This is a genomic window from Kutzneria kofuensis, from assembly GCF_014203355.1.
GTDB lineage: Bacteria > Actinomycetota > Actinomycetes > Mycobacteriales > Pseudonocardiaceae > Kutzneria > Kutzneria kofuensis.
On record NZ_JACHIR010000001.1, the window covers coordinates 1,259,539 to 2,178,617 of the forward strand.

General features: G+C 70.2%; 860 protein-coding genes, 5 tRNA genes, 11 pseudogenes and 2 riboswitches (1 of these 878 running past the window's edge). Of the genes and pseudogenes, 399 read left to right on the plus strand and 477 right to left on the minus strand.

Features of this window, described 5'->3' with window-relative positions; genetic code table 11:
- Positions 1-33: 33 nt before the first annotated feature.
- Positions 34-1,557 carry a trypsin-like serine protease gene (locus BJ998_RS05650; protein ID WP_184859108.1) on the plus strand — a complete coding sequence of 508 codons (1,524 nt, stop codon included), beginning with the start codon at positions 34-36 and terminating at the stop codon, positions 1,555-1,557.
- Positions 1,558-1,560: 3 nt separating this feature from the next.
- On the opposite strand, the gene BJ998_RS05655 is transcribed toward BJ998_RS05650, so the two are convergent.
- Entirely contained in the window at positions 1,561-1,962 is a 402-nt protein-coding gene (locus BJ998_RS05655) for a hypothetical protein (protein ID WP_184859110.1), read from the minus strand.
- A gap of 56 nt (positions 1,963-2,018) precedes the next feature.
- Positions 2,019-2,747, minus strand: a complete 729-nt coding sequence (locus BJ998_RS05660) for a VC0807 family protein (RefSeq protein ID WP_184859112.1) — start codon at positions 2,745-2,747, stop codon at positions 2,019-2,021.
- Positions 2,748-2,805: 58 nt separating this feature from the next.
- Here BJ998_RS05660 and BJ998_RS48490 point away from each other — a divergent pair, with 58 nt between their 5' ends.
- Positions 2,806-3,390, plus strand: coding sequence for a TetR/AcrR family transcriptional regulator (locus BJ998_RS48490; protein ID WP_184859114.1), 585 nt, complete (start codon positions 2,806-2,808; stop codon positions 3,388-3,390).
- A 206-nt stretch (positions 3,391-3,596) separates the two neighbouring features.
- On the opposite strand, the gene BJ998_RS05670 is transcribed toward BJ998_RS48490, so the two are convergent.
- Complete coding sequence (locus tag BJ998_RS05670; protein ID WP_376775833.1) at positions 3,597-4,796, minus strand: IS110 family RNA-guided transposase; 1,200 nt, start codon at positions 4,794-4,796, stop codon at positions 3,597-3,599.
- Between the two features lie 239 nt (positions 4,797-5,035).
- On the opposite strand from BJ998_RS05670, the gene BJ998_RS05675 reads away from it, so the two are divergent.
- Both BJ998_RS05675 and BJ998_RS05680 read left to right on the plus strand, forming a co-directional pair.
- Positions 5,036-5,761, plus strand: coding sequence for a DUF8737 domain-containing protein (locus tag BJ998_RS05675; protein ID WP_184859116.1), 726 nt, complete (start codon positions 5,036-5,038; stop codon positions 5,759-5,761).
- Between the two features lie 328 nt (positions 5,762-6,089).
- Positions 6,090-6,914 carry a MarR family winged helix-turn-helix transcriptional regulator gene (locus tag BJ998_RS05680; RefSeq protein WP_184859118.1) on the plus strand — a complete coding sequence of 275 codons (825 nt, stop codon included), beginning with the start codon at positions 6,090-6,092 and terminating at the stop codon, positions 6,912-6,914.
- Between the two features lie 193 nt (positions 6,915-7,107).
- On the opposite strand, the gene BJ998_RS48495 is transcribed toward BJ998_RS05680, so the two are convergent.
- Positions 7,108-7,611: a HEAT repeat domain-containing protein gene (locus BJ998_RS48495; protein ID WP_184859120.1), complete on the minus strand. Its 504-nt coding sequence runs from the start codon at positions 7,609-7,611 to the stop codon at positions 7,108-7,110.
- Between the two features lie 1,005 nt (positions 7,612-8,616).
- Between BJ998_RS48495 and BJ998_RS05690 the strand changes: the two genes are divergently transcribed.
- A complete protein-coding gene (locus BJ998_RS05690) occupies positions 8,617-10,041 on the plus strand; it encodes a non-reducing end alpha-L-arabinofuranosidase family hydrolase (RefSeq protein WP_221338467.1) in 1,425 nt (474 codons plus the stop codon).
- A 136-nt stretch (positions 10,042-10,177) separates the two neighbouring features.
- Here the strand turns inward: BJ998_RS05690 and BJ998_RS05695 are convergent, their stop codons facing one another.
- Positions 10,178-10,768, minus strand: coding sequence for a dihydrofolate reductase family protein (locus BJ998_RS05695; RefSeq protein ID WP_184859123.1), 591 nt, complete (start codon positions 10,766-10,768; stop codon positions 10,178-10,180).
- A 95-nt stretch (positions 10,769-10,863) separates the two neighbouring features.
- Positions 10,864-11,439 (minus strand): dihydrofolate reductase family protein, encoded by a 576-nt coding sequence (locus BJ998_RS05700; protein WP_184859125.1) that lies wholly within the window; start codon positions 11,437-11,439, stop codon positions 10,864-10,866.
- A gap of 618 nt (positions 11,440-12,057) precedes the next feature.
- On the opposite strand from BJ998_RS05700, the gene BJ998_RS05705 reads away from it, so the two are divergent.
- The gene (locus BJ998_RS05705; protein WP_184859127.1) at positions 12,058-14,430 is read left to right on the plus strand and encodes a WD40/YVTN/BNR-like repeat-containing protein; all 2,373 of its coding nucleotides are present in this window, start codon (positions 12,058-12,060) and stop codon (positions 14,428-14,430) included.
- Positions 14,431-14,710: 280 nt separating this feature from the next.
- On the opposite strand, the gene BJ998_RS05710 is transcribed toward BJ998_RS05705, so the two are convergent.
- Positions 14,711-14,932 carry a DUF7489 domain-containing protein gene (locus BJ998_RS05710; RefSeq protein ID WP_184859129.1) on the minus strand — a complete coding sequence of 74 codons (222 nt, stop codon included), beginning with the start codon at positions 14,930-14,932 and terminating at the stop codon, positions 14,711-14,713.
- Between the two features lie 89 nt (positions 14,933-15,021).
- The gene (locus tag BJ998_RS05715) at positions 15,022-16,104 is read right to left on the minus strand and encodes a DUF5937 family protein (protein ID WP_184859147.1); all 1,083 of its coding nucleotides are present in this window, start codon (positions 16,102-16,104) and stop codon (positions 15,022-15,024) included.
- Positions 16,105-16,208: 104 nt separating this feature from the next.
- Here BJ998_RS05715 and BJ998_RS05720 point away from each other — a divergent pair, with 104 nt between their 5' ends.
- The 5 genes from BJ998_RS05720 to BJ998_RS05740 all read left to right on the plus strand — a co-directional run bounded on the left by BJ998_RS05720 (position 16,209) and on the right by BJ998_RS05740 (position 21,231).
- A complete protein-coding gene (locus tag BJ998_RS05720; protein WP_184859149.1) occupies positions 16,209-16,946 on the plus strand; it encodes an amino acid ABC transporter permease in 738 nt (245 codons plus the stop codon).
- Positions 16,946-17,707: an amino acid ABC transporter ATP-binding protein gene (locus tag BJ998_RS05725; protein WP_184859151.1), complete on the plus strand. Its 762-nt coding sequence runs from the start codon at positions 16,946-16,948 to the stop codon at positions 17,705-17,707. Before BJ998_RS05720 ends, BJ998_RS05725 begins: the two co-directional genes overlap by 1 nt.
- 25 nt (positions 17,708-17,732) lie before the next feature.
- A complete protein-coding gene (locus BJ998_RS05730; RefSeq protein WP_184859153.1) occupies positions 17,733-18,557 on the plus strand; it encodes an ABC transporter substrate-binding protein in 825 nt (274 codons plus the stop codon).
- Complete coding sequence (locus BJ998_RS05735; protein WP_184859155.1) at positions 18,554-20,440, plus strand: CocE/NonD family hydrolase; 1,887 nt, start codon at positions 18,554-18,556, stop codon at positions 20,438-20,440. Before BJ998_RS05730 ends, BJ998_RS05735 begins: the two co-directional genes overlap by 4 nt.
- An 83-nt stretch (positions 20,441-20,523) precedes the next feature.
- Positions 20,524-21,231, plus strand: a complete 708-nt coding sequence (locus tag BJ998_RS05740) for a VC0807 family protein (protein WP_184859157.1) — start codon at positions 20,524-20,526, stop codon at positions 21,229-21,231.
- 89 nt (positions 21,232-21,320) lie between these two features.
- Here BJ998_RS05740 and BJ998_RS05745 read toward each other — a convergent pair.
- A pseudogene (locus BJ998_RS05745) lies at positions 21,321-27,035 on the minus strand (type I polyketide synthase); the annotation flags it as partial.
- A 53-nt stretch (positions 27,036-27,088) separates the two neighbouring features.
- Positions 27,089-28,267 carry a glycosyltransferase gene (locus tag BJ998_RS05750; protein WP_184859161.1) on the minus strand — a complete coding sequence of 393 codons (1,179 nt, stop codon included), beginning with the start codon at positions 28,265-28,267 and terminating at the stop codon, positions 27,089-27,091.
- A 336-nt stretch (positions 28,268-28,603) separates the two neighbouring features.
- Between BJ998_RS05750 and BJ998_RS05755 the strand changes: the two genes are divergently transcribed.
- Positions 28,604-29,113 (plus strand): deaminase domain-containing protein, encoded by a 510-nt coding sequence (locus tag BJ998_RS05755; RefSeq protein WP_184859162.1) that lies wholly within the window; start codon positions 28,604-28,606, stop codon positions 29,111-29,113.
- Between the two features lie 43 nt (positions 29,114-29,156).
- On the opposite strand, the gene BJ998_RS05760 is transcribed toward BJ998_RS05755, so the two are convergent.
- The 3 genes from BJ998_RS05760 to BJ998_RS05770 form a co-directional block, all read right to left on the minus strand.
- Positions 29,157-29,654, minus strand: coding sequence for a hypothetical protein (locus BJ998_RS05760; protein ID WP_184859164.1), 498 nt, complete (start codon positions 29,652-29,654; stop codon positions 29,157-29,159).
- Positions 29,655-29,671: 17 nt separating this feature from the next.
- Positions 29,672-30,976 (minus strand): S8/S53 family peptidase, encoded by a 1,305-nt coding sequence (locus BJ998_RS05765; RefSeq protein ID WP_184859166.1) that lies wholly within the window; start codon positions 30,974-30,976, stop codon positions 29,672-29,674.
- Between the two features lie 144 nt (positions 30,977-31,120).
- On the minus strand, positions 31,121-31,705 hold the full coding sequence (locus BJ998_RS05770) for a TetR/AcrR family transcriptional regulator (RefSeq protein WP_184868456.1): 585 nt from the start codon (positions 31,703-31,705) through the stop codon (positions 31,121-31,123).
- Positions 31,706-31,807: 102 nt separating this feature from the next.
- On the opposite strand from BJ998_RS05770, the gene BJ998_RS05775 reads away from it, so the two are divergent.
- Genes BJ998_RS05775 through BJ998_RS05785 form a run of 3 tightly spaced genes read left to right on the plus strand, consistent with a single transcriptional unit; the run spans position 31,808 to position 35,444 of the window.
- Positions 31,808-33,148 (plus strand): cytochrome P450, encoded by a 1,341-nt coding sequence (locus BJ998_RS05775; protein ID WP_184859168.1) that lies wholly within the window; start codon positions 31,808-31,810, stop codon positions 33,146-33,148.
- A complete protein-coding gene (locus BJ998_RS05780; RefSeq protein ID WP_184859170.1) occupies positions 33,129-33,959 on the plus strand; it encodes an SDR family NAD(P)-dependent oxidoreductase in 831 nt (276 codons plus the stop codon). Before BJ998_RS05775 ends, BJ998_RS05780 begins: the two co-directional genes overlap by 20 nt.
- A gap of 9 nt (positions 33,960-33,968) precedes the next feature.
- Positions 33,969-35,444, plus strand: coding sequence for a flavin-containing monooxygenase (locus tag BJ998_RS05785; RefSeq protein WP_184859172.1), 1,476 nt, complete (start codon positions 33,969-33,971; stop codon positions 35,442-35,444).
- Here the strand turns inward: BJ998_RS05785 and pdxR are convergent.
- Entirely contained in the window at positions 35,431-36,846 is a 1,416-nt protein-coding gene (gene pdxR / locus BJ998_RS05790; protein ID WP_184859175.1) for a MocR-like pyridoxine biosynthesis transcription factor PdxR, read from the minus strand. The two genes, BJ998_RS05785 and pdxR, sit on opposite strands and share 14 nt — an antisense overlap.
- A gap of 47 nt (positions 36,847-36,893) precedes the next feature.
- Here pdxR and BJ998_RS05795 point away from each other — a divergent pair, with 47 nt between their 5' ends.
- Positions 36,894-38,048 carry an MFS transporter gene (locus BJ998_RS05795; protein ID WP_184859176.1) on the plus strand — a complete coding sequence of 385 codons (1,155 nt, stop codon included), beginning with the start codon at positions 36,894-36,896 and terminating at the stop codon, positions 38,046-38,048.
- A 78-nt stretch (positions 38,049-38,126) separates the two neighbouring features.
- Here the strand turns inward: BJ998_RS05795 and BJ998_RS05800 are convergent, their stop codons facing one another.
- Complete coding sequence (locus BJ998_RS05800; RefSeq protein WP_184859178.1) at positions 38,127-42,164, minus strand: beta-galactosidase; 4,038 nt, start codon at positions 42,162-42,164, stop codon at positions 38,127-38,129.
- A 407-nt stretch (positions 42,165-42,571) separates the two neighbouring features.
- On the opposite strand from BJ998_RS05800, the gene BJ998_RS05805 reads away from it, so the two are divergent.
- Positions 42,572-43,090 carry a pyridoxamine 5'-phosphate oxidase family protein gene (locus BJ998_RS05805; RefSeq protein ID WP_184859180.1) on the plus strand — a complete coding sequence of 173 codons (519 nt, stop codon included), beginning with the start codon at positions 42,572-42,574 and terminating at the stop codon, positions 43,088-43,090.
- Positions 43,091-43,093: 3 nt separating this feature from the next.
- Here BJ998_RS05805 and BJ998_RS05810 read toward each other — a convergent pair whose 3' ends face one another.
- The 7 genes from BJ998_RS05810 to BJ998_RS05840 all read right to left on the minus strand — a co-directional run bounded on the left by BJ998_RS05810 (position 43,094) and on the right by BJ998_RS05840 (position 50,205).
- Positions 43,094-43,450, minus strand: a complete 357-nt coding sequence (locus tag BJ998_RS05810; RefSeq protein WP_184859182.1) for a nuclear transport factor 2 family protein — start codon at positions 43,448-43,450, stop codon at positions 43,094-43,096.
- A 73-nt stretch (positions 43,451-43,523) separates the two neighbouring features.
- Positions 43,524-44,705 (minus strand): M20/M25/M40 family metallo-hydrolase, encoded by a 1,182-nt coding sequence (locus tag BJ998_RS05815; RefSeq protein WP_184859184.1) that lies wholly within the window; start codon positions 44,703-44,705, stop codon positions 43,524-43,526.
- Positions 44,702-45,907, minus strand: coding sequence for a hypothetical protein (locus BJ998_RS05820; protein WP_246488529.1), 1,206 nt, complete (start codon positions 45,905-45,907; stop codon positions 44,702-44,704). The genes BJ998_RS05815 and BJ998_RS05820 overlap by 4 nt, the downstream gene beginning before the upstream one ends.
- 10 nt (positions 45,908-45,917) lie before the next feature.
- Positions 45,918-47,219 carry a hypothetical protein gene (locus tag BJ998_RS05825; RefSeq protein WP_184859186.1) on the minus strand — a complete coding sequence of 434 codons (1,302 nt, stop codon included), beginning with the start codon at positions 47,217-47,219 and terminating at the stop codon, positions 45,918-45,920.
- A 22-nt stretch (positions 47,220-47,241) separates the two neighbouring features.
- Positions 47,242-48,528 (minus strand): hypothetical protein, encoded by a 1,287-nt coding sequence (locus BJ998_RS05830; RefSeq protein WP_184859188.1) that lies wholly within the window; start codon positions 48,526-48,528, stop codon positions 47,242-47,244.
- A complete protein-coding gene (locus BJ998_RS05835) occupies positions 48,515-49,288 on the minus strand; it encodes a hypothetical protein (RefSeq protein ID WP_184859190.1) in 774 nt (257 codons plus the stop codon). Before BJ998_RS05835 ends, BJ998_RS05830 begins: the two co-directional genes overlap by 14 nt.
- On the minus strand, positions 49,285-50,205 hold the full coding sequence (locus tag BJ998_RS05840) for a hypothetical protein (protein ID WP_184859192.1): 921 nt from the start codon (positions 50,203-50,205) through the stop codon (positions 49,285-49,287). Before BJ998_RS05840 ends, BJ998_RS05835 begins: the two co-directional genes overlap by 4 nt.
- A 238-nt stretch (positions 50,206-50,443) precedes the next feature.
- Here BJ998_RS05840 and BJ998_RS05845 point away from each other — a divergent pair, with 238 nt between their 5' ends.
- The 3 genes from BJ998_RS05845 (at position 50,444) to BJ998_RS05855 (ending at position 51,957) form a co-directional block, all read left to right on the plus strand.
- The gene (locus BJ998_RS05845; RefSeq protein ID WP_184859194.1) at positions 50,444-50,911 is read left to right on the plus strand and encodes a helix-turn-helix domain-containing protein; all 468 of its coding nucleotides are present in this window, start codon (positions 50,444-50,446) and stop codon (positions 50,909-50,911) included.
- Positions 50,912-51,009: 98 nt separating this feature from the next.
- A complete protein-coding gene (locus BJ998_RS05850; protein WP_184859196.1) occupies positions 51,010-51,561 on the plus strand; it encodes a DinB family protein in 552 nt (183 codons plus the stop codon).
- Between the two features lie 57 nt (positions 51,562-51,618).
- Positions 51,619-51,957, plus strand: a complete 339-nt coding sequence (locus BJ998_RS05855) for a helix-turn-helix domain-containing protein (protein ID WP_184859198.1) — start codon at positions 51,619-51,621, stop codon at positions 51,955-51,957.
- Positions 51,958-51,960: 3 nt separating this feature from the next.
- On the opposite strand, the gene BJ998_RS05860 is transcribed toward BJ998_RS05855, so the two are convergent.
- The 3 genes from BJ998_RS05860 to BJ998_RS05870 all read right to left on the minus strand — a co-directional run bounded on the left by BJ998_RS05860 (position 51,961) and on the right by BJ998_RS05870 (position 54,103).
- Positions 51,961-52,551, minus strand: a complete 591-nt coding sequence (locus BJ998_RS05860; protein ID WP_184859200.1) for a ClpP family protease — start codon at positions 52,549-52,551, stop codon at positions 51,961-51,963.
- Positions 52,548-53,162, minus strand: a complete 615-nt coding sequence (locus BJ998_RS05865; RefSeq protein ID WP_184859202.1) for a ClpP family protease — start codon at positions 53,160-53,162, stop codon at positions 52,548-52,550. Before BJ998_RS05865 ends, BJ998_RS05860 begins: the two co-directional genes overlap by 4 nt.
- Before the next feature lie 74 nt (positions 53,163-53,236).
- Complete coding sequence (locus tag BJ998_RS05870) at positions 53,237-54,103, minus strand: RNA polymerase sigma-70 factor (protein ID WP_221337889.1); 867 nt, start codon at positions 54,101-54,103, stop codon at positions 53,237-53,239.
- Positions 54,104-54,236: 133 nt separating this feature from the next.
- On the opposite strand from BJ998_RS05870, the gene BJ998_RS05875 reads away from it, so the two are divergent.
- From BJ998_RS05875 to BJ998_RS05890, 4 genes are read left to right on the plus strand one after another with little or no spacing between them, the layout of a single operon-like run.
- Positions 54,237-54,701, plus strand: a complete 465-nt coding sequence (locus BJ998_RS05875) for a carboxymuconolactone decarboxylase family protein (protein ID WP_184859203.1) — start codon at positions 54,237-54,239, stop codon at positions 54,699-54,701.
- Positions 54,702-54,755: 54 nt separating this feature from the next.
- On the plus strand, positions 54,756-55,316 hold the full coding sequence (locus tag BJ998_RS05880) for a TetR/AcrR family transcriptional regulator (RefSeq protein ID WP_312889946.1): 561 nt from the start codon (positions 54,756-54,758) through the stop codon (positions 55,314-55,316).
- A gap of 14 nt (positions 55,317-55,330) precedes the next feature.
- The gene (locus BJ998_RS05885) at positions 55,331-56,539 is read left to right on the plus strand and encodes an FAD-dependent monooxygenase (protein ID WP_184859204.1); all 1,209 of its coding nucleotides are present in this window, start codon (positions 55,331-55,333) and stop codon (positions 56,537-56,539) included.
- A gap of 29 nt (positions 56,540-56,568) precedes the next feature.
- Positions 56,569-57,021 (plus strand): hypothetical protein, encoded by a 453-nt coding sequence (locus BJ998_RS05890; protein ID WP_184859205.1) that lies wholly within the window; start codon positions 56,569-56,571, stop codon positions 57,019-57,021.
- Between the two features lie 250 nt (positions 57,022-57,271).
- On the opposite strand, the gene BJ998_RS05895 is transcribed toward BJ998_RS05890, so the two are convergent.
- Both BJ998_RS05895 and BJ998_RS05900 read right to left on the minus strand, forming a co-directional pair.
- Positions 57,272-57,481, minus strand: a complete 210-nt coding sequence (locus BJ998_RS05895; RefSeq protein WP_246488530.1) for an antitoxin — start codon at positions 57,479-57,481, stop codon at positions 57,272-57,274.
- A 104-nt stretch (positions 57,482-57,585) separates the two neighbouring features.
- Complete coding sequence (locus BJ998_RS05900) at positions 57,586-58,059, minus strand: hypothetical protein (protein WP_184859206.1); 474 nt, start codon at positions 58,057-58,059, stop codon at positions 57,586-57,588.
- Between the two features lie 165 nt (positions 58,060-58,224).
- Between BJ998_RS05900 and BJ998_RS05905 the strand changes: the two genes are divergently transcribed.
- Together BJ998_RS05905 and BJ998_RS05910 are read left to right on the plus strand one after the other, a co-directional pair.
- On the plus strand, positions 58,225-58,614 hold the full coding sequence (locus BJ998_RS05905; protein WP_184859207.1) for a PPOX class F420-dependent oxidoreductase: 390 nt from the start codon (positions 58,225-58,227) through the stop codon (positions 58,612-58,614).
- A gap of 96 nt (positions 58,615-58,710) precedes the next feature.
- Positions 58,711-59,700: a methyltransferase gene (locus tag BJ998_RS05910; RefSeq protein ID WP_246488531.1), complete on the plus strand. Its 990-nt coding sequence runs from the start codon at positions 58,711-58,713 to the stop codon at positions 59,698-59,700.
- A 78-nt stretch (positions 59,701-59,778) separates the two neighbouring features.
- Here BJ998_RS05910 and BJ998_RS05915 read toward each other — a convergent pair whose 3' ends face one another.
- Positions 59,779-60,207 carry a nuclear transport factor 2 family protein gene (locus tag BJ998_RS05915; RefSeq protein ID WP_184859208.1) on the minus strand — a complete coding sequence of 143 codons (429 nt, stop codon included), beginning with the start codon at positions 60,205-60,207 and terminating at the stop codon, positions 59,779-59,781.
- A gap of 72 nt (positions 60,208-60,279) precedes the next feature.
- Here BJ998_RS05915 and BJ998_RS05920 point away from each other — a divergent pair, with 72 nt between their 5' ends.
- Positions 60,280-61,143: a sigma-70 family RNA polymerase sigma factor gene (locus tag BJ998_RS05920; RefSeq protein ID WP_184859209.1), complete on the plus strand. Its 864-nt coding sequence runs from the start codon at positions 60,280-60,282 to the stop codon at positions 61,141-61,143.
- 32 nt (positions 61,144-61,175) lie between these two features.
- On the opposite strand, the gene BJ998_RS05925 is transcribed toward BJ998_RS05920, so the two are convergent.
- Together BJ998_RS05925 and BJ998_RS05930 are read right to left on the minus strand one after the other, a co-directional pair.
- The gene (locus BJ998_RS05925; protein ID WP_184859210.1) at positions 61,176-61,589 is read right to left on the minus strand and encodes a VOC family protein; all 414 of its coding nucleotides are present in this window, start codon (positions 61,587-61,589) and stop codon (positions 61,176-61,178) included.
- 161 nt (positions 61,590-61,750) lie between these two features.
- Positions 61,751-62,605: a DUF427 domain-containing protein gene (locus tag BJ998_RS05930; protein ID WP_184859211.1), complete on the minus strand. Its 855-nt coding sequence runs from the start codon at positions 62,603-62,605 to the stop codon at positions 61,751-61,753.
- A gap of 91 nt (positions 62,606-62,696) precedes the next feature.
- Between BJ998_RS05930 and BJ998_RS05935 the strand changes: the two genes are divergently transcribed.
- Both BJ998_RS05935 and BJ998_RS05940 read left to right on the plus strand, forming a co-directional pair.
- Positions 62,697-63,197 (plus strand): CGNR zinc finger domain-containing protein, encoded by a 501-nt coding sequence (locus tag BJ998_RS05935; RefSeq protein WP_184859212.1) that lies wholly within the window; start codon positions 62,697-62,699, stop codon positions 63,195-63,197.
- A gap of 14 nt (positions 63,198-63,211) precedes the next feature.
- Complete coding sequence (locus tag BJ998_RS05940) at positions 63,212-64,855, plus strand: MOSC domain-containing protein (protein WP_184859213.1); 1,644 nt, start codon at positions 63,212-63,214, stop codon at positions 64,853-64,855.
- Here BJ998_RS05940 and BJ998_RS49040 read toward each other — a convergent pair.
- Together BJ998_RS49040 and BJ998_RS05950 are read right to left on the minus strand one after the other, a co-directional pair.
- Positions 64,820-65,698: a serine hydrolase gene (locus tag BJ998_RS49040; protein WP_184859214.1), complete on the minus strand. Its 879-nt coding sequence runs from the start codon at positions 65,696-65,698 to the stop codon at positions 64,820-64,822. The two genes, BJ998_RS05940 and BJ998_RS49040, sit on opposite strands and share 36 nt — an antisense overlap.
- A gap of 33 nt (positions 65,699-65,731) precedes the next feature.
- Positions 65,732-67,990: a glycoside hydrolase family 3 C-terminal domain-containing protein gene (locus BJ998_RS05950; RefSeq protein WP_184859215.1), complete on the minus strand. Its 2,259-nt coding sequence runs from the start codon at positions 67,988-67,990 to the stop codon at positions 65,732-65,734.
- A gap of 202 nt (positions 67,991-68,192) precedes the next feature.
- Between BJ998_RS05950 and BJ998_RS05955 the strand changes: the two genes are divergently transcribed.
- The 3 genes from BJ998_RS05955 (at position 68,193) to BJ998_RS05965 (ending at position 71,223) form a co-directional block, all read left to right on the plus strand.
- Entirely contained in the window at positions 68,193-69,173 is a 981-nt protein-coding gene (locus BJ998_RS05955) for a LacI family DNA-binding transcriptional regulator (RefSeq protein WP_184859216.1), read from the plus strand.
- Between the two features lie 97 nt (positions 69,174-69,270).
- Complete coding sequence (locus tag BJ998_RS05960; RefSeq protein ID WP_184859217.1) at positions 69,271-70,068, plus strand: hypothetical protein; 798 nt, start codon at positions 69,271-69,273, stop codon at positions 70,066-70,068.
- A gap of 138 nt (positions 70,069-70,206) precedes the next feature.
- Positions 70,207-71,223: an NAD-dependent epimerase/dehydratase family protein gene (locus BJ998_RS05965; RefSeq protein ID WP_184859219.1), complete on the plus strand. Its 1,017-nt coding sequence runs from the start codon at positions 70,207-70,209 to the stop codon at positions 71,221-71,223.
- Here the strand turns inward: BJ998_RS05965 and BJ998_RS05970 are convergent.
- Positions 71,220-71,768, minus strand: coding sequence for a TetR/AcrR family transcriptional regulator (locus BJ998_RS05970; RefSeq protein WP_184859221.1), 549 nt, complete (start codon positions 71,766-71,768; stop codon positions 71,220-71,222). The genes BJ998_RS05965 and BJ998_RS05970 overlap by 4 nt on opposite strands.
- Before the next feature lie 200 nt (positions 71,769-71,968).
- Here BJ998_RS05970 and argG point away from each other — a divergent pair, with 200 nt between their 5' ends.
- Positions 71,969-73,432 carry an argininosuccinate synthase gene (argG, locus tag BJ998_RS05975; protein WP_184859223.1) on the plus strand — a complete coding sequence of 488 codons (1,464 nt, stop codon included), beginning with the start codon at positions 71,969-71,971 and terminating at the stop codon, positions 73,430-73,432.
- A 54-nt stretch (positions 73,433-73,486) separates the two neighbouring features.
- Here argG and BJ998_RS05980 read toward each other — a convergent pair whose 3' ends face one another.
- On the minus strand, positions 73,487-74,257 hold the full coding sequence (locus BJ998_RS05980; protein ID WP_184859225.1) for an alpha/beta fold hydrolase: 771 nt from the start codon (positions 74,255-74,257) through the stop codon (positions 73,487-73,489).
- A gap of 43 nt (positions 74,258-74,300) precedes the next feature.
- Positions 74,301-74,765 carry an Lrp/AsnC family transcriptional regulator gene (locus tag BJ998_RS05985; RefSeq protein WP_184859226.1) on the minus strand — a complete coding sequence of 155 codons (465 nt, stop codon included), beginning with the start codon at positions 74,763-74,765 and terminating at the stop codon, positions 74,301-74,303.
- 83 nt (positions 74,766-74,848) lie between these two features.
- Between BJ998_RS05985 and BJ998_RS05990 the strand changes: the two genes are divergently transcribed.
- The 7 genes from BJ998_RS05990 to BJ998_RS06020 all read left to right on the plus strand — a co-directional run bounded on the left by BJ998_RS05990 (position 74,849) and on the right by BJ998_RS06020 (position 81,237).
- Positions 74,849-75,994, plus strand: a complete 1,146-nt coding sequence (locus BJ998_RS05990; protein WP_184859228.1) for a trans-sulfuration enzyme family protein — start codon at positions 74,849-74,851, stop codon at positions 75,992-75,994.
- A 65-nt stretch (positions 75,995-76,059) separates the two neighbouring features.
- Positions 76,060-76,242, plus strand: a complete 183-nt coding sequence (locus BJ998_RS05995; protein ID WP_184859231.1) for a hypothetical protein — start codon at positions 76,060-76,062, stop codon at positions 76,240-76,242.
- 9 nt (positions 76,243-76,251) lie between these two features.
- The gene (locus BJ998_RS06000) at positions 76,252-76,821 is read left to right on the plus strand and encodes a GNAT family N-acetyltransferase (RefSeq protein ID WP_184859233.1); all 570 of its coding nucleotides are present in this window, start codon (positions 76,252-76,254) and stop codon (positions 76,819-76,821) included.
- Positions 76,822-76,873: 52 nt separating this feature from the next.
- Positions 76,874-77,869, plus strand: coding sequence for an LLM class flavin-dependent oxidoreductase (locus BJ998_RS06005; RefSeq protein WP_312889947.1), 996 nt, complete (start codon positions 76,874-76,876; stop codon positions 77,867-77,869).
- Positions 77,870-78,052: 183 nt separating this feature from the next.
- On the plus strand, positions 78,053-79,648 hold the full coding sequence (locus BJ998_RS06010; RefSeq protein WP_184859235.1) for an ABC-F family ATP-binding cassette domain-containing protein: 1,596 nt from the start codon (positions 78,053-78,055) through the stop codon (positions 79,646-79,648).
- Between the two features lie 327 nt (positions 79,649-79,975).
- The gene (locus BJ998_RS06015; RefSeq protein ID WP_184859237.1) at positions 79,976-80,401 is read left to right on the plus strand and encodes a GlcG/HbpS family heme-binding protein; all 426 of its coding nucleotides are present in this window, start codon (positions 79,976-79,978) and stop codon (positions 80,399-80,401) included.
- 50 nt (positions 80,402-80,451) lie between these two features.
- Positions 80,452-81,237 (plus strand): SDR family NAD(P)-dependent oxidoreductase, encoded by a 786-nt coding sequence (locus BJ998_RS06020; RefSeq protein WP_184859239.1) that lies wholly within the window; start codon positions 80,452-80,454, stop codon positions 81,235-81,237.
- Positions 81,238-81,459: 222 nt separating this feature from the next.
- On the opposite strand, the gene BJ998_RS06025 is transcribed toward BJ998_RS06020, so the two are convergent.
- Entirely contained in the window at positions 81,460-82,155 is a 696-nt protein-coding gene (locus tag BJ998_RS06025; RefSeq protein ID WP_312889948.1) for an SDR family NAD(P)-dependent oxidoreductase, read from the minus strand.
- Complete coding sequence (locus BJ998_RS06030; protein ID WP_184859241.1) at positions 82,152-82,826, minus strand: VC0807 family protein; 675 nt, start codon at positions 82,824-82,826, stop codon at positions 82,152-82,154. The genes BJ998_RS06025 and BJ998_RS06030 overlap by 4 nt, the downstream gene beginning before the upstream one ends.
- Positions 82,827-82,946: 120 nt before the next feature.
- Here BJ998_RS06030 and BJ998_RS06035 point away from each other — a divergent pair, with 120 nt between their 5' ends.
- The 8 genes from BJ998_RS06035 (at position 82,947) to BJ998_RS06070 (ending at position 88,522) form a co-directional block, all read left to right on the plus strand.
- Entirely contained in the window at positions 82,947-84,257 is a 1,311-nt protein-coding gene (locus BJ998_RS06035; protein ID WP_184859243.1) for an amidohydrolase family protein, read from the plus strand.
- Positions 84,258-84,288: 31 nt separating this feature from the next.
- The gene (locus tag BJ998_RS06040; RefSeq protein ID WP_184859245.1) at positions 84,289-84,738 is read left to right on the plus strand and encodes a hypothetical protein; all 450 of its coding nucleotides are present in this window, start codon (positions 84,289-84,291) and stop codon (positions 84,736-84,738) included.
- Between the two features lie 204 nt (positions 84,739-84,942).
- Positions 84,943-85,362, plus strand: coding sequence for an Hsp20/alpha crystallin family protein (locus BJ998_RS06045; protein ID WP_184859247.1), 420 nt, complete (start codon positions 84,943-84,945; stop codon positions 85,360-85,362).
- A gap of 61 nt (positions 85,363-85,423) precedes the next feature.
- A complete protein-coding gene (locus BJ998_RS06050; RefSeq protein ID WP_184868463.1) occupies positions 85,424-86,047 on the plus strand; it encodes a helix-turn-helix transcriptional regulator in 624 nt (207 codons plus the stop codon).
- A complete protein-coding gene (locus BJ998_RS06055) occupies positions 86,031-87,158 on the plus strand; it encodes an aminotransferase class I/II-fold pyridoxal phosphate-dependent enzyme (protein WP_184859249.1) in 1,128 nt (375 codons plus the stop codon). Before BJ998_RS06050 ends, BJ998_RS06055 begins: the two co-directional genes overlap by 17 nt.
- A 104-nt stretch (positions 87,159-87,262) precedes the next feature.
- Positions 87,263-87,574, plus strand: a complete 312-nt coding sequence (locus BJ998_RS06060) for a Rossmann-fold NAD(P)-binding domain-containing protein (protein WP_184859251.1) — start codon at positions 87,263-87,265, stop codon at positions 87,572-87,574.
- A gap of 10 nt (positions 87,575-87,584) precedes the next feature.
- Entirely contained in the window at positions 87,585-88,157 is a 573-nt protein-coding gene (locus BJ998_RS06065; protein ID WP_184859253.1) for a DinB family protein, read from the plus strand.
- 8 nt (positions 88,158-88,165) lie between these two features.
- On the plus strand, positions 88,166-88,522 hold the full coding sequence (locus BJ998_RS06070) for a hypothetical protein (protein ID WP_184859255.1): 357 nt from the start codon (positions 88,166-88,168) through the stop codon (positions 88,520-88,522).
- 25 nt (positions 88,523-88,547) lie between these two features.
- Here the strand turns inward: BJ998_RS06070 and BJ998_RS06075 are convergent, their stop codons facing one another.
- Positions 88,548-89,267, minus strand: a complete 720-nt coding sequence (locus BJ998_RS06075; RefSeq protein ID WP_184859257.1) for an alpha/beta hydrolase family protein — start codon at positions 89,265-89,267, stop codon at positions 88,548-88,550.
- Positions 89,268-89,518: 251 nt separating this feature from the next.
- On the opposite strand from BJ998_RS06075, the gene BJ998_RS06080 reads away from it, so the two are divergent.
- Entirely contained in the window at positions 89,519-90,511 is a 993-nt protein-coding gene (locus tag BJ998_RS06080) for a helix-turn-helix domain-containing protein (protein ID WP_184859259.1), read from the plus strand.
- A gap of 42 nt (positions 90,512-90,553) precedes the next feature.
- Here BJ998_RS06080 and BJ998_RS06085 read toward each other — a convergent pair whose 3' ends face one another.
- On the minus strand, positions 90,554-91,300 hold the full coding sequence (locus BJ998_RS06085) for a D-Ala-D-Ala carboxypeptidase family metallohydrolase (protein ID WP_184859261.1): 747 nt from the start codon (positions 91,298-91,300) through the stop codon (positions 90,554-90,556).
- Positions 91,301-91,451: 151 nt separating this feature from the next.
- On the opposite strand from BJ998_RS06085, the gene BJ998_RS06090 reads away from it, so the two are divergent.
- From BJ998_RS06090 to BJ998_RS06115, 6 genes are all read left to right on the plus strand, one after another.
- A complete protein-coding gene (locus tag BJ998_RS06090; protein ID WP_184859263.1) occupies positions 91,452-94,106 on the plus strand; it encodes an AfsR/SARP family transcriptional regulator in 2,655 nt (884 codons plus the stop codon).
- A 70-nt stretch (positions 94,107-94,176) separates the two neighbouring features.
- Positions 94,177-95,034, plus strand: a complete 858-nt coding sequence (locus tag BJ998_RS06095; RefSeq protein ID WP_184859265.1) for a bifunctional helix-turn-helix transcriptional regulator/GNAT family N-acetyltransferase — start codon at positions 94,177-94,179, stop codon at positions 95,032-95,034.
- 31 nt (positions 95,035-95,065) lie between these two features.
- The gene (locus BJ998_RS06100) at positions 95,066-96,979 is read left to right on the plus strand and encodes a S9 family peptidase (RefSeq protein WP_184859267.1); all 1,914 of its coding nucleotides are present in this window, start codon (positions 95,066-95,068) and stop codon (positions 96,977-96,979) included.
- A 17-nt stretch (positions 96,980-96,996) separates the two neighbouring features.
- Complete coding sequence (locus tag BJ998_RS06105) at positions 96,997-97,980, plus strand: aldo/keto reductase (RefSeq protein WP_184859269.1); 984 nt, start codon at positions 96,997-96,999, stop codon at positions 97,978-97,980.
- 9 nt (positions 97,981-97,989) lie between these two features.
- Complete coding sequence (locus tag BJ998_RS06110; RefSeq protein ID WP_184859271.1) at positions 97,990-98,244, plus strand: hypothetical protein; 255 nt, start codon at positions 97,990-97,992, stop codon at positions 98,242-98,244.
- A 20-nt stretch (positions 98,245-98,264) separates the two neighbouring features.
- On the plus strand, positions 98,265-99,161 hold the full coding sequence (locus BJ998_RS06115; RefSeq protein WP_312889949.1) for a transglutaminase-like domain-containing protein: 897 nt from the start codon (positions 98,265-98,267) through the stop codon (positions 99,159-99,161).
- A gap of 99 nt (positions 99,162-99,260) precedes the next feature.
- Here the strand turns inward: BJ998_RS06115 and BJ998_RS06120 are convergent, their stop codons facing one another.
- A complete protein-coding gene (locus tag BJ998_RS06120) occupies positions 99,261-100,052 on the minus strand; it encodes an SAM-dependent methyltransferase (RefSeq protein ID WP_312889950.1) in 792 nt (263 codons plus the stop codon).
- 85 nt (positions 100,053-100,137) lie between these two features.
- Here BJ998_RS06120 and BJ998_RS49045 point away from each other — a divergent pair, with 85 nt between their 5' ends.
- Genes BJ998_RS49045 through BJ998_RS06145 form a run of 5 tightly spaced genes read left to right on the plus strand, consistent with a single transcriptional unit; the run spans position 100,138 to position 104,756 of the window.
- Entirely contained in the window at positions 100,138-101,076 is a 939-nt protein-coding gene (locus BJ998_RS49045) for an Lrp/AsnC family transcriptional regulator (protein ID WP_312889951.1), read from the plus strand.
- A 60-nt stretch (positions 101,077-101,136) separates the two neighbouring features.
- Complete coding sequence (locus tag BJ998_RS06130; protein ID WP_184859277.1) at positions 101,137-101,751, plus strand: DUF899 domain-containing protein; 615 nt, start codon at positions 101,137-101,139, stop codon at positions 101,749-101,751.
- Positions 101,752-101,798: 47 nt separating this feature from the next.
- Complete coding sequence (locus BJ998_RS06135) at positions 101,799-102,566, plus strand: alpha/beta fold hydrolase (RefSeq protein WP_184859279.1); 768 nt, start codon at positions 101,799-101,801, stop codon at positions 102,564-102,566.
- A gap of 8 nt (positions 102,567-102,574) precedes the next feature.
- On the plus strand, positions 102,575-103,474 hold the full coding sequence (locus tag BJ998_RS06140; protein WP_184859280.1) for a catalase family peroxidase: 900 nt from the start codon (positions 102,575-102,577) through the stop codon (positions 103,472-103,474).
- Between the two features lie 46 nt (positions 103,475-103,520).
- On the plus strand, positions 103,521-104,756 hold the full coding sequence (locus BJ998_RS06145) for a TetR/AcrR family transcriptional regulator (RefSeq protein ID WP_184859281.1): 1,236 nt from the start codon (positions 103,521-103,523) through the stop codon (positions 104,754-104,756).
- A 202-nt stretch (positions 104,757-104,958) separates the two neighbouring features.
- On the opposite strand, the gene BJ998_RS06150 is transcribed toward BJ998_RS06145, so the two are convergent.
- Positions 104,959-106,317, minus strand: coding sequence for a phenylacetate--CoA ligase family protein (locus BJ998_RS06150; protein ID WP_312889953.1), 1,359 nt, complete (start codon positions 106,315-106,317; stop codon positions 104,959-104,961).
- Positions 106,318-106,361: 44 nt separating this feature from the next.
- Between BJ998_RS06150 and BJ998_RS06155 the strand changes: the two genes are divergently transcribed.
- Positions 106,362-106,739, plus strand: coding sequence for a hypothetical protein (locus BJ998_RS06155; RefSeq protein WP_312889954.1), 378 nt, complete (start codon positions 106,362-106,364; stop codon positions 106,737-106,739).
- A 7-nt stretch (positions 106,740-106,746) separates the two neighbouring features.
- Here the strand turns inward: BJ998_RS06155 and kstD are convergent, their stop codons facing one another.
- The 5 genes from kstD to BJ998_RS06180 form a co-directional block, all read right to left on the minus strand.
- Positions 106,747-108,498 carry a 3-oxosteroid 1-dehydrogenase gene (gene kstD / locus BJ998_RS06160; protein ID WP_221337890.1) on the minus strand — a complete coding sequence of 584 codons (1,752 nt, stop codon included), beginning with the start codon at positions 108,496-108,498 and terminating at the stop codon, positions 106,747-106,749.
- Between the two features lie 147 nt (positions 108,499-108,645).
- Positions 108,646-109,218, minus strand: a complete 573-nt coding sequence (locus BJ998_RS06165) for a DUF5655 domain-containing protein (RefSeq protein ID WP_184859287.1) — start codon at positions 109,216-109,218, stop codon at positions 108,646-108,648.
- 42 nt (positions 109,219-109,260) lie between these two features.
- Positions 109,261-110,301: an LLM class flavin-dependent oxidoreductase gene (locus BJ998_RS06170; protein WP_184859289.1), complete on the minus strand. Its 1,041-nt coding sequence runs from the start codon at positions 110,299-110,301 to the stop codon at positions 109,261-109,263.
- Positions 110,301-110,810 carry an SRPBCC family protein gene (locus tag BJ998_RS06175; protein WP_184859291.1) on the minus strand — a complete coding sequence of 170 codons (510 nt, stop codon included), beginning with the start codon at positions 110,808-110,810 and terminating at the stop codon, positions 110,301-110,303. Before BJ998_RS06175 ends, BJ998_RS06170 begins: the two co-directional genes overlap by 1 nt.
- A 68-nt stretch (positions 110,811-110,878) precedes the next feature.
- Positions 110,879-111,409 (minus strand): winged helix-turn-helix transcriptional regulator, encoded by a 531-nt coding sequence (locus BJ998_RS06180; protein ID WP_184859293.1) that lies wholly within the window; start codon positions 111,407-111,409, stop codon positions 110,879-110,881.
- 227 nt (positions 111,410-111,636) lie between these two features.
- Here BJ998_RS06180 and BJ998_RS06185 point away from each other — a divergent pair, with 227 nt between their 5' ends.
- The 5 genes from BJ998_RS06185 to BJ998_RS06205 are packed head-to-tail and all read left to right on the plus strand — an operon-like array spanning position 111,637 to position 115,719.
- Complete coding sequence (locus BJ998_RS06185; RefSeq protein ID WP_184859295.1) at positions 111,637-112,761, plus strand: glycosyltransferase; 1,125 nt, start codon at positions 111,637-111,639, stop codon at positions 112,759-112,761.
- Positions 112,758-113,363, plus strand: coding sequence for a TetR/AcrR family transcriptional regulator (locus BJ998_RS06190; protein ID WP_184859297.1), 606 nt, complete (start codon positions 112,758-112,760; stop codon positions 113,361-113,363). Before BJ998_RS06185 ends, BJ998_RS06190 begins: the two co-directional genes overlap by 4 nt.
- A gap of 5 nt (positions 113,364-113,368) precedes the next feature.
- Complete coding sequence (locus BJ998_RS49050) at positions 113,369-114,019, plus strand: helix-turn-helix transcriptional regulator (RefSeq protein WP_184859299.1); 651 nt, start codon at positions 113,369-113,371, stop codon at positions 114,017-114,019.
- Positions 114,020-114,038: 19 nt separating this feature from the next.
- On the plus strand, positions 114,039-115,088 hold the full coding sequence (locus tag BJ998_RS06200; RefSeq protein WP_184859301.1) for a cytochrome P450: 1,050 nt from the start codon (positions 114,039-114,041) through the stop codon (positions 115,086-115,088).
- Between the two features lie 10 nt (positions 115,089-115,098).
- Positions 115,099-115,719 (plus strand): L-threonylcarbamoyladenylate synthase, encoded by a 621-nt coding sequence (locus BJ998_RS06205; RefSeq protein WP_184859303.1) that lies wholly within the window; start codon positions 115,099-115,101, stop codon positions 115,717-115,719.
- Between the two features lie 61 nt (positions 115,720-115,780).
- Here BJ998_RS06205 and BJ998_RS06210 read toward each other — a convergent pair whose 3' ends face one another.
- Entirely contained in the window at positions 115,781-116,656 is an 876-nt protein-coding gene (locus tag BJ998_RS06210; RefSeq protein WP_184859305.1) for a LysR family transcriptional regulator, read from the minus strand.
- Positions 116,657-116,738: 82 nt separating this feature from the next.
- On the opposite strand from BJ998_RS06210, the gene BJ998_RS46480 reads away from it, so the two are divergent.
- A complete protein-coding gene (locus tag BJ998_RS46480) occupies positions 116,739-117,764 on the plus strand; it encodes a pyridoxal-phosphate dependent enzyme (RefSeq protein WP_221337891.1) in 1,026 nt (341 codons plus the stop codon).
- A complete protein-coding gene (locus BJ998_RS46485; protein ID WP_221337892.1) occupies positions 117,761-118,861 on the plus strand; it encodes a M20/M25/M40 family metallo-hydrolase in 1,101 nt (366 codons plus the stop codon). The genes BJ998_RS46480 and BJ998_RS46485 overlap by 4 nt, the downstream gene beginning before the upstream one ends.
- Here the strand turns inward: BJ998_RS46485 and BJ998_RS06220 are convergent.
- Positions 118,830-119,408, minus strand: coding sequence for an ester cyclase (locus BJ998_RS06220; RefSeq protein ID WP_184859307.1), 579 nt, complete (start codon positions 119,406-119,408; stop codon positions 118,830-118,832). The two genes, BJ998_RS46485 and BJ998_RS06220, sit on opposite strands and share 32 nt — an antisense overlap.
- 64 nt (positions 119,409-119,472) lie before the next feature.
- Here BJ998_RS06220 and BJ998_RS06225 point away from each other — a divergent pair, with 64 nt between their 5' ends.
- Complete coding sequence (locus tag BJ998_RS06225) at positions 119,473-120,126, plus strand: TetR/AcrR family transcriptional regulator (RefSeq protein WP_221337893.1); 654 nt, start codon at positions 119,473-119,475, stop codon at positions 120,124-120,126.
- Here BJ998_RS06225 and BJ998_RS06230 read toward each other — a convergent pair.
- From BJ998_RS06230 to BJ998_RS06260, 7 genes are all read right to left on the minus strand, one after another.
- A complete protein-coding gene (locus BJ998_RS06230; RefSeq protein ID WP_184859309.1) occupies positions 120,123-121,250 on the minus strand; it encodes a sensor histidine kinase in 1,128 nt (375 codons plus the stop codon). The two genes, BJ998_RS06225 and BJ998_RS06230, sit on opposite strands and share 4 nt — an antisense overlap.
- Positions 121,243-121,914, minus strand: a complete 672-nt coding sequence (locus BJ998_RS06235) for a response regulator transcription factor (protein ID WP_184859311.1) — start codon at positions 121,912-121,914, stop codon at positions 121,243-121,245. Before BJ998_RS06235 ends, BJ998_RS06230 begins: the two co-directional genes overlap by 8 nt.
- A 41-nt stretch (positions 121,915-121,955) precedes the next feature.
- Positions 121,956-122,507, minus strand: a complete 552-nt coding sequence (locus BJ998_RS06240) for a VanZ family protein (protein ID WP_312889955.1) — start codon at positions 122,505-122,507, stop codon at positions 121,956-121,958.
- Between the two features lie 4 nt (positions 122,508-122,511).
- Positions 122,512-123,762 carry a serine hydrolase domain-containing protein gene (locus BJ998_RS06245; RefSeq protein ID WP_184859313.1) on the minus strand — a complete coding sequence of 417 codons (1,251 nt, stop codon included), beginning with the start codon at positions 123,760-123,762 and terminating at the stop codon, positions 122,512-122,514.
- 68 nt (positions 123,763-123,830) lie between these two features.
- Positions 123,831-124,430: a TetR/AcrR family transcriptional regulator gene (locus tag BJ998_RS49055; RefSeq protein WP_221337894.1), complete on the minus strand. Its 600-nt coding sequence runs from the start codon at positions 124,428-124,430 to the stop codon at positions 123,831-123,833.
- Positions 124,427-125,254, minus strand: a complete 828-nt coding sequence (locus BJ998_RS06255) for an aldo/keto reductase (RefSeq protein WP_184859315.1) — start codon at positions 125,252-125,254, stop codon at positions 124,427-124,429. Before BJ998_RS06255 ends, BJ998_RS49055 begins: the two co-directional genes overlap by 4 nt.
- Positions 125,254-126,084 (minus strand): oxidoreductase, encoded by an 831-nt coding sequence (locus tag BJ998_RS06260; protein WP_184859317.1) that lies wholly within the window; start codon positions 126,082-126,084, stop codon positions 125,254-125,256. The genes BJ998_RS06255 and BJ998_RS06260 overlap by 1 nt, the downstream gene beginning before the upstream one ends.
- Positions 126,085-126,160: 76 nt before the next feature.
- On the opposite strand from BJ998_RS06260, the gene trpC reads away from it, so the two are divergent.
- Entirely contained in the window at positions 126,161-126,940 is a 780-nt protein-coding gene (gene trpC / locus BJ998_RS06265; RefSeq protein WP_184859319.1) for an indole-3-glycerol phosphate synthase TrpC, read from the plus strand.
- Between the two features lie 287 nt (positions 126,941-127,227).
- Here the strand turns inward: trpC and BJ998_RS06270 are convergent, their stop codons facing one another.
- The 9 genes from BJ998_RS06270 to BJ998_RS06310 are packed head-to-tail and all read right to left on the minus strand — an operon-like array spanning position 127,228 to position 139,862.
- The gene (locus BJ998_RS06270; protein WP_221337895.1) at positions 127,228-127,908 is read right to left on the minus strand and encodes a GntR family transcriptional regulator; all 681 of its coding nucleotides are present in this window, start codon (positions 127,906-127,908) and stop codon (positions 127,228-127,230) included.
- 44 nt (positions 127,909-127,952) lie between these two features.
- A complete protein-coding gene (locus BJ998_RS06275) occupies positions 127,953-130,073 on the minus strand; it encodes an alpha-galactosidase (protein ID WP_184859323.1) in 2,121 nt (706 codons plus the stop codon).
- A gap of 9 nt (positions 130,074-130,082) precedes the next feature.
- Complete coding sequence (locus BJ998_RS06280) at positions 130,083-131,444, minus strand: ABC transporter substrate-binding protein (RefSeq protein WP_221337896.1); 1,362 nt, start codon at positions 131,442-131,444, stop codon at positions 130,083-130,085.
- Positions 131,444-132,436: an acetylxylan esterase gene (locus BJ998_RS06285; RefSeq protein ID WP_184859325.1), complete on the minus strand. Its 993-nt coding sequence runs from the start codon at positions 132,434-132,436 to the stop codon at positions 131,444-131,446. The genes BJ998_RS06280 and BJ998_RS06285 overlap by 1 nt, the downstream gene beginning before the upstream one ends.
- A complete protein-coding gene (locus BJ998_RS06290) occupies positions 132,430-134,790 on the minus strand; it encodes a glycoside hydrolase family 95 protein (protein ID WP_184859327.1) in 2,361 nt (786 codons plus the stop codon). Before BJ998_RS06290 ends, BJ998_RS06285 begins: the two co-directional genes overlap by 7 nt.
- Entirely contained in the window at positions 134,790-135,686 is an 897-nt protein-coding gene (locus BJ998_RS06295) for a carbohydrate ABC transporter permease (RefSeq protein ID WP_221337897.1), read from the minus strand. The genes BJ998_RS06290 and BJ998_RS06295 overlap by 1 nt, the downstream gene beginning before the upstream one ends.
- A gap of 16 nt (positions 135,687-135,702) precedes the next feature.
- Complete coding sequence (locus BJ998_RS47120) at positions 135,703-136,638, minus strand: carbohydrate ABC transporter permease (protein ID WP_221337898.1); 936 nt, start codon at positions 136,636-136,638, stop codon at positions 135,703-135,705.
- A 21-nt stretch (positions 136,639-136,659) separates the two neighbouring features.
- Positions 136,660-138,720, minus strand: a complete 2,061-nt coding sequence (locus BJ998_RS06305; RefSeq protein ID WP_184859331.1) for a fibronectin type III domain-containing protein — start codon at positions 138,718-138,720, stop codon at positions 136,660-136,662.
- Between the two features lie 53 nt (positions 138,721-138,773).
- On the minus strand, positions 138,774-139,862 hold the full coding sequence (locus BJ998_RS06310) for a mandelate racemase/muconate lactonizing enzyme family protein (protein ID WP_184859333.1): 1,089 nt from the start codon (positions 139,860-139,862) through the stop codon (positions 138,774-138,776).
- A 148-nt stretch (positions 139,863-140,010) separates the two neighbouring features.
- Here BJ998_RS06310 and BJ998_RS06315 point away from each other — a divergent pair, with 148 nt between their 5' ends.
- Positions 140,011-140,976, plus strand: a complete 966-nt coding sequence (locus BJ998_RS06315) for a helix-turn-helix domain-containing protein (RefSeq protein WP_184859335.1) — start codon at positions 140,011-140,013, stop codon at positions 140,974-140,976.
- A 197-nt stretch (positions 140,977-141,173) separates the two neighbouring features.
- Here BJ998_RS06315 and BJ998_RS06320 read toward each other — a convergent pair whose 3' ends face one another.
- The 4 genes from BJ998_RS06320 to BJ998_RS47130 form a co-directional block, all read right to left on the minus strand.
- The gene (locus tag BJ998_RS06320) at positions 141,174-141,587 is read right to left on the minus strand and encodes an Imm1 family immunity protein (RefSeq protein WP_184859337.1); all 414 of its coding nucleotides are present in this window, start codon (positions 141,585-141,587) and stop codon (positions 141,174-141,176) included.
- Positions 141,575-142,129 carry a DddA-like double-stranded DNA deaminase toxin gene (locus BJ998_RS06325; RefSeq protein ID WP_246488532.1) on the minus strand — a complete coding sequence of 185 codons (555 nt, stop codon included), beginning with the start codon at positions 142,127-142,129 and terminating at the stop codon, positions 141,575-141,577. Before BJ998_RS06325 ends, BJ998_RS06320 begins: the two co-directional genes overlap by 13 nt.
- Entirely contained in the window at positions 142,011-142,340 is a 330-nt protein-coding gene (locus BJ998_RS47125; RefSeq protein ID WP_246489982.1) for a hypothetical protein, read from the minus strand. The genes BJ998_RS06325 and BJ998_RS47125 overlap by 119 nt, the downstream gene beginning before the upstream one ends.
- 308 nt (positions 142,341-142,648) lie before the next feature.
- Complete coding sequence (locus BJ998_RS47130; RefSeq protein ID WP_246488533.1) at positions 142,649-142,954, minus strand: hypothetical protein; 306 nt, start codon at positions 142,952-142,954, stop codon at positions 142,649-142,651.
- A 208-nt stretch (positions 142,955-143,162) separates the two neighbouring features.
- On the opposite strand from BJ998_RS47130, the gene BJ998_RS47135 reads away from it, so the two are divergent.
- The 3 genes from BJ998_RS47135 (at position 143,163) to BJ998_RS47145 (ending at position 143,871) form a co-directional block, all read left to right on the plus strand.
- Positions 143,163-143,372 (plus strand): hypothetical protein, encoded by a 210-nt coding sequence (locus BJ998_RS47135; protein WP_246488534.1) that lies wholly within the window; start codon positions 143,163-143,165, stop codon positions 143,370-143,372.
- Between the two features lie 35 nt (positions 143,373-143,407).
- The gene (locus tag BJ998_RS47140) at positions 143,408-143,593 is read left to right on the plus strand and encodes a DUF1905 domain-containing protein (protein WP_246488535.1); all 186 of its coding nucleotides are present in this window, start codon (positions 143,408-143,410) and stop codon (positions 143,591-143,593) included.
- A gap of 122 nt (positions 143,594-143,715) precedes the next feature.
- A complete protein-coding gene (locus BJ998_RS47145) occupies positions 143,716-143,871 on the plus strand; it encodes a YdeI/OmpD-associated family protein (RefSeq protein WP_246488961.1) in 156 nt (51 codons plus the stop codon).
- Here BJ998_RS47145 and BJ998_RS06340 read toward each other — a convergent pair.
- Positions 143,861-144,127: a DUF3040 domain-containing protein gene (locus BJ998_RS06340; protein WP_184859341.1), complete on the minus strand. Its 267-nt coding sequence runs from the start codon at positions 144,125-144,127 to the stop codon at positions 143,861-143,863. The two genes, BJ998_RS47145 and BJ998_RS06340, sit on opposite strands and share 11 nt — an antisense overlap.
- A 109-nt stretch (positions 144,128-144,236) precedes the next feature.
- Between BJ998_RS06340 and BJ998_RS06345 the strand changes: the two genes are divergently transcribed.
- From BJ998_RS06345 to BJ998_RS06360, 4 genes are all read left to right on the plus strand, one after another.
- Entirely contained in the window at positions 144,237-144,665 is a 429-nt protein-coding gene (locus BJ998_RS06345; protein ID WP_184859343.1) for an ATP-binding protein, read from the plus strand.
- A 74-nt stretch (positions 144,666-144,739) separates the two neighbouring features.
- Positions 144,740-145,141: a DUF6292 family protein gene (locus BJ998_RS06350; RefSeq protein WP_184859345.1), complete on the plus strand. Its 402-nt coding sequence runs from the start codon at positions 144,740-144,742 to the stop codon at positions 145,139-145,141.
- Between the two features lie 43 nt (positions 145,142-145,184).
- Positions 145,185-146,099 (plus strand): anti-sigma factor RsbA family regulatory protein, encoded by a 915-nt coding sequence (locus BJ998_RS48515; RefSeq protein ID WP_184859347.1) that lies wholly within the window; start codon positions 145,185-145,187, stop codon positions 146,097-146,099.
- Entirely contained in the window at positions 146,096-146,989 is an 894-nt protein-coding gene (locus tag BJ998_RS06360; protein WP_184859349.1) for a DUF2157 domain-containing protein, read from the plus strand. The genes BJ998_RS48515 and BJ998_RS06360 overlap by 4 nt, the downstream gene beginning before the upstream one ends.
- Here the strand turns inward: BJ998_RS06360 and BJ998_RS06365 are convergent.
- From BJ998_RS06365 to BJ998_RS06375, 3 genes are all read right to left on the minus strand, one after another.
- Entirely contained in the window at positions 146,986-147,294 is a 309-nt protein-coding gene (locus tag BJ998_RS06365; protein ID WP_184859351.1) for a hypothetical protein, read from the minus strand. The genes BJ998_RS06360 and BJ998_RS06365 overlap by 4 nt on opposite strands.
- 105 nt (positions 147,295-147,399) lie before the next feature.
- A complete protein-coding gene (locus BJ998_RS06370) occupies positions 147,400-147,795 on the minus strand; it encodes a hypothetical protein (protein ID WP_184869223.1) in 396 nt (131 codons plus the stop codon).
- The gene (locus BJ998_RS06375; protein WP_184859353.1) at positions 147,792-148,541 is read right to left on the minus strand and encodes a class I SAM-dependent methyltransferase; all 750 of its coding nucleotides are present in this window, start codon (positions 148,539-148,541) and stop codon (positions 147,792-147,794) included. The genes BJ998_RS06370 and BJ998_RS06375 overlap by 4 nt, the downstream gene beginning before the upstream one ends.
- A gap of 118 nt (positions 148,542-148,659) precedes the next feature.
- On the opposite strand from BJ998_RS06375, the gene BJ998_RS06380 reads away from it, so the two are divergent.
- Entirely contained in the window at positions 148,660-149,163 is a 504-nt protein-coding gene (locus BJ998_RS06380) for a hypothetical protein (RefSeq protein ID WP_184859355.1), read from the plus strand.
- Between the two features lie 105 nt (positions 149,164-149,268).
- Here the strand turns inward: BJ998_RS06380 and BJ998_RS06385 are convergent, their stop codons facing one another.
- The 4 genes from BJ998_RS06385 to BJ998_RS06400 all read right to left on the minus strand — a co-directional run bounded on the left by BJ998_RS06385 (position 149,269) and on the right by BJ998_RS06400 (position 152,955).
- Positions 149,269-150,453, minus strand: coding sequence for an alginate lyase family protein (locus BJ998_RS06385; RefSeq protein WP_184859357.1), 1,185 nt, complete (start codon positions 150,451-150,453; stop codon positions 149,269-149,271).
- A 78-nt stretch (positions 150,454-150,531) separates the two neighbouring features.
- Positions 150,532-151,011: a GtrA family protein gene (locus BJ998_RS06390; protein WP_312889957.1), complete on the minus strand. Its 480-nt coding sequence runs from the start codon at positions 151,009-151,011 to the stop codon at positions 150,532-150,534.
- 53 nt (positions 151,012-151,064) lie between these two features.
- Positions 151,065-152,276, minus strand: coding sequence for an FGGY family carbohydrate kinase (locus BJ998_RS06395; protein ID WP_184859361.1), 1,212 nt, complete (start codon positions 152,274-152,276; stop codon positions 151,065-151,067).
- A 94-nt stretch (positions 152,277-152,370) separates the two neighbouring features.
- Positions 152,371-152,955 (minus strand): maleylpyruvate isomerase mycothiol-dependent enzyme family protein, encoded by a 585-nt coding sequence (locus BJ998_RS06400; protein ID WP_184859363.1) that lies wholly within the window; start codon positions 152,953-152,955, stop codon positions 152,371-152,373.
- Between the two features lie 258 nt (positions 152,956-153,213).
- On the opposite strand from BJ998_RS06400, the gene BJ998_RS06405 reads away from it, so the two are divergent.
- A complete protein-coding gene (locus BJ998_RS06405) occupies positions 153,214-154,704 on the plus strand; it encodes a DUF7405 family protein (protein WP_184859364.1) in 1,491 nt (496 codons plus the stop codon).
- A gap of 60 nt (positions 154,705-154,764) precedes the next feature.
- On the opposite strand, the gene BJ998_RS06410 is transcribed toward BJ998_RS06405, so the two are convergent.
- The gene (locus BJ998_RS06410) at positions 154,765-155,364 is read right to left on the minus strand and encodes a hypothetical protein (RefSeq protein WP_184859366.1); all 600 of its coding nucleotides are present in this window, start codon (positions 155,362-155,364) and stop codon (positions 154,765-154,767) included.
- 148 nt (positions 155,365-155,512) lie between these two features.
- Here BJ998_RS06410 and BJ998_RS06415 point away from each other — a divergent pair, with 148 nt between their 5' ends.
- From BJ998_RS06415 to BJ998_RS06430, 4 genes are all read left to right on the plus strand, one after another.
- A complete protein-coding gene (locus BJ998_RS06415; protein WP_184859368.1) occupies positions 155,513-156,238 on the plus strand; it encodes a response regulator transcription factor in 726 nt (241 codons plus the stop codon).
- Entirely contained in the window at positions 156,216-157,667 is a 1,452-nt protein-coding gene (locus tag BJ998_RS06420; protein ID WP_184859370.1) for a sensor histidine kinase, read from the plus strand. The genes BJ998_RS06415 and BJ998_RS06420 overlap by 23 nt, the downstream gene beginning before the upstream one ends.
- 41 nt (positions 157,668-157,708) lie before the next feature.
- Positions 157,709-159,544 carry a glycosyltransferase family 39 protein gene (locus BJ998_RS06425; protein WP_184859372.1) on the plus strand — a complete coding sequence of 612 codons (1,836 nt, stop codon included), beginning with the start codon at positions 157,709-157,711 and terminating at the stop codon, positions 159,542-159,544.
- 122 nt (positions 159,545-159,666) lie between these two features.
- On the plus strand, positions 159,667-160,506 hold the full coding sequence (locus tag BJ998_RS06430) for an alkaline phosphatase family protein (protein ID WP_184859375.1): 840 nt from the start codon (positions 159,667-159,669) through the stop codon (positions 160,504-160,506).
- A gap of 48 nt (positions 160,507-160,554) precedes the next feature.
- Here the strand turns inward: BJ998_RS06430 and BJ998_RS06435 are convergent, their stop codons facing one another.
- Both BJ998_RS06435 and BJ998_RS06440 read right to left on the minus strand, forming a co-directional pair.
- A complete protein-coding gene (locus BJ998_RS06435; RefSeq protein WP_184859378.1) occupies positions 160,555-160,716 on the minus strand; it encodes a hypothetical protein in 162 nt (53 codons plus the stop codon).
- An 11-nt stretch (positions 160,717-160,727) separates the two neighbouring features.
- Positions 160,728-161,567, minus strand: coding sequence for an alpha/beta fold hydrolase (locus BJ998_RS06440; protein ID WP_184859380.1), 840 nt, complete (start codon positions 161,565-161,567; stop codon positions 160,728-160,730).
- Between the two features lie 121 nt (positions 161,568-161,688).
- On the opposite strand from BJ998_RS06440, the gene BJ998_RS06445 reads away from it, so the two are divergent.
- The gene (locus tag BJ998_RS06445; RefSeq protein WP_184859382.1) at positions 161,689-162,264 is read left to right on the plus strand and encodes a TetR/AcrR family transcriptional regulator; all 576 of its coding nucleotides are present in this window, start codon (positions 161,689-161,691) and stop codon (positions 162,262-162,264) included.
- Here BJ998_RS06445 and BJ998_RS06450 read toward each other — a convergent pair.
- Complete coding sequence (locus BJ998_RS06450; RefSeq protein ID WP_312890537.1) at positions 162,186-163,103, minus strand: patatin-like phospholipase family protein; 918 nt, start codon at positions 163,101-163,103, stop codon at positions 162,186-162,188. The genes BJ998_RS06445 and BJ998_RS06450 overlap by 79 nt on opposite strands.
- Positions 163,104-163,309: 206 nt before the next feature.
- Here BJ998_RS06450 and BJ998_RS06455 point away from each other — a divergent pair, with 206 nt between their 5' ends.
- Positions 163,310-167,305, plus strand: a complete 3,996-nt coding sequence (locus tag BJ998_RS06455) for a discoidin domain-containing protein (RefSeq protein WP_184859385.1) — start codon at positions 163,310-163,312, stop codon at positions 167,303-167,305.
- Positions 167,306-167,398: 93 nt separating this feature from the next.
- Here BJ998_RS06455 and BJ998_RS06460 read toward each other — a convergent pair whose 3' ends face one another.
- A complete protein-coding gene (locus tag BJ998_RS06460; protein ID WP_184859387.1) occupies positions 167,399-168,190 on the minus strand; it encodes a helix-turn-helix transcriptional regulator in 792 nt (263 codons plus the stop codon).
- 65 nt (positions 168,191-168,255) lie between these two features.
- Here BJ998_RS06460 and BJ998_RS06465 point away from each other — a divergent pair, with 65 nt between their 5' ends.
- On the plus strand, positions 168,256-168,984 hold the full coding sequence (locus BJ998_RS06465) for an SDR family oxidoreductase (RefSeq protein ID WP_184859390.1): 729 nt from the start codon (positions 168,256-168,258) through the stop codon (positions 168,982-168,984).
- Here BJ998_RS06465 and BJ998_RS06470 read toward each other — a convergent pair.
- Positions 168,981-169,193: a type II toxin-antitoxin system antitoxin gene (locus BJ998_RS06470; protein WP_184859392.1), complete on the minus strand. Its 213-nt coding sequence runs from the start codon at positions 169,191-169,193 to the stop codon at positions 168,981-168,983. The genes BJ998_RS06465 and BJ998_RS06470 overlap by 4 nt on opposite strands.
- Before the next feature lie 169 nt (positions 169,194-169,362).
- Here BJ998_RS06470 and BJ998_RS06475 point away from each other — a divergent pair, with 169 nt between their 5' ends.
- On the plus strand, positions 169,363-170,166 hold the full coding sequence (locus BJ998_RS06475) for a lysozyme (protein WP_184859394.1): 804 nt from the start codon (positions 169,363-169,365) through the stop codon (positions 170,164-170,166).
- A 46-nt stretch (positions 170,167-170,212) separates the two neighbouring features.
- Here the strand turns inward: BJ998_RS06475 and BJ998_RS06480 are convergent, their stop codons facing one another.
- From BJ998_RS06480 to BJ998_RS06540, 13 genes are all read right to left on the minus strand, one after another.
- Positions 170,213-174,253 (minus strand): carboxypeptidase regulatory-like domain-containing protein, encoded by a 4,041-nt coding sequence (locus BJ998_RS06480; protein WP_184859396.1) that lies wholly within the window; start codon positions 174,251-174,253, stop codon positions 170,213-170,215.
- 131 nt (positions 174,254-174,384) lie between these two features.
- Complete coding sequence (gene pcaB, locus BJ998_RS06485) at positions 174,385-175,725, minus strand: 3-carboxy-cis,cis-muconate cycloisomerase (RefSeq protein WP_184859398.1); 1,341 nt, start codon at positions 175,723-175,725, stop codon at positions 174,385-174,387.
- Complete coding sequence (locus BJ998_RS06490; RefSeq protein ID WP_184859399.1) at positions 175,722-177,590, minus strand: FAD/NAD(P)-binding protein; 1,869 nt, start codon at positions 177,588-177,590, stop codon at positions 175,722-175,724. Before BJ998_RS06490 ends, pcaB begins: the two co-directional genes overlap by 4 nt.
- A complete protein-coding gene (gene avaA7 / locus BJ998_RS06495; RefSeq protein ID WP_184859401.1) occupies positions 177,587-178,525 on the minus strand; it encodes a 3-diazoavenalumate denitrifying reductase in 939 nt (312 codons plus the stop codon). The genes BJ998_RS06490 and avaA7 overlap by 4 nt, the downstream gene beginning before the upstream one ends.
- A 3-nt stretch (positions 178,526-178,528) precedes the next feature.
- Positions 178,529-179,017: a hypothetical protein gene (locus tag BJ998_RS06500; RefSeq protein ID WP_312889958.1), complete on the minus strand. Its 489-nt coding sequence runs from the start codon at positions 179,015-179,017 to the stop codon at positions 178,529-178,531.
- 1 nt (position 179,018) lies between these two features.
- A complete protein-coding gene (gene avaA6, locus BJ998_RS06505; protein ID WP_184859403.1) occupies positions 179,019-180,686 on the minus strand; it encodes a 3-aminoavenalumate diazotase in 1,668 nt (555 codons plus the stop codon).
- Complete coding sequence (locus BJ998_RS06510) at positions 180,683-181,183, minus strand: hypothetical protein (RefSeq protein WP_184859405.1); 501 nt, start codon at positions 181,181-181,183, stop codon at positions 180,683-180,685. The genes avaA6 and BJ998_RS06510 overlap by 4 nt, the downstream gene beginning before the upstream one ends.
- On the minus strand, positions 181,180-182,298 hold the full coding sequence (locus BJ998_RS06515; RefSeq protein ID WP_184859407.1) for a beta-ketoacyl-[acyl-carrier-protein] synthase family protein: 1,119 nt from the start codon (positions 182,296-182,298) through the stop codon (positions 181,180-181,182). The genes BJ998_RS06510 and BJ998_RS06515 overlap by 4 nt, the downstream gene beginning before the upstream one ends.
- Positions 182,295-182,525: a phosphopantetheine-binding protein gene (locus BJ998_RS06520; protein ID WP_184859409.1), complete on the minus strand. Its 231-nt coding sequence runs from the start codon at positions 182,523-182,525 to the stop codon at positions 182,295-182,297. Before BJ998_RS06520 ends, BJ998_RS06515 begins: the two co-directional genes overlap by 4 nt.
- The gene (locus tag BJ998_RS06525; protein WP_184859411.1) at positions 182,522-182,800 is read right to left on the minus strand and encodes an acyl carrier protein; all 279 of its coding nucleotides are present in this window, start codon (positions 182,798-182,800) and stop codon (positions 182,522-182,524) included. Before BJ998_RS06525 ends, BJ998_RS06520 begins: the two co-directional genes overlap by 4 nt.
- A gap of 59 nt (positions 182,801-182,859) precedes the next feature.
- Positions 182,860-184,233: a class I adenylate-forming enzyme family protein gene (locus tag BJ998_RS06530; RefSeq protein ID WP_184859413.1), complete on the minus strand. Its 1,374-nt coding sequence runs from the start codon at positions 184,231-184,233 to the stop codon at positions 182,860-182,862.
- 3 nt (positions 184,234-184,236) lie between these two features.
- The gene (locus BJ998_RS06535; protein WP_184859414.1) at positions 184,237-185,319 is read right to left on the minus strand and encodes a 3-dehydroquinate synthase II family protein; all 1,083 of its coding nucleotides are present in this window, start codon (positions 185,317-185,319) and stop codon (positions 184,237-184,239) included.
- Positions 185,316-186,119 carry a 2-amino-3,7-dideoxy-D-threo-hept-6-ulosonate synthase gene (locus BJ998_RS06540; protein ID WP_184859416.1) on the minus strand — a complete coding sequence of 268 codons (804 nt, stop codon included), beginning with the start codon at positions 186,117-186,119 and terminating at the stop codon, positions 185,316-185,318. Before BJ998_RS06540 ends, BJ998_RS06535 begins: the two co-directional genes overlap by 4 nt.
- Before the next feature lie 444 nt (positions 186,120-186,563).
- On the opposite strand from BJ998_RS06540, the gene BJ998_RS06545 reads away from it, so the two are divergent.
- The 3 genes from BJ998_RS06545 to BJ998_RS06555 are packed head-to-tail and all read left to right on the plus strand — an operon-like array spanning position 186,564 to position 189,528.
- Positions 186,564-187,043, plus strand: coding sequence for a flavodoxin family protein (locus tag BJ998_RS06545; RefSeq protein ID WP_312889959.1), 480 nt, complete (start codon positions 186,564-186,566; stop codon positions 187,041-187,043).
- The gene (locus BJ998_RS06550) at positions 187,040-188,557 is read left to right on the plus strand and encodes an MFS transporter (protein ID WP_184859418.1); all 1,518 of its coding nucleotides are present in this window, start codon (positions 187,040-187,042) and stop codon (positions 188,555-188,557) included. Before BJ998_RS06545 ends, BJ998_RS06550 begins: the two co-directional genes overlap by 4 nt.
- 11 nt (positions 188,558-188,568) lie before the next feature.
- Positions 188,569-189,528, plus strand: coding sequence for a LysR family transcriptional regulator (locus tag BJ998_RS06555; RefSeq protein ID WP_184859420.1), 960 nt, complete (start codon positions 188,569-188,571; stop codon positions 189,526-189,528).
- Here BJ998_RS06555 and BJ998_RS06560 read toward each other — a convergent pair.
- Complete coding sequence (locus BJ998_RS06560; RefSeq protein WP_221338489.1) at positions 189,518-190,447, minus strand: serine hydrolase; 930 nt, start codon at positions 190,445-190,447, stop codon at positions 189,518-189,520. The two genes, BJ998_RS06555 and BJ998_RS06560, sit on opposite strands and share 11 nt — an antisense overlap.
- Before the next feature lie 130 nt (positions 190,448-190,577).
- Here BJ998_RS06560 and BJ998_RS06565 point away from each other — a divergent pair, with 130 nt between their 5' ends.
- Together BJ998_RS06565 and BJ998_RS06570 are read left to right on the plus strand one after the other, a co-directional pair.
- Positions 190,578-192,053, plus strand: coding sequence for a glycoside hydrolase family 3 protein (locus BJ998_RS06565; RefSeq protein WP_312889960.1), 1,476 nt, complete (start codon positions 190,578-190,580; stop codon positions 192,051-192,053).
- 22 nt (positions 192,054-192,075) lie between these two features.
- Positions 192,076-192,720, plus strand: a complete 645-nt coding sequence (locus BJ998_RS06570; protein ID WP_376775847.1) for a rhomboid family intramembrane serine protease — start codon at positions 192,076-192,078, stop codon at positions 192,718-192,720.
- Here BJ998_RS06570 and BJ998_RS06575 read toward each other — a convergent pair.
- The gene (locus tag BJ998_RS06575) at positions 192,707-193,477 is read right to left on the minus strand and encodes a crotonase/enoyl-CoA hydratase family protein (RefSeq protein WP_184859422.1); all 771 of its coding nucleotides are present in this window, start codon (positions 193,475-193,477) and stop codon (positions 192,707-192,709) included. The genes BJ998_RS06570 and BJ998_RS06575 overlap by 14 nt on opposite strands.
- Positions 193,478-193,621: 144 nt before the next feature.
- Between BJ998_RS06575 and BJ998_RS06580 the strand changes: the two genes are divergently transcribed.
- The 11 genes from BJ998_RS06580 (at position 193,622) to BJ998_RS06630 (ending at position 203,721) form a co-directional block, all read left to right on the plus strand.
- A complete protein-coding gene (locus BJ998_RS06580) occupies positions 193,622-194,569 on the plus strand; it encodes an alpha/beta fold hydrolase (RefSeq protein WP_312889962.1) in 948 nt (315 codons plus the stop codon).
- A gap of 30 nt (positions 194,570-194,599) precedes the next feature.
- Positions 194,600-195,382, plus strand: coding sequence for a slipin family protein (locus BJ998_RS06585; protein ID WP_221337899.1), 783 nt, complete (start codon positions 194,600-194,602; stop codon positions 195,380-195,382).
- Between the two features lie 24 nt (positions 195,383-195,406).
- Entirely contained in the window at positions 195,407-195,754 is a 348-nt protein-coding gene (locus BJ998_RS06590) for a hypothetical protein (protein ID WP_184859424.1), read from the plus strand.
- A gap of 319 nt (positions 195,755-196,073) precedes the next feature.
- Entirely contained in the window at positions 196,074-197,900 is a 1,827-nt protein-coding gene (locus BJ998_RS06595) for an FAD/NAD(P)-binding protein (RefSeq protein ID WP_312889963.1), read from the plus strand.
- A 163-nt stretch (positions 197,901-198,063) separates the two neighbouring features.
- Positions 198,064-198,825 carry a 3-oxoacyl-ACP reductase FabG gene (gene fabG, locus BJ998_RS06600; RefSeq protein WP_184859426.1) on the plus strand — a complete coding sequence of 254 codons (762 nt, stop codon included), beginning with the start codon at positions 198,064-198,066 and terminating at the stop codon, positions 198,823-198,825.
- A complete protein-coding gene (locus BJ998_RS06605; protein WP_184859428.1) occupies positions 198,818-199,990 on the plus strand; it encodes an acyl-CoA dehydrogenase family protein in 1,173 nt (390 codons plus the stop codon). Before fabG (BJ998_RS06600) ends, BJ998_RS06605 begins: the two co-directional genes overlap by 8 nt.
- Entirely contained in the window at positions 199,987-201,078 is a 1,092-nt protein-coding gene (locus BJ998_RS06610; RefSeq protein ID WP_184859430.1) for an acyl-CoA dehydrogenase family protein, read from the plus strand. The genes BJ998_RS06605 and BJ998_RS06610 overlap by 4 nt, the downstream gene beginning before the upstream one ends.
- 21 nt (positions 201,079-201,099) lie before the next feature.
- On the plus strand, positions 201,100-201,552 hold the full coding sequence (locus BJ998_RS06615) for a MaoC family dehydratase (protein WP_184859432.1): 453 nt from the start codon (positions 201,100-201,102) through the stop codon (positions 201,550-201,552).
- A 100-nt stretch (positions 201,553-201,652) separates the two neighbouring features.
- Positions 201,653-202,039, plus strand: coding sequence for a DUF5684 domain-containing protein (locus BJ998_RS49060; RefSeq protein WP_184859434.1), 387 nt, complete (start codon positions 201,653-201,655; stop codon positions 202,037-202,039).
- 41 nt (positions 202,040-202,080) lie between these two features.
- Complete coding sequence (locus BJ998_RS06625) at positions 202,081-202,878, plus strand: enoyl-CoA hydratase (RefSeq protein ID WP_184859436.1); 798 nt, start codon at positions 202,081-202,083, stop codon at positions 202,876-202,878.
- Positions 202,879-202,899: 21 nt separating this feature from the next.
- On the plus strand, positions 202,900-203,721 hold the full coding sequence (locus BJ998_RS06630; RefSeq protein ID WP_184859438.1) for a MerR family transcriptional regulator: 822 nt from the start codon (positions 202,900-202,902) through the stop codon (positions 203,719-203,721).
- A gap of 291 nt (positions 203,722-204,012) precedes the next feature.
- Here BJ998_RS06630 and BJ998_RS06635 read toward each other — a convergent pair whose 3' ends face one another.
- Both BJ998_RS06635 and BJ998_RS06640 read right to left on the minus strand, forming a co-directional pair.
- The gene (locus tag BJ998_RS06635) at positions 204,013-206,262 is read right to left on the minus strand and encodes an alpha-galactosidase (RefSeq protein ID WP_184859440.1); all 2,250 of its coding nucleotides are present in this window, start codon (positions 206,260-206,262) and stop codon (positions 204,013-204,015) included.
- A gap of 157 nt (positions 206,263-206,419) precedes the next feature.
- Positions 206,420-207,202, minus strand: a complete 783-nt coding sequence (locus BJ998_RS06640; protein ID WP_184859442.1) for an ESX secretion-associated protein EspG — start codon at positions 207,200-207,202, stop codon at positions 206,420-206,422.
- A gap of 146 nt (positions 207,203-207,348) precedes the next feature.
- Here BJ998_RS06640 and BJ998_RS06645 point away from each other — a divergent pair, with 146 nt between their 5' ends.
- The 7 genes from BJ998_RS06645 to BJ998_RS06675 all read left to right on the plus strand — a co-directional run bounded on the left by BJ998_RS06645 (position 207,349) and on the right by BJ998_RS06675 (position 213,366).
- Positions 207,349-208,146 (plus strand): CoA transferase subunit A, encoded by a 798-nt coding sequence (locus tag BJ998_RS06645; RefSeq protein WP_184859444.1) that lies wholly within the window; start codon positions 207,349-207,351, stop codon positions 208,144-208,146.
- Positions 208,147-208,231: 85 nt separating this feature from the next.
- Positions 208,232-208,960 (plus strand): CoA-transferase subunit beta, encoded by a 729-nt coding sequence (locus BJ998_RS06650; RefSeq protein ID WP_184868480.1) that lies wholly within the window; start codon positions 208,232-208,234, stop codon positions 208,958-208,960.
- Positions 208,957-210,138, plus strand: a complete 1,182-nt coding sequence (locus tag BJ998_RS06655; protein ID WP_184859446.1) for a thiolase family protein — start codon at positions 208,957-208,959, stop codon at positions 210,136-210,138. The genes BJ998_RS06650 and BJ998_RS06655 overlap by 4 nt, the downstream gene beginning before the upstream one ends.
- A gap of 11 nt (positions 210,139-210,149) precedes the next feature.
- Positions 210,150-210,863, plus strand: a complete 714-nt coding sequence (gene pcaH, locus BJ998_RS06660) for a protocatechuate 3,4-dioxygenase subunit beta (RefSeq protein ID WP_312889965.1) — start codon at positions 210,150-210,152, stop codon at positions 210,861-210,863.
- 73 nt (positions 210,864-210,936) lie between these two features.
- Positions 210,937-211,491 (plus strand): protocatechuate 3,4-dioxygenase subunit alpha, encoded by a 555-nt coding sequence (gene pcaG, locus BJ998_RS06665; RefSeq protein WP_184859450.1) that lies wholly within the window; start codon positions 210,937-210,939, stop codon positions 211,489-211,491.
- Between the two features lie 7 nt (positions 211,492-211,498).
- Positions 211,499-212,581, plus strand: a complete 1,083-nt coding sequence (pcaDC, locus tag BJ998_RS47165; RefSeq protein WP_446684994.1) for a bifunctional 3-oxoadipate enol-lactonase/4-carboxymuconolactone decarboxylase PcaDC — start codon at positions 211,499-211,501, stop codon at positions 212,579-212,581.
- Positions 212,578-213,366 (plus strand): IclR family transcriptional regulator domain-containing protein, encoded by a 789-nt coding sequence (locus tag BJ998_RS06675; RefSeq protein WP_184859452.1) that lies wholly within the window; start codon positions 212,578-212,580, stop codon positions 213,364-213,366. The genes pcaDC and BJ998_RS06675 overlap by 4 nt, the downstream gene beginning before the upstream one ends.
- Positions 213,367-213,499: 133 nt before the next feature.
- Here the strand turns inward: BJ998_RS06675 and cspE are convergent, their stop codons facing one another.
- Positions 213,500-213,703: a transcription antiterminator/RNA stability regulator CspE gene (gene cspE, locus BJ998_RS06680; RefSeq protein WP_116175123.1), complete on the minus strand. Its 204-nt coding sequence runs from the start codon at positions 213,701-213,703 to the stop codon at positions 213,500-213,502.
- A 352-nt stretch (positions 213,704-214,055) separates the two neighbouring features.
- Between cspE and BJ998_RS06685 the strand changes: the two genes are divergently transcribed.
- Positions 214,056-215,903 (plus strand): ricin-type beta-trefoil lectin domain protein, encoded by a 1,848-nt coding sequence (locus BJ998_RS06685; protein ID WP_312889966.1) that lies wholly within the window; start codon positions 214,056-214,058, stop codon positions 215,901-215,903.
- A 117-nt stretch (positions 215,904-216,020) separates the two neighbouring features.
- Here BJ998_RS06685 and BJ998_RS06690 read toward each other — a convergent pair whose 3' ends face one another.
- Positions 216,021-216,182 (minus strand): hypothetical protein, encoded by a 162-nt coding sequence (locus BJ998_RS06690; RefSeq protein ID WP_184859454.1) that lies wholly within the window; start codon positions 216,180-216,182, stop codon positions 216,021-216,023.
- Here BJ998_RS06690 and BJ998_RS06695 point away from each other — a divergent pair.
- Positions 216,175-217,533 (plus strand): ricin-type beta-trefoil lectin domain protein, encoded by a 1,359-nt coding sequence (locus tag BJ998_RS06695; RefSeq protein WP_184859456.1) that lies wholly within the window; start codon positions 216,175-216,177, stop codon positions 217,531-217,533. The genes BJ998_RS06690 and BJ998_RS06695 overlap by 8 nt on opposite strands.
- Positions 217,534-217,585: 52 nt before the next feature.
- On the opposite strand, the gene BJ998_RS06700 is transcribed toward BJ998_RS06695, so the two are convergent.
- Genes BJ998_RS06700 through BJ998_RS06710 form a run of 3 tightly spaced genes read right to left on the minus strand, consistent with a single transcriptional unit; the run spans position 217,586 to position 220,991 of the window.
- Positions 217,586-218,548, minus strand: a complete 963-nt coding sequence (locus BJ998_RS06700) for a thioredoxin domain-containing protein (protein ID WP_184859458.1) — start codon at positions 218,546-218,548, stop codon at positions 217,586-217,588.
- 17 nt (positions 218,549-218,565) lie between these two features.
- On the minus strand, positions 218,566-220,083 hold the full coding sequence (locus BJ998_RS06705; protein ID WP_184859460.1) for an amino acid permease: 1,518 nt from the start codon (positions 220,081-220,083) through the stop codon (positions 218,566-218,568).
- A 2-nt stretch (positions 220,084-220,085) separates the two neighbouring features.
- Entirely contained in the window at positions 220,086-220,991 is a 906-nt protein-coding gene (locus tag BJ998_RS06710) for a phosphotransferase (RefSeq protein WP_184859462.1), read from the minus strand.
- A gap of 90 nt (positions 220,992-221,081) precedes the next feature.
- On the opposite strand from BJ998_RS06710, the gene BJ998_RS06715 reads away from it, so the two are divergent.
- Positions 221,082-223,532, plus strand: a complete 2,451-nt coding sequence (locus BJ998_RS06715; RefSeq protein WP_184859464.1) for a GcvT family protein — start codon at positions 221,082-221,084, stop codon at positions 223,530-223,532.
- Positions 223,533-223,639: 107 nt separating this feature from the next.
- On the plus strand, positions 223,640-225,127 hold the full coding sequence (locus BJ998_RS06720) for an alpha/beta hydrolase (RefSeq protein WP_184859466.1): 1,488 nt from the start codon (positions 223,640-223,642) through the stop codon (positions 225,125-225,127).
- Positions 225,128-225,464: 337 nt separating this feature from the next.
- Here BJ998_RS06720 and BJ998_RS06725 read toward each other — a convergent pair whose 3' ends face one another.
- From BJ998_RS06725 to BJ998_RS06740, 4 genes are all read right to left on the minus strand, one after another.
- Positions 225,465-226,103 (minus strand): response regulator transcription factor, encoded by a 639-nt coding sequence (locus tag BJ998_RS06725; protein ID WP_184859468.1) that lies wholly within the window; start codon positions 226,101-226,103, stop codon positions 225,465-225,467.
- A gap of 63 nt (positions 226,104-226,166) precedes the next feature.
- Entirely contained in the window at positions 226,167-226,766 is a 600-nt protein-coding gene (locus BJ998_RS06730; protein ID WP_312889967.1) for a TetR/AcrR family transcriptional regulator, read from the minus strand.
- A gap of 26 nt (positions 226,767-226,792) precedes the next feature.
- A complete protein-coding gene (locus BJ998_RS06735; RefSeq protein WP_184859470.1) occupies positions 226,793-227,743 on the minus strand; it encodes an LLM class F420-dependent oxidoreductase in 951 nt (316 codons plus the stop codon).
- A gap of 3 nt (positions 227,744-227,746) precedes the next feature.
- The gene (locus BJ998_RS06740; RefSeq protein WP_184859472.1) at positions 227,747-228,511 is read right to left on the minus strand and encodes an SDR family oxidoreductase; all 765 of its coding nucleotides are present in this window, start codon (positions 228,509-228,511) and stop codon (positions 227,747-227,749) included.
- Between the two features lie 104 nt (positions 228,512-228,615).
- Here BJ998_RS06740 and BJ998_RS06745 point away from each other — a divergent pair, with 104 nt between their 5' ends.
- Complete coding sequence (locus BJ998_RS06745; RefSeq protein ID WP_184859474.1) at positions 228,616-229,407, plus strand: SDR family oxidoreductase; 792 nt, start codon at positions 228,616-228,618, stop codon at positions 229,405-229,407.
- 101 nt (positions 229,408-229,508) lie between these two features.
- On the opposite strand, the gene BJ998_RS06750 is transcribed toward BJ998_RS06745, so the two are convergent.
- The 3 genes from BJ998_RS06750 to BJ998_RS06760 all read right to left on the minus strand — a co-directional run bounded on the left by BJ998_RS06750 (position 229,509) and on the right by BJ998_RS06760 (position 232,417).
- A complete protein-coding gene (locus BJ998_RS06750) occupies positions 229,509-231,578 on the minus strand; it encodes a S9 family peptidase (protein WP_184859476.1) in 2,070 nt (689 codons plus the stop codon).
- Positions 231,579-231,641: 63 nt separating this feature from the next.
- The gene (locus BJ998_RS06755; RefSeq protein ID WP_184859478.1) at positions 231,642-232,100 is read right to left on the minus strand and encodes an SRPBCC family protein; all 459 of its coding nucleotides are present in this window, start codon (positions 232,098-232,100) and stop codon (positions 231,642-231,644) included.
- Positions 232,097-232,417: an ArsR/SmtB family transcription factor gene (locus tag BJ998_RS06760; RefSeq protein WP_184859480.1), complete on the minus strand. Its 321-nt coding sequence runs from the start codon at positions 232,415-232,417 to the stop codon at positions 232,097-232,099. Before BJ998_RS06760 ends, BJ998_RS06755 begins: the two co-directional genes overlap by 4 nt.
- Before the next feature lie 51 nt (positions 232,418-232,468).
- Here BJ998_RS06760 and BJ998_RS49065 point away from each other — a divergent pair, with 51 nt between their 5' ends.
- Positions 232,469-233,377, plus strand: a complete 909-nt coding sequence (locus tag BJ998_RS49065; protein ID WP_184859482.1) for a P-loop nucleotide/nucleoside kinase family protein — start codon at positions 232,469-232,471, stop codon at positions 233,375-233,377.
- 257 nt (positions 233,378-233,634) lie between these two features.
- Here BJ998_RS49065 and BJ998_RS06770 read toward each other — a convergent pair whose 3' ends face one another.
- Both BJ998_RS06770 and BJ998_RS06775 read right to left on the minus strand, forming a co-directional pair.
- Positions 233,635-235,122, minus strand: coding sequence for a CoA-acylating methylmalonate-semialdehyde dehydrogenase (locus tag BJ998_RS06770; protein WP_184859484.1), 1,488 nt, complete (start codon positions 235,120-235,122; stop codon positions 233,635-233,637).
- A complete protein-coding gene (locus BJ998_RS06775; protein ID WP_184859485.1) occupies positions 235,119-236,426 on the minus strand; it encodes an aspartate aminotransferase family protein in 1,308 nt (435 codons plus the stop codon). The genes BJ998_RS06770 and BJ998_RS06775 overlap by 4 nt, the downstream gene beginning before the upstream one ends.
- Before the next feature lie 262 nt (positions 236,427-236,688).
- Here BJ998_RS06775 and BJ998_RS06780 point away from each other — a divergent pair, with 262 nt between their 5' ends.
- Both BJ998_RS06780 and BJ998_RS06785 read left to right on the plus strand, forming a co-directional pair.
- Positions 236,689-238,278 carry a PucR family transcriptional regulator gene (locus BJ998_RS06780; RefSeq protein WP_184868483.1) on the plus strand — a complete coding sequence of 530 codons (1,590 nt, stop codon included), beginning with the start codon at positions 236,689-236,691 and terminating at the stop codon, positions 238,276-238,278.
- Positions 238,279-238,289: 11 nt separating this feature from the next.
- Positions 238,290-239,060, plus strand: a complete 771-nt coding sequence (locus BJ998_RS06785; RefSeq protein ID WP_184859487.1) for a class I SAM-dependent methyltransferase — start codon at positions 238,290-238,292, stop codon at positions 239,058-239,060.
- Between the two features lie 75 nt (positions 239,061-239,135).
- Here BJ998_RS06785 and BJ998_RS06790 read toward each other — a convergent pair whose 3' ends face one another.
- The 5 genes from BJ998_RS06790 to BJ998_RS06810 form a co-directional block, all read right to left on the minus strand.
- A complete protein-coding gene (locus BJ998_RS06790; protein ID WP_184859489.1) occupies positions 239,136-239,570 on the minus strand; it encodes a VOC family protein in 435 nt (144 codons plus the stop codon).
- A gap of 67 nt (positions 239,571-239,637) precedes the next feature.
- Positions 239,638-240,804 (minus strand): MAB_1171c family putative transporter, encoded by a 1,167-nt coding sequence (locus BJ998_RS06795; RefSeq protein WP_184859490.1) that lies wholly within the window; start codon positions 240,802-240,804, stop codon positions 239,638-239,640.
- On the minus strand, positions 240,797-241,384 hold the full coding sequence (locus BJ998_RS06800) for a hypothetical protein (protein ID WP_184859492.1): 588 nt from the start codon (positions 241,382-241,384) through the stop codon (positions 240,797-240,799). The genes BJ998_RS06795 and BJ998_RS06800 overlap by 8 nt, the downstream gene beginning before the upstream one ends.
- The gene (locus tag BJ998_RS06805) at positions 241,377-241,778 is read right to left on the minus strand and encodes a helix-turn-helix domain-containing protein (RefSeq protein WP_184859494.1); all 402 of its coding nucleotides are present in this window, start codon (positions 241,776-241,778) and stop codon (positions 241,377-241,379) included. The genes BJ998_RS06800 and BJ998_RS06805 overlap by 8 nt, the downstream gene beginning before the upstream one ends.
- A gap of 228 nt (positions 241,779-242,006) precedes the next feature.
- Positions 242,007-242,798 (minus strand): alpha/beta hydrolase, encoded by a 792-nt coding sequence (locus BJ998_RS06810; RefSeq protein ID WP_184859496.1) that lies wholly within the window; start codon positions 242,796-242,798, stop codon positions 242,007-242,009.
- Between the two features lie 148 nt (positions 242,799-242,946).
- On the opposite strand from BJ998_RS06810, the gene BJ998_RS06815 reads away from it, so the two are divergent.
- The 12 genes from BJ998_RS06815 (at position 242,947) to BJ998_RS06865 (ending at position 255,696) form a co-directional block, all read left to right on the plus strand.
- On the plus strand, positions 242,947-244,512 hold the full coding sequence (locus tag BJ998_RS06815; protein ID WP_184859497.1) for an NCS1 family nucleobase:cation symporter-1: 1,566 nt from the start codon (positions 242,947-242,949) through the stop codon (positions 244,510-244,512).
- An 11-nt stretch (positions 244,513-244,523) separates the two neighbouring features.
- Entirely contained in the window at positions 244,524-245,366 is an 843-nt protein-coding gene (locus BJ998_RS06820) for a nitrilase-related carbon-nitrogen hydrolase (RefSeq protein WP_184859499.1), read from the plus strand.
- A complete protein-coding gene (hydA, locus tag BJ998_RS06825; RefSeq protein ID WP_184859501.1) occupies positions 245,363-246,751 on the plus strand; it encodes a dihydropyrimidinase in 1,389 nt (462 codons plus the stop codon). Before BJ998_RS06820 ends, hydA begins: the two co-directional genes overlap by 4 nt.
- Before the next feature lie 12 nt (positions 246,752-246,763).
- Positions 246,764-247,756 carry a TIGR03842 family LLM class F420-dependent oxidoreductase gene (locus BJ998_RS06830; RefSeq protein ID WP_184859503.1) on the plus strand — a complete coding sequence of 331 codons (993 nt, stop codon included), beginning with the start codon at positions 246,764-246,766 and terminating at the stop codon, positions 247,754-247,756.
- A gap of 141 nt (positions 247,757-247,897) precedes the next feature.
- Positions 247,898-249,643, plus strand: a complete 1,746-nt coding sequence (locus BJ998_RS06835) for a hypothetical protein (protein WP_184859505.1) — start codon at positions 247,898-247,900, stop codon at positions 249,641-249,643.
- Entirely contained in the window at positions 249,643-250,338 is a 696-nt protein-coding gene (locus tag BJ998_RS47180) for a S8/S53 family peptidase (protein WP_246488536.1), read from the plus strand. The genes BJ998_RS06835 and BJ998_RS47180 overlap by 1 nt, the downstream gene beginning before the upstream one ends.
- A 39-nt stretch (positions 250,339-250,377) precedes the next feature.
- Complete coding sequence (locus tag BJ998_RS47185; protein WP_246488537.1) at positions 250,378-250,737, plus strand: S8/S53 family peptidase; 360 nt, start codon at positions 250,378-250,380, stop codon at positions 250,735-250,737.
- Between the two features lie 64 nt (positions 250,738-250,801).
- Positions 250,802-251,668: a metal-dependent hydrolase gene (locus BJ998_RS06845; protein ID WP_184859507.1), complete on the plus strand. Its 867-nt coding sequence runs from the start codon at positions 250,802-250,804 to the stop codon at positions 251,666-251,668.
- Positions 251,668-252,591: a PDR/VanB family oxidoreductase gene (locus tag BJ998_RS06850; protein WP_184859509.1), complete on the plus strand. Its 924-nt coding sequence runs from the start codon at positions 251,668-251,670 to the stop codon at positions 252,589-252,591. The genes BJ998_RS06845 and BJ998_RS06850 overlap by 1 nt, the downstream gene beginning before the upstream one ends.
- On the plus strand, positions 252,588-254,291 hold the full coding sequence (locus BJ998_RS06855; RefSeq protein WP_184859511.1) for an SDR family oxidoreductase: 1,704 nt from the start codon (positions 252,588-252,590) through the stop codon (positions 254,289-254,291). The genes BJ998_RS06850 and BJ998_RS06855 overlap by 4 nt, the downstream gene beginning before the upstream one ends.
- Positions 254,292-254,293: 2 nt before the next feature.
- Complete coding sequence (locus tag BJ998_RS06860; protein WP_184859513.1) at positions 254,294-255,076, plus strand: methylenetetrahydrofolate reductase; 783 nt, start codon at positions 254,294-254,296, stop codon at positions 255,074-255,076.
- The gene (locus BJ998_RS06865) at positions 255,073-255,696 is read left to right on the plus strand and encodes a maleylpyruvate isomerase N-terminal domain-containing protein (RefSeq protein ID WP_184859515.1); all 624 of its coding nucleotides are present in this window, start codon (positions 255,073-255,075) and stop codon (positions 255,694-255,696) included. The genes BJ998_RS06860 and BJ998_RS06865 overlap by 4 nt, the downstream gene beginning before the upstream one ends.
- Before the next feature lie 79 nt (positions 255,697-255,775).
- On the opposite strand, the gene BJ998_RS06870 is transcribed toward BJ998_RS06865, so the two are convergent.
- Positions 255,776-256,864, minus strand: a complete 1,089-nt coding sequence (locus tag BJ998_RS06870) for a lactonase family protein (protein WP_246488538.1) — start codon at positions 256,862-256,864, stop codon at positions 255,776-255,778.
- A gap of 276 nt (positions 256,865-257,140) precedes the next feature.
- Between BJ998_RS06870 and rocD the strand changes: the two genes are divergently transcribed.
- The 4 genes from rocD (at position 257,141) to BJ998_RS06890 (ending at position 264,055) form a co-directional block, all read left to right on the plus strand.
- Positions 257,141-258,364, plus strand: coding sequence for an ornithine--oxo-acid transaminase (rocD, locus tag BJ998_RS06875; RefSeq protein WP_184859517.1), 1,224 nt, complete (start codon positions 257,141-257,143; stop codon positions 258,362-258,364).
- A gap of 43 nt (positions 258,365-258,407) precedes the next feature.
- A complete protein-coding gene (locus BJ998_RS06880; protein ID WP_184859519.1) occupies positions 258,408-259,232 on the plus strand; it encodes a GNAT family N-acetyltransferase in 825 nt (274 codons plus the stop codon).
- 24 nt (positions 259,233-259,256) lie between these two features.
- A complete protein-coding gene (locus tag BJ998_RS06885; protein ID WP_246488539.1) occupies positions 259,257-262,430 on the plus strand; it encodes an NACHT domain-containing protein in 3,174 nt (1,057 codons plus the stop codon).
- A 134-nt stretch (positions 262,431-262,564) separates the two neighbouring features.
- A complete protein-coding gene (locus BJ998_RS06890) occupies positions 262,565-264,055 on the plus strand; it encodes a glycoside hydrolase family 30 protein (RefSeq protein ID WP_184859521.1) in 1,491 nt (496 codons plus the stop codon).
- A 141-nt stretch (positions 264,056-264,196) separates the two neighbouring features.
- Here BJ998_RS06890 and BJ998_RS06895 read toward each other — a convergent pair whose 3' ends face one another.
- The 3 genes from BJ998_RS06895 to BJ998_RS06905 form a co-directional block, all read right to left on the minus strand.
- On the minus strand, positions 264,197-265,039 hold the full coding sequence (locus BJ998_RS06895) for a glutamate ABC transporter substrate-binding protein (RefSeq protein ID WP_184859523.1): 843 nt from the start codon (positions 265,037-265,039) through the stop codon (positions 264,197-264,199).
- Between the two features lie 118 nt (positions 265,040-265,157).
- Positions 265,158-266,777, minus strand: a complete 1,620-nt coding sequence (locus BJ998_RS06900) for an ATP-binding cassette domain-containing protein (RefSeq protein ID WP_184859525.1) — start codon at positions 266,775-266,777, stop codon at positions 265,158-265,160.
- A 43-nt stretch (positions 266,778-266,820) separates the two neighbouring features.
- Positions 266,821-267,777: a quinone oxidoreductase family protein gene (locus BJ998_RS06905; RefSeq protein WP_184859527.1), complete on the minus strand. Its 957-nt coding sequence runs from the start codon at positions 267,775-267,777 to the stop codon at positions 266,821-266,823.
- A 51-nt stretch (positions 267,778-267,828) separates the two neighbouring features.
- Between BJ998_RS06905 and BJ998_RS06910 the strand changes: the two genes are divergently transcribed.
- A complete protein-coding gene (locus BJ998_RS06910) occupies positions 267,829-268,500 on the plus strand; it encodes a TetR/AcrR family transcriptional regulator C-terminal domain-containing protein (protein WP_184859529.1) in 672 nt (223 codons plus the stop codon).
- 13 nt (positions 268,501-268,513) lie between these two features.
- On the plus strand, positions 268,514-269,044 hold the full coding sequence (locus tag BJ998_RS06915) for a PaaI family thioesterase (RefSeq protein ID WP_312889969.1): 531 nt from the start codon (positions 268,514-268,516) through the stop codon (positions 269,042-269,044).
- A gap of 55 nt (positions 269,045-269,099) precedes the next feature.
- Here the strand turns inward: BJ998_RS06915 and zapE are convergent, their stop codons facing one another.
- On the minus strand, positions 269,100-270,113 hold the full coding sequence (zapE, locus tag BJ998_RS06920; RefSeq protein ID WP_184859531.1) for a cell division protein ZapE: 1,014 nt from the start codon (positions 270,111-270,113) through the stop codon (positions 269,100-269,102).
- A gap of 39 nt (positions 270,114-270,152) precedes the next feature.
- On the opposite strand from zapE, the gene BJ998_RS06925 reads away from it, so the two are divergent.
- Entirely contained in the window at positions 270,153-270,896 is a 744-nt protein-coding gene (locus tag BJ998_RS06925; protein ID WP_184868487.1) for a pyrimidine reductase family protein, read from the plus strand.
- A gap of 280 nt (positions 270,897-271,176) precedes the next feature.
- Complete coding sequence (locus BJ998_RS06930; protein ID WP_184859533.1) at positions 271,177-271,707, plus strand: RDD family protein; 531 nt, start codon at positions 271,177-271,179, stop codon at positions 271,705-271,707.
- A 117-nt stretch (positions 271,708-271,824) separates the two neighbouring features.
- Here BJ998_RS06930 and BJ998_RS47190 read toward each other — a convergent pair.
- Both BJ998_RS47190 and uvrB read right to left on the minus strand, forming a co-directional pair.
- Positions 271,825-271,962 (minus strand): annotated as a pseudogene (locus tag BJ998_RS47190) (MmcQ/YjbR family DNA-binding protein); the annotation flags it as partial.
- A gap of 51 nt (positions 271,963-272,013) precedes the next feature.
- Positions 272,014-274,167 (minus strand): excinuclease ABC subunit UvrB, encoded by a 2,154-nt coding sequence (uvrB, locus tag BJ998_RS06940; RefSeq protein WP_184859535.1) that lies wholly within the window; start codon positions 274,165-274,167, stop codon positions 272,014-272,016.
- 351 nt (positions 274,168-274,518) lie between these two features.
- Here uvrB and BJ998_RS06945 point away from each other — a divergent pair, with 351 nt between their 5' ends.
- The 3 genes from BJ998_RS06945 (at position 274,519) to BJ998_RS06955 (ending at position 276,461) form a co-directional block, all read left to right on the plus strand.
- Positions 274,519-275,169, plus strand: a complete 651-nt coding sequence (locus tag BJ998_RS06945; protein ID WP_184859536.1) for a DUF4232 domain-containing protein — start codon at positions 274,519-274,521, stop codon at positions 275,167-275,169.
- A gap of 84 nt (positions 275,170-275,253) precedes the next feature.
- Entirely contained in the window at positions 275,254-275,805 is a 552-nt protein-coding gene (locus BJ998_RS06950) for a ribonuclease FAU-1 family protein (RefSeq protein WP_184859538.1), read from the plus strand.
- A 137-nt stretch (positions 275,806-275,942) separates the two neighbouring features.
- Positions 275,943-276,461, plus strand: coding sequence for a ribonuclease FAU-1 family protein (locus tag BJ998_RS06955; RefSeq protein WP_184859540.1), 519 nt, complete (start codon positions 275,943-275,945; stop codon positions 276,459-276,461).
- Positions 276,462-276,602: 141 nt separating this feature from the next.
- On the opposite strand, the gene coaE is transcribed toward BJ998_RS06955, so the two are convergent.
- Complete coding sequence (gene coaE / locus BJ998_RS06960; RefSeq protein WP_184859542.1) at positions 276,603-277,799, minus strand: dephospho-CoA kinase; 1,197 nt, start codon at positions 277,797-277,799, stop codon at positions 276,603-276,605.
- Between the two features lie 153 nt (positions 277,800-277,952).
- Positions 277,953-279,422, minus strand: a complete 1,470-nt coding sequence (gene rpsA / locus BJ998_RS06965; RefSeq protein WP_184859544.1) for a 30S ribosomal protein S1 — start codon at positions 279,420-279,422, stop codon at positions 277,953-277,955.
- Between the two features lie 190 nt (positions 279,423-279,612).
- Here rpsA and BJ998_RS06970 point away from each other — a divergent pair, with 190 nt between their 5' ends.
- From BJ998_RS06970 to BJ998_RS06990, 5 genes are all read left to right on the plus strand, one after another.
- Positions 279,613-280,452 (plus strand): class I SAM-dependent methyltransferase, encoded by an 840-nt coding sequence (locus BJ998_RS06970; RefSeq protein ID WP_184859546.1) that lies wholly within the window; start codon positions 279,613-279,615, stop codon positions 280,450-280,452.
- Positions 280,449-281,375, plus strand: coding sequence for a GNAT family N-acetyltransferase (locus BJ998_RS06975; protein ID WP_184859548.1), 927 nt, complete (start codon positions 280,449-280,451; stop codon positions 281,373-281,375). The genes BJ998_RS06970 and BJ998_RS06975 overlap by 4 nt, the downstream gene beginning before the upstream one ends.
- A 99-nt stretch (positions 281,376-281,474) precedes the next feature.
- The gene (locus BJ998_RS06980) at positions 281,475-282,137 is read left to right on the plus strand and encodes an ATP-binding cassette domain-containing protein (protein WP_184859550.1); all 663 of its coding nucleotides are present in this window, start codon (positions 281,475-281,477) and stop codon (positions 282,135-282,137) included.
- Positions 282,134-284,062, plus strand: a complete 1,929-nt coding sequence (locus tag BJ998_RS06985) for a YhgE/Pip domain-containing protein (protein WP_184859552.1) — start codon at positions 282,134-282,136, stop codon at positions 284,060-284,062. Before BJ998_RS06980 ends, BJ998_RS06985 begins: the two co-directional genes overlap by 4 nt.
- The gene (locus tag BJ998_RS06990; RefSeq protein ID WP_184859554.1) at positions 284,059-284,652 is read left to right on the plus strand and encodes a TetR/AcrR family transcriptional regulator; all 594 of its coding nucleotides are present in this window, start codon (positions 284,059-284,061) and stop codon (positions 284,650-284,652) included. Before BJ998_RS06985 ends, BJ998_RS06990 begins: the two co-directional genes overlap by 4 nt.
- Here BJ998_RS06990 and BJ998_RS06995 read toward each other — a convergent pair.
- On the minus strand, positions 284,618-285,241 hold the full coding sequence (locus tag BJ998_RS06995; RefSeq protein WP_184859556.1) for a DJ-1/PfpI family protein: 624 nt from the start codon (positions 285,239-285,241) through the stop codon (positions 284,618-284,620). The two genes, BJ998_RS06990 and BJ998_RS06995, sit on opposite strands and share 35 nt — an antisense overlap.
- A 61-nt stretch (positions 285,242-285,302) precedes the next feature.
- On the opposite strand from BJ998_RS06995, the gene BJ998_RS07000 reads away from it, so the two are divergent.
- A complete protein-coding gene (locus BJ998_RS07000; RefSeq protein WP_184859557.1) occupies positions 285,303-286,607 on the plus strand; it encodes an aminotransferase-like domain-containing protein in 1,305 nt (434 codons plus the stop codon).
- 54 nt (positions 286,608-286,661) lie between these two features.
- Here BJ998_RS07000 and polA read toward each other — a convergent pair whose 3' ends face one another.
- The gene (polA, locus tag BJ998_RS07005) at positions 286,662-289,364 is read right to left on the minus strand and encodes a DNA polymerase I (protein WP_312889970.1); all 2,703 of its coding nucleotides are present in this window, start codon (positions 289,362-289,364) and stop codon (positions 286,662-286,664) included.
- Between the two features lie 45 nt (positions 289,365-289,409).
- Here polA and BJ998_RS07010 point away from each other — a divergent pair, with 45 nt between their 5' ends.
- The gene (locus BJ998_RS07010) at positions 289,410-289,841 is read left to right on the plus strand and encodes a hotdog fold thioesterase (RefSeq protein WP_312889971.1); all 432 of its coding nucleotides are present in this window, start codon (positions 289,410-289,412) and stop codon (positions 289,839-289,841) included.
- 106 nt (positions 289,842-289,947) lie between these two features.
- Here BJ998_RS07010 and BJ998_RS07015 read toward each other — a convergent pair whose 3' ends face one another.
- The 5 genes from BJ998_RS07015 to BJ998_RS07035 all read right to left on the minus strand — a co-directional run bounded on the left by BJ998_RS07015 (position 289,948) and on the right by BJ998_RS07035 (position 295,449).
- Positions 289,948-290,706 carry an ABC transporter ATP-binding protein gene (locus BJ998_RS07015; RefSeq protein WP_425559026.1) on the minus strand — a complete coding sequence of 253 codons (759 nt, stop codon included), beginning with the start codon at positions 290,704-290,706 and terminating at the stop codon, positions 289,948-289,950.
- Positions 290,703-291,515 (minus strand): ABC transporter ATP-binding protein, encoded by an 813-nt coding sequence (locus BJ998_RS07020; RefSeq protein WP_184859561.1) that lies wholly within the window; start codon positions 291,513-291,515, stop codon positions 290,703-290,705. Before BJ998_RS07020 ends, BJ998_RS07015 begins: the two co-directional genes overlap by 4 nt.
- Entirely contained in the window at positions 291,512-293,227 is a 1,716-nt protein-coding gene (locus BJ998_RS07025) for a branched-chain amino acid ABC transporter permease (RefSeq protein WP_184859564.1), read from the minus strand. The genes BJ998_RS07020 and BJ998_RS07025 overlap by 4 nt, the downstream gene beginning before the upstream one ends.
- On the minus strand, positions 293,224-294,141 hold the full coding sequence (locus BJ998_RS07030) for a branched-chain amino acid ABC transporter permease (protein ID WP_184859565.1): 918 nt from the start codon (positions 294,139-294,141) through the stop codon (positions 293,224-293,226). Before BJ998_RS07030 ends, BJ998_RS07025 begins: the two co-directional genes overlap by 4 nt.
- A gap of 81 nt (positions 294,142-294,222) precedes the next feature.
- Entirely contained in the window at positions 294,223-295,449 is a 1,227-nt protein-coding gene (locus BJ998_RS07035) for a branched-chain amino acid ABC transporter substrate-binding protein (protein ID WP_312889972.1), read from the minus strand.
- A 275-nt stretch (positions 295,450-295,724) separates the two neighbouring features.
- On the opposite strand from BJ998_RS07035, the gene BJ998_RS07040 reads away from it, so the two are divergent.
- Positions 295,725-297,512 carry a fibronectin type III domain-containing protein gene (locus BJ998_RS07040; RefSeq protein ID WP_376775848.1) on the plus strand — a complete coding sequence of 596 codons (1,788 nt, stop codon included), beginning with the start codon at positions 295,725-295,727 and terminating at the stop codon, positions 297,510-297,512.
- Here BJ998_RS07040 and BJ998_RS07045 read toward each other — a convergent pair.
- Entirely contained in the window at positions 297,505-298,116 is a 612-nt protein-coding gene (locus BJ998_RS07045) for an ANTAR domain-containing response regulator (RefSeq protein WP_184859569.1), read from the minus strand. The genes BJ998_RS07040 and BJ998_RS07045 overlap by 8 nt on opposite strands.
- 167 nt (positions 298,117-298,283) lie before the next feature.
- Between BJ998_RS07045 and BJ998_RS07050 the strand changes: the two genes are divergently transcribed.
- The 11 genes from BJ998_RS07050 to BJ998_RS49690 all read left to right on the plus strand — a co-directional run bounded on the left by BJ998_RS07050 (position 298,284) and on the right by BJ998_RS49690 (position 305,296).
- A tRNA-Leu gene (locus tag BJ998_RS07050) sits at positions 298,284-298,356 on the plus strand.
- Between the two features lie 993 nt (positions 298,357-299,349).
- Positions 299,350-299,889, plus strand: coding sequence for a DUF4189 domain-containing protein (locus tag BJ998_RS49505; RefSeq protein ID WP_376775849.1), 540 nt, complete (start codon positions 299,350-299,352; stop codon positions 299,887-299,889).
- Positions 299,890-300,314: 425 nt separating this feature from the next.
- A complete protein-coding gene (locus BJ998_RS07060) occupies positions 300,315-300,548 on the plus strand; it encodes a hypothetical protein (protein ID WP_281392803.1) in 234 nt (77 codons plus the stop codon).
- A gap of 11 nt (positions 300,549-300,559) precedes the next feature.
- Positions 300,560-300,820, plus strand: coding sequence for an acyl carrier protein (locus BJ998_RS07065; RefSeq protein ID WP_184859573.1), 261 nt, complete (start codon positions 300,560-300,562; stop codon positions 300,818-300,820).
- On the plus strand, positions 300,817-301,554 hold the full coding sequence (locus tag BJ998_RS07070) for an SDR family oxidoreductase (protein WP_184859575.1): 738 nt from the start codon (positions 300,817-300,819) through the stop codon (positions 301,552-301,554). The genes BJ998_RS07065 and BJ998_RS07070 overlap by 4 nt, the downstream gene beginning before the upstream one ends.
- A 1-nt stretch (position 301,555) precedes the next feature.
- Complete coding sequence (locus tag BJ998_RS47195) at positions 301,556-302,146, plus strand: FAD-dependent monooxygenase (RefSeq protein ID WP_246488541.1); 591 nt, start codon at positions 301,556-301,558, stop codon at positions 302,144-302,146.
- Positions 302,147-302,155: 9 nt separating this feature from the next.
- Positions 302,156-302,485, plus strand: a complete 330-nt coding sequence (locus BJ998_RS49070; protein ID WP_312889973.1) for an FAD-dependent monooxygenase — start codon at positions 302,156-302,158, stop codon at positions 302,483-302,485.
- Between the two features lie 9 nt (positions 302,486-302,494).
- Positions 302,495-302,773 carry a hypothetical protein gene (locus tag BJ998_RS47205; protein WP_246488542.1) on the plus strand — a complete coding sequence of 93 codons (279 nt, stop codon included), beginning with the start codon at positions 302,495-302,497 and terminating at the stop codon, positions 302,771-302,773.
- Between the two features lie 12 nt (positions 302,774-302,785).
- Positions 302,786-303,547, plus strand: coding sequence for a cyclase family protein (locus BJ998_RS07080; protein WP_184859577.1), 762 nt, complete (start codon positions 302,786-302,788; stop codon positions 303,545-303,547).
- A 316-nt stretch (positions 303,548-303,863) separates the two neighbouring features.
- Positions 303,864-304,502 carry a TetR/AcrR family transcriptional regulator C-terminal domain-containing protein gene (locus BJ998_RS07085; protein WP_184859579.1) on the plus strand — a complete coding sequence of 213 codons (639 nt, stop codon included), beginning with the start codon at positions 303,864-303,866 and terminating at the stop codon, positions 304,500-304,502.
- Positions 304,503-304,609: 107 nt separating this feature from the next.
- Entirely contained in the window at positions 304,610-305,296 is a 687-nt protein-coding gene (locus tag BJ998_RS49690; RefSeq protein WP_425559030.1) for a methyltransferase family protein, read from the plus strand.
- Here BJ998_RS49690 and BJ998_RS49695 read toward each other — a convergent pair.
- Positions 305,256-305,441 (minus strand): annotated as a pseudogene (locus tag BJ998_RS49695) (alcohol dehydrogenase catalytic domain-containing protein); the annotation flags it as partial. The gene BJ998_RS49690 and the pseudogene BJ998_RS49695 sit on opposite strands and share 41 nt — an antisense overlap.
- Between BJ998_RS49695 and BJ998_RS48525 the strand changes: the two are divergent.
- Positions 305,377-305,511: a hypothetical protein gene (locus tag BJ998_RS48525; protein ID WP_281392804.1), complete on the plus strand. Its 135-nt coding sequence runs from the start codon at positions 305,377-305,379 to the stop codon at positions 305,509-305,511. The pseudogene BJ998_RS49695 and the gene BJ998_RS48525 overlap by 65 nt on opposite strands.
- Before the next feature lie 24 nt (positions 305,512-305,535).
- Here the strand turns inward: BJ998_RS48525 and BJ998_RS07095 are convergent, their stop codons facing one another.
- The 4 genes from BJ998_RS07095 to BJ998_RS07110 form a co-directional block, all read right to left on the minus strand.
- The gene (locus tag BJ998_RS07095; RefSeq protein ID WP_281393148.1) at positions 305,536-306,360 is read right to left on the minus strand and encodes an aromatase/cyclase; all 825 of its coding nucleotides are present in this window, start codon (positions 306,358-306,360) and stop codon (positions 305,536-305,538) included.
- Between the two features lie 72 nt (positions 306,361-306,432).
- Positions 306,433-307,218: a 3-oxoacyl-ACP reductase FabG gene (fabG, locus tag BJ998_RS07100; protein ID WP_184859585.1), complete on the minus strand. Its 786-nt coding sequence runs from the start codon at positions 307,216-307,218 to the stop codon at positions 306,433-306,435.
- 73 nt (positions 307,219-307,291) lie between these two features.
- The gene (mca, locus tag BJ998_RS07105; protein ID WP_184868491.1) at positions 307,292-308,128 is read right to left on the minus strand and encodes a mycothiol conjugate amidase Mca; all 837 of its coding nucleotides are present in this window, start codon (positions 308,126-308,128) and stop codon (positions 307,292-307,294) included.
- 40 nt (positions 308,129-308,168) lie between these two features.
- On the minus strand, positions 308,169-309,533 hold the full coding sequence (locus tag BJ998_RS07110; protein ID WP_246488544.1) for an MDR family MFS transporter: 1,365 nt from the start codon (positions 309,531-309,533) through the stop codon (positions 308,169-308,171).
- Between the two features lie 139 nt (positions 309,534-309,672).
- On the opposite strand from BJ998_RS07110, the gene BJ998_RS07115 reads away from it, so the two are divergent.
- On the plus strand, positions 309,673-310,266 hold the full coding sequence (locus tag BJ998_RS07115; protein WP_221337901.1) for a TetR/AcrR family transcriptional regulator: 594 nt from the start codon (positions 309,673-309,675) through the stop codon (positions 310,264-310,266).
- Between the two features lie 6 nt (positions 310,267-310,272).
- On the opposite strand, the gene BJ998_RS07120 is transcribed toward BJ998_RS07115, so the two are convergent.
- From BJ998_RS07120 to BJ998_RS07135, 5 genes and pseudogenes are all read right to left on the minus strand, one after another.
- Positions 310,273-311,145: an SRPBCC family protein gene (locus BJ998_RS07120; RefSeq protein ID WP_312890540.1), complete on the minus strand. Its 873-nt coding sequence runs from the start codon at positions 311,143-311,145 to the stop codon at positions 310,273-310,275.
- Positions 311,122-311,340 (minus strand): annotated as a pseudogene (locus tag BJ998_RS48530) (class I SAM-dependent methyltransferase); the annotation flags it as partial. The gene BJ998_RS07120 and the pseudogene BJ998_RS48530, both read right to left, overlap by 24 nt.
- A 126-nt stretch (positions 311,341-311,466) precedes the next feature.
- Entirely contained in the window at positions 311,467-312,381 is a 915-nt protein-coding gene (locus BJ998_RS07125; protein ID WP_184859591.1) for a TIGR03621 family F420-dependent LLM class oxidoreductase, read from the minus strand.
- Positions 312,378-313,778, minus strand: coding sequence for a DHA2 family efflux MFS transporter permease subunit (locus BJ998_RS07130; RefSeq protein ID WP_184859593.1), 1,401 nt, complete (start codon positions 313,776-313,778; stop codon positions 312,378-312,380). Before BJ998_RS07130 ends, BJ998_RS07125 begins: the two co-directional genes overlap by 4 nt.
- A gap of 92 nt (positions 313,779-313,870) precedes the next feature.
- Entirely contained in the window at positions 313,871-314,524 is a 654-nt protein-coding gene (locus tag BJ998_RS07135; RefSeq protein ID WP_184859595.1) for a hemerythrin domain-containing protein, read from the minus strand.
- A gap of 172 nt (positions 314,525-314,696) precedes the next feature.
- Here BJ998_RS07135 and BJ998_RS07140 point away from each other — a divergent pair, with 172 nt between their 5' ends.
- Entirely contained in the window at positions 314,697-316,112 is a 1,416-nt protein-coding gene (locus BJ998_RS07140) for a S28 family serine protease (protein ID WP_184859597.1), read from the plus strand.
- Here BJ998_RS07140 and BJ998_RS07145 read toward each other — a convergent pair.
- The gene (locus BJ998_RS07145) at positions 316,084-317,439 is read right to left on the minus strand and encodes an MFS transporter (RefSeq protein WP_312889974.1); all 1,356 of its coding nucleotides are present in this window, start codon (positions 317,437-317,439) and stop codon (positions 316,084-316,086) included. The two genes, BJ998_RS07140 and BJ998_RS07145, sit on opposite strands and share 29 nt — an antisense overlap.
- A gap of 48 nt (positions 317,440-317,487) precedes the next feature.
- The gene (locus BJ998_RS07150; RefSeq protein WP_184859599.1) at positions 317,488-317,901 is read right to left on the minus strand and encodes a VOC family protein; all 414 of its coding nucleotides are present in this window, start codon (positions 317,899-317,901) and stop codon (positions 317,488-317,490) included.
- 48 nt (positions 317,902-317,949) lie between these two features.
- Here BJ998_RS07150 and BJ998_RS07155 point away from each other — a divergent pair, with 48 nt between their 5' ends.
- Positions 317,950-318,519 carry a TetR/AcrR family transcriptional regulator gene (locus BJ998_RS07155; protein ID WP_184859601.1) on the plus strand — a complete coding sequence of 190 codons (570 nt, stop codon included), beginning with the start codon at positions 317,950-317,952 and terminating at the stop codon, positions 318,517-318,519.
- On the opposite strand, the gene BJ998_RS07160 is transcribed toward BJ998_RS07155, so the two are convergent.
- The 3 genes from BJ998_RS07160 to BJ998_RS07170 are packed head-to-tail and all read right to left on the minus strand — an operon-like array spanning position 318,516 to position 320,186.
- On the minus strand, positions 318,516-319,169 hold the full coding sequence (locus BJ998_RS07160; protein ID WP_184859603.1) for a maleylpyruvate isomerase N-terminal domain-containing protein: 654 nt from the start codon (positions 319,167-319,169) through the stop codon (positions 318,516-318,518). The two genes, BJ998_RS07155 and BJ998_RS07160, sit on opposite strands and share 4 nt — an antisense overlap.
- Positions 319,170-319,215: 46 nt before the next feature.
- Positions 319,216-319,641, minus strand: a complete 426-nt coding sequence (locus BJ998_RS07165; protein ID WP_221337902.1) for a nitroreductase/quinone reductase family protein — start codon at positions 319,639-319,641, stop codon at positions 319,216-319,218.
- 47 nt (positions 319,642-319,688) lie between these two features.
- Positions 319,689-320,186 carry a MarR family winged helix-turn-helix transcriptional regulator gene (locus BJ998_RS07170; protein ID WP_184859605.1) on the minus strand — a complete coding sequence of 166 codons (498 nt, stop codon included), beginning with the start codon at positions 320,184-320,186 and terminating at the stop codon, positions 319,689-319,691.
- Between the two features lie 150 nt (positions 320,187-320,336).
- Here BJ998_RS07170 and BJ998_RS07175 point away from each other — a divergent pair, with 150 nt between their 5' ends.
- Positions 320,337-321,545: an NAD(P)/FAD-dependent oxidoreductase gene (locus tag BJ998_RS07175; protein WP_184859607.1), complete on the plus strand. Its 1,209-nt coding sequence runs from the start codon at positions 320,337-320,339 to the stop codon at positions 321,543-321,545.
- 27 nt (positions 321,546-321,572) lie between these two features.
- Here the strand turns inward: BJ998_RS07175 and BJ998_RS07180 are convergent, their stop codons facing one another.
- A complete protein-coding gene (locus BJ998_RS07180) occupies positions 321,573-322,118 on the minus strand; it encodes a DUF2087 domain-containing protein (RefSeq protein WP_184859609.1) in 546 nt (181 codons plus the stop codon).
- A 53-nt stretch (positions 322,119-322,171) separates the two neighbouring features.
- On the opposite strand from BJ998_RS07180, the gene BJ998_RS07185 reads away from it, so the two are divergent.
- Positions 322,172-322,987, plus strand: a complete 816-nt coding sequence (locus tag BJ998_RS07185; RefSeq protein ID WP_221337904.1) for a DUF1698 domain-containing protein — start codon at positions 322,172-322,174, stop codon at positions 322,985-322,987.
- Here the strand turns inward: BJ998_RS07185 and BJ998_RS07190 are convergent.
- The gene (locus tag BJ998_RS07190; protein WP_221337905.1) at positions 322,974-323,999 is read right to left on the minus strand and encodes an aldo/keto reductase; all 1,026 of its coding nucleotides are present in this window, start codon (positions 323,997-323,999) and stop codon (positions 322,974-322,976) included. The genes BJ998_RS07185 and BJ998_RS07190 overlap by 14 nt on opposite strands.
- A 63-nt stretch (positions 324,000-324,062) precedes the next feature.
- Here BJ998_RS07190 and BJ998_RS07195 point away from each other — a divergent pair, with 63 nt between their 5' ends.
- The 4 genes from BJ998_RS07195 to BJ998_RS07210 all read left to right on the plus strand — a co-directional run bounded on the left by BJ998_RS07195 (position 324,063) and on the right by BJ998_RS07210 (position 327,602).
- Positions 324,063-324,725, plus strand: coding sequence for a TetR/AcrR family transcriptional regulator (locus tag BJ998_RS07195; RefSeq protein ID WP_221337906.1), 663 nt, complete (start codon positions 324,063-324,065; stop codon positions 324,723-324,725).
- An 89-nt stretch (positions 324,726-324,814) separates the two neighbouring features.
- Positions 324,815-325,096 (plus strand): metal-sensitive transcriptional regulator, encoded by a 282-nt coding sequence (locus tag BJ998_RS07200; RefSeq protein WP_184859612.1) that lies wholly within the window; start codon positions 324,815-324,817, stop codon positions 325,094-325,096.
- 49 nt (positions 325,097-325,145) lie between these two features.
- Positions 325,146-325,352: a heavy-metal-associated domain-containing protein gene (locus BJ998_RS07205; RefSeq protein ID WP_184859614.1), complete on the plus strand. Its 207-nt coding sequence runs from the start codon at positions 325,146-325,148 to the stop codon at positions 325,350-325,352.
- A gap of 60 nt (positions 325,353-325,412) precedes the next feature.
- A complete protein-coding gene (locus BJ998_RS07210) occupies positions 325,413-327,602 on the plus strand; it encodes a heavy metal translocating P-type ATPase (protein WP_184859615.1) in 2,190 nt (729 codons plus the stop codon).
- Between the two features lie 41 nt (positions 327,603-327,643).
- On the opposite strand, the gene BJ998_RS07215 is transcribed toward BJ998_RS07210, so the two are convergent.
- Both BJ998_RS07215 and BJ998_RS07220 read right to left on the minus strand, forming a co-directional pair.
- Positions 327,644-328,456, minus strand: a complete 813-nt coding sequence (locus BJ998_RS07215; protein ID WP_184859617.1) for a DUF8832 domain-containing protein — start codon at positions 328,454-328,456, stop codon at positions 327,644-327,646.
- A 52-nt stretch (positions 328,457-328,508) separates the two neighbouring features.
- Entirely contained in the window at positions 328,509-328,844 is a 336-nt protein-coding gene (locus tag BJ998_RS07220) for a hypothetical protein (RefSeq protein WP_221337907.1), read from the minus strand.
- 267 nt (positions 328,845-329,111) lie between these two features.
- On the opposite strand from BJ998_RS07220, the gene BJ998_RS07225 reads away from it, so the two are divergent.
- The 9 genes from BJ998_RS07225 to BJ998_RS07265 all read left to right on the plus strand — a co-directional run bounded on the left by BJ998_RS07225 (position 329,112) and on the right by BJ998_RS07265 (position 336,359).
- Positions 329,112-329,618: a helix-turn-helix domain-containing protein gene (locus tag BJ998_RS07225; RefSeq protein WP_184859619.1), complete on the plus strand. Its 507-nt coding sequence runs from the start codon at positions 329,112-329,114 to the stop codon at positions 329,616-329,618.
- A gap of 65 nt (positions 329,619-329,683) precedes the next feature.
- Positions 329,684-329,917, plus strand: a complete 234-nt coding sequence (locus BJ998_RS07230; protein ID WP_184859621.1) for a DUF6545 domain-containing protein — start codon at positions 329,684-329,686, stop codon at positions 329,915-329,917.
- Positions 329,918-329,932: 15 nt separating this feature from the next.
- Complete coding sequence (locus tag BJ998_RS07235; protein WP_184859623.1) at positions 329,933-330,889, plus strand: LLM class flavin-dependent oxidoreductase; 957 nt, start codon at positions 329,933-329,935, stop codon at positions 330,887-330,889.
- 12 nt (positions 330,890-330,901) lie between these two features.
- Positions 330,902-331,792, plus strand: a complete 891-nt coding sequence (locus tag BJ998_RS07240) for an oxygenase MpaB family protein (protein WP_184859625.1) — start codon at positions 330,902-330,904, stop codon at positions 331,790-331,792.
- Between the two features lie 71 nt (positions 331,793-331,863).
- On the plus strand, positions 331,864-332,952 hold the full coding sequence (locus BJ998_RS07245) for a cupin domain-containing protein (RefSeq protein ID WP_184859627.1): 1,089 nt from the start codon (positions 331,864-331,866) through the stop codon (positions 332,950-332,952).
- Positions 332,945-333,733 carry a methyltransferase domain-containing protein gene (locus BJ998_RS07250; protein WP_184859629.1) on the plus strand — a complete coding sequence of 263 codons (789 nt, stop codon included), beginning with the start codon at positions 332,945-332,947 and terminating at the stop codon, positions 333,731-333,733. Before BJ998_RS07245 ends, BJ998_RS07250 begins: the two co-directional genes overlap by 8 nt.
- A complete protein-coding gene (locus BJ998_RS07255; RefSeq protein WP_184859631.1) occupies positions 333,730-334,764 on the plus strand; it encodes an amidohydrolase family protein in 1,035 nt (344 codons plus the stop codon). Before BJ998_RS07250 ends, BJ998_RS07255 begins: the two co-directional genes overlap by 4 nt.
- A gap of 343 nt (positions 334,765-335,107) precedes the next feature.
- A complete protein-coding gene (locus tag BJ998_RS07260; protein WP_221337908.1) occupies positions 335,108-335,773 on the plus strand; it encodes a molybdopterin-dependent oxidoreductase in 666 nt (221 codons plus the stop codon).
- Positions 335,751-336,359 carry a cytochrome b/b6 domain-containing protein gene (locus BJ998_RS07265; protein ID WP_184859633.1) on the plus strand — a complete coding sequence of 203 codons (609 nt, stop codon included), beginning with the start codon at positions 335,751-335,753 and terminating at the stop codon, positions 336,357-336,359. Before BJ998_RS07260 ends, BJ998_RS07265 begins: the two co-directional genes overlap by 23 nt.
- An 86-nt stretch (positions 336,360-336,445) precedes the next feature.
- Here BJ998_RS07265 and BJ998_RS46490 read toward each other — a convergent pair whose 3' ends face one another.
- From BJ998_RS46490 to BJ998_RS07275, 3 genes are all read right to left on the minus strand, one after another.
- Entirely contained in the window at positions 336,446-336,994 is a 549-nt protein-coding gene (locus tag BJ998_RS46490) for a hypothetical protein (protein ID WP_221337909.1), read from the minus strand.
- The gene (locus BJ998_RS07270) at positions 336,951-338,249 is read right to left on the minus strand and encodes an oxidoreductase (RefSeq protein ID WP_221337910.1); all 1,299 of its coding nucleotides are present in this window, start codon (positions 338,247-338,249) and stop codon (positions 336,951-336,953) included. Before BJ998_RS07270 ends, BJ998_RS46490 begins: the two co-directional genes overlap by 44 nt.
- A 104-nt stretch (positions 338,250-338,353) precedes the next feature.
- Positions 338,354-339,058: an SDR family oxidoreductase gene (locus tag BJ998_RS07275; RefSeq protein ID WP_184859635.1), complete on the minus strand. Its 705-nt coding sequence runs from the start codon at positions 339,056-339,058 to the stop codon at positions 338,354-338,356.
- A 51-nt stretch (positions 339,059-339,109) separates the two neighbouring features.
- Here BJ998_RS07275 and BJ998_RS07280 point away from each other — a divergent pair, with 51 nt between their 5' ends.
- The 3 genes from BJ998_RS07280 (at position 339,110) to BJ998_RS07290 (ending at position 344,088) form a co-directional block, all read left to right on the plus strand.
- The gene (locus tag BJ998_RS07280) at positions 339,110-339,898 is read left to right on the plus strand and encodes a helix-turn-helix transcriptional regulator (RefSeq protein ID WP_184859637.1); all 789 of its coding nucleotides are present in this window, start codon (positions 339,110-339,112) and stop codon (positions 339,896-339,898) included.
- A gap of 160 nt (positions 339,899-340,058) precedes the next feature.
- Entirely contained in the window at positions 340,059-343,667 is a 3,609-nt protein-coding gene (locus BJ998_RS07285) for a discoidin domain-containing protein (RefSeq protein WP_184859639.1), read from the plus strand.
- A 61-nt stretch (positions 343,668-343,728) separates the two neighbouring features.
- On the plus strand, positions 343,729-344,088 hold the full coding sequence (locus tag BJ998_RS07290; protein WP_184859641.1) for a hypothetical protein: 360 nt from the start codon (positions 343,729-343,731) through the stop codon (positions 344,086-344,088).
- Between the two features lie 200 nt (positions 344,089-344,288).
- On the opposite strand, the gene BJ998_RS07295 is transcribed toward BJ998_RS07290, so the two are convergent.
- Both BJ998_RS07295 and BJ998_RS07300 read right to left on the minus strand, forming a co-directional pair.
- A complete protein-coding gene (locus BJ998_RS07295; protein ID WP_184859643.1) occupies positions 344,289-345,017 on the minus strand; it encodes a DUF4097 family beta strand repeat-containing protein in 729 nt (242 codons plus the stop codon).
- A gap of 86 nt (positions 345,018-345,103) precedes the next feature.
- Positions 345,104-346,564, minus strand: coding sequence for an aldehyde dehydrogenase (locus BJ998_RS07300; RefSeq protein ID WP_184859645.1), 1,461 nt, complete (start codon positions 346,562-346,564; stop codon positions 345,104-345,106).
- A gap of 126 nt (positions 346,565-346,690) precedes the next feature.
- On the opposite strand from BJ998_RS07300, the gene BJ998_RS07305 reads away from it, so the two are divergent.
- Both BJ998_RS07305 and aspS read left to right on the plus strand, forming a co-directional pair.
- Positions 346,691-347,173 (plus strand): MarR family winged helix-turn-helix transcriptional regulator, encoded by a 483-nt coding sequence (locus tag BJ998_RS07305; RefSeq protein ID WP_184859648.1) that lies wholly within the window; start codon positions 346,691-346,693, stop codon positions 347,171-347,173.
- 296 nt (positions 347,174-347,469) lie between these two features.
- Positions 347,470-348,708: an aspartate--tRNA(Asn) ligase gene (aspS, locus tag BJ998_RS07310; protein ID WP_184859650.1), complete on the plus strand. Its 1,239-nt coding sequence runs from the start codon at positions 347,470-347,472 to the stop codon at positions 348,706-348,708.
- Between the two features lie 52 nt (positions 348,709-348,760).
- Here the strand turns inward: aspS and BJ998_RS07315 are convergent, their stop codons facing one another.
- Positions 348,761-350,392: a flavin monoamine oxidase family protein gene (locus BJ998_RS07315; RefSeq protein ID WP_184859652.1), complete on the minus strand. Its 1,632-nt coding sequence runs from the start codon at positions 350,390-350,392 to the stop codon at positions 348,761-348,763.
- A 54-nt stretch (positions 350,393-350,446) separates the two neighbouring features.
- A complete protein-coding gene (locus tag BJ998_RS07320; RefSeq protein WP_221337911.1) occupies positions 350,447-351,331 on the minus strand; it encodes a LysR family transcriptional regulator in 885 nt (294 codons plus the stop codon).
- Positions 351,332-351,338: 7 nt separating this feature from the next.
- On the opposite strand from BJ998_RS07320, the gene BJ998_RS07325 reads away from it, so the two are divergent.
- Positions 351,339-352,181 (plus strand): NAD(P)-dependent oxidoreductase, encoded by an 843-nt coding sequence (locus BJ998_RS07325; protein ID WP_184859656.1) that lies wholly within the window; start codon positions 351,339-351,341, stop codon positions 352,179-352,181.
- Between the two features lie 102 nt (positions 352,182-352,283).
- Positions 352,284-353,069: a helix-turn-helix transcriptional regulator gene (locus BJ998_RS07330; RefSeq protein ID WP_184859658.1), complete on the plus strand. Its 786-nt coding sequence runs from the start codon at positions 352,284-352,286 to the stop codon at positions 353,067-353,069.
- Here the strand turns inward: BJ998_RS07330 and BJ998_RS07335 are convergent.
- From BJ998_RS07335 to BJ998_RS07345, 3 genes are all read right to left on the minus strand, one after another.
- Positions 353,064-353,855, minus strand: coding sequence for a sugar phosphate isomerase/epimerase family protein (locus BJ998_RS07335; RefSeq protein ID WP_184859659.1), 792 nt, complete (start codon positions 353,853-353,855; stop codon positions 353,064-353,066). The two genes, BJ998_RS07330 and BJ998_RS07335, sit on opposite strands and share 6 nt — an antisense overlap.
- A 201-nt stretch (positions 353,856-354,056) precedes the next feature.
- Positions 354,057-355,037 (minus strand): GNAT family N-acetyltransferase, encoded by a 981-nt coding sequence (locus tag BJ998_RS07340; RefSeq protein WP_184859661.1) that lies wholly within the window; start codon positions 355,035-355,037, stop codon positions 354,057-354,059.
- Positions 355,034-355,558 carry a GNAT family N-acetyltransferase gene (locus BJ998_RS07345; protein ID WP_184859663.1) on the minus strand — a complete coding sequence of 175 codons (525 nt, stop codon included), beginning with the start codon at positions 355,556-355,558 and terminating at the stop codon, positions 355,034-355,036. Before BJ998_RS07345 ends, BJ998_RS07340 begins: the two co-directional genes overlap by 4 nt.
- 63 nt (positions 355,559-355,621) lie before the next feature.
- On the opposite strand from BJ998_RS07345, the gene BJ998_RS07350 reads away from it, so the two are divergent.
- Positions 355,622-357,178 carry a CocE/NonD family hydrolase gene (locus BJ998_RS07350; RefSeq protein WP_184859665.1) on the plus strand — a complete coding sequence of 519 codons (1,557 nt, stop codon included), beginning with the start codon at positions 355,622-355,624 and terminating at the stop codon, positions 357,176-357,178.
- Here BJ998_RS07350 and BJ998_RS07355 read toward each other — a convergent pair.
- Genes BJ998_RS07355 through BJ998_RS07365 form a run of 3 tightly spaced genes read right to left on the minus strand, consistent with a single transcriptional unit; the run spans position 357,165 to position 359,788 of the window.
- The gene (locus BJ998_RS07355) at positions 357,165-357,749 is read right to left on the minus strand and encodes a nitroreductase family protein (protein ID WP_184859667.1); all 585 of its coding nucleotides are present in this window, start codon (positions 357,747-357,749) and stop codon (positions 357,165-357,167) included. The two genes, BJ998_RS07350 and BJ998_RS07355, sit on opposite strands and share 14 nt — an antisense overlap.
- Before the next feature lie 10 nt (positions 357,750-357,759).
- Positions 357,760-358,578, minus strand: coding sequence for a class I SAM-dependent methyltransferase (locus tag BJ998_RS07360; protein WP_184859669.1), 819 nt, complete (start codon positions 358,576-358,578; stop codon positions 357,760-357,762).
- Positions 358,579-358,582: 4 nt separating this feature from the next.
- Positions 358,583-359,788 carry an MFS transporter gene (locus tag BJ998_RS07365; RefSeq protein ID WP_184859671.1) on the minus strand — a complete coding sequence of 402 codons (1,206 nt, stop codon included), beginning with the start codon at positions 359,786-359,788 and terminating at the stop codon, positions 358,583-358,585.
- A gap of 82 nt (positions 359,789-359,870) precedes the next feature.
- On the opposite strand from BJ998_RS07365, the gene BJ998_RS07370 reads away from it, so the two are divergent.
- The 3 genes from BJ998_RS07370 to BJ998_RS07380 are packed head-to-tail and all read left to right on the plus strand — an operon-like array spanning position 359,871 to position 363,330.
- Positions 359,871-360,773: a LysR family transcriptional regulator gene (locus BJ998_RS07370; protein ID WP_184859673.1), complete on the plus strand. Its 903-nt coding sequence runs from the start codon at positions 359,871-359,873 to the stop codon at positions 360,771-360,773.
- Positions 360,774-360,784: 11 nt separating this feature from the next.
- Positions 360,785-361,279, plus strand: coding sequence for a (2Fe-2S)-binding protein (locus BJ998_RS07375; RefSeq protein ID WP_312889975.1), 495 nt, complete (start codon positions 360,785-360,787; stop codon positions 361,277-361,279).
- Positions 361,276-363,330 carry a xanthine dehydrogenase family protein molybdopterin-binding subunit gene (locus BJ998_RS07380; protein ID WP_221337913.1) on the plus strand — a complete coding sequence of 685 codons (2,055 nt, stop codon included), beginning with the start codon at positions 361,276-361,278 and terminating at the stop codon, positions 363,328-363,330. Before BJ998_RS07375 ends, BJ998_RS07380 begins: the two co-directional genes overlap by 4 nt.
- Before the next feature lie 64 nt (positions 363,331-363,394).
- Here the strand turns inward: BJ998_RS07380 and BJ998_RS07385 are convergent, their stop codons facing one another.
- Positions 363,395-364,432: a LacI family DNA-binding transcriptional regulator gene (locus BJ998_RS07385; RefSeq protein ID WP_184859675.1), complete on the minus strand. Its 1,038-nt coding sequence runs from the start codon at positions 364,430-364,432 to the stop codon at positions 363,395-363,397.
- Between the two features lie 39 nt (positions 364,433-364,471).
- Positions 364,472-365,395, minus strand: coding sequence for an NAD(P)-dependent oxidoreductase (locus BJ998_RS07390; RefSeq protein ID WP_184859677.1), 924 nt, complete (start codon positions 365,393-365,395; stop codon positions 364,472-364,474).
- Positions 365,396-365,530: 135 nt separating this feature from the next.
- On the opposite strand from BJ998_RS07390, the gene BJ998_RS07395 reads away from it, so the two are divergent.
- Positions 365,531-366,625: an FAD-dependent oxidoreductase gene (locus tag BJ998_RS07395; protein WP_184859679.1), complete on the plus strand. Its 1,095-nt coding sequence runs from the start codon at positions 365,531-365,533 to the stop codon at positions 366,623-366,625.
- Positions 366,626-366,639: 14 nt separating this feature from the next.
- Positions 366,640-367,134, plus strand: a complete 495-nt coding sequence (locus BJ998_RS07400) for a MarR family winged helix-turn-helix transcriptional regulator (protein WP_184859681.1) — start codon at positions 366,640-366,642, stop codon at positions 367,132-367,134.
- A gap of 123 nt (positions 367,135-367,257) precedes the next feature.
- On the opposite strand, the gene BJ998_RS07405 is transcribed toward BJ998_RS07400, so the two are convergent.
- The 4 genes from BJ998_RS07405 to BJ998_RS07420 form a co-directional block, all read right to left on the minus strand.
- On the minus strand, positions 367,258-367,959 hold the full coding sequence (locus tag BJ998_RS07405; protein WP_184859683.1) for a flavodoxin family protein: 702 nt from the start codon (positions 367,957-367,959) through the stop codon (positions 367,258-367,260).
- 79 nt (positions 367,960-368,038) lie between these two features.
- Positions 368,039-369,244, minus strand: coding sequence for an ABC transporter permease (locus BJ998_RS07410; protein WP_184859685.1), 1,206 nt, complete (start codon positions 369,242-369,244; stop codon positions 368,039-368,041).
- On the minus strand, positions 369,244-369,927 hold the full coding sequence (locus tag BJ998_RS07415) for an ABC transporter ATP-binding protein (RefSeq protein WP_184859687.1): 684 nt from the start codon (positions 369,925-369,927) through the stop codon (positions 369,244-369,246). Before BJ998_RS07415 ends, BJ998_RS07410 begins: the two co-directional genes overlap by 1 nt.
- Positions 369,924-370,997 carry a peptidoglycan-binding protein gene (locus BJ998_RS07420; RefSeq protein ID WP_184859689.1) on the minus strand — a complete coding sequence of 358 codons (1,074 nt, stop codon included), beginning with the start codon at positions 370,995-370,997 and terminating at the stop codon, positions 369,924-369,926. The genes BJ998_RS07415 and BJ998_RS07420 overlap by 4 nt, the downstream gene beginning before the upstream one ends.
- 78 nt (positions 370,998-371,075) lie before the next feature.
- Between BJ998_RS07420 and BJ998_RS07425 the strand changes: the two genes are divergently transcribed.
- The 8 genes from BJ998_RS07425 (at position 371,076) to BJ998_RS07460 (ending at position 381,831) form a co-directional block, all read left to right on the plus strand.
- Entirely contained in the window at positions 371,076-371,768 is a 693-nt protein-coding gene (locus BJ998_RS07425) for a response regulator transcription factor (RefSeq protein WP_184859691.1), read from the plus strand.
- Complete coding sequence (locus BJ998_RS07430) at positions 371,768-373,525, plus strand: sensor histidine kinase (protein ID WP_184859693.1); 1,758 nt, start codon at positions 371,768-371,770, stop codon at positions 373,523-373,525. The genes BJ998_RS07425 and BJ998_RS07430 overlap by 1 nt, the downstream gene beginning before the upstream one ends.
- A 192-nt stretch (positions 373,526-373,717) precedes the next feature.
- The gene (locus BJ998_RS07435; protein WP_184859695.1) at positions 373,718-374,893 is read left to right on the plus strand and encodes an FAD-dependent monooxygenase; all 1,176 of its coding nucleotides are present in this window, start codon (positions 373,718-373,720) and stop codon (positions 374,891-374,893) included.
- Positions 374,890-376,707, plus strand: coding sequence for a DNA helicase RecQ (gene recQ, locus BJ998_RS07440; protein WP_184859697.1), 1,818 nt, complete (start codon positions 374,890-374,892; stop codon positions 376,705-376,707). The genes BJ998_RS07435 and recQ overlap by 4 nt, the downstream gene beginning before the upstream one ends.
- Positions 376,708-377,952: 1,245 nt before the next feature.
- Positions 377,953-380,421, plus strand: a complete 2,469-nt coding sequence (locus BJ998_RS07445; protein ID WP_184859699.1) for a sensor histidine kinase — start codon at positions 377,953-377,955, stop codon at positions 380,419-380,421.
- 21 nt (positions 380,422-380,442) lie between these two features.
- On the plus strand, positions 380,443-380,874 hold the full coding sequence (locus BJ998_RS07450; protein WP_184859701.1) for a roadblock/LC7 domain-containing protein: 432 nt from the start codon (positions 380,443-380,445) through the stop codon (positions 380,872-380,874).
- Between the two features lie 2 nt (positions 380,875-380,876).
- Positions 380,877-381,248, plus strand: a complete 372-nt coding sequence (locus BJ998_RS07455; protein ID WP_184859703.1) for a DUF742 domain-containing protein — start codon at positions 380,877-380,879, stop codon at positions 381,246-381,248.
- A 13-nt stretch (positions 381,249-381,261) separates the two neighbouring features.
- Entirely contained in the window at positions 381,262-381,831 is a 570-nt protein-coding gene (locus BJ998_RS07460; RefSeq protein ID WP_184868501.1) for a GTP-binding protein, read from the plus strand.
- Positions 381,832-381,889: 58 nt separating this feature from the next.
- Here BJ998_RS07460 and BJ998_RS07465 read toward each other — a convergent pair whose 3' ends face one another.
- The 4 genes from BJ998_RS07465 to BJ998_RS07480 all read right to left on the minus strand — a co-directional run bounded on the left by BJ998_RS07465 (position 381,890) and on the right by BJ998_RS07480 (position 388,350).
- Complete coding sequence (locus BJ998_RS07465) at positions 381,890-383,266, minus strand: tryptophanase (protein WP_184859705.1); 1,377 nt, start codon at positions 383,264-383,266, stop codon at positions 381,890-381,892.
- Between the two features lie 17 nt (positions 383,267-383,283).
- Positions 383,284-384,405, minus strand: a complete 1,122-nt coding sequence (locus BJ998_RS07470; protein WP_246488545.1) for a tryptophan dimethylallyltransferase family protein — start codon at positions 384,403-384,405, stop codon at positions 383,284-383,286.
- 746 nt (positions 384,406-385,151) lie between these two features.
- Positions 385,152-386,060 carry an RluA family pseudouridine synthase gene (locus BJ998_RS07475; RefSeq protein ID WP_184859707.1) on the minus strand — a complete coding sequence of 303 codons (909 nt, stop codon included), beginning with the start codon at positions 386,058-386,060 and terminating at the stop codon, positions 385,152-385,154.
- Positions 386,061-386,151: 91 nt separating this feature from the next.
- The gene (locus BJ998_RS07480; RefSeq protein WP_184859709.1) at positions 386,152-388,350 is read right to left on the minus strand and encodes a pectate lyase-like domain-containing protein; all 2,199 of its coding nucleotides are present in this window, start codon (positions 388,348-388,350) and stop codon (positions 386,152-386,154) included.
- A 139-nt stretch (positions 388,351-388,489) separates the two neighbouring features.
- Here BJ998_RS07480 and BJ998_RS07485 point away from each other — a divergent pair, with 139 nt between their 5' ends.
- Together BJ998_RS07485 and BJ998_RS07490 are read left to right on the plus strand one after the other, a co-directional pair.
- On the plus strand, positions 388,490-389,881 hold the full coding sequence (locus BJ998_RS07485) for a hypothetical protein (protein ID WP_184859711.1): 1,392 nt from the start codon (positions 388,490-388,492) through the stop codon (positions 389,879-389,881).
- A 28-nt stretch (positions 389,882-389,909) separates the two neighbouring features.
- Positions 389,910-393,254, plus strand: coding sequence for a TM0106 family RecB-like putative nuclease (locus BJ998_RS07490; protein WP_184859713.1), 3,345 nt, complete (start codon positions 389,910-389,912; stop codon positions 393,252-393,254).
- Between the two features lie 179 nt (positions 393,255-393,433).
- On the opposite strand, the gene BJ998_RS07495 is transcribed toward BJ998_RS07490, so the two are convergent.
- The 3 genes from BJ998_RS07495 to BJ998_RS07505 form a co-directional block, all read right to left on the minus strand.
- Complete coding sequence (locus tag BJ998_RS07495) at positions 393,434-394,087, minus strand: response regulator (protein WP_312889976.1); 654 nt, start codon at positions 394,085-394,087, stop codon at positions 393,434-393,436.
- Positions 394,088-394,317: 230 nt separating this feature from the next.
- On the minus strand, positions 394,318-395,430 hold the full coding sequence (locus BJ998_RS07500; protein WP_184859714.1) for a sensor histidine kinase: 1,113 nt from the start codon (positions 395,428-395,430) through the stop codon (positions 394,318-394,320).
- Positions 395,431-395,440: 10 nt separating this feature from the next.
- Entirely contained in the window at positions 395,441-396,199 is a 759-nt protein-coding gene (locus tag BJ998_RS07505; RefSeq protein WP_312890543.1) for a PP2C family protein-serine/threonine phosphatase, read from the minus strand.
- A gap of 120 nt (positions 396,200-396,319) precedes the next feature.
- On the opposite strand from BJ998_RS07505, the gene BJ998_RS07510 reads away from it, so the two are divergent.
- Complete coding sequence (locus tag BJ998_RS07510; RefSeq protein WP_184859718.1) at positions 396,320-398,065, plus strand: N-6 DNA methylase; 1,746 nt, start codon at positions 396,320-396,322, stop codon at positions 398,063-398,065.
- 11 nt (positions 398,066-398,076) lie between these two features.
- A complete protein-coding gene (locus tag BJ998_RS07515; RefSeq protein ID WP_184859721.1) occupies positions 398,077-398,955 on the plus strand; it encodes a serine/threonine-protein kinase in 879 nt (292 codons plus the stop codon).
- Between the two features lie 121 nt (positions 398,956-399,076).
- Here BJ998_RS07515 and BJ998_RS07520 read toward each other — a convergent pair whose 3' ends face one another.
- The gene (locus BJ998_RS07520) at positions 399,077-400,795 is read right to left on the minus strand and encodes a DUF5107 domain-containing protein (protein WP_184859723.1); all 1,719 of its coding nucleotides are present in this window, start codon (positions 400,793-400,795) and stop codon (positions 399,077-399,079) included.
- Positions 400,796-400,875: 80 nt separating this feature from the next.
- Between BJ998_RS07520 and BJ998_RS07525 the strand changes: the two genes are divergently transcribed.
- On the plus strand, positions 400,876-401,604 hold the full coding sequence (locus tag BJ998_RS07525; RefSeq protein WP_184859725.1) for a hypothetical protein: 729 nt from the start codon (positions 400,876-400,878) through the stop codon (positions 401,602-401,604).
- Here BJ998_RS07525 and BJ998_RS07530 read toward each other — a convergent pair.
- Together BJ998_RS07530 and BJ998_RS07535 are read right to left on the minus strand one after the other, a co-directional pair.
- On the minus strand, positions 401,601-404,045 hold the full coding sequence (locus BJ998_RS07530; protein WP_184859726.1) for a helix-turn-helix transcriptional regulator: 2,445 nt from the start codon (positions 404,043-404,045) through the stop codon (positions 401,601-401,603). The two genes, BJ998_RS07525 and BJ998_RS07530, sit on opposite strands and share 4 nt — an antisense overlap.
- The gene (locus BJ998_RS07535) at positions 404,045-405,313 is read right to left on the minus strand and encodes an Hsp70 family protein (protein ID WP_184859728.1); all 1,269 of its coding nucleotides are present in this window, start codon (positions 405,311-405,313) and stop codon (positions 404,045-404,047) included. Before BJ998_RS07535 ends, BJ998_RS07530 begins: the two co-directional genes overlap by 1 nt.
- A gap of 261 nt (positions 405,314-405,574) precedes the next feature.
- On the opposite strand from BJ998_RS07535, the gene BJ998_RS07540 reads away from it, so the two are divergent.
- The 3 genes from BJ998_RS07540 (at position 405,575) to BJ998_RS07550 (ending at position 409,801) form a co-directional block, all read left to right on the plus strand.
- Complete coding sequence (locus tag BJ998_RS07540) at positions 405,575-406,786, plus strand: IniB N-terminal domain-containing protein (RefSeq protein WP_184859730.1); 1,212 nt, start codon at positions 405,575-405,577, stop codon at positions 406,784-406,786.
- 118 nt (positions 406,787-406,904) lie between these two features.
- On the plus strand, positions 406,905-408,650 hold the full coding sequence (locus BJ998_RS07545) for a dynamin family protein (protein WP_184859732.1): 1,746 nt from the start codon (positions 406,905-406,907) through the stop codon (positions 408,648-408,650).
- Positions 408,647-409,801: a hypothetical protein gene (locus BJ998_RS07550; RefSeq protein ID WP_312889977.1), complete on the plus strand. Its 1,155-nt coding sequence runs from the start codon at positions 408,647-408,649 to the stop codon at positions 409,799-409,801. The genes BJ998_RS07545 and BJ998_RS07550 overlap by 4 nt, the downstream gene beginning before the upstream one ends.
- Here BJ998_RS07550 and BJ998_RS07555 read toward each other — a convergent pair.
- A complete protein-coding gene (locus tag BJ998_RS07555; RefSeq protein WP_184859734.1) occupies positions 409,798-410,382 on the minus strand; it encodes a TetR/AcrR family transcriptional regulator in 585 nt (194 codons plus the stop codon). The two genes, BJ998_RS07550 and BJ998_RS07555, sit on opposite strands and share 4 nt — an antisense overlap.
- Positions 410,383-410,478: 96 nt before the next feature.
- On the opposite strand from BJ998_RS07555, the gene BJ998_RS07560 reads away from it, so the two are divergent.
- Both BJ998_RS07560 and BJ998_RS07565 read left to right on the plus strand, forming a co-directional pair.
- Entirely contained in the window at positions 410,479-411,645 is a 1,167-nt protein-coding gene (locus tag BJ998_RS07560; RefSeq protein ID WP_184859736.1) for a cytochrome P450, read from the plus strand.
- A 180-nt stretch (positions 411,646-411,825) separates the two neighbouring features.
- Positions 411,826-412,578, plus strand: a complete 753-nt coding sequence (locus BJ998_RS07565) for a dioxygenase family protein (RefSeq protein WP_184859738.1) — start codon at positions 411,826-411,828, stop codon at positions 412,576-412,578.
- A gap of 4 nt (positions 412,579-412,582) precedes the next feature.
- Here the strand turns inward: BJ998_RS07565 and BJ998_RS07570 are convergent, their stop codons facing one another.
- Positions 412,583-415,051, minus strand: a complete 2,469-nt coding sequence (locus BJ998_RS07570) for a glycoside hydrolase family 3 protein (protein WP_184859740.1) — start codon at positions 415,049-415,051, stop codon at positions 412,583-412,585.
- 101 nt (positions 415,052-415,152) lie between these two features.
- The gene (locus BJ998_RS49075) at positions 415,153-415,824 is read right to left on the minus strand and encodes a DUF742 domain-containing protein (protein WP_184859742.1); all 672 of its coding nucleotides are present in this window, start codon (positions 415,822-415,824) and stop codon (positions 415,153-415,155) included.
- A gap of 122 nt (positions 415,825-415,946) precedes the next feature.
- Here BJ998_RS49075 and BJ998_RS07580 point away from each other — a divergent pair, with 122 nt between their 5' ends.
- On the plus strand, positions 415,947-417,587 hold the full coding sequence (locus BJ998_RS07580) for a PHP domain-containing protein (protein ID WP_312889978.1): 1,641 nt from the start codon (positions 415,947-415,949) through the stop codon (positions 417,585-417,587).
- Positions 417,584-418,015 (plus strand): hypothetical protein, encoded by a 432-nt coding sequence (locus BJ998_RS07585; protein WP_184859744.1) that lies wholly within the window; start codon positions 417,584-417,586, stop codon positions 418,013-418,015. The genes BJ998_RS07580 and BJ998_RS07585 overlap by 4 nt, the downstream gene beginning before the upstream one ends.
- Here the strand turns inward: BJ998_RS07585 and BJ998_RS07590 are convergent.
- A complete protein-coding gene (locus BJ998_RS07590) occupies positions 417,925-419,154 on the minus strand; it encodes an MFS transporter (protein WP_184859746.1) in 1,230 nt (409 codons plus the stop codon). The two genes, BJ998_RS07585 and BJ998_RS07590, sit on opposite strands and share 91 nt — an antisense overlap.
- 237 nt (positions 419,155-419,391) lie before the next feature.
- Here BJ998_RS07590 and BJ998_RS07595 point away from each other — a divergent pair, with 237 nt between their 5' ends.
- Positions 419,392-420,591 (plus strand): IS110 family RNA-guided transposase, encoded by a 1,200-nt coding sequence (locus BJ998_RS07595; protein ID WP_376775833.1) that lies wholly within the window; start codon positions 419,392-419,394, stop codon positions 420,589-420,591.
- 151 nt (positions 420,592-420,742) lie between these two features.
- A complete protein-coding gene (locus BJ998_RS07600) occupies positions 420,743-421,174 on the plus strand; it encodes a MarR family winged helix-turn-helix transcriptional regulator (RefSeq protein WP_184859748.1) in 432 nt (143 codons plus the stop codon).
- Here the strand turns inward: BJ998_RS07600 and BJ998_RS07605 are convergent.
- The gene (locus tag BJ998_RS07605) at positions 421,089-421,664 is read right to left on the minus strand and encodes a phosphatase PAP2 family protein (RefSeq protein WP_184859750.1); all 576 of its coding nucleotides are present in this window, start codon (positions 421,662-421,664) and stop codon (positions 421,089-421,091) included. The genes BJ998_RS07600 and BJ998_RS07605 overlap by 86 nt on opposite strands.
- Before the next feature lie 52 nt (positions 421,665-421,716).
- On the opposite strand from BJ998_RS07605, the gene BJ998_RS07610 reads away from it, so the two are divergent.
- Both BJ998_RS07610 and BJ998_RS07615 read left to right on the plus strand, forming a co-directional pair.
- Entirely contained in the window at positions 421,717-422,070 is a 354-nt protein-coding gene (locus BJ998_RS07610; protein ID WP_184859752.1) for a BlaI/MecI/CopY family transcriptional regulator, read from the plus strand.
- The gene (locus BJ998_RS07615) at positions 422,063-422,848 is read left to right on the plus strand and encodes a M56 family metallopeptidase (protein ID WP_184859754.1); all 786 of its coding nucleotides are present in this window, start codon (positions 422,063-422,065) and stop codon (positions 422,846-422,848) included. The genes BJ998_RS07610 and BJ998_RS07615 overlap by 8 nt, the downstream gene beginning before the upstream one ends.
- On the opposite strand, the gene uppS is transcribed toward BJ998_RS07615, so the two are convergent.
- From uppS to paaZ, 14 genes are all read right to left on the minus strand, one after another.
- Entirely contained in the window at positions 422,845-423,591 is a 747-nt protein-coding gene (gene uppS / locus BJ998_RS07620) for a polyprenyl diphosphate synthase (protein WP_184859756.1), read from the minus strand. The genes BJ998_RS07615 and uppS overlap by 4 nt on opposite strands.
- An 81-nt stretch (positions 423,592-423,672) precedes the next feature.
- A complete protein-coding gene (locus tag BJ998_RS07625; RefSeq protein ID WP_184859758.1) occupies positions 423,673-423,912 on the minus strand; it encodes a helix-turn-helix transcriptional regulator in 240 nt (79 codons plus the stop codon).
- Positions 423,913-423,919: 7 nt separating this feature from the next.
- The gene (locus tag BJ998_RS07630; RefSeq protein WP_184859760.1) at positions 423,920-424,771 is read right to left on the minus strand and encodes an ABC transporter permease; all 852 of its coding nucleotides are present in this window, start codon (positions 424,769-424,771) and stop codon (positions 423,920-423,922) included.
- The gene (locus BJ998_RS07635) at positions 424,768-425,667 is read right to left on the minus strand and encodes an ABC transporter ATP-binding protein (RefSeq protein WP_184859762.1); all 900 of its coding nucleotides are present in this window, start codon (positions 425,665-425,667) and stop codon (positions 424,768-424,770) included. The genes BJ998_RS07630 and BJ998_RS07635 overlap by 4 nt, the downstream gene beginning before the upstream one ends.
- A 75-nt stretch (positions 425,668-425,742) precedes the next feature.
- On the minus strand, positions 425,743-426,513 hold the full coding sequence (locus BJ998_RS07640; RefSeq protein ID WP_184859764.1) for a siderophore-interacting protein: 771 nt from the start codon (positions 426,511-426,513) through the stop codon (positions 425,743-425,745).
- A 9-nt stretch (positions 426,514-426,522) separates the two neighbouring features.
- Complete coding sequence (locus BJ998_RS07645) at positions 426,523-427,137, minus strand: ESX secretion-associated protein EspG (protein ID WP_184859766.1); 615 nt, start codon at positions 427,135-427,137, stop codon at positions 426,523-426,525.
- 38 nt (positions 427,138-427,175) lie between these two features.
- Complete coding sequence (locus BJ998_RS07650; RefSeq protein ID WP_184859768.1) at positions 427,176-428,183, minus strand: hypothetical protein; 1,008 nt, start codon at positions 428,181-428,183, stop codon at positions 427,176-427,178.
- Positions 428,184-428,201: 18 nt separating this feature from the next.
- Positions 428,202-428,774 (minus strand): phosphatase PAP2 family protein, encoded by a 573-nt coding sequence (locus BJ998_RS07655; protein WP_184859770.1) that lies wholly within the window; start codon positions 428,772-428,774, stop codon positions 428,202-428,204.
- 131 nt (positions 428,775-428,905) lie between these two features.
- Positions 428,906-429,958, minus strand: coding sequence for a 1,2-phenylacetyl-CoA epoxidase subunit PaaE (gene paaE / locus BJ998_RS07660; protein WP_184859772.1), 1,053 nt, complete (start codon positions 429,956-429,958; stop codon positions 428,906-428,908).
- Positions 429,959-430,450, minus strand: coding sequence for a 1,2-phenylacetyl-CoA epoxidase subunit PaaD (paaD, locus tag BJ998_RS07665; RefSeq protein WP_184859774.1), 492 nt, complete (start codon positions 430,448-430,450; stop codon positions 429,959-429,961).
- Complete coding sequence (paaC, locus tag BJ998_RS07670) at positions 430,444-431,289, minus strand: 1,2-phenylacetyl-CoA epoxidase subunit PaaC (RefSeq protein WP_184859776.1); 846 nt, start codon at positions 431,287-431,289, stop codon at positions 430,444-430,446. The genes paaD and paaC overlap by 7 nt, the downstream gene beginning before the upstream one ends.
- Positions 431,290-431,299: 10 nt before the next feature.
- Positions 431,300-431,587, minus strand: coding sequence for a 1,2-phenylacetyl-CoA epoxidase subunit PaaB (gene paaB / locus BJ998_RS07675; protein WP_043717460.1), 288 nt, complete (start codon positions 431,585-431,587; stop codon positions 431,300-431,302).
- Positions 431,584-432,534 (minus strand): 1,2-phenylacetyl-CoA epoxidase subunit PaaA, encoded by a 951-nt coding sequence (gene paaA / locus BJ998_RS07680; RefSeq protein ID WP_184859778.1) that lies wholly within the window; start codon positions 432,532-432,534, stop codon positions 431,584-431,586. Before paaA ends, paaB begins: the two co-directional genes overlap by 4 nt.
- Entirely contained in the window at positions 432,531-434,555 is a 2,025-nt protein-coding gene (gene paaZ / locus BJ998_RS07685) for a phenylacetic acid degradation bifunctional protein PaaZ (RefSeq protein ID WP_184859780.1), read from the minus strand. The genes paaA and paaZ overlap by 4 nt, the downstream gene beginning before the upstream one ends.
- Positions 434,556-434,617: 62 nt before the next feature.
- On the opposite strand from paaZ, the gene BJ998_RS07690 reads away from it, so the two are divergent.
- The gene (locus BJ998_RS07690; RefSeq protein WP_184859782.1) at positions 434,618-435,409 is read left to right on the plus strand and encodes an enoyl-CoA hydratase/isomerase family protein; all 792 of its coding nucleotides are present in this window, start codon (positions 434,618-434,620) and stop codon (positions 435,407-435,409) included.
- Here the strand turns inward: BJ998_RS07690 and BJ998_RS07695 are convergent, their stop codons facing one another.
- Positions 435,410-436,249, minus strand: coding sequence for a 3-hydroxyacyl-CoA dehydrogenase family protein (locus BJ998_RS07695; RefSeq protein ID WP_312889979.1), 840 nt, complete (start codon positions 436,247-436,249; stop codon positions 435,410-435,412).
- A gap of 1 nt (position 436,250) precedes the next feature.
- Positions 436,251-437,417: a thiolase family protein gene (locus tag BJ998_RS07700; RefSeq protein ID WP_184859784.1), complete on the minus strand. Its 1,167-nt coding sequence runs from the start codon at positions 437,415-437,417 to the stop codon at positions 436,251-436,253.
- Between the two features lie 74 nt (positions 437,418-437,491).
- On the opposite strand from BJ998_RS07700, the gene BJ998_RS07705 reads away from it, so the two are divergent.
- A complete protein-coding gene (locus tag BJ998_RS07705; RefSeq protein WP_184859786.1) occupies positions 437,492-438,076 on the plus strand; it encodes a TetR-type transcription factor C-terminal domain-containing protein in 585 nt (194 codons plus the stop codon).
- Between the two features lie 113 nt (positions 438,077-438,189).
- On the plus strand, positions 438,190-438,780 hold the full coding sequence (locus tag BJ998_RS07710) for a lytic polysaccharide monooxygenase auxiliary activity family 9 protein (RefSeq protein ID WP_184859788.1): 591 nt from the start codon (positions 438,190-438,192) through the stop codon (positions 438,778-438,780).
- 73 nt (positions 438,781-438,853) lie between these two features.
- On the opposite strand, the gene BJ998_RS07715 is transcribed toward BJ998_RS07710, so the two are convergent.
- The 3 genes from BJ998_RS07715 to BJ998_RS07725 are packed head-to-tail and all read right to left on the minus strand — an operon-like array spanning position 438,854 to position 443,019.
- Positions 438,854-440,347 (minus strand): phytoene desaturase family protein, encoded by a 1,494-nt coding sequence (locus BJ998_RS07715; RefSeq protein WP_312889980.1) that lies wholly within the window; start codon positions 440,345-440,347, stop codon positions 438,854-438,856.
- Positions 440,348-440,357: 10 nt separating this feature from the next.
- Positions 440,358-441,719 (minus strand): pyridoxal phosphate-dependent decarboxylase family protein, encoded by a 1,362-nt coding sequence (locus BJ998_RS07720; RefSeq protein ID WP_184859790.1) that lies wholly within the window; start codon positions 441,717-441,719, stop codon positions 440,358-440,360.
- Positions 441,703-443,019, minus strand: a complete 1,317-nt coding sequence (locus BJ998_RS07725) for a glutamine synthetase family protein (RefSeq protein WP_184859792.1) — start codon at positions 443,017-443,019, stop codon at positions 441,703-441,705. Before BJ998_RS07725 ends, BJ998_RS07720 begins: the two co-directional genes overlap by 17 nt.
- A 99-nt stretch (positions 443,020-443,118) precedes the next feature.
- Here BJ998_RS07725 and BJ998_RS07730 point away from each other — a divergent pair, with 99 nt between their 5' ends.
- The 4 genes from BJ998_RS07730 (at position 443,119) to BJ998_RS07745 (ending at position 447,157) form a co-directional block, all read left to right on the plus strand.
- Complete coding sequence (locus BJ998_RS07730) at positions 443,119-443,895, plus strand: acetoacetate decarboxylase family protein (RefSeq protein ID WP_184859794.1); 777 nt, start codon at positions 443,119-443,121, stop codon at positions 443,893-443,895.
- 115 nt (positions 443,896-444,010) lie between these two features.
- A complete protein-coding gene (locus BJ998_RS07735; RefSeq protein ID WP_184859796.1) occupies positions 444,011-445,447 on the plus strand; it encodes an aldehyde dehydrogenase in 1,437 nt (478 codons plus the stop codon).
- Positions 445,440-446,315, plus strand: a complete 876-nt coding sequence (locus BJ998_RS07740; protein ID WP_184859798.1) for a 3,4-dihydroxyphenylacetate 2,3-dioxygenase — start codon at positions 445,440-445,442, stop codon at positions 446,313-446,315. The genes BJ998_RS07735 and BJ998_RS07740 overlap by 8 nt, the downstream gene beginning before the upstream one ends.
- Positions 446,312-447,157: a fumarylacetoacetate hydrolase family protein gene (locus tag BJ998_RS07745; protein WP_184859800.1), complete on the plus strand. Its 846-nt coding sequence runs from the start codon at positions 446,312-446,314 to the stop codon at positions 447,155-447,157. Before BJ998_RS07740 ends, BJ998_RS07745 begins: the two co-directional genes overlap by 4 nt.
- An 81-nt stretch (positions 447,158-447,238) precedes the next feature.
- Here BJ998_RS07745 and BJ998_RS07750 read toward each other — a convergent pair whose 3' ends face one another.
- Both BJ998_RS07750 and BJ998_RS07755 read right to left on the minus strand, forming a co-directional pair.
- The gene (locus BJ998_RS07750) at positions 447,239-447,814 is read right to left on the minus strand and encodes a MarR family winged helix-turn-helix transcriptional regulator (protein ID WP_184859802.1); all 576 of its coding nucleotides are present in this window, start codon (positions 447,812-447,814) and stop codon (positions 447,239-447,241) included.
- A 47-nt stretch (positions 447,815-447,861) separates the two neighbouring features.
- The gene (locus BJ998_RS07755) at positions 447,862-448,995 is read right to left on the minus strand and encodes a nucleotide disphospho-sugar-binding domain-containing protein (protein WP_184859804.1); all 1,134 of its coding nucleotides are present in this window, start codon (positions 448,993-448,995) and stop codon (positions 447,862-447,864) included.
- A gap of 94 nt (positions 448,996-449,089) precedes the next feature.
- Between BJ998_RS07755 and BJ998_RS07760 the strand changes: the two genes are divergently transcribed.
- Positions 449,090-449,692, plus strand: a complete 603-nt coding sequence (locus tag BJ998_RS07760) for a TetR/AcrR family transcriptional regulator C-terminal domain-containing protein (RefSeq protein WP_184859806.1) — start codon at positions 449,090-449,092, stop codon at positions 449,690-449,692.
- A 7-nt stretch (positions 449,693-449,699) separates the two neighbouring features.
- Positions 449,700-452,381, plus strand: a complete 2,682-nt coding sequence (locus tag BJ998_RS07765; protein ID WP_184859808.1) for an ATP-binding protein — start codon at positions 449,700-449,702, stop codon at positions 452,379-452,381.
- Between the two features lies 1 nt (position 452,382).
- Here the strand turns inward: BJ998_RS07765 and BJ998_RS07770 are convergent, their stop codons facing one another.
- The 3 genes from BJ998_RS07770 to BJ998_RS07780 form a co-directional block, all read right to left on the minus strand.
- A complete protein-coding gene (locus BJ998_RS07770) occupies positions 452,383-453,735 on the minus strand; it encodes an FAD-dependent monooxygenase (RefSeq protein ID WP_184859810.1) in 1,353 nt (450 codons plus the stop codon).
- A gap of 48 nt (positions 453,736-453,783) precedes the next feature.
- Complete coding sequence (locus BJ998_RS07775; protein ID WP_184859812.1) at positions 453,784-454,596, minus strand: hypothetical protein; 813 nt, start codon at positions 454,594-454,596, stop codon at positions 453,784-453,786.
- Between the two features lie 366 nt (positions 454,597-454,962).
- Positions 454,963-455,331: a PadR family transcriptional regulator gene (locus BJ998_RS07780; RefSeq protein ID WP_184859814.1), complete on the minus strand. Its 369-nt coding sequence runs from the start codon at positions 455,329-455,331 to the stop codon at positions 454,963-454,965.
- Between the two features lie 258 nt (positions 455,332-455,589).
- On the opposite strand from BJ998_RS07780, the gene BJ998_RS07785 reads away from it, so the two are divergent.
- From BJ998_RS07785 to nagA, 3 genes are all read left to right on the plus strand, one after another.
- Complete coding sequence (locus BJ998_RS07785) at positions 455,590-456,324, plus strand: GAF and ANTAR domain-containing protein (protein ID WP_184859816.1); 735 nt, start codon at positions 455,590-455,592, stop codon at positions 456,322-456,324.
- A 159-nt stretch (positions 456,325-456,483) separates the two neighbouring features.
- Positions 456,484-457,335 carry a hypothetical protein gene (locus BJ998_RS07790; RefSeq protein ID WP_184859818.1) on the plus strand — a complete coding sequence of 284 codons (852 nt, stop codon included), beginning with the start codon at positions 456,484-456,486 and terminating at the stop codon, positions 457,333-457,335.
- A 116-nt stretch (positions 457,336-457,451) separates the two neighbouring features.
- Positions 457,452-458,627, plus strand: coding sequence for an N-acetylglucosamine-6-phosphate deacetylase (gene nagA / locus BJ998_RS07795; protein WP_184859820.1), 1,176 nt, complete (start codon positions 457,452-457,454; stop codon positions 458,625-458,627).
- An 82-nt stretch (positions 458,628-458,709) separates the two neighbouring features.
- On the opposite strand, the gene BJ998_RS07800 is transcribed toward nagA, so the two are convergent.
- Positions 458,710-460,122 (minus strand): amino acid permease, encoded by a 1,413-nt coding sequence (locus BJ998_RS07800; RefSeq protein ID WP_184859822.1) that lies wholly within the window; start codon positions 460,120-460,122, stop codon positions 458,710-458,712.
- Between the two features lie 138 nt (positions 460,123-460,260).
- On the opposite strand from BJ998_RS07800, the gene BJ998_RS07805 reads away from it, so the two are divergent.
- From BJ998_RS07805 to BJ998_RS07815, 3 genes are read left to right on the plus strand one after another with little or no spacing between them, the layout of a single operon-like run.
- Positions 460,261-460,764 (plus strand): PH domain-containing protein, encoded by a 504-nt coding sequence (locus tag BJ998_RS07805; protein ID WP_312889981.1) that lies wholly within the window; start codon positions 460,261-460,263, stop codon positions 460,762-460,764.
- The gene (locus tag BJ998_RS07810) at positions 460,761-462,296 is read left to right on the plus strand and encodes a PH domain-containing protein (RefSeq protein ID WP_184859824.1); all 1,536 of its coding nucleotides are present in this window, start codon (positions 460,761-460,763) and stop codon (positions 462,294-462,296) included. The genes BJ998_RS07805 and BJ998_RS07810 overlap by 4 nt, the downstream gene beginning before the upstream one ends.
- 27 nt (positions 462,297-462,323) lie before the next feature.
- On the plus strand, positions 462,324-463,907 hold the full coding sequence (locus BJ998_RS07815; protein WP_184859826.1) for a DUF3558 family protein: 1,584 nt from the start codon (positions 462,324-462,326) through the stop codon (positions 463,905-463,907).
- Between the two features lie 47 nt (positions 463,908-463,954).
- On the opposite strand, the gene BJ998_RS07820 is transcribed toward BJ998_RS07815, so the two are convergent.
- Both BJ998_RS07820 and BJ998_RS07825 read right to left on the minus strand, forming a co-directional pair.
- The gene (locus BJ998_RS07820; protein ID WP_312889982.1) at positions 463,955-464,248 is read right to left on the minus strand and encodes a zinc-ribbon domain-containing protein; all 294 of its coding nucleotides are present in this window, start codon (positions 464,246-464,248) and stop codon (positions 463,955-463,957) included.
- A gap of 38 nt (positions 464,249-464,286) precedes the next feature.
- Positions 464,287-465,654, minus strand: coding sequence for a serine hydrolase domain-containing protein (locus BJ998_RS07825; RefSeq protein ID WP_184868510.1), 1,368 nt, complete (start codon positions 465,652-465,654; stop codon positions 464,287-464,289).
- A 65-nt stretch (positions 465,655-465,719) separates the two neighbouring features.
- Here BJ998_RS07825 and BJ998_RS07830 point away from each other — a divergent pair, with 65 nt between their 5' ends.
- From BJ998_RS07830 to BJ998_RS48535, 3 genes are all read left to right on the plus strand, one after another.
- The gene (locus BJ998_RS07830; protein ID WP_184859827.1) at positions 465,720-466,691 is read left to right on the plus strand and encodes a magnesium transporter CorA family protein; all 972 of its coding nucleotides are present in this window, start codon (positions 465,720-465,722) and stop codon (positions 466,689-466,691) included.
- A 219-nt stretch (positions 466,692-466,910) separates the two neighbouring features.
- Complete coding sequence (locus tag BJ998_RS07835) at positions 466,911-468,320, plus strand: chorismate-binding protein (RefSeq protein WP_312889983.1); 1,410 nt, start codon at positions 466,911-466,913, stop codon at positions 468,318-468,320.
- Positions 468,271-468,699 (plus strand): aminodeoxychorismate/anthranilate synthase component II, encoded by a 429-nt coding sequence (locus BJ998_RS48535; RefSeq protein WP_312889984.1) that lies wholly within the window; start codon positions 468,271-468,273, stop codon positions 468,697-468,699. The genes BJ998_RS07835 and BJ998_RS48535 overlap by 50 nt, the downstream gene beginning before the upstream one ends.
- A gap of 77 nt (positions 468,700-468,776) precedes the next feature.
- Here the strand turns inward: BJ998_RS48535 and BJ998_RS07840 are convergent, their stop codons facing one another.
- Positions 468,777-470,678: a serine/threonine-protein kinase gene (locus BJ998_RS07840; protein ID WP_312889985.1), complete on the minus strand. Its 1,902-nt coding sequence runs from the start codon at positions 470,676-470,678 to the stop codon at positions 468,777-468,779.
- 198 nt (positions 470,679-470,876) lie between these two features.
- Complete coding sequence (locus tag BJ998_RS07845; protein WP_184859829.1) at positions 470,877-473,552, minus strand: lectin; 2,676 nt, start codon at positions 473,550-473,552, stop codon at positions 470,877-470,879.
- A 260-nt stretch (positions 473,553-473,812) separates the two neighbouring features.
- On the opposite strand from BJ998_RS07845, the gene BJ998_RS07850 reads away from it, so the two are divergent.
- Complete coding sequence (locus BJ998_RS07850; protein ID WP_312889986.1) at positions 473,813-475,078, plus strand: alginate lyase family protein; 1,266 nt, start codon at positions 473,813-473,815, stop codon at positions 475,076-475,078.
- Between the two features lie 39 nt (positions 475,079-475,117).
- On the opposite strand, the gene BJ998_RS07855 is transcribed toward BJ998_RS07850, so the two are convergent.
- Together BJ998_RS07855 and BJ998_RS07860 are read right to left on the minus strand one after the other, a co-directional pair.
- A complete protein-coding gene (locus BJ998_RS07855; protein WP_184859831.1) occupies positions 475,118-475,528 on the minus strand; it encodes a VOC family protein in 411 nt (136 codons plus the stop codon).
- 35 nt (positions 475,529-475,563) lie between these two features.
- Complete coding sequence (locus BJ998_RS07860; RefSeq protein WP_246488548.1) at positions 475,564-475,980, minus strand: helix-turn-helix domain-containing protein; 417 nt, start codon at positions 475,978-475,980, stop codon at positions 475,564-475,566.
- Positions 475,981-476,027: 47 nt separating this feature from the next.
- On the opposite strand from BJ998_RS07860, the gene BJ998_RS07865 reads away from it, so the two are divergent.
- From BJ998_RS07865 to BJ998_RS07880, 4 genes are all read left to right on the plus strand, one after another.
- Positions 476,028-476,567: an NADPH-dependent FMN reductase gene (locus BJ998_RS07865; protein ID WP_184859833.1), complete on the plus strand. Its 540-nt coding sequence runs from the start codon at positions 476,028-476,030 to the stop codon at positions 476,565-476,567.
- A gap of 44 nt (positions 476,568-476,611) precedes the next feature.
- A complete protein-coding gene (locus tag BJ998_RS07870; RefSeq protein ID WP_184859835.1) occupies positions 476,612-477,928 on the plus strand; it encodes an MFS transporter in 1,317 nt (438 codons plus the stop codon).
- 37 nt (positions 477,929-477,965) lie between these two features.
- On the plus strand, positions 477,966-478,907 hold the full coding sequence (locus tag BJ998_RS07875) for a DUF3152 domain-containing protein (RefSeq protein ID WP_184859837.1): 942 nt from the start codon (positions 477,966-477,968) through the stop codon (positions 478,905-478,907).
- Positions 478,908-479,065: 158 nt separating this feature from the next.
- On the plus strand, positions 479,066-479,623 hold the full coding sequence (locus BJ998_RS07880; RefSeq protein ID WP_184859839.1) for a DUF6292 family protein: 558 nt from the start codon (positions 479,066-479,068) through the stop codon (positions 479,621-479,623).
- A 61-nt stretch (positions 479,624-479,684) separates the two neighbouring features.
- On the opposite strand, the gene BJ998_RS07885 is transcribed toward BJ998_RS07880, so the two are convergent.
- From BJ998_RS07885 to BJ998_RS07930, 10 genes are all read right to left on the minus strand, one after another.
- A complete protein-coding gene (locus BJ998_RS07885; protein WP_184859841.1) occupies positions 479,685-479,888 on the minus strand; it encodes a cold-shock protein in 204 nt (67 codons plus the stop codon).
- A 223-nt stretch (positions 479,889-480,111) separates the two neighbouring features.
- Positions 480,112-480,849, minus strand: coding sequence for a hypothetical protein (locus BJ998_RS07890; RefSeq protein ID WP_184859843.1), 738 nt, complete (start codon positions 480,847-480,849; stop codon positions 480,112-480,114).
- Positions 480,850-480,924: 75 nt separating this feature from the next.
- On the minus strand, positions 480,925-481,533 hold the full coding sequence (locus tag BJ998_RS07895) for a malonic semialdehyde reductase (protein ID WP_184859845.1): 609 nt from the start codon (positions 481,531-481,533) through the stop codon (positions 480,925-480,927).
- A gap of 28 nt (positions 481,534-481,561) precedes the next feature.
- Entirely contained in the window at positions 481,562-482,881 is a 1,320-nt protein-coding gene (locus BJ998_RS07900) for a nucleobase:cation symporter-2 family protein (RefSeq protein WP_184859847.1), read from the minus strand.
- 46 nt (positions 482,882-482,927) lie between these two features.
- Positions 482,928-483,245, minus strand: a complete 318-nt coding sequence (locus BJ998_RS07905) for a DUF3817 domain-containing protein (protein ID WP_184859849.1) — start codon at positions 483,243-483,245, stop codon at positions 482,928-482,930.
- A 4-nt stretch (positions 483,246-483,249) separates the two neighbouring features.
- Positions 483,250-483,642: a hypothetical protein gene (locus BJ998_RS07910; RefSeq protein ID WP_184859851.1), complete on the minus strand. Its 393-nt coding sequence runs from the start codon at positions 483,640-483,642 to the stop codon at positions 483,250-483,252.
- A gap of 24 nt (positions 483,643-483,666) precedes the next feature.
- A complete protein-coding gene (locus BJ998_RS07915) occupies positions 483,667-484,497 on the minus strand; it encodes a lytic transglycosylase domain-containing protein (RefSeq protein WP_184859853.1) in 831 nt (276 codons plus the stop codon).
- A 72-nt stretch (positions 484,498-484,569) separates the two neighbouring features.
- Positions 484,570-485,061 (minus strand): helix-turn-helix transcriptional regulator, encoded by a 492-nt coding sequence (locus BJ998_RS07920; RefSeq protein WP_184859855.1) that lies wholly within the window; start codon positions 485,059-485,061, stop codon positions 484,570-484,572.
- Between the two features lie 168 nt (positions 485,062-485,229).
- A complete protein-coding gene (locus tag BJ998_RS07925) occupies positions 485,230-485,388 on the minus strand; it encodes a hypothetical protein (protein WP_184859857.1) in 159 nt (52 codons plus the stop codon).
- Positions 485,389-485,570: 182 nt separating this feature from the next.
- A complete protein-coding gene (locus tag BJ998_RS07930) occupies positions 485,571-486,203 on the minus strand; it encodes an HNH endonuclease family protein (protein WP_184859859.1) in 633 nt (210 codons plus the stop codon).
- A gap of 49 nt (positions 486,204-486,252) precedes the next feature.
- Here BJ998_RS07930 and BJ998_RS07935 point away from each other — a divergent pair, with 49 nt between their 5' ends.
- Complete coding sequence (locus tag BJ998_RS07935) at positions 486,253-487,017, plus strand: crotonase/enoyl-CoA hydratase family protein (protein ID WP_184859861.1); 765 nt, start codon at positions 486,253-486,255, stop codon at positions 487,015-487,017.
- A gap of 68 nt (positions 487,018-487,085) precedes the next feature.
- On the opposite strand, the gene BJ998_RS07940 is transcribed toward BJ998_RS07935, so the two are convergent.
- Positions 487,086-487,847 carry an SDR family oxidoreductase gene (locus BJ998_RS07940; protein ID WP_184859863.1) on the minus strand — a complete coding sequence of 254 codons (762 nt, stop codon included), beginning with the start codon at positions 487,845-487,847 and terminating at the stop codon, positions 487,086-487,088.
- Positions 487,848-487,991: 144 nt separating this feature from the next.
- Here BJ998_RS07940 and BJ998_RS07945 point away from each other — a divergent pair, with 144 nt between their 5' ends.
- Complete coding sequence (locus tag BJ998_RS07945) at positions 487,992-488,852, plus strand: helix-turn-helix transcriptional regulator (protein ID WP_184859865.1); 861 nt, start codon at positions 487,992-487,994, stop codon at positions 488,850-488,852.
- 74 nt (positions 488,853-488,926) lie between these two features.
- Here the strand turns inward: BJ998_RS07945 and BJ998_RS07950 are convergent, their stop codons facing one another.
- Positions 488,927-489,757, minus strand: coding sequence for a p-hydroxycinnamoyl CoA hydratase/lyase (locus BJ998_RS07950; protein WP_184859867.1), 831 nt, complete (start codon positions 489,755-489,757; stop codon positions 488,927-488,929).
- Positions 489,758-489,791: 34 nt separating this feature from the next.
- Here BJ998_RS07950 and BJ998_RS07955 point away from each other — a divergent pair, with 34 nt between their 5' ends.
- Positions 489,792-490,238 (plus strand): MarR family winged helix-turn-helix transcriptional regulator, encoded by a 447-nt coding sequence (locus tag BJ998_RS07955; RefSeq protein ID WP_184859869.1) that lies wholly within the window; start codon positions 489,792-489,794, stop codon positions 490,236-490,238.
- Here the strand turns inward: BJ998_RS07955 and BJ998_RS07960 are convergent.
- Positions 490,216-491,820: a long-chain-fatty-acid--CoA ligase gene (locus BJ998_RS07960; protein WP_184859871.1), complete on the minus strand. Its 1,605-nt coding sequence runs from the start codon at positions 491,818-491,820 to the stop codon at positions 490,216-490,218. The genes BJ998_RS07955 and BJ998_RS07960 overlap by 23 nt on opposite strands.
- A 197-nt stretch (positions 491,821-492,017) precedes the next feature.
- Between BJ998_RS07960 and mptB the strand changes: the two genes are divergently transcribed.
- Together mptB and BJ998_RS07970 are read left to right on the plus strand one after the other, a co-directional pair.
- On the plus strand, positions 492,018-493,568 hold the full coding sequence (gene mptB / locus BJ998_RS07965; protein WP_312889987.1) for a polyprenol phosphomannose-dependent alpha 1,6 mannosyltransferase MptB: 1,551 nt from the start codon (positions 492,018-492,020) through the stop codon (positions 493,566-493,568).
- On the plus strand, positions 493,565-494,428 hold the full coding sequence (locus BJ998_RS07970) for a phytoene/squalene synthase family protein (RefSeq protein WP_184859875.1): 864 nt from the start codon (positions 493,565-493,567) through the stop codon (positions 494,426-494,428). Before mptB ends, BJ998_RS07970 begins: the two co-directional genes overlap by 4 nt.
- Positions 494,429-494,455: 27 nt before the next feature.
- On the opposite strand, the gene BJ998_RS07975 is transcribed toward BJ998_RS07970, so the two are convergent.
- The gene (locus BJ998_RS07975; RefSeq protein WP_184859877.1) at positions 494,456-494,734 is read right to left on the minus strand and encodes a hypothetical protein; all 279 of its coding nucleotides are present in this window, start codon (positions 494,732-494,734) and stop codon (positions 494,456-494,458) included.
- A gap of 203 nt (positions 494,735-494,937) precedes the next feature.
- Complete coding sequence (locus tag BJ998_RS07980) at positions 494,938-495,303, minus strand: Rv2175c family DNA-binding protein (RefSeq protein ID WP_312889988.1); 366 nt, start codon at positions 495,301-495,303, stop codon at positions 494,938-494,940.
- A 92-nt stretch (positions 495,304-495,395) separates the two neighbouring features.
- On the opposite strand from BJ998_RS07980, the gene pknB reads away from it, so the two are divergent.
- The 4 genes from pknB (at position 495,396) to BJ998_RS08000 (ending at position 500,805) form a co-directional block, all read left to right on the plus strand.
- Positions 495,396-497,435, plus strand: coding sequence for a Stk1 family PASTA domain-containing Ser/Thr kinase (pknB, locus tag BJ998_RS07985; RefSeq protein ID WP_312889989.1), 2,040 nt, complete (start codon positions 495,396-495,398; stop codon positions 497,433-497,435).
- A gap of 14 nt (positions 497,436-497,449) precedes the next feature.
- Entirely contained in the window at positions 497,450-497,659 is a 210-nt protein-coding gene (locus BJ998_RS07990) for an NfeD C-terminal domain-containing protein (protein WP_184859882.1), read from the plus strand.
- A gap of 272 nt (positions 497,660-497,931) precedes the next feature.
- Complete coding sequence (locus tag BJ998_RS07995; protein WP_184859883.1) at positions 497,932-499,413, plus strand: SPFH domain-containing protein; 1,482 nt, start codon at positions 497,932-497,934, stop codon at positions 499,411-499,413.
- A gap of 18 nt (positions 499,414-499,431) precedes the next feature.
- On the plus strand, positions 499,432-500,805 hold the full coding sequence (locus BJ998_RS08000; RefSeq protein ID WP_184859885.1) for an NAD(P)/FAD-dependent oxidoreductase: 1,374 nt from the start codon (positions 499,432-499,434) through the stop codon (positions 500,803-500,805).
- Here BJ998_RS08000 and BJ998_RS08005 read toward each other — a convergent pair.
- Entirely contained in the window at positions 500,802-501,242 is a 441-nt protein-coding gene (locus BJ998_RS08005; RefSeq protein ID WP_184859887.1) for an FMN-binding protein, read from the minus strand. The genes BJ998_RS08000 and BJ998_RS08005 overlap by 4 nt on opposite strands.
- A gap of 16 nt (positions 501,243-501,258) precedes the next feature.
- On the minus strand, positions 501,259-502,584 hold the full coding sequence (locus BJ998_RS08010) for a ferredoxin reductase family protein (RefSeq protein ID WP_312889990.1): 1,326 nt from the start codon (positions 502,582-502,584) through the stop codon (positions 501,259-501,261).
- A gap of 111 nt (positions 502,585-502,695) precedes the next feature.
- Here BJ998_RS08010 and BJ998_RS08015 point away from each other — a divergent pair, with 111 nt between their 5' ends.
- Positions 502,696-503,457: a hypothetical protein gene (locus BJ998_RS08015; RefSeq protein WP_184859889.1), complete on the plus strand. Its 762-nt coding sequence runs from the start codon at positions 502,696-502,698 to the stop codon at positions 503,455-503,457.
- Between the two features lie 41 nt (positions 503,458-503,498).
- Here the strand turns inward: BJ998_RS08015 and BJ998_RS08020 are convergent, their stop codons facing one another.
- The 3 genes from BJ998_RS08020 to BJ998_RS08030 form a co-directional block, all read right to left on the minus strand.
- A complete protein-coding gene (locus BJ998_RS08020; protein ID WP_221337915.1) occupies positions 503,499-504,962 on the minus strand; it encodes an FGGY-family carbohydrate kinase in 1,464 nt (487 codons plus the stop codon).
- Positions 504,963-504,973: 11 nt separating this feature from the next.
- The gene (locus BJ998_RS08025) at positions 504,974-505,864 is read right to left on the minus strand and encodes a 1-phosphofructokinase family hexose kinase (RefSeq protein ID WP_184859893.1); all 891 of its coding nucleotides are present in this window, start codon (positions 505,862-505,864) and stop codon (positions 504,974-504,976) included.
- A 74-nt stretch (positions 505,865-505,938) separates the two neighbouring features.
- Positions 505,939-506,967 carry a DUF2891 domain-containing protein gene (locus BJ998_RS08030; RefSeq protein WP_184859896.1) on the minus strand — a complete coding sequence of 343 codons (1,029 nt, stop codon included), beginning with the start codon at positions 506,965-506,967 and terminating at the stop codon, positions 505,939-505,941.
- 92 nt (positions 506,968-507,059) lie between these two features.
- Here BJ998_RS08030 and BJ998_RS08035 point away from each other — a divergent pair, with 92 nt between their 5' ends.
- Positions 507,060-508,454, plus strand: a complete 1,395-nt coding sequence (locus tag BJ998_RS08035; RefSeq protein ID WP_184859898.1) for a class II 3-deoxy-7-phosphoheptulonate synthase — start codon at positions 507,060-507,062, stop codon at positions 508,452-508,454.
- 9 nt (positions 508,455-508,463) lie between these two features.
- Here the strand turns inward: BJ998_RS08035 and BJ998_RS08040 are convergent, their stop codons facing one another.
- From BJ998_RS08040 to BJ998_RS08070, 7 genes are all read right to left on the minus strand, one after another.
- Entirely contained in the window at positions 508,464-508,898 is a 435-nt protein-coding gene (locus tag BJ998_RS08040) for a hypothetical protein (RefSeq protein WP_184859900.1), read from the minus strand.
- A gap of 84 nt (positions 508,899-508,982) precedes the next feature.
- Positions 508,983-510,425 (minus strand): sensor histidine kinase, encoded by a 1,443-nt coding sequence (locus BJ998_RS08045; RefSeq protein ID WP_246489024.1) that lies wholly within the window; start codon positions 510,423-510,425, stop codon positions 508,983-508,985.
- A gap of 5 nt (positions 510,426-510,430) precedes the next feature.
- Positions 510,431-511,147: a response regulator transcription factor gene (locus tag BJ998_RS08050; RefSeq protein ID WP_184859902.1), complete on the minus strand. Its 717-nt coding sequence runs from the start codon at positions 511,145-511,147 to the stop codon at positions 510,431-510,433.
- A 175-nt stretch (positions 511,148-511,322) separates the two neighbouring features.
- Positions 511,323-511,394 (minus strand) — tRNA-Arg (locus BJ998_RS08055).
- 318 nt (positions 511,395-511,712) lie between these two features.
- A complete protein-coding gene (locus BJ998_RS08060; protein ID WP_184868516.1) occupies positions 511,713-512,738 on the minus strand; it encodes a 6-phosphofructokinase in 1,026 nt (341 codons plus the stop codon).
- 111 nt (positions 512,739-512,849) lie between these two features.
- Entirely contained in the window at positions 512,850-513,353 is a 504-nt protein-coding gene (locus tag BJ998_RS08065; RefSeq protein WP_184859903.1) for a polyadenylate-specific 3'-exoribonuclease AS, read from the minus strand.
- 34 nt (positions 513,354-513,387) lie between these two features.
- The gene (locus tag BJ998_RS08070) at positions 513,388-514,125 is read right to left on the minus strand and encodes a lysophospholipid acyltransferase family protein (RefSeq protein ID WP_184859904.1); all 738 of its coding nucleotides are present in this window, start codon (positions 514,123-514,125) and stop codon (positions 513,388-513,390) included.
- A gap of 171 nt (positions 514,126-514,296) precedes the next feature.
- Here BJ998_RS08070 and BJ998_RS08075 point away from each other — a divergent pair, with 171 nt between their 5' ends.
- Positions 514,297-514,797 (plus strand): hypothetical protein, encoded by a 501-nt coding sequence (locus BJ998_RS08075; protein ID WP_184859905.1) that lies wholly within the window; start codon positions 514,297-514,299, stop codon positions 514,795-514,797.
- Positions 514,798-514,837: 40 nt separating this feature from the next.
- Positions 514,838-515,665, plus strand: coding sequence for a MerR family transcriptional regulator (locus BJ998_RS08080; protein WP_184859906.1), 828 nt, complete (start codon positions 514,838-514,840; stop codon positions 515,663-515,665).
- A gap of 45 nt (positions 515,666-515,710) precedes the next feature.
- On the opposite strand, the gene BJ998_RS08085 is transcribed toward BJ998_RS08080, so the two are convergent.
- From BJ998_RS08085 to BJ998_RS08110, 6 genes are all read right to left on the minus strand, one after another.
- Positions 515,711-516,646 carry an ROK family glucokinase gene (locus BJ998_RS08085; protein WP_184868517.1) on the minus strand — a complete coding sequence of 312 codons (936 nt, stop codon included), beginning with the start codon at positions 516,644-516,646 and terminating at the stop codon, positions 515,711-515,713.
- A gap of 8 nt (positions 516,647-516,654) precedes the next feature.
- Positions 516,655-516,987, minus strand: coding sequence for a hypothetical protein (locus BJ998_RS08090; protein ID WP_312889991.1), 333 nt, complete (start codon positions 516,985-516,987; stop codon positions 516,655-516,657).
- Positions 516,984-518,180, minus strand: a complete 1,197-nt coding sequence (locus BJ998_RS08095; RefSeq protein WP_184859910.1) for an ArsA family ATPase — start codon at positions 518,178-518,180, stop codon at positions 516,984-516,986. The genes BJ998_RS08090 and BJ998_RS08095 overlap by 4 nt, the downstream gene beginning before the upstream one ends.
- 2 nt (positions 518,181-518,182) lie before the next feature.
- Positions 518,183-518,617 carry an SRPBCC family protein gene (locus tag BJ998_RS08100; RefSeq protein WP_184859912.1) on the minus strand — a complete coding sequence of 145 codons (435 nt, stop codon included), beginning with the start codon at positions 518,615-518,617 and terminating at the stop codon, positions 518,183-518,185.
- 19 nt (positions 518,618-518,636) lie between these two features.
- Positions 518,637-519,431 (minus strand): metallophosphoesterase family protein, encoded by a 795-nt coding sequence (locus tag BJ998_RS08105; protein WP_184859914.1) that lies wholly within the window; start codon positions 519,429-519,431, stop codon positions 518,637-518,639.
- 280 nt (positions 519,432-519,711) lie between these two features.
- The gene (locus tag BJ998_RS08110; RefSeq protein ID WP_184859916.1) at positions 519,712-520,086 is read right to left on the minus strand and encodes a polyketide cyclase / dehydrase and lipid transport; all 375 of its coding nucleotides are present in this window, start codon (positions 520,084-520,086) and stop codon (positions 519,712-519,714) included.
- A gap of 89 nt (positions 520,087-520,175) precedes the next feature.
- Between BJ998_RS08110 and BJ998_RS08115 the strand changes: the two genes are divergently transcribed.
- Both BJ998_RS08115 and BJ998_RS08120 read left to right on the plus strand, forming a co-directional pair.
- Positions 520,176-521,978, plus strand: coding sequence for an AMP-dependent synthetase/ligase (locus tag BJ998_RS08115; protein ID WP_184859918.1), 1,803 nt, complete (start codon positions 520,176-520,178; stop codon positions 521,976-521,978).
- A 219-nt stretch (positions 521,979-522,197) separates the two neighbouring features.
- A complete protein-coding gene (locus BJ998_RS08120; RefSeq protein WP_184859920.1) occupies positions 522,198-524,915 on the plus strand; it encodes an AfsR/SARP family transcriptional regulator in 2,718 nt (905 codons plus the stop codon).
- Here the strand turns inward: BJ998_RS08120 and BJ998_RS08125 are convergent.
- The 5 genes from BJ998_RS08125 to BJ998_RS08145 all read right to left on the minus strand — a co-directional run bounded on the left by BJ998_RS08125 (position 524,884) and on the right by BJ998_RS08145 (position 531,193).
- Positions 524,884-525,999 carry a glycosyltransferase family 4 protein gene (locus tag BJ998_RS08125; protein WP_184859922.1) on the minus strand — a complete coding sequence of 372 codons (1,116 nt, stop codon included), beginning with the start codon at positions 525,997-525,999 and terminating at the stop codon, positions 524,884-524,886. The two genes, BJ998_RS08120 and BJ998_RS08125, sit on opposite strands and share 32 nt — an antisense overlap.
- Positions 526,000-526,031: 32 nt before the next feature.
- Entirely contained in the window at positions 526,032-527,339 is a 1,308-nt protein-coding gene (locus BJ998_RS08130) for a peptidase MA family metallohydrolase (protein ID WP_184859924.1), read from the minus strand.
- Positions 527,340-527,357: 18 nt separating this feature from the next.
- Positions 527,358-528,395: a C40 family peptidase gene (locus BJ998_RS49080; RefSeq protein WP_184859926.1), complete on the minus strand. Its 1,038-nt coding sequence runs from the start codon at positions 528,393-528,395 to the stop codon at positions 527,358-527,360.
- 88 nt (positions 528,396-528,483) lie between these two features.
- Entirely contained in the window at positions 528,484-529,533 is a 1,050-nt protein-coding gene (locus tag BJ998_RS49085; protein ID WP_184859928.1) for a C40 family peptidase, read from the minus strand.
- Positions 529,534-529,828: 295 nt separating this feature from the next.
- Entirely contained in the window at positions 529,829-531,193 is a 1,365-nt protein-coding gene (locus BJ998_RS08145) for an NYN domain-containing protein (RefSeq protein WP_376775850.1), read from the minus strand.
- 225 nt (positions 531,194-531,418) lie between these two features.
- Here BJ998_RS08145 and BJ998_RS08150 point away from each other — a divergent pair, with 225 nt between their 5' ends.
- Positions 531,419-533,137, plus strand: coding sequence for a DEDD exonuclease domain-containing protein (locus BJ998_RS08150; protein WP_184859930.1), 1,719 nt, complete (start codon positions 531,419-531,421; stop codon positions 533,135-533,137).
- On the opposite strand, the gene BJ998_RS08155 is transcribed toward BJ998_RS08150, so the two are convergent.
- Complete coding sequence (locus BJ998_RS08155; protein ID WP_184859932.1) at positions 533,130-533,591, minus strand: GNAT family N-acetyltransferase; 462 nt, start codon at positions 533,589-533,591, stop codon at positions 533,130-533,132. The genes BJ998_RS08150 and BJ998_RS08155 overlap by 8 nt on opposite strands.
- Before the next feature lie 103 nt (positions 533,592-533,694).
- Here BJ998_RS08155 and BJ998_RS47230 point away from each other — a divergent pair, with 103 nt between their 5' ends.
- Positions 533,695-533,973: an Lrp/AsnC family transcriptional regulator gene (locus BJ998_RS47230; RefSeq protein ID WP_184859934.1), complete on the plus strand. Its 279-nt coding sequence runs from the start codon at positions 533,695-533,697 to the stop codon at positions 533,971-533,973.
- A 133-nt stretch (positions 533,974-534,106) separates the two neighbouring features.
- Here BJ998_RS47230 and qcrB read toward each other — a convergent pair whose 3' ends face one another.
- Genes qcrB through ctaE form a run of 4 tightly spaced genes read right to left on the minus strand, consistent with a single transcriptional unit; the run spans position 534,107 to position 538,410 of the window.
- Positions 534,107-535,798 (minus strand): cytochrome bc1 complex cytochrome b subunit, encoded by a 1,692-nt coding sequence (gene qcrB / locus BJ998_RS08165; protein ID WP_184859936.1) that lies wholly within the window; start codon positions 535,796-535,798, stop codon positions 534,107-534,109.
- Positions 535,795-536,925 (minus strand): cytochrome bc1 complex Rieske iron-sulfur subunit, encoded by a 1,131-nt coding sequence (gene qcrA, locus BJ998_RS08170; RefSeq protein WP_184859938.1) that lies wholly within the window; start codon positions 536,923-536,925, stop codon positions 535,795-535,797. Before qcrA ends, qcrB begins: the two co-directional genes overlap by 4 nt.
- Positions 536,922-537,767, minus strand: coding sequence for a cytochrome bc1 complex diheme cytochrome c subunit (gene qcrC, locus BJ998_RS08175; RefSeq protein ID WP_184859940.1), 846 nt, complete (start codon positions 537,765-537,767; stop codon positions 536,922-536,924). Before qcrC ends, qcrA begins: the two co-directional genes overlap by 4 nt.
- Before the next feature lie 34 nt (positions 537,768-537,801).
- Positions 537,802-538,410, minus strand: coding sequence for an aa3-type cytochrome oxidase subunit III (gene ctaE / locus BJ998_RS08180; RefSeq protein ID WP_184859942.1), 609 nt, complete (start codon positions 538,408-538,410; stop codon positions 537,802-537,804).
- A 90-nt stretch (positions 538,411-538,500) separates the two neighbouring features.
- Between ctaE and BJ998_RS08185 the strand changes: the two genes are divergently transcribed.
- Genes BJ998_RS08185 through trpD form a run of 3 tightly spaced genes read left to right on the plus strand, consistent with a single transcriptional unit; the run spans position 538,501 to position 540,347 of the window.
- A complete protein-coding gene (locus BJ998_RS08185; protein WP_312889993.1) occupies positions 538,501-538,878 on the plus strand; it encodes a hypothetical protein in 378 nt (125 codons plus the stop codon).
- Positions 538,879-538,896: 18 nt separating this feature from the next.
- The gene (locus tag BJ998_RS08190; protein WP_184859944.1) at positions 538,897-539,301 is read left to right on the plus strand and encodes a hypothetical protein; all 405 of its coding nucleotides are present in this window, start codon (positions 538,897-538,899) and stop codon (positions 539,299-539,301) included.
- Entirely contained in the window at positions 539,298-540,347 is a 1,050-nt protein-coding gene (trpD, locus tag BJ998_RS08195) for an anthranilate phosphoribosyltransferase (RefSeq protein WP_184859946.1), read from the plus strand. The genes BJ998_RS08190 and trpD overlap by 4 nt, the downstream gene beginning before the upstream one ends.
- Here trpD and BJ998_RS08200 read toward each other — a convergent pair.
- The 4 genes from BJ998_RS08200 to ctaC all read right to left on the minus strand — a co-directional run bounded on the left by BJ998_RS08200 (position 540,336) and on the right by ctaC (position 544,174).
- Positions 540,336-541,520 (minus strand): DUF1501 domain-containing protein, encoded by a 1,185-nt coding sequence (locus BJ998_RS08200; protein WP_184859948.1) that lies wholly within the window; start codon positions 541,518-541,520, stop codon positions 540,336-540,338. The two genes, trpD and BJ998_RS08200, sit on opposite strands and share 12 nt — an antisense overlap.
- Positions 541,517-542,788 (minus strand): DUF1800 domain-containing protein, encoded by a 1,272-nt coding sequence (locus BJ998_RS08205; RefSeq protein ID WP_184859950.1) that lies wholly within the window; start codon positions 542,786-542,788, stop codon positions 541,517-541,519. The genes BJ998_RS08200 and BJ998_RS08205 overlap by 4 nt, the downstream gene beginning before the upstream one ends.
- Before the next feature lie 71 nt (positions 542,789-542,859).
- Positions 542,860-543,258 carry a cytochrome c oxidase subunit 4 gene (locus tag BJ998_RS08210; RefSeq protein WP_184859952.1) on the minus strand — a complete coding sequence of 133 codons (399 nt, stop codon included), beginning with the start codon at positions 543,256-543,258 and terminating at the stop codon, positions 542,860-542,862.
- 10 nt (positions 543,259-543,268) lie between these two features.
- Positions 543,269-544,174 (minus strand): aa3-type cytochrome oxidase subunit II, encoded by a 906-nt coding sequence (gene ctaC, locus BJ998_RS08215; RefSeq protein WP_184868519.1) that lies wholly within the window; start codon positions 544,172-544,174, stop codon positions 543,269-543,271.
- Between the two features lie 324 nt (positions 544,175-544,498).
- Here ctaC and asnB point away from each other — a divergent pair, with 324 nt between their 5' ends.
- Positions 544,499-546,427 (plus strand): asparagine synthase (glutamine-hydrolyzing), encoded by a 1,929-nt coding sequence (gene asnB / locus BJ998_RS08220; protein WP_184859954.1) that lies wholly within the window; start codon positions 544,499-544,501, stop codon positions 546,425-546,427.
- An 83-nt stretch (positions 546,428-546,510) separates the two neighbouring features.
- Here the strand turns inward: asnB and BJ998_RS08225 are convergent, their stop codons facing one another.
- The gene (locus tag BJ998_RS08225; protein WP_184868520.1) at positions 546,511-547,446 is read right to left on the minus strand and encodes a carbohydrate kinase family protein; all 936 of its coding nucleotides are present in this window, start codon (positions 547,444-547,446) and stop codon (positions 546,511-546,513) included.
- A gap of 162 nt (positions 547,447-547,608) precedes the next feature.
- Here BJ998_RS08225 and BJ998_RS08230 point away from each other — a divergent pair, with 162 nt between their 5' ends.
- The gene (locus tag BJ998_RS08230) at positions 547,609-547,776 is read left to right on the plus strand and encodes a hypothetical protein (RefSeq protein WP_184859956.1); all 168 of its coding nucleotides are present in this window, start codon (positions 547,609-547,611) and stop codon (positions 547,774-547,776) included.
- Positions 547,777-547,830: 54 nt separating this feature from the next.
- On the opposite strand, the gene BJ998_RS08235 is transcribed toward BJ998_RS08230, so the two are convergent.
- Entirely contained in the window at positions 547,831-548,205 is a 375-nt protein-coding gene (locus tag BJ998_RS08235; protein ID WP_184859958.1) for a HesB/IscA family protein, read from the minus strand.
- 91 nt (positions 548,206-548,296) lie between these two features.
- Positions 548,297-549,403, minus strand: a complete 1,107-nt coding sequence (locus BJ998_RS08240; RefSeq protein ID WP_184859960.1) for a glycerate kinase family protein — start codon at positions 549,401-549,403, stop codon at positions 548,297-548,299.
- A 42-nt stretch (positions 549,404-549,445) separates the two neighbouring features.
- On the opposite strand from BJ998_RS08240, the gene BJ998_RS08245 reads away from it, so the two are divergent.
- Both BJ998_RS08245 and BJ998_RS08250 read left to right on the plus strand, forming a co-directional pair.
- Positions 549,446-550,105, plus strand: coding sequence for a DUF3043 domain-containing protein (locus BJ998_RS08245; RefSeq protein ID WP_184859962.1), 660 nt, complete (start codon positions 549,446-549,448; stop codon positions 550,103-550,105).
- A 56-nt stretch (positions 550,106-550,161) separates the two neighbouring features.
- Positions 550,162-551,148: an aldo/keto reductase family protein gene (locus BJ998_RS08250; protein ID WP_184859963.1), complete on the plus strand. Its 987-nt coding sequence runs from the start codon at positions 550,162-550,164 to the stop codon at positions 551,146-551,148.
- Positions 551,149-551,152: 4 nt separating this feature from the next.
- Here the strand turns inward: BJ998_RS08250 and BJ998_RS08255 are convergent, their stop codons facing one another.
- Entirely contained in the window at positions 551,153-551,347 is a 195-nt protein-coding gene (locus BJ998_RS08255) for a hypothetical protein (RefSeq protein WP_184859965.1), read from the minus strand.
- Positions 551,348-551,370: 23 nt separating this feature from the next.
- Here BJ998_RS08255 and cobU point away from each other — a divergent pair, with 23 nt between their 5' ends.
- The 3 genes from cobU to cobS are packed head-to-tail and all read left to right on the plus strand — an operon-like array spanning position 551,371 to position 553,700.
- Positions 551,371-551,886, plus strand: a complete 516-nt coding sequence (gene cobU / locus BJ998_RS08260) for a bifunctional adenosylcobinamide kinase/adenosylcobinamide-phosphate guanylyltransferase (RefSeq protein WP_184859967.1) — start codon at positions 551,371-551,373, stop codon at positions 551,884-551,886.
- A gap of 12 nt (positions 551,887-551,898) precedes the next feature.
- Positions 551,899-552,969, plus strand: coding sequence for a nicotinate-nucleotide--dimethylbenzimidazole phosphoribosyltransferase (gene cobT / locus BJ998_RS08265; protein WP_312889994.1), 1,071 nt, complete (start codon positions 551,899-551,901; stop codon positions 552,967-552,969).
- 2 nt (positions 552,970-552,971) lie between these two features.
- Positions 552,972-553,700, plus strand: coding sequence for an adenosylcobinamide-GDP ribazoletransferase (gene cobS / locus BJ998_RS08270; protein WP_184859971.1), 729 nt, complete (start codon positions 552,972-552,974; stop codon positions 553,698-553,700).
- Here cobS and BJ998_RS08275 read toward each other — a convergent pair.
- From BJ998_RS08275 to BJ998_RS47235, 7 genes are all read right to left on the minus strand, one after another.
- Positions 553,697-554,860, minus strand: coding sequence for a cytochrome P450 family protein (locus BJ998_RS08275; protein ID WP_312889995.1), 1,164 nt, complete (start codon positions 554,858-554,860; stop codon positions 553,697-553,699). The genes cobS and BJ998_RS08275 overlap by 4 nt on opposite strands.
- Entirely contained in the window at positions 554,857-556,038 is a 1,182-nt protein-coding gene (locus BJ998_RS08280; protein ID WP_184859973.1) for an MAB_1171c family putative transporter, read from the minus strand. The genes BJ998_RS08275 and BJ998_RS08280 overlap by 4 nt, the downstream gene beginning before the upstream one ends.
- Positions 556,035-556,592, minus strand: a complete 558-nt coding sequence (locus tag BJ998_RS08285; RefSeq protein ID WP_184859975.1) for a hypothetical protein — start codon at positions 556,590-556,592, stop codon at positions 556,035-556,037. The genes BJ998_RS08280 and BJ998_RS08285 overlap by 4 nt, the downstream gene beginning before the upstream one ends.
- A 9-nt stretch (positions 556,593-556,601) precedes the next feature.
- Positions 556,602-557,090: a helix-turn-helix domain-containing protein gene (locus BJ998_RS48540; RefSeq protein WP_184859977.1), complete on the minus strand. Its 489-nt coding sequence runs from the start codon at positions 557,088-557,090 to the stop codon at positions 556,602-556,604.
- A 243-nt stretch (positions 557,091-557,333) separates the two neighbouring features.
- Positions 557,334-558,431, minus strand: coding sequence for a branched-chain amino acid aminotransferase (locus BJ998_RS08295; protein WP_184859979.1), 1,098 nt, complete (start codon positions 558,429-558,431; stop codon positions 557,334-557,336).
- 65 nt (positions 558,432-558,496) lie between these two features.
- Positions 558,497-559,129, minus strand: a complete 633-nt coding sequence (locus BJ998_RS08300; RefSeq protein ID WP_312889996.1) for a DUF402 domain-containing protein — start codon at positions 559,127-559,129, stop codon at positions 558,497-558,499.
- Positions 559,126-560,337 carry an APC family permease gene (locus BJ998_RS47235; protein WP_246488550.1) on the minus strand — a complete coding sequence of 404 codons (1,212 nt, stop codon included), beginning with the start codon at positions 560,335-560,337 and terminating at the stop codon, positions 559,126-559,128. Before BJ998_RS47235 ends, BJ998_RS08300 begins: the two co-directional genes overlap by 4 nt.
- A 119-nt stretch (positions 560,338-560,456) precedes the next feature.
- On the opposite strand from BJ998_RS47235, the gene BJ998_RS08305 reads away from it, so the two are divergent.
- The gene (locus tag BJ998_RS08305) at positions 560,457-561,950 is read left to right on the plus strand and encodes a leucyl aminopeptidase (protein WP_184859983.1); all 1,494 of its coding nucleotides are present in this window, start codon (positions 560,457-560,459) and stop codon (positions 561,948-561,950) included.
- A gap of 77 nt (positions 561,951-562,027) precedes the next feature.
- On the opposite strand, the gene BJ998_RS08310 is transcribed toward BJ998_RS08305, so the two are convergent.
- Complete coding sequence (locus BJ998_RS08310; RefSeq protein ID WP_184859985.1) at positions 562,028-562,588, minus strand: GNAT family N-acetyltransferase; 561 nt, start codon at positions 562,586-562,588, stop codon at positions 562,028-562,030.
- A 76-nt stretch (positions 562,589-562,664) separates the two neighbouring features.
- Here BJ998_RS08310 and BJ998_RS08315 point away from each other — a divergent pair, with 76 nt between their 5' ends.
- Positions 562,665-563,105, plus strand: coding sequence for an OsmC family protein (locus BJ998_RS08315; RefSeq protein WP_184859987.1), 441 nt, complete (start codon positions 562,665-562,667; stop codon positions 563,103-563,105).
- Here the strand turns inward: BJ998_RS08315 and BJ998_RS08320 are convergent.
- Positions 563,090-563,428, minus strand: coding sequence for an oxidoreductase (locus tag BJ998_RS08320; RefSeq protein WP_184859989.1), 339 nt, complete (start codon positions 563,426-563,428; stop codon positions 563,090-563,092). The two genes, BJ998_RS08315 and BJ998_RS08320, sit on opposite strands and share 16 nt — an antisense overlap.
- A gap of 200 nt (positions 563,429-563,628) precedes the next feature.
- On the opposite strand from BJ998_RS08320, the gene lpdA (BJ998_RS08325) reads away from it, so the two are divergent.
- Positions 563,629-564,999, plus strand: coding sequence for a dihydrolipoyl dehydrogenase (gene lpdA, locus BJ998_RS08325; protein ID WP_184859990.1), 1,371 nt, complete (start codon positions 563,629-563,631; stop codon positions 564,997-564,999).
- Positions 565,000-565,052: 53 nt separating this feature from the next.
- The gene (gene sucB, locus BJ998_RS08330; protein WP_184859992.1) at positions 565,053-566,810 is read left to right on the plus strand and encodes a 2-oxoglutarate dehydrogenase, E2 component, dihydrolipoamide succinyltransferase; all 1,758 of its coding nucleotides are present in this window, start codon (positions 565,053-565,055) and stop codon (positions 566,808-566,810) included.
- Positions 566,811-566,914: 104 nt separating this feature from the next.
- Here the strand turns inward: sucB and BJ998_RS08335 are convergent, their stop codons facing one another.
- Positions 566,915-567,433, minus strand: a complete 519-nt coding sequence (locus BJ998_RS08335) for an RICIN domain-containing protein (protein WP_184859993.1) — start codon at positions 567,431-567,433, stop codon at positions 566,915-566,917.
- Between the two features lie 300 nt (positions 567,434-567,733).
- Between BJ998_RS08335 and BJ998_RS08340 the strand changes: the two genes are divergently transcribed.
- Together BJ998_RS08340 and lipB are read left to right on the plus strand one after the other, a co-directional pair.
- Entirely contained in the window at positions 567,734-568,630 is an 897-nt protein-coding gene (locus BJ998_RS08340; protein ID WP_184859995.1) for a TIGR01777 family oxidoreductase, read from the plus strand.
- A gap of 9 nt (positions 568,631-568,639) precedes the next feature.
- Positions 568,640-569,371 (plus strand): lipoyl(octanoyl) transferase LipB, encoded by a 732-nt coding sequence (gene lipB / locus BJ998_RS08345; protein WP_184859997.1) that lies wholly within the window; start codon positions 568,640-568,642, stop codon positions 569,369-569,371.
- A 31-nt stretch (positions 569,372-569,402) separates the two neighbouring features.
- On the opposite strand, the gene BJ998_RS08350 is transcribed toward lipB, so the two are convergent.
- Both BJ998_RS08350 and BJ998_RS08355 read right to left on the minus strand, forming a co-directional pair.
- The gene (locus tag BJ998_RS08350) at positions 569,403-570,191 is read right to left on the minus strand and encodes an alpha/beta fold hydrolase (RefSeq protein ID WP_184859999.1); all 789 of its coding nucleotides are present in this window, start codon (positions 570,189-570,191) and stop codon (positions 569,403-569,405) included.
- Entirely contained in the window at positions 570,185-571,117 is a 933-nt protein-coding gene (locus BJ998_RS08355; protein ID WP_184860001.1) for an LLM class F420-dependent oxidoreductase, read from the minus strand. Before BJ998_RS08355 ends, BJ998_RS08350 begins: the two co-directional genes overlap by 7 nt.
- A gap of 150 nt (positions 571,118-571,267) precedes the next feature.
- On the opposite strand from BJ998_RS08355, the gene BJ998_RS08360 reads away from it, so the two are divergent.
- Entirely contained in the window at positions 571,268-572,200 is a 933-nt protein-coding gene (locus tag BJ998_RS08360) for a LysR family transcriptional regulator (protein ID WP_184860003.1), read from the plus strand.
- Here the strand turns inward: BJ998_RS08360 and BJ998_RS08365 are convergent.
- Positions 572,112-572,768, minus strand: coding sequence for a TetR/AcrR family transcriptional regulator (locus tag BJ998_RS08365; RefSeq protein WP_184868522.1), 657 nt, complete (start codon positions 572,766-572,768; stop codon positions 572,112-572,114). The two genes, BJ998_RS08360 and BJ998_RS08365, sit on opposite strands and share 89 nt — an antisense overlap.
- Positions 572,769-572,872: 104 nt before the next feature.
- Here BJ998_RS08365 and BJ998_RS08370 point away from each other — a divergent pair, with 104 nt between their 5' ends.
- Positions 572,873-573,313 (plus strand): hypothetical protein, encoded by a 441-nt coding sequence (locus tag BJ998_RS08370; protein ID WP_184860005.1) that lies wholly within the window; start codon positions 572,873-572,875, stop codon positions 573,311-573,313.
- Between the two features lie 36 nt (positions 573,314-573,349).
- Positions 573,350-574,357, plus strand: a complete 1,008-nt coding sequence (lipA, locus tag BJ998_RS08375; protein WP_184860007.1) for a lipoyl synthase — start codon at positions 573,350-573,352, stop codon at positions 574,355-574,357.
- A 44-nt stretch (positions 574,358-574,401) separates the two neighbouring features.
- Here lipA and BJ998_RS08380 read toward each other — a convergent pair whose 3' ends face one another.
- The 3 genes from BJ998_RS08380 to BJ998_RS08390 form a co-directional block, all read right to left on the minus strand.
- Positions 574,402-575,436 (minus strand): saccharopine dehydrogenase family protein, encoded by a 1,035-nt coding sequence (locus BJ998_RS08380; RefSeq protein WP_184860009.1) that lies wholly within the window; start codon positions 575,434-575,436, stop codon positions 574,402-574,404.
- 160 nt (positions 575,437-575,596) lie between these two features.
- On the minus strand, positions 575,597-576,406 hold the full coding sequence (locus tag BJ998_RS08385; RefSeq protein WP_184860011.1) for a M48 family metalloprotease: 810 nt from the start codon (positions 576,404-576,406) through the stop codon (positions 575,597-575,599).
- 80 nt (positions 576,407-576,486) lie between these two features.
- Positions 576,487-577,848, minus strand: coding sequence for a penicillin acylase family protein (locus tag BJ998_RS08390; RefSeq protein WP_184860012.1), 1,362 nt, complete (start codon positions 577,846-577,848; stop codon positions 576,487-576,489).
- Positions 577,849-578,718: 870 nt separating this feature from the next.
- On the opposite strand from BJ998_RS08390, the gene BJ998_RS08395 reads away from it, so the two are divergent.
- The 3 genes from BJ998_RS08395 to BJ998_RS08405 all read left to right on the plus strand — a co-directional run bounded on the left by BJ998_RS08395 (position 578,719) and on the right by BJ998_RS08405 (position 585,001).
- A complete protein-coding gene (locus BJ998_RS08395) occupies positions 578,719-580,011 on the plus strand; it encodes a cytochrome P450 (protein WP_184868523.1) in 1,293 nt (430 codons plus the stop codon).
- A gap of 302 nt (positions 580,012-580,313) precedes the next feature.
- Entirely contained in the window at positions 580,314-582,143 is a 1,830-nt protein-coding gene (locus tag BJ998_RS08400) for a glycoside hydrolase family 9 protein (RefSeq protein WP_184860013.1), read from the plus strand.
- 257 nt (positions 582,144-582,400) lie between these two features.
- Entirely contained in the window at positions 582,401-585,001 is a 2,601-nt protein-coding gene (locus tag BJ998_RS08405) for a LuxR C-terminal-related transcriptional regulator (RefSeq protein ID WP_184860014.1), read from the plus strand.
- Between the two features lie 78 nt (positions 585,002-585,079).
- On the opposite strand, the gene BJ998_RS08410 is transcribed toward BJ998_RS08405, so the two are convergent.
- From BJ998_RS08410 to BJ998_RS08425, 4 genes are all read right to left on the minus strand, one after another.
- The gene (locus BJ998_RS08410) at positions 585,080-585,793 is read right to left on the minus strand and encodes a DsbA family protein (protein WP_184860015.1); all 714 of its coding nucleotides are present in this window, start codon (positions 585,791-585,793) and stop codon (positions 585,080-585,082) included.
- A gap of 131 nt (positions 585,794-585,924) precedes the next feature.
- Positions 585,925-586,461: a Clp protease N-terminal domain-containing protein gene (locus BJ998_RS08415; protein ID WP_184860016.1), complete on the minus strand. Its 537-nt coding sequence runs from the start codon at positions 586,459-586,461 to the stop codon at positions 585,925-585,927.
- Between the two features lies 1 nt (position 586,462).
- Positions 586,463-586,705, minus strand: a complete 243-nt coding sequence (locus tag BJ998_RS08420; RefSeq protein WP_184860018.1) for a hypothetical protein — start codon at positions 586,703-586,705, stop codon at positions 586,463-586,465.
- 30 nt (positions 586,706-586,735) lie between these two features.
- Positions 586,736-587,614: a LysR family transcriptional regulator gene (locus BJ998_RS08425; protein WP_184860020.1), complete on the minus strand. Its 879-nt coding sequence runs from the start codon at positions 587,612-587,614 to the stop codon at positions 586,736-586,738.
- Between the two features lie 79 nt (positions 587,615-587,693).
- On the opposite strand from BJ998_RS08425, the gene BJ998_RS08430 reads away from it, so the two are divergent.
- On the plus strand, positions 587,694-588,356 hold the full coding sequence (locus BJ998_RS08430) for an SDR family oxidoreductase (RefSeq protein ID WP_184860022.1): 663 nt from the start codon (positions 587,694-587,696) through the stop codon (positions 588,354-588,356).
- Between the two features lie 106 nt (positions 588,357-588,462).
- On the opposite strand, the gene BJ998_RS08435 is transcribed toward BJ998_RS08430, so the two are convergent.
- Positions 588,463-590,811: a glycoside hydrolase family 95 protein gene (locus BJ998_RS08435; RefSeq protein ID WP_184860024.1), complete on the minus strand. Its 2,349-nt coding sequence runs from the start codon at positions 590,809-590,811 to the stop codon at positions 588,463-588,465.
- 663 nt (positions 590,812-591,474) lie between these two features.
- On the opposite strand from BJ998_RS08435, the gene BJ998_RS08440 reads away from it, so the two are divergent.
- A complete protein-coding gene (locus tag BJ998_RS08440; RefSeq protein WP_184860027.1) occupies positions 591,475-592,251 on the plus strand; it encodes a hypothetical protein in 777 nt (258 codons plus the stop codon).
- Here the strand turns inward: BJ998_RS08440 and BJ998_RS08445 are convergent.
- Positions 592,248-593,189: a pyridoxal-phosphate dependent enzyme gene (locus BJ998_RS08445; protein WP_184860028.1), complete on the minus strand. Its 942-nt coding sequence runs from the start codon at positions 593,187-593,189 to the stop codon at positions 592,248-592,250. The genes BJ998_RS08440 and BJ998_RS08445 overlap by 4 nt on opposite strands.
- A complete protein-coding gene (locus BJ998_RS08450; protein ID WP_184860030.1) occupies positions 593,176-593,850 on the minus strand; it encodes a DJ-1/PfpI family protein in 675 nt (224 codons plus the stop codon). The genes BJ998_RS08445 and BJ998_RS08450 overlap by 14 nt, the downstream gene beginning before the upstream one ends.
- 70 nt (positions 593,851-593,920) lie before the next feature.
- On the opposite strand from BJ998_RS08450, the gene BJ998_RS08455 reads away from it, so the two are divergent.
- Positions 593,921-594,850 carry a helix-turn-helix domain-containing protein gene (locus BJ998_RS08455; protein WP_184860032.1) on the plus strand — a complete coding sequence of 310 codons (930 nt, stop codon included), beginning with the start codon at positions 593,921-593,923 and terminating at the stop codon, positions 594,848-594,850.
- Between the two features lie 35 nt (positions 594,851-594,885).
- A complete protein-coding gene (locus BJ998_RS08460) occupies positions 594,886-595,464 on the plus strand; it encodes a hypothetical protein (protein WP_184860034.1) in 579 nt (192 codons plus the stop codon).
- Here the strand turns inward: BJ998_RS08460 and BJ998_RS08465 are convergent.
- Positions 595,447-596,712 carry a helix-turn-helix domain-containing protein gene (locus BJ998_RS08465; RefSeq protein WP_184860036.1) on the minus strand — a complete coding sequence of 422 codons (1,266 nt, stop codon included), beginning with the start codon at positions 596,710-596,712 and terminating at the stop codon, positions 595,447-595,449. The two genes, BJ998_RS08460 and BJ998_RS08465, sit on opposite strands and share 18 nt — an antisense overlap.
- Before the next feature lie 496 nt (positions 596,713-597,208).
- Here BJ998_RS08465 and BJ998_RS08470 point away from each other — a divergent pair, with 496 nt between their 5' ends.
- Together BJ998_RS08470 and BJ998_RS08475 are read left to right on the plus strand one after the other, a co-directional pair.
- Positions 597,209-598,141, plus strand: a complete 933-nt coding sequence (locus tag BJ998_RS08470; RefSeq protein ID WP_184860038.1) for an LLM class flavin-dependent oxidoreductase — start codon at positions 597,209-597,211, stop codon at positions 598,139-598,141.
- A 72-nt stretch (positions 598,142-598,213) separates the two neighbouring features.
- On the plus strand, positions 598,214-599,110 hold the full coding sequence (locus tag BJ998_RS08475) for an SGNH/GDSL hydrolase family protein (protein ID WP_184860040.1): 897 nt from the start codon (positions 598,214-598,216) through the stop codon (positions 599,108-599,110).
- Between the two features lie 29 nt (positions 599,111-599,139).
- Here the strand turns inward: BJ998_RS08475 and BJ998_RS08480 are convergent, their stop codons facing one another.
- Both BJ998_RS08480 and BJ998_RS08485 read right to left on the minus strand, forming a co-directional pair.
- Entirely contained in the window at positions 599,140-600,156 is a 1,017-nt protein-coding gene (locus BJ998_RS08480; RefSeq protein ID WP_184860042.1) for an alcohol dehydrogenase catalytic domain-containing protein, read from the minus strand.
- A gap of 161 nt (positions 600,157-600,317) precedes the next feature.
- Positions 600,318-601,346, minus strand: coding sequence for a ferritin-like domain-containing protein (locus tag BJ998_RS08485; protein ID WP_184860044.1), 1,029 nt, complete (start codon positions 601,344-601,346; stop codon positions 600,318-600,320).
- A gap of 121 nt (positions 601,347-601,467) precedes the next feature.
- On the opposite strand from BJ998_RS08485, the gene BJ998_RS08490 reads away from it, so the two are divergent.
- Positions 601,468-601,539: transfer RNA gene (locus tag BJ998_RS08490), tRNA-Val, on the plus strand.
- Positions 601,540-601,826: 287 nt separating this feature from the next.
- On the opposite strand, the gene BJ998_RS08495 is transcribed toward BJ998_RS08490, so the two are convergent.
- Complete coding sequence (locus tag BJ998_RS08495) at positions 601,827-602,285, minus strand: peroxiredoxin (RefSeq protein ID WP_184860046.1); 459 nt, start codon at positions 602,283-602,285, stop codon at positions 601,827-601,829.
- 63 nt (positions 602,286-602,348) lie between these two features.
- Positions 602,349-602,780, minus strand: a complete 432-nt coding sequence (locus tag BJ998_RS08500; RefSeq protein WP_184868524.1) for a DUF3052 domain-containing protein — start codon at positions 602,778-602,780, stop codon at positions 602,349-602,351.
- 312 nt (positions 602,781-603,092) lie between these two features.
- Between BJ998_RS08500 and aceE the strand changes: the two genes are divergently transcribed.
- A complete protein-coding gene (gene aceE, locus BJ998_RS08505) occupies positions 603,093-605,870 on the plus strand; it encodes a pyruvate dehydrogenase (acetyl-transferring), homodimeric type (protein WP_184860048.1) in 2,778 nt (925 codons plus the stop codon).
- Positions 605,871-605,947: 77 nt separating this feature from the next.
- Here aceE and BJ998_RS08510 read toward each other — a convergent pair whose 3' ends face one another.
- From BJ998_RS08510 to BJ998_RS08530, 5 genes are all read right to left on the minus strand, one after another.
- Positions 605,948-606,787 carry an SDR family NAD(P)-dependent oxidoreductase gene (locus tag BJ998_RS08510; protein ID WP_184860050.1) on the minus strand — a complete coding sequence of 280 codons (840 nt, stop codon included), beginning with the start codon at positions 606,785-606,787 and terminating at the stop codon, positions 605,948-605,950.
- 37 nt (positions 606,788-606,824) lie between these two features.
- Positions 606,825-607,607: a lanthionine synthetase LanC family protein gene (locus tag BJ998_RS49090; protein WP_184860053.1), complete on the minus strand. Its 783-nt coding sequence runs from the start codon at positions 607,605-607,607 to the stop codon at positions 606,825-606,827.
- A 118-nt stretch (positions 607,608-607,725) separates the two neighbouring features.
- Positions 607,726-608,925, minus strand: coding sequence for a hypothetical protein (locus BJ998_RS08520; protein WP_184860055.1), 1,200 nt, complete (start codon positions 608,923-608,925; stop codon positions 607,726-607,728).
- Positions 608,811-609,854, minus strand: a complete 1,044-nt coding sequence (locus tag BJ998_RS08525; protein ID WP_184860057.1) for a hypothetical protein — start codon at positions 609,852-609,854, stop codon at positions 608,811-608,813. Before BJ998_RS08525 ends, BJ998_RS08520 begins: the two co-directional genes overlap by 115 nt.
- The gene (locus BJ998_RS08530) at positions 609,851-610,609 is read right to left on the minus strand and encodes a thiopeptide-type bacteriocin biosynthesis protein (protein WP_184860059.1); all 759 of its coding nucleotides are present in this window, start codon (positions 610,607-610,609) and stop codon (positions 609,851-609,853) included. The genes BJ998_RS08525 and BJ998_RS08530 overlap by 4 nt, the downstream gene beginning before the upstream one ends.
- Positions 610,610-610,711: 102 nt before the next feature.
- Here BJ998_RS08530 and BJ998_RS08535 point away from each other — a divergent pair, with 102 nt between their 5' ends.
- Complete coding sequence (locus BJ998_RS08535; RefSeq protein WP_184860061.1) at positions 610,712-611,584, plus strand: polysaccharide deacetylase family protein; 873 nt, start codon at positions 610,712-610,714, stop codon at positions 611,582-611,584.
- Here BJ998_RS08535 and pnuC read toward each other — a convergent pair.
- The 3 genes from pnuC to BJ998_RS08550 all read right to left on the minus strand — a co-directional run bounded on the left by pnuC (position 611,546) and on the right by BJ998_RS08550 (position 615,008).
- Positions 611,546-612,193: a nicotinamide riboside transporter PnuC gene (gene pnuC / locus BJ998_RS08540; RefSeq protein WP_184860063.1), complete on the minus strand. Its 648-nt coding sequence runs from the start codon at positions 612,191-612,193 to the stop codon at positions 611,546-611,548. The two genes, BJ998_RS08535 and pnuC, sit on opposite strands and share 39 nt — an antisense overlap.
- A gap of 60 nt (positions 612,194-612,253) precedes the next feature.
- Positions 612,254-612,384, minus strand: a riboswitch (FMN riboswitch).
- 54 nt (positions 612,385-612,438) lie between these two features.
- A complete protein-coding gene (locus BJ998_RS08545; protein ID WP_184860065.1) occupies positions 612,439-613,221 on the minus strand; it encodes a mechanosensitive ion channel family protein in 783 nt (260 codons plus the stop codon).
- Positions 613,222-613,499: 278 nt separating this feature from the next.
- On the minus strand, positions 613,500-615,008 hold the full coding sequence (locus BJ998_RS08550) for an alpha/beta fold hydrolase (RefSeq protein ID WP_184860067.1): 1,509 nt from the start codon (positions 615,006-615,008) through the stop codon (positions 613,500-613,502).
- 103 nt (positions 615,009-615,111) lie between these two features.
- On the opposite strand from BJ998_RS08550, the gene BJ998_RS08555 reads away from it, so the two are divergent.
- From BJ998_RS08555 to BJ998_RS08575, 5 genes are all read left to right on the plus strand, one after another.
- Complete coding sequence (locus BJ998_RS08555; RefSeq protein WP_184860069.1) at positions 615,112-616,302, plus strand: PucR family transcriptional regulator; 1,191 nt, start codon at positions 615,112-615,114, stop codon at positions 616,300-616,302.
- Between the two features lie 291 nt (positions 616,303-616,593).
- Positions 616,594-617,529, plus strand: coding sequence for an ACP S-malonyltransferase (locus BJ998_RS08560; protein WP_312890545.1), 936 nt, complete (start codon positions 616,594-616,596; stop codon positions 617,527-617,529).
- 73 nt (positions 617,530-617,602) lie between these two features.
- Complete coding sequence (locus tag BJ998_RS08565) at positions 617,603-618,589, plus strand: beta-ketoacyl-ACP synthase III (protein ID WP_184860071.1); 987 nt, start codon at positions 617,603-617,605, stop codon at positions 618,587-618,589.
- A 62-nt stretch (positions 618,590-618,651) separates the two neighbouring features.
- Positions 618,652-618,891 (plus strand): acyl carrier protein, encoded by a 240-nt coding sequence (locus BJ998_RS08570; RefSeq protein ID WP_184860073.1) that lies wholly within the window; start codon positions 618,652-618,654, stop codon positions 618,889-618,891.
- 37 nt (positions 618,892-618,928) lie between these two features.
- Positions 618,929-620,161 (plus strand): beta-ketoacyl-[acyl-carrier-protein] synthase family protein, encoded by a 1,233-nt coding sequence (locus BJ998_RS08575; RefSeq protein ID WP_184860075.1) that lies wholly within the window; start codon positions 618,929-618,931, stop codon positions 620,159-620,161.
- Positions 620,162-620,216: 55 nt separating this feature from the next.
- On the opposite strand, the gene BJ998_RS08580 is transcribed toward BJ998_RS08575, so the two are convergent.
- From BJ998_RS08580 to BJ998_RS08590, 3 genes are all read right to left on the minus strand, one after another.
- On the minus strand, positions 620,217-621,446 hold the full coding sequence (locus BJ998_RS08580; RefSeq protein ID WP_184860077.1) for a cytochrome P450: 1,230 nt from the start codon (positions 621,444-621,446) through the stop codon (positions 620,217-620,219).
- 97 nt (positions 621,447-621,543) lie between these two features.
- A complete protein-coding gene (locus BJ998_RS08585) occupies positions 621,544-622,137 on the minus strand; it encodes a hypothetical protein (RefSeq protein ID WP_184860078.1) in 594 nt (197 codons plus the stop codon).
- Positions 622,138-622,157: 20 nt separating this feature from the next.
- Positions 622,158-622,661, minus strand: a complete 504-nt coding sequence (locus BJ998_RS08590; RefSeq protein WP_184860080.1) for a DUF3145 domain-containing protein — start codon at positions 622,659-622,661, stop codon at positions 622,158-622,160.
- A 336-nt stretch (positions 622,662-622,997) separates the two neighbouring features.
- On the opposite strand from BJ998_RS08590, the gene BJ998_RS08595 reads away from it, so the two are divergent.
- Positions 622,998-624,167 (plus strand): hypothetical protein, encoded by a 1,170-nt coding sequence (locus BJ998_RS08595; protein WP_184860082.1) that lies wholly within the window; start codon positions 622,998-623,000, stop codon positions 624,165-624,167.
- Here BJ998_RS08595 and BJ998_RS08600 read toward each other — a convergent pair.
- The 6 genes from BJ998_RS08600 to BJ998_RS08625 all read right to left on the minus strand — a co-directional run bounded on the left by BJ998_RS08600 (position 624,164) and on the right by BJ998_RS08625 (position 633,115).
- Positions 624,164-625,573, minus strand: coding sequence for a dihydrolipoyl dehydrogenase family protein (locus BJ998_RS08600; RefSeq protein ID WP_312889997.1), 1,410 nt, complete (start codon positions 625,571-625,573; stop codon positions 624,164-624,166). The genes BJ998_RS08595 and BJ998_RS08600 overlap by 4 nt on opposite strands.
- Before the next feature lie 110 nt (positions 625,574-625,683).
- Positions 625,684-626,682, minus strand: a complete 999-nt coding sequence (locus BJ998_RS08605) for a D-cysteine desulfhydrase family protein (protein WP_184860084.1) — start codon at positions 626,680-626,682, stop codon at positions 625,684-625,686.
- Between the two features lie 36 nt (positions 626,683-626,718).
- Positions 626,719-627,357: a TetR/AcrR family transcriptional regulator gene (locus tag BJ998_RS08610; RefSeq protein ID WP_312889998.1), complete on the minus strand. Its 639-nt coding sequence runs from the start codon at positions 627,355-627,357 to the stop codon at positions 626,719-626,721.
- A 277-nt stretch (positions 627,358-627,634) separates the two neighbouring features.
- The gene (locus tag BJ998_RS08615) at positions 627,635-629,236 is read right to left on the minus strand and encodes a S53 family peptidase (protein ID WP_184860086.1); all 1,602 of its coding nucleotides are present in this window, start codon (positions 629,234-629,236) and stop codon (positions 627,635-627,637) included.
- Positions 629,237-629,433: 197 nt separating this feature from the next.
- Entirely contained in the window at positions 629,434-632,220 is a 2,787-nt protein-coding gene (locus BJ998_RS08620) for a helix-turn-helix transcriptional regulator (RefSeq protein ID WP_184860087.1), read from the minus strand.
- Positions 632,221-632,443: 223 nt separating this feature from the next.
- Complete coding sequence (locus tag BJ998_RS08625) at positions 632,444-633,115, minus strand: hypothetical protein (protein WP_184860089.1); 672 nt, start codon at positions 633,113-633,115, stop codon at positions 632,444-632,446.
- 349 nt (positions 633,116-633,464) lie between these two features.
- Between BJ998_RS08625 and BJ998_RS08630 the strand changes: the two genes are divergently transcribed.
- From BJ998_RS08630 to BJ998_RS08640, 3 genes are all read left to right on the plus strand, one after another.
- Complete coding sequence (locus BJ998_RS08630; protein ID WP_312890000.1) at positions 633,465-634,136, plus strand: hypothetical protein; 672 nt, start codon at positions 633,465-633,467, stop codon at positions 634,134-634,136.
- Positions 634,137-634,555: 419 nt separating this feature from the next.
- Positions 634,556-635,011 carry a MarR family winged helix-turn-helix transcriptional regulator gene (locus BJ998_RS08635; RefSeq protein ID WP_184860091.1) on the plus strand — a complete coding sequence of 152 codons (456 nt, stop codon included), beginning with the start codon at positions 634,556-634,558 and terminating at the stop codon, positions 635,009-635,011.
- Positions 635,012-635,398: 387 nt separating this feature from the next.
- On the plus strand, positions 635,399-635,908 hold the full coding sequence (locus BJ998_RS08640) for an RNA polymerase sigma factor (protein ID WP_184860093.1): 510 nt from the start codon (positions 635,399-635,401) through the stop codon (positions 635,906-635,908).
- Between the two features lie 213 nt (positions 635,909-636,121).
- On the opposite strand, the gene BJ998_RS47250 is transcribed toward BJ998_RS08640, so the two are convergent.
- Positions 636,122-636,874 (minus strand): hypothetical protein, encoded by a 753-nt coding sequence (locus BJ998_RS47250; RefSeq protein ID WP_221337924.1) that lies wholly within the window; start codon positions 636,872-636,874, stop codon positions 636,122-636,124.
- A gap of 258 nt (positions 636,875-637,132) precedes the next feature.
- Between BJ998_RS47250 and BJ998_RS08650 the strand changes: the two genes are divergently transcribed.
- The 4 genes from BJ998_RS08650 (at position 637,133) to BJ998_RS08665 (ending at position 642,867) form a co-directional block, all read left to right on the plus strand.
- The gene (locus BJ998_RS08650) at positions 637,133-638,392 is read left to right on the plus strand and encodes a bifunctional glycosyltransferase family 2/GtrA family protein (RefSeq protein ID WP_184860095.1); all 1,260 of its coding nucleotides are present in this window, start codon (positions 637,133-637,135) and stop codon (positions 638,390-638,392) included.
- Positions 638,389-640,572 (plus strand): ArnT family glycosyltransferase, encoded by a 2,184-nt coding sequence (locus tag BJ998_RS47255; RefSeq protein ID WP_184860097.1) that lies wholly within the window; start codon positions 638,389-638,391, stop codon positions 640,570-640,572. The genes BJ998_RS08650 and BJ998_RS47255 overlap by 4 nt, the downstream gene beginning before the upstream one ends.
- Positions 640,573-640,661: 89 nt before the next feature.
- Positions 640,662-641,390, plus strand: coding sequence for a response regulator transcription factor (locus BJ998_RS08660; RefSeq protein WP_184860099.1), 729 nt, complete (start codon positions 640,662-640,664; stop codon positions 641,388-641,390).
- 1 nt (position 641,391) lies between these two features.
- Positions 641,392-642,867 carry a sensor histidine kinase gene (locus BJ998_RS08665; protein ID WP_184860101.1) on the plus strand — a complete coding sequence of 492 codons (1,476 nt, stop codon included), beginning with the start codon at positions 641,392-641,394 and terminating at the stop codon, positions 642,865-642,867.
- A 91-nt stretch (positions 642,868-642,958) separates the two neighbouring features.
- Here BJ998_RS08665 and BJ998_RS08670 read toward each other — a convergent pair whose 3' ends face one another.
- The 17 genes and pseudogenes from BJ998_RS08670 to BJ998_RS48550 all read right to left on the minus strand — a co-directional run bounded on the left by BJ998_RS08670 (position 642,959) and on the right by BJ998_RS48550 (position 661,423).
- Positions 642,959-643,774 (minus strand): MHYT domain-containing protein, encoded by an 816-nt coding sequence (locus BJ998_RS08670; RefSeq protein ID WP_246488551.1) that lies wholly within the window; start codon positions 643,772-643,774, stop codon positions 642,959-642,961.
- Positions 643,741-644,304 (minus strand): GTP-binding protein, encoded by a 564-nt coding sequence (locus BJ998_RS08675; RefSeq protein WP_184860103.1) that lies wholly within the window; start codon positions 644,302-644,304, stop codon positions 643,741-643,743. Before BJ998_RS08675 ends, BJ998_RS08670 begins: the two co-directional genes overlap by 34 nt.
- 20 nt (positions 644,305-644,324) lie before the next feature.
- A complete protein-coding gene (locus BJ998_RS08680) occupies positions 644,325-644,744 on the minus strand; it encodes a roadblock/LC7 domain-containing protein (protein WP_312890001.1) in 420 nt (139 codons plus the stop codon).
- Complete coding sequence (locus tag BJ998_RS08685) at positions 644,741-647,104, minus strand: sensor histidine kinase (protein ID WP_184860105.1); 2,364 nt, start codon at positions 647,102-647,104, stop codon at positions 644,741-644,743. The genes BJ998_RS08680 and BJ998_RS08685 overlap by 4 nt, the downstream gene beginning before the upstream one ends.
- A gap of 284 nt (positions 647,105-647,388) precedes the next feature.
- Positions 647,389-648,216 (minus strand): YceI family protein, encoded by an 828-nt coding sequence (locus BJ998_RS08690; RefSeq protein WP_184860107.1) that lies wholly within the window; start codon positions 648,214-648,216, stop codon positions 647,389-647,391.
- Positions 648,217-648,228: 12 nt separating this feature from the next.
- Positions 648,229-648,984 carry an MSCRAMM family protein gene (locus BJ998_RS08695; RefSeq protein WP_184860109.1) on the minus strand — a complete coding sequence of 252 codons (756 nt, stop codon included), beginning with the start codon at positions 648,982-648,984 and terminating at the stop codon, positions 648,229-648,231.
- Positions 648,984-649,436, minus strand: a complete 453-nt coding sequence (locus tag BJ998_RS08700) for a MarR family winged helix-turn-helix transcriptional regulator (protein ID WP_312890002.1) — start codon at positions 649,434-649,436, stop codon at positions 648,984-648,986. The genes BJ998_RS08695 and BJ998_RS08700 overlap by 1 nt, the downstream gene beginning before the upstream one ends.
- A gap of 4 nt (positions 649,437-649,440) precedes the next feature.
- The gene (locus BJ998_RS47260) at positions 649,441-649,962 is read right to left on the minus strand and encodes a carboxypeptidase-like regulatory domain-containing protein (protein ID WP_376775988.1); all 522 of its coding nucleotides are present in this window, start codon (positions 649,960-649,962) and stop codon (positions 649,441-649,443) included.
- A pseudogene (locus tag BJ998_RS08705) lies at positions 649,960-651,870 on the minus strand (MFS transporter); the annotation flags it as partial. The pseudogene BJ998_RS08705 and the gene BJ998_RS47260, both read right to left, overlap by 3 nt.
- 193 nt (positions 651,871-652,063) lie before the next feature.
- Positions 652,064-653,218, minus strand: coding sequence for a carboxylesterase family protein (locus tag BJ998_RS08710; RefSeq protein WP_184860111.1), 1,155 nt, complete (start codon positions 653,216-653,218; stop codon positions 652,064-652,066).
- 250 nt (positions 653,219-653,468) lie between these two features.
- A complete protein-coding gene (locus tag BJ998_RS08715; protein WP_184860113.1) occupies positions 653,469-654,131 on the minus strand; it encodes a hypothetical protein in 663 nt (220 codons plus the stop codon).
- Between the two features lie 228 nt (positions 654,132-654,359).
- Positions 654,360-655,010, minus strand: coding sequence for a response regulator transcription factor (locus tag BJ998_RS08720; RefSeq protein WP_184860115.1), 651 nt, complete (start codon positions 655,008-655,010; stop codon positions 654,360-654,362).
- Positions 655,007-656,182 carry a sensor histidine kinase gene (locus BJ998_RS08725; RefSeq protein ID WP_184860117.1) on the minus strand — a complete coding sequence of 392 codons (1,176 nt, stop codon included), beginning with the start codon at positions 656,180-656,182 and terminating at the stop codon, positions 655,007-655,009. The genes BJ998_RS08720 and BJ998_RS08725 overlap by 4 nt, the downstream gene beginning before the upstream one ends.
- A 15-nt stretch (positions 656,183-656,197) precedes the next feature.
- Positions 656,198-656,890 (minus strand): ABC transporter permease, encoded by a 693-nt coding sequence (locus BJ998_RS08730; protein WP_184860119.1) that lies wholly within the window; start codon positions 656,888-656,890, stop codon positions 656,198-656,200.
- Positions 656,891-656,894: 4 nt separating this feature from the next.
- Entirely contained in the window at positions 656,895-657,797 is a 903-nt protein-coding gene (locus tag BJ998_RS08735; RefSeq protein WP_184860121.1) for an ATP-binding cassette domain-containing protein, read from the minus strand.
- A gap of 241 nt (positions 657,798-658,038) precedes the next feature.
- Entirely contained in the window at positions 658,039-658,512 is a 474-nt protein-coding gene (locus BJ998_RS08740; RefSeq protein ID WP_221337926.1) for a hypothetical protein, read from the minus strand.
- 49 nt (positions 658,513-658,561) lie between these two features.
- Positions 658,562-661,423, minus strand: coding sequence for an AfsR/SARP family transcriptional regulator (locus BJ998_RS48550; RefSeq protein ID WP_184860125.1), 2,862 nt, complete (start codon positions 661,421-661,423; stop codon positions 658,562-658,564).
- A gap of 517 nt (positions 661,424-661,940) precedes the next feature.
- Between BJ998_RS48550 and BJ998_RS08750 the strand changes: the two genes are divergently transcribed.
- The 4 genes from BJ998_RS08750 to BJ998_RS08765 all read left to right on the plus strand — a co-directional run bounded on the left by BJ998_RS08750 (position 661,941) and on the right by BJ998_RS08765 (position 668,331).
- Positions 661,941-664,022: a molybdopterin oxidoreductase family protein gene (locus tag BJ998_RS08750; RefSeq protein ID WP_184860127.1), complete on the plus strand. Its 2,082-nt coding sequence runs from the start codon at positions 661,941-661,943 to the stop codon at positions 664,020-664,022.
- Positions 664,019-665,467, plus strand: a complete 1,449-nt coding sequence (locus tag BJ998_RS08755) for an FAD-dependent oxidoreductase (protein WP_184860129.1) — start codon at positions 664,019-664,021, stop codon at positions 665,465-665,467. Before BJ998_RS08750 ends, BJ998_RS08755 begins: the two co-directional genes overlap by 4 nt.
- Positions 665,464-666,837 carry an MFS transporter gene (locus BJ998_RS08760; RefSeq protein ID WP_184860131.1) on the plus strand — a complete coding sequence of 458 codons (1,374 nt, stop codon included), beginning with the start codon at positions 665,464-665,466 and terminating at the stop codon, positions 666,835-666,837. Before BJ998_RS08755 ends, BJ998_RS08760 begins: the two co-directional genes overlap by 4 nt.
- Before the next feature lie 165 nt (positions 666,838-667,002).
- On the plus strand, positions 667,003-668,331 hold the full coding sequence (locus tag BJ998_RS08765; RefSeq protein ID WP_184860133.1) for a glycosyltransferase 87 family protein: 1,329 nt from the start codon (positions 667,003-667,005) through the stop codon (positions 668,329-668,331).
- Here the strand turns inward: BJ998_RS08765 and BJ998_RS08770 are convergent.
- The 4 genes from BJ998_RS08770 to BJ998_RS08780 form a co-directional block, all read right to left on the minus strand.
- The gene (locus BJ998_RS08770; RefSeq protein ID WP_184860135.1) at positions 668,306-669,139 is read right to left on the minus strand and encodes a cobalamin-binding protein; all 834 of its coding nucleotides are present in this window, start codon (positions 669,137-669,139) and stop codon (positions 668,306-668,308) included. The two genes, BJ998_RS08765 and BJ998_RS08770, sit on opposite strands and share 26 nt — an antisense overlap.
- Before the next feature lie 51 nt (positions 669,140-669,190).
- Positions 669,191-669,976: a TROVE domain-containing protein gene (locus BJ998_RS47275; RefSeq protein ID WP_246488552.1), complete on the minus strand. Its 786-nt coding sequence runs from the start codon at positions 669,974-669,976 to the stop codon at positions 669,191-669,193.
- On the minus strand, positions 669,940-670,446 hold the full coding sequence (locus tag BJ998_RS47280) for a hypothetical protein (RefSeq protein WP_246488553.1): 507 nt from the start codon (positions 670,444-670,446) through the stop codon (positions 669,940-669,942). The genes BJ998_RS47275 and BJ998_RS47280 overlap by 37 nt, the downstream gene beginning before the upstream one ends.
- 328 nt (positions 670,447-670,774) lie before the next feature.
- Positions 670,775-671,386, minus strand: coding sequence for a LysE/ArgO family amino acid transporter (locus tag BJ998_RS08780; RefSeq protein WP_184860137.1), 612 nt, complete (start codon positions 671,384-671,386; stop codon positions 670,775-670,777).
- A gap of 70 nt (positions 671,387-671,456) precedes the next feature.
- Here BJ998_RS08780 and BJ998_RS08785 point away from each other — a divergent pair, with 70 nt between their 5' ends.
- Positions 671,457-672,302 (plus strand): LysR family transcriptional regulator ArgP, encoded by an 846-nt coding sequence (locus BJ998_RS08785; protein ID WP_221338564.1) that lies wholly within the window; start codon positions 671,457-671,459, stop codon positions 672,300-672,302.
- A 2-nt stretch (positions 672,303-672,304) separates the two neighbouring features.
- Here the strand turns inward: BJ998_RS08785 and BJ998_RS08790 are convergent, their stop codons facing one another.
- Together BJ998_RS08790 and BJ998_RS48555 are read right to left on the minus strand one after the other, a co-directional pair.
- Complete coding sequence (locus BJ998_RS08790) at positions 672,305-672,865, minus strand: TIGR03086 family metal-binding protein (RefSeq protein WP_312890003.1); 561 nt, start codon at positions 672,863-672,865, stop codon at positions 672,305-672,307.
- 85 nt (positions 672,866-672,950) lie between these two features.
- On the minus strand, positions 672,951-674,399 hold the full coding sequence (locus BJ998_RS48555) for a WD40 repeat domain-containing protein (RefSeq protein ID WP_184860140.1): 1,449 nt from the start codon (positions 674,397-674,399) through the stop codon (positions 672,951-672,953).
- A gap of 294 nt (positions 674,400-674,693) precedes the next feature.
- Between BJ998_RS48555 and BJ998_RS08800 the strand changes: the two genes are divergently transcribed.
- The 8 genes from BJ998_RS08800 (at position 674,694) to pglZ (ending at position 692,533) form a co-directional block, all read left to right on the plus strand.
- Complete coding sequence (locus BJ998_RS08800) at positions 674,694-675,596, plus strand: sialidase family protein (RefSeq protein ID WP_184860142.1); 903 nt, start codon at positions 674,694-674,696, stop codon at positions 675,594-675,596.
- Positions 675,597-675,813: 217 nt separating this feature from the next.
- Positions 675,814-676,605: a hypothetical protein gene (locus BJ998_RS08805; protein WP_246488554.1), complete on the plus strand. Its 792-nt coding sequence runs from the start codon at positions 675,814-675,816 to the stop codon at positions 676,603-676,605.
- A 303-nt stretch (positions 676,606-676,908) separates the two neighbouring features.
- The gene (locus BJ998_RS08810) at positions 676,909-677,145 is read left to right on the plus strand and encodes a hypothetical protein (protein ID WP_184860145.1); all 237 of its coding nucleotides are present in this window, start codon (positions 676,909-676,911) and stop codon (positions 677,143-677,145) included.
- On the plus strand, positions 677,103-677,381 hold the full coding sequence (locus BJ998_RS08815; RefSeq protein WP_184860147.1) for a hypothetical protein: 279 nt from the start codon (positions 677,103-677,105) through the stop codon (positions 677,379-677,381). Before BJ998_RS08810 ends, BJ998_RS08815 begins: the two co-directional genes overlap by 43 nt.
- Positions 677,382-677,546: 165 nt before the next feature.
- Complete coding sequence (gene pglW, locus BJ998_RS08820; RefSeq protein WP_184868536.1) at positions 677,547-682,145, plus strand: BREX system serine/threonine kinase PglW; 4,599 nt, start codon at positions 677,547-677,549, stop codon at positions 682,143-682,145.
- Positions 682,142-685,759 carry a BREX-2 system adenine-specific DNA-methyltransferase PglX gene (gene pglX, locus BJ998_RS08825; RefSeq protein WP_184860149.1) on the plus strand — a complete coding sequence of 1,206 codons (3,618 nt, stop codon included), beginning with the start codon at positions 682,142-682,144 and terminating at the stop codon, positions 685,757-685,759. Before pglW ends, pglX begins: the two co-directional genes overlap by 4 nt.
- A gap of 16 nt (positions 685,760-685,775) precedes the next feature.
- Complete coding sequence (gene pglY, locus BJ998_RS08830; RefSeq protein WP_184860151.1) at positions 685,776-689,702, plus strand: BREX-2 system ATPase PglY; 3,927 nt, start codon at positions 685,776-685,778, stop codon at positions 689,700-689,702.
- Positions 689,702-692,533 (plus strand): BREX-2 system phosphatase PglZ, encoded by a 2,832-nt coding sequence (gene pglZ, locus BJ998_RS08835; protein WP_184860153.1) that lies wholly within the window; start codon positions 689,702-689,704, stop codon positions 692,531-692,533. The genes pglY and pglZ overlap by 1 nt, the downstream gene beginning before the upstream one ends.
- On the opposite strand, the gene BJ998_RS08840 is transcribed toward pglZ, so the two are convergent.
- The gene (locus BJ998_RS08840) at positions 692,526-693,557 is read right to left on the minus strand and encodes a CBS domain-containing protein (RefSeq protein WP_184860155.1); all 1,032 of its coding nucleotides are present in this window, start codon (positions 693,555-693,557) and stop codon (positions 692,526-692,528) included. The two genes, pglZ and BJ998_RS08840, sit on opposite strands and share 8 nt — an antisense overlap.
- A gap of 2 nt (positions 693,558-693,559) precedes the next feature.
- On the minus strand, positions 693,560-695,368 hold the full coding sequence (locus BJ998_RS08845; RefSeq protein ID WP_184860157.1) for a DUF262 domain-containing protein: 1,809 nt from the start codon (positions 695,366-695,368) through the stop codon (positions 693,560-693,562).
- A gap of 129 nt (positions 695,369-695,497) precedes the next feature.
- Between BJ998_RS08845 and brxD the strand changes: the two genes are divergently transcribed.
- Both brxD and BJ998_RS08855 read left to right on the plus strand, forming a co-directional pair.
- Positions 695,498-696,823, plus strand: coding sequence for a BREX system ATP-binding protein BrxD (gene brxD / locus BJ998_RS08850; protein ID WP_184860159.1), 1,326 nt, complete (start codon positions 695,498-695,500; stop codon positions 696,821-696,823).
- Positions 696,820-698,949, plus strand: coding sequence for a DEAD/DEAH box helicase (locus BJ998_RS08855; protein ID WP_184860161.1), 2,130 nt, complete (start codon positions 696,820-696,822; stop codon positions 698,947-698,949). Before brxD ends, BJ998_RS08855 begins: the two co-directional genes overlap by 4 nt.
- Before the next feature lie 218 nt (positions 698,950-699,167).
- Here the strand turns inward: BJ998_RS08855 and BJ998_RS08860 are convergent, their stop codons facing one another.
- The 19 genes and pseudogenes from BJ998_RS08860 to BJ998_RS08940 form a co-directional block, all read right to left on the minus strand.
- A complete protein-coding gene (locus BJ998_RS08860) occupies positions 699,168-699,545 on the minus strand; it encodes a hypothetical protein (RefSeq protein ID WP_184860163.1) in 378 nt (125 codons plus the stop codon).
- Complete coding sequence (locus tag BJ998_RS08865) at positions 699,542-703,366, minus strand: DUF6531 domain-containing protein (protein ID WP_184860165.1); 3,825 nt, start codon at positions 703,364-703,366, stop codon at positions 699,542-699,544. Before BJ998_RS08865 ends, BJ998_RS08860 begins: the two co-directional genes overlap by 4 nt.
- Before the next feature lie 37 nt (positions 703,367-703,403).
- Positions 703,404-703,796, minus strand: a complete 393-nt coding sequence (locus BJ998_RS08870; RefSeq protein WP_184860167.1) for a hypothetical protein — start codon at positions 703,794-703,796, stop codon at positions 703,404-703,406.
- Between the two features lie 35 nt (positions 703,797-703,831).
- Positions 703,832-705,061, minus strand: coding sequence for a PPE domain-containing protein (locus tag BJ998_RS08875; protein ID WP_184860169.1), 1,230 nt, complete (start codon positions 705,059-705,061; stop codon positions 703,832-703,834).
- A 24-nt stretch (positions 705,062-705,085) separates the two neighbouring features.
- On the minus strand, positions 705,086-705,676 hold the full coding sequence (locus BJ998_RS08880; protein ID WP_184860171.1) for a DUF3558 domain-containing protein: 591 nt from the start codon (positions 705,674-705,676) through the stop codon (positions 705,086-705,088).
- Between the two features lie 20 nt (positions 705,677-705,696).
- On the minus strand, positions 705,697-706,107 hold the full coding sequence (locus BJ998_RS08885; RefSeq protein ID WP_184860173.1) for a hypothetical protein: 411 nt from the start codon (positions 706,105-706,107) through the stop codon (positions 705,697-705,699).
- A 105-nt stretch (positions 706,108-706,212) separates the two neighbouring features.
- Positions 706,213-706,995, minus strand: a complete 783-nt coding sequence (locus BJ998_RS08890) for an ESX secretion-associated protein EspG (RefSeq protein WP_184860175.1) — start codon at positions 706,993-706,995, stop codon at positions 706,213-706,215.
- Positions 706,996-707,082: 87 nt separating this feature from the next.
- The gene (locus BJ998_RS08895; protein ID WP_184860177.1) at positions 707,083-707,514 is read right to left on the minus strand and encodes a hypothetical protein; all 432 of its coding nucleotides are present in this window, start codon (positions 707,512-707,514) and stop codon (positions 707,083-707,085) included.
- Positions 707,507-708,619, minus strand: a complete 1,113-nt coding sequence (locus BJ998_RS08900; RefSeq protein ID WP_184860179.1) for a hypothetical protein — start codon at positions 708,617-708,619, stop codon at positions 707,507-707,509. The genes BJ998_RS08895 and BJ998_RS08900 overlap by 8 nt, the downstream gene beginning before the upstream one ends.
- A 262-nt stretch (positions 708,620-708,881) precedes the next feature.
- Positions 708,882-711,152 (minus strand): thiopeptide-type bacteriocin biosynthesis protein, encoded by a 2,271-nt coding sequence (locus BJ998_RS08905; protein ID WP_221337929.1) that lies wholly within the window; start codon positions 711,150-711,152, stop codon positions 708,882-708,884.
- Positions 711,134-712,375 carry a lanthionine synthetase C family protein gene (locus BJ998_RS08910; RefSeq protein WP_312890004.1) on the minus strand — a complete coding sequence of 414 codons (1,242 nt, stop codon included), beginning with the start codon at positions 712,373-712,375 and terminating at the stop codon, positions 711,134-711,136. Before BJ998_RS08910 ends, BJ998_RS08905 begins: the two co-directional genes overlap by 19 nt.
- Complete coding sequence (locus tag BJ998_RS08915; RefSeq protein ID WP_221337930.1) at positions 712,372-715,464, minus strand: lantibiotic dehydratase; 3,093 nt, start codon at positions 715,462-715,464, stop codon at positions 712,372-712,374. Before BJ998_RS08915 ends, BJ998_RS08910 begins: the two co-directional genes overlap by 4 nt.
- An 85-nt stretch (positions 715,465-715,549) precedes the next feature.
- Complete coding sequence (locus BJ998_RS49515) at positions 715,550-715,753, minus strand: FxLD family lanthipeptide (protein ID WP_184860185.1); 204 nt, start codon at positions 715,751-715,753, stop codon at positions 715,550-715,552.
- Between the two features lie 15 nt (positions 715,754-715,768).
- Positions 715,769-717,064, minus strand: coding sequence for a methyltransferase, FxLD system (fxlM, locus tag BJ998_RS08925; protein ID WP_184860187.1), 1,296 nt, complete (start codon positions 717,062-717,064; stop codon positions 715,769-715,771).
- 510 nt (positions 717,065-717,574) lie between these two features.
- Complete coding sequence (locus BJ998_RS46510; RefSeq protein WP_221337931.1) at positions 717,575-717,961, minus strand: hypothetical protein; 387 nt, start codon at positions 717,959-717,961, stop codon at positions 717,575-717,577.
- A 105-nt stretch (positions 717,962-718,066) separates the two neighbouring features.
- Positions 718,067-718,258: pseudogene (locus BJ998_RS49520) on the minus strand (inositol monophosphatase family protein); the annotation flags it as partial.
- 122 nt (positions 718,259-718,380) lie between these two features.
- A pseudogene (locus BJ998_RS49525) lies at positions 718,381-718,794 on the minus strand (inositol monophosphatase family protein); the annotation flags it as partial.
- A complete protein-coding gene (locus tag BJ998_RS08935) occupies positions 718,791-719,861 on the minus strand; it encodes a hypothetical protein (protein ID WP_184860188.1) in 1,071 nt (356 codons plus the stop codon). The gene BJ998_RS08935 and the pseudogene BJ998_RS49525, both read right to left, overlap by 4 nt.
- Positions 719,862-719,883: 22 nt before the next feature.
- Positions 719,884-720,726 carry an SAM-dependent methyltransferase gene (locus tag BJ998_RS08940; protein ID WP_312890005.1) on the minus strand — a complete coding sequence of 281 codons (843 nt, stop codon included), beginning with the start codon at positions 720,724-720,726 and terminating at the stop codon, positions 719,884-719,886.
- A 383-nt stretch (positions 720,727-721,109) separates the two neighbouring features.
- Here BJ998_RS08940 and BJ998_RS08945 point away from each other — a divergent pair, with 383 nt between their 5' ends.
- Together BJ998_RS08945 and BJ998_RS08950 are read left to right on the plus strand one after the other, a co-directional pair.
- Positions 721,110-721,280, plus strand: a complete 171-nt coding sequence (locus BJ998_RS08945) for a hypothetical protein (RefSeq protein WP_184860190.1) — start codon at positions 721,110-721,112, stop codon at positions 721,278-721,280.
- A 581-nt stretch (positions 721,281-721,861) separates the two neighbouring features.
- Complete coding sequence (locus BJ998_RS08950; RefSeq protein ID WP_184860192.1) at positions 721,862-723,220, plus strand: NsdA family TPR-like regulatory protein; 1,359 nt, start codon at positions 721,862-721,864, stop codon at positions 723,218-723,220.
- Here the strand turns inward: BJ998_RS08950 and BJ998_RS08955 are convergent.
- Together BJ998_RS08955 and BJ998_RS08960 are read right to left on the minus strand one after the other, a co-directional pair.
- Positions 723,217-723,843: an NUDIX hydrolase gene (locus tag BJ998_RS08955; protein ID WP_184860194.1), complete on the minus strand. Its 627-nt coding sequence runs from the start codon at positions 723,841-723,843 to the stop codon at positions 723,217-723,219. The genes BJ998_RS08950 and BJ998_RS08955 overlap by 4 nt on opposite strands.
- A gap of 213 nt (positions 723,844-724,056) precedes the next feature.
- A complete protein-coding gene (locus BJ998_RS08960) occupies positions 724,057-724,701 on the minus strand; it encodes an A24 family peptidase (RefSeq protein WP_184860196.1) in 645 nt (214 codons plus the stop codon).
- 511 nt (positions 724,702-725,212) lie between these two features.
- Between BJ998_RS08960 and BJ998_RS08965 the strand changes: the two genes are divergently transcribed.
- From BJ998_RS08965 to BJ998_RS08990, 6 genes are all read left to right on the plus strand, one after another.
- Positions 725,213-725,569 (plus strand): hypothetical protein, encoded by a 357-nt coding sequence (locus tag BJ998_RS08965; protein WP_246488556.1) that lies wholly within the window; start codon positions 725,213-725,215, stop codon positions 725,567-725,569.
- A 14-nt stretch (positions 725,570-725,583) separates the two neighbouring features.
- Positions 725,584-726,606 carry a hypothetical protein gene (locus tag BJ998_RS08970; protein WP_312890006.1) on the plus strand — a complete coding sequence of 341 codons (1,023 nt, stop codon included), beginning with the start codon at positions 725,584-725,586 and terminating at the stop codon, positions 726,604-726,606.
- Between the two features lie 122 nt (positions 726,607-726,728).
- On the plus strand, positions 726,729-727,439 hold the full coding sequence (locus tag BJ998_RS08975) for an SAF domain-containing protein (RefSeq protein ID WP_184860199.1): 711 nt from the start codon (positions 726,729-726,731) through the stop codon (positions 727,437-727,439).
- A complete protein-coding gene (locus tag BJ998_RS08980; RefSeq protein WP_184860201.1) occupies positions 727,439-728,281 on the plus strand; it encodes a CpaE/TadZ family protein in 843 nt (280 codons plus the stop codon). The genes BJ998_RS08975 and BJ998_RS08980 overlap by 1 nt, the downstream gene beginning before the upstream one ends.
- A gap of 122 nt (positions 728,282-728,403) precedes the next feature.
- The gene (locus BJ998_RS08985; RefSeq protein WP_312890007.1) at positions 728,404-729,723 is read left to right on the plus strand and encodes a TadA family conjugal transfer-associated ATPase; all 1,320 of its coding nucleotides are present in this window, start codon (positions 728,404-728,406) and stop codon (positions 729,721-729,723) included.
- A gap of 14 nt (positions 729,724-729,737) precedes the next feature.
- A complete protein-coding gene (locus tag BJ998_RS08990) occupies positions 729,738-730,640 on the plus strand; it encodes a type II secretion system F family protein (RefSeq protein WP_221337933.1) in 903 nt (300 codons plus the stop codon).
- Between the two features lie 37 nt (positions 730,641-730,677).
- Here the strand turns inward: BJ998_RS08990 and BJ998_RS08995 are convergent, their stop codons facing one another.
- Positions 730,678-731,877: an IS110 family RNA-guided transposase gene (locus tag BJ998_RS08995; protein ID WP_376775833.1), complete on the minus strand. Its 1,200-nt coding sequence runs from the start codon at positions 731,875-731,877 to the stop codon at positions 730,678-730,680.
- A gap of 231 nt (positions 731,878-732,108) precedes the next feature.
- Here BJ998_RS08995 and BJ998_RS09000 point away from each other — a divergent pair, with 231 nt between their 5' ends.
- Together BJ998_RS09000 and BJ998_RS09005 are read left to right on the plus strand one after the other, a co-directional pair.
- Positions 732,109-733,062 (plus strand): DNA methyltransferase, encoded by a 954-nt coding sequence (locus BJ998_RS09000; RefSeq protein WP_184860208.1) that lies wholly within the window; start codon positions 732,109-732,111, stop codon positions 733,060-733,062.
- Positions 733,059-733,700 (plus strand): serine integrase family protein, encoded by a 642-nt coding sequence (locus tag BJ998_RS09005; RefSeq protein WP_184860210.1) that lies wholly within the window; start codon positions 733,059-733,061, stop codon positions 733,698-733,700. Before BJ998_RS09000 ends, BJ998_RS09005 begins: the two co-directional genes overlap by 4 nt.
- 16 nt (positions 733,701-733,716) lie before the next feature.
- On the opposite strand, the gene BJ998_RS09010 is transcribed toward BJ998_RS09005, so the two are convergent.
- The 4 genes from BJ998_RS09010 to BJ998_RS09025 form a co-directional block, all read right to left on the minus strand.
- On the minus strand, positions 733,717-733,944 hold the full coding sequence (locus BJ998_RS09010) for a hypothetical protein (protein WP_246488557.1): 228 nt from the start codon (positions 733,942-733,944) through the stop codon (positions 733,717-733,719).
- 149 nt (positions 733,945-734,093) lie between these two features.
- Positions 734,094-734,390, minus strand: coding sequence for a CPCC family cysteine-rich protein (locus BJ998_RS49530; RefSeq protein WP_376775853.1), 297 nt, complete (start codon positions 734,388-734,390; stop codon positions 734,094-734,096).
- Between the two features lie 633 nt (positions 734,391-735,023).
- Positions 735,024-735,275 carry a helix-turn-helix domain-containing protein gene (locus BJ998_RS09020; protein WP_184868542.1) on the minus strand — a complete coding sequence of 84 codons (252 nt, stop codon included), beginning with the start codon at positions 735,273-735,275 and terminating at the stop codon, positions 735,024-735,026.
- Positions 735,276-736,213: 938 nt separating this feature from the next.
- Positions 736,214-737,031, minus strand: a protein-coding gene (locus BJ998_RS09025) for an IS5 family transposase (RefSeq protein WP_184857770.1) whose coding sequence is annotated in 2 segments (ribosomal slippage) — positions 736,214-736,689 and positions 736,689-737,031 — 819 coding nt in all. Because the reading frame shifts where the segments join, the coding sequence is not laid out codon by codon here.
- 117 nt (positions 737,032-737,148) lie between these two features.
- Here BJ998_RS09025 and BJ998_RS09030 point away from each other — a divergent pair.
- Positions 737,149-738,285: an IS701 family transposase gene (locus tag BJ998_RS09030; protein ID WP_425558910.1), complete on the plus strand. Its 1,137-nt coding sequence runs from the start codon at positions 737,149-737,151 to the stop codon at positions 738,283-738,285.
- A 388-nt stretch (positions 738,286-738,673) separates the two neighbouring features.
- On the plus strand, positions 738,674-739,246 hold the full coding sequence (locus BJ998_RS09035) for an NUDIX domain-containing protein (RefSeq protein WP_312890008.1): 573 nt from the start codon (positions 738,674-738,676) through the stop codon (positions 739,244-739,246).
- Here BJ998_RS09035 and BJ998_RS09040 read toward each other — a convergent pair.
- Together BJ998_RS09040 and BJ998_RS09045 are read right to left on the minus strand one after the other, a co-directional pair.
- A complete protein-coding gene (locus BJ998_RS09040; RefSeq protein ID WP_312890009.1) occupies positions 739,214-740,323 on the minus strand; it encodes an NsdA family TPR-like regulatory protein in 1,110 nt (369 codons plus the stop codon). The genes BJ998_RS09035 and BJ998_RS09040 overlap by 33 nt on opposite strands.
- A gap of 228 nt (positions 740,324-740,551) precedes the next feature.
- Positions 740,552-740,947, minus strand: coding sequence for a helix-turn-helix domain-containing protein (locus BJ998_RS09045; RefSeq protein ID WP_184860212.1), 396 nt, complete (start codon positions 740,945-740,947; stop codon positions 740,552-740,554).
- 201 nt (positions 740,948-741,148) lie between these two features.
- Between BJ998_RS09045 and BJ998_RS09050 the strand changes: the two genes are divergently transcribed.
- Genes BJ998_RS09050 through BJ998_RS09070 form a run of 5 tightly spaced genes read left to right on the plus strand, consistent with a single transcriptional unit; the run spans position 741,149 to position 745,041 of the window.
- Positions 741,149-741,385 carry a helix-turn-helix domain-containing protein gene (locus BJ998_RS09050; protein WP_312890010.1) on the plus strand — a complete coding sequence of 79 codons (237 nt, stop codon included), beginning with the start codon at positions 741,149-741,151 and terminating at the stop codon, positions 741,383-741,385.
- Positions 741,382-741,732: a WhiB family transcriptional regulator gene (locus BJ998_RS09055; protein WP_312890011.1), complete on the plus strand. Its 351-nt coding sequence runs from the start codon at positions 741,382-741,384 to the stop codon at positions 741,730-741,732. Before BJ998_RS09050 ends, BJ998_RS09055 begins: the two co-directional genes overlap by 4 nt.
- Positions 741,729-742,061: a hypothetical protein gene (locus tag BJ998_RS09060; protein ID WP_184860216.1), complete on the plus strand. Its 333-nt coding sequence runs from the start codon at positions 741,729-741,731 to the stop codon at positions 742,059-742,061. The genes BJ998_RS09055 and BJ998_RS09060 overlap by 4 nt, the downstream gene beginning before the upstream one ends.
- The gene (locus BJ998_RS09065; RefSeq protein WP_221337934.1) at positions 742,058-742,918 is read left to right on the plus strand and encodes a hypothetical protein; all 861 of its coding nucleotides are present in this window, start codon (positions 742,058-742,060) and stop codon (positions 742,916-742,918) included. Before BJ998_RS09060 ends, BJ998_RS09065 begins: the two co-directional genes overlap by 4 nt.
- Positions 742,915-745,041, plus strand: a complete 2,127-nt coding sequence (locus tag BJ998_RS09070) for a cell division protein FtsK (protein WP_184860220.1) — start codon at positions 742,915-742,917, stop codon at positions 745,039-745,041. Before BJ998_RS09065 ends, BJ998_RS09070 begins: the two co-directional genes overlap by 4 nt.
- Positions 745,042-745,232: 191 nt before the next feature.
- Here BJ998_RS09070 and BJ998_RS09075 read toward each other — a convergent pair whose 3' ends face one another.
- Together BJ998_RS09075 and BJ998_RS09080 are read right to left on the minus strand one after the other, a co-directional pair.
- Complete coding sequence (locus BJ998_RS09075) at positions 745,233-746,144, minus strand: hypothetical protein (protein ID WP_184860222.1); 912 nt, start codon at positions 746,142-746,144, stop codon at positions 745,233-745,235.
- Entirely contained in the window at positions 746,122-746,562 is a 441-nt protein-coding gene (locus BJ998_RS09080; RefSeq protein ID WP_184860224.1) for a hypothetical protein, read from the minus strand. Before BJ998_RS09080 ends, BJ998_RS09075 begins: the two co-directional genes overlap by 23 nt.
- A 139-nt stretch (positions 746,563-746,701) precedes the next feature.
- Here BJ998_RS09080 and BJ998_RS09085 point away from each other — a divergent pair, with 139 nt between their 5' ends.
- On the plus strand, positions 746,702-747,850 hold the full coding sequence (locus BJ998_RS09085; RefSeq protein WP_184860226.1) for an NsdA family TPR-like regulatory protein: 1,149 nt from the start codon (positions 746,702-746,704) through the stop codon (positions 747,848-747,850).
- On the opposite strand, the gene BJ998_RS09090 is transcribed toward BJ998_RS09085, so the two are convergent.
- From BJ998_RS09090 to BJ998_RS09100, 3 genes are all read right to left on the minus strand, one after another.
- The gene (locus tag BJ998_RS09090) at positions 747,845-748,342 is read right to left on the minus strand and encodes a hypothetical protein (RefSeq protein WP_184860228.1); all 498 of its coding nucleotides are present in this window, start codon (positions 748,340-748,342) and stop codon (positions 747,845-747,847) included. The two genes, BJ998_RS09085 and BJ998_RS09090, sit on opposite strands and share 6 nt — an antisense overlap.
- 186 nt (positions 748,343-748,528) lie before the next feature.
- Entirely contained in the window at positions 748,529-749,815 is a 1,287-nt protein-coding gene (locus tag BJ998_RS09095; protein ID WP_184860230.1) for a tyrosine-type recombinase/integrase, read from the minus strand.
- Between the two features lie 86 nt (positions 749,816-749,901).
- Positions 749,902-749,976: transfer RNA gene (locus tag BJ998_RS09100), tRNA-Ile, on the minus strand.
- A 217-nt stretch (positions 749,977-750,193) separates the two neighbouring features.
- Here BJ998_RS09100 and BJ998_RS09105 point away from each other — a divergent pair.
- Positions 750,194-750,970 (plus strand): IclR family transcriptional regulator, encoded by a 777-nt coding sequence (locus BJ998_RS09105; protein ID WP_184860232.1) that lies wholly within the window; start codon positions 750,194-750,196, stop codon positions 750,968-750,970.
- 262 nt (positions 750,971-751,232) lie between these two features.
- Here the strand turns inward: BJ998_RS09105 and BJ998_RS09110 are convergent, their stop codons facing one another.
- From BJ998_RS09110 to BJ998_RS09120, 3 genes are read right to left on the minus strand one after another with little or no spacing between them, the layout of a single operon-like run.
- Positions 751,233-752,315, minus strand: a complete 1,083-nt coding sequence (locus tag BJ998_RS09110) for an IS701 family transposase (RefSeq protein ID WP_425558993.1) — start codon at positions 752,313-752,315, stop codon at positions 751,233-751,235.
- Positions 752,197-754,416, minus strand: coding sequence for a YhgE/Pip family protein (locus BJ998_RS09115; RefSeq protein WP_246488558.1), 2,220 nt, complete (start codon positions 754,414-754,416; stop codon positions 752,197-752,199). Before BJ998_RS09115 ends, BJ998_RS09110 begins: the two co-directional genes overlap by 119 nt.
- Positions 754,416-757,070, minus strand: a complete 2,655-nt coding sequence (locus tag BJ998_RS09120) for an MMPL family transporter (RefSeq protein WP_184860236.1) — start codon at positions 757,068-757,070, stop codon at positions 754,416-754,418. Before BJ998_RS09120 ends, BJ998_RS09115 begins: the two co-directional genes overlap by 1 nt.
- 88 nt (positions 757,071-757,158) lie before the next feature.
- On the opposite strand from BJ998_RS09120, the gene BJ998_RS09125 reads away from it, so the two are divergent.
- The 3 genes from BJ998_RS09125 (at position 757,159) to trpS (ending at position 759,915) form a co-directional block, all read left to right on the plus strand.
- A complete protein-coding gene (locus tag BJ998_RS09125; RefSeq protein WP_184860238.1) occupies positions 757,159-757,791 on the plus strand; it encodes a TetR/AcrR family transcriptional regulator in 633 nt (210 codons plus the stop codon).
- Positions 757,791-758,750: an amidohydrolase family protein gene (locus BJ998_RS09130; protein WP_184860240.1), complete on the plus strand. Its 960-nt coding sequence runs from the start codon at positions 757,791-757,793 to the stop codon at positions 758,748-758,750. The genes BJ998_RS09125 and BJ998_RS09130 overlap by 1 nt, the downstream gene beginning before the upstream one ends.
- 157 nt (positions 758,751-758,907) lie before the next feature.
- Positions 758,908-759,915, plus strand: a complete 1,008-nt coding sequence (gene trpS / locus BJ998_RS09135; protein WP_184860242.1) for a tryptophan--tRNA ligase — start codon at positions 758,908-758,910, stop codon at positions 759,913-759,915.
- A gap of 514 nt (positions 759,916-760,429) precedes the next feature.
- Here the strand turns inward: trpS and BJ998_RS09140 are convergent.
- The 4 genes from BJ998_RS09140 to BJ998_RS09155 all read right to left on the minus strand — a co-directional run bounded on the left by BJ998_RS09140 (position 760,430) and on the right by BJ998_RS09155 (position 763,693).
- Positions 760,430-760,699 carry a hypothetical protein gene (locus tag BJ998_RS09140; protein WP_184860244.1) on the minus strand — a complete coding sequence of 90 codons (270 nt, stop codon included), beginning with the start codon at positions 760,697-760,699 and terminating at the stop codon, positions 760,430-760,432.
- A gap of 135 nt (positions 760,700-760,834) precedes the next feature.
- Positions 760,835-761,734: a pentapeptide repeat-containing protein gene (locus BJ998_RS09145; protein ID WP_184860246.1), complete on the minus strand. Its 900-nt coding sequence runs from the start codon at positions 761,732-761,734 to the stop codon at positions 760,835-760,837.
- Positions 761,735-762,007: 273 nt separating this feature from the next.
- Complete coding sequence (locus BJ998_RS09150) at positions 762,008-762,670, minus strand: hypothetical protein (protein ID WP_184860248.1); 663 nt, start codon at positions 762,668-762,670, stop codon at positions 762,008-762,010.
- Between the two features lie 597 nt (positions 762,671-763,267).
- Positions 763,268-763,693 (minus strand): NUDIX hydrolase, encoded by a 426-nt coding sequence (locus BJ998_RS09155; RefSeq protein WP_184860250.1) that lies wholly within the window; start codon positions 763,691-763,693, stop codon positions 763,268-763,270.
- 69 nt (positions 763,694-763,762) lie between these two features.
- On the opposite strand from BJ998_RS09155, the gene BJ998_RS09160 reads away from it, so the two are divergent.
- From BJ998_RS09160 to BJ998_RS09240, 17 genes are all read left to right on the plus strand, one after another.
- Complete coding sequence (locus BJ998_RS09160; RefSeq protein WP_184860252.1) at positions 763,763-764,542, plus strand: GntR family transcriptional regulator; 780 nt, start codon at positions 763,763-763,765, stop codon at positions 764,540-764,542.
- 102 nt (positions 764,543-764,644) lie between these two features.
- Positions 764,645-765,067: a hypothetical protein gene (locus BJ998_RS09165; protein ID WP_184860254.1), complete on the plus strand. Its 423-nt coding sequence runs from the start codon at positions 764,645-764,647 to the stop codon at positions 765,065-765,067.
- A 293-nt stretch (positions 765,068-765,360) separates the two neighbouring features.
- Positions 765,361-765,543, plus strand: coding sequence for a hypothetical protein (locus BJ998_RS09170; protein WP_184860256.1), 183 nt, complete (start codon positions 765,361-765,363; stop codon positions 765,541-765,543).
- A complete protein-coding gene (locus BJ998_RS09175) occupies positions 765,540-765,935 on the plus strand; it encodes a hypothetical protein (protein ID WP_184860258.1) in 396 nt (131 codons plus the stop codon). Before BJ998_RS09170 ends, BJ998_RS09175 begins: the two co-directional genes overlap by 4 nt.
- Before the next feature lie 3 nt (positions 765,936-765,938).
- Positions 765,939-766,214: a hypothetical protein gene (locus BJ998_RS09180; protein WP_184860260.1), complete on the plus strand. Its 276-nt coding sequence runs from the start codon at positions 765,939-765,941 to the stop codon at positions 766,212-766,214.
- A 3-nt stretch (positions 766,215-766,217) separates the two neighbouring features.
- Positions 766,218-766,397 carry a hypothetical protein gene (locus BJ998_RS09185; protein ID WP_184860262.1) on the plus strand — a complete coding sequence of 60 codons (180 nt, stop codon included), beginning with the start codon at positions 766,218-766,220 and terminating at the stop codon, positions 766,395-766,397.
- 158 nt (positions 766,398-766,555) lie between these two features.
- On the plus strand, positions 766,556-767,965 hold the full coding sequence (locus tag BJ998_RS09190; protein ID WP_184860264.1) for an FtsK/SpoIIIE domain-containing protein: 1,410 nt from the start codon (positions 766,556-766,558) through the stop codon (positions 767,963-767,965).
- 125 nt (positions 767,966-768,090) lie between these two features.
- A complete protein-coding gene (locus BJ998_RS09195) occupies positions 768,091-768,558 on the plus strand; it encodes a hypothetical protein (RefSeq protein WP_184860266.1) in 468 nt (155 codons plus the stop codon).
- A complete protein-coding gene (locus BJ998_RS09200) occupies positions 768,555-768,881 on the plus strand; it encodes a WhiB family transcriptional regulator (RefSeq protein ID WP_184860268.1) in 327 nt (108 codons plus the stop codon). The genes BJ998_RS09195 and BJ998_RS09200 overlap by 4 nt, the downstream gene beginning before the upstream one ends.
- A gap of 46 nt (positions 768,882-768,927) precedes the next feature.
- Positions 768,928-769,116 (plus strand): hypothetical protein, encoded by a 189-nt coding sequence (locus tag BJ998_RS09205; protein ID WP_184860270.1) that lies wholly within the window; start codon positions 768,928-768,930, stop codon positions 769,114-769,116.
- Entirely contained in the window at positions 769,109-769,468 is a 360-nt protein-coding gene (locus tag BJ998_RS09210) for a hypothetical protein (protein WP_184860271.1), read from the plus strand. Before BJ998_RS09205 ends, BJ998_RS09210 begins: the two co-directional genes overlap by 8 nt.
- The gene (locus BJ998_RS09215; protein WP_184860272.1) at positions 769,461-769,799 is read left to right on the plus strand and encodes a hypothetical protein; all 339 of its coding nucleotides are present in this window, start codon (positions 769,461-769,463) and stop codon (positions 769,797-769,799) included. The genes BJ998_RS09210 and BJ998_RS09215 overlap by 8 nt, the downstream gene beginning before the upstream one ends.
- A gap of 33 nt (positions 769,800-769,832) precedes the next feature.
- A complete protein-coding gene (locus BJ998_RS09220) occupies positions 769,833-770,726 on the plus strand; it encodes a hypothetical protein (RefSeq protein ID WP_184860273.1) in 894 nt (297 codons plus the stop codon).
- Positions 770,727-770,830: 104 nt separating this feature from the next.
- On the plus strand, positions 770,831-771,355 hold the full coding sequence (locus BJ998_RS09225; protein WP_184860274.1) for a hypothetical protein: 525 nt from the start codon (positions 770,831-770,833) through the stop codon (positions 771,353-771,355).
- A 44-nt stretch (positions 771,356-771,399) separates the two neighbouring features.
- Positions 771,400-772,848 (plus strand): replication initiator, encoded by a 1,449-nt coding sequence (locus tag BJ998_RS09230; protein ID WP_184860275.1) that lies wholly within the window; start codon positions 771,400-771,402, stop codon positions 772,846-772,848.
- Positions 772,849-772,852: 4 nt separating this feature from the next.
- The gene (locus tag BJ998_RS09235) at positions 772,853-773,035 is read left to right on the plus strand and encodes a helix-turn-helix transcriptional regulator (RefSeq protein ID WP_184860276.1); all 183 of its coding nucleotides are present in this window, start codon (positions 772,853-772,855) and stop codon (positions 773,033-773,035) included.
- Complete coding sequence (locus tag BJ998_RS09240) at positions 773,035-774,225, plus strand: site-specific integrase (protein WP_184860278.1); 1,191 nt, start codon at positions 773,035-773,037, stop codon at positions 774,223-774,225. The genes BJ998_RS09235 and BJ998_RS09240 overlap by 1 nt, the downstream gene beginning before the upstream one ends.
- Positions 774,226-774,291: 66 nt before the next feature.
- Here BJ998_RS09240 and BJ998_RS09245 read toward each other — a convergent pair.
- Positions 774,292-774,364 (minus strand) — tRNA-Asn (locus BJ998_RS09245).
- A gap of 145 nt (positions 774,365-774,509) precedes the next feature.
- Between BJ998_RS09245 and BJ998_RS09250 the strand changes: the two genes are divergently transcribed.
- Positions 774,510-774,677 (plus strand): hypothetical protein, encoded by a 168-nt coding sequence (locus BJ998_RS09250; protein ID WP_184869224.1) that lies wholly within the window; start codon positions 774,510-774,512, stop codon positions 774,675-774,677.
- On the opposite strand, the gene BJ998_RS09255 is transcribed toward BJ998_RS09250, so the two are convergent.
- The 3 genes from BJ998_RS09255 to dnaG all read right to left on the minus strand — a co-directional run bounded on the left by BJ998_RS09255 (position 774,678) and on the right by dnaG (position 777,955).
- Positions 774,678-775,445 carry a trans-aconitate 2-methyltransferase gene (locus BJ998_RS09255; RefSeq protein WP_184860280.1) on the minus strand — a complete coding sequence of 256 codons (768 nt, stop codon included), beginning with the start codon at positions 775,443-775,445 and terminating at the stop codon, positions 774,678-774,680.
- Positions 775,446-775,562: 117 nt separating this feature from the next.
- Complete coding sequence (locus BJ998_RS09260) at positions 775,563-776,057, minus strand: hypothetical protein (RefSeq protein ID WP_184860282.1); 495 nt, start codon at positions 776,055-776,057, stop codon at positions 775,563-775,565.
- Positions 776,054-777,955 (minus strand): DNA primase, encoded by a 1,902-nt coding sequence (dnaG, locus tag BJ998_RS09265; protein WP_184860284.1) that lies wholly within the window; start codon positions 777,953-777,955, stop codon positions 776,054-776,056. Before dnaG ends, BJ998_RS09260 begins: the two co-directional genes overlap by 4 nt.
- 44 nt (positions 777,956-777,999) lie before the next feature.
- Between dnaG and BJ998_RS09270 the strand changes: the two genes are divergently transcribed.
- Positions 778,000-778,905, plus strand: a complete 906-nt coding sequence (locus tag BJ998_RS09270) for a sigma-70 family RNA polymerase sigma factor (protein WP_184860286.1) — start codon at positions 778,000-778,002, stop codon at positions 778,903-778,905.
- A gap of 102 nt (positions 778,906-779,007) precedes the next feature.
- On the opposite strand, the gene BJ998_RS09275 is transcribed toward BJ998_RS09270, so the two are convergent.
- The 8 genes from BJ998_RS09275 to BJ998_RS09310 form a co-directional block, all read right to left on the minus strand.
- The gene (locus BJ998_RS09275) at positions 779,008-779,574 is read right to left on the minus strand and encodes a carboxymuconolactone decarboxylase family protein (RefSeq protein WP_184860288.1); all 567 of its coding nucleotides are present in this window, start codon (positions 779,572-779,574) and stop codon (positions 779,008-779,010) included.
- A gap of 36 nt (positions 779,575-779,610) precedes the next feature.
- Complete coding sequence (locus BJ998_RS09280; RefSeq protein WP_184860290.1) at positions 779,611-780,717, minus strand: serpin family protein; 1,107 nt, start codon at positions 780,715-780,717, stop codon at positions 779,611-779,613.
- A 305-nt stretch (positions 780,718-781,022) separates the two neighbouring features.
- A complete protein-coding gene (locus BJ998_RS09285; protein ID WP_184860292.1) occupies positions 781,023-782,279 on the minus strand; it encodes a deoxyguanosinetriphosphate triphosphohydrolase in 1,257 nt (418 codons plus the stop codon).
- Complete coding sequence (locus BJ998_RS09290) at positions 782,276-782,920, minus strand: YdcF family protein (protein WP_184860294.1); 645 nt, start codon at positions 782,918-782,920, stop codon at positions 782,276-782,278. The genes BJ998_RS09285 and BJ998_RS09290 overlap by 4 nt, the downstream gene beginning before the upstream one ends.
- A gap of 4 nt (positions 782,921-782,924) precedes the next feature.
- Positions 782,925-783,530 (minus strand): response regulator transcription factor, encoded by a 606-nt coding sequence (locus BJ998_RS09295; protein ID WP_184860296.1) that lies wholly within the window; start codon positions 783,528-783,530, stop codon positions 782,925-782,927.
- Positions 783,527-784,600: a histidine kinase gene (locus BJ998_RS49095; RefSeq protein WP_184860298.1), complete on the minus strand. Its 1,074-nt coding sequence runs from the start codon at positions 784,598-784,600 to the stop codon at positions 783,527-783,529. Before BJ998_RS49095 ends, BJ998_RS09295 begins: the two co-directional genes overlap by 4 nt.
- Positions 784,597-785,682, minus strand: a complete 1,086-nt coding sequence (locus BJ998_RS09305) for a sensor histidine kinase (RefSeq protein ID WP_184860300.1) — start codon at positions 785,680-785,682, stop codon at positions 784,597-784,599. The genes BJ998_RS49095 and BJ998_RS09305 overlap by 4 nt, the downstream gene beginning before the upstream one ends.
- The gene (locus BJ998_RS09310) at positions 785,679-786,818 is read right to left on the minus strand and encodes a histidine kinase (RefSeq protein WP_184860302.1); all 1,140 of its coding nucleotides are present in this window, start codon (positions 786,816-786,818) and stop codon (positions 785,679-785,681) included. The genes BJ998_RS09305 and BJ998_RS09310 overlap by 4 nt, the downstream gene beginning before the upstream one ends.
- An 80-nt stretch (positions 786,819-786,898) precedes the next feature.
- Here BJ998_RS09310 and BJ998_RS09315 point away from each other — a divergent pair, with 80 nt between their 5' ends.
- A complete protein-coding gene (locus BJ998_RS09315) occupies positions 786,899-787,627 on the plus strand; it encodes a Type 1 glutamine amidotransferase-like domain-containing protein (protein WP_184860304.1) in 729 nt (242 codons plus the stop codon).
- A gap of 1 nt (position 787,628) precedes the next feature.
- Here the strand turns inward: BJ998_RS09315 and BJ998_RS09320 are convergent, their stop codons facing one another.
- Positions 787,629-788,858, minus strand: a complete 1,230-nt coding sequence (locus BJ998_RS09320) for an MFS transporter (RefSeq protein ID WP_184860306.1) — start codon at positions 788,856-788,858, stop codon at positions 787,629-787,631.
- Between the two features lie 234 nt (positions 788,859-789,092).
- Here BJ998_RS09320 and BJ998_RS09325 point away from each other — a divergent pair, with 234 nt between their 5' ends.
- Positions 789,093-790,073 (plus strand): hypothetical protein, encoded by a 981-nt coding sequence (locus BJ998_RS09325; RefSeq protein WP_184860308.1) that lies wholly within the window; start codon positions 789,093-789,095, stop codon positions 790,071-790,073.
- Here BJ998_RS09325 and BJ998_RS09330 read toward each other — a convergent pair.
- From BJ998_RS09330 to BJ998_RS09340, 3 genes are all read right to left on the minus strand, one after another.
- Positions 790,043-791,428 carry a glycine--tRNA ligase gene (locus BJ998_RS09330; protein WP_312890012.1) on the minus strand — a complete coding sequence of 462 codons (1,386 nt, stop codon included), beginning with the start codon at positions 791,426-791,428 and terminating at the stop codon, positions 790,043-790,045. The genes BJ998_RS09325 and BJ998_RS09330 overlap by 31 nt on opposite strands.
- Before the next feature lie 97 nt (positions 791,429-791,525).
- Positions 791,526-792,152, minus strand: a complete 627-nt coding sequence (locus tag BJ998_RS09335; RefSeq protein WP_184860312.1) for a class F sortase — start codon at positions 792,150-792,152, stop codon at positions 791,526-791,528.
- 38 nt (positions 792,153-792,190) lie between these two features.
- Positions 792,191-792,571 (minus strand): antibiotic biosynthesis monooxygenase, encoded by a 381-nt coding sequence (locus BJ998_RS09340; protein ID WP_184860314.1) that lies wholly within the window; start codon positions 792,569-792,571, stop codon positions 792,191-792,193.
- Between the two features lie 119 nt (positions 792,572-792,690).
- Between BJ998_RS09340 and BJ998_RS09345 the strand changes: the two genes are divergently transcribed.
- From BJ998_RS09345 to BJ998_RS09355, 3 genes are all read left to right on the plus strand, one after another.
- Positions 792,691-792,987, plus strand: coding sequence for a hypothetical protein (locus BJ998_RS09345; protein WP_246488559.1), 297 nt, complete (start codon positions 792,691-792,693; stop codon positions 792,985-792,987).
- A gap of 128 nt (positions 792,988-793,115) precedes the next feature.
- Positions 793,116-793,568, plus strand: a complete 453-nt coding sequence (locus BJ998_RS09350) for an ArsR/SmtB family transcription factor (protein ID WP_184860316.1) — start codon at positions 793,116-793,118, stop codon at positions 793,566-793,568.
- The gene (locus BJ998_RS09355) at positions 793,565-793,981 is read left to right on the plus strand and encodes a Fur family transcriptional regulator (RefSeq protein ID WP_184860319.1); all 417 of its coding nucleotides are present in this window, start codon (positions 793,565-793,567) and stop codon (positions 793,979-793,981) included. Before BJ998_RS09350 ends, BJ998_RS09355 begins: the two co-directional genes overlap by 4 nt.
- A 238-nt stretch (positions 793,982-794,219) precedes the next feature.
- Here the strand turns inward: BJ998_RS09355 and BJ998_RS09360 are convergent, their stop codons facing one another.
- From BJ998_RS09360 to era, 12 genes and pseudogenes are all read right to left on the minus strand, one after another.
- A complete protein-coding gene (locus BJ998_RS09360; RefSeq protein WP_184860321.1) occupies positions 794,220-794,597 on the minus strand; it encodes a YciI family protein in 378 nt (125 codons plus the stop codon).
- 24 nt (positions 794,598-794,621) lie between these two features.
- The gene (locus BJ998_RS09365) at positions 794,622-795,746 is read right to left on the minus strand and encodes an epoxide hydrolase family protein (protein WP_184860323.1); all 1,125 of its coding nucleotides are present in this window, start codon (positions 795,744-795,746) and stop codon (positions 794,622-794,624) included.
- 65 nt (positions 795,747-795,811) lie between these two features.
- Positions 795,812-796,636 (minus strand): TIGR03943 family putative permease subunit, encoded by an 825-nt coding sequence (locus tag BJ998_RS09370; protein ID WP_312890547.1) that lies wholly within the window; start codon positions 796,634-796,636, stop codon positions 795,812-795,814.
- A pseudogene (locus BJ998_RS47295) lies at positions 796,616-796,804 on the minus strand (TIGR03943 family putative permease subunit); the annotation flags it as partial. The pseudogene BJ998_RS47295 and the gene BJ998_RS09370, both read right to left, overlap by 21 nt.
- Complete coding sequence (locus tag BJ998_RS09375) at positions 796,801-797,787, minus strand: permease (RefSeq protein WP_184860326.1); 987 nt, start codon at positions 797,785-797,787, stop codon at positions 796,801-796,803. The gene BJ998_RS09375 and the pseudogene BJ998_RS47295, both read right to left, overlap by 4 nt.
- Positions 797,784-798,203 (minus strand): hypothetical protein, encoded by a 420-nt coding sequence (locus BJ998_RS09380; RefSeq protein ID WP_184860328.1) that lies wholly within the window; start codon positions 798,201-798,203, stop codon positions 797,784-797,786. Before BJ998_RS09380 ends, BJ998_RS09375 begins: the two co-directional genes overlap by 4 nt.
- A complete protein-coding gene (locus BJ998_RS09385; RefSeq protein ID WP_184860330.1) occupies positions 798,200-799,033 on the minus strand; it encodes an isoprenyl transferase in 834 nt (277 codons plus the stop codon). Before BJ998_RS09385 ends, BJ998_RS09380 begins: the two co-directional genes overlap by 4 nt.
- Before the next feature lie 12 nt (positions 799,034-799,045).
- The gene (locus BJ998_RS09390; protein WP_184860332.1) at positions 799,046-799,660 is read right to left on the minus strand and encodes a GNAT family N-acetyltransferase; all 615 of its coding nucleotides are present in this window, start codon (positions 799,658-799,660) and stop codon (positions 799,046-799,048) included.
- On the minus strand, positions 799,641-800,483 hold the full coding sequence (gene recO, locus BJ998_RS09395) for a DNA repair protein RecO (RefSeq protein ID WP_184860334.1): 843 nt from the start codon (positions 800,481-800,483) through the stop codon (positions 799,641-799,643). The genes BJ998_RS09390 and recO overlap by 20 nt, the downstream gene beginning before the upstream one ends.
- A gap of 21 nt (positions 800,484-800,504) precedes the next feature.
- Complete coding sequence (locus BJ998_RS09400) at positions 800,505-800,888, minus strand: DUF2752 domain-containing protein (protein ID WP_184860336.1); 384 nt, start codon at positions 800,886-800,888, stop codon at positions 800,505-800,507.
- Positions 800,885-801,706 carry an RDD family protein gene (locus BJ998_RS49100; RefSeq protein ID WP_184860337.1) on the minus strand — a complete coding sequence of 274 codons (822 nt, stop codon included), beginning with the start codon at positions 801,704-801,706 and terminating at the stop codon, positions 800,885-800,887. The genes BJ998_RS09400 and BJ998_RS49100 overlap by 4 nt, the downstream gene beginning before the upstream one ends.
- Positions 801,707-801,840: 134 nt before the next feature.
- Entirely contained in the window at positions 801,841-802,755 is a 915-nt protein-coding gene (gene era, locus BJ998_RS09410) for a GTPase Era (protein WP_184860339.1), read from the minus strand.
- A gap of 57 nt (positions 802,756-802,812) precedes the next feature.
- Between era and BJ998_RS09415 the strand changes: the two genes are divergently transcribed.
- A complete protein-coding gene (locus BJ998_RS09415) occupies positions 802,813-803,421 on the plus strand; it encodes a LysE family transporter (RefSeq protein ID WP_184860341.1) in 609 nt (202 codons plus the stop codon).
- On the opposite strand, the gene BJ998_RS09420 is transcribed toward BJ998_RS09415, so the two are convergent.
- The 7 genes and pseudogenes from BJ998_RS09420 to BJ998_RS09440 all read right to left on the minus strand — a co-directional run bounded on the left by BJ998_RS09420 (position 803,418) and on the right by BJ998_RS09440 (position 808,225).
- The gene (locus BJ998_RS09420; RefSeq protein WP_184860343.1) at positions 803,418-803,744 is read right to left on the minus strand and encodes a cytidine deaminase-like protein; all 327 of its coding nucleotides are present in this window, start codon (positions 803,742-803,744) and stop codon (positions 803,418-803,420) included. The genes BJ998_RS09415 and BJ998_RS09420 overlap by 4 nt on opposite strands.
- Positions 803,737-805,023 (minus strand): hemolysin family protein, encoded by a 1,287-nt coding sequence (locus BJ998_RS09425; RefSeq protein WP_184860345.1) that lies wholly within the window; start codon positions 805,021-805,023, stop codon positions 803,737-803,739. The genes BJ998_RS09420 and BJ998_RS09425 overlap by 8 nt, the downstream gene beginning before the upstream one ends.
- Positions 805,023-805,592 carry an rRNA maturation RNase YbeY gene (ybeY, locus tag BJ998_RS09430; RefSeq protein ID WP_184860347.1) on the minus strand — a complete coding sequence of 190 codons (570 nt, stop codon included), beginning with the start codon at positions 805,590-805,592 and terminating at the stop codon, positions 805,023-805,025. Before ybeY ends, BJ998_RS09425 begins: the two co-directional genes overlap by 1 nt.
- 5 nt (positions 805,593-805,597) lie before the next feature.
- Positions 805,598-805,930, minus strand: a pseudogene (locus tag BJ998_RS47300) (PhoH family protein); the annotation flags it as partial.
- 267 nt (positions 805,931-806,197) lie between these two features.
- Positions 806,198-807,022: pseudogene (locus BJ998_RS49105) on the minus strand (LAGLIDADG family homing endonuclease); the annotation flags it as partial.
- Positions 807,011-807,769 (minus strand): annotated as a pseudogene (locus BJ998_RS47310) (PhoH family protein); the annotation flags it as partial. The pseudogenes BJ998_RS47310 and BJ998_RS49105, both read right to left, overlap by 12 nt.
- A 105-nt stretch (positions 807,770-807,874) precedes the next feature.
- The gene (locus BJ998_RS09440; protein WP_184860349.1) at positions 807,875-808,225 is read right to left on the minus strand and encodes an HIT domain-containing protein; all 351 of its coding nucleotides are present in this window, start codon (positions 808,223-808,225) and stop codon (positions 807,875-807,877) included.
- Positions 808,226-808,263: 38 nt separating this feature from the next.
- On the opposite strand from BJ998_RS09440, the gene BJ998_RS09445 reads away from it, so the two are divergent.
- Complete coding sequence (locus BJ998_RS09445; RefSeq protein WP_184860350.1) at positions 808,264-808,428, plus strand: hypothetical protein; 165 nt, start codon at positions 808,264-808,266, stop codon at positions 808,426-808,428.
- Between the two features lie 206 nt (positions 808,429-808,634).
- Here BJ998_RS09445 and BJ998_RS09450 read toward each other — a convergent pair whose 3' ends face one another.
- Genes BJ998_RS09450 through hrcA form a run of 3 tightly spaced genes read right to left on the minus strand, consistent with a single transcriptional unit; the run spans position 808,635 to position 811,607 of the window.
- Entirely contained in the window at positions 808,635-809,366 is a 732-nt protein-coding gene (locus BJ998_RS09450) for a 16S rRNA (uracil(1498)-N(3))-methyltransferase (protein WP_184860351.1), read from the minus strand.
- Positions 809,363-810,529 carry a molecular chaperone DnaJ gene (gene dnaJ, locus BJ998_RS09455; RefSeq protein ID WP_184860352.1) on the minus strand — a complete coding sequence of 389 codons (1,167 nt, stop codon included), beginning with the start codon at positions 810,527-810,529 and terminating at the stop codon, positions 809,363-809,365. Before dnaJ ends, BJ998_RS09450 begins: the two co-directional genes overlap by 4 nt.
- Positions 810,530-810,584: 55 nt before the next feature.
- Positions 810,585-811,607, minus strand: a complete 1,023-nt coding sequence (gene hrcA, locus BJ998_RS09460; protein ID WP_184860353.1) for a heat-inducible transcriptional repressor HrcA — start codon at positions 811,605-811,607, stop codon at positions 810,585-810,587.
- A 139-nt stretch (positions 811,608-811,746) separates the two neighbouring features.
- Here hrcA and BJ998_RS09465 point away from each other — a divergent pair, with 139 nt between their 5' ends.
- A complete protein-coding gene (locus BJ998_RS09465; RefSeq protein WP_184860354.1) occupies positions 811,747-812,043 on the plus strand; it encodes a hypothetical protein in 297 nt (98 codons plus the stop codon).
- A complete protein-coding gene (locus BJ998_RS47315; RefSeq protein ID WP_184860355.1) occupies positions 812,040-812,378 on the plus strand; it encodes a type II toxin-antitoxin system PemK/MazF family toxin in 339 nt (112 codons plus the stop codon). Before BJ998_RS09465 ends, BJ998_RS47315 begins: the two co-directional genes overlap by 4 nt.
- A gap of 11 nt (positions 812,379-812,389) precedes the next feature.
- On the opposite strand, the gene hemW is transcribed toward BJ998_RS47315, so the two are convergent.
- On the minus strand, positions 812,390-813,607 hold the full coding sequence (gene hemW / locus BJ998_RS09475; protein WP_184860357.1) for a radical SAM family heme chaperone HemW: 1,218 nt from the start codon (positions 813,605-813,607) through the stop codon (positions 812,390-812,392).
- A gap of 157 nt (positions 813,608-813,764) precedes the next feature.
- Here hemW and BJ998_RS49110 point away from each other — a divergent pair, with 157 nt between their 5' ends.
- The 11 genes from BJ998_RS49110 (at position 813,765) to BJ998_RS09525 (ending at position 822,992) form a co-directional block, all read left to right on the plus strand.
- Positions 813,765-813,854, plus strand: coding sequence for a putative leader peptide (locus tag BJ998_RS49110; RefSeq protein ID WP_312890013.1), 90 nt, complete (start codon positions 813,765-813,767; stop codon positions 813,852-813,854).
- A gap of 114 nt (positions 813,855-813,968) precedes the next feature.
- Complete coding sequence (locus tag BJ998_RS09480) at positions 813,969-815,651, plus strand: nitrite/sulfite reductase (RefSeq protein WP_184860359.1); 1,683 nt, start codon at positions 813,969-813,971, stop codon at positions 815,649-815,651.
- Positions 815,648-815,794 carry an Insertion element protein gene (locus BJ998_RS09485; protein WP_184860361.1) on the plus strand — a complete coding sequence of 49 codons (147 nt, stop codon included), beginning with the start codon at positions 815,648-815,650 and terminating at the stop codon, positions 815,792-815,794. Before BJ998_RS09480 ends, BJ998_RS09485 begins: the two co-directional genes overlap by 4 nt.
- Entirely contained in the window at positions 815,791-816,477 is a 687-nt protein-coding gene (locus BJ998_RS09490; RefSeq protein ID WP_184860363.1) for a phosphoadenylyl-sulfate reductase, read from the plus strand. Before BJ998_RS09485 ends, BJ998_RS09490 begins: the two co-directional genes overlap by 4 nt.
- The gene (gene cysD, locus BJ998_RS09495) at positions 816,470-817,378 is read left to right on the plus strand and encodes a sulfate adenylyltransferase subunit CysD (protein ID WP_184860365.1); all 909 of its coding nucleotides are present in this window, start codon (positions 816,470-816,472) and stop codon (positions 817,376-817,378) included. The genes BJ998_RS09490 and cysD overlap by 8 nt, the downstream gene beginning before the upstream one ends.
- Positions 817,378-818,706: a sulfate adenylyltransferase subunit 1 gene (locus BJ998_RS09500; RefSeq protein ID WP_184860367.1), complete on the plus strand. Its 1,329-nt coding sequence runs from the start codon at positions 817,378-817,380 to the stop codon at positions 818,704-818,706. The genes cysD and BJ998_RS09500 overlap by 1 nt, the downstream gene beginning before the upstream one ends.
- A 13-nt stretch (positions 818,707-818,719) precedes the next feature.
- Positions 818,720-819,793, plus strand: a complete 1,074-nt coding sequence (locus BJ998_RS09505; protein WP_184860369.1) for an ABC transporter substrate-binding protein — start codon at positions 818,720-818,722, stop codon at positions 819,791-819,793.
- Between the two features lie 27 nt (positions 819,794-819,820).
- Positions 819,821-820,606, plus strand: a complete 786-nt coding sequence (locus BJ998_RS09510) for an ABC transporter ATP-binding protein (protein ID WP_184860371.1) — start codon at positions 819,821-819,823, stop codon at positions 820,604-820,606.
- Positions 820,593-821,471 carry an ABC transporter permease gene (locus tag BJ998_RS09515; protein WP_184860373.1) on the plus strand — a complete coding sequence of 293 codons (879 nt, stop codon included), beginning with the start codon at positions 820,593-820,595 and terminating at the stop codon, positions 821,469-821,471. Before BJ998_RS09510 ends, BJ998_RS09515 begins: the two co-directional genes overlap by 14 nt.
- 2 nt (positions 821,472-821,473) lie before the next feature.
- Positions 821,474-822,208: a sirohydrochlorin chelatase gene (locus BJ998_RS09520; protein WP_184860375.1), complete on the plus strand. Its 735-nt coding sequence runs from the start codon at positions 821,474-821,476 to the stop codon at positions 822,206-822,208.
- Positions 822,209-822,368: 160 nt separating this feature from the next.
- A complete protein-coding gene (locus BJ998_RS09525; protein WP_312890014.1) occupies positions 822,369-822,992 on the plus strand; it encodes a cyclase in 624 nt (207 codons plus the stop codon).
- 76 nt (positions 822,993-823,068) lie between these two features.
- Here the strand turns inward: BJ998_RS09525 and BJ998_RS09530 are convergent, their stop codons facing one another.
- The 3 genes from BJ998_RS09530 to BJ998_RS09540 form a co-directional block, all read right to left on the minus strand.
- Positions 823,069-826,128 (minus strand): S53 family peptidase, encoded by a 3,060-nt coding sequence (locus BJ998_RS09530; RefSeq protein ID WP_184860377.1) that lies wholly within the window; start codon positions 826,126-826,128, stop codon positions 823,069-823,071.
- Between the two features lie 238 nt (positions 826,129-826,366).
- Positions 826,367-826,741, minus strand: a complete 375-nt coding sequence (locus BJ998_RS09535; RefSeq protein ID WP_184860379.1) for a DUF6086 family protein — start codon at positions 826,739-826,741, stop codon at positions 826,367-826,369.
- A complete protein-coding gene (locus BJ998_RS09540) occupies positions 826,741-830,370 on the minus strand; it encodes an ALF repeat-containing protein (protein WP_184860381.1) in 3,630 nt (1,209 codons plus the stop codon). The genes BJ998_RS09535 and BJ998_RS09540 overlap by 1 nt, the downstream gene beginning before the upstream one ends.
- 406 nt (positions 830,371-830,776) lie before the next feature.
- On the opposite strand from BJ998_RS09540, the gene BJ998_RS09545 reads away from it, so the two are divergent.
- The 3 genes from BJ998_RS09545 (at position 830,777) to BJ998_RS09555 (ending at position 833,702) form a co-directional block, all read left to right on the plus strand.
- Entirely contained in the window at positions 830,777-831,220 is a 444-nt protein-coding gene (locus BJ998_RS09545) for a hypothetical protein (RefSeq protein WP_184860383.1), read from the plus strand.
- A 146-nt stretch (positions 831,221-831,366) separates the two neighbouring features.
- The gene (locus tag BJ998_RS09550) at positions 831,367-832,869 is read left to right on the plus strand and encodes a discoidin domain-containing protein (RefSeq protein ID WP_184860385.1); all 1,503 of its coding nucleotides are present in this window, start codon (positions 831,367-831,369) and stop codon (positions 832,867-832,869) included.
- 56 nt (positions 832,870-832,925) lie between these two features.
- On the plus strand, positions 832,926-833,702 hold the full coding sequence (locus BJ998_RS09555) for an enoyl-CoA hydratase family protein (protein WP_184860387.1): 777 nt from the start codon (positions 832,926-832,928) through the stop codon (positions 833,700-833,702).
- Here the strand turns inward: BJ998_RS09555 and BJ998_RS09560 are convergent.
- Genes BJ998_RS09560 through BJ998_RS09570 form a run of 3 tightly spaced genes read right to left on the minus strand, consistent with a single transcriptional unit; the run spans position 833,690 to position 834,676 of the window.
- The gene (locus BJ998_RS09560; RefSeq protein WP_184860389.1) at positions 833,690-833,968 is read right to left on the minus strand and encodes a barstar family protein; all 279 of its coding nucleotides are present in this window, start codon (positions 833,966-833,968) and stop codon (positions 833,690-833,692) included. The two genes, BJ998_RS09555 and BJ998_RS09560, sit on opposite strands and share 13 nt — an antisense overlap.
- A 5-nt stretch (positions 833,969-833,973) precedes the next feature.
- Complete coding sequence (locus tag BJ998_RS09565; RefSeq protein WP_184860391.1) at positions 833,974-834,417, minus strand: guanyl-specific ribonuclease; 444 nt, start codon at positions 834,415-834,417, stop codon at positions 833,974-833,976.
- Between the two features lie 10 nt (positions 834,418-834,427).
- Positions 834,428-834,676 (minus strand): hypothetical protein, encoded by a 249-nt coding sequence (locus BJ998_RS09570; protein WP_184869225.1) that lies wholly within the window; start codon positions 834,674-834,676, stop codon positions 834,428-834,430.
- Between the two features lie 24 nt (positions 834,677-834,700).
- Between BJ998_RS09570 and BJ998_RS09575 the strand changes: the two genes are divergently transcribed.
- Positions 834,701-835,675, plus strand: a complete 975-nt coding sequence (locus tag BJ998_RS09575; protein WP_184860393.1) for a zinc-binding dehydrogenase — start codon at positions 834,701-834,703, stop codon at positions 835,673-835,675.
- Here the strand turns inward: BJ998_RS09575 and BJ998_RS09580 are convergent.
- A complete protein-coding gene (locus BJ998_RS09580) occupies positions 835,656-836,708 on the minus strand; it encodes an NAD(P)H-dependent flavin oxidoreductase (protein WP_184860395.1) in 1,053 nt (350 codons plus the stop codon). The two genes, BJ998_RS09575 and BJ998_RS09580, sit on opposite strands and share 20 nt — an antisense overlap.
- Positions 836,709-836,718: 10 nt before the next feature.
- A complete protein-coding gene (locus tag BJ998_RS09585; RefSeq protein ID WP_221337939.1) occupies positions 836,719-837,423 on the minus strand; it encodes a M50 family metallopeptidase in 705 nt (234 codons plus the stop codon).
- Positions 837,424-837,466: 43 nt separating this feature from the next.
- Between BJ998_RS09585 and BJ998_RS09590 the strand changes: the two genes are divergently transcribed.
- The 3 genes from BJ998_RS09590 to BJ998_RS09600 all read left to right on the plus strand — a co-directional run bounded on the left by BJ998_RS09590 (position 837,467) and on the right by BJ998_RS09600 (position 838,920).
- Entirely contained in the window at positions 837,467-837,925 is a 459-nt protein-coding gene (locus BJ998_RS09590) for a phosphohydrolase (protein WP_184860399.1), read from the plus strand.
- A 25-nt stretch (positions 837,926-837,950) separates the two neighbouring features.
- Entirely contained in the window at positions 837,951-838,343 is a 393-nt protein-coding gene (locus tag BJ998_RS09595; protein ID WP_184860401.1) for a DUF3224 domain-containing protein, read from the plus strand.
- A gap of 94 nt (positions 838,344-838,437) precedes the next feature.
- A complete protein-coding gene (locus tag BJ998_RS09600; protein ID WP_184860403.1) occupies positions 838,438-838,920 on the plus strand; it encodes a hypothetical protein in 483 nt (160 codons plus the stop codon).
- Positions 838,921-838,966: 46 nt separating this feature from the next.
- On the opposite strand, the gene BJ998_RS09605 is transcribed toward BJ998_RS09600, so the two are convergent.
- The 7 genes from BJ998_RS09605 to lepA all read right to left on the minus strand — a co-directional run bounded on the left by BJ998_RS09605 (position 838,967) and on the right by lepA (position 851,422).
- Positions 838,967-839,296 (minus strand): hypothetical protein, encoded by a 330-nt coding sequence (locus BJ998_RS09605; protein WP_184860405.1) that lies wholly within the window; start codon positions 839,294-839,296, stop codon positions 838,967-838,969.
- A 2-nt stretch (positions 839,297-839,298) separates the two neighbouring features.
- Positions 839,299-843,018, minus strand: coding sequence for a hypothetical protein (locus BJ998_RS09610; RefSeq protein ID WP_184860407.1), 3,720 nt, complete (start codon positions 843,016-843,018; stop codon positions 839,299-839,301).
- A 79-nt stretch (positions 843,019-843,097) separates the two neighbouring features.
- Entirely contained in the window at positions 843,098-843,454 is a 357-nt protein-coding gene (locus BJ998_RS09615; protein WP_184860409.1) for a hypothetical protein, read from the minus strand.
- Positions 843,455-843,464: 10 nt separating this feature from the next.
- Entirely contained in the window at positions 843,465-847,385 is a 3,921-nt protein-coding gene (locus BJ998_RS09620) for an ALF repeat-containing protein (protein ID WP_184860410.1), read from the minus strand.
- A 747-nt stretch (positions 847,386-848,132) separates the two neighbouring features.
- A complete protein-coding gene (locus BJ998_RS09625; protein ID WP_184860411.1) occupies positions 848,133-848,702 on the minus strand; it encodes a Uma2 family endonuclease in 570 nt (189 codons plus the stop codon).
- A 184-nt stretch (positions 848,703-848,886) separates the two neighbouring features.
- The gene (locus BJ998_RS09630; RefSeq protein ID WP_184860412.1) at positions 848,887-849,525 is read right to left on the minus strand and encodes a hypothetical protein; all 639 of its coding nucleotides are present in this window, start codon (positions 849,523-849,525) and stop codon (positions 848,887-848,889) included.
- Between the two features lie 55 nt (positions 849,526-849,580).
- Complete coding sequence (gene lepA, locus BJ998_RS09635; RefSeq protein ID WP_184860413.1) at positions 849,581-851,422, minus strand: translation elongation factor 4; 1,842 nt, start codon at positions 851,420-851,422, stop codon at positions 849,581-849,583.
- An 88-nt stretch (positions 851,423-851,510) separates the two neighbouring features.
- Here lepA and BJ998_RS09640 point away from each other — a divergent pair, with 88 nt between their 5' ends.
- Positions 851,511-851,939, plus strand: coding sequence for a type II toxin-antitoxin system PemK/MazF family toxin (locus BJ998_RS09640; RefSeq protein ID WP_312890015.1), 429 nt, complete (start codon positions 851,511-851,513; stop codon positions 851,937-851,939).
- 21 nt (positions 851,940-851,960) lie between these two features.
- Here BJ998_RS09640 and BJ998_RS09645 read toward each other — a convergent pair whose 3' ends face one another.
- From BJ998_RS09645 to BJ998_RS09665, 5 genes are all read right to left on the minus strand, one after another.
- Positions 851,961-852,803 carry a transglutaminase family protein gene (locus tag BJ998_RS09645; protein ID WP_184860415.1) on the minus strand — a complete coding sequence of 281 codons (843 nt, stop codon included), beginning with the start codon at positions 852,801-852,803 and terminating at the stop codon, positions 851,961-851,963.
- Complete coding sequence (locus BJ998_RS09650; RefSeq protein ID WP_184860417.1) at positions 852,800-853,747, minus strand: alpha-E domain-containing protein; 948 nt, start codon at positions 853,745-853,747, stop codon at positions 852,800-852,802. The genes BJ998_RS09645 and BJ998_RS09650 overlap by 4 nt, the downstream gene beginning before the upstream one ends.
- A gap of 10 nt (positions 853,748-853,757) precedes the next feature.
- Complete coding sequence (locus tag BJ998_RS09655) at positions 853,758-855,356, minus strand: circularly permuted type 2 ATP-grasp protein (protein ID WP_246488561.1); 1,599 nt, start codon at positions 855,354-855,356, stop codon at positions 853,758-853,760.
- An 84-nt stretch (positions 855,357-855,440) separates the two neighbouring features.
- Positions 855,441-857,021, minus strand: coding sequence for a hypothetical protein (locus BJ998_RS09660; protein ID WP_184860421.1), 1,581 nt, complete (start codon positions 857,019-857,021; stop codon positions 855,441-855,443).
- Positions 857,006-857,818: an ABC transporter ATP-binding protein gene (locus tag BJ998_RS09665; protein ID WP_312890016.1), complete on the minus strand. Its 813-nt coding sequence runs from the start codon at positions 857,816-857,818 to the stop codon at positions 857,006-857,008. Before BJ998_RS09665 ends, BJ998_RS09660 begins: the two co-directional genes overlap by 16 nt.
- Positions 857,819-857,933: 115 nt before the next feature.
- Between BJ998_RS09665 and BJ998_RS09670 the strand changes: the two genes are divergently transcribed.
- On the plus strand, positions 857,934-858,809 hold the full coding sequence (locus BJ998_RS09670; RefSeq protein ID WP_184860423.1) for an SPFH domain-containing protein: 876 nt from the start codon (positions 857,934-857,936) through the stop codon (positions 858,807-858,809).
- 70 nt (positions 858,810-858,879) lie between these two features.
- On the opposite strand, the gene BJ998_RS09675 is transcribed toward BJ998_RS09670, so the two are convergent.
- Positions 858,880-860,508, minus strand: coding sequence for a peptide-N4-asparagine amidase (locus BJ998_RS09675; RefSeq protein WP_184860425.1), 1,629 nt, complete (start codon positions 860,506-860,508; stop codon positions 858,880-858,882).
- A 390-nt stretch (positions 860,509-860,898) separates the two neighbouring features.
- Between BJ998_RS09675 and BJ998_RS09680 the strand changes: the two genes are divergently transcribed.
- Both BJ998_RS09680 and rpsT read left to right on the plus strand, forming a co-directional pair.
- Positions 860,899-863,214, plus strand: a complete 2,316-nt coding sequence (locus BJ998_RS09680) for a glycoside hydrolase family 3 N-terminal domain-containing protein (RefSeq protein ID WP_184860427.1) — start codon at positions 860,899-860,901, stop codon at positions 863,212-863,214.
- 116 nt (positions 863,215-863,330) lie between these two features.
- Entirely contained in the window at positions 863,331-863,594 is a 264-nt protein-coding gene (gene rpsT, locus BJ998_RS09685) for a 30S ribosomal protein S20 (RefSeq protein WP_184860429.1), read from the plus strand.
- Between the two features lie 78 nt (positions 863,595-863,672).
- Here rpsT and BJ998_RS09690 read toward each other — a convergent pair whose 3' ends face one another.
- Together BJ998_RS09690 and holA are read right to left on the minus strand one after the other, a co-directional pair.
- A complete protein-coding gene (locus tag BJ998_RS09690; protein ID WP_184860431.1) occupies positions 863,673-866,348 on the minus strand; it encodes an alpha/beta hydrolase family protein in 2,676 nt (891 codons plus the stop codon).
- Between the two features lie 392 nt (positions 866,349-866,740).
- Positions 866,741-867,712: a DNA polymerase III subunit delta gene (gene holA / locus BJ998_RS09695; RefSeq protein ID WP_184860433.1), complete on the minus strand. Its 972-nt coding sequence runs from the start codon at positions 867,710-867,712 to the stop codon at positions 866,741-866,743.
- A 109-nt stretch (positions 867,713-867,821) separates the two neighbouring features.
- Positions 867,822-867,934: riboswitch (SAM riboswitch) on the plus strand.
- A gap of 10 nt (positions 867,935-867,944) precedes the next feature.
- Between holA and thrC the strand changes: the two genes are divergently transcribed.
- A complete protein-coding gene (gene thrC / locus BJ998_RS09700) occupies positions 867,945-869,207 on the plus strand; it encodes a threonine synthase (protein WP_184860435.1) in 1,263 nt (420 codons plus the stop codon).
- 255 nt (positions 869,208-869,462) lie between these two features.
- Positions 869,463-870,665: an ABC transporter substrate-binding protein gene (locus BJ998_RS09705; RefSeq protein ID WP_184860437.1), complete on the plus strand. Its 1,203-nt coding sequence runs from the start codon at positions 869,463-869,465 to the stop codon at positions 870,663-870,665.
- Between the two features lie 55 nt (positions 870,666-870,720).
- Here BJ998_RS09705 and BJ998_RS09710 read toward each other — a convergent pair whose 3' ends face one another.
- The 11 genes from BJ998_RS09710 to BJ998_RS09760 form a co-directional block, all read right to left on the minus strand.
- Positions 870,721-873,015 carry a DNA internalization-related competence protein ComEC/Rec2 gene (locus BJ998_RS09710; protein WP_184860438.1) on the minus strand — a complete coding sequence of 765 codons (2,295 nt, stop codon included), beginning with the start codon at positions 873,013-873,015 and terminating at the stop codon, positions 870,721-870,723.
- A 201-nt stretch (positions 873,016-873,216) separates the two neighbouring features.
- Positions 873,217-873,942 (minus strand): ComEA family DNA-binding protein, encoded by a 726-nt coding sequence (locus BJ998_RS09715; RefSeq protein ID WP_312890017.1) that lies wholly within the window; start codon positions 873,940-873,942, stop codon positions 873,217-873,219.
- Positions 873,943-874,108: 166 nt separating this feature from the next.
- Positions 874,109-874,969, minus strand: coding sequence for a DegV family protein (locus BJ998_RS09720; RefSeq protein WP_184860441.1), 861 nt, complete (start codon positions 874,967-874,969; stop codon positions 874,109-874,111).
- Between the two features lie 11 nt (positions 874,970-874,980).
- On the minus strand, positions 874,981-875,697 hold the full coding sequence (gene octT, locus BJ998_RS09725) for a diglucosylglycerate octanoyltransferase (protein WP_184860443.1): 717 nt from the start codon (positions 875,695-875,697) through the stop codon (positions 874,981-874,983).
- Complete coding sequence (locus tag BJ998_RS09730) at positions 875,694-876,302, minus strand: histidine phosphatase family protein (RefSeq protein WP_184860445.1); 609 nt, start codon at positions 876,300-876,302, stop codon at positions 875,694-875,696. The genes octT and BJ998_RS09730 overlap by 4 nt, the downstream gene beginning before the upstream one ends.
- Positions 876,299-876,676: a ribosome silencing factor gene (rsfS, locus tag BJ998_RS09735; RefSeq protein ID WP_184860447.1), complete on the minus strand. Its 378-nt coding sequence runs from the start codon at positions 876,674-876,676 to the stop codon at positions 876,299-876,301. The genes BJ998_RS09730 and rsfS overlap by 4 nt, the downstream gene beginning before the upstream one ends.
- 266 nt (positions 876,677-876,942) lie before the next feature.
- Complete coding sequence (gene nadD, locus BJ998_RS09740) at positions 876,943-877,533, minus strand: nicotinate-nucleotide adenylyltransferase (protein ID WP_184860448.1); 591 nt, start codon at positions 877,531-877,533, stop codon at positions 876,943-876,945.
- A gap of 111 nt (positions 877,534-877,644) precedes the next feature.
- Positions 877,645-877,875, minus strand: coding sequence for a ferredoxin (locus BJ998_RS09745; protein ID WP_184860450.1), 231 nt, complete (start codon positions 877,873-877,875; stop codon positions 877,645-877,647).
- Between the two features lie 41 nt (positions 877,876-877,916).
- The gene (locus tag BJ998_RS09750) at positions 877,917-879,119 is read right to left on the minus strand and encodes a cytochrome P450 (RefSeq protein ID WP_184860452.1); all 1,203 of its coding nucleotides are present in this window, start codon (positions 879,117-879,119) and stop codon (positions 877,917-877,919) included.
- 76 nt (positions 879,120-879,195) lie between these two features.
- Positions 879,196-879,786 carry a TetR/AcrR family transcriptional regulator gene (locus BJ998_RS09755; RefSeq protein WP_184860454.1) on the minus strand — a complete coding sequence of 197 codons (591 nt, stop codon included), beginning with the start codon at positions 879,784-879,786 and terminating at the stop codon, positions 879,196-879,198.
- A 22-nt stretch (positions 879,787-879,808) separates the two neighbouring features.
- Positions 879,809-881,134 (minus strand): glutamate-5-semialdehyde dehydrogenase, encoded by a 1,326-nt coding sequence (locus tag BJ998_RS09760; protein ID WP_184860456.1) that lies wholly within the window; start codon positions 881,132-881,134, stop codon positions 879,809-879,811.
- 5 nt (positions 881,135-881,139) lie between these two features.
- Here BJ998_RS09760 and BJ998_RS09765 point away from each other — a divergent pair, with 5 nt between their 5' ends.
- From BJ998_RS09765 to BJ998_RS09775, 3 genes are all read left to right on the plus strand, one after another.
- On the plus strand, positions 881,140-883,227 hold the full coding sequence (locus tag BJ998_RS09765; protein ID WP_184860458.1) for a RecQ family ATP-dependent DNA helicase: 2,088 nt from the start codon (positions 881,140-881,142) through the stop codon (positions 883,225-883,227).
- Positions 883,228-883,289: 62 nt separating this feature from the next.
- Positions 883,290-884,321: a DUF2891 domain-containing protein gene (locus BJ998_RS09770; RefSeq protein WP_246488562.1), complete on the plus strand. Its 1,032-nt coding sequence runs from the start codon at positions 883,290-883,292 to the stop codon at positions 884,319-884,321.
- Between the two features lie 219 nt (positions 884,322-884,540).
- Positions 884,541-885,266 carry a G1 family glutamic endopeptidase gene (locus BJ998_RS09775; RefSeq protein WP_184860460.1) on the plus strand — a complete coding sequence of 242 codons (726 nt, stop codon included), beginning with the start codon at positions 884,541-884,543 and terminating at the stop codon, positions 885,264-885,266.
- Between the two features lie 186 nt (positions 885,267-885,452).
- Here BJ998_RS09775 and proB read toward each other — a convergent pair whose 3' ends face one another.
- The 6 genes from proB to BJ998_RS09805 form a co-directional block, all read right to left on the minus strand.
- A complete protein-coding gene (proB, locus tag BJ998_RS09780; RefSeq protein ID WP_184860462.1) occupies positions 885,453-886,571 on the minus strand; it encodes a glutamate 5-kinase in 1,119 nt (372 codons plus the stop codon).
- 3 nt (positions 886,572-886,574) lie between these two features.
- The gene (gene obgE, locus BJ998_RS09785; RefSeq protein WP_184860464.1) at positions 886,575-888,065 is read right to left on the minus strand and encodes a GTPase ObgE; all 1,491 of its coding nucleotides are present in this window, start codon (positions 888,063-888,065) and stop codon (positions 886,575-886,577) included.
- Positions 888,066-888,124: 59 nt separating this feature from the next.
- Positions 888,125-888,394, minus strand: a complete 270-nt coding sequence (gene rpmA / locus BJ998_RS09790; RefSeq protein WP_184860466.1) for a 50S ribosomal protein L27 — start codon at positions 888,392-888,394, stop codon at positions 888,125-888,127.
- Positions 888,395-888,408: 14 nt separating this feature from the next.
- On the minus strand, positions 888,409-888,717 hold the full coding sequence (rplU, locus tag BJ998_RS09795) for a 50S ribosomal protein L21 (RefSeq protein ID WP_043717997.1): 309 nt from the start codon (positions 888,715-888,717) through the stop codon (positions 888,409-888,411).
- Positions 888,718-888,990: 273 nt separating this feature from the next.
- On the minus strand, positions 888,991-891,846 hold the full coding sequence (locus BJ998_RS09800; protein WP_184860468.1) for a translation initiation factor IF-2 N-terminal domain-containing protein: 2,856 nt from the start codon (positions 891,844-891,846) through the stop codon (positions 888,991-888,993).
- Positions 891,847-891,992: 146 nt separating this feature from the next.
- Complete coding sequence (locus BJ998_RS09805) at positions 891,993-892,829, minus strand: TIGR03936 family radical SAM-associated protein (protein ID WP_184860470.1); 837 nt, start codon at positions 892,827-892,829, stop codon at positions 891,993-891,995.
- Positions 892,830-893,038: 209 nt separating this feature from the next.
- On the opposite strand from BJ998_RS09805, the gene BJ998_RS09810 reads away from it, so the two are divergent.
- Positions 893,039-894,637 (plus strand): S8 family peptidase, encoded by a 1,599-nt coding sequence (locus BJ998_RS09810; protein WP_184860472.1) that lies wholly within the window; start codon positions 893,039-893,041, stop codon positions 894,635-894,637.
- Here the strand turns inward: BJ998_RS09810 and BJ998_RS09815 are convergent.
- From BJ998_RS09815 to BJ998_RS09830, 4 genes are read right to left on the minus strand one after another with little or no spacing between them, the layout of a single operon-like run.
- A complete protein-coding gene (locus tag BJ998_RS09815; RefSeq protein WP_184860474.1) occupies positions 894,620-896,584 on the minus strand; it encodes a TIGR03960 family B12-binding radical SAM protein in 1,965 nt (654 codons plus the stop codon). The two genes, BJ998_RS09810 and BJ998_RS09815, sit on opposite strands and share 18 nt — an antisense overlap.
- 41 nt (positions 896,585-896,625) lie before the next feature.
- Positions 896,626-897,429: an ABC transporter permease gene (locus tag BJ998_RS09820; RefSeq protein ID WP_184860476.1), complete on the minus strand. Its 804-nt coding sequence runs from the start codon at positions 897,427-897,429 to the stop codon at positions 896,626-896,628.
- A 9-nt stretch (positions 897,430-897,438) separates the two neighbouring features.
- Positions 897,439-898,206: an ABC transporter permease gene (locus BJ998_RS09825; protein ID WP_184860478.1), complete on the minus strand. Its 768-nt coding sequence runs from the start codon at positions 898,204-898,206 to the stop codon at positions 897,439-897,441.
- On the minus strand, positions 898,206-899,138 hold the full coding sequence (locus BJ998_RS09830) for an ABC transporter ATP-binding protein (protein WP_312890019.1): 933 nt from the start codon (positions 899,136-899,138) through the stop codon (positions 898,206-898,208). The genes BJ998_RS09825 and BJ998_RS09830 overlap by 1 nt, the downstream gene beginning before the upstream one ends.
- 54 nt (positions 899,139-899,192) lie before the next feature.
- On the opposite strand from BJ998_RS09830, the gene BJ998_RS09835 reads away from it, so the two are divergent.
- A complete protein-coding gene (locus BJ998_RS09835) occupies positions 899,193-899,732 on the plus strand; it encodes a TOPRIM nucleotidyl transferase/hydrolase domain-containing protein (protein WP_221337942.1) in 540 nt (179 codons plus the stop codon).
- Between the two features lie 47 nt (positions 899,733-899,779).
- Here BJ998_RS09835 and ndk read toward each other — a convergent pair whose 3' ends face one another.
- From ndk to BJ998_RS09875, 8 genes are all read right to left on the minus strand, one after another.
- Positions 899,780-900,190: a nucleoside-diphosphate kinase gene (gene ndk / locus BJ998_RS09840; RefSeq protein WP_184860481.1), complete on the minus strand. Its 411-nt coding sequence runs from the start codon at positions 900,188-900,190 to the stop codon at positions 899,780-899,782.
- A 52-nt stretch (positions 900,191-900,242) separates the two neighbouring features.
- A complete protein-coding gene (locus BJ998_RS09845) occupies positions 900,243-900,938 on the minus strand; it encodes a hypothetical protein (RefSeq protein ID WP_184860483.1) in 696 nt (231 codons plus the stop codon).
- Between the two features lie 57 nt (positions 900,939-900,995).
- Positions 900,996-901,421 carry a type II toxin-antitoxin system VapC family toxin gene (locus BJ998_RS09850; RefSeq protein ID WP_184860485.1) on the minus strand — a complete coding sequence of 142 codons (426 nt, stop codon included), beginning with the start codon at positions 901,419-901,421 and terminating at the stop codon, positions 900,996-900,998.
- Positions 901,411-901,638 carry an AbrB/MazE/SpoVT family DNA-binding domain-containing protein gene (locus BJ998_RS09855; RefSeq protein WP_184860487.1) on the minus strand — a complete coding sequence of 76 codons (228 nt, stop codon included), beginning with the start codon at positions 901,636-901,638 and terminating at the stop codon, positions 901,411-901,413. The genes BJ998_RS09850 and BJ998_RS09855 overlap by 11 nt, the downstream gene beginning before the upstream one ends.
- Positions 901,639-901,663: 25 nt before the next feature.
- On the minus strand, positions 901,664-902,029 hold the full coding sequence (locus BJ998_RS09860; protein WP_184860489.1) for a DUF4233 domain-containing protein: 366 nt from the start codon (positions 902,027-902,029) through the stop codon (positions 901,664-901,666).
- Complete coding sequence (folC, locus tag BJ998_RS09865; RefSeq protein WP_184860491.1) at positions 902,026-903,390, minus strand: bifunctional tetrahydrofolate synthase/dihydrofolate synthase; 1,365 nt, start codon at positions 903,388-903,390, stop codon at positions 902,026-902,028. Before folC ends, BJ998_RS09860 begins: the two co-directional genes overlap by 4 nt.
- A 90-nt stretch (positions 903,391-903,480) precedes the next feature.
- Positions 903,481-905,958: a valine--tRNA ligase gene (gene valS, locus BJ998_RS09870; RefSeq protein WP_184860493.1), complete on the minus strand. Its 2,478-nt coding sequence runs from the start codon at positions 905,956-905,958 to the stop codon at positions 903,481-903,483.
- Between the two features lie 7 nt (positions 905,959-905,965).
- Positions 905,966-908,587 (minus strand): valine--tRNA ligase, encoded by a 2,622-nt coding sequence (locus BJ998_RS09875; protein ID WP_184860495.1) that lies wholly within the window; start codon positions 908,585-908,587, stop codon positions 905,966-905,968.
- A gap of 86 nt (positions 908,588-908,673) precedes the next feature.
- Between BJ998_RS09875 and BJ998_RS09880 the strand changes: the two genes are divergently transcribed.
- Together BJ998_RS09880 and BJ998_RS09885 are read left to right on the plus strand one after the other, a co-directional pair.
- Positions 908,674-909,588 carry a hypothetical protein gene (locus BJ998_RS09880; RefSeq protein WP_184860497.1) on the plus strand — a complete coding sequence of 305 codons (915 nt, stop codon included), beginning with the start codon at positions 908,674-908,676 and terminating at the stop codon, positions 909,586-909,588.
- 42 nt (positions 909,589-909,630) lie between these two features.
- Positions 909,631-911,931, plus strand: coding sequence for an FdhF/YdeP family oxidoreductase (locus BJ998_RS09885; RefSeq protein WP_184860499.1), 2,301 nt, complete (start codon positions 909,631-909,633; stop codon positions 911,929-911,931).
- Between the two features lie 97 nt (positions 911,932-912,028).
- On the opposite strand, the gene BJ998_RS49700 is transcribed toward BJ998_RS09885, so the two are convergent.
- Positions 912,029-912,136 carry an MFS transporter small subunit gene (locus tag BJ998_RS49700; RefSeq protein ID WP_425559034.1) on the minus strand — a complete coding sequence of 36 codons (108 nt, stop codon included), beginning with the start codon at positions 912,134-912,136 and terminating at the stop codon, positions 912,029-912,031.
- Positions 912,133-913,488, minus strand: a complete 1,356-nt coding sequence (locus BJ998_RS09890) for an L-lactate MFS transporter (RefSeq protein WP_184860501.1) — start codon at positions 913,486-913,488, stop codon at positions 912,133-912,135. The genes BJ998_RS49700 and BJ998_RS09890 overlap by 4 nt, the downstream gene beginning before the upstream one ends.
- A gap of 148 nt (positions 913,489-913,636) precedes the next feature.
- Here BJ998_RS09890 and fdhD point away from each other — a divergent pair, with 148 nt between their 5' ends.
- Positions 913,637-914,461 carry a formate dehydrogenase accessory sulfurtransferase FdhD gene (gene fdhD, locus BJ998_RS09895; protein ID WP_184868553.1) on the plus strand — a complete coding sequence of 275 codons (825 nt, stop codon included), beginning with the start codon at positions 913,637-913,639 and terminating at the stop codon, positions 914,459-914,461.
- 503 nt (positions 914,462-914,964) lie between these two features.
- Positions 914,965-916,365, plus strand: a complete 1,401-nt coding sequence (gene lpdA, locus BJ998_RS09900; protein WP_184860503.1) for a dihydrolipoyl dehydrogenase — start codon at positions 914,965-914,967, stop codon at positions 916,363-916,365.
- A gap of 144 nt (positions 916,366-916,509) precedes the next feature.
- Here lpdA (BJ998_RS09900) and clpX read toward each other — a convergent pair whose 3' ends face one another.
- From clpX to tig, 3 genes are all read right to left on the minus strand, one after another.
- Positions 916,510-917,790: an ATP-dependent Clp protease ATP-binding subunit ClpX gene (gene clpX, locus BJ998_RS09905; RefSeq protein ID WP_043718043.1), complete on the minus strand. Its 1,281-nt coding sequence runs from the start codon at positions 917,788-917,790 to the stop codon at positions 916,510-916,512.
- 210 nt (positions 917,791-918,000) lie between these two features.
- Complete coding sequence (locus BJ998_RS09910) at positions 918,001-918,630, minus strand: ATP-dependent Clp protease proteolytic subunit (protein ID WP_184860506.1); 630 nt, start codon at positions 918,628-918,630, stop codon at positions 918,001-918,003.
- A gap of 148 nt (positions 918,631-918,778) precedes the next feature.
- On the minus strand, positions 918,779-919,079 hold the 3' end of the coding sequence (tig, locus tag BJ998_RS09915; protein ID WP_184860508.1) for a trigger factor. Its footprint extends 1,061 nt past the window's final position; 301 of the gene's 1,362 nt are visible here — the last part of the coding sequence; its start codon lies beyond the right edge, outside the window — the gene reads right to left on this strand; it ends in the stop codon at positions 918,779-918,781.

The window sequence follows — 919,079 nt, forward strand, 5'->3', positions numbered from 1 at the left end:
GCCGGCCGCCGGTCACGACTTAGTCTCACGTTCATGTCGAGAATCCGCTGGGTGGCGGCAATCGCGCTGACCGCCGCCCTGCTGCCACCAGTCACCGCCGCCGCGGCGGGCACCCCGCACACCGTCGTCGCCGATCCGAGACCCGAGATCGGTTCGCTCTCGGACGGCCCCGATCCCACCAACCACCACTGCTCGGCGAGCATCGTCGCCAGCCCGAAGGGCAACATCATCGTCACCGCCGCGCACTGCGTGGCCGGCAAGTCCCGGGTGTACTTCACGCCCGGCTACCACGACGGCCAGGCCCCCTATGGCACGTGGGAGTCGGCGGCGACCTACATCGACCCCGGCTGGGCCACCAGTCACGACATCGACGGCGCCGGCTCGCCCTACGACTACGCGTTCGTCGTGCTTCACCCCCGCAACGGCCGCAACGTCGCCGACGTGACCGGCGCGGCGCTGACCCTCAAGACCGATGCCACCCTGCCGGCGAGCATGCAGGTTTTCGGCTACCCGTCCACCGGCAACCCGAACTACAAGGACAAGCCGTACCGCTGCGACAGCACGGTCAGCAGGGACGGCGAGTACTGGGAAACCCTGCAGTGCACCGGGATCCCCGGCGGCTTCAGCGGCGGTCCGTGGATCGTCGGCGGCAGGGACCTGATCGGCGTCATCGGCGGCAAGGGCCAGAACCTGCCCGACACCGACCCGCGCAACTACAGCGTCCGCTTCGACAACCGGGTCAAGGCGTTGTACAACAAGGCCGTCGCCGCGCCGGTGCCACCCGGCAACGGCAACCTCGGCTACCCGCTCGGCGACGGCCCGCTGTGGAAGCACGCCGACCTGATCACCAGCGGCGACTTCACCGGCAGCAGGCAGCTCGACATGCTTGTCAAGTGGAGCGACGGAGAAGTCACGCTCTACCAGGGCGGTTCGACCACCGATCCGCAGCAGCCCTTCGTCGGCGAGACCCAACTCGCCGCGCCGGGCGGCTTGTGGACGCACGCCAAGGGCATCGCCACCGTCAACAACGGCGTTGTCGTCACGTGGAGCGACGGCGAGGTCACGTACTACGGGACCGTCGGCAAGAACGGCTTCGGCAACGAGGTCCAACTCGCCGCGCCCAACGCCCTCTGGCGCGACCACGCGTCCTACATCGCCGGGCTCGGCGGTGACCTGGTGGTCGTCTGGAGCGACGGCGAAACCACGCTCTACCAGGGCATCGCCGCCAACGGCATTCACTCGGAGCGCCAGCTTGCCGCCCCCAACGGCACGTGGACGCACGCGCAGACGATCTCCGGCGGCAACTGGGTCGGCGCCGGCACGCCGGATCTGCTGGTCCGCTGGAGCGACGGCGAGTTCACCGTCTACGGCGACGTCGCCGCGGCCGGACTGGGCCAGGAACACCAGGTCGAGGCGCCAAACGAGCTGTGGACCCACGCCACCGTGACCGCCGGCCGCGGCAACGCCGTCCTGGTTCGCTGGAGCGACGGCGAAGTCAGCCTCTACCCTGACGTCGACGGACACCTGCACCGCGAGATCCAACTCGTCGCGCCGTGAACCTCACTGCTTCGCCGCGGCCAGTGCCGTGTCGAACAGCTTGCTGTAGACCGCATCCGCGGCCAGCGAGCACGGAAGGGCCGCGGTGGCGGCGGCGACCTCGTCGGCGCGCAGCTGGACGAACTGCGGGTCGTGTGCGAGTAGATCCTGCAGCGCCTTCGGGTCCTGGGTCGAGTGGGACAGCCTCTGCTTGATCGCGTCCAGACGCTTCTGGAACGCGTCGATCAGGTCCACGCGCCTGGCATGGTCGTAGCCCGCCTTGGTGGCACAGGCATGCCAGGCACGTTGGGCCGTCTGATAGTCGCCGGTGTCCCGGTCGACCGTGCTGGTCGCCGGGGACCTGCGGGTGGATCCGGCCAGCCGACGGTGCTGGAGCGGGGACATCGAGATCGTGCTGACCGTCAAGGAGCACGCGCTCCGCACGGTCGAGTACAAGCGGCACCGGCAAGCCCACCGGATCGTCACCGCAATCGAAGGTGAGTTGGTCCGTGTGAGGCTCCATCGGTAGCGCTGGCGGGAAAGACGGGCGAGTCGGTTGGGCTGGGTTTGGGCCGCCGCAACAGGGTCCACAGCGCCAGGGGGCCGAACGTGATCGCGGCCAGCAACGGTGAGATGACCAGCAGCGTCCCCGGCGATACGACGAAGGACAATGCGACACGCACCGCTGCCTCGGCGATCAGCGCCACGCCCCAGAGTGCGGTCGTCCGCCGCGAGCGCGCCCGCACTCGCGGGTCGGCCCAGGCCTCGTCGAACCGTTGGGTCCCGCTGTCACGGGAGAGCAGTCTGCGTTGCAGGAGGAAGACCATCGGCCGGCGGGCCGGTAGGGACAGCAGGAACACCACTCCGAGCACCCCGGTGACGATGGAGTCCTTGACCAGCAGAATCCGTCCTTCGTGCAGGACGAGGCCGGCGGCCAGACCGACCGCGATCGCCACGAACGCCAGCAGCGCGACCGGATCCGGGCGGCGCCGGAGCAATGCCGTGACGGCGATCCCCAGCAGCGGGAACCCGGCGACGTAGATCAGGGCCGGCGTACTGCTGATGCCGTGCCGAACCAGGAGTTGGTAGGCGATCGCCGGCGCTACGACATCCAGCAGCAGCGTCGGACTGAACACGAAGCGCGCGACGGCGCCGGCGACGAGCCGGACGCGGCTCGGACTCCAGCGAGCCGAGCCAGATTGTTTATTCACGAGTACACACTAGCCAGTGTATACTTGAGGTTCAACACTGGCTGTCGGGAGCAGACGCATGAGCGACGACATGACCTCGCCACATCGGCGCACGTTGCTGCGCCGGGACGAACGGAGAAGTCAGCTGATACGCGCCGCGACGACGGCGTTCGCCCGCGCCGGGTTCGCGGCCACGAGCCTGGATGACGTCGCCCAGCAGGCGGGTGTGACGAAGGTGCTCATTTACCGGCACTTCGCGTCCAAGGCTGAGCTCTATCTGGGCGTGCTGACCGATGTTCGCGACCGCGTCCGATCCGCCGTCGGCAGTGCTGACGGTTACAACAGCGATACCGTGCGCGCGTTCGCGCAAGCGGCGTGCGACGACCCCGACGGTTTCCGCCTGCTGTTCCGGCACGCCGCCCGCGAGGACCAGTTCTCGGCCTACGCCGACGAGCTTTTCCGCGACGCCACTCGCATCGCGATGGGACATCTACGTGGCCGCGTCGAACCGGCCGCACGACGCCGATGGCTGGCCGATCTACTGCCCAGGATCACGATCGAGGTCACCCTCTCCTGGCTCGACGCCGATCGCCCGATCGAGGTCGACGAACTCAGCCGGACCATCCGCGCGGCCCTGGCCGCGCTGACACATTCGCACGATTGACGGCACACCACCGACGGCCTGCCCGGCGCCATCGCTTGCCCACGAGTTCATCGGGTGGCCGGCCGTGCAGAAGTTGTTATGGCGCAGACGTTTCGGGTCAACACCACCAATGCTCGTCGACAGATAGCAACCAATAGACAGTCCTGGTCGAGGGAAGGATTCCCAATGACGTTGTCAAGCGGTAGCGGTGATAGGCGGTGAGCCTGTCAGGCTGCTGCGCTGCCTGGTCGTGGCACGTGGGGCTGGAACGTTCGTTCGTCGCGGACGAGCGCCCACACGACGTTGAGGCGTCGACGCGCCAGGGCCAGTACGGCCTGCTTGTGGACCTTGCCCTCGTGCCGTTTGCGTTCGTAGAAGGCCTTCGACTCCGGACACCGGACGATGGCGTACTGCGCGGACAGGTAGAACGCCCGCAGCAGCCGCCGGTTGTAGCGGCGCGGACGGCGCAGGTTGCCCTGAACCCGGCCGGAGTCACGCGGGACCGGCGCCAGGCCGGCGACACCGGCCAGCCGGTCAACGCTGCCGAACGCGGCCGGATCCCCGCCGGTCAGAGCGATGATCTCGGCCCCGAGCAACGGCCCGATGCCGGGCATGCTCAGGATCACGGCGGCGTGCCGGTGCTGGCGAAACCGGCCCTCGATCAGGGCGTCGGTCTCCGCGATCTCCTCATCCAGGGCCATCACCCCCTTGGCCAGCCGCGCCGTCATGGCCGCGGCAGTGGACTGTCCGGGAACGGCGGTGAGCTGGGCCCGGGCTGCGGCGATCGCGGTCGCGGCGATTGCGGCGCCGTTGCGGACCTTGCGGGCCCGCAGCCAGGTGGCCAGCTCGGCCTGGCCGCACTCCCGCAGCGCGGCGGGAGTCTGAAAGCCGGTCAACAGCACCAGCGCGGCTTTGGAGGAGCTGTAGTCAAAGGCTCGTTCCAGGGCGGGGAAGTACTCCAGGATCTGGGCGCGCAGCCGGTTGATCGCCCTCGTGCGGTCGGCGGTCAGGTCGTAGCGGCGGGCGGTCAGGATCCGCAGGTCCACGGCGATCTCGTCGCCGGCGGTCATCGGGTGCAGGTCGCGGCGCATGCGGGCCTGGTCGGCGATGATGAACGCGTCCTTGGCGTCACTTTTGCCCGATCCTCGGTAGCCGGCCGAGGCGTGGTGGACGGTGCGGCCGGGGATGTAGAGCAGGGCCTGGTCGTGGTTGACCAACAGGGCGATCAGCAGCGCGCCGCCGCCGGCGTTGAGATCGATCGCCCACAGCACGTCGGGCGACAGCGCTCGGACATCGGCGATCAGCTCCAGCAGTTCGGCCTCGTTGTTGGGCACTCGCCGGGACAGGATCTTGTCGCCCTCGGCGTTGATCACCACGCAGTGGTGGTGGGCTTTGCCCGCGTCCACACCGGCCCACAGTTGCGGCACGGCCACCTCCCGTCGTCGTTCGTGCCAGACACCCAGCAGACGACCTCGCCGTCACGTCCTTATGCAGCGATTGTTTCGCTCATCCCAATCAGCGGCCGAGTCGTCGCAGGACCCCGGGCGGCCAATCCTTCCCAGCCACACCAACGGCTCCGTCATGACAGCCACACCCGAGGTCCCCGGGCCTTCCTGATCTTACGACTGACCAGAACCGACCCGACTCAGAAGATAAGGAGATTGTCGTGACGGTTGTACTCCTCGGTGTGGTGTGGGTCCTGGTTCTCACCGGGATCGTCGGCACACGGCTACTGCTGGGCGTGGGTTTGTACCGTTCTGCGGTCGCCGCCGGGCTGGGTAGACCCAGGGCCATGACTGTGGCCGTGGTCGCCGTTGGCCTGCTGCTCGCCTGGGTGGCCGCGAGCTGGTTGCTGGCCTACGACGGCGTGTACCAGGCCGGCCCCTGGGGGCCCGTGGCGTTTGCCGTTGTGTTGGTGGCGCTGCTGGCCAGCACGCGGATTCCGGTGATGGCACGGGTGCTCGCCGCGCCGGGGACGAGCGCCGACCTCGTGCGCGCCCAGTCCTTCCGGGTGGTCGGCGTGCTGTTTCTGATCATGATGTTCCTGGGCAAGGCGCCGGCGCTGTTCGCGGTGCCGACGGGTCTTGGCGATTTCGCGATCGGTCTGGCAGCGCCGTGGATCGCGCGCGCGTTGGCGCGCGGCACCGGCCGCCGGGAGGCGGTCCGGTTCAACGTATTGGGCATCGTCGACTACGCCGTGGCGCTGGTGACCGGCATGGTGAGCAGTCTTGTCTTCGCCGGTCCGTCCGACACGGCGCTGGGGATGGCGCCACTTGTACTGATCATTACCACTGCCGGGCCACTCGGCGCCGCTATGCACATCGTGTCGCTGCGCCGGCTGTCTGGCTCACCAACCACCATCCCACCGCAGACGGGGCTGGCCACCGCGTAACAGTGACCCAGGGGGACTGGCCGGTCCGGCGCGCTTGCCGAGCTCCGCGTGGACTCCGGCTGGCCTGCGGTCAGCACCACCTCACCATACTGTGCGTGCCGGAAACGGGCTCAACCCGAGTTCGGCGGCCAGGCGGAACTGTCAACTCCGGTTCGCCAGGCGTCAGGATCCGGGTTCGTCGCGAGGTCCGACGGCGGCCGAGTCCCGGTGGCGCCGGACGTTGCCGGGCGGAATCGGCCGGGGTTGTCGAATCCGGGCCGCGTCGTTCGACGCTGGAGTGAGACAGCGCCCACCGGGGCGCCGTCACGACCACGAGAGAGGCCGACCGATGTCGCACCCACAGGCCAAGGTCCACCGCATGTTCGAGCTCCTCGAGCCGATCGCCACCGTCACCTACTCCGCGGTGCCGAACGAGGCGTTCCTGGCCCTCGGCATGCGCAACTACTGGGACGGATACTTCGCCGGCCGGGCCGCACCGCTGGGGCTGGCACCGGCCGAGGTGGTGCACGCGGTCTTCTACAACTTCGCCGACGGCGAGGTCGCGCGCCACATCCCGTGGGTCTGGGGCAAGATCACCCCGCAAGAGGCGATCGCCGTGCGCGAGCGGGGCAGCGCAACCGCACTGCGGCACAGGATCGGGGAACTCGCCGACTCCCCCGATCTGGTGCGGATCGCCGACCTCGCCATCCGAGCAGCGGTCAGCGCACCGACCGAGGGCCGAGCGCTGTACGCCGGGCTGCGGGCGCTCGACGTGCCGGAGGAGCCGGTGGCCAGGCTCTGGCACGCAGCGACGCTGCTGCGGGAGCACCGCGGGGACGGCCACAACGCCGTCCTGCTCGCCCACGGCATCGGCGGCACCGACGCCCACGTCCTGCTCGCGCTCTCCCTCGGCATGAGGGCGGAGGAGTTCGGGCGGATCCACCACCTGCCGAAGGCGCAGCTGGCCGCTGTCGTCGACGGGCTGCGCGGCCGCGGCCTCGTGGACGAGGCCGGCGGGTTCACCGACGCCGGCCGGGAAACCAAGCAGCGGATCGAGGCCCTCACCGACGAGCTGGCGGCACCGGCCTACGACGTGCTCAGCGCGGACGAACTCGAGGAGCTGATCGCGGGGCTCGAGCCGATCGCCGCCGCGGCACAGGCCGCCGACGACTGAGCAGGCACAGCAGGCGCGATCGAGACGTCAACGATCAGCCACGGTCCGTCCACGCCGATCGGATCGGGACTGGACACGGGCGGTGCGGGCTGGCGATCAATCGGCCGCTTCAGGCGCACCAACTCATCGTTCCACGCATGCCATGGTCGGGTGCTGCCGACGTGCTCTGCGAAGGGGCGACATGCAACAGCGGTCAGAGCCACGTTCGCAGGGTTCGTGTTGCGGCGGCGGCGAGTTCCGGGTCGTTGGTCAGCTGGTGGAGTAGCGCGATGGTGCGATTGTCAGGACCGGCTTCGATCACTGACGCCAATGCGTTGTGGCGGACGTCGATGTCGTCGTCGCCGGTCACCGCGCTGGACATCACGTCGAACACGCCAGGCTCTTGCGCGTAGGGGCCGAGGGCCCCGGCGGCGTACTGGCGCACCAAATAGTCCTCGGTGGGCTGGAGGGTATCGGCGATGATCCGGCCGATCCGCCGGCGGTCGTCGGCGGCTGCCGGTGGTTGCAGGCGAAGGATCTTGAGGCACTCGATGCGGACAAGGTCGTGCTCGGCCGGATCGGCGATCACCGAGGCGAACAGAGTCAGCGCCCGGGGGTCGCTCAGGTGGTCCTCGAGCTCGAGAATGATTCCGACCTTGGCATCTCCGTCGTCGTCGCCGTCCGGCGTCGACTCGAACGAGGCGACGAGATGCGCCACGCAGTCCACAGGTCCTCCGCTCACGCGCGACAACGTCAGGAGACTACAGTCTCGGCTGCGCTGCACCACGATTCACTCCACCGAGGACTCGCGTCCGCAGGCGAGGTCGATGCCCGTCCTTTGTTGCGTCCCGGCGCAGCAGTACCGCTGGCACGGTTCCGACGGCCGGCATGCCGCTACGAACGCAATGCCAGCCATGAGCTGGAAAGGCAGTTCCGGTCGACAGCATGGTGTTTCGCCCAATGTAGCCGCCCTCGGATGCGGCAGTCAACGACCAGACACCAGCCGTGACGCGACAGGGTCGATGGTTCCGTTGTCGAATGCCATTCGACAACGTCGCAAGCTCCACCGCGTGACGGACAGTTGCCTCTTGAAGGTTCGGAAACAATCTGGCAACCTCACGAAGCGGCGATGTTCACCGTTCCCGTCGATGTCCTGTTGGTATGAGCGCGTCCCGCGAGGAATGATTGTTAGCGCTAACACCGCACTGGTGTCCCGGTCACGGCCTTCACCTCGACAAGGAGCTGCCATGAGATCAACGGCGCGTCCGAGCAGGACGGCCGGCGGGCTGGTCGGCGCGTCGGACAGGTCACCGTTCTGGCGATCACCCTGGCGGCCAGCACCGGCACAGCGTCGGCGGAGAACGTTGACGCGAGTGCGTGATATGTGCTGATCAATTGCACCAGCGGCAAATCCGTAGAGCGCAACGACGACAATACCGCGGAGGCTAGTGGCGTGTGGACCGCTAACGTAACAGCCGCCGCCAGTACGGCCACTGGAATCCAACCAGCAATGGCAACTCGTCCGCATCGGGTAGGCGTACGACAAGGGTGCACCCGCCCCGCTAAAGCAATGCCGCATATCGGGCCTCGCGTGCGGCCCTGTCACTGAAGGAGAATCACTGTGGATTCGATGGGCCAAGTCCCGCCGAGCGGGCCGCGCCGGGTGGCGCGTCGCCGTGCGGCTGGCATCCGGCGTGGCCGATGGGCGTCCGTGCTGAGCACCATGCTCGCGACCGTGCTGCTGGCCGGCGCTGTGGTCGCGGTCAATCCGAGCGTGGCGTCGGCGGCGACCGTCGACACGAGTGCGTGGTATGTGCTGGTCAACCGCAACAGTGGCAAGGCGATGGACGTTGCGGGTGCTTCCACGGCTGACGGGGCGGCGGTCCAGCAGTGGTCCCGTCACGACGGGACGAACCAGCAGTGGCAGTTCGTGGACTCCGGTGGCGGCTACTACCGGTTGAAGTCGAAGAACTCCGGCAAGGTTCTCGACGTCGACAACTGGTCGACCGCGGACGGCGGGAAGGTCCAGCAGTGGACGGATCTCAACGGCACCAACCAGCAGTTCCAGCTCGCCGACTCCGACGGCGGCTACGTCAGGCTGATCAACCGCAACAGCGGCAAGGCCGTGGAGGTGACCGGCCTGTCGACCGCGGACGGGGCGGCCGTCGCGCAGTACAGCGACTGGAACGGCTCGAACCAGCAGTGGCAACTGGTCCGCGTGGGTGACACAACGCCGCCGGGGACGTGTTCTCTTCCGTCGACGTACCACTGGTCGTCGACGGGTCCGCTGGCCAACCCGAAGTCGGGCTGGGTCTCGCTCAAGGACTTCAGCAACGTCGTCTACAACGGCAAGCACCTGGTCTACGGGTCGACGGTCAACACGTCGGGGGCGTACGGCTCGATGAACTTCGGGACGTTCACGAACTGGTCGGACATGGCCTCGGCCCCGCAGAACGGGATGAACCTCGGCACCGTCGCGCCCACGTTGTTCTACTTCGCCCCGAAGAACATCTGGGTGCTCGCCTACCAGTGGGGGCCGACCACCTTCAGCTACCGGACGTCGAGCGACCCCACCAACGCGAACGGGTGGTCGTCGCCGCAGGAGCTCTTCTCGGGAAGCATCCCCGGCTCCAGCCCCCTCGACCAGACGCTCATCGGCGACGGCACGAACATGTACCTGTTCTTCGCCGGTGACAACGGCAAGATCTACCGTGCCAGCATGCCGATCGGGAACTTCCCGGGCAGCTTCGGCTCGTCGTACACGCAGATCATGAGCGACACGACGGCCAACCTGTTCGAGGCGGTCGAGGTCTACAAGGTCCAGGGCCAGAACCAGTACCTCATGATCGTCGAGGCGATGGGCGCCAACGGGCGCTACTTCCGGTCGTTCACGGCCAGCAGCCTGAGCGGTTCGTGGACGCCGCAGGCCGCGACCGAGAGCAACCCGTTCGCTGGCAAGGCCAACAGCGGTGCGACCTGGACCAACGACATCAGCCACGGCGATCTGGTTCGCACCAACCCCGATCAGACCAAGACCGTTGACCCTTGCAATCTGCAGTTGCTCTACCAGGGACGCGACCCGCGCTCCGACGGCGGCGAATACAACCTCCTGCCCTGGCGACCGGGCGTGCTGACGCTCCAGCGCTGATCGCCTGACACGGGAGCATCCCGGCCGGGCCGGCGCCTTCACCCCTCACCGGGTGAGGGCGCCGACCTGTGCGTGCCGAAAACCACGTCCACACACGCGGCGGCGGAGCAGCCGGTTGGCTGGAGCAATGCGGCAGTCACGGCTGTTGCCCGTCTCGATGGACTATGCGGTAACGCAGATGTGTGGCGTTGCGGCCTTCGAGCCGGCGGACGAGCTCCAGTTCGACGTGGCCGAGTCCGGTCGGCTCGAACAGCCGCCGTCCGTCACCCAGCAGCACGGGGACGAGGTGCAGTTCGAGTTCGTCGAGCTGGCCGGCTGCCAGCAGAGCCTGCGCCGCACCCGCGCCGTGGACCAGCACGGCTCGATCTCCCGCTGCTTCTCGGGCCTCGGCGGCACACGCGTCGACGTCGGTGTAGAACTTCGCGCTGCCCGGTGGCTCGTCGGCCGGGTCGACGTGGTGGGTGAGCACGTGGATCGGCACGCCGTCGTGGTGGTCGCCGTGCCATCGGTTGGCCAGCTCGAACGTGCGGCGTCCGGATATCACGGCGCCGGTCGACGCGGCCTCGGCGTACACCTGCCCGTTGATCCCGTCGGACATCCGGTCGTCGAGCCAGTTGAACAGCCGCCCGCCGCCGCGGCCGAGTTCCTGGCCCGGCCGGTCGTCCGGCCCGGTGACGTACCCGTCGACCGACATGGACATGTACAGCCGCAGTGGTGTCCTACCCATCCTCAAACCCCTTCCTCTGGCCAGTCGGCGGCAATGCCGTAACCCGCAATCCGATGTGCGACGCAACTCGTGCACAGGCCCCGGTGGGGGCCTGGTCAACGGACGACGTCGTAGACCAGCTTCTGGATCCCGTTGCCGTACGACTCGCTCTCGATGAGCTTGAGGTTCTGCTTGTCCTTGTCGGTGCCGCTGAACAGCCGCTTGCCCGCGCCGAGCAGAACCGGGAAGACCAGCAGGTGGTAGCGGTCGATCAGGCCGGCATCGGACAGGGCGCGGTTGAGGGCGGCGCTGCCGTGGACGATGATCGCCCCGCCCTCGGTCTGCTTGAGTGCGGCGACCTCGTCCAGTGACCGGAGGATGTTGATCTCGCCCCAGTTGGAGACCAGGTCCTGCTGCTGCAGCGTGGTGGAGACGACGTACTTCGGCATCGCGTTGTAACCGGCGAACTCCGCCGTCATGCCCGGCCACACCGGCGCGAACGCCTGGTAGCTGACCCGGCCCAGCAGCATGGCCGTGGCCTCCTCCTGCTCCCGGCCCTTGAGCTCGTAGGCCGCCGGGTCGAACTCGATGCCCTGGAAGGTCCAGCCCGAGTTGCGGTAGCCCGGTTCCCCGCCGGGGGCCTCCATGACGCCGTCGAGCGAGACGAACGCGGTGGTGATCAAGGTACGCATGGGCTGCTCCTTGGTTGTTCTGCAGTGCTGTCGTCAGTGCGTCGAACGGGAGCGGCCGCGATCGACACTTCGCGCCAAGAAGATTTTCGAGGTGGTGATCATGCCATGCACAGACCCGTCGGCGAGGGCACAGGGGCCGGGGGCATGGCCCGCATCTGAGCGCCGGGTTCGGACTACGTGGCGGGTGGGATGGGCAGGCGGATCGAAACCGATGAGGTCGTGGTGCACCGATCCCCACCGCCTTCGATGCCGCCATCGTGCGCCCTTCGGGCTTGTCGTAGTCGAGTGGCACGGTCACCGTCGTGCATTCGGAGCGACTGTCGTCCGCCGACCAGGGTTGCGCGCGGCCGATCGGGTAGCCGGAGTCGTGCCTTCGGTCGGCGCCGGTCGGCGGGCACGCCGCGAAGGGCCTGCTGAACGGGGTGGGCACGCTGCCACGCCGGCGTAAGACCCGCGCTTCTCAGTCAACTGTGATTGGTTCTGATCGACGGACCGGCCGGTTAGCCTCTGCCGGTGAAATCGGCCCTGACCATCGTAGTGGCAACGTTATCCGCACTTGGACTCGTCACCAACGCAGCCGTCGCATCGCCCAGCGGGGCGAGGCCCGGACCGCACGCGGTGGTCAGCCATCTGGCCGATCCGATGGACGGCCACGATGCCGAGGACGAGACCCCGGACCTCACCGACGCGGCGCAGCAGTTCAGCGACATCCGCAACGCGCCGGGGCTGGCGCCGGCCAACCCGCAGGCGTACTACGCGGGCGAGCAGCAGGGTCGGCAACTGCCGGTGCTGCCCGGCGCCTGGCAGGAACTGACGGACAAGCCCTACCAGAGCGACGCCCTGGACTACCGGGACCCGAACTGGTCCAACTCCACGGGCGGCTCGGGTCACGTCTCCGGCCGGGTCACCAGCCTGGCCACCGACGGCCGGCGCACCGTCTACGTCGGCGCCGCCGACGGCGGGGTGTGGCGCTCGGACGACCAGGGCGCGCACTGGCAGCCGCTCTGGGACGGCATGCCCAGCCTGGCCATCGGCGCCGTCGCAGTGGATCCGTCCGACCACAGCGTGTACGTCGGCACCGGCGAGGCGGACTTCAGCGGCGACAGCCTCGCCGGTGACGCGATCTACCGCTCCGCCGACCGGGGACGCACCTGGCAGCGGATCGGGCAGTCCTTCTTCGGCCTGCGCACGGCGCGCATCGTCCTGGACGGGGCCGGTCACGTCTACGCGGCGACCAGTTTCGGCCTGCTGCGCCACGACCTGCGGAACTGGTCCGCGCCATGGACCACGGTGCTCGCGCCGGCCACCGGAACCCAGACCTCGTTCGCGACCGATGTCCGAATTCGACCGGGTAGCAAGGGATCCGTCGTCGCCGCGACCATCGTCAACGGCGGCGTCAACCCCGGCGCCGAAAACGCCTTCTACCTGTCGACCACCGGCGGCGAGCCGGGCAGCTTCAGCCAGCAGACGAGCACCGGCGACCTGGCCAACGCCGATATCGGGCGCACCACCTTCACGTGGAACGCCAACGGGTCCGCGCTCTACGCGGTGGTGCAGAACGACACGAACACGGGTGTGCTGACCGGTGTCTTCCGCGCCGACTCCGGCCTGCCCGCCGGTCCGTGGACCAAGATCGCCGACACCCCGTCGCTGGTCAAGGCCGGCGCCCAGGGCTGCGGCGGCTGCCAGGGCTGGTACGACCAGTACGTGGCGGCCGACCCGACCGACCCCGACCACGTCTACCTCGGCCTCGAAGACGTCTACGAGACCTCGGACCGCGGCGCGAGCTGGCAGGTCATCGGCCCGTACTGGAACTTCGGCCTGCCGTGCTGGAGTTCCGACCTGAGCAAGCTCACCTGCCCGCAGACCACGCACCCGGACCAGCACGCGATGGCGTTCGGCAGCGACGGCACGGCGTACTTCGGCAACGACGGCGGCGTCTACTCGCGGCCGGCCGCGCTACGCAGGACCGTCAAGTGGAACAACCTCAACGAGGGCCTGCACACCCTGCAGTACTACTCGGTCGGCGCCGGTCGGGTGCCGGGCGGCGACGCGATCTGGGGCGGCTTGCAGGACAACGGGGTGTCGTTGCTGCTGCCGGGCGCGAAGGAGCAGGTCTCACCGTTCGGCGGCGACGGCGGGCAGGTGATCGTCGATCCGCGCAACGGGCTGAAGGCGGTCAACGAGTACGTTCACCTGAGCACCGCCCGCACCCAGAACGGCGGTAGGTCGGACTTCACGACTCCCAGCTACACGACGATGTCGCCGTCCTGTGACAACCCGGTCGCCGGCACCGTCGCCAACCCGTGCGACCCCGGCAGCCTGTTCATCGCTCCGTACAGCGCGGACGTCACCAACACGAACCACTGGGTCGCCGGCGGCCGGTACGTGTGGGACAACCAGGGCAAGGGCTGGGACACCACCTGCGGGCCGGACGCCTGCGACTGGAAGATCGTGCACGACACCGGCGCGCAGGTCACGGCCGTCGTCGCCAAGGGCAGCACCATCTACGCGGCCTGGCAGTTCCGTGACAAGGCGGCGGGTGTCTACCGCTCGGGCATCGACACGAACTACGGCGGCAGCTGGCATCGGCTTTCGACACCGAACCTGCCGGCCCGGTACATCACGTCCATCTCGCTGGACCCCGCGCGGGACGGCCACCTGTACATCTCCTTCGGTGGCTACACCGACAAATGGGTGCCGGGCGCGGGCAAGGGCCACGTCTTCGAGAGCGGTGACGGCGGCGCCAGCTGGACCGACGACACCGGTTCGCTGCCCGACCTGCCGACGACCTCGCTGGTGCAGTGGAACGGCTTGCTGGCCGCGGCGACCGACGCCGGTGTCTACGTTCGGCTGGCCGGCACCTGGTTCAAGCTCGGCACCGGACTGCCGAACGCGTCCGGACAGCAGTTGGTCGTCGCTCCGGAGGGCACCGCGATCCTGCTGGCCACGCACGGCCGGGGCCTGTGGAGCTACGGGGTGCGTAGGTAGGGCCCGTCCCGTGAGAGTCGTCATCACCGCAGGCTCGGCCGGCGCACTCCGGCCCCCGGCCGAAGCCTGCGGTGATGACGTTCATCAGCTGCACGGCGAGCAGAAGGTAGAGCCGCAGGGTGACGGCGGCGGAGCGCGAGGCGGGGCCCCGGCTGGGTGAGGTCCTCCCAGGATGCGGATCCGCCGACGGCAACCCGGTGGAAACGCTCGTCCTGTTCGGACCGCAGGGCGAGCGAGCGCACGTGCGAGCTCGCACCGCCCGGTAGCGGCCGGCGGAACGTCACTTCTTCACGGGGTTGGCGCCGGCCTGCTTGACGATCCCGTCCCCCTCGGCGACGGAGTTCCACAGGCCGCGGTCGACCCTGACCTTCTTGGTCTCGCCGGTGGACAGTCGCACCGTGAGGTAGCGGTACATGTTGGAGCCGTCGGTCATACCGCGCGACTTGTCGAGGACTACGCCTTCCCACGCCTCGTCCGAGGCGGGCTGCCGTGATGTGAACATGGCACAAGTCTGCGGGTCCACCGCGGCCGCACAACTCGACCGGGCGGCGAGACCTCCATCCACCGTCTGGTTGATGCCGGCATCAGCCCTCACCGGATGATCGACGTCAGCACGTCGACCCCGAGCCGCATCAGGCGCTGCAGGTCGAGGCGGTGGTGGATCATCCGGCCGTCCCGGCGGGAGTCGAGCAGCCCGGTCTCCCGCAGCCGGGCCAGGTGCCGCGACACCTGTGGCAGCGTCATTCCCGTGCGGGCGGCGAGGTCGGAGGTGGTGATCGGCTCGTTGACCAGGTGCCGGCACAGGGCCAGCCGGGCCGGGTCGGACAACACGGCCAGCCGCAGCCTGACTTGGGCGAAGGTGTCGGGCGCCGTGCCGGCCGGGGCCGCCACGGGAAAGTGCACGACAACGGGCCAGCCGGGGTCGACCTTCACGATCAGGTGGGGTCGCATGTGGACGGACGGCACGAGCAGGCACCGGCGTCCCCGCAGGTCGGCGCGCAGCGGCTGGAGCTTGTCGAACACCACCGCCGGCGGGTCGTGCCGAACGGCCGCGTTGGTGCTCAGCGACGCCAGCGCCTCCGCCACGGGCAGGGCGCTCACCCGCGCCCGGACGGCCGCGCACTCGGCGTCGAGCCGGTGGTGGATTCGGGTCCACTCGTCGGCGAAGAACTCATCGCGGCAGGCCCGTAGCAGGTCGAGCAGGTCGTCACGGAACACCGAGGGATCCAGCACCAGCAGCCGCGCCAGTTCGCCGCGCCCGAACGACCGGCGCTCGCACGACGCGATGTACGCGTCCCGTGCCGCGGAGTCGCGCAGCAGATCGCCGATGTCGTAGAGCCCGCCGTGGATCGCCTCGGCGGTGGCCGCGGTGAACCGCTCGATCGGCAGCTCGGCCAGGCGCGCCAGCTCGTCGTCGAAGGCCAGGCCGAGCGGGGCTTCCGGCGGCAGCAGCGCACGACACCGGCGTCGTGCCCACAGCGGCGCGTACGTCGTGAGCCGGTTCCGCAGCTCGGCCGACAGCTCCGCGCGCACCCGCGTGAGCCACGGCCGCACCTCCAGGTGGTGCTCCGGCTCCGCGATCGAGTGCAGGCACGCCAGCAGCTCGGCCAGCGGCGAGACGCCGACGACCAGATCGGCCGCACGGGCACCCTGCACGGTCAGCACCACCGACATATGCGCAGCTTACCGCCCATGCTTACCGCGAGCGCGGTAAACATCGCGGAACCCGGGACCGGGCCGCCTTAGCCTTTCCGGACTCCACACGAGAGGTCGGATCGATGCACGACTTCCTGCGTACCTTCTTCGATCTCGACGAGATCCTCGCCGTCCTGCCCACGCTGCTCACCGAGGGCCTGCGCAACACGCTGCTGATCGCCGGGCTGGCGATCGCGCTCGGCGTCGTCGCCGGCGTGCTACTGGCCATGCTTCTGTTGTCCCGCAGGCGATTGGTTCGCCTGCCCGCCCGACTGTACGTCGACGTCTTCCGCGGGCTGCCCGCGATCGTGACCGTCAGCCTGGTCGGGCTGGGGCTGCCCGCGGCCGGCATCCGGCCGTTCGGCCGGGAGCCGCTCGGCTACGCGGTGCTCGCCATCGCGCTCGTGTCGGCGGCGTACTCGGCCGAGATCTTCCGCGCCGGCATCCAATCCGTGCCGCGCGGCCAGTTGCACGCCGCCCGCAGCCTCGGCATGCCGTACCTGACGGCGATGCGGGTCGTCGTGGTGCCGCAGGGCGTGCGCAACGTCCTGCCCGCGCTGGCCGGCCAGTTCATCATCGACATCAAGGAGAGTGCCCTGGTGTACCTGCTCGGTCTCGGGCTCGGGCAGCGCGAGCTGTACTTCATCGCCGAGGAGCGGCAGGCGGCGACGTACAACTCGTCGGCCCTGGTGGCCGCGGGCGCCTGCTACCTGCTGCTGACGATTCCCTTGACCTACGCGGTGAACCGGCTCGACCGGCGGATGCGCGAGGGCCGCCGCGCCCCCGTCTCCGTCGCGTCGCCCGCGAAGGTGGCGGCGTGATGGCGGCGGAAACCGTGTCCCCGGTCGAGGTCGCGTCCGCGATCTCCGTGCGCGGGCTGTGCAAGAGCTACGGAACGCTGGAAGTGCTGCGCGGCGTCGACCTCGAGGTCGCACCCGGCGAGACGGTGTGCGTCATCGGCCGCTCCGGCTCGGGCAAGTCGACGCTGCTGAAGTGCCTCAACCTGTTGGAGGAGCCCACCGCGGGCGAGATCCGGCTGGGCGGCACCAGGATCACCGGGGCCCGCGTCGACGTCGACCGCGTGCGGGCCCGGGTGGGAATGGTGTTCCAGCACTTCAACCTGTTCGCCCACATGACCGTGCTCGGGAACGTGACCGCGGCCCTGCGGCACGTCCGGTCCATGGACCGCGCGTCGGCCGACGCCGCCGCGATGGCTCAGCTGGAGCGGCTCGGGCTTGCCGGCCTGGCCCAGCAAAGGCCCCACAACCTCTCCGGCGGCCAGCAGCAGCGGGTGGCGATCGCGCGGGCCCTCGCGATGGAGCCCGAGGTGATGCTGTTCGACGAGGCCACGTCGGCGCTCGATCCGGAGCTGGTGAAGGACGTGCTCGACGTGATGCGCGCGCTCGCCGCCTCGGGCATCACCATGGTGGCCGTCACCCACGAGATCGGCTTCGCCCGCGAGGTCGCCGATCGTGTCGTGTTCATGGACGGCGGCCGCGTCGCCGAGTCCGGCCCTGCCCGCGCGACGCTCGAGAACCCGGAAACCGAGCGGCTGCGCGACTTCCTCGCCCGCGTCCTGTAGCGAAAGGCCTCCTGCGATGTCCCTCTTGTCGATCAGAACCGCCGTGGCCGTGACCGCGGGCGCGCTCGTGCTCAGCGGCTGCGGTTCGTCCACCTCGGACGATGCGTACGGCCTGCCGGACCCCGGAGTCATCCACGCCGCCACGGATTCCAGCCAACCTCCGTTCGCGTACGGGGATTCGTCGGGCAAGCCGATCGGATTCGTCATCGACGTCACCGACGAGGTCGCGAAGCGACTGCACCTGACCGTGGACTACAAGGCGACGTCGGTGGCGTCGTCGCTGGCCGGCCTGACCACCCACCAGTACGATCTGGCCGCGTCCGGACTCGGGGTGACCGCCGAACGGCAGAAGACGGTCAGCTTCACCAAGCCCCTGTTCTGGAGCACCACCGCCGTGCTCACGACGACCAGGAGCACCTTGTCCGACTTGACGGCCTTCGGCGGCCGCAAGGTCGGCGTCGTGACCGGCACCGCGCAGGTCGCCTTCGTTCCGGCCAAGATGCCCGGCGCCAGCCCCGTCAACTTCCCGAACTCCAACGTCGCGATCAGCCAGCTGCTCAACGGCAGCATCGACGCCTTCGTCGTCGGTGGCCCGGACGCCGAGCACTTCCTCAAGCAGTATCCGGCGCTGCGTCTGGCCGCTTCGGCCCCGGTCGACCACCCCACGTCGATGGCCGTGGCCAAGGACCACGCGGCGCTGCTCGACGCCGTCGACAAGCAGATCGCGGCGATGGTCGCCGACGGCACCTACGCCCGGCTGTACCGGAAGTACTTCACGACGGCGCCGCTGCCGCAGCTGGTGTCCGCGTGGCCGGATCTCGGTCGGCAGTTCTCGGAGGCGGCGAAGTGACCGACTGGCAACGGATTTCGGCCGGCTGCTGGCGGACGGTGGTGGAGATCCCGGCGCGCGACGGCGTAGTCCTCGTCGCGGATCTCTACGCCGACCGCCCGAATCCGCCGGCCGGCACCGTGATCCTGGAGCGCACCCCGTACGGTCGCCGTGACGCCCGGATGTCCGACGGCCGGCTCGGCCCGGACCTGCCCCCGGCGCCCGAGGCGGTCGCGGAACGCTTCGTCCGCGGCGGTTATCTCCTGGTACGCCAGGACTGCCGCGGCCGGGGCGACTCCGGCGGCACGTTCACCAAGTACCTCAACGAGGCCGAGGACGGCTACGACACCGTCGAATGGATCGCCGCCCAGGACTGGTGCGACGGCCGCGTGGCCACGATGGGCGTGTCCTACTCGGCGCACGCGCAGGCCGCGCTCGCGTCGCTGGGCGCGCCGAGCCTGGCGGCGATGTTCCTCGACTCCGGCGGTTTCGCCAGCGCGTACGAGGCGGGAACCCGCATGGGCGGCGCGTTCGAGCTGAAGCAGGTCACCTGGGCCTTTCACCGGGCGCGCAACAGCACCGCGGTGCGCGCGGATCCGGTGCTGCAGGCGACCCTGGAGTCCGAGGACCTGACCGCGTGGTTCACCCGCATGCCGTGGCGGCGTGGTGCCAGCCCGTTGCGGTTCGTGCCCGACTACGAGAACTACCTTCTGCAGCAGTGGGAACACGGTGTCTTCGACGACTACTGGCGCCAGCCCGGCATCTTCGCCCGTGGCTACTACGACGTGTTCCCGGACGTCCCGAGCCTGCACATCTCCAGCTGGTACGACCCGTACGTGCGCACCGCCACCGAGAACTTCCGCGAGCTCGGCCGTAAGAAACACAGCCCGGCGTACCTGGTGCTCGGCCCGTGGACCCATGGCGCACGGAGCGTGAGCTACGCCGGCGACGTCGACTTCGGTCCACATGCGACTCTCGACGGCAACCTCGACGACGACTACGCCACCATGCGGCTGCGATGGTTCGACGCTCACCTCAAGCCGGAAACTCTTGTCACCGCACCACCTCCCGTACGGTACTTCCTGATGGGCGGCGGCTCGGGCCGGCGGACCGCCGAGGGACGCCTGGATCACGGCGGCCGCTGGTGTACCGCGGCTTCTTGGCCGCCCGAGGAAGCGATGAACCTCGACCTCGAACTACGCGCCGACGGCACCCTCGCCGAACGCGACGCGCCGAGGCCGGCGGAGCCCACGTTCCTGGAGTACGACTTCGACCCTCGCGACCCCGTGCCCACCATCGGCGGCCAGGTCACGTCGGGCGAACCGGTGATGTCCGGCGGCGCCTACCACCAGCGTCCCGACGAGCGTTTCTTCGGCGCCCACCCCCCTTTCCTCCCCTTGGAAAGCCGCCCCGACGTGCTCGTGTTCCAGACCCCGCCGCTGCCCCACGACATCGCTGTCGCCGGTCCCGTCACCGTCCGCCTGGCCGTCTCGTCCAGCGCCGTCGACACCGACTTCACGGTCAAGCTCATCGACGTCCACCCGCCCACCGCCGACTATCCGCAGGGGTTCGCCATGAACCTCACCGACGGCATCCTCCGCTGCCGCTACCGCGACTCGTTCGCCCACCCCGCGCCGCTGACCCCGGGCCAGACCTACGAGATCACCGTCGAGGCCCCGGACACCGCCAACCTCTTCCTGGCCGGCCACCGGATCCGCCTCGACGTCAGCTCCAGCAACTTCCCCCGGTTCGACGTCAACAGCAACACCGGCGCCCCCGAGGCCCACGACCGGCGCAAGGTCGTCGCCACCAACCGCGTGCATGTCGACGGCCGGTCCCGGCTCACCCTGTCCGTCCTCCCCCGCCCCGACGGGCCGCCAACCCCTATTCACCCCGAACAATGACGTATTCGCACCTCTTTTTTTCACACATTCGGGGTTGCCTGAAAACGACACCACGAGACATGCTCAGGTGCTACCGTCGCCGCATGCCGGAAATGAAATTGGACACCGGAACATCATTGGACGCGCCGGGCGGGACCGACGCCGGATACCGCTCGGCCCGGAGAAAGTCGTTGTTTTCCCTCGTTTTCGGCATCGGCCTCCCGATCGTCGTCTACTACGGGCTGACGGCGTTGGGGCTCGGGGACGGGCCGGCGCTGGGGGTGGCGGCGGGCGCGGTGGCGGTCAGCCTGCTGCCGAAGGCGGTGCGGGAGCGGCGGCTGGACGGCCTGGGCATGGTGGTCCTGGCGACCTGCCTGATCAGCCTCGCGCTGGCCCTGCTCAGCGGCAACGAGCGCATCATCCTGGCCAAGGACCCGGCGACGAGCGGGCTGGCGGGGCTGGCCTTCCTGGCCACGTGCGTGGTCGGCAGGCCGGCGACCTTCCACTTCTCCCGCCGGCTGCGGGCGTTCACGCCGGAGCAGCGAGCCCACTGGGACCGGCTGTGGGCGACCGAGGCGCACTTCCGGAGCCTGCACCGGACCTCGTCGGCGGTGTGGGGCGCGGTGCTGTTCGGCGAGTCGGTGCTGCGGATGGTCCTGGTCTTCACGCTGCCGCCGTCGGTGATGGTCGGCCTGTCCACGGTGATCGAACTGGTCGCGGTGGCGCTGGCGATCGCCTGGACGCTGTGGCACCGGCGCCGGCACGGCGGGGCGCAGCTGGAAACCAGAATGGCGCGCCCGGCGCAGGCATAAGGGGAGACAGGGGTATCCAACGAGACGTGAATCGGTCATCCATCGATTAACGCCGTCGAAGCCGAATGGCTTCGACGGCGTTTCAGCTGTCAGGAAAGCCAGGCGCTGACGGCGGCCGCGGTGGTCGGGGCGTGGGCGTCCATCATCGAGAAATGGTCGCCGGGAACGTCGACGGTGTCGTGCGGCCGGGCCCAGCAGGACTGCCAGTCCGACCGCTCGGTCCACGCCGGCAGCGGCTCGGACGCCCGCACGAGCAGGGTCGGCGCCGCGACGGGCTCGGGGCGGTGGTCGGCGAACAGCCGGAAGTACGCGGCCATGGCGGTCAGCCGAGCGTCTTCCGGGACGCCGGCTTCGGCCAACCGGGGCCGGATGCCGTCGAGCGCATGCCGGTCCTGCGGGTAGACGTCGATGAGCACGAGCGCCCGCAGCGCGGCGCCGTCGCGTTCCAGCCGGGCCGCCAGCGCGTTGGCCAGCGGGCCGCCGGAGGAATGCGCGACCAGCACGATCGGGCCGTCGATCCGGGACAGCGCGGCGACCTGGGCGGACAGGAGGGCGTCGAGGTCCTCGGGCAGCCGCTCCCCCGGCCCGAACCCGGGCACTGGCACGGCGTGCACGTCCCGGACGTCGCGGAACGCCGAGGCGAACCGGGCGTACTCGTACGGGCCGGACATGGCCAGCAGGGACGGGACGCACACCAGCGCGGTTCCGGCCGGGCCGGAAGCCAGCCGGACCAGGTCGACTCCATCGGGATCGGACGGCCCGAACGTGGGCCGGAACCGGGCGGCTTCGGCGGTCACCGCGAGGAAGCCGTCGAGCTCGTCGAGTTCGACGGCACGCCGGAACATGGTGCCGAACATGCCCGGCGGTTCGGGCGACGCCGGCCGGGGGTCGGCCAGGTCGCCCGCGATCCGGGCGGCCAGCGCGGCCGGCGTGGGGTGCTCGAAGACCAGCGTCGGCGGCAGGCGCAGCCCGGTCGCGGCGGCGAGGTGGTTGCGCAGCTCGACGGCGGTCAGGGAGTCGAATCCGAGGTCCAGCAGGACGTCCTCCGGGTCGACGGCGTCGGCGCTGTCATGGCCGAGCACCGCAGCCACCTGGCTGCGGACCAGATCCAGCACCGCGGCCTCACGCTCGGGGCCGGTCAGCCGCGCGAGCCGCCGAGTGGCATCTCCGGGCGCGGCCCGGCGGGTCCGCACGCGCACGAGCCGGCTGAGCAGCGGCGGCACGGCGCCCGCGCGCACGGCGGCGAGGTCGAGCCGCATCGGCAGCGTGAGCGGAAGACCGCTGCCGAGTGCGACGTCCAGGAGGGCCAATCCCTCCTCTGTGGACAGTCCGAGAACGCCGGCGCGGGCAAGGCGTTCGACGTCGGCTTCGCCGGTCATCGCGCTGGTCGTGGCCCACAGGCCCCAGGCGATCGACGCGCCGGGCTTCCCGGCCGCGCGGCGTTGTGCCACCAGCGCATCCACATAGGCGTTCGCCGCCGCATAGGCGCCTTGTCCGGGGTTGCCGAACACGCCGGCGGCCGACGAGAACACCACGAACTTCTCGACGTCGGCCAGTTCGTGCAGCCGGACCGCGATGTCGGCCTTGGACTTGAGGACGGCGTCGATCCGTTCCGGTGTCAGGCTTTCGATCACGCCGTCATCGAGGATGCCGGCGGCATGGACGACGGCCGTCACCGGATGGGCGGCCAGCACGTCGGCCAGCTGTTCCGAATCGGCCGCATCGCAGGCCACAACGGCGGCCTCGGCGCCGAGCGCGGTCAGTTCGTCGGCGAGGTCACGCGCCCCGGGCGCGTCGGGGCCGGAGCGGCTGAGCAACACCAGCCCGCGGACGCCGTGCACCGTGGCCAGGTGCCGGGCGACGGCGCCGCCGAGAAGGCCGGTGCCGCCGACGATGAGGACGACGTCTTCGGGCTTCCAGTCGGGCTTGCCCGCAGCGGCGGTCCGCACCAGCCGTGGCACCAACGCTTGTCCGCTGTGGACGACGCCTTCGGGTTCGCCGATAGCCAGCCCGATTCGAGCCGCCTCGACAGGGTCCGCGTCCGTGTCGACGAGGACGAACCGGCCGGGGTGCTCGGATTGCGCGGAGCGCACGAGTCCCCAGACGGCGGCCAGTGCGGGGTTCGGAGATTCGACGGCGACCGCACCGCTGGTCACGATCACCAGCGGCAGCTCGGACGGTTCCGCAAGCCACGATTGAATCCGGCTCAGTGCGCGGTCGAGGACGTCACGGACATCCCCGGGCTCGCATATCCACAGCGGAGCGTCGGTCGCACCGTCACCGCTGGGCGCGGGCGTCCACTCGATGTGGAACAACGACTCGTGGTGGCCGGCCGATCCGGGCCGCAGCACGACGCCGGCGACCGAGGCCACTGGCTGTCCAGTGGGGTCGGCGAGGTCGATCGCGATGCCGTCGTTCGCGGGGGAAAGCCGGGCCCGCAGGGCGGTCGCGCCCCGCGAGAACAGCGAAACGCCCGACCAGGCGAACGGCAGGTGCACGCCGTCGCCGTCGATGAACTCGCCGAGGGCGACACCGTGGAGAACGGCGTCGAGCAACGCGGGGTGCAGGCCGCACGCGGTCGCGTCAGCATGGCGGTCCTCGGGCAGGTCGACCTCGACGAACACCTCGGGCCCGCGACGCCAGGCGGTGTGCAGGCCCTGGAACACCGGCCCGTACTCCAGCCCGGCGTCCGTTAGCACGTCGTAGAGGCCGTCGACCGCGACCGGCTCGGCGCCGGCCGGCGGCCAGGCCGTGAGATCGGCCGGAGTCCCGATGTCGGGGACGAGCAGCCCGTGGGCGTGCCGGGTCCACGGCCCGTCATCGGCCCGGGAATACACGGTGACATCACGGCTACCGCCGTCGGCGACACCGCCGAGTTCCACGTACACCTGTCTGGCACCATCGAGGACGAGGGGTGCCTCCAACGTGAGGTCGCCCAGGGTGTGGCAGCCGACCTGCGCCCCCGCTTCGAGGGTCAGTTCGGCAAAAGCGGCGCCGGGTAACAGAACTGCTCCGCCGACCGCGTGATCGGCCAGCCAGGGATGGGTGTCGAGCGAGATCCGCCCGGTGCAGAGCAGGCCGTCGGTGCTGGGCACGGGCGCTGCGGTGCCGAGGAGCGGGTGCGCCAGGACGGACTGCCCCAGCGCGGCGGCGTCGACCTGGGTGGGTCCGCTTTCGAGCCAGAACCGCTTGCGTTGAAAGGCGTACGGGGGCAGGTCGACGCGCCGGGCGCCGGGGAACAGCGTGGTCCAGTCGGGGCTGAGGCCGTGGACGTGCGCCTCGGCGACCGAGGTGAGGAACCGCTGCGCACCGCCCTCGTCGCGGCGGAGACTGCCCAGGGCGACGGCCTGGATCTCGACCGCCTCGATCCGTTCGGCGATGCCGGCGGTCAGCACGGGGTGGGCGCTGCACTCGATGAAGTACCGGAACCCGTCGGCCAACAGCCTTTGCACCGCCGGGTCGAAGCGGACGGTGCCACGGAGATTCCGGAACCAATACTCAGCGTCGAGCTTCGCGGAGTCGCCCGGCACCGTGGAGTAGAACGGGATCTCCGGCTCGCGGGGTTCGATCCCGGCCAGCGCGGTGAGGATGTCCCGCTCGATCACGTCCACATGGGACGAATGCGACGCATAGTCCACCGGCAGCCGCCGCGCCCGCACGCCCGCCGCCGCACACCGCGCCGCCACCTGGTCCAGCCCGGCCGGATCGCCGGAAACCACCACGGACGACGGCCCGTTCACCGCCGCCACCGACACGCCGTCGACCAGGAACTCCTGAACCTCCGGCGCGGCGACCGACATCATCCCGCCCCGTCCGGACAACGCCAGAATCGCCCGACTCCGCAGGCACACCACCCGGGCCGCGTCCGCCAGGCTCAACGCGCCCGACACGCACGCGGCCGCGATCTCACCCTGACTGTGCCCCACGACCGCCGCCGGTTCGATCCCGATCGCCCGCCACAACCGGGCCAGGGACACCATCACCGCGAACAGCACCGGCTGCACGACGTCCACGCGCTCCAAGGCGGCAGCATCCCCCAGCACCTCGGACAGCTTCCAGTCCACATGCGACAGGAAGGCCCGTTCGCAGTCAGCCATGGCCTCGGCGAACACCGACGACGAACTCCACAGCTCCGCCGCCATCCCGACCCACTGCGAACCCTGGCCGGGGAACACGAAGACGGCCTTGCCACCCGACAGGGCGCGGCCGGTCACCGTCAGCGGCGACGGCTCGCCCGCCGCGAGGGCGGCCAGCGCAGCTCGAAAGTCGTCCGGTACGGCGCCTACGACGGCGGCTCGATGCCCGAACGCAACCCTGGTCGTCGCCAGTGAGAATCCGATATCGGCAGGGTCACCCGTGACCGTGGCCAAACGCGCGGCCTGCCCCGGCAGCGCCTCCGGCGTCTTCGCCGACAGCACCCACGGCACCGGGCCGATCACCACGTCGGCGGGCGGCTCGACATTCTCCGTGGCAGGCGCCTGCTCCAGGATGATGTGCGCGTTCGTCCCGCTGATCCCGAACGACGACACCCCGGCCCGCCGCGGGCGATCCACCGCCGGCCACGCTCGCGTCTCCGTCAACAACGACACCGCGCCGGCCGACCAGTCCACATGGGACGATGGCGCGTCCACGCCCAACGTCCGGGGCAACACACCACGACGCATCGCCTCGACCATCTTGATGATCGACGCCACCCCGGCCGCCGCCTGCGTGTGGCCCAGGTTCGACTTCACCGAACCCAACCACAGCGGCTCCGCCCGATCCTGCCCGTACGTCGCCAGCAACGCCTGCGCCTCGATCGGATCACCCAGCGTCGTCCCGGTCCCGTGCGCCTCGACAACGTCCACATCGGACGTGGAGAGCCGGGCGTCGGCCAGCGCGGCGCGAATCACCCGCTGCTGCGACGGGCCGTTCGGCGCGGTCAGCCCGTTCGAAGCGCCGTCCTGGTTCACTGCCGTGCCCCGCACCACTGCCAGAACCCGATGCCCCAGCCGCTCCGCGTCGGAAAGCCGCTCCACCAGCACCATCCCGACGCCCTCGGCCCACGCCGTGCCGTCGGCCGCCTCCGCGAACGCCTTGATCCGCCCGTCCGGGGCCAACCCGCGCTGCCGGCTGAACTCGACGAACGAGCCGGGGCTGGCCATCACCGTCACTCCCCCGGCCAGCGCCATCGTGCACTCGCCGCGCCGCAGCGACTGCACGGCGAGGTGCAGGGCCACCAGGGACGACGAGCAGGCGGTGTCGATGGTGACCGCCGGACCCTCCAGCCCGAACGTGTAGGACACGCGGCCGGAGGCGACGCTGCCGGAGTTCCCGGTGCTCAGGTGCCCACCGACCTCGTCCGGAATGGACTCGAGCCCGGACACGTAGTCGTGGTACATCAGTCCGGCGAACACACCGGTCCGGCTGCCGCGCAGGGATTCCGGGTCGAGCCCGGCGGACTCGAACGCCTCCCACGACGCCTCCAGCAGCAGCCGGTGCTGCGGGTCCATGGCCAGCGCTTCCCGCGGCGAGATCCCGAAGAACGCCGGATCGAAGTCGGCGACGTCGTGCAGGAATCCGCCGTGGCGCACGTAGCTGGCGCCAGCACGGTCCGGATCCGGGTCGTGCAGCGCTTCGAGGTCCCAGCCGCGGTCGGCCGGGAAGCCCGAGATCCCGTCCCGCTCCTCGACGAGCATCCGCCACAGGTCGTCCGGCGTGCGGACGCCGCCCGGATACCGGCAGGCCATGCCGACGATCGCGATCGGCTCGGTCGCGGCGGCGCGCACGTCCCGCAGCCGGCCCCTGGTCTCGTGCAGTTCGGCGGTGACCTGCTTGAGGAAGTGCCGCAGCTTGTCCTCGGTGCCGGACCGGTCGTTCATGCGGCCACCACGGCCTCCAGATGGGCGACGGCGGCCTCGATCCCCGGCAGCGCGAGCACGGCGCGCTTGGCCCGGCGGACCTGGGCGGCGATCCTGGTGTCGGACAGCACATCGCGGCAGGTCTCGAACACCGCGTCGGCCGTGGTCTCGGGGATCCGCGCGCCCAGGCCGAACTCCGCGAGCCGGTCGGCGTTGTGCGGCTGGTCGCCGAACTGCGGCAACGCCGCCATCGGCACGCCGGCCCGCACCGACTCGCGGATGCTGTTGTAGCCGGCGTGGGTCAGGAACAGCTGCGCGCATTCCAGCAGCGCCGGCTGCGGCATCCGATCGACCACGTGCACGTTCGCCCCGACCTGGATGTCCCCGACCGGGAACCCGGCCGTGGCCACCACGGCTTGACAGTCCACACGCGACAGTCCGTGGACGATGGCCCGCAGCGTGACGTCGGGGTTCTCCATGTCCTCGGGCGGGTCGATGCCGAGCTCCTTGAACGCGCCCATCATCGGCAGCGCCGTCCCGACGGACGCGATCACCAGCGGCCGATCGGCCGGCAGCGCGGCGATGTCCGCGGGCAGCACCTCGTTGCTCGCCACCGAACCGGGCTGGCGGTAGGTGAACGGTGTGGGCAGGTCGAACGCGGCGAACGAGTACTCGGCGGGCAGGCAGTCCAGCCGCCCGTGGCGGTGGATCGACGCCGCCGTCGTCTCCCCGGCGAGGCCGAGCTCCCGCCGCCGCTCGTTCAGCGGCTCGACCAGGCCCACCGGGTCGATCAGGTTGCCGGCCCCGGACGGGGCCGACAGGCACGGGACGCCGAGCTGCTCGGCCACCAGCACCGCGGCCAGCTCCGCGCCGTCGCGCAGCACCAGATCCGGGGCGAACTCCTTGGCCAGCGGCATGATCGCCTGGTATGCGGCCGTCACGTGCGGGCCCGCCGCCGTGGCCAGCAGCTGTTCGCGGACGTCCCGCCGCTGCTCCGCGCGGACCATCCGGCTGATCGACTCGACCACGCCGGGCAGCACCGGGGCCACGCGCGGCAGGTCCGGCTCGAACACTCCGGCCAGCTCCGGCGGAACCGTCACCAGCACCTCGTGTCCGGCCGCGGCGACGGCCCGGGCCAGTGGCAGCATCGCGCGCGCGTGTCCCTGGGAGCCGGTCACGCTGCACAGAACTCGCACAATGGTTTCCTCTCGCTCGGCGACCGCAGGCAGGACTGAAGGCCACCCACGAAATCGTGCGCAGCGTCGGTGGAGCGCCGGTCCGGCCGGCCCTGTCGACGCTAGGACCCCTTTCCCGGCACCGATAACCCCTAGCCGCCCCTACGGGCCGAGTTGTCCACTATGGACTGCCAGTTGCCGCTGGCCGTCCGGTGGTCACGCCTGCCCTGTCAGCCTGTCGGCGTAGAGCGCCGGCCACGTCCGAGCGAGTGATTCACCGCCGGGACACGTATCGATCGCGTGCCGGCGGCCGAAGTCCCTGACGTCGAACACTGCCGTTCACACTGGAGCCAGTTGATGACGAGTTCGGTCCGCGCCACCGCGCAGAACACCGTGACCATCACCTACGACCTCACCCTGCCCGACAAGACCGAGATCTCCGGCACGGAGACATGCACCACCGGCCAGAACACCGGCGCGCCCAGGTACTACCGCCGCCGGGCCGACGGTCGGGACCGCCGGGGGAGGTTGCAGTACTTCCACATGTGGGACCCCGACGCCCAGCTGTTCGACTGGCTGGCGAACGAGGTGTTCGAGTACTACGAGGCCGACCCCGACGCCTACTTCGACGGCGCCGCCGGGGCGACGGGCACGATCACCGTCGTCGACGACCAGGGCCCGTGCCACTCCTGCCGGTCGGTGATCGCCCAGTTCAAGCGGGAGTTCCCGAAGGTCGCGATCACCGTCAAGTACGCGACCGGCGACACCAACCGGGCCACCCGGGCCGCCGGCGTCGGCAAGGGGATCTACGGCTACGACAAGGGCGCCGTGCACGACGGCCTCGGTTGGTGGACCAAGACGTTGTGAGTCACAGGGGGTGCGGGCCACCCGCACCCCCGTGCCCGACCGGTCAGCTGGTGCCTTCGCCCTGGCCCAGGCCGAGACCGGTCCGCCAGGCGCTGACCAGGACGCCGTCCTTCTGGATGTCGAACGCGCCCGGCGTGCCGAAGTACGTGCCCCGGAACGACTTGTCCGGCATGGCCAGCCGCAGGGTGCTGACCGGAACGGCGTTCTCGGGCAGGTCGGGGCGGTGGTAGGCGATCTGGGCGTGCAGCGGGCTGTCCGGGCGCAGGACGAGGGTGCCGCCACGGCCGTCGACGTGCACGGGAATGTCGGCGCCGGGGCCGGAGACGGTGACCAGCGGCGTGTCGGGGAGGGTGCAGGCGACGCCGTCGTGGGCCAGCAGCGTCAGGTCGAAGGTGCCGAGGCTGAGGTTCTGGCTGAAACCGCCGAAGTAGAACGACACGATGTCGGCGCCGCACGGCACGGGCGGGGCCGTGACGGCCGCCGCCGGCGCGGCCGAGAGGGCGGCCCCGGCCACCAGGGCGAGGAGGGCGAGCTTCTTCATCGTAGGAATCTCCCGGGTCAGAAGGCGGCGAGCCCGTGCGGGGAGCCGAGGCCGGTGGGGCCGTCCCAGCCGGGGCCGGCGTTGCAGACCGCCGAGCCGGAGCCGGGGAAGTCGGCGCAGTGGTGGAAGATCTCGTTGTTGCCGCTGGTCACGTCGTTGAAGGCGGAGGCCTTGGCGGCATACAGGGTGTTGGGACCGTCCACAGCGGACAGGTGGCCGGCGCGGGCGTAGAGGCCGGCGATGTACGGGGACGAGGCGCTGGTGCCGCCGATGACCAGCCAGTTGTTGGGCTCGTCGCCGGTCGGCGCGTAGGTGTCGTAGACGGCGACGCCGGTCGAGGGGTCGGCGTCGGCGGACACATCGGCGGCGGCGCGGTGCCCGTTGCACGCGGCGGTGACGGCCTTGGGTTGCCCGTTGGCCTTGGCGAAGGCGGTCTCGCAGCCGCTGCCGGCGAGGGACCAGGCGGTTTCCTTGCCGGCAGCGGGCAACGTCGTGCCACCGACGGCGACCACGCCGGGCAGGTTGGACGGCCAGCTCTGGTGGACGCCGCCGTTGAAGCCTTCGTCCCCGGTGGATGCCGTGATGGCGACTCCCTTGTGGGACAAGGCCGCCAACGTGTCGCCATGGGTGTTGGTGACGTCGGCGGTGTAGCCGTAGCTGATGCTCACCGCGGACGCGCCGGCCTTGATCGCCGTCCGGACGGCCGCCGCGAAGTCACCGGTTGACACGTCGTTGTCGTCGATGGCGTCCTGCCACGGCACCGACACGTACATCAGCCGGCAGGACGGGCAGGCGGCCGACGCCATGTCGACGTCGAGCGAGGTCTCGGCGGCCACTTCCTCCTCGATCGCCGCCCCCTGACCGCTCTGCTGCGGCGCCACCTGCGGACCGCCGGTGTAGTCCAGCAGGCGCAGGCAGCCGCTCTGCTCGGTGCACGCCGGCAGCCCGAACGTCGCACGGTAGGTCGCCAGATCGGCCGCCAGGTTGCCGTCGACACCGGCGCCGATGACGGCAATCGTTGCCGTGCTACGGGAATTCGCCGGCAACGAGTACGCCGTGGCCAGCTCGCTGGGCGAGTAGCCGGCCGGTTCCGTGGTGCGCAACGGGGTCGCGCCGCCCGGCTTCGCGGTGACCACCAGGGCATCACATTGCCGGCAAACCGGTCGCACGCCGTGGTTCTGCAGCAGTGTCGCCGCATGCACCTGCTGGTGCAGCTGCGTCGCCGACGGAGTTGGTCGGCCCGCGACGGCAATCGGGCTGCCGACGATTCCCACCAGAACCGTGACGGCGACGGCCGTCACGGTTGATCGCGCCCAAGACATGGCGGACACTATGGCACCGCTGAACAACGATCATCGGAATACGTGAACTATCCTTCACCGGCGCAACCCAGCTGCCGGATCATGCGTCTTGGTTCTCTTGGCGCACACCGGTTCCCGGTGAAACGGGCAGACTTCGGACGGCCTTCAGCCCCGGGGCCCGAGCAGGGCGATGGAGGCCTGGACGGCCGTCTCGGTGATGTCGGTGGCCTCGCCGCCGTCCTCCACGTTGCTGGCGATCAGCTCCCGCAGGCCGCCGAGCAGCACGATGGCCATCTGACGGGACACCCGGCCGATGCCCATGGCCCGCAGGCTCTCGGTGTCGGTGAGGGACTGGACCATGTCGATGAACTTCTCCATCAGGTCCCGCTGCAGGTCGCGGCCGAGGACGCCGAGCGCGGGGATGTCCCGGATCCAGCTGTGGGTGACGGCGCGCTGGGCGTCGCTGCAGGCCAGCCACTCCTCGACGGCCTGCCGGACCTGGGTCGGCCATGAGGCCGTGGGGTCGACGGCGGCGGAAATGCGCCGGATCATCTCGTCGTTGGTCTCGGTGATCAGGGCGACGAAGCAGGTTTCCTTGCTGGTGAAGTGCTCGTAGAAGGTCCGCCGGGAGGTCCTGGCCAGGCGCACGATGTCGGCGACGGTGGTGTCGCGGTAGCCGATGTCGGCGATGGCCGCCGCCAGCCCGTCGAGCAGCCGCCGCCGGAAGTCGGTCTGGACGCTCGTCACCATGGTCACGGTATACCTCCCCGTTCGGCGTCGACGCCTTGAGCTCGCTGGTACGTGAGCGTACCATCGGCCTGGTACGTTGGCGTACCACATGGGAGGCGCATCATGGCGACGCTGCCACCGGGACCGTCCACACCACGGCTGGCGCAGGCGGTGTCCGCGCTGATGAGACCGGGACGCGGCTTCCGCCAGGCGCGCGCGAGGTACGGCGACGCCTTCACCATCAACTCGCCGCTGTTCGGCCGGGCCCTGGTGATCAGCGACGCCGCCGAGATCAAGCAGCTGTTCCAGGCGGGCGCCGAGATCGCCGACAACATCGAGCCCAACCTCGGGCGGGTGCTCGGCTCCGGCTCGCTGTTCGCCCTGTCCGGCGACGAGCACCGCCGGCAGCGCAAGCTGCTGGTGCCGCCGTTCCACGGCCGCCGGCTCGCGGCGTACGAGCAGATCATGGAGGAGGAGACCCTGCGGGAGTTCGCCTCCTGGCCGCGAAACCAGCAGTTCGCCACGCTGCCGTCGATGATGCGGATCACGCTCAACATCATTCTGCGGGCGGTGTTCGGGGCCGAGGGCGCGGAGTTCGACCGGCTGCGGGACCTGCTGCCGGCCTTCGTCAAGCTCGGGTCGCTGCTGGCGGTGCTGCCCGTCCCCAAGGTCGACTGGGGCCGGTGGAGCCCGTGGGGCCGGTTCCGCCTGATGCGCCGGGAGTACGACGAGATCGTCGAGCGGCTGATCGCCAAGGCGGAGCGGGACGGCAGCCTCGACGAGCGCGAGGACATCCTGGCGCTGATGCTGCAGGCCCGCTACGACGACGGCACGGCGATGAGCCACGGCGACATCGCCGACCAACTGCTGACCCTGCTCACCGCCGGCCACGAGACCACCGCCACCACCCTGGCCTGGGCGGTGGAGCGGCTGCGCCGCCACCCGGACGTGCTGCGCGACCTGACCGAGGAGACCCGCACCGGCGGGAAGACCCTGCGGGAGGCCACCATCCTGGAGGTCCAGCGGACCCGGCCGGTGATCGACATGGTCGGCCGCAAGATCAAGGCCGACGGGGCCCGGCTCGGCCGGTGGACGCTGCCCAGGGGACAGACGGTGCTGGTCGGCATCGCGTTGATCCACGAGGACCCCGACCTGTTCCCGAATCCGCGGGCCTTCGACCCGTACCGGTTCGTCGGCACGAAACCCGATCTGTACCAGTGGATCCCGTTCGGCGGCGGCAGCCGGCGGTGTCTCGGCGCGGCGTTCGCGACCATGGAGATGAACGTGGTGCTGCGGGCCCTGCTCCGTGACTTCGACCTCATCCCCACGGCCCTGCCGGACGAGCCCTGGCACTCTCGGGGCATCGCGAACGCCCCGGCCAAGGGCGGCCTCGCGGTCGTCCGCCCCCGGACCCTGATCGACGACCACGTGACGAGGAGTGCCGATGCCCCGACAGCTTCCTAGGCTCACCGGCCGGCCGGTGATGATCACCGGCGCCGCCTCCGGCATCGGCCGCAGCCTCGCGCTGCGGCTGAACCGGCTCGGCTCGCCGGTGGCCGTCGCCGACGTGGACGCCACGGGGCTCAAGCAGACCGCCGCCTCGCTGCGGGGCACGGTGCTGACCCGCGTCCTGGACGTCAGCGACGCCGCCGACCAGCGGAAATTCGCCGACGAGGTGCGGGACTGGCTGCCCGCGCCGCTGGCCGCGGTGTTCAACAACGCCGGCGTCGCGCTGTCGTCCACGGTGCTCGACGCCGATCCCGAGGACGACAACTGGCTGTACGACATCAACTTCCACGGCGTGGTCAACGGCACCCGGGCGTTCCTGCCGATCCTGGTCGGGCAGGGCGAGGGCGTCATCGTGAACACGTCCAGCGTGTTCGGGCTGGCCGGCATGCCGTACCAGAGCGCCTACTGCGCGGCCAAGTTCGCCGTCCGCGGCTTCACCGACTCGCTGCGCCAGGAGCTGCGCGGCACCGGCGTCAGCGCGGTCACCGTGCACCCCGGCGGCATCAAGACGAACATCGTCCGAAATGGACGGATGCGGCAGGATCCCGAGGGCCGCGAACGGTCGAAGGAGGAGATGGCGGCCTCGTTCGAGGCGATCGCCATGACCACGCCGGACAAGGCGGCGCAGATCATCCACCGCGGCGTGGAGAGCGGCAAGGCCCGCATCCTCGTCGGCCCGGACGCGTACGTGTTCGACGCGCTGATGCGTATCGCCCCCACCCACTACTTCGACCTGCTCGGCCGGTTCGTCTCCCGCCGCGGTTAAGGAGCCCTTGTGCCCAGCGAACATCTGGACGTCCTGATCGTCGGCGCCGGCCTGTCCGGCGTCGGCGCGGCGCACCACATCCACACCGCCTTCCCGCGCCGGACGTACGCGATCCTGGAGGCCCGCGAGGCCAGCGGCGGCACCTGGGACCTGTTCCGGTACCCGGGCGTGCGCTCCGACTCGGACATGCAGACCCTCGGCTACCGGTTCCGGCCGTGGACGCAGGCCAAGGCCATCGCCGACGGGCCGGCCATCCTCGACTACATCCGGGAGACCGCCGCCGAGGCCGGCATCGACCGGCACATCCGTTACGGCCACAAGGTTGTCGCCGCCTCATGGTCCACAGAGGACTCGCGATGGACGGTCGAGGTCCAGCGTGACGGCGAAACCGTGCAGTTGACGGCGAACTTCCTCTACCTGTGCACCGGCTACTACCACTACGACGGCGGCTACGCGCCGGCCTTCCCGGACGTCGAGCGGTTCGCCGGGCCGGTGATCCACCCGCAGCAGTGGCCGGAAGACCTGGACTACGCGGGCAAGAAGGTCGTCGTCATCGGCAGCGGCGCCACCGCGGTCACCCTCGTGCCGGCCATGACCGACAAGGCCGAGCACGTGACCATGCTGCAGCGCTCCCCCACGTACATCCTGGCCCGGCCGGGCGAGGACAAGCTGGCCAACCGGCTGCGGAGGCTGCTCGGCGACCCCCTGGGCTACATGGTGACGCGGTGGAAGAACGTCGCCATGGCCACGCTGATCTACCGGCTCAGCCGGCGCCGGCCCGGGATGATCCGGTCGTTCATCCGCAACGAGACCGTGAAGCTGCTGCCGCCCGGCTACGACGTGGACACGCACTTCAAGCCCCGGTACGACCCGTGGGACCAGCGGCTGTGCCTGGTGCCGGACGGCGACCTGTTCCGGGCCATCCGCCACGGCCGCGCGTCGGTGGTCACCGACGAGATCGCCGGCTTCACCGAGACCGGGATCCGGCTGCGGTCCGGCGCCGACCTGCCCGCGGACGTCGTCGTCACGGCGACCGGGCTGCGGTTGCTGGCGTTCGGCGGCATCCGGCTGGCGGTGGACGGCAAGGAGATCAAGCTGCCGGAAACCCTGGCGTACAAGGGAATGATGCTCAGCGGCCTGCCGAACTTCGTGTTCACCATCGGCTACACCAACGCGTCGTGGACGCTGAAGGCCGACCTGGTCGCCGAGTACACGGTCCGCCTGCTGCGGCACATGGACGAGCACGGCTACACCCAGTGCGTGCCGGTCAACGACGGTCCCGAGATCACCGAACGGCCGCTGCTGGACTTCGCCGCCGGCTACGTCCAGCGGTCCGTGCACGAGTTCCCCCGGGCCGGGTCGCGCCGGCCGTGGCAGCTGGGCATGAGCTACGCCAACGACGTGCTGCTGCTGCGCCACGGCCGGATCGACGACGGAACCCTGCGCTTCCGGGCAGCCGAGCGGCGGCCGGTCAGGAGCCGCTGACCAGCAGGTCCGCGATAGCGGCGATACCGGCCTCGATGGCGCGTCGAGGCGTGTCGCCGAAGCCGAGGACCAGCCGCGGTTCGGTCGGCGGCGTGTGGCACATCCGGGCCAGGCCGTGCAGCCCGACGCCGCGCCGCCGGGCCTGCTCGATCACGTGGTCCTCGTCGGCGCCGGCGGGCAGGTGCAGGACGGCGTGGAAGCCGGCGGCGAGGCCGGTGACGCGGAGGCCGGGGGCGTGCGTCGCGAGGGCGGCGACGAGCGTCTCCCGGCGCGCGGCGTACTCGGCGCGGGCCCGGCGCAGGTGCCGGTCGTAGCGGCCGGACTCGACCAGCAGGGCCAGCGCGAGCTGGTCGAGGCTGGGGCTGCCGCGGTCGGCGACGTGCTTGCCGTGGGCCAGCGCGCCGAGCAACCGGTCGGGGGCGACGACCCAGCCCAGGCGCAGGGCCGGCGCGAGGGACTTGCTGACCGTGCCGAGCGAGACGACGCAGTCGGGGCCGAGGCCCTGGACCGAGCCGACGGGATCCCGGTCGTAGCGGAACTCGGCGTCGTAGTCGTCCTCGATGATCACGCCGTTGTGCCGGCGGGCCCACGCGATCAGCTCCTGCCGGCGGTGCCCGGCGAGCACCACGCCGGTGGGCCACTGGTGGGCCGGCGTCACGAGCACGGCCCGCGCTCCACTGCGTTCGAGCGCGGCGACGTCCAGGCCGTCCTCGTCGACCGGGACGGGCAAGACCGTCAGGCCGGCGGCGTGCGCCTGCTCGGTCGTCGACCCGATGGCGCCGGGATCCTCGACGGCGAGCGCGTCGACGCCGTCGGCGGCCAACGCCCGCAGCACCAGGCCGAGCGCCTGGGCCATGCCGTTGCAGACGACGACCTGGTCGGCAGCGGCGGCGACTGCCCGAACCCGTCGCAGGTACGCGGCGAGCACCTCCCGCAGCCGACGTTCGCCGGTTGGATCGCCGTAGTCGAAGGCCGTGTTCGGGGCCGTACGGCAGACCTCGCGGACCGCCCATGCCCAGTCCTCACGCGGGGCGAGGCGCAGATCCGGGACGCCGTGCCGGAAGTCCGCGATGGCGTGCCGCGGCGGTACAGGCGGGGTCTCTGGCGTTGACGCGACCGGCCGGGCGGCCGCGCCGGCAGCGACCCGTGTCGCGGAGCCGGGGCGGCTGGTCAGGTAGCCCTCGGCCTGCAGCTGGACGTAGCAGTCCTGCACGAGACCCCGGGACAGGCCCAACGCCCGGGCGAGTTCACGGGAGGAGGGCAGCCGTTCCTCGGCGGCCAGCCGGCCTTCGCGAACGGCCTCGCGCAGCTGGTCCTCCAGCTGGGAACGGAGCCCGGCGCCGCCCTCCCGGTCGATCGCGATCAGCAGCTCCGGCCCCGAACCGGCCCACTCCACAGCCATGAAACCGGACCTTACCGGTGGACCGGTTCGCTCGTAGCGTTTCCGCCATGACCACTGACCTGCGCCTCCGCCCCAGCCTCGTCTCCCGCGCGCTGCTGCTGCGCTTCGTGTCGATCGTGGGCTCCTCGATCGGCTTCTACCTGCCGCTCTCGGTCGTGCCCCTGTACGCGAAGCAGGCCGGCTCGGACGGCGGCGCCGGGCTGGCGACGGTCGCCCTGCTGCTCGCCACCGTCGCCTGCGAGCTGGTGACGCCGCGATTGGTCCAACTGGTCGGCTACCGCTGGGCGCTGGCCCTCGGGCTGACTCTGCTCGGCGCGCCGACCCTCCTGCTGACCGTCAGCGACCGGACCTGGGTGATCGTCGCCGTCAGCGTGGTGCGGGGCGCGGGGTTCGCGATCGCCGTCGTCGCCGGCGGCGCCATCACGGCCACGCTCATCCCCACCGAACGCCGCGGCGAGGGTCTCGCCCTCGTCGGGATCGTCGGCGGAATCCCGGGCACGCTGGCGTTACCCGCCGGTGTCTGGGCCGCCGCACAGTGGGGCTACGAGTCGGTTTTCGTCACGACGGCGGTCGTCACCCTGCTCGCCCTGCTGTCGCTGCCCGGCCTGCCCCGCACCGCACCGGCGATCACCGGCGAGGGCCATCAGAGCGTGCTGGCCGGCCTGCGCAACGCCGTTCTCGTGCGGCCGGCGACGATCTTCGCCGCATCGGCCGGGGCCGCCGGGGTGCTCGTCACCTTCCTCCCGCTCGCCACCACCGACCGCCCGGCCTGGGTTGCCGCCGCCGCTCTGCTGGCCCAGCCCGCCGCGTCCACTGTGGCCCGCTGGGCCGCCGGCCGTCTCGGCGATCGCTACGGCTCAGGCCGCCTGCTCGTGCCCGGTCTCGTCCTGGCCGCCGCCGGCATGGCCGCCATCGCCTTCACCGGCACGCCCTCGCTGGTCATCGGCGGCGCGCTCGTCTTCGGCGCCGGGTTCGGCGTGCTGCAGAACGCCACCCTCGCGCTGATGTACGCCCGCGTGCCCGCCGGCGGCGAAGGTCCCGTGAGCGCCATCTGGAACGCCGCCTACGACCTCGGTATGGCCGCCGGCGCGCTGTGCGCCGGGCTGGTCGTCACCTCGATCGGCTACCCCGGGACCTTCCTGCTCGCCGCCGTCGTCATCCTCCCCGCGCTCGCCCTCGTGCGCCGCGACCGCCGTCCCTGACGGTCGGCAACGTCATCTGTCCGGCTGACGTACGCGAAGGCCTGACCGCTGGACGAGCGGTCAGGCCTTCGGGTCTCGTCAGGCGCAGGTGAGGGTCGGCAGCGCCCAGTCGGAATGGTCGGAGCCGTTGCCGTCACCGCCGTCGCCCACGATCAGGTCGAGGATCTGGCCGCCGGTCACCGGAACGTCGATGGACGCGGCGGGTTGGCCGCCCCGCATCACCGGTGTGGTGACGAGGTTCGTGCCGTCGAGGGCGACGGTGAAGGTGACGGAGCCGCTGGTGCCGACCTCGCCGTCGACGCCGACGGAAGCGGTGAACCGGCTGCACTTGCCGGCGAGATACACCTGGACGTCGCCGACGGCGTGCACGCCGAGCCCCTTGGCGTAGGCCGTGCCGGCAATGGTCATCGGCTTGCCGTCACCGGCGGCGTCCTCGCCGTTGCTGGTGTCCCGCTCGACCGGCCCCCACCCGTTGGTGGCGGAGAGGAACGGCAGGCCGCTCACCGCCACCTGACCGGCCGGTGGCGAGGCCGGCACGGTGCCGATGATCCGTTCGTCGTGCACGGTCTCGCGGCCGACACGGGCGGTTGCCTTGAGCGCGGCGGGGGTCAGGGCGCCGGTCGGGGCGGTCACCGGCCACGAGAAGGTGTTGCCGTCACGCGTGACGGCGCCGACGGTCCAGCCCTCGGGCGCGGTCAACGTGACGTCCCGAGCGTACGGACGAACCGTTGCGGTGGCGGTGAACTGCTGGCCGCTGGACACCGTGTTCGGCACGGACAGGGTCACCGAGCCACGCGGGGCCGCCGGCTGCGCGTACTTGTGCGCATCGTAGCCGGGCGAGTAGTTCGGCCGGACGGCCAGCGGCGAGGCGTAGCTGCCGTAGTTGGTCAACGAGACCGACCCGAGGCCGCCTGTGCTGCCGTCGAGGTTCCACACGGCGATGGCGATCGTGTTGTCCCCGTTGGGGTTCAGCACGCCGTTGGGAATCGGGAAGCTGTGCTGCGGCCCGAGGTAGTTGACGTACTGCCCCATCTGCCAGCCGTTCACGAAGATCAACGCCCGGTACTGGCGGGACGGGTCGTCGCTGATCGTGACGCCGACGGAGGTGTCCTGGCCGCGCGGCAGGTCGAGGCGGACGTTGGTGCGGTACCAGGAGACGCCGGGCGTGGAGTCCTTGGCCGGCAACGACGTCTGCGACCAGGACCGGTCCGGGTAGCCGGGCAGCGACATGCCGGTGCGCTCCCCGTACAGGCCGCCGGTGTTCAGCGGGCCGCGCACCTTGTCCAGACCGTTGGCCCCCTGCAGCCGCCAGGTGACGGAGGTCAGCGGCGAGCCGGTGAGCCGGGCGGCGACCAGGCCGCGGGCGGCCTTGTTGCCGTTGGAGGCGTTGTAGTCCTCCTCGTGCCCCATGTTGACGGTCAGCACCGACAGCTCGTTGTCGCCCGTGCGCAGCGTGCCGGCCGGGAAGGCGAAGGTGTGCTGCGCAGTGGTGGAGCTGCCGAGGAAGGTCCCGTTGAGCCACACCGACATCGCGCCGGCCGGACCGCCGCTCTGGGACGACAGGCTGATGCCGGTCTGCTTGCCGTCGCCGACGAACTTGCCTCGGTACCAGGTGTTTCCGGTGTGGAAGCCGTAGTCGTCGGCGAACAGCACCGGCAGCGTGCCGGGGGCGGTGCTGCTGTTGGTGGTCATCTTGTCGGCCACCGGCCAGGTCGAGTCGTCGAAGCCGGGCTGGCTCTCCGGCGACTCCTGCTGGTGCTTCCAGTTCGTCAGCGCGGGCAGCGTGACGGGCTTGGCCACCGGCAGGGTCCCGGTCCGGCTGCCGCTGCCGGTGGATTGCGTCCGCACATCGCGGCCGTTCCAGGTGATCCGGTCGGCGGCGCTGAACACCTCGACGGAGCCGTCGGTGTCGGTGTCGCCGGTCAGCGCCAGCGTGTGGCCGGAGTAGTTGGCGGTGCGCAGCAGGTGGGTGCCACGGACCAGCACCGGCCCGGTGGCGGTGTCCTGACGCCAGAACGTCTCCGCGGTCGCCTTGTCGCCGAGCAGGAGCAGCAGCGGCCGGGAACCCGGTTCGCTCACCAGAACACGAGTGAGTCCGTAGTGTACGTAGTTCAGCCGGAGGTCGCCGCGGCTGGCGTCCCAGGTGCTGGTGGCCGAGCCGTCGAGCACGGTCACCGTGGGCTGCTTGGCGTACCGCAGCACGGTCTCGCCCGGCTGCCCCTTGTCCCCGTACAGGACGGCGACGTCACGGTTGCCGATGGTCGCGTTGGTCGCGATCTCCGACGTCGAGTACTGCATCCGCGACTGCCCGAGGTCGTAGCCGGCGACGAGGATCTTCGACTCGCGGCCGTTCAGCGTGATGCCGGTGTCCGGCTGCTGCGGCACCGACGGGTAGTAGTCGCCCGTCGCGGCGGTCAACAGGTCCACGGCGTCCACGACGACGAAGGCGCCGGTCGCGGACGGGTTCTTCTGGCCGGTGACGACGATCTTCAGCGTGTGCGGGCCGTTGGCCAGGCCCCGCACCTCGTACGCGCTGAACTGGTTCTGCTTGGACGCCGAGTACAGGTCGACGGTGCTGACCTTGGCGCCGTCCAGGTAGACGTCGGCGATGCCGTGGTTGCCGTCCTTGGACGTGACCCAGCGGATCCCGGGGCCGGTGAAGGGAATGCTCACGCTGTCGTCGGTGGTGTTCGAGAACGACTCGGTGTGCTGGTAGTCGCCGCCGGTGTAGTTCTGCTCCGGCCCGACATGGCTCCACGTCCCGGAATACGTCAGCGCCGACGCCGGATCGTCATACGTGTAGCCGGAATGCGCCGCCAGGTCGAGCGCCATGTGCGTCGTGTTGGTGGCGGTCGAGGTGGAGTCCCCGTGCCGCAGCGTGTGGAACTGCGTGTGCGTGTCGGGGTTGATGCGGGCCGTGTCGGCCAGCGCGGCGTCGGTGAGCGGCGCGGCGCCGAGGCCGTCGGTCTTGGTCAGCGGCGCCACCGCCTGGGTGAACTCGCCGATCAGCTTGTCCTCGTAGTACTTCGGGTCGAACTGCCGGCTCTCGGTGATGGCCGCGCCGTAGTCGTAGGACGTGTAGTTCTGCGGGATCGCGTTCCAGCCCCAGGACGTGCCGCCGTAGAGCATGTAGAAGCTCTGCGCGGTCGCGCCGACGGCGATGTTCTGCTTGTAGAACACGTTCGCGAACTGGTCGTTGATCAGCTGGGCGCACTTGTCGTAGCCGGGGCCGCCCCACGGGTCGAAGGCGCCGCCCTGGAACTCCGGCGTGTACAGCGGCTTTCCGGCGGGGTGGTCGTAGCTGATGTCGGGCACGCCGTTCCACTTGGTCGGGTGCGAGCAGTCGAAGCCCTGCGAGTAGGAGTCCGGGCCGTCCACGTCCAGCGCCGCCGCGCCGGAGTTGAAGGTGCCGTTGTTGTTGCCGGTCAAGGGCACCGTGATGCCGTCGGCGCGGGCCTTGTCCTCCAGGTGCTGCATGTACGTGCGGCCGGCGGCGCTGCCGTTGTAGTACTCGTTCTCCACCTGGTAGGCGATGATGCTGCCGCCGCCGTCGGTCAGCTGGTGCCGCTTGAGGATGCCGTCGATCTGCGACTGCCACTCGTCGGAGTAGGCCAGGTACGTCGGGTCGGCCGAGCGGGTGTGGCCCGGGGTGGTGGACAGCCAGGTCGGGAAGCCGCCGCCGTCGACCTCGGCGTTGATGTACGGCCCGGGCCGGGCGATCACGTACAGGCCGGCCCGCTCGGCCATGTCCAGGACCTTGTCGATGTCGCGGACGCCGCTGTAGTCGTAGACGCCCTGGGCCGGCGACTGGTAGCCCCAGTCGAAGTACAGGGAGGTGGCGTTGAAGCCGGCCGCCTTCATCTTCTGGAAGATGTCCAGCCACAGGTCGGGGCTCGGCAACCGGTAGTAGTGGAACTCGCCGGACCACAGGTAGGTGCGGTTGCCGTCGATCAGGAACGAGTAGCCGTCGTAGGTGATCTTGTGGCTGGCCCGCGGCGGCGCGGCCGTGGCCGGCGCGGAGGTCGCGGTCAGTCCGGTCAGCGCCAGGGCGAGGCCGGCGACCAGCGCCAGCAGGGGGCGGGACCAGGGGGCTGATTTGCGGCGGCGTGGACGCATGCGGGTCTCCCAAGCTCGTGCACCGGTGCACCGAAAGCTGCACGAAAGCTAAGCAATCCAGCAGAGTCGGTCAAGACTCAACAATGCGAAACAGTCGACACCCGCTGCACGGTGTAGGCCGACTGGCGCAACACCTCCGGCGAATGGTCTCTGACCTGTCCGTTCCGGATGATTGTCCACGTACTGGACGAAAGTCGGGCCGACACATAACCAAACGCATTCGAACATTTCACCACTGGAGCCATGCGAAGAGACGCGGTGCAACGGTGCGCCACACCGTCGACCTCACGGCCGTCGTCGGCGCCTGCCGCCACGGGGACGCCGTCGGCAGGATCGTCGTCGCCGCGGCCCACTGACGGGTGTCGATTCGGGGGCGGCTCGTTCGACGCAGGGGTATGACTGACGCCATGAACGAACCGACCTCGACTCGGAACCTCGACCAATACGGGAACGCGGAGCTGCCGTGGAGCCGGCCCCGCGACATCCTGGCCACGGACACGCCGACGGAAGACCTGACGTTCTTCGTGGCGACGATGCGTCCGGACGGGCGGCCGCACACGGCCGGCGTCGGGGCCGTGTGGGTGGACGACACGTTGTACTTCGTCGGCGGTCCGGGGACGCGCAGGTCGCGCAACCTGGCGGCGAACCCGGCGTGCAGCGTGGCGGTGCGCCTGCGCGGCATCGACCTGACGCTGGAGGGCGACGCCCACCGGGTCACCGACGCGGCGACCCTGGAGCGGCTGGCCGGCGTCTTCCGCAGCGGCGGTTGGCCGGCGACCGTGGCAGGTGATGCGCTCACTGCGCCGTACAACGCGCCCAGCGCGGGGCCGCCGCCCTGGCATCTCTACCGCCTGACGCTGCACTCCGCGGTCGGTGTGGCCTGCGCGGAGCCGTACGGCGCTACCCGCTGGACCTTCGCCCACTAGCGGTCACAGCGCCCCCTGCTCGTGGAAGCTGCGCCGCCATGTCCCGTCGTCGAGCACGTAGACGCTGGTGCACGAGAGCAACTCCGGGACGGCCGAGTCGGTCGGGAGAAGCCGGGCGGTGTAGGTCAGGACGACGGCGGCGTCGGTGAGGTCGACCGTCCGCGTCGACTCCAGCCGGCAGGCCCGCCACCGGGACGGAGCCTCGTAGTGGTCGAGGACTTCCTTGCGCCGCAGGGCCCGGTCGGCGAACAGGAGCACGGCGCCGTCGGTCATCAGGCGGTCCAGGAACTCCGCGGCCGCGCCGGCGACGATGGCGTCCCAGCAGGCCTGTTCCAGTTCCCACGGTCCTGGAATGCGCATCCGCCCGACGCCCCGTGCTCGACTCGACAACAGTTTCCCGCACAAAGTGTTGCATAGTGCACGGCAAATCACCCTACCCGGTCAATTCACGCAGCTCAGGACGGTGTTGCGGCCAGCACGAGGCCAGCGCCGGGAGCAGGGCGATGGAAGTGTCAACGGCACGGGCGAAGACAGGCAGGGACAGGCGCTCGTCGGGGGCGTGCATGCGGTTGTCGGGGACGGCGAAGCCGAGCAGCAACACCGGGATGTCACGGGCGGTGAGGAGGCCGGCGGCGGCGATGCCGCCGCCGGAGGTCCGGAACACGGGCTCGTGGCCGAAGCCGTGCCGGCAGGCGGCGCGGGCGGCGTCGATGGCCCAGTCGACACGGGGCACCGTGACCGGGGGTCGGGCCATGATCACCTGGACGGATGCGCCTTCGACCGACGCGACCGAGCGCCGAACCGAGCGGATCACGGCATCGGGACTCACCCCCGGGGACACGCGGAACTCCAAGCGAGCAAACGCTTGCGAGGCGAGCACGCCGTCGCCACGACCGGCCCGCAGCCGGGAGATGGTCATCGAGGTGCCGGGAACGTCCAGCGCGGCAATGAGCCGGCTCAACTCCACGCCGGGATCCGGCACGAGACCGCCGTAGGTGCCGGAATGCAGATCGGCGCCGGGGCGGCGAACGGTGATCCCCAGCCGCACCACGCCCCGCAGCGAAACCGTCAGCGCCGGCACCGAGGGGCTGTGCATGGCGGTGTCGCTGATCACGGCCACGTCCGCCCGGCCGAGGAAATCCGCCAGGTGCGGGCTGCCGATCTCCTCCTCGCCGTCCAAGAGAAACCGCACGTTCACGGGCAGCGTGCCGGCGCCACGAAGCCAGCTCTCCACGGCCGCCACATGCGCGAGCAGCTGGCCCTTGTCGTCGGAAACCCCGCGCCCGTAGAGCAATCCATTGTGGACAACGGGACGGAACGGCGGCGTCCGCCACTGCCGGCGGTCACCGGCGGGGCGGACGTCGTAGTGCCCGTACAGCAGCACGGTCGGCCGGTCGGGACGCGTTCCCCAACCGCCGACCACCAACGGATTTCCACAAGTGTCAACGATTCTCACGCACCGAAGCCCGGCCCGACGCAGCCGGGCCGCGAGCCATGCCGCGGCCCGGCGCACCTGGGGGCGATCCGAGCTGACGCTCGGGATCGCGGCCAGTGCGGCGATGTCCTCGACGAACCGGCCCCGATTGCGGGCCGCGTAGGCCAGCGCGCCCCTCACCGGCGGGCGCCGTTGACCGCGGGCACCCCACTTCCCTTGTAGACCCCGAGTCCGCCGCGCTTGGCGAACGCCTGCCGCCGCGGACCGCTCTTGACCGGCGCCGCGACCCCCACGGGGCGGTGCGCGTCCCAGGGCAGCACCCGCTCGACCTCGGTCCGCTCGGCCAGCCGCAGCGACTGCGCGGAGGTGATCCACTCCTCGGCCGGCTCGGCGATCTCCAGCAGCAGCGCCTCGAACTCGGACCGCGTCGACTCCAGGATGTGCGGGGCGGCCAGCCACCGCAACACCTGCCGGCCGGTCACGCCCATCCGCTGCCGCGGCGAGGTGACCAGGCGCTCGTCGAAGTAGCGGATCAGGACCTCGTCCACCACGTCCCACGCGTTCGCCGCGCCGAAGAGCTCCTTGACGTCCGGCGCGTTGAGGATGCGGAACGCCTCCTCCAGCAGCTGCATGACCTCCACGCGCAGCACGTTGAGGTGGCCGTACGAGGTGAACTTCAGGTTGTTGCGCAGGTCGAGGCCGGCCCGGCGGACGATCGCGATGCTGCCGAAGCTCGGGTCGTAGGCCCGGGCCCGGATCACGTCGGAGATCCGCTTGTCCCGCCAGAACAGCGCCACCTGGTTGTTCAGGTGCACGAACAGCCGGTGGAAGTCCACGTTCGGCCGCGAGTTCGCCGCGCCCGCCCCCTTGCCGTAGCCCAGGATCCTCCGGTACGCGGCGATCCGGTCCCGCTTGGTGTAGCGCAGCACGTCGCGCCGGTCGAACCGGTACAGCCCGAACGCGCCCGGCCCGTCGGACAGCCGGATCGCGCCGCCCTGGAACAGCTCCTGCAGCTTCTGCACGACGCGGAACACCCCGATCCGCTCGTGCTGGTACAGGTAGTACAGGTCGCCGACGGCGATGATGCGTTCGGAGGCAACGGTTTCGTCGTAGGCCTCGACGCCGCGCGGCATCCGCGTCTGGCCCAGGTCCGGCGCCGCGTCCGAGCCGACGCCGACCAGCCCGGCCAGTCCCCCGTCCGGCGACGGCGGCTGTGCCCGCTCCGCGGCGTCGACCTGCTCGAGCATGCCGTCGATCTGCTTGAGGATGGCGTCGCCCAGCTGCGGGTTGCTGGTGAGCTGGTCGCCCAGCCGGTCGGCGACCTGCTCGCGCAGCGCGGCGACCCGGTCGAACAGGTCGCGATAGTCCTTCTCGGTGCCCATGTCGTCCTCCTCACGCGTCCGGCTCGGACTGCCGCCGCGTCCGGACCGGCGCGGAGGTGTCTACTGTGGACGGAAGCGCGCGGGTCGCCCGCAGCGACCCGGCCCCGTTGCCGTCGGGGTGACGCACCGGCGCCGCCACCGACAGCACCTCGTTGAGGTCGTCGATGAGCGAGTCGATGCCGATCTGCACCCGCCTGCTGAAGAAGCCGGGCGGCAGCGCGGGCTGGCCGCCGGGCGCGGTCGGCAGCAGCACCACGATCGCCACCAGCTGCCGCACCACCTGGGTGAACGCGCTGTCCACGCCGTCCTTGCCGGCGCTGGTGATGAACTGCTGGCCCTCGGTGGTGGCGAAGTCGCCGATCCAGCGCAGCAGCCCGCCCAGTGGCATCGTGCCGCCGCCGGGGACCGGCACCCGCAGCACCTCGCGCTCGCCGGCGTTGATCAGCACCGAGTCGAACGCGTCGGTCAGCTCGTCGACCTGGCTCGCGGTGGCCGCGAGCAGCTGGGACAGCGCCACCAGCGCCGGCCCGAAGTAGCCCTGGCTGCCCGGCGGCAGCGTGAACGGGTCGATCTTGCCGCGCTGCGCCTGCCAGCTGTAGTACAACGACGCCACCCAGTCGACGATGGTGATGAACGAGGTCTGCACGCGCTCGTCGCCGACCGAGTCGACGAAGTCCGGGAGCAGCCCGAACGCGTCGCGCACCATGCCGAGGTGGCCGCCGACGGTGTCCGGGTCGATCGTCACCGGATGGCCGCCGCCGGACTCCACCGACTGCGGCGGCCGGTCGTCGACGAACAGCAGCAGCCGGAAGATCTGGTCCACCCGGGGCACCCGGATCAGCGGGCTCTCGAACTCCTTGCGCAGCTCGATCAGGTCGTGGTGGACCAGTGACCGGAAGCCCTCGGCGGCCTCGGCGTTGAAGTCGACCCGCAGCGGCGTCAGGGAGTCCAGCAGCTCGCCGGAGTCCTTCACGGCCGTGCGCGCCCGGGCCGCCAGTGACGCCTGCGCCCCGGTGACCGCGCCCAGGTCGGCCTGCACCGCGTAGCCGCGCGGCGTCCACTTCGCGTCGGTGTGGCCCTCCACCCGGCTCAGGTCGAAGCTGCCGGTCAGCGCCGCGACGAAGCCCTTGGTGTCGCCGTCGCGCCACTTCCAGCCGAGCACGTCGCTGATCGCCTGCGCCGCCTGGTCGGCGACCGGCCCGTCGCCCCGCCGCGACGGCGTCGCCGTGGACACCTCGCGGGTCAGGATCGGGTACGCCGTGTCGATGTCGGTCGGCGGCGGCTGTGTCGGCCGGTCCTCAGTGCTGGTCATCCTCACTCCATCTCGTGGTTGCTCAACGCGAACGCCGGCCGAGCTCGCCGAAGAAGTTCCTGGTCAACACGTCCGGACCGGCGAGCCGGCGGTCCAGCGCGACGCGCACCGCGCCGATGAGGAACCGCTCCGGCACCACCCCGGGGTCTACGCCGCGGGCCAGCCGGCCGGCCGCCTCCTCGATCATCGCCTGTTCCTTGTGCTCGAACCGGAGCACCGCGGCCAGCGTCCGGTTGCCCAGCGACGGGTAGCGGGTGTGGCAGATGGTGTCCACCACCAGCGGCACCGCCCGGTCCGCGGTGCGCAGCAGCGACTCCGGGATGCTGCTGCCCCAGGTGTCCGGGTACAGCGTCCGCCACAGCCGCGCGTAGTGCCGCGACTGCTCAGTGAAACCCATGCGCCGCAACAGTTCTATCGACAGCTTGGCCCGCAGGTACGGGGTCGGGTGCACGCCGGTCGGCGAGTGCCGCAGCGCCTGCGCCCGCGACCGGCCGATGACGTCGAACAGCGATCCCACGAACGCCGGCCCGCCGAGCAGCAGGCCCGACATGTCGGCGAAGGTCTCCCGGTTCCACCGCGTCCAGGTGGCCGCGACCGAGCGGGGCAGGCCGTCGGCGAGCAGCCGCCGCGCGATGCCGACCGGCACCACCCGGTGCAGCCCGAGGTCGTTCTGCAGGTTGTGGCTCACCTCGTGCAGCACCGCGCCCAGCGTCCACGGGTTGACCATCCGGTGGTACGGCAGCTGGATCAGCGGAAAAGGGTTGAGCTGCCGGCCGATCCGGCTCAACCGGATGCCGCGCCGGAAGGTGGCCGGTGAGAAACCCGTGCGCAGGTAGCAGAACGGCGCCGGGGCCGGGATCGGCTTGGGCACGCCGACACCCAGGTACGCGTACTGGTAGCAGTCCAGCGCGATCCGGTCGCACGCCACCAGCCACGGCGCGAACGCCGACTGCCGCTGGCCGAACAGCTCCAGGTAGAAGTCCCACACCTGCTCGACGGCGCGCACGAAGTCGTGCGCACGGGACTTCTGGTGCAGCAACTCGGTCATCGCGGCCCGGTCAGGCCGGGCGACCGCGGTCTCGGCGGCGTCGCGGACCCGGGCCGACGCCGTGCGCAGCGGCCGGCGCAGGGTGCCGATCAGCGCGTTGGCCGCCTCCACGTGCCCGCGACTGGGACCGGTCGCCGGATCGCCGAACTCGTCGACGGAGAACGGCCGCAGCGCGGCCAGGTGGCGCTCCACGTTCAGCGCCTGGCTGAGCACCCAGTCACGGTGGTCGGGCCGCGTGACTGCTCGCTCAGCGACGAGCACGGCGCCTCCTGGCGGGTCGCGAGTGGTAGCGGTGGTTGAGCACGTTGGTGGCGTGCACGGCGCGGCGGGCCGCGTGCGGCCGGTGGTGCCGGCGGTGGTGGTGGCGCGAGCGCGGGTGGCCGTGCGATGGCGAGACCTTGGCGGCGTTGCGCAGCAGCGTGCCGACCGCGCCGCGGGCGGTGATCTGCCGGCCGTCGGCGTACTGCGTGGCCAGATCCTTGACGGTGTTGAGCGCGACCGACGGCAGCGCCTTGATCAGCGGCCGGCGGCGGACGTCCCGCCACAGGTCGGTGCCGACCTTGGCCAGGCCCTTGGCCAGCGGCTTGCCCACCGCGCGCAGCAGCTTCGGCGCGGCCTTCGCCGCCAGCTTGCCGGCGATCGACACCAGCGGGCCGAGGAACGCCTCCGCCTCGGCCTCCGACTCCGCCTCGGCGGCGCGGGTGGCCAGGTGCGCCATCAGCTCGGCCTCGCCGGCCAGCCCCAGCCGGGAGGCGCGGAAGTTCGGGTCGGCGAAGTCCTCGAACTCGAAGTCCGCCTCGTCCTCGTCCTCGTACTCGTAGAGGAACTCGTCCTCGAGCTCCTCCTCGGTGTCGTACTCGTACTCCCCCTCGAGCTCGTCCTCCAGCTCGGCCTCGTACTCGCTCTCGTCCTCGCCCTCGAACGCGTGCTGCTCGAACTCGGACTCGAACTCCAGCTCGTGGTGGCCGTTCAGTTCGTACTCGTGCAGTTCGCCCTCGATCGCGGGGTAGCCGCGGCTCATGCTCGTCCTCCCAGCTCGTCTGCTGTCCTGACCACCGCCGTGCGACCGGCGGGAACCGCGCCCGTCGGCACGGGAACCTTGCTGACCACGCGCACCACCCGGGCCGGCCGGCCGTGGCGCGCCGGCACCCGCACCGGGGTGACGACCTCGACGGTGGAACCACCGCCGGCCCGCACCACCGGCGAGCGCAGCGGGCCCGGGTACGTGCCGACCGCGCTGCGCACGCCCCTGACGTGGCGGACGAGTGCGTCCTGGCTGTCACCGAGCACGTTCGCCGTGTGCGCGGCCATCACCTTGGCCGCCAACGGCCGGCTCAGCTTCCGTCCACTGTGGACGTGCCGGGCCAGCGTGTGCGCGGTGCGGTCGACGATCGTCGGCACCACGCCCGTGTACGGCCGGGTCTCGCGGCGGCGGTGCAGCAACTCCGCCAGCACCGCCGCGCCGCGCACCAGGTCCCCGTGCACCGCGCGCAGTGCCCGGTGATCGGGGCGGGACAACAAAGTTGCCGCCGCCGCGCCGACCAGCGCCTCCGCCTCGGCCTCCGAGTCCGTGCGCGCCGCCTGCGCCGCCAGCGCCTCCGCCTGCGCGTGCTCCGCCGTCAGCGGCCGGCGCTCGTGCTCCTGCTCGTACTCGCCCTCCAGGGCGCTCGCCAGCACGTCTCCCGCGAGACCGCCGAGCGGCCCGCCCAGGGCGCTGCCCACGATCGGGGCCGCGATCTTCGCCAGCGGGCGCAACACCTTCACGCCGCGCTTGACGAACCGGCCGACGCCGCGCAGGCCCCTGCGCAGGCCCTTGAAGAACTCCTCGCCCTCGTCGAGTCCCTCGTCCTCGCCCTCGCCGACCAGGGCTTCCAGCTCGTCGGCGAACTCCTCCTCGTACTCGCCGTCGAGCAGGTCCTCGTATTCCAGCTGCGCCATGCCCAGGCTCCTCCCAGCGGGCGGTCGTCCGCGCCAGGAAGTCCACCCTGGTCAAGGACCTTTCGGTAGTCGCACGAACCCGTGCGGCACGAAGCCCCTAGTTCATCTGTGTGTCACACGTTTCGGCGATGCGGAGCGTGACCGCTGTGCGGTTTCCTGGAAGTTCTCTGGACGACAGCTGCCTGTCGAGGCGGGAGGGGACCCGTCACGGGGGAGCAGGGCTAGCGGAGGTCCGTGCATGGGGAAGCAAGGGGTGGCGGTTTCCGGGCTGCCACCAGGGGATGACAGTGCCCGCAATGGCCGGGTGGTCACGGTCCGGTTTCCACGGGTGGTCGCCGATCCCGGACAGGACGAACTGGTGCAGAACCTGATCAGGGCGCTGGTGCGTCGGGTCGCCGAACTGGGCGGCACGTCGACGTCGGACCGGCCGGTGCTCGACTGCGAGGAACTGGGCATGCGTTGCCTGCTGCTGCCGCTCGGTCTCCGGCCGCACGGCGTCGCCGGCCTGCTCAGCCCCCGCGAACGCGAGATCGCCCGCCTCGTCGGGCTGGGCTACACCAACCGTGCGATCGCCGATTCGCTGGAGATCAGCCTCTACACGGTGTCGACGCACCTGCGCCGCGTGTTCGCCAAGCTCGATGTGACGAGCCGCGCCGCGATGGTGGCGTCACTGGCGGGAAATCCACACCTGCTGGCCGAGCAGTAGTCGGCTCGCGCCGGCCGAAGTCCGTCCTCTGTGGACTCGACCGCCGGCCGGCGCGACCGAGGACGACGGCTGTCCGCAATCATCCGTAGCATCGCCGTATGGACACCAACCTGGACTGGACGGCGCAGGTCATCGAGCAGGCGGACTGGCACTGGACGAACCAGCTGCGGCCGCGGCTGGAAGGGCTGACCGACGAGGAGTACCTCTGGGAGCCGGTGGCCGGGGCGTGGAGCGTGCGGCCGCGGGGCACGAGCGTGACGAGGATGGCGGCCGGCGGCGGGGACTTCGTCATCGACTACGAGTTCCCCGCGCCCGATCCGGCCCCGGTGACCACGATCGCGTGGCGCATCGGGCACCTGGTGGTGGGCGTGTTCGGCATGCGGGTCGCGGGGCACTTCGGCGGCCCGCCGGTGGACTACAAGACCCACAACTTCCCGGGCGACGCGGCCACCGCGCTGGCCCAGCTCGATGCCAACTACCAGGCCTGGATCGACGGCCTGCGCACGGCCGACATGGCCAAGGCCGTCGGAGCGGTCGAGGGACCGTACTTCGACCAGCCGATGGCGACGCTCGCCCTGCACCTCAACCGCGAGCTGATCCACCACGGCGCGGAGATCGCGCTGCTGCGCGACCTCTACCGGTGGCGTTAGGTTCGCTGGCAGCGTAAGCGCGGTACGAAAACACCGAACCGGTGCCACGATGACGGCATGGCGGACATCCTCCAGTTCCCCCCGAACCGCACGCCTGCCCCGGAACCCGAGCCGGAGCCGCTGTGGCGTGAGGCGCTCGGCCGCAGCCTGCGCGCGGCCCGGGAGGAGCAGGGCGACCGCCTCGTCGACATCGCGGAGCGGGCCGGCATCTCGCCGCAGTACCTGTCGGAGATCGAGCGCGGCCGCAAGGAGCCGTCGAGCGAGATGATCGCCGCCGTCACCGGCGCCCTCGGCGTCGAGTTCTCGACGCTGCTCATCGAGATCGCCGGCGACGTGCGGCGACTGCGCCGCGCGGCCACCCGCCGTCCCACCGGGCCCGTGCTGCTGGCCGCCTGAGCCTCACGCCCGCTGGTCGATGACGTGGTCGGCCAGCCCGTACTCGACCGCGCCGACCGCGTCGAACACGCGGTCCCGGTCGGTGTCGTGCCGCAGCTGCTCGACGTCGTGACCGGTGTGCCGGCTGAGGATGTTCTCCAGCTGGGTGCGCACCCGCACCACCTCGTCGGCCTGGAGGATGAGGTCCGGGATGGTGCCGCGGCCCTGCGCCGCCGGCTGGTGCAGCACCACCCGGGCGTGTCGCAGGATCGTGCGGCGCCCGGCCTCGCCGCCGGCCAGCAGCACCGCGCCGGCCGCCACCGCCTGGCCGATGCAGGTCGTCGCCACCGGCGCCTTGACGAAGCGCATGGTGTCGTACAGGGCGAGCATCGCCGACGGGTCGCCGCCCTCGGAGTTGATGTACAGGTTGATCTCCTGGTCCGGGTTCTCGGCGTCCAGGAACAGCAACTGCGCGATCAGCGCGTTGGCCACCCCCGAGTCGATGGCCGTGCCCAGGTAGACGATCCGCTCCGACAGCAGGTGCGAGTAGACGTCCATGATCCGCTCGCCGCCGGCGACGCGTGTGATCACGTTGGGAATGGTGTACGTGCTCATGCCCCGGCCCCCAGTCCCAGCGCGTGGGTGCGGACCGGCACCACCTGGCCGAGTTCCGTGACGATGTGGTCGATGAAGCCGTACTCGCGGGCCTGTTCGGTGGTGAACCACCGGTCGTGCAGCGAGTCGGCGAAGATCCGCTCGATCGGCTGGCCGGTGTCCTCGGCGATGAGGCCGAGCACCGTGTCCCGGGTGTACCGCAGGTCGTCGGCCTGCACCTCCACCTCGACCGCCGAGCCGCCGATGCCGGAGGAGCCCTGGTGCATCAGGATCCGGGCGTGCGGCAGGGCGTAGCGCTTGCCCGGTGTTCCCGCGGACAGCAGGAACTGCCCGGCGCTGCACGCCAAACCGATCGCCAGCGTCGAGACGTCGCACGGCACCAGCCGCATCACGTCGCGGATCGCCAGCATCGAGGGCACGGAGCCGCCCGGTGAGTGGATCCACAGCGCGATGTCCTTGCGCGGGTCCTCGCTGGCCAGCGACAGCATCTGGGTCGCCAGCACCGTTCCGTTGTCGTCGTCGAGCACACCGTCGAGGATCAGCACCCGCTGGCTGAAGAACCGTTCGCGGAGCCGGTGGTCGAACAGCGGCGGCCTGTCGTCGTTTGCCATGCCCCGACCATGCCGGCGACGCGGTGGTTCCCGGGGCCCACGCTGCTGTCAGCAGATCCGCCGACGGCGGAACGTCAGCGGTGCAGGGCGGTCTCGCGCCGCATTCCCGACAGCTTCTCGGGATTGCGCACGGCGTAGAACCCGGTGATCAGGCCGTCCTCGATCCGCGCCGCCACCACCGTGTCGATCTCGCCGTCGAGCACGACGACCAGCGCCGGGCAGCCGTTGACCACCGCCGGCCGCAGCGACGCCGCGGCGACCCGGCCCAGCACGGCGGCGACCTTGTCGGCGCCCACGACGGGGTGCAGGGCGGCCTGCTTGACCCCGCCGCCGTCGGTCAGAAGCACGACGTCCGGGGCGAGAATGTCCAGCAGGCCTTGAAGATCACCCGTTTCGACGGCGCACAGGAACGCGTCGAGCGCGTGCTTGGTCTCCGCCTGGGAAACGACCTCGCGCGGCCGCCGCGCGGCGACGTGGGCCCGGGCGCGATGGGCGATCTGACGAACCGCGGCCGGGCTCTTGTCGACGGCGGCGGCGATCTCGTCGTAACCGAGGTCGAACACCTCGCGCAGCACGAACACCGCCCGCTCGGTCGGCGCGAGCGTCTCCAGCACCAGCAGCATCGCCATCGAGACGCTGTCGGCCAACTCCACGTCCTCGGCCACGTCCGGCGCGGTCAGCAGCGGCTCCGGCAGCCACGGGCCGACGTAGGACTCCCTGCGACGACCCAGCGCGCGCAGCCGGCTCAGCGCCTGGCGGGTCGCGATCCGCACGAGGTAGGCGCGAGAGTCCCGGACCGTGTCGAGGTCGACGGCCGTCCACTTCAACCACGTCTCCTGCAGCACGTCCTCCGCGTCGGCGGCGGAGCCGAGCATCTCGTAGGCGACGGTGAACAGCAGGTTGCGGTGGGCGACGAACGCCTCGGTCGCGCGGTCGGCCATGGGCGGCTCCTGTCTCGACGGTGTCGCCCACCAGACGCCGGGCACCGCCATTCTGTGACAGGTCACGGCGCCAGGGACATGCCAGAGCGACGGGCACGTGTCACAGCGGCGGCCCGGCCGGCGTCTGGTGGCCATGGAACCTCGTTTCAACCTCATGGAGAACGACCTCGGCGCCAAGATCGTCAAGCGGTTCGGCGCCACCAGCCAGCTGATCACCCAGTCCTCGCTGGGGAAGTCCACAGTGGAGCTGGTGTCGCTGCGGATCAGCCAGCTCAACGGCTGCGGCTGGTGCGTCGACATCCACACCAAGGAGGCCGCGGCGGCCGGTGTCACCCCGCTGCGGCTCAACCTCGTCGCCGCCTGGCGCGAGACCACCGTGTTCACCGAGGCCGAGCGGGCCGCACTCGCCCTGGCCGAGGAGGGCACACGACTCACCGACGGCGTGTCCGACGAGACGTGGGCGCGGGTGCGCGAGCACTTCGACGACGACCAGGTGGCGGCGCTGGTCACGCTGGTGGCCCAGATGAACTCCGCCAACCGCATGAGCCTGATCGTGCGCATGCAGGGCGGGTCCTACGAGCCGGGCATGTTCGCCTAGTGCTACCGTGTAGGGCAGTCGTACAGGACGACTGCCCTACACGGAGGGAGCACGGTGACGTCTCCGGCGGCGGAACGCGGGCGTGAGGTGCGGCAACGGCTGCTGGCGGCCGCGGTGGAGCTCATCCCCGAGCGCGGCTGGACGGCGGTGAGCACCCGGGTGCTGGCCGAACGCGCCGGGGTGACGCCCAGCGTCGTGCACTACCACTTCTCGTCCCTGCCGGCGCTGCTGAACGAGGCCGTCGTCGGCGTCATGCGGCAGATGCTCGCCGAGCTGGACGGGTTCTTGGACACCGCCCGCACCCCGGCTGACGCGGTGGAGGTGATGCTCGCGTCGGTGAACCAGTACACCGGCGCGGATCCGCTGTCGCTGCTGTTCGTCGAGGCGTACCTGGCCGCCACGCGTGACGACAAGCTCCGCGAGGAGATCGCCGCCGTGATCGACGGCTTCCGAGGGCGACTCGGCCACTGGCTCGACGAACGCGGCGTGCCCGCCGCGGACGAGACGGCGGCCGTGCTGATGGCGATCATCGACGGCCTGCTCCTGCATCGCGGGCTGGGCACACGCCCGGACGCCGACGCCGTGACCGCCGTCCTGCGCAGGCTCGTTCCCTAAACGGAGGAGGACGCATGAAGGTGGTGATCTGCGGCGCCGGGATCGCCGGGCTGACGCTCGCGAACCGGTTGTCCGCGCTGGGCAACGATGTCGTGCTGCTGGAACGGTCGCGCGGTCCCCGCACCCAGGGATACATGATCGATTTCTTCGGTACGGGCTATGACGCCGTCGAGGCGATGGGGCTGCTGCCGGCGGTCGAGCAAGTCGCGTACCGCGTGGACGAGGCCAGCCTGGTCGACGAGCACGGGCGGCATCGGGGCGGTGTGCAGTACACCCAGTTCGCCAGGGCGATCGGTGGCCGACTGCTCAGCGTCATGCGGCCCGACCTGGAGCGGGTGCTGCGCGAGAACCTGCCGCCGGCGGTCGACCTGCGCTTCGGCGCCACGGTCGTCGACGTCGTCGACCACGGCGACGGGGTCCGGGTCGGCCTCGACGGCGGCGCGGAGATCGAGGCGGATCTTCTCGTCGGCGCCGACGGAATCCACTCCGCCGTGCGGCGGCTGGTGTTCGGCGAGGGGTACTTGCGTCACCTCGGTTTCCACACGTCGGCATTCCAGTTCGACGCGCCGGAGATCCACGCCGCGGTCCGGGGCCGGTTCTGCCTCACCGACACCGTCGGGCGACAGATGGGGTTCTACGCCCTGCGGGACGGCCGGGTCGCCGCGTTCGGCGTTCACCGCACGCCGGATCCGACGCTTCCCGACGACGTGCGGGCGGCCGTGCGGGATTCCTACGGCGACCTGGGGTGGGTCGTGCCGGAGGCGCTCGACCGGTGCCCGCCGTCGGCGGAGATCTACTACGACCAGGTGGCCCAGATCGAGATGCCGCGCTGGGGCCAGGGCCGGGTCGTGCTCGTCGGCGACTCCTGCTACGCGGTGTCGCTGCTCGCCGGCCAGGGCGCGTCACTGGGCATCGCCGGCGCGTACGTGCTCGCGCACCAGCTGGCCCATGCCCCGTCCATCGACCACGCGGTGGCCGAGTACGAGCGCCTGTGGCGTCCGATCGCCGAGGAGAAGCAGCGGACCGCCCGCTCCGGCGTCCGCTGGTTCCTGCCCGAATCGACCACGCAGCTGCGGATCCGTCACTTTGCCCTGCGCGCGGCGCGGCTTCCGCTGGTCAACCGCTACGTCGCCGGGACACTGGCCGGCAAGTCCACCGGCCTCATCGCGAACCTGCACCCAGCGAAAACCCCGTTGTCCGATATCCGTAGAGTGGCCAACTGACACGGTTTGTCCACTCAGGGGGGATCCTGATGCGCTCCGCGCTGCTCGCTGCCGTCCTCAGCGGTGTTGTCGTCCTGACCGCCGCGTGCGGCTCCTCGTCGCCCGTCGCCAAGGACTGCACGCCCGACCAGAACGCCGTCACCACCGCCCAGGCCGCCAAGACCAAGGCCGACGCCGACCTCAAGACCGCCGACGACAAGGTGGCCAAGGCCAAGGCCGACTCCACCGCCGCCGACGCCGCCATGAACAAGGCCAACGCCGACGCCGACGCGCTGTCCGCCTCCGGCGCCACCGATGCCGAATCCTCGGCCAAGGCCGCCGAAGCCGCCGCCACCGCGGCCGAGGCCATCTCCAAGTCCACCGACGCCATCGTGGCGCTCAAGGCCGCCCAGGACGAGCAGGACAAGGTCAAGGCCAAGGCCGACGAGGCCGCCAAGACCGTCAAGGCCGCCCAGGACAAGCTCACCGCCTGCAAGGGCTGACCCCGCCCCTCCGCTGCCACGTGAGTGGCTCATGTGCCATCCGAAGCCACTTGAGCCACTCACGTGCCCTCCAATGCCACGTGAGTGGCTCACGTGGCATCCGAAGCGATGTGAGCCACTCACGTGGCATCCGCGGCCCACGTGAGTGGCTCAGGTGGTCCCCAAAGCCACATGAGTGGCTCATGTGCCCTTCCGGCGAGCGTCGAGCCGGCCCGCACGCTCCCGTGCGGGCCGGCTCACTCCGGTCGCGTCACTGCTGCTGCTCGCCGCCACCCCAGTTCCGCAGGCCCTCCTTGGCCTTGTCCGCGCCCTGGCGGATCTGGTCGGAGTGCTTGTTGCCGGTCTTGTCGTCGGCGAACTGGCCCGCGCGGTCCACCGCGTCGTCGGCCTTGTCGCCGTGCTGGCCGACCATCTCCTTGGCCTTGTCCTTCAGCTCGTTCATCTTGTCCGAGAGAGCCATCTCGCCTCCAGATTGGACGGTCGTACGCAAGGAGGCTGCCCGGGCCCGGCGGGACCAAACGCGGGCTCCCCGATTCGGGTGAGATGCCGGCTTCGGACACGAGGTCAGGCGGTCTTACGGAGGGTCACGGTCATCGACGGGCTCCAGGTGACGCCGTCCGCACTGGACTCGTGCCGGCCGAGCTGGGTCGTGCCGTTGTCGGCCAGCGTCACGGTGCACCGCGTCCGCTCCCCGATCCACCGCAGCTCGGTGCCGTCGATCTCGAACCGGGACTGGTGGACGTTGCCGAAGCTGTCGTAGAAGGTGGACAGGTAGCCGTCGCCGTCGACGCCGATCATCTCGACGCCGCCCACGCCGGCTTCGCCGATCTTGCCGAACGCGGTGTGCACGACGAAGAAGCCGCCGGGCGCCCACTCGTAGACGTCGCTGGTCAGGATGGGGTCGCCGCCGGCCGTCTCCCCCTGGTTGATCCAGTTGCCGATGAGCACGGCCAGGGCCTGGTGGCGGTCGTCACGCACGGGCACGGGACGGTCGGTCTCCTCGACACCGGCGGCGACCTTGACAACGCGAGCGGGCATCGGAACTCCTTCGTGGTCGGGGTTTCGTCCTGTGGTCGGAGCCGTCACGACCGTCTCGACACGACTCGGCGGCAAATCTCGGGAACGGGTCCGCGCGGAGAATTGATGGCTCGGCCGCGGGCACTCCCCGTAGGGTTCGGGGGCAGCAACCGAGGGAGGAAATTCATGTCAGTCGTGCCGGAATCGCACCTGGACCTGCTGGAGCGGCCGCTCTACGGCCACGTCGGGACGCGCCGCCCCGACGGCTCCATCCAGGTGAACCCGATGTGGTTCCTGTGGGACGGCGAGCACATCCGGCTCACGCACACCACGAAGCGGCAGAAGTACCGGAACATCGAGTTCGACCCGCACGTGTCGATGTCGGTGAACGACCCGGACGCGCCCTACCGCTACCTCGAGGTGCGCGGCACGGTCGTCAAGATCGAGGAGGACCCGAGCGCGGAGTTCTTCCTGACGCTGGCCCGCCGCTACAGCCTCGACCGCACGGAACCGCCCGCCGACAAGGCGGACCGGGTGGTGCTGGTGGTGGCGCCGACGGCGGTCAGCTTCCAGTAGGAACGCCTGCGAGCAGGCGGCGGCGGTGTGCGGCCGGTTCTGCCGGCCGCACACGCACGCCCCAATTGAATTGTGGCCGCCGGTAGCCTCGGTTCCATGGGTCTGCCGTCGATCTCCATGGGTCTGCCGTCGATCATGTCCATGGTCGATCTGGCCACCCCCATGGCCATCCGGGTGGCCGCGACGCTCAACCTGGTGGAGCATGCCGGCAGCGCCGGCGCCACCGTCGACCGACTGGCCGCCGACACCGGCACTTCCGCGCCGATCCTGCGACGCCTGCTCGACCATCTCGTTGCCGTCGGCGTTTTCGACCGGGATTCCGACCGTTACCGACCGACCGCCCTCGGCATGCAGCTGACCGAGGACGGGTTCAAGCCGCTGCTCGACATCAACCGCGCCGGCGGGCGCGCCGACCTGGCGTTCGTCGACCTGCTCCAGACGATCACCACCGGCGCGTCCGCCTACACGCACCGGTACGGCCGTGAGTTCTGGGCCGACCTCGACGCCCACCCGCACTTGCGCCGTTCCTTCGACGCCCAGATGGCGTGGCGGTTCGCCAACCACGCCGCGCGGATCGCGTCGAACTTCGACTGGGGGCGGTTCGGCACGATCATCGACGCCGGCGGTGGTGACGGCAATCTCCTCGCCGCCATCCTCCAGGCCCATCCCGGCGTTCGCGGCACCGTCGTCGATCTGGCCCCGACCACCGAGCCCGCCCTGGCCCGCTTCGCCGCCGCCGGGCTTTCCGACCGTGCCACGGCGGTCGCCGGCAGCTTCTTCGAGCCTCTTCCCGCCGGCGCCGACGCCTACGTGCTGTCCGACATCCTGCACGACTGGGATGACGACCACTGCCGCACGATTCTCGCCCGCTGCCGCGACGCCGCCGGTCCTCACGGCGCCGTCATCGCCGTCGAACCCTTGATCCAGGGCGCCGGCACGGGCATGGATCTGTTCATGCTCATGTGCTTCGGCGGCCGGGAACGCACCGTCGACGAGCTGGCCGCCCTGGCCGCCGAGTGCGGGCTCACGCTCCGCCGCTCGACCGCCGTTTCCGATGGCAGAACAGCCCTGGAGTTCGGTGTCTAGGATCGCCCGAGGCTCTCGCGATGCCAGCAGCAGAACCGCCCGGGCCGGACCGTTCGGATCTTCCTCCGGGGATGCGTCTCAGGCCGCTGAGCCGGGCAGCGCGGTCGTGTCCACGTAACGCATCTCGTACACCCGCTCGCTGAACCGCCAGCCGTTCGGGGTGCGCCGGTATTCGTCGTGGTAGAGGGAGTAGTTCGAGTGTGAACTACCGTCGCGGAAGCGACCGAACTCGTGGATGTAGGAACGCCCGCTCGCGGTGTCGCCGTCGATGGTGACGGCGCCGGGGTGCGCGTTCTGCACGAAGAACTCCCAGTTGGCGCGCAGCTGCTCGATGCTGGCGCGGATCTCGTCCCGGCCGGCGAGCACGATGTGCTGGATCCGCAGCACGCCGTCCGCGGTGAACAGCGCGGCGAGGCGGTCGAAGTCCCGCATCATGCCGGCGTCGGTGAACTCGCCGCTCAGCGCCGCGATCTCCACCCGGTCGGCGAGGGCCTGAAGGTCAGGCATGGCTCCCCCTGTCATGAAGCTCCGTCCCGATTCGTCATCTCCAGTGACGGATGACGACGGAGGAACCTGACAGTGGACGAGCACGAGTTTCTGGCCGAGCGGTTCGAGGCCCACCGCGACCACCTGCGCGCGGTGGCGTATCGGATGCTGGGGTCGCTGACCGACGCCGAGGACGCGGTGCAGGAGGCGTGGCTGCGGCTGGCCCGGGTGGACTCCGGCGAGGTGGCGAACCTGGGCGGCTGGCTGACGACGGTGGTCAGCCGGGTGTGCCTGGACATGCTGCGCTCCCGCAAGGTCCGCCGCGAGGAGCCGCTGGACACGCACGTGCCGGATCCGATCGTGGCGGTGGACCCGGCGGAGGAGGCGGTGCTGGCCGACTCGGTGGGGTTGGCGCTGCTCGTGGTGTTGGAGACGCTGACGCCGGCCGAGCGGCTGTCGTTCGTGCTGCACGACATGTTCGGCGTGCCGTTCGACGAGATCGCGCCGATCGTCCAGCGCAGCACCGCCAACGCCACCCAGCTGGCCAGCCGGGCGCGCCGCCGGGTGCGGGGCGCCGCGCTGCCGGACGCCGAACTGCCCGCGCAGCGTGAGGTGATCGACGCGTTCCTGGCGGCGTCGCGGGCCGGTGACTTCGACGCGCTGGTCGCCGTGCTCGACCCGGATGTCACGCTGCGGGTGGACTTCGGCGCGGGCGGCCCGTCGAAGCTGCTGCGTGGCGCGGAAACCGTGGCCGGGCAGGCGCTGTTGTTCTCCCGAGGCGCGTCTTCCGTGCGGCACGTCGTCATCAACGGCGCCGCCGGCGTGGTGCCGATGCCGGGCGGCAGGCCCAGCGCCATCTTCTGCCCCACGGTCCGCGGCGGCCGGATCGTGGAGATCAACATCCTGGCCGACCCGGAACGCCTGGCCCGCCTCGAACTCCCCCCGCTGGAGGACTGAAAGGCGCCACTTCCGCTCCCTGCGGTGACGCCTCAGCGGCGTTCCTGGACGATCCAGGTGTTGCCGTCCGGGTCGGCGAAGTCCAGGAAGCTGGCGTACGGACGGCGTTCCGGGTCGACGCCGGACACGAAGTCGCCCTGCCAGTCGGCGGAAGCCTTGTGCCGGACGGCGCTGACCGCCACCCCTCGGGCGGACAGCTCGGCATGGGCGGCTTCGATGTCCGGCACCACCAGGTAGTTGACCCGGGACGAGCCGGGCGCGGCGTCGGTGAGGCCGAGGCCGAACTGGACGGAGGCGGCGGAGCCGGGCGGGGTGAGCTGAACGACCCGGAAGCCGTCATGGGGACGGTAGTCGACGTCCAGGGCGAAGCCGATCTGCTCGTAGAACCGCAGGGACCGGTCGACGTCGCGGACGGGGAGGGTGAGCACCTCGATGCGGTAGTCCATCACTTGCCTCGCTTGACGACGATGGGCGGAACGGGACCGAGCACGGGCACGGTGGTGATCATCGGAAAGCTCCTGACACGAGTGGTTCGACGGGACCGAGTCGCGCGGCGATGCCGCTGCCACGGCCGATGACGAGGACGGTGCGGTTCCGCGGAGACATGTCAGTCGTTTCCCGTCGAGGACAGTTCCGACGGGTCGAGTCCGCGATCGACGCCGTGCGGCACAACGGTTTGCCCCGGTTCGAGCGCCAGCTTCCTGTCGTCCAGCCAGACATCCACGATGTCGGGCTCGAAGGAGATCCAGCCCGACACGGCCGCCACCTCCGGCCACGCGTCCGGGTAGCCCCAGGCAGCGCGCTTGCGGGAGCCGATGTCGTAGTAACTGGCCAAACCCTTGTACGGACAGAAGGTCTGGCCGTCGACGGGCCGCAGAGCCGTGAGGTCGATGTCCTCCCGCGGGACGTACCACCGGGTCGCGAAGCCGGATTCGTACAGCGCCAACGGGCGCTTCGTGTCGGCGACGACCCGGTCGCCGTCCCGCACGACCAGGTGCCGCGAGGTCTTGCGGATGTCGATCCGGTGGTACATGTCGGCGGCGTGGCCGACGATCCGCTCGTCCTCCTCGTAGAAGGCATCCATTGCCCGCCACGCGAAGGCGACGCGGTCCCGCAGGATCGAGGCGTACGCCGGCAGGTCGCCGAACTGCCACGCGGCATGCGGCACGTCCTTGACGGAGAACCACGCGGTGGCTCCGAGGTCCTTGTGCCGGGTCGTCCGCGTCTCCGGAGCCAACGCGCCCTCCACCACATCCGCCAGCGGGAAGTACGCCACCGGGTAGCGCCCCGGCTCGTGCAGCAGCACGACGTCCTCGCTGTCGGCGATCCACTCCCAGCCCAGCCGCACCCGCATCCGGCGGCGCAGCGGCTCCGCGAACAGCAGCCGCTCCGGCAACGGCTCCGGCGTCAGGAACTGCCCGACCGCCTTGCCCAGCGGTCCTTGCTGCCATGCCAAGCCCATGACCCGCCTCCTAACTACTTAAATGAAGTTTACTGGTTAGAATGAAGCATGGTTTGATGTAACCTGTCAAGGGCAGGGTTGGAGGTTAGAGATGGTCGAGACGGACGAGACGCTGCTGCTGGACCTGCTGAACACGACGCCGGTCGTGGAGGGAACGCAGCGTGACGACCTCGCCGACGCCGAGGCGGCCCGGCACTGGCTGGCCGAACATGGCCAGGAGGTCTCCGCGGACGAGTGGCAGGCGCTGGTGAAGGCCCGGAACGCGCTGCAGGACGTGGTCCGCGGCGACGCCACGCCGATCGAGCTCAAGCCCTTCGTGGACGGCATCGCCTACCGTGCGTCACTGGCCGGGGAGGGCATAGCCTGGACCTCGGACCTGCCGGCGGGCCGGACCGCCGCGGCACGGGCCGTGCTCACCTGGGACGCGCTGCGGACCGGCAGCCCCGGGCGGCTCCGCCCGTGCGCCAACCCGGAGTGCCGGCTGTTCCTGATCGACCACAGCAAACCGAACAGTGCCCGCTGGTGCTCGATGGCCGTGTGCGGCAACCGCATGAAGGCCCGCCGGCACTACCAGCGCAGCCGCCAGGGCTGAGGGAGGCGACACGCGTGCCACGCCTGCTGTCACTGAACGTCGGAATGCCCAAGGACGTGCCCTGGCAGGGCCGGACCGTGCGCACCGGCATCTTCAAGCATCCGGTCGAGGGCCCGCGCATGGTCCGCACGCTCAACATCGACGGCGACGGGCAGGGCGACCTGGGCGGTCACGGCGGCGAGCAGCGGGCCGTGCTGGTGTACCAGCGCCAGTCCTACGACTACTGGCGCGACGAGCTCGGCCGGGACGACCTGGAGTACGGCAACTTCGGTGAGAACTTCACCGTGGACGGGCTGCTCGACGACGAGGTGCACATCGGCGACCGGTACCGGATCGGCGGCGCCGAGTTCGAGGTCACGCAGCCGCGCGTCACCTGCTTCCGGGTCGGAATGCGGTTGAACGAGCCGGAAATCCCATCGCTGCTGGTCGCCCGGCACCGGCCCGGCTTCTACCTCCGGGTGCTGACGGAGGGCGAGGTGCGCGCCGGCGACGAGATCGTGCGCACGGCGGTCGGGCGGCACGAGATGACCGTCGCCGACATCGATGCCCTGCTGTACCTGCCCGATCGGGACGTGGTGCGGCTGCGGAAGGCCGTGGACATCCCGGCGCTGAGTCCGGGTTGGCAGGGGTCGTTCCGGGATCTGTTGGAGCCGAAGTCCCCTGCCGTCGGGGGCTGGCCGGGCTTCCGGCCGCTGCGCGTGACGAAGATCGTGCCGGAGAGCACGACCATCGCCTCCATTCATCTGTCCGCACCGGACGGTTCCGGGCTTCCCCGGCCGAAGCCCGGCCAGTTCCTGACTCTACGGGCCGATTCGCAGGTGCGGAGCTACTCGCTGTCGGCCGTGACCGCCGCCGGGTACCGGATCAGCGTGAAGCGTGACGGCTCGGTCAGCACCTTCCTGCACACCAAGCTGCGCGAAGGCGACACCTTGGACGTTGCCGCCCCGCGCGGCGACTTCACCTTGGCGGACAACGACTCCCCGGTGGTGTTGTTGTCGGCCGGCGTCGGCGTCACGCCGGTGTTGGCGATGCTGCGGGCCTTGGCCGGGACGAAGCGGCAGGTGTGGTGGCTGCACACCACACGTTCCGCAGCCGAGCACGCGTTTGCTCGTGAGGTCCACGACTTGCTGGCCGGTCGGCCCGATGCCCACGAGCACGTCTACTACACGTCCGAAGGCGACCGCCTCAACCGCACGGCGCTCGCCTCCCTTTCCTTGCCCAGCAACGCCTCCGCCTACCTGTGTGGCCCGGCCGGCTTCATGGCCGACATGACCGCCGCACTGAAGGACCTTGGCATCACGGACGTCCACTCCGAACTGTTCGGCGCGCTGCCGGCGATCAACCCCGGCGTGGTCGACGCCGTGCGGGTCCCGCCGCACCAGCCACCAGGTCCTGTCGGCGCCGGCCCGCGGGTCACCTTTGCCCGCAGCGGAATCACCGTGCCGTGGCGCCAGGACTTCGGCACCCTGCTCGAATTCGCCGAGGCGTGCGACGTGCCGACCCGGTGGTCCTGCCGGACCGGCGTGTGCCACACGTGCGTGACACCGGTGCTGTCCGGGGACGTGCAGTACCAACCGGATCCCTTGGAGCCACCCGCTCCGGGCTCGGCGCTGGTGTGCTGCTCACGCCCCGCCGACGACCTCGTGCTGGATCTCTAGGCCCGCCACCAGGTTCTTCGCCACGCTCGTCATGACCTTGCTCGCACCGCCGAAGCCGCCGGCCAGCGGTTGCTGGCTGAGCGCAACCACGACGTAACGCCGGTCGGCCCCGACCAGGCCGGTGGTGTGCACGTCCCATGCCGGCCGGCAGCACGCCCACGCCTGCTTGGCCCACCACTGCCCCGCCGGCACCGCCGCCGTGATGCCGAAGTCCTGGTTGGTTCCGTCGGCGGCGCGGGCCGTGGTGGCCAGGTCGGCGAGCAGGACGTCACGTTGCGCGGCCGGCATCTTCGTCACGATGTGCTGGTAGATCCGCACCACGTCGGCGGCGGTCGTGGTGGTGTCGCCCCATCGGCCGGGGTCGCGCGGCGGGACCGTCTGCCTCAGGCCCATGGACCGGACCGCGCGGGTCACGATCTGCGGGCCGCCGTCGCTGGTCCACAGCTGGTTGGCGGCCTTGTCGTCGCTGGTGGACAGCATGCGCTGGATCTTCGGCAGGTTGTCCCCGGCCAGCTTGCCGGCCGCGGCCAGGTCGGTCGCGATCAGCAGCTTGGTCAGCGACTCGGCGGCGAACGGCGTGTCCTCGCCGGACCGGCTCACGAACGTGCCGGCGCGCAGGTCGTAGACGGCGGTCGCGAGCTTCACACCAGCCGGCGGCGAAGCCGTGGTCGTGGTGGTGGTCGGGGCCGGCGTGGTGGCCGTCGTGGTCGGAACCGGTTTCTGCGCGGTCGCGACGCCGGCCGTGCCCAGGCCCTGGACCACGGCGACAACCGCGACGAGCGCGGCGACACCGACACCGATGACCGTCACCGGCTCGGTCAGGTCCCGCCGTCGCTCTCTCACGCCAGATGTGTACGCGCGCCGGGCCCGAAAGGGTCAGCCGAACGTCAGCCGGCGGGCCCGCACCCCCGGCTGCGTGAACACGACGAAAACGTCACGAACGCCTGGTGCCTCACCGGTGATCGGCGCGGTGTGCGTGCCGACCGGGCCCGGCGGCACCGCGAGCACGCCGATCAGCGGGCCCTTGGGGTCGTCCAGGTGCAGCCCGACGTAGAGCGGCACGCGCGTCGGGTTCTCCGCCTCCAGGCTCCACGTGCGGCAGCCGGTCGGGTCGCAGCCGCGGAACGCCAGCCACGACCGCTGGCCCGTCGCCTCCACCGCCGGGCCGTCGACCAGCAGCATTCCGGCGGCCTCGTCGGACCTGGTGCACATCAGCGACGCCCCGGCCAGCGGCCGGACCGGGATTTCCCGGCCGACGGCCTCGAACCACTCCGAGTGGCCGCCGACGAGCACCTCGTGCTCGGCCGTCTCCAGTACCCACGCCTGCGTTGTGACGTCGAAGAAGGACACGTCGTCGGCGGTCAGCGCGAACGTGACGGTTCGCGAAGTCCTTGCCGGCACGGTGATCCGGGTGAAGTGGCGCAGCTGCCGCACCGGTTGGCGCACCCGCGAGGTCAGCTGCCGGGTGTAGAGCTGCACCACCTCGTCGCCGTCGCGGAAGCCGGTGTTGTGCACGCGGACCGACACCGTGATGCGGTCGTCGCCCTCGAGTTTCCGGCCGCTGAGCACCGGCCGGTCGTAGCGGAAGGTCGTGTAGCTCAGGCCGTGCCCGAACGGGAACAGCGGTTCCGCGCGGTGGTGCAGGTAGGTGTCGAAGGCCGTGTCCGTCGCGCGGTACCAGGTTTGCGGCAGGCGTCCCGCCGGAGAGTGTTCCCCGAACAGCACTTCCGCCAGTGCGACGTCGGTTCTTCCGCCGGGGGTGCTCCAGAGGATGCCGCCGATGTTGGCCTCCGCCCAGTCCAGCGCGTACGGATGGCTGCTCAGCACGGCCAGCACGGTGTTCGGGTTCGCCGCGCGGACTGCCCGCAGCGTCCGCTCCTGTTGGGACGGCAGCAGCAGGTTCTCCCGGTCGCGGCGATCCTCCGGGTCGTTGCCGACCACCACCAGCACGACGTCCGCAGCGGCCGCCGCCTCGGCCGCCGTCACGGCGCCGTCCTCGACGGTTTCCCAGATCACGTTTCCCACGGTGACTACTTGTCCATTGTGGACAAATCGGAGCAACACTGTGCCGTCTTGTCCCGGCACGACATCGACCATCTGACGGCAGCGGCCACTGCGCAGCTCGAACACGTGCCGCGACCACTCGATCGCATCGAACACGCCGTCGCCCCCGGAAGGCTCGACCAGCCGCAGTTCGTCGCCGACCGCCACCACGCAACGGCCGCTGTCGGCCTCGCGCAGCCGCACCCGGTCGTTGCCGCCGGTCGACGTGACGGTCCCACCGGCGGCGGTGACAACTCGTTCAACCGCCGCCGACAGGCCGCACGGACCGCCCGGATGCACCACGGCGACGCGCACCCCGGCGCCGACCAGCAGCGGCAGCAGTCCGTCGTTGCGCAACAGCACAACGGCTTCGCGAGCCACCGTGAGGTCGAGTCCCTCGTGGTCGTCACCCGAGGGCACGCCGACGTTCTCGAACACCGTCTCCAGCCGTGCCGTCGCGGCGGCGATCTCCGCCTCGGTGACGCTGCCGTCGGCAACCGCGGCCACGAGTTCGTCCAAGACATGGCCGTCGTCGATGAATCCGTCCACACCGGCCTTCACCGCCACCGTCACGGATCCGCCCGCGGTCGTGAGCACCGGCGCGCGGCCGTCGCTCCACGGCCGGATGCCCTCCTCGATCAGCAGCCGGATCACCATCGGCGAGTCGTCGAAGAAGTGCCTCGGCAGCACCATGCCCCGCGCCCCACCGACCTCGAAAACCGCCCGGTAGACCGGCAGTTCCTGCTCGTTGAGGGACCGCGCGCTGAAGCCGTGGCGACGGCCGCAGCACGCCTCCACGTCGAAGTCGGTGATCACCGGCGTGCACGCGCCGCTCATGCCGAACAGGTGCGCCGCCGCCAGCCGGGCCGCGAGCAGCGGGTCCTCGGCGTAGCCGAGCTCGTTGCGGCCCAGCCGAGGATCCCTGATCGCCTGGTCCAGTTGGACGCCGACCACCTCACCCGCGTACCGGTCGCCGAACGCCGTGCCGACCCGCCGGGCCAGGTCGGGATTCCAGGTCGCGCCCAGTCGCAGCGGCCGGACCGCGGGCGCCGGCATCGGTATCGACGGCCGGACCAGGTCGTGCACAGCCATCAGGCACCCTCGCGTAACCGAGCGACCGTCGGTTCCCCCCGGTCGCGGGGTGACCACCCAATCATCCGAACCTCGGACGGTCAAGCGCGTCCGCTCCGCTGGTCTGAACCACTTTCCCTTGTCTCACAGGGAGAACAGCGCCTTCGACAGTTTCGACGCGCTCGACCTTGCGCATGCGTGAAACGTCAACTAACTTCTGGCCGTGGCGACCATCCACGACGTCGCGCGGGCCGCCGGTGTGGCGCCGAGCACGGTGTCCTATGTGATCAGCGGCAAGCGGACGGTTTCCGCCGCGACCCGAAGACGTGTGCAGCAGCAGATCCGGCTGCTCGGCTACCGGCCGCGCGCCAGCGAGCCGACCGACCGCAGCAATCTGCTCGCGCTGCTCGCCCCGCAGCGGCCCGGGATCGAGGCTCCGACCCTCATGCGGTTCACCTCCGCCGCCACCGCCGCGGCCCGCTCGCACGGCCTGGATCTGTTGCTGCTGACCAAGGACGCCGATCCCGGCGAACTGCGCGAGGCGGTCATCGGCTCGCTCGCCGACGGCCTGATCGCCCTCGACGTGACCGCCGCCGACAACCGCGTGCCGATGCTCACCGCGCTGGACCGGCCGACCGTGCTCGTCGGCGTGCCGGATCATCCGAACGCGATCACCTGCCTGGATCTGGACTTCTACACCGCCGCCACCTTGTGCATGGACCATCTGGCCGGCCTCGGCCATCGGACCATCGGCCTCGCCGGGCCGGCGCCGGCCGTGCACGATCGGGGCGTCAGCCATGCCGCCCGCTTCCGGCAAGGGTTCCTCGACTCCGCCGCACGGCATCGGACCCGGATCGTCGCCCGGGCGTGCGGGGACGACATCCGGTCCTGTCTGGACGGACTGCTCGACGCCGGCATCACCGCCCTGGTGGTGCAGAACGAGGACGCCCTGACGTCGCTGGTGCTCGATCTCGGCCGGCGTGGACTCGACGTCCCGCGGGACATCTCCGTGATCGCCGTCGGCCCGCACGGCGGCGACCCGTGCACGCTCACCACCGTCGAGGTGCCGGCCGCCCGGCTCGGCGAACTCGCCGTCGAGATGGTCGTCGACCAGTTGGACGGTGCGGCCGCCCCCGAGATCCGCCTGTTGCCGCCGCGGCTCGTCGCCCGCGCCAGCACCTCACATCCGTCTACTTCGGACTGATCCGTCGAAACTGTCGAATACCGGCGATCCGTGAACCGGTCGCCTCCCGCTCCACGTATGCGAGACCGGGGCGTGGCAGACGGGACAGGAGTAGGTCATGAGGATCAGTTACGCGGCGGTTCCGCGAAAGTTTCGAGTCGCCGCCGTGGTGCTCGGGGCGACCGCCGTGCTCGGCGGGGCCGCGGTCGTGGCCACCCACAGCGGAACCGCCAACGCCGCGGCGGTGCCCACCGTGGTGTGCCCCTCCGTGCAGGACAAGCTGCCGGCGGTGCCCGCCGCCGCGCAGGCCGAGGTGACGCGGAACCTGAACCTGCTCAACACCCAGATCGCCGAGGCCAACAAGCGGCTCGTCACCACCCAGGGGCAGGGCGGCCCCAACTTCGTCAACAACGCCATTCTCGGGCCGTTGAAGGACAAGCGGGTCTCCACCATCGACCGCATCGCCATCTCCATCGGCCGGCACGCGGCCAAACCCACCGGCCTCGACGCCTTGGCGCCGTGCACCCTGAGCAATTCCTCGGCGCCGGGGACCGTTTCGACCCCGGTGTCGACATCAGCCCCGGTGTCGACCTCCGCCTCGGCCGGCCAGGCGGCCGGCGTGCCGACGGTCAACTGCCCCTCCGTCGTGGACAAGCTCCCGGCCGTGCCCGCCGCGGCCCAGTCCGGCGTCAACGCCGAGCTCGCCAACCTGGCCAGGGAGATCACCGAGGCCAACAACCGGCTGGTCACCTCGCAGGGGCAGGGTGGGCCCAACTTCATCAACAACGCCATCCTCGGGCCACTGAAGGACAAGCGGATCGCCGTGCTGGACCGGATCGCCATCGACATCGGCCGCGTGTCCGGCGCCAAGCCGGCCGGCCTGGCCGCGCTCGCGCCCTGCACCCTCAACAAGTGAAGCTCCGGCGCTCGGGTGGCCTTGCGGCGGCCGCCCGAGCGCCGGCCCGTATGTGGCGCGCGCAACTCGCCGCAGCCCGGCGCCGGTGCTACCGTAGATTTCATTAGCCGAGTGGCTAACGAAAGCGGAGGGTCGGAGATGGCCGAGACGGTCCTGGTCACCGGGGGCACGGGCTACGTGGCGGGCTGGTGCGTGGCCGAGCTGCTCAAGCGGGGTTACACCGTGCGGACGACCGTGCGCAGCGCGGCCAAGGGCGAGCAGGTGCGGCGGGCCGTGTCGACGGAGGTCGACCCGGAGGACCGGCTCGGGTTCGCCGTGGCGGACCTCACCGGCGACGACGGCTGGGCGCAGGCGATGGCCGGCGTCGACCACGTGCTGCACGTGGCGTCGCCGCTGGGGATCGACCACAGCGGGGATGCGGAGTCCTTGATCGTGCCGGCGCGCGACGGGACGCTCCGGGTGCTGCGGGCGGCGACGGCGGCCGGGGTGCAGCGCGTGGTCATGACGTCGGCGGCGAACACCGCCAGCCCATCGTCCTATCGGGACGAAGGCGTGAGCGACGAGACCGTGTGGACCGACTTGAACGACCCGACCTTGCAGCCGTACCGCCGGTCGAAGACGGCGGCCGAGCGGGCGGCGTGGGACTTCATGGCCTCCTACGACGGCCCCACCACCCTCACGACGATCCTGCCCGGCGCGGTGTTCGGGCCCGTGCTCAGTGCCGGCACGGTCGGCTCCGTGCAGATCATCGGCCGGCTGATCAGGGGCATGCCCGGCACGCCACGGATCGGCTTGGAGATCGTCGACGTGCGGGACCTGGCCGACGCCCACATCCGGGCCATGACCTCGCCCGAGGCCGCCGGCCAGCGCTTCCTGGCGACCGGCGAGTTCATGTGGATGCTGGACATGGCCCTGGCGCTGCGCAGCGGCCTCGGCGAGGCCGGCGCCAAGGCTCCGACCCGCAACCTGCCCAACGTCGCCGTCCGCGGGCTGGCGCTGTTCGACCGCAACCTGCGGGAGATCATGCCCGCTCTCGGCCGCCGTGCCGTCCACACCACCGCCAAGGCCGAGCGAGTGCTGGGCTGGAAGTCCCGCCCCGCCGCCGAGACCGTGGTGGCGTGCGGTCAGAGCCTGTTGGCCCACAACGCCGTCTAGACGTCCAGAATCCGCAGGCACAGCCCGCTCAACAGGTCCCGCAGCTCGTCGTCGGACAGGTGTGTCATGCGGGGCACCACCGGCCCCACGTCGGTGGCCATGTAGTACGCCGCCTGCTGCTCGACCGTCGGTTCGTCGCCGAACATCAGCCGCAGGCCGCGGGCGGACCGGGCCTCCAACGCCTCCGCGATGCGGCCCTCGCGGCGCAGCCCCGGATCGATGCGGCTGAGTGGCGACAGCGCCCGGCTGGCCACCACCTGCTCGACGAAGCCCGCCACCAGCAACTCCCGCCGGGCCCGGCCGTCCAGCCGCTCCGCCTCGTCGAGCATGGCGTCGAAGGCCGCGATGCTGCCCTCCAGCAACGCCTCCAGGATTGCCGCCTTGGTGCGGAAGTAGTAGTAGACGTTGGCCTTCTGCACGCCCATCGTGTCGGCGATCAGCTGCAGGGACGTGCCGTCGAAGCCCCGCTCCGCGAACAGCCGCCGGGCGGTGTCCAGCACCGCGTTCCTGGTCCGCTCCGCCTGCTGGGCCCGGGTCGACGCCATGGCCCGATGCTAGCCCGCAGCGCCGGTCGGCCCGGCCGCCGCCGGCTCAGCCCCTCGAACCACCGGCCCACACCAACCCCCTCCGCTCCGCCCCGTCGAACTGCCCGTCCACACCCCGCCGACCAGCCAGTCCATCCCCTCGAACCCAACCACCCACCACCACGTTGCATGATCATGCATCGCGATGTATATTTCTGAACGTGTCCAAGGTGCTCACTTCCCTCCCTGTCGGCGAACGTGTCGGGATCGCCTTCTCCGGCGGCCTCGACACCTCGGTAGCGGTCGCGTGGATGCGCGAGAAGGGTGCCGTCCCGTGCACCTACACCGCCGACATCGGCCAGTACGACGAGCCCGACATCACGTCGGTGCCCGGCCGCGCCCACCAGTACGGCGCCGAGATCGCCCGCCTGGTCGACTGCAAGGCCGCCCTGGTCGAGGAGGGGCTGGCGGCGCTGTCCTGCGGCGCGTTCCACATCCGCTCCGGCGGCCGCGCCTACTTCAACACCACGCCGCTCGGCCGCGCCGTCACGGGCACCCTGCTAGTGCGGGCCATGCTCGAGGACGACGTGCAGATCTGGGGCGACGGCTCCACCTTCAAGGGCAACGACATCGAGCGGTTCTACCGCTACGGCCTGCTGGCCAACCCGTCGCTGCGGATCTACAAGCCGTGGCTGGACGCCGACTTCGTCACCGAGCTCGGCGGCCGCAAGGAGATGTCCGAGTGGCTGGTCGCGCACGGCCTGCCCTACCGGGACAGCACTGAGAAGGCCTACTCCACCGACGCCAACATCTGGGGCGCCACCCACGAGGCCAAGTCGCTGGAGCACCTGGACACCGGCATCGAGATCGTCGACCCGATCATGGGCGTGCGGTTCTGGGACCCCGAGGTCGAGATCGCGCCGGAGGACGTCACCATCGGCTTCGAGCGCGGCCGGCCGGTGACGATCAACGGCAAGGAGTTCGGCAGCGCCGTCGACCTGGTGCTGGAGGCCAACGCCATCGGCGGCCGGCACGGCCTGGGCATGTCCGACCAGATCGAGAACCGGATCATCGAGGCCAAGAGCCGCGGCATCTACGAGGCGCCGGGCATGGCGCTGCTGCACGCGGCCTACGAGCGGCTGGTCAACGCCATCCACAACGAGGACACGCTGGCCAGCTACCACAACGAGGGCCGCAGGCTGGGCCGGCTGATGTACGAGGGCCGCTGGCTGGACCCGCAGTCGCTGATGCTGCGCGAGTCGCTGCAGCGCTGGGTCGGCATGGCCATCACCGGCGAGGTGACGCTGCGGCTGCGGCGCGGCGAGGACTACTCGATCCTCGACACCACCGGCCCGTCGTTCAGCTACCACCCGGACAAGCTGTCCATGGAACGCACCGAGGACGCGGCGTTCGGCCCGGTGGACCGGATCGGCCAGCTCACCATGCGCAACCTGGACATCGCCGACTCCCGCGCCAAGCTGGAGCAGTACGCGGGCCTGGGCATGGTCGGCAGCGCGCACCCGGTACTGCTGGGTGCGGCGCAGGCGGCGGCGACCGGCCTGATCGGCGCGATGCCGGAGGGCGGGGCCGAGGCCATCGCGGCCCGCGGCGACGGGCTGGCCACCAGTGTGGCCGACGAGGCCGAGCTGCTGGACCTGGCCGCCATGGAATCCGGCACCGACTGATCTCTTCCCCAGTAGGAAGGCCACGTCCGCTGGACGTGGCCTTCCTGGCGTTCGTCAGGCGCGCACGGCCGACAGGATGAGCCGGGCCACGGCCTCGGGCCTGACGACGAACGACAGGTGCCCGGTGGGCAGCTCGCTCGTGACGGCATTCATCCGTTTCGCGACGAAGCGCTGCAATTCCGGCGATGTGGTGCGGTCGGCGGTCGTGACGAGATAGCGGCTCGGTTTCGTCCGCCACGCGGCGGCGGTGACGCGGCCGGCGAACAGCGTCTGCGCGATTCGGCCCTGCACCGCATACAACGCGCGGGCCTGGTCACGGGGAACCCCGTTGGCGAAGTCGTTGAGGAATGCCTGTTCGGTCAGGCCGCCGAAGCCGTTGTGGAAAACGAGGCCGGCATTCGCGGGCGGCGTCGGGAATTGCCCGGCGAGCGCCGTGTAGTCCTCGCCCTCCGCCGGAGCGCGGGCGGACAGGTAGACGAGCGAGCTGACCAGCGGGTGATCGCCGGCCTGGGTGATGACGGCGCCGCCGTAGGAGTGGCCGACCAGCACCGTCGGGCCGGTCTGCAGGTCGAGCGCCCTTCGCGTGCAGGCGACGTCGTCGTCCAGCGAGGTCAGCGGATTCTGCACGGACGTCACGGTGACGCCGGCCGCCTGCAGGATCGGAATCACCTTCGACCAGCAGGAACCGTCCGCGTATGCGCCGTGCACCAGGACGACGTTGCCGCTGGTTCTCGACGTTGCCGACGCGGTGCCGGTGGTCACCGTGCCGAGTGCCGCGGCGGCGGTTCCCGTCGCCAGGAGCTTGGTGAAATGGCGTCGATCCATGATCCGAACGTAGTACGGGATTCGACGCCGAAGTCTTACCGAATCATTTCGGCTCCACCAGCGCGCAGAGAGCTTCGACACCCGAGCCGTGCAGTTCCCTCAACTGCAGGCGCGTGTTGGTTTCGATGACACCGTAACTGCGGGGCAGGGCCATGACCAGTTCATCCAATTCCGCCACGTCACGGCAGGCGACAGTGAGGGTGTAATCCCAGCGGCCGGTGACGTGGACACCGGACAGCACCGCCGGCAGGCTGAGCAAGCCGGCCTCCAACTCGGCGTGGTCGGAGCCGGGGCGCAGGCGGACGTCGATGAAGGCTTTGAGCGGCCGGCCGAGGGCGGCGAGGTCGACCTCCGCGTGGAAGCCGCTGATCACGCCGGCGTCGGCGAGCCGGCGCACCCGCTCGGCCGTCGCCGTCGGGCTCAGCCTCACTCGGGCGGCCAGGTCCCGGAAGCTCAGCCGGCCGTCCCGGAGCAGCTCGCCGAGGATAATCCGGTCGATCGCGTCCATCGCCGGATTATCCACTACGAGTGCCGCCGTTTGGTGCTGTAGACGCCACCAAGTGCGCCTTCGTGGCCCGTAATGTCAAGCGCATGAGCGACTCCAGGCCCGCGAAGTCCGCCGGTTACCTCGCCCGTACCCGCCCGGTGGTGCCGCCGATCTACCAGTCCGCCACGTTCTACCTGGATGACCTGGCGTACAAGGACATTCAGGACGGCGGGCTGCGGGAGCACTGGTACAGCCGGTTCGCCAACCCGACCGTGGACGCCGCGGCCGCCGAGATCGCCGCGCTCGAAGGCGCCGAGGCCGCGCTGATGACGTCCTCCGGCATGTCGGCCATCGCCACCACGCTGCTCACGTTGCTGCCCGGGCGGACCGTCGCCGCCCGGCAGGTCTACGGCGACACCCGGGACCTGCTCGTTCGGGACCTGCCCGCGCTCGGCGTCGACGTCGTCATGGTCGACGCCACCGACATCGGGGCCTGGGCCGAGGCCATCGCCTTCGCCCCGACCGCCGTGGTCTACGCCGAGACCCTCTCCAACCCCCAACTCGATCTCACCGATCTCGCCGCCCTGGCCGAACTCGCCCACGCCGGCGGCGCGAAGTTGGTGGTGGACAACACCTTCGCCACCCCCTACACCGTCAACCCGTTGCGCCATGGGGCGGACGTCGTCGTGCACTCCGCCACCAAGTTCCTCAGCGGCCATTCCGACGTCATCGCCGGCGTCGTGCTCGGCGACGCCGAGACCGTCACCGAGGTGCAGAAGCGGGTCATCACCTTCGGCGGCTGTCTCGATCCCCACGCCGCTTTCCTGGTGTGGCGGGGCCTCCAGACCTTCGACCTCCGCCTCGCGCGCTCGTGTGCCACCGCCGCGCAGCTGGCCGAGCGGCTCGCCGCCCACCCCGAGGTCGTCTCCGTGCGCTATCCCGACGGCGAGATCGCCGACCGCCTCATGCTCCCCGGCCGGCGCGGCGCCATGGTCGCCTTCACCGTGCGCGGCGGCGACTCCCGCGCCCTCGCCGTCATGCGTCGCCTCACCGTTGCCTCCGAAGCCACCAGTCTCGGCGGCGTCGAGTCGTTGGTCAGTACTCCCTTCAACTCCTCCCACTTCTCCCTCACGCCCGCCGAACGCGCCGCCGCCCGCATCGACGACGGCATGATCCGCCTGTCCTGCGGCATCGAAGACCCCGACGCGCTGATCGCCGACGTGGAACGGGCCCTGGCCGCTACCGTCTGACTTGTGTTGCCCAAGAAATAGACACTGCCACCGACCTGGCCGAGTTCACCGGCACCACCCTGTACGTGGGCCGCCGGACCCATCCCGAGCACGGGCCCATCCACGTGCTCGTCCGCCAGTTCCTGCCCGACGCCGTCATCGGCACGTACTTCCTCGGCAGCTTCCCCAACGGCGACTTCGCCATCAGCCACGACGACTTGCTCACCGCCGACACCGCTCGCCTCCGGCGGCTCAGTCCTGCCCAGTAAGGTCGCGACGTGCCTTCTCTTGTCACGCCTGCGTTGCCGGCGGGCACGCTGGCTTCCCGGTCCCAGCCGGAGATCCATGCCGAGGGGCTCGTGCTCCGGCCGTGGCGGCCGGCAGATCAGGCGACTGTGCTGGCGGCGTATGCGGATCCGGCGATCCGGCGGTGGCATGCCCGGACGATGACGGCGGACGAGGCGCGGGCGTACATCGAGAACTGGGAGCGGCGCTGGTGCCAGGAGTCGGGGGCGGGGTGGGCGGTGACGGAGGACGGCAAGGTGGCGGGCCAGATCAGTCTCCGGACGATCGACCTGCGGGAGGGCCTGGCGGAGGTGTCGTACTGGGTGCTGCCGGAGGCGAGAGGGCGTAGGACGGCGACGAGGGCGTTGCAAGCGCTGACGGGGTGGGGGTTCGGGACGCTGGGCCTGCACCGGATCGAGGTGATGCACTCGACGCGGAACGAGGCGTCGTGTCGAGTGGCGATGGCGGCGGGTTACGAGCTGGAGGGGACGAAGCGGAGCGAGGCGAAGCACGAGGACGGGTGGCACGACATGCACCTGCACGCCCGCGTCACGCAAGGTTGATGAACTTTCAACTATCAGGGAGAATGGGCGGCACGAACGAGGGAGGACCATCGTGTCGCTGCGCAAGCTCGGTTTCCTGACCATCGGCCTGTTCGACGAGGCCGACCCGCGCCGGGGCCACGAGTCCACGCTGGAGATCATCCAGCTGGGCGAGCAGCTCGGCTTCGACAGCGCCTGGGTGCGCCACCGCCACCTGCAGTTCGGCATCTCCTCCCCGGTCGCCTTCCTCGCGGCGGCGACCCAGCGGACCAGCCGCATCCAGCTGGGCACGGCGGTCATCCCGCTGGGCTGGGAGAACCCGCTCCGCCTGGCCGAGGACCTGGCCACGGTGGACGTGCTGTCCGGCGGCCGGCTCAACCCGGGCGTCAGCGTCGGCCCGCCGATGCACTACGACGACGTCAAGGACGCGCTCTACCCGGACACCAAGGACGTCGAGGACTTCAGCTACCGGCGGGTCCGCCGCCTGCTGGACGCCATCGGCGGCGAGCAGGTGTCGACGTTCAGCGGCGCGGAGGGCATCGAGGAGTTCTCACCCCGGGTCCAGCCGCACTCGCCGGGACTGCTCGGCCGCATGTGGTACGGCGGCGGCAGCGCCCGCTCGGCCCAGTGGGCCGGCGAGAACGGCATGAACTTCCTCACCAGCAACGTGGTCGCGGCCACCGACGCGAGCACGGACTTCGACGAGATCCAGCTCGACCTGATCCGCACGTACCGCAAGCACAGCCCGGAGGGCCGTGTCTCGCACGGCTTCGTGGTCATCCCGACCGACAGCGCCACCGCCGACCAGCGCGCCCGCTACGAGGAGTACGCGGCGAAGCGGGCCACCCGCTTCGGCACGCCGTTCGGTCCGCGCCGGCTGCTGTTCGCGCGGGACATCGTCGGCACGTCGGACGAGATCGCCGAGCAGTTGCACGCCAACGCGGCGTTCCGCGAGGTCGAGGAGGTGGCGTTCGCCCTGCCGTTCACGTTCGAGCACGAGGACTACGTGCAGATCCTGACCGACATGGCGACCAAGCTCGGTCCCGCCCTCGGCTGGCCGGCCGGCTGATACGCTGGCGGGAGCAGCACACCACGCAACAGGGAGTAACCGCCACATGGTGGTCGAGGACGACGTCGACGGCTGATACCGGCCACGCGACAACGGTGTCCGGGTGACACCGCGCTCGGTCGTGCCCTCACACCTGTTCGTCTTCCGGGCATCCGCATGCCCGTTTCGTGGTGGAGACTTCCCATGCCGAAGATCGTCTGTTCGAACCTGTCCTTCTCCTGGCCGGACGGCACCCCGGTGTTCGACGACCTGTCGTTCGCCGTGGGCGCCGGCCGGACGGCCCTGGTCGCGCCGAACGGCGCCGGCAAGAGCACGCTGCTCAAGCTGATCGCCGGCGAGCTGCCGCCGAGCTCCGGCACGATCACCGTCGACGGCGTGCTCGGCTACCTGCCGCAGGCGCTGCCGCTGACCGGCGAGCCGACGGTCGCCGAGGTCCTGGAGATCGCCCCGGTGGTGGCCGCGATCAGGGCGATCGAGGCCGGCGACGCCAGCGAGGAGAACTTCACGGTCGTCGGCAACGACTGGGACGTGGAGGAACGGGCCCGCGCCGGGCTGGACCGGCTCGGCCTCGGCGACGTCGAACTGGACCGCCGGATCGGCACGCTCAGCGGCGGCCAGGTGATCTCCATCGGCCTGGCGGCGCAGCTGCTGAAGCAGCCGGACGTGCTGCTGCTCGACGAGCCGACCAACAACCTCGACCGGGACGGCCGCCGCCGGCTGCACACCGTGCTCCAGGACTGGAAGGGCTGCCTGCTGCTGGTCAGCCACGACCGTGAGCTGCTGGACCTGGCCGACCGCGTCGCCGAGCTGGACCGCGGCGAGATCACCCTGCACGGCGGCTCCTTCACCGAGTACCAGGCGGCGATCAAGGCCGCCCGGGAGGTGGCGGAGAAGAACATCCGCAACGCCGAGCAGGAGCTCAAACGGGAGAAGCGGGAGATGCAGCAGGCCCGGGAGCGGGCGGCGCGGCGGGCCAGCACGGGGGCGCGGTCCGGCAGCGACATCCCCCGGATCGCGCTGGGCCTGATCAAGCAGAAGGCGCAGTCGGCCGCCGGCAAGGCCAACGACATGCACGGCCAACGGGTCGAGAGCGCGAAGGCCCGGCTGGACGAGGCCGAGCGGTCGCTGCGGGACGACAAGACGATCTCGCTGTCGCTGCCGGACACCACGGTCCCCGCCGGCCGCACGGTGTTCCACGGCGAGCGCCTGCGGGTCCGCGAGCTGTTCGCCGGCGACGGCGTGAGCCTGTCGATCCGTGGCCCGGAGCGGATCGCGCTGCTCGGGGCCAACGGCGTCGGCAAGTCGACGCTGCTGCGCATCGCCGCCGGCCTGCAGGAACCGGATCAGGGCGTGCTCAGTCGTGCCGACGGCCGCGTGGCGTATCTGTCGCAGCGGCTCGACCTGCTCGACCTGGACAAGTCCACCGCCGACAACCTGCGGGCCTTCGCGCCGGCCCTGCCCACCTCCGACATGATGAACCTGTTGGCGCGCTTCCTTTTCCGCGCCGAACGGTCCCAGCTGCCGGTGCGGGTGCTGTCCGGCGGCGAGCGCCTGCGGGCGACGCTGCTGTGCGTGCTGTGCGCGGAGCCGGCGCCGCACCTGTTGCTGCTCGACGAGCCGACGAACAACCTCGACCTCGCCAGCGTCGAGCAGCTCACCGGCGCGCTGAACGCCTACCAGGGTGCCTTCGTGGTGGTCAGTCACGACGAGCGGTTCCTGGACGAGATCGGCATCACCCGGCGGCTCCAGCTCGCGGACCGCGCACTCACGGAGATCTGAGAGCCCACCGAATCGAGCACTGGCGACGACGGCACGCCGAGGCGGTCCATCTCGGCCAAACACACCTGGACCGCCTCGGCCGGCTTCTGGGCGATGCCGTCGACCAGGGGGCCGCCCGGCATGTCCCTCCCCTCGATCTCGCAGTCGGGGCAGGCATTCTCCAGCGCCGGCCCGCAGGCCACCGGCGTCGATCAGGTCGCCCACGCCGGCCAAGCCAACCGTGGCCAGGCTCACCACAAGTACCTTGTCGACGCCATTAGACGGCGTCTGCAACTATTGTGTACGCTGGCTTCCGTACCGAGCAAGCATACGAAGGGCACTAGGACCATGGCTCACCACCCCGTCGACCTGAGCAACGACGAGCTGCGCGACCTGCTGGACACCGCCCGCACCGAGGCGGAGCGCGCCGGCATCAAGGTCAGTGTCACCGTGCTCGACCGCGGCGGCCACCTGCTCGGCTTCGTGCGTGACCAGGACGCGCTGCTGATCTCCGGTGAGACCAGCACCCGCAAGGCGTACACCGCGGTCCAGCTGGACGCGGCGACCGCCGAGGTCGTCGACGCGGTGAAGCCGGACGGCCCGTTCCACAGCCTGCCGACCGCCCTCGACCGGCCGCTGCTGTTCATCGCCGGCGGCGTGCCGCTGCGCCGTGACGGCGTCCTGGTCGGCGCCATCGGCGTCGGCGGCGGCGCCCCCGAGCAGGACCATGCAGTGGCCACCGCCGCGGCGGCTGCGCTCGCGCTGGCGAGCTGACCCGAGCAGGCTGGACGTTCAGCGACCCCAAGAACAGGAGATCCCCTCACATGCGACTCGACCTCACCGGCAAGGTCGCCCTCGTCACCGGCTCCACCCAGGGCATCGGCCGGGCCATCGCGGCCGGGCTGGCCCGGGCCGGCGCCACGGTCGCCGTCAACGGGCGCAAGCCCGACGGCGTCGACGCCGCCATCGAATCGCTGCGCGGCGAGGGCGAGTTCATCGCCGCGCCCGGCGACGTGTCCACCGAGGACGGCGCCGCCCAGGTGATCGCGGCCGTGCCGACCGTGGACGTGCTGGTCAACAACCTCGGCATCTTCGGCGCACAGTCGCCGCTGGAGATCACCGACGACGAGTGGCGCCGCTACTTCGAGGTCAACGTGCTGTCGGCGGTGCGGCTGACCCGCGCCTACCTGCCCGGGATGATCGAGCGGGGCTGGGGCCGGATCCAGTACATCGCCAGCGACTCCGCGGTCGCCACGCCGGCCGAGATGATCCACTACGGCATGTCCAAGACCTCTTTGCTGGCCGTGTCCCGTGGCTTCGCCAAGCACGCCGCCGGCACCGGCGTGACGGTGAACTCGGTGATCGCCGGCCCCACGCACACCGGCGGCGTCGAGGACTTCGTCTACGAACTCGTGGACAAGGACCTGCCGTGGGACCAGGCGCAGCGGGAGTTCATGCGGAAGTACCGGCCGCAGTCGCTGCTGCAGCGGCTGATCGAGCCCGAGGAGATCGCCAACATGGTGGTCTACCTCGCCTCCCCGCTCTCGTCCGCCACCACCGGCGGCGCGCTGCGCGTGGACGGCGGCTACGTCGACGCGATCCTGCCGTAGTCACCGCGCACGGCGTCACGCGGCAACCTCCTTGCCAGGTAAGGCATCACCGCGACGGAGACCGTGGCAGCCAAGGCCACCACAAGCCACGGCAGCCACGGTCCCACCGCGAACCATGCCCCCGGCCACGGTGAACGCGTGCTGGAACGCCGCCAGGTAACGCCCTCGCGCTGCCGATGCCCAGGGTGATGAGCAGCGCCAGTCGTCCCCCATGCCGCCAAGCTAGCAGCGGACCAGTTCCACCGGCGGGAAGTCGACCTTGGCCAGCTGACCTGCCTGCACCGCCCAGGCCTGGCCGGTTTCGTCGCCGTCGGCGATCTGCTCCACGGCGGCGGCGACCTCGTCGGGATCGGCGACGGCGAGGCCGTGCTCCGGCAACCGGTCCCGGAAGGCGGCGATCATGGGCGTGTCGATGAAGCCGGGACACACGGCGTTGACGGTGACGTCGGTCAGCGCCGAGCCGAACGACCGCACGAGCCCGATGATGGCGTGCTTGCTGGCCGAGTACACCGGGTCGAAGGATGCCGGCGAGATGCCGGCGAGGCTGGACGTCACCACGATCGCCCGGGCGCCGCCGCGAACGGCGGCCCGCAGGCCGTACATGGTGCCGTCCACATTCACGGCCATGATCCGTCGGTACGCGTCGAGGTCGAACTCGACGCCGCCGCTGCCCGTGCCGGCGTTGAGGTGCACGATGTCCAGCCCGCCAAAGGTTTCCCGCGCGGCCAAGACCGCGGCGTCGTTGTCACGTTCGCTGGCGACATCGGTCGGCACGAACAGGCCGCCGATCTCCGCGGCCACCGCCTCACCGGCCGCGTTCACGTCCGCGATCACAACCTGCGCGCCGCGCCGAGCGAACCGGCGGGCCACCGCGGCCCCGATACCGCTCGCGCCGCCGGTCACCAACACGACAGTCACTTCGCCCTCCCCCTCATCATCACCTGTCCCGATTCCGCGAACACCTTGTCCGCCACGGACTTCCGCCGCAGATAGAGCCGAGTGCCGATCTCCAGCGCCGCGTAGACCACGACGTACTGCAGGGTGTTGACCAGCGGCACCTGGTCCACCGGCAGCGCGTACGCCAGCACGACCCGCACCACCGCATCGGCCACCAGGCCCACGCCCCACATCACGGTCGCCATCCGCAGCACGTGCCGGTACGTCGGCGAGTCACGCCAGTTGATCACGGCTCGCTCGTGCGCGTCGCCGGTGGTGAACGACAGCACGAACTGCTGCAGGAACGGCGTCCGCCACAGCGTGACCAGGATCCACAACCCGGCGACCGCGGTCATCCAGCCGTCCTTGGCCAGCAGGAACCGCGGGCTGCCGGTGACGAACGAGGTGGCCACGCTCAGGACGAGGATGCTCAGCGTGAACAGCGCCAACGCGTCGATCTTGCGGCGCACGACCACCCCGTACACCGCGTGCACGGTCGGCGGGATCGCGCCGAGCACCAGGGCGAGCCACTGGTCCACGCCCGCCGCGCGCAACCCGTAGAACAGGGCGAGCGGGGCGACCAGGTTGATCGCCAGGTTGACGACGACCGCCCGGCGCGGATCGGTGCTGCGCTGCTGCGTTGTGATTGCCATGCCGCAACGCTATTTCGACCGGCGGCCCGACGGTATGCATTTGGCTGCACGATCGAGGTGGAGATAGCTCCACCCCTTAGGGCAGACGGGCCGCCGCGGCCCATGTTATTCTGGGAGGGCATGACAAAGTCTCATGCGATTCCCGAATTGGCCGGTTTCCGCGCGCCTGCTCCCCTGCTCGTCACGGACGTCTCGGTGCTCGATCCGGCGTCCGGATCCGTGACCACCCATCAGGACATCCTCATCGAAAACGGCCTGGTGGCCCAGGTCGGATCGGACCTCCGGGCCGAGGCGGACGTGCTCCTTGGCGCGGGATTGCTTGCCCTGCCGGGGTTGTGGGACATGCATGTGCACACCTTCGACGCCTCCACGCTGCCCACGTTCCTCGCCCGCGGCGTCACCGGCGTGCGGCAGATGGCCGGCGCCCCGATGCACACGCAATGGCGTGACCGGCTGCGGCAGACCGATTGGCTCGCGCCGAGAATGGTGTTCGGCAGCCCGATCGTGGACGGCCCGAGACCGAGCCGTCCCGGGTCGATCGCCGTGACCACGCCGGACGAGGGCCGCGCGGCGGTGGCCAGGTGCATCGCCGACGGGGGCGAGTTCGTCAAGGTCTATTCGCAGCTCCCCGCCGACGCCTACGCCGCCATCGCTCAGGAATGCGTGGCACGGGGAATCCCTTTCGCCGGGCACGTTCCCTTCGAGGTGCCGATCGGGACCGCCGCGCGGTCCGGCCAGCGCAGCATCGAGCACCTCGACGGTCTCGCGCTGGCAACCTCCGCCAGCGAACAGGAAATCCGCCGCGAATTGTCTACTCTGGACTCACGCGACCCGGCCGGGATGTTCAACCGCCTGTCCCAGCTCAACCACCGGGCCGCCATGACCCACGACCCGGCCCCACTGGAAGCACTGATCCGGGTCTTCCTGGACCACGGCACCTGGCATGTGCCCACACTCGCCGTCCTGCATGCCAAGGCCACCATCGGCACACCGGCGTTCCCGCTCGCTCCGTACCTCAAGGACATAGAGCCGGCGCTACGGCCCGCGTGGGAACGCGTCGCCTCGTGGACCCCGGACGACGCGACCAAGAACCGTGAACAGGCCGTGTTCCAGCACAGCCTGCACCTGACCAAGGAGCTGCACCGCGCCGGCATCCCGCTGCTCGCCGGCACCGACACCTTCGTCCCCGGCCACAGCCTGCACGACGAACTCGCCCTGCTCGTCCGGGCCGGCCTCACCCCGCTCGACGCCCTCCGCGCCGCCACCTCCGCCCCCGCCCGCTTCCTCGGCGTCGCTGACCGCTTCGGCGCCATCGCCCCCGGCTTCAACGCCGACCTCCTGCTCCTCCACGCCAACCCCTTGGACGACATCACCAGCACAAGGTCGATCCACGCTGTGGTGCTGGGCGGTGGTCCGATATCCGTAGAATGACCGCTCGACGTGATTTCAGGGGGGAGACCTGATGCGCTTGACGCTGCTTGCCGTCGTAATGGGCGTAGTGGTGCTGACGACCGGGTGCAGCGCCCTGCTGCCGCCCCAGCCGGCGCCCTGCTTGCAGGAGCGGAGCGATGTCAACGGGGCCAAGACGATGAAGGACCTGGCCGACACCGAGGCGGCGGACGCCTCGATCAAGGCGGCGAACGCGCAGCTTGCCGCCTTGGGCGTGAAGTCGGCCCTGACCAACGCGACCACGGAGCGGGCCGTCGCCGTGATGAACCGGGCCGACGCCGCGACCTTGACTCGGATCGACCAGGCGATCGCCGACGCCAACGCCAAGGTGGCCGCCGCGGACGCCGCGATCAAAGCCGCCGAGGCGGATGCGGCCCAGGTGAAGGGCTTCGTTGACACGAGGACCAGGCAGCTGGCCGACGCCCAGGCGAAGCTGGACAAGTGCCGGCAGGAACACCCCTAGCCGGCCGTGCAGCGACTGACGCCGCCCGCCTCCCCACCCGGAGAGGCGGGCGGTTGTCGTTCCGGATCACCGCAGGTCAGCACCTGGACAACCAAGCGGCGGAAAATTTCTGAGCGGGTTGGGAAATCAAAAGCTTGAGTCGACCGTTGTCAAGTATGTCGGCGGCAAGGGGCCGCCAGGAGACCCAGAGAGGGGCGGTGCGCCATGTTGGTGCGCACGGATCCGTTCCGCGAGCTGGAGCGGCTGATGTTCGGGACGGGCGCCACCCGGGTGCGCCCCGCGGCCATTCCGATGGACGCGTTCCGCAAGGGTGACGAGTTCGTGGTCACGTTCGACCTGCCGGGCGTCTCCCCGGAGTCGATCGACGTCAACGTCGAGCGCAACGTGCTGACGGTCAGGGCCGAGCGGCCGGCGGCCAAGGACGACGAGGTCCGCTACCAGATCGCGGAGCGGCCGACCGGCACGTTCACGCGGCGCGTGTACCTCGGCGAGACGCTGGATCGGGACGGCATCCAGGCCGGCTACGACGCCGGCGTGCTGACCCTGCGCGTGCCGGTGGTGGAGAAGGCCCAGTCCCGCAAGATCGCGGTGACCGCGGGCGCCCCGGCCCAGATCGAGGGCTGAGACCCGAATCCGCCGTGGACATTTCGTCCACGGCGGATGTAATGTCCACAGCGTGTCCACGATGGCGCCCCGGCTGGCCCCGGTGTGCGAGGCGATCGCCCGCCTGCTCTCACCGCACGCCGAGGTGGTGCTGCATGACCCGGCCACGGACTCGGTGATCGCCATCTGGAACCCGCTGTCGAAACGGACCGTGGGCGATCCGTCGCTGCTGGGTGAGCTCGACGCGCTCACGCCGGTCAACCCGGACGTCTACGGCCCGTACCCCAAGTCGCTGCCCGACGGGCGGCGACTTTCCAGTGTCAGCGCGGTGATCCGCGACGACGAAGGCCGCCCGGAGGCGGTGCTGTGCGTGAACGTGGACCGCTCCGCGTTCGACGCCGCGGCCCGCATCCTGGCGGCCTTCGCCGCACCGGTGACCGCCCAGCCGGAGTCGCTGTTCGCCCGTGACTGGACCGAGCAGCTCAACGAGACGGTGGCGGCGTTCGTCCGCGACCGGGGGACCACGCTCGACGGGCTGTCCAAAGAGGACCGGCTGGAGCTGGTGGCGAAGCTGGATTCCGGCGGCGTGTTCGACCAGCGGCGGTCCGTGCCCACGGTGGCGCGGGCGATGGGGATCTCCCGTTCGGCCGTCTACCAACTGCTCGCGCTGACCCGCAAGGAGCCCGCCGGTGCCGCTCCTGCCTGACTTCCGGCTGGAGACGTACTTCTCCACCTGGGAGTTCACCGCCCGCCACCACCTCACGGCGTCCGACGCGCAGACCCTCCCGATGGCCGAGCTCCTCGACATGGCCGACGACGACGGCCGCCGACGCTGGGAGTCGCTGGCGCTCGGCTACACCGAGACCCGCGGGCTGCCGGCGCTGCGCGAGGAGATCGCGGCGACGTACGACAACGTCGCCCCCGAGGACGTGCTGTGCTTCGCCGGCGCGGAAGAGGCGATCTACCTGGCGATGCAGGTGCTGCTGGCGCCGACCGACCACGCCGTGGTGTTGACGCCGAACTATCAGGCGGCGGAGACGATTCCGTTGGCGCTGTGCGAGGTCACGGGCGTCGCCCTGCGCGAGGACGACGGTTGGTCGCTGGACGTCGACGCCGTCGAGGCGGCCATCAGGCCCAACACCCGGCTGGTCTCCGTCAACTTCCCGAACAACCCCACGGGCGCGGTGCCGGACGTCGAATCGTGGCGGCGGTTGGTGAGCCTGTGCGAGGAGCGGGGCATCACGCTGTTCAGCGACGAGGTCTACCGGGGCCTCGAACTCGACCGGCCGTCGCTGCCGCAGGCCGCCGACCTCTCCCCCGGCGCGCTGTCGCTGAACGTCATGTCGAAGGCGTACGGGTTGCCGGGGCTGCGGATCGGCTGGATCGCGTGCCGTGACCGGAGCCTGCTCGACCGGCTGGAACGGGCCAAGCACTACACGTCCATCTGCAACTCCGCGCCGAGCGAGGTGCTCGCGCTGATCGGCCTGCGGGCCCGGGACCGGCTGCTGTCCCGCAACCGGCTGATCGTGGCGATGAACCTTCCGCTGTTCGAGGACTTCTTCGGCCGGCGGCCCGACTTGTTCGCGTGGGAACGGCCGCAGGGCGGCTGCGTGTGCTTCCCGCGCTATCTCGGCGCGGACGGCGTCGAGGCGATGTGCGCCGATCTCGTCCGGGACGTCGGCGTTCTGCTGCTGCCGTCGAGCATCTACCGATCCGAGTTGACGGCCACGCCCGGGGATCGGTTCCGCGTCGGCGTCGGGCGGACCGGGCCGGAGGAGGCGCTGGAACGCTGGGGCGAGTGGCTGGCCAGGCGTTGAGGGTCGTCGGCGCGGACGAGATCCGTCCTTCCGTGGCCGCAACGACGGCTCGATGCTGCTGGTGTCCGCGACCACCAGCGCCCCGGTGGCGTTCCTCGCCGACGATGCACGTGTGGGGCCGCCGCCCCGAGACCGAGGCGAAGCTGTGTGACCAACTCCGGGCCAACGGCCTCGACGCGCGGCCCGGTTACCGCACGGGCGCCGCCTGCGTCGTCACCGATGACCACGAGCAATGCCTCGACCACGGCGACTTCGGCAATGCCGTGCGCGCCGGAGTCGTTGACGCGCAAGCGGATCGGCCGGTCGCCGTCGCCATCGACGAACGCGTGCCCGGCCGGCGGTCCGTCGCCGACCTGACCGGAATCGGCTCGACGGATGCCTCCGTTGCCGGGGCGGTGTGGGGCATTCTCGGCTAGGTTCGCCTCCATGAGCGACATCACGGGCAACCTTCGGCGCTACCTCCAGGAGTCCCGCGACCGGCTGGTGTCCGCGCTCGACGGGCTGAGCGAGTACGACATCCGCCGGCCGCTGACGCCGACCGGCACCAACCTGCTCGGTCTGGTCAAGCACGTCACCGGCTGCGAGTTCGGCTACCTCGGCGACTGTGTCGGCCGGCCGATGCCCGTCACACTTCCCTGGTACGAGGACGAGTCCGTGTGGGACGGCGCCGACATGTGGGCCACCGCCGAGCAAAGCCGGGAGGAGTTGCTCGACCTGTACCGGCTGGCTTGGAAGCACAGCGACGAGTCCATCGAGCAGCTCGGCCTCGACGCCCCGGCGACCGTGCCGTGGTGGGCCGAGGGCAAGCGCGCCACCACCCTCGGCCACCTGCTGGTCCGGACGCTCACCGACACCGCCCAGCACGCCGGCCACGCCGACATCGTGCGGGAGATGATCGACGGCCGGGGCGGCAAGGACCGCGCCGAGTTCGGCGACGCCGACTACTGGCAGCGTTACGTGGCCGGCATCCAGGCCGCCGCGGACGCCCACAAGCGCTAGGAGGAGCCATGCCACAGGGGCCGGTGCTGGTGATCGGGCTCGATCCGGCCAGGCTCGAGGGCTGGGACCCCGAACCCGTGCTGGCGGCGATCGCCCGCGGTCACGCCCGGTTCGGCGAGCTCGGCGTCGAGGCCGACATGTGCCTGGTGGCGCCGGACGACGAACCCGAGGCGGCGATCGCGGAAGCGTTGCGCCGCAAGGAGTACGCGTGCGTGGTGGTCGGCGGCGGCATCCGCAAGCACGAGCCGTACCTGCTGCTCTTCGAGCGGGTCGTGAACCTGGTGCGGCAACACGCGCCCCAAGCGGCGATCGCCTTCAACGGCACACCCGATGACACCGCCGACGCCGCGCTGCGTTGGCTCTAGCAGCAGCGCGGCGCCGGCACACCGGTTACATCAGGTGCCGGACGAAGAACCGGACGGCGCTGTCGGCCTCGAACCGCGGCAGCTCCTTGTGCGCGCCGGTGTTGGCGTGCAAGGACTTCTGCGTGGAGGAGAAGGCGTCGAACAGCGCGAGGCCGGATTCCCGCGGGATGTGCTCGTCGTCCCACTGGAGCGCGAACTCCACCGGAACAGTGATCTTCCGGGCCGTCTCGACGAGATTGTCGTGCCAGAACAGCCCGAAGGCCGCGGCGGCGATCCGAGGTTCGACCGCCGTCAGCGGCACGCCGATGGCCGTGCCCATGTTCAGCCCGAAGTAGCCGACGGGCCCGTCGATCACGTCCTGCAACGCGTCCAGCGTTGCCTGCCATTCCGGCACGGCGCGTTCGGCGAGATGGGCGTTGTACCGGACGACGATCGGGCCGACGGGCTCACCCGTCGCCATCGCCTGCTGCATAAGGGTGATCTCCCGCTCGTCGTGAGCGGTGCGGGGCCGGTCGCCGTGCCCGGGCGCGTCGATGCACGCGGCGGCGAAGCCGGCGTCCACCAGGAGTCGCGCCCGGCCGGTCATGGCCGGCGCCTTCTTGTGCCGGCCGCCGCCGTGTCCCAACAGGACAAGCGGCATGTGTTCAGTGGCGTTCACCGGCGTCCAGAGAACGCCGGGGACGTCGCCGACGGTGAAGTCACGTTCCAGGACGCCGTCGTACGAGGTCGAAGCGGTGAAGTTCATGGCGTGTCGCCTTTCGGGAGTGCTTCGGCGCTCCCGGCGACACCTACGTCAGCCCGCCCGTGACCGAGAGTGGGAGCACCCACATCGATACAACGTTCATGGGTCTCACCTCCTCGGGCGTGTCACGGCGCGGTGGACGCTAGCACTCCGGCCGCCGCGCTTCCAGCCATTTGAGGAGTCACGTTCGCGGGGCCGCTCCGGTGCTAACTTGCCTGACGTCATCAGCGGCGAACCAGCAGGGGGTCGGACCGGTGATCGCCTCGACGCAGACCGACAAGTTCGCGGCGTACCTCCGAATGCTGAAGGACCGCAGCGGGCGCGGCTTCGACCGGCTGGGCAAGCAGGCTGGCGTGAGCGGGTCAAGCCTGCACCGCTACTGCTCGGGCGTGAAGGTGCCGTCGGACTACCGCGTGGTGCACAGCTTCGCCAAGGTGTGCGGGGCCAGCGCCGAGGAACTGCGGGAGCTGCACCAACTGTGGGCGCTCGCCGACACGGAGCGGGACACGCCGCCACCAGAGCCGACGCAGGAGCCGGCATCCGCCCAGGAACAGCCGCCCGGCCGAGAACAGCACCGAAAGTGGCGCACCGCCCTGACCTCGCGGTACACCATCGCCGCCGCCGTGGCGGTGATCCTGCTCGCCGGTGGCCTGGTGTGGTTCACCCGCGCCCCGAGCAGCGCGCAGAGCCTGCCGGCCCAGGACAGCGGCAAGGTGTTGTTCTCCGCCGGCTGCCAGACCGTCAGCATGGGTGAGCACGACGACTGCGTGACCGAGGTGCAGTCGCTGCTGGTCAAGGCGAACACGAAGATCGCCGTGGACAGTGACTTCGGACCGGAGACGCTGCGCAAGGTCACGGCGTTCCAGGTGCTCGCGGGCCTGCCGGCGAAGGGCGTCGTCGACACGGCCACCAAGCAGGCCCTGTACGCCGGCAAGGTGTCCCTGGCGACGTGGACTCCGCAGCAGGTGGAGCAGCAGATCCGCCAGGTGTTCACCGAGGATCCCGACACGGCGGTGGCGGTCGCCCGCTGCGCGTCCTTCCTGGACCCGCTGTACGTGCTGCCGAACACCAACGGCAGCCGCAACTGGGGCGTCTTCCAGATCTCCGACAAGCGCCTGCAGCAGCTCGACGGCACGCCGAAGAAGGCGTTCGACCCGGCGTGGAACATCGCGGCGGCGCACCGGTTGTGGGCCGTGCAGCGAGACTTCCACGACTGGCCGTCCTGCCAGGCGGCGCTGTCACGGTAGTGGCCGGAAGCCCATCCCCAGAGCGCTTCCGGCCACCGGCTCTCACACCGTGCCGTTCTCCCACCACCACGCGCGCCCCAGGTCGGCGCGGCTGTCCACGTGCTGGTGATCGGTGTTGTACGTCTCCAGGCCGGAGAAGCCACACGTCTCCGCGTGCTGGTAGACGGTCTTGTTGGCGACCCCGGGCACGTCGAGGTCGGCCGCGGTGCCGTACAGGTGCATGCTGTCGCTGGCGCCGCCGATGTCACTGTTGTGCTGGATGGAGCGGAAACCCGAGTTCACGGTGATCGGCGTGTTGCCGAGCTTCTTGCGCAGCGCCTCCAGCTTGTACATGCAGCGGCGCGCGTTCTCCTTGGCGGCCGCGGCGCTCACCTTGCCGCCGTTGAAGGTTCCGCTGATGCGGTCGGTGAACTCGCTCCAGTTGAAGTGGACCGTGGAGCCGTCGGACTGCTGCAGCGAGTTGAGCACGCTCTGCGTGTTCGGGCCGACCTCACCGTCGGCGGACAGCCCGTAGGCGGCCTGGAAGCGCTTGACCGCCGCGAGCGTGCCGGCGCCGAAGTCGCCGTCGATGGCGACGCGGCTCTGGCTCGCGTGGTCGGCGGCCCAGCCCGCGACCCGGATCTGCAGCTCGGTCACGTCCGAGCCGGTCATGCCCTGCTTGAGGGTGCGCGACCAGGTGTAGGCCTGTGCGGTGCCCGCGAGCAACGTCGGCCCGAGCACCGCGCCGGCGCCCGCGACCAGCGCGCCGCGCAGGAGGGCCCGGCGGCCCAGTGGCGAGGAGAGGTTCATCGTCGTCCCTTTCGGAAGGCCAGCGGCACCAGGCTGGCAGCCCCGCGCGGCCGCCGCCCAGAGCGCTGGGAGGCTGGAACGTTTCCACGGCGTCTGACCTGCGGAAACAATGATCGCCTGGGATGTCGGTGGGACGCGCTAAGGTGACGCCGTGCGGTTCCAACTGCTCGGTGACGTCGGTGCGGCGAGGGACGGGCAGCAGGTGGACATCGGGCCGGTGCGGCAGCGCAGCGTGCTCGCGGCGCTGCTGGTCGACGTGAACGAGACGGTGTCCACGGACCAGTTGGTGGTCCGGGTGTGGGGCGACGAGCCGCCGGCGTCGGCGCGCAACACGCTCGCCTCCTACCTGACCCGGCTGCGGCAGGCGCTGCCGGAGGTCCCGATCGAACGGGTCCGTGGCGGCCAGCGGCTGGTGGCGGATCCGGCCGCCGTCGACCTCGTCGAGTTCCGCCGGCACCTCGACGCCGGTCGGTACGAGCAGGCGCTGGCGCTGTGGCGCGGCGAGCCGCTGGGCGGGCTGTCGACGCCGTGGGCCGTGCGGCTGCGGGAGACCTTGGCCGGCGAGCGCTTCGCCGCCGTGCTGGACCTGGCCGACCAGCGGCTGGCCGCCGGCCGGCACGAGGACGTGATCGCCGCGCTGGGTCCGCTGGCCGAGGAGCAGCCGCTGGACGAGCGGGTGGCCGGGCAGTTGATGCAGGCGCTGGCCGGCAGCGGCCGGCAGGCCGACGCGCTGGCGGTGCACGAGCGGCTGCGCCTGCGGTTGGCCGAGGAACTGGGCGTGGATCCCGGGCCGGAGCTGCAGAGCCTGTACCAGCGCGTGCTCCACGGCGAGGCGCCGCAGCCGCCGCGGGTGGTGCCACAGCAGCTGTTGAGCCCGCCGCGGGCCTTCGTCGGCCGCACCGCCGAGTTGGCGCGGCTGGACGAGGCCGGCGGGGTGGTGGTCATCTCCGGCGCGGGCGGCATCGGCAAGACGTGGCTCGCCCTGCACTGGGCGCACCGCGACGCCCACCGATTCCCCGACGGCCAGCTGTACGTGAACCTGCGCGGGTTCGACCCGTCGGGACGGCCAGTGAGCGCGGAGACCGCGCTGCGCGGCTTCCTGGAGGGCCTCGGCGTGGCGCCGTCGACCGTGCCGAACGACCTGGAGTCGCAGGCCGCGCTGTACCGGAGTCTCCTGGCCGGCCGCCGGATGCTGGTGCTCGTCGACAACGCCGCCGACTCCACGCAGGTGGCGCCGCTACTGCCGGGCGGCTCGTGCACAGTCCTCGTGACGAGCCGGGCCCAGCTGACCGGCCTGGTCGCATCGCACGGGGCGCGCCGGCTGACCGTGGACGCGTTGCCCGTGCGGGACGCGACCGCGCTACTGGCCGCGCGCATCGGCGCCGACCGGCTGGCCGCCGAACCCGACGCGGCGCAGGCGCTGGTGGACAGCTGCGCCGGCATGCCGCTGGCGCTGAGCATCGTCGCCGGCCGTGCGCAGGCGCACCCGGAGTTCCCGCTCGCGGCGCTCGCCGGCGAGTTGCAGGATGCGCGGCTCAACGCCCTCGACGAGGACGATCCGCTGGCGAGTGTGCGGGCCGTGCTGTCGTGGTCGACGGACGCCCTGAAGCCGCCGGAGGCACAGCTGTTCGCGCTGCTCGGGCTCGCACCCGGGCCGGACATCAGCGTGCAGGCGGTGGCCAGCCTGGTCGGCAGTGCTGACGTCGGCCGCACGCTGCGTGCGCTGGAACGTGTGTCGCTGGTGCAGCAGCATGTTCCGGGGCGCTACCGCATGCACGACCTGGTTCGCCTCTACGCCGCCGAGCAGGCGGTGGACGACCGCGACGCGGCGCTGCAGCGCCTGGTCGCGTACTACACGCACGGCGCGTATTCCGTGGACCGCAAGCTGTTCCCGCACCGCTCGCTGCCGGTGCTCGGGGCCGTCCCGGAGGCGCCGATCGCCTTCGAGCCCCCGGATGACGACGCGGCCTGGGCGTGGTTCCATGCCGAGCACGCGTGCCTGGCCGCCACCGCCCGCCTGGCGTCGCAGACGGGCCAGCACACCGTCGTGTGGCAGCTGGCCTGGTTCCTGGCGCCGCTGCGCTGGCGGCAGGGCTATCTGGACGACGACTTCGACGGGTGGCGGATGGCGCTCGCCGCCGCGGAGCACATGGACAGCACCGCCGCTCGCGCGCACGCCTCGCGCGGGCTGGGCCGCGCCTGCGTGCAGTTCAACCGGATCGAGGAGGGGATCGGCCACCTGCGCCGGGCACTGGATCTGTTGGCCCCCACCGACCTCGCGCTCGAACAGGCGATCGTGCACAGCGCGACGGCCAACGCGTATTCCATGGGCCGGCGCTACGCGGAGGCGCTGCCGCACGCCCGGCAGGCGCTCGCCCTGCTGGAGCCGCTCGGCCGGCCGGTGCTCACCGCCCAGGCCCGCAGCCAGGTCGGCGAGACGTTGGTCCGGCTGAACGAGAACGAGGCCGGCCGGGCACTGCTGGAGCAGGCGGTCGCGGTCTTCCGCGAGCACGGCGACACCGACAGCGAGGCGATCACGCTGTCCAACATCGCGATCAGCTTCGCCCAGAGCGACCAGCCCACCGAGGCGCTCGCGCTGTACCGCACCTGCCGCGAGCTGTACACCGGGAACGGCAACCACTACCACCTGGCCGACACGCTGGAGCTCAGCGGCGACATCCTGCTGGCGTTCGGGGACGCCGGCGGCGCGGCGGAGTGCTGGCGGGAGGCGGTCGCGCTGTTCGTCACCACCCACCAGCTCGCCCGGGCCGAGAAGATCCGGGCGAAACTGGCCGATCTCAGGTGACCAGCGCCAGTTCACTCGTGCCCACCCAACCGACCTGGCGCGTCCACGATTCTCTGACTAAGGTCAGAGAATGGACGCAGGCATGGTCTCGGAGGTTCGGCGGTTCAACCGGACGGTCACACAACGGATCGGCGCGCTCAACGACCACTACCTCGGTCCCCGACCGCTCGGTGAGGCGCGGCTGCTGTGGGAGATCGGCGACGGCCGTGACCTGCGGTCGCTACGCACGACACTCGGTCTGGACTCCGGGTACCTGAGTCGGCTCCTGCGGTCGCTGGAGGCCGACGGCCTCGTGACCGTGCGCGCCGACGACGCCGACCGGCGGGTCCGGGTGGCGCGGCTGACCGCCGCCGGCAAGCGCGAGCGGCGTGCCCTCGACCGCCGTAGCGACGGCATCGCCGAGACCATCCTCGCCCCGCTGTCCGACCGCCAGCAGGAGCGGCTGGTCGCCGCGATGGTCGAGGTCGAACGCCTGCTGCGGGCCGGCATGGTCGAGGTCGAGGCCGTCGACCCCGCGCATCCCGACGCCCAGTACTGCGTCCAGGCCTACTTCGCCGACATCGCCGCACTGTTCGAGGACGGCTTCTCCCGGGAGACGGTCCTGCAGCCCGAGATCGAGGTGGTGCTGCTGGCCCGCCTCGCCGACGAACCCATCGGTTGCGTCGCCCTGTACGAGCCGGAACCGGGCGTGTGCGAGATGAAGCGTATGTGGGTGCACGAGTCGGCGCGCGGCCTCGGTGTCGGCCGCCGGCTGCTGGTCGAGCTGGAAACCCTTGCACGGCAACGGGGTGCGAGCTCGATCCGGCTGGAGACGAACCGGTCCTTGACGGAGGCGATCGGGCTGTACCGGTCGGCGGGGTTCGAGGAGGTTCCGCCGTTCAACGCGGAGCCGCATGCGCACCACTGGTTCCGCAAGCAGCTCGCCTGAAACTGTCAGGGTGCCCGTGTAGGAAGGAAGCGTGCTCTCCGACCTCGACTCCTTCATCGGGCTGCCGCGGCTGACCGGCCTGCGCCTGGCCCCCGACGGCCGCCGCGCGGTCGTCGGCGTGACCACGCTCGACCGGGAGAAATCCCACTACACCACGGCGATCTGGCAGCTCGACCCGCTCCGCCGGCTGACCAACAGCGCCGCCGGCGAGTCGATGGCCGGGTTCACGTCATCGGGAGACCTGCTGTTCACGTCGTCCCGGCCGCGGCCCGACGGCAAGGAGGGGCCGGCGTTGTGGCTGCAGCCTTCGGACGGCGGTGACGCCCGGGTGCTGGTCTCGCCGCCGGGCGGGGTGCGCGGCGTGGTGGCGGCCGGGGGCGTGATCGTGTACGGGGCCGAGGTGCTGCCGTCGGCGCAGGATCCCGCCGTACGGAAGGAGAAGAAGGTCACGGCGATCCTGCACGAGGAGTTCCCGGTCCGGTACTGGGACCACGATCTCGGGCCGGAGCGCACGCGGCTGTTCGTGCTCGACGGGGACGAGCCGCGGGACCTCACCGGGCATGTGGGCCGGGCACTGGACGACGAGTCGGCGTGGGACCTCTCCTCCGACGGCCGGACCGTGGTGGCGACGTGGGCGGTGGCCGAGCCGAACGGGTCGCAGCGGCACACGCTGGTGGCGATCGACGTGGCCACCGGGTCAAGGCGCACGTTGCTGGACGACGTGGAGCACGAGTACGAGTCGCCGCGGATCTCGCCCGACGGCCGGCGGGTCGTGGTGTGCGTGCAGGAACGGCTGACGCCGGAGGGCCCCGGCGACCGCTGGCTCGGGGTGCTGAACCTGACGGGCGGGGCGTTACGCCCGGTCGCCGCCGGCTGGGACCGCTGGCCGATGTCCCCGTGCTGGACGCCGGACGGCCGGTCCGTGGTCGTCGCCGCCGACAACCACGGCCGGTCGCCGCTGTGGCTCGTCGACGTCAAGACCAACGAGGTCACGCGGCTCACCCCGGACAACGGCGCGTACACCGACTTCGCCGTGGCGCCGGACGGTTCCGTGTACGCGATGCGGGCCGCCGTCGACAGTCCGCCGACGCCCGTGCGGATCGGGGTGGACGGCTCGCTGGCGTGCCTCGACAGCCCGGTCACGCCACCGGCGTTACCCGGCCGGCTGACCGAGGTCACGGCGGTCGGCGAGGACGGCACGCCGATCCGAGCCTGGCTCGCGTTACCGGACGTCGACGAGCCGGCGCCCTTGGTCACGCTGATCCACGGCGGGCCGGTGATGTCGGCCAAGACGTGGGCGTGGCGCTGGTGCCCGTGGGTGCTGGTGGCGCGCGGCTACGCCGTGCTGCAGCCCGACTTCGCGCTGTCCACCGGCTACGGCATGGACTTCATCCGGCGCGGCTGGGGGCAGTGGGGCGGTCCGCCGTACACCGACATCATGGCGCTGGTGGACGCCGCGCAGCGGCGGCCCGACATCCATCCCGAACGGGCGGCCGCCGCCGGCGCCTCGTTCGGCGGCTACATGACCAACTGGATCGCCGGGCACACCGACCGGTTCGCCGCGATCGTGTCGCACGCGTCGATCTGGTCGCTGCCCGACTCGTCCGCGACCGGCGACCTCGCCTACTTCTTCCACCGCGAGATGACCGCGGCCGCCGCCGAGGCCAACTCGCCGCACCGGTTCGCCGACGCCGTGGACACGCCCATGCTCATCACGCACGGCGACAAGGACTACCGGGTGCCCATCGCCGAGGCGACGCGGCTGTGGTGGGACCTGTCGTCCCGGGCCAAGGAGGACAATCCGCACAAGTTCCTGTACTTCCCCGACGAGAACCACTTCGTCACCGCGCCGCACAACGTGCGCGTCTGGTACGAGACCGTGATCGCCTTCCTCGATCACCACGTGCGCGGCCGGCCATGGCGGCGACCCGAACTCCTCGGGTGATACGTAAGCTCACTCGCATGGAGCAACGGGTTTTGGGCCGCACCGGTCGTGCGGTGTCCGTCGTCGGGCTGGGCACGTGGCAGCTCGGCGCGGACTGGGGTTCGGTCGACGAGCGGGACGCGCTCGCCGTGCTGGAGGCGTCCGTCGAGGCGGGCGTGACCTTCTTCGACACCGCCGACGTGTACGGCGACGGGCGCAGCGAGCAGCTGATCGGCCGCTTCCTGCGGGAGCGCCCGGACGCCGGCGTCGTCGTGGCCACGAAGATGGGCCGCCGGCAGCCGCAGGAGGTGGAACGGTACAACCTGGACAACTTCCGGGCCTGGAACGACCGGTCGCGGGCGAACCTGGGCGTGGACACCCTGGACCTGGTCCAGCTGCACTGCCCGCCGACCGCCGCGTACTCCACCGACGAGGTGTTCGACGGGCTGGACACCCTCGTCGAGGAGGGCCGGATCGCCGCCTACGGCGTGAGCGTCGAAACCGTCGACGAGGCCCTCACCGCCATCGCCCGGGAGCACGTCGCCAGTGTCCAGATCATCCTCAACGCGTTCCGGTTGAAGCCCCTGGAGCGGGTCCTGCCCGCCGCCCGGGCCGCCGGCGTCGGCATCATCGCCCGCGTGCCGCTGGCCTCCGGGCTGTTGTCCGGCCGCTACACCCACGACTCCGTGTTCGGCGCCGACGACCACCGCAACTACAACCGCCGCGGCGAGGCCTTCGACGTCGGCGAGACCTTCTCCGGCGTCGACTACGACACCGGCGTCGAGGCCGCCCGCGAGTTCTCCGCCCTCATCCCGTCCACCATGACCCCGGCGCAGGCCGCCCTGCGCTGGATCATCCAGCAGCCCGGCGTCAGCACCGTCATCCCCGGTGCCCGCAACGTCGAGCAGGCCCGCGCCAACGCCGCTGCCGCCTCGGTGCCCGAACTGGACGCCGACACCCTCAAGGCCATCGAGGCGCTGTACGACCGCCGCATCCGCCCCCAGGTCCACGACCGCTGGTGACGTCGGACATTGTCAGACCCGGCGCATAGGCTCGGCGGCACGGCTCGTTCCCGCGAGATCGTCCCGCCGAGACCTATCGCCCCGGGCGAGTACGGCGAAGCGTTCAACAAACTGGACGGCCGCAGGCCCTTCATCGAAACCGAGGAACGCGAGGAGCTTTTCGACGCCCTCGACCACGCGGTCTCCCAGGCCGCCGGCGACCGCGATCTGGCTTGGGCCCGCGAACGCCTCGCGGCCGGCGTCGACTCCGTCCGTGACTGGTGAACTCCCTTGACGCTGACACGGTGTCAGGGCGTAGACCGGTGACCATGGACTACGCCACGCAGAGCCCGTTCTCCGATCCCGGCCGGCACTCGGACTGGCTGGACGGCACTCCCGCCGACTTCGCCGCCCTGCGGGACATCGCTTCCGGCCTGGTCTTCCACCACTGGGGCAACGGCGACCCCACCGATCACGGCTTCGCACCGTCCCGCTTCCCGGAGATCGACCTGCGCTACGCCGAGGCCATGCTCGGCCGCCTGCGCGAGCTGAACCCTTCGCTGGCCGCCGAACGCCGTCCCACGGAGCGGATCCTCGGCTGCTGCCGGGATTTCACCCTGCTGTACGTCACGTTGCTACGCCACCACCACATCCCCGCCCGCAGCCGCGTCGGCTTCGGCAACTACCTGGTGCCCGGCTGGCACCTGGACCACGTCGTCGCCGAGGTCTGGGACGGGTCCCGCTGGCGCCTGGTCGACCCGCAGTTCGCCGCCGCCAACCCCCTCCCCCTCGACGTCCTCCACGTCCCGCGCGACCGTTTCCTGGTCGCCGCCGACGCCTGGTGCGCCCTGCGCTCCGGCACCTTGGACCCCGCCACCGTCGTGGTCTCCCCCGACCTGTCCGAGCCCTTCCTCCGCGGCCTGCCCTACGCCCGCCACAACCTCGCGCTGGACCTGGCGGCCCTGACCAAACACGAGATGATCCTCTGGGACATCTGGGGCTCCATGAACCTCGATCCCGCCGTCAGCGACACCGACGCCCTCCGCGCCGACTCCGTTGCCGCGATCGATCCCGACGACTCCGCCGCCCTGCGCGCCGCCTTCGACTCCCCCGACTTCCGGATCCCACCGGTCATCCGCACCCTCAGCCCCACCACCCGCACCCTCACCGAGGTCCCCCTACCCCCGGCGAGTCCCGCCTAGCGTCACACCGAATGTCGGAACCAGGCAGAACTGAGCCTCGGGGCTCAGTTCTGCACGAAACCTACATTCGGTGTGTCCCAGAGCGTGACTCGCGGGGGTTCAGCGGTGGGCGTGGACGAGGTAGCCGTGGCCGACGCCGGGGGTGCCGCGCGGGACCGAGGGATAGCCCCAACGGCCGTAGGAGTTGCCGACGGAGTCGAACAGGGAGACCTCGCACGACCAGCCACGGCGGCCGAGCAGGTCCTCGGGCTCGTCGGTGCCGAACTGCCAGGTCATGTCCATGGACGCGAAGCGGTCCAGCATCGGCTTCATCACGGCACTGTCCAAAAGCGACTGCCCGACGAAGTCGATGAGCAGGTGGCTGCCGGGTGCGGACAGCCGGGTGATGCCGTCGAGCAGGCGGTCGACGGCGGCGGCGTCCAGGTACTGGGTGAGGCCCTCGACGGTCCACACGGTCGGTCGCCCGGGGTCGAAGCCGTCGGCGAGCAACGCGGGAAGCCAGTCGCCGGCGAGGTCGACGCCGACGGCGCGGCGCACCCCGACCGGGGCGGAACCGACGAGGGTCGACTTGAGGCTCAGCACCTCGGGACGGTCCAGCTCGTAGACGACGGAGTCGCGGAGCACGTCGAGCCGGTAGGCCCGGGAGTCCATGCCGGCGGCGACGATGACCAGCTGCGACGGCCGCAGCCGCACCAGCTTGTCGTCGAGGTACTTGGTACGAACCGAGATGGTGGAGTTGTCGCCGAACTCCTCGAGCAGCCGGTCGCCGACGTCGCCGGCGAGCCGTGAGGCGAAGGGATCCACGAACAGCCGGTCGGGTCGCTGCGACTCGCGGGCACGAAGTGCCGCGGTCAGCCGGCCGGTGAGGGCGACCTGGTCAAGTTCATTCACGGTGCCGAGCATTGCCCCGCCCAACAGAACAGGCCATCACACGAGCTGATCCTGACGGAATCCGAAGCGAAGCTAGCCTGTTGTGGTGGATTCACTCGACCGGCAGCTGGTGCACGCCCTCGGCGTGGACGGCCGCGCCTCGTTCAGCCGGATCGGGGCGGCGCTGGACCGCTCCGACCGCACGATCGCCCACCGCTACCGCCAGCTGCACGCGGCCGGCCTGCGCGTGGTCGGCGTCGTCAACGCCAGAAGGGCCGGCCAGGTGGACTGGCTGGTACGCATCAGGTGCGCCCCCGACGCGGCCGCCACAGTGGCCACGGCCCTGTCCCGCCGCGACGACACCAGCTGGGTGGCGATCCTCTCCGGCGGCACGGAGATCACGTGCATCACCAGGATCCGCACCGGCGACGACCATCTCCTGTTGCAGCGGCTGGCCCGCACGCCCCGCATCAACGACGTGACGGCGCACTGCATGCTGCGTGAACTGGCCGGAGTCGGCGGCTGGCCGGTCAGGGTGTCCACGCTGACTCCCGACCAGATCGACGCGATCCGCCCGCCGACAACCGAAACCGGCCCCGTGGGCGAGCTGACCGACGCGGACTGGGCGCTCGTCGGCGCGCTGGCGATCGACGGCCGCACGACCTATCCCCGGCTGGCCGCGGTGACGGGCTGGTCGGAGTCGACGGTCCGCCGCCGCCTGGCCGACCTGCTCGCCGACGGCATCCTGTACTTCGACATCGACATCGACCCGGCGCTGTTCGGCTACGGCTGCCAGGCGATCATCTGGCTGACCGTGCAGCCGGCCGCGCTGAACGCGATCGCGCAAACGCTTGCCGGCCACCTGGAGATCGCCTTCGCCGCGGCCACCACGGGGTCCAGCAACATCGTCGCCTTCGTGGTCGTGCGCGACCTCGACGACCTGTACGACTACCTGGCCGACCGGATCGGCGGCCTGCCGGGCGTCCTCCAGGTGGACACCGCGCCGATGGGACGGCAGGTGAAATACGCCGGCCGGACCGTGTAGAGAATCGCGGATCGGCTCCGACCAGCTCGTGAAGCGCACCGACACGAGAGGAGAGCCGCGATGAAGGTTGTCGAGCCCGAGGAGTGGCAGGCCGCCCGCAAGGAGCTGCTGGCCCGCGAGCAGGAGCTGGCGGCCGCGCACGAGGCCGTCCGCAACGCCCGCCAGCAGCTGCCGATGGTCCGCGTGGACAAGCCGTACGCCTACCGGGGCGCCGACGGCGAGGTGGGCCTGCTGGACATGTTCGAGGGCCGCCGCCAGCTTATCGTCTACCACTTCATGTTCGACCCGAGCTGGGACCAGGGCTGCAAGTGGTGCTCCTACCTGGTGGACAACATCGGGCACCTGTCGCACCTGCACGTCCGCGACACCACGCTGGCCCTGGTGTCCCGGGCGCCGATCGAGAAGATCCTGCCGTTCCGCGAGCGCATGGGCTGGACGCTGCCCTGGTACTCGTCCTACGGCAGCGACTTCAACGACGATTTCCGGGCGACGCTGGACAAAGCGGAACAGGGCGGCGCGAGCGTGTTCCTGCGCGACGGCGACACCGTCTTCCACACCTACTCGGCCTTCGGCGAGAGCATGGACCTGGTCCACACCGTCGACAACTACCTGGACCTCACTCCGCTGGGTCGTGGCGACAACATGAATTGGCTACGTCACCATGACAGGTACTGACCAGTCCGAGTAGGACGAACTACCATGGCGGGAATCGGGGGGTCGCCATGGAGTGGGACATTCGGGTGCACGGCCCGCGCGACACAGCGCACTCGGTGTTGCTGCTGTCGGGCGGGCTGAGCACCGCCGAGTTCTACGCCGAAGTCGCGGCGCGGCCGGAACTCGCCGGCCTCAAGCTGGTCGCGGCGACGCTGCCCGGTCACGGCGGCTCGCCGCCACCGGAGGATCCCGGCATCGAGGCGTGCGCCCACGACGCCGCGAAGCTGGCCGCCGAGCACGGTTGCGACGTGGTCGTCGGCTACAGCATGGGCGCGAACGTGGCATTGGAGATGGCGGCCGCCGAGGGTTTCACCGGCCCGATCATCCTGCTGGGGCCCAGTTTCTCGGTGCCGGACGAGATGCTGACGTTGCGCGTCCTCGACCGCCTCTCGATCGTGTTCGGGCAGCTGCCGTACGCCTTCATGCTGGAATTCACCGATGTGGCGCTCAGTGCCGCACAACTGCCGCCGGAACGGCGAAACGTGCTCGGAAACGAGGTGCGGAAGAACAATCCGCGGCACATTCGGCGGCTGATCAGGGCGTATCTGGACTACCTTCGACAGCACGGGTCCGTCGCCCCGCGGCTGTGTGAGACGACCGTGCCGGCCTGGGTCGTGCACGCCGAACGCGGCGACGGCGGGCTCACCGCGGCCGAGCGCCGCACCCTGACCGCCTGTCCCACCACCACGGTCGTGACCGTGCCGGGCACGAGTTGGTTCCTGCCCAACGAGAAGCCCGAGCTGGTCGCCGACCTGATCCTCGGAGCGCTACCTTGACCGACCCCGTGACCGTTGTCGACGCGATGGAGCGGATGTCCGGACTGCACCCCGGTTTCCGCCGGACCCACGCCCTGGGCCGCTGCTACGACGCCGTGTTCACCCCGTCCGGCGCGGCCGCCGCGTACACCACGGCGGCGCACCTGCGGTCCGAGCCGACGCCGGCAATCGTTCGCTACTCCAACACCGCCGGCGATCCGGCCGAGCCGGACGGCGGCACGCCGGTGGTACGGGGAATGGCCGTCAAGTTCCTCTCCCCCGAGACGGACCTGGTGTCGCTCAACGTGCCGGTGTTCATGGCGTCCACGCCGGCGAAGTTCCTGGACATGACCAGGGCGCTGACCGACCAGCCGAAGGGCAGCCGGCAACGCGCCGACGCGGTGATCGCGTTCATCACCGCGAACCCCGAGTCCGCGCACGCCTTCCAGGAGGCGGCGACCATTCCCGTGCCGGAAAGCTACGCCACCATCCGGTTCTGGGCCCAGCACGCGTTCGTCTGGGTGGGGCCGGACGGCACCTGCCGATTCGTCCGGTACCGCTGGGAACCCGACGCCGGGTTGCGCCACCTGAGGGCGGAGGACACCGCCGACTGGGTGCCGGGTCACCTGCTCGACGAGTTGACCGATCGTCTCGGCCGAGCGCCGGTCTCGTTCACCCTGAAGGTGCAGTTCGCCGGCCCGGAGGACCCGACCGCCGATCCCACGCAGCCCTGGCCGGACGACCGGCCGGAGATCGACGCCGGCCGGCTGGAGATCGTGAAACCGGTGGCGGACCAGGAGTTCTGGGACCGCACGGTGTTCGATCCGACCCGGCTGACCGACGGCATCGAGCTGTCCGACGATCCCGTGCTGGCCTACCGGAAGCAGGCGTACGCGGAGGGACACCGCCGCCGCGCGGCCGGCCGGTAGCCGTCTTGTCCACTGTGGAGTGAAGCACCTGCGGTACGCTGGCCGTATGCGCGAGACCCGCATCCTGGACGCGGCGGCCGAGGTGTTCGCGACGCAGGGCCTGTCGGCCACCCTCGCCGACGTCGCCAAGCAGGCCGACGTCGGCGTGGCGACGGTGTACCGGTGGTTCGCGAGCAAGGACGACCTGGTGCACGGGGTGTACGCGGCGCGGCTGGCCGAGGCCGAGGAGCTGGCGCGGGTCGCCGCCGCGGCCGCCGACCCATGGACCGGGGTGGCCGCGTTCCTGGAGCGCATGGCGGTGGACATCGCCGCCGACAAGGGCTGGCACGAGCTGCTCACCGGCGCGTACACCGAGATCCTCGGCTGCGCCCGCACCGGCCTGGTCGATCTGGTCGAGGCCGCCCAGCACCGCATCGGCGAGCACGTGGCGGTGCTGGTGCGGCGGGCCAAGGAGGCCGGGCAGCTGCGGGCCGACTTCGAGCCGTCGGACCTGATGCCGCTGGCGCTGTCCGTGCAGGCGGCGGGTGACCTGCACCAGCGGGCTGTCGGTTTCCTGTTGGACGGACTGCGGGTGGCGCGGGACCGGCCCAGCGCCCTGCCGACGCCGGCGCTGGCCGACCGGGATTCGGTTGCCTTGACCCGGATGCGCCGGGCCGCCGCGCGACCGCCGTTGCGGGGCAGGGAATCCCCGTCGCAGCTGGACGTGATCGTGCGGACGGCGATGGAGCTGCTGGACGAGTCCGGTTTCGACGCCGTGACGCTGCGGGCGGTGGCGTCCCGGATCGGGGTGCGGCTGAACACCGTGTCCTGGCACGTGAAGACCAAGGCGCGGCTGCACGACCTGATGGCCGACGCGGTCCTGGCCGAGATCGACCTGAACGGGCTACCCGAGGACTGGCGAGAGCGGGTGAGCGCCCTCGCGCACCGCTACCGCCGAGCGCTGCTGTCGCACCGGGACGGCGGGCGGCTGGTGGCCAGCACGTTCGGCGCGGAGCCGGCCACCCTCGCCGCCGCCGACACGCTCGTCGCCGCGCTGTTGGACGGCGGACTGCCCGCCTCGGCGGCGGCCTGGACGTGTTGGACGATCATCTACTTCACGTTGGGTCTGGTGCAGGAGGAGCAGGGCACCCCGGGCGCGCTGGCCGATCAGGTGACCGGCACCGGCCGGTTCCCGTCGCTGGCGCTGGTGCTGCCCCATCTGGCCGACGACGAGTACGAGACCCGGTTCCGCTTCGGGCTGGACCTCATTCTCGCGTCGGCGGCCCAGCCGTCGCACGCCTGAGGAAGTCCACGCCGAGGCCGACGACTTCCTCGCTGGTCCACGGCAGCGCGCGGCCGGGTCACCGAGCCGGGCGGCGAGATGATGCCGTCGGCGCTGCCGTGCCAGATCTGGAGCGCCGGGGCGCTGGCGGTGATGTGGTTGAGCGGGCTGGCGTCGGGCCCGGCGTCCAGCAGGGTCCGGGTGCTGGTGCCACCGGGTGTGGTCAGCGTCCCACTCGGGTGTAGCGGTGCTTCACTCCCACCGGGAAGTACTCCGGGTCGCCGGCCGGCCGCAGCTCCACCTCGGGCAACTGCCGCTCGGCCGGCACGTAGTGGGCGAACTCGCTGTTCAGCCGGAGCAGCTGGTCCCGGATCGAGGCCGCCACCGCCGCCGCGTCACCGGTCTTGTCCGGCGCCAGCTCGACCGTGACCCGCAGCCGGCGGTCCCGGTTGTCGTCCTCGACGGCCTCCAGCACGAACTTGCCCGTCACGAAGTCGCTGATGCCCGGCTGCTCCAGCCCGACGGTCACGTTCTCCGGATACACATTGGCGCCGAAGAACGACACGGTGAACAGGGACCGCCCGAACACGAAGACGAACGGCAGCTCGTCCCCGGCCGGCGGTTCGAAACCGTTGCTCCGGCAGAACTCCAGCATCTCGGCGTGGCCGATCACGCCGCCCTCGTCGGCGATGTGGTAGCGGATCAGCGGAATCCCGTTGTCCCCGCTGAAAAGCAGCGTCCCCTCGTGCGTCTCGAAGTACCGGCTGGCCGGGTCGTACTGGACGAGCGTCGGCAGCCGGGAGTCGCCGAACAGCTCGCGGGCCAGGTCGGGGCGGCCGGTGAGGAACCGCCTGACGCTCACGGAAAGCGCCGTCTCGTTGCCCAGCACACCGGCGTCGGCCGTGCCGTAGAGCGAGGCCACGTGCCGCACCGGGTCCTCGATGCTCGCCCGCTGCGACACCAGGTCCCGCCACTCCTCGCTGAACACCTCCCCCGCCAGCACCAACTTGACGTCGTACCGATCCCAGTGCTCGCCGGAGTCGATCACGTCCTTGACGAACGGCGGGTAGCCCAGCAGCACCGTCTGGTCGAAGTGCTGGGCCAACTCCGGGATCACGCGGAGGATCTCCGCCTTGTTGTTGCCCGGGGCCACCGACGTGATGCGGTAGCCCTTCGCCGCCAGGTGGCGCACGCACGCCAGCGTGAACAGGCCGCCGACCCACGTGCCCAGCGGGAAGCAGACCACCGCCAGTGTCGACTTCTCCGCGGCGTCGAAGCCGTCCCGGAAGATCTGTTCGAACCGCTGCGTGATGTGCCGTTCGTCCTCCACCGACCTCGGCCAGATGGTCGGCTCGCCGCTCGACCCCGAGGACACCGCGATCATGTCGCACCCGTCGAGCCGGCCGCCCCGGCACAGCTCCGGCAGCGGATACCGCCGATGGTAGGAGTTCTTGTCCAGCATCGGCAGCTCCGCGAAGCCGGTCACCCGCGCCGGATCGATGTCGCGATCCGCCAAGAACTTGCCGTACGCCGGCACCGTCGCCGCCACGTCCCGGAACAGCTCCATCGGCTCGTTGTTCACTCTGCCGACCCTACCGGCCGGAACTACCATGAGCTGTGGCCGGCGTGGCGGTTGCCAACCTGCTGCTGTACCTCGTGTTGACGATGGTGCCGGCGGCCGTCTGCTGGCTGGTCCTGCAGGGCCCTCGGGCCCTCTCGTGGCTCCGCCGGCGGCGCTCGCCTCCCACTCCCAGCGGCCCCTCCATCCAGGTCCTCGCCCAGCGCCTCCGCCGTGTGCACCGGACCCTCCTCGACTTCGAGCCCGGCACCCCGGCGCTGCGGCGCTTCGCCGCCCGCCAGGCCTACGACGACCTCCTCCGCCAGGCCTGCCGTGCCCTCGATGTGGAGCACCGGCTGGACGAGGTGCCGGAGGGCATCGACAAGGAGATCGAGCGGTTGCGGGTGGAGGAGGCGCTGCGGCGGGCCGGCCTGCGGATCCCCTAGTGAGGGTTCAAGTCGTCGAGGCGATGTCGTTGGCGGCCACGTACCCGAAGGTCATCGCGGGGCCGATGGTGGAGCCGGCGCCGGCGTAGCTGTGGCCCATGACGGCCGCGCTGGCGTTGCCGGCGGCCCAGAGGCCCAAGATGGCCGAACCGTCCTCGCGCAGGACCCGGGCGCGCTCGTCGGTGACGAGGCCGCCCTTGGTGCCGAGGTCGCCGGGGACGATCTTGAAGGCGTAGAAGGGGGCCTCCCACAGCGGGGCGAGGCAGGAGTTGGGCAGCACGGCCGGATCGGTGTAGTAGTGGTCGTACGCGCTCCGGCCCCGTCGGAAGTCGGCGTCGACGCCGCTGAAGGCGAAGCCGTTGAAGCGGTTGACGGTGGTGCGGAGCGTCGCGGACGGAACGCCGATCTTGGTGGCGAGGTCCTCGATGGTCCACGCCTGGACAACCGCGCCGGACTGGTACCAGGCGTCGGGGAAGGGCAGCGCGGGCAGCACATCCCGGAACAGGTACCGGTTGCGGTAGTTCTGGTCGGTGATCATCCACGCGGGGATGTCCGGCGCGGTCGGGTTCTTGTCGTACATGACGTGCACGACGTCGCTGTAGGGCGCGGCCTCGTTGACGAAGCGCGAACCGGCCTGGTTGACGATGAGGCTGCCGGGCAGAGTCCGCTCGGCCAGGCAGAAGTAGGGCTCGTCGGGCAGCGGAATCGCCGGCCCCCACCAGGAATCCTCCATCAGGTTCAGCGCGGCGCCGAGCCGGATGCCGGCCTGGATGCCGTCGCCGGTGTTCTCCTTGGCCCCGACCGTCCAATATGTAGTGATGGGCTGCCGTTGGTACTGGACGCGCATGTCGGCGTTGTGCTCGAACCCGCCGGAACCGATCATCACGCCGCGCCGGGCCCGCACCAGGCCGGGAACTCCGTTGCTGGTCACGACAACGCCGGTGACCCGGTCGCCCTCGACGTGAAGATCGGTGAGCGGAGTGTTCAGCCACACGGGCACGTTCGCGCCCATCAGACCCGCCCGCAGGCCGGCGGCGAGGGCTTGTCCCATGGTCAACGGTTTCTGCCCGGCGGCCGCGGCGGCTGTGCCACGGGCAAGGCAGCCGGCGGACACGGCGACGCCCTTTGCGTTGACAGCGGCCAGGTTCAGCCACTTGTACTCGGAGCTGAACACCACAAGACCGGCCGGCACGGGAAGGTAGGCGGGATTCAGGTGGGCCAACTCCGCGCCGAGCAGGTTGCCGTCGAACATGTCCGGCTCGATGGACCGCCCGTTCGGCATGCCGCCGGGCAGCTCCGGGTAGTAGTCGCTGTAGCCGTCCATGAACCGGAAGCGCAGCGGACTGTTGTTGAGAACAAACGAAATCATCGCCGGCCCGTTGTCCAGGTACGCCTTCTGCCGGGCCGGCGACGAGCCGTCACCGACAACGGCGGCCAGGTACTGCGCGGCCTTGGCGTAGGTGTCGGGCACGCCGGCGGCGAGGATGACCGGGTTGTTGGGAATCCAGATCCCGGCGCCGGACCGCGCGGCGGAACCGCCGAACGTCGGCGCCTTCTCCACCACCACGCAGCTCAACCCGCGCTTGGCCGCGGTCAGCGCGGCGGTCATGCCGGACGCCCCGGAGCCGACGACGACAACGTCGTACTCGCCGAGCACGGGCAGACTGCTTGCGCCGGCGGGGAAACGGCTCAGCAGGGTGGTGGCGACGGCGAGACCCGAGCCGCGCAGGACCTGGCGGCGCGAGAAGATGTCGGACATGGCGGGGGCCTCCATCGACGGTGATGACACGGCCGGGCCCAGCCATGATCCCCAATTTCCCGGTCCCGTCGACCAACGCCACACGCTTGGAGCATCCCCGGTGGAGGCCACGCCGCCGAACGACGCAAATCCCGAGTGCCGTTCGGCTCAGCTGTTCGCCTCATACGCGCGCCGCAGCCACGACAACGCCTCCCCGTCGAGATTGTCCATGGCGGACAACGGGATCCGGAGATTGATGTTGTCGTTGCCAATGCTCCTGGCGTCCACCAGGCGACCCTGCGGCGCGACTCCCGGCAGCCGCAGCCCGAGATCGACGCGGCTGCGGGTGGTGGCCTTGACGATGGCGAAGGTGCGGCGCGGCGACACCAGTGACACGTACGTCTTGCGCGCCTGAATGGTCACGCCGTCGAGTCCGCTGGCCGCCGCGACGACTGCGTCGAAGATCGGCCGCAGCTCCGGGCGGTCCGCGTACTGGCCGTCGACCAGCTCATCCGCGGTGGCGAGCAGGAAATCGGGGTAACCGAACGCCTCGTACACGAGCAGCATCTGCGGATAGCCGCCGACGCCGCGCTCGCTCAGCCAGGCCCGCAGCGCCGGCTCGTCCGCGAGACCCGCGGCCGCGATGCGCTCGTTCCACTCCGCCACGCCGGCGCCGGTCTGCCGCTCCAGCTGGGCGTGGATCCGCGTCCGCATCGACTCCCACGTGCTCATCCCGGACATGCGGGCATGCTACGTCCGCGGGCCGGACGCCGCCGGGATCGTTCACCCAATTTCGTGCACGATATCCAATGCACGACCCAGGTTCGCCAGCTTGGCGTCCAAGGTCTCCCCCGCCGGATACATCCGCACCAGGTCGACGCCGGCGTCCTTCCACACCCGCAGCCGGTCCCGGATCATCGGCTCGGTGCCGATCAGCGTCGTCGCCAGCACCATGTCGTCGGTGACGAGCGCGGCGGCGCCGTCGCGATCGCCGGCCTGCCAGCGCTCCCGCACCTCGGCCGCGACCTCGGCCCAGCCCTGCCGGCTGTAGGCGTCGTTGTAGAAGTTGACGCTGGCCGAACCCATGCCGCCGAGGCTGAACGCCAGCTCCTTCTTACGCCCGGCGACCATCGCGCGCAGCGCGTCCTCGTCCGGCGCGAACGACACCTCGGCGCCCTGGCACACGTCGAGATCACGACGCGTGCGGCCGGAGCGGGCCAGCCCGGCGTCCAGGTGCGTGAAGTACGCGGCCGATCCCTCCGGCACGAAGCTGGTGCCGAGCCAGCCGTCGGCGATCTCGCCGGTCAGCTCCAGCATCTTCGGCGACAGCGTGGCCAGGTAGATCGGGATGTCCGGGTTCGGCGCCATCGACAGCCGCATCGGCCGGATGCCCTCGCCCGGCAACGGAATCGTGAAGTGCCTGCCGGCAAAGGAGATCTTCTCGCCGGCGAAGGCCGCGCGGATGATCTGGACGGTCTCGCGCATCCGGCTCAGCGGCCGTTCGAACGGCACGCCGTGCAGGCCTTCGATCACCTGCGGCCCAGAAGCACCCAACCCCAGGGCGAACCGCCCGTCGGACAGCTGCGCCAGCGTGAGCGCCGCCTGCGCGATGGCGACCGGGCTGCGCGTGCCGAGCTGGACAATGCCTGAGCCGAGCCGGATCCGATCGGTTCGGGCCGCGAGAAAGCCCAGCACGGACGGCGCGTCCGAGCCCCACGCCTCGGCCACCCAGCAGGTGTCCATGCCGAGTTTTTCGGCCTCCAGCACGAAATCCAGCGTCGTTGACCAGTCGGCGGAGGCCTCGATCGTCGTCGCGGTGCGCATCACGCGTTCTCCACCCGCTGCTTGATCTGCGCGAGCGTGCCCGTGATGGCGTTCTCGAACTCCCGCAGCCGAACGAAGACGATCTTCTGCTCCTTCTCCGGCATCCGGTCGATCGCCAGCGACAGGCCGGAGCGCGCCGGCCCCATCTGCATCCACTGGGTCAGCTCGGTGCCCCCGTCGCGCGGCTCCAGCGTGAACCGCCACAACGCGGTCGGGTTCTCCGGATCCTGCACTGCCCAGCCGAACACCCGCGGCGGCTCGAACTCCACGACATGCGAGGTCGTCGCCCACTCCCCCAGCGCCTCGTGCTTGCTGGCGCCGATGAACCGCGCGCCCAGCGCCGGACCGTCCGCACCGTCGCACCAGGTGACGGACTGCAGCTCGTCACTCATCTCGGGCATCAGCGCGACGTCCGAGACCACCTCCCAGACCCGCTCGGGCGGACCGTCGATCCAGGTCCGCACCTGCACCGTCGGCTTGTCGGCATACCTGGCCCCGGTCCACTCCATGCCAGCGATAGTCTCTTAGATAGACTCAGCATGTCAATGACCGTTTTGACGAGCGGAACCGGGTCGGATCACGGAGCGGTGCCGGAGCCCGCGGACGTCTCCTGCGCGGCGAACCGCCGCACGACATCCGGCCGTGTGGCCAGCTTCGGCGGGTAGCCGGGGCCCATCCGGTGCCGCACCTCGGCGGCCGTCAGCGGTTCCTTGCAGTGCGCGCAGACGACCTCGGCGTGCGTGTCGTGGCCGCAGGCGTCGTGGTGCAGCGTGATCGGCGGCCCGGCCTCGTCGGCGAGCCACCGGTCCCCCCACGTCATCATCGCGGCCAGCACCTGCCAGAAGTCCCGGCCCTTCTCGGTCAGCACGTAGTCGTGCCGCACCGGCTCGGTCTGGTACGGCACCTTCTCCAGCAGCCCCTCGTCGACCAGCCGCCGGAGCCGGTCGACGAGGGTGTTGCGGGCGATGCCGAGCGCCTGCTGGAACTCGTCGAAGCGGCGGATGCCGTAGAACGACTCGCGCAGGACCAGCGGCGTCCACCAGTCCCCGAGCAGGTCCATGGTGCGGGCGACCGAGCACGGCCAGTGTGCGAACGAGGTCCGTCTCATGGCCCCATGCTAGTCCGTCCAGCAATGAGACCCAGCAGCTGAGCACGCCACACCAGCCCCCGCGAGTCCCGGTCAGCGTCACACCGAACGTACGAAACCGTTTCACGCATTCGGTGTGACTGTGGGCGGGACTCGCGGGGGTGGTGGGTGGCAGTTCGGGCAGTAGATGCCCGCACAGCTCTCCAACAAGCGGTGGATCTATTCATCAGATGCGTACTCTGACGAATATGCGAGTCCTTCTCTCGAGCATTCCCCAACACGGCCACCTGCTCCCGCTGCTGCCGCTGGCCCGGGCCCTGCGCGCGCAGGGCGACGAGGTCGCCTTCATGAGCGGCGCCGGCGTGGCGCCGGTGCTGAACGCCGAGGACATTCCGCTGTTCGCGGCCGGGCCGATGCCGGACGTGCTCGGCGAGGAGGCGTTCCGCCGCACCGGCGACAACCCGTTCGTCCACCCCACGCCCCAGGCCGGCGCGGCGTTCTTCGTGGACGCCCGAATCGACCTCGGCGGCGACGAGGCGCTGGCCGCCGGCCGCTCGTTCCAACCGGACCTGGTGATCCGCGAGCGGCTCGACTACCTCGGCCCACTGGTGGCGGCCGACCGCGGCGTGCCGCTGGCCACGCTGGCGTTCGGTCCCGAGCCCCCGCCCGCGCTCCTCGACTTCTTCGACGCCCAGGCCCAAGCCGCCCATGCCGCGCGGAATCTCTCGACGCCAACCGATACCTGGTTCCTGGACACCTGCCCGCCGTCGCTCCAGGTGGACGGCTGGCAGCGCCCGGCGGGCTGGCACGCGCTGCGGCCGGAGCCACACCGCGACAACGGCGCCACCGCTCCGCTGCCGACGGGCTCGCCGCGTCCGCGCGTGCTGGTCACCTATGGAACCTGGTTCAACACGCCGGAGAAGATGAGCCCGATGCTGCGGGAACTGTCCAATGCGGACGTCGACATCGTGGCAACGCTGGGCCTGGCCTCGGATCCCTCGCAGTACGACGTCGATCCGAGTCGGGTGACCTTCGTTCCGTTCATGGCGCTGGACACGCTGCTCGACGGCGTCGAGGTCGTGCTCACGCACGGCGGCGCCGGCACCACGCTCGGCTCGATGGCCCGTGGTATCCCGATGGTCGTCACGCCGGCCGGCGCGGACAACTTCCTCAACGGGGCGCAGGTCGCCGCCGCCGGGGCGGGCATTGTGCTGCAGCCGGACGAGGCCACGCCGACGGCGGTCGCGGAGGCGGTGCGTACAGTGCTCGCCGAATTCCGCTACCGCGAGGCCGCCGCCTCGGTCGCCAAGGAGATCGCCGCCATGCCCACGCCCGCCGAGGTCGCCGCCGAACTGCGGTCGGCCGTCAAGTGACGACAGGCCGTCGCTACCACTCCCCGCGCCGCGCGCAGGACGCCGCCGACACCCGTCGGGACATCCTGCGCGCCGCGGCGGAGTTGTTCGCCACCAACGGATACGCCCGCGTCACCGTCGCCGACATCGCCCGCGCGGCCGGCGTCGCGCAGCAGACGGTCTACTCCAGCGCGGGCAGCAAGTCCGACATCCTCAACGAGGTGCTGACCGAGTCGATCGAGAACTCCGGCGGCGACGCGTCCCTGGAGGCGGTGCGGCTCACCGAGGACCTGCCGACGGCGCTGGGCGTTCTGGCGCGCGGCACCCGGCTGGGCAACGAGACGCAGGCGCAGGCTGTCGAGATCATCTTCGCCGCGATGCCGGTGCACGAGAACGCGGCGCAACTGTGGGCGCTGGCCACCGGTGAGTACCGGAGGGTGCTGCGGCAGGTCGCGGAACACCTGCGGGACAAGGGTCATGTCGACGACGTCGACCGCACCGCGGACGTGCTGTGGTTCTACTTCGGCTTCCACGCGTGGCGCTCGCTGGTCAAGGACAGCGGCTGGACCTGGGACGATGCGGAATACTGGCTCGCCCGGCAGGCGGCGGCCGCCCTAGGCTGACCCTCGTGTCGGCGAACGCGTTGGTCGAGGAGTGCTGGATCGATACAGCACCCCTGCCGCTGCCATACCCGGCCGTCGACCTGCTGGTGTTCGCCGACGGCTCGATGTGGCTCGCCGGTCCCGAGGTCACTGTCCGAACCGGACCGCTGCCGCCCGGCGGGCTGGTCGGCATCCGTCTGCGGCCGGGGGCCTGCCTGTCGCTCGGCGTCGCCGCCGACGAGGTTCCGTTGGACGGCATGCCGTTCGGTCAGGTCGAACCGGGTTCGGCTCGGTCCCGAATGTCGTCGGCGATCGACTTTCTGGCGCGGTTTCCGGTGCGTGACAACGACTTCGCCATGCAACGGGCCGTTCGTCTGGTGCGGGACGACCCGGCCGCCCGCGTCGGCGAGCTTGCTGCGGCGGTCGGGCTGTCGGATCGCCAGCTGCGGCGACGGTTCTCGATCGTCGTCGGCTTGCGTCCCAAGGCGTACGGGCGGGTCGTCAGGCTGCACGCCGCCTTGCGTCTGGCCCGGTCCGTCACGCGGCCGTCCTGGGCGGACATCGCGCAGCAGTGCGGCTTCTACGACCAGCCACACCTCATCGCCGAGTTCCGCGCGGCCACGGGTGTCTCACCGGCGGCACTGCATGGCCGTTTTCTCCAATCGTCCTCCGCCTGAGAACCTCAGGCTTGAGCGCATGTTCGTCAGAAGCCACGCCCTCGCCGACGAGGTGCTCACCACGCACGACGTCTTCTCGTCCGACGAGATCCGCTACAGCGCAAGCGAAGTCCCGCACCGCGACAATCCCGTGCTGCACAGCATGTCCGCCATGGACCCGCCTCGGCACCACGAGCTGCGGCGCATGGTGAGCCGCGCCTTCACGCCGCGGACCGTGGACGCCCTGACCCCGGCGATCGAAGCCTGCGCTGATCGTTTGATCGATCGACTGACTCCGGCTTCGGACTTCGTCACCGGGTTCGCCTACCCGCTGCCGATCTCCACGCTGGCGGCGCTCCTCGGCGTGTCCGACGCCCGCCAGGCGGATTTCGTGCGCTGGACCGAAACGATCACCTCGTTCTTCGGGCAACCCGAGGCCCGACCGGCGTTCCTGACCGCCGTCGCGGAGCTTCGCGAGTACCTGCACACCGTCCCGGCCTCCGAGGGCATCGTCGCGGGGCTGCGGGAAAGCGGTCTCACCGCCGACGAGATCGTCAGCCTCGCCGGGTTGCTGCTGATCAACGGCCATGAGACGACCAAGACGCTGCTCGTCAATATGGTGCTGTGCCTGGCCGAAAACCCGGCGGCGCTGGCCGCGGTGCGCGCCGACCCCGATCTCGTATCGTCCACGATCGAGGAGGTGCTGCGCGTCCGGCCGTCCGTCGGCGGGACCGACCGCTTCACCACCCGCGCCGACGCCCTGGGCGGCGAGTCCTTCGCCGCCGGCCAGCGGGTCATCGTCTCCATCGCCGCCGCCAACCGTGATCCCGCCGTCTTCGTCGATCCGAACACCTTTGACGTGCGGCGATCCCCCAACCCGCACCTGTCGTTCGGCCACGGCATCCACTTCTGCCTCGGCGCGCATCTCGCCCGCCGGCAGGCCGTTGTCGCACTTCGGGCCCTGCTCGCCCGGCTTCCCGGCGCCTGGGCGATCGAGGACGTGGTCACGCGGGACAGTCCCGTCGGGACTGACGTGCTCGCGCTGCGGCTGGTGTGGTCCGCTGCGCGCGACTCGCGGGTGCACACCTAGGATCGGTCGCATGGCCAGGTATTTCGACGTGCATCCGGCGAACCCGCAGCGGCGGTCCATCGGCCAGGTGATCGACGTTCTGCGTGCGGACGGGCTCATCGCCTATCCCACCGACTCCTGCTTCGCGCTGGGCTGCCAGCTGGGCAACCGTGACGGCCTGGACCGGATCCGCTCGATCCGCCACCTCGACGACCGGCACCACTTCACCCTGGTCTGCCGCGACTTCGCGCAGCTCGGGCAGCTCGTGATCGTCGACAACGCCGTGTTCCGGGCCATCAAGGCCAGCACCCCCGGCAGCTACACGTTCATCCTGCCCGCCACCAAGGAGGTGCCGCGGCGGCTCATGCACCCCAAGAAGAAGACCGTCGGCGTGCGCATTCCCGACCACGTCGTCACCCAGACCCTGCTGGCCGAGCTCGGCGAGCCCCTGGTGTCCAGCACCCTGCTGCTGCCCGACCAGGAGGAGCCCCTGACCCAGGGCTGGGAGATCAAGGAGCTCCTCGACCACGTCGTGGACGCCGTGATCGACTCCGGCGAATGCGGCACCGAGCCCACCACCGTCATCGACTTCTCCGACGGCACCCCGGAGATCGTCCGCTACGGCGCCGGGGATCCGACCCGCTTCGAGTAGCGCCGATCGCCGAGCCGCCACACCCTGCCGGCCGCTTGGACTGGCCGGGCCCCGGGGCCGGTCATCCGGTCCGCCGCGCGTACACCTCCCGAAGGGCCTCCCGGACCGCCACCACCCCGGGGCGTTGGTGCGCTCCTTCCCGCGCGCAGGTGTAGATGCGGCGGTGGCCGAGTTCGGCGGCCGGTGGTGGTCCGTGCTGCCAGATGAGGTCGGGGAGGATCGCCACGGCGTGGCCGGTCTCGACGAGCCGAATGTGCGTGACGATGTCGGTCGAATCGAAGGCGACGTCCGGTTCGAAGCCGGCCGACCGACACAGGGCCCGGGCCCAGCGGCCGCTCTCGGTGTCGGCGGGTTCGAGGATCCAGCGCTGGTCGGCCAGTTGAGCGAGGGTGCGGCGGGACAAGGCGGGCGGTACGGCCAGGCGCATGGCGTCGGGGCCGAGTTCGACGCGGTCGAGGCCGGGCAGCCGAGGCAGCGGGTAGCCGGGGTACTCCTCGGCCAGGACCAGGTCGCAGCTGCCGGCGGTGAGCAGCGACAGCGACCGGTCGGGTTCCAGTTGGACGGCGTCGAGGCGTAGATCCGGTGCGTCCCGTGCGAGCAGATCCAGCAGTGGTGGCATCAGGGAAAGCATCGCGGTCTGGAAAGCGGCGAGGCGGACGACGCCGGTGGGGGCGGTCAGCGACGCCTCGATCTCGGCCTCGGCCTGCTCGAGTTGGTTGAAGACGGCCTCGGCGTGCCGGACGAGGATCAAGGCCTGCGGAGTCAGCCGCACACCGCGGCCGACGCGTTCGAGCAGCGGGGCGCCGGCCTCCTTCTCCAGCAGCGAAAGCTGCTGTGAAATGGCGGAGCTGCTGTACCCGAGCGCGGCGGCGACGGCGGCGAGCGTGCCACGGGTGTGCAACTCCTTGAGCAGGCGCAGCCGGTGCAGGTCGAGCATCCGCCAATGCTAAGAGAAGTTGAACGGTATACGCCACGAACGCGCGCTTTTCCTTCACGGTCGCGGGCCGCAGACTGGGATCATGACCGTCTACCGACGCCCGGAGGCCCGGCACTGGCGTTGCCCTCCGGCGCCGACGCGCCCCTGGGACTTCCACCGCGGCCTCCCCGGCTACACGCCGACGCCACTGATCGACATGCCCAAACTCGCCGCCGAACTCGGCGTCGCCCGGGTGCTGGTGAAGGACGAGTCGGCGCGACTCGGGCTGCCGGCGTTCAAGGTGCTCGGCGCGTCGTGGGGCATCCGCCAGGCACTGGTGGACTTCGACCCGGACGGCCCGGACACCCTCGACGGCCTGCGCGCCCACGTCGCCGGCCGCGGGATCCGGCTGGTCACGGCCACCGACGGCAATCACGGCCGCGCCGTCGCCCATTTCGCCCGGCTGCTCGGGATTTCCGCCAAGGTGTTCGTGCCGGCCGCGGTCGGACAGCCCGCGGTCGACGCGATCGCAGCAGAAGGCGCGGAAGTCGTGCGCGTCGACGGTTCCTACGACGAAGCGTGCCGCGCGGCCGCCGCGGCCGACGGAATCCTGGTTCAGGACACGGCTTGGGACGGTTACGAGGACATCCCCGCCGCCATCGTCGACGGTTATTCGACGCTGTTCCGGGAGATCACGGTGATCCCGTCGCTCGTCGTGGTGCCGATGGGCGTCGGGTCCTTCGCCCAGGCGGCGGTTCGGCACTACCGCAGCACTCCGGGCGTTGTCTCGCTACTCGGTGTCGAGCCGGCGAAAGCTTCCTGCGTTCTGTCCAGTTTGGACGCCGGAAGGCTCGTCAGCATCGACACCGCGAGCACCGTGATGGCCGGGTTGAACTGTGGGACTCCGTCCAGCACGGCCTTCCCCGACCTGCTGGCCGGTCTCGATTCCGCCGTCGCCGTACGGGACGAGGACACCGAGCAGGCGGTCACCGATCTTCAGGCTCTCGGCGTGAACTCCGGCCCCTGCGGCGCCGCGACCCTGGCCGGTGTCCGCGCCGCCCGGCCCGTCCTGGACATCCCGTCCGACGGCTCCATTGTCCTCATCAGCACGGAAGGACGTCACGCGTGACCGTCGACGAGTTGCTGAAGCAGTTGGTGGACATCGACTCCGTCAACCCATCCCTGGTGCCGGGCGCGGCCGGCGAACGCGAGATCGCCGACTTCGTCGCCTCGTGGGCTTCGCAGGCGGGGCTGGCCGTCGAGGTGTTGGAGGGAACTCCCGGCCGCCCCAGCGTGATCGTCCGGACCACGCGCGGCGGCCCCGGCCGGCGGCTCATGCTCTGCGGGCACCTGGACACCGTCGGCTTCGGCGACTCCACCGAGTCCTCCGTGGACGGGGACCGCCTCTACGGGCGGGGCGCGTACGACATGAAGGCCGGCCTCGCCGCCGCCCTGATCGCCTGCCGGGACGCCAACGTGGACTCGCTGGCCGGCGAGGTGGTCGTCGCCTGCGTCGCCGACGAGGAGTACGCCAGCCTCGGCGTGCAGGAGGTGCTGTCCGTGCTCAGCGCCGACGCCGCCATCGTGTGCGAACCCACCGAGTCCACCATTGCCGTGGCGCACAAGGGTTTCGTCTGGACGGAGATCGAGGTCGTCGGCAAGGCCGCGCACGGTTCCCGACCCCACCTCGGCGTTGACGCCATCATGCGCACCGGCCCCGTCCTCGTCGCCCTCGACCGGCTCAACCAGGCCCTCCGCGGCCGCCAGCATCCGCGGCTCGGCCCCGGCACCCTGCACGCCTCGCTGATCACCGGCGGGCGGGAGGAATCCACCGTGCCCGACCGCTGCGTGCTCACCGTCGAACGGCGGACGTTGCCCGGCGAGTCCGTCGCCGACATCGAACGGGACGTCGCCGAACTGCTGGCCTCCTGCCGGGCCGAGGATCCGTCCCTGGCCGCCCAGTCGCGGACCACCATGTCACGGGAGCCCTTCGAGACCGCCGACGACAGCCCCATTGTCTCGGTGCTCGCGGAGGTCAGCGGCGCCGAGATCACCGGCGTCAGTTACTGGGCCGACTCCGCGTTCATCTCCGCCGCCGGCATCCCGACCGTCCTGTTCGGACCCTCCGGTGACGGCGCCCACGCCGCCGTCGAATGGGTCAGCATCTCCGACACGATCCGGTGCGCAGACACGCTTACCGCTGCGGCGCTGCGCTTCTGTCGATGAGCCGAGCGGCCTCGTCCGCACGCCGGGCGACGGCGGCGGCCTCGCGGGAGGCGCGGCCGCTCACCCGCCAGCCGACCATGCGCAGGCCGACCGCCGGGTTGGGCGGGAAGACGCCGAGTTGGCCGAGCATGGTGATGTCGTCGCGGACGGCCTCGTGCCGGATCACCTTGCCGTCCCGGATGTCGAGGACGTGGATCTGCTCGAAGTCGATCTCCTGCCCGGTCGGCGGCACGATCTGGTCGAGCTTGCCCTGGTCGTAGCGGACGAACGCCCCGGCGTGCCGGCCCTGCATGCGTAGCCGCACCCACACCTGGTTGTCACCGGAAGCGGTGCCCAGCACGGGAAAACGCAGCCCACTGAAGGCCGAACGCATCCAGGCGCTGGAGGCCAGCACGCCGGCGGGGCCGGGGATGGAGCAGGCGGGCGGGGCGACGGCGGCCTCGCGGTTGTGGAAGTCGTCGCCGATCACCTCGGCGGCCAGCGCGGCATCGCCGGTCTCGAGGATCCGGAAGACGTTCAGTGCCAGGTCGGTAGCGGTTCTGCCCATGGTGTGCACCCCTTTCGAAATTGAGGTTACACTTAACCTAACGAATAGGCCAAAAGTGAACCCATTGGGGGACGAGGTGCCGGACAAGCGCAGCTACGTGTCGCCGCTCCGCGAGCAGTCCGCCGCACGGACGCGTGCGCTGATCCTGGCTCGGGCAACGGAGCTGTTCGCCGACCGTGGCTACGGACGCGTGACGGTCGCGGACATCGCCACAGCGGCCGGCGTCTCGTCGAAGACGGTCTTCGCCAGCGTCGGCAGCAAGTCCGACATCCTCGATCGCATCGTCGACGAGGGCGTGACGGCCTCCGGCTACGAGCAGTCGATGCGGGAAGTACTGGCATTGGACGCACCGAAGGCGGTCTTGCAAGCGCTGGCCCACGGCACGAGGGTGGGCAACGAGGGGCAGTTCACGATCCACGAGGCGATCCGCAAGGCGCTGCCGGCCCACGACAACGCCGAGGCGCTGTGGCAGCGGGCGATGGCCGCCTACCGCGAGGCGCTGCGCACCGCGGCCGAGCACCTGCACACCCTGACGCCCGCGCCGCACGGCCCGGTGGACGAGACGGCCGGGCTGCTCTGGCTCTGGTTCGGCCCGACCAGTTGGCGCACGCTGGTCGTGGAGAACGGCTGGAGCTGGGACCGGGCCGAGCAAACCCTCTGCCGTATCGCGACCGCCGTGCTCTGGTCGGTCATCGACCGGACCGCGGACAGTGGCTAGTAGTCCAGCCGGAGATCGCGACGTTCCTGGGTCCGGGGGCGATGCCGGCCGGGCACGGGGAGTCGAACCGTGACGAGGAGACCACCGGCGGGGCGAGGCGTGAGGTCGAGGGTTCCGTCGTGTGCACGGACGATGCTGTGCACGATGGCCAGCCCGAGCCCGACGCCGGCGTGCTCGTCGGTGCGGATGCGTTCCGTTCCGCGTTGGAAGGGTTCGGTGAGGGTAGGCACCAGTTCCGGCGGGAGCGGGTGGCCCGTGTTCTCGACCCGCAGCACGCTCGCGCCGGGCTGAGATTCGGTGTGGACCGTCACGGTTCCGCCGCTGGGGAGGTTGTGGACGATGGCGTTCTGGACGAGGTTCGTCACCATCCGCAGTAGGAGCGCCGCGGAGCCGACAGTCCGGGTTGTCTCGCCGGTGACGTCGAGGGTGATTTCGCGCTGTTCGGCCAGGGGAAGCAGCGTTTCGGCGGCTTCCTCGGCGACGAGGGAGAGGTCGACGGGCTCGCGGGTGAAGTTCCCGCGGTCGGCGCGGCTGAGCAGCAGGAGGGCTTCGGTGAGCTCGATCGCCCGCGTGTTGACGGTGCGGAGACGGTCGATGAGTTCGTCTCGATCCCCGGTCGGGTCGGCGCGGGCGACGTCCAGAAGAGTCTGCGAGATCGCCAGCGGGGTGCGCAGCTCGTGGGAGGCGTTCGCGGCGAACCGTTGCTGTTCGGCGACATGGGATTCGAGTTGCTCGAGCATGGTGTCGAACACGTCGGCGAGCTCGCGGAACTCGTCCTTGCGGCCCGGTAGCCGGATCCGGTGGGACAGCGATCCGTTCGCGGCCGCCCGTGCCGCGTCGGCGATCCGGGTGAGTGGTGCGAGCATCCGGCCGGCGAGGAGCCACCCGCCCAGCGCGCCGACCACGAGCAGGAAGGCCATGGCCACAGCCGCCGCTCGGCCGAAGATGCGCGACAGCAGGAAACGGTTGGGTGAGATCCCGAGCAGGCCCTGCTCCTTGTCGGGCACGAAGCGCAGGAGGAACACCCACACCACGGCCAGCAGGACGGCGCCGGCCAGCATCACCAGCACGGCGTAGCTGACGGTGAGCTTCAGACGGGCGCTCAGCCCCGGGCGTCTAGTCATGGGCACTCGTGTCGATTCGGTAGCCGACACCGGGCACCGTGGCGATGATCCACGGCTCGCCGAGGCGTTTGCGCAGCGCCGAGACGGTGATGCGGACGGCGTTGGTGAAGGGGTCGGCGTTGGCGTCCCAGGCCCGCTCCAGCAGCTCCTCGGCGCTGACGACACCGCCTTCGGCGGCGACGAGGACGTCCAGCACGGCGAACTGCTTGCGGGTGAGCGCGACGTGGCGGCCGTCGCGGAAGACCTCCCGGCGGAAGGGGTTCACCACCAAGCCGGCGATCTCCCGCACCGGTGGACGGGCGTGTGCGCGCCGCCGGTCGAGCGCCCGCAGCCGCATGACCAGCTCCCGCAGCTCGAACGGCTTGGTCAGGTAGTCGTCGGCGCCGAGCTCGAATCCCGAGGCCTTGTCGTCGAGCCGGTCGGCGGCGGTGAGCATGAGGATCGGGGTGCCGCTGCCGGCGGCCACGATCCGCCGGGCCACGTCGTCGCCGGAGGGACCGGGGATGTCCCGGTCGAGCACCGCGATGTCGTAGGAGTTGACGTCGAGCAGCGCCAGGGCGGTGTCGCCGTCGCCGGCGATGTCGGCGGCGATCGCCTCCAGCCGGAGACCGTCACGGACGGCTTCGGCCAGGTAGGGCTCGTCCTCCACGATCAGCACACGCACCCCCGACAGCCTAGGCAACTCCGCATATCGCCCGCATATGCTCAGCGCACCGGCATCGGGGCGGGCACCCGCCACCAGCGGCGGGACGCCAGCGCGGCCAGCCCGGCGCCGACGGTATTGAGCAGCACGTCGTCCACAGAGGACACACGGTCGAGCTGGAAGACGTACTGGGACGTCTCGATCAAAACCGAGCAACCCCCGGCGAGCATCAGTATCCGCCGCGCCGAGGCCAGCCCCGCGAACCGCATCGGGGCGAAGAAGCCCAGCGCCGCGAACACCAGCAGGTTGCCGACGATCTGGCTCACCGCCGTTCCCGGGCCGGCGGCGAGGATCGCGAACAGGTCCCGCAGCGGCACCAGGCTCACCCCGCCCCGGCTGCCCGGCAACAGGGTCAGCCACACCGGCGGCGCCGTCCCGTAGACCATGCCGACCTCGGCCAGCGACGCCCGCCACGCCCACCCCGGCGCGGCCCCGGCGGCCCGTCGCCACCAGACCAGCGCCCCGGCCGCCAGCGCGGCCACCGGCATGGCCACCACCGAGGTGGCGACCACGCCGGTGAACGTGTCGAACCACTCGTGGAACTCGTCGAGCACGTTGTCACCCGCCGAGGATGGTCTGTTGCAGCCGGTCGCCCATCTCCGCCAGCGGCAGGCCGTCGATGTTGCCGAGGACGACGCCGACCCAGCCGGCGTCCGGGTAGATGCCCCAACTGGCGCCGACACCGGGATTGGCGCCGGCGCGGTCGTACACCCACTGGCCGTTGACGATGTGCACCGGCATGTCGTAGGCCCCGAACGAGGCGTCCGCCACGGTCGCCGCCGCCCGGAAACCCTGCGTCTGAGGCGGATGGGGGACCCTGGGCGCGGTGAGCAAGTCGGCGTAGGGCTGGGCCAGCAGCGTGCCGTCGGCCAGGCCCCGCGCGAACCGCACCAGATCGGTGGCGGTGGTGAAGCCGCCGTCGCCGGGGGCGTCGATGAAGGCCCGGCCCGGGTTCTTGCCCAGCATGATCGGGTTCGGGCTGCTCTTGTCCAGGTTGCGGACGGCGTCCACCTGGCTGCCGTCGGCCAGCGTCATGTACGGGTGGGCGATGTGGGGGTCGGTGAGCCACTGCGGCCGGGTGTAGAAGCCCGAGCCGGTCATGCCGCAGCGCTTGAAGATGTTCTCCTGCACGTAGTCCCAGTACGTCATGCCGGTCACGGCCTGGAGGATCAGCGCCGGGATGGCGATCTCGGAGCCGGCGTGGTTGGTGGGAGTGCCGACCGGGGCCACCAGCTTCGACTTGTGGGCGAACTCCAGGTTGTACTCGAGCACCTCCTCCCGGCTCTGGAAGACCCGTTGCACGTCCTCGTCCGGACTGTCCATTCCGGACGTTCCCGACAGCATGTGGTGGATGGTCACCTGGTCGGCGATGTCCTTGGGGAAGCCCGTCAGGTAGGTGCCGACCGTGTCGTACAGCTTCAGCTTTCCCTGCTGCACCAGCTGCAGGATGGCCACCGCACCGAACGGCTTGCCCGCCGAGCTGAGGTTGAACGCGGTGCCCTCGTGGTTGCGGATCCCCTTCTCCCGGTCGGCCATGCCGTAGCCGCGGGACAGCACGGTCCGGCCCCGGTGCGACAGCAGCACCACGCCGGAGAACTTGCCCTCGGCGGCCAGCTCCGCCACGTACCGGTCGTAGGCGCCGCCGGGCAGGGTGTCCGGCGGGATCCGGTCGTCCCCGGGCGGGGCCGGGTCGGCGTGGGCGGGCCGGGCACCCGCCAGCGGCGCGCCGGCCACCACGCCGGCGGCCGCCAGTCCGCCCCACCCCAGCAACCGCCGCCGGCCGATACCCGTCGATGCGTTGTGGTCCATGCGTCCACTGAAGCCGGAAGCCTGTTGCCGTGGCGTATTCGATTTTCGATACGCCCACGATACGAGTGCTAGGCGAGCAGGCCCGTCAGCGCGGCGGCGGCGATGGCGTCGGCCTCCGCCACGGTGAGCGGCGCGTGGCCGGCCAGCAGCCGGAAGATCAACGGCCCGAACAGCAGGTCGATGGCCGTCTCCACGGAGACCGAGGCCTTGACCTCGCCGCGGGACAAGGCGCGGTCCCACAGCACCGCCACCGCCTGCCTCCTTCCGTCGAGGAAGAACTCCCGGAAGAACCGCGCCGCCTCGGGTTCGGCGACGGTGGCGGCGAGCAGCTGGGCGAACACCCGGCCGTGGTGCCCGGCGTAGAAAGCGCTGACCCGACGCACCTGCTCGGCCAGGTCGTCACGGGCGTTTCCGGTGTCCGGCAACGGAATCGCGTCGGCCATCCGCCGGCCGAACGCCTCGGCGGCGACGGCGGTGCGGTTGGGCCAGTGCTTGTAGATCGTCGCCTTCGACACGCCGGACCGCGCGCTGATCGCGTCCACGGTCGCCGCCGGCAGCCCACCCTCGTCGAGCAGCGCGACAGTGGCCGCGAGCACGTCGTTGTGCGCGCGGACACTACGCGGATTGACCCTGGGCGGATCGACCTCGGGCGGATCCACCCGAGTCACGCGGAGACCGCCGCGAACTCCTCGTCCGTCAACGAGATCTGCCGCGCGGCCAGGTTCTCCTCCAGGTGCGCGACCTTGGACGTGCCGGGGATCGGCAGCATCACCGCCGACCGCCGCAGCAGCCAGGCCAGCGCCAGCTGCGACGGCGTGGCGCCGTGCGCCTTGGCGGCCTGGTCGAGCGGGCTGCCCGGCCGGGCGAGGTTGCCGGTCGCGAGCGGGAAGTACGGAATGAAGCCGATTCCGTTGGCCTCGGCGTACTCCAGCACGTCCTCGTGCCCGCGGTGCACCAGGTTGTACGAGTTCTGCACGGTGGCGATCGGCGTGATCTCCCGCGCCTGCGCCAGCTGCGCCACGCTCACCTCGGACAGCCCGATGTGCCGGACCTTTCCCTCCTGCCGCAACGCGACCAGCTCGCCGAGCTGGTCGGCCAGCGGCACGGCCGGGTCGATCCGGTGCAGCTGCAGCAGGTCGATCCGCTCGATGCCGAGATGGCGCAGGTTCAGCTCGGCCTGCTGCCGCAGGTACTCGGGCCGCCCGACCACCGTCCACCGGTTCGGGCCGCCGCGGGTGAAGCCGACCTTGGTGGCGATCACCAGGTCCGACGGGTACGGGTGCAGCGCCTCGCGGATGAACCGGTCGGCCACGAACGGCCCGTACGAGTCGGCCGTGTCGATCAGGGTCACGCCCAGCTCGACGGCCCGCCGCAGCACCCGCACGGCCTCGTCCGGATCCGCCGGCTCGCCCCACACACCCGGCCCGGTCAGCTGCATCGCGCCGTAGCCGAGGCGGTCCACCGGCAGGTCGCCGCCGATCAGATACGTCATCACTGCTCCTCGTGTGCGGTCGAAAGGGCCAACTCGCGCCACTGCGCCAGCTCGTCGGCGACCACCGCCAGCTTCGCCTCGACGCGGGCGACGCAGTCGGCGCCGAGTTGCACGCGCAGCGGCGGCTTCTCGGCGGTCGCGACGGTGATGATCGCAGCCGCCGCCTTGACCGGATCACCCTGCTGCCGTTGGTTGTACTCGGCCGGGCGGCCACGGGTCTGTCCGGCGGTGTCCGCGTAGTCCCCGATGACCGCGGCCGCGGTGTGCAGCGAGCTGCCGTCGAGAAAATCGGTGCGGAACATGCCGGGTTCGACGATGGTCACGGCGATGCCCAGCGGCGCCAGCTCGATGCGCATGGCTTCGCTCAGCCCCTCGACCGCGAACTTGGTCGAGTTGTAGATGCCCCAGCCCGGACTGCCGCTGAAGCCGCCGACCGAGCTGATGTTGAGCACCCGGCCGGAGCGCTGCCGGCGCAGCACCGGCAGGACCGCCCGGGTGACCGCGAGCAGGCCGAACACGTTCGTGTCGTACACGGCGCGCACCTCGGCGTCGGTCGCCTCCTCGACGGCGCCGAGCAGGCCGCGGCCGGCGTTGTTGACGAGCACGTCGATGCCGCCGAAGCGGTCGACCGCCGCGTCGACCGCACGCTGTGCCGCTGCCTCATCGGTCACGTCGAGCGGTAGCGCGAGCAGGCGGTCCGAGGTCGTCCCGGCCGTGATCTCCTCGGGCCGGCGAGCCGTCGCCACGACGTTGTCGCCCAGGTCCAGGGCCTGCCGGGCGATCTGGAACCCGAATCCGCGGGACGCCCCGGTGACGAACCAGGTCCTCATCCCCGCCTCCTTAAGTGAACTGTACGTTCAGTTTAGTTAGCCGCCGGCCCCGTCGTCAACCGATAGGCTCGACGACATGACGACGGTGCTCGACGGAATCCTGGACGGCGTGCTCGAGGACCTGGCGCAGCGGCAGCGCGAGGTCTCCCTGGCCGAGCTGAAGGCGCGGGTCGCGGACGCGCCGCCGGCGCGCGACCCGCTGCCGGGCTTCCGCGCCGACGGCGTGTCGATCATCGCCGAGGTCAAGCGCCGCAGCCCCAGCAAGGGGGCGCTGGCCGACATCCCCGACCCGGCGAAGCTGGCCGCCGAGTACGCCGCCGGCGGCGCCGCCGCGATCAGCGTGCTCACCGAGCGGCGCCGCTTCGGCGGCTCGCTGGCCGACCTCGACGCGGTCCGCGCCGAGGTCTCGGTTCCCGTGCTGCGCAAGGACTTCATCGTCACCGAGTACCAGCTGTGGGAGGCCAGGGCGCACGGCGCGGACCTCGCGCTGCTGATGGTCGTCTCCCTCGACGGCGGCCTGCTCGGCGACCTGTACGGCCTCGCCCGCGAGCTCGGCCTGACGCCGCTGGTCGAGACGCACACCGAGGCCGAGATCGCCCGCGCCGCCGAGATCGGCGCCGAGGTCATCGGCGTCAACGCCCGTGACCTCACCACGCTCAACGTCGACAACTCGGTGTTCACGCGGCTGTCCCCGCTGATCCCGGCCGGCGCGGTGCGGGTCGCCGAGTCCGGCGTGGCCGGACCCGACGACGTCGCCGACTACCACCGGCACGGCGCCGATGTCGTGCTCGTCGGCGAGGCGCTGGTGAAGTCCGGCGACCCGCGCGACGCGATCACCAGGTTCCGCGCCGTCTGACCACCGCCGCCGCCAGCGCAAAGCCAGCGCTGGCAAGGAAAGCCTGACTCACGGCGAGTCCCGCGACAGCGGGGCCGATCACCGCGCCGACGTTGAACGCCGTCGTGGCCAGAGCGCCGGCGATGCGCGGCGCGGTGACGGCGACGGAGCGCGCTGTGCTCGGGCCAGATTCCGTTGCGGTAGTGGCGATATTCGGTCACGTCCACAACGGCGGCCGCGCGGGAGTCACACGGTCAACGCTTGGTGGACGGTATGCGAACAAAAGCATGGCGGCCATGCGCCGGCGGTCACATCTTGACCAGCAGCCGGTCCCGCGCGGTCTCCAGGTGGTTGACCATCGCCTTGCGCGCCTGGGCCGGCTTGCCGGAGATCATCGCGTCCACGATCTCGCGGTGCTCGACCAGCGCCGCGATGCCCGAGGTCTGGTTGTAGGCCAACCGAAAGAAGTGCAGGTGGCAGTGCGTGCGCTCGAACGCCTGCTCCACCGCGGAGTTGCCGGCGATGTGCAGGATCATCTGGTGCAGCCGGGCGTCGTGCGCGGACAGCGCCCGGTAGTCCTCGTAGCTGTCGTCGTCGGGCGCAACCGGGCAGCTGGCCATCTCCGCCTCCAGCGCGGCGGCCCACTCGTCGGTCATCACCGACGCCGCCTTGGCCGCGCTGGGCGGCTCCAGCAGCAGCCGCAGCCCGTACATGTCCTCGACCTCGGCGCGGGTGAGCAGTTCGGTGACGCGGTAGCCGCGCAGCGGCAGGCGCACGACGAGCCCCTCGGACTCCAGCCGTGCCAACGCTTCCCGCACCGGCGTGCCCGACACGTCGAGCTCGCGCGCCACCTCGTCGATGTTCACGCGATCGCCCGGCGCGATGCCGTCGTTCATGATCAGCGTCCTGATCTGCTCATAGACGCCGTCCGCGAGCACCTGCCGGCCCTTGAGCGCCGACAGGCGAGGACCACCAGTCTCGTTGTTCACCCGCACCACTAACCTCCCCGGAATAGCGTACCGGATCTGGTGGATCATGCACGATCGACGATTACCTCCAAGAGTAACGCCTGTCCGGGATCGAGCGTCGGCATCGCCACGCCCGCGTCGACGAGCACCGCACCCGGCACGCGCACCCAGCCGTCGATCGCCGCCGTGACCCATTCCGGGGCCCTGACCTGGCGCATCGACGGGAGTCCGAGGTCGCCTCGGATCCGCAGCCGGTAGTCACGCCCCCGCGACAGGCCGGGCAGCCGGACCCGCCACGATTGTCCCGCAGGCGAGGTGGAAATCCGCGCGAGGCAGAGCAATCCATGCTCATTAGAAATGACACCGTGGAAAAAAAGTCCGTCGTCCGGCAGGTCGGCGCGGACGACACGACCCGAATGCAGTAGCGGGCGCAGCTCCTTGTACATCGCCGCCCACGCCGTCAGCTTGTCGACCTCCGCAGGTGAGCACGCCGTCAGGTCCTGCTCGATGCCGGCATGGCCGAACAGGGCCGTGGCCAACCGGAACGAGTCGTCGGTGCGCCGGTTGGTCGTGTGGCTCCGTTCCGGGCCCACGTGCGAGCCGATCAGCTCGGGCGGCAGCAGCTGCGCGGTCCAGCGCTGGATCGACTGCCGCTCAACGGGGTCGTTGCAGTCCGAGGCCCACACCCGGTCGGTGCGGGCCAGAATGCCCAGGTCGACCCGGCCGCCGCCGCTGGCGCAGGACTCGATCTCCAGGTCCGGGTGCCGGAGCTTGAGCTCGTCGATCAGCCGGTACAGCGCCAGCGTCTGGCTGTGCACGACCGGCCGGCCGTCGGGCCGGACGGCTTCGTGCAGGTCGCGGTTGTGGTCCCACTTGAGGTAGTCGATCCCGTACTCCGAGACGAGATCGTCGATCGAGGTCAGCAGGTACGCCCACGCCTCGGGATTGGTCAGGTCCACGACGTACTGGTTGCGCGAGGGCGGGCCGGGCTCCCCCGGCACGCCGAGGACCCACTCGGGGTGGTGGCGGGCCAGGTCCGAGTCCAGGTTCACCATCTCCGGCTCGAACCACAGGCCGAACTGCAGGCCCAGGCCCTTGACGTGGTCGACGAACGGAGCAAGGCCCTGCGGCCACACCGTTGTGTCGACCTGCCAGTCGCCGAGCCCGGCGGTGTCGTCGCGGCGGCCGCGGAACCAGCCGTCGTCGAGCACGACGCGTTCCACGCCCACCTTGGCCGCCGCGTCGGCCAGCGCCAGCAGCCGGTCCAGGTCGTGGTCGAAATACACCGCTTCCCACGTGTTGAGCACAAGCGGCCGCGGCGGGCGGACCTTCTTGCGCTGCAACGCGTGGAAGCGGGCGGCCAGCCCGTCCAGTCCCTCATCGGACCAGGCGAAGTAGCTGATCGGTGTTTCGTAGCGTTCGCCGGGAGCAAGGCGGACCTCGCCCGCGCGCAGCAGCTCGCCGCCGCCGAGCACCGGCGGCGTCTCCGGCAGCTGCTCGACCACGTAGCGCTGATCACCGCTCCACGCCACGTGCAGGGCCCACACCTCGCCGTCGGCGAAGGAGAAGCCGGGCACGCCGACGGTCATCAGGAACGCCGAGTCCTGGCCGGGCTTGCCGCGCCGGGACTCGCGGACGTGCGCGCCGTGGCCGAGCCGGGTCCGCTGCGGCGACCGCTCGCGGCACCACTTCCCGGTGAAGTCCAGGACCTCGACGGCCCGGCTCGGCAACGGCAGCAGGGTGGAAACGCCGGCGACCTCGTAAGGGTTTTCCGAGGCCGCCAGCGCCGCCTGTGCGGACAGCACGCCACTGCTGTCCATCGTGTAGGTCACCGTGATGCGCAGGCCGGTGATCTGGTCGTCCAGCACGAGCACCAGCCGGTTGCCGTCCAGCGAGTGCTCGACCAACCGCGGCCGCGGCGTGGTGGCCACGCCGTCGCGGTGCCCCTGGAGAGCCGGCGTGCCGGCCCAGCCCTCGAACTCCGTCGGCCACACCGAGCACCGGCGCGGCACGTCCACGGAGTTGTTCAGCACCGCGGGCTCGCCGGTGAAGGCCAGCGCGGCCAGCCCCGACTCGTCCAGCTCGCCGAGGTCGCGCCCCCAGTGCACGACCACCGGGACGGGCTGCGCGGCCAGGTCGACCACAAAACCCGTGCCTGCCGCGCGCAGCGCGGCGAACCGGCGCATCACGTCAGCTCAGCCCTTCTTGTTGAGGATGTCCTTGGCCTTCTGCGTCATCTCGGCGAACACGTCATCGCCGCGGCTGCCGCTGAAGTACGCCTCGAACAGCGGCTCCAGCGTCTGCTGGAGGTCGGCGCCGTTGGCGTAGGCCGGCGCGCCGTAGAGCGTGCCGTCCTTGAGCGCCTTGGTGAACACGGACAGGTCGACGCCCTGCTTCTGCACCTGCGCCGCGACCTTGTCCATCGCCGCCGGGATGGACGGGAAGAACGAGCCGGAGGCGCCGGCCGTCGCCTGGCACTCCTCGGAACCCATGTAGGAGACCCACTTCCAGGTCAGGTCGGGGTTCTTGGTGCCGGCCCAGATGTTGTTGCCGTTGGAGTTGGACATGTCCGAGCGGGTCTTGCCGTCCGGGCCTTCGACGGTCGGCGCGATGCCCACCTTGACGCCGGGCAGCTTGGCGAAGGTCGCCGCCTCCCACGAGCCGGCGGTCTCCATCGCGATCTTGCCGGTGCCCATCAGGTCCACGTCGCTGATGGTCGCGGTGCCGCCGCCGGCGCTGAAGGAGTTGATCTTCGGCGCGAGGCCGCGGTCGGTCAGCGACTTGATGTACTTCATGGTCTTGGCGAAGTTCGGGTCGTCGTAGTTGAACTTCGTCGGCCACTGCGGCTTGTCGCCCTGCCGCCAGCCCGTGGTGGACAGGAACGAGTTCCAGGTGGTCTGGCCGATGAAGTCCTTGGCCGCCAGCTGACCCATGCCGTAGGTGGCGACGTGGGTCTTGTCGAAGCCGGCCTCGTCGCCGCGCTTTCCGTTCGCGTCGACGGTCAGGTGCGCCACCATCTTGTCGAAGGTGCCGCCGTCGTCCGGGTTCCAGGTCAGCTTCTCGACGTCGGCCGGGGTGTAGCCGGCCTTGGTCAGCGCGTCGGTGTTGTAGTAGATCGCGGACGCGGCCCAGTCCAGCGGGAGCGCGTACTGCTTGCCGTCGGTGAACTTCCACGCGCCGACGCCGACCGAGAACTTCTTCAGGTCGAAGTTGGTCTTGCTGATCTCCTCGTCCAGCGGCAGGAGCTGGTGCTGCGAGGCGTAGGCCTGGAAGAACTGCACCGAGTTCTGGAACGCGTCCGGCGCGGTGCCGGCGACGAAGCCCGCGGTGAGCTTGGTGAAGTAGTCGTCCACGGCGTACTGCGAGATCTTCACGGTGACGCCGGGGTTGGCCTTCTCGAACGCCGTGGCGCACGACTGGTAGGCGGCGGCCTGCTTGTCGTCCCAGGTCCACCAGTTGATCGTGCCCGACGACGCCCCGGAGCCCGAGCTGCCGCAGGCCGACAGGGCGACGACGGACGCGGACGCCAGCGCGACCGCGAGCAGCTTTCTCATCATCAGCTATTCCTCGTTTCGGTGGGACTGCCCAGATCGATGGAGTCGCTCGGGCGCAGGATGCTCGCGAACGCGGACAGCGCGATCGCCAGGTCTTCGGCGCCGCCTGCCTCGTGTCCGTTGTGCTCCCACAACCGGATCTGCTTGGGTCCCCAGTACTCGTGGTAGGCGCCGAAAACGGCCGGCGCCGGCACCACGTCGTCGAGTTGGCCGGCCGAGAACCACGCCGGCGCCGCGGCCCGGCGGGCGAAGGCGATGCCGTCGAAGTAGGCCAGCGTCTGCCACACGCGGTCGGCGCTGTTGCGCCGGGCCGCCAGGTACTTCGTGATCTCCTCGTACGGAAAGGTGCGCACCGTGCGCGTCGCCTGCTGGATGTCGGCCAGGAACGGGGCCTGGAAGTGCGCCGCCGCAAGGTCCGGCACCAGCCCGGCGGTGGCCAGGGCGATGCCCGCGCCCTGGCTGTTGCCGATCACCGCGACCCGCTCCGGGTCGACGAAGTCCAGGCTGCGCACCGTATCCACGGCCCGGACCGCATCCGTGTAGACGCGACGGTAGAAGTAGTCGTCCCGACTCTCCACGCCCCGGGTCAGAAAACCCGGATACGCCGGGCCGCTGCCGACCGGGTCGGGCGTGTCGCCGCCGGCCCAGTCGCCGCCCTGACCTCGGACGTCCATGAACAGGTGGGCGTATCCGGCCGAGGACCACAGGAGGTCCTCCACCGCCGCTCCGCGACCGCTGGAGTAGCCGTGGAACTGCACCACCGCTGGCAGCTTTCCGCTACGCCGTTCGGGAAGTCGGAGCCAGGCCCGGATCGGGTGGCCACCGAAGCCGGGGTACGTCACGTCGAAGACCTCGACGGTGACCAGGTGCGTCTCGACCGGCGTGATGTCGACGGTCAGCTCGTGTCGCCGGGCCTCGGCGAGAGTGGCCGCCCAGAAGTCGTCGAAGTCTTCCGGTTCCTTGTAGGAGCTGCGGTATTCCCGGACGTTCAGCACGCGAGCCGCCTCTCCTCGCCGACGGCAAGGGTGAACTCCTCGTGCTGGCCGGCGTGGACGACGTTCACGGCCTGGCGTGCGTCGCCGGTCAGCCGGCGGATGCTCAGCGCGGCCAGGGTTCCGTCGCGCCAGGTGAGGTCGACGGACAAGCCGCCACGGCAGCGCACGCCCGTCAGCGCCCCGCTGGGCCAGCTGCTCGGGAGCGCCGGCAGCACCCGGATCACACCGTTGTGGCTCTGCACCAGCATTTCCGCGATGGCGGCCGGGAATCCGTAGTTGCCGTCGATCTGGAACGGCGGGTGCGAGCTGAACAGGTTCGGCAGCAGGCCACCCCACTGCGAGCCGTCGGTGGGGGCGTTGACGTCCCAGTCGTAACCCAGCGGCCGGGTCGCCTCCAACAGCAGCGACCGCGCGGTCTCCCCGTCGCCCAGCCGGGCCCGCAGCGCGATCTTCCACGCCCACGACCAACCCATCGCGCCGTTGCCCCGGCGGTCCATCAGGTTCACCGCCGCCTCGGCCAGCTCCGGCGTCGACTCGGGATCGATCTGCCCCAGCGGATACACCGTCACCAGCTGGGAGACGTGCCGGTGCTTCGGGTCGTGCTCCGGCAGGTCGGCGACCCACTCCTGGAGCCAGCCGCCCTCGGTCACGGCCGGCGGCCGCAGCCTCGGCAACGCCTTCTCGATCTCGGCCAGCACCGGGTCGTCGACGCCGGCGATCTGCGCGGCGGCCAGGCACCGGACGAAGACGGCCCTGATCAGAGCCATGTCCATTGTGGAGGACCAGGTCAGCGACTCCGGCCTGCCGTCCATCATGAACAGGTTCTCGGGTGAGGTGGACGGGATGGTGTCCAGCCAACCGTCGTCGCCGACCAGCCAGTCCAGGCAGAACTCGGCGCAGCCGCGCAGCAGCGGCCAGGCCCGGTCGGTGAGGAACTCCGTGTCGCCGGTGAACTCGTAGTGGTCCCAGGCGTGTTGGACGAGCCAGGCGCCGCCCATCATCCAGATCGCCCACGACGGGTTGCCGTGGCCCATGCCGACCGGCAGCGCCCAGCCCCACATGTCCGTGTTGTGGTGGGTCACCCAGCCGCGTGCCCCGTACAGCTCGCGAGCGACCTCCGCGCCGTTGCCCGCCATCTTGTCCAGCAGGTCGATCAGCGGCAGGTGGCACTCGCCGAGCCCGGTCACCTCGGCCGGCCAGTAGTTCATCTCGGTGTTGATGTTGACCGTGTAGTTGGACGACCACGCCGGCCGCAGGTCCGCGTTCCACACGCCCTGCAGGTTGGCCGGCGGGCCGCTGCCCGGTCGAGACGAGGACGCCAGCAGGTACCGTCCAAATTGGAACATCACGGTCGCGGTCAGCTGTTCATCACGGCCGGAGAGCACGTCGGCAGCGACGTCGATCGGGCCGTTGACCTGACGTCCGATGCGCAGCGAGGTGCCGCCGAGCAGGGTCCGCAGGTCGGTGTCATGCTCCCGTAGCAACTCCGTGCCGCCCTTGGCCAGCGCCGAGGACGCGCGCTCCTCGGCCGCGGCGAGGTGCTCGGTGCGGGTCCGGGGTGCCTGCCCATCCCAGAAGTCCCGGGCAGCGGTCGATGTGCCGAGCACGATCAACGCCCATGTCGAGCCGGTGACGACCAGTTCATCGTCCGCTGTGGACAGCTTGCCGTCAGTGTCGATCCTCACGACCACCGCGCCGAACGGGTCGTAGTCGTCGATCGGGGCGTCGGCGTAGCGCAGCGGTTCCTCAACCTGCGGCTCGTGCTGCGGCGCGCCGTCGACCGGGATTTCCACACCGAGCTCGAACCCGCTGTCGCGCAGGACCTTGTGCACGATTCGCAACGGCGAATCCAATCCCAGCCTGACATCCGTGCGCCCGGTGATACCGACGCAGAGCACGCCGGCCGGGTGGCTGGCCCACACCGACCGCTCGACCTCGTGGCCGTCCACGGTCAGGAACTCGTGCGCGACACCGTTGTCCAGGTTGAGGGTCCGACCCTGCAGAGTGCCCTCCCCCAGCGTCAGCCAGAGATCCGCGAACGGCAGGAACTCCTGACTGTACGGGCCCTCGAACGACATCAACAGCCGTTCCGCCGTCCGGTGGTCGCCGGCGCGAACGGCCCTGCGCACCTCGGCCAGCCGTTCCGGACCCGCGCCCCGCGCGAGCACATCGGCGAGGCTGTCGGCCGGGCCGTGCGGGGTGCCGGACCACACCGTGGAGTCGTTGACCTGCAACCGGGTTCGCCCCGGGCCGCCGAACACCATCGCGCCCAACCGGCCGTTGCCGACCGGCGCGGCCTCGATCCACTCTCGCGCCGGCTCCGGCCAGGAGAGCACCAGGTCGTCGTGTCGCATCACTTGATCCCGGTGAAGCCGATGGAGTTGACGATCCGCCGGCCGAACACCACGAACAGCAGCAGCATCGGCGCCGCCGCGATCAGTGTGGCCGCCATCAGGCCGGCCCAGTCCACCGCCGTGTTGGGCGAGGCCTGCTTGAACACCGCCAGCGCCAGCGTCAGCGGCCGCACGCTCTCGTCGCTGGTCACCATCAGCGGCCAGAAGTAGTCGTTCCAGGTGTTGATGAACGTCAGCAGGCACAGGGTGGCGATCGGCGCCGCGCACATCGGCAGCACGATCCGGAAGAACACGCGCAGCGGCCCCGCGCCGTCGATGGTGGCCGCCTCCTCCACCTCGGTGCTCAGCCCGAGCATGAACTGCCGCAGGAAGAAGATGTTGAACGCGGAGAAGAACGCGCCGGGCAGGATCATGCCGGCGAAGGTGTTGGTCAGCCCCAGGTTCTTCACCGTCACGAAGTTCGGGATCAGCGTGAAGATCGCCGGCACCATCAGCGCGCACAGCAGGACGGAGAACACCACCTCGCGGCCCTTCCAGCGCAGCCGGGAGAAGGCGTAGGCGGCGGTGGCCGAGCAGAACACCACCAGCGCGGTCTGCACGCCCGCGTAGATCACCGAATTCCGCAGGTACAACGCGGTGTTCAGGGACGCGCCGGAGCCGCCCTCCGCCTGCGCCTCGGCCACCGAGGCCAGGCCGAGCGCGCGCTTGAAGGCGCCCCAGGTGAAGTCGACCGGCAGCAGCGAGGACGCGTCGGTGTGCAGCGCGAAGTTGTTGGACAGCGCGGTGCGCAGGATCCAGTAGAACGGGAACAGCGTGATCAGGATGATCACCGCCAGGTAGATCCAGGCCAGCACCCGACCGACCGAGGGTCGGGCGGTGACGGAGCGGTTCGCCACGGCTGCTTCTCCTCTCTCAGTTCAGGTCGGACTCGCCGGCGCGGGTCATCTTCAGCTGGGTGAACGTGATCGCGATCAGCATCGCGAACAGGGCCAGCGACATCGTCGCGGCGTAACCGAAGTCGAACTGGCTGAACGCCTTGTTGTAGATGTACATCTGCAGCACCAGCGACGCGTTCTGCGGGCCGCCCTTGGTGGTCACCTGCACGATGTCGAACACCTGGAAGGAGCCGATCACGGTCAGGATCACCACCATCACCAGGATGTTGCGCAGCAGCGGAACCGTGAGCTTGCAGAACATCTGGAACTCGCTGGCGCCGTCCACCCGGCCGGCCTCGTAGAGGGTGGCCGGGATGGTCTGCAGGCCGGCGAAGATGAGAATGGCGTTGTAGCCCATGGACTTCCACACGCTGATCGCGGCCAGTGACGGCACCGCGAGCGCGCTGTCGCCGAAGAACAGCAGCGGGTGGCCGGTGAACTTGATGAAGAACGAGTTGACGATGCCCAGCCCCGGGTCCAGCATCCAGGACCAGGTCATCGCCGCCACCACGCCGGAGATGAGGAACGGCAGCAGGATGATGCCCCGGATCACCGTCGACTTCGTCAGCCGGTGCATGATCACCGCGGTGACCAGCGAGATCAGGATCCCGAACACCACCGACAGCAGCACGAAGTAAACGGTCACCCACAGCGAGTGCCAGAACACGTCGTCGCCGAGCAGCTGCCTGAAGTTGTCCAGCCCCACCCAGTTCGGCGCGCTGAGCACGTGGAAGTCGGTGAAGCTGTAGTAGATGCCCTGCACCGTCGGGTAGGCGAAGAACACCAGGAAGCCGGCGACGGCGGGCGCGATCAGCAGCAGCGCCAGCGGCAGGTGGCCCCGCCGGATCCCCCGGCGACGTGCCGTGGCGACCGGTGCCACCGGCAGTGTCTTCGTGTCCTGTGTCGCGGTCACCACGGCATGTCCCCTCTCAGCTCAGATGGTGATCTTGTCGATGTCGGACACGTAGTCCTGCGGCGTCGGGCCGTTGAACTCGACCACGTTGCTGCCGCCGGCCTTGAGCGTGATCGGCACCGTCACGGTCTGCGGCGTGCTCCAGTCGTTGTCGTTGCTGCCGGCCAGCGGCAGCCGGAACGGCACGCCGTTCACCGTCACCTGCGCGGTGCGGCCGGAGTCACCGTCCACATAGGAGACGGTCATCAGGTAGGTGCCGTCCTTGGGCGCCCAGACGTTCGGGAACGTCAGGTGGCCGGTGCCGCCGAGGTTGCCGACCTTCTTGCCGCCCGAGCACGGGCCGCAGTCGTTGACCGACGCGCCGCCGGACACGATGTTCACCGACGCCTCGGCCTCGTAGTTGATCGACCCGTTCTTGTCCGCCGTGGACACGCTCAGCGTGGTGCTGGGCAAGGACTTCTTGCCGTCCTTGGTCACTGCGACCACGGTGAAGTCGAACGTGGTCGACGGGGCCAGGCTCGCCACGGTCACCGAGGTGCCGCCGGTGGTGAGCAGCCGGGTCGTGCCGTTGTAGACCTCGTAGCTCTTCACGGCGGTGTTGCCGCTGAACGACGCGTCCCAGGCCAGCGTCACGCTGTTGCCGGCGGCCGTGGTGCCGGACGCGGCGGTGGCGTGCAGGAAGCCGGGCGGGTTGGGCGCGTTGTCCTTGGCGTTCGGCGTGATCTTCAGCAGCTGCGAGCCGTGCGTGGGCAGCTGCGCGGAGATCGTGCCGGTGGCCGCGGCGAGATCCTTGTGGCTCCACAGGTCCCGCACCTTGACCGAACCGTTGATGCCCAGCTGGGCCAGGTTCGCCGTGACGTTCGCGGTGGTGTCGCCGAGGTTGAACAGCGCGACAGTGTAGCTGCCGTCGGAGTTGCGGGCGTACCAGGCCTGCTGCTGCGTGGACTGGCTGACCGGCTTGGCCGCGATGCCGGCCTGGTCGACGGCGATGACCTCGTCGTTGGTCAGCAGGGACAGGCCGTACGGGTCGAGCTTGGTCAGGTCGTCACCGGCGTAGAGCGGGGCCGCCTCGATCGCCCACAGCGTCATGTAGCTCTGCCGCTCGGCCTCGGAGATGCCGTCCATCTGGCCGTTGCCGACGTCGAGGGAGTCCAGGTTGTTCCAGTAGCCGGGGCCGGCGTCCGGGATCCACTGCACCACATCGGTGAACCGCTGCTTCACCGAGTTGTTCCAGGTGACGATGGTGTCGCAGTAGCACTCGACGTCGGTCTCGACGCGGGCGCCGTTGGAGTTGGCCTTCCAGACGTCGGCCTGTCGGTGGCTCAGGCCCCAGGAGATGACGAACTGGATCTTGCGGCCGGTCTTGACCAGCGCGGTGTTCCACGCCTTGACGTCGGAGGTGTTGTCGTAGTTGGCGCCGCCCTGGAAGGAGCCGGGGCCGACGCCGTCCAGCTTGAGGAAGTCGACGCCCCAGCCGGCCAGCACGTTCGCGATGGAGTTGATGTAGGCCTGCGAGCAGGGGTTGCTGAAATCGATCTTGTACGAGCTGTTCCAGCCGTTGGTCGTGCGCAGGTCCGGGTAGACCAGGTTGCGGGTGTAGCAGTCCTTCGTGCCGTAGATCGGCGTGTTGCCGTTGTTGTACGCGCGGATGTCCAGGCCCACCGCCAGGTAGGCGCCGAACTTCAGGCCCTTGCGGTGGATGTAGTCACCGAGGTACTTCATGCCGTGCGGGAAGGTGGTGGCATTGGCCAGCGGGCGGGCGTAACCGTCGAAGCCGCCCAGCCAACCGGCGTCCACGTTCACGTACTCGTAGCCGTGCGACTTCAGCTTGCTGGCCACGACGTCGGTCTGCTTGATGACGTTGGCCTCGGTCAGCCAGCTCGCCGGGCCGGTCGGGTTGACCCCGGGGTAGTTGGTCGACTCCAGGCTCCAGCTGCTCCAGCCCATGTAGGGCTTGTCCGCGCTGTCGGCCTTGGTGGGCTTGGCATCCGGCGCCGCGTCGGCCAGCGGCGCCTGCACCACCGTGATGGCCAGCAGGGCCGCGGCTGCCGCCGTCAGCAGCCGCGTCGTTCTCCGACTCATCGAAACTCCATCTCAGTCGCACCGTTGCTGACTGTCCAATGAGGACACTACTGTCAGGCGACCCGCAGGTCGTCCATGGCGTCCCGGTTCCAGGCGATGCCCAGACCCGGCGTGTCCGGAGCGACGGCTTCACCGTCCACAACGGACATTTCCCCAGTGGTGATGGCCCGTAGCTGCGGGATGTGCTCGACGAACCGGCCATTGGGCACGGCGGCCGCGAGACTCACGTGCAGCTCCATCAGGAAGTGCGGACAGACCTCCGCGTTGAACGTCTCGGCGGTGTGCGCGACCTTGAGCCACGGCGTGATGCCGCCGATCCTGGCCACGTCCACCTGCACGACCGAGGCCGCGCCGCGGTGCAGGTACTCGCGGAACTGCGCGACCGAGTACAGCGACTCGCCGACCGCGACCGGGATGTTGGTGGCGTGCGCCAGCCGCTCGTGCGCGGCCACGTCGTCGGCCGGCAGCGGCTCCTCCAGCCAGGTCAGGCCCAGCGGCGCGAACAGCTCGGCCCGACGCAGCGCCTCCGCCAGCGTCATCGACTGGTTGGCGTCGACCATGACCGGGAAGTGCGGGCCGACCGCCTCGCGCACCGCCGCCAGCCGGGCCGCGTCCTCGGCGCCGCTCGGCTTGCCCACCTTGACCTTGACCCCACGCCAGCCCGCGTCCCTGGCCTTGAGCGCGCCGGCGACGAGTTCGTCCGTGCTCAGGTGCAGCCAGCCCGTCTCGGTGTCGTACAACGGAACCCTCGACCGGAAGCCGCCGGCCATCCGCCACAGCGGTTCGCCCGCTCGGATGCAGCGCAGGTCCCAGAGGGCCGTGTCCACCGCCGCCAGGGCCAGCGAGGTGATCGCGCCGACCGTGGTCGCCCTGGTCGAGGCGAACAGGTCGTGCCAGACCGCCTCGACGCGGGTGGCGTCGGCCCCGATCAGCCGGGGCAGCAGGTCGTCGCGGAGCAGGGCCAGCACCGCCGTTCCGCCGGTGCCGATCGTGTACGTGTACCCGAGACCTGTCGCGTCGTCGTCCGTGGTCAGCTCGACGAAGACCGTCTCCTGGGAGAGGAAGGCCTGGACCGCGTCCGTGCGGACCTGCTCGACCTCGATGTCCACCAGGAACGCCTCGGCCTTGCGGACTCTGGCCACGCTCCGCTCCGTTCGGTCTTCGTAGATCCTATACGATCGGTGGTACGTGATTCTTGACTTGGATTAAGCCGGGTGTCAATGGGTCGTGTTTCAGCCGTTACCGGCCCGTGTCGGGGGCCCAAGATCGGTCCGCGCGTACACTCGCGCCATGCCGCCGGCAGCCGCCTTCCACCACCGGGTAGACGAGGGAGTCGTCGAGAAGGGCAGCCCCCGCCAGACGTTCGCGCTCCCCGTCGGCGGGCAGAACCTGCAGTATTCCGGCACCCTCGGCCGGCCCGGCACCGGATACCGGACCGTCACCCGCCTGTTGATCGGCGGCGTCACCACGTTCGACTGGACGTACCAGGGCTCCGGGGCCCAGACGGAACGCACCGAGTCGCTGATCCGGCTGTCCCCCAACGGCTTGACGTATCTCTGCGTGTGCGTCGACGGCACCACCCGGCTGCGCCACCGCGGCGCCGAGCTGCTGCTCAAGCCCGGCCGGGCCGCCCTCTGCTCCACCGTGAACCCCTTGGAGGCCCGGCACTCCGCCCAGAACCGCCTGCTCACCGTCTACGTCGACGCGTCGCGGCTGGAGAGCCAGGTTCCCGGCGTCAACCGGCTGCTCGGCACCACCATCGCCGTCGAGGGTGTCGGGGAACTGCTGGTGCAGCACGTGCTCGCCACCATGAAGGTCGCTTCCGGCCTGGACAGTGCCGGCCTCGCCGCCGCGTCCGAGGCCGTGTCGCATCTGCTCGTCGGCGCCCTCTCCCGCCGCGCCCAGCCCGTGTCGCCCGCTCTGGAAGCCCAGATCAGCGCCTACATCGACAGCTGGCTCGGCGACCCCGAGCTCTCCGTCGAGCGCATCGCCGCCGCCCACCACATCTCCGTGCGCACCCTGCACCGCGTGTTTCAGCAACGTGGTGAGACCGTCTCCACGCACATCAAGAACCGCCGCCTCGACGGCTGCCACGCCGACCTGCTCGCCCGCCCCGACCTGATGATCGGCGCGATCTGCGCGAAGTGGGGCATCACGGACATCGCTCACTTCTCCCGCCAGTACAAGGCCCGCTTCGGCTGCACCCCCACCGACACCCGCGAGCAACGCCTCAACCTGGGCAGCCCGGCCCACTGAGCGCGGCGAGCCACGCTCGGCGGCCCATGGGTGTCCGGCGCGCCCACCCGCCCGGCCTTCCGTTCGTCGGCCACTTCGATGGACGAGGGCTCCCGAGCGGGTGATCAGAGTCGCGTCGACTCACCACTGGCGCCATGTGGTTGGAGGGTTCGAGCGCCGCTCACTTGCCTGCCGGGGTGGCGTGGGCGTGGCTCTGGCTATACCTCGTCCGGCTGCCACTCGACAGAGGTCGGCCGCGCACCGTTGGTAATGACGAACTCGTGGACGGCCCGCCGCACGTCGTCCAGAGGAACCTCCGCATTGCCGGGGACTTCGCGGACGTGCCCCATGTAGTCGTAGGTCAACGGCTGGTCGGTGGCCGTGCCGTTGGTGGTGACGAACGATCCCGTGGCGTCGGTATGAGCGAGCACTCCGCGATCGGTGTTCACCCCGATGTGGAGCACGGCCCAGCCCTCAGCGTCGCGTCGCGAGAGCTGCATGAGCGGTGGCACCTGCATGGCAGCCCGGTCAGCCTGCAGACGGTCCAGGAAAGTGTCCACGTCAGCCGTCGTGCCGACGATAATCGGCTCGTCGTCGTTGTCGGGGTCGTACCAGGCCCTCAGCGCCACCACGGCTCCGCTCCTCCGGTGAACCTCTTGCGGTAGTTCGGGGCGTGCACGGTCAGCGAGTACCCCGCCGGCAGGATGACAGGCACCAACTCGTCACAGCTCAGGTCACCCTTGCAGGGACGATTGTTGATCACGAGGGTGACGTGTCGCATCCCGGGGTCGGTCTGGCCCTGCTCACGCATCAGGGCGGCTAGCTTCAGTTCCACGTCGTCGGCGGTACGGGCAGGCAGCCAAGGGCATCCTTGGGCTCTCAGTTGGTCGTTGACCTTGGTCGAGAGCTCGTCCCGCCCACTGACCAACTGCTGGGCGGTGCCACCCTGCGCGACCCACCGGCCATGGGTCTTCTGCCCGGTGCCGGGCACTACGGGCGACGGTAGCTCGGCACGTAGCCGCTCGATCTGGTCAGCCGACGGAGAGCCGGCCGAGTCAGCGGGCCTGGCTGGTCGCTGCGGCGAGACGGTCGCCGTCGTGATCGTGTCCGACGCACGGCCGGCCACATCCGGGCTGAGCCGGCTCACATACCGCTGGACGCCCTGCAATGGCATCCTCGACGGCGTCATTGGCCGCACGGACGGAATCCAGAGCCGCACCCATCAGCGCGATCGAGTCGCGATCCCGTGCCCCTTCCAGAGCCTGTGCCAACGCTTCCACGCACGTTTGAAACGCCTCATCAGCACCGCGCAATCGTGTGCCGGCGGTGCCGCAAGCGGTGAGGACCGCCCGGAAACGGGCGATGACGTCGGCAATGCCGGCCAATCGCCACCCCCTTACGCCTCACGGCCCAGCTCCGATTCCAGGTTCGCAGTGTGCCAGTGCGCGAGCGGCGCGAGCGAGCAAATACGTCTGTGCGACAGAGCACCCCGTGACGGTTTCACTGTGACACCGGGCGGCTCACGACAGCCTTCAAGGCAAACAAATGTTCATCGGGAGAGCCTCGCCCTGAACCTGACGAAGAGGGGAGTCGCGAACGAAATATGGGTGTCAGCCGTGGCGAGGGTGGGCGGGTGGGTGCGAAAAAGGCACGCACGCCCACACCACCACTTCGGCACCAACCCGAGGATCCCTCAACCGAGCATCGCCTCCAACGGGGCGGTCAACGCCTTCGCCAACTCCGCGTCCACGTGTGCGGCCTCCGCCAACAACAACGCCACCCCGGCCCGGAAGGCGCGGCGCAGCTCGGCCTCCGCCAAGCCGCCGACCAGGGTTGCCAAGGCGGCCTTGGTTTCGGTGGACGGGAGCAGGTGCAGTCCTCGTCCCTGAACTGCCGGCACCCCGTGTCGCAGGCACATCAGGGTCAGCACGACGTTGCGCAGCCCGCCGAGCATGTGCTCGGCCTGCCAGACACGGCCGCGTTCGATGCTGGAACGCACGTGCAGGGCGTAGAGCCACCCCCATGTCGATCTGCGCACGGGCGGTCGGCACAGGCGTCGGAGGCTGCTCCGAAGCGATCCCGAAGAGGAGACGGAAGGTGGGGGCGGTCGCCCCGAACTCGGCGGAGGGGACGAAGGCGATGTCGACCTGAAGGGTGTCGGGCAGCAGGAACACGCGGTAGATGGCCGACCGGAACGGCACGTCCATGTGGTGGATGACGCCGAAATCGGCATAGAGGAACGCGGTCCAGTCGGCCATCACGTCGTCACGGTCGGCCACGACGCCGAGGGCGAGGTCGATGTCGGACCACCGGTCGGCGCCATCGACAGCGCCGGAGCCGGTCAGGGCGGCGCCGCCGATCCGGACGTCGCCACGAGCCCGCTCGATCAGGGCGGCGAGCAGCCGGTCGCGTTGTGAGGGCGTGAAGATGGCCATGGGGTCATACTGCCGGCATGCGCTTCCGCACGACGGTCCTCCTGGGCGGCAAGACCGCGACCGGCCTGCCGGTGCCGGCGGAGGTCGTCGCCGAGCTCGGCGCGGGCAAGCAGCCCAAGGTGCACGTGACCATCGGCGGGCACACCTACCGGAGCACGGTGGCGACGAGGGGCGGGCAGTTCCTGATCCCGCTCAGCTCCTGATCCCGCTCAGCGCCGAGAACCGCACTGCCGCCGGCGTCGAGGCCTGGGACGAGGTCGATGTCGACATCGCGCTCGACACAGCTCCCCGCGAGGTCGAGATACCGGCCGATCTGGCCGCCGCCCTGCAGGCCGACCCCGAGGCGCAGCGCGTCTTCGACGGCCTGCCCTTCACGCACCGCAAGGAGTACGTGCGGTGGATCGAGGAGGCGAAGAAGGCGGAGACCCGCCAGAACCGCGTGGCCAAGACCGTCGCCCGGTTGACGGGCGTCAACCGCTGAAGAGGCCGAACAGGTACTTGCGGTGCCGCAACAACAGACCGGCGACCAGGAAGCCCAGCCCGGACAGGCCGAGTTCGCCGCTGTTGACGACAACACCGAGCACGAAGCAGCAGAGGCCGAACGCCCACATGGTCTCCAGCGCCCACCGGTACCGGTCGAGCAGGCTCCCGCTCAAGCGGGTGGCGAGCGCCGGGTACTGGGCGGCCAGACCGCGTTCGATCTGGTCCAACTGGCGGCGTTCGTGCTGACTGAGCATCCCTACCCCACTCCTCGACGCGAACTGCGCACCCATATACCGGCCCGGCGCGCCCCCGGTTCACTGGCAGCGACCCCCGGGGCTGGATAGCCTGATCACCGGAGGTCAGGTGAACGGGTCGAGACGCGAGGACGTGGACAGGGCGCGGGCGCACACCGTCCCGCTGGCCCTGCGGTTCAGCGGCATACCCGGAGAACTGGCCGGCATGCGCAAGGTCGTGCGGGACTGGGCGGCGTCGGCGGGCCTGTCGGGCGAGCTGCTGGAGGACCTGCAGCTGGTGGTGGGCGAGGCGGCGGCGAACGCGATCGAGCACGGCTACCGGTCGGGCGAGCCGGGTTCGGTGGACTTGTGGCTGACCCGCGACGAGGCCGGCACGGTGCACGGCCGGGTCCGCGACTACGGAACGTGGCGGCCACAGCCGGAGGACCCGGGTGACCGCGGCCGCGGGCTGGCGTTGATCCGGGCGCTGGCGTCCCAGGTGAGCCTGAACCGCAGGTCAGACGGCACCGAGGTGGCCTTCACCATTCCGGCGGTGTGATCCACGTCACATCACGTTTAGGTTATCGCTGACCGGGTATCCCCGATGGACTTTGCACCGGACGGGGGCGAGGCATGAACGTCGCACCTGACAGCGAGGCGGCCCTGGGCCTCGGCAGATACGTCGCCGCTGTCGCGCGGCTGCTGGGCGTCCCCTCGGACGCGATGTACCACGAGGTGGGCGACCTCGCCTCCGCCTACATCGCGCTGCCGACGCGGCATCCCCTGTTCGCCGAGTTCGACCTGATGCTGGTCTGGGACGAGCGGCACGGCTGGTCGGTCGGGCTGGAGATCGACACCCTGGACGGCCCGGTCATCCTCAGCTACCTCGGCCCGGACCCGCTGCCCACGCCCGGCCGGGTCCGGCACTTCGTGGACGAGGTTGTGGTCGGCAACTGCCCCGGCCAGCCCAACCCGCCGCACTGCGGGTCCCGGAAGCGGCTGGCCGACCGGCTGGCCAAGTTCGTCACGGCCTGAGGCCTGGATGCGAAGCGCACCTCGCTAGGCATACGGTGGCGCGGTGGTGTTCCGGCACGAGGCGTTCAGCTACGACAGCGAGGACGGCTTCGTCACGCGGGTGACTGACGTCGTGCGCGCCGGATTCGCGGAGGACGCCGCCGTCCTGATAGCGGTGCCGGCCAAGCGGCTGGAACCCGTCCGCGACGCGCTCGGCCCGGACGGCCGCGGCGTCGACTTCGTGGACATGCTGGAGGTCGGCCGCAATCCGGCGCGGATGTTCCCGATGTGGCGGGAGTTCCTGGACCGCAACGAGGGCAGGCCGTGTCGCGGCGTCGCCGAGGCGGTGCACGAGGACCGGCGGGCGCCGGCGCTGGCCGAGTGCCACCAGCACGAGACGCTGCTCAACCAGCAGTTCGCGGCGACCGACTGGCTGCTGCTGTGCCCGTACGCGGCGACGCACCCGGAGCCGGTGCTGGCCCGCGCCCGCGCCAACCACCCGTGGTGGGCGGACGAGCCGAACCCCGGCTTCGACGACCGCGACGACGGCTCCACGCTGGCGCAGGAGCTGCCGGAACCGTTCGGCGCCACCACGTTCCTGCGCTTCGACCTGGACAGCGTCACCGGCGTGCGCGAACACGCCGCCGGCAAGGCGCGGCGGTTCGGCCTGGACAACGACGCGGTCGAACGGTTCACGCTGGCCGTGCACGAGGTGATGGTCAACAGCGTCGATCACGGCGGTGGCGGCGGCATGCTGCGGTTGTGGGCCGAGGACGGCGACCTGGTGTGCGAGGTCCGGGACGAGGGCGTGATCACCGATCCGCTGGTCGGGCGGCGGCGGCCGACGCTGGCCCAGCCGCGCGGCCGCGGCATGTGGATGGTCAACCAGCTGTGCGACCTGGTCCAGGTGCGGTCGTCGCCGTCGATCGGCACGGTGGTGCGGTTGCGGATCACCGGAGCGGGTACCCCGACTGTATGAGTGGGTTGGCGCACAGCCAGGAACGCGCACTGGGCGAGTTGGTGTCGGCGGGCACGCTCTCGCAGCAGGAGGCCGACGCGGTGCGGACCGCGCTGACCGAGGCCGAGCCGACGCCTGTACGTCGCCGCATCGCCGAGGTCGTCGGATACGTCGGCGCGGCGCTGCTGCTGGCCGGCGCGGCGCTGGTCGTCGGCTCCTCGTGGGACTCGTTCTCGCACGCCGGCCGCGTGGGGCTGCTGATCGGCGTGACGGTGGTGCTGATCGGCGCGGCCGTGGCGCTGCGCAACCGGGTCACCGGTGTGCTGCTGGCGCTGGGCGCGGTGACCGGCGGCCTGGCCGGCTCGGTCGCGTTCGACACCCATCCGGCGTTGGCCGGCGGCATCGCCGGGCTGGTGCTCGCCGCCGCCGGGTACGCCGCCTGGCCCGCGGTGTTCGCGCTGCCGGTGGCTGGCATCGCCGGCGCTTCCGCGGTGATCGGGCTGGTCGACCTGGCCGGCTTTGCGCCGTCATGGATCGGCGCCGGGCTGTTGCTGCTGGCCGCCGTCTGGGCCCTGCTGGTCGCCTGCGGCGTCATCCGGCACCGCGCGGTCGGCGCCGGCGTCGCCGCCGCCCTCGCCCTGATCGGCGCGCAGTTCCCGGAGCACGCGTTCGTCCAGTACGCGACGACGCTGGTCGTGGCCCTGCTCTGTTTCGGGTGGTATCTGGCCGACCGGATGCCGATCCTGCTCATCGGCGGCGTCATCGGCGTGACGATCGCGGTGCCGGAGGCCGTCTGGGACTGGACGGGCGGCGCGATCAACGGCGCCGTGCTGGTGCTGATCGCCGGCGCCGTGTTGTTGCTGGCCGGCGGGATAGGACTGCGCGTCCACCGGCCGCAGCGGGACGGCTAGGTCCGGAACAGCGCGCGGGTGTTCGCGCGTGAGGACAACACGTCCGTGCTGTCGAAGGCCTGGTCGGCGTTGCCGTAGTGGGGCAGGGCGCGCACCGCGGGGTCGGAGATGGTGGCGAACAGGGCGTCGGTGAAGCGTTCGGCGTGCAGAACCTGGTAGGGCCGCGTGTGGTACGGCCGGGTGGCGGGGTCGACGGGCTCGGTGAGGCCGAGCGCGTTGTGCATCGCGGCGACGGTCCGGTACGCGGCGGCGAGGTGCTCCTCGCGGGCGTTCCACTCGGTGGCGGCCAGGGCGCCGCGCAGCACAGGCGTGAGCGTTGCGGCGCAAGGCAACTGAGCGAAGGCGCTGCCGAACCACTTGCTGTACGGGGCAGTGCCTATGCCGCGCGTTCCGCGCGGGGCTCGGCCGCTCTAAGCCGACGCCTTCGCTTGCCAGATTTCGATCGCCGCGTCGGCTTTGATGGTGGGCGCGTCGAGTGGCGGCGATCGAAATCCGCCAACCGCTCCAGGCACCGGCGCGGCCTCGCGCTCGGCTGGCGGCAGTCGAACAGCGTCACACCGGCCAGGGATCGAAGCGAGATGCCCGCGCAGCCAGTCCCCCGGCCGAAACGCCTCGACCGGCACGGCGGCCGGATCCGGCACGAAGATCTGGACGAACGGGCCCCAGTCGTGGTCCCGGGACCGGTCGGTGTCGAAGCCGAGGACTTCGGAGCCGTGGCCGATCCGGGCGGCTGCGTGCGGAATTCCCCGCAGCTTGGGCAACAGCTCGACCTCGTAGCGGGTACGGGACTCCGCGAGCCCTTTCACGGCTTGGCCACCTCGATGAGGAAACGCTTGGTGTGCGCGACGAACGGGCCCTCGGACTCGATCCGCTCGTGCAGCGCCCGCAGCTGCGGCAGATAACCGTCCACAGTGAACCCCGGCACGATCCAGACCACCTTGCGCAGGAAGTGCACCACTGCCGCGATGTCGTAGAACTCGGCCCGCAGCGACTCGGGCACGAGCCGCACGAGCCGCAGCCCCGCCTCGGCTGCCTGTTCGGCGGCCAACCGGGGGTCGCGAGAATTGTCGATCTCCAGCGGACCCATCATGGCCTCGGACACCTCGTGCATGGAGCCGGCGCCGACCTGCTGCGACAGGTAGACGCCGCCGGGCCGCAGCACGCGGGCGATCTCGTCCCACCGGATCTCGGCCGGATGCCGGCTGACGACCAGCTCGAATGAGGAATCCTCGAATGGCAGCGGATCGAGGTTGCCGGCCTGGACGACCTCGACACCACGCGGCTCCAACAACCGGCGGGCCACCGCGAGGCTCGGCGGCCAGCCCTCGGTGGCGGCGGTGCGTACGGGCAGCCTCTCCACGGTGTTGAGCACCTCGCCGCCGCCGGTCTGAATGTCCAAAGCGGACTCCACCGAGGCCATCCGCTCGGCGATCAGCCCGGAATAGCCCCAAGAAGGGCGCTGCTCGGTCGCCCGGCCCTCGAACCAGGAGAAATCCCAGCCGTCCACCGGCACCGCCGCGCCCTCGGCGACGAGTTCCTCGAAAGTGGCCACGACGTCCAGCCTCACATGCGGCGCAAGCAGTTTTCCACGATCGGGTGGTCTTGTGCCGACGGGGCGGGAGACCGGGTATCCGATTCAGCGGGATCCGCAGTCCACCGGGAGGTCTACCGTGCTCAAGCACCTTTCCGCCGTGCTCGCCGCCGTGCTGGCGGGCGCCGTCCTCGCGGCGATCGGCTTCAGCGTCGCCACCGCCGAGTCGGCGACGAACCCGACGACGGCGCAACAGATCACGCAGATCCGGGACCGGCTCGACGCCGCCGCCCGGAACAACGACGCCGCCGCGGCGCAGGCCGCGGTGAACGACCTGGGGCCGGTGCTCGCCGGCGTGCACCGCGACCTCGACCGCGGCCTGGTGCCGCCGGGCACCGCGAGCCCGCTGGCCGCGGCCGAGAAACAGACCGCCGACCTGAAGACCGCGCTGGCGCAGAAGGACGGCATCTTCGACTCGATCAAGCAGATGATCCAGAAGCTGGTGGAGCAGCTCAAGCAGCTGCTGCAGCAGATCTTCGGCGGCAGCACCACGCCGACGACGACAACGACGACCACCACCTCGCCGACAAAGCCGACAACGCCGACCCCGGGCGGCGGCGCAGCACCGGCGCCGATCGGGTGATCCACCCTCCGACGCACCTGAGTGGCTCACGTGGCTTCCAGAGCCACGCGAGCCACTCAGGTGGCTTCCGGAGCCACATGAGCCACTCAGGTGGACGACGAGGCGTTAGTTCGGCTGGTCGCCGTGGGTCAGGGTCTCCCACGCGACGAACAGGATGTTGTCGCCGGCGGGCCGGTTGTTCATGACCAACGTGTGCGTGTTGGTCATGACGTTGCCCAGGCGGTAGGCCAGCGCGTTGTAGCCGACCTCGGTCACCGGGCCGAGGCCCCGCTTGACGCTGCCGCCGCACAGCCAGGACGGCACGGCCGCGCCGAGCTCGTACTGGGCCTGGAAGCCGAGGGCGTAGCGCAGGCGGGTGCCGATGTCGCCGGTGTACAGGTCGTTGCCCTGGATCCGGGAGGTCTCGGCGACGTCCGAGATGGACGCGATGCCGTAGCCGGTGTGCGTGAAGTCGCGGCAGGTCTCCTGGGTCAGGCCGTTGACGAAGGTGCTCTGTCCCTGCCAGTAGCTGATGATGCCGTCACGGGTGGTGGGGCCGCCGGGCGCCGTCTTGGGCAGGGCCCCGTCGCTGCTCAGGTAGACGTAGGCGGGAACGCGCAGCATGTACTTGGCCATCGCCGTGTCGTAGGAGGCCTTGTCGTCCAGGAAGACCGAGATGCCGACCGCGGCCTCCATCATGGTCAATTCCCAGTTGCCGTTGCTGTTGCTGCCCTTGATGACCACCGGCAGGTAGACGTTGCGCAGCATGGTGGCGAACCGGCTCAGGTTGGCCCAGCCGCCGCCGTAGGTGTAGCGGATGATCTCCGCGGCGCGCGGCCACACCGAGCCGGCCCAGCCGGTCTGCAGCGGGGCGTTGCTGTTGGTGTGGCTGGTGATCGTCGCGGACCATGCGTCCATGATGGAGATGGCCTTCTTGGCGTACGTCGCGTTCTGGGTGATGTACCACGCCAGCGCGTTGCCGTACGCGGCGAGCGCGTCCTGGCGCTCGTCGGTGCAGCCGTAGTTGGGGTTGGAGTACGAACCGCACTCGACGACGGACCACGGATGCGGCGCCCGGCTCTGCGACAGCAGCCCGTCCGACATCATCGCCTGGTACGCCTGGGTCTGCGGCTGCGCGCCGGAATTGACCTGGGACCGGATGTGGTCGAGTTGGGCGCGGCTGACCAGAACGCCGGGATGGACGAACGCGGCCGGGGCCGCACCCGCCTGCTGGCTGACGGATCCGACGACCAGCAGGGATGCGAGCACCGATGCAACCACGAGCAGGGATGTGGACACTCGTTTCGACATGACACTCCTCGGATGGCGGCGGTGCCTGACCGAGAACTTGCAGGGGAATGCCAGTCTTAGAGGTCCAGACCACTTGTGTCAATCTTTCCGATTCTCTTTCCGGAAAACCCAGAAGCGAGCGCCCACATATGTGAACAGGCCGACGCAACAGGCGGCCCCGACCCGCGCCACCGCGAAGGGCACGCCGACGTCGGCGAGCCAGGTCGTGGCCAGCGTGGTGAAGCCGAGATCGAGCAGCGTGATCACCGTGAAGCGCAGCACCTGGCCGCCGACCGGGGCGTGCGACTTGAAGTTCACGGTGCGGTTCAGCACGTAGTTCAGGCCGAACGCGGCGAGGTAGCCGATGGCGACGTCGACCGGCAGCGGCAGCGACGTCTGCGTCTTCAGCACCGCCAGGATGGCCATGTCGATGAGGAACGTGAAGGTGCCCAGGATCGCGAACCCCACGAACTCGGGCGTGATGAAACGCAACGACTTCGGCAGCCTGGTCGCCCATGAGGTGAGCCAGGTGCCGAACCGCTCCGCGCGCGTCTGAGGCGGGGTGGTCTGAGTTGGCACGCCCTCCATCCTGCCAAGTCCTCGGCGCGCGCCGCCGGGGGTTCGCCAAAGGTTCAGCGGCTGGTACCGCTCAGCCGTTCCATGTCGGCCGCGCTGAGCTGCGGATCCGGCGCCACCGTGCGGACCGCGAGCCGGGTGCGAGCGGCCTCCTCGATGCCGGGCGCCAGCCCCAGCGTGCGGGCCGCGAGCAGGGCGGCGCCGACCGCGGCGGGCGGCTCGTCGGGGGCGATCTCGACGGGCACGCCGAGCGCGGCCGCGACCACCTCGGCGGCCATCGGCACCTTCAACACGGCTGGATCGACGCGCACCCGGTCGATCCGGGCGCCGGCGGCCGTCAGCGCCTCGCCGGCGGCGACGAGCAGCCGGCCGAGGCCGTCGATACGCACGGCAGGCGGCGTCTGACCGTCCGTCAGATCGACGCCGACGGCCCAGACGCCGTCCGCGAGCCGCTGCGTGAACAGCACGTCGTCGGCCACCGGTTCACGGCTGAGCACGGCCAGCACGAGTCGGGAGCCGAGCCAGAGCGCCGCCGTGCCGGGCTCGGTCACGCCCATGCCCAGCGCCGCCAGCGGCAACCCGGCCGCGCCGACGACCAGCGGCAGCAGGGCGGGCAGCGCCAGCAGCTGGGCCGCCTCCGTGACCAGCGGCACCTGGTCGGTGGGGTCGACGAGCGGCGGCAGCTGGGCGGTGCCGATGCCGGCGAGTTCGAGCGCCTTCGGGGACCACTCGGGCTCGGCGACGGCCAACAGCCCGCCGGCGGACGCGCACGAGGTGTCGGCGAGCACGCGGGCGGTCAGCCGGGACAGCACAAAATCCTTGAGTTCACACCATCGGGCGACCCGGGTGAGCAGGTCCGGGCCGTGCTCGGCGAACCAGGCCAGCCGCACCAGCGGCGAGCCGCAGTGCGCGGCGACGCCGGTGGCGCGCCGCAGCGTCGACCCGATCCGCCGGGCCAGCGCCCGGGTCTGCGGGTCCGGCCCGGTGAACACCGGCGTCATCGGCCGGTCCAGCTCGTCCAGGCCGACCAGGGTGTCGCCCGAACCGGCCAGCGCCATCCCGCGCACCGGCAGCTGCCTGGTCGCGCACAGCTGCACACAGCGGTCGATGGCCGCGAACACCACGTCCAGCGCGGCGTACGGGTCGAGCGTGCCGCGTGGGTAGCGCAGCTGCACGTGATCGAGCACGGCCAGGTGGTCGCCGAGCACGGCGACCCGGACCGAGTCGGCGCCGACCTCCACCCCGAAGACCGCACCTGCCGCCGTCATCGACGCACCTCCGCTCGCTCGGCCCGATCCCCATCATGGCGGTCTTCTACGCTGCGTAGTGGACGAGTTGACAGCCACGGGCGAACTGTCCGGGTTATTCCCCGGCTGGCGTGCCCCGCCACCGCCAGCCTGCCCGGTTCGGCAGTCCCGGCAACTCGACGCGGTCGGTGGCCCACAGCAGCGCCGTCCACGGCTCGGCAGCCACCGTGACCTCGGGGAACATCCGCTCCAGCACGCGGGCGCAGACGTCGGCGGGCGGTTCGACGGCGACGCCGAGGCCACGGGCGACGTCCTCGCCGTGCACGAGGATCTCCACCACGCCCATGCCCGCGAAGCCCGCGGGGTCGGCCATGCCGGTCGGGTGGTAGGCGCGGGCATCGGGGCTCGCCGTGCGCACGGCGGCCGCGAGCAGCCGCCCGCCGGTGACGGCGAACTCCAGCGCGTCGGCGGCGGTGGCGTCCGGCGTGAGGCCGGCCTCGAAGGCTACGTAGCGGTCCCGCGGGCATGACACCAATTGGGCCGCGTAGGAGAGCAGGCAGTCGCCCAGGTGTTCCACGGTCCGGAACGCATTCAGGTCGCCGGTGCCTGTCGCCGCGGTCCAGTCACGGTTGACGACGGGTTCCAGGGCGGCGGCCAGGGCGGCAGTGGCGGCGTCGAGATCGGACGCGGTGACGGACATGCCGACACAATACCTAGGTATATCGACACCGTTCCTAAGTAATTGCGGCCAGCCTGAACGGACGCATTCGACGGGCCTTTCGGGCGTTTGTCAACGACAGGCGCGGGCGTAGACTCGGCGGTGCAATTTCCCGCCCTGTTTCCACACCGGGAAGTATTGTGTTGACACTGGAGTCACGGAGGTTTTCCCGTGCCCGAAGAAATTGCTCCCGCCCACTGTCCCATGGCCCGGCCACGGTCCGCCGCGCAGGCCACGCCGATGGCGCCCATACTAGGCAAACCGGTATCGCGACGCTCCCTGCTGCGCACCGCGGGCGCGATCACCGGCGCGCTCGGCACCCTGGCGTTGCTCCAGGACGGCGCGATCGTGCCGCAGCGGCTGGCGCTGGCCGACCCGGCGAAGCCGTTCCCCGACGTGCAGTTCGACCTGAGCCCGTACATGCCGCCCGCGGTGACCTACGACGGCATTCCGGTCGGGATGCCGCCGGTGCACACGGTTTTTCTCACGGCGACGCTGTCGCGCATCCCGTCGAGCGCCGACCAGTCGCGAATGGAATCGGCGCTGCGCACCATCGAGGCGAACTACCCGTACGCGCCGGGCGGTGTTTTCACGCACGTCTCGTACAGCGACAACTACTTCGCGCGGCTGCCGGCGAGTCTGGTCGACGCCACCATGCCGCGCACGCTGTCCGGCGACCAGCCGGTGTTGAAACGGGCCGTGGCGTCGCCGACCGACGTGGCACCCGGGTCGCACGTGCTCGAACTGCGTAGACCGGAATTCACCGTCCCACTGCGGTTGGAGAACAACGACGTGCTGTTCACCATCCGCGGCGACGACTCGTCGTACGTGGCGGACGTGGTGTCCTGGCTGTCCGGCAGCAACCAGCTGGTGGGCCGGCCGATCGCCTCGCCGCGGTTCGACGCCGGCCTGCGGATCACCTCGTCGCGGGCGATGTTCGTGCAGATCGGTTTGCCCCGCTACATCGCGGCCAACGCCGGCCTGTCGTTCGCGTCGTTCGTCAACCCGCACTCCCCGATGTGGATGGGCTTCGCCGACCAGCAGGTCGACGCGAGCGCGCCGGCCCAGAACGTGACCTTCGTCGGCGGTGGCGGCATCCACCTGAGCACCGCGACCGCCGGCTCCTACTTCGACAACGGCGCCGTCCAGCACCTCTCGCACGACCTGCTGGACCTGGAGCAGTTCTACGTCGACGGCCGCGACCCCGACGAGGGCCCGGACACGCGCGAGCCGTTCGACGAGCGGATCCAGTACATGTTCCACTCCCCCGCGCCGGTCGAGCAGAACCCGAACGACCCGTTCTACAACGGCGGCGGTCCCACCAACCTGAAGATGCTCGGCGCCGTGGTGCGCAACGAGTTCCACGGCGCCGGCTATGCGGAGCAGAGCGCGCGGCAGCTCCAGCGGATGGGGCACCTGTCCACGTTGCAGCGGTCCGGCCGCACCGCCGACGGTCGGCCGATCCACCAGCGCATCGACGGCCCCGGCTTCGACGCGATGGACACCACGACCGGTCGCGACACCGCGAAGCTGCAGTTCTCGGGTTTCTTCCCCAGCGCCGACTTCTTCGCCACGATGCGGTCCAACCAGTCCGCGGTGGACCTGCTGGAGAAGTACGACCTCGATGAGGAGGACCACGGGCTGGAGCGGTTCATCACCGCGACCCGGCGGCAGAACTTCCTGATCCCGCCCCGCCGGCACCGCGCCTTCCCCCTGGTCGAGTTCCTCTGACGGGAAGCGGCAAGGGGTTGGGACGGAAGCCGGGAGGGGGACCGGCTTCCGTCCCAGGTATCAGTTGCCGGGCGGCGTGCCCTGCGTGCCCTGCTGGCCTTGTCCGCCGGGGCCGCCGGTCCGCTGCTGGTCGTTGATCGACGTGGCGGTGCCCTTGTCACCCGACAGCTTGGCGATGATCGTCACCGTCGTGCCGGTCTTGAGGTCGCTCACCTGCTCGTCGCCCTCGTCGACCCGGGTCGAGGAGTCGATCGTGTACGTCTGCGTGTAGCCGTCGGCGCTCTTGGCGGTGATCGAGGTGGCGCTGACGGCAGTGATCTCGCCGGTCTGCAGTCGCTCGGTGACGTAGCTGCCGTTGTCCTGCACGGTGAAGTCGCCGTGCAGGGCGGAGAACAGCCCGCCCATGCCGCCGGGGCCGCCGCCCCGGCCGCCGCCGAAGCCACCGCCGGCTCCGAAGCCGCCGGGGCCCTGCGTGGACGCGTTCGCGGTGGTGCCGCCGACGAGCTTGGAGATGCCGTAGCCGCCGCCCACGGCGACCACGACCGCGACCGCGACGACCGCGGTGGTCTTGCCGGCGGACCAACGTTTGGGCTGCGTCGGCTGCGTCGGCGCGGCACCCCAGACCGGCTCGGTGTTGTCGGCGGGCTGCTGGGTGTCCATCGTCGTCCTCCTGCGTTCGGGCTTGTGACAGCCACCCTGGCCACCGCCGCTGTGCACCAGCTGTGCGCACTGTGGGCACATCCTGTGAGCAAGCCGCACAGGTGATACACAGGAAGCACTCAGCGGCCGCAAAGCCGCCGGTCACAGGATGGAGGCCATGAACGGCGAACTCAGGCGCGCGGACGGCAGCCAGTTGCGGGTGCTCGTGGTGGACGACGAGACGGCGCTCGCGGAACTGGTGAGCATGGCCCTGCGCTTCGAGGGTTGGGCGGTGCGCTGCGCCGCGGACGGCGTGAGCGCGGTCCGCGAGGCCAAGCAGTTCCGGCCGGACGCCGTCGTGCTGGACATCATGCTGCCCGACCTGGACGGCCTGGAGGTGCTGCGCCGGCTCCGGCTGGACCAGCCCGAGGTGCCGGTGCTGTTCCTGACCGCAAAGGACGCCGTCGAGGACCGCATCGCCGGCCTCACCGTGGGCGGCGACGACTACGTGACCAAGCCGTTCAGCGTGGAGGAGCTGGTGCTGCGGGTGCGGTCGCTGCTGCGCCGCTCCAACTCGGTGGCCTCGGCGACGAGCTCGCAGCTGGTGGTGGGCGAGTTGACGCTGGACGAGGACAGCCGCGAGGTGCGCCGCTCCGGGCAGGAGATCCAGCTGACCGCGACCGAGTTCGAGCTGCTGCGCTACCTGATGCGCAACCCGCGGCGCGTGCTGAGCAAGGCGCAGATCCTGGACCGGGTCTGGGAGTACGACTTCGGCGGCCAGGCCAACATCGTCGAGCTGTACATCTCCTACCTGCGCAAGAAGATCGACGCCGGCCGGGAGCCGATGATCCACACCATGCGCGGCGCCGGCTATGTCCTCCGCCCCACGGGCTGACCGCCGCCGCTGGACCCTGCGACGCAAACTCGTCGTCGCGGTGGTCCTGCTGCTCACGGTGGTGTCGCTGGCGATCGGGCTGATCGGCGAGGTCTTCATCCGGGACAACCTGGTCGCCCAGGTGGACAGCCAGCTGCAGCAGGCGGGCAGTCGGGGCCACGGCCCGGACGGCGGGCACGTTCCCAGGCCGGAGCAGAACTGGTGCGCGAACAACCAGCAACAGGGCCCGCCACCGAGCCTGGGCCCGGGGGCGCTCACCGTGAACGGGCAGATCGCCGTCATGCTCGACCAGAACGTCTGCCCGCAGAACCTGTTCGGCAACCAGCTCGCGGCACTGGCTGCGGCGCCGTCCACCGGGCGCCCGACGACCGTCAGCGTGCCCGGTCTCGGCGACTACCGGGTGATCTCCTCCAACAACGGCGGCATGATCATCGGGCTGCCGCTGAACCAGGTCAACGACGCGCTGGACCGCATCAACATCGCGCTGCTGGTCATCGCCGCCACCGGGCTGGTGGTCGCGGCCGCGGCGGGTGCGGTGATCATCCGGGCCGCGCTGCGGCCGCTGGACCGGGTGGCGGCGACCGCGACCCGGGTCGGCGAGCTGCCGCTGGACCGGGGCGAAGTCGCTCTGTCCGTAAGGGTTCCCGACGAGGACACCGATCCGCGGACCGAGGTGGGCAAGGTCGGCGCGGCGCTGAACCGGATGCTCGGGCACGTGGCGTCGGCGCTGAACGTCCGCCAGGAGAGCGAGACCCGGGTCCGGCAGTTCGTCGCCGACGCCAGCCACGAACTGCGCACTCCCCTGGCCTCCATCCGCGGCTACGCCGAACTGGCCGGCCGGTACGCGGGGCAGGTGCCGCCGGACGTGTCGCACGCGATGCGCCGCATCCAGTCCGAGTCGACGCGGATGACGTCGCTGGTCGAGGAGTTGTTGCTGCTGGCCCGGTTGGACGCGGGACGGCCGCTCGCGCGGGAGCCCGTCGACCTGTCCCGGCTGGTCGTGGACGCCGTCAGCGACGCACGCGTGACCAGCCGGGATCACCGCTGGCAGCTGGCGATTCCGGGCGAGCCGGTGACCGTGCTCGGCGATGGCCAGGCGCTGCACCAGGTTCTGCTCAACCTGCTCGGCAACGCCCGCGCCCACACGCCGCCGGGCACGACCGTCGTCACGGGGATCCACAACGGCAATCCGGGCGAGGTCGTGTTGGAGGTCGCCGACGACGGGCCGGGGATTCCCGTTGAGCTGCAACCGGAAGTGTTCGAGCGGTTCGCCCGCGGCGACGGCTCCCGGTCGCGGTCGTCCGGGGGAACCGGGCTCGGACTGTCCATCGTCGCCGCCATCGTGACCGCGCACGGCGGCGAGGTCGCGCTGGACAGCCGGCCCGGCCGGACCGTGTTCACCGTCCGGCTCACAGCTGCCGCACAGTGATCACACACAGGCGGCACAGCGGTCCCCCCGAGGCTGGTCGCATGACAACGACGATGACCCGGCCCGCGGCTGCCCCGATGGCCGACGCGCCCGGAAGGCCCGGCTGGCACCGGCCGGCGCTGGCGTTGCTGCTGCTGGGCACCGCCGTGCTGTACCTGTGGGACCTGAGCGCGTCGGGCTACGCCAACGACTTCTACGCGCAGGCGGTGCTGGCCGGCAGCCAGAACTGGGAGGCGCTGCTGTTCGGCTCGCTCGATCCCGGCAACGTCATCACCGTCGACAAGCCGCCGGCCGCGCTGTGGGTGATGGGGCTGTCGGCCCGGATCTTCGGCTTCAGCTCGTGGAGTCTGCTTGCGCCGCAGGCACTCGAAGGCGTGCTGTCGGTCTGGCTGCTGTACGCCGCCGTGCGTCGCCGGTTCGGTTCCGGCGCCGGTCTGGCCGCCGGCGCGGCGCTGGCGTTGACGCCGGTCGCGGTGCTGATGTTCCGTTTCGACAACCCGGACGCGTTGCTCGTGCTGCTGATGACCGGCGGGGCGTACTGCGTCGTTCGTGCCACGGAGAAGGCCGGCTTCCGGTGGCTGGCGCTGGCCGGGGTGGCGATCGGGTTCGCGTTCCTGACGAAGATGCTGCAGGGCTTCCTGGTGCTGCCGGCGTTCGGCGTCGTGTACCTCGTCGCCGCGCCGACCTCGTGGCGACGCCGGATCATGCATCTGCTCGGCGCCCTGGTGGCGTTGATCGTGTCCGCCGGGTGGTTCGTGGCGCTGGTGGAGCTGTGGCCGGCGTCGTCGCGGCCGTACATCGGCGGGTCGACGGACAACAGCCTGCTCGAACTGGCGTTGGGCTACAACGGTCTCGGCCGGATCTTCGGCGGCTCGGGCAACGGGGGCGGCGGCTTCGGCGGCGGAGGTGGGGGCGGCGGGAACCTGTCGTTCGGCGGCAGCGCCGGCATCACCCGCATGTTCGGTCAGGCCTTCGGCACCGAGATCTCGTGGCTGCTGCCCGCGGCGCTGATCGCCCTGGTCGCCGGGCTGTGGTTCACGCGGAGCGCTCCCCGCACCGACCAGACCCGGGCGGCGCTGCTGCTGTGGGGCGGTTGGCTGCTCGTCACCGGGCTGGTGTTCAGCTTCATGAGCGGCACCATCCACCCGTACTACTCGGTCGCCCTCGCGCCGGCCATCGCCGCCCTCGTCGCCATCGGCGGCCGCCAGCTGTGGCGCGGCCGGGCCAAGTTCTCCGTGCGGGCCTGGCTCGCCGCCATGATCGCCGTCACCGGCGGGTGGGACTTCGTGCTGCTGTCGGAGAACTCCAGCTGGCTGCCGTGGCTGCGCTGGGTCGTGCTGGTCGCCGGCATCGCCGTCGCCGCGCTGATCCTGGTGCAGGGCGACCAGTTCCGTCGGCTCATCGTCGTCGCCACCATCACCGGCATGCTCGGCGTCGGCTCCTTCGGCATCGCCACCGCCGCCGTGCCGCACACCGGTTCCATCCCCGTTTCCGGGCCTTCCAGCAGCAGCTTCGGCGGCGGTGGCTTCGGGGGCGGCGAGAGCGGCCAGGCCGGCTCCGCCCTGGTGACGCTGCTGCAGGCCACCACCACGGAGTGGGCCGCCGCCACCGACGGCTCCATGTCCTCCGCCCCGCTCGCGCTGGCCAGCGGCAAGTCCGTGATGGCCATCGGCGGTTTCAACGGCGGCGACCCCGCGCCCACCCTCGCCCAGTTCCAGCGTTACGTGGCCGAGGGCCGGATCAGCTACTACGTCAGCGGCGGCCGCGGCGGGGGCGGTTTCGGCGGCAGCAGCCAGATCGCCAGCTGGGTGGCCGCGCATTACCAGGCCCGAACGGTCGGTGGAACCACGGTTTACGACCTGCGTACCAGCTCCTGAACACCGTCCACAGTGGACCTGTCGGGTTCACAGGCTGGGAGCCGTCTGTGAAAAGCAGGCGGTTCCCAGCCCGGCCGTGACCCGCCTACCGTTCCCCGGGGAACCGACCCGAGGAGCTTTCGATGTCCCGATTCTCCCCGCTCGCCCTGATCGCCGCCGTTCTCGCCGCCGGCCTGTCCGCGCCGGCCACGGCAGCCGCCGCCGGCAGCGTGCCCCGCCCGGACCACATCCTCGTCGTCATCGACGAGAACCACGCCCAGGGCGAGATCGTCGGCAGTGCCAACGCCCCGTACATCACCGGGCTGTCCAAGGCCGGCGCCAACTTCACCAACTCGCACGCCGTCGCCCACCCCAGCCAGCCCAACTACCTGGCCGTGTTCTCCGGCAGCACGCAGGGCATCACCAGCGACACCTGCCCGAAGAAGGCCTTCACCACCGCCGACCTCGGCGGCCAGGCGCTGGCCGCCGGCATCGGCTTCGCCGGCTACTCGGAGAGCATGCCCAGCGACGGGTACACCGGCTGCACCTCCGGCAACTACGCCCGCAAGCACAACCCGTGGGTCGACTTCGCCGACGTGCCGGCCTCGGCCAACCTGCGCTTCACCGACTTCCCCACCGACTACACCAAGCTGCCCGCCGTCTCCTTCGTCGTGCCCAACCTGCAGAACGACATGCACGACGGCACGATCCAGCAGGGCGACAGCTGGCTCAAGCAGCACCTCGACGGGTACATCCAGTGGGCCAAGACCCACAACAGCGTCTTCGTGCTCACCTTCGACGAGGACGACTACACCAGCGCCAACCAGATCCCGACGATCATCACCGGCGCGCACGTGACGGCCGGCAACTACGGGGAGAACATCACCCACTACAGCGTCCTGCGCACCATCGAGGACGCCTACAACCTCCCCCACGCCGGCGCCGCCGCCACCGCGACCCCCATCACCGACATCTGGAGCTGACCCGACCGGACGGAGAGGCTCATGCCCACGCATGGGCCTCTTCCGCCGTCAGTGGGTAAACCGAGCGGTGCTCGGATCAGCGGGCGACGGACGACAACGTCGTGGATGTCGATGGTCGCCTGCGGTCATGGCGACGGTCAATCCGTCGACGGACGACCACGCGTCCAGACCACCATGGGCCTCGATGACCGAATTCAGCAGGTCGGTCACGAAAGGCCACCTCAGGCGTCGAGGAAAAGCCGGGTGTGGGCGACGAAAAGCTCGGGATATTGGTACTGGGAGGCGTGGCCGGCGTTGGGGTAGATGATGAGCTGCGCATTCGGAATGTGCTGCTGCAGCAGATAGGAGTTCGCGGTCGGGATCATGACGTCGTGATCGCCGTTGACGACCAGCGTGGGGTGCGAAATGCGCTTGAGGTCGGCGAACGGCGGATCGGTCGGCACGCGCCAGGCGGCGCCGGCCGCGAGTTGGGCCGCCATCACCTCGCGGCTGCTGGGGGCGTCGAGATCCTCGGTGCGCCGGTGCCGCCGCTCCCAGAAGGCGCGGCCGGCGGCCTGGCTCTGCTCGTTGGGTTCGAAGAACAGGAACAGGAAGTCGTCGAGCGTGGGGATCTCGTTGCGGGTGGCGTAGGTCGGGTAGTCGGGGTGCGCGCCCTCCTGGGTGCCGCCGCGCGGCCCGGTGCCGACGAGCACGAGCTTGCGCACGCGGGACGGGTGCCGGATCGCCAGCTCCTGCGCCGCGTAGCCGCCGAGCGAGAAGCCGAGCACGTCGGCCTGCCCGATGCCGAGCGCGTCCAGCAGCCCGGCGCCCTGGTCGGCGAAGTCCTCGAAGCGCTCAGGGGTCGTCCCGCCGGACAGGCCGATGCCGGCGACGTCGAAGACGATGACCGGCCGGTCCGTGCCGAGGCCGTCGAGCACGGCCGGGTCCCAGTAGTCCATCGTGCCGCGGAAATGCTGGAAACACAGCAACGGCGTGCCGTGCTCGGCGCCGAACCGGCGGTAGGCCAGCCGTAGGCCGCCGACCTCGGCGAACTGGTTGGGCGCGGTCACGAGGGTGTGCACGGCTACCCCTTCCGAGAGTGAGTTTCGATTTGCAACTCAAGCTAGCAGGAAAGGAAAACCGATCGGTACCCGAATCGCGGGTGAAGCACGTCACAGCGACCTATGGGTAACGAGCGGTACCATGACCGCTGTGGAGATGGAACCGCCGAGCGCCCGCATCATGCGGACGGCGACGCGCCTGTTCTACGGCAACGGCATCCAGGCGACCGGCATCGGCGAGCTGGTGGACGAGGCCGGCGTGTCGAAGCGCACCCTGTACCAGCTTTTCGGTAGCAAGGACGACCTGGTTGCGGAGTACCTGCGCCAGGTCAGCGCCCGCGGCGTACCCGGCGAGCACTTCCTGGACCGGACCGACCTGTCGCCGCGCGACCGGCTGCTCGGCCTGTTCACCCGCCCCACCACGATCGAGCACCGCGGCTGTCCGCTGCACAACGCGGCGGTCGAACTGCCGGTCGACGATCACCCGGCGCGCCAGGTGATCGTCGACCACAAGCTGGCCGTGCTGGCCAAGGTCGTCGCCGTCGCGGCCGAGGCCGGTGTGCGCGAGCCGGAACCGTTGGGGCGTCAGCTGATCACGCTGTACGAAGGCGCGACGGCGCTGAGCACCTCACTGCGCGACTACGAGCCGTTCGACTCCGCCCGCTCGGCGGCCGAGGTGCTGATCGACGTGGCGACCGGGCCGGCCGGCGCGCCGTAGAGGCCGGGGCCGGCGATCTCCAGCCCGGTCAGGAACTCCCGCGACGCCAGGTAGGACGACTCGATCAGCTCGGCGGTGTGCCCGAAGTCGAGCGGGGTGACGGCCTGCACCGGCGCGCCGGGCAGGTACACCACCGGCACGGCCCCGGCGGCGAGGTCGGCTTCGAGCACGGCCTGGTTGCGCATCCCCAGCGTCGCCCAGAACAACAGCGTCTCGGCCAGCGTGCCGGGCACCTCGGGCAGGTGCCCCGGGAACGTGCAGTCCAGCACCACCAACGACTTCGCGCCCATCGCGAGCGCCTGCCTGATCGGCACGTTGGCCAGCACGCCGCCGTCGTAGAGCACCTTGTCCTCGCGGCGCACCGGCGGGTAGATGCCGGGAATCGCCGCCGACGCCAGGATCGCCGGCACGAGGTCGCCGGACGTCATCAGCACCGGCAGGCCGGTCACGGCGTCGACCGCGACGGTGCCGAACGGCAGCGTCAGCTCGGCGAAGTCCGTTGCCCCGCCGAGGCCCTCGGCCAGCACCTCGACCAACCCGGTGTTGGGGAACAGGTACGTGCGCTCGCGGCGCAGCGTGCGCAGCTGGGCGAGCGGCCCGCCGGGGAACACCCGCGCCCGGGTCATGCCGGCCCACATCACGGCGAGCCGGTCGGCGGCGTGCTCGGGGTCGAGCGCGACGAGCGAGCCGTTCACGGAGCCGACGGACGTGCCGGTGACCAGGTCGGGAGCGATGCCGCGGTCCGCGAGCGCCCGCAGCATGCCGACCTGCATCGCGCCGAGGCTGCCGCCACCGCCGAGCACGAACCCGACCGGCGCGGGCAACAGGATCCGATCCACCGCCGCATCGTGCCAGCTCACCCGGCCGGCCGCCGGGAACGCCCGGCCCGGCCCCAACTGGCCGTTGACGCAGCCGACGCGCGTCTGTAACAGTGTGAACCCTGTCACGCAAAAATTGAACAGGCTGCCGTTAATTCCTGGCATCAGCTCGGAAGATTCGGCCTTCTCGCCATCACCCTGCCGTCGGACGAGAGGTAGACCACTCGATGAGCGCACCCCGACCCGCGCCGAGATGGGCAGCCGCGCTGCTCGGTCTCGGCCTGCTCGCGATGGGAGGGCCGGCGCTCGCCGCGAGCGCGCCGAGCGCTCCGTCACCCACCGCCGCGACGACCCCGACCGTCACGGCGAGCAGCGCCACCACCGGACAGCCGGCCGGCAAGATCGCCGACTCCGACCGCAACTCGTACTGGCAGAGCTCGGGCGCCGCGTTCCCGCAGTGGGCGCAGGTCGACCTGGGCAAGGTGAGCCGCATCGGCGGCGTGGTGATGAAGGTCCCCGCCGGCTGGGGCAGCCGCACCGAGACCCTCGCCGTGCAGGGCAGCAATGACGGCCGGGGCTACAGCACCATCGTCGGCTCGAAGCCGTACACGTTCGACCCGAAGTCCGACAACACCGTGCGGGTCGACTTCGGCACGACCCTGTCCCGCTACGTCCGCGTCGAGATCACCGGCAACTCCGCCGGCCAGCAGGCCCAGCTGTCCGACCTCGAGGTCGTGCCGGCCGCCGTCGCCGCCACCAACCTGGCCGCCGGCAAGCCGATGACGTCCAGCGGCTCCGTGCAGAACTACGTGCCGGCCAACGCCAACGACGGCGACCAGAGCAGCTACTGGGAGAGCACGAACAACGCGTTCCCGCAGTGGCTGCAGGTCGACCTCGGGGCCTCGGTCAGCAGCACGCAGATCGTGCTCAAGCTGCCGACCGCCAACTGGGGCGCCCGCACCGAGACGCTGACCGTGCAGGGCAGCACCGACGGCAGCAACTTCTCCCAGCTCGTCGCCTCCGCCGGCTACACGTTCGACCCGGCGTCCAACAACACCGTGACGATCAACTACACCCCCGTCACCACCCGGTACCTGCGGCTGAACATCACCGGCAACACCGGCTGGCCGGCCGGCCAGGTCTCGGAGTTCGAGGTGTACGGGCCGAGCGGCGGCGACACGCAGCCGCCGACCGCGCCGTCCAACCTCACCTACACGCAGCCGGCGTCCGGCCAGATCAAGCTCACCTGGAACGCCGCCACCGACAACGTGGGCGTCACCGGCTACGACGTCTACGCCAACAACTCGTTGCGCAGCAGCGTTTCCGGCACCACGCTGACCTACACCGACAACCAGCCGGACTCCGCGACCGTCACCTACTTCGTGCGGGCGCACGACGCGGCCGGCAACCAGTCGGCCAACAGCAACAGCGTCACCCGCACCGGCACCGGCAACCCCGGCTCGAACCTGGCCGTGGGCAAGCCGATCACCGCCTCGTCGACTACGCTGAACTTCGTCGCCACCAACGCCAACGACAACGACACCAGCACGTACTGGGAAGGCGCCGGCGGCACGTATCCGCAGACGCTGACCGTGCAGCTGGGGTCCAATGCGGACACCAGCTCCGTGGTGGTGAAGCTGAACCCGGCCAGCATCTGGGGCCCGCGCACGCAGACCATCGAGGTGCTGGGCCGCGAGCAGAGCGGCTCCGGCTTCACCAGCCTGGTGCCGGCCAAGAGCTACTCGTTCGACCCGGCCTCCGGCAACACGGTCACCATCCCGGTGTCCGCGCGCGTCGCCGACGTGCAGCTGAAGTTCACCGCGAACTCCGGCGCGGGCGGCGGCCAGGCGGCCGAGTTCCAGGTGATCGGCGTGCCCGCGCCCAACCCGGACCTGACGATCACCGGGTCCTCGTGGACGCCGTCGTCGCCGGTGGAGACGGACTCGATCACCGCCAGCGCGACCGTGAAGAACTCCGGCCCGTTGTCGGCCGGCGCCACGGACGTGAACTTCTACCTCGGCACGACCAAGGTCGGCACCGCGTCGGTCGGGGCGCTCGCCGCCGGCGCGTCCAGCACGGTCTCCGCGTCCATCGGCACCCGGGACGCCGGCTCGTACCAGCTGACCGCGAAGGTGGACGAGGCCAACAAGGTCATCGAACAGAACGAGGCCAACAACTCCTACACCAACCCGACCGCGCTGGTGGTGACGCCGGTGCAGAGCAGCGACCTGGTGGCCACCACCAACTGGACGCCGGGCAACCCGTCCGCGGGCAACCCGGTCCAGTTCTCGGTGACGCTGAAGAACCAGGGCACCATCGCGTCGGCCGGCGGCGCTCACGGCATCACCGTCAAGGTCGCCGACGCCGCCAGCGGATCCACGGTGGCGACGCTGACCGGCTCGTACAGCGGCGTGATCAACGCCGGCGCGACGGCCAGCCCGGTGACCGTCGGCAGCTGGACCGCGGCCAACGGCAACTACACCATCACCACCACGGTGGCCAACGACGCCAACGAGTTGCCGGTCAAGCAGGCCAACAACACCAGCACGTCCAACCTCTTCGTCGGCCGCGGCGCCAACATGCCGTACGACTCGTACGAGGCGGAAAGCGGTGTGCTGGGCGGCGGCGCGGCGGTGCTGAGTCCGAACCGGACGATCGGCGACCTCGCCGGCGAGGCGTCCGGCCGGCAGGCCGTCACGCTGAACCAGACCGGCGCGTCGGTGGAGTTCACCACCCGCGAGGCCACCAACACCCTGGTGACCCGGTTCTCCATCCCGGACGGCACGACGTCCACATTGGACATCTACGTGGACGGCACGCTGCTCAAGCCGATCAGCCTGACCTCGCAGTACGCGTGGCTGTACGGCGCGGAGGCGTCGCCGGGCAACGACCCGGGCGCGGGCGGGCCGCGGCACATCTACGACGAGGCCAACGTGCTGCTCGGCACCACGGTGCCGGCCGGCCACAAGATCCGGTTGCAGAAGGACGCCGCCAACTCCGGCACCTTCGCGATCGACTTCATCAACCTGGAACTGGCCACCCCGCAGGCGAACCCGGACCCGGCGCACTACGCCGTGCCGGCCGGCTTCACCCAGCAGGACGTGCAGAACGCGTTCGACAAGGTGCGCCAGGACAGCACCCTGACCGGCGTGTACCTGCCGGCCGGCGACTACTCGATCAGCTCCAAGATGACGATCTACGGCAAGGCGGTCACCGTCGTCGGCGCCGGCCCCTGGTACACCCGGTTCAACTCGCCGAGCGGCCAGACCAACACCGACGTCGGCATCGACATCCAGAGCAGCGCCAACGGGTCCAAGGTGTCCGGCGTCGCCTTCTTCGGCAACTGGACCAGCCGGCAGGACGGCCCGGGCAAGGTGTTCAACCTGACCAACGTCTCCAACGTCACGTTGGACAACATCTGGATCGAGCACCAGATGTGCCTGTTCTGGGGCCAGAACGTGCAGAACATCACCATCTCCAACTCCCGGATCCGGGACACCTTCGCCGACGGCGTGAACATGACCAACGGCAGCTCCAACAACCACATCGTCAACGACGAGGCCCGGTCCACCGGCGACGACAGCTTCGCCATGTTCGCCGCGACCGACGCCGGCGGCGGCAACGAGACCGGCAACGTGTTCGAGAACCTCACCGCCGTGCTGACCTGGCGGGCCGCCGGGTTCGCCGTGTACGGCGGCGAGGACAACACGTTCCGCAACCTGTACGTGGCCGACATGCTGACCTACGCCGGGATCACGGTCAGCTCGCTCAACTTCGGCTACCCGATGCGGGACTTCGGGCCGGATCCGACCACGATCCAGAACGTGTCGATCGTGCGGGCCGGCGGGCACTTCTGGGGCCAGCAGACCTTCCCGGGGATCTGGCTGTTCTCCGCCAACCAGAAGTTCCAGGGGATCAGGATCAGCGACGTCGACATCGTCAGCCCCACCTACAGCGGCATCATGTTCCAGACCGACTACGTCGGCGGGGCGCCGCTCAACCCGATCACCGACACCGTGCTGACCAACGTGTCCATCAGCGGCGCGCAGCAGAGCGGCGACGCCCTCAACGCCAAGTCCGGCTTCGGGATCTGGGCCAACGAGCTGCCCGAACCCGGCCAGGGCCCGGCGGTCGGTTCGGCGACGTTCACCAACCTGAAGCTGTCCAACAACTACATCGACATCAGGAACACGACCAGCACGTTCACCATCAACCGGAACTAGCGCGGCGACGTGGTCGGCCCCCGGCGGTGTCACCGCCGGGGGCCGGCCCGTGCCCGGCCGGCCGTTCAGCGGCACGCCGGCGTTCTGAACCTGTCACCCGGGCGGCTGATCCGGCGCTTTCCCCACCGCCGGGTCGGCGTAGATCACCAGCGTCTGGTCGGCCTGTTCGGCCAGGTGGAACGTGGTGTAGGCGTACTCGACCACGCCGCGCCCGGGCGGCCGGAGCCGCTTGCGCCCGCTCTGCCGCACCTGCACGTCGTAGCGAGGCCACCAGGCCCGGACCTCGGCGCTGGCCTCGTGCAGCTCGTCGATCAGGGACGTGAACCGGGGTTCGTCGGCATGCCGGCCGGCCAGCGTGCGCAGCCGTGCGAGCAGTCCTCGCGCTTCGTGTTCCCAGTCGACCACCACGTGCCGGGCCACCGGTTCGGTGAACACCCAGCGGACGAAGTTCGGCCGCCGGTCGGTCGCGGTCAGGTTGGGGAACAGCTCGTCGGCGGCCAGGTTGTGGCTGAGCACGTCGTAGCTGTTGCCGATGATGTACGCCGGATTCGGCTGCAGCAGCAGCGGAACTGCGGCCGCCTCCGCTGACAGCTGCTCGTCGTCGGCGACGGCGGCGGGGGCGTGCCCGGCGAGGTGGAACAAATGGTCGCGCTCGTGCCGGTCCAGCCGCAACGCCTCGGCCAGCGCGGCCAGCACCTGCTCCGACGCCCGGATGTCCCGGCCCTGCTCCAGGTACGTGTACCAGGTGGCGCTGATGCCGGCCAGCAGCGCCAGTTCCTCCCGGCGCAGCCCCGGCGTGCGGCGCCGGCCGGTGCCGGGCAGGCCGACATCGGCGGGGGTGAGCCGCTCCCGACGGCTGCGCAGGAAGAGGCCCAGCTCCTGCATCACACCTCCAGTACCAGAATAAGCTCGCTCTGGATACCAGGCTAAGCCCTCAGCACACTGGGGTCATGTCAGGAATCGAGGGCAAGGTCGTGGCCATCACCGGCGCCAGCAGCGGGATCGGCGAGGCGACCGCACTGCTGCTGGCCGAACAGGGCGCGCGGTTGGTGCTCGGAGCCCGTCGCGAAGATCGACTCGCCGCGGTGACCGCCCGCATCGGCGGCGAGGCCGCGTGCCTCCGCACGGACGTGACCCGACGGGACGACCTGCACGCGCTGGTCGCCCTGGCCGGCGACCGGTTCGGCCGGCTGGACGTGATGGTCAACAATGCGGGCGCGGGCCCGATCTCACCGCTGGACGATCTCCGGGTCGACGAGTGGGACCAGATGGTCGACGTCAACGTCAAGGGCCTGCTGCACGGGATCGCCGCCGCGCTGCCGGTGTTCCGGCGGCAGGGCGCCGGGCACTTCGTCACCACGGTGTCCACGGCCGCGTTCCGCATCGTGCCGGCGATGGCGGTCTACGCCGGCACGAAGTTCGCCCAGCGGGCCATCTGCGAGGGCCTGCGCCAGGAAGCCGGCGACGCGCTGCGGGTCACCACGGTCTTGCCCGGCCCGATCGCCACCGCCTTCGGCGAGGCGTCGAGCAACCGTCACATCCGCGACCGGGTCACCCGGGAGCTGGGCCGGATCGCCATCGCCCCGGCCGCCGTCGCCCGGGCCATCGCCTTCGCCATCGAGCAGCCCGCGGACGTCGAGATGAACGAGATCGTGGTGCGGCCGACGGCCCAGGCCTAGCCGTCCTTCTCCTTGGGCTCCTTGGGCGGCCTTCCCCGACGGGGGATGCCGCCCACGCCGGACGGCATGCGGCCGGCGTCGACCAGGGCCTTGCGCAACAGGAACTCGATCTGGGCGTTGGCGCTGCGCAGCTCGTCCGCCGCCCAGCGGGCCAGGGCGTCGTGGACGGCGGGATCCAACCTGAGCAACACGCCCTTGCGCTCGGCCACGGCACCCCCTCGACTGACGAGTGATACTGCCACTCTAGCATGTAGATATCACCTTCCCCGAAAGGTGACTAATTCACCGAAACCCTGGTACGGCGGTTGCCGATCGGCCACCATGCGATCAACGCGGCCGCACACCCCTGCCGGCCGCGCCGGACCTGGGGAGTCGCAGATGCGCACCAGTCGAATCGCCGGTGTTGTCGCCGGCCTGTTACTCATCACCACCGCAACGACCACCGTCACCGCGAACGCGGCCACCGACCCTGACGACCCGGCCCTGCACTGGGCCGGCTCGCAGGTGGCCAAGCACGAGGGCGCCGGCGCCGCGGGCTTCGCGCCGCTGGCCGGCCTGCCCGGCCTCGACGTCAGCCACTACCAGGGCAACGTGGACTGGGCCTCGGTGGCGGCCAAGGGCGCGAAGTTCGCCTACGTCAAGGCCACCGAGGGCACGACCTACACCGACCCGACCTTCGCCCACCAGTACAACGGAAGCTACAACGCGGGCCTGATCCGCGGCGCCTACCACTTCGCCCGGCCGAACCTGTCGAGCGGCGCCGCCCAGGCCGACTACTTCGTCGCCCACGGCGGCGGCTGGTCCAAGGACGGCAAGACGCTGCCGCCCATGCTGGACATCGAGTACGCGCCCAGCGGCGACCAGTGCTACGGCCTGAGCCAGGCCTCGATGCGCAGCTGGATCCAGGCGTTCAGCAACGAGGTGCACGCCAAGACCACGCGCTACGCCACCGTGTACACGACCACCGACTGGTGGACGAAGTGCACCGGCAACTGGAGCGGGCTGAGCCAGACCAACCCGCTGTTCATCGCCCGCTACAGCAGCAGCCCCGGCACCCTGCCCGCGGGCTGGGCCACCTGGACGTTCTGGCAGTTCGCGGACTCCGGCACGTTCCCGGGCGACCAGGACCAGTTCAACGGCTCGGCGACCCGCCTGCTCGCCCTGGCCAACAACACCGCCTGAGTGAGACGGCAGGCCCCGCCCTGGGGGCGGGGCCTGCCGCGGGGGCTCAGCAGGACACGGGTTTCAGGGCGAAGTCGGCGGTCACCGACCTGCCCTTGCTGATCTTCACCTGCCGGGTCTGCGGCTGCCAGCCGTCCCGCGCGACGATCAACGTCAGCGGGTTGTTCCGGTTGTCCAGCCACAGCACGTAATTCCCGTTGGCGTCGGTCTTGAGCGTGTACGACGCCGCCCAGGTGTCGATCTGCACGGTCGCGCCCGGGATCGGCGCCGCGCCGCCCTTGCAGGCCAGGCCGGTCACCGTGCCGGTGATCTTGCCCCAGGTCGCGGGCGGTTTCACCGTGAAGGTCACGGGAATCGCCGCGACCGGGTGCGGCACGACAGCGGCGACCTCCAGCGACGCCGTGTACGCCCCGGGCTGGGCGAGCGACGCGGCGTCCAGCTTCACGGTGAAGCTGGCCGACTTGCCGGGCGCGATCGTCACGGCGTTCTGCGGCGCGACGGACAGCCACGGGATCGACACGTACTCGCCGCACTGGTCGTAACCGGGCAGCAGCTGGTCCTGCGTGGTCGGGCTGAAGCCGCCGGCCGAGCCGCCGATCCGGTAGAACCCGCAAGCGCTTGCGCCACGGAACAACGTGGCGTTGGCGTTGGGCAGCGGGCTCCAGCTGTTGGTCGACGGGTCGTAGGCGTAGCCGGCGTTGGTGAGGCTGCCGTCCTGGATGCCGCCGGACACCAGCAACTGTCCGTTCCCGACGGAGCTGGACGCCGCGAACACCGACACCGGCAGGCTGGCGATCGGCGACCAGACGCCGGTCGTGGTGTTCAGCCCGAAGCCGACGCCGACGTAGTCCAGGCCGCTCGCCCCGCCGGCGCAGTACAGCGTGCCGGCGATGGTGCCGCAGCTGGTCCAGCTCAACGCCTTCGGCAGCGACGGGCCGGCCGACCACGTGTTCGTCGCCGGGTCGTACACCTGGACGTCCGTGACACCGCAGGAATCCTGCAGGCAGCCGCCCACGACATAGACCTTGCCGCCGACCACCGCGCTGCCCATGGCGGAGTACGCCTTCGGCATCGGGGCGCCGGTCGTCCACGCGTTGGTGGCGGTGTCGTAGATCTCCAGGTCGCCGTTCGGCGGCCCGGACACGCCCCAGCCGCCGGCCAGGTAGACCTTGGTACCGATGGCGACGGCGAACGGGTTCTCGCGGGCCTCCTTGAGGTCGGCGATCGGCGACCAGGACTGGGTGCCCGGGTCGTAGACGTAGTTCTTCGTGGTCAGGTCAGTGCCGTTGAGGCCGGTGAACGAGTAGACCTTGCCGTTCACCGTGACGGCCGCGTTGTCCATGATCTTCGTCGGGTAGTCGGCGACGCTCTGCCACGACGCCGCGGCCGGCGTGGTGTCCGCGACGGCGGCGGTCTTCGCCTTGCCCAGCAACGGACCGGTGCTGAAGTCACCCTTGACCTTCCGCAGCGGCGCGGAAACCTGGGCCGCCGGCGTGTAGCCGCCGGGCCGCGGATCGAGGCGGACGTCGGCCGGCGCGGTGCCGGTGTTGGTCACCTTGACCGTGGCGGTGGTGTTCCCCTGCCAGGCAACGCTCTTGCTGATCGCCGTGGTGTTCACGGTCAGCCGCGCCGAGTCCAGCGAGAAGTCCTGCGGCGTCACGCCGTCCGGCGTGATGGTGGCGGACGTGGTCGCCGTGACGTAGTTCGTCGCCGCCGCGCTGATCGGGTGCGTGCCGGTCTGCGTGGAGAAGAACCAGTACGAGCCGTCGCCACTGGTGGTGGTCTTGTCCGCCGGGTGGTCGACGCTGGTCACTGCCGCGCCGGCCAGCGGCACGTTGGCGACCTTGTCGGTGACGTGCCCGGTGACGATGCCGCCGGGCGTCAGCGTGCAGGCGTGGTCGCCGACGAACACGTCATCGACCTCCCACCAGAATCCGAAGTTCTCCTCCACGTAGTGGAACCGCACCTGCACCGCCGACTTGCCGGCCGCGGCCGGCAGCGGCAGGACCTGCTTGCCCGAGGCGTCCTGGGAGTTGTGCCGCCACACCGGTGTCCAGGTCGTGCCACCGTCCACCGTGTACTCGACGGAGGCGTTCATCGAGTCGCCGTACGCCTCGAAGTCGGTGCCGAAGGTCAGCGTGGGATTGGCGGCCGCGCTGAGGTCGTACACCGGGCTGGTCAGCGTGGTGTCCTGGTCACCACCCTCCAGGTTGCTCTCGGTGATGGCGAAGTTTCCGCTGCCGCCGGTGTTGTTGCTGCGGCGGCCGGGGTTGTCGAACTCCCACGGCCGGCTGCCGGGCACGGTGTTCTGCACGGTCCAACCGTCCGGAGTGGACGATCCGTCGAACGACTGGGTCGCGCCGCTGAACTTGTTGTCGTAGCCGGGCGCCCCGCAGGTCACCGGGTCGACCTTGATCGCCACGTCGTGGCCGACGGCCGCCTTGCCGACCTGAACCTGTTGGGAATCCTGGAGGTAACCCGGATAGGCCGGATCGACCTGCACGGTGTAGGTGGCGCCCTGCGGCACGGTCAGCGTGTACCGGCCGCTGACCGGGTCGGTGTGCACGGCCGTCGTCGGCTGCCCGGCGACCTGCACCTGCGCCGCCAGCGGCCAGCCGTGGCCGGAACCGTCCCGCACCACACCGGAAACCGTGGTGGTCGGGATGGCCGCGAGGGTGAAGTTCTCGGTCACGGTCTGGCCGTCGCCGACCGCGACGCCGCTCACCGAAGCGTCTTCGTAGCCGAACTTGGTGGCGGTGGCGGTGTAGGTGCCGGCCGGCACGTCCAACGCGAAATGGCCGGCGGAGTCGGTGTTCGCGGACAGATCGCCGATCTTCACCTGCGCGCCGGCCAGGGCCTTGCCGGTGTTGTCGGTCACCGTGCCGGTGACCGAGCCCGTTGGGCCGGCGGTGAAGGCGGCGATGCCGTTGGGCGTGCCGAGGCCGGTCGGGCCGTCGTAGCCGGGGCCGCCGGTGCACAGGTACGCCGGCGAGCACTTGCCGTTGGCGCCGCCGGCGACGTCGTTCAACGCCCGGGAATCCTTGTACGGGAAGGTGTTCGGGTACGAGCCGGCCGGCGGGGCGCCGGCGAGTGCGTACACGCCGGCGATGATCGGCGACGAGACGCTGGTGCCGCCCATCACCACCCAGCCGCCCTGCACGTAGACGGCGACCGGCGTGTTCAGGTCGGCGACCGCGGAGACGTCGGCGACGGTTCGGTTGGCGCAGCCGGAATCCCGCTGGAACGCCGGCTTCGCCTCGTACGCCGAACAACCGCTGCCGCTGCCGCTCCACGCCGACTCGGTCCAGCCGCGTGCGCTGGCGTCACGCTGCAACGACGTGCCGCCGACCGACGTGACGTGCGGCGACGAGGCCGGGAACTCCACGCCGTAGCCGTAGTCGCCGGCGCTGACCGTCATGACCACGCCCGGGTGGTCGTAGTAGGCGCTGTCGATCTCCAGCTCCGCCGGGTCCTCGTCGGCGCCGTAGCTGTTGGAGACGAACTTCGCGCCCAGCGCCACGGCCTCGTTCACCGCCGCGCCCATGTTCGGCACCTGCGGGTCGTCGGCCTCGACCAGGACGATGTGGCATCTCGGGCAGACCGCGGACACCATGTCCAGGTCCAGCGCCTCTTCGCGCTGCCAGGACGCGTTCTGCGCCGGATACTGCGTGCCGCCGCGCTGGTCGACGCGCTTGAAGCAGCCGTTGGCCGTGGTGCAGGGCGGCAGTCCGTACTGCTGGCGGTAGATCGCCAGCTCCTCCTCGGCGTTCGGGTAGTCGTAGGCGTCGACGATCGCGACCGTCTGGCCCTCACCGGCGGTCGCCGACGGCAGGTTGTAAGCGCTTCCCAGGTCGGTCGGGCCGTAGCCGGCCGGCGCCGCGTTCGCGTGCACCCCGGCCGCACCCTTGACATCGGTGCGCTGCAGCGCGAAACAGGTGACCTCGCCCGGTCTGGGTTTCTGCGGGCAGACGTGCTCGGCGGCCTGCGGCACCGGCGGCGCGGGAGCCGCGGCCGCCGCCGCGACCGGCGTCAGCGCGGCCGCAACGGCTGTCGCCACCACCGCGAGCAGCGTTCGTAGTGCGGGCAACTGTGTGTCCTTTCGCTGGCGTGGCGGCCAACGATTCGGATCTTCGCACCCTGCCGTTGCGTAAAACCGGACAAGATGCGGACACCGTCCCGCAATTTTTTGATGCTTGACAGAAAAAGGGGCCGAACGGCTCAACCCCGATAGCGCCGCAGCACCCGATCCACCAGGGCGGGGGCGTCGCCGATGTAGTGCGCGGGGTCGAGCAGGTCGTCCAGCGGGAGCTCGGCCTCGATCTTGCCGGCGAGGACCTCGCGCAGGGACTTCCCGGTGGCCGACGCCTCCCGGGACGCCTCGCCGAGCACCTTCTTCGCGACGGCCTTGCCCAGCACCGGAGCCAGGGCGACGTTGAGACGTTCGCTGACGATGCCGCCACCGGACAGGGCCAGGTTGGCGGCCATGCGATCGGGGAACACCTCCAAGCCCTCGAGCAGCTCAGCGGCGGTGAAGGCGGCGCCGCCGACCAGGCGGAGGGATTCGCGGAGCGGCTGCCACTCGGCGTGCCAAGCGCCGCCGGGGCGCTCGTCCTCGGCGACCATGCTGGCGGCCAGCACCGACACCTGGGCGGGCACCTGGCGGGCAGCGGTGACGATCAACGTCGCCAGCACGGGATTGCGCTTCTGGGGCATGGCCGACGAAGCGCCCCGGCCGTCGGCGGCGGGCTCGGCGACCTCGCCGATCTCCGTGCGGGACAGGACCTGCACGTCGATGCCGATCTTGCCGAGGGCGCCGGCGACGAACTGCACCACGTTGCCGACGTCGACGATCGGGGTGCGCAGGGTGTGCCACGGGGCGACGGGTTCGGCGAGCCCGAGCTCCTCGGCGAAGGGGGCGACCAACGGCACACCGGCGTCGACGCCGGCCAGGCGGCCGTACTCCACATAGGCGGCAAGGGTTCCGGCGGCGCCGGCGAGCTCGGCCGGCAGCACCAGGGCTTCCAACCGGTCGATGGAGTCCAACACGAGCGACAGCCAGCCGGCCGCCTTCAGGCCGAAGGTGGTGGGCACGGCGTGCTGGGTCAACGTCCGGCCGGCGATCAACGTCGTCCGGTGCTCGGCGGCGAGCCGGGCCAACGCGTCGGCGCAGCGGCGGAGGTCGGCCAACAGCAGGGACCGAACCCGTTGCACGACAAGCATGGTGGCGCTGTCGAGGATGTCCTGGCTGGTGGAGCCCCGATGCACGTACTCGGCAACCTCAGCCGGCACCAGCTTCATGAGCGCCGGTACGAAGGCGACAACCGGGTTGGCGGCCCCGCGCGAGGCGACCGCCAGTTCGACAACGTCCAACTGCTCGGCAGAGACGGCGGAGATGGCCCTGGCGGCGCTGTCGGGCACGACCCCGAGCCGGGCCTGGGCCCGGGCCAGGGCGGCCTCGACGTCGACCATGGCCCGCAGCCAAGCCTCGTCGTCGGTCTCTCCTGCCACGGGCGTGCCGGCCCAGGTCGGCGCCAGCAACCCAGCGTCGGTACCGGTCACGCCAGCCTCCCAACCACCGCCACCGGCATCGTCCGCACGGCCAGCGCGGCGCGCGCGATGGCGTCGGAATCCTCCAGCGTCACCGAGCCGACGCCGGGACGGATACCGGCGGCGGTCACCCAGTGAACGTACTCGGTGGGCACGCCGTAGGCGAACCGAGCGGGATGGGGCCGGTTGGTGGCGTCGATCACGTGATACGGGCGAGCGGTGACGGCGACGCCGCCGCTCTCGAACGACTCGGAGCCCTCGTCGGGGATGTGGAAGGAACGGCACTGCCCGGTGACCTTGAGGTACCGCAGCAGCGGATTGGCGCTGCGGTTGAGGTCGACGTCGGGGATCCGGGCCTCGATGAGCGTGGTGACGGCGATCGGCGGAGCCGGCACGGAGGTCGCGTCGACCATGAACGTCTCGCCCAGGCCGACCCGAACACCGGGGCCGAGCACGCGCAGCACGCCGGCCTCCAGCAGCGCGGTCATCTCCTCGATCCGGCGCAGCGGCGGCCCGATGGACAGGAAGGCGTTGAACGGCGTGTACCAGCGGGCGAGTTCGTCACGGTAGGAGCCGCCGGTGATGCCGCCGTGGTCGACGACCATCCGGATCTCGTTGCGCAGGTCCCGAAGCGTGTCCAGTGCCGCCTTCAACGGGCTGGACACGTTGCCGCGCTTGGCCTCCCGCGCGTCGGAGCGCAGGTAGCCGAGCAGCCAGCGCTGGTAGTCGGCCTGGTCGGCGAACGCCTTCTCGCCGTACGGCTTGGCGATCCGCTCCCAGTTCCAGAGTTCTTCCGCCACCACGCCGAATCGAGCCAGCAGCTCGGAATCGTCCAGGCCGTCGCGAAGAGCTTCCACGTACAGCCGGGAGAACTCCGCAACCTGCGCCGGAGTCAGCCGGTCGGCCAGCAGCGTGGCGTAGTAGACGGCCCGGGCTTCCTTGTCGATCAACGGCCACACGTCACGCATGAACCGCACCCGACCGGACTTTCGCAGCCGCTCGATCACCGACGGGGTGAGGAAGGCCGGCTGGTGCCGACCGACCTGACCCTTCTGGTTCTCGCCACGGGCGTGGTGCGGGACGCCACGCCGGGATCCGGCATACAGCGCGGGTTCCAGACCGGAAGGGTGGTACACCAGCCCGTCCTCGGTGCGCTCGTAGCGGCCACCGCGGCCCTCGGTGAACAGCGCCAGGTAGTCGAAGAAGTTCAGCCCCAGCCCGCGCAGCGCCACCTTCTCCCCCGCCTCGATCCGGGACAGGTCCAGGTCCGCCGGGTTGCTCGGCGGAATGTAAGTCAGCCCCCGCTCCGCCGCGAAGTCCCGCAGCGTGGTCTCCTCGGCGGTCAGCACGACCGGCCCATGCCCCAACGCCAACACCACGGCGTCGAGATCGTCCACAGTGGACCCGTTCTTCAACCGCACGGTCTGCCGGCCATCAGGCTGGTCGTCGACGGCCACGGCGGTGCCCCGGTGCACCGTCACGTCGACCTCGCCGTCAAGAAGCTGCGTGAACACCCACTCCAGGTAGTGGCCGTACAACGCGCGGCTCGGATACGTGTCCGGCCCGAGATCAGCGGCCTCGGCCCGCACGTGCTCCGGATACTCGTCGCCCACACCGCAAGCCCACTCGTACAGGCTCGGCCCCGGCACGACCGGGCCCTCCAGCGGGACGCTGTCGTCCGTGTACAGGCTGACCTGCGACGCAACGGTGTTCATCAGCAGCGTGCCGGACTGGCTGATCCGCCACACACTGCCCGCGCCAGGCGGGTACGGGTCGATCACGTGCACCGCGACCGGCACGCCCGGCGCCCGGTTGGCGATGATCCGTTCCAGCACGGACGTGCCGCGCGGACCGGCCCCGATGATGCAGATCCTCACCGTGAAACCTCCGACAGGGCCTGGCAGACACCGTCCTGCCAGCTCGGCACGGTCGGCCGCCAGCCGAACTCGGCCCGGGCCTTGGCGTTGGACGCGCCGCGCTGCCGGGTCTGCTGGAACGCCCCGTACCAGCCGAGCAGCCGCTCCCCCAGGTCGACGGGAACCCGCTTGGGCTCGGGCGCACCGAGCAGTTCGGCGTAACCGGGCAGCCAGGCATGGGCCGGCGCGGGCTCGTCGTCCACGATGTTGAACACGCCGGTTGCCGCATGCTCGACGGCCGACGCCGCCGCCAGGGCGGCGTCCCGGACGTGCAGGAACGACGTGAGCCCGGCGCCGTCGCCGACCAGCGGCAGCCGTCCGAGGTGCACCGCCTGCCCGATCGCGCCGGAGGCGTCGTAGAGCGTGTACTGGCCGTACAAACTGCCGTACCGCAACACGATCGGCGCGAGGTCGTCGGCCGCCAGCACCAAGCGCTCCAGCTCGGCGACGGCCTGGACGGTCATCGCCCAGGTCGCGTCCGGAGCGTCCACGAACAGCGGCGCATCCTCGCCCAGCACGGGATCACCGGAAGGCGTCGTGGCAAAGGCGATGCTCTGCGCCACGATGCGCCGCGCGCCGGCGGCACGGGCCGCGTCGACCAGGTTGGCCGTGCCGACGCGGCGCACGTGCGCGGTCCGCTCGAAGACCTCCCAACGGGTGTCGCCGCTGGCCGGTCGCAACGCCGTCACCTGGTGCACCACGACCTCCGGCCGCGCCGCGGCGACGGCGGCCGCCAGCCCGGGCGCGTCCAACAGGTCCGCGGCCACCACGGCATCGGCGTCCACGTCCCGGGCGGAGCCGCGGGCCAGCGCGGTCACGTGGTGACCCGCCTTCCGCAGCAACGGAAGCAGCTCCCGCCCGATCACCCCGGTCGCACCGGCCAGCAGCACCCGCATCTCTCAGCCTCTCCCTCCGACCCGCATCAGCAGGCGGCACGCGGGATCCCCGTGCCGCAGGCAGGCGGTCGCCCTGTTCTCGGTCAGCGTCACGCCGAGCCCGTCCGACCAGCCGGCGTGGATCTCGGTGCAGGGGCACCGGTATCCGTCCAGCGAGCCGGCCATCCGGACCATCACCACGGCGAAGTTCTGCCGCATGGTCAGCTCCAGCAACTCGTCGTCGAGCGCCGTCACGCCGCCGTCCCGCAGCTCGTTCGGGAACATGATGTCGGCGCAGCGCTCGTACAGCTTGGCCAGCGTCGCCGAGTCGGCCTCCGCCACCGGCTCACCGTGCGCCCGCGCGACCTGCTTGCCCACGCGGGTGGCGACGAACCGCATCGCCTCGGCGTTGATCTCGTTGGCGACGTCCTGGCCGTAGCGGCTGGCGACCCCCTGGTACCAGCGGGCGTCGTGCAGCCACCACAGCCGGTACACCTCCATCGGAGCCCCCACGTCACTTCCCCTCGGCGCGCGCGACCAGCTCCTTGGCCCGTTCGCGCATCACCCGCTTGAGCACCTTACCGGTCACGCCGACGGTGACGTCGGTGTAATCCATGCGCAGCGCCCTGGTCACGGGCGGGAATCCGTGCTGCGCCAGCACTTCGTTCACCCACGCGGTCAGGTCCTCCGCCGGGTCCTCGGCCCCCGCGAACTGCAACAACACGTAGGCCTCGCCGATGCCGTCGCCGTCCCAGTCGGCCTGCACGCCGTCCTCGACGATCGCCGTCACGGTGCAGTCGACGAGTTCCGGCCGGTTGGCCAGCAGCAGTTCCTCGGTGCGGGTGCTGAAGACGATGCCGTCCTTGGTGCGGATGGCGTCCGGGACCCGGTCGAGGTGGTAGAAGTTGCCCTCCTCGTCCTGGTACGACAGGTCGCCGGTGAGCCAGTAGCCGCCCAGCCGCAGCCGGTGCCAGGTGATGGAGTCGTTCCAGTACCCGGGCGTCAGTGTCGGGGACTTGACGCCGAGCCGGCCGATCTCGCCGGGCGGCAGCGGGCGGCCGTCCTCGGACAGCACGGCCGCCTGGGCGAAGCTCATCGGCTTGCCGATGCAGCGGCCGAACGAGGCGCTGCCGGGCTTGTGCCCGTTGTGGAAGATGGAGTAGCCGGTCTCCGAGGAGCCGAGGCCGTCGGTGAACACCGAGCCGGGCACGCGGTGCGGCTTGAGGTCGGGGCCGATCTCCTCGTGGCTGCCCAGCCCCACCAACACCCGGATGTGCGCCTCGTGGGCCGCGTCGCCGGTGTTGTAGTACGCCTCGATGCTGGAAGTGTCCCACTGGGACAGATCGGCCGTGGCCATCTGCGCGTACGTGCCGGAGAAGCCGAAGACCGTGGTGGGCTTGAACTTCTGCACGGCGTCGAGCACGTCCTCGCCGCGCTGGCTGGACAGCATCATCACCGGCGAGCCGAGCAGCAGGCCGAACATCATCACCGACATGGCGGCGTTGTGGTTGCCCGGCAACGCGACCAGCAGCCGGCCCATCGAGCCGCCGACGGACAGCTTGAGCCGGTGCAGCTGGGCGTACAGCAGCGTCTCGTGGGTGTGCGGCACGGCCTTGGGCATGCCCGTGGTGCCGGAGGAGTGCGAGATGATGATCGGGTCGGTCTTGTCGTGCCGGTACGGCCAGCCGGTCTTCGGCAGGTGCTCGCGGTGCTCCGGCCTGACGTCGTCCGCCGTGACCACGAAGCCGAGTTCCCCGCTCTGGGCCAGGGTTTCGTGCCGCTCGGCGTCGGTGACCGCGCCGGAGGCGCCCTGCCGCCGGATGTACTCGCGGGCGATCTCGGGACGCAGCTTGGCGTTGGCGAAGGACGGGATCGCGCCGAGCGAGTTCACCGCCATGAAGTTGATCGCGAACTCGGTGCTGGACGCGGTGAGCACGCCGACCACGTCGCGGGGCTTGATGCCCTTGCTGGCGTAGAAACCGGCGTAGGTCTCGACGATCTCGTACAGCTCGCCGAGGGTGAGGACCTCGGGCCGGCTGCCGTCGGGGGCCTGCCAGGTGCCGTCGGTCCACAGCACCGGCTCGTCGAGCGGCCGCCCGTACGCCTTGATCCGGTGCAGCACGTTGCCGGCGCCGAGCTCGGTGTCCGCGTTGATCCGGGCGCGCTCTTCCTTGGTAATCACTGCGGGTCCCTTTCCAGCAGGAGCGCTGACGCGCCGTCGGTGGTCGGTGGGGTGCGGCCGAGCAGCCGGTACGCGGCCGCCGTCCGCTCGTCGGCGGCCAGCTCGACGGTGAGCAGCAGCACGGCGTCCAGCTCGGGGTCGGCCAGCAGCAGGTCGGCGGTCTCCAGCGGATCGTCATCCACTGTGGACACACTGAGCAGTGGCCCGGTGAGGTCGAACTCGCGGCTGAGGAAGCCCAGCACGGCGTTGGCGGTGGCCTGCATGAACAGGATGGCGTTGTGCACCTGGCCGTCGACGAGCAGCCGGCTGGCCAGGCTGGTGGTGGTCGAGTCGCCGACCAGGCTGGCCACCACCACGGCCAGCCGGGAGCCGTCGAACTCCCGGCCGTGCAGGCACTGCGCCGCGGCGTGGTAGACGAGCGGGTTGAAGGCGGACTCGATGAAGCCCGGCACCGGGTCGAGGTCCCCGGCGACTTCGGCGTGAGCGACGGTGATCACGCCGCCTCCAGCAGGATCGCGGTGTTCATGCCGCCGAACGCGGCGTTCAGCGACAACACGCGGTCGACGTGCGCCCGCCGCGGTCCCTCGGTCACGTAGTCGAGGTCGCAGGCCGGATCCGGGGTGGTGTACCCGGCCGTGGGGGGCAGCACGCCGTCGAGCAGAGTCAGGAGGGACACCACGAATTCCACCGCGCCGGAGGCTTCGAGCATGTGGCCGGTGGTGCTCTTCGTCGAGCTGATCGGGGTGTCGGGGCCCACCGCCGCGCGCAGGCCGTTCGTCTCCGCGCCGTCGTTGGCCGGGGTCCCCGTGCCGTGCGCGTTGACGTAGTCCACTCCGGACACTCCCGCGCGGCGGAACGCCTGCGAGATGGCCGAAGCGATGCCTCTGCCCTCGGGATGGGGCTTGGCGATGTGGAAGGCGTCCGAGGCGACGCCGAAGCCGGTCATCCGGGCCAGCACGGTCGCGCCGCGCCGGGCGGCGTGCTCCGCGGACTCCAGCACGATGGCGGCGACGCCGTCACCGAGCAGCAAACCGGTTCTGTCCGCCGAAAACGGCCGGACGACGCCGTCCCGCGACAGGGTGCGACCGGAGTCGAACTTGGCCATGTTCTCCTCCTCGACCAGGTACGCGCCGGCGCACAGGGCCACGTCCTGGCGGCCGGCGGCGATCAGCCGCCAGCCGTGGATCAGCGCCGTCGCCGAGGCCACGCAGGCGTTGGTGAACGCCAGCCGTGGGCCGCGAAAACCCACCCGGTCGGCCAGCCTTGCGGCCAGCACGCCGGGAACACCGTCACCCGGGTCGAAATCCTGGCCCCGGGAGAACCGGGTCACCGACTTCCAGTCGCCGGCCGAGCCGAGCAGCGTCGCGGCCGGGGTGTCGGCCGCCAGGCCGGCCATGTCCACGGCGTCGTCGGCGCAGCCGCCGAGCACGTCGACCAGAGCGGGGTCGCCGGCCGCGGCGGCGGTCATCGGCGTCCGGAACGGCGTCGGGTCGAACCGGCGCGCCGGCGCGAACACCTGCGTGCCGGTGAACACCCCGTCCCGCAACGCCTTCTCGCCCCAGCCGAACGCCGTGAACACACCGTACCCGGTGACGACGACCCCGCCGGTCATGCCCGGACCCGGTTCAGGTAGGCGGTGATCCGGGCGACGGACGTGAACTCGTCCAGCTCGGAGTCGTCCGGGTCGGCGTCCACCCCGAAGCGGGTCTTCACCTGGTGCAGCAGCCACACCAACGCCATCGAGTCGATCACCAGCTCGGCGTCGGACGGCAGGTCGGCCGGCAGGTCCGGGAAGATCCGCCGGTCGGCCAGCAGCTCCCGGACGTCCTGCTCGGTCACTGGGCGGCCTTCCGTCGCACGATGTCGGCCGCCAGCTGGCCCAGCGTCATGGCGCCGATGGCCTCGATGTCGGTGTCCGGGATCTTCACCTCGAACTCCCGCTCCAGCCGCAGCGTGAGCTCGACCAGGCTGAGCGACTCCAGGTCGATGCCGCTGGTGCCGATCGGGCTGTCGTCGGTGATCTTGTCCCGGTCGATCGGCACGTTCATCTCACCGGCGAGCGTGCTCAGCACGAACTCGCGCACCTGCGCATCCTGCAGGGTGGTCGCGGTCATGTTCTCTCGTTCCTCTCAGGCATACCAGGCCGATCAGGCAGATCGGGCCGATCGGCAGATCAGGCGGATCCGGAGACCAGCGCCGCCGCACGCAGCGCGCCGCGGTCGCGAATGAGCTTCCCGTTGGGGGTGCGGGGCAGCTTCGGCAGCACCCGCACCAGTTTCGGCACCTTGTAGTCGGCCAGGTGCTCGGCGCACCACCGGACCATGTCCTCCGCGGTCAACTCACCGTCCGCGGTGGACACATAAGCCTCGATGACATCGCCGTGCACCAGCACCGCCTCCGACACCGAGGCGTGCCGGGTCAGCACGTCCTCGATCTCGTGCAGGTCGACCTTGAGCCCGCCGATCACCACGAGCGAGTCGCCCCGGCCGAGCAGCCGGACCGTGCCGTCCACGGTCAGCTCGGCCCGGTCCCTGGTCCGCAGCCAGCCGTCGACGTACCGGTCCTGGCCGTCGGCGGTGAGGTACGGCGTCGCCGGCAGCCGCACCTCGACCTCGCCGTCACGGATGCGCAGCAGGATGCCCGGGGTGGCCGGGCCGACGGTCGGCCGCAGCCGCCCGCTGACGTCCATCGCGATCACGCCGGTCTCGGTGGTGCCGTACGACTCGCCGACCCGCACCCCGTACACCTCGTGGAACCGGTCCGCGACGGCCGGCGGCATCAACTCGCCGCCGGAGACCGCGCACCGCAGTGACGGCAGCACCGGCGGGTTCTCCGCGGTGGCCAGCAGCTCGTAGTGGAACGGCACGCCGAAGATCGCGCTGACCTCGTGCTGGGCGGCCGCCCGCAGGATGTCGGCGGCGGCCACCTTCGACGCGAACACCACGCCCACGCCGGCGAACAGCGAGTGCAGCAGCCCGGCGATCAGACCGAAGCTGTGCGCGGTCGAGCTCAGCAGCAGCACCCGCTCCCCCAGCGCCGGCATCCCGGTCAGCTGGTTGAACCGGCGGATCTCCTCGGCGATCGACGCCTCGGTGCGGCCGACCACCTTGGGCCGGCCGGTGGAGCCGGAGCTGAACTGGATCAGCCGGTGCTCGGTGGACGCCGGCAGGCCGTCGGCCCGCTTCTCGGTCACGAGCTCGTGCCGCGACCGGAAACTCAGCCGGGACCAGCCGGCCGCGCCGGCCCGGACCACGTGCTGCGGCCGGCACATCGCCCGCAGCTGCTCCACCTCGGCCGGCTTGAGCCGGTGATCCACGATCATCACCTGCGCGCCGAGCTGCCACAGCGCCAGCAACACCTCGATCTGGGTGAAGCTGGGCGGCACCTGCAGCGCGACGGTGCTGCCCTCGCGCACGCCGGCCGAGGCGAACAGCGCCGCCTCCTGCCGCACCGCCTCGCGCAGTTCCCCGTGCGTCACAACGTGATCGGCGATCAGGTAGGGCAGGTCGTCGGGATGTTCGGACAACAGGTCGGAGACGAGCTGCATGGCTCAGCTCTCCTTGCAGAACTCGCCGATCGGGATGCCGACGTGTCGCTTGTCGGTGGCGATGTAGCCGAGGAGCTCGTCGCCCTGCGCCAGCTCCGTGACGTTGCGCACCTTCGGCCCCGGGCCGAGCACCCGCACGTGCCAGTCGTCCTGCACGGTCAGGCTCACCTCGACGCCGTCCTGCGAGTGCGCGGTGATCTGCAGCAGCGGGCGCGACTCCAGCTTCGCCCGGCCGACCACGACCCGGCGGGTGCGGCCCTCGGTGTTCACCGCCAACACGGTGCTGCCGGAGTGCAGCTCGCTCAGGTAGTTGGTGCGGTTGTCCGGGCCGAGCACGTACGAGTGCAGTGCGCCGGCGTTGACCCGGAACGGCCGGGTCGGCATGTACGGCAGCGGGTGCGTCTCGCTGACGCACAGGATGAAGCCGGACGAGTAGGAGCCGACCAGGATGCCCTCGTCCTGCTCGAAGTGCGAGCAGGTGTCGACGCAGACCCGGTCGCCGAGGCCGACGTGGTCGATGCGCTCCACCGTGAGGGTCGACAGCTGCAGGTCGTTGGTGCCGGCCTCGAGCAGCCGGGCCAGCTGGAACACCTCGTTGGCGTCACGCGGCGCGAGCAGCAGGCCGTCCGAGCCGTGTTCGAGGACGTCCAGCACGATGGTGGCTTCCTCGATGTCGCCGACGACACACACCAGCTTGCCGTCCGAGCGGTCGGCGGCCGCGATGACGATCTCCAGCGGGATCTTCGTGGGGTCGGTGAAGCTGACGATGGTCCACGGCAGCCGGGCCGCCGCGGTGCAGGCCAGCTGCAGCGTCCGGTCGTCGCTGACCCGGACGAAGACCACGCCGGTGTGGCCGGCGGCGATCAGCCGGTCCAGCTGGTCGGCATCGTCGACCGTCGTCGTGACGAGGTCGGCGGTCCCCGACTCGGGGCCCAGCAACACCTTCTGCACGGTCGGCGGGAGCGTCGCCAGCAGCGCGGGGTCGTCCGAGACGACGCCGGCGATCCGGGCGTGCACGGCGGCCGCGACCACGGCCTCCAGCTGCGGCTGGGGAACGGTGCGCAGGTCGATCCAAGCGAATTTCACGCTGTCTCCAAGAGTTGGGCGGCGGCCTGGGCCGGGTGCAGCACGGCGGCGAGCTTGTTCATCAGGGAGCGGGGAGTCGGTGAGGTGAAGATCCGGCGGCCCACGGCGAGGCCGGCGCAGCCGGCGTCCAGCGCGGTGCGGGCGTAGTCGACCAGGCCCGAGCCGTCGGGGTCGGTGTCGGCAGCGGGGCCGCCGGCGACCAGCACCGGGATCGGGCAGCTGGCGGTCACCTCCGCCATCCGCTCGGCGGGCAGCGCCATCGACGTCTTGACGATGTCCGCGCCCAGGTCGGCGGCGATGTTGACGACGTGTGAGAGCACGGTGGGGTCGAACGAGCTTTCCATCCGCGGACCGCGGGCGTAGGCCATCGCGATCAGCGGCACGTTCCACACCTGGCACTGGCTGGCGACCGTGCCCAGGTCGGCCAGCTGCTTGGCCTCGGTGTCGGAGCCGACGTTGACGTGCACGCTGACCGCGTCCGCGCCCAGCCGCAGCGCGTCCTCCACGTCCCCGACGAGCACCTTGGCGTGCTGGTCGGCGGCATGCGACGTGCCGGCGGACAGGTGCACGACCAGCGCGCAGTCCTCCAGCAGCGCCGGGTCGATGGCCCGCATCCGTCCCTTGTGGACGATGATGGCGTCGGCCCCGCCGAGCACGACGGAGCGGATCAGCTCGTCCCATTCCTCGTTGGGCACCACCGGCCCGTCCGACACGCTGTGGTCCAGCGGCACGAACAGGTGCCGGCCGTCCCCGGCGCGCGACAGGCGCCGGGTGCGGAACGCCTTCCCGGGATCGGCCACGGTGCGCACCTCCTGTTCAAACGGTTCGGCGATCGATTGAATGATTGACGGTTAAACGAAGCCGAGACAACTAACAGATCGCGATAACTTCGCAGTTATGTCCGCCCAGAGATTGTTCCGATGATGGCTGACGTGAACTCTGATGAGACTTTGAAGAGTGTCTGCTATGAGCGGCGCGCGAGTTTGGTCAAGTGTCAAAGGTACGAACGTCCACGCAGGCAGACGGCCTATGGTTGACCTTGCGGGGCCTCGCTAGCATGGCTGACAGCGGGCCGGCAACGGCCGTGCCGACGCATATTCTTCACATGATCGGAGTCGATCGTGGCATTTTCCGTGCACGTTGCGGTGGCATACCACGGCGGTGCAGGACACACGGCCAGATTTGCCGGCGCCGTGCATGCCGGCGCCTCATCGGTGAGCGGCTGCGAATCGACGCTGGTCAGCGTGGACACGATCGACGAGGCGGGCTGGGCCGCCTTGGACGCCGCGCACGCCATCGTGTTCGGCGCGCCCACCTACATGGGCACCGCCTCGGCGGCGTTCCACGCGTTCGCCGAGAGCACGTCCCGGCGCTTCCTGCGGCAGACCTGGCACGACAAGCTCGCCGCCGGCTTCACCAACTCCGGCGACAAGGCCGGCGACAAGGCCTCGACGCTGGGCTACTTCCAGACGCTGGCGGCCCAGCACGGGATGACCTGGGTCAACCTCGGCCTGAAATCCGGCTGGAACACCGCGCGCGGCAGCGAACACGACATGAACCGGCTGGGCTTCCACGACGGCGCCGCCGCGCAGTCGTTGCTGGGCAGCCGGCCCGACGACGTGCACGCGGCCGACCTGGCCACCGCCGAGCACCTGGGCCGGCGCGTCGCCGAGCAGGCCACGATCTTCGTCGCCGGCCGCGCGGCGCTGGCCCCGGTGTCGTGACCGTCACGGAGAATCCCGTTGTACGGCCCCGGATCTGGGCGGCCGTGCTGGGCGTCGCCGTGCTCGCGCAGACGGTGTCGGCGATGGACAGCTCGGTGCTCAACCTGGCCGTGAAGACCCTGGCCGACCCGGTGGCCGGGCTCGGCGCCGGCACCGGCGAGCTGGCCTGGGCGATCAGCGCCTACACCGTCGTGTACGCGGCGGCGATGTTCGCCGGCGGCGCGCTGGCCGACCGGTTCGGTCCGCGCTGGGCGTTGTGCGCCGGTCTCGTGGTGTTCATGGTCACGTCCACGGTGGCGGCGTTTTCGGTGACACCGCTGGAACTTGTGCTGTGCCGCGGCGGCATGGGCGTCGGTGCGGCGCTCATCACGCCGGCGACGCTGTCGGTGGCGCTGCGGGCGTCGCAGCCGGCGCAGCGGCCGAAGGCGGTGGCGATCTGGGCCTCGGCGGCCGCGGTCGGCCTGGCCATCGGCCCGATCGTCGGCGGCCTGCTGCTGAGCCGGTTGTGGTGGGGCTCGGTGTTTCTGCTCAACGTGCCCGTGACGCTGATCTGCCTGGTGGGTACCGCGTTGTGGGTGCCCCGGCTGCACGTCGCGCAGAAGCGGCCGCTGGACTGGCCGGGGCTCGTGCTGTCCTTCGGCGGCCTGCTCGGCGTGGTCTACGGCGTGATCCAGATCGGCGGCGACGTCGGCTGGGACTCGCCGTCCGTGCTGGCGCCGCTGCTCGCCGGCCTGCTGTTGCTGGCCGTGTTCGCCGTGCAGCAAAGCCGTTCCAAGGCACCGAGTTTCGACGTCCGGCTGTTCCTGCGGCGTCGGTTCGCCGGCGGCGGCCTGGTGCTGACCGTGGCCTTCTTCGGCATCACCGGGCAGCTGTTCTACGCCTCGTTCTATCTGCAGGACGTGCTGGGGTTGAGTCCGCTCGGCGCGGGGCTGGCGATCGCGCCGACCGCGGCCGGCATCCTCGCCGGCAACCTGTGGGCGCCGGCCCTGGTGCGGCGCTGGTCGGTGCGCGGGGTCGCGTCCGTCGGCATGATCGTCACCGTCGGCACGCTCGCGTGCTACCTGGTGTTCGACGCCTCCACACCGATCGTCCTGTTCGGACTGATGATGCTGGTGCAGGGGTTTTCGATGGGCACGGTCGTGGTACCCGCGACCAGCGCGGCGATGGACGACCTGCCGGCCGAGCGCAGCGGCGCCGGCTCCGCCGTCACGTCCGGGCTGCGGCAGCTCGGCGGCACGCTCGGCATCGCCGTCGGCAGCACGATCCTGAGCGCCTGGTACCGATCCGGGCTCCGGCCCGCGCTGTCCGGGCTGCCGGACGATCTCGCACAACAGGCCCTCGGCTCGGCGCAGGCGGCGCTGTCCGTCGCCCGCGCGGCCGGTCGGCCCGAACTGGCGGAGGCCGCCACCTCCGCGTATCTGCACGCGATGCGGGTCACCGCCGGCACGAGCGCCGTCCTGTGCCTGAGCGGACTGGTCCTGATCGCCGTGTGTCTGGGTGGCACATCCGACTGAGGGGAAGATCGATGCAGGTCGAGTTGCGACATCTCCAGGTGATCCAGTCCGTCGCGGACGCCGGCAGCATCAGCCGCGCGGCCGCGCAGCTACGGATCGCGCAGTCCGGCCTGACCGCGCAGGTGCAGCGGATCGAGCAGGAGCTCGGCGGCGCCCTGTTCCGCCGCACCCCGAGCGGTGTCGCGCTCACCGACCTCGGCCAACACGTCGTCGCGCGGGCGCGGGACGTGTTGGCGCAGTTCGACGACCTGGTGGAGAGCACGAAGGTGCTCGCGGTGCGGGACGAGCCGCCGGCCGCGATCCGGGTGTGCGGGCCGCTCGGCCCGATCACGCCGATGCTGGCCAGCGCCGTGCGCGAGCTGATGCCGGACCGGGAGCAGGTCACGCAGCTGGCCCACACCCCCGAGACCCTGAACGAGGTGCTGCACGCCTCCGACTTCGACATCGCCGTCTACGGGCAGCAGCCGTCGGTGCCGGTTCAGCTGCCGGAGGGGTTGCGCACGCGCAATCTCGTCAACGAGACCGCCTACATCGGGCTGTCCGCGTCCCATCGGCTGGCCGACCGGATGGCGTTGCGGCTGGCCGATCTCGCCGACGAGGACTGGGTGCTGCCCAACGAGAAGCTGTCCGGGCTGACCACGTCGCTACGGCTGGCCTGCGAGGAGGCCGGCTTCACGCCGCGCTGCCGGCACCGCGGCGCGGACATGGCCACCGCGGCGATGATGGTCCGATGTGGACACGCCATCGCCGCGTTCTACCCCTCGGCCGTGACGGTGCCGGGCATGGTGCTGCGCCCGCTGGTGGGAAACCCGTTGCAGCGCACCATGCAGCTGGTGTGGCGGCCGACCTCCCCGGTCGCCGGGCTCGCGGACCTGGTGCACGCCAAGGTGGTCAAGCGCTACCAGACCCTGGTGCACGACCATCCCGTGTACGCCGCGTGGTGGGAGTCCGCCACCGCCGTCAGCCCGTGAAGCGGCCGTCGAACAGGATCTTCGCGACCTGGTTGTCGGTCGCCTGGCCCTCGTCGTAGCCGCCCTGCCCCTGCAGGCTGTTCATGACGGCCAGGGTGTACCGGGCGTCGGGGCCGACGAAGCCGACCGTGTTCATCACCCAGCCGCCCTGTTCCAGCGACCACCCGTCCTTGTTGCCCGGCTGCGCCGCCGGACCGGCTGCCCACACGCCCCACTGCTGGTCCGGCGCCACCGCGCGCAGCTGCCCGACGATGTAGTCGCGCAGGTCCGCCGGCAGCTTGGTCAGGACGTAGTTGATCAGCCCGTCGAGGTCGTCCGGCGTGCACTTCTGGAAGCCCCAGTAGGGGTAGAAGTTGCTGAAGCCCTTCTGCGGCTGGAGCGAGGTCATGCCGTAGCTCGGGAAGGCGTTGTTGAACGCCATGTGGTCGGCGCCCGCGTACTTGAACCAGAGCGAGTCCGCGGCCTTGTCGTCGGAGCTGTTGAGCATGCGCCGGATCAGTTCGCGGTCGTCCGCGGTCAGCTTGATCTGCCCGGCCCGGTCCCGCAGGAACAGGTTGACCGTCATCGCCAGCTTGATCGTGGACGCGGTCCAGACCAGGTCGCCGGCCTTGTCGTTGCGCCACACCTGGCCGGTCTGCCGGTCACGCAGCACGATGCCGGTCGCGCCCGGCCGCGTGGCGACGTACGCCTGCGCCTTCTGGATGCGCTGGCGCAGGTCGCAGTCGAAGTCCGTGCCCGGCGCCGGGCAGGTCGGGGTGGCGCTGGTGGTGGTCGCGGTCGTCGTCGACGACGTCGTGGAGTTCTTGAGGTCCTGCACGCTCGCGGTGACCGGTGGCAGCGCGGACTCCGGCACGCCGGCGTCGCCGCACGCGGCGACGACCAGGGCAGCAAGCAAGAGCGCGCACCCGCGCAGCGCCATTCGGATCACCAGTGCAGGCTAATGGGCGCGTGACCGCCCGTTGTTGACGGGCCGGGCACACTGTGGAAGCCTGGCCGACATTGGTCTAGTCCAATGGAACGTGATATCGGAACGTGGGAGGCGACGACCGGTGACGATCGCGCAGCGCAGCCCGGAACTGCTCCGCCTTGCCGACGCCGTGCTGCAGCCCGGCTTCGCCGGCACGACCCCGCCGGACTGGCTGCGTCGCCGGCTGGACGATGGCCTCGGCGGTGTCGTGCTGTTCTCCCGCAACATCGCCTCCGTCGAGCAGGTCGCCGCCCTGACCGCGACGCTGCGGGAGCACCGGCCGGACGTGCTCGTCGCCATCGACGAGGAGGCCGGCGACGTGACCCGGCTGGAGGCCGCCACCGGCAGCAGCCGGCCCGGCAACCTCGCCCTCGGCGTCGTCGACGACACGCAGCTCACGGCGGAGTTGGCCCGCGGCCTCGGCCAGGACCTCGCCGCCGTCGGCGTCAACCTCGACTACGCGCCGAGCGGCGACGTCAACTCCAACCCCGACAACCCGGTCATCGGCGTCCGGTCGTTCGGCGCCGACCCGTCCCTGGTGGCCCGGCAGACCGCCGCGTGGATCCGTGGGCTGCAGGCCGCCGGCGTCGCCGCGTGCGTCAAGCACTTCCCCGGGCACGGCGACACCGGCGTCGACTCGCACCTCGCGCTGCCCGAGATCACCGCCTCCGCCGAGGAGATGGCTCGCGTCGCGCTGCCGCCGTTCCGTGCCGCGTTCGAGGCCGGCGTGAAGTCGGTGATGTGCGGACACCTGATGGTTCCCGCCTACGACACCGAGTTCCCGGCCACGCTGTCGCGCCGGATCCTGGTCGACCTGCTGCGCACGGAGCTGGGCTTCGACGGGTTGCTCGTCACCGACGCGTTGGAGATGAAGGCCGTGTCCGACCGGTGGGGGCTCACCGGGGCAGCCGTGCTGGCCATCGCCGCCGGTGCCGACGCGCTGTGCGTCGGCGGCGGGCTGTGCGACGAGGAGACCGCCACGGCGTTGCGGGACGCCCTCGTCGACGCCGTCGCCTCCGGTGAGCTGCCGGAGGCCCGGTTGCGGGAGGCCGCCGGTCGGGTCGCCTCGTTGGCGTCGTGGGTCGGCACCGTGACGGATGATTCGCCTGCGGATCCGGCCATCGGCCTGGAGGCCGCTCGGCGGGCCATCCGCGTGACGGTGGCCCCCGGCGAGCGGTCGCTGCCGCTGTCCGCCGCCCCGCACGTCGTCGAGTTCCGGCCGCAGATGAACCAGGCCGTCGACAGCTCCACGCCGTGGGGCCTCGGCGCTCCCCTGTCGGTTTTGATGCCCGGGACGACCGTGGCGGTGTTCACCCCGGCCGATGCCGAGGTCGACCTCGAACCGGCCGCCGGCCGACCGCTCGTGCTGGTGGTTCGGGACGCGCACCGGCATGCGTGGATGAGCAACGCCCTGGACCGGGTGTTGGCGGTCCGGCCCGACGCCGGCGTGGTGGAGATGGGGTTGCCGGACGGTCCCACGCGCGGGGCGTTCCACCTCGCCACGCACGGCGCCACCCGGGTCACCGGCCAGGCGGCCGCCGAGGTGCTGGCCGGCTGACCACCCGGGCTATTCTCCGGCCGTGGCCGAGCAGATGAGTGCCGAGGCGGTGTTGGCCGAGGCGCGGCGGGCGTTCTGGGTGATGGTGACGGCGCTGGCCGTGATCTGGGCGATACAGGTGGTCAACGCGCTGCTCGGTTACCACCTGAGCTACGAGTTCGGCGTGCAGGCGTGGAACCCGCTGTCGCTGCCGGAGGTGTTCACGGCCCCGTTCCTGCACTACGGCTGGGACCATATCGAGGGCAACTCGGGGCCGCTGTTCATCTTCGGCTTCCTGGCGGCGTTCCGGGGCGTGCGGAAGTTCGTCAGCGTGACGGTGCTGATCATCGTCGTCAGCGGCCTGGGCGCGTGGCTGACGTCGGCGCCGGGCTCGGTGACGGCCGGGGCGAGCGGCGTGGTGTTCGGCTACTTCGGCTACATCATGGTGCGCGGCCTGTTCGACCGGCACGGCATCGACATCGTCATCGGCGTGGTGATGGCGCTGTCCTTCGCCTACCAGTTCTCGGTGATCGTGCCGGGCACGCCGGGCGTCAGCTGGCAGGGCCACCTGTTCGGCTTCGTCGCGGGCATCCTGGGCGGCTGGATCTTCCGCGAACGCCGGCCGAGGACGGCGGTCCCCGCCACGCCGAGCCTGACGTTGCCGGACACGCCGACTACTTCCCCGTGAACACGGCCTTGCGCCGCTCGACGAACGACCGGACGCCCTCGGCGGCGTCGGCGCTGGTCAGCAGCGGCTGCAGGTCGGCGGAGAGCCGCGACAGGGCGCCGGAAGGATCGTCCAGGCCGGCACGGGCCGAGGCCAGGGTGGCCCGCACGCCGAGCGGGGCCTGGGCGGCGATCCGGCCGGCCAGCTCGATGGCCCGGTCGACCTGCCGGCCGGCCGGCACGACCTCCTGCACCAGCCCGATCCGGTACGCCTCGGCGGCGTCGAACTCGTCGCCGGTGAGCAGCCATCGCATGGCGTTGCCCCAGCCGGCGGCCTGCGGCATTCGCACGGTCGCCCCGCCGAACGGGTAGATGCCGCGCTGGATCTCGATCTGCCCGAACCGGGTGTCCTCGGCCGCCACCCGCACGTCGGCGGCGAGCAGCAGCTCGATGCCCAGCGTCAGGCACCAGCCCTGGGCCGCGGCGACCAGCGGCTTCGTGCGTACGGGACCGGACACGCCCCACGGGTCGAGGGAACCCTCGGCGAAGGTCAGCCCGCCGGCGTTCAGCGTCGGCGCGACCTGGGCGAGATCGAAGCCGGTGGTGAAGTGGTCGCCGTGCGCGAACAGGACCCCCACCCACGCGTCGGAGTCGCGCTCCAGCTCGCCGTAGGCCGCCGCCAGCTCGGCGACCATGTCCGTGGTGAACGAGTTGCGCTTGTCCACCCGGTCCAGCCCGATCAGCAGCAGGTGCTCGCGACGTTCGACGGTGACCGACATGGGAACTCCCGGGTGGCTGAGTTGCACTTTGAGACTCACTACTGAACCCGAGACGGACTCGCGCCGCAAGCCCGAGCGCAAAAGTGGGTGGGAAGCGTCACGACCGCGGGCCGTACGCCCGGTCGGCGTCGGCATACTGGCCGGGTGGTCAACCATCGCGAAGTAACGGTCAACGGCATCCAGATGCACATCGCCGAGCAGGGCACGGGGCCGCTGGTCCTGCTGCTGCACGGCTTCCCCGAGAGCTGGTACTCCTGGCGGCACCAGTTCCAGCCGCTGGCCGACGCCGGCTTCCACGTCGTCGCCCCGGACCAGCGCGGCTACGCCGGCACGGACCGGCCGGACTCCGTCGGCGAATACACGCTGCTGCACCTGGTCGGCGACGTGATCGGCCTGATCCACGCCCTCGGCGAGCGCGAGGCCGTCGTCATCGGGCACGACTGGGGCGCGCCCGTCGCCTGGAACACCGCGCTGCTGCGGCCGGACATCATCCGCGGCGTCGCCGGCCTGAGCGTGCCGCCGACGCGCCGCGCCCCGGCCAAGCCGCTCGGCCTGCTGGAACAGCGCTTCGGCAAGGGCTTCTACCAGATCTACTTCCAGGAGCCGGGCGTCGCCGACGCCGAGCTGGGCGCCGACCTGAAGGACACGTTCCGCCGCTTCCTGGTCGCCGCCTCCGGTGACGGCGCGGGCGCGGCCCCGGTCGTGCCGGACGGCGCGAAGGGCTTCCTGGACACGATGCCGTACCCGGAGACGCTGCCGTCCTGGCTGACCGAGGCCGACATCGACGCGTTCGCCGAGCAGTACCGGCGCAACGGCTTCACCGGCGGCCTGAACTGGTACCGCAACATCGACCGGAACTGGGAGCTGACCGCGGCCTGGGCCGACGCCCAGATCACGCCGCCCGCGTACTACATCACCGGCACGAGGGACATCGTCCGCACCTTCGGCGCCCCCGGCTTCATCGAGAAGCTGCCGGAGCTCGTGCCGAACCTGCGCGGCGTGCTGGACCTGGACGGCTGCGGCCACTGGACGCAGCAGGAGCGTCCGGATGAGGTCAACGCGGCGCTGGTGGAATTCCTCAAGGGACTCTGAATCGATGTCCGGGCGTAGCCTGCAGTTCTGATGGGCATCGTCCTCGCTGCGCTGGTCAGCCTGCTCGGCATCGGCATCGTCGGGCTGGTGAGCAGCGCGCGGGTCGTCAAGCAGTACGAGCGGGGCGTGGTGTTCCGGCTGGGCCGGGTGCGCGACGCCCCGCGCGGCCCCGGCCTCACCCTGCTGGCGCCGGTGCTGGACCGGATGCGCAAGGTGAGCACGCAGATCATCTGTATGCCCGTGCCGGCGCAGGACGGCATCACCCGGGACAACGTCACCGTCCGGGTGGACGCGGTCGTCTACTTCTCCGTGGTGGACCCGGTCAGGGCGATCGTCGAGGTGCAGGACTACCAGTTCGCGGTGTCGCAGGTGGCGCAGACCTCGCTGCGCTCCATCATCGGCAAGAGCGAGCTGGACGACCTGCTGTCCAACCGGGAACGGCTCAACCAGGGGCTGGAGCTCATGATCGACAGCCCCGCGCTGGGCTGGGGCGTGCACATCGACCGGGTGGAGATCAAGGACGTCGCGCTGCCGGAGGCGATGAAGCGATCGATGTCACGTCAGGCCGAGGCGGAGCGGGAGCGGCGGGCCCGCGTCATCTCCGCGGACGGCGAGCTGCAGGCGTCGCACAAGCTGGCGGAGGCCGCCTCGACCATGGCGGACACGCCGGCGGCGCTGCAGCTCCGGCTGTTGGAGACGGTGGTCGAGGTGGCCGCCGAGAAGAACTCGACTCTGGTGCTGCCGTTCCCGGTGGAACTGTTGCGCTTCCTCGACCGTGCGACGGAGTACCGCTCGGCGAACGGCGGCACTTGAAAGGCGGGACTACCATTGGTTGCCGTGACGGCATTCCCAGCTCGATCCCTCGATCCGGTCGCGGGCCTGCGTAGCGCGGTGGACGCCACCCTGACCGAACTGCTCTCCGCCAAGCCGGAGCCGGACCGGGTCTGCCCCGGCCTGTCTGCGGCCCTCACGGCCTGCGCCTTCGGCGAGGTCGTCGGCCTCGGCGACGCGCCGAGCCTGCTGCGCGCCGCGGTGGACCACGCCGACCACGAGGAATTCGCCGAGGCGCGGATGCTGCTCGTGGCCGGGCAGCACGTGTTGCGGGCCACGGCGACCCGCCGCGCGCTGGTGATTCCCGCCCGGCGCGACCCCGCGCCCGTGGAGGCCGCCGTCCCGGCCGGTTGATCTTTCCGGGGTGTCGCAACGCCTTCTCGAACGGCAGTGGCCCGCCCAGCGTCTCCGGGTCGGCGGTCACGTCGAACAGCGGCCGGTAGCCGGTCCGTAGGTACAGGCCGCGTGCCTCGGGCTGGCGCGGTCCGGTCGTGAGCCGGATTCGCGTGTAGCCGCGCCGGGCGGCCTCCAGCTCGCGGAACAGCGGCTGCGCCGCCGGGTCGGACGGCTTGGTGTGGACGAACTTCACGCCGCCAGTGCAGCGGAATTCCCCGTCCGGCGGCGGACTTCCCAGCAGCTGAGACGGGCCGATCACGCTGGCTACGCTGGATTCGTGACCACGCTGGTGTTCGTCGGAGCCGGGCCGCGCGCCACGGGCCTGCTCGAACGGATCGCCGCCAACCTGCCGGAGTTCCCGCAGGCGTTGGACATCCACCTCGTCGACCCGCATCCGCCCGGGGCCGGCCGGGTGTGGCGGCACGCGCAGTCGCCGCTGCTGCGGATGAACTCGATGGCCGAGGACGTCACGATGTTCACCGACGAGAGCGTGGTGTGCGAGGGCCCGATCCGGCCGGGGCCGTCGCTGTACGAGTGGGCTGAGCAGGTCCGCGCCGGCGGCCTGGACGATGAGGCGCTCACCGAACAGGTGCGAGCGTTGCGAGCAAACAGCTTTCCCACCCGGCAGCTTCAGAGTCGTTACCTGGAATGGGTTTTCGACACCGTCGTCAAGCAGCTGCCGGACACCGTCACGGTGACCGTGCACCCGACGACCGCGCTGAGCGTCACCGAGGGCCCCGACGGCCGGCAGCTCATCCCGCTGGCCGACGGTGAGACGTTGGCCGCGGACGTTGTCGTGCTGACGCTCGGGCATCTTGACACGGAGCCCAGTGCGGCGCACCGGGAGTTGGCGAAGTACGCCGCCGACAACAACTTGCGGTACATCCCGCCGGAATACGCCGCCGACACCGACCTTTCCGTGATCCAGCCCGGCGAACACGTTGTGATGCGCGGATTCGGGCTGTCATTCATCGACCTGATGGTGCTGACGACCGAGGGGCGCGGCGGCCGGTTCGTCGAGGACTCCCCCGGTTCCCTGCGGTACGAGCCGTCGGGTCTGGAACCCGTGCTGCACGTGGGGTCGCGGCGTGGCGTGCCGTACCACTCGAAGACCAACTACCGGCTGCTCGGCGGCCGCCCGCCGCTGCCGCGGTTCGTCACGCCCGACGTCATCGACGCGCTGCCGCAAGGCTGCGACTTCCGCACCGACGTGTGGCCGCTGGTGGCCAAGGAAGCTGCCTGGGCGTACTACCACGAGCTGTTCAACGGGCATCCCGAGCGGGTGCGGATGGACTGGGTCGACTTCGACCGCTGGTTCTCGCCGCTGCCGTGGGGCAGCCCGATCCTCGACTCGCTGATCCAGCGGGCCGTCCCGTCGCCCGACGACCGGATCGACTTCGAGGCGCTGGACCACCCGCTGCGGGGACTGTCCGTCGGCGAGGACGAGTTGCAGGCCCGGCTCCGCGACTACATCGCCGCCGACATCGCCCGCCGCACCGACGACCGGTTCAGCGCCGACCTCGGCGCGTTCTTCGGGCTGCTGTCCTGCTACGGCCAGCTCCAGCGGCTCACGTCGCTGCGGCCGGAGTCGCAGGTGCGGGACCTCGACGGCTGGTGGCGGGGCTTCTTCAGCTTCATGGCCAGCGGCCCGCCCGACGACCGGCTCCGCCAGCTGCTGGCCCTGTCCGAGGCCGGCATCGTCCGCTTCCTCGGAGCCGACATGTGGGTCCGTGCCGAGGACGGCGTCTTCCGGGCCGGCGGCGGCACTTCGCCGGGGGTTGTCACCGCCACCGCCCTGGTCGAGGCGTACCAACCGAGCCCGTCGGTGCGGGAGAGCGGCTCCGCGTTGCTGCGGACCCTGGACGGCCTGGAGGAGATGCTCGTCGACGGCGACTACTCCGTGCGCACCGGCCTGCTGCGCATCTCCCCCGACGGTCGCATGATCACCGCCGCTGGGCTGCCACATCCCCGGCGCTTCGCCCTCGGGGCGTACTCCACCGAACGCGCCGTGGCGGCATTCGCCCGTCCGCGCACCAACGCCCCGGCCTTCCGCCAGAACGACGCCACCGCCCGGGCCCTCCTGGCCACCCTCCGCCTGGTCTGATCCGCTCGGAACGGACCATTCCTAAACTCCGAGTTGAGGAATGGTCCGTTCCGAGCGTCAGGGGCTTGACAGCCCGGGGGCGTGACGCGGCTCTACTGGTCGACATACCGCCTGGTCGGTATGCTCGCGGCACACACCCGCCGACCAGCTCAAGGAGGAGCACGTGCCGGAGACGAGCCAACGGGTCGCCATCGTGACCGGAGCAGCCCGGGGAATCGGCGCCGCCACCGCGGTGCGGCTGGCCGCCGACGGCTTCGCCGTCGCCGTGCTCGACCTCGACGAGTCCGCCACCAAGCAGACCGTCGACACCATCGTCGAGGCCGGTGGCCGGGCGATCGGCGTCGGCGCGGACGTCAGCGACGCCGAGCAGGTGCAGGCCGCGGTGGACCGGGTGGCGGCCGAACTGGGCGCGCCGACGGTCCTGGTCAACAACGCCGGCGTCACCAAGGACAACCTGATCTTCAAGATGTCCGAGGCCGACTGGGACACCGTGATGAACGTGCACCTGCGCGGCTCGTTCCTGATGACCCGCGCGGTGCAGAAGCACATGACCGAGGCCAAGTGGGGCCGGATCGTCAACCTGTCCAGCACCTCGGCGCTGGGCAACCGCGGCCAGGTCAACTACTCGGCGGCCAAGGCCGGCCTGCAGGGCTTCACCAAGACCCTGGCCATCGAGCTGGGCAAGTTCAACGTCACCGCGAACGCCATCGCCCCCGGCTTCATCGCCACCGACATGACCGCGGCCACCGCCGAGCGGCTGGGCGTGGACTTCGAGGACTTCAAGACGATGGCGGCGCAGCAGATCCCGGTGGCCCGCGTCGGCGTGCCCGAGGACATCGCGCACACCGTCTCCTTCCTGGTCAGCGAGGGCGCCGGCTTCGTGTCCGGCCAGGTCATCTACGTCGCCGGAGGCCCCCGTGACTGACCTTGTCGCCAAGGTCGAGCAGTTCCTCGCCGAGCACCCGACCGCGGGCGCGGACCCCGTCGAGTGGCTGGGCGCGCGCTTCGACGCCGGCCTGGCCTGGGTGCACTTCCCCGTCGGCCTCGGTGGCCTGGGCGCGTCCCGGTCCGCGCAGCAGGCCGTGGACGAGGCGTTCCTGGCCGCGAACGCGCCGCAGCCCAACCCAGCCGCGCCGGTGATCGGCTACGGCATGGCCGCGCCGACCATCCTCAAGTTCGGCACCGACGAGCAGAAGCAGCGCTTCCTGCGCCCGCTGTACACCGGCGAGGAGGTGTGGTGCCAGCTGTTCAGCGAGCCCGGCGCCGGCTCCGACCTCGCCACCCTGGCCACCCGCGCGGTGCGCGACGGCGACGAGTGGATCGTCGACGGCCAGAAGGTGTGGACGACCATGGCGCACGTGGCCCGCTGGGCCATCCTGGTCGCGCGGACCGACCCGTCGCTGCCCAAGCACCAGGGCCTGAGCTACTTCGTCTGCGACATGACCGACCCGGGTGTGGACGTCCGGCCGCTGCGCCAGATCACCGGCGAGGCCGAGTTCAACGAGGTGTTCCTGTCCGGGGTGCGGATCCCGGACGCGCACCGGCTGGGCGCGGTGGGCGAGGGCTGGAAGGTCGCCACCACCACGCTGATGAACGAGCGCGTCACCATCGGCGCGCACGCCGCCGAGCGCGAGGACGGCCTGATCGGGGCCGTGGCCAAGACCTGGCGGGAGCGCCCCGAGCTGCGCACGCCCGGCCTGCACGACCGGCTGCTGCGGCTGTGGGTGGACGCCGAGGCGCTGCGGCTGACCGCGGAGCGGCTGCGCCAGGGCCTCGCCGCCGGCCAGCCCGGACCGGAGGGTTCGGCCGCCAAGCTCACCTTCGCCACGCTCAACCAGGCCGTCACCGGTCTGGACGTGGAGCTGCACGGCGAGGAGGGCCTGGCCTACAGCGACTGGACCATGCGCCGGCCCAAGGACGCCGACTGGGCCAGCCGCGACGCCGGCTTCCGCTACCTGCGGATGAAGGGCAACTCCATCGAGGGCGGCACCTCGGAGATCCTGCGCAACATCATCGCCGACCGCATCCTGCAGCTGCCCAAGGAGCCGCGCTCCGACGTCGACATTCCCTGGAAGGACCTGCCCCGATGAGCGACCTGCTGTACAGCGAGGTCGAGAACGACCTCCGCGCATCGGTCCGCGACCTGCTGACCGACCGGTCGCCGTGGACGTCGGTGTTGGCCCGGGTGGAGACCGACAAGCCCTACGACCTGGAGCTGTGGCGGACCCTGGCCGCCGAGATGGGCCTGGCCGGCCTGCTCGTGCCGGAGGATCTCGGCGGCGCCGGCGCTTCCGCCCGTGAGGTCGCTGTCGTGCTGGAGGAGCTGGGCCGCGCGGTGACGCCGACCCCGTTCCTGGGCAGTGCCGTACTGGCCACGAGCGCGCTGCTGGCTGCCGGCGACACCGAGACCGTGGCGGAACTCGCTGCGGGGCAACGGATCGGCACCCTCGCGGTGCCGCTGACCACCGCGCCGCACGCGGACTTCCCGTCCTCGGTTCGGGTCGAGGACGGCAAGCTCACCGGCCGCGTCGGCAGCGTCGTGGACCTTGAGGTCGCCGATGTCGTTGTCGTGCCGGCGATCGGCGCCGACGGTCCCGAGCTGCACGTCGTGCCGACGGCGTCGGCGGGCGTCACCGTCACGCCGATCACGCCGCTGGACCTGACCCGGCGCATCGCGACGCTGGAGCTGGCGGGTGTGGAGTCCCGCAAGCTCAGCGGAGACGCCGCAACGGCTTTGAGGACCGCTCTCACCACCGGCGCCGGCCTGCTCGCGTCCGAGCAGCTCGGCGTGGCCCAGTGGTGCCTTGACGCGACCACCGAGTACGTCAGCACGCGGCACCAGTTCGGCCGGCCCATCGGCTCGTTCCAGGCACTCCGGCACCGGCTGGCCGACCTGTGGGCGTCGGTGTCCTCCGCGGTCGCCGTCTCCCGGGCCGCGGCCGACGCGCTGGCCACGGGGTCCGATGTGGACATTGCCGTCGCCGTGGCGGCGTCGTTCTGCTCCGAGCTGGCGGTGCACGCCGCCGAGGAGGCGCTGCAGCTGCACGGCGGCATCGGCATGACGTGGGAGCACCCGGTGCACCTGTACCTGGGCCGGGCCAAGAGCTCCGAGCTGGCGCTGGGCACCCCCGAGCGGCACCGCGACGCGCTGGCCACGCTCGTCGACCTGCCGGCCTGATCGCCAGACAAGGAGTGAGCGATGCGCGTGTTCGCCGGCCTCGACGAGGTGAAGGCCGCCAAGGGTGAGGAGCTGGGCAGCAGCGACTGGCACCTGGTGACGCAGGAACAGGTCAACCTGTTCGCCGACGCCACCGAGGACCACCAGTGGATCCACGTCGACCTGGAGAAGGCCGCCAAGGGTCCGTTCGGCGGTCCGGTGGCGCACGGCTACCTGACGCTGAGCATGCTGGCCAAGTTCTCCGGCCAGCTGTGGCGGGTGGACGGGCTGTCGATGGCCGTCAACTACGGGCTGAACAAGGTCCGCTTCCCGCAGCCGGTGCTGGTGGGCAAGCGGATCCGGGCCCACGGCCGGCTGCTCGACGTCGCCGAGAACAAGATGGGCCTGCAGGTGACGGTGCAGATCACCGTGGAGATCGAGGGCGAGGACAAGCCCGGCTGCGTGGCCGAGTCGCTGGCGCTGTTGGTGCCGTAAAAGTCACGGATCGGAAACTCCGGCGGCGGCGTCCACGTCCGGCTGGGACAGTGCTCCGACGGCGGGACAGGCCCGCCGTCGGAGCATCCGGAGCAGCGCAGTGAACTACGACCAGACGGCATCCAGCGGCATCAGCCCGGCCGTCGCGATCATCCTCGCCCTCGTCTACGTCGCCGTGATCGTGTTCGAGATCGCGGCGTACTGGAAGGTCTTCGAGAAGGCCGGCCGCCCCGGCTGGGGCGCGATCATCCCGATCTACAACCTGTACCTGCTGCTGAAGGTGGCGGGCCGGCCCGGCTGGTGGCTGATCCTCTACATCATCCCGCTGGTCAACATCGTCATCCACCTGATCGTCTCGCTGGACGTGGGCCGCAACTTCGGCAAGGGCACCGGCTTCTCGGTGATCGGCCTGTGGATCTTCAGCCCCATCGGCTTCCCCATCCTGGGCTTCGGCAGCGCCCGGTACCAGGGTCCGCGGGCCGCGTGAGTTCGCTCGGTCATCGCCCGTTTCCTTTGTAGGATCGGGCGATGACCGATGTCGTGCTGGCGGAGAACACCGACGGGGTGCTGCTGCTCACCCTGAACCGGCCGGAGAAGCTGAACGCGTGGACGCCGGCGATGGAGGAACAGTTCTTCGGCGCGCTCGCCACCGCCGACTCCGATCCGTCCGTGCGGGCGATCGTGGTCACCGGCGCCGGGCGCGGCTTCTGCGCCGGGGCCGACCTGACCGCCCTGGGCGCGGTCGACCCGTCCGCCATCACCGAGGCGGACATCCATCCCAGTGGCAAGCCCATCACCTACGCCCTGTCCCTGCGCAAGCCGGTGATCGCCGCCGTCAACGGCCCCACCGCCGGCATCGGCCTCGTCATCGCCCTCTACTGCGACGTCCGGTTCGCCGCCGCGGACGCCAAGTTCACCACCGCCTTCTCCCGGCGCGGTCTGATCGCCGAGCACGGCATCGCCTGGCAGCTGCCCCGGCTCGTCGGCGTCAGCCGGGCCATGGATCTGTTGCTGTCCAGTCGAATCCTGCTCGGCGAGGAGGCCGGCCGGATCGGTCTCGTCGACCATGTCCTGCCCGTCGACGAGGTGCTGCCGGCCGCTCTGGCGTACGCCCGTGATCTCGCCGAGAACTGTTCCCCGCAGTCGATGGCCATCATCAAGCGGCAGGTTCTGCGGGCGCTCGAGTCCGATTTGGACTCCTCGCGGCGGGAAGCCGTCGAGCTGATGCTGGCCTCGTTCGGCGGCGAGGACTTCCGCGAGGGCGTGCGGAGCCACCTGGAGCGCCGGCAGCCGGCGTTCCGACCGCTTGACCCTGACACCGTGTGAGCTCGTAGACCTGACCGCATCATGTTCAGCATCGGAGACTTCGCCCGGCTGGGGCTCGTGTCGGTCCGCATGTTGCGGCACTACGACGGCATCGGGCTGCTGCCGCCCGCCCGTGTCGACGACGCCACCGGCTACCGGTGGTACGCCGCCGACCAGCTGCCTCGGCTCAACCGGATCGTCGCGCTGCGCAAGCTCGGCTTCAGCCTGCACCAGGTGGCCGAGCTGCTCGACGACACCGTCAGCGTCGAGCAGCTGCACGGCATGCTGCGGCTGCGCCGCGCCGAGCTCGCCGCCCAGGTCGCCGCCGACAGTGCCCGGCTGGCCCAGGTCGAGGCCCGTCTCCGCAGCATCGAGAGGGAGGGCAAGATGCCGTCGGTCGACGTTGTGCTCAAGAAGGTTCCGCCGGTTCGGGTGGCCGAGCTGACCGCGCTCGCCGCCAGCTACGAGCCGGAGGACATCGGGCCGGTGATCCAGCCCCTGTACGCCCGCGTGGAGGCCGAGCTGGCCCGGTCCGGGCTGACCGTCTCCGGGCCCGGGATCGCTTACTACGAGGACGTTCCGGACGGCGTGCTGGTGCACGCCGCCGTGCAGGTCTCGGGTGAGGTCACCGGGGACACCGAGTTGCAGGTCACCTTCCTGCCCGGCCTGCCGGAGGCCGCCACCGCCGTGCACCACGGTCCGATGTCCGAGTCCGGGACCGCCTTCAACGAGCTGGCCCGCTGGCTCACCGACAACGGCTACCGGGGTGGGCAGTACGCCCGCGAGGTGTACCTGCACTGCCCGCCGAACGTCGAGCAGCAGGGGTGGATCACCGAGCTCCAGATCCCCGTCACCCGGGGCTGAAGGGGTGGCTGGTCGTGGCCCGCCGCCACGTGACCACGACCAGTCACTCCACAGAGTGTGTCCGTCCTGGCACACTCCGGCAATGCTCCACTTGGAAGCGCTCTCATCGCCCGGTTTAGGCCGAACGGCCGACGACATCTTTCACGGGATCCATTAACGCCGGCCCCAACCCCCGCGAGTCACGCTCTCCGGCACACCGAATGTCGGTTTCCGGCAGCCCGGAGACGCCACCTGCGCTTCCCGCTCACGTTCAGACGCCAAGTGGGAAGCGCATGTGGCAACAACGGCGCGCTAGTTGGTGCTGAACCCCGAGAAGTCCACCTCGGCGGTTGTCCGCGGCGCGTGGGAAATCGCGTACACGCCGACGTCCTGCGTCGCGGCGGCGGAAGGCACGTCGCCGGTGCCGACGAGGTTCCAGGTGGTGCCATCGGTGGAGTAGTAGCCGCTGAACGTCGTCCCACTCCGCACAAGCTTCAGCCACGCCGGGTAGACCGCCGACGCAACGGAGGCCTGCTGGTCGAGCAGACCGTCGCCGTCGCTGTCCCAGTCGAGCAGGAAGCCGTTGCCCGGCGTCTCGGCGAGGATCACGTGCCCGGCGCCGGCGTTGGCGTTGGTGATGTCGTTGCGCACCATGATGCCGGCCTTGGCCCACACATTGGTGTCGGACTGGGAGTCGATCTTCACCACCGTGGTGGAACCGTCGTGTTCCTTGCCGGGCAGGTACATCGCGCCGTACTCGTTGACGCTGCCCCACAGGTCCGCGCCCTGCGCCTGAATGCCGAGCCGGTCACCGACCTGACTGAACTGCGCGGTGGTGGAGGCGAACGTCTGGTAGGGACCGGTCACGGGATGGTTGACGGTCGTGGAGTCGGCGGCGGCGAGCTCACCGGAACCGCCCACCAGATACCGGAAATCAGCAGTGGCTTTGACCGAGGTCGTGGTGAACAGGTTGTCGGACGCGGGAATCGCCACCGTGAACGGAACCCTGATCTTCTCGCCGGGCCACACGATCTGCCGCGTCGGCACCGACGCCGGCGTCACCGAGGCGCCGGAAGAAGCCTTCAACGCAAGGGAAACGTTGCGCACCGGGGTGGAGCCGTTGTCCACGAACTCCAGGACGCCGGTCCGCTTCAGGCTGTCCGACCCGGCCGCATCCCACGTCAGCGACACGGAGGTGTTCGGCTTCGCACCGAGGTCCACGTGGTGCAGAGCGCGAACCCGGTACAGGGCAACGCCATGAGCCGGCACGTCAACCGAGATCGTGCCGGTCGACTCCGTCTTCTCACGGCTCCACAGGTCCTGCAGCGAGTAGTCGGCGGCCCGCGGCAGCCCCAGCGCGGCGGCAGTGGTCGACACGGCGCGCGGGGCGGCGGCGGTGTTGAACAGGCCGACGATCACGTCGCCGTTCGTCTCCTTCTTGGCGAACACCTGGGTGTCCGCGTCGCCGGAGATCCGCTTGGCGTCGATGCCGTCCTGGTCCACCGCCAGCACGTCTTCGTTGCGCAGCAAGGAAAGGTCGGTCGGGTCCAGGTGCGTGAGGTCCGTGCCGAGGAACAGCGGCGACGCGGCCAGCGACCACAGGCTCAGCTGCGTCTTGCGCTCATCCAGCGTCAGGCCGTTGTTGGCGCCGTTGCCGATCTCCACCGAGTCGTAGTCGTTGAACCCGGCCGGCCCGCCGTACGGGGCCCAGTCGGCGACCTGGTCGAAGCGCGAGGCCACCGAGGCCCACGAGGTCAGCGGGAAGCTCGAGTCGTTGGCGCCGCAGTAGCACTCCACGTCGCCGCCGGTGCGCCAGCCGTCGGCGAGGTCCTGCCACGCCTTGGCGTTGTTGATGTCCAGGTTGTTGGACAGCTCCAGGTGGATCTTGCGGCCGGTGTTCCGCAGCGCCTCCGACCACGCCTGCACGTCCTGGATGTCCTGCGTGCCGACGCCGTCCAGCTTCAGGTAGTCCACGCCCCAGGACGCGAACTGCTTGGCCCAGCCGTCGATGAACGCCTGCGCGCCGGGCTTGGTGAAGTCGATGCCGACCATGCCGCCGCAGTTGTAGTTGGCCTCGTTGTACGACGTGGCGATGTCGGCGGCGTGATAGGGCGTGCCCTCGATGGCGGTGTTCTGCTCGACGGCCTGCTTGGCGATGCCGGGTGTCATGTACAGGCCGAACTTCAGGCCGAGGGAGTGCACGTAGTCGGCGGTGGCCTGGATGCCGCTCTTCGCGCCCTGCGCCGGGAACTTGGTCGAGTCGATCACCCAGCGGCCGTACTGGTCCACGTTCGGCCCCTGGGCGCCGGGGCACTGGTACCAGAAGTCGTCGATGTTGACGTACTGATAGCCGAGCCGGGTCAGGCCACTGTCCTTCATGGCCTTGGCCTGCGCCTCGATGATCGCGGCGGTCGGGTTCTTGCGGACGAAGCTCCAACTGCTCCAGCCCATCGGCGGCTTCACCGTCGGCGCGCTGTCGGCGGCGGCCGTCGGGGCCGTCACGGCCAGACCCGTGATCATCAGCAGCCCGGCTAACGCCGCGGTCAGGACACGTTTTGCCATGCGTCGGCTTCCTTCCACCCCGGTGTGAAAGCGGCACGATTCCGCCCATAACCGAACGGAATCGAACACGACTCGCCAGAGCTCACCAAACGCGCTGACAGGTGTCAAGAGCGGGCAAGGCCGCCGACAGTCCGTCCCGGCCTGGTTGCCCGAAGAATCAGCGGGCGGTACGGATCATCTCGCCGAGGCGGTACACCATGCGGGAGCCGTCGCCCGGCGAGACCGTCGCCCAGTCCTGGCCGTCGCGGCCACGCGCGACGACGCTGTAGTACCGCCCGGCCGCGTTGTCGAACCAGCTCATGCCGGGCAGCCGGCGCACCCGGCCGCGCTCGTCGTACAGGCCGACGCCGATCTGCCCGAGCCGCAACACCTCCGGCTCCAGCATGGTCGCCAACGCCTTCTGCTGGTCCTTCGACACCGACGCCGCCGTGCGCCGCGTGACGGCCACCGGCTGCGGCACCGCGTGCCGGCCCTCGCCGCCCACCAGGCTCGCCGGCAGCGAGATCTCCTGTCCCGGGCCGGCTTTCGTCGGCGGCAGCAGGCTGATGATGCTCGCCGCCAGCGCCGTGTCCCGCGTCCACTCCAGCCGGACCATCTGTCCTTCCTGGACCATCAGCACGGCGTCGCGCCCCCGCGCCGCCGCGGCCGCGCGCAGCATCGACGACGACGCGTCGCGCACGTCGACCGTGGAGATGGTGTCCAGCTGGATGTGCGGGCGCGCCACCAGCGCCATCGCCGCCGCGATCGGCTGCGCCACCCGCCCCCGCTCGGTCACGCCGCGCTCCTCGAGATCGGCGTGCACGGCGGCGCGGATACGCGACCGCTCCTCATAGGTCTCCCCGTAGCTGGGGATCTGGAACGGATACGGCGTCGACCCGAGCCGCAGCTCCTCCCAGAGGATGTCGAACGCGGCCAGCGAGACAGTGACGATCGGTGACATCGACCCTCAAGTTACCGCACCTCGCGCCCCCACACGGGTGGAACGGGCGACTCACATTGACTCCCCCGCCCGCGCCGCAGTATGTTCGGAGAGAGAACCGATGTGCGCATTACGAACATCCAGGACCAGTTATCCGGAGGGCGGAGATGGCTCGGATCGGGACCCTCGCGGAGGGGGTGGCGGCGGTCGTCCACGACGGCGACACGGTGGCGTTCGAGGGCTTCACGCACCTCATCCCGTTCGCCGCGGGGCACGAGGTGATCCGGCAGCGGATCCGGAACCTCACGCTGGTCAGGATGACCCCGGACGTGCTCTACGACCAGCTCATCGGCGCCGGCTGCGCGCGCAAGCTGGTGTTCTCCTGGGGCGGCAACCCGGGCGTCGGCTCGCTGCACCGGTTCCGCGACGCCGTGCAGCACGACTGGCCGGCGCCGCTGGAGCTGGAGGAGCACAGCCACGCCGGCATGGCCAACCGCTACGTCGCCGCCGCGTCCGGGCTGCCGTTCGCGGTGCTGCGCGGCTACCGCGGCACCGACCTGCCGGCGCAGACCGACAACATCAAGCCGATCACCTGCCCGTTCACCGGCGAGGTGCTGACCGCGGTGCCGGCGCTGCAGCTGGACTCCGCGGTCATTCACGCGCAACGCGCCGACAGCCAGGGCAACGTGCAGCTGTGGGGCATCACCGGCGTGCAGAAGGAGGCGGTGCTGGCCGCCACCCGATCGCTGGTCACCGTCGAGGAGATCGTCGACGAGCTGGAGCCGGTGCCCGGCGCGGTCGTGCTGCCGTCCTGGGCGGTCGGCCACGTCGCCGCCGTGCCGGGCGGCTCGCACCCCTCCTACGCCGCCGGGTATTCCGTGCGGGACAACGACTTCTATCAGGAGTGGGACGAGATCAGCCGGGACCGGGACGAGTTCACGCGCTGGCTGGAGGACCTGAAGTGAGCGAGCTTGCGAGCGAACCATTGAACACAGGGACGCTGCTCGCGCTGCCGACGAAGGAGGCAGCGTGAGCTACACCGCCGACGAGATGATGACCGTCGCCGCGGCGCGGGCGCTGGCCGACGGCGTCGTCTGCTTCGTGGGCATCGGCCTGCCCAGCACCGCCGCCAACCTGGCCCGCCGCACCCACGCCCCCGGCCTGGTGCTGGTGTACGAGTCGGGCACGCTGGGCGCGAAGCCGGACCGGCTGCCGCTGTCCATCGGGGACGGCATCCTGGCCGAGACCGCGGACGCGGTGATCGGCGTGCCCGAGGTGTTCAACTACTGGCTGCAGCCGGGCCGGATCGACGTCGGCTTCCTCGGCGCCGCCCAGATCGACAGGTACGGCAACATCAACACCACCGTGATCGGCGGCGACTACCGCAACCCCAAGGTGCGGCTGCCCGGCGCGGGCGGCGCGCCGGAGATCGCGGCCTCCTGCAAGGAGGTCGTCGTGGTGGTGCGGCAGAGCCAGCGGGCCTTCGTGGACCGGGTCGACTTCGTCACCTCGTTCGGCTTCGGCCGCGGTCCCGGTGAGCGGGAGGCGCTCGGCCTGCGCGGCGGCGGCCCGCGCCGGATCATCACCGATCTCGGTGTGCTGCAACCGGATCCGCAGACCTGCGAGTTCGTGCTCACCCACCTGCACCCGGGGGTCGAGCTGGCCGACGTGAAGGCCGCCACCGGGTGGGATCTCGCGGTCTCCCCCGACCTGAGCCGGTCGGCGGCGCCGACCGAGGAGGAGCTGTCCGTGCTGCGTGCCCTGAAGGCGGCGTCATGACCACCGACGTGTTCATCGCGGACGCCGTCCGCACCCCGATCGGCAAGTACGCGGGCGGACTGGCCAAGGTCCGCCCGGACGACCTGGCCGCGAGCACGCTGAAGTCGTTGCTGGAGCGCAACGGCAACCTCGACCCGACCCGCATCGACGACGTGGTGCTCGGCGACGCCAACGGGGCCGGCGAGGACAACCGGGACGTGGCCCGGATGGCGACTCTGTTGGCCGGGCTGCCCACATCGGTGCCGGGCAGCACGGTCAACCGGCTGTGCGGGTCCGGCATGGAGGCCGTGATCGGTGCGTCCCGGGCGGTCGCGGTCGGCGACGCCTCGATCTGCGTGGCCGGCGGCGTGGAGTCGATGACCCGGGCCCCGTGGGTGCTGCCCAAGCCCGACCACGCCTTCGACCGCGCGCACGAGACGCTGCACTCCACCACCCTGGGCTGGCGCATGGTCAACCCGGCCATGCCCGACCAGTGGACCGTCAGCCTGGGCGAGGCCACCGAGATCCTGGCCGAGAAGTACGGCATCGGCCGCGCGGCGCAGGACGTGTTCGCCGAGGCCAGCCACCACAAGGCCGCGGCCGCCTGGGAGAAGGGCGTGTTCGCGGACGAGATCGTGCAGGTGCCGGGGGCGCCGCTGGAGCGGGACGAGAACATCCGCCCCGACACCTCCGTCGAGAAGCTGGCCAAGCTCAAGCCGGCGTTCCGTCCGGACGGCACCATCACCGGCGGCAACGCGTCCCCGCTCAACGACGGCGCCGCCGCGCTCATCGTCGCCGACCAGGCCGGCATCGACTCGTTCGGCGGCCGGCCGCTGGCCCGCATCGCCGCCCGCGCCGTGCACGCCGTGGAGCCGCAGTTCTTCGGCATCGGCCCGGTCGAGGCCGCGCACCGGGCGCTGGCCCGGGCCGGCATCGGCTGGTCCGACCTGAGCGTGGTCGAGCTCAACGAGGCCTTCGCCGCCCAGTCGCTGGCCTGCCTGTCGCTGTGGCCCGAACTCGACCCGGCCATCGTCAACCCCAACGGCGGCGCCATCGCCATCGGCCACCCGCTCGGCTGCTCCGGGGCGCGCATCCTCGGCTCGCTGGCGTGGGAGCTGCACCGCCGCGGCGGCGGGTGGGGGCTGGCCGCCATCTGCATCGGCGTCGGCCAGGGCCTGGCCGTCGTCCTCGAAGCGTGAAGGAGAAGCCGGTGAAACTTCCGCACTACGCGCCCGACACCGAGTCGCACCCGCCCAACTCCAGCGAGCCCTACCGGTCCAGCGTGCTGCGCGCCCCGCACCGGCCGCTGCAGCTCATCCCGCAGCACCTCACCGAGGTCACCGGGCCGCTGCTGGGCCTGGACCGGGTCGGCGAGCTCGACCACGACCTGACCCGGCAGCACATCGGCGAGCCGCTGGGCGAGCGGATCATCGTCAGCGGGCGGGTGCTGGACGCCAACAGCCGGCCGGTGCCGAACACGCTCGTCGAGGTGTGGCAGGCCAACTCGGCCGGGCGGTACGCGCACGACCGGGACCGGCACGACGCGCCGCTGGACCCCAACTTCAGCGGCGTCGGCCGGTGCGTCACCGACGCCCAGGGCAACTACCGGTTCGTCACGATCAAGCCCGGCGCCTACCCGTGGCGCAACCACGACAACGCCTGGCGGCCCGCGCACATCCACTTCTCCCTGTTCGGCCGGTCCTTCACGCAGCGGCTGATCACCCAGATGTACTTCCCCGGCGACCCGCTGTTCCCGTTCGACCCGATCTTCAACTCGGTGCGCGACGAGAAGGCCCGGCAGCGCCTGATCTCCCGGTTCGACCTGGAGACCACCCAGCCGGAGTGGGCGCTGTCGTACAAGTTCGACATCGTGCTGCGGGGCAGCGACGCGTCGGTGTTCGAGGACGAGGAGGAAGACGAGTGACCGAGCTTGCGAGGGCACCATTCAGCACAGCGGCCTTGGTCGCAGAGTCGCCGAGCGCCAGCGAGGTGGGGCTGTGACCACCCCCTCCCAGACGGTCGGCCCGTTCTTCGCGCTGCCGAACGGACTGCCCTGGCCCGACGGCCCCGAGGTGGTCGCCGAGGGCACGCCCGGCGCTGTGGTCATCCGTGGCACGGTCTACGACGGCGCCGGCGACCCCGTGCCCGACGCCATGATCGAGACCTGGCAGGCCAGCCCCACCGGCCGCTTCGACCACCCCGACGACCCGCGCGGCGCCGTCGACGAGGGCTTCCGCGGCTTCGGCCGGTCCGCCACCGACGCCGAGGGCCGGTTCTGGCTCCGCACCGTCAAACCCGGCGCGCTGCCCACCCCCGACGGCGGCGCCGAGGCCCCGCACATCGACGTCACCGTGCTCGCCCGCGGCCTGCTGCAGCGACTCGTCACCCGCATCTACTGGCCGGACGAGGAGCAGGCCAACGCCACCGACCCCGTGCTCGCCGCCGTGCCGGCCGAGCTGCGGCACACTCTCATCGCCGAGCGGGTGGGCGACGAGCTCCATTTCGACATCCGCCTCCAGGGCGACGGGGAAACCGTCTTCTTCGAGCTGTGAGGGACTCGTGACGGACTACCGGTGGGCCGGTGCCCCCGACGGGCCGGTGCTGGTCGTCGGCAACTCGCTCGGCGCCGATGCCCGGATGTGGCGGGAACAGCTGCCCGCGCTCGGCGAGAAGCTGCGCCTGCTGCTGATCGACCACCCCGGACACGGTGACGCGGCGGCGGTGCCGGGGCTCGACACCATCGACAAATTGGGCGAGCGGGCGCTGAGTCTGCTCGACGAGGCCGGTGTGGACCGGGCCCACTACCTGGGGCTGTCGCTGGGCGGCATGGTCGGCCTGTGGTTGGCGGCCAACGCGCCCGACCGCATCGACCGGCTGGCGGTGTGCTGCACGACGGCGTACTTCGGCACGCCGTCGGCGTGGCGGGAGCGGGCGGCGGCGGTGCGGGCCGGCGGCACGGCGTCGATCGCCGAGCAGGTGGTGGACCGCTGGGTCACCGCCGACTACGGCGACCGGTCCTGGCTGGTCGACATGCTGTCCGGGATGGACGGCGAGGGCTACGCGGCGTGCTGCGACGCCCTGGCGGAGCTGGACCTGCGGGACGCGCTGCCGTCGATCGCGGCGCCGACGCTGGTGGTGGCCGGCGACGCGGACCGGGCGACGCCGGTCGAGCACGGGCAGGCCATCGCCGACGCCATCCCCGGCGCACGGCTGGCCATCGTGCCGGGGGCGCACTTCGCCCCGCTGGAATCACCCGATGTGGTGACTCCGTTGCTGGTGGAGCACTTCACCTCGGTGCGCCGGCAGGTGCTGGGCGACGCCCACGTGGACCGCGCGCAGGCGGCGACCACCCCGTTCACCGCCGACTTCCAGGACTTCATCAGCCGCTACGCGTGGGGCGACATCTGGACCCGGCCCGGCCTGGACCGGCGCACCCGCAGCGCGATCACGCTGGCCATGCTCGCCACCCTGCAGCACGAGGAGGAGCTGGCGATGCACGTGCGGGCCGCGCTGCGCAACGGGATGACCGTCGAGGAGATCAAGGAGGTGCTGCTTCAGGTCGCGGTCTACGCCGGCGTGCCCACGGCGAACCGGGCGTTCCGGATCGCCGACCGGGTGCTGTCTACCCTGGACACACCATGACCGACACCGAGCCAACACCGCGAGGCAGCGCGTTCGTCCAGTCCCTTGAGCGGGGACTGGCGGTGATCCGCGCCTTCGACGCCGAGCACGACGAGCTGACGCTCAGCGACGTCGCCCGCAGCACCGGACTCACCCGGGCCGCCGCCCGCCGGTTCCTGCACACCCTGGTCGAACTGGGCTACATGCGCACCGACGGCCGGCTGTTCGCGCTGCGGCCGCGCATCCTGGAGCTGGGCTACGCCTACCTGTCCAGCATGGGCCTGCCCGAGGTGGCGCAGCCGCACCTGGAAACCCTGGTGTCCCAGGTGCACGAGTCCAGCTCGGTGTCCGTGCTGGACGGCGAGGACGTCGTGTACGTGGCCCGCGTGCCGACGAAGCGGATCATGACCGTGACCATCGCGGTCGGCACCCGGTTCCCGGCCTACGCCACCTCGATGGGCCGGGTGCTGCTGGCCGCGCAGCCCGACGACTGGCTGGACGAGTACCTGGCCAAGGCCGACCTGCGGCCGCTGACCCGGTACACGACGGTCGAGGAACGGCTGCTGCGCGCGATTCTCGACCAGGTCCGCGACCAGGGCTGGGCCCTGGTCGACCAGGAGTTGGAGGAGGGGCTGCGGTCGATCGCGGTGCCCGTCCACGATCCGGACGGTGCCGTGGTGGCCGCGGTGAACGTGTCGGCGCACGCCAGCCGCGGCAGTTCCGACAGCATCCGCGAGGAACTGTTGCCGCATCTGCGCACCGCCGCCGCGGCCATCGAACACGATCTGCGCGGCAGTCGCCGCTGAGGATTCGGCGGAACGGGCGCGTCCGTTCGATGGAATGGCGCGCCCGGAATGCCGGTTGAAACAACCGAAACAACACGAAAGGCCCGCCACCGAAGGTGACGGGCCTCGCTCAGCCGAACCTGGTCAGCCGATCTCAGATCGCACGCACGCCCATGGCCTGCGGGCCCTTCTGGCCCTGCCCGACCTCGAACTCGACCTTCTGGTTCTCCTCCAGGGTACGGAAGCCGTTGCCCTGGATCTCCGAGTAGTGCACGAAAACGTCAGCGCCACCATCGGAAGGGGCGATGAAGCCGAAGCCCTTCTCCGAGTTGAACCACTTGACGGTGCCCTGAGCCACTGATCTATCTCCTCAAACAGGTACTACGTCTCGCCGCAACCACGACGGTACGGGTCTGATCGCGGACGGGGGACTTCACCCGGTTCCCTGCGAGGAGGACCACCGCCCGCGACTTCTTCCGCGAGCGTGGATACGACACGAACACAGAATGCGACCGCAGACAGTCAACCACACCGAGTGCGCGAGGTGGAAGCCCGCCACCCGGACAGGTGTGACCGGTGGCACTTTTCCCCCTTGACGCGACTAGAGTTCGCCACTTAAATCATGACCCGAAATAAGGTGTGACGCGCGCACCGCCACCGAGCCTCACACACCGACGGACCCTGCGAACCTGTCGAACCGAGGTGCTGCCGTGCGACCAACGCTGCTCGTCGTGCCCCTGTTACTCGTGGCTGCAATGATGGCCACCCCGGCCGCCAACGCCGCCAACGAGTCCGTCAACGTCTGGCTGACCACCACCAACGACTCCGGTGGCCGCAACGTCACCAGAGGCCTGCAACAGCAGTCCCCGATCAGTTTCACCGCCGGCACCGGGTCCGGCCAGCAGACCATCACGGTCGACGAGAACACCCGGTACCAGCAGTTCGAGGGCGCCGGCGCGTCGTTCACCGACACCGCCGCGTACCTGATGAACTCCAGCGGCGCGCTGTCCGCGGCCACCCGCAACGCCACCATGCAGAAGCTGTTCGACCCGGTCAACGGCATCGGCCTGAGCTTCCTGCGCAACCCCATGGGCGCGTCCGACCTGGCCCGCTACAGCTACACCTACGACGACGGCGCCGCCGACCCCAACCTCAACAACTTCAGCCTGTCGCACGACATGGTCGACGTCATCCCGCTGACCAAGCAGGCCAAGCAGCTCAACCCGCAGCTGAAGGTCATGGGCTCGCCGTGGACCGCGCCGCCGTGGATGAAGGACAACAACTCCTACATCCAGGGCTGGCTGCAGTCGCAGTACTACCCGGCCTACGCGCAGTACTTCGTCAAGTACATCCAGGGCTACGCCGCCCAGGGCATCCCGATCGACTACGTCTCCGAGCAGAACGAGCCGACGGTCGGCGGCAACTACCCCGGCATGAACTGGAACGGCGACGGCCTGGCCTACTTCGCCAAGAACAACCTGCTGCCCGCCCTGCACAACGCCGGGCTGTCGACCAAGGTGCTGGCGCTGGACTGGAACTGGAGCACCTACAACTCCTTCGGCGCGCCCACCCTCAACGACGCGTCGATCCGCAACGACCCGAACTTCGGCGGCGTCGCGTGGCACGGCTACGACAACCCGAACCAGGGCAACGCCGGCGAGCAGACGACGATCCACAACCAGTACCCGTCGGTGAACGCCTACGACACCGAGCACTCCGGCGGCACCTGGATCGGCAACCAGCAGGCCGAGGACATGAACAACATCATCGACTACACCCGCAACTGGGGTCGTAGCGTGGTGAAGTGGAGCCTCGCCGTCGACGAGCACATGGGCCCGCACAACGGCGGCTGCGACGTCTGCACCGGCCTGGTCACCGTGCACCAGAACGACAACCGGGGCCAGGTCGACTACACCGTCGAGTACTACGACATGGGCCAGCTGACGAAGTTCGTCAAGCCGGGCGCCACCCGCATCGCCTCCAACGACGGCGCCGTGCGCAACGTCGCGTGGATCAACCCGGACGGCTCCAAGGCCCTGGTGGCCTACAACGGTTCCGGCAGCGCGCAGAGCGTGCGGGTCAACTGGGGCAACGAGTCCTTCACCTACTCGATCCCGGCGGCCACCAGCGCCACGTTCACCTGGACCGGCACGCAGGGCGGCGGCACCACCCCGCCGCCGGGCGGCCACACCATCACCGGCATCGGCGGCAAGTGCGTCGACGTGGCCGGCGCGAACTCCGCCAACGGCACCCAGGTGCAGCTCTACACCTGCAACGGCACCGCGGCGCAGACGTGGACCCAGTCCGGCAGCTCGCTGCAGGCGCTGGGCAAGTGCCTGGACGTGGCCGGCGCCGGCACGGCCAACGGCACCAAGGTCCAGTTGTACGACTGCAACGGGTCCGGGGCCCAGCAGTGGACCCAGAACGCGCAGCACGAACTGGTCAACACCGGCTCCGGCAAATGCCTGGACGCCACCAACCAGAGTTCGGCCGACGGCACCCCGCTGCAGATCTGGACCTGCGCCGGCACCGCCAACCAGCAGTGGACGCTCAACTGACGTCCTGATCGCCCGAATTCTCCGTCCCGGCTCGTCGCGCGTTCCGCCCGCGACGCGCCGGGACGGTTCCAGCATTCCAAAAACCGCCCCTGACCTGCGGTTTTACGTCCGAACGCCCTATTGATCGGTGCCCGATCGGTCGGTATAAATACCGCACGGAATCGACACGTGTTCTTCACCGCCGTCGCCGCTCGCGTGCCTTTCCGGGAAATGCCGGATATCCACCCCTGCCTGCACGATCCGGCCGTGCAATACCCGTAGGAGATCGACCATGCGCATCACAAGGACGAGAGCGGTGCTGGCGGCCGCGCTGCCGGTGGCGGCGTCCGCGGCCATGCTGGCCGGCTCACCGGCCGCGACGGCGGCCCCGGCCGCGGGTGCGGCCTTCCCTGCCCACTACTCCGCCCCCTACCTGCAGATCAGCGGGGGCACCGTCGGCGACATGCAGGCCGACCTGAGCGCCACCGGCACGAAGTTCTACACGCTGGCGTTCCTCACCCCCAACGGCGGCTGCAACCAGGTGTGGGAGGCCGACTCCGGCAACGGCGTCGGCGGCTTCAAGAGCCAGATCACCGCGATCCAGAACGCGGGCGGCAACGTGATCCCGTCCTTCGGCGGCGCCGAGGGCGGCGAGGTCGCGCAGACCTGCACCAACGTGTCCAACCTGACCGCCGCGTACGCGAACGTGGTCAACACGTACGGCACGCCGCGGCTGGACTTCGACATCGAGGGCAGTGTCATCAGGGACACCGCCTCCAACGCCCGGCGCGACCAGGCACTCGCGGCGCTGCAGGCGCAGAACCCGGCCGTGCAGGTCGACTTCACGCTCGGCGTCGGCTCCGACGGCCTCGAGGGCGACCAGATCAACCTGCTCAACGACGCCAAGGCCAAGGGCGTGAAGATCAGCGTCATCAACCTGATGGTGATGGACTTCTACGACGGCCAGCCGGTGATCAACGACGCGCTGTCCGCCGCCCGCAACGCGGCCAACCAGATCTCCAGCATGTTCGGCATCTCCACCGCGGCGGCGTACGCCAAGATGGGGCTCACGCCGATCGCCGGCCGCAACGACGACGGCGCGATGTTCAGCCAGGCCGACGCGCAGACCCTGGAGACCTTCGCCGCCCAGAACGGCGTGCAGGAGCTGGCGTTCTGGGAGGTCGACGGCTACGACAAGGGCACCGGCTACGCCTACTCCCGGACCTTCAACCAGATCACCGGTGGCGGCACCACGCCTCCGCCGCCCCCGCCCGGCAACACCATCACCGGGATCGGCGGCAAGTGCGTCGACGTGGCCGGGGCGAACTCCGCCAACGGCACCCAGGTGCAGCTCTACACCTGCAACGGCACCGCCGCGCAGACCTGGGCCCACTCCGGCAACAGCTTCCAGGCCCTCGGCAAGTGCCTGGACGTGGCCGGCGCCGGCACCGCCAACGGCACCAAGGTGCAGCTGTACGACTGCAACGGCACCGGGGCCCAGCAGTGGACCCAGAACGCGCAACACGAGCTCGTGAACACCGGCTCCGGCAAGTGCCTGGACGCCACCAACCAGAGCTCCGCCGACGGCACCCCGCTGCAGATCTGGACCTGCGCCGGCACCGCCAACCAGCAGTGGACCGTCAACTCCTGAGGTGACCGCGAGACGAAGGGGCCTGCCAACGCCAGGGCAGGCCCCTTTCCCTTCAGCCGAAAGGCTGCTCCCTCGCGCAGGCGGTCCGCGCGAGCACGCCGAGGCCCTCGACCGAGGTGGCGGGGCCGATGTCCCGGGGCAGGACCGACAGCCGTGAGGCGACGTCGTTGGCGTCGCACGCGTCGGGCACGTTGTACTCGGCCTGCAGTTCGCGGTAGCGGGCCTGGAACCTGATGGCGGCCTCCTTTCCCACGTGGTTCAGCAGGATGTCGTCGAAGGAGTTCCGGGGCCACGGGCTCTGCTCGTGCGGCAGCCGGAAGCCTTCCTCGCCCGGGTGCGGCGGCCCGATCCGCTCCTCCGGCACCTCCACGTCGTACCAGCGGATCACTTCCCCGTTCTCCGCGATGAACCACGACGTCGTCGAGTCCCCGTAGCTCCTGAGGTACAGGTGCGCCGCGCCGAACCGGCGGCTCAGCTCGGCGCACCTGTCCCGGCGCACGACCCGATGCGCGGCCTCGTCGGCCCACATCTGCTTGACCTCGTACGGATCGTCCTCGCCGGGCGGGAGCGTGCCCCGCGTGTGGTGGTCCGCCGACGGCTCGCCGAACACCAGGGTCCACCCGTTCAGCACCGGGCTGACGTAGATCCGGCCGCACCGGCCGTGCTCCTCGCCGTGCCGGAACCAGTCGTACCGCCACGCCAGGCGTCCCATGCGCATCGTCACCGGCACCGGCGACGACAGCCCGAACGCATCGAGCACGGCCGCCCGGTCACTGGTGGGCAAGGCGTACCAGAACTCGCATTCGTTCAGCGGCAACGGTTTCTCCGCCGGAACCAGCGCCGCATCGAACGGCTCGTCGAGCGCGGCGAGCACGGCCAGCGCCGCCTCCCGCAGCGACGGCTCCGACAGCGCCTCGCGTACGGCAGTCAGCTCCGCCGGCCCGATGTTCCGCAGGGACAACACGTTGTAGTCCCCGTCGGCGGCGATCTGGCTCAACAGCTCGACAACGTCCACGCGCGAACTATAGAAACCTAGATCTCGACGGTGTGCTTGGGTCCCGTGAACCACTTGCGGGCCGAGGCGAACCACCAGATGGCGATGAGCAGGACCAGACCGCCGACGGCGAGCGGGGCGTAGTTGACGGCGGTCCAGCTGAAGCCGGCGTCGCCGGGAACGCCGGCGGGGACGGTGGGCAGGATGAAGTACACCGAGATGATGACGATCTCGACGATGGCGGTCCAGCACATCCACTTGTAGTTGCGGCCGAGGGTCCACGGGCCGGGCACGAACGACGAACCGGCCCGCAGGCGCAGGGCGATGGGGATGAGGAAGGCCAGGTACAGGCCGATCACCGCCACCGACACCACGGCGTAGAAGGCGGTGGGCACGCCGGCGGAGCTCTTGTACAGGGCGGGCAGGGTCAGCACCAGGCCGGCGACGCACGCGCCGATGACGGCGTTGACGGGAACCCGGTTGGAGTTGAGGCGGGACCACAGGCGGTGGCCGGGAACGGCGCCGTCACGGCTGAAGGCGTAGGCCATCCGGGAGGTGCTGGTCACGCAGCTCATGCCGCAGAAGAACTGGCCGATGGCCGAGATGCCGACGACGACGATGGCCAGGTTGGAGTTCAGCGCGGTGGTGATGATCGAGCCGACGAAGCCGGCCTGCTTGTTGATCTCGTCGACGTGGGTGGCGGCGAACAGGAAGGCCAGCAACAGGACCCAGCCGCCGATGGCGGAGTACAGAATGGACTGCCAGATGCCCCGGGCGGCGGTGCGGGCGGCGCCCTTGGTCTCCTCGGAGATGTGCGCGCACGCGTCGAAGCCGGTGATGGTGTACTGGGTGAGCAGGAAACCCAGCGGCAGCACGTAGAACCAGTAGGTGCCGTCGGAGAAGCCGGAATTGTTGATCCGCTCGGTGAACACGAACGAGAAGCTCTGGTGCGAGGTCGGCGCGAACGCCAGGATGGCCACCACCGCGACCACGCCGACGACGTGCCAGTACACGGACACGTTGTTCAGCAACGCCACCAGGTGGCTGCCGAAGATGTTGATCAGAGCGTGCAGCGCCAGCACGATCACGAAGATGACGAAGATCTGGTTGAGCGTCCCCTCCCAACCGGAGTCCACAAGGGACAGGAAGAACGAGATGAACGTGGCGCAGCCGTAGTCGACCGACGCCGTCACGGCCACCAGCCCGACCAGGTTGAGCCAGCCGGTGAACCAGCCGTGCACGGGACGGCCCAACCGCGACGCCCACCAGTAGATGCCGCCGGCGGTCGGGAACGCGGACACCAGCTCGGACATGCACAACCCGATGATCAGGATGAACGCCGAGATCACCGGCCAGCCCCAGGAGATGGCCACGGGGCCGCCGTTGTTCCAGGCCTGCCCGAATGTGGTGAAGCACCCGGACAGGATGGAGATGATGGAGAAGGAGATGGCGAAGTTGGAGAAGCCGCTCCACGTCCGGCGCAGCTCCTGTCGGTAGCCCAGTCGCGCCAGGGTCTTCGCGTCGTCGTCGATGTTGTCGTCGACCTGCTCGCTCACGGCTACCTCCGCACGGTGTCCAGCAACTCTCCCAACCCGCGGTCGCCGAGATCGCTCAGCGCCCGCCCCCACTTCGCGGCCGCCTCGGCGGCGTAGTCGAAGTCGGCCGCGGCCCGGCCGCCGAGAAGTCCACTGTGGACGCGGAACCAGAGCGTCCAGGTCACGTTGGACATCGTCAGGTACAGGCGCACCCGGGCGAGCAGTTGGTCGGTCAGCGCGGCGCCGAAGTACGCGGCGGCCAGGCGCGTCACGCCGTCGACGTCCAGCAGCGCCTCGGCGGCGATGTCCCCCAGCTCGAAACACGGGTCGTTCTGCCCGGACAGCTGGTAGTCGACGATGCGAACCCGGTCGCCGTCGGCGATGAAGTTCTCGGCCAGCAGGTCGTTGTGGCACGGCACCCGCGGCAGCGGGCGGGCGGACAGCGCCTCCCGGATCCTCGCCACCAGCGGCAGCTGTTCGGCGTAGCCGTCGGGCAGCCCGAGCCCGTGCCGGTCGCACAGCGCGAGGAACTCGGCGAGCTTGTCGAAGATGTCGAACTCGTTGCCGAACGGCCGCCCGGAGTGCAGCCGCCGGCAGGCCGCGGCGATCCCCTCCAGCCGGCACGGCACGTCCGCCGCCGACAGCGTCACGCCGTCCACGTACTCCAGCACCAGAGCATGCTGGTCGGGCAGCACGCGCAGCACCCGCGGCCCGGCGCCGGTCTCGGCGGCCAGCACGGTGTTGGCGATCTCCTGGTCCATCGACACGCCCAGGCCCGCCTCGGTGACGGCCGGGTCGAGCACCCGCAGCACGAACCGCCGTCCGCCGGCGTCCACCCGCACCACCCGGTGGCTCAGCCCGCCCTTGATCACGGTCAGCTCGACGGGCCCGGCGAACTCGGGCACCCGGGCGACGATCTCGTCCAGCATCCGATCGCCTCCCCGCGCCGCGACAAACGTGATCAGCAAGTGTCGGCCCGTGGCTGGCCAGCGTCAACCCGATGCGGTAACAAGGGCGTCGTGGCAGCTGACAGGGCACTTCCCGACCGGGCCAGGATCGTGATCATCGGTGGCGGTGTGGGTGGCGCCAGCGTCGCCTACCACCTCGCCCAGCTGGGCGAACGCGACGTGGTCGTGGTCGACCGCGACGAACTGACCAGCGGCTCGACCTTCCACTCGGCCGGACTGGTCGGCCAGCTGCGCGCCGATCCGACGCTGACCAGGATGAACCAGTACTCCGCGCAGCTGTACGCCGAGTTGCAGGCCGGTGAACATCCGCCCGGCTGGGTGGAGTGCGGCGGCATCCGGTTGGCCTGCACCCCGGACCGGATGGCCGAGGTGCGCCGGCAGATCGGCTGGGCCCGGGCGTTCGGCGTGCCGCTGGAGGAGATCAGCGCCGACCAGGCCCGCGAGCTGTTCCCACTGATGAGCACCGAGGGCGTGCTCGGCGGCTCGTACCTGCCGACCGACGGCTACGTGGACCCCTCACAGCTGGCCTACTCGCTCGCCGCCGGGGCCCGCAAGGGCGGCGTGCGCATCCACCAGCACACCCGCGTCACCGGCATCGACGTCGTCAGGGGCCGCGTCACCAAGGTCCGCACCGACAAGGGCGACATCGAGGCGGAGGTCGTCGTCAACTGCGGCGGCATGTACGCGGCCGAGATCGGCCGGCTGGCCGGCGTGCGGATCCCGATCGTGCCGATGTCCCACCAGTACGTGGTCACGGAGCCGGTGCGCGAGCGGGACGGCACGCACCTGCCGACGCTGCGCGACCCGGACAACCTGGTGTACTGGCGGGAGGAGGTCGACGGGCTGCTGATGGGCGGCTACGAGCGCGACTCCCGCGCCTGGTCGCTCGACGGCGCCGGGCTGGACCGGATTCCCCATGACTTCAACGGAAAGCTGCTCGCCGCCGACTGGGAGCGGTTCGCCGAGATCAGCGAGAACGCCGCGATGCGCGTGCCGGTGATGGCCGACCTGGGCATCCGCAAGCTGATCAACGGGCCGGAGGGCTTCACCCCGGACAACGAGTTCTGCCTGGGCGAGACCGAGATCGGCGGCTTCTTCGTGGCGGCCGGCTTCTGCGCGCACGGCATCGCCGGCGCGGGCGGCATCGGCAAGGTGGTGGCCGAGTGGATCGTGGCCGGCGAGGCCCAGCTAGACGTGTCCCATATGGACATTCGCCGGTTCGGCCGGCAGTACCGGTCGCCGTCCTACACGCTGGCCCGGGTCACCGAGAACTACGAGACGTACTACGACATCCCGTTCCCGCACCGGCAGCGCTCGGCCGGCCGGCCGCTGCGGGTGTCGCCGGTGTACGGCTGGCACGCCCAGCAGCAGGCCCACTTCAGCGAGAAGTCCGGCTGGGAGCGGGTGGACTACTACCAGAACAACATGTACGGCGGCGACGACTTCATGCAGCCGCGTGGCTGGGCCGGCATGGGCTGGTCGCCGGCGATCGTCGCGGAGCACCGCGGCACCCGCGCGGCGGCCGGACTGTTCGACGAGTCCTCGTTCGCCAAGATCGAGGTGTCCGGGCCGGGCGCGGCGAAGCTGCTGAGTTGGTTGTGCGACAACGACGTCGACCGCGAGGTCGGCAGCGTCACCTACACCCAGGCGCTGAACTCGCGCGGCGGCATCGAGTGCGACTTCACCGTGACGCGGCTGGAGGAACAGGTCTTCATGATCGTCACGGGCACCGCGTACGGCTCGCGGGACCTGACCTGGCTGCGCCGGCACGCCCCGGACAACGGCTCGGTGCGGATCACCGACATCACCGGCCAGTACACGTGTTTCGCCCTGTGGGGCCCGAATTCCCGCGACATCCTGGCCCAGCTGACGCCGGCCGCGCTGGACAACGAGGCGTTCCCGTACATGACGGCGCGGCAGATCACCGTCGGCGACGTGCCGCTGACCGCGCAGCGGGTGACGTTCGTCGGCGAACTGGGCTGGGAGTTCTACGCCTCCGCCGAGTACGGCGCCGCGCTGTGGTCGACGCTGTGGGAGTACGGCCAGGACCACGGGCTGATCGCCGCCGGGTACAAGGCGATCGACAGCATGCGGCTGGAGAAGGGTTACCGGCTCTGGGGTTCCGACCTCACCCCGGACCACAATCCGTTCGAGGCGGGGTTGGGCTTCTGCGTCAAGAAGGACAAGCCGTTCCTGGGTCAGGAAGCCCTGTTGACGGCCAAGGAGCGTGGCATCACCCGCCGGCTGCGCTGCCTGACGCTGAACGAGCCGCACGCGGTGCCGCTGGGCGGCGAGCCGGTGCGGATCGGTGGTGAGGTCGTCGGGCGCGTCACCTCCGGCGGTTTCGGCTACACGGTGGACAAGCCCATCGCGTTCGCCTACCTGCCGGCGAACACGCCGATCGGCGCCGACCTCTCGGTGGAGTTGTTCGGCGAATGGGTCAACGGCGTGGTGGCACGGGATCCGCTGTTCGACCCGAAGGGCGAGCGGGTCAGGGCCTGAGAGCCGTTAACAGTCAAGGGGTCCGCGGGGGTTAACCCCCGAATCCCTTGACTGGTCTGGTCCTCCTGGTATCTGTGGTGGCAGCCACGTACTGAGGGGAATCACAAATGAAGACATTACGAGCAGCGCTCGCGCTGCCGGTGGTGGCGCTCGCCGCCATGTCGACGGCCGTGCCCGCGAACGCGGCGCCGGCGCAGCAGACCCCGACGATCACCTGGGCGCCCTGTGCGCAGGATGCGACCGTCGACTGCGGCAAGCTCGTCCTCCCGATCAACTGGGACAACCCGGGGGACGGCACGTTCACGCTGGCCCTGGCCCGCCGCAAGGCCAAGGTGCCCAGTGAGCGCATCGGCTCGCTGGTGTTCGACCCGGGCGGCCCCGGCGGCCCGGGCGTGGCCACGCTGCTCGCCAGCCCGGACATGTTCTCGCCGCAGCTGATGGACCGGTTCGACGTCATCGGCTTCGACCCGCGCGGCGTGGGCCAGAGCCAGGCCGTCAAGTGCGACAGCTCGGTTCTCGGCCAGGCCCCGACCGACGCCCCGGACACGCCCAAGGGCTACGCGGACGCGGTGGCGTTCCGCAAGAAGCTGGTGGACGACTGCCGCAAGGTCAGCGGGCCGCTGATCGACCACGTGGACAACATCAGCGTGGTCAAGGACATCGACGCGATCCGGGCCGGGCTGGGCGAGAAGAAGCTGACCTACTACGGCGTCTCCTACGGCACGCTGATGGGCCAGCAGTACGCCGAGATGTTCCCCGACCACGTGCGGGCACTGGCGCTGGACAGCAACATGGACCACAGCCAGAACACCACCGGCTTCCTCGCCACCGAGGCGCAGACCGACGAGGACGCCTTCCAGGAGTTCGTGAAGTGGTGCGACCGTGACGCCACCTGCGTGCTGCACGGCCAGGACGTCAACGCGCTGTTCAACCAGCTCTACGCCAGGGCGCAGGCCGGCACGCTGGTCGACCCGAACAGCGGGCGGCCGATCACCCCGGACCAGCTCTCGGACTTCCCGGTCGGCTACCTGTACGGGCCGGCGTGGCAGTACCTGGCCCAGGACCTCAAGGCGCTGGCCGACGGCAAGCCCGCCTTCGGCCCCAAGGCCGACACGCAGGTCCCCGTGTACTTCCCGTTCGCGTTCTGCTCGGACTGGAAGTTCGACCTGCCCAACGCCGCCTCGGTCGCGGCGCAGCGGCGCATCGACAACAGGATCGCGCCGACGCTGCGGATCTCCGGCATCGGCTGGGGCGCGGCGACCGGCTGCATCGGCACCACCAAGGTGGCCAACCCGCAGCACCCGTACCGGGTCCACGGCACGCCGCCGATCCTGATCGTGGGCGGCAAGCACGACCCGGCGACCCCGTACGCGTGGTCGGTCGGCGCGGCCAGCCAGATCCGCAACTCCACGCTGCTCACCTACGACGGCTGGGGCCACGGACAGTACTTCAAGAGCCCGTGCGTGGTGGACGCCACCGACCAGTACCTGATCTCGGGAAAGATGCCGGCCAGGGGCACGCACTGCCCGGCGGTGCCGCCGGACACCACCGGCTTCGCCGGCCAGCACTCTCCGTTGCCCGCCACCGGCTTCTGAGCGGTGGAAGTCCGCCCGTCGCGAAGGGACACCCGTGAGGACGACGGTCGTCCTGGCGCCGGCCGCCGACTGCCGTCGGCGCAGCGGGCCGCTGGTTCCGTTGCGTGCCAACGGAACTGCGGCGCGGTGCCACCGGCCGGGTCCTGACGTGACGACGAGGGGCTCCCGTGGTCACGGGAGCCCCTCCGCGTCACGCGACGATGCCGAACTCCGGCTCCTGCATCGGATTCCCCTCCCCAGGCCCCGAACGGGGCACGTGGAGAAGTATCGCGGCCGGCGGGCGAGCTCCGACAGGCCCGGTAATGCCCATCCGGCATGGGTAAGTTCGCCCATGCCGTCAGCAGGTGTCGGCGGGCCCCAGCCCGTGCCGCTTGGCGTACTCGACGGCCTCGGCCCGGTTCTGCAGCCCGACCTTGGTGTAGGCGTGGTTGAGATGGGTCTTCACGGTCGCCTCGCTGACGTTGAGCCGGCGGGCGATCTCCGCGTTGGTCAGGCCGGCGGCGACCAGCCGCAGCACGTCGGCCTCGCGGGCGGTCAGCTCGCCCCGGTGGTCACGGCCGACCGGGCGTCTCGGCGTGCCGGCGCCAGCGCCGGCGACGACCGCGCGCAGGGCGCGGATCACGGTGTCGCGGTCGGCCGTCGGCGGCAGCCAGCCGGCCGCGCCGGCCTGCAGCGCCGGCAGCACCTGGTCGTTGGTCGCGGGCACCACCGCGATCACGATCACCGCGGTCGCCGGGTGCTCGGCGCGGACCGCGCGGGTCAGTTCGACCGGGTCTCCGCCGGGCAGCGCCAGGCCGAGCAGCAGCACATCGGGTCGGAGCCGGTCCAGGAGCGGGGGTACCTGGGCATGGTGCGTCGCCGTGCCGACCACGGCGACGCCGGGTAAGTGCCCGAGCGCGGCGTCCAGGCCGGATCTGACCGGCGCGCGGTCCTCGGCGACCACGACGCGCACGATCGGGGTGTCCAAAGCCGTCATGGGCAAATGATGGTATGCCCACCCGTCTCGCACCCAGCATTCGGCGTCAGTTGTGCCGGAAGGTCAGGTCGCCAAGGCCGCCAGCACGAAATCGGCGATCTCGGCCCCCAGTTGCTCGGGCGACTTGGGGCCGTCCGGCCGATACCAGGTCGGCAATTGGTTCACCACGCCGAGCGCGATCAGCACGGCCGTGTCGGCCGGCACCACCGAGCTGAACTCGCCGGAGGCCTGCGCCTTGGCGATGACGTCCCGGAACGTGCGCTGGTAGCGGCGGCGGTCGGCGCGGAACGCCGCCATCCGCTCGGAGTCCAGCTTGTGCATCTCCCGCACGAACACCGCCGTCTCGTCGATGCGGGCCGCGGTCGTGACGACGAGGTTGACCATGATGGCCCGGACCGTCTCCTTGGCGCTGGCGCCCTCGGCGATGATCCGGTCCAGGTCGGCGGTCTGCAGCCCGATCAGCGAGTGGTAGATCTCGTAGAGCAGGTCGTCCTTGGAGTCGAAGTAGTGGTAGAGCGCGCCCTTGGTCACCTCGGCGTGCGACACCACCTCCTGCACGGTGGTGGCGTCGAAGCCCTTCTCCGCGAACAGCTTCACCGCCGCGCGCAGGATGCGGCTCTCCATCGGGGTCAGCTCGCCGCGCCCCTGCGATGCCTTGGTCACGCTCCCACCCTCACTCTCTGGCCCAATCAGGGACGGCCCAGCGCCCTGACCACGTCGAACTGGTCGGCGCCGGTCGGCAACACCATGATCGCCGGAGTGTCCAGGCCGTGCTCGACGTACTCCTGAACCCGCTCGCGGCAGCGGTCCAGGCTGCCATGCACGACCAGGTCGTCCACCACGTGGTCCGGGATCGCCGCGTTGGCGCCCTTGCGGTCGCCGGCCGCCCACAGCCGGTGCATCTCGGTCAGGTCCTCGCCGCGGCCGAGCCAGTCGTGGAACGCCGCGTAGGCCGGCACGGTCAGGTAGCTGCTGATCAGCATCCGGCCCAGGGCCCGTGCCGCGGCCACGTCGTCCGTCGGGCACACGAAGACCCGCGCCACCAGCTCCTTGCCGGCGCCCAGCTCGGCCCGCACCTTCGGCACGTCCGTCGGCGCGAGCCAGTTCGTGATCGCGCCGTCGGCCTCCTTGGCCGCCAGCCGCAGCATGCCCGGGCGCAGCGCCGCCAGCATGACCTGCGGCGGCTGCTCCGGCGTCCGCTCCAGCTTGAACCGGCTGACCTTGAACGAGCCGAAGTCGCCGTCCACCTTCTCGCCGGCCAGCGCCGGCTTGAGGAACCGGAGCGTGTCGCGGACGTGCGCGAACGGCTCGGTGAACTCGCGGGCGTTCCAGCCCTGCACGATCACCGGCGAGCTCGAGCCGATGCCCAGCGTGAACCGGCCCGGCGCGAGCTCGGCGATGGTCGCCGCCTGCATGGCCAGCAGGCCGGGGCCGCGGGTGTAGACCGGGGCGATGGCCGTGCCCAGGCGCAGCGTCGGCGCCCACTCCGCGGCCAGCGCCAGCGGCGTGAACGCGTCCGTGCCGGCCGTCTCGGCCGACCACACGTCGGTGTAGCCCAGGTCGGGCAGGGACTTGACCAGGTCGCGCTGCGCCGGCAGCGGGATGCCGGCCAGCGGCAGGGTGATTCCCCAACGACTCATGCCTCACACCACCAGCGGACGGACGGAGGCGCCACCGTCGACGACCAGTGTCTGGCCGGTCATCCAGGACGAGTCGTCGGTGGCCAGGAAGACGGCCGCCTTCGCGATGTCCTCCGGCTCGCCGATGCGGCCCAGCGGCAGCGCCTTGTTGATGCGGTCCTCGTGGTTCTCCCACAGCGCGCGGGCCAGCTGGGTGCGCACCACGCCGGGGGCGATTGCGTTCACCCGGGTGGTGGGGGCCAGCTCCATGGCGAACTGCCGGGTCAGGTGGATGACCGCCGCCTTGGTGGCGTTGTAGTAGCCGATGCCGATCTCCGGCTCCAGGCCGCCCAGCGAGGCGATGTTGATGACCGAGCCGCCGTTGGCCGACATCGAGGCCTTCCACACCAGGCTCGTCCACAGCACGATGGACAGCTGGTTGACCTGCACGATCTTCTCCGCGCGGGGCACGTCCAGGTCCACCATCGGGCCGAAGTAGGGGTTCGTGGCGGCGTTGTTGACCAGGACGTCGACGCTGCCGAACTCGGCGACCGCTGCCTCCACGCACGCCTTGGCCTGCTCCTGCTCGCCCACGTGGGCGGCCTTGGCCAGCACCTTCGCGCCCGGCTGCGCCTCGAGCAGCTCCGCCGCCACCTGGTCGAGGGAGTCCTGCTTGCGTGACGACAGCACCACGTTGGCGCCCTGCGCCGCCAGTGCGAACGCGATCGCCTTGCCGATGCCGCGGGATGCGCCGGTGATCAGCGCGGTCTTGCCGGTCAGACCTGACATCTTCGTCGCTCCTGAGGTCGGGTGACCCCACGGTACAATACCGACCAGTCGGTACGCAGTCTTCGGGCTGTGTCGTTGGTCGTTCGGGCGAGGAGGTCGTCGGCATGCAGGTGCGCGACAGCGTGGTCGTGGTGACCGGAGCCGGTCGGGGAATCGGGGCGGCGCTGGCCCGCCGGTTCGCCGCCGAGGGCGCCGCCGGCATCGTCGTGTCCGACATCGACGGCGACTCCGCCGCCGCCGTGGCCGCCTCTCTGGATTCGCGTGCCGTCGCCGTGGCCGCCGACGTCACCGATGCCGCCCAGGTGGCTTCGTTGGTCGCCGCTGCGGAGAAGGAGTTCGGCCCGGTCGACCTGTTCTGCTCCAACGCCGGCGTCGCCTTCGGCCGGGGCATGGACGCCTCACCGGCCGACTGGGCGGTGAACCTCAACGTCAACGTCATGGCTCACGTGCACGCCGCGAACGCCGCCTTGCCGTCGATGCTGCAAAGGGGGCGCGGCTACTTCCTCAACACCGCCTCCGCCGCCGGCCTGCTGATGGCTCCCGGCGACGCGCCGTACACCGTGTCCAAGCACGCCGCCGTCGCCTTCGCGGAGTGGCTTTCGGTGACCTACGGCGACCAGGGCGTCAAGGTCAGCGTCCTGTGCCCCATGGGCGTTCGGACCGACATGCTCATGCCCGGCATCGAACAGGGCGAGGTCTCCGCCCTGGCGGTGGCCGCCTCCGGCGACATCCTCGAACCCGACCACGTCGCCGGCGTCGTCGTGGAGGGCCTCGCCGCGGAGAGGTTCCACATCCTGCCGCACCCCGAGGTCGCCACCTTCGTCCAGCGCAAGGCCGCCGACGTCGACCGCTGGCTCACCGGCATGCGCCGCGCCACCGCCCAACTCCCCCACTGACCCCGGCGAGTCACGCTCTCAAGCACCCCGAATGTAGGTTTCGGGCACCTGCCGGAAACCTACATTCGGTGTGTCCCAGAGCGTGACTCGCCGAGGTTGTGTCAGCCCAGTGACCGCTTGAGGAAGTCGACCTGGAGCAGGAGGAGGTTCTCGGCGACCTGCTCCTGCGGGGTCATGTGGGTGACGCCGGACAGCGGCAGCACGGTGTGCGGGCGGCCCGCCGCCAGCAGGGCGGAGCTGAGGCGGAGGGTGTGGGCGGCGACGACGTTGTCGTCGGCCAGGCCGTGGATGATCATCAGGTCCCGGCTGAGCTTGGGGGCGTCCTCGATGAGCGAATTGGCGTCGTAGACCTCGGGCCGCTCGTCGGGGTGGCCCAGGTAGCGCTCGGTGTAATGGGTGTCGTAGAGCCGCCAGTCGGTGACGGGGGCGCCGGCGATGCCGGCACGGAAGACGTCGGGCCGCCGCAGCACAGCCAGAGCCGAGAGGTAGCCGCCGTAGGACCACCCGCGGATGGCGACGCGCTCCAGGTCCAGGAAGGGGAACTGAGCGGCGGCGGCGTGCAGGGCGTCGACCTGGTCGTCGAGGGTGGCGCCGGCGAAGTCGAGGTGGATGGCCCGCTCCCAGACGGGCCCCCGGCCGGGCGTGCCCCGACCGTCGACGACAAGCACGGCGAAACCCTGGTCGGCCAACCACTGCGAGGCGGTGAAGGCGTTCCGCGTCTGCACGACCCGCTGCGCATGCGGGCCGCCGTACGGGTCGAGCAGCACGGGCAGCTTGCCCTCGACGTAGCCGGTGGGCAGCAGCAACGCGCCCCGCAGGCCCCGCTCCCCCAGCTCCAGCAGCCGCACGTTCGGCGTGATCGACGGCGTCTCGGCGATGGAGGCTATCTCGCCGACCTTGGCGTCACCCCGGAACACCTCGGCGACGGTGCCGAAGAAGCCCAGGCCGGTGCTCAGCCGCACGGTGACGTCGCCGCCCCGGGCGACCCCGTGCACGCCGTCGTCGACGGACAGCCGCTCGACGCCGTCCTTGCGCACTCGGTACGTGTGGATCTGCGTGGGGTCGTCCTCGGACGCCCGGACCAGGATGTCTTCGGTCGTCACTGAAGCCACGGAGCGTACTTGCAAGCCGGAGTCGGTCAACGCCTCGTCGTCCACGACCAGCCGCCAGGCCCCGTCGATGGCGGCGATCCGCACCAGCCGACCGTCCTTGGTCCACGCCGGCACGCCCGGCATGATGTCGACCCAGTTCGGGTCGGTCTCCTCGTGCAGCACGGTCGTCGCGCCGGTGTCGGGATCCACCGCCAGGATCCGCTGCGTCCGCTGGTCCCGGGTCTGCACCAGCAGCAGCGGCGCCCCACCCGACGACCAGTGTGCGGTCGCCACGTACGGGAACTCGGCTCGGTCCCAGTCCACGTCGACCCGAGAGCCGTCGAGGCCCAGCACCGCCAGGCTGACGTCGGCGTTGGCCGTGCCCGCGGCCGGGTAGGCGATCTCGGCCGGCGCCGTTCCCGGGTTGGCCGGGTCGGCGATGTGCCAGCGCTGCACCGGCTTGTTGTCGACGCGGGCGGCCAGCAGCCGCTCCCCGTCCGGCGCCCACCAGTAGCCGCGGTACCGGTCCATCTCCTCGGCGGCGATGAACTCGGCGACGCCCCACGTCACCTCGTCGCCGTCCGGCACGGCCAGCGCCCGGTCGCCGGTGCCGTCCACGCCGACCACCCGCAGCTCGCCGGCCGCCACGGCGTACGCGACGTGGCGGCCGGTCGGGTCGGGCCGGGGGTCGATCACCGGGCCGGGGGTGGCCAGCTCGGCGGTCGTGCCGGCGGCCAGGTCGGTCACGTGCACCTTGCCGGACAACGCGAACGCCGCCACGGTCAGCGCCGAGTCGGTGGCATAGCCGACGACACCGGCGGCCGACTCGCGGGTGCGCTCCCGCCGGGCCCGCTCCTCCGGCGACAGCTCCTCGTTGTCGGCGCAGGGGTCGAACAGCGGCGTCTCCCGCCCGCTCTCGACGTCCAGGCTCCACAGGCCGGTGCGACGGTCGGTGCCCGACGCGGAGCGGAGGAACAGCACCCGGGATCCGTCCGGTGCGACGGTGAACGCCCTGGGCACGCCCAGCGAGAATCGCTGCGTGCGGGCTTGCTGGCGGGGAAAGGACAGTTCAGCGGTCACAGCCGCTGACCCTATCCGGCCGCACCCCGGTCACGCCGCCGCGATGTTGGGCACACGGGGCGCTCACGCCCCGGCGACCTCGGCGTAGCCGCGCAGAATCCCGGCCCAGCCGCCGTCGCCGTTCACGCCGGTGGCGACCGCCTCCCAGTTGTCGCCGTGCCGCTCGAAGTGCCGGTGCTCCAGCTCGACCCGGGTCACGTCGGGGCCCTCGGCGATGAACCGGACCTCCACCTCGCTGGCCCTGGCCGGGTCCGGGTCGTACGCCCACTCGCCGTTGAGGTGCCAGCTGACCACCACGCGGTTCGGCGGGTCGTAGACCAGGACGCTGCCCCAGTCGCACTCGCTGCCGTCGACGCCACGCTCGTACCAGCGGCCACCCTCCCGCTGCTCCAGGATGGCCTCGGCCATGTCGGCCTTGCCGATGTGGTGCGAGGACGGCCACCAGGTGGCGAACCCGGCGGTGAAGACCTTGAAGGCGTGCTGCTGTCCGGCCTTGACGGTGACGGTCTTGACGACGCTCATGACGGCTCCTCGGGTGTGTTCTCGACGGCGGCCGCGTAGGCGGCCAGTGCGCGGTCCCACACCAGGTCCAGGTAGGCGCGCAGCGCGGCGACCCCGCTGGGGTCGACCCGGTAGAGGCGCCTGGTGCCGACGGCGTCGTCGATCACCAGCCCGGCCTCCTTGAGCACCTTGAGGTGTTGGGACACGGCCGGACGGCTGATCGGCAGCTCGCGGGCGAGTTCGCCGACCGCCTTGGGCCCGGTGGCGACCAGCTCGAACACTGCCCGCCGGGTGGGGTCCCCGAGCGCGCCGAGCCCGTCGGTTCGGTAAGTCGCCACGAACCGTAAGCTACGACTTACCGATGCTCTCCGTCAAGTAGTGTGCGCGATGTGCAGCGGTTCATCACCGGTCCGGCCGTGGCCCGGCTGGAATGGGTGCTCGACGGCCTGGACGGGGCCCGCGGCTGGGGCGACGACGCCGCCGAGGTGCTCGCGCCGGAGTTCGCCGCCGTCGTCCCGCCCGAGCGGTACGTCCAGGTCACGCGGCGCCGGGCCGCCGACTACTCGCCGGTTGTCGTGGTCGGGCTCGACGTCGTGACCGACACGACCGCGCGGGCCCGGATCCGCCGGCACGACGGCACGGTCGACGTCGTCTCGTGCACGGTGGAAAGCACTGCGCCGCACCGGATCGCCAGCACGTGGGTCACCGGACTCGTGCCCACCGACCTGACGCCGCGATTGCCGGTCGACTTCGCCGACCACGATCTCCCCTACACCGCAACGGATGCGCGGCTGATCGTGTTCTCCGGCCTGCCCGGCAGCGGCAAGAGCACCCTGGCCGACGCCGCCGGCCTCGAACTCGGCGTCCCGGTGTTCGCCGCCGACTGGGTGCTCGGGGCGTTGACACCGTTCGGTGGCCGGCACTTCGAGTCGCCGCTGGCGATCGCCGAGGAGTTGCTGACCACGTTGGCGCTGCGGCAACTTGTCGCCGGCCAGTCGGTGATCCTCGATCATCCCGCCGAGCGGCTCGCCACCCGGGAACGCTGGCGCAGCCTCGCGCAGCGGACCGGCGCGGACTTCCGGGCGGTGGTGTGCCGGTGCTCCGACGCGGAGCTGCACCGCACGAGGTTGGAGAAGCGCCGCCGCGGCATCCCCGGCTGGCACGACGCCAGCGACTGGTCGAACGTGCGGCAGCGACAGGCGACGTTCCCGGGCTGGAACGGCGAGGCGCTGGCCGTGGACACCGTGCAGCCGAAGGAGATGGTCTTCGCCGCCGTCATGCGCCACATCACGGAGTAACCGACTGTGACACCCCTGACGCTGGGAAGGGGGCATTCCTGGCGTTGAACGCCAGGAATGCGCCCTTCCGAAGGTTCCTCAGTCGTGCGGGTTCGAGATCGTGGTGTCGAGATACCGCTTCACATCAACCTCCGGTGGGCGCAGGGCGGCGGCGGTTGGTGACGTCATCAAGTTAGGAGACTCTCCTCTTAACATCGGGACGATAGAGCTGCGCGGCGCACCCGGTGAACGGGTGCGCCGCGCAGGGGTGAGCGGGTTCAGGAGTTCTGGGGGAAACCGAGGTTGATTCCGCCGTGCGACGGGTCGAGCCAGCGGCTGGTCACGACCTTGGTCCTGGTGTAGAAGTGGACGCCTTCCGGGCCGTAGGCGTGCGAATCGCCGAACAGCGACTGCTTCCAGCCGCCGAACGAGTAGTACGCCACCGGCACCGGGATCGGTACGTTCACGCCGACCATGCCCACCTCGACCTCGTGCTGGAACCGCCGCGCGGCCCCGCCGTCGTTGGTGAAGATCGCGACGCCGTTGCCGTACGGGTTGGCGTTGACCACTTCCACCGCATCCTCGTACGACGGCCGCCGCAGCACCGACAGCACCGGACCGAAGATTTCGTCCTGGTAGATGGACATGCCCGGCTCCACGCCGTCGAACAGCGTCGGGCCGAGCCAGAAGCCGGCAGTATCCCCGTCGATTGTATGCTGTCGACCGTCCACCACCAGCCGGGCGCCCTCGGCCACGCCCGCGTCTACATAGGACGTGACCTTGTCCCGGTGCGCGCCGGTGACCAGCGGCCCCATCTCGCTGTCCGGCTTGCGCCCGTCGCCGACCGACAACCCCGGAAGTCGCTCGGCGATCTTGGCGACCAGCTCGTCACCGATCGGATCCACCGCCACCACAACGGAAACGGCCATGCACCGCTCCCCCGCCGAGCCGAAGCCGGCGTTCACCGCGGCGTCCGCGGCCAGGTCCAGGTCCGCGTCCGGCAGCACCACCATGTGGTTCTTTGCGCCGCCGAGCGCCTGCACCCGCTTGCCGGCGGCGGTGCCGGTCTCGTAGACGTAGCGGGCGATCGGCGTGGAGCCGACGAACGAGATCGCCTTGACGTCACGGTGTTCCAGCAGCCGGTCCACCGCCACCTTGTCGCCGTGCACGACGTTGAGCACGCCGGCCGGCAGCCCGGCCTTGGCCCACAGGTCGGCGATGAACATCGACGCCAACGGGTCCTTCTCGCTGGGCTTGAGCACAACCGTGTTGCCGCAGGCGATCGCGTTCGGCACGAACCACAGCGGCACCATGGCGGGGAAGTTGAACGGCGAGATCACGCCGACCACGCCGAGCGACTGCTGGATGGAGTACACGTCCACGCGGGTGGACGCGTTCTCGCTGAAACCGCCCTTGAGCAGCTGCGGGATGCCGCAGGCGAACTCGACGTTCTCCAGCGCCCGCTGCACCTCGCCGGCCGCGTCGGACAGCACCTTGCCGTGCTCGGCGGTGATCAGCGCGGCCAGCTCGCCCTTGTTGGCATTCAACAGTTCCCGGAACCGGAACAGCACGGTCGACCGGGCCGCCAGCGACGTCTCGCGCCAGGTCTGCCACGCCCGCGACGCCGCCGCGACCGCCTCGTCGACCACGTCCACCGACGCGAAGTCCACAGTGGACGCCACGGAACCCGTTGCCGGGTCGTACACATCGCCGCGACGCTCGGCCGTGCCGGTCCAGAGCTCGCCGTCGATCCAGTGCGTGGTCATCGAGACAGCTCCTCGTTGGTGACGGCGATGGACTCGGCCAGGATCTCCAGCGCCTCGTCGGCCTCCGGCTCGGTCAGCGTCATCGGCGGCGCCAGCCGCAGCACGTTGCCGTTCAGGCCGCCCTTGCCGATCAGGAGGCCGCGCTTTCGGGTCTCCTCCAGCACTTTCACCGCCGCGCGGGCGCTCGGCTCGTCGCCGCCGGGCTCCACCAGCTCGACGCCGATCATCAGGCCCTTGCCGCGCACGTCGCCGACCACCGGGTTCTCGTCGCCGACGTGGCGCAGGCCGTTCATCAGCTTGGTGCCCAGCTTCAGGGCGTTGGCCTGCAGGTCGTGCTCGATCACGTAGTCGAGGGTGGCGTTGGCGGCCGCGGTGGAGATCGGGTTGCCGCCGAAGGTGGAGATCGAGTTGGCGGTCAGGCTGTCCATCACGTCGCCGCGGGCGACGACGCCGCCGATCGCGAAGCCGTTGCCCAGGCCCTTGGCGAAGGTCATCATGTCCGGCACGACACCGTGCGCCTGGATGCCCCAGAAGTGCTCGCCGGTGCGGCCCCAGCCGGTCTGGACCTCGTCGGCGATCAGCAGGATGCCGGTCTCGTCCAGGACCTCCTTGAACGCCTTGAACAGGCCGTCCGGCGGGGTGGTGAAGCCGCCGACGCCCTGGATCGGCTCGGCGATCATGCACGCCACGTCGCCGGCGGTGGCGGTGGCCAGCACCTCGCGCAGGTCGGCGACGCACGCCCTGATGTAGTCGGCGTCGGTGAAGTCCTTGAACGGCCCGCGGTTGCGGTTGCCGCCGTGCACGTAGCTGACGTTGACCGGGCTGAGCGAGGACGCCGACCAGCCGCGGTTGCCGGTGACGGCGATCGTGCCGAAGCCGCGGCCGTGGTAGGAGTTGCGCAGCGCCAGCACCTGGTTGCTGCGGCGGAACTGGGTGGCCAGCATCATCGCGGTCTCGTTGGCCTCGGTGCCCGAGTTGGTGAAGAACACCTTGGCGTCCGGGATGCCGGACAGCTCGGCGATCTTCTCCGCCAGCTCCACCTGCTGCCGGATCAGGTACAGCGTCGAGGTGTGCACGACGCCGTTGGACAGCTGGGCGCGGACCGCGTCGGAGATCTCGGCGATGTCGTAGCCGACCGCGTTGGTCAGGATGCCGGCGAAGAAGTCCAGGTACTGGTTGCCCTCGGCGTCGGTGACCCGGCGGCCCTCGCCGCGCACGATCTCGATCGGCTCGTCGTAGTAGAGGGCGAGCCACCCCGGTAGCACGGCCTTGTGCCTGGCGAGCAGATCAGCGTGCGCCGACATCTTTCCTCCTCTTTCTCCGCGCGTCCCGCGCGGGGCGAGGCCGCCCAACGCGGCCGATGCCTTCCCTCGGCTTTTCTCGATCGATGGACAGACTCGATCGAGAAAAGCCCGCGGTCCAGGCATCGGCGGCGGCCTCGCACGCCGGCCGAACCACTCCTGTCCCGATGTGAGTGTGCTGTCGCGGCACCATCGCCACCATGGACAACCTGTAGCGGGTTGACCGGCCTAGACTGACACTGTGTCCAAGCTGGCGAAGAGCTCGGTGTTCCCGTCCGTGTCGGACGTGCTGACCATGCCGCTGATCCGGCGCGGCCGGCCGCGGCTGGCGGCCGGGTCGGCGGGGCTGGACCGCAAGGTGCGGTGGGTGCACGTGGCCGAGGTCGCCGACATCGGGCCGCTGCTGCGCGGCGGCGAGCTGGTGCTGACCACGGGGATCGCGCTCTGCGACGATCCGGCCGAGCTCACCGCGTACATTGACGGCCTCGCCGACGCCGGCGCCAGCGGCGTGGTGATCGAGCTGGTCCGGCGGTGGACCGACGCGCTGCCGTCCGCGCTGGTCGCGGCGGCCGAACGGCGGTCACTGCCGGTCATCACGCTGGCCCAGGAGACCCGGTTCGTCGCCGTCACCGAGGCGGTGGTGGCGATGATCGTGGATGCCCAGCTGGCCGAGCTTCGGGCGGCCGAGCAGGTGCACGAGACGTTCACGGCGCTGACCGTGTCCGGGGCGGAGCCGTCGGAGGTGCTGCGCGAGGTGGCCCGGATGACCGGCGCACCCGTGGTGTTGGAGACGCTCGGTCACGACGTGCTGGCGTACGACCCGGCCGGCGGCGAGGTCGCCGAGCTGCTGGCGAACTGGGCGGAGCGGTCGCGGGCCGTCAACGTCGCCGAGCGCACGGCGTATCACCCGGACGCCGGCTGGCTGGTGACCATCGTCGGGGCGCGCGGCAACGACTGGGGGCGGTTGGTGCTGGTCAGCCCGGACGAGCCGCCGCACCGGCTGGTCGTGGTGGCCGAGCGGGCGGCGTCGGCGCTGGCCGTGAACCGGCTCGTCGCCCGTGACCGGGAGAGCCTGGAACGGCACACCCATCGCACCCTGCTCACCGAGCTGCTGGCCACCGGCGCGCCGCCGGTGGATCTCGCCACCCGGGCCGGGGCGCTCGGTGTTCCCTTGGAGGGGCGGCAACTCGTCGGCATGGCGATCCGTCCCGAGACCACGCCCTCGGCGACGCAGGAGGCGCTGCGCGACCTGGCCGAGGCCACCGCGTCAGCCGCCCGCCGCACCAAGATCCCGGCCCTGGTCGGCGGGGTCGACGACATCTCCGTGCGGGCCCTGTTGTCGTTGCCCGCACAGTCCAATGTGGACTCCTCGTTGCGGCGGCTGGCTTCTCAGATCAGGAGTTCCCCGACGGCGATCCCCGTTGTGGTCGGTGTCGGCACGACCGTCCGTTCCATCACCGACGGCCGGCGCAGCATGATCGAGGCCGCGCACGTCGCCAACGCCGCCTTGCGGTCCCCCGGCACGCGCAGCTACCACCGCCTCGACGATGTCCGGCTGCGCGGCCTGCTGCACCTGCTCCGCGAGGACGAGCGCCTCTCCGCTTTCGCCGAACGGGAGCTGGGGCCTCTGCTGGCCCGGGATGCCGCCCAGGGCAGCCGCCTGGTCGACCTGCTCCGCGTGTTCTGCGAGCACGGCGGCAACAAGTCCGCCGCGGCCGCCGCCGCGCACATGTCCCGTACCGCCTACTACCAGCAGCTCGCCCGGATCGAGACGGTTCTCGGTGTCTCCCTTGAGGATCCGGAGTCCATGCTGTCGCTCTACGTTGCCCTGCTGGCAATGGATCTTCCCTGCTAGGGTCGTTCCCCGTGGTGGAGACCTACGCGAGCGGCCCCTTTTCCGCCGAGCAGCCGACCGAGGCCCAGCGGCTGCGGATGCTGGAGCGGTTCCGCGACCCCGACACGTTCGCGATCCTGGAGTCGTTGCCGGTCAAGGAGTCCTGGCGGTGCCTGGAGATCGGCGCCGGCACGGGGTCGGTCACCCGCTGGCTCGCCGACCGCTGCTCCCACGTCGTCGCCGCCGACCTGGACGTGCGCCATCTGGAGCCCGCTGCCACCGTGTCGGTCCTCGAAACCGACATCACCGCGCATTCCTTCCCCACGGCGTCGTTCGACCTCATCCACGCCCGTGCCGTGATGTGCCACCTGCCCGCTCGGGACGAAGTGGTCGCCCGTGCCCTGGACTGGCTCGCTCCCGGCGGTTGGTTCGTCGTCGAGGACATCTACACCCTGCCCGTCGGCTCAAGCCCGTATCCCGCCATGAACGCCTACGCCAAGGCCGCCTTCGAGTCCGCCACCGCTCGCGGGGCCGACATGCAGTGGGGCACCCGGCTGCCCGGCATCATGGCCCAGCTCGGCTATGTCGACGTGCACGTGGAGACCAAGCCCCGGATGATCGGCCTCGGCGGCCTGGCCGACGACCTGTGGCGGATGAACCTGCGTCAGGCCGGCCCCCACCTCATCGCCAAGGGCCTGTTCACCCCGGAGGCCCTGGACGAGTGCCTGGCCCTCATCGACGACCCCGCGTTCGTGGACGTCCGCTACATCGGCATCTCCGTCTGGGCCCGCAAGGCCGGCTGACCCGCGTGGGCAGTCGTCGACGGTGACCTCGCGCAGCGGCTCGACGAAGTGGCGGGACCGGGCCCAGCGCGGCCCTCAGTCGAGACAGAACTCGTTGCCCTCGATGTCCTGCATCGCGATGCAGGACTCGTTGTAGCCGTCGGCGCGCAGTAGTTGCACGCGTACCGCGCCGAGCGCGACCAGTCGTGCGCACTCGGCCTCGAGTGCGGCGAGGCGCTCCTCACCCACGAGCCCGGTGCCGACCCGCACATCGAGGTGCTGCCGGTTCTTCACGACCTTGCCTTCAGGAACGCGCTGGAAGAACAGTCGCGGGCCCACACCAGTGGGATCGACGCAGGCGAACGCCGCCCCCTGGCGCTCGGCCGGCAGCGAGCGATCGAAATCGTCCCAACTGGCGAACCCCTCCGGTGGCGGCGGCACGACATACCCCAACACCTCGCACCAGAAGCGAGCGACGCGCTCGGGTTCTGCGCAGTCGAAGGTGACCTGGAACTGTTTGACCGACGCCATCGGTCCACCATAGTGGCGCGGGCTGCTCGCCGAGGCCCGAGTGTCGTCGAGGTCTCCCCACCCGACCCTATCTCCGGTGCGCCGCCAGGCGGGATTCGCTGACGGTGGCGGCGAAGCGGTCGGTGCGGGGGTCGGTCCAGACGGCGGCGACGGAGCGGAGCCAGTGGAGCTCGGACTGGCCGTCGGTGCCACCCTGGCGCACGAGGTCGAGGGGGTCGGTGGCCATGGGGACGCCGGCGGCGTGCACGGTGATGGCGACCTTGAGCCAGCACGCGGTGGTCATGGGGGCCATCAGCTCGGGCGGGACGTCGGAGACGAAAACCTCGATCTGGGCGAGGTCGGCGGGCTGGACCCAGTCGTTCATGACGAGCATGCCGTCGCGGATCTCGACGAGGCGGCGGTGCAGGCGGAGCTGGCTGTTCTGGGGTAACAGGGCGTCGACGAGCCGGGGGCGCGGCGGGTAGAGGGCGATGTGGGGAACGGCCGTGACGAGCGCCTTCCACAAGGGGTACAAGGCATTGCCGTTGCGCCAGGCGGACAGGCCCAGGAAGAACGGCACGAAGGCGGCGATGGAGCAGCCCAGGGAGACGCCGATGGTGTGCGGGGACGACACGTAGGTGCCGAAGGCGACAGCAGAAGCGTAACCACCGAAGACGGCGAAGAAGCGGCTGCAGATGAACACGAAGAAGCCGACGGAACCGATGATCAGCAGCAGCACGGGGGTCCGCACCAGCCACGAGCGGACGCGGCCGAAAGCCCGAACCAGCAACACCAACGTCGCCAGGGTGGCAACGCCTTGGTACGTAAGGTAGACGGCCCAGTACAGGTCCAGCACGGACAAGGTGCCGGGGACCGGGAAGAAGTGCGGGCGGGCCTTGCCGCCGCCGAGAGTGAAGATCACGAATGACGTGATCATCACGGCAATCGTCGCGCCGCACGAAATCCAGCGCAGCCATGGGGAGATGGACACCTCGGCGGCGCGGGCGGCGAAGGTGAGCAGCGTGGCGGCGACACCGACGGCCATCACGCTGGAGACGAGGTACTCCACGTTCGGGTCGCCGGTGACGGTCTGCAGAAAGGCGTTGGTGTCCTTCTGCAGCATGGTGATGCCGAGCGCCAGCATCAGCAGGGCGAACCACAGCGGCCGCTGGTTGCGGGAGCGCAGGGCGGAAACCCGTACGACAACGACGATCCAGCACAGATAGAGCAGGACCGTCTGAATCAGGTCAGTCACCGTCGTTGATCCCCAGAATCGTGCCGAGTCGACTGTCGGCGTCACCGAGCGCACGGGCGTGCCGGCGGGCGACCCGCTCCAGGATCAGGCTGGCCACCAGCTCCGCGTCCTTCTCCTGCCCGGTGGTGTAGCTGGTCCGCGCCAGCACCTGCCGCACCAGCCCGGAATCGACGTCGCCGGCCCGCAGCGCGTCGGTGAGCGCGGGCGGCAGGTCCTCGGTCACGTGCTCGCACAGCATGTGGCCGATCTCGTGCAGGATGATGTGCTCCTGGTGGAACCGGCTGGTTCGGTGCTCGACGAAAACGTGGTCGGCGACGTCGGTGGCGATCCACATGCCGCACGCGTTCAGCCCGGACGACGGCGGCACGTTCAGCGGGTGCACGTGCAGCGGCCGCCCGCGCTGGGCGGAGATCACGCGGCACAGGGCGTCGACGGAGAACCGCTCCGAGGTCGCGTACTGGTCGGCGATCGCGCGCAGCCGGCGCTGGTTTCTCACGGTGTCCGCCTCGTCGCCGGGGGATTCGAGCCTGTGCACCGGCGGGCACCGGTGGTACGGCGCCCGCACGGCGGGGTCAGTCATCGGCGTCGTCGAGCTTCTCGATCCGCCGGGCGCGCTCCACCAGCTCGAGGATGGCTCGCTGGCTCTGCTCGGACAGCCCGTCGGCGCGCAGCGCGATCATCCGCACGCCCTGCTGCCGCAGGCAGGCGGCCAGTTCCATGTCGGCGCTGGTGACCTCGTGGTCGAAGAAGTAGGCGGGCGGGCGGCCGAAGAACTTGGCCAGCGCCTGCAGCCGGTCGCCGGTCGGGTTGCCGCGCTGCCCGGTGCGCAGCATCCACAGGTAGCCGGTGGAGATGGACAGCCCCGTCTCGCGCCGGATCTCCCGTGCGATCGCGGCGTTGCCCGGCGGCTTGGGCAGGTCGCGCCAGCGCTCGTCGATCAGCGCGTTGATCTTGTCGGCGACGGACTCGGCCATGCCCTTCCCCCAGGTGCTCCCCCAGAAACACCGTTCACGGTATTGAACACGGAACGCGCATGTCAAGAAACGCAGCGTGTTGACAGCGGGCAACCCGACTGCAAGGCTGGCCTCGGCGTCCACCGGAATGAACAACCGCCAATGCGAGGGGTGTTCACCACGGCGGACGTCGTCACTGGGGCGATTGTCGAGCGGCAGGACGCGACCAGGGGGCGCGTCCTGCTGTGCTCACCCCAACACCCGGCCCAGATAGCCGAACGCGTCCGGCAGCACCCGCCGCCAGTAGCCGTCCGTGTGCTCGCCATGGTCGAACACCGCCGTCTCGGCGTGCGGCGCCAGCTCCCGGGCCGCGTCGTAGAACGGGTCCTCCTCGCCGCACCACACGCCGAAACGGCTCGGCAACGGATGCCGCAGCGGCTCGTACGACGACCAGTGCGCCTCATCGGCGAACGCATCGACGGTCCGGGCGTCATCCCATGATCGGAACAGCGCGGGACTCAACACCGCCGCGGGGAGCCCGGCCTGCCGGGCGTACACGAGACCGCCGAAACAGCCCATCGAGATGCCGAGCACCGCTCGCGGCTCCCCCAGCCCGGCCTCGCGCAGCCAGCCCGGCAACTCGTCCGACAACATCTTCTGCGGATCGTCGGCCGGCGAACGCGGCACCCAGTAGGAATCGCCGCCGTCAACCGCCACCACCGTCAACTTCGCCCGGGCAGCGGCCAGGAAGGCCGGCAACCCGAGCGTGACCATCCCCCGGGCGTTGTTCCCTCGGCCGTGCAGCACGACGCAGACCGGAAACCCGGTGACCGCGTTCATCGTCACGACGTCGACGGAACAGCCCCGCGCGGCCGACCGCCGCCGGGTCACGGAGACGGGAACCGGCTTCACCTCGGGCACCACCCCGTCCGGCCCGGTCCACCCCAGCAGCCGCCGCAGCCGCGTCCGCTCGACCACCGCCCCGGCGACCGCGACCGCTCCCGCCCCGCCGCCGATGAGCAGCGCACGCCTGGAAATCACGGCCAAGAGACGCCCGATCGGGCCGACGGGTTCCCAACTGAACACATTGTTCGCGGTGGCGGCCAACCATGGACAGTGTGACACTGCCCTTTCCCGCAGCCGGCACACACGATACTGACTTCTCGCTCAGGTGACGTCAGGAGCAGCCATGGCACACTCCCCGGTCCCAGTCACCCCCACCGACGGCCGCCCGTCAGACCATCGGGTCGACCTCGCCGACGACTCGGCGATCGCCGACAGCAGGTTCTCCAACCCCGAGCTGGCCCCGGTCCCGCTCGAACGGCGCACCTGGTCCACGTACAACTTCTTCGCGCTGTGGATGGGCATGGCCCACAACATCCCCAGCTACACCCTGGCCGCCTCGCTGATCGCGCTGGGCATGGACTGGGTGCAGGCGTTCGTGACGATCACCCTGGGCAACCTGATCGTGCTGGTGCCGATGCTGCTCAACAGCCACGCCGGCACCAAGTACGGCATCCCGTTCCCGGTGTTCGCGCGCAGCTTCTACGGCGTGCGCGGCGCCAACCTGCCGGCGCTGCTGCGGGCGTTCATCGCCTGCGGCTGGTTCGGCATCCAGACCTGGGTCGGCGGCGAGGCGCTGTACGTGATCGTCGGCAAGCTGGTCGGCGGCGGCTGGACGAACGCGGCGCAGCTGGGCGGCCAGCCGTGGACGCTGTGGCTGTCGTTCGCGCTGTTCTGGGTCGTGCAGATGCTGATCATCTGGCGCGGCATGGACGCGATCCGCCGGTTCGAGAACTGGACCGCGCCGCTGGTCTCCGTCGGCTTCCTGATCATGCTGACCTACGTGCTGGTCAAGGCGGGCGGATTCGGCCCGATCCTGTCGGAGCCGTCGAAGCTGGGCTGGGGCTCGGGCTTCTGGGCGGTGTTCGCGCCGTCGCTGATGGCGATGATCGCGTTCTGGTCGACGCTGTCGCTGAACATGCCGGACTTCACCCGGTTCGGCGGCAGCCAGCGCAAGCAGTTCTGGGGCCAGATCCTGGGCCTGCCGACGACCATGTCGTTCATCGCGATCGTCGCCATCCTGACCACCTCCGGCGCGGTCTCCCTGTACGGCGAGGCGATCTGGGACCCGGCCCAGCTGGCCAGCCGCTTCGACAGCCCGGTGGTGGTGATCGTCGCGCTGGTCGCGCTGGTGCTGGCGACGATCTCGGCGAACCTGGCGGCCAACGTCGTGTCGCCGTCGTACGACTTCTCCAACGCGGTGCCCAAGCGCATCACGTTCGCCACCGGCGGCCTGATCACCGGCATCCTCGGCGTGGTGATCCAGCCGTGGCGGCTGATCTCCGACCCGCACATCTACATCTTCACCTGGCTCGGCTTCTACGGCGGGGTGCTGGCGCCGGTGGCGGGCGTGCTGATCGCCGGCTACTGGCTGATCGACCGCACCCGGCTTTCGCTGCCGGACCTGTACCTGGAGAACGGGAAGTACTGGTTCACCGGCGGCTGGAACTGGCGGGCGCTGGTCGCCACGGTGATCGGCTCCGTGATCGCCGTCGGCGGCGCGTACTCCGCGCCGGGCACCGGCCCGTTCCCCGCCGACGGCCTCATCCCGTTCCTCAAGCCGCTCTACGACTACAGCTGGGTGGCCGGCCTGGTCGCCGCCTTCCTGCTGTACCTGGTGCTGACGCCGAGAACGTCGGCGACCCCAGCAGTCGCGGCGCCCACGACAACCCCGGCGACGCCGTCCAACTAGAAGGAGACCCAGTGGCACAGATCGTCCGCGCCGGCCTCGTCCAGCAACGCTGGACCGGGGACAAGGAATCGATGATCGCGAACGCGGTGGCCGCCATCGCGACCGCCGCCTCGCAGGGCGCTCAGGTCGTCTGCCTCCAGGAGCTGTTCTACGGCCCGTACTTCTGCCAGGTGCAGGACGCGGACTACTACTCCTACACCGAGCAGATCCCGGACGGCCCGACCACGCAGCTGCTGTGCGAGGTGGCCAAGCAGCACGGGGTGGTGCTGGTCGCGCCGATGTACGAGGAGGAGCAGCCCGGCGTCTACTACAACACCGCGGCGGTGATCGACGCCGACGGCAGGTACCTGGGCAAGCACCGCAAGAACCACATCCCGCAGGTGAAGGGCTTCTGGGAGAAGTTCTACTTCCGGCCCGGCAACCTGGGCTACCCGGTGTTCGACACGGCGGTCGGCCGGATCGGCGTCTACATCTGCTACGAGCGGCACTTCCCGGAGGGCTGGCGGGCGCTGGGCCTGGCCGGCGCGAAGATCGTGTTCAACCCGTCGGCGACCAGCCGCGGCCTGTCCGAGTACCTGTGGCGGCTGGAGCAGCCGGCGGCCGCGGTGGCCAACGAGTACTTCGTCGGAACGATCAACCGGGTCGGGGTGGAACCGTTGGGCGACAACGACTTCTACGGCCAGACCTACTTCGCCGACCCGCGCGGGCAGCTGGTCGGCGAGGCGGCGTCGGACACCGAGGAGGAGGTTGTCGTCCGCGACCTGGACATGGGCCTGCTGGCCGAGGTCCGCGACCTGTGGGCGTTCTACCGCGACCGCCGCCCGGACAGCTACGAATCGCTGGTGAAGCCGTGAGCATTCTGATCAAGGGCGGCACCGTGCTCAGCTCGACCGGCTCGGTGACCGCGGACGTGGTCGTCGACGGAGAGCGGATCACCGCCGTCGTGGCGCCGGACTCGTGGCCGGGCAACGCCGACACGGTGATCGACGCGACCGGCAAGTACGTGCTGCCCGGCGGCATCGACGGGCACACGCACATGGAGATGCCGTTCGGCGGCACCTTCTCGGCCGACACGTTCGAGACCGGCACGACCGCGGCGGCCTGGGGCGGCACCACCACCATCGTCGACTTCGCCGTGCAGGCCAAGGGATCCTCGCTCTTGTCCACACTGGACAAGTGGCACGAGAAGGCCGACGGCAACTGCGCGATCGACTACGGGTTTCACATGATCGTGTCGGACGTCAACGACGGCACGCTCAAGGAGATGGACGCGTGCGTCGACGCCGGCGTGAACACGTTCAAGATGTTCATGGCCTATCCCGGCGTGTTCTACTCCACCGACGGCGAGATCCTGCTGGCGATGCAGCGGGCGCGGGCCAACGGCGGCACGATCATGATGCACGCCGAGAACGGCATCGCGATCGACCAGCTGGTGGCGCAGGCGCTCGCGGCCGGGCGAACGGATCCGGTGCAGCACGGCCTGACCCGGCCGCCGGAGCTGGAGGGCGAGGCCACGCACCGGGCGATCCAGCTGGCCAAGGTCACCGGCGCGCCGCTGTACATCGTGCACCTGTCGGCGGCGCAGGCGCTGGAAGCCGTGGCCGAGGCCCGGAACACCGGCCAGAACGTGTTCGCCGAGACGTGCCCGCAGTACCTGTTCCTGTCCATCGAGGACCTGGCCAAGCCGGACTTCGAGGGCGCGAAGTTCGTCGCTTCCCCGCCGCTGCGGGAGAAGTCGCACCAGGGCGCGCTGTGGCAGGGACTGCGCACCAACGACCTGTCCGTGGTGTCGACCGACCACTGCCCGTTCTGCTTCGTGGAGCAGAAGGAGCTGGGGCGCGGCGACTTCTCCAAGATTCCCAACGGGATGCCGGGCGTCGAGCACCGGATGGACCTGATCTACCAGGGCGTGGTCGGCGGCGAGCTGACGCTGCAGCGCTGGGTCGAGGTCACGTCGACGACGCCGGCCCGGATGTTCGGGCTGTATCCCCGGAAGGGCGTCATCGCACCGGGTTCGGACGCCGACATCGTGGTGTACGACCCGTCGGCCAGGCAGACGCTGTCGGCCAGCACGCACCACATGGCCGTGGACTACTCGGCGTACGAGGGCCTGGAGATCACCGGGCGGGTCGACACCGTGCTGTCGCGGGGCCGGGTTGTTGTCGACGGCGACGGCTGGCACGGCGCCAAGGGGCACGGCCGGTTCCTGTCCCGCGAACTGAACCAGTACCTGAACTGAGAGGGCCGAGCGATGGACTTCGGCGTTGTGCTCCAGACCGATCCGCCGGCCCGGGACGTGATCGAGGCGATGAGGGCCGCGGAGGCCGGCGGCTTCCGCTACGGCTGGACGTTCGACTCGGTCGTGCTGTGGCAGGAGCCTTTTGTCATCTACTCGCAGATCCTGGCGGCGACGGAGTCGCTGGTGGTCGGGCCGATGGTGACCAACCCGAGCACCCGCGACTGGTCGGTGACGGCGTCGCTGTTCGCCACCCTGAACGACATGTTCGGCAACCGGACGGTGTGCGGCATCGGTCGCGGCGACTCCGCGCGCCGGGTGATCGGGCAGAAGCCGGCGTCGCTGGCGACGCTGGGCGAGGCGATGACGGTGATCAAGGACCTGGCCGAGGGGCGGGAGGCGACCCATCACGGCGTGCCCGTGCGGATCCCGTGGGTTCGCGACGGCAAGCTGGAGATGTGGATGGCGGCCTACGGGCCGAAGGCGCTGAAGCTGGTGGGTGAGCAGGCCGACGGCTTCATCCTGCAGACCGCCGACCCGGACATCGCCCGCTGGACCATCGGTTCCGTACGGGAGGCCGCGGTCGCCGCCGGCCGTGATCCCTCGGCGGTCACGATCTGCGTCGCCGCGCCGGCCTATGTCGGCTCCGACCTGGCGCACCAGCGGGACCAGCTGCGCTGGTTCGGCGGCATGGTCGGCAATCACGTCGCCGACCTGGTCAGCCGGTACGGCGAGGGCGGCGCGGTGCCGAAGGCGCTGACCGACTACATCCGGGGCCGGGAGGGCTACGACTACTCCCACCACGGCCGCGCCGGCAACCCGTCCACCGACTTCGTGCCCGACGACATCGTGGACCGGTTCTGCCTGGTCGGGCCGGAGTCGGCGCACGTCGAGCGGCTGGCGGAGCTGAAGGAGATCGGCGTCGACCAGTTCGCGCTGTACCTGATGCACGACGACCGCGACAAGACCCTGGCGGCGTATTCGACCTCGGTCATTCCCGCGGTCTGATTTCGTCGCGGCGGGCGGTTCCCCTGATCAGGGGAGCCGCCCGCGTTGTTTCACCCGGGCGTCGGCTATGCCCGGCCGACACCGGTGAGGATACTTCGCAATCGGCGATTTCCGTTGCACGGCAACCGATTGTGAGGACCGATGAGAGCATCGACAGCGGTGATCGCCGCAGTCGTCCTGGCCGCCTGCCCCACTCCGCCGGCGCACGCGGCCGCCGCGCCGAAAACGCTGATCACCGGTGACAGGGTCGTCGTCACAACGCCGGGGTCGACATCCCTGCGACTCGTGGTCCCACCGAAGCCGGCCGCGGCGACTCCGCACTTCCCGTTGACCACCCTGCAGATCAACGCCGTGGACATCGGCGGCCATCCGGCGGATTCCTTGGCGTACCTGGTGAACACCGACGATGTGACGAGGGAGCAGGCGCTGGTGCCGGTGGCGGGTGGCATCGGCCGCATTGCCGTGCCGGCCGGCCACTACTTCGTCCTCGCCACCTTCACCGACTACGACGCCGACGACAACCAGGTCGCGAACCGCATGGCCGTGGTCAACGACTTCACCGTCGCGCCCGCGCCGGCCGTCAACGCCGTGACGATCGACGAGCGGACCGCCACCGCGCGGACCGGCGTCACCACGCCGAAACCGGCGACGCAGGACGGCTCGATGCTCCAACTGGCCCGCCTCGACGCGGCCGGCGGCGGTGTCGGCGTCAGCCTGGCCAATCTCGGCGGCCCGAACCCGCCGCTCTACATCAGCCCGACGCCCGCGGCGGCCGTCGGCAAGCTGCACTACGTGTACCAGTGGGACGGCACCGGCGACGATTACCGATACGACGTGGCTTTCCCTTCCGACAAGGGAATTCCGGCCGATGAGGTGTTCGCCGTCAAGGCCGGGCAGCTCGCCACCGTGACCCAGCGGTTCGACGTGGACAAGCCCGGCACGGGCTCCTTCCTCAACGGCGCCACCGATCCGCTGCTGAGCCGGTTCGGGGTGGACGAGATCGGCAGCCTGGACGGTGTGCCGATGCCCCGGCAGTTCACCGAGTACCTCGGCACCGCCGACGGCGGGCAGTGGGTGCAAACCATGGCGACGCCGGACATCGCCGCCGAGTTCGACGGGGATGTCGTGACGTACCAAGCCCGACGTGACTACCAGGTCTCCTGGGGACACGGGCCGCTCGCGCCGGGCTTCGGCAACTCGCGCGATCCGTCCCCGTACTGCGCGGCGTGCACCTCGGGCAGCACGCTGGGCCTGCGTTTCAACGAGCTCAACGACAGCGTCGCCACGCACACCGGCCTGGCCTCCTCGGCCTCCGACCACATCCAGCTGTTCTGGAACGGCAAGAAGGTCGTGGACGACGAGGACACCGGTGCCGAGGCCGCTCTGCCGACCACACAAGGAGTTCTGCGCGCGGTACTGGACACCGATCGCGGCGGCGACCCATCCGTCGTCCACGCCACGACCACCCACACGGAGATGACCGTCAAGGTCACCGGGTCCGACACCCCGATGCCGCCTGGCGGCCGATGCGCGGGCGATGCCCCCTGCCGCATCCTGCCGGCGCTGGCCGTGCACTACGACCTGGACACCGACCTGACCGGGACCAACAGGTCCGTGCTGCAGGCCATGTCACTGACCGTCGGCCACCTCAGCTACAACGGTGTCGGTTCGCACGCCCGGATCGCCTCGGCGGCGGTGTCCGTGTCGTTCGACGGCAAGGCCTGGCTGCCGGCGAAGGTCGTCGGCAGCAACGGAAAGTACGTCGCGCGCTGGCAGAATCCCGGTTCCGCCAAGGGAACCAAGCCCTCGCTACGCGTGACGGCCGCTGATGTCAACGGCAACGAGATCACCCAGACCATCGCCGATGCCTACACCTGGAGCGCGTGATGAGAATCGTTCTGGCGGCGACTCTCATCGCCGCTTTGGCACCTACCCCCGCAACCGCGATCGCCGACGCCTGCCCGCCCGCGCCCGCCGGGCACGCCCACTGTCTGGCCAAGGTCCGCGCCGCCGGGCACGACGGCTACGGCCCCGCCGACCTGCGCTCGGCCTACAACCTGCCGGCCACCGGCGGCGCGGATCAGACCGTCGCCGTCGTCGACGCGGGCGACGACCCGAACGCCGAGGCGGACCTGGCTGTGTACCGGTCGGCCTACGGCCTGCCGGCGTGCACGATCGCCAACGGCTGCTTCCGCAAGGTGAACCAGCGCGGCAGCGCCGACCCGCTGCCGGACGACCAGGGTTGGGCGATCGAGATCGCGCTGGACATCCAGATGGTGTCCGCGGCCTGCCCCTCGTGCCGCGTCCTGCTCGTCGAGGCCGACGACGCCTCGTTCGCCAACCTGGCCACCGCCGTGAACACCGCGGTTCGGCTCGGCGCGACCGAGGTGTCCAACAGCTACGGCGCCCCCGAGCAGAACGGGATGCAGGACTTCCAGGCCGCCTACGGTCATCCCGGCGTGGCCGTGCTGGCGTCGTCCGGCGACGAGGGCTACGGCATTCCCAGCGTGCCGGCCGTGTTCCCGACGGTGGTCGCCGTCGGCGGCACCAGCCTGCGCCGGGCGGGCAACGGTTGGACCTAGACCGCGTGGGCCGGCGCCGGCAGCGGCTGCTCGGCGTGGGTGGCCAAGCCGGCCTGGCAGCACGACACGAACTGCCCCGGCCGGATGACCACCGACGTGGCCGCCGTCGCCGATCCCCACACGGGTGTCGCTGTCTACGAGACCCACGACTATCCCGGCTGGATCGTGGTCGGCGGCACCAGCGCCTCCTCGCCGTACCTGGCCGGGGTGATCGCTTTGGCCGGCCATCCCGAGCGGTTCGGGGACGCCTCCCGCCTGTACGCCGGCGGCCTGCGTGACGTCGTCGGCGGCAGCAACGCCCGGGCCACCGGCTGCGGCGGCGACTACCAGTGCACGGCCGTCCGCGGCTACGACGGCCCCACCGGCAACGGCACTCCCGACGGCCTGACCGCCTTCTGACTTGCCACGTCCCGACTCCCGGTTTACCGTTACCTCGGGTAACAGGTAACTCGGGAGGTCGGCGATGACGGAACCCGACAGGCTGCTGCTGCACCCCCGCGACGTCCACTTCGACTGGTCCGAGCTGCCGATGCACTGGATCCCGCGGGAGCCGTTCGCCACCCACGTGCTCAACGTGCTGCACCTGCTGCTGCCCGAGGGCGAACGCTGGTTCTGCCGGGCGTTCCAGCAGGCCCTGCCGCTGATCACGGACGACCGGCTGGCCGAGGACGTGCGCGGCTTCATCGGGCAGGAGGCGGTGCACGCCGAGGCGCACCAGGGGGTGCTGGCCCACCTGCCGGCCAAGGGCCTGGACCCCGACCCGTTCGTGGCCCAGGTGTCGTGGATCTTCCGGCGCATCCTCGGCGAGCGGCCGGCGCTGACCGTCCGCGGCCGCCAGGAGTACCTGATCGAGCAGCTCGCCCTGGTCGCGGCCATCGAGCACGTGACGGCGTTCCTCGGCGACTGGGTCCTCAACTCCCCCGGCCTCGACCGCGCCCAGGCCGATCCGACGATGCTCGACCTGCTGCGCTGGCACGGCGCCGAGGAGGTGGAGCACCGCTGCGTGGCTTTCGACGTGATGCGCCACTTCGACGGCCGCTACCTGCGCCGCGTGCGGGCCATGGTCATCGCCGGCCCGACACTGTGGATCATGTGGATCAAGGGCGTGAAGTTCCTGATGGCCAACGATCCCGAGCTGCCGCGCGGCACCGTGCCGACCTGGCGGGACTACCGCCGCGCGGTCCGCAAGGGCATGGTCCCGGGCCCGTGGCGGATCGCGAGGTCGATGTCCCGGTACTTCAAGCCGAGCTACTACCCCACGCAGGAGGGCTCCACCGCCCAGGCGGTGGCCTACCTGGCGAAATCCCCCGCCGCGCAGGCAGCGCACTGATGCCGGACCGGTTCATCCGGGGCCTGGCCGGGTTCACGGACGTCTACACCCGGTCGCTGCCGTACTGGGGACGCAGCCGCAAGCAGGCCGGCCCGCTGGAGCGGCCGCTGAACCTCGTTGTCAGCGAACGGAAACTGGTTGCCGACGACGTCGTGAGCCTTCGGCTGGCCGGCGAGAATCTGCCGGTGTGGCATCCCGGCGCGCACATCGACCTGCACCTGCCGTCCGGGCTGCGCCGACAGTACTCGCTGTGCGGCGACCCCGGCGACTACACGTACCGGATCGCGGCCCGGCTGATCGGGCCCGGCTCGGCCGAGGTGCACGCCCTGCAACCTGGTGCCCGTGTCACGGTTCGCGGCCCCCGCAACGCGTTTCCCTTCGTGGCCCGGGGAAAGGCGCTGTTCGTCGCGGGCGGTATCGGCATCACGCCGATCCTGCCGATGGTCCGGATGGCCGACCGGCTGGGTTCGGACTGGCGACTCGTCTACAAGGGACGGTCGCTGCCGTTCCTCGACGAGTTGCCGCAGGGAAACGTGGTGATCAATCCGGGCCGGGACGAGTTGCTGGCCCAGGCGCCGGCAGGTGGAGCGGTCTACGTCTGCGGACCCGCGCCGATGCTGGAATCCGTACGCAAGGGCTTCCGCGACTGCCCGGCGACCGGTCTGCACTACGAGCGGTTCGGGCCGCCGCCGGTCGTCGACGGCAGGCCGTTCGAGGTGCAACTGGGCGTCGACGGGCCGGTGCTGCCGGTGCCGGCCGACCGGTCTGCGCTGGCCGTGCTGCGGGATTTCCGGCCCAGTGTGCCGTACTCGTGCCAGCAGGGCTTCTGCGGCACCTGCCGGCAGCGCACGGTCGACGGCAATGACATCCTGGTGTGCGTCGAGCGCACCGACGGCGAGCGCTTGGTGCTGGAGGAGCGATGAAGAACAGGACGGTGACCTCCGACGGCGTGCGCCTGGCCGTCTACGAGCACGGCGACCCGTCGAAGCCGACGGTGCTGCTGGTGCACGGCTATCCCGACACGCACCTGATGTGGCAGGACGTGGTGACCCGCCTGGTCGAGGACTTCCACGTCGTCAGCTACGACACGCGCGGCGCCGGCAAGACCGGCAAACCGTCCACTTTGGAGAGTTATCGGCTCGAACACCTGGCCAACGACCTGATGGCCGTCGCCGACGCGGTCAGCCCGGACCAACCGGTGCACGTCGTCGCGCACGACTGGGGTTCCATCCAGGCGTGGGAGGCCGTCACCGAGCCCGCCAACGCCGACCGGATCGCCTCGTACACCTCGATCTCCGGGCCGTGCCTGGACCACGTCGCGCACTGGATGCGCCGGCCCGGCCTCAAGGTCGCCCGGCAGCTGCTGCACTCCTGGTACATCGGCTTCTTCCACCTGCCCGTGCTGCCGACGCTGGCGTGGCGGCTGTGGCTGGGCCGCAACTGGGGCCAGGTGATGAGCCTCGCCGACGGCGTTCCGCGCCGGCCGGGACATCCCGCGCCGACGATCACCAAGGACGGCATCAACGGGATGTCGTTGTACCGGGCCAACTTCCGGCCGGTGATGCGCAAGCCGCGGGAACGCCGCACCACGGTTCCGGTACAGGTCATCCACCCCGAGCGGGACCGGTACGTGACCGCGCCGCTGACCGAGAACCTGCAGAAGTGGGCCCCGAAGCTGTGGCGCCGGACGATTCCGGCCAGTCACTGGGTCGCGCTCACACACCCGGATGTCGTGGCCCGCATGGCGAGCGAGTTCATCCGGCACGTCGACGGCGCGCCGGCCACGAGGTCGCTGCGCCGGGCCGAGGTCGGCCGGCACCGGCCGCCGTTCACCGACAAGCTCGTCGTGATCACCGGTGGCGGCAGCGGCATCGGCCGCGCGACGGCGCTGGCGTTCGCCAAGCAGGGCGCGGAAGTCGTGGTCTGCGACATCAACCACGACACCGCGGCCGAGACCGCCGCGCTGGCCGGCGCGAAGGCGCACGCGTACCAGGTGAACGTGGCCGACGAGGGCGCGGTGGCCAAGTTCGCCGCCGATGTCGCCGCCGCGCACGGGATTCCGGACGTGGTGGTGAACAACGCCGGCATCGGGCACGCCGGCGCGCTGATGGACGCCACCACCGAGGAGTGGCAGCGGGTGCTGGACGTCAACCTGTGGGGCGTGATCCACGGCTGCAAGTCGTTCGGCGAGCTGATGATCGCCGGCGGCGAGGGCGGGCACATCGTGAACGTCGCCTCGGCCGCCGCGTACCTGCCATCCAAGGTGCTCGGCGTGTACTCCACCTCCAAGGCCGCCGTGTTCATGCTGTCCGACTGCCTGCGCGCCGAGCTGGCGTCGGCCGGCATCGGCGTGTCGACGATCTGCCCTGGCATCGTGAACACCAACATCGCCGGCACCACCACCTTCTCCGGCGTGACCGCCGCCGAGCAGGCCCGGAAGCAGGAGGCCAGCACGCGGGCGTACCGGCGGCGCAACTTCCCGCCGGAGCGGGTGGCCGCCGAGATCGTGCGGGCCGTGCGACAGCGGCGGGCGATCGTGCCGGTCACGGCCGAGGCGAAGGCCGCCCGGGTGCTGAGCCGGCTTTCCCCGACCGCGCTGCGGGGGCTTGCCGCTAGATTCTGACCATGACTTCGCGCCCGTTCAAGGTCGTGTGTGAGATCGAGCCGCCGACCAGGCCCGATCTGATGCACGTGCGGCACCAGATCGGCACCCTGTCCAAGGTGGCCGACACGTTTCTCATCCCCGACAACCACATCGGGCGGGCCACCGTGTCCAGCGTGGCCGTGGCGCACGAGGTGCAGGCGATGGGCGGGCGCAGCATCGCCTGCCTGAACTCGCGTGACCGCAACATGTTGGGCTTTCGGCGAGACCTGCTCACCGCCGCCGCGTACGGCGTCGAGGAGTTCCTGTTCGTCTACGGCGACAAGCCGGCGTCCGGCAGCCGGACCGGGCAGCTGACCGTACGGTCGATGATCGACGAGGTGCGGTCGCTGTCCGAGGACAAGGCGTTCGCCGGCGTCGCCCCGTTCCGGGTCGGCACCGCCGCCGGGCTGCGGCCCGTGCCGGCGTGGAAGCACGCCGCCGACTTCATGTTCGTGCAGGTCAGCTTCTCCCTCGACGCGCTGCTGCGGTGGCGCGACGCCAACCCCGTCGACATGCCCGTCTACGCCGGCGTGATGGTCATCGCCAGCGCCGCGCACGCCAACCGGCTGGCCGCCGCCATTCCCGACATCGACATCCCCGCCGACCTCGTCGACCGGCTCGACGGCGACCGCCTCGCCGGCGTCGAGTCCACGTGCGAGCAGGTGCTCAGGATCCGCGAGTCCGGCGCGTTCGACGGCGTGCACCTGGTGCCCGTCGCGCGCTACCGCGAGGTCGCCGCCCGACTGGAGCAGATGCTGAAGTGATCTCTTCTTTCCTCTCCGCCGCCCGCACGGCCGCCGTCCTGCTGCACTCCGCCGAGCTGGCCGAGTCGTGGACCAAGCCCAGCGCCCTGGCCGAGTTCCGGATCTCCGGCCTCGCCGGCCACCTCGCCGGGCAGGTGTCCAACATGCACCGCTTCCTCGACGCCGCCGTGCCGCCCGACCTGGTGCCGATGGATGCCGTGCGCTACTACACCCAGCACGGCGATGTCGACGTCGACTCCGAGGTCGCCACCGGCATCCGCGTGCGCAGCGAAGAACACGCCGGCCCCTCCGCCGCCGACCTCGCCGCCCGCTACGACGCCGCGCTGGAGTCGGTCGCCGCGCGCCTCGACGGGCTCCCCCCGGAGCTGCCCGTGCTGATGTTCGACCGCTGGGTGCTGCCGCTGGACCAGTGCCTGCTGACCCGGATCCTCGAACTCGTCGTCCACGCCGACGACCTGGCCGTCAGCCTCGGCGTGCCCACCCCGTCGTTCTCCGACGACGTGGTGGATGCCGCCGTCACCACCCTGGCCCGGATCTCGGTGGTCAAGCGGGGGCCGCTGCCGGCGCTGCGGGCCTTGTCCCGCCGCGAACGCGCCGACGGAATGGCCGCCGCGTTCTAGCCACCCCCTCTTTCGCCACATGCGCTTCCCAGGTGGCACCTGGGCGCACATGGGAAGCGCATGTGGCAAGCAAGGGGGCTCAGAGCGGCAGCGTCATCACCGGCATGGGCGACTTCAGCGGCGTGCCGACGGCCTTGAGCAGGCCGGTGGCCTTGTCCACCCGGTAGCTCGTCACCGTGGCCGAGTCCTGGTTGGAGGAGAACAGGAACGAGCCGGTGGGGTCGAGCCCGATGTGCCGGGGGTTCTTGCCGACGGGCGTGTTGGCGAGCAGCTTCAGCGACGCCCCGCCGTCGCCGACGGCGAACACCGCGGCGTTGTCGGCGCCGCGGTTGGACAGGTACACGAACCGCCCGTCGGCGGAGATGACGATCTCGCCGGGGTAGTTGCGCACGCCGGCCGGGGGCGCGGCGGTGAGGGTGGTCTGCGGCTGGCCGGGGGTCAGGACGCCGGTCGCCGGGTCGTAGGCGGCGACGATGACCGAGTTGCCGAGTTCGTTGGCGATGTACGCGAACCGGCCGTTGGGGTGGAACGCCAGGTGCCGCGGCCCCTGCCCGGCGGGCACCTTCGCCTGGTGCACGAGCTTGAGCTTGCCGGCGCTGGACACCGAGTAGGCGTAGACGGAGTCGGTGCCGAGGTCGACGGCATGCAGGTAGGCGCCGGCGCAGTCGGGCAGGACCTGGTGCGCGTGCGGCCCCTCCTGCCGGTCGGGGTCGGGCCCGGAGCCCTTGTGCTGCGCGACGTCGGTCGCGGCGCCGAGGCTGCCGTCCGACTTCACGGGCAGCACGACGACACTGCCGGAGTCGTAGTTGGCGGCCAGCACGTGCTTGCCGTCCGTGGTCACGCACAGGTGCGTGGGCCCGTCGCCCTTGCTGGACTGGCTGTTGAGCACCTTCAACGCGCCGTTCGAGACGGACAGGGCGGTCACGCGACCGCCCGCCTGCTCGTCGACGGCGTACAGGAACCGCTGCGACGGCGCGAGCGCCAGAAACGAGGGGTTGGACACGGAGACCACGGACTTGGCGGTGAGCTGCCCGCTGGCCGGGTCCCAGGTGCCGACGCCGATGCCCTTGCCGGCGCCGTTCCCGTCCGTGTAAGTCCCGATGAACAGCGGCCGAGTGGTGGCCCGTGACCCGAACACCGGGCCGGCCTCGGCCACGCCACCACTCATCAGAACCGCTCCTCCGACCCCGGCCAGCAGCCCGCCCAGGAACCGCCGACGATCCAATCCAGGCACCACACGCCCCTTTCGGCCAACAACGGCGGCGTGCCGCCACTGTGGCCTAGACCATCGCCGCAGGCAAGGCGTGCAACCAAGGTTGCACATTGCGCAACATCAGCTGCACGCAACGAATCGCCGTCAGATAATCGAACAGCGCAACAGACTGGTGCCATACGCAACGTAGACCGGATGAAATCACCGTCGGGGGCCATCTAGCCTTGGGACATGACCGCCACCATCGACACCCCCGCAACGGCCGCAAGTTTCATCGAGCTCGACGAGCGGTGGAGCACGCACAACTACCACCCGCTGCCGGTCGTCATCGCCGAGGGCGACGGCGCCTGGGTGACCGATGTCGACGGCAACCGGTACCTGGACTTCCTGTCCGGCTACTCGGCACTGAACTTCGGCCACCGCCACCCGGCCCTGGTCGCCGCCGCCGTCGAGCAGCTGGGCCGGGTCACGCTGACCAGCCGCGCCTTCCACCACGACCAGTTCGGCCTGTTCTGCCGCGAGCTGGCCGAGCTCACCGGCACGGACCTGGTGCTGCCGATGAACTCCGGCGCCGAGGCGGTCGAGTCGGCGATCAAGGTCGCCCGCAAGTGGGCGTACCAGGTGAAGGGCCTGCCGGCGGGCACCGCGCAGATCGTGGTCGCCGGCTCCAACTTCCACGGCCGCACCACCACCATCGTGTCGTTCTCCACCGACGACACCGCGCGCGCCGACTTCGGGCCGTTCACCCCGGGCTTCACCGTGGTCGAGTACGGCGACCTGGACGCGATGGCGGCCGCGATCACCGAGCACACCGCGGCCGTGCTGATCGAGCCGATCCAGGGCGAGGCCGGCGTGGTCGTGCCACCGGCCGGCTACCTGGCCGGCATCCGCCGGCTCTGCGACGAGCGCGACGTGCTGATGATCGCCGACGAGATCCAGTCCGGCCTGGCCCGCACCGGCGAGCTGCTCGCACTGGACCACGAGGGCGTGCGCGCCGACCTGTACACGCTGGGCAAGGCCCTGGGCGGCGGCATCATGCCGGTGTCGGCGGTGGTCGGCCGCGCCGACGTGCTCGGCGTGCTGCGCCCCGGCGAGCACGGCTCGACCTTCGGCGGCAACCCGCTGGCCTGTGCGGTCGGCCGCGCCGTGGTCAAGCTGCTGGCCACCGGCGAGTTCCAGCAGCGTTCCCGCGAGCTCGGCGCGTACCTGCACGAGCGGCTCGGCGAGCTGATCGGGCACGGCGCCGCCGAGGTGCGCGGCCGCGGCCTGTGGGCCGGCGTGGAGATCGCCCCCGGCGGTCCGGCCGGGCGCGCGGCCTCCGAGGCGCTGGCCAAGCGGGGCGTGCTGTGCAAGGAAACCCACGACACCACGCTGCGCGTCGCGCCGCCGCTGGTGATCACCCGCGAGGAGATCGATCGCGGCGTGGACGCGATCGCCAACGTTATAGGTAGGTAAAATGCCGTACCGCATGTGACCCACGTCATGAGACGTTGGCCGCATGGACACGGCTTCGGTGGCGCGGCTGGGCATCGACGACCTCGCCGCGTGTCTCGACCTGGCGGCCGACCGGCAGTGGCCGCGGGAACGGCGCAAGTGGTCGTTCCTGCTCACCGTCGGCGAGGCCTACGGCCTGCGGGATCGGGCGGACCTGGCCGGCTCGGTGGTGCTGAGCCGGTTCGGTCCGCGGCTGGCCTGGATCGGGATGATGCTGGTGGCGGAGCGCTGGAACCGCCGCGGCCTCGGCCGCGCGCTCATGCGGCACGCCATGGACAACGCCGGCGCCGGCACGATCGCCTTGTACGCCACCGATGCCGGCCTGCCGCTGTACGAGTCGCTGGGCTTTCGGGCGACCGGAACCGTGTTCACCCACCGCGGCCGCTTCGCCGGCGCCGGCACGCGCACCGGCCGCACCCGGCCCTTCACCGGGGCCGATCTCGATGCCGTGCACCGTCTCGACGCCGAAGTCACCGGAGCCGACCGCGGTCGCCTGCTGACCGGATACCTCCGCTTCGCCGGCCAGGTCCGGGTTCTGGAGACCGACGGCATGATCACCGGCTACGCCGGCTCGTGGCGGGACGGCGAGACCGTGGTCATCGGCCCGGTGATCGCCGCTCGGATTTCCGACGCCCAGGCCCTGGTCGTCGACGTCGCGTCCACTGTGGACGGCCCGGTGCGCCTCGACACCGACAACGTCGAGCTGGCGGCCTGGGCCGCCACCCGGGGCCTGCCCCGCTCGTTCGAGGCGACGACCATGGTGCGCGGCGACGACCTGCCCGGCGACCGGTCCCGGCTGTTCACACCTGTGATGCAGGCCCTGGGCTGACTCACCCGTCCGCCGTCTTGCCGGTTGCGACCGCTCAGCAGCAACCTCCTGTGGTCGGAGGGAGCCGTCATCATCGGACTGGACGCCGTCGCGGGAAAGATCGGTCAGGCTGTCGCCCAGCGGGCCGCGAAGGCATGGTTGGACAAGCAGCGCAAAGCCGGCGAACGCAGGTCGTCGCTGGCCGAGCTCGCCGCCGCGGAACTGTCGACCGCCCGTCAGCGGGACAAGCTGGCGCATCTCGTCGAAGGCATCAGTCACCAGGTCGGCGACCAGCTCGAACCCCTGCTGGTGGCCAAGTTCAGCGCGCTACCGGAGAACGAGCTGAACGCGGCACTTGACGCCGTGACAATCGCACTCGGCGACACGGACCTGTCCGACCGCGCGATTCTCGACGTTGACGCCGATCCTGACGAGCTCGCCCGCCGGATCCGCCAGCACACACCGACCGACGCCGGACTGTCCGAGTCAGCGCACCGGCTCTACGACCTGGCACTCGATCAGGCATGTCGCTACCTGGTGCAGGTGGTTCGTCAACTGCCCGCTTTCCAGCCCAGGGCATTGGCCGAGGTGCTGAGCCGGGCGACAGCACAGGCCGCGCAGCTCGACGAGGTGCTGTCGCGGTTGCCACGAACGAGCCTGCGCGCGCCACAAGGCACCGACAACGACGACGAGTTCACGGCCGAGTACCTGCGTTATGTGACGAACAATCTCGACCGACTGGAACTGCTCGGACTGAGCATGCGCAACCGCCCCAAGCTGGCGTTGACCGTCGCGTACCTCAGCCTGACGGTCTCCGAGGAACAGAACCGGCACCGCAAGGACGCCGTCGACGCCGGCCGCTGGTTCGGTGCCGTCGAGGCCGATCGTGCGGGCACCCGTACGCGCGTTGAGGCCGCTCTCACTGATCGAACCCTGGTGCGCGGTGACGCCGGCTCGGGCAAGACCACCCTGCTCGACTGGCTCGCGGTCACCGCGGCGCGCGGTGCGTTCAGCGACCAACTACGGGAGTGGAACGGACACGTCCCGCTACCCATCCGGTTGCGTCGCTACGCCGATGCGCAGCTACCGCGCCCCGAACAGTTCCTCGACCACGCCGCCAGCTGGCTCGTCGGTGTGATGCCTGCGGGATGGGTGCACCGCTGTCTGCGTTCCGGCCGCGCGCTCGTATTGGTTGATGGCGTCGACGAAGTGCGACCGAACAAACGCCATCAGGTCCGGGAATGGCTGCACGAACTCGGCACCACCTTTCCCGAGGTCAAGATCGTGGTCACGTCGCGTCCCGCAGCCGCCGACGAGCGTTGGCTCACCGCGCAGGGCTTCACTTCCGTGTTGCTGGAGCAGATGAGCCCCGCCGATGTGATGATCTTCCTCGATCGCTGGCACGAAGCCGCCCGCAACGCCGACGCCCTGCCTTGCCCCGTGGACGCGCTGCCGGCCGCACAGCGCCGTCTGGTGAGCCAGCTCGACAGCCGCGAACACCTCCGCGCCCTGGCCGCGAACCCCTTGCTGTGTGCCATGTTGTGCGCTCTCAACCTCGGCCGCACGGCGCAGTTGCCGCACAACCGCATCGAGTTGTACCAGTCGGCGCTGACCATGCTCCTGGAACTGCGCGACGCCGAGCGGGAGGTCTCCGGACTTCTCGGCGCCGCCGAGAAGTCCGTGTTGCTGCGGGACCTGGCGTGGCGGCTCACCATGGCCAACCGCAGCCAGCTTCCGACGGCCAAGGTGCGTGAACACGTCGGGCGCAAGGTCCGTTCGATGCCCAACACCACCGCCGAGCCAGCCGCCATCGTCACGCACCTGCTGGAACGCAGCGGCGTCATCCGGGAACCCGTCCCTGGTCAGGTCGACTTCGTGCATCGGACGTTCCAGGAGTATCTGGCGGCGGCCGAAGCCATCCAGGACAACCAGATCGAGACGCTGATCAGCCACGCCCACCTGGATTCGTGGTGGGAAACAGTGGTCATGGCCTGCGGTCACGCCCAGCGGTCCCAGGTCGGAGAGCTGATCACCGGCATCCTCGACGCCGCCGACGCGGCGACCGGCAGGCGCGCCCGCCGGCTGCGGCTGCTCGCCGCGGCCTGCCTGGAAACGGTGACCGATGTCCAGGCCGAGGTCAACGACCGCCTGGACGAGGTGATCCGGGAACGACTGGTGCCGCCGAGGCACGTCCGGGAAACGCGGTCCCTGGCCTCGATCGGCCCGCGGGTACTGCACTACCTGCCGACCAGTCTGTCCGGCATGTCGAATGCCGCGGCAAGGGCCACGGTTCGCACTGTGGCCCTCACCGCCAGCCCGGAAGCCATGGCCAGGCTCGCGATGTACGCAGCCGATCCTCGATTCGAGGTGCAAGACGAACTCGCGATGGCATGGAAGTACTTCGACCCGGAACGGTACGCGCGGGACGTGCTCGCCGACGCCCCTCTGATCGACGGTCTCATCGAAGTGAGTTCCAAACGAATGATCAAGCACCTTTCGACGCTGAAGAATCTGAGATCGACCACGGTCTGGCTGCCCAACGAGGAGCCGCAGACCTCGCTGGACATACTTTCCGGCGTGCACAACCTGCGACACTTGAGAATGCAGCTCGATGGCGATATCGATGTGTCCCCACTGGAAGCACACCCCAAGCTCGAAACCGTGGCACTTTTCCAGGCAAACCGGTTCGCCAATCTCGACACGCTCGCAGGCCTACCCACCCTCTCCTACCTGAACCTGAGGCAGCTGTCCCCCCACCAAGAACTCAAGTTCCTCAACCTGCTCGGCGAACTGAAGGATCTCTCCCTGGGAGACCTGGCATCGACAATCGACACCACACCATTCGAAGGACTGCAGTCGCTCGAGAACCTCAGCATCGAACTCTGGCCGACAGAAATCGATCCACGAGTTCTCGGCAACCTAGGGCAACTCAGGCGGGTGCGCCTGGCCTGGCAAACCAGCCCTGAAGTACTTCCGAGATTCGCGGCCGCGCTACCCACTCTCGCCGAACTGGTGCTCGTCGGCAAGATCACAGCCGACCTCACTCCCGTCAAAAAGTTGACCAGCCTCAACCATTTGATAGTAATCGGACCCCACTGGGGCGCAACCGTCGACTTGCGACCGCTCGCCGGAATGTCGATACGACTAGAACTGTATCGCGACTCCTCGTACGACGGCGTTGACGAGCTGGGCCCCGATGTTTTGATTAAATGGCGCTGAGCGGCCGCGCGATGCCAGCTCGACGACCTCGCAGACCCGAGCTCTTCGCTACGGGCAGTGAGCGAGGTTGCTCCACCACGGTTGTCTTCGAGTTAAACCTTGTCTCGGACGAAGTCTCGGTGTTGGGTCGCGCCATGCGCACCCGAGTGCTGTTGACTCTCGCTGTCGCGGCCGCCGCGGCAGTCCTGCCGATCTCGAGCACGGCCACCGCCGCCCCGGCGGCGCCGGTGTCCCCGGCCCAGCCGCCGAATCCGACCACCGTGCACGAGTGGCTGACCACCCCGGGCGTGGAGACGCCGACGGACGTGCGGTTGCCGCTCAACAGCACCGTGACCAAGACCCCGGTCACCGTGCACGTGGACCCGAACGTCAGATACCAGACGGTGTCCGGCTTCGGCGCGGCGATCACCGACTCCTCGGCGCACGTGCTCTACGGCCTGACGCCGGAGAACCGGGCCGAGGTGATGAAGAACCTGTTCGACCCCGAGGCCGGCGCCGGCATCGACTTCCTGCGGCAGCCGATCGGCGCCTCGGACTTCGCCGTCGGCCAGGACTACAGCTACGACGACCTGCCGGCCGGCCAGACCGACTACCAGATGCGGCACTTCTCCATCGCCCACGACGAGGCGCAGATCCTGCCGCTGCTGCGGCAGGCCCGGGGGCTCAACCCGCACATCCAGATCGTCGCCAGCCCGTGGAGCATGCCCGGCTGGATGAAGACGTCCGGCTCCATGATCGACGGCAAGCTGATCGACGACCCGAAGATCTACCGCGCCTACGCGCTGTACCTGGTGAAGTTCGTCCAGGCCTACCAGCGGGCCGGCGTGCCGGTGGACTACCTCACCGTGCAGAACGAGCCGCAGGCGTTGGAGCGCAAGAACTATCCCGGCACCGACCTGTCCTGGGAGCAGGAGGCCAAGGTGATCGAGGCGCTCGGGCCGGCACTGCGCGCCGCCGGGCTGCGCACCAAGATCCTCGCCTTCGACCACAACTGGTCCGAGCACCCCGGTGACATCTCCTCACACCAGCGCGCCGACGAGGACCCGGAGCCGAACTACCCGTACGACCTGCTGGCCACCGACGCCTACCGCTGGGTCGCCGGCACCGCCTACCACTGCTACTACGGCGACCCGACCGCGCAGACCGGGCTGAAGGCGGCCTTCCCCGGCAAGGACATCTTCATGACCGAGTGCGAGGGCGGCGACTCCGCCACGATCATCGGCGTGATGCAGAACTGGGGCCGCAGCTCCATCGACTGGAACATCGCGCTGGACGAGAACCACGGCCCGCACCTGGGCGGCTGCGGCAGCTGCAACGGCACGATCACCGTCAACTCGGTGTCCAAGGCCGTGACCTACAACGACCAGTACCGGGACATCGAGCACTTCTCCAAGTTCGTGCCGACCGGCGCCACGCACATCGCCAGCACCGTCGACACCAACTCCAGCAAGGGCGCGCCGCTGACCACGGTCGCGTTCACCAACCCGGACCGCTCCACCACCCTGGTGGCCCTCAACACCGGCACGACGACGCAGACCTTCACCGTCGTCTACGGCACGCACTCCTTCGACGCCACCCTGCCCGCCGGCGGCACCGTCACCTACCAGTGGGCCCCCATCCACTGAGTTTTTGCCGCGCGTTCCGCGCGGGGCGAGGCCGCCATCAAGCCGGCGCCTTCCCTTGCCACAGCTCGATCGATGGAAAGACTCGATCGAGCTGTGGCCGCGGTCCAGGCTCCGGCGCGGCCTCGCGGGGACTGGCGACTTCTACCGCTCCGTGATCTGGGGCGGGGAGGGGATCTTGTAGCCGGTGCCGCCGAAGTTGTGCTGCAGCGAGGAGTTCCAGGCGCCGGTGCTGATCATCTTGGTGAGCGCGTCGTCGATCTTGGCCACGGACGCCGTGTCGCCCTTCTTGACGCCGATGCCGTAGCGCTCCTGGGTGAACGTCTTGCCCACCACTCGGAGCAGTTCCGGGTTCTGCGCGGCGTAACCGGCCAGGATCAGGTCGTCGGTGGTGACCGCGTCCACGATGTTGGCCAGCAGCGCGGTGATGCACTCCGAGAAGTGCGCGTACTCCACCAGCTTGGTCTGCTGCGCGAACTTGTCCTTCACCTCCTGCGCGGAGGTGGTGCCGGCGACCGAGCACAGCCGCTTGCCGTTGAGCGACTCCGGGCCCTTGATCGAGGTGTCGGACAGCCGCACCAGCAGGTCCTGCCCGGCCACGAAGTACGGGCCGGCGAAGGAGATCACCTGCTTGCGCTTGTCGGTGATGGAGTAGGTCTCCACCACCATGTCCGCGGAACCGTTCTCCAGCACGGTCTCCCGGTCGGCGCTGACCGTGCTGCGCCACGTGATGCCGCTGGGCTCGACACCCAGTTCCTTGGCCACGAACTGGGCCACGTCGATGTCGAAGCCGCTGTAGTCCCCGTTGAGGCCCTTGAGGCTGCTGCCCGGCTGGTCCTCGGCGATCGCGATGGTCAGATGCCCGCTGGAGGCCTTGCCGATCACGGTGTCGCCACCGCCGCCGCTGCCGCAGGCCGCCGCCACGAGCGCGGCGGCTAACAGGGCAGACACGCGACGGGCGGAAGCGAACCACACCCTGGAGCTCATCGTCCACCAAACAGTCGTCAGGTCGTCAGGAATCAGGCGAACCTAGGCGGTCACCCGGGGGACCGTCCAGACCAACCATGTGAACAATTCTGTCCTGACCGATTCTTGTGAACGAAAGTCACCTGGCGCGGACCACCCGGCCCTCGTCCCACACGGGTTCGGCCACCTCGTGAACTTTGCCGTCCGACCCGAACAGCAGGAACCGGTCGAACGACCGGGAGAACCACCGATCGTGCGTCACGGCGACGACGGTGCCGGTGAACTCCTCGAGCGCGTCCTGCAGCGCCTCGGCCGAGGTGAGGTCGAGGTTGTCGGTCGGCTCGTCCAACAACAACAGCGTGGCGCCGGACAGTTCGAGCAGCAGGATCTGGAAGCGCGCCTGCTGTCCACCCGAGAGTGTCTCGAACCGCTGGTCACCGCTGGCCGCCAGGCCGTAGCGGCTCAGCACGGACATCGCGGCGCCGCGGTCGAGGCCCTTGCGGCCGCCCTCCCCGTGCCACAACACATCCACGAGCGTGCGGCCGATCCACTCGGGATGCTCATGTGTCTGCGCGAACAGCCCCGGAACGACCCGCGCGCCCAGCCGGCACGACCCGGTGTGCGCGACGTCGCCGCCGCCCAGCAGCCGCAGGAAGTGGCTCTTGCCGGAACCGTTGGAGCCCAACACCGCCACCCGGTCGCCGAAGAACACCTCGACGTCGAACGGCTTCATCAGGCCGGTCAGCTCCAGCCGCTCGCACGTGATCGCACGGACGCCGGTGCGCGAGCCCCGCAGCCGCGGCTTGACCTCGTGCTCCTGGGGCAGTTCCGGCGGCCGCGGGCCCTCCTCGAACTTGCGCAGCCGGGTCTGCATGGCCCGGTACCGGGAAGCCATGTCCGGGCTGCTCGCCGCCTGCCGCTGCAGTTCCCGCACCAGGTCGATCAGGCGCTGGTGCTCCTCGTCCCACCGCTTGTGCAGTTCGGCGACCCGGGCCCAGCGCGCCGCGCGGGCCTCGTGCCAGGTGCCGAAACCGCCGCCGTGCACCCAGGTGGTCCGGGCCTCCAGCGCGATGATGTGGGTGGCGGCGTTGGCCAGCAGCTCGCGGTCGTGGCTGACCAGCAGCACGGCCTTGTTCGACTCGCGGAGCCGCTCCTCCAGCCAGCGTTTCCCCGGCACGTCAAGGTAGTTGTCCGGTTCGTCGAGCATCAGCACCTGATCGTTGCCGCGCAGCAACGCCTCCAGCACCAGCCGCTTCTGCTCGCCGCCGGACATCGTTCGCACGCCCCGAAAGCGGGCCCGGTCGTACGGAATGCCCAGCGCCGCAACGGTGACGACGTCCCACAGCACCTCGAGGTCGTAGCCGCCGAGCTCGCCCCACGCCGCCAGCGCGTCGGCGTAGCGCATCTGCGTCGGCTCGTCGTCGACCTCCATCAACGCGAGCTCGACTTCGTCGAGTTCCTTCGCGGCGGCCCGCAGCGCGGGCGCGGCGACGGCGAGCAGCAGGTCGCGGACCGTGGACTCGTCCCGCACCGACCCGATGAACTGCGGCATCACGCCGAGCCCGCCCTGCACGACCACGCCGCCGTCGGCCGGCGTCAGCTCGCCCGACAGGATGCGCAGCAGCGTCGTCTTGCCGGCGCCGTTCTCGCCCACGACGGCGGCGACGTGGCCCTGCGACACGCGGAACGTGACGTCACTGAACAGCTGCCGGCCGTCGGAGAGCTGATAGGCGAGCCCGCCGGCCTCTAGGAACCCCATAACGGGTCATGGTGACCTACTGGACCCGCCATGTCCTAACCGGTTACTTGCTGGGGTCCAGCACGAGCTTGCCGACGGTCTTGCGGGAGCGGATGTCGACGTGCGCCTGGGCCACGTCGGTGAGCGCGTAGTCGCCGCCGAGCAGCGGCTTGAGCTTGTTGGTGGCGACCAGCCCGAACAGCTCGCTCATCGCGTCGCGCATCATCGCGGGGCGGCGGAAGCAGTCCTGCAGCCAGAAGCCGATCACCGACTTGGAGTGCGCCATCAGCTTGTTCGGGGCCACCGGCGTGCCCATGGTGCGGGACGCCGCGCCGTAGGCGACGAGGCGGCCGAAGCTGTCCAGGGCGCTCAGCGACGCGTCGAACACGCCGCCGCCGGTCATCTCCAGCACGATGTCGACGCGCTTGCCGTCGTTGGCCTCGATCAGGCGCTCGGCCAGCGTGTCGGCCGGGTCGGCGTCGATCGCCACGTCCGCGCCGAGGTCGACAGCCAGGCCCCTTTTGCCGTCCGAAGAGGCAGTCCCGATGACCCGGCCGGCGCCCCACAGCTTGGCCAGCTGCACGGCCAGCGTGCCGACGCCGCCGGCGGCGGAGATCACCACGACGGACTCGCCGACCTGCATGTGCGACGAGGTGCGCAGCAGGTGCCAGGCGGTCGTGCCCTGCACGATCAGCGCGAGCGCCGCCGCGTCGGAGACGCCGTCCGGGACCTCGAAGGCCAGGTGCTCGTGGGTGAGGGCGTACTCGGCGTAGCCGCCGCCGGCGCTGAGCGCCACCACGCGGCGGCCGTCCTCGGTGCGGCCGACGATCTCGCCGCCAGGGATGAACGGCAGCTTCTGCTGGGCCAGGTACGAGTTCTCGGCCTGGTGGGTGTCGGCGTAGTTGATGCCGGCCCGGTCCACCTTCACCAGCAGCTGGCCGTCGGCCGGCACCGGCTTCGGCAGCTCCACCACCTTCAGCACCTCGGGCCCGCCGAACTCGCTGACCTGCACCGCACGCACCGTTTGACTCCTTCGTCGCCGTTCCGTACGGTGTACGGTACAGTGTACGGCATGGAGACGACAGCCCGGACGAGGGTGCCCCGCAACACACTGAGCGCGGAGCTCGTCGTCACGGCCGCGCTCACCCTGCTCGACCGGGTCGGCGTCGAGGCGTTCAGCGTGCGCGCCCTGGCCAAGGACCTCGGGGTCGCGCCGATGACGCTGTACACCTACTTCCGCGGCAAGGACGAGCTGCTCGACGCCGTACGCGATCACGCGCTCGGGGCCGCCACGCTGACCACCGCGTACGGCGGCTGGCAGCACCAGGTGCGCACTATCTGCCGGCGGCTGCGCGGCCAGATCCTGGAGCACCCGTGCCTGACCGCGCTGCTGCAGCAGCGCCCGCTGGCCGGGCACGAGTCGGCGGAGTCGTCCGAGTCGCTGCTGCGGGCCCTGGTCGAGGCCGGTTTCAACGCCGAGAACGCGGCACGCGCGTACACCACGGTCCTCGGCTTCGTCGTCGGCGTGACCACGCTCGAGGTCCGGCTGCTGGAGGAGAACCGGGACCCGGAGCGGCGGGAGAAGGTGCGGCAGATAATGACCGGCCTGCCGGCCGAGCGCTATCCCACGCTGGTCGAGCACGCCGCGGCGCTGCGCCAGACCGTCGGCGGCGACGCCCAGTTCGAGTTCGGGCTGGACCTGCTGATCGCCGGCATGGAGCAGCGTTTGATACTTAGCCCATGAAGGAAGTTGTCACGTGAACAAGGTGGAGCTGCCTGAAGGCGCGACGCTGCCCGTGCGGCACCCGGACGCACCCGCGCCCGGCGAAGAACTGCCCGTGCACTACTCGCAGTGCTTCGGCTGCGGCGACAACGAAAGCGGCCTGCACATGCGGGTCCGGGCCGGCGAGGGGCTGACCCTGCACGGCCGGTTCCTGGTCACCGACCACCACCAGGGCGCGCCCGGGCTGGCCCACGGCGGGCTGCTGGCGTGCGCGTTCGACGAGATGCTCGGCATGTTGGGCATGCTCACACACATCCCGGCCGTCACCGGCCGGCTGGAGACCGACTTCCGGCGCCCGGTCCCCGTCGACTCCACGCTGCACATCCGGGCGCAGGTGGACGGCGTGCTCGGCCGCAAGATCTACACCAGCGCCGTCGGCCGCCTGAACGCCGAGGACGGGCCGGTGGCGCTGACCGCCCAGGGCCTGTTCATTGAGGTCGGGCTGGAGCACTTCAGCAAGCACGGCCGCGGGCTCGAGGGCCGTGACTTCGAGGTCAACCCCTGATGCTCGGAAAGCGCCTTTCCTCAACTCCGAGTAGAGGAAAGACGCGTTCCGAGCGTCACTGGGCCTCGCGGGAGAGGGCGATCAGGCGGGAGACCGCGCGCAGGTACTTCTTGCGGTAGCCGCCGCGCAGCATCTCGTCGGTGAACATCTCCGACAGCGGCAGCCCCGACACCGCGACCGGCACGGCCCGGTCGTAGAGACGGTCGGCGAAGGCGACCAGGCGCAGCGCCACGTCCTGGTCCGGGGCGGCGTGGACGTGCTTGAGGTGCACCGCCGTCACGTCGGTGACCAACCGGCCGTAGCGGGACGGATGCAACTTGGCCAGGTGGGCGCACAGTGCGTCGAAGTCGTCGAGCGTGGCGCCGGGGGTGGTGTCGGCGCTGGTGATCAGCTGCTCGTCGGTCATCGGTTCCGGCGCGTCCGGCAGCCCGCGGTGCCGGTAGTCCGGGCCGTCGACCCGTACGACGTCGAACTGCTGCGAGAGGCTGCGGATCTCGCGCAGGAAGTCGTCCGCCGCGAACCGCCCCTCCCCCAGCTTCTCCGGCAGCGTGTTCGACGTCGCCGCGACGAACGTGCCGGCCGCGGTCAACTCCTGCAGGAGACGGGTCACCAGCGTCGTGTCGCCGGGGTCATCCAGCTCGAACTCGTCGATCGCCAGCAACCGGTGCTCGGACAGCCTCTTGACCGCCTCCATGAAGCCGAGGGCGCCAACCAGGTGCGTCAGCTCCACGAACGTGCCGTACGCCTTCGGGCCGGGGACCGCGTGCCAGAGCGAGGCCAGCAGGTGCGTCTTGCCGACGCCGAAGCCGCCGTCGAGGTACAGGCCGCGCTTGCCCTGTTCCTTCGCCGCGAACAGGGACTTCACCCAGGACCTGGACTTCGCCGCCGCCGCGACCTTGTCGGCGAAGTCCTTGCCGCTCCGCACCGCCGCCGCCTGGCTCGGCTCGTCCGGGTTGGGCAGGTAGCTGTCGAAGCTGACGTCGGAGAAGCGGGGCGGCGGGACCATCGCCGCCACGATCTCGTCCCCGCTGATCGTGGGGTGCCGGTCGATCAGGCGCGGGGTGGTCATGCCCGAATCGTAGTGTCGTGTTGGGATTGACCCGTGCGCATGCTGCTGCCCCACGACGGTGACATCGACGACATCGAGCTGGAACGGCTCTACGACTACCCGTCGGACCTCGCCCGGCCGTGGGTGCAGGTGAACTTCGTCTCCAGTCCCGACGGGGCCGTCACCGTCGGCGGCAAGTCGCACGGCCTGTCCGGACCCGCCGACAAGAAGGTGTTCATGCTCGGCCGCACCCTGGCCGACGTGGTGCTGGTCGGCGCCGGCACCGCCACCATCGAGGGCTACGGCGGCGTCAAGACCGGCGAGGTGCGGGCCGCCGTCCGCTCCCGCCTCGGGCTCAGCCCCGTTCCTCCCATCGCCGTCGTCACCCGGCGGGCCACCATCGCCCCCGACTCGCCGCTGGTGACCGAGACCGTGGTCCCCGCCATCATCCTCACCTGCGAAGCCGCCGCCGCCGACCGCCGCGCCGCGTTGTCCGACGCCGGCGCGGACGTCGTGGTCGCCGGTGATTCGGACGTCGACCTCCCCACCGCCCTCGCCGAGCTGGACAAGCGGGGTCTCCGCCGCGTCAGCTGCGAAGGCGGGCCGCACCTGTTCGGCGGCCTCATCGAGGCGGGCTTGGTGGACCAGCTCTGCCTCACCATCTCGCCCCTGCTGGCCGGCGGCGACGCCAGCCGCATCGCCTTCGGCCGAACCCCGGCCGCCCCGCGTGAGTTGGAGCTGGCGTCGGTGCTGACCGACGACAGCTTCCTGATGCTCCGCTACCGCGCCCGCCGCTCCGGCTGACCCCTCCTGCTTCCCCCACATGCGCTTCCCCTGTGGCATCAGGCGCCACAGGGGAAGCGCATGTGGCGTTGGGGGTGGGGGCTTGCCGACGCGCCACTGCCAGCGCCGACGCGCTTGTGGCATCGGCGGTTCAGCCCGTCCGGCGGCCGATGTTGGGCCGTTCGCGGGCTGACCCCGGGACCGGTTTCTGCCGATACGATCGGCTCGACGAGCCCGCGCCGGTCGATGACGTGATCTAATGATCTTGTTGTCGGCTGAAGCAGTTCGGTCGGGGGTGAGCATGCCGCGTCATGTCCAGCCGCGGGCCGGGTCGAGGGCCCGCACCGAGGCCTGCCTCGTGGACTGCCTGGTCGCGCTCGCCTGGCTGCTGCTGCTCGGCGGCGTGGCGATCGGGCTGCGGGCGTTAGGCCTGGAACCGCACTGGAGCGCCACCAGCGAACTGTCCGCCGACCTGGCCGCCCTCGCGATCGGGCTGGTGCCGGTCGGCATCTACCTCGTGCTGTCGGAGAACAGCCGGTCGCAGGGCAGCCTCGGCAAGCGCCGGGTGGGCCTGCGCGTCGTCCGGGCCGACGGCTCCAAGGCCAACGCCGGGCAGCTGGCGCTGCGCACGGCGATCAAACTCTTCCCCTGGTTCCTCGCCCATCTCGGGCTCAGCCGGCTGTGGATGCATCTCGGCACCGAGCAGACCGCGTGCTTCTGCCTCGCCTGCGTCTACGTCATCGTGCCGATCAGCATCGGCCTCGCCCTCGTGCACCCGCAGCGCCGGGCCCTGCACGACTGGCTCACCGGCACCCGCGTCGTCGCCGACTAGGGCCGCTTCGCCTTCGGCAGCTTGGCGACGATCTCCTCGTACGAGCGGTCCAGCAGCTCGCGGATACCGCTGCCGCCAGGCGTCGGCCTCCTCGGCCGTCCTCCCGCACTTCACGCCGACGCTGCGGCTGTCCATGCCGATGAACGCGAACGCCTTGTCGCCGACCTTGCAGACCAGCTCCCCGTCACCCCACGGATAGGTCTCCCGCGCCCCGGGCTTGGCCAGGCAGTGGGCGATCACCGCGTCCAGATCCATGCCTCACCGTAAGGGGCGGGCGGCGGCGCCCACCCCCGTGACCGGTCAGCACTACTTCAGGCCGGCGGCGTCCATGCCGCGCAACTCCTTCTTCAGGTCGGCGATCTCGTCCCGGATCCGGCCGGCCAGCTCGAACTGGAGGTCCCGCGCGGCGGCCATCATCTGGTCGGTCAGCTGCTGCACGAGGTCCGCCAGCTCGGCCCGGGGCATGGTCTTCACGTCCCGCTCGACCAGCACGCCCGACGACACGGCCTTGCCGCCCTCGGTGCCGGTGGCCCGCTTGCCGCGGGAGGCGTTGCGGCCGGAGCCGCCGACCTTCACCTCTTCGCTGTCCTCGGCCTCGGCGTACACCTTGTCGAGGATGTCGGCGATCTTCTTGCGCAGCGGCTGCGGGTCGATGCCGTTCTCGGTGTTGTACGCGATCTGCTTGGCCCGCCTGCGGTTCGTCTCGTCGATGGCGTACTGCATCGAGTCGGTGATCTTGTCGGCGTACATGTGCACCTCGCCCGACACGTTACGGGCGGCGCGGCCGATGGTCTGGATCAGCGACGTCCCCGACCGCAGGAAGCCCTCCTTGTCGGCGTCGAGGATCGCGACCAGCGACACCTCGGGCAGGTCGAGGCCCTCCCGCAGCAGGTTGATGCCGACCAGCACGTCGTAGTCGCCCAGCCGCAGCTGCCGCAGCAGCTCGACCCGGCGCAGGGTGTCCACCTCGGAGTGCAGGTACCGCACCCGGATGCCCAGCTCCAGCAGGTAGTCGGTGAGGTCCTCGGCCATCTTCTTGGTCAGCGTGGTGACCAGCACCCGCTCGTCCCGCTCGGCCCGCACCCGGATCTCGTGCACCAGGTCGTCGATCTGGCCCTCGGTCGGCTTGATCACCACCTGCGGGTCGACCAGGCCGGTCGGCCGGATCACCTGCTCGACGAACTCGCCGCCGGCCTGCCCCATCTCGTACGGGCCGGGCGTCGCCGAGAGGTACAGCGTCTGCCCGATCCGGTCCTGGAACTCCTCCCAGGTCAGCGGCCGGTTGTCCAGCGCGCTGGGCAGCCGGAAGCCGTGCTCGACCAGGTTCCGCTTGCGCGAGGCGTCGCCCTCGTACATGCCGCCGATCTGCGGCACGGTCACGTGCGACTCGTCGATGACCAGGAGGAAGTCCTCCGGGAAGTAGTCGATCAGCGTCGCCGGGGCGCTGCCGGCGCCGCGGCCGTCGATGTGCCGCGAGTAGTTCTCGATCCCGGAGCAGAAGCCGACCTGGCGCATCATCTCGATGTCGTACGTGGTGCGCATCCGCAGCCGCTGCGCCTCCAGCAGCTTGCCCTGCTTCTCCATCCTGGCCAGCGACTCGGCCAGTTCGGCCTCGATGCCGGCGATGGCCTTCTCCATCCGCTCCGGCCCTGCCACGTAGTGGGTCGCCGGGAAGATGCGCAGCTCGTCGACCTCGCGCACCACCTCGCCGGTCAGCGGGTGCAGGTAGTAGAGCCGGTCGATCTCGTCCCCGAAGAACTCGACCCGCACGGCCAGCTCCTCGTACGCCGGGATGATCTCCACGGTGTCGCCGCGCACCCGGAACGTGCCGCGGGCGAAGGCGATGTCGTTGCGGGTGTACTGCACGTCGACCAGGGCGCGCAGGAACAGGTCGCGCTCCACCTCGCCGCCGACCTTCAGCTGAACCGACCGGTCCAGGTAGGACTGCGGCGTGCCCAGGCCGTAGATGCACGACACCGAGGCGACCACGATGGTGTCCCGCCGGGTCAGCAGGCTCATCGTCGCGGAGTGGCGCAGCCGCTCCACGTCCTCGTTGATCGAGGAGTCCTTCTCGATGTAGGTGTCCGTCTGCGGGATGTACGCCTCGGGCTGGTAGTAGTCGTAGTAGCTGACGAAGTACTCGACGGCGTTGTCCGGGAAGAAGCCCTTCAGCTCGTTGGCCAGCTGCGCGGCCAGCGTCTTGTTCGGCGCCATCACCAGCGTCGGCCGCTGCAGCTTCTCCACCAGCCACGCCGTCGTCGCGGACTTGCCGGTGCCGGTGGCGCCCAGCAGCACCACGTCCGGCTCGCCCCGCTTCAGCCGCTGTTCGAGCTCGGCGATGGCCTGCGGCTGGTCGCCCGACGGCTGGTAGTCGGCGACCACCTTGAACCGGCCGTCCGCGCGCGGGATGTCGCTGACGGGCCGGAACTGCGAGGACGCGAGCACAGGTGAATCTGCCACGCCTCCCAGGGTAGGACGACCCCCCGACACTTTTCCGGCGAAGGCCCCCGCCAACCCAGGAGATCGACCCCGCCGGACCAGTTGGAAACGCGTGTCGCGCTCTCGGGTTAGCGAGTCCCGCTCTCGGGACACCACCCACACGACGCACCACGCTCGCACTGTCCCGAGAGCGGGACTCGCTGCGGTCCCGAGAGCGCGACACGCGGGGTTCCCCCGAGGTTCATCGCCTGTAATCCAGATCACATGGCGTCAACCTAATGGCCGCATGAACATCCTCCAAGTATCAGATCCACCACGGCAGGGCGATATTTGATCCACAATTCGCCGCGCCGCGAAGTCGGGGAGAACACCATGCGTTCCACCATTGCTGTCGGAGTGGCCTGCGTCGCCGGCGCGTTCGCGCTGAGCGCCTGCGGCGGTGCCCAGATCTCCGCCACGGTCACGCCCATCACCAGCGGAAACGCCACCACGAGCGCGTCCACGCCGACCACACCGGCACAGTCGGTCGACACCGGAACCGACGCGCCGCAAACGGGCAACAATGACCCACAGCCGGTCGTGGCCAGCAATCCGTCGAACTGCAAGTCGAGCGAGCTGAAACTGTCCTTCGGCCACGACTCCGACCACGCCATGCAGAAGACGTACACCTCGCTGCAGTTCACGAATGTCGGCCAGCGCACCTGCACTCTGCAGGGTTTCCCCGGCGTCTCGTATGTCACGGGTGACAGCGGCCAGCAGGTCGGCCTGCCGGCCAACCGCAGTGGCAACCTCGGCCCGGCGGTCACGCTCCGTCCCGGCGGCAGCACCACCGCCGGCCTGGTCATGGTCAACCCGGACCCGTACCCGGCCGACCAGTGCAAGCGGGTCGACGTGCGCGGCCTGCGGGTCTACCCGCCGAACGAGACCGCCGCGATGTTCCTGCCGACGGCGGGCGAGAGCTGCTCCGGCAACGTCGGCCCGCTGCTCACCGTGAGCAGCGTCGGAAAGTCGGCCACCAGCTGACCGAACGCCACCGTCCGGCAGCGGTCGGAATATGACCCTGCCGGAGGATGGCAGCGACGGCCCCGCAGGTCAGACGATGTCCACATGACCGTCCAGCTGCCCATCCAGGTCCGGGGCGACGCCCACGTCCATCCGCCGAAGGTCGAGCTGTTCGATCTGGCCGCGATGACCAACACGGACCCCAAGCGTCAGGTGCGCGCGGTCGACGAGTACCGGCTCGCCGAGCACGGCCTGTACATGTCGCGGGCCGTGGTCGGGCACCCGAAGCTGAAGCACTTCGAGTCGTGGCTGCTGCCGTCGCACGGGCTACGCGTCACCAAACAGAGCTGGTGGCCCGGGCACGAGCGGGACTTCGACTTCTACGTCGACGTGGTCCGCGTGCAGCCCGGCGAGCAGGTGTGGCGGACCGTGGACCTCTATCTGGACCTGCTGGTGCGTACCGGCCGCGAGGTGGAGGTGCTGGACACCGACGAGCTGATGGCCGCGGTGCGACTGGGAGTGCTCGGCGCGCAGGACGCGCAGGCGGCCCTGGAGGACACCTACCGGGCGGTGGCCGGGATCGCTGCGCACGGTTACGACATCCAGCGGTGGCTGGCCGCCGAGGGCGTCGAACTCACCTGGGCCAATAGCCGATGACGGGAATCACGGTCAAGAGCCGTTCGACTGATGGAGACGCTCGCAACCCATTCGGTATCCAAACGGCCACAATGCGTGATGTAACGAATCGACCCGGACGGTCACCGGACGAACACCTACGGCTACCCTCGGGTCGCGTGGGAACGGTCATCACTCCGCAGCTGGTCGACACCGTCGACACCTTCACCGGGGTCCGCACCTATTCGTCCGGTGGCACCCGACACCTGACGACGTGCGTGGTGGAACGGTGGGGGCTCCGGATGGAATGCCCAACGCCGGAGGATCCGTTCATCGACTGCGAGGTCACCTGGCTGCTGCCCGACCTGGGGCTGCGCCTGACCCACCAGCGCCCGCGCTCCCGGCACGGCCGGCCGACGCCGAGCACGCTGACCGCGGTTCGGGTGCAGCGCGACACGCGGTCCTGGCGGACCACGGACCTGCTGCTGGGCCTGGCCGTTCCCGGCGGCACCACCGCCCGAATCGTGCGCTCCGAGGAGTTCGCCGCCGCCGTCGCCGGCCGCGTGCTGCGTCCCGGCGACGCCGACCTGGCGCTGCGCACCGTGCACCGCACGCTCGAGGAGATCAGCCACTTCCGCCACGACCTCAACGCGTGGCTGAACCACCTGGACATCTTCGACGTCTGGCCGCCCCTGTAAGGACTTCCTCGCCCGGTAGCGCGTCCCGGGCGAAGTCGCAGTGGTCGTTCCCCGCCCGGCCACGCTTGCGGCTCCGTTAGGCGGGGACCAACTTCGGTGTGTCGCCGGGGGAATCCGGCGACACCGGCGGCTCCTGGTGGATCAGGCGGCGGGGTCCGGCGTCCAGCCTTCCCGCTCCGCCCAGGCCTCGGCCCGGGCGTCGGCCTGCGCGAACCAGGGCTCCTTGGCGTCGGCGTAGGTCGGGATGTCGGCGAAACGCGATGCCGTCTCACGTTTCACGGCTTCGTACTCGGCGCGAGCCTCGTCGTCGGCACGCAGCCAGGCCGGGAACAGCAGGGCGTAGCGCCGGCCGGGCGAGCCGGCGGCGCGGATGTGCAGATTGGCCCAGCGGCCCGGGTCCGCGCTGACGTGCATGCGCTTGCGCCAGTGCTCCGGGTCCGGGTCCGTCGCCTTGGGAGTGTCCCGGGTGAACTCCGGCCGCACCGGGAATCCCGCTCCGGTAAGGGTTTCCGCCAGCGCGTCGGCGTCGTCGAGGCTGGCGACCGTCATCTGCAGATCGATGACGTCCTTGGCGGCCAGGCCCGGCACGGCGGTCGAGCCCACGTGGTCGACGCGCAGCGCCTTGTCGCCTGCGGCCAGTTTGAGGCGGGCGATCAGGCGGCGGGCCTGGCGGGGCCACTCCGGGTCGTAGTCCACGATCTTCGGGCCGCCGCGCTCCGGGTACGTGCCCTCGCGGACGTGCCGCTCGAACGGCAGCAGCCGGTTGTGCCACAGCTCGTCCACCGCCGCCCGGATGTCCTCCTCGGCGCCGCTGTTGTCCAGCCACACGTCCGCCGCCTCGCGGCGCTGCTCCTCCGACGCCTGCGCGGCGATTCGCGCCCGTACGTCCTTTTCGTCCATGCCCCGGCTGGTGGTCAGCCGGTGCACCCGCAGCTCCACGTCCGCGTCGACCACCACGACCAGGTGAAACGCCGGCGCCATGCCGTTCTCCACCAGCAGCGGGATGTCCTGCACCACGATGCCGTCAGCTGGGGCTTTGCCCGTCAGCTCCACCGCCCGGTCCCGCACCCGCGGGTGCACGATCGAGTTGAGTCGGGCCCGGTTCTCCTCGTTGCCGAACACCTTCGCGGCCAGCGCCGGCCGGTTCAGGCTGCCGTCCTCGGCCAGGACGTCGTCCCCGAAGGCCGCGACGATCTCCCGCAGGCCGTCCGTGCCCGGCTCCACCACCTCCCGGGCGATCCGGTCCGAGTCGACCACCGTCGCCCCGAGCTCGGCCAGCCGCCTGGCCACGGTCGACTTCCCCGCCCCGATCCCACCCGTCAACCCCACCTGCAACATGCGCCGATTGTGGCAGCTCGCATCGGGGGTCCGGGGGCTTGCCCCCCGGCGTGGGGGTGTGGGGGCTCGGCCCCCACAAGACACGACTGAGGGACCTGGCTCGCGCTTTCCGCGAGCACAGGCCCCTCAGTCGCTCAGCTGACTACCGGCTACTCACTGACCGCCGGAGAGCTTCTCGCGCAGGGCGGCGAGCTGCTCGTCGCTGGCGAGGGTGCCGCCGCTCTGAGCAGGAGCCTCGGTGCTGCCGGAGGAGTAGTTGGTCTCCCCCTGCGCCTCGGCGTCGGCCTCGGCGGCCTTGGCGATCTGCTTCATGTGGGCCTCGTAGCGCTGGTGGGCCTCGGCGTACTGCCGCTCCCACTCCTCGCGCTGCTTGTCGAAGCCTTCCTGCCAGTCCTGGGTCTCCGGGTCGAAGCCCTCGGGGTAGATGTAGTTGCCCTCGGCGTCGTACTCGGCGGCCATGCCGTACTGGGTCGGGTCGAACTCGGTCTCCGTGGTGAAGCCCTCGTTCGCCTGCTTCAGCGACAGCGAGATCCGGCGACGGTCCAGGTCGATGTCGATGACCTTGACCATGACGTCGTCGTTGACCTGGACGACCTGCTCCGGGATCTCCACGTGGCGCTCGGCCAGCTCGGAGATGTGGACCAGGCCCTCGATGCCCTCGTCGACCCGGACGAACGCGCCGAACGGAACCAGCTTGGTGACCTTGCCCGGCACGATCTGGCCGATCGCGTGGGTCCGGGCGAACTGGCGCCACGGGTCTTCCTGGGTGGCCTTCAGCGACAGGGACACGCGCTCGCGCTCCATGTCGACGTCCAGCACCTCGACGGTGACCTCCTGGCCGACCTCGACGACCTCGGACGGGTGGTCGATGTGCTTCCAGGACAGCTCGGACACGTGCACGAGGCCGTCCACGCCGCCCAGGTCGACGAACGCGCCGAAGTTGACGATCGAGGAGACGACGCCCTTGCGGACCTGGCCCTTCTGCAGCTGGTTGAGGAACTCGCTGCGGACCTCGGACTGGGTCTGCTCCAGCCAGGCACGGCGGGACAGGACCACGTTGTTGCGGTTCTTGTCCAGCTCGATGATCTTGGCCTCGAGCTCGCGGCCGACGTACGGCAGCAGGTCGCGGACCCGGCGCATCTCGACGAGGGACGCGGGCAGGAAGCCGCGCAGGCCGATGTCGAGGATCAGACCGCCCTTGACCACCTCGATGACCGTGCCCTTGACCGGCTCGTCCTTCTCCTTGAGGGCCTCGATGGTGCCCCAGGCGCGCTCGTACTGGGCGCGCTTCTTGGAGAGGATCAGGCGACCTTCCTTGTCCTCCTTCTGCAGGACAAGGGCCTCGACCTCGTCGCCGACGCTGACGACCTCGTTCGGGTCGACGTCGTGCTTGATCGACAGTTCGCGCGAGGGGATGACGCCCTCGGTCTTGTAGCCGATGTCGAGCAGGACCTCGTCCCGGTCGACCTTGACGATGGTGCCCTCGACGATGTCGCCGTCGTTGAAGTACTTGATCGTCTTGTCGATAGCGGCGAGGAAGTCCTCCTCGGTGCCGATATCGTTGACGGCGATCTGCTGCTTCGGGGTCGTCGAAGCCGGGACAATGGTGGTGTCGGTGGACATTAGGTGGGTTGCTCCGGTACGGATTGGGTTAAGGGCCTGAAGTTGTCGTGCTGCGTGCGCCACCGAAACTCCAGGCCGTTGTCAAGAAGCACTGAGTCCAAAGTTCTGGGCAGCGCAGAACCTACTACGCGGCCCATATCGTACGCGCGCCCGTGACGGCCGGGCAAACCCGGTCCCCAGAAGGAGCAGTGTGAGCACGCAAGAACGCTACGCAGGCGCCGAGGACGTGCTCGGCACGGCGGGCGCGGCCAAGCGCGAGGTGGGCGGCGCGGAGTCCCGCAGCGCGAGTATTGCCTGGTGGGACGCTGACGCGGACGACTACCAGGCCGAGCACGGGGCCTTCCTCGGCGACGCCGACTTCGTCTGGTGCCCGGAGGGCGTCCGCGAGGCGGACGCCGGCTATCTCGGGGACGTGACCGGCCGCTCGGTGCTGGAGGTCGGCTGCGGCGCGGCCTCCTGCGGCCGCTGGCTGGCCGCCCAAGGCGCCAACGCGGTCAGCTTCGACATCTCGGCCGGCATGCTGCGCCACGCCGTGGCCGGCAACGAGGCCACGGGCCTGCATCCGGCGCTGGTGCGAGCCAGCGCCGACCAGCTGCCCTTCGCCGACGAGAGCTTCGACGCCGCCTGCTCGGCGTTCGGCGGCGTGCCCTTCGTGGCCGACGCCGGCGCGGTGTTCCGGGAGGTGGCCCGGGTGCTGCGGCCGGGCGGCCCGTGGGTGTTCTCGGTGACGCACCCGATGCGCTGGATCTTCCCGGACGACCCTGGCCCGATGGGCCTGACCGTCGTGCAGTCCTACTTCGACCGCACTCCCTATCTGGAGGTGGACGGGGACGGCAACGCCACGTACGTGGAGCATCACCGCACCCTCGGTGACTACGTGCGCCAGCTCGCCGGCGCCGGCCTGCTGCTGGAGGACCTGGTCGAGCCGGAGTGGCCGGCCGGGCACGACCGCGAGTGGGGCCAGTGGAGCCCGCTGCGCGGCCGGCTGTTCCCGGGCACGGCGATCTTCCGCTGCCGACGGCCGGCATGACGGTCACGGACACCTTGCTGGCCGCGCAGGAGGAGCACTTCGCGCGGTTGGACCGGGTGCTGCCGCCCGCGCCGGCGCCGGAACCGGGCGAAGTGATCAACGCCGCACTGCCGGACGGCACGCGGGTCGCGGCGGTGGTCGCGCGCCAGACGGTCAGTCCGGGCATGCCGTCGTGGTTGTGGTCGGCCGCCGACACGTACGAACTGCAGCCGCTGGTCGGCACCACCGGCGCGGCCGGCATGGACGCGGTGCTGCGAGCCTTCCGACACTGGCTGGACCGGGTCGGCGACCGCGGTGTCGACACGGCGGCGACGGTGGTCTGGCCGAGCCGGGACGTCGACTGCACCCGCGTCTTCCTCGATCACGGCCTGCAGCCGCTGACGGTCACGGCGGTGCGGCGGCCGACCACGGTCCGGCCGCCCGCGCTGACCGTGAACGTTCGCCCGGCGCTGGCGTCGGACGAGGACGCCGTCGTGGAACTGGCCATGGCGGAGGTCCGGTTCTCGGCCAAGGTCGGCGCGGCGATCGTGCGCCCCGAGGCGGAGCAGATGCGCCGGGCGTCGGTCGCCGGCCGGCTGGGCATGAACGACGACGTGTGGGTGGCCGAGCGGGACGGAGTCGTGGTGGGCCTCGCCGAGACGGGGATCATCGCCAACACGCCCGTCACGAAGACCAGCCGGCAGCTGCCGATCGGCCTGTGGGGATATGTGAACTGTCTTTCGGTGCTTCCGGGGGCAAGGGGCGCCGGAATCGGCCAGCAGCTGATGGCGGTCGTGCACAATCACTTCGCCGGCCATCGGACCGTCGGCTACTTCCTGCACTACAACCCGCCGAACCCGCTGTCGTCGGTGTTCTGGCCCCGGCAGGGCTACCGGCCGCTGTGGACCCAGTGGGAGGTGCGCCCGGCGGGCGCGCTTCGATGACCTGCGGGACGCTGGGGTCGAGATCACGTCGTCCCGGCTTGCGACGCGGCACCGGGGTACCCCACTATTTGAACTGACCAGTCAGTTCAAGGAGGCTCGGTGGAGATCCACGTCCAGAGCGTCGGCATCGACGGGGCGCACGGCCCGTTGCTGCAGCCGACCTCGCTGCGCGTGCGGACGGGCGAACTCGCCCTCGTCGCCGGGGAGCCCGGCACCGGCCACACCGCCCTGGCGCTGGCGCTGGGCGGCCGGATGAAGCCGAGCGTCGGGTCGGTGCTGCTGGACGGCGAGGCCGACGACGCGGGCCTGCGCCGGCGGGTGGCGATCGTGGACGCGCCGGACGTGTCGGCCCCCGAGGAGGCGCTCACGCTGGGCGTCGTGATCGGCGAGGAGCTGGCGTTCGCGCACCAGCCGGCCAACCGCAAGGCCGTCGCCGACTGGCTGCTCGCACAGGACGCCCGTGAGCACGCGACCGTCCGCTTCGAGTCGGTGCCGGCCGAGGTCCGCACCCGCCTGCTGGTCGAGGCCGCGAGCCAGCGGCCCGGCACCGAGGCGCTGGTGCTCGTGCTGCCCGACCGGCACGGCGCCGGCCCGCACACCTGGTGGAACACCGCCGCCAAGGCCGCCGAGAAGGGCCTGGCCGTGGTGGTGCTGTGCAGCGAGACCTCCGCGCGGCTGCTGGACGTGCCCGCGGCCCGCATCGGCGACCGCGAACAGCCCGAGACGTTGGCATTCATGCCGGTTCAGGAGGACGACCAGTGAGCCCCATCCGGTTGGCGGCCACCGAGTTGCGCCGCATCACCGCGGGCAAGCTGCCCAAGATCGCCGTGGTCGCGCTGGTCATCGTGCCGCTGCTGTACGGCGCTATGTACCTGTACGCGAACTGGGACCCGTACAACAACCTCAAGTCGCTGCCGGTCGCCCTCGTCGTGGACGACAAGGGCGCGGAGGTCAACGGCAAGCAGCTCAACGCCGGCAACGAGGTCGCCGACGAGCTGCTGCACAACGCGCAGTTCGACTGGCACCGGGTCAGCGACGCCGAGGCCGAGGCCGGCGTGCGGGACAACAGGTACACGTTCGCGCTGACGCTGCCGGCGGACTTCTCGCAGGCGCTCACGTCGCCGGCGAAGAACCAGCCCCGCCAGGGCGTCATCCAGCTGACCACCAACGACTCCAACAACTATCTGGCCCGCACGATCGCCGACAAGGTCGTGGACGCGGTGCGGGCGGCGGTGGCGAAGAAGGTCGGCACGACCGCGGCCGACCAGCTGCTCACCGGCTACGCGACGATCCGCAGCAGCACGTTGCAGGCCGCCGACGGCGCGACCAAGCTGGCCGACGGCGCGGCCAAGGCCAACGACGGCGCGCAGCAGCTGGCCACCGGCAGCGCGGACCTGGCCACCGGCGAGCACAAGCTGCTGGACGGGGCCAACCAGCTGGTCAACGGCCTGGACCTGCTCAAGAGCAACACCGCCAACCTGCCGAGCCAGACCCAGCAGCTGGCCAACGGGGCCAGGCAGGTCGCCGACGGCAACGCCCAGGTCGCGGCCGGCGGGTCGGCCATCGCCACGGCCTCGCAGACGTTCAACAGCAACCTGGACGGCCTCCGCTCCGACATCCAGGCCCGGTTGCAGGCCGACGGGCTGACGCCGGACCAGGTCAACCAGGTGCTGTCGGCGTTGGACAACGCCCGCAAGCCGCTCAACGACGCCAACGGCCAGATCCAGACCGTCAGCGGCAAGCTCCAGCAGCTGGCGTCCGGCTCGCGGCAGGTCGCGGACGGCGCGTCGCAGCTCGCGGCGGCGGCCCCGCAGCTGGCCGGCGGCATCGCGCAGGCCGACAGCGGTGCGACGCAGCTCCGTGACGGCCTGAAGACCGCCACCGACGGCGCCGACAAGTTGTCCAGCGGGGCGGCGCAGCTGGCGTCCGGCACGAAGCAGCTCGCCGACGGCAGCGCGCAGCTGCGGGACGGGCTGAACGAGGGCGCCGGCAAGATCCCGGACCCGAACGACCCGACCAAGACCGCCAACACCATCGGCGACCCGGTGACCGTGCAGGCGGTCGGGCAGGCCACCGCGGCCACCTACGGCGCCGGCCTCGCGCCGTTCTTCCTCGGCCTGGCCACGTGGATCGGCGCGTTCGTGCTGTTCCTGCTGCTGCGCCCCTTGTCCCGGCGGGCGCTGGCGGCGCGGCAGCGGCCCGGCATCGTGGCCCTCGGCGGCTGGCTGCCGGCGGCGCTGCTCAGCTTCCTGCAGGTGGTGCTGCTGTTCGCCGTCGTGACCACGCTGGTCGGCGTGCACCCGTCGAATCCCTTGGGCACCTTGGGTTTCCTCGTGCTGACCGGTTTCGCGTTCACCGCGATGCTGCACGGGTTGAACGCTCTGCTCGGCGCCGTCGGCAAGTTCCTCGGCCTGGTGTTGCTGGTGTTGCAGCTGACCACGGCCGGCGGCACGTTCCCGTGGCAGACCATCCCCGGGCCGTTGCAGCCGCTGCACATCGCGCTGCCGCTGGGCTACGTGGTCGACGGCCTGCGGCACCTGCTCTACGGCGGAACCCTGTCCACCCTCGGGACCGATCTTGCGGTGATCGGGGGCTATCTGGTGGTGGGGCTGGCGCTGTCGGTGTTGGCCGCGTACAAGCAGAGGGTGTGGACGCCCTCTCGCCTCAAGCCGGAACTCGTGCTGTGAAGCCGCGGCCCGCCCGCACCTCGGCGACGAAGCAGAAGCTGTTCGACGCCGCGCTGCGCCTCGTCGGCGAGCGCGGGGCGGCCGGCGTGACCGTCGACGAGATCGCCGCCGAGGCGGGCGTGGCCAAGGGAACCGTCTACTACAACTTCGGCAGCAAGGACGGCCTCGTCGACGCCCTGCTCCGGCACGGCGTCGAGCTGCTGGCGGCGCGGCTGCGGGCCGCCGAGGACGTCGACGACACCGGCGAGGCGCTGGAGACCCTGGTCGACGGGGCGCTGGGGTTCTTCGCCGAGTACCCCGCGTTCGCGCAGTTGCTGGTGAGCGAGATGTGGCGGACGCCAGGGCAGTGGCACGGCACGTTGAGCCTGCTGCGGGACGACATCGTGGCGATCGTGCGCCAGGTGGTGCAGCGGCGGGCCGATGCCGGTGCTTTACCGCCGGACGTTCCGGTGGGCACGGCGTCGGCGGCGCTGTTCGGCACGCTGCTCGTGGTGGCGCTGGACTGGCAGGTGTTCCAGCCGCAGCGGAGTCGGCGCGAGGTCCGCGAGTCCGTGATCATGCTGGTACGGGGAGTGTCCGAGCGGCCCTGAAGCCCACGTTGCGCAGGGCCCGGTCGATGTACTCCTCCTGCTCACCGACGGGGGCGACGTAGCGCAGCGCCTTCTCGGCGGCTGCCGGGCTCTCCAGGCGGGCGATGAGCCAGGTGGCCAGGTAGTGCGAGGCGAGACAGCCGCCGGCCGTGGCGACGTTGTCCTTGCTGTGAAAGGGCTGGTTGAGGACGTCGACGCCGGCGGCGACGACCCACGGCTTGGACTTGAGATCGGTGCAGGCGGGAACCCCGTCGAGCAGCCCCAGCCTGGCCAGCACGAGCGCGCCGGAGCACTGGGCGGCGAGCAGTTGCCTACTCGGGTCGAGGCCCCGCAGCACGGCCATGATCTCGGGGTTCTCGACGACTTCCCTGGTCTTCGACCCGCTCCCCACGATGACGGCGTCGGCGGCGCAGGCGTCCCGCAGGGTGGCCATGGACTCGATCAGCACGCCGTTCATCGACCGGACGGTGGGCGTGGGGCCGGCGATCGACACCCGCCAGTCGGGGCGGTCGACCCGGTTGAGGATGCCGAGGGCGATGAGCGAGTCGAGTTCGTTGTATCCGTCGAAGGTCAGGATCGCGATGTGCATGAGCGCAGGCTAGGTGCGCGTAGGCAGGACAGTCGAAGAATTGTCATGCATACAATCGGCTGTGCGGATTCCCCGGTACAAGCGCGTGGTGGACGCTCTCGCGGCGGAACTCCGGTCGGGGCGCTGGCCGGTGGGGACGCGCCTGCCGACGCACCGCGAGCTCGCCGCCCGTGAGGGCATCGCGCTGGTGACCGCGACCCGGGTGTACGCCGAGCTGGAGGCGATGGGCCTCGTGACCGGCGAACAGGGCCGGGGCACGTTCGTCCGTGACACGGCGCTGCTGTCGGGGCAGGGCATCGACGAGCAGCTGGTGGCGACCGACGCCGTCGACCTCCGCTTCAACTACCCCGCCGTCCCCGGCCAGGCGGACCTGTTGCGGCAAGCGTTGAGGGAGCTGTCGACCGCCGGCGACCTGGAATCGTTGCTGCACTACCAACCCCACGCCGGGCGGCTAGAAGCCCGAACGGCCGTCGCGCGGCACCTCGGCCGACGCGGACTGACCGTGGACGCCGCGCAGGTGCTGATCGTCAGCGGTGCGCAGCACGGCCTCGCGGTGACGGCCATGGCCATGTTGCGGCGCGGGGACGTCGTGGCGGTGGATTCCTTGACGTACACCGGTTTCAAGGTGCTGGCCGGCACGCTGGGCCTGGAGCTGGTGGCCACGTCCGATCTCGACGAGCTCTGCCTCCGGCGGCCGGTCCGGGCCGTCTACACGATGCCGACGCTGCACAACCCGTTGGGCACCGTCATGTCGCTCAAGGCCCGCAAGCGGCTGGTGGCGACCGCGCGCCGGCACGGCCTGCTGATCATCGAGGACGCCGCTTACGCCTACCTGGTCGAGGATTGCCCGCCGCCGCTGGCCGCGCTGGCCCCGGAGCGCACGGTCTACGTCTCCAGCCTGTCCAAGAGCGTGGCCACCGGCCTGCGGGTCGGTTTTGTGGTGGCGCCGGAGGTTCCGCCGATCGAACGGGTCATCCGCGCCACCACCTGGAACACGCCCGCCCTCAACGTCGCTCTGGTCCGCCGCTGGCTGGAGGACGGCACCGTCGATCGGCTGGAGGCCCACAAGCGCACCGATGCCCACATGCGGCAGGCCATCGCCCGTGACGTCTTCGCCGGGCTGCCGGTCCGCAGCCACCCGTCGTCGTACTTCCTCTGGCTGCCGCTGGCCGAGAACGCCCGGGCCGACCGCATCGCCGCTTCCCTGGCCCGGCAACGGATCTCCGTCTCCACGGCCGAGCAGTTCGCCACCACTGCCCTGGTGCCGCAGGCACTTCGACTCGCCCTGGGATCGGTGCCGGTGCCCGAACTCCGCCGAGCCCTGACCACCGTCCGGTCAGTGATGGGCGACGACGCCTACCACTGACCGGTCTGCCCGAAACCTACATTCGGGGTGCCTGAGAGCGTGACTCGCGGGGGTTCAGTGGGCGGCGTCGTCCCAGGTGCGGCCGTAGCCGACCGAGACCTCCAGCGGGACCGCGAGCTTGTAGGCGTTGCCCATGTTCTCCCGGACCAGGGCCTCCACCTGCTCGTGCTCGCCCTCGGCCAGTTCCAGCACGAGTTCGTCGTGCACCTGCAGCAGCACCCGGCTGCGCAGGCCGGCTTCCTTCAACGCCTTGTGCACGCCGAGCATGGCGACCTTGATGATGTCGGCGGCGCTGCCCTGGATCGGGGCGTTCAGCGCCATCCGCTCGGCCATCTCGCGGCGCTGCCGGTTGTCGCTGTTGAGGTCGGGCAGGTAGCGCCGACGGCCGAGGATGGTCTCGGTGTAGCCGTCCTCGCGGGCCTTGCGCACGACGGCCTGCAGGTAGTCGCGGACCGCGCCGAACCTCGCGAAGTACGCGTCCATCTGCTCGCGGGCCTCGTCGTTGGAGATCCGCAGCTGCTGCGCGAGGCCGTACACCGACAGGCCGTAGGCCAGGCCGTACGTCATGGCCTTGACCCGCCGCCGCAGCTCGCCGGTGACCTCCTCGGTCGGCAGCGAGAACGCCTGCGACGCCACGTAGGTGTGCAGGTCCTCGCCGGTGTTGAAGGCCTCGATCAGGCTGGCGTCCTGGGACAGGTGCGCCATGATCCGCATCTCGATCTGGCTGTAGTCCGCGGTCATCAGCTCGGCGTAGCCGCCGCCGACCACGAACGAGTGCCGGATCCGGCGGCCCTCCTCGGTGCGCACCGGGATGTTCTGCAGGTTCGGCTCGGTCGAGGACAGCCGGCCGGTGGCGGCGATCATCTGGTTGAACGTGGTGTGGATGCGGCCGTCGTCGGCCACGGACTTCAGCAGACCGTCCACAGTGGTCTTGAGCCGGGTGGCGTCCCGGTGCTCCAACAGGTGCGCCAGGAACGGGTGCTCGGTGGTTTCGTACAGCGTCTGCAGCGCCTCGGCGTCGGTGGTGTAGCCGGTCTTGGTGCGCTTGGTCTTCGGCATGTTGAGGTCCTCGAACAGCACGACCTGCAACTGCTTGGGCGAGCCGAGGTTGATCTCCTTGCCGATCACCGAGTACGCGTCCTGCGCCGCCTGCTTCACCCGCCCGGCGAAGTGCGCCTCCAACTCGGTGAGGTGCTCGACGTCGACGCAGATGCCGGCTTCCTCCAGGTCGCCCAGCACTCCGAGCAGCGGCAGCTCCAGCTCGTCGAGCAGCCGCCGGCTGCCGATCGACTCCAGCGCCGTGTCGAGCGCGTCGGCCAGCTCCGCGACGGCCTTCGCCTTCACGATCTGTGTCTTCGCCGCGGCCTCCGCGTCGGCGGCCTCGTCGGCCAGCAGCGACAGCTGGCCGTCGTCGGCGCCTTCCTCGGCGCGCAGCTCCCGCTTCAGGTAGCGCAGCACGAGGTCGTCCAGCTCGAACGAGCGCTGCCCCGGCCGCACCAGGTACGCCGCCAGCGCGGTGTCGCTGGTCCAGCCCTGGGGGTCCCAGCCGCGGGCACGCAGCGCATGTGCGGGGCCTTTGAAGTCGTGTGCCGCCTTGGCCACCTTCTCGTCGGCGAACCACGCCGCGAGCGCCTTCTCGTCGGACTCGGTCAGTGCGGTGACATTGACGTAGCCGCCCTCGCCGGATGACGTCGCCAGCGCGATGCCCTCGATGTCGCCGGTGCCGCTGCCCCACGTGCCCTTGAACGCCAGGCCGACGCGCTCGCCGGTGCGGGCGTGCTGCTCCAGCCAGGCCGCCAGCTCGCCGGTGGGGATCGCGCCGCCGGTCACGTCGAAGCCCTCGTCGGCTTCCGGCTCGGCGCTGGTCAGCGTGGCGAACAGGCGGTCGCGCAGTACCCGGAACTCCAGGTCGTCGAACAGCCGGTGCACCTGGTCCCGGTCCCACGGCTGCACCGCGAGGTCGTCCGGTCCGACGCCGATCTCGACGTCCTTCACCAGCTCGGTGAGCTGCCGGTTGAGCAGCACGTTGGACAGGTTGGCCCGCAGCGCGTCACCGGTCTTGCCCTTGACCTCGTCGACCCGGTCCACCAGGTCGCCGAGCGAGCCGAACTCACGGATCCACTTGGCCGCAGTCTTCTCGCCGACGCCGGGGATGCCGGGCAGGTTGTCGGAGGGGTCGCCGCGCAGCGCCGCGAAGTCCGGGTACTGCTGCGGGCTCAGGCCGTACTTCTCCTGCACGGCGTCGGGCGTAAACCGGGTCAGGTCGGAAACGCCCTTGCGTGGGTAGAGCACCGTGACCTGCTCGCTGACCAGCTGCAGCGCGTCGCGGTCGCCGGTGCAGATGAGCACCTGGTAGCCCTGCCCGGACGCCTGCGTGGTCAGCGTGGCGATGATGTCGTCGGCCTCGAAGTTGTCCTTGGTCAGCACCGGGATGCCCAGCGCGCCCAGCATGTCCTGCACGATGCTGACCTGGCCGCGGAACTCGTCCGGGGTGGCCGACCGGTTGGCCTTGTAGTCGGCGAACGCCTCGGAGCGGAACGTCTTGCGCGAGACGTCGAAGGCCACCGCCAGGTGCGTGGGCTTCTCGTCGCGCAGCAGGTTGATCAACATCGAGGTGAAGCCGTAGACCGCGTTGGTGGTCTGCCCGGTCGTCGTCTTGAAGTTCTCCGCGGGCAGCGCGAAGAACGCCCGGTAGGCCAGCGAGTGGCCGTCGAGCAGGAGAAGACGGTTGTCCTGGTGGGCTGCGACCTGGTTCACGGGGGCGAGTCTAGGGTGAGGGTCTGACAAGAGTTGGAGGTGGCGGTGACCGACACCGCGCAGGCGCGCTCGGACGAGCTGGCCGCGCTGCCCGAGCAGCTGCCGGCGAAGATGGGCATCGAGGTGACCGACTGGAACCGGGACCGGCTCGTCGGCACCATGCCGGTGGCCGGCAACCGCCAGCCGTACGGGCTGCTGCACGGCGGCGCCAGCGCGGTGCTGGCCGAGACCCTGGGCTCCATCGCCGCCGCCATGCACGCCGCCGACCACGGCCGGATCGCGATGGGCGTGGAGCTGAACTGCACCCACCACCGGGGCGTGGTGGCCGGTGTCGTCACCGGCGTGGCCACGCCGCTGCACGTCGGCCGCACGATGTCGTCGTTCGAGGTCGTGATCACCGACGAGTCGGGGAAGCGGGTCTGCACCGCCCGGCTCACCTGCGCCATCCGCGAGACCACCGGCGCCAAAACCACCTGATCGAGCTACCCCACCGCCACCTTCGGCCACGACGTGAAGATAGGAACGGACCATTCCTCAACTCGGAGTTGAGGAATGGTCCGTTCCGAACTCGCTCGGGGCGGGGTCAGCTCTCGCCGAGGTAGGCGTCGCGGACCCGCTGGTCGGCCAGCAGGTCGTGACCGGTCCCCTCCAGCGTGGTGCGGCCCAGGTCGACCACGTAGCCGTAGTCGGACTGGGCCAGCGCCGCCAGCGCGTTCTGCTCGACCAGCAGCACCGTGGTGCCCAGGTCGCGCAGGTTGCGGATGGTGTCGAAGATGCGCTGCGTCATGATCGGCGACAGACCCATCGACGGCTCGTCCAGCATCAGCAGCCGCGGCCGGGACATCATCGCCCGGCCGATGGCCAGCATCTGCTGCTCGCCGCCGGAGAACAGGCCCGCCTTGTTCTGCCGGCGCTCACCGAGCACCGGGAACAGCTCGTACACCCGCTCCATGTCCTCGGCGACGCCGTCGTCGGACCGGGTGTACGCGCCGAGCAGCAGGTTCTCCTCGACGGTCATCCGCGGGAACAGCCGCCGGCCCTCCGGGCAGTGGGCCACGCCCATGCCCAGGATGGCGTGCGCCGGCTGGGTGTGGATCGGCCGGCCCTCGAACAGGATCTCCCCGCGCTTGGGCCGCAGCAGCCCGGAGATGGTGCGCAGCGTCGTGGTCTTACCGGCGCCGTTGGCGCCGATGAGGCTGACGATCTGCCCGGCCTGCACGGAGAAGCTGATCTCCCTGATTGCCTCGATCGCCCCGTACGCCACGCTGAGGTTGCGCACCTCCAGCAGCGGACGGGTGTGGGTGGTGGCGGTCGCCTGGGACGCCGAGGACGTCTCGCTCACGGCGTTTCTCCCTCCTGCACGGCCTGCAGCTCGGCCTCGACTTCCTCGGGCGGCTTGCCCAGGTACGCCTCGACGACCCGGGGGTCGCCGCGCACCACGTCCGGGGTGCCTTCGACCAGCAGCTCACCCTGCACCAGCACGGACACCTGGTCGCACAGCGTGAAGATGAACTTGGTGTCGTGCTCGATGACCACCACCGAGATGCCCAGGTCGCGAATCCGGAAGATCAGCTGCCGGGCCGCCTCGGTCTCCTGCGGGTTCATGCCGGCGGTCGGCTCGTCCAGCAGCAGCACCGCCGGGTCGGTGGCCAGCGCGCGGGCGATCTCCAGCCGCCGCTGGTCGCCGTAGGGCAGGTTGCGGGAGAGCTCGTCCTCGACCTTGCCCAGTCCGACGAACGCCAGCAGCTCGCGGGCCCGGTCCCGGGCGGCGGCCTCGCCGCGACGGAACGAAGGACCGTGGAACAGCGACGCCAGCGGCCCCTGCTTCATCCGCACGTGCCGGCCGAGCAGCACGTTCTCCAGCACGGTCATGCTGGGGAACAGCCGGATGTTCTGGAACGTGCGGGCGATGCCGGCCGCGGTGACCGCCGCCGGGTCGCCGGGCAGCACGTTGCCCTTGAGCAGCACCTGGCCGGTGGTCGGCGTGTAGAGGCCGGTCAGGCAGTTGAAGAACGTCGTCTTGCCGGCGCCGTTCGGCCCGATCAGCCCGACGATCTTGCCCTCTTCCAGGGTGAGGGACACGTTCCTCAGCGCCGAGAGGCCACCGAAGACCATGGACACGTCCCGTGCCTGCAACACCGGGGTGCTCATGCGCCGGCCTCCTTGGCTCCCGCGACGGCGACCGGTTCCTTGATCACCGTGTCGTCCAGTGACTCACCGGTCACGTCCTCGTCGGCCAGCTCGGCCCGGCGGTGCCGGTCCGCGATCAGGCCCTGCGGCCGGAACCGCATGATCACCACCAGCGCCAAGCCGAAGACCAGCAGCCGGAAGTTCTGGAACTGGCGCAGTTCCTCCGGCAGCACGGTCAGCAGCGCGGCGCCGAGCACCGCGCCGGGAATCGTGCCCATGCCGCCCAGGATGACCGCGGCCAGCAGGGTCACCGACCAGTTGAACTGGAAGCTGTCGTACGAGGCGGTGGCCAGCTTGTGCGCGAACACCGCGCCGGCCAGACCGGCGGTCGTGGCGCCGGTCATGAAGGCGAGGATCTTCAACTTGCCGGTCTTGACGCCCATCGCGCGGGCGACGTCCTCGTCCTCCCGGATGGCGATCCAGGCCCGGCCGATGCGGCTGTTCTTGAGGTTGCCGAAGACGAACATCACCAGCGCCACCAGCAGCACGATCAGGAAGTAGTACAGCACGCCGCCCGGCAGCTGGAGGCCGCCGATGGTGAGCGAGTCGCTGAACTGCGCCCCGAACAGGCTCAGGTCCGGGATGTTCGGAATGGCGTTGGAACCGCCGGTCAGGCCTCCGATGTTGTTCTGCGAGACCCGGACGAAGATCTCACCGAAGGCCAGCGTGACGATGGCCAGGTAGTCGCCGCGCACCCGCAGCGTCGGGGAACCGACGACGGCGCCGAAGATGCCGGCCACGATGCCGGCGGCGATCGCGGCCACGATGAAGGGCAGCCGGATGCCGAACTCGGAGGCGACGGCGCCGGACAGGTTGGCCGCGACGAACGCGCCGATGCCCATGAACGCCACGTAGCCGAGGTCGAGCAGGCCGGCCAGGCCGACCACGATGTTCAGGCCGATGGCCGTCGCCGCGTACACGCCGATGTTTGCGGTGATCGTCATCCAGTAGTCGTTGCCGACCGAGGTGAGCGGCACGGCCACCGCGCACAGCACCAGCACGACGATGCTGAAGATGCGGTGCCGCTCGGACATGTCCGAGATCCACTTGGTGACGCCGAAGGCGTACAGCACGCCGAGCAGGCCGCCGGCCGCGCTGAGATAGGACAGGAACAGCGGGCCGATGTACGGGTCGGACACGCCGCTGTGACCGCCTGCGGTCAGCGTCTCGGTGATCAGGAACAGCATCGCCACGAACGACACCAGCAGGATCAACCACTCCGCCCACCATGGCAGCTTCGGGTTGATCACCCTCAGCGGCTCCGGCGGCAGCTGGTACGCGCCGTACAGCAGGACGGCCGCGCCGACCACCGCCACGATGCTGCCGAAAGCGGGCACGCCGTCGGCCATCGTGATGGCGCCGAGGCCGCCGCCGTCCCCGGCGATGAACAGCAGGTTGACGATGGCGATGCCGCCGGCGCCCCAGCCGATCGCCTTGAGCACCCGGATCTTGCCGCGGACCGGCAGGAAGGTGAACACCAGCCCGGCCAGGCCGAAGATCTCCAGGTACAGCCGGAAGGACGTCAGCCCGAACGGGGCGTCGAAGAACTCGAGCGTCGCCTTGTCCGGGTACGCGCCGTCGTTGAGCACGAAGGTGGCCCACGGCAGCAGGGCGCCGATGATCAGCACCACCGAGCCGATCGCGGCCAGGGGACGAGCCATCGCGGTTTTCATGCGCGCACCCTTTCCACCTCGCCGAACAGGCCCTGCGGCCGGAACACGAGCACGGCGATCAGCAGGATGAAGATCCATACGTAGTCGTACGCGGTGCCGCCGGGCAGCCAGATGTCGGCGATATTCTTGATCAGGCCGATGACGAACGCGCCGATCACCGCGCCGCGGATGCTGCCGATGCCGCCGAGCACGGCCGCGGCGAAGGCGAACAGGCCGTTCTGGAAGCCGATGTACGGGTCCACGTTGTGGATGTAGGTGCCGTACAGCACGCCGCCGACGCCGGCCAGCACCGCGCCGATGGCGAAGGTCAGCACGATCACCCGGTCCGGGTTGATGCCCATCAGCCGGGCGGTGTCCGGATCCTGCGCGGTGGCGCGCATCGCCCGCCCCATGCGGGAGCCGTTGACGTAGGTCTCGAGCACGATCGACAGCACCACCGACACGACCAGCATCAGCAGGCCGCTGGCCGGGATCGTGACCGACCCGATGTGCAGCGGAGCGCTGATGAAGGCGTTCGGGAACGGCACCGCCGAGCTGGCACCCGGGAAGAAGATCCGCATCGCTTCCTGAAGGAACACCGACACGCCGAGCGCCGTGATCAACGGCGCCAGCCGGGGCGCGTTGCGCAGCGGCCGGTAGGCGAAGCGCTCCATCAGCAGCGCCACGACCAGTGCGACGATCGCGCCGCCGACCAGCATCGCCGGCAGCGCGACGTACCAGATCTGCTGGGCGGCCGGGGGCAGCAGCCAGGAGTAGACCGCCAGGCCGCCGAAGGCGCCGGTCATGAAGACCTCGCCGTGCGCGAAGTTGATGAGCTGGATGATCCCGTAGACCATCGTGTAGCCCAGGGCCACCATGGCGATCAGGCCGCCGAAGATGAGCCCGTTGGCTATCTGTTGCAACAGGGTTCCCACTGCTACCTCCATAGACGGCGGGGGCGAGGCCCTTGTGAGGCACCCACCCCCGCCGAAACCGTGCTCATGTCAGTAGAGCGGTCAGCCCTCGAAGGGACCCGTCTGGACTGCCTTCCACTCCTTGCCAGTCACCTGGTAAACGGTCAGCACCTTGTTCGTGCTGTCGCCGTACTGGTCGAACGCCACCGACCCGGTCGCACCGTTGCCCTTGTACGAGCCCACGTTCGTCAGCAGCTTGTCGCGCTGCGAGTCGCTCCAGGTGCCGCCGTCGCCCAGGGTCGCCGCCAGGCTCGCGATGATCGCGTTGGCCGCGTCGTAGGAGAAGGCGCCGTAGGCCGCGTACGGGTCCTTGTAGCCCTTGGCCGCGTAGGCCTTCACGAAGTCCTTGGCGCTGTCGAGCTGGTCGGTCGGGGCGCCGACCGAGGTGGCCAGGTCACCCTCCTTGCCGCCCAGGTCGATGAACTTCGGGTCGAAGATGCCGTCGCCGCCCATCACCGGGACGTTCAGGCCCAGGCCCGCGGCCTGCTTGGACAGCGGGCCGGCCACCGGGTACTCGCCGCCGTAGTAGATGGCGTCCGGGTTGGCCCCCTTGACCTTGGTCAGCACGCCGGAGAAGTCGGTGTCCTTCTCGCCGACCTGCTCCTGGTCGACGATCTGCGCGCCGTCGGTCTGCGCCCGCTTGGCGAACGCGTCGGCCAGGCCCTTGCCGTAGGTCTTGCCGTCCTGGATGATCGCGATCTTCTTCTTGCCGGCCTTCTTCACCAGGTAGTCCGCCGCGTCGGGACCCTGGTAGTTGTCGGTGGTGCAGACCCGGAAGTAGGTCGGGAACTGCCGCTTGGGGGCGTCCAGGTTGTCGCCCTTGGTCAGCGACGGGTTGGTGTTCGCCGGCGAGATCTGCACGACCTTCTTGCCGGCCAGGATCGGCTGCACGGTCTGGGCGACCGAGGAGTTCAGCGTGCCGACCACGCCGACCACGTTGGAGTCCGAGGACAGCTTGGTGGCCGCCTGGGCACCGACCTGCGGGGTCGCCTGGTCGTCCTCCGGGTCCACGGTCAGCTTGTAGCCCTTGACCGTGCACTTCTCGTTGGCCTCGGCCACGGCCAGCTCGGCGGAGTGCTGGATGCCCAGACCCAGCGCCGACAGGTTGCCGGTCAACGGGGCGATGACGCCGACCGTCAGCGTGCCCTTGCTCTGGTCGCAGCTGGCGGAGCCGCCTCCGCCGCTCTCGGTCTTGTTCGTGCCGCAGGCTGCCAGCGCCAAGGCGCCGGTCATGACCACCACCGCGGCCTTCACCGTCCGGTTAAGCACGTGACGTCCCTTCTCGCAAGCTGCGCGGTCGTGTGATAGCACGAACCGTCTGACCCCGCCTGATTTGGGGGTTGCGCGGAAGTTAGGCGATGAAGCGCTCCACAGTCATCGCGGCGGCCGTTTCCGTGACCAGACCGCAACGTTGCGAGAACCCTCCGTTGCCATACCGACGCACAACGCCACAACTGTTTACCTTTGTACTTCCAGCGGAAATACCGATTTCAACTCGGCAACGGACCTATGTCCGCCCCGACGTACCCGCCTACCATGCCCGAATGGCCCCGACGAAACGCCTGCTGGTACCGCTCGGAGCCATCCTTCTGCTGGTCAGCGCGGGTGTGGTGCTACGCGCGGTTCAGCAGACCCAAAACACACCACCCGCCCCGAATTCGGAGATCAGGCGGGTGGACCGATTCACCAACCGTAACGTTCTCGTGCCACAACCAATCAGCGGGCCGGCGACACCGACCGACCTGCGGCTGACTTCCGAAGTCGGCGCACTGCGCGCCGACTGGACCGATGCCGGTGCATCGGGGTACGAGGTGACCTGGCGCCACGGGGGCGAACTGGACCACACAATGCTGACCATACAGCCCGAAGTCCGGCTCGGTGGACTTCGGTCAGGTGTGTCCTACACGATCGAAGTGCGGGCCGTGGACGCTTACGGCAAGCGGTCCAACCCGGCGACGGCCACCGGGACCCCCGCGGTTACTCCCGACACCTCGTGGAAAAAGCCACTGACCGGGGTGTTCGACGACTTCTCCGACGTCACGACGCTGACCAGGCGGTGGCACCTGTCCGGCTACCAGGGGTGCGTCGACGCTGGCAGCGGGGGTGGCGGGCTCACGATCGGGTTGGAATGCGGCACCGATCAGGCGGTCTTACGTGCCCGATCGCGCATCGAACTGGCGTCGAATGAGGAATTGGGCCGAATAGCCGTCGTGACCGACGCGGCAGGGCCCGGCGGCCAGTTGACCATCGACCTCAGTCCCGGGCCGGTCGACCGCGTCGGCCCCGCGCTGCCGCCCGGGACCGTGCAGATCGTCGTGGACGATCAGGGTGCCCGGGTGCTCGCCGCCGACGACGTACCCCGCGTGTCGGGTTCACGTCCACCGGTAGTGGTGCAGCGGGGCGTCGGCGTGCCGCATCGGTTCGAGGTCGTGCTGGCGACGTCCGGCATCACGGTGTTGCAGGACGGGCGGGAGATCGGGTTCGGCGGGATCGTGCCGTCCTGGCGGTCCGCCTCCGTGCTGTACGGATTCCAGGGGCCGGCCGGGCTCAAGTCACGGGTTTTCGTCGGCGCCGCCGGATTCTCCGGGCCTGCCTCGGAAGTGCCCCCGGTCAGCGAGGAGTCGCTCGTGCCCGCCACGCTGCGGGCGTTGGGACCGGGCGAGGGCGCCCCGGGCATCGGCATCTCCCGCAAGCCGTTGACCGGGGCCGTGTCCGCCCGGTACATCGCCACCGTGCAGGCCGGCGACGGGCTCGACCCGTCCGGACTGTCCGTGCAGCTCGGGGACACCAGCTATCCGCTGGCGCAGGCCGTACCTGGTCCCGTGCCCGCCGGGTCGGTCACCACCGTGTACGCCGACCTGCCCGCCGCGCTGCTCGGCCTCGGCGGGCCCGACCAGCTCAGCCCGTACGTGCTGCGGTCGGCGCGGGGGCAGGCCAGCATCGTCGAGAGCTACCTGGAGATCCGCCACAGCGGGCCCGTCCCGCCCGGCGCCCCCGGCGCCGCCCTGCAGCCCGCGCCCGCCGTCGTGCAGCTGCCGCGCATCGCCGTCAAGGAAAGCGAGGACAGCGGGCGGGTCGTGCTCGACGTCGTGCTCGACGGCCGCTACTCCCAGGAGGTCGCCGGCGTCGCCGGGTTCCAGGTGTGGCTCGACGGGCAGCTCGTCGCCGGGCAGCCCACCGACGCCGACGGGCCCGGGCTCGGCGGGCACTACACCGTCGTGTTCAGCGCCGGCAGCCTCAGCCGCGGGAAGCACACCTTCGACGTGCGGGAATACCCCGTCGACGGTTCGAAGCCGCCCACCTCCGTGCTCAAGGACGTCACCGTCACTTGATGCTGTCGACCACTGCCTCCGCCACGGCCTTCATCGTCGTGCGGCGGTCCATCGCCGTGCGCTGGATCCAGCGGAACGCCTCCGGCTCCGTCAGGCCCTGGGCGCTCATCAGCAGGCCCTTCGCGCGCTCGATCACCTTGCGGGTCTCCAGGCGGTCCGTCAGGCTCGCGACCTCGTTCTCCAGGGCCTGCAGCTCCGAGAAGCGGCTCATCGCCAGCTCCACCGCGGGGACCAGATCCCGCTTCGCGAACGGCTTCACCAGGTACGCCATCGCGCCCGCGTCCCTCGCCCGCTCCACCAGGTCCCGCTGGCTGAACGCCGTCAGGATCACCACCGGCGCGATCCGCTCCTTGGCGATCACCGATGCCGCCTCGATGCCGTCCATCTTCGGCATCTTCACGTCAAGAATCACCAGGTCAGGCCGCAGCTCCCCGGCGAGCTTGATGGCCTCCTCGCCATCACCCGCCTCGCCCACCACCTGGTAGCCCTCCTCGCGGAGCATCTCCACCAGATCGAGTCGGATCAGTGCTTCGTCCTCCGCGACGAGCACCCGACGCTGCGGGGCAGTGGCCTGCGTCTGGGCCTCGGCAGCCGGCTGGGTCACCGCGGTCCTCCTGTGCGATCGTGGAATCCACCCTGACGAGTGGACCGAAACCGCAGTTTACTCAGTGTGCCCGCCCACCACCCGCGACCACGGCGTGATCAGCCCTACACCCCGCCCCGGGGGTCCCCGCAACCCCCGCACCCCCGTCGCGTAGAGTCAACACCCAGGCCCCCGTAGCCCAACGGCAGAGGCAACGGATTCAAAACCCGTCCAGTGTGCGTTCGAATCGCACCGGGGGCACGGGCGATTGGGCGGTGTATGGCTGCGGAAAGCGGAGCCCTGCATCGCCGGTTGTGTTTTCTGGGGCTCTCGCCCCAGACCCCAGGCCAGGAGGGCTTCGCCCCCTGGACCCCCGGTGGGTGTGTTTCGGGCTTCGCCCCCTGGAGCCCCGGCCACTCCGCACATGCGTCGCCGGATGCCAGCCCTCAGCGCGGTCGACACGCGGGCGCGCCGAAGGTCGTCGGTCTTGCCGTCGCTCCGAGTCAGTCCACGCGGCACCCGCGACAGGTGCGGTCTCCGATAGCTGCAACTCCCCCCAACCGGTCTCCAGCAGCTGCAAGTGCGCTTTCGCAAGCATTGCAGCCTCTTCGGACGGAGTGCGGCGCAGTGCATGACGCCGAAGAAGGCGACCAGACACGGCCGATGAAGCGCCGCGGCCGTGATCAGCTCCGTTCATGCGCGTACTCAAGCGCGCTGCAGAGGACTGCTCGCTTTCCGTAGACAGCCTTCGTCGCTGATTGCCGCACGGCTTGAGCTACATCGTTTCGAGGCTTTCCGGACCGCGGCGTCGAGGTCTGCCACACCCCCAAACCTGGAAGAACGCTTCGTTGTTCACACAACCAAGGGTAAACCCTTTTCCTCAAGTCGCCGGCACCACTGAAGTGACACAGGTCGGCCGTTGACACAAGTTAGCCTGATGCGGCCCTCCCTTTCGGCTAGACGCGGCCCTACTGTTCGTAGCGCGGACAGCCAGACGTGCGGCGACGTGGCCGCAGGTCGACAAGGATCAGCGCGAGAGTTCAGCGCGGTGATGACGAGGCGCAACGAGGCAGGTTCGGCCGCCGCGGGCGTAGCAGTGCATTCCGGCAAGGCCCAAACTGCGGCGAGCACACGTCGCTTCGGGCTCTAGGACTTCGGCCGCCAGAGCGGTCACGGCTGGACTGAACCGTGCGGTCCTTGTGGACACCTGGCCTGCCTGCCGATCGACGCCTGCAGGTCGGACGCGGTACGAATGTGTCAGCGAATTCTGCCGACCACTCCGAACATCCCAGGAGGGAGATTCTCTTGAAAAGACGACATGCGGTAGCTCTTCTAGCCGTCGCGACGGCGCTTTCGTCCCTCTTTGGCGCAGGAGCGGCGCGGGCCGCGGAGCCCACGCAGAAGCCGAACCTCGGTATCGCCGCCGTCAGCATCAAGTCGGCAACGGCGAGCCAGACAGGCAACAGGTACGGCGCCATCGCATATTCACCGTCCAAGCTCGATTGGGGTTGGGCCGTCAATTACGACAGCGAATCAGTTGCGAGAGGTGAGGCTTACAACCAATGCAGCCGTGCCACTGGCGCCGCTGACTGTCGCGTTGCCAACGCGTTCACCAATTCGTGGGGGGCACTGGCACTCTCCACGCCGAACGGCCCAGCAGGCTGGGGCGCCGGGGCCACACGAACGGATGCGGTCAACACGGCGGATTACTATTGCCGACTGTACGGTGGTGGAGACTCGTGTCACATTGTAGTTGCTGTCGACGCTACATACGTTCCGAGCCTCACCAGATAACCACGCACGGATAACGACACACGAACAGTAAGGCCCCGGTCAGGCCGGCGGGAAGTTACGTCGTTACTTTCCTGTGTGGTCACCAGCAGCTGGATCGTCACCTCTGACGTGACGGTCCAGCTCGGCAGTACTTGGAGTCGATTCGACGCGGGGGCTCGGTCGCTCTGGAGCAGTCACGTGTTCGACGGCCGCTTCGATGGCGATACCGGCACAGCGCTCGGCGTCCGTGGGTCTCCTGTTGTTGTCGGGCGGTTGTCAGTGGCTGGGGAAGACGCGGCACTGGTGGGCTGCTGGCTGCATGGGAAGGACTGGCGCGGGGGCTGGGCGGGAAGACCGGCGTCGGGGAGCGCGGCAGACGCGTTTCACGTGGTGGTGCTGCTGGCCGGAGCAGCGGAGACAACAACTATCGGCGTGCATCGGTCGGCATGGCGACCGGCCGGCTCGCGGCCGGCGGCGCGTCGCTCGACCTGGCCGCCGCCCTGCTTTCCCTTCACCACCAGGTGATCCCGCCCACGGTGAACGTCGACGCGGTGGCCGAGCGGCACCGGATCGACCTGGTCACCGGCGCGCCGCGGGCCGCGCCGTCAACACGGCGCTGGTGCTCGCCCGCGGCCGCGGCGGCTTCAACGCCGCCACCGTCGTGCGATCCGTCTGACTGAAAGGAAACGTCATGCCCGAACTGACCTTGATCGAGCTCCTGGCCCTGCTGCGCGCCTGCGCCGGCGAGGACGAGTCGCACGACCTGACCGGCGACGTGCTGGACACGCCCTTCGCCGAGCTGGGCTACGACTCGATCGCCCTGCTGGAGACCACGTCCCGGATCGAGCGGGACTACGGCGTGGAGCTGAGCGAGGACGCCGTCGCGCAGGTGCTGACGCCGGCGGAGTTCCTGGAGCTGGTCAACGACAACCTCAGGTCGGTGCGCTCGTGACCGGACCCGACCTGGCCGGCCGTACCGCGCTGGTCACCGGCGGCAGTCGCGGGCTCGGCCTGGCCATCGCGCGCAAACTGTGCGCGTCCGGCGTCGACGTGTTGATCAACTACGCCGGCTCGGACGAGGACGCGGAGAAGGCGGTCGCCTCGCTGACCGGGCTGCGCGGCACCGCACGGGCGGTCAAGGCCGACGTCACGGACTCGGCCGCGCTGGACTCCATGCTGGCACAGATCCACAGCCTGGACATCTTCGTGCACAACTGCTCCCGGCTGACCCCGATGTTCGCGCTGGCAACGGATCCCGGGGTCGTCGACGAGTCGCTGGCCATCGCACTGCGGCCACTGCTGGCCGGCGCGGCGCGGCTGGCCGAGCTGATGGCCGACCGGCCGGGGCGGATCATCGCCGTGTCCAGCTCCGGCGCGCACAAGGCGGTGCCGGGCTACGTCGCCGCCGGCGTGGCCAAGGCCGCCATGGAGAGCGCCGTCCGCTACCTGGCGGCCGAGCTGGCCGGCCGCGGGATCGCGGTGAACGCGGTCTCCACGTCCAAGATCGACAAGGGCGACCGGACGGTCCGCCCCGAGCAGATCAAGGCGCTGGCGGCGCGTACTCCGGCCGGCCGGCTGACCACGCCGGACGACGTGGCCGGCGTGGTCGCGCTGCTCTGCGCGGACGAGGCGGCGTGGATCCACGGGCAGGTCATCACCGCCGACGGCGGCCTGGGCATCGTCTGACATGGGCGAGGACACCGAGGTCTGCGTGATCGGCGCGGGGCCGGCCGGCCTCGCGCTGACCCTGATGCTGCTGCGGTCCGGCGCGCGGGTGACGCTGGTGGAACGGGCCACCGGCTTCGACCGGGAGTTCCGCGGCGAGATCCTGCAGCCGGGCGGCCAGGCCGTGCTGGCGTCGCTCGGCGTGCTGGACGCCGTGCGGACCCGGGGCGCGTGCCGGCTGGACCGGTTCCAGCTGGTCGACGGCGACCGGACGCTGCTGGACATCGACTACCGCCGGCTGCCGGAGCCGCACGATCATCTGCTCGCCGTGCCGCAGCGGCACCTGCTGGTGGAACTGCTTGCCGCGTGCCGGGAACACGAGGGTTTCGAGTACCTCGACGGCCATCGCGTCAGCGAGTTGCTGCGGGACGGCGACCGGTACACCGGTGCTGTGGTTACGGGCCAGGGCAAACGCGCGATCACCGCGAAGGTCGTGGTGGGCGCGGACGGCCGCTACTCCAAGACCCGCGCGCTGGCCGGGATCGACGCCGGCCGGCACGACGCGTTCGACCAGGACGTGTTGTGGTTCAAGCTGTTCGCACCCGGCCGGTAGCAGGGCCGGGTGGTGGTGCACCGCCGGGCCGGCAGCACGCCGGTGCTGGTGCACGACTCGCACCCGGACCGGCTGCAGATCGGCTGGACGTTGCCGCACAAGGGATGGCGGCTGATCGCCGACCAGGGCATCGAGCACGTGCGGGAACAGCTGATGACCGCGCTGCCGCAGTTCGCCGACCTGATCGCCGAGCAGGTCACGGCGCTGTCCGACCTGACGCTGCTGGACGTGTTCTCCGGCCGGGCGCCGGAGTGGGGGCGCGACGGCTTGGTGCTGTTGGGCGACAGCGCGCACACGCACAGCCCGATCGGGGCGCAGGGCATCAACCTCGCGCTGTAGGACGCCGCCGTGCTGCACCCGGTGCTACTGGACGTGTTGGCCAGTGGCGACGCCAGCGCGGAAAGGCTGCGGCCGTACGTCGACCAGCGCGGGCCGGTCGTGGACGGCGTGCTGAAGCTGCAACGCATGCAGGCCAAGGGCATGTTGGGCCGCTCGAACCCGGTCGCCGACGCGGTGCGGCCCGCCGTGGCCAAGCTGATCGGCCGCACGCCGATCGGCGTCAAGATCACCAATCGGATCGCCTACGGTCGCGCCCCGGTGGCGGTGCGCACCGACCTGTTTCAGTGAGGAGTGAACACGGTGCGAGTCATCGACCTGTCGTCCCCGGTGGACGCCAACCAGTGGGAGCCGGACGCGGTCGTGCACAAGATCATGACGCCGGCCGAGGGCGCGGTGCACATGAGCGAGGAGATGAAGGCCCACTTCGGCATCGACTTCGACCCTTCGGTGCTGCCCAACGGCGAACTGCTGTCGCTGGACACGTTCACGCCGACCAGCCACACCGGCACGCACGTGGACGCGCCGGCGCACTACGGCACCGTGACCGCCTACGGGGAGCCCCGCACCATCGAGCAGATGCCGCTGGAGTGGTTCCTGCGCCCCGCCGTCGTGCTGGACGTGCGGGACCAGCCGGTCGGCGTGGCGGTGCTGGAGAAGGAGCTGGCCCGGATCGGCTACCAGCCGCAGCCGTTGGACATCGTAATCCTGCACACCGGGGCGTCGGAGTACGTGGGCACGCAGAAGTACTTCACCGACTTCTGCGGCCTCGACGGCCCCGCCACGGACTTCCTGCTGGACCTGGGGATCCGGGTCATCGGCACGGACGCGTTCAGCCTGGACGCGCCGTTCGGCGACACGATCCGCCGCTACCAGGCCACCGGCGACCGGGACGTGCTGTGGCCGGCGCACTTCGCCGGGCGGCGCCGGGAGTACTGCCAGATCGAGCGGCTGCACAACCTGGAGGCCGTGCCGTCGGTCGGGTTCCGGCTGTCGTGCTTCCCGGTCAAGCTGGTCAACTCGGGCGCGGGCTGGACGCGCGCGGTGGCGCTGCTGGACGACTGAAGGGGGTTGGCCGGCGGACAAGGCGCGGGCTGAACGACTGCGGAACAAGACGACTGAGGGGAGTTGGTCCGGCAGATACAGCGGGCTGGACGACTGAGGGGAGTTGGTCCGGCGGACGCGGGGGATGCTTCCGCCGGACCGGGCCGGTGGCGGGCGCGGAGGGGAGTCGCGGCCGCCACCGTGGCATTCAGGGAGTGCTGCGAATGAACATGGGCCCTCCAGGACTTCAACGGCGTTGTAGTTCAACGCTGTTGAACCATGCGGCATAATGGGCGGCGATGTCAACCCGGATTCACACCGAAGGAGGCGGGACCACGTGCGGCTGAGCCGTCAGGACATCCTGGCCGGCGCGCTCGACCTGCTGGACGAGGTCGGCGCGGACAACCTCACCATGCGCCGGCTGGCCACCGCGCTGGGTGTGACCAACGGCGCCACCTACTGGCACTTCGCCAGCAAGCAGGTGCTGCTGGCCGCGATGGCCGAGAGCATGCTGGCCGGCGTCACCAACGGCCTCGACCGGGACGCGCCCTGGTGGGAGCAGCTCACCGCGACCGCGCACCGGCTGCACGCGGCCCTGAAGTCACGCCGGGACGGGGCCCGCATCTTCGCCGGGGCCTTCTTCCCCGAGCCCAACGCGCTGGCCTACGGCGAGACGATGATCGGCATCCTCCGGGAGGCCGGGATGAGCCCCCGGGACGCCGTGTGGACCGTCGACACGATCACGTACTACGTGGTCGGCCACACCATCGAGGAGCAGGCGGCCGCCGGGCTGGCCGAGGACGACGTGCCGGACCTGCGGGCGGCGCTGGACCCCGAGCTGCACCCGAACACGCTGGCCGCCATCGACGACATCCCGGCCCCGCACCCGCCCGAGCACTTCGACCACGGCCTGGAGCTGATCATCTCCGGGCTGCGGACGCGACTCGGGGTCGAGGTGGTCTCGAATGGCGGGTGACACGGTCGGAGGCGGTCGTGGCGCAGCCGGCGCCGCCGCCCCGAGAGGACGTGGAACCTGTGGGAACCGACCTGTTCAGTGCCGAGTTGTCACCGCGGCTGCGGCTGATGCTGCTGGCCAACGCGCACCGGTTCGCCGCGATCGTGCAGGTGGCGGCCGAACTGGGCGTCGCGGACCGGCTGGCCGGGGGTCCGCTGCCGGTACGGGAACTGGCGGCGGCGTGCGGGGCGCACGAGCAGGCGCTGGGCCGGATCCTGCGCAGCGGGGCGCTGCTGGGGCTGTTCCGCGAGGTCGAGCCGGACTGCTCCGAATTGACGCCGGTCTCCGAGGGGCTGCGCACCGACCTGCCGGACGGCGTGCGGGACGCGGTGCTGCTGGACGGCACCCCGATGTTCTGGCTGCCGTTCGGACAGCTGGCGCACAGCGCCCGAACCGGCGAACCGGCCTTCGACGCGGTGTTCGGCCGGTCGTTCTGGTCCCATGTGGACAGTGATGCCCGATCGGGCGCGGTGTTCGACGCGGCGATGACGACGATGAGCCGCCGGCCAGCTGCACGGCCAGGTGCCCGATCGAGCCGGCGGCCGCGTGCACCAGCACGCTCTCGCCCTCGGCCAGCCGGCCGGCCTTCAGCACCTCCAGGGCGACCTGGCCCGGCGAGGTCAGCATCGTCGCCTCGGCGGCGTCCATCTCCGCCGGCACGGAGACCAGGTACTTGGCCGGCGCCAGCGAGTAGTCCGCGTACGAGCTGTGGAAGGCGACGCCGGTCACCCGGTCGCCGACGGCGACGTTGGTGACGCCCTCGCCCAGCGCGTCGACGTAGCCGACGACGTCACCGCCGGGCGACGCGGGCAGCGCGACGTTGCCGGCGTAGAAGATGCCGCGGCGCTCCTGGGTGGACGCGAAGTTCACGCCGATCGCCTCGGCCCGCAGCCGCACCATGCCCGGCCCCGGCTCCGGGATCGGCAGCTCGTCGATCTGGAGCACCTGCGGCGGACCGTACTGGTGGTAGCGCACGACTCGCATGGAATTCCCCTCAGGCATAGGACTCGGCCAGGTTCATGGTGGCAATGCTGTTGCGGCTCAACGCTTCCCGGACGAAGTCCCGGTGTTCGGCGTCGCGCAGGATCACGGTGTGCTGGGAACGGATGACCGCGCCGCCGTCGACGGGGCGCACGGTCCACTCGCCGGTGTGCACGTCCATCAGCGCGGGCGTGCGGGTCTGCTTGTAGACGATGCGGCGCTCGGCGGGGAAGCAGATCCGCACCGACTCGGTCGTATGGGTGGAGCCGTCGGCGGTGCGCGTGTCCATGGACATCAGCTGCACACCCGGCTCGTCCTCGACCAGGTCGAGCCGGGCCACGTGCGGCAGCCGGTCCGGCCAGCGCTCGGCGCGGTCCAGGAACTCGTACGCGGCGTCGGCGCTGCCGTCCACCCGCACCTCGTCGGCGAACGAGAACATCAGCTCGCCGAGCTCGGAGTGCTTCTCCGCCAACGACTTCAGGTTTCCCAGCTCGCGGCCGCTGTTGCGGTCGGTGGCCTTCTCCACCCAGGCGACGTGCTCGGGGGCGTCGTCGACGACGGTGAAGTCGTGCAGCAGGGTCAGGCGGCAGTCATCGGGCCCCAAGGGTTCCACGACCCAGGTGCCGCACATCGACTCGACCGGCGCGGCGGACACCTCCTGGCGGAACTCGATCCGGCGGGCCTTCGCGTCCAGCTTGCGGCGTGAGGTCCAGGACTTGACGGTTCCGTTGGCGGTGGCCCACATCCGCAGCCGCTCGTCCACGCCGTCGAACTCCGTCCGGCGCACGTGGATGTTGGGCGGCAGGTACTGCGGCCACATGGTGGTGTCGGCGATCAGCCCCTAGACGAGGTCCGCGGGGGCGCCGACGTCGATGCCGTGACTGGTCTGGTGCACGTCGATCCCCCGTTCTCAGTAGTTTCCGAGGCCGCCGCAGACGTTGAGCGCCTGCGCGGTGATGGATGCGGCGCTGGCGCTGGTCAGGTAGCCGACCAGGCCGGCGACCTCCTCCGGGCTGGAGTAGCGGCCGAGCGGGATCTTGGCCTGGAACTTCTCCAGCACCGCACCCTCGGTGGTGCCCCACACCTGCGCGTAACCCTGCCGAACCCGTTGCGCCATCGGCGTTTCCACGTAACCGGGGCACACCGCGTTCACGGTGATGCCGCGCGGCGCGAGCTCACCGCCCAACGCCTTGGTGAAGCCGATGACACCGTGCTTGGACGCCGAGTACGGCGCGCCGAGCACCACGCCCTGCTTGCCGGCGGTGCTGGCGATGTTGATGATCCGGCCGTAGCACTGGCCGGCCAGGCCACCGGTGGTGAGCACCTCGCGCGTCACCAGGAAGACGGAGTTGAGGTTGGTGTCGATGACGTCGTGCCAGAGCTCGTCGGTGAGCTCGGCGGTCACGCCGCCGCCGCTGCGGCCGGCGTTGTTCACCAGCACGTTGATCGGCCCGTACCGGTCGACGGCGCTGCGCACCAGGTCGGCGACCTCGGAGCGGGAGCGGACGTCGCACGCGGCGCCGTCCACCTCCAGCCCCTGGGACCGCAGCTCGGCCACGGTGTCCTGCACCCGCTCCTTGGTCCGCGCGCACAGGAACACGCGCTGCCCGCGCCGGGCGAGTTCGGTCGCCACCGCCAGGCCGATGCCGCTGGTGGCGCCCGTGACCAATGCGGTCGGTTCGGTTTCTGTTGTCATGGCTGCCCTTCCGACTTGCCGGAGGCCAGCCTGCGCGGCGCCACTTGAGCGCCGATCGCGCTGAGGTAAACCGCTAGACGGTCACGCCCGCGAACAGATCGTCCTCGGGCAACTCGGTCGCCACCGTGGCCTCGACCAGGTGGTAGTCCTCGGTCGGCCACGCCTTCTGCTCCAGCTCCAGCGGGCAGGAGAAGATCGGGTGGTCGGGGTCGACCTGGGTCTCGTGGGCGAGCATCGCGGCCTTGCGGGTCGGGAAGTACTCGGCGCACTCGACCTGGGTGGTGATCGGCCAGCGCGGCGGCTCGTCGGGCAGCTCCTTGAGCACCTCGCCGTGCGGGGACTCCAGGCCGGCCGCGGTCATCGCGTCGTAGATGGCCTGGAAGTAGGCGCGGCTGAAGGCGTTGGTGTAGTACAGCTTCGCCGGCTGCCACGGCTCGCCGGCATCCGGATAGCGGTCGGCGTCGCCGGCCGCGTGATAGGCCTCGACCGCAACCTTGTGGCTCATGATGTGGTCGGGATGCGGGTAGCCGCCGTTCTCGTCGTAGGCGACGATCACGTGCGGCCGGAACTCCCGCACGGCCTTGACCAGCGGAGCCGCGGCGTCGGTCAGTTCGGTCAGCGCGAAGCAGCCCTCGGGCAGCGCCTCGCCGTCCTTGGGCAGACCGGAGTCGACGAAGCCCATGAACTGCTGCCGGATGCCGAGGATCTCACGGGCCCGGTCCATCTCCCTGCGGCGCAGGTTGGCCAGGTCGGCCCACATCTCGGGGCGGTCCATCCGCGGGTTGAGCACGTCGCCGCGTTCGCCTCCGGTCATCGTGCACACCAGCACGTCGGCGCCTTCCGCGGCGTACTTCGCCAGCGTCGCCGCCCCCTTGCTGGACTCGTCGTCCGGGTGGGCGTGCACGGCCATCAGTCGCAAGCCGGTGCGTGAGGGCACAGTCGTGTTCTCCTTACTTGGTACGGCCCGGGTAGAGCGCGGCCGGGATGAGGGTGAGGGCGCTGAGCGCCAGCGCCCACCAGAACGTGTCGGCGTAGGCGACGCCCGGCGTGCCGGCGCTGGACAGGTTGTCCTGCAACAGGAAGGCCAGCACCGCCGTGCCGATCGAGCCGCCGATCCGGTTGAGCACGGTGCGGGCGCTGGTGGCGCCCGGGATCTGCGGGCGGTCCACCGAGGTGTAGATCGCCGCCACGTTCGGCGGCACGGTCGCCCCGATCCCCGCCCCGCGCAGGAACAACGCCACGCAGATGGGGATCAGCCCCAGCTCCTGTCCGGCGAACAGGAACGGCACGGTGCCGACCATCGTGAGCAGGATGCCGAGCAGCACCACGGCTCGCGGCCCGTACTTCGGCGTCAGCTTGCCGGCCAACGGCGTGGCCAGCGCGGTGCCCAGCGCCTGCGGCGCGAGCAACAGCCCGGCCTGCAACGCGTTCAGGCCCCGCACCTGGGCAAAGTACAGCGGTAGCAACAACATCGAGCTGTACAGCGCGGCGCCGAGCAGGAACGTGTTCACGCTGGCGAGCGTGAAACCCCGGCGGGTGAACAGGGTCAGGTCCAGCAGCGACACCTTCCCGGTCCGCAACGCGTGCACCACGTAACCAATGAGCAGCACGACACCGGCCACCAGGATCTCGATCTGGCTGGTGTCGGACAGCCCGTACACCAGCGCGGCCAGGCCGGGTGGCAACAGCAGCAACCCGACCAGGTCCGGCCGCGTGCGGACGGTCTCCTGGTCGTCGGCCGGCACGATGCTCGCCGCCAGCAGCAGCGTCACCAGGCCGATCGGCACGTTGACGTAGAACATCCAGCGCCAGTCGGCCACCTGCAGGATGAGCCCGCCGATGACCGGCCCGGCGACCGGCGCGAACGTGATCGGCACGGTGATGATGCCGACCACCCGCCCGATCCGGCTCGGCCCGGCGTGCCGGGCCAGCAGGGCCTGGCCGACCGGCTGCATCAGCCCGCCGCCGAGCCCCTGCAGGACCCGGCAGACGATCAGCGCCGGCGCGGACCAGGCCAGCCCGCACAGCGCCGACGCCGCGACGAACAGCGTGACCGACGCCAGCCAGACCCGCTTGCCGCCGAAGCGCTGGGTCAGCCAGCCGGACAGCGGCGCCACCAGGGCCACGGCCAGCAGGTATGCGGTGCTCACCCACTGCACGGACGCGAGGTCGGCGGTCAGGCCGCGGCCGATCGCCCCGATGCCGACCGTGACGATGGTCGCGTCCAGCTGAGCCAGCAGCGCGCCGAGGATCAGCACCCCGCCGAGCCGGAGCAGCCACGGGTCGAGCCGGTCGACTTCGGCGGTGGACTTCAAGCAGCCTCCTCGGACAAATTTAGGTCGAGTAAGACTTTAGGTCGAAGCGATAGTTATGCGCAACCTATATTCGCGAGCTAGACTGCGCCGGGTGAGGGGTGCGGAGAGGAGCAGTGCTGGTGAGGGAGCTGGAGTCCAGGTGACCGGTCTGCGGGAGCGCAAGAAGCTGGCGACCCGCCAGCACCTGGCCCACGTGGCCACGCTGATGTTCATCGAGCACGGCTTCGACCGGGTCACCATCGCCGAGATCGCCGAGGCCGCGGGCGTGTCGAAGATGACCGTCACGAACTACTTCCCGCTCAAGGAGGACCTGGTCTTCGACGCCCACGCCGGCGTGGTCGACAGCCTGGCCGCGCTGGTCCGGACCCGCCCCGAGGGGCAGTCCGTGGTCGACGCGCTGCTGGCGGGATTTCTCACGTCGCTCAAGGCCAGGACCGTGGTCTCCGGCTACGCCACGCCGGGATTCGCCCGCCTGGTACGGGAAAGCGACCGGCTCCGGGCCCGGGAACGCGAGATCGACGAGCTGCGCGAGGAGGCCCTGGCGGCCGAGCTGGCGGACGAGGTCGCCGCGCCCCGGTTCGTCGCCGCCGTGATCGCCGGCGTGTACCGCACGCTGTTCCGGCTGACCCGTGAGCACATCCTGGCCGGCCTGGAGTGGGACGAGGTGTGCGAGCGGATGACAGAGGCCGCCACCGCCGGCTTCGACCTGATCCGGCCGGTGGTGGCCGCCTGAGGGTGCTCAGCCGCGGATGGCCGTGGGCAGCCAGCGGCGCACCGCCGACACCAGCGAGTCCTCCGCCGCCGTGACCGTGCACTCCACGTCGAGCGTCGTGCCGGCCAACCGCGCGACCGCTGTCACGGCGTGGAACCGGCGATCGCGGCTGCCCGTCCACTTCAGCGCCAGCACATCCGGGGCGACGACGGCCGCTGCCCACCCGGACTCGACCAGCCGGCGCTGCACGTCCTCCAGCGATCCGGTGACCGCGACGGAGCCGCTCGCATGGACGGTTCGGGCGGACAGCGAGGAGAAGTTCTCGGCGATCCGCTTGACGTGGTCGAGCTGCGCGGTCGTGTTGCGGGCGACGTCGGCGGTGCGCTCGGCGCTGGCGCCGGCGAAGGTGTGGGCCAGCCGCACCACGGTCCCGGCCGAGGTCGGCTCGAACGTCCACTCGCCGGCCATCGCGGTCAGCGGGGCCGGCTCCAGGTGCTCGAAGGTGATGCGCAGGCCGTCGGGGTCCAGCTCGCGGCGCGCGGTCCACGAGCGGACGGTGTCGCCGGCCAGCACCCAGCGGCGCACCACGTCGCCGGACACCGACGCGTACAGGTGCGGGGCGAAGAACTGGGGCGCCCGGTCCACCCGGGCGATCAGGTCGTAGAGCAGCGGAGGCGGCGCGGCGACCGTGATGTCGCCTCGGATGGTCGTCGTGGTCACGTGACGAGGCTGGGCCGGGCGGCTCAACGGCCGCCCGGCCGGGTCGCCCGGTGCAGCGCGGCCACGTAGCGGGCGCTGTCCTCGGCGAACATCGTGTGGTACAGCCCGCAGTCCACGACGGTGTCGAAGCGGTCCCACGTAGCCGGTCAGCTCGGTGGCGTCGGACACCGCGAACTCCACGTCCACGCCCCGCTCCCGCGCCTTGGCGGCGGCCCGCTCGATCGCGATCGCCGACGCGTCCACACCGACGACCCGGTGTCCGTTGGCCGCCATGTGGATCGCGTCCTCACCGGTGCCGCAGCCGGCGTCCAGCACCTCGCCGCGGATCAGGCCCTGCTCGACCAGCGCCACCACGAACGGGGCCGGCGCGTCCCGGTCCCACGGCGCCCGCGGCGAGTTGCGGTAGACGGTCTCGACGGGGTGTCGATCACAGCTGTCTCCTCGGTGCGTGCCTGTCCACCGGGAAAACGTAGGTCGGCCCCGTAGAGCCCGCCTTGAGGTTCACCGCAGCGCCTCGATCACCGGTCCGAAGGCGTCCATGCAGTGGTGGCTCACCGTGACGTAGTTCAGCCCGAACCGCTCGCGGCCGGCCCTGATCTGCTCGGCCAGCTGCTTTTCCGTGCCCAGCAACAGGAACGACGAGTCCAGCACCTGGGGCACGGTCAGCTGCGGCATCCGCTCGGCGACAAAGCGCTCCGCCGCCGCACGCCGGTTCGGCGTCACCTCCACGTAGTGCACGTGCAGGTTGCCCTCGATCTCCGGGAACCGCGCGCCCGCGTGCTGCCGTACGAAGGCCAGCCGCTCGACCAAACCGTCCGCGTCGTGCAGCCGGAACGTGCCGGGCGGGCTGTTCGGCACCTGGTAGAGGCCGCCGTGACTGATGATGTCGACGTGTTCCGCCGCCAGCCGCAGCACCCGTCGCCCGGTGCCGCCGATCAGCAGCGGCGGCCCCGACTTGCCGAACCCGTCGCGCTGCGCCGGCACGAAACCGTTGTCACCGAACAGGAAATCGCGGACCTCGGTGATCGTCCTGGCCAGCAGCTCGACCCGTGCGCCGAACGGCCGCCAGGCAACACCGACGTCGTCGAACTCCCACCTGGCCCAGCCCGCCCCGATGCCGACCTCCAGCCGGCCGCCGGTCAGCTGGTCGGCGGTGACGATCTCGCGGGCGAGCAGGCCCGGGTTCCAGAACGCCGCGTTGAGCACGAAACTGCCCACCCGCAACCGTTCCGTGGCCAGGGCCGCGGCGACCATCGTCGGGAACGGCGACGGCCCGGTGCGGTCGTCCGGGGCCGGGCCGAGGTGATCGGGCACCAGCGCCACGTCGTAGCCGTAGGACTCGGCCCGGCGCACCGTGGCGACGAAGTCGTCGCCGGGCAGCACGCCACGGACCGTGAAGCCGAACCGGAACGTCACTTGGCCGCCTTCGGCAGCCCCACCGCCAGCACCGCGATCGCCACCGCCAGCACGCCCGCCGTCAGCAGTGCCGCCCCGTAGCCCGCCGTCGCGTCGGCCATCGCGGCGGCCACAGTGGACAGTGCGGCGACGCCGATGCTGCCGCCGACCTGCCGGCTGGTGTTCATCAGCGCCGAGGCCAGGCCGGCGTCGGTCGGCGGCACGCCGGTCATCGCCGCCATGGTGATCGGCAGCACCGCCGTGCCGAGGCCGAGTCCGATGAGGACGGTCGGGCCGAGGATCTCCGTCAGGTACGGGCTGTCCGCGCTGAACCGCGCCTGCCACAGCAGGCCGGCCGCGGCCACCAGCGCGCCGGCGATCAGTGTCGTCTTCGGGCCGACCAGGCCGACCAGCTTGCGCGCGAACAGCGACGCGAGCGCGATGGCGATGGTCATCGGCAGGATGGCCAGGCCGGAGCTCAGCGCACTGTAGTGCTGAACCCCTTGCAGGTACAGGGAGATGAAGTACACCGAGCACGTGGTCAGCGCGCCGGCCACCATCATGATCACGTTGCCGACGCTGAGGCTGCGCACCCGGAACACCGCCAGCCGCACGAGCGGCTGCGCGACGCGGGATTCCAGCAGCACGAACACCGTCAGCAGGACCACGGCGATGATCAGCGGCAGGCACACCTGCGGCGAGGACCACGGCGTGTTCTCCGCATTGCCGACGCCGAGCACCAGCGCGCCCAGGCCGATCGTCGCCGTGAGCGCGCCCGGAACGTCCAAGGTGCGCGGCCGGCTGCTCGCGGGCGGTTCGAGCGCGGGCAGCGCCCGCAGGCTGACCGCGAACAGCGCGATGCCGATCGGCACGTTGACCAGCAGCACCCAGCGCCAGCCGAGGCTGTCCGTCAGCGCGCCGCCGAGCAGCACCGCGATGCTGCCGGCCAGCGTGGTGGCCGCGCTCCAGATGCTCATCGCCTTGGTGCGGGCGGCCGGCTCGGTGTAGACGGCCGTGATCAGCGCGATCGGCGCCGGGGCGAGCATCGCCGCGCCGACGCCCTGCAGGGCGCGGGCGGCGATCAGCATCGGGCCGCTGAGCGCGAGGCCGCCGAGCAGGCTGAACAGCGTGAACACGCCCAGGCCGGCCAGGAAGACCCGCTTGCGGCCGAACAGGTCGGCGGCGCGTCCGCCGAGCAGGAGCAGGCCGCCGAACAGCAACAGATAGGCGTTGATCACCCACTGCTGCTGCCCGGCGCTCATGCCCAGGCCGTCCCGCATCGAGGGCAGCGCCACCTGCACGATCAGCGCGTCCAGCACGACCATGAACTGGGCCAGGCAGGCCACCACCGCGACCGCGGGGCCCGGCGTCCGCAGGCCGGTGGCGTCGGGCGGCTGGGCGGAGGAGGTGAGACTCATGGCTCGCGAGGTGCCTCTCGATCCGTCTTGAACATAGTTGAAGTTCAACTGCGTTCAAGTTAGGTGGCGGACCCGGCGGCTGTCAATCGGGTTCAGCTGCCCGGCAGCGCCGCGACCAGCTGCCGGTACTGCGGCTCCCAGCTCTCCACGAAGTCTTTGCGGACCGCCGCCGGAATCCGCTCGATCATCGCCGCGCGGGCGTTCGGGTCGGCCATCTCCAGCACCATCGGCAGGTCCCGGCGGAAGCTGTCCATGGAGTGGTTGCGGGCCAGCTGGCCGCTGAGCGCCTTGAACGTCTGCTCGCTGACGTCGCGCTCCAGCACCGGCACCATCCTGGTCTCCTCCAGCTCCAGGTGGTCGCGCATCATCGCGTCGAACCCGTCGATCCGGGCCAGCAGCGCCGTCAGCTCCGCGTCCCAGTCCGCCGGTCCCTTCGCCAGCGTCCGCAGCCCCTCGTCGATCGCCTCCAGGTGGCCGTCCAGCCGGCCGTGCTGCGACTCCAGCTCCTGCGCGATGTCGATCAGCCCCGGGTCCGCCGCCAGCGCCACCGGCCACACGAACCGGTCCTCGCCGGCGTGATGGCCCTCGAGGATCTCGGTGAAGATGTGCCACCACTGCGTCAGCCGCTCGACCGCCGCCGCGTCGCCGGCGCCGACGTGCCCGAGCCGGCTGCCCAGCTCCGGCACGACCCGACGGATCAGGTGGTGGGTGATCAGGAATCCGGTGAGGTCGTTGCCCTCGGACACGGCCACTTCCCTTCGTCACACGTTGGTGGTCCCAGGGAAGTCGCCGCGTCTCGAAGCCACCTGGAGTGCCCGTGGAACCGCCCCGAACGGCCATTGGCGTCGACGGATCGTTGACGGTCGGTCGACGGAGCGTGTCTAGTCGTCGTCGGACGATCGCAACCTGGAGGGGCGCATGCGGAAACTGGCCAAGGCCTGCTCGATTTCACTGTTATCGCTCGCGACGATCGCCGGGCTCGCGCCGGCGGCCCAGGCGGCGGAGCCGGGTGGCGGGGACATCAAGGTGGCGCTGCAGCAGATACCGGGGCTGACGATCGTCAAGGAGGACCCGGCGCCGGCGGGCTTTCGGTTCTTCGAGCTGACGTTCACCCAGCCGGCGGACCACCGGCGCCCGGATGCCGGCACGTTCCAGCAGCGGTTCACGTTGCTGCACCGGGACTTCGCGGCGCCGACGGTGGCGTTCACCAGTGGCTACAACGTCTCCACGACGCCGAACCGGTCCGAGCCGACGCAGATCGTCAACGGCAACCAGCTGTCGATGGAGTACCGGTACTTCCTGCCGTCCCGGCCGGAGCCGGCGAACTGGTCGCAGCAGCTGACGATCTGGCAGGCTGCGGCCGACGAACACCGTGCCGTGCAGGCGTTCAAGGCGATCTACCCGGGCAAGTGGCTGGCCACCGGCGGCAGCAAGGGCGGCATGACCGCGACCTACTTCCGGCGGTTCTTCCCCGACGACGTCGACGGGACCATCCCTTACGTCGCGCCGAACGAGGTCGTCCGGAACGGCAGCTACAACCGGTTCCTCGCGCGGGTCGGCAACGACCCGGCCTGCCGCGACAACCTCAAGGCCCTCCAGCGCGACGCGTTGAAGCGGCGTGACGAGCTCGGCGCGGTCGCCGCCAAGGACGCGGCCAAGAAGGGGTACACGTTCTCCATCGTCGGCTCCGCCGACGAGTCGCTGGAGATCGCGGTGATCGACTCCTACTTCGCGTTCTGGCAGTACCAGACCCAGGCCCAGTGCGCCGCCGTGCCCAAGCCCGGCGCGCCGGCCGACCAGGTCTACGCGTGGTTCGAACAGGTGGAGAGCCTGAACACCTATGCAGACCAGGAGCTCTCGCCGTACGTCCCGTACTACTACCAGGCCGCCGTCCAGCTGAACGCGCCCGAGGCGTACGACAGCTACCTGCGCGACCTGCTGCGCTACCCGGGCGCTGACGCCCCGCGGACCTTCATCCCGAAGGACGTCAAGGTCCCGCCGTTCCAGCCCTTCGCCATGGCCGACATCGATCTGTGGGTCAAGGCGCACGGCTCGCAGTTCCTGTTCATCTACGGCGCCAACGACCCTTGGGGCGCCGAGCCGTTCGAGCTGGGCTACGGCAGCCGCGACTCGTACCGGTACTTCGTGGCCGGCGGCAACCACGGCTCGCGGATCTCCCAGCTCCCCGCCGACCAGGCCGCCACCGCGACTGCCGCCGTCCGCCGCTGGGCCGGTCTCCCACCCACTCCCACCGGCCCCAGGTTCCAGTCCAACACCGCCGGCTTCCCGCTGTTCGACGCCGACCTCACCCTGACCGACCACCCGCGCCTCTGAGGCCGGCTGCTGCGGCTTCCTCGGACGGGTTCACGGCCGAGGAAGCCGTGGCGAGAAGCGTGCAGACGATGGCGCCGGCGTAGGCAACGGCCACGACGATCATCGGCAGCCGCAAGGACATCCCGGAGTTGCCGGCGGTGAGCAGGGTTCCGAGCACGGCGGTGCCCAGCGCGCCGCCGGCCTGGCGAGCGGTGTTGAGCACGCCGCTGGCCAGCGTGGTGTGGCGGGCAGGTACACCGGACATCGCGACGGATGTCATGGCCGGCATGGCAATGGAGCAGAAGCACAGCAGAATGCCGCCCACCACGGCAAAAGGAGTGAGGACGAGCAGGGCGGCCCCGAGAAGGCCGAGGGAAAAGCCCACCAGCATGGGCAATCTCGGACCGAACCGCGCGGTGAGCCGGCCGCTGAGCGTGGCCCCGACGCCGATGGCGACGGTGAGCGGGAGGATGAGCATCCCGGTCGCGAAGGCGGACCGACCGGCCGGCCCCTGGAAATGCAGCGACAGGCAGAGCAGGGTGCCGTAGAGGCAGAAGTTGAAGATCAGGCCGGCGGCGGTGGCGGCGGAGAACGGCCGCGAGGAGAAGATCTCCAACGGCAGCATGGGATCACGCCGGCGTCGCTCGACGAGAACGAACGCGATGCCGACGGCCAGGCCGCCGAGCACCAGCGCGTACCGGCCGACCTCGATGAGCCCGGCCACGAAGGCGGACAGCGCAACAGTGCCCAGGACAAGTCCGTACGGGTCGAGCCGCCGGTCGCGTCGCGGCGGCGACTCGCGGACATACCGCCGGATCAGGACCACGGCGGCCACGGTGAACGGCACGTTCACCCAGAAGATCGCGCGCCAGTCGGCGAGTGCGATGAGCACTCCACCGGCGACCGGACCGGCGGCGAGGCCGATGCTCGCGATGCCGCCCCACACGCCCAGCGCGTGCGCCCGATCCTTCGGTTCGGGGAACTGCCGGATGATCAAGGCGAGGGAACACGGCAGCAGCGCGGCGGCGCCGACGCCCTGCACGGCCCTGGCGACGATCAGGACCGGCATGGTCGGCGCGGACGAGCACAGGACGGAGCCGACGCCGAACACCACCACGCCGAGCACGCAGATCCGGCGCGAGCCGTACCGGTCGCCGAGCGAGCCCGCGGTGAGCATGCCGGCGGCCAGGGCGATCGTGTAGCTGGCCACCACCCACTGCTCCCCGCCGAGGCCGCCGCCGATGTCGCGCCGGATCGCCTCGAGCGCGACGTTCACCACGGTCACGTCGAGTTGGACGACGAAGAACCCCATACACAGCGCGAGAAGCGCCGGCCATGTGCGACTCACGAACTTGATCGTGGCGCGGAATCGGTTCGTCGCCGGTCGAAGTGTGGTTCAGGCGGCGGGCTGGACGAGTTCGAGGAGGTTGCCCTCGGGGTCCTTGACGTACGCGAAGCGGGCGCCGGGGCGGACGGCCGGGGCGGGCGCGCTGACCTCGGTGGCGCCGGCCTCGATCAGGTGGGCGAAGGTCTGGTCGAGGTCGGCGACGTGGAGGGCCCAGTGGAAGTAGCCCTGGGTGCCGGCGCCGTCGAAGGGGTCGGCGAACTCCTGCGGCGCGGAGCCGCCACGCTCGATGAGCTCGATCTTGAGGCCGTCGGCGCTGCGCAGGATGGCCGAGCGGACGTGGGCCTCGGGCAGGGCGAACTCCTCCTCGACCTCGGTCATGGCCAGCGCCTCGCGGTAGAAGCGGCGCTGCGCGTCGAGGTCGGCGACGGAGAGGCCGACGTGGTCGAAGACAGGGGCAGCCATGGTCGAAAACCTCCCACACGAGATGGTAAGTGCTATTAACATTGAAGCATGAACACGCGGCGGAGCGGCTACCACCACGGTGATCTGCGCAACGCGCTGGAGACGGCGGCGCTGGAGCTGGTGGCGGAGCGGGGCGCGCACGGATTCACCATGGCGGAGGCCAGCCGGCGGGCCCAGGTGAGCGTGGCGGCGCCGTTCAAGCACTTCGCGAACCGGGAGGCGCTGCTGGCGGCGCTGGTGCTGAAAGCCCACGACGAGCAGGCCCGACGGTTCGCGGAGGCGGTGGGATCGACAGCCGATCCGGTCGAGCAGCTGGCCGAATTCGCGGCCGCCTACGTGCAGTTCACGGTCGACGAGCCGGCATTGTCGGAACTCATCTTCGGCGCCGGAATCGACAAGTCGGCGTATCCGGAACTGGCGGCGGCTGGCGGCAAGGTCCTCGACGTCCTGATGGCGCCGGCCCAGGCGCTCAGCCCCGACGCACTGGCGCTCGTGCACACCATCGGCGCCATGGCCCACGGCTGCGCGGCCTTCCTCCGGGAACGGGTCTTCGACAGTCCGGAGACGGCGAAGGCGAGTGCCCGCGCGGCGGCGCGGGCACTCGCCCGGGCCCGCTAGCCCAACGGCAGTGGGAGCCGGGCGGCCAACTCCCCCAGCGCGACCTTCTCGGCGCCGGTGGGCGCACGACGACCGGTGCCGACCAGCAGAACATCCTTGTCGGAGAAGGAATCCGGGAAGGCGGCGCCGGCGATCCGCTCCAGCATCGCCCGGGCCCGGGCGAGGGCTTCGGCGGGCGGCTCGGCCGCGGCCGGCAGGTGGGCGATCAGGTCGAGGTGGTGCAGGCTCCACTCCACGACGTACGCGTCGAGGTAGTCGCCGGCGGTGATCACCTGCTCCCGCGTGCCGACGCGCAGGGCCGGGTCGGCCAGCTCGGCGGCGCGGCCGGCGGCGGAGCCGAGGTCGTCGAGGTGGAACTTCAGCAGCGCCGGGTCCCCGTAGGCGGCGGCGAGCCGGACGATCAGGGCGTCGAGCGGATCCTCGCCGGTCGGTGTCTTGACGACCTCCCAGTACGTCACGGCGTCGCGGGTCGGCTCGGCGTCGACCGGCGTGGCCAGCGTGATCAGGACGTCCTGCGCGTCGATCACCAAGTGGCACACCAGGTCCCGGACCAGCCAGCCCGCGCAGCCCGAGGGCCGCTCGAAGTCCTGGTCGTCGAGGTCGGCGACGGCCCGCAGCAGCGCGGCCCACGAGCGCGAGAAGAGGTCCACGGCCGGAAGCTAACAGCGGCCGCCGCCGGCCGCGACCGATTTACCCTCAGTCCACAGTGGACACGGGCGTCAGCCGGATCATCGGGAACTTCCGGGTGGTGCGGGTCTCGTACTCCTTGGCGTCCGGCCAGTACTCCGCCCAGATCCCGTACAGGCGCTCCCATTCCGGCCCGTCCGGCCGCACGATTGTGGTGCGCACCCGCAGCGTCTCGCCCGGCACTTCGACCGTCGTCTCGCCCGAGCCGGCCTCGATGTTGCCCACCCAGTCCGGGTCCTTGGGCGCGCCGCCCATCGAGCCGCAGATCAGGTACGCGTCGCCGTCCTTGGCCGCGACCAGCGGGTTCACCCGCTCCTGGCCGGTCTTGCGGCCGATGTGGTGCAGCAGCAGGAGCCGCTTGCCCTCGAAGGGGCCACCGACCACGCCGTCGTTGGCGCGGAAGGCCTCGATGATCTGGGCGTTCATGTCGCTCATGGCGTTGACTTTAACCCTCAAGTATTGTGACTTCAACCATTGAGCGTTCAAGTCCGCCGACCGGAAACCGGCGGAACAGCGCCCGAACCACCCCTCGGCCAGCCGTCGGCGAACAACGGGCCCAGCGCCTCGTACAGCGCCTTGACCTGCTCCGGCGTCAACCGGTCGATGAGCCGCTCGCGCACGGCCGCCACATGCCCCGGCGCGGACTCCGACAGCTTGCGCCAGCCCTCGTCGGTGAGGGTGGCGACGGTGGAGCGGCGCTGGCCGGTGGCATAGGAGCGGGTGAGCCAGCCGTTGGCCTCCAGCTTGGCGGCGGCGTGGGACAGCCGCGACAGCGAGCCGTTGGTGGCGACGGCGAGGTCGCTCATCAGGCGGGACCGGGTCGGCGACTCGGACAGCATGGCCAGCACGTAGTACTCGTAACGGGTGAGGCCGGCGTCCCGGCGCAGCTGGGAGTCGATCTCGGACAGCAGGGACTCGCCGATGGCGTGCATGCGCATCCAGAGGGCACGTTCGTCCTCGTCCAGCCACCGTTGCGCCATGGCGCGCATGGTAGCCGGACCCCGAAATACGACCATGGTTGTTTCCGCAACCGTGTCGAGCACCCGATCGACTGGCAAGGGTTGACCCCGGCGCGGAATAAGACCAAGATTTGTTGGCGAAACTTCGGGGACGTTCCAGGGAGCGGCGGCGTGGCGCAGCAGAGGTTCGTGATCGTCGGGGGCGGGCTGGCCGGTGCGAAGGCCGCCGAGGCCCTGCGCGACAAGGGGTTCGACGGGAAGATCACGCTGGTCGGCGACGAGCGGCACCTGCCGTACGAGCGGCCGCCGCTGTCCAAGGACCACCTGGCCGGCAAGGCCGATCGGGACAGCATGACCGTGCACCCGGCCATCTGGTACGCCGAGCACGACGTGGAGCTGGCGCTGGGCATCGGGGTCAGCCGCATCGACCGCGACGAGCACCGCGTGCAGCTGGCCGACGGCAGCGCCCACGCCTACGACAAGCTGCTGCTGGCGACCGGCGCGAGCCCCAAGCGGCCGCCGATCCCGGGCGCGGACGCGCCGGGAGTGCACTACCTGCGCCGGATCGAGGACTCGGAGTCCATCAAGGACACCTTCGCCACCGCCTCTCGGCTGGTGGTGATCGGCGCCGGCTGGATCGGCCTCGAGGTCGCGGCCGCCGCGCGGCAGGCCGGCGTGGCGGTCACGCTGCTGGAGTCGGCGGAGCTGCCGCTGCTACGCGTGCTCGGCCCGGAGGTCGCACCGGTGTTCGCGGACCTGCACCGGGCACACGACGTCGACCTCCGGTTCGGGGTGACCGTCGCCCAGATCGCCGCCGACGGCGTGACGTTGGCCGACGGCACGGAGATCGCCGCCGACGCGGTGGTCGTCGGCGTCGGCGCGACCCCGAACACCCAGCTGGCCGAGCGGGCCGGCCTGCCCGTGGACAACGGGATCGTGGTCGACGCCGCGCTGCGCACCGCCGACCCGGACATCGTGGCCGCGGGCGACGTCGCCAACGCGTTCCATCCCGTGCTGGGCAAGCACATCCGGGTCGAGCACTGGGCGAACGCGCTGAGCCAGCCGCCGGTGGCCGCGGCCACCATGCTGGGGCAGCGGGCCAGCCACGAGGACCTGCCGTACTTCTTCACCGACCAGTACGACCTGGGCATGGAGTACGTCGGCGACGCGTCCGGCTACGACCGGGTGGTGTTCCGCGGCGACGTCGCCGCCCGCGAGTTCATCGCCTTCTGGCTCAAGGACAACCGCGTCCTGGCCGGCATGAACGTCAACGTCTGGGACGTCGTCGACCCGATCAAGGCCCTGATCCGGCAGGCCGTCCCGGTCGACCCGCAGGCGCTGGCCGACCCCGACCAGCCGCTCACGGCCGCTGAGCAGTGACGTCCGGCCCGCCTTCCGGGCGGACGCCTAAACCTCGATGGGATGTTCGATCACTTCGTACTCGGCGGAGCCGTTGCGGCGTACGAAGTGCAGGTCCACCAGCAGCCGGCGCAGGCCGGCCACGTCGTCGCCGGCCTGGGCGAGACAGTCGTTGACCTCGGCCTCGGTCAGCTTCCGGCCGTTCGGCAGCAGCGTGCACAGCACGGCGGCGAAGGCGTCGAGATCGGCCGGCCGCTTCGGCAGCGCCTCGATGCGGCCGTGCACCAGGTACCGGCGCAGCGGCGAGGAGGGTGGGATGGCGCGGGCCAGGGCCGTTGCTTCGACGACCGCCTCCGCGAGTTCGCCGAGCGGCGCCAGGTCGGCGATGAGCTGCCCGCGGACCTTGGCCAGCAGGCCCGCCTCGGTCAGCCGGCCCACCTCCTTGGCCACCACCCGCAGGTCGAAGCCCAGCTCGCCGAGCACAACCGGGACCTGCCGCTGGTTGCGGTCGGCGATCGCGGCCAGGATGGCCAGCCGGGTCGGGTTGGACAACGCCTGCAACGCGGCGGCCGCCGCACTCAACTTCGCTGACACCGCCGCAGGGTAAACCGGCGACGCGGGGGCCGCCTCCCAATTACCGTGCACGCGTGCGCAACCTGTTGAGCCGGCTCCGCCGGCGGCCGGAACCCACGCCGCAGCGGTCCATCCTGGACGAATACGTGACGACAGCGCCCTCGCCGCAGAACGCCGTCGACATCTTCGCCGGTGAATGGTCCTCCGCGCTGCCCGTCGCCGAAGCCGGCCCGATTCCGCTGTTCGCCGACGACCGGGTCGAGTGGGCGCTCGACCAGCTCGGCGGCGTGGCCGGGGCTCGTGTGCTGGAGTTGGGGCCGCTGGAGGGCGGGCACACCTACATGCTGACCCGGGCCGGCGCCGACGTGTTGGCGGTCGAGTCGCAGACCCGGGCGTACCTGAAGTGCCTGATCGCCAAGGAGCTCGTAGGCATGCCGTCGGCACGTTTCGTGCTCGGCGACTTCATGGCCTACCTACGGGACAGCTCCATGCGGTTCGACCTGGTCTTCGCCAGCGGCGTGCTGTACCACATGCGCAACCCCGTCGAGACGATCGCCCTCACCGCCAGGGCCGCCGACCAGATCTTCCTCTGGACCCATTACCACGACGAGGAGATCGTCCGCGCCAGCGAACTCCTCTCGCCTCGCTTCACCACCAGCGAGACGTCGTCGTACGAGGGCTTCGAGCACACCCTTCACCGCTTCGAGTACGAAAGCGCCCTGCAGCTCAAGGGTTTCTGCGGCGGCAGCGCCCCGCACAGCAACTGGTTGTCCCGCGACGACCTGACCGCCGCCCTGGAACACTTCGGCTGGCGGATCAAGGCCGTCTCCTTCGACACCCCCGACCACCCCCACGGCCCGGCCCTCGCCCTGGTCGCTACGAAGTCCTGACGTTGAGCTTGCCGTACTGACCGCCCCGCACCTGCGCGGGATCGAACAGGTCCGCCAGGAAGGCGACGTCGTCGGCGCTGAGTCGAACAGCCGTGGCGGCGGCGTTCTGCCGCGCGTACTCCGCGCGCTTCGTGCCCGGGATGGGCGCGATGGCGTACGGCTGGGCGAGCAGCCAAGCCAGCGCGACCTGCCCGGGCCGGTACCCGCACTCGTCGGCGAAGTCCTTCAACCCCTCGACGAGACGGAGATTGTGCGCGAAGTTCTCCGCCTCGAACTTGGGCAGCGTCGACCGGAAGTCGTCGCCGGCGAACGAGCTGTCCGCGGTGAAGCGGCCGGCCAGCGCGGCCCGCCCGAGCGGGCTGTACGGCACGAAGGTGATGCCGAGCTCGCGGCAGGTGGGCAGCACCTCCCGCTCGACCTCGCGGGCCCACAGCGAGTACTCGCTCTGCAGCGCCGAGATCGGCGTCACGGCGGCGGCCCTGCGCAGGATGTCCGGCTGGACGTTGCTGAGTCCGATCGCCCGGATCTTGCCCGCCTGCACGAGGTCGGCCATCGCCCCGACGGTGTCCTCGACCGGCACGGACGGGTCCACGCGGTGGAGGTAGTAGAGGTCGACGTGGTCGACGCCGAGTCGGCGCAGGCTGGCCTCGCACGCCTCGGCCACGTACTCCGGGCGTCCGTCGAAGGTGACACCGCCGTCCGGATGCAGCCGGCAGCCGAACTTGGTCGCCAGCACGACCTCGTCGCGCCGTCCGCCGATGGCGCGTCCGAGCAGATCCTCGTTGTGCCCGAAGCCGTTCCGGGACGGGACTCCCGACGCGGCGCCGTAGATGTCGGACGTGTCGAAGTGGTCGATGCCCGCGTCGATGGCGGCGTGCACGGTGGCGACCGACTCCCGCTCGTCGGCGTCGCCGTAGAACTGGGACATTCCCATGCAGCCCAGGCCGATCGGGCGGACGGAGATGTCGGTGTGCCCGAGGGCGACGCGGGCCGCCTGCGCGATGGTGTCCACGACCCGAACATAGCGGGCCACTGGACACATATCAAGTGTCCGGCGGACCGCTATCCTGGCCCGATGGACGAGATGCCGCCCTTCCAGCGGGCCAGACGCCCTGAGCAGCGGGAACTGCGCCGGCAGGAGATCCTGGACGCGGCCGAGTCGCTGCTGGCCGAACTGCCGGCGGAGGAGATCAGCCTCCGCGAGCTGGCCCGGCGACTGGACGTCTCCAAGACGCACGTCGTGCGCTACTTCGAGAGCCGCGAGGGGGTCTTCCTCGAACTGCTCAACCGGATGCGCCGGTCCTGGTTGGACGCCGTCGAGTGGCCGACCGACCCCGACCAGGTGATGCCGGTTCTGGCCGACTCCCTGGCAGCCCGGCCGATCCTGTGCCAGCTGTGGAGCATGCTGCCGACCGTCCTGGAACGGAACGTCTCCGTCGAGACAGTCCGCGCCTACAAGCTCGTCGACCTGGAACACCGCACCGAGCTGGCCAACCAGATCGCCGACCGGGTCCCCGCGCTGTCCGCCGACGACGCGCTCCTGCTGACCGAGCACATCGTCGTCGGCCTCGTCGGCCTGTGGCCGTTCAGCCGCCCGACGCCGACCGTCGTCGAGGCCACCAGGGACGATCCCCGACTTGCCCGCGCCCGGGTGGACTTTCCGGCGCGATACGGGGAACTCCTTCGGGTGATGCTGGCCGGCATGACCACCCGGGATTCGCGTACCGCTACCCCCTAGGGGTATAAAGGAGGGGACGAGCCCGCAGCTCCCCCGGCCAGTTCCCCGGCCGGCCGCGTCGCGGGCACCCCGACCACAGGAGGACGACGATGCACGGTTACGCCGACCACAAGGAGGCGCACCTGCGTCGCCTGCGCCGGATCGAAGGTCAGGTCCGCGGACTGCAGCGCATGATCGACGAGGACAAGTACTGCATCGACATCCTGACGCAGATCTCCGCCGCGACCAGAGCGTTGCAGGCGGTGTCCCTGTCGCTGCTCGACGAGCACCTCAGACACTGCGTCACCGACGCCATCGCCGAGGGCGGCGCGAGCGCCGACGAGAAGATCAAGGAGGCGGGCGACGCCATCGCCCGTCTCGTGCGGTCCTGACTGGCCCCTTCCCCACCCCATCCCCGTCTCCAAGGAGAAAGAACAACCCATGGCCGAGAGCACCTACACCGTCCAGGGCATGACCTGCGGCCACTGCGTCAGCTCGGTGACAGAGGAGGTCAGCGAGGTCACGGGCGTGCGGCAGGTGGACGTCGACCTGGCGACCGGCCGGCTCACCGTGGTCAGCGACGTCGACGTGCCGGCGGCGGACATCCGCGCGGCCGTCGAGGAGGCCGGCTACCAGCTGGTCGGCTGACGCCCGGGCCCGCCGCCGTGGCGGCGGCGGGCCGCTCACTGCACTCATGGAGGAGCCTCGATGACTTCCGCGACGCAGCTCGCCCGGCACGAGGTCGAGCTGTCCATCGGCGGCATGACCTGCGCCTCCTGCGCGGCCCGCATCGAACGCAAGCTCAACAAGGTGGACGGCGTCACCGCCACCGTCAACTACGCCACCGAGAAGGCCAAGGTCAGCTTCCCGGACGCCGTCGCGCCCGCGGACCTGGTGCAGGTCGTCGAGGCCGCCGGCTACACCGCCGAGCTGCCCAAACCCGACGAGGACGAGCCCGAGGACCCGACGGCGGCGCTGCGGCAGCGGCTGATCGTGTCGGCGGTGCTGGCCGTCCCGGTGATCCTGCTGTCGATGATCCCGTTGCTGCAGTTCACGAACTGGCAGTGGGTGGCCCTCGCGCTGGCCACCCCGGTCGTGGTGTGGGGCGCGCTGCCGTTCCACCGCGCCGCCTGGACGAACCTGCGGCACGGCGCGGCCACCATGGACACGCTGATCTCGATGGGCGTGGGCGCGGCGTACCTGTGGTCGCTGTACGCCCTGTTCCTCGGCGACGCGACCATGGCCATGTCGGGCATGCCCGGCACCGACATCTACCTCGAGGTCGCCGCCGGGGTGACCGTGTTCATCCTGGCCGGCCGCTACTTCGAGGCCCGCTCCAAGCGCCGGTCCGGGGCCGCCCTGCGCGCGCTGCTGGAGCTCGGCGCGAAGGACGTCGCCGTGCTGCGGGACGGCCAGGAACGCCGGATTCCGCTGGGAGAACTGAAGGTCGGCGACGAGTTCGTGGTCCGCCCGGGCGAGAAGATCGCCACCGACGGCGTGATCGCGGAGGGCAGCTCGGCCGTCGACATGAGCATGCTCACCGGCGAGTCCATGCCGGTCGAGGTGCGCCGCGGCGACGCCGTGGTCGGCGCGACGGTGAACGCCGGCGGGCGGCTGGTGGTCCGTGCGACGCGTGTCGGCGCGGACACGCAGCTGGCGCAGATGGCCCGGCTGGTCGAGGAGGCGCAGAACGGCAAGGCGGCCGTGCAGCGGCTGGCCGACCGGGTGTCCGGGGTGTTCGTGCCGGTGGTGATCGTGCTGGCGCTGGGCACGCTCGTCGCCTGGCTCGCGACCGGGCACGCCGCCGAAGCCGCGTTCACCGCCGCGGTCGCGGTGCTGATCATCGCCTGCCCGTGCGCGCTGGGCCTGGCCACGCCGACCGCGCTGCTGGTCGGCACCGGTCGCGGGGCGCAGCTGGGCATCCTGATCAAGGGCCCCGAGGTGCTGGAGTCCACCCGGCGGGTGGACACGGTCGTGCTGGACAAGACCGGAACCGTCACCGAGGGCCGAATGAGCCTGGTCGACGTGCACGTGGCCGACGGCGTCGACGCGGCCGAGGCGCTGCGGCTGGCCGGCGCGCTGGAGCACGCGTCCGAGCACCCGATCGCGAAGGCGATTGCCGCCGGGGCGGCGGATCGGGTCGGCGAACTGCCCGCCGTGGACGACTTCCGCAACGAGGAAGGCCTTGGCGTGCAAGGCCTGGTCGACGGCAAGGCCGTGCTGGTCGGCCGGGATCGGCTGCTGGCCCAGTGGGGCCTTTCCCTGGACGACTCGTTGACGGCCGCGAAGCAGGCCGCCGAGCGGGCCGGCCGCACCGCCGTCGCGGTGGCCTGGGACGGCTCGGCTCGGGCGGTGCTGGTCGTCGCCGACACCGTGAAGCCGACCTCCGCCGAGGCCGTTGCCGGGCTGAAGTCGTTGGGGCTCAAGCCGATCCTGCTCACCGGCGACAACGCCGACGCCGCTCGGGCGGTCGCCGCCGAGGTGGGCATCGACGACGTGATCGCCGAGGTGCTGCCGGCCGACAAGGTCGACGTCGTGGGCCGGTTGCAGGCCGAGGGCCGGGTCGTAGCCATGGTCGGCGACGGCGTGAACGACGCCGCCGCGCTGGCCCGCGCCGATCTCGGCCTGGCCATGGGCACCGGCACCGACGTCGCCATCGAGGCCAGCGACCTGACGCTGGTCCGCGGCGACCTGCGGGCGGCGGTGGACGCCATCCGGTTGTCCCGCAAGACGTTGGGCACCATCAAGGGCAACCTGTTCTGGGCGTTCGCCTACAACGTGGCCGCCCTGCCCCTGGCCGCGCTCGGCCTGCTCAACCCCATGGTCGCCGGCGCCGCGATGGCGTTCTCCTCGGTGTTCGTGGTCAGCAACAGCCTGCGGCTACGGCGCTTCCGCTGACGCGGTGAGGCCCCGGCTCCTCTGCCGGGGCCTCACTGTCGTCAGCCGGCGGAGACCGTCACGGCCCCCGTGTGCAGCACGCCGCCGGTCTGGAACTGGATGAACAGCCGCCAGTCGCCGGGCTTCGGCAGCATCGCCTCGAACGAGAGCGTCGAGCCTTCCCTGCCCTGCGGGTGCAGGTGAGCGAAGGCGAGATCGGTTGCGTGGAACGCAGTCAGGTGCGCATACGTGTCAAGGTAGGGCTGGAGGTCGGTGACGGGCTGGCCGTCCTTGGCGACGGCGATGGTCAGCTTGTGGGTCATGCCGGCCATCGGCTTGTCGCCGCCGACCGTCAACGTGTAGCCATCGACCTCCGTGGTTGCGGCCGGCGCAGCCAAGGCGGACGTGGTTGCAGCGCCGGGAACGGTGACGGGTTGGCTGAGCACCTCGTCGGTGCCCTTGACGACGAACTGCGTGTACGCCCGGTAGGAACCAGGCTCGGCGGCGGACAGCGGCGCGGTCCAGGTGCCGTCGGCGGCCATGGTCGGGTGCACGTGCTGGAACCCGGTCAGGTCGGAACGCACCAGATAGAAGTGCATGAGTTTGGTCTGCTCCGGCTCGAACTCGGTGACGGCCCGGCCGTCGGGGCCGACGATCCGGAACCGGAACGAGGCGGACACGGTGGTCGACGCCGGCTCGAACCTGTAGCCGCCGGACTCGGCGGCGAGGCCGTCGGTCATGGCCATGCCGGGCATGGACATCGCGGACGACGTGGTCGGCGGCATCGAAGCCATGTGGTCGGGGGCGCTGCCGCAGGCAGCGGTCAACAACCCGGCGGCGACAACGGCCGCCAGGGCACGCGTGATCGTGAACATTGATGATGTCTTTCCGGGATACGTGAACAGGACGGCTCAAGGCGAGCGCCGATCACGTCCGGGAGACACACACCATGGTCAACAGCTGGGCGCCGGCCAGCGGCGGCCCGCGACGGCTCGGGCCACCGACGAGCAGCGGCCGCCACAGCACCGTCAACAGGACGGCGACCACGAGGAGCACCAGGGCCAGGAGCGGCGCCTGGTCGCGCGACGGCGTCGTGAAGACACACACGCCACCGTGGCCGGACCCCATGTCCATGCCGGGGTGGGCGACGGCGGTCATTGTCGGCATCGCGACGCCGGAACAGTCCTGCGCCGGCAACCCGTGCATGAGGAAGACACCGGCCAGCACGGCGAGCACAGTCAGCAGCCGCGCACCGGAAGTCACGGGGTCGAGGATACCCCACCCCGGTAATGGGGCAGCCGATCCGGCGCACCCCTAGAGCGCCGGATCGGCCACCCTCCCCCGCGCAGCCAATACACGTCCGCGACGATGGCTTCGTCGCTTCAGCGAAACCGTACCCCACCGTCGAACCGTTTCGCTACGCTGGAGAGAAGTGAACTTGAGGGGTAGTGACCCCCTCTTGACGCTGGCACCACAGGGCACCGAGGTGGCATCCTGGTTCAGCAACGCCAAGCCGGGGGGAGCGGAGACATGAGCACCGATCGCGAGCAGACATCCACCGTGCTGAGCGACCGGCTCAACCGCCTCTTCGACGTGCGCCGGCCCGCGGATTCACCGGAACACGCCTACACCAACCGCGAGGTCGTCACCGGGTGCAAGGCCGCCGGCTTCGAGCTGTCCGAGTCCCATTTGTCGGAGCTGCGGCGCGGCGTGAAGCAGAACCCCACGCTGCGTACCCTGCAGGCGATCGCCTCGTTCTTCCAGGTCCAGGTCGGCTACTTCACCGACGCCGTGATCCCCGCCGACATCGACCGGGAGCTCACCGCGCAGGCCGACCGGCTGGCGAAAACGCTTGCGGCCAACCAGGCGGCCCAGGACGAGCTGCGGGCCGCCACCCAGGAGCTGCAGCAGGCCATGCGTGACTCCGGCGTCACGAAGATGGCCCACCGGGGCATGGTCGACGCCCGCACCGCCCGCGAGCAGGCATCGATGATGCGTGCCCTGGCCAAGGCCCTCATCGACGTCGACGACGCGTGACCATCGCCCCGCTGTTCCGCCGAACGCAGCACATCCTGACTCCGTCCGCGCTACATTCGGCCCCGATGACCGCGCCGCTGAGCGACAGTCAGATTCGCCGACCTGGAACCCGGGCCCGCTACGCCCGCCGGCTGATCCCGCTGTGGCAGCGGCTGACCGACGAGTTCCCGCACATCGCGTTGCCGCACACCGGGAACGACTTCGAGCGGATCACCGTGGAGATCACCGAAAACCTGGCCGAACTGGCCCGGTACGGCAGGCTCGGGCCCGGTGGATGGTCGCGGTCGGCGACCGGCTGAGGAAGGACCCTGAGCATGGGCGTGCGCGTCTCCGTGCTGGACACGTCCCCGATCGTGCGGGGCAGCACCGCCCGGGAGGCGCTGCGGAACACGCTTGACCTGGCGATCCTCGCCGACGAGCTGGGGTTTCACCGCTACTGGGTGCCCGAGCACCACGGCATGCGCGGCGTCGCCAGCTCCGCGCCGGCGGTGGTGGTCGGCCGGCTCGCCGCCGCGACCGAGCGGATCCGGGTCGGGGCCGGCGGCGTGCTGCTGCCCAACCACGCGCCGATCATCGTCGCCGAGCAGTTCGGCACGCTGGAGGCGTTCCACCCCGGCCGGATCGACCTGGGCCTCGGCCGCGCGCTCGGCGGCCCGCAGCACGCGGCCGATGCCGTGCGGAGCGAGCGGGAACGGACCGCCAAGAGCTTCGAGGAGCAGGTCAGGGAGTTGCTCCGGTACTTCACCGCCGACGAACTTGTCCGCGCGGTGCCGGCCGTCGACAACCTGCCGGAGATCTGGCTGCTCGGGTCCAGCGGCCACAGCGCTTCGCTCGCCGGTTCGCTCGGTCTCGGCTACGCCTTCGCGCACCACCTCAAGCCGGAGAACGCCGTCGAGGCGCTGGGGAACTACCACGGGCCGCGCACCCTGGTCAGCGTCTCGGTGATCGTCGCCGACACCGACGCGCAGGCCGAATACCTGGCCGGCTCCACCCGGTTGAAGGTGCTCAGCCGGGTCCGCGGCAACCGTGTCCAGCTGCCCAGCCCCGCCGACGCCGCCGCGTACCCGTACACCGACGACGACCGGGCCGAGATCGCCGTCCGATCGGGTGGAGTGCTGGTCGGGTCCCCGGACACGGTCCGCGGGCTGTTGCAGGCTGTCCTGGACGAGACCGGCACGACGGAGCTCATGCTGACCACGCCGGTGTACGAGCACGCGGCGCGCCGCCGCTCGTACGAGCTGGTCGGCAAGATCGCCCCGTTGCTGCGTTGACGGGAGGCACCGATGGGGCGGTACGACCGGCTGCGCGAGTTCCGGCGGCTCGATCCCGACCGCGACTACCACCGCATCTACCGGGACATGGCGCTACTGGAGTTCCCGTGGGACATGACCATGGGCATCCAGTTGGGCTTCTACCGCAACTTCGCGGTGCCGGGCATCAGCGCGCTGCTGGACCGCACCGGCCGGATGACCGCGCACACCCAGCGGCGCCTGGACAACACCGGCATCCTGATCTTCGAAGTGGTCCGTTACGGCTTCGAGCACGAGCGCGGCCTGGCCGCGGTGCGGCAGATCCGGCGCGTACACGGCGCGGCGACGCGGCAGGTGAGCACGCCGGAGCGGCCGTGGCGGATCCCCAACCACGAATTCGTCTACGTGCTCGGCACCTTCGTGATTCCGGCGCTGCGCTGGCTGGACGCCTACGCGTGGCGGCCGATCTGCTGCCATGAGCGGACCGCGATGTTCCGGTTCTACCAGGAGCTGGGCCGGCTGATGGGCGTACGGGAGGTGCCGCCGACGCTGCCCGAGTTCGAGACGTGGTTCGACGCGTACGAACGGGAACATTTCGGCTACACCATTGAGAACCAGCGGCAGTGGGACGCCACCCGCGCCCAGCTGACCGAGCTGTTCGCGGCCTGGCTGCCCGGGCCGCTCGCGCCGGCCGGCCGCCGATTCGCCGACACCATGGCGAATGCCCTGCTGGACGACCGGTTGCGCACGGCGCTCGGCGTCGGCGCCGTGCCGGCGTGGGCAGTGCACGCGGCACGGGTTGCGTTCAAGGCACGGGGTAGGGTAGGGCGCTGGCTGCCCGTCCGGAAAACGCCGCTCCACCAGGACGAACTGGTCACGCCGAGCTACCCCGACGGGTACGAGATCGAGCGCGTCGGACTCTGATCGTCCCCAGTGGACCGCCCTTCGACGTCAATTCGCTTTGCGGCGCCGACGCGGTCGCTAGGGTTGATGCCATGTCGATCCCACCCGGTCTGCTGGCCCGGCGCACCTCGGAACTGCCGCGCCAGCTGTGGCACCTCGGCGGCCTGATGTCGATCCGGGTCACCGCCGGCGACACCGACGGCGCGCTGAGCGTCGTCGAGCAGCGGGCGTTGCGCGGCTATGCCACGCCGCCGCACGTCCACTCCCGCGAGGACGAGACCCTTGTGGTGCTGGAGGGGGAACTCGAGTACACGGTCGGCGGCCGCGACGGCGTCCTGCGGGCCGGCGAGTCGGTGTTCCTGCCCCGGCACACGGCGCACCGGTTCGCGGTGATCTCCGAGCGGGCGCACTACCTCATGCTCATCACGCCCGGCGGCTTCGAGGAGATGTTCCAGGTCGTCAGCTCCCCCGCCGCCGAGGAACGGCTGCCCGACGCCGACGACGCCTGGACGCACACCGATCCGGACGTGCTGGCCGCGGAGTCGGCGGCGCGCGGCACCACCGTGTTCCGGGACGATCCCGTCGAGCGGGCGCGTCAGCTGGAGTTGCTCGAGACCGCCCCCGGAACCGCGGAGTCCTATCGGTGTCTCGCCGCCACGGTCGCCGGCCCCGGGCCAACGTTCGACGACGTCATCGACGGGCTTGTCGTTGCGGCCAAACGAATCCCGGGCGATCCCGGGCATGCCCGGGCGCTCATTCTGCTCGGTATCCTCGCCGAGACCTCGCACGACGCCGTTTCGGCGCGGCTGCCCGGGATTCTCGACGCCCTCGGCCCGGACCAACCGGAGAGCGTCTTGTTGGCCCTGGCGTTCCTGGGCGCTCACTTCCGTGAGCACTCCGCTGCCGTGCTCGCGGTGTTGCGGGGTCTGCCCGACGAGGACCGCCAGCGGCTGGAACGCTGCCTCGCCGACGTCGACCCGAGCCGGATCGGCCGGTCGTGGCCCACGCCCGCGCTCTGGGAACTCAGCGACTCCGAGCGGGAGCTCGACCGCCGCTGGCGGGCCGAGGGCGATTGGGATGCCGCCACCGTGCAGGCCATCTGGGACGCCGAGACCACCTCCCTGCTGGCCTTCATGGGCGCCAAGGCCGACCACCACGTGGAACGGAACGCACGTGTCTGACCTCATGGACATTCTCGCTTGCCCGGCCTGTCTCGGCTCTCTCACCACCGTCGCCGACGGTGTCGAGTGCACCACGTGCGGCCACACCTATCCGGATGCCGGCGGCTACCTTGATCTCGGTCCCGCCTCCCGGGCTCCCGGCGCCGGACTCGGCCAGTTCTTCCTCCAGGATCCGCTGCACGTGCCCCGGTACGAACAGCACACGCGGACCTCCTTCCTCCAGATCATGGGCGACAACTGGGAGAACGCCCTGACCCCCGAGGCCGAGGACGACTATCTGCGGGCCCACCTCACCGCCGCCGACGCCCCTCTGCTCGATCTCGCCTGCGGCGCCGGCCGTTGGACCCGCACCCTCGTCGACCATCTCGGCCTCGACCGTGTCGTCGCCCTCGACCTCAGCGTCCCCATGATCGACGCCATCCGCGCCGAACTGCCCGGCGTTCGCGTCGTCCGGGGCACCGCCCTCCGCCTGCCCTTCGCCACCGGCTCCCTCGGCGCCGTCAACTGCTCCAACGCCCTCCAGTTGCTGCCCGAGCCCCGGGACGTCCTGCGCGAGGTCGCCCGCTGCCTTCGCCCCGGCGGCCTCTTCACCGCGTTCACCTACCGCCATGCCGAACGCCCCACCTACCGGCATTTCCAGCGGCAGCACGAGAACACCTTCGGCGTCCGGTCCTTCACGCCCGCCGAGCTCATGTCCTGGCTGATCGCCGCCGGCCTCGATCTCATCGACCTCCGCAGCCCCGCCGGCATGCTCCTGCTCACCGCCCGGAGAACCGAATGATCCGCATCCGTGGCAACGCCCTGCCGTCCGGTGAGGTCGTCGACCTCTGTGCCGACGGCGATCGGTGGACGACCGACCCCGCCCCCGGCGCCGAGCTGATCGAGGGCTGGCTGCTGCCGGGACTCGTCGACGCGCACACCCATCCCGGAGCGGAGAAACCCGGCGATCCGCTCGATGAGGACTTGCTGCGGGAGGACCTGCACCGGCACGTCGACGCCGGCGTGACCGTCATCCGTGCCCCCGGCATCGCCGGCGAGCCGCCCGCGTGGTTCGGCCGGGATCCCGATGTGCCGCGCGCCTGGCACGCCGGTCCGTGGCTCGCGCAGCACGGCCAGTTCTTCGACGGCTGGGGCCGCCGGGTCGAGCACTCCGAGTTGCCCGGCGTCGCCGCCGCCCAGGCCGCCCGCACCGGCTGGGCCAAGATCATCGCCGACTGGGGTCCCGACGACGAGCCCGTGCCCCTCACCGTGCTTCGCGCCGTCGTCGACGCCGTGCACGCCGTCGGCGGCCGCGTCGCCGCCCACTCGCAGCAGGCCGCCGGCGGTCTCGCCGCCGTCGCCGCCGGTGTCGACTCCATCGAGCACGGCATGTGCCTCGACCCGTCCGCCCTGGCCACCATGGCCGCTCGGGGCAGCGTCCTCACGCCCACCCTCTCCGTCATCGAGAGTGGCCTGTCCAAGGCTCGTTCCGCCCCTCCCGGCCCTCGCCGCGACTGGTACCTCAACGGTGCCGAAGCCCATGGCCGCCTTGCCGCCACTGCCGTCGAGGCCGGCGTCACCGTCCTCGCCGGCACCGATTCCCGCCCCACCGGCCGCATCACCGACGAGATCCTCGCCCTGGTCAACGCCGGTCTCCGCCCCCACGACGCCCTCGCCGCCGCCTCCTGGTCAGCTCGCACCTACCTCGGACTGGGCGGTCTCACCCCCGGCTCCCCCGCCGACGCCGTCGTCTATCCCGCCGACCCCCGCACCGACCTCTCCCTCCTGGCCAACCCCACCGCCGTCATCCTCCGCGGCCGCCGCGTCCGCTGACCCTCGGCTCCACCACAACCTCCCCGCCCCACCCCGCCGCGCACCCTTACCGCCCGCCCGACGCCCCTCCCCTCTCCCCCTCCTTCTCCCCCGACGCACGTGAGTGGCTCACTTCGCTTCCAGAACCACCTGAGCCACTCACATACCTCCGAGACCACATGAGCCACTCACGTACCCGAAGGAGGGCAAGTGAGCCACTCACGTACCCCCAAGGGGGAAAGTGAGCCACTCACGTGCGCCTCCTCCCCGCCGGCACGGGTCGGTCGCTGCCCGGACCCCACGGATCCCGCCAACTTCTTCCGCTATCGCACACCGGTCTAACCGGTGCGCATAAGCTCGGTTCGTGAGCGAGAACGAGGGTAAGCCGGTGGGGCGGCGGGTGATGCTGTCGATGCTGGGGCTGGGCGCGGCGGGCATCGCGGCAGCGCCGGCATTGCAGGGCGGATGGCAGAAGCTGCTGGACGCGGACCCGGTGGGAGTGACGGAGCTGCTGCCCAACGGGGGCGGGTTCCGGTATTACAGCGTAACGGCGTCGGTGCCGGTGAAGAACGAGGCGAATTATCGACTCACAATTGACGGGCTGGTGGACAAGCCTCGGACGTTCACGCTGGCGGAGTTGAATGCGTTGCCGCAGCGCAGGGTGGTGCACGACGTGCAGTGCACGGACGGCTGGAAGGTGGAGAACGCGGCCTTCACCGGGGTGCCGCTGTCGACGCTGCTCGACGCGGTGGGGGTGCAGAAGGAAGGGACGGCGATTCGGTTCACGTGCTTTGACGGCGTGTACACGGAAAGCCTCACGCTGGAGCAGGCCCGCCGACCGGATGTGCTGGTGGCGTTGAAGTTGCAGGACCAGCCGTTGTCGCACGAGCGCGGCGGCCCGGTCCGGCTGTACATCGCGCCGATGTACTTCTACAAGTCGGCCAAGTGGTTGTCCGGAATCACGGTCACGGAGCGCGTCCAGCAGGGCTACTGGGAGGACTACGGCTATGCAGTCGACGGTTGGCTCTGACCGCGTCCAGCGCTTCGGCCGGGTCCAGCGGCTGGTGCACCGCACCACCGGCTGGCTGATGGCGTTCTGCGCCGGGACGGCGGCCTGCCTGTACTTCTCGCCGCTGGCCGAGTTGGTCGGACGGCGGCTGCTTGTCGTCGCAGTGCACGAGATTTCCGGCATCCTGCTCCCGGTTCCGCTGCTGCTGGGGCTGTTCTCGGCGGAGTTCCGGGCCGATCTCAAGCGCCTCAACCGGTTCGCCAAGTACGACGGCGAGTGGCTCCGGCTCGCGGTGAAGCGACTGAAGTCCCGCCCGGCCGGCAAGTTCAATGCCGGCCAGAAGCTCTACGCGGCCTGGATCGCCGGCGCGGTGCCGGTGATGCTGTTCACCGGTCTGCTCATGTGGTTCGGCGACCTGCTGCCGTGGATTCCGCGCAGCAGCGCCATTTTCGTGCACGACTGGCTCGCGTTGGCCATCGCCGTCGTGGTCGTCGGGCACATCCGCATGGCCTACCGAGACCCGCTCGCACGGGAGGGAATGCGCACCGGCTACGTCCGGTTGTCCTGGGCCCGCAAAGAGCACCCGCGCTGGATCGACCCCGAGTGAGGTACCGTCCCGCCGCGTGGCGGGAACTCTTCGGCGGCCTGACCCAGATCAACGATGACGTCTTCACGGCGGACGAGCCATCAGCGTCAACTCGATGCCGCCCGTGGAGACCGATCATCCCGAGCCGGACTGGTGATCTCCCGGCGAAACGGCTCAGCGACCGCGTCCAGCGTCTCCGCGTACTCGCGGCCGGCCCACACCGCCGCCGCGATCGTGCCAGGCGCGAAGGCGTCGCCGATCACCCGCACGGACATCAACGTTTCCCAGTCCGCTTGCCGGGCCAGCAGTTCCTGACACAGGTCGTCGATCGGAAGCCGGGCTGTCACGAGCACCACGGCATCGGCGGCGTGATCGCATTGTAAGCCGGTGAAGACGCAGGAGGTGCGCAGCGAGTCCGCGGTGACGGACACCGCCGCACGGTCGGTGTGCACGGTGACGCCCGCTTCCAGAACGCGGCGGCGGATCTTGGGCAGCTCCATGGTGTTGGCGGTCCACTCCGAGACGCTCGCGGCCGGAGTGACGAGCTCGACGGCGAATCCCTCGCATGCCCACAACTCCGCCAGCACAGCGCCGATGTAGTAGTGGTCGTCGTCATAGACCACGACCCGCCGGCCGCGAGGCCGTGAGCCGGCCATGACGTCGTCCGGCGTGAGCACCCGGGCGGCAGGATCGACGGGCAGGCCGAGCGGATGCGCCCGGCCGACGCCGTCGGCACGCCAGCGAGCGCCGGTCGCGACGGCACCCGCGCCGCCACTCCTCCCCCATGCTCGGATTCTGCGTGCAGCGGATCGGCGACTGCGTGTGGTCCCCCGACACGCAGATGTTGCAGCCGATGCATTCCCGGATCTCGTCCAGCCGACCGTCGCGGATCTTGGCCGGCAGGAACGGATCCGCGATCGACGGTCGGGCGGCGCCGACGAAGTCCAGGATGCCCTCGCGGATCTGCCGCACCATGGCGTCCGGCGAGGTGAACCGGCCGACGCCGACAACGGGCTTGTCCGTCAACGACTTCAGCCCGCGGACGGCTGCCTCCTGCTCGCCCTCCGGCCCGAACCGGGACGTGTTCGAATCCACCGACCACGGGCCCGCCACGAAGTCCCACCGGTCCGGCAGGTCACGGAGTTCATGCACGACTTCCCGCGTCTCGGCCGCGGACAACGCCGTCTCCTCGACACCGCCGCCCACGCCCAGCCGGCACGCCACCGCCGCCCGACCGCCGCACAGTTCCCGCGTGTCCGCCAACACCTCGCGCAGCAGCCGGGCCCGGTTGAGCAGGCTGCCGCCATAAGCATCGGAACGGTGATTGTGCTGCGACGACAGGAAATGCTCCAACATGCCGTAGCCGTGCGCCGCATAGACGTAGATCAGGTCGTAGCCGGCCGACAGTGCCCGGCGGACCGCCGCCCGGTGCATCTCCCGCAACGAAGCGATGTCCGCCAAGGTCATCGCCCGCGCCTGCACGGGATGGTTGCTGCCCACCACCGGCAGCGCACTCGGCCCCATCGGCGGGATCCGGCTGGTCAGGTTCGCAGCGTGCGGTCCATTGTGGACGAGCTCGATACCGGCCAGGGCGCCGTGTTCGTGGATCCGGTCCGCGATCCGGGCCACCGCCGGCACGTCCCGGTCGTCCCACAGCCGCAGCTCGATCGACGGCGTCAGATCGCTGGACGGATCGATCTCCGTCTCCTCCGTGCACACCACGGCCCAGCCGCCCTCGGCCTTCACGCCCCGCATCGCCGCCTCGGCCGACGGGTCGCGGTAGCCCATGCCGTTGCAGTGCGGCACCTGAAAGAACCGGTTGCGGGCGACGACCGGCCCGATCGGCACCGGCTCGAACAGCACGTCGTAGGCCACGACGCCACCGTGCCACATCGCGGCTCGATCGGGCACCCGTCGGACGGGACACCGGCGACCGGCCAGACCGGCAACCTCCACGGGGACTCCGCCGCGGGCTCTGGTTCCGCAAGCCGGCCAACCGGGTCAAGCCGGCGTGATCACCACGGCGCCGGAGTGCCGTCCCAGGACACGAACTCGCCGGTGGGGCCGTCGTCGGGCAGCAGCGCCAGCCGCACCGCGCCCGCGGCGGCCTCGGCCGGATCGCCGTCGCTGGCGGCCGCCCGCGCGTTCAGGTCCGTCCGACGCAGTCCCGGCGCCAACGCGTTGACCTTGAAGCCTTCGTCGGCAAGCGCTTGCGCGTAGAAGACCGTCAGTGCGTTCAACGCGGTCTTGGACGAGCGGTACGCGGCCCCCGAGCCGCCGGTCGCGAACCGCCCGCCGAGGCTCCACGTCAGCGAACCAGTGCCGCTGGAGACGTTGACGATCCGCGGATGCGCCGACCGCCGCAGCGCCGGCAGGAACGCGTTGGTCACCGCCAGGACGCCGAACACGTTCGTCTCGTAGGTCCGCCGGAAGCCGGCCACGTCGGCCTCGGTCGGCTTGGCCTCGTCGACGAGGATGCCGGCGTTGTTGACCAGCACGTCGAGCGTGTCCACCTGGGCCGCCGCGGCGGCGATGCTGTTCTCGTCGGTCACGTCGAGCACGAGCAGCCGACTGTCGCCGCCGATCTCCTCGGCCGCCCGCTTGCCCCGTTCCGCGTCGCGCGATCCGATGAGGACGGTCAGGCCCGCCTCGGCCAGCTGGCGCGCGATCTCCTTGCCGATGCCCTTGTTGGCGCCGGTCACCAATGCCGTGTTGGTCACGCCGTCGACGATGCCGGCAGCGCCACCCGGTAACCAGGCACAATCGATACCATGTCAAAGGAGGAGCTGGCCCGGTTCCTGCGCGACCGCCGCGGCCGCCTGCGCCCCGTCGACGTCGGGCTGCCCGCCGCCGGCCGTCGCCGCACGCCCGGCCTGCGCCGCGAGGAAGTCGCCGGCCTGGCCGCGATGTCGGTCGACTACTACGCGCGGCTGGAGCAGGCCCGGGGTCCGCGGCCGTCGCCACGCATCCTCGATTCCCTCGCCGACGCCCTCCGGCTGCCACCGGCCGAACGCCGTCACCTGTTCCGGCTCGCCGACACCGTTCCGACCCCACCACCGGGCCCCGCCCGCCAGGTCCGCCCGTACGTCGCCGACCTGCTGCGCCGAATCCCCGAAGCGGGCGCGGTCGTCACCGACGCGACGTACGAGATCATCGCCTGGAATCCGCTCGCCGCGGCCCTGCTCGGCGACCTGCGCCACGAGCCCAACCTGGCCCGCCGCCGTTTCCTCCGCCCCGACCTGCACCGCAGCAGCGGCGCCGAGGAGTTCGGCGAGATCGCCGTCGCCCGCCTGCGCGGCGCCGCCGCCCGCTATCCCGGCGACCGGCGCCTCGCCCGCCTGCTGGCCGATCTCCGTGCCAGCAGGGAATTCGTGCACATCTGGGACACCAACCCCGTTCGCACGCCCGGCCACCGCAGCAAGACCCTCGACCATCCCACCCTCGGCCCGCTGCGGGTCAACTGCGACATCCTCGCCGTCCCCGACGACGACCAGCAGGTCGTGTTCATCACCGCCGACCCCGGAACGCACACCGCCCGCCTGTTCCGCACGCTCGCCTGACGGCACCGAGCCGACTCAACCACCGCTCAGCCCCCGCCCGGGATGACAACGATGTCGATGGCCGGATTTCCTGTCTTGCTTGTCGTCTTGACACCCGTCACACCGCTGAAGCAGGGTCTTGGCAACGTTGTCAACGCCGCGACGGGATCGGGAGCTGGGCATGACGCAGGTCGAAGAAGACGGGCTGTCGAGAAGGGGATTCCTGTCCACCGGGGTCACCCTGCTCGCGGGGTTCGGCCTGGCGGCGGCGCTGCCCGGCGTGGCGGAGGCGGCGCCCGACGCCGCACAGGCACAGGCGTCAGGTCCGGCGGATCTGGCGCTGTTCCGGCCGGTGACGGTGTCGTCCACGGACTACGCGGCGACGCCGGCGAAGTTCGCGGTGGACGGGGTGGCGGAGGTCGGCCTCCGCGGCAGCGGCTGGCGCGCGGCGCAGGGCGATCCGCAGTGGCTGGTGGTGGACCTGCAGGGCCAGTGCCAGGTGAGCAAGATCGTGCTGACCTTCGACGCCAAGCCGGGCGACCCGGCCTTCGACTTCGGCAAGTCCCGCAACGGGACCAGCGGCCTGGAGATCCTGACCAGCTACTCCACCTCGTACGCCCTGGACGTGTCGACGGACGGCGAGGTGTGGACGACGGTCCACAGCACCACCGCCGGCACGGGCGCGGTCAACACGATCGCCCTGGACCAACCGGCGGCGGCCCGCTGGGTGCGGTTCACGTCGTTCAGCCGCTCGACGTCGAACCCGTTAGGTGTCAACGGCTTCCAGGTCTACGGCACGGCCAGGGGCAACCGCCCGCAGGTGACCGGCTGGACGAACTGGCCGGCGCAGCGCCGCACCCCGCCGGCGCTGACGGTCGAAAAGGACGGCACGGTGCCGGTGGAGTCCGGCTGGGTGCTGACCATGGACAACTTCGCGCCGAGCCAGGACGGCGCGGTCCTCTCCGGCCAGTCGGTGAACACCGACAGCTGGGTGCCGGCGACGGTGCCGGGCACGGTCCTGGCCTCGCTGGTGGAGCAGGGCCACTTCCCGGACCCGGTGTCCGGCATGAACAACATGGTGATCCCGGAGGCGCTGTCCCGGCACGCCTGGTGGTACCGCCGCACGTTCGCCGTCCCGGCCGGCCTGGACACCGGCGCCGGCCGGTTCGTCTGGCTGGAGTTCGACGGCGTGAACAACCAGGCCGACGTGTGGCTGAACGGCAAGTCCGTCGGCACGCTGTCGCACCCCTTCGGCCGCGCGGTCTTCGACGTCACGTCGACGCTGCGCCGCAGCGGCGACCAGGCACTGGCGGTCAAGATCACCCCGATCCCGTTCCCGGGCAGCCCCGGTGACAAGGGCCCGGCCGGCCAGTCCTTCGTGGACGCCGGCGGCGGCATCTTCGCCAACTCCCCCACGCTGGTCGCGGCGTCCGGCTGGGACTGGATGCCGGCGGTCCGGGACCGGGTGTCCGGCATCTGGAACCACGTCCGGCTGCGCTCGACCGGCGCGGCCGTGCTCGGCGACGCCCGTATCGACACGGCCCTGCCGAAGCTGCCCGACCTGAGCGTCGCCGAGGTGACGATCACGGTGCCGGTGCGCAACGCGTCGTCGACCTCGCAGCAGGTCACCGTCACCGCGGCCTTCGACACCGTGAAGGTGAGCAGCACCGTCACGGTCGCCGCCGGACAGCAGACCGACGTCAAGTTCGACCCGGCGGCGTTCCCGCAGCTGAAGCTGGCCGACCCGAAGCTGTGGTGGCCCAACGGGTACGGCGACCCGAACCTGCACGAGCTGCAGCTGACCGCGACCGTCGGCGGCAGGACCAGCGACAAGCGGACCCTGGACTTCGGCATTCGCAAGATCGGCTACGACTTCGGCCTGCCGATCACCATCCAGAACGGCCGGGCCGACCAGACCGTCGACTTCCCGGTGCAGCAGGCGCAGTACGTGCGGGTGCAGGGCGGCAAGCGGGCAACCGGCTGGGGCATCTCGCTGTACACGCTGTCCGTGGTCAACAGCGCGTCGCCGACGACCGACCTGGCGCTGAACAAGACAGCGACCGCGTCCTCTGTGGACAATGACGGCAACCCGCCGCAGAACGCGGTCGACGGCAACCCGAACACCCGCTGGTCCTCCAACTACAACGACGACCAGTACATCCAGGTCGACCTCGGCTCCGTGCAGACCTTCGACCGGGTCGCGCTGACCTGGGAGACGGCGTACGCGGCGACGTTCAAGATCCAGGTGTCGAACGACGGCAACACCTGGACCGACGTCAAGGCCGTGGACAACTCGCCGGTGCCGCTGACGATCCTGGTCAACGGGGTCAAGGTGTTCATCCGCGGCGGCAGCTGGGGCTGGGACGAACTGCTGCGCCGGATGCCGCAGGACCGGGTGGACAACGTCGTCGCCATGCACCGGGACATGAACTTCACCATGATCCGCAACTGGATCGGGTGCAGCTACCGGGAGGAGCTGTTCGCCGCGGCCGACCGCAACGGCATCCTGGTGTGGAACGAGTTCTGGGACGGCTTCTCCACCGATCCCGCCAACCACGACATCTTCCTGGCGCAGGCCAAGGACACCGTGCTGCGCTACCGGTACCACCCGTGCATGGTGGTGTTCTTCGGCTGCAACGAGGGCACGCCGCCGGACTCGATCGACGGCCCGCTGCGCGACATCGTCACCGGCAACACGGACCTGCTGTACCAGAGTAACTCCGCCGGCGGCGTGATCAGCGGCGACGGCCCGTACCTGTGGGTCGACCCGAAGCAGTACTTCACCGGCGGGGCGACCGGCGGCAAGCACGGGTTCTGGAGCGAGATCGGCATCCCGACGGTGTCGGTCGTGGAGAGCATGCGCAACCTGGTCGGCGAGGGCGACCCGGGCTGGCCGATCGGCGCACCCTGGTACCTGCACGACTGGTCGGCCAACGGCAACCAGAAGCCGCAGACCTACCTCGACGCGATCGACGCGCGGTTGGCGCCATCGAGCGGGCTGGAGGAGTTCTGCCGCAAGGCGCAGTTCGTCAACTACGAGAGCATGCGCGCCATCTTCGAGGCGTGGAATGCCCTGCTGTGGAACGACGCCCGCGGCGTGCTGCTGTGGATGTCGCACCCGGCGTGGCACAGCACGGTGTGGCAGACCTACGACTACGACATGGACGTCAACGGCAGCTACTACGGCTCACGCAAGGGCTGCGAGCCGCACCACGTGCAGGCCAGCCTGGCGACGTGGCAGGTCAGCGCCGTCAACCACACGCCGGCGGCCGTTGCCGGCGCCACCGTGACGGCGCAGCTGTACGACCTCACCGGCAAGGCCCTCGGCGCGGCGCAGACGCAGAAGGTCGACGTCGCCGCCTCGTCGGTGACGCAGGCGTTCACGGTGCCGTTCGCGGATTCGCTGCCGGCGCTGCACCTGCTGCGGCTGCGGATGACCGACAGCAAGGGCAACCTGTTGTCCGAGAACACGTACTGGCGGTATCGCGCCGACACCGACATGCGGGCCCTGAACCAGGTGGCGGCGACGAGCGTTTCGGTGTCGCTCAAGCAGAGCGGCAACGCCTACAGCGCGGTCGTGAAGAACACCGGGAAGACGGTGGCGGCGATGGTTCGGTTGTCGCTGCGGGAGCACAACGGCAAGGACCGCGTGCTGCCCACGCTGTACGGCGACAACTACTTCTGGCTGCTGCCCGGCGAGAGCAAGACGGTCAGCGTGACGCCACGGAAGTCGGTGTCGCAGCCGCGGTTGCTGGTCGAGGGCTACAACGTGGCGACGACCCTGTCATGAGCAACGGCCGCGGCCGGCGTCGTCCACACGCCGGCCGCGGCGCTCGCGTAATGTCCGAGTTGTGCACTGGTCGATCGTCCGTGCCGGCTATGTGGTCGGCTTTCTCGTCGGCACCACGACGCACGCGATCGACCTGCTCGTCGGCGGCTACTCGTGGGCTCCCCCGCCGCTGGCGGTGTTCTTCGCCGCGCTGGTGGTGCTCGATCCGCTGACGGCCGTGCTGGTGGCGTTGGGTCACCGCCACGGCGTGACGCTGGCGTTCGCGGTGATCGTGCTGGACCTGGTCGCGAACTGGTACGTGAACTGGCCGCGGTTGCCGGGCGCGTTGCTGCACCCGACCTGGCTGCTGTTGAACGTGTTCAGCCTGTTCGTGCTGGTGACCTGGCTGCCGCTGCGCCGCCACATCGCCGGGACACGCTAGGCGGCGCCGTCCCTCCGCACGTGAGTGGCTCATTTCGCCCCCGACGCCACCTGAGCCACTCACGTACCCCTGACGCCACGTGAGCCACTCACGTGGACCCCCGACCGCACATAAGCCACTCACGTAGGCCCCCACCGCGACATGAGCCACTCACGTGGGCCTCAACCGCCACATGAGCCACTCACGTGGCCCCGCCGCCGCTAGGCCTGCGTCACCTCGATGGACCCGTTGTCGGTGTTCAGGTCGAGGCGGTTCTTGCCGTTCGGGTCGTCCGCGATGCCGATCTTGCGGTGGCCGTTGTGAGTGCCCGTCGACAGCCGGTAGCTCCCCGTCGGCACGGCGAGCTTGATCTGGCCGTTGCTGGTCCGCGCGGTCACGTCGGCGGGCTCGAGCAGCGTCAGGTCGATCGAGCCGTTGGTGGTGTGGGCCTGCACGCCCCCGGCATGCAGGCCGGTCCCGGTGATCTCGCCGTTGGTGGTCTCGGCCTTCACGGCCCCGGCCACGTCGGTCAGGTCCACGCCGCCGGTGCTCGTGGTGACGTCCACCGCCCCGACGTTCCGCAGGTCGATGTGCCCGGTCGAGGTCTGGCCGGAGACGGGCAGCCCGGCCGGCACGGTCACCTCGTAGCTGACGTCGCAGTTGCTGCCGCACTGGCCGGTGAGCACCAGCACGTCGCCGTCGACGCGGTAGGTGTCCTGGTTGGGCGACCCGTCGTGGTACTTGATGGTGCGCTCGACGGTCACCTTGGACAGCCCGGCCTGCCCCTGCACGCGCAGGCTGCCGGACCGGCCGTCCAGCTTGATCGCGGTGACCTTCTGGTCCAGCGTCTTCGTGTCGCTCATGGACTGCGGCGGCAGCAGGTTGCCGCAGCCGCCGGCCACGCACGCCCCGACGACAACGAGGCCGACGATCCCCAACAACCTGCGCATCCGTCACTCCCCCAGCACGATGTCCGACGCCGACGAACGTTATCGGGCCGCCGGATCACCCCGCATCGGGAATAACCCTGACTTCCTCAGTAGGGGAACCCGTTGTGCTGCCCGGCGACGGTCACCCACCGGGTCGAGGTGAAGGCCTCCACTCCCCACCGCCCGCCGAACCGGCCGTAGCCGCTGGACTTCACGCCGCCGAACGGCACCTGCGGCTCGTCGTCCACGGTCTGGTTGTTGACGTGGACGATGCCGGTGCGCAGCCGCCGCGCGACGGCCAGCCCGCGGCGGGCGTCCTCGGTGAGCACGCCGGCGGTCAGCCCGTAGTCGGTGTTGTTGGCGATCTCGATGGCCTGCTCGTCGGTGTCCACAGTGGTCACGGTGACCGCCGGGCCGAAGATCTCCTCGTTGAAGATCCGCATCTCCGGGGTGACGTCGGCCAGCACGGTCGCCGGGTAGCGGGCTCCGTCGGCCTGCCCGCCGCCGGCCCGCAGCGCCGCGCCGGCCGCGACCGCGTCGGCCACCAGCTCGGACACCCGCTGCGCGGCGGCGGCGGTGATCAGCGGCCCGATCACGGTGCCGGGGTCGGTCGGGTCGCCGTGCGGCAGCGACGACGCCTTCGCGGCCAGCTTCTCGGTGAACTCGGCGGCCACCGAGCGGTGCACCAGCAGCCGGTCCGCGGACATGCAGATCTGGCCGGCGTTGTGGAACGCGCCGAAGGTCGCCGCGTTCACGGCGTAGTCGATGTCGGCGTCGTCCAGCACCAGCAGCGCGTTCTTGCCGCCCAGCTCCAGCACCGCGGGCTTGATGTGCTCGGCGGCGGTGGTGCCGATGATCCGGCCGACCCTGGTGGAGCCGGTGAAGTTGACGACCCGGACCCGCTTGTCCGAGATCAACGTGCGCGCGACGTCGGCCGCGTCGGCGGGCGCGTTGGTGACGACGTTCAGCACACCGGCGGGGAGGCCGGCCTCGCGCAGCACGTCGGCGAGGAACAGGCCGCAGGCGATCGGCGCGTCCTCGCTGGGCTTGAGCACCACCGTGTTGCCGACCGCGAGGGGCACCGCCAGCGACCGCGTGCCCAGGATGAGCGGCGCGTTCCACGGCGCGAACGCCGCCACCACGCCGGCCGGCTCGCGCAGCGCCAGCGACAGTTGCCCTTCGGTCTCCGTGGACAGCACCTCGCCGAGCGGCTGCCCGATCGCGGCGGCCGCGTCGCGCAGGATGCCGGCGGCCAGGCCGAGGTTGAAGTGCGCCCAGCCGGCGACCCCGCCGACCTCCTCGGCCATCAGCGCGACCGCCTCGTCGGCCTTGGTCTCCATGATGTCGGCGGCCTTGAGGAAGATCCGGCGGCGGGCCGCCGGGGAGGTCGCCGACCAGGCCGGGAACGCCTGCTGCGCCGCGTCCACGGCGCGGGTGACGTCGGCCGCGCCGCCGGCCGCGACCACCGCGTACACCTCCCCGGTGTACGGGTTGAGATCCTCCGTCGTGCGGCCGTCCAGCGCGGGGACGTCCTCGCCGCCGATGACCAGGTCTCGTTTGATCGTCACAGTCGCTCCTGTGTTCCCGAAAGGGTGTGCGCAATGCGTACAGACATTCGCGATACGCACACAGTGTGACCCCGGTGACACGCCGCCGTCAAGCCGCCGACTGTTGAAATTCGTACGATGTCCGTCATGGCGGACCCGAGGTGGCTGGACGAACGGGAACTGACGGCGTGGAAGCAGTTCCTCACCGTCGGCGCGATCATCAACCGGCTCGTCGACCAGCAGCTCAAACGCGACGCCGGCCTGTCGCACCCGCAGTACGAGGTGCTGGCCCGACTGGCCGACACGCCCGACGGCCGGCTGCGCATGACCGAGCTGGCCGGGGCCGCCGTGACGTCCAAGAGCGGCCTCACCTACCAGGTCGGCCAGCTGGAGAAGGCCGGCTTCGTGGAACGGCAGGGCTGCGCCGGCGACGAGCGCGGCATCGTCGCCGCGCTCACCGAGAAGGGCCGGCAGAAGCTGCGGGAGGCCGCCCCCGGCCACGCTGCGCTGGTGCGCGAGCTGTTCGTGGACGGCATGAGCCGCAAGGAGTTCACCGCGTTCGCCGAGGGACTCGGGACGCTGCACCACAACCTCCGTGACCAGGCGATCCAGACCGGGCCGAAATCCTGAGGCGTGTTCCCGCCGCGATCGGATACGCTGTGCCGCAACACGTTGACGGAGACGAGTAGCCGGGATCGACGCGGGTCGAAGAGAGCCGCCGGGAGCTGCGAAGGCGGTCCCGCGTCCCCACGGTGAAGACCCTCCCGAGTGCGGGGAGGAACGGCTCTTCGGCCCAATGCCCCGCCGGCCGGCCCCCGTCACCGGGCCAGAACGAGGTTCCCGTCAGGGGACGAAAGTGCGGTGGCACCGCGAGTTTCCCTTCTCGCCCGCACTCCCAAGGGGTCGACTCGACCACTGGAGTGGCGATGATCGCCCGAGTACTGGCCGCGGAACTGGCCGCCCACATCGGTGAACGCGTGCGCGTCGCCGGCTGGGTGCACCGTGGCCGTGAGCTGAAATCCGTGACGTTCGTGGTCGTGCGCGACCGCTCCGGGCTGGCCCAGGTGGTCACCTCCGGGCCCGCGCCGGCCGAGGAGACCGTCGTCGAGGTGACCGGCCTGGTCACCGCCAACCCGAAGGCGCCCGGCGGGGCCGAGCTGACGTCGCCGGTCGTGACCGTGCTGGGCGAAGCCGTTGTGCCGCCGCCTTTCGACCTCTACCGGCCCACGGTTTCCGCCACCCTGCCGACCATTCTGGACCATGCCCCGGTGGCGTTGCGACATCCCGCCCTGCGGGCCCGGTTCGAGATCGCCGCGGCCTCGGTCGCCGGGTTTCGCCGTGCGTTGGACGGGATCGGCTGCACCGAGATCCACACGCCGAAGATCGTCGCCTCGGCCACCGAGTCCGGTGCGAACGTGTTCGGCATCGACTACTTCGGCCGGCGGGCGTTTCTCGCCCAGTCGCCGCAGTTCTTCAAGCAGGCCATGGTCGGCGTGTTCGAGCGGGTGTACGAGGTGGGGCCGGTGTTCCGGGCCGAGCCGCACGACACCGCTCGACACCTGGCCCAGTACACCAGCCTGGACGCCGAGATCGGGTTCATCGCCGACCACCGGGACGTGATGGCCGTGCTGCGGCATGCCATCGCCGGCATGGTCGAGGCTGTCGCCGGTCGTGTTCCCGGGCCCGAGGTGCCCGTGGAGATTCCGTCCATCCACTTCGCCGAGGCCCAGAAGTTGTTGGGCGGCAGGGACGAGATCGACCTGGCCCCGGCCGACGAGCGCTTCCTGTCGGAGTGGGCCCGGCGGGAGCACGGGTCGGAGTTCCTTTTCGTGACCGGATATCCCATGGCGAAGCGACCGTTCTACACCCACCCCGAGCCCGGCAACCCCCGATACAGCAACAGTTTCGACCTGCTGTTCCGGGGTCTGGAGCTCGTCACCGGCGGGCAGCGGCTGCACCGGCACGCCGACTACCTCGCCGCGCTTGCCGAGCGTGGCGAGTCGCCGGAGGCGTACCAGAGCTACCTGGACGTGTTCGCCCACGGCATGCCGCCGCATGGCGGTTTCGCCATCGGGTTGGAGCGCTGGACGGCGAGGTTGTTGGAGGTGGCCAACATCCGGCAGACCACGCTGTTCCCACGGGACCTCCATCGGCTGACGCCCTGAGAACTGCCCGAAAACTACATTCGGTGTGCCGGAGAGCGTGACTCGCGGGGGTTCAGAGCATCGTCAGCAGCTCGGCGGCGGCGCGGGCGCCGGATTCCGCGCCGCCGTTCATATATCCCTGCGAATCCACCGACGTGTGCTCGCCGGCGAGGTGGATGTTGCCCTGGCGCTGCGCCTCATAACCAGCGAAGCGGTGGCAGTAGTCGACGGGATAGCAGCTGTAGGCGCCGTAGCTGTAGGGGTTGCGGTGCCACGCGGCCAAGGTGGCCTTGCCGGCATAGGCGCCACCAATGCCGGGAACGACAGCGTCGAACTGCGCCATCTTCTGCCGCACGGACGACCGCACGTAGGACGAGAAGGCGGTGGAGAAAGGCCTCGAGGGCTGGAAGCTCAGCGCGCCGCTGCCGCCGCCGTACTGGATGGCGATGCCCGACCGGCCGGGCTGCCCGGCGGTGGCGTCCCACACCTGCTGGTACCCGGAGTCGGAGAAGCTGATCCCGTTGGCGACGCCGGGCCAAGGGCCGCGGCCGACCCAGGGGCGTGACGAGAACTGCATGTGCAGCTTGGAGCAGAAACCCATCTGCAGCAACGAGATCGCGCCGCGCATCCGGGGATCGAAGCCGGCCCGGCTCAGGTCGAGCCGCTTCAACACACCGAGCGGCACGGTCAGGATGGTGTGGTCGACCCGTACGGCGCCGGTGTCGAAGTGCAGGGTCTGACTGCCGTCTCCGTTGCGCACCAAGGCTTCCAGCCGGTGCCCGTGCTGCACGGTGCCGGCGGCTAACGCGGCGGCGATCGCCTCGGGCAGGGTTTGGTTGCCGCCGGTGATGTGATAGCGCTCGTCGGACGCACCCCAGATCGACGGCTCGGCCAGGTCATCCTGGTCGATCATCATGTACGCCAGGTTGATCGCGGTCTGCTGGCCGGAATCCCGGCCGTACTCGACCACGTAGGCGTCGTCGAGGAACCGGCCGATCCACGTCGAGTAGCCGCCGGGCACCCGGGTGGCGATCCACTCCTGCACGCTCATCCGGCTCAGCTCCATCCCGAAAGGCGTGGCGGAGTCCCAGGTCGGCGCATCCTCGCCGGCCTTGTCGATGTCGGCCTTCAGCGCCTTGTACACGGGCTGGAACTCGGCGACGAACTCCGCGTGCGACCGGTAGCGGCCCTCGTAGTACAGCACGTCGTTGCTGCCAGCGGGTTCCGCGGCGCGGATGTCGGTCAGGCCGATGCCGAACCGCTTGCACAGGTTCCGGATCACGGTGTGGTCGGTGTCGATCAACTCGCCGCCGTACTCGGTGACCTGGCCGCCCCAGTAGTCGCGCTCGGAGAACATCCGGCCGCCGACGCGGTCGCCGGCCTCGTAGACGGTGCAGCGCACGCCGGCGTCGGCCAGCGTCAGCGCCGCGTTCAGGCCGGCGATGCCGGCGCCGATGACAGCAATGCGCGCCTTGGTGTCACCACGCGGCGCGGCGGCCGCCTTCGGTGCGCGTAACACGCTCGCCGCTCCGAGCACGGCCGCTCCAGCGCCGAAGATCTTGAGCACGTCTCGGCGCTTCATCGTGCCGGCGGCCCGCGCCGCCCGCGCCTCGCAGAACTCGGCCACCGGCAGGCCCAGCCGCTCGGCGGCGGCATGGTCGGTGGCGACTCGACGCAGGAACCGGAACATCTCCGTACGCGGCATGCCGGGAGCAAACACCAACCGAATCAGTACTGTCAACGACTTCTTGCAACGAAATCAGTCGTCAATGATGTCCAGGAATGCGCGAGTCGCAGGTGACAGCGCCACCCCGGCGGACGTCGCAGCGTGCACGGCGCGCACCGGAACCTCGTCGGGATGCAGCTGAACCAGGCAGATGTCCGGCCGCACCGACTCGGCCGCGATGGACGGGATCAGCGTGATGCCCACGCCGGCCGCGACGAAGCCCTGCTTGGCCAGCCAGTCCCGGGCCACGAAGCCGATCCGCGGCCGAAACCCGTGCGCCAGGCACGACCTGATCAGCGTCTCCTCCGGACGGTCGCTGCCGGCGATCCACTCCTCGTCGGCCAGGTCGACCAGCCGCACCCGCCGCCGACGGGCCAGCCGGTGCCCGGCCGGCAGCGCGACGAGCATCGTGTCGTCGCGGAGTTTGCGCAGGTCGAGGCCGTCGAACGGGCCGTCGCCGGACAGGATCGCGACGTCCAGCTCGCCGTCCCGCAGCCGGTCGGCCAGTCCCGGCGTGTAGCCCTCGGTCAGCGTCACCGTGACCGCCGGGTAGGCCGCCCGGAAGGCGGCGATCGCCTTCGGCACCAAGGAGGCGTCGGCTGTGGCGAATGCTCCGACGCGCAGCCGGCCGGTCGCCAGCTCGCGCAGGTCGGCCAGTTCGCGGCGAGCCGCCTCCAGCCGGTCCAGCACCGCCTCGGCGTGCAGCAGCAGCCGGCGGCCCGGCTCGGTCGGCCGGACGCCGCGCGGCAGCCGGTCGAACAGCGGCGTGCCGGCCTCGTCCTCCAGCGCGGAGATCTGGCGGGAGATCGCCGACTGGGTGTAGCCGAGCCGGTTTCCCGCCGCCGTGAACGAACCGAGCCGGGCGACCTCGACGAAAACCCGGAGCAAACCGCTCGACAATTCATGCGCGTCAGGCATGTCAGCCATGCTAGACATTCGCTGGTGGCATCGCGTGGACGGCCGTAGCGTCGAGGCCATGAACAAGATCGCGTTTCTCGGGCTGGGCTCCATGGGCTTGCCGATGGCCCGTCGCCTGCTCGCCGCCGGCTACGAGCTGACCGTGTGGAACCGGACCGCCGCGAAGGCGGACCTGCTTGCGTCGGACGGCGCCAAGGTCGCCTCCACACCGGCCGAGGCCGTGCGGGACGCCGACGTCGTCGTGACGATGCTGGCCGATCCGGACGCGGTGCACGCGGTCGTCGACGCGATGCTCCCGGCGCTGCGCGAAGGCACCTACCTGATCGACATGTCCTCCATCGGTCCGCAGTCCTTCGCCGACATCGTGGCCAAGCTCCCGGAAGGCGTCACCGCGATCGACGCCCCGGTGCTGGGCAGCGTCGACCGTGCCGCTTCCGGTGAGCTCGCGCTGCTCGTCGGCGGCGATCCGACGCCGGTGCAAGCGATCCTCGACCAGTTCGGCCGCGTCACCCGCTGCGGCGGACCGGGCACGGGCTCGGCGTTGAAGATCGTCGTCATCACCGCCGTCATCGTCGGTGTCACCGAGATCGCGGAGGCGGTGAAACTCGCCGCCGCCTACGGACTGCCCGAGGATCTGGTCAACGCCGCCCTGAACAACAGCCCGCTCGCCGGCGTCGCGGCGCGGGCGTTCGCGGAGGGCGTGTACTACCCGATCCGCTTGGCCGCCAAGGATGTCGCGCTCGCGACGGCATCCGAGGACCTGCCGCTGGCTCGCACCGTGCACGAGCGGCTGACCTCGCTGGCCGACGCGGAGCAGGACCTGGGCAAGGTAGTCGAGCAGCTGCGCTGAACCCGATCGGCTGCCGTCGCGTCGAGACGGACGGGCGCGGCGCGAACCCGGGCGCGCCGCCGTGTACTGTGCCCCGCGACCAGCGGAAACTGCGGGGGTGACGTGGCGGAACTGGCGTCGCGCGACTACGAACGCATGCTCGACCTGGCCGTTGCGGTGATGGACAGTCGCAACGTGGACCGGACGTGGTCGCTCGTCGCCGACGAATTGGTCCGATCATTGCACGGCACGACGTGCGTGCTGTCCCGCAGCCACCGGTTCGTGAGCCGCGTGATCGTGCTGGACGAGGTCGAGGTGTGGACGCCGTGGTACCGCGGCGTGCTGCCACCCGACGCCGCCGAGCACGCCCGGATGCCACTGCATCCGCTGGTGCGGCACTACGCCGAGACCGGCGACGGCGAGCCGCGGACCGTCAGCGACCTGCTCGACGACCGGACGTGGCGGTCGACGGAGACGTTCAGCGCGCTGCGCGGGACCTCCGGCGCGACAAGGCACATCGCGCTGCCGCTGCACGAGATGTCCGGCGCCAACCGGGGTTTCGTGCTCGGCCGCGCCGGCGCGGACTTCACCGACCGGGAACGGGCGTTCGTGCGCCGGCTGCAACCGTTGCTGCGTCGGGTGGACGGGCACGTGCGGCAGCTGAAACGCTGGCAGGACAAGGCCGTTGACGGCGTCGACCGGGCCGCCGAGCTGAAGCTGACCAACCGCGAGATCACCGTGCTGTCGCTGCTGGCGTCCGGGCTAACCGCCGGCGGCATCGCCAACCGGCTCGGCGCGTCACCGCGAACCGTGCACAAGCATCTGGAGAACATCTACCGCAAGCTCGGCACGTCCGACCGGCTCACCACCGTGCTGCGGGCCCAGCGGCTCGGGCTTCTCCCGTCATAGCAGGGAAATCCCACTGTCGGCCGCGATGCGGCGCAGCGACTCGACGCTGTCCCGCGTCGCCTGCACCGTGCCGCCCACCGGCGCCGAGTAGTGCGTCTCGATCGACAGGTAGTCCTCGTAGCCGGCGTCCGCGAGGCTGCGCAGCTGGCCCGCCCAGCCCACGATGCCGTTGCCCGGCTTCACCCAGCCCTCGCCGTACGCGTAGTCCTTGACGTGCACGTGCGCCACCGCGTCCGCGACCTTGCCGCAGTTCACCGGGTCCGGCTCCGCGTTGCGGAAGCGGGCCTCGTTGGCCGGGTCCCAGACCACGCCCAGCAGGCCCGGGGCCATCTTGGCCAGCAGCTCGTCCGCCTCCGCCACCGTCGCCACCATGCACGCCTCGTCGATCTCCAGCAGCAGCGTGAACCCCGCCGCCCGGGCCTGGTTGGCCGCCGCCGACAGCACGTCCGCCAGCCACGGCAGGTACCAGTCGCGGTCGTCCACCCGCAGGCCCGAGAACACCCGGATCGCCTTCGCGCCGACCAGGTCCGCGATCTCCATGCCGCGGTCCAGGTGCTCCCAGATCGCCTTCGTCGCCTTCAGGAAGGGCGTGTCCACCACCGGGCAGGCGAAGCCGCCGGCCGCCAGCGCGTCACGGAACTCGCGGAGCCGCTGCTGCTCGTGGTGCACCACGTTGCGGCCGCCGACACTGCGCAGCTCGACCGCGGACAACCCGAGCGCCTCGCACTCGCGCAGCGCCGTGTCCAGGTCGGGCGCGATCTCGTCGGTGATGACGGACAGCCGCATGGTGCTTCCACTCCACAGTCGGCAGGGGTTACCCGGTGGAGTACCAGCTACCGCCGGTCGGCGCAACGGCTACCCCGCGTCACAGTCCCGGTTGGCCAGGACAGAGGCGACGATCGGTCGAAAATCCGAGCCGATGGTTCACAAGTTCGGTTCACCCACCCGCCCTCCCCAGCCGACCGGCAGCGGCCGGGTTCCGTGGGGTCACAGCCCTGCCAGCTCCCGGTTCACCACGGAGTACCGCCGCACGGTCGCGAATCCGAGGCGGTGGTTGACGTCGGCCATGTACTGGTTGGCGACGGCGGTGGAGGTCCATACCCGCTGCACATCGGGCTTGTCGGCGGTGATCCAGCGCAGCATCGACGCCTTCATGGCCTGGCCGAGGCCGTGGCCGCGGTGGGCGGCGAGTACGGCGGTGTCGCGTTGGGCGGCGAGGTCGGGGCGGAGGGGCTGGAGGTCGAGCTCGGTGAGGCCGACGACCTGGTCGTCAGCGACGGCGGCGACCACGCGGCGTTCGATGCCGTGCTCGAGGTAGGCGGCCTCCAGCCGGCGGACGCGGGCGACGGTCCAGTCGGGGGTCCGGAAGGCGGACTCGCCGGGCGGGGCGTCGCCGATGGCCCGGCGGGCACGGGCGTAGGACTCGACAAGATGGTCGGGGGCGCGGCCGATCCAGCGGACGAGCCGATAGCCCGCAGGCGGGGAGACGTCCCAGACGGCCGGATCGACCTCGGCGAACTCGAGGAGCTGGAAGACGGAGGTGTTGACGGTCCGGAAACCCAGCGCGGCGGCGAAGCGGGCCCCCGGGGAGTTGGACTCGACGCGCGAGACCTCGGCGATCAGGCGGCCGCGTTGCCGCAATACGGAAGCGGCAGTGCGCAGCAGCTGGGTTCCGATGCCACGGCGGCGTAACTCGGGGTGCACGACGAGCCGGATCATGCTCAGGTGCTCGTTGCCGTCGACGGGCAACTGGGCGGCGAAGGCGCCGGCCAGCCGGCCGTCGACGCGCGCGGTCCAGAACAGGCGTTCGCCGAGATCGACGTCGGGATCGCGGAGCCGGGCGAGCACGGTCTCCCGGGTCGGCGGCGCGACGTTCGGGTAGTCGGCCCGGGAAACCGCCAGGTGCAGCTCGTGGTGCTCGTCGAGGTCGGCGGCGAAGGCGTCGACGAGCCGGATGTCCGGCGTCACGGCTCGATGATCCACGTGTCGAGCCGCAGCGACCGGCCCTTCGACTGCACCTCCACGGGCGCGGCGTCGCTGAGCCGGGCCCCGAGCGCCTTGGCCACGGCCACGCTGGCGGCGTTCTCCGCCTCGATCTCCAGCAGCACGTGCGGCAACCCGACGGTGCGCAGCGCGAACTCGGTGATCACCTGGGTGGCGCGGACGGCGATGCCCTGCCGGCGGTGCCGCTTGCCCACGACGTAGCCGACCATGCACAGCGCGGGCCGCAGGAACACCATGCCCAGCGGCACGTCCTCGCCCGGACGGGTGATGGCCAGGTGCAGCCGGTTCTCCTCGGCCCGGGTCCGGCGCATCGTCGCCAGGTACTCCCGCGCGGCGGCCAGGTCGAACGGCGAGGCGATGGGCGTGCGCAGCGCCACATCCGGGTCGTCGAACAGGTCGACCATCACGGGCAGGTCGGCGTCGCTGAAATCCCGCAGCAGCAGGCCGTTCCCGCTGATGACCAACGGCGAGGCGAACGGGTTCATACCGCAACAATGCCAGAGATACCGGTTCGACATCGGCCGGACGATGCTGCACGATCGGGCCTCATGCGCTTCATCGTGGACACCGACGTGCGGGTCGTTACCAGGGACGGCACGGCGCTGGCCACGAACGTCTGGCGGCCCGCGGACGAACGCCCGGCCCCGGTTCTGTTGCTGCGCACCCCGTACGGCAAGGACGACATCGCCAGCTACGGCGGCAACCGGCCGAACCTGTTCGCCCTGCTGGAGGCCGGCTACGCGGTGGTGATCCAGTGCTGCCGGGGCACCGCCCGCTCCGAGGGCGTGCACGTCCCGCACGAGACGGAGGCCGCCGACAGCGCGGACACGATCGCCTGGCTGCGCGAACAGCCTTGGTGTGACGGCAACATCGGCGGCTTCGGCGCGTCGTACCAGGGCGCGGTGCAGTGGCAGTCGGCGGAGTTGTTGCAGGCAGTGGCCCCGACGTTCGCCACCGCCGACTTCTACCTGGCCCCGTGGTACTCCCCCGGCGGCGCGATGTCACTGCACACCGTGCTCACGTGGATCACCGCCAACGCCGCCGGCGAGGCGCTCAAAGCCGGCGCGGTCGCCGACCTGCCGGAGATCATGCGGCAGCAGTACGACACGCTGCCGACCCGTGACCACCCCGTGCTGGCGAAGCATTTCCCTTGGCTGGACACGGTTTTCGACCACCCCGAGCACGACGGCTACTGGCAGCGGCTCGCCCCGGCGGCGAAGGCGCCCGCGTTGAGCGTCGGCGGCTGGTACGACGTCTTCGTCAACGAGACCGTTCGCGGCCACAACGAGCGTCTGGTCATCGGGCCGTGGACGCACCTGAGCACCGATTACCGCAGCGCCAACCTCACCGACGCGCACCTGCGGTTCTTCGACCAGTGGCTGCGCGGCAAGCCGGACGACTCCGCGCCGGTGCGGATCTTCGTGATGGGGATCGACCAGTGGCGTGACGAGCAGGCGTGGCCGTTACCCGACACCCGGCGGATGGACTACTTCCTCGGCGACGGAACGCTTTCCGGCACTGTGCTGTCGTCCGGCTCGCTGACGTACCGATACGACCCGCTGGACCCCGTGCCCACCATCGGCGGCAACACCCTCGCCGCCGACGCCGGCCCGCGCGACCAGCGGCCCGTCGAAGCGCGCGAGGACGTGCTGTGCTTCACCGGCCCGCCGCTGACCGATCCGCTGGAGGTCACCGGGCACGTGTCGTTGACGCTGTTCGTGTCCAGTTCCGCTGTCGACACGGATTTCATGGGCAAGCTCGTCGACGTGCACCCCGACGGCACCGCGATCAACCTGTGCGAGGGCATGCTTCGTGCCCGGTACCGGCATTCACTGTCCGCGCCGGAACTGCTGACGCCGGGCCGGGTGTACGAGCTGACCCTGGACCTTTCCGTGACGTCGAACGTGTTCCTGCCCGGCCACCGGATCCGGTTGGAGGTGGCCAGCAGCAACTTCCCGCGCTACGACCGGAATCCCAACACCGGTGGGGTGGTCGCGGCCGCTGGTGCGGCGGATGTGGTGGTCGCGGAGAACACGGTGCACTTCGGGGCGGCCCGGCCGAGTCGGCTCTCGTTGCCGGTGATCGACCGCGTCACTTCCACGTGACCAGTTCCTCCAACGGCTTCCGCCGGGCGGCCAGGCGCGCCACCGGCACCTTCGGGTCGTCGTCGGAGTAGCCCAGCGTCATGATCCCCGACAGGCCGACGTCCTCGGGCAGGCCGACGACCTCCGCCAACCCCTCCGCGTGCGGGCCGAAGAAGCCGGTGGCCAGGCCCTCGTTGGCCGCGGCCAGCTGCAGCATCGCCAGCAGGCTGCCGCTGTCGAACCACCAGAACGGCACCGGCCAGCCGATCTCGTTGCCGTTCTCGTCGAGCTTGTCGGGTTGCTGGTAGCGCTCGTGGTAGGAGTCCTCGCGCACGCCGACGACCACCAGCACCGGGGCGACCGAGATCCACGGCTCCATGCCGGCCTCCAGGTACACCGGCTCGGCCAGGTCGGCGACCTTGCGCCGGAGCCCCGGGTCGGTGATCACGATCAGCCGGTGCCCCTGGCTGAACCCGGCGCTGGGCGCGCGGTGCACCACCTTCACGACCCGGCGCAGCACGTCCTCGGGCACCGGGTCGGGGCGGTAGCTGCGCACCATCCGGCGGGCGCGGAGCACATCGGCGAAGTCCACGGGCGTCTCCTCACGAGCGGGGCCAGGCGCCTTCAGCATGCCGACGGCGCGCACCGCCGCCAAGACGTTCGTCCGGTGACGCCCCTTTCCCTTGCCCCGAACGGGCAGTGATCAGCACCGAATGCTTGCGGATACGGACAACCCCGCGCCCGGCGACCTCGTGGTGCAGCGCGGACAACTCCTCGTCGGTCAGATCGCGGTCCACGCAGCTGGCCAGGTACGCCACCACCGGCTCGGCGGTCGGCACGACGAGCTCGTCCTCGTAGCGGATCATGTCGATGTCGTCGAAACCGCCGCTCAGCAAGGCGTTCGCGTTCTCGGCCCGGAACGAGAGGGCGGCGGCCTCCGGGAACGACATCGGCAGGTCGACCTTCGTGGCGATCTCCCACAGCTCCGCCATGTGGCCGCCGCCGTTGGTGGTCGCGACGAGCCAACCGCCGGGACGCAGCACTCTCCGCAGCTCGGCGACGGCGTGGGCCGGCTCGTCGACGTGATAGAGCATGTGGCAGGCGATGGCGCCGTCGAACGTTCCGGCGGGGAAGGGCAGGGCGTCGGCGCTGCACCGGGCCGGCGCGAATCCCTTGCCCCGCAAGGCGGTGCACATCGCGGCGGAGAAGTCCGTCGGCACGAGGTCGATCTCCGGAACGAAAGGCCAGAGCGCTCCGGTGCCGGCGCCGACTTCCAGCACGCGCTGGCCCGAGCGCAGCGGCAGACGTTCGCGGACCCAGTCGTGCCAGGGCTGCGGATCCGTGCCGTAGCCGTGCAGGGCGATCCGGGCGGCGAGCTTGTCGGTGCTCCGGTACTGGCTCAGCGCGTGGGCAGCAGTCACGCCCTCACGATGCCATGGCCAGCCTTCGACCGGCCCAGATCAGCATCGCCAGCTGCACGACGCTGAACAGCACCAGCACGACGAGGCTGGACAGCACGGTCAGGGCGACGCCGACCACCAGCACCGGCAACGCGAGACCGAGGTAGGCGGCCAGGAACACGCCGGCGAGGACCTCGCCGCGGAGGTCGGGCGGGGCGAGACGGGCGACGGTGCCGACGGCGGCACGGAAGGTGAGGCCCAGGCCGACGCCGCCGACAACGACGCCGGAGGCGAACAGCAGGGCGCTGCCAGCGAGAACGCTGGCGGGGACGACGAGCAGCGACACGGCCATGGCGCCGAGGCCGACGAGCAACTGACGGCGCAGCGGCACGGCGGCGAAGAGCACCTGGGCCAGTGCGGCCGCGGCGAAGACGGACATGGCGACGAGGCCGCCGACCAGCAGAGAAGCCTCGTGCAGGGAGTGCTGGAGCAGGGTGGGCGCGAGGGAGAGGAACAGGCCGCTGAGCATGTAGCCGGCGAACCCGACGGCGGCGGCGCCCCAGAAGGCGGGACGGGCGGAGCGAGGGAGCGACAAGTGCTGCGGACGGTAGCGAGGGCGGCCTTCGTTGCGCTCCACGGTCTCCGGCACCAGCCACACGGCGGCGGCCGCCACCACGAGCAACACCAGGAAGATCGCGTACGGCACGGTCAGCGGATCCGTCACGTAGCTGGCCAGCAGCCCGCCGACCAGCGGCCCGAGGCCGAGACCGCCCATGTTGACCATGGCGGAGAGCAGGCCGGCGTCACGGCCGGGATGGGACACGGCCCGCAGCTCGGCGAGGTGCGCGGTGGCGGTGGCGGTCAGAGCGCCGATGCCGACGCCGCAGACGAACCGGGCGATGATCAGTCCCGGCACCTCGGGCCAGGTCAGGAACACCAGGGCGGCGAAGGCCTCGGCCAGCGTCGCGGCCAGCACCATGCGCCGCCGGCCGAGCCAGTCGCTGACGTGCCCGATCAGGTACATGCTGGTCACGACGCCGATCGCGTACGCGGCGAACACCATGGTGACCACAACCGTGGGGAAGCCGTCGCGTTGCTGGTAGAGCCGGTAGAGCGGGGTCGGCAGGGTGGACAGCGCGAGCGACAGTGCGAACGCGGCGGCCACCACCCAGAAGCCGCCGCCATGGCCCAGCCGCCGCACCGGGCGAGCGACCATCAGCGTGGAAGTCATGGCTCCAGCCTGCGACGCCGTGAGCATCGAGTCCAACGAAAGATGCTGGTGACAGTTATCGACCCGATGCGATAATCACGAGATGGAGACGCGTCAGCTGGAGTACTTCGTCGCGGTCGCCGAGGAGCTGAGCTTCACCCGCGCCGCGCAGCGGCTGCAGGCGGTGCAGTCGACCGTGTCGGCCGGTGTCAAGTCGCTGGAGTCGGACCTGCGCACGACCCTGTTCGACCGGTCGACCCGCGCCGTTGCGCTCACCCCGGCCGGCGCGGCGTTCCTCCCCGAGGCGAAGGCCGCCCTCGCGCAGCTGGATCGCGCGAAGGCCGTCGTGCAGGAGGCCGGCGCCGGGCTGCGGGGCAGCCTGCGCATCGGCACCATGATCAGCGTCGGCTCCCTCGACCTGCCCGGCCTGCTCGGCGCGTTCCACCGCCGGTATCCGCTGGTCGACCTGCACCTGACGATGTCGACCACCGGCTCGACCGGCCTGGCCGAGGACGTCCGCGCCGGCCGGCTCGACGCCGCGCTGTTGGGGCTGCCGCCCTCGGAGCTGGCCGGGCTGCGGGCCCGCCGGCTGAGCCACCACTCCTACGTCGTGCTGGTGCCGGCCGAGCACCGGCTCGCCGCCCGGGCCGCCGTGACGATCACCGACCTGGCCGGCGAGGATTTTGTCGACACGCCAAGGGGTTTCGGCAACCGGATCGCGGTCGAGCGGGCCTTCGAGGCGGTCGGCAAGCCCCGACGGGTGGTGGCCGAGGTCTCCGACCTACGGCTCGTGCCGGACTACGTGCGCGCCGGGCTGGGCATCGCCGTCGTGCCGGACCTGGAGATCGTCCGCGCGCCCGACCTGGTGCGGATCGAACTGCTGGACGCGTCGGTGGAGTGGCTGGTGACGCTGGTGTGGCTGGCCGACCACCGGCCCAGCCGGGCGTTGAGCACACTGCTGGGACTGGTCGAAGTCATGTTGACGGCCGGCGGCGACGGCGAATAGCGTTTCCGCGGGTGAGCGACGAGACGTTCCGGCTGCTGGTCAACGGCGCCGAGGTGACGGTCGAGGCCGACCGCGACACCCCGTTGCTGTACGCGTTACGCAACCAGCTGGGCCTGAAGGGCACGCGGTTCGGCTGCGGCCTCGGGTTGTGCGGGTCCTGCAACGTGGTCGTGGACGGGCGGGCCGTGCACTCGTGCGACACTCCACTGTGGTCGGTCGAGGGCAAGGAAGTCGTGACCGTGGAGGGGCTCGGCGACACGCCCCTGCAACGCGCCATGATCGACGAGCAGGCGGCGCAGTGCGGCTACTGCGTGTCCGGCGTCGTGATGACGGCGACCGCCCTGCTGGCCAGGAACTCCTCGCCGTCGGAGACCGAGGTTCGCCAAGCCCTGGACGACAACCTGTGCCGCTGCGGCGCGCACAACCGGATGGTCCGGGCCGTGGTGAAGGCCGCCCGAATCGAGGCTGCCCGGACCGAGGCTGCCCAGACAGAGGCAGCACGGTGATCCCGCCCAATCTGGCGACGAATCCGCGGCTGTCGCACTGGATTTCCGTGCACCCCGACGGCACGATCGACGTCCGTTGCGGGAAAGTCGAGCTGGGACAGGGCATTCTGACCGCATTGGCGCAGATTGCCGCCGATGAGCTGGATGTCGACTACGGCCGGATCCGCATGGTGCCGCTGACCACCGATTCCAGCCCGGACGAGGCGCTGACCGCCGGCAGCCGCTCGATCGAGCACTCCGGCGCCGCCCTGCGCCAGGTCGGCGCCGAGGTCCGGGCCGTCTTCCTTGCCGCCGCCGCAAGGGTTCTGGGGACCGATTCGCTGTCCGTCGTCGACGGCGTGATCAACGGCACGGTCAGCTACTGGGACCTGCTCGACGACGTCGACCTGGACGTGGAAGCGACCGGCAACGTCTCGCCGAAACCCGTTGCCGAGCGGCGAATCGTCGGCACCAGCCCGGCCCGGCTGGACATTCCCGACAAGGTGTACGGCCGTCCGCGGTTCATCCATGACCTGTCGCTGCCCGGCATGCTCTACGGCCGTGTCGTCCGGCCGCCGTCCCGTGGCGCTACCCTGGTTTCGTTGGATGCCAACGAGGCCCTCGCCCTGAACGGCGTCGTCGATGTGGTGCGGGACGGCGACTTCCTCGGCGTGATCGCCACCCGCGAGGAGATCGCCCTGCGCGCCAAGGAGTTGCTGCGCTGCGAGTGGACCGAGCGGGACAGCCTGCCGGATGTCGATGCCCTGTCGGAGTTCCTGATGTCCCGGCGCACCGAGGACGTCACTCTCGTCGATGAGTCCACTGAGGACTCCGGCACCACGACCGTCAGCGCCGTGTATTCAAGGCCGTATCTGGCCCACGCCTCCATGGCGCCGTCCTGTGGCATCGCCCGCTGGGACGGCGACAAGCTGGAGCTGTGGTCGCACAGCCAGGGCGTCTACCACCTGCGCAAGGACATCTGCCGGACGCTCGGCGTCGCCGTCGACCAGGTCACCGTGCACCACGTCGAGGGCGCCGGCGCGTATGGCCACAACGGCGCCGACGATGCCGCCTACGACGCCGTGCTTCTGGCGAGGGCGGTCAACGGGCGACCCGTGCAGGTGGTCTGGTCCCGTGCCGACGAACTCGGCTGGGCCCCTTTCGGTGCCGCGATGGCGATCCGAATCGAGGCCGACCTCGACGCGGCGGGCGAGATCACGGCCTGGCGGCACGACGTCTACAGCAACGGCCACGTCTCACGGCCGGGCGTGTTCGACGTGCCGTCCTTGCTCGGCGCGCAACTACGGACCGGTGCTTCCCCACCGGTGTCGATGGACCCGCCATTCGCCGGCGGCGGCGGGTCCGAGCGCAATTCCGTTCCGCTGTACAGCTTCCCGGGCCAGCGCGTGGTCAAGCACCGGCTGCTGGAGATGCCGCTGCGCACCTCGTCGCTACGGTCGCTCGGCGCGTACACCAACATCTTCGCCATCGAGTCCTTTGTGGACGAACTGGCCCTGCGTGCCGGCGCCGACCCCGTCGACTACCGCCTGCGGTACCTGGAGGACGAGCGAGCCCACGCCGTGATCAAGGCCGCCGCCGACGCCGCCGGTTGGGCCGATCGGGGCGACGGCTGGGGATTCGCCTTCGCCCGGTACAGCAACCACGGCGCCTACTGCGCGGTCGTCGCCGAGGTCGAGGCGGAGACGGAGGTCCGGGTCAAGCGGCTCACCCTCGCCGTCGACGCCGGCGCCGTGGTCAGCCCCGACGGGCTGCGCAACCAGGTCGAGGGCGGCGCCGTCCAGAGCACCAGCTGGACGGTCAAGGAGCAGGTGCGGTTCGACCGGTCCCGCGTCACCAGCACCGACTGGGAGTCCTACCCCATCCTGCGGTTCTCCGAGGTCCCGGCCGTCGACGTCGTCATCGTCGACCGCCCCGACCGGCCCAGCCTCGGGGCCGGCGAGACCGCCCAGGGCCCCACCGCCGCCGCCATCGCCAACGCCCTGCACTCCGCCCTGGGCGTCCGCGTCCGCCACCTCCCCCTGACCCCGGCCAACATCATCGCCGCCATGTGACCCCGGCGAGTCGCGCTCTGGGACCCACCGAATGTAGGTTTCCGACAGAACTGAGCCTCGGGGCTCAGTTCTGCCCCGTCCTTGCATTCGGTGGGTCTGAGAGCGCGACTCGCGCGACGGAGTTGCGTTCTATCAGCTCGACGGGTAGCACCAGCCGCTTCGGCGGGGAGCTGGGGTCGGCGATGCGTTCCAGCAGCAGCCGCGCCGCCTCGTAGCCGATGTCGTAGTGCGGGATCCGGACCGTCGTCAGCGCCGGCCGCTGCTTGTCGACGAACGGCATGTCGTTGAACCCGGTCACCGAGACATCCTCGGGACAGCGCAGCCCCAGCTCGGCCAGCGCCCCGTAACAGCCCAGGGCGATCATGTCGTTGCCGGCGACGATCGCCGTCACGGACACGCCGCCGGCCAGCAGCCGCCGGGTGGCGTCGTAGCCGGCCTGCTCGCTGAAGGCGTCGCAGAACTCGACGCCGGACGGGGTCAGCCCGTGCGCGGACAGCCCGTCGAGGAACGCCCGGTACCGCTCCACGCCGGTGGAGGTGTCCTGCGGCCCGGCCAGGTGCCCGATCCGGCTGTGCCCCCGCTCCACCAGCAGGTTCACCAGCGCGCGCACGCCGGCCCCGCTGTCCGCGACGACGGAGGCGACGTCCCCGGCGTCGGTGCGCCGGTTGACCAGCACCACCGACACGTCCGGCCCCAGCGGCACGCCGTCCCGCTTGCTGGTGGCGAGGATGAACCCGGCCAGCTGCTGCCCGCGCATGGTGGCCAGCAGGTCCCGCTCCCGCTCGGCGTCGCCGTCGGTGTTGCCGAGCAGCGCCAGGTAGCCGGCCTCCCGCAGGGCGTCCTCGACGCCGCGCACGATCGGCGGGAACACCGGGTTGCGCAGGTCGGGGATGACCACCCCGACCACCGAGGACGTCCGGGTGCGCAGGCTGCGCGCGGCCGAGTTGGGCGAGTAGCCCAGGGCCCGCGCCGCCTCCACGATCCGGGCCGCCGTCCGCGGGCTCACCTTGTCCCTGGTCTGCGGGTTCAGCGCACGGCTCGCGGTCGCCGCGTGCACGCGGGCCAGTTCGGCGACGTCCTTGATGGTCGCGGGCTTGTCCATCGTGCCAGCATATTGACTGTCCGTGGTGGCGAGGCGAACTCACTCGTCCGGAGTCAACCCATCATCGACCGACACACCCTCGGGCTCCAGCTCCAGCCCGGCCCGACGGGCCTGCTCCAGCACGAGAGCGGCGAAGTCCTCCTCGGTATGCCCAGCTCCGACGGCCGACGCCACCAGCTGGGCGACCGCCGAGGCGACCGGCATCGGCGCCTCCAGACTGCGCGCGGCGGCCAGCCCGAGGTCGAAGTCCTTGCGCAGCAAGGGCATCGTGAAGGTCGGGGTGAAGTCCAGGTTGACCAGCGCGGGAGACTTGTACCGGGTGAACACCGAGCCCAGCACCGAGTCGTTGAGGAACTCCAGGAACGCCGCCCTGCTGACGCCGCCCTTCTCGGCCAGCACGGTGATCTCCGACAGCGACTGGATCACCACCCCGAGGAACACATTGTGAGCGATCTTCACCAGCCGGGCGACCTCGTCCTCGCCGACGTAGGTCACGCCCCGGCCGAGCACCCGCAGCACCGGCTCGACCTCGTCGAACACCGGGCGCGGCCCCGACACGGCCAGTGTCAGCCGGCCGGCGGCGACGACCTTCGGGTTGCCGCTGACCGGCGCGGCGAGCAGCTCGGAGCCGCGCTTGCGGGCGGCCATCCGCACCGCGGCCGACGCCTCCTCCGACACCGTGGAGGAGTCGATCACCACCCGCGGCGCGGTCTCGGGATCGGTGAGCAGGCCGTGCTCGCCGGAGGTCACCTGCTCCAGGTCGGCGGACGCCGCCACCATGGTGAACACGATGTCCCGGCCGGCGAGGTCGACCGGCCGGTCGACGACGGTGGCGCCGAGCCCCTCGGCCTTGGCGCGCGTCCGGTTGTACACGGCGACGTCGTACCCCGCGGCGCACAGCCTTCTGACCAGAGCGGCGCCCATCCGCCCCGCGCCGATCCAGCCGATGCTCGGTGAAGCCATGACACTCCTCGACGCCGTGTCTGCAATCGTTCGCAGCCACGATGCCCGGGGAGTCACGGGCCGTCAACCATTCCACCGCCACCGACTGTTGCACTGTGCAAGACTCGGGGCTCGACAAAACGGACGGGAGAGGCGATGCGGGTGCTCGTGTGCGGCGCCGGGGTCGCCGGGCTGACCACGGCGTGGTGGCTCGGCCGGCGCGGCTGGGACGTGCTGCTCATCGAGCGCGACGAGCACCCCCGCGACGCCGGGCACCTGCTGGACGTCGGCGGCCCCGGCTACGACGTGCTCGACCGGATGGGCCTGCTGCCGACGCTGAACGCGAACCGCCGGCACATTCCCGCCATCGTGTACGTCGACGAGGACGGCGGCACGCTCGCCACCGTCAGCTACCTGGCCACGGCCGCCCTGCTGAAGGGCCGGCTGCTCACGGTCATGCGCGGCGACCTCGAGGCGGCGCTGACCGCCGTGCTGCCGCCCCGGGTGCAGCTGCGGCGCGGCGTCGAGATCACCGCCGTCGAGGACGGCGATGGGCCCGTTCGGGTGACGTTGTCCGACGGCAGCGTGCAGGAGGTGGACCTGCTGATCGGCGCGGACGGCCTGCACTCGACCGTGCGGCGGCTGGTGTTCGGACCGGACCGCCTGTACATGCGGCCGCTGGGCCAGCACTGCGCGACCTTCCTGTTCCACGACGACGAGCTCGCGGCCTGCCTCGGACCGGACCTGAAGGTGCTCAGCCTGGCCGACCGGCAGGCGGGGTTCAGCCGTACCACCGACGGGCGGGTCGCGGCGTTCCTCGTGCACCGGGGCGACCGCTCCCCCGCCGATCCGGTCGCCGAGGTGCGCAGCCGCTGCGCCGGCATGGGGTGGATCGTCGACCGGGCGCTGGCGCAGGCCCCGCCCTCGCTGCACCACGCCCCGGTGACGCAGGTCGAGCTGGCCAGCTGGCATGTCGGCCGGACCGTGCTGGTCGGCGACGCCGGCGCGGGCGTGTCGGCGCTGGCCGGCCACGGGGCGTCGCTGGCGGTGTTCGGCGCCTTCCGGCTGGCCGACTCGCTGCTGCGGTCGATGGATCCGAGCAGCGGCATGGCCTCGTACCAGCAAGGTCTGATGCCGGCGGTGCAGCAGGTGCAGCGGGCCGGCCGGCGGGCGGCCGGCTGGGTGGCGCCGACGACACGCTGGCAGATCGCCATCCGGGACGCGGTGCCCGCACTGTCCGGCGGGGGCTGAGGCACACTGGTGTCATGCCGCGCACACCGGGCGAAGTCGCCGAGTCAACCGACGTGGACGCCGTCACCGACGCCGTGTTGTCGGCGTCGAGGCTGCTGGTCGCCGTGTCCGCGCGGTCCATCGCCGCCGTGGACGAGGCGATCACGCTGGCCCAGTTCCGGCTGCTGGTGATCCTGAACGCGGTCGGCGCCACCAAGCACGCGGCGCTGGCCGACCAGCTGGGCGTGAACCCGTCGACCGCGAGCCGGATGGTCGACCGGCTCGTCGCCGCCGGCATGGTGGTGCGGGAGACCAACCCGGCGTCCCGGCGGGAGATCGTCATCGAGCTGACCGCCGAGGGCCGGCGGGTGGTCCGGCAGGTGACGGCCCGCCGCCGCAAGGAGATCGCCAAGATCGTCGCCCGGATGCCGGAGTCGGCCCGGGTCGGCCTGGTCGACGCCCTCCTCGCCTTCACCGACGCCGGCGGCGAGTCCGCGATCACCGTCGCCCCCGACTCCGCCTGGTCCTGACCACCCCCGCGAGTCCCGCTCTCCGACACACCGAGTTGCGGATTCCAGCACCCCACCGTTGCCACATGCGCTTCCCATTGCGCACAGATGCCACACAGCAAGCGCATGTGGCACGACGGGGGGCTACCGGTACTCCGGGTTCTGGAAGTCGAAGCGGCAGCCGGCGTCCCACTCCGAGCGCTGGTTGCCGTGCGCGGGGATGCCCCCGGCGTCGGAGAGCATCCGGGCCAGGTGCATCAGGTTCCACGTCATGAACGTGGTGTTCCGGTTGGTGAAGTCGTTCTCCGGCCCGCCCGAGCCCGGGTCCAGATAGGACGGTCCGGGCCCCGCCTCGCCGATCCAGCCGGCGTCGGCCTGCGGCGGCACGGTGTAGCCGAGGTGCTGCAGGCTGTAGAGCACGTTCATCGCGCAGTGCTTGACGCCGTCCTCGTTGCCGGTGATCAGGCAGCCGCCGACCCGCCCGTAGTACGCGTACTGGCCGGCGTCGTTGAGCAGGTGGGAGCACGCGTACAGCCGCTCGATAACCTTCTTCATCTCGGAACTGTTGTCCCCGAGCCAGATCGGCCCGCAGAGCACCAGGATGTCGGCGGCCAGCACCTTCTCGTAGATCGCCGGCCACGCGTCGGTGGCCCAGCCGTGCTCGGTCATGTCGGGCCACACCCCGACGGCGATGTCGTGATCGATGGCGCGCAGCACCTCGACGGTCACGCCGTTGCGGGCCATGATGCCGCTGCTGATGTCGATCAGCCCGTCGGTGTTGCTGATCTCCGGGGACCGCTTGAGCGTGCAGTTGACGAACAGCGCGCGCAGGTCGTCGAAGGCCATGGTCGGGGGCTCCTTCCGGTCACCGACAGTCCAGCACGGGAACGGGCCGGCGGTGACGTTCGGTAAGAACCTCCTAATGTCAGGGGGCGGCCAGCGCCTGGGTCGGCGTCAGCCGTGCGGCCCGGACCGACGGGTAGATGCCTGCGAGCACGCCGATCAGCACCGCCCCGGCCAGTCCGCCGCCCAGCGCCGCGAAGGGGATGATCACCGGCCAGCCCTGGTATCCGGTGTACGCCAGGGTCGCCACCACGCCGATCACCGTGCCGGCGAGGCCGCCGAGGCCGGACAGCACCGCCGCCTCGGTGAGGAACTGCCCGCGGATCTGGCCCTTCGTCGCGCCGAGGGCCCGGCGCAGGCCGATCTCCCGCCGCCGCTCCAACACGGAGATCACCATCGTGTTGGCCACGCCGACGCCGCCGACCAACAGCGCGACGCCGGCCAGCCCGAGGAACAGGCCGGAGAAGGTGGTCTTGGTGTCCTGCTTGGCGGCCAGGGCGTCCGACGGCCGTGACACCTGGACCAAACCCGGCGCCTGCGGGTAGAGGGTCGGCCCGAGCACCGCCCGCACGTCCTGGATGGCGTCCTCGTCGGCCTTCACGTACACCACGGTCGGATGCCCGCCGAAGCCCAGAACCTGTTTCGCCGCACCCCATCCGACCAGCACGGACCGTTCGAGGTCGGGGTTCAGCGGCATCGGGTCCAGGATGCCGATCACGGTGAACCACTGCTTGCCGATGAACACCTGCGGCGGCTGCTGGTTCGGCGGCAGCTCGGTGAAGCCGAGTCGGGACGCCGCAACGGAGCCGAGCACCACGGTCGGGAAGTTGGCGGTGGCGTCGTCGAGGAACTTGCCGGCGTGCAGGGATCCGTTGACGGCTGTCAGCAGGTTCGTGCTGCTGGCCAACACCGTCAGCCCGGAGTCGGCGTTCGGGTCGATCCTGTCGTTGCGGTGCACGGGTTTGTGCGCGTTGGCGACCTGCGCGGCGGCGGTCACCGGCCCGATCCGCTTGACCATGCCCATCGAGTCCTCGGGCAGCAGCACGGGATCGCCCTGCGTCTGCTGCGGTTCGGCTCTGAGCAGGTTGGTGCCCAAGGCGGTCAACTGGTCGAGCAGCGCCTGCTGACTCGACGCCGGGATGCTGGTGACGATCACCATCGTGGCGATGCCGATGGAGATTCCCAGCGCCGACAGGACGGTTCGCATCTTGCGGCTGCCGACGCCGAGCAGCCCGAGCCGCAGCACGTCGCCGAAGGAGAGGTGAACGGGCTGGGTGTCGAGAGTCATCACACCAAGCTCCCCGCGCGGGTGTCGGCCACCAGCCGGCCGTCGCGCATCTCGATCCGGCGCGGCAGGCTCCCCGCGATGTCGCGGTCGTGCGTGATGACGGCGATGGTCGTTCCATCGTCGTTCAAGCGCCGCAACAGTTCCAGCACGGCCTGCCCGTTGGCGGTGTCCAGGGCGCCGGTCGGCTCGTCGGCCAGCACCAGCGCGGGATCGTTCACCACGGCACGGGCGATCGCCACCCGCTGCCGCTCGCCGCCGGAAAGTTGTTGCGGCAGATGGTCGACGCGATGCGACAGCCCGACCCGGTCCAACGCCTCCAGCGCCAGCGCCCGCCTTCGCCGCCGAGGCACGCCGGCGTACAACAGCCCGGTGGCGACATTCTGTGCGGCGGTCAGCCCGTCGGTGAGGTGGAACTGTTGGAACACAAAGCCCAGCCACCGCCCGCGCAGCGCCGACAGCCGCCGGTCGGACAGGGTCGTCACGTCCAGCCCGCCGAGCAGGACCGTGCCCTCCGACGGCAGGTCCAGGGTGCCGATGATGTTGAGCATCGTCGACTTGCCCGAGCCCGAAGGCCCCACGATGGCCACGAGTTCGCCTGATTCGATCTCCAGCGACACCGCGTCCAGCGCGGTGACGCCGGGATAGTGCTTGCTGACGCCGATCAGCTCCAGCACCGGAGTCACGACGTGGTCACCACTTTCAGGCCGTCGGCGATGCCGTCGCCGCTGATCTCCACCATGCCGTTGGCGAACATCCCGGTCTGCACGGCCCGGTACTTGCCGTCCGGCGTCTGCACCGCGTAGCCGCCCTCCCGCAGGGCCACCAGTGCCCCGACCGGAACCGCCAGCACTCCCTTGTGGACGGACGTCGTCACCTGCACCTGCACCGACGCCGCGTCGAGGTCGGCCAGTGTGGACGGATCGTCCGGCGTCACCGTGACGGTGAGCTTCGGCGGACCGGTCGTCTGGTCCTTGCCGCCACCGTCCACAGTGGTGCTGATCGCGGTCACCCTGGCCGACACCGTCTTGGTGTCCGGCCGGATGATCGTCACCGCCGCGCCGGTCTTGATCTGCCCCACCTCGGTGGCGTCCACCGGCATCGTGACGACCTTCTGCGTCGACGTGAGCGTGAGCAGGTCACCGGCAACGGGATCACCCAACTGCGCGGTCACGGAGTTGACCCGCATTGGCCCCGCCAGCACCACGACCTGTCCCACGTCGAGCGTCCCCGTGTCGTCGAGGCCGACGCTCTTCTGCCACTTCTTCAACGCCTGTGCGATGGTCGGTGTGAAGGCGGCCTGCTGCGGGTCCTTCGGCAGCGTGCCGACGCTGTAGCCGAGGGCCTTGAGGTTCTGCGCCACCACGGCTACGTCCGCTCCCTTCAGCGTCGGGCCGTCGAGCCTTCGGAACAGTGGCGTGTCACCGAAGAACACCGGCACCGGCTTGTCGTTGACCCAGTACAACGCCTTGCCCTGCGCCGCGATATCGCCGGACGCCGGGAGCTTGGTCAGCACTCCCGCACCGGCACCCTTCAACGCCTGCGGTAGGCCGTACCCGAGCGTGCCACCGAACGACTGCCCGTTGGACAGGTCCATGCGCTTCACCGCGACCGTCTGGACCGACGGCGGCGCCGCGGTCGCGTTGGCCTGCTCGCTGTGCCGGGAGTCGATCACCGCCACGCCCAGCACCGTGCCGATCACCACGACCAGCACGGCAATCCCGATCACCGCCCGCCGGCGGGTGTCCGCTGCCATGCCGACACCATCACCGACGGTTGTGAGGAACTTGTCAGGATCCGGTGGCCCGTGCGTGGCCGACCTATCATCGACGCCATGTGCGCCCACATCGTGCTGGCCGAGGACGACGAGAAGCAGGCGGAGCTGGTCCGCCGCTATCTCGAGCGTGAGCGGCACACGGTTGTCGTCGTCGGCGACGGGCGCGCCGCCATCGACACGGTCCGCGCCCGCCGGCCGGACCTGCTCGTGCTGGACGTGATGATGCCCAAAGTGGACGGTCTGGACGTGATCCGGGTGCTGCGGGCCGAATCGGATGTGCTGGTGCTGATGCTGACCGCGCGGTCGACCGAGGACGACCTGCTGCTGGGGCTGGATCTCGGTGCTGACGACTACATGACCAAGCCGTTCAGCCCACGCGAGCTCGTCGCCCGCGTGCGGACGCTGCTGCGGCGCGGCCGGCGCGCGGCGGAGCCGGACGAGCTGCTGCGGGTCGGTTCCCTGGTGGTGGATCCGGCGCGTCACCTCGTCACCAGCGACGGCAACCGGATCGACTGCACGCCCGGCGAGTTCCGGCTGCTGGAAACCCTTGCCGGGCAACCGGATCGGGTGTTCACCCGGCAGCAGCTGCTGGCCCGGCTGCACGGCTTCGACCGGTACATCACCGATCGCACGATCGACGTGCACGTGATGAACCTGCGCAAGAAGATCGAGCCCGATCCGCGCCGCCCGGTCCGACTGGTCACCGTGTACGGCGTCGGCTACAAGCTGACCGCCGAAGAGAGGTCGTAGTGCTCGCACGGCTGCTGGCGGTGTCCATTGTGGTCGCCGCCTGTTCCATCGCCGCGACGGCGTGGCTGGCCGTCCAGACCACCAGCGTCGCGATTCAGCAGGAGCAGGGCCAGGCCATCAGCTCCGGCAACCAGATCTACGAGGACCTGCTCGGCTACGCGGCCGGGCACCCGAGTTGGGACGGCGTCGGGACGAGCGTGACCGTGCTGGCCCAGGAGACCGGGCGGCGGATCGTGCTGACCGACCAGAACCGGCGGGTGATCGTCGACTCGGAGCCGGGCGACCATCCGCTGCCGGCGTCGGCGTCGGCGGGCGTGGATCCGCTGTCGGTGGACCCGAGCCTGGTCGACGCCGGGCCGGGCCGGATCTCGTCGTCGGCGGTCGGGCCGTACGCGCTGAGGCAGGAGGAGATCGCGGTCCTGGACGGGCTGGCGCAGCGGGCGCTGGCGTGCGTGCGGGAACGCGGCGCGGTCGGCTCGATCGTGGGGCTGCCGAGCGGGCGGCCGAAGATCCAGAGCCCCGATCCGGTGGCGACGGCGCAGTGCACGCGGACGCTGAACCAGCCGGCGAAGTCCGAGCGGGCGGCGCTGGACCAGCTGGACTCGCTGGTGAACGAGTGCCTGGCCCGGCAGAAGCTGCCGCCGGTGTCGGTGGGGCTGGACTTCGGGTGGCAGCCGCTGGCGGCCCAGGCCTCGCCGAGCGGGGTCGTGCCGGCGCAGACGGATCAGCGGGTGCAGGACTGCGTCACCACCGGTCGGCACGAGCAGCTGACGCCGTATGTCGCGCCGGCGGCGCTGTTGTTCGTGACGAGCCCGGGCGGGGCCGTTGCCCCCAGCGCCTTCGATCTGTCGGCGGGGAACAAGGTGCGGATCGGGCTGGCGGTCGGCGGGGTGCTGCTGGTGACGATCCTGGTCACCGTGCTGGCCGGCCGGCGGTTCACCCGGCCGCTGCGGGCGCTGACGGCCGCCGCGCAGCGGATGCGCGACGGCGACGTGACGGCCCAGGTTCGCGTCAGGCGCCGTGACGAGATCGGCCGGCTGGCCGGGGCGTTCAACGACATGGCCGCCAGCCGGGCGCAGGTGGAGCGGCTGCGGACCGACCTGATCAGCGACATCGCGCACGAGTTGCGGACGCCGCTGAGCAACATCCGGGGCTGGCTGGAGGCGACGCAGGACGGCGTCAGCGAGGCCGACGAGGCGCTGATCGCGTCGCTGCTGGAGGAGGCCATGCTGCTCCACCACATCATCGACGACCTGCAGGACCTGGCCATGGCCGATGCCGGGACCCTCCGTCTGCATCGCGAGGCCGTCTCCGTGCGGGAGCTGGTCGGACAGGTGTGTGCCGCGCACCGGGCCCGGGCCGACGCCGCCGGGGTGTCGCTGGTGGGCGAGGTCGACGGGGACGTCGAGCTGGCGGCGGATCCGGTGCGCTTGCGGCAGATCGTGGACAACCTGGTGACGAATGCGGTCCGGCACACCGGGGCCGGTGGGACGGTCCGCGTTCGGGGGCAGCTCGAAGGCTCCGTCGTCACCGTCGCCGTCTCGGACACGGGCACCGGCATCGCCGCCGAGGACCTGCCGCACGTGTTCGACCGGTTCTGGCGGGCGGAGAAGTCGCGGAGCCGGCAGACCGGCGGCAGCGGGCTCGGGCTGGCGATCGTGAAGAAGCTGGTGGAGGCCCACGGCGGGACGGTCGGGGCGGAGAGCGTCGTGGGCGAGGGATCCCGGTTCTGGGTCAGGTTGCCGCTCTCGCGGTGAGACGCTCCCGCTGAGCGACTGACCGGTGGGGATCGAACCGTCCTCTGTCAGCGCATTTCCGCAGGTCAAGGGCACTGACAGCCCAGCACTTACCGCCCACAACGATCCTCGTCCGCCACGGTCAGCGCGCGATCAGCGACCGGTCAGCGCGGCCGGCGAAGGTATGACCAGACACCGACCGAGGAGGCAGAAATGACGAAGATCCTGGTTTCCGGAGCGAGCATCGCCGGCCCGACCGCCGCCTACTGGCTGAACCACCACGGCTTCGAGGTCACCGTGGTCGAGCAGGCCCCGGCGCTGCGCGACGGCGGCTCGGCCGTGGACTTCCGCGGCGAGCAGATGGAGATCCTGCGCAAGATGGGCGTGCTGGCCGACGTCGAAGCCCGCAGCACGCGGATGGGCGATGTCACGATCGTCGACAACGAGGGCCGGTTCGAGGCCCGGGTGCCGTCCGCGGTGATGAGCGGCGAGGTCGAGATCCTGCGCGGCGACTTGAGTCATGTGCTCTACGAACACACCAAGGACAAGGTGGAGTACGTCTTCGGCGACCGGATCACGTCGCTGACCGAGCACGCCGGCGGCGTGGACGTCACCTTCGCCAAGGGCGCGCCGCGCACGTTCGACCTGGTCATCGGCGCCGACGGGTCGCACTCGGGGGTGCGGTCGCTGGCCTTCGGGCCGGAGCAGGACTTCGCCACCGATTTGGGCTACTACGTCGCCTACTTCACCGTGCCCAACCACCTCGGCCTGGACCACGAGGGCCAGATGTACGCCGAGCCGGGCATCGGCGCGATGGTGACCAGCGCCATCGACAAGGACCGGCTGGGCGTGGCGCTGTACTTCGCGTCCGAGCCGCTGGCCTACGACCGCCACGACATCGAGCAGCAGAAGCAGATCCTGGTCTCCAGGTTCCGCGACGCCGGCTGGGAGCTGCCGACGCTGCTGGACGGCCTCATGAAGACCGACACGCTGTTCTTCGACTCGCTCACCCAGATCCGACTTGACAAGTGGTCACGGGGTCGGGTCGTGCTGGTCGGCGACGCGGCGTGGGCGGGCGGCCCGGGCAGCGGCGGCACCGGCCTCGGCATGATCGGCGCGTACGTGCTCGCCGGCGAGCTGGCCACGAAGTCCAGCTACGACGAGGCTTTCGCGGCGTACGAGGAGATCATCCGGCCCACCGCGAAGATGGGGCAGAACCAGGCCAAGCGGACCGGCGGCTTCTTCGCGCCGGAGAGCGAGCGGGGCATCCGCAACCGCAAGTACGTCTACCGCGTGCTCAACACCAAGCCCATGAACGGCCTGTTGACGTGGCTGGTCAACCGCTCCGCCGACTCGATCGAGCTGCCGGACTACACTCGGGCGGCGTGACTGATCCGGCCCATGTGCTGCGCACCGTCTTCGGCTACGACTCGTTCCGCGGCGACCAGCAGGCCATCGTGGAGCACGTCGTGGCCGGCGGCGACGCGCTGGTGCTGATGCCGACCGGCGGCGGAAAGTCCCTGTGCTACCAGATCCCCGCGCTCGTCCGTGACGGCGTGGGGATCGTCGTCTCCCCGCTGATCGCGTTGATGCAGGACCAGGTGGACGCGCTCAACGCGCTCGGCGTGCGGGCCGGTTTCCTGAACTCCACTCAGGATCCGGACGAGCGGCGGATGATGGAGGCGCTGTTCGTCGCCGGCGAGCTGGACCTGCTCTACCTGGCGCCGGAGCGGCTGCGCATGGAGTCGACGCCGCGGCTGCTGGAGCGGGGCAGGATCTCGCTGTTCGCCATCGACGAGGCGCACTGCGTCTCCCAGTGGGGGCACGACTTCCGGCCGGACTACCTGCAGCTGTCCCATCTGCACGAACGCTGGCCGGACGTGCCGCGGATCGCGCTGACGGCGACCGCGACCGAGGCGACCCGCAAGGAGATCGCCAGCCGGCTCAACCTGGAGCAGGCCCGGCACTTCGTGTCCAGCTTCGACCGGCCGAACATCCAGTACCGGATCGTGCCGAAGAACGAGCCGAAGCGGCAGCTGCTGGAGCTGCTGCGCACCGAGCACTCCGGCGACGCCGGCATCGTCTACTGCCTGTCCCGGTCCTCTGTGGACAAAACCGCGGAGTGGCTGACCGAGCAGGGGATCACCGCGCTGCCCTATCACGCCGGGCTGGACGCGCAGACCCGCGCCACCAACCAGGCGCGGTTCCTGCGCGAGGACGGCATGGTCATGGTGGCCACGATCGCGTTCGGCATGGGCATCGACAAGCCCGACGTCCGCTTCGTCGCCCACCTGGACCTGCCGAAGTCGGTCGAGGGCTACTACCAGGAGACCGGCCGCGCCGGCCGGGACGGGCTGCCGTCCACCGCGTGGCTGGCCTACGGGCTGCAGGACGTGGTGCAGCAGCGCAAGATGATCGACACCTCCGAGGGCGACGACGCGCACCGGCGGCGGCTCGGGCAGCACCTCAACGCGATGCTGGCGCTGTGCGAGACGGTGGACTGCCGGCGTAGCGGGCTGCTGGCCTACTTCGGCGAGACGCTCACGGAGTCCTGCGGCAACTGCGACACCTGCCTGACGCCGCCCGAGTCGTGGGACGGAACCGTTGCGGCGCAGAAGTTCCTGTCCGCGGTGTACCGGCTGGACAAGGAGCGCCGCCAGCGCTTCGGCGCCGGGCAGGTGATCGACATCCTGCTGGGCCGCAAGACCGCCAAGGTCATCCAGCACGACCACGACGGTCTGACCGTGTTCGGCATCGGCACCGAGCTCAACGAGTCCGAGTGGCGCGGCGTGGTGCGGCAGCTGCTGGCGCAGGGGTTGCTGGCCGTGGAGGGCGACTACGGCACGCTGTCGCTGACCGAGGCCAGCGCCGACGTGCTCGGCCGCCGGCGCGAGGTCCGGCTGCGCCGGGAGAACGCCGCCAAGCCGCCCAGGGCGGCGCGCACGGCCAAGGCCGCCGCCGCGGCCGTGGAGATGCCGGCCGAGGCGGCGCCGCTCTTCGAGCGATTGCGGGCGTGGCGCGCTGCGACCGCGCGTGAGCAGGGAGTGCCCGCATATGTGATCTTCCATGACGCCACGTTGCGGCAGATCGCGACCCAGTCCCCGAGCACGCTGGCGGAGCTGGGCACGGTCAGCGGTGTCGGCGAGAACAAGCTGGCGAAGTACGGGCAGGCCATCCTGGACACCCTTGCCGCCACCGGCTGAACCGCTTCTCGATCATTCCCTCGCCGCACAGCGGGAATCCGGCCCGCTCACCACGGCGAAACCGCCAAAGGCGCAGGCCGTAACACCGGATTCACTCGGGAGACATGCGGCGGGCCGCACTCGACGGCGAATTCGCCCGGCCGCCGACGAGGATTCCACCGGCGCCGGAATCGTGACCTGAATTCCCCGGCCGAAGCGAAAACCCCTGATCAGGCGACCTGTCGGAACCGGTCCCGGTTGTCCACCGCCACGGCGATCACGGCCGGCCGCACGCGGGGCGAAACCGTGGGCACGACGGCGGTTCGCCATCGCCACAGGTCCAATGCCATTCCATCCGAACGCTTTCGCCGCACCGAACACACGGCGGTCGGCGGGGACCGGTCGGCCGCAGGCCCTTGTGGCAGTCAGTGCAACGGCGATGCCCCGCTGGACGGTACGGGACACCGCCGTTCACGCCGGCATACCGCTGTTCGGTCGCACGTTCCGTCACCGGACTGCCACCGCTCGCACATCGCACCGCTCCGCAGTCGACCGATGACCGTCCGGTGATTGGCCGCGCATCAGGGGTGTCCACCGTCGAAAATCGGTTCCGGCGTGCGGTTCGGCACACGCCTGACCCGACATCTCGACCGGTGGACACCGGCCCACTCCCTCGATCACCACTCACGGTGACGACAAGTGACGGTAGGTGGATCGCCGAATGCACCTCGCGGACGCATCGACGCAGACCAGCGCCCACCAGGGCAGATTTCCGCGGCGTTAATGCATGACCAGGATTTCCACCGACAAAGGGCGGGAATTCGACCAAGCCCAGTTGATCACGGTGCCGGTCCGGTCGTGCACCGATAGCGACGGAACGCCGCACCGCCGCGCCGCCCTCTATCGCGTCCGCCATAGGCACAGCACCGCTGAAAGAGTGAACGCCCTGACCGAACACGGACACGGCGTGACACCGCGACCTAACCCCCTACGACCGTTCGGCGCATGCTTCGGCACGCTCACCGCAGTAACCCGGTGAAAGGCCAGTTGGCGTACTCGAGGGCAGTTCGCCCGCGATCTGGAACGTGCTAGATTCCCTGGCCGCAAGAAGATCAAGATTGGTTAGGCGGTCGCTTCCTGCCCGAAGACGCTCGTCAGAGTGATCGTCGGCGGACGGGGGTCTGCCGCCGCAATTGCCGGCCGTCCACCCGGACACCCGGCGAGAGGGCACGAACCGCACACCCCCAGGGTCGGTGATGGAGCGTCGTGAAAAACAAGGACAAGCCAGACAAGGCCAACAGGTCGATCAAGTCGCGCCTCGTCGGCGCGGTGCTGATCCCCAGTGTCGCGCTGGTGGTGTTGTGGACGGTGGCCGCATCGTACCTGGTCTTCGACGCCATCTACGTCAAGCTGGTCGTCTCCGGTGTGCGTGAGGTGTCCATCCCCGCGGTCACCGCGCTGGCCTCCGCGCAGAAGGAACGCCAACTCGGCACGGCCTTCCTGAGCGGGTCCACGAACGACCTGAGCCTCCTGCACGACCAGGAGCAGCAGACCGACAAGTACCTGGCGTCGATGAAGACCGCGGCCGACGCGCTGGCGCAGAACGCGCCGCCGCCCGTCGTGCAGGGGCTGCAGAAGCTCAACGCCAGCATCGACCAGCTGCCCAAGATCCGCGCCCAGGTCGACAGCAAGACCATCGACAAGCAACAGGTCTTCGACTTCTACAACACCATGCTCGACTCGGCCTGGAGCCTGTTCGACACCCAGGCGCGCATCCTGCCCGCCGTCACCGTCTCGCTGGGTGGCGTGACCTCGGCGGCGGTCTTCCGAGCCACCGACCTCATGTCCCGCTCCGCGACGTTGATCTCCGGTGCCTTCGCGGCCGGCACGCTCGACTCGGCCGACCACCTCGAGTACGCGAACCTGGTGGCGTCCTACCACTCCGAGCTGACCACGACGGTCCCGTTCGTGCAGCCCGACATCCGGGACCGGTTCAACGCCATGACGGCGAGCGCCGACTGGAAGCAGCTCGTCGACTTCGAGAACGGCTTCATCGAGCACGGCGCGTGGACGCGCGGCCTGGCCGGCCTGCCCACCAACCAGGCGGCCTGGCTGGATCTCACCAACCGGATCTCCGACCAGATGGTCTCGCTCACGCTCGACCAGGCCGACGAGGTGTCCAGCCAGGCCATCTCGGACGCCAACAGCCAGCTGACCCTGGTCGTGATCGGCTCCGTCGTCGCCCTGCTCGTCGCCATCGGCGCCATCGTGGCCGCGGTCCGGGTGTCCCGCAATCTGGTCGACCGCACCCTGGTCACCCGCCTCGCCCGGCTGCGGGAGGAGGCGCTGCAGCTGGCCCAGCACCGGCTGCCCGACATCGTGCGGCGGCTGCGCGAGGGCCAGGCCGTCAACGTCCGCTCCGAGCTGCCCGACCTGGACTACGGCCGGGACGAGATCGGCCAGGTGGCCGACGCGTTCAACGCCGCCCAGTACACCGCCGTCACCGCGGCCGTCACCGAGGCGCAGGCCCGCGACGGCGTGCACAACGTGTTCCTCAGCATCGCCCACCGCAACCAAGGCCTGGTGCACCGCCAGCTGAAGATCCTGGACACCATGGAACGTGGCGAGGAGAACCCGCAGCAGCTGGAGCGCCTGTTCCAGCTGGACCACCTGGCCACCCGGGCCCGGCGCAACGCGGAGAACCTGATCATCCTGGGCGGCGAGCTGCCCGGCCGGCGCTGGCGCAAGCCGGTCAAGCTGGTCGACGTGCTGCGGGCCGCGGTGTCGGAGACCGAGCTGTACCACCGGGTTCAGGTCGAGCGCGGCCCGGACGTGTCGGTGGTCGGCTCGGCCGTCGCCGACACCATCCACCTGATCGCCGAGCTGGTCGACAACGCGACCTCGTTCTCCCCGCCCCGCTCCCAGGTGCTGGTCAGCAGCACGCTGGTGGCCCGCGGCGCCGTGGTCGAGGTCGAGGACCAGGGCCTGGGCATGAGCGAGGAGGACCGGGAGCGGGCCAACCGGATGATGGCCAACTCCCCCGAGTTCGACGCGATGGCGCTGAAGACGGACTCCCGGCTGGGCCTGTTCGTGATCGCGCGGCTGGCCAACCGGCTGGAGATCAACGTCGAGTTCCGGGTGTCGCCCTACGGCGGCACGCGGGCGATCGTGCTGCTGCCGTCGTCGATCCTGGCCACGAGCGGTCCCGCCGACCGCGCGCCGGATGCCGCGCCGCTCACCCACCACGAGATGATCGCCGCCGAGTCCGAAACCGCCGCCGAGCGGGAGAGCTCCGAGCTGGACGAGTTCTGGGCGCTGAGCCGGTCACGCCTTGCCGACAAGGTTCAGACCACCGAGAGTCTTCACGGTGCACTGGACCCGACCCCGCCGGGCGCCGACATCGCCGAGCGGCTCACGCCCGCCAACTCCGACGCGCTGCCGATCCCGACCGCCACGACCCGCTGGCCGGACGCTGAGGACGTCGACGAGGCGCCGACCCCGGTTCCGCTGGTCCCCGCGCCTCCCATGCCCGCCGCGGCCCGCCCGGTCCTGCCCCAGCGGCAACCACAGCACAACCTGGCGCCGCAGCTGCGTGGCGACCTCGAGGACGAGCCGGAGTTCGACCTGGACGACGACACCCGGTCGCCGGAGGAGATCCGGCACACCATGTCGGCGTTCCAGGCAGGTTCGCTCAAAGGCCGTCAAGCAGGCGAGTTCCCGGACTCTCGAGCGTAGGAACAAGGAAGTCAGGATCTGATGAACGACAAGGCGCATTCGGAAACGGATCTGAACTGGCTGCTGGACAACCTGGTCGAGCGGGTGGTGGACGCCAGGCACGCGGTCGTGCTGTCCGCCGACGGCCTGCTCATCGGCAAGTCCGACGGGCTGTCCCGGGACGACTCCGACCAGCTGTCCGCGATGGCATCGGCCTTCCAGAGCCTGGCCAGAGGCGCCGGCCGGCACTTCGGCGGCGGGCAGGTCCGGCAGACGATCGTGGAGATGGAGCACGCCTTCCTCTTCGTCACCGCGGCCGGGCGCGGCGCGTGCCTGGCCGTGCTCGCCGAGGAGAGCGCCGACGTCGGTCTCATCGCGTACGAGATGAACCTGCTGGTCAAGCAGGTCGGCGTGTACCTCAGCTCGGCACCGCGCAACGTGGCGGCGACAGCCGACAGCGGGCAGAGGGCGTAGCGATGGCCGACAACGACGCCGAGTGGTTCGACGAGGCGGCCGGCCCGCTGGTCCGCCCCTACGCGATGACCGGCGGCCGGACCCGGCCGGGCACGGCGTGGCTGGACGTGGCCACCCAGGTCGTGACGGTGCCGTCCACGACCGAGCGGGTCGGCATCGGCCCCGAGCAGCAGGCGATTCTCGAACTGTGCCACCGGGCACTGTCGGTGGCCGAGATCGCCCACTACGTGGACGTCCCACTGGTCGTCGTGAAGGTGCTGATCAGCGACCTGATCGACCGTGGTGACGTGGTTGTCCGTCCTCCCGCCCAGGCGCTGCGCGCGCCGGGCCGGGAACTACTTCAGGCGGTTCTCGATGGTGTCCGTGCACTCTAGCCAGTCGTCGACGATGGTCCCCGAGTCGGTGAAGATCCTGGTGGCCGGGGGCTTCGGCGTCGGCAAGACCACCCTGGTGGCGTCCGTCAGCGAGATCCCGCCGCTGAGCACGGAGGAACTGCTGACCGAGGCCAGCACCGGGGTGGACGACCTCGGCGGCATCGAGGGCAAGACCACCACCACGGTGGCGCTGGACTTCGGCCGCATCACCATCAGCCCCCGCCTGGTGCTGTACCTGTTCGGCACGCCCGGCCAGGACCGGTTCTGGTTCATGTGGGACGAGCTCGCCCGCGGCGCCATCGGCGCCATCGTGCTGATCGACACCCGCCGCCTGGACACCAGCTTCGCCGCGATCGACTTCTTCGAGCGCCGCGAGGTGCCGTTCATCGTGGGCGTGAACAACTTCGACGGCTCGCACCACTACGAGCCGGAGGAGATCCGCTCCGCGCTGGCCATCAGCGAGGGCGTGCCGATCGTCAACTGCGACGCCCGGCAGCGCGACTCCAGCAAGCTGACGCTGATCAAGCTGCTGGAGCACGCGATGAGCAAGCTGCCCGCGGGGGAGGCGAAGGCCGCCGTGTGACGCGACGACAACGGGCCCGCCGACGGCGTTCGGCGGGCCCGTTTCGTTCGCTCGTCTCCTACATGGGCACGGGTTCCATGCGGGAGTTGAAGTGCCGCAGGATCGGCGTGGTCTCCACCATGCGATAGCCGGGCACGCTTTCCGGGCGCTTGGCGATGGCCGCGAGCGTCTCGGCGACGTACTCGTAGTGGCTCTGGGTGTAGACCCGCCGCGGCAGGGCCAGCCGGACCAGCTCGTACGGCGCCGGCGTGACGAGCTCGTAGTCGTCATCGAGGGTGCCGAGGTAGAGCGAGCCGAGCTCGACGCAGCGGATGCCGCCCTCCAGGTACAGCTGGCAGGCCAGCGCGTGGCCGGGGAAACGGCCCGGCGGGATGTGCGGCAGCAGCCGGCCCGCGTTGAGGTACAGCGCGTGGATGCCGGGCGGCTGCACCACGTCGACCCCGGCCTCGTTGGCCAACCGAGCGAGGTGGGCCGCGGCGGCGGCCCGGGAACGCAGGTAGTCGGGTTCGAGGACCTCGCGCAACCCCTGGGCCAGCCTGTCGAGTTCGTGCCCGGCCAGGCCGCCGTAGGTGCGGAATCCCTCGGTGGCGGTGAGGATCAGCTCGCAGCGCGAGGCCACCTCCGGGTCGTGCATCGCCAGGAACGCGCCCATCGGGGCGATGCCGTCCTTCTTCAGGCTGGCCACGCACCCGTCGGCCAGCCGGAACGCGCGCTTGGCCACCTCGGTCGGGCTGACGTCGGCGTACCCGGGCTCGCGCTGGGTCACCAGCCACGCGTTCTCCGCGAAGCGGGCGGCGTCCAGCAGGAACGGCACCCCGCTGCGCCGGCAGATCGCGGCGGCCGCCTCGATGTTGGCCATCGACACCGGCTGCCCCGCGCCGCCGTTGTTGGTGATCGTCATGATCACGAAGCCGACCCGGTCGCCCTCCGGCCCGGTGAGCGTCTGCTCGAGGGCACGCAGGTCGATGTTGCCCTTGAACGGCGCCTGGCTGTCCAGGTCGGCCGCCTCCGGGCACGGCAGGTCACGCGCCTCGCAGCGCAACAGCTCGACGTTCGCCCGGGTGGTGTCGAAGTGAGTGTTGCTCAGGGTGATCTGGCCCGGCTCCAGCAGCGCGCCGAACAGGATGCGCTCCGCGGCCCGGCCCTGGTGCGCCGGGAAGATGTGCGGGAACCCGGTCAGTTCGCTGAGCACCCCGTGGAACCGGTAGAAGGAGCGGGCGCCCGCGTACGACTCGTCGCCCATGCTCGCCGCGGCCTCCTGCGCGGTGGAGACCGCGCCGGTGCCCGAGTCCGACATCAGGTCGATGGTGACCTCGTCGGCCCTGAGATTGAAGGCGTTGTACCCCGCCCGGGACAACGACCGCTCACGATCCTCCCGTGTGGTCAGCGGGATGGGTTCCACGACCTTGATCCGGTACGGCTCCATGATCGTCATGGGATGACCTTCCACCTCTACTGGACTTTCACTTGCGGCAGTTGGGCGGATGCGCTCCCGCGCGACCGCGGCGGCATGGTCGCGTACGCCTCCGACGACAGGTACACGGTGATGCCGGACTGCACCGGTCCCAGGCGCAGGGACACGTAGGCGAGCAGTCCTACGCCGTCGTCCAGGCGCCGCGACGTGACGGCGGCGAGAGCACGGTGCAGGAGCGTCGGATCCATGCCGTGCCGCTCCATCAGGACCAGGACACGCTCCAGCGCCGAACGGTCGTCCGACACCAGGTCCCGGATCGGCATGTAGAGGGAGTAGTTGTTCGGCACGCTCGCGTTCGCGCCGACGAAGGAATAGCTGGACAGGGCCGGCAGGCCGGTCAGCACTCGGTCGCCGGCGCCGCCGATCGCCGAATAGAAGTCGCGGACCCGGTCCAGCGCGATGCCCGGCACCCCGGCCGCGGCCCGTTCCACCACCGGCAACCCGGCGTCGTGATGCGAGACGTAGACCTTCACCCGCGATTGCGGGCGGGTGTGCAGATCGAGCGCGAAGAAGGTGAGCCTGTCGAGGCCGTCCCGAGTCGCCGCGCGGTCACTGACCAGCCCGTACGCGTCCGCGAACCCCAAACGTGACAGAGCCTCGGACACCAGCGCCGGCGCATGTTCCTCGCCGAGCGCCGCCGGGTTGAAGTACACCTTGAAATCCGGCGCAGCGCCGCGCCTGAATATCACCGAATACCATATTCCGAACCGGCCGCACGGCTCGTCCGGAACAAACAGCCCCCATATTTCACGGAACTGCTCCAGCGACAGCCCGAAACGCTCGGCAAGCGCGTCGAGAACGCGGAGCGCGACGCGATTGTTGGCATGCACACCCGAACCGTCCGCGATGGGTTCGACGAGCATGCGGAGCACGGGTGAGCCATCCTCGTCAAGGGCAATGGAGAATTCGAGCGGCGTCAGGTCGTCGGAGACGTGCGAGGCCCAGATCGGCGGCGCGGCCAGCGTACGCTCGCCCAAGTCACCGAGTAACAGTGTGAGAATGCTCACTGGCTCGTCGGCGTCGGCCAGTCCGACCGCCGCACAGAGATTGCGCAACTGGACACTTGCGTGCTCGCGTAACGAAAGGGACCGCATCATCATGTGGACTCCGATGCCCTCGACACAACAATCACCCGTCCGACCCCCGCAAGCCGCCGAGAAATTTACACAGCACCCCCCGACCCGCATACCGCCTGTCCGGCGATTGCACGCTCAACTTTCCATAACCGAGCGCAGTTGGCACCCCCATTGTGACAATGTCAACAGAAGACGCGCGAATCCTTCTGCGCCCTGTTTTCGCACTTCACCCGGGGTGCCGCCGCGCAGCGGAGGTAGAATCACCCGTTCGCGGAAATGAAACCTGCTACAATCTCGCGGTCACAACCGGGCCGAGTGCACAGTGGACAATGTCAACCAGCGGTCGGCGCGGCCGGGCGTGCCGACCCGTGTGGACATCCGACCACTCCCGTCGGCACGGGCTCAGCCGAGGCCGGCCCCCGCGCGTCGACCCAGCCGGCGCCGGGTGATACCCAGCTTCCGCGGGGCCTTCGCGGCGTGCGTCTCGACCGTACACCCGCCGACGAACCTGGTGTGTGCGATCTGCGGTGTGGTCAATCCCGCCGCCCGATCCGGTATTCGATCCGAAGTCGACGATATCCGCGCACCGTGGGTTCACCGCGACTCCCCCTGTGGTATTCGGTGGCCGGCAACGCGGCCTGCCAGCCCTCCGTTCCGCATTCCACGGTTTCACTCCGACGAAGTCCACACCGATCACCCGCCGCCAGTTGCTCGCCCCACCAGCCTCGCGGCGCGCCGATGGTCCCAGGCCTGTCGTCCACTCGGTACCGTCACTCCCAGGCCGACAGTCGCAGCCGGCTCTCGAAGCGACGGTGCTCCCCCGTCACCGGATCGTCGAACTCCAGCGTCTTCGCCAGCAGCTGCAGCGGATTCGTGAAGTCGTCCAACGGTTTCTCGGTCAGCACCGGGTAGAAGTCGTCGTTGAGGATCGGCACGCCGAGGCCGGCCATGTGCAGGCGCAGCTGGTGCGTGCGGCCGGTGAGCGGGCGAAGCCGGTACCGGCCGAGGCCGTCGCGGTGCTCGACGAGCTCCACCAGGGTCTCCGCGTTCGCCGGCCCGGGGACCTCCTGAGCGACGATCACGCCTTTCTCCTTGACGATGCGGCTGCGCACCGTCGCCGGCAGGGCGAGGTCGGGGTCGTGCCGGGCGATCGCCTCGTAAGCCTTCCGCACCAAGCGATCCCGGAACATCGTCTGGTAGCGGCCGCGCACCTGAGGACGGATCACGAACATCACCAGGCCGGCCGTGACGCGGTCCAACCGGTGCGCCGGTACGAGGTCCGGCAGGTCCAGCTCGCGGCGCAGGCGCACCAGCGCCGTCTCGGCGATGTGCTGGCCGCGCGGGATGGTGGCCAGGAAGTGGGGTTTGTCCACAACGAGCAGATCGTCGTCGCGGTGCACGATGCCGATGTCGAACGGCACCGGCGTCTCGACCGGCAGGTCCCGGTGGAACCAGATCACCCCGTCCGGCACGAACGGCGCGTCCGGCCCCAGCGGCCCGTCCGCGTCCACGATCCGGCGCTCGCGCAGCATCTGGTCGATGCGCTCGGGATCCACCCTGGGCAGCCGGAACACCAGGTGCTCGCGCAGCGTCCGCCACGGCCCCTCGGCCGGCATCCGCATCCGCACCGGGTCGAGGCCGAGGCGCTGCGGCAGCGGGGACTTGGCACGACGTCTCATGTCGACGCCCAGCCTACAGCGAAGGCCGCCTTGCCCTCGTTCGACGAGAGCAAGGCGGCCTTGGTTGCGCTACCGCGGGTCGGTCACCCGGTCACGGGTAGCTGACGATGTCCACCGGGGTGGTGTTGGTCGGGGTCTTCGCACCGGTGTCGTTGATGACATGGGTGATGGACCCGTTGTTGCCCAGCGAGATGTCCAGGATGTCGTGGAACCGGACGTTGCCGTTCTGCGGCGCCTCGAACGCGTGGTAGTTGACCACGCTTGGGTTGGCGCTGAAGTAGGCGTACACGCCCATGCCCCACGCCTCGTGACTCGTGACGTTCGCCCCCACCTTGTAGGACGCGTAGCCCTGGGTGGAGCCGTTCATGTACGCGCTCTGGTTGGGCACGTCGTAGGGCATCTCGCTCTGGTAGAAGATCGTCCGGCCGCCGTTGCCGTTCCAGATCACCTGGTACTGCTGGTAGTGCTCGGCGAACAGGCCGTAGGCGGTGACGTTGTTGCCGTTGACGACCAGGCCGTTGGCGCCGGTGTTGGTGTTCCAGCCCGCGGTGCCGTTGTTGTCGTCGTGGTCGGCCCGCCAGATCCAGGTGTCGTCGGTGATCACGTTGTTGCTGTTGATGACCAGCGACTTGCTGGCCTTGCCGACGGTCGCGCCGCCGAGCCGGAAGTGCACGTCGGACAGCACGGTCGGGTCGGCGGAGTGGTCCGCGGTCGAGCCGGTCGGGCCGACCTGCACCAGCTGCGCCGAGTTGGTGGTGCCGGCGTCGATCAGCAGGCCCGCGATCTTCACGCCGTTGACGTCGCCGACCGAGATGGCGGTGATGCCGTTGTCCGGCACGAAGGTCGCGATGCCGAGGCCCAGCACCACGGTGTCGGGCCGGGTCACGTTCAGCGTCTGGTTGAGGTGGTAGATGCCCGGCGTGACGAGCAGGTTCTTGCCGGCCGACAGCGCCGCGTTGATCGTCGACGCGGTGTCACCCGGCTTGACGATGTAGAAGCCGCTGATCGGCAGCGAGGTGCCGGCCGGGTTGCCGTTGGCCCAGGTGGTGCCCGAGCTGTTGGTTCGCAGCGACGGCACGAACACGCTGTAGTTGCCGTTGTTGTCGATGTACAGGTACGGCTTCTCGGCGATCACCGGCGTGGTGTTCAGCGTGGTGTACGGCGGGCTGGGGAAGGTGTTGCCGGGCGCGCCCTGCACGCCGGAGAACACCATGTTCCAGTTGGAGCCGGCCCAGCTGCCGATGGTGTCGTTGCGGGACAGCCACTGCTGCTGCGAGCCGGACTGCACCTGGCCGGTGACCCGGGAGTCGGCCAGGAAGCCGCCGGAGGACCAGCCGTTGTCGTCCAGCTTCAGGTTGCCGTTGACCTGCACCCGGCGCAGCGGGTCGGCCTGGGACACGGCCCAGGTGTTGGTGCCGCCGGGCGGGTTGATGGTCAGGCCCTCGGCGTCACGCCAGAAGTTGCACGTGGCGTTGCCGCCCATCCAGTCGGCCTCCACGTGCACCTGGCCGTTGATGGTGACCTGGCCCGGGGTCAGGCCGAGGCCGGCGACCTCCTCGTAGAAGCCGACGTTGGCGTCCACGTTGTAGGTGCCGGGCTTGAACAGCAGCGCGAAGCGGCCGCTGCCGAACTGCGCCCGCTCCTGCTGGCTGAACACCGAGTTGAGCTTGCTCTGGATCTGCGACGCCGACATGGAGGTGTCGAACACCGTCACGTTCGGCCCGAAGTCCGGGGTGCCGGGCGGCGGCGGGGGCGGCGGCGTGGTGCCGCCACCGCTGAGCGAGAACGACTGCGCGGCGGTGCCGTTGCAGGTGTACTGCTGCAGCTGCACGCTGTCGTTCGTGGACGCGCCGGGCACGTCGAGGCACTTGCCGCTGTTGCGGCTGACGAAGTGGTAGTTGCCGTTGCCCTCGTCCACCGCCTGCCACTGCTGGTTGGCGCCGCCGCCGTAGGTCCACAGGTGGATCGGCGCGGAGTCCGCGGTCGACACGTCGCTGACGTCCCAGACCTGGGCGGTCGCGCTCGCGGCGCCGATCTGGAAGTAGCCGGAGTCGGTGGCGGTGAACGTCCACGACTGGGCGGCGGTGCCGTTGCAGGTGTACTGCTGCACGGCAGTGTCGTTGGCGGTGGCGGCGGAGCGCGCGTCGACGCACTTGCCGCTGCCGACGTTGGTGACGGTGTAGGTGCCGGGCGACACCGCGGCGCTGGCCGCCGGCGCCAGGATGGTGAATGCGGTCGCGGACAGGGTCACGACCGCCGCCGCGAGCGCGACGGTACGCACAGGGGTCACAGGGCCCTCCTGCTTCGCTGGGAGAGGACAGGTCTGAGTGGCGGCCCCGACGAGCCGAATGTTATGGGGGTCACAGGGGAGCGTCAATACACGACTTAAAATAAGACCGAGACAATCTCGCCGCGGGGATCATGCTCGCATGGCGAAGAGGCGTCCGATCAGCACCGGGACCGCCGTGGCCGGGCTGGTGGCGACGCTGACGCTGGCCGCACTGGCGGTGCGGCTGCCGTCGGTCGCGCCGCTGCTGGCGGCCGCCGCCGGCTGGCTCGGCGTCGAAACCTGGCTGCGCCACCGAGTCGGGACCGCCAAGTTCCGGCACAGTCTGCACGATCGACTTCGGCGGTCACGCGCGGGGTACGCCTCGTTCCAGCGGGAGCATTCGGCTCAGCAGCCCCGAAGCGCGACGGTGCAGTTCGTGCTCGACCAACTGGACGCCGACGATGCGCCGATCCCCGCCCTGTTGCCGTTCCGGCCCCACGCCGACCTCCGCTCGTACGCCGCGGACGAGCTGGCGGCGCAGCACAAACCGCTGCGCAAGCGCACCGCCACCGGGCTGACGGTCGCGGCGGAGCTGTTGCGCGCCAACATGGTCTACCCGGTTCTCGCGCACGTGCCAGGGCCCAGGCCTCGATGGGCAAGGGAAATCGTCGGGGCCGTTGCGGTCTGCGCCCTGGCGGTGGCGGCGCTGGCGTGGCTGGAACAAACCTGGAACATCGAGCCGTCCACCTATCACCGGACGATCCCGTTGGCGCTCGGGCTGTCCCTGGCCTGCGTGGTGCCGCTGGCCGAGGTGGTGCTGGGAACGTCGAGTGGCCGTCGGATCCGGATCTCGGCCATCGCCGCGACGCCGCTCGCGTTCATGGCGTGCTGGACGATCCGCACGTCGTGGGACACGAGTTGGTGGCAGCCGGCGTTCGGCGCTCGCGAATGGCTCGTCGTGTCAACGATTGCCGTCGTATCGCTCGGTGTTGTCGTTGCGACGTCATCGACGCGCGGCCGCAACCGCCTGTCGCCGCGACGCATCACACAGCTGTCCTGGCTGTCCATCGCCTCGATCGGCGCCATCGGGCTGGGACTGCTCACGCCGGTGCTCGCCGGCCCGTCGCCGCTGCCGGAGTTCCGGCAGGTGTCGGCGTGCTCCCTGCTGTCCCACGAGGCGCTGACCCGGATCTCGCCGAACATCGACGACGGGCCGGCCGTCACGTTCACCGAGGCGACCGTGAACGGCTGCGAGTGGTGGCAGGGGCACGGACCGCTGCCGATCGAGTTCGTCGCCGTCGACGCGTACGTCGGCAGCGGCGACATCGACCAGTCGGTGAAGGAGTTCGCGCTGGCCACGACCGTCCTCGCCGGCGCGCCGCGCCCCATCACGGGGCCGTGTGAGCAGGGCAGCGAGATCGTCACCGGCCGCGGCGTCGAGGTGGTGCTGCGCTGCGGCAACCTCGTGCTGTCGGTGTTCAGCTCGGCCGCCGACCCGCGGCTGGCCGAGCGACTCGCCGAGGAGGCCGCGCGCGTGGCAACCGCGCGTTGATCTTTCCCTGTGGAAGACTGTGCCGGCGATGTTCACCCCAACGGACCTGGCTGACCTGCTTGAGTGCGAGCACCGGAGCGTGCTCGACCAGGCGCTGGCCGCCGGACTGCCCGGCGCGCCGAGGCCCGATCCCGGCGGCGACCAGCTGGCCGTCAAGCACGGGCAGGCCCACGAGCTGGCCGTGCTGGAGCGGCTCCGGGCCGAGCGCGGCGTCGTGGAGATCGGCGGCGACGACCCGGTGGCGGCCACCCTGGCGGCGCTGGCGGCCGGCGCCCCGGTGATCTACCAGGCGGTGTTCCGCGACGGCGACCTCACCGGCCGTGCGGACTTCCTCATCGCCGACGGCGACGGCCGGTACGAGGCGTACGACACGAAGCTGGCCCGACATGCCCGGCCGGCGGCGGTGCTGCAGCTGACGGCGTACGCCGATGCCTTGCGCCGCACCGGTTTTCCCACCGGACCGCACATGCACCTGCTCCTCGGCGACGGCAGCGACGTCACGCTGCGGGTGGACGACTTCGTGCCGCTGCTGGATCGCTTGCGGGCCAAGCTGTCCGTGCGTGAGCCCGTGCTGCCGACGCGGTTGTGGGACGACGCCCGGCCGGCCTGCGCCACGTGCAAGTTCCTGAGCACCTGCGAATCCGGCCGCGAGGCGGACCGGGACCTGTCGCTGGTCGCCGGCATGCGGGCCGACCAGCGGCGCAAGCTCGTCGAGGCCGGCATCGGCACGATCGACGCGCTGGCCACCGCGGACCCGGAGAACCGCCCGCGCGACCTGTCCGCGACGACGTTCACCGCGCTGCGGGCACAGGCGGCGATCCAGGTCCGGCAGGACGCCACCGGCAGGATCAGCTACGAGGTGGTGGACGGCTCCGAGCTGGCCAAACTGCCGGCGCCGAGCCCCGGCGACGTGTTCTTCGACATGGAAGGCGATCCGTTCGCGCTGGCCGGCACCGGGCTGGAGTACCTGTTCGGCGCCGTGACCACGGCCGGTTTCACGCCGTTCTGGGCGCATTCCCGGGCGCAGGAGAAGAAGGCGTTCGAGGAGTTCGTCGACTTCGCCTCCGCCCGGCTGGCGGCGAATCCCGGCGCGCACATCTACCACTACGCGCCGTACGAGGTGACGGCGTTGAAGCGGCTCGCCGCGGTGCACGGCACCCGCGAGGAGGCGGTCGACGACCTCCTACGCGGTGGGGCGTTGATCGACCTGTACGCCGTGGTGCGCAAGGCATTGCGGGTGTCGCAGCGGTCGTACTCCATCAAGTACCTCGAGCCGCTGTACATGCCGTCGGCCCGGGACGGCGACGTGAAGACCGCCGTGTCCAGCATCGAGGCGTACGAGGAATACCTGACGCTGCACCAGCTCGGCGACCCTCGGGCGGCCGAGGTGCTGCAGGGCATCAGCGACTACAACGAGTACGACTGCGTGTCGACACGGGAGCTTTTCCATTTCCTGCACCGGGTCCGCGCCGAGGCCGGCATCGAGACCGTTGTCGAGTCCATTGAGGACGATCTCGTCACGCAGACCGAGGACCTCGTCGCCGCCGAACGCCGGGCCGAGCGGGCGGCCCGGCTGGCGGCGCTCGTCGACCCGCTGCTGGCCGACCTGCCGGACAATCCCGTGGACGCCACCGACGACGAGAAGGCCCGCGCGCTGCTGGCCGCCGCGGTCGGCTATCACCGCCGGGAGACGAACCCGGCGTGGTGGGAGTTCTTCCGCCAGGTGGCCGCCCCGCTGTCCGATCTGGAGGTCGACACCACCTGCGCGGTGCCGGTTTCCGTGCAGGTGAGCGACTGGCAGCCGCCGGCCGGCCGGACGAAGCTGGCCAAGCGGGTGTTGACGCTCGTGTGCGATCCGGACCGGCCGCATCCGTACGCCACGGGCGACCAGGTTCGGCTGCGGTACGGGGATTCGACGCGGGATGCGATCGTCAGCGCCGCCACGGCGGAGGAGTTGACGCTCGTCGAGAGCGCCAAGCCGGACGAGACCGACAACGCCCGGCCCGGCGCGGTCCTGCCCGGCGCGCCGGTGCGTCCGCAGCCCAAGGACGAGGCCGTCGCCGACCTTGCCCAGCTCGCCGTGGACGCTTTGCCTTCGCTGCCACAGCATCCCGGCATCGACCTGCTCCGCCGCACGCCGCCACGACTGCGCGACGGCCGGCCCCTGCCGGCGCACGGCGAGGACCTCGTGCGAACAGTGATCGAGACCGTCGACCTGCTCGACGGATCGACGCTGGCCGTGCAGGGTCCGCCCGGCGCCGGCAAGACCTACCTGGCGGGCAAGCTGATCGCGCACCTCGTCGGCTCCGGCCGGACCGTCGCCGTGACGTCCACCAGCCACAAGGCCGTCGAGAACGTCCTGCGGGCGGCCAAGTCCTCGGCGCCGACACTGCCGTGTGCGAAGCGGCCGAAGAAGGCTCCCGAGAAGGATGTGCCGTGGGAGCAGCCGAAGGACAACGTGGGGCTGGCCCGGTGGCGGGCCGAGCACACCGACGGGCATCTCGTCGGCGGCACCGCGTGGACCTTCGCCAACGCCGCCATGCGGGCCGAGCCGTTCGACGTGCTGGTGATCGACGAGGCCGGCCAGTTCGCCCTGGCCGATGCCCTGGCCGTGTCGATGTGCGCGCGGAACCTCGTGCTGCTCGGCGATCCGCAGCAGTTGCCGCAAGTCGTCCAGGGCACCCATCCCGCCGGCGCCGAGGCCTCCGCTCTCGGGCACCTGATCGGCGACAACGACGTGATTCCCCCGTCGTTGGGCTACTTTCTCGACCAGTCGCGGCGCATGCACCCCGCCGTCTGCGAACCCGTGTCCCGGCTGTCCTACGCCGGTCTGCTGCACGCCCACCCGTCCGCCGCCGAGCGGGGCATCGACGGCATCGAGTCCGGGCTGTACCTCGCTTCCGTCGACCATCGCGGCAACACCACCCGCTCCGTCGAGGAAGCCGCCGCCGTCGTGGACATCGTGCGGTCCCTGCACGGTCGCAAGTGGACGGACCACAGCGGTGTGCGTCCCCTGGGCGACGAGGACATCCTCGTCGTCGCCCCGTACAACCTCCAGGCCCGTGTCGTCACCCGCGAACTCGAACGTGCCGGCTTCCCCGGTGTGCGCGTCGGCACCGTCGACCGCTTCCAGGGCCAGGAAGCCCCGGCAGTGATCACCACCATGACCTCCTCCTCGGCCGTCGACCTTCCCCGCGGTTTGGACTTCCTGTTGTCCCGTAACCGTCTCAACGTCGCCCTGTCCCGGGCCCAGGCCGTCGCCGTCCTGGTCTGCTCGCCCAAGCTCGTGGAGGCCGACATCCGCACCGTCGACCAGATGCGTCTGGTCTCCGGCATGATCGGCCTGATGAACGCCGCAACGCCCTGGCGCTGAAGCCCGCGCGGCAGGTTCATGCTTGGCGACTGCGGGTACGGAGGGCGGCCGCTGTCCCACCCCCGCGCCCGCTCGGCTCGCCCGGACGTTCACCGGCTGCCCGTTCTCGGCGGCAGCCGCGGTGCCGGTGCCGGCGGCCGAGACCGTCGGCCCATGCCCCGGACAACCGCCTGCGTCCCTTACCGTCCCAGCCCCGCGTCCCGTGCCTGCACGATCGCCTGCGCCCGGTCGGCCACCTGCAGCTTGGCGAAGATCGACGAGATGTGGTCGCCGATGGTCTCGTGGGCCAGCTGCAACCGATCGGAGATCTGGGCGTTGGCCAGGCCGGCGGCGATCAGGTCCAGCACCTCCCGCTCCCGGTCGGTCAACTGGGGGAACGGCAGGTTCGGCAGGTCACCGGGGCCGCCGCTGAGCAGAGCGTCGACACGGCGGGCGATGCGCGGGCCGAAGATCACGCCGCCGTCGGCGACGCAGCGCACGGCGCGCAGGATCTCGTCCTGCTCGGCGCCCTTGAGGATGTAGCCGCGGGCGCCGGCGCGGACGGCGGCGAAGACGGAGTCGTCGTCCTCGAACATGGTCAACACGAGCACGGCGGTGCCGGGCGCGACGGCGGCGACGGCGCGGGTGGCGTCGATGCCGTCCAACTCGGGCATCTGGATGTCCACCAGCAGCACGGAAGGCCGGTGAGCGGCGGCGGCCTGGATCGCCTCCCGCCCGTCGACGGCCTCGGCCACGACCCGGACCCCCGGTGCCGAGCTGAGCAGCGCCCGCAAGCCGCTGCGCACCACGGGATGGTCATCGGCCAGCACAACAGTGATCTCGGGGTCGGGCACCTGCTGCTCCTGAAGTCGTGGCGAATGGGTCCTTCTCACCCGGCCCGGCCGGGAAGAACTTCCCGGTCCGGCTGGGGGCCTGCCCCCTGGGACCGGGAAGCCGGCCGGGGCAGGCCGTGCAGTGTCGGGGGCAGTCCGCCCTCACCCTTCCTGGGAGTGGATCCACATGGCAGAGGACTTCGGCATCGTCGCGCGCTTTTCCATCCCCCACGCCGAGTTCGTCGGGCAACTCAGTCCGGGGATGCCGGTGAGCTACGGGTGAGTCCCACGCGCCGCCCTCCCCCGGTGTCGAGCAGGAGGGCGGCGCTGACTCTGCCGACGCCGCGATGCCATGCCGTGGACGAGGAACCGCCGTTGCCGATGACTTCGGCGCACAGCTCATCGGACACCGAGATCTCCACGCGAGCGCGGTCGGCGGCGGAATGCTTGGCGACGTTGGTCAGCGCCTCCACCACGATCCGGTACGCGACGGCCAGCGGCGCGACCAGGACGCCGAGCACCCGCAGGTCCTCGGGATCCAGCCGCGACTGCCCCTGCCGGACGCCGGCCACCAGTTCCACGCCGCCAGTGTCCGAGGTCAGCAGCGGCAACATCTCGACACGCCCATCCGGCTGACCGGATGTCGCCGTTTCTCGCCCGTCCAGTCGGAACGCCGCGTACGGCAGCCACAGCATCTGCCGCCGCTGCCGCTCGTCGCCGTGCCGGTACCGGACCGCGAGCACGGCCACGCCGATCAGCATCGGCACGACGATGGCGGCGAGGTCCAACTGCAGGCGGATCGGCTCCAGCGCCTGGATCGCGAACGTGCCCGTGTACGGGGGCGGACCGCCGACCGAGTAGGGCGAGCTGGTGATCAGGCTCCACCACTCGAACAGCACCGCGATGACGACGGTCAGCCCGGCGACCGGCCGGAACCGGCGGCTCAGCGTGCCGGTCGGGAACAGCAGCAGCGCGAACGGGATGAACAGCCGCAGGCCGAGCGGCCGGGACGCGGTCGCGGCGGTGACGATCACCCCGAGCGTCGGCTCGGACCAGCCGTGCACCAGCCCGAAGCTGAGCAGGCCGACCATCAACACGGTGGTGCCGTGGGCCGCACCGCCGCACAGCAGCAGCCACCCGATCGGATTACGGGAGCGCCGCCACGCCACCAGCACGCCGCACAGCGCGAAGGTCATCGCCAGCAGACTGTCGGTGACCAGGAAGTTCTGGGCGCCGTCGGCGAACGTCCAGCCGTCGCCGAACCACAGCGCGGCGCCGGTCAGCACCTCGGCGACGATCACGCCATAGCTCGGCCAGGCCCACCAGGTCACCCTCCCGGGGGAGCCACGCTTGCCCCAGCTCACCCCGCACACGTTACCCAGCGTGTCGCCAGAAGTATTTTCGGTAGCCGGAACGCGGCGCTTCGGACACGTCGGCCAGCACGACGCTCACGTTGTCCGGCGCGCCACCGCGCAGCGCCAGGTCGATGAGTTGGTCGACCGCGTCGTCCGGGATGACGACGTCGGCGAGGACGTCGGCGATCGTCTCGTCGGTGAGCACGGCGGTGAGGCCGTCGGAGCAGATGAGGTAGCGGTCGCCGGGCTTGGCCCGATGGGAGAACACGTCCGGGTCGGACGCGTTTCCGGTCTGGACGGCGCGGGCCAGCATGTTGCGTCGCGGGTAGGTGGCGGCCTCCTCCTCGGTGATCCGCCCGCTGTCCAGCAGTGACTGGACGAGCGTGTGGTCCTGGGTGATCTGCTGGAGTTCGCCGGCGCGCCAGCGGTACGCACGCGAATCACCGATGTGCACGCCGGCGACCTTTTCGCCGTTCCAGAGCAGTGCGGTGATGGTGGTGCCCATGCCGTAGAAGCCGCTGTCGCGCGCGGCGAGGTCGTCGAGACGGCGGAGCACTTCGCCGGCGACCGAGCCGAGTGCGGCGGTTTTGTCGATTTCGGCGATCTTCTCGGCTTCGACGGCCGCCTCGAGTTCGGCGAGCACCGTCACGGCGACCGAGCTGGCCACCTCGCCGTGCGCGTGGCCGCCCATCCCGTCGGCCACCGCCAGCACGTGTTTGCCCAGGTGGACGGCGTCCTGGTTGTAGGCGCGCAGGCAACCCGGGTGGGTGCGTGACACTGCGGTCAACCGAAGCCTCGATGTGTTCGCCATGCCACCAGTGAATCAGCTGTGAACTGAGTTCACAAGCAAACCGGTTGTGAACTGGCGCTGTGCACCGATGCTGCTAGGCTCCGGTCGGTGAACCACGACGCCACCGTCAGCGCCGCCGACATCGCCCGACTTGTCGACGTCGGCCGGGCCGCCGTCAGCAACTGGCGGCGACGGTTCGACGACTTCCCCCGGCCCGTCGGCGGCAGCGCGGCCAGCCCGCTGTTCTCCCTCACCGAGGTCGAGGACTGGCTGCGCCGCAACGGCAAGGCGTTCAAGGTGTCCACCGCCGAGCGGGCGTGGCAGGCGCTCCGCTCCAATGTCGACGACCTCCGGCTCGGCGACGAAGTGGCGCGCGTCGGCATGTTCCTCGCCGGCAGCGGCGGGTTCGACGACTCACGGCTGGCCCAGCTGCTCAATCGGCTGGCCGCCGAGCACGGCGCCGCCGAGGCGTTCGAGCTGATCGTCGCCCGCTACGTGGATGCCCACTCGCGCCGGCTCGCCGTGACCCCGCCGGCCGTCGCCGAGCTGATGGTCCGGCTCGCGTGTCCCGACGGCGGCGTCGTGCTCGACCCGGCGTGCGGCGTCGGCACGCTACCGATGGCCAGCACCGCGCACGAGGTCCTCGTCCAGGACGTCGACCGCGCCGCCATGGTGATCGCCTCGTGCCGGCTGACGCTGCGGGACACCGACGTCGACATGGTCACCGGCGATTCGCTGCGACGGGACGGCTTCGCCGGCCGGCTCGTCGACGCCGTGCTGTGCGACCCGCCCGTCAACGACCGCACCTGGGGTCACGAGGAACTGGTCGGCGACCCGCGCTGGGAGTACGGCGTGCCGCCCCGTGGTGAGCCGGAGCTGGCTTGGGTGCAACACTGCCTGGCCCACGTCGAACCCGGCGGCATGGTCGCCATCCTGATGCCGCCGACCACCGCGAGCCGGCGGCCCGGCCGGCGGATCCGGGCCAAGCTGCTGCGCACCGGCGCGCTGCGGGCCGTCATCGCGCTGCCGGACGCCGGTTCCGACCTGTGGCTGCTGTGCCGGCCGACGCCCGAGCTGCGGCCCCCGTCGACCGTGTTGATCACCGACCGGGTCGACGGCGTCGAGACGGCGTGGCTGGATCCGGCCGCCGAGGACGCCGTGCGGATCATCGACCTGCTCGACGACGACGTGGACATCAGCCCGGCCCGGCGGCGGCAGCTGGCCCAGGGCCCGGACATCGGCCGCGAGTTCGCCGACGCCGTCGAGCGGTTCCGCGGCCTCGACCTGACGCCGCCGGATCTGGCCGTGCTGGCCGAGCACGCGTCCGCGCCGACCACGACCGTCGGCGACCTCGTCCGCTCCGGGGCGCTGGGCGTCCGACACGCACCGGTCAAGGTGGTGCCCGGCGACGACGTTCCCGTGCTCACCCTCGACGACCTCGCCGAGGGCCGGCCGGCCAGTGAGCGCGCCGCCGACACCGGCGACCTCCTCCTGGTCGAACCCGGCGATGTCGTCGCCGCCCCCACCGGGATGGCGCGGGTGGCGACCGAGGCCGCCGCGCTCGGGCCGTACCTCACGGCGTATCGCGTCGACGACCAGCAGCTCGACGCCCGATTCCTGGCCGGCGCGCTGCGGGCATCCACCGCGCGGCCGGTGTCCGGCTCCAGCCGGCTCGACGTGCGACGGACCCAGGTGCCGCGGCTACCGCTGGCCGAGCAGCGGGCCTGCGGGGAGGCGTTCGAGCGGCTGCTGGCGTTCGAGGACCGGCTGCGGCAGGCCGCCGCGATCGGCGGCGCCGTCGTCCGGCTCGGCGTGGACGGACTGGTCGAGGGTAGCCTGCGGCCAGGACGCTAGCGGGAGGGCCGATGCTCATCGCCGACCGGTACGAGCTCGACGACCTGCCGCTCAGCCGGGGCGGCATGGGCGCCGTGCACGGTGGCTACGACAAGCACCTGGACCGCCGGGTCGCGGTGAAGTTCCTGCACTGGCCCGGCGGTTCCGACGACGAGCTGGAGCAGCGGTTCGTCCGCGAGGCGCGGATCCTGGCCCGGCTGGAGCACCCCGGCGCGCCCGTGCTGTACGACTTCGGGGCGCACGACCACCGGCTGTTCCAGGTCATGCAGTTCATCGACGGCGTCACCGTCGCCGACCTCGTCAGCGAGCACGGGCCGGTGCCGGTGCCGTGGGCCGCGTCCATCGCCGCCCAGGCCTGCGCCGTGCTCTCCGCCGCGCACGCGCTCGGCATCGCCCACCGGGACCTCAAGCCCACCAACCTGATGCTGTGCCCGGACGGCAGCGTCAAGGTGCTGGACTTCGGGCTCGCCCTGCTGCGGGAGTCCGACCTGGCGCAGTTCACCCGCGCCGGCCAGATCCTCGGCACGCCCGCCTACATGGCCCCCGAGCAGATCCAGCGCGGCGCGGCCGGGCCGTCCAGTGATCTCTACTCGCTGGGCTGTGTGCTGCACGAGATGCTCACCGGCCGGCAGCTGTTCACCGGCCCCACCGCCTACGCCGTGTTCGACAAGCAGGTCAAGGAGTTGCCGCCCGCGGTCCCCGGCGTGCCGGCGGCGCTGGACCGGTTGCTCCGGGACGTGTTGGAGAAGGACCCGCAACGCCGGCCCGCCGACGCGGCGGCGCTGTACGACCGGCTGCTGCCCTTCGTGACCGATCTCCCGCCCCTGCCCGGTTTCCTCGACCCGACGCACCCGGCCCGCATGTACTCCCACGTAGCCGGCCGCCGCTGAACCCCGGCGAGTCACGCTCTGGGACACACCGAATGCAGGTTTCCGGCAGTAGTGAGCCTCGAATCCCAGTTCTGCCCCGTTCTTGCATTCGGTGTGCCGGAGAGCGTGACTCGCGCGGGTTCTACTCGGTCACCATTCGGAAGTCGTAGGCGGCGGGCAGCGGTTCGGTTCCGGCGACGAGACACCAGGTTTCGGTGAGTGTCTCTTCGCCTTCACGGAGATCCGCCACCTCGAAGCCCTCGTCGAACACCGCCCGGGCCCCGGCGATGTCGCCGCGGGCGTAGCGGATCCGAGCGTCCAGCAGGCGCAGACGTCCACGAGTGGCAACGGATTCCGGCAACCATGCCAGCACGGCGGCGGCGTCGTCCGCCGAACCGGCGGCCAGCAACGCCTCCAGGGTCTCGACGGCGAGCCCGGGCACATGGGGCGCCAGCTCGATGGCCCGGAGCAGCAACCCGGCGGCACGATCGGGCCGGGCGAAGGCCAAGCACCGCAACGACCACGGCGATTCGGCCAACGCCAGCGACTGCTCCCACGCCGACTCCGCGCCGAGGGTGTCGCCGTGGTACCGGCGGGCAACTCCGAGGTGGTACAACGAAGTCCACGACTCCGGCGCGGCCTCCAGCAGCGAATGCCACGCCACCAAGGTGCATCCCGGCGGCGACAACGGATCCCCGACCGGCATCGCACCGTCCAGCAACGCCAGCCACGGGGCCTGTTCCTCACCCAAGGCGTCAAAAGGGGTGCCGGGCAACGGATCCGTCCCGGTGCGCAGCAACTCCAACGCGCCCCAGCCGGAACCGGAGAACAGGCGAACCGGCTCCGCGTCGGCTACCGACCGCCACGAATCCAGTGGCAGCTCGGGGAAGTCGCCGTAGGGGCCGTACGCCTCCAGCCAATCCCACGACGCGCCACCGGGCATCGGCACGTACTCGAACTGTGTCGGCGCCAGACCGGCCTGGATCTCCAGGTACCCGTCGGTCCCCGGCGCCAGCCACGACTGCCAGCGCCGGCCACCCGACCCGGTACCCCACACGAACAACTTCCGCCCACGCAAGCGATCCGTGGACGCCTGCATGAGCCCGAACCCGTCCGATCCGACGGCGGCGATCCACGGCCGGCGGTCCGCCGGGATGTCGTAGAACAGGTCCGCCGCGTCGCGGTCGGCGACCGTGACGAAGGAAGCGTCCACACGGGACAGTTTCCGCGTGTACCCGTAGTGCCATCCCTCCTCCGCCGGCACGAGAATCCGCGTGCCGGCGGTGCGGGGCACGGCGGCGTTCGACCACCAATAGGCGAGAACCTCGTGCGGCCAAGGGTTTCGGACGCGCACGCCGACGTACAGGAACTCCGATCCCGGCGGCAGCCACAGATCGACCTGGTACACCAGGTTCCGGGTCCGCTCCCACTCCCACAGCCGCAGCACCGGAGACCCGTCCGGCCCTTCGACGGATCCGGCGTACATCGGCGAGCAGGTCATGGTGGTGTGCCCGGTGCTGCCCAGGTTCCACTCCACCCCGCCGGCGAACCACGCGTTGCGCAGCGCCAGGTTCGCCGGCTGGAGCACCGGGTTGCGGAACAGCAGGTCCCGTCCGGACGGTTTGTGCAGCAACGAGTAGAGCCGCCCGCCGAGCCCGGGGAGCACGGTCGCCCGCAGATGGTCGTTCTCCAGCACCACCGCCGGCAGGGCCGTGTCGACGAGTGACCGGCCGTAGCCGTCCTGGAGGAGACAGGGCAGCACCTTCTCCCGGTCCTCACCCAGCACGGGCAGCGGGTTCTCCGGCCCGAGGTCCGCCGCCGGCAGCCGAAGCTCGGTCACGGTCAGTGTCGTGCGCCCCATGTCGGTGATCTAATACCCGGCAAACGTTTGCCAACCCGATCCGCTCGCAAGAGCGCCGCGAGCAGGGCAGAGTGGGCGTCATGCCATTGCCGATCATCGGACTCGCGAAGGCGGTCACCGTGGCCGCCATCGACACGACGGTCGCCCTCGTGTCACTGCCGGCCCGGGTGATCGGGCTGGTCGGCGCGGCCGAGTCGCTGGTGGAGCGGATCACCGAGGTCGTCGAGCGGGCCGAGCGCCTGGTCGTCGAGGTCGAGGCCGTCGCGGCGACCGCGGGCGTGGTGGTGGTCGACGCCGGCAAGATCAGCAACCAGGCCTCCGGCGTGATCGCCGTCGCCGAGCAGGTCAGCAGCCAGGCCGCCGGTGTCGTCGCGGTCGCGGAGCACGTCAGCGGCAAGGCCGCCGGCGTCGTGGACAACGCGGCGAAGGTCAGCGGGGAGGCGGCCGCCGTGATCGCCCTGGCCGAGAACACCGCCGCCATCGCCAACGAGCTGATCCGCGTCTACGAACCCATCGCGCTGCGCGCCGCCCCGCTGGCCGGACGGTTCGTCACCGAGCTGTCCGAGGAGGAGGTCGACGCCGCGATCCGGCTGGTGGACGAGCTGCCCCAGCTGACCGAGCACCTGACCACCAACATCCTGCCCATCCTGGGCACCCTGGACCGGGTCGGCCCGGACGTGACCGAGCTGCTCAAGGTGACCCGGGACGTGCGCCGCGCCATCGTCGGCATCCCCGGCTTCGGTTTCTTCCGACGCCGGGGCGCCGAACGGATCGGCGAGCCGGACGAGGACAACATCACCGAGTCCTAGACCCGGTTCCCCAGCAATCCCCGCAGCTGGTTCAGCAGGTCGCTGCGGGTGTCGCTGCCGAGGCGCTGCCGCATCCGCGCGACGTGGTACTCCACGGTCTTCGCGGAGATGAACAGCTTTTCCCCGATCTGCTTGTACGTCAGCCCGCTGACGACCAGCTCGGCCACCTCGCGTTCGCGGTCGCTCAACGTGGTGGCGTTGGTGTCGGCGGCGAGCGGCGCCTCCTGCTGCGGCTCCTGCTGACGGCCCTGGATGATCCGGGCGCAGTCGAGCAAAGCGACCATGGCGGCCCGGTCGGTGGTGCGGATGGCGGCCTGGCCGGCGAGCCGGGCGCCGTCCCAGACGAGGCCGGCGGCGGCGAGGGCCCGGGCGGCGGACTCGGTCTCGACGGCGTCGACGTCGCCGGCGAGCAGCTTCACCCACACCCGGGCGGCGTCGGCGACGGCGGCGCAGTACGGGTGCGCCGGGGCGAGAGCGGCGAGGTCGGCGGCGTGGCGGGCGGCGTCCTCGGGGTGCTCGTCCAGAACCGCCGCGTGCATGCGACTCCATGACAGGGCCGTCGACCACAGCGGCGGATTGCCCAGCTGCTGCAACAACTCCGTGGCCTGGGTCAGATGCGGGGTGAGCCGCGAGGAGTCGTGCAGCCGGCCGGCGGCGACGGCCAGCTCGCCCAGCGGCAGCAGCGCGAAGAGGTCGGCCGGATGCCGGACGATGGCCTCCCGGGCCCGATCCCACACGGTTCGCAGCGCCGACAGGTCGCTGTCCCGGCGGGCCAGGCCGATCTCCAGACCGGTGGCGAGCAGCCAGTCCCTGGGTTCCATCGGCCCGCTGGACGTCGCCGCGACGAGGTCCGACCGCGCGGCGTCGAAGCCGCCACGAAGCATGGCCGTCCAGCCACGCAACAGAAGGTGCCGCCGCAGGGCGATGGCACCGCCCATGCCGGAGTCGATGGCCCGCCGCAGCACGGATTCGGCGACGGTGAACTCGCCGCAGTGCATCGCCACCAGAGCCGCCAGGGCGGCCGGCGTGTCGGGCAGCAAGACGTTGCGCCCCAACGGTTCGATCAGCACGGCGGCCCTGGTCAGGGTGGCCAGCGCCGTCGTGGCCGAGCCGGCCACCGACTCCCGTACGCCCTGAGCCAGCTGCCGCGCGGCCCCCGCCAGCAACGTCGGCGGCCCGCCGCCGCCCGGCCGCGACAACAGCTCGTCGGCCTCGGCCAACCGCCCGGTGCCGATCAGCCCTAACGCCGCGAACGGGACGGCTGACCCCTCGCCGGCCCAGCGGTACAACTCGGTGCTACTGCCCAAAAGCCCCCGATGCGCCAGTACGGCCGCGGCGACGCTGGCCCCGTGCGCGCGGTCGGTGGCTGCCTCGGCGGCGATGGCCTGGTCGGCGAGGCGTAAGCCGGAGTCCAGGTCCCCGGACAGCGCCGCCGCCTCGGCCCGCCGCGCCGCCAGTGCCAGCGCGGGCTCGCCGGCGTCGACTGCCGCCGTGAACAACTGCGCCGCCAACGCGGGCGATTCCGCCAGCGCCTCGTCGCCGGCCGCCTTGAATGCGGACGCGAACAGCGGCCCGCTCACCGGGGCGCCGAGCAGCGGCCGGACCAACGGCAGCAACGGCCCGCTGCGGGCCAACTGGATCTCGATGAGCCGCTGGTGCAGCGAAAGCCGCCGCTCCCACGGGCTCAGCGCGATCAATGCCCGCCGCGCTATCGGCAGCAGCACCCCGTACTCGTCGAGCAGCCCGCTGGCCCGGGCGCCGTCCATGGCGTCGCCCAACGCCTCCAGGTCCAGCCCGAGCAGCGACACCAACAGATCGGTGCCGGCTCCCAGGGCCGTCGCGAGCAGCACCCGGCGCACGCTGTCGTCGAGATTCTCGATCTCGTACCGGAAACCCTCGACGGCCGCCGCCGGCACCGAGCAGTCCGGGGTCTCGGACACGGCCTTGACCAGCCGGTCGACGAACCGCGGCACGCCGCCGGTCTGCTTGCCGACCAGGTCCACCAGGTCGTCGGACGGCTTCGTGCCGAGCAGCAGCCCGGCGCGCTCGCCGATCTGGGTCCGGCTCAGCGGCCCCAGCAGCACCGGCGGCCGCACCCGGGTCACGGCCTCGACGAGCTCGGTCAGCGCCGCCCGCCGCGGCCACGGCCGGTAGGCGACGGCCAGCTGCGCGCTGCCCGAAGCGGCCAACCCTCGCAGCGCCCGTAACCGCTCGTCGTCGAGCCGGTGGGCGTCGTCGACCAGCACGGCGGCGTCCCGATCCGGCAGCTCGTGCCGCCCGTCGTACACGGGGACGCCGGCATCGCGGTAGATCTTGGCCCAGCGCGTGAGCAAGGCGGTCTTGCCGTACCCGCCGGGCGCGCGGACCCCGACCACCCTCGGCGCGGACGGATCGGCGGCGATCGACTCGTCCAGCTGCACGAGGTCGGATTCCAGCACCATCACAGGCCGCCCCCGATGGGGGTGGTGAAGTACTGGAGCACCAGGTACGCGCAGGCCAGCACCAGCAGCAGCGTGACGATGCCGATGATCAGCCCGCGCTTGCTGGCCTTGCGCCGCCGCCGGCGGCCGCGCGGGCCGGCCGCCGCCAGCGCGGGCTTGGCCGGCACCAGGTCCGGCGGCTCGGTCTCCACCGGCGGTCTGGCCGGCGGCTCCTCGACCGCGGGCCCCTCGTCGACGAAGTCCGGGTCGTCCAGCGGGAACAGCACGACGGTCTCGTCGGTGATCTTGGCCATGACCACCGTCTCCGCGATCGGGTTGACCGGCTCCGGCAGCGACCGCGAGGCCAGCAGCGCGGCGCCGGCGGCGACGGTGGCCTCGGGCGCGCCGTCGACCAGCACGGGGCGGCGCAGCCGCTCCCCCAGCACCTGCCGGACCAGCGGGATCCGCGCCGAGCCGCCGACGAGCACGACCCCGCCCAGCCGGTCCGGCGTGAGGCCGGCCCCGGTCAGCGCCCGCAGCAGAACGTCCACTCCCTGGTGCAACAACGGCCTGATCAGCTCCTCGAACTCCGCACGGGTGACTCGGACCTGGAGCGGCGGCACGACGACCTCCGGCGCCACGGAGAGCGTGTGCTTGGCCTGCACACACTCCTGCCGCAGCTTGGCGAGGTCGTCCCAGGCCGCACCCGGGTCCGGTCTACCCGCTGTCACGAGGGCGACCAGTTCGTCGTCGAAGTCGGCGCCGGCCGGGTGCTCCGCGGTCTCCGAGCGGCCGATGATCTCGAACCCGCCGTTGGCGGGTCGCAGCAGGGTGGCGGTCACCGAGGTGCCGCCGAGGTCGTAGACGGCGATCGGGGCGGGGCCGTCGATGCGGTGCCGGCTGGCCGCGGCGACCGCGGCGGCCACCGGCTCGGGCACTAGGGCCGAGTCCCCCAGGCCGACTCGGGACAGCGCCTCCCGCAGCAGGTCGATGCGGTAGGGCCCCCAGGTCGGCGGGTGCGTGACGGTGACCCGCACCGGGCGGTCGCCGTGGTGGGCGGCCACCTGCTCGACGATGCGGTCGATGCCGGTGGCCATCAGCTCGTGCGCGTTGTGCTGGCGGTTGCCCAGCACGATCGGCACGTCGTCGCCGATGCGTCCGACGAACGGGCCGGGATCGGCCGAGACCGGCGACACCGGGTGCGGGGCACCCCGGTGCGGTCCGTCGAGCCGGGTGATCGCGGCGGCGGCGCGGCTGGCGCCGACATCGATCCCTAGCGTGTACGGCAAGTGTTCCTCCGCGAGGCGCAGCGGCCGGGGCTCAGGTGGTGAGGGGCAAAGGTAACCCATTCGTGATCTGGTCCCGTAACGAAGGGGGTTCCCTAGTGCCCCAGGCCGGGATCCGGGCCGGAACCCTAGTGGCCCCCGGCCAGGACTGGGAGTGATCCCGGATGGCGTACGGGCGGCCAGCCCCTACGGTTCGTCTCCATCGCGGCTCACACCGTGATCATCCCCGTCAAGTCCCCCGATAGAAGTCAGGAGCACCACCCCATGGCCCAGACGCTGCACGAGTTCACCCTCGGCCTGCTGAACGACGAGCAGGCGCGGTCGCTGTTCGCGGCCGACCCGACGGGTGTCCTGCAGTCCGCTGGCCTCGGCGACATCACCGCCGCCGACGTGCACGAGATCCTCCCGCTCGTGCTCGACATGGCGCCGACCCACGTGGTCGAGGCGTTCGAGCAGACCCTGGGCGGCGGCCTGCCGGCCCTGCCGAGCCTGCCCGGCGCGGACGCCATCAGCACCCTGCAGCACCTGACCGCCGCCGTGCCGGCCCTGCCGGTCGACGCCCTGCCCCGCGAGCTCCCGGTCGACGGCCTCCCGTCGCTGCCGGTGGAGGGCCTGCCCACCCTCCCCGTCGACGGCCTGCCCTCGATCCCGGCCCTGCCGGTCGACGGCCTGCCCACCCTCCCGGTGGACGGTCTCCCCTCGATCCCGGGTCTCCCGGTCGACGGCCTCCCGGTCGACGGCCTGCCCGGCCTGCCGAACCTGCCCGGCCTGGGCGGCGTCACCGGCGCCCTGCCGACCGTCCCCGGCCTGCCGGGCCTGCCGGACGCCAGCGACCCGACCGCGCTGGTCGACGACCTGCGTGGTGCGGCCACCAACCCGGCCCGCTCCCTGGACCAGGTCCAGCAGCTGGCCTCCCAGGTTCCGGTCGTCGCCACGCACGGCATCCCGGCCGTGCCGTCCGTGGAGAACCTGGTCAGCACCGTCACCAGTGCCGCGTCCAACGTCGACGTCACCAAGACGCTCGACACCACCACGCACACCGTCGCCGGTGTCGCGGGCAACGTCCCGGTCGCCGGCAAGGTCGTCGCCGACGCCTCGGGTCACGTGACCTCCGCGGTGCACGCGGTTGACGTCGACGACGTGGCCAAGACCGTCACCACGGCCACCCACATCACCGACATCACCAAGATCGCGAACGACCCGATCCACTCGGTCACCAGCATCGCGAACGACCCGATCCACGCCGCGACCAGCATCGCCAACGTCTCGCACACCCTGGACACCGTCACCACGGTGGCCAACTCGGTGCACGGCGACCAGGCGCTGCAGCACGTGAGCGGCTGCGTCGACGCCACGGTCAAGGACCTGAACATCGGCGACGACAACCACATCGGCATCGGCAACGTGAACCTGGGCGGTGTGCACGTCAACGACGTGACGCACAACCTGGACGCCACCCACCTGACCGGTTTCTGATCCTTCCTCTCGTCAGTACCGGTTGATTCGCTTCCAGGCCGGGCCCGCTCCCTCAGCGTGGGCCCGGCCTGGTGTGCATCACCCGATCGGAGAGGACACAATCACTCGGGTGATGACCATGACGGCCCTCGATGTGATCGACGAGGCGCTCCGGCAGCCGGCCATCGGCCGCCGGCGTGACCTGACCAGCCGGCTCAGCCGCCTGCGGGTCAGACTCGCCGACCCGGCGATCCGGGTCGTGGTGGTGGGCAGTCTCAAGCAGGGCAAGAGTCACCTGGTCAACGCGCTGCTGGGCGCCTCGGTGTGCCCGGTGCACGACGACGTGGCCAGCGCCGCCCCGGCCGTCATCCGGTACGCGGAGCAGGCGTGGGCGGCGGTGGTGCGGCCCGGGCAGCAGCGGCTGGAGCCGGTCGAGGTCGACCGGGTGGCACAGGAGATCAGCGGCGGGCAGCTGGTCCGGGCCGAGATCGGGGTGAACCGGGCGGTCCTGTCCGGTGGGCTGGTCATCGTGGACACTCCCGGTGTCGACGGTCTGCGGTCCGAGCACACCAGCCGCACGCTGGCCGAACTGGCCGAGGCGGACGCGGTTCTCGCCGTCACGGACGCGCTGACCGAGCTGTCCCCCGCGGAACTGCAGTTCCTCCGGTTCGCCACCACCATCTGCCCCAACGTGTTGGGCGTGCTGACGAAGACGGACCTGAGCCCGCGTTGGCGTGCGCACCTGGAACGCAACCGGATGCTGATCGCCCAGGCAGGGCTGGCCATCCCGCTGGTGGCGGTGTCCTCCGTGCTGCGCGAGCGCGCATTGCGGACGGGCAGCCAGGAGGTCAACGCCGAGTCCGGTTTTCCCGCTCTGGTGGGATATCTGGAGAACACCGTCAAGGCGCAGGCCGGCATGCTGGCCCGCCGGTCGGCGTCGGAGGCGATCCTCGCGGTCACCGAGCAGGTGTCGCTCGGGCTGCGGGCCGAGCTGTCCACACAGGACCCGACGTCGCTGGCCGGGCTGGAGGACGCGCAGCGCGCGGCCGAGCTGCTGCGCCGGCAGTCGTCGCGCTGGCAGAACATGCTGATGGACGGCATGGCCGACCTGATGTCCGATGTGGACCACGATCTTCGCGAACGGACCCGGGTCATCCTGCGGCATACCGACCAGGCCTTCGACAAGGCGGATCCGGCCAAGACCTGGGACCAGTTCTGCGACTGGCTGGCCGACAAGCTCACCGACGCCGTGCTGCGCAACTACGACTGGACGGTGGAGCGCACGCACTGGCTGGCGCAGCGCATCGCCGAGCAGTTCGACGAGGAGAGCCGGGGCACGCTGCCGGACCTGGGCCTGCGCGATCCGGCCCGGGTGCTGGAGCGGATGGGCGGGCTGATCACGCCCGACCTGGCGCCGCCGGGCGTCGCCAACAAGGTGATCACCGGCCTGCGCGGCTCGTACAGCGGCATGCTGATGTTCGGCCTGCTGACCAGCCTGATGGGCATGCCGCTGGTCAACTTCGTCTCCGTCGGCGCCGGCGCGGTGATGGGCGCGAAGACGCTGAAGGAGGAGCGGGACGCGCAGCTCAAGCGCCGCCAGGCGGTGGCCAAGACGGCCGTGCAGCGGCACGTCGACGAGCTGGTGTTCCAGGTGGGCAAGCACAGCCGGGACGCGCTGCGGCACGTGCAGCGGCGGCTGCGGGAGCACTTCACCGAGCAGGCCGAGCAGCTGCAGGACGAGCTGACCGAGTCGATCCGGCGGGCCCGCGAACTGGCCAACGCCGACCTGGTGGCGCGCAACCAGCGCAACCAGAGCATCAGCGAGGAGATCAACACGTTGGTGGCGCTCCGGCAGCGCGCCCAGGCCCTGGCGCTGACCTCGTGATCACCCAGGAGCTGCTCACCGAGGACGTCCGCGCCATGCTGGAGTGGGCGCTGCGGCTGTACCGCGGCAGCGCCAAGGCGACGAACTTCCTGACGCAGCAACGGCAGCTGTTCTCCGAGCCGCTGCGGGTCGGCGTCACCGGCCGGCCCAAGGCCGGCAAGTCGACGCTGCTGGACGCGTTGGACGAGGACGACTTCATCGAGGGGCACACGTCCGATGTGGACGCCGTGCTGCACCTGACCGGGCCGGTCCGGGCCGAGGATCGCGTGGCGCTGCAGGGCAATCCGATCCCCGTCAACACCATTGTCGTGCTGGCGCGGGCGGACGAGCTCGGCGGCGGCCGGGTGGACGCGATGACGTCCGCGAAGATGGTCGCCCGCCGGCTGCGGGCGGAACCCGAGCTCGGCCAGCTGTGCCAGGATGTCGTCGCGGTGGCCGGACTTCTGGCCGTCGCCGGGCGGACGCTGACCGACGCCGAGTTCGACGCGCTGGTCGCGCTGGCGGCGCTGCCCCGTGAGGAGCTGGACGAGCTGCTGCTGTCCACGGACCGGTTCCTGAACCCGGCGCTGGAGGACGTGGTGCTGCGGCAGGGTTTGCTGGAGCGCCTCGGCCTGTTCGGCGTGCGGCTGTGCACGACGCTGGTGCGCCGGGGTTACGGCGATCCGAGCCGGCTGGCCACGGAACTGGTGCAGCGCAGCGGGTTGAACGACCTGCGGCTGGCGATCAAGCGGCACTTCACCGAGCGGGCGCCGGTGCTCAAGGCCCGGTCGGCCCTGGTCGCCGTGGAGACCGTGCTGCGCGCCGAGCCCCGTCCCGACGCCCGCGGCCTGCACGCCGAGGTGGAGCGGATCCAGGTCACCACCCAGGATTTCCGGGAACTGCGGCTGCTGGCGGCGTTGCAGACCGGCCGGGTCGAGCTGCCCAGCGACATCGCCGCCGAGGCCGAGCGACTGCTGGGCCGGTCCGGCACCAGCCCGGCCAGCCGGCTCGGCGTCGACGGCGACGAGGACCTTCTGCAGCTCGCCCTCGCCGTCCTGGACCGCTGGCAGCGCCACGCCACCAACCCCATCTTCCGGCGCGCCCAGACCGACGCGGCCAAGACCGTCGTGCGCACCTGCGAGGGCATCATCGACACCCTGACGCGTCCCTAGCCACAGTGGAAGCGGAGCAGCGGCAGGGCGACGAGGTCGACGATCTGGGCGATGGCGGTGTCGTCGACCAGGACGCCGTAGATCAGGGTCTCCGTACGCAGTAGGTCGAACGGGACGCGCAGCACGCGGTCGTCGCACTGGTCGGTGCGCAGCTCGCCGCGTTCGACGGCGCGGGTGAGCAGGGGGCGGATCAGCTCGACGATCTCACTCTGACGGAGCCGGCTGCGCAGCTCGGCGAACACGTCGGGCTCGCGGAACGTCTCGGTGATCAGGCCGGGCAGCGTGTCGCCGGGCACCCGGACGAACCGCTTCACGCCGCGGCCGACCAGCTCGATCAGGTCGCCGCGCAGCGAGCCGGTGTCGATGTCCGACTCGTGCAGCGGCAGGTTGTGCACGAGCGCGGCGATCACCAGCTTGGCCTTGGTCGGCCAGCGCCGGTAGATCACCGGCTTGCTGGTGCCGGCGCGCGCGGCCACGTTCTCGATGGTCATCTTCGGGTAGCCGACCTCCAGCAGCTCCGCCCACGCGGCCGTGAGCAGCGCGTGCTCCAGCTCCTCACCGCGGCGCCTGAAGCCGGCCATGAGACTCCCCGATTAGATCCGTTGCGTTTCTTCCGGGAGGAGTCTAGCCTCGAATTGAAGATACGTTCCGTTTCTTACAGTGGTGGGGGAACACTCATGACCGACACCGTCCCGGAGCTCACGCTGACCCGCAGCTGCCCGTTCGACCCGCCGGACGGGGCCGCCGAGCTGCGTGAACGCGGCCCGGTCGCGCGCGTTCGGCTGTTCGACGGCAGCACGCCGTGGCTGGTCACCGGGCACGCCGAGGCCCGCGCGCTGCTGTCCGACCCGCGCGTGTCGTCCGACCGCGGCCGGCCCAACTTCCCGATGCCGATCCCGCTGCCGCCGCAGACGCGGCCGACCAACATGACCGCGACGCTGATCTCCAACGACCCGCCGGTGCACACCCGGCTGCGGCGGATGGTGATCCCGTCGTTCACCGTGCGCAAGATCGCCGCGCTGAAGCCGAAGATCGAGCGCATCGTGACCGAGCGGCTGGACGCGATGATCGCCGCCGGCCCGCCGGCCGACCTGGTGGCCGACTTCGCGCTGCCGGTGCCGTCCATGGTGATCTGCGAGCTGCTCGGGGTGCCCTACGCCGACCACGCGTTCTTCGAGGAGCAGTCCCGCCGCCGCCTCGACGCCGACGGCAACGCCATCCGGAATTTGCTGACGTACCTGCACGACCTCGTGCAGAAGAAGATCGACGAGCCCGGCGAGGGCCTGCTCGACGACCTGATCGCCGAGCAGCTGGCCGAGGGCGGGCTCGACCACGAGGAACTGGCCGCGATGGGCATGGTGATGCTGATCGCCGGCCACGACACCACCGCCAACATGATCTCGCTGGGCACGATGGTACTGCTCGGCAACCCGGACCAGCTGGCCAAGGTGCGCGACGACGAGGCCGCGATCGGCGGCGCCGTCGAGGAACTGCTGCGCTACCTGACGATCGCCGGCACGCTGGGCCGGGTTGCCCTGGAGGACATCGAACTCGGCGGCCAGACCATCAGGGCCGGCGAGGGCGTGCTGGTGGCCAGCGCCATCGCCGACCGGGAGCAGTCCGACGAGCTGGACGTGGCCAACCCGATGCGCCACCACCTGGCGTTCGGCTTCGGCATCCACCAGTGCCTGGGCCAGAACCTGGCCCGCGCCGAGCTGGAGATCGCCTTCACGCACCTGTTCCGCCGCATCCCGACGCTGCGGCTGGCGGTGCCGGTGGAGGAGGTGCCGCGCCGCCCCAACGCCCTGCTGTCCGGCGTCTCGGAGCTGCCGGTGACCTGGTAGATCACGGCCCCTCGCGCAGGCCACGGCTCCTCGCAGCCCCCTTCGCGCGAGCCACGGCTCCTCGCAGCCCCCTCCGCGTAGGTCACAGCTCCTCGCCACCCCTTCGCGGAGTTACTTGAAATTTGAACGACCTCCCGCCTATCATGTTGAAAGTTCAACAACCAGGCGGGAGGTCGTTCCATGCGTTTGCCCACCCTCTACCTCAGCCACGGCGCGCCGCCGCTGGCCGACGACCAGCTCTGGACCGGGCAGCTGGCCGCGTGGTCGAAGGACCTGCCCAAGCCCAAGGCGATCCTGATGGTCTCCGCGCACTGGGAGGAGGCGCCGCTGACCGTCTCCGCGACCACGACCGTGCCGCTGGTGTACGACTTCTGGGGCTTCCCGCAGCGCTACTACGAGGTGCGGTACGCCGCCCCGGGCGCGCCGCAGCTGGCCAACCGGGTCCGGCAGCTGCTCGGCCCGCAGGTGCACGACGCCCCCGAGCGCGGCCTGGACCACGGCGCGTACGTGCCGCTGGTCGAGATGTACCCCGACGCGGACGTGCCGGTGCTGCAGATGTCCATGCCCACGCTGGACCCCGAGCAGTTGATGGAGATCGGCCGCAAGCTCGCGCCGCTGCGGGACGAGGGCGTGCTGATCATCGGCAGCGGCTTCTTCACGCACAACCTGGCGGCCATGCGGTCCGCGGGCACGCCGACGTGGTCGTCGGAGTTCGACGAGTGGGGCCACCACGCCCTCGACGCCGGCGATGTGGACGCACTGCTGGACTTCGAGCACAAGGCCCCGGCCGGCCGGCTGGCGCACCCGCGCACCGAGCACTTCGCGCCGCTGTTCGTGACGCTCGGCGCGGCCGAGGACGAGCTGACCACCCAGCGCACCGTCATCGACGGCTTCTGGCACGGCCTGGCCAAGCGCTCGATCCAGATCGGCTGAGGCTTCAGGCGAAAGCCACCCGGGTGATCCACGGACCGCGTTCGGGGAACACCACGAAGAGGTCGCTGACCTCGTCCACCGGCATCAGCGACCCGGTCGCCACGGCGTAGCGGCGGTGGTCGGTCGTCGGCGGCACGAGCACGGTGCCGAGCAGCCGGCCGTCCGGCGCGCCACAGCGCAGCTCGACCGGCGCCGGCTCGTCGCCGGCGTTGGACGCGGTCAGGCTCCATGACCGGCAGCCGCTCGGGTCGTAGCCGAGCAGACCGAGCCAGGCGCCGTCCTTTGCCGCCGAGACAACGGGTCCGGCCTCGCTGGACATGTCGACCAGCGACAGCCCCATCGACTCGTCGTAGGAGTGGGCGTCGATGGCGGTGCGGGCGAGCGTCCGGGGCCGCAGCGTCCGGCCGTGCACGTCGAGAACCGCGCTGGTGGCGGCCTTCGCCGACGAAGTGCCGACGAAAACCTCGTGCAGCGCCGTTTCCACCACCCACTTGTCCCTGGTGACGTCCCAGAAGCACAGGTCGGCGGCCCGCAGCCGGAACGTGACCGTGCGGCACTCACGGGCTGGGATCAGCACCTTCTTGAAGTCCCGCAACACCTTCCGCGGCTGCCGCACCTGCGAGTTGAGCTGCCGCGTGTACAGCTGCACGACCTCGTGGCAGTCGCGGAACCCGGTGTTGCGCACCCGAACCGTCACCGTGACGGCCTGGTCGGCGTTGATCACCCGCGAGCTCAGGTCCAGGTCCTCGTAGGCGAACGTGGTGTACGTCAGCCCGTGACCGAAGGCGTACAGCGGTTCCGATTCCTGGTACAGGTAGGTGCCGCTGCCCTGCAGCAGGTCGTAGTCCAGGGTCGGCGGCAGGTCCGCGTCGGCGCGGTACCAGGTCTGCGGCAGCCGCCCGGACGGGGCGTGGTCGCCGAACAGGATCTCCGCGGTCGCCCGGTCGGCCGCCCGCCCCGAGTGCTCGCTCCACAGGATCGCCGGCAGGTACGTGTCCTCCCAGCGCAGCGCGTACGGGTAGCCGCTGCGCACGACCAGCACCACGTTCGGGTTGGCGGCGCGCACCGCCCGCACCAGTTGGTGTTGCTGCGACGGCAGTTCCAGCGTCGACCGGTTCCCGTCGTCCAGCTCGGGACTGCTGCCGACCGCCAGCACGACGACGTCCGCCTCGCGGGCCAGCGCGACGGCGTCGGCGATCCCGTGCGACACCCGCTGCCACTCCAGCGGTTGCTCGGTGTCCCGGTCGATCATCGTGCCGTCGGGACCGGTGATCGCTTCCAGCGTCTCGGTTTCCGACGCCAGCGTGAACCGGCCGTGCCGCCACTCGGTCAGCTCGAACTCGCCGTCGAGGCCGGGCACCGTGACCCGGTCCGATCCGCTCACGTACTGGGCGGTGACGCGGCGGCCCAGTTCCGTGGCGAGCCCCTCGCCGTGCGGGCCGATGACCGCCAGCCGCATGCCCGGGCCGACCAGCAGCGGCAGCAGGCCGTCGTTGCGCAGCAACACGATCGACTCGCGGGCGGCCCGCCGGACCAGCTCCCGGTGGGCCTTGCGGTCCACCTTCGCCGGGCCGGAGCTGGACGCCAGCAGCTGCAGGCGCAGCATCAGCATCCGCCGCGCCGCGGCGGTGATCATCGCCTCGGTGACCTCGCCGCGCCGGTACGCCTCGGTGATCGCGTCGACGGTCCGGCCGCCGCCCATGAAGGCGTCCGCGCCGAGCCGCAGCGCCAGCGCCTGGCCGCCGGAGGTGAGCGGCCGGTCCGGCAGCTTCTCGCTCCAGATCGCCGCCTCGCCGTCGCTCCAGCCGCGCAGCACCAGCTGCAGCAGCTGGGCGGCCAGCGCCGGGAAGTCCTCCATCATCATCTGGGACAGCACGATGCCGGCCGCGCCGCCGGTCTCGAACACCGCGCGGAACACCGGCATCTCGTACTCGTTGAACACGCGCAGGTTGAAGCCCGGCGCCATCGCGCAGCGGTCGAGATCGTCCACGTGCCGCACCACCGGCACGGTCTTCGGGTGCGCCTTCTCCGGGCCGCGCAGGCCCAGCGCGAACACCGCGCCGAGCTTGGAGCACAGCAGCGGGTCCTCGCCGAAGCCGCGCTCGTTGCGGGCGTGCCGCGGGTCGTACGACGGGTTGACCAGCGGGATCTCCCGCACCAGGCCGCCGCCGGATGCCCGGATCTCGTCGGCCATGGCCGCGCCGACCCGCATCACCAGCTCGGGGTCCCAGCTGCTGCCCAGTCCCAGCGGCAGCGGGAAGTCCGATTCGACGCCGTCGGTGGCCGAGCGCAGCGTGAAGTCCGCGGCGGGCAGGCCCAGCCGGGGCAGGGCCGGCTGGGTCTGCTGAGTGAGTTCGATCTTCTCCGCTATGCTGAGCGTCGCGACAAGATCATCGGCGACCTGTCGCGGCGTCGGCGACTGCTGCGGGCCGGTATCGGCGAGCCGGAACGTGGTAAGCCCCTTTCCTCGCACACGGCACCCGCCTGGATGGCAGGCCGCTCGGGACTCCGTTCGGCGGAGTAGGCGAGAACTTTTCACGCTTACCTGACGAGCGTCAAGGCGTTACCGGCGGGTCACAGTCTGCGAAGTCCCGCCAACACCCGGGCCAGAAGCGCCTCGTCGGGGCGGCTGTCTCCGGTATGCACCGTCAACACCCCGAGCTCGATGAGGTCGTCGATCAGGACACGGGCGACGCCCAGCGGGGCGGGCAGGGCCGCCGCGACCTCGGCGACCGAGCTGGTGCGCTCGCAGATCTCGACGATGCGTCGGTGTTCCATGACGAGTACTACGTCGCTGCGGTCGACGGAGATCAGGGTTTCCAGCCGCAGTTCCCGGTTCACCTCGGTCCGGCCGCCGGTTCGCGCGTACGGGCGGACCAGCGAGCTGGGTTCCTCGCCGGCGTCCAGGCCGTCCCAGGCGAGGTCGTCCTCGGGGTAGACGGGCGGCGGGGGCGGCACCGGCTTGGGCGGCGCCGGCAACGGCTGGGTGTGCGTGAGGTCGTCCTCGACCGGCGGCTCCTCGTCCGCATCACGCTGCCAGCGGCGGCGGGCCCTCGGCGAGCCGAACCGTGCGCCCGTGCGCCCGACCTCCGGGGCCAGCTCGTGCTGCCCGCGCTCCAGCTCCTCGGGCGCGGGCTCCCCCGGTTTCGGCTGCTCCACGTCCGGTTCGACGTCCGCCCACCGCTCGCGGTTGCGCGCCGACCCGAAGCGAGCTCCGGTCCGACCGACCTCCACCACGTCGGCCACCCTAGGACCGTGACCGGTTCCGGACGTGTCGGCGATGTTTCGAGTCTGTTCGTTCCAGGTGAACCGTCCCGAGTTCAGGCCACGGACACGCGCCGGCCATGTCCGGCTCTTAGCGTCCGCCCGTGCACGACCACCACCATCACCACCATCACGCCGGCGACACTCCCGAGTACGCGGACCTGGCGGTTCCGGACCGCGAGCTGCGCCCGCTGGACGTGAGCCGCCGACGCTTCCTGCGCAACGCCGGCCTGCTCGGCGCCACCGTCGCCGGCGCGGGCGCGCTCGGCGCCGGCACGGCGTCAGCGAGCACCGGCTGGGACGGCCCGGGCCGCTACCAGTGGCTGGCCGGCGACCACCACATCCACACCCAGTACTCCAACGACGCGATGTACACCGTGGAGCAGCAGGTCGCGGGTGGTGTGCGCAACGGGCTGGACTGGATGGTCATCACCGACCACGGCTACCTGGCCCACGAGAAGTACGCGGTGCAGCAGACCTACGCCGACGTGCTGGCGTCCCGGCGCAAGCACCGGGGCCTGTTGCTCTGGCAGGGCCTGGAGTGGAACACCCCGGCGGCCGAGCACGCGACGGTGTTCTTCGACTGCTCGCGTGACGAGGCGCAGATGCTGCAGACGTTCGAGCGGCTCTTCGACGGCAACGTCAACGGCACCAACCCGAGCTCGCCGGCCAACGAGCTGATCGCGGTGCAGGGCCTGCGCTGGCTGGACCAGCAGGTCCGCGCCGGCAAGATCAACTCCGCGCTGTTCCTGGCCAACCACCCGTCCCGCAACGGCCGGCTGTCGCCGCACGAGCTGCGCAACTGGCGCGACGTCGCCCCGCACATCGCCGTCGGCATGGAGGGCTCCCCCGGCGCGCAGGCCGACTCCACGCCCGCGCCGCTGGGCAACGGCGCCGCCCGCGGCGGCTACTCCAACAGCCCCGGCGTGGACTCCTGGCCCGGCTACCCGCTGGAGCTGTACCGGACGCACGGCGGCTTCGACTGGATGACGGCCAAGCTCGGCGGCCTGTGGGACTCCATGCTCGCCGAGGGCAAGGGCTGGTGGATCACGTCGAATTCCGACTCGCACCGCAACTTCGGCGACACGCTGACCAGCCCGTCGCCGGACGCCGACTACAACACCACCGGCAAGCACCTCGACGCGGTGGACAGCGGCGTCAGGCACAGCTGGGCCGACTTCCGGCCGGGCCAGTACAGCCGGACCGTGGTCGGCGCGACCGACCGCAGCTACCGCGCGGTCATGGACGGCATCCGCAACGGCCGGGTCTGGGTGGCGATGGGCGGGCTGCTCGCCGGCCTCGAGGTGACGGTGTTCTCCGACGAGGGCGGCTGGCCGGTGACGTTGGGCGGTCGCACCACCGTGCGTCGCGGCGGCAACGTGACCGTGCTGGTGGTGGCGCGGCTCGCGACCCGGCCGAACGCCGGCGGCAGCATCCCGCGGCTGGCCCGGATGGACCTGATCCAGGGCATGGTCACCGGTCCGGTGGCCGACCGCGACACGTTCGCGACGCCGAGCGTGCGGGTCGTGCAGTCGTTCGAGACGCGGCGCGGATTCGTGCCGGTGGCGGTGTTCCAGCACACGTTCCGCAACGTGCGCGACCCGTTCTACCTGCGCCTTCGCGGCACCGACGGCAACTTCCACGCCGAGGGCTCGATCGAGCCGCGGATGGACCCGGCCGGCGGTGTGGATCCGTGGAGCGACCTGTGGACGTACTCGAACCCGATCTTCGTGGACGTCCGGTGACGCTGTACGCGGCGGACGGCGGTCACCGGGATCGCCACGAGGCCGAGCACTTCGCACTGGAACTGGCGCCGGAGGCTTCGCTGCTGTGCACGCACGTGGTGCGGGAGCCGGTCCCGCACCACGCGGTGTCGTTCGAACTGAACGGGCACTCGGACTTCGAGGAGCTTCGGGACCGCACCGGCGGCCGAGCCTTTCGCTTCCCCGGCCAGGACGCCTTGCGAGGGTCGCTGACCGTGCGGGAGATCGTGGCCTCGAGCGCGATCGACCGTGTCGTCGGTGTCGGCTGCACCGCCACCGACGACACGGTCGTGGACACGCGGGACTACGTCCGCCCGGTCTACGCCGACGGGCTGCTCACGCTGCACGTCACGCCGGCGGTGGACGGCTCGGCCGTGCCGTTGGAGGTCGAAGGCGCCCACGTCTGCTGACGACGTTCCAGCAGGCCGGAGCTGACCGCCACGACGAGGCCGGCCAACGCGAGCGCCGCGCCGATCCAGTTCGGCGAGGTGTAGCCGAGGCCGGCGTCGATGGCCAGGCCGCCGAGCCACGCGCCGAACGCGTTGCCGAGGTTGAACGCGGCGATGTTCGCCGTCGACGCCAGCGCCGGCGCGCCGTCGGCCTGCTGCATCACGCGCGTCTGGAAGCCCGGCACCGTGGCGAAGCCGATCGTGCCGAACAGCACCAGGGTGATCGCGGCCGGGATCTGGGCGTGCGCCGTGAACACGAAGACGACCAGGATCGCGGCCAGGGCGGCGAGGATGACGTACAGGCTGGGCATCAGCTTGCGGTCGGCCGCCTTGCCGCCGATCAGGTTGCCGATCACGAGGCCGACGCCGAACAGCACGAGCAGCCAGGCGACCGCGCCGGCGGAGAAGCCGGCGACGCTGGTCATCATCGGCGCGATGTAGGTGAACGCGGCGAACACGGCGCCGAAGCCCAGCGCGGTCATGGCCAGCGCGAGCAGCACCTGCGGCCGCTTGAGCACGGCCAGCTCGCCGCGCAGGCCGCGGCTCGGTTCCAACGGCTGGTGCGGCACCAGGAACGCGACGCCGAGCAGGCCGACCACGCCGAGCGCGGTGACCGCCCAGAACGTGGCGCGCCAGCCGAAAGCCTGGCCGAGCGCGGTGCCGCCGGGCACGCCGAGCACGTTGGCCACGGTCAGGCCGGTGAACATCAGCGCGATGGCGCTGGCCTGCTTGGCCGCCGGGACCAGGCTCGCCGCGACGACCGAGCCGACGCCGAAGAACGCGCCGTGCGCCAGCGCCGCGACGACGCGGCCGGTCAGCAGCAGGGCGTAGCTGTGGGCCAGCGCCGAGATCAGGTTGCCGGCGATGAACAGCACCATCAGGCCGAGCAGCAGGTTCTTGCGGGGGACGCGGTTGCCGGCGACGGTGAGCAGTGGACCGCCGACGACCACGCCGAGGGCGTAGCCGGAGATCAGCAGGCCCGCGGTGGGGATCGTGACGTGCAGGTCGCCGGCGACCTCCGGCAGCAGGCCCATGATGACGAACTCGGTGGTTCCGATGCCGAATGCGCTGACCGCCAGGGCGAGCAGGGCGAGGGGCATGACGTTCCTTATCTTCTGAGTCGGGTCGGTTCTGGTCAGTCGTAAGATCAGGAAGGCCCGGGGACCTCGGGTGTGGCTGTCATGACGGAGCCGTTGGTGTGGCTGGGAAGGATTGGCCGCCCGGGGTCCTGCGACGACTCGGCCGCTGATTGGGATGAGCGAAACAATCGCTGCATAAGGACGTGACGGCGAGGTCGTCTGCTGGGTGTCTGGCACGAACGACGACGGGAGGTGGCCGTGCCGCAACTGTGGGCCGGTGTGGACGCGGGCAAAGCCCACCACCACTGCGTGGTGATCAACGCCGAGGGCGACAAGATCCTGTCCCGGCGAGTGCCCAACAACGAGGCCGAACTGCTGGAGCTGATCGCCGATGTCCGAGCGCTGTCGCCCGACGTGCTGTGGGCGATCGATCTCAACGCCGGCGGCGGCGCGCTGCTGATCGCCCTGTTGGTCAACCACGACCAGGCCCTGCTCTACATCCCCGGCCGCACCGTCCACCACGCCTCGGCCGGCTACCGAGGATCGGGCAAAAGTGACGCCAAGGACGCGTTCATCATCGCCGACCAGGCCCGCATGCGCCGCGACCTGCACCCGATGACCGCCGGCGACGAGATCGCCGTGGACCTGCGGATCCTGACCGCCCGCCGCTACGACCTGACCGCCGACCGCACGAGGGCGATCAACCGGCTGCGCGCCCAGATCCTGGAGTACTTCCCCGCCCTGGAACGAGCCTTTGACTACAGCTCCTCCAAAGCCGCGCTGGTGCTGTTGACCGGCTTTCAGACTCCCGCCGCGCTGCGGGAGTGCGGCCAGGCCGAGCTGGCCACCTGGCTGCGGGCCCGCAAGGTCCGCAACGGCGCCGCAATCGCCGCGACCGCGATCGCCGCAGCCCGGGCCCAGCTCACCGCCGTTCCCGGACAGTCCACTGCCGCGGCCATGACGGCGCGGCTGGCCAAGGGGGTGATGGCCCTGGATGAGGAGATCGCGGAGACCGACGCCCTGATCGAGGGCCGGTTTCGCCAGCACCGGCACGCCGCCGTGATCCTGAGCATGCCCGGCATCGGGCCGTTGCTCGGGGCCGAGATCATCGCTCTGACCGGCGGGGATCCGGCCGCGTTCGGCAGCGTTGACCGGCTGGCCGGTGTCGCCGGCCTGGCGCCGGTCCCGCGTGACTCCGGCCGGGTTCAGGGCAACCTGCGCCGTCCGCGCCGCTACAACCGGCGGCTGCTGCGGGCGTTCTACCTGTCCGCGCAGTACGCCATCGTCCGGTGTCCGGAGTCGAAGGCCTTCTACGAACGCAAACGGCACGAGGGCAAGGTCCACAAGCAGGCCGTACTGGCCCTGGCGCGTCGACGCCTCAACGTCGTGTGGGCGCTCGTCCGCGACGAACGAACGTTCCAGCCCCACGTGCCACGACCAGGCAGCGCAGCAGCCTGACAGGCTCACCGCCTATCACCGCTACCGCTTGACAACGTCATTGGGAATCCTTCCCCAGTAGACTCTCGAGTAGCAAGCTTCCGCAATAGTTGCAGACGCTTGTTAATGTTGCACGCAAGTATGCCCGGGGCAAGCCGAGGAGGAGTGAGCCGTGACACTGGCCGACGAGGACGTCCGCAGGGCACAGGGCTGGTGCACGCTGGCGGCGCTGCACAACCGCATCGAGGACCGGCTGGAGCGGGCGCTGCAGGCTTCGCACGAGCTGTCCGTCCGGGAGTACGGCGTGCTGCTGACGCTGTCCACCCAGCAGGAGCACCACCTGCGGATGAACCAGCTGGCCGACGCCGTCGTGCTCAGCCAGTCCGCCACCACGCGACTGGTCAACCGGCTGGAGGACCGCGGGCTGCTGCGGCGCTACCTGTGCCCGACCGACCGCCGGGGCATCTACACCGAGGTCACCGAGGCCGGATTCGCGCTGCTCGAAGCCGCCCGGCCGGTCAACGACGCGGAGCTGGAGAGGGCCCTGGCCGAGGCGGAGCAGAACCCGGAGTTCGCCCCCCTCGTGCGCGCACTGTCAGCTTGACCAGCAGATACGCCACCGCCGACCCGACGAACGCGCCGGCCAGCACGTCGTGCGGGTAGTGCACGCCCAGGTACACCCGGGTGGCGCCGATGAGGACGGCGACGATCAGGGCGACGAGCCCGAGCCTGCGGTCCAGGACCAGGATCGCGACCGCCGCCGCGAAGGCGATCGTCGCGTGGTTGCTCGGGAACGAGTAGTCGGTCGGCGGATCGCAGGGCTGGACCGTGTAGAGGTCCTTCAGGGTCAGGCACGGCCTCGGCTCGGTGACCAGCACCTTGAGGCCGATGCTGATCAGCCAGGCCACCGGCGGCGCGACGAGCGCCGCCAGCAGCGCCGGCCGGGACGCGCCGCGCCGCCAGCACAGCGCCCAGAGCAGGACGAACAGCACGAACCCGTAGTCGGAGAACACCTCGACGGGCAGGTGCAACCACCCGGTGGCCCGGGCCAGGGCCGTGCCCACCGTCAACACACCGTCGTCGAATTCCTGCACAGTTAACGTCTACACCTATGTAGTAGATCGTGCGCGGCCGTAGATTGTGCCGATGCGACGCAGGTCCGGCGAACTCGAGTCCGAGGTGCTGGCCGCGCTGTGGGCGGCCGACGGCGCGATGACGCCCGCCCAGATGCAGGCCGAACTCGGCGGCACGCTCGCGTACACCACCGTGGTCACGATCCTCTCCCGACTGCACGACAAGGGCGTGGCTGCACGGGAGAGGCAAGGTCGGGCGTACGCGTACTCCCCAGTGCAGGACGAACCGGGGCTGGCGGCCAGTCGGATGCGTAAGCTCCTCGACGCCGAGCCGGACCGGCGCACCGTGCTGGCCCGGTTCGTGACGGACCTGAGCGAGGAGGACGAAGTGCTGCTGCGACAACTGCTCGCGGACTCGGATGGATGACGGCGCGCTGGTGCCGCTGCTGGCGCCGATGCTGGCCTGGGCGTTGGTCCACTGCCGGTCGTGGCAGCCGCGGCCGACGAGTTGGCTGATCGCGGGGATCTCCGTGCTGCTGGCCCTGGCCAGCACCGTGACGCTCGCCGTGACCGCGGTGTCCTCCCTGCTCAGCGGTTCCGTGGTACTCGGTGTGACGCTGACCCTTCTCTTCGTCGCCGCCACGTTCTCCGTCGGCGCCGCCGCCTGGCACCGGCGGCGGGCGTGGCGGATTCCCGTTGACGGGCTTGCCATCCTGCCCGACGACGAGCCGCTCGCCTATGCGCTGCCCGGCGGCGTTGTCGTCTCCCGAGGCATGGTCCGTGCCCTCTGCGCCGACCAGCGGCGGGCGCTGCTCGCCCACGAGCGGGCCCACGTTTCCTTGCGGCATCACCGTTTCGTGCTGCTCGTCGACCTCGCCAGCGCCGCCCAGCCGCTGCTGTGGCCGCTTCGGGCCGCCGTTCGGTACACAGTGGAGCGTTGGGCCGACGAGGTCGCGGCCAGCGCCACCGGTGACCGCGTGCTCACCGCCCGTGCCGTCGCCACCGCCGCCCTCGCGGCCCGTCACGCCCGGCTTTCCGTTGCCGCGCTGGGCATTTCCGCCGGTCCCGTCCCGCAACGCGTCGCCGCCCTGCTGACGCCGGTGCGGCCCCGGTACCGGATTCTCGCCCTGCTCACCGTGGCGCTGGTCGCCTACGTCTTCGTCGAGGCCACCGAGGCCGTGTTCGACCTGTGGCAGCTTCTCTAGGCCCCGTGACGACGCTGCCGCTGGGCGTAACTCCTCAGCGCCCTGAGGAAGTCCACCTCACGGAACGCCGGCCAGTACGCCTCGCAGAAGTACAGCTCCGCGTAGGCGCTCTGCCACAGCAGGAAGTTCGACATCCGCTGCTCGCCGCTGGTCCGGATCACCAGATCCGGGTCGGGGCGGCCGGCCGTGTACAGCCTTCCCGTGATGTCGTCCATCGTCAGCTCGGCCGCGATGTCCCGGGGATCCCGGTTCGCGTTGGCGTACAGGTGTTCCCTGACCGCGTCCACCAACTCCTGCCGGCCCCCGTATCCCACCGCCAACGTGATGTGCCCCTTGTCGCGGCGCCTCGTCGCCTCGACCGCCCGCTTCAACGCGTGCGCCGTGCTGTCCGGCAGCACATCGAGGCTCCCCGCGACGTGCACCCGCCAGTGATCGTTCCGCTTGGTGAGCCGGTCCGTCACGACGTCCTCGATCACCCCCATCAGGTACGCCACCTCCGCGTCGTCCCGGCGCTGGAGGTTCTCCGTCGAGCACACGAACACCGTCACGTGCTCGATTCCCGCCGCCCGGCACCACTCCAGCACGTCGTCCACGTGCTCCGCCCCGTAGCGGTGCCCCACGCTCGGCGACGCCATCCCCATCTGCCTGGCCCAGCGCCGGTTCCCGTCCATGATCAGCCCCACGTGCTGGGGCACGGGGCCGTTCACGACGCGTTTGCGCAGGCGTCGGGCGTACAGGGGCATAGAGCGGTCCGGTGAGCCAGTCAGCCATACCCTTCACCGAACCAGGAACATGTGCAGATTCCGCGCAGGTCCTGTGAGGATTTACTCCGGACGGTCCTCGCTGCCGATCCGGGGGAACGGCCTGGTGGAGAAGACGACCTCCACCGGGACCTCGAAGTACTCGGCGATGCGCAGCGCCAGGTAGAGGCTGGCGCTGTACTCGCCGCGTTCGAGGTAACCGACGGTCTGGTAGTGCACCCCGAGCGCCTCGGCCAGCTGGCGGCGGCTGATGCCGCGCTCGGCCCGCAGCATGGCGATGCGGTTGTGCACCGTCTCGGTCATCCGTGCCTCACCCAATCCGCTGCATCGCCTTCTCCCGCCGGGCGGCCACCGTGGAGCCGGACTCGCGCCGGGCCATCCGGCGCAGCACGGCGGGGGCCAGCGCGAGGCCGATGACGGCCCAGACGCCCAGCACGGCGAAGGTCTCCCAGCCGCGCCACGAATGCCCGATCTCGACGGCGAGCGCGGAGTCGGGCAGCAGCGACGACCGCATCCCCAGCCCCAGCCAGTACATCGGGAACGCCTGCGCCAGCCACTGCACCCACACCGGCAGCACGGTGATCGGGTACAGGATGCCGGACACGCCGAGCAGGGCCATGATCGGCATGCTGGCGAACCCGATCATCCGCGGGTTGGCGAACAGCGAGCCGAGCACCGCACCCACCGGCATGGTGGCGAACAGCCCGACCACGAGGACGGCGACCAGCTTGAGCCAGCCGGCTGGGCCGGGGACGGCCACCTGGTCGAACGCCAGCAGCGCGTACGTCAGCGTGATGGCGAGCCCGACCACGGTGGCGCCGGTGATCACCACGACCTTGCCGATCAGGTACGCGAGCATGCCGTTGGGCACGGCCTTGGCCCGCAGCAGCGTGCCGTCCTCCCGCTCGGTGCTCAGCGCCTGCGTCATCGTCAGCAGCCCGGTGAAGCACACGTTGGACCCGAGCACGCTGGTCACCATCAGCGTGCCGATGGACAGCCCGGTCGCCCCGGTCGGCACGGCCCGCAGGAAGGCCATCGCCACCATGAAGATCACGTTGGGCAGCAGGAACGCCACCAGGTCCTGGGGCGTGGTGAACAGCTGCCGGAACTCGATGAGGCCGCGGGCCCAGCCGCTGCGCGCGGCGGTGGTCAGCTTGTTCACCGGGCCACCTCCTCGAACTCGCGCACGGCGCGGTCGGCCGCGCCGGACTCGACGCCCCGCACCAGGGCCATGTACGTGTCCTCGAGGCTGGCCCGCCGCACCTCCAGATCGGCGATCTCCTCGCCGTACTGGGCGAACAGCTGCCGCACGAACGCCGTCGAGTCGGTGCTGGCGTGCACGAACCGCTCGCCGCCACGGCTCCACCGCACCTCGGCGGCGGTGTTCATCCGCCGTGACAGGGCATCCGCGGAGCCGTCCGCGATCACCCGGCCGCCGGCCAGCACCAGGATCCGGTCGGCCAGCTTCTCGGCCTCGTCGAGGTCGTGCGTGGTGAGCAGGATCGTGGTGTCCTCGAAGTCGACGAGCTGGTGCACCAGGTCGTGGAAGTCGCGCCGCGCCTCGGGGTCGAAGCCGACCGTCGGCTCGTCCAGGAACAGCAGGTCGGGCCGGCCGACGATGCCGACGGCGACGTCCAGCCGGCGCCGCTGCCCGCCGGACAGCCGGCTGACCCGCTTGCCGGCGTGCTCGGTGAGGCCGACCCGCTCCATCAGCTCGTCCGCCGGCCACGGCGTGCGGTACGGCACGTAGTACGTGGCCAGGTGCGCGAGCAGCTCCCGCACCCGCCACCGGCCGTGGTCGCGCCAGGACTGGAGCACGATGCCCAGCCCGGCGCGCCACGCCTCGTCGCCGCGCGCCGGGTCCACGCCCAGCACGCTGACCTCGCCGGCCGAGCGTTTCCTGAAGCCCTCCAGGATCTCGATCGTCGTGGTCTTGCCCGCCCCGTTCGGTCCGAGCAGGGCGAGCACCTCCCCCCGGTGGGCCTGGAACGTGACCCCGGTCAGCACATCGGTCGAGCCGTAGCGCATCCGCAGGTCACGAACGTCGAGCACGCTCATGAACCCCTCCCCCGTCCAACAAGTGGAACGAAATGTAGCAGACCTACTACATACCGAGGAAGGAGTACGACAGGCTCAGAGCTCCTCGTGGGTGGCGTCGACCCGCCAGTAGCCGCTGAAGGCGATCATGTTCTTGGGCACGCCGCGGTCGCCGACGAGGTGCCGGCGCAGCGCCTTCACCACCGACGCCTCGCCGGCGAGCCAGGCGAAGACGTCGCCGTCGGGGAACTCGGCGGCGCACACCGCGTCGACCAGTCCACTGTGGACCCATCGAACGTCGGCATCGGCCGGGCTCGGCAACTCCTGCACCTCGTTCTCGTCGGCAACCTGGATGTACGCCAACGCTTTCGCGCCGGCCGGCAGCGCGGCGAGCGAGGCGGCGATCGCCGGCAGCGCGCTCTGGTCGCCGGCGAACAGCGTCCAGTCGTACGGGCCGGGCCGGACGAGGTGGCTCTCCGTCGGCCCGAGCAGGCCGACCACGTCGCCGGGCTCGGCGGTGGCCGCCCAGCGCGTCGCCGGACCGTCGACGTCGTGCAGCAGGAAGTCGATGTCGATCTCGGACGCCTCGGCGCGGTGCGCCCGCACCGAGTAAGCGCGCATCCACGGCCGGCGCTCCTCCGGCACCGCCAGATACGACCGGTACCAGCCCATCACGTCGCCGTCCGACGGCGGCTGCGGCACCCACGGCCGCGGTTCGCCGTTGCGGCCGAAGAACAGCTTGACCTGCTGGTCCGGCGCCACGGAGGTGAAGTCGGCCAGCTCGGGGCCGCCGAAGGTGAGCCGACGGGTGCGCGGTGACACCTGACGCACGCGCGTGACCGTGACCAGCTTGTACCGCTTCAGCATTAGCTTAGGCTAGCCTAAGCTAATGCGGGCGTGCAGCCGCCGCTCCACCTCCGCCGGATCACCCGGCGAGTAGTCGATCCGCGGCCGGCCGTCGATGCCACGGCTGGTGACCGCCAGGTAGCGCCCGTCATCGGTGTCGACCCAGCCGATGGACTCACCGTCGACGAGAAACGACCCGCCACCCAGCCGCGGCGAGCCCAGTGGCGTGCCGCCGGGTGCACCGGCCATGGGCGGCAGCTGCGCGACGAGCGTGGGCACGATCCGGGCCCGCGGCACGAAAGTGAATCGGATGCCCTCGTCATGCCGAACGGCGATCAGCCCGCGGTCGGCGCCGAACACGCCGAGGGCGGTCAGCTGTTCGTCACCGGTCATGCCGAGCAGGCCGATCGCGGGCTGGCCGGTGGCGAACAGCGTCAGCGTGTCCTGCAGCTCGGGCGTGAACCTGTTGCCCCGCAACAAACCCCGCTCCGCGAGGCTCGCGGCGACCTGCGCGCGCAGCGCCGTGCGGTTGATTCCGTTGCCGTGGTACGGGAATGCGAACGGGAACCGGCGGAGCGTCAGTCCCAGCGCCTCTCCCACGGCGTCCAGTTCGACGAATGTGCACTCCAGCGCCACGGCGGCCATCGTGACACACGAGCCGGCGAGCCAAGGCGTGACTCTTTTCAGCGCCGGCTGTCCAACGCCTTCACCACGTCGGTGGCGAGCTGCCGGGCCTGCGGCATGACATCGGACTTTCCGCCGATGGTGAGGTTCACCGTGACCACTTCGAACTCGTCGTCGGAGAAGGGAGACTTCGTGTACTGCACCTGCACGAAGCTGCTGGCCAGCTTGTCGTTGCCGATCTTGGCGGCCAGCGCCAGGCGGTTGCCGGCCTGGAAGGGCTGCGGCGTGCCGAGTTTGAACTGCGGCGGCCAGCCGTCCGAGGACAGCAGGATGCTGACGTAGTCGTGCCCCTTCACCCAGCTGCAGCCGTAGAAGCCGGTGGGCGTGACGGTGGCGGCGCCGCCGAGCGCCGCCGACGCGACGGAGGTCAGCGTCGAACACAGGTCGACGTCGCCGGCCGACCCGGTCGGGAACGGATTGTGCTTGAGGTTCCCGGATTTCAGCACGGCGAGTGCGCCCGTGAGCATCGCGTCGGCGGTCGGGCACGGGTCGGCGTCCGGATAGGACGACGAGTTCTTGGCCGACAGCACGATCGCCTGGTTGCCGGCCAGCGTGACGCCGCGGACGCAGCCGACGTCCTTCTCGCCCGTGCCGGAGTAGACGGTGCGTCCGTCCACCTGCTTCGCCGTCACCGAGACCTGAAACTTCTTCAGGTAGTCGTCGGGCGATGCCAGGCCGGTCTCCGTCTCCACGGACAGCAGGTAGCCGGCGGTGACCTTGGGCGGGGTGGAGGTGTCGGCCAGCACCAGCGAGAAGTAGCACGTGCCGTAGGTGCTCAGCGTGTGGTCCAGCTTGAACTTCGGCGCCAGCGGCTTGAACGCGTCCTGGGGAGCGAACTGGCACGCGTCGGTCGTGCGCGGATCACCCAGCTCCGAGGCCGTGGTGGCGCCGGTGGACTGGTCCGGCCCGGCGCCGATCGGTTGGGCCACACCGGCAACTCTGCTGGCGCACCCGGATACGGCCATCGCGACACAGGCCAGGGCGGTGATCACTGTCTTTGTCCCCACGGCTGGGACTGTAATGCCTCACCACTGTCCAAGCAGGAGGATCGCCGAACTCGTCGCCACCACGCCGATCAGCGCGCCGACAATTGTCTGAGCGATCGTGTGCTCCCGCAGCACCACCCGGGACCAGCCGACCGCCACCACCGCGCCGAACCCCAACACCCACCACGGGCTCAGCAGTGCCATGAATGCCGTCACCGCGCCGCTGCCCACCGCCGCGTGCACGCTCACCTTCCACGCCAGCGTCACCAGGAAGAGTGGGACCAGCACCGTCAACATCGCGATCAGCGCTCCCACCAGGATCGGCGGCGCCCCCAGCACCGCGAACAGCACGACGCAGCCGCCCACCGACACCATCACCAGCGGGATCACCACCAGACGGGCCTGCCTGGTGCGGACGTGCGGGTCGTGCCAGCTACCCCGGGCGATGCCGAGCCGGATCACCACTCCCGGCACCACTCCCGCGAACACCACCGCCAGCAACGCCCAGGCCAGCCCGGTCGGCCCGCCCGTGCGCCACCCGATCAGCACCAGCCCCGCCACCACCACGTTCTTCGGGTCCAGCACGTCACTGACCGCCTTGGCGAGCCTCACCCCACCATGATCGACACTGAACCCCCGCGAGTCACGCTCTCAGGCACACCGAATGTGGGTTTCCGGTCCACACGATCGGGTGGGCCGGACAGTGACATTCGGTGTGTCCGAGAGCGTGACTCGCCGGGGCTTCAGGCGTCGAAGTCGATCTCGATGTGGTCGGACGCCGGGAAGCTCTGGCAGGTGAGCACGAAGCCGGCGGCGACCTCGGCCGGTTCCAGGGCGAAGTTGCGGCGCATGTCGACCTCGCCGCACACCACCCTGGCCCGGCAGGTGCCGCACACGCCGCCCTTGCACGCGAACGGCAGGTCGGGGCGGACCCGCTGAGCGCCTTCAAGGATGGTGACGTCACGCGGCAGAGTGACGTCGGTGGTGCGCCCGTCGAGCTGAACCTTCACGGCGGAACTGGGGCCCTCGACGCCGGGTTCGGTGTGCCGCACGGGCTCCGGCGGCAGATCGTCGACGAAGAACAGCTCCTGGTGCACCCGCTCCCGCGGCACCCCGAGCTCGGCCAGCACGGTCTGAGCGTCGGTGACCATGCCGTACGGCCCGCACAGCCACCAGTGATCGACCTCGGCGACGTCCAGCAGTGCCGGCAGCAAAGCCCGCAGCTTGTCGGCGTCGAGCCGGCCGCTGAACAACTCGGCCTCCCGCGGCTCACGGGACAGCACGTGCACGAGGTCGAGGTTCTCCCGGTTGGCGTCCTTCAGGTCGGCCAGCTCGTCGGCGAACATCACCGTGTCGGTGCGCCGGTTCCCGTACAGCAACGTCGCCGACGACTTGCGCAGCACGGACGACGCGATGGACAGGATCGGCGTGATGCCGCTGCCGGCGGCGATCAGCACGTGGTGACCCGGCACGTCGAGGTCGGGGCTGAAGGAACCGGTCGGCGGCAGCACCTCGATCCGGTCGCCGGGACGGACCTCGCGCACCAGCCACGGCGAGAAGGAGCCGCCGGGCACCTCACGCACGCCGATCCGCGGCTTCGAACCCGCCGGGGCGCAGATCGAGTACGACCGACGCGCCTCGAGGCCGTCGATCTCCCGGCGCAGCGTCAGCGACTGACCGGGCTTGAACGCGTACAACTCCGTCAACTCGTCGGGCACGTCGAACGTGACGGCGACGGCATCGTCGCACAGTCGCTCCACATCGGACACCGTGAGCGCGTGAAACGTGGTGGCCACTCAGATCTCCTTGACGTGCTCGAAAGGTTCCGCGCAGGACCGGCACCGCCACAGCGCCTTGCAGGCGGTCGCGCTGAACCCGGAAACCTCGACGGTGTCGGCACTTCCGCACCGCGGGCAGGACACCGTCCGCACGGACGGTCCCAGTGTCAACGGAATCGGTCCGGACGCCCGCTTGGGCGCCGGCCCCGGCGGGGCGATGCCGGCCTCGGCGAGCTTGCGCCGGCCGGACTCGGTGATCCAGTCGGTCGTCCATGCCGGCTCCAGCACGACCTTGATCTCCACGTCCCGATAGCCGGCCGAACGCAGCCGGTGGTCGAGGTCGTCGCGCATGGCATCCATTGCGGGGCAACCGGTGTAGGTCGGCGTGATGGCCACGACGACCCGATCCCCGTTGTCCTCGACGGACCGCAGCACACCCAGCTCCGCCAGCGTCAGCATCGGCAGCTCGGGATCCGTCACGGTCTCGGCGACGGCCTGTGCGGTCACCATGTCGCACCCGGATGCGCCCGCGCCACGCTCTGCATCTCGGCCAGCATCTCCGCCAGCGCCTCGGTGTGCGAACCGTCGCGGCCCAGAACCTCGGCCACGCCGACGGATTCCGGCAAATGCAACCCCGAGGCGTCCAGCACCTGCGCGATCACGGCGTCGAACTCGTCCCGAACCGAGGCCGGGTCGACCATCTCCGACGGATGTCCGGCGAACAACTCGCCGACATACGGCCAGACGGCGTCGATCCCCTCCTGCATCCTCTGGTGCGACAAGTCCGTGCCGTCGCCCAGCCGCACGACCCACTGCGCGGCGTAGTCACGGTGATACGTGACCTCCTTGACGCCCTTGGCCGCGATCGCCGCCAACACCGGATCCGCCGCCGACACCAGGCGCTGCAGCAGAGCCAGCCGCCACGTGCTGAACACCAGCAGCCGGGCCATGGAGAACGCGAAGTCGCCGTTCGGCAGCTCCACCAGCCGCACGTTCCGGAAGTCCGGCGCATCCCGCAGGAACGCGAAGTCGTCGTCGGAACGCTCGGTGCCGTCGGCCTTTCCGGCCCGCGTCAGCAGCAACCGGGCCTGCCCCAACAGGTCCAGCCCGATGTTGGCCAGAGCGACCTCGTCCTCCAGCTCCGGCGCCCGCGTGCACCACTCCTGCAACCGGTGCGACATCACCAGAGCATCGTCGGCCAGCATCAGGGAGTACGCCGCCAGCCGGTCGGCGTCCACATCGGACGGAACGGTCGTGTCCACACCGGACAGCGGGTCGGCGAAGCCGGTGCCGAACGCCCAGCGGGCGTCGCCCTCGGAACTCAGTGCCTCATAGGCGTTGTCGAACATGGCCGCCTGCTCACATGTGGGGGACGTCGTCGGGGATCTCGTAGAACGTCGGGTGCCGGTACACCTTGTCGCCGCTGGGCTCGAAGAAGGGGTCCTTCTCGTCCGGACTGGACGCGGTGATGTCCGCGGCCTTCACGACCCAGATGCTCACGCCCTCGTTGCGCCGGGTGTAGAGGTCCCGGGCGTGCCGAACGGCCATCTCGTCGTCGGCGGCGTGCAGCGAACCGACGTGCACGTGGTTCAGCCCCCGCTTGCCCCGCACGAAAACCTCGTACAGCGGCCAACTGTTCCTGCTCATGCCACCGTCGCCTTCCCGGCCCGATTCCCATCCGCCCGCTTCGCCGCGTGGGCGAGCGCGGCCTCGCGAACCCATTCGCCGTCCTCGTGCGCCCGGCGCCGGTTGGCGATCCGCTCCTTGTTGCACGGCCCGTCACCGGAGATCACGCGCTTGAGCTCGTCCCAGTCGATCGGCCCGAAGTCGTAGTGGTTCCGCTCGGCGTTCCACTTCAGCAGCGGATCCGGCAGCGTCACCCCGAGCTTCTCGGCCTGAGGAACGCTCATGTCCACGAACCGCTGGCGCAGCTCGTCGTTGGTGTGCCGCTTGATCTTCCACGCCATCGACTGCGCCGTGTTCGGCGACGCGTCGTCCGGCGGCCCGAACATCATCAGCGACGGCCACCACCACCGGTTCACCGCGTCCTGCACCATGTCCCGCTGCGCCTGGGTGCCCCGCATCAGCGTCAGCAGCAGCTCGTAGCCCTGCCGCTGGTGGAAGGACTCCTCCTTGCAGATGCGGATCATCGCCCGCGCGTACGGGCCGTAGGAGCTGCGGCACAACGGAACCTGGTTGCAGATCGCCGCGCCGTCCACCAGCCAGCCGATCACGCCCACGTCGGCGAAGGTCAGCGTCGGGTAGTTGAAGATCGACGAGTACTTCTGCCGGCCGGAGATCAGCATCTCGGTCAGCTCGCCGCGGTCCGCGCCCAGCGTCTCCGCCGCCGAGTACAGGTACAGCCCGTGCCCGGCCTCGTCCTGCACCTTGGCCAGCAGGATCGCCTTGCGCCGCAACGACGGCGCGCGGGTGATCCAGTTGCCCTCCGGCTGCATGCCGATGATCTCCGAGTGCGCGTGCTGCGCGATCTGCCGGACCATCGTCTTGCGGTAGCCCTCGGGCACCCAGTCCCGCGGCTCGATCCGGTGATCGGCCGCGATGGTCGCCTCGAAGTGCCGCTCCAGCTCGCTCATTTCGCCACCAGCGTCAACACGTCGTACTTGGCGACCGAGTCGCCGTTCTGGTTGGTCACGTCCGCGTCCCAGCGGACCTCGCCGTAGTCGTTGGCCTCGCGCGGGGTGATCTGCTTGGCGGTCAACGTCACGGTCAGCTCGTCGCCGGGATTCACCGGCGTCAGGAAGCGCAGGTTCTCCAGGCCGTAGTTGGCCAGCACCGGTCCGGGCTCCGGCGACACGAACAGGCCGGCGGCGAACGAGACGATCAGGTAGCCGTGCGCCACCCGGCCGTCGAAGAACGGGTTGGCCTTGGCCGCTTCCTCGTCCATGTGCGCGTAGAAGGTGTCGCCGGTGAACTCGGCGAAGTGCTCGATGTCCGCCAGCGTCACGGGCCGCGGTCCGGCCACCACCGTGTCGCCGATCTTCAGCTCCGCCAACGACTTCCGGAACGGGTGCACACCGTCGTCGTTGCGGTCGGCGCCGGCCACCCAGCGGTTGGTGACCTTGCTGAGCACCTTCGGGCTGGCCTGGACGGCGGTGCGCTGCATGTGGTGCAGCACGCCGCGGATGCCGCCCATCTCCTCGCCGCCGCCGGCACGGCCGGGGCCACCGTGCACGAGCATCGGCAGCGGCGAGCCGTGGCCGGTGGACTCCTTGGCGTCGTCGGCGTCCAGCACCAGCAGGCGGCCGTGCCACGGGGCGACGCCGAGCACGACGTCACGGGCGAAGTCGGCGTCGGCGGTGACGATCGAGCCGACCAGGCTGCCCTGGCCACGCACCGCCAGGTCGACGACCTGCTCGGTCGAGGTGTAGGGCAGCAGCGTGCTGACCGGGCCGAACGCCTCCACCTCGTGCGGTTGCGGCAGGTCGGCGTCGTCCGCGCGGAGCAGGACCGGTGACATGAAGGCGCCCCTGGTTGCGTCAGCGTCGACCAGGTCCACCTTCTCGGCATCGCCGAACACGACCCGACCGGCCTCCAGCAGGCCCTTCAGCGAACGCCGGACCTCCTCCCGCTGCTCCAGGCTGGCCAGCGCGCCCATCCGCACGCCCTCGGCCGCCGGGTTGCCGACCTTGACCTTGGCCAGCCGCTCGGACGCCGCCTCGGCGACCGCGTCCATCAGGTCGGCGGGCACGAAGGCGCGGCGGATGGCGGTGCACTTCTGGCCGGCCTTCACGGTCATCTCGGTGACCAGCTGCTTCACGTACAGGTCGAACTCGGTCGTGCCGGGCCGGGCGTCCGGGCCGAGGATCGAGCAGTTCAGGGAGTCGGCCTCGGCGTTGAAGCGGACCGAGCGGGACACCACGACCGGGTGCGCGCGCAGCCGCTGCGCGGTCGACGCGGAACCGGTGAAGCCGACCAGGTCCTGCTCGGTGAGGTGGTCCAGCAGGTCGCCGGCCCCGCCGGCGACGAACTGCAGCGAGCCCTCCGGCAGCAGCCCGGACTCGATGATCAGCTCCACCAGACGGGCGGTCAGGTAGGCGGTCTGGCTGGCCGGCTTGATCAGCGACGGCACGCCGGCGACGAAGGCGGGCGCGAACTTCTCCAGCGGGCCCCACATCGGGAAGTTGAACGCGTTGATCTGCACGGCCACGCCGCGCAGCGGGGTGTGGATGTGCTGGCCGAGGAAGGTGCCGGCCTTGCCGAGCGGCTCGACGTCGCCGTCGACGTAGACGGTGTCGTTGGGCAGCTCGCGGCGGCCCTTGCTGGAGTAGCTGAACAGCACGCCGATGCCGCCGTCGATGTCGACCATCGAGTCGGTCCTGGTGGCGCCGGTGCGCGCGGACAGCGTGTACAGCTCCTCGCGGTGCTCGCGCAGCATGGAGGCGACGGTCTTGAGCAGGGCGGCGCGCTGGTGGAACGTCAGCTCGCGCAGCGCCGGACCGCCCACCCGGCGGCCGTACTCGAGCGCGGCGGCGAAGTCGACGCCCGCCGAGGAGATCGTGCACACCTCCTCGCCGGTCACCGCGTCGTGCAGCGGCTGGCCGTCGACCGTCGGCGTGTGCCACCGGCCGTTGACATAGCTGCGCAGCAAAGCCATCTGGAGCACCTCTCCCGACCGAATTACTGACCGTCCGTTCGTTAACATGCTAGCGTGAGGACATGGATGGGGAAACCGTGTCGCTCGATGTCGACGGAGCTGTCGCGACCATCACCCTGGACGCGCAGGCTCGCCGCAACGCGCTCACCGTGGAGATGAAGCAGGCGCTGCTGGCCGCGGTACGGCAGGTCGCCGCCGACGATTCGGTCCGCGCCGTCGTGCTCACCGGCTCCGGACGCGCGTTCTGCGCAGGTCAAGACCTTGCCGAGCACGCCGCCGCGCTGCGGGCGGACGCCGCCACCGCGCTGGACACGGTCGGCGACCACTACAACCCGCTTGTGCTGGCGCTGACCGGCATGCCCAAGCCGGTGCTCGCGGCCGTGAACGGAACCTGTGTCGGCGCCGGGTTGGGCCTGGCGCTGGCCTGCGACCTGCGGATCGCCGCCGAATCGGCCAAGTTCGCCACGGCCTTCACCGGCATCGGACTGACCTGCGACTCCGGTCTGTCGGCGACCCTCGCCCGGGCCGTCGGCGCGGCCCGGGCCAGCGAACTCGTGCTGCTAGGGCAGCCCTTCACCGCCGCTCAGGCGCTGGAGTGGGGCGTGGTCGGCCGGATCGTGCCGGACGAGTCGTTCCTCGGGGAGGTCAAAGCCCTGGCGGCGAAGCTCGCGGCGGGGCCGACGCTTGCGTACGCCGAAGCGAAGGCCGCCTTGGCGGCGAGCTTCCAGCCGCCGCTGGCCGACGTGCTGGCCGCGGAAGCGGCGGCGCAGACCCGGCTCGGCCTGACCGCCGACCATCAGGGGGCCGTGGAGTCCTTCCTGGCCAAGCAGCCGGTCGTCTTCCACGGCAAGTAGTCAGTTCCAGGGGTAGAAGCCCTGCCCCGACTTGCGGCCCAGTTCGCCCCGCTCCACCTTGTCCCGCAACAGCCTCGGCGGGGCGAACCGGTCGCCCAGCGTCCGCTCCAGGTACTCCGCGATGGCCAGCCGCACGTCCAGGCCGACCAGGTCGGTCGAGCGCAGCGGCCCCATCGGGTGGCCGTAGCCCAGCTCCATGGCCCGGTCGATGGCCTCGGCGTCGGCGACGCCCTCCTCCAGCATCCGGATCGCCTCCAGGCCGAGCATCACGCCCAACCGGCTGGTGGCGAAGCCCGGCGAGTCGCGGACGACCACGTCGGCCTTGCCCAGCAGCCGCACCCACTCCAGTGCCTTGTCCCGGACGGCGTCGGAGGTGTTGGGGCCCAGCACGATCTCCACCAGCTTGGACACCGGCACCGGGTTGAAGAAGTGCATGCCCAGGAACCGGTCCGGATGCACCAGCACGGCGCCCAGCTCGGCGACCGACAGCGAGCTGGTGTTGGTGGCCACCACGGTGGTCGTGGAGACGGCGAGCTCGACCGCCGTGAGCACGCGGACCTTCAGCTCGGGAGCCTCCGGCACGGCCTCCACCACCAGGTCGGCCCGTGACGGCAGCGACGGGATCTCCGTGACGAAGTCGATGCGCGAGAGCACCTGGGTCGGCGTGCCGTCCAGCTTGCCCCGCTCGGCGGCGCGGCGCAGGCCCGTCTCGACCCGCGTCAAGGCGGCCTTGGCGGCGATGGTGTCGCTCTCCACCACCGTCACCTCGGCGCCGACCGCGGCGAACACCTGAGCGATGCCGGCCCCCATCCGGCCGCCCCCGACAACACCGATCTGCACGTCAGACCCTTTCCACGAGCATCGCCACGCCCTGACCGACCCCCACGCACAACGTAGCCACGCCGCGCCGCCCGCGCTCGCGCTCCAGCCGCCCCAACAGGGTGACGACCAGTCGCGCGCCGGAGCAGCCGAGCGGATGCCCCAGCGCGATCGCGCCGCCGTCGGCGTTGACCTTCTCCTCGTCCAGCTTCAGCCGGCGCATCACCGCCAGGCTCTGCACCGCGAACGCCTCGTTCAGCTCGATCGCGTCCACGTCGTCGATGCTCAGCCCGGTGCGGGACAACAGCTTCTCGGTCGCCGGCACCGGGCCGAGGCCCATCACGTGCGGGGCGACGCCGGCCGAGGCGCTGGCGATCACCCTGGCCCTCGGCGTCAGGTTGTGTCGGCGAACGGCGTCTTCGCCGGCCAGCACCAGCGCCGCCGCGCCGTCGGAGAGCGGTGACGAGGAGCCGGCCGTGACGACGCCGTCCTTGCGAAACACCGGCTTCAGGGACGCGAGTTTGTCCACAGTGGTCGTTGGGCGCGGACCCTCGTCCGTGGCGAAGTCACCCACCGGGATGATCTCGTCGGCGAAGTGGCCGGCCTCGATGGCCCTGATCGCCCTCTGGTGGCTGCGGAGGGCGAACGCGTCGCTGTCCTCGCGGCTGATGCCGTCCAGCGCCGCGACCTCCTCCGCGGTCTCCCCCATCGACAGCGTGGTTTGCTTGTCGTACTTGGGATTCGTGAATCGCCAGCCCAGCGACGTGTCGCTCACCTCGCCCGGACGGGCCCACGGCGTACCCGGCTTCGCCATCACCCACGGGGCGCGGGTCATCGACTCCACGCCGCCGGCGACCACGATGTCGGCCTCGCCGGCGCGGATCGCCTGCGCCGCCGAGGCGATCGCCGTCAACCCGCTGGCGCACAGGCGATTCACCGTGTAGCCCGGGACGTGGTCGGGCAGTCCCGCCAGCAGGACCGCCATCCGTGCCACGTTGCGGTTGTCCTCGCCGGCCTGGTTGGCCGCGCCGAGGATCACCTCGTCGATCGCGTCCGGGGCCACGCCGGCGCGGCGGACCGCCTCCGCGACCGTCAGGGCCGCCAGGTCGTCCGGGCGCTCCTTGGCCAGCGCGCCGCCGTAGCGGCCCTGCGCCGTGCGCACTCCGTCGACGAGGAACACTTCCGGCATGGCGGCTCTCCTTCGGGCGTCTGCACGCTATTATTAACCGGCCATTCGGTCAGTTCGCAAGGGTGGGAGGCACCGTGGAGCCAGCGCCACGCCGGGGTCGGCCCGGCTATGACCAGGAGTCGCTGCTCGCCGTCGCGGTGAAGGTGTTCAACGAGCGCGGTTACGAGGCCACCTCGATGGAGGAGCTGTCGCGCAAGCTCGGCATCACCAAGTCCGCCATCTACCACCACGTCAGCAGCAAGGAGGAGTTGCTGCGGCTGGCCATGGACCGGGCGCTGGACGGCCTGTTCGCCGTCGCCGACGAGGCGCACGGCATGGACGGGCGCGCCATCGACCGTCTCGAGCATCTTGTCCGCGGCAGCGTCGGCGTGCTCATCGACCGGCTGCCCTTCGTCACCCTGCTGCTACGGGCCCGCGGCAACACCAAGATCGAACGTGCCGCCGTCGCCCGGCGCAAGGAGTTCGACCGGCTCGTCACCGACCTCGTCAAGCAGGCCGAGGCCGAGGGCGATGTTCGGCCCGATGTTGACCCCGCCGTGACCGCCCGCCTGCTGTTCGGCATGGTCAACTCGCTGATCGAGTGGTACAAGCCCCGCTCCGGCGCCTCGATCGCTGACGCTGTGTGCACGATCGCGTTCGACGGGTTGCGAACCCGGTAGCCCAATCGGACGTTGCGCCCGTTTTCGTCGCCGCCCCATACTGAACCTCGGCAAGTGGTCTATACCACTTTGGCCGCCGCGCCTGATTCCCTGCCGACCCCTGGGGGTTGTTCATGCGCAAGAGGTTCGCCTTACCCCTGTTCGCCGCCTTGGCCGTCGCCCTGCCCGTGCTGTTCGCCGGCACCGCGCAGGCCCACGGCTACACCACCAACCCCGTCAGCCGTTCCTCCCTGTGCGCCCAGCGCATCGTCACCGGCTGCGGCGACATCCAGTACGAGCCCCAGTCCGTCGAGGGTCCCAAGAACTTCCCCCAGGCCGGGCCCGCCGACGGCAAGATCTGCGCCGGTGGCATCTCCCGCTTCAGCCAGCTCGACGACCCTCGCGGCGGCACCTGGCCCGCCACCAAGCTCACCAGCGGGGCCGCCTACACCTTCACCTGGCACTTCACCGCCATCCACGCCACCACGTCTTTCCGCTACTTCGTCACCCGTAACGGCTGGGACCCCACCAAGCCCCTCACCCGGGCCGCCCTCGACCCCGCCCCCTTCCTCGTCTCCAACTGGGGCGGCAAGCGGCCCTCCGGTGACGTCTCCATCCCCGGCACCCTCCCCGCCGGCAAGTCCGGCCGCCACCTCATCCTCGGCGTCTGGGACATCGCCGACACCGGCAACGCGTTCTACTCCTGCGCCGACGTCACCTTCTGACGGCGGCAGTGGCTCCTGCCCGACACCCCTGCCGTCGAGCAGGAGCCACCCCTTACTTGGACAGCGGGCGGCGTCATCCCTTGGCACTGAGGATTTTCATGGCGGCGTTGTGGCCGGGGATGCCGGAGACGCCGCCGCCGCGTTGGGCGCCGGCGCCGCAGAGGAGGATGCGGGGGTGGGCGGTTTCGACGCCCCAGGAGCCGGGGGCATCGTCGCTGTAGGGCCAGGAGAGGTCACGGTGGAAGATGTGGCCGCCGGGGAGGCCGATGGACTGTTCGAGGTCGACGGGGGTTTTGGCTTCGATGCAGGGGCGGCCGGCGGGGTCCAGCCAGAGGCAGTCCTCGATGGGCTCGGCGAGAACGTGGTTGAGGGAAGCCAAGGTGGCGGCGAGGGCCTGGGAGCGGGCGGAAGGGTTGTCGGAGGCGAAGAGGCGCGCGGGCATGTGCAGGCCGAAAAGGGTGAGGGTGTGGGCACCGGGTTCGCGGACGATGGAGGGGTCGGTGAGGGAGTGGCAGTAGATCTCGCAAGGGGGTAGCGAGGGGATCCGGCCGGCGGAGGCTTCGGCGAAAGCGCTGGCGAGCTGGGAAAAGCTCTCGTTGACGTGGAAGGTGCCGCCGAAGGCGTCGCGGGGGTCGACGGAGGTGTCGCGGAGGCGGGGCAGGCGGCGGAGGACCATGTTGACCTTGAGCTGGGCGCCCTCGGCGGGTGAAGGGGTCTCGCCGAGGAGTCGGGAGAGCTCGGCCGGCGAGGCGTTGACCAGGACGTGGTCGCCGTGCACGACATGGGAGGTTTCGTCGGCGACGTAATGGACTTCGCCGTCGGGGGTGATGGAGGTGACGGTGGCGCCGGTGCGGATCTGGGCGCCGGCGGAGCGGGCGGCGTGCTCCAGGGCAGCGGTGACGGAACCCATGCCGCCGACAGGGACATCCCAGTCGCCGGTGCCGTTTCCGATGACATGGTAAAGGAAACACCGGTTCTGGAGCAGTGAAGGGTCGTCGGCGGAGGCGAAGGTGCCGATGAGGGCGTCGGTGAGCACAACGCCGCGGACGGTGTCGTCACGGAAGGTGCGCTCGATGACGTGGCCGACGGGCTCCTCGAACAAGGCGTGCCAAGCCTGGTCGTCGTCGACGACGGAACGCAGGGAAGCCTTGCTGGGCAGGGGTTCCGTGAGAGTGGGAAACACGCGTTGGGCGACGCGGCCCGTCATGGCGTAGAAGCGTTGCCAGGCGGCGAAGTCATCGGGGTCCACGAAGGACTGAGAAGTACGGGAAGGGTCTTCGGTGTCGATGAGCAGGCCGCGATCGCCGACGGGCGTGTAGGAGGACATCCGGCGGCGGAGCAAGGTGATCGGCAGACCGAGGTCGTCGATCACCTTGCGCGGCAACAGGCTCACCAGGTACGAGTAGCGCGACAGCCGGACGTCGACGCCGGGGAAGGCCTGGAAGGACACGGCGGCGCCGCCGACGGAGTCGAGCCGCTCCAGGACCTGCACGGACTTCCCGGCCCGAGCCAGGTACGCCGCGGCCACCAGGCCGTTGTGCCCACCACCGACGATGACGACGTCCACCAGGCGACTCCTATCCGGCCAGCGCGACAACCCTTTCGTGCAGCCTACCCAGATAGCCCTCGGACTCGGGCTTCATCAACACACTGCGCAGCACCCGGGCCCCGGCGACGTCGGCGACGGCGGCGATGCCCCGCATGCCGAACGCGTCGGCGCCGGCCCGCAGCGTGCTGAGGTAGATCGGATCGTCCTTGTCGGTCATGCCCTCCCGCAGCATCCGCCCGGACGCGGCGTCGATCGCGGAGAGCGTCGACTCGGCGGGGAAATAGGTGACGATGTCCAACTCGGGCCGCTGGTAGGGCACGAGTCGATCGGACTGGCCGATCAGCTCGTGCCACCGGACGGCGGCGCGGCGGCCGGCGGCGAGCACGGCGCCGAGACCGTCGGACCGCAGCGGCAGGAGCTTGAGCGTCAGCCACAGCGCCGCGGCGGCGGCGCCGGGGCGGGAGCACTCCAGGCTGATCTCCCCGAGATGCAGCTCGTCGGAGGTGAAGTAGGTGTACGGGGAATCGTGCACGTAGAAGCGTCCGACGGACGGATCGGCGAACAGCACTGCACCGCAACCATAGGGTTGAAGGCCGTGCTTGTGCGGATCGACCACAATGGAGTCACAGTGCCGAATTGCCTGCCATGGCACGGGATCGATGCCTTCGGTGCCGGCAATCAGGCTGAAGAACCCGCCATAGGCAGCATCGACGTGGATCCGGAAGTCGTACCGGGACCGCAGTGCCACAACCTCGTGCACGGGGTCGACGACGCCAAGCCCGGTGGTGCCGGCGGTGACGACGACAGTGCCGATCTTTCCCTTACGGAGCAAGGACTCCAGGGCATCCAGGTCTATCTTGCCAGTGCCGTCGACCGGGACGGCGTGACCGGCCACGCCGATCAGCTTACACATCCGCGAATGCGTGTAGTGACTGTCCGCGCTGTACGCCACACCGAGGCCGGGATGCATTTCCCTTGCCACGTGAAGGGCTTCGAGGTTGGCGATGGTGCCGCTGGAGGTCAGGTGACCGAGGTGCTCGCCGTAGCCGAACATCTCAGCGAGCTGGCGGACGACCTCCCGCTCCATCTTCGCGGTGGCGGGACCACCGTCGAGGGCGTGGTTGTTGGGATTGATCAGCATCGCCGCGGCGTAGCCGGCGATCGCCACCGGGTGCGGCGGCTTGAGCATCTGGCCGGCGTACCGGGGATGGAAGAACGGGTAGTTGTCGCGTAGCCGGGACGCCAGCTCGTCGAGCGCGGCCTCGACCTCGCTTTCCTTGAGTGCCAACGAATCGTGCGGCGTGAACTGGCCGAACTCGGCGGCCCACGACTCGTGGTTGGCCAGCACCCGGTCCAGCCAGGGGCGCAACTGCTCAGATGTGGTAGGCATACTCGCGGAACTCCCAATCGGTCACCCACTGCTCGAACCGGGCGACCTCGGCCCGCTTGAGCACGCTGAACGAGCTCACGAAGTCCTTGCCCAGCACGGCCTGCAGCGCCGAGTCGTCGTCGAGCGCGTCCAGCGCGGCGGTGAGCGACATGGGCAGCACGGCCGTGCGATCGGCGTCGTAGCCGTAACCCTCAAGCGGCGCAGGGGGTTCCAGCCCGTCCTCGATGCCGAGCCGCATCGCGGCCAGCACACCCGCGTGCACCAGATACGGGTTGGCGGAGGCGTCGGGCAGCCGCACCTCGACACGGGTGTTGGCACCACGCTCGGGCGGCACGCGGACCATCGCGCTGCGGTTGTCCAGGCCCCAATCGATCAACCACGGCGCGAGCGTGTCCGGGCCGAAACGCTTGTAGGAGTTGACGGTCGGGTTGGTCAGCGCGGTCAGCGCGGGCGCGTGCCGGAGCACGCCGGCCAGGGCGTGACGCAGCAGCGGGCTCATGCCGTACTCGGCGGACTCGTCGGCGCCGAGGTTCTCCCCCGCCGCGTCGACGAACGACACGTGCACGTGGAAGCCGGACGCGCCGTGCTCGTTGAACGGCTTGGCCATGAACGTCGCGAGCTTGCCCTCGCGCCGGGCCAGATCCTTGACGGCGGCCTTGAACCGGAAGGCCCGGTCGGCGGAGTCCAGCGCGCCGGAGTGGGCGAGGTTGATCTCGAACTGGCCCGGGCAGTACTCGTGGTTGCCGCTGAGCACGCCGAGCCCGAGGTCGCGCAGGTGTCGGACGGTGCGGATCAGGTGCAGGTCGGGGTCGCCGCGGGTGCCGCTGACGTAGATGTTGCCGGGTTCCGGGGAGTACGGCGCGAAACCGGTCCCGGCCGGCACGCACAGGTAGTACTCCAGTTCGGGGCCGACCAGCGGACGCAGCCCGGACTCGGCGAGTCCGGCGACGACCCGGCCGAGCACCGCCCGCGGCGACTCGCCGCCGTCGCGCTGGTCGCCGATGCACGTCGCCACGCCCGGTTCCCACGGCACCATGGCAAGCGTGTCGAGGTCGGGGATGATCTCCATGTCCGGCAGGCCGGCGTTCAGTCCACCGGGGACCGGAACCGTGTCGCCGAGCGGGCTGGTGTGGTAGACGGCGCGGCAGAAGGCGACGCCTCGTTCGACGGCGGCGGGCAGCTGCTCGACCAGCAGCTCCTTGGAGCGCTCGGTGCCCATCAGGTCCGGAAAGGCGACCCGGACGACGTCCACGCCCTTGGCGGTCAGTTCGGCCACGACGCGGTCGGCCTGCGCTGCCATCCTCCACCCTCCGTCGTTTGATTCCGAACCATAGCGCCGTGACAGGTCGGCAACAAGAGCGATATCGTACGTATCCAAACGAACTTGGGGAGGCGGGACGTGAAGGGCTTTCTGCATCCGCGCACACCTACCGGGCGGGCGTCGGTGACCGCCGGGCCGCCGTGGCACTACGCGGGCGACCTGATCACCATCGAGTACCGCACGGATCCGGGCAAGGTCGCCGCGCTGCTGCCCGACCCCCTCACCCCGGCCGCCGACGATCCCGGCGCCGTCGCACTCATCTGGGCCGACTGGCAGGCGTGTTCCGACGGCGGCGAGGAGCTGCTCGACCCGGTCCGCTCGCAGTACAAGGAATGCTTTGTCGTCGTGCGCTGCCAGTTCGCCGGCCGGACCTATTCGCGGTGTGTGTTCATCTGGGTGGACAAGGACTTCTCCATCGCGCGCGGTGTGCACCAGGGCTATCCCAAGAAGTTCGGCTCCATCCACCAGACCCGGCCGCACCCCTTCGGCCCCGCCCCGCGGCTCGAGACCGGCGCCCGGTTCGGCGCCACCCTCGCCGCCGGCGACCGCCGACTCGCCGAGGCCGTCATCGAGTTGACCGAACCCAGTCCCCACAACGGTTTCGTCAATGCGCATCCGATGGCGCACCACCGTTGGCAGCCCAGCATCGAGCCCGGCAAGCCGGACAGCTACGCGGAGTTGGTGGAGTCGAAGTCGGCGTCGTTCGAGGGCGGCCAGGCCTGGGCCGCCCGGGCCGACCTGCGGCTGTTCGAGGCACCGACCGAGGAGTTGGCGGATCTCACCGTGGACGAGCACATCGGGGCCTACTACCGGCAGGTCGGTGTCACCTGGAACGGCGGAACCGTGCTGGCCTGATGTGCCCGAAACCTGCATTCGGTGTGCCCGAGAGCGTGACTCGCGGGGGTGTCGGGGCGGGTTGACGGGCCCAACCGAGCGACGTACGTTTGGATACAAACGATATTACGGAGACATGATGGTCGACCACTGGATCGGGGGCAGGCGAGTCACGTCGCCGGTCCGCTTCGACGACATCTCCCCCATCGACGGCTCGGTGCTCGCGCACGTGTCCCGGGCCTGTCCCTACGAGGTCGACCTCGCCGTCGACGCGGCGGAACGGGCCTTCACGGACTGGCGCCGAACCACCCGCGAGCAACGCGCCGAATACCTGCACAAGATCGCCGACGGCGTCGAGAAGCGGATCGACGAACTGGCCGCGGTCGAGACCTCGGACAACGGAGCGCTGCTGCGCTCGCACGTGCGCGGCGTGATGCCCCGCGTGGTGCACAACTTCCGCTTCTTCGCGGACTGGCTGGTCGACGAGGTCAGCCACCCCGACTTCGACACCCGAGGCCACACCAACCACGTCAGCTGGGACCCGGCCGGCGTGTGCGCGCTGATCACGCCCTGGAACGCGCCGCTGATGCTGGCCAGCTGGAAGATCGCGCCGGCCCTGGCCGCGGGCAACACGGTGGTGCTCAAGCCGGCCGAGTGGTCGCCGCTGACGGCGTCGCTGCTCGCCGACATCACCGCCGAGGCGAACCTGCCGGACGGCGTGTTCAACGTGGTCAACGGCTACGGCGTGGAAACCGGCCAGCACCTGGTGAACAACCCGAAGCTGCGCCGGATCAGCTTCACCGGCTCGGTGCCGACCGGCCGCGCCATCGCCCAGGCCGCCGCGGCCAACCTGGTGCCGGCGTCGCTGGAACTCGGCGGCAAGTCGCCGCTGATCGTGTTCGCCGACGCCGATCTGGACTTGGCAGTTCAGTTGGCCGTCGAGCAGTACGACAACGCCGGGCAGGTGTGCCTGGCCGGGGTGCGGCTGCTGGTCGAGGAGTCGATCGTCGCCGAGTTCCTCGCCGGCTTCCTGACCAGGGCGGACGCCCTCAAGCAGGGGGATCCCCGCGATCCTTCGACGGACGTCGGCCCGCTGGTCCACCGCCGCCAGCTGGAACGCGTGGACACGTTCGTGCGGCGGGCGAAGGCCGAAGGGGCGCGAGTGCTGCTCGGCGGCGGCCCGAACACCGACCTCGGCGGCCTCTACTATCGGCCGACGCTGCTGGCGGATGTCCAGCCGGGCAGCGAAATCCTCACCGAGGAGGTGTTCGGCCCGGTGCTGACGGTCCAGACCTTCCGCCGCGAGGAGGATGCCGTCACGATGGCCAACGGCACCCGCTTCGGGTTGGCGGCGACCCTGGTGACCGGCGACGAGGACCGCGCGAACCGGGTCACCGAGCAGCTGGTCGCCGGCACGGTGTGGGTGAACTGCTTCTTCGTGCGGGACCTGCGGGCGCCGTTCGGCGGCAGCCGCGAGTCCGGCATCGGCCGCGAGGGCGGCAACTGGAGCTTCGATTTCTATTGCGACGTCAAGAACACGGTCACGGCGGGACAGGGGTGGCGGCATGGGTGAGGTTGTCGGCGCGGGTCTGCTCTCCCACGTTCCGACGATCATGTTGCCCGAGCACGAGCGGCGGGAGCTGAACGGCGGCCGGGACTTCACGCTGGTCGCCGGCCTGGAACAGCTGCGCGCGGAGGTGTTCGAACGACTGGACTACGACACGGTGGTGGTGCTGGACTCGCACTGGGCGACCACCGTCGAGTTCGTCGTGACCGCGCACGCGAGAAGGGCCGGCCTGTTCACGTCCGAGGAGCTGCCGCGCGGGATGTGCCGCATTCCGTACGACTTCGAGGGCGACCCGGAGCTGGCGCGGGCCGTCGCCGCGCACGGCGAGAAGCAGGGAACCTGGATCACCCCGATCGACGACCAGTACCTGCCGATCTACTACGCCACCGTGAACCTGTGGCGCTACCTGGGCGTGCCGGGCAAGCGCTGGGTGTCGATCGGCGTCTGCCAGACCGCCGACATGGAGGACAACCTGCGGCTGGGCCGGGCGCTGGCCGCCGGGATCGCCGACAGCGACCGGAAGGTGCTGCTGGTCGCGTCGGGGGCGCTCAGCCACACCTTCTGGCCGCTGCGCGAGCTTCGCCAGCACGAGGCCGCCGGCATCGAGCACATCCGCACGCCGGAGGCGGCGCGGGCGGACCTGCAGCGCATCGACTGGTTCCGCCGCGGCGATCACGCGAAGATCCTCGACACCATGCCGGAGTTCGCGAAGTTCAAGCCCGAGGCGGGTTTCGGGCACTACCTGATGATGGCCGGCGCGCTGGGCGAGCGGGCGTGGCGGGCGCCGGGGCGGCTGTACAGCGAGTACGAGAACGCGGTCGGCACCGGACAGGTGCACATCTGGTTCGACCGCCCGGCCGAGGGATGGACGTGACGGAGTACCGCAGGATCCTGCTCGACGGCGCCGTCGTCGAGGTCACGCGAGACGGCGACGAGCTGTACGCCCCGGACGGGCGATCCGTGAAACTGGACGGTGCAGTTCACCTACCGCCCTGCGAACCGTCGAAGATCATCGCGGTGCACCTGAACCACCGCAGCCGGGTCGAGGAGTTCCAGGCGAGGCTCCCCGCCGCCCCGACGTACTTCCACAAGCCGACGTCGGCGCTGAACGCCCACGGCGGGGCGGTGGTCAGGCCCGAGGGCTGCCGGTGGCTGAACTACGAGGGCGAGGTCGCCATCGTGATCGGCCGGACCTGCCGCAACATCGCGCCGGACGAGGCGGGCGACCACATCCGCGGCTACACCATCGCCAACGACTACGGCCTGCACGACTTCCGCGACACCGACGCCGGCTCCATGCTGCGGGTGAAGGGATCGGACACGTTGTGCCCCTTGGGTCCCGGCCTCGTGACCGACTGGGACTTCCGCGGCCGCACCCTGACCACCCGCGTCAACGGGGAGGTCAAGCAGCGGGGCAGCACCGACGAGATGGAGTGGGACATGCACTACCTCGTCGCCGACATCGCGCGGACCATCACCCTCCACCCCGGCGACGTCCTGCTGTCCGGGACGCCGGCCAATTCCCGCCCCGTGCAGCCGGGGGACGTCGTCGAGGTCGAGGTGGACGGGCTCGGCGTGCTGCGCAACCACATCGTCAGCGGCCCGAAAGGCATCCGCAGCGACGTGGGAGCACAGCCCACGGAGTCGGAGGAGGTCCGCTCCACGGCTCTCGGCGGCGACTGGGAGTTCCGCGGCATCCGCCCGCCTCGCCGCTGACGCTCCGTGACCCCCGATGTTGGGAAAGGACCATTCCTAGCGTTAGGTGAGAGGAATGGTCCCTTCCACTCTCGGATACGGCTACGAAGCGTCGTTGGCGGCGAGGGTGGGCAGCGAGCTGGACTGGACCTGCTGGCGGACCTCGGCCTGCCGGGCCGTCGAGGTCTGCTCGAAGTGGTTGAGCATGTGCCGCAGCACCCGGGTCAGCTCCGCGATCCGCCGCTGCGACAGCCCCTCGAGGCTGTACACCTCCTCGGCGTTGAAGCGCGGGAACAGCTCGGTCATCAGCGCCTTGCCGCGGTCGGTCAGCGACAGCACGCTCAGCCGCCGGTCGTCGGCGGGCGTGGTCCGGGTCAGCAGTCCCCGGTTGGCCAGGGTCCGCGCGACGCCCGTGAGCGTGCCCTTGGAGATGCCGCTCTCCTCGGCCACGTGCCGGGTCTCGATGTCGCCCCAGATCCACACCACCCACAGCACCACGAAACCGGTCCACGAGAGGTCCACGTCCCGCAGCACGGACTGCTCGAAGTGGTTGCGCACCACCAGGGCCGTCCGGTGCAGGTTGGACAGCGCCATCATCGACTCGACGTCGATCGGCAGGCCGTTGAGGCGCTCGCCGACGGCCTTCTCGGTCTCGCGCAGCGTGTAGTAGCCGGTCACGGCCGCCAGCGTAGTCCGAGGACGGTTCGGGACCGGAACTTCGGCGGCTAGACCAGTTCGGCCAACCGGGCCACCACCGCGGCGGGGCTGGGCTGCTCGGCGATCTCGTCCCGCACCTCGGCGGCGGCCTTGCCGAACGCGGGGTCGTCGAGCACCCGGGCCAGCGCCGCCCCGACCTGCTCCGGCTCGGCGACGGTCAGCCCGACCCCGCGATCGGCCATCAGCTTGGCGTTGAGCGGCTGGTCGGCGAACTTGGGCAGCGACACCTGCGGCACCCCGTGGACCAGCGGCGTCATCACCGTCGCCGAGCCGCCGTGATGCACGATCGCGGCGCACGTCGGCATCAGCGCCCCCAGCGGCATCCAGCCGAGCGGCCGGACGTTGGCCGGCAGCTCCCCCAGCTCGGAGAGGTCGATGTCGCCGAGCGCCAACAGGATCTCGATGTCCATTGTGGACAGATCGGCCAGGATGCCGCGCAGCACGCCGACCCCGCCCAGCGCCGGCAGCACGCTGCCGAGGGTGAGACACACGCGGGGACGCTCCGGCGGCAGGGCGACCCAACCCGGCACGACACGGGACTCGTTGTACGGGACGTACCGCATCAGGAACTGGGTGTCGGTGGCGGTGCCGCCCATGCTCGGCGGGCGGACGTCGATGGTCGCCACGGGCTCGACCGGCGCCTCGGGCAGGCCCAGCCGCTGCCGGGTCGGCTCCAGGTAGTCGGCGATGTCCCGCCGGGAGGTCACCACGTGCTCCTCCAGGCCGGCCCAGCCCAGCCGGATGCCCTGCTCGACCAGCGGCACGCCCAGGTCGGCGGCGATCAGCCGGCCGGCGCCCTGCTCGGTCGTGGTGATCACCAGGTCCGGCCGGAACGCCCGGGCCACGGGCAGCATGCCGTCGATCATGTGCTGGCCGAACCAGCCGAAGCCGCCCCGCTCCGGCTCGCGGTCGGCGTCCCCCTTGAGCATGCCGGCGACGGCGGCCAGGAACTCCGCCCACAGGTCGCGCTCGGGCAGCGGGTCCACCACCGGCAGGCCGGCGCCGGCGGCCGCGCGGGCCCCGTCGCCGTTGTTGAGCAGCAGCACCTCGTGGCCGGCGGCCCGCAAGGCCCAGGCCAGCGGCACGGTCGGCAGGAACAGCCCGCTTCCGGGCACGGCGGTGCACAGCACTCGCACGGTCATCTCCCCCTTGATCGTCTTGAGCGGCGCTCAATTGAGCGCTGCTCAAGCTACGGTGGGTAGACTGCCGCCGTCAAGAGGCGAGGAGAGGAAGCGGATGCCGCTGCGACGGGAACAGGTGGTCGAGGCCGCGCTGGAGCTGCTGGACGAGGTGGGGCTGGACGCCTTCACCACACGCGCGCTCACCGACCGGCTCGGCGTGCAGCGCGGCGCCCTGTACTGGCACGTCAAGAGCAAGCAGGAGCTGCTCACCGCCGTCACCGAGCTGCTGGTGCGGCCGGTCTTCGAGGTCGACGGCGAGGACCTCGACTGGCCCGACGCGCTGGTCGAGTTCGCCCACCGGCTGCGCGCCGCCATGCTGGCCCACCGCGACGGCGCTCGGCTCGTCGCCGCGCACGTCACCCTCAGCGCGGCGGGGGTCGAGCTGCTCGAACGGGTCCTCGCCCAGTACGCCCGGCAGGGCATCCCGGCGGTCGTGGCCGCGCGCTGGGGCGACATCATGGCCAGCTACGTCACCGGCTTCGTGCTCCAGGAGCAGTCCGCCCCGGCCGAGATCCCCGTCGACACCAGTGCGGCCGGCCCGGCCATGCGGGAGTTCTTCGCCGACGGCCAGCCCAGCAGCGCCGAGACCTTCGCCGCCTCCGTCCGAACCATCGTCCTGGGCATGCAGGCCGAAGCCGCCACGCTGATCCAGGCTTGAGGGTTGAATGGGCGCCGTGTGGGTCGGGGTGCTCGGCGAGCTGGAGGTGCGCGGACCGGACGGCGAGCGCGTGGAGGTCGGCGGGCCGATGGTCCGCACACTGCTGGTGCGGCTGGCGGTGGACGCGGGCCGGATCGTCACGACGGACCGGCTGATCGCCGACCTGTGGCCGGAGTCGGCGCCGGCGGAGCCGGGGGCGGCGCTGCAGTCGCTGGTGGCGAGGCTGCGCCGGGCGATCGGGCGGGCGACGATCGGCTCGCACCCGACCGGCTACCGGCTGGAGGTTCCGCCGGTCGAGGTCGACCTGCGGCAGTTCGAACGGGCGATCGCCGAGGGCCGGCCGCGGGAGGCGCTGGAGCTGTGGCGGGGTTGCCCGCTGGCCGACGTCGGCGACGCGGAGTTCGCCCGCGCGCCGATCGCGCGGCTGGAGGAGCTCCGGGCCACGGCGGTCGAGGCCCGGATCGACGCGGACATCGCGGCACGGCGGGACGTGATCGCCGAGGTCGAGGAGCTGGCGGCGGCGCAGCCGCTGCGCGAGGGCCTGCACGCGAGGCTGATGCGAGCCTTGACGGCGAAGGGCCGCCAGGCGGACGCGCTGGCGGTGTACGACCGCGTGCGGAAGCTGCTGGCGGAGCAGCTGGGCGTGGATCCGGGGCCGGAGCTCCGGGAGGCGCACCTCCAGGCGCTGCGCACGACGTCGACCCGGTCCAACCTGCCGGCCCGGCTGACCAGCTTCGTCGGCCGTGACCTCGAACTGGAGCAGGTGACGCGGGCGTTGGCGGCCGCGCGGCTGGTGACGCTGACGGGAACCGGCGGGGCGGGCAAGACGCGGCTGGCGATCGAGGCGGCGGAGCGGCTGCTGACGGAGTTCCCCGACGGCGTCTGGCTGATCGATCTCGCGCCGACCACGGACGTCGCGGCGGCGATCCGGGAGGCCCTGAACACGGCGGATCATCCCCGTGACTACCTGGCCACCCGGAATTCCCTACTGGTACTGGACAACTGCGAGCACGTGATCGACGCTGCGGCGGACTTCGCGGCCGGTCTGCTGGCCCGGTGCCCCCGTCTGAAGATCCTGGCGACGAGCCGGGAGCCGCTGAGCATCACCGGCGAGACGCTGTGCCCGCTGCGTCCGTTGGCGGACAACCAAGCCGTCACATTGTTCACCGATCGAGCCCGCGCGGTGAGCCCGGACTTCCGACCCGACGAATCCACAGTGGACATCTGCAGGGCGTTGGACGGCCTGCCGTTGGCGATCGAACTGGCCGCGGCGCGGACGAGGTCGCTCACGCCGGCGCAGCTCGTGGAGCGACTGGGCGACCGGATCGGGTTGCTGGACAAGGGGACCCGGGCCGCGCCGCAGCGGCACCGCACGCTCCGTGCGGTGATCGACTGGAGCTGGGACCTGCTCGACGACGCGGAACGCACACTGCTGAGCCGACTGTCGGTGTTCGCCGGCGGGGCGACGCTGGAAGCGATCGAGCGGGTGACGGACGGAACCCTGGACCAGCTGACGTCCCTGGTGGACAAGTCACTCGTCGTCGCGACCGAGGAGCGGTACCGGCTGCTCGAAACGATCCGGGAGTACGCAGCGTCCAAACTGGACGGTGACGAAACCCGGCAACGTCACACGGAGTACTACACGGAGCTGGTCGAGCGCGCGGAACCGTTGCTACGCGGGCCGGAGCAGGCGACGTGGCTGGCGCGGCTCACCGCGGAGCGGGCGAACCTGGACCTGGCGATGTCGCCCCGCATGTTCACGGCCCGCCTCTGGCTCTGGCTGCTGCTCGCCCAACTGCAGGATCCCTTGCGCTGGGCCGAAACCATCGACACCGACGAGGCGAGGCTGCTCCGCGCTCCCACCGAGGAGATGCTGGACCGGCTGGCCCTGGAGGACGGTCCCGCGACGCTGGCGCTGGTCGTCGTCCGCAGCGGCGACAACACCGCCAGGCTGAGCGGCATCGCGAAGCGGCTCGGCGAGTCCGTCGACCCGTGGCGGCGGGCCGCCGGCGAGCTGCTGCACGGATACGTCGCCTCGGAGATCAGCGACGGCCGTGTCGCCACGGCGGAACACCACTTCACCCGCGCGGCAACAGCTTTCCGTGAACTCGGCGATCAGGTCGGGCTCAGCTACGCGCTGATGTTCCTGTCCATCTCGCTGGCCAGTCGCGGCGAGAACGAGGCCGCGCTGAAGTCCGTCTCGGAGGCCCTGGCGCTCGGCGTGCACATGCCGACGCTGCTGCAGGTGCAGTCGGCGCAGCTGCAGGCCCGCACCGGCGACATCGCAGGCGCGCGGCGGCTGCTGGAGCGGGCCGAGCGGAGCGCACCCGAGGACGATCCCGTGTCGCTGACCCGGATCCGCAACGCCCTCGCCGAGCTCGCCCGCCTCGGCGGGCGCCTCGACGAGGCCCTGGAGTGGCACCAGGCGGCGCTGGCGGTCGACCATCCCGACGCCCCGAACCAGTTCTTGGCGCACGCCCGCACCAACTACGCGCTGACGCTGGCCGCCCTCGGCGACCGGGAGGAAGCCGGCCGCCAGCACGAGATCGCCGTGGAGTTGGCGATGCGAACCAAGGACGCGCCGGCGCGGGCGTTGGTGTTGGAGGCGCAGGCGGATTGGTACGAAAGCGGCGGCGACCAGGAACAGGCCGCCGCCCTCCGGGCACGAGCGGCGGAGCTCAGGGGTTGACCTACCAGCGCCCCAAGTACTGGCGGACGTCGGCCGCGTCCGCCGCGATCATGCCGATGTATCCGTCCGGTCGCACAACGACATAGGCGTCCTCGATGTCGTAGGCGGGGGCATCCGTCACCGCTACCCCGCCGGGGTAATCGGCCGTGCCGAACGTCAGCACAGTGAACTGCGGTCCCTGCAACGCCTCGTGGATACGGCGGGTGCCGGCGAGCCCGTCGGGTGCGCGGTCACCGGCCCGCAGGGAACCGGCCACCGCTCGCGTGTCGACGGAAAGCTTGCTGTCGCGGTAGTGCAGCCCGAGCTGCCGCAGCGCGGGGTCGCTGCGGTCCATGGCATCGTCCCGCCGCTCGACGCCGCGGTTGAACAGTTCGGTGCTGATGCCCAGCACATCGGCGGCGATGGGCAGCCGCTCGTCCTCGTAGCTGTCGAGCAGTTCCTCGGAGCCGTTGGCGAGTTTCCAGCCGAGGTTGTACGCGTCCTGCACGCCGGTGTTGAGCCCCTGCCCGCCGGCGGGCGTGTGCACGTGCGCCGCGTCGCCGGCCAGGAACACGCGGCCGACCCGGTAGCGGTCGACCATGCGAACGTTTGCCCGCCACTGGCTGGACCAGCCCACGTCGGTGAGCGTGAAGCCGCTGACGGATCGGACCAACTCGGAGAGATCGACCTCGTCGTCGCGGGTGGTGGTGAGCTGGAAGGTGTCGGTGCCGGCCAACGGGCACAGCGCCAGCACCGGCCCCTCGGTGGTCGTCCAGATGTGCCAGTGGTCCCGGTCCAACCCGTCGATCTTCACGTCGGCGATCAGCAGCCGGTGCTGCTCCAGCGTCTCGCCGGCGAAGTCGACCCCGGCGGCCTTGCGCACGCCGCTGCGCCCGCCGTCGGCGCCGACGAGATACCGCGCCCGCACCGGCTTCCCGTCGAGCATCGCGGTGACGGCGTCGTCGTCCTGGGTGAAGCCCTGGAACTCGACGCCGGGTTCGACGCGGCCGCCGAGCTCGACCAGCCGGTCGCGCAGGATCTCGGCGGTCCGCCACTGCGGCAGCATCAGCGGATTCGGGTACGGCACGTCGGGCCGCGGGTCCACGGTCGGCGCCAACGTCCGCTCCCACACGACCTGCCCGTCCTGGTACCCGCGCATCGGCGGGTACGGGCCGCCGTGCTCCTGCGCCGCGTCGATCACGCCGAGGTCGGCGAACACCTCGAGGGTGCGCGGCTGGATGCCCTTGCCGCGGGAGCCGGCGAAGTCGCCGGGGTCGCGGTCCACGATGCGGTGCGCGACGCCGCGGCGGGCGAGGTCGACGGCCAGGGTGAGGCCGGTCGGGCCGGCTCCGATGATCAGGATTTCGGTGTCCATGGCGAACACCGTGCCCGGGGCCGCTGTCAGGCCACCGACAACGCGCTGTCAGCGCGCACGCCGTCCGGTGTCGATGAGGAAGTCGTCGAACAGGTTCGGCAGGTACGCCACCAGCAGGCCCAGCGCGGAGAAGGCGCCGCCGACGGGGTTGAGCCGGGACAGCGCCCACGCGAAGGCGCAGCCGCGGTAGGCCGGCACGGGCGTGGCGACATCGGTGAACCAGCTCAGGAACGGCATCCGCAGTTCGCGGATGCGGGGGTTGACCAGCGGGCCGCCCAGCGCCAGCAGCGCGGTCGGCTCGTTGCGCATGGCCCAGCGGTACACCTGGGAGAACTGGTAGAACCGCCACTCGGCGGCGGTCGGCGGGATGCCGAGGGTGCGGGCGAGGGCGACGCCGTGCTCGGTGGCGGCCTGCTCGGCCCGGCTCCAGGCGGCGTCGTGCACGCTGCGCCGGTCCAGCTCGCCGTCACTGAGCCGACGTAAGTACGTAGCCCATTCGGTTGAGCCGGGGTTGCCGAACGTGTCCTCGGACAGCCCCAGCGCGATGGCGGTGCCGCGCTCCAGACCCTCCAGAATGGAGGCGTCCACAATGGACATCCAGCTGCCCGGACGGGCCAGCTCGTTGTCCCGGAAGAATTCGAGCACACCTTCGATGTTCCGCCATCGACGTGGGTCGATGGCGAGCCGGCTCGCGTACTCCGACTGCACGTCGCGCAGAAAGTCCAGGCGGTCGGCCACATTCATGTGGTCGAGCTCGGCGAGGGTGCGACCGAGCGGGCGCGCCGCGACCTTGCGGGCGCGCGGGACCGCGACCGGCGCGACAGGCGCGCAGGTGTCGGCCATCACATCTCGGGCGTACACGAAACGACTCCCCGGTGGCATGAACAAGACAACGCCCGAAAATCGTATCCGCCCCGAATGGGTGCACCTGTCGTCACATTGGGCGAACCACTGCCGCCGACCAGCCGATCTTGGCGAAAGCCCAGGCCAGGAGGATGTGTCTAGTGTGGTCGGTCACGTAACAAGGTGAAAAGTCCTGGCGTGCCGCGAGAAGATCACCACGCACGGTGCGGCTCCGGTCACAGGGGCGCACCGATCCGCTCACGGTTCGGCCAACGGTCTTGACTCCACAGTGGACCACGCGGGCGGACAGGGCTCTGTAGAAGAAGATCACGTCGCCAGCGAAAGGCTTCGGCCACGACGTCCGTACGGGCTAAGCCAATCAGATCATCTCTGGAACCGATAGACCGCGGCGCCACGGGAGTTCTCCGCGCGGCGCGCGTACCGGTGCAGGAACGCGTCGATGGACGCGCGGGTGCGGGTGAGCGCGGCGGCGGACTCGGCCAGCACCGCCGCGCCGTTGGCGGTCAGGTGGTACATCCGCCGGGCCGGCCCCGGCGTCGCGGTGGTCCAGCTGGAGCACACCAGCCCGGCCCGCTCCAGGTTGCGCAGCGCGCGGTAGATTCCGCTGGCGTCGTTGTCCACGCCGCACAACAGCCGCAGCCGCTCGATGAGCTCGTAGCCGTGGTCCGGCCGCTCGTCGAGCAACAGCAGCAGGCACGGCTGGACGAAGTTGCGCGGTTCCCCTTCGCGCATCAGGCGACCTCGCCTGAATTCATGACGGCCTCCACGTCGAATTCTCGCCCGTGACCCCGACCAAGGATAAAACCGAATGGCGGCGGCCGACAGGGACACCGCCGCGTCCAATCGGGTACCGCACGAGCCGCGTTCACCGGGTAAATCAAGGATGCAGCCGCCGAAAGGTAGAGTCTGCGCTGGTCCGACCGGAACAACCGCAACCCATTCGGCCTGATAACCTGCGGCCACCGCGGACGGCACCGGTACGGTTCAACGATGACCGCGATGTCCCCGGCGCGGCTGGCGGAAACGTTCGCCAGCATCGCCGATACCCTCGTCGATGACGTGGACCATGTCGAGTTCGCGCGATTCCTGGCTGCACGTGCACGGGAAACGTTGCTCGTGGCCGCCGCCGGCGCCGTTCTCGTCGATCATCGCGGACAGCCGCACATCGGGCACTCGGCTCCCGATCGCCTGGCGGCTTCGCCATTGTGGCCACTGCTGCGCGGCGACGGCCCGAGCATGGAGTGCCACCGCACCGGAACTGCGATCGTGGTGCCGGACACCGACCAGCGAAACAACCGATGGAACCGTTTTCTCGCGGAGGCCAGAGCGTGCGGCTTCGGCTCGCTGACCGCCGTGCCGTTACGCGTGCGGGAAACCACGATCGGGGCCTTGACAGTACTGCGGACCGAGCGCGGAACCTTGTCGGATCAGGACAGCCGAATCATCGAGGCGATGGCACTCACGGCCGCCGCCGGCGTGCGCGGACTTGGGGAGCTGACCCAGGCGCAAACGCTCGCCGCGCAGCTCCAGACCGCGTTCAGCAGTCGAATAGTGATCGAACAAGCCAAAGGCGTGCTGGCCGAACGGCACGGCAGTTCGGTGGACCGCGCATTCGGCGCCCTTCGCGAGTACGCCAGGCGGCGCAACCTCCGCCTCTCCGACCTCGCGAACGCGGTGGTCGCCGGATCGGAGCAGGTGCCGCCGCTGCCGCCGGCGACGAAGTGATCTTCGTCCTGATGGGTTGCGACGTTAATTCACCAGGTGCATCGTTGACCCTGAATGGCCGAATTCACCGTGCATTGTCGCCGGCACTCGCCCATCGCACCGCTCCGGACCCTGGCGGATCATCACAAGAAGTCGTGAGAAGGACCAGGGAGGTGTGTCGTGTCCGGGTGGGTGTCCGTCTCGGCCCGGCGGTCCGCGTACACCGGCGAGCCGCTGAGCCGGGCCAGCACCGCGGTCGGTGACCTGGCGGGCCACGGACTCGACTTCTGCTCCGCCGGCCAGCGCCGGTTCCGCGCCCTGCTCGCGCTGCTGGTGTGCAATTCCGACGGCAGCGAGAACCAGTTGACGCGCTGGCAGCTCGACTGGTCCGCCGCCGGACGCATCGTCTACTCCCCCGAGCAGCACGCGCTCGTCGTGCTCACGCCGATACCGCACCTGCTGGCCTCGGCCGCGCTGGTCCACCCGGATCCGGTGCGCCGCCAGGGTTTTCCGGGGCTGCGGCCGCTCAACGCGCATCCCGACGGGCTGTGGTTCCGGATGCGGCACGTGCCGACGCGCACGCTGCTGCGCATCGAAGCAGTCGAATCCGAGACCGCCGCGGTGCATCCGCAGGTGCCGATCGCATGGGAGATCGCCAGCCGCAGCTGGGAGATCCTGCCCGAGGAGGACGCGGCGCTGCAATCGGTGCCGCCGATGCACGTGGACGCCGAGCAGCTGCTGGCCGCCGTGCTGGTCCGCCTCGGCGCCGACGAGCCGGACGGGCGCTGGCACGTGGGCGCGACGTTGGCCCGTGCGCACCAGCGGGGCACGGCGTCGCCGCTGCGCTCGCTGTGGGGCCGGGGCCGGCACTGGCAGCTGGTGTGCCGGGATCGTGCCACCGTGACGGGCCTGTCGTGGGCGTTGACGGGCGCGGAGATAGGACTGGCCGGGGCGGTGTTGTTGGAGCGCACGCGGTCCACGGCCCTGATCGGCCACCGGGAGGCCACGCTGCGACTGGTCGGTCCCGGATGACGGACCGTTCGGCCCGGCGGTCGTGTGCACGGCACCGCTTCCGATAAGGTCTATACCAATACCGCCAAGCTGCCGTGGCGGCAGTCGGACCCTGACGCCTAGTCCAGGAGGCACCCGTGTACCTGCTGCGCCACGCCCGGCTCGTGTTGCCGGGGGGAGTCGTCGACGACGGCCGCCTCGCCGTCGACGGCGAATGGATCACCGAGCTGGGCACCGGCGCCAACGGCGGACCGCATGCCGGCACCGAGGTCGTCGACCTCACCGGATACCTGGTGGTGCCCGGATTCGTGGACATGCACGTCCACGGCGGTGGCGGCGGCTCCTTCGGCGAGGACCTGGAGCAGGCGCGCAAGGTCGTGGAGTTCCATCGCGCGCACGGCACGACGACGTCCATCGCCAGCACCGTCACGATGGCGCTGCCCGAGCTCGAACGCGCCGTCGAGGCACTGTCCGGACTGGTGCAGGACGGCCTGCTGGCCGGCATCCACCTCGAAGGGCCGTTCATCAGCAAGGCCCGCTGCGGCGCCCACGATCCCGCGCTGCTGCGGGAACCCGAGGAGCACGTCATCGGCAAGCTGTTGGAACGCGGGCACGGCGCCGTGAAGATGGTGACGCTGGCGACCGAGCTGACCGGCGGGCTGCGGGCGGTGCGGCAGCTCACCGACAACGGCGTGATCGCCGCCTTGGGGCACACCGATTCCAGCTACGAGCAGGCACGCGAGGCCATCGACGCCGGCGTCACCGTGGCCACGCACCTGTTCAACGCCATGCGCGGCCTGCACCACCGCGAGCCGGGGCCGATCGCCGCGATGCTGGAGTCCGAAACAGTTGCGGTGGAATTGGTGAACGACGGGCACCATCTGCACGACGCCGCCGTTGAGCTGGCGTTCCAGGCGGCCGGGCACTCCCGGGTCTCGCTGATCACCGACGCGATGAGCGCCGCCGGCGTCGGCGACGGCAGCTACGAGCTGGGGCAGCTGGCCGTTCGCGTCGTCGACGGGGTGGCGCGACTGGCCGACAACGGTTCCATCGCCGGCTCCACGCTCACCATGGACAACGCTTTCCGGCGGGCCGTGCTCGTCAACCAGATCCCGCTGGAGCAGGCCGCCGTCGCCGCCTCCGGCACCCCCGCCCGGGTGCTCGGCATCGACGACCTCGTCGGCTCGCTGGAGGTCGGCAAGCGGGCGGACCTCGTGGTGCTCGACGACCGCCTCGCCGTCGCCGGCGTGATGTCCCGCGGCCGCTGGGTCACCGAGGTCCCCGCCCCCCTCACCACCGTCGACGCTCAGTAACTACCCCGATGTTCGGAACGGACCGTTCCTCCACTCCGAGTAGAGGAAAGGTCCGTTCCGAACGGTGAAGGCGGCTGGGCGGTTACCGTGCGTGCTCGGCGGCGACGGCGCGGACGCGGTGCCGCACGGCGAACCAGCCGAGCACCAGCAGCAGGACCACGCCCGGGATGGCGTAGATCATGATCCGGCCGGCCGGCACGTCCCAGTAGCTCAGCGCCAGCACGAGCACCAGGAACGCCAGCGTCAGGTAGTTGGTGAACGGGGCCCACGGCAGCCGGTAGGCCGGCCGCTCGATCTCCCCGCGCCGGGCCTTCCGCTGCAGCGCCAGGTTGCAGATCATGATCATCGACCACATGCTGAGGATGCCCAGCGCCGAGAAGTTCAGGGCGATCTCGAACGACTCCCCGGGCACCACCAGGTTCAGCACCACGCCGAGCACGTACACACAGGCGGTCAGCAGCACTCCCCCGTACGGCACGCCGCCGCGGCTCATCACGCCCAGGAACCTCGGCGCGGACCCGGCGGCGGACAGCGACCGCAGGATCCGCCCGGTGGAGTACAGACCCGAGTTCACGCTGGACAGGGCCGCGGTCAGCACGACGATGTCCATGATGCCGGCGGCCCCGGGCACGCCGAGCGAGGACAGGAACGTCACGAACGGGCTGACGTCCTTGTCGTACGAGGTGGACGGCATCAGCATCACCAGCAGCAGCACCGAGCCGACGTAGAAGATGGCGATGCGCCAGCCGACCGAGTTGACCGCCTTGGGAATCACCTTGCGCGGCTCGGCGGTCTCGCCCGCGGCGACGCCGACCATCTCGATCGCGGCGTACGCGAACACCACGCCCTGCAGGATCAGCACCGCCGGCAGCAGCCCGTGCGGGAAGAAGCCGCCGTGCTCGGCGATCAACGCCGGCCCGGTGGCGTTGCCGTCGATCGGGGTGCGCGAGACCAGCACCACGATGGCGATCACCATGAACGCCACCAGCGCCAGCACCTTGATCGCGGCGAACCAGAACTCCAGCTCCCCGAACAGGGTCACCGACACCATGTTCACGGCGAGCACGAGCACCAGCGCCCCCAGCGCCGGGATCCACTGCGGCACGTTCGGCCAGAAGAACTGCACGTACTTGGCGGCCGCGGTGACGTCGGCGACGCCACTGCAGGCCCAGTTCAGGAAGTACATCCAACCCACGAAAAACGCGGACCGCTCACCCAGGAACTCCCGCGAGTACGACACGAACGAGCCGGAGCTGGGCCGGTGCATGACGAGCTCGCCCATGGCCCGCACCACGAAGAACGCGAACACGCCGGCGATCGCGTAGACGATCGCCAGCGACGGCCCCGCGGTCACCAGCCGGCCGCTGGCGCCGAGGAACAGGCCGGTGCCGATGGCCCCGCCCATCGCGATCATCTGCACCTGTCGGCTCTTGAGGCCCTTGTGGTAGCCGGCGTCGCCGTCGTCCACCGCGACGGTCTCCGAGGTGTGCGACATGGGGTCCTTTCGGCCGCGGATTACCCCGTTTGTAGCAGAGTGATCGGACCGTCACGCGCTGGAGGCGATGTCACGGGGCGAACGTGACATCTGTCCCGGGCGAACGGTCCCCCGGTGGGGCATGGTTTGCTCGTGGACGTGAGTGAGACGACGGGGGTGCGGCTGCGGGCGCCACGGCACCGGATCAGCCGAAAGGCGATTCCGTACTGGACGGTGCGCGCGCTGCCGGGGTGGGTCGTGCTGCTGGCGATCGAGATCGCCGTGAAGGTGCTGCCGGACGACCCGCCGGGGACGTGGCTGGTCGCGGTGATCGTGGCGACCGCGGTGCTGGCGCTGGTCCACCTGGCCGTGATGCCGAGCTGGCGCTACCGGGTGCACCGCTGGGAGGTCACGCCGACCGCCGTCTACACCCAGTCCGGCTGGTTCGACCAGGAGTGGCGGGTCGCGCCGCTGAGCCGGATCCAGACCGTCGACACCGAGCGCGGGCCGTGGGAGCAGCTGTTCGGCCTGGCCAAGGTCACCGTGACGACCGCGTCCGCGGCCGGCCCGCTGCACATCCACGGCCTCGACCTGGACGTGGCCCGGCAACTGGTGGACGACCTCACCGCGGCCACCGAGGCCAGCGAGGGTGACGCGACATGACCGAGCTCGACGTCGCCGCCGCCCCGCCGCTGAACGAGCCGCCGGAGTGGTTGCGGCTCAACGGGAAGATGGTGATCATCAGCCCGCTCAAGGAGGTCGTGCGGGCGGCGGTGCCGCTGGTCGCGGTGTTCGTCGCCGGCATCAGCACGCACAACTGGTGGCAGTGGCTGTCCCTGGTCGGCGTGGTCCTGCTGATCGCGCGTGGCGTCACGCACTGGGCGACGGCCCGCTACCGCATCACCGACGAGCAGGTCGAGCTGCGCTCGGGCCTGTTCAACCGGAAGACGCGGGCGGTGCCGCGGGACCGGATCCGCACCGTGGACATCACCTCGGAGTGGCAGCACCGGCTGGCCGGGCTGAGCGCGCTGAAGATCGGCACGGGTCGTCAGGACAAGGGCAAGGACGACGAGCTGATCCTGGATGCCATCACCAAGGCGGAGGCGGAGCGGCTGCGCACCCTGCTGCTCACCAAGGCCGTGCCGGCGCCGGCCGAACAGTCCGTTGTGGACGGACAGCCGCCGGAGGCCGAACTGGTCCGGGTGGACCGCCGCTGGACCTGGTACGCCCCGTTCACGCTGTCCGGCATCGCCGTCGTCGCGGCGGCGTTCGGCGCGGTCTGGCATTTCGCCAACGACCTGCACATCCGGCCGGACGACTTCGAGATCATCCGCGCGGCGCTGGGCGTGGTCGGCACGGAGTCGCCGTGGCTGCTGATCCCGGCCGCCGCGGTGGCGCTGCTGGTCGTCGCGACCATCGCCTCGGTGCTCGGCTACATCCTGTCGTACTGGAACTTCTCCGTGACCCGGGAGCAGAGCGGCACCCTGCACATCCGGCACGGCCTGTTGAACACGCGGTCGGTGTCGATCGAAGAGGCCCGGCTGCGCGGCGTCGAGGTGAAGGAAACGTTGCCGCTGCGCCTGGTGCGCGGCGGGCGCGCCACCGCCGTGGTGAGCGGCCTGCGCACGGGTCGCGGCGACGAGCGCGGCGGCGGCCTGCTGCTGCCGGCGGCGCCGGTCGCACAGGCGCACCTGGTGGCGGCGAAGGTGTTGCGGGAGCCCACCGATCCGACGACCGCCGCGCTCACGCCGCACCCGGCGGCCGCTTTGCGCCGCCGGATCACGCGGGCGGTGGCGGCGGTGCTGGCGCTGGCGTTGGTGGCCTGGATCGGCTACCAGCTGGACATTCTGCCGTTCTGGGTGTGGATCGTGTTCCTGGTGCTGACGCCGTTCTCGGCCTGGCTGGGCTACGACCGGTACCGCAGCCTCGGGCACACCCTGGCCAACGGCTACCTGGTCAGCCGCTCCGGCTCGCTCGTGCGGGAGACGGTCGCGCTGCGCAGCGACGGCGTGATCGGCTGGCGGGTGCACGCCTCGTACTTCCAGCGCCGGTCCGGGCTGGTCACGCTGGTCGCGACGACCGCGGCCGGGCGGGGCGGCTATCACGTGACCGACGCCGGTGCGAGCCACGCGCTCGCCTTCGCCGACGAGGTCGTCCCCGATCTGGTGGCCCAGTTCCTGGAACCGGCCACATAGGACAACTCCGGTGTTAGTGTCCGGTCCATGTCTTGGATTCGGGGGGCCGCCGTCGCGGCGGTGGCGCTGACGCTGGGCGGGTGCGGCACGACGATGGCGGGGCAGGCGGAGCCGGTGCTCGGCGCGCAGGCCAAGATGAAGGGGCCGCCGGACCGCGACGGTGACGCGGTGCTGACGGCGCTGCGGCAGCTCGACGCGTGCGCGCTGCTGGACGGGCCGGCGATGGCCGCCGCCGGCCTGCCGCCGAACTCGCACCCGATCCCACGCGGGCCGCACGCCTGCTCGTTCAGCGTGGACCGGGTGTTGGACGACTCGGTCGACGTGATGGTCGGCAAGAAGACGGGCTTCGCGGCCAAGCACCGCGAGCTGCCGGTGACCATCGCCGGCGCCAAGGCCTACCTCGACGACCTCACGATGGGCGACCACTCCGAGTGCGCGGTCGACATCCCGGTCAGCTTCGTGATGTCGATCGAGGTGCGGGACAAGCCCGGCTTCCAGTCCAGGACCAACTCCTGCGACCAGGCCAAGGCCGCCGCGGCCGGCGTGATCGGCAAGCTGGGCAACCCCGACTCGGTCACGGTGCCGGCCTCGCGGCCGCTGGCCAACTGGGACGGCTGCTCGCTGCTGACCGCGGCGCTGCCCGACCTGGACCCCAAGAAGGTCAGGCTGGAGATGGACTCGGCCCGCTCGCCGTACGACAGCTGCTCGGCCAGCCAGGACGACGGCAAGGGCACGTCGACCTCCCTGGGCCAGGTGGAAGTCAAGTACGACTCGGATCCGCTGTCCGGCGCCAACCGCACGCCGCGACAGGTCGGCGACAAGACCGCCAACGTCTCCGACATGAGCACCAGCTGCTACGTCGAGTGGGGCCTCGGGCCGTCGGGCTCGCCGGACAAGCTGTACGACACCGTGACCGTCGAGGTCAAGCTGAAGGGCTGCGACGCCGCGACCGCGCTGGCGGTGAAGATCCAGAAGGCGCTGGCCGGTCCCGCGCCGACCGGTGGCAAGCCGCAGCGGCCGCTGGTCTACCGCCCCGACGAGCCGGACACCGACGCCGTCGGCGCGTGCCTCGACTTCGCCATGGACGACGGCAACTGCGCGCCGTACCAGCCGTTCACGCTGCCCGCCTCGTTCGCGCAATGGTTCCCCAGCACCGACGACCAGCCGGCGATCGGCTGCGCGCTCGCGGTGGACGCGGTCAAGGAGGTGTTCGGAGACGCCTTCAAGCCCGTGGTGTGGGGCCAGCACTGCTTCTTCGTGGAGCCGACGCACGCGCTGACCATAACCATCGACGTGTCCACCCAGTACGCGCCGGCCAAGTACGGGGCCAATCCGCAGCTGTTCTCCAACGTGCAGACCGTGGCCGTGTCCGGCAAGCAGGCCAAGGCCTTCACCAACACGATCCACACCAGCAAGCCCGGACACCCGGCGTACGACGAGTACGACGTCTATGTGTCGCCGCACAACAACATCGAGCAGCCGGGCATGATCGCCGGCCTGGCCCAGGCCCGGACACCCCGTGGCAGCAACCAGGACGCCGTGGCCGACGTCAGCAAGCTGCACGACCTGGACAAGGTCATGGCCAAGATCATCGCCAAGTACGTGCCGTGAACGGAAAACGGGCCGTTCCCCCGCGGGGAACGGCCCGTTTCGGCGTCTCAGCCCAGGTTCTGCGGAAGCTGCGGCTGAACCGACTGCTGCTGGGCGGCGGTGTCGTTCTGCGCCACCAGCGCCTGCGACTGCTCCTTGGACAGCTCGCTCACGAAGCCGCAGTACGTGCACTGCAACTGGTAGCGGCTGCTCACCGGGAACAGCGGGATGAAGAACAGCGTGAACTTCGTGGTGAACTTGCGCAGCCCGTGCGCGGCCGGGTTGTGGCAGTTGTTGCACACCAACATCGTCATCAGCAGTTGCTGCACGTATCTGCGGAAACCCCAGATCAGCAAGAACACCGTCTTCTCCACCCCTGAGTCGGACCTTGGGCGGGAGCTTACAGCGCCTGCCACCCGTTCGGGTCCACTCCACCGGGAATCTCGGCGGTGGTCTCGTACGGCTCCCGGCTGAAGATGAACGTGGCCAGGTCGAGGTGGCTGATCGAACCGTCCGTTCGGCGCACCACTCGCAACGTCTCGCCCGCGTAGTAGCCGTCCAGGCCGAGCCAGGTGTCCTTGCCCGTCGGCCGGAACCGCGACGCGCGGCCGCCGGTGCCGGTGAGCGGCGTCAGGCTGATCCAGCCGTCGTGCAGCAGCCGCAGCGCCCGCGGCGCCGGGCCCCAGTACCAGGTTCCGGTGAGGGCCAACAGCTCCGGATCGACCTCCGGCAGCGGCGCCCACTCGACCGGCAGCGCCGGCTCCAGCGTGGAGATGATGTCGATCAGGTCCGTGCACAGCGTCGGCACGTCGACGCCGGTGGTCGTGTTGGTCATGCCGATGGCGGCGGTGCCGCTCTCCGGATGCATCCACACCGTGGCCAGGAAGCCCGGCATCGAGCCGGTGTGCCCGGCCAGCCGGCGGCCGCGGTTGCGGGCCAGCTGCAAGCCGAGGCCGTAGCCGCCGGTCCACTGCTCGCCGTCCTCGACGACGGCCGGCTCCCGCATCTCCGCCACGGTGTCGGGGCGCAGCACGCCGCCGGTGTCACCGCCGACGACGCGGGCCCACCGGGACAGGTCGGTCAGCGTCGACCACAGCTGGCCGGCCGGGGCCATCGACACGGCGTCGTGCGCCGGCTCCGGCAGCAGCACGTCCGCCCACGGGTGCACGGCGAAGCCCTCGGCGTGCGGCTTCTCCGGCATCGGCGTGGTGCGGGTCATGCCCAGCGGCTGCAGGAGTTCCGTGCGGACCGCCTCCAGCCAGCTGACGCCGCGCAGCCGCGCCACCAGCTCGCCGAGCGCGCCGTAGCCGAGGTTGGAGTAGTGGAACCGGCGGCCGGGCCGGTGCTTGAGCTCCTCGGCGCCGACCCGGTCGGCCATCTCCGGCCACTCGACGCCGGGCGTGCGCTCCCACCACTGGCCCGGCGACTCCGCGGTGATGCCGCCGGCGTGCGCGAGCAGCTGAGCCACGGTCACGTCGCCGAAGGCGGTGCCCGGCACGTACTTGTCGTACGGGGCGTTCAGCTCCACCTTGCCCTCGTCGCGTAGCCGCATCACCAGCGCGGCGACGAACGTCTTGGTGATGGAGCCGATGCGGTACTGCGTGTCCACTCCGGGCACTTCGCCGGCGACACGGCCGCGGCCGCCGCTCCACGCGATCCGGCCGTCGCGCACCACCGCGGCGACGAGCGACGGGGCACGCTTGGCGGACTGCTCGGTGGCGACGCGCTGGAGCAGGGCGCGCTCGGTGGTCGGCAGCAGGGGTTCGATGGGCACGCCAGGTCCTTCCCGTCAACAGCGCGTAGCGGCGGAGGCGGGCCGTTAGCCTGGCAGCCATGGCTCGCACCCGGCTCTACCGTAACGGCGTCCTCGTCGCCGAGGACTTCAACCCCGCGGAGATCTCCGACCACCTGGCCGAGCCCGGGGTGGCGATGTGGCTGGACATGTGCGAACCGGACGAATCGGATCTGGTCACCATCAGCGAGGAGCTGGGGCTGCACCGGCTGGCCGTCGAGGACGCCGTGCACGAGCACCAGCGGCCCAAGCTGGACCACTACGACTCGCACCTGTTCATCTCCGCCTACCTGGCTGCCGTGGATCCGGTCACGGAGCGGCTGAGCACCAGCGAGATCTCGGTGTTCATCACCCCCGCCGCGCTGGTCACCGTGCGCAAGGACGACGGGTTCGACATCGAGAAGGTGGTCGCCCGCTGGGACGCCGCCGCCGACCTGGCCAAGAGCGGCGTCGCCTACCTGCTGCACGGCGTGCTGGACTTCGTCGTGGACAGTCACATCGACGCCGTGCAGCTGCTGGACGAACGGATCGAGCAGCTGGAGGAGGTGCTGTTCGAGGACTCCGTCGACCTGCGGCCGCTGCAGCGCCGGTCCTACGGGCTGCGGCGCAGCCTGATGGGGCTGCGCAAGGTCGCCGGGCCCATGCGGGAGGTGCTGGAGGGCGTGCTGCGGCACGGTTCCCACCTGGTCGACCGCACCATGCGGCCGTACTACGGGGACGTGCAGGACCACGTGCTCAAGACCGCCGGCCGCATCGAGTCGCTGCGGGAGCTCGTGGCGACCCTGCGGGAGACCGAGCTGACCGTGCAGGGCAACCAGCTCAACATGATCATGAAGAAGGTGACCTCATGGGCCGCGATCATCGCGGTGCCGACGCTGATCACCGGGTTCTACGGGCAGAACGTGACCTACCCCGGCATCAACACCGAGTGGGGCTTCTGGGTGTCGAGCCTGGTGATCGTGGTGGCCTCGGTCGCGCTGTGGTGGTCGTTCAGGCGGCGCGGGTGGCTGTAGTGGCCCGGCGGCCCTTCGCCGCGTGGTCCCGCTGTGGTCCTTCCGCGGCCGCGACCGGCTGTAGTACCTTGTCCCCGTGTCCGCGCGTCAGAACATGAACTGGTGGCCCGCCTGGTAGGCGGCCCACTCCCACGCGCATCCCGCGGCCGTCTCATCCGAGGCGGCCTTTTTGTTGCCCCGTCTCGGTTGTGACGGCCCCTTCGACAAGGAGCCCCGACCGTGCTGCTCGACCGCATCTCCGCCGCCCCCGCCTACGCCCTGCTGCGCCGCTCCCCCGACGCCGTCGACGTGCTCGTCGGCGACGTCGTGGAGATACCCGCGCTGGCGGACATTCCCCTGTCCGACAAGGAAGTGCTGGCGATCGTGCCGTACCGGCAGATCGCCGAGCGCGGCTTCGAGTGCGTCGACGACGGCGCCCCGCTGCTCGCCCTGCTCGTCCGCGAGCGGGAGACCGTGTCGTTGGACGACGTGCTGGCGCGGGTCCCCGACGTGCCGTTCGAGCTGGTCGACGCCGGCTTCGACGTGGACGACGAGGCCTACGGCGAGATCGTGCGCAAGGTGCTCGCCGAGGAGATCGGGCAGGGCGCCGGGGCCAACTTCGTCATCAAGAGGACTTACACCGCAACGATTCCCGACTACACGCCGGCGACCGCGCTGGCCGTGTTCCGCCGGCTGCTGCTCGCCGAGCGCGGCGCGTACTGGACGTTCCTCGTGAACACGGGCTCGCGGGTGTTCGTCGGCGCCACCCCCGAGCGGCACGTGTCCGTGACCGACGGCATCGCCATGATGAACCCGATCAGCGGCACCTACCGTCATCCCGACGGCCGTCCCGACCGCGCCGAGCTGCTGGCGTTTCTGGCCGACGGCAAGGAGACCGACGAGCTGTACATGGTCGTCGACGAGGAGCTCAAGATGATGGCCCGGGTCGCCGGCCGGGGCGGCCGCGTGCTCGGGCCGTACCTGAAGGAGATGTCCCGGCTCACCCACACCGAGTACCTGCTCGCCGGTCAGACCACTGTGGACGTTCGGGAGGTGTTGCGGGAGACCATGTTCGCGCCCACCGTCACCGGCAGCCCCTTGGAGAACGCCTGCCGGGTCATCGCCCGCTACGAGCAGCGTGGTCGCGGCTACTACGCCGGCGTGCTGGCCTTGATCGGCCCGCACGGCTCGTCCCTGGACGCCCCCATCCTGATCCGCACCGCGGAGATTTCCGCTGATGGCGCTTTGCAGGTCTCCGTCGGCGCCACTCTCGTGCGGAACTCCGTGCCCGACAACGAGATCGCCGAGACCCACGCCAAGGCCGCCGGTGTTCTGTCCGCCCTGCACGGACGGTCCACCCCGGACGGTTCCGGCGTTTCCTTCGCCGATGACGTCCAGGTGCTCAGCGCCTTGGCTTCCCGCAACGACCGCCTGGCTCGTTTCTGGCTGGAACACCGCTCAGCGACCGTGGGCCCTTTCAGCGGCAAGCGGGCTCTTGTTGTTGATGCCGAGGACACCTTCACCGCCATGCTCTCGCACCTCCTCCAGACCCTCGGCCTCTCCGTCACCACCGTTCCCCACGACTCTCGCCCCGTCCTGCGTGGCTACGACCTCGTCATCGCCGGCCCCGGCCCCGGCGACCCCCCGTGAACACTCCTCCCCCAAGATCGCCGCTCTGCGGGGCATCGTCCGTGACGTCCTGGAGTCCGGCACCCCTCTGCTGGCCATCTGCCTGGGCCACCAGGTCCTGTCTTCCCTGCTCGGCTTCTCCCTGATCCGCAAACCCCAGCCGTATCAGGGCATGCAACGCTCCATCGACTTCTTCGGGCGGCAGGAACGCGTGGGCTTCTACAGCACCTTCGTCGCTGTCGGAGACGTCCCCGGCCTCTCCATCAGCTCCGACCCTGATACCGGCGAAGTCCACGCCCTGCGAGCCCCCGGCTTCGCCTCCACCCAGTTCCACCCCGAGTCGGTGTTGACCGAACACGGCATCGACATCCTGGCGGAGCTCCTGACCGGCCTGCTGTAACCGCAGCCTGCCGCTGACATCCGATGGGGCTCCCGCCCACTGCGGGAGTCCCATCGCGGCAGCGCCCCTCGCCTCGGCTACATGCGGCGGGTGACGGTGGTTACGGGGCCTTTCTGGGCGATGCCGGAGTTGGCCAGCCAGCCGTCGAGCTGCTGCTGGACACGGCCCAGGGTGGGGCGGCGGGCGGGATCCTTGTCCAGGGAGGCCATGAGCAGGCGGCGGTGGACGGAGCGCTCGGGGAGCTTGGTGTTGGGCTCGGCGTTGGCGCCGGCCAGCAGGGCGGCCATGGGGTTCTCGCGGGTGCCGCGGGGAGGGTGGCCGGTGAGGGCGTAGCTGACGGTGGCGGCGAGCTGCCAGGCATCGGAGGCGGGGCTGGCGGATTCGCCGCGGGCGACCTCGGGGGCCAGGTAGTCGGGGGTGCCCATCATCATGCCGGTGGCGGTGAGGGTGGAGTCGCCACGGCGGCGGGCCAGGCCGAAGTCGATGAGGTGGGGAATGCCCTCGGGATCGATGATCACGTTGGACGGCTTGAGGTCCCGGTGCAGCACGGACTTCTCGTGGGCGGCGGTGAGGGCGCCGGCGAGGGTGGACCACAGGCGGGCGGCGGCGACATCGTCGAGAAGGCCGTTGCGCTGCATGGCCTGGGCGAGGGACAGGCCCTCGACGTACTCCATGACGATGGCGATGCCGTCATCGTCCTCGAGGATGTCGTAGACGTGGACGCAGTTCTCATGGCGGACGGCGGCCAGGGCGCGGGCCTCCCGGTACATCCGCTCCTGGGTGTCGGCGTCGGAGGTGTGGGCGATCTTGATGGCGACCTGGCGGTTCAGGTTGGCGTCCATGGCCAGCCACACCTTGCCGAAACCGCCGGCGCCGAGCTGGCGGATGCGACGGAACCGACCGCCGAAGGAGTCGCCGGTGCTGTCGAACTTGGTGGGGGCGTCCAGCGGGTTGTAGACGGTCTTGTCGGGGTCCGGCGCGGGCGGCGTGGCCCACGGCAGCGGACCCGGAGTCATGGCCAGGCCGGCGGCCGCGGGGTCGCCGGCCAGGGACGGGCCGGCGGGCTGGACCCGGGTGGGAGGCGGAGGCGGACCGCCGACCGGCGGCCCGGCGGGGTGAACGCGGGTCGGCGGGGGCAGCTGCCGGGGCTGGACCTGGGGACGCGGCGGCTGGGGCTGGGTGTACGTCTTCGTGGGCGGGTTCTGCCGGGGCATCGCGGCCTGCGTCTGCGGCTTGGCGGGCGGCAGCGACGGCGGAACGGGGCGCTGCTCGCTCAACGCCTTGGCCCCGGCATCAGCGGTGGACGGGTGCAGCACGGCGTCGCTGGGGGTGCCGAGCAGCTTCACGGCCAGCACGCCGACGGCGCTCACCGGCAGGAAACCCAGCCACAGCACCCCGACCACGCCGGCCGGCAGGTTGAGGGTGGCGAACACCAGGATGATGAACGGGGCGTAGTACAGCCGGGCGGGCCAGCGGGCACCGCCGCGGAACGCGTTCTTGGCCTGCTTGGTGATCCAGAACAGCACGAAGGCGGGCACCACGATCAGGGAGGCGATGGCCAGCAGGCGCACCGGCTCGCTCTCGTAGCCGGTGATCGCCCGAGCGGCGAGCGTCGAACGGGCCAGCAGGTTGTCCTGGCTGGTCAGCACGTAGCAGAAGGGGTCCTGCAGGCTCCCGCCACCGGACAGCCGGTCCGGATTCTGCAGGGCGGCGGTGGCCCCGGCGAACGCTGAGAACGGCAGCAGCAGGTTGCCGACCACGCCGATGCCGGTGAACAGGATCACCATGATCGGGTTGTAGTTGTTGCCGCTGACCTTGCGAATGAGGGCAACGAGCATGGCCGCGGCGATCGGCGCCACGGCGAAGAAGCCGCCGGCGAGAAAGGTCGTCAGCAGCCAGTCACCATTGCAGACCCGCAGTCCGAACGCGCTGTGCAGTCCAGAGAGCAGGCCGATCACCAGCGCGCCGACACCGTCCACGCAGCCACTGTATCGCCGAGGCGCGGGTGGTAGCCCGGACAGCTCACAACCGATACGCCCGAGAGACCGGCTCGCCGTTTGCGCAAACGCCCCCTCCCTGTGTCACATGCTGTCCGCATGTGACACAGGGAGGCAACTACACATTCGAATGTGCCGGAAACCTCCATTCGGTGTGCCGGAGAGCGGGACTCGCCGGGGTCAGGGGAGGGTCCAGGACTGGGCCACGGAGTTGTTGCAGTCGTAGATCTGCAGCTGGGTGCCGTTGGTGGTGGTGCTGTTGGGGTCGTCCAGGCAGCGCCCGGACTGCGGGTTGACCAGGCCGGCGCCCCGCACCTGCCACTGCTGCGCCCCGGTGCCGTTGCAGTCGTAGAGCTGCACCTTGACGCCGTTCGCGGTGCCGGAGTTCACCACGTCCATGCACTTGCCCATCACCTGAAGGGTGCCGTCGCCGGGCGCCGCCCACCGCTGCGCGTTGGTGCCGTTGCAGTCGTACAGCTGGATCGCGGTGTTGTTGCCGAGGCCGCTGTGGTTGTCGTCGACGCACTTGCCGGCCAGCGCCGACGTGATCGGACCGGTCTTCACGTACGGAGCGCCGGTGCCGGGGTAGGACGGCGGCGGGGAGGAGGCGGCCCACGAGGTGTTCGCGGTGGTGCCGAGCACGTAGTCAAGCGTCCCACCGGTGTTGACGATTGACGGCGGAAGGAACGCATTGTTCCACGTGGATCCATTGAGCGACAACGATTGCACGTACGGCGCGTTGTCGGCGGCCTGCGGCGCGTTCACGGTCAGCGTGTGCCCGCCGGGCAGCGTGACCACGGCCTGCGTGAACATCGGGCTGCCCAGCGCCAGGTCGGCGGTGCCCGGCGTCTCCGGGAACATGCCCAGCGCCGACCACACGTACCAGGCGCTCATGGTGCCGAGATCGTCGTTGCCGGCCAGGCCGTTCGGCTTGTCGGTCCAGATCTGGTCCTGGACCTGCCGAATCACCTGCTGCGCCCGGTACGGCTGGCCGACGTAGTCGTACTCCCACGGCAGCTCGATGCTGGGCTCGTTGCCGAGATCCGACTTGCTGCCGCCGGCGCCGTCGAAGCCGGACAGCACGCTGTTCAGGTAGCTGACGTACGCCGCGTTGCCCCCGAAGGCCGTGGCCAGCCCGTGAATGTTGAACGGAACCATTCCGGTGTACTGCCACGAGGTGCCCTCGACGAAATTGCTGCCGCTGGTGGCACTGAATCCACCGGTCCACGAGCCGTCGGCCTGCCGAGGCTGCATGAACTTGCTGGACGTGTTGAACACGTTGGCCCACTCCTGGGCGCGATTGGCGAATCGGGTCTGGTTCGCCGTGTCGCCCAACGCGCCGGCGAAGGCCGACAGCGCGAAGTCGGCGGTGTCGTACTCCAGCTGCGTCGACACCGGCCCGTAGAAGTTGCAGCAGTTCCACTGGCCGTTGGCCGGCAGGTAGCCCGGGGTCGTCATGTAGTTCTGACCAGGGCGGATGTTGTTCTGCACGGACGCCTCGTGCACCATGGCGGTCAACGCCGTCGCCGTGTCGAAATCGCGTGCGCCGAACGCGTAGTAGTCGGCGAGAATGGCCGTTCCCGGGTCGCCGACCATCACGTACGTCTCGCCGTTGTTCAACGACCACTTCGGCAGCATGCCGCTCTGCGAATAGTCGTTGACCATCGACTGCGCGATGTCGCTGACCTTGTCCGGGGCCAGCAGCGCCGACAACTGGGCCTGTGAGCGGTAGATGTCCCAGCCGGAGAAATTGGCGTACTGGGCGTGACCGGCGGCGACGCTGTGCACCTTGTTGTCGAATCCGATGTACTGCCCGTTGACGTCGGAGAACACGTTCGGATGCAGCAGCGAGTGATACAGAGCCGAGTAGAAAGTCTGCTGCTGGGCGACGGTGCCGCCGGCGATCGCGATCCGGCCCAGCATCGAGTTCCACGCCGCGTGCGCGGCCTGGTGCACCGAGTCGAAGTCCCACTGCGGGTTCTCGGTGTCCCGGTTGCCCTGCGCGTTGGCTGTCGACACGTACGAGACGCCGACCTTGGCCTGCACGACCTGGTCGGCGGTGGTGTCGAAGGTCAGGTATTCGCCGGACGGCCCGGCCAGCTGCGGGGAGGCGGTCCGTGGTTGGGCCGGCGCGCCCGGACGCGCGGTGTCCGGCGCGGGACCCGAGTTCAGAGCGCTGAAACCGCCGCTGGTCGTGAACGGATGATCGAACTTGGCGGCGAAGTACACGGTGTAGGTCGGGCTCGCGCCGCAGAAGTGGCCGGTCGTCACGGAGCCGACGACCTCGGTGTTGCTGACCACGGTCACGGTCGTGTTGCTGACCGAGGTCTGGCTGCCGGCGAGCTTGATCAGCAGGTTGGCCTGCTTGGTCGCGGGGAAGGTGAAGCGCCCCATGCCGGATCTTGTGGTCGTGGTCAGCTCGGTGGTGATGCCGGAGTTGAGCTTGACCTTGTAGTAGCCGGCGTCGGCCTGTTCGTTGGCGTGCGAGAACGGCGCGGTCGCGGAGCCGTTGACCGCGCCGGTCGTGGGCAGGAACGGCACGTCGCCCATGGCGCCGCAGCCGGGGCCGGCGATGTGGGTGAGGCTGAAGCCGGTGATGGAGGTGTCGTTGTACTCGTAGCCCCCGCCGTCGGGACGGCTCGGCGTGTCGGGGCTCCACTGGACCATGCCGAACGGCGTGTCGGCGCCGGGGAAGTCATCGGCGGCGTTGCTCGTGCCGATGAACGTGTTGACGACGGATGCAGGGTCGGCCACCAGGGTCGGCTGCGCCGCAGCGGCTTGCGCGGAGGGAAGCTGGCCCAGGGAAATCAGCAGGGTCGCCAGCGCGGCCAACGCCGGCGTCGGGGATGACGCCATCAAGTTCATCCTTTCGCGATGACATCGTTGTCATGTCCACCGATGTGAACATCGGCCGCCATCGCGACACCCCGCACCGCCGTGCGGCCGATCATGGCCACTGGTCACGTCCACCATGCGGCCCAGGGACGAACCGGATTCATCTTCAGGACCCGTTGACCTCGGCCGTTCCGCCGCGTAGAAAAGCACTGCCGCGCGCCACCGCCATGCCGCCCTCGTTCCGCACGGGTGCGGCTCGTTCCTCGTGAGGACGTGGATAGGTGATCGGACAGCTCGGTGCTGCGCTGGCGACAACGGTGGGCCTGGTCCTGGCCCCACTGTGCCACGACGCGGCCTCGGTGAAGGCCCCGCACACCGTCGTGATGGACGGCCACGCCCTGGCCGCCACCAAGATCCAACTCGTGACGGGCACCGCGTCCAAGGCGACCCGCACCGCCTACAACCTGCTCATCAAGACCGCCGACGCGGACCTGACGGCCGGGCCGTGGTCGGTGATGGACAAGCCGCAGACCCCGCCCAGCGGCGACAAGCACGACTACATGAGCCAGGCCCCGTACTGGTGGGCCGGCCCCAAGACGCCGGAGAACCCGCAGGGCTGCCCGTACGTCAACAAGGACGGCCAGCGCAACCCCGAGGCCGACGCGATCACCGACCACACCTACCGGATGGTGGCCTGGGACGCGATCCGCGACCTGGCGCTGGCCTGGTACTACAGCGGCGACCCGAAGTACGCGGCGCGGGCGGAGCTGGACATCCGCACCTGGTTCCTGAACCCGGCGACCGCGATGAACCCGAACCTGAACTTCGCGCAGCGGATCCCGTGCAGCACCAAGATCTCCGGCACCGGCATCATCGACTCCTCGCAGAGCCTGACCCAGGTGCTGGACGCGATCACGGTGCTGGAGTCCGGCGCGCCGGGCTGGAGCGGCAAGGACAGCACCGGCCTCAAGGCGTGGTTCACCAAGTTCCTGGACTGGATGCAGACCAGCCCGCAGGCCAAGCTGGAACTGGCCGCCACCAACAACCACGGCAGCTTCATCGACCAGCAGAACGCCGCCATGGCGGTCTACGTCGGCAATACCAAGCTGGCCAAGAGCATCGTCGAGTCGGTCAAGACCAATCGGATCGACAAGCAGATCAAGCCCGACGGCAGCCAGCCGCTTGAGCTGTCGCGCACGATGTCCTGGCACTACGCCAACTTCAACCTGGTGGCGCTGGGCCGGCTGGCCGAGATCGGCAAGAACCTCGGCATCGACCTGTGGCACTACACCGGCCCGAACGGCGGCAACCTGCTCAAGGCCGTCGACTTCCTGATCCCGGCCGCGGAGAAGGGCCAGAGCGTCTGGCCGTGGCAGCAGATCAACGTGTTCGACCAGTCGATCGCCGTGGACATCTTCCATGCCGCCGCCGAGCAGGGGCACGACAAGGCCGCGGGCGCAGCCATCGCCAAGACCCCGGTGCCAGCGCTGGGTGACCTGTGGCCGGTGCGGCCCGGCGTGACCTCGCTGGACCCGCCGCTGAAGTAGCGGCAACGGGGTGGCGCCGCTGGCGCCACCCCGTTGTCCTCAGCTCAGGGGCTGGCTGAAGCGGATGGCGTTGCCGAAGGGGTCGCGCAGGCCGCAGTCGATGCCGTAGTCGCGCTTGGTCGGCTCGTCGGTGAACTCCACGCCCTTGGCCAGCAGCGTCTCGTAAGTCTTCTGGCAGTCGTCGGTGGTGAAGAACAGGGTGCCGGCCATCGCGCCCTTGGTGAGCAGCTCCCGCACCTGCGCGGCGGTCGCCTCGTCCATGCGGGGCGCGCCGGGGCGCTCCAGCAGGATCTCCCGGTCGGGCTGACCGGGGACGTTGACCGTCAGCCACCGCATGAAGCCGAGGTCGGCGTCGGTGTGGACCTCCAGGCCGAGCTTGCCGACGTAGAAGTCGAGGGCCTGGTCCTGGTCGAGCACGAAGATCTGGGAAATGGTGAGCGCGTTGAACATGTCGCAGACGCTAGTGGCGGCGCCCGCGCACCCGCTTATCCAAAACTGCTGGGTCTCATCCAGGACATCGCGAAGCAGGTCGGCACGGCGGCGAGCGGCCCGCGGGAGCGGTAGGCCGACGGCGACTCGCCGACGATGTCCCGGAAGGTGCGGCTGAACGTGCCGAGGCTGGTGAAGCCGACCTCCAGGCAGATGTCGGTGACGCTGCGGTCGCACGACCGGAGCAGGAACATGGCCCGCTCCACCCGGCGCCGCTGCAGGTACCGGTGCGGGGTCTCGCCGAAGGTGGCCCGGAAGGTGCGGATGAAGTGCGCCTCCGACACGTGCGCGACCCGGGCCAGCGCGGCCACGTCCAGCGGCTCGGCGTAGTGCCGGTCCATGGTGTCGCGGGCCCGCAGCATCCGACGGTTGGTGTCCTCCACGGCACGGCCCACGTCCAGATCACACCACATGATGGGAACGATTGCGGGCGGCCCGACCGGGTGAGGATGCTCGGATCATGTCCACCACCAGCGGCGTGCTCGTCGGCAATCCCCGTCCCGCTTCCCGCACCCTCGGCGCGGCCGTCGCGCTGCGCGATGCCGTGCACCGCCTCGTTCCCGACGTCGAGACCGGCCCGGTCGTCGACGCGGCCGAACTGGCCCAGCAGGTGTTCGCCCCGGGCGCGACCGAAGTGAAGGCGGCCTTGGCGGCGCTGGGGGAAGTGAATGTGCTCGTCGTCGCCTCCCCCACGTACAAGGCGACCTACACCGGCCTGCTCAAGGCCGTGCTCGACCAGGCCCCCGGTGGCTGGCTCAAGGGCGTCGTGGCGCTGCCGCTGCAGGTCGCCGCCGCCGACAAGCACGCCCTGGCCGTCGACCTGCACCTGCGGCCGGTGCTGGTGGAGCTCGGCGCGACCGTGCCGGGGCCGGGAGTGTTCGTGAACGAGGCCCGACTGAACGGCGACCACGAATTGCTCACCGGCGAATTGGCCGCCGAACTGGAGTCGACCGGCGTCGCCAATACCCTCCGGGCATTGCTCACCACCGCGAAGGTCTGACCGGCTTCCACTGGATTACGGGCAGTGTCTGTTAACTTACGGCAATGTCTGTAGCGGCAAGAATGAACCGGTTGCCGGTGACGAGGTCGCACCGGTTGGCCACCGTCGCGGTGGGTCTCGGCCTGTTCTTCGACATTTACGAAATCTTCCTCGCCGGCACGCTTGCCAACGTCCTGGTCGCGAACTTCCACCTGGACAAGGCCATCCTGCCGGCGGTGCTGTCGTCGACGTTCATCGGCATGTTCGCCGGCGCGATCCTGCTCGGCCGGCTGGCCGACCGGATCGGCCGCCGCCGGGCATTTCTGGCCAGCCTCGGCGTGTATTCGGTGTTCTCGCTGCTGGGCGCGTTCAGCATCGGGCCGTGGACGCTGATGGCGAGCCGATTCCTGGCCGGGCTGGGAATCGGCGCCGAGCCTGCGGTGTCCGATACGTACCTCGGTGACCTGTTGCCGCCGAAGAAGCGCGGTCTCTACACGGGAATCGCGTACACGCTGTCCTTCTTCGGCGTGCCGGCGGTCGGCTTTCTCGCCGGCTGGCTGGTGCCGCTGGGGCCGGACGCGTGGCGCTGGCTGTTCGTGTTCGGCGCGGCCGGCGCGGTGATCGTGTTCCTGCTGCGCACCGGGCTGCCCGAGTCGCCGCGCTGGCTGGAGTCGGTCGGACGGCACGAGGAGGCCGAGAGGATCGTCGCCCGGTTCGAGGCCGAGGCCGGCGCCAACCTGCCCGAGCCGGCCGCCGACGAGGCGCCCAACACCACCGGTTCGGTCGGCGCGCTGCTGCGGCCGCCGTACCGGAAGCGGACGCTGATGATGGCCGTCTTCCACCTGCTGCAGACGTTCGGCTACTACGGCTTCGGCACGCTGGTGCCGCAGGTGCTGGCGGCCAAGGGCTATCCGATCGTGCAGTCGCTGGTGTTCAGCGCCATCACCTTCGTCGGCTACCCGGTCGGCGCCGCGCTGTCGCTGCCGATCATCGAGCGGGTCGAGCGCAAGCACCTGGTGATCGCCTCCGGCCTGGGCATGGCGGTGTGCGGGCTGGCGTTCGGCTTCTCCTCGTCGACGGCGCTGATCCTGGCCTTCGGCTTCCTCTACACCGCCATCAGCAACGTGTTCAGCAACGCGTTCCACGTCTACCAGGCGGAGATCTTCCCGACCGCGCTGCGCTCCACCGCCGCCGGCTCCACCTACTCGCTGTCCAGGCTGTCCAGCGCGGCCATGCCGTTCGTGCTGGTGCCGCTGCTGCACGCGACCAACTCGGCGGTGCTGTTCGCCGTGGTCGCCGCCGCGATGATCGTCGTCGCGCTGGACGTGGGCCTGTTCGGGCCGCGCACCACCGGCCGCGACCTGGAATTGGTCAACGTCTGAGCAAACCCATCGGCCTACTCGCGCGTAGATAGAGGATGTGGGACGACTGACGGCGAGTGGCCGACTCCGGCAGGCCCGGCAACACACCCGGCGCGCGGCGCAGCCCCTGGCCGCGCCCGCGCAGCCGCCGCGCCCCGAGCGCAAAAAGCCCGGGGCCGGCTGGCTGGTGTACGTGTTTCCGCTGGTCATCGCCCTGACGGCGATCACCGCGTTCCGGGTCGTCAAGGAGGAGCCGCCGGCGGAGCCGACGCCGACCCCGGTGGTCGCCGGCTCCGCCACGCCCGTGTCCATCGGCGAGGCCCCGCCCGGCGCGAAGTTCGCCAAGCAGCTCGCCTCCGCCCAGCTGCCCGACGGCGGCCCCATCCCCGGCCCGGGCAAGGGCACGTTCCACGTCGTGCCCGGCACCTCGGCCCAGGTCGGCAAGGGCAAGCTCACCACGTACACCATCGAGGTCGAGGACGGTTTCCAGCCGGTCGGCGGGGACGCGCTGTTCGCCGAGACGGTGCAGAACACGCTGTCCAACCCCAAGAGCTGGATCGGCGGCGGTCAGATCGCGCTCAAGCGCGTCGACTCCGGCAAGGCCGACCTGCACATCCGGCTGGCGTCCCAGGAGACCACCCGCGGCCCCAAGGTGTGCGGCTTCGACATCCCGTACGACACGTCCTGCCGCCTCGACGACAACGTCTACCTCAACGACGCCCGCTGGGAGCGAGGGGCCGTCGCGTTCCAGGGCAACATCCTGCTGTACCAGCAGTACGCCGTGAACCACGAGGTCGGGCACTTCTTCGGCGGCAACCACCTGCCGTGCGCGCAGAACGGCGGGCTGGCGCCGGTGATGATGCAGCAGACCCTGAGCACGGCCGACAACGACCTCGCCGACCTCACGACCCAGAACCCGCAGGGCATCGTCGTCCCGCACGACGACAAGGTCTGCCAGCCCAATCCGTGGCCGTTCCCGGTCGCCGGCCAGGGCCAGTGACCTCCAGGCTGGGGTACGGTGGCCACGTCGGGAGCAACTCGCACGTCGGCGTAGGTGCCGGCGTCGGCCCCGGCGATCCGACCCGGCCTCGCCTTCCGGCCGGAGACGGGAGCGCCGACATGACGTCGGACCGCGTACACAGTGGTGACAGCGCCCGGATGTCCAAGGTCCACGCGGACGCCCAGCAGGTGTTCCGGACCCAGCAGGCACTGGCTGCTCGAACCGTGGCCGACCACGCCGTCGACGCGGCGGACCGCGGCACCCTGCTGGAAATGCTCGGCCTTGTCGACGAGGACAGCGGGCCCGACGACGTCGCGAGGGCGCTCACCCTCGGCCTCTCCGGCTATCTGCGGGCGGTGGCCGACGCGGTCGGCGAGTCGGCCGACGGCACCTCGTGCGAGGTCAGCGACACCGCCACCGCGTACATCGGACTGACCCGGCGCGGGCCGCGATCCGGCCGGGACCTGATGCTGGTGTGGAGCGAACGCGACGGCTGGGCGGTGCTGGTGGAAACCGATCCGACCGAGTCGCCGATCGTCGTGTCCCGTTTCGGCGGCGACGATCCGGCCCCGGCGCCGTGGGTCGTCGCGCGCTTCGTCGCCGACACGCTGACCGGCGTGCCGGCCCAGCCGCAGGCCCGCGCCCACCACCGGCAGGACCGGCGGCTGCTGGCCGACCGGCTCGCGCGCTACGCCGCGCCGGCGGACTTCGGCTAGCCGACACGAATCCGCGCCCGGCGGGCGAGTGCCACCGGGCGCGGAATCACGGGCGTCGTGGTCAGACGGCGCTGACGGCCTGGGCCTGCGGGCCCTTCTGGCCCTGGCCGACCTCGAACTGCACGCGCTGGTTCTCGTCGAGCGACTTGAAGCCGCCGCCCTGGATCTCCGAGTAGTGCACGAACAGGTCGGCGCCGCCGTCGTCGGGGGAGATGAAGCCGAAGCCCTTCTCCGAGTTGAACCACTTCACGGTGCCCTGAGCCATATTGTCTCCTCGACAGGTGTCTTGTGGTCCGCCGCGGCTGCCGCGGACCGAGCCGCTTGCGGCGGGGAAGCGCTTCCTGGAGGAATCCATACGCCCGACACTGTTTCGCGAGCGTGATGAGCACGAACACAAAACCAACGACTACAACCAGTTAACCACATCGGATCCCGCGCGACAAACCCGGTGTCGGTGGCGGCGCGGGCTGCCAGCATGGGCGCATGCTTCAGGAACACTCGTTCGACCACGACGACCGGGCCCCGGGAAAGGTCCTGTTCCGCACCGACCGGACCGTCCGCATCTGGCTGCAGACCGTGTCCCACAGGCAGTTGATGCTCAGCGCGGTCGATGGCGCGCCGACCCGGCTGGACCTGCTGTTCAAGGTCGTCGACCGGCAGTGCCTGAGCTCCTCGTACGACGGGCTGGTCGTGCGGTTTCCCCACGAGGACGAGGATTTCGCGCCGGGCACGTTCGTGCTGGAGTCCGGCGGCGTGCGGGATTTCGTCACCGCTCGGGTCTTCGGCTGGCAGGAGGACGAGCAGACCGACTTCGGGCCGGACGTGATGGTGGCGAAGATGATGCCGCTGCCGTTCGAGCCTTCGCCGGAGAAGTTCGCCGGCTGGGAGCCGACCGGCCCGGTGATCCCCCTCGGCGACCTGGTCGACGCCCTGTCCAGCGATTCCCCGGAGCCGCCGGCCGGCTTCCGGCACGTGCACGCCGTTGTCGTGCGGACCACTCGCGGCGCCAAGGAGATCACCGCCCCGGTGGCGGTGCACCTGACGCGGGTGAAGCGGAGGCGGCCGTCCGAGCGGAGATCGCCGCCAAGGCGGCCCTTGTCGCACGTGCCGCCGAGCCCGATGCCCGCATCCAGGACAAGCTCGTCGCGCAGACCCTGGCCGACACCACCATCGACCGCTGGATCGTCCCCGTGCCGATCCGGCTCTAACGTCCCCCGGAATGCCACATGCGCTCCGTACTTGACGCTAGAGCGCAGGTACGGAGCGCATGTGGCATCACGTGGGGTGTCGGGCGGGAACGGTCAGAGGACGGTGACGGCCTCGTCGAACTCCAACCGCGGCAGCCGCGGGAACCACGCGTCGGGGCCGGGCTTGCCGATGTTCACGACGACCAGCGGCTCCTGGGTGCCGTCGGCGAAGAACTCCTGGCGCACGCCCTCGGCGTCGAAGCCGGTCATCGGGCCGGCGGCGAGACCGGCGGCGCGGACGCCGAGGATGAAGTAGCCGACCTGCAGCAGGGCGTTGAACCGGGCCATGTCCTGGCGCTGGGAGACGTCCGGGAAGCGGTCCTTGGCGTTGGGCAGGTGCGGGAACGTCCGGTGCAGGTGCTCGTGGAAGTCGCTGTCGGCGGACAAGATCGCCACCACGGGGGCGGAGCCGGTCTTGGCCCGGTTGCCCTCGGACATGTGCGGCAGCAGCCGCGCGCGAGCCTCGTCCGAGCGCACGAACGTCACCCGCAGCGGCTGGATGTTCATGCTGGTCGGGGCCCACTTGACCAGGTCGTAGATGGCCCGCAGTTGCTCGTCGGAGACGGGCTCGTCGGAGAACGTGTTGGCGGTGCGGGCCTCGTGGAAGAGCAGCTCCTGGGCGGAGCGCTCGAGTTCGAGGACGTCAGTCAGCGTCGCGGTCATGTCCCGGGCAACATGGATGAGCGCTCAACTATTTCGAGTCAGAAGGTTGAGTGTTCAGCCTCACACCGTTGAAGAGAAGGTTGAGCAGCACGGCGGCGATGCTGCCGGCGCTGATGCCGGAGTTCATGATCGTCTGGAACCAGCCCGGGAACTGGGCGTAGACGGTGGGCGCGGCCACCGGCACCAGGCCGATGCCCAGCGCGACGGCGACGACCATCAGGTTGGCGTTGCCGTCGAACGACACGTTCCTGAGCATCCGCACGCCGCCGGCCGCCACCGAGCCGAACATGACGATGCCGGCCCCGCCGAGCACGGGCATCGGCACCGAGGCGACGATCTCCCCCAGCACCGGGAACAGCCCCAGCAGCACCAGGATCCCGCCCGCGGTCGCCACCACGTAGCGGCTGCGCACCCGGGTCAGCGCCACCAGCCCCACGTTCTGCCCGAACGCGGTGTACGGGAAGGTGTTGAACACGCCGCCGAGCAGGCTGGACAGCCCGTCCGCGCGCAGCGCCCGGGTCAGCGTCACGGTGTCCACCGGCCGGTCCACGATGTCACCGACTGCCAGGACGCTGCCGCTGGTCTCGGTCATCGTCACCAGCATCACGATCACGAACGCGACGATCGCGCCCGGCTCGAACGTCGGCAGTCCGAAGTGGAACGGCGTGGTGACCTCCACGACGGGCGAACCGCCGATGTGCGAGAAATCGGTCAACCCCAACGGAATCGCCACGAGCGTGCCGACCACGATGCCGACCAGCACGGCGATCCGGCCGATCAGCCCGGGCACGAACCGGTGCACCAACACCACGAGCACCAGCACGCCGAGCGCCACCGCGAGGTTGAGCGGCTTGCCGAAACCGGGCGCGCCGACACCGCCGGCCGCCCAGCCCACCGCCACCGGCAGCAGCGACACCCCGATCACCAGGATGATCGTGCCGGTCACGACCGGCGGGAAGAACCGCGTCAGCTTGGCGAAGTACGGCGCGATCAGCACCACCATCAACCCGGACACGATGATCGCGCCGTAGCCCGCGGGCAGCCCACCGCCGGTGGTACCGATCATCACCATCGGCGTGACGGCGGCGAAGGTGCAGCCCTGCATGATCGGCAGCCGGGCGCCGAACACCCAGACCCCAAGGCACTGCAGCAAAGTCGCGATACCGGACACCAGCAGGTCGGCGTTGACCAGGTAGCCGATGTCCGCTGTGGACAGATGCATCGCGCCGCCGACGATGAGCGGCACGGCCACCGCGCCCGCGTACATGGCGAGCACGTGCTGGAGGCCGAACGTGAGCAGCTGACCGGCGGGAAGCCGCTGGTCCACGGGGTGCACGGTGCGGGTCATCGGCGGAGTCTAGGTCCGCCGCGTTACCGCGACGTCACGCGCGCCCTCATGCGGCGGGGGCGGTCTCCGCCATCTTCGCGGTCACCCGGTGCGTCACCTTGCGCTCGGCCACGAAGGACAGGAACGGGATGGTGCCGGCCAGCAGCACGCCGATCGTGTACAGCGGCGGCCACTTGCACTTCAGCGACAGGTCGAACGCGCACACCAGGTAGATCATGTACAGGAAGCCGTGGATCGGGCCGACCACCGCCACCAGCGTCGGCGCGTCCGCCGCGTACTTCAGGATCACGCCGACGGTCAGCACGAGCAGGCCGACACCGGTCAGGTACGCCATGAACCGGAACCGGGCGAGGGACCCCTTCATCGACTTACTCTCCGTCTCTCGCGCTCAACGACGCGAGGTAGCTGTTGTACTGCGCCATCGCGTCGTCCACCGGCTCGGCCGGGGCGGCGGACCGCCACTCGGTCGGCGAGCGTCGCGAGTGGGGCACGGGAACCTCGGGTTCCTCGACGGCGACGGGCTCGGCAGCGGGCTCCGACTCGCGGCGTTCCTTGTCCAGCTTCCACATCCGCCAGTACATGAACGGGACGAACAGGCCGAACAGGGGCCACTGCAGGGCGTAGCCGAGGTTCTGCAGGGTGCCGGTCGACTCCTGCGACCGGTCCCACTGCCACCAGCCGAGTCGGAAGCAGGCGACCACCGCCGCCAGGGCCAGCAGGTGCACCAGCAGCCAGCGGGGGGCGAGCAGACCGCGAACCACGTTGTCGACGGTAACACCGACTCGTCAGCGGTTCGCACTGGCCTTGGCCGCGGCGTCCGCCACCGCGAAGACCTTCTGCCCGTATTCCACCGAGTTGTTGTACGACAGCACGGCCGCCCACCAGCCGGCGGCGGTGCCCAGGTCGCGGCCGCCCGCGCACAGGTAGCGGGCCGCGGTCACGGTGGCGTCGTCGATGTTCTGCGGGTTGGCCACGCCGTCGCCGTTGCCGTCCGACGCCCAGTTCCGCCAGGTGGACGGGATGAACTGCATGGGGCCGACAGCCCGGTCGTGCACGGGGTCGCCGTCGAGGCCGCCGCCGTCGGTGTCGGAGATGTTGGCCACGCCGGCGCCGTTGAGCGGCACGCCGATGATGGGTTTGGTCTCGTCGCCGTTCGCGGCCAGCGACGCACCGCCGTAGCGGCCGTGGTCGGACTCGATGCGGCCGATGCCGGCGAGGAACGTCCACGGCAGGTGACAGCCGGGCTGCACCTTGGCCATGGTGAGGTCGGCGTTGGCGTACGCGCGCAGCGCGCGGGCCGGGATTCCGGTGGCGGCGGAAACCCGCGCCAGCCATGCGTCCGCGGTCTCCTGCTTGCCGGCGGCACTCGCCTGGGCGGCGGGTTGAGCGGCGTCGGCGGCCGGAGCCGCCGCACCGACCTGCACCGGTGCCGGCGCGACGTGCAGTGCGGGGAAGTCGATGGCGACGGGGTGAGGCGTGGGCGTGCTGGCCCGGTCGACCAGCCACAGCGCCGCGCCCGCCACCGCGAGCACCACAAGGACAACCAGCAGCCGGAACACCACCCTCGGTGGGCGAGCGGACGGTGGCGCCGTCGGCTCGGACTGCTGGATCGCCATCACCACAGGCTACCCACAAGTAGCCACAAAACCACTGGCTACCGGCGGCGGCTCACCGCCGGTTCGCCTGATTCAGGGACGCTGCTGCCGGTTCAGCCGGGCCACGCACCACGCTGCCGCACTGCCCCGACGCAGGTGCTCCAGCACGGTGAGCGGGCCGAGTCGGCGCGCGAGGTCGGACGGCACGAGACCGGCCGCACGGTAGTCCAGGGCGCGCTGGTCGAGCGGGCTGATGCCGGCGTCCCACCAGGCCTCGGCCTCCTCGACCGCGCCGGCCAGCTGCCAGCACGTGGCCACCTCGGTGAGCAGCTCGTCGGGCACCCCGGGCAGCCGCTTGCGCATCGCGGCCAGGTAGGCCGGGTCGACGGCGTCCACCTCGAACAGGCCCCGCGCACTGCCCCGGCCGCCCCGCTGGGCGGGAATTCCGGGCCGCTGGCGCGGAACGGACGGCGTCTCGGCAAGCCACTGGGACTTGATCCGATTCACCTCTTGGAGCTCGGCGTCCTGCGACCGCTCGGCAGTCCACTGCCTGACGAGCTCGTCGACCCCGGAGTCTTCGACCATCCGTGCCTCCTCATGGCTGATGATCACCCAACGCCTGCGAACCGTATTGCGTTCCGCCGGAGCACCGCTAGACCCGATTCCCGTTACCAGGGCGTGATCGGGGTTAATGCACCCGGTCGGTGGAACTGTGCCCGCGCCGACTACTTTGCGCAATCGGCCGAGCAGGTGTCATGAGGGGAAGAGTTCTCGCACGAACGTGATGACCGCCTGCGCTGCGTAACCGAGGCCGCCGACGATCTCCTTGACCCAGCTCGCGGACGCCGCCGGTTGGGCGATGAGCGCGAACAGGACCAGCGCCGCGCCGGCGATGATCAGTACCCTTTTCATCCCTCGTGCACCTTCTTCGATCGCGGACACGCCCGTCGCGACCATGATCGACCATGCGGCGGCCGAGGTCGCCCAGCGCGAGCAGGTGTGTCGTCAGTTCCCGGTTCGGGGTAACTCCGTCGGGGTCTGGACCGAACCGTAGCGTACGTAGCGATGATCGCAGGTCAGAGTGCACAAAGGTGTCAACTCGGGCACGTGGCCAGCATCTGCGCCAGCGCGTCGTGCTCGGCCTGGGTCACGAACAGCTGGTAGGTGTGCTTCACGATCACCCAGTTGGTGGCATACGTGCACCAGAAGCCCTGGTTGGCCGGCTTCCAGCTGGCCGGGTCCTGGTCGCCCTTGCCGCGGTTGCTCGACGCCGAGACGGCCAGCAGCTGCGGCGCGGTCAGGTCGTTGGCGAACTGGGAGCGGCGCTCGTCGGTCCACTTGTCGGCGCCGGTCCGCCAGGCGTCGGCCAGCGGCACCATGTGGTCGATGTCCAGGTCGGCGGCCTTGTTGATCTGCTTGTTGTCGTACGGGCTGGTCCAGTGGCCGCTGGTGGCCCGGCAGGAGGCGTCCTTGCGCACGTCCTTGCCGTCGCGCTCGATGACCACCTCCCGGGTGTCACAGCCGTTACCCTGCGTGATCCAGTGCTTGAACCGGTCGCGGGAATAGCCGGCCATCGAGTGCCAGGTCCCGATCGGCAGCTCGGCCAACTGCACCTGGGCCGGGGAGGAACCACTGGCGGTGGGTGCGGCGATGTCCTTCGCGACGAACGCCGCTATCACGAGAACGACAACTCCGGCAAGGGTCAGCAACCAACTGCGTGTGCGCATGCCGAGATCATTTCTTGTTCCCTGGCAATTTCATGGGAACCTGGCCGGCATGGCTGACGAAGTTCTGGTTCAAACCCGGGGACCGGTAACGATTGTGTCAATAGACCGGCCGGCCGCTCGCAACGCGGTGGACCGCCCGACCGCCGCCGCGCTCGCCGCGGCGTTCCGCGCCTTCGACGCCGACCCGGATGCCAGCGTCGCCGTGCTGACCGGAACCGGCGGCACCTTCTGTGCCGGCGCCGACCTGAAGGCCGTCGGGAGCGAACGCGGCAACGCCGTGACCGACGACGGCGACGGTCCCATGGGGCCGACCCGAATGCGCCTGAGCAAGCCCGTGATCGCCGCCGTCAGCGGCCACGCCGTCGCCGGCGGCCTGGAACTGGCGCTGTGGTGCGATCTCCGGGTCGCAGACGAGACGGCGGTGTTCGGCGTCTTCTGCCGGCGCTGGGGTGTGCCGCTGATCGACGGCGGCACCGTGCGGCTGCCGCGGCTGATCGGCGAGAGCCGGGCCATGGACCTCATCCTGACCGGCCGGCCCGTGGACGCCGCCGAGGCCCTGTCGATCGGCTTGGCCAACCGCCTCGTGCCCGCCGGCCAGGCGCTGGAGGCCGCGGTGGGCCTGGCCGAGCAGCTCTCGGCATTCCCGCAGACCTGCCTGCGCAACGACCGGTTGTCGACCCGGAACCAGCACGGACTGTCCGAAGTAGACGCTCTGGCTCAGGAGTTGTCCTACGGCAAGGAATCCCTGGCGACGGACGCCCTGGCGGGAGCCGGCCGGTTCGCCGCCGGAGCCGGCCGTCACGGGGAGTTCTGACGTTCGGAAGGGGGCATTCCTGGCGTTGAACGCCAGGAATGCCCCCTTCCGAAAACGACGGTGTGGATTCAGCTGGCCTGCGCGGTCGGCATCACGGTCACCTGCTGGAGGTTGACTCGCGGCGGCAAGGCGGCGATGAAGCCGACCGTGCGGGCCACGTCCTCCGGCGTCAGCCATTCCAGGCTGTCCTTGACGCCGTCCAGCCAGTCGTTCGCACCCTTGTCGGTGACGTGGCTCTGCAGCTCGGTGCGCACCAGCCCCGGCTCCACGACCGACACCCGCACGTTCCGGCCGCCCAGCTCGGCCCGCAGCTGGCGGGACGTGTGCGTGACGAACGCCTTGGTGCCGCAGTACACGGCGAAGTTGGGATAGATGTTCTGCGCCCCGATCGAGGACGTGTTGATCAGGTCGGCGACGCCCCGCGCAGCGGCCGAGGCGATCAGCTGCGGCACGAAGGCGCCGATGGCGTTCATCAGGCCGGTGACGTTGGTGTCGATCTCCCGCTGCCACAGGTCGGACCGCCGCTCGTCGACGGGCGCGGGCAGCATCACGCCGGCGTTGTTGAACAACAGGTCGGCGCCGCCGAACTCGGCGGCCACGCGGTCGGCGGCGGCCTGCACCGAGGCGGCGTCGGACACGTCGGCGGCGATGGCCAGCGCCTGGCCGCCGTTCTTCTCGACCCGGGTGACGAGGTCGGTGAGCCGGTCGGCCCGCCGCGCCAGCACGACCACGGTGGCGCCCAGCTCGGCGAGGTGCTCGGCGGCGGCCTCGCCGATGCCGCTCGACGCACCGGTGACAACGGCGACGCGACCCTCAAGTGCCTTGGACATCAGGAACTTCCTTCGTTCTCGGTGGGATGCCTCAACACCACCACCGCGAAGGCGGCGCAACCACACCCGCTCCTGACTGGTCCGGACATGACTGGTACGCGCAGGGCCACCCTCGACCGCACACGGTCCGCCACACTGGAGAACATGGACCGCAGCGCCGAGATCGCCGACTTCCTGCGCACCCGCCGGGCCCGGATCAGCCCGGACGCGGCCGGGGTCCCCGCGGACGGCCGGGCCCGCCGCGTGCCGGGGCTGCGCCGGGACGAGGTGGCGCGGCTGGCCGGGATCAGCATCGAGTACTACACGCGACTGGAGCAGGGACGGGCCGGCAACCCGTCGCCGGAGATCATCGAAGCCGTCGGCCAGGCGCTGCGGCTGGACCCGACCGAGCGCGAGCACCTGACCAACCTGCTCACCCGGCCGGGCACGGTCCGCCGCAGCGCCGCCAACGGCCCGCAGCGGGTGCGGCCGGGCCTGTACCTGATGTTGCAGACGCTGGACCACGTGCCGGCGTTCGTGCTCGGCCGCCGCACCGACATCCTGGCGTCCAACGCGCTGGGCCGCGCCGTCCTGACGGACTTCGAGGCGCTGCCGCCGGGCAAGCGCAACCTCGCCCGCTACCTTCTGCTCGATCCCGAGTCACGCTCGCGTAGCGACGAATGGGAGCGCTACGCCTCCGAGACGGTCGCGATGCTGCGGCTGGACGCCAGCCGCCACCCCAACGACAGGCAGCTGGCCGACCTGATCGGCGAGCTGATGGTGCACTGCCCGGAGTTCTCCGGCTGGTGGCACGACCACAAGGTGCTGCAGCGCACCCACGGCGCCAAGAGCTACCGGCATCCGCTGGTCGGCGAGCTGGTCTTCCAGTACGAGTCGCTGATCCTGCCCGGCGATCCCGACCAGACGCTGTGCGTCTACAACGTGGAGCCGGGCTCCCCCACCGCGGAGCGGGTCCAGCTGCTGCGCAACTGGACCGCCCCCGAACCGATCGGCACTGACGTCTGAGCGGCCCCGACACCGGCAAGGGCGAGGCACCGGCTACCCGGGGGCCGAGCCGCGGCGCCGAAGGCGCCGCCATGTCACCGCGTGTAGGCCTGCAATCCGGGGCGGATGGTCTTGTCGTCCAGGAACTGCTGCAGGCCCTGCTGGCGGCCCTTCTCCTTGTCCAGGAACTGGGACTGCTCCAGCTTGGCGTACAGGTAGTCCAGCGCCCCGTCGGTGTCCATGTTCCGGCAGTTCCGGAAGCCGATCTTGGCCGCGCGCAGCACCACCGGGTTCTTGTCCAGCAGCTCCTTGGCCAGCGACTCCACCTCGTCACGCAGCCGGGCCAGCGGCACGCTGGAGTTGACCAGGCCCATCCGCGCCGCCTGCTGACCGTCGAACAGCCGTCCGGTCATGATGTAGAACAGCGCCTCCCGGGAGCCGACGGTCTCGGCCAGCGCCCTGGACACCAGGCCGCCCGGCGGGATGCCCCAGTTGATCTCGGACAGGCCGAACTTGGCCTCGTCGGCGGCGATGGCCAGGTCGCAGCCGATCAGCGGGACGAACGCGCCGCCGAAGCACCAGCCGTTGACCATGGCGATGGTGGGCTTGGCGTAGTTGCGCAGCAGCCGCCAGTGCCACTCGAACGAGTCGCGGCGCACCCGGGCCTGCAGCGCCTCGTCGCCGGACTCGTCGACCTCGCGGAAGTACTCCTTGAGGTCCATCCCCGCCGACCACGCCTCGCCCGCGCCGGTCAGCACCACGACCCCGCACGAGCGGTCGGCCTCGAGCGTGTGCAGCACGTCGATCATCTCGGCGTTCAGCGTCGGGCTCATCGCGTTGCGCTTGTCCGGCCGGTTCAGCTCGACCCACCCGATCCCGTCGACCACGTCGACGCGGACCGTCTTCCATTCGCCCATCTCCGCCATATCGCTCTCCTTCTGGCCAGGTAACGTCTTGTCCGTGCTTTCCCAGCAAGCGCCGGAACCGCGGCTGAGCTATCTCGTCGGCCGGCTGGACCGTGCCCTGCGGCTGCTCATCGAGGACGCCGTGCGCCCGCACGGCCTGACCGTGCCGCAGTACACGACGCTGTCCGTGCTGCAGCGGCAGACCGGTCTGTCCAACGCGCAGCTGGCCCGGCGCGCGATGACCACGCCGCAGTCGATGAGCGAGGTGATCGCGGCGCTGACCAAGGCCGGGCTGATCCGCCGCGAGGCCGACCCGGCGCACGGCCGGATCATGCGCACCGAGCTCACCCCGGCCGGCGAGGCCGTGCTGGAGAAGTGCGAGCCCCTGATCAACGAGATCGAGGCGCGCATGCTCACCGAGCTGTCCGCCGGCGACCGCGACCGGCTGCCGGTGCTGCTGCGCAGCTGCGTGCGCATGCTCAGCTCCGGCTCGGAGAACTGAGCCGGGCCCGCAGCGCCTTCTTGTCGTACTTGCCGACGGTGGTCAGCGGCAGCTCGTCCAGCACCACGATCCGCTCCGGCAGCCACCACCGCGGCACCCGCTCGGCCAGGAACTCGGCCAGGTCGTCGGCGCACGGCGAGGTGCCGTCGGCCGCCACCACGGCCGCGGCCGGGCGTTCGCCCCACTTGTCGTGCGGCACGGCCACGACCGCGCACTGGGCGACGCCCGGGTGGGCGGCCAGCGCCTGTTCGAGGGCCAGCGAGCTGATCCACTCGCCGCCGGACTTGATCACGTCCTTGACCCGGTCGACGATCTCCACGGTGGCGTCCGGATGGATCACCGCGAGGTCCCCGGTGCGCAGCCAGCCGTCGTGGAACCGGCTGTCGTTGCTGTCGTCGTCCGGGTCGAGGTAGGCCTTGATCACCCACGGGCCGCTGGTCTCCAGCTCGCCGGTGGTCCTGCCGTCCCACGGCAGCACCTCGCCGTCCGGGCCGACCAGCCGCACCCGCACGCCGGCCGACGGCTTGCCGACCCGGGTCAGCGCGCCGGCCGGGCTGTCCAGGTCCAACTCCGGCGGCTGCACCTGCATGGTGCCGCTGGGCAGCATCTCCGTCATGCCCCAGCCCTTGTGGAACACCAGGCCACGGCGGGCCACCTCGTCCAGCAGGGACCGGGTCGCGGGCGCGCCGCCGCACAGCACGCGGCGCATCGAGGACAGGTCGTACGGCTCGGAGGCGGGGCCGAGCAGGTCGACCCACACCGTCGGCACGGCCGCGGCGACCGTCACCCGCTCCGCCTCGATCAACGCGGCCAGCGCGCCGCCGCTCGCGTCCCGGCCGGGCAGCACGAGCTTGGCGTTGGCCAGCGCCGTCGTATAGGTCAGGCCCCAGGCGTTGACGTGGAACAGCGGCGTGACCGCGAGCAGGACGTCCTCTCGGGACACCGCGTGCGAATCGACGGTCATGGACGACATGGAGTGGAACAGGCACGCCAGATGTGAGGACACCACACCCTTGGGCAGGCCGGTCGTGCCGCTCGTGTAGCAGATCCAGGCGGCGTCGTCGGGCGCCGCGGTCGCGACCGGCTCCACGTCCGGGGCCGCTTGAACGAGGTCCTCGTAACGTCGCGAGTCGGCGAACGCCGGATTGACCGGTGCGCCGTCGTCGAGGACGACAACCTGTTCGACCGGTAGCCGGTCCGCGAACGCGGCCACCCGGTCCGTCAGCGAGGCGTCGACGAACAGCACCTCGTCCCGGGCGTTGCGCAGCTGGTAGAGGATCTCGTCGTCGGTCAGCCGGACGTTCACGCCGTGCACGACACGGCCCGCGCAGGGCACGCCCAGGAACAGCTCCACATGCCGGTGTGTGTTCCAGGCGAAGGTCGCCACCCGTCCGCCCGGCGCCACGCCGAGCCCGTCCAGCACACCGGCCAGAGCGGTGGCCCGGCGGCCGATCTCACCCCAGGTCGTGCGCACCGGTCCGGCCGGCGTCACCGACACCACTTCGACGTTCGCCCCGGTCTCGCGGCAGCGGTGCAGCACCACGTCGAGCGTCAGCGGGACGTCCTGCATCAACGACTTCACGGCTGTCCTCCGGACCGGTGTCAGGTGGCCTGCGATCCGAACAATATCAGGTTACCTGATATTCGAGAAGGTCCGACCGGTGAACTCCCTGTGACGTCGGGGCCGCTGCGCGTCGGCCCGCCGCGGGTTGTGGGACGATGGACGGCGCGATGCCCGCGACGCCTTCCATCCCACGCTCCAGCGCCGACCCTGCACCGGTGCCGCTCGGCCCTACGCGGCTGACGCCCCTGGTGACGGTCGAGCCGCCGCCCGAACCCGCGCGCGTGTGGCCGTTCCCGATCCGAACGGCGCTGCTCGGCCTGGCCGGCATGGTGCTGATCGCCGGCGGCGGCATGGGCGCGGGCGCCACCCTGATCCACGACCCGCTGCTGGCCAACGGCGCGTTCAACTGGATCCGCTACGGGCACGGCATGATGCTGGCCACCTGGATCCTGTACGTGGGCCTGGGCCTGTCGATCTGGGCGTGGATCCGGCTCGGCCGGCACGCCCGGGCCGGCCGCGTGAACCACGCGTACATGATCCGGGTCATCGTCATGTGGATCGCGCCGCTGCTGATCGCGCCGCCGCTGTTCAGCAAGGACGTCTACAGCTACCTCGCGCAGGGCGACCTGGCGCTGCACGGCCTCGACCCGTACGGCGTCGGCCCGTCCGCGCTGCCCAGCGCCCTGTCGGACAACGTCAGCATCGTCTGGCAGAACACGCCGTCGCCGTACGGGCCGCTGTTCGTGCTGCTGGCCAAGGGCATCGTCGCCGTCACCGGCGACGGCCTGACCAGCCTCATCAGCGGCGTCATCGCCATGCGGCTGGTGCTGGCCATCGGCTTCGCCATGCTGTGGTGGGCGCTGCCGCGGCTGTGCGCCAAGCTCGGCGGCAACTCCTCGGTCGCGCTGTGGCTGGTCGGCGCCAACCCGCTGCTGGTGGTGCACCTGATCGGCGGCGCCCACAACGACATGCTGATGATCGGCCTGATGGCCGTCGGCGTGGTGTTCGTGCTTGACCGCAAGCACGTCGCCGGCGTGGCGCTGCTCGCGCTGGCGTTCTCGGTGAAGGCCACCGCCGTCATCGCGCTGCCGTTCCTGATCTGGGTGTGGATGCGGCACATCCCGCTGGGCACCCGCAGCTACCGGTTCGTCCGGGCCGCGTCGGCGGCGATCGGGGTTTTCGGCGGCGTGTTCGTGCTGTGCACGCTGGCCGCGGGCGTGGATCTGGGCTGGATCCCGGCGCTCGGCGGATCGTCCATCGTGATCAACTGGCTGTCGCTGCCGTCCGGCATCGGGCAGGCCTGCTACACCGTGCTGAGCTGGTTCGTCGGCCTCGGCGACGTGCAGCCGTTCGTCACCGTCGCCCGCACCCTCGGCACGCTTCTGCTGCTGTACATCCTGGTCAAGCAGTGGTGGCTGGCCCGGGAGGGCGGCAACGACGCCATCCGGCGGGCCGCGGTCTGCATGGCCGCCTTCGCCCTGCTGGCCCCCGTGACACTGCCCTGGTACTTCAGCTGGGCGCTCGTGCTGGGCGCCGGCTTCGCGTGGGGCACCGCCGGGTTGACGCTGGCCGCGTGCGGCTCCGTGTGGCTGCTGCTGATCACCTATCCGTCCGGCGGCACCGCCCTGTACGACTGGGGCTACCTGTTCGTCATCCTCGGCGTGTCCGTGCTGGCCGCCGTGTCGCTGCTCAAGCCCGATCCGCTCAAGCTGTCGCTGCGGACCATCTCCGACGCCCCGGAGAAGGCGCTGAGGCATCACCCGTGAGCCTGGAGGCCGCGTACGCCCGGTGCCGCCGGCTCAACGCGCACCACGGCAAGACGTTCTACCTGGCCACCCTGCTGCTGCCCGCCGACCGGCGGCCCGCCGTGCACGCCCTGTACGGCTTCGCCCGGCTCGCCGACGAGGTCGTGGACAACCCCGGCTCGTCGCCGGCGACCGAGCTGGACTCGTTGGAACGGCAGCTGAAGGCGGCGCTGACGGGGTCCTCCTTCGAGCATCCCGTGCTGGCCGCGCTGGCCGACACCGTCGGCCGGTACGACATCGAGCACGCCCTGTTCGCCGAGTTCCTCGCCTCGATGCGGATGGACCTGCACCAGTCCGAGTACGCCTCGTACGCGGAGCTGCGGACGTACATGCGGGGCTCCGCCGAGGTCATCGGGCTGCAGATGCTGCCCGTCCTCGGGACCTGTGCCTCCGGCGCCGAGCCGTACGCCGCCGCCCTGGGCGAGGCGTTCCAGCTGACGAACTTCCTGCGGGACGTCGCCGAGGACCTCGACCGCGGGCGCGTCTACCTGCCCGCCGACGAGCTGGCCGCCTTCGGCGTCGACCGGGCGCTGCTGGAGTGGTGCCGGGCGTCGGGGCGTGGGGACCGCCGCGTTCGGGCCGCCCTGGCCCACCTGGCCGCCCGCACGCGGGCCGTCTACCGCTACGCCGCTCTCGGCATCCCGCTGCTGGCCCCCGAGTCGCGGCCGTGCGTGTCCGTGGCCTTCACCCTGTACCAGGGCATCCTCGACGAGCTCGCCGCCCGGGACTACGACGTCTTCGGCCGGCGGGCCGTCGTGCCGACCAGCCGCCGGCTCGCCGTGGCGCTGCCGGGGCTGGTCCGCGCTTTCCTCGCCCGTTAGTTCCGGCCGGCTGGTTGTTCTGGCCGGTTAGTTCTGGTCGTGCTCGCCGGCCAGCTTGCAGGCCTGCTTGGCGTCCGCCGCCGGCACGCCGTTCGTGGTCATCTGGTTGACGCAGGTCGCCTTCGCCAGCACCGCGCCGAACGCGCAGCCGGTGACCACCTGCTGGTTCATCGGGTCGTGGTGGTCGACCAGGTACTGGAGGCAGTCCTGGGCCGCCGCCTGCGCCGGCGCCGCGGTCAGCAGCGGCGCCGCCGTCCCGGCCAGCAGGGCGACGGCGATGCCGGCGGTACGGGCCATCCGTGACATGGGGATCCTCTCGGAGGGGGTGTGCCGGCCACCCCACCGCCGCACCGCCCCCCGCTTCAAGCCCGCCAACCCCTTCGAGCGACCCCACTCACCCAGAAGTGGCCCCTGATGTTCGGAAAGGACCATTCCTCAACTCGGAGTTGAGGAATGGTCCTTTCCGAACAACAAAACCTTGCCAGATCGGACTGGGGGTGGTATTGAGCTCAGAAGGCGCTGGCCTGGGCGCGGCGTTTGACCTCGCGGCCGCGGTCGCCGCGCAGCGCCTCGATGGGTGTGCCGGGCAGGGTGTCGTCGGCGGTGAACAGCCAGGTGAGGATCTCGTCCTCGGCGTAGCCGGAGTCCTTGAGCACGGTGATGGTGCCGGACAGGCCCTTCACGACGGTGTCGCCGGCCAGGAACAGGGCCGGGACGATCAGGATCCCGTCCCGGCGGCAGGCGAGCAGCTGGCCGTCGCGCAGCATCTGGTGCACCCTCGTCACGGGCACGCCGAGCCGCTCGGCGACGTCGGGCAGGGGCAGGACTTCCAGGTCGGGGCTGAGCACGTCGGCAGCGACGGGGATGGCACTCACGCGGTCACGATGCCACAGCCCGGGCCTCGCTGCCGAGTCCGATTCGCCTCCTTCACAGATACCGTCGGGGGACTCCCCTACCATCGTGTGCCGTGGGAACCCAGAGCGCGAACCTGATCGGGGGGCTGCTGGAGCAGCGGTACCGGGTCAACACCCTGCTGGCGCGCGGCGGGATGTCCACGGTCTACCGGGGTGTCGACACCCGCCTGGAACGGCCGGTGGCCATCAAGGTGATGGATCCGAGGTTCTCCGACGACCAGTCGTTCATCGACCGGTTCGTCCGGGAGGCCCGCACCGCCGCCCAGCTGCACCACCCCGGCGTCGTCGGCGTGTACGACCAGGGCGTGGACCGGTCGCCGACCGGTGACCACGTCTTCCTGGTGATGGAGCTCGTGGACGGCGGCACGCTGCGTGACCTGCTGCGCGAGCGCGGGGCGCTGGAGCCGGCACTGGCGCTGAGCGTGCTGGAGCAGGTGCTGTCGGCGCTCGGCGCGGCGCACCGGGCGGGCCTGGTGCACCGGGACGTGAAGCCGGAGAACGTGCTGATCGGCCGCGGCGGCGCGGTCAAGGTCGCCGACTTCGGCCTGGTCCGGGCCATGGCCAGCGCGAACACGACCAGTGACGACATGATTCTCGGCACGGTGGCGTACCTGTCCCCCGAGCAGGTGGCGACGGGCGCCTCGGATCCGCGCAGCGACGTCTACTCGGCCGGCATCCTGCTGTACGAGATGCTGACGGGCGTGCCGCCGTACACCGGCGACAACCCGATCTCGGTGGCGTACCGGCACGTGAACGACGACGTGCCGCCGCCGAGCGAGGCCGCCACCGGCAGCATCCCGCCCGCCCTCGACGACCTGGTCCTGCGGGCCACCCGGCGCGACCCGGCGCTGCGCCCGCTGGACGCCGACGCGCTGCTGGCCGAGGTGCACCGCACGGCCATGTCGCTGGGCCTCAAGACGGTGCCGGTGCCGATGGTGGCGGCCAGCCCGCAGCCGGACGCGACGATCCGGGTCCGCGACGACGGCCCGCCGACGGAGAAGTTCAGCCCGATCACGGCGGCCACGCCGGTGCCGTCGCTGGCGCCGACGATGGTCGCGCCGCCGGCGCCGCCGCTGAACCCGATGGGTCCGATGGGCACGAGGGCGATGTCGCGAGCGGACATCGAGGCGAACGCCGTCACCGCGCGGCACGCCCCGATCCGCGCCCAGTCGCCGGCCGACCGGTACCAGCAGCAGCGCACGAAGAGCCGCCGCGCGTTCTTCATCTGGATGGCGGTGATCGTGGTGCTTGCGGCGGCGATCGCCACCACGGCGTGGTGGCTGGGCTCGGGCCAGTGGGCGCAGGTGCCGACCGTGAAGGGCCTGCCGTCGGCGGCCGCCGAGCAGAAGATCCGGGACGCCAACCTGCAGTTCACCGAGAAGAACGTGCCCAGCAACGATGTGCCCAAGGGCGTCGTGGTGGACGTGTCGCCGGGCGAGCAGCAGCAGGTGCGACGCGGCTCCTCGGTGGAGCTGAGCGTGTCGCAGGGCAAGCCGGTGGTGCCGACCGTGCAGCCCGGCTCCGATCCGGCGGTGGCCGACAAGCTGCTCTCCGAGCAGGGCCTGCAGTCGCTGCGGGACGCCAACAAGGACGACTTCAGCGAGAACGTGCCGGCCGGCAAGGTGCTCAAGCTGCTGCCGAATCCGGGCACGCAGGTGAACGTCGGCTCGGCGGTGGTGGTCGTGCTGAGCAAGGGCCCGGCGCCGAAGAAGGTGCCGTCGGTCGTCGGGATGCCGCACGACCAGGCGTTCCAGGCGCTGCAGCAGGCCGGCTTCCAGCCGGTGGACGGGCCGGCCGAGTTCAGCGACCAGGTCGACAACGGCAAGGTGATCCGGACCAACCCGGGCGCCGGCTCCACGGTGCCCGGCGGCGACAACAACCAGGTGACGGTCATCGTCTCCAACGCCGTGGTGGTGCCCGACCTGACCAACATGAACGCCGAGGACGCCCGCAACACGCTGAAGGGGCTCGGCCTGGACATCGACGTGCAGGGCTTCTTCGGCGGCAAGAACGGCAGGGTCTTCGCCCAGGACCAGCCGCCGGGCAGCCGGGTCAAGCCCGGCTCGAAGATCACCGTGCACGTGTTCCCGTGACCTAGACTCGCCTGATGATCGGGACTCGGGGACGCGTCACCGGCCGGATCGGCCCGGGGCTCGTCGGGGAGGTGATGATCGCCGTCCGCGGCGGGGTCGAGGCGTTCTACGCGCACCCGATCGAACCGCAGGAGACGATCGAGCCGGGAGTGCAGGTGCTGGTCGTGGACTTCGAGCCGCCGCGCACCGTGTACGTCGAACGCTGGCGCCCCCTGCTCCCCTGACACCCCGGCGAGTCACGCTCCGGGGCACCCCGAATGTCGGTTTCCGGCACACCCTTTCGAGTGAGGGGTTTCCGTCGTTGTTGCCGTTGGCGTGCAACAAGAAGCGCCGTGGCCGTTTCTCTCCCCAAGTGTGTGTCAAGTGACATGTACTAAGTGGGAACCGAGGAATAGCGTCTGAGCTCCAAGGTGCGCCGGGAAGTCTGGTCGGCAACCACGACAAGGTCGTGGGGCGCACCAACGCGCCCCACGGGACAGAGGGGGCGTCAGAAGAGATGGACGCGAGCGTATTAGTGATCGTCGGCGGCGCGGTCGTCGCCCTGATCGTGCTGTTCATCATCCTGCGGGTGCTCTGGCGGGTGGCGGAGCCCAACGAGGCCATGATCATCTCCGGCCTCGGCGCCAAGCGCATCCAGGTCGGCGAGGACAGCCTCGGATTCAAGATCGTCACAGGCAAGGGCACCCTGGTGATGCCCGGCTTCCAGACCGCGCGCCGGCTGTCGCTGGACACGCGGTCGGCGGAGATCGTGGTGTCCTGCGTGACCAAGCAGGGCATCCCGGTGCGGGTGCAGGGCGCGGTGATCTACAAGGTGGGCGACGACTTCGTGTCCATCGCCAACGCCGCGCGCCGCTTCCTCGACCAGCAGAACGCCATGGACACCAGGATCCACAGCGTCTTCGCCGGCCACCTGCGCTCCATCATCGGCGCGCTGACCGTCGAGGAGCTGATCCGGGACCGCGAGCGGCTCACCGCCGAGGTGCGCAGCTCGTCCGCGAACGAGATGAGCAAGCTGGGCCTGGTCGTCGACTCGCTGCAGATCCAGGAGATCGACGACGCGTCCGGCTACATCGCCAACCTGGGCAAGCCGCACGCCGCCGCGGTCGCCGCGCAGGCCCGCATCGCCGAGGCGCAGCGGGACCAGGAGGCCACCGAGGCGGAGCAGATCGCCGCCGCGAACAAGGCGTCCGCGTGGCGTGACAGCCAGATCAAGCAGTCGGCGTTCCAGGCCGAGATCGACCAGGCGTCGGCCCGCACCAAGCAGGCCGGCCCGCTGGCCGAGGCGACCGCCCGCCAGGAGGTCGTCGTGCAGGAGACCAAGGCCGCCCAGCTGGAGGCCGACCTGTCCGAGCAGCGCCTGCAGTCGCAGGTCCGCAAGCCCGCGGACGCCAAGGCGTACGAGACCAGGACGCTGGCCGACGCCGACCGTGACGCGCAGATCGCCCGGGCCCAGGCGCAGGCCAAGGAGACGGAACTGCGGGCGGCGGCGGACGCCACCCGGGTGAAGGCGGCGGCGCAGGCCGAGGCCGAGGCCACCAAGGCCCGCGGTGAGGCGGAGGCGGCGGCCACCAGGGCCACCGGTGAGGCCGAGGCCGCGGCGGCGCGGGCGCAGGGCCTGGCCCAGGCGGAAGCCGCGCGGGCCAAGGGTCTCGCCGAGGCCGAGGCGATCCAGGCGCGGGCGGCCGCGCTGGCCGAGAACCAGGAAGCCGTTGTGGCGCAGGAACTCGCCGAGAACTGGCCGGCCATCGTGGCGGCCGGCGCGTCGGCGTTCTCCAACGTGGACAACATGGTTGTGCTCAACGGCGCCGAGGGCGTGACGGAGCTGTTCACCAAGGCGCTGTCGCTGGGCGGCGCCGGCTTCGGCATGGCCCGCCAGCTGATGGACTCGATGCAGCTGGCCAAGCCGGCCGAGAAGGCCGCCACCAACGGGTCGGTCGACGACGACTTCGGGCTTTCCCTGCCGAAGACGGAGATCTAACCGGTACCGTCGGGTTCCGTGAAGGGACTGGTACTGGGCGGCGGTCTCGCCGGCACGCTGGCGGCCGTCGCCCTCGCCGAGCACTGCGACAACGTGATCATCGTGGAGCGGGACCGGATGCCCTCCGGTCCCGAGCCGCGCAAGGGGGTGCCGCAGGGCCGGCACGTGCACAACCTGATGTCGACCGGGGCCCGTGCCATCGACGATCTGCTGCCCGGCACGATCGACGCGCTGGTGGCGGCCGGCGGGCAGCGCATCGACGTGCCGCGGCGGCTCGTCTCGTACGCGCTGGGCACCTGGAACCGCCGCTATCCCAGCAACCAGACGTTCGTCTCGGCTTCGAGGCCGCTGCTGGACTGGACGGTCCGGCGGCGGGCTCTGGACACCGGCCGGCTGGAGTACGTCGAGAGCACGGACGTGATCGGCCTGGCCGGCGGCGCGGACAAGGTGACCGGCGCGCTGGTGCGGGACCGGGACACCAAGCGGGAGTACGAGCTGACCGCCGACTTCGTGGTCGACGCCACGGGCCGGTCCTCGGCGACGCCGAGCTGGCTGACCGACCTCGGGCTGCCGGCCGTCACCGAGGAGCGGTTCGGGGCCGGAATCGGCTATGCCAGCCGGACCTTCCAGGCGCCGCCGGGCAGCGACCCGGAGTTCCCGGTGGTCAGCATCGCGTCCGAGCCGAAGTCCGACCGGTACGCGCGCGGCGGCGTGCTGATGCCGATCGAGGACGGCAAGTGGATGGTCACCTTCGGCGGGCTGCCGGGCGGCGAGCCGCCGACCGACGAGGACGGATTCATGACGTTCGCCCGAAACCTGAGCCATCCTCTGCTCGCGGACCTGATGGCCAGCGCCTTGCCGCTCGGACCGGTGGCCGGGTACCGCACCGCCGACAACCGGCGGCTGCGCTACGACCTGATCCGGCCGTGGCCGGAGGGCTTCGTCGTGGTCGGCGACGCCGCCAGCGCGTTCAATCCCGTGTACGGGCACGGCATGTCCGTGGCCGCCCGCAACGCGCTGTCCATCCGCAACGGCTTGCGCCGGCACGGAAAGGTCGCCGGCACGGCCCGGATCATCCAGGCGTCGGTGACCAGCGGCGGCCTCGACGCGTGGCAGCTGGCGGTCGGGCAGGACACGCGGAGCCAGGAGCGGCTCGAAGGCCGGACCCCGGACCTGAAGTCCCGGCTGCTGTACGCGTACACCGACCGGATGGCGCGGGTCGCGCGTGGGCGGCAGGACCTGTTCGCACTGCAGATGGACGTCTACACGCTGACGGCGCCGGCCGGCCGTGTGTTCTCGCCGCAGGCAGTGCTGGGGACGCTGCTCGGTCCGGTCGACCCGCCGGTGCTCGAACCGCCGCTGACCGCGGCGGAGCAACGAGTTTTCGCCTAGTTGCCGGCGTCGATCGCGGCCTGGAGGGACTGGGCGTAGGCCTCGCTGGTGGCGGTCGCGCCGGAAACGGTGTCGATCTTGGCGCTCTGGGCCTGGAGCGCCTCCTGCCGAAGCGTGGGGGCGGCGGAGTCGGCGATGCGCTGGCTCCGCCGGTCCGACGGCGTCTCCACCATCTGCACGTCGGTGATGGTGCTGCCGTTGAACGTCACCTGCACCTGGTAGGGGCCGAACTCCGTCTCCACCTCGGAGCCGGTGACGGTTCTCGTGCCGTTCGCGGCCGTGCTCGGCGGGCTGCCGGCGCTCGGTGTGGTAGTGCCCGTTCTAGCGGTGCCTTGTGCGCTAGCGGCGCTGGCAGTCGTGGCCGTGCTCGGGTGGTACCGCAGCAGCGGCACCAGGCCGGCGGCGGTGAGCACCAGGGCGATGACGGCTCGGCGCATTCTCGGTTTCCCTTTCCTAGGCGGCGAACGCGAAGCGCTCGGCGTGGCATTGCTCAGCGGGCACGGCCAGGGCCCGCAACGTGGTCAGGACCGCGTCGGTCATCCCCGGTGGGCCGCAGACGAACACGTCCCGTTCCCGGACGTCCGGCACGAGCTCGGCCAGGTGCGCGGCGCTGAGCAGCTTGTCGTCGACGGGACCGACCACCATGTGCAGCCGTGCGCCCATGCGCTGGGCCAGGTGACGGAGTTCGTTCGCGAGAACCGTGTCCTCCCACTGGTTTGCCCGGTACACGGCGACGACGTCTCCGCGCAGTTCCTCCATCAGCGCACGGATCGGCGTGATGCCGACGCCGCCGCCGATCAGCAGCGCGCCTCTTCGGCCGCATTTGTTCGACGTGAACGCTCCGTACGGGCCCTCGGCGAAGACTCTGGTGCCGGGCTTCAGTGTGCGCAGCCAGGCGCTGCCGTCGCCGAGCGCCTTCACCGTGATCCGCAGGCCGCAGGTGTTCGGCATCGCCGACAGCGAGTACGGATGCGCCTCCCACCAACGGTCCTTGGTGAGGAACCGCCAGAGGAAGAACTGCCCCGCCCTGGCCGGCAGCTCGTGGAGCCGCTTGCCCGTGATGTACACCGACACCACACTCGGCGATTCCGCCACCACCCGGTGCACCCGGAGTTGGTGACGGGCGTTGCGCCACAACGGAAGCAGCACCCTCGCCGCCAGGATCGCCGTCAGCGCACCGCCGTAGAGCGTCCACCAGTAGGCCGTCGCGACCGGCGACCCGACGAAGTCCCGGCCCGTCGTCACCTGGTGCAGGAAACCGAGGATCACCGCCAGGTAGGCGTACAGGTGCACGAAGTGCCATGTCTCGTACCGCATCTTCCTGCGGGCCGCGCGGGCCGAGGTCACCGCGACCACGACGAGCAGGATCATCGCCACCGTCGCCTTGAGCACGTCGCCCGTGTCGAAGACCAGCGTTCCCAGCTCCGTCACGACCGGGCTGCCGTCGCTCGCGGCGTAGCCCAGTGTGATGAACACGACGTGGGCCAGCAGCAGCCACAGCACCCAGAAGCCCGTCCAGCGGTGCCAGCGGGTCAGCTGGTCCATGCCCAGGCCCCGTTCCAGCCACGGCACCCGGGCGATCAGGAACAGCTGGAACACCAGCAGCAACGCCCCGTACAGCCCCGTCGCCCGGCCCAGCACCGTCAGCAGGTTGTCGCTCAGGCCGCCGTCCATGACCAGGAGGTCCGTCACCCACATCGCGTTCAGGCCGACCAGGGCCAGCAGCCACTGGGCCGTGGTCAGCCCCCTCGCCGGAGCGGCGGTCGAAATCGCTGTCACGGATCTGAGTCTCACCGCCCCAGGTCAGAGCTCTCTCGGGGGAAGCTGTCCATCAGCTGTGCGTGGAACTACTCATGCGCTCGCAGTCCCAGCGTGGCTACCGTCGGCGACATGCGGATGCTCCCTGTGCTGGTGGTGTCTGTCGTGCTGCTGTCGGCCTGCGGCGCCGGCGACGACCTGAGCGATCGGCAGGCACGGTCCGTCGCCGGTGCCCTCGGCTCCCACCTCGAGCCCGACGCCATGGGCTACGCCCGTGCCGCCATGGCCGCCCAGCCGGGGCTCGCCGTGCTCGAGGCCACCGACCTCAAGGCGTCCGGGCCGACCGATCCGCGGGCGCATCTCGTCATCCGGCTGCAGTACGCCACGTACGAGAACGACTCCTTCTACCGGAGCCACCCGACCTGGCATCCCGTCTGCTACGGCTTCGACCTCAACCGCTTCGGGACGCTCAACGGTCCCGAGGTCGTCGACTGCCCGGCCACCGCCCCGATCAAGCCGCCTCCCGTGCCCAGCACGAACATTCCCGCCGGCGACGCCGATGCCCTGCGGTCCGTCCTCGCCGCGCTGCCGCCGTCCCCCGCCGATGCCCAGGTGCAGGCCGCCTTGGCGGCGGGCCTGCCCGCCCCTCCGGTCGACCCCGTCACCAAGCTCGCCGGCGTGGCCCCGCGGGTCCTCTCCACCGTGCACGGCCCCGACATCGCCGTCGCCATCCGCGGCGGCGACTACTACGCCGGCTACCAATGTGTGCTAGGCCTCCGGCAAGGAGGCAAAGTCCTTGTGTGGCAACCATCTCACGCGGAGCTTCGGCCGGGCGAGCTCGCCTGCGAGCCGGACGAGGCCCTCGCCCGCGACGGCGTCACCCCGCCCCACTGACCCTGCCGGCTTCGTGTGGTTGGCTGGAAGTCGGGGGGTGCTCAGCTCCGATGATCTTCGCCCAGTGCGCGCACGGACGCCAGGTACCTGCCGTAGACCTCGTCGAACCGTTGCACACCAGCGGGATCCTTGGCGAACTGCCGGTCGACCCGGACGGTGTCGGCGACGGCCGCCTTGAGGTCGGGCCACACGCCGACGCCGATGCCGCCGAGGACGGCGGCGCCACGGGCGCCGGCCTCGGTGGTGTCGGTGATCTCGATGTCGACGCCGAGCCCGTCGGCGAACATCCGCGGCCACACGGAACTCCGCGAACCGCCGCCGGAAAGCCTGGCCACGGAACCCATCGGGAAAGCCTCCCGCAGCGCCTCGACATGGGTCCGGTGGTTGCACACGACGCCCTCGTACAGAGCGCGCAGCAGGTGCCCGCGGGAGTGCCAGCCGCGCATGCCGAGGAACGACGCCGAGGCGCCGGGGCCGTGCGGGGAGCCGTAGAGGAACGGATGGAAGATCACATCGGACGGATCTCCCGCCACGGCGAGGATTTCGGCGTCGATGTCGTCGTGCGGGATCGGGCCGGTGACGGTGCGCAGCAGCCAGTCCAGGTTGGTCGCGGACGCGGGCGAGGTGGACATGTTCAGCCACCGGTTCGAAGTCAGGAATCCCCTTGCCTGCCAACGTGTGTCCGTCGACACGGAGTCGGAGATCACCTGGTTGACGCTGAACGTGCCGGCCATCAGGGAGAGCTGGCCGGCATGCAGGACGCCGTCACCGATCGCGGCGCCGTCGACGTCGTGCGCCCCGACGACAACCGGCGTTCCGACGGCCAGCCCGGTCCGCTCGGCGGCCTCGGCCGTGACGGTGCCGACGACCTCGGCGCAGTCCCGAATCGGCGGCAGCTTGTCCCGCAATCCGCTGAGCCCCAACAACTCCAGCGCACGGTCGCTGTACTCCCCCGTCCGTACATCGCAGAACGAGGCGCAGGCCTCGGTACGGTCGGTGGCGATCTCGCCCGTCAGCCTGAGCCGCAGCCAGTCCTTGCAGAACAGCAGCCAGCGCGCCGACTCCATCACGGCCGGCTCGTGGCGCAGCAGGTGCGCCGCCAGCGCCGCCGGTGCTCCCTCGAACGGCACCAGCCCGGTCAGCGCCAGCAGCTCGTCGAACACCGGCCGCCAGCGGTCGACCTCTTCGTACGCACGGGAATCCATCGCCGTGATCCCCGGCCGCACCGGCCGTCCGGCGGCGTCGACGGCGTAAATGCCGTCGTTGTGGCCGACCACGCCGACTGCCAGGATCGGCCCGGGAGCCTCCACCGTGCACTGTCGGATCGCGTCGGCGGCAGCCGTCCACACGTGGTCCATGTCGCGCTCCACCCAGCGCGGATGGGGATTCACCGTGGGACAACGGGTTGAGCCGACCGCCACGGGTCGTCCGGTGAGGTCGAACAGGACGGCCTTGGTCGCGGTCTGACCGGCGTCGACCCCGAGCAAGTAGCCCGCTGTGCGCACCAAGTCCTCCTTCAGCTCAGTCGCCGGTGGCCGTCGATGGCGTCGTGAATCCGGACCGCCGCGCGGTCCTTCGCCGTCACCGCCGGCGTGTGCGTGCCCATGTGCCCGACTGCCGCCGCCGCATACGCCAGCGCCTCTTCCAGTCCGTCCGCGAGGAACCCCGCCAGCAAGGCGTCGCCCGCGCCGACCGTGTTTCGTGGACGATCCACGACGACCTCCCCGTGCGTGGCGCCTCGTTCGTCGACCAACACCGCCCCGTCGCCACCCAGGCTCACCAGCACCGCCCTCGCTCCTGCACACCGCACCGCGTCCGCCGCCTCGACGACCTCCGCAAGCGTTTGCGGCCGTTGTCCCACGAGCTCGCTCAGCTCGTCCAGATTGGGTTTCACCAGCCAGGGCCCCGCTCCCGCCACCGCCTTCAGCGCCGCCCCCGAGGTGTCCACCGCCACCGGCCGCGCCGACCTCTCCACCAGCTCCGCGTAGAAGTCGCTCGGCATCCCCGGCGGCAGGCTCCCACTCGCCGCGATCAGCTCCCCCTCCGCTGCCAACGCCATCTCCAGCAGCCTCCGGCGGTCCTCATCGGACAGTTCCGGCCCCGGCTCGTTCACCTTCGTCACGGTGCCGTCGGGTTCCAGCAGGCTCACGTTCGTCCGCACCGCCCCGGCGATCCTCGCCACCTCGCACGGCACACCCGCCGCCGCCAGCAACGCCGCCAGTTGCCCGTCCGCCGGCAAGACCGCCTTCGCTGCGTGACCGTTCACCAGGAGCGCCTTCGCCACGTTCACCCCCTTCCCGCTCGGCTCGACCACCGGGGCCGCGGCGCGGTGCACCTCGCCGCGGACGAGGGAGGCGATGGCGAGGGTGCGGTCGATGGCGGGATTGGGAGTGAGGGTGACGATCACGCGGGCACCTCGTGGGTGGCGGGAGCGGGGGCGGGTGGCCCGGGTGGCGGCCCGGACACGGTGGCGGCGGCCGGCTAGTCCCGCTTCGGTCCGGAGTCAAGGGCGCCGAGGTCCAGGTACGCGGCGAAGGTGCCCAGCCAGTGGTCGGCGCCGTAGCCGTTGCCGAACACGTAGCTCCAGCCGGCGGTGCGGTGCCGGTCGGCGGCGGCAACGGCCAGGTCGGCGAACCGGGCCGGCAGCGCCGGGGCCAGGTTCCGCCAGCACCAGCTGCGGCTCAGCGCCAGGCCGGCGAGGTGGGACTGGTACGCGTCGGTGGGGTCGTCGACGACGACGGGCTCCCGCAGCGAGGCCCAGCGAGGGGCGTCGAGGTCGGGCAGGAACGCCGAGAACCAGGAGGCGAACTCCGCCGCCGGCAGCACCCGACGCATGAGGTCGGCCTCGATCAACGCCGGCGACAGGAAGTCGTACGCATCCGGCTCGTAGGCGCCGTAGGCGACGTCGGAGCCGTACCAGCGATTGGCGGCGTCGACGCAGCTGGCGGCCAGCTCCTCGTCGCCGACGGCCCTGGCGGCGTCCAGCACCATCCCCGCGGCGTAAGCGGTGTTCAGGTGGGTGCCGACGCGCAGCGGCAGGCGGCAAGCGGTGATCCACTCCAGCCAGCGCCGACGCAGCACGACGGCCAGGGGGCGCAGGGCGGCGGCCCAGGGGAAGTCGGCCAGGCGGAGCTCGGCGTCGAGGGTGAGCAGCCACGCCCAGCCGTAGGGGCGCTCCCAGTGCCGCCCGGTCTCCGATGCGAAGAAATCGGCCTCGACCTGGCAGTTCTCCGGCGTCAGAAGATCGTCCAGAACGGCGCCGCCGTCGATGGGCAGCGACGGCAGCAGGCGCCGTAACCGCACGATCAGCCAGGTCTGGTGCACGCATGAATGCCAGTCGAACGAGCCGGCGAACGCGGGATGCCGAACCCGCTGCGGCACGAGCTCCTCGTCACTGGAGATCACGTGGGTCCAGTGCACCGGATGGTCACGCCGCACGTTGTCGACGGCGGTCCGAAGCAGGGCGAGCGCGTCGTGGGTGCTCAGGCCCGAGACGGGTGTCGAGGTCATCGCCACATCCTCCCCGACGACGGCGGGCCCAATGACACCAAGAACGCCGCATCGCGACCGATCAACCGGAGTCACCCCTTACCCTGGAGCCCGTGAACTGGACCGTGGACGTCCCGGTGGACACGCTGCCCGAGCTGCCCCCGCTGCCCCCGACGCTGCGCCGGAAGCTGGACGACGCGCTGGCCCGGCCGGCCGCCCAGCAGCCCGAGTGGCCCGACGCCGAACAGACCAAGATGGCCCGCACCGTGCTGGAGAGCGTGCCGCCGATCACCGTGCCCGCCGAGGTCGACCTGCTGCGCTCCCGGCTGGCCGAGGTGGCCCGCGGCGAGGCCTTCCTGCTCCAGGGCGGCGACTGCGCGGAGACATTCGCCAGCAACACCGAGCCGCACATCCGCGCCAACGTCCGAACACTGCTGCAGATGGCCGTGGTCCTCACCTACGGCGCGAGCCTGCCGGTGGTCAAGGTCGCCCGGATCGCCGGCCAGTACGCCAAGCCGCGCTCGCAGGCCCTGGACTCCCTCGGCCTGCCGGTCTACCGCGGCGACATCGTGAACTCCCTGGTCGCGACGCCCGAGGCACGCGTGCCGGACCCGTCGCGCATGATCCGCGCCTACGCCAACGCCAGCGCCGCGATGAACCTGCTGCGCGCGTCCACCGCGACCGGCATGGCCGACCTGACCAAGGTCCACGACTGGAACAAGGACTTCGTCCGCACCTCCCGCGCCGGCGAGCGCTACGAGGCGCTGGCCAACGAGATCGACCGCGGCCTGCGCTTCATGAGCGCCTGCGGCGTGACGGACACGTCCCTGCACACCGTGGAGATCTTCGCCAGCCACGAGGCCCTGCTGCTGGACTACGAGCGGGCGATGCTGCGGCTGGACCTGGACAACCAGGGCGAGCACACCAAGCTGTACGACCTGTCCTCGCACTTCCTGTGGGTCGGCGACCGCACCCGCCAGCTCGACGGCGCGCACCTGGCGTTCGCGGAGCTGATCGCCAACCCGATCGGCCTGAAGATCGGCCCGACCACCACGCCGGAGATGGCCGTCGAGTACGTGGAGCGGCTGGACCCGAACAACACGCCCGGCCGGCTGACGCTGATCTCCCGGATGGGCAACCACAAGGTCCGCGACGTGCTGCCGGCCATCGTGGAGAAGGTCACCGCGTCCGGCCACCTGGTGGTCTGGCAGTGCGACCCGATGCACGGCAACACCCACGAGTCGACCACCGGCTACAAGACCCGCCACTTCGACCGCATCGTCGACGAGGTGCAGGGCTTCTTCGAGGTGCACCGCCAGCTCGGCACGCACCCCGGCGGCATCCACATCGAGCTGACCGGCGAGGACGTCACCGAGTGCCTGGGCGGCGCGCAGGAGATCTCCGACGACGACCTGGCCGGCCGCTACGAGACCGCCTGCGACCCGCGGCTGAACACGCAGCAGTCGCTGGAGCTGGCGTTCCTCGTCGCCGAGATGCTCAGGCAGTGACAGCGGTGCTCAGGCGGTGACGCGGTCGATCGGCGCGATCTTGGTCAGGGCCAGGTAGGTCACGGTCGCGCCGATCAGCACCATGAGGTCCAGCGTCACGACGCCGAGCACGGACCGCCAGGTGGCCAGCGCGAACAGGCCGGCCACCCACGACACCACGACGAACACCCGCGTGCCCTGGTAGAACCACCACTTGGCGCGCGCCGTGTAGTGGCTGAGCAGCCCCCACCCGACGGTCGCCAGCGCGACCCACTCCAGCGTCATCGGCACGGAGTTCCGCGGCAGGAACGCGCAGAAGTCGTCCGGCGCGGAGAACACGGCGATGCCGATCACCGACAGGCCGGCGTTGCTGGCGGTGATCACCGCCAGCGAGAGCACGAGCGCCGCCAGCAGTCGGACCGGGCGGACCCGTCCGGGCGTGCTGGTGGGCAACTCGGTGGCCATGGTGGTGCTCCCCTGCGGCGGCTGGCGCAAGTCACGCTACCCACAAGAGAAACCCATCAGACTCGGAAAGATGTTGATGCCGGCTTAGAGGACGCTGGGAACTTCCTGCCTGGTCAGAGCCCGATCCGCGTCCTTGGCGGGCAGCGTGGCCGGCAGCGTGACCCGCAACCACGCGCCGTGCTCGCTCGGCTGCACACCGGCGTGGCCGCCGTGCGCGGCGGCGATCGCGGCGACGATGCTCAGCCCCAGCCCGCTGCCGTCGGCGAGCGCCCCGGCCGCCCGGCTGCGGGAGGCGTCGCCGCGGAAGAACCGCTCGAACACCTTGTCCCGCTGCTCGGCGGAGATGCCCGGCCCCTCGTCGACGACGTCGATCACCTCGTGCTCGCCGTCACGGCTGATCCGCACCTCGCTCGCCGTGCCCGGCGGGGTGTGCGCACGCACGTTGGCGAGCAGGTTGGCCAGCACCTGGTGCAGCCGGGCGCGGTCGCCGCGCACCACGTGCTCGCCGTCGTCGGCGACCAGCCGCACGGTTCGGGCGCAGTCGGCCGCCCGGGCGTCGCCGACCGCGGTCTCGGCCAGCGCCACCAGGTCCACCGGGCTGGACTCCAGCGGCCGGCCCTGGTCCAGCCGGGCCAGCAGCAACAACTCATCCACCAGGGCGGCCATCCGCTTGGCCTCGTCCTCCACCCGGCGCATCGCGTCGGCCAGGGCCTCCGGGTCGGTCAGCGCGCCGTGCCGGACCAGCTGGGCGTAGCCGGTGATCGACGTCAGCGGGGTGCGCAGCTCGTGGCTGGCGTCGGCGACGAACTGCCGCAGCCCGTCCTCGGCGGCCTGGCGCTGGGTGAACGAGTGCTCCAGCCGGCCCAGCATCTGGTTCAGCGAGTTGCCCAGCCGGGCCACCTCGGTCGGCGAGTCGTCGACCCGGACCCGGTGCGACATCTCGCCGTCGGCGATCAGCTCGGCGGTGTCGGTCATCCGGTCCAGCGGCCGCATGACGAACCGGCTCACCCGCAGCGCCAGCACGGCGGCCATGGCCAGGGCCAACGCCGTCACCACCGCCTCGATGGCCACCAGCTGGTAGATCGTGGCCGCGGACAGCCGCAGCGACTGCGACACCATCAGGTGCCGGCCCTCCGGCAGCGCGCCGACCATGATCCGGAAGTCGTCGCCGCCGCTGACCGTCACCGGCGACCGCTGCAGCTCGAGCGAGCGCAGCGTGCCCAGCGGCGGAATCGGCAGGCCCTTCGCGGCGCCGTACTGGTGCAGCACATTGCCGTCGGCGTCGAGCACGGTGATCGCGCACAGGTCGTCGTTGGACTGGCCGATCGGGACGGTGCCGTCCGGCCGGACCTTGTGCACGTACGTCGACAGCGCGTCGGCCACCTGGCTGTCGGTGCGCTTGAGCAGGTAGCTGCTCAGTGCGAACACGCCGACCACGTCGGCGGTGAGCAGGCCGGCCGCGGTCACCGCGAGCACCCCGACCAGCAGCCGGGACCGCAGCGATCGCAGGCGCAGCCAGCGCAGCATCGTGGTCACCGGCCGCCCGCCGGCACGGTCGACGCCCGCAGCAGGTAGCCGACGCCGCGGACGGTGTGGATCAGCGGGTTGTCCTGGTCGTCGAGCTTACGGCGCAGGTAGTAGACGTAGGTCTCGACGATGCTGGAATCGCCCTGGAAGTCGTAGTTCCACACCTGGTCGAGGATCTGCGCGCGGGACAGCACCCGGCCCGCGTTGGTCATCAGGTAGCGCAGCAGCTGGAACTCGGTGGCCGACAGCCGCACCAGCTCGCCGTTGCGCCACACCTCGTGCGTGTCCTGGTCCAGCTCGACGTGCCCGACCCGCAGCCGGTTGCTCGGCGCCCGCTCGGTGCGGCCGCGCTTGAGCAGCACGTTCACCCGCGCCACCAGCTCGTCCAGGTCGAACGGCTTGGTCACGTAGTCGTCGCCGCCCAGGGTCAGGCCGTGCACCTTGTCCTCGCTGGCGTCCCGCGCGGTCAGGAACAGCACCGGCGCGTCGATGCCGGCTTCACGCAGCCGCGTGCACACGCCGAAACCGTCCAGGTCGGGCAGCATCACGTCGAGCACGATCACGTCCGGTCTGCTCGCCACCGCCTGCTCCAGCGCCTGCCGGCCGTTGGTCGCCGACACCACGTCGAAGCCGACGAACTTCAGCGCCGTCGTCAGCAGGTTGACGATGTTGTGCTCGTCGTCGACGACCAGGATGCGGTGCTGGGCTGGTGGGGTGGACACCCCACCATTAGAGCAGGACCGCCCGACGGTGGCCCCGGAGTCGAGACTCCGGGGCCACCGCGGGCTTCACTTGTTGACCGGCCACGGCTTCGGGGTGGGCTCCCCCGGAAGGAACAGCATGCCCAGGGTGAAAATCCTCATCGTCGTTCCTCCCTCCGTATGAATGGCACACACGTCCGCCCGGCAGGAATCGAACCTGCATTACCGGCTTCGTAGGCCGGTGTCGTGTCCGTTGGACCACAGGCGGGAATGAGGTGAATGGAATCGGTCGGGTCGCGTGGGACAGGGCCGTCGCGCCCAAGGGAGTAGGGCTGGGGGCGCGGCCGTCACCGCTGCGGCCGGCCCCGTTGCCGGCCCTGCCATGCACGTCACGTGACCCGACCGACCCAGGGCCGCGTCACCGTGACGGTGCGCAGGCCTCCCATCGGCCGAGCACTCGGGAGAATCCGTTGCTCGCCATGAACACAAGAATGCCCGGGTCTTGCGACCCGGGCAATCTATTTTCGGTGAGTAGTTTTGCTCAATCGCAAGCTCAGCCGCAGTGCTCGATGTTCGGCTTCGCAGCTCAGCCGAAGAAAACCTCAGCCTCCGTCAACCGCTCCTCCGGAACGGTCTTCAGCTCGGCGGTGGCCTCGGACAGCTTCACGCGCACGATGTCGGTGCCGCGCAGGGCCACCATCACGCCGAAGTCGCCGTCGTGCACCGCGTCCACCGCGTGCAGGCCGAACCGGGTGGCCAGGACGCGGTCGTAGGCGGTCGGGGTGCCGCCGCGCTGCACGTGGCCGAGCACGACCGCGCGGGACTCCTTGCCGGTGCGCTGGGCGATCTCCTCGGCCAGCCACTGGCCGACGCCGCCCAGGCGGACGTGGCCGAACGCGTCCAGCTCGCCGCTGTGCAGCACCTCGGCGCCGCCCTCGGGCACCGCGCCCTCGGCGACGACGATGATCGGGGCGTACTGGCGCTCGAAGCGCCGCTCCACCCACTCGACGACCTTCTCCACGTTGAACTGGCGCTCGGGCACCAGGATCACGTTCGCGCCGCCGGCGATGCCGGAGTGCAGCGCGATCCAGCCGGCGTGCCGGCCCATCACCTCGACGACCAGGGCGCGGTGGTGCGACTCGGCGGTGGTGCGCAGCCGGTCCAGCGCCTCGGTGGCGATGTGCACCGCGGTGTCGAAGCCGAAGGTGTAGTCGGTGGCGCCCAGGTCGTTGTCGATCGTCTTCGGCACGCCCACCACCGGGATGCCGTCGTCGGTCAGCCGCTTGGCGACGCCCAGCGTGTCCTCGCCGCCGATCGCGACCAGCGCGTCGACCTTGTGCTGGGCCAGCACCTCGCGGATCTTCTCGACACCACCCTCCTCCTTGTAGGGGTTGGTGCGCGAGGAGCCGAGGATGGTGCCGCCGCGGGTGAGGATCTCCTCGACCTCGTCCAGGCCCAGCTGCTTGGTCAGGCCTTCGATCGGGCCGCGCCAGCCGTTGCGGAAGCCGATGACCTCCCAGCCGTGGGCCTCGATGCCCTTGCGGACAACGGCCCTGATCACCGCGTTCAGGCCCGGGCAGTCACCACCGCCGGTCAGCACACCGATGCGCATCTGCTTGCCTCTCTCACAGTTCGGGTAGATGTGGCCGGCGTCACTGGCGACCCTCGTGTTACGAGAGCGTGTCATGCCCTGTATCGGTGCAGCAAGGCACCCCCGGAATTGTCACCGCACGACGTTGCCGCGGCGCAGCCGCTCGGCCTCCATCGCCTTCCACCGGGCCAGGTTGTGCCGGGCGTCGGCCAGCGCGTCGTGGGCGTCCGACGGCGGCTGCGGCAGCTTCGGCCGGCCCAGGTCCTCCCAGCGTTGCCGCAGGTCACGGGTGAACCGGGGCAGCTCGCGGGGCAGGTCCGGCATCGCGCCCCACAGCTGCGCCAGCGCCACGTGGTCGTACGCGGCGAACCACGCCCACAGCTCCGCGCTCTCGCCGTTCGGGCTGACGAAGTTCAGCAGCTCCTGCCGCATCCGGCCGCGGCTCATCCACACCGGGCTGGCGGGCGGCGGCAGCTTCGGCAGCACGTTCTGGCGGACCCACTGGCCGGCCCGGTCCGGGTCGAACTCGGTGGACACGGCGTAGAACTCGCGGCCTTCCTCGTCGACCACACCGATCGACACCAGGTCGATGGTGCGACCGTCCTCGATGAACTCACAGTCGTAGAAGAACCGCACGGCGTGCAGCGTAGGCGGTTTGTTCGAAGGACCCTCAGCTGGGCACCTTGTCGGCGCGCGCGGGCTCCGTCGGGGCGCGCGGCGCGGGCGTCGCGACCGCCTTGGCCTCCTTCAGCTTGGCCGCGTAGACGTCCACGTACTCCTGGCCGGACAGCTCCATCAGGGCGTACATGACCTCGTCGGTGATGGACCGCTCGATGAACCGGTCGCCGTCCATGCCGTGGTAGCGGGAGAAGTCCAGCGGCTTGCCGATCTTGATCCGGATCGGGTACGGGTACCACATCTTCGAGCCGATGGGGTTGGCCTTGTCGGTGCCGAACATGGCCACCGGGATGATCGGCACGCCGGCCTCGAGGGCCACCCGGGCCATGCCGGTCTTGCCCTTGTACAGGCGGCCGTCCGGGGAGCGCGTGCCCTCGGGGTAGATGCCGATCAGCTGGCCGTCCTTGAGCAGCCGGACCAGCGTGTCCAGGGCGCCCTGCGCGGCCGCGGCGCCCGAGCGGTCGATCGGCACCTGGCCGACGCCGGTGAAGAACATCCGCTTGAGCGCGCCCTTGAACCCCTTCTGGGTGAAGTAGTCGCTCTTGGCCGGGAACGTGATCCGGCGCGGCACCATCAGCGGCAGGAAGAACGAGTCCGACACGGCCAGGTGGTTGCTGGCCAGTATCGCGCCGCCGGTCTCGGGCACGTTCTCGAGGCCCTCGATCCTGGGCCGGAAGAACAGGCGCAGCAGGGGGCCAAGCAGGACGTACTTCATCACCCAGTACAGCACCGCGGCGTGCGCCTCCTCATGCCGATCCTGAGCGGATCAGCCTACGGAGCGGCGGCCGGTCGGCACAACGAGCAACGCCCGGCTCGGCCAGGCGGGCAGATAGTGATCGAGGGAACGGCTGTTTCACCCCCACTCGTGCGAGGATGGAGCGACCACGTGCGTGGAGGCCGGGTGACTGGGCGAGGCAACACCGATGGACCGGAGGACGTCGACGCGGCGTTCGCCGAGATCGTCGCGGGCCTGGAACGGGACGGCATGGGCGTGCGCTGGCCCGAGGACCAGCCCGCGACCAGGCAGGACACCGCGCAGGAGACGACCGCGGCCGAGGAGACCCGGCCCATCGAGCCGCCGCAGCCCGCCGCCGCTCCGCCGCCTCCCGGCTGGCGCACCAGCGACAAGGAATGGGACTGGGCCGCCGCCTCCGACGAGGAGCACTACGTCCCGCCCGACCCGCCCCCGTTCCCCCGGCCGCGCCCGCTGACCGTGCTGGCGGTGGTGCTGATCGTCATCGGCGTCGGCCTGCTGGCGTTCCCCAGCGTGATCGGCCTGCAGACCCAGGTCGCCACCCCGCTGGCGATCATCGCCCTGACCAGCGGCGTCGGCTGGCTCCTGCTGCGCATGCGGCACGGCCCGCCGCCGAGCGACGACGACGGCTCCGGCGCGCAGCTGTAGGGGTTGCATCTCCCGTCGGGGGAGGTTGCAGGCTGGGTCGGTGAACGGCGACGCGCTCCACTCGATCGGGGATCTGGCCCGACGCACCGGCTTGACGGTCAAGACCGTCCGCTTCTACTCCGATCGCGGGATCGTCTCGCCGGCCGACCGAAGCCCGACCGGCCACCGCCGCTACGGCCCGGACGCCGTCGCCCGCCTCCACCTGGTGCGAACGCTGCGTGAACTGGGCCTGGACCTGGCCACGATCCGCCGCGTGCTGGACCGCGAGGCGACCCTGGCCGAGGTCGCGGCCGCGCACGCCGAGGCGCTCGCGGCCCAGATCCGGCTGCTCGGCCTGCATCGGGCCGCGCTGCTCGCGATGGCCGGCGGGGCCGAATCCGAGGGGATGGACCTGGTGCGCGAACGCCGACAGCTGATCGACGACTTCCTCCACGCCGTGCTCGACGACCCGGGGATCCGGCGTTCGCTGACACCGGAACTCCCGCCGAACCCCACCGCCGACCAGCTGCGTGCGTGGTCGGAACTGGTCGAACTGATCCAGGACGGCGACTTCCGCGACAGCATGCGGCGGCTGGCCGATCAGCACGTGCCGACGACGCCACCGAGGCGGGACGTGGTTGCGCTGGTGCGCGACAGGGCGGGATCCGCCGTCGCCGCGGGAATCCCTCCGGAGTCGGCGGAGGCCGGCCGGATCGTGACGGCGGTGACGGCCGAACACGGCCCGGATCTGCTGGCGCGACTGGAGACCGCGAACGACCCGCGGCGCGACCGCTACCTGCGGCTGCTCGCGGTGATCAACGGCTGGGCGGCGCCCGAGGACGTCGCACCGGCCGTCGACTGGTTCATCCGAGCGCTGCGCACCGCCTAGAGATTTGTCCGGAAGCACCCGGGTTTCCCGGGCACTTTCGGGCAGTCAGCGCTTGGTGATCATCTCGCGGGCCAGGGTGGCCGCGCCGACGATGCCGGCGTCGTCGCCGAGCTGGGCGGTGCGGATGCGGGCCAGCGGCCGGAAGCCGGAGCCGGTGACGACGGCGGCATAGTGCTCGCGGGCGTCGTCGAGGAACAGCGGCGCCGACTCGGACACGCCGCCGCCGATCACCACGACCTCGGGGTCGTAGACGTCGGCGACGAGGGCCAGCCCCTCCCCCAGCCACTTGGCCAGCTCGGCCAGCGCGCGCTGGGCGATGGGGTCGCCGTCGCGGGCCGCCCCGGAGACCTTCCGCCCGGTGACCCGCTGCGGATCGCCGGCGGCCTCACGGGCCAGCACGGTCGACGCGCCGGGGTGCTTGGCCATCAGCTCGACGGCGGTCGCGCTCAGCGCGGTGCCGCTGCAATACCGCTCCCAGCAGCCCTTCTTGCCGCACGGGCACGGCCGCCCGTTCGGCACGACCCGCAGGTGTCCCAGCTCCGGCGCGACCCCGTAGGCGCCACGGAACACCTCGCCGTCGACCAGCAGCGCCCCGCCGATGCCGGTGCCCAGGGCGACCATGACCGCGACCTTCGCGCCACGGGCGGCCCCGAACCGGTGCTCGGCGAGCGCCGCGGCGTTCGCGTCGTGCTCCAACACGACGGGAAGCCCGAGCCGCTGCCGCATCGCCTTGGCCACGGGCGAGTCCCGCCACGCCAGGTGCGGCGCGAACCGCACCGACATCCGGTCCTCGGTGACGAAGCCGGCGACGGCCAGGCCGACAGCGCTGATCTTGTGCCGTGCCGACAACTCCTCGACGGCGCAGGCGATCGCGTCCTCCAGCGGCGCGCCGCCGCTGGGCGTGGGCGCACGCGTCGTGTCGAGGACGGCACCCCTGGGATCAACGACGCCCGCTCGAACACTGGTCCCGCCGACGTCGATGCCGACGGTCAGCAAGGTTCCTGCCCGCGCCGGCGGACGGTGATCTTCTGCACGCGTGGCGGCGTCGGCTGCTCGTCGGCCTGCGGCGGCGCGCCGCGCTCCTGCTGCACGGCCATCCGCAGCACCGTGAGCAGGCCGGCGGCGTGCTCGGCGGCGCGGGCGGCCAGCTCGGAGCGTTCGCCCCTGAGCACGGCCGCGACGGCGCAGACGGGGCACCAGTCGCAGGTGGTCGGCTCGTGGTCGGCGCTGTCGGCGACGATCCGCTGCAGGTACGGCTCGGCCTTCTCGGCCAGGGCGTCGATCAGCAGCCGCAGTTCCTCGGCGATCCTGTCCTGGCTCACCGTATCCACAACCTTGGATCCGGTTCGAAGTCGACGAGCAGGCCGCCGTCGACGATCTCGGCCCCGGTCACCTCGCACCGGCGCAGCGCCGCCGGCAGCGCGACCAGCCGCCGCCGGCCGTCGACGGTGATCGCCAGCTCGTCGTCGACCCGGGCCAGGTCCAGGTCGGCGTCGACGTCCAGCGGGAACGACACCCTCAGCTGATACCCCGTCTCCGACGCGCCAACCGACAGCAGCGGCTCCGTCGACGCCGTCGACACGGCCAGCGGGTCACCGTCCGGGTAGAGCTCGCCGGCCAGTTCCAGCAGCGCCGGCACGCCGACCGGCTCGCACGCCCGGTAGCCGACCGTCTGCACCGGCACCTCGGCCGCGCGCAACTCCGCCAGCACCGCGTCCTGTTCGGCCCGTCGGGTGCGCAGCCAGTTCGCCGCCGCGCCACGACCGGTTCCAGCATCGGGCAGCAGCCGGTTGGCGACCAGACCGTCAACGCGAATCCCTTGCAGCGCAAGGGCTGTCAGCGTGCGGCGAGTCTCGGCGGCGACGACCCGTTCCGGCGTGAGCACCAGTCGGACGCTGGTCCGCTCCTGGTCGACGAGCAGCGAGCGCACCGCCTCCAGGTGCTCCGCGAGCCGTCCGATCGCGTCCGCGGCGGCATCCCAGCGGGCCGGCGCCGAGCTGCCGGCGACCCCGGCGAGCAGGCCCCGGACCACGCGCCGGTGCGTCGGGAACAGGCGCTCCAGGTAGCTGCCGACCGCCTCCGGCAACGCCAGCAGGCGCAGCGTCTCCGCCGTCGGTCCACAGTCGACGATCACCGCGTCCCACGGGCCGGTGGTGGCCAGCCGGTGCACCTCGGCCAGCGCCAACAGCTCCTCGACGCCCGGCAGCGCCGTCAACTCCTCCGCCGCCAGCTCGTCGATGCCCGCGCCGGCCAGCAGCGTGCGCAGGTGGCCGCGCATCTCCTCCCAGGCGCCGTCCACCAGCCGCCGGGTGTCGATCTGCGCGCCGAACAGCCCCGTGTCCAGTTCGGACGGTCGCGGGCCGAGCTCGTGCCCGAACGCGTCGGCCAGCGAGTGCGCCGGATCCGTGGACACCACCAGCGCCTTGCGGCCGGCGGCCACCGTGGCGGCGGCCGTCGCCGCGGCAAGGGTGGTCTTGCCGACCCCGCCCTTGCCGGTGAACAGCAGGACCCGCACGCTCAGCTCAGGCCCTCGACGCGGCGCTTCAGCTCCTTGAGCGCGGTGTCCATGACCACCTTCTCCGCCTTGCGGCGGAGCATGCCGATCATCGGGATGCCCAGCTCCACCGACAGCGTGTAGGTCACCTTGGTGCCGCCCGCGCCCGGTTCCAGCACGTAGCTGCCGCGCTGCGACTTCTGCATCTGCCCCTTGACCAGGTGCCAGCTGACCGAGTTGTCCGCCCACTTGTACTCGAGCGTGTACTCGTCCTTGATCACGCCCTGGTCCAGCTGGAAGCGCACCTGCTCGGCGCGACCGTCGGCGCCGGTGGACAGCACCTCGGTCGTCTTCATCGCGTTCGCCCATTCCGGGTACGCGGCGAAATCCGCGATCACATCCAGGATCCGCGCCGGCTCGGCGTCGATCACGATGGACTGGGTGGACTCGTCGGCCATGCGCGCAGGTTACCCGTACTCAGAACCGCAGCACGTACGGCGTGCCCGTCCGCTGGAAGTGGCCGACGTTCACGCACTCGGTGCGGCCCACCCGCGTCCGGCGGGCCAGCGGCTGGTGCACGTGACCGAACACCGACCAGCGGGGCCGGGCCCGGTGGATCAGCCCCAGCACGCTCGTCGACCCCAGCTCCGGCCGGCGGGCCACCACGTCGTAGGTCAGGTCCGGGATCGCCGGCGGCACGTGCGAGCAGAGCAGGTCGATGTCGTCCGGCAGGGCGTCGGTCGCCGCCTTGAAGTCGCGCTCGTACCGCAGGTAGGGCCGCCAGACGCCGTTGTCGCGCAGCACCGCGTCGTCCGGCAGCAGCGCCCCGCCCACGAACCCCGCCTTCAGGCCGCCGATCATCGTCGTCTCGCCGTCCAGGATGTGGACGCCGTCGTTCGCGAACTCCGGCCACAGGTCGGGCGCGTCGACGTTGCCCGGCGTCGCGTAGGTCGGGACCGTCATCGCCGTGAACAGCTTCTTGTACTGGTCCCGGATCGCCTCCCGGACCACCGCCGCCGCGTCCGTGCCCAGCTGCGTCCACATGCCCCGGACGAACGCGATCGACTCCGGCGTGCGCGGGCCGCGGCGGTACCTCGCGAACTCCGCCACCTTCTCCGCCCCGAAGATCGCGCCCATGATCCCCGAGCCGTGGTCGTGGTAGTCGACGAAGTCGAGCAGGTCGCCCAGCACGATCAGGGCGTCCGCGCCGACGCAGGCGCGGGCCAGGGCCTCGGCATTTCCATGGACGTCTGACACCACGTGAACCCGCACGCGACAACCCTACGGCCTGGCCCGGCACCCCCGGCTGCTTCACGTGAGTGGCTTACTTGGCCCGCGACACCAGGCCGCGGTGCACGTGAGTGGCTCACTTTGGCTCCTGGGGCCACGTGAGTGGCTCACTTGCCTCGACAGCTCAGGGGTGGAGGGCACATGAGTGGCTCAGGTTGCTCCTGGGGCCACGTGAGTGGCTCACTTGCCTCGACGGCGCAGGGGTGGAGGGCACATGAGTGGCTCAGGTTGCTCCTGGGGCGAAGTAAGCCACTCACGTACGTCAGGGGGCGACGCCGGGGGCGCGGCCGTCTTCGAGTTCCCGCTTCAGGCCCAGGGCGATGGTCTTGGCGGCGATCTGCCGGGTGCGGATGGCGGCGAGCTGGTCCTTCGCGCGTGTGAACGGGGTGGGCGGGTCGGCGCGGAGGAAATAGTGCAGGAGCGTGCCGTCCAGGACCGGCTCCAGCCAGACCTCCATGGTGCCGGTGAGCGCCCCCTGCACGGTCCAGCGGATGCCGGCGTCGCCGCGGTCGACGTAGACTGAAAGCCGCAGGTCAGGCCAGAAACGGGACCAGTTGGAACGGTCGGAGAAGACGGCGGCGACGGCCGCCGGCGGCACTACGAGGAAGGTCTCGTCGACGACGTCAACCGCGGGCATGGCGGGCAGCGTGCCACCGGTCTGGTGTTGACATCAAACGGCACGCTAGGTTTCCTCGCCAGTAACATCTGTGACTTCCGGAGGTTGACGTGCGCGAGTTCAGCGTTCCCGCCACCGCCGCGGTGGCCGAGGACGAGAACCTCACCGACATGGTGCAGGCGAACGCCGAGCGCTTCGCCACGGCGATCGGTCTCCGGCGGCGGGTCGACGGCACCTGGGTGGACGTGACGACCCGGCAGTTCGCCGACGAGGTGTCCGCGGTGGCGAAGGGCCTGGTCGCGGCGGGTCTGCAGCCCGGCGACCGGGTGGGCCTGATGTCCAAGACCCGCTACGAGTGGACGCTGCTGGACTTCGCGATCTGGTCGGCGGGCCTGGTCTCGGTCCCGATCTACGAGACGTCGTCGGCGGACCAGGTGCAGTGGATCCTGTCCGACTCGGGCGCGAAGGCGGCGGTCGTGGAGACGACGGCCCACCGCGCGGCGCTGGACAGTGTGGCCGGCGGGCTGCCCGAGCTGGGCAACATCTGGCAGATCGACAGTGACTCGGGTCACGACGCGGTGGAGGAACTGACCGCCAAGGGCCGCGACATCACGGACGACCAGCTGCGCGCGGCGCGCAAGGGCGTCAAGGCCTCGGACACGGCGACCCTCATCTACACCTCGGGCACGACGGGCCGGCCGAAGGGCTGCGAGCTCACGCACAGCAACCTGCTGTCCGAGGTGCGCTCGGCGATGGCGGCGTTCCCGGAGCTGATGCAGCCGGGCCACTCGGTGCTGCTGTTCCTGCCGCTGGCGCACGTGCTGGCCCGCGTGATCGCGCTGTGCTCGGTCTACGCCCGCACCACGCTCGGTCACACCCCGGACGTCCGCAACCTGGTGGCCGACCTGGCCTCGTTCCGCCCGGACTTCGTGCTGGCGGTGCCGCGCGTGTTCGAGAAGGTCTACAACACGGCCAAGCAGAAGGCGCACGCCGAGGGCAAGGGCCGCATCTTCGACGCGGCCGAGCAGACGGCGGTGGCCTACAGCCAGGCGCTGGACAAGGGCAGCGTGGGTCTGGGCCTGAAGATCAAGCACACAGTGTTCGACCGCCTGGTGTACAGCCGGCTGCGGGCGGCGCTGGGCGGCCGCTGCGACGCGGCGGTCTCCGGCGGCGCGCCGCTGGGCGAGCGCCTGGCGCACTTCTTCCGCGGCATCGGCGTGCCGGTGCTGGAGGGCTACGGCCTGACCGAAACGAGCGCGGCGGCCTGCGTGAACGTGCGGGCGGCGTTCAAGGTCGGCACGGTCGGCCGCCCGGTCGCCGGCACCGCGGTCCGGATCGCCGACGACGGCGAGATCCTGATCAAGGGCTCGATCGTGTTCCGCGGCTACTGGAACAACGCCGAGGCCACCGCCCAGGCGCTGTCCGACGGCTGGTTCCACACCGGCGACATCGGCGAGCTCGACGACGAGGGCTTCCTGAGGATCACCGGCCGGAAGAAGGAGATCATCGTCACGGCCGGCGGCAAGAACGTCTCGCCGGCGGTGCTGGAGGACCGGCTGCGGGTGCACCCGCTGATCAGCCAGTGCATGGTCGTCGGCGACAAGCAGCCGTTCATCGGCGTGCTGATCACCATCGACCCGGAGTTCTTCCCGGCCTGGCTGTCGGCCAACAACAAGCCGGCCGACGCCTCCGTGGCCAGCATGGTCGACGACCCGGACCTGAAGGCCGAGATCCAGTCCGCGATCGACGACGCGAACAAGGCCGTGTCCAAGGCCGAGTCGATCCGCAAGTTCCGGATCCTGCCGGTGGACTTCACCGAGGCCGGCGGCGAGATGACGCCGAGCCTGAAGCTGCGCCGCAACGTCGTCGCCAAGACCTACGCCGAGGACATCGCGCTGATCTACGCGAAGTAGCCCGGACATGACGGGTGGCCCGCGAGCGGTGCTCGCGGGCCACCCGACCCCCAGTGTCGCGGGCGCGATGCCGGCTTCCCCACGCATCCCGGCTCGTGCCAACGGTCCCGGTCCTTCCCCCAGACCGGCACTCGCTCCAGCTTTCACGACTCCGCTCACGTATCGCTGTCGCGGCCACTGCGGGATTCGGTCCGCGCCCGCATGGATTAGCCTGCCGACATGCTGGCAGGCAGTCCTCGGTTCCGGCTGCTGGGCCCGTTGCAGGTGCTCGTCGACGGCCGCGAGGTCGCGGTGTCCGCGGCCAAGCACCGAACGCTCCTCGCGTGTCTGCTCCTGAAAGCCAACAATCCGGTCGCAACGGACGAGATCATCGCCCGCCTGTGGGATGACAGGCCGCCGCCCGGCGCCCGGGCCACGGTACGGGCCTACGTGATGCGGCTGCGCAACCTGCTCGCTTCTCCCGACACCATCCGCACCACTCCCACCGGCTACCTGATCCGCGTCGAGCCGAACCAGCTCGACCTGTTGCGGGTGCGCGAGCTGGTGGCCGAGCCCGACGGCGTACGCGAGGCGTGGGCGCTGTGGCGCGGGCCGGCCCTGGCCGACGTTCCCTCGGACTCCCTGCACCACACGGAGGGCCCGGCGCTCGAGGAGCTGCGGCTGCACGTGTTGACCCGCCGCGTCGATCTGGACCTTGCCGAGGGCCGTCACGTCGAGGTGTGCGCCGAACTGGTGGGCGCGGTCTCCGAGCATCCGCTGCACGAGCGCCTCGCCGGCCAGCTGATGCTCGCGCTGTACCGCAGCGGCCGCGCCGCCGAGGCGTTGGCGCACTACACGGAGCTGCGCCGACGGCTGGCCGAGGACCTCGGGACGGATCCCGGCCCGGAGATCCGGCGCCTGCACCAGCAGATCTTGACCAACGACCGGGCGCTGTCGCTGTCGTCCGGGCCGGCCACGGCCCGAGTGCCGCGCCAACTGCCGGCCACGCCTCGCCGGTTCACCGGGCGCACGCGTGAACTGGCCGTGCTCGACGGCGGCGGCGCCTTCGTCATCTCGGCGATCGGCGGCGTGGGCGGCGTCGGCAAGACGTGGTTGGCGCTGCACTGGGCGCACCGCAACCTGCACCGCTTCCCCGACGGCCAGCTCTACGTGAACCTCCGCGGCTTCGACCCGGCCGGCCCGCCGACGGATCCGTCGGCGGCCCTGCGCTCCTTCCTGGCGGCGCTCGGTGTCGAACCCGGCGCGATCCCGCCCGAGTTGGCCGCGCAGAGCGGGCTGTACCGGAGCCTGGTGGCGGACAAGCGCGTGCTCGTCGTGCTGGACAACGCGCTTGACAGCGAACAGGTGCTCCCGCTGCTGCCCGGTGGCGACAGCTGCACGACGGTGATCACCAGCCGCAACCGGCTCGCCGCACTGGTCGTCAACCACGGTGCGACGCTGGTGAGCCTGGACGCCCTCGCCGACGCGGAGGCCCGCCAGCTGCTGGTGGCCTGGCTCGGGACCGAACGGATCGACGCCGAGCCGGCCGCGGTGGCGGAGCTGGTCGACCGCTGCGGCGGCCTGCCCCTGGCGCTGGGCATCGTGGCGGCCCGAGCCTTGGCCGACCCCCACATCCCGCTGGCCGAGACGGCACGCCAGCTACGCGTCGGCGCCGTGTTGGACGTGCTCGACGGCGGCGAGCTCGGCGTGAACCTCCGGGCGGTGTTCGACTGCTCCTATCGGGCCCTGTCGCCGTCGGCGGCGGAGCTGTTCCGGTTGCTGGCCGTCGCGCCGGGCACGGACATCAGCCTGACCGCGATGCGCAGCCTCGCCGGGCACGACGTGGTGGAGCTGGACGAACTGGAGCGCGCTCACCTCGTGCAGCGGTCGGGGGATCGCTTCCGTATGCACGACCTGGTCCGGCACTACGCCGCCGAACGGGCCGCCGGCACCGACACCGCGGCGGCGCTGCACCGGCTGGTCGACTTCTACTTGCAGACCCTGCGGACCCGGATGGCGGTGCTCAGGCCGAATCGGCCTGCGATGGAGCACCCGGAGCCGGTCGACGGCTGTGTGCCGGAGCCGATCCCGGACCGGCCGTCGGCGATGGCGTGGTTCGCGGCCGAGCAGGCCAACGTCCGCGCGGCCCAGGAGCTGGCCGCGGAGTTCGGCTGGCACCGCCATGTCTGGTTGATCGCCTGGTACCAGAACATCAACGACTACGACTTCGGCCTGCTCCGCGAGGAACTGGCCTCCTGGCGGCTGGCGCTGGCCGCGACGCGGCGCATGGGCCGGACGCCGCTGGTGATCAAGGCCCACCACATGCTCGGTCTCGCGCACACCCAGTTGGGCGAGGTTCCCGACGCGCTGCGGCACCTGCGGCAGGCGCTCGAACTGGCCGAGGAAACCGGTGACCTCGCCGAGCAGGCACGCGTCCATCGTGGCCTGTCGTGGGTGTACGAGCGCGAGGGCGACGACCACACCGCACTGCGGCATGCCCTGCGCAACCACGAGATCCTCGCGACGTTCGGGGATCCGGTCCGGGAGGGCCGGGCGCTGAACGCCGTCGGGTGGTACCGCGCCCGCACCGGCGACCACGTCCAGGCCCAGGCGGCCTGCCGGCGCGCCCTCGAACTGCTCGACGGGACGGACGACAGCGAGGGCCGGGCGGCGACGCTCGACAGCCTCGGGCTGATCGCGCACGGGATGGGCGACAGCGACCGGGCGCTCGCCCATCTCGGCCGGGCGCTGACGATCTTCCGCGACCTGGGCAATCTCTACCAGGAGGCGGACACCCTGACCACCATCGGCGACGTGCACCGGACGCTCGGCGTCCCGGCCGAGAGCCGCCGGGCCTGGCAGCGGGCTCTCGACCTGTACCGGGCCCAGCACCGCACGGCGAAGGCCGACCTGGTCGAGCGTCGGCTCAGGGACTTGGCGGGCGACGGCCGTCGATGAGGGCGGCCAGTTTCGTGGCGCGGTCGTCCCAACGCCACGAGGTCGCCGTCCACTCGCGCCCGGCGGCGCCCATCTTCGCCGCCAGGTCGCGGTTGAGCAGCAGGTCGCCGAGCACGGTCGCCAGGCCGGAGCGCTCGACGACGTGCCCGGTGACGCCTTCCCGCACGGTTTCCGGTGCGCCGCCGGCATTTCCGGCGATGACCGGCAAACCGGTCGCCGCCGCCTCCAGGTAGACCAGGCCCAACCCCTCGACGTCGAGGCCACGGGCGAGCGTGCGGCACGGCATCGCGAACACGTCGCCGGCGGCGTAGTACGCCGGCAGCTCCTCGGCGTGCACCTCGCCGACGAACACCACGCTCCGGCCGACGGCGTCGGCGAGGGTGCTGAGCCGGCCGCCGTCGGGGCCGTCGCCGACGAGCAGCAGCGTGGCGTCCGGCACCCGCTCACGGATCTTCGGCATCGCCCGGATCAGGTCGTCCTGCCCCTTGCGCCGCACGAGCCGTGACACGCACACGATCACCGGCCGGTCGGACAGGCCGTGCCGGGCGCGGATGAACTCACGGGCGGCGGCGTCAGGCTTGAACACGTTGATGTCGACGCCGGCCGGCAGGTGCTCCAGCGCGGCGCGAGGGCCGAAGGCAGGGGCGATACGGGAGCGCGTGAACCGGCTGACGAAGGTCACCACGTCCGCGGTGTCGCCGATGCGGCGCAACGCCTGCCGCGCGCCGGGCAGCATCGACCAGCCGACCTCGTGGCCGTGCGAGCTGGCGATGATGTGGTCGACCGGCAGGTGCGGCCCCAGCAGCCCCAGCGGCGCCGCCGCGCCGAACCACACGGCGTCGCAGCGCTCGCCACGCAGCACAGCCGTCACCCGCCGCTGCACGTCCGGTGTCGGCAGCAGCAGCGGGTCGGGATGGCGCACCACCTGGAACGGTTGCCGGCCGTCGAACGCCTCGCTGCCCGACCACGCCGGGGCATACACCACCAGGTCGCCGCCGAGCAGGTTGGCGAGCGCGTGCAGGTAGTACTGGATGCCCCCGGGGCGTGGCGGGAAGTCGTTGGTCACCAGCAACGTCCTGCGCACCCGGCAACGTTACCCGGCCGGCCCGGACAAGATCAGAACTTCCGCCGCAGGTAGTCCTGCCAGCCGGCGATCAGCCCGGCCCGGTCCACGCCGAGCACGTCGTGCAGCTGCGCGCCGACGTCGGCCTTCGGGCTGCCGCCGGCGATGCGCAGGTAGAGCGTGACGAGCGCGTGCTGGCCGAAGGTGTCGGCGATGAACGAGGTCAGCGTCCACGCCTCGTCGTAGGCGAGGTTGATCTTGTCGCCGTCGGCGGCGAAGTCGCCGTTGGACGGCAGGTCGGTCGGCGGCGTGCCGTTGCGCTCCAGCTCGGCGACGTCGGCCGCGGCGACCGGCAGCGGGATGCCGCTGTCCCGGTAGCCGACGTAGTTGGCGAAGCCCTCCAGCATCCACATCGGCGTGCCGTCCACGGTGTAGCCGCGGGCGGCGATGTGCGTCATCTCGTGCCGCAGCACCACCCGCAGCGACGCCACCGGCATCTTGGTCGCGTTGTCGGGGTTCAACACCACGCGCTGCCCGATGGCGGTGTGGTTGCCGTTGTCGACACGGTCGGCGACGGCGACCGCGGCGATGGAGTCCACCGCGAACTCGGGGCCCACGAACGCCTTCAGCTCGTCGGTGGAGTCCGGCACCAGCACGGCGACCTCACGCGGCCACGGCTGGTCCCACACCGCGCTCACGGCGGCCACGTCCGAGTCCAGCTCGCCGGCGATCCGCCGGCCGAGGTCGGCGTCGTCGGGATGGGTGAGCACCAGCCCGGACTTGGCCCGCAGCGCCGTCACGGGGCCGAAGTCCCACGGCCCGCGCCAGGTGTTGCGCGACGTCAACGTGTCCGAGGCCAGGAACCATCTCGTGCCGTGCCGCGAGAACAGGTAGCCCATCGGCTTGCTGGTCGGATCGCGGTCCACGCCGGCCAGCGCGTAGTTGAGCTGCACCTCGGGCGCCCACAGCTCCTCGGCCGGGAACGCGCCCTTGGGCACCGTGACCACGTCGGTCGGATCGAGGTCGTAGGACCAAACGGACAGCGGCACGTCGGCGAGATTGTCGAACATCGCCGCCTGGGCGTCACGGAACTGCGGCGTCGCCCTCGGATCGATCGTGGCCAGGAACGCCTGGCGATCCCGGTGCAGCACCGCCGCCGCGCGGCTGCGCAGCAGCGCCGTCACCTCGCTGTCGCCGGTCTGCGACAACGGTGGCGCGCCCTGGCCCGTCGGGCTGCCCGTGGACGGGGCGGCCGGACCCGGCCCGGTGGCGGGCTGCCCGACGAGCAGAACCACGCCACCGAACAGCGTCACGGCGATCGCCGCGACCAGCCATGCCCTGAACCGGGCCGTTCCGGTCACGGGGCCAGATGGTAGACCTCAGCCGACGTAGCGCTTGGCACCGAAGTAGTTCGACATCACCGACAGCGGCACGACCTTCACCGTCTCGCCCTGCGTCGGCGCGTGCACCATCTCCGTCGGGCTGACCATCATGCCGACGTGGTAGATGTTCGACGCCGTGCTGCCGAAGAACACCAGGTCACCGGCCTGGAGCGCGTCACGGGAGACGGACCTGCCCGGGCCGTACTGGGCAGCCGCCGAGCGCGGGATGCTGATGCCGGCCTGGGCCCAGGCCCACTGCATCAGGCCGGAGCAGTCGAAACCGACGTCCTTGGTCTCGCCGCCCCACTGGTAGGGCACGCCGCGCTGGCTCAGCGCCGCCTGCATGGCGGTGCCGGCGGCGCCGGCCGGACCGATGAACGTGCCCATGTTGCCGGCCGCGCCCAGGGCCTGCTTGGCAGCGTTGGACAGCTTGGCCACGGCGGCCTTGGCGTCGGCGACGGCCTTGTCCGCGGCGTCCTTCTTGGTCTGCAGGTCGGCGAGGATCTTCTGCGCCGCGTCGGTCGCCTCCTGCGCTTTCTTCTGCGCGTCCGCGGCCTTCGTCTTGGCGTCGGAAGCCTGCTTGACCGCGCCCTCGTAGGTGTCGAGCACGGCGGAGTTCTGCGCCGCCAGCATCTCCAGCGCGCTGGACTGGTCCAGGAAGTCCTGCGCGGACTTGCCGGTCAGCAGGGCGGAGAGCTGGGTGAACTGCGCGCCGTCGAACGCGGCCGCCGCGACCTGGTCGACCTGGCCGCGGAACTGCTCCTCCTTGGCCTGCGCCTCGGTCAGCTGCTTGCCGTACTTGTCGATGTCGGCGTTGGCCTTGGCCAGGTCGGCCTGCTTGGCCGCCAGGTCGTCCTTGGCCTTGAGGTACTCCTGCCCGATCTGGTCGGCCTGCTGGGTCTGCTGCTCGACCTGCTTCTGGGCGTCCTGCGCGGGGTCGGCCGCCGCCGCGCCCGGGTTGAGGCTCACCGCCACGGACACGGCCGAGAGGGCCACCGCACCACGCACCGCATGCTTGAGTCTGTTGGCCACCACGCCGTGGAGGGTACCGAGCGGGTGAACGCGCGAGGCCGGCACCCCTGACGGGTGCCGGCCTCGCGACGGTTGTCCCAGCTGGTCGGAATCAGCCCACGATGCGCTTGGCGCCGAAGATGTCCGAGCCGGAGTTGCCGATCGGCACGATCTTCACGACCTCACCCTCGGTCGGGGCGTGCACCACCTTGCCGGCGCCCACGTACATCGACACGTGGTGGATGTTGGACGCGGTGGAGCCGTAGAAGATGAGGTCACCCGGCTGCAGGGCGTCCAGCGAGACGGCCTTGCCCACGGTGTACTGCGCGGCGGCCGAGCGCGGCAGCTGGATGCCAGCCTTGGCGTAGGACCACAGCATCAGACCGGAGCAGTCGAAGCCGGGGTTCGGCGTGGTGCCGCCCCACACGTAGGGCACGCCGCGCTCGCCGACGGCCGCGTTCATCGCGGTGCCGGCCGCGCCGGGCGGACCGAGGAAGACGCCCGTGTCGCCGGCGCCCTTGAGCAGGCCCTTGGCCGCCGCGTCGAGCTGGTTGTAGATCGACTGCGCCTGGTCCTTGGCCTGGTCGGCGGCCTTCTTCTTGCCGTCCAGCTCGCCGAGGATCTTCTGCGCCGCGTCCGCGGCCTCCTGCGACTTCTTCTGCGCGTCCGCGGCCTTCGCCTTGGCGCTGTTGGCCGTCTTGATCGCGTTGTCGTAGCCGTCCATCACGGCGGCGTTCTGCTGCGCGAGGAACTGCAGCTCGCTGGACTGGTCCAGGAAGTCCTGGGCGGACTTGCCGGTCAGCAGCGCGGAGAGCTGGGTGAACTGGACACCGCTGTAGGCGGCCGACGCGAGCTGGTCGACCTGGCCCTGGTATTGGGTCTCCTTGGCCTTCGCGTCCTGGGCCTGCTGGGTGTAGGTCTGGATGTCCGCGGTGGCCTTGGCGACCTCGGCCTGCTTGGCCTTCAGGTCGTCCTGGGCGGCCAGGTAGGCCTGGTCGGCGACCTCCGCGGCCTTGCTGGCCGCGTCGAGCTGGGTCTTCGCGTCCTGGAGGTTGGACGGCGGATCGGCGACGGCGGACCCGGGGTTCAGGCCGACGACGGTGGCCACGGCCGATACGGCCAGAGCGCCCCGCATCACGTGCTTGAGTCGGTTCGACGCCACGTCGGTGGTGTCTCCTTCGAGGTAGTGCCCGTCAGGCGCTCGACCCCCCGACAGGTCGAAACAGACGGTGACCCCGCGTCGCCGGCCACGCCAGCCAGCTGGTCGCCGCGAGGTCTCGGGTAGGTTACGAAAAGAGGTGTCCGCCGTCCACCCGCCGTGACATTGGCGGCCGATGAGCGGTCGTGCTCACTCGTTCGGAGCATCTGGGCGGAGACAGCGTTGACCAGGCGTGAATCCCATTCGGCGCATTCGGTCGGCCGTTCGGCGAATCGGCAGGTCGGGAGGGGTTAACTCTTCACACCCGGACGAGTCGGGCCAGCAGCACCGCCGACGGCACCGGGTGCGCTCCACGGCGCCGCACCGAGTCCGCCACCGCGCGGTCCGACGTGACAACAACCACAGGCCGACCTTCGGGTTCCGCGGTCACCAGGGCTCTGATCACGTCGTCCGCGAGCACGCCCGGATCGGAGAACAGGACACGGACGCCGCGCGGCGCCGCCGAGGGCACCGCCACCACGCCCGCACCGTCGAAGACGACCGTGACCTCCGCCCCGGTCCTGGCCGCGAGCACCGCCATCTGGTGCACCAGCCGGTCACGCTGGTCGGACAGCGGCAACTCCGGATAGCCGGTCTTGGTCACGTTGTAGCCGTCCACGACCATGTGCACCGCCGGCAACGCCAGCAGGCGGTCCAGCGCCGCCGGGTCCTCGACCCGGCCGACCGTGCCCTGCGCCGCCGTCGCGCCGCGGACCATGTCCGCCGGGCGCGGGCCCTGGCCGCCGCCGATGGCCAGTTCGCGGCGCAGGCCCGTGACCGCGCCGTCCAGGGTGTCCACCAGCAGCGCCAGCCGGACCTCGTCGGCCTGGCGGGCCTCCCGGGCGGACTGCCGGGCGATCTCCGCGTCGTTCTCCGCGCGGCGGGCCTTCGCCCGCTCCGTCTCGGCCCGCTCGCGCTCCCGGTCCCGCTCCGCGATCAGCGACTTGACCTCGGCCAACGCCTCCGTGCGGACCTTCTCCGCCGCCGCCATCGCGTTGTCGGCGCGGTCGCGGGCCTCGCGCAGCTTCACGCCCTGTTCGCGCAGGCGCTTGCGCAGCCGCTCCAGCTCCGCGTCGCGTTCCTGGAGGACCTTCGCCTCCGCGCCCTGGTTCGCGTCCAGTTCGTCCCGTACGCGCTGGAGTTCCGCCTCCGCCCGCTGCGCCTTGAGTACGGCCGAGTCCCGCTCCGCCCGCAGCTGCCCCTCGCCGACCCGTCGCGCCACCAGTTCGACGAAGTGCACCGCCGTCGGTTCGCCCAGCAGCACCGCCGCGGCCGCCGCCGTCACCGGGTCCGGGGCCGTGCTGTCCAGCGCCGCCGGGCGGTGCTCGCGGCACCACTCCACCACCGCCGTACGGAAGGCGTGCGCGTCCCGTAGGCCCGCGATCAGCGCCGATGCCCCCAACCGGGCCCGCTTCGCCGGCGCGAACCGGGCAACCGCCTTCACCTGCTGCGGGATGTCCACCCGCGCCAGCGCCCCCACGGCGTCCGCGCTGATCTCGGCCAGCCGGGACCGCACCGGGTCCGGCAGCGCCGACCAGTCCACAGTGGACTGATCATCGCCACCGTCCACGGCGGACAGCTCGGGCCCCTGACCCGGCTCATCGGCTTCGGCTGACGCGGACACCCCCACAGGCTAGTGTGTGCCGGCCCGCGCGGCTGACAGGGAACCGACCCACATCGCCAGGTTGTTACGGCAACAACACCGCAGGTCACCCACTTGGCCGTATTTTTGCCGCGCGTTCCGCGCGGGGCTCGGCCCCTCCGGGGCCTCGCACTCCCCTGCGTCGGGGGCACTCCCCCCACATCGGGACAAAAACTGTCAGGGGGTCCTGGCAGCATGCCGATCACCATGACCACCACTGCTGAAGACCTGGGGCAGCTGTCGTTCGACGAGCTGGGCACGCCGTTGCGGGAGACCACGTTCGTGGTGGTGGACCTGGAGACGACGGGCGGACGGCCGGGTGAGGACGCGATCACCGAGATCGGCGCGGTGAAGGTGCGGGGCGGGGAGGTGCTGGGCGAGTTCGCGACGCTGGTGAACCCGCGCCGGGGCATCCCGCCGGAGATCGTGCGGCTGACCGGCATCACGGAGGCGATGGTGTACACCGCGCCGCCGATCGACGAGGTGCTGCCGGCGTTCCTGGAGTTCGCGGCGGGCGCGGTGGTGGTGGCGCACAACGCGCCGTTCGACACGGGCTTTCTGCGGGCGGCGTGCTCTGAGCACGGCTACGCGTGGCCGAAGCCGGCGGTGTTGTGCACGGTGCGGCTGGCCCGCCGCGTGCTGTCACGGGACGAGGCGCCGAGCTGCCGGCTGTCGGCATTGGCGCAGCTGTTCCAGACGGAGACCACGCCGAACCACCGTGCCCTGGACGACGCCCGCGCGACGGTGGACGTGCTGCACGGGCTGTTGGAGCGGCTGGGCCCGGTGGGCGTGCAGTCGCTGGAGGAGCTGTTCGACTACCTGCCCGACGTGACACCCGCGCAGCGCCGGAAGCGCACGTTGGCGGCGCATCTGCCGTCGGAGCCGGGCGTGTACATGTTCCGCGGGCCGTCGGAGGAGGTGCTGTACGTCGGCACGGCCACGGACCTGCGCCGGCGCGTGCGGCAGTACTTCACCAGCAGCGAGAGCCGGGGCCGGATCAAGGAAATGGTCGCGCTGGCGGTGCGCGTGGATGCGGTGGTGTGCGCGCATTCGCTGGAGGCGGAGGTGCGTGAGCTGCGGTTGTTGACGGCACACAAGCCGCAGTACAACCGGAAGTCCCGTAACCAGCAGGGCGGCTGGTGGGTGACGCTCACCGACGAGGCTTTCCCGCGCCTGTCGATCGTCCGCCGCCCTCGCGACGGCGCACTGGGGCCGTTCCGTTCACGGCAGGGCGCGGAGACCGCCGCCACCGCGTTGAGCGATGCGACGGGCCTGCGCACGTGCAGCATGCGGATTCCCACGCAGGGCGCAAACGCCACTCCGTGCGCCCTGGCCGAGTTGGGCCGCTGCCGGGCGCCTTGCGCCGGTCGGCAGGACGTCGCCGACTACGGCCACGCCCCGGCGGCCGTCCGGGACCTCATCGCCGGCCGCGCCCTCACTCCGTTCGACAAGTTGGCCGCTCAGCTGGAGGAGTTGGCCCTGGCCGAACGCTTCGAGGAGGCCGCCATCCGTCGCGACCGCCTCGCCGACCTCGTCCGCGCCGTCGACCGCAGCCAACGCCTCGCCGCGTTAGCCGCGCTGCCGGAGCTCGTCGCCGCCCGCCCCGACGGCGCCGGCGGCTGGGAGTTCTCGGTGGTACGCCACGGCCGGCTCGCCTCCGCCGGCGTCGCGCGCCGCGGCGTACGCCCCATGCCGGTCGTCGACGCCCTCGTCGCCTCGGCCGAGACGGTCGTGCCCGGCGAAGGCCCACTCCGCGGCGCCCCGGCCGAGGAGACGGGCGTGGTGTTGCGCTGGCTCAACCGCCCCGGGACGAGGTTGGTCTACTGCGACACCCCGTGGTCCGAGCCGGCCAAGTCGGCGGCGGGGTGGCGGACCTGGGTGGATCGGGCGGTCGCGGGGAGAGCGACCTACGCGGGGCTCAACTGAGCCTGCGCACCATCTCCACTCCACCCGTGTACGGCTTGTAGCCCAAGCTCTCGTAGAGCGATCGGCCGTCCTCGGAGGCGTGCAGGTCGGACCGCCGCACCCCGAGGGCGTCGAGCCGCTCGACCAGGGCGGTGACGACCAGGCGCGCGAGGCCCCGGCGCCGCCAGGCCGGGTCGGTGCAGACGTTGTGCAGGTGGGCGGACGCCGTGGCGGTTTCGCCGGGGCGGGGCAGGTCGAGGCGGACGAAGGCGGCTGCGCAGGAGGCGAGTCCGCCGTCGGGGGCATCGATGACGGTGGCGATCAGGCCGGGGCCGCCGAGCTCGCGGCGGAAGACCTCGACACACGGCCGCTGCCAGTCGCCGACGGTGACGTCACGGCCCATGGCTTCGAACATGACGACCCGCAGCCGGACCAGCTCCTCGGCGTCGGCCGGGACGGCATCGCGAACCGTCATTGTGCGCAGCTCGTACGGCATCTTCCCCCCAGTCACATCAGTGTCGACGACCATCCTTGCCCTACGATCGGCACGTCGTCGAACCATTACAGGAGGTCCCGTCGTGATCACGGCGATCGTGTTGATCCAGGCCACCGCCGAGTCCATCCCGGAGGCCGCGCAGGCGATCGCGGACATCGACGGCGTGCAGGAGGTCTACTCCTGCGCCGGCGACGTCGACCTGATCGCACACGTGAAGGTGGCCAGGCACGAGGACCTCGCGGAGCTGGTGCCGGGCAAGATCAGCAAGGTGCCGGGCGTGCTGTCCACCGACACCCACATCGCCTTCCGCTCCTATTCCCGCCGCGACGCCGAGGAGTCCTTCTCGGTCGGCCTCGACTGACCCATCACGTCGTCGGCGCACAGCCGGCAACCCCCGCGTGTCCAGCCGGGCTTGACGGCTCCAGTCTTCGGTCCTGGCGGCCAGGACATGACAATGGCCCCGGTCTCTGCGAGACCGGGGCCATTGACAACCGTCAGGCGTCGGGCTGTTGGGGCTTGCCCGCCAGCTCCTTGTCCTGGTTGAGCTGGCTCTCGCCGGCCACCACGTTCGACCGGGTGTGCGCCTCCTTGCGGGCGCTCTCCAGCGCGGTGACCTCGTCGACCGGGTCCGGGCCCCAGAAGCCGCCGGCGACCGGCGCGCCCGCCGAGCCCAGCTTGTTCATCTTCTTCGGCACCGGCGCGCCCTGGTAGGCCAACTCGTGCGGGTGGCCGTGCTCGTCGACCGGGCCCAGCGGCTGGTGCAGCTCGATGAACTCACCGTGCGGCAGCCGCTTGATGATGCCGGTCTCGATGCCGTGCTCCAGCACCTCGCGGTCGGCCCGCTGCAGGCCGATGCAGATCCGGTAGGTCACCCAGTACACCAGCGGCGGCAGGATGAGCAGGCCGATGCGGCCCATCCAGGTGGTCGCGTTCAACGAGATGTCGAACTTGTCCGCGATGATGTCGTTGCCGCCGGACAGCAGGCAGACCATGAAGAACGTGATCGCCATCATGCCCAGGCTGGTGCGCACCGGCACGTCCCGCGGCCGCTGCAGCAGGTTGTGGTGCGCGGTGTCCTTGGTCAGCCGGCGCTCGATCCACGGGTAGACCGCGGCGATGCCGGTGAGCAGCGGCAGGCCCAGGATGAACGGCAGGAACGGCGCCGGGATCGTGAAGTTCCACGACCCACCGAGGTGGATGTACGCCTCCCAGGCCGGCCACAGACGCACCAGGCCGTCGGTCCAGCCCATGTACCAGTCCGGCTGCGAGCCGGCGGAGACCTGAGCCGGGTTGTACGGGCCGAAGTTCCAGATGGGGTTGATCTGGAACAGGCCGCTCATCAGCGCGATCACCGCGGTGACCAGGGCGAAGAAGCCGCCGCCCTTGGCCGCGAACACCGGCATGATGCGCACGCCGACGACGTTGCGCTCGGTCCGGCGCGGGCCGGGGAACTGGGTGTGCTTCTGGTACCACACCAGGCCCAGGTGCACGGCGATCAGCGCCAGGATCACGCCGGGCAGCAGCAGGATGTGCAGCGTGTAGATGCGCGGCACGATCACGTTGCCGGGGAACTCGCCGCCGAACAGCAGCCAGTCCACCCAGGTGCCCAGGACCGGGATCGACTCGATCAGGCCGAACATGACCCGCAGGCCGGTGCCGGAGAGCAGGTCGTCCGGCAGCGAGTAGCCGAAGAAGCCCTCGAGCGAGCCGATCATGAACAGCACGACGCCGATGACCCAGTTCACCTCACGCGGGCGCCGGAACGCGCCGGTGAAGAAGATCCGGAACATGTGGGCGACGATCGCCGACATGAACAGCAGCGCCGCCCAGTGGTGGATCTGCCGGACGAACAGGCCGCCGCGGACCTCGAACGACAGGTCCAGGGTCGAGGCGAAGGCCCGCGACATCTGGATGCCGCGCAGGTTGTCGAAGACGCCGTTGTAGGTGACCTCCTGCATGGAGGGGTCGAAGAACAGCGCCAGGTACGTGCCGGACAGCAGCAGCACGATGAAGCTGTACAGGGCGATCTCGCCGAGCAGGAAGGACCAGTGCGACGGGAAGACCTTGTTCAGCTGGCGACGCATGCCGGCGGCCAGGTGGTACCGGTCGTCGGCCCACTTCGCCGCGCCGCCCGCGATGCGTGTCGCCGTGTTGGCCGGCTTGGTCGGCGTCGTGATGCCGCTCATGAGTCACGCTCCCAGAACGCGGGGCCGATGGGCTCGATGAAGTCGCCGCGTGCCACGAAGTATCCGCTCTCGTCCACCTCGATGGGAAGCTGCGGCAGCGCGCGGGCGGCCGGGCCGAAGACCGGCTTGGCGTACTCGAACACGTCGAACTGCGACTGGTGGCACGGGCACAGCAGGCGGCCGGTCTGCTGCTCGTACAGCGAGGTCGGGCAGCCCAGGTGGGTGCAGATCTTCGAGTACGCGTAGTAGTCGCCGAAGTTGAAGTTCTCCTGGCCGGCCCGCTTGACCACGTTCTGGTCGGGCCGCAGCCGGATGAGCATGACCGGGTTGTCCGAGCGGTGCAGCGCCGCGGACAGCGCCTCCTCGTTGCCGCGCTCCGACTCGCGGAACGGGAACACCGTCTCGAAGCCGCCGGCGTCCAGGTCCTCCGGACGGATCAGCACGACCTCGCCGGCGTCACCGGTGTTGCGGCGCAGGTAGACCTTCTCGCCGGGGAAGCTCGGCTGCCAGCCGGTGTGCCAGAGCGAGTCCTTGGAGTTGGTGTCGGCGAACGGGTTCTTGAACAGCCCGCCCACCGGCAGCACGACCAGGCCCAGGCCCATCACGCCGGCCGCCGCGCCCGCGGTCCGCTTGACCAGCGAGCGGCGGGTGATGGTGCTGCGGTTACCGGCGTCGGCCAGCTCGGCCAGGATGGTCTCCTGGTCGATCTTGGACGACCCGCCGTCGTGGCGGTCCTGCACGGCCAGCTCGTGCGGGATGAACTTCTTGGTGTAGTTCAGCGCGCCGACGCCGAGGCCGAGAATGGTCAGGCCGAGCGTGACGCCGATCACCGGGGTGTACAGGCTGTACCAGAAGTAGCCGTCGGTGCCCGGCGCCTGGTAGTCCGCGGGCCACAGGATGAACGCCAGGATGAAGGCGAGGCCGGCAACCGCGGCCAGCAGGAACCAGTAGGCCACCCCGCGCTCGGCGCGCTTCTCTTCCTTGGTGCCCTTGACCGGCCACGGGTCCTCGTAGCTGATCAGCTCGACGCCGTCGAGCTTGGTGCCGAGCCGGACCAGCTCGTCCCGGTTCATGCTGTTCAGCTCTGCCTCGGTGGGCAGCTTCTCGTCGTGCTCGTCGCCGCTCATGCCTTCGATCCGATCCAGAGGGTCACGCCGACCAGCGCGGCGATGCCCACGATCCATCCGATGAGGCCCTCAGAGATCGGGCCGAGACCGCCGAGCGGGTTGCCGCCGGGGTTGTTGTTGCCATCGGTCACGGACTTGATGTACGCGATGATGTCCTTCTTCTCGTCCGGCGTGAGCTGCCGGTCGCCGAACACCGGCATGTTCTCCGGGCCGGTGAGCATCGCGGTGTAGATCTGGCTGGGCGTGACGCCGTCCAGCTCCGGCGCGTACTTGCCGGAGGACAGCGCGCCGCCGCGGCCGGTGAAGCTGTGGCAGTTCGCGCAGTTGAGGCGGAACAGCTCGCCGCCGCGCGACGGGTCGCCCGTGGACAGCTGCTCGTCCGTGGCGTCCGGCTTCTGCTTGCCGCCGCCGTTGGCCTGGATGAACGCGTCGAGGGCGTCGATCTGCTGCGGCGTGAACACCGGGGGCTTGCGCGCGGCCTCGGCGGTCTGCCCGCCGGACAGCGGCATGCGGCCGGTGGACAGCTGGAAGTAGGACGCCGCCGAGCCGACACCGATCAGGCTGGGCCCGCGGTCCTTGACGCCTTCCAGGTTCTTTCCGTGACAGGTGACGCAGCTGTTGTTGAACAGCTGCCGGCCCTGCTCGACGAGCGCGTTGGTGTCCGAGGCCTGCGCGGTCTGCGGGGCGGGGACCGCGACGGCGTACAGCGCGCCCGCGCCCAGCAGCGCGATCCCGAGCGCCAGCAGGCCGGAGACCCGGCGCTTGAGCTTGGACCGCGAGCGGGCGCGCTTACCCGCCGGGGCGGACGTACCCGCCGCGTCGGCGGGTGGCTTGGTGGTCATGGAGGGCAACCCTTGCTGTCAGTTCGGGGCTGGGTCAGGGAATGAGGTAGATCACGGCGAACAGGCCGATCCAGACGATGTCGACGAAGTGCCAGTAGTACGACACCACGATCGCCGAGGTCGCCTGCGCCGGCGTGAACTTGCTCAACCTCGTCCTGATGAGCAGGAAGATGAAGGCGATCAGGCCGCCGATCACGTGCAGCCCGTGGAAACCGGTCGCAAGGAAGAACACCGTGCCGAAGGCCGAGCTGGGGATGGTCGTCCCCTCCTCGACCAGCATCCGGTACTCGTTGGCCTGGCCCAGCACGAAGATCAGGCCCATCACGAAGGTCAGCACGTACCAGCGGCGCAGGCCGAAGACGTCGCCGCGCTCGGCGGCGAACACGCCCCACTGGCAGGTGACCGAGGAGAGCACCAGGATGATGGTGAACGGCAGCGCGTACGCCTTGTCCAGGTGCGTGGGCTCGGGCGGCCAGACGCCGGTGTTCTGGGCCTTCACGGTGAAGTACATCGCGAAGAGACCGGCGAAGAACATGAGCTCGCTGGACAGCCACACGATGGTGCCCACGCTGACCATGTTCGGGCGATTCAGCGAGTGCACCCGCTGAGCGATGGGGGGAGCTGCCGTTGTCACGGGTCGCATTATTGCCTGCGGTGGATCAGGCCGCCCGGTCGGGTGGGGTGCAACGGGAGATCAGCAGCGATGGGCGCGTTCGAGCGATTGAGGTCACTGTTGCGACGGCGTCCGGAATTGCCGTTCGACCTGGACAACCCTGATTTAAACGTGGTTGCGGAGGCGTTCGATCCGGCCGAGGCGGACTCGGCGGTGCTGGCCCGTTCGCCGCGTCTGCGGCCCGCCGAGAAGGCCGTCCTGCGGCATCACCTCGTGCTCCCCGCGTCCTCGGTGGACCGAGCCCGCGAGTTGCTGGCCCAGGACGGCTGGGAGCTGCGCGTGGTCGAGGCGGGCGATCCGGTTCGGCTGCACGCCCTGCGTGTCCAGCTCATCACCGCGCTGAGCTGCGCCCAGGAGCGGTCCCGGATGGCCGGGCTGGCCCAGCGACTGGACGCCAGACGCGGTGGGATGGGACTGCTTGCAGACCTGAAGGTGTGACACAGATAGCATCACGGTATGAGCACGCAGACGTGGAAGGTCCTGGTCTTCAGCCACCGGCCGGAGGTCCGCGAGGCGATCGTCACCGCCGTCGGCCGGCGGCCGGCGCCGGACCTGGGCCGCGTGGAGTACGTCGAGGTCGGCACCGTGGCGGACGTGCTCTACCACGTCGACAGCGGCGCGATCGACCTGGCCATCCTGGACGGCGAGGCGCAGCCCACCGGCGGCATGGGGCTGTCCCGCCAGCTCAAGAACGAGATCACCAACTGCCCGCCGATCGTGATCGCCGTGCGGCGCAAGGACGACCGCTGGCTGGCCACCTGGTCGCAGGCGGACGCCGTCATCGTGCATCCGCTGGACCCGCTGGCCGCGGCCGAGACCGTCGCAGAGGTGCTGCGGTCCGGTGCGCCCGTGGCCAGATGAGCACGCCGACCTGGCCCGACCTGCTGGGCGCGCTGATCGCCGGGCACGACCTGACGGCGGAGCAGACCGGCTGGGCGATGGACCAGGTGATGACCGGCGAGGCCACGTCCGCGCAGATCGCCGGCTTCGCGGTCGCGCTGCGCGCCAAGGGCGAGACGCCCGACGAGGTGCTGGGCATGGCCGACTCGATGCTGCGGCACGCGCGGACCGTAGACGTGGCCGGGCGGGCGATCGACATCGTCGGCACCGGCGGCGACCAGGCCCACACCGTGAACATCTCGACCATGACGGCCATCGTCACGGCCGCCGCCGGCGTGCCCGTGGTCAAGCACGGCGCGCGGGCGTCGTCGTCCAAGTGCGGCACCGGTGACGTGCTGGAGGAGCTCGGCGTCGCCATCGAGCTGCCGCCGGACGCCGTGCAGCGCTGCGTGGCCGAGGTCGGCATCGGGTTCTGCTTCGCGCCCGCCTACCACCCGGCGCTGCGCTTCACCTCCGGGCCGCGGCGTGAGCTGGCCGTGCCGACGGCGTTCAACATCCTCGGGCCGCTGTCCAACCCGGCGCAGCCCAAGTACGGCCTGATCGGCTGCGCGCGGGAGCCGATGGCCGACGTGATGGCCGGTGTCTTCGCCTCCCGCGGCGCGCACGTGCTGCTGGTGCGCGGCGACGACGGGCTGGACGAGATCACCACCACCACGACGACGTCGGCGTGGATCTCCCAGGACGGCGTGGTGCGCCGGGACCGGATCGACCCGTCGCTGCTGGGGGTCGCCCCCGCACAGCCGGCGGACCTGGTCGGCGGGGACGCCACGTACAACGCCCAGGTGGTGCGGGACCTGCTGGCCGGCCGGCCCGGTCCGGTGCGGGACGCCGTGCTGATCAACGCCGCCGGCGCGGTGGCCGTGTTCAACGGGCTCAGCGACGACCTGCACGCCGACCTGCGCGCCGCCAAGGACGTCGCCGCCCAGGCGATCGACTCCGGCGCCGGCGCGGAACTGCTGGACCGCTGGATCGCGCTGTCGGCCAAGCTGGCGGCCTCAGCCCAGTAGCCCGCTCACCGTCGTGTCGTGGCCGTCGAGGACCTTGCCGGGGTCCTCGCCCAGGACGTCGCGCAGCATCGTGGCGTAGACGTCACGGAAGTCGGTGCTCTCCTTGAGGTCGCCGTTGTCCAGGTCGGTGAGGCTGGGCTGCTCGCCGTAGAAGCCGCCCCGGACCGCGTCGCCGATGACGAACACCGGCCCGGCGGTGCCGTGGTCGGTGCCGTCGCTGGCGTTCGCGCCGACGCGGCGGCCGAACTCGGAGTACACCAGCACCACGACCGGCTTGCCCCGCATCCGGTCCACGAAGGCCGACAGCGCCTGGTCGAGCTCGGTGAGCAGGCGCTGCTGCGTGCCCTTCTCGTCGGCGTGCGTGTCGAAGCCGCCCAGCGACACCGAATAGGCCCGCGTGGGCACGCCCGCCTCCACCAGCCCGGCGACGACGTCCAACTGCGCCGCCAGCCGGCCTTTGCTGTCACTGCTGGGTTTCACCGCCGGCCCCAGCTTGGTGGCGGTCGTGTGCAGGTCGGCGATGGACCGAGCCGCCCTCGCCTGGTCCGGCGCATCGCCGTCCTGCGGATGTCCCATCAGCTCGAACGCCTTGCCCACGGCCCCGGTCGGCAGCTTCAGGCCGGTCACGGGCAGCGTCGCCCCGGCGGCCCGCTGGCCGGCCATCAGCGGCGGTAGCACGGGCTCGATGGACACGGCCCGCAGCGGGTCGTCGCCGGTCACGTCCAGCCAGCGGCCGAGCCAGCCGGTCTGCTGCGGGCTGCCGGGCGACGCCGTCTGCCAGATCGCCATGGACCGGAAGTGGCTGTGGTCCGGCTTGGGATAGCCCACGCCGCGGACGATGCCCAGGCGCTTGTCGTCCCAGAGCTTCTTCAGGCCCGTCATGCCCGGGTTGAGGCCGAGACCGTCGCCGAGATCGAGCACCTCGTGCGGTTGGTACGCCAGGTCCGGCCGTGCCGATTGATATGCCCTGTCCGAGGCCGGGATCACGGTGTTCAGGCCGTCGTTGCCGCCGTAGAGCGTGCAGACGACGAGCACGCCGGCGTCCGGGGACAACGGGTTCCGGGCGGCGGCGGTCATCAGGTCGGACCAGTCCACCTGGGTGGCGCCGGCGGCGAGCGCGCCCGCGCCGACCACGCCGCTGGCGATGATGAAGCCGCGTCGGCTGATTCTCATTGGCTCACCACGTATTCCGGCGCGCAGGCCGCCACCGCGACCAGCTGCGCCCCTTGGATGCCGGCCAGCGCCGCCGAGGACCGCTGACTCCACGTGTCGACGCCGAGCACCTGCCCGGCCGCCGTCGCCGACGTGATGTGCGACACGTCGGCGTGCTCGGCGATCAGCTGCGCCAGGTGCAGCCGGGCCAGCCCGGCCGAGGTCGTCAGCCAGGCCTGCCCGGCCGGCCAGCCGCCGACGCTGGGCGGCTCGAACGGCACCTGCCCCATGCCCCGCAGGCCCGCCTCCAGCTGCGTGACCGGCAGCTTCGACGGCTGCACGCCCAGCGCCCGCATCAGGCCGACGGCCCACTCCACCGGCTGCTTCACCAGGGTCGTCGCCGGATCGCGGAACGCCGGCTCGGCGAGCACGGCCCGCAGCAGCCCCCCGATGGACCGCTGCGAGCCGTAACCCGCGACCAGCCGGTCCAGCGCGTCCGCCGCGGGCGGGGTGGCGCTGACCAACCGGAACCACAGCCGGCTCGCCACGAAACGGGCCGAGTCCGGACGATTCAGCACGATGTCGACAAATCCATCGGCGTCGAGATTTCCCGTGATTCCCAACACGGTTTTGCCGCCGTTGTCGTGTCGTTTCGGGGCCAGCGACGAGGTCATCGCATCCCGGTTCACCGTCCAGCCGGTGAGCGCGCGGGCGGCTTCCCGGACATCGGTCTCGGAGTAGTGGCCGACGCCCAGCGTGAACAGCTCCATGAACTCGCGGGCGAGATTCTCGTTGGCGGCGCCGACCTTGTTCTGCTGGCCGTCCAGCCACAGCAGCATCGCCGGATCCACGATCATCGCCTTGGCCAGCGCGGTGAAGTCGCCGCCCTTGGTGCGCAGCGTCTGGTTCTGGTGCAGCATCAGGCGTGCGCTGTGCACCTTCTGCACGCTGGTGGCGAAGTGCCCGTGCCAGAACCAGGTCAGCCGCTCCGGCAGCGCCGACGCGGTGCCGGCCATCCGGTCCAGCCACCACTGCACGGCGGTGATCTGTTGGCTGCGCAAGGTCTTCTGCCGCTGCCTGCGCTCGGCGGCACTGGCCTTCTTGCCCGCCTGCGCCGGCTCCGCGCCGAGGTTCGGCAGCGGCGTGGCGTCCGGGGCCTGGGCCAGCACCTGCTCGCATGCCGCGGCGAACCCGTTGCGCGCCAGGGTTTCCAGCTCGCCCGGGCGGGGACCGAAGCCGAAGCGGTCCAGCAGTCGCCGGGTGGCGGCTCGGTCGTCTAGTAACGGCACACGGGAATCGTGCGCGAAACGGCCCCGGGCTCCAATGCCCGGGGCCGTTCGCTCAGTGAAGCTTCAGCAACTCACTCGGCGTTGGGCTTCGTGTGGTACTCGAAGACCAGGCCGCCCACGGTGATCAGCACCAGCACCACCGTGATCACCAGCATCCACGTCTGGAAGAAGGCCAGCGACAGGGCGCCGATCGCGGCGGCCGCCGCGATGCCGACCGGCCAGTAGCTGCCCGGGCTGAAGAAGCCCAGCTCGCCCGCGCCGTCGCTGATCTCGGCCTCGGTGTCGTCCTCGGGGCGCTCCGGGATGCGGCGCGCCACGAACCGGAAGTACGTGCCGGTGATCAGGCACAGGCCGCCGGTCAGGGTCAGCGCGACGATGCCGACGGGCTCCTTGGCCCAGATGCCGTAGACGATCGCCATGATGAAGCAGAAGCCCGCGACGACCTCGAAGATCCTGGATTCAATCTTCATCGGTTGTTCCTCAGCTTCCGGTCCGGGCCGTGCGGTCCGTGTTGAACGGGTGCGTGGTCGTGGCCAGCGGCGCGCACAGGTCGCCGCAGTTCATCTCGGCCAGCGCCTCGGACGCGGTGTACGGCTTGCCGGTCTTGGTGTTCACCTTGGTCCGCAGCGACATGTACTGCTGGAACAGGTCGTCGGGTAGCGCGCGCACCTCGAAGTTCATCGCCGAGTGGTACGCGCCGCACAGCTCGGCGCAGTGGCCGACGAACGCGCCCGTCTGGTCGATGGTGTTCTGGAAGGACGAGTCCTGGTTGTTCTTGTCCGGGTCCGGGAACACGTCGCGCTTGAAGTTGAACGCCGGCACCCAGAACGAGTGGATGACGTCCGTGGACAGCAGGTTGTACTGGATCCACTTCTTGGTGGGCAGCACGAGCAGCGGGATCTCGCTGCTGGAGCCCACCGTGGACACCGGGTTGCCGTCCGGGGTCTTGTAGTTGTCGTACTTGAACTCCCAGTTCCACTGGAAGCCGATCACGTCCACCGTGACGTCCGGAGTGTGGCTCTTGTCCGTGACGTAGTTCTCGGTGGTGGCCGTGAAGTAGAACAACACCGCGACGATGACCACCGGGATGACCGTGTACACGATCTCCAGCGGGTGGTTGTACTGGAGCTGCTTGGGCAGCTCCTCGCTCCGCTTGCGGTGGAAGACCACCGGCCACAGGATCAGGATCGCGACGATCAGGCCGACGGCGAGCGCGGCGATCACCGAGCCGGTCCACAGGTCGCGCATCGAATCGGCCTGCGGCGTGATGCCGACCGGCCAGCCGAAACGCAGAACCTCGTCGGTCGAACAGCCGCTTGCGGCAACCGCGACCAGGCCGGCAAGCCCGGCGAGTTTGGCGACCCGTGCTTTCCGGGTGCCCTCCATCAGGCGCACTGCTCGCTGCCTCCTCGGATGACGGGCCTCTGGCGTGTGCGAACACGCCAGCCGCTGCTCAGCAGCGGTGACGGCACCCCGCCGTCAGTCAGAACGGAGCCTAACCCAGGCGGTAACGCGCCACCGTTCGGGGGTGATCGAGACGGCGCGCGCGGCCGCCCGCCCCTCGACGATCCGCCGATCACGCCCGGTTCGGCACTGATCGACACCGTCCGGGCGGCCGCCTGCCGCTCGACCACCCGCCCGTCATGGGCATACTGGGCTGCGACCCCCGGTGTGCAAGTGCCCTGTTTCGATGAGAGGTGCGGTTAGGACGTGTGCGGTCTTCTTGGACTGATCTGTCCCACTGAGAACGCGGCCGTCGCCGCGCGTCCGGCGGTCGCCGGGGCCCTGCCCTGCCAGCGGCACCGCGGCCCCGACGAGGGCGCCACCTGGCAGGGCGGCGAGGTCGTGTTCGGCTTCAACCGGCTGGCCATCATCGACCTGGAGCACTCCCACCAGCCGCTGCTGTGGGGCCCGCCCGGGCAGGAGAACCGGTACGCGCTGGCCTTCAACGGCGAGATCTACAACTACATCGAGCTGCGGGCGGAGCTGATCGAGCGGTTCGGCGCCCAGTTCCACACCGACGGTGACAGCGAGGTGATCGTCGCCGCGTACCACTACTGGGGCCAGGCGGCGGTGTCCCGGCTGCGCGGCATGTTCGCGTTCATGATCTGGGACAGCGAGAAGAGGATCATCTTCGGCGCCCGCGACCCGTTCGGCATCAAGCCGCTGTACTACGCCGCCGGCCCCGGCGGCATCGCGATGTCCAGCGAGAAGAAGAGCCTGCTCAACCTGGCCGACACGCTGGGCATCGAGCCCAAGCTGGACCGCCGGGCCCTGCAGCACTACCTGATCCTGCAGTACGTGCCCGAGCCGGAGTCGCTCAACACGCACATCCGGCGGATCGAGTCCGGCACCTCGTTCACCTTCGCCCCCGGCGGCGAGATCGTCACCGAGCGCTACTTCACGCCGAAGTTCCGTCCGCGCGTGATGCACGGCCCGGCCGACGCCACCAAGCTCTACGCCGACATCGCCGACGCGCTGCGCGACTCCGTGGCCAAGCACATGCGGGCGGACGTGACGGTCGGCTCGTTCCTGTCCGGCGGCATCGACTCCACCGTGATCGCGGCCCTGGCCAAGGAGCACAACCCGGACCTGATCGCCTTCACCACCGGCTTCGAGCGGGCCGGCTTCTCCGAGGTGGACGTGGCCGCCGAGTCGGCCGCGGCGATCGGCGTGAAGCACGTGGTCCGGACCGTGTCGGCGGCCGAGATGATGGAGGCCGTGCCGCTGATCGTCTGGTACCTGGACGACCCGGTGGCCGACCCGGCCCTGGTGCCGCTGTGGTTCATCGCCCGCGAGGCCCGCCAGCACGTCAAGGTCGTGCTGTCCGGCGAGGGCGCGGACGAGCTGTTCGGCGGGTACACGATCTACCGCGAGCCGCTGTCGCTGGCGCCGTTCGAGAAGGTGCCGGGCGCGCTGCGCAAGGCCATGGGCCGGGTCTCCACCCGTATCCCCGAGGGCGTGCGCGGCAAGGACCTGCTGCGCCGCGGCGCGCTGACGCTGGAGCAGCGCTACTACGGCAACGCGCGCATCTTCCGTGACGACCAGCTGCGGTCCGTGCTGCGGACCTTCAGCTCGTCGGTGTCGCACGCCGACGCCACCGCCAAGCCCTACCGCGAGTCGGTGGACTGGGACCCGGTGAGCCGGATGCAGCACGTGGACCTGTTCACCTGGCTGCGCGGCGACATCCTGGTCAAGGCCGACAAGATGACCATGGCCAATTCGCTGGAGCTGCGGGTCCCGTTCCTGGACCACGAGGTGTTCAAGATCGCCTCGCAGGTGCCGCTGGAGCAGAAGATCACCCGCGAGACCACCAAGTACGCGCTGCGGCGGGCCATCGCCGACATCATCCCCGCGCACGTGATCAACCGGCGCAAGCTGGGCTTCCCGGTGCCGATCCGGCACTGGCTGCGTGAGGAGATGCACCCCTGGGCGCTGGACATCGTGCGCCAGTCGCAGACCGACCACCTGATCGACAAGCAGGCGGTGCTGGCGATGATCGAGGAGCACCGGACCGGCGGCATGGACCACAGCCGTCGCATCTGGGCGCTGCTGATGTTCATGATCTGGCACGGCATCTTCACCGAGGGCCGGATCAAGCCGGTCATCCCCGAGCCCCAGTACCCGGTCCGCCTCTGACCGTCAAGCCCGTGATGTTGTGAAGGGACCTTTCCTGACGTTGGACGTCAGGAAAGGTCCCTTCCAAGCATCAGGGGGCCGATTCAGGCGGGGAGGATCGCGGCGACCTCGGTGGCGGCCTCGGGGCCGAAGGCGTCGCTGAGCCGGCCCAGGGCCGTCTCCCGGTCGAAGGTCCACTCCTGCGGGCCGTTGACCTCCAGCACGTGCACGGCGACGAGGGCGCCGAGCTGGGCGGCGCGCTCCAGGCCGAGGCCGCTGGACACGGCGGCCAGGAAGCCGGCGCGGAAGCCGTCGCCGACGCCGGTGGGGTCGACCTTGGCCAGCTCGGGCACGGCCGGCACCTGCAGCGAGCCGACCTCGCGGCCGACGATCTCCACGCCCTTCTCCCCGAGGGTGGTGACGCGCATCTCCACCTTCTCCAGGATCTCGGCCTCGGACCAGCCGGTCTTGCGCAGCACCAGCTCCCACTCGTAGTCGTTGCTGAACAGGTACTTCGCCCCGACCACGAACCGGCGCACCTGGTCGCCGTCCATCCGGGCCAGCTGCTGCGACGGGTCGACGCCGAAGGCCAGGCCCCGCTGCCGGCACTCGTCGGCGTGCTGGATCATCGCGTCCGGGTCGGTGGGGCTGAGCAGCACCAGGTCCAGGCCGCCGGTGCGGTCGGCGATGGCGCCGATCTCGACCATGCCGGTCTCGGCCATCGCGCCGGTGTAGAACGAGGCGATCTGGTTCATGTCGTCGTCGGTGGTGCACATGAACCGGGCGGTGTGCTTGAGGTCGGACACGTACACCGACTGGCAGTCGACGCCGTGCCGCTCCAGCCAGGCCCGGTAGTCGTCGAAGTCCTTGCCGACGGCGCCGCCCAGGATCGGCCGCTGGCCCAGCACGCCCATGCCGAAGGCGATGTTCGCGCCGACCCCGCCCCGGCGCACCACCAGGTCGTCGACGAGGAAGCTCAGCGACACGCGGTCCAGCCGCTCGGCCACCAGCTGCTCGGTGAACCGGCCCGGAAAGTGCATGAGGTGGTCGGCGGCGATACTGCCGATGACAGCGACGGGCACTGTGTCTCTCCCCGATCTTCACTGGTGGGCCACCCGGTCGGGTGGACATGGTCCGAGTTCGAAAGACTACCGATTGGTAACGGATACCGGTGGTGTAGCCCTGGAACTACGGTCAACGTCGTGACCGCCCCAGAGCCCGTTTCACTGGACCAACTGATCGACGACTGCGCCGACATCCCGGGCGCGCTCCGGCAGCGGGTGCGTCCGCTGCCCGCCCCACGCCAGGCCGCGCCGTGGCGCGTGGACGAGGCGTGCGCCGCCCAGGTCAGCGGCCTCGACGACTACTGACACAGCAGAAGGGCCGTCCCAGCCGGGACGGCCCTTCACTGCGTCATGCCTCGATCAGTGGAACGAGTCGCCGCAGGCGCACGAGCCGCCCGCGTTCGGGTTGTCGATGGTGAAACCCTGCTTCTCGATGGTGTCCACGAAGTCGATCGTGGCGCCCTCGAGGTACGGCGCGCTCATCCGGTCCACGGCCACCTTGAGGCCGTTGAAGTCACGGAGCAGGTCGCCGTCGAGGCTGCGCTCGTCGAAGAACAGCTGGTAGCGCAGACCCGCACAGCCACCGGGCTGGACGGCGATGCGCAGGTGCATGTCATCGCGCCCCTCCTGGTCGAGCAGCGCCTTGGCCTTGCTGGCGGCCGCGTCGGTGAGCTCGACGCCGTGCGTCTGCTCCTCGGTCTGCGCGCCCTGCGAGGCGGTGTCCTGGACGGTCATGGCTCTCCCTCGACGTCCTGCGTAGTTCTGTCCTACGACGTCCAACGCAGAACGGGTCGGCGTTCATTCCTCTCCCCCATGGTGACACAGCTCAACGGGCATTTGCTTGCGACCACTGCCCGGCGACGTCCGCCGCGAGCGCGGCCAGCGTGCCGGCCGGGTCGGCCATCGCCGCGGCCACCGAGCCGGCGTGCTCGGCCACCGCGTACGACTGCTCGACGCCCACCGCCCCCGCCTCGCGCCGGCCGACGCTGACCTGACCAGCCAGCACCAGGCAGGGAACGCCCCGCTCGGCGGCGCCCGCGGCGACGGCGGTGATCAGCTTCCCGCGCAGCGACTGCCAGTCGAAGCTGCCCTCGCCGGTGATCGCCAGCCGGGCCTGGTCCAGCGCCTCGTCGAGCCGCGTCAACGTCCTGACCAGGGCCGATCCGGAGGTGAACGCGGCGCCGAGGGCCAGCAGCCCGGCCCCGAGACCGCCGGCGGCACCGGCGCCCGACCGGTCCCGGACGTCCTGGCCGGCGTTTTCGAGCACCTCGGCCCACCTTTCGAGCCCGGCCTCCAGCCGTTCGACGGCGGCGTCGTCGGCCCCCTTCTGCGGGCCGAACGTGCGTGCCGCACCGTGCCGGCCGAGCAGGGGATTCTCCACGTCGGAGGCGGCGACCAGGTTGATCCCGACCTCCGGCAGCACCACCTCGGCGGCCCGCTTCAGCGCCGTCCCGCCGGGCCCGATCGGGCTTCCTGTGTCATCGGTCACGTGGCCGCCGAGTGCGTGCAGCATGCCCGCGCCGCCGTCCGTGGTGCCGGAGCCGCCGAGCCCGACGACGGCCGTGTGCATGCCGGCCGCGCGGGCGGCGGCGATCAGCTCGCCGACGCCGTACGTGGTGGACGTCTCCGGGTCGCGGCGGCCGGTCAGGTGCAGGCCGCACGCTTGCGCCGACTCGATGTACGCGGTGCTGTCGTGCGCCAGCCACTGGGCGGTCACGGCCTGCCCGAGCGGACCGGTCACCCGGGCCTCGTGCAGGTCGCCACCGAGGGCGCCGTGCAGCACCTCGACGAAGCCCGGGCCGCCGTCGGCCAGCGGGCGCAACAGGAGTTCGTCGGACGGCGCCGAGCGCCGCCAGCCGGCGGCAATGGCCTCTGCGGCCTCGAGTGCGGTGAGCGTGCCGCCGAAGCAGTCGGGTGCGACGAGTACGCGCATGGCGCTGAAACTACCTCTGGTGGCCTGGCTTACCCTGGTGACGTGAGGTTCTTGCGCCGCAATTCAGCCGATGACGCCGCTTCCGCCGAGACCGGGGCGGTGGACGTCGATTCCGGCGCGGAGGCGAAGGCGCACACCTCGGGCAAGGGCCGTCCCACGCCGAAGCGCCGCGAGGCCGAGGGCCGCCGCCGCGGTCCCGTTCCGCCGCCGCCCCGCACCCAGCGTGAGGCGATGAAGCGCAGCCGCGAGCTGCGCCCCAAGATGACGCGCGAGGAGCGCTCCTCGGAGCAGCGCGAGCGGCGCGAGCGCATGATGGCCGGCGACGAGCGCTACCTCATGCCCAAGGACCGCGGTCCGGTCAAGGCGTTCGTGCGGGACGTGATCGACTCCCGGCGCAACCTGATGGGCCTGTTCATGCCGATGGCGATCCTGGTGCTCGCCTCGTACTTCCTGCAGCTCACGGTGCCGACGCTGCCGGTGCAGGAGTACGTCATGCTGGCCTGCCTGGTGTTCCTGCTGGCCATGGTGGTCGAGGCGATCATGCTGGGCCGGTTGGCCACCCGGCTGGCGCGGACCAAGTTCCCCAAGGAGAGCATCGGCACCGCCAGCATCATCTGGTACACGTTCACCCGGGCCAGCCAGGTCCGCAAGCTGCGGGTGCCGCGGCCCCGGGTGCGTCCCGGGGAGACCGTCGAAGCCTGACGTGATCCGCGTCCGGTAATTAGCTGTTCTAACTAACTGGGTCTAGGCTTCGGGACATGGAGTTTCGTCGCCTAGGCCGCAGTGGCCTGTCGGTCAGTGAGATCTCATACGGCAACTGGGTCACCCACGGCTCCCAGATCGAGCAGGAGCAGGCGATCCGCTGCGTGCACGCCGCGCTGGACGCCGGCATCACGACGTTCGACACCGCGGACGTCTACGCCAACACCAAGGCCGAGTCGGTGCTCGGCGAGGCGCTCAAGGGCCAGCGCCGGGAGAGCCTGGAGATCCTCACCAAGGTCTACTGGCCGACCGGCCCCGGCGGCCCCAACGACCGCGGCCTGGGCCGCAAGCACATCCTGGAGTCGATCAACGGCTCGCTCAGGCGGCTCGGCACCGACTACGTCGACGTGTACCAGGCGCACCGGTTCGACCGGACCGTGCCGCTGGAGGAGACGATGCTGGCCTTCGCCGACATCGTCCGCCAGGGCAAGGCCCTCTACATCGGCGTCTCCGAGTGGACCGCCGACCAGATCACCCGCGGCGCCGCCGTCGCCCGTGAGCTGCAGGTGCCGTTCATCTCCAACCAGCCGCAGTACAACATGCTGCACCGGGTGATCGAGTCGCAGATCGTGCCGACCAGCGAGCGGGAGGGCATCTCCCAGATCGTGTTCTCGCCGATCGCGCAGGGCGTGCTCACCGGCAAGTACCTGCCCGGCCAGCCGGTGCCGGAGGGCTCGCGGGCCACCGACGCCAGCGGCAAGAACTTCATCGCCCGCTGGCTGCTGGACGAGGTGCTGGAGAAGGTGCAGCAGCTCAAGCCGATCGCCGCCGAGGTCGACCTGACGCTGGCCCAGCTGTCGGTCGCGTGGGTGCTGCAGAACGCCAACGTCGCCTCGGCGATCATCGGCGCCAGCCGGCCCGAGCAGGTGGCGGAGAACGTCAAGGCCTCCGGCGTGAAGCTGGACGCGGAGATCCTGGACCGGATCGACAAGGTCCTCGAGGGCCACGTCCGCACCGACCCGATGCTGACGCACGTGCCGTAAGGGATCAGGGCTTCAAACTCATGGGCCCGTACACGACCTCGCCGCCGTCGAGGAGCGTGACCTGGGTGATGTCGATCTCCGCGAGGTCGGTCCAGGTGGCGCTGAGCCAGTCCTCGGCGGCGGCCTGGTCGTCGAAGGTGACGTCCGGGCCGGTCACGTCGACGCCGTCGTCGTCCTGGTAGTGCCATCGCAACGCCATGCGCAGACGGTAACGTCCGGCCCGTGACGTCACGGACACTGGTGCTCGGCGGCGCCCGCTCGGGCAAGTCGGCCCACGCCGAGGGGCTCGCTGCCGGCTCCGTCACCTACGTGGCGACCGCGCGGCGCGATCCGGCCGATGCCGAGTGGCAGGCCCGGATCGCCGCGCACGTCGCCCGCCGCCCGCCGACCTGGTCCACCGTCGAGACGACGGACCTGCCGGCCGTGCTGGATTCCGTTCCCGGAACGGTGCTCGTCGACGACCTGGCGACGTGGCTGACCGGGGTGCTCGACGACACCGGCGCCTGGGAAGGGACCGTTTCCGAAGCCAGGGCCCGGTGTGACGAACTCGTCGCCGCCGTCGCTCGACGCGAGGGCCCGCTTGTGCTGGTGTCGGCCGAGGTCGGGTTGGGCGTCGTGCCCGCGACCCGCTCTGGCAGGCTGTTCCGCGACGAACTGGGCTCGCTGAACGCGAGGCTGGCGCAGGTGTGCGACGAGGTGCTGCTGCTCGTCGCCGGCCTGCCACTCCGGTTGAGGTGAAAGGACCTTGTGGTGACGAGCATCGAGTTCCCCGCCGTCGATCCGCCGGACCCGGCCGCGCGGCGGGAGGCGGCCGCCCGGCACGAGCGGCTGACCAAGCCCGCCGGCTCGCTGGGGCGGCTGGAGGAGCTCGGTGTGTGGATCGCCTCGTGTCAGGGCAAGTGCCCGCCGCGGCCGTTCACCCGGGCCCGGGTGGTGGTGTTCGCCGGTGACCACGGCGTCGCCCGCAGCGGCGTGTCCGCGTACCCGACCGAGGTCACCGGGCAGATGGTGGCCAACTTCATGACCGGCGGGGCCGCGATCAACGTGCTGGCCGGGGTGGCCGGCGCGACCGTGCGGGTCGTCGACATGGCCGTCGACGCCGACACCCCCGAGCAGGTCAGCCGGCACAAGGTGCGGCGGTCGTCCGGTTCCATCGACCGTGAGGACGCCCTGACCGACGACGAGGTCCGCCGGGCCGTCGCCGCCGGCATGGCCATCGCCGACGAGGAGGTCGACGGCGGGGCGGACCTGTTGATCGCCGGCGACATGGGCATCGGCAACACGACCCCGTCCGCCGTGATCGTGGCCGCCCTGACCGGCGAGGAGCCCGTGGCCGTCGTCGGCCGGGGCACGGGCATCGACGACAGCGCGTGGATGCGCAAGACCGCCGCCATCCGGGACGCGCTTCGCCGGGCCCGCAAGGTCACCGGCGACCCGCTGGCCCTGTTGCGTACCGTCGGCGGCGCCGACATCGCCGCCATGGCGGGTTTCCTTGCGCAGGCCGCCATCAGGCGCACCCCCGTGCTGCTCGACGGCCTCGTCGTCGGCGCTGCCGCCATGGTCGCCGAGGACCTCGCCCCCGGGGCCCGGCACTGGTGGGTCGCCGGCCACCGCTCCGTCGAACCCGCCCACGGCTTTGTCCTGGGGCACCTGGGGTTGACCCCCATCATCGACCTCGGCATGCGTCTGGGCGAGGGCTCCGGCGCCGCCGCCGCGCTGCCGCTGATCACCATGGCCGCCCGGATCCTCACCGACATGGCCACCTTCGGCGACGCCGGGGTTTCCGAGCGTTCCGAGGACACCGCGAGCACGCCGTCGTAACCGTGGACGGGCTGCGACTCGCCTTGTCGTGGCTGACGGTGCTGCCTGTGCCCGCACCGTCCGTCGACCGGCGAGTCGCCGCCCGTGCCATCTCCTTGGCCCCGCTTGTCGGCCTGCTGCTGGGACTTCTCGCCGCTCTGGTGTCGTGGGGCGTTGTGACTCTGGGCGCTCCCCCGCTGCTGGCCGGGCTGCTCGTCGTTGCCGTGCTGGCCCTGCTCACCCGTGGCATGCACCTCGACGGCCTCGCCGACACCGCCGACGGTCTCGGCTGCTACGGCCCGCCCGCCCGCGCCCTGGAGATCATGAAGTCCGGCGGCGCCGGTCCTTTCGCCGTCGTGGTTCTTGTTGTCGGGCTGGGGATTCAGGCCGTCTGCTTCGGTGCGGAGCCGTGGCCGGCGGTGCTGCTGGCGGTGGTGGCCAGCCGGGTCGCGTTCACGTGGTGCTGCCTGCGCTCCGTCCCCGCCGCCCGCCCGGAAGGCCTGGGGGCCTTGGTGTCCGGCAGCCAGCCGCTGGCCGTCCCTGTCTTGTGGACGGCTCTCGCCCTGGCCGCCGGTTTCCTCGCCGTCCCCGACAAGCCCTGGCTGGGCCCCATCGGCGTTGCCCTCGCCACGGCCCTCGTGCTGCTCCTGCTCCGGCACGTGCGCAAACGCTTCGGCGGCATCACCGGGGACGTCCTCGGCGCCGCCAGCGAACTGGCCGCCACCGTCGTCCTCGTGGTGTGTGCCTTCTAGCCGAGGAGCACCGGCAGGGCCTTCAGGGCATGAGAACGGAAAGAGGCCCGCCATGGCAGCTCGGCCGCCGGCACGGCGAGGCGGAGGTCGGGGAACCGGGCGAACAGCGTCTCCAGGGCGATGCGGATCTCCAGTCGGGCCAGGGGGGCGCCGAGGCAGTAGTGCACGCCGTGGCCGAAGGTGAAGTGCTGGCGGTCGGGGCGGGCGGGGTCGAGACGGTCGGGCTCGGGGAACCGGGACGGGTCGCGGTTGGCGGAGGCCATGCCGAGCAGCACGGTGTCGCCGGCGGGGATGGTGACGCCGTCGACGTCGATGTCCGCCAAGGGGAACCGGCGGATGGCGAAGTGGGCGGGAACGGCCAGCCGGAGCAGTTCCTCGACGAAGTCGGTGATCCGGTCGCGGTCGAGTGCCGGGTTCTCCAGCAAGGTCAGGACGCCGGAAGCGATGACGTGGGCGACGTTCTCCACGCCGGCGAGCAGCAGCAGGAACGCCAGCGAGACGAGCTCGTTCTCGCTCATCCGCTCGTCGTCGTCACGGGCCGAGATGATGGCGGACAGCAGGTCGTCGCCCGGGTCGTCACGCCGAGCGGCGACCAGGTCGAGCAGGAACTTCTGCATGCTGGCGATGCCGTCGGCGGCGTCACGGGGATGCGCCGGCGCGAACATGGCGGCGGTCCAGGCGGCGAACCGGGCCCGGTCCTCCAGGGGAACACCGATGAGGTCGCCGATGACGGTGAGCGGCAAAGGGGCCGCGTACTCGGCGACGAGGTCGACGGTCGGCCCGGCGAGCCGGTCGGCGAGATCCGAGGCCACGGCGCGGATGCCGTCGGCCATCTGCTCGACCCGCCGCGCGGTGAAGGACCGGGAGACGATGCGGCGCAGGCGTTGGTGGTCGTCGCCGTCCATGTTCATCATGTTGGCGTCGAGCTCGGGCGGCAGCGAGAAGCCGGCGTAACCGGTGCGGGAATTGGCCTTGTTCAAGGAAAGCCGGGGATCGCCGAACAACCGGGCGACGTCGGCGGCGCGGGGCACGATCCACGCGGGCGAGCCGTCGGGGGTCATGAAGTGGTGCACGGGGCCGGCTTCCCGCAGGGAAGCGTGGAAGGCGTACGGATCGGCGTAGTACGAGGCGTCGAACGGCATCGGCAGCTGGTCGCTCACGCGATTTCCCTTTCCGCGGAACGGATCCGTTCGTCCCGAGCCACGGCGTCGACTATAGGTGAGCGGCGGAACGCCCGGGCGACCGCCTTCTGGTGGGCGAGCTCGCCGGCCAGATCGGAGGGCTCGGCGACCGTGCCGACGGCGGAATCCCGTTTGGGCGCACCGGCTTCGGCGGCCTCGACCGCCACCCGCAGCTGCGCGGCCTCGATCACGGCGGCGGCGTCGCCGATCCCGGCCGCGCGACACCGCGACGAGACGTCCTCGCCAACGGCCGCACTCATCCACGGCTGCAACGCCCGCTGACCGTCCCGGATCTCGATGAGCATCCGGTACAGCCGGGTGTCCACGGGCGTCCCGGCCTCCAGCGGCAGCCGCACTTCCGGCACCACGGCGACGATTCGGGCGTGCAGGGGCGCCAGCAGCCGCAGGGCGAACACCCGCCCGACCCAGGCGGAGGCGTTGGTCAGATGATGCCCCCACGACGGAATCGTCCAGGCGATGGGGCGCAGGACCGCGCTCGTCACGGCGGCGATCTGCACCACTGGTTCCCAGGCGACACCGGAGGATCCGAACAACGCGGCCACGATGTCGCCGATCCGGCCGGCCGAGTAGACGAAGTCGGCGCCGCAGCCGGCCCCGGTGAGCAGCAGGCCCCGGCGCAGCCAGGTGTCGGCGACTCTCCGCGCGCACTGCAGGCAGATCTTGAACGTGCTGGCCTGCGCCACGCAGAACGAGACCACGTAAACCGTCAGGTAGTACGGGAACTGCCCGGCCTTGGCCAGCGCGAAGTCGTTGGGGTTCTCCCCGTTGGCCATGCTGACGAAGAACAGCACCGCCATGGCGACCAGGACAAGAGCGAACAGCAGCAGCCGCGGCCGGAGCTTGCGCCACGCGGTCTCGCTGTCGTGCACCCACAGCAGAACCAGCACCTGCTGGATGGCGGCCAGCACGATCACCAGGCCCTGCGTGATCAGCCCGGAGATGTTGGTGATGCCGATCGCGGCGCTGACCCGCGGCCACACCGTCGGCGAGGAGACCGTGAACAGCACCGTCGTCAGCGCGAAGACCAGCCACAGCGCGACGTGCACCGGGGTCCGGCGGGTCCACAGCGTCGGCAGCTTCACCAGCGTGACGATGCCGACCAGGATCGCGCACGCCGGATAGAGGTAGGCGTTCATCTCGTCCCAGGGTGATCGGCGCGGCCCAGCGCGCGCACGAGGCGTTCGACCAGCTCCCGGTCCTCCGGCACCACGTCCCACGAGCGGTCCGGGCTCCAGGGGCTGATCCGCTGTCCCATCATCGAGGCGAGCAGTTCCGCCTCCTGTTCGGCGACGCTGTTGGTGTGCTCCCGGCCGAGCACCCGCTTGACCAGGCCCGGGTCCAGCGACGGCATCATCATCGCGATCGCGTCCTCGGCCAGCACGGTCTCGGTCTCGTGCTGGAACAGCAGGTGCGCGACCTCGTGCAGCACGATCTGCCGCTGGTAGAGCGGCACGGCGCGGCGCTCGAACACGATGAAGTCCTCGTCGCCGGTGGCGATGAGGAAGCCCTCGGGGGCGGCGACGGGCAGGTCGAACGGCACCAGCCGGACCGGCCGCCCCCGGCGGTCACCGACCTGGTCGATGACGGCCTGGATCTCCGCGCCGGGGCGCAGGTCCAGCTGCGCCAGCTCGGCGGTGCAGCGTTTGCGCAGCGAGCCGGACGCTCGGCCGCGGCTCCAGCGAGCCACCATCACCCCGGCTCACCTCCCCGCGTCCGGGGCGTCGCCCTGCAGCCGGCCCTTGGCCTGCCGCGCCGCGCCGACGATGGCGTCGAGCAGGTTGTTCAGGGTGCTGGCGGCGTCGTCGGAGATGCCGGTGGAGTTGCGCAGCAGCACGGCCTCCACGCCCGCGTCCTTGGCCTCGCGCAGCTGACGCGACAGCGCCAGCTCCTGGTTGACCTGCGCGAAGACGTCTCCGTCCAGCAGGTAGGCCACGCGCCGGATGCCGAGGCTGTGGGTGAGCTTGACCAGCGTGTCCACCTGGACGTTCGCGCCCTCGGCGGATTCGAGCGCGGCGATGGTGCGCATGGACACGCCGGACCGCTCGGCGAGCTCGGCCCGGGTCAGCGGTCCCTCGGGATGGTGCTCCCGGATGTAGCGCAGCCGCTCGCCCACGGCCGATCGGGTGAGATTCAGCCGGTCGTCTATGTCCTCCGCGCCGGACCCGGCACGGTGGTTGTCACTGGCCACCCGTACTCCCCAGTCAGTCGGGATCACCACACCGCGACGTGCAATATAATGCACATGGCTTGCAGAGTATTGCAATCACCCGGCCGATCTCTCTATCGTCGACGACGGTGACCGAGCGTGTCCGGCACGCGCGTCGCCCGACGGCCGAGGGGACCGCCGGGCAGCCGCCGGCCGGACACTCCTCCGGGGAAGAAGATGCCCGTGAGATCCGGACGGATCTCACGGGCATCACACGGAATCGGGTCAGGCGAAGGTGTGCATCCAGCCGTGCCGGTCCTCGCCGCCGCGCTGGATGCCGGTCAGCGTGTCGCGCAACCGCATCGTCACCTCGCCGGCGTCGCCGCCGTTGATGAGGAACTCGCCGTCGGCGTGCTTGACCCGGCCGACGGGCGTGATCACGGCGGCCGTGCCGCAGGCGAAGACCTCGGTCAGCTCGCCCGTGCCGACCTTCTTCTCCCACTCCTCGGTGGACACGCGCCGCTCCTCGACGCTGTAGCCGAGGTCGGACGCCACCCGCAGGATGGAGTCGCGGGTGATGCCGGGCAGCAGCGAGCCGGACAGCTCCGGCGTGACCACCTTCGCGTCGGCCCCGGAGCCGAACACGAAGAACAGGTTCATGCCGCCCATCTCCTCGACCCAGTGCCGCTCCATGGCGTCCAGCCACACGACCTGGTCGCAGCCCTGCTCGGCCGCCTGGGCCTGGGCCTGCAGCGAGGCCGCGTAGTTGCCGGCGCACTTGGCCGCGCCGGTGCCGCCCGGGGCGGCCCGCACGAACTCGGTGCACAGCCACACGCTGACCGGCTTGAGGCCGCCGCTGAAGTAGGAGCCCGCGGGCGAGGCGATGAGCACGTACACGTACTCCTTGGCCGGCCGCACGCCGAGGCCCTTCTCCGTGGAGATCATGAAGGGCCGCAGGTAGAGCGACTCCTCGGCCTGCTCGGGCACCCAGCGCCCGTCCACGGCCAGCAGCTCGCGGATCGACCCCAGGAACAGGTCGTCCGGCAGTTCGGGCATGGCCAGCCGGCGCGCCGAGGAGCGGAACCGCTCGGCGTTGGCCTCCGGCCGGAACGACTTCAGCGAGCCGTCCGGCTGGCGGTACGCCTTCAGTCCCTCGAAGATCGCCTGCCCGTAGTGCAGCACCATCGCCGCCGGATCGAGCTCCAGCGACTGGTAGGGCCGCACGGTCGCGTCGTGCCAGCCCTGCTCCGTGTTCCAGCGAATCGTCACCATGTGGTCGGTGAAGTGCTGTCCGAAGCCCGGCGAAGCCAGTACGTCCGCTACCCGCTCCGGGGTCGCCGGTGACGGGTGCGGGACATGGCTGAAGTGGGTGCCTGGCGTCATGTGAGAAGGCTAACGCCTACTCGCCGGTCAGAAAATCGCAGTCCCAAAGATCGGACGTCCAACCATCAGTAGTCGCCGGCCGGAAGCGTAGGCGCAGGCCACTCGGGGTCCGGCCGGAAGTCGGTCCACGTGCCGTCGAACGGGAAGCGGCCGGCCTCGGCCAGCGCGATCACCCGCTCCCCCTCCTCGCGCAGCCGCCGCAGCTGCTCGGCCGACAGCCGCCCGACCCGCACGCACTCGGCGGCCTCGTCCTCGTCCTTCCAGGCCCAGCTGCGGTCCGGGGCGATGGCCACGTCCAGCGCGCCGTCCACCCGGTCCACTGTGGACGCCGTGCGGCCCATCGGGATCTCCAGGTTCACGTACCAGCCCTGGAACTCCCAGTCCCGGCTGAAGAACCACCAGGTGCTCGACCAGCGGTCCTCCTCGACCAGCCGCAGGTTGGCCGAGGTGTGCCAGACGTGCGGGAACCGCTCCCGCTCCAGCGTGAACCGCTGCTCCATGGGAACGTCGCGGGGATCCTTGCCGCCGACCAACCGGGTGCCGACGATCGGTGTGCCCGCGGGCAGCCAGCCGACCAGCGCCCGGCCGTCGTCGGACAGCACGCTGAGCGGATGGACCTGGCCGAGAGTGCCGTCGAGACGGCGGAATCGCAGCAGCGCGGTGGAGCCCGGGGCCCAGATCGCCGATACGTTCGTCACACCGGTCGACGGTACAGAGACATGGCCCCCGAACCGAGCAGAACGACCGCGATCGTCGCCGCGAGGAGGAAGGGTGGCATCGTCATTCCGTACAGGACGGACAGTCCCAGCCCGAAACAGGCGGTCCGCATCGGCCATGTGCGGTCCTCCTTGAGCAGAATCCGCGCCGACGCGTTGGTGAAGGCGTAGTACGCCAGCATCGCGCAGGCGGCGAAGCCGATCGCCGTGGACGGTGGCAGCGCCACCGCCAGGACGGCCACCACAGTGCCGCCGGCCCAGGCCGCCACCCGGTCAACGCCGAGGCCCGCGGGCAGGTCGCCGGCCTTGGCCACCGCCGTCACGGTGCGACGCGCCCCCGACAGCACCGCCAGCAGCGCGGCGACCGTCGCGACGGCGGCGCCGCCCGAGACCAACGGCACGATCCACTGGCCGTCGGCGGAGATCACGGCGTCCAGCAGCGGGGTCGGCGACAGCGCGAGGCGGGTCGGGCCGAGCTGGCGGAACACGGCCGAGCCGACGGCGAGGTAGACGCCGAGCACGATCACCAGCGACACCGGGATCGCCAGGTGCAGCCGGCGGGCGGTGAAGCTCGGCTCGTCCAGCCCCGGGGCGGTGATCCGCTCGAAGCCGAGGAACGCGAAGACCAGGATGCCGGCCGAGGTCAGCAGCCCGAGCGGCTGGTCGGCGTCGGGCGCGTTGGTGATGGGGGGCGGTGGCACGGCGAAGCAGGTGGCGACGACCAGCGCCAGCGTCACGACCACAATGGCCACGACCGCCCGGTTCAGCTTGTGGTTGAGCCGAAAACCGACGACGTCCAACGCCACGGAGACGGCGATCACACCCAGCGCCCCGAACAGCGGCCGCGACGGCGTGACGTACGCGCCGAACGTGCCGGCGATGGCGGCCGCGGCGGCGAGCCGCCCGGCGATGGAGGCGCTGCCGGCCATCCGGCCGGGCCACGCCCCGAGCAGCTGCGATGTGTACCGGTAACCGGCCCCGTCGCCGGGAAACGCCCGGGCCTGGTCCGCGGTGGAGAAGGCGCTGCACGCCGCGAGCAGGGCCGCGAGCACGATCCCGACCAGCGCATACGTGCCGGCGATGGCCGATGCGGGGCTGAAGGCCGCGAACACGCCGGCGCCGAGCATGCCGCCGACACCGAGCAGCACCGTGTCGGCCGCCGGAAGCTGCCGGCGCAACGTGCGCGTCACACTCCCCACCTTCCCAGATGCGCGGCGTGATCGGCAGCCACCTGTCGAATGACGCTCGCGGTGCGGTAGTTAGCATCGCTTTTCAAATCTTCACCGCAGCAGGAGTCGAGGAGCCAAAAGTGACCGCGCCGAAGCTAGCACTGACCGACAGCGACCTGGTCGCTCTGGCCGTGGACGTTGTCGTCATCGGCACCGTCCAGGGGCCCGACGGCCTGGAGCTGGCGCCCGGCGCGGACGCCGTCGCGGCGGCGTTCGACGGCGGGCTGCCGGCGCTGCTCGGGGTGCTCGGCGCGACCGGCAAGGCCGAGGAGGTCGTGAAGGTCCCGACCGGCGGCAAGCTGGCGGCGCCGCTGCTGATCGCGGCCGGCCTGGGCAAGCCGGGCGACCACGGCGTGAGCACGGAGCAGGTGCGCCGCGCGGCCGGCGCCTCGGCGCGGGCGCTGGGCAAGGCGAAGAAGGCGGCCAGCACGCTGTCCGCTGTGGACCTCGGCGCGGCCGTCGAGGGCACGCTGCTGGGCGGCTACACCTTCACGCAGTACAAGTCGGAGTCGAGCGACGCCGGCCTGTCCAAGGTGGAGTTCGCCAGCCCCGCCGACGGCACGGCCAAGGAGCACAAGGCCGCCCTCAAGGCGCACGCCGCCATCGCCGAGTGCGTGGCCATCACCCGTGACCTGGTGAACACGCCGCCGAACGACCTGTTCCCGGCCAGCTTCGCGGCGCGGGCGGTCGAGCTGGCCGAGGCCAACGGCGTCGAGGTCGAGGTGCTGGACGAGAAGGCGCTGCGCAAGGGCGGCTACGGCGGCATCCTCGGCGTCGGCGGCGGTTCCACCCGGCAGCCGCGCCTGGTCCGCCTGTCCTACAAGGGCCCGAAGGCGCGCAAGAAGATCGCGCTGGTCGGCAAGGGCATCACCTTCGACACCGGCGGCATCTCGATCAAGCCGGCGGCCGGCATGGACGAGATGACCTCCGACATGGGCGGCGCGGCCGCCGTGGTGGCCACCGTCATGCTCGCGGCCAAGCTGAAGTACCCGCTGGAGGTCGTGGCGACGGTGCCGATGGCGGAGAACATGCCCTCCGGCGACGCCTACCGTCCCGGTGACGTGCTGACGATGTACGGCGGCAAGACGGTCGAGGTGCTCAACACCGACGCCGAGGGCCGGCTGATCCTGGCCGACGCGATCGTGCGGGCCTGCGAGGACAACCCCGACTACCTGATCGACACCGCCACGCTGACCGGCGCGCAGCTGGTGGCGCTGGGCAAGCGCACCTCGGGCGTGATGGGCACCGACGAGTTCCGGGACCGGGTCACCGAGCTGGCCAACGCCGTCGGCGAGAGCAGTTGGGCCATGCCGATGCCCGAGGAGCTGCGGTCCGACCTGGACTCCCGGCTGGCGGACCTGGCCAACGTCACCGGCCACCGGTTCGGCGGCATGCTGGCGGCCGCGCTGTTCCTGCGCGAGTTCGTGCCGGCCGACCTGCCGTGGGCGCACATCGACGTGGCCGGCCCGGCGTACAACTCCGGTGGCGCGCACGGCTACACCACCAAGGGCGGCACCGGCGTGCCGGTCCGCACCATCGCCGCCGTGCTCGCCGACATCGCCGCCAACGGCTGACCCGAGAAGTCACGCCCCCACCGCTCGGAACGGACCATTCCTCAACTCGGAGTTGAGGAATGGTCCGTTCCGAGCGTTCAGGCCTTGAAGGAGTGCAGGTCGGCGGCGAACAGGGTCTGCTCGGCGTCGAACCACTCGAAGGTCCTGACCGGCTGGAAGCCCAGGCGGGCGGCGAGGCGCTGCGAGCGTGTGTTGGCGGTCTGGGTGCGCAGGATGACGGGCTGGTCGGGGAGCTCGGCCGCGGCGGCGCGCAGGACGGCGGTGGCGGCCTCGAAGGCCAGTCCGGCGCCCCAGGCGTCACGGTGCAGCAGGTAACCCAGTTCGAGTTCCTCGGTGTTGTCGGCGAGGTGGCCGGGCTGGTCGGCGTCGACCGCGGTGAGCTGCACCGTTCCGATGAAGGCGTCGGTGGCCCTGTCGGCGATGACGAAGACGCCCGGAGCGTCGGTCAGGCCGGCCATGCCGATCTCGTCGATGCGCCGCTCGACGGCCTCCCGCGGGTTCGGACCGCCGATGTGGGCGCCGACCTCCGGGTCGGTCCGGAGCTCGATGAGCCGGTCCCGATCGGACTCACGGGACTCGCGCAGCACGACCCGGTCGGCGGCGATCCGGACGGCGGACAGCGTCGGCAACCCGCTCATGGTTTTCCCCCAGGCTGGACGGTGATCTGTCCCGAGGACGCCGCCGGCGAGGCCCGGTTGCGTGTATACAAGACGTATGCGAAAGCACGGGTACGAGGTGGAAGTCACCTGGAGCGGGGCTACGACGGGCTACCGGGACTACTCACGGGCGCACGAGGTCGCGGTCGAGGGCAAGCCGGTGATCCCCGGATCGTCCGACCCGGCCTTCCGCGGCGACCGGGACCGCTACAACCCGGAGGAACTGCTGGTGGCCTCGCTGTCGCAGTGCCACATGCTGTGGTTCCTGCACCTGGCCACCGACGCGGGCCTCGTCGTGACGTCCTACCGGGACCGCGCGGTCGGCACGATGGTCGAGGACGCCGACGGCGGCGGCCGGTTCAGCGGCGTGACGCTACGACCCGAAGTGACCGTCCACAGTGGCCACGAAAAGCTGCCGGAGCTGCACGAGAAGGCCCATCACCTGTGCTTCATCGCCAACTCGGTCAACTTCCCGGTGCAGGTTCAGTCGGTGGACTGACGGCGCGACTGCGCGCGCTGGCGGGCGGTGTACTCGCGCATCCGCTTCGGGTAGCCGACCTTGCTGACCTCGTACACGGGGATGCCCAGCTTGCGGCCGAGCCGGAACGCGCCCTGCTCGCCGTCGATGCGCCGGCGGGTCCATTCGCCGTCGTGAGCGACCAACACCACAGTGGTCTCCGTCACCGTGGTCCGCGGCTCCACGAACGCCTCGACACCCCGGTGCGACGCCGCCCATGCCTCGAGGTGGGAGGTGTCGTGCGAGGTCGAACCCCGGGTCACACCTGGACGCCCGGCCCTGCGAAAACGATCGAACAAGCCCACCGGCGCCTCCTCCCCTGTCGCACGTCCTGAGTCAATCGTGCCAGGACCGACGGACGAAGAGTGTGAAACCCCCTCGATCCCTCCCCCGGTCAGGGCAGCCGCGACCGCGAAGTGACAAGATGGCCACAGTTGACGCGCGCGTACACGCGCGAGCGACCCGCAGACCACGAATTGCCACTGTTGCCAGTCGAGGAGATCCCGTGACCGACACCTCCGCCGACCTTGTGATCCTGGGCGGCGGCTCGGGCGGCTACGCCTGCGCCTTCCGCGCGGCCGAGCTCGGCCTGTCCGTCATCCTGGTCGAGAAGGACAAGCTGGGGGGCACCTGCCTGCACCGCGGCTGCATCCCGACCAAGGCGCTGCTGCACGCGGCGGAGGTCGCCGACGCGGCCCGCGAGGGCGACAAGTTCGGCGTGAAGAGCTCGCTCGAGGGCATCGACATGCCGGGCGTGAACTCGTACAAGGACGGCGTGATCGCCGGTCTGTACAAGGGCCTGCAGGGCCTGGTGAAGGCCAACAAGGTCACCCTCGTCGAGGGCGCGGGCACCTTCCAGGGGCCCAACACGGTCGTCGTCGACGGCAACCGCTACACCGGCAAGAACGTGGTGCTGGCCACCGGGTCCTACGCCCGCAGCCTGCCCGGCCTGGAGATCAACGGCCGGATCATCACCAGCGACCAGGCCCTCAACCTGGACTGGATCCCGGAGAAGGTCGTCGTGCTCGGCGGCGGCGTCATCGGCGTCGAGTTCGCCAGCGTGTGGAGCTCCTTCGGCGCCGACGTGACCATCGTCGAGGCGCTGCCGCGGCTGGTGCCGGCCGAGGACGAGTGGGCCTCCAAGCAGCTGGAACGCGCCTTCCGCAAGCGCGGCATCAAGTTCAAGACGGGCGTGAAGTTCACCGGCGCCAGCCAGAACGACTCCGGCGTCTCGGTCAGCCTGGAGAACGGCGACGTGCTGGAGGCCGACCTGCTGCTGGTCGCCGTCGGCCGCGGCCCCAACACCGCCGGCCACGGTTACGAGGAGGCCGGCGTCCGGATGGAGCGCGGCTTCGTCATCACCGACGAGCGGCTGCGCACCAACCTGCCCGGCGTGTACGCCGTCGGCGACATCGTGCCCGGCCTGCAGCTCGCGCACCGCGGCTTCCAGCAGGGCATCTTCGTCGCCGAGGACATCGCCGGCCAGAACCCGCGGGTCATCGACGAGGCCGGCATCCCGCGCGTGACGTACTGCAACCCCGAGGTCGCCTCGGTCGGCCTGACCGAGGCCGCGGCCAAGGAGAAGTACGGCTCCGCCACCACCTACGTCTACAGCCTGGCCGGCAACGGCAAGAGCCAGATCCTCAAGACCAGCGGCGGCGTGAAGCTGGTCAAGGCCCCCGACGGCCCGGTCGTCGGCATCACCCTCGTCGGCGAGCGCGTCGGCGAGCTGATCGGCGAGGCCCAGCTGGTCTACAACTGGGAGGCGTTCCCCGAGGACGTGGCCCCGCTGATCCACGCGCACCCCACCCAGACAGAAGCCCTCGGCGAGGCGTTCCTCGCCCTGGCCGGCAAGCCGCTGCACGTGCACGGCTGACCGTCGGCACCAAGTCAGCCACGCGAGCAACGAGCACGAGGAGTCACTAACCCATGGCCTTCTCCGTCCAGATGCCGGCACTCGGCGAGAGTGTCACGGAGGGCACCGTCACCCGCTGGCTCAAGCAGGAGGGTGAGCGGGTCGACGTCGACGAGCCCTTGCTGGAGGTCTCCACCGACAAGGTCGACACCGAGATCCCGTCGCCGGCCGCCGGTGTGCTGCAGCGCATCGTCGTCAAGGAGGACGAGACCGTCGAGGTCGGCGCCGAGCTCGCCGTCATCGGGGACGGCGCCGACGCGCCGGCCACCCCGCCGGCCGAGCCCGAGCCGGCCAGCGCCCCGGCCCCGGTCGCCGAGGAGCAGGAGGCGCCCGCCGCCGCTCCGGCCCCGTCCGCGCCGGCTCCGGCGCAGTCCTCGGGTCCCGCGCAGGGCACCGAGGTGACCATGCCGGCGCTCGGCGAGAGCGTCACCGAGGGCACCGTCACCCGCTGGCTCAAGCAGGTCGGCGACCACGTGGACGTGGACGAGCCGCTGCTGGAGGTGTCCACCGACAAGGTCGACACCGAGATCCCGTCGCCGGTCGCCGGCACGCTGCTGGAGATCGCCGCCGGCGAGGACGCCACCGTCGAGGTCGGCGGCAAGCTGGCCGTCATCGGCGACGCCTCGGCGGCCCCGGCCCAGCCGGCCCCGGCCCCGCAGCAGCCGGCCCCGCAGCAGTCCGCCCCGGCCCAGCAGCAGGCTCCGGCTCCCGCGCCGACCCCGGCTCCCGCCGCTCCGGCACCGGCCGCTCAGCCCGCGCCGGCCGCCCCGGCGCCGGCCGCTCAGGCCCCGGCCCAGTCCTCCTCGGAGGACGCCAACGGCTCGCCGTACGTGACGCCGCTGGTGCGCAAGCTGGCCTCGGAGAACGGCATCGACCTGAACACGCTGAAGGGCACCGGCGTCGGTGGCCGGATCCGCAAGCAGGACGTGCTGGCCGCCGTGGATGCCGCGAAGGCCCCCGCCCCGGCGCCGGCCGCGCCCGCCCCGGCCGCTGCGGCTCCGTCCGCGCCGGCCGCCGTGTCGGCCGCGCCGTCGCCCGAGGCGCAGGCGCTGCGTGGCACCACGCAGAAGATGACCCGGATCCGGCAGACCATCGCCAAGCGCATGGTGGAGTCGCTGCAGATCTCCGCGCAGCTCACCACCGTGGTCGAGGTCGACATCACCCGGATCGCCCGGCTGCGGGACCGCGCCAAGCGGGCCTTCGAGGCGCGGGAGGGCGTGAAGCTGTCCTTCCTGCCGTTCTTCGCCAAGGCGGCCGTCGAGGCGCTCAAGCAGCACCCGCAGGTCAACGCCTCCATCAACGACCAGACGATGGAGGTGACCTACCACGGCGCCGAGCACCTGAGCATCGCGGTGGACTCGCCGCGCGGCCTGATGGTGCCGGTCATCCACAACGCCGGCGACCTCAACATCGCCGGCCTGGCCCGCAAGATCGCCGACCTGGCCGAGCGGACCCGCAACAACAAGATCAAGCCGGACGAGCTGTCGGGCGGCACCTTCACGCTGACCAACACCGGCAGCCGCGGCGCCCTGTTCGACACGCCGATCCTGAACCAGCCGCAGGTCGGCATGCTCGGCACCGGCGCCGTGGTGAAGCGGCCGGTCGTGGTGGCCGACGAGGCCGGCGGCGACACCATCGCCATCCGGTCCATGGTGTACCTGGCCCTGTCCTACGACCACCGCCTGGTGGACGGCGCGGACGCGGCCCGCTTCCTCACGACGATCAAGCACCGCCTGGAGGAAGGCGCCTTCGAGGCCGACCTCGGCCTCTGAGTCGCCGCACGTCTGGGAGACGGTGAGGGGGCCTGCCTCGCGTTCAGCGCGGGGCAGGCCCCCTCTTTCGCACTCGCCTTCGGCTCACTTCCGCTATACCTCGTTCAGCCCACTCCCATGTACCTGAAGTAGAATTGCTGGTTGTCGCCGTAATGGCAGCCGTACTGCTGCACGAGGGCGTGATCATCCGTGCTTCCGGCCCAGACGTCAAGGCACTTACCACTGTTTCGCGCAACCAGCGAATAGTAGTTCCCGGCTATACGAACGAGCCTGAACTGCTGGTTTTCACCGTAGTGGCAGCCGTACTGCTGCACGATGACGTGATCGTCCAGACTGGCCCCCGGGATGTCGAGGCACTTGCCGCTGTGTCGAGCCACCAGCGCGTAGTAGTCCCCGGTCACATAGACGAGCCCGAATTGCTGGTTGTTCCCGTAGTGGCAGCCGAACTGCTGCACGAGGGCGTGATCGTCCGTGCTGCCGTCCCAGACGTCGAGGCACTTGCCACTGTGTCGGGCGATCAGGCTGTAGTAGTAGGTGTCGGCGGCCGCCGGCGTCGCCGCCTGAGCCGGCGCCGACCGCAAGCCGAACGTGAATCCGGCGACCATCGCGATGCTCAGCGCCACAATGGCGGCAAATCTGCAGTGACTACTCGTTGTCATCACCCCAACCGAAACAGAGCGGGAATGCTCCCTTCCGCAGTACCACACCCGGACCACACACGGGCAAGGAATTCAACCGGCGCGACCCCGTCAACGACAGGAAACGGCCAGCCTGTTTGAGCGCACAAGAATTATGATCCCGACCGGCCGCGGGAAGCAGGGTTTTCCGAGCGCACCGATCCGACTTCGGTATTCCGTGTCCGAGGGCGGACCGACCGGACCCCCGGTGCTGCGGGGCGCGGGCGCTCGGGGGACGATCGGGGTATGCGCGTGGTGGTGGCCGGGTCGTCCGGCTTGATCGGTTCCGCTCTGCTGCCGGTGCTGCGGCAGGCCGGGCACGAGGTGCTGCGCCTGGTGCGCCGGCCGGCGGCGGCCCGGGACGAGCGCAGCTGGGACCCGCCGGCCGGCCGGATCCAGGACGGCACGTTCGACGGCGTCGACGCGGTGCTGAACCTGTGCGGTGCGGGCGTCGGCGACAAGCGCTGGAGCCAGGCCCGCAAGCAGACGCTGCTCGACTCCCGGGTGGAGCCGACGGAGGTGCTGGCGGCGGCCGTCGCGGAGCGCGGAATTCCCGTGCTGGTGAACGCCTCGGCGGTCGGCTACTACGGCAACACCGGCGACAGGGTGGTCGACGAGTCGGGACCGAAGGGCGAGGGCTTCCTCGCCGATCTTGTGCACGAGTGGGAGTCGGCGACCCGTCCCGCGGCCGACGCCGGTTCGCGGGTGGTGCTGCTGCGCACCGGCCTGGTGTTCGCCGAGTCGGGCGGGCTGCTGGGCAGGCTGAAGCCGCTGTTCTCGCTGATGCTGGGCGGCAAGCTGGGCGACGGCCGCCAGTACTGGCCGTGGATCTCGCTGGACGACGAGCTGGCGGCGATCCGGTTCGTGCTGGAACACGAGGACATCTCGGGGCCGGTCAACCTGTGCGCGCCGGAGCAGCTGACCAACGCCGAGCTGACCAAGGCGATGGGCGAGGTCATGGGCCGCCCGACGCCGTGGACGGTGCCGGCCTTCGCGCTGCGGGCCGCGCTCGGCGAGTTCGCCGACGAGGGCGTGCTGATCGGTCAGCGCGCGACCCCGAAGGCGTTGCTGGAGCACGGCTTCCAGTTCCAACACGAGACGGTGGCCACAGCCCTGCCGGAGGTGCTCGGGCAGCGGGCGTAAAGTCGTTGTGTGACGACCTCTTCCTGCCGTGCTTCCGCCGATCCCGTGCAGGTGCGGCCGCTGGGCACCATCGACTACGCCGAGGCCTGGGAGCTCCAGCGCGAGCTGCTGAACGCCCGCGCCGACGGCGTCGGTCCGGACACGTTGCTGCTGCTGGAGCACCCGTCGGTGTACACCGCCGGCAAGCGGACCGAGCCCGCCGACCGCCCGCAGGACGGCACGCCCGTGATCGACGTCGACCGCGGCGGCAAGATCACCTGGCACGGCCCCGGGCAGCTGGTCGGCTACCCCATCGTCAAGCTGTCCGACCCGGTCGACGTCGTCGACTACGTGCGGCGCATCGAGCAGGCGCTGATCCACGTCTGCGACGCCTTCGGCCTGGCCACCGGCCGGGTCGAGGGCCGCAGCGGCGTGTGGCTGGCCGCCGACGGCGACCGGCCCGAGCGCAAGATCGCCGCCATCGGCATCCGGGTCCAGCGCGGCGTCACCATGCACGGCCTGGAGATCAACTGCAACGCCGACCTCGACGCCTTCGGGAAGATCATCCCGTGTGGCATCCGCGACGCCGGCGTCACCTCGCTGTCGGCCGAGCTGGGTCGCGACGTCACCGTCGCCGAGGTCCAGCCGCTGGTCGAGGCGGCCGTGCTCGCCGCCATCGAGGGCACGCTGCCCGTGACCGTTCGGGACATCGAGCGCAAGCAGCCGACCGCCGCCGGGGTGACGTTCTCCCTGTCGTCCTGACGAGAGCCGTCCCCCGACGGCCGCCGGTGATCTACCCCAGATCGACATTCGGTGTGACGGTGGGCGTGACTCGCCGGAGGAAGGCGTTGAGCAGGTCCGCCGCCCGCCCCGGGTCCTCGGCCGGGAAGAGGTGGCCGGCGCCGGGTTCGATGATCAGCTCCGAGCCGGCGATGCCCTGGTGCAGGGCCGTCACGGCGTCGACGGGGGCGATGCCGTCACGGGTGCCGGTGACGACCAGGGTCGGCACGTCGACCGAGGCCGCCAGGTCGGCGAACCGCGTGTCGAAGTAGCTGAGGAACGCCTCGGTCATCGCCGGCACGCTGGCGTTGCGGTAGTTCTCGTAGTCCATCTCCAAGATCCACCGTCGCCGCGCCTTGTCCGGCGTCACGATGACGAAGGCGTCGGCGAGATACACGGCGGGCTTGCTGCACAGCCAGAAGCGGGCGGCCCGCGACGGCAGCCACGAGCCGATGCGGTAGTAGAGCTTGCCCAGCCACGCGGTGAGGCCGGTCGCTTCGGACACGGGGTTGAACAGGCAGAGCCCGTCCAGCGCCGACCCGTAGCGCGCGGCGTAGACGAGCGAGATGGATGCCCCCAGCGAATGGCCGGCGAGCACGAACCGGTCCAGCCCCAGCGACAGCCGCAGCCGCTCGATCTCGGCGGCGTAGTTCTCCAGGGTGTGGGGCACGGTGAGCGGCGGCGAAGCGCCGTAGCCCGGCAGGTCCGGCACGACGACGTCGACCCCGTCGAGCGCGTCGGCCAGGTCCCGCAGGCCACGGTGGTCGCCGCCGAGCCCGTGCAGCAGCAACACAGTCACCACCGGGCGGCGACCTCGGCGGCGAAGAGGTCCACGTGGTCGAGGTCGGCCAGGTCCAGCAGCTGGAGGTAGATCCGGTTGGTGCCGGTGCCCTCGTGCCAGGCGCCGATCCGGTCCAGCACCTCGGCCGGCGTGCCGCAGAAACCGTTGGCCTTCAGCTCGTCCACGTCACGGCGGATCGCGGCGGCGCGGCGGGCCACCTCGGCGTCGTCACGCCCGACGACCACGGGATGCGCCACCGACATGATGACCGACGACGGGTCGCGGCCGATGGCCTCGCACGCCGCCCGGACCCGGTCGAACTGGGCCGCCGAGTCGGCGATCGAGGAGAAGCCGATGTTGAACTCGTCGGCGAACTTCGCGGCCAGGCGGGGCGTGCGCCGCGCGCCGTGGCCGCCGATCAGGATCGGCGGGCGCGGGCTCTGCGCCGGCTTGGGCAGCGCGGGCGACTCGGTCAGCTGGTAGTGCTTGCCGGCGAACGAATAGGTCTGTCCGACGGGCGTGCCCCACAGCCCGGCGATGATCTCCACCTGTTCCTCGTACTGGTCGAAGCGCTCGCCCAGGGCCGGGAACGGGATGCCGTAGGCGGCGTGCTCGGCCTCGAACCAGCCGCTGCCGATGCCCAGCTCGACGCGGCCGCCCGACATCTGGTCCACCTGCGCCACCGAGATGGCCAGCGGGCCGGGGTGCCGGAAGGTGATCGGGCTCATCAGCGTGCCCAGCCGCAGCCGGGACGTCTCGCGGGCCAGACCGGCCAGCGTGATCCAGGCGTCGGTGGGGCCGGGCAGGCCGTCGGCCGAGCCCATCTTCAGATAATGGTCGGAACGGAAGAACGCGTCGTAACCGGCATCCTCGGCGGCACGGGCCACCCGGAGCAGGTCGTCGTAGCTGGCCCCCTGCTGGGGTTCGGTGAAGATCCGAAAGTCCACGAGCACAACCTAGCCACCCGGCGCCAGTGGAGCCGTTCGGCACTAATGAATCCATCAGACATTGCCTGCTCCCCCCGTCACGGACATATGGTCATCGGTGACGCCGCGTGCTGTTGCCAGCCAAATACCGCCAAGAACCGGGTGATCAGCATGGAGTTGCGCCAGTTGTCGCATTTCGTCGCCGTAGCGGAGGAATGCCACTTCACCAGGGCCGCACGGAGACTGCACATCGCTCAGTCCAGCCTTTCCGCATCGATCCAGACGCTGGAGCGCGAGCTCGGCGCGCAGCTGTTCGTCCGGGACAAGCGCCAGGTCCGGCTGACCGACGCCGGCCGGGCGCTGCTAGTGGAGGCGCGCCGCGCGCTGAGCACCGTGACCGCCGCGCGCGAGGCCGTCGCCGCCGTGCAGGGCGGGTTGCGCGGCCGGGTCAGCGTCGGGCTGGCCCGGGCCGTCGACCACGGGCACCTCATGTCGGCGCTGGGCCGCTTCCACCGGGCCCACCCCGACGTCGAGGTGGCGCTCAGCCACGACGGCTCGGCCCGGCTGCTCGACCAGGTCCGGGACGGGCGGCTGGACCTGGCCCTGCTGCTGATGCCGGCGAACCGGCTGGCCGGGGGCGCGCCCGGCGGCGACGGGCTGGACGTCACGCCGGTACGGCCCGAGCGGCCGGTGGTGGCGTGCGGGCCGGACCACCGGTTCGCCCAGCGCAACGCCGTCGCCCTCGGCGAGCTGCGGGCCGAGACGCTGGTGGAGTTCCCCGGCGGCGGCAACGAGTTCGGCGGCAAGGTCGCGTTCCACGCCGACGACGTGCACACCATGCTGGACGTCGTGGCGGCCGGGCTGGCGATCGCGGTGCTGCCGCGGACCACCGCCCGCGGCCGGGCCGGGGTGCGGTTCGTGGAGCTGCAGGGCGAGGCGCCGGCGTGGGAGCTGATGCTCGCCCATCCGGAGCGGTCGAACGCGGCGGCCGGCGCCCTGTTGGCCGCGGTGCTGGCTAGCGGCGACGACGCCGTGCCGGCCGATCGGCCGGTTCCGCCGCCGGCCCGTCAGCACCTGCTGCTGCCGGTCGGCGCAGTCCGCTGACCACCTTCGTGATGGACCAGGCCACTTCCTCACTGGCCTTGCGCGGGTCGGCGGCGCCGGCGATCATGCTGGCGCCGGCCGACAGCGCGCCGTAGAGCAGCCGGGACATCACCTCGATCGGCACTTCCTCGATCTCGCCGGCCTCGACCAGCGCCGCCACCGACTCGCGAATGACGCCGAAGCTGTAGTGCTCCTCGGCTTCGCGCCAGCGGGCCCAGCCCATGACCACCGGGCCCTCGTGCACGACGATGCGCTGGAACGCCGGGTCGAGGCAGACCCGCACGTACGCCCGCAGGCCGGCCATGGCCGTCTCCCACGGGTGGCCGGGGCCGCTGACGATCTCGCCGAGGCGGCGCATCGCCTTGGTCTCCACGGTGTCGAAGGCCGCCTCGAACAGCGCCTGCTTGCCGCTGAAGTGGTGGTACAGCGCCCCCTTGGTGACGCGCGCCCGCTTGGCCACCTCGTCCAGCGAGGTGCCCGCGTATCCCCGTTTGGTGAACAGCTCGACGGCGCTGTCCACCAGGGCGTCCCTGGTGGATTCCGAGTACTCGAGCCGTCTCGACCGCACTGTCGCCACGCTCACAACTCTATCCACATACCGCCGGTACGTACCCATGGTATGGTCGTCGTGTCGGACATACCGCGAGTATGCCGAAGACCGGAGGTACGACGATGAGCTGGAACGACTACTACCGTCGCCGGGACGTCATCGACGCCGTACTGGCCACTCCCGGCACGATCGAGGAGGCCTTCACCCGGGTCCCCGACGCTGCCGCCGTGTTCGCCGACACCGACGAGCTGCTGCTGGCCCTGGACCACAAGTGGACGCAGCAGCTGACCGCCCGCATCGGGCTGGCGCTGTCGGACACCGAGGGCGACCGTGTGGACGCCGTGTCCGCCGCGTGGCGGCGTGCCGTCGCCGAGAACCCGAATCTGCGGCGTCTGCTCGACGAGAATTCGAGCGGCGTGCTCGCGGATGCCACTGCGCGCGAGCACCGCATGCTCGCGCTGGCCGCCGGGCTGGCCGAGTTCACCGAGCCCGACGACGTGCTGGAGCGGGTCGGCGGGGCGTTCGCCGCCCTGCTGCGTGGCCGGGTGCCCGCCGCCGCGTGACCCCGGACACGCTGCGCCGAAGCGTAAGGTGAGCGTGTGACAGAGGTAGTCCCCGAGGGCCGCAAGCTGCTGCGTCTGGAAGTGCGCAACAGCCAGACCCCCATCGAGAAGAAGCCGTCCTGGATCAAGACGAAGGCCCGCATGGGTCCCGAGTACCAGGAGCTCAAGGGGCTGGTCCGCCGCGAGGGCCTGCACACCGTGTGCGAGGAAGCCGGCTGTCCCAACATCTACGAGTGCTGGGAGGACCGGGAGGCGACCTTCCTCATCGGCGGCGACCAGTGCACCCGCCGCTGCGACTTCTGCCAGATCGACACCGGCAAGCCCGCCGAGTTCGACCGCGAGGAGCCGCGCCGGGTCGCCGAGTCCGTGCAGGCCATGGGGCTGCGGTACTCCACCGTCACCGGTGTCGCCCGGGACGACCTGCCCGACGGCGGGGCGTGGCTGTACGCCGAGACCGTGCGGCAGATCCACGCCATGAACCCGGGCACCGGCGTCGAGCTGCTGATCCCCGACTTCAACGCCGACGCCGACCAGCTGGCCGAGGTCTTCTCGTCCCGGCCCGAGGTGCTCGCCCACAACCTGGAGACCGTGCCGCGGATCTTCAAGCGGATCCGGCCGGCCTTCCGGTACGAGCGGTCGCTGGAGGTGATCACCAAGGCCCGGGAGGCCGGGCTGGTCACCAAGTCCAACCTCATCCTCGGCATGGGCGAGACGCCGGAGGAGGTCACCGAGGCGCTGCACGACCTGCACGACGCCGGCTGCGAGATCATCACCATCACCCAGTACCTGCGGCCCAGCGTGCGGCACCACCCGATCGAGCGGTGGGTCAAGCCGGAGGAGTTCGTCGCGCACTCCGCCGACGCCGAGAAGATCGGCTTCTCCGGCGTGATGGCCGGTCCGCTGGTGCGGTCCTCGTACCGCGCCGGCCGGCTGTACGCGCAGGCCGTGCACAAGCGCGGTGAGCAGCTGCCCGCCAACCTGGAGCACCTGCTGCAGGCCGGGTCCGCCGCCCAGGAGGCCAGCAGCCTGTTGGCCCCCCGCTGAGCAAAGTCGAAACGGCCCCTCCGCTCGGGTGGAGGGGCCGTTTGCTATCCGACGGGGCTGAGCTGGACGTCGTCCAACTCGGCCACGAACTCGGGGCCGAAGGCGGAGGACGGGGTGTGGGAGCCGGGCTCCGCCGCGCCGGCGATGAGCTTGGTGACGGCGCGGACGGCGGCATCGGCGGTGAGCTGGTACGGGTTCGGGCCGGTGAGGGTCATCGACAGCTCCCGGCCGGCGGCGTTGCGGACCAGGCCCCACACCTCGCTGCGGGTGCCGTTGCGGTGCCGCTCGCTGGGCCCGGGGATGAAGCCGGCCAACCGCTTGGCGAACTCCTGCGCGACGGTGCTCCGCAGCACGGGGGCGAGCAGGCTCTGCGCGGTGGCGGCGAACTCGGGCACCACGGTGTAGGTGGTGATGGTGGGAATGCCGGTGGACCGGTAGGCCGTGCTGAGATCGCCCCACGGAACGGAGCCGACCCGCCGGGGACGTGAGGCGAACTCGGCGACGCGGCTGCGGTGCCCGACGGGCACGGTGACGAGCTCGCCGTCGACCCGGGCCCGCCCGCCGGTGGTGATGCCCTCGACGGTGGTCTTCATGGTGCCGGGGCTCATCCCGCCGCCGGCGAGGAAGGCGAGCTCCAGCTCGACGGCGTCGGGCAGCTCCCGGGCCAGCCGCGCGGCGACGCCGTCGGTGGGCACGACGTCGAAACCGGAGCCGGGCAGCAGGACCACGCCGGCGCGCCGAGCCTCGCCGTCCCGGGTGAAGATCCGCTCAAAAACGTCGATCTCGCCGGTGATGTCGACGTAGTGGGTGCCGGTGGCCAGGCAGGCGTCGACCATCGGCTCGGAGGTCACCGAGAACGGGCCCGCGCAGTGCACGACGGCGTCGACGTCGCCGAGGCCCTCGCACAGCCGGTCCTGGTCGTCGAGCGGGACAACACGGTGTTCCAGCCCGAGTTCACGGGCGAGCGGCTCGAGCTTCTCGGCCGATCGCCCGGCGAGCACGGGGCGCTCGCCGCGCCGCCCCGCGACCTGCGCGATGAGCCTGCCGGTGTAGCCGTTGGCGCCGTAGACCATCCACATGCACCGAGTATGACCAGCCGGAGCCGCCGTTGCTGCTCCCACCTCAACAACGGCGGCCCGCGTCTTCACACTGGCAGCGCGGTGCGGCGCTCACCAGGCCCGATGGGGCAGCCCTTCGAGGCGATCGGCCAGTCCTTGGGGCGGCCGGTTCCGGGGGCGGTCAGTCCTTGGGACCGAACCAGCCGGTCATCCGCTCGGGATCGAGCACGGCGTTGCGGCGCAACGACAACGGCGGGTGGCTGAACACGCCCCACAGCCGCAGCAGCGGGTTGCGGACCCGCCACTTGGCGAACGCGTCCATCGCGGCGACGCCGGAGCGCTGTCCGGCGCAGCGGGCGGCGATCCGGTCGCAGTCCAGTTCCCGCGTCCAGCTGTACGTCACGGCGAGAGCCGCGGCGATCGCGGCGATCACGACGGCGACCGGCCACGGCAGCACCCACAGCGACAGCGCGGAGAGGGTGAGCAGGTACACGGCGACGACGGTCTGCCGCAGGGTGTCGTGCCGGGCCAGGTGTGCGAGCTCGTGGGCGACGACAAAGGTGGTGGCCAGCGGGATGCGGTCGAGCAACGTGTCGTTCAGCAGCACGACGCCGTGCCGGCCGGCGCGATAGGAGCGGCCGACCGCGCGGGAGCCCACGCGGACCCGGACGTCGGGGATCCCGGCAAGCGCTATCCCGGCGGCCAGCTGGGGCGCCAGCAGGGCCGGCCGCAACCGGGTCCGGCGCTGCAACTGGCGTAACCGAGCGACCCGAACCAGGACGGCCGAGGCAAGCACGGCCATCGGGACGTCGACGACATATCCCAGCACCCGCAAGGCGTCCTCGCCCGCGACCAGCACCAGCACCAGCGCGGCCGCGAGGTAACAGCCCCCGACCACCACCAGCCACCGGACGAGGTCTCGGTCCCTGGGCAGCACGGAGCCGACCACCTGTTCGTCAGCCGGAACCGGCTGCCCCTCCACCGAAGACACGTGCGCAGCGTACTTCCGTTCGGTCCACAGCGGACCTCCGACGACAGACGTTATGAAGTCGATTCGCGACGGAGCGTGAACTATGCGCCACGACCACACAAAACCGACACTGACAGCTCCGGGTCGGCGGCGATCGCCGCCTCGTCGAAGCGGTCCACGACCCACCAGCCCGACGCGTGCAGCCGCGTCTGGTCGCCGTGGTGCGGCGAGGACGGGTCGGACGACTCGGAACAGGTGAGCAGGGGCCGGGCGGTCGGCCCGTCCCCCATGAGACGCACGGCCGTCACGAAGCTGGAACCCATGGTCACAGCGCCGAAACGGCCGTCGTCGCGCCGCAGTCCCTGGTCGGTGGCCGCGGTGATGTCATGACAGCCCTCCACGTTTCCGCACCCTGGCACCGGCAGTTCGCCGCCGCCGACCGTGGTGTACCGGGCCGCCGGGAGCGGCGCATCCACCGGGACACCCAACTGTGACAACCGAAGCACCGCGCAGGCAAGCGCTTGCCTGACCCCGGGGCCGGCCGTGTCGAGGGTGTTCGGTGTCCTCACCGGCCGGTTCGGGTCGAACGGAACCGACCAGACATCCGGCATCCGGGCCGCACGCAGCCAGAACTCCCGCCACAGCACCGCTCCTCGATCGTTCACGCCGTCGCGCCCGCTCCACTCGGCCAGCGCCGCGCAGGCTGCGGTCATGTCAACCTTGGCGCCGTCGCCCGACATGAGCACGGGATCGTGCCGGCACATCGTCGCAGCGGCGTCACGGACGCGCTCGGCGCTCCAGTTCCCTTCCCCGGTCGGCAACTGCTGCATGTTCGCCAGTGTGAAACCGGTCCCGGTCCGATCTTGGATCTGTTCCAGACCGAGCTGGGCGCGGGGCGGTCGTTTGGCCCCGGCCGATCCGTGGATCGCGGGCGGCGCGGTGATCGGCGCAGCCGGGTTGGCCAGCCACGAGCTGTCGTTGCTGGTGGTGACGAGCTCGGCTCGGGTGAGCGCGGGACACGGGCCGAAGATGCCGGGCACGATCGCGTCCGGGTCGCTGCCCCGAGCACAGTCCGAAGTGGACCTGCCGAGCTCCGGTTCCGTCGGGTGGAGCGCCTTCGCGTCGGGCGTGTCGCCGCAGCGCGCGGACTGCTCAACGGTGACGTGCGACACCGCGGCGATCGTGTTCACGAAAGGCACGTCCTGGTAACGGTTTCGCGTCTCCCGCGGCTCGGCGACGGTGTCGTCCTGATCCCGGGACACCCTTTCGAGATTGGTCAGCGGGCCGTGACTCAGGTCGCCGGCATCGGCGTCCGGGCCGGACCCGGGGTCCTTGGCCGGCATGCGCGGCATGCCGTATTCGGTGCGGCGCAGCACCGCTGCGTACCCCGTACCGACGGCCGCGGCGGACGCCGCGAGGCCGAGCACGAGGCCGGCGGCGAGCACCAGGCGGAGCACTCGCATCGCACGCCCTCTCGACGTCGCTCGGTCACCGAGAGTACCAGTTCGTGTCTCAAGGGTGACGACGGCCACCCCCGCCGTAGCCGCCGTCCCAGCAGCAGTACGACGGATTTCCCGGGTCTGGAAAGACAATCGTCGTGGTACGCCGGGTCGTGGTCGTGCTGGTCGTCGTCGGGGGCGGCGGTGTTGTGGTGATGACCGGAGCGATCACCCGTCGTACCGAACCGGGCGTCGTCGTCGTGGTGACCGTCACGGACGTGGGGTCGCCGAGCAGCGAAGTGGCCGTCGGCGTGTCCGGGCCCCGATACGGCTGCGGTACCGGTTCCGGGGTGTACGCGGGTGCGCTCGACGACCGCGGTCCCACCCCGACCACCGCCGTCAGCACGAGCAGAATTCCCAGCGCTGCCAACACGAACACGTACCAGGGCGGCCGATTCCCCAGTCCCTCCGTCCGGCCGTCACCACGCATCCGAACCCCCTTGACCGATCGAGTGCGCAGAGGCTAGTTCGGAACCATGATCGGCTCAACCCCCTTGCCCCGAACGGCAGATCCACTGTGGATCCGAACCGAACTCGGGCGATTTCCATGGGGCACAAGGTAAACGACCGTAACACCACGGCCGGCCCACGATGCCCGGCCGGCGAAGCCGGACTCGCGGCGGTCGGCTCGGCGTCGGCCCGCACGGCGGCGTGCCGAAGACCACCCGACTGACGTGGATTTCAACCGACCGCTTGCTTGCCGCCCTCGACGCACGTCAACCACCGTCGGGGACGGGCCCGACCGGGCGTCGTGACGGCCGGGTGACCGGTGCGTGTCGGTTGGCCGAATGCCGGCACGGGCCCCCGGGGCCATGGGGTATCTTGAATTACATGATGAAGCTCGGCTCGCGCATTACATCACGCATTACGTCGTGGATCGTGCGCAGGCAGATCGCGAAGACGGGGCAGGACGGATTCAATCTGTCGCGTATCCCCTTCATTCCCGATTCCGCCCTCATGCCGCTGGCCCGTGTCGGGGTGCACCCGGTCGACGACATGCGCCGGCAACGCGAGTCCGAGCCGGTCACCCGCCTGAAGCTGCCGCTGGGGTTCCGCGCGTGGCTGGTCACCGGCTACGAGGAGTCCCGAGCCGTGCTCGGCTCGGTCGACAACTTCAGCAACGACTTCGCCAATCTCGCGGGCAATTTCGGCATCACGGCGGAGCAGAATCCGGGCGGCCTCGGTTTCTCCGACCCGCCGCTGCACACGAAGCTGCGCAAGGTCCTCACGCCCGAATTCACGATCCGCCGGCTGAGCCGGCTCACGCCGCGGATCGAGCGCATCGTGGCCGACACCCTGGACACCATCGAGACCGAGGCCAAGGCCGGTCCGGTGGATCTCATGCAGGCGTTCGCGCTGCCGATCCCGTGCCTGACGATCTGTGAGCTGCTGGGCGTGGACTACGAGGACCGCGAGGACTTCCAGCGCCTGGGCGCGGCCCGCTTCGACCTGTTCGGCGGCGCGAGCGCCTCGCTGGGGGCGATCTCCGAGTCGCTGCAGTACCTGCGCGGCGTGGTGGCCAAGCAGCGCAGGAACCCGGGCGACGACCTGCTCGGCCAGATCATCAAGGAGCACGGCGACACCATCGACGACGAGGAGCTGGCCAGCATCGCCGACGGCCTGCTCACCGGCGGCTTCGAGACCACCACCTCGATGCTGGCGCTGGGCACCATCGTGCTGCTGCAGGATCCCGCGGCGTTCGAGCGGCTTCGCACCGACGACGACGCGATCAACTCGTTCGTCGAGGAACTGCTCCGGCTGCTGACCGTCGTGCAGGTGGCGTTCCCGCGGTTCGCCAGGAAGGACATGGTGCTGGGCGGCCAGGAGATCAAGTCCGGCGACGTGGTGATCTGCTCGCTGTCCGGCGCGAACCGGGACGCGGCGCTCGGGCCGAACATGGAGTCCTTCGACCCGGACCGCCCGGTCGCCTCCTCGCACCTGGCCTTCGGGCACGGCATCCACCGCTGCATCGGCGCCGAGCTGGCCAAGATGGAGCTGCGCATCGCCTATCCCGCGCTGGTGCGGCGCTTCCCGAAGCTGCGGCTGGCCGTCAGCCCCGAGGAGCTGGCGTACCGTCAGGTGTCCATTGTGTACGGTGTGGACTCGCTGCCGGTGCTGGTGGACTGACGGCTCGGAGACTGATCGCGAGGCGGGGGCACAGCCGTGCCCCCGCCTCGCGTGTTCTTCGAGGTGACGAACCTCCAGATCGCGGCGGCGGCAACGGTGGTGGCGCAGCAGCGCCGACGCGTCGGTGCCGCGCACCCTTCGGCATGGTCAAGGTGTTGCCGGCGGTCGGATCCACGGCCGCGCTGCGAAGTCCCTGCTCCCGAGCGTTCACGCGGCTCACAGTGCGCCGCCGCTGTGACATCTCCTTGACCGTGACAGGACCGACACCTAGGGTGACTAATAGTTAAGGAGGTTTACAAATAATGTCTGAGTCCGCATCGGAGCAGTCACCCACCCGCCGCCGCTTCCTCCTCGGCACCGCCGCTGTCGCCGGCTCGGCCGCGCTGCCCGCGCCGAGCTTCGACGCCGGCCCGAAACCCTTGGTGTTGGCCAACAACGTCGGCTACGAGCCGACCGCGTCCAAGCGCGTGGTGATCGCCGCCGCCAGGGCGTCGACCGCGCCCAAGGCGTACCAGGTGGTGGACAACGCCACCGGCAGGACCGTCTCCCGCGGCCTGGCCAAGTACGTCGGCCCGGTCAAGGACTGGCTCGCCGACCAGGTGCCGGCCGTGCCCAGCTACTACTGGGTCGCCGACCTGACCTCGCTCACCCGCGCCGGCCAGTACGTGGTCACCGTGGAGGGCGGCAGCTCGCAGCCGTTCTGGATCGAGCCGAACGTGCTCGAACGCCGCACGATGTCGCACCTCGTGCACTACTTCAAGGACTCCCGCAGCTCCGGCCAGTACGACAAGGCCGACCGCGCGCTGCCGCTGAAGTCCGGCGGCACCTTCGACGCCAGCGGCGGCTGGTACGACGCGGCCGCCGACTGGGGCAAGCACTTCACCCAGCTGTCCAACCTGTCGTACTTCAACACGCTGTCCATCCCACTCACCGCGTGGGCGCTGGCCGCGTCGTACGACCAGCTGGCCAGGCGCGACAACACCGACCTGGTCGCGGTGCAGGGCTGGATCCAGGACGAGGCGCTGTTCGGCGCGGACTACCTGACCCGCGTGCACACCAGGGGCGGCTCCTTCTACAGCTCGGTGAGCCAGCCCGAGGCCGACGACCTCGGCGCGGACCCGACCAAGCGCAGCCTGAGCACCCGGCAGGTCGACTTCCGCGAGGGCGGCGGCCTCGCGATCGCCGCGCTGGCCCGGTCGAGCACCTATCCGGTGTCCGGCGACCACTCGTCGGCCGAATACCTCGCCGCCGCGGAAGACGCTTTCGCTTTCCTGCTCGCCAACAACGTGTCACTGCTGAATGACGGCAAGGAAAACATCCTCGACGACTTCAACGCGCTGCTGGCCGCGACCGAGTTGTTCAAGGCCACCAAGAAGGACGCGTATCGCACGGCCGCCGACGCCCGCGCGGCGAGTTTGTGCGCACGGCTCGTGTCGTGGCAGGGCTACCGCGACTACTGGCGCGCCGACGACGCCGACCGCCCGTTCTTCCACCCCTCCGACGCCGGCCTGCCGGTGGTCAGCCTGCTGACCTACCTCGACATCGCCGGCGCCGAGACCAGGGCGAAGGTGCTCGACGTCGTGCGTCGGGCGATGCAGTTCGAGCTGAACGTGACCGCCGAGGTGCCCAACCCGTTCGGCTACGCGCGGCAGCTGGTGCAGGACAACAAGGGCACGCGGTACAGCGGCTACTTCTTCCCGCACAACGTCACGCCGCGCACCGACGACGCCTGGTGGCAGGGCGAGAACGCCCGCCTGGCCTCGCTCGCCTCCGCCGCCCGGCTCGCCGCCGGCTTCTACACCGGGACGTTCGCGGCCGATCTCCGCGCCTACGCGCAGGACCAGCTGAACTGGATCGTCGGCGTCAACCCGTTCGACGTGTGCATGCTCGAGGGCACCGGCCGCGACCAGCCGCTCTACCTGGAGTACGCGGACGGGCAGCAGGTCGGCTCGTGGCGGTGGCTGCGTTCGGCCGGCGGCATCGTCAACGGCATCACCGGCAAGTCCGAGGACGGCCGCGGCATCGCGTGGGACCCGGGCGCGGCGTTCACCGGCCCGAACACCGACTGGCGGTGGCTGGAGCAGTGGCTGCCGCACTCGACGTGGTTCCTCTACGCCGCTTCGATCGGATAGGCAAACGGGCGAAGGGTAGGGCCGGGCAGCGATGTCCGGCCCTACGTACTCGTTCTGGCCTGTTTCAGGGGAATTCCTAGAGTGAGTTGACACTGTGTTGGCCGGTTGCTTGACTGGGCGCCAGGTGACGTGAAACACCCGGCAGGGGACCGAGACCATGCTATTAGTCACGCCTTTCCCGCGGTATTGACGCAGAAGTCGCCCCGCGAATCATTCGATCACCGGTGCTCTTTCGTCGATCCGAACCGGGGGAGATCATGAAGCGGCAGGTCCTCGAACAACGGGTGCCGGACGACGCCCGGCGGCCGTTGCGCGGCCGGGACGGACAGCTCGACCAGATCATCGACGCGGTGCGCGCGGCGGCCGCGGACGGCACGCGGCGGACATTGCTGCTGGCGGCGCCGGTCGGCGCGGGCAAGACTCGGCTGTTGCTGGAGGCGGCGGCGTTGGCCGAGGGTCGCGGATTCGCCGTGGTGGACGGCATCGTGGACCGGCCGGAGCTGTCGGTGCTGGGCCTGCCGGTGGTCCGCCAGCCGCACGCCGTCGCCCCGGACGCCGGCCGGCTGAGCTGGTTGACCGCGCAGTTCGAGCGGCACGTCGAGACCCAGCTGAAGCGCGGCCCCGTGCTGGTCACCGTGGACGATCTGCAGTGGGCGGACCCGCTGACCGTGACCGCGCTGCGGGACCTGATGTCACGGCTGGACGACCGGCCGGTCGTGTGGATCTTCGCCATGCGGTCGGAGGAGTTGGACTCCCCCAACGGGCTGCTGCTCGGCGCGATGGCCGGTGCTCCGCGTACGGAGTGGCTGGCCGAGTTGGATGCGCTGCCGGACGACGTCGTCGCCGAGGTCGTGACGGATCTGCTGGACGCCACCCCGGACGCCGATGTGGCGTCACTGTGCGGATGCATGGGCGGCAGCCCGCGGGCCGTCGTCGACCTGGTCCGGGGTTTTCAGTCGGACGGGGCGCTGCGGATCGAGGCCGGCATCGCCCGGCTGGCCGACGGCCCGCTGCCGTCGAACCCGCTGTCCGTTGCCCTGGACGATTCCCTTCTGCCGCACCGTTTCCTGGCCGCCATGCGGGATCGGCTCGGCCGCCTGGACCCGGAGACGGTGCAGGTGTTGCAGGTGGCGGCGGTGCTGGGGCGCACGTTCGACCCGCAGGACCTGGCCGACATGCTCTCCACGCCGCCGGCGACGCTGCTCAAACCGTTGCAGGAGGGGCTGACCGCGGGCCTCATCGGTTGCCTGGCCAATGCCTTCGAGTTCCACCGCGAGCCGGTGTGGCGGGCCGTGCTCGACACCGTGCCGCCGCTGATGCGTACCCTGCTGCACAAGCAGGCCGCCGCTTTGCTTCCTTCGGACGCGGCTGCCGTTCACCTGCTGCACTGTGGCCCGGTCGCCGATGGGCAGTCCGTCGGCGCGATTCGTGCCGCCGCCGACCGGCTGCTCGGCCATTCCCCCGAGACCGCCGCCGCGTTGGCCGTCCGGGGGCTTGAGGTTGCCGACCGGGATCTGCCCGAGCACGCCGAACTGACCCGTACCGCCGTTGCCGCGCTGACCAAGTCCGGGGCTTTGGACCGGGCCATCGGCTTGGCGCGGCCGGGGCAGGACCTGGCGATTGCGTTGCTGCTCAACGGAGATGTCGCCCGGGCCGCGCGGATCGGCGCCGGTCCGGTGCGGCTGGCCGCGTTGGCGTACGGGAATCAGGTCGCCGCGGAGAAGGTCGCCACCGGTTGGGACGGCGTGTCGCTGACCGTGCGGGCCGCGGCGATGTGGCGGCGCGGACGGCTCGAGGACGCCCTCGCCACCGCGCGGAAAGCGGCGACGCAGGAGTCCCCGTGGTACTTCGATCCGCGCTGGGCGCTCGCGTGGATGCAGATCCGGATGCGGCTGCTGGCCGAGGCCACGGAGACGATTCGGTCCATTGAGGACGATTCGGCCGGCGTGAAGGTGTTGGCCAGCGTGCCCGTCGCGCTGCGGGCGTGGCTGTACTTCGCGCAGGGCAATCTCGCCGAGGCGGAGGCCGAGGCTCTGGCCGGCGTTTCCGTTGCCGCCGAGACCCAGATGCCGTTGTGGGAGCCGCATTTGCGGGCCGTGCTCGTGCTGTCCGCGTTGCGGCGCGGCGATGTCGCCACCGCCGCCGACCGGTTGCAGGCGTTCGAGACGCTGCCGTGGTCGTCGATGCGGACGTGGATCACCGCGCAGATCGCCGCCGCCCGCAGCGGCCCCGAGGCCGCCCTGGCCGTGCTCGCCGAGGTTCGCACCGACGCCTCCCGCCGGCGTGAGCTGCTGTTGGAGGACCCCGCCGCCGCCGCTTGGTGCGTGCGCACCGCATTGGCCGCCGGCGACGAGGTCTTCGCCGCTACGTTGGTCGCTTCCGCCGAGGAGCTCGGCATCGGCGACCACGCCCGTGCCCTCCATCACCGGGACGTCTTCACCCTCGCCGCCGCCACCGAGCAGTACTCCGACCGTTGGGCCCGGGCCTCCGCCACCGAGGACCTCGGCTCCCTGCTGGCCGACTACGACCGTGACGACGCCGTGGCCGCGTTGGACCGTGCCATGGAGCTCTACGACTCCCTCGGCGCCGCTTGGGATTCCGCCCGTGTCCGCAGCCGCCTGCGTCGCCTCGGCGTTCGTCGCCGGCACTGGCACCACGTGCCTCGCCCCGCCACCGGCTGGGGAAGCCTCACCGGCACCGAGGAGAAGGTCGCCCGGCTGGTCGCTCATGGGCTCACCAACCGCCAGGTCGCCGCCGAGCTGTTCGTGTCGCCCCACACCGTCGGCTTCCACCTGCGCCAGATCTACCGCAAACTGGCCATCCAATCCCGGGTAGACCTGGCCCGGATAGCCCCCTGACCCCTCCCTGTCAACCCCTTGGTGCTCGGAAAGGGGCATTCCTCTACTCGGAGTGGAGGAATTGCGCGTTGATCTTGCTCAGGCGGCGCCCGTCAGCTGGGTGAGCCACCCCGCCTTGCTGATGTCGACCTGGGTGTTGCCCGACAGGACCGTCGGCGTGCCCTTGAAGTTCACCGAGTCGCGGGCCTTGTCCGTCTGGTTCCGGATCTCGCTGTCGAAGGCGCCGGCCTTCACCTCGTCGGCGAACTGCTGGCCGGTGATGCCGGCCTTGCGGCCGATGTCCACCAGCTCGTCGTTGGTGTAGCCGGCCTGCCCCTCGGTGGGCTGCTGGTCGTACAACGCCGAGTGGAACTCCGCGAACCGGCCCGCCTTGGCCGCCGCCAAGGCGGCGTTGCCTGCGCGGAGCGAGTAGCCGGCGGGCGTCGTTTCGTTGTCGAGCAGGTCCAGCACGTGGTAGTTGACGCGGAGCGAGCCGTCCGCGATCGCCTTGGTGATGGCCTTGCCGTAGGGGTCTTCCAGGTTGTGCTTGCAGTACGGGCAGAGGAAGTCCTCGTACACGTCCAGCGTCGCCTTGGCCGTCGCACTTCCCGCGACGACGGTGCCGTCGGACTGCACCGTGGTGGCATAAGTGCCGCCCGCCTGCGGCCGGTCGGCCATGGCGTGCGTGAAGACCACGCCCCCGATCACCACGGCGGCGATCACTGCCACCGCCACCACGAGGATCAGGTTCCGCCGGCCGTCGGCGGTGCTTCGGGCCGCCGCGACGGCGTCCCTGGTTCGAATCGCGCCCACCGGAACACTCCTCCCTGTCCGCCCACCACGACGGACGGGAGCCGGGAACGGTTCACCTGCCGGCCCTTCTCAGCGCGGCGACCGCAGGCCGCACCCTTCACCCCCGCTGCGAGCGGCTCGGCCGAATCCACTCATTTCCCGATCTTCTCCAGCACCGCGGGCCGCAGCGAGTCGACGTCCACATCGAGGTTGCGCAGCACCTTCACCGCCACGCCCTCCCCCTCGGCCAGGATGCCGAGCAGGATGTGCTCGGTGCCGATGGTGGCGCTGCCGAGCTCGACCGACTGCCGCAGCGTGTATTCCAGGACCCGCTTGGCCCGCGGCGAGAACGGCGGCCGCGGGAAGTGGAACTTGCCCGGTCCGAACGCTTCGTCGGCCTTGCGGCGAATCTCCTCGACGTCGATTCCGATGGCGGCGAGGGCCTCGGTCGCGGCCTGCGGGCCGACGGGCTGCGCGCCGCTGGCGGCGAACACCCTGGTGATCTCCTCGCGCAGCGTCTGGGTGCTGACTCCCTTGTCGTGCAACACTTCCCCGGCGACGGCACCGCGCACGCCGGCAAGGCCGACGAGCACATGCTCGGTGCCGATGTTGTCGTGCCCCTGCTCCATCGCCTCGTTCTGGGCGAGCACGAGGACCCGCTTGGCGGGATCGGTGAACTTCTCGAACACGTCAGGCCTCCTTGTACTGCGCCTTGCGGCGGTTGGCGTGCTTCTCGTGCACGGACTGCCGGCTGACCGCCAGCACGGTGGCGATGTCCTGCCACGACCAGCCCTGCTCGCGGGCGTTGTCCACGTGCAGCCGCTCCAGCTCCTCCAGCAGCCGCCGCAGCGACACGACGGCCCGCAGACCCACCGCCGGGTCCTTGTTGGTGATCTGGCCGGCCAGCTCGGCCGGCGTGCTCTGATCCGTCATGGTGTCAGGCTAGCCTGACACGGCCGGTTGTCAAGACACCCTGACACCGCGGCTTCGGGCGGCCGACTCGAAGCGGCGGGCCAGGGTGTCGGCGGGGTTGGCGAGCAGGCAGACGAGGTCGCGGCCGAGCGGCGGGTCCATCGGCAGGACCACGCCGGCGAAGCGGCTGCCGATCGCCGACCTCGGCACGATCGCGACGCCCACACCGGCTGCGGCCAGCTGTGCGGCGGTGACCGCCTGACGGGTGCGCATCGCCACCGCGAGCACCACACCATGGTGCGCCGCAACGGAATCCAGCCAGCCGGCCAGCCCGTTCTCCGGGCTGAAATGCACCACGGGCTCGTCGCGGAGCTGCTCGAACGTGATCGCCGGCTCGTCGGCGAGCCGATGCCCCTGCGGCAACACGACGACAACGTCCTCGTGACCGATCAGTCCACTGTGGCCGGACCAGCGGCTCGGCATCGGACACACGGCAAGATCGGCCTGGCCGGAATCCAGTTGCTGGACAAGGACATCCGCGCTGGCCGCCTCGGTGAGGGCGATCCGGACGTCCGGATGACGCCGTCGCCACTGCCTCAGCACTGGCGCGAGCAGGCCGGCCGTCAGGCTCTCGACGCAGGCGATCCTCAGCTGTCCGGCGGCCCCGACCGCGACGGCACGACCCGTCGCGACGACCCGATCCGCGGCGGCGAGGGCGGCTCGGGCGTCCGCCTCGATCGCACGGCCGGCAGCCGTCGCGCGGACGCCCCGTGGCAACCGCTCCACCACCGCGGTCCCCAACTCCTTCTCCAACGCGGCGAGTTGGTGCGAGAGCGCCGGCTGCGACATGTGCAGCGTGGCCGCCGCGTCCGTGATCGAGCCGGCGTCGAGCACGGCCACCAGGCATTCCAGGGCGCGATGCGTAGGCATTCGCTGATCCTATGGCTGGCCTCGGAAACCCTCATATCGTGACGGGATTGGCCCCGTGAGCTGCGGCGTTGTTGCAGGCATGACCCTCACTGACAAGAAGGTGCTGATCGTCGGCGGCAGCTCCGGCATCGCCGCTCAGCTCAAGTCCGACCTCGTTGCTGCCGGTGCCGACGTCACGCTCGTCGGCCGGCGCACCTCCCCCGCCCTCGACCTCACCGACGAGGACTCGATCCGCCGGCTCGCCTCCGAACTGGGCGAGGTCGACCACATCGTGTCCCTGGCCGCCGCGCATGCCAACGGTCCCGTCACCGAGCTGGACCGGGACGCCGTTCACACCGCCCTCGACGCCAAGATCGTCGGCCCCATCCTGCTCGCCAAGCACTTCGCTTCCCGCATCCGTCCCGGCGGCTCCATCCTCCTGTTCTCCGGCGTCGCCGGCTGGCAGCCCAGCCCCGGGCTGGCCGTCATGGCCACCGGCAACGCCGCCGTCGCCACCCTCGCCGAGGCCCTCGCCGTGGAGCTGGCGCCCGTCCGCGTCAACGCCCTCTCCCCCGGCATCATCGACTCCGGCGTGTGGGACGGCCCCGGCAAGGAGGCGCTGTTCGAGGACGTCGCGTCGAAGAACCCCGCCCGCCGCGTCGGCCAACCCTCCGATGTCTCGGCGGCGGCGCTGCTGGCCCTGACCAACCCCTTCGTCACCGGCACCACCCTCCACATCGACGGCGGCGCCCGCCTGGCCTGACACCCCGGCGAGTCACGCTCTCCGACACACCGAATGTAGGTTTCAGGCAGAAGATCAACTGTCCGAAACCTACATTCGGTGTGCTCCAGAGCGTGACTCGCCGGGGTTAGAGGACCTTGGTCGAGGAGTTGGCCGCCACGGTGACGGTGCGCTGCCAGGAGCCGGAGCGGACCACGGTCCTGGTGCCGCCGACGCTGTGCAGGGTCAGGCCGGTGACCTTGGCGTTGCGCCACTCCAGATCGAGGGTGAAGCCGCCGCGGACGCCGATGCCGGTGACGCGGCCGGACCGCGCCCACGCGGCGGGGAGGGCGGGCAGCAGGTCGATCTCGCCGGGGCGGGACTGGACGAGCATCTCCAGCATGGCGGTGGGCGCGCCGAAGTTGGCGTCGATCTGGAAGATGGCCCGGTCGCCGAAGGAGTACATGTCGAACAGGTTGGGGGCGCTGCCGTTGCCGAAGTTCACCGACGGGGTCATGACGGTGAGCAGCATCCGGTACGCCATCTCGGCGTCGCGCAGGTGAGCCCAGCACGCCGACCGCCAGGCGCAGGCCCAGCCGAAGCTGTGGGTGCCGCGGGCGGTGAGCAGGTTGCGGACGCCGTCGATGATCTCCTTGGGGCTGGTGTCGACGCGAATCCGATCACCGGGGAAGAAGCCGATCAGCGGCGACAGGTGCCGGTGGGTGGTCTCGCCGAGGTTGTCCGGCGACATCCACTCCTCCAGCCACCCGGTCTTGGGGCTGACGACGGGCAAGTACAGCTTGTCCCGCATGGCGGTGATGGTCCTGGCGTAGTCCTGGTCCTGACCGAGGACATCGCTCGCCGTCTGGAAGTGGGTGAAGAGGTCCCACGCCAGTTCCTGCGAGTAGGTGTTGCCGATGCCGTCCTGCGGACCGTGCTCGGGCGACCAGTCATGGTCGTCGTAATGCTTGCCGTCCCGCTCGATCAGCCGGGCCTCCCAGAACTGCACGGCGCCCTTGAGCAGCGGGTAGATCTTCGCCAGGTACGCCTTGTCCTGCGTGAACTCGTAGTGCTGCCAAAGGTTGTTGCACAGCCAGGCGTTCCCGGACGGGTGCCACCACCAGCCGCTGCCGCCGTACGGGTTGGTGGAGAAGGCCACGGCCCAGCCGGCGACCTTGCCGCTGGAGTTGCGGAAACGGTTGCGAGGGTCGTTGAACGACCGCTGCGTGGTCGCACTCCACGTCGAAAGCTGCGACACACAGTAGTCAGCGAAGGCGTCGAAGCACCGGGAAAGGCCGGCACGGTCGGGCAGCCAGTAGTTCATCTGGACGTTGATGTCCGTGTGGTAGTCGGCCATCCAGTCCGGGTTGTTGTTCGACACCCACAGGCCCTGCAGGTTCAACGGCAGGCTGTCGCGCGATCCGCAGATCACCAGGTACCGCCCGAACTGCAGGTACATGGCCTCCAGTTCGGGGTCGGCATCGGCGTGCGGCGCGGCCCGTTCCCACAGCCGCGCCCAGGTGTCCATGGAACGCTGCTTGGACGACGACCGTCCCAGGTCGACGGTCATCCGGTTGTACAACGCCTGGTAATCCGCGACATGCGTGTCCAGGAGGACGTTGCCGGCGACGCCGGCGGCCTTCAACGCCTTGGCCGAGGCGACGGAGTGCGGGTCGACGGAGGCGTCCTTGAAGGCCGTCGCCGGGGTGGTGGCGTAGTTGGTCCCGCCGCAGACGATGATCAGCACCTCGCCGCAGCCGTTGAACACGACCTTGTTGCCCTGCACGGAAACGGTGCCGCCCTTGGCGTTCGCGGTGACGACGCTGGCGTAACGCAGGCCGTTGCCGAGGGTGCCAGCGAACGAGATGGAGCGGGCGTCGCCGGCCGTGGTCTCGCCGTGGGTGCCGGCCAGCGTCACGGAACCGGTGTAGCTGCCGCCGCCGGACTGGGTCAGCCGGATCACCATGACGTCGTCGGGGTGGCTGACGTACACCTCACGGCGGTAGTGCACGCCCTTGTACGTGTAACTTGCCGTGACCACGCCGTTGCTGAGGTCGAGCCGGCGGCGGTAGTCCTTGACCGCCGACAGCGCGTGCGCGGGCACGTCGACCCCGACTCTGGCGAGTTGGCTGTAGGTGCCGAAATGCGTCGTCTCGTACGGGAACTGCCCGTCGTCCTGGAGGGTGTCGTTGGCGTCGCCGGTCCACAGCGTGATGTCGGTGAGGTAGACGAAGTCGCTGCCCGGGTCGCCGCCGACCAGGCCGCCGAGCCGGCCGTTGCCGACAGCCAGGCCCTGTTCGATGATCCGACCTTCCTCGGCCGGCGCGGGGTACCAGAGCGCGGTCGCGTCATCGTCCGACACCACCTCGGCGGCCGCCGGCCGGACCGGGTCGGCCTGCGCCGCGAACGGCCGCAGCCCGGTCATCGCAGCTGCAACGCCCAACGCGCCGCCGAGACGCAGCGCGTCACGCCGGGTGCGACCAGCCAACTCGGTCATCGTCGACCTCCCATAGGCAATCCGGTATGGCCCGCACCCTGCTCAAACATCCGATGAATGTCAATATTGACTCTTGGACGAAGACCTGTCCGGTCAGCGGCGCGGGCACGCCAGGCGGAGGATGTCGCGGCGGGCGGGGCTGGCGCGGCAAGAGGCGACGAGGGGCGGCGCTGCGGCCGGGGGCGGGCTCAGGCGGAGGTCGGTGCAGCGGGCCGGGGGCGGGGCCAGACGGAGGTCGGTGCAGCGAGCCTGAGGCGGGCCAGGCGGAGGTCGGTGCAGCGGGCAGGGGTGCCGCAGTGAGAGGCGCCGGGCATGGGGCGCGGCGGGGCAGGTCGGGGGCGGTCCGAGCCGTGACTGGTGATCCCGCACGGCGGGGGTGGGGCCGGCGCGGGGGACGAAACCAGGCACCGGCCTCTACATCGACGAGTGGTCCTGCGCGGCCGGGCGAGGCCGAGCGTGGGGACCGCGTCCGTTCAGGCAGAACCGTCCGACCGGGCGGTCGCGATCGGGGTGCAGCCTGGGCCGTTCGGCGTAGCGTCGAATGTGAGCGGCACCCGGCCACCGCGCTCGGTCGGGTGCCGCCAACACAATCCGTTGCGGGACAACCCAAGTCTGCACCTAGGTACATTGTCGACGGTCGCCGCGATGGCAAAAGATCGCCCTATGTCCCTGAAATCTTGGGCCGTTGCCGCCGCGACGGTCGCACTCCTGGCCGTGGGCGCGCCGGCGTCGGCGGCTACGTCCACCATCGACGGCAGCTACGCGTTCAACGGAAACGGCTGGGCGGGCACGTTGCTGGTGTCGGGCTCGGCATCGGGCGCTCCGGCGATCACGATGCACTACACGGAACTGGGCCGGGACGAGCGGCTCACGGGCAGCTGGTCGGCGGCGTCGAGGACGCTGACGATCAACCGTCCGCTGCAGTGGAACAACAGCCAGACGTACACGCTCTACCTCGGCGACCACAAGCCGAACCAGCCGGTGTTCGGCGGCTACTTCACGCAGTCGGACGTGCCGGGCCAACGGTACGGGGTGTACGCGAAGGACTATCTGCCGCTGGGCACACCTCGAACGAAACTGTTCAAAGCCAACGACTCGCTGCCGGACGACCTGGTCGGCTTCTACGGCTTCAACGGAAACGGCTGGACCGGCACCATGAGCGTCCAGTTCACCCAGTGCCGGGTCCCGGAGATCAACCTGCGCTACGACGAACTCGGCCGCACGGAGCCGATCGCCCAGCGCACCTGGGATCCCGCCACGCACACGCTGACCTTCGTACGACCGCTCAGCTTCGGCGGCGTGACGCAGACCTACACGCTCTACTTCGCGAACCGCCTGCAAAGCACCCAGATGTTCGGCGGCTACTTCACGCAGTCGGACGTGCCGGGCCAGCGTTACGCCGCCTTCGCCTTCCTCCAGCCGGGCGGCGTCGGCTGCTAGGCGGTCAGCTCGGCGAACCGCTCGGGGCTGATGTTGCCACCGGAGAGGATCACGCCGACGCGACCGGAGATGTGCCCCTGCAGCACGGCGGCGAGCGCGGTCGCCCCACTGGGCTCCAGCACGATCTTCAGCCGCTCGAAGGCGAACCGCATGGCGGCGCGGATCTCGTCGTCGGTGACGAGCACGACGTCGTCGACCAGCCGCTGGTTCACCGAGAACGTCAGCTCGCCGGGCGTGTCGGCGGCCTGCCCGTCGGCGATGGTCCGGGGCACCGGGACCGACACCCGGTGCCCCGCGGCCAGCGACAGCTTGGTGTCGTTGCCCAACTCGGGTTCCACGCCGACCACCCGGATCCGCCGGTCCAGCCCCTTGGCCGCGGTGGCACTGCCGGCGATCAGCCCGCCGCCACCGATCGGCGCCACCAGCGTGTCCAGCGGCCCGATCTCCTCGATCAGCTCCAGCGCCGCGGTGCCCTGACCCGCCATCACATGGGGATGTTCGTACGGCGGGATCAGCGTCAAGCCCCGCTCCTCGGCCAGCGCGTTGCCGATGGCCACCCGGTCTCCGGTGTACCGGTCGTAGGTGACGATCTCCGCGCCGTAGCCGCGAGTGGCGTCCATTTTGGACTGAGGCGTGTCCGCCGGCATCAGGATCACCGCGCTGCTGCCGAATTCCCGGGCCGCCAAGGCGACGGCCTGGGCGTGGTTGCCCGACGAGTAGGCGGCGATGCCCCGCCGCAGTTGCTCGGGCGACAGCCGGGACACGGCGTTGTAGGCGCCGCGGAACTTGAACGCCCCGATGCGCTGGAAGTTCTCGCACTTGAGGAAGATCTCGGCGCCGGCACGCCCGTCCAACGTGCGGGAGCGCAGCACCGGCGTGCGGTGCGCGACGCCCTTGAGCCGGGCGGCCGCGTCCTGGACATCGTCAAGGGTGAGCATGTCCCGACACTATCCGCCGGATCGTCTCGCGCCGGCCGCGCGTGACCTCCGCCATATCGGCCCGCGCCGCCGCCAGCACGGCGGCCGGCGCGGTCTCCGGCGTGCCGGCGTCGAACGGCGGCTCCGGCGCGTACTGCATGTACAGCTGAAGTCCTTGCGCCACCTCGACCCCGCACAGCCGGGCGGCCAGCGTCAGCGCGCCGTCGATGCCGGACGTCACGCCGGCGGCGAAGATCCAGTCGCCGTCCACGACGACGCGCGAGTCGACGACCTCGGCGCCGAACTCCGGGAGCAGGTGCAGCGACGCCCAGTGGGTGGTGGCCCGACGGCCGGCCAGCAGGCCGGCGGCGCCGAGCAGCAGCGCCCCGGTGCACACGGACAGCACCACGTTCCCCGACTGCTTTCGCAGCCAGGCAAGGACTTCCTCGTTCTCCATCAGCACGTCCACGCCGCGCCCGCCGGGCACGTGCAGCACGTCCAACCGAGGCGCGTCGGCGATGGCGGCGTCCGGCACGATGGTGAGCCCCCGGACGTCCCGCACCGGCTCGCCGGTGATGCCGTAGACGCGACAGGTCGAGTCCGGCAGGCGGGACAGGACCTCGAACGGGCCGGTGAAATCGATCTGGTCCATGTTGTCGAAGACGAGCGAGCCGATGTCCATGCCCCGATCCTCAACCGGCCCGTCGAAGGACACGAGTGGCAGGACTGCCGCACTTCGCTAGGATCCTGCCATGCACCGGATCGCCGCCCTGGCCCTGCCGGACGTGGTCGCCTTCGACCTGTCCGTGCCGGCGCAGGTCTTCGGGCACCGCGACGAGCGCGACCGCTACGAGTTCACGGTCTGCTCGCAGCGGCCGGGCCCGGTGCCCACGACAACCGGCTTCAGCATCGAGGCGACCGCCGGCCTTGAGGCCCTGACCAGCGCGGACACCGTCATAGTGCCCGGCTTCTTCCCCCTCGACGCCCCACCCGAGCCGGTGCTCAGAGCCCTCCGCACGGCGACCGGCCGACTGGTCTCGGTCTGTACGGGAGCGTTCGCGCTGGCGGCGGCCGGCCTGCTCGACGGCCGCACGGCCACCACGCACTGGCAGGACACCGACGAGTTGGCCCACCGTTTCCCGAAGATCGACGTGCGCCCCGACGTGCTGTACGTCGACGAGGGCGGGGTGCTGACCAGCGCCGGCGTCGCCGCCTCGATCGACCTCTGCCTGCACCTCTACCGCATCGATCACGGCGCCGAGCCGGCCGCCCGAGTGGCTCGCCGCATGGTCGTCGCCCCGCACCGCTCCGGCGGCCAGGCGCAGTTCGTCGACCGGCCGATCCCCGCGGGCACGGGCCTGTCGCAAACCTGCGCCTGGGTCGTCGAACGCCTGCACGAACCGACCACTGTGGACGAGATGGCCCGCCACGCCGGTTACGCGCCAAGGACTTTCGCCCGCCACTTCCGCGCCGAGACCGGTATGACGCCGCTGCGCTGGCTCACCGCGCAACGCCTGCTGGAGGCCCGGCGGCTGCTGGAGGCGACCGAGTTGGGCATCGACGAGATCGCACGCCGTTGTGGGCTCGGCACCGCCGCCAACCTGCGGTTGCACCTGGCCCGCGAGTCGGCGACCACGCCGACCGCCTACCGCACGGCTTTCCGCGGCAGCACAATTCGCTGACAGGTTCCTCACAATCTCCTGCCATCGTGGCCGGCATGAAGCTCGCGCTCTACGCCGGTGCCGCGCTCGCCACGGTCACGCTGGCCGCCTGCGGCTCGACTCCCCCACCGCCGCAGGTCGCTTCGCTGGCCACCTCCAACGCCACGGCCACCAGCACACCATCCACTTCGGACGACTCGAAGCGTCCGCAACTGCGGCTCGACAGCTCCGACGACGACGTCAACGCGGTCTGGAAGGCGTACTACGCCTGCCTGAAGGACAACGGGCACAAGATGTTGACCGGCCGGGGCGACGAGCATGCAGGCGTCTACGACCCGTCCGGCACCAGTCCGGACATGAACGACGACAGCCCGCCCTCGGTCGCCGCCCGCAAGGCGTGCAAGGACAAGCTGCCGCTGCAGCCGCCGGAGCTGGACCAGTCGAGGAATCCGCACTACCTCGACCAGTACCACGCGTACATGACCTGCCTGACCAGCCACGATCTTGCCGTGCACGCCACCGATCCGTTCGGTTCGGGCTGGACCTACGACGACGGCGTCACGCAGAAGCTCAGCGAATCGCAGCAGCGACAGGTCGACCACGACTGTCAGCTGTCCTCATTCAAGCTGGGCTAGAGTCCCGTCGACGCCGTCCTCCAACAGCCCCAGGTCCTGCGCCGCGGCCAGCGCCGCCGCCTTGCTGTGCACGCCGAGCTTGCGGAACAGGCTGCTCTGCAGGTTTTCCACGGTACGCACGGAAATGCCGAGCAGCCGGGCGGTCTGCTTGGCGGAGTGGCCGCGGCCGATGGAGGCGATGATCTCCTGCTCCCGCCGGGTCAGCGAGAGCTGCCACCGCCACCATGTGCGGTCGCCGCCGCGAGCACGGCCCAGCATGGTGCGGGAATGCGCCGCGTCCACCATCAGATGGCCTTGGCCGGCCGCGTGCACAGCTGGCACGATCAGGCCGTCCATCCGGGCCGCGGGCAGTACTGTGACGCCGCTGGAAAGCGCTTCCAGGGCGTGCTGCAGCGGCAGTTCCCGGCTCGCGACCACCACCGGCACCGAGTGGTTGACCACAACCGCCTGCCAGTCCTCGGGCTCCGGGTCGATCAGCACAGTGGCCACGCCCGGCTCGTCCGCGCCGACCACGGGAATGCCGTGCTCGTCAAGAATCCGTCGCACACGGTCCGCGAGCAGGCAGCCGGTGGTCCGCGTGATGACGCACACCCGCAGCAGGTCCCGCAGCTGGCCGCGCTCCTGGCGGGGCAGGTCGATCACCGAAGCCATCAGGCCCAGCCGAGTGGCGCTCGCCGCCGCGTGCGCCTGGTTGTGCACGTCGAGCTTGGCGAAGATGCGCTGCTTGTGGTGTTCCACGGTGTGCAGGCTGATGCCGAGCTCGTAGGCCACTTGCCGCGGCGCGTAGCCGGCGCTGATCAGGTACAGCACCTCAAGCTCACGGGTGGTGAGCACCTGCCGCGTTCCCTTGTCCAGCCTGGTGATCTCCACTGCCACCGACGGCACCTTGATCGCCGCGACCAGCGCGTCCAGGCCTCGGGCGTAGGACACCAGCGCGCTGATGCCGGCCTCGTAGGCACGGATCACGTACGCCGCGGGCAGCACCTCGTGCACGCCGACCATGCGCAGCCGGCGGCCGGGCTCCAGCAGCAGCGTCACCAGCCGCTCGTTGCTCCACCGGGGCGTGTCCGCCTCGAACACCGCCACCTCGGGCCGGCACAGGTGGCACAGCTGAACCAGCTCGGGCGCGGAGGCCACGGTGCCCGCCAGCGTGATGCCCGGCTCCCGCGTCAGGTGTGTCGCCAGGAGTTCCCTGACCAGCCGGTTCTGGTGCTGGAGGACGACGTTCACCCGAGGATGTGCAAGCATTGACGATTCTCCCTCCGCCGCCCCCGACGAGGTAATCGCAGAAAACACCCGCGGCCATGGCCGGTCAATACCACCAAAAGCACCAGCCACGCGGGCGTCCAGACCAGTGAGAACCCGAAGTCATCGGATGAAATCGATTGCAACGGATGTCTCAGCTCATGTCCCTCCGCTATTTCCGAGAAAGGGCGCATCATGTGGCACGTTGGCGGCGGTCAACGAGAACCCACTCGACGGCGGCCGAGTATGACAGCGGTGCGTGCCCCCGGCAACAATACCGGCGGCGATTACCTAGGTGCCCTTTCACCACGGTGGCTCGTATTCGCGAACGCCATAGCGCGATCGGCCCAAACGACGGGTTCGAACGGTGCAGCCGGGACACCGCGGCGTCAACCGTGTACTAGGGAGAACTCGCCATACCGGCCCCGACCACCACGGATCTAGCATTCGGCTGGCCGAACCGGTCGTTGCACTGCTGGGGGTGGCGATGGGTGTCCGGATGCCGACGCGGTTCCACTGGACGCTGCCCACCAGCGGGGATCCGGTGGAGTTCTGCCGCTCGGCGGAGGACGGCGGCATCAACCAGGTGCTGCTGCCGTCGGCATTCCACCGGCCGGATCCGGTCGCCCTGGCCGCACACCTCGCGGCCGCGACGAAGGACGTCGGATTGATGATCTGCCCACGCACCGACATGCAGTCACCCACCCACCTCGTCCGTCAGGTGAACACGCTCTCAACAGTGACCGGCGGCCGGGTGAGCGTGCTCGGGGCGTGTCCGTACGATAACGATTTCCGGGCGCACGACGAGTTCTGGACGGTCTGCGACGCGTTGTGGCGAGATCCGGAATTCCGCCGCATCAACCCCCCGTTCACGGCGGCAGAACGGGATCGGCCCGAACTGTATTTCAGCGGGAGTTCGAGCGCGGCGTCCGACCTCGCGGTCCGGCACGGCGACGTGCTACTGCTCCTCGGCGACGCGCCCGCCGCAGTGGCCGGGCGAGGGAGCCGCGTGCGCGCTGCCGGCCGCGAGGTCGGGCTGCTGTTCTCCGTGGTGTGCCGGCGAAGCCGGGCCGAGGCGGTGGACGCGGCGCTGGCGCTGACCGAGATCGCCGGCGAGAACGCCTACGCGATAAGGGAACGTTTCCGGCTGCTGACCGCCGAGGCGGTGGCGCTGACCGGCGGCTGGTGCGAGTCGCCCGAGGAGGACGCCGACCACTGGCCGCGGCCGTACCTGTGGACCGGGGCGATGCCGTTCCTCGGCCCGCTCGGGCTGGCCCTCGTCGGCACGCCCGACGAGCTCGCCGACGCGGTGCTGGACTACCGGCGGGCCGGCGTCACCCACATCCTGTGCCACGGCGACGGGATGATTCCGTTCTGCCAGGAGGTTCTCCCCCGGGTGCGTGCCCTCGAACCGGGAGACCACAGTGGATGATGAGCAGTTCAGCCGGTGCCGCGCGGGTCCTGCCGGTACGGTGGCGATCATCGTTCGAGCACTGGAGCGAAGGTGAAGCGACTTCTCCTCGCGGCCCTGGCCTCGGTCGCCGCGATGGCCGCCACGGCCCCCGCGGCGTCTGCAGGTGTCGGTCCGCTGCACGTCGTCGCCATGGGCGACTCGTACGCGTCGGGCACCGGCGCCGGCGACTACCAGCCCGGCACCGAGGGTAATTGCTGGCGTAGCAACAACTCCTACTCGGAACAGCTCGTCACCCGGCTGCGGGCCCAGGGCCGGAGCGTGCAGTTCGCCAACGTGACGTGCAGCGGCGCGGCGACTTCCGATCTGTACAAGGAGTATCTCGGCCAGCCGCCGCAGTTGGACGCGCTTCGGGCCGACACCAGCGTGGTGCTGCTGACCATCGGCACCAACGACATCGGCTACGCGGCCTACGGCGGCCTGTGCATCCAGGGCGACTGCTCGGGCGGGCCGACCCAGGCCATCGCCGCGAAGCTGCCGGACATGGCGAAGAACCTGGGCCAGCTGTTCAAGGACATCCACTCGCGCAGCCCGCACGCGAGGATCGTGCTGTCCGGTTACGGCAGCCAGCTCACCGCCGGCCCGAACGCGAGCGGCGCGGAGCTGGACCCGATCTGCGAACCCGAGGTGTTCAGCGCGGAGGAGCGCACCGAGGGCAACGCGCTGGCCAGCCAGTTGGACAAGACGTTGCAGGACACCACTTCGCAGGCGAAGGCGGACGGCATCGACACGGCGTTCGTCAGCGAGTACGCGGCCGATTCCGTACACCTCGACGACGCCTTCGCCGGGCACTCGCTGTGCGAGGCGGGCACGCCGTTCTATCGAGGCTTCGACGCGCTGGCGCCCGGCCAGGAAGGGCCGGACGCCGTGCTGCATCTGAACAAGGACGGGCAGACCGCGCTGGCCGACCTCATCACGGCTCAGCTCTGATCACGGTGTGTGGCGGCACACCGGCGTGATCAGCGGGTGGTGTCGAGCACCACTCGGAACCGGGCCTGGCCGGACATCATGCGCTCGTACGCCTTCGGCGCCTCGCTGAGCGGCAGCACCTCGACCATCGGCCGAATACCCTGCGCCAGCGAGAACTTGAGGTTGTCCTCGTTCTCGATCGAGCTGCCGGTGAGGCTGCCCCGGACGGTGCGCGTGCCGAAGATCAGGTCGGAGGTCCGCACGGCGATCGGGTCCGCCGACGCGCCGACCACCAGCAGCTGGCCGCGCGGGGCCAGGCCCGGCAACAGCGGCGACATCGACGCGCCGCTCGCCGCCGTGGCGACGATCGCCGCCGCGCCGCCGAGCCGCTTCAGCGCCGCCGCCGCGTCCTCGGACGTGCTGTCGATGTAGTGGTGCGCGCCCAGGCTCTTGGCCAGCTCCGCCTTGTCCGTGCCGCGGGCGATCGCCGCGACCTGGTAGCCGAGCTTGTTGGCCTGCTGGATGCCCAGGTGGCCGAGGCCGCCGATGCCCTGGATCGCGACGAGCGCGCCGGGGGCGGCGTCGATCTGGCGCAGCGCCTGCAACGTCGTGATGCCCGCGCACAGCAGCGGGGCCGCGTCCACCGCGCTCAGCCCGTCCGGCACCCGCACCAGGCCGCTTGCCTTGGCGTACACCACTTCCGCGTAGCCGCCGTCGACCGTCGTCCCGGTCGTCGCCTGGTTGACGCAGTTGACGAAGTCGCCGCGACGGCAGGAGTCGCACACGCCGCACTGCCCGCCGAGGAAGCCGACGCCGACCCGGTCGCCGACCTGCCACACCTGCACGCCGTCGCCGATCGCGTCGATCACGCCGACCAGTTCGTGGCCCGGCACGATCGGCTTGGTCGGGTCTTCCCGCAGGCCCTCGACCGCCAGCACGTCGGAGTGACAGACGCCGTTGGCCTCCACCCGGATCCGCACCTGGCCGGCCGGCGGCGCCACCAGCTCGCGCTCCACCAGCCGGAAGTTCCGCACCCCGGTCACCTCGAACGCCCGATACGTGGTCACGACCAGCTCCCTCCATTGAAAATGACCGGTCGTCTCAACTATGCACCACGGCGCACGCGTCCGCCAACACCCACCCCGGCGAGTCCCGCCCACAGTCACACCGAATGCGCGAATCGGTTTCACGCATTCGGTGTGACGCTGAGCGGGACTCGCGGGGGTGTCTACGAGCGCTGCTCCGGGGGCACGTACTCGAAGGTGGGGCCGGCCGTCGTGCCGTCCCCGGTCGGCATCTTCATCAGCACCTGGGCCTGCGCTTTGATCACGTACATGTGGCGCACCGCCGCGCCCATCCGCGACGGGTTGCCGTTGAACGTCTCGTCCAGCATTGACAGCAGCAGGCAGTAGGCGTTGTTGAACTCCTGCTGCGCGGCGCGGATCGGGCTGTCCTCGGGATGATCGGAGGTGCGCGGATTGCGCCGCATCGGCAGCACGCCGTCGTAGTCGATGGCGATCTTGTCGCCGGTCGGGCCGGACTGCGGCGTGTCGCCGGTCCGGTAGCGACGACCGTGCTTGAGCTCCTGGAACCGGTAGAAGTGCGCCACTTCCTCACGATCCGGGTGGAAGACGTCGCGGTCGCCGTCCCACACCTCGGTGCGCGCGGCCCCCTCGCCCTGCTCCACGATCTCCGACAGCGCCGCCAACGCCGACTTCAGGTCGGTGACGGGCGTGACCGCGCCGGCGCCGGTGCGGAAGTGCATCTCGCCGACCTGCCGCTCCGGCGCACCGACAAAAACGGCGTCTTCGCCGAGCTTCTCGCACAGCGAGCGCAGTCCCGCCTCGATCGCGGCGTAGAACTGGCCGATCGTGCCGTACCGGTCCGCCTGCGGCGGCGCGTCCGCCGACGCCGGCCGCTCGATGTGCAGGAACAGCTCCAGCGCCTGCGGCCCGAAGGGATTCAGGTGCACCTGCACCGAACCGTCGCTATGCGGCAACGGATACGGGTAGGCCGGCAGCAGGTCCGGGCTGTCCAGCCTCGGCGTGCCGCCCACCGCGTTCAGCAGGTTCGCGGCCAGCGCCAGGTGCAGCATCTCCTCCACGAAGACGCTGCCGATCACCTCCACCACCTCGGGATTGCGGCCCGGATCCACCGAGTACAGCGCGCACAGGTACGGCGGGATGGTCGAGTGCTCGAGCTCGATCGCCCACTGCAGGTGGCGGCGGAGATCGTCCAACGTGTCGATGGCGTCCATCGGGAAACCTCGTCTCGGCGGGCCGACAGGTCGTGTCGGCAGCTAAGACAGAGGGCGAATGGGACTTGTGACAGCGGGACGGCCGAGATGGCCCGCCTGGTAGGCTCTGAACCCGTATTCAGGGCGCATAGCTCAGGGGTAGAGCACCGCCCTTACAAGGCGGGGGTCGCAGGTTCGAAACCTGCTGTGCCCACTCACTCGGGCGACGTGTGTCCGCAGAAGGCGCGGACCTCGTCGCTCGTCGTTTGTTTCTGGGGGACGACCCCCAGACCCCCGAGGCGAGGCTCCGCCTCGCACCGGGCCGCAGAAAGCGCGGACCACGTCGCTCGTCGTTTGTTCTGGGGGACGACCCCCAGACCCCCGAGGCGAGGCTTCGCCTCGGGGAGCGCACCTCAGCAAGGCCTCGGCCCGCGTTCGGTCGGTTCGAACACAACGACACTCGGGCCGAAACTTTCCGGCCCGAGTGTCGGAGGTCACATCTCAGAGCGCCTTCAGGGCCCGCTTCCACTGGTCCTGGTCGCGCGCCTCGCCGGGCTGGTTGGCCTCGGCGAAGCGGATCACGCCCTCCTTGTCGATGAGGAACGTGCCGCGCAGGGCCATGCCGGCCTTGTCGTTGAACACCCCGTACGCCTGGGCGGTGGCGCCGTGCGGCCAGAAGTCGGACAGCAGCGGGAAGGTGTAGCCCTCCTTCTCCGCCCACGCCTTGAGGCTGAAAGGCGTGTCCACGGACACACCGATGACCTGCACCTCGTCGTTCTGGTACTCGGCCAGCTCATCACGCACCTGGCACAGCTCGCCCGTGCAGATGCCGCTGAAGGCGAACGGGTAGAACACCAGCAGCACGTTCTTCTCGCCGCGGAACGACGACAGGGTCACGTCTTCCCTGTTCGCGTCCTTGAGCGTGAAGTCAGGGGCCTGGGTACCGACTTCCAGCGCCATGCTCGCGCATCCTCCCGGTGGGCTCGGCAGTTACCCGCCAAGCCTATGCCACCGGCTTCGAGCTCAGCGCTTGGTCTTGGCCGACTTCGGCGACACCAGCTTGATGCCGGCCCAGTCCTCGCCGACGCTCGCGTTGAGGGTCTGCGCGAGGCCCGCGGTGGGCACCGCCTCGGCGATGTCGCTGGGCTCCACGTAGCCGGGGCGGCCCGTCTTCGGGGTGAGCACCCAGATGACGCCGTCCTCGGCGAGTGGCCCGGTCACGTCCATCAGCGTGTCGACCAGGTCGCCGTCGCTCTCCCGCCACCACAGCAGCACGACGTCGACGACCTCGTCGGAGTCCTCGTCGAGCAGGTCACTGCCGATCCGTTCCTCGATCGCGGCTCGGACGTCGTCGTCGACGTCCTCGTCCCAACCGATCTCCTGGACCACCATGTCCGGCTCGATCCCGAGCCTGTCGGCGACGCCGACCTTGCCAGCGTCTCCCGCGGCCACCACGGCTTCCACTCCTCCAAGCTATGCCGGTAGCGGCGACTGGGCAGTCGCCGCACCTGTATTCAACACCGGTCGCGGCTAGCGAACACTGAGGGTGGCCACCTGCGCAACCACCCACACCGTGACACACCGAAGACGACCCCGGGATCCGACCCCGCTTTGCCACCCGTTCGGGGCATCAGGCAGGCTCTACATACCTCCTATACGCGCGCGCGAGGGGGCTACCGCCCGGTAGCACGGACTGGTGGCGACCTGCCAGCGCCGAATGAGGGAGGATGGACGTGAACCAGTCGACATACCAGGCGAGGAGACCCCTTGGCCCCGCAGAGCAACGGCGCTGGCAACGCGAGCACCCCGGAGCGGGTCCGGGTCATCCGCGACGGCCTCGCCGCCCATCTCCCGGACATCGACCCCGATGAGACCGCGGAGTGGCTTGAGTCCTTCGACGGCGTGCTGAAGGGCGCCGGGCAGCAGCGTGCCCGGTACCTGATGCTGCGGCTGCTGGAGCGAGCCCGGGAGAGCCGGGTGGGCGTGCCGTCGCTGACCAGCACGGACTACGTGAACACCATTCCGACCGAGCAGGAACCGTGGTTCCCCGGCGACGAGGAGACCGAGCGCCGCTATCGGGCGTGGATCCGCTGGAACGCGGCCATGACGGTGCACCGCGCGCAGCGGCCCGGCGTCGGTGTCGGCGGCCACATCTCGACCTACGCGTCCTCGGCGACGCTGTACGAGGTCGGCTTCAACTGGTTCTTCCGTGGCAAGGACCACCCGGGCGGCGGTGACCAGGTCTACTTCCAGGGCCACGCCTCCCCCGGCATGTACGCGCGCGCCTTCCTGGAGGGCCGGCTGTCGGCCGAGCACCTGGACGGCTTCCGCCAGGAGTACTCGCACGCCGGCCCGGGCGGCGGCCTGCCGTCCTACCCGCACCCGCGGCTGATGCCGGACTTCTGGGAGTTCCCGACCGTCTCGATGGGCCTGGGCCCGATGAACGCGATCTACCAGGCGCGGTTCAACCGCTACCTGCGCGACCGCGGCATCAAGGACACGTCCGAGCAGCACGTGTGGGCGTTCCTGGGCGACGGCGAGATGGACGAGGCGGAGTCGCGCGGCCTGATCCACGTGGCCGCCAACGAGGGCCTGGACAACCTGACCTTCGTGATCAACTGCAACCTGCAGCGGCTGGACGGCCCGGTCCGCGGCAACGGCAAGATCATCCAGGAGCTGGAGGCGTTCTTCCGCGGCGCGGGCTGGAACGTCATCAAGGTGGTCTGGGGCCGCGAGTGGGACGCGCTGCTGCACAGCGACCGCGACGGCGCGCTGATCAACCTCATGAACACCACGCCGGACGGCGACTACCAGACCTACAAGGCCAACGACGGCGCCTACGTGCGTGAGCACTTCTTCGGCCGCGACCCGCGCACCAAGGAGATGGTGGCGGCGATGAGCGACCAGGACATCTGGAACCTCAAGCGCGGCGGCCACGACTACCGCAAGGTGTACGCCGCGTACAAGGCGGCCACCGAGCACAACGGCCAGCCCACGGTCATCCTGGCCAAGACCATCAAGGGCTACGGCCTGGGCCCGCACTTCGCCGGCCGCAACGCCACGCACCAGATGAAGAAGATGACCCTGGAGGACCTCAAGCTCTTCCGGGACGAGCTGCGCATCCCGATCACGGACGCCGACCTGGAGCGCGACCCGTACCTGCCGCCGTACTACCACCCGGGGCCGGACTCGCCGGAGATCCAGTACATCCAGGAGCGGCGCCGCCAGCTGGGCGGTTTCGTGCCGGAGCGGCGCGGCAAGTCCAAGGCGCTGGTGCTGCCGGGCGACAAGGTCTACGAGACGATCCGCAAGGGCTCGGGCAAGCAGGAGGTGGCCACCACCATGGCCATCGTCCGGCTGATCAAGGACCTGATCAAGGACCCGGAGATCGGCGGCCGGATCGTGCCGATCATCCCGGACGAGGCGCGGACCTTCGGCATGGACGCCATGTTCCCGTCGCAGAAGATCTACAACCCGCACGGGCAGCTCTACACCTCCGTGGACGCCAAGCTGATGCTGGCGTACAAGGAGAGCGAGCACGGGCAGATCCTGCACGAGGGCATCAACGAGGCCGGTTCGACGGCGTCGTTCACCGCGGTCGGCACCTCGTACGCCACCCACGGCGAGCCGATGATCCCGGTCTACATCTTCTACTCGATGTTCGGCTTCCAGCGGACCGGCGACGGCCTGTGGGCGGCCGCCGACCAGATGGCCCGCGGCTTCGTGCTGGGCGCCACCGCCGGTCGCACCACGCTGACCGGCGAGGGCCTGCAGCACGCCGACGGGCACTCGCTGCTGCTGGCGGCGACCAACCCGGCGGTGGTGTCCTACGACCCGGCCTGGGCGTTCGAGATCTCGCACATCGTCAAGGACGGCCTGCGTCGCATGTACGGCGACAACGCGGAGAACGTCTTCTACTACCTGACGATCTACAACGAGCCGGTGCAGCAGCCGGCCGAGCCGGAGAACCTGGACGTCGAGGGCCTGCTGCGCGGTCTGTACCGCTACGCCACCGCCCCCGGCGCCACCGGCCCGCGGGCGCAGATCCTGGTCTCCGGCGTCACCATGCCGGACGCCCTGAAGGCGCAGGCGCTGCTGGCCGAGGAGTGGGGCGTGCAGGCCGACGTGTGGTCCGCGACCTCGTGGGCCGAGCTGCGGCGGGACGCCGTCGACGTGGACCGGCACAACATGCTGCACCCCGAGGCCGAGCCGCGGGTGCCGTACGTGACGCAGGTGCTGTCCGAGGCGGCCGGCCCGGTCGTGGCGGTGTCGGACTACATGCGCGCGGTGCCGGACCTGATCCGCCCGTGGGTGCCGACGGACATGGTGTCGCTGGGCACGGACGGCTTCGGCTTCTCCGACACCAGGCCGGCGGCCCGCCGCCACTTCCTGGTGGACGCCGAGGCGATCGCGGTCGGCGTGCTGACCGCGCTGTCCCGCCGCGGCGAGATCGACCACGACAAGGTGGTCGAGGCGACCCGCCGGTACCGGCTGGACGACCCGCAGGCCGCGGGTCCGCAGACGACGGACTCCGGCGCCGCCTAGTCCGGTGCGACCGAACGCCGAGGGAACCGGTTCCTGGGTTCCCTCGGCGTTTTCGTACGGCCCCGCGAGTCGCGCGCTCAGCGCAGTTGGTCTGCGTCGGGCTGGCGGCGAGCGGCCACCGCTTGGGCCATGGCGGCGCGTTCGGCCGCGGCCACGGACCACGGCCGCCCGGCCGAGAGCCCCCCGTCGACGGCAATGTCCTGGCCGTTCACGTGCCGGGCGGCGTCGCCGGCGAGGAACACCGCCACCTCGGCCACGTCCTCCGGCCGGCCCACCCTCGGCTCGGGTTGGTACTGCGGCAGAAACGCCTCGAACAAGGCGGCTTGGTCTGCCGCATCACCGGCGCCGGCCGCCTTGGCGTGGATGCCGGTGGCGATCGGCCCCGGCGAGATCGTGTTGACCCGGATCCCGTGCTGGCCGAGGTCGACGGCGGCGCACCGGGTGAGGTGCTGCAGCGCGGCCTTGGCGACGGAGTAGTCCGGCCCGGAGAAACCGGCGCGCCGGCCCGACACACTCGCCACGTTGATCACCGTCCCCGACCGCCGGGGCACCATGTGCCGCGCCGCCTGCTGGATCAATGCCAGCGGAGCCCGCACGTGCACGGCGAGGGCTCGGTCGAAGTCGGCCAGGTCGAGGTCGGCGATCGGCACCGCGTGGCCGGGGATGCCGGCGTTGTTCACCAGGCAGTCCAGCCGCCCGAAGCGGTCCAGCGCCGCCGCGACCAGCCGGGCCGGTGCGGCGGGATCGGTCAGGTCGGCAGCCACGAACACCGCGCCGATGCGGTCGGCGATCGCCGTTCCCTCGCGTTCGCGCCGACCCGTCAGCACCACACGTGCACCCCGACGTGCGAACGCCAACGCGATCGCCGCCCCGATGCCGCTGGTCGCCCCGGTCACCAATGCCACCTGCCCGTCCACCGGTCCAGGTTCCCGCCCGGATCAATTACCTCCGAGGTCATCGCAGACCGAGGCACCTGAGCCAGCGCCGGTTCGCTCCCGCCATGGTCAGCAGCGCCGCGAGCACGCCGCTGGCGCCCATGAGCAGGGTCTCGTCCAGCGCCTGAAGGTCGTCGAGGCGCTCGACCAGGTACGCGTGCATCAGGTCCCGGAGCCCGCCCGCGCCCGCGACGCCTTCACGGGCGAAGGCGTCGGCGATGAGCATCACGCCGGCGGCGCCGTGACAGATGCCGAGGCGGTCGGCGGTCCGGCCGTAGAGGTTCGCCTCGGGATCGAAGGTCTGACACAGAATGCGCACCAGCCGCACGGCCTCGGCGCGAGCGCCGGCAGTCCACAGCGCCCACGCGACGCCGGGAATGCCGTAGCACCAACCCTGCCGGCGCTGGTCCACAAAGGACCGCGTCAGCAACCATTCCACCAGCTCGGGCTGGGGCGACACGACAAGCACGCCGGCGGCGCCGTGGGCCATGCCGGTGTCGTCGCCGTCGAACCACACGGCCTGTTCGTAGCCGGCCAGGCACGCACCAGCGGCACCGGAGATCAGGTCGAACTCCTCGAACCGGCGCTCCCCCAGCCAACCGGAAACCCGTTGTGCCAGCCGGGAAACCGGCGGGTGGAGCTCCGCCACCAGGCCAAGCCCGAACAGCGTGCCGGCCATGCCGCCGTGCAGACCGACGCTGTGCATCGGCCGCACGGCGGCGGACAGCCACTCGGGAACGGCGGATCGCACGGCGGCACGCACCGCGCGGTCCGACGAGCCGGCGAGCAGCGTCGCGAGCACGCACGGACCCAGTTCCGGCGAGCCCGCGGCGCGTCTCAGCAGTCCCAGCGACTGATCTAACAGCCGACGAGCGAGCAGATCGCCGAGTCCGGGGCCCGACCCGCCGGGGCGACCTCGGTCATCCGGGTGTCCAGTTCCTCGATGAGGCGCTCCAGTTCGCTGATGGCCAAGACGGGTTCCATCCACTTTCCCCTTCCTGATTCCCCACCGCGGCCGCGGTGGCGGCTCGGCGGTGCGGCAACCGCAGCAACAGTTGCGCGGCGACGGGGTCGCCGCGGTCGTCCCGCAGCGGCAGGTGGTCCGGGTCGGGCAGCATCTCCTCGACGACGATCGGGTCGCCGAGGCGGGACAGGTCCCGCAGCGCCGCCAGGCTGTGCAGGTCGACGGGCCGGGGCTTGCCGCCATTGCCCCGGGCGAACACGAACCGCGGCAGGTCCAGCGCGGCCAAGGCACGGAAACTCCGCGGCCGAGGAATCCGCCAGTGCCGGCCGGAGAGCACCAGCCCGCCGGCGATCTCCAGTCGTGGCAGGAAGTCCCGGTCCGGGAACGCGGCCAGCCGGTTGCCGAACGAGATGGACGGGCCGCGCGGCGCGGCGGCGGTGAGCAGCGTGACGACCAGTCCCCACGGCCCGATCGGCGTGCGGGTGGCGTGGTGCATCGGCCACAACACCGTGCCGGCTGGATCCTCGGCGATGATCCGGCTTCCGGCCCGACGCAGGGTGATCCGATCCAGCGGCAGATAGCGCCCGGCGGCCGGCAGGTAGCTCGACGGGTCGACATCTCCGGTCCATAGTGGACAATAAGAGGGTCTTCGCACGGCGTTGGCGGCACGGTCGTCCAATGGCGGCACCAGGATCTCCACGAGCTGGGCGTCCTCGCTCGACGCCTTGCGGGCAAGGAATTCCCGGTACGAACGGACCTGCGGCGGTTCGCCGCCGAGCTCGGTCAACGCGGCGACGAACCGGGCGTCCACCACGCCGGCCGGGGCGATCGCCTCCAGCACGGCCCCGGTGGTCATCGGCCGGATCAGGCAGTCCAGCGGCCAGTCCGGCAGCTCCACCGGCGGCAGGTCCAGCTCGTCAAGCAGTTGCGGGGTAAGGATTTCGGGCAGGTCCGGCGATCTTCGCGGGTGGGCCGGCTCAACCGGCTCGCTGCCCAGGTACTCCGCGACAAGTTCCGTCACGGACCGCGGCGCGGAGCCGATCATCGCCAGCACGGGATGATCCGCCGGCCGGGGCAGCACATCGACCAACCGCAGCGCCTGCAAGGCCAATTCGCTGGTCCGGGCCACGAAATCCGCCGGCACGGCACCGGACACGCGCCGATACACGTCGACGAAGCCCTCGACGGGAGCGCCCCAGCTCGATCGCGGCGGCCGGGACAGCTGCACAACGCCCAGCTCGACCAGGTGCCGGAGGAAGCCACGCAGCACATCGCCGGAATTCGGGGCCAGGCGCGGCGGACGAGTTCGTCGACATCGTGCACGCCGTCGGCCAGCACGTTGCGGATCGCGTCCAGCAGCGGGGTCCGCCTGAGTTCGACCACACGAGTCGCCGACCAGCAGCGGAACCGGTCGCCGTCGACCCAGTTCAGCCCGTTCAGGGTGATCGTCGCGCCGTCGAGGTCCGCCTGTCCTCGGTCGGCGTTGACGTTGCTGACCCACTGCGCCGAGCACGACCCGATCACCGGCCATGACACCGTCCCCGCCACGCCGACCTGCGCGACATGGGCCAGCCAGCCGCGTGGCGTCGGCTTGGCCGCACCCCGGGCGATCATGCGCAGCAGGTACTCCGACCGTTGCCGCAAACGCTTGCCACCCCAGTTCTCGCCGGCCTCGACCCGCCGCGCGACGTCGGCGACCAGGTCCGGCACCGACCGGGCCACGGCCTCGTCGACCTGCGACCAAGGCAGCCTTGACAGCCGCTCACGCTCCCGTTCGATGTCCTCGTCCAACGCCGCGCGCCGCAGCCCGAGCGCCGTCGACCACGCGCTGGCCTGCGCCAGCTCCGGCAGCGCGCTCGACACGGGCCGGCCGTTGTGCAGGTCCCGGCGCAGTGCCAGCAGCTCCGCGCGGTCGTCCTCAGCGTCCGGGATCACCGAGCCGAGCCAGTCCGCCAGCGCGCGGGCGTATGCCGCGTACTCCGCCTCCTCGGCCAGGAGTTCCCGCAGGTCGGCGACCAGTTCGGGATTGCCGGCGGCGGTCCACAGCCGCATCGGCAGCCCGGCGACCCGGAGCAGCGCGCTCATGCGCCCGCCAGCGCTTCGGTGATCAGCGCCTGCCGGGCCGAGCTCATCCGCGCCCGGTTCCAGTGGAAGACCACGTAGTACGCCGCCGCCTCCGCCGCGCTGGCGCCCACCCGCTCCAGCGCCACCCGCCAACTCCGTGCCGCCGGCTCGACCGGCGCTCGCGTCGTCTCCCAGACGCCACGCAGCTCGGCGCAGGCCACCGCGACGGCGTCATCCCGCACCGTCACCCGTCGGCCGCAGTTGTCCCGGACATACGGCCACGCCTGGCAGCACAGGCCGAGGCCGCCGAACACGGATCGCAGCAGCCGCATGGACACCAGCCACGCCGGCAGCACCGGGCGTACGTGATGATCAAGCCAGGCAACGGAATCCGCCGTGAACAGCCGGTGCACGTGGGGCATCGCGGCCGGCCCGCCGAACAGGAACGCCTCGGGTTCGTAGACGCCGGGAACGATCCCGTCGATCAGGCCGCGTTCGTGCCAGCGCCGGGCCAGCCGGTTCGCCTCGGCGCGCACCCACGACTCGCGGCCGGGTCCAGCGGCGAACCGGACCCGCAGGCCGGGCGGCTTGTGCATGAAGAAGAAGTCCGTGATCCGGTCACCCGCGAGCATTTCTCGCACGGCTGCGGAAAGTTCCGCGTATACGCCGGGTTTCGGCCGGGCCAGGCCCAGTTGCGTCCACGCCGGCGCGGTGGTGTCGCGCAGCGCGGCCAGGCCGCCGGCGATGAAGGTGAGCCGTTCTTGCTGTGACAGCACAGTTTCACCTCCGTCCGGCCGGGTCCGCTTTGACGTTAGGCGAAGTTCGCGCCTTGTCCACGGGTGGTCAGTCGAAGGTGTGAACGGGGCTAACCTGTGTCCATGGTGACCGGACAACCTTTCCAGTGGCCGGAAACGGTCTGGCGGCAGCAGGTCGACCGGGTGCGCGCGGGCCGCAGCCTGCGCCCCGACCGCTGGCCGGACGGCCGACAGGCGGCCGTGGCACTGTCCTTCGACTCCGACCACGAGACGATTCCGCTGCGGGACGGGGAGTTCAGCCCGTGCCAGCTGTCGCAGGGCGAGTACGGCAGCCGCGTCGGCGTGCCGAAGATCCTCGACCTGCTGTCCACGTACGGGATTCCGGCGACGTTCTTCGTGCCGGCGGTGTCGGCGCTGCTGCATCCGGCCGATATCGACGCGTACGTGCGGAACGGCCACGAGGTGGCGCTGCACGGCTGGATCCACGAACGCAACACCGCCCTGCCCGCCGGCGTCGAGCGCGACCTGGCGCTACGGGCCGCCGACACGCTCGAACAGTTGGCCGGCACGCGGCCGGTCGGGCTGCGGACGCCGTCGTGGGACTTCAGCGCCGACACCCTGGCCGTGATCAGGGAACTGGGGCTGCGATACGACTCGTCCCTGATGGCCGACGACGACCCGTACGAGGTGGTGGCCGACGGGGAGCCGACCGGGCTGGTGGAGATCCCGGTGGAGTGGATCCGCGACGACGCGCCGTTCTTCCCGCGCGACCCGACGCGGCCGAGCGTGCCGCCCCGCCAGGTCCTGACCACCTGGCGGGACGAGTTCGACGCGGCCTACGCCGACGGCGGGCTGTTCCAGCTCACGATGCACCCGCACGTGATCGGGCACCGGTCGCGGTTCGTGGCGCTACGTCAGCTGGTCGAGTACATCGCCGGGCACAACGTGTGGTTCGCGTCACACGCCGACGTTGCCGACTGGTGCCTGCGCCAGTGACGCCGTCGTCACCCGGGCGCTGCGGGTCCAGTCCCGCCAACCCTTGATCACCAGCGCCGTGAACACGATGTAGACGCTGGCGCTGAAGTACAGGCCGGTGGCGATCTGCAGCGGCACGCCGACGGCGTCCACCAGCAGCCAGACCAGCCAGAACTCGACCAGGCGCAGCCCCTGGGCGCTGTAGGCGACCGCGGTGCCGACGAAGATCGCGGCGTCCGGCCACGGCGCCCAGGACGCGTTGGTCGCCTGCAGCAGCAGCGCCATGCCGACCGTGCCGACGACCAACACCGCGCCGAGGGCGGCCAGCTCGGGCCAGGTGGAGCGGCGGACCACCACGCCGTACTGGGCGTCGCGGCGGCGGGTCCAGGCCCACCAGCCGTACACCGAGATGGCGAACACGATGACCTGTCGCAGGGCGAGTCCGCCCAGGTGAGCCGAGGTGTAGACGGAGAACAGCAGGATCGCGGCGGCGATCTGCACCGGCCACGTCCAGAGCGTTCGACGCTGGGCCAGGAACACCACGGCGACCGCGCCGATCTGTCCCAGCAGCTCCGCGAACGAGATGCGTTCGCCCAGCAGCGTCAGTCCGTGCTCCAACAACCAGTTCACCTGGTCAGCCCCCTTCCGGCTCGGTCCGGGGCTGTCACGGGCGCACGCCAACGGCGGACGTGTGCGCGCCTCCCATCCGGACTGTCACCGTCGGCCCTGGAGTTTCACCAGGTCGGCCGTTCGGCATCGCTGCCGAGCGGTTCGCGGGCTGTACCGCCGGTTCGGAGTTTCACCGAGCCCCGGAGCGCACGTCTCCTGTTCAGAGAACATATGCCCCGGGGCCCGGTATTCCGGAGGGATTTAGGTCACTGTTCGGGCTGCGGCGGGTTCGAGGGCCTGGGGAATCCCTCGGCCGGCGTAGGGGTGTCCGATCCCGGCGGCTGGTTGCGCTCCCACGGCGCGCCCTGCGCCGGCGCGTTGGACGGCCTGCTGGCCGCTTCCGCCTGGGCCCGGGCCAGCCACTGCTCCCATCGTGACTGCATCGGGCGGATCATGCCGCCGCCCACGCCCACCACCAGGATGCCGCCGACCGTGCCCAACGCGAAGATCAGGATCGGCTCGGTCACGGTCGTGGCGATGCCCAGCTGGTTCAGCGCCGCGATCACGCCCAGCCCCAGCAGGAAGGCGTAGCTCACGGTGCCCAACAACTGCCCGTACTGCCGGCCGGCCAGCGCCGCCGTGATCAGGTTCCGCACCACCCGGGCGATGGCCGACGCGATCAGCACCAGAATGATCGCCACCACCACTCGCGGCAGGTAGGCGATGACCTGGTTGAGCAGGTCGCTCACCGGGTTGCCCGCGCCGAACACCGCGAACGCGTAGTTCAGCGCGATCAGCAGCACGAAGTAGAAGACCAGTTGGACGATCAGCTTGCCCGCGTCCACCGGTGATGTGGGGCCGCCCAGACCGGACCGCTCCACCAGCCGGCCGAAGCCGACCTTGGCGAGGAGAATCTCGACGGCCTTGGACAGCGCCTTGGCCACCAGCCATCCGACCAGCAGCACGAGCAGGAAGCCCAACAGCTTGGGCACGAACGTGGTGATCAGCGCCCAAGCGTCGCCCAGCCCCTGACTGAGTTGATCGCCCATTGCCGAATGGTTTCGCAGCGTCCCGAGTGGAGCAACTCGACACGGTTGGCACGAAAGGGGGAACCGCGTGGCGCGGACGCCCAACTTGATCCACAGTGGACATACCGGTGGGGACCGGGGAGAGGGAGGCCGCCCAGCGCGCACCGCGCGGGCGGCCTCCGGCATGTCGGCCCCCGGCGAGTCACGCTCTCAGACACACCGAATGCAGGTTTCCGGCACACCCGATCGGGTGTGCCGGAAACGTGCATTCGCCCTGTCCCAGAGCGTGACTCGCCGGGTTAGAACGGCCCCAGCCCTGACAGGTAGCTTCGGACCGACTGCGCCAGCGTCACGGCCCCGGTGGGCGTCGGGACGGCGTCGGCCGGCACGTCGGGGCGCGGGGAGCCGGCGCAGACCGAAGAGCTGTCGGGCAGGACGCCGTCGACGAAGTACCGGTTGATCTTCTCGGTCACGCAGGGATTGGACCCGTACTCCCCATGCGCCCCCTCGTCGGCGACGGTGATCAGGTTGTCGCGAAGCCGCTGCGCCATGGCGGGCCCACCGGCGTAGGCGGTCTGGGTGTCACCCTCGGCCTGCACGACCACTCCGACGGGATAGCCGTTACGGGCCAACGAAACCGGGGCCTCGACCGGAGTGAAGGAGCGGTAGGTGCAGGTGGTCGGCGCGGCCCGCAGCACACCGTAGCCGTAGGGAAACGAGTCCCGGAACAACCGCATGTCCTGGTAATACGTCGACAGGTCCGAGGGCCAGTCCGCCTCACACGTCACGGTGTCGAACACGCCGGCCTGCATGGCGTCCAGACCCCGCTGAGCCAGGGCCAAGCCCGCACCGACGGCGTCACCGACAGAAGGATCGGAGCCCTTCCGCACGGACACCAGCACCTGGGCCAAGTCCGACCACAGTGGACGGTAGCGGGCACCCTCACCGACGGTGCCGTCCAGAACACTGCGGTTGAATTTGCCGACGGGCGACTTGGCCAGATCCCGGGCCAGCTGCTCGACCGAGGCCAGCACGGCATCCCGTCCGACACCGAGGCCGAAGGCGCCGTTGCGGTCGCCGACCCACGACGCCCAGGCGTCCACATCGGACCGGTACGCCGTGGCCTGCTCCAGGAACTGCTTGCGCCAGATCCACTCGGGATGCACGGAGGAGTCCAGCACGGACAGGTTCAGCCGATCGGGGAACATCGTGCCGTACACGGCGCCGAGGTAGGTGCCGTACGAGTAGCCGAGGTAGTTGATCTTCTCAACCCCCAGGGCGGCGCGGATCGAGTCCATGTCACGGGCGGTGTCCCGGGTGTTGATGAACGGACGGATGCCGCCGCCGGCGCGGGAGCAGGCGTCCTCGGACTCACGGGCGTCGGCGGCCCACGACGCGAACTTGTCGTCGCCGGGACGCGAATCCAGAGCGGCCAACCCAACCGGAGTCAGGCAGCGCAACGCGGTGGAAGCGCCGACGCCACGGGGGTCGAAGCCGACGAGGTCGTAGAACTGGCCGAGCGGCGTGTGATCGGCGATGAAGCGCGGCATGGACAGGCCGCTGCCGCCGGGCCCGCCGGGATTGATCAGCAGCACTCCCTTGCGGTGCGCGGGATCGGCGGCCTGCCGGCGGCTGACCACGACGGCGATGGCGCCCTGGTCGGGATGCGCGTAGTCGAGGGGAACGGAAAGCGTGGTGCATTCGAGCGCGCCGGGGCAGGGTGCCCACACGACCCGCTCCGCCCGTGCCGGTGTCACCAGCGACACGACGGCGAGCAGGCTCAGCGCGACGGGCAGCAGTCTTCGCAAGACGACCTCCTCCAAGGCTTCGACACCGCGAACATAGGGGCGGTTTCGGCCCGCGAGCAGGTTGTTCCTTCGACCGGGTGGGTGGCGTGCGAAGCTGGGCGACATGACTGAACTGGCGTGGGACTCGCTGTCCGCGGAGACGCTGCGCCGGCTCGAGCACGCGTCGGGCCGGCTGGCCACCGGCACGATCGGCGAGATGGAGGACCGGCTGCCGTGGTTCCGGCGGCTGCCCGCCGACCAGCGCGCCAGCGTGCTGATGGTCACCCAGACCGGGGTCGCCGGCTTCGTGTCCTGGCTCCGTGACAACAAGCAGGCGATCCGGCTCACCGCCGAGGCGTTCCGCTCGGCCCCCAAGGACATGTCACGGTGGGTGAGCCTGCGGCAGACGGTCGAACTCGTCCGGGTGGCGCTGGAGGTCTTCGAGCGCATGCTGCCGGAGATCGCCGCCGACGAGAAGGAACGGGCTCAGCTCACCGAGGCGGTCCTGCGCTACGGCCGGGAGATCGCCTTCGCCGCCGCCACCTCCTACGCGGCGGCCGCCGAGGCGCGCGGCGCCTGGGACGCCCGGTTGGAGGCGTTGATCGTCGACGGCATCGTCCGTGGCGACGCCGAGGAGTCGCTGCTGTCCCGGGCCTCCGCACTGGGCTGGGAGCAGTCGGCCGAGGCGACGGTGCTGGTCGGCAACCCGATGTCGACCGAACCCACCCGGGTGGTGTTCGACGTGCGCAGCCGGGCCGCCCGGATCCACCGCCCGGTGCTGCTCAGCGTGCAGGGCTCACGGCTGGTGGTGGTGCTCGGCGGCTCCGAGGACGAGGCCCGTGGCCACGAGGTGCTGGTCAAGATGGCCGAGGCGTTCGGTCCCGGCCCGGTGGTCGTCGGGCCGACGGTCGACAGCATCGCCGAGGCGCACCGCAGCGCCTCCGACGCCCTGTCCGGGCTGCGGGCGGTGGTCGGCTGGCCCACCGCGCCCCGGCCGGTGCGGTCGCTGGACCTGCTGCCGGAGCGGGCGCTGGCCGGCGACCCGGAGGCGGAGTGGCAGCTGATCGAACGCATCGCGCGGCCGTTGGAGGAGGCGACCGGCGGGCTGATGGCGACCGTCGACGCCTTCCTGGAGACCGGCGGCGTGCTGGAGGCGTGCGCGCGGAACCTGTTCGTGCACCCCAACACGGTCCGCTACCGGCTCAAGCGGGTCATCGAGCTGACCGGCCGCAACGCCAACGACCCCCGCGACGCCCTGGTGCTCCGGGTCGCCCTGACCGTCGGCCGCCTGGCCAAGTCCCGCGGCCTGTGGTGACCGACGCCCGGAACGGACCATTCCTCAACTCGGAGTTGAGGAATGGTCCGTTCCGAGCGTCGGGGCTTGACAGGGCGGGGTGTGGGGAGTAGGCGGAATGGGTCAGCGGCGGGGGGCCGGGCGGAGTAGTGGCAAGATCGGGGCGTGAGCAGCGCCTCAGCGGTGTAGTTCCACGCCTTCGACAACCCAGCCGGCCGCTCAGTGGACATATTCCGGCAACCTTTGTCGGGTTCCTACAACGCTGACCACTGGACTTCGTCGGTGGCGACATCACAAGACGCCGCCGCGACCGTGTTCAGTGGGCGGGTGATCGCGCTCCTAGCCCCCGGACAGGGGTCCCAGGCCCCCGGCATGCTCGCCCCCTGGCTCGAACTGGACGGCGTGGCGGAGCTGGTCGCCGGCTGGTCCGAGAGCACCGGCCTGGACCTGGCCCGGCTCGGCACCACGGCGGACGCCGAGGAGATCAAGGACACCGCCATCACGCAGCCGCTGATCGTCGCGCTGACGCTGGTGGCCTTCCGCGAGCTGCAGCGCCGGACCACGGTGCCCCAGGGCGCGCCGGTCGCCGGCCACTCCATCGGTGAGCTGGCCGCCTCCGCGATCGCGGGCGTGCTCTCCATGGACGACGCGGTGGCGCTGGCCGCGGTGCGCGGCCGCGCGATGGCCGACGCGTGCGCGCTGGAGCCGACGGGCATGGCCGCGGTGATGGGCGGCAACGCCGACGAGCTGCTGGCCCGTCTCGACGAGTACGGCCTGGTCCCGGCCAACCGCAACGGCGCCGGGCAGACCGTCGCCGCGGGGTCGCTGACCGCGCTGCAGAAGCTGGCCGACGAGCGTCCGGCCGGCACCAAGGTCGTGATGCTGAAGGTGGCGGGGGCCTTCCACACGCACTACATGGACCCGGCCCGGGACACGCTGCGGGAGAGGGCCGCCGGTGTGCAGACCGCCGACCCGAACCGGCCGCTGCTGTCCAATGCGGACGGTTCCGTCGTGACCAGCGGCGCCGAGATGCTCGGCCGGCTGGTCGCCCAGGTGACCCTGCCGGTGCGCTGGGACCTGTGCATGGACACGCTGGCCCGTGCCGGCGTGACGACCACCATCGAACTGGCCCCGGGCGGCGCGCTCACCGGCCTGGTCAAGCGGCAGCTCAAGGACGTCGTGACCACGCCGATCGCGATCAAGACCCCGGCGGACCTGGACAAGGCAGTGGAGGCGGTGTCCGTATGAGCGAGCTTGCGAGCGAGTCGTTCAACGCAGAGCGTCCGCGAACGTGGACACCGAGCGCTAGCGAGGTGCAGCAGTGAGCGAACGTCCCAGGTTGATCGGCCGCACCGGCCCGGCCGGCACGCGGCTGCTGGGCTTCGGCAGCGCGCAGGGCAACCGCGTCGTCACCAACGACGACATCGCGGCGATGGGCGTGGACACCAACGACGAGTGGATCCGCCAGCGCGTCGGCATCGTCGAGCGCCGGCTGGCCGACCCGGACCAGTCGCTGGTGGACATGGCCGTGGAGGCCGGCTCCAAGGCGCTGGCCGACTCGGGCGTGTCGCCGAGCGAGATCGACACGGTGCTGGTGGCGACCTGCACCATGCCGGGCAACATCCCCAACGCGGCGGCGCAGACCGCGGACCGGATCGGCGTCAGCTCGCCGGCCGCGTTCGACCTGAACGCCGCGTGCGCCGGCTTCCCGTACTCGCTGACGGTGGCCAGCGACATGATCCGCGGCGGCAGCGCGAACAAGGTGCTGGTGATCGGCGCCGAGCGGTTCACCGACTGGGTGGACTGGCAGGACCGGGCCAACTGCATCATCTTCGCCGACGGCGCGGGCGCCTGCGTGGTCGGACCGGCCGACGAGCCGCTGATCGCGCCGGCCGTGCTGGGCAGCTCCGGCGACCTGGTCGACATGATCGGCCTGACCGAGAACGGCCACATCTTCCAGGAGGGCCAGTCGGTGTTCCGCTGGGCCACCACGCAGATCGCGCCGATCGCCGAGCGCGCGGTGGAGGCGGCCGGCATCAAGCTGTCCGACATCGACGTGCTCGTGCCGCACCAGGCCAACCTGCGCATCGTCGAGCACATCGGCAAGAAGCTGCGGGCCAAGGGCGCGCGCGAGGACCTGGTGGTCGCCGACGACATCCAGCACTCCGGCAACACCTCGTCCGCCTCGATCCCGATGGCCATCGACCACATGCGGGCGGCCGGCCGGATCTCCAGCGGCGACGTGATGCTGCTGGTCGGCTTCGGCGCCGGCCTGTCCTACTCCGGCCAGGTGGCCATCTGCCCGTGAGGGCACCAGCTTCCGGCGGGCGACCCGCGCCGCCGGGGATTCACGACGAAAGGAACGACAAGGTGGACAACGAGGAGATCCGCACCGGGCTGGCCGAGATCGTCGAGGAGGTCGCCGGTGTCGCCGTCGACGACGTCACGGTGGAGAAGTCCTTCGTCGACGACCTGGACATCGACTCGCTGTCCATGGTGGAGATCGCGGTGCAGGCCGAGGACAAGTTCGGCGTGAAGATCCCGGACGACGAGCTGGCCAACCTGAAGACCGTCGGCGACGCGGTGAACTACATCGCGCGCAACGCCTGAGTTGTCGAAGAACGCGATTCTGTAGAGCGGAGGCGCAGTGAGCTCTGTCGACGTCGTCGTCACCGGTGTCGGCGCGACGACCCCTCTCGGCGGGGACGTCGCGTCCACCTGGGACGGCCTGCTCGCCGGCCGCAGCGGGGTGTCGACCCTGGACGCGGACTGGGTGCACAAGTACGAGCTGCCGGTGCAGATCGCCGCGCAGCTCAAGGTAGACCCCACCGAGATCCTGCCCCGGGTCGAGGCCCGCCGGCTGGATCGCAGCGAGCAGGTCGCCATGGTGGCGTCCCGGCAGGCTTACTCCGACGCCGGTCTCGACGAGAACGCCGTCGAGCCGGAGCGGCTCGCGGTGATCATCGGCACCGGCATCGGCGGCGCGCTGACCCTGCTCGCGCAGGACGACCTGCTGGAGACGGCGGGCCTGCGCAAGGTGTCGCCGCTGACCGTGCCGATGCTGATGCCCAACGGTCCGGCCGCCCACGTCGCGCTGTCGCTGAAGGCACGCGCCGGGGTGCACGCCCCGGTGTCGGCCTGCGCCTCCGGCGCGGAGGCGATCGCGTGGGGCTACCGGATGATCCGCAGCGGCGAGGCCGACGTCGTGGTCGCGGGCGGCGCCGAGGCGTGCATCACCGGCATCACCATGGCCGGCTTCGCGCAGGCGCGGACCATGTCCACCCGCAACGACGCGCCGGAGAAGGCCTCCCGGCCGTTCGACGGCGAGCGGGACGGCTTCGTGCTCGGCGAGGGCGCCGGCATCGTGGTGCTGGAGCGGGCCGACCACGCCAAGGCGCGCGGCGCCAAGGTGTACGCCCGGCTGGCCGGCATCGGCACCAGCTCGGACGCGCACCACATCACCGCGCCCGACCCGGAGGGCAACGGCCAGCTGCGGGCCATCCAGGCCGCCATGCGCAGCGGCGAGCTGTCGGCCGCCGACATCGGGCACGTGAACTGCCACGCCACCTCCACCCCGGTCGGCGACACGATCGAGTCGATCGCCATCCACCGGGCGATCGGCGACCACCCGCTGCTGACCGCGCCGAAGGGCTCGCTGGGCCACCTGCTGGGGGCGTCCGGCGCGGTGGAGGCGATCGCGACCGTGCTGTCGGTGCGGGACGGCGTCATCCCGCCGACCGCGAACCTGGAGAACCCGGACCCGGCGCTGCTGCACGAGGTCGTCGCCGGCCAGCCGCGCAAGGTCGAGCTGAAGGCCGCGATCAACGACTCGTTCGGCTTCGGCGGCCACAACGTGGCCCTGGCCTTCGCCAAGGCCTGATCCAGACGAAGAAGAGGGCCCTTCCCGCATCGGGAAGGGCCCTCTTTCTCGTGTCTCAGGCCGGCCGGATCTCGTCCCAGGCGACCGGCAGGGCGGCCGGGCCGTAGACGGTGGTGTCGGTCTTGAACCGGATCTCCTCCTGTGGCACGGCCAGCCGCAGGCTCGGCACCCGCCGCGGCAGGGTGGCCAGCACGGTGGTCAGCTCCAGGCGGGCGATCTGCTGCCCGGCGCACTGGTGCGGGCCGTGGCCGAAGCCGATGTGGCCGTTCGTCTGGCGGTCGATGTCCAGCCGCTCCGGGTCGGCGAAGCGCTCCGGGTCGTGGTTGGCCGCCTGGACCTGGACGATCACGTACTCGCCGGCGGCGATCGGCACGCCGCCGATCTCGGTGTCCTCGGTGGCCACCCGCATCAGCCCGGCCCCCACGCCCAGCAGCCGCACCAGCTCCTCGGCCGCGTTGCCGGCCAGCGACGGGTCGGCGGCCAGCCGGTCGAACTGCGGCCGGTCGGCCAGCAGCGCCAGCGTCCCGTAGGTGATCATGCTGGCGGTGGTGTCGTAGCCGGCGACCAGCAGGCCGGCGGCCATCTTGGTCAGCTCCAGGTCGGTGAACGGCTGCTCGTGCTGCTGGCCTCGGGTGACCAGCACGCTCATCGCGTCCTCGCCGGGCTTCTCCCGCCGGGCCCGCACCAGGTCGCCGACGTAGTCGAACAGCGGGAACCGCACCGCGTCCAGGTCGTCCACGTCGCCCTTGCCGCTGAACAGGGCGTCCGCGACGCGGTGGAAGATCTCCCGGTCGGCGTAGGGCACGTCGAGCAGCTCGGCGATCACCGACGTGGTCAGCGGCTTGGAGAACCGCTCGTGCAGGTCGACCGGCCCGGTCTCGCCGGCGAGGGAGTCCAGCAGCTCGTCGGCGGTGCGCTGCACCATCGGCCGGAACTCCTCGATCCGCCGGACGGTGGAGATGGCCGGCGCGAACACCCGCCGGAACCGGACGTGGTCCGGCCCGTCCATGCGGGAGAAGTCGCCCTCCTCCAGCGGCTTGTCCGGCGGCATGTTGGCCAGCATGTGGCCGGCCTGGCCGGAGTGGTTGCTGAAGCGGCGCGGGTCGCCGAGCACCTCGCGGGCGTCGGCGTAGCGGGTGACCAGCCACGCCTCGATGCCGGTCGGGCAGCTCACCCGGACCACCGGGGACTGGGCGCGCAGCTCGGCCACCTCCGGCGCCGGCCCGAACGGACACACGTCCTCACGGGGCACGGGCAGGGGTTGGGTGCTGATCGTCGACGACAAGGCGACTCCTCGTGCGGTAAAACATCCCACCAGTTCGGCGTTAACGGTATTCACCGCTGGGTGGGATCCGCGACAGGGGGCGAGCCGATGTGCCCGATCAGTCGCACTTCTTCATCGTGATCGACGGGCTGTCGATCCGAAAGTCGCTGCCCGACTTCACCATCGGCCACACCATCCACCAGTTGATGCACGACGCCCGCAGTTCCTTGGGGGCGTTGGCCGGGTCCTGCTTGCTGGTGAACGTGCCGAACACGTTCGCGCCCTGGTCGGTGGTCTCGATGCGGTAGATCATCATGTCGGTGTCGACCGTGGTGCGGTACCCGTCGCGCCAGTCCTGCTCGGTTTGCTGATCCGACACCTTCGCGGTCATCGTCTGCTTCCACAGGCCGTAGTTCCGGTGGTTGACCGCGTTGAAGTAGTTCTGGATCGCGTTCTGCACCGGCCGGAACTGCGGGTCGTTGCGCGCGAACAAGGTGAAGTGCACGGTGTCCGGGCCGCCCTGCCCCTGCTCGGTCGTCGGCTCCGGTGTGCTCGTCGCGGCCGGCGGCTGGGTGGTGGCGGCCGGCGGCTTGGTCGAGGCGTAGACCTGGCGGGCGATCAGGCCGCCCACCAGCGCGCAGACGGCGACGAGCAGCGTGATCGGGATCAGCCAGGTCAACGTCGACCGGTTGGGTGAAGCCTGCGGGGTCACACGATCGAGAGTGCCACGGGTCAGCCGACCCGATGCAACCAGGTCACCGGCGCGCCGTCGCCGGCCCGACGGAACGGCTCCAGCGCGTCGTCCCACGGCTTGCCGAGCAGCGAGTCGACGCCGTGCGCGAAGGACTCGCCGGCCCGCGCCTTGGCCGCGAGGGCCCGCAGCTGGTCCTCGGCCACCACGATGTCGCCGTTGGCGGCGGCGCGGGCGTGCCAGAGCCCGATGCCGGGCGCGAAGCAGAACCGCTCGCCGTCGACGCCGGGGCTGGGGTCCTCGGTGACCTCGAACCGGATCATGGGCCACGCCTTGAGCGCGGCGGACAGCTGCGCGCCGGTGCCCGGATCGCCGGTCCACGCGCATTCCGCGCGCAACTGGCCGGGCGCGGCCGGCTGCGCCGACCAGCGCAGGTCGGCCCGGACCCCGAGGGTGCCCGAGATGGCCCACTCGACGTGCGGACAGACCGCAGACGGCGACGAGTGGACGTACACCACGCCACTGGTCTTGCCACGGTTGCTCACTGCTGACCTCCGCACCTGCCGAGGGACGTCTTCCCCTACGCCCTCACACGTGCCGTGACCACCAGCGGATCAAGCCGATGCGCCATTCTGCCCCGTACCCACGCCCAGCCGCCACCGCAACGGGCACATCCCGGGACAGAGATCACCCGAGCGAGGGGGCACCGACACGGGTGAGGTCGGTCACAGACCGGCCTCGCTAGCGCTCGGCGGGTCCGCGACCCAGGTCCCTGTGCTCAATGGTGACCTCGCAAGCTCGGTCACGCCCAGGACGTGGCGTCACCGAACGGGCCGGTTACCGTTGTGCCCTCGGGATATCCAGACTGGGGAGGTGGCGCCGTGCGCCTGGTGCGACTGGGCGACGCGCAGTCCGCGGTCGCGGCCGACGTGAAGGCGGCCCTCGCGTCATGGGGCGGCGGCGACGCCGTGCTCGGCGGTGTCGCCCTGGCCGGCTACCTGCCGCCGGGCCGGCCCCGGCCGGTGGACACGATTCTGCTGCTGCCCAACGCCGTCGTGGTGATCGCGGGTGTCGACCTGCCGGACCCGGCGATGCGGCTGGACGCCCCGGTCACGGGCCAGTGGAAGATCGACGGCTGGCCGCTGGTCGGCCCGGATCCGACGGTCAATCCCGCCGCGGAGGCGGTCGGCGTCGCCGAGGCCGTCGCCGAAGCGGTGCGGGATACCGGATTACCCGTTCGACTGATCCTGGCCGTCGGCCCTTACGTCGGTCAGGTGACGCAGCCGCAGATGGACCTCGACCGCGGCATCCGCGTGCTGCACCCGATGCCGACCACGCTGCTGGCCGCCGTGCGCGACGTCGCCGGGTCAGCGCCGGCGCTGACCGCCGAGCAGGCCGGCGGGCTGCTCATCCATCTCTGCCCCGACGAGCGGTTCACCACCGACGAGCTGATCGCCGAGGGCTTCGCCGTGGCCAAGGCCGCGCCGGCCGAGCCGCCGGCCAGGAAGCGCCGCCGCTGGCTGCCCATCGGGGCCGCCGCGCTGATCGGCGCCCTCGCGGTCGGCAGCATCGTCGCCGCCCTCGCCACCACCGGCGGCTCCGCCCCCGCCACCCCGCAGGCCGCCGCCGGCTACACCAAGATCGCCACCGTCGACGACGGCAGCCACTGCGCCGAGCACGCGTACGGGGACGTGCAGGTGTGGCTGAGCCGGAACCAGTGCGTGGACCTGCGGCGGTGGAGCTACCGCGCCGAGGACACCGGCACGCCGGCCGGCGTCGCCGTCGCCGAGATCCGCTTCGTGGGGCCGGAACCGGCGGCGGAGTTCCAGTCGCTGGCCGAGCAGCCCGGCACCGGCGGCATCACCGAGCTGGTGAAGGAGCGCCCGTGGCCGGGCGGCCCGGCGTCGTTCGACCGGGCCGCGTTCACCAGCAACCGGGCCGGCGGCACCGTCCGGCTCGTCGAGACCGTCTGGATCGGACGGCCCAGCGCCGCCGACGACCCGGCCCTGCGGGCCATCGCCGAGCGGACGCTGAACCTCGCCCTGTCCTAGAGGCCGTACGCCTCGAGCAGCCGCAGCCAGACCTCGCTGATCGTCGGGTAGGACGGCACCGCGTGCCAGAGGCGGTGCAGCGGCACCTCGCCGACGATCGCCACGGTCGCCGAGTGCAGCAGCTCCGCCACGTCCTGCCCGACGAAGGTGACGCCGACGAGCACCTTGCGCCGCTCGTCCACGACCATCCGAGCCTTGCCGCGATAACCGTCCGCGTGCACCGAAGATCCGGCGACGGCGATGTCCAGGTCGACCACGCGAGTCTCGATGCCGGCCCTGGCCGCCTGGTCGGCGGTGAGACCGACGGCGGCGACCTCCGGGTCGGTGAAGACGACCTGCGGCACGGCCGCGTGGTCGGCGGTGGCGGCGTACTGGCTCCACGGCGGCGTCTCGACCGGCCCCTTGGCCCGAGCGGCGATCACGTCGCCGACCACGCGGGCGTCGTACTTGCCCTGGTGGGTCAGCGGCGCGCGGCCGGTGACGTCGCCCGCGGCGTACAGCCACTGACCGTCCACCCCGGACACCAGACCCGAGTCGTCGACGTGCAGGGTGTCGCCGGGCTTCAGGCCGACCGTCTCGACGCCGACGTGCTCGGTCGCCGGCCGCCGGCCGGTGGCGACGAGCAACTCGTCCGCCTTCAGCACGGCGCCGTCGGCCAGCCCCAACTCGATCTCGCCGCCGGTGCGGGACACCCGGACGGCCTTCGACCCGGTGTGCAGTCGGACGCCGTCCTCACGCAACCCCTCGGCGACGAGCTCGCCGGCGATCGGCTCCAGCCGTGGCAGCGGCAGCTCGCCGGTGATCACCAGGTCCACCTCGGACCCGAGGCGCCGCCACGCCTGCGCCAGCTCGACGCCGACCACGCCGCCGCCGAGCACGATCAGCCGGCCCGGCACCTCCTTGGCCGAGGTGGCGTCGCGGGACGTCCACACCCTCGTGTCGGCGATTCCCTCCAGCGGCGGGATGACCGGGACGCTGCCGGTGCACACGGCGACGGCCTGCCGGGCGATCAGCGTGCGGTCGCCGACCACGACCCGGCGCTCGCCGTCCAGCCGGGCGCTGCCCCGGATCACCGTGATGCCGGCGCCCTCGGCCCACTGCACCTGGCCCGCGTCGTCCCAGTTGGACGTGAAGTAGGTGCGGCGCGCCAGCACCTTGGCGGCATCCAGGTGGTCGCCGACCGGCACGCCCGGCAGCCGGCGGGCGGCGGCCAGCGCATGGCCGGGCCGCAGCAGAGCCTTGCTCGGCATGCACGCCCAGTACGAGCACTCGCCGCCGACCAGTTCGTGCTCGACCAGGGCGGCGGTCAGCCCGCCCTTGACCGCTCGATCGGCGACGTTCTCGCCGATCGCCCCACCACCGATCACCACTACGTCGAAGGTGTCCGGGTCAAAGTTAGCTGTCACGCCGTCACCTCACACCACCCGGCAGCCGCAAGCAACCCGATCCCGGCCAACCGTGCGCCGTGAAAGCGCCCTTCCTACACCCCGAGTAGAGGAACGGTCCTTTCCGCGCCTCAGGGGGCGAGGAAGGCGGTGGCCTCGGGGGTGTAGGCGAACAGGCCGGGCAGGCCGCCGGTGTGGAGGAACAGCACGGTCTCGTCCGAGCCGATGGAGCCGTCCTCGATCAGCGACACCATGCCGGCGGCGGTCTTGCCGGAGTAGACGGGCTCGAGGGTGATCGCCTCGGTCGAGCCGAACAGCGAGATCGTCCGCCACACCGCCTCGGTCGGCTGGCCGTAGCCGGGGCCGAGGGTGCGGTCGGTGATCCGGACGCGGTCCAGCGACGGCGGCGCGATGTCCAGCAGCGCGGCCGTCTCCTCGATCAGCGGCAGCAGCACCTGCCGCGCCTGCTCCGCCGGGCGGGACACGGCGATCAGCTCGACGTCGATCTCCCAGCCGAACGCGGCCGCGCCGACCAGAAGGCCGGCCGCGGTTCCGGCGCTGGCCAGCGGCGACACCAGTCGTGTCGGCCACACGCCGGTGTCGCCGAACTGCTCGATCAGTTCGGCGACCGCCGCCACATAGCCGAGCGCCCCTACGCCGGTGGACCCACCGACCGGGATGGACGCCACGTTTCCGTGACCGGCCAACAACTCCTGGTGACGGATCTCGGCTTCCTCGTCCGTGTCGACGACGTGCACCGTGGCCCCGTACACGTGGTCGAGCAGGATGTTGCCGGACCGCTCGTACGCCTCGCCGTCGCGCGGCACCGCACGCGTCAGCACGAGATCGCAGGGCAGCCCGAGGCGCGCGCAGGCGGCCGCGGTCAGCCGGCCGTGGTTGGTCTGCACGGCGCCGAAGGTGACGATCCGCTCGGCGCCGTCACGGACGGCGGCGCCCAGCAGGAACTCCAGTTTCCGCAGCTTGTTGCCGCCGACGCCGAGCAGGCTCACGTCGTCGCGCTTGACGAGCGTCCTCGGGCCGAGGCGGGCGGACAGGCGCGGGCACACCTGCAGCGGCGATGGCCACTGTCCCAACTGGAACCGAGGGAAACTCGACAGGTCGGTGGCCATCCGCGCGGTGTCCTCTCGCCGTCAGCTCGTGCGCCCTCAGGACTTCTCGAGGGCCTTCGCCAACAGCGTAGTGATGACTTCCTGTGCCGTCGCGACCACTTGGCGTCGCTGCCGGCTCGGCACCCGGTCGGCCATCTGCAGCAGTGACCCGCCGGATTCCACCGCGGCGAGGAACGCGAGGCGGTAACCCGCGCCCTTGCGCACCTTGTACCGCGTGGCGAACATGGCTCCGAGCCGGTCGGCCACCATGCGGCGGTGGTCGGACTCCGGGTCCTCGAGGTGGTTGTCGAGCACTTCTGCGAACCGGACGCGCCCGAAATTGGCGTCCTGCTTGCGCATGCGCTCGTGCACCGCCAGCACGCCGGCGACCGCCTGGCGCCAGTCGTCGGGGGCCGCCGCGAAGTACTCCTCGACCTCCGTGAGGAACTTGTCGGTACAGCGCAGCGCGAGCGCCCGCACCACCGACCGCTTGTCGGGGAAGTACTGGTAGAAGGACCCGATGGGAATGCCCGCGGACTCCGCGATGCGCGCCGTGGTGATCGAGTCGTAGTCCCGCTCGTTGAGCAGCGCCTGGCACGCGTCGAGGATCGCGGTCACCGTGGCCGCTCCCCTTGCCTGCACGGGCTGTCTGCGCATCAGCAGGGCAAGTCTGCTGTTCGTGTGATCGTCCTGCACGCGAACATGGTGCGGCAGAACTGCCCGTTTCACGCAGTGTTCGGGGCAAACACTCAGCGGACTGCCAGGTTCGGAAGCAGCCGTGTGGAAGCGTTCTCCCCCTGACCTGGCGAAACGCGAAAACGGCACATGTGAGGGGTCATCACCCGAGCGGCCGAGTAACGCTCACGCTCTGGCAAGGTGTTTGCAACACGGCGTGATCACGACGGCGCCCCGTCCGGCCGACGGCCGGACGGGGCGCCTCGTTTTTTCCAGATGGCGACCAGATCGCCGGGAACTACTTGATCCCGGCGGCCAGGATCTTCGCGGTGTCCGGCGTGCCGATGCCCGTCACCAGATCGAATCCGGAGCCCGCCTTGTAGGCGCCGTTGCTGCCGCTGGTGATGTCGTGGAAGTTGGTCTTGGCCAGCGCGTACAGCTTGGCGTTGGCCGAGCCCAGGCCGGTCCTGCCCGCCGCGGCCGCGGCCTGGTTGTAGATCGCGGCGACGCCGGCCCAGATCGGGGCCGCGCCGGACGTGCCGTACACCGAGGTCCATTGCCCCTGCGTGTAGACGGAAATGCCCGTTGGTCCACCCTGCGCCGACACGTCGGGCACCTGACGCTTGTTGGTGGTGCCGACCTTGACGCCGCTCTGGAAGGACGGCAGCGCGAACACCGTGGAAGTGCCGCCGCCCGAGCCGTTCCAGGCCGTCTCGCTCTTCCACGAGGTGGTGGTCGAAGTGGACAGGTTCGTGCCGCCGACACCCGTCACGTACGGGTCGCTGGCCGGGAAGTCGACCGAGGTGCTGCCGTCGCCGTTGTCGTCCGAGCCGTCGTCACCCGAGGCCGCGAAGAAGCTCTGCCCCTGGGCCGCGCCCTGCTTGAGGACGTTGTCCACCGCCTGGATGCCCGAGGTGGTGCGGCCCTTCTCCGACAGGCCCCAGCTGATCGACGTGACCGAGATCCTGCTGGCCACGATGGCGTTGGCCAGGTCCACCTCGCCCTGGTCGGTGTTCGGCGCCTCGAAGACGGTGATGGCGGCCTTGGGAGCGATCGCCTGGATCGCCTCGATGTCCAGCTCCACCTCGACCTGGCCGTCGCCGATCGGGCCCGAGCCGCCCGAGACCTGCTGCACCTTCGGCGTCGGCGAACCCGTCCCGTAGTAGCTGTCGTACTTGGTGATGTTGGTCTGCTGGAAGCCGTCGAACTCCCACAGCGCGACCGTCTGGCCGGAACCGTTGTAGCCCGTGGACGTCACGTCGTAGGCGCCCTTGAGCTGAGTGGGCGTGAATCCGCCGCCCGGTCCCGCGTGCGGGTTGACGGCCGCGTGGTGCACGCGGATCTGTCGGTTGTTCAGACCAGCGACGTCGAGGACCACTCCGGCCAGGTCGGCCGGCAGGGTCGGGGCGGAGGTGTTGGCGTAGAAGGGACGGTTGGTCCTGCCGTCCCGGTAGTTCGCCAGCGTCGTGCCGAACGCCCTGGCGACCTTCTCGGCCGGGCCGCTCGCGTCGACCGTGAGGTGGTTGCCGCTCACCGCGTCCACCGACAGGCCCTGCCCGCGCAGGTATTCCTTGACCCGGTTGACCTGGTCGTCCGTCGGGCCGAAGCGGGCCGTGAACTGCTCCGGGGTGAGGAAGTGGCCGTACTGGGCCGAATGCGGGTCGTTGACCGCCGCGATCGTGCGGTCCAGCTCCGTGCCGTTGCGGAGGTTCAGGCTGACCGCCACCGACACCCGCTGGTCCGCCGGCACCGCCCCCACGTGCTGGGCCTGGTCCAGGCCGCTCACCGCGTCCGTCTCCAGTGCCACCCTCGGCGCCGGCGCCGCCAGCGCGACCGGCGCCGCCACGGCGGCAATGGCAAGCGGTGCGACCAGCGCGCCGATGATCCTCAACGTTTTCACTGTCTGCTCCCAGTGCAGGCCGGGGGTTTGGTGAACCCAACGCTATTGACCGACCACGCTCCGTTGTAAGCGGGAAATCCCTTGCCCGGCCCCACATACACGCCGCTGAACCCCCGCGAGTCCCGCCGAGCGTCACACCGAATGCGTGAAACTTGTTCACGCATTCGGTGTGACTGTGGGCGGGACTCGCCGGGGCTTCAGACGGCCTGGCTGCGGAGGGGTTCCGGTTCGGGCTCGCGGGCCTGGGGCACGGGGACGTCCATGGCGCGCACCAACTCGGTGCGTGACCGGACGCCTACCTTGCGATAGATCCTCGACAAGGTCGCCTCGACCGTCTTGACGCTGATGAACAGCACGGCCGCCACCTCGCGGTTGGTGGAGCCGGCGCGGACGAGCTCGGCAACCCGTTGCTCGGCAACGGTGAGCGCGACGGCATGATCGGCGCGGGCGGAGGCGCCGGTGCGGTCGAGGTCCTCCCGTACCCGTTCGGCCCAAGGCGTGGCGGCGACGGCGACGCAGATGTCGTACGCCTCGGAGAGGGCGGCGCGAGACGCGGCCCGGCGGCGGCAACGGCGTTCGACACCGGCGAGGGCGATCAAGGTGCGAGCGCGGTCCAGACCAGCCTGACCGTCGGCGACGGCGCGCAACCGAGCGACGCCGTCGTTGGGAAGGCCCGAGGCGACGGCCAGCAGGGCGGCGGCACGTTCGAGGTTGGCGGACACGGTGTGCCGGCCGAAGTCAAGGGCCTGCTTGGAAGTCTGGTCGATCAGCTCGCGGGCGTCCTCCAACGACCCGGTGGCGACCAGGGCCTCGGCGAGGTCGGCGTACCACCGAACGACGGCGGGATCACGGATGTCCATGCGACGGCCGATCTCGCTCACCCGGCACAGCGTCTCCACGGCGGCCGCCGCGTCGCCGGTGGTGAGCTGAACCTGGCCCAGCACGGCCAAGTTGCGCATCAGATACAGTTGATCACCGTCCGCCTCCGACTCGCGGGCGCCGCGTTCGGCGTATTCGACCGCGGCTTCGACGCTGCCACCGTTGGCCTCGGCGAGGGCGGCGGCGTAGAGGGCGGGCGGGCAGCTGACGCCGGCTTCGGAGAACAGGCTCATCGCCCGCCGAGCGGTGTCGACGGCCCGGCGGCACTGCCCGGCACGCGACTGAACCTCGGCCAGCGTGACCATGATCGCCACGGTGTCCTCGACGGCCGCGGTCTCCTCCACCTTGCGCAGCAACGACAACAGCCGCTGCTCCGCCCGTTGGAGATCGCCGTCGTGCAGTTCCGTCACGGCCTGGTGCCGCTCCAGCTCCCACGACTCGGCGTGCGGATTCCGTTCGACGATTTCGATCGCCTGCGCGACCGTCTCGGCCGCGGACGGATCTCCGCGCAGGGACTGCAGATGCGCGAGCCGGGTCAGCGCACGGACGGCCGTCGACGCATCTCCGGCGAGCGTGGCGAGTTCCGCCGAGCGGGCGGCCTGCTCGGCCGCCTCGTCGGTGTCGCCGCCGAGCAACGCCCGGCCGGCCAGCCACATTCGCAGCGGCGCCTCCAGGCCGGGATCGCCCGCCGCGTCGGCCAAGCCGTCGTCGATCAACGGACCGAGGTCGTGCAGCGCCTGCCCGGCGTTGCGCAGCAACACAAGCCGGGCCCGCACGCGCAGTCGGGGGCAGCGCGCGTCGGCCAGTACCGACTCGGCGGCGGTCCGCGCCTCGGCGCGCAACCCCGCATCGCACGCGTGCTCCGCGGCGACGAGCCGCCGCTCGGATCGGAGCTGCTGGCTGTCCCACGGGGTCCGGTCCGCGGCCATCGCCGCCAGCTCGGCCGCGGTCACGGGAGCGCCGCGGCGGCGGGCCGAGGCGGCGGCCGCCATCAGTGTCGCGGCGACCGACTCGTCCTCGTGCGGCTTGGCCAACGCAAGGTGCCGGGCGCGCTCCACCGGCTCGGCGACGACGTCGGCCAGCCGGGCGTGCGCGTCGATGCGCCGGTGCGAGGCGGCCTCCGCGTAGATGGCCGCTCGGATGAGCGGATGTCTGAACCGGACAATGCCGTCGTCGTCGGCGACGGCGAGGTCGCAGCGTTCGGCGGCCACGAGATCGGCGGCGGCGTCGGGATGTCCCGCGGCACGCAACAGGGTCAGGCTCGGACGGGTGGCGGCGCTGGCCAACAGCAGCGTGGCCTGCGCACGATCGCTCAACTCGCCGAGCCGGTCCAGCAGCAGCGCGCGCAGCCGGCGCGGCACCGGCAGCGGCCGGCCGGGACTCTCCGGCACGCCCGAGCGCAGCACGGCCCGGCCGAGCTCCAAGGCGTAGAAGGGATTTCCGTCGGCGAGCTGGTGGATCTGCAGCACGGAGCCGTGCGGCAGCAGAACCCCGTTGTCGCGCAGCAACAGCCGGGCGACATCGCGCGGAGTCAGCGGCGGCACCGGCAGTTCGGCGATGTTCGGCGGGCACAGGTGCCGGTGCAGCGGCTGCTCCCCGTCCGGCACCCGCTCCGCGGCCAGCACGTGCAGTCGGTCGCCGGTGAGCCTGCGGGCCACGAACGCCAGCACCTCGGCGCTGGGGCGGTCCACCCACTGCAGGTCGTCGATCACCAGCGTCACCGGGGCACAGTCGGACAGCAGCTGCAGCACCTGCAGCACGGCCAGTCGCACGCCGAGGCGGCTCTGGTCGGAGGTCGGGTGCTCGCCGCGCAGCAGCGCCGCGTCCAGCGCGGCCCGCAACGGGGCCGGCAACGTCGCGAGCACGTCGTCGGAGACGTCCGCGAGCAGGTCGATCAGGCAGACGAAGGGCAGTCTTCGGTCCGACTCGGCCGGCGCGCAGCGCAGCACGGTCCCGCCGCCGGGGGCCGGCTCGCCCGCGAGCGCGCCCAGCAGCGTCGACTTGCCGATGCCGGCGGGGCCGCAGAACAGCACGCTGCCACCCGCCAGCAGTTCCCGTGCCGAGCGCAGGAGCTCGCCACGTCCAACCGGGCCAGGTTCATTCATGATGTGGTACCTCAACCGCAGGGCAGAGTTGGTACTCCACTATTCTGATCGGCCACACACCGGTATTCCAACCGCGTATTCGTGTGAGCCGCTAGGCAGTACGGCCTACGACTTTCGTCGGTAGTCCACCAATTCGGGCGCGCCCCTACCTGCGCAGACGATCAGCGAGTACAGGGCAACACGCCCGTCACAACGCCGACACACAACCGGTTCGCGATGCCCGTCATGGCTCAACAACACCGCGCTCATCGCCATTTGTCAACGCGCTCCCAGTGGGCGGAAGAGCGCCATTTCCGGTTGGCCGTGGCGGTCGGGTCACGTACGGGCGGCACAGCCTGACCAGAACGAAGCCGGGGGCCAGCAGGGGGACAACCGCCGAAAGGGTGGCCGCCGTGACGCCGGCGCGCAGCACGTCCCGTGGCATCAACACGATGCGCCGCAACACGAACGCGCGCCGCCCGGGCACGGACAGCACCAGCAGCAGGCCGATGAACGCGGCGAGGCTGAGCAGCGCCCGGTCGACCGCGCCGGCGTAGCCGATGCCCTCGGCCGCGACCATCACGGCGAGCCAGCCCAGCAGGGCCGGCAGCTGGTTCCGCTCGGTCGTGGACGACCAGAGCAAGCCTCCAGCCACTGCCAGCAGACCCAGCAGCGGACGCCGCCGGTCGGCCCGCAGCCAGCCCGTCACGGCGTCCAGCCACCCCGACGGCACGTCCGCCCAGCCGAGGCCGACCCGGAGCACGTCCAGCGGCGAACTGGCCCGCTCGGCGAGCTGGCCGAAGATCCAGCACAGCGTCCACAGCGAGACGGCCGCGGCGGCCCACAGCTGCCAGCGCGGCCGTCCCACCGCCACCTGCCAGAGTCGGGCCAGTTCCCGCCGCCTGCCACCCTGCATCCGCCGCTCCCTCGCCGTCGTTGCCCGCAACCGATCGTGACCGGAAATCCGTGGCAGCGGCCGGGATGACGACCACCGAGGGCGTGTCGGCCACGGTGCGTGATCATGCTCACGCAGTCGTTTGCACCGGCCGAGGGATGCGGGAACAAGACCGCCTCCCGTACCGTTGTAGGCAGTGGTTGGCCAGTACGTGTCCCCCGGGCCGCATCTGAAACCACGGGTACGGAATACCGTTCGGCTGGAGCCGTACTGCGTAACTCGCCGAGAGGCGACCTACTGGTCGGCCGCTAACGTGACGGGCGGTGTGCTCACTGAGCACACCGCCCGTCTTCACGTTCACCATGAGCGCGTGACTCGAGCCGAGATGCCCGCCTGGCGCCGGGAGACGGAGACCGAGCAGCGCTGGGCGGTGGCCAGCGCCGTCGTGGTCGCGCTGTGCCTCCAGCTGCCGCTGCCGCAGACGATGACCTTCCTGCCGATCTGGGTGCTGCCGTCGCTGACCTTCGCCCTGCTGGTGGCGCTCCTCATCGCCAACCCGCGACGGATCAGCAAGCACAGCCTCGCCGAGCGGCGGGTCGGGCTGGTGGTGGCGTTCCTGGTCAGCGCGGCCAACGCGCTCAACGGCGTGCAGCTGGTCCGGCACATCCTGGACGGCAGCATCGGCGACAACGCGCTGGAGCTGCTGACCACCGGCGCGGACATCTACGTCACCAACGTCATCGTGTTCGCGCTCTGGTACTGGGAGTTCGACCGCGGCGGCCCGGGGATGCGGGCCCGGGGCGTGCGCGAGTACCCGGACTTCCTGTTCCCGCAGATGGCCAGCCCCGACATGGCGCCGAAGGACTGGGAGCCCTGGTACGTGGACTACCTGTACCTGTCGTTCACCAACGCGACCGCGTTCAGCCCGACGGACGTGCTGCCCATGAAGCCGTGGGCGAAGCTGGCGATGATGGCCCAGTCGATGGTGTCGCTGGTGATCGTCGTGCTGGTGGTGGCCCGGGCGGTCAACGTCCTGCACTGACCAGCACCGCGCGCGGAGAACGACCAGCGCGAAGAACAACCAGCCCAGAGCGAAGAACAACCAGCACAGTCCCGGAAAAGCACGGAGCCCCCGTCAAGGACGGGGGCTCCGGTTTTCCCGTCACCAGGGGGGAGGGGTGACGGGAGGTCTGTGTTGTTCGATCTGGGACAAGCGTAGGGCATCCGCCGCAGAGAGCAAGCCCCGGGGCGGGGAATCCTGGCGATTGGCCACCGAAAAGCTACCCCAGGAGCGCCTCGGCTGCGCACAAGTGATCAGAAAACCTTTGCTTCACCAGCCCTGATGCACATCCGCCATCACAGTGGCCGGCGTTAGCAGCATGTGATCAACGCCACAGCCGATCTCCGCTGCGTGCCACTTCGTGGGGCTGCCCCAACATGGGGAATCCGTACAATGAGGGCATGGGCGCCCCGGACCGGACCGATCAGCTGGCACTTCCGGAACGGATGCTGCGGCTACCCAGCTTCCTGTTCGTGCACCTGGCCAAGCAATGGCGCCGACTGGCCGGCGGCCAGTTCGAGCACGATCTGCGCGGGCAGCACCTGATGATCCTGGCCTCGCTCGAGGACCACGGGGCGTCGTCGCAGAAGGAGATCAGCGAGCGGCTGGGCATCGACGCCAGCGACCTGGTCGCGCTGCTGGACGATCTGGAGAAGGCCGGCCTGGCCAACCGCAAGCGGGACGAGCGGGACCGGCGGCGCTACGCCGTGATGCCGACGCCCGCCGGCGCGAAGGCGCTGCGGCAGCGGCTGGTCGACGTGGAGCGACTGAACCAGGAGATGCTGGCGCCGTTGACCCCCGACGAGCGCGAGGAGCTGCACCGCCTGCTGCTCAAGCTGTTCGAGAGCTATCGCTGATTCCCCGGCATCGCCGGTTTCCCGGCCACGACGGACCGGAAAGACAGGTGTGGGCTGACACGGTCCCTGCCACCGTGCCAGCCCACCGGTCAGGTAACCGGCGTGGTCCCTGCCACCGCACCGGCACCTGGTCTGCGGAACTCTTCGTTCCACCCGGTCTACGCATGGCGGCGGGCTGTGCTCACAAACCTTCACTCGATCGGGTGAGCAAGCGGCCGGATCGACCCATTGTCACGTGACGTAGATAACGACCTACCGGCAGTGACAGCAAACGTTGTTACACCGTAGACACAAGCGGGGCGCACAGTGCCGTGCGCCGCAGGAGATTTTTTCGCGAAACTAACTGAATTCGCAACTTCTTCCTGTTGTGCCTACGAGAGGACGGCAATGCGACAGCAGTCACCGGGCCAGACCGCTGAGGTCCCGGCCCGGTTCTGGGAGGAGTGCGCCAAGGTCCGGCCGCAACTGGTCGGGATCGCGGCACGGCACACCGCGGGGAGCGGGCAGGCGGAGGACATAGTCCACGACGCCCTGCTGCGCGCCGCGCACTTCTCCGAGCTGGACCTGGACCGCCTGCATCCGTTCCTGGTGACCGTCGTGAAGCGGCTGTGCGTCGACGAAGCCCGCCGCCGCAGCACCGCCACCAGGGCCCACTCGCACACCAGGCTCGACCCGCTGGCCGTCGCCGATCCGGCCGAGCTCACCTGCGACCGCGCGGAGGCCGACTGGGTCGCTTCCACGCTCCCCCGCCTCACCGAGTACGAACGGGAGCTGGTGGCGCTCGTCGCGAACGGCCACCCGCACAACGACATCGCGCGCATGCTCGGCACGACGCCCCGCGCCACCCAGACGGCGATCCACCGCGTGCGCGGCAAAATCAAGTCCTGGCAGCAGTGAACCCCGGCGAGTCACGCTCTGCGGCACACCGAATGCAGATCTGGCGCAGACGTGCGCTCGGGCGCACATGAAACTGCTTCGGGCTCACCGGGCGCGGGACTCGCGGGATCGTGAACGGCGACATGCGCCGCCCGCTGCGAGCGGACGGCGCATGTCATGGTGGATGTGCCGGAAACCTACATTCGGCGTGTCCGAGAGCGTGACTCGCGGGGGTCAGTAGCCGCCGCCACCGCCGCCGGAGTTGCCGTAGCCACCGTTGTTGTTGGCGTTCGGGTCGGTGCCCGTGTTGCCGGCGCCGGGGTTGTCGGCGGGCGGCGGGGTCTGCGCCGGCACGGTCGGGGCCGGCGGCGGCGTGGCCGGCACGCAGGTCAGGTTCTTCTTGCCGGCCGAGTCGATGACCCACCAGGTGTTGCCGACGGCCTGGCCGGCCCACTTGCCCGGCTCCTTCTCGTTGGAGAAGTTGTACAGCGGCCAGCCCGCGAGGGTCACCTGCATGGTGCCGTCGGGACGGGCGACGGTGCCGACCAGCGACGGGTCGACGCCGGCGATCACCGGGGTGCCGTTGGTCAGCACCGGCGGCCAGATCAGCGCGCAGGTGTCGACGCAGTTGGACTTGGGCGGGTTCGCGGTGTCCTTGTCGAAACGGTAGAGCACGAATCCCTTGCTGTCCTCGATGACGGAGCCCATCTTGGGGATGGACGTCGAGGTCAGCTGCGCCGGTCCGAGCGCGTTCGCGGCCGGGGCACCGTTGGCCGAGGTGGTCGGCGCGGCCGGGTTGCCGCTGGCCGGGGCGGACGAGGACGGTGCACCCAACTGCACGGTGACCGGGGACTGGGCGGCGGCGTTCGTCACCGAACCGGGACCCGACTGAGTAGCCCCCAGCTCCTGGATGCCGAGCCAGGTCAGTGCGGTCACGGCGGTCAGGCCGCTGGCGATACCGATCGCGATACGACGGCCTCGTGTCACGAGAAGCCTCCGTGGGTAGGAAGTGGTGCCTTGCTGCCCACGATTACGACCTCCGGGCGCGACCGGTTCACCGGCCCGGCAGAAAAAGAATCAGGCGATTCGCACGCTTGGTCGGACACGGGGCGTGATGTTCACCCGGCCGTGACCGACTCCCAGGTTCCTCCTAGGAAGCGTCCAGCGTGCTCGCACAGTGGGCCGCCATACCTGAACGTGGGCTCGATCCAGAGCCGTACCGCGACTGGGGTCAGGTGGTCTGACATGAGTGGAGCGGCCGTTGCCGGCGAACGCGGCGACACCGACACGGGGCACTGGTCGGTGGGCAGAACCGCGACCGTGGACGTCGTCGTTCCGGTCTACAACGAGGAGCGCTCGCTGCCGGGGTGCATCGAGGTGCTGCACGGCTTCCTCACCGAGCAGTTCCCGTTCGAGTGGACGATCACGGTGGCCGACAACGCCAGCACCGACGGCACGCTGGACGTGGCCAACGAGCTCGCCGACAAGTTCCCGGGCGTGCGGGTGCTGCACCTGGACCGCAAGGGCCGCGGCCTGGCGCTGCGCAAGGCGTGGGGCTGGAGCGACGCGGACATCGTCGTCTACATGGACGTGGACCTGTCCACCGGCCTGGACGCGCTGCTGCCGCTGGTCGCTCCGCTGGTCAACGGCCACTCGGACGTGGCGATCGGGTCGCGGCTGGCGCCGGGTTCGCGCACCGTCCGCGGCCCCAAGCGGGAGATGATCTCCCGCTGCTACAACGCGATGATCCGGCTCTCGCACGGCGCCAAGTTCTCCGACGCCCAGTGCGGCTTCAAGGCCGCGCGCACCGACGTGGTCCGCCGGCTGCTGCCGCACATCGCCGACGACTCCTGGTTCTTCGACACCGAGCTGCTGCTGCTCGCCGAGCACAACGGCCTGCGGGTGCACGAGGTGCCGGTGGACTGGGTCGAGGACGTCGACACCCGGGTGCACGTGGCCAAGACGGCCAGCGAGGACATCCGCGGCCTGATCCGGGTCGCACGCGCGAAGGCGACCGGCTCGGCCCGCGTCGAGAACCTGCCCCGCCGGCCCGCGCCGAAGCCCGCGCACCCGGACGCGGTGGTGGCCCGCCGCGAGACCGGCCTGCTGTGGCAGCTGCTGTCGTTCGCGGCGATCGGCGCGGTGTCGACGGTCGCCAATCTCGCGCTGTACGGCATCATGCGGACGTGGTGGCCCGCGCTGGCGGCGAACTTCGTCGCGCTCACCGTGACGACGCTGCTGAACACGGAGGCCAACCGCCGCTTCACCTTCCTGCGGTCCACCGGCTCCACCGGCCGGGTCCACCTGCAGGGCCTGATCGTCTTCGCCCTGTACTACGCGTTCACCTCGGGCGCGCTGCTCGCGCTCGGCGCCTTCGACCCGACCGCGTCGAAGGCGTTGGAACTGCTGGTGCTGCTGGCGTCCTCGCTGATCGGCACCGCGGCCCGGTTCGTGCTGCTGCGCGCCTGGGTCTTCAAGAACACCGGTAAGGAAGGAAACGCATGACGACGGCCGCGGAAGCGACCGCGCCACCGGCGGGCCCGGCGACTCCCCGCGAGTCGCCGGGCCAACGGCTGCGCTGGCGTCCGTACGCGCTGGCGGCGATCCTGGTGGTCGCCACGGTGCTGTACGGGTGGGACATCTGGGGATCCGGCTGGGGCAACGAGTTCTACTCGGCGGCCGTGAAGTCCATGTCGCAGGGGCTGACCAACTTCGTGTTCGGCTCGTACGACCCGGCCGGCGTGGTCACCGTGGACAAGCCGCCGCTGGGCCTGTGGCCGCAGGTGGTCTCGGTGTGGATCTTCGGTTGGCACGCCTGGGCCCTGGCGCTGCCGCAGGCCGTGGAAGGCGTGGCGGCGGTTTTCCTGTTGCACCGCACGGTTCGCCGCTGGGCCGGCGAGAACGTGGCGCTGATCTCCGCGGCCGCGCTGGCGCTGACGCCGATCACCGTGGCGATCGACCGGGTGAACAACCCGGACGCCGCGCTGACGCTGCTCTGCGTCGCTGCCGCGTACGCGTTCACGCGGTCCGTGGAGGTCGGCATCCCGGCCCGCAGCGCGACCAAGTGGTTGCTGCAGGCGGCTTTCTGGGTGGGCTGCGGGTTCCTCACCAAGAGCCTGGCCGCGTGGATGATCGTGCCGGCGCTGGGCGTGGGATATCTGTTCGGGCGCAACGCTTCGTGGGGACGGCGGCTCGCGGATCTGGCGGCGGCCGGTGGCGTGTTGCTGGTGAGCTCGTTCTGGTGGGTCCTGCTGACGGTGGTGTGGCCGAGCCCGAAGCCGTACGTGGGCGGCAGCACCGACGGCGGCGAGCTGTCGCTGATCTTCGGCTACAACGGGCTGGGGCGGGTGTTCGGCGAGAACATCGGCCGCGGCGGTGCGCCGGCGGGCGGACGGGGCGGATTCCCCGGCGGCGCGGGTGGAGGCACCGGCGGTGCAGGTGGCTTCCCGGGCGGTGGTGCCCCGAGCGGTGGCGCTCCTGGAGGCGGCTTCCGCGGTGGTGACTTCCCTGGTGGTGGCTTCCCGGGCGGCGGGGGTCGAGGCGGCGGCGGTGGCTTCGGCGGGTTCGCTCAGGGCAACGGCATCACGCGCATGTTCGGGGAGGAGGTCGGCGGCCAGATCAGCTGGCTGATGCCGCTGGGCCTGTTCGTGCTGGCGGTCGTCGCCGTGGCCGGGGTGCTGTCGTGGCGTCGCCAGCTGCCGGCCGATCACCAGCGGCGCGCCGGCTGGTTCCTGTGGGGCACCTGGCTGATCGTGCTGAGCCTGGTGTTCAGCTTCCAACAGGGCATCTTCCACCAGTACTACACGACGCAGCTGGGCCCGGCGATCGCGGCGCTCACCGGCGGCGGCCTCGCGCTGTTGTGGCGGTACTACCGCCATCCGGTCGGCCTGAGCTGGCTGCTGCTGCCCGCCGGCATCGTGCTGACGGCGGCATGGGCGTGGGTGCTGGTGTCGCGGGACACGTCGTGGAACGGCTGGCTGCGGTACGCGGTCGCGGCCGTCGCGGCGATCGCGGTGATCGGTCTGGTCCTGGCGAAGGTGATCAACCTTCCGGGTGCTCGCACCGCGGCGGTGCTGGGCATCGTCGCCGTGCTGCTCGCGCCGGGCGTGTGGTCGGCGGCCGCGGCGGTCGACTCCGGCAGCGCCGGCGGCCCGGGCGGCCTGGCCACCGCGGGCCCACCCGGTGGCGGCTTCGGAGGCGGCGGCGCGGGCCGTCGGGGCGGTGGAAACCGCGGCGGCTTCCCGGGCTTCCCCGGCGGCGAGCAGCCGTCACAGGGGCAGCTCGAACAGATGATGCAGCGTTTCGGCGGCGGTCGCGGCGGCGGCAACACCCTCACCGCCGAGGACCGGAAGATCCTCGACTACGTCACGAAGAACGCCCCCAACGCCAAGATCAAGCTGGCGGTCGAGGGCGGCGCGATGGCGTCCGAGACGTTCATCGTCAACAGCGACGTGACGGTGATCGGCATGGGCGGCTTCATGGGCACCGACAACGCCCCGAGTGTCGACCTGCTGACGCAGTGGAAGTCGCAAGGCGCCCTCGGTTTCGTGTTGACGGGTGAACGCGGCCGGGGCGGCGGCGTCGCGCAGGAGCGCACGCAGTGGGTGGAGCAGAACTGCAAGGTGGTGCCGCCGAGCGCGTACGGCGGCGGCGCCCAGACCCTGTACGACTGCCTGGCCAAATAGGACAGAACGGCGGCGGGATCTCCCGGATCCCGCCGCTGTTCTCAGGCTGTTCCCAGCGACCTCACAGGTTGGCCGACCATGCTGGGCGGGTGGGCACACCGACCGTACCGCCGCCGGCGACCGTCCTGGTCGTCGACGACGAGCCGAACATCCTGGAGCTGCTGTCGGCCGCGCTGCGGCTGAGCGGCTTCGACGTGCACGCCGCCGACACCGGGGTGGCGGCGCTGAGCGCGGCGGCGCAGGTCAGACCGGACATCGTCGTGCTGGACGTGATGCTGCCCGACTACGACGGGTTCACGCTGGCGCGCATGCTGCGGGCCGGCAACGACCGGGTGCCGGTGCTGTTCCTGACCGCCCGCGACGCCGTCGAGGACCGCATCGCCGGGCTCACCGCTGGCGGCGACGACTACGTGACCAAGCCGTTCAGCCTGGAGGAGGTCGTGCTGCGGCTGCGGGCGATCCTGCGCCGCACGCACGCCCTGGACGATCCCGAGCCCAACGACGGCAAGCTGCGCTACGCCGACCTGGAACTGGACGAGGACGCGCACGAGGTGCGACGCGGCGGCCGGGAGATCCGGTTGTCCCCCACCGAGTTCAACCTGCTGCGCTACCTGCTCGTCAACGCGGAGAAGGTGGTCAGCAAGACGCAGATCCTGGACCGCGTGTGGAACTACGACTTCGGCGGCGACAGCCGGATCGTCGAGTCGTACATCTCGTACCTACGGCGCAAGGTGGACGGCACCGGACAGCCGCTGCTGCACACGATTCGGGGCGTCGGCTACACCTTGCGGCTGCCGCGGGCCGACGGCGACCACTGACATGGCCCGCAGACCCTGGACGCTGCGTACCCGGCTGTTGGTGTCACTGCTGGCGTTCGCGGCGGTCGGGCTGGCGTTGTTCGGCGCGGTGACGGGGTTGCTGCTGCGGCAGCAGTTGCTGGCCCGTATCGACGCACAGCTGCAGGAGAGCGCCGCGAAGGCGGTGTCCCGGGACCGGCCGCCGCCGCGGCCGTTGCCCGCCAACGCCTACCCGTCGCTGCCGACCAATTTCCGGGTCTACTTCTTCGATCCCTACGGCAACGCCGGGTTCCAGCAGAAGCCGGACCAGAACGAGACGGCGATGCCGCAGCTGCCGCCGATGACGATCGCCTCGGTGCGGCAGCACGGCACGAAGCCGTTCACCACCGAGGACGTCGCCGGATCCGGGCAGTGGCGGGTGATCGTCGCCGTGCAGGAGCCGAACCGGTGGCAGCCGAGCGGCGGAACCGTTGCCGTGGTGGCGATGCTGGGCGACACCGAGTCCACTGTGGTCAACCTCGCCGGCATCGAGGTGGTGTCCGGCGTGGTGTTGTTGCTGCTGCTCGGGCTGACCGGGCTGATCGTCGTCCGGATCGGGCTGCGGCCGCTGACCCGGATCGAGCACACCGCCCAGGCCATCGCCGCCGGGGAGCTCGACCGGCGGGTGGCCGACACCGATCCCCGCACCGAGACCGGCCGGCTCGGCGCGTCGCTGAACGTGATGCTGGCCCGGATCTCCGCCGCGCTGACGGCCAGCGCCCAGTCCGAGCAGCGGCTACGCCGGTTCGTCGCCGACGCCTCCCACGAGCTGCGCACCCCGCTGACGTCCATCCGCGGCTTCGCCGAGCTCTACCGGCGCGGCGGCGCCCGGGAAACCGCCGACGTGGAGCGGCTGATGGCCCGGATCGAGAGCGAGGCGATCCGGATGGGGCTGCTCGTGGAGGACCTGCTCATGCTGGCCCGCCTCGACCAGGAGCGGTCGCTCGACTTCGCCGAGGTCGACCTGCTCGTGGTCGCCGCCGATGCCGTGCACGACGCCCGTGCCGCGACGCCCGAGCGGGACATCGTGCTGGAGGCTCCGCACGGCGCCGTCCGGGTCATCGGCGACGAGCACAAGCTTCGGCAGGTCGTGATGAACCTCGTGACCAATGCCGTCACGCACACCCCCGCCGACGCCTCCGTACGCGTCGCCGTGCGGCAGGAACGGACCCGGCCCAGCAACCACGCCGTCGCCGTGGCCGGCGGCGAGCTGCCCAAGACGTCCCGGTTCGCCGTGCTGGAGGTGATCGACACCGGCCCCGGCATCCCCGAGGACCAGGGCAAGCTCGTGTTCGACCGGTTCTACCGCGCCGACCAGGCCCGGTCCCGCGCCAACGGCGGCTCCGGCCTGGGCCTGGCCATCACCGCGGCGATCCTGGAGGCGCACTCGGGCCGTGTCGAACTGATCAGCTCGCCCGGCCAGGGCACCAGGTTCCGCGTCCTGCTGGCCCCGGCCTGACCCCGGCGAGTCACGCTCTCCGGCACACCGAATGCGGGTTTCCGGCAGACTCCCGGCCGTTCCGGCGAGCGGCCGGGACATCCCGTTCCGCCTAGGCGCCGGGAACAGTGCCGCCCCGCACGGCCCGCTCGCGGTCGGCTCCCGGCCCGATGCTGGTGAACAGCGCCCACTGCAGGCCGGCGATGACCAGCCCGCTGATCAGGAACACCGGGAACACCAGGTCGAACGCGTCGGCGTCCACCGGCGCGGGCCGGGACGGGATCACCACGACGTGCACGGCGGCCATCCCCGTGTAGTGCATCCCGCTCACCGCGATGGCCATGACCACGCCGGCGCCCAACCGCGCGAGCGTGCCCCGCACGACCACGGTGAACCAGAACGCCACCGTCGCGGCCACCACGGCGATCACCACGGACAGCGCCACCAGCAGCGGGTCGTAGCCGATGTCGCCCTGGAAGCGGACCGCGGCCATGCCCAGGTAGTGCATGAACGCGACGCCCACGCCGGCCACCGCGCCGGCGCACAGCAGCCGCGGCCCGCTGAACCGTCGCAGGGTCACCTGGGAGAGGCCGACGAAGACGACGCCGATGCTGACCACTGCGGACAACACCGTCAGCCACACCGAGTAGCGCACCTGGGTTCCGGTGATGGAGAAGCCGTACATGGCGATGAAGTGCATGAGCCAGATCGCCACGCCGCCGATGGCGACGGCGCCGCCCGCCGTCCACAGCATCGCGACCCGGTGGCCGCGGTCCCGGTGGGCCCGCGCCGCGCAGGACAGGCCGATCAGTGAGCCGACGAACGAGGTGACGCAGGCGAGCACCACGGGCCACGGGCCCATCGAGAAGTGCTGCATCGTTCCGTGGTCCATGATCATGACGGCCTCGATCCGGTCGTCGGCGACCATTGCCGCGTCGCGTGCTCGACGAGGTCGGTCAGCACGTCGCGGACGGCGCACCGCTCCCGCACGTCGCAGTCCACCACGGGTACGACGGGGGAAAGCCGCAGCACCGCGCGGATCTCGTCCGTGGTGTGGCCGGCGGCGTCGTGGCGGCGGTTGACCACGACCACGAACGGCATCCCGAACCGGTCGAAGTAGTCGATGGCGGCGAGGGACTCGGCCAGCCGGGCACAGTCCACGAGCAGCACCGCGCCCATGGCGCCGCGGGCGATGTCGTCCCACATGAACCAGAGCCGACTCCGGCCCGGGGTGCCGAACAGGTAGAGCGCCGGCCCGGCGTCCAGGGTGACGCGGCCGAAGTCCAGCGCCACCGTGGTGGTGGGCTTGCCGGTCGGCGTCGCGGCATCGTCGACGCCACGGCCGGTCTCGGTGATCTCCGCCTCCGTGGTCAGCGGCTCGATCTCGGACACCGCCCCGACGAACGTCGTCTTGCCCACGGCGAACCCGCCGGTGACCATGATCTTGGTGGGCGTCATGGGACGCACCGGTGCGAGGGTCACGGCGTCGACTCCAGGTTCGTTCTCAGCTCGGGCGTCAACAGCCGCCCGACCTTCTGCCGCAGCGCCATCATCTCGTAGGCGAGCACGCCGATGTCGCTGTCCGGCGAGGCGAGCACCGCCAGGCACGAGCCCTCGCTGACGGTCATCGTCAACAGCAGGCCACGGCGCATCTCGACCACCGTCTGGTCCACTTCGCCGCCCTCGAACAGCGTCGCCGCGCCCTTGGTCAGGCTCTGCAGGCCGGACACCACCGCAGCCAACTGGTCCGCGCGGTCGCGCGGCAGCGAGTCGGAGGCGCTGAGCAGCAGACCGTCGCTGGAGACCACCACGGTGTGCGCGGCGCCCGGCGTGCTCCTGGTGAACGAGCTGAGCAGCCAGGTGAATTCGTCCGATGTGGACAGACTCGGGGTTGTCACGGAATTGCCCTTCCAGTGGTGTGATGCGACTCGGCCCCCGTCGGCACGCTGCCGCGCAGCAGCAGCGCGCCCTTCACGCGGCGCGGCAGGCCGGCCGCGGTGACCCCGGCGGTGACCGGGCTGTCCAGGGGGTCGCCGGTGCGCCAGAGCTCGTCGAAGTCGGTGCGCCAGGTGCGGTCGTCGTCCTGCCGCCCGGTGGACCGGAACCACGCCGAGGCGACGGCCTCGTAGATGGGCGTGCCCTCGATCGGCTCGTCCAGCGGCCAGGCGGGTTCCTCGGGCTGCTCGGCGGGCGCCGGCGGCAGGTCGCCGGCCGCCTCCCGTTCGGCGAAGTGCCGGCGGGCGGCGATCACCGTCGCCATCGCGAAGTTGCGCTGCTCGGGCACCTCGGCCGCGGGCGCCGGCACCGGCGCGGTCTGCGGCGGCTGCCGGTCGATGGGGCGTAACAGGTCCGCCGGCAGGTCGACCTCGGCGACCGTGCCGGCGCCGGTGTTCGGCCTCAGCCGGACGGCGATCCGCCGCCGGGCGGCGAGCCTGCTCACCACGAACAGGCCCATCCGCCGCGTCGCCGCGGCCTCGATCGACGCCTGGTCGGCCAGCTGCCGGTTGAGCGTGGCGAGTTCGGCCGACGGCAGCCCGACGCCCTCGTCCGCCACGCAGATGCGCAGCGCGCCGTCGGAATCCGCCGTGCAGGCCACGGTGACCTGGGTGTCCGGCGGGGAGTACGACGTGGCGTTGTCCAGGAGTTCGGCGAGCAGGTGCACGATGTCGCTGACCGCGGAGCCGATCACCACCGCTTCCGGCGTCGGCTCCAACGTGATCCGGGTGTACTGCTCGACCTCGGACACCGCGGCCCGCAGCAGTTCGGCCACCGGCACCGGCTGGCTGGTCGACCTGCGCAGCGTGGCGCCGGCCAGGACCAGCAGGTTCTCGCTGTTGCGCCGCATCCGGGTGGCCAGGTGGTCCAGCTTGAACAGCCGTTCCAGCTGGTCGGGGTCCAGCTCCTCGGCCTCCATGCCGTCGATCATCTTCAGCTGGCTCTGCACCAGGCTCTGGGTGCGCCGGGACAGGTTCACGAAGATCTCGTTGACGCTGTGCCGCAGCGCCGCCTGCTCCACCGCCAGCCGCACCGCCGAGGAGTGCACCTCGTCGAACGCCCGCGCCACCTGGCCGATCTCCTCGGTGGTGGTGACCTCGACCGGGGCCGGCCGGAAGCGGTCGACGCCGGACGTGTCGTGCGCGATCCGGTCGATGACGCCGGGCAGGTCTCGCTCGGCGATCTCCAGCGCCCGCCGCCGAAGCGTCCACAATGGACGGATCAGGGTGGCGGCGAAGTACAGCGCGATGGCCAGCCCCACCAGCAGCGCGCCGGTGATCAGGGCGGTGTCGCGCAGCGAGCTCGTCCTCGACGACACGCCGAGGCCGTCGATGGCGCCGCGCAGCGACTCCCACAGCGAGCTCTCCAACGCGGTCAGCTGGTCGGTCACCGACTGCGCGGCCTGCTGCCACGCCTGCGTCGACAGGCCCGGCGACCGCCCGGTCTCGACGCGGGACACCGCGCCGTCCCGGAGCTGACCGAGCCGGGACAGGGCGTCCGCGTCGACCGCGCCGGCGTACCCGGTCCACCGGTCCGGCGTGAGGTCTTCCCGCAGTTCGCCGAGGGCGTTGTCGGCCAGCGCGCCGGCGACGCGCACCCGGCCGACCCCGTCGGCCGATATGCCGTAGCCCGCCGTCGCCATCGCGAGCACCGTCTTCTCGACCTGCACCTGCTCGATCGCCCTGCCCACGTCGGCCAGCGCGGCCGCGGCGGTGCTGATCGACTGGTCGCCGGCGTCGTCCTTCTCGGTCACGCCGAGGGCGAGCAGCGGCACGATGATCGCGGAGTAGTCGTCGAGCACCGCGAACCGGCCGGTGTCGCTGGAGTCGGCGGCCCGCCGCGTCGCATCGAGCTTGCGCAGCTGCCGGTCGGCGGCTACGGCGATGTCCGTGCCGGCCATGTCCGGGTTGGCGGCCAGTTCCGCGTCGAGTGCGGCGACCGTGCCGTCGACCTGCGCCCGCGCGGCGACCAGTTCCGGCCGCGCACTGCCCGGGACCACCGAGAGATCCCGTTCCCGCTGCAGGCCGTGCGCCACCACGGCCGCGCGGTCCTGCACCGCCACCCGGCCGGTGAGCTCGGCCGCCTGGCCGGCCAGGGCCAGTTCGGCGCTGACCTGGGTGGCACCCAGCACCACCGCGACCACCGTGGGCGTCAGCAGCACCATCGCCAGCTTGGTCCGCAGTGGCCAGTCCGCGACGCGGCGCAGTCGCCACCCGATCGCGCGGATTGCCAGTTCGTGACGCCCACTGGAGGCGGTCAACACGATCACTTCCTCGGCTTGTCGCTACTGCCCCCACCACGACACGACCGTGCGGGCCCGACCTCGATCAGGCGGCATTCCTAACTTGCTGTGACGGAGAGCGCCAGACCCACGCCCCATCGATCACACTTACAGGTGACAGATACCGATTGCTATGTAACGAATGGCGGAGTCACTGCTCACTCAGAGCGGACCTACACAGGGACAACCCGATGTGACGTTCCGTAGTTGTCCCGGCATGCGAAAAAGGCCCTCTCCCGTGGGAAAGGACCTTCGCGAGCGAGCGGTCAGGCGCCGGGAAGGGTGTCGCCCTGCACGGCCTGGATGTCGATCTCCACGCGGAGGGTGGCGCCGATGGCCCCGATGCCGGCTCGCAGCACCTGGTTGTAGGTGATGGCGAAGTCGTCGCGGTGCAGTTCGGTGACGGCGTGGAAGGCGGCCCGGGTGCCGCCCCAGGAATCCGGTCCGGTGCCGAGGTAGGTGAGGTCCAGCTGCACGGGACGGGTGACGCCGTTGAGGGTCAGCTCCCCCTCCAGCGCCCAGCGCTCCTCGCTCAGCTGCGCCAGCCCGGTGCTCCGGTAGGTGATCACCGGGTGGTGCTCGACGTCGAGGAAGTCCTTGGAGCGCAAGTGATCGTCACGCATCTTGTTGGCGGTGTCGATGCTGGCCGCCTGGATCACGGCGGTGACGGTCGACTGCTCCACCGGCTGCGCGACCTGGACGGTGCCGCCGAACTCGTCGAACCGGCCGCGCACGCTGGACATGCCGAGGTGCCGGGCCGCGACGTTGATGGACGAATGCGCGGGGTCGATGGTCCACACGCCCGGCGGCGGCAGCTCGGCCCCGCCGACCCGGTTCAGGGTGATCGTGCCGAGCGGGGCGGAGCCGCTGGCGGTGACCATCGCGGTGCGCGCGACCGGCGCGTAGCCGGCGGCGGTGAGGATCGCGGTGTACGTGCCGGCGGGCAGCGCGTCGGTGCTGACCACGCCGTCCTGGTCGGCCCCGCTGCGCGCGACCTGGTTGCCGGACAGGTCGGTGACGGTGAGCACCGCGTGCTGCACGGCCCAGCCGTCGCCGGTGCGGACCAGCGCGTGCACGCCTTCGGCCTGGCTCATGGCGAATCCCCTTTAGAAACTCAACTCGATGTCGTGCCTGCTCTGGTTGCCGCCGGCGATCCGCAGGGCACTGGCCGCCGGCGGATAGCCGGTGGCGATGATCGTGTACTCGCCCTCGGGCACGTCCTCGAAGACGTAGCTGCCGTCGGCCTCGGTCGAGGTGGCGGCGACAACGGTTCCCGCGGCGTCCACGAGCGTCACCCGGGCCTCGACGGGCCGCCCGCTGCCGTTGGTGCGCACGACTCCGCGCACGCGAGCGCCGCCCGCCAGTTCGACGTCCTGCGTGACCCGTCCGGTGGCCGGCACGACCACGGTCATGGCCACCGGGCGCAGCGCGGGGGCGCTGACGGCGAGGGTGTAGCTGCCGGCGACAAGATCGTCGAACGAGTAGCAGCCGTCGGCCCCGGTGACGCGCGAGGCCACGACTTCGCCGCGACCGTCGGCCAGCGTCACGGCCGCGGACGCCACGGGCGCGCCACCGGCGGAGTGCACGAGGCCGCTGAGCCCGCTGGTGCCGGTCAGCATCACGTCGACCTGCGCACCGTTGGCGTCCACCATCACGGTGACGGCCTGCGGCTGGTGCCGGGGGGCCGTCACGATCAACACGTGGCCGCCGCTGGCCGCCACGTTGAAGTGGTACGTGCCGTCGACCTCCGAGGTGGTCCGGCCGACCTGCCGCCCCGCCGAGTCGATCAGCGTGAGCGCGGCCCGGCCGATCAACGCGCCGTCCGCGCCGACCACCCTGCCGCGAATGAGCGAGGAGTCCATCAGTGCCGCTCCTGTTCCGAGCCCGTCGCGAAATCCTCCAGCACCTCGAGCGCACCGGCCAGCGCACGCACCTGATCGGCTGGCAGCCGGCTGATCCGGTCGGCGAGGTAGCCGGTGCGGATGCCGCGCATCCGCTCCAGCAGGGCCTCCCCCCGCGGGCTCAGCGCGACGTTGCTGACCCGCAGGTCCTTGGTGCTGCACGTCCTGGTCAGCAGTTCGTGCTCGACCAGCCAGTCCACCAGGCGGGACATGGTGGCGGCGGCGATGCCGACCCGGTCGGCCAGGTCGCTGATGCGCAGCGGCCCGTGCTCGGCCACGGTGGCCAGGGTGACCAGCCGGGTCGGCGTCAGATCGTCGCTCGCGGCGTGCGTCTTCATCCGGTGCGAGATGGCGCTGATGGCCATCTGCAGCCGGCCGGCCAGGTCGTCGGTGCACGCGGCGCTGGGTGCCACGACGTCACCTCCCGAAGACCACGTCTGCTGTGGACAGTTCGCCGGCGCGGGCGCTGACCCGCACGGCGACCGGTTCGTACACGCTGGTCACCACCGTGTAGTCGCCGCTGGGCAGCCCGGTCAGCCGGTAGCTGCCGTCCGGCCCGGTCACCGCCGTGGCCACGACCCGCCCGTCACCGTCCAGTGCGGTCACGGTCGCGCCGGCCACCACCGGCCCGTCGGGCGCGGTGACCACGCCGTGCACGGCCGCCTGCGTCGGCAGTTCGAGGTCCACAGTGGACGGACGCGTGGCGGAAACCCCGATCGGCTCGGCGGTCTGTTCGTAGCCGGGGGCGCTGGCGGTCAGCACGGCGTCCCCGGCGGGCAGGCCCTCGATCCGGTACCGGCCGGCCTCGTCCGCCGCGACCTGGGCCAGGATCTGGCCGTCCACGTCGCTGACGAGGATCGCGGCCAGCGGCACCGGAATGCCGTCGGACCGCACCGTGCCGGCGATCAAACCGCCGCCGGCCAGCTCGAAGTCCTGCACGCCGGGCTTGTCGGTGATGGCGATCGTGCCGGCGGCCGGCCGGTAGCCGGGGGCGGTGACGATCAGGGTGTACGTGCCGTTGCGCAGGTCGACGAGCCGGTAGCCCCCGTCGGAGTCGACGGGCACCCGGTCGACCTGGGAGCCGTCCGGACCGGTCACCGTGACGACCGCGCCGCCGACGCCCGAGCCGCCGCGGGTGTACACCCGCCCGCTCAGCACCACCGTGCCGACCGGCACGACCAGGTCCACGTCGCCGAACGCCCCCTCGCCGGCCACCGCGGCCAGCTCCTCGCCCACCGGCTCCGGCTTGATCGCCTTGTTGCGCTTGCCGACCAGCCAGGAGGCGATCGCCGCGATCACGCAGGCCACCACGGCGAACCAGAACACGACCTGCAGGCCCTCCTGGAACGGCCCGGAGATCAGGTTCGGGAAGAAGCTGCGGCCGGTCAGGAAGCTCGCCTTGTCGGCGGGCAGCTGCTGCAGCACCGGGCCGAGCAGCTGCTGGATCGGGTTGTAGCCGAGGAAAGCGGCGAACAGCACGCCGACCGCGGGCAGCGCGGCCACCTGGTCGGCGGCCGCCTGCGGCACGCCGTTGGAGACCAGGCCCGACGACAGCGTGCCGGGCAGGCTGGCCGACAGGCCGGCGATGATCAGGCTGAAGAAGATGCCGATGGACAGCACCATCGCGGAGTTCTGGAAGGTCGCCGTCATGCCGGCGCCGACGCCGCGGGCGTTGGTGGGCAGGCTGTTCATCACGTCCGCGCGGTTGGGCGAGGAGAACAGGCCCATGCCCAGGCCGTTGACGAGCAGGATGATCGCGAAGATCCAGTAGTTGAAGTCGACCGGCAGCAGGATCAGCGCGACGAAGCTGGCCGCGGTGATCAGCATGCCGCCGGTGGTGAAGGCGCGGGCGCCCAGGCGGTCCGACAGCACACCGGACAGCGGCGCCGACACGAGGAAGCCGACGGTCAGCGGCAGCATGTAGATGCCGGCCCACAGCGGCGTCGACTCGAAGCTGTAGCCGTGCTGCGGCAGCCAGATGCCCTGCAGCCAGATGATCAGCACGAACTGCAGGCCGCCACGGCCCAGGGAGGCGAGCAGGTTGGCGACGTTGCCCGCGGTGAACGCCCTGATCTTGAACAGGCTCAGGTTGAACAGCGGGTTGGCGACCTTCGTCTCGATGACGCCGAACACCACCAGGACCGCGATGCCGCCGATCAGCGAGCCGTACACCCAGGGGTTGCCCCAGCCCATGCTGGAGTCGCCGTAGGGCTGGATGCCGTAGGTGATCGCGACCAGGACGACGATGAGGCCCACCGCGAAGGTGACGTTGCCCCACCAGTCCATCTTGGCCTTCTGGCGGATGCCGTTGTCGTGCAGCTTCAGGTACGCCCAGATCGTGCCGAACACGCCGAACGGGGCGGAGACGATGAAGACCAGGTGCCAGTCCACCGGGGCGAGCACGCCGCCGAGGACGAGGCCGAGGAAGGAGCCGGCGATCGCGGCGACGGCGTTGAGGCCGAGCGCGGTGCCGCGCTGGTTGGCCGGGAAGGCGTCGGTGAGGATCGCGCTGGAGTTGGCCATCAGGAAGGCGCCGCCGATGCCCTGGACCACGCGCCAGCCGATGAGCCAGAGGGCGGCGTCGGTGCCGTTGAACCACGTGACGGAGAGCAGCACGGAGGAGATCGCGAAGATCGCGAAGCCCATGTTGTACATCTTGACCCGGCCGTACATGTCGCCCAGCCGGCCGAAGCTGACCACCAGCACCGCGGTGACGACGAGGAAGCCCATCATCATCCACAGCAGGTAGCTGGTGTTGTCGGGCGACAGCGGGTTGATCCCGATGCCCTTGAAGATGTCCGGCAGCGCGATCAGCACGATGGACGAGTTGATGGTCGCCATGAGCATGCCCAACGTGGTGTTGGACAGCGCGATCCACTTGTACCGCGGACCTAACGCGGCTGTCTTGGCGTGCTGGGCCGTCGACACTGGTCCTCCCCTCGGACGGAACTTGCTTGACGTAGGCTAACCGAAATTGTTGCTTCGCACAACTATCAACGGTCGCCCGGCCATTCCGTCCTCGGGGAGGATGTGCCCGGCATCACACGAAATGCCGGAACTCCGGGTAGCGCGGCCAGCCAGGGTCGCCGGTCTTCGTGAACTGGGCCACAGCGTCGCCGAAGTCGGTGGTCCTCTTGGGCTCCGGCCCCAGCATCGGGCTGTTCTCGAACGCCTCGAAGGTGCCGAACAGGTACGGGATCTCGACGCAGTGCGGGGCGCCCAGCGGGCCCGTCCGGTCGAAGCGGTACGCGAACCCGTTGGCAGCCTCGGCGATCGTGTGCACACCCGGTTCGAAGATGTCCGGGGCGCCGCCGAACGCCACCATCTCGTCCCTGGTGTGACCGATCAGGACGTCCAGATCGGTGAGGTCCGCCTCCGGCCAGGGCTTGGGGTAGCCCGCGCCGGTGCGGACCGGCATCAGCGGGGGCGCGGCTCGGCCCGGCTCGGCCAGCTTCGGCAGCGTGGCCAGGATCTGCTCGACGGTCGCCTCCATCGGGTCGGCGCCGAGGACGTCGAGGAACTTGTCGGCGATCCTCGTGGCCGCTTCCGGGTCGAGCGGCGGCAGTGCGTAAGGACCGCTTTCGAGGACGACCCGGTGCACCAGATCCTTGGTCGCCGGGTCGATCGCCAGGTACAGCGCCGAATACGCCCCCGCCGACTGGCCGCCGACGGTGATCTGGTCCGGGTCGCCGCCGAAGGCCGCGATGTTGTCGTGCACCCAGCGGAGGACGGCTTGCTGGTCCTGCGCGCCCAGATTGTCGGCGTTCAGATCCGGCAGGTAGACGTACCCGAGCGGGCCCAGGCGGTAGTTCGCCGTGACCACCACGATGTCGTGGTTGCCGGCCAGGATGCCGCCGTCGTACCAGTCCCAGCCGCCCGACCCGCTGGTGAAGCCGCCGCCGTGGAACCAGACCAGCACCGGCTTCCGCGTCGTCGTGTCCGTCGTCCAGACGTTGAGGTTGAGGCAGCCGTCCTCCGCCCAGTTCAGTTGGCGCTCCCCCATCACCCAGGCCAGGCGGGACTGCAGTTGCGGCGCCTCCGGTCCCGGCTTCGAGGCGTCACGCGGCTCCGTCCAGACCGGATGCGGCGTCGGCGGCTGAAACCGCTTCGCCGTCGCGTACGGGATGCCCCGGAACGCCGTGACCTTACCGTCGTGGAGGCCCCGAACCGGTCCCGCTGTGGTGTTCACGTCCATGGTTCTGGTCTAGGGCATGCGGGGCACAGATGGGTAGTTTTCGTCGGAAAGAGGGCTGCTCGACGTCGCCGCGCCGCGTTCGCCGGTGCTGGGAGCCGCGGGAAAGCACTTTCCGGAGCGGCGAATCGCCTGCGACAGCACGGTCCTCCGCGTAGTGCTGGGCGCGCAGTCGGAGCCGCTCGACATCGAGTGGGCTGACCACCGTCAGGGGCGGCTGCACGGCATCGAGACGTGCCGCGCAGCCGCCCTTCTACCGCATGGTCGTCGGGGACTGAGCGGCCAACTTCAGGGGCAGGGCAACGGAAAGGCCGGTGACGGGGTGGGCCAGGGCGGCGGAGACCCACTCGGTGGTGGGGCCGTCCTGCCAGCGGAGCTCGCCGGCCTCGACCCGGGGCGGCAAAGGGAAAAGGCAGATGCGGCGGAGCAGGGAACTGAGCAGCAAGGACGGAGCGGGCGGGGAAGCAGGGGCGGCGGGGACGGTGAAGTCGTCCATCCACGCGGCCCAGCGGTCGGCGCCGACGCCGGTGAGGACAACGGTGGCGGGACCGTGCTCCAGGAACACGTGCATGCCGATGGGGCGGGAAACAAGGCCGGGCACAAGGGAATAGAGGGCCCGGACGAGGTCGGCGGATACGTCGGGCATGAGGGACAGCCGGATCTGGTCGGGGCGGGGCTGAACCATCCAGAACACGGGACGCGAGATGGTGGAGGCGGCGGTGAAAACGGCGGCCTCCAGGGACTGCTGAGCGGAACTGAGGGCATCGGGCAGCACGATGCGGCGGACCCGTTCGGGGACGGGGCCGGAGATGTGGCCGAGGAGATGGGCGAGCTCCAACGGGGACAGGTCGGCGAGGGCGGCGCCGACCTCGGGCTCGACGGCCCACTGGGGCTCGCCGGTGTAGGGACGGCGCATCCGCGCGACTGTGCTGACCAAAGGGGAATGACGGGGCATGGGGGCGTCCTCGAGACGGCCGCCCGGCCCGGCGCGCCCGATCCACGGGGAAAGGGGAGGACGCGGTGGGCTATGAGCGAAAACCCTTTGGCGAGAAGCGCCACCGAAGCCGGGGATGCGACGCCGCTCGGCACCCGCGTGTGCCTTGCCACGCACTGTACCGGCCGACGGCGGATCCGTCACCAAGGGTCACCCGGCTGCGCCCGCCTGGAACGCGAGTATGGCCAGCTGCGTCCGGTTGTCCAGGCCCAGCTTGGTCATGGCCCGGCTGACATGCACCTTGACCGTCGCCTCGCTGACCTCCAACCGGGTGGCGATCTCGGTGTTGCCGGCGCCGGTGGCCACCGCCAGCACGACTTCGCGTTCACGGTCGGTGAGGGTGTCCAAACGGGCCTGAGCGGCGGCCTGCTTGGCGACGACACCGCCGGAATAGCGCATGGCCATGCGCTTCAGCACGGAAGGGGCCAGCACGGCGTTGCCGGCGGCGACCATCTCGACGCCGCGGACGAGGTCGTGCGGCGGCGTGTCCTTGAGCAGGAACCCGGCCGCGCCGGCGCCGAGGGCCTCGTAGACGTACTCGTCCAGGTCGAAGGTGGTGAGCAGCAGGATGGGCGGCGGGCCCGACAGCTGATGCAGCCGGCGGGTGACCTCCAGACCGTCCACAGTGGGCATCCGGATGTCGGTGACCACGATGTCGGGGCGGAACTCCCGGACGAGCTCGACGGCCTCGTCGCCGTCGGCACGGTCGGCGACGACCTCCACCCGGCCGCTGCTCTCCAGAATCATCTTGATGCTGAGGCGAACGAGTTCCTCGTCCTCCAACAACACAGCCTTGATCACCGGGGCTCCTTCGGAAACGTCGCGGCCACCTCGAAACCGCCGCCGGCCAACGGCCCCGCGGTGAGGGTGCCACCGGACAGCACGACCCGCTCCCGCATGCCGATCAGGCCGAAACCCGACTTGGGCACGGGAGTGGAGCGCGGCACGCCGACGGTGTTGGCCACCCGCACGTCCAACTGGCCGTCATGATCGCGCAGCACCACCGAGATGTCAGCGCCGGGGGCGTGCTTGGCGGTGTTGACGAGGGACTCGTGCAGCAGCCAGTACACGGCGCGGGCGGTGGTGCCGGGCACCTCGGGCAGCTCCGACGGCAGGTCGGCGTGCACCCGCTGCCCGGCGGCCGACGCCTCGGTGATCAGCTCGCACGCGGCGGCGAGGGTCGGCTGCGGATGCTTCGGCACGAGGTCGGAGTCCTCGGCGTCCTCACGGCGCAGCACACCGAGCAGCTCTCGCAGTTCCTCCATGGCGGTCGCGCCGATCTGCCGGATGCCCTCGGCGAAGGCGGCCATCTCCCCGTTGGACGACACGGCGTACGCGCCGGCCTGCACGGTGATCTGGCTGACCCGATGCGCGACGACGTCGTGCAGTTCCCGCGCGATCCGGGTCCGCTCGTCGGCGACGGCCTTCACGGCGAGCATGTCCCGCTCCAGCTCGGCCTGCCGGGCCCGGTCCCGCAGGCTGGCGATCAGCTGCCGCCGCTGCCCGACCCACAGGCCCAGCAGCATCGGAAACCCGACCATGAGCAGCGGCACGGCCAGCAGCAACAGCACATCGGGGCCGGCCACCTGGTAAGCGAAGGCCAGCTGGAAGCCGGGCCGCCACGGCAGCACCAGGGCCACCCCCGACCAGGCCGCGATCAGCCAGGTGATCCGGGTGTTGCCCCGCTTCACGGCCAGTGTGTACACGGCGAACACGATCGGCACGAACGCGCCGTCGAGCACCTCGACCAGGGAGGCCAGTAGCGCGACCGTGCACGGGAATCGAGTGCGCACGACCAGCACGGCCGAACCGGCGACGGCCACCGCGACCGCCACCGGACCGTCCGGGAGCAGCCCGTACGTGCTGTTGTGCGCCTCCGAGACGGTGAGCCAGCCGACGAACGCGGCCACCACGGCGTCCCGGAGCAGCACCCCGTACGGACCGTCCAACCAGGACACGAGCTTCTTCAGCACACCAGAACCCTAGGCTCAGGCGTCGCGGCGACGCAGCGTCAGCCAGCTCGCGGCCAGGAACACCGCGGCGAGCACGAGCAGCGCCAGCGGCGAGGTCCAGTGGCCGGTGGTGATCAGCCTGGCCGCCGAGGCGAAGGGGATCAGCGACGCGTCGACCTTGGCCAGGGCCAGCAGCGTCTCGATGATGGTCGGGAAGCCGATCATGGCTACCAGCGCGACCGTGGCGTTGCGGCTGACGGCGGCGACGCCGAGCCCGAGCAGCGAGCTGAGCACGGCGAAGACGACGGCGCCGGCGAACGCCTGGCCGATCGCGGCGCCGTCGGTGAACGGCTCCCCGCCGACGGCCTCGGCCAGCAGGGTGACGGCAACGAGGGCGGCGCCGGAGACGGCGCCGAACAGCGCGATGGTGATCGCCTTGGCGCCGAGGATCCGGGCCGGCGTGCGCAGCGTGAGCGTGGTCGTGACGATCGTGCGGTAGCGGTACTCGTGTCCGAAGGCAGCCACACCGACCGCCATCGCCGGCAGCAGCGCCAGCACCAGGAACAGGCCGAGGAACGCGTTGTCGAACCGCGTCTGCACGGGCAGGTCGTGATGGGTCGCCCAGATGAAGGCGAACAGGAACTGGATCACCGGCCCGGTGCCGAACAGCACCCAGGTGGAGCGGAGCGAACGGAGTCGGACGAACTCGTAGCGGACTGCGTCGAGCATCGGGTCAGGCCCTCCCACGGAACTGCGCGGCGCCGGCGGTCGCGGTGAAGAACGCGTCCTCCAGGCTGCTGTGACGGACGGTCAGCTCACGCAGCACGATCCCGGCGTGCATCGCGATGGTGGCGATGGCGTCCGTGTCGTGCGTGGCGACGACCAGCGAGCCGTCGGGGTGCGGAACGACCTGGAAACCGGCGCGGACCAGCAGGTCCGTCAGCAGGCCGGGGTCGCCGGGCCGGACCAGCACCTCCGGCCGGGAGTTGCGGGCGACGAACGCGTCCGTCGACTCGGCGGCGACGAGCCGGCCCTGCCCGATCACCACGAGGGCGTCGGCCAGCACAGCCATCTCGCCCAGCTGATGGGAGGACACGAACACGGTGCGGCCCTCGGCGGCCAGCGCCTTGAGCAGGTCACGCAGCCAGCGCACGCCCTCCGGGTCGAGGCCGTTGGCGGGCTCGTCCAGCATCAGCGTCCGCGGGTTGCCCAGCAGCGCGCCGGCCAGGCCGAGCCGCTGCGACATGCCGAGGCTGAAGCCGCCGGCCCGGCGGTCGGCCACGTCGAGCAGGCCGACGCGGTCCAGCGCCTGGTCGACGCGGTCGGCCGGCAGCCCGGCCCCGGCGGCGATCATGCGCAGGTGGGCGCGGGCGGTCCGGCCGGGGTGCACGCCGCGCGCGTCGAGCATGACGCCGACGGTCCGCGCCGGGTGGGCCAGCTCGCCGTAGCTGCGGCCGTCGAACTCGGTGCGGCCGGCGCCGTGGCCGAGCCCCAGCATCAGCCGCATGGTGGTGGACTTGCCGGCCCCGTTGGGGCCGAGGAACCCGGTCACCACGCCGGGCTGCACGGTGAACGACAGGTCGTCCACCGCTGTCACCGATCCATAGCGCTTGGTCAGTCCGCGCGCGACGATCATCCGCTCACAACCTCGCGGTCCGGCCGTGGCCCGGGTGGTCACGGCTCCGTGGCGTCAAAGATCGCCCGTGCGGGCGTGCCACGTCGTCACCACGAGGTCGAGTTCGGGGTACGACAAAAGGTGTACGGGCCCCTGCGGTGGCCGCGTGGCTCGCGGCCGGTCCGCAGGGGCCAGGTGCACCGCCCACCGGCCCGTCGGGGCCGGCCCTCCGCGTCGGGCGGTGTCGTCTTGACGTGGGAGATCAGAAGTACGTGATGTCCCAGTGGTTGCCCTCGTCGCAGTACAGGTTGCCGGCGGCCGACTTCCACTGCGGGTAGCCGTCGCCGCGCAGGCCGATGTAGCTGAAGCTGTTGTGCACGTAGTTGTCGATGCAGCTGTTGTGCGAGATGTCCACCTTGTAGCCGTTGTAGTGGCTGTAGGTGCCGGAGGCGTGACCGACCTCGGTGCCGCCGGTGATGTTGATCGCGCAGCCGCTGGCGTTGCGCAGGGTGATCACGCCGTTGACGGTGCTGGCGTTGATCTGGTCGAACGAGGTGCAGTGCGGGTTGCTGCGGTCCGTGCAGTTGCCGCTGGAGGACCAGGTGATGCCGGCGGCCCGCAGCTGCGACGCGGCCTGCGACTGGGTCAGCTTGGTCACGGCCGGGGCGGCGCCGGCGACACCGGCGCCGGCGAGCAGGGTCCCGGCGACGGCCGCGGCGACCAGAACGGCTTTCATGAGCACACTCCTCCGGTACGAGCAGGGGCGGCCAGTGAAACCGGGGGCGTTAAACGGTCGCTAAACGCCTCAGGGTCCGCCTTGCCTCGGCCTGCCAGCCGGTGAAGCCGAGGCCGGCGAACAGCCGCATCGACTCCCGTACGGCCCGGCGGCCCCCGGTAGCGTCGCCGGCGCGGTGCCGGAGTTGTCCCAGTCCCAGCAAGGCATACGCGCGGCCGCGGCGGTCGTCGATGCCCTCGAACACGGCGAGGCTGGCGGTCAGCAGGGCGTCGGCGCGGTCGTCCTGGCCGCGCCTGCGGTGCCACTCCCCCAAGGACCGCAGGGCATATCCGCTCGCGTGTTCGTGCCCGGACTCCCGGAACATCTCCAGCGACCGGGTCAGCTTGTCCTCGGCGTCGGAGAGCTCGCCCAGGCTGCGCAGCACATGCGCCTCCCAGTGCCGGTCGGCCAGGCGGACGCTCGCCGCCAGCGCGGCTTCCAGCAGCTCCCCGGCCCGGTCGTGTTCACCGTTGCGCCGCAACACATCCGCCAGCTGTTTACCGGCGTACGCCTCGCGGCGGCGGTCGTGGAGCCCGCGCGCGAGCTGGAGGCTGTCCTCGAAGCACCGGGTCGCCTCGGCGGGCCGGCCGCGGTCGGCGAGCAGGGCGCCGAGCTGGCGCAGCACGTCCGCCTGGCCGGGGTGGTCGCCGACCTGGCGCAGCATGGCCAGGCCGTCCTGCAGCGCGACCTGGGCACGTTCGATGTCGCCGCGTTCCACGTCGATGTCGGCGCGGGCGGCCAGCGCGCGGCCGAGCCCGGACCGGTCGTCGAGCCGGCTGAAGATCCGGCACGCCATGTCGTAGTAGACGCGGGCCCGGTTGGCCCGGCCGTGCGCCTCCCAGTGCAGGTCGCCGAGCCGGCACAGGCTGACGGCCTGGGCCCGGCGGTCGCCGGTGTTGCGGGCCGAGACCAGGCCGATGACCTCGGTCCGCCGGTCGCCGGGGCGGGCCGCGCAGACCTCGGCGAGCCGGCCGGCCAGCGCCCACCGGCCGAGCCGGTGGGCCAGCCGCACCAGGCAGTGCAGCATGCCGGCCTCCGCGTCCCGCCACGCCAGCGGATCCGCCTCGGCGCGCCGGACCACCGCCGGGTCGGCGACCTTTTCCACCGGGGCAATGGGAAACCGCCCAACCGGCAGCTTGCGGTCGGCACGAGCAGAGATGTCCAAATAGGACATGAACAGGCGATCGAGCGCCTCGACACGGGACGGTTCCTCGGCGAGCAGCCGCTCGTAGCCGAAGACCCGGATCAACTCGTGCGGACGATATCTCAGCTGTCCCAGGCGATCTCGCCCGACAACCGCCACCAACTGCGCCTCGACCAGGCCGGCGAGGGCCGCCGAGGCGTCGGTGTCGAGCAACGTGGTCATGGCCCACTCCGGCAGATCGACGGAGTCGAACCAGCCGAGTAATCGCAACAGCTTGCGCTGCAACGGATCGCACGACCGGTACCCGACCTCGACGCCGGCGCGCACGTCCAGGTCGCCGACCTTGAGCTCGGCCAGCCGGCGGCGCTCGTCGGCGATCCGCTCAACCAATTCCCGCAACAGGAGGTACTTCGTCGACGCCAGCTTCGCGCCGGCCACCCGCACGGCCAGCGGCAGATGCCCGCACAGCCGAACCAGCTCACGGGCCGATTCCGCTTCCGCCGCAACGCGATCCGCACCGGCGACGGCCGAAAGCAACGCCAGCGACTCCGCCTCGGACAGCTCGACGACCTCGGCGACGGCCGCGCCCTCCAGCCCGGACAGCCGGCTTCGGGACGTCACGAGCACGGCACATCCGACGCCGCCGGGCAGCAGCGGCCGGACCTGCGCCTCGCACGCGGCGTCGTCCAGCACCACGAGAATCCGGCGATCGGCCGTCACGCTCCGGAAGAGCTGCTGCCGCTCCAACAGGCCGTACGGCACTTCGCAGCCGAGGGAGGAAAGGAAAGATCCCAGCACCTCCGCGGTTTCCACACCGCGAAGCTGGGCGTACAGCTGGCCGTCCGGGAACTCGGCCCGCCGGTCGTGGCCGATCCTCACCGCCAGCGCGGTCTTCCCGACACCAGACGGTCCACACAGGACAGTCAGCGGGCCGCGACATCCGATGTCGTCACGCCCGACGAAGTCCGGCACGGGTGGCGGCAGTTGCGCGGTCCGAATCACCGTCCGCGGCAGCTCCCACACCGACGGATCCGTGACCAGCTTGCGCAGCGCCGGCCCGGGATCGGCCTCGATGTGCGCGGCGACCTGGTCGAACACCTCGGCGGCCTCGGCCGCCCGCCCGGCCTGGTGCAGGGCCACCATCAGGGAACCGGCCAGCGCCTCCTGCCCTGGATCCCGGGCCAGCAACACGGTCAGCTCGGCGATCACCTCATGGCAGCGGCCGGCGGCCAGGTCGATCCGCACCTTGCTGTCCACAGTGGATAATCGAAGCTCTTCCAGCCAGCGGGCGTGTGCCGCGAGCACCGGTCCGCACACCACATCCCGCAGCGCGTCCCCACGCCACCGACCCAGCGCCGCGGCCAGCAGCTCCCGCGCCTGCGCCAACCGGCCGGCGCCCATCAGCTCGCGGCCGCGTCGGGCCTCGGCGACGAACTCCGACTGGTCGAACTCGCATCCGTCAAGCGTCAACAGATAACCCGACGGCCCGGTGCGGATCGCGTCCGCCGGCAACACCTTGCGCAGCTTGGACACGGCGACCTGGACGATCACCCGGGCGCTGCGCGGGGTGTGCTCCGGCCACAGCTCGTCGACGATCGTGCTCAGCGACACCCAACTGCCGGCGTTGGCCAGCAGCAGCGCCAGCACCGTGCGCTGCTGCGGCGTGCTCGGCGTGACCGTGCGCCCGGTACAGGTGACCTCCAGTGGTCCGAGAATCCCGTACCGCACGGCCGCACCTGCCTTCTGACCTGGGGCGGAGCTGTCAGCGGGGCCCACAGTACCGGTCGGCGACCGCCGTGCGGGCCGCTTTGCCGGATCGACGGCAACGGTCACGCCACACCCGCCGCCGGGAAACGTGCCCACTTCGTCGTGAATGCGCCTTCGCCCAGGTGAACGGCGGATTTTCCACTCGCCCACAGGAACTGTCAATAGACAGGAAGGTTCAGCATTCTCAATGGTTCATGAGAACTCCACCGCCAACACCGTGCCCGGTACACGAACCGCAAAGCAGCACGCCAGGGGTAGCAGCGGAAACGCGCCCGACGAACCTCACAGTCCCTTTTCGGTCACTGTGAGGTCGTGCTAGCTTCCCGTTGTGTGATTGGCGAACCGTGAGCGCACAACCCTCGATCTCATCCCGAGAGGACGCCGGAACAGGCCCTTTACGCCGGATTCACGGTGTCGCGCCCATGCCGTTGAGAGGCTCCGGGACGCCGAAGCCTCGCGATCCCGTCGGAGGTACCCAATGCCTGTCGACGCCCGCGTCGAGGTCGACACCCACTGCCCGTACTGCGCGCTGCAGTGCGGCATGGTCGTCCGCGACGAGCGTGCCGAGGCGACCGTCGCGCCGCGTGAGTTCCCGACCAACCGGGGCGGCCTGTGCCAGAAGGGCTGGACGTCGGCAAGTCTGCTGACCACGCCGGGCCGGCTCACCACGCCGCTGCTGCGCGAGCGCCGGGGAGCGCCGCTGCGGCCGGTCGGCTGGGCCGAGGCGCTCGACCACGTGGCGCTGCGCCTGCGCGAACTCCGGGAGCGGCTCGGCCCGGACGCGGTCGGCGTGTTCGGCGGCGGCGGGCTGACCAACGAGAAGGCCTACCTGCTCGGCAAGTTCGCCCGGCTGGCGCTGGGCACGTCGAAGATCGACTACAACGGCCGGTTCTGCATGTCGTCGGCGGCGGCCGCCGGCATCAAGGCGTTCGGTGTCGACCGCGGGCTGCCGTTCCCCGTCGCCGACCTGGCCGAGGCGGACGCGATCCTGCTGGTCGGCGCCAATGTCGCCGAGACGATGCCGCCGTTCATGCGGCACGTCCGGCCGGCCGCCGACAAGGGCGGCCTGATCGTCGTGGACCCGCGGCGCACCCCGACCGCCGAGGCCGCCGCGCTGCACCTACAGCCCGCGCCGGGCACGGATCTCGCGCTGGCGCTGGGCATGCTGCACGCCGTCGTCGCCGACGGGCTGCTCGACCACCGCTACATCGCCGAGCGCACAACCGGTTTCGACGAGGTGTGGCGGATCGCCGCCGCCTGGTGGCCGGAGCGCGTGGAGCGGGTCACCGGTGTGCCGGCCGCCGACCAGCGGGCCGCCGTCGCGCTGCTCGGCCAGGCACGCAACGCCTACGTGCTCACGGCACGCGGTACCGAGCAGCACGCCAGCGGCGTCGCGACCGTGTCCGCGTGGATCAACCTGTGCCTCGCGCTGGGTCTGTGCGGGCGGTCCGGCTCGGGTTTCGGCTGCCTGACCGGCCAGGGCAACGGGCAGGGCGGCCGTGAACACGGGCAGAAGGCTGATCAGCTGCCCGGCTATCGCAAGATCGACGATCCGGCGGCGCGGGCGCATGTCGCCGGCGTCTGGGGCGTCTCTGTCGACGAGCTGCCCGGGCCGGGGCCGTCCGCGTACGAACTGCTCGACTCGCTGGGCACCCCCGACGGCCCGAAGGCACTCCTGGTGTTCGGCAGCAACCTCGCGGTGTCCGCACCGCGTGCCGGGCACGTCGCCGAGCGGCTGGAATCCCTCGAACTGCTGGTCACCGCCGACTTCGTGCTGTCCGAAACCGCCGCGGTCGCCGATGTCGTCTTCCCGGTCACGCAGTGGGCCGAGGAGGACGGCACCATGACGAACCTGGAGGGCCGCATCCTGCTGCGCAGCCGGGCGGTCACGCCGCCGATCGGCGTGCGCAGCGACCTGGACGTGTTGCAGGGGCTGGCGATCCGACTCGGCCAGCCGACGCATCGGTTTCCCACCGATGCCGCGACGGTGTTCGCCGAGCTCGGCCGCGCCTCGGCCGGCGGCCCCGCCGACTACTCCGGCATCAGCTACGACCGGCTGCGCGCCGGCGAGGCCCTGCACTGGCCGGTGCCGGCCGCCGATCATCCCGGTACTCCAAGGCTGTTCCTAAACGGCTTCGGGCATCCCGACGGGCTGGCCCGGTTCCAGGTCGTCGACCACGTCGGCCCGGCCGAGCCGCCGGATCCGGAATTCCCGTTGCACGCCACCACCGGACGGGTGCTCCAGCACTACCAGTCCGGTGCCCAGACCCGGCGCGTGCCGGAGTTGACGGAGGCCAGCCCCGAGGCGTTCGTCGAGGTGCACCCCGACACAGCTCAGCGTTTCGACGTCCACGATGGACAGTGGGCCACGGTGACGTCCCGGCGAGGCAGCGTGCGTGCCCGCGTCCGCTGCGTCCAGACCATCCGGCCGGACACCGTGTTCCTGCCGTTCCACTTCCCCGGTGCGCAGCGCGCCAACCTGCTCACCAACCCGGCGCTGGACCCGACCAGCCGAATGCCGGAGTTCAAGGTGTGCGCCGTGCGGTTGGGGGCGGCATGAGGATCACGATCATCGGCTACGGCATGGCGGGCGCCCGCCTGGCCGACAACCTGCGCGGCTCCGGCGCGTCGATCACGGTGATCGGCGCGGAGAAACACCCCGCCTACAACCGGATCCTGCTGTCCAACGTCGTCGCCGGCTCGATGACCCCGGACGACGTGCTGCTGCACTCGCCGGAGTGGGCCCGGGACAACGGGATAGCCCTCCGGCTCGGCGTCGCCGCCACATCGATCCACCCGGCCGACCACAGCGTCGTTCTCAGTGACGGCTCCACAGTGGACTATGACGCGCTGGTGCTGGCCACCGGCAGCAATCCGTGGATTCCGCCGACGGACGGCCTGCTGGAGCCGGACGGCAGGCCGGCGCAGGGCGTCGTCGCCTTCCGTAACCTCGAAGACTGCCACCAGATCGTCGGTATGGCCAAGGACTTCGCCCCGGTCGCCGTGCTCGGCGGCGGGTTGCTCGGTCTGGAGGCCGCCCGCGGGCTGGCCGGCCGCGGCTGCCCGGTGACCGTGGTGCATCCCGTCGGCCATCTGATGGAACGCCAACTCGACCCGGCCGGCGGACACGTGCTGGCCCGCGTGCTCCGGCCGAAGGGCATCGAGTTCCGGCTCGGCCAGCTGGCCACGAAGTACCTGCCGGGCAAGGGACTCCTGCTCGACGACGGCTCGATGGTCGCCGCCGACCTGGTGGTGGTGTCCGCCGGCGCACGCCCGGAGACCGCCCTGGCCGAGGCCGCCGGGCTGGCCGTGGACCGCGGCGTCGTCGTCGACGACCGGCTCCGGGCCAGCGCGCCGGACGTGTACGCGATCGGCGACTGCGCAACGCATCCCGGCACCGTCGGTGGCCTCGTGCAGCCGGCCTGGGACCAGGCCGCCGTGCTGGCCCGACTGCTCACCGGCGCGGACGCCCGCTATCGGGGCACGCCGGTGGTGACCAGGCTCAAGACCCGCGACGTGGACCTGGCCTCGATGGGCGAGGTGCACGTGGAGCCGCACACCTCCGACGCGGAAGTGGTCCGGCTGGAGGATCCCAGCCGCGGCCGCTACACCAAGATCGTGCTGCGTGACGACCGGGTCACGGGCGCGATCGTGTTGGGGGCGCCCGATGTGGCCGCCGCCGTCACGCAGCTGCACGACCGGGGCACACCCGCCCCCGCCGACCGAATGGCGCTGCTGCTGGGCCGCGCCATGCCCTCGGGCGGCGAAGTGGACCCGGCGACCCTGCCGGCGTCGACGCTGATCTGCCGCTGCAACACCGTCGACAAGGGCCGGCTGGTCGGTGCGTGGCGCGCCGGCGCCCGGTCGTTCGACGCCCTGGTCAGCACCACCATGGCCGGCACCGGCTGCGGTGGCTGCCGGGACACCGTGTGCGCGCTGTCCCGCTGGCTGGCCGAGCAGGACCCCGTCACCGAACCCGAGAAGTTGGGCTGCCACACGACATGACGACTACCGAGGCACAGACCACGCCCACCCGCGGCGGACGTACCTGGATCCAGCAGTGGGATCCCGAGGACGAGGGATTCTGGGCGGCGACCGGCCGCCGCGTCGCCAACCGCAACCTCGTCTTCTCCATCTTCTCCGAGCACCTGGGCTTCTCGCTCTGGTCGATCTGGAGCGTGGTGGTGCTGTCGCTGCCCACCGCCGGCTTCAAGTTCGGCGTGGACCAGCTGTTCTGGCTGACCGCGCTGCCGAACCTGGTCGGCGCCGCGCTGCGGCTGCCGTACACCTTCGCGGTGCCACGCTTCGGCGGCCGCAACTGGGCCGTGGTCAGCTCGCTGATGCTGCTGATCCCGTGCGCACTGCTCACGGTGGCCGTGACCACGCACGCCGGCTTCGGGTTCTTCCTGTTCGCGGCGGCGACCGCCGGCTTCGGCGGCGGCAACTTCGCGTCGTCGATGACCAACATCTCGTTCTTCTTCCCGGAGAGCCGCAAGGGTTTCGCGCTCGGCCTGAACGCGGCCGGCGGCAATCTCGGGGCCGCGCTGGTGCAGCTGATCATCCCGTTGGTGATCGCGGCGACCACCGGCTGGAGCCTGGCGGTCGCGGGCCTGTTCTACATGCCGTTCGTGATCGCGGCGGCGATCTGTTCGGCGCTGTACATGGACAATCTCGCCACCGCGCGGTCCGACTTCCCGGCGCAGGTCGCGGCGGTCAAGCGGACCCAGACGTGGGTGATGTCCTTCCTCTACATCGGCACCTTCGGCTCGTTCATCGGCTTCTCCGCCGCGCTGCCGCTGCTGATCAAGACGCAGTTCCCGTCCGTGCACGGCACGTGGTTCGCCTGGCTGGGGGCGTTGGTCGGGTCGGTGGCCCGGCCGGCGGGCGGGTGGCTGTCGGACAAGATCGGCGGCAGTCGGGTCACGCTGTGGAACTTCGTGCTCATGGGCGTGGCAGCCGCGTTTGTCGTGGTGGGCGAGCGATCCGGCAACTTCGGGCTGTTCTTCGGGGCGTTCCTGGTGTTGTTCGTGACGGCCGGCGTCGGCAACGGCTCCACGTACCGGATGATCCCGGCGATCTTCGTTGCCCAGGCGAAGCGGGAGACCGCCGAAGGGGTGGCCGCCGAAGAGGCCGTGCGCAAGGGCAAGCGGGAGGCGGCGGCCGCGATCGGCATCGTGTCGGCGGTCGGCGCGTTCGGCGGGTTCTTCGTCACGCGGATCATCGCCAGCTCGGTGGCCGCGACCAAGGCCGCCGACAACGCCTTCTACGGCTTCATCGTGTTCTACGTGCTGTGCTTCGCCGTCACCTGGTGGTTCTACCTGCGGCGCAGCTTCGCCGTGGCCAAGGTGCCCAGCCTGGCCGTGGCCGACGTCTAGGCTTCTCACACACAGTTCCCAGCTATCGGTCCTCCGCTCACAGCCTGCACTCAGTCGAGCCCGCTTGACTGAGCGCAGGCTGTTTTCGCACGAGCGGATGGGACCTCCAGCATGGTTGCTCTGGCTGCCCCGGCACGCCGATCTGTTGGTTTGAAGATCGGCGTGGTGGCCGTGGTGGTGATCGCCGCCGCGGCGCTGCGGATGGCGTTCCTCGACTACGAGACCGGTGACGCGCGGATCTTCCTGTCGTGGTACTCGCATATCGCCGCCGACGGCGGTTTCGCGGCGCTGAAGGACATCAGCTTCGCCAACTACAACGTCACCTATCTGTATCTGCTGGCCGCCTTGAGCTACCTGCCGGTGACGCCGCTGATCGGGATCAAGGTCCTGTCGGCGGCGTTCGACTTCCTGCTCGGGTACTTCGTGTACCGGCTGGTGGCGCTGCGGTATCCCGGCAAGTGGTGGCCGGTCCTGGCCGGGGCGATCACGCTGTTCCTGCCGACCGTCGTGGTGAACGCCTCGATGTGGGGGCAGGCCGACGCGATGTACGCCGCGTTTGCCGTCGGCGGCGTGTACTTCCTGCTGTGTAAGCGCCCCTGGCTCGCCTGTGCGTTCATCGGCATCGCCTTCGCGTTGAAGCTGCAGACCGTGTTCCTGTTCCCGCTATTGCTCCTGTTGGTGCTGCGGCGTGGTTTGCCGTGGAAGTCGCTCCTGGCGATTCCGCTGGTGTACGTGGTGCTGGACATTCCGGCGCTGCTCATCGGCACCAGTCCGGCGCAACTGTTTTCCGTGTATGTGGCGCAGACCGGCACGTTCGACCTGCTGACATTGAACGCCCCCAACGTGTACCAGTACCTCGGCACGTCGGTGACGTCCTCGGCGCTGCGGATCACCGGCATCCTGGTGACGGGATTCCTGGTGCTGGCGCTGATCGTGGCCGTGTGGTGGCGACGGGTGGAGTTGTCTTCCACGCGAATCGTCTTGGCGGCAACGGTTTCCGTGCTGCTGGTGCCGTACTTCCTGCCGGCGATGCATGAGCGGTACTTCTTCCTGGCCGACGCTTTGACCGTGGTGGCGGCGTTCTACCTGCCACGCAAGCTGTGGGCGCTACCGGTGCTGGAGCAGTTCGCGTCGTTCTTCGCCTACCTGCCGTTCCTGATGGGGACCGGTGGTGGCTTCGGCGGTGGGCGTGGGCGGCGGCCCGGCGGCGGTTTCCGTGGTGGCACCGGCGGTTCCGGCTCCGGCGGCTTCCCCGGCGGCTCGGGCGGCCCTGGCTCTGGCGGCTTTGGCGGCTTTGGCGGTCGCCCACAGGGTGGCGGTGCCCTGGGTTCCGGCGGGTTCGGGGGCGGCGGCTTCGGCGGCGGCGCGGTCAATCCGTCGCTGGTGGACATGCGAATCCTGGCCACCGCCATGCTCGGCGCCCTGGCTCTGGCCCTGTGGGTGACCGTCCGGGAGTTCCGTTGCCAGCCTACTCGACCTGATGAAACAGCCTAGCCAGCAGCTCCACTCCATCGACCACCCGTGGGCCCGGCCGGTTGAAGTAGGCCGAACCGTCCACAATGTATCGCCGGTCGACGGCGTCGAAACCCTTGAGGCGGTCCAGTTCCTGCCGCGTCTTGGCCGGCGTGAACCCGCACGGCATCAGCACGAGGATGTCCGGCTCCGCATCGACCACCTGCCGCCACTCGATCGGTCTCGTGTGCTCGCCCGGTTCCGCCAGCAGCGGCGTGCCGCCGGCGTACGCGATCTGCTCCGGCACCCAATGTCCCGCCGGCCACACCGGATCCAGCCACTCGATCGCCGCCACCCGCGGCCTCGGCTTGCCGGCAACCTTGGCCCGGACAGCTTCCAGTCGCTTGTTCAGATCGCCGATTCGTTGCCGCGCAACGTCTTCCGCGCCGAGAACCTCGCCGAGAGTGCGCAAGCAGTCCAGGACCTCGTGGAGGGTGCGGGGTTCCAGGCTCAGCACCGTGACGTCCGTGTCCAGCTTGCGCACCGCCTCCGACACCGGGCGGTACGAGAGCGCGCAGACGTCGCAGAGGTCCTGCGTCAGCACCACGTCCGGCTTCAGCTCGCGCAGGAGGTTCGTGTCCAGGGTGTAGATCGACGACCCGTGGTGCACGGTCTCCGAGATCTCCCGGCTGTCCATGCCCTCGGTGATCTCGCTGGCCGTCACCACCGGCACCGCGTCGATCTCCCCCTGCGGCCAGTCGCACTCGTGCGTGCGCCCCACCAGCTGGGGCAGCAACCCCAGCTCCGCCACCAGATCCGTGGCCGCCGGCAACAACGAGACGATCCGCACGGAATACACCCTAAGCGGCAGGGCGGCCCGCAGCAGCGGACCGCCCTCCCGTCAGAACGGCCAGACCTCGCGCTCGCCGGCCTCGAGCAGCGGAACCATGCCGAACGCCGCGTCGCTCAGTCCGCCGAAGGTGAAGCGACCCTCGGTGTGGCCGAACTCGTAGCCGGCCAGGTTCCACGTGTAGACGGGCACGTCGCGCGGCACTGCCTTGCCCGGCAGCGTGCGGCCGCTGTGCTGCTCGTCCGTCACGATGACCACGCGGTCGTGGCGACGGTAGAACCGCCGCAGCGCGCCCACCGTGTTCGTGCCGCCGAGGTCGCCGAACCGGTCCCGCACCACCGGCAGCACCGACTCGCCCGCCCGCAGCTCGACCGGCTTGGCCGTGCTGCCGAACTGCACGAGGTCGGCGTTCTCCGCCCGCAGCGCGATCGCGGTGCCGAACAACGCGGCCGCGTCCGCCCTGGTCAGGTCGGAGTTGCCCGACACCTCGCTGTAGAACATCGACCCCGAGCGGTCGACCAGCACCAGCGTGCGGCCCGGCAGGCTCGGCACGTTCGCCAGGCTGGCGTCGAGCGCCCGCTCCAGCGCCCACGCCCAGCGCAGCGACGGCGCCGCCCGGTACGCCGACAGGAACCGCATCGGCAGCTGCCGGGACCGCGCCACCTGCTCCGGGTCCGCCAGCCGCGCCGCGACCGTGGCCGCCACCTCGTCGGACACGCCCGCCCGGTCGAAGTTGCGCAGGTTGCGCAGCAACGCCATGTAGCCCATGGTCGGGATCAGCGCCGTCCACACCTCCGCCGTCAGCGGCCCTGCAGCCAGCCGGCGACCGACTCCCATGTCATGCCGGCCCGCTTCAGCACCGGCGTCGCGTCCCCGGCGAACAGCTCGCGGCGGCGCTCGACCGGCCAGGCCAGCAGTTCCTCGCGGGCCTGGAGCACCGAGAGGTGCGCGGGGATTTCCGCGGCGTTTCCGTAACGCCGGTCGAGGGCGTGCGTGAACAGCGCACCCTGCCAGCTCTCCGTCGGCTTCGGGTGCGTCAGATTCAGCACGTCGCCCATTCGAACGCCGCGCGCCTCGCTGTCCCACTTGAGCAGCGCACGCTCGTCGTAAAGGCGGCGAACCGCGTCACCGATTCCACGCTTGACCGGCTTCGGAATCGTACGTCCGTGCACCGTGAGCCAATAGGACAGGAATTCACCCGGCTCGTCGGCACGCTGCAGCACCGAATTCACGACCTGTCGCGTCATCCCCGGTTCGCTGCGCGCGTAGGCGAATTCCGCGGCGCCCACGATCGACGCCGAGCGCATGTTCGCCGGGCCACGCAGCCAGCCGAGCAGGCGCGCCGTCCTACCCCCTCTCGGCGACCGCGGACACGTCCGAGATCAATGTCGGTGACGGTGATGCCAATTGCTCTACCAGCTGAGCTACCGGGTCTTCCCGGGCGGGATTCGAACCCGCGACCCATCGATCCGAAGTAACCGTCGCCTGCGCACCGGACGCATCCGCGATCAGCACCCCCGAGTTCATGGTGTCCCACGGCGGGATTCTTCGTGACAGGAAGTAACCGCTGGACTTCGCACCGGGAGTGCTCGGCAAGCAGTAGGTCTTCCGCGGCGTTGGTCGCGACGGATTAATTCAGGCGCCGACCAACAGGCCGATCCCGACCACCGCCATCGTCGCCGCCACCAGGCCGTCCAGCACACGCCAGGACGACGGCTTGGTGAACAAGGAACTCAGCAGCCGGGCGCCGAAGCCGATCGCCGTGAACCAGCACAGGCTGGCCAGCACCGCGCCGATCGCGAAGTCCCAGCGCAGCGCGCCGTAGCCGGCCGCGATCGAGCCCAGCAGCAGGACCGTGTCCAGGTAGACGTGCGGGTTCAGCCAGGTCATCGCCAGGCAGGTCAGCGCCGCCCGCTTGCGGGAGCCCGTCGTCGCTCCGTCCACCGACATGCTCGACGGTTTCCACGCCCGCTTCGCCGCCAGAAATCCGTAGCACAGCAGGAAAATCCCGCCCACCACCGCCACCGCCGTGACCGCCGCCGGCCAGGCCTGCACCAGCGCGCCCACGCCGCCCACGCCCAGCCCGATCAGCACCGCGTCCGATGCGCCGCAGATCGCCACCACCGTCAGCACCGCGTCTCGTCGGATGCCTTGACGCAGCACGAAGGCGTTCTGCGCGCCGATCGCCACGATCAGGGACAGAGAGGTGCCGAAGCCCGCCGCCACGACGAGCACCACGTTGGTCATGGTTCTGGACGCTAAATCCGGCCTTGTCAACAGTCCAGCTAATGATTCTTACGTATCATTAGCGGCCGTGATGACCGACCTGCCCGCCGACCACGTGCGGACCCTGCTCGCCGTCGTCGACGCCGGCACCTTCGACGCCGCCGCCGCGGCCCTGCACGTCACCCCGTCCGCCGTCAGCCAGCGGATCAAGTCCCTCGAACAGCGGACCGGCCGGGTGCTGCTCATGCGCACCAAACCCGTCCAGCTCACCGAATCCGGCCAGGTGATCGTCCGCTTCGCCCGCCAGCTCGCCCAACTCGAACGCGACGCCCGTGCCGAACTCGGCATGACCACCGCCGGCGAGCCCACCCGGCTCTCCATCGCCGTCAACGCCGACTCGCTCGCCACCTGGTTCCTCCCCGCCCTGTCGGCGGTCCCCGGCGTCTGCTTCGAACTCCATCGGGAGGACGAGGGACACACCACCCAACTCCTTCGCGAGGGCGTTGTCATGGCCGCCGTCACCTCCACCCCCGACCCCGTCCAGGGGTGTTCCGTCCGTTCCCTCGGCTCGCTCCGCTACCTCGCCTGCGCCTCCCCTTCGCTGGCGTTCACCACCTTCGCCGACACTCCCGTCATCGTCTTCGACCGGTACGACCAACTCCAGGACCGCTTCGCCGGCGGCGCCAGCGCCTTCCGCCATCACATGCCGTCCTCCACCGCCTACCTCGACGCCGTCGTCACCGGCATGGGCTGGGGCCTCATCCCCGTCTCCCACGCCGTCCCCCACCTCGCCGCCGGCACCCTCGTCAACCTCGCCCCCTCGCGGCACATGGACGTTCCCCTCTTCTGGCAGCAGTGGAAACTCGACTCCCCCGCCCTCGCCGCCGCGGCCACCGCCATTCTCGAAGCCGCGGCGACGACACTCGTGCAGAAGTGACGTCAGCGCCCCATCCTGCGCAACAACCGATCCTGCTTCGAGGCCTCCGCCCTTCCTGACGTGCCGAAGAACCGGTCCATGCCTTCCAGTCCCTGGTAAATCGCGTCCAGGTTCTCGTCGATCCAGTCCACCAGATCCGCGTTCAACGTCTCGTCCGCGCCGATCGCCCGCGCCAGATCCCAGGTGTGGATCACCGTGTCCGTCGTCCTGATCGCCAGCGCCTGGCCGCCTCCGACCTTCCCCAGCGGGTAGTCCAAAGTCCTTCGCATCGCCGCGGGGCTGCGGAACGCCGCTTCGAACTCCCGCACCGAGCGCTCGTACGCCCCGACCTGGTCGTCCCCGAGCGCATCGACTTCCCTCCACCGCAGGAATTCCGCCGCCGTCCCACCGTCGAGCAAGGCCACGTAATTCAGGTTCCCTCGCACCACATGGTTGACCAGCTGGCGCACGTCCCACTCCGTGCACGGCGTCGGCGCCGCCCAGTCCCACACGTGCCGCAGCCTCCGCTCGAACTCCGCGCTGGCCAGCACATACAGATCGATGAGCTTCTCGTCGAAATCCACCCGCCGAGTCTGTCGGCCACCGGCGCATAACTCTGGCGGGTATCGGACGCCGCGCTGCTTCGCGCCGTGACGGATCCGGTCCGGTTCACAGGCTCCAGGCCCAGATCGTGCCGTCCCAGTGGCCGGAGACGACGAGGGCGTGGGCGTCGAAGTTGCCGATGGCCAGCGACTCCGATCCCTTGTTCGGGCCGGTGAGGCCGTTGCCGTAGGGGTGGCCGGTGGTGAGGTCCCAGATTCGGATGATGTTGTCGTCGCTGCCGGAGATCGCCACGGTCGTGCCCTTGATCGTGCCGGTGGCGACGGTCTTGACCGCGGTGTGCATGGTGTCGCCGAGGACGGTGCCGGCGGGTTCGTCGGCCGTCAGGTCCCAGGTCCGGACGATGCCGTCCTCGCTGCCGGACACGGCAAGGATCCTGTTCCGCGCGGCGCCGATCGCCACCGTGCCGACGGTCGTCTGATGAGCGCCGATCAGACGGCCGGTGCCGGCGGCGAGGTCCCACAGTCGGATGCTGCCGTCATCGCTTCCGGACACCGCAACGGTTTTGCCCTTCACGGAGCCCACGGCGATGCTCTTGACCTCGGTGTCGAGCCGATCGCCGAGGACCGTGCCGGTGACCGTGGGAGTGGCCAGGTCCCAGAGCCGGACGGTGCGGTCGTCCCCGGCGGAGACGGCGACCTTGCGGCCGTTGACGACCCCGAGCGCCACGCTGTTGACGCCGGCCGTCAGTTGGTCGCCCATGCGGGCGCTCGTGGGCGGGTCGGTCGTGAGGTCCCAGAGACGCAGAGTGCCGTCGACGCTGGCGGACACGGCAGTGGGGGCGTCGAGTGCGATCGAGTAGATGGGTTGGTCGTGGGCGGCGAGCGGGTGGGTGCGGGCCCGGCCGGTGATCGGGTTCCACAGCTGCACGGTGCCGTCGGCGCGGCCGACGACCGCCAGCGGCTCCCCGTTCAGCGTGCCCACGGCGACCGACCAGACCGGGTCGTCCTTGGCGATCGGGGCGCTGAGCAGCCGGCCGAGGGAGCCGTAAGTGTCGTCGTCGGGCATTTCCGTGCTGGCGGTTCTCGATCCGCGCAGCCATAACGGAACCGCCACTGCCGCAGCCGCGACGGCCAATACCGCCGGCATTGCCAGCAGCACGTTTCTCCTGGTTAGGGAAGGTTTCGACTCCTCGACCACGGGCGGCTGCTCGGGAACCGCCGACCCGCGCGGATACCGGTCCACGTGATCGCGCAGCTCGCGATAGGCCTCGTCCCATGATTCACGATTGCCCAGTTCCGGCGGTAACGAAATCCCGTTCTCGGCCGCCACCCGTAAGCACGTGTCGACAAACACCTCGAAGTTGGCCAGCTGGGGTCGGACCGGCCGCTCCCGATTGATCATTCCGGCGATGGTGCTGCGTTTCAGCCGGATCCTGTCCTCGTTGCGTCGGCGGGGCGTGCGTTCGCTCTCCACCTCGAGCCGCCGTATGGACAGGCCGGTCGCTTCCTGCAGGGCTCGCAGCCGGCGGGCGAAGTCCACCCGCGGGTCGGTCATCTCGTCCACGCTGCCCCCTCGGCGTCGGCGGAGACGGTGTCCGACGCCGCCGGACACCTGGACCAGTCTACGGCTTGATCAGCGGTTTTCGGGATTCCCTCGACGAATGCGTCCGATCGGCTGGCCGGACGGCCTGAGGGTCCGGCAGCGTTCACCGCGTCGAAACGCGCCGCATTGGCGACGCTCGACTTCGTACTCGAACAAGGGGAACTCACATGCGCTCATTCATGCCGACGATCGGAGCCAGACGCTCCGTTCGCGGATTGTTGCTCGCCGCCGGAATTCTCGCCGCACTTGTCGTTTCAACCCCTGACCGCCCACGCTTCCGTCGAGACCAGCCACCAGTCCGCGATGGCCTGGCGGGGCACCGGGGCCGACACCACCATTTGGTGGTCCCAATTCGACGGGACCAACTGGTCCGCCCAGCAGCCCCTCACCGACCGCCACACCGAGGCCGCTCCCGCCATGACCATCGGGCCCTCCGGGTTGCTGATGGCTTGGCGGGGTTCCGGTTCCGACACCACCATTTGGTGGTCCCAGTACGACGGCTCCTTCTGGACCGCTCCGCAGCAGCTCGCCGACCGCCGCACCGACTTGTCCCCCACGCTCGGCCACGACGCCTTCGGCCGTGTTGTCATGGCTTGGCGCGGCGCCGGCCCCGATGACCACATCTGGTGGTCCATGTTCACCGGTTCGTCCTGGTCCGCCCAGCAGCCCCTCACCGACCGCCGGACCTCCGCCGCCCCCGCGCTCACCCTCGCCGGCGGTTCCCTCGTGATGGCCTGGCGGGGCACCGGTTCCGACAGCACCATCTGGTGGTCTCGGTTCGACGGCGCCACTTGGTCCGGCCAGCTACAGCTCGCCGACCGTCGCACCGACTACGCCCCCGCCCTCGGCACCGACGACTACGGCCATGTCGTCATGGCTTGGCGCGGCACCGGGCCCGACAGCCTGATCTGGTGGTCCCAGTTCACCGGCTCCTCGTGGTCCGCCCAGCAGGCCCTCACCGACCGCCGCACCGACGCCGCTCCCGCCCTCGGCCAGAGCACCTTCTCCGGCATGCTCATGTCGTGGCGCGGCACCGGCCCCGACAACCACATCTGGTGGTCCAAGCTGACCGGCGGCGCCTGGTCCCCGCAGCAGGGCCTCTCCGACCGCCGCACCGACGGCTCCCCCGCCCTGGGCTACGCCCCGTAACCCGTCCACACCCACATCGGCGGCGTAACCGGATCCCGGTTACGCCGCCGACACGCGGAACCGGAAAGGGGGACTGGGTCTGCTCTGTAGGCCTAACGTGGCACAACCCGAACTCTTTGGTCCTCGTCGAGGGCCCAGAGATCGCGATCCGGCCGGTCGGCATCCGGCGCCTTCCGTCGGAAGTTGCGCAGGTCAAGCGCCGGGGTGATGACGCCTGATGGCTACCGAACTCACCACAAGGATGCAGCCGGCCGCTGACCAGCCCGTCGTCGTCCGGGCCGTGACCGTGATCATGGGCACGGTCGTCGGGTTGACCTTCATGTTCGGTTTCGGCAACGTACTCAACCTCGCCCTGCGACTCGGCGTGCCCATCTGGGTCGCGCCACTGGTTGCACCAGCGGTAGATCTGTCGATCTTCGGGCTGCTGCTCGGCACCCGGCACCTCGCCATCCATGGCGCGACACCGGAACAGCTCAGGCCAGCCCGCCGACTGCTCATCTTCGCCAGCCTCGCGACGCTCGCCCTGAACATCGCGGATCCCATTACCGCCGGGGACTACGGCAAGGCCGCCTTCGACGCCGTCGGCCCACTCCTACTCATCGGCTGGGCCGAGGTCGGCCCCGGATTGCTGCAGGCCATCACCGCCATCGGCCTTGAACGGAGCGAGACGAGGCGCGCAGATAGTCGCAGCGGCACTGCCAACACGGACGACGCCACCACAACGACCATCACGTCGACCGTCAAGACCGGGTACAGCGAAGTTCCCGTGTGCGGCATTGCTGACCGACCAGTGCCTGTTGTATCCGACGGCGACTTGGTTGACCGCGCTCGGCAGGAAGACGCCCGCCATTGGGCCGCCCACCAGCGACCGATCTCAGCTGAGACCCTTCGCAGGAACCTGCACATCGGCGCGGCACGCTCCCGGATGCTTGTGTCGATTATCAGGGCTGAACGGTTCGCCGGTCAGGACACGCCCGTGGCCATGGTTGGTCAGTCCAATTCAGGATGAGCAGATGTCGCGCGGTCGTTCTTGGTGTGTCCGTCTGCGGCCAGGAGCTGCGTTGGAGTTCTGGTCGATGGGCACCGTTGACGTACCGCGAGGGTGGGCGTCATTTGGGAGTGCGCTTACCTTTCGGTACGGCGGGTGTCTGTTCCGGGACTGGTATTACACCTGAACGGGAGACGATGATCACACCCCCTCACGCAACGACGCAGTTACATCTACCGAGCCGATGGTGCGGTCACGGCAATCGTCGATCAGCTGGCCGACGCCCGCCAGTTCGAACTCGATCCGCTGGGCCGCGCGACCGCCGTGACCACCGCCGACCGGCGGGAACAATACGGCTACGACGCAAGCGGCAACCTCACCGGTACCACGCCCGCATCCATCGATGCACTCATCGACAACCTAGCCTCGTCCGAATTCCGCCTCATCCGCAAGGATCAGGACGGCATGGGCGGCGCCCTGCTCGTCTACGAGGGAATTGTAGACGGCTGCCTGCCTCTGTGGAGATCACCTCGGACCGTGAACAATGGCAGGCGCTGCTGAAGTTCGGCGGCATGCGCACGTGGGTCTTGCCCGAGATCTGGACCGCCTACCTCGACGGCACTGATGTCCAGGACATGACCGTAGACGACCAGGCCAAATTTATCCGCAACCGACTCGGAGACGCGGCAGCCACATTCCGACAGGACCAGGATGCCGCCGGAAAACTCACCGAGAGCGGACACGCCCATGCCGATCGAATACTCGCCGAGCTCAGAAAATCCTTCGAGAACCCTTAAACGCCCAATAGCATCTATGTACGACTGGTGTCGTCGGAATCGGTAGCGCTCGGCTCGCCCGCCGCCCACAGGCACCTGACCCGGCGGCTAAGGTCTAGGATCTAGCGAGGGTTGGCGACTCTCGCGACCCCGTCGATGCAGGTTGTGGAGAAGCGGGGCAGACGCATGCGGGATGGCCGGTGGGAGACGGTCACCGAGTCCGAGTTCCAGCATGAGCGTCGAGGCTTGGAGGCGATCCGGGATCGGCTGCCCGACAGCGACCCGTGGCGAGCCTGGTCGAACTTCACCTTCACCGCCGGTACAGGCCATGTCCGCGAGGTGGACCTGCTGGTCGTCGCCCCCGGTGGGGTGTACCTGGTCGAGCTCAAGGACTGGCACGGCACAGTTGAGTCTCACAACGGCGGCTGGCTGCAGACGCAGCCGGGCGGTCGCCAGATCTCGCATGGCAATCCACTCCACTTCGCCAACAAGAAGGCACGAGAGCTCGGCGACCTGCTACGACAAGCGACACCGCGCGACGTCCTGGCGCCATGGGTGTCCGAAGCGGTCTGCTTCACCGACTCCTCGCTCCAGATCCGGCTGCCTGCCAACGAACAGCGCGGGGTGTACACGATCGGCCAGCTGGTCGACATGCTCAAGCAGCCACCACGTGATGACCGGCGCAGGTTTGACGCCGAGCGCTCCCGGCAGCTCAAGGCGTCACTTGAACGGATCGGAATTCACCCCAGCGACGCCGAGTACAAGGTTGGCCCGTACCTGCTCGACCGCAAGGCGCTGGATTCCGGCCCAACCTGGGTGGACTACCTGGGACGCCACAGCGAATTGCGCGAGTTCACTCGAATCCGTATTTATCTGCGCGAACGCGGTTCGGACGCAAGCCTGCGAGAATCGGTGGAGCGGGCTGCCCGACGCGAGGCGGAGGTGCTGCAACGATTCCCTCACCCCGGCGTCGTTCGACTGAAGGAATATGACCGGTCCGCACACTCAGCTGGCCCCGCACTAATTTTCTACCATCACCCCCGGACGCTCCGACTCGACGAATACCTCGCCCAGCACGGTGAAAGGCTGGACATTCAGGGCAGAATGTCCCTTGTTCGTCAGCTTGCCGAGACGATGCGCAGCGCACACGGCGCCCGCATCTACCACCGCACGCTGTGCGCCCACGCTGTCCATGTCATTCCTCGCGGGCGCGGGGCTGTTGACGGGGAGGCGTGGCTCGCGCCGCGTCTACAGATCTCCGACTGGCAGGTCGCCCTCCAGCAGCTTGGGGAGCACGGGCGCCCGACGACAACCACGCCGTCGAACGTTGGCACGCACCTGGCCGATGCTGCCAATCCGTATCTCGCTCCCGAGTTGACCGCGCCGAACGCCGATCCGGTCGCGATCGACGTGTACGGACTCGGCACGCTCACCTACCTGTTGGCGACCGGGAAGGCGCCGGGCGCCAGCCAGGCGGAGCTGTCGGCACGGCTGGAGGCCGGCGAGGGCCTGCGCCCCAGCGCGGTGGTGGACGGTCTGTCCAAGTACATCGACGAGCTGGTCCAGGCCGCGACCGCTTACAACCCGCAGCAGCGACTGGCCAGTGTCGACGAGTTCCTGGAGCTACTGGCGACAGCCGAGGAGGACCTGACCGCGTCCGCACCGGAGGAGACCCCATCGGCGGAGCAGGACAAGGATCCGCTTGACGCCGTCGCGGGCAACGTCCTCGCCGGGCGCTGGGAGGTTCGCAGGCGGCTCGGCACCGGCTCCACCAGCCGCACGTTCCTGGTGCGGGACCTGACCGCCGACCAGGCACGTGGGTCGAAGGCGTTGGCCGTGCTGAAGGTGGCGTTGTCCGACGAGCGCGGCAAGGTGCTGGCACGCGAGGCCGAGATCATACGTGGACTGCGGCCCGACTCTCGGATCATCCAACTGATCGAGCCTGAGCCGCTGCGAATCGGCGGCCGTACCGTCCTGGTCACCGAGTACGTCGGCGACGAGCGTCTCGACGGCTCCGACGGCGAAGGGGCCGGCAAGCGAAGGCACCGGGAGGAGACCGTCGCACGCCAACTGCGCGACTCCGGTCGGCTCACCGTGAACCAGCTTGAGTCGTACGGCGAGTATCTCTTCGGCGCGGTGGACTTCCTGGAAGGCGAGGGCATCTGGCACCGGGACATCAAGCCCGACAACATCGCCATTCGCGTTCGGCCCAACCGCACCTACGAACTGGTGCTCATCGACTTCTCATTGGCCGGCTACCCGGTACAGGCGGTGGATGCCGGAACGGACGGCTATCTGGATCCGTTCATCGGCGTGGCACCGCGGGACGTGTACGACGCGCACGCCGAGCGATACGCCGTTGCCGTCACCCTGCACGAGATGGCGTCGCGCGAACTGCCGGTGTGGGGCGATGGCAGGGTGTCGGCACGCCAGACCGACGCGGAGCAGCACCCGTATCCCAGGATCGCTGTGGAGGCGTTCGACCCGGCGGTCCGGGATGGACTGGAGCGATTCTTCCGCAAGGCTCTGCACCGGGACGCGAGCAAGCGATTTCCCGAACTGAAGCCGATGCGGGATGCCTGGAAGAAAATCTTCCTGGACATGGACGAGTCGGTGCCGTCCTCCCGCCGTCCCCTGTCGCGGCACACCACGCAGCCGACTACGCGGTCAGCGGCCTCGCTCGCGGTGGGGGAAGCCGAGCCGGAGAGCGCCGAGCAGCAGCGTGACCGGATGGCTCGGCAGGCCACCCGTGAGACCTTGATCGAGATGTCCGGGCTCAGCCCCGCGGCCGTGTCATTCGTCTACGGACTCCGCGTCAACACCGTCGGCGAGTTGCTGGATCTGAGCCAACGCCAGCTCGTCAACGCCCCCGGCCTCGGCGCTAAAACACGCCTGGAGGTGCTGGACCGCATCAAGCAGTGGCGCCAGCGGCTCGCCGAGCAGCCCGCCGCGCCGTTGACCCCGCAGGGCCGCAGAGAGGCGAAGGCGGAGCTGTCGGCCGCCGAGGCAGCGTTCACACAGAAGCTCGCCGCGGTTTCCGATGCGGACGTGTTGAGTGATCGGGCGCTGCGAACGGTCAGTCTGGACACGCTGGCCGCGATCTTCGTGCCGGAGCTCAAGAAGAACGGCGCCAATCGCAACAAGGTCGAGATGGTGCGGCTGTTGCTGCGCCTGCCCGACGAGCATGGTGTCCTGCCCGATGTGGACGTTTGGCCCAAGCAGAAGGCGGTGGCCGACAAGCTCGGCCTCAGCGCCGGCCGTATTCCGCAGATGCTCAAGACGCAGCGAACTCGGTGGAAGCGCCATAATGCGGTAAAGGCGCTACGCGCAGAGGTGTTGGAACTGCTCCAGGATATGGGACGGGTCGCCGCGGCCGCGGAGATCGCCGACGCCCTCACGGTACGGCGCGGCACCCGACTCGATATCCGTGAGCAACGCCGAGCGCTCGCGCTGGCGGCAGTCCGTGTCATCGTCGAAGTCGAGCAACTCGACCCGGAGAACGAGGCGTTCCGGCACGCGCCCAATCGTGACGCGGTCGACGAGAGCATGGGTGCCGGGCTGCTGGCACTTGAGGTTGGCCCCGACGACGCTCCTGACACCCCGTCCGGCCCCGCCCTGTTGAGCTACGCCCAGCGACTTGGCCGAGTCGCCGACCGGTTGGCCGGCTCGGAGACGCTGCCCACCTCCGCGACGGTGCTCGGCGAACTCGGCGCGATCACCCCGCCCAGCGGCGCACTGGCGTGGGACGAGCGTCGCATGGTCGAGCTGGCGGCGGCCGCGTCACGCAACGCCGCCGCTACCCCCCGACTGGAGATCTATCCGCGCAACCTGCCGCTGGTGCGGGCCTTGCGGCTCACCCAGGCTGGCCTGGTGCGCCTGGTGCCCGGAGTCAAGGACGAACACCAGCCTGGTCTGACCGTGGCGGAAGTCCACGAACGGGTTCGGGCCCGTTTCCCCGAGATCCTTGACGGGCGCGGCGGGCACACCCTGCCGGTGGGCGGCCAGCTGACGAAGGCCCTCCAGGAGGCGGGCTTCGACCTGGTGCTGAGCACACGGGAGGACACGAGGACCCAGCGGTATCTCCCCCGCCGCACCAGTGCCGAATCCAGTTACCTGTCGTCGGGTGTGCGGGGCAGGACCATCACCGGCTATGCCACGCGATACGACGACGACCCGGATCTGGCCAGCGTGGCCCGCACCGACGAGCGGCTCAGCGCTTCGGCCCGCCGTGACGGCTTCCGGGTCCTGACCGTGCGCATCGGGCTCGTCCGGGACGCGGTCCGCAAACTGGACCAGGTCGGCGTGACTGTGGTGTCGGTGGCCGAGTTGTTCCTGGCGGCGCTGCATGAGCAGGTCGATCCGCGACCCAAGCCGACCTGGGAGACCATCCTCAAGGCGGACGCCGCCGAACCCGGTTCGCGGGCAGCAATGAAGTTCGCTGAGTATGTCCAGACCGCATGGGGGTTGGTCGAGCCTCGGATCGGCGAGCAGTTGGTTGCCGAGTTGGGGAACGGGCCCGTGGTGTTGATGAATGCCGGAGTCCTGGGCCGGTATGGCGCCATGGATGTCCTCGATCGCCTCGCCGCGCGTGCCCGGCAGGGTGGCCGGGCGCTGTGGTTGCTCTGTCCCCAGTCAGATCCTGCTCGCGGGCCACGACTTGGCAATTCCGCTGTGCCCTATCAGTCTGGTCTGGGAGAGTGGATCGCACTTCCGGACGTTTGGGTCCGCAGCCCGTCATGGACCCGGCCAACCGAAGCACCGGCTACGAAGGGACGCACGACGTGATCGACCGCAAGGCCCTGCTGGACGACTTGAAGCGGCAGGTCAAGGCGGTCGAGGCCGACCTCGGCAAACAGGTTCGCGCTCTTGGCGACGTCGAAGCCCGGCTGAAGAACGAACACGCTCGCGCCAAGGAACTCAAGCGCACCGGGGCAACGTGGAACTCGTGGCTGGACGAGCGCATCACGCAGGTCGCCGCCGCCTGGGTTCTGGGGTCGGTCTTCGTTCGGTTCTGTGAGGACAATCTGCTGATCGCGGAGCCTTACATCACCGGCCCGAGCACGGAGCGCCACGAACTCGCTCTGGAGCGTTACGCGGCCTATGTGGACGATGACGCCGACCCGACCTACCGGGGCTGGTTGGAGCGAGCCTTCGCCGAGTTGGGGGATGGCCACGCCGGCAAGCTTCTGTTCAATCCGGACCACAACCCACTGTTCCAGATCCCGCTCTCGCACGACGGTGCACGCGCGCTGGTCGAGTTCTGGCGCGAGCGCAACGAGACAGGCGCTCTCGTTCACGACTTCACCGACCCGTTGCGGGAGGACGGTACGAAGGGGTGGGACACGCGTTTCCTCGGCGACCTGTACCAGGACCTGTCCGAGGCGGCGCGCAAGACCTATGCGCTGCTGCAGACCCCCGAGTTCGTGGAGGAGTTCATCCTCGACCGGGCCATGGACCCGGTTGTCCGGGAGCTGGGCGGGCGGTTCGGCGAGCTGAAGATGATCGACCCGACCTGCGGTTCCGGTCACTTCGTGCTGGGCGCGTTCCGTCGGATGGTCCGGCTGTGGGCGGACAAGCGGCCGCACATCGACCGGCATGAGCGGGTCAGCGCGGCACTCAATTCAGTGCACGGCGTGGACATCAACCCCTTCGCTGTGGCCATCGCACGGTTTCGTCTACTGGTGGCCGCGATGGCGGCGGCCGGGATGCGGACGCTTGCGGAGGCCGGCAGGTACGACTGGCCGATCCACCTGGCGGTCGGCGACTCACTGATCAAGGCCCGACAGATGCCACTGGCACTTGAGGACGGACAGTCTGGCGACCCCCTGGCCGACTTCGCGTATTTCACCGAAGACGTGCATGAGTACCCCCGGATCCTGGAGGAGGGCCGCTACGACGTCGTCGTAGGCAATCCGCCGTACATCACGGTCAAGGACAGCAAGCTGAACGAGCTATACCGGGACCTGTACAAGTCCTGTGCCGGCACTTACGCGCTTTCCGTGCCGTTCGCCGAGCGCTTCTTCCAGCTGGCGAAAATTGGCGACGAGTTCGGACGTGACTTCGGCATGGTAGGCCAGATCACGGCGAACTCGTTCATGAAGCGCGAGTTCGGCACCAAGCTGATCGAAGAATATTTCGCGCACATGGTCGAACTAACCGAGGTGATCGACACCTCGGGCGCCTACATTCCAGGCCACGGCACGCCTACGGTGATCCTTGTCGGCCGGCGCCGCAAAGGCAGCCAGCGCTCGGCGACGATCCGCACGGTGCGAAGCGTTCAAGGTGAGCCGTCCGTGCCACCCAACGGCGAAGATGGCCTGGTCTGGCAGGCCATCGTCAAGCAGATTGACCAGCCCAAGTCGGTCAGCCAATGGGTGTCGGTCGACGACCTTGAACGGAAGCGCTACTTCGGCAAACAGCCGTGGATCCTCGCCGACGGCGGCCTGGAAATGGTCGAGAGCATCAATGACGCCGCGACGCAAGTTCTGAATTCGCTCAGCAATGCCGTTGGGCGAACCACCCACACAGGCTTGGACGACGCGTTCTACCTAGAATCAACCGCAGCAAAGACCCGCTCCATGAGCGATTCATGCGTCCCCGTCATCCTCGGCGACGGCGTGCGAGACTTCCACATTGCGACATCGATCTCAACATTCTTCCCATACGACTCCAACGGAAAGCCTCGCCAACTAGACGAGCACGAGGAAAAGTTTCTCTGGCCAAACCGAACAGTCCTCCAACGGCGTGTTGATTTCGGACAAACCCCCACAGAACGAGGTTTGCGCTGGTTTGATCACAGTATGTTCTTTCCCGAGCGATACCGCACTCCACTTGCGATTACATTTGCAGAAGTAGCTACACACAATCACTTCACACTTGATCGAGGTGGAAAGGTCTTTAAGCAGACCGCGCCCGCAATCAAACTTCAAAAAGAAGCCACCGAGGATGCCCATCTTCAGCTCCTTGGCTTGCTAAACAGCTCAACCGCTTGCACATGGCTAAAGCTCAACTGTCACGACAAGGGCATTCGTGGCGAAGGTGGAGGGTTTACCAGCAGCGAATGGGAACGTTTTTACCAATTCAACAGCACAAATATCGCACGATTCCCTCTCCCCGCCGCCTACCCCACAGCCCTCGCCACCGCCATTGACGGCCTTGCACAGGAGCTCACGGCGACCAGCCCCGCGGCGCTGACGGCTACCGACGCACCCACGCCGACAAACGCGAGTCTCCGCGAGGCGCGGGCGAAGTGGGAGTCGATCCGCGCCAAAATGATCGCGTTGCAGGAGGAATTGGACTGGCAGGTCTATACGCTCTACAACCTGTACACCGAGGACCTGCGCGCGCCCGAGGGGGATGTCCCTGAGCTGGCGCTCGGCGAGCGGGCCTTCGAGATCGTATTGGCGCGGAAGGTCGAAGCAGACGAAGCGTCACCGGAGTGGTTCAAGCGCCACGGTTCCACGCCCATCACCGAGATTCCCGCCCGCTGGCCGGAGACGTACAAAGCCATCGTCCAGAAGCGTATCGAAGCCATCGAGACCCGCCGCGCGATCGGCATGATCGAACGGCCGGAGTACAAGCGGCGCTGGGCGACCGACGGGTGGGACGTACTCCAGGAGCGTGCCCTGCGGTCCTGGCTGCTGGACCGGATCGAGAACCGCGACATCTGGTACCAGGACGGCGAGCACCCCAACATCCTCACGAAAGCGCAGCTCACCGACGCGCTCTCACGCGACGAGGACTTCGTTGCCGTGGCAGCGATCTACGCGCCGCACCAGGACCTGCCGGGCGTAGTCACGGCCCTTCTCGCGGACGAGCACGTGCCGTTCCTCGCCGCGTTGCGTTACAAGTCGCCCACCGGCATGAAGAAGCGCGCTGACTGGGAACGCACGTGGGACCTCCAGCGGCAGGAAGACGCCGCTGAGGACGAGACAGTCAAGCGCAAGATCCGGGACTCCATTGAGGTGCCGCCGAGGTACACCTCGGCCGACTTCCTCAAACCGTCCTACTGGCGGGCGCGGGGCAAGTTGGACGTGCCCAAGGAGCGGTTTATCTCCTACTCCACCGTCACCACGGGCACACCCGACCTCTACGGCTGGGCCGGTTGGGACCACAAGGAGCAGGCCCAAGCGCTCACCACGTACTTCACCAACCATGCGACGACCGCAGACGAGCTGACGGCCTACCTTGCCGGCCTGCTGGAACTGCAACCCTGGCTGGCCCAGTGGCACGGTGAGTTCGACGCGCTCTACGGCATGTCCCCGGCTGCCTTCTTCGCCGGCTACCGGTCGCAGATCCAGGGCGAGAACGGGCTGACCGACGACGACCTGCGAGCGTGGCGCCCCAAGGCCCCCGCCCGCGGCGCACGGCGTGCCACCAAGAAGAAGACCGAAGACTGAGGCGAAGTAGACGACCATGCCACCCACACCGCCGCCGCTGCTCCGCGACGTCATCGACATCAAGCCGTCGATCTCCACCTCCGACTACGTCCTGAAGCTCGCCGAGGCGGTGACCGAGGAGGGCAGTGCCAAGGCGCTCAAGGACTACGTGATCACCGAGCGGCTGCTGGACAACTTCGACGAAGCCCTCGGACTGATCAGGTCCGCGCTGGACGGTCAGACATCCAAGGCCGCCTACCTGCATGGTTCCTTCGGTTCCGGTAAGTCGCACTTCATGGCGGTGCTGCACGCCCTGCTCCGCGGTGACCAAGCGGCCCTCGCCAGGACCGAGTTCGATTCGGTGCTGAACAAGCACCAGTGGCTCGACAACGGGAAGAAGTTCCTGTTGGTGCCCTATCACATGCTGGGCGCCAAGTCGCTGGAGCAACGCGTCCTCGGCGGATACGTGTCGCACGTCAGCGCACTGCATCCCGATGCACCGACCCCGCAGGTGTATCGGACGGACACCTTGTTCGCCGACATCCGACGGCTACGGGAGCGCATCGGCGACGAGAAGTTCATCGAGGGCCTGGACCGGCCGGACGCATCGGGATCCGATGAGGAGGACGACTGGGGCGATCGGTTCGCGTGGACCCCCGAACTTCTTGACCGGGCCATGGCCGCCGAACAGTACGACGGCGGCGCCTACGATGATGACAGCGAAGAGGAACCGCCCAAGCCCGATCTGGTCAACCCCACCACGGCGGCCGAGCTGCGGGCCAAGCTCGTCCACGACGCGATGAGCTGGTTCCCAGGGTTCGCCAAGAACGCGGCCGAGGACGAATACGGCTTCATCTCACTGGACGCCGGCCTGTCCGTCATCGCGGCACACGCGAAGTCGCTCGGCTATGACGGGCTGATCCTGTTCATGGACGAGCTGATCCTGTGGCTGGCCAACCGAATCCACGACCAGAAGTTCGTCTCCCGCGAGGCGGACAAGATCACGAACTTCGTGGAGGGCGCGGACTCCCGGCGGGCCATTCCCATCGTGTCGTTCATCGCCCGGCAGCGGGACCTGCGCGATCTGGTCGGCGAGGAACTGTCCGGCGCGGCCGAGACCGCCATCCAGGACAGCCTCAACCTCGCCTCCGGCCGCTTCGACAAGATCACGCTGGAGGACCGCAACCTGCCGCAGATCGCCAACGCTCGTCTTCTTCGCCCCAAGGACGACGAGGCGAAGGCCAAGCTGGACGCCGCGTTCGCCAAGGCCAAGCGGTCCGGTGGCCCGGCCGTCTGGGATGTGCTGCTCGGCTCGGAGGAGGGCACGACCGGAGCCGACGAGGAGTCGTTCCGGCTGACCTATCCCTTCTCCCCTGCCTTCATGGACACCCTGGTCCACATCTCCTCGGCCTTGCAGCGCTCCCGCACCGGTCTCAAGCTGATGGGGCAACTGCTCGCCAATCACCGTGACGACGCGCGTCTGGAACAGTTGATCCCGCTCGGCGACCTGTACGAGGTGATCGCGGACGGTGGCGACGAGCCGTTCGTGGACAAGCTGAAGGCGGAGTTCAAGGCAGCCGACAAGCTGTACCGGACCAAGCTGCGGCCGTATTTGCTCGGCATGTACGACGTCACCGAAGAGGACATCGAACGCTACCTGCATCGGCCGGAGACCATTGAGAGTGCCCAGCTCAGGCAGCGCTGCTTCAGCTTCGTCGGCGACAACCGGCTGATCTGCACCCTGCTGCTGTCCGCGCTGGCGCCCAGCGTGCCCGCTCTGCGGGATCTGACGATCCGCCGGCTCGGCGCGCTCAACCACGGCTCGGTCGTGTCCCCGATCCCCGGGGCCGAGGTGGGGGCGATCAAGTCGAAAGTCGGCGAGTGGGCGTCCCGCTTCCCGGAGATCAAGGAAACCGGCACCCAGGCCAACCCGGGTGTACGCCTCGAACTCGCCGGCGTGGACGTGGACTCCGTCATCGCCAACGCCAACGTCAACAACAACCCGGGCAACCGGAAGGCACTGCTCAAGCGGCTGCTGGCCGAGGAGATCGGCTTCCAACTCAATGAGGACAAGCTCGGGTCGGGCGAGCTGACGCTGGTGTGGCGTGGCTCGAACCGGGTGTTGGAGGTGGTGGTCGGCAAGATCGCGGACCGGGACGATCTCGGCGACCATGACCTTGAGCCCACCGACAAGTCGCTGTGGCGGCTGGTGATCAGCCTGCCCTACCACGATGGTGAGTTCGGATCCATCGAGGATGCCAACAGGATGCTGGAGTTGCGGGGCCTGCACGGCGAGCGACCGCGCACCGTGGCGTGGATCCCGGCGCATCTGTCGGCGGCCCGGTACCAGGACTTCCAGCGGCTGGTCGTCATCAGCTACGCCTTGGCCGATCCGCGGCGCTTCGAGACGCAGTACGCCTCCCACCTCAACGCGGACAACCGAGCCCGCGCCAAAGCGTTGTTGGAGGGCCAGCTTGAGTCGCTGACCAGGACGATCAAGGCGGTGCTCAAGCAGGCGTACGGACTGGCGGAGAAGAAGCCCACCGATGTGGAGATCGGCCACGAGGAACACTTCGTGTCGCTGCGGGACGTTCCTGCCCTGAAGCCGCCCGTTGGGCAGCCGCTGCGTGAGGCGGCGAGGCATGTCGCCGACAAGGTGCTGGCAAGTCAGTTCCCCGCCCACCCCGACCTCGATCCGGACCGTACCGGTGTCGCGGTACGCCCGGCTGACGTGCGGGCCGTCTTCACCTGCGTGCGGGCCGCCACCGAGGCCAGCGACCGTCGAGTGGAGGTGCCGGCCAAGGAGCGGGTGCTGATGCGCAACATCGCCGCTCCGCTCCGTCTGGGCACGCAGAAGGAAGCCTACTTCGAGCTGTCCCTGCACTGGCGGGACCACTTCCTGCGGCAGGCCAAGGACGCGGGTGCGACTGGTGATCTGTCCGTAACACAGCTCACCGAATGGCTCGACAAGCCGGAGCGGATGGGGCTGGAGCCCCACGTCGCCAACCTGGTGATCGCCTCCTACGCGGAGATGGACGACCGGGTGTGGGTTCGCTCCGGGGCACTGCTCGACCCGCCACCCGAGCTGGCTCAGATCAAGTCCTGGGACGCGCTGCGGACCCAGCCTCTGCCTGACGAGTCCGTGTGGGAGCAGGCACAGCAGCGTTACGAGGAGATCTTCGGCGAGAAGGCGCCGACGCTGCGACGCGGTCGGATCGTGAGCCAGTTCGCCCGGCAGATTCTTGGGCAGGCCCGCAACTATCAGCCGCATGCCACCGATCTCGTGCGCGAACTGGAGAAGCACGCTGGGCTGCTCGCCCTGGACGACGTCGATGACTCCGGTCGGCTGGCACTGGCCCGGCGCTCGTTGGCACTGCTGGACGCGCTTTTGGCCACCGACAAGGGCGCGGCGAACAGCAACGCGGCGGCCAAGCAGACGGTGACGGCTCTGGCGACCTTCGATCTGGGCAGTGCGCCAGCCGCCCGTTATGGGGTGTCCATCGTGCAGGCGCAGAAGGTCGCGGCCGCGTTGGCGGGCGCAGCCTGGGACATGCTGCGCCTGGCCTCCGGATACGGGCCGGAGGGCGAAGCTGTGCTGGACACACTGCGTGGCGTGGCCAGGGTCGACCAGCGCACCGCGAGCCTGCCTGACGCACTCGACGCGGCTCGGAAGGCAATTGTGTCCGTGATGGAGCGCAGCCGGGCCGCAGTTCATCCCCCTGTTCCGACACCACCGAAGCCCAAGCCCGACCCTGGCTCAGTGGATTTGACGACGGAGAGCAGCCACCCGCCGGTACCTGACGCGCCTGCCAAGCCGGCCGGCCGGCGAAGCACACGCCGCTCCGGTGGCGGGCGCACCACGGCTGCCCAAGCGGTCGCTGAACTCCATGCCGAGTTGAACGAGCTGGCGGCAACCGAACCGAACGCCACGATCGAGATCAGCTGGCGCGTGGTGGAGGACTGATGAACGCGTTGGTCGGCACCGGTGCGATGCGGTTGAACACCGCCATCGTGACCCAGTACCTGGCATCGGAGCGCAGACTGTCCGAGGACAAGCGCCGGGTCGTCCTGCTGCGGGCGGCCCCGGTCTGGGAGGAGGCGCCAGAGCTCAGCTGGGGTGAACAGCGGGCCCGCGTCGTCCCTGCCGCTTCCCCGCTGGCGGTGTACGAGCTGGTGTTGCGGCATCTGGTCAGCACGGACGGGCCCGAGGTGCTGGTTGTGCTGACCGACAGGGAGGAGAACGAACTCGGCGCGGACGTGCTCGCCCAGGCGTACAGGCAGCGCGTCAACGCCGTCAACACCTGGGACGTGGTGCGCGAGGCATTCGGCGCGCAGCACACGGATGAACGGTTGTTCGCCGAGAACTGGGCGGCCGAAGCTCTGCTGGACGCTGCCCCGCCAAGCGGCTGGCCCCGGCTGGCGGGCGGGCCGCTGACCCGCCGCCACGCGCTGGCCTCGCTGGCGCTGCGTCGACTTGGTGCCGGACCGTACGCTCCTGACCGACCGCAGTCCACAACGACCAGTGTTGAACTGGACGCGAACACGTTGCTGCACTGGTCGCTGTCCCCCGCTGGCCCGGACCGGTTCCTGGCGCTGCGCGCGCCCGAACGCGCCGGGCTGGCCCGGTTCTTGGCGGAGGAAGACCAGGCCGGACCTGCCGGTCAAGCGCTGTTTGCCCTGGTCTCAGCCGGACACGGAGCGGACGCGGTCGCGTTCGGGCTGGTGTGTGCGGCGCTGTGGGTGCATGCGGATGAGTCCGCCGGTGCCGAGGACTACCAGGCACGAGGCCGGGCCGAGCGCTGGTTCGGCGAGAAGCCTCCCGCCCACGGTGCGGCGCTCGACGCGCTCGCCGGGGCTTTCGGGCGGGCGAGCGAGGAGTTCGTCACCGGGCTGCTGCTGATCGCGCAGTCCGCGGACGCGGACGGGGCTGCGGCCCGCCGGCTGTCCGCGATCGTGTTGGATCGGGCGGCCTCGCTGACCCAGCAGTTCGGAGCCGAACGGGCGGCCAGCATGAGCCCGGTGCTCCCGGCCGGACTCGAGGCCGCGTTCTCGGCTGTCGGAGGAGCGCTTCTGGATGGCGACGCTGGACGTGTCGCCGAGGCGATGCGAAAGCTGGAGCGGCACAACCTGGCATCTGGCCAGGACGCGAGCATCCGTGTCGAACGCGCGAGGATGGCCCAGCGCTTGGCGCGATGGCTGACGAAGGAGCCAGCAAACGAGCCTGAGACAGTCGCCGCCAGCGTTGACCGGCATATCGCCGACACCAGCTGGGTGGACCTGGCGCTGGAGCATGTTGAGGCAGGCGGTGATCCGCGATCTGAGCTGAAAGCCGCCTACGACCGGCTGTGCGCGGTGGTGCGCTCTCGGCGCCGAGAAGCCGACAAGCGTTTCGCGCACCAGTTGGCGGCCTGGACCTCCTCCCGTGGTGACGCTGGTTCGATGCTCACCGTCGAGTCGTTCCTTGCCAAGGTGGTCGGGCCGGTTGTCAAGGCCGGAGAGCGCCGGGTGCTGTTGGTCGTGCTGGACGGCATGAGTGCGGCGATCGCGGCCGAGCTTGGCGAGCAACTGCGTCAGGACTGGGCCGAGTTCGATCCCCTGCCCGGAGCGAAGGACGCCCCACGCCGCAGGGGCATGATGGCGGCGCTGCCCACCGTCACCGCAGTCTCGCGTACCTCCCTGTTCACTGGGAAACTGACCGCAGGCTCCCAGCGCGACGAGCGGGCTGCCTTCGGCGGCCACTCCTTCTGGGGTGACCAGGTCGTCGCGCTCTTCCACAAGGACGCCCTGCGCGCGGAAAGCGGTGGAGACGTCTTCGGGCCGGAACTGCACGACGCCATGACGAACGAGCGAACGAATGTGGCAGTCGTCCTCAACACCGTCGACGACCGACTGGCCAAGGAGCTCAAGCTCGGTGACGGAGCCTGGCGGCTCGGCGACATCGGCGGCTTGCGCGAGCTGTTGCGCCTTGCCGCGGAACAGGGTCGGGCCGTGTTGCTGACTAGCGATCACGGGCATGTCATTGACCGGCACGGGTCTCGCGTCGAGGCGCTTGGCGAGCCGCTGTCGGCCCGGCACCGCACCCCTGGCGGTCCGCTCGGCGATGCCGAGATTGCTTTGTCCGGACCTCGGGTCGTGTCGGCCGAAACCGGGAACGCGATCGTCGCGCTGTGGGATTCGGACTCCCGCTACACGGCTGCGCAGGCTGGCTATCACGGCGGTGCTTCGCCTGCCGAGGTCGTCATCCCGGTGCTGGCGTTCCTGCCGTTCGGTGCGGAGCCTCCGAAGGGTTGGCGGGAGCTGGGCAGTCAGCAGCCATCGTGGTGGTCACCCGTTGTTGACGAGGCGAAGCAGCCGGCGATTCCCCCCGCGCCGCCGAAGCGACCCGCCAAGAAGCGCAAGGAGGACTCCGATCGGGCCGCGCTGTTCGACGTGGCGCTTGTGCCTCGCGACGAGGACGCACTGCTCAGCCCGCAGCCAATCACTCCCGACGACGCGCTGGTCACCGCGCTGCTCGCCTCGGACCTGTTTCATGCCCAGGTGCAGTCGCTGGCCCGCAAGCCTGACCTGGTGAAGGTGGAAAAGGCTGTCCGAGCCCTGCTGGAGGCGGGCGGCACCCTGCCGGTGACCGCCCTCGCCCAGCGAATCGGCCTGCCTCTCACCCGCGCGGACGGCTTCTCGGCTGTACTGCGCCAGCTGCTCAACTTCGACGGGGTCCAGGCGCTGCAAACCCTGCCCGACGGACGCACCCTGCGGCTGAACACCGGGCTGGTCAAGGACCAGTTCGAGCTCACATGAGCTGCCTGAGCAGCCCGGAGAACTGCCGCAGCTCGGTGATCCGCTCCGGCGTCAACCGCTTGCTGTCGAAGTGCGCGATCATGTTGCGGGTCGACTTCACCTCCTTCAGGTGGTGGACGAACTGGGTCCGGTCCACACCGGACCAGCCGAGCGCCTGCCAGTTACCGTCGGCATTCTCCCGCAACCTCCGGTCCTGTTGGTGTGCGTCAAGAAGTTTGACGTAGTCACCGAACATCAAGTCAGCGATGTTACCCGTCTGCGTTTCTGGCCGGTTAGGCTGAACCGCTTTAATACGCTCGGGAGGCAGCTCGCCCAGACACTTCCGCAGCCGAAACTCGATCTCACCAACAAGAAAGAAAGGCAACGCGGTTTCATGAAAACGATCCGCAATATCTGCCGCTGTCACAATTCCGCAGACAACCCCACTGTTGCTGCGGACCAGCACGTAGCCATGCTCGGCCACCAGCGGCAACTGCGCGAAGAGTTCCTGGTGCACCTCGGCGACCGGGAGTGAATCCGTCACCATCGCGTTGGCGAGGGTGGGCGCCAGACCCGTTTCATACCGGGCTGCGACCGAACTCCATGTGACCACACCCCGCAGATCCGACTGACCGTCGATGACGGGAACCTGGGAATAGTTGTTGGCCCGCATGAGGTAGGTGGCCCTGGTCAGCGGATCGCTGGAGGTGACGGAGATCAGACCCGCGCTGGCCGCGGGTATGTCACCGATCTTGAACGACTGCTGAGGCAACGCACCCGGCGCGAGTTCGCCATCCCCAGCTTCATCGACCGCCTCCGCAACCCCCTCTTCTTCGCCGACGATCAGCAGGTTGGCCTTGAGACCGCAGGTCGCGAAGGACGGAACGGTGGCAAGCCCGATCTCCTGCAAAGTGTCCCTGATCAAGGACACCGTCTGGTAGGTGCGAACTCGCACATCGAACAGCGCCAAAAGCTCTGACAGCGCCATGCTCGCGCCTCTGCGTTCGAGAAGTTGTTGCCGCAGCGACAGGTTGTTGTCGGTCATCGTCAGCCCGCCAGGTCACGGAAGACGGTACGCTTGCCCATCGCCTTGTGGACCAGGTCCAGCAGTTGCCTGGAGCGGTCGGCGTAGAAGCTCTCGAAGTCGTTTTCCCGCAAGGTGATCGGGTCAACCAGGTGAGTGGCGACGACGTCGTCGAACCACTCGGGACGCATGCCCGACTCCTGCGCGAGCACAGCCAGGTATGAAGCGGGCGCCCCGTTCATGCTCGTAGCGGCACGGTAGGACAACGGGGTCTTGTTGACGATCGAGTTGGCCCGCCGATCGTTGCCCCGCTGTCGGGTGAACCAGCCCTTGGGGAAGATCTGCCTGATGTCGACGGAGTGCTGGAGCAGCGTGCCCGAGTTGAGCGGCGCCTCGTTGAAGTACCAGTCCACCGCCCCCTGCTTGACCAGCAACGCGTAGATTCCCTTGTAGGCGGCGCTGTTTCGGGTGGTGAGGCTGTCCAGGCGGTCGGCAAGGAAGACTGCCTCGGTGACGGTGTCCGGCGCCTCTCCCTCATTCCTGGCCCACCCGATGAGCTGTTCCACGTCACGGGTGAAGCGGCTCTCCGTGGATCCGCCGTACATCTCACCGAGCACCCCGCACCAGTACCAGCGGGTGATCTTGTCTGTCAGCTCGGGCTCGTCGGTCCGATCGCCGAGAATGGCTCGCACGGCGGCCAGTGGCACGAGCTGCGTGCGATAAGGCAGGTCCGGGGCACGGACGATGCACTGCTGATTGAGGAATTCGCCAACCCATTCGAAGGCATCCGCCAGTCGGGGCGCGAGACGCCGAAACTCCGCCAGCGGCAGGTCCAGCAGATCACGCCGCTTGCAGGAGACCGCCGCGGTGGCACGTTCCTGCTTACGCTCCCACGTGAGCACGAGTGCAATGGATTGCAGGAAGTCGCTGCTGCTCAGTCCGTCCTCGATACCACTTTCGATACGGCCGAAAACCGGATACGAGGTGGCCAGCCTCTTCTTGATGTCCTGCCAGACGTCCGGCAGGCGGTAGTAGTCCCCGTGCTCGCGCTCGTAGTCGCGGTCTCCGGCGTAGGTGGCGGTCAGCAACTCGAAGACGTTCAGCGGGACACCGCCGGTGTTCACCCGCTCGAACACCGAGCACACGGCGTCGTTGGGTGTGGACGCGTCGAGCTTGATCATCGGGATCTGGAACGACTTCACATGGTTCAGCACGTGCCGTTGGAACTTCGACCACAGGTCCCAGTTCGCCTCGTCCACCTGCACGAACGCCCGCTGCCAAGCATTCACCCGGTCATCGTCGAAGACCAGATGCAACGGGAAGTGCGCGGCTTCGCACTCCAGTTCCGTGCTACTGAGGTCCAGCACGACCTTGCGCGCGAAGTCCGACTTCAGCATCTTGCCTTCCGGCCTTTCCGGCACGGACACGATCGCCTCGTCCCGGTCCGACGGTGACCCAACCGCCTTGACGATGTCGACGTAGTACCAACGTTCAAGCTCGTTGCCCCGAGCGTCGACCGTCCGGACCGGACGGTCCAGGTAGAGGGCCTGGAAGAGCGAGGTCAGGCGCTGCTGTCCGTCCAACAACAACAGATCGGGAATGACGGACCGCCTCGCCTCGGCGCCGGTGAGAGGCCGCGCTCGAAAAGGGGTTCGACCACCGGTCGACAGCGTCATCACGACACCCAACGGATAGTCGAGGGTCACCGTCGCGATCAGCTCTCGAATCCGCTGGTCGTCCCACTTCCAGTCGCGCTGGAAGTCCGGAAGCTGCAAGACCCCCTTCTCGATGTCGTCGAGTACATCCTTCAGCCTGGGACTGTCAAGGCCCACTGCGCGCTCCCCCGCCCTACGGCGTATCCAGCAGATATACAGCCCTCCATTTGATCAATCGTGCGGTGACACGTCAAGGGATGTCGTGGAATCAGCGCCAGTGCGCGAGACGAGTGAGACACTGGCACGGTGAGTGGACGACAGGTCAGCGCGGCACGTCGGCGCGAGGTCATCGACGCCCTCCGGCGCGGCGCTGTGCCGGCATCTGGTCTGGACCTTCTGGCGACCGGGCTCGGGCGATTCGAGGCGGCACTCGACGCCGAACTGGACTCGGTCGTTTCCGGAGCGGCAGTCTTCAAGGCCATCCGGGGCGAGTACGGTTCCGGCAAGACCTTCTTCAGCCGCTGGCTGGGCGAGCGGGCGCGGCGGCGGAATTTCGCCGTCGCCGAGATCCAGATCTCCGAAACCGAGACGCCACTGCACAAACTGGAAACTGTTTACCGCCGCCTCACCGAACGCCTAACCACCACGAGCTTTCCGCCCAGCGCGCTACGCCCCGTTGTCGACTCGTGGTTCTACGCATTGGAGGAAGACGCTCTCGCCAGTGGGACGCAGGAGGAGGAACTGCCAGCAGCCGTCGAACTGCTGCTGACGCGCAGACTTGCCGAGGTCTCCCGGCATGCCCCGTCCTTCGCCACCGCACTGCGCGGGTACCGGGCAGCACTGTCCGCCGGGGATGAACCAACAGCCTCGGCCATTCTGAGCTGGCTGGGCGGGCAGCCGCACGTGGCCGCCGCGGCTCGCCGGGCCGCGGGGGTGCGCGGTGACCTCGACCACTTCGGTGCTCTCGGCTTCCTGCAGGGGCTACTCACCGTGCTGCGTGACTCCGGACACGCGGGCCTGTTCGTGGTGCTCGACGAAGTGGAGACGTTGCAACGCGTGCGCTCCGACGCCCGGGACAAGGCGCTGAACGCTCTCCGACAGCTCATCGACGAGGTGCACTCAGGGCGGTTTCCCGGTCTGTATCTGGTGATCACCGGGACACCTGCCTTTTTCGACGGCACACAGGGCGTCCAGCGATTGACTCCGCTCGCGCAGCGACTGGCAACGGACTTCACCACTGATCCCCGTTTCGACAATCCCCGGGCGGTGCAACTGCGCCTGCCCGGGTTCACTTTGGACTCATTGACGGCCCTGGGGGGCACCATCCGCGACCTGTACACGACGGGAGCCGACAGCCCAGACCGGATCAGGAAGCTCGCAGATGACGAGTACGTGGCCGACTTGGCACGCGCGGTCAGCGGCGCGCTGGGTGGCAAAGTGGGGATCGCGCCCCGGCTGTTCCTGAAGAAGCTTGTCGGCGATGTCCTGGATCGCATCGACCAGTTCGACGATTTCGATCCTCGCAAGCACTACCGGCTCACGGTGTCAGGCAACGAACTCACGGACACAGAACGCAACTTCGCGGCTGCTCCAGCCACGTCCGCCGACGACATCGACCTGGATGTGAAATGACCGAGGGACCGACCACACCGGGTGATCCGTCGGAGCGCCTCGATCCTGTCCTTCTGCACCACATCGTCAACACATTGGGGTGGTCCGATCTACGCCCGTTCCAGAAGGCAGCGATCGATCCGGTAATCGCAGGTGAGGACGCACTCCTGCTCGCACCGACCGCTGGCGGCAAAACCGAAGCGGCCTGCTTCCCTCTGCTGTCTGCAATGACGCAGCAACGGTGGCAGGGCGTGTCCGTGCTCTACCTCTGCCCCCTCAAGGCACTGCTGAACAATCTTGTCGCCCGCGTTGACTCGTACGCCCAGTGGCTGGGCCGACGCGCTGCGCTGTGGCATGGGGACACTAGGGAGTCGCAGCGCCAGCGCATCCGCTTGGATCCGCCGGACATCCTGCTCACCACCCCGGAGTCGCTTGAGTCGATGCTCATCGGGCTGAAGACGGACCATGCCCAGTTGCTCAGCCGTGTGCGAGCCGTGGTCGTAGACGAGGTCCATGCGTTCGCCGGTGACGACCGGGGCTGGCATCTGCTCGCTGTGTTGGAACGCCTTCACCGTGTCGCCGGCAATCCCATTCAGCGGATTGGACTGTCGGCTACGGTGGGCAACCCCGAGCAGCTACTGACCTGGCTACAGGGATCCGGTGCCGGCAGAAGGATCGGGCGCGTTGTGTCACCCGGACGTACGGCGACCACGCCTCCAGCGGGGGAGGTCGAACTCGACTACGTGGCGTCGCTCGACAACGCTGCCAAGCTGATCGCCTCACTGCATCGTGGCGAGAAGCGCCTCGTCTTCTGCGACTCCCGACAGCAAGTGGAGCAACTCGGCGCTGCTCTACGAGCCCGAGGGGTCGCTGTCTACCTCTCGCACGCCTCGCTGTCAGCCGATGAACGGGCACGCTCGGAGCAGGCGTTCGCCGAATCGCGCGACTGCGTGATCATTTCGACCTCAACGCTCGAACTCGGCATCGACGTCGGCGATCTGGATCGAGTGATCCAGATCGACTCCCCGGGTACGGTCGCATCTTTTCTGCAGCGCATCGGCCGCACTGGACGGCGCGACGGCAGTGTCCGTAACTGCCTGTTCGTGACAACCCGCGAGGAAACGATGTTGCAGGCCGCTGGGCTGCTCTTGCTCTGGGGACGGGGCTGGGTCGAGACGGTGAGCGCGCCGCCGGAACCACGGCACCTTGTCGCCCAGCAAATTCTCGCGCTTGCGTTGCAGGAACATAAGCTGGGTAACTACCTGTGGCGCGAAGGGTGGAACGAACTGGCTCCCTTCGACCGCTCGGCAGAACCAATCCTACGACACCTTGTGAGCGAAGGGTTTCTCAACGATGACGGCGGGCTCCTGTTCATCGGCCCCGAAGCGGAGAAGCGTTTTGGGCATCGGCACTTCATCGACCTGACCGCGTCCTTCACCGCACCCCCGCAGTTCACTGTCCTGTCTGGACGTTCTGAGATCGGCCGCACCGATCCGTCGGTTCTTACCGAACAGCGATCTGGGCCACGGCGGTTGCTGCTGGGCGGACGCAGTTGGCAAGTGACCTTCATCGACTGGACACGCAAACGCGCCTTCGTCGAACCTGCGGACAGCGGAGGCGTCGCCAAGTGGACAAGCGGCGGAATCGCGGGGCTGTCGTACGAGCTGACGCGAGCCATGCGCGAAGTCCTCCTTGGGGCCAACCCTCCTGTGTCACTCACCCGACGCGCAAGTGCGTGTCTTCAACGATGGCGGGAGGACGAGGCGCCTGGCATTGTGCATCCCGCGGGATCGCTGCTGGTTCGAGCAGGGGATGACGTACGGTGGTGGACTTGGGCCGGTTACCGTGCAAACGTAACGCTCGCCGCGACCTTGGACTCGGTCGCCGATCCAGTGCAACGGCCAACGGATTGCTGGGTGAGACTGCGCGGTGATCTGACGTCTGACATGTGGCGGGTGGCCTATTCGACCGCCAAGGAAGCGCTCGTCCTGCCAGATGTGGACCGGCGCGCAGTGCGGGGACTCAAGTTCTCCGCGGCGCTGCCGGAGAGACTCGCGGTGGCCACGGTCGCGGCCAGACTCGCAGATTACAATGGAGCATCCGCCGTGCTGGCCGAGCCTGTTCGGCTACGCATGGGGCAGCGATGACAGCGAGCGGAGTTTCGGTTCCTGCCGTCGTTGCACCCCATCGTCAGAAGGCCCGGATACACGGATCTGATCTCCGGGGTGCAGCCCGCGAGCGAGTAGCCTCGGGCTTCGGGTGCTGCGCACAACTGGCCGCTAGCGCGACGGCATCGCGGAGTGTCAACGTCGGCCGAATCCAGTTAGGATCTCCCCCGTCCTGAGCCTCGATCGCGACCATCGGCTCACGGCGTCTTCGGGGTGAACTTTTGCGGTAGGTCACCGGATTCCCACAGCCTGTCCAGGTGGTCCAGCAGCCCAAGGAGATCCGTGCGGCGCAAACGTGCCAGTTCACCGTTGACGTCGACGGGCTCGTCGAAGTCATAGTCCGAAGACAGTGGGATGCCAGTCGAGGACGTGTAACGGTGGCAGTGCGCGCACCAGCTGTACGACATGCCGATCAAGTGACCTCGACCAGAGCTGTACTGCTCGTAGTAGTACCTACGGACCGCCTGGTGACCGCAGGCCGGGCATCGCCGCTGCTCCTGACTTGTGAGCGGCACGCGGTTCGCGACCAGTTGGTCCAGTTGTTCCGGTGTGAATGGGCTCCAGCGCGGGGTCATCGTCCTCGGGTCCTTCGTAGGAACTTGGCCAACATCTTCTGCCCGTACGCCTCGGCGGCATCCTCCGTGCCCCCGTGTCCATGCCGCTTGAACGACTCGATGTGATACGCCTCGTGGAACACCGTCGCAACCGCCTCGTTCCGAGACGCGAGGCCGAGGTCGGTGATCTCGATCAACGGGCGGCCCCGTGGGCCGAGGACGGGATTGCCGGCACCGTCGGCACGAGAACGACCGTAGATGGGACGGCCGTACTCATCCAGGATTTCGGGGACGTGAACCAGATCGTACTTGCGCACGCTCATTCCCGCGCGGCCCAGGTCACGCTTCAGTTGCTTCACCCGGCACGGGGCAAGGCCCAGCGGGTCCAACCAACCGGTGGGGTTGGGCACATAGCCGTGTGGATTCGGTCCGCCGTCTAGACCGAGCGGGTCGGAGGTCGCGTAGGTGCCGTCGTCAGGGTTGTAGTAGCGGAAATGGTTGTAGTGCAGGCCGGTCTCGGGGTCGTAGTACTGGCCGGGAAACCTGAGTGGACAGTAACCGCGCTGGCCGATAGCCGACAGCGGAGCGCCCCACAGCGTGGTGACCTGCCGCCAGGCAAGGTCGCCGTTGGCGTCGACGAGTTCGGTGGGCGTGCCGATCGTGTCGGTGACAATCGCGTAGAAGCGCTGGTCGATCCACTCCTGCGGTGCGTCGCGCGGTCCGACGCGGTCGGACTGGGTGACCGGCGTGAACGTGCCGGGTTGGTAGTCCCACGTGGTGATGTGGCCACTGCTGTGGGACTGCTCGGCAAGAGTCAAGCCGTCCCAGGCGAACACCGTCTGCTCTGCGATGCTGCCATCCGAGGCGAGTCGCCGCTTGGCGACACGGCGGCCGATCGCGTCGTAGAGATAGCGCCACTCGGTGCCGTCGGGCGTGGTCGCGGCGATGAGCCGGTCTTCGCTGTTCCACATGTAGCGCCAGGTATGGACCTGGCCGGACAGTGTGCGGGTGTGGCGAGCGGTCACGCGGCCTTGGGCGTCGTACTCGGCGCGGGAGGCGCCTGCGATGCGCGTCAGGGTTCCGGTGTGGCTGCGGGTGGGGTCGGCGATGTTGCCGCTCAGGTCATAGCCGTACTGCTCGGTGTGATCGGGCGTGGTGACCGCGGTGGCGCGACCTAGCGGATCCAACGTGAAGGACCGAACCCCAGCGAGTTGATCGACAACATTGGTGATCGCCCCATCAGACCGGTAGGTGTAGGCGCGTCGTTGCAGTAGCCGCTGCTGTCGGCGTGTCAGGTCAGGGACGGTCAGGGCTTGGGTGTGCAGGCGGCTACTGGCATCCCAGGTTTGGATGAGGCTGACTGTCCCGAATCGTCTGCTCACCTCCCGACCGGCACGGTCGTAGCCGAACTCCAGCTCGTGGCCGTGCCACCCCAGCGCGAGCGGTTGACCGGCAGCGTCATAACTCCAGTCTGAGACAGCGCCGGACGGCGTGACGCGCCTAACCCGTCGCCCCAGCGAGTCAAAGCTGGTGGTCACGGACAAGCCGTTGCAGGTTTCGGACGTCACTCGACCACACGAATCGCGGGCGAGGACCAGGTCGGAGTCTGGTGTGGTGGCGCGGACCAGCCGGCCGGCCGAGTCATAGCTGAACGAAGCGATACCGTCGACTGCCTGCCGTTGCAGCACTCGGCCAAGCGGGTCGTGGGTGTAGACAGTGATCTGGCCCAGGGCGTTGATGCGAGCGATAAGTCGGCCGGCAGCGTCGTGCCGGTAGGTCAGGGTGCGGCCGTTGAAGTCGGTCTCGGTGACCAGGTTGCCGGCTGGGTCGTACTCGTAGCGCCACACCAGCCCGGCCGGATTGGTCAGTGAGATCAGCCGTAGCTCGGTGTCGTAGCTGAACTCGATGCGCGCACCGGTCGGATCCGTTTCGGCGACCGGCAGGTCGAAGCCGGCGTACTCGGTGCGGGTGACCTGCCCGAGCGCATCGGTGTAGGCGATCTCGTTGCCTTCACCGTCGTAGTCCCATCGTTCGGTTGCACCGTCGGGATGGGTACGGGTGAGGAGGTTGCCATCAGTGCTCCAGTCGAGCCTGATGATCGCGCCTGCTGGGTCGATGATTGCGGTGACCTGACCGAAGTCGTTGTGTTCGTATCGGATGGTGGCGCCAATTGGGTCCGTGACGGACACGGGGAGCCCGGCGGAGTTGCACTCGATGTGGGTGGTCGCACCGAGCGGATCGGTCATGGAGACCAGTCGGTGCTGGTCGTCGTAGCCGTAGTGGGTCACCGCGCCGGCCGGGTCGGTGACAGCCACGAGGTTTCCTACGGTGTCGTACTCGCGCCGCCATACCGCGCCGTCCGCATCCACGAAGGTGAGCGGCAGGTGCATGTCGTTGTACTCAGCGACGGTCTGCGTGCCGTCGGGGCGGGTCACCCGAACCAGATCCCCGGCATCGGAATACTCGTAGCGGGTCGTGTGCCCCAGCGGGTCGGTGCGGGACAGGAGCCGGTCGTAGCGGTCCCACTCGGAGATTGTTTGCCCGCCAAGCGGATCCGCGGTCATGACGACCTGCTGAGCGTCGTTGAGGTGGTAACGCGTGACGTGCCCGAGAGAATCCGTGGCTGTCGTGATCAGGTTCTCGCGGTCGAATTCCAAGTGGGCGTTGAGTTGCCCTCCCGCGCCCTCAGTGGCGGTGCAGCGGCCCGCGTTGTCGTAGTGATAGCGGTACGACATGCCGTTGCGGTCCACCCACTCGGTGAGCCGGCCGTCGGTGTCGTAGGCGAACCGTAGCGGCAGCCCGGATGCGTTGACCACCTCGACGAGGTGGTGCTGGTCGTCGTAGCCGAACCGTGCGATGGTGGCGTCGGCCATATGGAATGCGGTGATGACACCATCGAGGGTGTCGACGGTGAGGCGGTAGCCGCCGGAATGCGTGATCTGCGCAGGTGCCCCATTCGTGTCATGCGAGATGTCGATGCGGTTCCCGGCCCTGTCGGTGACCGCCACCAACACACCTGCATCCGTGAAGTGCAGACTCTGCCCTGACTCCGGCTGCGTGATCACGTATCCCCCACCGGTGCGGTGCAACGGCCAGCGGGGTCCTTCCAAGGCCCACGTGGCCGAACCGTCCGCGGGTGGCGAGGGATAGACGAGTAGAACCCCGTCCGCGGCAATGAACACCGCTCCCTGTTCGTCGATCTCCAGACGTTGATCCAGCGTGGACGCCCAGGTCGAGCCGAAGCAGCGGCCGACACGGTAGGACGACAGATGGGTGCGCGACAACACCAGCGGCAGGATCCCGGGTAGCTCCAGGTCGGTTTGCGTCAGCAGCACCTCGCCGGTCGCGAGGTCGACCGGGTCTTTGGTCTTGGTCCGCCCACTGTCCTGGACGGCGTGGGCACGAGGGTTGTCGCCGACATGAGCCCGCGCGGTGCGCCCGCCACGCCGACCTCCACCCGCGCCGACCCGGGTCGACTGTCGTGCCCCGCCGCCATGCGGGTCGATGTCGCCCTTGGCACCGGGATGCAGCAGCTTCTTCAGCAGTCCGGCGCCGTTGTGGTCGGCTTCCTCATAGAGGTTCGCGGTGGTGTGTAGGCGCTTGCCGGCGCCCTCAACGACCCGGCCGCCCTCGCTGAACACCTTGCCGGTGATCTGCACGCCCCTGCCGAACAGCTTGGCCACGACCGCCCCGATGCCGGAACGGTCGCCGCTGGCGTGCGAGACCAGGCTCTGGCCGGCGGTCTCCAGCTTCTGCCCGCCCTCGGCGAGTTTGCCGCCGAACTCGCTGAGCGTCCCACCCGAGCTGCGCAGGTGGTCGGGATGAACACTGACCTTGCTCATGAAGACTCCCCGTCACCGCGCTTGTCGCGCCAACGTCCTACGCCATCGGGTCAGGTTCGTCGCGGGCGGCGATCCGATAGTTCGCTGTCGTGGCGGCGTACCGATCCCATGCCTCACGGTGCAGCGCATATGCCTCGGCGTCACCGCGAACCGCCGACAACAGCGCCTCACCCATGAACGCGGTGGCCGTCGCCTGGTCCAGCAACGCCTGCCGAGACGCTTCATCAGGCTGCAGGCTCAGCTGGGACAACAGGGTGTCGTTGGCCTGGTTGAGGATGTCGACCGCGCAACGAGTTCGGGCCTGGAGCTGCGCCCATACCTTCTGCCGGTCGCGGAGGTAGGTGATCCATTCGCGGCGTTGGGCGGGCGGCAGCGCATCCAGTTCAGCCCGCGCGTCCTCGGGCAGGTCCAGGTCGTCAGGCTCGCTCATCGTTGCACCTCCACCATGGCTACACCGTTTTCCGGTCAAGGCTGGTAGCCCGGGTCGCCGATCACCGGCGGCACGGTCTTCTCCCCTGTGCCCCAGTGCTCGTCGGTGGGCTCCATGAACTTGTTCAGGTGTTCCTGGTCCTCTTCGCCCTTGTTCTTGCCGCGACCGGCAGCGCCCGGCATGCCCTGGCCACTGTTGACGCCCGGTTTCCCGGCCGCACCGGTCGCCGAGCGAGCGCCCGGCCCGCCTTCCTCCAGCGCACCGGCACCCGCACTGCCGCCGCGCCCGAGCGCGTTGCCGCCGCTCCCCGTACTGGCACCGGTGCGTCCGCCGAACCCGGACGACGCGCCACCGCGACCACCGCCGCCGACGCCATCCCCGCCACTGCTGCCGGGCGGGCCGGGGAACGGGATCGGCTCCGGCGGCGCACCGACCGGCGGCTGTCCCGGGGGCGGTCCTGGAAAGGGCGGCAAGTGGGGCGGATTGACCGTCACCGGCGGGTAGTGCTGAATCTCCGTCGGTGGTTGCACGTCAATCGGAGGCCCACCGACCGGCGGCTGCTGTCCACCAGGCGGACCGGACGGCGGGTGGACGGCCGAGCCCGGCGGCGTGCCGACGTGCCGCGAGTAGGGGCCGCTGTAGGGCCCCGACTGGTAGTCGCCGCCCTGGTAGGGCACCGGCGTGCCAGTCTGCTGCGGTGGGGCGGCGTCGATGCCGTTGCTCTGCGGCACCGTCGGGTACGACGACATCGCCGTGCTGGCGGTGGACGTGTTGTTGCGATAGTCCGAGTAGACAGCCGCGGCCTGGTCCGAAGCCTGCAGGGCCTGCTGTTCCTGGGCCTCGGCGTCGGTCTGCCCACCGGTCAGGTGCGCCCATCCCCGGGAAAGCCAACTGTCGGTCGCGGTGACCTCCACCGGGGGCGGCATCTTGTGCTTCACGTCGGCGAAGTGGTCGGCCTGGCTCTGGGTAGACTGACCGACCGAGTGGGAGACGTCCTTGGCGTCGAGTACGAACCGCGCCATCGGCGCCACATCGCCCTGCATGGCGTCGGCGGCGGCGCCCTCCCACACGGCACTGGCCTTCGTCAGCCCGGACGTGATCAGCTGGTGGGCTTCATCGAACTGGCTCCCGATCCGCGACTGCCAGGCTGACACCGCGTCGGACAGACCGCTCGGGCCGTTCCCGTTCTGCAACTGCGCATAGATCGTCTTGTGGTCGAACGCCGCGTGCGCATCACCCGGGACTTCCCGATCAAACGGCCACATCCCCGTCCCCTCTCCCTGAAGTCCCTACTGTCCAGCTGGGATGTTTTTCAGCGCGGCACCGGCAACCTTCGGTGGAAAAGCACACGGGTTGCCGTAGTCCGGGTTGTCCTTCCCGGTGACCACCACCGTAAGCGACAGTTCCTGGGTGTCGGAAACACCCACGAACATGCCGCACGACAGCTTCTGTTTATCGACCAGCACCGCCGGGTAGCCGTCAACCGTGGTTGGTTGGAAGAAGCTGTAGTTGTCCTTGCTCAGATATGCCTGCTCGATCCCCTTGGTGAGGGTGGTTTGCGGGGAAAGGCCAACCGTCACGTTGTCGTTCTCCCACATGCAGGTCGCTTCACCCCATACCGACTTGTCTCGGGTCGGCTGGGATCGAGGTGTGGCGCCGAGCATCTGAAGCTGTTGGGCAGTCAGGAGTTGGCAGGGATCGATGCCCTTGAGGTTCTTCGGGCTGGCCACCTTCGGTGCGCCGCTGGTCGACGATGTGGCCGAGCTGGTCGTGGGGGCCGGCGACGGCGAGCCGGGATCCTGCTGAGAGCACGCTGCTGCCAAGCTTACGGCCAGCCCGGCGGCAACAAACAAGCCAGCCCTGCCCAGGACAAATTTCACAATAGTTCCCAGTCTCGTCGCTACAGCTTGAACTTGATTTCGGCGCTGGTGTCCGCAATGTTGTAGATCTGCATCGTCTGCTCTGTCTGATGAATGAGCTCATCGCAACGGGCGATGCAATCGTTGAGCGTCTTCCCGAGACACCCCTCATCGTCGCCAGCCATTCGACGGATGTTGTCGACAGCCTTCTTGCTGACCGAGTCCTCTGCCGGATAGCCAATATGCTGGAGACCCTGGGCGTCCATCAGCATCTTGGTGAACTTTTCTTTCGTCTGTACCCAGACCGCCTTGACAGTGGGCAGCTGGTCCGGGGCGACCTTGAGCTTGCCCTGCGTGAAGCCGCCCTTGCCGTCGTTGACCCAGGTAGTCAGCGTGGCCATCTCGGCGCCGACCGCCGCGGCCCCATTAACTCTCTGGAAGTTCTCAGGCATCCCCAACATCCTCCCCAGGACCGTCGACTCGACACTGCCTCACCCAACCGATCATCGTGCCACGCGCTGCACACGCCCCGGCACGATTCGCACCCGATGGGACGGTCACAGCCGTCGCCGGGTTCCCGCCAGCAGCTCATCCGCGACCCGCACCAACAGGCCGAAGTCGGCTGGCGAGGCCACGGTGTACGCGGCCCGCGGGTACAGCGCGGACCGACCCCGATAGGTATCAATCACCTGCACCACCGTGGGCGCCCGGTGCCGACGGCCCCACGAGTCGCGAACCGACACGCCGATCTTGCCGAACCCCGTACGGTCACCACCCAACAGCGCGACCAGGTTCCGCGCGTCGTCCGAGCGCACACCCCGAGCCTGCAGCGCGGCGGTGAACGCCGCATCCGAATCGTCACCGCGCTCGGCGACATCCTTCACGGCGGCGTCCAACTCGACGGTCGGCAGGCTCACCACGGCACCCGCCGCCGGCGGCAGGTCCGGGAGCACGCCGATGAGCGCGGCGGTGACCTGGTAATCGGGCACGGTCTGCACCCGGACCGTGTCGTCATCGAGGACCGCGCGCACCGCATAGCCGCCGCGGGCGGCGACGCTGGCCCGGATCTCCCGCCCCACACCTGGCGCGAAACGAATATCCATCTCGAACGGGGCGTGGGCGAACAGGGCGAGCGCGCCATAGAGGTCATCGTCCAGGCCGCCGCGGCGGTCGACCATCCCGCGGGCGCGGAGCCGGTCTTCGGCCTCGTCCAGGGCCCGTTGCGGATCAGCGGGCACCGTCGCGTGGTTGCGCCAGGTGAAGATCACCGGCAACGCCGGTAGTCGCGACCGCTGCCAGGCGACCCCCAACTCGGCATAGTCCAGCTCGACAACCGCCACGAGACCCCCGTCTCTCCTCCAGCACGTAGCCCGCCGAGAGTAGCGGACCGGTGACGCACAGGAGGCAGATCGGGCGGACGACGGTAATCAATCGTGTGGCTGAACCCGAGCGAGCAGCGTCCGCGCCGCGTCGAGCTGGCGAACAAGCTCCGACGTCTGCTCGGTGTCGAACATGACTTGGACGGTTCCCTGCTCGGGCAGCGTGAGCGACAACTCGCGCGGTCCAGGCTGTGTCCGGCCCGACGCCGACGTGCGAGGACTGACATCGGCCGGCCGAGCATTGAGCAGCACCCGCCCATACACCGTGTGCGTGCTGGATACGTAAGAAATCTCACCCTCCCGCAACGCGGTCAGCAGCTGCGCGAGGTCCGTTTCGATCAGGTTGATCGTGAACTCTGCGTGCCCGTCCAGTGCGATGATCACCTTGGTCCGCGCGGCGGGCACGACGATGGTGGTGACCGACGGTGCCCCAGTGCCCGTGCTGCCGGGCACGCGCCGCGCAAACGTGGGCTCAGTCATCGGTATCCCTTCCCGCGCCGGTCGTCTGGGACGGGCCGGGCACGCCGCTTGATGGGGCGGGCGAACCGGACTGGTCCGCTGGGTTGGTGGCGTTTGTTGGGTGGGTGGGGTTCGGTGCGTTGAGTACCTCGTGGAACGCCGTCCAGGCCGCGCTCGTGCTCGGGTGCGCAGGGGGCACCGCGTGCTGGCGCAGCGAGACGACTCCGCCCAGACCGGCACAGATGAGGATGATCGTGCCGTCCGGGCTGGTGCTGGCGCTGAACCGGTCGCAGGGCAGGCCGGCGATCGGGTGGGCCAGCATCGCCGCGACGTAGGCCGGCGCGTGGCCGCCGGCCCAGTCGATCCGCAAACACGTCGCACCGACCGGCTCGATCCCGACCCAGTCGGCGCGGCGGAACAGCCCGAACCGTCGCAGCACCGCACTCGCCAGCGCGACCGGCACCGGCGTCCGGCCCAGCGTGATCGCATGCTGTTCACGCTCGGACAACGGGCGTGGTTCCTCGTGGGGCTGCACCGAATGTCCGGTGATGGCGGTGACGAACGCCAACGCTGCCGCGCACTGCCGGTAGGAGGTGTTCGACACCGACACGGCGACCTCCGGGCCCGCGTCGGCCAGATACAGCTCGACGTGCCGGCGCAGCAGCCGCAACCGCACCCTCGCCACCCCTGCCAGCGGCCCGCCGGCCTCGCGGGGCAGGAGTTCAACGAGCATCGCGGCCAACGCCTGCGGCGATAGGGACAGCGCGAGCTGATCGAGGGCGGGCCGCACCATGGCGCACCCTGCCCGCTGCCCGGTGCCGGAGTCGGGGCAGTGGTAGGCGTGGACGCGGCCCAGCGCCAGCAGCACGGCGGTTTCCACCTCGCGCTGATACTCGGCGGTGGCGTCGGGCAGCACGGCGGCGCGGATCTCCGGGTGGGCGACGGGACCGGAAGCGCCGAGCAGACGCGACCCGAAGTCGCTGTCGAGGATGTGCAGGACCTCCTCGCGTCGCGGGAGGGTTGCCTCCACCGCGGCGCGGGCGGCGGGCAGCAGCGCGGAGTCGGACTCCCCGGTGTAGGCGCGGCGGAGCTGGGCGATGCGTGTGTGCAGGCTGGGGCGAGGCACGAGGAAAGAACTCCCGGTGGTGTCACGGTGTCGGATTGGTGGCACGAGTGCGGCCGTGGTCAGGAGCTGGGGGGACGACGCCGAGCAGGGCCTCGGCCAGGGACGACCCTGCGGAGGATTGGGGGTGCTGGTTTCGTGAGGCGCGCCGTCGGCGCTGTCGCCGAGGCGGAGTTCGACGTGCCGGCGGTTACAGCGGACCCGTGGCCCGGGCAGCTTCAGCTCAGCGCTCATTGGCGGCACAACAAGTCCTCGATCCGATTCGTCAACGGAGTCGTAGCACGGCGTCTGCCCGAGCGGCTGAGTCTTTCTCACCGCCAACCTCGCCGCTTGTCATGGTGCTCAGCGTTTCGGTCAAGACGGACTTCGCGATCTCGATGGATGCCATGAGTTCGGCCAGCACGGGCCAGGGGATGTGTCCGGCGCCGAGGCCGGCCTGTTCAACGAGTGCGTGCAAGCCTGTTTGCTGCACTGGCATCGCCCATGCGCGGCATTCTGCGTGCGTTAGGACTTCTCGCGCAACAAACGCATCTGCCGACCGCTCGGCGTCCTCGACGAGTTCGGTGCACAGAACCCGGGCTTGAAAACCTGCTGCGAGGGCCAGGTCGACAGCAGCCAGCCGGAGTCGAGCACGGAAGAGCGTCGTGGGACGGTCTGTGGCCTCGCAGGCTCGCCGGACGGTGTTGAGGAGGTCGATGACCTCGGTGGGGCCAAGGCTTTGGTTCTGTAGGAGCACGTAGCCGCGAAGACAGGACGCTACTGCGTGCTCCCAGTCTTCTGATGCCAGCGTGTTGTCGATCATGTCCAGCGCAGTACCGGTTTGACCGCTGGTGAGGTGCGCGATGATGCGCGTCTGGCGGGCCTCGCGGAGCTGCGTATCCGCCTCGTCGTACTTCTCTGCGTGCGTAGCAGCGTTTGCCCACTGGCCGGCTGCAGCGAGCGCGCGGGTTCCGTCGTCGCGCATGACGTCTCGCAGCCAGCGATCCACAGTAGAAGGACAGTCCGTGATCAATCCGTTGAAGTCAATAGGCTCGCCGTGGATCATCACCTTCCCACCACCGCGGACAGCTCGGTTGATCGCTTCGAGCTCGCGGTAGGCGCCTTCGGGATCGCCAGCCCGGCGGGTCAGTCGAGCAAGATTCACCAGGGGCTGGAGCGAGGGAATCGCCGCTACACCAGAGATTGGCGACGCTGCGCGGAAAATCTGGAACTGCTGGTGGCAGAGGTCGACCGCGAGGTCAGGCAACCCGCAGTCCGCAGCGATCAGTGCGGAGAGGTTCCACACCGTGCAGGCCCGGTTGATCCGCTCCTCGGCGGTGACCGGTTCACGGCAGGAGTTTGCGCACTCGCGCACGTTGCGCACGTTGGTTTCCAGGTCGGGACAGCGAAAACGGCGTTGAGGCACGAGCGGAAACCGCGCCAAGAAGCGCTCCTGCGGGTCCTCAGCAGTCCGGCTCGCGGAGGTTGCCGCCCTTGCGGTCTCTGGAGATTGCCGCTCTGTTGGCTGGTTCGAAGCCGTACGAGCAGGAAGGTCCAGGGTTGCGGTGCGTGCGGTCCACGCGAGGATGCTCTGGGTCCGTGCGGGGAGGCCCAGGCGGTTCCAATGGAAGATCACTGCGTAACTCAGGACGTCGCGGAGACCGCGCGTCAGCGTGCCCGCGCGAGCTGCTTCACCCAGTGCATGGCCCGCTTGCCGGAAGGCGTCGGCCCAGGCTGTCGCGGACGCCAGCGGGCCATCGGCAGACAGCAGTGGACCATCCGGCTTCGTGTCTGCCACCAGCACCCGCTTCAGCTCGCTGGCCATGGTGGTCAGCTTGGCGAGCGGGACGTCCTCGGGCAGGGGGCGTTCCTGAGCGACCCGGTGCCAGGTATCACCTTGCTCGTACCATTCCAAGCCAGCGGCGCGCATTAGCGTGCCGCACAGCAACACCGACAGTTCGCGTCGTCCCAGCCCGACATCGCCATCGCAGATGAGGCGCATGACGGCGCGGCTGTCCTCGCAGAACAGTCCGTGTGCGGTCGCCATGCCTTCCTCGCCACCGAATGCCGCGGTCTCCGCTTCGTAGATTCCGGGCCACCACCGGGCAATTCTGCCGTCTGCGGCGGCTTGGTCGAACGCGACCGCGAGTTGCGCCCGCATGGCTTGTCCGTCTGCACCAGGATGCAGTCGTAGTCGCCAGCAAGGGTGTTTCCTCATGAACCACCAGTTGGTGACGAGACCGTTCTCTTCAGCCTGGCTCAGCAGCGGAACGATCGTGTCGGCAGCGACCTGTTCAGAGGTGGTCCAGTCGGCGAACTGGATGTAGACCTGCCACCAACCCGACGCCTGCTGTCGTTCGAGCGCCTGCCACCCGGCTTGGCGATAGACCTCGACGGCCTCGACGAGGTCTTCCTGTCCGACTTGCTCGGCTGCGGCTGCCTCGTTCAGCGAGGCTCCGCCCAGGACCTGGAGAATGGCGCGCTCTGTGCCCGAGTGCTCCGGCGCGTCGTCTCCTCGTGCTCCCGCCGTTCGTGGCGTTAGTCGATGAGTAGACATGCGTCCCATCCGGAGATTGGCGCGCTGTTGCGCACGGCGGTGTGCAGGGCAAGAGCGGTTCCCGCTGTGCCTTCGAGGAATCCGCGGATCGTCGTCGGCTTCTGACTGGCTCGGTGGCCCAGCCGCGCAGCCAGCCCTGGAAGGTGTTCGGCGAGCCCAGCGGTCTGGGCGTCTTGTGCGGATCGCCAGACGGTTTGGTACAGGCCCGCCCAGCCGTGGCACACGCTGCCGTCCGTGATGTGTCCTTGTTGGACGGGGTCGTCGAGACAGCGGGTAAGCGCCTGCTCGTACATCAGTTGCCGTTTAGCGTCACCGACTGCGATGCCGGCAAGCTGGCCAGCGCGGGCGATGCCGGGCGTGCCGTAGCACCAACTGGGGCGTGCGGGGCCTGGCTGGTTGGGATAGCCGACGCGCAACTCCGCCAGTGTGATCCATTCCGGCCACCAGGGGCCGGCGTCGCTGTCCTGCCGCCAGGAGTCGAGCCATTCACAGATCGTGGCGATGGCCTCGTACTGACCGTCTACGCAGACACCGCGCCGGATCGCCTGACTGAGCAGGGCAAGCGGCCCGGTGATTCCGTGCGCCATGCCGAAGTTGCTGTGCCCGTGCTTGAAGGGCGGGGAGTCACGACGGTGAGGGTCGTGGCCAACCCACCAGCCGGGCAGCACGTCGTCGTTGATCCGCCGAGGTTTGGCCAGAGCGACGAGGTAGCCAAGAACTCGCTCCATCGTCGTGCTGCCAGGTGAGCGACGCAAGAGCAGCGCGCCGATACCGCTCAGTCCGAAGAACACGTCGTACTCGCGGAAGCCTGGGAGTCTGCCGGCCTGGATGCGAGTCATTGCGGCTTCGACGCGTCGGTGCGCGAGTGCAACCACGTGCCTGTCGACGTCTGCGAGTGCGGCTTGGTAGCGGTCGTTGGTACCGGACGCGGCGTTGTCCAGCATGAAGGTGATAGCCGGGGCTCCCAGGTAGAGGCCCGAGGTGTCGGTTGCGCTGACGTGCCCGGCGACTGCTGCCGTGATCCAGCGGTGGGCGTGTCGCCATGTACCGCGCCCGGCCAGTGCGCGTTCGATGTGAAGCAGGGCGATGCCGGCTGTGCCCTTGGTGAGTGATTGCGTAGCCCAGGGTTCGTCGTCGGGTGGCGGTTCGGGTAGATCTACGTCGGCCGCGTGTCGCTCGGCGATCTCGGTGAGGCCAGTCGGTTTGATCGTCGCCGTCGTCACTGGTGCTCCGCGCGGCGAGCGTTGTGCCGGAGCGCGCATGCCCGCGCGAGCCGGCCTGTGGTGCGCTCCATCGCCGGATCGACGCCGACCGAACGGTTGTGGTGCAGATGAAGCAGGGACGGCAACACCGTCAGCGGATCGCGTTGTTCGGCAAGAGTTTCTCGGTATGCGCGGAGGGTGGCGGCGCGGTTCTGCCACGCGGTCACTACGTCGGTGCCACCGGGTAGGGATCGCAACGTCTCCAAGGTGCCATCTGGGTCGGCGAGTTCCAGGGCATGGTCACGGAGCGCTGGGTCCAGCGGCCCGTGCTCTCGACGAAGCTGGTAAGTCAACCACTGCGAGCCGGCCTGTACTGAGCCGGCGAAGTTCACCACGAGGTCGACAAAGCTGGCAGCGGCTACAGCTTGGGCGTTGGCGCCGGTCCGGACAGCCAAGTTGATCTGGGCGAGAGCAGCCGCGGAGTCGGCGGCGAAGACGTCGTACGCCCGATCCAATGCCATTCCTTCACCGAATCGCCCGGCCTGCGGCTCGTAGGTGGCCAGGGCGAAGTGCGACAACAAGTGCTCGGCGCGCAAGTCGTTCGTCCACTCGGAAAGGCGTTCGGCAGCCAGGCCGTAGGCGGATGAGCCGCACAGGCGTAGGTACAGGACGAGGTACTGGTCTGCGTCGGGTTTGCTCATCTGTCGATGGCGGCGGAACCACCAGCTGGGGCGGTCCTCGTCGCCGAAGGCTCGGACCAGCCTCGCAAGCCGTTCGGTGAGGACCTCGTCGAACCGTCCTGGGTGTCCGTGGAGCTGTGCACACAGGATGGGCGAGTCGCACGGCAGGTGGCCGGCGTTGCCGGCGACCACCTGCCGCGGACCGCTGACCAGCGCGGGCTCGCGGCCGGCTGAGGACTGGTCAAGAAACAGCGGGATCAGAACCTCGTGGCGTCGGCCGAGCCAAGCGTTGTCTTCCGGACCGGACGCTTCGCGCAGTTCGAGCCGGCCGCCGCGGTTCAGGCGATTCCGTAGGAGAAGTCGGTGTAGCCGGTGACTCAGGTCCACCGGCTGTCGGCGGTCAAGTTCGACCATGGCAACCCAGTTGGGGACACGCCACTGTTGCCGCCAGGCGTTCAGGCCGGCCTCCCACTCGGTGAACGTGGCACCGCGACCCGGCAAGTCGGCAGCAGCCAGTAGCCAGCGCGCCGGAGACAGGATTGTCCGTCGGTAACGAACTCGGGGAAGGTACGGGAGCCTGGCTGCGGCCCCGAAGTGGAACGCCTTGTAGACCGAAGCCCGAGCAGTTGTGATGTCGCCGAGGAAGCGGGCCAGCGGCGGAGTCTGGACGCTCGCTTCCAGCGCATGGGTCACACGCGGCTCCACCCGTCGTCCGGTGGATATCTGGACGAGGTAGAAGCGGCGGTCGTCCGCGCTGACGGCAAGGTCTCGCAGCGTGATCAGGTGCTCGGCTGATTCGCGGTACTCAGCAATCGGAATCACGTGCGGCACCAACTGTTCGGAGCGGACCAGGTTCTCGTTTCGTCGCTTGCGTGGCGCAAACGACAGCTGGGCGGCGATCGCACGAGGCCCGGCGGCGGTGAAGGAAGCGGCGACTGCGTCACGGCCTTCCGCGGGCAGCAGGTGTGCATAGCGGCCTGCCATGCTGCTGCCGGGCCTGGGGGTTCCGGTAACTGCAAGCGTGAACCGGCCGCGAGACAAGGCTTCTGTGGACTGGGCGCGGATCTCGACAGCCATTTCGACACGAGTCGGCAGGTGCAGGTCGGCCGGATCGCTTGCCGCAAGATCTTCGATCAGGTGATCGGTCAGGACGATCTCATCGCTGCCGTTCAGTGTTGCTCGCTGGATGATCGCGAGCAGCTTTCCGTCACGTTCGGTCAACTGGCTTGGTGCGCGCCCGCGTGACGAACCCAGGTAGTCGGCGGGCAAGCCGAGTCCGCTGTCGGCAACCAGGTCCAGGACGGGGACGAGCGCACCGATTCCATAGCGGGCACGGAAGCGGGAGTGGTAGTCGCGCCACGCGGGATACCCCAACGGGTGGGGAGAAAGCCGGTGTAGGACCCGCACGGCATCGCGTACCTCCTGAACGACTTGCTCGGGAATCTCGACGTCACAATCCAGGATCGTGTCGGCGAGCACCGGCATGTCGGTGACAGAACTCAATGCGTGCATCTGGCTGGCGAGCGCCTTGTCTCTGACAACACTGCGACCATGCGCCGTAAGCTGGTGGTGAACCGCCTTGAGTTTCCGCGTGGCGGTCGCGATCTCAGGGATCGTCTCTGCTTCGACCGCATCCAGTTGTGCGCAGACGTGCCCGAGCGCGTCCGAACAGGTCATCGGCGCCACCAAGCTACTGATCAAGATCCTCTGATCGAGCAGGCCCATCAGCATGCCGTTGATCTGCTGCGCGGTCGCCGACGGGAACTCAGCCATGAGAAGTTCGCGGAGGACACTGAACCGCACTGGCGTTCGGGTTGCTTCGACGGCTGCACGGACCGGTCGGCTGTACTTCACGGACACCTCGACTGGCGCCAGCTCTTGGTCGGCCCGGTCTGGAGATGACCCCGGCGCCACGAATCGATCGCCGCGGACGAACGCCGCGTCGTTGACGACCACTGACAGCCTTTCCAGGAGGGGCAAGCACTGGTGCAGGCGCAAGAGAATTTCGCCGAGCCATGCCGAATCCGCACGGACGACGACGTGGTGGTCAAGGCCCCAACGCACTTTCGCGGTGGTACCGACTCGCGCCAAGCCGATGCCGGCAAACAGCCCGAAGGGTGTGGGGCGCTGCTGCCACCGAAGGATGTAGGACGCCAGAGCGATGACGACTCGGCGAACCGTTTGTGCGTCATGGTTCCCGGAGGCGAGCATCTCGTCGAGCTGATGGTGCAGTGCGGGACTCGCGTATGCGATGGCTTCGCGAAGATCGCTGCTGTGCCATTGCTTCGCCAGCCAGGCCGGGCCGTTCTTGCCGGGGTCCTCATCGAACAACTCCGACGCCTCGGATAGGTCCAACCCGCCCGACTCGGTGCTCGCGCGGAGTACGGCCATGCCGGCATGCACGTACGTCGTCGATGACCTGGATGTCACGTCTTGGCTCCTGGGACTCTGCGGCGGGCGGAATCGCTGCCGGGTGCTGCTGGTGCGCAGCAGCGCACCAGCAGCACCCAGAGGATCAGGAAGGGTCGTCTGCGAACGAGTTGCAGGAACTGTCGCTGCCGGCGCAGGTGTTGCCGCATCCGTCGTCCGTCGGACAGTCCCCCATGACTGGGCCATAGGCCACGACCACCCGGACGTCGAGCGCGAACTCATCCTCACTCGCAGCGGCAGGTCGCTCTGCCAACGCTGTGGCGCCACCCGAAGGCAGGACCTCCAACATGTGGGTCACTCTCCTTTACTTGTTGTGTTGGTGCAGGGCTACCTGGCCAGCCGCAGCGTCTGCCGCATTCGGCCAGGAGATCGTGATCCGACTGTGCTTCTTGTCGACCACACGGCCGTCGGGAATCTGGTCGTCCGCCGTGCCGATCGGGTAGACACGGAACTGCGGGCCGGGCCCGTCGCGGTGCTCGCGCTCCCAGATCCGGAGCTGCTCTGCTACTTCCTCGGCGAGCTTCTCCGCGTCCGGGCCGAAGGCGTGGGCACCGAACTCCACGTCGTTCTCGTTCGCCGTGCTGCGTGTCGTGACATACGCCAGGTTTCCGCCAGCAACCACGGCCATCGCGGCAGAGTGGCTTCCGGGTGGGGAGATCAGGCCAGTACTCAGCTTCTTGTCCACGACCACCCGGCAGAAGCCGGGCAGGGCGGTCGCGAGCCACATCTGGGTGTCGGCCCACGGCTCGAATCGCCCGATAGTCGCCCCGCTCCAGACTTCCACCCGCGGCATGTCGAACACGCCTTCCAGCGCAGCCGGGTCGGCGGGAATCTCATCGTCCATCCGCACGGTGACTTCACCCCCGCGCATCACAAGGAGCTTGTCCTGGTGTGCTCCGGCGCCCTGCATCTGTACGAAGCCGAACAGTCGAGCCGACCGGCTGACCAGGTACCCGTCCGCCTTCTCGAACGCGATCGTTCGCGAGAGGCCCCTGATCTGCAGAGGAACGATGAGACGCCCAGACTCAGACAGCTGGTCCACCCAGGCCGGAGGGATGTCCCACGAGCCGACTGTGACGAGGATGCGGTCGTAGGGGCGGTGTTCGGGAACACCGAACTCGGCGTCGGCCAGCACGACGTTGACGTCTGAGTAGCCGGCTTCCCCCAGAAAGCGGCTGGCCCGATCCGTGATGTCCGCGTCGATGTCGACCGTGGTCACCCGTCCGGAGGGGCCGACGAGCTCCTTGATCAGCGCGGCGTTGTATCCGCCGGAGCCGATCTCCAGCACGTTCATGCCCTCGGTGATCTCCGCCTGCTCCAGCATGTGCGCCTGCACCTGTGGTGCGGATACCGAGCTGACCGAGGTCCCCGCCTCGTCGCGCTTGGTGACCACGCCGTTGTAGAGCTGGTAGACCTCATCCAGGTCGACCCCGGGAGCGAACAGCTCGCGGGGCACCTTGCGCATCGCTGCCTCGACCTGGGCCGACACGATGGTGCCCTCGGTGATGAGGGCGTCGACCATCTGCTTGCGCAGCTCAGCGGCGCGGTCCTGCCCGGCAGCGTCGCTGTTCGCTCCTGGGGGTACAGCTATGTCGTTCACAGGTCTTCCTCGTCATTTTCGTTGCGGTTGAAGGTGAAACTTCTTCCCTGACCCGTGCAGGTCAGGGTGCCGTACCGTATCGGTCAGGTCACGATGAGCAACCTTCTGCGTCCTCGTGTTACTGACTGTCACAGCCTCCGTCTCTTGGGTGCCGCCTGCGCACGACTACGCGGCGACTCGTCGTTGTCATCGATCCTGCTCCTCCTGGCCGAACCAACCACCCGGGTTCTGGGTAGATGCCGGTGGCGTTCGCGCCCTCTTCGGCGGCCACAGGCGTTCGTGCAAGTCGAGTGGAACCAGATCGCTGAGTCGTAAGCCGGCTGCCAGCACTCGGTGCGCGGCATCATCGAATCGTTCGCAGGGCCAGGATCGATCCGAGCACAACGGGCACGCCTGCGGCTCCTCCGGCGTCGGCAGATGTGCCGCCAGGTCGTCGACCACTCGGCTCACTCGGCCAAGTGGGCTGTCTGCCGCAACGATCACGGCACGAACCTCGCGGACGTCCACCTGTCACACCGCCATGCCTTGAGCATCGCGCCATCGCACCTGCCCTTCGACCAGGTACGCCTCCACGTCATCCGCCGAGCCTTCTTCTGCCTGCCACACAACGCAGCCACAAGCCTCCGGCTCATAACGCCCGCGCTGGACCGCGCCGAACAGGAACGCCCCCGCCGCACCCCGCGGGCGTTGAACCACCCAAGTGGGGAACTCGGCCACGGGCAGTTCCTGTTCAATCCAGGTCTGCGCATCGCGCGACGAGGAGAACTCCTTCTCGGCAACCGTGTCCGCGGTGTCGTCATCACCGATGCCCACCCCGATCGTTGCCAAGAACGCGGTGGCGCCGGCAACCCGTTCTGCTGCAGGCTGAGCGGTCAAGGTCGCCTCGCCTTCGGTCACGGAGATCGGCCAGTAACGAGTTCCGCGAACGATGCGCAGAAGTGGTAGCAGAGTTTCCCGTAGGCCGGGTGCTATCGCGATGGCGCAGCGTGAACTCGTGCTGTGCTGGCTGCCGTCTGCATCAACGACGAGCGCGCCCGCCTCGCGAGCAATGATCGCTCCGGCCGCTGTGTCCCAGCTGCGGTTGCCCAGCGTGAGGCTGGCATCGAGCGTGCCATCGGCAACCCAGGCCAACTCGACCGCCGATGATCCGATTCGCCGAACCCGTTGCGCGCGTTGTGAAAGCGCTTGGTCCAGCCTGGCGGCGACTCTGGTGCGAACTGTACCTCCTCTCCTGCGCCGTAGTCACTGAACGAGATCACTGAGTCCTCCAAGGCTCTCGCGCGTGACACGGCTATAGGGTCGCCGTCTCGGAATGCCCCGTGCCCTCGCGTTGCCCAGTACCGGTGGCGGAGGAAGGGCGTGTCAATGACGCCGAGAAGGGGTTGATCAGCGTGGACAAGTCCGAGAGCCACCGCGCACAACGGAATCCCGTGGACGAAGTTGACAGTCCCGTCAACAGGATCGAGGACCCAATACACGTCCAGGTTGCCGGTTGCCCCGGTTTCCTCACCGATGAAGCCGACGTCCGGCGTGTGCTCCCGGAGGTGATCTCGTACGAGGCGTTCGATGGCCAACTCGACCTCGGTCACCAGATCGCGATCACCCTTGGCCTGAACCTCGCCGGTTTGTTTGCGCATCAGGAGGTTGATTGCCTTGTCCATAGCGCCGTGCGCAACGGCAAGCAGGCGTGCTGTGTCGAACGTGCTCATCGAGATCCCGATCGCGGTCATCGCGTCGCCAGCACCCTGTCGAGATGCGTGGGGTTGGGTGCCTCCATGACGCGTCTGAACTCGGCCCACGCGGTAGATACATCAACTCGGGTGAAGGGCGGTGTCGCGGTCAGCGGTGACTGGTGCAGCGCGAGCTTCGCTGTCGGCTCGCCGGATGTGCCGGTCACGATGATCGTGACGGAACCGTCGGCCACCCGGGTCACGTAGAACCGCTCCCCGGCAAGACCGGTCAAGGGATGCACGAGCGCGGCGGCGACCTGCGCCGCGGAACTTCCACCGGCCCAGTCCACGCGTATGCCGTCGGGGCCGTCGGTGCGGACGGTCAGCCAGAATGTGTCGCCCAGGACGCGCAGACGGCGCAGCAGCGCGCTGGCCAGCGCTACGGGGCCGGGTACCCGGCCGGCGCGGATCACGTCCAGCTCCGCTGTGGTCAGACGGCCGTCGAGTACGGGCGGCTGCTCGGGACCGATCACCTGCTCGGCGAAGGCGAGCGCGGCCGCCCATTGGCGAAAACTCTTGCCCGACAGCGCCACCGTCGAGGTCGAACCCCCGTCGGCAAGGTGGAGTTGGACGTGGCGACGATGCAACGTCGCGCGAAGGCCAGCGAGCCCATGCACCTGGCCGTTCACGACGCGGGGAACCAGGACGGCCATCATCGGCGCCAGTATCCCCGCGTTCAGGTGCAGAATCGTCTCCCCGGCACCCCGGACGGGGCGAACGATCCGACAGACCGGCATCGGCGCCACCACCTCCGTCTCCGGCCAGTGGTAGGGCGCGATCTGACCCAGCGCGAACAGGATCCCGGCCTCCAACTGCTGCTGCACGGCGTCGGTGGCGTCGGCCAACAGCACGTCACGGAACCGCTGATCCACTGCGGGGAAGGGGTTCTCGCCGAGCAACCTGGTCTCATAGCCGTGATCAAGCACCTCGGCGATGCTTCCCCGCTCGTCCGCGGTGAGCCTCCCGAGTCCCTGCGTGATGATCGGCAACAGGGTCGAATCGGTTTCACCGGTGTAGCTGCGGCGCAGGTTGGCAGCGCGGCGGACCAGCGAAAGACGGTGGGGCATGACGTCGTGCTCCTAGCAGTGATCAGGGATGGTGAGCGAGCGCGGCGAAGGCGAGCGACTTGGCGGGATCGCCGACGTCGGCCCAGTGCTCGGGCCGCCACTGCGGGGTGTAGACGACGCCGGGCCAGACCAGGTGTTCGAAGCTGGCGACCATGGCGGTGATCTCTGCGCGCGAGCGCAGGTGAGCCTGGTTCTGGGTGTGCTGGTAGATCCCGACGACGTCGGCCAGTCGGTCGGGGTAGTCGCTGGCGGTGGCGTGGGACAGCGCGAGGTAGCTGCCCGAGGCCAAGGCGCCGGAGTAGGCCTCCACGATGCGCGCGGGCTGCTGGTCGTCAGGCACGAAGTGCAGCACGGCGCACAGCAGCACCATCATCGGCTGGGAGAAGTTCAGCAGCCGCTGCGACTCGGGATGGTGCAACACTCGGTCGGGGTCGGTGATGTCTTCCTGGATGCAGGTCGCGTACGGGTTGCCTGTGAGGATGTCAAGGCTGTGGGCGACGGCGACGGGTTCGTTATCGACATAGACGACGTGGGCGTCGGGTACGAGGGCTTGGGCGATCTCGTGCACGTTGCCCACTGTCGGGAGGCCGGAGCCGAGGTCGAGAAACTGGCGGATGCCGTGCTCGACGCCGTACTGGACGACCCGCCGGAGGAAGGCGCGGTTGTTTCGGGCGAAAGTGCGGGCCTCGGGCAGGACGGCGAGGACTTCCTTGGCCTTTTCCCGGTCGACCTCGAAGTTGTGGAACCCGCCGAGGTAGTAGTCGTACATCCGCGCGGCACTGGCCCGCTCCGTGTCCACATCGGAGGGACGCCAGTCGGAGTTACGGGTCCAGTCGTCGTTGTCGTGGCCGTCGGCGATGCCCACGGTGGAACTCCTTGTCGGAAACGGATCTGTGGTCAGGCAGTCAGGACGTGCCGCCCGGAAGGAGATTCCGGGCCCCGCATAGGGATCGTGGGTACCGGCTCAGTCAGACAGGGGAGCGCCTCTTCGTCGACCGCCGGCCAGATCGGTTCGGGCGCGGCGGTGGCGGAGCGGTTTGCAAGCCAGGCACGGATTTCATGAAGCTCGCGATTGGTCCCGATGTGAGCCAGGAGTTGGAGCCACACGTGCTCGATCGGGACCGTCGAGTAGAACGAGGCAACGCTGAGGACCAGACAGGGCGCCTTCCGGGTCGGCCAACGCAACCATCGGCGACAGCCAGAACGGTTCCGTCGGCATTGACGGCATCGGCCACTGTCATCGACGGGGTGGCGTCGGACGAGTTCGAAAACGACGCCGACAAGTCGGAGTACGAGGCCATGCGCGTCATTAGCGCCAAACGCAAACAGCTCTGGGTCTTCGGCGTCTTGGAGTTGACGAACCAAGCCTGTGAGCTCGTCGAGCAAGGCATGCCGGCGCTCCGGCGGTGCGTAGCGTGACATTAGTCCGCACCGCCTGTAGGCGGCCTTGTATGCATCCGCACTCCGGCCGGCCGTTTGGTCGTAGAGGGAGAGGTCCTCGGGTGGGTGGTCATGTCACCGCCTGGTGCCGCTCGGAAATGGGGCGCACCAGGCATCGGGATGGCAGCGCCCTGTTCTCCGCGGCCGGGCCGAGGGACGGAACGAGACCTTCACGTAAGGAGACATCCCAGGTGCTGGTGCATGTGGTCTCGACTCTGGTGGCCAGCGAGCGTCGAGAGGGCGTCTACGTTGGTGTGGGCGCTATCCGCAATTCGTATATCTATGGCCTTTGCCCTGGTCAGCAGTGCGTGAGCATCGGTGCGCATCACCCGGACGGGCTACTCCGTTGTGGTGCGATCGGCGATACCGGTGGCGGGCGGGTTTAGGCTGGTCACTGGCGTTGCGCGCAACTTGGGGGCGGCATGGACGAGGACGCACACACCAGGCCCTGTGGGCCGCAGGTACGAGTGCGGCTGTGCGCCGATTGCGCCGCCATCCTCGCGACTGACAACACCGCCCAAGTGTGTGGGCCGTGTGCGCGAGTGCGTCGGGAGCGGCTGATGGCTCCTCCGGTGCTGCCCCCAGAGTGGTGGGTGCTGGAGCGCTACGGGGAGGCGTTCGCCAGCCGTCATATCGGCGTCGTGATTCGCGCCTACCGGACTGATCCACGATGGCGTGGCGTCTACGGCTCAGCCGGCATTAGTCAGTCACTGGTGGCGCGGTGGGCGTGTATGGCCCAAGCGCATGTGTCCCGCACCGAGGCTGGACCGCCAGAACAGCATTTGGATCGGCTGATCGCGTGGGCTGAGCTTCTGCACATGCCTCAAGAGCTGCTGTGGTTTGATCTGCCGGAGCGGACGCGCCGCGTTCATCGGAGCCCTGCGGGACCAGGCTCCCCGCTGCCGTTCTCTGCGGCGCCGGCAGTCCCCGGCGCCTCGCCCGGATTCGGATGGTTCGCCGGGGAGTCCGCAGGGACCGTTGTGGCATCGGTGCCGGATCGGGTGGGCCTTGTCGAAGTAGAGATCATCCGGGAGATGACCGAGACGTATCGGGCGATCGACAACCGACATGGTGGCGGCCGAATGCGCTCCCTGGTGGTGGACTTCCTCGCCTCCTCGGTCGGCGGATGGCTGCGGGCTGATTGTCCACAACGGGGCGTCAAGGATCAGCTCTTCGTTGCGGCTGCGGGACTATCACACCTGGCTGGCTGGTCCTCGTACGACGTGGGCGATCGCGATTCGGGGGGACGCCATTTGCGACAAGCGCACAAGCTCGCCATGGCGGCAGGTGACGTGGCCTTGTCGGCGGAGATGCTTGCCGGCATGGCTCATCAGGCAGCGCACGCCTGGTCGGGGGCGCTCGCGATCGACCTGGCCGTCTCCGCACGTGACAGCGCACGCCGCTCCGGAGTCGGCGTGCTGGTAGCGGAAGCCTCAGCGATGGCGGCGCACGCCTACGCGGTCAACCGCGACCGGCCGGCGAGCCTGGCGGCGCTAACGGACGCAGAAACCACGTTCAGCGCTAGCGAAGATGCTGAGCGACCAAGCTGGCTCGCATACTTCGACCGCGCTTATCTGGCGGCCAAGACTGGGCATGTGCTTGCAGTGCTGGGAGACTTCGAGCAGGCCGAGCGAGCTGCACGAGACTCCCTTGCCATGGCCGACGGCTACGACCGTGGAAAAATGTTCAACTTGTCGTTGCTTGCGAATATTCTTGCAGCACAAGGAAAGATCGATGAAGCCGCTGACTTGGCGGTCAAGGCTGTGGGGTTGGCGGCAGACCTGGCGTCGGCCCGCTCCGTGTCCTATCTGACTAGCGTGGCTGCGCGTCTTGCCCCGCACCGTGCGCATCCGGGGGCGGCGATGGCGTTGGACCGGATGCGCACGGCGGGAATCTCCGTCAACCCACAACAGAGCTAGCGACTGACACGAGTCGCAAGGACCTGCCAGAGTGCGACCTGAGCGGCCGCACCGATGATCTTGTTGTCAGCGATCAAGCGGGGCACCTCTGCGAGCGGGACCCACTCGACGCGAGCGGCTTCGTTGATGTCGGCGCTCGCACCGGTGTCCTCGGCCCCCTCGCTGATGTACAAGAGGTTCTCAAAGTCGGCGCTGCCGGTGAGCGGCTGGAAACGCGACAGGTACGTGATGCTGCGGGGACGCCACCCCGTCTCTTCCTCGACTTCGCGCGCAGCGGCCTGCTCGGTGTCTTCAGCGGGGTCGACATAGCCGCCGGGCAGCTCGTAGGTCCACTGATTCATGATCCAGCGATGACGCCAGATCATCAGGACATGGTCGCCGGCATCGTTGAGGACCACTGTCATGGCGGCCTTGGGCATCCTGAGTACCCACTGCTCGAACTTGACCCCGTCGGGCAGTTCGACGCTGGCGACACTCAGCCTGAGCTTGCGAGTGTCGTCGACCAGCCGCTCCTCGTGGATGGTCCAAAGCGTTGCGTCTTCACCGTGGTCGGGGGTGGTGTGCTTGGGTGGGACGCTGGCCGTTGTGGGGGTGGTCTTCGGCTGGTCGCTGGAAGTCGGCACGCCCGAAAGTTACCTCAGGCGGCAGCCTCTGGGTACAGATAGAGCCACGCACTGCGTCGAAGACGTCTTGCGGGAACAGGATCGGCGCGTGTCCGAGGTGATGCGGTCAACGCCTGGCACATCGGCCACCATTAGCCATGCCGGGATCGTCCGCTGACGACCTTCTGTGCGGACGTCGCACGGGCGGCCGGAGGCGACTTTTTCAGCATGGGCTCAACTGGTGGGGTGGACCAGAACCATTACAAGTGCGCCAGCGATGAGAAACGGACCCAATCGAACGCGCTGGCCGACCTGGTGTCGTCCGCTCAGGCGGAGTACGGCAAGCGCCAGGGCTGCGACAAGCCAGCCGCCCAGCGTTCCGCCCAGAAGCGTTGGCCAACCAGACCAGCTGAGGGCGAAGCCCAGTAGTGTGCCCAGTCGAAGGTCGCCGCCGCCGAGTTGACCTGGCAGGAGGACGTAGAGCGCCCCGTAAAAGGCAAGCGCGACGAGTGTGCCGAGAACAGCGCGAACGAGCGGCCACATCGTAAACCCGACGATGGCGGAGAGGCCCAAGAGGGTGACAAGAACGATGCCGCTTGACCAGACCAGCCTGGTAGGTAGTTCGCCGGCAACGCAATCGATCGTGGCGAGCACTACGCCGGCCGCTGCCAGCCAGGAGTAGGCGACCAGCACGAACTCGGCACCGATGCGCAAAGCCAGAGCTGCGAACAGGACCGCGGTGACGACTTCAAGGATGGCAGGCGGCGCGAGCCGCGACATCCCTGCGGGAAGCAGCGCAAACCGCTGGATGACCAATCGAAGGCAACCGGCAGCGGCGATCCCCATCAAACTCCAGCACGCGATCCAGGTCGTGTTCATGGCGGTGCTTGTCCGTTTACCGCGAAGTTCGGGAGAACGACAGCGCTCTTTGTTGCATACACCCTGTAGCCCCCGGTTGCAGCTGTCCGGAGCACCGAAGCTACTACACGCTGACATTTGGACACGCCACGGTTCACCCGTTCAGGTGAACATTTGAGCGTTTTCGCTGTTCCGACACTTGTGTCCCCGCATAGGGACGTTGCAGTCCCCAGGGGGCCGCCAGGTAGACGTGAGTTGTAGGACAGTAGATCGAAAGGACTATTTCGTTGGGTTTCAGGGGGTGTATGTGATCAGGGGGAACCTACACGGGGGCAATGGTCGACGCCGGGCGAGCCTGGTCCTCATCGGGCTCACGATGCTGACCGCTGCGGCGTGCAGCCCGACTACTTCGTCGGAGCCTGGGCTTGCGACGGGTACGACGAAGCCGACAAGCACGACCCCCTCGCCGCTCTCGCCCGCGGACAGCGCCCGCCAGCAGGCGACGGCTGCGTATACGGGAATGTGGCGGCAGATGGCCAAAGCCGGCGAGACGTCGGACTGGCAGTCGCCCGAGCTCGCGAAGTACGCGACAGGTGACGCGCTCGGGGTGATCAACCGCAGCCTGTACACCGATCACCTCAACGGTGTCGTGTCCAAAGGCGCGCCGACGAACAATCCCCGGGTGTCCCAAGCGGACCCTGCTGATAACCCGACCACAATCATGATCTCGGACTGCAGCGATAGCTCGAACTGGCTGAAGTACAAGAACGGCCAGTTGCTCAACGACACACCGGGCGGACGGCGCTCGATCACCGCGGAAGTCAAAAAGCAGCAGGACGGCACGTGGAGGGTCACCCGCTTCGCCGTGGAGGGGGTTGGCTCGTGTTGAAGCGTTTGGGAGTCGTGGTCGGCCTGTCCGCGGCCGTCTTGATCGTGAACGCGTTGCCCGCGTTCGCGGACGACGGATACGGGTTCACCGACTGCAGCCAGTACCCCAACCCTGGTTGCGAACTCGGTGCAGGCACCAACCCTCAGCCGGGGAACGGTAACCAGGGCAACGGAAACACCAAGCCAGGCACCCATGGCAACGGAAATCTCGGTACGGGGCAATCCAACGCCAACGGCGACACGATCATCGGTGGCAACACCAATCTGGCCCAGTGTGCGTACGAGCTCAGTGACTACCAGGGGCCTCCGCCGGGAGGCGCGCAGCCGGCGGCGTTCCATGTTCCGCCGAAGACTGGTGCGGTTACGGCGATGCCCGCGATGTACCGGCCGCAGAGCGGGCCGGCCACGGTGCAGTTCGCCATTGCGCAGCCGCGGCTCGCGCAGGCTCAGCCGCCGTCCGGCGCCTGGTACGTCTACAAGTGCACTGGGCCTGGGTTCCACGACGCGTTGTACCGGCCGCCGGTCTGGATCGCGGACGGCCAGCCTGGTCCGGCACCCTTGCCGTCACCTGCCGAGCTCGCGGCGCAGGCGCGGAACCAGCTGCGCCTGCCGGTGCCGAAGATCAGGGCGAACCCGGCCGGTGATCAGCTGGTGACCCTCCCGACGTGGCTGTGGCTGGATCGCGGCAGCTGGGGCGATGTGTCGGCCACTGCGTCGGTGCCGGGCGTCTCGGTGACCGCGGTAGCGAAGCCGACCTCGGTGACCTGGTCGATGGGTGACGGTGGCTCCGTGACCTGCACCGGCCCTGGCTCACCGTTCCCTGCCGGTGGTGATCCGAAGAGCGCGTCGCCGGACTGCGGCTACACCTACAAGACCTCCTCGGCCGGCCAGCGTGCCGACGCCTTCCCGGTGACCGCCACGGTGAACTGGACCGTGACCTGGGCGGGTGCCGGCCAGGGCGGCACGTTCCCGAACATGACGACCTCGTCCACGGCGGCGTTCCGTGTGGCGGAGAGCCAGGGAATCGCGACCGGCTGAACCGAGCCTCCCGCCTCACGAGGGCGGGTGTGCATAACGCAAAACGACTCCGTTGTGACCAAGGCACGTCGAACATCCGAATCGACGCGTCGCGATGGCGTCATGCCTGAAGGAGGTCGGTGGTGACCACTACCGCAGGTTCGACCAGCACGGGCCCGACGACGCAGAAGCCCGCGTCGCCGAACGCGTGGGCCGGCCGTGACGGCAAGACACCGTCGCGTTTGAGCGGCGGCGGCCGGCGTCGCAGCGTGCCTTATCTGCTGCTCGGCGTCTTGCTGGTCGTCGTCTGCGCAGCCGGCGGTGTGTTCGCTGGAATGCAACTCGGTGACCGCGAGAGCGTCATTGCGCTGGCGCGTCCCGTTGCCGTTGGCCAAGTTCTGACGGCGCAGGACTTGAAGCAGGTCAGCATGGCGGCGGACTCCGGGATGGACGTGTTGCCCGCATCGGCTGCGTCGACGGTGGTGGGACAGCCGGTCGCGTTCAGTCTTCCCGCCGGCGCGCTGGTGACCCGTTCGGTGCTGGGCACACCTCAGATTCCCGCACAGGGCAAGGCAATCGCTGCGGTGGGGCTCAAGCCCGGACAGTTCCCGCCCGACTTGTCACCCGGCACCACCGTCGCGGTCCTTACCACGCCGGGGCAGGGCACGACGACCGGAACGACGACGGGCTCCGGGCAGACGTCGTCGTGGACCGCGGTGGTGACGGGCGTTGCCACACGCGAGACCGAGCAGATCACCGTGGTGTCCTTGCAATTGTCCGAATCGGACGCTCGCGCGTTGGCCTCTGCCCCGGCAGGGCAGCTGAGTCTGGTCGCGATCGCGGGAGGCCGCTGATGCTCATCGCGGTCTGCTCGCTGAAGGGGTCGCCGGGCGTGACGACCTTGGCGACTGCTCTCGGGGCGCGCTGGCCGGGTCAGCAGAGCCCGATTGTGGTTGAGGTCGACCCGGCTGGCGGTGACCTGATGGCCCGCTTCCGGCTGCCCGACACGCCGGGTGTGGTCAGCTTGGCCGCAGCGGCCCGTGGCCGCGGCGGAACCGACCCGAGTCTGCTGGCTCAGCACACGCAGCTGCTGCCTGGCGGTCTGCGGGTAGTGCTCGGCCCGGTCGGTGCCGAACAGGCTCGCGCCGCGCTTGCGGTGCTGGCCTCGGGCCTGTCGTCGCCGCTGCGGCGGGCGGCCGACCAGCCGGACACCACGGTCATCGCCGACTGCGGTCGGGTCGATCCCGACTCGCCCGCGCTGCCGATCATCCGCAGCGCGGACGCGATGCTGCTGCTGGCCCGCCCGCATGATGACGAACTCGCGCACGTGGCACTCAAGCTGCAGGCGGCCCAGCAATGGTCGCGCCGCCCGTGCTTCGTGCTGGTCGGCGACGGCTATTCGACCGCAGAGGTTTCCCAGGCGCTGCGTATCCCCGTGATGGGCCGGGTGCCACGCGACGCTAAGGGAGCCGCCGTGTTGTGCGGCCAGGGCACCAGCCGGCGCGGGCCGGACAAGTCCGCGCTCGGCCGGGCCGCCGCCACGATCGCGCTGAACTTCGCCGCGCACGGGCTCCAACCGGCCACTACCAGCGGTTCCCAGGCCCCGCACCTGCGGCTGGCGGTTCCCGGCGGGCCGGTCTCGGGCGCGAGCCTGCAACCGCTCGGTCCGCACACCCGAAACGGGGTGACGCGATGACCCGCCCCGGCCCCGGTTCCCTGACCACGTCGGCCAACGGCTCCGGCCCGCACCCGCTTCCTGTTGCGCAGCTACCGGGCCCGGCAGAGCTTCCGCACCGGCCAGCCGGTGAAATCGCGGCCGTGGAACGGCTGCGGACTCACCTGCGCACCGAGTTGTCCACCCAGCTCAGCCAGCGCATCCGAGCCGACGAGGCCGCCGGTCGCCCGCCGATGGACGGCCCGGCGCGCCGCCGGTTGGCCGAGGTCATCCTGACCGATGCAGCCGAGGCACACGCCCAAGCCGAGCTGCGCAACTCCGCTTCGGGCGGGATGCTGCTGCACCCCGATGTTGAGCAGCGCGTGATCGGCCAGGTTCTCGACGAGGTCTTCGGCTTGGCCGGCCTGGAGCCGCTGCTGGCCGACACCGACATCGAGAACATCAACATCAACGGCGACCGTGTGTTCGTCAAGTACGCCGACGGCCGTCGCAAGCGTTTGCCGCCGGTGGTCGGCTCGGACACCGAGCTGATCGAGCTCATCCGTGACCTGGCCACCCGTAGCGGCGTGGAGGAGCGACGCTTCGACCGCGGATCGCCGATCGTGAACTTCCAGCTGCCCGGCGGCGAGCGCGTCTCGGCGGTCATGGCGGTGACCGCGCGGCCGTCGGTGTCGATCCGCCGGCACCGGTTCACCACGGTCACCCTCGCCGAACTGCGGGAGAACGGGACGATCGACCTTGCCCTGGAGAGCTTCCTGCAAGCCCTGGTGAAGGCGAAGCGGAACATTCTCGTCACCGGGGGCACCGCGATCGGCAAGACGACGATGTTGCGGGGGCTGGCCTCAGTCATCCCGCCGTGGGAGCGGCTGATCACCATCGAGGACGTCTTCGAGCTCGGTCTCGGCGAGGACGCCCAGGCCCACCCGGACGTGGTTGCGCTGCAGGCCCGCGAACCGAACATCGAGGGACAGGGTGAGATCTCGCTGTCGGACCTGGTGTGGCAGTCCCTGCGGATGAGCCCGGACCGGGTCATCGTCGGCGAGGTCCGCGGTCCCGAGGTCATCCCGCTGACCAATGCGATGTCCATGGGCAATGACGGCAGCATGGGCACCCTGCACTCCTCCAGCAGCCAGGGTGCGTTCACCAAGCTCGCCGCCTACGCGGTGCAAGGCCCGGAGCGGTTGCCGATGGAGGCCACCAACCTGCTGGTCGCCGCCGCGCTGCATTTCGTGGTGCATCTGGCAAAGCCCCGCGACGACCCGAGCAAGCGCGTCGTGTCCTCCATCCGCGAAGTCGTCGGTGCCGACGGCGCCCAGGTCATCAGCAACGAGGTTTGGCGACCCGGCCCGGACTTGCGGGCGGTGCCCGGCGCGCCGCTGCGCACCGACACCGTCGACTTGCTCGTCGAGGCGGGCTACGACCCGGACCTGTTCGAGCGGCACGAAGGGTGGTGGACCCCGTGACCACCACTGCCGCCTTGTTCGGCCTGCTCGGTGCCGGCGTCGCCGTCGGAGCCCTGCTCATCGGCGTCGGGCTGCGCGGTCGGCCTGCTCGTCCGGCGACGCCGTCCCGGCTGAGTACCTGGTTGGCCGCACGGCACGATCGGAAACAGGTCGGCCTGCTCGTCATGGCCGTGCTCGCCGGCTTGGCGGTCGGCGCGGTCACCGGCTGGGTAGTCGGCGCCGTCCTGACCGTGGTCGCGGTGATCGGCCTGCCGCGGATCCTTGGCTCGAACGTCGACTACAAGCGTCAGCTCGAACGCATCGAGGCGATCGCTGGGTGGACGGAGATGCTGCGCGACACCCTCGTGGCCGCGGCCGGGCTGGAACAGGCCATCCTCGCTACCGCGCCGGCCTGCCCGGAGGCGATCCGTGAGGAGATCACCGAGCTGGCCGTCCGGCTGGAACGCGGCGAACGCCTCGCGCCGTCCCTGCGTCACCTCGCAGACCAGCTGCGTGATCCAACCGCCGACCTGGTGATCTCCGCGCTCGTGCTGGCTGCCGAGCACCAGGCCCGGCAACTGGCTGACCTGCTCGGTGAACTGGCCGGCGAGGCCCGTGAACAGGCGTCGATGCGTATGCGGGTCGAAGCTGGCCGGGCCCGTACCCGGACCAGCGTGCGCGTCGTCGTGATCACCACGCTCGTCTTCGCGATCGGGCTGGTGCTGCTCAACCGCGGCTATCTCGCCCCTTACGACTCCGCGTTCGGGCAGATCATGCTGCTGCTCGTCGGTGCCCTGTTCACAGCCGCTTTTGCTTGGCTCGCACGGATTGTGCGCCTGCGTGAACCGGAGAGGTTCCTGACCGAGCTGAGTGTGATCCGTCCGCACGACGCCGAGGTGGACGTCGATGACCTGCTCATCGGGAAGGATTCCCAATGACGTTGTCAAGCGGTAGCGGTGATAGGCGGTGAGCCTGTCAGGCTGCTGCGCTGCCTGGTCGTGGCACGTGGGGCTGGAACGTTCGTTCGTCGCGGACGAGCGCCCACACGACGTTGAGGCGTCGACGCGCCAGGGCCAGTACGGCCTGCTTGTGGACCTTGCCCTCGTGCCGTTTGCGTTCGTAGAAGGCCTTCGACTCCGGACACCGGACGATGGCGTACTGCGCGGACAGGTAGAACGCCCGCAGCAGCCGCCGGTTGTAGCGGCGCGGACGGCGCAGGTTGCCCTGAACCCGGCCGGAGTCACGCGGGACCGGCGCCAGGCCGGCGACACCGGCCAGCCGGTCAACGCTGCCGAACGCGGCCGGATCCCCGCCGGTCAGAGCGATGATCTCGGCCCCGAGCAACGGCCCGATGCCGGGCATGCTCAGGATCACGGCGGCGTGCCGGTGCTGGCGAAACCGGCCCTCGATCAGGGCGTCGGTCTCCGCGATCTCCTCATCCAGGGCCATCACCCCCTTGGCCAGCCGCGCCGTCATGGCCGCGGCAGTGGACTGTCCGGGAACGGCGGTGAGCTGGGCCCGGGCTGCGGCGATCGCGGTCGCGGCGATTGCGGCGCCGTTGCGGACCTTGCGGGCCCGCAGCCAGGTGGCCAGCTCGGCCTGGCCGCACTCCCGCAGCGCGGCGGGAGTCTGAAAGCCGGTCAACAGCACCAGCGCGGCTTTGGAGGAGCTGTAGTCAAAGGCTCGTTCCAGGGCGGGGAAGTACTCCAGGATCTGGGCGCGCAGCCGGTTGATCGCCCTCGTGCGGTCGGCGGTCAGGTCGTAGCGGCGGGCGGTCAGGATCCGCAGGTCCACGGCGATCTCGTCGCCGGCGGTCATCGGGTGCAGGTCGCGGCGCATGCGGGCCTGGTCGGCGATGATGAACGCGTCCTTGGCGTCACTTTTGCCCGATCCTCGGTAGCCGGCCGAGGCGTGGTGGACGGTGCGGCCGGGGATGTAGAGCAGGGCCTGGTCGTGGTTGACCAACAGGGCGATCAGCAGCGCGCCGCCGCCGGCGTTGAGATCGATCGCCCACAGCACGTCGGGCGACAGCGCTCGGACATCGGCGATCAGCTCCAGCAGTTCGGCCTCGTTGTTGGGCACTCGCCGGGACAGGATCTTGTCGCCCTCGGCGTTGATCACCACGCAGTGGTGGTGGGCTTTGCCCGCGTCCACACCGGCCCACAGTTGCGGCACGGCCACCTCCCGTCGTCGTTCGTGCCAGACACCCAGCAGACGACCTCGCCGTCACGTCCTTATGCAGCGATTGTTTCGCTCATCCCAATCAGCGGCCGAGTCGTCGCAGGACCCCGGGCGGCCAATCCTTCCCAGCCACACCAACGGCTCCGTCATGACAGCCACACCCGAGGTCCCCGGGCCTTCCTGATCTTACGACTGACCAGAACCGACCCGACTCAGAAGATAAGGATGACTGACCGTCCCACGTCGCCCTGGCCGCTCCCCCTGCCGCCGGGGGAGGAGCCGCCGATGCCGCCGCTGTCGGTCTGGCCGACCGGCCAGCGGGACCCGCTCGCGCAACTGCGCGACGCCGGCTGTGTTCCCGGCACCGAGACCGACACCGAGCGGATTCCGCCGGCCGTCGCCGCCCACGCGATCGCCATATACACCCGTCCCGGCGACCTCGTTCTCGACCCGGATTGCGGCGCGGGCACCGCCCTCGTTGAGGCGCTGCGCGCCGGCCGTCACGCGCTCGGCCTGACCGCCCGCAGCCGGTGGTGGACGCTCGCTCGCGGCAACGTCACCGCCGCCAAGACCGCGGGCGCCTGGCGTGACGGCTCGGTCCTCGACGCCCGGCCGAAAGTCCTCGCGACCGTCCGGGCCGCCGGGCTGATCGGGCGAGTCGGACTCGTCCTGACCGCCCTGCGCACCGCGCCAGCCGACCCCAACAACCAGGCGAGCGGTCCGGACCGCGAGCCGGTCGAGTCCGCCCTCGCCGACCTCGCCACGACGCTGCTCTACTGCGAGCCGCTGCTGCGCTCCGGCGGGCACGTCGCCGTCATCGCGCGACCTCTCCGGCACCCGGACGGCTCGCTGGTTGACCTGACCAGTCCGCTCATCGCCGCCGCCACCGCTGCCGGGCTGGCGCCGGTCGAGCGGTGCATCGCGCTGACCGCCGGCCTGCGCGGCAGCCGACTGGTCACCCGAGCGTCGCTGGCTGAGCGCCGCGCCGCTGCCCGAGCCCGCGCTGCCGGTGTGCCGACCGCGCTGACCGCGCACCACGAGGTGCTCGTCTTCCAACTCGCCCACGACGCCGAACTCGCCGCCGCGACGGCAGCCGGCATCCCGTGGCCAACCGAGGACGACGTGATCCGGCCCGCGGTCAACGGCGTCACTTACCCCGGCTGGAGGCGAGCGGCATGACCACCCGCCTGTATTGCCGCGAGTGCGACTGGCACCCCGAGTTCCGCCGCAAGCGCGCCGCCCTCCGCGCCGCCGCCCGGCACCAGTGCACCGGCACACCGGTGGCCGAGATCCGTCCACCGTGGTGGTCTCGACTGTGGACAAACCTGTGGACAAGCCAACCGGGTAACACCGCCGCCGACACCGAAGGCAGCGCGGACGACCAGACCCATGACGACGAACTGTTCGACGCCTGCGGCAACCGGATCCAGTGGACCGCGCTCGCCGCGCACCACGCCGAGACCACTCGCCGCGCCCGCGCCGCGATGGTCGAGCTCGTCCGAGCCGGCTACCAGATCGGGCCGCCGCCCTACGGCTACCGAGCCCTGCGCATCCGTGTCACCGACCCCAGCGGCCATAGCAAGCTGCGTGCGGTCCTCGTCCTGGACTGGCAGACCGCCGCGGTCGTGAAGCAGATCTTCATCTGGCGCGCCGACCACGGCCTGACGTTCGCCGCCATCGCCACGCGACTCAACAGCGACTCGCGCCAGTACCCGGCCCCTGTGCCCAACGGGCGGTGGACCGCCAAGGCCGTCCGGCGGATCGTCACCTTCTCTGCACTAAATCGAAGTCGCCTTTCGCTGGTGGGCGGTGTTTGAGGTGGCTTCGGCGGTGTCAGCCGTGCTGTCCGCGGGTGGGCATGCCGAGATTGACCTGTGTCGGAGCGCCCAGTCGTGCAGTGCGTTGGGCGCGGGTGCGTTTGCTGCGCAGGAAGGTCAGCGTCAGGTCGAGTCCTTCGATCTCGCCGCGCCAGCCTTCCTCGACGGCCCGACTGCGGCGGGCGAGCAGGTCCTGTTCCAACTCATCAAGCCGGGACAGCATCTTCGGGTCAATCGACAGCATCGGGCAGCGGATGCAAGCTTAACCGAAATGATCTTGAACAGGACTTCGGCCCACGACGTGCCGGAAACATTACGGAACGTAATCGAAGATCCTTGGCTACATGTGCGGATCGGCGTGTCGCCCGACTTTGGCGGATGGTCGATCGGCGCCTATTTGAGTGGGTGTTCCTCGTCGTGCGGAGGGCGGACATGGTCAAGGTGCCGTTCGTCTGAGGCCCCGAAGGCGGCGAAGTTGTTCCGCGCCTGGGTGAGGCTGAGGTCTTTGTTCGGACCGCCCCGGACCACTGTGGCGTCGTGGTCGTCTTGGCCATCGACCTCCCGCCCGGCGCCGTCCCGCACCACCCACGGCAACAACGCACCGGGACCGGCCACCACTGCCCCGATCGCCGGTAGCACGGCCCGTCCCTCCATCAACCCCCGATGCACCCGGGAGAGCTCATGATCCATGCCACCGCATCGAACATCGACGCCCGCAGGTTGAGTCACTCATCCAGTTGGTGCAGTCAACAGAACAACGTCAAGTACACCGGCCGCCAGGTCTGGGCCCGCACCATCGCCGGCCGCCCGGCACCCATCGAGCAGTGGGTCACCTCGGCGCCGAAGGTACACGAGCCACTGGTTGACGAACGCACCTTCCACCGCGCCCAGCCGGCGCCGCCGACGGTCCGCCCGACGCGGAGGACTCGGCCGATACCCGGCCGAGTGCGACATGACCACCCGCCGGTGGAGCATCGCCGCCGTGGTCCTGGTCGCCGGGTACGCGGCGACGATCGCCGGAGCGAACTGGGCCACCACACTCTGGCCGGCGGTCACGGTCGCCGGCCTGCACATTCCCGCGGGCGCGCTCCTCGCCGGACTCGCGTTCACCGTCCGGGACCTCCTGCAGGACACTGTCGGCACCCGGACAACGCTGCTCACGATCGCCCCCGGCGCGGCGTTGTCCGGACTGATCGCCGAGCCGCGCATCGCGCTCGCCAGCGCGGCGGCATCCGCGATCTCCGAGTCAGCCGACATCGCCGTCTACACCCTCTGCGCCGACAGCATGATGCTCATCGTCGCGCCCGTGCCTCCGCGCGGCAGTTACTGCTTGGCTGACGACTCGTCAGCTTCCGGTTTCTCGGCGAGCGCGATCTCCCGTGGAGGAACGACGCCGTACAGCTCGTCCGGAGTGCACTTCAGGGCGGTACACAACGCCTGCAGAGTCTCGGTCTTCATCTGAACCGGCTCGTTGTTCATCAGCGCCGAGACAGACGGCGCCGACAAGGTGAAGTTGGCACGCCGGAGAAGCAGCTCGCGCAACTCCTTGCCTGTCCATACCTCGCGGGAGGCCATCACCTGCCTGAGCCGCCATCGAAGCTGCACCGCCACGCCTTCCCGCGCTCACTCGTCTTCCGGCGGCCTCCATGGGCGCCGATCGTCGCCCAGTCTCCCCGATGACCTACGTGAGGACAGGGGACCACCCGGTGTGTTTGACGAACAGAACCTCGTGAGCCGCCCTGCACCTAATTGAACTTTGTTGTACCTACTACAGTTAGGTGCTACCTTAATTGGATGGCAGACGTCCCCGCAGACGGAAAGGAGCACCCCCGACTCACACGACCAACCCAGCCCTACATCAGCACGAGCCGTGTTTGGCCCGTGCCTGTACCGATCTCTGGACCCACGTCGGCCGCCGCGTCTCTTGCTCCCATGGTGATCGAGTACGCAGTCGGCAAGACCTGCGATCTTGCCGGGCGGCAGGAGTCCAGCACGACCGTGACCGCCGGCCCCGCACACACATATCCGGGGAGTAGAGGCACACAGCTCGTGACAGCTTCGGCAACCCCAGCACGTTCAACGCGCGTCATGGTGCGTGTCTGTCTTCCAGAAGATCCGCCTCGCGGACCTGAGAGCGCAGGTGTCCACAGCTGGGGAATGCCCGCTGAGTCGACGCTTTCCTTGTCGCCGACCAGCACGCCCGCGAACGTCTCTGATCTGCAGGTGACCTCGCGGAGCGAGGCGGGAGGTGCGCGATGCGCCACCCACACGACACGCCAGAACCAACAGGCCCTGATGAGTCGGGCCCGATCCAGCCACCAGTCGAATCCGCGGTCCCGGCCCGTCGTCGTTGGCGACCTGCGGACGAACTCTGGGAGATCGAACGCCTCGAAACCACGCCCATGACGCCCGACCACTACGAGACCGCCGTGTCCACCCTCGCCACCTTGATTTCCCACTGGCTCCGAGACACCCGAGGCGAACGCGACGACCAAGCGGCCTAAGAGGGTGTCTTACGTGGCGGCCTTGGCGAGCCTCTTGAAGCAAGTCAAGGCCGCCGCCAACGTCAGGAACGCGCAGAAGTGGTTCGCCTTGCGCTCGTACCGCATCGCGAGTCGGCGGTACCCGAACAACCAGGCGATCGTGCGTTCGATGACCCACCGGTGCCGACCCAGCCGCGCGCTGGACTCAGTGTCTTTGCGGGCGATCCGCACCGCGATCCCCTGCTCGCGTACCCACGCCCGTAACTCCTTGATGTCGTAGGCCTTGTCCGCGTGCAACTTCGCCGGCTTGCGCCGACGGGGACCACGCCGCGACTTCACTGCGGGGATCGCCCGCACCAACGGTTTGAGCCCGTAGGCGTCGTTGGTGTTGGCCGCCGACACCGCCACCGACAACGGCAGACCGGCCCGGTCGGACAGCGCGTGGATCTTCGAGCCCGGCTTGCCTCGATCGACCGGGCTCGGACCGGTCAACGATCCCCCTTTTTCGCCCGCACCGCCGCCGCGTCCACCACCACCCGCGACCAATCGATCAAGCCCTGGCCGCCCAACTCGTCCAAGACCGCCCGATGCACCCGTGGCCACAGGCCCGCTTTGGTCCACTCGGTGAACCTGCGGTGCGCGGTCGGCACTGTGACCCCGAACGACGGCGGTAGATGCCGCCAGGCGCAGCCGCTGGTCAACACGAACACGATCGCGGTGAACACCGCCCGGTCGTCCACCGGCGTCGTCCCACCGCCCTGCCGACGCGGCGTGAACTGTGGGACCAACGGCGCGACCAGTGCCCACAACTCGTCGGGCACCAGCCGCTGCGACAACGCATCCGTCACAACGTCTGATCATGGCAGCGGCCGAGCAAGATCCACGTGAGACGAGCTCTAATACGACAACGACAGGTTGTAATCTAGGTCCGGACTCTGGTAGTTGATCTTGTTGTGTTGGCGGAGATGGTGGCGGACTGGTCGGCGAGCTTCGAGGCGTTTCTGGGCCGGTTCGCCGGCAGGTTCCCCCGAGTGGAGTCGCGGCGCCGGATGCGCTGGTATGTCAAGGGATTGCTCGCCGAGATCGAGCGGAAGAACGGGTGGACGCTGGCCGAGGCCGCCGGGGATGCGGGGCCGGAAGGCATGCAGCGGTTGCTGAACTTCTACGCGTGGGACACCGATGGCTTGCGTGACGACGTGCGTGCCGCGGTTGTGGAACGCATCGGTGACGGTGAGCAGGGGGTGCTCATCGTCGACGAGACCGGCTTTCTGAAGAAGGGTGCCCACTCCGCAGGAGTCGCACGGCAGTACTCGGGCACTGCCGGCCGGATCGAGAACTCGCAGATCGGGGTATTTCTGGCGTATGCCTCACCACGCGGTCGTGCGCTGATTGATCGGGAGTTGTATCTGCCCAAGGACTGGACCGATGATCGTGACCGGTGCCGGGCGGCTGGCATTGATGACGAGGTGGAGTTCGCGACCAAACAGGTGCTGGCCCGCCGGATGATCGAGCGTGCGCTCGCGACGGAGGTGCCGTTCGGATGGGTGACCGCCGACGAGTTGTACGGGCAGGACACGAAGTTCCGGCTGTGGTTGGAGACCGTGGACGTCCCGCATGTGGTGGCGGTGCCCAAGTCGGCGATGGTGGTGTCGATGCACTTGGCCAAGGTCCGGGTTGCGCGGATGATTGCGGACGTCGCGGACGCAGATTGGCAGCGGCTCAGCTGCGGGGACGGAGTTCGTGGCCCTCGGGTGTCGGACTGGACGGCGGTGGAGATCCGGCCGTTGCGCCGGCGGGGTTGGGGGCACTGGCTGCTGGCTCGGCGTTCGGTCAGCGATCCGACCGACATCGCCTACTACGTGTGTTTCGGGCCTGCCGATACCAGCTTGGCGGAGCTGGTTCGTGTCGCGGGCAGCCGCTGGGCGATCGAGGAGTGTTTCCAGACGGCGAAGAACGAGACCGGTCTGGATCACTACCAGGCGCGGGGTTACCAGGCGTGGTACCGGCACGTCACGCTGTCGATGACGGCGTTGGCGTTCCTGGTGATCACACGGCCAACCGTTGAAAAGGGGGCTCCGTTGCTGGCGATGGTCAGACCGTGATCCCGTTGTCGGTCAACGAGGTTCGCCGGTTATGGAACCGGGTCGTGGTCCGTTCCGCCCACACCGTCGATCACATCCTGCACTGGTCACGGTGGCGGTTGGTTAGCCAGGCCCGTGCCCGAGCTAGCCACCACCGGAGACAACATCACGACCTGTCGTTGTCGTACTAAGCGAATGGGAAGCTGAACGATAAAAATGAAGGGGATCGTCGATCCGCCCCGCCGTCACCCGGCTTGGCCTATCCGCCGACAAGAGCGCCGAGATCATCAGCAGCGGGCATTGAACCCTACAGACGGTCCGTCCTCCGCAGACACTCAACTGCCTCGACACCAACACCCAGCACCACCGGCATAGTGATCAACTTCTCCACATCCCGTAGGCTGCCAGAGTGACGGAGTACCCGGAGGCACTGAAGTGGAAGGTCCATGGCGAGCGGACCGTTTACGACAACCGGTGGATCAAGGTCAACCTAGTTGATGTGGAGCCGCCCGACGGCAGTCGGTTCGAGCATCACGTGGTCCGGCTGGACCACGTCGCGATAGCTCTGCTCGTCAATGAGAACGAAGAGGTGCTGACGCTGTGGCGGTACCGTTTCGCTGTCGACCAGTGGGGCTATGAGCTGATTGGCGGGCTGGTCGAAGAAGGCGAAGAACCTGCCGCGACGGCCGCGCGTGAAGCTGAGGAGGAGACCGGCTGGCGTCCAATCGGCGAGCCTGAACACATTGTGAAGTTTCAGCCGCTGCCGGGCATGATTGATTCGCCGGTTGACGTCTTCATGTGGCGGCAGGCCGAGAAGGTCGGCGAGCCTACCGATGCCGAGGAAGCCGCGCGGATCGAGTGGATTCCGGTAGACCGGGTGTTGGACCTTGTTCGGAACGGTGAGGTCCTTGGGTCTGGCGCGGTAATTCCACTCCTCTACTACCTAGCATCACGCAATAGTGGTGCCGCTGGCGCCCGGTAGAATCAGACTTTCGAGCCGCTGCCGTTGGCGATCGGAGCCAATTTGCGAAGCAAGCCGCCGAGCTCGCTGCGCATAGGCAATCGCAGCTTCCCGGTCGCCAGCGGCAGAGTAAGCAAACGCTAGATCAACGTACAACCAGTTCAGTCCACGAATGGCCGAGCCCTCACGAATGGCCGTGCCATTCGGCGACTCCAGTTCCCGGGCAGCCGCTTCCAGTTGTTCTATCGCCTCCTGCTCACCAAGCTTCGTTAGACCATTGCCGCGCCAGCGAGCGAGTTGACCGCTGTTCAGCAGAAGGAATGGCATTTCGGGATCAACCGGGTCGGCCGGCAACCACTCGTCCGCCTGATCAAAGGCTCGTAGCGCTTCATTACGACGACCAGCAGCTGCAAGCCCCTCGCCGTGAGCAGCAGCAAGCCATGACTGCAATACCGCAGGCACTTTGTTTTCGGCTACCGAACGCGCGTATTCAAGTAGCTCGACCGCGCCAGTTGCGTCGCCAAGGTCCAGCAGGATTACCGCCTGTTGCGCCGCAGCATGAGCAAGCAAATGAGGCGCGCCAGCCTCGCCCGCAGACACCTTGGCATCTTCATGATACTTCCATGCCTGAAGTTGTGAGCCTCGATCCAAAGCATTCCAGCCAGCCAACGTACGCGCGTCAGTCAGTATTGCCGCAAGACGCTTGCGATGCTTTGCATTAACACTGAATGCATGGACTTCTTCCATGTGTTTGATGAGACTGCTCAACTGGTCAAGAGCCGCAATGGCACCGAATCGCTTGTCCGAGCCGCGAATCATGTTGACCTGCTGCTGAAACAGGTCGAGCGTTTCGCCGTCTATGCTGCGAGCGACTATCAAGCGGTCCCGCAGTTCCGCGGCACCTTCATTCAGTACTTCAGACGGGAAGCCAAGTTCTTCATTGGTCCGTCCGTAGATCTCCCGAAAAAGCCGCCGGTAGCCAGGCTCAGTCACTTGGTCGTGCCCGTTCTCCCAGCGCGACAGCATGACTTTGAGCGAAGACTCGGACGCCACCGCTATGTTCAGCAGCGAAGCACGCATGATCACGAGACGGATCACCTGGTCCTGACTGCGCCCTTGCTGAACGCGGACAGCCTGCAACTTGGTCGCGGGTGGTCCGCCTCTCTGGCTCCGCGCCATCTTCACCCCAGATCATTTGGCGTCTGACCTCGCTAGTTAACTCCACTTAACTCGGGGCACGTTAATCGCCGACAACTGTTTTGGGTCGGTTGTTGGCCGTTTCCTGGTGTCATGACGACGACGGGAACGGCCACCAGGGCAACAGAGCTAACGGCTCTTTGTCGGCTTCTCATTCTCACCCGAGACTGCCGATTCGAGCCTGCTGCTCAGTGTGCCTACTTGGGCCCGCAGGCCCCGGAGTTCGCGCACGATTGTGCCCAGCATCGCGACAACTGGATCATCCGCAGTGGTGGCCGGCGCCTCGGCTTCCGGCGGATTCTCTCCGCGAAGCACCGCGCTGAGGTGCTGCGGGTGCCAGTCCAGCGCGATCGACAGAGCTTCGAGCGTGCGCGGATTTCGTCGTCGCTGAATCTTCCCCTGTTGGATTTCGCGGACGATAGCCAGCGAAACGCCGGAACGTTCGGCAAGCTCCTTCTGCTTCAAGGCGAGGTCCGCCGTGCGGGCGTTGATCGCCCCCGCGACTGCCGCCCAATCCTCGTCCACGTACGCCTCCGTGCTCCGCCTTCACCGCTGACGTTAGCGCGCACAGCGCACAGCAATCGGTCTTTGCGCTGACATCGGCGGTGATTGGCCATAAATCAAGGCTGATGTCAGCGAATCCTGCGCAAAAATCAGTCTTCTGGAGTCACCAAAATGAGGTCGACGAGTGAGACAGGACCGAGCAGGCCACCTGTCTTCTACAGCGTGCAGGAAGCCGCACAGATCTTGCGAGTCAACGCGGCGACGATCTACCGGGCGATTCAGGAGGACGCGTTCCCGGCAGTACGCCTCAGGACGCGGTACGTGGTTCCGGCCCAGGCGGTTGACGAGCTGGCCAAGCAGGCAGCCCAGTCCGGCGGCGTGATCGACGTTGCTCGGATGGCTGCCGAGCGTCGGACGGCTCGCGAGGCGGAGCGGCTGGTCGGGGGTGCGCCGTGGTGAATCGTGACGAGTTTCGTGACAACTACTACGAGGTAGTCGCGGCAGACCTCGACCGGTACGCCGAGGTTCCCGACAACGTGCTGTTGGAGATCGTGACCACGGACGGCACGTGCATGTGGCTCGTCACCAACGATGAGCCCGAGTGGTCCGGCGAGGAGCTGACTGACCGGGAACTGGCCGCGCGACTGTGCGCGGGCTGCCCGGTTCAGCGCGAGTGTCTCGAACTCGAACTCCGTACCGCCGGAGAGTCGACGGTCGGAGTGTGGGGAGCGCTTTCCGAAGAGGACAGGCGAGCGGTCTACCGCGCGTGGCTGGCTCGCCGGCGGGGCGGAGGGCAGCCGTCATGACGGTCAACGTGCCGTTGATGCCGTTGCTCGCCGGCTTGGGTGCGCTGTTGGCCTTGATTCTCGTATGGCGCGCCGGCCGTCGACGGGCGAAGGCAGCCGCTGAAGCCGCGCGAGCCGGTGCGCGGCTGGTGTCGTTGGCCGGCAGGGTCCTACTCGGCGGTGCCGTGCTCCTCGGCGTCCAGTGGATCGTGGTCACCTACTCCAACAACACCACGTTGTTGGTGGGGGTGCTCGCACTGCCGGATCTGTTCGCGGCCTACGTGCTCACCAAGGCGCTGACGGTGAGCACGCTGGACAACGCCACTCGGCGCAGGGGTGGTCAGCGATGACTAACCCGGTTGAGTCCCGACGAAGCGGAGGGAGGAGGGTGGCCGCCCACGGGCGGCCACCCGGCCCCTCCGCGAGCCAGGCCCAGAAGCTCATCGAAGAGGCAGCCGAGGCCACCCAACGGCGGGCCTACCAGACCCATCCCGATGTGGTGGCCTTGCGAGTAGAACAAGTGCGTACCCAGGTCGACCGGCTGTGCTGGGCCGGCATCACGCTCGGCCTGGGCTTCACGATGACCAACGTGCAGGCGTTCGCCGCTGCTGGCGCGGCGGCCTGGTCGCTGCCGTGGCTTGCCGCGTGGCTGCTGGACCCGACGGTGTCGCTGGTGTTGTTGGCGATCCTGCGGGCCGAGCAGGTCACGGCCCGCTACCAGGTTCAGACCGGGCCGTGGGTGCGACGGGCGAAGTGGCTGACGGTGGCGGCCACGTACGTGATGAACACCTGGGCGTCGTACGCGGCCGGGTCACTGTCGGGTGTCGTGCTGCACTCGGTGCCGCCGCTGGTGGTGTTCGTGGCCGCCGAGGCGGTGACCGATCTCCGCGACAAGCTGACCGAAGCAGTGACGGCAGCGTTCACCAACGCGTCAGCGGTGAACACTCCGGAGACCGTTCACCAACCGCGACGCGAACCCCCGAAGAGGAAGAGCACCCGACGGAGGAAGCTGTTCGGCGACTACCTCACTGAGGCCCGTGCGGCATGGACACCAGGCGTCGAGATCACACCCGCATGGGTGCGGTCGGTCACCGATTGCGCGCGAGGGCTGTCCCCTCGGTTGGCCGCTGCCCTCAAGTCCGAAGTGGAGCACTCTGCTGCAACCACTGCGAAGGATGCGGAGCCAGAAAGTGAGGCGGGGCAATGACTTCACGTGACTCCGACATTGTACCGGCCGAGCCCGTGTATGACGCCGAACTGGTCGACGATGCCGCGCCTCACCTCAGTCAACCGTCAGTGCGGCAGGTGATCGACTCGTGGTGGCAGCGTTCACCACGCGTGCCGATGGCATTGAAGTCGCGCAGCGCGTTCACGCAGGCGTTGAAGGATCTGGCGGTTCGCCTGCTCCGTTCACCGTTCCGCTACGTCAGTGCTGTAGCGCGTGGAGCGCTGGCCGCCGCCCGATGGTGGCGAAAGTGGGTCACCGTTCACGACTACCGCGACGCCGCCGAGCAGTCGGAGAAGTTGGCTGACAAGTTCACTGAAATCCGGGCGTTGACGTTGTTCCGGTGGAAGGTGACCGGTGCGGTTGCCGTCAGCAGCGCTATGGCGGTGTTGGTGACCCAACTCGTGTACGGCAATGTGACGCTGTGGATCACAGGTGCCGTCGCATCTGTTGCACTGGCGGTCCTCGGTCGACGCAAGGACGGCAGTCCCGGACGCAAGCCCGTGCTTGCCGGTCCACGCTCGCTCACGTGGACCATGGACCCGCAAGTGTTGGTCGACGCGTTCCGCGACGCCAAGCTGATCGGCAAGGATGAGACACTACGGCTTGTCGAGCGTGCATCTCGACAAGGCGACGGGTGGGCAATCACCGTCGACCTGCCGGCGACCCGCAAGGCAGCCGATGTGGTGAAGAACCGCGAGGCGCTTGCGTCCGCCCTTGCGGTTGACGAGGTTCAGCTGATCGTCGAGCGAGTCCGAGGAAACGGCGGTCACGCCGGCCGAGTCTCCATGTGGGTCGCTGACGAAGATCCGTACGCCGCTCCTCCGCTACGGACGCCGCTGCTCAACGTCGAGCACTGGGACGCCTGGCGCCCAGTCCCGTTTGGACAAGACGCACGCGCTCGGAAAGTAAGCCTGCCGTTGGTGTGGACGTCACTCCTGATCGGAGCGATTCCCAGACAGGGCAAGACTTTCGCCGAGCGGCTTGCCGCCGCAGGGCTGATCCTGGACCCCTACACGCGGTTGTACGTGGCGGACTTCAAGGGCGGCAAGGACTGGGATGCGTGCGAGCCGTGTGCGCACCGGTTCTTCTCCGGTGACGACGACGGCCACGTGTTCATGTTCAAGGCGTGGCTTGAGGAGTTGGTGTCCGAGACTCAGGGACGCTACGCCCGGATGCGCGAACTCGATGACGAGACATGCCCCGAGTCGAAGATCACGCCGAGCATCTCGCGGGACAAGGCGCTCAACATGCCGATCACCGCCGTCATCGTGGACGAGGCGCACATCCCCTTGGAGTCTCGTATTCCGGTCGAAGTGGAGGGTAAGAAGGTCCCACTCGGCAGGTACCTCGGCGAGTTGCTGACGTGGCTCGCCAAGAAGGGACCGGCAGCTGGCATCGTGGTCATCCTGGCAACCCAGCGCCCGGACGCGACTTCACTGCCTACGCCGCTGCGGGCGGTGCTCGGCTCGCGGTTCGCGCTGCGGGTGATGGACTGGCGAGACTCCAACATCATCCTCGGCGAGCAGATGAACACCCGCGGCTACGACTCTTCCAAGCTTTTGGCTTCACACAAAGGAGTTGGCATCCTTCGGCCGGACGGCGAGACGGAAGCAGGTACGGATGTACTAGCGATGACGGTCCGTACCTACTACATGCCCAACCCCGACTGGAAGATCATTTGCCAGCGTGGTCGTGCGCTGCGAGAGGCTGCCGGAACCCTGAGCGGTCATGCAATCGGTGCGAACCTGACGCCGATGCTCGACCGTGCTGCCGTTGCCAAGGCCATTGGCAGCAGTACCGGTCAGGCGGGTGACGTTGAACTGGTTGAGTTGCCCGAGCTACTAGCGTCCGTTGTGGACTATCTCGGCGACGATCTCGCCGAGCAGGACGGCCGCACGTTCGTGCCCACGGCCGAGCTGGTCGAGGCACTCGGCGTCGAGCCGACGATGTTCGGCCGGCAGATGGGAGAACTTGGCTGCCGGTCAAGGCGGGAGCGGATACCGACCACGGACGGCACCGTGAGGCAGGTACGCGGGTACTTCACCGCTGACATCCGTGCCGCCGTGGACGCTGCCTGTGACGAGGAGGCCGACAATGACTGACAGTCGGCGGCAGGCCGTGGCCGGATTCGGGTAGGCATCTACTGCGCGCCAATACGTGACAAGTTCCGTGACAAGTGCGACCAGCACCCGTCACGGCAGGCGTCACACGCGCAGCACCCGTCACAACCACTGTGACGGGTCCACCAGCCGCTCTACCAGGCAGAACGGCATCTGTGACGGGTGGGACAGGGTCAGCGACGACCTGTCTCACCCGTCACCGCAGGGCACGTCAGGTCCGGACCCGACAGCGCCACGGAGGCCGCGCCGTTGGCGACCGCGATTGTCAGATGCTGGTCGGTGACCCGAGCGATCCGCGCGGGCACATCGGGCAGGCCGCACAACGGATGCGTGAGCGCGGCGGCGATCGAACTCGTTGACGCTCCCCCGGACCAGTCCACCTGACACGCTTCCCTCGCCGAGGCCACGACGTTGGGAGCCAACGGGAACAGGCCAGTGCGCCGCAACAGAGAACTTGCAATCGACGACGCAAGCGCGTGTCTGGCGGGAACTGTGGAGAGTTCAGCATCGGTCAACGGAGGGGGCTGCCGCCAGTTCAGCCACGCTGGATCGCGGTCAGCGACCGCATCGCGCCAGATGTCATAGGACACGGTCGCCAGCGAAACCCGTGCAGTCGTGCCCAAGAGATACAGCTCGACATGTCGCCGGAAGGGGCGCACCCGTAGGCCGGCGACACCAACCAGACCAACGGATGTCTCACTCGGCACCAAAGCTGCCAGCAGAGGCAGCCGCGCCTCCGCGCGAACGTGAAGGGTCAGGTAGTCAGGGAGCGGGCGAGCCATCCGAAACGCGGCAGGGGCAAGGCGGTTCGCGACGCTGAGAATCCCTGCCTCAAGGGCGCGTTGCTCAGGTGCAACAGCATCCGGCAGCACGAGTTGCCGTACCTCGGCGGGTACCGATGCACTGCAATCGCCGAGGGCGGCAATCAACTGAAGACGCGTGGTCCTGTCTACGGGATCGAGCGCCTGGACGATGGCCGGCAGGACGGAGGACGTCGTTTCGGCTGTGAAGCGGCGACGCAGCCCCGCCAGACGCCGAACCAGGGACAAGCGGTGCGGCAACTCAGCTACCGCCAGCCATCGCACGGGATTCACGTCGAGCGCGGCGGCTGGCCGCCGTCGCGCGCAGCGTGGCGCGGCAATCGAGACACCGGTTCCGGCAGGCACAGTTGGGAACCCACGAACACCAGAACCCGTCCACAGACAGGAAGGCAGTGCGCCCGTACAGTTCCTTCGTCTCCGCATCCTCGAACACCAGATGCCGATCAAGGAAAGCGCGTTCCCCCTCGACCTGGATGAGCATCCCGAGCATCGGCGCATCTGTCTCCACGACGTGCGGCCCAGTCATGCCGAACGCCTGTGACTGCGCGTTCAGCTCAGCAGCGATACGGTCGACGTACCGGCGGCGCTGAATCTCCCGAGTCGCGAGGACCACGGCAAGGACCAGCAACGCGAGCGCGCCGGCCGAGGCAGTAAGCGCCAACACGGCCACAGCAGGGTCCATGGTCGCCTCCTTCCACTCGTGACAGCAGAAGTCAGCGTTTCTCAGTGACAGCTCTTGAGTACATGACCTGCCAGCGACCTCTAGCGACATCTGACGCCGTAGACTGATCAGCGCTGACATCAGTGACGGAGGTGTGGCTGTGGAGCATCGCGCACGAACTATGCTCGAACAGTTGATCAGGGACCGGCGGCAGACTCCAGAGGAGTTCTGCAAAGAAGCTGAGCAGTACGCAGAGCATCGCACCGACGTGGTGCCGATCAGCGTTCGCCACCTTCAACGCCTTGCCGCCGGTCAGCGCGCCGATGGGCGACCACTCGGACCTGTTCGCCCAATGACCAGGCGACTGCTTGAGGGGATGCTCGGTGTTCCGATGGAAAAACTTCTTCGCCCGCCCGAGTCAGCCGCTGTGTCAGACCGCGACATTTCTGACCTGCAGGCAAGACTCGCAGCATCTCGCAACCTCGACAAGGAAATGGTAGAACTGTTTCAACAGAAACTTGATCTTGCCCGAGTGATGGACCGTCGAGTTGGAGCTCCCGCATTGTTGGGCGAACTTCGTCACCAGATAGAGCATATGCAGCAGGTATTGCGCTACTCGCTACCGAACAGCGCACGCTCGGCCCTGGCCAAGGTCTTGGTGGATGCCCGAACACTGGCGGGGTGGCAATCCCTTGACCAAGGGCTCACAGTCGACGCATGGGCACACTACGACGGCGCGAAAGCAGCGGCTCTGGAGTCCGATTGCGCAGCATTGCACGCCTACGCGACAGCTGCCCAGTCCGTGGTTCTACACGATGTCGGCGACACAGTGTCCGCGGTTGAGCTTGCAGAGTTTGCCCGAAACCTCGGATACAACAAGGCCCCAAAATTGCTCAGATCATGGCTGAACGCGGCTTACGGTGAAGCCTGCGCCGCCGACGGTCGCCAGCGGGATAGCTTGCGGGCATTCGATGAAGCGGTTCGCATTATGCCGAGTAGTCCCGATCTATCAGAGACTCCATACTTGGTATTTGGGCTAGTCCACCTACAGCGCTGGCGAGGTAACGCATTGGCGCGACTAGGCGAACATTCAGCGATCGCCACACTGTCAGAGGCGCTTGCCGATCTCGACTCAAGCTTCACGCGCGCGGAAACGACGCTCAGAGTTGACTTGGCTCTTGCATTGAGGACAACCAGGAACCATGATGAAATTAAACATCATATAGAACACGCAAGCGCACTTGCACTGCAAATTGGTTCGATACGCCAGCAGCAGCGACTGACTCAACTCGCACACTACCGCCTATGAGCGACCGACTGCGCGATACTTGCGGCGGATCCACCAGCGATACACGGGCTGCCACACGTGACGAAACGGCCACGACACTAGCTGCCACAACTTCAGACGAAACCTGCGAACCGACGGGAATCTGTCGACGTTGAGATCACGTCGAACAAGAGAGACAAACTCGGCTCGCACGCTGTGAGTATCCGCCAGAAGCCTTGAAACCGAGTCCAGCCTATCGGAAGATGCCGGCAGCCGAGTCCAATGATGGAGCGTTTCCACGGTGCCGGGCATCGTTCGAGCTACTTCAACAACCCTTCCACCTGCCATCAACTCAAGCTCATTAACGATATCGATCAGGTCGCCATGCACTACCGTCGCATTACGCCTAGCTTCCTCAATCTGTTCCGTCAGTTGCCCGTCACTTCCCTCTTTGAGCACCCCCCCAGTCTCACTAAGCCATTGCCTCTTCAAGAATGCCGCGCGGCCAAGCTCATCCAACGCCTTGTCGAACATGCCCAACAGAGTTGCCACAATCCTCCGCTCCTCTTGCCGCCTCCACTTCTCCAACTCAGTCTTCCCTGAAGAGAGAACATTGACCAAGACGCCAACAAGAGAACTAAGAGCAGCGATAGTTGCAGCCACGAGCGTAACGATTCCAGTTGTCACAGCACACCTTCACCCGTAGTGGCTATTGAATGATCATCCTGACTTCGTCCTCTTTGGCATCCGGGAGCCTAGGATCTCCGCTGCCTTGCGGTCTGCGCCGGCAACCCACGCCGCGTACACGCGAAGGGTCGTCGCCCCTCCCCCTCCGTGACCGAGTCGGCCAGCGACCGTACGGAGGTCGATTCCGGCCGTCAGTAGCTCCGTGGCGGAGTAGTGCCGCAGTGAGTGGATGTGCGTCTTGATGCCGAGCCTTTCAGCCATGTCCTTGTAGCGGCTCGACACAGCGTGTGGCGAGTATGGCTGAGTCGGGTCCGGGTTGCGGACGCCTGTGAAGACGTACATGTCGTCGCTCAGCTCCATGCCGAGCCCTGCGAACCGCTGACGGCAGCGCTCCTTGTACTCGGTCAGCAACACGGTCGTTTCCGTGTCGAGCGCGATTCGACGCATCTGGTGGGTCTTGGTGTCCTTCTCCTTGCCGACACCAGAGCGGAGCGTGTAGCTGCGCCGGATCTCGATCGTGCCCTCGTCCAGGTCGACGCGCGACCACTTCAGCGCGCACACTTCGCCGCGACGGATGCCTGTCGTCATGACGAGCCACACGAGGACTCCCCAGTCCTCGTCAAGCTCGAAGGCGGCATCGATGAGCCGAGCAGCGTCGGTCGGCGACGGCGGATCAGGCTCAGGTGCCTTCTGCTTGGGCCGCTGAGCGATGCGCGCAGGGTTCGAGTCGATCCATTCCCAACGGACCGCAGCCGTCAGTGTGCCGCTGATGATCGAGTGAATCTGCCGCACGGTCGAGGCGGCGAGCGGACGGCACTCGTGAGGGCGACACCGCTTCTTCGTGTTCTTGGGAGGCTCGGAGCAGTCGTGCTCTTCCTCTGTCCGATGCTCGACGAAGGGTTTGCCGTCGCATCGGACGCGGCAACGGCGCAACTCCGCGTACAGCTCTTCCAGCACGCGCGCGGACACCTTCTTGATTGGGGTCTCGCCGAGTACAGGTCGGATGTTGCGCTCGACGTAGCCTCGGTACATGTCGCGCGTGCCATCGTCCAACTCGGCGGTCCGCAGCCACTGGTCAATGGCGTAGCCGAGCTTCACGGCGGACGGTGCGTTGCGCTGCTTGTCGACCTGAACGAGCAGCTCGTTCAGCTTCTTCTCGGCGCGCTTCATAGCAACGTCGTCAGTGCCTTTGATGGTCTCGCGGAGGTAGACGCGCTTGCCGGTGACGGGGTCCAGGCCCGCGTAGACCTTGACGCGGAGCGAGTCTCCACGGACCTCGATCCCGCCTCGCTGACGACCCTCAGAGCGTGCAGCAGCCATGACCTCAGGATACTCGCACCCGAGGCCGCACCCGATGATCAACTTAGTTGATCTCTGCTTCAGTTGTTTTGGCTGTTGAGAAGGGGTAGGGCGGGTGGGGCTCGAACCCACGACCTGACAGATTATGAGTCTGCTGCTCTAACCAGCTGAGCTACCGCCCCAGCACGCCGGTGGGCCGGCGCGTGGTGGGGAGACTACCGCCGTGCGGGTGAGCGGGGGCGGGCGGACCCCTGGTCGAGGGCTCTTGCCGGCATCTGAAAAGTTCCGGCTTGACCGACCTGGTTGCTGCTTCAATGATCATCGCGTCAGCGGTAGCTCGACACCAAACCGCCGCTGGCTGCTGCCGGCGGGCGGGACACCCTTGCAACCGGAGGACCAATGCCCGACGCCCAGCCCAAACCACCGAGTGGGCTGATCGGTTCGGTGCAGCGAGCGCTGCGGGTGTTGGAGACGGTGGCGGACGGGGGCGACGGGATCACGGCGAAGGCGGTGGCCCGGCGCACGGGCTTCAAGCTGTCGACCACGTACCACCTGCTGAACACGCTGGTCCACGAGGGCTATCTGGTACGCCTGGCGAACGCCAGGGGCTTCGGCCTGGGGTACAAGCTGCCGGAGCTGCACGACAGCCTGAAGGCGCAGCTGTCGGTGACGCCGGAGGTCGCCTACACGCTGAGGGACCTGCACAACCGGGCGAAGGCGGCCATGTACTACGCGGTGGTCCGCGACGACGAGCTGGTGGTCGCGGAGGTGGCGGACTCGCCGGAGCACCGCAAGGCGGAGCCGCTGGACCTGGGGTTCGACCGCTCGGCCCACGCCACCTCCTTCGGCAAGGTGCTGCTGGCGGCGATGTCACCGACGGCCCGCCGGCACTACCTGGCCGGCGCGGGCTTAGCCCGGCTGACGAACCGGACGATCACCCGGCTGGAGGACCTGGACCGGGAACTGGCGATGGTCCGGAAGACGGGGATCGCGGCGGAGATCGAGGAGTTCCAGCCGGGCCTGGCGTGCCTGGCGACGCCGGTGAAGGACGCGGAGGGCCGCACGACGGCGGCGGTGGCGCTGTCGGTCCCGGTGAAGGAGTTCGCGAAGCGCCGCCGCCAGTTGGAGACGTTGATCAGGCACGGCGGCGAGGAACTGTCGAGGCTGCATTCCTGAAACCGATTTCCCACGGAAATCTGACAACGGTAGACCAAATCATTCGGGCATGTGGCTGCTGCACTCTTCCCACGCCTATGCGGCAGCTAGTACTACAGCCGCAGGCTGTGATGTTTGCGGTGTTGCCGCTGGTAGTGGCATCGCCGGGCGTGGGTCTGATGAAGTCGCCGCCAGTCCGACCATCGATCAGTGTGCGCTCGGGGGTGCGTCGGTCGCGTCAGGATGGCCCACAAACGTCTGATCTCGTTGCACGACAACGGGATCAAACACTCGTGGCCGGCTGTGACGCCCCCTTTGCGTCGCGGTCGCGTTCAGCGGACGCGGTCACGGCCAGGAACGCGGCGGCCAGCATCGACAGCGTGACATGTCGGTACCACGCCTGATACTTGCGGACCTGGTAGTGGTCCAAGCCGGTCTCGTTCTTGGCGAACTGGAAGGTTTCCTCGACACCCCAACGACTGCCGGCGACCCGGACAAGTTCTGCCAACGGCACGGGACGGCGGGTGTGGCAGATGTAGTACGCCAACTCGTCCGGCTTGCTGATCGACCGGCGCACCACGAGAAGGTGCTCGTCCGCGCCCGGGTCCAGCAGCAGCCAGTCATACAGCCGGCGCCCCTTGCTGCCCTCACCGGCCGACAGGCGTTGCCAGCCCTTGCGCGGTGCGCTGCGAGCCAACGCATCCGCCCGCACAGCGCCTTTCGGGGTGGTGAAGCGCTGATCGCAGGAAACGGCCATGACGTAGTCGATGTCGTTGTCTTCTAGCCAGGTTCGCAGGCCGGGATTGTCGCCGTATGCCTCGTCCGCGGTGAACCAGTCGATGTCCCTTCCCGCCTCCAGCAGGCGAGCCAGCATGTGTTGGGCCAGCACGGGCTTGGTCGCGAACTCCACATCCTCGTCGATCCCGGCCTCCGCGCAGCGCTCGCGGTCGTCGGTCCAGGACGCGGGCAGGTAGAGCTCGCGGTCGATCAACGCCCGCCCCCGGGCCGACACGTAGGTCAAGAACACGCCGAGTTGGCAGTTCTCGATCCGACCGGCGGTGCCGGAGTACTGCCGTTGGACACCGGCGGATTTGGTGCCTTTCTTGAGGAATCCGGTCTCGTCGGCGACCACGACCCCGGTGGGATCAGTGATCTGGTCCAGCACGTAGTCCCGCAGGTCGTCTCGGACCGCGTCGGCGTCCCAGCGGTAGAAGTTCAGCAGGCGCTGCATGCCGTCAGGGGCCAGGTCACCGGCCTGCTCGGCGATCGTCCAGGAGTTCTTGCGCTCGGCGCCCGACAGCAAGCCCAGCAGGTACATCCTGGCCCGGTGGCGTGAGTCTGCCTGTGCGAACCGGCCTGCGACCAGCGCGAACATGTCCTCGAACCCTGCCCGCCACCGCGCCAGGCGATCGTCCGCGTTCGTCTCCGGTAGGGCCGTGAGGTCCTGCTCCATGTCCGGCACACCCAAGTCGATCACGCATCGGCGGTCTCCGTGAACACGACACGCCGACAAGTATCACACCGTGCGGCTGTAGTACTAGCCGCAGCCGCCGGGTGGACAGGTAACGACGCCGGTCCGTGACGAGAATCGCCGCCAGCACACCGACAATCAGCCACGCGGCGAGCTCGGCGATCCCGCTGTACAGCCCGGCATCGCCGGTCACCGCGGCACGAAGGCCGAGCACGGCGCCGTGCGTGGGCAGGTCGTCAGCCAGGGCGTAGAGCGGGCTCGGCAGCGTGGACACGATCCCGGTCGCCGAGGCAAGCACCAGCACGGCAAGGGAAGCGAGCCGTCCGGCGCGGCCGAAGATCGCCGTGACGGCCTGGTTGAGCGACACGAACGCGAACGCCGCCAGCAAGGCGACGCCGAGGAACTCGAACGCACCGCCGACACCGAGATGAAGCGCCGGAATGGCGATCGCGGTGATCGCGATCGCCGCCAGGGCGGCGGCTGTGGCGCCGGGTAGGGCTGCGCGGATGATGATTCGCCAGGTCGGCTCGCGCGCCGTCAACACGGCATCGGGGACGGCCCGTGTGACGAGGTAGGTGGCCAATGCCAACGCCCACAACGCAAGGACCGCGAACAGCGTGATGGCGAGCGTCCCCGATGGCGTGCTGTCCGAGGCGGTTGACGTCGGACTGGCGGCGATTGTCTTGAGGTGATTGCGTTCCGCGTCGGTGTAGCTGGGAACCTGGTTGCGCCCCTTGTCCAGCGAAGACGCCAACTGCTGCGCGCCGTCATTCACCTTGCCGGTCCCGGCGCTCAGCTGCCGCGAGCCGTCGGCCAGCTGCTGCGCGCCGGAATTCGCCTGCCGCACACCGCTGTCCAGCTGCCGCGCGCCATCGGCGGCTGAGGCGATTCCCTGGGCAAGGAGACCGGATTGCTTGGCCAGCTGGGCGTTTCCGTTGGCGACCTGCCTGGCCCCGTTGGCCAGCGCCTGGATGCCGTCACGGACCTGCACGGCCTCGGCCCGCATGGCGGCCTTGGCCCCGTCGATCTTGTCGGCGTCCGCGGTCAGCCGCGCTGCCGCCTGCCGGAGGTTGCCGCAGAACTGCGCGTCACCGCTGCACTGGTCGGCCAGCCGCTGGATGTCGGCGGCCGCGGCGGTGGCGGACGGCAGGGCGTCGATGGCGGCGATGATCCGGTCGGCCAGCGGGACGATCGTGCCGGCGAGCTTTTCGTTGCCCTGCGCGACTTGCTCCGCCCCGGCGGCGAGTTGTTTGGTCAGGGCGGGCAGCTGCGCGGTGTCCCGCTCGGCCTGGCTGAGGCCGCTGGAAAGCTGGGCCGAGCCGGCAGCCAGTTGCGACGTGCCCGCCGCGAGCCTGGCGGCGCCGTCGGCGAGCTGTTGCGCGCCGGGCACGAGCTGGCGCGTGCCGTCGGCCAGTTGGCCGGCGCCGTCGGCGGCCTGGTTGATCTGGCCGTGAATGGTGGTGAAGCCGACGTAGATGTTGGCCAGGTAGGTCTCGACGACCTGGTTGTTCAACGTGTGCTGGGTGCTGTCGGCGATCCGTTGCGACAGCGAGGGATCCATGACGCCGGTGCTCGCGGACGTCTTGACGTCGACCACGGCCCGAGAAGCGTCGAGCGGCTTGCCGGCCGCGGCGGAGGTCGCGCGGGTAGAGAAGTCCTTCGGGATGGTCACGACGGCCGCGTAGGTTCCGTTGCCCAGCCCCGAATTCGCATCGGACGCGTCGGTGAGCACCCACTTGTAGGCCGAACTGGCGCTGTGCGTGAGGTCGCCGGCAAGTTCGCGGCCGAGCGGGATGAGCTGCCCGTTCACGGTGACCGGCTCGTCGTTGTTGACCACGGCCGCGGTCGCGGTGCCGTGGTCGCTGTCCGGCGACCACAGCGCCCACGTGAGCAGGCCCATGATCAGCACCGGCACCGCGATGAGGCCTGTCCAGGTCTTCCAGGTAAGCGGGCCGGCGGCCAGCGCCCGGGCGGAGTTGGCGAACGGCTTGAACATCAGTGCACCTCGACGGGCTGGGCGAGGGAGAACAGACGGGCGTCGGCCGGCAGCAGGTCGGCGAGCCGATCGGGGTCCTGGCAGGTCAGCACCACGGACACCGGGCGCCCGGAGGCGGTGTGCCGGCGGGCGATCAGGTCGCGCAACGCGTCCCGCTCGTCGGTCCGCAGCACCAGGTCGGCGTCGTCGATCAGGACGAGCTCGACGTCGTCGGCGAGGGCGGTCGCCATCTCGCGGGCCGGAGCGGAGCTGTCCCGGCAGCCGATCACCGTGACCTCGCGGCGCAGGGCGTGCACGTGTTGCGGCAGCACCCGGCCGAGCACCTTGAGGTCCCCCTTGAGTTTGGTGATCCGGCCGGCGAGCGTGAAGAGCAAGGCGGTCTTGCCGGCGCCGTGCAACACCAGAACGCCACCTCGTGGCACGTGCAGATCGATGTCGCGATAGACCGGTCGGCCGCGATCGTCGTCCACGCCGAGGCCACGAGCGCTGATCGCCTCGTCAACGCCGGGCCAGTCGGCCAACTGTAGCTCGTGCACCAAGGAATCACCCTCGGCGTCGAACACCGGCAGCGCCCGGTCCAGCGCCGGCGGCAGGCCCCAGGCCCGGTGCCCGAGCAGCGCCAACACCGCCGGCACCAAGGTCATGCGCACCACGAAGGCGTCGACGAACACGCCGACCGCCAGGCTGAACGCGATCGGCTTGATCGTGGCGCTGCCCTCCGGCACGAAGGCGGCGAACACCGCGAACATGATCACTGCGGCGGCGACCACGACCCGTGACGCCGAGACGAAGCCGGATTCGACGGCTCGGTGCGGATCCCCGTTGTGCACGTAGTCCTCACGGATCCGCGACACCAGGAACACCTCGTAGTCCATGGCCAGGCCGAACAGCACTCCCATCAGGATGATCGGCAGGAAGCTGATCACGCTGCCGGTGTGGGTGACGCGCAGCGCGTCGGCGAGATGGCCCTGATCGAACACGAACGACGTGGCGCCGAAGGCCGCGCCGACCGAGAGCAGATAGCCGGCGGTGGCCTTGATCGGCACCCAGATCGAGCGGAACACCATCGCCAGCAGGATCAGCGACAGCCCGACCACGAGAATCCCGAACGGCAGCAGGGCGTTGCCGAGCTGCGCCGACACGTCGATGCCGACCGCGGTGATGCCGGTGACGGCGGTCTTCGTGCCGTACGCGTCCTCGAAGTGCTGCTCGGAGTCGCGCAACCGGTGCACCAGGTCGTCCGTCTGCGGCGAATCCGGCGCGGTGGTCGGAACCACCTGGATGATCCCGGTGTCGCCCTTGGGGTTCGGCGTGGCCAGCGGCACCGCGGCGACGCCCGGCATAGTCCGGATCTCGCCGGCGATCTTGTTCACTAGGCCGACGGGATCGGTGCTGGTGATGATGTCCGCGGTGACGATCAGCGGCCCGTTGTAGCCGGGCCCGAAGTGCTCGCTGACCACGTCGTAGGTGTCGCGGGCCGGGCTGCCCTGCTCCTCGGTGCCGTTGTCGGGCAGCGCCAGCCGCAGGTCGATGGCCGGGATCGTGCACACCGCCAAGGCGGCGATGACTGCGATCACCGTGACCAGGGGCGCCTTCGTTGCGGTCCGCACCCACCAGCGGGCCACCTGAGGACGCTTGACCTTCCTCTTCCGGCGCTGCCGTGGCCTCAACCGTCGTCCGGCGAAGGCCATCAGCGCCGGCACGAGCGTGACCGCGATGCAGACGGCCAACGCGACTGCGACGGCCGCCGCAACGCCCATGGTGGTGAGGAACGGGATGCCGGCGACGGCCAGCCCGAGCAGCGCGATCACCACCGTCAGGCCGGCGAAGATCACCGCCGAGCCGGCCGTCGCCGTCGCGCGGGCAATGGATTCCTCGACGTCGAGGCCGTCGTCGAGTTGATCACGGTGCCGGGACAGCAGGAACAGGGCGTAGTCGATGCCGACGGCCAGCCCCAGCATCACGGCGAGCATCGGCGCGGTCGACGAGATCGGCACGACCAGCGTCGCCAGGTACACCAGGCTGATCGAGATGCCGACGCCGAGCACGGCCGTCAGCAGCGGCATGACCGCGGCGATGATCGACCGGAACATCAGCAGCAACACCATCAAGGCGATGACGAGGCCGATGCCCTCGGTGGGGCTGAGCTTGGGCACGCGATTCGAGAAGGCGTCGCCGCCGGTGTAGACGTGCGTGCCGGTCTTGGCCGCGAGGTCGTCGGCGATGGCCGTGAGCCGGCCCTTGGTGTCGGCGTGGACCTGCGCCTGCTGCACCTTCAGCGGCACCGCGATCAGCTGGGCACGGCCGTCACCGGAGACGCCGCCGTCCGCGGCGGTCGCGACCTGGTCCACCTTCTTGATCTCGTTCACGGCGTCGGCGACCGCGTTTTTGATGGCCGGCGTGTCGACCCGCCGTCCCGCCGGACTGAGCAGCACCAGCTGCGCCGAGGTCCCACTGACCTCCGGGAAGACGCGACCGAGGTGGTCGAGGGCGTCCTGGGACTCGGACCCGGGGATGGCGAACGTGTCGTCAGTCCCCTGCTCAAGCAGCACGGCGCCGCCGCCCGCGGCGGCCAGCACCACCAGCCACACGGCCAGGACTAGCACCTTCGCCCGGGCGGCGGCCCGGCCGAGGCGGTAGAGGAACGAGGACACGATCGGCTCCCTTGTCGGGTTGGATACGTCATGTATCGTAATGCATGATGTATCCGATGCAGTGTGTATCGAGTCACGGACGGGTGAAATGACGCGGCGACGGGCGGAGACGCGGCGACGGGTGATCGACGCCGCCTACGAGGTGTTCAGCGAGCTGGGCATCCGGGACGCGCCGGTGGAGCTGATCTGCGAGCGCGCCGGCTTCACGCGGGGCGCCTTCTACTCCAACTTCGCCAGCAAGGAGGAGCTGTTCCTCGCTGTGTACGAGGTGCAGATGCAGGAACGCGTCGACCGGCTGCGGGCCGCCGTGCGGGCCGCGATCGACGACGCTGACACGACCGACCCCGATGTCGCGACCGACGTGCTCCGCCAGGCCGGCACGCTGTTCATGGAGTCGCTGACCGCGGATCGCACCTGGTACCTGCTCACCGCCGAATTCCACGCCCAGGCGCTGCGCCAGGAGGAACTGCGCACGCCGACTTCCGCGGCCCAGCGCCGGTTCCACGACAGCCTGGCCGAGATCCTGCTGTCGGCGCTGGACCGCCTGGGCTATCGGCTGACCGTGGACCCGCTCAGCGCCGTCGTCACGATCACCGGGCTGTACACGACCATGCTCGAACGCGTGATCATCGACGGCTCCGCCGACGACGGCCGGTACGTGACCGACGTGCTGCCCCGGCTGTTCGCCGCCCTGATCGTGCCGGCAGACAAGGAAAGCTGATGCGCATCGACACGCACCAACACGTCGTCCCGCCCCGCTACGCGGATTGGATGCGGGACAAGGGAATCCGCCCGGGCGGCATCGACCTGCCGGCCTGGTCGGAGTCGTCGGCGCTGAAGTTCATGGACGGCCACGGCATCCGCACCGGCATCCTGTCGCTGTCCACGCCCGGCGTGTACTTCGGCGACGTGACCGAGGCCCGGTCCTGGGCCCGCGAGATCAACGAGTACTGCGCGGACGTCGTGACCCGGCGACCGGACCGGTTCGGCTTCTTCGCCACGCTGACGTTGCCGGACGTCGAAGGGGCGCTGGCGGAGGCGGCGTACGCGCTGGACGAGCTGCACGCCGACGGCATCGTGTTGCTGGCCAACAACGACGGCCGCTACCTCGGCGACCCGACGTTCGCCCCGTTGCTGGACTTCCTGCACCGCCGCTCGGTTGCGGTGTTCGTGCATCCCGGCGAGCTGCCGGCGCCCGAGGTGCCCGGCATCCCCACCTTCACCGCGGACTTCCTGCTCGACACCACCCGCACGGCGATCAGCCTGATCCTGTCCGGGTCGATGGACCGGTATGCCGACATCAAGTTCATCCTCGCGCACGCCGGCGGCTTCGTGCCGTACATCGCGTACCGCATCCTGCTGACCATGTTGAACGCCAAGAACAAGGTGCAGCAGCTGTGGGCGCTGGTCGATCAGAAGCACCAGGTGCCCAAGCATCTGGCGGTGCTGCGGCAGTTCTACTACGACATCGCGCTGTCGGCGAGCCCCGCCGCGCTGCCGAGCCTGCTCGAGGTGGCCGACCCGGACCACATCACCTACGGCAGCGACTTCCCGTTCGCGCCGGCGGCCGCGGTCGGGTTCATCAACAAGCAGTACGAGAACTACAAGCTGTCGCCGGCCCTGCGGACGGCGATCGACCGCGGCAACTCGGAGACACTTTTCCCGCGGTTGAAGGTATGATGCGTTCGTGACCTTGACCGCGTGCCTGAGCTGGTGGCGTCCCGCCTAGGGACGGCCCCATCACGCACGCGCGTGCCGTCCGAATGGACGGCACAGGCACTCCTCTCCACTGCGGGGCGGTGTCCGTTCATCGGACCCGACCTCTTGGAGAGAAGTCATGTTGGAGAAGCAGATCCAGGCCCACCCCGAGCGCTTCCGCGTGCTCACCGGCGACCGGCCGACCGGCCCGCTGCACCTCGGGCACCTGTTCGGCACGCTGCAGAACCGCGTCCGACTGCAGGACATGGGCGTCGACCTGTTCGTGATCATCGCCGACTACCAGGTGTTGACCGACCGGGACGTGGCCGACCGGCTGGCCGAGACCGTCGAAGGACTGGTGCTGGACTACCTCGCTGTCGGCATCGACCCCGAGCGCGCGACCGTCTTCACGCACAGCGCCATACCCGCGTTGAACCAGCTGATGCTGCCGTTCCTGAGCCTGGTCTCGGTGCCCGAACTGCAGCGCAATCCCACCGTGAAGGAGGAGATCGCGCACTCCCGACAGTCCGCGGTCAGCGGGCTGATGTTCACCTATCCCGTGCACCAGGCGGCGGACATCCTGTTCTGCAAGGGAAACCTCGTACCGGTGGGACGGGATCAGCTGCCGCACGTGGAGATCACGCGGACCATCGCGCGCCGGTTCACCGAGCGCTACGGCCCCGTGTTCCCCGAGCCGGACGCCCTGCTGTCGTCGGCGCCGGTGCTGCTCGGCACTGACGGCACGAAGATGAGCAAGAGCCGGAACAACGCGATCGCCATCGGCGCGAGCGCGGACGAGACGGCGCGGCTGCTCAAGGGCGCTCGCACCGACACCGACCGTCACATCACCTACGATCCCGTTGGCCGGCCGGAGGTTTCCAGCCTTGTGCTGCTCGCCGCCCTGTGCCTGGGCCGCTCGCCGGAGGACGTCGCCGCCGAGATCGGCAGCGGTGGCGCTGCCGCGTTGAAGCGCACGGTCACCGAGGCCGTGAACGAGTTCCTGGCCCCGATGCGCGCCCGGCGCGCCGACTACGCCGCCGACACGGGGTACGTGCGGAAGATCATCCAGATCGGCAACGAGCGGGCCAACGCCATCGCCGACGCCACGCTGGCCGAGGTCCGAACGGCCATGGGCACGGCCTACTGATTCCGGTGCCGCCCCGACTGGTACGCGCGGCACATGGTGGCCGAGCAGGCCGCCACCGAACTGCCCACCCGAGCGCTACCAGCGGATTCAACCCTCTCTCAAGGATTTCGTCGCCGCCTCCCACTACGGTGTGGCCAGCACGGTGCACCGTGTCTCCCCGATCTGGGCCGTCGGGCGGCCTCCCCAGCCCGCCCGGCGGTCCTCCCACTCAGCGGCCACACACCCCGGCACCGCCGGTCGTGCCAATCGGATTCGGCGGCACTTCCCTCTTCGACAACAAATGAGGCCCCGTCCACAATGGACGGGGCCTCACCTGGGATAACGCTCCTCCAGCTGGACTCGAACCAGCAACCCTGCGATTAGCCATCTGATCTTGCCGACGTTTCTCATCGTTCGTCACCCCCTTGCGGCACTTGGGAAATCCCTCCACTGCGCTTGTCGACGTCGACCGTCATCTACGGGTGTCGGCCGTCCAATTGCAGGGGTAAAGCATGGCGTTGATCTTGATCCCTGCCTACTCCGACAGCCCCGCCGTCGGCTCCTCCGGGCCGTCCGGCTCCGGCAGCCGCCGCAGGACCTCCCCCACCATCTGCGTCAGGCTGCGCAACTGGGCGTCCACCGAGTCGAACCGCCCCGTGTGCGCCGCCAGCGTCTCCGTGTGCTCGGTCTGCGTCGCCGCGATCTCCGCCAGGTCCCGGTCCACCCGGCCCGTGTACCAGCGCGTCAGCCGGTGGTCGTGCTCCAGCTGGCTCACCCGCTGCTCAAGCTCGTCGTCATCAGGCACACCTCAACCGTACCGGTCAGCTCCGACAATCGGCAGCATCGGTACTCTTTCTGACGGCGATAGAACTGGCCGCCACTGGCCCCGCGCTTGTCGATCCACTCGTCGCGCAGCACAACCATACCAATTCAACCATTACTAATGATATCCCTTAACTTTGTCAAGTATCGCCCGGGTTAGATCAACGTTAAGCATGTGCGCATTCGTGAAATCCACCGAAGAAATTCGCGCACCCGCGAAGGTGTCATCAGTCAGTCGAGCGTTTTCAAATGGGGCATCAGAAATAGATGAGTGATCAAATTTCGACCCCTCGATCTGCGCGCCTGAAAAATTTGTTCGCGCTAAGACGGCATCAACAAAATTGACACTCCAGAAATGCGCCAAGGTGAGGTTACAGCCAGTTAATCCCGCCTCCTGCAGTACAGTACTAAACACTACTGCACGGGTCAGATTTGCGTTGATTAGAGATGCGCCATAGAGGCTTGTTCGGTCAAATTTAGCCCCCGATAGATTGGCTCGATCGAGGTCAACCGCGTTAAGATTAGCCTTAGTAAGGTCGACGCCCTGAAGTTGGGCCCCAACCAGAGTGGCACCAGCAAGACAGGTCTTACTTAGATCGACCGTGCCCGCGTTAACACCCTCGACATCCCTCCTGCCGATCACAGTTAAAGCAGCCTGCACATCGGTCGCAGGAAACGAAACCTCAGCTTGAGCAAAGGATGGACACGACGAGACCGGAGCACGTTCCCGAATAAAAGCCGACAACACATCAATGATTGTCGCCTCGTCACGTGTAGAGTCCTTAGCAAGGCGCTCTAATGCGTAAACTCCGCCGATACGAACTTCCTGCTTGTCAGACCCAAGTTCGTCAACCGCCTTGCCAAACCGGTCTGTTATCTGAGTCTGCTCTGACACATTGACCTGATTCAAGGCCGCTTGAATAGATTGTGAGCTAAAGAATAGCGCCCCAACGGCGGCGACTGAAGTGAGCAGCGAAACTACCCCCTGCCACCCTTTCCATCCCAGAAAGCGACCCAAGGGTTTCCAAACATTAGGCACATTGCGACGCGACGCCGGTCTACGCAGTCCACGTAACCTTCCGCCCATGGCTCGTTTAGCGGTATAAGTGCTTCTGTGCAGAGGCCGCCCCGACGTCATGCCAACTAGTCGGCATGAGTCGTCGCAAGGTTACCTCTGCGGAAGATTGTGACAAAAACGTCACCGGCACTGGGGCTCGCGGAACCTGCCTAGCTACGTGAAGGCCGCCCGACCGGAGGGAAATCCCTTCGGCAGAGCGGCCCGGGTCGCTGGCTACTCGCCTTCGTCGTCCTCGGCCACGAAGTCGGTGTCGCACGCGCCGCAGGTGATCGGGGCCTCGGCCAGCGTCGTGCGGGCAACCCGGATCTTGCGGGGGCACGCGCACTCGGCCACGGCCAAGTTGGTGCTCTTCTTCTTGCTGGTCGCGTGCACCTCGGCGTAGCGCCAGGCGACAAGCGCAGCGCCCAACTCGTCCAGTTCGGCCGCGTACGCCTTGGCGGTCGTCTCCGGGACGGTCGTGAGGCTCCATCCGATGGTCTTGTCCTCGGCGAGCGTGAGCCCCAGTTCCTCGCCCAGCGCCTTGAACTTGGCGTTGTGGTAGCGGCCCTGGCGTGAGGTGTCCTTGATCTCGCGAACGTGGGCCAGGCCGTGAGCGGCCTCGTGAAGCAGCGTTCCGAGCACCTCCAGCGCGCCCCGCTGCAAGCCCTCGCCCGAGATGAACAACTCCGGGAGCTGCTTCTCCCCGTGCTGCCACCGCGCGGCGGCGAAGTGCCCGAGTCGGGCCTGGCCGGCCTTCATGCCCAGCGTCCCCGAGCCGAAGGTCACGACCACTTCGGGCACGTCGGGGTGGCGCTGCTGGATAGCGCGCCAGGCTGCTTCGAATGCGGTGACGAGTTGCGTGGTGATGGTGGTGAGCGTAGCGGCTGGTGCAGACATCGTTGGCGCCTCCCCTACCTCGCGTGGTGTACCTCCATTCTAGCCGTTTGACACTTAAGCGTCACGACATATCCGCAGGTAAACGCCATTTCCGAGGACTCCTCACTCACAAGGGTGGGGCCTCCGTGCCATCCCGTCGACCTGGCGCAGCCCGATCACACGTGTCAAGGGGGCACCCGCTCGTTGAACCGCCGGCTTGGGCTGGATCGGCCCCCTTGACACGTGTGATTGCCCTCTGGGAGGTCGATGGGATGGCGCGGTCAAGGCCGCGCCCGAACCGCAGCCGGTTCTACTCCCCTGGCCATCCTGTTGGCCTGCCTAGCGGCGAGCGTCCTCTTTGGACTGATGGGCGCCCCGCGGCTTGCCGCTGCGGTCTCCTCGCGGGGGATCTTTCCGCTGGTCGTCTATGCCGGCCGCGTGCCCCCGGCCTACGCGGCGCGCCGGGGGCCGGAGGTCCCCTTGGCGCGTCCGCAAAGAGGCGAGGCCGGATCAGGGCTGAGCGGCCGGCTTGGGCATGGACGACCAGCGGCCCCCGTGAGGGGGCCGCCTTGATGGAGAAAAGAAACTATGAACGAGCCTCGATGTCACAAACAGCCCTCAAGAGAGAACGTTGACCCCGTCGTGGGCGCGAAACTCCGCATGGTCGCCCAACGCGTCGGCGACACGGACCGCGTACGCGGGTGCCATGCGCACAAGTGCCTCCTGCGGGTCGACCCACTGAACCGAGACCGACTCATCTGTAGCGACAGGCTCGCCGTCAACCGGGCGACAACGAAACACAAGGGCTACAATTCCGCGAGGCAGGTTCTTGTATGCGCCAGTTAGCCGTTCGACATCGACAGTGATTCCCGTCTCCTCGAGAACCTCTCGGCGCACACCCTCGTCGAACGTTTCACCCAGCTCAAGGACGCCACCGGGCGGCTCCCAGTGTTGATTGTCGCGACGCTGAATCAAAAGAATGCGCCCTCTGAGGTCGACGACGACGCCCGCAACGCTGACGGAATGCATCGGCGTACCGCTCATATCAATCCTCCAAGTCAAGGTCCGTCAGCACCTGATATGCTACCACTTGTCTAGTTGTCAGGAGGAGTCGTGCTTCAGCTCGGAACGGTGGACCGGTCCGACGACCGCCCGCCCTACAAGCAGATTGCTGATGAGCTACGGTCGGCAATCGATCTTGGGCGGCTCGCTCCGGGCGAGAAGCTGCCGTCAGAGGCGGACCTTGTCGAACACTACAAGGTGTCACGAATGACGGCGCGCCAGGCGATACAGGAGCTTCGATCAGAAGGACTTGTTGACGCAGAGCAAGGGCGCGGCGTCTTCGTTCGAAAGGTTGCACCAATTCGACGGTTGGCGTCGGACCGCTTTGCTCGTCGGCATCGCCAAGACGGTAAAGCCGCCTTCATCATCGAGGCAGAGAAGTCAGGCGTCCAACCATCAGTTGATCAGATCCGCGTGAGTCGGGAATCACCGAGCAGCTTCATTCAGGAACGGCTGCGACTTACTGCGTCAGACTCAGTGGTTGTCCGGGCTCGCCGATACCTTGCGAATGACATTCCAGTTGAAACGGCAGTCTCGTACATTCCAGCCGAGATTGCAGATGGAACTGCAATAGCCGAGTTGAACACCGGCCCGGGCGGCATCTATGCACGTATTGAAGACGCCGGTCATATCCTCGATCACTTCACCGAAGAAGTGTCGGCCCGCATGCCCACTCCAGAGGAACGGAAGGACCTTCAGCTTGGAGCGTCCGTGCCCGTGCTTCGCGTAGTACGGACGGCCTACGACACCACGGGCAGGCCGGTAGAGGTCTGCGACACGATCAAGGCAGCACCCGCCTACCTGCTTGAGTACGAGCTCCCCGCCCGCTGACGCACATTCACCCGATTGGACGCGTCTAGACAGGTTGCGCTCGTCTAGACGACTAGGCATAGTGATACTTGTCTAGACGCCTAGTTGAGGAGCTGAGACGAGATGCTGAAGAACATCCCCGCCATCCTGGACGGCTACCGCCTGATGATCGTGGAAGCGCCCGAGATGAAGATGCGCAAGACCAAGGAGAACGGCCGCGAGATCCTCGTCCCCGACACGATCTTCGGCACCGATGACCCCAAGTACACCGTGACGCTGTTCTGCAAGAAGCGCGCGTCGGCGGACGGCTACCGGCAGAAGGGCGAGGAGATCAAGGTCACGCTGACCAGTGATCCCGGCTCGGAGTTCGAGGAAGGCCAGTACGTCAGCCTGCGGAACCTGACCGTCAGCATCACCGCCATGCCGCACCGCAACGCCCGCCGCGACACCGGCACCGAGGACGCGATCGGCTACGTCGGCTGGTCGTTCACCGCCGAGGGCCTGGCACCCGAGTCCCCGCACCTGGCCAGCCGCCCGGCGGCCTGACAGCTTCGCCTGTGCCCCCAGGAGATCGCGGTGGGGCAGCCCAGTTCGAGCCGGGCCACAGGCACTAGCTCAACGTCGGAAGGCGTCTCCTCGCGATGACGCGCGCCGTAATCCGTTGCGCTTCTTGTTCTTTGAGAACTCCACAGTGGATAGAGCCATGCCCAAATCCGGCTGATCTCCGGCGCAGCAACCGTTGTGCGCCGGGAGATTCGGTCGCCCCCGGACGCTCGTGTTCGACGTAGTACCCCGTCCGGGGACGGCCGTGTTTCCCGCAACTGGAATGGAGAAAGAGGATGGCACGCACCACGTTGACGCTCGTCCGCATCGCCCCGGCTGCGGGGAACGACGGCGAGCCCAACCCGTACCGGCCCGCCGGACTGCTCACCACCAGCAGCGGCAACCGCGTCGTGGCCTTGTCGACCCGGCGCAACCCGACCCGCCCGCCATACACCCCGACCGGAAAGGACGCCGCGTGAGCAACTCCGATCTGTTCGGCAACAAGGTGGCCGAGACGTCGTCGCCGGCCAAGAAGTCCAAGACGGTCAACAACATGGAGACCATCAAGACCGTGATCGACCGGGCGTGGAGCGAACGCCCATACGTGCTCGTCGGCCCGACCGGGCAGCCGCACCGGGTATCCGATGACGGGACGGTCAAGCCGTGCATCTACTGGGAGGCCGACGCGATCCATCAGTTGATTCAGCAGAAGGTGCTCGTGGTCGGCGGGCGGCGCAGCTACCAGACCCGTCACGGGGTCAAGAGCGGGCAGTCCGTCCTGGTACCCAAGAGCACGCGAGACATGCTCAGTCGATGGAAGTCACTTAAGCCCTTGTCCAGCAACGGAAACACGACGAGAAGGAGCGCGTGAACCGTGCCGAAGAAGACCGTTCAGCAGATGATGCTCAGGCGGGCCAAGCGCAAGTACGACAACATGCTGACCTGCGTCGAGGCCCTGGTGTCCACGCTGCCGCTGGCGGAGAAGGAGATCCGGCGGATGAACCCGCGCGTCAAGGGCCGGAGCTACCGCCTGGCAAGCCAGGACGACTTGCTCAAGCTCGTCGCCGGCGTCCGCGACAAGCTCATCGGCTTCGCCGAGGACTGCAAGAAGCACGAGACCAAGCTGACCACCCAAGATTGGACGGTGTGACCGATGAACGGAGTTGACCGGGTCACGATGGAGATGGACGAGGCGATGAACGCGCTCAAGCGCTCGATGCGGGGGATTCCCGTCGCGGCTTTCGCCTCCAGTCACAAGGTTCTCGCCCGCGCGGTGGCCACGCTGCACACCGAGATGCGGTGGGCGCGTCACGCGGCCGTCGACGCGCGGTAGATCGCACAACAACCCCGACAATTGACGCTTAAGTGTCAGAAGAGCGGTTCCGGTGCTGGCGCTGTCCCTGGACACCCCACCGAACCATCGGGCCTGTCCAGGCACGGCGGGATCACCGCGATCCACGAACCACCCGTCTGCCCTGGGAGGGAACGACAATGAGCACGAACACCAACGGCGGCTCCCGGCGTGGGATCGGTCCGGAGATCCGCGCGGCCCGCTGGGCCATCCGCCACCCCGGCATGATCGCCATGCCCACCATGCTCGGCACCGGCGAGCTGGAACTGCTCAGCCACTTCGGTCCGATCGGGGCCGGCTCGGTCACGGGCGCGCTGGCACTCGGGGTTGCCACCTGGTACCGGGCGCACCCGGACTCGTTCGACAGCATCGCCGCCCCGCGCATCCGCGCTGCCTGGCGACGCTGGGCCGGCCCGTACATGGGCGTGAAGTGGCGCGACCTGTGCGACGCCACGGATCTCGCCAAGGAGCACCGCCGCAAGGGCATCACGCTCTACCCGCGCGTGCTCAAGGTGCAGGCGTTCAGCCCGCACGTCGACCTGGTGCACATCCACCCGGCCAAGGGCCAGTCCATTCAGGCGTTCGAGTCGCGTTTGGCCGACCTCACGGCCGGACTGCGGGCTGAGCGGATCGCGCTGGAGCCCCTGGCGCGGGGCCGGTTCGTGATGATCGTGCAGCGCACCGAGCCGTTCACCGAGGTCATCCCCGCGCCGGAGATGCCGCAGTACTCCAAGGAGGTCGACCCGGCCCGGCTGTACGTCGGGGAGGACGAGTTCGGCAACGACTGGACCGAGTCGCTGGTGGGCACCTCGTCGTTCCTGCTCGTGGCCGGCGCGGTCGGTGCGGGCAAGAACTCCATCCCGCTCGCGCTGCTGCGGGGCCTGGCCCCGATGATCCGCGACGGCCTGTGCAAGGTCTGGATCATCGACCCCAAGCAACTGGAGTTCGCCGCGCTCAAGCCGATCACGTTCAACGGTCACGCCTACGCCACCGTGGAGCAGGGCGGCGACGGCGCGGCCTGCCTGGACCTGCTGGATGACTACATCGCCGATATGGAGCGCACCCAACGGCGGATCATGGAGATGGGTGTCCGGTCGGTGCCGATCAGCGAGGAGTTCCCGCTCAACGTGCTGATCGTGGACGAGGTCGCCTCGCTGGTCGCCTACACCGAGGACTCCAGCGCCCGGGGCATCAACGCCAAGCTGGCGCGGATCGCCTCGATGGGCCGCACCACCCACCACTCGATGGTGGTCACCACGGTGGACCCGGGCAAGGACGTGATCGAGTTCCGGGACCTGTTCCCGTCGCGGATCTGCCTGCGGGTCTCGGCCCCGACGCAGCCGAACATGGTGCTCGGTGAGGACGCCCGCGAGCGGGGCGCGGTCGCCGACGAGATCCCGTTGGGCAAGGAGTTCATCGGGATCGGCTACGCCCAGGGCGAGAAGACCAAGAACCCTCGCCGGGTCCGGGCCGCCTACACCAGCGACCGTGACATGCACGAGCTGGTGGAGTTCGTCACTCGTCGCGGTCACCTGCGCTCGGTCGCCTGAGCACCCGCTTCACCGTCCCCGCCCCGAGGTGAACTCGGTCGGGCTGTCCGTTCGAGACGGACCGGGGACACCAGCACCTGTTGCACACCAACCACTTCCCACCCTCGGAAAGGGGGCTGATCATCATGCGCGCACTCCTTGCTCACCAGTCGGGCACCCGGCACATGGACCGGCTGCTGTGGCGGCTGCGGTCACACATCCGGTCGCAGAACCTGCCGCGTCCCAACACGATCACGCTGTCGGACATCGGCCCGGCGGTCGCGGTCGACTACGGCGTCGGTGAGGGCCGGCTGCGGCTGCGCAACCTGATGGCCTGGATCCCGGGCCTGTCCGGGGTCTCGCTGCGCTGGGTGCTGTGGCCCTCGGGCTACCTCGCGGTGATCCTCTCGACCCGCATGGGCGCCGCAACCATGGAGATCTCGGCCGGCGCGGACATCCGCGAGCTGGGCGGCTCCATGGAGTACCAGCGGCACGCCGCGTTCGGGCATCTCGCCGGGCACGTCATGCCGACTGAGGTCGTCAGCCCGGTCACCGAGACATCCCTGAACGCGGTTCTCGGGACCCGCAACACCCGGGCGGGGGTGGCGGCGTGAACAACCTCGACGCCCGCTACGCGGGCCACAGGGCGCTGATGATGGCGCTGTTCGGCCGCTCCGGTCAGCCGCCGGCCTGGCGGACCGAGGCCGCGTGCGCCGAGACGGACCCGGCTGTGTTCGATGACCAGCACCGCATCGACGAGGCCCAGCGGGTGTGCGCGGGCTGCCCCGTGATGGCCCTGTGCCGCGCCGATCAGCTCGCCTGGGAGTCCCGGACCGGCACGCGCCGTCGCTTCCCGTCCGGGGTTGTCGGCGGGCTCACCGCGACCGCCCGCCACCAGATCCACTACCCGCCCAAGCCGAAAGCGGCTGCGGCGTGATCCCACCCAGCACCACACCCACACTCACCCGAAGGGGGAACCTGTCATGAAGTTTCTGTTGGTGGCTGAGCTGTCCTGGCGCGCGGTCGGTCGGCTGATCGGTGTCGCCGTGCTTGCCTTGGCTGGCCTCGGTGTGGTCGCGGTCGTCGCCAGCCCCGGGGCCGCCATCGCCGCCGGTATCGGCCTGCTGCTGGTGGTCTCGGCCGTGATCAAGGCGTTGAAGAACGATGAGTGACGACATCTTGGTGCCGCTTCGGCACGCTCCCAACCGGGCCACCACCGTCCTGCTGATGATCGGACGCCATCAGTTCGCTCGTACCAGCTTCGGCCCCGGGAAGATCTACGACGTTCGCGACCCGCTAGCCGGGCGCGCGTACACCCCGCCTCGCTGGACCCGAGACATGATCGAGGAGTTCATCAGGCAGGGCCTCACCGTTGACGACGTGCGCCGCCAGTTCCGGATGCCAGGCGGCGACGAGACACGAACGCTGACACTGCTGGGCCTGTCCCCGGCGGGCGAGGCTGAGGCATACCTGCGGTGGAACGCCGACCTGGACCGGCGACTAAAGGCGGCCAACGATGAGTGAGTCGCCACCGATCCCGGAGAAACAGGAGGACATCGAGTTCGAGATCGAGCGGCTCACCTGGACCAACGCGGTCTACTACTTCGTGCCTGTGCGGGGCGTGAAACGGATATATCTGCGCACTGATCTACGCGCGGACCGTGCGCCCCGCACGCAGGAGCTGTGCCTGCTCGGCTTGATGGAGCACGGATGTGTGGCCGAGGACGCACCCGGCACACAGTGCAGGCTGCGGGTCGCCGAGGGTGGAGACCTGACGCTGGTGCCGCTCCTGGTGACCCCGCTGGGCCGTCGATACCTGCGGAGTCTGTTCTCCGCGTTGGCAAACCAGCCCTGACAAACCACCCCGCATCGAAGGAGGTGACACACCATGCTCCGCCGCAAGAACACCGAACCGTCCACACCGGAGGAAACCGCGCGGGTCCGCAAGCTCCGGGCCGAACTCCACGAGGCGCACGACTTGCACGCGCTGTCGGAAGACCCGCTCCGGCACATCGTCGCCCTGGAGCGGATCCGCGTGTCGGTCACTCGCTCCATGTGGTGGTTCCTCGCCGCCGGGCTCGGCTTCACCACGGCCGGCGTCCACGACTTCCTGGCAGGGGACAAGCCGATCAGCGATCCCATGTGGTGGGGCTGCTGGCTGGTGGAACCGGCACTCGCCGGGCTGCTGATCACGCTGCTGCGCTGGGAATCGGAGATGCTCAGCCGAGAGGTCGCCATTCCCTCCGGGCGTCCGGGCAAAACCACGGGCCCGGTGCAGTGGCTCAAGAAGGTGCTACTCGGGTCCACGCTGGTGATGAACGTCGTCCCCACGCTGTGGCCCCGAGCCGGCTCCGGCGAGCAGGTGACACCCGGCTCGGTGTTCGTGCACATCGTGATCCCGATCGTGGTGTTCCTCGTCGCCGAAGTTATGCCCCTGATCCAGACCGGGTTCACCCGCGCCAAGGAGCGCCACACCCCCCGGGCGAACGCCACCGACACCACGCCCGCATCGGCCCGGGAGGGCAAGCCGCGGCTTCCCCTGACACCCACCGCACCCGCCGTTCAACCGGTGCCGGACACGCCGCCCGCACCCGCACAACCGGCCGTGGCTACCACGGCTGCGCCGTCGCGGTCTGCGATCCCGGACGCGATGCGAACCAAGCTCGCCGATCTCCGTGCCAACCTCGGCCGGTCCCTCACCCCTGAGGACATCCGGTCCGCACTGCGCGTGCCCGAGGGCTACGCGGCACAACTCGCGGCATCCCTCGCCGACGCCGCCTGATCAGTCCACACCGGACACACCAGCGGGGCGCAGCCACGAACCGGTTGCGCCCCGCACCTCACCCACCCGCTCTGACACTTAAGCGTCAAGAAGGGAGGTTCGGGATGACCACCACCGAGGACGCCCCCGAACTGATCGTCCACCCGGACGGCACCGTCTGGGAACGCTGGTACGACCAAGACGACGGCGGCTGGCGGCAGTCCCGCGCGGTGTTCTGGGCCGACGAGGGTGTCATCGGCAGCCTCCCCGACGTCGTGATCGAGAACGCGGACGTGCCGATCCACCGCAACTCCGGACGCCCGCTGGAAGGCTGCCGCTGGGCCACCCAGGACGACGCCCAACACGCCCTGAGCGCCACGCAGACGCCCATTCCCGCCGATCCGCCGCTGACGGTCGGGGAAGTCGTCCCGACGTTCGTGGCGGCCTCCTGCTCCACCGTCCGGGAACGCGTGCTCGTTGACATCGGCCACCAGGCCGTGCCTGACGGACCCGTGTTCACCCTCACTATCTCCGCCGACGTGCCGTCAGCGATAGAGCTGTACCGGAGCTTGTCCGGCGCGCTGCGCTACCTCGGCGTGAACACCGACGCCCTGTGGCCGGCCACGGTCGCCATGACCGACCGGCGCTGAATTTCCGCTCGTAAACCCGTTGTCCCGCAACCACTGGGGGTCCCATGAAGACCACAGCGTCCACTCTGGACGACCGGTTGGCGGCTCGGATCCGCCGCGCCGACTTCGGAACCTGGCGCGACAAGGTGACCGCCGTACGCGGTTGCGCCCGCCCGATCCACCTGACCGGGTCCAGCACCATCCTCGCCAAGCCCGAGGCCGACCCGTTCCCGCTCTCGTCGAACGCGAAGGCACAGGCTCTGTCCCACCGGTCCGGGCACATCTTCGTCCCGTGCGGCACCCGCCGGGCCTCGGTCTGCCCGGCCTGCGCCGACCGGTACGCCGCTGACGCGTTCCATCTGATGCACTCCGGCTTGGCCGGTGACGACGGCAAGGGCGTGCCTGCCTCGGTGACCGCCAAGCCGCGCCAGTTCGTCACCCTCACCGCGCCCAGCTTCGGCACCGTCCACGGCCGCCGGTCCTCTCGCCGGGGACGCCAGATGCCGTGCCCGTGCGGCGAGTTCCACCACCCCGACGACCCGCGCCTGGGTACGGCGGTGGATCCGGACGCCTACGACTACGAAGGCGCGGTGCTCTGGCAGGCACACGCCGGGGTGCTGTGGCACCGATTCGTCATCACCCTGCGCCGACACCTCGCCCGGGCCGCCGGGCTGTCCGAGGCCGCGTTCACCGCACAGGCCCGGATCTCCTACGCCAAGGTCGCCGAGTACCAGCGGCGCGGCCTGGTCCACTTTCACGCGGTCATCCGGGTCGACGGGCAGGGCGGCGCGTCCGACCCGACCCCGCGCTGGGTGACTCACGAGCTGGTGGCCGGCTGCGTGCGCTCGGCTGCGGCTGCGGTGCTGGTCGAGACCTGGCGCCCCTGCGGGACCGTCCTCCCCCTGGTCTGGGGCTCCCAGGTCGACGTCCGCGAGATCCGCCCCGACCAGGCCGGCCAGTTTGAGGACGCCGCCGGTCAGGTCAGTGAGACCAAGCTGGCCGGCTACATCGCCAAGTACGCCACCAAGTCCACCGGCAGCACCGTCGACGGCATCGACCGCCGGCTGTTGTCCCAGGCCGCGATCGACATGCTGACCGGTATCACCGAGCACCACCGGCGCATGATCCAAACCGCCTGGGACCTCGGCGGGCTGGAGATGTACAACGACCCCAAGGACGGGCTCAAGCTCCGCCGCTGGGCACACATGCTCGGTTTCCGGGGCCACTTCCTGACCAAGTCCCGCCGGTACTCCACGACCTTCCGCGAGATCCGTCACGCCCAAGCCGCGTTCCGCCGCACCGAAACGCTGGCGGCGCTGGGCATCGAGGACGACGAGGGCTTCGAGTACACCGGCCTGGACGGCAGCAAGGTCTACGTCACCCCGACCGCGCTCGTGATCAATTCGTGGAACTTTGTCTCAGTCGGCTACGAGTCCGACGAGGAACGAGAACTCGCAGCAGCAATCGCTGAGGGAATGAGGAACGCGCACTCATCAACACAGGAAGGGAGGTAGCGACATGGATGACAAGACGTGGGGGCCGAAGGACGTCGCCGATTACCTGGGCGTCCCTGTGCAGACGGTCTACCAGTGGAGGACGAGGAACTACGGGCCGCCTGGTCGCCGGGTCGGTAAGCATGTCCGCTACCTGCCGGACGAGGTGCGGGCTTGGTTCCGGGGCTTGTCCACGGGGGTGGCGTGATGGCGCGGCCTCGGTTGTCGATCGGCACTTACGGCGAAATTCGCACGTACTCCACGTCTTCGGGCAAGGTCCGGGCGGTCGCGAACTATCGCGACTTCGACGGCATCACGCGACCGGTTGAACGGGTCGGGAAGTCGAAGACGGCGGCAGTCGCCAATCTCAAGGAGGCTCTGCGGGACCGTAAGCGGGCCGACTTTGAGAACGAGATCACGTCGGACAGCAAGTTCGCTCCGGTCGCGGAGATGTGGTTCGCGGCGATTCAGGCCGAGGTGGACGAGGGGCACAAGTCGCCCGGCACGGCTCGGCTGTACCGAGATCGACTGGACAATCAAGTTCTCCCGGCCCTGGGCCAGCTGGCCCTCAGCGAGATCACGGTGTCGCGCGTGGACAAGGTCGTGAAGGCGGTGAAGGACAAGCACGGCACGGGGACCGCGAAACTCACCCGGACCGTGATCGGCGGGGTCCTGGGCCTGGCCACCCGGCACGATGTCTACGACCACAACCCGGCGCATGAGATCGAGCGGATCCGCGCTCCGAAGAAGAAGTCGGCCGCGCGGGCGCTGGAGCTTGAGCAGGCTCAGGACTTGCGCGCTCGGATTGCGGCCGACAAGGTCGCCGTGGGGCGGGATCTGCCGGACTTCGCCGACATGATGCTGGGCACTGGGATGCGCATCGGCGAGGCTGCGGCCGTCATCTGGGACGCCCTGGATCTGGATTCCTCGCCCGGCCAAGTTGAGGTGCGGGGAACGGTGGTCCGCGTGAAGGGGCAGGGCCTGTACATCAAGCCCGCGCCCAAGAGTGAGGACGGATACCGGAAGCTGGAATTGCCGAACTGGCTGCGCGAGCAGTTGCGCCGTCGTAAGCCCGCGAACGCGTCGCCGTCCGACGTCGTCTTCACCGCGCCGATGGGTGGGCTCCGTGATCCGTCCAACACCAACGCGGACCTCAAGGAGGCGTTCGAGGCTGCCGGTTACCCGTGGATGACCAGCCACGTGTGGCGCAAGACGGTGGCGTCGATGATGGACGACGCGGGCCTGTCCGCGCGGGCCGCCGCTGACCAGCTCGGCCACGCGAAGGTGTCCATGACCCAGGACAACTACTTCAAGCGGCGGGTCCGGCGTACCGGGGCGGCGGAGGTCATGGAGCGGGTTGTCCCGGTTGCCGACCCCACCGGTAATGACGAGGGTTAAGCATGGGATGGTCCTGAACAGCGAAGGCCCCGTCCACTTGGGACGGGGCCTCACCTGCTAAAACAGCTCCTCCAGCTGGACTCGAACCAGCAACCCTGCGATTAACAGTCGCATGCTCTGCCAATTGAGCTATGGAGGAATGTTCTCTTGTTCGCCGTCTCGCGGTCCCCCGCTCGACTGGTGATAACTGTAGCGCATGCCGGCGAGGGGGTTTCACACACCCCCCTCCAGCGGGTACGCGTAGGGGGTCGGCACGACGGGACGGCGATGCGGAGGACCCGACCATGAAGGCTTTCCTGCTGGGTGCTGCTGTCGGGTACGTACTGGGCGCTCGCGCAGGTCGGGAGCGGTACGACCAGCTCGTGCGGGCATACCGCAGGCTCAAGGACCACCCCGCGGTGCAGGGTTTCGCGGGTGTGGTCAGGGCCAAGCTGGGCGACGCCGCAGAGTGATCAACGTCGCACCTGGGCGACGGCGAACACGCGGCGGAACGGGAACCAGGTCGTGCCGTCGGTCCGCGGCGGATAGACCTTGCGCAGCTCGACGGCCAGTTCGGTGCGGAACTCCGACCAGCTTTCCTCGTCGAGAGCGGCCTTGATCGGGCGCAGCGCGGTTCCGGTCACCCATTCGAGGACCGGGTCCGGCCCGGACAGCCGCTGCAGATAGGTCGTCTCCCAGGCGTCGACCTCGCAGCCCGCCTCGACCAGCACGTCGGCATAGCCGGCCGGGTCGAGCACCGCCAGCGGCTCACGCAGCGCGAGCTCCGCCAGCTCGCGCTGCCACCGCGGCCGGCCCGCGACCTCGCGGATGGTCGTGTGTGACGGCGACGAGAAGTTGCCCGGCACCTGCATGGCCAGCCACGCCCCGTCCGGCAGCTCCCGGGCCCATCGGCTCAGCAGCGCCGCGTGGCCCGGCACCCACTGCAGCACCGCGTTGGTCACGACGACATCGGTGTCCGCCTGCGGCTTCCAGTCGTTGACGTCCACGACCTCGGCGTAAATGCCCCGTTCCTTCGCTGCCGCGACCATCTCCGGCGAGGAGTCCGACGCCTCCAGCACCGCCCCCGGCCACCGCCGGCCCAGCGTCACCGTGAGGTTGCCCGGCCCGCAGCCCAGGTCGACGACCCGGCGGGGCGACTCCGCCCCGATGCGCCCGACGAGGTCGTGGAACGGCCGGGCCCGGTGATCACCGAACGCGAGGTACTTGGCGGGATCCCACATGCACGCCTCCTTAAAAACCGTACGTACGTCTTTTATAGCGCGCATACGGCTCCACCACCAGACTCCCCGCCTGTAGAGGCCACCGATCGGCGACGGTTGCCAGGAGCCCGACCGAGGTCACTTCAGCCGTTCGGACACCTTCTCCGCCAGCTTGGCCACGGCCGCCGGGTCGGCGCCGGCATCGGCCCTGACCTGCAGAACCGTGCCGTCCTGGCCGGGCACCCGGCGGCGCACGAACCACACCCCGCCACCGGGCAGCTCGTGCCGGTGCCGGTCCACGATCGACCCGGTGACCCGCCGCTGCACGGCCTGCGGCAGCTTGCCCGGCTGCTCCAGCGGATACCGCCGTGGCGGCTGGTCGGTGAGCAGCACGGCCGAGCCGGCGGTGCCGCTCTCCACGGCGGCGATCACGGTCAGTGCGGCGCCGTCCCACGTCGCCTTGCTGATCAGGTGCCAGCCGAGCCGCTCCTCACCGGGCAGCCACAGCCCCAGCGAGGTCGCCACCACGGGCTCGCCGCCCGAGGTGCCGCTCGCCGCCACGCTCTCGTTCTCGGCCAGCTCCCCGGCGAACCCCTCAGGGATGCCGGTCAGCCGTCGGCGCAGCCAGCTCAAAAGCCACCGATCCCCTGCTCGCGCAACGCCTTCTTGTACTGCTCCAGCGCCACCAGGTCGCCGAACAGCTCGCGGTACTCGTCCTCGTGCTCGACGGGCGACAGCCGCTGCAGCCGCGACTTGAGCTCGGCGACCTGCTTGGCCACCAACGTCTCCTGCAGCCGCGCCACGATCACCTCGACGTAGCGGATGTCCACTTCGGACTTCACCTGCAGCGGCTCGACCGCGAGCTCGGTCAGCAGCGACCGCAGGCTCTGGTGCTGCAACTGCTGCCCGACGGCGTCAACGAACGCCGGACCGGAGATCCCACAGGACGCCCCGCCGGCGGCGATCACGGCCCGGTGCAGCTCCAGGTAGGCCGGGTCGCTGAACGAGTCCTCGGGCAGCGAGTCGTAGTACGGCCCGGCCAGGGCCGGCGCCTGCAACGCGACCTTGAGCGCCTCACGCTGCGTCCACAGCGCCGGGTCGTCCCGCCGCGGCCGTGCCGGCCCGGCGACGTCCAGCCCGAGCGCGCCCTGGTCCGGGTCGGCGACCTGCACCCTACGGCCACGCCGCACGGTCTCGCCGCCGCCGGCGGACTCCCGCACCCGCCGCACGACGGTGTTGGTGTCCTCCCAGCCGACCCAGCCCGCGAGCTGCCGCGCGTACTCGTCCCGCAGCGACATGTCCTTGATCTGCGCCACCATCGGCACCGCGCGGCGCAGCGCGTCCACCCGGCCCTCGGCGGTGTCCAGGTCGTGCTCGGCGAGCAAGGCCTTGATGGCGAACGTGAACAGCGGCTGCCGGCGCGCCACCAGGTCGCGCACGGCCGTCTCGCCCTTGTGCTGCCGCAGCTCGCACGGGTCCATGCCCTCCGGCGCGATGCAGACGAAGGTCTGCGCGGCGAACCGCTGCTCGTCCTCGAACGCCTTCAGCGCCGCCTTCTGCCCGGCCGCGTCGCCGTCGAAGGTGAAGATCACCTCACCGCGGAACGCGTCGTCGTCCATCAACAGCCGGCGCAGCACCGAGATGTGGTCGCTGCCGAACGCGGTGCCGCACGCCGCCACGGCCGTCGGCACGCCCGAGGCGTGCATCGCCATCACGTCCGTGTAGCCCTCGACCACGACAACCTGGTGCCGCCGTGCGATCTCGCGCTTGGCCAGGTCGATGCCGAACAGCACCTGCGACTTCTTGAAGATCGGCGTCTCCGCCGTGTTGACGTACTTCGCCTCGATCCGGTCGTCGTCGAACAGCCGGCGCGCGCCGAAGCCGACCACGTCGCCGCCGAGATCCTTCAACGGCCACAGCAGCCGCCGGTGGAAGCGGTCGATCGGCCCGCGCTGCCCCTCCCGGGCCAGCCCCGCCTTGTACAGCTCCGCCAGCTCGAAGCCGCGCCCCAGCAGGTGCTTGGTCAGCTGGTCCCAGCCGGCCGGCGCGAAACCGCAGCCGAACGTGGCCGCCGTCGCCTCGTCGAAGTCCCGCTCGGCCAGGTACTCCCGCGCCTTGAGGGCATCCGGCGTGCGCAGCTGCTCCATGTAGAACTCGGCCGCCGCCCGGTGCGCGTCCAGCAGCCGGCTGCGGGTGCCGCGGTCGCGCTGCACGCTCGCGCCGCCGCCCTCGTAGGTCAGCTGGATGCCGACCCGCTCGGCGAGCCGCTCCACCGCCTCGACGAAGCTGAGGTGATCGATCTTCATCACGAAGGCGATCACGTCCCCGCCTTCGCCACAGCCGAAGCAGTGGAAGGTGCCGTGCGTCGACCGGACATTGAACGACGGAGTCTTCTCGTCGTGGAACGGGCACAGCCCCTTCAGCGCGCCGCCACCGGCCCTGCGCAGGGCGACGTACTCGCCGACCACCTCGTCGATCCTGTTGCGGTCGCGCACCTCGGCGATGTCACTGTCCCGGATGCGTCCTGCCACAACACGCGAGTGTAGGCGGCCACCCATGCGGCAGGATCCAGGGCATGTCAGTCCCCGCCGACGACCTGGCCGCCGCGTTCACCTCGCACCGCCCGCACCTGCTCGGCGTGGCCTACCGCATCACCGGGCGGTACGGCGACGCCGAGGACGCCGTGCAGGAGGCATGGCTGCGGCTGTCGACCCATCCCGACGGCATCCGCGACCTGGGCGCGTGGCTGACGACCGTGGTCGGGCGGATCTGCCTGGACCAGCTCAAGTCGGCGGCGGCACAACGTGAGCGCTACGTCGGCTCGTGGCTGCCCGAGCCGCTCGTGACGCCCATCGAAGGCGGCGACCCCCTCGACGTCATCGTCCGCGATGACGGCATGCGGATGGCCGCCCTGGTCGTCCTACACACGCTGACCCCGGAGCAGCGCGTGGCGTTCGTGCTGCACGATGCCTTCGGCGTGCCGTTCCCGGAGATCGCCGAGACGCTCGGCTGCACCCCGGCGACCGCCCGCCAGCACGCGTCCCGGGCGCGCCGAATCGTCGAGGACGCCGACCTGCCCCCGCGCGCCGATCTGGACACCCAGCGCGCCGTGCTGACCGACTTCATGGCCGCCGTCGCCGCCGGCGACATCGACCAGGTGCTGCGGGTCCTGCACCCCGACGCCGTCGTCGTGGGCGACGGCGGCGGCCGCGCCCGCACCACCATCAACGTCATCACCGGCCGCGACAAGGTCGCCCGCTTCCTGCTCGGCCTGCGCACCATGTACGGCCCGCAAGCGCTTGCCGCCTACCGCCTCGAGCTCGTCAACGGCGACCTGGGCCTGGTCCTGCCCGCCGGCCACGGACCGGACGCCCGGGTGAGCACCTTCGCCGTCCGCGACGGCCAGGTGGTCGCGATCTACGACATGGCCAACCCGGACAAGCTCACCCACATCGCCTTCGACACGCCTGACCAGACATGAAAGCCCTGGCCGACCGCCTCACCACGCGGCACCCCGACGCATCTCCCGACACGAGCCCCTGGTCGACCTCCGCCACACCCGCGTCGTCTCCCGGGAATCACCTCACACTCGCGGCACCCGACAGGCCTCCCCCGAGGTGAAGCCCTGGTCCACGATCCCCAGCGCATGGTTGATCCGGCTGCGCTGGTTCTCCAACGCGATCAGGTAGGTCAGCTCGATCACGCCGACGTGCCCCAGCTCGGCGTCCAGCTCCGCCACCTGCTCGTCGGTGACGGTGGGCGGCGTCGCCGTCATCGCGTCGGCGTAGGCGAGCGCCTTGCGTTCGATGTCGGTGTAGCGCGGCGAGGTCTCGTAGTCGTCGATCTCCCGCAGCCGGTCGATGTCCAGCCCGTTCAGCCGCTGCAGCATGGTGCCGAAGTCGACGCACCACGAGCAGCCCAGCACCACGGCGACCCGGTACTGCACCAGATGCCGCAGGCTCACCGGCAGCTTCGTGGCGGTCCGCTCCACCGCGAGCTCGTGCACAGCGGCGGCCTTGAGCAGCCCTCGGTGCTGGGCGAACACCGCGTACGGCTCGGGCACCGCGCCGTAGCGGCGCTCGGCGAACCAGTACATCCCGCGCACCAGCGGGCCAGCCTTGTCCTTGCTCACCACAGGAATCCTCGTCATGCCCATGGGACGAGGCGGCCGGCGTGAGTGTGACAGCTACGGATGCACGATCCGTGCGACGAAGTACGGCACACCGGTCTCCCGGTGCCGCACGACGACCAGGAACGGCCGGTCGACGTCCACGACGATCGGCTCCGCCGCCACGGACATCGACATCGTCCGCATGACCGTCGCGGTTGCGGCGGCACCCTCGAGACCCTGCTCGTCGAACTTCAGCACCGACTCGTGCAGCACGTCGTCGACGTACAGCCGCGGATCGGGGCACAACCGCGTCAGCTCAGCCTGGCCGGGCTTGAACAACAGCCGCACGCCGAGGTCCAGCAGCGGATGCTTGATGCTGGCCCGGGTGCTGACGTTGATCTTCGGCATGGTCAGCTGCACGCGCTGCGACGACGAGGTGTCGAGCAGGTCGGCCAGCTTGGCGGCGTCGAGTTCGGGCTCGGCGGCGGTCAGCTGCTCGTCCGGCAGCAGCAGGACGGCCTCCACACCGCCGGCCGCCGGCAACACGACAACCTGCCAGCCGCCCCGGTGGTCGTAGCCGAGCCGCTGGGTCTGCCGCATGCTCGGCGGCTCGTACGTGCCGGTCGGCGCGTGGAACGGCCGCGGCGCCGTGGCCCCGGCGGTGAACGGGTGGTGCCAGGCGACCTTCAGGTACAGGGCGTTGACCAGGGCGGCGACCGTCATCGGCTTGATGCTGCCCGGCGGGATCAATTCCGGGATCAGGCCCCGGGTGGTCTCCGCGACGTCGGTGTTGATCAGCTTCCTGGCGTCCTCGGGCGCGTCGGCGAACGGCGCGCCCTTGACCGAGCCGTTGGGCCAGCGCGCGAGCTCCTCGGCGAACTCCCGCCGGATCGGCAGGTCCTCGACCGCCCACAGCGTGTTGGACACGGCCAGCACCGGCGGATCGCCGTGCCCGGTGTCGGCCAGCTCGGCGGCCGCCGCCAGCAGTGTGGCCTGCGCCCGCAGGTCGCCCGCCGTGTCGTCACCGAGCAGGGCGCCGACGAGTTCGTCCCGGCTCGCGCCCTCGGCTGCCTCCGCGGTCAGCCCGAGCGCGCTCAGCACCGAGAACGGCGACCAGCACAGGTCGTTGTCCGGATCGGGGTCGACCGCGCGGTGCAGGGCGAGGGTGAACGCCAGGTCCACGACACCTCCTGGGGTGGGCGTGACCCGAGTCTGCCACCCGCCTGCCGCTAACGCCGTGGGTCGCGCAATTTGACGTTCGCAGATTCCTCCGGAAGTGGTCGGGACCCGGCCCCGCGCGGTCCGTGCGGCAGCGGAACCCGCGGTTCACGGACGCCCGCCGCGCCGCCGCCCTCCGCCCCGCCACCCCTTCGGGTGACGCCCGCCGACACCCTGCGGCCGAACAGCCGCCGCAGTCCCCGCCGCACTGCTCCAGCTATGCCCATGACATCGAGAGTCCCACCGGCAACGTCGGTCGGACAGGCAGTTCACCCCAGGCAGAACCGGTCGTACCAGGCAACTGCTTGAGCATCGGTGAGCGAGGCCAACTGATCGACGACCACCCGCAGCCGGGCGGCATCGTCCCCGGCCGCCAGCCACGCCGGCCGGAACGCCGGGTCGAGCGCGTCCGGCGAACGCGCCGACAGCACCTCGGCCAGCTCCGCGAGCTGCTGCCGCTGCACCCGCTGCAAGGCCAGCCGGTGCGGATCGCTCATCACGTAGTGCAGTGCGACCGCCTTGAGCAGTGCCACCTCGGCCGCGACCAACGCCGGCACCGCCAGGTCGGCGGCGTACCGATTGAGCGGCCCGTCGCCGTGCAGCCGCCGCGTCTCGGTGATCGCGGCCGCGGCGAACCGGCCGACCAGCTCACTGGTCAGCACCTTCAGCGCCACCTGCGCGCCCAGCGAGCCGTCGTAGTCGTGCTCGGCCAGCTCGGCGACCGCCGGCAGCCGCAGCAGCTCGGTCGCCGCATCCTCCAACGCGCCCACCGACTCGTCGGAGAAGTGCTTGGCGGCCAGCTCCGCCACCGCGGCCCGCTCCACCGGACTGGCCAACTCACTGAGCGAGATGCGCCCGGACAGCACACCGTCCTCGACGTCATGCACCGAGTAGGCGACGTCGTCGGCCCAGTCCATGACCTGAGCCTCCAGGCACCGCCGACGCTCCGGCGCACCCTCCCGCACCCACTCGAAGACGTCCAGGTCGTCCTCGTACACGCCGAACTTGACCACACCCGCGGTCCGCGGCCACGGGTACTTGGTGGCCGCGTCCAGCGACGCCCGGGTCAGGTTCAGCCCGTAGCCGCGTCCCTCGGCCAGCACCTTCGGCTCCAGCCGGGTCAGGATCCGCAGCGTCTGCGCGTTGCCCTCGAAGCCGCCGCACGGCTCCGCGATCACGTGCAGCGCCCGTTCCCCGTTGTGCCCGAACGGCGGGTGCCCGATGTCGTGCGCCAGCCCGGCCGTGTCCACCACGTCCGGATCGCAGCCCAGCTCGGCACCGATTCCCCGGCCGATCTGCGCGACCTCCAGCGAATGCGTCAGCCGCGTCCGCGGCACGTCGCCCTCGCCCGGCCCGACCACCTGGGTCTTGCCGGCCAGCCGGCGCAGCGCCGCCGAGTGCAGCACACGGGCCCGGTCCCGGGAGAACGCACTGCGCTGCTCCGCGAGCGAGCCCGGCAGGGCCGCCCGCTTCGGAGCGTCCGGCAGCAGGCGCGCGGTGTCGTGCTCGGTGTAGCCGCCGGTCAACTGGCGCTCGCCCCGAACTCGTCCGCCGGAGCCCTGGACAACCGGTAGAACAGCAGCGCCCCGGTCTCCCGCACGATCTGACTGAACTGCGTCTCCCGGGTCCGCACCATCGGACCGGTGTGTGTCGGCGACACCCCGGCGTCGATGCCGCTGTCCCGCGCCATGGTCTGCGCCCGGAACGAGTGCCACGGATCGCTCACCAGCACCGCCGAGGTCCAGCCGTGGTTGCGGTACACGGGGGCCACCGCCCGCAGGCTCTCCAGCGTGTCGCTGCCGGTGCCCACGGAGATGATCCGGTCCTGCGGAACCCCGTTGTCGGCCAACCACATCTGACCCGACTCGGCCTCGGTGTAGTGGTCGCCCGGCTGCCGGCCGCCGACGGTCAGCACGTACTTCACCACGCCGTCGTCGTACAGCGTCTTGGCGTGCTGGAGCCTCGCCTCGAGCGCGTCCGACGGCGTGCCGTCGTACTGCGCCGCGCCGAGCACGATCGCCACGTCCACCGGTGACCGGTCGTCCAGTCGCGCCACCTGCCAGACCCGAACGGCGGTGCCGCCGATCACCAGTCCGGCCACGAGGAGCGCGCCCAGCACGACCCGCAGAAACATCCGGCGCACGGTCGACCCACTCACGGGGCCCATCGTGTCACAGCCAGCCGCGGTCCTCCGCGAGGCGGGCTGCCTCGGCCCGGGTCCTGGCCCCGGTCTTGCCGATGGCCGACGACAGGTGGTTGCGCACCGTGCCCTCCGACAGGTGCAGCGTCCTGGCCACGTCCGAAACCGTGCCGCCGTCACTGGCGGCGAGCAACACCTCCCTCTCCCGTTCGGTCAGCGGGCTCGCCCCGCTGGCCAGCGATTCCGCGGCGAGCGCGGGATCGACCACCCGCAGCCCAGCGTGCACCCGCCGGACCGCCTCCACCAACTGCTCCGGCGGCGCGTCCTTGACCACGAACCCGGCCGCACCCGCGGCCATCGCCCGCGCCAGGTAGCCGGGCCGACCGAAGGTGGTGCACACCACCACCCGGCAGCCGGGCATCACCTTGCGCAGCTCGGCTGCCGCGGTCAGCCCGTCCATGCCCGGCATCTGCACGTCCAGCAGCGCCACGTCCGGACTGGTGCGCTGCGCCGCCGGCACCACCTCGTCGCCCGAGCCGACCTCGGCGACCACCTCGATGTCCGACTCGATGCTGAGCATCGCGGCCAGCGCGCCGCGAACCAGCGCCTGATCGTCGGCGAGCAGAACCCTGATCACGGCACCGCCACTCTCAACCGAAAACCCCCTTCCGCGCACGGCCCGGTGTCGATCCGACCACCGATGCCCGCCACACGTTCGACAAGACCACTGTCCACTCCATCACCGTCCGCGACGGGCACGCTGGCCGTGCCGTTGTCGCGGACCTCCAGCCAGGACTCGCCCAGCCGGACCTCGCACCGCGTCGCGCCGCCCGCGCGCCGCAGCACCGCCGTGACACCGTCGCGCAGTGCGTACGCGAAGGTCTCCCGGTAAGCAGGCGCCACCCGGTCCACCGCCGTAGGCAGGTCGGCCGTGATGCCGGCCGCCTCCAACGCCGCCCGTGCGCCGACAACCTCGGCGGCCAGCGAAGCCGTGCGGTAACCCGACACCGTCGCCCGCACCTGCGTCACCGCCTCTCGGGCCAGGTCCTCGACCTCGCGCACGTGCTCCGCCGCCCTGCCGCCCCGTTCCAGCTCGGCGCACACAGCGCCGGCCCTCGCGGTGATCTCCACCAGGCTGCGCCCGAGGTCCTGGCGTAACTCCTCGGCCAGCCGCGCCCGCTCCTCGGCGGCGGCCAGCCGTGCGATCTCCTCCTGCGCCGTCGCCAGCGCGTGATTGGCCCGGATCAACCGGCCCATGAACCAGGTCGCCGCGAACACCGACGCGAGCACCACCCAGTCGGTGAACAACTCGGTGTAGCCCAGGTTCACGACGATGAGCACGGCAGTCACGGCCAGCGTCGGCAGACCGACCGCGAAGGCCAGGCCCGTCGGCAGCATGATGGCGACCAGGGACAGCCCGTAGACGAACACCCACGTCGACGCCAGCCCGAGGACCCACACCAAGAACGCCGGCAGCGTTATCAGCGCCGCGGTCAGCACCAGCTTCCACCGCAGGCTCAGGCTCCACATCTTGGTGGACGCCACCACGTACAGGGCGGCGTAGCCGGCGAACACCGTCAGCCCGGTCGCGATCCGCCATGTCGGCGTGCCGCTGGTGGCCAGCTGGTACAGGCTCGGCAGCGCGAACAGCAGGAAGAAGCAACTGAGCGGCCAGCCCAGCTCGGGATCGAACCGACGCGGCGTCACGCCGGCACCTCCACCCGAAGGCGGAAACCCTGGCTGGGCAACGGTCCTGCCTCCAGTCGAGCGCCGATTCCTTCCAGGCGCTCGGAAAGTCCGCTCAGGCCGTTGCCGCCGCCGACGACACGGGATGGGTTGGCGGCGGCCGGCTCGGGGTCGCCGTCGTCGCGCACCTCGAGCCAGCTGTCGCCAAGTCGGACCTCGCACCGGGTCGCGCCCGCGCTGTGCCGCAACACATTGGTCACGCCTTCCCGCAGCGCGAAGGCGAACGCCTCCTGGTACTCGGAGGCGACGTCGTCCACTGCGAGCGGGAAGTCGGCGGTGATCCCGGCCGCCCGCAACGCTTCCTTGGCGCCGACCAATTCCGCCGCCAGTGATGCCGTCCGCTCCCCCGACACCGTCGCCGTGATGTCCGCCAAAGCCTGCTGGGACAAGCGTTCCACGTCCCGCATCTCGGCCAGCGCACGGTCGATCACCACGCCGGCCTCGAGCATCCGTCGGGCCAGTCCGGCCTTCACGGTCACCGTCGTGAGGCTGTGCCCGAGCACGTCGTGCAGGTCCCTGGCGATGCGACCGCGCTCGTCCGCCACGGCCAGCGCGGTGACCTGCTCCCGGGCCAGTCGGAGCTCACGGTTGATCTCGATCATGTGGACCACCGATCGGCACAGCACGGTGACCGACAGCAGGATGACCAGCAGTCCCAGATAGCTGCCCGGCAGCACGACCACCAGCGTCACGAACGCCGCTCCGTTGACGACGGCCAGCCACCAGCCCGGCACGATCACCGCGCACAAGGCGAAGGCCCAGATGAAGATGTACGGCGTGGCCACCGTGGACAGTGCGGTCGCCGTGCCCATGTAAACGACGCCGGCGGCGACCTGCCAACTCGTCGACGCACGCCAGACCACCAGCGGCAGCAGCACGTACGCGATGCCGTAGAGCACCAGGCCGCCGACCGCCGTCGCGGTCATCCACACCGGCCGGTCGACGCCGAACTGCGCCACCACGGCCGGCAACATGAACAACACGAAGAAGGAGGCCGAGACGACCCACCCCCGGTGGTTGTCCCGGACGATCTGATCGGTCATGCCGGCACCTGCCTCGGCACGCTCGCCCGCAGCAGGAAACCGCCGCCCGGCACCGGACCCGCGTCGATCCGGCCGCCGATCTCGGCGAGTCGGTCGGCCAGCCCGGTCAAGCCGGCCCCGCCGCCGTCCACACGCGACGCCCCCGCGTCCTCGACGACAGCCGAACCGTTGTCCCGCACCTCGAGCCACGACTCCCCCAGCCGCACCTCGCAGCTCGTCGCACCGCTGTGCCGCAACACGTTGGTGACCCCCTCTCGCAGCACATAGGCGAACGACTCCTGGTACTGGGGCAGCACGTTGTCCACCGCCCTGGGCAGGTCGGCGGCGATCCCCGCGGATGCCAGCGCCGCCCGCGCCCCCGCGACCTCGGCGCTCAGCGACGCGCTCCGGTACCCCGACAGCGTGGCACGCACCTCCGACAGCGCCTGCCGTGACAACTGCTCGGCCTCCCCCACCTCGATGATCAACCGCTCCACCTCCCCCGGTTTGGTCTCCAGCAACCTACGGATGAGCCCCAGCTTCAGCGTCACCGTGGTCAGGCTGTGCCCCAGTACGTCGTGCACGTCGCGGGCCACCCTGGCCCGTTCCTCGGCGACCGCGAGCCTCGCCACCTCCTGGTTGGCGGCCTTCAGGTCACCGCCGACCTTGGCAAAGCTCGTGATGCCGATGGTGAGCGCCACCATCAGCGCCAGGTTGCCCCAGTCGGGGCCGCCCGGTGACAGCGCTGAAGCGACAAACGCCACAGCGGTGATGCCGCCCGCGACCACGATCGCGGCGCGCCTGGGCAACATGATGGCACCGAGCGCGAGCGCGTAGATCAACAAAAGGCTGTAGTCCGGCCCGTCGAGCCACACCGCGGCCAGGCCGAGGGCCGTGGCCACGGCCACATACCACATCTTCAGCCGGGGCCGATCCGCTCCGGACAGCCAGGTGCCGATCGGGTAGCTGACGAGGTAGGCGATCGTGACCGCCAGCTGCGCCGCCTTCAACCCGGCAGGCACATCCGAGCGGGCGATGTCCACCGCGCCCGGCACCGACCAGGACAGGAAGACGCACGAGAAAGCGGTCACGCCCACGCGTCGGCGGCGGTCGGCCTTGTCGCCGGCCACCGAGTCCGAAGTGCACCGGTCCGCCATGGGCATCACGGTAGGACAGGAAGCTGGCAGTCCCCCATGACAACTGGCACGGGTGCCGCCGCGACTGACAGGATCCGGGCATGGCAGCCGATCAACCGACCATCGTGGCGACCTCGGGCGGATGGGTCCGGGGCGAACGGACCGAACTGGAGTTCGGGCCGCTGATCCGGCTCGCGCTGGACCTGTCCGGGGCGACCGGCCGACCGAGGCTGTGCCACGTCGGCACCGCCAACGGGGACAACCGCAGCACGAACGCGATGGTGAACGAGGCCGGCCGGGTCGCCGGCGTCGACGTGTCCAACCTGAACCTGTTCCCGATGCCGCCGACCGAGGACCTGGCCGGCTTCGTGCTCGACCACGACGTGGTGTGGGTCAACGGCGGCTCGGTGGCCAACCTGCTCGCGGTCTGGCAGGTGCACGGGCTCGGCGAGATCATGCGCGCGGCCTGGGAAGCGGGCGTCGTGCTCGGCGGCGTCTCGGCCGGCTCGATCTGCTGGTACACCGGCGGCGTCACCGACTCGTTCGGCCCGAACCTGCGGGTCGTCACCAACGGCCTCGGCCTGCTGCCCTACTCCAGCGGCGTGCACCTGGACTCCGAGGCGCAGCGACGCCCGACGATCCACGAGGCGGTGGCGTCCGGGAAGCTGTCGGAGACGCACTGCACGGACGACGGCGCCGGCCTCGTCTACCACGGCACCAGGCTGGTCGAGGCCGTGTCGGAGCGGCCGCGCGGCGGCGCCTACCTGGTGCGGCGGGACGAGGCGACCGGCGAGGCCGTCGAGACGCCCTTCGACGTCCGCCGGCTCTGACTCACACCAGTGCCGGCTCGGCGACGCGCTGCGCCGAGTCCGGCACGATCCGCTCCAGCATCAGCATGCCTCCCAGCGCGGCCAGGTTGAGCAGGCCGAGCGCCAGCCACGGCAGCGACCGGTGCAGCTCGAACAGGGTGGTGAAGAACGCCGGGGCGATCATGCTGGCGATGGTGAACGAGTACTGGAAGACGGCCAGGTAGCGGCCGCGAGCGGCGGCCGGCGACAGGGCCGTGGCCAGCCCCATCGAGACGGGCGCGTGCATCACGTCCGCCGCCGTGTACAGCAGGGTGGCGATGATCAGCGCCGGAATCACCCAACCGGGTTGCTTCGGCACGAGGCCGGCGAAGGCCAGGCACCACGCCGCCCACAGGCCCGCGGCCGCGACGAGCACCCGCGTCCGTCGACAGGGCTCGACCCGCTTGATCACGGGCGCACCCAGCACGGCCAGCAGAATCGTGTTGCCGGCGAGCACGACCGGGGCCAACCACACCGGCCCGGCGAGGCCGTCCTTCACGAAGACCAGCAGCCCGAGCGCAAGCATGCCGGTCGACATCGCGAAGACCGTGTTGATTGCGGCAAACGCAACGAAGGGCCGATCTCGCAGCATGGTCGCGTAGCCGACGGCCTCGCCCGTCTCATGGGCACGGCGAGGGGCCCGCACGAAGGCGCCGATCGCGAGTGCGGCCACCAGGTAGCAGGCGGCGGAACTGTTGGACAGCACTCGGTAGAAGGCGTCACTGCCGCCGGCGACGGCCAGACTCGTGATCAGGCCGCCGATGCCGAGGCCACCCGTTCGGGTCATGTTGGCCCATGCGTACCAGCTGTCCTTGCTCATCGTGGACGCGCTGCCGTCGGCGAAGTCGGCGATCGCGGTGAACACGCTCGACCAAAAGAACCGCACGCCGATCGTGACCAGGGCCGACGCCAGGAAGATGCCGACCGCTCCCTGCACCTGGCCGTACTCGAGATAGCCGATCCCCTGCGCCACCTGCGACACGACGACCAGCGGCACCGGACCGACGCGGTCGGCCAGCCACCCCACCAGCACCGGAACCGGCAGCGTCAACGCGGTCGCGACGCTGACCAGCACGCCGATCAGCCCCAGCGGCACCGAGGTCAGCTGCTGGAAGTAGTTGAGCGAAAGCGGCATGAACATGCCGTTGCCGACCGAGTCGAGAACAAGCGCGGACAGCAGCACGACGCCGCCGCGGCTGCGGTCGACTGGCACGAAAACCCCCTTGGTAGCGCGTCCGGCAAGGAAACACGCACTGGCACACCACCATCTCGGTGATGCGAGCCGTCGTCAACTCGATTCCAGGCAAACCCCTCAGGCTACCGCGTCCGGTCCAGCGGACAGTCCGATGTGGATCTCTGGGGGCCCAGTTGTCCACAGGGCCTGAGTTATCCACAGATGGGCCCTCGGCGGCCGCGGCCGACGGGGCGGATGGCGCAGGCTTGCCCCATGCGCACATGCAGCCCGAGCGGGACGCACATCCAGCTCGACAAGCTCAACGGACTGTTCCCGCACCGTGTCGCACGTGCGGAGGATCTGGTCGAACTAGGCCTCTGCGCCAGCTCGGTGTATCGGAGATGCCGGCCCGGCGGCCCCTGGCAGCGCGTCCTGCCCGGGGTGCTGGTGCTCGGCAATTCGCCGCCGACACCGCCGCAACTGGTGCAGGCGGCGCTGCGCTACGCCGAGCCGGACGGGGTTCTCACCGGGCACCACGCCCTGTTGCTGCACGGCATGCGGTCCGCCCCGCCGCTGCCGTACAACGCCGTGCACGTGCTCGTCCCGAAAGGACGGTCGTTGAAGGGGACACCCGAGGTGCTGGTGGAACGCACGACCAGGATGCCAAAAGCCGTGATGCGCAAAGGTTTCCTGGTGGCGCCACTGGAACGGGCGCTGCTCGACACGGTCCGCGGCTTCGGTCACGTCGAGCAGGTCCGCCCCCTGCTCACCGAGGCGGTCTGGCTGCGCGGCCTCGCCCCCAAACTGATCAACGCCGAACTCGACGCCGGCAACGGCCGTGGCAGCGCCCTGCCTCGGCGCGTGCTGGCCGAGGTGGTCAACGGCATCCGGACCGAGGCGGAGGCGCTGGCCGCCACGCTCGTCGGCACCGCCCGGCTGCCCAAACCGAAGTGGAACATGCAGGTCGACGACGCCGAGAACGCCTACCTCGGGCCGGTCAGCGCCTGGTGGGACGACGTCGCGTTGGCGTTGGACATCGATGTGGCGGAGCAGTCGTTCGAGCGCACCGTGGACCGGCACGGCGCACTCACCGCCGCCGGCATCGTCGTCGTGCACACCACACCACAGCGGCTACGAGATGCCCCCAAGGTGTTCGTCGAGCAGCTCAGGCGGGCCCACCAGTGGGCGGCCAAGCGCGAACGCCCACCGGTGACCGCGACCGCTCAGCACCCGAGGAGTTGCGGTGCCAGGTAGGCCTCCAGTCGATCCATCGACACCCGCTCCTGGGTCATCGAGTCGCGCTCCCGCACCGTCACCGCGTGGTCGGTCAGCGAGTCGAAGTCCACCGTCACGCAGAACGGCGTGCCGATCTCGTCCTGCCGACGGTAGCGGCGGCCGATGGCGCCCGCGTCGTCGAAGTCGGTGTTCCAGTTGCGTCGCAGCACCGCCGCGAGGTCCTTGGCCTTCGGCGACAGCTCGGCGTTGCGGGACAGCGGCAGCACCGCCACCTTCACCGGTGCGAGCCTGCGGTCCAGGCGCAGCACCAGCCGCTTGTCCACGCCGCCCTTGGCGTTGGGCGCCTCGTCCTCGGTGTAGGCGTCCAGCAGGAACGCCATCATCGGGCGGCCGACGCCGGCCGCCGGCTCGATCACGAACGGCCGGTAGCGGGAGTTGGTGGCCTGGTCGAAGTAGGACAGATCGACGCCCGAGTGGTTGGCGTGCGTGGTCAGGTCGAAGTCGGTGCGGTTGGCGATGCCCTCCAGCTCGCCCCACTCCTGGCCGGCGAAGAAGAACCGGTACTCGATGTCCACGGTCCGCTTGGAGTAGTGCGACAGCTTCTCCTGCGGGTGCTCGTACAGCCGCAGGTTGTCGCGGTTGATGCCGAGGTCGGTGTACCAGCGCAGGCGCTCGTCGATCCAGTACTGGTGCCATTCCTCGTCGCTGCCCGGCTCGACGAAGAACTCCATCTCCATCTGCTCGAACTCACGGGTGCGGAAGATGAAGTTGCCAGGGGTGATCTCGTTGCGGAACGACTTGCCGATCTGGCCGATGCCGAACGGCGGCTTCTTGCGGGAGGTGGTGATGACGTTGAGGAAGTTGACGAAGATGCCCTGCGCGGTCTCCGGGCGCAGGTAGTGCAGGCCCTCCGCGGACTCCACCGGGCCCAGGTGGGTCTTGAGCAGGCCGTTGAACATCTTCGGCTCGGTGTACTGGCCGCGGGTGCCGCAGTTGGGGCACGGCACGTCCGAGAGGTCGTTGCCGGCCACCGGCTTGCCGGTGCGCTCGGCGTACTCCTCGGCCAGGTGGTCCGCGCGGAAGCGGCGGTGGCAGGAGTTGCACTCCACCAACGGGTCCACGAACGCGTCGATGTGGCCGGACGCGGCCCACACCTCGCGCGGCAGGATCACCGAGGAGTCGAGGCCGACGACGTCGTCACGGCCCTGCACCATGGTGCGCCACCAGGCCCGCTTGATGTTGTCCTTGAGCTCCACGCCCAACGGCCCGTAGTCCCACGCCGACCTGGTGCCCCCGTAGATCTCTCCGCACGGGTACACGAAACCCCTGCGCTTGCAGAGGCTGACGACGGCGTCGATGCGGTCCGCGGGCACACCAAACTCCATCCGGCCGAAACTCGAACTGACAGGCAATTCCTGGGAAGGGAGCAAGAATAGTCGCCCCGTCCACCGCACGGGCGAGGCAGGGCCGCTACGGACGGGTGACCAGCTCGGCCACCGCGAACCTGTTGTCGTCGTAGCCCTCCGCGCCACCGACGAACTCGCCGCCGCAGGTGGCCAACACCAGCCGATGGTCGCCGTCCAGGCCGTAAAGCTGCTTGGCCCGGTTGGGCAGGTCGGCCTTGGCGACGGTGACCATCTGGGTGATCCGGTACACCCAGTCGCGGCCCTTGTTGTCCACCACGGTGACCCGCTGGCCGACACGGTCCTGCCACAGCTCCGCGAAGGGGCCGGTGCGGCCCTGCCAGTTCACGTGGCCGGCGAGCAGGGTGGCCCCGCTCGGGGCGCCGAGCGTCGCGCCCCACCAGGTCGCCTGGTCGAGCCGGTCCGGCACGGACATGGTGCCGTCCTTGCTCACCTGGGCCGCGATCAGCTCGGCGGTGCCGCCGGCGGGCAGGTGCACGGTGCCGGTGGTCGGCACGCCGGTGGGCAGGGCGGCGGACGTGGTGCCGACTGACAGCGGTGCGGATCCGGCGGTCGTGGGCGCGGCCGAGGTGTGTGACGAGTCGTCCGATGGGACGAAGAACAGGAGGCCGACCAGGACGGCGACAACGGCGACGGCAGCCGAGGCGAGCAGGACGACGCGTCGTCGCGGCATGGCCCGATCCCTTCGTACCGGCTACCGCTGATTGTCCCTCAGCGGGGGTCGGCCGGCCCGGCGGCTTCGCCGAGTCGGACCGTGCCGGCGTCCCCGGCCAGCAGGCTCACGTGCTCGTCGGCGACACCGTCGGCGGCCGAGACCGTCAGCTCGAAGGCCGCCGGCTCGTCGGCCAGGGCGCGGGACAGCAGCGGGACGACGACCTCGCGGACCGGGAAGGGCGACATGGACCGCCGGTAGGCGACCACCGAGTCGAACTCGACCACCAGGACCCAGCGGTCCGCCGCGTCCGTCGCCCGGCCCAGCCGGCCGGTGCGGCAGCCGGGCTGCGCGGTGAGCAGTTCGAGGGCGTGTCGGGCGGTGGCGGTGAACTCCGCCGCCTCGGCCTCGGGTACCTCGAACCGGCAGACCAGCAGCACGGTCGGACTCCTCGGGTCGGATCGGCGGTCGGTTATGGTGGCGCATCCTCGCATCAGCGGGGGCTCGCCCGCCGCCGGGGTGCGGCCGGCGCAGCGACGTCGGCGGATCGAGTGGGGACATGGCCGGAGGACAGCAACCGGGTCGTGGGCGGCGTGACCTGAGGGCGCCGCTGCTGCCGGGCAGCGGGCCGCTGGCCCGGGTGCCGGCGGCGGCCGTGTTCGGACTCGTGCTGGTGCTGTTCGTGGTCGGCGTCGTGGTGCGCGGGCCGGTCGGCGCCGGGCTGCTCGGCGCCCTGGCCCTGATCGTCCTCGGGCTGCTCGGAGCCACCTGGAGGGTGCTGTCGCCCGCCGACCGGGCGCTGCGGATCGTGGTGTTCGTGATCCTGGTCGCGGTGCTGGTCTCCGTGCTCAGCTAGCAGCTCCGATAGCATCTGCTTCGATAACCATTGTCAGCACCGCCGGCATCGGACGACCTCGTTCGCCTACCATGGTGGTTACGACCGACTGCTCTTCCGCCCTGTTGCCTGCCGTGCCGGAGAGGACGATGCCCCCAGTGAGCCCGGACGCCGCGACCCCCGTCCCGGAGCGTCCGGACGGCCATGCCGGGGGCGGCACCGCGCTGGCGGACGCCCACGACCACGCGCCGCGTGAGCTGGGCGCCAGCACCGTTCCGCGCCGTACCGCCGGCACCCTGACCGCCGCCGGCGACCTGCTGCGGGCGCTCGCCGCGCCCGTGCGCATCGCCATCGTGCTGCAGCTCCGCGAGGGCGAGCGCTGCGTGCACGAGCTGGTCGACGCGCTCTCCGTGGCCCAGCCGCTGATCAGCCAGCACCTGCGGGTGCTCAAGTCGGCCGGCGTCGTGCACGGCGAGCGGCACGGTCGGGAGGTCCTGTACCGGCTGGTCGACGAGCATCTGGCGCACATCGTGGTGGACGCCGTCACCCACGTCGAGGAGGGCGGCTCGGCCGTCCGGGGCGAGCACCGGGAGGAAGCGTGACCACGAGCGAGCGGCCCTCGGCCACCGTGCCCGGGCTTCGGGCCACCAAGCAGCGGGCCGCCGTGTCCAAGCTGCTCGACCAGCTCGACGACTTCCGCTCCGCCCAGGACCTGCACGAGGAGCTGCGCCGCCGGGGCGAGGGCATCGGTCTGACCACCGTGTACCGGACGCTCCAGTCCCTCGCCGACGCCGGCGAGGTCGACGTCCTGCGCACCGACAGCGGCGAGGCCATCTACCGCCGCTGCTCCAGCCACCACCACCATCACCTCGTGTGCCGGGTCTGTGGCCGCACCGTCGAGGTGGAGGGCCCGGCCGTGGAGAAGTGGGCCGACCGCATCGCCGCCGAAAACGGCTTCAGCGAGGTCAGCCACACCGTGGAGATCTTCGGCACCTGCGCCGGCTGCACCGCCTGACAGCCGCATTCGGGATCGCGGTCCGGCCATATCTTGGCGCAGCCGGACCTTCGGCGCGCCCAGTTCCTCGGCGCGGCCGGATCCTCGGCGCGGGCCAGCTCTTCGATCCGCCAGCTCTTCGGCTGATCAGCTCTTCAGCCGGTCAGCTCTTCGACGGGCCAGGCGTCGGTGTGGTCGCTATGGCACTACCCCTGCTTCCCGCCGCTACTTCATCGCCGGGGTTACCGCGCCGCCGTCGTCATTCCATGATGGGGCGGACCTCGATGCGGCCGAAGCGGGCGTCGGGGAAGCGGGCGGCCAGTTCGGTGGCGCGGTCGAGGGTGGCGCAGTCGAGGACGAAGTAGCCGGCCATCTGCTCCTTGGACTCGGCGAAGGGGCCGTCCGTCGTCACGGTGACGCCGTCCTGGACGCGGACGGTGCGGGTGGTGGAGGGCTCGGCGAGCGGGGTGCCGGAGATGAGTTCGCCGGAGTCGGAGATCTCATGCATCAGCTCGGCGAACTGGGCGTCCATGGCGGCGCGTTCGGCGGGAGACGCCGAACGGTAGTAGTCGGAGTGCACGAAGGTGGGATGGGCCCAGCTGGTGGGGTTGCTGTAGATCAGGACCAGGTACTTCATGGCGGGCACCTCGGGAAGTGGGAGTCAGGGGCGGAGCTGGGCGAAGAACTGGCGGACGTCGTCGACGTACAGGTCGGGGGCCTGCTGGGAGCCGTAGTGGCCGCCCCGGTCGTGGACGTTCCACGACACGATGTTGGCGTGGTCCCGGTGCGCATAGGTCGGGATGGCCGGGGCGTCGTTGGGGAACTGGGCGAGACCGAGCGGCACGGTGGTGGGCTCGCTGGGAACCGGGTTGCGGTGGTCTTCGAGGTAGATCCGCGGGGCGGAGCCGGCGGTGTTGGTGAGCCAATGGATGGAGACGTGGGTGAGCAGGGCATCGGCGTCGAGCCCGCCCATCACCTGGCTGTTCCACGCGAGCAGGCCGACGGGCGAGTCGGCGAGAGCGTAGGCGAGCGTCTGGGGCTGCTCGGCATGCACATGGTGGTAAGAGGCCATGGTCCGCTGGAAATGGCGCAACCCCGCAACGAGAGCCCGCTCGTCGGGTGGCAGGGTGGCGACGCTGGCGGGCTCGACGGTCGGCGGGTGGAAGGGCACATCGCCTTCGGGGCCGGAGAAGATCTGGGTGACGTGCACGCCGATGACCGAGTCGGGGGCGGTGCGGCCGACCTCGGGTGAGATCACCGCGCCCCAGTCGTTGCCGGCGGCGCCGTAGCGGGAGTAGCCGAGCCGTTCCATCAGCACGGTCCACGCGGCGGCGATGCGGCGCGGGCCCCAGCCGGGCTCGGTGACGGGGCCGGACCAGCCGAAGCCGGGTAGCGACGGAATCACCAGGTGGAAGGCTACGGCGGGGTCGAAGCCGTAGGCACGGGGGTCGGTGAGCGGCCCGATGACGTCGAGGTATTCGGTGACGGAACCCGGCCAGCCGTGCGTGAGGATCAGCGGCAGCGCGTCCGGTTCGGGCGAGCGGACGTGCAGGAAGTGCACGTTGGCGCCGTCGATCGTGGTGGTGAACTGCGGATACGCGTTGAGCCGGGCCTCGACGGCCCGCCAGTCGTAGCCGTCGCGCCAGTGCTCGACGAGCTTGCGCACGGTCGGGCCGGACACGCCGTAGTCGTCGGCGGGCGGCTCGGGCGCCCACCGGATCCGGGCGAGCCGGTCACGCAGGTCGGCCAGCTCGGCGTCCGGGACCTCGATGCGAAACGTCTCCATGGTCGACTCCTCGGCGTCGGGGGCTCTCACACCCCACGGTCGGAGCCGCCGGCGACGTCTCTACATCAGTACTCGTACGGGTCGCTGGGGGTACCGATCTTCTTCACGGTGGTCACGTCGAACACCGGCACGTAGTTGTCGGCCTGCACGGCGGAGTCCGGCCGCACCTTGCCGGTGACGGTGATCCACTCGTCGTCGGCGAGGCCCTCGGCGCCGACCAGACGGGCCTTGACCGGCATGGCGTCGGCGGCACAGCAGGTGATCACCAGCCGCGCCACGTAGACACCGGCGGCGTCGTGCACGACGAATCCGGTCAGCTCCAGCGTCCGGCCGTTGAGCGAGTTCGTCGAGTCCCACGCGGCGCGGGTGGCCACGTCGGCCATCCGCATCGGCACCACGGACGCGGCCGGCAGCGGCGGGAACTTGGTCTTGATCACCTGGTCCTGCCGCTGCTCGCTGGCCACGGTCCGGCCGCCGGCCCGGTTGACGGAGTCGGCGCCGAGCGCGGGCGGCGCGATCAGGAAGATCGCCAGCACGGGCATCAGCAGCATCCACGCGCTGCGGGCGGATCCGTGCGAGTGGCCGTGGCCGTCGTCATGGGAGTGGCTGGCGGCGGCGAGTGCGAGGTCGCCGTGGGGGTGGTCGACGGCCTCGGCGACGGCAAGGCTGCTGGCCGGGGCGGCAGAGCCGGTGCCGACGGCCGCGGGCTCGGCGGCGGGACCAGGATGCGCGGCGTGAGCGTCCAGGTCGGCGGCAGAGCCAGCGGCGGCGGGGTCAGAGGCGGCAGAGCCAGCGGTGGTGAGGTCAGCGGCGAGTGGGTCAGAGGGGATGGGCAGAGCGGCGGTGGTGGGGCCGGCGGCAGCGGGGACCGCACGGCGGGCCTTGCGGATGTCGGTGACGATGGCGACGCCGGCCAACAGCACCATGACGGCCCCGGAGATGATCAGCCAGGGTTGCAGGGCGGGCTTGACGTAGTTCAGGTACGTGCCGTTGAGGGCGATCTTGAGTAGGGCGCCGCCGAGCAGGACGAGCAGGATGTTCTGGGTTTCCCGCCTCATGACACGCCTCCCAGGAACACGAGGCCGGCGACGGTGCCGGAAACGACCGCGACGGTGAAGACCAAGGGGGCGAAGCGGAGGGCGAAGGCCTTGCCGAAGGTGCCGGCCTGCAGGGCGATGAGCTTGACGTCGACGGCGGGACCGACGACGAGGAACACCAGGCGGGGCAGCAGAGGCAGGGCGGACAGCGACGCCGCGACGAAGGCGTCGGCTTCGCTGCAGATGGCCAGCACGACCGCCAGCAGAGCCATGACGATGATGCCGAGAACCCACTCCCCGGACAGGGACTCCAGCAGAGACGACGGCACGAGGACGTTCAACGCCGCTGCGGTGAGGCCGCCGATGACGAGGAAGCCGCCGGCCTCGACGAGGTCGTGACGGGCGGTCTCGGCGAAGACGGCCCAGCGCGACGCCCCGCCGGTGGGCAGCCGGCGCAGGGCCCGCTCGGCGATCCACGACGCCTTGCCGAAACGGGCCCAGAGCCAGCCGGTGACAACGGCCGTCAGAAGAGAACCGGCGAACCGGGCAAGAACCATCTCGGGCTTGCCGGGGAAGGCGACGGCGGTCGCGACCAGCACGACGGGGTTGACGGCCGGAGCGGCCAGCAGGAACGCCAAGGCCACCGACGGGGCGACGCCCTGCTGCATGAGCCGGCGGGCGACGGGCACGGAGGCGCACTCGCAGCCGGGCAGGGCGACGCCGGCCAGCCCGGCGACGGGCACGGCGAAAACCGACCGCCGCGGCAGCACCCGCCGCAGCGCCTCGGCGGGCAGGAAGGCGGCGATGGCCCCGCTGATCAGGGTGCCGAGCACGAGGAACGGCATGGCCTGCACGCAGACGGCGACGAACACCGTGGACCCGGTGCGCAGCGCGGGGATGTCCAGCGCGTCGACGAGCTGGCCCTGCAGCACCAGGGCCAGCACGAGGACGACGCACAGCACCTCCAGCGAGGTGACGCGCCGGCGTACGGCCGGAGCGGTCATTCGACGCTGGCCAGCAGGTCGGCCCGCAGCTGCGACGCGGTGGACACGACCAGCATCAGGATGGTCGACAGCGGCGACGGGTCCAGGTTGTCGGCCGGGAACGCGTACCGCAGGGTCACGTCCATGCCGCGCTCGGTGTGCACGACGCCGAGGGTGCCGAACAGGCCCTGGCCGGCGCGCTCGGCGGCGGACACGGCCAGCGCGGGCTCGTCGGGCAGGTCCCACGCGACCACGCAGGTGAGGCTGAGCATGGTCAACCCCTCGGCGAACTGCATGGCCTGCACGGCACACGGCACCTCGCCGTGCCGGAAGCTCAGCGCGCCGTCGTCGTCGACGTGCACCTCGTGGAACAGCTCCAGCGCCTCACGGGCGGCGGTCAGCAACTTGGCGGTGCTCTGCGCCTCGTCGTCGGTCACCGGGCGACCTCCTGCATCTCGTCCGAGGAAGCCTTGTCCTCGGCGCCGCCGAAGCGGCGGTCCCGTCGTGCATACGCCTCGCAGGCGGCCCACAGGTCACGCCGGTCGAAGTCCGGCCACAGGATGTCCTGGAACACCAGCTCAGCGTAGGCGGACTGCCACAGCATGAAGTTGGAGATGCGCTGCTCGCCGGACGGCCGGATGAACAGGTCCACGTCCGGCATGTCGGCGTGGTACAGGTGCTTGGCCAGGGTCCGCTCGTCCACCTTGTCGGGGTTGAGCTTGCCGGCGGCGACCAGCCGGGCCACCTCGCGCGCGGCGTCGCCGATCTCGGCCCGGCCGCCGTAGTTCACGCACATGGTCAGGTTGAGCACATCGTTGTTCTTGGTGCGCTCCTCGGCCTTCTGCAGCTCGTTGACCACGCTCGGCCACAGCTTCGGCTTGCGCCCGGCCCAGCGGATCCGCACGCCCATCTCGTCGAGCTCGTCGGTGCGCCGGTGGATCACGTCCCGGTTGAAGTTCATCAGGAACCGCACCTCGTCGGGGCTGCGCTTCCAGTTCTCGGTGGAGAACGCGTACAGCGAGATCCACTTCACGCCGAGCTCGATGGCGCCCTTGGCCACGTCGAGCACGACGGCCTCGCCCCGCTTGTGCCCCTCGACGCGGGGCAGCCCCCGCATGTTGGCCCAGCGGCCGTTGCCGTCCATCACCAGGGCCACGTGCTGGGGCACGAACTCCAGCGGGATCTGCGGCGGGCGGGCGCCGCTGGGGTGCGGGTCGGGCGGCCTCACGGTGGGGTCGTTGCGTCCGCGCAGCTGCCTACGCAGCATCAGGCCTGCTCCTCACGATCGGGATGGGGATGCCTCCATCCTGCCCGAACCGTCGAAGCGGAGTCCCATCACGGTGGCCTCGCCGGGTCGGTCCAGCACCTCGAAGCCCAGAGTGTGGTAGAAGGCGATGGCCCGCGTGTTGCCGGCGGACGTGGTCAGGTGCACGCCCGGCGACCCACCCCTGCGCAGCTGGCCGAACAGCGATTCCAGCAGCTTGGTGCCCCAGCCCTGGCGCCGCGCCCGGGCGTCCAGGTTGATGTGCAGGTGCGACGGGTAGCCGCCGAGCGATGCCGGCAGGAAGCGCTCCGGGTTGTGCAGCGACAGGACGAGCGAGGAGTACCGGCTCGTCTCCTGAGCCGGTTTCGGGTACCTGTCGGCGAATCGCGGCGTCCACTCGGCCCGCCAGCGCCGGTAGAATTCCACTGTGTCCAGTGCGCCGACGGTGTACCCGGCGACACCGTCGGAGTCGGCGATGACGAAGCACAGCTCCGGCGCCAGCGCGAGATACGGGTCGGCGAACACGTAGCCGATCAGGTCGAGGTCGTCGAGTTCGCGTTGCGTCGCCGTCGCGACGCAGATGTCGTGCATGGCCTTGCGGTCGCCGGGTTCAGCCGGTCGCAGGATCAAGGTTCTCCCCCACTGGTTGACGCCCCACTTCCTGTCGATCCGCCACCACGGTCCTGATCTGGGCGGCGAGCCGGTCGATGGCGGTGGCCGACGCGCGGCGCTCCACCAGCGGCAGCGAGTGCAGCTGCCGTTCCAAATGCCACTGCAGGTGGGCGGCGACCAGGCCGCTCGCCTCACGCTTGCTCGACGGCTGCGTCCGGTCCACCAGCGCCCAGTCACCGTGGGTGAGGGCGTCGAGCAGGCTCAGGGTCTCGCCGGCCGGGCTGGCCGAGCCCGGCGGCCGGCAGGTGCCGCACACCGAGCCGCCCGCGGGCACGCTGAACGCGGCGTGCGGGCCGGGGGTGCCGCAGCGCGCGCATTCGGTGACGGCCGGCGCCCAGCCGGCGAATCCCATGGCACGCAACAGGAAGGCGTCGAGCACGAGGCCGGCTTCGCGCTGCCGGTCGGCCAGCGCCCGCAGCGCGCCGACGACGAGCATGTACAGCCGCAGCACCGGCTCGCCCTCCTCGGCGGTGAGCCGGTCGGCGGTCTCCAGCACCGCGCAGGCGGCCGTGTACCGGGCGTAGTCGTCGACGAGGCCGACGCCGAACGCGTCGACGGTCTCGACCTGGGTGATCACGTCGAGCGTGCGTCCGGTGTAGAACTGCACGTCGACGTGCCCGAACGGCTCCAGCCGGGCGCCGAACCGGGAGGACGTGCGGCGCACGCCCTTGGCAACGGCGCGGATCTTGCCGTGCCGCTGGGACAGCAGCGTGATGATCCGGTCGGCCTCGCCGAGCTTCTGCACCCGCAGCACGACGCAGGTGTCTCGGTACAGGCTCACCCGTCAATCATCCCACGGGCGTCACACCTGCAGCCCGGGGAACGCCAGGTCGCGGACCAGCCACCAGGCGACGGCGGCGATTCCCAGCGCGATCAACCCGAGGCGGCGGACCCGCCAGGACGGAATGGGCAACCCCAGTTCGGTGCGGCCGAGCAGGACCAGGCCGGCGACCGCGGCCGGCAGCAGCACGAGCACGGCGAAGGCGTTGAAGCGCAACGCTGCGGCCAGGTCGCCGTGCAGCAGAGCGCCGAGCGCCCGGCTGCCGCCGCAGAACGGGCAGTCGGCGCCGGTCAGTTCGTGGAACCAGCACGGGATGCTGACGATCCCGGTGCCCAGCAGGGCCCCGGCCGCCGCCGTCACGGCGGCGACGGCCGGAGTCACCCGCAGGCGGACGAGCGTGGTCACTTGGTGGCGGTCACGATCGTCTTGGCCGCCTTGTCGTGCCAGCCCTGGCGGCGGCCCTGGTTGTCGAAGAACGGCGACAGCTCGCACAGCAGCACCCACAGCCCGCCCAGGCAGGGCACGATCGCCGGCGCGACCATGACGCCCCAGCGGGTGAACGCGCCGCCCCAGCCGGGCAGCTGGCCGTCGTACTCGCGGATCACCTTGACCCCGGCGACCTGCTTGCCCAGCGTCGCGCCGCGGGTGGCGATCATCGAGACCTCGTACAGGATCTGCAGCACGATGAAGACCAGCGGGGTGAGCAGGAAGACGGTCACCGAGCCGCCGAGGAAGCCGGCGCCGGCGCCGCCGACGATCTGGCCGGTCTCCGGGTCGACCTGGATGGAGCTGGCGGCCGAGGACGCGAAGGCCGCGGCGATGAGGAAGTAGATGATGAAGAACGGGATGCCGACGATGATCGCGTCGACCACGCGGGCCAGGAAGCGCTGGCCCATCGAGGCCAGCCGGACCGTGCCGACACCGGGCAGCTGGATGTAGTCCAGCCCGCCGCCCGCGCCCATCGGCTGGCCGCCGTAGGGCTGGCCGTACTGCTGCTGGCCGCCGTAGGGCTGCTGGCCGTACTGCTGCTGCCCGTAGGGCTGCTGCGGCGTGCCGTAGGGCGGCGACGCCTGGCCGTACTGCTGCTGGTTCGGGTCGTACGGCTGAGCCCCCGGCTGGCTGAAGCCCGGCGGAGGGGTCTGCGGCTGCTGCCCGTAGGGCTGCTGCTGTCCGTACGGCGGCTGCTGTCCCTGCGGGTCGAAGCCGGGGGGCGGTGTGGTCACCTTGTACTCCTGGACTGGGGTTTACCTGGCAAAGCGCGTGAACTATAGGGCGCGTTACGGGTTCACCCCGGGCATTTCACGCAACTCGCGGCCAGTTCTTTACCGAGCTGCGTCGATCCGCCCCTTGGGGCAGCCTAGAAGCCCAGACGGCGGAGCTGTTTGGGATCCCGCTGCCAGTCCTTGGCGATCTTCACGTGCAGGTCGAGGAAGATCCGCGAGCCGAGCAGCCGCTCGATCTGGCGGCGCGCGGTGCTGCCCACGTGCTTGAGCCGCTCCCCCTTGTGCCCCAGGATGATCGCCTTCTGGCTGGTGCGCTCCACGAACAGGTTGGCGTGCACGTCGATCAGGTCGTCGCGGCCCTCCCTCGGCCGCATCTCCTCCACCACCACGGCGATGGAGTGCGGCAGCTCGTCGCGCACGCCCTCCAGCGCCGCCTCCCGGATCAGCTCGGCGACCAGCGTGGCCTCCGGCTCGTCGGTCAGCTCGCCGTCCGGGTACAGCGGCGGCCCCTCGGGCAGCCGGGCCACCAGCAGGTCGGCCAGCGTGTCGAGCTGGTAGCCGTCCCGGGCCGACACCGGCACCAGGTCGGCGAAGTCCATCACCTTCTGCAACGCCAGCAGCTGCTCGGCGACCTGCTGCTGGGGCACCAGGTCCGTCTTGGTGACGATGCCGATGACCGGAGTGCGCTTGCCCAGCTTGGCCAGCTCCGAGGCGATGAACTTGTCGCCGGGGCCCACCTTCTGGTCGGCCGGCACGCACAGGCCGACGACGTCCACCTCGGACCAGGTCTGCATCACCAGGTCGTTGAGCCGCTGGCCGAGCAGCGTGCGGGGGCGGTGCAGGCCGGGCGTGTCCACGATGATCAGCTGCGCGTCCGGCCGGTGCACCACGCCGCGGATGGTGTGCCGGGTGGTCTGCGGCTTGCTGGACGTGATCGCCACCTTGGCGCCGACCAGCGCGTTGGTCAGCGTCGACTTGCCCGCGTTGGGCCGGCCGACGAAGCAGGCGAACCCGGAGCGGTGCCCGGCAGGGGTGCTGTCGCTGGTCATCGTCACATTCTCGCTGGTTGTCCCGAACGCGCTCAGTGGGGGCGCTACTGTCGGCGCGTGATCGATGTGCTGTGGCTCGGCCTCGTGCTGGGCACGGGGGCCGCGCTGTCGGTCGGTCCGATCTTCGTCACGATCCTGCACGAGTCGGCCACCCGGGGCTTCGCCGCCGGCCTGCGGGTGATCCTGGGCTCCGCGACCGCCGACCTGGTGCTGCTGCTGCCGGCGCTGCTGCTCTCGCAGGTGATCGCGACCGTCGCCGGCGCGTCGATGTGGGTGGCGATCGCCGGCGCGGTGTTCATGACCGGCCTGGCGGCGTTCGCGCTGCGGGACGCGTTGCGGCTGTGGCGCGGGCACGTGCCGGAGCTGGCCGGCGGCTGGGCGTTCTGGAAGGGCCTGCTCTCGAACCTGCTCAACCCGCTGAGCTGGACGTTCTGGCTGGCCACCGGCACGCCGACGATGCTGGCCGCGCAGCATGCCGGCGGCCTGCCGGGCCTGCTGCTGTTCACGGTCGTGTGGTTCGTGACGGCGTCCGGCCTCGAAGGGGTGATCGCCTTCGCGGTGTCGCGCTCCGGCCGGCGCATCGGGCACCGCGGCCAGGCCGGGCTGTCCGCCGCGTCGGCGGCGCTGTTCCTCGGCCTGGCCGGATTCCTGCTGGTCAGGGCCTAGCCGACGACGGTCCCGCCGGGGTCCGCGACCAGCACGTAGGCCGACTCGGTCAGATCGCGGACGGCCGCCCGCGACTCGTCGTCCACCTTGCCCGCCTCGGTGACGACCGCCGCCGCCTCCAGGCCCGGAGCGCCGCTGGCGACGGCGGCGGCGACGGCGGCCTGCAGCGCGGTCAGCTTCAGCGACGGCAGCGCCACCGTGCAGGCGGCGTAGGTGCGGCCGTCGGTGTCACGGACCGCGGCGCCCTCGGCGGCGCCGGTGCGGGCGCGGGCCGACCGGGCCAGGGTCACGATCTTGGCGTCCTCGGGGTCCAGTTCAGGCACGCTCGCCGTTCCTCTCACGCTCGGTCCGCCGGGCCACCACGGTCGTGATGCGCACCCGGCCCCTGTTGTCCTTGCCGCCCTCGGCGCGCAGCCGCAGGCCGGCGATCTCCGCCTCGGCTCCGGGCAGCGGCACCCGGCCCAGCCGCTGCGCCAGCAGCCCGCCGACGGTCTCCACGTCCGAGTCGTCCAGCTCCACGTCGAACAACTCGGCCAGGTCCTCGACGGCCAGTCGGGCGCTGACCCGGTAGCTGTCCTCGTCGATCTGCTCCACCGGCGGCCGCTCGTCCTGGTCGTACTCGTCGGTGATCTCCCCGACGATCTCCTCCAGGATGTCCTCGATGGTGAGCAGGCCGGCGGTGCCGCCGTACTCGTCGACGGCGATGGCCATGTGGTTGTGCGTGACCTGCATCTGCCGCAGCAGGTCGTCCAGCCGCTTGGTGTCGGGCACGAAGCTGGCCGGCCGCATCAGGTCCTTCACCGACTGCGCGCCGCCCTCCACCGAGGCTCGCGCGAGGTCCTTGATGTTGATCACGCCGACCACGTCGTCGACGCTCTCGCCGATCACCGGGATGCGGCTGTAGCCGGTGCGCAGGGACAGCGCCAGCGCCTGCCGCACCGACTTGGTCAGCTCGATCCAGATGATCTCGGTGCGCGGCACCATCACCTCGCGGGCGATGGTGTCCCCCAGCTCGAAGACGGAGTGGATCATCTCCCGCTCGTCCTCGTCGACGACGCCGCGCTCACCGGCCAGGTCGACCAGCTCGCGCAGCTCGACTTCGGTGGAGAACGGGCCCTCGCGGAAGCCGCGGCCGGGAGTGATCGCGTTGCCGACGACGATCAGCAGCCGGCTCAGCGGGCCGAGCACGCGGCCCAGCACCCGCACCGGACCCGCCGCCAGCAGCATCACCCCGTACGGGTGCTGGCGGCCGATGGTCCGCGGCCCGACGCCGACGAAGACGTACGAGACGACGACCATCGCCACGCCGGCGACCAGCAGCGCCAACCAGCCGGGTGTGATCGCCTGCAGGCAGAACGCGGTGATCAGCACGGTCGCGGCCAGCTCACAGCCCAGCCGGAGCAGCAACAGCAGGTTGACGTGCCGCGGCCGGTCCTCGATCAGCAGCTGCAGCTGGTGGGCGCCGCCGCGACGCTGCCGCACCAGCTCCTCGACCCGGGCCCGGGACACGGTGCCCAGCGCGGCGTCCGCGCCGCCGAAGACGCCCGCCGCCAGCACGAGCACGACCGCGCACAGCAGCATCGGCACGGCAGTGGCGCCCATCAGCCGGCGTCGGTGTCCGGCGGCGCGGGCTTGTCCTCTTCCTCGACCAGGCCGACGGCGCCGAGCACACGGTCGTCGTTGCTGCGCTGCGCGGCGGCACGGGTGGCCGACTCCTTGGCCTCCCGGTAGTCGGCGAGGATGCGGTTCTGGAGCGTGAACATCTCCCGCTCCTCGGCCGGCTCGGCGTGGTCGTAGCCCAGCAGGTGCAGCACACCGTGCACGGTCAGCAGGTGCAGCTCCTCGAGCAGGCCGTGGCCGGCCTTGCGGGCCTGGTCCTTGGCGAACGCCGGGCACAGCACGATGTCGCCGAGCAACGCCGGGCCCACGCCGGCGGCGTCCGGCCGACGGGCCGAGTCCAGCTCGTCCATCGGGAAGGCCATCACGTCGGTCGGACCGGGCAGGTCCATCCAGCGCTCGTGCAGGTCGGCCATCACGTCCAGGTCGACGAGCAGCACGGAGAGCTCCGCGAGCGGGCTGACGCCCATCCGGTCCAATGCGAAGCGGGCGACGGCGACGATGCTGGCCTCGTCGACGCCGACGCCGGCCTCGTTCGCGATCTCGATACTCACGGGCCCTATCGTCCCCGGCCGCCCTGTTCGGCCCTGACACCGGGTCCGGCCTCCTGGGAGGTCTGCCACTTGTCGTAGGCGTCCACGATGTCCCCGACCAGCCGGTGGCGCACCACGTCCTGGCTGGTCAGCACCGAGAAGTGGATGTCGGGCACGCCGGCCAGGATCTCCTGCACCACGCGCAGGCCGCTGCGCTGGCCGCCGGGCAGGTCGACCTGGGTGATGTCGCCGGTGACCACGATCTTGGAGCCGAAGCCGAGCCGGGTGAGGAACATCTTCATCTGCTCGGGCGTGGTGTTCTGCGCCTCGTCCAGGATGATGAAGGCCTCGTTCAGGGTGTTGTGCGTCACCAGGTAGTCCTCGGTGACATAGAGGGAGTCGGCCGCCGCAACCTGGATGCAGACCGCCTCTGCCCGGCCCGCCGGTTCGATGCTGTCGATGAACCGTATCGGACGGCCACCGCGGCCGGCCTCCTCGTACTTCCGTCGTTTACGGGCAAGCCGGAACGGCTCGACGTCGGCGGGGAGTCGAATATCGACTGTGTAGACATCATGTCGGTAGCCGACAAGTCGCCCGTTGGCCAACCCGGGCTTACGCCCCGCAGCGAGCCGACGGCGGACGTACGCGACGCCGCCGAGCGAACGGACCAGGCCGATGACGTCGTCCTTCAACGCGGAAGACGTCGTCGTGTAGTGAATACGACACGTTCGATCGCGCTGCGTGACCGGGCCGCCGTCGGAGTCCAGCAGTCCCTGCAGGAGCGCGAGCCGGACGTCCGCCGAGTTCCGCAGATAGACATCCGGGATGAACTTCGACTCGGAGCGCGTGCCCCACAATCCGAGCTCGCGGAGCGCGCCCGTGACCGGGTTCTCAATGGTGATCACTTCGCCGGGCCGACGCACCCGGTTGAGGACGTAGTCGACCCCGCCCCGGTGCCGCACGCGCGTGCCCGGCAGCGCCGCCTCCAGGGCGAGCGCGAGTTCCACGTCGTCGGTCGCGAAGGAGGGGGTGGTCGAGCCGGTCAGGCAACCGTCCCCCAGGAGCAGACCCAGGGCGTACGGGTCCATGGGGACGGCACGCTCGGGGTGGCATGTCGGCGCGGTCAGCACCGGCAGCTCGTAACGACGAGCGTGCGCGGCTCGGAGGTTGCCGATCATCTCCTTGGTTTCGAGCACCCGCCACGGCTTGCCGCGCCGCTTGTCCGAGGCCGTCTTGACCGCCCAGAGGTGGTCGCCGCAGCACAGCGTCGAAGCGCCGTCCCCGGCCGTCACCCGGTAGATGTCCTTCTCGCCCTGCGGGTACACACCGAGCACCGGCGTGGGTTCGCCGTTCGAGCCGATGACCAGGTCGCCGACCCGCAGCTCGCCGATGGGGCGGAATCCGTCCGGTGTCAGGACCGGCGTGAACACCGGTTGGGCCCGCCCGCGCATGTAGGCCAGCGGCGCCACCTCGATGGTGCCGGCCTGCATCAGCCGCGGGATCGACTCGGGCTCGACCATGTCGTGCAGCGCGTCGTAGAGCGGCCGCAGGTACGGGTCGATCTTGTCGAACAGCGTGCCCGGCAGGAAGCCCAGCCGCTCGCCGGCCTCGACCGCGGGGCGGGTCAGGATGATCCGGCTGACCTGCTTGGCCTGCAGCGCCTGCACGGCCTTGGCCATCGCCAGGTAGGTCTTGCCGGTGCCGGCGGGGCCGATGCCGAACACGATGGTGTTGGCGTCGATCGCGTCCACGTAGCGCTTCTGGTTGAGCGTCTTGGGCCGGATCACGCGGCCACGCCGGGACAGGATGTCCAGGCTGAGCACCTCGGCCGGGGACTCGGCGTCGCCGCCCTCCAGCATCGCGATGGTGCGGCGCACCGCGTCCGGGCCGACCTGCTGGCCGCCGCGGGCGAGCGTCACCAGCTCGGCGAACACGCGCTCGGCGAAGGCGACGTCGGCGGGCAACCCGGTCAGCGTGACCTCGTTGCCGCGGACGTGCACGTCGGCGTCGAGCAGCTCCTCCGCTGCCCGGAGGCTCTCGTCGCGCGAGCCCAGCAGGGCCAGCACCGCCTCGTCGGGAACGGTGAACCGGGACTGGGCGTCCGCCTCGGCGATCGAACCCGCCGGCGACGAACCGTTCTTGGGTGTTGAGGCGTTCTCCCCGGAACGGGCAGCTCCGCCCTGTGCGCTTGAGGGCACCTGGCCTCGGGCCTGCTTCCTGCGCGTTCGCGCGCTGTCGGTGTACTGCTGTGGTGCCTCCGATGCTAGTCGGGGGCACCGACAGCGCGCATTCAAGTTCACTGGTCAGAGTCGACCGAAGTGACCCAATTGTTCTCCGCCGAGGACGTGCAGGTGGGCGTGGAACACCGTGCGGCCGGCGTCGTCGCCGGTGTTGAAGACGAAGCGGTAGCCGCTGTCGGCGATGCCCTCGGCCTTGGCGATCTCGGCGCCGACGGTGATCACGTCGGCCAGCAGCTGCGGGTCGGCGGCGGCCAGCGCGGCAGCGTCCTCGTGGTGCTGCTTGGGCACGACCAGCACGTGCACCCGGGCCTGCGGGTTGATGTCGCGGAACGCGAAGACGCGCTCCCCGTCGTGGACGACGGTCGCCGGGATGTCGCCGGCGATGATCTTGCAGAACAGGCAGTCCGCGGTCATGCCGGCAGGGTAGACGCCGGGCCGAACAGGTCGTCCAGATGGCGTTCGATCACCGACAGCGCGGCGGCGGCTACGCGCTCACCGGCTTCGACCCCGTCCGCGGCGCGCAGCTGCTCGGCGGCATGGGGCTGTGGACCGTCGTGCTGGGCATCGACTTCTTCTGGTCCTTCAGCTACACGCTGTTCCCGAACTCGCGGGCGTAGGAGGGCACAAAAAACGCCGTGCCGCAGCGGAGCCTGGGGGTCACTCCGCTGCGGCACGGCCGCCGCCGGACCGAGGGGGGAGGTGTCCGGCGGGTAGCTCCAACGTCCTGGTCGGACGTCGGAAATCCTTGGTTGCCAAAGGGTAGACCCTGCTCACGGCTTCGCGCCATACCGGAACGCGGCCGGGCCCATCTTGATCGCTCTGGTCAGCCCCATCGGGTGGACAGTACGCCGATGGCTCCCAACGCCACCGCGGCTGCGGTAGAAGCCCGCAGCACCGACGGCCCGAGCCGGACCGCGACCGCACCGGCGTCGGTCAGCACGGCCAGCTCCTCGTCGCTGATGCCGCCCTCCGGCCCCACCACGAGCAGCAGATCCCCCGCCGCCGGCAGGTCGGCCAGCCGGCCGGTGGCCGACTCGTGCAGCACCATCGCCTTCGCCGCGGCGCCGACCAGCTTGGCCAGTTCGGCGGTGCCGACCGGGTCGGCGACCTCCGGCACCCAGGCGCGGCGGGACTGCTTGGCTGCCTCCCGGGCCGTGCTGCGCCACTTGGCCAGCGCCTTCGCGCCGCGAGGACCGTCATCCCATCGAGCGACGCAGCGGGAGGCTCGCCACGGCACGATCGCGTCGACGCCGGCCTCCGTGGCCAGCTCCACCGCCAGCTCGCCCCGGTCACCCTTCACCAACGCCTGCGCCACGACCACCCGTGGCTGGGGCTGCTCGACGTGCGTGCGCTCCAGCACCGCCAGGCCGAGCGTGTCCTTCTCCACGGACTCGATGCCGCACCGCACGCGGCCGCCACGGCCGTCGGCGAGCACCAGCTCCTCGCCGACGCGCAGCCGTCGCACGGACGCGGCGTGGTGGCCCTCCGGGCCGTCCAGCACACCGGCGTCGCCCGTCGGCAGACTGTCGACGAGGAAGACGGGCAGTGTCGTCACCGGCGCGAGTTGCGCAGGCGCGAGAACAGGCCGTGACCGCGACCGTTGGTCGAGGACAGCTCCGGCTCCTCCTCGCCACGCAGCGCCGCCAGCTCACGCAGCAGCTCCGCCTGCTTGGCGTCCAGCTTCGTCGGCACCTCCACCTGGAGGTGCACGTACATGTCGCCGCGACCGTCGACACGGCCCGAGGAACGCAGCTTCGGCATGCCGCGGCCGGTCAGCACCAGCTCCGTGTTGGGCTGCGTGCCCGGCTCGATGCGCAGCTCCTCCGTGCCGTCCAGCGTCTTCAGCTGGAGCACCGCGCCCAGCGCCGCCGTCGTCACCGGGATGCGCAGCGTGCCGTGCAGGTTCGCGCCCTCACGCTCGAACGTGTCGTGCGGCAGCTCGTCCACCTCGACGTACAGGTCGCCCGCGGGGCCGCCGCCGGGGCCGACCTCGCCCTGGCTGGCCAGGCGCACCCGCATGCCGTCGGCCACGCCGGCCGGGATCTGCACGGTGATGCTGCGGCGCGCGCGGATCCGGCCGTCACCCGAGCACTGCTGGCACGGGTCCGGGATCACCTCGCCGTAGCCGCGGCACACCGGGCACGGGCGGGCCGTGACGACCTGGCCGAGGAAGGAGCGCTGCACCGACTGGATCTCGCCGCGGCCGTGACACGTGTCGCACGTCTGCGGCTTCGTGCCGGGGGCGCAGCCGCTGCCCTGGCAGTGGTCGCACAGCACGGCCGTGTCGACCGTGATCTCACGGCTGACGCCCGTGAGGCACTCCTCCAGCGTCAGTTCCATGCGCAGCAAGGCATCCGAGCCCGGCTGCACCCGGCTGCGCGGCCCGCGGCCCGCGCCGCCGCCCGTCGCCGCGCCGAAGAAGGCGTCCATGATGTCGCCGAGGCCGAAGCCCGCGCCGCCGAACGGGTCGCGCATGCCGGCCCCGCCGCCACCCGGTCCGCCGCCCAGCGGGTCGCCGCCCAGGTCGACGATCTTCCGCTTCTGCGGGTCGGACAGCACCTCGTACGCGGCCGTGACCTCACGGAAGCGCTGCTGCGCCTGCTCGTCCGGGTTGACGTCCGGGTGCAGTTCCCGGGCGAGCTTGCGGTACGCGCGCTTCAACTCCTCGGGGGTCGCATCCTGGCTGACCCCCAGCGTGCCGTAATAGTCCCTGGCCACCTTGTTTCCAGTCCTCCTGCCGGATCCGCGCGGACCCGGCCCGTTAGCTGTCGGGCTAGCGCCCGGTCAGGATGTCGCCCACGTAGTTGGCCACCGCGTGCACGGCCGCCATGGCGCCCGGGTAGTCCATCCTCGTCGGCCCCACAACGCCCATACCCCCGAGCAATGTTCCCTTACCGCCGTAGCCGATCGAGACCACGGAGGTGCTGCGCAGGTCCTCGGCCTCGTTCTCGCCGCCGATGCGGACCGTCACCGTGCCCGGGTCGCTGACCGCCGCCAGCAGGCGCAACACCACCACCTGCTCCTCCAGGGCCTCCAGCACCTGGCGCAGCGAGCCCGGGAAGTCCGCCACGTTACGCGTCAGGTTCGCCGTGCCGCCCAGCAGCAGGCGCTCCTCCGGGTGTTCCACCAGTGTCTCCACCAACACCGTCGACACCCGCAGCATCGCGTTGCGCAGCTCAGCCGGCACCTGCGCCGGCAGCTCCGCCACCCGGGCCGAGGCCTCCGTCAGCCGCTGGCCGCCCATCGCCGCGTTCAGCAGGGCCCGGATCTGCGCCGTGCCCTCGTCGTCGATCACGTCGCCCAGGTCCACCATGCGCTGGTCCACCCGGCCCGCGTCGGTGATCAGCACCAGCATCAGGCGGGCCGGTGTGAGCTGCACGACCTCCAGGTGCCGGACCGTCGAGCGGGTCAGCGTCGGGTACTGGATCACCGCCACCTGGCGGGTCAGCTGGGCCAGCAGCCGGACGCTGCGCCTGAGCACGTCGTCCAGATCGACCGCGCCCTCCAGGAAGCTCTGGATCGCCCGGCGCTCCGCCGTCGACAGCGGCTTCACCTCGCTGATCCGGTCCACGAACAGCCGGTACCCCTTGTCCGTGGGCACCCGGCCCGCGCTCGTGTGCGGCTGCGTGATGTAGCCGTCCTCCTCCAGCGCCGCCATGTCGTTGCGCACCGTCGCGCTCGACACACCCAGGTTGTGCCGCTCGACCAGCGCCTTCGACCCCACCGGCTCCTGATTGGAGACGTAGTCCGCGACGATCGCACGCAACACCTCGAAGCGGCGCTCATCAGCGTTCACGCGGCGTCACCTCCGGGCCTGTCGACAAGTGCTCACGACAAGTTTACGGAGCGGGGTGGGCTCAGGGGTCACCTGTCGCCGACTTCGCAGCTCACATAGTACGTCATGCGTGCAGCAGAATGTGCGGCATAATCATGCCATGTCAACTGCGGCACGACGGGAGAGCATCCCGCTCACCGACGACGACCTCGCCGTTCTGGAACGCCTGCTGCAGAGCTCCAGCCTGGAGCGGCGGGCACTCGAGCAGCTGTCCGACGAGGTCGGGGACTCGAAGGCGGCGGTGCTGCACGCGTTGCTGGTCGTCGGCATCGACGCCGTACGGGAACGGGCGCGCGAGGACGGCTACCGCGAGCTGCTGGCGTCGCGGGACGCCGATGACGAGGCGGAGATCCGCACCGCACGGCGCCGGCAGATGGCCGACTGGGGTGACGAGTGACCCGCACCCACGGCGGCGTCTCGCGCATCGTCCGGGGCCGCGTGTACGGGGCGGAGCTCGGCGACCTGCCGGAGAAGTACTACCTCGCGGTGTCCAACAACCAGCGCAACCACGTGCTGGACAGCTTCCTCGCCGTGCGGCTCACCACATCGCCGAAGCCGACGCTGGACACGATCGTCGAGTTGGAAGCGGCGGATGCGCCGTGGACAGGGCGGATCCTGTGCGACGACCTCGTGACGGTTTATCGGGATGAGGTGACGCGCGACATGGGGGCACTCCGGCAGGCCACGATGCTCCAGGTCAACCAGGCCCTCCGCAACGCGCTGGCGCTGTGACCAAATCGGGGTTACGGCAGCAGGCGGTGGACTACGGCGTCGGCGAGCAGGCGGCCGCGGGGGGTGAGGACGCAGCGGCCGGCGGACAGGGCGGCGGGGTCGAGGAGGCCGTCGGCGGCGCAAGTGGAAGCGGCGGCCAGGCCGGCGGGGTCAAGGGCCTCGACGGGGAGGCCGGAGGAGAGGCGGAGTTCCAACAGGACCCGTTCGACGCGGCGGTCCTCGGAAGTCAGGGTCTCCCGGCCGGCGGCGGGTGAGCGGCCGGCGGCCAGCTCGGCGGCGTACTTGGCGGGGTGTTTGACGTTCCACCACCGAACGCCGCCGACGTGGCTGTGGGCCCCGGGACCGGCGCCCCACCAGTCGCCGCCCTGCCAGTAGATGATGTTGTGCCGGCACTGGGCTTCGACCGACGACGCCCAGTTGGAGACCTCGTACCAACGCAGCCCGGCGGACTCCAGGGCGGCGTCGACCATCTCGTAGTACGAAGCGAGCACGTCGTCGTCGGGGGCGGGGAGCTCGCCACGGGTGACCCGCCGGGCCAGCGCCGTGCCGTCCTCGACGATCAACGCGTAGGCGGACACGTGGTCGACCCCGGCGGACAGGACGGCGTCCAGAGACGCCTGGAGGTCGGCGGGCCGCTCCCCCGGCGTGCCGTAGATGAGATCCAGGTTCACGTGGGAGAAGCCGGCGGCGAAGGCCTCGCGGGCGGCGGCGACGGGACGGCCGGAGGTGTGCTTGCGGTCGAGCACGGCCAGCACGTGCGGGGCGGCGGACTGCATGCCGAGGGACACGCGGGTGTAACCGGCGTCACGGATCGCGGCGAAGAACTCGGGAGAGGTGGATTCCGGGTTGGACTCCGTCGTCACCTCGGCACCCGAAGACAACCCGAAGGACGCACGGACGGCGTCGAGAACGGACGCGAGACCGTCGGCGCCGAGCAGCGAAGGGGTGCCACCGCCGACGAAGACGGTGTCGGCTGAGGGAGCGGCGCCCAGGACGGCGGCGGCGAGGTCCAACTCCCGGCGCAGGCCGTCCAGCCAGCTCTGGGGTGAGGCGGAAGACCCGAGCTCTCCCGGCGTGTAGGTGTTGAAGTCACAGTAGCCGCAGCGCACCGCGCAGAACGGGACATGCACGTACACGCCGAACGGACGGCTGCCGAGTCCACGCAGGGCGGACGACGGCAGCGCCCCGTCGGCGGGGGCGGGATCGGCTACGGGAAGAGCTGAGGGCACACCCCCAGTCTCCCCGACGACGCAGCGCGATCACCGCGTCACCTGCGGTCATATGTCGGAACCCGCTGTATAGCACCTCACCAGGGGCTTCGTGAACCACGTCCCACCATCCGGTTGGCGGTGGACCACACCGTGGACGCGTGGCACGCTAGGAAACATGTCTGCGCTGGAACTTCGCCTGGTGGTCCGCCGCCACGTCGACTTCCAGCGTGTCTCCAGCGCGATGTGCGGGCTTTCCGTCAGGTAGCCCGTAGCCGTTCGCACGATCTCGCCGGCGCGGGTCACGCCGGCGAAGCGTCCCCCACCACACCAGGGACTTCGTTGCGCGTGCCCAGCGCCCCGAACCCCGGAGGACGCCAGCATGGTCCCCCCAGCAGCACCCCCGAAGCGCGGTCACGCACGCCGGGGCGAGGGGCAGTGGGCCCTTGGCTACCGCGAGCCGCTCAACCCGAACGAGCGCAGCAAGAAGGACGACAACCCGCTGAACGTCCGGGCGCGGATCGAGAACATCTACGCGCACGGCGGCTTCGACTCCATCGACCCCGCCGACCTGCGGGGCCGGTTCCGCTGGTACGGCCTGTACACGCAGCGCAAGCCGGGCATCGACGGCGGCCGCACGGCCGTGCTCGAGCCGGAGGAGCTGGACGACCGCTACTTCATGATGCGGGTCCGGGTCGACGGCGGCGCGCTCACCACCGAGCAGCTGCGGGTGATCGGCGAGATCAGCGAGCTGTACGCGCGGGACACCGCGGACATCACCGACCGGCAGAACATCCAGCTGCACTGGGTCCGCATCGAGGACGTACCCACCATCTGGCAGAAGCTGGAGGCGGTGGGCCTGTCCACCACGGAGGCGTGCGGCGACTGCCCGCGCGTGATCCTGGGCTCCCCGGTCGCCGGCATCCACCGTGACGAGATCATCGACGGCAGCTGGGCGGTGGACGAGATCTACCGCCGCTACATCGGCGACCCGGCCTTCTCCAACCTGCCCCGCAAGTTCAAGACGGCCATCTCGGGCATGCAGGACATCGTGCACGAGATCAACGACGTCGCGTTCGTCGGCGTCGACCACCCCGAGCACGGGCCGGGCTTCGACGTGTGGGTCGGCGGCGGCCTGTCCACCAACCCGATGCTGGCCAAGCGCCTGGGCGCCTGGGTTCCCCTCGACGAGGTGCCCGAGGTCTGGGCGGGCATCGTGAGCATCTTCCGCGACTACGGCTACCGCCGGCTGCGCCACCGCGCCCGCATCAAGTTCCTGGTGGCGGACTGGGGCCCGGAGCGGTTCCGCGAGGTGCTGGAGACCGAGTACCTGAAGCGGCCGCTGGTCGACGGCCCGGCGCCGGTGGCGCAGGCCGCGCCGGACGACCACGTCGGCGTGCACGAGCAGAAGGACGGCAGGTTCTTCGTCGGCGGCGCCCCGATCGCCGGCCGTGTTTCCGGCTCGACGCTGGTGGAGGTGGCCAAGGCCGCCGAGCGCGCCGGCTCGGGCCGGGTTCGCCTGACGCCGCTGCAGAAGCTGCTGGTGCTGGACGTTCCCGCGGCCGAGGTGGAGTCGCTGACCACGGACCTGGAGAAGCAGGGCCTGCAGGTCAACCCGTCGCCGTGGCGGCGGTCCACACTGGCCTGCACCGGCATCGAGTTCTGCAAGCTGGCGATCGTCGAGACGAAGCGCCGCGCGGCCGACCTGATCGCGGCGCTGGAGGACCGGCTGGCCGACCTGAACGCGCAGCTGGAGACGCCGGTGACGGTGCACATCAACGGCTGCCCCAACTCCTGCGCCCGGATCCAGACCGCGGACATCGGCCTGAAGGGCCAGATCGTCACGGACGCGGACGGCAACCAGGGCGAGGGCTACCAGGTGCACCTGGGCGGCGGCCTCGGCCTCGACTCCGGTTTCGGCCGGAAGCTGCGCGGCCACAAGGTTTCCGCGGCCGAGCTGAACGACTACGTGGAGCGGGTGGTGCGCCGCTTCGTCGAGCAGCGCGCCGACGGCGAGCGGTTCGCCCAGTGGGCGGCCCGCGCCGAGGAGGCGGATCTGCGATGAGTGAGCGGGCTGTGCCGTTCTACTGCCCGTACTGCGGGGACGAGGACCTGCGTCCCGAGGAGGAGCCGCACGCGGCGTGGCGCTGCGCCTCGTGCTGCCGGGTGTTCACCGTGAAGTTCGTCGGACTGGTGGTGACGAAGTGAGCGCGGATCTGAGGGAGTTCGCCGAGAAGGCGTCGGCGGAGCTGGCCGACGCGACCGCGGCCGAGGCGCTGGCCTGGACGGCGGCGAACTTCGGCGAGTCGTGGATCGTCGCGTCCAACATGCAGGACGCGGTGCTGATCGACCTGGCGGCGCAGGTGAAGCCGGACGTGGACGTGCTGTTCCTGGAGACCGGCTACCACTTCCCGGAGACCATCGGCACCCGGGACGCGGTCGCCACCGTCTACCCGAAGCTGAACATCGTCAACGCCCAGGCCGAGCAGTCCGTCGCCGACCAGGAGGCGGAGTTCGGGCTGCTCAACCAGACCGCGCCGGACCGCTGCTGCTTCCTGCGCAAGGTGGTGCCGCTGCGGCAGACCCTGGCGCGCTATGACGCCTGGGTGACCGGCGTGCGCCGGGTGGACGCGCCGACCCGGGCCAACACCCCGATCGTGCAGTGGGACGAGCGCAACGGGCTGGTCAAGGTCAACCCGATCGCGCCGTGGAGCGACGACGAGTTCAACGCCTACATCGCCGATCACGGCATTCTGGAGAACCCGTTGGTGAGCGAGGGATATCTGTCCATCGGCTGCGCCCCGTGCACGGCCAAGCCGCTGCCGGGCGCGGATCCGCGCAGCGGCCGCTGGGCCGGCCGGTCGAAGACGGAGTGTGGTCTGCATGGCTGAAACCCTGGCCATCGCCGACAACCTGGACGCCCTGGAGTCCGAGGCGATCCACATCTTCCGTGAGGTGGCGGGCGAGTTCGACCGGCCGGTGATCCTGTTCTCCGGCGGCAAGGACTCGACGCTGCTGCTACACCTGGCGATCAAGGCGTTCTGGCCGGCGCCGGTGCCGTTCGCGCTGCTGCACGTGGACACCGGCCACAACTTCCCGGAGGTCATCGAGTTCCGGGACAAGGTCGTGGCCGAGCACGGGCTGCGGCTTGAGGTCGCGGCCGTGCAGGAGTGGATCGACGACGGCCGGCTCCAGGAGCGCCCGGACGGCACCCGCAACCCGCTGCAGACGGTGCCGCTGCTGGACTCCATCACCGCGCACAAGTTCGACGCGGTGTTCGGCGGCGGCCGCCGCGACGAGGAGCGGGCCCGGGCCAAGGAGCGCATCTTCAGCCTGCGCAACGCCTTCGGCCAGTGGGAGCCGCGCCGGCAGCGGCCGGAGCTGTGGAACCTGTACAACGGCCGGCACCGTCCGGGCGAGCACGTGCGGGTGTTCCCGCTGTCCAACTGGACCGAGCTGGACGTCTGGCACTACATCGAGCGCGAGAACATCGAGCTCCCGCAGATCTACTACGCCCACGAGCGCGAGGTGTACCTGCGCGACGGCATGTGGCTCGCCGAGGGTCCGTGGGGTGGCCCTCGGGACGGGGAGACGTTGGTGCGCAAGACGGTTCGGTACCGCACCGTGGGCGACGGCTCGTGCACCGGGGCCGTGGAGTCCACCGCCGCCACCATTGCCGACGTCATCGCGGAGGTCGCCGCGTCGCGGCTGACCGAGCGCGGCGCGACCCGCGCCGACGACCGGATGTCCGAGGCCGCCATGGAGGACCGGAAGCGGGAGGGCTACTTCTAATGAGCCAGTTGCTGAGGTTGGCCACCGCGGGGAGCGTCGACGACGGAAAGTCCACTCTGGTCGGTCGACTGCTGTACGACACCAAGTCGGTGCTGGCCGACACACTGGACGCGGTGCACCGGGCGTCCGCCGACCGCGGACTGTCCACTCCGGACCTGTCGCTGCTGGTGGACGGACTGCGCTCGGAGCGGGAGCAGGGCATCACCATCGACGTGGCCTACCGGTACTTCGCCACGCCGAAGCGGTCCTTCGTGCTCGCCGACACGCCTGGGCACGTCCAGTACACCCGCAACACCGTCACCGGCGCGTCCACCGCGCAGCTGGGCGTGCTGTTGGTCGACGCCCGCAACGGCGTGGTGGAGCAGACCCGCCGGCACGCGGCCGTGCTGGCGCTGCTCGGCGTGCCGCAGCTGGTGCTGGCGGTGAACAAGATCGACCTGGTCGGCTACGACGAGCAGACGTATCGCCGTATCGCCAAGGAGTTCACCGCGCACGCCACCGAGCTGGGCTACCCCGAGTCGAACGTGGTGACCATCCCGGTGTCGGCGCTGGTCGGCGACAACGTGGTGGACCGCAGCGACCAGACGCCGTGGTACGACGGCCCGACCCTGTTGGAGCACCTGGAGAACGTGCCGGTGCACGCGGACGCCGAGGACGCTCCGTTCCGGTTCCCGGTGCAGTACGTGATCCGCCCGCGCACCGCCGAGTTCCCGGACTACCGCGGCTACGCCGGCCAGATCGCCGCCGGCAAGGTCAGCGTCGGCGACGAGGTCGTGGTGCTGCCCTCGGGCATCTCCACCACGGTCACCGGGATCGACTCGCCGCACGGACCGAAACAGTCGGCGGAGTCCGGCGAGTCCGTGACGTTGTTGCTGGCCGACGATGTGGACATCTCGCGCGGCGACCTGATCGCCGCCGCGTCGGCGCCGCCGCGGCTGTCCGACGAGTTCGACGCGACGCTGTGCTGGCTCGGCGACAAGCCGCTGCGACCCGGCGCGCGGGTGCTGGTCAAGCACGGCGCGCGCACGGTGCAGGCGCTGGTGACCGAGCTGCGGTCCCGTTTCGACGAGCAGACACTGTCCAGCGTGGACGGACCAGAGTCATTGTCACTGAACGATATCGGTCGTGTCGTGGTGCGTAGCGCGGAGCAGCTGCCGATCGATGACTATGCGGACAGCCGCCGCACCGGGGCGTTCCTGGTGATCGACCCCGCCGACGGCAGCACGCTCGCCGGTGGACTCGTCGGCGCGCCGCTGTCCCAGTTGGACCAGCCCGAACTGACCGAGGCCGATCCGGCCGCCCAGGACCTCGTCTCCCCCGGCCCCTGAAAGAGGCAACCCCATGCAGCGCAGAGCCCTCGCCCTGATCGCCGGAATCTCCGCGTTAGCTCTCGTCTCCGCCTGCTCGCGGGCCGGCGGCAGCGACACCCCCGCGCCGGCCGCCGCCGACCAGGGGCCGGCCACCGAGGTGCACCTCGGCTACTTCCCCAACGTCACGCACGCGGCCGCGCTGATCGGTCTGGAGAAGGGCTTCTTCGCCAAGGAACTGGGCGCCACCAAGCTGTCCACGCAGCAGTACAACGCCGGGCCGGACGAGGTCGGCGCGCTGCTGGGCAAGTCGCTGGACGCCGCGTTCATCGGCTCCGGCCCGGCCATCAACGCCTTCGCCAAGTCCGAGGGGCAGGGCGTGCGGCTGGTCGCCGGGGCCACCTCCGGCGGCGCGCAGCTGGTCGTCCGCAACGGCATCAACTCGGCGGCCGACCTCAAGGGCAAGACGATCGCCACCCCGCAGCTGGCCAACACGCAGGACATCGCGCTGAAGAAGTGGCTGGCCGCCAACGATCTCAAGGCCGGCGACGGGCCGACCGACGTGAAGGTGACCAACGCCGACAACGCCACCACCCTCGACCTGTTCAAGAAGGGCAGCATCGACGCGGCCTGGGCTCCCGCGCCGTGGTCGTCCCGGCTGGTCATCGAGGGCGGCGCCAAGGTGCTGCTCGACGAGCGCTCGCAGTGGCCGGACGGCAAGTTCCCGACCACGGTGCTGATCGTGCGCACCGAGTTCCTGCAGCAGCACCCGGCCACCGTGCAGGCGTTGATCAAGGGTGAGCTGGACGCGGTCGACTGGGCGTCGTCGAACAAGGCCGACGCCGAGGCCGCGGTCAACGCCCAGCTGAAGAAGCTGACCGGCAAGGCGTTGGCGCAGAACGTGATCGACGACTCGTGGGGCCAGATCTCGCTCACCACCGACCCGCTGGCGGCGCGGTTCCCGCAGCTGGCCAAGGACCAGGTGACCGCGGGCGTGGCCAAGTCGGCGCCCGAAGTGAAGGGTTTCGCCGACCTCACGCTGCTGAACAAGGTGTTGCAGGCGGCGGGCAAGCCGGCGGCCGACGCCGCCGGACTCGACCAGAAGTGACCCGGACCGACTAAGGCAGGCGAGGACATGACCGCGACGCTGGAGACCTCCGCCATGACCACTGCCGTGCGACTGACCGGCGTGCACAAGAGCTTCGGCGCCGGCCGGTCGGCCGTCTCCGCGCTGGAGGGGGTGGACCTGTCGGTCGCGCCGGGCGAGTTCGTGTGCCTGCTCGGCGCGTCCGGCTGCGGCAAGACGACGCTGCTCAACCTGGTCGCCGGCCTGGACCGGCCGACGGCGGGCGACATCACGCTGAGCACCTCCCGGCCGGCGGTGATGTTCCAGGAGGCCGCGCTGATGCCGTGGCTGACGGCGTCCCGCAACGTGGAGCTGGCGCTGCGGTTCGGCGGCATGCGGCGGGCGGCGCGCCGGGAGCGCGCCGGCGAGCTGCTGGAGTTGGTGCGGCTGGCCGGTCTCGGCGACAAGCGGCCGCACGAGCTGTCCGGCGGCATGCGGCAGCGGGTGGCGTTGGCTCGCGCGCTGGCGTCCGCGGTGCAGGGCTCGCAGGACGGTTCGCCGGCGCTGCTGCTGATGGACGAGCCGTTCTCCGCGCTGGACGCGATCACCCGGGACGTGCTGCAGGGCGAGTTGCTGCGGGTGTGGCGGGCCACCAACACCGCCGTGCTGTTCGTGACGCACGACGTGCGTGAGGCGGTCCGGCTGGGGCAGCGTGTGGTGCTGCTGTCCTCGCGGCCCGGCCGGGTGGTGCGCGAGTGGCAGGTGGACGGACTGACCGCCGCCGCGGAGGCGACCGCCGTCGACGAGATCAACACGAGCCTGCGCGAGGTGATCAGCAGCCATGCCGCAGCCTGACGTCGTCGACGAGTCCGTCGCGGCGGTCGAGGCGGGCCTGGACGCGCTGGACACGCCGAGCGAGCGGCACCGGTGGAGCTGGCGGCGGGCGGTGTCGGTCGTGGCCCCGCCCGTCATCGCCGTCGTGCTGCTGCTCGTGGTGTGGCAGGCGCTGTGGGCCGCCGCCTTCTGGCCCGAGTACCAGCTGCCCGCGCCGGCCGCGGTGTGGCAGGTCATCGTCGAGAACCTGCAGTCCGGGCAGGCGTTCGAGGTGCTGTGGAACTCCGTGCACCGCGCGGTCCTCGGCTTCGCCGCCGGCGTGCTGATCGGCACGCCGCTCGGCCTGGTCGTGGCCAAGGTGCGGGTCGTGCGGGCGGCGATCGGGCCGCTGCTGTCGGGCCTGCAGAGCCTGCCGTCGGTGGCGTGGGTGCCGGCCGCGGTGCTGTGGTTCGGCGTGACGCCGTCGACGGTGTACTTCGTGGTGCTGATGGGTTCCGTGCCGTCGATCGCCAACGGCCTGGTGGCCGGCATCGACCAGATCCCGCCGATCCTGCCGCGCGTGGGCACCGTGCTGGGCGCGTCCCGGCTGGCCTCGGCCCGGCACATCCTGCTGCCGGCCGCGCTGCCGGGCTACCTGGCCGGCCTGAAGCAGGGCTGGGCCTTCTCCTGGCGGTCGCTGATGGCGGCGGAGATCATCGCCGTGTCGCCGCAGCTGGGCAAGGGGCTCGGCGCGTTCCTGGAGGACGGCCGCAACCTCAGCGACATGCCGACCGTGATCGCCGCCATCTTCCTGATCCTGCTCGTGGGCATCGGCATCGAACTGCTGGTGTTCCGGCCGCTGGAGCGCTCGGTGCTGCGAGCGCGTGGACTGAGCGGAGCCTTCTGACCGTGACACCGCTGATCGCCGTCGCCCACGGCAGCCGCGACCCCCGTTCGGCCGCGACCGTGCACGAGTTGCTGGACGTGGTGCGGGCGCTGCGGCCCGGCCTGGACGTGCGGGCGGCGTTCCTCGACCTCTCCGCGCCGCGGCTGGGCGACGTGCTGTCCGCGGTGGCGTGGGACGGTCACCGGGAGGCGGTCGTGGTGCCGCTGCTGCTCGGAAGTGCTTACCACGCAAAGGTTGACGTGCCGGCAGCCGCGCGGCACCCGCGGCTGTCCATTCGCATCGCGGACGTGCTCGGCCCGGATCCGCGGCTGGAGTCGGCCGCGCTGCGCCGATTGGCCGCCGCCGGTGTACGCCATGACGACCCGGAGGTCGGCATCGTTCTGGCCGCGGCGGGATCATCCCACGCGCCGGCGAATGCGTTGGTGCACAAGGTCGCGCGGCGCTGGGCCCGCGGCTCCGGCTGGGCCGGCGTGACGGCCGCTTTCGCCGCGGCGGCCGAACCCGGTGTGGCTACGGCGATCTCGCGCCTGCGGGAGGCCGGCGCGAAGCGGATCGCGCTCGGATCCTGGTTCCTGGCCCCGGGTCTACTACCCGACCGGGTCATCGCTCAGGCCCGATCGGCCGCGCCTGATGTGACGATCGCTCAGCCTCTCGGCGCCGACATCGATGTGGCGGAACTGGTGCTGCACCGCTATTCGGCGGCAGCGATGGGCGCGGTCGGCGTACGCTCAGCCTGAGCGTTGTTCGGCGCCGCCAACGCCGATATCGTGACTTGTCTTCTGCGACAACGGGTTTCGCTGTGAACGGTTAACCCTTGTCGGCCTGTTACCCGCGAGTAACGCTGTGAGCGCGAACACGTTTACGTTGTCCCTGCGACCACAGCGAGGTGGCTCCCCCGTGATCAAGACCAGCTCACGCCTGCTGGCCGGTGCGGCCCTGGCGATCGTGCCACTGCTGGGGCTGGCCGGTGTAGCCTCGGCCGACACCCAGTCTGTGAACTACTCCTGCCAGGGCAAGGCGGCCGGGCAGACGACCAACACGAGCCTGTCCCAGAACGTCGACTCCACCGCGCCCGCGACGGTGGCGCCCGGCGGCTCGCTGTCCATCACGCTCGCCCCCCAGGTCAACACCGTGCCGACCTCGGCCGGCGCGTTCACCGTCAAGTCCGTCAAGAACCTGACGCTGGCCGTGCCGATCCCGGCGAACGCGACCCTGGTGTCGTTCAGCCTGTCCGGCGGCTCCGGCATCGGCACCGCGTCCGCCGCCCAGGTGGGCAACAACATCGTCACCTCGGTGACCGGCCCCATCGCCGGCGGCGCGCAGTTCCAACTGCCGGCGCTGACGCTCAACCTGACCGCCGGTGACTCCGGCGCCATCACCACCACGCTGGCCGGCACCAGCTACACCGACGCCGGCCTGAAGTTCACCACCACCGTGTCGGTCTTCGGCTTCCCCGTCGACGCGCCGACCGCGTGCTACCCGAACCCGGCCCCGACGCTGACCAGCACCACGATCGGCTGACGGAGTCCGAAAAACGCGTGTGCCCGGCCATCGTGCGGAGGCCGGGCACACGCTTTTTCAGTTTTTCAGTTGTGTGTCAGGCGAAGTAGCCGAACAGGTCGACCACCACGTCCACCGAACCCTGGAAGTTGTACAGGTTGATCGCGCCGCCGTTGGTCGGCACGACCACGGAGTTCGGAATCGTCAGACCCGGAGTGAAGTTCAGGTTCGACGAGGACGGCCGCTGCATGCTCGACCCGTAGACCGTGATGAAGCTGCTGGCCGTCGGGTTCGTCGCCGTCACGTTCAGCGCCAGCGCGCCGGCCGTGCCCAGCGGGCCGTTGTTGCCCGCCGCGCCGTTGACGTTCTGGATCGCCACCTGCGTCACGGCGCCCGGACCGATCGGCACGCCGTTGTTGTTGATCAGGCCGGCGCCCGTGCGGCTGTCGGCCAGCCGGGCCGGGGCCGTCGGGTGGAAGTGCAGGCCGTCACCGCTGTTGGTGTAGTAGCCGAACACGTCCGCGATCACGTCGACACTGCCGTAGTGGTTGAGGAAGGCCACCGAGCCGTCCGTGCCCACCGGGACCGTCACCAGGTTGGCGATGGTCTGGCCCGGCGAGTAGTTCAGGTTCGACGACTGCGGCGCGGCCGTGCCGCCCGGGTAGACCGTCAGGAAGCTGCCCGCGTTCGGGTTGGTCGCCGTCACGTTCAGCACGACCGCCGTGACACCCGAGGCCGGGATGCCGGCCGCGCCCTCGATCGGCAGCGTGCGGGTCTGGCCCTCGCCGATCGCGCCGCCGTTGTCCCGGGTGTCCATCAGCCGGGCCGGGCCCGCCGCCTTGTACAGGCTCGCGCCGTCCGTCGAGTAGTAGCCGAACACGTCCGCCACCACGTCCACGTTGCCCGAGAGGTTGTAGAAGTCGACGATGCCGTTGTCACCGACCCGCACCGTCACCAGGTTCGGGACCGTCACACCCGCCGTGTAGTTCAGGTTCGACGAGATCGGCCGCGGCTGCCCGTCCGGGTACACCGTCAGGAAGCTGCTGGCCGACGGGTTCGTCACCGTCACGTTCAGCACCACCGCGGTCGCACCCGTCGCCGGCACGCCACCCAGGCCCGCCACCTTCAGCTGGCGAGTGCCGTTCGAGTGCAGCGTCGTGCCGTCCGTGCGGGTGTCCATCAGCCGCGCCGGCGCCACCGGGGTGTACGCGCTACCCGCCGGCCCCGCCTTCGCGTTGCAGACCGCCTCGACGACCTGCGGCGCACGCGGCGTACCAAGGCCGGTGGTCAGGTCATAACCCACGCCCGCGTTGTACAGCCCGGACGTGTTGCCGGACACGGACATGAAGTTGTTGCCGGTGGTGACGTCACGGAAAGTGCCCTGCGGCGCGGCGTACAGCGCCGGGTTCGCGAATCCGACCGGACCCGTCGCGGCGCAGGCGTGGCTGCTGTTGGCCAGCGCGATGATCGCGGCCCACACCGGGGTGGCACCGCTCGTGCCGCCCACCAGCCACCAGTCGGTCTCGGGCTGGGTCTGGCCCGGCGGCGTGAACTCACCGAACGAAACGAGATACCTCGTGTCGGCCGAAGCCAACGCGGCCACGTCCGGAACCTGCCGGCACGTCGAACCGTCGGTCCTGGCGCAGCTGTAGCCGGGGCCACTGACGTTGGCCTGGTAGTTGCCCGCACCCGAAAGGGACTGCACGGCCGAGACACCGCCACCAGTGGCACCGTTGCCCGTGTTCCACACGGTCTCGACGCCGTTGGTGCCGAACATCCGCGTGCCGCCGACGGCGGTCACATAAGGCTGACCCGCCGGGTCGTCAACGCTGAGCACACTGCCGTTGGTCGAGCCGGTGCCGTGGTAGCAGTCGCTGGAACCCGTGTCGCCCGCGGCCGCGAGCACCGTCTGTCCCTGGGCGGCCGCCTGCTGGAAGATCGCCTTCTCGGCGGTGATCCGGCCCGGGTCGAACGCCTGCACGTTGTACTCGCAGGTGCCCCAACTGGTGGAGATCACCTGCGCAGTGTCGTCGTTCACCATCCGCTGGTAGACGGCGGTCGCGTCGGCGCTAGTGGCGTCCTGCCAGTCCGGCCCCTGGTAGACGTTGACCGTGGCGCCCGGTGCGATGCCGTTCACGTACTCGATGTCCAGCGCCGACTCGAGGCCGGTCTGGTCGTCGTCGGTGTGCACGACCGGCCGTGTCGGCGGCTTCTGCGGGTTGACAACGATCTTGTTCACGTTGGCGTGCGCGTTCATGCACCGCTGGAAGTCGACGATGTCCTGCCAGTCGAAGTCCTCGAGTTCGAAGAGCGCGACCGTCACGCCGTTTCCGTTGTCGCCGTACTGCGTGTACAGCTGCGCGGTGTTGTAGCCGTAGGACTGGGACAGCGAGCCGGGCTGCCAGAACGTTTGAGTGTCAGTCCAGCCTGCGCCTGCAGCGGCCTGAGCGACATCCTGACAGAGGCCCGGGGTGACGGTGTTGGGCCGTGTCGCACTGGGATTCGCCGCCGCGTGGGCCGGCCCCTGCGGCTTGGTGTGGCTGGGCGCGACCTTGACCAGGTTGTTCAGGCCCAGCACGCCCGTCACCGAGGACGCGACCGACGCCGGCAGCTTCGGCGCCGACGTGTTGGCGAACGTGGTCCGGCCGTCCGACAGCTTGTAGCCGGCGAAGTCCACGCCCAGCGCCGAGTGAACCTCAGCCGCCGTCGCGGTGACCGGGATGCTCAGGCCGTCCGGCGTGGCCGGACCCGGGTTCAGGCCCGCGTCCTTCAGCGCCTTGGTGACGGCGTCGATGGTCTGCTTGGTCGCGCCGAAGACGCCCCCGAACTGCCCCTTGCCGAGGTAGTGCTTGTACTGCGGGGACTTCGGGTCCGAGACCTGCTGGACGAAGGCGTCCAGCGCGGCCTGGTCGCGCGGGGCCAGAGCCACCGAGAGGTTGAGCTTGGCGTCGGATGCGGGCGCCGCCGCCGCGACCGCACCGTGCGGGATGGCCGGCACCTTGCCGACGGCCTGCGGGACCAGGCCCGCCTGAGTGGTCTGCGCCGACGCCAGCGGCGTCGCGACGACCGTGAGACTGACTGCCGCGATGGTCGCCGCCTGTAGCCGGCGACGCCACGGTGACCCGGCAGAGGATCTGCCGGCGTCTGTGTCTGACATGCATTCCTCCCTGGAACACGCTGTACGTGAACCCCGACCAAGGAGGAGGACGCGTGGGGGCGTGTACCCCCGTGACTCCCCCTTGACGGCGAGACAGTACCAGCGCGTGACCTCCATGCGGACTGAAATCCTAGGCTTCACTTCTTGCCCCTGCCGCTCGCGCGCGCAGCGGCTGGGGCGGCGCATGCGCCGCCCCAGCGCAGCGATCATCCACTGGCGGGACCAGTGGACAACGTCCTCAGCGAACCAGCGTCCGGGCCAACTCCCGGCCGACCGCGATCAACTCGGCCTGGTCCGAGTTGGCGGCCTCGATGTCGCCACCCGCCCGGAACAACATGCCCAGGCTGATCTCGAGGAAACCGCGAGTCAGGCGGAGGTACTGCGTGTGCCCGACGACCGAGCTGTCGAGGACCACCCGGAGCCAGCCGGCCAGACCCGCCGGGTCGATCCAGTAGTCGTCACTGGTCCAGACGCTCAGCCAGGTGTCCAGCGCGGGAAACTCCGGGTTCTCGGCCTCGATCAGCCGGGCGACGCCGAGGTAAGTGCGCCCGACACCGCTGGCCGGGTTCCACAGGTTGTCCGGCGCATCCCGGAGCTGGAAGCTGACACTCATTACTTGAACTCCAACAGGACTGTGACATCAGGGTGTGCCGCGCGGAAGGCGTCGATCGCGGTCTCGATGGCCGTACGCAGCTCGGGTTGCACGCCCGGCGTCTCCATCCGCAGACCGATCGGGCAGTTCTTGTACTCGTCCGGCACAGGGCTGCCATCCTTCAGATAGCCGTTGGCACGACCGTAAAGATACGCCTCGAGCTTGTCCGTGACCTGCTTCTTCGTCCAAGCGCCAGGATCCCCGATGTCACCGGGGATCTTCGGGTTCCCGGCCGAGACCGCGGTCTTGTCCTCCCACAGGATGCCGTTCTCGATGTGGTCGAAATCGGTGATGGGGTCACGACCGCTGCCCGGCTTGGTAAAGACCTCGACCTTCGTCCGACCTTCGAGTGCCCCCTTGTTCTTGGCCAGCTTCGACACGTCGTCGGCCGCGCCCTCGATCCCGGACATGGCCATGCTCAGGCCGTTCAGGATCGCCGCGATGCCACCAGCGATGGCCCCGCCACCGGCGAAGACGCACACGAGCAGGCCACCGAGACCGCCCACCGCAGCCCCGGCCAGCGTCCCGGGACCGGTCTCGATGGTGGCGGTACCGCCGATCGCCATGCCGGTCGTGACGTCCGCGCCGCAGGCGGCGAGGCCGCCGGCGATCATGCCCACGCCGGACAGCGCGAGCCCGAGGCCGCCACCGACCTCGATCAGGTGCTGCATCAGCGCCAACAGCTCGCCGGCGTGGTCGCGGATGTAGTCCGCGGTGGCGTGCGCCATCGTGTCCATCATGCTGAGCAGCTGGTTGAGGGTGTCGACCAGCGGCTGTAGCTCGGGATGGTTGGCGACGGCGGCGGCCGCCTGGTCGCGCAGCTTCTGCAGTGTGCCCTGCATCGAGGTCACGGCCTGCTGGGCGGCGTTGGTGTCCCGTTTCTGGTACGCGATGTTCCATGCGTCGTTGGCGGCGGCGGCCGCGTCGGCAGCGGCCTTGCCGGCGGCCAAGGCGTCGGCGGCCGCCTGCTGGGCGGAGGCCTGGGCCTGGGCCGCGAACTCGTTGGCCTGAGCGGCGGACTGCGCCGCGGCGGCCGCAGAGTTGCGGGCGGCATTGGCGCTGCCCTGTGCGGCGGCTGCGGCGTCGCGGGCCTGCTGAGCGGACACGGCCGCGTCGTTGGCCGACGCCTGCGCCGCGTCAGCGGACTTTTTCGCGTCTGCCGCGGCATTACCTGCGGCCGTGGCGGACTGCGCGGCCTGGTCGGCCCAGTAGTGGGCCTGGTCGTCGGCCTGGTGCGCCTGCGCCGCGGCCTCGTGCGCCTCCGCCGCGTTGACCTTGGCGTTGGCCGCCGCCTGCGCGGCGTCGGCCAGGTAACCGTTGATCTGCGCGACGTGCTGGGCGGCGTCGGCGTCGCGCAGCTGCGCCTGGTACTGACCGACCTTGAGGAACTGCTGCACGTACGACCACGGCCCGGACAGCGCGGCATTGGCCGCCGCCTTCACCTCAGGTCCGCCGTTGTTCAGGACCACCTGCACCGCAGCGCGGTCATCGTCCTCGGCAGCCTTGAGCCGGCCGGTCGCCAGGAACTGCGCGACATCGTCCGGTGTCCCGGACAGCGCCCGGTTCGCGGCCGACTGCGTGATCGGGCCGCCGGTGTTGAGAATCTTCTGCACGGCGATCCGGTCATCGTCGGCCTTGCCCGGATACGCCCGCGTCACCAGGAACTGCTTGACCTGGTCGTACGTGCCGGACTCGACGGCACGGGCGGCGTCTCGCTGCGCCGGCACCAACGAGGCACCGGCCTCGATCGACAGGCTGAACCGGTCGTCCCGCTCGATCGCGGCGGCCAGACCCGTCTGCACGAACGTCGTCAGGTCGGCGGAGCTGCCGCCCAGAGCGTTGATGGCCGCCACCCGGACCTGCGGACCGGCGTTGTGCCACAGGCGATCAGCGGCCCGGCGGCCGTCACTGGCGGCCACGTCCGGCGCGGTCGCCGGGTTGCGGGCCTCGGTCAGCAGCGCCTGGGTCTGCTGGTCGACCTGCTCGGGCGTGCCGACCTGCCACGACGTCGTGGCCACCTTGTCGCGCTCGTCCTGCAGGGCGTCGGCGGCGTCGCGCATGCCCTGCGACTGCTGCTCGGCGAGCCGCTCGGCGTCGGCCCGGCGGGCCAGGTCGGCGGTGCTCTTCGCCTGGTCGGCGGCGTTCTGCGCGTCGGTCGCCGCGTTGTCCGCCTCCTGCGCGGCTGCGTCGGCCCGCGCCGTTGCCCCGTCGGCCTCACCGGCGTGCTTGGCTGCGTCGTCGGCTGCCGCCGCGGCGGCGTCGGCATGCGCGGCGGCGTCGAGCGCCGCCTGCCGTGCCTGTGCCGCATCGTTGGCAGCCTCGTTGGCCAGCGCCGTCGCTGAGCCGGCGGCCCGCTTGGCTTCGTCGGCGTTGCGCTGCGCACGATCGGCCGCAGCGGCCGCCGCGTCGGAACTCGCGCCGGCCTGACTGGCGTAGTTTCCCGCGTCACGCGATGCCGAGGCTGCGGCAGCGGCATCGCTCGCCGCCTGTGCCGCCGCCTGCGCGGCCGTAGCGACCTGCTTCGACGCGTCGATGGCGTGCTGGATGGCGTCCGCGACGGAGCGTGCGCCGGCCGCCGCGTCACGGGCCGCCTTGGCGGCGTTGCTGGCGGTTTCGGCCGTGGCCTTACCGGTGGCGACATTCGCCGCGGCGGTGCGGGCGTTGGCCGCGGCCTGCCCGGCCATCGACGCCGCCCACGCGGCCTGGCTGGCCGCGTTGGACGCCTCACGCGCGGCATTGGTCGCCGCCTGCGCGGAGCTGATCGCGGTCTGGGCGGCCTGTGCGGCGCGCTTGGCCGCGCTGGCAGCGCGTGACGCGGCGTCGGCCGCCTGTGCCGCGGATTTGTTCGCCTGCTGAGCTTGCGAGGCGGCTTCCTGAGCGGATGCCTTGGCGGCCGCGGCCGCGGCGATGGCCTGCGCGGCGGCGTCCTTCGCGGCCTGGGACGCGGTCGCCGACCGGGCCTGCGCGCTCTGCGTCAGCGCGACGAGCTGAGCGATGGTCGCGGTTTCCTCGTCACGCTGTTGCGCGACCTGGAAGCCGTTGCGCAGGAACTGCCGGACGTCCTCGATGGACGAGGACAGCGCCTGGTTGCCGGCCAGTTTGACGTTCGGGCCGCCGTTGTTGACCAGCAGCTGCACCGAGATCCGGTCGTCGTTGTCCTGCGCCTGCTGCCACCCCGTGCCGAGGTACGCCAGCTGGTCGTCGATCGTGCCGTTGAGCGCGGCGTTGGCCGTCTGCTTCACCACCGGGCCGGTGGCGGCGGACAGCAGTCGGGTGATCTGGATCCGCACGTCGTCGTTCCACGGCTGCCGCCAGCCGGTGGTGAGGAACGCTCGCACGTCGGCGATGCTGCCGCTGAGCGCGGTGTTGGCCGCGGCCTGCGTGGCCGGACCGCCGCTGTTCAGCATGCGCTGCACGGTGACCCGGTCCTGGGTCTCCTGCATGATCACCAGCTGACTGGTCAGGAAGGTGTGCACGTCGGCGTCGGTGCCGCACAGCGCGGCCTCGGCAGCGCTCGCGACGATCGAGTCGCCTCCGGTGACCAGCTTGATCAGCTGCTGGCGCTCGCTTGTCGACGGCGTGTCTGCCACGGCCGTGGGAACGGTCGCTGTGCCGATCATCACCGCGACAGCGACCGTTGTGGCGGTTGCGGATAACAGTCGTCTCATGCTGCTCGTTTCCTCCGATGCAACGCGGCTGAAGTCAAGGCGTGGCAACGGATCGCGGACACAGCGAATGCGAAGACTTCGAACATCGATCCCCCACCCCCGTGGGGATGGTAGCCCAACGCTGCGTGATCGGGGAGTTCTTGACGGTAACCATTCCTGCCGCTAGCGTCTCGACCCGTCGTCGCAGATGAGGGGGCGCGCGTCGGCCGAGATTCACCCAGCGCTGTCGCGTTGTGCCTCGACAACACCGAACAGGGGTGGATTTCGCACGATGCGAGCCATATCCAGAGCACTACTCGCCATAGCGGTAGCTGGCACCGCAGTCGCCGTGTCGATCAGCGCCAGCACTGCGGCCAGACAGTCGGCGCAATCAGCGGATGGGCAACCGTCTCTCGTAGAAGACTTCAGTTACCCCGGCGCGGACAAGATTCTCGCCGACCGCGGCATCAAACTGATCAGTGGTGACGGACACCTACTGCTGGTTGACTGCGTCAATGTGGCCACCTTGATCGAGGTGCACGCGTCCAGCCTTACCGACCACAGCAACGACCCGGGGCACTACTGCTTCAAGGTGAACGGAGCTTCCGGGGACCTCAAGCTCGAGCTGACCGACGCTTACCAGGTCAAGGGCGACAGCCACAACGTCCAGGCCAAGGTGTCGGTCGATGGCCAGAGCAGCACGGTTAACGTGGACAAGAACCGCTGGACCGGCATCGGCGTTGGTGCCGATTCGCACGCCGCCACCCTGCTCGAACTCAAGGCTTCCTCATGACAGCGAAAGAAGCATTCACCATGCGCTATCGAAGACTCGCCGCTGCGCTTGTCAGTGCCACGGCAGCGATGAGCCTGCTGGCCCCGAGCGCACACGCCGGTCCCATTCCCGGTCCAGCCTGGGACTTGTCGTTCACCAAAATCACCATGGATGGTCGGGCCTGCAACGGCGTGTTGGTGTCCAACCAGTGGGTGCTCACGGCCGCGAGCTGCTTCCCGGAGAACCCGACGGGCGGCGCTCCGACCAAGGCCGCCAGCGCGGTCTTCTACAAAGAGACGGTGAAGATCGTCAACCTGGTCATCCGTTCCGACCGTGACCTCGCGCTGGCCAAGCTCGAGGTGCCCGTCGGGCAGGTGCCCCCGATGGCACTGGCCACGACAACACCGGTCGTCGGCGAGGGTGTACGGGCCGACGGCTACGGGCGCACCGCGACGGAGTGGGTACCGGACAACGGCGAGAACGCCAGCTTCACGGTGAGCGGTGTCAGCCCGACCACGGTCAGCACTGCCGCCGTCAACGGTCATGACACGTGCAAGGGCTGGGCCGGCGGACCGCTGGTGCGCCAGGTCGGCGTCAATCTCGAACTGGTCGGCATCCACAGCACGTCTTGGCAGCACGGCTGCCTCGGCGAAACCGAGACCCGCTCGGGCAGCACGGCGACCAGGACCGACGACATCGCCGACTGGATCCGGCAGAACACCCCGCGCGTGCCTGACCCCGACCTGGCGATTCAGAAGCCGGTGACCGCGTCCAGCAGCTACGAGGCGGACGGCTGGAGCGCGAAGAACCTCGTCGACGGCTCGTCCTCGACCGCGTGGAGCAGCGACTCGAGCCTGGACAAAAACCACACCGAGTCGCTGACGGTCGATCTGGCCGGTGCGCTGAACGTGCGCAAGTTGGTGCTCTACCCACGCGGTGACGGCTCCAACGTCGGCACCGGGTTCCCGGTCGACTTCACCGTCGACACCACCCTCGACGACCCAACGAGCCCGGACGCTAGGTGGACGAAGATCTTTACCGAAGCAGGGTTCCCGAAGCCGACCAGCGCCGCGCCGCTGGAGTTCTCCTTGGCTACCTCATTCGGCGGTGCCAGCGCAGGTGCCCTGCGAATCACCGGGACGAACCTAAGCACCGACCCGAACGGTCAGTACCGCATGCAGCTGGCGGAGGTCGCCGTGTACGGCGCCAACACCACGACCGGCAAGCCGGTGACCACGTCCAGCACCCAGGAAGTGCCATCTTCAGGGTGGAGCGCGAACTATGCCGTGGACGGCGTGCGGTCGGCTAACGGCACCGGCCGCGACGGCTGGACCAGCGGCGGTGGCCCTGCCGACCGCAGCGAATGGATCGAGGTCAGTGATATCGGCGGGTTCCCGATGACGAGCATCGACCTCTACCCGCGGGCTGACGTGCCGGACGGCAGTGTCGGCTTCCCCAGCACGTTCACCGTCGAAGGCTCGACCGATGGCGGCAAGACCTGGACTCAGCTGGCCAACGGGTCCGGCATGCCAATCGCCAGCGCCGGGGGCGCACGGCGGCTCACCTTCCCCGCCACGAACTTCAGCGCCGTCAAGGTAACCGGCAGTGGGTTCAAGGCCGACCAGTTCGGCAACTACTACATGCAGCTCGGCGAGGTCGAGGTGCGCTGACCATGGGTGGCGGCCGGCCGAGCGGGTCGGCCGCCACCCCGCATAGAGTGCGGGCCATGGCTGACGAGCTGGTGCACTACGCGGTGCAGCGAGGCATCGCGACGATCACTCTGGACTCCCCGCACAACCGGAACGCGCTGTCCGCCCAGTTGCGGCGCGAGCTGCGGGACCACCTGACGGCCGCGATCGCGGACGACGCGGTGCGGGTGGTCGTGCTGGCGCACACGGGCACGGTGTTCTGCGCGGGCATGGACCTGAAGGAGGCCGGCGGGGCGAGCACCGAGCAGCAGGGGGTCAACGAGTTCCCGGCGATCCTGGAGCAGCTGTGGACCAGCCCGAAGCCGGTGGTGGCGAAGCTGGCGGGCCCGGCGCGGGCGGGCGGCGTGGGCATGGTGGCGGCATGTGACATCGCGGTCGCGTCGGAGACGGCCACGTTCGCGTTCTCCGAGGTGCGCATCGGCGTGGTGCCGGCGGTGATCTCGGTGACGGTGCTGCCGCGGTTGCTGCCACGGGCGGCGCACGAGCTGTTCCTCACGGGCGAGACGTTCGACGCGGAGCGGGCGGTCCGGATCGGCCTGATCAACGCCTCTGTGCCGGCGGACGGTTTGGACGCCGAGGTGGACCGCTACACGAAGATGTTGGCGCTGGGCGCGCCGAACGCCTTGGCGGCGACCAAGGAGATGCTGCGCGAGCCCCGCACCGGCGACATGGAACAGGACTTCACGGACATGTTGGAGCTGTCCGCCAAGCACTTCGCCGGCGAGGAGGGCCAGGAGGGCATCGCCGCGTTCGTGCAGAAGCGCAAGCCGAGCTGGGTTCCTCAGGACAACTGATAGCGGAACTCGGGGTTCTCCTCGACGGCCTGGTCGAGGACGGCGACGATCCGCTCGTACGCGGTCGGGTCGTCGCCGCGCAGCACCTCGTGGTGCCGCCAGACGAGAACGTGTTCGCCGGCGGGCAGCCAGGACAGGTCGAGCAGGCAGTCGCGCAGCGCGTCCAGGTTGCGGCCGAAGTAGTCGGGGAACGACAGCGCCGCCGCGATGCCGTCCAGTGCGGAACCCCGGTCGTGCAGACCGGTGCCGTCCAGTACGTGCCGCATGCCGCTCATCGTGTCGGATCCACCACCACGAACGAGTCGTAGTGGTCGTCGGTGTAGTACAGCTCACGTTGGGAGCCGGTGATCAGCCGCCGGGTGGCCCGGTTCTTCGCGCCCGGCGTGTCCACGGTGTACTCGTGGTAGTAGCCGTCCTTGTTGCGCGGCAGCAGGTTCCCGTTGTTGTGGAACACCACACCGTCGTTGCGCGGGTACGGGAAAGGGCCGCCCTTCTGGATCAGCTTCCAGGTGTCGGCGGCCTCCTTCGGCAGCGACGACAGCGTCTTGACCGGCAGACCGGACGACGCCCCCGGCACGGTGGCGCTCGCGGACGCGGAGGTGGTGGTCGGCGCGGTTGCGCCCGACCCGCTGGACAGGTCCCTGATCAGCCAGCCGGCCAGCACGAGCACGATCAGGCCGACCAGGGCGATGGTGATGCGTCGGCGCGGTGTCACGCCGCTGAGCCTACGAAGGCCGGCGGGAACCCGCTTCGGCGGCCCGTTCCTTCTCCTCGATGCCCCACAGCGTCGGCTCGGCCCGGTACCGCGGCGCCAGCCACGCGGCCAGCCGGTCCACGACGCGTTCGATCAGCCACGCCACCGCGCGCAGAATCGGCAGCAGGACCACCATGACCAGGGCGAACTGCACCGGGAACCAGAGCTGGGCGACCCACAGCTCGATCCCGTCCCAGGTGTCGGCGACCCAGTCGAACACCACCTCAGGGTATAGGTTCGGCGTATGTTCGCCGTTTACGCCTCCGAGCCGAACCCGTCCGACCCGCTCGCCTCGCTGGTGGTCGGCGAGCGCGACACCCCGACGCCGCCGCCCGGCTGGGTCAGCGTCTCGGTGCGCGCGGCCAGCCTGAACATGCACGACCTGTGGACGCTGCGCGGCGTGGGCATCAAGCCCGAGCAGTTCCCGATGATCCTGGGCTGCGACGGCGCCGGCGTGCTGGAGGACGGCACCGAGGTGGTGCTGCACTCGGTCATCGGCGACCCGGACTGGGGCGGCGACGAGACCCTGGACCCGAAGCGCACCCTGCTCACCGAGAAGCACCAGGGCACGTTCGCGGAGACGGTCGTCGTGCCGCGCCGCAACGCCCTGCCGAAGCCGGCCGGGCTGACGTTCGCCGAGGCGGCGTGCATGGGCACCGCGTGGCTGACGGCGTACCGGATGCTGTTCGTGAAGTCGGGGCTGCGGCCGGGGCAGACCATCCTCGTGCAGGGCGCCTCCGGCGGCGTCGCCACGGCTCTGATCCAGCTCGGCGTCGCCGCCGGCTTCCGGGTGTGGGCGACCGGGCGGAGCGAGGAGAAGCGGGCGCTGGCCAAGCAGCTCGGCGCCCACGAGGCGTTCGAATCCGGCGCGCGGCTGCCCGAGCGGGTCGACGGCGTGTTCGAGACCGTCGGCAAGGCCACCTGGTCGCACAGCATGAAGTCGCTCAAGCCCGGCGGCGTTGTCGTCATCTCCGGCGCCACCACCGGCGACGCCTCGGCGGCCGAGCTGCAGCGGCTGTTCTTCCTCCAGCTTCGGGTGGTCGGCTCCACCATGGGCACCCGCGAGGAGCTCGGCGACCTGCTCAAGTTCTGCGACCTGGCCGGCGTGCGCCCCCAGATCGGCGCCGAGCTGCCGTTCGAGCAGGCCGCCGAGGGTCTCAAGGCGATGGTCGACGGCGACGTCGCCGGCAAGATCGTCCTCAGCCGAAACGCCGGCTGATCCGTTCGATCGCCTCGCGGGCCTGCCGGTCGAGCTGGGCCACCAGCTCGGCCGCCGGCAGCTCCTCGGCCAGCGGATACGTCTGGCCGGCCCACAGGTGCACCAGCTCCTGGTCGCCGGCCTTGGCCGCGGCGGCGCGCATCGGCCGGGTCAGGTGGTGGACCTGCGGATACGCCGCCGGGGCGTCGTCGGTGTTCTCGACGAGGAACCGGTTGACCATGCCGCGGGCCGGTCGGCCGGTGAACGCCCGCGTGATCGCCGTGCGCCTCGTCCCGTCGGCCAGCGCGGCCCGGTGCGTCGCCGACGTGCCGGCCTCCGGGCAGCGCAGGAAGGCCGTGCCGAGCTGGGCCGCCACCGCGCCGGCGGCCAGCACCGCCGCCACGTCGGCGCCGTGCACGAGGCCGCCGGTGGCGATCAGCGGCAGGTCCGTGACGGCCGAGACCCGGCGAATCAGCGCCAGCAGCCCGAATTCCTCGCCGCCGCCCGGCGACACGCCGTCGTCCGTCAGCGTGCCGCGGTGCGCGCCGGCCTCGAAGCCCTGCACGACGAGCGCGTCGACGCCGAGTTGCGCTGCCTGTTGCGCCTCGGTCGGCGTCGTCACCGTCGCGACGACCTCCGTGCCGGCCGCATGGAGGCGTGAAACATCGCTCGCCTGTGGCAGCCCGAACGTGAAGGACACGACCGGAACCCGTTGCGCCAGAACGATTTCCAGCTTGGCTGGGTAGTCGTCGTCATCCCAGCGCGGTTCGCCCGCCTCGACGCCCAGCCGCTCCGCCTCGGCCGCCACCCGCTGCGGGTAGTCGCCGAGATCGGGCTTGGTGTTCGTGCCGGGGACGAACAGGTTGACACCGAACCGGCCTCCGGTCAGCGCACTGGTCTGCACGACCTGCTCGGCCATCGCCTGGGCGCTCAGGTAGCCGCCCGGTGTGAAGCCGAAGCCGCCCGCGTCGACGACCGCGGCGACCAGTTCGGGAGTGGACCCGCCGCCCGCCATCGGGGCGACGATCACGGGCACGCGCAGCTGCGAGATCACGCCTTCGACATTAGTGCGGCAGCAGCAGGGTGGTCCCGATGACGAGCGAGGCGATGCTCACCAGTCCGAACAGCGTCACCCAGAGACCGCCGGCGACGCCGGTGATCTTGGCCAGCTGGTCGGCGTCGGAGTCCGGGGCGCGGCCGCGCCAGCGCTTGCGCTGCAGCTCGAAGACCGGGCGGACGCCGCCGAGCAGCAGGAACCAGGCGATGACGTACCCGAAGACCGCCTGGATGTCGGTCGAGGCGTACCAGGAGACGGCGAACACGATGCCGCCGGTGACCAGCACCGACAGCACGCCGAACGCGTTGCGGATCATCACCAGCATCGCCGCCAGCAGCACGATCGCGATCCACAGCAGCAGCGTGATCTTGCCCGCGCCGAGCAGTGCCGCGACGCCCAGGCCGAGCAGCGACGGCGTGACATAGCCGGCCGCCGCCGTCAGCACCATGCCCGGGCCGCGCGGCTTGCCCCTGGTCAGCGTCAGGCCCGACGTGTCCGAGTGCAGCTGGATCCCGGTCAGCCGGCGACCCGTGAGCACCGCCGCCAGGGCGTGGCCGCCCTCGTGCGCGATCGTCACCACGTTGCGGGTGATCCGCCACACCCGCCACGGCAACACCGCGATCAACGCCACCGCGCCCGCGATGAGCACCAGTTCCAACTGCGGGCTCGGCTGGCCGCCGAGCACCCGGTTCCAGACATCCGTGAGGTCCATCGAAGTGGTGGACGCTTCAGGTCCGATCCCGTTGACTCCCGACATGACCTTCTCAGTTTCGGACTTCTCGGTCGCGGACGCGGTGCGGATCGCCACCGAAGCGCATGACGGTCAGCTCGACAAGAGCGGCAAACCCTACATCGGGCACCCGGTGCGGGTGATGAACCGGGTCGACGGCGAGTACGAGCGGATGGCCGCCGTGCTGCACGACGTGATCGAGGACACCCCGGTCACCGCCGACGACCTGCGCGCCGCCGGCTGTCCCGAGCGGGTGGTCACCGCCGTCGTCGCGCTGAGCCACCGGCCCGGCGAGCCGCAGGCGGAGTACCTGGCGCGGGTCGCCGTCGATCCGATCGCCGTTGTCGTCAAGCACGCCGACATCGCCGACAACATGTCGCCGGTCCGGTTCGCTGCGCTCGACGAAGCCACCCAGGCCCGGCTGCGGGTGAAGTACGACACCGCGCTTCGACTGCTCGCCGAACTCATACCTGACAAAAGATGACAGGAATTGCCTTCAGACTGGGCCCATGAGCACAGTTCAGGGCACTTTCGACATCAGCCGGTGGGACGACGAGACCTACCTCGACGCCGACGGCATCAAGCTCGGCCACATCTCCGTCGCCAAGGCCTTCCACGGCGGGCTCGAGGGCGCCAGCACCGCTCGGCTGCTCACCGCCGGCGGTCCCGTGCCGACCTCCGCCGCCTACGTGGCCATCGAGCGCTTCATCGGCTCCGTCGACGGGGTCGACGGCTCCTTCGTCCTGCAGCACTCCGCCGTCATGGCCGACGGGTCCAGCGACATGGCCGTGCGGATCGTGCCCGACTCCGGCACCGGCAAGCTCACCGGCATCTCCGGCACGCTCCGTATCGACCGGGCCGCCGACGGCACCCACAGCTACCGGCTGGACTATGAGGTCTGAACCAATGGCGTGACCCACCCAATAGCCGTCTTCCCCATTTGCGCTGGTCCACGGCACGATCGAGGAGCCGCCCCTCGACCGAGGAGAAGACGTGATGACCAGGATCGCCATCACCGGACACCGAGGGCTCCAGGATCCCACCCGCTCGCTGGTCGACGCCGCCCTGCGGGCCGAGCTCCGCCGCCACTCCGGCGGCGCTCCCCTCGTCGGCGTCAGCTGCCTCGCCGACGGGGCCGATGCCCTTTTCGCCCAAGCCGTGCTGGACGAAGGCGGCTCGCTCGTCGCCGTGCTACCGGCTCAGCGCTACCGCGAGCGCCTGCCCAGCGACTACCACCCCACGTTCGACTCGTTACTCCAGCAGGCCACCGAGGTCGTCACCATGGACTACGACCGCCCCGGCCGCGAGGCCTACATGGCCGCCAGCGTCCACATGGTCGACGGCGCCGACCGCCTCGTCGCCGTCTGGGACGGCCAGCCCGCCGCCGGCCGCGGCGGCACCGCCGACGTCGTCACCCACGCCCGGGACAACGGCGTCCCCGTCACCGTCATCTGGCCCGACGGCTGCCAGCGGGACTGATTCGGCCGACACCGGCCCCGGCGCACCCGCCGGGGCCGGTGTTCCGTCAGCCGTTCTGCGACTGCCACCAGTCGTCGACCATCTTGACCAGATCGGCCACCATCTCCACGATGTCCGGCTGGTCGGCGAACTCCCGCTCCGCCGCCGGCATCAGGTCCTCGAGCACCGCCCTGGTCAGGTCCGGCGCCTGCTCCGGTTCGATCAGGTCGTACCCGACGAGCCAGTACCGCTGCTCGGCCAACTCCCGCAATGTCGCCGCGAGCCGCGGGTCCCGGACATGCTCGGCCAGCACATTGACCACCCACGCGACCAGTCCACGAGAGGCGTTCCAGCTCTCGGCGTTGGGACCGAGACCCACCGTGAAGTACGCCGACACTGCTACTCCAGGATGAACACGAAGGGCTGATACGGGAGGATGAATTCGCGCACCTTGGCCGCCTGCTCCGGCGTCAGGTCGCCAAGCTCGACGGGTACCATATCAGCTTTGCCCAGAACGTGCTTGGCGATTTGGTTCTGTATATTTCCGAGTCCCCACTGCTTGTCGAAGTACTGAGACTTCAGCGGGCCTATCCCATCAAAGGTTCGCCCGTCGAGGCTGATCCAGTCCGCCCCCTGATTGAGAGGCCAGCGAATCAGCTGAACACCGAATTTCTTCTCCAGCGCGAGGGCCATGGCTTGCTCGTCAGCATTGAACTTCCAGCCGTCCGCCGGATCACAGCCGAGGCGATAGATGCGACTCGCCTCGTCCGCCTCCATCGCGGCGCGGGCCTCGGCGGCGACCGCGGCGGTCAGTCTCTCGTTCGCGATCCACCCGTCCTCGAAGACGTCGATCGCCCTCGTGGTGAGCGCCGCGCCCAGTACACCGCCACCCGCGAGGTTGTACGACAGCTGGAGCCACGGCATGATCGCCGCCCCTTCCGGCGAGGCGGAAAGGGCAGCCATGCCGCATATGTTGGACATCATGCAGCGCATGGAAACGAGTGCTATGCCGAGTCCGACCTCGAGAGTCGAGATTGCCGTCATGAGCTGGTTGACGAGCCCGAGCGACTGATCGGCGGCGAATGCCGGGTCGAAGGTCTCGTGGATGCAGTTCTCGAAGTACGGGGTTCCCTGCTGGAAGATGTTCGAGCAGAACACCCCTCGGTTGGCGATGATCTGGATCCGTTCCTCGGGGCTCGACGCCGCGAAGTGCATGCAGTCGTCGTAAGCGGCCTTGTCGCCGACGTTGACGGTCGCGCAGTAGTTCGACAGTCGGAACGCCTGCTGCGCCCGCTCATCGTTGAACTTCGTGATCGCCTTGTCCGCCGCGTCCTTCGCGGCGGCAGCGGCGGCCTGGGCGTCCCCGCCCGTCTGGATCATCGCCCAGTAGGCCACTCGCCACGCCTCGTAGGCGGTGCTCGCGTAGCCGGCGGCCTGGCTGGCCGAGGACTCCGCCCACAGAGCCGACTTCGCGGCCTGACGCGCGTCGTTCTGCGCGGTCGTCGCCGCTTGCTTGGCGGTGGCGGCCGAAGCGGCGGCCGCCACCGCCGACTGCTCCGCCCGCACCGCGGAATCGTGCGCGTCCTTCGCGGCATTGGCCGCGTCCGTGGCCGATGCCCGCGCCGCGGCGGCGTACTCGGCCGCCTTGTCCGCGAGTCCACGCGCCGTGTACGCGGCGGCCTGGGCGTCGTTCGCGTTCTGGTTCGCGGTGGCCGCGGCCTGCGTCGCCTGCTTGAGATAACCGGCGACCTCGGCGTCGTGGGACGCCGCCTCGTGGTCGTGCCGCTCGGCCAGGTACTGCCCGGATGTCAGGAACTGGCGGAGCGTGCCGTCCGTGCCATCGAGCGCCGCCTGGGCCATCCCCTTGGTCTCCGGGCCGCTGGCCGGGTCGGCCAGGATCCGGTTCACCGCGATCCGCTGGTCCTGCGACGCGGCGACATACTGTCCTTGCGTGAGGAAGGCGTTGTACGCCGCCTCGGTGCCGGCGTCGAGAGCCTTCTGCGCCGCCTGCTGGACAGCGACCCCGCCCGAGCTCTGCGCGGCGGCGAGGACACGGTTCACCGCGATCCGGTCATCCATGGACCTGTTGGGGTAGTCCCGACCGGCCAGCAGTGCCCGCACATCGGAATCGGTCCCCTTCAGGGCGGTGTCCGCCGCCTTCCGGAAGCCGTCGGTGCCGAGGTCCGCCACGTTCTGCAGGGTGATCCGGTCATCCTGGCCGGCTGCGACGTCGATGCCGCCGCGAACGTAGGCGAGCACCTGTCCGTCGGCTCCGGACAGTGCGGCGATCGCCGCGGCCTTGGTCCACGAGCCACCGTTCCGTGCGAGCCGCAGGGCGATCTTGCGGCCATCGGCGACCGCGACCGCGTCCGAGGTCCCGCTCGCCGTCGCCTCCGCGATCAACCTGCTCGTCTCGGCATCACGGCGTGCCTGCTGGGTGGCGCTCCAGTCCGTGGTGTACGGGTTGGACACAGCCGCGGCCTTCGCCTTCGTCGCGTTGTCGTCGGCGTCCTCCGTCATCACCGCGATTCGCTCGGCGTCGGCCTGGCGGGCGGCGTCATAGATGCTGCTCGCCTGCGTGGCGGCAGTGGTCGCACGGGCCGCCGCCTCGGATGCGGCATTCGCGTGCTGGGTCGCTTCCGCCGCGGCATCGGCGGCGTGTCCGGCGTGATCCGCTGCCGAGTCGGCTGCCGCCGCAGCCTCCAAGGCGTCAGCCGCCGCGCGATTTGCCGCATCTCGCGACGCGTACGCGGCGGACGCGGCGACGTGAGCGAAGTTCTGCGCGGCGTTTGCCGCTCGAGTCGCCCTTGCCGCCTGGTTACGTGCCTCCCCGGCCGCAGCGATGGCTTGGCTGGCGTCCACGCCCGCGTCGTGCGCGAAGTTGCCCGCGTCGACAGCCGCCTGGGCGGCGGCAGCGGCTTGATTTCCGGCATCCCGCGCAGCGCCAGCAGCGTCACTGGCGTGCTGTGCCGCGTCGCCCGCCGCCTGTGCGGCGTTGGCCGCCGCCTGTGCCCCGGCAGCCACGTCACGCGCTTGCTCTGCTGCCCGGCGCGCGTCCGGCGCACGTGCTTCATCCCCCACGGCCGCAGTCGCGGCGTCCTGCGCCGTGGCGGCCGCCTGCCCCGCCTTCGACGCCGCGGTCGCCGCCCGCGCGGCCGCCGAAGCAGCCACCCTGGCCGCGCTGCTCGCCGAGTTCGCCGCTCCGACGGCTTCCCTCGCGGCAGCCGCAGCACGGTTCGCCGCGTCCGCCGCCGTGTTGGCCGCGGCCGCGGCTGCGTTGGCGTCGCCGTGCGCTTTCTGCGCGGCCCCTGCCGCGGCCACCGCCGCTTGGCGGGCGAGTTCGGTTTCCACCGCGGCCCGGTGCGCGGCGTCCATCGCGGCTTGGGTCTCGCGCGCCGCCTCGTCGCCCGCGTCCTTGGCGACGTTGGCCAACTGGGCGACGGTCTGGGTCTCCTGGTCTCGTGCCTGCGCGACCGGCAGGTCCTGGTCGAGGAACTGGACGTACGCGTCCAGCGTCCCGGCGTCCAGCGCCACCTGCGCCGACTTCCGTACTTCCGAACCGCCGCCGGCATAGATCTGGTTGATGCGAATGCGCTGGTCCGTCTGCCAGGGATTGCGCCACCCGGTGGCGAGGAACTGCTGGAGCGCGTCGACAGTGCCGGCATCGAGCGCCTGCTGCGCTGCCTTGCGGGTCTCGTCTCCGCCCTGCGCGAGCCGTTGATCGACCTGGACCCTCAGGTCGGTCTGGCGCGGGGTGTTCCAGCCGGAGTCCAGGAACTGGTGGATCGCGCCCGGATCGGTCGAGTCCAGCGCCTGCTGGGCGGCCGTTTTCGTGGCCACGCCGCCGTTGGCGAGCATGCGGTCGACCGTGATGCGCTCGTCCAACTCGGCCGCGTGCTGGTAACCCGACGTGAGGAACGTGTGGACGTCGGCGTCACTGCCGACCAGCGCCCGCTCGGCCGCGCTGCGCACCAGTTGCCCGCTCACCTGCCACAGCATCACCACCCGAGCCCGGTCGGTCGTCTGCGGCTGGGTGTCTGCCGAAGCCGTGGCCGGCACGAGAAACCCCGCTATCAGAGCACCTGCTGTTGTCACTGCCACGAGCGACCGTCTGCTCATGTCTCCCCCTTTTCCACAACACTCTGGACACACGTGGGTCGCCGGCCGCATCACCGACCGGCGACCCACGCTCGGATCACTACTCGGCCCGCTCGGGCTCGACGAGAACCAGCTCCGGATCCACGCCACCGGCAGAGTGCCGGATCACACGCACCAGCTGCGCGGCAACGAATCCGACACCACCGGGCCACTCAATCTCAACTTGCAGCAACGCTCGCGGAGATTCCCGAGGGCGGTACCCCTCGTGCGTTTCCACCGTTCGCAACACGATGCCACCGGACATGATCCGGCTCAGTTCCATTCGGTCGACGCCGATGAACTCGACGTCGATGTAGTCCTCCGTCGAGTCACCGAAGCCTCTCAGCACCAGCCGTGAGTGCGAGACGGTGAACTGCATGGGGTGGAACGACCTGTCGCTGGACCAGAGTTCGGACATCGGCTCACCATCACTTGTCGAACGGATTCGGCACCGGCGTGTTTCCCGCGTCACGATAGAAGGACACCCGGTTCCAGGCCGACGGCGTGCTCTTGATCTTGTACAGCTCCCAGTTCGTGTACTGGTACATCTCAGTGGGACCCTCGGGGCTGTCAGCCGCTTGGCCGGCCGCCGCCGCCTCGTCCTCCGCTCCCTCGGGGATGCCGTCCAGGTTGACATAGATCTTGGTTTCACCGTTGGTCAGGTAGTACTCGAATTCATCCCACCACTGCAGCTTGTTGATGTCCTTCCACAACCAGTCGGTGTAGGGCGTCGCCTCCACCTTCGTCGCGAATTTCGCCAACCAGTCCCACTCACCGTCGTATTCGGTCCACCCGAGCGCGATGGCCTTGCACGGACCGCTGGCCGCGTTCGGCCGAGCCGCGACGGAGCCGGCCGGCGTCCGGTCGACAGCACCACTCCGACCGGACGCGTTGGCGACGAAACCGCCGGCAACTCCGGCCGGACATGTCGCCAACGCGTCCTCGGCATCGCTGAAGATGTTGTACGCGTTGTCGCCGTAGAGGGCGTCCAGTGCCTCCGTGTCCACGAGAGCGTCGTCGAGCGCCGCGGCAACCCGAGCGGTGGTGAACGCACCGCCCGCGCCGATGCCGGCCAGCGTCATCCACGGGGTGAACGCGGCGCCGTCAGGAGTGATCGCCATGACCGCGAGCGCGCAGATCTCCGAGATGGCGCAGGCGGCCGTGGCGACGCCGCCGATCGTGGCAACCGCCAGGCCTGCGGCAAGGCCCAACAGCGCATCGATCGCCGGCACGAGCAGGTCCATCGTGCGGTTGCTCTGGAAGTTCGGATCCAGAACATCCTTCATGCAGGTCTGGAAGTTCTCGTTGACGACGCCGGTGTTGCCGCCCATCTGCAGCGACGCCTGCTGCATGCCTTGGCACACCTCGGCGTTGGACAGCGCCTGACCCATCCGGTCGGCGATGGGCTGGCTGATCAGGTGGATGCAGTTGTCGTAGTCCGCGCCACCGTCGGGATGGTGCGCCTTGCACGACGCCGCCTGTTTGACCAGCGCGTCGGCCTTCTCGGCGTCGATCTTGCTGATCGCGGTCTTCGCGGTTTCCCGGGCCGCGGCCAGCGCGTCGTCGGCGGACTTGCCGGCGGCCCGGGCCGCATTGAATGCGACGCGGGACGAATCGTAGGCGTCGCTGGCGAACTGGCCGGCCTGGTATGCGGATGCGACGGCCCACTCGGCGGACTGTGCGGCCTGCCGGGCCGACCCATCGGCCGAGGCCGCCGCGTTGCGAGCGGTCGCGGCCGACGCGGCAGCTTGCTGCGCGGACTGTTCCGCCCGCGTGGCGGCATCGTGAGCCTGGTTCGCGAAGTTCTGTGCGGCCAGAGCGTCGGCGGCCGCCTGGTTCTTCGCGTTGGTGGCATCCTGGGCGGAACCACGCGCGTTGGCCGCCGCGAGCTGGGCGGCGTCCGCGTCCTGTGCCGCCTTCACCGCGATCTCGCTGGCCTGCTTCAGATATCCGAGAACCTCGGCGTCGTGCGTGGCCGAGTCGGAGTCGTGCTGCGCGGCGATGTACTGCGTCTTGGTCAGGAACTGGTTCAGGAACGCGGGCGGGCCGTCCAGCGCGGCTTGGGCGTCCGCCTTGAGCTCCGGGCCGGAATTCGGGTCGGCCAGCACGCGGTCGACCTTGATCCGCTGGTCGTCCGCTGCCGCCGGATACTGCCCGGCGGCGAGAAAATCGCGCAGCGCCTGGTCGGTGTTCGCGTCCAGCGCCTGCTGGGCGTTGCTCGCGACGGCGGTGCCGCCGGACTGCTGTGCCGCGGCCAGGATCTGGTTGACCGCAATCCGGTCATCGATGTAACGCTGCGGATAGTCCTTGTGCTGCAAGAAATTCTGCACATCGGCGTCCGAGCCGGCGAGCGCCGCCTTGGCCGCCGCCTGGAAGTTCGGCGTGGCGGTGGCCGCCAGGTTCTGCAGCGTCATGCGGTCGTCCTGGCCGGCGGCCATCGTGATGCCGCTGCGGACGAAGTCAAGTGCTTCGTCGTCGCTGCCCTGGAGCACGGAGGTCGCGGCTGCCTTGGTCCACGGCCCGCCCGTGTCGATCACCGCGAGTGCGACCTTGCGGGCGTCGGTGAGCGCGAGCGCGCGATCGGTGCCGGGCGCGTTGGCCTCGGCGATCAGCCGGTTGGTCTCCGCGGTTCGCGCCGCCGCCTGCGTGGCATCCCAGGCGACCTTCGCGTTCTGTTGCGCCGCAATGTCCTTGGCTTCCTTGGCGGCCTCGTCGAGCTGCTCGGTCGAGGTCTGGATGCGGGCGGCGTCGGCGGCGCGAGCAGCATCGTAGACCTGTTGCGCCTGATTGGCGGCGTCGATCGCACGCTGGGCGGCAGCCGAGGCATTGTTCGCATGCAGGGTCGCCTTGTTCGCCGCATCGGTCGCTTGCCCAGCGTGCGCGGCCGCATCCTCCGCCGCTGCTGCCGCGGCGATCGCGTCCTGAGCCGCGAGGTTGGCGGCATCGCGAGACCGGTAGGCGGCGTCCGCGGCGGCATTGGCGAACGTCAGGGCGGCCTGCGACGCCACGTGTGCACGGTTCGCAGCGGCCCGGGCCTTGGCGGCGGCCGCTTTGGCCTGAGCCGCGTCAGCGCCCGCGTTCTCCGCGTCGGCGCTGGCCTGCGCGGCGGATTCCGCCGCGGTCGCTGCCTGGCTGCCGGCGTGATCGGCCGCGGCAGCGGCGGTGTGTGCCGCCTTCGCGGCGTCACCGGCCGCGGTCGCGGCGACGGAGGCCCGTTGTGCGCCAGCCGCTACGTCACGGGCGTTTTTCGCGGCTGTGGCAGCATCACCGGCCTTGGTCTGATCCAGAACCGCAGCCGCGGCAGCGTTGTACGCGGCGGACGCGGCCTGGCCGGCCATCGACGCGGCCGATGCGGCGCGAGCCGCCGCGCTTGCGGCGACCCGGGCCGCCGCCGTCGCCGCGTTTGCCGCACCGACAGCCTCCTGTGCCGCGGCCGCCGCGTTGTCGGCGGCCACGGCGGCTTGTCGGGCCGCGTCCGTGGCCTGGTCGGCATGGTGCCCGGCATTCGCGGCCGCCGTCGCGGCCGCCGCGGCGGCCTGGCGTGCGGCTTCGGCTTCCTTGGCGGCGCGGTCGGCTTCCTCCTGTGCCGCGTGTGTCTCCCGGGCCGCCTCTTCGCCGGCGTCCTTCGCGACCCCGGCGAGTTGCTCGACCGTCGCCGTTTCCTGGTCGCGGGCGGCGGCCACCGCCCAGTCGTTGTCGATGAACTGGGTGAGCGCGTCGACCGAGTTGGCATCCAGCGCGCGCTGCGCGACCTTCTGCACCTCCGGGCCGCCGGACGCGAGGATCTGGTTCACCCGGATCCGCTGGTCGGTGGCGAACGGCGTCTGCCAGCCCGACGTGAGGAAGGCCTTGTACGCGTCGGTCGTGCCGGCGTCCAACGCCTGCTGGGCGGCCTTGTGCACCTCGGCGCCGCCGGCGGACATCAGCTGGTCGATGCGGATCCGCTGGTCGGTGGCAGCCGGCGTCTGCCAGCCCGACTTGATGAACGCCGGCAGGGCATCCGCCGCCGTGGAGTCCAACGCCTGCTGGGCTGCGGCCTGCACGGCCGGACCACCCGCGGCGAGCAGCCGGTCCACGTTGATCCGGTCGTCCACCTGCTTGAGGTGCACGATGCCGGTGGTCAGGAACGTGTGCACGTCGGCGTCGCTGCCGACCAGAGCCTGCGCGGCGGCCGCACGGACCATCGAACCGCCGGTGTGCAGCAACGACAGCACCTGGCTGCGTTCACGGGCTGGATCGATCGGTGTCGAATCGGCCGATGCCGTGGCCGGAACGGCCGTGAGCGACGCGACGAGCGCAAATCCGATCCCGAGCGCTACCGCACGAAATTCACGTCTAACCCGACTCACATACCCCCCTTTTTTTCGTCGGGAGGGCATGCCAAATTCGCACCAAACCGAAGCTGGCGCAAAAAGGCGATGGTTCCCCCCATTGCCTGGACGCGGGACGCGCGTGACTCGGACACTTTATCCAGACTTAACGAACCGGGTCCACCCACGCGAACGTGACGAAGGTCTCATACAGCGTCTCACAAGGCCGCAGGTCAAGCCCCTGTCGGCCGATTGACATGCCCGACGCCACCACGAGCCCGTGCGCCCGATCTGTCCATATAATCACCAAGATGCAATTCGACACAGGGTTGATTTGTCGTGCCAACAATCGCATTCGTTCAAATCGGTGAACAGCGGAGGCACCGTAGTGCAGGTCCATCAACTCCGCAACGGTGACACAAGTCAACGATCAGCCAAGCCGGCCACACTGATCGAGCTCCTCGGTCCCGATGCTGCAGCTGTCCAGCACCGTGGACGGCCCGCCCCTGTGTCAGGCGGACGGGCTACCGCCGGCCGCGCCGGCAACCAACGCTCGACGGCTGTCGTCGACGCCCTTCTCGAACAGCGACTGCTCGACCGTCCAGTCCCCTGCTACTTCTTGCCCTTGCCGCCCGCGTCCTCAGTGGACAGCGCCACCACCAAAGCCTGCCGGAGAGACCTCCACGCCGCCAACCACCTCAGTGGCCGCCAGCATCCACATGATCAACCTCGTCACCACGCCCTCGACCACGGCGCCCCCGTCACCGCGATCTGGCCCGACGGCTGTCAGCGGGACTGATTCAGCCGGCCCAGCAGGTCCGCCGGCGCCACCCGCACCGGGAACGGTCGCTCAGCGTCATAGGCATCGTCGCCCTTGACGTCGGCGACCAGCTCGTACTCGCCGGCCTCGGCCAGTTCGAACACCGTCAGCCTCGGGTCCAACGGGTCGACGACCCAGTAGCTCTGCACACCCATCCGCTGGTAGGCGGCCTTCTTCGTGTTGAGGTCGTACAACGTCGTACTCGGCGACAGGACCTCCACCGCCAGCAGCGGCGCCACCGGCAGGTTCTTCTCTGTCAGGTCCTCGTTCCTCGCGACCAGGACATCGGGCTGCACCTCGTTGTCGTTCGCCGTCTGCACCGCGAACGGGGCTGGCAGCACGTGCAGATCATCGGGGCAGGCCGACTCGAGGCGCACGATCATCTGCGCGACCATCTTCTGGTGCCTGAGCCCAGGCGCCGGGCTCACGAAGAGCATCCCGTCGATGAGCTCGTAGCGACGCCCGTCATCGGGCATCACCTCCAGGTCCGCCACGGTGAGCGGCCCCGAGGGCATGTACGTGTCCATGGCTGTCATGGTCCCTCCTTATCCTCGCGAGGACCACTCCACCACGAGCCTCTGACAATACGGACCGCCGGTCCGCCGTCCGTGCCGAGCTTCACCCCATCAGGTGGTCTCTGGCCGCCACCTCGCGTCAACAAGATCCACCGGTTTGGTGATCAAGCCCGGCCCGTCCGTGCCCACGAGCCGGAGCGAGGCACTATCTCTCGCCCCGACCGGATTCCGGCTCTACCGACCCGGATTCCGCTGCCCACATGTCCAGCGACTCCTCCAGGGCGGCCTGGAGCTGCTCGGTGTGTTCGCGCCGGTCGGCCCAAGCCTGGCTGTGGACGACCACCTCTCGCGCCTCGACGAGGGTGCTGTTGGTCAGGGATTGAACCGCTAGCACGCATTCGGCCTCAAAGAAACCCTTGGTGCGTAAGCGGGTCAGTACCTCCTCCATGCTGGCGCCGGCGGCCAGTTGGCGACGGCTCATGGCGAGCGCCTCCTCGTAGCCCCACTCCATCAGCTCCACCCGGTACTCGGCTTGCCACTCGGTGACGAGGTCGACCAATTCCTGAGTGTGGGGGACGAACCAGGGATGGTCGCCGTACTCCCGTTCGGCGGCCGGGATCAGGACATCGATCATCACCTGGACCAGCTCGGGTACCTGGTCCCGCTCGACGGAGTCGAAGTAGAACCACTGAAGCCCGCTGTCTGCCCGCGCACGCAGCGTGGCGGCGAGGCCGGGGTCCTGGACATGGCCGGCAACGGTGTTCAGGACCCAACCGAGCATGCCACGAGTGCAGCTCCAAGGTTCCGGATGCGGGCCAAAACCTACGTAGAAGTCGGCGGACATTCGATCACATCCTCCCCGATGCGACCGACAATGCTCCGCCGGCGGAGCAAAGGGATTATTTCTTGCCCTTGCCGCCCGAGTCCTCAGTGGACAGCGCCGCCACGAAAGCCTCCTGGGGGACTTCGACGCGGCCGACCATCTTCATGCGCTTCTTGCCCTCCTTCTGCTTCTCGAGGAGCTTGCGCTTACGGGTGATGTCGCCGCCGTAGCACTTGGCGAGGACGTCCTTGCGGATGGCGCGGATGGTCTCGCGGGCGATGACGCGGGAGCCGATGGCGGCCTGGATGGGGACCTCGAACTGCTGGCGGGGGATGAGCTCCCGCAGCTTGGTGGCCATCTTGGTGCCGTAGCCGTAGGCGGCGTCACGGTGGACGATGGCGCTGAAGGCGTCGACGGCCTCGCCCTGGAGCAGGATGTCGACCTTGACGAGGTCGGAGGTCTGCTCGCCGGCCTCCTCGTAGTCGAGGGAGGCGTAGCCCCGGGTGCGCGACTTCAGGGAGTCGAAGAAGTCGAAGATGATCTCGGCCAGGGGCATGGTGTAGCGGAGCTCGACACGGTCCTCGGACAGGTAGTCCATGCCGGCGAGCTGCCCACGCTTGGACTGGCAGAGCTCCATGATCGCGCCGATGAAGTCGCTGGGCGCGATGATGGTGCACTTGGTGATGGGCTCGTAGACCTCGGAGATCTTGCCGTTGGCCCAGTCGGACGGGTTGGTGACGATGTGCTCGGCCCCGTCGTCCATGATCACCCGATAGACGACGTTGGGCGCGGTGGAGATCAGGTCCAGGCCGAACTCCCGCTCCAGGCGGTCCCGGGTGATCTCCAGGTGCAGCAGCCCGAGGAAGCCGCAGCGGAAGCCGAAGCCCAGGGCGGCGGAGGTCTCGGGCTCGAAGGTGAGCGCGGCGTCGTTGAGCTGGAGCTTCTCCAGCGCCTCGCGCAGGTCGGGGTAGTCGGAGCCGTCCATCGGGTACAGCCCGGAGTAGACCATCGGCTTGGGGTCGCGGTAGCCGGCCAGCGGCTCGCTCGCCCCGTGCCGCTCGGACGTCACGGTGTCGCCGACCTTGGACTGCCGCACGTCCTTGACGCCGGTGATCAGGTAGCCGACCTCGCCGACGCCGAGCCCGGCCGACGGCTTGGGCTCGGGCGAGATGATGCCGACCTCGAGTAGCTCGTGGGTGGCGCCGGTGGACATCATCTTGATCCGCTGCCGCGGCGTGATCTTGCCGTCGACCACCCGGATGTAGGTGACGACGCCACGGTAGGTGTCGTAGACGGAGTCGAAGATCATCGCCCGCGCCGGCGCGTCGGCCTCGCCGACCGGAGCCGGCACCTTGCGGACGACCTCGTCCAGCAGCTCCTTGACGCCGAGGCCGGTCTTGGCCGACACCCGCAGCACGTCCTCGGGCTCGCACCCGATGATGTGGGCCAGCTCCTTGGAGTACTTGTCCGGGTCCGCGGCGGGCAGGTCGATCTTGTTCAGCACCGGGATGATGGTGAGGTCGTTCTCCAGCGCCAGGTACAGGTTGGCCAGCGTCTGCGCCTCGATGCCCTGCGCGGCGTCGACCAGCAGGATCGCGCCCTCGCACGCCTCCAGCGCCCGCGACACCTCGTAGGTGAAGTCCACGTGGCCGGGCGTGTCGATCATGTGCAGCACGTGGTCCTGGCCGTCCAGCTGCCACGGCAGCCGCACGTTCTGGGCCTTGATGGTGATGCCGCGCTCGCGCTCGATGTCCATCCGGTCCAGGTACTGGGCCCGCATCGCCCGCTCCTCGACCACGCCCGTCAGCTGCAGCATCCGGTCGGCCAGGGTGGACTTGCCGTGGTCGATGTGGGCGATGATGCAGAAGTTCCGGATCAGCTCCGGCGACGTGAACGTGCTGTCGGCGAACGTGCTCACTGGGGCGGTTCCTCGGGAAAGCGGACGGGGGACACACTCCATGGTCCCATGCGTCCGGGGGTGGTCCGTACAGAATAGGGTGCGACCCGTGTCCGACCACGGTCCGGTTCCCCGTCCCGCGCACGGCGCGGTGACCCAGGTGCACGGCGCTGAGCGCCTGGCCAGGCTCGACTACTCGCCCGACCTGGACGGCCTGGCCGACCCGGGCGAGGTGGTCTGGGCCTGGGTGCCGTTCGAGGACGACCCGTCGATCGGCAAGGACCGCCCGCTGCTGGTGGTGGGCCGCACGGGCCGTTTCCTGCTGGCCCTGATGCTGTCCAGCAAGCCGCACGACGACTCGGCCGACTGGCTGGACCTGGGCTCGGGCGCCTGGGATCACGACGGCCGGCCGTCCTGGCTACGCCTCGATCGGGTGTACGAGCTGCACGAGAACGACCTGCGTCGGGAGGGTGCCGTGCTGACCCCGGACCGCTTCGGCCGCGTCGTCGAGGCCCTGCGGGCCCGCGGCTGGCGCTGACCGAGTGAGCACGATCACAGCTCACGCCAGGCGGGTGAGCTCCACGGTGACGGTCAGCTCAGCGCCCGCGCCGCCGGTGTAGATGCCCTTGAACGGGACGACGTCGGCGTAGTCGCGGCCGACGGCGACCCAGACGTGGCGCTGGCCGATGGGGATGGCGTTGGTGGGGTCGTACGCCCACCAGCCCCCGGTCCACGCCTCGATCCACGCGTGGCTCTCGCCCCTCACTGTCTCCTTGGCGGCGCCGTCGGCACGGGTGTGCAGGTAGCCGGAGACGTACCGGGCGGGAATGCCCATGGCCCGCAGCAGGGCCAGCGTGAGGTGGGCGTAGTCCTGGCAGACGCCTTCCTTGGCCTGCCACGCATCGACGGCGGAGCTGTGCACGCCGGTGCTGCCCTGCTTGTACGTCATCTGCGCATGCACCCACTCGGCGGCGGCCTGCACGGCGTCGACGGGGGCGAGCCCACGGCGGAGTTCCCGGGCCTTGGCGGCGAGTTCCCGGTCCCTCGGCACGTAGGTGGTCCAGCCGAGGTATTCGGTGTACCGGTCGAGAACCTCGTTGCCACGCAGGTCGGTCCACGTGACGCCGCCGACGGGAGCGGCCTCCTCGCCGGTCTCGACGACGGACGAGCCGGTGACGGTCAACTCCGTGTGCGGTGCGTGCAGGTCGAACGAGGTGACGACAGTGCCCCAGTAGTCGGTGTACCGGTAGGCACGAGTCGCCGGATGGGTCTCGACGCGGCTGACGACGACGTTCTGCCGGCGGTCGCTGCGCGGAGTGAGCCGAACCTCGTTGTACGACTGGGTGACCGGCGACGCGTACCGGTACTCCGTCGTGTGCGTGACGCGAAGCCGCCAGCTCATACCCCCACCTCCGCGTTGGTCCACGCGACCCACGGCACGGAGTGGAAGTACTGCTGCGACACGGCCTCGCCGACGTCACGAACGGTGGCCTGCAAGGACTTCAGCCGCCGGGGCAGGTCCTCCATCAGCTCCGAGATCCGCAGGAACTCCAGGTCGCTACGGGCCTTGCCGAGCAGCCGTGACGCCTCCGCGGTGGCGCCGAGGCGTTTGGACGGCGCGTGCTCAAGGTGTTCCAGACACTGCTCGGCCTGCGACAGGGCGTGGAACACGGAGCGAGGAAAGAGCCGGTCCAGCAACAGGAACTGCACAACTCGACTGGCGTCCATCGCCCCGCGATAGGTCCGGAGATACGTGTCGTGCGCGCCGGCGGACCGCAGCACGGTGACCCATCCCGGCGAGGAAGCCTTGTCGCCGGAACGGGAAAGCAGCAGCCGCACGATCATGTCGACGCGTTCCACCGACCGGCCCAGCACGAGGAACCGCCAGCCGTCGTCACGGCTCATCGTCGAATCGGCCAGCCCGGCGAACATGGCCGCTCGCTCCTCCACGAAGGAGAAGAACGCGTGCGGCCCCACCTGCCGGGCGTAGCGCTGCCGCTCCGGCACGGCGTTCCACATGCTGTTCAGGCACTCCCACATTTCCGTGGACACGACCTCCCGTGCCCCACGGGTGTTCTCCCGCGCGCTGGTCACGGAGGCGACGATGGATCCCGCATTGGCCGACGAATACGCCACCAGCTCGGTCAGCGACCACACGTCCAGGGTCGTGCCGTCGGGCGGCGTGATGCCCAGAACGGACAGCAGCTGCCGGCTTTCCGCGTCCGGGTTGACGGTCGCGTCCTCCAACAACTGGTGCACGGACACGTCGAGAATGCGCGCGGTGTCGTCGGCGCGTTCGACGTAACGGCCGATCCAGTACAGGGATTCCGCGTTCCGAGCCAGCACGACGCCTCCCTCACTGCTGCTGCTGTTGCTGCTGGACGGCCGTCAACTCCGGCCCCTGTTCGGTCGCCACGCCGTTGACCTGGCCCGCGCCGACGAGTTCCGGCCCGGACAGCTCGCTCTCCACTGTGGACGATCGTGGCGCCAGCACCCAGGTGTCCTTGGATCCGCCGCCTTGCGAGGAGTTCACCACCAGGCTCCCCTCCGGCAGCGCGACCCGGGTCAGCCCGCCCGGCAGCACGAACACGAAGTTGCCGTCGTTGACGGCGAAGGGCCGCAGGTCCACGTGCCGCGGCGAGAGCTTGTCGCCGATCTTCGTCGGCACGGTGGACAACTGCACCACCGGCTGGGCGATCCAGCCGCGCGGGTTGCCGCGAACCTTGCGCCGCAAGGCGTTCAGCTCGCGACCCGAGGCGTCCGGCCCGAACACGATGCCATAGCCGCCGGAGCCCTCCACCGGCTTGAACACCAGCTCCGACATCCGGTCCAGGGCGTGGGCCCGCTCGTCGGGCAGCCAGCACCGGAACGTGTCCACGTTGGGCAGCAACGGTTTCTCGTTCAGGTAGTACTGCACGATCTCCGGCATGTACGTGTACACGAGCTTGTCGTCGGCGACGCCGTTGCCGACCGCGTTGGCGATCACCACGTTCCCGGCCCTGGCCGCATTGGCCAGACCGGCGACGCCCAGCACGGAGTCCGGACGGAAGTGCACCGGATCCAGGAACGGGTCGTCGATGCGCCGGTAGATCACGTCCACCTGCCGCTCACCCTCGGTGGTGCGCAGGTAGATGGTGTGGTCGCGGCAGAACAGGTCCCGCCCCTCCACCAGCTCCACGCCCATCTGCCGGGCCAGCAGGGAGTGCTCGAAGTACGCCGAGTTGTGCACGCCGGGCGTCAACACGACGACGTTCGGGTCGGCGGCGTTGGGCGCGGCGGCGTTGCGCAGCGCCCGCAGCAGGTGCACGGCGTAGTCGCCGACCGCGCGAACCCGGTGCCGGGCGAACAGGTCCGGGAACACCCGGGCCATGGTGCGCCGGTTCTCCATCACGTACGAGACGCCGGAAGGGCAGCGCACGTTGTCCTCGAGCACCCGGAACGCGCCGGCCTCGTCGCGCACGATGTCGATGCCGGCGACGTGGATACGCACCCCGTTGGGCGGCACGATGCCGGCGGCCTCGCGGTGGAAGTGCTCGCACGAGGTGATCAGCCGGCGCGGCAGCACGCCGTCCCGCACGATCTGTCCGTCGCCGTACACATCGGCGAGGAACGCCTCCAGCGCCCGCACCCGCTGCACGATGCCGCGCTCCAGCTTGGACCACTCGGACGCGGTGATCACCCGCGGCACCAGGTCCAGCGGGAACGGCCGTTCCTGACCGGAAAGCGAGAACGTGATGCCCTGATCCACGAACGCCCGCCCGAGCGCGTCGGATCGGGCGCTCAGATCGGCCACATCGGACGGTGCCAGCACCTCGTGCAGCGCACGGTACGCGGACCGCACCGACGCGTCCGACGAGAACATCTCGTCGTACGCGCCGGCGTGCGGCCGCGCCGGGTCCAGGTAACCGCGGAACAGCTCGCCATCGCCGCGGCCGTTCCTCGCCGTCCGGGTCATGGTCGACATCTTCACTCAGCGAGGCGGCCGAGGGCACTACTCCGAACCACTGGTTACCTCAACGAAACACCAGCTGAACACGGCCTACGCGGCGGTCTTCACCTGTGCGAGGAGCTCCGGACCGCGGTCGAGCAAGCGCTGCTGGGCAAGTTTGCCCAACCACCACGCGGCGAGTGCCCCGGTGGCCACCCCGACCGGCACCGCGAGCCAGCTGACCACCGAGTTCGACTCGATCTGGCCGATGATCAGCAGAACCAGCGACGGCAGGGCGATGACCAGCAGAAACAGCATCGACACCAGCCGCACCAGGCCACGGGAGCAGCCGGGCCGGTTGCCCTGGTTGAACGGGCTGCCGCCGCGCTGCACGGGCATCGGGAACGCCCAGTACACGGAGAGCAGCAGCATGCAGCCGGCGCCGCCGCCGAGCATCGCCGGCAGCACGCCGAGCACCCACGGATACGCCCACCACCGACCGGCCAGCCCCGGCAGCACCAGGCCGGCCAGGATCGCGACGGGACCGACGATCAGTCCCCACGCCCACTGCCGGCCCCGCACATCCGCCCGCGCCGCTCCCGGCGTGACGATGGTGTGCCACACCGACGTGCCGTCGAAGCCGTACAGGTTGCTGACCTGGAGCATGGAGAAGGCGACGACCCACAGCCCGGCGAACGGCAGCATCACCCACGCGCCGCGGCCGCCGGCCGACGAGAACACCGGGATGAACAGACCGATCAGAACCGACGTCAGCATCATCGCCCGCCGGCGGGCGTCCCGCCACCACATCCGGAGTTCCTTGCCGATCACCGCACCCACCGGCGTGGCCGGCAGCAGGCTGCGCCGCGACGCCTTGGCTCGACCGACCCGGGACGGGCCGACGTTGGTCTGCGGCGTGGTCAGCCGCACCACCAGCAGCCGTGCGTACGCCAACAGCAGCGCACCGTCCACAGCGGCCAACGCGAGCACCGCTCCGATCACCATCAGCCAGTTGCCGGTGGCAGCACCCTCGACCGCGGCCGGCGCCCACCCGGTCGGCAGCCATCGCAGCGTGCCCGCGAGCTCCGGGTTGTTCTGCAGCAGAACCGGCGCCAGCGCCTCGCCCGCGTACCGCAGCGGCAGGTAGGACAGACCGGCCAAGGCCGCGAGCAGCACGCCGAGGTCCTTGCCGCGGCGGGAACCCAGCACCGCCCCGAGCGCGCTGACGACCACTCGCGACAGCAGCACCGTGAAGCCCAGCGCCAGCGCGACAGTGATCACGGCGACGATCACCGGCAGCACGCCGAGCCACACCGATCCGACCACGAGGCCGAGGAACGCGATCACCGTCGCCACCGGCGGCACTCCGGCAATCGACGCGCCCAGCAGGCCGAACGCCAGCTTCGTCGGCGACAGCGGCAGCAGGGCGAAGTTCTCCGGGCGCAGCGTCTCGTCGCCGCCACCCATGATGATCGGGCCGATGAGCCAGCCGATCGTCCACAGCAGCACCATCGCGGCGGCGACGGTCGTGCCGATGGACACGCCCTGGTGGTAGCCGAGCGTCACCAGGAACAGCGACACGCCGCCGGCGGCCAACCCGACCAACGCGCCGAAGACGAAGCTCGCCGCCCGCGCCCCGCCGAGCGAGTGCGACAGCACCCGCAGCTTCATCCGGATCAGGACGCCAACCACGACAGCCCTTCCCCACCGCCGGTGCGGCCGCCGACCAGGTGCACGAACGCCTGCTCCAGCGACTGGCCGCCGCGCACCTGCTCGACCGGCCCGCTGGCCACGACCCGCCCGCGCGTGATCACGGCGACGTGGTCGCAGAGCTTCTCCACCAGCTCCATCACGTGGCTGGACAGCACGACCGCGCCGCCGGCGGCCACGAACCGCTGCAGGATCGTGCGGATCGTGGACGCCGACACCGGGTCGACGGCCTCGAACGGCTCGTCCAGCACCAGCAGCTTCGGGGCGTGCAGCAGCGCCGTCGCCAGGCCGATCTTCTTGCGCATACCGGCCGAATAGTCGATCACCAGCGTCCGCTCGGCGTCGGTCAGCTCCAGCACGCCCAACAGCTCGTTGGCGCGGTCAGCCACCGTCGCGGGGTCCAAGCCGCGCAGCAAACCCGTGTACGTGAGGAGTTCACGCCCGGTCAGCCGCTCGGGCAGCGCCATGCCGTCCGGCAGCACGCCCACCAGCGCCTTGGCCCGTTCCGGCGACTCCCACACGTCGACGCCGAAGATGCGAACGGTCCCCGCGTCCGGCCGCAGCAGGCCGACGGCCATGGACAGCGACGTCGTCTTGCCGGCGCCGTTCGGGCCGACCAGTCCGAAGAACGATCCCCTCGGCACGGCCAGCTGCACCTCGTCGACGGCGACCGTGGTGTTGAACGCCTTGCGCAGGCCCGACATCTGCAGCGCCGGCGCCTGCTCGGACGGCTGCGCCCCCTGTTGCTGCCCGTATATGGGCAACCCACCCGTGTCCAACTCGTTCCCCTCCCGACCGGTCCAGACACCCCATCATGCTCCTCGGAACGCCCACGCGCTGGCGTTTCACCGTGGTACAGTTCTGATATCACATTGATAGACTGAGGAGGGGGCCATGGGCACGATTCCGACACCGGAGCCCACCATCGCCGAGCGCCCGGCGGCGCGGCTGGCCGGCGGGCTGATGCTGCTGGTCGGACTGGTCCTGCTGGTGGTCGGCGTCGCCGTCACGGTGGCGAGCGGCCAGCCCTGGTGGCTCGTGCTGGCCGTACTCGGCGTGCTCGCGCTGCGCGGCCTGGTCGTCCTCGCGCCCGGCGAGGCGCGGGTGGTCCAGTTCTTCGGCCGCTACGCCGGCACGGTCCGCACGCCCGGCCTGCACTGGGTGAACCCGCTGACCACCCGGACCCGGCTGTCGGTCCGGATCCGCAACCACGAGACCGTCGTGGCCAAGGTCAACGACGCCGAGGGCAACCCCATCGAGATGGCGGTGGTGGTCGTCTGGCAGATCGAGGACACCGCCCGCGCGGTCTTCGAGGTGGACGACTTCGTCCGGTTCGTCGGCATCCAGACCGAGACCGCGGTCCGGCACATCGCCACCACCTATCCGTACGACAACCACGCCGACGACGAGCGGCTGTCGCTGCGGGAGAACGCCGAGGAGATCACCGGCAAGCTGTCGGCCGAGATCGCCGAGCGGGTCCGGTCGGCCGGCGTGAAGGTCATCGAGTCCCGGCTGACGCACCTCGCCTACGCGCCCGAGATCGCCGGCGCGATGCTGCAGCGGCAGCAGGCGGGCGCGGTTGTCGCGGCCCGGCAGCGGATCGTCGAGGGCGCGGTCGGCATGGTCGAGCTGGCGCTCGCGCGACTGGCCGAGCGGGACGTGGTCGAACTGGACGAGGAGCGCAAGGCCACCATGGTCAGCAACCTGCTGGTGGTGCTGTGCGGCGACCGCGCCACCCAGCCGGTGGTGAACGCTGGCAGCCTGTACTGACGTTGTGCCACATGCGCTTCCCATGTGGTGTCTGAGCGCAAATGGGAAGCGCATGTGGCAGAGGAGGGTGTCAGCGTGAGCTGACGTCCCTCGTGACGTAGCCGTGTGCGGTGTCGATGTCACGGAAGTAGAACCGGCCGGTGTCGGCCAGCCCGCTCCACCGCTCGCTCGACTGACCGTCGGCATAGCTGAGCACGCCGTTCGTGCGGCCGAATCCGCCGCTGGTGTCGATGGTGTCGTCGCTCAGCGCGGGTGCGCCGCCGCCGACCGTCCACAAGCGACGTCCATGGTGGACGGTTGCGTCGATCCGGTAGTTGTTGTCGTCCACGATGTGCTGCGTGACGTCGGCCCTGAGCGTGAAGTCGAAGCCGTCGACGCGGCCGTTCGAACCGTAGCTGCCGAGCGCCCGCTGGTCGGTGGTCTGCTTGCTGGCCGAGTCGGCGAGCGTGGTGGTGTTGTCGAAGGTCCACTGCCCGGACGAGTTCACCGGCACGATGCCGGCGGACGTGTGCAGCACGCCGGCGGTGTGCCAGGACCGGTTCACATGCGTGACGATCTTGTTGTCCAGGCCGGCGCCGGTCGTGGTGGTCTGCACGTCAGCCGCCGGCACGACGTCCTGGAGCAGGCTGCCGGTGACCCGCTTGACGTGCGGATCGGTCGTCGCGAACAGGTTACCGCCGAGCGTCCACAGGTCGACGATGCCGGGCGGCGGCACCAGCTGCACGGTGTGCGGCTTGCCGTCGGTCAGCTGCCCGATGAACGGGCTCAGGTCGATCGTGTACGGCAGCGTGACGATCGAGTCGATCGCGGTGATCGGCCGCCACAGCATCGGCGCCACGCCGCCGGTGTAGATCACCGGGTACGGCGACACCACACCCGCCGGCTTGCCGTCGACCGTCACCTCGACCTCGCGGTACGCGCCGCCACCGCACAGGCCCGCCGACGGATTGGCCTGCACCAGCGAGTTCGGCACGTTCGACCACCAGAACTCCTCGCAGCCGCCGCCCCGCGCGTAGATCTCCGCGGTCAGCTTCGCGGTGTTGGCCGGCACGGTCACCTGCGCGGTGTAGTTCTTGCCGTCGGACAGGTCCTGCCAGCCGGGCTTGGTCGCGTCGGCGGCCAGTGGCAGCACGGTGTCGGCCTGCTTCGGCGCGGGATGCGCGCGGTCGGCCTGGTAGTAGGTGACCGTGACGGTGATGTCGTAGGGCCCGGTGTAGGTGTCGTTGACGACGTTGCCGAGGTCGACCACGAACGGCTGGGCCTGGTGCAGCAGCGGCGCGAACTCGGTGATGTCGCGGTCGAAGCTCCACGTGATGCCGGACGGGTCCGGCTCGGGCGTGGAGGTCCGCAGCACCTCGGCGCCGCCGATCCACAGCCCGGCGAGCCGGTCGTACTGGCGGCCCTGGCTCTTGCCGGTCCAGCTCAGCACCACCTTCGTCCACGGCCCGGCGCACGCGGCCGGCGGCGTGAGCGTGCCGACGTAGGGCTGGCCGTAGGAGTTGGCGAACACGTGATGCATGGCGGTGACCGTGCAGTGCGGGGTCGGCGGTCTGCTGACCGGCGGCAGCGCGGTCAACGGATCCTGGTAGTCGGTGACGACGCGATCGGCGGCGCTCGCGGGCGCGGCGGTCACCACGCCGAGCGCGGCGACGCCAAGCAGCGGTATGACTGCGAGCAGAGCGGTGAGATGTCGGCGCACGTCCGGACGCTAGCGCCCGGCCGAGTGTTCGCGTGACCCCCCGGACGGCGGTAATCGTTCACAACCATGGACGTCCCGGCCGAGGCCAGTTCACATCCGTGACCAGATGCTGGGACGTACAGGCTTCGCGGCCGATCGCGCACTGAGCTGCGGAAATCCGCCGCCTCACGGCAGCGCTGGGAGCCCGCCGTGTGACGATCACACGGGTTGTCCGAACCGGCACGTGGCAGGGAAAGTCCTTGGCAGCACTGAAAAATCTCTGAAACACGTCACTGTGCGTGCCCAGATCCCGGGATGGGAGCGCTTCCAAATCCCCCGATCGGCGCTACTGGTCACGGCCCTTCTCGGACAAAGGTGACAACTGCGTTACCAGCTACAACAGGAGGCACAGTGGCCCGAATCCGCCCCGGTTTGCGCGCCGCCCTCGCGGTGTCCGCGGTCATCGCGCTGACCACCGCGCTGGCCCAGTCCAGCAGCCAGGCGTCCCCCAGTGGGCCGGCCGGCTCCGACGATCACGGCAGACCCCTCTACCTCAACCCCGCGGTACCCAGCCAGTACCGCGTGAACGACCTGCTGCGCCGGATGACGCTGGCCGAGAAGGTCGGCCAGATGGCGCAGATCCGAGTGGGCAAGCTCCGCGGCGACTGCAACTACGCGAACGGCCCGCTGACGCCGTCCTGCGAACAACAGGTGCTGGTGGACGCCCACGTCGGCTCCATCCTGTCCGGCGGCGGCGACTACCCGGTCGACAACACCGCCAAGGGCTGGGCGCAGATGACCAACGGCATCCAGCACTACGCCCTGGACAACAACCGGCTCAAGATCCCCGTGCTGTACGGGGCCGACGGCGTGCACGGCGACAACAACCTCGTCACCGCGACGATGTTCCCGCAGCAGATCGGCGTCGGCGCCACCTGGGACCCGGCGCTGGCCGAGAAGATGGGCGAGTCGACCTCGGCGACGATGCGCGCGACCGGCGTGTTCTGGGACTTCGCGCCCGTCTCCGACATCTCCCGCGACACCCGCTGGGGCCGCTACTACGAGACCCTGAGCGAGGACCCGCAGCTCGCCGGCGCCCTGGCCGGCTCGCTCGTCACCGGCCTGCAGGCCTACGACGGCAAGGGCGCGACCGCCAGGCTCGCCGCCACCGCCAAGCACTTCGCCGGCTACTCGCAGCCGAGCAACGGCCACGACCGGGTGCCCGCGCAGATCCCCGTGCGTGAGCTGCAGGACGTGTTCCTGCCGGCGTTCCAGCCGCAGATCGACGCCGGCGTGAAGACCGCCATGGCCAACTCCGGCGCCGTCAACGGCGTCCCCGTGCACGCCTCGAAGTTCATGCTGAACACCGAACTGCGGCAGCGCATGGGCTTCAGCGGCGTCACGGTCAGCGACTGGTCCGACATGGCCAGCCTGGTCACCAAGTACCACATGGCGCCCGACTACCCGACCGCCGTCGCGATGAGCGTGAACGCGGGCGTGGACATGGCCATGGAGCCCTCCGACGCCGCCGGCTACACCAAGGCGCTGATCGACGACGTCCACAACGGACTGATCAGCCAGCACCGGATCGACGAGGCCGTCGGGCGGATCCTCAAGCTCAAGTTCGACCTCGGCCTGTTCGAGAAGCCGTTCGTCGACGAGAACGCCGCCGGCGGCATCGTCAACGGCGCCGGCGTCGACCTCGCGCGGCAGGCCGCCACCGAGTCGACCGTGTTGCTGCGCAACGACAACAAGACACTGCCGCTGTCCACCGGCGTGCACAAGATCGTCGTCGCCGGCGACAGCGCCGACAACCCGGCCCAGCAGTTCGGCGGCTGGACCGTGAACTGGCAGGGCATCGACCCCAACGGCCCCACACCTCCGGTTGTCACACCGCTGCAGGGCATCAAGGAAGCCCTGCCGAACGCCACCGTGGTCGGCGCGACCGACCAGACCGCCGTCGCCCAGGCGGCCGACGCCGACGCGGTTGTGGTGGTGCTGGGCGAGAAGGCCGGCGCCGAGGGCACCAACGACAAGGAGAACCCGACGCTGACCGCCGCGCAGCAGTCCCTGGTGGACTCGCTCAACGCGACCGGCAAGCCCGTGGTCGTCGTGCTGATGACCGGCCGGCCGCTGGTGCTCGGCTCCGTGTCGACCGCGCCGACGCTGCTGCAGGCATGGCTGCCCGGCTCCGAGGGCGGGCACGCGCTGGCCGACATCCTGTTCGGCAAGGCCAACCCCAGCGGCAAGCTGCCCGTGTCGTGGCCGAAGACCGTCGGCGACCTGCCGATGTCCTACGACCAGCTGCCCGGCACCAACGGCGGCGCCAGCTCCGGCTACGACCCGCTGTTCCCGTTCGGCTACGGCCTGTCGTACACGACGTTCAGCACCGCCACGCCGACCCTGAGCGCCGCCACCGTGCGGGCCGACGGCAAGGAGACGGTGTCGGTGACGGTGACCAACACCGGCGCGGTCGCCGGCAGCACGGTCGTGCCGGTGTACGTGCACCAGCCGGTCAGCCAGGTGCTCGTGCCGGACAAGCGACTCGTCGGCTTCACCCGCGTGGACCTGAAGCCCGGTGAGTCGAAGACGGTGCAGGTCGAGTTCGACGTCAGCAAGCTCGCCGTGACCGTCGGGGACGTCGACGCCGACGGCAAGCGTGAGGTGGAGAAGGGCGCGTACGCCGTGGTCGTGGGCACCGCGCAGGCGCCGTTCACGGTGCGTTAGACTGGCTGCTCGTGTCGTGCGGCGTTCCGCCGTGGAGGAAGACCTGGTGCTGGGACAGATCGGGTGCCGTGTGAAGTGCGACACGACCAAGCCGTAGTGAACTGAGAGGTAGACGCGTGGCGAACATCAAGTCGCAGCAGAAGCGGATCAAGACCAACGAGGCCGCCCGCCTGCGCAACAAGGCGGTCAAGTCCGGTGTGAAGACCGCCATCCGCAAGGTCCGCGAGGCCGTCGCCGCCGGCGACAAGGACAAGGCTCTCGAGCTGGCCCGTGCCGCCTCTCGCAGCCTGGACAAGGCCGCCAGCAAGGGTGTCATCCACCCCAACCAGGCCGCCAACAAGAAGTCCGCGCTCGCCCTGGCCGTGAACAAGATCGGCTGAGCACGCTTCTTCAGCGCCAACGCCCTGCCCGCTTCCGCGGGCAGGGCGTTCTGCTGTCCGGCTACTTCGTGTGTCCGGCTACTTCGCGGTCACCGTGCCGGTCAGCACGGTGTCCAGGGGCAGCTCCTGCGGGTAGGCCCCGACGTGCAGCGCGACATGCTTGTCCGCGCCCTGGCCGCCGGTGGCCACGGTCTGGAGCACCACGTCGCCGCTGACGGCCCCGGCCGCGATTCGCCCGTCCAGCACGAGCTGGCTCAGGGTCGACAGCGGCCGTGACGGCTGCGGATCGATTCCCCACGACCTCAGCCAGGCCGGGTCCACGTCCGTGGTCGACAGCTCGGGGCCGGTCGCCGGCGCCACGAACGGGCCGAAGACGAAGATGTCCGCGTCGGCCGCCTCGGACAGCGTCACGTGCCACGTCAAGGCCCCGCCCGCAGCCACCGACGACGTCGGCGTCACGGTGATGGTGGGCGCCGGGTCGTCGTTGGTCACCAGCACACCGCCCTGGTAGGACCCCACGACCGTGCCCTTGGCCGCCTTGATCTCCGCGCCGACCAGGTAGTTCGCGCTCCAACGGGTGTTCCCGACCACGGTCGTGGACAGGTCGACCGTGTGCTGCCCGGGCGCGAGCGTCAACGCCTCCTCGGTCCACGTCCGCCCGGTCGAGTCACTGCGGAACAGCTTCAGCACACCGCCCGCGTCGCCGGTCACGGTCACCGGGACCTGGTAGTTCTTCGAACCCGAATCGCCTTCCGGCGCCGTCACCCGACCGAGGTCGACCCGGGTCAGCTTGGCCGGATCCGGGTCCGGCAGGCCAGGACGCCAGCCGTGGGCGTCGAGCAGCCAGGCCTCACCACTGGTGGTCGACGGGACCAGTTCGAGCTTGGCCACCTGCAGCACCGGCGGCACCGGGACGCGCACCTCCTGGGCCCAGTACGACATCGTGCGATCCGCGCCGGGCAGGCCGTTCAGCGTCACCTTGCCGAGCTTGGTCCGCCTGCCGCTGCCGTCCGTGGCCGCCACCTCGAAGGACGTGCCCGTGGAGTTCTCCGGGACGATCACCCGCAGCGCCAGGGACTGCTCCCCGAGCAGCCACACCGGGCGCGGTGGCTCGATCACCGCCGCGGTTCCCGCGGCCGACCAGCGCACGTCCACCGCGGACCGGCCGGCCTCGGTGGGAGCCGCGGTGAACGACACCGTGTGCGGCGACTTGTACTGGTCGGCTCCGGCCAGGCAGGCCGTGGCGGCGTTGATCTCGTCACACAGCTTGCCGCTACCGGTGATCTTGGTGGACTGGTCCGGCACCACCACCGGCGTCCGGTCGCCGCCCAGGGCGTGGCTGAGCACCCGGGCCGGATCGGCCGACGGCGCCCGCACGCCGGAACCGTCCAGCAGCGGCTGCACCCGAAGCTCGTGGTCCACGAACAGATGCGCGGCCGCGGCGACATAGGTCGCACCGACCGCACGCTGCTGGGCGGCGGTCAGCCGCGCCGGCTGGCCGGGGTCGCAGAGCGGGTTGGGGGTGTCGCCGGGAAAATAGTCGTCCACGGACGGGGCCGCCGACTCGCCCGGAGTCCACTCGACGTTGAAGAAGTTGTGGTTCGCCCCCGCGATGTACAGGGCGCTGTGCAGCGCCTTGCCGCGGCTGACGCCCCGCGTCGAGTCGATGTACTGCTGCCCCTGAAGATTGGACACGTCCCCGTCGCACGCCGGCAGGAAGGTCACCGACGGCACGTCCGGCGTGGGGTTCTGGCCGAAGATGGTCGGGGCGATGAACACGTTGCCGCGGATCGTCCAGCGGACCGGGCCCGAGTAGCCCGAGTCGAACGGCGGCGGGGCCAGGCTGTCCAACGCCGCCTGGTTGACGCCTTCGCCGCCGCGGGAGTGGCCGACCAGCAGGACCTTCGACATGTCCGCCACCGGCGCGTCCCGCACGATCTGCGGCGCCGAGGCCCGGCCCGCGCCGGCCCAGTCCGCCCAGTGCGCGAGATGCAGTCGCACCAGCGAAGAGCGGGCCTGCGCGCCGCCGTCCTCGGCCTGGAAGTCCAAGGCGTTGATGGCGTCCGCCGAGACGGAGACCGTGTCGTATCCCTGCGACGCCAACAACTGCTGGGTCTGCAGATAGCCGCGATAACTCGGCACCATCAGCGTTCCGGCCGGGCACGGCCAGGTGAAGGGCTGGTCAGCGGGGTTGTTCGGGTTGTAGCAGGATCCGTGCCGGCCGTGCAGGAACAACACCAGCGGGCGGTTTCCCGGCGCGTTCCTCGGCGCCACGACGACGGCCTGCATCTCGATCGGCCCGTCGAGTCCGGGCAGCCGAACCGGGTCGAGGGCGTACTCACCCGTGACCGTCTGGTACGGCCCCGGAGTACCCGGATCGGCCACACCCTTGGGCAGCAGCGGCGGCAGGGCGGCGGGCGCCTGGTTGGCCCGGAACTTCGGGTCGGGGGCGTCCAACCGGCGCCCGCCGGCCCGGACCTCCACCTTGCCGAGGTCGCCCAGTGCCTTGCCGGGCAACGAGAACGTCCTGCCGTCGCGGGACGACCTGGCCCGGCCGAGCAGTTTGCCGTCGGACCAGAACTCCACCGCCGCGTCGCCCGACATCGGCTTCGCCGACGTCCAGGCCACCTGGCCGTCCACCACCCGCCAACCCGATCCGGCCGGCTTCGGCGGGGCGCTCGGCTGCCCGACGGCGGTCGGTCCCAACACGACCGCCATGCACACCGCCGACAACAAAGGTAAGAGCTTGCGCATTCGACCTCTATCTACGGTCGCGGCCCCCGCCCGGCCCTACCATTCCCCCAGACGGACCACATGGGCCTGGAAAGTCACCTGTGTACGATCACTGCACGTACGCGTAGGCAGTGATTTCAAAGCCGCGAAAGCGTATGAGAGTTCGTCACCTTCGCCCAGCGAATTGCACGAAGGCCCCGGATCGGCTTCCCGAACCGCCGAAACAGAACTCAATTCCGGTCAGGGCTTGGCCTTCAATGCCCCCGCGCCCGGCAATCGCCGATGACTGGCCGTAACAGGAGAGGCCGACCGCGAGACACGCCCTCGTGGCGGCGCACCCACACCGGCCCCGCGCCGCCCGTTTCGACCACCGCACCTGGAGTCGGCGAGGCCACCACAACACACCAGTGGCGTCAGCCCATCTGGTGCGCCGCAACCACCTTCAACACCGCCCGCTCCAACGCGTAGTCCGCGTCGGCGGCCACGCCCTTCACATCGGCGTTCAGCGCCGCCACGACCTGCATCGCCTCGGCCAGGCCGGCCGGCGTCCAGCCGCGGGCCTGGCCCTGCGCCCGCTTCACCTTCCACGGCGGCATGCCCAGATCGCCGGCCATGCGGAACGGGTCGCCCCGGCCGGCGGAGGCCACCTTCGCCACGGTGCGCACCCCCTCGGCCAATGCGTCGGCCACGAGCACGTGCGGCACGCCGAGCTGCATCGCCCAGCGCAGCGCCTCCATCGCGCCGGCCCGATCCCCCACTACGGCCAGATCCGCCACGGCGAAGCCGGTCACCTCGGCCTTGCCCTGGTGGTAGCGGCGGACCGCGGCCTCGTCGACCTTGCCGTCATTGTCAGTGACCAGCTGCGAGGCGGCGGCGGCCAGCTCCCGCAGGTCGGTGCCGACGGTCTCGATCAGCGCGGCCAGCCCGGCGGGATCGATCTTGCCGCCGGCCCGCTTCACCTCGTCGCGGACGAACGCGTCCCGGTCGGCCGGCTTGGTGATCTTGGAGCACTCCACCACCACGGCGCCGGCCTTCTTCAGCGCGCCCGGCAGGTCCTTGGCCACCTTCGCCCGGCCGCCGCCGGTGTGCAGCACGATCAGCACGATGCCGTCGGCCGGCTCCTTGGCGTAGGCGAGGACGGCGTCGGCGACCTCCTTGCCGACCTCCTGCGCGCCCTCCAGCACCACCACCCGCCCCTCGGCGAACAGCGACGGGCTGAGCAGCTCGGCCAGCTCCGGCGGGGTGAGGTCAGTCACCCGCACACGCGTCAGATCGGCCTGCGGATCGGCCTTGCGCGCCGTGGCCAGCGCGGCCCGCACGGCCCGTTCGACCAGCAGTTCCTCGTCGCCGAGCACGAGCAGCAGCGGTTCGGGGGCGGCACTCACGCCGTCATCCTTCCACGTCCCCCTGACAGCCCCGCCGGTCCCGCATCGTGGGCCACGGAGTGGCGACCCCGCGTCGCATTGCCGTACCGTGCAGGTCACAACTGAACACCGCTCATCCAGAGGGGCAGAGGGAACGGCCCGACGAAGCCCCGGCAACCGGCGACGCATCTCCACGCGTCGATCACGGTGCCAATTCCGACCCACACGTGGGAAAGATGAGGAGATACCTCCCATGACGACGACCGTCGACGCTCGCACCACCGCCGCCTTCAACCTCGGGCCCGCGCGCGCCCTGAGCTGTCGGGAGTGCGGACACCAGATCCCGCTGGCCGCGGAATTCGCCTGTAGCGAGTGTTTCGGCCCCCTCGAAGTCGCCTACGAGTTCGGCCACGTCCGCCGCGAGGACATCGAGGCCGGCCCCAAGTCCATCTGGCGCTACCGCAACCTGCTGCCGGTGCCCACCGACGTCCAGTCCTACCCCAACACCGAGCCCGGCCTGACCCGCCTGGTCAAGGCCGACCGCCTCGGCGCAGCGCTCGGCGTGCGCAACCTGTGGGTGAAGGACGACACCGGCAACCCGACGCACTCGTTCAAGGACCGCGTCGTCGCCGTCGCCCTGGCCGCCGCCCGCCAGCTCGGCTTCAAGGTGCTGGCCTGCCCCTCCACCGGCAATCTGGCCAACGCCGTCGCCGCCGCGGCCGCCCGCGCCGGCTGGGAGTCGGTGGTGCTGATCCCGTCGTCGCTGGAGAAGGCCAAGATCCTCACCACCGCGGTCTACGACGGCGCGCTGATCGCCGTGGACGGCAACTACGACGACGTGAACCGGCTGGCCACCCAGCTCGCCGCCGAGCACGAGGACTGGGCGTTCGTGAACGTCAACGTCCGGCCGTACTACGCGGAGGGCTCCAAGACCCTGGCCTACGAGGTCGCCGAGCAGCTCGGCTGGCGGCTGCCCGGGCAGATCGTGGTGCCGGTCGCCTCCGGCTCGCAGCTGACCAAGGTGGACAAGGGCTTCCGCGAGCTGGGCGAGCTCGGCCTCGTGGACGCCACCCCGTACCGGGTGTTCGGCGCCCAGGCCACCGGCTGCTCCCCGGTCTCCACCGCCTACAAGGCCGGCACCGACGTCGTGTCGCCGGTCCGCCCGGACACCATCGCCCGCTCGCTGGCGATCGGCGCGCCCGCCGACGGCCCGTACGTGCTGGACACCGTGCGCCGCACCGGCGGCGCCGTCGAGGACGTCACCGACGAAGAGGTCGTCGAAGGCATCCGGCTGCTGGCCCGCACCGAGGGCATTTTCGCCGAGACCGCCGGCGGCGTCACCGTGGCGACCGCGAAGAAGCTGGTCGAGACCGGCCAGCTCGACCCCGACGCGGACACCGTGCTGCTGATCACCGGCGACGGCCTGAAGACGCTCGACGCCGTCGCCGACCGCATCGGCCCGAAGGCCGTCGTGCCGCCGAACGCCGCCGCCGTCACCGAGGCCCTCGGCCTCTGACCCCACCGGGGCTGACCACACCACAAGGTTGCCGGCGCGTGCCTCACGCGCCGGCTTCTTTGTGCCGTCAACGATCCGCACGCCACGATCGAGTGGATCTTCCCGCCTGCGGCACGGGACGCGCTAAAGCAGCTCCCGACACGTGACGACATCACCTTCGTGCCCGGCCCCGGCGCGGTGCCCGCCGGGCGGCGCCGGTTGACCCGGTGGCATGAGCACACCTCGCGGTCACCGGCACGGGCGGGAAGGTCGATCATGAAGAACACGGCGCTGCTGGCCGGTCTGCTCGCGGCGAGCATGGCGCTCACCGCCTGCGGCACCGCCGCGGGCGGCAATCTGGCGATGCCCGGCGGCGGGCAGCGCTTCACCCCGCCCTCGCTGACCGCGCTGGGCAAGCTCGGGCAGCCGGAGGGCCAGCTGTCCGTGCTGGCCTGGCCCGGCTACGCGGAGAACGGCTCCAACGACCCGAAGGTCGACTGGGTGACCCCGTTCGAGCAGGAGACCGGCTGCAAGGTCGACGTCCGGCAGTTCGACACCTCCGACGAGGCCATCAGCCTGATGAAGACCGGTCAGTACGATGTCGTCTCCGCCTCCGGGGACGCCTCGCTGCGGCTGATCGCCGCCGGCGACGTGGAGCCGGTGAACACCTCCCTTGTGCCCGACTACGCCGATGTCTTCGGCTTCCTCAAGAACCAGTCGTGGAACAGCGTCGGCGGCGTGCCCTACGGCATCCCCCACGGCTGGGGCGCGAACCTCCTCACCTGGCGCACCGACAAGGTGACCCCGGCTCCCACCTCCTGGTCGACGGTGTTCGACCCGAACTCCCGGTACAAGGGCAAGATCAGCGTCTACGACTCGCCGATCTACATCGCCGACGCCGCCCTCTACCTCCGGGCCCACCGCCTGGACCTGGGCATCACCAACCCCTACGCGCTCGACAGCACCCAGTTCCGGGCCGCCGTCGACCTGCTGCGCGGGCAGCACCCCATGGTCGGCACGTACTGGACGGACTACCTCAAGGAGAGCCGGGCCCTGACCAACGCCGACGCCGTCGTGGGCCTCGGCTGGCAGGTGACCGTCAACGTCACCAGGAGCGCCGGCGTGCCGCTGGAGGCGGTGGTGCCGTCCGAGGGCGCGACCGGCTGGTCGGACACCTGGATGGTGGCCACCAGGTCCGAGCACAAGACCTGCGCCTACCTGTGGCTGAACCACATCATCAGCCCCGAGGTCAACGCCCAGGTCGCCGAGTACTTCGGCGAAGCGCCGGCCAACTCCAAGGCGTGCGCGCTGACCGTGGACCGCAAGCACTGCGACACCTACCACGCCGGCGACGCCTCGTACGCGTCGAAGATCGCCTACTGGACCACACCGATCTCCCAGTGCCTGGACGGTCGCACGGACGTCAAGTGCGAGGACTACGGCGCATGGACCCAGGCATGGTCGGAGATCAAGGGTTGACCCGGTGACCACCGTGCCGGGCGGTCCATGCCGGCCGGCAACCACCCAGCCGTGGCTAGCGGGCGACCCGTTCGGATCCACGCCGGGCGATCAGCGGGCCGTCCCGGCTCGCGACCACTGCCACGTCGCCGTCCTCATCCGTGCGTAACACCGTTGCCCCTTCCCGTTCCAGTGCGTCGATGATCAGCGAACTGGGGTGCCCGAACGGATTGCCGGCGCCGACGCTGACCAGTGCCACCCGCGGATGCACCCGTTCCAGGAACCGCGGGAGCGAGTAGCGACTGCCGTGGTGGGGCACCTTGAGCACGTCGGCGCTCAGGTCCTCGTTGGTGGCCAACAGGTTTGCCTGTCCCTCCAGTTCGATGTCGCCGGTCAGCAGGATCCGGCCGGCGGCGGTGTCGGCGCGCAGCACGAGCGACGCGTCGTTCACCGGCGTGCCTTCGGCGTTCGGGCCGAGATGGCTCGGCGCGGCCGTCGGCGCGATCACGGTCATGGTCACTCCCGGTAACGCGAATCGTTGTCCCGCAACGACGTCCACCACCTTCACGCCCGCGGCGGCGCTCAGCCGCCGAACCTGGTCCCACGCCCACGCCGGCTCGTGCAGCGGCCCGACACCGACCGCCCCGACGGGATAATCGCTGAGCACCGACGACAAGCCGCCGACGTGATCCGCGTGCAAGTGGCTGAGCACCACCAGTGGAATGCTGACCACTCCGAGCCTGTGCAGGCAGCCCACGATCGAACTGAGGTCGGGACCGGTGTCGATCAGCACCACCCGGCCCGGCTCGGACGTCGCCACCACGTGCGCGTCGCCCTGCCCCACGTCGCAGCTCACCATCGCCCACCCTGTCGGCGGCCAGCCGGATCCGGTGAGCCGGGCCGGCATCAACACCACCACGGCACCGGCCACGATCACCGCCGCCGCGACTCTCAGCCGCCGCGACCGCAACACCGCCCAGCCGGCGAGCATCACCGCTGCCAACAGCGCCGCACCGAGCAGCCCGCTCGGCCACCGCACCGTCGCCAACGGCATCGAGGACGTGTAGCGGGCGACGTGGATGAGCCACCACGCCTCCGGACTCGCCACTCGAACCAGCAACTCCCCCAGCCACGGGCTGATCGGCGTCGCCACGGTTGCCAGCACGCCGACGACGGTCACGGGCGCGACCACCGGCTCGGCGACGAGGTTGGCGATCACCGCGACCACGCTGACCTCACCGGACAGACCGGCGATCACCGGTGCGGTGACCAGGTGGGCGGCCAGCGGCGCCGCCACTGCCTCGGCGACACCCGGCGGCACTCCCCTGCCCCGCAGGCAGGCCGCCCACCGAGGCGCGACCAGCACCAGGGCTCCGGTGGCCAGCACGGAGAGCGCGAAGCCGGCGTTGAGGCCGAGCGACGGATCGATCGGCACCAGCACCACCACCGACCACGCCAGCGCCGGCAGCAGTGATCTCTCCCGGCCCAACACGAGAGCCAGCAGCGCCAGGCCGCCCATCACCGCCGCCCGCAGCACGCTCGGCTCCGGGCCGGCGAGGATGACGAACCCGATCACCGCCAGGCCCGCACCCGCGCCCGCGATCCGAGGGCCCAGCCCCAGCAACCGGATCGCGAACAGCACCGCTCCCGCGACGATCGCCAGGTTGGCCCCGCTGACCGCGAGCAGGTGGGTCATGCCGGCGACCCTGAACTCGTCGGACACCCGTGGCGACAGGTTCGCCGTGTCGCCCACGACCAGTCCGGGCAGCAGCCCCGCCTGCTCGTCCGGCAGCACCGCCGACGCTCGCCGCAGCCCGCTGCGCAACGCCGAGGCGACCTGCTGCCACGGCGGGGCCGGAGTCACCTCGGTCGGCGATCCCCTGGCCTGCACGACCGCAACCGTGAGATCGCCACCCCGGGCCGGCGCCGCCCGGCCGGTGACGGTGAGCCACTGGCCCGGCAGCAGGTCCGCCCAGTCCGTGGCCTGAGCCAGCACGACCACGTCGCCAGCCGGCACGAGCACCCGGTCCGCGCCGCCCTGCCGGCTGCCGAATCCTTGCGTACGAAGGGGTTTCGGCCGTTCCGACACCTCGACCCGCAGCTTGACGACGGTGCCCCGGTCCGCATCCAGCCGCAGCGGGTGCGTCGCCGACGCGTGGATCACCGTTGCGATCCAACAGGTTGCCAACGCACCGAGGGCGATCACCAGCACCGCCTGCGGACGCCAGCGCAGGGACCGGAAGGCCACCACGAGGGCCGTGACCACGGCGATGGCACCGAGCAGCCAGCTGAACTGCCAGCCCCAGGCCAGGCCGACCGTCGCGACCGCCCACACCACCAGGGCGACCGGCACCATCCGCGTGTCAGTCATGGCGGCGCCTCGGCTCGAGGCGAACGCGCATGAAGGGCGGGGACCGGAGGAATCTGACGACCTCGATCCCGGCCGCCACCGTCGCGACGACGAGGGACCACCAAAACTGTTGCCCGCACAGAAGGGCGACCGGCAGGGCCACGACCGCGACATGTCGGCGGCACGCCTTCGCGAAGCGAGCGGGACCGTTCCGAGCAGTGGTCATGTCTGCACCAAGTCCTTCAGGTGGTCGAATCTGGTGGCGCCGATGCCGTCGACCTCGCGGAGCTGGTCGACCGACTGGAAGCGGCCGTTCTTGGTTCGCCACTGCAGAATCCGTTGCGCCATGGTGGGTCCGACGCCGGGCAGCGTTTCCAGGTCGGTCTGGGTGGCGGTGTTGAGATTGACTTTGCCCGGCGGCTGTCCCTGCGCCGGCGCCGGTTGCGGCACGCCGACGGCGACCTGCTCGCCGTCGGCGAGCTTCCGGGCCAGGTTGAGTTGCGTCAGGTCGGCGTCGGGCAGTGGGCCGCCGGCGGCGCGCAGCGCATCCGCGACACGGGAACCGTCAGGCACGGTGACCAGGCCTGGCCGGGCGACCTTGCCGACGACGCTGACGACGAGCGGCCCGGGCCTGCCCGCCCCCGCGCTGTGCGCGGCGGTTGGGGTGGCGGGGGCGGGCAGGGGTGGCTGTTCCAGCACGGGCCGGCTCAGCCACATGCCCAGGGCAGCGGCCAACGCGGCGAGGACCGCCACGCCGGCTAGGGCGAGTACCGCCGTTCGGGGTCGGCGGACCCGGGCGCCTCCGGGCAGCCAGCGCTCGACCGACGGGCCCGCCCGGGTCTCGGGTGGGTCCTGCGGTTCCGACACGGCGCCGCCGAGCACGTCGGCCAGGCGATTGCGTACCTGGGCCGCGTGGTTGGTGGCGCTTGGGCGCAGTCGATCGAGCACGCCGCCGACGCTAGGGCGCGGCGGGCGGCCGCCGGGCCGCGTGAAGATCCAGATGTGGACAACTCGGGGGCTGTGGACAACTGGGGCTGAGACGATCTTGGGGAGGGTGGGGCGGGCCCGGTTCGTGCCATGCTGGTGGGTTGGGCTCGCTGTCGCGGCAGCCGGGTCAGGCCGGCGGGTTCAACCCGCCCGGGACGACCACCACGCCGAGCACCCCCGGACCGGTGTGGGCGCCGATCACCGGCCCCACCTCGGAGATCAGGCAGCCGGGACAGTTCGGCAGCCGGGACTCGAGCTTGGCGGCCAGCTCGGCGGCCCGCTCGGGGGCGGCCAGGTGGTGCACCGCCAACTCCACCGGACCGCGACCGGCGGCGTTGGCGGCGAGGTCGACCAGGCGGGCGATGGCGCGGCTGGTGGTGCGGACCTTCTCCAGCGGCACGATCCGACCGTCCTCGACGTGCAGCAGGGGCTTCACCGACAAGGCGGTGCCGAGCAGCGCGGCGGTGGCGCCGATCCGGCCGCCCCGGCGCAGGTGTTCCAGGGTCTCGACGGAGAAGAACGTCCGGGCCCGAGCGGCGACCCGGGTAGCGGCGCGTTCGACCTCGGCAGGTGAAGCGCCGGCCGCGGCGGCATCGGCGGCGGCCAGGACGGCGAAGCCGAGGCCCATGGCGGTGGAGCGGGAGTCGACGATCCGGACCCGGTCCGGCCCGACCTCCTCGGCGGCCATCCACGCCGCGTTCCACGTGCCGGAGAGCTCCCCGGACAGGTGCACGGCGACCACCGCCTCGGCCCCGTCCTCCAGCGCCTTGCGGTACTCGGCGGCCAGCTCGGCGGGGTTGGCGCGGGAGGTGGTGACGGTGCGCCGGTCGCCGAGCGCCCCGGCCAACTCGGCCGGCCCGAAGTCCACGCCGTCGAGCCGCCCGACCCCGTCGACGAGGACGTGCAGGGGGATCACCCGCACCGAGCGCCGATCGGCGAAGCCTTCCGGCAGGTACGCGGTGGAGTCGGTGACGACTGCGACGGACACGGCCGCCCAGCCTACGGGTTGGCGGGGTCCAGGTGGCGGACCGTGTCCGCCAAGGCCTGCCCCACTGCCCGATGCGCGTCGAATCCCCAGTGGATGCCGTCCGGGTTCCCGTGCCCGCCCCGCACGTGATCACCGGTCAGCGACGGCAGGTCCAGCAGCGGAACCTCGTGCCGCCGGGCCCATCGCCGCACCGCGGCCTCTCCCGCGGCACGGCCGGTGTGCACGTAGCCGTAGACCGCCGCGTGGTGCACCGGCGGCACGATGCCGACCACCGCCAGCCCCGGCCGCAACGCCCACACGGCCCGAACGCAGTCGTCCAGGTATCGCTCGGTCAGGTGCGGAGGCAGCGCCACCGGCCGTCCGCCGAGCAACCGCGACAGGTGGGGCTGAGCGGCCAGATACGCCGTCCGAACACGCCGCCGCAACGAATCCGGGCGCAGGAACCGCAGCCCCTCCCGCAGGTACGTCGGCAGCGGCGACGGCAACGTGTCCATCCCGCCGACAGCCAGCACCAGCACGTCGGCCTTGGCCAGCGCCGCCCAGAACCGAGGATCCCCCGTCACCGCCCACCACGCGTCCCGCGCGGTCCACCCGAAGCCGGCGATCAACTCCGACGAGCCGCCGAGCGAAGCAGCAGCCACCGAAGGCCACAGCCGCGGATCGTCGGCGGCCAGCGGCCCGACCGGCCCGTGAAAGCACAGCGAGTCGCCGAGGACGAGCAGCTTCACGCGCCGGCGTTGTACGTGAGCAGCCGCCAGCGGCCGTCGCCGTCGGGCCGCCGCGCCAGCACCGCCCAGTGGCAGTTGCTCAACCCGCCCAGCTGCGGCCAGATCGACACCGGCATGGTCAGCAGTTGCGCCGTCAGCGCCGTGATCAGGCCCCCGTGCGCGCACAGCAGCACGGTGCCGGACAGCTCCTCGTCCAACTCGTTGACGAGGTCATGCGCCCGCGTCGCCACCTCCACCCGAGCCTCGCCGCCCGGCGGCGCCCAGGTGGGGTCGGACTGCCAGGTGCGGATGCCGCCCGGGTAGCGGACGTCCACCTCGGCCGAGGTGAGGCCCTGCCAGTCGCCGATGTCGGTCTCGCGCAGCCGCTTGTCCAGCCGCAGCGGCAGCCCGCTGGCCTCGCTGAGGATCTTCGCCGTGTCGGTGGCCCGCCGCAGGTCGGAGGCGACCACCAGGTTCGGCTCGTACGCCAGCAGCGCGGGCACCGCGGCCCGCGCCTGCTCCCGGCCCCGCTCGGTGAGCGGCGAGTCCAGGTGCCCCTGCCAGTGGCCGCTGGCGTTGTGCTCGGTCTGCCCGTGCCGCCACAGCAGGATTCTGCTCAGGGTCATGAACCGTCCTCACTGGACCCGTCGTCGAACGGGATCTCCGGGCAGTCCTTCCACAGCCGCTCCAGGCCGTAGAAGACACGTTCCTCGGTGTGCTGGACGTGCACCACGACGTCGACGAAGTCGAGCAGCACCCAGCGGCCCTCGCGGGCACCCTCGCGGCGGACCGGCTTGGTGCCGGCTTCCCGCATCTTCTCCTCGACGGCGTCCACGATGGCGCCGACCTGACGCTCGTTGGGCGCCGACGCGATCACGAAGCAGTCCGTGATCACCAGCTGGTTCGACACGTCCAGCACCTTGATGTCGTGCGCCTTCTTGTCAGCGGCCGCTGCCGCGGCCACCAGCGCCAGCCGTCGTGCCTCGTCGGTGGCTGCCACGTCACTCCCTGCGTTCTTCACCTACGGATGAGTGGCAAGGGTACCGTCCCGCGCTCGCGGAAAAACCCGTTGACCAGGGTGGGGCCGGCACGATCAGATATCGGCACACGGCCGCAGTGGGTGGCCCAACCGAAGGGAGGTGTGCGAATGCTCGGGAAGTCTCTCGGCGCGCTCGCGCTTCGTCCCGTCGGGCGTACGCGATAGCGCGCCAGGACTGACGAGTACGGGTCCCCCGATCCAGGCGCCGGATCGGGGGATTCCCGTCTTCAGCACTGGTAGAGACGGCGCTTGGAGATGTACTGCACCACCCCGTCCGGCACGAGGTACCAGACCGGCAGGCCGGCGCAGACCCGATCGCGGCAGGCCGTGGACGAGATCGCCATCGCCGGCACCTCGATCAGGCTCACCGAGCCCGCGGGCAGGTGGTGGTCGTCGAGGTGGAAGCCGGGCCGGGTGACGCCGATGAAGTGCGCCCGGGTGAACAGCTCGTCGACCCGCTTCCACGACACGATCTGCGACAGCGCGTCCGCGCCGGTGATGAAGAACAGGTCGTCGTCGGGGTACCGGTCGGCCAGGTCGGCCAGCGTGTCGGCGGTGTAGGTGGGGCCGTTGCGGTCGATGTCCACACGGCTGACCGAGAACCGCGGGTTGGACGCCGTCGCGATCACGGTCATCAGGTAGCGGTCCTCGGCCGGGCTGACCTCGCGGCCGGACTTCTGCCAGGGCTGCCCGGTCGGCACGAAGATCACTTCGTCCAGCTCGAACCTGGCCTGGACCTCGCTGGCCGCCACCAGGTGGCCGTGGTGGATGGGGTCGAAGGTGCCGCCCATGACCCCGATCCGGCGCTTGTCGGTCATAACGGTCCAGCGTAGGCAGCGGTCACCCGATCGGCCTTCGGCAGCGCCGAAGTGTGAGCAACGGCTATCCGAGTGGTGGGGCGCCGACCGGCAGCCGACGCCCCGGACCCCTCAGTCGAGCGGGGCGATCACCTTCTCGGTGCCGACCTCGCGCACCAGGATCGCCTCCATCGGGCACGACTCCGCGGCGGTGATCACCTCGTCGTCGGCGTCGACCTCGTCGACGATCGGCACGCCGTAGCCGCCTTCGAGCTTGAAGTACTTCGGCGAGGTGCCGGCGCACACGCCGGAACCGATGCACGTGCCCGAGTCGATCGATACATTCCAGCGGCCGTCTGCCACCGTGTCCTCCTCAGCCAGTTCAGGAACCCGTCAATCCTGCATCACCAGGCGACGGGCAGCGCCCGCAGGCCGCGTACGAGCCGGCCCTCCTTGAACGGCACCTCCTCGACCGGCACCGCGAACCGCAGGCCGGGGAACCGGCGCAGCACGGTGCCGACGGCGACCTGGAGTTCCAGCCGGGCCAACTGGGCGCCGAGGCAGTGGTGCGCGCCGTGGCCGAACGCGACGTGCGGGTTGTGCTCCCGGTGGAAGTCGATCTCCTCCGGGTTCTCGAAGACGGCGCCGTCGCGGTTGGCCGCGGCGATCTGCGTCATCACGGCCTCGCCCGCCTTGACGAGCGTGCCGCTGAGCACGACGTCCTCGGTGGCGATGCGCGCGAAGCCGGCGGCCGCGCCGAGCGGCGTCACCCGCAGCATCTCCTCGATGGCGGCGTCCAGCAGGTCGGGGTTCTGCTGCAGGTCGCGCAGCAGTTCCGGCTTGCTGAGGAGGGTGTAGAGGAAGTTGCCGGTCTGGTTGGCGGTGGTCTCGTGGCCGGCGACCAGCAGCGTGACGCCGAACTGGACCAGCTCCTCCTCGGTGAGCCGGTCCTCCTCGTCGCGGGCCCGCACCAGCTCGCTGAGCAGGGAGTCGCTGGGCTGCTCGCGGTGCTTGGCGACCAGGCTCGCCAGGTACGTCTTCAGCCCGTCCCGACCCTGCTGGATCTCTTCCGGGGTGTACGCGGTGAAGGCCAGCGCCGCGTCCGACCAGGCGCGGAACTGGTCCCGGTCCTCGTAGGGCACGCCGAGCAGCTCACAGATCATGGTGATCGGCAGCGGCAGCGCGAGCCCCTCGACCAGGTCGGCGGGCGGCCCCTGGGCCTCGATGTCGTCGAGCAGGCCGTCGACGACCTCCTGGGCGCGCGGCCGCAGCATCTCGATGCGCCGCATGGTGAACGCCTTGGCGACCAGCTTGCGCAGCCGGCTGTGGTTCGGCGGGTCCATGGTCAGCAGGCTGGTGTCGGTCTGGATCAGCGGCATCATCCGGGGGACGTCGGCGCCGAGGGTGGCCGCGCGGCTGAACCGCGGGTCGCCCAGGACCGTCTTGACGTCCTCGTAGCTGGTGGCCATCCAGGCCTCGCCCCCGTAGGGCATGCGCACCCGGGCCAGTTCGCCGTTGTCGCGCAGCCGTCCGTACTCCGGGTCGAGGTCCAGCCGCTTGGCCTCGCTGAACGGGTACGGGCACGCGCCACGGTCGACAGTCGTCATGTCAGGCTCCCCAAGGCCGAACTGGGATGTAAGCTTCCGCTTACATCCCTGACGATAGGCAACCGACTACGGGCCGTCAACCAGCCGGCTCGGTGTCGACCCGTTCGAGCAGCACGGAAACGGAGCGCAGCACCAGCCGCGCCACGTCCTCGGGATCGGCGCTGACCAGCGGCTCCTTACGCACGACGGACCGCAGCATGCCCAGCCCGACCAGCCAGGCCAGCACCAGGTCGACCCGCAGGTCGGCGTCCTCGGCGTCGGTCAGCGAGCCCAGCACCCGGACGTAGTCCTCGCCGAGCTGCTTGCGGATGGCATCGGCGGCACTGTCGTGGCCGCTGGAGCGCAGCGCGGCCAGCCACACGCTCTCCTGCCCGATGTCCGTGTTCGGGTTGAGCATCCGGGCCAGCGTCTCGGCCAGCACCTGCTCGGCCGGTGACTCCGCGACCAGCACCCGGCTCTGAGTGGCCAGCACGGCGTGGAACAGGTCTTCCTTGGTGCCGAAGTAGCGGAACAGGAGCGCCTGGTTCACGCCCGCGCGGTCGGCGATGTCGCGGACGGTGGTCCGCTCGTAGCCGCGCTCGGTGAACAGCTCCTGGGCCGCGCGCAGCAAGGCCGCCTTGGTGGCGGATGCGTCACGTCTGCGGTGTTCGGGCGCTTCTGAAGTCACGCCCGTGAACGTACCGGCGGTGTCAGGAGACGGGGCGGACGTGACCGTCGCCCCACACCACCCACTTCGTCGAGGTCAGCTCGGCCAGCCCCATCGGGCCGCGGGCGTGCAGCTTCTGGGTGGAGATGCCGATCTCCGCGCCGAGGCCCAGCTCGCCGCCGTCGGTGAACGAGGTCGCCGCGTTCACCATCACCGCCGCCGCGTCCACCCGCGCCACGAAGTCGCGGGCCGCGCGCACGTCGTCGGAGACGATCGCCTCGGTGTGGCCGCTGCCGTGCCGGCCGATGTGCTCGACGGCCTCGTCCAGCGAGTCGACGATGCGCATGGCGATGTCCAGGGACAGGTATTCGGTGTCCCAGTCGGCGTCAGTGGCCGGCGTGACCTCGACCAGCTCGGCGGCGCGCTTGTCGCCGTGCACGGTGACGCCGTGGGTGATGAGCTGGCGAACCGCCTCCGGCACGAACCGGTCGGCGACGTCCTGGTGCACGAGGACGGTCTCGGCGGCGTTGCACACGCTCGGCCGGCGGGTCTTGGAATTGATCAGGATCCGGAGCGCCATGTCGAGGTCGGCGGCGCGGTCCACGTAGACGTGGCAGTTGCCGACGCCGGTCTCGATGGTCGGCACCGTCGCCTGCTGCACGACGGCGGAGATCAGGCCGGCGCCGCCGCGCGGGATGACCAGGTCGACGAGGCCGCGGGCGGTGATGAGGTGCTGCACGGAGGCGCGGTCGTGGCACGGCAGCAACTGGACGGCGTCGGCCGGGAAGTCGTTGTCCGCCAACACTTCGCGGAGCACCTTCACCAGCGCGAGGTTGGACTGCTCGGCGCTGGAGGAACCGCGCAGCAGGACTGCGTTGCCGGACTTGAGCGTGAGGCCGGCGGCGTCGACCGTGACGTTCGGACGGGCCTCGTAGACGATGCCGACGACGCCGAGCGGGACCTGCACCTGGCGCAGTTCCAGGCCGTTCGGCAGGGTGGAGCCGCGGCGGACGTCGCCGATCGGGTCCGGCAGGCCGGCGACCGAGCGGAGGCCGTCCGCGATGCCGGCGACCCGCTTCTCGTTCAGGGCGAGACGGTCCAGCAGGGCATCGCCGATGTTCGCCTCGCGGCCGGCGGCCAGGTCGCGCTCGTTGGCGGCGATGAGGTCGGCGGCGTTGGCCTCGAGGGCGTCGGCCATCGCCAGCAGGACCTTGTTCTTGTCCTGCGTGTTGGCGGTCGCGAGGAGCTTGGCGGCGACGCGCGCTCGCCTGGCGGCGTCGTGGACCTGAGTCTGCAGCTCGTCCGTCACCCGTAGGATTGTAGAACAATCCGGGCCGGGGTAGAACTGTCGGTGCGTTGGTGTAGGCATGAGGCATGGACGACCTGGCGCTGCGTGAGCAGGCAGAGGAGCACCTCCGGGCCCTTGCCGGTCCGGAGGCGAAACTCCGTGACGACCAGTGGACGGCGATCAGCGCACTGGTGTCGCAGCGCCGGCGTGCGCTGGTCGTGCAGCGCACCGGGTGGGGCAAGTCGGCGGTGTACTTCATCGCGACGGCGCTGCTGCGTTCCCTCGGCGAGGGGCCGACGGTGATCGTGTCGCCGCTGCTGGCCCTGATGCGCAACCAGGTGGAGGCGGCGGCCCGGGCCGGGGTGCGGGCGGCGACCATCAACTCCGCCAACCTGGGCGAGTGGCAGGAGGTCCAGGACGCCGTCACCGCTGGCGACGTGGACGTGCTGCTGGTCAGCCCGGAACGGCTGAACAACCCGGACTTCCGCGACAACGTGCTGCCGAGCCTGACCGCGAGCGCCGGGCTGCTCGTCGTGGACGAGGCGCATTGCATCTCCGACTGGGGCCACGACTTCCGCCCCGACTACCGGCGGCTCCGCACACTTCTGGGTGAACTGCCGGCGGGCGTGCCGGTATTGGCGACGACGGCGACCGCGAACGACCGCGTGGTCCGCGACGTCGCCGACCAGCTCGGCATCGGGGGCGCGCAGACCTTGGTGCTGCGCGGCCCGCTGGACCGGGAGAGCCTGCACCTGGCCGTCGTCACGCTGCCGAACCCGGCGGCGCGCCTGGCCTGGCTGGCGGAGAAGCTGACCGAACTCCCGGGCTCCGGCATCGTCTACACGTTGACGGTGTCGGCGGCCGAGGACATGGCGTCGTTCCTGCGCGAGCGGGGCTTCGAGGTGGCGGCGTACTCGGGCAAGACCGACCCGGCCGAACGCGAGCGCGCCGAGGCGGACCTGCTGGCGAACCGGGTCAAGGCGCTGGTGGCGACCTCGGCGCTGGGCATGGGTTTCGACAAGCCGGACCTGGGCTTCGTGGTGCACCTGGGCGCGCCGCAGTCGCCGATCGCCTACTACCAGCAGATCGGCCGCGCCGGCCGTGGCGTGCAGCGGGCGGAGGTGCTGCTGCTGCCGGGGCGCGAGGACCGGGAGATCTGGCAGTACTTCGCATCGTTGGCGTTCCCGCCGGAACACATCGTGCGCCAGGTTCTGGACGCGCTGGCGACGAGCGACCGTCCACTGTCGACGGCCGCGTTGGAGCCGATGGTGGAGTTGTCGCGCAGCCGGCTCGAAGTCGTGCTGAAGGTGCTGGACGTGGACGGCGCGGTGCACCGGGTGCGCGGCGGCTGGGTGTCGACGGGCGAGCCGTGGCACTACGACGAGGAACGCTACGGCCGGCTCGGCGAGGCGCGGCGGGCCGAGCAGCAGGCGATGCTCGACTACCAGGCCACCGAGGGCTGCCGCATGGAGTTTCTGCTGCGGCAGCTGGACGATCCGACGGCGGCGCCGTGCGGGCGGTGCGACAACTGCACGGGCCGGCGATGGAGCGTCGAGGTGTCGGGGCAGGCGGCGACGGCGGCGCAGGACCGGCTGAACCGGCCGGGCGTGGAGATCGCGCCACGCAAGATGTGGCCGAGCGGCATGTCCGGGCTGGGTGTGCCGCTGTCCGGCAAGATCCCGGCCGGGCAGCAGGCCGAGGAGGGCCGGGCACTGGGCCGGCTGACGGACATCGGCTGGGGCAACCGCCTGCGCGACCTGCTCGCGGACAACACGCCGGACCAGCCGGTGCCCGACGACGTGTTCAACGCCTGCGTGCAGGTGCTCGCGGCGTGGAACTGGACGCAGCGGCCGACCGGCGTGGTCACGATCGGCTCGCGCCGGCGGCCGAAGCTCGTCGCCAGCCTGGGTGAGCGGCTGGCTTCGATCGGCCGGCTGGCCTACCTCGGCGAGATCGAGTCGGCCGGCGAGGGCATCCGGCGCAGCAACAGCGCGCAGCGGTTGGCGGGGTTGTGGCAGGGCCTGCGCGCGCCGGAGACGTTCGCCGCCGACGGTCCGGTGTTGCTTGTGGACGATCTCGTGGACAGCGGTTGGACGATGACGCTGGCGGCGCGGCTGCTGCGGGAGGCAGGTGCGCCCGCGGTGCTGCCGTTCGCGCTCGCGGTCACGAACTAGGTGTAACGCGAAGGTCCCCCAGGAGCGATCTCACCACAATCCGCTCATCACGGAGGAGAGTCTTGAGCACTCTGGGGACGGCCGACCGGCAGGCGCTGCTGCTGGCCCGGGCCGAGGACTTCGCGAAAATCATCCTGGTCAACGCGCGCCGGGAGTTTCCCAACCACATCAGGCACGTCATGTCGGGTCCGGGCGACCTGCCGAACCGGCCCAAGGACGTCTTCCCGGCGTTCTACGGTTGTTTCGACTGGCACTCGTGCGTGGAGATGCACTGGGCGGTCGTGCGCCTGCTGCGCACGGCGCCGGACCACGTGCCGGCCGCCGAGATCCGAGCGCTGCTCGACGAGCACCTGACGGCCGACAACATCCTGGTGGAGACGCGCAGCTTCCACGAGTTCAGCAAGCACTCACGGCCCTATGCCTGGGGCTGGGAGCACATGCTGCAGCACGAACTGTCCACCTGGGACGATCCGGACGCGCGACGCTGGGCGGCGAACCTGACGCCGTTGACCGAGGCGATCACGGGCGCGTTCCTGGACTGGCTACCGAAGGCGACCTACCCCGACCGGCAGGGCATGCACTTCAACAGCGCGTTCGGCCTGTCCCTGGCGCTGCCGCACGCCCGCGCGCTGGCCGACCGGGGCGAGCCGGCCCTCGCGAACGCCATCTCCGATGCGGGGCACCGCTGGTTCGACAACGACACCGACTATCCGGCCCGCTACGAACCGGGCGGCGCCGATTTCCTGTCGCCCGCGCTCTGCGAGGCGGAACTGATGTCGAACCTGTTCGGCCCAACCGAGTTCAGCCAATGGTTCGATCGATTCCTGCCGGACATCACCAACAGCGGCCTGTTCACGCCCGCCGTCGTTTCCGATGACGCCGACGGACAGATCGCGCATCTGCACGGATTGAATCTCAGCCGGGCCTGGTGCCTGCTCCGACTGGCCGCAGTCCTTCCGCCGAACGATGTCCGCATCGCCGAGATGCACGCCGCCGCGGCCGCGCAGGCCGTGCCGGAACTGGATCTGACCAGCGGGACGGACTACATGGTCGAGCACTGGCTCGCCTGCTATGCGGTGCTGCTGCTGACCTGACACAAAGGGGAGCAAAACGGATTTATCGCCGCCGGGAACCCGCCGAAAGTAGCTACCGCGGCCCGATGGTCCGTTGAAAGATCAGTACGGGCCTCCGCCGGGGAATCTGATCACTTCCCCGGCGGAATTCCCGACAATGACGCCTGTCCCTCCACCACCCCTGCAGGCACTCCCGCATCGCCGATCAGCGAGTGGGAGGCGCCGGTGAAAGGATCGGAAATGCTCGCCACTCGTCTCACCCGTGCCCTGGTCGCGGCCGCGCTGGCCACCGCCGGCCTCGCCACCGGCACGGCCGTCGCCACCACCGGCCCCGCCACCTTCGGCCCGCACGTCAGCTTCGGGCACGGCGCGGGCAGCAGCTTCTCCGGCGGCAACTGGGGCGGCTACGCCAGCTTCGGCAGCTGGACCACCGCGACCGCCAGCTGGACCGAGCCGTCGGTCACCTGCCGGTCCACCAACGACCTGTTCGCGCCGTGGGTCGGCATCGACGGCGACGGCTCCTCCACCGTCGAGCAGACCGGTGTCGCCACCGACTGCTCCAGCGGCCGGCCCGTCTACCAGGCGTGGTACGAGATGTACCCGGCCGCGCCGGTGTACTACAGCAACTCCATCAGCGCCGGCGACCACTTCACCGCCACGGTGACCCGGTCCGGGACCAGCTACACGCTGACCATCAGCGACACCACCAAGGGCTGGACCAAGACCACCACCAAGTCGCTGAGCAGCGCCCGGCACTACTCCGCCGAGGCGATCATCGAGTCGCCCACCGACTCGTACCCGTCCGTCAGCGGCAACACCATCTCGTTCACCGGCGTGAAGTTCGACGGCAAGACGCTGAAGTCGACGAACCCGTCCGCGCTGAACGCCGACGACCGGGGCACCAACACCTGGATCCCGAACGCGATCGGCTCCGACGGCACCAGCTTCTCGATCACCAGGCACTGACCAGCGCCTGCGGCCAGGCAGCCGCACCCGTCACGGGCGATCCCTGTGGCGGGTGCGGTTTTCATTGTGACGGGAGAGGATGGCGGGCGAGGCAGGTGGCGGGCCGGCCAGGCGGTGGAGAGCCTGCCAGGCCGTGGAGGCGGGCAGCGGGAACAGCACGTCGGCGAGGTCGGCCTGGCTGCGAGGTCAGCTCCGGTGCGGCAGCGGAACCAGATCGTCGGCGTGGACCACTTCGCGGCGTTGCTCGGGGGCCAGGTGCTGGCTGGAGCGGCCGATCATCGCGGGAAGCTCGACGGCGTCGAAGGCGACCACACCGCGGGCGACGACCGTGCCGGCGAGGTCCGTGAGGTCGACGACGTCGCCGGCGTCGAAGTCGCCGTGGACGCCGGCGATGCCGGCGGCGAGCAGGGAGCGGCGGCGGGTGACGACGGCGGCCACGGCGCCGTCGTCGAGGGTGAGGCGGCCGGCGGAGTCGGCGGCGTGGGCGAGCCAGAAGCGCCGGGCGGAGAGGCGAGAGCCGGTGGCGGCAAAGGCGGTGCCGACGGCGGCGGAGGTAAGCGCGGAAGCGGCGTCGGCGGCGGAAGCCAACAGCACGGGAACGCCGGCGGAGGAGGCCAGGCGGGCGGCGGCGAGCTTCGAGGCCATGCCGCCGGTCCCGACGCCGGAGGCACCGGCGGAGCCGGCGATGACGTCGGCGAGGTCGGACTCGTCGGCCACCTCGGTGATGCGCCTTGCCCCGCCCCGCCGGGGATCGCCGTCGTAGAGGGCGTCCACATCGGACAGCAGCACCAACGCGTCGGCGCCGACCAGGTGCGCCACCAACGCGGCCAGCCGGTCGTTGTCGCCGAAGCGGATCTCGTCGGTGGCCACGGTGTCGTTCTCGTTGACGACGGGCACGACGCCGAGCGCCAGCAACCGCGAGAAGGTGCGCTGCGCGTTGCGGTAGTGGGCCCGGCGCACAACGTCGTCGGCGGTGAGCAAAAGCTGGCCGACGGTCAGGTCGTAGCGGGCGAACGACGTCGCATAGGCGTGCACCAACTCCAGTTGCCCGACGCTGGCGGCGGCCTGCTGCGTGGCGAGATCCTTGGGGCGCTTGCCGATGCCCAGCGGCGCCAGCCCCGCGGCGATCGCACCGGACGACACCAGCACGACCTGGCTGCCCGCGGCCGACCGCGCGGCGAGGGCGTCGACCAGCGCGTCCAACCGGCTCGGATCCAGACCCCCGATCGCGGTGGTCAGCGACGACGATCCGACCTTGACCACGATCCGCTTCGCGGCGGCGACCGCCTGGCGGGCCTGCGACACGCCCTACTCCTCGAAATCGTCGTCTTCGTCATCGAAGGCCGGCCACTCGCCCGGGGTCCGCCGGGCCTTGCGGGCCGCCTTGCGCTCGGCGGCGCCGACCCGGTTGTTGGTCTCCAACCGGGCGTCGGTGCCGCGACCCGTCATCAGTACCGCGATGCCGGCCGGCGTGGACGGTTCCCAGTCGAAGGTCACATCGCCGATGGTGACCGGGCAGCCCGGCACCGCGCCGGCCTTGGCCAGCGCCTCCTCGACGCCCAGCCGGGCCAGCCGGTCGGCCAGGTAGCCGACGGCCTCGTCGTTGGAGAACTGGGTCTGCCGGATCCAGCGCTCGGGCCGGCTGCCGCGCACCACGAAGCCGCCCTCGTTCTCCGGGTCCGGCTCGACGGTGAAGCCGGCGTCGTCGACCGCGACGGGCCGCAGCACGATGCGCGTCGGCTCCAGGATCGGCTGCGCGGCCCGGTGCTCCTCGACGGCCTTGGCCAGCGCGAAGCTCAGCTCCCGCAGGCCGGTCCTGGTCACCGTGGAGACCTCGAACACCGGCAGGCCACGGGCCTCCAGCTCGGGGCGCACCAGCTCGGCGAGGTCCTTGGCGTCGGGCACGTCGGTCTTGTTCAGCACGACAAGTCGCGGCCGCTCGGCCAGCTCGCCGCCCAGCGACGGCGTGTACCGGGCCAGCTCGGCCTCGAGCGCGTCGATGTCGGACAGCGGGTCGCGGCCGGGCTCGTAGGTGGCGCAGTCGACGACGTGCACCAGCACCGCGCAACGCTCGATGTGGCGCAGGAAGTCCAGGCCGAGGCCCTTGCCCTCGCTCGCGCCGGGGATCAGGCCGGGCACGTCGGCCATGGTGAAGACGGATTCGCCCGCGGTGACCACGCCCAGGTTGGGGACGAGCGTGGTGAACGGGTAGTCGGCGATCTTGGGCCGGGCCGCGGACAGCACGGCGATCAGCGACGACTTGCCGGCGGACGGAAAGCCGACCAGGCCGACGTCGGCGACCGACTTCAGTTCCAGCACCAGGTCGCGGGTCTCGCCCTCCTCGCCGAGCAGCGCGAAGCCGGGCGCGCGGCGGGCCTTCGAGGCCAGCGCGGCGTTGCCGAGACCGCCGCGGCCGCCCTGGGCCGCGACCAGCCGGGTGCCGGCGCCGACCAGGTCGGCCAGCACCTCGCCGTCGGGGCTGAGTACCACGGTGCCGTCGGGGACACGCAGCTCCAGGTCCTCGCCCTGGGCTCCGTCCCGGTTGGAGCCCTGGCCCTGGCGGCCGTTGGTGGCGCGGGCGTGCGGGCGGAAGTGGAAGTCCAGCAGGGTGTGCACGCTGGGGTCGACGACCAGCACGACGTCGCCGCCGCGGCCGCCGTTGCCGCCGTCCGGGCCGCCCAGCGGCTTGAACTTCTCGCGGTGCACCGAGGCGCAGCCGTTCCCGCCGTTACCGGCCGCCACGTGGATGGTCACGCGGTCAACGAAGCGAGACACGAGAAGAACTTCCTTCCGGAGCATGAAAAAACGAGGGGTGGACCGGTTGGTGCCCCGGCCACCCCTCGTCGAAAGCGAAAACGTCAGGCAGAGGCCAGAGCCTCGACCGGGACGATGTTGACGGTCTTGCGACCCCGCTTGATGCCGAACTCGACCGCGCCGGCCGACAGCGCGAACAGCGTGTCGTCCTTGCCGCGGCCCACGTTCACACCGGGGTGGAACTTGGTGCCGCGCTGGCGGATCAGGATCTCGCCGGCCTTGACGACCTGACCGCCGAAGCGCTTGACCCCGAGGTACTGCGGGTTGGAGTCACGGCCGTTGCGGGAGCTGGATGCACCCTTTTTGTGTGCCATGGCTGGTCAGGTCCTCACTTAGTGATGGCGGTGACCTCGACGCGGGTCAGCTTCTGGCGGTGACCCTGGCGCTTGTGGTAACCGGTCTTGTTCTTGAACTTGTGGATGCGGATCTTGGGGCCCTTGGTGTGCTCGACGACCTTGGCGGTCACCGAAACCTTGCCCAGGGCGTCGGCGTCAGCGATGACATCGCTGCCATCCACGACGAGCAGCGCTGGGAAGCTGACTTCGGCGCCCGGTCCACCGTCGAGCTTCTCGACCTGGACGATGTCGCCGACGGCAACCTTGTACTGCTTGCCGCCAGTCTTGACGATCGCGTACATCGGGACGGAAGTCTCCTGCTACTCGACGTTGACGGGGCACGCACGGTCCAGAGCCCAAAGGAATCCCACACAGGAACATCCGCGGAGGAATTCCAACCAGCTTGGACTGGCGCACGACGGGGCCCACCGGATGGGGGCCAAAGAAGAGGTTACGGGCCGGGTGGAGGGGAGGTCAAACCGGGGTCCCCCTAGCCGGCACAAGGTGACCGTGGTCACTCCGGGCGCGGGTCACCGGCCCGTGGGCGAGCGCCCACGGGCCGGTGAAACACCTGGTCAGTCCTGCGTCACCGTGCTGGCCGGCGGGCCGGCCGGGCGGGACGCCGCACGCCGGACACGACGCCGTGTGGCGGACACCACGGGCTCCGGCTCGGCGGCGGGCTCGGGCGCGTGGTGGCCGTTGGCCGCGGCGACGGTCGGCTGCTCCGGCACCTCGTAGGGCACGGAGACGCCCGACTGGCCGGTGACCGCCGCCGCGGCGACCGCGGGCGCGGCCTCCTCGGCGGCAGCCGGCTCAGCTGCGACCGGCTCAGCATCGGCCGGCTCAGCATCGGCCGACTCAGCGGCAGCCGGCTCGGCGGCCGGAGCCTGCTCTGCGACGGCCTCGGCCGAGGTCGACTCGGCCGCAGCCGCCTCGTCCCCGGCGATCTCCGCCGGAGTCGACACGGCCTCGACCGGCGCCTGCTCGGTCGCGGCCACCTCGGCCGGCTCAGCGGCGGGCGCGGCGGTTTCCACGACCTCCGCGGCCGGCTGCTCCTCGTTGCGGTGCCGGTTGCGGTTGCGCTTGCGGCCGGACTTCTCGGCCGGCTTCTCCGCCTGCGCCTGCTGCTGGCCGTTGTTGCCGTGGCCGTTGCCGCCGTTGCCGGACGAGTGACCGCCGTTGCCGTGGTTGTGGGTGATCGGCTCGGTGGTCACCACGACGCCCCGCCCGCGGCAGTGCTCACACGTGCTGCTGAACGCCTCCAGCAGCCCGGTGCCGACCCGCTTGCGGGTCATCTGCACCAGGCCCAGCGAGGTGACCTCGGCGACCTGGTGGCGGGTGCGGTCCCGGCCCAGGCACTCGGTCAGCCGGCGCAGCACCAGGTCCCGGTTGGACTCCAGCACCATGTCGATGAAGTCGATGACGATGATGCCGCCGATGTCGCGCAGCCGGAGCTGGCGCACGATCTCCTCGGCCGCCTCCAGGTTGTTCCTGGTGACCGTCTCCTCCAGGTTGCCACCCGATCCGGTGAACTTCCCGGTGTTGACGTCGATGACGGTCATCGCCTCGGTGCGGTCGATCACCAGGTAGCCGCCCGAGGGCAGCCACACCTTGCGGTCGAGCGCCTTGGTGATCTGCTCGTCGATGCGCTGCTCGGTGAACACGTCGTTCAGGCCGACGTGCTTGCGCAGCCGGTCGGCCAGGTCGGGCGCGACGTGCCGGACGTAGCCGTCGATGGTGTCCCAGGCCTGCTCGCCCTGCACGACCAGCTCGGCGAAGTCCTCGGTGAACAGGTCGCGCACGACCTTCACCAGCAGGTCCGGCTCCTCGTAGAGCAGCTGCGGGGCCTGGGCCTTGGGCGCGTCGGCCTTCTCCTTGATGACCTCCCACTGGGCCTGCAGGCGACGCACGTCGCGGCCCAGCTCCTCCTCGGCGATGCCCTCCGAGGCGGTGCGGATGATCACGCCGGCGTCCTCGGGCACGACCCGCTTGAGGATGTCCTTGAGCCGCTTGCGCTCGTTGTCGGGCAGCTTGCGGCTGATGCCGGTGGCGCCGCCGCCCGGCACGTACACCAGGAACCGGCCCGGCAGGCTGATCTGCGTGGTCAGCCGGGCGCCCTTGTGCCCGACCGGGTCCTTGGTCACCTGGACCAGCACGCTGTCGCCGGTGGACAGCGCCTGCTCGATCTTGCGCGCCTTGCCCTCCAGGCCGGCGGCGTCCCAGTCGACCTCGCCGGCGTAGAGCACGGCGTTGCGGCCGCGGCCGATGTCCACGAACGCCGCCTCCATGCTGGGCAGCACGTTCTGCACCCGGCCGAGGTAGACGTTGCCGACCAGCGACCCGGTGCCGGCCGAGGTCACGAAGTGCTCGACGAGCACCCCGTCCTCCAGGACGGCGATCTGGGTGCGGTCGCCGCGCTCGCGCACGACCATCTTGCGGGCCACCGACTCGCGGCGGGCCAGGAACTCGGCCTCGGACAGGATCGGCACGCGGCGGCGGCCGGCCTCCCGGCCGTCCCGGCGGCGCTGGCGCTTGGCCTCCAGCCGGGTCGAGCCGCGCACGCTGCGCACCTCGTCCTTGGCGGCCTCGGAGCGCTCCTCGTCCCGGGCCGGCGCGGCGTTGCGGACGTGCACGACGGTGTTCGGCGGGTCGTCCTCGGCCGCGGCGGTGTCCTCGTCCGCGCCGCCCTTGCGACGACGGCGGCGACGGCGACGCCGGCTGCTGCCCGCACCGTCGTCGGCCTCGCTGTCCTCGCCGGACTCGGCCTCGGCGGGCTCCTCCGGCTCGTCCTCGCCGGACTCGGTGTCCTCGTCGGAGTCCGAGTCGGCGCCGTTGTCCTCGGGACCGCCCTTGCCGCGGCCACGGCCGCGACGGCCGCGACGGCGACGGCGCCGGGTGCCGGCGTCCTCGTCGCTGTCGTCCTCGACCGCCTCCTCGGCGGCCTGCACCGGCTCGTCTTCGTCCTCGTCGACCGGCGCCTCCGGCTCCGGCTCGGGGGCGCGGCGGCGGCGCGACGGGCGCGGCTCGGCGGTCGGCGGCAGGAACACCACCGACGGCGGCGCGAAGACGGGCGCCAGCGTGACGGCGACCTCATCGTCCTCGTCGACCGGGGCCGGCTCGTCGTCCGGGCGCTCGGCCAGCACGCCGGTCAGCTCGTCGTGGGCGACGAGCACCTCGTCGGTGTCGTCCTCGACGTCCTGCTCGCCGGTGGCCAGCAGCGTCGCGGCGACCTGCTCGGCGACCTCGCGGCTCACGCTCGACTGCGGGCTGCGCACGACCTCGCCGAGGTCGGCCAGCGCGGCGAGCACCTCTCGGCTGCTCGTGTCCAGCGCCTTGGCCAGCGCGTGCACCCTCAGCTTGGGAGGGAACTCGGGAATGGGTGTGGTGCCATCCCCGCCGGGCCCGCCGGCGGGGTTCTTCTTCTTCGACATGTAGCTCCTCCGCCCCCGGGCGCGTCCAGTGTCTGGACGCGGCCACACAGGGGCCCGTTCCGTTCTGTCTCCGTCGCCGTCGGCGACGGGAAACCCTGCCTGGCGCCGCCCGACTTCCTGACGTGGCCAGGCCTGCGGGCGGCAGGTCATTCGACGGCGGGCTGGTCCGGCTCCTGCTCCCTGGCCGGGTCCGTCGTCCCGCGCCCATCGAGGGCGAACGGGTCGGCGAGCCCACCCGCGTCGTCGAGCCGGCCCTGCGCCAACCGGGTCGCCTTGGCGGGTACCGGGGGCCGGAGGCCGGCGACGACGCGGAGCGCACTCAGCACGTCATCGGGTCGTACCGCAGGTGTCAGCTGCCGTACCACCATCACGAGTATCCCATACGGACGGGACGCGGCCGTGTCGTCGTCCTTACGCGGAATCGGCGCGTCAGCCAAATCACCCGTTGCGCCCACACCTTGATCACTTAGCGTCGCGGTGAGCGAGCTCACATCACCCACCTCGGCGGTGACCACTCCCGGACGCACGTCCATGATCCGCCGGCCGTCCTTGGTGAGCCGCTCCACCTCGACGGACTCGGCCGCCAGCAGGGCGTCGACCGCCCGGGCCAGCTCCTCGGGGGCCACCCCCGGCAGCTCGACCAACCAGCGGCTGGCGTCGATCCGCTCGGCCAGCGACCCCTGCTCGGCCTGCACGGCGTCGACCACGTCCAGCCCGGGCGGCAGCGCCTCGTCCAGCGCCCGGCGCAGCGCCTCCGGGTCGACCCGGTCGACGACCTGGACCTCGACGTACTCCGCCTCGCTCGCCACCCCGGTCGGCGCCGCGCCGATCCAGGAGATCTTCGGGTGCGGGCTGAAGCCCTGGGAGTACGCCATCGGCACGCCCGCGCGCCGCAGCGCCCGCTCGAACGTGCGAGCGACGTCACGATGGGAGGTGAACCGGAGCCGGCCCCGCTTGGTGTAGCGCAGCCTGAGCTTCTGCACCGCGGCGGCGGACGGGTTGGGCTGGTCGTGGCGGCTCAGGACTACTCTCCTTGGCTGGTTCGACGGGTCCGGTAGGACGGTACCCGGCCGGTCCCGGGGACACTGACGTCGACCGCCGGGCTTGTCCGGCGGGCGGGCGGTGGTTACCGTCCGGCTGATCGCTGACGTGGGCGGCCCCCGAACGCCCACCCCAGAGATGGAGGTCTGCAGTGCCTCTGCTCCGCCGGGCACAGCTGGCGGCACTGGGCGCGGCCCTGCTCGCGGCCGGCTGCCTGGGCGCGCCCGTCGCCGGCGCGGACGAGCAGGCGCCGTCGGGATGCGTGCAGCCCGGCCCCACCCTGCGCTACCTGGTGGTTTTCGCCAGGGGCACCGCCCAGCCGGACGCCGACGCGCAGATCGCCGCCGCCTGCGGCAGCACCACCGTCTACTACCCGCAGATCGCGGTCGCCGTGGTCACCTCGCCGGACCCCGGGTTCGGCGACAAGATCGGCCCCGACCGGGCGTACAGCGCGCAGGGTGAGTCCTGGACCTCCGACGGCCAGTCGAGCCGCAAGAAGGTGGACGAGACGATGTCCGCCGCGTCCCTGCTGACCAGCACGGAGACGGTGCCGACCGCGGACCTGGGCGAGCAGCAGTGGGACATGCGGCTGATCGACGCCACCCTGGCCCACCAGATCACCGAGGGTGACCCCCGGGTCGTGGTCGGCGTGCTGGACTCCGGCATCGACCCCCGGCACCCGGACCTGAAGGCCGCGCTGGACCCGCAGCTGTCGGTGGGCTGCCTGACCGGCAAGCCGGACCCGAGCGTGGCGGCGTGGGCCCCGACGACGTCACCGCACGGCACGCACGTGGCCGGCATCATCGCCGCCGCGGACGACGGCAAGGGCATCACCGGCGTGGCGCCGGGCGTGCGCCTCGCCTCCGTGAAGGTGGTCGACGACGACGGCTACATCTACCCGGAGTACGCGGTGTGCGGCTTCATGTGGGCCGCCACGCACGGCATCGCCATCACCAACAACAGCTACTACGTGGACCCGTGGGAGTACACCTGCTCCGACCAGCAGGGACAGCGCGTGGTCACGGAGGCGATGAAACGGGCGGTGGACTACGCGACCTCGCAGGGCGTGCTGAACGTCGCCGCGGTCACCAACTCGGCCGCCGACCTGACGCAGCCCGGCGCCGACACGCACAGCCCCGACAACGCGCCCAATCACAGCGTGCGCCGCATCGGCACCGAGTGCTCAGTGCTGCCGGCCGAGGAGCGCGGCGTGGTCGCCGTGTCGTCTGTCGGCTCGAACCAGCTCAAGGCCAGCTACAGCTCGTACGGACTGGGCGCGGTCGACGTCACGGCCCCCGGCGGCGACGTCCACCAGAAACCGTCCAACGGCGACAACCCGTGCGTCCTGTCCACGGTGCCCGGCGGCTACGGCGACTTCTGCGGCACGTCCATGGCCGCCCCGCACGTGACCGGTGTGGCGGCGCTGCTGGCGTCCACGCATCCCGGTGACACGCCCGCGCAGCTGACGAAGCTGTTGAACCAGCAGGCGAAGCCGGTGCAGTGCCCCGGCGACTACGACCTCAACGACACTGGCGTGCAGGACGCCTACTGCTCCGGCTACGCGTCGTTCAACGGCTTCTACGGGCACGGCATGGTGAACGCGCTGGCCGCCGTGGCCAGCGGCACCGCGCCCAGGCCGTCGACGGGCGCCCCCGGCGCGGACGCGCCGACCAGGGCGGGCAAGGGGCCGACCGACGCGACGTCGTCGCAGCAGCCGATCGGCCCCGAGCAGCTAGCTGCCGGCCAGTGACGGGTTCCTGACCGGGGAGCCCTTGCCCACCGGGGAGATCGGCAGCAGCTTGCGACCGGTCGGGCCGACCTGGATGTCGGTGCCCATGGCCGGGCAGACGCCGCAGTCGAAGCACGGCGTCCAGCGGCAGTCGTCCTGCTCCTGCTCGGACAGGGCGTCCTGCCAGTCGGCCCAGAGCCATTCCTTGTCCAGGCCCGAGTCCAGGTGGTCCCACGGCAGGACCTCGGTCTCGTCCCGCTCCCGCGTGGTGAACCAGGCCAGGCTCACGCCCAGCGGCTCCAGCTCGCTCGCCGCCGCGTTCACCCAGCGGTCGTAGGAGAAGTGCTCGCTCCAGCCGTCCAGCCGGCCGCCGTCGCGCCACACCCGCTCGATGACCCGGCCGACGCGGCGGTCGCCGCGGCTGAGCAGACCCTCGATCAGCGACGGCTTGCCGTCGTGGTAGCGCATGCCGATGTTGCGGGCCATGCCGCGGTCCAGGTTCACCTCGGCCCGCAGCTTGCGCAGCCGGTCGTCCACTGTGTCCGGATCGCACTGCGGGGCCCACTGGAACGGCGTGTGCGGCTTGGGCACGAAGCCGCCGATCGAGATCGTGCAGCGGATGTCCTTGCGGCCACTGGCTTCCCGGCCGGCCTTGATGACCTCCTTGGCCATCCGGGCGATCTGCAGCACGTCCTCGTCGGTCTCGGTCGGCAGGCCGCACATGAAGTACAGCTTCACCTGCCGCCAGCCGTTGGAGAACGCCGCGCTGACGGTGCGGATCAGGTCCTCCTCCGACACCATCTTGTTGATGACGCGGCGGATCCGCTCGCTGCCGCCCTCGGGCGCGAAGGTCAGGCCGGAACGGCGGCCGTTGCGGGAGATCTCGTTGGCCAGATCGACGTTGAACGCGTCAACCCTGGTGCTGGGCAAGGAAAGCCCGGTGTTGGTGCCGGCGTAGCGGTCGGCCAGGCCCTTGGTGATCTCGGCGATCTCCGAGTGGTCCGCGCTGGACAGCGAGAGCAGGCCGACCTCCTCGAAGCCGGTCGCCTCCAGTCCCCTTTGGACCATCGCGCCGATGCCCTCGATGGACCGCTCCCGCACCGGGCGGGTGATCATGCCGGCCTGGCAGAACCGACAGCCCCGCGTGCAGCCGCGGAAGATCTCCACGCTCATCCGCTCGTGCACGCTCTCGGCCAGCGGCACCAGCGGCTGCTTCGGGTACGGCCACTCGTCGAGCTCCATGGTGGTGCGCTTGAACACCCGGTACGGCACCCGCTCGGCGTTGGGCACCACGCGCTGGATCCGGCCGTCGGGCAGGTACTCCACGTCGTAGAAGCGCGGGATGTAGACGCCGCCGGTCTCGGCCAGCCGGGTCAGCAGCTCGTCGCGGCCGCCGGGGCGGCCCTGCGCCTTCCACTCCCGGATGATGTCGGTGATCTCCAGGACGGCTTCCTCGCCGTCGCCGAGCACCGCCGCGTCGATGAAGTCGGCGATCGGCTCCGGGTTGAACGCCGCGTGCCCGCCGGCCAGCACGATCGGGTCGTCCTCGGTGCGGTCGGCCGCGTGCAGCGGGATGCCGGCCAGGTCCAACGCCGTGAGCATGTTGGTGTAGCCCAGCTCGGTGGCGAAGCTCAGGCCCAGCACGTCGAACGCCCGCACCGGGCGGTGCGCGTCCACCGTGAACTGCGGGACGCCGTGCTCGCGCATCAGCGCCTCCAGGTCCGGCCACACCGTGTAGGTGCGCTCGGCCAGCACGTCCTCGAGCTCGTTGAGGATCTCGTAGAGGATCATGACGCCCTGGTTGGGCAGGCCCACCTCGTAGGCGTCCGGGTACATCAGGCACCACCGCACGGCGGTCGAGTCCCAGTCCTTGACCGTCGCGTTCAGTTCGCCGCCGACGTACTGCACCGGCTTGGACACCCTCGGCAGCAGAGGCTCCAACGCGGGGAAGACAGACTCGACACTCACCCGTCAAGGGTAACGGCCCGATGACAGCGCCACCGCCTCGGTCAGGTCAGCAGCAACTTCCCGAAGCGGCGGGTGGCGAACCAGCCGCCGACCAGCACCATGGCGGCGAAGTAGGCGGCGTGGCCCAGGGCGGACCAGCCGACGGCGCCAGCGGTGAGCTGCCGCATGAGCTCGATCCCGTGGTAGAGCGGCAGGCACTGGACGGCGACCTGGATGTACACGGGGTAGACGGTGATCGGGTAGAAGGTCGTGGAGAACAGGAACATCGGCATCACCACGAGCAGGATCAGGTCGAAGTCCTGCCAGGACCGCAGCAGCGTGGCCACGCCCACGCCGACGGCGGCGAAGCCGCACGCGACCAGCAGCGCGGCGGGCAGCGCCAGCACGGCCCACGGCGAGGTGATGAGGCCGAGCGCGGCCATCACGGCCAGGAAGCCGGCGGCGTAGATGCCGCCGCGGATCAGCGACCAGGAGATCTCGCCGAACGCCACGTCCATCGGGCCGAGCGGGGTGGCCAGCATGGCGTCGTAGACCTTGGCGTACTTGAGCTTGAGAAAGATGTTGAACGTGGAGTCGTGCACGGCCCCGTTCATCGCCGAGGCCGCGAGCAGGCCCGGCGCCACGTACGCGGCGTAACTGATCGGATGGCCGTCCGGCCCGGTCAGGTCGCCGACGATGCCGCCGAACCCGATGCCCAGCGCGAACAGATAGAACAGCGGTTCGAACACCCCGGACAGCACCAGCAGCCAGTTCCGCCGGTTGACCAGTGCCGAGCGCTCGACCACGGCGTGGGCCCGACCGGCGTAGCTGCCGACCGGCACGACCCGCAGCAGCAGAGCCGCCATGTCTCCCCCTCAGACCTTCAGCCGCACGTGGAACCGCCGGCGGGCCAGCAGCAGACCGCCGGCCGTCAGCAGGAGCAGGTAGCCGACGTGGCCGGCCGCCGTGAGCACGTCCATGTGCCCGAACTCGACCGCCCGGGCCAGCTCGTTGCCGTGCCACAGCGGCGTCACCCAGGCCAGCGGCCGGCTCCACGCCGGCAGCTGGCTGATCGGGTAGTACGTGCCGGCGAACAGCGTCATCGGCACCACGACGAACCGGAACACGTTGCCGAAGGTCGTGCCCTCGTCGTTCACGGACGCCGCCAGCGCCAGCACCCAGGCGCCGAACGCCATGCCGGCCAGCACGGACACCGGCACCGCCAGCAGCGCACCGACGTTGATGAACGCCCCGAACAGGGCGGCGACGGCCATGTAGGCCAGTCCGGAGACGAGCACCCGCAACGCCACCCACACCGCCTGCGCGGTCAGCAGTTGGTCCGCGGTGACGGGTGTGGACGTGATGGCGAAGTACCGCTGGTCCCACTTGAAGCTGCCGAGCACCGGGAACGACGACTCACCGGTCGCCACCTGCACCGCCAGCGCCACCAACATCGCCGGCGCGAGGTAGACGACGTAGGGCAGGCCGGCCGTCGCCGGCCCCGGCCTGATCTGGCTGCCGAGCCCGAAACCCATGGCTCCCAAGAACATCAGCGGCATCAGAACGCTCGACACCACCGTGGCCCGCCAGTTACGGCGGTACCACGTCCACAGGTGCTCCAACACCAGGCCGACCGGGCGCATCAGTCCACCAACGTCCGGCCGGTCAGGCGCAGGAATACGTCCTCGAGCGTGGCCCGGCGGACCAGGCTGGACAGCGGCCGCACGCCGCGCTGGTTCGCCGTCGCCAGCACGGACTCGCCGTCGTCGGTGTAGAGCAGCAGCCGGTCCGGCAGCACCTCCACGCGTTCGGCCAGATCCTGCACCAGCGGCACGTTGGCCTGCTGCTGGTCGATCGGGAACCGCAGCTCCAGCACCTCGCGGCTGGAGTGCTCCGCGATCAACGCCGCCGGCGATCCCTCGGCGGCGATCCGACCGCCGTCCATCACCACCAGGCGGTCGCACAACTGCTCGGCCTCGTCCATGTAGTGCGTGGTGACGATGAGCGTGACGCCTTGCTGCTTGAGCCGGAACAGCCTGTCCCACAACAGATGTCTCGCCTGCGGGTCCAGGCCGGTGGTCGGTTCGTCGAGCAGCAGCAGCTCCGGTTCGTTCACCAGCGACCGGGCGATCGTCAGCCGGCGCTTCATGCCGCCCGACAACGGCTCCACCTGGTCGTCCGCCCGGTCCGTCAGCTGCGCGAACTCCAGCAGCTCCGTCGCACGGGCCTTCACCTGGGCCCGGGACAGGCCGAAGTACCGGCCGTACACCTGGAGGTTCTGCCGCACGGTCAGCTCGTTGTCAAGGTTGTCCTGCTGCGGCACGACACCGAGCCGGGCTCGGATCTCCGGGCCGTGCCGGTCCGGGTCCAGGCCCAGCACCCGCAGCTCCCCCGCCGTGCGCGGCGACGTGCAGGCGATCATGCGCATCGTCGACGACTTGCCCGCCCCGTTCGGGCCGAGGAAGCCGAACGCCTCGCCGCGCCGGACCTTCACGTCGATGCCGCGCACGGCCTCGAAGTCGCCGAACCGTTTGACCAGGCCGTCCGCCTGGACAAGGACCGCGTCGCCACTCACGGCACCGACGTTAGCGGGCACCCCCGACAAGACGGCATCGATTATGTTGGGACCGTGCGCCTGCGTGCGGTTGTGCTGGTCGAGGGGCTGAGCGACCGGCTCGCCCTGGAGGTGGTCGCCCGCCGTCGCGGCCGTGACCTGGCCGCCGAGGGCATTCGTGTGGAGGCGATGGGCGGCGCCACCAACATCGGGCACTACCTCGACCGCTATGTCCCGCTCGCCGTCGCCGTCGCCGGGCTCTACGACAGCGCCGAAGAACGCTTCTTCCGGCGGGCCCTGGAACGCGTCGGCCGGCATGCCGCCGACCTGGAGGAGTGCGGCTTCTTCCGCTGCGACGCCGACCTGGAGGACGAGCTCATCCGCGCCGTCGGCGCCGAGCAGGTGGAACGCATCGTCGAGGCCGAGGGCCGGATCGCCTCGTTCCGCAAGCTGCAACGCCAGCCCGCCCAGCGCGGCCGCAGCCTGCACGACCAGCTCCGGCGGCTCATGGGCGGCCGCTCCGGCGGCAAGTACCACTACGCCCGGCTCATGGCCGAGGCCGTCGACCTCGACCGGATCCCCCGGCCGCTGACCGCCCTGCTCGACCGCCTCTGATCGCGTCGACGAGCCGCGTCCCCGGCTCGTCGACGCGATCGCTCAGCTCAGAGGCTGGGGAACCAGATCTTGATCTCGCGGTCGGCCGACTCCGGCGAGTCCGAGCCGTGCACCAGGTTGTACTGGACCTCCAGGCCGAAGTCGCCCCGGATGGTGCCCGGCGTCGCCTTCTCCACCGGGTCCGTGCCGCCGGCCAGCTGCCGGAACGCCGAGATCGCCCGCGTGCCCTCGACGACCATCGCCACCAGCGGACCGCCGGTGATGAACTCGACCAGGTCGTTGTAGAAGCCCTTGCCGGCGTGCTCGGCGTAGTGCTCCTCGGCCACCGCACGGTCTGCGGTGCGCAGCTCCAGGGCGGCCAGCTTCAGGCCCTTGCGCTCGATACGGGCGATGACCTCGCCGACCAGGCCGCGGCTGACGCCGTCCGGCTTGACCAGGACCAGGGTGCGCTCACTCACGGTGGTCCGAACTCCTTAGGTAATGGGAATCTCCGCGGTGCAGGGTAACCGGTCAGCCGGTGAGCCGTTTCAGGCAGGCGAACTGCCCGGACTTCGGCGACTGGTGGAACCACACGTCGTCGGTGCCGGCCACCTTGTCGCAGGCGGTCTTGGGGTTGGTGCTGGTGACGATGTCGGTCACCTGGTACGTCTTCGCGTTGGGCGCGCCGGCGGCCAGTGGCTTGGTCGACGTGCAGGAGGCGCGTTCGACCAGGCCGGTGTCGTCGAGGTCGAGCTGCACGCACTGCCCCTTGGGCACGGACAGCGAGGCGCAGTACCGCAGCGCCAGCTTGCCGTCGAACCAGCTGTCGCCGTACGAGTCGTACGCGTCGACGTCGTTGCACTTGTCCTTCTGCGGGATCACCAGGTTGATCTGCAGCGCGGCCTTGTCGGACGTGCAGGAGACACCCTCGCTGGTCTTCACGTCCAGCCAGACGCAGTCGTTGACGTTGAACCGGAGGCTGTCGGTGTTGGTCGTCCGCGGCGGCCGGGTGGTCGTGCGAGCGGTGCTGGAGGTGCTGCTTGTTCCGGCGGCCTCGGTGCTGTGCCGGCTGCTGATGATGCCGATCACCGCCCACGTCCCCAGGCCCAGCATCAGCACGACCCCGACGACGGTGCCGACGATCGCGCCCGTCTGCGACTTGCGCGGCGGCGTGGGCGGCATCGGCGGCGGTCCCCACGAGCCGGGTTGCTGGTAGGGCCCCGTCATCGTCGTCCTCCCCCGTTCGACTGCGAACCCGAGCATTCTGGCCCCTTGCGGTGGCGCTCAGCTCTCCGGGGTAATCAGTTCGACCGTTGGAAAGTACGTGCGGTAACGCGCGGTGTCCCTTGTGAGCAGCGGCAGCTTCATCACGGCGGCGTGTGCGCCGATGAAGAAGTCCGGCAGTGGCGAGGTCTTCGTGCCGCCCCGGGACCGGTAGCCGAGGAAACACTTACCGGCCAGGAATGCCGCCGTCCACGGCAGCTCGGCACGGAGGAAGGCGTCCCGGCCGAGCGCTTCCTCGAGGTCCTCGTATCGGGTGAACCGGACGGAGACCTCGGCGTAGATCACGTGATTGATCAGCAGCGGTCCGCGGTCGGCCGCGGCGGCAAGCCGGTCGAAGGACCAGGCGCACCAAGTGGGGTCCTCGGTGAACAGGTCGATCAGGACGTTCGAATCTACCAAGGTGCCCCGGGCGGCGTCATTCGCCACGCGTCAACGCCATGATCTCGTCGGTGGTCATCTCGACGTCGCCGCGCCCGAGCAGGGACTCGGCGAGGCGCCGGCCCCGACTGGGCCACTGGGTGCTCTTGACGATGTGCAGCCCGTGCTCGTCGAGCACGAACTCGATCTCGTCGCCGGGCCGCAGCCCGAACTCCTCGCGAACCTCGATCGGGATGGTCACTTGCCCCTTGCTAGTCAGCCGCACGGTAAGAGTCTACCAGGTATTACTCTTACTGCTGCTGGCTGGGCAGCGAGCCCTCGGCGATACGCCGCGCCACGTCCCGGCGCAGCCACAGCAGGTAGGCCCAGACCAGGCCGAACAGCACGCCAACGACGCCGAGCGGCACGCTCAGCACGAAGCCGGCCAGGGTCAGCACCTGGAGCACGATGGCGAACGGGATGCCCCAGGAGAAACGGAAGCAGCCGCTGGACACCACCATCAGCACGGCCAGCACGCCGACCGCCGCGACCGGCCACCCGCTCAGGTGGTCGACGCGGCCCAGCACGAACAGCGCCAGCCCGGTCACGATGGCCTCCAGCACCATCGTGCCGGCCATCACGCCGCGAAGGCCCTTCCACGGGTCGGGGGCGGTCATTGCGGCTCCTTGCCGAACAGGGCGCGGGCGGCGCCGGCGGTGACGACCGAGCCGGTCACCACGACGCCGCTGCCGGACACCGGCGAGTCGTCGTCGATCTCCTCGGCCAGCCGGATCGCCTCCTCGACGGCGTCGTCCAGCCGCGGCTCGACGACGATCCGGTCCTCGCCGAACACCTCGCGGGCCAGACCGGCCAGCTTGTCGGCGTCCATCGCGCGGGGCGAGCCGTTGTTGGTGAGCACGACCTCGGTGAACACCGGCTCCAGGGCGGCCAGGATGCCGTCCACGTCCTTGTCCTCCATCACGCTCACGACGCCGACCAGCTTGCGGAACGCGAACTGCTCCTGCAGCGCCGCCGCCAGCGCGCGGGCGCCGTGCGGGTTGTGCGCGGCGTCGACGAACACGCTCGGGGCGTTGCGGACCCGCTCCAGCCGGCCCGGCGACGTCACCGTCGCGAACGCCTCGCGCACGGCGTCGATGTCGAGCTTGCGGCCCGCCCCCGCCCCGAAGAACACCTCGACCGCCGCCAGCGCCTGCGCCGCGTTGGCCGCCTGGTGCGCGCCGAACAGCGGCAGGAAGATCTCGTCGTACACGCCGCCGAGGCCCTGCAGCTTCAGCAGCTGGCCGCCGACCGCCGTCTCCGCCGTCAGGACGCCGAACTCCATGCCCTGGCGGGCCACCGACGCGCCGACCTCGGCGCAGCGCTCCAGCAGCACCTGCGCCACCTCGGGGCGCTGCTCGGCCAGCACCGCCACCGCGCCCTCCTTGATGATGCCGGCCTTCTCCGCCGCGATGCCGAGGATGTCCGTGCCGAGGAAGTCGGTGTGGTCGATGTCGATCGGCGTGATCACCGCGACCTTGCCGTCCGCGATGTTCGTGGCGTCCCAGCGGCCGCCCAGGCCGACCTCCACCACCGCCACGTCCACCGGCGCGTCCGCGAACGCCGCGAACGCCATGCCGGTGAGCACCTCGAACTTGCTCATCTTCACGTCGGACTTCGCGTCCACCATCGCGATGTACGGCTCGATGTCGCGGTAGACGTCCACGTACCGCTGCGGGCTGACCGGCGCGCCGTCCAGGCTGATCCGCTCGGTCGCCAGCTGCAGGTGCGGGCTCGTGTAGCGGCCGGTGCGCAGACCGATCCGGGTGAACAGCGCGTCGATCATCCGGCTCGTCGACGTCTTGCCGTTCGTGCCCGTGATGTGCACCACCGGGTACGCCCGCTGCGGCTCCCCCAACAGGTCCGCCAGCGCCGCGATCCGCTCGGTGGACGGCTCGATCTTCGTCTCCGGCCACCGGGTGTCCAGTTCGGACTCGACCTCGCGCAGCGCGGCGAGCGCCTCGGGATCGTTCTGGGGCACGCTGGTCTCCGGTGCGGTGGACGACGGGGTACCCACCGAGTCTACGTCGAGCGCCGATCCGGATCCCGAGGGTCCGGACCGGCGCTCACGTCACAGCTGGACCGCCACCTCCAGGTCGGCGCCCTCGACCTCGCGGTATCGCAACTCGCCGATCCGGCCGGCGGCCACGAGATCGTCGGCGAAGCCCCTGACCAGCGCCAACGTGGCGGGATCCGCGGTCAGCTCCACCGACGCCACGTCGGCGCGCATGGAGAGCTTGGCGGTGGACTTGGCCTTGCGGACGGCGGCGATGGCGGTGGAGGCGAGGTCCAGCGCGGTGGCGTCGCCGCCCCCGAGCGGGGTGGGCCACGGGGCGAGGTGCACGGAGCCGTCCTGCCACCAGGACCACACCTCCTCCGTCACATACGGCAGGTAGGGCGCGAAGAGCCGCAGCAGGGTGGACAGCCCGGTCCGCAGGGCGAGCCGGGCGGAGCCGGCGCCGTCGAGGCCGTAGGCCCGCTCCTTGACGAGTTCGAGGTAGTCGTCGCAGAACGTCCAGAAGAACCGCTCCACCCGTTCCAGCGCGGCGGTGTGCTCGAAGTCCTCCAGGGCCTTGGTCGCATCGTCCACAACGGACGAGAGAGCGGCGATCATGGCCTGGTCCATCGGATGCGCGACACTGTCCGTTGAGGACGGTTCGTCGAAGGACAGCGCGAACCGACTGGCGTTGAGCAGCTTGGTGGCCAGCCGGCGGCCGATCTTCATCTGCTTCGGGTCGAACGCGGTGTCGGTGCCGGGCCGGCCGCACGCGGCCCAGTAGCGCACGCCGTCGGAACCGTGCTCGGTGAGCAGGTCGTCGGGCGTCACCACCTCACCCTTGGACTTGGACATCTTCTTCCGGTCGGGATCGAGGATCCAGCCGGAGATCACCGCGTCCGACCACGGCAGGGCGTTTTCCTCGACGTGCGAGCGCAGCACCGAGTAGAACAGCCAGGTGCGGATGATCTCGTGGCTCTGCGGCCGCAGGTCCATCGGATACGTCAGCGCGAACAGCTCGGGGTCGTGCTCCCAACCCGACACGATCAGCGGCGACATCGAGGATGCCATCCACGTGTCCATCACGTCGGGATCACCGACGAAACCGCCGGGCACCCCGCGCTGCGACTCGTCGTAGCCGGGCGGAACCTGGCTCGACGGATCCACCGGCAGGGCGTCCTCGTCGGGCAGGATCGGCTGCTCGTAACGAGGTTCGCCGTTGACGTCCAGCGGATACCAGACCGGGAACGGCACGCCGAAGAACCGCTGCCGGCTGACCAGCCAGTCGGAGTTGAGCCCCTTGGCCCAGTCGTCGTACCGGTTGCGCATCCACGCCGGGTGCCACGTCAGCTCGGATCCCCGGCGCAGCAACGCTTCCCGGTGCTCCAGGCTGCGCACGAACCACTGTCGGCTGGAGACGATCTCCAGCGGCTTGTCGCCCTTCTCGTAGAAGTTGACCGGACGGGTCGTCGGCCGCGGTTCCCCGATCAGGTCGCCGGATTCCCGCAGCAGCTCGACGATCCGCTTGCGCGCGCTGAACGACGTCAGCCCGGCGAGCTCGTCGTACGGCGACGCCGCCACCCCCTCGGGCGGCTCCGGCAGGAACCGGCCGTCGCGCCCGATCACCGTCCGGGTGGGCAACTTCAGCTCACGCCACCACCGCACGTCGGTCAGATCGCCGAAGGTGCAACACATCGCGATCCCGGCGCCGCGCTCGGGCTCGGCGTCCGGATGCGTGAGCACCGGGATCCCCATGCCGAACAAGGGAGATCGCACGGTGGTGCCGACGAGATGCCGGTACCGCTCGTCGTCGGGATGCGCGATCAACGCCACGCACGCCGGCAACAGCTCCGGCCGGGTGGTCTCGATCTCCACCGGCCCGAAGGAGATCCGGTGCCACGCGCCGGCGTGGTCACGCGACTCCAGCTCCGCCTGCGCCACCGCGGTCTGGAACGTCACGTCCCACAGCGACGGCGCTTCCGACTGGTACGCCTGGCCTTCCCGCAACAGCCGAAGGAAACCCAGCTGGGCCACGCGTTGCGAATGGGCGCCGATGGTCGTGTACGTGAGCGACCAGTCGACGGACAGGCCGAGCCGGCGCCACAACGCCTCGAACGCCTTCTCGTCCTCGACGGTCATTCGTTGGCACAACTCGACGAAGTTGCGCCGCGAGATGCCGACCTGTTGCTTGCTGGAGGTCTCGGCCGGCACGTAGTCCGGGTCGTACGGCAGCGACGGGTCGCAGCGCACCCCGTAGCGCAGCTGCACACGCCGCTCGGTCGGCAGCCCGTTGTCGTCCCACCCCATCGGGTAGAACACGTGCTTGCCGCGCATCCGCTGGAACCGGGCTACGACGTCGGTGTGGGTGTAGCTGAAGACGTGGCCTACGTGCAGCGACCCGCTCACCGTCGGCGGCGGCGTGTCGATGGAAAACACCTCAGCACGGGAATCGGGCCGGTGGAAGCGGAACGTCTCGTCCCGCGACCACCGGCCCGACCACTTGTCCTCGATGCCCTCCATCGACGGGCGCTGCGGAATTCCGTCACCCGTCATGGAGAAATCACCCTTCCGGCAGTGCGTCCAAGCGCGCGGTGACCCGCGCGATGTCGGCGACGGCGGCCTCCCGGCGCGCCTTGATCTTGTCCACGACCGGCGCCGGAGCCTTGTCGACGAAAGCAGGATTGTTCAGCTTCCCGTCGCACTGGGCCAGCTCTTTTTCGGCCGCGGCGAGGTCCTTGGCCAGCCGCTTGCGCTCGGCGGCCACGTCGATCGTGCCGGAGGTGTCCAGCTCGACCAGCACGCCGACGACCTCAAGCGAGGCGCTCGCGGTGAAGCCCTCGCCCGGCTCGTCCAGCCGCGCCAGCGAGCGGATCGACGCCAGGTGCCCGGCGATGTCGGCATCGTCCACACCGGACAGTCGGGATGGCACCCGCTGCCCCGGCTTCAGGCCCTGGTCGGCGCGGAACCGCCGGACCTCGGTGACCAGCCGCTGCACGGTGTCGATGCGCCGCGCCGCCACCTCGTCGACCGCGTTCCCGGACGGCTTCGGCCACTCGGCGATCATCAGCGACTCGCCGCCGGTCAGCGAGGTCCACAGCGTCTCGGTGATGAACGGGATCACCGGGTGCAGCAGCCGCAGCAGCGTGTCCAGCACGTGCCCGAGCACCGCCCGCGTCGCCTCGGCGCGCTCGCCGCCCTCGGCGATCTGGACCTTGGCCAGCTCCAGGTACCAGTCGCAGTACTCGTCCCAGGTGAAGTGGTACAGCGCCTCGCACAGCTTGGCGAACTCGTACCGCTCGAACAGCGTGTCCACTTCGGACACGACCTGGTCGGCGCGGTCCAGGATCCACCGGTCGGCGTCGGTCAGCTCGTCGCGGGCCGGCACCGGCCGGGCCGTGGTGGCGCCGTTGAGCAGCGCGAACCGGCTGGCGTTCCACAGCTTCGTGCAGAAGTTGCGGGAACCGCCGGCCCACTCCTCGGCCAGCGCCATGTCCGCGCCCGGGTTGGCCCCGCGGGCCAGGGTGAACCGGGCCGCGTCCGCGCCGAAGGTGTCCAGCCAGTTCAGCGGGTCGATCACGTTGCCGCGGGACTTGGACATCTTCTTGCCGTTGGCGTCGCGGATCAGGCCGTGCAGGTACACGTGGTCGAACGGCTGCGCGCCGTCCATCGCGTACAGGCCGAACATCATCATCCGGGCGACCCAGAAGAACAGGATGTCGTAGCCGGTGGACAGCACCGTGGTCGGATAGAACTTGGCCAGGTCCGCGGTCTTGTCCGGCCAGCCGAGCGTCGACATCGGCCACAGGCCCGAGGAGAACCACGTGTCCAGGACGTCCTCGTCCTGGTGCCAGCCGTCGCCGGTGGGCGGCTGCTCGTCCGGGCCGACGCAGACGATCTCGCCGTTCGGGCCGTACCAGACCGGGATCCGGTGGCCCCACCACAGCTGCCGCGAGATGCACCAGTCGTGCAGGTTGTCCACCCAGTCGAAGTAGCGCTTGGCCAGCTCCGGCGGGTGGATCGTGGTGCGGCCGTCGCGCACGGCGTCGCCGGCGGCCTTGGCCAGCGGGCCCACGTTGACGAACCACTGCAGCGACAGCCGCGGCTCGACCACGGTGTCGCAACGCGAGCAGTGGCCGACCGAGTGCAGGTACGGCCGCTTCTCCGCGACGATCCGGCCCAGCTCGCGCAGCGCCGCCACGACCGCGGGCCGCGCCTCGAACCGGTCCAGCCCCTCGAACGGGCCGGCGGCCGTGATCACGCCGCGGGAATCCATGATCGTCATGGACGGCAGCGAGTGCCGCTGGCCGATCTCGAAGTCGTTCGGGTCGTGCGCCGGCGTCACCTTCACCGCGCCGGTGCCGAAGGACGGGTCGACGTGCTCGTCGGCGACGACCGGGATGCGGCGGCCGGTCAGCGGCAGCTCCACCTCGGTGCCGACCAGGTGCTTGTAGCGCTCGTCCTCCGGGTGCACCGCGACGGCGGTGTCACCGAGCATGGTCTCGGCCCGGGTCGTGGCCACCACGATCGAGGCGTCGCCGTCGCCGTAGCGGATGGAGACCAGCTCGCCCTCGTCCTCGGAGTGCTCCACCTCGATGTCCGACAGCGCGGTCAGGCAGCGCGGGCACCAGTTGATGATCCGCTCGGCCCGGTAGGCCAGGCCGTCGTCGAACAGCTTCTTGAACATCGTCTGCACGGCGCGCGAGAGCGGCTCGTCCATGGTGAAGCGCTCACGGCTCCAGTCCACGCTGTCGCCCAGCCGGCGCATCTGGTCGAGGATCTTGCCGCCGTACTCGGCCTTCCACTCCCAGACCCGCTCGACGAAGCGCTCCCGGCCCAGGTCGTGCCGGGACAGGCCCTCGCCGGCCAGCTGCCGCTCGACCACGTTCTGGGTGGCGATGCCGGCGTGGTCCATGCCCGGCAGCCACAGCGCCTCGTAGCCCTGCATCCGGCGGCGCCGGGTCAGCGCGTCCATCACCGTGTGGTTGAGGGCGTGGCCCATGTGCAGGCTGCCCGTGACGTTCGGCGGCGGCAGCACGATGCAGAACGCGGGCTTGTCGCTGGCCGGGTCCGCGCCGAAGTAGCCGTTGTCTACCCACCGCTGGTACAGCCCCTGCTCTACCTCCGCCGGGTTCCAGGCGGACGGGAGGTCGGTGGTGTACTGCTGCGGAAGGGTCTCGGTCACGCGAAGAGTCTACGGAGCCGCGACGGCACCCAACTAACGGGTGACATCGCCGTTGCTACAGTGGCCCCGCCGAAACGGGGGGAACCGTGGACGACATCGACAGCCATCCGGATCTGACGGATGAGAAGTGGCAGCGCGCGGCCGAGAGGCGGGCCAGACGCGCGGTCCGCCGCTCCCGACCACGCAGGCCCGGCCCGCGGTTGAGCCGACTGCTCATCCCCGGTGTGCTCGTCCTGTTCTGCGGGGCGTTGATCGTGCTCTACCGGGTCGGCTCGGTCGAGCTGCCGGAATCGGCGCCGCCGGCCACCGCCGCGACGCCCACCACGGCCACTCCCGATCCGACCAAGGCCGAGACGTCCGGGCACGTGGACCTGGAGCGCCCGTTCGCCGCCACGCCCGCCGCCGACTGGCCGACCGCGGTCCCGGTGCCGGCCGCCAAGGCGACCGGTCGATTCACCGCCGCCGAGGTCACCGCCGCGTACCAGGCCGTGCAGCGCACCACCACCGAGGCTCGGCTGGACCCCGAGGTCATAGTCCACCACGACAACCAGCCATACCTGGCGACGCTGGCGCCCGGCATCAAGCTGCCCGACCCCGGCAGCCGCGTCACCAAGATCGCCGACGGCTACCAGCTGCTGCCGGTCCCGCCCAAGGTGTCCGGCGACATGACCAGTTCCGTCGACGAGCGGGGCGAACTGGTCGTGCACGCCAACTTCGTCTACGCCTACGCGTTCCAGCCCCCTTCGCACCAGGCCCCGGCGACCCCGTGGGACATCGTGTCGGTGGTCCACGAGAACGCGGACTACCTGATCGTCGACGGCAAGCCGTGGCCGTCGACCGAGAAGTCGTACTTCTTCGCGATGAACTGCGACCTGACCCAGCAGGGGCTGCTGGCCCCGCAGTACTCCGGCCGCGGGACCACGCCGCGGCTCGACGCCGAGCAGCCGCAGGCCTACTACGACCCCGAGCACACCGTGGACGTGCCCAAGGACGGCTGCTGACCCGCCTGGCCTCCCGTTTCCGCCAGGCGGACAATGGGGCCCATGACGCGCAGGCCTCCGCAGCAGGACGTCGACGAGAGCAAGATCAAGGTCGGCGAGCCGAAAACGTACGCGGCCGGGGTGAAGGGCGTGCTGGTGTCGCTCCAGCACGGCTGGGACCAGATGGGGGCCACCCGCAGCGTGCGCACCCTGCGCCTGCTCAACCAGCGTGAGGGCTTCGACTGCCCGGGCTGCGCGTGGCCGGAGGCGCAGGGGCACCGCAAGATGGCCGAGTTCTGCGAGAACGGCGCGAAGGCCGTCGCCGAGGAGGCCACCACCCGGCGGGTCGGGCCCGAGTTCTTCGCCGCGCACTCCGTCGCCGAACTGGGTGAGAAAACCGACTACTGGCTGGGCCAGCAGGGGCGGCTGACCGAGCCGATGGTGCTGCGCGAGGGCGCCACCCACTACGAGCCGATCTCGTGGGACGACGCGTTCACCCTGGTCGGCGGCGCGCTGCGGGGGCTGGCCGACCCGAACGAGGCGATCTTCTACACCTCCGGCCGCACCAGCAACGAGGCCGCGTTCTCCTACCAACTGCTGGCCCGCTCGCTGGGCACCAACAACCTGCCCGACTGCTCGAACATGTGCCACGAGTCGTCCGGATCCGCGCTGATCCAGACCATCGGCATCGGCAAGGGCTCGGTGAGCCTGGCCGACGTCACCAACGCCGACCTGCTGCTGGTCGTGGGCCAGAACCCCGGCACCAACCACCCGCGGATGCTGTCGGCCCTGGAGGAGGCCAAGGGCAACGGCGCCACCATCGTCGCCGTCAACCCGCTGCCCGAGGCCGGGCTGATGCGGTTCAAGAACCCGCAGAACGTGCGCGGGGTCGTCGGCCGGGGCACGCCGCTGGCCGACGAGTTCTGCCAGATCCGGCTCGGCGGGGACCTGGCGTTCTTCCGGGCCCTCGGGCATCTGGTGCTCGCCGCCGAGGACGCCGCGCCCGGCACGGTGCTGGACCGGGAGTTCATCGAGTCGTCCACGCACGGCTTCGAGGAGTGGGCGGCGGACATCCGTCAGCTCGACTGGGACGAGGTCGACACCGCGACCGGGTTGCCCCGGGAACAGATCGCCCACGTGGCGCGGCTGCTGGTGGAGTCCAAGCGGACGATCATCTGCTGGGCCATGGGGCTCACGCAGCACAAGCAGTCCGTGCCGACCATCCGTGAGCTCGTCAACGTCCTGCTGCTGCGCGGGATGATCGGCAAGCCCGGCTCCGGCGTGTGCCCGGTTCGTGGCCACTCCAACGTGCAGGGCGACCGCACCATGGGCATCTACGAGAAGCCCGCCGAGAAGTTCCTGTCCGCCCTGGACGCCGAGTTCGGCATCACCTCGCCGCGTGCACACGGCTACGACACCGTCGAGGCCATTCAGGCCATGCGTGACGGCAAGGCCAAGGTTTTCTTCGCCGTCGGCGGCAACTTCGTGTCCGCCACGCCCGACACCGAGGTCACCGAGCGGGCCCTGCGAGCCATGGACCTCACCGTGCACGTGTCCACCAAGCTCAACCGTTCGCACGTCGTGCCCGGCCGGACCGCGCTCATCCTGCCCACTCTCGGCCGTACCGAGCGGGACGACCAGGCCGGTGGCACCCAGTTCGTGTCCGTCGAGGACTCCATGTCCGTCGTGCACCGCTCACGCGGCCGGCTCGCCCCCGCCAGCCCTCACCTGCTGTCCGAGGTCGCCATCGTCTCCCGGCTCGCCCGCGCCGTCTTCGGCGACTCGCACGCCGTTCCGTGGGCGGCCTTCGAGAACGACTACGACACCATCCGCGACCACATTTCCCGTGTCGTGCCTGGGTGTTCCGACTACAACTCGCGCGTCCGCCAGCCCGACGGCTTCGTCCTGCCCCATCCGCCCCGGGACTCCCGGTCCTTCCCCACCGCCACCGGGAAGGCCAACTTCACCGTCAACCCCGTGCAGGTCATCACCGTGCCCGCCGGCCGGCTCATCCTGCAGACGCTGCGTAGCCACGACCAGTACAACACCACCATCTACGGCCTCGACGACCGCTACCGCGGCGTCCACGACGGCCGCCGGGTCGTGTTCGTCAACCCCGACGACCTGTCCGCGCTCGGCATCCCCGACGGGTCCATGGTGGACATGATCAGCGAATGGCCCTCCGGCGACGGCATCGAGGAACGCCGGGTGAAGCTGTTCCGCGTCATCGCCTACCCCACCCCCAGGGGCTGCGCGGCGGCCTACTTCCCCGAGGCGAACGCCTTGGTGCCGCTGGCTTCCACCGCCGAGACGTCCAACACCCCGACCTCCAAGGCCATCATCATCCGTCTCGAACGAAGCTGACGGCCCCTCACCTGTCCGAGTTTGTTTCTCCCACCGTCCCCAACAGACGAAGGGCCGGGGCGTCTCGACGCCCCGGCCCTTCGCACTGCTTGTGCTGTCAGCTCTGGAAGAGCTGCACCACCTTGACGATCAGCTGGTACAGGCCGTAGGCGAACGGCAGGCCGACCCACAGCCAGGCGACCACCATGAGCGCGCCGCGGTTCACTTCGCGTCCACCTCCTCGGCGGCCGGCGCGTCCACGGTCGCGACCGGCTCGTGGAACTTGCTGTCGACGGGCCTGATCAGCTCGTTGGCCACGAAGCCGACCACGAGCAGGCCGATCATGATGAAGAAGGACAGCGAGTACAGCGCGGGCCCGGACTTGCCGGCGGCGTGCTGCGCGTCGGCGATGCCGTCGATGATCAGCGGCCCGGCCACGCCGGCCACCGACCACGCGGTGAGCAGCCGGCCGTGGATGGCGCCGACCTGGTAGGTGCCGAACAGGTCACGCAGGTAGGCCGGCACCGTGGAGAACCCGCCGCCGTAGAACGACAGGATCAACATCGCGGCCAGCACGAACACGACCTTGGACGAGCCGCCGGCCAGCACCAGCACCAGGTACAGCAGCGCGCCGACACCGAGGTAGATGCGGTACATGTTCTTGCGGCCGATGGCGTCCGAGGTGGACGACCACACGAACCGGCCGAGCATGTTGGTCAGCGACAGCAACGCGACGAAGCCGGCCGCCGGAGCGGGACTCACCTTGAAGAAGTCGACGATCATCGGCGACGCCTTCTCCAGGATGCCGATGCCGGCGGTCACGTTCAGGCACAGCACCAGCCACAGCAGCCAGAACTGCGGTGTCTTGATGGCGTTGGACGCGCTCACGTTGTTGGTGGTGATCAGCTTGTGCGCGGTGGCCTGCGACGGGTCCCAGCCGGCCGGCTTCCAGCCGTCGGCCGGCACCCGGACCAGGAACACGCCCATCGCCATGAAGAGCGCGTAGACGACGCCGTGCACCGCGAACGTCTCCGCGATGCCCGAGGTGGAGGTGCCGAAACCGGCCAGCATGGCGGTCGACCAGGGTGATGCGATCAACGCTCCGCCGCCGAAGCCCATGATCGCGATACCGGTGGCCATGCCCGGACGGTCCGGGAACCACTTGATCAGCGTCGACACCGGCGAGATGTAGCCGATGCCCAGACCGATGCCGCCGACCAGGCCGTAGCCCACGACGACCAGCCAGAATTGTGACGTCGCCACGCCGAGCGCGGCGATCAGGAACCCGGCGCCGAACGCGACGGATGCCACCGCCATCGCCCACCGCGGTCCGTTGCGTTCGACGAGCGTGCCGCCGAAGGCCGCCGACAGGCCGAGCATGACGATCGCCAGCTGGAACGGCAGGCCGCTCTCCACCCCGTTCAGGTGTAGCGCCTTCTCCAACGGCGTCTTGAACACGCTCCACGCGTAGGCCTGTCCGATCGACAGGTGCACGGCGAGCGCGGAGGGTGGTACGAGCCAGCGGCTCCATCCCTCCGGCGCTACCGTGCGCGAGCGATCAAGGACCCCGAGTCCCATCTCCACTGTCCTCCCAGATAGTTGAGAATGGAACCTATTGGGATCGGGTGTGACTCGGCACGGCCGAGTGGCGCACGTAACGACGAACGGCACCGCTGACGCGCCGAACGGAATGTACCGAAGACTTACGAAACTGGGAGGTTCCGAAATGGGAAGGGTGACGGTCCGACGGCCGGTGCTCAGGCTCTCCCACCAGGGCGAACGCCATCGTCCAGATGCACTAGCGGCCGAAGAACCACTCGAATTGCGTATTGACGGAAAAGCGGTCGCGGTGACGATGCGAACACCGGGCAACGATGTGGAACTGGCCCACGGTTTTCTGCTCACCGAGGGCGTGATCGGTGATCGTGAAGACATCTCCGCGGCGCGCTACTGCGCCGGAACCGGTCCCGACGGACGAAACACCTACAATGTGCTCGAAATCTCACTTTCGCCCGGAGTCGCACCGCCGGATGTGGGCGTGGAGCGCAACTTCTACACCACTTCCTCCTGCGGCGTGTGCGGCAAGGCCGCCCTGGACGCCGTCAAGTTGCGTACCCGCTACGCCCCCGCCGACGACGACTGCGCCGTCTCCGTCGAGGTGCTCACGACGCTGCCCGACAAGTTGAGGGCCGCCCAGAAGGTCTTCGACTCCACCGGCGGCCTCCACGGCGCCGGCCTGTTCACCACCGACGGCGAACTCCTCGTCGCCCGGGAGGACGTCGGCCGACACAACGCCGTGGACAAGGTGATGGGCTGGGCGGTCCAGTCCGGCTTGGTGCCCCTCCGCGGCTGCGTGCTCATGGTTTCCGGCCGCGCCTCGTTCGAACTCGTTCAGAAGGCCGCCATGGCCGGCGTGCCCGTCCTCGCCGCCGTGTCCGCCCCGTCGTCACTGGCCGCCGAGCTCTCCGACGAACAGGGCATGACCCTCATCGGCTTCCTCCGCGGCGACTCCATGAACGTCTACACCGGCGCCCAGCGCGTGCTCCGCTGACAACCTCCATCCGGACGGAGACGACCACTTCGCCACAACCGAGCAGTCCGCCGACAACGATCACTTCGCCGCCGCACAGCGCGTCGGCGGATGACCACCTCGCCGCCGACCCCTGCCTCGGCGGATGACCGCTACGCCGCCGCACACCTCCCCGGCCGTCACCGACCGCTCCGCCGACGAAAACCACTTCGCCAACGGTCACCCCTCGACCGACGAAAACCGCTCCACCGGCGGTCACCCCTCGACCGACCAAAGCCGCTCCACCGGCGGTCACCCCTCAACTCGCTCCACCGGCGGTCAACTCTCAACTGACGAAAGCCACCTCGCCGGCGGTCAACCCTCAACCGACGAACTCCGCCCCACCGGCGGCAGCCCTTCGACCGACGAAAACACCCCGTGGGCAAGTGGTTGTGAACTGGGTTCACAGGCAATTCGGGGTGTGTCGGGGGCGACAGCTTGAACGTCACATCGGAGGCGGGCGTGCCGCTGACTAGGGTTGGACCATGAGCACACACTTCGACGTCGTGGTGGTGGGGGCCGGTCCCGGCGGGTACGTCGCGGCGATCCGGGCGGCTCAGCTCGGGCTGCGAACGGCGATCATCGAGGACCGGTACTGGGGCGGCGTCTGCCTGAACGTGGGCTGCATCCCGTCCAAGGCACTGCTGCGCAACGCCGAACTTGCGCACCTGCTGACCGGTGAGGCCGAGGCGTTCGGCATCCACGCCGAGGGCGGCATCACCCTGGACTTCGGCGCCGCGTTCCAGCGCAGCCGCAAGGTCGCCGACGGCCGGGTCAAGGGCGTCCACTTCCTGATGAAGAAGAACAAGATCCAGCAGTTCTTCGGCTGGGGCACGTTCACCGACGCCAACACGATCCAGGTCGCGCTCACCGACGGCGGCCAGGAAACGGTCACGTTCGACAACTGCATCCTGGCGACCGGCGCGACGACCCGGTTGCTGCCCGGCACGAAGCTGTCCGAGCGGGTCGTGACGTACGAGGAGCAGATCCTCAGCGACAAGCTGCCGGGCAGCGTCATCATCGCCGGCGCGGGCGCGATCGGCGTGGAGTTCGCGTACGTCATGCACGGCTACGGCGTCGACGTCACGATCGTCGAGTTCCTGGACCGGCCCGTCCCGCTCGAGGACGAGGAGGTCTCGGCCGAGCTGGCCAAGCGCTACCGCAAGCTCGGCATCAAGGTGCTCACCTCGACCAGGGTCGACGCTATCGACGACTCCGGCGAGAAGGTGCGGGTCACTGTCAGCAAGGACGGCCAGCAGCAGGTGCTGGAGGCCGACAAGGTGCTGCAGGCGATCGGCTTCCAGCCGCGGGTCGAGGGCTACGGCCTGGAGAAGACCGGCGTCCGGCTGACCGAGCGCGGCGCGGTCGACATCGACGCCCGCGGGCGCACGAGCGTGCCGCACATCTTCGCCATCGGCGACGTCACCGCGAAGCTGATGCTCGCGCACGCGGCCGAGTCGATGGGCATCGTCGCGGCCGAGACGATCGCCGGCGCGGAGACGATGGAACTCGACTACGTGATGATTCCTCGCGCCACCTTCTGCCAGCCGCAGATCGCCAGCTTCGGCTACACCCAGAAGCAGGCCGAGGAGAAGGGCTTCGACGTCAAGGTGGCCAAGTTCCCGTTCACGGCGAACGGCAAGGCGCACGGCATCGGCGAGCCCGGCGGCTTCGTGAAGATCATCGCGGACGCTCGGTACGGCGAGCTGCTCGGCGCGCACATGATCGGCCCGGACGTGACCGAGCTGCTGCCGGAGCTGACGCTGGCTCAGCAGTGGGACCTGACGGTCAACGAGGTCGCGCGCAACGTGCACGCGCACCCGACGCTGAGCGAGGCCGTCAAGGAGGCCGTGCACGGCCTGGCCGGACACATGATCAACTTCTGACACGCGGAAGGCCCGCGCACCCCGGGGAGGGTGGGCGGGCCTTCGCGGATGGTGTGGGTGGGCGGGCGCTCGCGGATGGTGCCTGTGAGCGGGTCCTGGCGGTTCGTGTCGAACGGACCGGTCTTCGCGGAACCGACGGTTCCGTCAGGCCGACTTCTCGCGGCGCTCGCGGCGGCTGGGCTGCCGGGCCACGATGGTCGGGTTGACGTTCTCCCGCACGGTCTGCTCGGTGATGACCACCTTGGCGACGTCGGTGCGGCTGGGGATGTCGTACATCACCGGCAGCAGCACCTCCTCCATGATGGCGCGCAGGCCGCGGGCGCCGGTGCCGCGCAGGATCGCCTGGTCGGCGACGGCCTCCAGGGCGGTCTTGGTGAACTCCAGCTCCACGCCGTCCATCTCGAACAGCTTCTGGTACTGCTTCACCATCGCGTTGCGCGGCTCGGTGAGGATCTTGACCAGGGACGGCTTGTCCAGGTTGGTCACGCTGGCCACGACGGGCAGGCGGCCGATGAACTCGGGGATCAGGCCGAACTTGATCAGGTCCTCGGGCATGGTGTCGCCGAAGATGTCGGACGACTCCATCTCGGCCTTGGAGCGGATCTCGGCGCCGAAGCCGAGGCTGCGCTTGCCGACCCGGTCCTGGATGATGCGCTCGAGCCCGGCGAACGCGCCGGCCACGATGAACAGCACGTTCGTCGTGTCGATCTGGATGAACTCCTGGTGCGGGTGCTTGCGCCCGCCCTGCGGCGGCACGCTGGCGGTGGTGCCCTCCAGGATCTTCAGCAGCGCCTGCTGCACGCCCTCGCCGGAGACGTCGCGCGTGATCGACGGGTTTTCACTCTTCCGAGCGATTTTGTCGACCTCGTCGATGTAGATGATGCCGGTCTCGGCCCGCTTGACGTCGTAGTCGGCGGCCTGGATCAGCTTGAGCAGGATGTTCTCGACGTCCTCGCCGACGTAGCCGGCTTCGGTGAGGGCGGTGGCGTCCGCGATGGCGAACGGCACGTTGAGCAGCTTGGCCAGGGTCTGGGCGAGGTAGGTCTTGCCGCAGCCGGTCGGCCCGAGCATCAGGATGTTGGACTTGGCCAGTTCGACGCCGTCGTCCCGGCCGTCCCGGTTGCGGTCGCCGGCCTGGATCCGCTTGTAGTGGTTGTACACCGCCACCGACAGCGTGCGCTTGGCATCGTCCTGACCGATCACGTACTGGTCGAGGAAGTCGTGGATCTCGGCCGGCTTGGGCAGCTCGTCCAGCTTGACGTCGCCCGCCTCGGCCAGCTCCTCCTCGATGATCTCGTTGCAGAGGTCGATGCATTCATCGCAGATATACACGCCTGGACCGGCGATGAGCTTCTTCACCTGCTTCTGGCTCTTCCCGCAGAAGGAGCACTTCAGCAGGTCTCCGCCGTCACCGATACGCGCCATGACCGCTGACCTCTGTCCCCTCCGGTGGACCGGCTACTGCCGGCTCACCTGGCTGTCACGATGGCCCGACCCACACCGATGGGTCGCGCACGTTCCCCACGACGGTACCCGCCCGCGATCGCGAGCGGGAGGACCAGCGGGCCCCGACCGTGTCGAACCAGGCGATTACTAGCCAGATTCGGCGTGTCGGCCGGGGTCGCGGCCCCGGTTTCAGCTCTGCGCGGACAGCTTCCGGTACGGCAGCACCTCGTCGACGATGCCGTAGGCCCTGGCCTCCTCGGCGGTCAGGATCTTGTCCCGGTCGATGTCCTCGGCCACCTGGTCGGGCGTCTTGTTGGTGTGCCGGGCCAGCGTGGTCTCCAGGGCGCGGCGCACCCGCTGGATCTCGTTGGCCTGGATCTCCAGGTCGGACACCTGGCCGTAGAGGCCCTCGGTGGCCGGCTGGTGGATCAGGATGCGGGAGTTCGGCAGCGCGCGGCGCTTGCCGGGGGTGCCCGCGGCCAGCAGCACGGCGGCCGCGGAGGCGGCCTGGCCGAGGCACACCGTGACGATGTCCGGGCGCACGTACTGCATGGTGTCGTAGATCGCCATCAGCGAGGTGAACGAGCCGCCGGGCGAGTTGATGTACATGATGATGTCGCGGTCGGGGTCGACCGACTCCAGGTACAGCAGCTGCGCCATCACGTCGTTGGCGGACGCGTCGTCGATCTGCACGCCGAGGAAGATGATGCGCTCCTCGAACAGCTTGTTGTAGGGGTTGGACTCCTTGACCCCGTAGCTGGTGCGCTCGACGAACGACGGCAGCACGTAGCGGGACTGGAGTGGCTGGTACTGGCTCACTGATGACTCCTGGCTTCGCTTGTCGCTTGGTCGAGCTGGCGGGTCGGGGGCCGGTGTTCCGGCGGGCGGCCCGCGGCTGGCTTGCTTCCGACTTTAACGAACGCGGGCGGCGCCGACGTCCCGACGCCGCCCGCGTTCGCTCAGGGCGTCACTCCTGCTCGGCCGCCTCGTCGGAGGCCTCGGCCGCGGCCGGCCCGCCGAACAGTTCTTCCAGGTCGACGGTGTTGCCGGAGGCGTCGGTCACGGTGGCCTGGCGGACCACGGAGGCCAGCGCCTTGCCGCGGCGGACGTCGGCGAAGATGGCGCCGAGCTGGCCGGCCTGCTGGGCCCGCTGGACGTACTCGTCGGGGCTGATGCCGAAGCGCTGCGCCTGGTAGACGATCCGCTCGGACAGCTCGGCGTCGTTGACCTGGACCTTCTCCGCGTCGGCGACGGCGTCGAGCACGAGC

Excerpts from the sequence above, each read along its gene's own strand:
- BJ998_RS05650 (WP_184859108.1), top strand. The coding sequence starts at position 34 with ATGTCGAGAATCCGCTGGGTGGCGGCAATCGCGCTGACCGCCGCCCTG.
- BJ998_RS48490 (WP_184859114.1), top strand. The coding sequence starts at position 2,806 with ATGAGCGACGACATGACCTCGCCACATCGGCGCACGTTGCTGCGCCGG.
- BJ998_RS05680 (WP_184859118.1), top strand. The coding sequence starts at position 6,090 with ATGTCGCACCCACAGGCCAAGGTCCACCGCATGTTCGAGCTCCTCGAG.
- BJ998_RS05690 (WP_221338467.1), top strand. The coding sequence starts at position 8,617 with ATGCTCGCGACCGTGCTGCTGGCCGGCGCTGTGGTCGCGGTCAATCCG.
- BJ998_RS05695 (WP_184859123.1), bottom strand. The coding sequence starts at position 10,768 with ATGGGTAGGACACCACTGCGGCTGTACATGTCCATGTCGGTCGACGGG.
- BJ998_RS05700 (WP_184859125.1), bottom strand. The coding sequence starts at position 11,439 with ATGCGTACCTTGATCACCACCGCGTTCGTCTCGCTCGACGGCGTCATG.
- BJ998_RS05710 (WP_184859129.1), bottom strand. The coding sequence starts at position 14,932 with ATGTTCACATCACGGCAGCCCGCCTCGGACGAGGCGTGGGAAGGCGTA.
- BJ998_RS05715 (WP_184859147.1), bottom strand. The coding sequence starts at position 16,104 with ATGTCGGTGGTGCTGACCGTGCAGGGTGCCCGTGCGGCCGATCTGGTC.
- BJ998_RS05720 (WP_184859149.1), top strand. The coding sequence starts at position 16,209 with ATGCACGACTTCCTGCGTACCTTCTTCGATCTCGACGAGATCCTCGCC.
- BJ998_RS05725 (WP_184859151.1), top strand. The coding sequence starts at position 16,946 with ATGGCGGCGGAAACCGTGTCCCCGGTCGAGGTCGCGTCCGCGATCTCC.
- BJ998_RS05740 (WP_184859157.1), top strand. The coding sequence starts at position 20,524 with ATGCCGGAAATGAAATTGGACACCGGAACATCATTGGACGCGCCGGGC.
- BJ998_RS05755 (WP_184859162.1), top strand. The coding sequence starts at position 28,604 with ATGACGAGTTCGGTCCGCGCCACCGCGCAGAACACCGTGACCATCACC.
- BJ998_RS05760 (WP_184859164.1), bottom strand. The coding sequence starts at position 29,654 with ATGAAGAAGCTCGCCCTCCTCGCCCTGGTGGCCGGGGCCGCCCTCTCG.
- BJ998_RS05765 (WP_184859166.1), bottom strand. The coding sequence starts at position 30,976 with ATGTCTTGGGCGCGATCAACCGTGACGGCCGTCGCCGTCACGGTTCTG.
- BJ998_RS05770 (WP_184868456.1), bottom strand. The coding sequence starts at position 31,705 with ATGGTGACGAGCGTCCAGACCGACTTCCGGCGGCGGCTGCTCGACGGG.
- BJ998_RS05775 (WP_184859168.1), top strand. The coding sequence starts at position 31,808 with ATGGCGACGCTGCCACCGGGACCGTCCACACCACGGCTGGCGCAGGCG.
- BJ998_RS05780 (WP_184859170.1), top strand. The coding sequence starts at position 33,129 with ATGCCCCGACAGCTTCCTAGGCTCACCGGCCGGCCGGTGATGATCACC.
- pdxR (WP_184859175.1), bottom strand. The coding sequence starts at position 36,846 with ATGGCTGTGGAGTGGGCCGGTTCGGGGCCGGAGCTGCTGATCGCGATC.
- BJ998_RS05795 (WP_184859176.1), top strand. The coding sequence starts at position 36,894 with ATGACCACTGACCTGCGCCTCCGCCCCAGCCTCGTCTCCCGCGCGCTG.
- BJ998_RS05800 (WP_184859178.1), bottom strand. The coding sequence starts at position 42,164 with ATGCGTCCACGCCGCCGCAAATCAGCCCCCTGGTCCCGCCCCCTGCTG.
- BJ998_RS05805 (WP_184859180.1), top strand. The coding sequence starts at position 42,572 with ATGAACGAACCGACCTCGACTCGGAACCTCGACCAATACGGGAACGCG.
- BJ998_RS05810 (WP_184859182.1), bottom strand. The coding sequence starts at position 43,450 with ATGCGCATTCCAGGACCGTGGGAACTGGAACAGGCCTGCTGGGACGCC.
- BJ998_RS05820 (WP_246488529.1), bottom strand. The coding sequence starts at position 45,907 with ATGGGCACCGAGAAGGACTATCGCGACCTGTTCGACCGGGTCGCCGCG.
- BJ998_RS05825 (WP_184859186.1), bottom strand. The coding sequence starts at position 47,219 with ATGACCAGCACTGAGGACCGGCCGACACAGCCGCCGCCGACCGACATC.
- BJ998_RS05835 (WP_184859190.1), bottom strand. The coding sequence starts at position 49,288 with ATGAGCCGCGGCTACCCCGCGATCGAGGGCGAACTGCACGAGTACGAA.
- BJ998_RS05840 (WP_184859192.1), bottom strand. The coding sequence starts at position 50,205 with ATGGCGCAGCTGGAATACGAGGACCTGCTCGACGGCGAGTACGAGGAG.
- BJ998_RS05845 (WP_184859194.1), top strand. The coding sequence starts at position 50,444 with ATGGGGAAGCAAGGGGTGGCGGTTTCCGGGCTGCCACCAGGGGATGAC.
- BJ998_RS05850 (WP_184859196.1), top strand. The coding sequence starts at position 51,010 with ATGGACACCAACCTGGACTGGACGGCGCAGGTCATCGAGCAGGCGGAC.
- BJ998_RS05855 (WP_184859198.1), top strand. The coding sequence starts at position 51,619 with ATGGCGGACATCCTCCAGTTCCCCCCGAACCGCACGCCTGCCCCGGAA.
- BJ998_RS05860 (WP_184859200.1), bottom strand. The coding sequence starts at position 52,551 with ATGAGCACGTACACCATTCCCAACGTGATCACACGCGTCGCCGGCGGC.
- BJ998_RS05865 (WP_184859202.1), bottom strand. The coding sequence starts at position 53,162 with ATGGCAAACGACGACAGGCCGCCGCTGTTCGACCACCGGCTCCGCGAA.
- BJ998_RS05870 (WP_221337889.1), bottom strand. The coding sequence starts at position 54,103 with ATGGCCGACCGCGCGACCGAGGCGTTCGTCGCCCACCGCAACCTGCTG.
- BJ998_RS05875 (WP_184859203.1), top strand. The coding sequence starts at position 54,237 with ATGGAACCTCGTTTCAACCTCATGGAGAACGACCTCGGCGCCAAGATC.
- BJ998_RS05885 (WP_184859204.1), top strand. The coding sequence starts at position 55,331 with ATGAAGGTGGTGATCTGCGGCGCCGGGATCGCCGGGCTGACGCTCGCG.
- BJ998_RS05890 (WP_184859205.1), top strand. The coding sequence starts at position 56,569 with ATGCGCTCCGCGCTGCTCGCTGCCGTCCTCAGCGGTGTTGTCGTCCTG.
- BJ998_RS05895 (WP_246488530.1), bottom strand. The coding sequence starts at position 57,481 with ATGGCTCTCTCGGACAAGATGAACGAGCTGAAGGACAAGGCCAAGGAG.
- BJ998_RS05900 (WP_184859206.1), bottom strand. The coding sequence starts at position 58,059 with ATGCCCGCTCGCGTTGTCAAGGTCGCCGCCGGTGTCGAGGAGACCGAC.
- BJ998_RS05905 (WP_184859207.1), top strand. The coding sequence starts at position 58,225 with ATGTCAGTCGTGCCGGAATCGCACCTGGACCTGCTGGAGCGGCCGCTC.
- BJ998_RS05910 (WP_246488531.1), top strand. The coding sequence starts at position 58,711 with ATGGGTCTGCCGTCGATCTCCATGGGTCTGCCGTCGATCATGTCCATG.
- BJ998_RS05915 (WP_184859208.1), bottom strand. The coding sequence starts at position 60,207 with ATGCCTGACCTTCAGGCCCTCGCCGACCGGGTGGAGATCGCGGCGCTG.
- BJ998_RS05925 (WP_184859210.1), bottom strand. The coding sequence starts at position 61,589 with ATGGACTACCGCATCGAGGTGCTCACCCTCCCCGTCCGCGACGTCGAC.
- BJ998_RS05930 (WP_184859211.1), bottom strand. The coding sequence starts at position 62,605 with ATGGGCTTGGCATGGCAGCAAGGACCGCTGGGCAAGGCGGTCGGGCAG.
- BJ998_RS05935 (WP_184859212.1), top strand. The coding sequence starts at position 62,697 with ATGGTCGAGACGGACGAGACGCTGCTGCTGGACCTGCTGAACACGACG.
- BJ998_RS05950 (WP_184859215.1), bottom strand. The coding sequence starts at position 67,990 with ATGGCTGTGCACGACCTGGTCCGGCCGTCGATACCGATGCCGGCGCCC.
- BJ998_RS05960 (WP_184859217.1), top strand. The coding sequence starts at position 69,271 with ATGAGGATCAGTTACGCGGCGGTTCCGCGAAAGTTTCGAGTCGCCGCC.
- BJ998_RS05965 (WP_184859219.1), top strand. The coding sequence starts at position 70,207 with ATGGCCGAGACGGTCCTGGTCACCGGGGGCACGGGCTACGTGGCGGGC.
- BJ998_RS05970 (WP_184859221.1), bottom strand. The coding sequence starts at position 71,768 with ATGGCGTCGACCCGGGCCCAGCAGGCGGAGCGGACCAGGAACGCGGTG.
- BJ998_RS05980 (WP_184859225.1), bottom strand. The coding sequence starts at position 74,257 with ATGGATCGACGCCATTTCACCAAGCTCCTGGCGACGGGAACCGCCGCC.
- BJ998_RS05985 (WP_184859226.1), bottom strand. The coding sequence starts at position 74,765 with ATGGACGCGATCGACCGGATTATCCTCGGCGAGCTGCTCCGGGACGGC.
- BJ998_RS05990 (WP_184859228.1), top strand. The coding sequence starts at position 74,849 with ATGAGCGACTCCAGGCCCGCGAAGTCCGCCGGTTACCTCGCCCGTACC.
- BJ998_RS06010 (WP_184859235.1), top strand. The coding sequence starts at position 78,053 with ATGCCGAAGATCGTCTGTTCGAACCTGTCCTTCTCCTGGCCGGACGGC.
- BJ998_RS06015 (WP_184859237.1), top strand. The coding sequence starts at position 79,976 with ATGGCTCACCACCCCGTCGACCTGAGCAACGACGAGCTGCGCGACCTG.
- BJ998_RS06020 (WP_184859239.1), top strand. The coding sequence starts at position 80,452 with ATGCGACTCGACCTCACCGGCAAGGTCGCCCTCGTCACCGGCTCCACC.
- BJ998_RS06030 (WP_184859241.1), bottom strand. The coding sequence starts at position 82,826 with ATGGCAATCACAACGCAGCAGCGCAGCACCGATCCGCGCCGGGCGGTC.
- BJ998_RS06035 (WP_184859243.1), top strand. The coding sequence starts at position 82,947 with ATGACAAAGTCTCATGCGATTCCCGAATTGGCCGGTTTCCGCGCGCCT.
- BJ998_RS06040 (WP_184859245.1), top strand. The coding sequence starts at position 84,289 with ATGCGCTTGACGCTGCTTGCCGTCGTAATGGGCGTAGTGGTGCTGACG.
- BJ998_RS06045 (WP_184859247.1), top strand. The coding sequence starts at position 84,943 with ATGTTGGTGCGCACGGATCCGTTCCGCGAGCTGGAGCGGCTGATGTTC.
- BJ998_RS06050 (WP_184868463.1), top strand. The coding sequence starts at position 85,424 with ATGGCGCCCCGGCTGGCCCCGGTGTGCGAGGCGATCGCCCGCCTGCTC.
- BJ998_RS06060 (WP_184859251.1), top strand. The coding sequence starts at position 87,263 with ATGCACGTGTGGGGCCGCCGCCCCGAGACCGAGGCGAAGCTGTGTGAC.
- BJ998_RS06065 (WP_184859253.1), top strand. The coding sequence starts at position 87,585 with ATGAGCGACATCACGGGCAACCTTCGGCGCTACCTCCAGGAGTCCCGC.
- BJ998_RS06070 (WP_184859255.1), top strand. The coding sequence starts at position 88,166 with ATGCCACAGGGGCCGGTGCTGGTGATCGGGCTCGATCCGGCCAGGCTC.
- BJ998_RS06075 (WP_184859257.1), bottom strand. The coding sequence starts at position 89,267 with ATGAACTTCACCGCTTCGACCTCGTACGACGGCGTCCTGGAACGTGAC.
- BJ998_RS06085 (WP_184859261.1), bottom strand. The coding sequence starts at position 91,300 with ATGAACCTCTCCTCGCCACTGGGCCGCCGGGCCCTCCTGCGCGGCGCG.
- BJ998_RS06095 (WP_184859265.1), top strand. The coding sequence starts at position 94,177 with ATGGACGCAGGCATGGTCTCGGAGGTTCGGCGGTTCAACCGGACGGTC.
- BJ998_RS06105 (WP_184859269.1), top strand. The coding sequence starts at position 96,997 with ATGGAGCAACGGGTTTTGGGCCGCACCGGTCGTGCGGTGTCCGTCGTC.
- BJ998_RS06130 (WP_184859277.1), top strand. The coding sequence starts at position 101,137 with ATGAAGGTTGTCGAGCCCGAGGAGTGGCAGGCCGCCCGCAAGGAGCTG.
- BJ998_RS06135 (WP_184859279.1), top strand. The coding sequence starts at position 101,799 with ATGGAGTGGGACATTCGGGTGCACGGCCCGCGCGACACAGCGCACTCG.
- BJ998_RS06145 (WP_184859281.1), top strand. The coding sequence starts at position 103,521 with ATGCGCGAGACCCGCATCCTGGACGCGGCGGCCGAGGTGTTCGCGACG.
- kstD (WP_221337890.1), bottom strand. The coding sequence starts at position 108,498 with ATGTCCGACATCTTCTCGCGCCGCCAGGTCCTGCGCGGCTCGGGTCTC.
- BJ998_RS06165 (WP_184859287.1), bottom strand. The coding sequence starts at position 109,218 with ATGTCCGGGATGAGCACGTGGGAGTCGATGCGGACGCGGATCCACGCC.
- BJ998_RS06170 (WP_184859289.1), bottom strand. The coding sequence starts at position 110,301 with ATGCGCACCGCGACGACGATCGAGGCCTCCGCCGACTGGTCAACGACG.
- BJ998_RS06175 (WP_184859291.1), bottom strand. The coding sequence starts at position 110,810 with ATGGAGTGGACCGGGGCCAGGTATGCCGACAAGCCGACGGTGCAGGTG.
- BJ998_RS06180 (WP_184859293.1), bottom strand. The coding sequence starts at position 111,409 with ATGAGACGGACCTCGTTCGCACACTGGCCGTGCTCGGTCGCCCGCACC.
- BJ998_RS06185 (WP_184859295.1), top strand. The coding sequence starts at position 111,637 with ATGCGAGTCCTTCTCTCGAGCATTCCCCAACACGGCCACCTGCTCCCG.
- BJ998_RS06200 (WP_184859301.1), top strand. The coding sequence starts at position 114,039 with ATGTTCGTCAGAAGCCACGCCCTCGCCGACGAGGTGCTCACCACGCAC.
- BJ998_RS06205 (WP_184859303.1), top strand. The coding sequence starts at position 115,099 with ATGGCCAGGTATTTCGACGTGCATCCGGCGAACCCGCAGCGGCGGTCC.
- BJ998_RS06210 (WP_184859305.1), bottom strand. The coding sequence starts at position 116,656 with ATGCTCGACCTGCACCGGCTGCGCCTGCTCAAGGAGTTGCACACCCGT.
- BJ998_RS46480 (WP_221337891.1), top strand. The coding sequence starts at position 116,739 with ATGACCGTCTACCGACGCCCGGAGGCCCGGCACTGGCGTTGCCCTCCG.
- BJ998_RS06220 (WP_184859307.1), bottom strand. The coding sequence starts at position 119,408 with ATGGGCAGAACCGCTACCGACCTGGCACTGAACGTCTTCCGGATCCTC.
- BJ998_RS06230 (WP_184859309.1), bottom strand. The coding sequence starts at position 121,250 with ATGACTAGACGCCCGGGGCTGAGCGCCCGTCTGAAGCTCACCGTCAGC.
- BJ998_RS06245 (WP_184859313.1), bottom strand. The coding sequence starts at position 123,762 with ATGGACCACAACGCATCGACGGGTATCGGCCGGCGGCGGTTGCTGGGG.
- BJ998_RS06255 (WP_184859315.1), bottom strand. The coding sequence starts at position 125,254 with ATGACGTATCTGATCGGCGGCGACCTGCCGGTGGACCGCCTCGGCTAC.
- BJ998_RS06260 (WP_184859317.1), bottom strand. The coding sequence starts at position 126,084 with ATGAGGACCTGGTTCGTCACCGGGGCGTCCCGCGGATTCGGGTTCCAG.
- trpC (WP_184859319.1), top strand. The coding sequence starts at position 126,161 with ATGACGACGGTGCTCGACGGAATCCTGGACGGCGTGCTCGAGGACCTG.
- BJ998_RS06275 (WP_184859323.1), bottom strand. The coding sequence starts at position 130,073 with ATGCGCCGGTTCGCCGCGCTGCGCGCGGCAGGCACGGGTTTTGTGGTC.
- BJ998_RS06280 (WP_221337896.1), bottom strand. The coding sequence starts at position 131,444 with ATGATGAGAAAGCTGCTCGCGGTCGCGCTGGCGTCCGCGTCCGTCGTC.
- BJ998_RS06290 (WP_184859327.1), bottom strand. The coding sequence starts at position 134,790 with ATGCGACACGACGACCTGGTGCTCTCCTGGCCGGAGCCGGCGCGAGAG.
- BJ998_RS06305 (WP_184859331.1), bottom strand. The coding sequence starts at position 138,720 with ATGAGTCGGAGAACGACGCGGCTGCTGACGGCGGCAGCCGCGGCCCTG.
- BJ998_RS06315 (WP_184859335.1), top strand. The coding sequence starts at position 140,011 with ATGCCGCCGGCAGCCGCCTTCCACCACCGGGTAGACGAGGGAGTCGTC.
- BJ998_RS06325 (WP_246488532.1), bottom strand. The coding sequence starts at position 142,129 with ATGCCATTGCAGGGCGTCCAGCGGTATGTGAGCCGGCTCAGCCCGGAT.
- BJ998_RS47140 (WP_246488535.1), top strand. The coding sequence starts at position 143,408 with ATGCGCTTCCGCACGACGGTCCTCCTGGGCGGCAAGACCGCGACCGGC.
- BJ998_RS06340 (WP_184859341.1), bottom strand. The coding sequence starts at position 144,127 with ATGCTCAGTCAGCACGAACGCCGCCAGTTGGACCAGATCGAACGCGGT.
- BJ998_RS06350 (WP_184859345.1), top strand. The coding sequence starts at position 144,740 with ATGAACGTCGCACCTGACAGCGAGGCGGCCCTGGGCCTCGGCAGATAC.
- BJ998_RS06360 (WP_184859349.1), top strand. The coding sequence starts at position 146,096 with ATGAGTGGGTTGGCGCACAGCCAGGAACGCGCACTGGGCGAGTTGGTG.
- BJ998_RS06385 (WP_184859357.1), bottom strand. The coding sequence starts at position 150,453 with ATGTCGAAACGAGTGTCCACATCCCTGCTCGTGGTTGCATCGGTGCTC.
- BJ998_RS06395 (WP_184859361.1), bottom strand. The coding sequence starts at position 152,276 with ATGACGGCGGCAGGTGCGGTCTTCGGGGTGGAGGTCGGCGCCGACTCG.
- BJ998_RS06400 (WP_184859363.1), bottom strand. The coding sequence starts at position 152,955 with ATGTCCGTCACCGCGTCCGATCTCGACGCCGCCACTGCCGCCCTGGCC.
- BJ998_RS06405 (WP_184859364.1), top strand. The coding sequence starts at position 153,214 with ATGGCGCCCATACTAGGCAAACCGGTATCGCGACGCTCCCTGCTGCGC.
- BJ998_RS06410 (WP_184859366.1), bottom strand. The coding sequence starts at position 155,364 with ATGGACACCCAGCAGCCCGCCGACAACACCGAGCCGGTCTGGGGTGCC.
- BJ998_RS06415 (WP_184859368.1), top strand. The coding sequence starts at position 155,513 with ATGGAGGCCATGAACGGCGAACTCAGGCGCGCGGACGGCAGCCAGTTG.
- BJ998_RS06420 (WP_184859370.1), top strand. The coding sequence starts at position 156,216 with ATGTCCTCCGCCCCACGGGCTGACCGCCGCCGCTGGACCCTGCGACGC.
- BJ998_RS06425 (WP_184859372.1), top strand. The coding sequence starts at position 157,709 with ATGACAACGACGATGACCCGGCCCGCGGCTGCCCCGATGGCCGACGCG.
- BJ998_RS06430 (WP_184859375.1), top strand. The coding sequence starts at position 159,667 with ATGTCCCGATTCTCCCCGCTCGCCCTGATCGCCGCCGTTCTCGCCGCC.
- BJ998_RS06445 (WP_184859382.1), top strand. The coding sequence starts at position 161,689 with ATGACCGCTGTGGAGATGGAACCGCCGAGCGCCCGCATCATGCGGACG.
- BJ998_RS06455 (WP_184859385.1), top strand. The coding sequence starts at position 163,310 with ATGAGCGCACCCCGACCCGCGCCGAGATGGGCAGCCGCGCTGCTCGGT.
- BJ998_RS06460 (WP_184859387.1), bottom strand. The coding sequence starts at position 168,190 with ATGCAGGAGCTGGGCCTCTTCCTGCGCAGCCGTCGGGAGCGGCTCACC.
- BJ998_RS06465 (WP_184859390.1), top strand. The coding sequence starts at position 168,256 with ATGTCAGGAATCGAGGGCAAGGTCGTGGCCATCACCGGCGCCAGCAGC.
- BJ998_RS06475 (WP_184859394.1), top strand. The coding sequence starts at position 169,363 with ATGCGCACCAGTCGAATCGCCGGTGTTGTCGCCGGCCTGTTACTCATC.
- avaA7 (WP_184859401.1), bottom strand. The coding sequence starts at position 178,525 with ATGCGGGTGCTGCTGGCCGGTGCGACCGGGGTGATCGGGCGGGAGCTG.
- BJ998_RS06515 (WP_184859407.1), bottom strand. The coding sequence starts at position 182,298 with ATGACCGGCGGGGTCGTCGTCACCGGGTACGGTGTGTTCACGGCGTTC.
- BJ998_RS06525 (WP_184859411.1), bottom strand. The coding sequence starts at position 182,800 with ATGACCGCGACCACCCTGCAGGATGCGCAGGTGCGCGAGTTCGTGCTG.
- BJ998_RS06530 (WP_184859413.1), bottom strand. The coding sequence starts at position 184,233 with ATGCAGCTCGTCTCCGACCTGTTGTCCGAACATCCCGACGACCTGCCC.
- BJ998_RS06555 (WP_184859420.1), top strand. The coding sequence starts at position 188,569 with ATGCAGGTCGAGTTGCGACATCTCCAGGTGATCCAGTCCGTCGCGGAC.
- BJ998_RS06560 (WP_221338489.1), bottom strand. The coding sequence starts at position 190,447 with ATGGCGCTGCGCGGGTGCGCGCTCTTGCTTGCTGCCCTGGTCGTCGCC.
- BJ998_RS06575 (WP_184859422.1), bottom strand. The coding sequence starts at position 193,477 with ATGTCGGTCACCGTCGAACGTCGCGAGCACCTGCTGCTGATCGGGCTG.
- BJ998_RS06585 (WP_221337899.1), top strand. The coding sequence starts at position 194,600 with ATGGGCATCGTCCTCGCTGCGCTGGTCAGCCTGCTCGGCATCGGCATC.
- BJ998_RS06610 (WP_184859430.1), top strand. The coding sequence starts at position 199,987 with ATGAGCGACCTGCTGTACAGCGAGGTCGAGAACGACCTCCGCGCATCG.
- BJ998_RS06615 (WP_184859432.1), top strand. The coding sequence starts at position 201,100 with ATGCGCGTGTTCGCCGGCCTCGACGAGGTGAAGGCCGCCAAGGGTGAG.
- BJ998_RS06625 (WP_184859436.1), top strand. The coding sequence starts at position 202,081 with ATGACCGATGTCGTGCTGGCGGAGAACACCGACGGGGTGCTGCTGCTC.
- BJ998_RS06630 (WP_184859438.1), top strand. The coding sequence starts at position 202,900 with ATGTTCAGCATCGGAGACTTCGCCCGGCTGGGGCTCGTGTCGGTCCGC.
- BJ998_RS06635 (WP_184859440.1), bottom strand. The coding sequence starts at position 206,262 with ATGGCAAAACGTGTCCTGACCGCGGCGTTAGCCGGGCTGCTGATGATC.
- BJ998_RS06640 (WP_184859442.1), bottom strand. The coding sequence starts at position 207,202 with ATGTCACCGATCGTCACTGTCTCGCTGGCCGCGTTCGACATCCTCTGG.
- BJ998_RS06645 (WP_184859444.1), top strand. The coding sequence starts at position 207,349 with ATGGCTCGGATCGGGACCCTCGCGGAGGGGGTGGCGGCGGTCGTCCAC.
- BJ998_RS06650 (WP_184868480.1), top strand. The coding sequence starts at position 208,232 with ATGATGACCGTCGCCGCGGCGCGGGCGCTGGCCGACGGCGTCGTCTGC.
- BJ998_RS06655 (WP_184859446.1), top strand. The coding sequence starts at position 208,957 with ATGACCACCGACGTGTTCATCGCGGACGCCGTCCGCACCCCGATCGGC.
- BJ998_RS06675 (WP_184859452.1), top strand. The coding sequence starts at position 212,578 with ATGACCGACACCGAGCCAACACCGCGAGGCAGCGCGTTCGTCCAGTCC.
- BJ998_RS06695 (WP_184859456.1), top strand. The coding sequence starts at position 216,175 with ATGCGCATCACAAGGACGAGAGCGGTGCTGGCGGCCGCGCTGCCGGTG.
- BJ998_RS06690 (WP_184859454.1), bottom strand. The coding sequence starts at position 216,182 with ATGCGCATGGTCGATCTCCTACGGGTATTGCACGGCCGGATCGTGCAG.
- BJ998_RS06710 (WP_184859462.1), bottom strand. The coding sequence starts at position 220,991 with ATGCTGGACGAGATCGTCGCCCGGGTGCCCGAGTTCGCCGGGCCCGTC.
- BJ998_RS06720 (WP_184859466.1), top strand. The coding sequence starts at position 223,640 with ATGAAGACATTACGAGCAGCGCTCGCGCTGCCGGTGGTGGCGCTCGCC.
- BJ998_RS06725 (WP_184859468.1), bottom strand. The coding sequence starts at position 226,103 with ATGACGGCTTTGGACACCCCGATCGTGCGCGTCGTGGTCGCCGAGGAC.
- BJ998_RS06735 (WP_184859470.1), bottom strand. The coding sequence starts at position 227,743 with ATGAGTCGTTGGGGAATCACCCTGCCGCTGGCCGGCATCCCGCTGCCG.
- BJ998_RS06740 (WP_184859472.1), bottom strand. The coding sequence starts at position 228,511 with ATGTCAGGTCTGACCGGCAAGACCGCGCTGATCACCGGCGCATCCCGC.
- BJ998_RS06745 (WP_184859474.1), top strand. The coding sequence starts at position 228,616 with ATGCAGGTGCGCGACAGCGTGGTCGTGGTGACCGGAGCCGGTCGGGGA.
- BJ998_RS06755 (WP_184859478.1), bottom strand. The coding sequence starts at position 232,100 with ATGAGCGTCGTCAAGACCGTCACCGTCAAGGCCGGACAGCAGCACGCC.
- BJ998_RS06770 (WP_184859484.1), bottom strand. The coding sequence starts at position 235,122 with ATGACCACGCACTGGATCGACGGCGAGCTCTGGACCGGCACGGCCGAG.
- BJ998_RS06775 (WP_184859485.1), bottom strand. The coding sequence starts at position 236,426 with ATGTCGGCGCACGCTGATCTGCTCGCCAGGCACAAGGCCGTGCTACCG.
- BJ998_RS06790 (WP_184859489.1), bottom strand. The coding sequence starts at position 239,570 with ATGGCGTCGGTCAAACAGTTCCAGGTCACCTTCGACTGCGCAGAACCC.
- BJ998_RS06800 (WP_184859492.1), bottom strand. The coding sequence starts at position 241,384 with ATGACTGACCCCGCCGTGCGGGCGCCGTACCACCGGTGCCCGCCGGTG.
- BJ998_RS06805 (WP_184859494.1), bottom strand. The coding sequence starts at position 241,778 with ATGGCCGAGTCCGTCGCCGACAAGATCAACGCGCTGATCGACGAGCGC.
- BJ998_RS06815 (WP_184859497.1), top strand. The coding sequence starts at position 242,947 with ATGGCACACTCCCCGGTCCCAGTCACCCCCACCGACGGCCGCCCGTCA.
- BJ998_RS06830 (WP_184859503.1), top strand. The coding sequence starts at position 246,764 with ATGGACTTCGGCGTTGTGCTCCAGACCGATCCGCCGGCCCGGGACGTG.
- BJ998_RS06835 (WP_184859505.1), top strand. The coding sequence starts at position 247,898 with ATGAGAGCATCGACAGCGGTGATCGCCGCAGTCGTCCTGGCCGCCTGC.
- BJ998_RS47180 (WP_246488536.1), top strand. The coding sequence starts at position 249,643 with ATGAGAATCGTTCTGGCGGCGACTCTCATCGCCGCTTTGGCACCTACC.
- BJ998_RS06845 (WP_184859507.1), top strand. The coding sequence starts at position 250,802 with ATGACGGAACCCGACAGGCTGCTGCTGCACCCCCGCGACGTCCACTTC.
- BJ998_RS06850 (WP_184859509.1), top strand. The coding sequence starts at position 251,668 with ATGCCGGACCGGTTCATCCGGGGCCTGGCCGGGTTCACGGACGTCTAC.
- BJ998_RS06855 (WP_184859511.1), top strand. The coding sequence starts at position 252,588 with ATGAAGAACAGGACGGTGACCTCCGACGGCGTGCGCCTGGCCGTCTAC.
- BJ998_RS06860 (WP_184859513.1), top strand. The coding sequence starts at position 254,294 with ATGACTTCGCGCCCGTTCAAGGTCGTGTGTGAGATCGAGCCGCCGACC.
- BJ998_RS06870 (WP_246488538.1), bottom strand. The coding sequence starts at position 256,864 with ATGAGTGGTGGCGTGGCCGAGGCCGGCCCGGTGTTCGGGTCACGGGCC.
- rocD (WP_184859517.1), top strand. The coding sequence starts at position 257,141 with ATGACCGCCACCATCGACACCCCCGCAACGGCCGCAAGTTTCATCGAG.
- BJ998_RS06880 (WP_184859519.1), top strand. The coding sequence starts at position 258,408 with ATGGACACGGCTTCGGTGGCGCGGCTGGGCATCGACGACCTCGCCGCG.
- BJ998_RS06890 (WP_184859521.1), top strand. The coding sequence starts at position 262,565 with ATGCGCACCCGAGTGCTGTTGACTCTCGCTGTCGCGGCCGCCGCGGCA.
- BJ998_RS06895 (WP_184859523.1), bottom strand. The coding sequence starts at position 265,039 with ATGAGCTCCAGGGTGTGGTTCGCTTCCGCCCGTCGCGTGTCTGCCCTG.
- BJ998_RS06900 (WP_184859525.1), bottom strand. The coding sequence starts at position 266,777 with ATGGGGTTCCTAGAGGCCGGCGGGCTCGCCTATCAGCTCTCCGACGGC.
- BJ998_RS06910 (WP_184859529.1), top strand. The coding sequence starts at position 267,829 with ATGGAGACGACAGCCCGGACGAGGGTGCCCCGCAACACACTGAGCGCG.
- zapE (WP_184859531.1), bottom strand. The coding sequence starts at position 270,113 with ATGACCACCCCGCGCCTGATCGACCGGCACCCCACGATCAGCGGGGAC.
- BJ998_RS06925 (WP_184868487.1), top strand. The coding sequence starts at position 270,153 with ATGCTGCTGCCCCACGACGGTGACATCGACGACATCGAGCTGGAACGG.
- BJ998_RS06930 (WP_184859533.1), top strand. The coding sequence starts at position 271,177 with ATGCCGCGTCATGTCCAGCCGCGGGCCGGGTCGAGGGCCCGCACCGAG.
- BJ998_RS06945 (WP_184859536.1), top strand. The coding sequence starts at position 274,519 with ATGCGTTCCACCATTGCTGTCGGAGTGGCCTGCGTCGCCGGCGCGTTC.
- BJ998_RS06950 (WP_184859538.1), top strand. The coding sequence starts at position 275,254 with ATGACCGTCCAGCTGCCCATCCAGGTCCGGGGCGACGCCCACGTCCAT.
- coaE (WP_184859542.1), bottom strand. The coding sequence starts at position 277,799 with ATGTTGCAGGTGGGGTTGACGGGTGGGATCGGGGCGGGGAAGTCGACC.
- rpsA (WP_184859544.1), bottom strand. The coding sequence starts at position 279,422 with ATGTCCACCGACACCACCATTGTCCCGGCTTCGACGACCCCGAAGCAG.
- BJ998_RS06975 (WP_184859548.1), top strand. The coding sequence starts at position 280,449 with ATGACGGTCACGGACACCTTGCTGGCCGCGCAGGAGGAGCACTTCGCG.
- BJ998_RS06995 (WP_184859556.1), bottom strand. The coding sequence starts at position 285,241 with ATGCACATCGCGATCCTGACCTTCGACGGATACAACGAACTCGACTCG.
- BJ998_RS07020 (WP_184859561.1), bottom strand. The coding sequence starts at position 291,515 with ATGAGCACCCCGGTGTTGCAGGCACGGGACGTGTCCATGGTCTTCGGT.
- BJ998_RS07025 (WP_184859564.1), bottom strand. The coding sequence starts at position 293,227 with ATGAAAACCGCGATGGCTCGTCCCCTGGCCGCGATCGGCTCGGTGGTG.
- BJ998_RS07040 (WP_376775848.1), top strand. The coding sequence starts at position 295,725 with ATGGCCCCGACGAAACGCCTGCTGGTACCGCTCGGAGCCATCCTTCTG.
- BJ998_RS07060 (WP_281392803.1), top strand. The coding sequence starts at position 300,315 with ATGGCGACCGGCCGGCTCGCGGCCGGCGGCGCGTCGCTCGACCTGGCC.
- BJ998_RS07065 (WP_184859573.1), top strand. The coding sequence starts at position 300,560 with ATGCCCGAACTGACCTTGATCGAGCTCCTGGCCCTGCTGCGCGCCTGC.
- BJ998_RS47195 (WP_246488541.1), top strand. The coding sequence starts at position 301,556 with ATGGGCGAGGACACCGAGGTCTGCGTGATCGGCGCGGGGCCGGCCGGC.
- BJ998_RS49690 (WP_425559030.1), top strand. The coding sequence starts at position 304,610 with ATGCTGCTGGCCAACGCGCACCGGTTCGCCGCGATCGTGCAGGTGGCG.
- BJ998_RS48525 (WP_281392804.1), top strand. The coding sequence starts at position 305,377 with ATGCCGCGGCGCTCCTGGGTGGACGCGAAGTTCACGCCGATCGCCTCG.
- fabG (WP_184859585.1), bottom strand. The coding sequence starts at position 307,218 with ATGACAACAGAAACCGAACCGACCGCATTGGTCACGGGCGCCACCAGC.
- mca (WP_184868491.1), bottom strand. The coding sequence starts at position 308,128 with ATGGCCGTGCACGCCCACCCGGACGACGAGTCCAGCAAGGGGGCGGCG.
- BJ998_RS07130 (WP_184859593.1), bottom strand. The coding sequence starts at position 313,778 with ATGAGTCTCACCTCCTCCGCCCAGCCGCCCGACGCCACCGGCCTGCGG.
- BJ998_RS07140 (WP_184859597.1), top strand. The coding sequence starts at position 314,697 with ATGCGGAAACTGGCCAAGGCCTGCTCGATTTCACTGTTATCGCTCGCG.
- BJ998_RS07150 (WP_184859599.1), bottom strand. The coding sequence starts at position 317,901 with ATGGCTGCCCCTGTCTTCGACCACGTCGGCCTCTCCGTCGCCGACCTC.
- BJ998_RS07155 (WP_184859601.1), top strand. The coding sequence starts at position 317,950 with ATGAACACGCGGCGGAGCGGCTACCACCACGGTGATCTGCGCAACGCG.
- BJ998_RS07165 (WP_221337902.1), bottom strand. The coding sequence starts at position 319,641 with ATGAGCGACATGAACGCCCAGATCATCGAGGCCTTCCGCGCCAACGAC.
- BJ998_RS07170 (WP_184859605.1), bottom strand. The coding sequence starts at position 320,186 with ATGGCGCAACGGTGGCTGGACGAGGACGAACGTGCCCTCTGGATGCGC.
- BJ998_RS07195 (WP_221337906.1), top strand. The coding sequence starts at position 324,063 with ATGGACGAGATGCCGCCCTTCCAGCGGGCCAGACGCCCTGAGCAGCGG.
- BJ998_RS07200 (WP_184859612.1), top strand. The coding sequence starts at position 324,815 with ATGCACGGTTACGCCGACCACAAGGAGGCGCACCTGCGTCGCCTGCGC.
- BJ998_RS07205 (WP_184859614.1), top strand. The coding sequence starts at position 325,146 with ATGGCCGAGAGCACCTACACCGTCCAGGGCATGACCTGCGGCCACTGC.
- BJ998_RS07210 (WP_184859615.1), top strand. The coding sequence starts at position 325,413 with ATGACTTCCGCGACGCAGCTCGCCCGGCACGAGGTCGAGCTGTCCATC.
- BJ998_RS07215 (WP_184859617.1), bottom strand. The coding sequence starts at position 328,456 with ATGTTCACGATCACGCGTGCCCTGGCGGCCGTTGTCGCCGCCGGGTTG.
- BJ998_RS07225 (WP_184859619.1), top strand. The coding sequence starts at position 329,112 with ATGAGCACCGATCGCGAGCAGACATCCACCGTGCTGAGCGACCGGCTC.
- BJ998_RS07230 (WP_184859621.1), top strand. The coding sequence starts at position 329,684 with ATGACCGCGCCGCTGAGCGACAGTCAGATTCGCCGACCTGGAACCCGG.
- BJ998_RS07235 (WP_184859623.1), top strand. The coding sequence starts at position 329,933 with ATGGGCGTGCGCGTCTCCGTGCTGGACACGTCCCCGATCGTGCGGGGC.
- BJ998_RS07240 (WP_184859625.1), top strand. The coding sequence starts at position 330,902 with ATGGGGCGGTACGACCGGCTGCGCGAGTTCCGGCGGCTCGATCCCGAC.
- BJ998_RS07245 (WP_184859627.1), top strand. The coding sequence starts at position 331,864 with ATGTCGATCCCACCCGGTCTGCTGGCCCGGCGCACCTCGGAACTGCCG.
- BJ998_RS07255 (WP_184859631.1), top strand. The coding sequence starts at position 333,730 with ATGATCCGCATCCGTGGCAACGCCCTGCCGTCCGGTGAGGTCGTCGAC.
- BJ998_RS07265 (WP_184859633.1), top strand. The coding sequence starts at position 335,751 with ATGCAGTCGACGGTTGGCTCTGACCGCGTCCAGCGCTTCGGCCGGGTC.
- BJ998_RS46490 (WP_221337909.1), bottom strand. The coding sequence starts at position 336,994 with ATGGCCGGCTCACGGCCTCGCGGCCGGCGGGTCGTGGTCTATGACGAC.
- BJ998_RS07280 (WP_184859637.1), top strand. The coding sequence starts at position 339,110 with ATGTCAAAGGAGGAGCTGGCCCGGTTCCTGCGCGACCGCCGCGGCCGC.
- BJ998_RS07285 (WP_184859639.1), top strand. The coding sequence starts at position 340,059 with ATGACGCAGGTCGAAGAAGACGGGCTGTCGAGAAGGGGATTCCTGTCC.
- BJ998_RS07295 (WP_184859643.1), bottom strand. The coding sequence starts at position 345,017 with ATGCGCAGGTTGTTGGGGATCGTCGGCCTCGTTGTCGTCGGGGCGTGC.
- BJ998_RS07305 (WP_184859648.1), top strand. The coding sequence starts at position 346,691 with ATGGCGGACCCGAGGTGGCTGGACGAACGGGAACTGACGGCGTGGAAG.
- aspS (WP_184859650.1), top strand. The coding sequence starts at position 347,470 with ATGATCGCCCGAGTACTGGCCGCGGAACTGGCCGCCCACATCGGTGAA.
- BJ998_RS07315 (WP_184859652.1), bottom strand. The coding sequence starts at position 350,392 with ATGCCGCGTACGGAGATGTTCCGGTTCCTGCGTCGAGTCGCCACCGAC.
- BJ998_RS07320 (WP_221337911.1), bottom strand. The coding sequence starts at position 351,331 with ATGCCTGACGCGCATGAATTGTCGAGCGGTTTGCTCCGGGTTTTCGTC.
- BJ998_RS07325 (WP_184859656.1), top strand. The coding sequence starts at position 351,339 with ATGCTAGACATTCGCTGGTGGCATCGCGTGGACGGCCGTAGCGTCGAG.
- BJ998_RS07335 (WP_184859659.1), bottom strand. The coding sequence starts at position 353,855 with ATGCGGCTGTCCGTCATCACCGACGAGATCGCGCCCGACCTGGACACG.
- BJ998_RS07345 (WP_184859663.1), bottom strand. The coding sequence starts at position 355,558 with ATGAACCCGTTCGCCTCGCCGTTGGTCATCAGCGGGAACGGCCTGCTG.
- BJ998_RS07350 (WP_184859665.1), top strand. The coding sequence starts at position 355,622 with ATGCGCTTCATCGTGGACACCGACGTGCGGGTCGTTACCAGGGACGGC.
- BJ998_RS07365 (WP_184859671.1), bottom strand. The coding sequence starts at position 359,788 with ATGACTTCCACGCTGATGGTCGCTCGCCCGGTGCGGCGGCTGGGCCAT.
- BJ998_RS07370 (WP_184859673.1), top strand. The coding sequence starts at position 359,871 with ATGGAGACGCGTCAGCTGGAGTACTTCGTCGCGGTCGCCGAGGAGCTG.
- BJ998_RS07385 (WP_184859675.1), bottom strand. The coding sequence starts at position 364,432 with ATGGACAAGCCCGCGACCATCAAGGACGTCGCCGAACTGGCCCGCGTG.
- BJ998_RS07390 (WP_184859677.1), bottom strand. The coding sequence starts at position 365,395 with ATGGCTTCACCGAGCATCGGCTGGATCGGCGCGGGGCGGATGGGCGCC.
- BJ998_RS07395 (WP_184859679.1), top strand. The coding sequence starts at position 365,531 with ATGCGGGTGCTCGTGTGCGGCGCCGGGGTCGCCGGGCTGACCACGGCG.
- BJ998_RS07400 (WP_184859681.1), top strand. The coding sequence starts at position 366,640 with ATGCCGCGCACACCGGGCGAAGTCGCCGAGTCAACCGACGTGGACGCC.
- BJ998_RS07405 (WP_184859683.1), bottom strand. The coding sequence starts at position 367,959 with ATGGCCTTCGACGACCTGCGCGCGCTGTTCGTCAACTGCACGCTCAAG.
- BJ998_RS07410 (WP_184859685.1), bottom strand. The coding sequence starts at position 369,244 with ATGACTCTCGACACCCAGCCCGTTCACCTCTCCTTCGGCGACGTGCTG.
- BJ998_RS07420 (WP_184859689.1), bottom strand. The coding sequence starts at position 370,997 with ATGGCAGCGGACACCCGCCGGCGGGCGGTGATCGGGATTGCCGTGCTG.
- BJ998_RS07425 (WP_184859691.1), top strand. The coding sequence starts at position 371,076 with ATGTGCGCCCACATCGTGCTGGCCGAGGACGACGAGAAGCAGGCGGAG.
- BJ998_RS07435 (WP_184859695.1), top strand. The coding sequence starts at position 373,718 with ATGACGAAGATCCTGGTTTCCGGAGCGAGCATCGCCGGCCCGACCGCC.
- BJ998_RS07450 (WP_184859701.1), top strand. The coding sequence starts at position 380,443 with ATGAACGACAAGGCGCATTCGGAAACGGATCTGAACTGGCTGCTGGAC.
- BJ998_RS07455 (WP_184859703.1), top strand. The coding sequence starts at position 380,877 with ATGGCCGACAACGACGCCGAGTGGTTCGACGAGGCGGCCGGCCCGCTG.
- BJ998_RS07460 (WP_184868501.1), top strand. The coding sequence starts at position 381,262 with ATGGTCCCCGAGTCGGTGAAGATCCTGGTGGCCGGGGGCTTCGGCGTC.
- BJ998_RS07465 (WP_184859705.1), bottom strand. The coding sequence starts at position 383,266 with ATGACGATCATGGAGCCGTACCGGATCAAGGTCGTGGAACCCATCCCG.
- BJ998_RS07470 (WP_246488545.1), bottom strand. The coding sequence starts at position 384,405 with ATGATGATGCGGTCCCTTTCGTTACGCGAGCACGCAAGTGTCCAGTTG.
- BJ998_RS07475 (WP_184859707.1), bottom strand. The coding sequence starts at position 386,060 with ATGAGACGTCGTGCCAAGTCCCCGCTGCCGCAGCGCCTCGGCCTCGAC.
- BJ998_RS07485 (WP_184859711.1), top strand. The coding sequence starts at position 388,490 with ATGGCGAAGAGGCGTCCGATCAGCACCGGGACCGCCGTGGCCGGGCTG.
- BJ998_RS07490 (WP_184859713.1), top strand. The coding sequence starts at position 389,910 with ATGTTCACCCCAACGGACCTGGCTGACCTGCTTGAGTGCGAGCACCGG.
- BJ998_RS07515 (WP_184859721.1), top strand. The coding sequence starts at position 398,077 with ATGCTCATCGCCGACCGGTACGAGCTCGACGACCTGCCGCTCAGCCGG.
- BJ998_RS07520 (WP_184859723.1), bottom strand. The coding sequence starts at position 400,795 with ATGGGGCGCACGACACTGACCGTGACCGAGCTTCGGCTGCCGGCGGCG.
- BJ998_RS07525 (WP_184859725.1), top strand. The coding sequence starts at position 400,876 with ATGCCATTGCCGATCATCGGACTCGCGAAGGCGGTCACCGTGGCCGCC.
- BJ998_RS07530 (WP_184859726.1), bottom strand. The coding sequence starts at position 404,045 with ATGGTGCTGGAATCCGACCTCGTGCAGCTGGACGAGTCGATCGCCGCC.
- BJ998_RS07540 (WP_184859730.1), top strand. The coding sequence starts at position 405,575 with ATGGCCCAGACGCTGCACGAGTTCACCCTCGGCCTGCTGAACGACGAG.
- BJ998_RS07545 (WP_184859732.1), top strand. The coding sequence starts at position 406,905 with ATGACGGCCCTCGATGTGATCGACGAGGCGCTCCGGCAGCCGGCCATC.
- BJ998_RS07555 (WP_184859734.1), bottom strand. The coding sequence starts at position 410,382 with ATGGCCGGCTTCAGGCGCCGCGGTGAGGAGCTGGAGCACGCGCTGCTC.
- BJ998_RS07560 (WP_184859736.1), top strand. The coding sequence starts at position 410,479 with ATGACCGACACCGTCCCGGAGCTCACGCTGACCCGCAGCTGCCCGTTC.
- BJ998_RS07565 (WP_184859738.1), top strand. The coding sequence starts at position 411,826 with ATGCGTTTGCCCACCCTCTACCTCAGCCACGGCGCGCCGCCGCTGGCC.
- BJ998_RS07590 (WP_184859746.1), bottom strand. The coding sequence starts at position 419,154 with ATGCCCCTCGCCCTGCTCGCCCTGGCGGTCAGCGCATTCGGCATCGGA.
- BJ998_RS07610 (WP_184859752.1), top strand. The coding sequence starts at position 421,717 with ATGCGACGCAGGTCCGGCGAACTCGAGTCCGAGGTGCTGGCCGCGCTG.
- BJ998_RS07615 (WP_184859754.1), top strand. The coding sequence starts at position 422,063 with ATGGATGACGGCGCGCTGGTGCCGCTGCTGGCGCCGATGCTGGCCTGG.
- uppS (WP_184859756.1), bottom strand. The coding sequence starts at position 423,591 with ATGCCCCTGTACGCCCGACGCCTGCGCAAACGCGTCGTGAACGGCCCC.
- BJ998_RS07625 (WP_184859758.1), bottom strand. The coding sequence starts at position 423,912 with ATGACCGAGACGGTGCACAACCGCATCGCCATGCTGCGGGCCGAGCGC.
- BJ998_RS07635 (WP_184859762.1), bottom strand. The coding sequence starts at position 425,667 with ATGAGCGTGCTCGACGTTCGTGACCTGCGGATGCGCTACGGCTCGACC.
- BJ998_RS07640 (WP_184859764.1), bottom strand. The coding sequence starts at position 426,513 with ATGCTGAAGCGGTACAAGCTGGTCACGGTCACGCGCGTGCGTCAGGTG.
- BJ998_RS07645 (WP_184859766.1), bottom strand. The coding sequence starts at position 427,137 with ATGGCCGCCGTGGCGCTGGAGTGCACATTCGTCGAACTGGACGCCGTG.
- paaD (WP_184859774.1), bottom strand. The coding sequence starts at position 430,450 with ATGGTGACCGCACAGGCCGTCGCCGAGACCGTGACGGATCCCGAGCTG.
- paaC (WP_184859776.1), bottom strand. The coding sequence starts at position 431,289 with ATGTTCGACAACGCCTATGAGGCACTGAGTTCCGAGGGCGACGCCCGC.
- paaB (WP_043717460.1), bottom strand. The coding sequence starts at position 431,587 with ATGAGCAGGAACAGTTGGCCGCTGTACGAGGTTTTCGTGCGGGGCAAG.
- paaA (WP_184859778.1), bottom strand. The coding sequence starts at position 432,534 with ATGAGCGAGCTGGAGCGGCACTTCGAGGCGACCATCGCGGCCGATCAC.
- paaZ (WP_184859780.1), bottom strand. The coding sequence starts at position 434,555 with ATGGCTTTGCTGCGCAGCTATGTCAACGGCCGGTGGCACACGCCGACG.
- BJ998_RS07690 (WP_184859782.1), top strand. The coding sequence starts at position 434,618 with ATGGATGGGGAAACCGTGTCGCTCGATGTCGACGGAGCTGTCGCGACC.
- BJ998_RS07700 (WP_184859784.1), bottom strand. The coding sequence starts at position 437,417 with ATGCCGGAAGTGTTCCTCGTCGACGGAGTGCGCACGGCGCAGGGCCGC.
- BJ998_RS07710 (WP_184859788.1), top strand. The coding sequence starts at position 438,190 with ATGCGCAAGAGGTTCGCCTTACCCCTGTTCGCCGCCTTGGCCGTCGCC.
- BJ998_RS07720 (WP_184859790.1), bottom strand. The coding sequence starts at position 441,719 with ATGCCTACCACATCTGAGCAGTTGCGCCCCTGGCTGGACCGGGTGCTG.
- BJ998_RS07725 (WP_184859792.1), bottom strand. The coding sequence starts at position 443,019 with ATGGCAGCGCAGGCCGACCGCGTCGTGGCCGAACTGACCGCCAAGGGC.
- BJ998_RS07735 (WP_184859796.1), top strand. The coding sequence starts at position 444,011 with ATGATGGTCGACCACTGGATCGGGGGCAGGCGAGTCACGTCGCCGGTC.
- BJ998_RS07740 (WP_184859798.1), top strand. The coding sequence starts at position 445,440 with ATGGGTGAGGTTGTCGGCGCGGGTCTGCTCTCCCACGTTCCGACGATC.
- BJ998_RS07755 (WP_184859804.1), bottom strand. The coding sequence starts at position 448,995 with ATGACCGTGCGAGTGCTGTGCACCGCCGTGCCCGGAAGCGGGCTGTTC.
- BJ998_RS07760 (WP_184859806.1), top strand. The coding sequence starts at position 449,090 with ATGCCGCTGCGACGGGAACAGGTGGTCGAGGCCGCGCTGGAGCTGCTG.
- BJ998_RS07765 (WP_184859808.1), top strand. The coding sequence starts at position 449,700 with ATGGGCGCCGTGTGGGTCGGGGTGCTCGGCGAGCTGGAGGTGCGCGGA.
- BJ998_RS07770 (WP_184859810.1), bottom strand. The coding sequence starts at position 453,735 with ATGGACACCGAAATCCTGATCATCGGAGCCGGCCCGACCGGCCTCACC.
- BJ998_RS07780 (WP_184859814.1), bottom strand. The coding sequence starts at position 455,331 with ATGCGCGAAGGGGAACCGCGCAACTTCGTCCAGCCGTGCCTGCTGCTG.
- BJ998_RS07785 (WP_184859816.1), top strand. The coding sequence starts at position 455,590 with ATGACCGCGATGTCCCCGGCGCGGCTGGCGGAAACGTTCGCCAGCATC.
- BJ998_RS07800 (WP_184859822.1), bottom strand. The coding sequence starts at position 460,122 with ATGTCGCACACCTCGGAGACCGTCGCGGTGGACGACGGCGACGCCGGC.
- BJ998_RS07810 (WP_184859824.1), top strand. The coding sequence starts at position 460,761 with ATGACCGAGCTCGACGTCGCCGCCGCCCCGCCGCTGAACGAGCCGCCG.
- BJ998_RS07815 (WP_184859826.1), top strand. The coding sequence starts at position 462,324 with ATGTCTTGGATTCGGGGGGCCGCCGTCGCGGCGGTGGCGCTGACGCTG.
- BJ998_RS07830 (WP_184859827.1), top strand. The coding sequence starts at position 465,720 with ATGGCTCGCACCCGGCTCTACCGTAACGGCGTCCTCGTCGCCGAGGAC.
- BJ998_RS07845 (WP_184859829.1), bottom strand. The coding sequence starts at position 473,552 with ATGGCGTCATCCCCGACGCCGGCGTTGGCCGCGCTGGCGACCCTGCTG.
- BJ998_RS07855 (WP_184859831.1), bottom strand. The coding sequence starts at position 475,528 with ATGTTCAACGCGCTCACCATTTCCCAGATCTTCGTGCTCGACCAGGAC.
- BJ998_RS07860 (WP_246488548.1), bottom strand. The coding sequence starts at position 475,980 with ATGTGGTGTGATCTGGACGTGGGCCGTGCCGTGGAGGACACCAACCGT.
- BJ998_RS07865 (WP_184859833.1), top strand. The coding sequence starts at position 476,028 with ATGTCCACCACCAGCGGCGTGCTCGTCGGCAATCCCCGTCCCGCTTCC.
- BJ998_RS07870 (WP_184859835.1), top strand. The coding sequence starts at position 476,612 with ATGTCTGTAGCGGCAAGAATGAACCGGTTGCCGGTGACGAGGTCGCAC.
- BJ998_RS07880 (WP_184859839.1), top strand. The coding sequence starts at position 479,066 with ATGTCCAAGGTCCACGCGGACGCCCAGCAGGTGTTCCGGACCCAGCAG.
- BJ998_RS07885 (WP_184859841.1), bottom strand. The coding sequence starts at position 479,888 with ATGGCTCAGGGCACCGTGAAGTGGTTCAACTCGGAGAAGGGCTTCGGC.
- BJ998_RS07895 (WP_184859845.1), bottom strand. The coding sequence starts at position 481,533 with ATGACCGCGACGCTGACTGACGTCCTCGAACTCGAGCGCTCCGCCCAG.
- BJ998_RS07900 (WP_184859847.1), bottom strand. The coding sequence starts at position 482,881 with ATGACCCGCACCGTGCACCCCGTGGACCAGCGGCTTCCCGCCGGTCAG.
- BJ998_RS07905 (WP_184859849.1), bottom strand. The coding sequence starts at position 483,245 with ATGAAGGGGTCCCTCGCCCGGTTCCGGTTCATGGCGTACCTGACCGGT.
- BJ998_RS07915 (WP_184859853.1), bottom strand. The coding sequence starts at position 484,497 with ATGGCGATCCAGCAGTCCGAGCCGACGGCGCCACCGTCCGCTCGCCCA.
- BJ998_RS07920 (WP_184859855.1), bottom strand. The coding sequence starts at position 485,061 with ATGGTCGAAGACTCCGGGGTCGACGAGCTCGTCAGGCAGTGGACTGCC.
- BJ998_RS07925 (WP_184859857.1), bottom strand. The coding sequence starts at position 485,388 with ATGAAAAGGGTACTGATCATCGCCGGCGCGGCGCTGGTCCTGTTCGCG.
- BJ998_RS07930 (WP_184859859.1), bottom strand. The coding sequence starts at position 486,203 with ATGCGCACACGCAGTTGGTTGCTGACCCTTGCCGGAGTTGTCGTTCTC.
- BJ998_RS07935 (WP_184859861.1), top strand. The coding sequence starts at position 486,253 with ATGGCTGACGAAGTTCTGGTTCAAACCCGGGGACCGGTAACGATTGTG.
- BJ998_RS07940 (WP_184859863.1), bottom strand. The coding sequence starts at position 487,847 with ATGTCCAAGGCACTTGAGGGTCGCGTCGCCGTTGTCACCGGTGCGTCG.
- BJ998_RS07945 (WP_184859865.1), top strand. The coding sequence starts at position 487,992 with ATGGACCGCAGCGCCGAGATCGCCGACTTCCTGCGCACCCGCCGGGCC.
- BJ998_RS07950 (WP_184859867.1), bottom strand. The coding sequence starts at position 489,757 with ATGGCGGAGATGGGCGAATGGAAGACGGTCCGCGTCGACGTGGTCGAC.
- BJ998_RS07975 (WP_184859877.1), bottom strand. The coding sequence starts at position 494,734 with ATGTCACGGATGGCCCGTACCGCCGGCATCGCCGTCGCCCTGCTGGCC.
- BJ998_RS07990 (WP_184859882.1), top strand. The coding sequence starts at position 497,450 with ATGATCGGGACTCGGGGACGCGTCACCGGCCGGATCGGCCCGGGGCTC.
- BJ998_RS07995 (WP_184859883.1), top strand. The coding sequence starts at position 497,932 with ATGGACGCGAGCGTATTAGTGATCGTCGGCGGCGCGGTCGTCGCCCTG.
- BJ998_RS08005 (WP_184859887.1), bottom strand. The coding sequence starts at position 501,242 with ATGCGCCGAGCCGTCATCGCCCTGGTGCTCACCGCCGCCGGCCTGGTG.
- BJ998_RS08015 (WP_184859889.1), top strand. The coding sequence starts at position 502,696 with ATGCGGATGCTCCCTGTGCTGGTGGTGTCTGTCGTGCTGCTGTCGGCC.
- BJ998_RS08030 (WP_184859896.1), bottom strand. The coding sequence starts at position 506,967 with ATGACCTCGACACCCGTCTCGGGCCTGAGCACCCACGACGCGCTCGCC.
- BJ998_RS08040 (WP_184859900.1), bottom strand. The coding sequence starts at position 508,898 with ATGGCCACCGAGTTGCCCACCAGCACGCCCGGACGGGTCCGCCCGGTC.
- BJ998_RS08045 (WP_246489024.1), bottom strand. The coding sequence starts at position 510,425 with ATGCTGCGCTGGCTGCGCCTGCGATCGCTGCGGTCCCGGCTGCTGGTC.
- BJ998_RS08060 (WP_184868516.1), bottom strand. The coding sequence starts at position 512,738 with ATGCGCATCGGTGTGCTGACCGGCGGTGGTGACTGCCCGGGCCTGAAC.
- BJ998_RS08100 (WP_184859912.1), bottom strand. The coding sequence starts at position 518,617 with ATGGCCGACGAGTCCACCCAGTCCATCGTGATCGACGCCGAGCCGGCG.
- BJ998_RS08110 (WP_184859916.1), bottom strand. The coding sequence starts at position 520,086 with ATGCCCGCGGTTGACGTCGTCGACGAGACCTTCCTCGTAGTGCCGCCG.
- BJ998_RS08120 (WP_184859920.1), top strand. The coding sequence starts at position 522,198 with ATGCTGGCAGGCAGTCCTCGGTTCCGGCTGCTGGGCCCGTTGCAGGTG.
- BJ998_RS08150 (WP_184859930.1), top strand. The coding sequence starts at position 531,419 with ATGACCACCACTGCTGAAGACCTGGGGCAGCTGTCGTTCGACGAGCTG.
- BJ998_RS08155 (WP_184859932.1), bottom strand. The coding sequence starts at position 533,591 with ATGACGGTTCGCGATGCCGTCCCGGCCGACGCCGAGGAGCTGGTCCGG.
- qcrB (WP_184859936.1), bottom strand. The coding sequence starts at position 535,798 with ATGAGCGGCATCACGACGCCGACCAAGCCGGCCAACACGGCGACACGC.
- qcrA (WP_184859938.1), bottom strand. The coding sequence starts at position 536,925 with ATGAGCGGCGACGAGCACGACGAGAAGCTGCCCACCGAGGCAGAGCTG.
- qcrC (WP_184859940.1), bottom strand. The coding sequence starts at position 537,767 with ATGACCACCAAGCCACCCGCCGACGCGGCGGGTACGTCCGCCCCGGCG.
- ctaE (WP_184859942.1), bottom strand. The coding sequence starts at position 538,410 with ATGCGACCCGTGACAACGGCAGCTCCCCCCATCGCTCAGCGGGTGCAC.
- BJ998_RS08190 (WP_184859944.1), top strand. The coding sequence starts at position 538,897 with ATGAGCACGCAGACGTGGAAGGTCCTGGTCTTCAGCCACCGGCCGGAG.
- trpD (WP_184859946.1), top strand. The coding sequence starts at position 539,298 with ATGAGCACGCCGACCTGGCCCGACCTGCTGGGCGCGCTGATCGCCGGG.
- BJ998_RS08200 (WP_184859948.1), bottom strand. The coding sequence starts at position 541,520 with ATGAGAATCAGCCGACGCGGCTTCATCATCGCCAGCGGCGTGGTCGGC.
- BJ998_RS08210 (WP_184859952.1), bottom strand. The coding sequence starts at position 543,258 with ATGAAGATTGAATCCAGGATCTTCGAGGTCGTCGCGGGCTTCTGCTTC.
- ctaC (WP_184868519.1), bottom strand. The coding sequence starts at position 544,174 with ATGGAGGGCACCCGGAAAGCACGGGTCGCCAAACTCGCCGGGCTTGCC.
- BJ998_RS08225 (WP_184868520.1), bottom strand. The coding sequence starts at position 547,446 with ATGCACTTTCCGGGCCGGTTCACCGAGCAGCTGGTGGCCGAGCGGCTG.
- BJ998_RS08235 (WP_184859958.1), bottom strand. The coding sequence starts at position 548,205 with ATGACCGTCCAGGACACCGCCTCGCAGGGCGCGCAGACCGAGGAGCAG.
- BJ998_RS08240 (WP_184859960.1), bottom strand. The coding sequence starts at position 549,403 with ATGCGCGTACTCGTCGCACCCGACTGCTTCGGCGGCACGCTCACCGCA.
- BJ998_RS08250 (WP_184859963.1), top strand. The coding sequence starts at position 550,162 with ATGGAGTTTCGTCGCCTAGGCCGCAGTGGCCTGTCGGTCAGTGAGATC.
- BJ998_RS08255 (WP_184859965.1), bottom strand. The coding sequence starts at position 551,347 with ATGGCGTTGCGATGGCACTACCAGGACGACGACGGCGTCGACGTGACC.
- BJ998_RS08280 (WP_184859973.1), bottom strand. The coding sequence starts at position 556,038 with ATGAACGCCTACCTCTATCCGGCGTGCGCGATCCTGGTCGGCATCGTC.
- BJ998_RS08285 (WP_184859975.1), bottom strand. The coding sequence starts at position 556,592 with ATGGTGGCTCGCTGGAGCCGCGGCCGAGCGTCCGGCTCGCTGCGCAAA.
- BJ998_RS08295 (WP_184859979.1), bottom strand. The coding sequence starts at position 558,431 with ATGACGCCAGGCACCCACTTCAGCCATGTCCCGCACCCGTCACCGGCG.
- BJ998_RS08310 (WP_184859985.1), bottom strand. The coding sequence starts at position 562,588 with ATGAGCGGGTTGCCGACGCTGTCCGCCGTCCGGATCGCCGCCGACCGG.
- BJ998_RS08315 (WP_184859987.1), top strand. The coding sequence starts at position 562,665 with ATGCGAAAGCACGGGTACGAGGTGGAAGTCACCTGGAGCGGGGCTACG.
- sucB (WP_184859992.1), top strand. The coding sequence starts at position 565,053 with ATGGCCTTCTCCGTCCAGATGCCGGCACTCGGCGAGAGTGTCACGGAG.
- BJ998_RS08340 (WP_184859995.1), top strand. The coding sequence starts at position 567,734 with ATGCGCGTGGTGGTGGCCGGGTCGTCCGGCTTGATCGGTTCCGCTCTG.
- BJ998_RS08360 (WP_184860003.1), top strand. The coding sequence starts at position 571,268 with ATGGAGTTGCGCCAGTTGTCGCATTTCGTCGCCGTAGCGGAGGAATGC.
- BJ998_RS08370 (WP_184860005.1), top strand. The coding sequence starts at position 572,873 with ATGAGCTGGAACGACTACTACCGTCGCCGGGACGTCATCGACGCCGTA.
- BJ998_RS08380 (WP_184860009.1), bottom strand. The coding sequence starts at position 575,436 with ATGTGGATGGTCTACGGCGCCAACGGCTACACCGGCAGGCTCATCGCG.
- BJ998_RS08390 (WP_184860012.1), bottom strand. The coding sequence starts at position 577,848 with ATGCGAGTGCTCCGCCTGGTGCTCGCCGCCGGCCTCGTGCTCGGCCTC.
- BJ998_RS08395 (WP_184868523.1), top strand. The coding sequence starts at position 578,719 with ATGAAGCTCGGCTCGCGCATTACATCACGCATTACGTCGTGGATCGTG.
- BJ998_RS08400 (WP_184860013.1), top strand. The coding sequence starts at position 580,314 with ATGTCTGAGTCCGCATCGGAGCAGTCACCCACCCGCCGCCGCTTCCTC.
- BJ998_RS08405 (WP_184860014.1), top strand. The coding sequence starts at position 582,401 with ATGAAGCGGCAGGTCCTCGAACAACGGGTGCCGGACGACGCCCGGCGG.
- BJ998_RS08420 (WP_184860018.1), bottom strand. The coding sequence starts at position 586,705 with ATGACGGATCAGAGCACGCCGGCCGAGCTGGCCGGCCAGATCACCAAC.
- BJ998_RS08425 (WP_184860020.1), bottom strand. The coding sequence starts at position 587,614 with ATGCCTACGCATCGCGCCCTGGAATGCCTGGTGGCCGTGCTCGACGCC.
- BJ998_RS08430 (WP_184860022.1), top strand. The coding sequence starts at position 587,694 with ATGACCCTCACTGACAAGAAGGTGCTGATCGTCGGCGGCAGCTCCGGC.
- BJ998_RS08435 (WP_184860024.1), bottom strand. The coding sequence starts at position 590,811 with ATGACCGAGTTGGCTGGTCGCACCCGGCGTGACGCGCTGCGTCTCGGC.
- BJ998_RS08440 (WP_184860027.1), top strand. The coding sequence starts at position 591,475 with ATGTCCCTGAAATCTTGGGCCGTTGCCGCCGCGACGGTCGCACTCCTG.
- BJ998_RS08445 (WP_184860028.1), bottom strand. The coding sequence starts at position 593,189 with ATGCTCACCCTTGACGATGTCCAGGACGCGGCCGCCCGGCTCAAGGGC.
- BJ998_RS08450 (WP_184860030.1), bottom strand. The coding sequence starts at position 593,850 with ATGGACATCGGCTCGCTCGTCTTCGACAACATGGACCAGATCGATTTC.
- BJ998_RS08455 (WP_184860032.1), top strand. The coding sequence starts at position 593,921 with ATGCACCGGATCGCCGCCCTGGCCCTGCCGGACGTGGTCGCCTTCGAC.
- BJ998_RS08460 (WP_184860034.1), top strand. The coding sequence starts at position 594,886 with ATGAAGCTCGCGCTCTACGCCGGTGCCGCGCTCGCCACGGTCACGCTG.
- BJ998_RS08465 (WP_184860036.1), bottom strand. The coding sequence starts at position 596,712 with ATGCTTGCACATCCTCGGGTGAACGTCGTCCTCCAGCACCAGAACCGG.
- BJ998_RS08470 (WP_184860038.1), top strand. The coding sequence starts at position 597,209 with ATGCCGACGCGGTTCCACTGGACGCTGCCCACCAGCGGGGATCCGGTG.
- BJ998_RS08485 (WP_184860044.1), bottom strand. The coding sequence starts at position 601,346 with ATGGACGCCATCGACACGTTGGACGATCTCCGCCGCCACCTGCAGTGG.
- BJ998_RS08495 (WP_184860046.1), bottom strand. The coding sequence starts at position 602,285 with ATGGCGCTGGAAGTCGGTACCCAGGCCCCTGACTTCACGCTCAAGGAC.
- BJ998_RS08525 (WP_184860057.1), bottom strand. The coding sequence starts at position 609,854 with ATGAGCGCGCTGCTCCGGGTCGCCGGGCTGCCGATGCGGCTGTGGACC.
- BJ998_RS08535 (WP_184860061.1), top strand. The coding sequence starts at position 610,712 with ATGGTGACCGGACAACCTTTCCAGTGGCCGGAAACGGTCTGGCGGCAG.
- BJ998_RS08545 (WP_184860065.1), bottom strand. The coding sequence starts at position 613,221 with ATGGGCGATCAACTCAGTCAGGGGCTGGGCGACGCTTGGGCGCTGATC.
- BJ998_RS08555 (WP_184860069.1), top strand. The coding sequence starts at position 615,112 with ATGACTGAACTGGCGTGGGACTCGCTGTCCGCGGAGACGCTGCGCCGG.
- BJ998_RS08605 (WP_184860084.1), bottom strand. The coding sequence starts at position 626,682 with ATGGCCACCGACCTGTCGAGTTTCCCTCGGTTCCAGTTGGGACAGTGG.
- BJ998_RS08620 (WP_184860087.1), bottom strand. The coding sequence starts at position 632,220 with ATGAATGAACCTGGCCCGGTTGGACGTGGCGAGCTCCTGCGCTCGGCA.
- BJ998_RS08625 (WP_184860089.1), bottom strand. The coding sequence starts at position 633,115 with ATGCAGGGTGGCAGGCGGCGGGAACTGGCCCGACTCTGGCAGGTGGCG.
- BJ998_RS08635 (WP_184860091.1), top strand. The coding sequence starts at position 634,556 with ATGGGCGCCCCGGACCGGACCGATCAGCTGGCACTTCCGGAACGGATG.
- BJ998_RS08640 (WP_184860093.1), top strand. The coding sequence starts at position 635,399 with ATGCGACAGCAGTCACCGGGCCAGACCGCTGAGGTCCCGGCCCGGTTC.
- BJ998_RS08650 (WP_184860095.1), top strand. The coding sequence starts at position 637,133 with ATGAGTGGAGCGGCCGTTGCCGGCGAACGCGGCGACACCGACACGGGG.
- BJ998_RS47255 (WP_184860097.1), top strand. The coding sequence starts at position 638,389 with ATGACGACGGCCGCGGAAGCGACCGCGCCACCGGCGGGCCCGGCGACT.
- BJ998_RS08665 (WP_184860101.1), top strand. The coding sequence starts at position 641,392 with ATGGCCCGCAGACCCTGGACGCTGCGTACCCGGCTGTTGGTGTCACTG.
- BJ998_RS08670 (WP_246488551.1), bottom strand. The coding sequence starts at position 643,774 with ATGGTCGCCGACGACCGGATCGAGGCCGTCATGATCATGGACCACGGA.
- BJ998_RS08675 (WP_184860103.1), bottom strand. The coding sequence starts at position 644,304 with ATGACGCCCACCAAGATCATGGTCACCGGCGGGTTCGCCGTGGGCAAG.
- BJ998_RS08690 (WP_184860107.1), bottom strand. The coding sequence starts at position 648,216 with ATGAGCCAGGCCGAAGGCGTGCACGCGCTGGTCCGCACCGGCGACGGC.
- BJ998_RS08695 (WP_184860109.1), bottom strand. The coding sequence starts at position 648,984 with ATGGACTCCTCGCTCATTCGCGGCAGGGTGGTCGGCGCGGACGGCGCG.
- BJ998_RS08710 (WP_184860111.1), bottom strand. The coding sequence starts at position 653,218 with ATGGACGTGAACACCACAGCGGGACCGGTTCGGGGCCTCCACGACGGT.
- BJ998_RS08715 (WP_184860113.1), bottom strand. The coding sequence starts at position 654,131 with ATGCGCCGTCCCTACACCGGCGAGCCCCAGTGGGCCGTCGAGCCCGAG.
- BJ998_RS08730 (WP_184860119.1), bottom strand. The coding sequence starts at position 656,890 with ATGCTCGACGCAGTCCGCTACGAGTTCGTCCGACTCCGTTCGCTCCGC.
- BJ998_RS08735 (WP_184860121.1), bottom strand. The coding sequence starts at position 657,797 with ATGATCGTCGCGCGCGGACTGACCAAGCGCTATGGATCGGTGACAGCG.
- BJ998_RS08740 (WP_221337926.1), bottom strand. The coding sequence starts at position 658,512 with ATGAAAGCCGTTCTGGTCGCCGCGGCCGTCGCCGGGACCCTGCTCGCC.
- BJ998_RS08750 (WP_184860127.1), top strand. The coding sequence starts at position 661,941 with ATGCCTGTCGACGCCCGCGTCGAGGTCGACACCCACTGCCCGTACTGC.
- BJ998_RS08755 (WP_184860129.1), top strand. The coding sequence starts at position 664,019 with ATGAGGATCACGATCATCGGCTACGGCATGGCGGGCGCCCGCCTGGCC.
- BJ998_RS08760 (WP_184860131.1), top strand. The coding sequence starts at position 665,464 with ATGACGACTACCGAGGCACAGACCACGCCCACCCGCGGCGGACGTACC.
- BJ998_RS47275 (WP_246488552.1), bottom strand. The coding sequence starts at position 669,976 with ATGGGAGTCGGTCGCCGGCTGGCTGCAGGGCCGCTGACGGCGGAGGTG.
- BJ998_RS47280 (WP_246488553.1), bottom strand. The coding sequence starts at position 670,446 with ATGCGCTCGGCGTCGATCGTGGGCGCCGCGGAATTCGCCTACGCGCGC.
- BJ998_RS08780 (WP_184860137.1), bottom strand. The coding sequence starts at position 671,386 with ATGACCAACGTGGTGCTCGTCGTGGCGGCGGGCTTCGGCACCTCTCTG.
- BJ998_RS08785 (WP_221338564.1), top strand. The coding sequence starts at position 671,457 with ATGACCGACCTGCCCGCCGACCACGTGCGGACCCTGCTCGCCGTCGTC.
- BJ998_RS48555 (WP_184860140.1), bottom strand. The coding sequence starts at position 674,399 with ATGACCGACCCGCGGGTGGACTTCGCCCGCCGGCTGCGAGCCCTGCAG.
- BJ998_RS08805 (WP_246488554.1), top strand. The coding sequence starts at position 675,814 with ATGGCTACCGAACTCACCACAAGGATGCAGCCGGCCGCTGACCAGCCC.
- pglW (WP_184868536.1), top strand. The coding sequence starts at position 677,547 with ATGCGGGATGGCCGGTGGGAGACGGTCACCGAGTCCGAGTTCCAGCAT.
- pglY (WP_184860151.1), top strand. The coding sequence starts at position 685,776 with ATGCCACCCACACCGCCGCCGCTGCTCCGCGACGTCATCGACATCAAG.
- pglZ (WP_184860153.1), top strand. The coding sequence starts at position 689,702 with ATGAACGCGTTGGTCGGCACCGGTGCGATGCGGTTGAACACCGCCATC.
- BJ998_RS08840 (WP_184860155.1), bottom strand. The coding sequence starts at position 693,557 with ATGACCGACAACAACCTGTCGCTGCGGCAACAACTTCTCGAACGCAGA.
- BJ998_RS08855 (WP_184860161.1), top strand. The coding sequence starts at position 696,820 with ATGACCGAGGGACCGACCACACCGGGTGATCCGTCGGAGCGCCTCGAT.
- BJ998_RS08860 (WP_184860163.1), bottom strand. The coding sequence starts at position 699,545 with ATGACCCCGCGCTGGAGCCCATTCACACCGGAACAACTGGACCAACTG.
- BJ998_RS08865 (WP_184860165.1), bottom strand. The coding sequence starts at position 703,366 with ATGAGCAAGGTCAGTGTTCATCCCGACCACCTGCGCAGCTCGGGTGGG.
- BJ998_RS08870 (WP_184860167.1), bottom strand. The coding sequence starts at position 703,796 with ATGAGCGAGCCTGACGACCTGGACCTGCCCGAGGACGCGCGGGCTGAA.
- BJ998_RS08875 (WP_184860169.1), bottom strand. The coding sequence starts at position 705,061 with ATGTGGCCGTTTGATCGGGAAGTCCCGGGTGATGCGCACGCGGCGTTC.
- BJ998_RS08885 (WP_184860173.1), bottom strand. The coding sequence starts at position 706,107 with ATGCCTGAGAACTTCCAGAGAGTTAATGGGGCCGCGGCGGTCGGCGCC.
- BJ998_RS08895 (WP_184860177.1), bottom strand. The coding sequence starts at position 707,514 with ATGACTGAGCCCACGTTTGCGCGGCGCGTGCCCGGCAGCACGGGCACT.
- BJ998_RS08905 (WP_221337929.1), bottom strand. The coding sequence starts at position 711,152 with ATGTCTACTCATCGACTAACGCCACGAACGGCGGGAGCACGAGGAGAC.
- BJ998_RS49515 (WP_184860185.1), bottom strand. The coding sequence starts at position 715,753 with ATGTTGGAGGTCCTGCCTTCGGGTGGCGCCACAGCGTTGGCAGAGCGA.
- BJ998_RS08935 (WP_184860188.1), bottom strand. The coding sequence starts at position 719,861 with ATGCCCCACCGTCTTTCGCTGGTCCGCCGCGCTGCCAACCTGCGCCGC.
- BJ998_RS08950 (WP_184860192.1), top strand. The coding sequence starts at position 721,862 with ATGGCTCCTCCGGTGCTGCCCCCAGAGTGGTGGGTGCTGGAGCGCTAC.
- BJ998_RS08960 (WP_184860196.1), bottom strand. The coding sequence starts at position 724,701 with ATGAACACGACCTGGATCGCGTGCTGGAGTTTGATGGGGATCGCCGCT.
- BJ998_RS08965 (WP_246488556.1), top strand. The coding sequence starts at position 725,213 with ATGGCCAAAGCCGGCGAGACGTCGGACTGGCAGTCGCCCGAGCTCGCG.
- BJ998_RS08980 (WP_184860201.1), top strand. The coding sequence starts at position 727,439 with ATGCTCATCGCGGTCTGCTCGCTGAAGGGGTCGCCGGGCGTGACGACC.
- BJ998_RS09000 (WP_184860208.1), top strand. The coding sequence starts at position 732,109 with ATGACTGACCGTCCCACGTCGCCCTGGCCGCTCCCCCTGCCGCCGGGG.
- BJ998_RS09005 (WP_184860210.1), top strand. The coding sequence starts at position 733,059 with ATGACCACCCGCCTGTATTGCCGCGAGTGCGACTGGCACCCCGAGTTC.
- BJ998_RS09010 (WP_246488557.1), bottom strand. The coding sequence starts at position 733,944 with ATGCTGTCGATTGACCCGAAGATGCTGTCCCGGCTTGATGAGTTGGAA.
- BJ998_RS49530 (WP_376775853.1), bottom strand. The coding sequence starts at position 734,390 with ATGGATCATGAGCTCTCCCGGGTGCATCGGGGGTTGATGGAGGGACGG.
- BJ998_RS09020 (WP_184868542.1), bottom strand. The coding sequence starts at position 735,275 with ATGGCCTCCCGCGAGGTATGGACAGGCAAGGAGTTGCGCGAGCTGCTT.
- BJ998_RS09030 (WP_425558910.1), top strand. The coding sequence starts at position 737,149 with ATGGTGGCGGACTGGTCGGCGAGCTTCGAGGCGTTTCTGGGCCGGTTC.
- BJ998_RS09060 (WP_184860216.1), top strand. The coding sequence starts at position 741,729 with ATGACGGTCAACGTGCCGTTGATGCCGTTGCTCGCCGGCTTGGGTGCG.
- BJ998_RS09065 (WP_221337934.1), top strand. The coding sequence starts at position 742,058 with ATGACTAACCCGGTTGAGTCCCGACGAAGCGGAGGGAGGAGGGTGGCC.
- BJ998_RS09070 (WP_184860220.1), top strand. The coding sequence starts at position 742,915 with ATGACTTCACGTGACTCCGACATTGTACCGGCCGAGCCCGTGTATGAC.
- BJ998_RS09080 (WP_184860224.1), bottom strand. The coding sequence starts at position 746,562 with ATGGACCCTGCTGTGGCCGTGTTGGCGCTTACTGCCTCGGCCGGCGCG.
- BJ998_RS09090 (WP_184860228.1), bottom strand. The coding sequence starts at position 748,342 with ATGTTCGACAAGGCGTTGGATGAGCTTGGCCGCGCGGCATTCTTGAAG.
- BJ998_RS09095 (WP_184860230.1), bottom strand. The coding sequence starts at position 749,815 with ATGGCTGCTGCACGCTCTGAGGGTCGTCAGCGAGGCGGGATCGAGGTC.
- BJ998_RS09105 (WP_184860232.1), top strand. The coding sequence starts at position 750,194 with ATGCCCGACGCCCAGCCCAAACCACCGAGTGGGCTGATCGGTTCGGTG.
- BJ998_RS09115 (WP_246488558.1), bottom strand. The coding sequence starts at position 754,416 with ATGTTCAAGCCGTTCGCCAACTCCGCCCGGGCGCTGGCCGCCGGCCCG.
- BJ998_RS09125 (WP_184860238.1), top strand. The coding sequence starts at position 757,159 with ATGACGCGGCGACGGGCGGAGACGCGGCGACGGGTGATCGACGCCGCC.
- BJ998_RS09130 (WP_184860240.1), top strand. The coding sequence starts at position 757,791 with ATGCGCATCGACACGCACCAACACGTCGTCCCGCCCCGCTACGCGGAT.
- trpS (WP_184860242.1), top strand. The coding sequence starts at position 758,908 with ATGTTGGAGAAGCAGATCCAGGCCCACCCCGAGCGCTTCCGCGTGCTC.
- BJ998_RS09150 (WP_184860248.1), bottom strand. The coding sequence starts at position 762,670 with ATGTCTGCACCAGCCGCTACGCTCACCACCATCACCACGCAACTCGTC.
- BJ998_RS09155 (WP_184860250.1), bottom strand. The coding sequence starts at position 763,693 with ATGAGCGGTACGCCGATGCATTCCGTCAGCGTTGCGGGCGTCGTCGTC.
- BJ998_RS09165 (WP_184860254.1), top strand. The coding sequence starts at position 764,645 with ATGCTGAAGAACATCCCCGCCATCCTGGACGGCTACCGCCTGATGATC.
- BJ998_RS09170 (WP_184860256.1), top strand. The coding sequence starts at position 765,361 with ATGGCACGCACCACGTTGACGCTCGTCCGCATCGCCCCGGCTGCGGGG.
- BJ998_RS09185 (WP_184860262.1), top strand. The coding sequence starts at position 766,218 with ATGAACGGAGTTGACCGGGTCACGATGGAGATGGACGAGGCGATGAAC.
- BJ998_RS09190 (WP_184860264.1), top strand. The coding sequence starts at position 766,556 with ATGAGCACGAACACCAACGGCGGCTCCCGGCGTGGGATCGGTCCGGAG.
- BJ998_RS09195 (WP_184860266.1), top strand. The coding sequence starts at position 768,091 with ATGCGCGCACTCCTTGCTCACCAGTCGGGCACCCGGCACATGGACCGG.
- BJ998_RS09205 (WP_184860270.1), top strand. The coding sequence starts at position 768,928 with ATGAAGTTTCTGTTGGTGGCTGAGCTGTCCTGGCGCGCGGTCGGTCGG.
- BJ998_RS09210 (WP_184860271.1), top strand. The coding sequence starts at position 769,109 with ATGAGTGACGACATCTTGGTGCCGCTTCGGCACGCTCCCAACCGGGCC.
- BJ998_RS09215 (WP_184860272.1), top strand. The coding sequence starts at position 769,461 with ATGAGTGAGTCGCCACCGATCCCGGAGAAACAGGAGGACATCGAGTTC.
- BJ998_RS09220 (WP_184860273.1), top strand. The coding sequence starts at position 769,833 with ATGCTCCGCCGCAAGAACACCGAACCGTCCACACCGGAGGAAACCGCG.
- BJ998_RS09225 (WP_184860274.1), top strand. The coding sequence starts at position 770,831 with ATGACCACCACCGAGGACGCCCCCGAACTGATCGTCCACCCGGACGGC.
- BJ998_RS09230 (WP_184860275.1), top strand. The coding sequence starts at position 771,400 with ATGAAGACCACAGCGTCCACTCTGGACGACCGGTTGGCGGCTCGGATC.
- BJ998_RS09235 (WP_184860276.1), top strand. The coding sequence starts at position 772,853 with ATGGATGACAAGACGTGGGGGCCGAAGGACGTCGCCGATTACCTGGGC.
- BJ998_RS09240 (WP_184860278.1), top strand. The coding sequence starts at position 773,035 with ATGGCGCGGCCTCGGTTGTCGATCGGCACTTACGGCGAAATTCGCACG.
- BJ998_RS09250 (WP_184869224.1), top strand. The coding sequence starts at position 774,510 with ATGAAGGCTTTCCTGCTGGGTGCTGCTGTCGGGTACGTACTGGGCGCT.
- BJ998_RS09255 (WP_184860280.1), bottom strand. The coding sequence starts at position 775,445 with ATGTGGGATCCCGCCAAGTACCTCGCGTTCGGTGATCACCGGGCCCGG.
- BJ998_RS09270 (WP_184860286.1), top strand. The coding sequence starts at position 778,000 with ATGTCAGTCCCCGCCGACGACCTGGCCGCCGCGTTCACCTCGCACCGC.
- BJ998_RS09275 (WP_184860288.1), bottom strand. The coding sequence starts at position 779,574 with ATGACGAGGATTCCTGTGGTGAGCAAGGACAAGGCTGGCCCGCTGGTG.
- BJ998_RS09290 (WP_184860294.1), bottom strand. The coding sequence starts at position 782,920 with ATGGGCCCCGTGAGTGGGTCGACCGTGCGCCGGATGTTTCTGCGGGTC.
- BJ998_RS09305 (WP_184860300.1), bottom strand. The coding sequence starts at position 785,682 with ATGACCGATCAGATCGTCCGGGACAACCACCGGGGGTGGGTCGTCTCG.
- BJ998_RS09310 (WP_184860302.1), bottom strand. The coding sequence starts at position 786,818 with ATGGCGGACCGGTGCACTTCGGACTCGGTGGCCGGCGACAAGGCCGAC.
- BJ998_RS09315 (WP_184860304.1), top strand. The coding sequence starts at position 786,899 with ATGGCAGCCGATCAACCGACCATCGTGGCGACCTCGGGCGGATGGGTC.
- BJ998_RS09325 (WP_184860308.1), top strand. The coding sequence starts at position 789,093 with ATGCGCACATGCAGCCCGAGCGGGACGCACATCCAGCTCGACAAGCTC.
- BJ998_RS09335 (WP_184860312.1), bottom strand. The coding sequence starts at position 792,152 with ATGCCGCGACGACGCGTCGTCCTGCTCGCCTCGGCTGCCGTCGCCGTT.
- BJ998_RS09345 (WP_246488559.1), top strand. The coding sequence starts at position 792,691 with ATGGCCGGAGGACAGCAACCGGGTCGTGGGCGGCGTGACCTGAGGGCG.
- BJ998_RS09350 (WP_184860316.1), top strand. The coding sequence starts at position 793,116 with ATGCCCCCAGTGAGCCCGGACGCCGCGACCCCCGTCCCGGAGCGTCCG.
- BJ998_RS09360 (WP_184860321.1), bottom strand. The coding sequence starts at position 794,597 with ATGAAGTACCTGGTCCTGATCTACAGCAACCCCACCAGCTGGGCCCAT.
- BJ998_RS09365 (WP_184860323.1), bottom strand. The coding sequence starts at position 795,746 with ATGGAGACGTTTCGCATCGAGGTCCCGGACGCCGAGCTGGCCGACCTG.
- BJ998_RS09375 (WP_184860326.1), bottom strand. The coding sequence starts at position 797,787 with ATGACCGCTCCGGCCGTACGCCGGCGCGTCACCTCGCTGGAGGTGCTG.
- BJ998_RS09385 (WP_184860330.1), bottom strand. The coding sequence starts at position 799,033 with ATGCTGCGTAGGCAGCTGCGCGGACGCAACGACCCCACCGTGAGGCCG.
- era (WP_184860339.1), bottom strand. The coding sequence starts at position 802,755 with ATGACCAGCGACAGCACCCCTGCCGGGCACCGCTCCGGGTTCGCCTGC.
- BJ998_RS09425 (WP_184860345.1), bottom strand. The coding sequence starts at position 805,023 with ATGGGCGCCACTGCCGTGCCGATGCTGCTGTGCGCGGTCGTGCTCGTG.
- BJ998_RS09440 (WP_184860349.1), bottom strand. The coding sequence starts at position 808,225 with ATGACCGCGGACTGCCTGTTCTGCAAGATCATCGCCGGCGACATCCCG.
- BJ998_RS09445 (WP_184860350.1), top strand. The coding sequence starts at position 808,264 with ATGGCGTTCGATCACCGACAGCGCGGCGGCGGCTACGCGCTCACCGGC.
- BJ998_RS09465 (WP_184860354.1), top strand. The coding sequence starts at position 811,747 with ATGTCAACTGCGGCACGACGGGAGAGCATCCCGCTCACCGACGACGAC.
- BJ998_RS49110 (WP_312890013.1), top strand. The coding sequence starts at position 813,765 with ATGTCTGCGCTGGAACTTCGCCTGGTGGTCCGCCGCCACGTCGACTTC.
- BJ998_RS09480 (WP_184860359.1), top strand. The coding sequence starts at position 813,969 with ATGGTCCCCCCAGCAGCACCCCCGAAGCGCGGTCACGCACGCCGGGGC.
- BJ998_RS09485 (WP_184860361.1), top strand. The coding sequence starts at position 815,648 with ATGAGTGAGCGGGCTGTGCCGTTCTACTGCCCGTACTGCGGGGACGAG.
- cysD (WP_184860365.1), top strand. The coding sequence starts at position 816,470 with ATGGCTGAAACCCTGGCCATCGCCGACAACCTGGACGCCCTGGAGTCC.
- BJ998_RS09500 (WP_184860367.1), top strand. The coding sequence starts at position 817,378 with ATGAGCCAGTTGCTGAGGTTGGCCACCGCGGGGAGCGTCGACGACGGA.
- BJ998_RS09505 (WP_184860369.1), top strand. The coding sequence starts at position 818,720 with ATGCAGCGCAGAGCCCTCGCCCTGATCGCCGGAATCTCCGCGTTAGCT.
- BJ998_RS09510 (WP_184860371.1), top strand. The coding sequence starts at position 819,821 with ATGACCGCGACGCTGGAGACCTCCGCCATGACCACTGCCGTGCGACTG.
- BJ998_RS09515 (WP_184860373.1), top strand. The coding sequence starts at position 820,593 with ATGCCGCAGCCTGACGTCGTCGACGAGTCCGTCGCGGCGGTCGAGGCG.
- BJ998_RS09530 (WP_184860377.1), bottom strand. The coding sequence starts at position 826,128 with ATGTCAGACACAGACGCCGGCAGATCCTCTGCCGGGTCACCGTGGCGT.
- BJ998_RS09535 (WP_184860379.1), bottom strand. The coding sequence starts at position 826,741 with ATGAGTGTCAGCTTCCAGCTCCGGGATGCGCCGGACAACCTGTGGAAC.
- BJ998_RS09550 (WP_184860385.1), top strand. The coding sequence starts at position 831,367 with ATGGATGGTCGGGCCTGCAACGGCGTGTTGGTGTCCAACCAGTGGGTG.
- BJ998_RS09555 (WP_184860387.1), top strand. The coding sequence starts at position 832,926 with ATGGCTGACGAGCTGGTGCACTACGCGGTGCAGCGAGGCATCGCGACG.
- BJ998_RS09560 (WP_184860389.1), bottom strand. The coding sequence starts at position 833,968 with ATGCGGCACGTACTGGACGGCACCGGTCTGCACGACCGGGGTTCCGCA.
- BJ998_RS09575 (WP_184860393.1), top strand. The coding sequence starts at position 834,701 with ATGTTCGCCGTTTACGCCTCCGAGCCGAACCCGTCCGACCCGCTCGCC.
- BJ998_RS09585 (WP_221337939.1), bottom strand. The coding sequence starts at position 837,423 with ATGGACCTCACGGATGTCTGGAACCGGGTGCTCGGCGGCCAGCCGAGC.
- BJ998_RS09590 (WP_184860399.1), top strand. The coding sequence starts at position 837,467 with ATGACCTTCTCAGTTTCGGACTTCTCGGTCGCGGACGCGGTGCGGATC.
- BJ998_RS09595 (WP_184860401.1), top strand. The coding sequence starts at position 837,951 with ATGAGCACAGTTCAGGGCACTTTCGACATCAGCCGGTGGGACGACGAG.
- BJ998_RS09600 (WP_184860403.1), top strand. The coding sequence starts at position 838,438 with ATGACCAGGATCGCCATCACCGGACACCGAGGGCTCCAGGATCCCACC.
- BJ998_RS09610 (WP_184860407.1), bottom strand. The coding sequence starts at position 843,018 with ATGAGCAGACGGTCGCTCGTGGCAGTGACAACAGCAGGTGCTCTGATA.
- BJ998_RS09615 (WP_184860409.1), bottom strand. The coding sequence starts at position 843,454 with ATGTCCGAACTCTGGTCCAGCGACAGGTCGTTCCACCCCATGCAGTTC.
- BJ998_RS09625 (WP_184860411.1), bottom strand. The coding sequence starts at position 848,702 with ATGACAGCCATGGACACGTACATGCCCTCGGGGCCGCTCACCGTGGCG.
- BJ998_RS09630 (WP_184860412.1), bottom strand. The coding sequence starts at position 849,525 with ATGTCCGCCGACTTCTACGTAGGTTTTGGCCCGCATCCGGAACCTTGG.
- BJ998_RS09645 (WP_184860415.1), bottom strand. The coding sequence starts at position 852,803 with ATGAGCTGGCGGCTTCGCGTCACGCACACGACGGAGTACCGGTACGCG.
- BJ998_RS09655 (WP_246488561.1), bottom strand. The coding sequence starts at position 855,356 with ATGACCCGGACGGCGAGGAACGGCCGCGGCGATGGCGAGCTGTTCCGC.
- BJ998_RS09670 (WP_184860423.1), top strand. The coding sequence starts at position 857,934 with ATGGGCACGATTCCGACACCGGAGCCCACCATCGCCGAGCGCCCGGCG.
- BJ998_RS09690 (WP_184860431.1), bottom strand. The coding sequence starts at position 866,348 with ATGCGCAAGCTCTTACCTTTGTTGTCGGCGGTGTGCATGGCGGTCGTG.
- thrC (WP_184860435.1), top strand. The coding sequence starts at position 867,945 with ATGACGACGACCGTCGACGCTCGCACCACCGCCGCCTTCAACCTCGGG.
- BJ998_RS09705 (WP_184860437.1), top strand. The coding sequence starts at position 869,463 with ATGAAGAACACGGCGCTGCTGGCCGGTCTGCTCGCGGCGAGCATGGCG.
- BJ998_RS09710 (WP_184860438.1), bottom strand. The coding sequence starts at position 873,015 with ATGACTGACACGCGGATGGTGCCGGTCGCCCTGGTGGTGTGGGCGGTC.
- BJ998_RS09730 (WP_184860445.1), bottom strand. The coding sequence starts at position 876,302 with ATGACCCTGAGCAGAATCCTGCTGTGGCGGCACGGGCAGACCGAGCAC.
- nadD (WP_184860448.1), bottom strand. The coding sequence starts at position 877,533 with ATGACCGACAAGCGCCGGATCGGGGTCATGGGCGGCACCTTCGACCCC.
- BJ998_RS09750 (WP_184860452.1), bottom strand. The coding sequence starts at position 879,119 with ATGACGACTGTCGACCGTGGCGCGTGCCCGTACCCGTTCAGCGAGGCC.
- BJ998_RS09760 (WP_184860456.1), bottom strand. The coding sequence starts at position 881,134 with ATGCCTACACCAACGCACCGACAGTTCTACCCCGGCCCGGATTGTTCT.
- BJ998_RS09765 (WP_184860458.1), top strand. The coding sequence starts at position 881,140 with ATGGACGACCTGGCGCTGCGTGAGCAGGCAGAGGAGCACCTCCGGGCC.
- BJ998_RS09775 (WP_184860460.1), top strand. The coding sequence starts at position 884,541 with ATGCTCGCCACTCGTCTCACCCGTGCCCTGGTCGCGGCCGCGCTGGCC.
- obgE (WP_184860464.1), bottom strand. The coding sequence starts at position 888,065 with ATGCTCCGGAAGGAAGTTCTTCTCGTGTCTCGCTTCGTTGACCGCGTG.
- rpmA (WP_184860466.1), bottom strand. The coding sequence starts at position 888,394 with ATGGCACACAAAAAGGGTGCATCCAGCTCCCGCAACGGCCGTGACTCC.
- rplU (WP_043717997.1), bottom strand. The coding sequence starts at position 888,717 with ATGTACGCGATCGTCAAGACTGGCGGCAAGCAGTACAAGGTTGCCGTC.
- BJ998_RS09800 (WP_184860468.1), bottom strand. The coding sequence starts at position 891,846 with ATGTCGAAGAAGAAGAACCCCGCCGGCGGGCCCGGCGGGGATGGCACC.
- BJ998_RS09820 (WP_184860476.1), bottom strand. The coding sequence starts at position 897,429 with ATGGCGGCTCTGCTGCTGCGGGTCGTGCCGGTCGGCAGCTACGCCGGT.
- BJ998_RS09825 (WP_184860478.1), bottom strand. The coding sequence starts at position 898,206 with ATGCGCCCGGTCGGCCTGGTGTTGGAGCACCTGTGGACGTGGTACCGC.
- BJ998_RS09845 (WP_184860483.1), bottom strand. The coding sequence starts at position 900,938 with ATGACGGGGCCCTACCAGCAACCCGGCTCGTGGGGACCGCCGCCGATG.
- BJ998_RS09860 (WP_184860489.1), bottom strand. The coding sequence starts at position 902,029 with ATGACCGCCCCCGACCCGTGGAAGGGCCTTCGCGGCGTGATGGCCGGC.
- valS (WP_184860493.1), bottom strand. The coding sequence starts at position 905,958 with ATGACGGGTGACGGAATTCCGCAGCGCCCGTCGATGGAGGGCATCGAG.
- BJ998_RS09885 (WP_184860499.1), top strand. The coding sequence starts at position 909,631 with ATGACGCGCAGGCCTCCGCAGCAGGACGTCGACGAGAGCAAGATCAAG.
- BJ998_RS09890 (WP_184860501.1), bottom strand. The coding sequence starts at position 913,488 with ATGGGACTCGGGGTCCTTGATCGCTCGCGCACGGTAGCGCCGGAGGGA.
- fdhD (WP_184868553.1), top strand. The coding sequence starts at position 913,637 with ATGGGAAGGGTGACGGTCCGACGGCCGGTGCTCAGGCTCTCCCACCAG.
- lpdA (WP_184860503.1), top strand. The coding sequence starts at position 914,965 with ATGAGCACACACTTCGACGTCGTGGTGGTGGGGGCCGGTCCCGGCGGG.
- clpX (WP_043718043.1), bottom strand. The coding sequence starts at position 917,790 with ATGGCGCGTATCGGTGACGGCGGAGACCTGCTGAAGTGCTCCTTCTGC.